Below are 922,746 nucleotides of genomic sequence, written 5' to 3' on the forward strand. Positions count from 1 at the left end.
AACACACATGTCCAGATAGCTTCTATGTGAACGCGTACTAATTTAAAAATTCTTAACGCTAATTGTTGCATTTATCTTTACAATTATCACAATTAGCAGTAAGCTTAGCATGTAATTCGAATAAACAAATAAATAAATACGCACTAGGGGAGCTGCTTTGCTGAGAAAGACGTTTCGCGCCTGACCCTTTGAACCCGAATTAGATAATACTAGCGTGGGGAATGTGCAGTCGACAATGGATCGGATATGTTATCGCTGGATAAATTTATCAAAGACTGCATTCTATTTGATGCAGTCTTTTTTTAGCAAAAGCGTAGTCCTGTTAGCGCTGCATGAACTTAGTAAAAGGAAATACGGTGTTTGCGTCATGAGGTCAGGGAAATACCACTAGGTCTTTAACATCATCGGCGCAGTAGCTAGCAGCTCTCAAAAAAGTAATTTTTCATCGGAGGTGTCTACATTGAAGAAACATTGGGCTTTTATCGATACCGGCTTCCAAGATGCTTCGTGGAATATGGCGTTTGATGAGTGCTTAATCAACTGGCATCATGAAGGTAAAATCCCGCCGACATTACGATTTTATGGCTGGAAAGCACCAAGTTTATCTGTCGGCTACTTTCAAAAGGTTGACAACAAAATTGATTTCGATGCAATAGAACGACACAGGTGCCAATTTGTTCGTCGTTTAACTGGTGGCAGTGCAGTCCTTCATGACGATGAGCTAACGTATAGCCTTGTTATTTCTGAGAATGATCCAGATATTCCTGTATCCGTTCAAGAAGCATACCACGTACTATCTAAAGGGGTGTTTGAAGGGTATCTTAACTTAGGTATTCCAGCTGAATATGCCATTTTAGACAGAGATAGCGCCAGAGGGAGAACAGCAATATGTTTTGAGAAACCAGCCTTCTACGAAATGGTTGTAGACGGCAAAAAGCTTTCCGGAAATGCGCAAACAAGGAAAAAGGGTGTCCTCATGCAACACGGTTCGATTCCAATGAGTATGGATACGGAGATGCTTTTTGATTTATTCCTGTTTTCTTCCGGACGGATACGGGAACGAAGTCGAGCCGCATTTTCCAAAAAAGCGGTTACAATTAATCAATTAACGAATCGAGAACATCATTATGACATGTTAACACAGGCATTCAAAGAAGGATTCAAAAAAGGATTAGATCTAGAACTCCACCCTTTGCAATTAACAGAAACCCAATGGGAAGAAGTGCAGCAATTAGCACATTCAAAATATGAAACGAGAGCATGGAATATTAACTCAAATAAGGAGCGTGCTAGCATTGGCTAAACAGGCAGAATATATTCGTAAACCAGAATGGCTAAAAACAAAAATCAATACAAATGAATCCTATAAAAAATTGAAGCATTTAATGCGCGATAAGCGATTAAACACAGTATGTGAAGAAGCAAAATGCCCAAATATTTATGAATGCTGGAGTGAGCGTAAGACAGCAACATTTATGATTCTAGGTGATACGTGTACACGAGGATGCCGATTTTGCGCGGTTAAAACAGGTCTTCCAAGTGGGCTTGATTTAGGCGAACCAAAGCGAGTTGCTGATTCCGTTTCCATTATGGGGTTAAAACACGTTGTTGTGACAGCGGTCGCGCGTGATGACCTAGAAGATGGAGGAGCAGCAGTTTTTGCCAATACTGTACGGGCAATCCGCCATCAGAATCCAGGCTGCACAATTGAAGTCCTGCCATCCGATATGAAAGGGGATTATGAAAGCTTACATACACTTATGGATAGTGAACCAGATATATTCAATCATAATATTGAAACCGTTAGACGATTAACTAAACGCGTTCGAGCCATCGCAAGATACGACCGATCCCTACAGCTGCTTCAACGTGTGAAAGAAATTGCGCCAACTATTCCTACGAAATCCAGTATTATGGTTGGTTTAGGAGAAACAAAGGAAGAACTCATTGAAGCAATGGACGACTTGCGTGCACATGATGTGGACATTGTTACAATTGGGCAGTATTTACAACCAACTAAAAAACATTTAAATGTTGAAAAATATTATCATCCAGATGAATTTGAAGAATTAAAAAAAATCGCACTTGAAAAAGGCTTCTCGCATTGTGAATCTGGACCATTGGTACGCTCTTCTTACCATGCGGATGAACAAGTAAGCCAATCTTCCGCACAAAAACGAATTAAGTATATGAAAGGCTATGAAACACAAGAGAATAAAAAAGTTGATTTTCAATTTTAAATAACAGACTACTTATAAATCCCCCTGGTCACTTATAAAATGGTTAAGGGGGATTTATCGACAGCATGATCTTCCATCCAACAAATATCCTCTCCCCTCTCTTGGAAAGTGAAATAATAAATACTATCGCAACTTTTATCTCCACTTTAAAACTATCTTTTCTTACTATAGCTACACCTACTTCATGTGCAGCATTTTCATTTAAATAAATTTATTAGACTATTATACAAGCATTGTGAATATATCTGCATATCTTAATAGTAAATACATCACCAAAGAAAGGAGCAGTAGTTTATGAGCTATCCTAACTGTTCATGCGGTCACAATGACTGTGTTTGTGAAGTAGTAAGGAAAATAGTTGCCGCACAGAATCAAGTAGCTGATAGGAATAAGCACTGTAGCAGTAGCTGCAACGACTCTATAAGAGAATTATATTCCCAAAATCATAGTATAAATAGGAATACAACTATCCCCTTTATTCTATTTAACAAAGGCAGTCTTAAACCATTTATTGCAAGCGGTGTGTACAAGAAGAAAAAAAAGGGATGTTGCGAGGATGCGTTTTTCGCTGCTCTCGAAACACCAGTCTTACGGGCAATACGATTTATTCCACATACATGCTGTGTCGAAGTTGAATTATTACAGCCGGTAAATGAACACGGTATTCCACTGACGCATGGAGGTAAAAATCTAGTTGATTTCTTTAAAGATAAATGTCATCGACAAACAGTAAACTTCAAAAAAACCGGTATATGTATCACGCTAGATTTAGAATGTTTTTGTGCGATCACTTGCTTATCGCCAATCAAACTCTTGCCGCGGCGCTCTCATTCTTCAAACTGTTAGGAACAGAAGCGCAAGCGCCTGGTTAGCGACGTACGGACTGCGCTCCGAACTGTGGGGAGTTGGAGTAACTAAGTTGCCCACTGCATTCAAATTTTATAATTTCCTAGTTATTTTACCAAAACAAATAGAAAGACCCTAAAGCACTTTATTTAGGGTCTTTCACTTCTGTTCTTCCGAATTGTTTTTTCGTTGATACTTTCGCTCACTTTGTGAGTCGTCCTTCGTTTTTTTCTTTTTCTTCTCGTCCTGACTTTCTATTTTTAAATCTTCCATCGGAATATCATCGACAAACTTCTGCTCTTTCTGTTCATCCAGCTTCGTTCTTCTCTCCTCATTCCACTTTGGTCTTTCATTTGTAGAAGAATGCTTATTTTCACTGCTCATTTTCATCTCACCTCTACGCTTCTTTTTCTTTCCTCTTCCTTACTTTCCATATTTATAAACCTCTATCATGTAAAAACTAATTTTTCTTGGTATACTTTATGGATTGAAAAAGGACGGAGGTTACGTTACGATGAAAGAATTTGAAAGTATCAAGTCAATCGAACATATAGAAACATTTATAACAGAAAACCGACTCGCATTCCTTTATTTTTCCCGACCGAATTGCAGCGTCTGTCACGGATTATTACCACAGGTTCAACAATTGATGAATTCCTACCCACAAATAAACACAGCTCACATTAATGTAGAGGAAGTGCAAGAGGTAGCTGGACGTTTTTCAATCTTCACCATCCCGGTTCTATTGCTTTTCGTAGATGGAAAAGAATATATACGGGAAGCACGGATTGTACATTTGGATTTATTAGAAGAAAAGATACGGAGAATTTATGAAAATGTGCTTGAATCCTAATGATTCAAGCACATTTTCACTTATTATATTTCTCTTCGCATTGCTTTTAAAACATCAATTTGTGTAGCTCGTTTTGCTGGACGTAAACCAGATAAAATGGTCACAAGCAAACAAATCCCGACGGATATTAAAACAAGACTGACAGGTATCATTGAAAACTGCAGCTGCTCTGGCAGCTCTTCCTGAAACGCAAATTCAATAATTAATGGCAAACCGAGATTAACTAAAAAGCTGACTAGATAAGCTACTATGGTACCAATTAATGCCCCAACAATCCCGATATAACTGCTTTCCAGCAGAAAAATTTGTTTAATTGTTTTCGGGTTTGCACCAATCGCCTTCATAATTCCAATATCTGGCGCACGTTCAGTTACCGCCATTGTCATTGTATTATAAATACCAATTGAAGCAATAAGAATCGCAATCGTACCGACTAGAATTAAGCCTGCTTTCATAATCGTAAATAACATGTTGATCTGCTTCATCTCACTAACAACGGAATATGAAGCATAATTTGAATCGTCGAGTTCATCCACTATAGTCTGCACTGCTTCTAGGTTCGTTGCATATACTTTTACTTCATCAAATGCATTGACAGTTGTTGAATCAAGCTCGTCTCCATCAACACCTAATTCTCCTCCAGGTGTACCAGTATAAGCTTCCACGCCAGCAAAAACCTCACCCGAAATATATACATTCTGATCTTGTACCCACTCTTTCGTTGGCTTTTTTAAAATTCCAACAACAGTAAGCGGAGTTGTCTGTTCCTCCCCATCGACGTCTAAATCCTTCTTCACTGTCATATTTAACGTTTGTCCAATTAAATCGGCTTGGTACAGATATTCCTCTTTAATTTCTCCAGATGCTTCATCATAAATATCCTCATCTTCCACATCCTGTACAAAATAATCCAGAAAATGATATCCTACAACAACTTCATTCGGCTTTTCCGGCAGCCTTCCTTCATCAAGTTCCAACCCAGCATCTACCTCAGACGGAAAATGTGCTGCTACAGCAGTTGTTTCCGATTGATAGTCATCCAATGAAAAGGTTGGAAATTGACGTAGCTGATTTCTCCGCGTTACGGCATTAACATTATCAATAGACTCTAAGTAATCAATATCTTCCATCGTTAAGGAGCGATAATTATCATCTTCTTCTATGTGCCCATAAATATCAATTTCTGTAACAATTTGTTGTTCCAATGTATCCTTAACAATACTCTCTTGTAACCCATATCCGACAGATGCTAAAACAATAAGAAAGGCACATCCCATTGCCGTTGCTAGAATAGTCATCCCTGTTCTTACTTTATTCTTTTTAATATTTTGCAGAACGAAGCGAAATTGATCTTTTATTTTCATTGGGATCTTGCCCCCTCTACAATTCGTCCGTCACTTATCGTAATCGTACGATCACCAATTGCCGCTACTTCGTCATCATGGGTAATGATAAGAAACGTGATTTCCATTTCCTGATTCAGCTGTTTAATAAATTGCAGCAGCTCTGTCTCTGTTTCACTATCTAAACTCCCTGTTGGTTCATCAGCGAGGATTAAAGGCGGGTTTAATACTAATGCTCTTGCAATACTGACACGTTGCTGCTGACCACCAGATAATTCACTTGGATAATGGTCGGCAAATTCTGTTAAGCCGACCTTCTCCAAAATAGCAAGCGTTATTTTCTTGCGTGATGATTCGCTTTCACCCTTTAAAATTAATGGCAATTCAATATTTTGAAAGGCTGTCATACTCGGAATCAGCTGGAAGCTTTGAAAAATAAATCCCATATGCTCTAAACGAAAATCTGCAAACTCAGCCTCCGTTAAATCACTTACTTGCTGATTATTTATCCAGATTCCGCCCTCAGTTGGACGAATAAAACCACTAATCAAATTAAGTAAAGTAGACTTTCCTGAACCACTTTTTCCAACAATTGTTACAATCTCACCTTTATTTACTTGAAATGAAATATCCTGAAGAACTGATAACGTTGTTTCCTGCTTTTTCTTGCCTAGTACAAAGTGATGGCTTAATTGTTTTACTGTAATCAAAATAAATCCCCCATTACTCATCTAATTCAATTGAATGGATATCCAGATTATAATCGATATCCTGTTTTCTTGGATTATTCATTGTTATATTACCTTCATATAATGTATCTCCTGTTTTTAAGTTAATAATAATCAGTGGTAGTTCATTGCGCTCGGAACTACTAGATGCAGGAACAACATACACCTTATCACCATGTATTTTATACATGTAACCTTGTTCATCGGTAACATCCGGGATAGCAATTGTTTGCTTTGCTTCTAATTCTTCACTTTCAATATTATAAGAAGTTAACTTAAGTTTTCCTTCGACATCCTCTGTAAAATAAATTATTTCATCATTCACTGCATATGGAAATGCATTATTTGAAATCTCTTTTGGTAATTTTATTTCTTCTTTTTCCCCTGTCGCCAAGTCGTATTGAAAGAGTTCACGATCGATGGTTTCATAGGTTGATTCCCACTCATCAATAACACTTTCCTCTATAAGTCCTTCTTCAAATACAACCTGTTCCATTGGTTGCTGGATATCCTCCCATTTATTGTTGACTATTCGAACTTCCCTGTATTGGTTGGATGAATCCTCGTCTTCTTTCGCTGTAATGATAGCCTCGTTTTGAATTGTTTCTGCTGCAATATCGACTAAATAAACTTGGTAAGCTGTAATATCTTTCTCCGATTGCTTATCATAGCTATAGTTACGCGATATAATTTTTAATTGTCCATCAATGATATGAATTCCCTCTACGTCCATTGAATAAATCATGCTATTTTTATTCACTGGAATAGGTGCCTGAAAAGAAGTCTCCTCTTTCGACACTTTGTCTAATATGCCTATATCGAGTTCAAAATCATTTGGTTGATAGCCATTCATTGTATCCCATGTTAAATTGACATATACGAGCAAGTTTTCATCCTCATAGAAATGATACGGAGTCATACTTTTTCCACGCATGAAACTCCTATAGTCTTTCTGAAGTCGCTCAATTTTAGAGCTTTGATTTATCCCTAACATTCGTTCAAAATACGAATATTCATTCCAATATGTTGTCCCATCAACATTCAGCTGAAATGAATCACCTATGCCCTCTTGGATAAAACTAGCCTCTAGAGTAAGCTTCTCTATCTCCTTTTCGTCCCCGTTTACTGTTTCAAAAGCAAATTCAGGCAATCTGCTTGTAGCTGTACTTGTTTGTATATAAAACGATCCAATCACAAGCACAGTGAAACTAACAAGTAAAATTAACTTCCAATAACGTTTCATCCTAATCCTCCCTCCTTAAACCCGTATCTTTCTTGTTAATAAATGATTACTCATCCATATGGATCCAGCCGTAACAAGTAATCCAGTCACTAACATAAGCATAAATAGCTCTTCTGGATAGAAATAGTTATAAAGCATAAATTCCTGCACGAATACCGGTAAGAAAAATACAATCAGAGCTAGTGCTCCATATCCAATACCTAATAAAATTCCTTTTAAACGATAGCAGCGCTCAAACATAATGATCGTGAAAAGTACAATCACGGCCATAAAACCGATACCATAATGGATAGCAAATTCTGCAATTGAGTACGGAAGCATAATTCCCAGTCGATCAAAGTTACGAATCATCTCATTAATCGATAAATCCCAGCGCAAATCAATTGGTACCATCCATTGTAAAATCATGCGTTCCAACGGCAATAACAGAATCTGTAAGCCAACCAATCCTAGAACGAAAAGAAATATTGCTGAAGCCTTAGCCAGATATACATTTAAACGTGCAGTTGGCAGCATAAGCAGCCGATAAATAAACGTATTCTTGCCAAACCAATCACGATACCAAATAAAAAGTGAATAAATCAATAGCGTTACAATACAAAGTGCGATTGGGCCGACAAACAAGATTGAATTGGTGACATCATTGAAAGACATTCTCCCATACTGCTCAATAAACGTCTCGATTGACACATGGTCTACATTCATCGCTTGATTGGCATTATTTAAATAGCTTTTAGAGACAACAATTACTGCAGCAAGCTGTGAAATAATCGTTATGCCAATTAAAGCGATATATACTTTCATAAAGCGTCCAAGCTCAAAATTTACAAGTTTTACATATCTATTCATTGCTGGTACACCTCTCTCATCACATCAACAACCGATTTCCCTTCATTTTCGCGAATCTCTTCGGAATTAAATGCTTTTACCACAATACCATCATCCATTAAGATTACCTGATCAATTAAATGCTCAATATCATTAATCTCATGTGTTGTAATGATAACCCCGCGATCTTCTACTAAATGACTTGTAAATACCTCAGCGATTTGCTCACGGCTGAAAATATCAATTCCAGAGAAAGGCTCATCCATTAGAAGGTAATCAACATCTAATGCTAAGCCTAAAAGGAGATTTACTTTGGCAGTGTTCCCTTTTGAAAGACTCGAAATTTTTTCTTCTGGTTTTAATTTAAAAAATCCAAGCAGTTCCGTTGCTCGCTCCTGGTTCCAGCTTTCGTAAAAATCCTGCATGAATTGCATCGATTGTCCAATTGTCATTTGCGGAAGCATCGTAATTGCATCTGGGATAAACGTAATTTTTTCATAGCTTTTCTTATTGATCTTTGCCCCGTCAATAAGGATTTGACCACTGTTAATCGGTGTTAATGCCATAATTGCGTTTAAAATCGTTGTTTTCCCAACGCCATTAATGCCAATTAGACATGTAATTTCTCCCTTGGCGGCAGTAAATGTTACACCCCTCAGCACTTGTTTTCGTCCAAACTTTTTCGTAATATCTTTAACTTCAATCACCTTATTTCCCCCCTTCTTCCTCACTCTGTCTTTGATATTTTTCTTTCATTACTTCTACAAGCTCATCAAAAGGAACTTGGATGCGTCTTATCGATGTAATAAAAGAATCGACCGCTTCCTCAAGCAACTCTCCTCTAACCGCAGCAAGTACATGTTCATCCTTCGTAATCCTACTTGGGTTGTTGCCTTCCGTATATATCAATCCTTCTTCCTCCATTTCCTTATATGCTCGTTGTGCAGTATTTGGATTTATTTTTAACTGATTGGCTAACTCACGCCTTGATGGAATCTCCTGCCCGGGTTCAAATGTTCCTGTTGCTATTTTTTCTTTAAATTGACGGACAACCTGTATATAAACTGGATCCCGTTTATTAAAGCTTACACTCATCAGCACACGCTCCTATACTTCTCCTAAGTTCACAACCTGTATTGCATGATTAATACACCATTTACAAAAAAATGCGTATTAACCTGTATCAATCATTTAATACGCCTCTTACAAAAAAACGCGTATTAAACGATTAATACACTCTATCGTGTATTATATGCTTCATACACACGAACTGTCAATAAGTTTTTTTCGACAATCTTTCTTAGATTATTTCCTGGGAAATATATTTCAACAATGTATGATTTTCTATTTGTTTTTTGTCGAAAACCCTCTGCTCTATGATAAAGCGAAAATACATTGAGACTGAGACAAAAGTATTTTTATGTGCAAATAACCGCTTCAGAAATATACTTCGCTTTCCACGGGGGCTACGTATATTTCCTACGCTAAGTTTGTGGTCGTTCGTCTTTAACATTAAACACCTTCATTATGTCCCAGTCTCATGTTAGTACCACAAGGTATGACCTAAAGGCCCTTGAACAGAATCAGGAATTCCCAAGAAGTTTAGTCCTTACCTTCACGTTTTTTGATTCTTTCACATTTAAAAATTGGGGCTATTACCATACGGTTAATGCATGATAAGATAAAATAGATAAAATTAGATTAATAAACAGAAGGATGATTGGTAACGATGAAAGTTGTCTCTTGGAATGTTAATGGTATTCGTGCATGTGTAAGGAAAGGGTTTCTAGATTATTTCCGCGAAGTAGATGCCGATATTTTCTGTATTCAAGAATCAAAATTGCAGGAAGGACAAATCGAACTTGACTTGGAAGGATATGAACAATATTGGAATTACGCTGTTAGAAAAGGCTATTCAGGAACAGCGGTATTCACAAAGAAAAAGCCGATTCGGGTTACATATGGATTAAATAGTGAAGAGGTTCAAGAAGAGGGAAGAATTATCACATTGGAATTTGAATCGTTCTTTTTAGTAAACGTCTATACTCCAAACTCTAAAAGAGACTTGAGCAGACTGGATTATCGTCTAGAGTGGGAAGATGAATTATATAGCTATTTAGAGCAATTAGATGCCATTAAACCAGTTATCTATTGTGGTGACCTCAATGTTGCCCATCAAGAGATCGATCTAAAAAATTATAAAACCAATCACGGAAATTCCGGATTTACCACTGAAGAACGTGGCAAAATGACACGCTTACTTGACTCAGGTTTTGTCGATACGCTACGATACTTTCACCCTGAAACAGAAGATATTTATACTTGGTGGTCTTACATGAAAACGATTCGCGAAAGAAATATTGGCTGGCGGATAGATTACTTTATCGTCTCAAAGAGACTTGTCCCAGCTCTTAAGGATTCAAAAGCTGATATGTCAATCATGGGAAGTGACCACTGTCCAATCATACTCGAAGTAGACAGTCTGTAAAAAATCTGGTATTCGTCAAGTCTCCTGAAAAAGAAAGTGACATAGGAAAGGATAAACAATCTCCTTCCTGCCAATTAACTACTGTAATCGTTTGTTCATACGCTGTTCATATTTACGTTGTACACTATATACAACGTAAAGGAGAGATTAGTGTGAAGCATTACAGTACAATATTATTACGTTTCTCGGCTTTTTTTGCACTGCTTGGAGCAGTTATCGGCTCTCATATGGCAGGCGCAGGAGGATATGAGTTTAAAACGGTTCATGCGCATATCCTCGTTGTCGGCTGGTTGTCTTTGTTTGCTTTTGCAGTTTTTTATAAACTATTTACACCAGCAAATCGAACGGTGGCAGCAATCCATGTTTGGACTACAATCATCGGTACCTTTGGCTTAACAATTGGTATGTGGCTTTACTTTGTTCGTCCTTTTAATATCGGAGATACATTCACAACCGCTTTTTTTATTGTCGGAGGAACGGTATTATTAATTAGCTTTGTGTTCTTTTTTATTTTAACATTTATGAAAACAGAGGAAGTGAATAATAGCGCTGCTAAACGATGATTAGACAGCCGCCTGAAACATAAGCATGTCACTTCCATCCAAAAATTATAACGGCATGACATCAGAAATTCAGATTGATGCCATGCCGTTTATTCACATTATTGTATTATTTTTTTAAAATAATCAATGATTCCAAGAGATCCTACCTGTAAGTCGAGGTTTATTAAAATATAAACCTCATGCTCATCAGGAATTCCTTTTTCTCTTAAGTGTTCCTGGATTTTAGTAAGCAATCGCTGCGAAATTACATCATAGCCTTTTCCTTCAATTACTGTCTGCTCACCAACCTCCATAAATACCTCAAGCCAACTTTGAACCTGATTTAATGCCTCTTCTATGTTTTGCGTCATCCCAAAATGACCAAAGTAGATACGGTCAAGGTTCTTGTCGCGAATTCGTTTAATGGAAGCTTCCATGTCGTTTGGATTAAAATGATTGGGAGATGTAGAAGGTAAAAACAGATCAACTCCATTTGGAACGAGCTGTTCGTAACGCACACCTACTGTATCTCCTGTAAACATTCCATTGCTTATAGGATCATAAATACTAATGTGATGCTTTGCATGTCCAGGTGTATCCCAGAATTCAAGTGTACAATTTGGGCCAATTTCCAATATGTCCCCCTCACCTTTTACAAGCAATCGATCTTCTGGTACAGGAACTATTGGATCAAACAATTCAGAGAAGCTGTCACCATAAACCGCTCTTGCTCCTGCAGCAAGCTTTTTAGGATTAATTAAATGTCTTTCCCCCCGCGGGTGGACAATGATGGTGGCATTCGGGCATTCCCTTAGCAATAAACCCGCTCCTCCTGCATGATCCAGGTGAATATGAGTAACAATAATATACTTTATCTCATCTAATTCATGTCCAAGCGCTGCTAATCCTGCCTTTATATACTTCACCGATGGACTTGGTCCAGTTTCAATGAGTGTTAATGCTTCTTCTTGGATAACATAAGTTCCAGTCCGATTAACTACATCTAAGTCAAATCCATCAATTAAATAAATACGATCATCAAGCTTAATTGGATTCTTTTCCTTCATAAAACTTTCCCCTCCCGAGAATGCAAGCACATACTTTTACGTTCATATTATCACAAAATTCCCTCTTTCACATCATTTTTTACTAGAGCAGCACCTCACAAGCAATATATCCGAGTAATCCTCGATTATATATAAAAAGAACGAAAGGAAAGCGAATAAGTATAGTAATCCTGTTAAAAATACAGATGTATAATGTGCACTATTCTTTCTTCAATATAGATAAACACTGCATGGCACATTTGCACCTAAATAAAAGGAGGTTTTTTAAATTGTTTAATCAACAACAGAATCAAAATTTCCAAGGTTCATCACAAATGCCTGATCACCAAAGTCATGGTGGCCATGAAATGTTCGATGCACATGAAGCAATATCTAGTCTTATCGGCGGTTTAGAGCAAGGGTTACTTTATGAGCAGCATATTCAGGATCCTGAACTAAAAACAATGCTGCAAAAGCATAAGACATTCCTTACTCAAATGTATAATACAATTGTAGAAACTCTAAACACAGGACAAGAGCCTTCTCAAAAAACCCAGACGTATATGATGTCAGATAGCAATAATGTGCTTTATGGGATGAAGCTTACTCAACCTAAAACACCCGCACAGGCGGTGACCGAATTAAATGACCAATGTATATCCAGTTTTATGATGGGGAATTTAAAGGCTACTGCTTCTGGATTTACAATGACAGCTCTTGAAACAACCAATCCAGTATTAAGAAGAGTGTTTGCAGATAGTGTTCCAAACCTAATTGAAATGGCTTACGAAATATTTCTTTACCAAAATAAACGCCAATATTATCAAGTACCACAATTAAAGCCAGAAGAGATGCAAATTTACATGAGCTGCTTTGCTCCTGTTCAAAATCCAATGCAGCATTAAATTTTAATAACGGTGAATTAACCAACTATACACTTAGCTACAGAATACGATTATAAAGGGTGAACAAAATGGGCAGAGATGAGCATAAGAAGAGAAAAAATAATTTTTTATCACAAACTCCTAAAAATCAGAAGACTGATGGTATTGATGTCGAATTTTCAAATGAGTTTGCTGATGCGGAAGATAGGGAAGCACAAGCAAGAAGTCGTGTTGCCGACAAACGTGCACATGAGAAATAATTAGAACAACGAAGCGATTCAATTTAATCATTGAGTCGCTTCGTTACGTTAACAATTATGCCTTATATATGTTACAACTTAGTTGTTTTATCGATTATCATTGGAAGTTCCGGTGAAAATATTATAAATTATAAGTAAGATTATTTTTTAAAAAGGATGAACAACTAATGACTAACAAAAGCGTCGATGATTATTTAACAGAAGGAATGTACGGAACACGGCGACCAAAAGAGCACGAACGAATTCAGTTTCTAGGCACACTTAGAGAACGAATTGTTTTGGCTCTAACAATCGGACAGGTTATGTCTGATTCTGGCCTTCATAAATTGGAAGCAGCTATCAAAGAGAACCCTAAAGCAACATTACTAATTAATGGGCATGTTCCCTTTCGCTTTTTAAAAGAAGAAAAAGAACTTGCTAATAAATATAATATTCCTTATACAACCATTACAAACAACGAAAGTGATACAGATATCGGTGCAGTATTAACTTATGACTACGCCATTGATAAAGAAAATATCTTTATTGAAGATGCGCAACCCGATGAAGAAGTGACTGAACCAAAAGAACAGCCAAAGAGCTTTATCGGTAAAATAAAGAAATGGTTTGGTTCCTAAAAAAATAAAATAGGTCGCCGCACAATAAGTTGTGCTGCGGCCTATTTTATTTTTACCACCCTTTTTTAGTTTGTAATTTACTAACTTAAAAACATTTATATTTGTTTTTTTTTGCTTTTTCATTCAAAAATCATATGTTTTGTAATATAATTAATCTATCATACGTAAATACAAACAATACCTCATATAATCTCAGTAATATGGTCTGAGAGTCTCTACGGAGTAACCGTAAATTACTCTACTATGAACGGTGCTTCTATGAAATGACCGTTTATTTAAACGGCTTTTTTTATGGAAACAGCCACCATTCATGAACTTGAGGCAAGAAAAGGAGCAGCAAGATGGAACTTATACTTAAAGATATTCTAGCAGCAATTAGTGGTGTGCTTAATGGACTCCCACAAGGATTACTGGCATTAACATTCGGATTTGCATCTGTACCTACTGCGTTAGCATTTATTATTGGCGCATTCGGAAATGCCATGACAAGCAATGTTGCTGTTGTATCATTCCAAGCAGAGACAATAACCGTTGCTGGAACAATGGGTAATAATATGCGTGAACGGTTATCAATGATCTTCTACGGTGCATTCATTTTAATAATTATTAGCTTATTTGGTCTTATGGAACAAATTGTTACATGGATTGGTCCAGTTATTACAAATGGGATGATGGCTGGAGTCGGCTTTATGCTTGCAAAAGTGGCATGGGATATGGCAAGAAAAGACCGTTTAATTGGTAGCTTCTCCTTTGTTAGTGCACTATTCGTGTATATTGTAACGAAGGATCTTGTATACACAATTACAATTTCCGTTATTCTCTCGAGTGTGGTTTATTATTTTATAAAAAAAGATACACCCGATCATTTAAAGCAGAAAATTGATGATCGTTTTAAATTGCAAAAATTAACGTTAAATCCAATGGTAATCCGTGGTGCTTTAGCTTTAGTTTGCTTAAATATCGGCGCTAACATTGCCTTCGGAAAAATAAATGGAGAAATTGCTTCACAAGATGTAAATATAGATACATTAACCATTATTAGCAGCTTAGCGGATATGGCTTCTGCTTTATTCGGGGGCGGACCCGTTGAAGTAATTATCTCCGCAACAGCCAGTGCACCACATGCAGTATGGGCTGGTGTTTTGATGATGGCACTAATGGCTTTCATCCTTATTTTTAAACTACTTCCCAAAATCGGAAAGTATGTACCGAGTTCTTCAATTGCAGGATTTCTATTTGTGCTTGGAGCAATCGTTACACTACCTGGCAACGCCGAGGCAGCACTTTCAGCGGATGCTGCTGGCTCTAATATTGTCGGTGGTATTACGATGATTGTAACTGCTATTTCCGACCCATTTTTCGGCCTGCTAGCAGGTGTAATTATGGAATGGCTGTTAGGTATTTTTGGAATATAATATTATTGTGGGAGAGTGTATTCGAATGAACACATATGAGCTCAAAATTGCAGGTTTGAAACGTAACTTGCCAATTATCCAATTAAACGAAAATCTAAAAATCGCAAGCTTTGTTATTCTAGGTGATACTGAAATGGTTGCTACGACTGCACCACTAATAGCAGAAAAATTGCCTGAGGTTGATCTTCTCGTTACAGCAGAGGCAAAGGGAATTCCTTTTGTTTATGAAATTGCGAAACAATTAAACATGGCAAAATATGTTGTCGCTAGAAAAAGCATAAAAGCCTATATGAGCAGTCCCATCGTCCATGAAGTTGAATCGATTACAACACAAAAGACACAGACCTTATGCTTGGACACAGAGGATGTAGAGCGAATAAAAGGACAGCGCGTAGCTCTAATTGATGATGTGATAAGCACCGGTGAATCCTTAAAAGCTTTAGAAGAATTGGTGGAAAAAGCTGGTGGAAATGTTGTCGCGAAGGCAGCCATTCTAGCTGAAGGTGAAGCGGCAAATCGTGATGATATTTTATTTATAGAGAAACTACCGCTTTTCACAGACTGAATTACCAAGACCTAGCCGCCCGCTAGGTCTTTTTTCACGCGCAAAACTCCGAACATATATCCATTTTATTAAACAACCCTCTACCCCCACACTCAACAAACTTTCATACATATAATCTGTTCACTCATACATTATACAGATCATGTTAGTTCAATTCAGAATTCATAAAAGAATATTCTTGTTATACTTCTGATAATAAATCGAAAATTTGGAGGAGATATCATGACTAATCCTGTTGTTGAAGTGCAACACGTAACAAGAAATTTCGGTAAAACAACCGCAGTAAACAATGTTTCCTTTTCCATTGAAAAGGGATCTACTGTAGCAATCCTCGGGCCAAATGGTGCAGGGAAAACGACGATGGTTTCTATGATGCTTGGGTTAATCGAGCCTAGTGCCGGGCATATTCAATTATTTCGTCATCATCCAAAGCACATTTCTGTTCGTGAAAAAATAGGAGCTATGCTTCAAGATGTAAGTGTTGTTGACAAATTAAAAGTTCATGAAGTTATTGCCCTCTTTCGTAGCTACTACCCTTCCCCGCTCTCCATGGAAGAATTAATTGCTTTAACTGGATTAGAGAAGAACGACTTGAACAAATGGGCTGACAAATTATCTGGTGGACAAAAACGTCGGGTTGGCTTCGCCCTTGCTCTGACAGGAAATCCAGATCTTGTTTTCTTTGATGAACCAACAGTCGGACTCGATATTACGGCAAGGAGATTATTCTGGGAAAAAGTAAATGCATTAAAGGAAAAGGGAAAAACAATCATTTTTACCACACATTATTTACAAGAAGCAGATGATGTGGCTGAACGGATTATTTTATTTAACCGTGGTGAAATTATCGCGGACGGACACCCAAATGCTATTAAACAGCAGCTCGCCATACGAAATGTGTCCTTCCAAACAAATGATGCCAAAAGAGCAATACAGCAATTACAAACCCTTCCGATAGTTAGCAAGTGCTATCAAAAAGACGATCGCATTTACGCAGTAACGGAAGAGACAGATACAGTTCTTGCATCATTATTCAAGTTCGATTTACACGCTAAAGATATCGCAATTGAACAAGGACGATTAGAAGAAGTGTTTGAACATTTAACAAAACCGAATGGGGAGGCAGAGATAAATGAACAGCATAACGATGCAATGTAAGATAGAGGTACTTCGCATTTTCCGTAATCCATATTTTGTATTTTGGAGCCTGCTTATGCCAATTGTGTTTTATTTTATTTTTACCAATATCGTGAATGCAGATGTTCCCGATGTAGAACTATGGCAAGCACATTATTTAATGTCAATGACTGCCTTTAGTGTGATGGGATCGGCTATCATGACGTTTGGCATTCGCATGGTACAAGAACGGACACAGGGCTGGTCCTCCTTTATGAAGATAACACCATTACCTGCTTGGGCTTATTTTACCGCTAAGATGTTCGGACAAACGGTCATGCATTTATTTTCCGTGATCCTTATCTTTATTGCAGGATATTTGATCAACGGTGTTTCGTTAACATTCACGCAGTGGTTCTTCTCGGGTTTATGGATTCTGGTTGCCTCCCTGCCATTTCTTGCCATCGGAACACTCGTAGGTTCCATGAAGAAAGTGGAAACTGCTAGTGGGGTTAGCAATATCCTCTATTTAGCATTAGCAATTCTTGGCGGGATGTGGTTTCCAATATACATTTTCCCTACTTTCCTGCAAGACATGGCAGAATGGCTACCATCCTATCACTTTGGTAATGGTGCATGGGAGATTATTCGTGGGAATGCTCCAAGTATAAAAAGTGTTCTTATCTTAGGCGGCTATTTGATTGGATTTATGGTAATTTCAGCTCTTGTACGAAGGAATGAGGAAGCCAATTAGCAGGATTTGTGATTCGCCATTCTCGCTTTTGCGATATAATAAAACTATCTGCTTGCTATATGCCAAAGGGGGAATGGCAATTGAAATTTAATATCGATATTGATGATAAACACGCGGAAACACAAATAACGATTCAAGCAAAGGAATGGACGGAAGAGCTAGAAGAAATTGTAAAAATAATTAAGAAGCGTAGAACACCCCGGTTATTTGCCAGTGACTCTGAGCAAACAATCCTGCTTGATCCGAAAGAGATTGATTTTATTTATGCCGAGCAAAGAAAGGTCTTCGCAAGCCTGGCAAATCGACAATTGGAACTAAAAATGAAATTGTATGAAGCAGAAGAAATCTTAGCTCCATACGATTATATGCGGTTTTCAAAATCTGTTATTGGTAACCTGAATCAAATAGAACGCTTTGAATTATCCTTCAATGGGAATCTTTGTGTCTATTTTCGTTCGGGAAATAAAGCATATATCACAAGAAAATATGTAGCACCTATTAAAGAAAATCTGATGAATGGAGGGGAATCGAATGGTGGTTGAAATACTAAAAAGAACGATGATTGGACTAGGGTTTGCATGTGTTTTTACATTTATCGCAATAACTATTGTTGTTATTAACGATCATCCCACCTCCGCTTCAGAGATTTGGATGCATATGCTGGCAAGTATGACGATCGGTGTTTATTTTGGACTGTCTTCATTTATATATATGGGAAATGAATGGAGTTACATGAAAAGGACTATCGTGCATTTTAGCGTCTCCATCTTATTTTACTATGTTATCGCCTTTTCCGTTGGCTGGGTACCATTTGGATTTTGGCCAATTATAGGAAGTTTGCTAGCATTCATTGTTACCTATTCCCTTTTTGGAACGGGATATTATCTATACTATAAAAAGCTTGAAGTTTCTTTAAATGAGCAGTTAAAAAAAAGAAATGAGAATTCACGTGAGCCTTGAGGATTAAATACTCACCAAATCGAAGCGAGTTTATTTTAGACTCGCTTCCCCCATACATAACCTTTATCTAAATGCTTGATAATCGAAATGATACCCAACCTCTGTTACACTAATGATAATAAGAAACGGAGGGATTACATGCGATTAAAGGACAAAAAAGTAATTGCACTTGTTGAAGAAGATTTCGAGGATCTTGAACTTTGGTACCCAATTTTACGCCTTCAAGAAGAAGGTGCACAAGTTGATTTAGTTGGTAAGGAAGCCAACCATAAATATATTGGTAAATATGGTGTTCCCGCAGAATCCGCTTATGCATTTACCGATATTGAAGCAGAAGATTACGATGCTATTCTTGTACCTGGCGGCTGGGCACCGGATAAATTGAGACGCTATCCAGAAGTGCTGGATTTTATCCGTGTCATGGATAAAGCCAAGAAACCAATCGGGCAAATTTGCCATGCTGGCTGGGTGCTTATTTCTGCAAATATTTTACAAGGCAAGCATGTTACAAGTACTCCAGGGATAAAAGACGATATGACAAACGCAGGCGCTACTTGGAGTGATGAAGCGGTTGTCGTTGATGGCCATATCATTTCCAGTCGCCGTCCACCAGATTTACCAGCCTACATGAAAGCTTTTGCTGATAAGCTGGCAGAAGCAAACCGCTCTGATTGAGGTGTTTTGAATGAAAATTTTATCGATTGAACCAACACCAAGTCCACACTCGATGAAAATAAATGTCAATGAATCCTTGCCTGCAGGTGAAAATTATAATTATAACGAAAAAGATAATCTCGAGGATGCACCAAGCTATGTTAAACAACTCTTTGCTATTGAAGGAGTCCAAAATATTTATCGTGTGGTTGATTTTATTGCGCTTGCACGCAACCCTAAAACCGCTTGGGAAGAGCTGTTACCGAAAGTTCGTGCAGTATTAGGGACAGAAGAAACGAATGATGATTTAACTCCAAATATGCAGCAGAACAATGAAGAAGCTTTTGGAGAGATTAAAGTCTTTATTCAAATGTTCCGCAGCATACCGATGCAAGTAAAATTAGAGGATGGTTCGGAGGAAAAACGTTTTGGTCTTCCTGAACGTTTTAGTCAAGCAATTATGGAAGCCTCTCCCTCCTCTCCCAATGTAATTATGGATCGTAAATGGGTTGAACAGCATCCAAGATATGGAACGATGGAAGAAGTAGGAGAAGAGATTGTTGAAGAGCTTGCAGCAAGCTACGATAAGGACCGATTAGATGAGCTAGTCAAACTAGCATTCGAGAATCAAGCGTCGTCAAGTTCTCATTCTCAAGAGTCAAGACCCAAAAAGCAATTGACACTTGAAGTCCTTGATGATCCAAACTGGAAGGTACGTTATGCGGCACTTGATCGTTTTGATCCAACACCAAGCGACTTGCCATTACTTGATAAAGCGTTAAATGATGAAAAGTCATCCATTCGAAGGCTAGCAACAGCATATCTCGGAATGATTGAGGAACCAGAGGTGCTACCTTATTTGTATAAAGCCTTAAAAGATAAGTCTGTCACAGTTAGACGAACTGCTGGTGATTGTATATCTGATCTTGGGTTTAAAGAAGCAACGTCAGAAATGATTACGACGCTTTCGGACCCTAGTCGAATTGTACGCTGGCGAGCGGCAATGTTCTTATATGAATTAGGTGATGAAACTGCCATTCCAGCTCTGGAAGCTGCTGCAGATGATCCTGAATTTGAAGTTCGTATGCAAATCAAACTAGCATTGGAGCGCATTCAAGGTGGCGCAGAAGCCAAAGGATCTGTTTGGCATCAAATGACACAAGCTACACAAAAAGCTGATTGAGCCATATGCGCCAATCAGCTTTACTCATGCATATCAAATTCACGCTAAAGCTTACGTAAGCATAAAGTTTCAGGCTCCTTTACACTTGGAAAGCGATTTCATATAATAGTAGTAATCATCTTAATTTTCAGGAGGCGATTAAGTGGAGAGCGTTAAGGAAGGTACGCTATTATGGAAACCAGATAAACAAAGAAAGAAGCAATCAAACTTATATAAATATATCGATTGGCTAAAGAAAGAAAAAGGACTTTATTTTGATGACTATCACGCCTTATGGGAATGGTCTGTCCATAATTTAGAAGCATTTTGGGAGTCCCAATGGGAATATTTTAACATCAGGTCGAAACAATCCTATGATGCGATCCTTACCTCTCGTGAGATGCCAGGAACGACATGGTTTCCTGGGGCTATGATTAACTACACGGAGCATATTTTCAGAGATAGAGATTTGAACAAGCCAGCTATTATACATGCATCAGAACATCGAGCTACACAAGAGGTGACATGGGGGCAATTATATATAGATACAGTCGCTTTCCAACAGACACTAAAAAAATTAGGCGTCCAAAAGGGGGATCGTGTTGTTGCCTACGTACCAAACATTTATGAGACAGTTGTAGCCTTTCTAGCAACAGCGAGCCTCGGAGCGATTTGGTCAAGTGCTTCTCCAGACTTTGGTACACAAAGTGTGATTGATCGTTTTAAGCAAATCGAACCAAAAGTAATGATAACAGTTGATGGATATAGCTACAACGGAAAAAATTTCGACCGCACGGAGGTTGCAGCGAACATTCAAGAAGCATTACCAACAATTGAAGCTACTATCACGATCCCTTATTTGAATGAACAGACAGATTTTAATAAGCTAAAAAATCCAATTCAATGGTCGGATGCAACTACAAATAACGGTGACAAAAGCTTAACATACGAACATGTTCCATTTAATGACCCTCTATGGGTGCTTTATTCATCTGGAACGACAGGAAAGCCGAAACCTATTGTACAAAGTCAAGGCGGTATTTTACTAGAACATTTAAAAGCTGCAACTTTCCATATGGACCTAGGTGAGGACACACGTTTCTTCTGGTTTACTACGACAGGTTGGATGATGTGGAATTTTCTTATCGGCGGTTTGCTTAGTGGAAGTACAATTATCCTCTATGATGGAAGCCCAGCCTATCCGGACAATAAGTGGCTTTGGAGGTTTGCTGAACAGACAAAAATGACAGCTTTCGGTACAAGTGCAAGCTTCCTAACAGCAAGTATGAAAGATAGTCTTGAACCAGGGAAGGAATTTGATTTAAGTCATCTATCCAATATCAGCTCGACCGGTTCTCCTTTGCCACCTGAAGCGTTTGGGTGGTGCTATGACCACGTAAAAAGTGACCTGTGGATTGCTTCTGTCAGTGGTGGAACGGATGTGTGTACAGCATTTATTTTAGGTGCACCGATTCTTCCAGTGTATGCTGGTGAACTACAATGTATGGGACTCGGCGCTAAAATAGAGAGCTTTAATGACCAAGGAAAACCGGAAATAGATGCAATTGGAGAGCTCGTACTAACAGCGCCCTTCCCTTCTATGCCAATTTATTTCTGGAATGACCCTGATGGTACTCGATTACACGAAAGCTACTTTGATGTATTTCCAGGAATTTGGTGTCATGGTGACTACTTAAAAATTACAAATCGTCATACTGGGATTATTTACGGTCGCTCAGATGCAACAATTAACCGTGGCGGAATCCGCATCGGTACGAGCGAAATTTATCGAGCTGTCGATCAAGTCAAAGAGGTTTCTGATAGCTTAATAGTTGATATTCCAAACCAGGACGGGAGTTCAGCTACACCACTTTTCGTCGTAATGAAGGATGGCGCTGAATTAACTGATGAAATCTCAGGGCGCATTAAAACACAAATTCGTACCCAATGCTCGCCACGTCATGTACCGACTGGAATCTATCAAGTTACCGACATACCGAAAACACTTAACGGTAAAAAACTTGAAGTACCGATTAAAAAAATACTCATGGGCAAACCGGTTGAACAAGTCGTCAACATAGGTTCACTGAGTAATAGAAGAGCGCTTGATTATTTTGTCCAGTTTGCAAAAGACGAAATGAAGGTTTAAGAAAGTCTCTCCTGCTTATTTTAGCAGGAGAATTTGTTTGGGTGCGTTATTTTTTCTATGGCCGGAGAGGTAGAAGCCGGGATGTGAGGTGGGTTATATATTTTGGTATGGGGCTTAATTGCTGGGAAAGGTGCTTTATATTCTAGAATGGTGCTTTAATGGCCGGGTGAGGTGCTTTATATTCTAGAATGGTGCTTTAATGGCCGGGTGAGGTGCTTTATATTCTAGAATGGTGCTTTAATGGCCGGGTGAGGTGTTTTATTTACAAGAATGGTGCTTTAATAGTCGAGAGATGTATTTCTATGCTTAGAGAATTAGCAAATACAAGATTTGAAAAAATACCAGCCCCTCAAGGCTGATATTTTTAAATACAAAACTATATTCATTCTTCTATAACTAAGTGTTTTTTCTGCATCATTAGGCTTGCAGTAACATATGCAATAAACGCAATTACAATAGATGTTACAACAGAATGCATTCCAAATGGCTGCGGATAAAAGGATTCAAATAGGATGTAGCTTCCAACACCAAAGATCATCGATGCAATCGCACCATATTTATTCCCCTTCTTCCAATAGAGACCCATGACAATTGGCCAAATAAACGCAGCTTCGAGACCACCCATCGAGAATAGATTGAGCCAAATAATTAAGTCAGGTGGGTTTAAAGACATCACAATCACAACGATTCCAAGCAATGCAGTTACCCACATACTTAAATACTTTACTTTTCTTTCCTTTGCAGTAGGTTCTATGTAATTTAAATAGACATCTTTCACAATCGTAGAACTAACTAGTAATAATAATGAATTCACAGTTGTCATAATCGCTGCCATTGGAGCCGCAAGGACAATTCCGGACAGCCAGTTTGGCAATACAGTTTGCGTGAGAAGCGGCATTACCGTATCACCAACTTCGATACCGGGTATAACAGGTCTTGCAAACACACCAATCAAATGCATGTTAAGCATAATAAAACCAACAACAATCGTACTTATAATAATTCCACGATGCATCGACCTTGAATTTTTATAGGACATCGCACGCACAGCAATTTGCGGCAGCGCGACAACACCAACACCAACAAGGACCCAGAACGAGGAAACATATGCAGGTGTTAAATCAGCATTTGCACCAAATGGTGTAATTAGATTTGGATTTTCTGCTGCAAGATCAGCAATGATTGCAGGGACTCCTCCACCCGCGATGATAACTGCAATGAGCAGGATTAACGTTCCTGCGAACATCACAATTCCTTGAATTGCATCTGTTATTGCAATAGCACGAAACCCACCAATAATAACATAAACGAGAACAGATACCGAGAATATAAATAATGATGCAATATAGGATAGGCCTGTTAATGATTGAATCAAACGACCGCCACCAATCCATTGAGCAGACATCGCAGAAAACAGGAAAATTAAAATACTTAATGAAGACAATAACACGACCCATTTGGATTCGTAACGACTTTTTAAAAAGTCTACAATTGTCACTGCTTTATATTTGCGTGTTACAATGGCAAATTTTTTCCCTAGTATCATTAACACAAAATAACCTGTAGCAATCTGGGAAGTAGACAGCAATACCCAACCAAGCCCCTGGTTATATGCTGCTCCTGGCCCGCTTAAGAAGCTACTAGCACTTCCATACGTTGTAACCAATGTCATTGCTAGCACAAAGCCACCTAAGCTTCTTCCCCCAAGAAAATATTCCTGCAGGAAGGAATCCGATCGTTTTACATATTTTCCTGCCCACATACCAACTGCGAATACAATAATTAAAAATAATACTAATGGTAATATTGCTTGCCAATTCATAGCTGCTTATTCTCCTTATCATCTAATTCATCTAATGGAATATCTATAAAAAACAACTTTATCACAAGCCAAATCAGTAGCACCATGACAACAAAGCCAAGGACACAGCTATAAAAAAACCAGGCTGGCAACCCTAGAATATAAGTATATTCTGCCGGATTTTTACTTCCTAATCCATATGCAAATCCATACCACCAAATAAAGTTAATAATGACAATTCCAATCCCTATTAATGCTTCTCTATTCGCAATTTTATAACGATAATCATCCTGATTCATGTTCATTTTTTTCATATTGAAGGTCCCCCTTTTTCATACTAACCATATTATATTAACTAGAAGGGATCTGTAAACATTGTGGGGCTATTATATGCTGAACACGTTATTCACATAGAATTTTTTTGAAAAATAGAAGGGGTTTAACCATGCCAACATGATTAAACCCCTTCTGATTATGAAGTTCTCAATATTATCCTTTATCTATTATTCTACTGTACAATCTTTTTTCGCTTACTAAGGTAGATGGCACCACCGATTAGGATAAAAAGAACCCCTGCAATCAAATAGTTAAACGTGTTTGTTGCCGTATTCGGTAATATATTTCCAGTTCCAGTATTAGCTGAGCCGTTCGAGCCATTTGCTCCATCAATCGTATTTTGATTACCAAGAACACCCTTCTCATTCTCATCTTCTGCAGAAGTTTCTAATTCAAAAACCGCGAATGTACTGAAATGATTTGTTTTTGCACTTATTTTACCATTTTCATAATTACCACCAACAGCCTCCCAGAGATTATCGGTTTCATTCAGGTAAAACAGCTTCACATTTTCTTCGCTTTCTATCTTTGTTGCATCTGCCTCGAAGATTAATGTGATCGCGTCTTCGAATTCACTTATCCGTTGATTTCCCTGTGTAATGGAGAAATCATATACATTACTTAGTGCATTTGGAACCGCATCAAGTCTATCAATTACGATCGTTACTGCTTCATCGCCATTTGTAAATACTGAGGCTGGAATTTCTAAAGAGACATCACCTTTTTCAATACGTAGAACCGCATTTTTAGCTTTCAATTCTTTTACTTGCTCGCTGCTCAATACAATCTCAATTAAGGTTAGGTCTGCTGATTCATTTAAATCAATTATGACCGTTCCATTTTCTGTAATTGTCTCTAACGCATCTTCTTCAAGAATCGCTTGATTGTCTTGAACAATTGGTTGAACTGTTATTGTTTTATTCTTTTTATCAGAATCTCCTGGTTGTTCCTTTTCTCCGTCCTTATCACCATCATCAGGAACCTCTGTATCTGGCTTTTCAGGCTCTTCTGGGTCAGGATCCTCCGGTACTTCTGGGTTTGGTTCTCCCGGGATTTCGTCCGTTTCCGTAATCCTGCCCTCTGCTCCATATACAATCGGATTCGACTCTGAGCTGTTTAAATGCTTAACATAATCAACTGTTGCCTCAATGTCTTCAGGTCCCATGATTGGATTTTGCCCTAAATCATTTATCGGACCGTCTGAGGTTCCCATATAATTATTTACCGTCAATGTATACACTGCATCCTCATCAATCGGCGTTCCATCTGGAAAAGTGATAGCTACAACTTCATTCAATTCCTTATTCCATGTATAATGCAATCCGGCAATACTATAATCCGGTCCATAAATCGGAGAGAGCTGTTCATTAATAATCGGATATAGGTCTGCTCCTGTCACCTCAAACGTCATCAATGTGTTGCCAAATGGTTGAATATTGTACAGATTGCCCCACGTAATTTCTCCTGCAAGCAAGCTGTCCCTAATTCCACCGCCATTCATCATAGCAAAATCGCTTTCCATCGACCAGTTCATCGCATCTGCAAGGAGATTTCCCAGTCCGTGATCACCGTCATTTGTATAGCTGCCAGTTAAATCCTGTGCATTATAGCCAATCACTTCATTAATAATTGGCGCAATCCGTTCTGCATACGTATCTAAAATTCCTGTTACTTTTTCATCGGCTGTATAGTCGCTTTGCTTTACAAAAACAACTTCTGCTTCCTTTTCGACAATGTCCCCTGTCTCACGATCAATAACGAGATCAACATCTGCAAAGGCTTTTCCATACTCAGATGCTTGGACAATTAATTTATCATCGACAACCGCGTTATTAACAACGTGGTTATGTCCTGAAAAAATAACATCAACTGCATCATCAATATTATTCGCCAGGTCTGCCGCCGCCCCTGTCACAACATCACCAGTTTGATAGGCCGGTAGATGGGCAAGGACTACAATTGCTTCCACACCTTGATCTGTAAGTTCAGCAGCTGCGGCATTCACCGCTTCTGTTTCATCTGTGAAGGCTACATTTTCCAACGACGCAGGCATAACCATGTTTACCGTTTCAACTGTGTTAACACCAATAAATCCAACTTTCACACCATCTACTTCCTCAATATGGTATGCGTCTAAAAAGGGTTCACCTGTATCATCATAAACACAGTTTGCACAAAGTACCGGAAAGCTCATTCCAGCATACCCTTCTGTACCTTTTCCTTCCGGATGGTCTCCACCATTTACCATTCGAAGCAATTCATCTAATCCTTCATCAAATTCATGGTTCCCAACGGTTCCAACATCAAAGCCGATTGCTTCCATAATTTCGACAGTTGGTTCATCCTGGAGTAATCCAGAAACCGGAGAGCTTCCACCAATCATATCTCCAGCATGAACGACTAATGTATGTTCATTTTCCTGCTCTCGCTCTTGCATTGCTGATGCCGTATAATCCATACGGCCATACATGTCATATACGCCGTCCCCATCTGGATCAAGCGAATATTCCTGATCAATTTTTCCGTGTAAATCATTTAAGCTTAGCAGTTGAAGTTCTAGTAGGTCCTCATCCTCATTCGGAATTTCTTCCTCGGTAAATGGTGTATAGCCATAGGATTCCGCTTCCTCCGCACTTGTAAAGAAAATGCGCTTATCAACAGGAACGTCTTCCCAACTATTCGGTTCTACATACTCCATTGTTTCTGAGTTTCCAACATACCTTAAAAAACCTTTCTGATCATCGTTCGCACGGAATGCAAATGGAAGCTCCAATAAAGGATCTTCTGGATTCCAAATTCCTAACCCTGCATCCTTCGCTTCTTTTACAGCTTGCTGATACATTGGGTATGCTTCTTCATCAACTGGTGCAAGGAAATAAGTAGATGCATAACCTGCTTCAACCATTTCCAGATTAATATTTAATTGATCCTCTTTGCGAATTACTTCCGCCAAAATTCTTCCGTAGTCATCTGTTGGCTCATCTCCAACCTTTAAATAAATTTCATCACCAGGCTGAATCAATTCACGAATATAATCTGTCGCTAGATCCCCATAATATTTTTGATTTTCATTGATTTCCGCTCGTTCTGGATCTTTATTTTTCGCTGCATACGTCTCCGCAGTGTCCATATTCAAAAAGCGTACTCGCGTTTCTCCAAATACAGGGTTTGCAACACGAATTGTATCACCATCTGTTACGCTTTCTACAGTAGTTTCATAGTAGCCTGCAGAAGTCGGGGCTTCTGGCTGATCAGCAGCTACCTGCAAATCTTCCTGTCCAGTAGGAATCAGCTGATACGTATTATACTGACTTACAATCGCCGTAATGTCATACCATAAACCAGACTCCACTTGAGAAATATCAAGCGCATTTTCCATCACACGCAATGTTGTTCCATTGAATTCAGCATCAACTAACGAAATATTATATCCTCCACCAGCTGGGCTATCTGGAACAGTATTAATATAACCATTCACTTGCACAAGCTGTCCTTCATACGATTCCGCAATTGCGGGATCTTGAAGATCTTTTAAGGTTATTGCTTGCGCTTCAGGCAACGCTTGATCTGACTCTAATATTTCGATTGAAGCTGGCACAATCTCTTTTAAACCGTTATAGCTAGCCAATTCTCCAACAATTTGTACTCGATCACCTTTTACAAGATCGGGTAAATCCCCTTGTTCATAAGAAAATAAATTAATGCCGCCAGTATCATCTTGTATGTATGTCGTAAACTGTGCTCCGTTACTGATTGCAGCATTATTCACTGTTACAATTCCTTCTACCATTACATTCGTACCATCACTTAATTCACGTGCATCACCGATTGAAGATACTTCGTCAGGATCAGCAGGTTCTTCCGGCTCTTCTTCTGGAGGATCAATTTCCCCAGCTCCATCCATCGTATGGTTGCCAAGATATGCAAATGTATTGCTTGCATAATCATTCCACTGACCTTGTTCATATGTTTCAGCAGGCGCAGTAATCGATGCATCTCTCACTAACGTAACGTCAGCAGCAAAATTATCACGAACGCCAATTTCACCAAGCATATCGATGATCACTTCATCTTTTTTCAATGCAAATGCGTCGTCTCCATTGAAATTGATAATCGATCCATTTACCACATCTGCATGATCCAGAATTGCCTGTTCTGCACTAGTATGTGCAAGAACAAGTACATCATCGTTTTCAAGTGTCCCAGAAAGTGATAATGTCTGGCTTGCTGTAGAAGCACCATTACTGTATAACTCCACTTGATAACTCGATAAATCTACCGCACTTCCTGTACCATTGTAAATTTCAATTGCCTTATTAAAGGAACTACCTTCAATATACTCCGAGATAAATAAGTCCTCTGCTGTCGCTTCATCGCTTTGTGCCGAAACAGTTGTTACAAAGCTAGGTGTAATGTTTACTGACAGCATTACTAAAATAAGAAACATACTGAAAACTTTTCTGAAAGCAACACTTTTCATCACGATCCTCCATCTCTTAGGATATTTTTTGCTAGATACGAGGACATATGACAAAATCCTCTCCAGCTTCCCTTTAAATATGACATAAGAGGCGCAGTGATACTATTAAAAAAATGTAAATATATTGTGAATTCAGTACATAAGGACTATTAAACTATTAAAACAGTAATTTAGCACCATCTACTATTACATAGAGTTGATTTAACAAATGAAAGCATATATAATAAATATTCGCGGGGCATTAGCTCAGCTGGGAGAGTGCTTGCATGGCATGCAAGAGGTCAGGGGTTCGATCCCCCTATGCTCCATATATATAAAACACTTGATGCATATGCTTGCTATCAAGTGTTTTTTTATATCCTGTTACTAATTTAATTCAAAAAAAACACTCACAGCATAACTAGCATTGTGAGTGCTTTTTTCAACTATATTATATCGCTTGATCCGCTACTTCTTCGCGCTCTTCAACTGGTGGATTAAATTGACCTTCCCATTTAGCAACAACGAGTGCCGCTAATGAGTTCCCTACGACATTAACTGCGGTACGCCCCATGTCAAGAATACGGTCGATACCCGCAATAAATGCTAACCCTTCAGCAGGTAATCCAATCGTGCTGAATGTAGCGAGTAACACGACAAAGGATACACCTGGTACACCAGCCATTCCTTTGGAAGTAACCATCAAGACTAACATCAATGTAATTTGCTGCCAAATACTTAATTCTATACCAAACATCTGTGCAATAAATAGCGACGCGATCGCTTGATATAAAACAGACCCATCTAAGTTAAAAGAGTAACCTGTTGGGATAACAAACGTAGCAATGTGTTTTGGACTTCCAGCCTGCTCCATCTTGTCCATAATTCTCGGCAGCACGGTTTCTGAACTTGATGTTGAAAATGCTAAAATTAATTCTTCTTTAATCAGCTTTAATAATTTAAAGATATTTATTCCAACAATTTTAGCCATCAAACCTAACACAACAATGACAAAGAAAATCATGGTTCCATAAACAGTAAGGGCTAACTTGCCTAATGGAATCAACGAGGTAAAACCATATTTAGAAATCGTTACACCAATTAAAGCAAATACACCAATTGGTGCATACTTCATAAATAGGTTTGTAACATAGAACATAGCATTCGCTGTACCTTCGAAGAATCGAAGTACCGGCTTACCTTTATCTCCAATTGCTGCAATTCCAAGACCAAATACAACTGCAAAGAAGATGATCGCCAGCATGTCCCCTTCAACCATCGCTTGTACTGGATTTGTAGGTACTATATGCAAAAGCGTATCCGCAATCGACTTGCCTTCTTGCTCTTCTGAAGTTTCGACATAACCTGAAATATCACTTTGCTGCAGGCTTTCCATGTTTAATCCAGTACCAGGCTGGAATATGTTAGCTGAGATTAGACCAACCGCAATTGCAACTAATGTCATACCAATAAAGTAAGTTAATGATTTACCGCCTAGCTTCCCAACAGATTTCAAATCTCCAACACCAGCAATTGCAACGATAATACTAGATAGTACAATTGGAACAACAATCATTTTAATTAAACGAAGGAACAGATCGCCAAATGGCTGTAAGACACTTTGCGCTGTTTCACTTCCGTAGAAAATACCACCAACAATGACACCTAAAATCAGTCCAATAAAAATTTGATTGGCCAAACTTAATTTAAACTTTTTCATTGATTACCCTACCTTCTTGTTAGTTAAATGTGTCTGCCTAGGCAAGGGAAACAAAGATGATTTGAATAAAAACATGAATTGACGAACAAAAAAAGACACCGTTTGTGTCAATTCGCACTAATATCATATACTCTTCTGTTTCCGTTAAACGCTGACGAGGTTAGCTTTCGGGTTAGGACTATGGAAACAGTAAAGTAAGCCCCTCCGTAATAGGATTCACCCCACGCGGAAATTCCGCCGTAATGATTGGGTCCCCCGCTCTTACAATAAGATTAAGCGAAGCATATAAAATGCTTTACTATCATACTACTAAAACGTTACTTTTGTAAATAGTAAATTTTTAGTAGTTAAAGTAAATTTAAATATACTAATTGGGAAAACGCAGGAATCAGTGGTTAATATCGATCTCTACACAAGCAATATAATCCGTTGCTTTTCATAAAAATAGAACTGGGGAAATGAATTCCCCAGTTCTATTTAACCTTACTCATCCAACTCTCGCTTTTTAAATACGATGACAGTGGCAATCATTCCCACAACTACCCAAGCTGCAATGATACCTAAATTACCTAGGACATCTCCAAATCCTGAACCGGCCTCAACAGCTGTTGCTAGCTCGATCAATTGGATATTTGGTAAATAGTCGATGACAGACAGGATAGGATACTCTTCAGCGAAAGGACGAAACATAGATCCAAATCCAAAAATAAACATAACTGGTAAAATGAGTACAGAAGCTTCCATTAAGGTTCTAGAGATCAATCCCATCAATGTTCCTAAAGCAATATAAAACAAGCTAGATACAACAATTGCGATTGCTACAATCCCCATATTTGCTGGCTCATAGCCTGTCAGCATCGCACATAGAATAATCGTTATAACAGTTAATATAAAGGTTACTAAACTTTTACCGCCAAGAATTTCTGGTATAGTTGCTGGCGAAAGCATCAAACCGCGTAATGTGTTTTTCTCTTTTTCTTCTGCTATAATGGAACATTGCAGGAATGCTGTAACGATGGCTAAGGTCAAGTTAATTACTACATAGTGAACTTCTACTGTAAGATTATCCATTCGACCATAAAAAAATGCAAAAATGAGCGGCATTAAAATTGTTGTCGATACATACATATTTTTATATAAATCCTTCATATCCTTTTGAAAAATTGCCATGACACGTTTCATTGAAAAAGTCATACTAATTCCCTCCCTGTTACTTCTACAAAAATATCTCCTAATGTTGGTTCATTTGAATGGATGGAAACGATCTGATCGGTTGATAGGTACTTATATATTTCATCCGCGCCTTTCGAACCACCTGGTAAACTTAATTCGCGTCCATCTTTTAATTCAACTGTTACAGAGGAATCCGAAAATTGTCTGCGAAGAACTTTCGGCTCATCGAGCAACTGTATTTTTCCTTTATGCAAAAATGCAACGCGTTTACACAGTGTTTCCGCTTCACTCATATCATGTGTGGTCAAGAAAATGGTTGTTCCTTTTTCATTCAATTTGCGGAGTCCATCATGAATATGCTTTGAGTTCACTGGATCTAAAGCAGATGTTGGTTCATCTAAAAACAACAATTCCGGCTCATGCAGGAAGGCCCTTGCTAACGTGACACGCTGCAGCATTCCTTTTGAAAGCTTTGAAACTACCTTTTTCGTATCCTCCGTCAAATTAACCATCTCTAACACTTCACTAATTCGTTTCGATGGCACATTATAAAGCTCACAATACAATTTCAGATTGTCATAAATTGATAACCGCTGATACAATCCACTATTATCTGTAATAACACCAATTCGTTTTCGATAGGATGGCTTATTTAATGAAGCAACAGGCAAATTAAATACGGTCGCATCTCCAGATGTTTGCATCAATTGTCCAGTTAATATTTTTATAGTTGTCGTTTTTCCAGAACCACTCGGTCCTAAAAATCCAAATGTCTCTCCTTTTTTTACTTGAAAGCTTACATCTTCCAATGCAGCTTTATTACCAAAAATCTTTGCTAATGATTTCACTTCAATAATGTTTTCCAAAATTCTTCCTCCCCGTAGATCTCGTTTGTTTGTGACTCTAGAATAAATGGAAAGCGAAGGGAAATCAGCATATTTCCTATGAAAAGAGTATTTTTCAAGGTGAATGGCGCATTTTTAACGCTCAATTATCCGAGTTGCAAGTCTTGATATTTCTACTTTTTCGATGAACGGAGCTTATTTAAGGCCGAGTAGATCTTTTAATTCCGCCATTTTTGTTTTAGACAGCGGAACCTGCGACTTTTCCTTGTCATCCAAAATCAAACTATAACTATTTCGAGTCCATGTGATCACTTCACGAACCTTTTGTAAATTTACAATATACGAGCGGTGACATCTGAAAAATCCAAAATGCTGCAGGCGCTCTTCTAAATTCGTTAAGGTGAGTGAGCTTGGAAATGCTTCCCCTTTTATGTAAATATTTGCTTGACCATCATTGCTTTCAATATAATCAATCTCAGGGGGGTCAAATAAAACAATTTTATCGTTAACTTTCGTTGGAATTTTATTCAATTGAATTGGCTTTGTGTCTTTTTCATTATCTGTTTCTTCTGCTGGAATTAATTCTGTATCTCTTTCCTCTGTATCTTCCTCTGTTTCCGTCTCAATAATTCGTAAACCATCTTCATCCAATCGATAAACACGATCAGCAACCGTGACGGCACTTTCCATATTCCCAGTTAGAACAAGTATACTTTTATCTTCTTCTTGTATCTTTCTTGTAATATTAATAAATACACGTTTTGTCTCCATGTCTACATTCAAATCAGGCTCCTCAAAAACAAATAAAGAAGGATCCTGAATCAATAAACGTCCATATTGTACACGTTTCATTTCCGAAAATGTTAAATCTCTAATTCTCTTGTTTTTCTTTCCTTCCAGCTGTGTTAGATGGATAACTCGTTCAAACGTTTGTTTAACTTCATATAAGTCATAAAAAAATCGAAAATACTCAGAAACCGTTAATCTCTCATACATCCCATCTTCAAAAAAGCAAATACCAACTTGATGTAAAAATCCTCGCTTGTTTTCTGCAATAGTTACTTCCTTTACACGGATTTCCCCATTTACAATGGGGATTTTTCCGAGAATCATATTTAAAAGCGTGCTTCGAACATTTAGCGTTGAATAAATGGCAGTAATCTCCCCTTCAGCAATTTCTAAATTAAAAGCAGGAAATAGCTGTGTATCCTTTTCATGTTTTTCTATGTTTTTCATAGTTAAAATTGTCATTCTATCAGCCTTTCTTTAATACTTTTTTATATGTATCCTTTTATTCATTGTTATCTCCCATTACACAATAAAAAGTGCAATCACGTTCCGCTAAATCAAGAGTATGTACCATTTTTTTCGTAACGCTTCTACTATATAATTAGCAGACTACATTAGTTATACCATGTTTTCCATGTTAATAATGACAAAAGTTAAAAAATTTGTTAAGCTTAGAGATGAATTTACAATTCTATCGCATTTAAACTACTAGGGGTGCCCAAAAAGCGTGGGCTGAGAGGGAAGCGTGTATCATTTCCCGACTCTTATGGACCTGATCTGGTTAATACCAGCGGAGGGAAGTAGTCTGACATATGTCTAAACTATTTTTCACACGTATCAAGCTAGGTCCTAATGGATCTAGCTTTTTTACGTCCAGTTCTAGCTCCGTGTCCGTAGCTAAACTTCAAAATCCAGAAAGCAGCAATTGCTATAAAGAAGCGTACTGGTTTACATCACTGCTTTTTGTGATACCCCAGAAATGGAGGACTTGATGAATCGAACACGTTTATTAACTACTATGTCAGTATTTATTGCAATTGGGACAATCACCGCTCAACTATTATGGTTTCCCGCTGGAATTGCTAGAGCCTATCCTGTCCAGCATGCAATTAATGTCATGGCAGCTGTTACGCTTGGACCAGGTCCAGCTGTCGTTATCGCTTTTATGATTAGCTTACTTCGCAATATGCTCGGGCTAGGGACATTATTAGCATTTCCCGGTGCGATGGTTGGCGCATTTTTAGCAGGTTATCTTTATAAAAAATCCAGCAAGAAATCATTAGCCGCTATCGGTGAAGGCGTTGGAAGCGGGATTTTCGGTGCACTTTTCGCTGTCCCATTTGCTTACATTTTTATGGGAAGTTCTGCCGGAGCATTCGCCTTTATCCCACCATTTCTTGTTAGTAGTATTACTGGTTCTATTATCGGCTTATTTATCGTATCCAGGGTTTCAAGTAAACGTTTAATTCGTAATTAAATTGCATGATTTATAAAAGGATTTGAAAGAACGACACTTATATGTGAGGTATCTTCTGAAAGGATGGTGTATAACCAATGAAACAAGTAGCATGTGCACTTACAATTGCCGGTACAGATCCAAGTGGCGGTGCAGGTATCCACGCTGATTTAAAAACATTTCAAGAGCTGCAAAGCTATGGGATGTCCGTAATTACTTCGGTTGTGGCTCAAAATACAACAGGTGTTCAAGCCGTTCACCATGTACCGATTGAAATAATTGAACAGCAATTAGATTCCGTGATTTCTGATATGCCTATTCACGCACTGAAAACTGGAATGATCGCCAATCAGGAGATGATGAAAGTTATCCAGAAAAAAATAGCAGCACTTCAAGTTCCATATGTCATGGACCCTGTTATGGTTGCAACGAGCGGAGATGCTTTAATCGAAGAAGAGGCACGTGATTATTTACGCAAACAGCTTTTACCCCTGACAACACTTGTAACACCGAATATTCCAGAAGCTGAATTTCTTATTGGAGAAACGATTGAAACAACAGATGATATGAAACAAGCTGCAGAACTGCTTGTGAAGGAATTCGGTGTTGGTGCTGCTTTAATCAAAGGCGGACACAGAGAAGGGGAAGCAATTGATTTCCTTTATGATGGCTTAAATATACACAGCTTCTCAGCAGAGCGAATTGATACTAAAAACACACATGGAACTGGTTGTACGTACGCTGCAGCAATCACTGCTTATTTAAGTAAAGGTTTGTCTTTGTATAACGCTGTTAAGAATGGAAAGGATTTTGTCACGGCGGCAATTAAGTATTCATTCGACCTTGGAGCTGGGAGTGGTCCAACAAACCATTGGGCAATACGAAAGGATAAGTGCTAAACATGAATCCAACAATTATTAAAAGTGTACGGGAAAAGACACCGCTCATTCATCATTTAACAAACCAGGTTGTCATGAATTTTACCGCAAATGGACTGTTAGCCTTTGGTGGCGCCCCTGTAATGGCAAAAGCCGAAGAGGAAGCAAAGGATATGGCTTCTATTGCAGATGGTCTTTTAATAAATATCGGTACCTTAACAGCAAAGGATCTAGATGCAATGATTCTTGCTGGTAAAAAGGCAAATGAAAAAGGAATTCCCGTTGTACTTGACCCAGTAGGTGTTGCTGCAACGACATTTCGTACAACTGCTGTTAAACAAATTTTAAAAGAGGTAAAGCCTACTGCTATTAAAGGAAATGCTGGTGAATTAGCACATCTGGTCGATATCCCTTGGCAAACAAAGGGCGTGGAATCGCTTGGTGAGGGTAATGTTGAAGATATCGCTCGCAGCGTCGCACTGGAATACAAAACGACCGCTGTTGTTACAGGTAAAATAGACATTATTTGCACCGGAAAATCCTGCATGGAGAATCATACTGGGCATCCAATTCTAGCTAAAGTAACAGGTGCTGGTTGCTTGCTAGGTTCCATACTAACCGCCTGCTTAACAACGGATGACCCAATTGAAGAACAGGTACTCACAGCTGTTCATTTTTACGGATTAGCCGCCTCCCACGCAGCCGCAAGTCCGTCAGTGAACGGGTCAGGAACATTTATAGCTCCATTTATCGACGCACTTTCATTAGAACCCGAACAACTGGAGGGAAAATAAAACATGTTATTTCCAATGAAGCCATCCTTACGAAAGTATTTTATTATGGGCAGTCAAAATTGCGACCGTAATCCTGGAGATATACTGGAAGCTGCAGCTAAGGCTGGAATAACAGCATTTCAGTTTCGAGAAAAAGGTCCTTCATCACTTAACGGTAATGCGAAATTGGAATTAGGTAAAGAGTTACGAGCAATTTGCCGAAGCTATCACATTCCATTTATTGTGAATGATGATGTCGAGCTTGTGGAATTACTTGATGCAGACGGTATACATGTTGGTCAGGATGACCGATCAGCAGAAGAATTACGTCAAGCTTTTCCAAATAAAATTATTGGACTCTCTGTATCAACTACGGATGAAGTTGATAGAAGCCCGATAGATCTTGTTGATTACATTGGTGCGGGTCCAATTTTTTCCACAACAACAAAAACGGATGCGAAAGCGGCTGTTGGGTTGGAGTGGATTCAGACATTACGCGCACAATTCCCAATGCTTCCTATTGTCGGAATTGGAGGGATTGAAACAAAGAATGCTAAATCTGTGCTTGAAGCTGGGGCTGATGGTGTCTCGTTTATCTCCGTGATTACACAGGCAGAAGATATTGCTAAAGCCGTTAAAGCGATTTAGCTTGTAGGAACCGCTTTTGAATCTAGCAAGAGAGGATATCTCAAAAGTCTAACTTTCGAGATATCCTTAACTATGAAAAAGTAAGGATCCAATGGCAAGTGCCCGCATCATTTCTTTTCGAAAAGGAAACATTGCTTGTTGGATCTGCCCACCGACCTTTGTTTCATTGCCGATGTGCTCCATTGCCTTCTTTTCCGCTTCTTTATCGGATAACCCCGCATTGATAAATTCTTCCTTGGACAACTCCAAATGAATCAGCAATTCTTCGTATAAGTCATCTTTCTCTTGTTGATTCCCCTCAATTTGTTGAACTGTCTTTTCAACAAATCTTCTGAGATCTTGCGTCATGTTAATCCCTCCGAACTCTTATTTACAAGGAATTCAATCATTTTCCAATTTCTCTGTTTTTGTTGCAGTTCTTTTCTTCCTGTTTCGGTTAGATGATAATATTTCCGCCTTCCGTTTTCTGTATCACTCCAATAAGACTTAATCCACTGTTTTCTTTCTAATCTTTTCAAAGCCGAATACAGCGTTCCCTCACTCATATCATACGCATCATCGCTTAACCGTTTTAAAATTTTGGTAATTTCGTAACCATACAAATCGCGCTGGGAAATTAAAAACAATATCAATAAATCAATGCTTCCTTTCATCATTTACCTATCCATTACGCATATTCACCCCTTTTTTCCTGTTAATACCAGTGTGTTATGATGCACCTCGTATCACAAGGGTAAAAGCAATAAAAAGCAAACGAAAATGTACCCGTCAGCAGAATCCACGAGAAAAAATGTACCAGTCCCCTTAAATAATGGAACTGGTACATTTATTAAACGCAATAGAACAAATTACTGACTAATCATCGTGCGCAGCGATTCTCTCCCTCGCCAAATATAGGTTAGGGTAGTGGAATTGGGGATTTCTAAAACTTCACTAATCTCCTGAATGGATAAATGATTGCTAGATTTTAGGGTTAAAGCTAATCTCTCTTTTAAAGAAATGTTCATCAATATAAGTTTCATATTATTATCTTTATTTAATACGGGACTAGCATGCACGCCGGTTTGATTTTTTTCATTGAATTGGGTACGAGCTAGGTTCACCGTTTTTTGAAACAGCCACAGCGAAAATTTTTTAGTAGTTTCCTGATAATCGCCAATATGATTATAAACATGCAAGAAAATATCTTCAGCCATATTCTCAGCAGCTTTATTGTCACCGATAATCATGTAGCAAATTTTATAGACTGATTGATGGTAATGCTGAACAAGCTTCTTAAATGCACAATGATCTCCTTTTTTCACCTGTTTAATAACTCGTCTCCCTATCTCCCTCATCCTTTAACCTCCGTACTATGCTTCCTGTATTAGCCCTTTTTCCACTTATGCAGCTAGAAAAGCTTGTAATACTTGCTTAGCTGCAGCAAATCTTTTCGTAAACTTTCTCGCTCATCTTTTGATTACTTTTCCGAACTCAAAATCATTCTTTCTGTCGATTTCACAATTTCTTCTTCATCTATATCTGGATGCGTTATTACGATCGAATAACGTAAACCATCTTCATCCCAAACAATGCTCTTAATTACCTCTTCATACTCTGCAGCATTTCCTCGAATCTCTAAATCCGCTTCTTCAACTGGCATGTCATCGGGAGTTGGAAACACAGACAACGAAAACAATGGGATATTCTCCTTGGAACTATACATTAACTCCAGCTCATGCCGATTCAATCCAGCAGAGAAATCATACATTTGCATGCTTGCAAGATGATATGCTTCCTCTTGAAATACAAGGAACGCTTGGCCCAGCGCTTCCTCCGCTTCTTCTACTGTAACTGTTTCTGGCCCCAATTCCTCTAGATCCTCTTCCAAGTTTGTAATTTCAATATCTTCCGGAATATCAAGCGTAAACGTGTCATCTGCAAAGTCTGGTGAGAAATCCAACTCTGTATACTCGAATTCTGTTCGAATATCTCCTGTTTCTGAAACAAGCTTCACAACAAACCACGTTTTTTGATCCACCCATAATTCCATGTCTCCTAGTAAATTATCCGCTTCATTCGCTTTTACCCGAATGTGGAATGTATCAGCATCAAGCATTTGTTCCTCCCCAACCATTTCATAGGTATGCGATTCCCCCATCATCCCCATCATCGTTTTGAATTGCTCTTTAGGACTTATACCTGCAAAGTCTACAAACTCTGTCGTATCCATTTCTTGCGCCTGGTTATTTGCTTTATCATAGATAAGCATTGTAGTGCCATCATTTAATACTTCTACTTCTTGTTTTAGTACTTGATCGTTCGTAACAACCTTTCTTTTCTCGCCTTCAACATACTCCTCCAGGATGATATGCTGTGTCATTTCTTCTCCTTCAAACATTTTCATTTCCGCTACACCTTGATAGGCATTTACATCCTTCTCCGATTCAATAGCATTTTGGATAATTTCCTCTGCAGAAACTTCCATATTTTGTGAACAGCCTCCTAATATTAATGTAATAAGACTTAGTAAAATCAAACCTTTTCTCCACGTAAACTTCATGATTAACCCTTCTCCTTTAACCAGCAGGCAATTAATGTGCCCTTATTTTCAGTTGACCAAATTTTTATCTCCCCATCATGCTTTTCCATAATTATTTTTGCAATACTTAATCCGAGACCTGAAGTTGCCCCTTTTCCTCGTGAAGCATCATCTTGATAAAAGGGTTGGAAGATCTTTTCTAGTTGACTATGCTTTATGCCTTTTCCTTCGTTCTGAATAAGCATCACAGTCCCACCCTGCCTGAATAAATTCACATCATCTTTAAACTCTGGGAATACCCAATTTGGTAGTGGCTTCCTCGATGAAATGGCAGCTAACCAAATACGACGATGTTTCGGAGTATAGCGAATGCTATTATCCATTAAATTATCAACAAGGCGAATCATTTGTTTCGGATCAAGCATGTAGGAATTCCTAACATGCAGTTCGGTGTTTAGTTCTATATCTTTTTTGAAGCATGGCTCTTCATAACCAGAAAACAGCATTTCAAAAAACTCTTCCCCATTTACTTGTACGATATGGAGCATATTATCAGTTGATTGAAGCGAGGTGAATATTGATAAATCATCGATCATTTGCTTCATATGTTCTAATTTTTCATAGAGTATCATTTGATAGTCTTCTTTTTCTTCTTTTGATAAATGGTGATTTTCTAAAGCTTCGGTGTATGTTCGAATAACGGTTAATGGTGTTTTTAAGTCATGAGATAAGGAGGCAACCATATATTCTTTTTCATGCTGCTGTTTGGCAAGAGCATCTCTCGTTTCTGCTATTTGAGCTTTCATTTGCTCGAAATGTGTAATAACTACTCCAATTTCATCCTTCGATTGAACCAGCTCCTGATTCAATTTCTTACCTGCCGCAAATGCTTTCATATGTTCTTGTAACTGATACAAAGGTCGATTCAGCTTACGGTTGATAGAGAGCATAACCACTGAATAGAGTGCAATGAAAAAGATACCCAATAATATAAACATCATCGTCGTACGTTGATTGGAGGTCTCTACCCACGCTTTTCTACCTAATGTAATTTCATATAAACCAACTACCCGATTCGCATCATCAAATACTGGCTTTTTCACCGAATAGGTTCGCGTTTTTTTCTGATATTCATTTAAATTCTGAAATAATTTTTCTTGATTCACTTGAAAAAGCTGCGGGTTTCCTGGTGTATTCATCGTAGAAAACAACTGAACGCCATCATAACGAAATAAATCGATTTTGAGATTATCATCTGCCAGACTACGCAAATGCTGGTAGTTTTCGTCAGACTGAATTTTATATAAGGCTTCTTCCTTTAATTCGCTTTCCAGATTTGTAACGACATTTTGAAAAGTTAGATATTCCATTAAATCCTGATCTTGATCATAAGCGCTTAAATTAATATAGAGTAAATAAATAGCGGCAATCGGTAAAACCATAACGAGCAAATAACTTATCATAAGCCAGTTTTTAATCTTCATCCAACTTGTTCTCCTATAAAACGATACCCAACACCCCAAACGGTCTGGACAAATCTCGCTTGCTTTCCTGTATCTTTTAGCTTCGTGCGAAGACTTTTAATATGAACGGTTACGGTATTATTGCCATCTACATTCATCAATTGCCATACATGCTCATATATTTTCACTTTTTCAAACGTAATAAATGGATTTTTAGCAAGTAAAAACAAAATCTCCCGCTCTTTAGTGGTTAGAAAGAGAATTTTCCCATCTAAAAATACAGCTTCATTCAAAAAGTCAATGGCTAACCCATGTTTATAATGAAAAATCTGCTCATTATAATGCTTCTTTGTATAGCGCTCGTATCTTCTTAGGTGAGAATGTACTCGAGCAGTCAATTCTTTCAGGCTAAATGGCTTGGTTAAATAATCATCTGCACCAAGACCCAATCCACGTATTTTGCTTTCATCCTCATTTTTAGCACTAACAATTAATAACGGTACGTCACTTTCTAACCGAATGGTTTCACATAATGTAAAACCATCCATCTCTGGCATCATGAGATCCACGAGCACTAAAGAATAGTCATCGGCTCTAAAATCTTCCAAGCCCTCCAATCCTGTCGATGCCCAGGTCACTTGAAAACCTTCTCTATTTAAGTGATCCCTCATAATCCGGGCAATTTCATAATCATCTTCTACGATAAGAATTTTACTTTGTTCTACCATAGGTCCCCCTCTTCTCTAACTCAAGTATAAGTCACTTTAGTAACGACAACGCAAAAGTTTATTTTTAGTTAATAATTAGTGGGTAGCTAAGGAAATCTAAAATTAATCTAAACCGCTTACGTCCGAACATAAAAAAACCTTTTCTACGTTTCCCATAGAAAAGGATCAAAAGCTAAAAACACCTATTCCCTTGGCACAATCCCATTTTCCAGAACTTGAATAATCCGTTCAACCTCTTCCTCATCGTTCCAATCACCATCAGGAACAATAACATATCGTGCAATAATATAAGAAAAAATAGACGAGGCAACAATTCGAATGATTGTATCCGAATGGGTTTGAATGAGCTGGCCCTTAGCTTGATAATGTTCAACAATGTTTCTAAGTCTAGCAAAAATATCTTTCCCGATATGCTCAATAAACTGCTCCTTTAACTCTGGATGAAAAGGAATTTCCTGAATTAATATTCGTAAAAGGGGAAGGTTTTTTTTAATAAATGCTTTTCTATTCTCAATCATAGCTCGAATAAAATCTTGAAAATGTTCAAAATCCTGATCAAGCACCTTGTTCATATCATTTTTCACCATTGGAGCGATTAACTTCACCATCATCGGTGAGACAATCGATAACAACAGCCCCTTTTTGGATTTAAAATGCTTGAAAATCGTTCCTTCTGCAACTTCCGCTTTATTCGCGATCTCACTTGTAGAAGTACCTGCATAGCCTTTTTCTGCGAATAGCTCTGTCGCTGCCTCTAATATCGCTATTTGTTTTTTAGTTAATTTCGACTCACTATTTGTCATCAAATTTCGCCTCTTATCAAGTTAAACATTCCTTATCTAACATCATATCGAATAAGTGTCACATGGCGCAACGAAAAGCCTACGTTATATTTTCCGATACTTACGAAGTGCCAAACCATTTAAAAGCATAAATAGTAATGAAAAGCCAAATAGAATAATAAGATTAACAAAAATTTCGCCAAAGCCATGTCCCCTTACCATAACATCTCGTAGTGCATCTGCAGCATAATAAAGCGGAGTAAACGGACCAACCCAGCTTAACCAGTCGGAAATCGTTTCTAAATTAAATAATCCCGAAAAGAATATTTGCGGAATAACAACAATCGGTATGAATTGAATCATTTGCAATTCATTGTTCGCAAATGAAGAAATGAGTATGCCTAATGTTAGTGCCGTGAGCGCAAGTGACAATGTAATTAAAAGCACATAAATAAATGCTCCTACCATCATCATATTCAGTACATAAATAGCATACCATGCAATAATCGTTGATTGAATGATCGTGAAGATTCCAAATCCAAGAACATATCCCGTCACAATCTCCCATTTACGCAATGGTGTAGAGAGCAGCCGTTCCAATGTTCCTGTTGTCCGCTCACGAATAAAGGAAACGCCAGCAATAATAAAGACAAAGAAAAAGACAAAGAACCCGAGCAATACTGGCCCAAAGTAATCAAATGATCCCATATCACTTGAGCCGTATAAATAATCAATTTCAAACTGTGCAGCACTTTCACCCTGCTGCAGTGAGCCAAAAGCTGATTGGATCCATCTCAATGTAGCGCTATTCACACTTGGGTCACTACCTTCAAGAAAGACAGCTGAAGTGGTGGCATCATCAAGTAAAATATAACCATCAATCTCCTCAGAGTGGACAGCTTGCTGTGCATCATTTTCATTCGTGTATATGGTTACTTCAGCATCTGTCGTATCAATTTGGTCAACAATAGCTTCAGGAATCTCTACTAATCCCACTTTCGGTACATAATCATCTCCATTAAAAACCAAGTGAAGCATAGTTAGGACTAAAATCGGCGCAAAGATAAGCAAACCTAATGTCCGTTTATCCCGTATAAGCTGTTGCAAAATCCTTTTTGTTAATGCAATAACTCTCACGATGTCGCACCTCCATAAACAAGAAACGCTTGTTCAATCGTATCTGAATTTGTCTCATTACGTAACGCTTCCGCCGTTCCGACAGCAATCAATTCTCCGTCTCGCATAAGTCCCAGCCGATCACATTTTTCAGCCTCATCCATTACATGAGTTGTAACAATTATCGTTGTCCCTTTCCGATTTAAATCATAAAATGCATCCCAAATACTTTTCCTTAAAACGGGATCAATCCCAACAGTTGGCTCATCCAGAATTAGCATTTCAGGTTCATGAAGTAGTGCAATCGCTAGTGATAATCTTCTTTTCATACCACCAGAATAATTGGATACAGGTTTATTTAAATGATCGGATAAGTCAACAAGCTGCATCACTTCGTTAATTCTTTCCTTTTTCTTTTTGCCTTTCAATCCATATAAGCTTGCAAAGAACTGTAAATTTTCGTTTGCTGATAATTCTTCGTAAAGTGCATCTGCTTGGGCCATATAACCTATTCGCTCCATCAATTTGAACGTTGGCATTCTTTCTCCAAACATATAATTTTCGCCTGATGTAGGAACATCTAGCCCTGCTAATTCTTTTATTAAGGTGGATTTCCCAGCACCAGACGGACCGAGAAGTCCGAATATCTCCCCTTCCTCAATTTCGAGATTGATATCCTTTAGTACTTCGTGCTTGCCAAACTGCTTAAACACATGTTGAATCGAGATACATGAGTTTTGATTTCGCATCCGTTTCACCTCGCCATGTTATAAGTGAGTGATTACTCACTTATAACATACAGCAATATTCCATTCATGTAAAGCACGTGAGAATTAACTTTTTAAAAAAAATAAGCTTCCACTCTGCATTCCACAGAATGAAAACTTATTTTTCTTTAATCTATTAATTTTCCTCAACCGGCTGCTCTTCTGTTTCTTTCGGTACAGCGCGATAAACAAAAAATGCCATAATGACAGCAACAATGGATATAGCAAAAGCAATAAAATATACAAGTTCCACACCCGCCACCATTGCTTCTTTGATAGCAGTAGGATCTGTAGGATTGTTTGCATTTTGCAACAAACCATTTTGTCTCGCATTCATAATACTAATAAATACAGATACCCCAATTGCTCCTGCAACAGGCTGTAATGTTGTCATTACAGCAGTTCCATGTGGATACAAATGCTTTGGAAGCTGATTCAACCCATTTGTTTCGGCTGGCATCATAATCGCAGAAACGGATAACATGAGTAAAATGTATCCAACAACAATTACCCAGACTGGTGTATCTAAATCCAATCTACTCATCATAAACATGGTTCCACATAAAACAAGCGTTGCTGGAATCATCAAGACTCGCGGACCAAACTTATCAAAGAGTCCACCCATTACCGGTGACATTGCACCATTTAGAATGCTACCAGGCAGTAGAACTAGCCCTGCTGTAGCAGCTGTTAAAGCTAGGGGACCTTGCATGTAAATTGGTATAATAATTTCTGAAGCAAACATCGCCATAATGATGATTAAGAACATAAGTACCCCATGCGTGTACATCGGATAACGAAAAACACGTAAATCAATCAGAGGCTCTTCCAGTCTTAATTGTCTCCATGTAAACAATGCCACTGCAATGAAGCCTATGATAATTATAGTATATACTTTAGGCTCTAAAAACCCAGTTTCCCCAGCCGAACTAAAGCCATAAACGATCGCACCGAATCCGATTGTTGAAAAAACAAGGGAAATGATATCTATTTTCGGCTTCGTCACTTCTGATACATTCACTAAATATTTAGATGCGAATGCAATCGAAAATAATGCAAACGGAATAACGGAAATAAATAAATAGCGCCATCCTAAATATTCAACAATTACGCCAGATAAGGTTGGCCCGATTGCCGGAGCAAACATAATTACTAACCCAACTAGCCCCATAACCTTCCCTCTTCGATGCGGCGGGAAAATTAACAAGAACACATTAAATATAATCGGCATCAACAAACCTGTACCAACCGCTTGAATAAGTCGGCCGACAAGCAATATTGGAAAGTTCGGCGCAAGCGCACTTATTGTTGTACCGATTGTAAAGACGATCATTGTACTTATAAATAGCTGACGTGTTGTAAACCACTGCATTAATACAGCTGATGCAGGGATAATAATTCCCATAATTAACATAAATCCTGTTGCCATCCACTGTACAGTTGTTAGTGTTACACCAAACTCAGCCATAAGTGTCGTTAATGCTATATTTAATAAAGTTTCATTTAATATTGCAAAGAAAGCACCAATAATTAAAGAAAGCATAATTGGCATTACTTTCACATTAGGATTATCAGCAAGATATTCATATTTTTCTTGCTGATTGTTGTGATCTGTCATAGAAAAACCCCCTTACTATTTTTTTGCTCATACCTGTTTATATTCACAGAATCCAGCTAGAATATTCACATGCAAATTCCCAACGAGCCTGGTCTGTTATTTGCTCTACTCATTATCTCTTGACAACCTTTTAACATTACCATAATTGATTCATCATGACAAGCGTTTTTTTAAGTATAACTTAAAGGATAAAAAGGAAAAAACAAATAGAATCTTTATATTGGCAATTATTTGTTCTTCCTTATACACATACCAGCCGCCCAATCTTTTAAATTCAATCCCACATTAGACGAATTCCCCATATAGTAAAGGGAGCGATTTTTTATGAGCAGAAAAGGGAGGAAAGAATAGATGAATTATCATAATAATCCATATCATCCACCGCAACATGATGATGAAAGGCAGTTTAATCTTCCAGGGAACATACTTGGTCAGATTTTCGGCCCTGGATCTGGCGGTGGTCCAGGCGGTCCTGGAGGTTTCCCTGGCGGTCCAAGCGGCCCCGGAGGTCCTGGAGGTTTCCCTGGCGGCGGACCCGGCGGCTTCCCTGGTGGTCCAGGTGGCCCCGGAGGTCCTGGAGGCTTTCCTGGCGGCGGACCCGGTGGCTTCCCTGGTGGTCCAGGTGGCCCCGGAGGTCCTGGAGGTTTCCCTGGCGGCGGTGGCGGTGGACAACAAGCTGGACCACCTACCTCTCCACCACCGAATTTCACACCCGAACAATCACAGTTCCAAACATTCGCGGTTGATCCAGGTGGAATTCGAGGCTGTTTATTCCGATTCACCTATATTTGGTTAAGAAGAGACGCTTTTTGGTTTTTCCCAACGTTTGTTGGCAGAAATTCAATTGCAGGATTCAGATGGACCGGATTCAGATGGGTGTATTTCGGTATCGACTTAAACCAAATTCAATCGTTTCAATGCTATTAGTTACACACAAAGACCGCCTTCCATTATGCGGTCTTTTTACTTCTCTCCATTTTTTAAATTTACATAAACGATATCCCCCCTTTATTCATATCCTAAATAAAGGGGGGATGATGATGAATCAACTTGCTTTACTCTTTCTTACAGCAATCCTGGCTGGTTTTGGATTAATTGTTGTAACGTCGTTAGCATCTTCATTTATTACGTCTACAACAATCGTCAATTTCTTAATTGCTGTAGGAACAATTGCTGTCATCGTATTTGCCTTTTCAGTTCTCTATATTGCTATTAAAGCTTTATTCCAAAAAAATTGGATGTAGCACAGCATAGTGGGGAAGCTTGATAGCTTGCCCACTACGTCGTTAAACGATATGCTTTCTGCGCTAAACACAATAATCTTCACCAACGATTCCAGATTCATGTCGTGATACTTTTTTTAGTGAATGGATTCCTTCCTTCTTGTTTTTTTACCTCACAACCATTCGTTTTGGTTCCTTCACATTAGATGTGCAGGTATCACAGCCGTTAATGCGTGAACCTCACTAAAATTAATTTCTTGACACTTCTTTTAAACCAGTGTATCTTAATTTAAGTCATACTAATATTATCGGAATAATAAACTAGTATAATATTAGTATTGCTGCATAGTATTCTCCAACTGCAAGAAAACATTAACAAGGAGGTTTATCAAGATGGACTCTATTTATATTCTATTAAATATAGTAGTGCTATTAGCACTTATCGGTTTACTAATATGGATGCAGAAAAAGCATTTTTCTTTTACAAAGCGTGTATTCACTGGTTTAGGAGCAGGGATTGTCCTTGGAGCCTTATTACAATTAATTTATGGAACTGGCTCTGAAGTTTTAACTGAGACCACTGAATGGTACAACATTGTTGGGCGAGGCTACATTAGCTTCCTTATGATGATTGTTGTACCAATTGTGATGGTTTCCATTATCCAATCCATTATTAACTTGGAAAGGACCGCAGAACTCGGTAAGATGTCTGCGTGGATTATTGGAATCCTGATCTCTACTACAATGGTTGCCGCCCTAATCGGAATTGGAACTGCAATCGTGTTTGATCTAAATGCGGAGCAAATTGAAATGGGGCAAGCAGAGTCAGAGCGTGCCACATCGTTAGAAACAAGTTTGGGGGAAGTGGAAGAGCAATCGACCCCACAACGAATCCTTAACTTCATTCCGTCTAATATTTTCTTGGATATGACCGGAGAAAGACCAACATCCGTTATTGCTATCGTTATTTTCTCTATTATTGTTGGGATTGCGGTACTGGGTGTGCGCAGAAAAAATCCGGAACAAGCAGAGATGTTCACGAAGATGGTTAACGCTGTCTATGCCGTTGTCATGCGTATCGTAACATTAGTATTACGCTTAACTCCATTTGGGGTTTTAGCATTAATGGCGAATACAGTGGCCAGTACAAATTTTGCAGGTATCCTGGAACTCGGTAAGTTTGTTATTGCTTCCTACGTTGCATTGCTGGTTATGTTCATTCTTCACTTAGTTTTAGTCGGCATATTTGGTTTAAATCCGTTTACGTATTTAAGAAAAGCTTTTCCGGTATTAGGCTTTGCATTTACATCGCGCTCTAGTGCAGGAACAATTCCATTGAATATTCAGGCACAAAAAAATTCACTTGGTGTTGAGCAAGGTGTTGCCAATATGTCTGCTTCATTTGGAGCAACAATGGGCCAAAATGGCTGTGCAGGAATCTACCCTGCCATGCTAGCTGTCATGATAGCACCAACTATCGGGATTAATCCTCTTTCACCAGGGTTTATTATCCAATTGGTTCTCATTATCGGTATTAGCTCATTTGGTGTAGCCGGTGTTGGTGGCGGAGCAACATTTGCCGCAATCATTGTTCTCTCATCAATGGGAATGCCAGTAGCATTAGCTGGACTATTAATTTCAATCGAGGCGTTTATCGATATGGGACGCACAGCTTTAAATGTTAACGGAAGTATGGTTTCCGGTACCTTAACATCACGAATTTTAAAGAATTTAAACGTAAAAACATTTAATGACAAAAACGCAATTGAAGAAAATACATCACTATAACTTTAAAGGCCGCTCCAAAGAATGGAGCGGCCCTTTTTAGCTTTATACTTAAAAACGTTATACTCCAGATAAATGAATTTTAAAGACTATCATAAATCCCCTTCCTAATATTTAATAACCAATGATAAATTACAGGATTTCACCCAAAATTTAGATTCACATCACATTCTCATCCAATTCTAATCCCTTTCACATAGGTATCTTATACGAGAATTATAGAATAGTTTTCAAGGTAAGGAGGATATCATATGGCTATTGAAATTTTTAGAAGGAAAGAACAGAAGTATTTAATCACCACTGTGCAATATGAACAATTAATTCAGCAAATCTCACCGTTTATGCGACCTGACAAGTTCGGTGAGGATGGGAAGTACACCGTAACCAGCCTATACTTCGAAAGTGATGATCACAAAATTTACTTTGAAACTAAAAACAAACTGAAGTATCGGCAAAAGCTTCGTTTACGGATCTACGATGATACCGACATCCACGGAACTGCTTTTTTTGAAGTGAAACAAAAGCATAAAAAAGTCGTCAATAAAAGACGCATGCTTATCTCATTATCCGAGGCCTACCGCTATATTAACCGCCTGGAGTCCTGTATTAATAATTACGAGGGTTCGAATATACAAGTACTGCGTGAGATTGATTATTTTCGCAACTTATACCGCTTAGAGCCCGAAATGATTGTAAGTTATGACCGCCATGCACTTCATTGTATAACAGACCCAGAGTTGCGGATTACCTTTGATTCTAATCTGCGATGCAGAAATGAAGATCTTTTATTAGAAAACGGTGCGTACGGAAAAAATTTTGTTGATTCTAATCTTGTTGTACTCGAAGTAAAAGTGAATGACAGTGTTCCCCTCTGGCTTACTCGCATTTTACAACAACTAAATTGCGAACAAAGAAGTGCATCAAAATTTTGTACCAGTCTTGAATTGTTAAAGAATCCACCACTTCCAAATGGAAAAGAAAATGTAACAGTAGGAGGAGTATAAAATGGAAACATTATTTCAAATAAACGGTAATGAATCGGCAATTTTTATGAGTCTATTAGCGATGGCAATCACAACAATCCTTAGTATTGTTATTACAAAGGTATATCAACTAACATTTACGGGGGATCGCTACTCACAGAACTTTGTCCATACGATAATTATGATGAGTGTTGTTGTATCAGTTGTTATGAATGTTGTGAGCGGAAATGCTGGAGTTGCTTTTGGTTTATTCGCAGTATTTTCTTTAATTCGTTTTAGAAGTGCGGTTACAGATGCGAAGGATATTGCCTATATCTTTTTCGGATTATCAGTCGGTATGACCAGCGGTCTCTACCAATTTGATTTGGCGATTATTTTAACGTTTTTTGCTAGTATCTTATTTTACTTTCTTTATAAATTCGAATACGGAAAAGGAAAAGATACACAGATTTTAAAAATAACGGTGCCAGAAAATCTAAACCATGAAAATCTGCTTGATGATGTTTTTAGACAATTTACGATTAATCATGCTTTACGCCAGGTTGAGACAACTAATCTTGGAACGATGATTATGTACACCTATGCCATCCGTAGTAAAAATGAAGTGAATGACAAAGACTTGCTTGACAGGATTCGAGAGAAGAATGCGAATCTAAAGGTTTCCTTAACGTATATGTAAAATCAAGATTAAGAATAAGGGCCCTCCAGCTCCCTTATTGGAAAGCTAGATGGCCCATTTCATTATTCGTCTTTTTTATCTACTTTTTTTCTCATTTCACGCTGCCAGATCAATCCTTGCTCTAATGCCATTTTCTTCGCTATTCTTGGAGCGTTCCACAATGGTGGCAGTAATAGAAGCGAAACCGGAACCGCAGTTATAACAATTGAATTCTGAATCGATGCAATACTATCCTCACCAATCGATAGAATTACTACGGTAGTAGCACCGAAGATTAATGCCCAGAATACACGTAACCAGCGTGTTGGATTATCATTTCCCTCTAGCGTAGCTGCTACGGTATAAGCCATTGTATCGGTTGTTGTTGCAACAAATATAATCGATACAAGCAAAAAGCCTAACCCCATTAGAGTTGCCATTGGGAGCTGATCGGTAATGGCCATTACTGCAGCAGGCATTCCACCCTCGTTTAACGCAGTCGAGACAGAGCCAGCATTTTCGTTTTCAAAGAATACTCCTGTCCCACCTACAATTGAGAACCAGAAGTTATTCACTACTGGAGCAACAATTGATACAGCTATGATTAATTCTCTAATTGTTCTTCCACGAGATATTCTGCTAATAAATACAATCAGCATAGGAGCATATCCGATAAACCAACCCCAGAAGAATATCGTCCATATTGAAAGCCAGCCCTCATCCCCACGATACATGCTCATCGTGAAGAAGTTTTGCAGATGAAATCCAGTGCCACCTACAAATGCATCAATAATAAACATTGTAGGACCAATAACGAGTACTACAGCTGCTAAGAATATTGTAAATTTCACATTCCAATTACTTAGATGGTAAATCCCTCGATCTACGCCTGTAGCTGCTGAAATCGCAGCAATCAGTACTAGTACCAGCACAACAATAATACTAACAGTTAACGTGTTTGGTACATCGAATAAATGATTAAGTCCGTAAGATATTTGCAAACCTAAGAATCCAAGCGGTCCCAACGTACCAGCAACCGTTGCAATTATGGAAAAGATATCTGCCGATGTACCTAGCACGCTTTTATGATATATTTTTTCACCAAAAATCGGATATAGCAATCCTCTAGGCTTCAGTGGCAGCCCTCTATTATAGTGTACATACATCATCACAATAACCGAGAGTGTACCTAGAATTGCCCATGCGGTAAACCCCCAGTGCAGAAAGGATTGAGCAAATGCAGCATCCATATTATTAAATTCTCCACCGCCGGCTAATGGGGGAGTAGTCATGTAATGATACATTGGTTCAGCAGCAGCCCAGAATACGCCCCCACTTGCCAATAAAGTAACTAAAATCATAGAAACCCAGCCAAAATAGCTATATTTTGGTTTATCCTGTTTACCTAATTTAACTTTCCCATACCTTGAAATTGCTAACCCGAGTCCAATGAAAAAGTTTCCAAGCAATAATACCTGCCAGTACGCACCGAAAAGGTCTGAAGAATAAGCAAATAATGTATTCACCGCACCATCAACCATTTCATTATCAAATAACGATAATAAAATAAATAGAATCAGGAATCCTCCACTCACAATAAAAACTGGCCAATCTAGGTTCTTCTTTTTTGTATCCACGTTTTCCTCCTAATGTTGTTAGGAACAAGCGTCTATAATATAGTAATCCATTTTGTCATTAAAGACCGTTGGATGGAATTTGATTACAACACCTAATATCTATCTACAGAAGAACAACCAATGACTAATATTCCACCAACTTGCTCAAATTTTTAACACAGTTTACTATTATAGGTTTCATTCATTAATTACGCAAATAATATCAATCTAATTTATTTTCATCACTTTAAAACGAATTCATCTTCACCGTTGACTAATTAGCAAATTGTATTCTTTCTATAACAAAAAAAGAATGACTCCTGCATGCATATTGCTGCTTGCTGTCATTCTTTCCAAACATCATTATTCATTTATAATCTCGTCTACTGTTGACTCGACTTCCGCACGAGTCATTTTCTCCTTACCGCTTTTCAGTGCTTTAAGCGTTCGCTTTGCTAAGGATAATGGAATCTTACAAAATAATGTAATATTTTTCGTTTCGATCTGCTTCATATAATCATCCGCTTTTGCGAGGTTACCCTCTGCATAACGAAACATATCATCACGACTCCATCCATCCGGGAAAAATCGGACACCACGTTCAGCATCTTCATCTTTATTACGCAATATATTGACAGCCTGAAGACCACGCCCATATCCAATTGCCAATTCACGATCTGTTTCAGTACCATCATACCATTTCCAAATATCAGAGAGCATAACGCCTACCAAACCAGCTACATAATATGTATAATCATCTAAATCTTCTTTCGTTCTTACTTCCCAGTCCTTCACAACCCATTTTGCCATTCCTTCGGCCATTTCACTCGTTGATTCTTTTACTTTATCAACAATCTTATCAGGACAAAATTCGAGCCAGTCACCAAGTCTTAAGGTCACTTCTGGTAATTCCGATTTATAAGGCTCTACTAATGTTTCATATGCCTGTAAATCGAACTCTTTTTGTAGCAAACTGCTTGTTTCTAACAGTAATCGCTGCTTTACTTCAGCATCCAATTGCTCATGATCTTCTATTTCATCAATTGCACGCATACATAGGTAAGCAGATCCAACTGTTTTTCTTAGAGTTGGATTTAATAATTTAATCGGTATATAAAACGTTCTGCTAGTAAGTTTCAGTACGCGCATTGCCTCTTTGTCCAACCTTGCTTGACCACTCAACAAAACTTCTCCTCCTTTAACCAATACGAGGTACCATAAGTATAACAAACCCGATTGGGACTGTCACTTTTCGTTAATATAAAGGAAGTTTTCTGAACAAAAATAGAGATACTATTATTTCCGCTTGCAGTGATGTCGAATAGAAGCTACTATTGTAATATTGTGTTTTCCTCGCATTAACCGCTGTAATTCGCACACCTTAAAGCGTGAGAAAAAACGAAAACATGAAACGTGGAGAGGGCTGGTGTCTTACCCTTGTGGTTGTTAACATTTTGCAAGGTGCAGTGGAGTCACCACGGAATCAGTTTCACTTTATAAGAGAGGCGTAAACGTATGGATAAACGAGTATATTTGTTAACGATCGTTTCCTTTGTCGTCGGAATGGTCGAATTAATTATCGGTGGCATATTGGATTTAGTTGCAGCTAGCTTAGAAGTTAGCGTTGGACAGGCTGGACTATTAATAACGGTATTTTCACTTGTTTTTGCAATAGCTTCACCAATACTATTATTTCTAACAGCAAGAATTGAACGAAAGAAACTAACGTTGATTACACTGTTTATTTTCTTCTTAAGTAATGTTCTTGCCGTTTTAAGTCCCGTTTATAGTGTTCTGTTTATCAGTAGAATTATTTCAGCAGCCAGTGCATCTTTACTGATTGTACTATGTGTAACAATGGCTTCTACAATTGTCGAGCCACAATACCGTGGACGCGCAATTGGGATAGTGAACATGGGCGTTAGTGGGTCACTTGTTCTTGGAATCCCATTTGGATTAATGCTTGGAAATACTTTTGGATGGCGTGCCCCATTTATTATGATTGCAATCCTAACATTATGTTCCATGGCAGGTGTTTACTTTTTTATGAAACAAATAACTCCTGGACAAGGTGCTGTTTCCATTGGCCAACAGCTACGCACATTAAAAAACAGCAAGATACTACTTGCTAACGCCACTACATTTCTTGTGTTGGCAGGACATACAACACTATATACTTACCTTACACCTTTTGCACAAGTAACAATGGGACTCGAAGGTCTATGGATAAGTATTGTTTACTTAGTGTTCGGTGTTGCAGCCGTTAGCGGTGGAGCAATCGGGGGTTCTTTTGCCGATTACTTTGGGACGAAGCGAACAATTCTTTCTGTCATTATTATCTTTATCATTGCGATCTTCGCAGTACCATTCTCGACGTTCTTCGTACCATTTTTCTTTTTTGTTATGGTTGTATGGGGAAGCATGAGCTGGGCTATTACCCCGCCAATGCAGAGCTATTTAATGGAGCTGTCACCAAAAAATTCGGATATTCTAATCAGCTTAAATAATTCATCCCTGCATCTTGGTATAGCTGTCGGTTCTTTTGCCGGTAGTATTGTCGTCGACCGAGTCAGTATTGAGTATAATGCGATTGTCGGCGGTATTATCATTGTATTTGGTCTTGTTACTGCATTGCTCGCAACAAGACGTGGCACGGCCACTTCCCAATAAAAAAAGTAAGCCCAGAAACACGCAGCAAGCTGTTTTCTGGGCTTTTTATAGAAATGCAAGATTAGATTCCTGGCTAATGGATTAATAAGCATTAATCCATTCTAATCTTCCATCCTCTAATGCAGGCTGAGTTTTCAAGCTTTCTACTGGAAAAATGAACGCCCACGGCATACTTGTTTCTGCCTCTATTGTCAGTGCTGGAATTGTAAACTCGTTCGCAGCAACAAGCTCACTATTTTCGACATAGCGAATTGGTTCCATTTGAAAAGAAAACGGATTATCCGTAAAATTATGAACGATTACCGTTACCAATAATTCACCTTTATAATTCATAGCCTGCCATAATGGCGTAAACGCTACTGCTTGATTACCAGATAATTTCGTTTCCTGAAAGACACCCTCAATTATTTCACGATCTTTAGCTGGCAAAGCCTTATCCCATGAAGCTTCATATTGTAGCCTTTGCATATTATCACCACTCTATTAAGTATCTGCCTCTACGAAGTTTTACGATTCATTATCTTATATAAAGCAAGAACGCATAGCTAGATGATCCTTGCTCCCAGTTTGCATAAACTTCATAAATGACATTCCCTCTGTATTCTGATAGATCTATTTTATCATACACTGCCTTCACAGTATTATCTTTATCCCAGATTTTAACTTTATAATCTGCAGGGTCCATTTCAAATTGCAGCGTTATTTCTGTATCTTCATCCACTTCAATTGAATTTCTACCATTTACCATTTCACTTGGAGACATAGAATCTGCCGCCACATTGACAGTTGTACCGTCTGTGTTCTCATATGACCAGCTATAACCTCCCTGGGCAACAGCATATGAATCACCATCAACTATTAAGGTTAACTGTGGCGGGGAAGTAAAATGATTTGCTCCTTCTCCATTTTCTGCCTGTTCTTTTGAATAACTTGTTGCACACCCTGCAACTCCAGTTAATAACAAAGATAAAATCACAAATATACGTAACATGTTGATCATCTCCCTTCTTTCCTTAGTCGATTTTTCAAGGAAAGTGTTACAGGATATGGGATGATTAATGGTATCATAAGATCAATTACATATCATCCATATAAAACATAGTAAATGAGAGGAATAAATTATGACAGCAAAACTTTATTACAACTCACCCTATATAACAACATGGAATACAAACATAGCTAAAAAAATTGAGCGTGATGAAGATTTATTTATCATTTTAGAAGAAACGGCTTTTTACCCTCATGGCGGCGGTCAACCATGTGATTTAGGGAATATCAATGGAATTCCAGTTCTTGACGTTTTTACAGAAGAAGATGTAGTCCTGCATAAAGTAGCACAGCTGCCAGATAGAACACAGGAAATAACTTGCACTATCGACTGGCAACGAAGATTTGATCATATGCAGCAGCATAGCGGACAGCATTTATTATCAGCAATATTCAGAGAGCTTCTTCAGGCTAATACGATAAGCTTTCATCTTGGAGCAGAAGATGTCACAATTGATATTGATCAGACAGCATTAACTAAAGAACAACTGCAAGCAGTTGAAACCAAAGTAAATAAGCAGATCTATCAAAACCGTCCAATACAGACCTACTTTGTTACCAATGAACAATTAAAGGAAATTTCTTTAGTGAAATTGCCAAAAGTAACGGAAAATATCCGCATCGTTGAGATTGAAGGAATTGAATACAATGCATGTGGCGGTACACATGTGTCTCGAACTGGTGAAATTGGTATGATCAAATTATTTCATGCTGAAAATATAAAAGGAACAACAAGAATCCATTTCAAATGCGGCTACCGCGCATTAGCGGACTTCGAAGCAACACTTCATATTACGGATGTTCTATCGAAAAAATTTAATACTGGTAGGAAGGATATCCTTGATCGCTTTGAGAAATGGGATCAAGAGCATAAACAGCTGCAATCACAGCTTACAAAGTTAAAGGAACAGAATGATATGTATCTGACAAAAGAGCTTCTTTCTAATATTGATGGAACTGTTATCACCCATGTTTTCTCGAATAAACCATTCAAGGAAATCCAGAAACTAGCAGCCCAAATAGCAACAAATCACCAGTTGTCCGTTGTATTTGCTACGACCACAGATAACAAAGTAATTCTAGCTCATAACGGTACTGCTGCATTTTCATGTGGAGATTTTCTCAAAGAACATCTTAAAGCTTTTAATGGAAAGGGTGGCGGAAGCGCCCAATCTGCTCAAGCGGGGTTTGATTCGAGTGAGGAAGCTTTACAGTTCTATCATTTTGCTTGTCAGGAGATTCGCTAGGCGCTTGTTTGAACTAAAACGCCCCCATTCCTTTAGATCGATAAAGAAAAGGGGGCCAAACATCTTTATAGAAAATTGATTCGTAATAATTTTCATTTACCATCTGAAACAATTTTCAACAAAGCCATTTTTTCTTAAAACAACAACTCCTCAATCACCTTACTCTCCATATCATACAACCGATACATACAATAAATCTGCGTCAAGAAAGCTGGCGAAACTAAAAAATCACTAGGATGTTCTATAATCTTAAATGATACGTTGAACGTAATCTCATTAAAACTGATAGAAGCGTATTTCTTCTTATCTGCTTTCAATATGAGGGATCCATCCCAATCTTGATAAGCTTCAAACTTATTCGTTTGAATAAATCCTTTTATATGAAAATAAATGAAGGATGCCCATTTCACATCATGAATATCATATATTTTATCCTCCTGATAATCGGATAAATGGTAGCTATATCCTTCAAGACTTTTCCAGCCTTTCTTTTTCACACTAATAGAAGTCAGCAACGTGCCATTTTCATCCTCAAATGCATAGAAGGACCCTTTTCGAACCGTTTCATTTCTTGCTTCATTGCGATGTGTTCGAATAACTGCACCGATTTCCTGTCCATCTTTGTCGTAAACAATCATTTTATGATTTTTGGAAAAGAAAAGAACATCCTTACACGTATATTTCAATGTTTCCATGCTTTATGTCTCCTTCTATCTCATATATTTTCAATACGGATAGAGGCATAAATAGTTTCATCTATCTCGATTTTTCTTCCGCCAAAAAAGTAAACTGATTAAACCAAGTCCAAGTCCGATGGAGCTGCCAACTTCGACATACCCTATGAAATACCCGACAGTAATTCCAATTACTAAACAAATGAGAAAAATTGCCCCTGCAATCGCTTCACTCATGTTACCCCTCCTCATCATCGGCTTATTTGTATTAGTTTATTGTTCAGTCCCCATTTTTGTTCATACCTTCAAGAATGTTATAATAGTTATACGGATTTTTTATCATGAATATCTGGCTCTGTTCATTGATCATCACTTGAAAACGCTTTATTGAATTGTTTCAAAATTCACTATTGCTATACTTTAGCATTCGTGTTTAAATGAATTAAATATACAAATTAGTTCTTTAGTGAAGGACTAAATACGAGGTGATTATGTGAGTGAGAAAGTTACTGTTGGTCTTTTAGGTTTAGGAGTTGTTGGTTCAGGTGTAATTAAGCTAATTGAAAATCACCAACAAAAGCTTGCACATCAATTAAATTGTAATGTACGAGTGAAGCGCGTATTAGTTCGTAATTTGGAGAAATCGCGTGATGTTGACATAGAGGAAGACCTTCTGACAACGAATCCGGATGATGTATTAAATGATCCAGAGATTGATGTTGTTGTGGAAGTAATGGGTGGCATTGACGAAGCAAAGGATTATATTTTAAAAGCATTTGCTTCGAATAAACATGTCGTTTCCGCTAATAAAGATCTTGTAGCATTGCATGGCCCAGAACTTCAGGATGCTGCTACACGCAATAAATGTGACTTCTTCTATGAAGCCAGTGTTGCTGGCGGAATTCCAATTTTACGCGGAATCGTCGATGGACTTGCATCCGATCGTATCGGACAAGTAATGGGGATTGTTAATGGTACAACCAATTACATATTAACGCAAATGGATAGTGAAGGTGTCAGCTATGAAAATGCATTAAATGAAGCGCAGAAGCTTGGCTTTGCTGAAGCAGATCCTACTTCAGATGTAGAAGGTCTTGATGCAGCAAGGAAAATGGCGATTCTTGGCAGACTTGCATTTTCAACACCGGTAGATCTGGATGATGTCGAAGTATCTGGTATCAAAGGAATCGAATTAGAGGATTTACAATATGGTGACAAGCTAGGCTATACAATGAAATTGATTGGCTATGCAAACTTTGATAATCATGAGCTTGAGATCAATGTACAGCCTACATTACTTGCAAAAACGCACCCCCTTGCATCGGTAAAAAATGAATTTAATGCTGTTTATGTTTATGGAGAAGCAGTTGGCGAGACCATGTTCTATGGTCCTGGAGCAGGTAGCTTACCGACAGCAACCGCTATAGTTTCTGATGTTGTCTCTGTCATTAAGAATATGCGTCTAGGTGTATCTGGAAATCAGTTTGTTGAACCACATTTCAAAAAAGAATTGAAGGCACCTGATAAACGCTATGCACAGTATTATGTACGACTTTATGCGAAAGATGAAGCTGGAGTTTTTTCAAACATTTCTGCTTTATTCCATGATCAGGATATTAGTTTTAAACGTATTTTACAAACACCTGTTAACAAGGATGAAGTAGCTGAAATTATTTTCATCACACACCAAACATCACTCCAAAACTTCCAGCATGCCTTAGAAAAGCTTAAAGGTCTTGATGCTGTTTTGGAAGTAAAAAGCTATTACAAAGTTGAAGGAGATGCTATTTCATGAGCTGGCAAGGACTTCTAAGTCATTACAAAGCATATTTACCAGTTACTGATCAAACACCTGCGCTCACACTGCAGGAAGGAAATACACCATTAATTCATTTCCCGACACTTTCTGAGGAATTAGGAATTGAATTGTACGGAAAGGTCGAAGGTGCTAATCCGACTGGATCATTTAAAGATAGAGGAATGGTTGTAGCAGTAGCAAAAGCAATTGAAGAAGGAAGCAAATCCATTATTTGCGCATCTACCGGGAACACTTCTGCCGCTGCTGCAGCCTATGCCGCACGATCAGGAATTCGCGCGATCATCGTTATTCCAAAGGGAAAAGTTGCACTAGGGAAGCTAGCCCAAGCTGTCATGTACGGTGCAGAAATTGTAGAAATTGATGGAAACTTTGATGAAGCATTGCAAATGGTGCGTAAAGTTAGTGAAAAAGCACCTGTTACATTAGTGAATTCGGTCAATCCATATCGTCTGGAAGGACAAAAAACGGCAGCATTTGAAGTATGTGATCAGCTTGGAACTGCTCCTGACATTCTGGCAATTCCTGTCGGTAACGCTGGTAACATCAGTGCATATTGGAAAGGATTTAAAGAATATCACGAGAAAAAACAAACCGGTCTACCACAAATGTTTGGATTTGAAGCAGAAGGCGCTGCAGCAATCGTGCAAAATAAAGTCATTCCAAATCCAGAAACTGTGGCCACAGCGATTCGGATTGGTAATCCTGCTAGCTGGGAGCTTGCAGTAAATGCAAAAGAGGAATCTGGTGGAACAATCCAATCTGTAACCGATGAAGAAATCTTACAGGCGTTTAAATTACTACCAAGTAAAGAAGGGATTTTTGCGGAGCCTGGTTCTTGTGCATCGATCGCAGGTGTTATTCAACAGTGTAAGGAAGGAACAATTCCAAAAGGAAGCAAGGTTGTCGCTGTGTTAACAGGAAATGGATTGAAGGATCCACAAACAGCTATTGACCAGTTGGAAATTAATCCTGTTTCCTTAGAAAATGATGAAGCTGCCGTTATGAAATATATTGAAGAGCTGGTTAATCAATGAGGCCGTTTCGTATTTCAGTACCGGCAAGCTCAGCAAATATCGGACCGGGATTCGACTCCATGGGTCTAGCAGTAAATCTGTATCTAACATTGGAAGTAACAGAATCGGAGAAGTGGGAGTTCACCTCCCCTTCTCTTTCTTCTAATGATAATTTTCAGGATCATTTCATTTTCCAAATTGCTGCAAAAATTGCAGAACGGCATCAAACAACATTACCAGTATGTAAAGTTGTCGAAACAAGCGAGATTCCACTCGCTCGTGGATTAGGCAGTAGTGCATCTGCAATTCTAGCTGGTATTGAACTCGCAAACCAAGCTTGCGATCTTCATTTAAGCAGTGAAGATAAACTCCAGTATGGAACAGAAATTGAAGGTCATCCAGATAATATCGCACCGGCACTCTTTGGCGGGCTTATTATTTCAACCTTAACTGACAATGAAATCAATTGGCTTCAAGCACCTGCATTAGATGTTGATCTGGTTATCTATATTCCCAATACTGAATTGAAAACAGAAGCTGCAAGACAGGTTCTTCCAGATTCATACACAAGAGACCATGCAGCAGCAGCCAGCGGAATTAGTAACCTCGTTGTTGCCTCACTTTTAGCAGGTGATTACGAACTTGCCGGAAAAATGATGGAAAAGGATATGTTCCATGAATCCTATCGTTCAGGTCTAATCCCCAACTATGATCAAATTCGTAAAGAGGCAAAGTTTTATGGTGCCTATGGAACTGTTATTAGCGGTGCTGGTCCAACGATGATTTCTTTTGCACCAAAAGGTGAAGGACAAGCTATAACTGAACCACTGCAAGCAATACTTCCGGATTATCATGTGAGCGTAATGAAAATTGATATGCAAGGATTAACAGTTGAATAATTAATTAGAGAACTAAGGTGTTCGCCAATACTGCTTTAGGAGAATACTTGTATTATTTACGCATTAAAAAGGAGAAGCCTAGGTGCTGCACCCCAAAAGTTAGAGTAAGAAATCTAAGTTTTGGGGTGTTTTTGCATTGCAAAATATAGTGAGCAATTTAAATTAATGATTGTTAAGGAATATATGGAAGGTCCTCTTGGTTACACTTTATTAGCTAGGAAATATGATATTCCAAGTAAGGCTCCTATTGAAAGATGGGTAAAGTCATATAAAGCATTGGGTGAAGAGGGGTTACGTAAAAAGCGTTGTAAAAAGGTTTATTCTGTTCAATTTAAGTTAAATGTACTAAACTTTATGAAACAAACGGGCACTTCTTACCAAGATACCGCAATAGAATTTCAGATGAATAATTCTACTCTTATTGCGAACTGGAACAAGATTTTCCTTACTGAAGGGATAGAAGGCCTCAAAGAAAAACCGAAAGGACGGCCCCCTATGTCTGGGAAAAGAAAAGCAAAGTCAGTAAAACAAGAGAAAGCAATGAATCGCGAGGAACAATTAGAGCGTGAGATTGAACTTCTTCGGTTGGAAAATACCTATTTAAAAAAGTTAAAAGCTTTTCAGGAAAATCCAGAGGCCTACCTCGAAAAGCACAAGCAGCGTTGGCACTCGAACTCAAGAAAGAAGGATTCAGATTAAAAGATGTACTCCGAGTTGTAGGTATACCAGAGGCAACTTATCATTATCAAGTTAAACAATTGAAGAAAGAAGATACGAATAAAGAGTGGAAAGAACTCATTCATGAATTGTTTAAGAAGCATGAAGGTAAATATGGATACCGTCGGATCCATTTAGAATTAAGAGGCAAGGGCTATAAAATCAATCATAAAAAAGTACAACGGATTATGAGAGAATTGGGCTTGAAATGTATTAAGTTTACACGAAAGTCTCGATACAAGTCTTATAAAGGAACGGTTGGGAAGGTAGCGGAAAATCGTTTAAACCGACGGTTTAATACGCCTATTCGTCTACAAAAGTTAGTCACCGACATCACGGAATTCAAGTGTACTGGAAATGAGAAACTTTATTTAAGTCCAATACTAGATTTATATAATGGTGAGGTAATCTCTTATGGTATCTCAAATAAACCAACATTAGATTTTGCGGTCAAGCCACTTAACCAAGCAATAGAAATAATCAAGAGTAAGGCCAAATATCGTACAACCATTCATTCTGATCAAGGCTGGCATTACCAACATATAAAGTGGGTCAAAACGTTGAATAAAAGCAGAATCTTTCAAAGCATGTCTAGAAAAGCCACATGTGCAGATAACGCTGCGATGGAGAATTTCTTTGGGATTATGAAACAAGAAATGTATCACGGTGAAGCATTAATGTCTTATCATGAACTGAAACGAAAGATAGAGAAATATATTTATTACTACAATAACGAACGAATTAAAACGAAATTGGCTGGTTTAAGTCCAGTGCAATACCGAACTCAAACCAGCCAAACAGCTGCATAATGAAAACTCTAACTTTTAGGGATCACTACCCTAGGTTCTCCTTTTTCTTATTTAGCATATCCATTTACAAAATAACCGATAATTTCCAAGTCCGTTTCTGTTAATTCACGTTGAAAATGTGAGGTCATCGCTTCTACAATCGCCTCCTGCTTCCCTTCATGCTTTTTGGTTAATGCTGCACTTGTTTTCAATAATGCAGAAAAGCTTGCGAATTCGTCTTTTGACAATGGTGCCGGATGATGGGATAGGAAAAATAATTCTGCATCATAGCTTTCTATCTTCTCTAAAAGTGCGCCCATTTTTTCAATTGTGTAATGCCATTTTTCTGCATACATATTTGCATAAAGACAATCTCCAAGAAATAGTGCCTTTTCCTCCTGTATATAAATAAGATTGGAGTCTGGTGAATGATCCCCACCGATGTATTCGATGATACAGATGACCCCACCAAGATTCACTTGCATTCGAGTTTCAAAAATAAGCGTAGGATCCGGGATGATAACGTCACGCGCATCTCCAAGCTCTAACTTAATTGCATCCGCACAAAACGCGATTTCGATCCCTGCTTCAACACGCTCATCCAGCTCCTTATCTTCCCATGAAAACTCCTGTAATTCTTTTACTTTTTCAAAGGTCATAAAATTGGCAATGGAAGGCAGGTTCATTTCATTTAGGCCAAAAAGATGATCCCAATGCCAATGTGTCAGGGCTACAATATCTCCAGTGATATTATGGGAAGCCAATTGCTCCTTAAATAGCTGTGCGTGACTGGATGAATTCCCAGCATCAATCAACAACGTCCGATTATCCCCCACGACAGCTGCTAAAATTGGCCGGTCTGTCTTTTGATATGATGGAAGATAAAAAAGACGATTGGAAAGCTTCTGTAATGTCTGCATGTATTCGTACTCCTTCTAGCTAGTTGTATTGTTCATTATAACCTATTAATTGTGGCGGCAAAACAGGCTTCAACTTATAAATTCCAAATTGAAACAATAAAAAAAGAGAGCTGATGGAATTCTCCATCAGCCCCTAAAATTCTATTCTTCAATATATACATCTTTAAGAAGCAGGAATTTTGTAGGTAGCATCGATAATCCTTTCACTTCTTCACGCAACCCTGATAAATAATCCTTATGCATCAAATAATTCATGGGAGCCAACTCCACGAGCAACTCTTGTGCTTGTTTATATAATTCTATACGCTCAGCTTCATCCGCCGTTTGGCGTGCTTCTTCTAAAATAGAATCTAACTCTCCATGATCAAGGAAGGTTCTATTTCCTGGTGGTCCCATATTCTCAGAATGGAATAATGGATATAATCCGTTATCCGCATCGGCTGTTCCATTTGACCACCCTAAAATGAACATATCATGCTCACCTTCACCAATTTTCTCTAAATATGCACCCCATTCGAAGATTTCAATCTCTACCTCAATCCCAATTTCCGAAAGCTGAGACTGGATGTTGGTTGCAATATCCAGACGCTCTCGTGTCTCATTGGTCCAGATGGAAGTGGAGAAACCATCCTCGTAACCAGCTTCAGCCAACAGCTTCTTTGCTTCTTCTTGATTATAAGCAATTCCTTCTAAATTTTCATCATAACCAAATACATTTGGCGCAAGTGGCCCTGCAGCAGGTATTGCATAGCCATTCGCAATACCATCTACTATCTGTTCTTTATTTATAGCCATCGTAATTGCTTGTCGAACACGCTCATCATCAAATGGCTCTTTTTGTGTATTAAAACCAAGATAATCTAGGGAAACACTTCCTTGTTGCAGCATCGCTAACCCTTCTGTTGATTCAATTTGTGCTACATCAGAAGAACTTAATTGATTAGTGACATGTGAATCTCCTGTATTTAGTTCTGCAATACGAGTAAGGTCTTCTGGAACAACCTTAAATGTGACCGAGTCTAGCAATGCTGCTCCATCCCAATAATCTTCATTTTTAACTAAGCGGATATATTGACCAGGACTCCACTCATCAAATTTAAAATAGCCTGTACCAATTGGTTTTTCATTAATAACACTTCCTGGATCTGCTCCTTCTTCCATTGCAGCATAATCTGCCTCAATTTGTTCCAAAGAGATCATCGCTCCAGCTGAATGTGCTAAATGTGCTGGCAGACCTGAAAACGGATATGCTGTCTTTATTTGTATCGTATAATCATCAATAACAACTACCTCATCGATCATATCGAGCAAATAGGCTGTAGGAGCTGCCACATCTTCATCAATAATACGCTCAACATTTGCCTTTACTACCTCTGCATTAAACGTGGTTCCATCATGAAATGTTACTCCCTCTTGAAGCTTAAATTCCCAAGTTGTATCATCCACTGCTTCCCAGCTTGTTGCAAGGCTTGGCTGTAGTCCCATATTCTCATCGTGCTTAATTAACTTCTCAAAAATATTAAATTGGATATCGAACGATGGAACATCATTTGCTCCAGCTGGATCTAACGAGATTGCATCCGAAACAGTGGCAATTACTAACTCTCCACCATGTTGTTTCCCATCATTTTCTGTCCCCCCTGCTTCATCTGGTTCACTAGCACAACCAGCAAGAACGATACTAATAAATGCTATAGCAATGAATGTGTACAGCCAATTTCTCGATATTCTTTTCATAATTGTTCCCCCAGTATAATTGACGTCTATTGCAAATGCTTTTTCATAAACGCAACGATTTTCGTATTCATTTCAATTTGGTTTTTTATATTTTCTGTTTGATGTCCTTCATCTTCAAAAACAATAAGTTCCACTTCTTTTCCTTGGTTCTCTAAATCCCGATTCAATTGCTCTGCTTCACTAACAGGTACTCTCGTGTCATTTCTGCCATGGAAGATAAGTAATGGAGCTTTAATTTTATCTGTATGATTTAATGGAGCAATCTCTTCAAAAAAATCCACATCTTCTTTTAATGAACCATACTCTTTCTCCCTTAATCGCCTGCGCCATAGTCCTGTATTTTCAAGGAACGTCTTAAAATGTGAGATACCAACAATATCTACGGCCGCTGCCCACAATTCAGGGTAGTGTGTAATTGCAGCTAGTACCATAAAACCTCCATAGCTACGTCCCATAATGCCAATTTTTTTAGGATCAGCACCACGCCTGACGAGGTCTTCTACAAGCCACTTTAAATCAGCTACAGCATCCATGCGTTTACGGACATCGTCCAATTGTACGTATTTCCGTCCATAGCCCATGCTGCCACGTACATTCGGTGCAACTACTGCATAGCCTTGTGCTGCTAAAAATTGTATAACAGGATTATATTCGTTTCTAATCTGGCTCTCTGGACCCCCATGTACATATATCATGACAGGCTGTGCGTAGTCTTTCTTACCATAAAGAAAATAAGGCACTTCAAGTCCATCAAAAGAGGAATAATGACATAGCTCCGGCTCTGTCCATAGGTGATGAATATCTTTATTTTCTCCAACAAAAGTAAGCCTCTTCGTTTTTTGCTCCTTCAAGTCTGCGGACCATAAATCACCCGGAAGAATCGCACTCTTTATTTCGATGACAAGCTCTTCAGTGTCCAGCCATGATAAAGAGCTATAAACGCCAGACGGCAGTCCTGACGCTTCAAACATCGATTTATGTTTAATATGATAAAATCGAAGTCTTGATGTTCCTCCTTCATTTACCGTATAAGCAAGTAATTTTTCATCAGGAGATAGTTTTATTTCTTCAATATCCCATTTTTCAATTTGTGACAGTTGTTCTAATTCAGTAGGATTATCGAATGTAAAGGAATGAATAGCTAATGTATCACGACCTGCATCTGTTACAAGATAGCCTTTTTTTCCATCCTTTGTTAGCTGTATCGAATGATATCTTGCACTTATATTTTCCTTACCAATCTTCGTCAGTTCTTTTGTTTCTAAATCAAATATATATAGGGAGTTATCTATGTTGGTATCCGCTATGTTTAAAATTAATCCTTTCCCATCATTCGTCCAACAAATCGGATTGCAGTTTCCATTATATAGATACACTACTTCTTCCTTCTTTGTTGCAATGTCCAAAATATACACATCAAAATAACCTGGATGTCTGCGATTACTAGAGAAGGCAATTTTTGTTTCGTCAGGCGACCAGCCACCAAAGTGATGAAAATGTTCCTTTGAAACGACAAGGTCTTCAACTGTTGTTCCTTCGCAGATTAAGTAAAGTTGCTGTTTCTCATTCCCATTTATATCTGAACCGATTATCGTTTTCATCCCAGATGGAGAATGATTTACACTAAGCGCTCTGTCTGGCAGCTCGATAAATTGTTGAACCTCGGATGCTTGATCGTCCCATTTCCAAACCTGTGGTAATCCAGTTTTATTAGTTAGAAATGTAATTGCTTGCTGACCTGGAATGACAGATGGCTCATAAGCCCGGTATGACTTTAAATAAGAAAGTAATGTTTTCTCAGATGTTGCCTCCATTTTCAAATTCCTCCTCTTTTATTTTTCGGACATTTCTTACAAATACTGATTATAACAAAAGAGTATATAGTATTTATTTTCAGAAATCAATGGAGAAAATTGTATATTTATCGTGTTTCATGAGGGTTTAATGTGCGGAAACGATGGTTTTCAATCTTTTCTTTAATTATGGTTGTTGTTTGCTCACTATCGAATTTAAGGTAAATACGGTCCAAAATCCAAAACCAAAAAGGACCATCGCCTTCTTGGCGATAGCCCTCTTTAATAATTAGCTCATCAATGCTGTCATTAATGCTTTTTGTGCATGAAGTCGATTTTCGGCCTGTTGAAAAACAACAGAATGTGCTCCATCAATTACTTCTGCAGTTACCTCTTCACCTCGGTGTGCAGGCAAACAATGCATAAATGTAACATCTGCTTTTGCCTTGGCTAACAAAGCAGCATCTACACGGTATGCGTCAAAATCCTTTTCTCTTTTCGCTTGTTCTGCCTCCTGCCCCATACTTGCCCATACGTCTGTATAAATAACATCTGCATGTTGAACAGCTAAAGCAGGGTCCACCTCAATGCTAATTTTTGCATTGTGTTCAGCTGCTATTTCCTGTGCTTTTGCGGTTACATCTGGATCAGGCAAATAATCAGCAGGAGCAGCAATCACTAGCTCCATCCCCATTTTGGCAGCTCCATGCATAAGGGAATGCGCCATATTATTTCCGTCTCCAATATAAACTACCTTTTTCCCCTCCAGCGCTCCCTTTACTTCTTTAATCGTTTGCAAGTCTGCAAGCACTTGGCAAGGATGATACAAATCTGTCAATCCATTAATAACAGGGATACTAGCAAATGCGGCAAGCTCCTCTACCACCGCTTGAGAGAATGTCCGAATCATAATTCCATCCAAATAGCCAGACAGTACTTGTGCCGTGTCAGCAATTGTCTCACCTCTGCCAATTTGTATATCTTTTGAATTTAAGAAAATTCCCATACCACCTAATTGGTAAATACCCGCTTCGAAGGATACACGCGTTCTTGTAGACGACTTTTCAAAAATCATCCCTAATGTTTTTCCTTTTAGTGGTTCAAATGAAATGCCTTCCTGCTTCTGCTTTTTAATATAATCCGCTAGTTCTAATAAATAATTAATCTCATCCGTTGTATAATGAGCAAGTGTTAAAAAATCCCGTCCCTTTAGCTCCTGTTTTATCAAATCCGCTTCTTTAACCATTGTCATGATAAAACTCACATCCTCTTGTAATTTGTATATGAATTATTATGCATTATTTAGAATAAATATACAAGTGTTTTGATAACTTTTTATATTTTTACTTACAGATTATTATTCCAGCTTACTATCGTCAGGACGAGCAGGAACCAACTTATTTCGAGCATTGCCCACCCTTTACCAAGCAACACCCATCCGAAACATCAAACACCCGCTTTGCATCAAATCAAAGCGGGTGTTTTGCTAACCTAACTTCTGTACGATGATAACCTTCAAGTAATCCCCCTGATTAAAATTACGGTTTACTTGAAAATCAGCCGGCAAGGAGAATTCTTCAAGAATTTTATATTTCATTCCATTGAATCCTTTATCAATAAACGCTTTGAACTTCTTCATTCCAAATGATGCATTATTTGTAGATGCTACAATAATGCCATTCTTTTCGGTAATCGCTAATGTATCCTGAATCAAGCCCGGATAATCCTTCGCTGTGCTAAACGTATGCTTTTTTGACCGGGCAAAGCTCGGAGGATCAAGGACAACGAAATCAAATTTCAATTCTTTTCGTTTCGCGTATTTGAAATAATCGAACACATCCATCACGATAATATCCTGCTGTTCATAATCAATCCCATTTACAGCAAATTGCTCAATTGTTTTACTTTTACTACGCCCTGCAAGGTCTACACTGGTCGTCTTTGCAGCACCTCCAAGTGCAGCTGCTACGGAAAAAGCGCCTGTATAAGAAAATGTATTTAAAACATTTTTTCCTTTCGCATAATGATCACGAATTGCTTTTCGAACATCACGTTGGTCAAGAAAAATCCCTACCATTGCACCATCATTCAAATGAACCGCATAACTTATGCCATTCTCTTTAACGATAATTGGAAACTCTCCCTGTTCTCCCTTTACAAAGTCATCGTCATCAAGATATTGTCCTTTTCTGTCAAAGCGCTTTTTTTCATATATCGCTTTATATCCTCCAAGTTCATCAAGCACGCGAATAACTTTGTCTTTAAAGGTGTAAATTCCTTTACTATACCAGCTGATTACATAATACCCATCAAAATAGTCAATCGTTAATCCACCAATACCGTCACCTTCACCATTGAAAACACGAAATGCGTTTGTATTTTCGTCGTTATAGTATGACTGTCTTTTATTGATTGCAGCTAGCATTTTATTCTTAAAGAAGACAGTGTCCACCTTTTCATTTTCATTAAAAGATAGCACCCATCCCAGTCCTTTATTTTGCTTGCCATAGTAACCCTTTGCAAGAAATTGTCCATGCTGGTCCACTAAATGAACTATTGTACCTTCCTCAGACAAAGCTCCTGGATTTATAATTGCTTCTTTCGAAATTAAAGGAAATTTATTTTTATAGTATTTAGTAAAATCCGGTTTCACTCTTAATTCAACAATAGTAGCCATATTTTCATCCTATTCCATTTTTGCTCATTATCGCATGTGACCTGTGATTAGCGCAAGCTGTCGTAATAAAAGTTATTGTTTCTCTACTAATTCAAGATGAAAGTCTCCAACGGCATTCGCTTCATACAAATTTGTAATGGAAGTAGCGTAATTATGGATAGTAACTTGTAATTCAAGATTTTCCTCAGGAATCTGCAAGGTAAAGTCATTCTTATAAAGCAATGTTGTTATATCATGATATTCCTCACTCGACACTTTAAAAGCAAAACTCACTTTTCGATTTCCTTTTGGTAATGTTTCCATTTGAAATTCCAATCCATCAATTTCATATCCATTTATAATCACTTTTCGTTTCAATCACATCACTCCCTTTTATAAAAAGTTTACCAATTTTATCTCCGATTGTTTACTAAAGTAACTTATTCGTTTAATTTCTGACCTTTAAGGTAATAGTTTAATGAAAGGATGATTTAAATGGAACATTTTGATGCAATTATTATCGGCTTTGGAAAAGGTGGTAAAACGTTAGCAGGTTCACTTGCTAAGGCTGGAAAGCGAGTTGCTATGATAGAGCAATCAGCTAAACAATATGGTGGCACATGTATTAACATTGCCTGTATCCCAACAAAATCGCTTGCTTTCCAATCCGAACAGCAAGCTAATTCCAGCGAGTCCAAGGAAGCCTATTACAAGGAATCGATTCAAGAAAAAGATCAGTTAACTACTGCTTTAAGAGAGAAAAATTTTAAGATGCTTAATGATCAGGAAACCGTTACGGTTTATACTGCAAAAGCTACGTTTATTGACGATAAAAAGATCCAACTTAGCTCGGAAACTGAATCCCTTGAGCTAAGTGCAGATAAGTTCTTCATAAATACCGGTTCATCTCCAATCATTCCGCCGATTGATGGAATCGATGAAACGGAGAATGTTTATACTTCTACAACGCTCCAAGATCGCGATGAGCTGCCCGAAAAGCTAATTATCATTGGTGGTGGGTATATTGGTTTGGAATTCGCTTCGATGTATGCAAACTTTGGCTCAGAGGTTACAGTAATTGACAGCTCTGAGGAATTCTTGCCAAACGATGATCGTGACATTGCAAGTGAAGTACAAAAGATATTTGAAGGAAAAGGAATTAAGCTACAATTAGCAAGCAGGGTACAATCCGTTAAGAATATAGATGGTGGTGTTGCGGTTACCTACCAGAAAGAGGATAAGACTGAGAAATTGACTAGCTCTGCCCTATTAGTTGCAACAGGCAGAAAGCCAAACACGGAAGGTTTAGGACTGGAAAACACTTCCATTCAGCAAGATGATAAGGGAGCAATTGTTGTAGATGATTACTTGAAGACAGATGCCGATCACATTTGGGCATTAGGGGATGTCAATGGCGGCCCACAGTTTACTTATATTTCATTAGATGATTTCCGTATCGTTCGTGATCAATTATTTGGTGATGGCAATTACTCGAAAAAGGAACGAAAAAATATACCATATTCCGTTTTTATCGAACCTGTCCTATCCCATGTTGGTCTCAATGAAAAGACAGCTAAAGAAGAAGGTATTGACTATAAAGTAGCATCGATTCCAGCAGCAGGGGTTCCTTATGCTCGTATTATCAAGCAAACAGACGGACTTTTGAAAGCTCTTATTGACCCGGACACAGATGATATTTTAGGATGTACGTTATTTTGCGCAGGTTCACATGAATTAATCAATACCGTGCGAATTGCAATGGAGGCTAAATTACCATATACACGATTAAAAGATAATATTTTCACACATCCATCCATGAGTGAGGCATTGAATAACCTATTTTCGAGTTTTGATTAATTGTAAATAGGAGGGCTTTTAGAGCCCTTTTTATTTTGCAAAAAATAAAAATATGGGAAGGAGTTTTTGAAAAGGCAGCAAAGATTTCTATCAAAATATACGATTTTTTATCGTAGCACTAAAGTTAAAAACATCTTGCAAACCACATTGTTAAATTTAAAGAATCCGTTTTGAAAGGATTGACCAAAACGGATCCACAATTCCATAAAAAATTTGCTCATTTTCTATCTCTGCTGTTCCACAGTCGTGCCCCTTTAATGGAACATTTATTCAGTATTTGCCTAGAAGATAGTTTGTCTCGATTAAATTACAAATCAAATGATAAAAAATCAGGCAGCTGTCGTTCATGCTTGTCGAGCATAATCTGCTCTGGATTGATACCCTGCTCACGCAATACTTCAATGTTCTGTATGAGGAACTCGTCGCTTCCGACAACATAGAAAAGTCCATCTTTGTCTGCAGCAAGATTTTTCACTTCTTCATAGTAGTCTTTACGATTATCGACAAACTGTGATGTGAACTTCTTATCAGGAGCGGTTTCAAAAATAGTAGTGAATAAGAATTTTTTTGAAGAATCGATGTTCAGCGAATGAATTTGATTGACGTTGTCAGCACGTTCGAAATAATCAAGCACAAGCGGTCTGAAAGTTGCCAGACCAACACCCGATGACAGTAGATAAACATTTTTGTCTTCTCTTTTAAGTGGTACATTGGAATGTGTTTTAAATATTGCAACTTCATTTCCGACCTCAAGATTGCTTAAAATCGTTTTAAACTCAGAACATTGCTCTCTGATGCGTGTTGTAATACCGATTGAATCTTCGTGCGGTAAAGTGGAGATTGACATGTGACGAATCAGACTGCGGTTTGGTTTATCTCCCGCATTAAATCCTTCCAGTGCAAAGTGGGTATGGGAACCTTCTTCCCATGTAAAGTCTTCCGGACAGTCGAGCAGGTACGTTTTAACCTCAGGCGTTTCTTCAATAATCTTATTTATTTTAGTCCAGTATATTTGCATTATCTATTCTCCTTACTCAGATTATATGGTTCATTACTATCTACTATACAACAATTGATAACTATTCTCAATTAAACAGATTGATTTCGCAGCAGAAAAGCAGTCGATTCCTAATTCATAATCTGCATGACTTTATTTTAAATTCACATTTATTTCTAACTAGATGGCAATAATTTCATTACAGCATCACGGCTATATGGTATGATAATTGTGATAACTCTCGGAATTATTTTCATTGAAATATATATAAACTTAGGCAGAAGGCGAGTGGAAATCTATATTGAAAAAGAATCCATCATTAATTAAATTCAGTGATACAGATAGTGTGACAATTCCCCATTACTATGACTATGCAGTAGCAATCGATAAAGTAAAAGAGCTATTTATTGAAAAACTTGGATTTGACTTAAAGCTTTATGAATCCGAAGAAGGACTTGAAATCGACGACACAATTGAGCAAATTCTTTCTCGAAATGAAGCTGATATTGAAATTTTAGCAAGTGTCTACGATGCTGTTGGTACATCAGCCATTACATATAACGATACGGAAAAATATGTGATTAAAGCCTCTCTAACAAATAATATTTTTTACTTTCCAAACTATGAGGTTGCTATCGTAAAGATACCAATCTATCAAAGTCATATGGAATATGAAAGGGAATTTACCTTTGCAAGGAATGACGAAGCTTTACTAAGCTTCCTTAACTTCATTACTGAAAAACAAAGGGAATTTATGCTAGACGGTATTAATGTACTCACCGATACAGAGGATGGCTTAGAACGATCACGAGAACAAATTACTTATCAAATTAAACGAGAAGATATACTTTTAGAGGAAGATGTAAAAACAGATATTTACCGTTCCATCGATGAATTTTTCTTGAAGAGTGGAGCATTTTTTAAAGCATATAATATTCCTTACAAACGTGGAATTCTATTATATGGTTCTCCTGGAAATGGAAAAACAACGCTCGTCAAATCCATTGCAGGCAGTGTTGCCGCTCCAGTTGTTTATTGGCAAATCACAGAATATACATCCAGCTACTCGATTAAGGAAGTTTTCTCTACTGTTACAAAAATGGCACCCATGATTCTTATCATTGAAGATATCGATTCCATGCCTGAAGAAGTTCGTTCTGTATTCTTGAACACATTAGACGGTGCAACATCTAAGGAAGGTATCTTCTTAATCGGGACAACTAATTACCCTGAAAAAATTGACCCTGCCTTGATTAATCGAGCTGGCCGCTTTGATCGTGCTTATGAGATCAAACAGCCTGATGAAGCATTACGAAATGAGTATCTGCATAAAAAAGGGCTAATACAATTTTTAGATGCAGCTGCACTTGCTCAATTAGCGAAGCAAACAAAAGGACTGTCCATTGCCCAGCTTAATGAGCTCTATATGTCAGTTGCTCTCCAATGGCATTATGAACAGCAGGTAGATATCGAGAAAATTGTCAAAGACTTACAAGAGAATCAGCGAAGAACGATAAGACAAGACTGGGAAACCGAAGAATATGCAGGGCGGTTAGGGTTTTAAAGTCGCAATAAAAAAATCTTGCCTCATTTATTTTTGAAGCAAGATTTTTTAAATTCCCTATAAAAATTGATGAATAAATTCGTAACCAAAATATAAACTGAAGCCAAATAGTATACATGCAGCAATAATGGAAACACCCTTTAGAATCGTTTGATTCAGAAATCTTCTCGAATAATGAATAATACTCATTAATCCAATATCATGGACGAGTATACCAAGCAGGATTCCTGCTGCGACAACTACAAAATGCGTTCCTGCTCCATCACTTAAAGAAGATACAAGCAACGGTCCAAATATTCCAATCCAAAAAACAATATTAGCTGGTGAAATCGCCATGAAAAATCCAGATGTATATGCCTTTGCAATGGATTTTTTCGGAGCTGCCCCACTGAAATCTACTGGTTTTTTTGAGTCTTTTAAACTCTCAATCCCGATGGCTAATAAAAACACAAAGCCCATAAACCACATTACAGACTCCACGATTGGATACGTTAAAAATTGGGAAAAACCAAAATAAATAAGAGTGATTAATGTTAAATCGATGGTCATCCCACCTAAACCTACAAACCAACCGCTTAAAAATCCATTCCTCAATGCTTGTTGAACCATTTGAACTGTCATCGCTCCAGGTGTTAAAGAAAGTGCTAGTCCTAATAGAAAATAAGTTAGAAATGCTGTAATCATACGCTGCTCCATTCTTCATTTAATATTTGAATGGAATTATTATAGCGCTAAATGTATTTTTACACAACAAAATGAATTGTTATGCAACGCAAAGTGAAAGCTTCTTGTTAGCGACGTATGTACTGAGCCATGGAATATAAAGGAAGCAAGGAAATAATTCAAAAATAAAGCAACTTTTTGATGCATTTTTAGCCAAAATATACTTTCGAGAAGTTAAAATAAGAATTCGGAGAAAATACTACTGGAATTGTACGAGGCTTCTAAAAAGAAACAGAAAAAATTATTATAGAGTTATTAACCAAGTTAAACCTATTCTCTAACAAAACCAGGAAAGTAAAACATCTTTTTGGCGGAACGCTAAGAAGGATAGGTTTCTGCAATGCTTAAATAAATGAGCCGAAAATAATGATTTTGGACTAGCCAACCTCTGGATTAGATTTGAAATAACAATTACGTATAAGGTTAATTCTAAGTAGATTATAGGAATAATTATTTGTTCACATATACTAGAGGATTCAGCATACGTACAGATAAAATAATAGCTTTTATTTTTCATATCTCTTTCTCTAAGGATTATTATTAGATACTTTTGGTATTCGATTTAATTATACAGCGAAGAATAATTTTATTTTGAAAATTACTAGTATTTTGCACCCTGTTCCTTTTATACTTAATATAATTAAAATTAGGAGGGATCTATATGAAGGAACAAGATAAAGTGCAAACTATAGTAGAACATACAAGAACTTTACATAATGATTTTAATGAGATACTTAAACCTTATCGAATAGATTTATGGAGGTACTGCAAATATCTTACCAGGTCTGCTTGGGACGGTGAAGATCTCTTTCAAGATACATTGATAAAAGCATTTGCCTCATTAAGTCAACGTTGGAGTACTATCAATCCAAAAGCCTTTTTATTTAGAATTGCAACCAACACCTGGATTGATAATACCAGAAAAAGCAAAGTATTCCTTGAAGACCTTTTTGATTACCAAGGAATAGTTTCTGATGAAAAAGAAGAATCCAAATTCCTTATTAGAGAAGCTTTGGAAATATTAATACAACACCTCCCACCAAATCAAGTAGCTATTTTTCTATTGATGGACGTATTTAACTTTAAAGCTACTGAAGTAGCAGGCATGATAAATATTTCTGAGAATGGCATCTATTCATCCATCCATAGATCAAGGAAAAAATTAAAAGAAATAAAAAAGTTAGAAGACAAGGGGGAGTCTCAGCCACGCAATGTTGAAAACATAGATCCCATCATAGATAAATACTTAAATGCATTTAATGATGGGAATGTGGAAGGTATATTAAATCTAATGAGTAGTCAAATTTTCAATGATGCTTCCCCTGGTTTCCAAGAATATAATAAAGACGAAGTGAAGAATGGGTCATTGCGTTTTGGTCTCCCAGGTCACTACGGAAAGAGAATTTGGTTATGGGGAAAAGAAGTTAATATTGTTTTGGCACGTAAAGATAAAGGATACGAGCTCCATGATATTAACTACCAGGAAATATATGAGGATAAAATTGTAGTGCACAAGAGTTATTTCTTTTGCAGAGAATTGCTAACAGAAGCAAGCAAGGTGTTAAATATTCCTATACAATTAGATAAACCTCCTTTGGACTGGTATGAAATCGAGTAGAAGGGAAAATTAAATAACCTTCAGATCCTAGTCCCATGCCTGGCACACATTTAAAAAGGATGCCAAAGCGGCATCCTTTTTTGTAACATTATCTTTATTGTTTAATAAGTATATTAATTAGCGAGGTAAATACTATCGATTAACTTAAAATAACTTTTAACGAATTTTTTACATGTTTAGAATCAATGGATAAACTCTCTGTACCCTTTACACATTCGACAAAATGGTCAATAATCCCTGAATTTAGCTTTCCGTCTTTCCTTAGAATTGGTTGAATTCGTTCAATCTTAGTTTCGCCATTAAACCTATGAATACTAACCTCATGAAGTTCCTCTCCAAAAACAATAGTTCCTTTTGTACCATACAAGACGGTTCTATGATCTTGAAGTGGATTATTCCAGCTAACATTAATTGATCCAACAATTCCTGACCTTGTACGTAAAGAAATAGATGCTCGGCTATCATGTGCCTTGTTTTTTGCCACAAACCATTCACTAAAAGTTTGATTTATTAACCACTGTATTAGGTCTAGCTTATGGATTGCTAAATCCCCAAGTGCTCCAAATGAGGAAAGTTTTTTATTAAAAAACCAACTATTCTCTTTATCGACACTCCAAAATTGTGGACCTGGATGTTGATAGTTTGAAGTGAATTGAATAATGTTTCCTATAGCTTTGTTATCTATTAATTCTTTTACCTGTCTGTGTACCGGATCGAATCGTTGGTTATGACCAGGCATCAAAACAAGGTTATGCTTTCTTGCAGTCTTATATAGTTTCTTAAGATCTTTGAGATTGGTTGCCATAGGCTTTTCTACAAGTACATGTTTGTTATGGTTAAGTGCTTCTAATGCATACTTTGAATGAAGTGCATTAGGAGTACAAATCGATATTAACTCTATATCGGACGACTGCAATATCTCACTTTGTTTATTGGTAGCAAACGAAATGTTGTGGGTTTGAGCAATTTTCTTTACCCTTTGGAGATTAACGTCACAAATTGCAACTAGTTCTACATCATTTCTTTGAAGGTATTCAGGAATATGTCTTACTTGTGCAATCTTTCCTGAGCCAATAATTCCTGCTTTTAATTTACTCATTATCTACTTCGCTACCTTTAAAAGCAGTTCCCTTTTGCAATATTTCATAGTTGTTATTTCCTTCGGTAATAGAAATAATTTGATTTGCATTAATATCTTCAAAGACTTGTTCCTCTCCACTCGGCCATTGTATTTCTAATTTATCTAGTACCGTACTTTTTTCTAAACCTAAATGGACTCGAGGGTCACTTTGTGCACCAAAACTATTTCCCCCGTCTTTTTCGATTACGGTCTCCACACCATTATTAGTAAACGTAAGTCTGGTACCAACAGCTTCCCTATTACTGGGAAAGACACCATTTAGATCAATTTTAATCCAGTTATTTTGATTAGTTTGTTCATTGCTATAAACTTTTAAAGGAGCACCTTGGTTGGCAAATATCAGATCAAGAGTACCATTGTTATCGAAATCAGCTACCGCTACCCCACGACCATCATAAACAAAGTCAATACCGACATCTTGCGCTACATTAGTAAACTTTCCATCCTGATATAAAAATAAAGCCTTTGGTTCATAACCGGACATGCTCTTCTCTCCAATTGCAGGCCAATTTTTTGCATCTTGAACGACATCACCAGGAGTAGTAGCTAATGTCCCCATCTCAAACCAATAATCCTCATCTTTCTTACCAGATATAAATCCATTTGTAACAACTAAGCTCATGTTTCCTGAATTATTAACATCAAAGAACCTTGCCCCCCATGACCATCCTGCTTGCTTAACGCCTAGATCTTCCGCCTTTTCAACAAATTTACCACTTTCATCCATATGCCAGAGTTGGTTTCCTTCTAGTAGATACTTCTCCTTACTTATATTACTTACATAATTTGCTAGATTTCCATCGTGGAATACATCTCCAAAATCGACATTCATCCCTTTAAAGGTATCGTCTCCAATCCCTCTCTTTTGAACTATTTTTTGAAACCCTTTCCCTTCTTGGTTTAAATATAAGGAGTCGGGGCCGAAATCATTTGCGTTATAGATATCTGGCCAACCATCCTTGTTTAAATCAGCTGATCCTGCTGCTAATGTCCAACCTGTATCTTCTACCCCCATTTCCTTTGTAACATCGGAGAAGGTACCGTCACCATTATTCTTATATAAGATATTTTCTCCACCATTTCTTGCTTTCTCAAAATCGTTATGAAATATTTTGGTTGATTTAAGGTCCCATAGGTTTGTTTCGTCTCGAAAATAATTTCCTATATATAAATCAAGAAACCCGTCTTGATTATAATCCAGAGCAATTGCCTTTACAGCGTATCCTTCGGGATTTACACCAGCTTCTGCTGATACATTTTCGAAAGTACCGTCCCCGTTATTTTTAAATAACTGGCTTTTTCCCCATGCCCCAACAAATAAATCTTGATATCCATCATTGTTGTAGTCAAACCATAATGCTGTTTCCGAGATACCCTCTTCATTTACAAGCCCAATACCTGAATCTTTAGTTACATCGGTAAAAGTACCGTCCCCATTATTTTTATAAAGATAATTACTTGTTCCTTTTTTGGAGTTGACTAAATAGACATCAACATAGCCATCATTATTATAATCATTTAAAAACACACCCGCCCCAGTGGATGATAACCAGGGCATTACATTATCAACTTTGTTATCAAACTGTGGCTTTTTATGCGTAAATTCAATACCTGTTTTTTCCGTAACGTCCTTATATTCAAAACCGTAGTCTTTTACTTCTTCTGTTACTTCCTCGTTACAAGCTGTTAGAATAACTAAGACTATACTAATAAGGATAATTAATAAGGTTTCTTTCCTTTTAAACATATACATTCTCCTTTATTTTTTGTCTTACCCCATCTACCCAATGCATATAAAAATTATGGTTGTTACAAGTTTTATCCAAATTATTTTTCACACTATAAACATAGTCAATTAACTGGTTAACTTTATGTTTTAAACTCTCAGGAATATTGTCTATATTAGATCTCCATAAGTATGGGTCTTGGAGCCTTCTAGCTTCTAGACCATAAGCAAAGCCTTGTAAGAATGAAATAAAATCCTCTTGATTTTTATGTTTTAAATAATCAATTATTTTAAAACCTAGTAATAAATCATCAAATTTACTGTACGCTACTGCTAATCCAACTCCACTCAAGATATCATTCCGGTATGGGAATGTTTCTCCTAATTCTTCTAGTTTTTTTTGCGTAGTGTCCCAATTAAATCTACTTATAAACCATAAAGACCTGCCAAAACCTTGATAACAAACTCTTTTTTGATTCTCGGTAAATTTTTCTATTAAATTAATACTTTCTTTGGAATAGAAGTATTGGAATAGTCCGATCTTAAAACCAACACCATCGAACATAATAAGGGAATATTTATGATTTAAACTTTGTCCAAAATCAGCATACTTTTTAGATTTATAACGATAAATAAAGTGTAATAACCAACCTAACCCTACATAATATTGATATATAGAATTAGGGGAGAGTTGATTTACTTTTGATTCAAAAGACGATGCTTTATTCTTTCTAAAAAAAGACTTGATCGCAAATCCAATTCCGGTACCTTCATAAGAAAAACCTCTATAAAACTGTGAGTTTGTTTTTTCTAGGAGTTTATTTAGGAGTATTGGCGAAGGTATTACTAATGGTGCAAAGGCTCCTATGAAAAAACTCCTTAGAATATTTTTAAATCTATTTATAAAGAAGGAGTCATTGTGTTGTTTAAAATAATGGGAGTAAAAAAACAACATCCTCTTGGGGAGAAGGTTATATTTCAATCGATGAAACCTCCTTGTTCAACAAATAAAAAAACGTCCTCCACCTTTCTTAAATTCATCAGTTCTTCTTCTTGTATAAATACCTCAAATTCTCTCTCAATCCGAACAGCTAATTCTAAAGCCATAAGTGAATCCATACCGATTTCCTCAAAGGTGCTCTCATCTTTAATATCATCCTTTTGAATATCAGCTATTTCAGCAATAAGTGATAAAATATGGTCCTTCTTCTCTTGGTTAATCATAATATCCACCTTTCTAAATTAATCCACCATCTACGATAAGCGTTTGACCTGTAATATAAGATGCTTTATCTGAAAGTAGAAATAATATTGTTTCAGCTATTTCCTTCTTATTTCCTAGTCTTTTAAGTGCAGTTTGCTTCTTTATTCTTTTTATATTTGTAGATGGAACACTATCTAACATCTCTGTCTCGATATAACCTGGAGCGACACAGTTTACCCTTACATTAAACGTTCCTACTTCCTTTGCCAAAGATCTAGTAAAACCAATAATTCCAGCTTTGGCTGCAGAATAGTTAGTTTGGCCAATAGCTCCTGTTATTCCAGAAATAGAAGTAACATTAACCACACTACCTTGTTGAATCAATATTCTTCTTAATAATTTTTGTGTTAAGTATGCAGTGGCATTTAAATTTACTTGAATGACATTATGCCAATCATCATCTTTTATTTGTGAAAAGGGTTTGTCTATATTTGTGCCAGCATTATTTACTAAAAAGTGTAAGTTGGGGTAACTGTATAAGATCGTTGTCACGAGATGATCAATTTCAGATTGATTATTTAAATCACAAGGGATACCCGTTACAAATACATTGCAATCCTTTAGCTCTTCCATTAATGCATAGGCAGCTTTATAATTTTTGTTATAAGTAAAAATCACATTTATATTATTCTTTGCTAATAGCTTTACTACTTCCCTACCGATACCTTTGGATCCTCCAGTTACGAGTGCAGTTTTTTTCTGATATTCATCTGTATTTAATTTCACTTATGTTCTCCTTTTTTTAGATTTTTTCTACTATTGTAGCCGCATTAAATCCTCCATAGGCCGCTACAGTCTTTATAAAACTCTTAACTTCTTTTTCTATAATTGTGTTTACAAACGGTAAGTCATATTCACTTGAATTATTAATTGTACGATGAGTAATTGGAGGAATAACACTATTTTTTAAAATATTGATTCCTAATATTAATTCTATTACGCTATTCGCTCCCAGCGTATGTCCAATATAACCCTTAAATGCTGCTACATCTGGAACCGAGTACTGGAAAGATTCAAAGGCTTTCTTTATTCCATTTGACTCGTATTTATCCCAAAGAGGGATACCGGTTCCATGAGGTATTACTAATTCAGGGGTACTTTTATATTTACTTAACGAAGTATTAATCACTTTCTCGTAGGAGTTTGTTGTTACATCCGGCAAATTCATTCTCCATGTATCCTGAGAGAATGAAGAGTTGATATACTTTGCCTTGGATATTGCATTCCTTCTACTTATACTTGTCTCAGATTCAAGTATGATAGCTCCTACACCATCACCCAAAACAGAACCAGAAGAGGTGTCAGTAAACGGTGCTAATTTACCGTTATTAGAGCTAAAGCCTTTTTCACTTAGCCATAAATGTTCTGTGAAGTGAGCATAGTCACCAGCTACAACAATAACTATGTCAGCATGATTCATCTTTAATAAGCTATTTGCCAATTCAAGTGCATATTGGCCAGATGCACAAGCATTGTTAATAGCATAAGTTGGGCCATTAATATTAATTAATTTTGCTAGATAATATAGATATGTGTATGTTTGTAACCTAAAAAATTTATCCTTATAATGATTGAATGAATTAATTGGATTCTTTATATCCATTTTGTTGTCTTCTTGTAAAAGACTATCAATCAGAGGGTTTACCCCCAAATTCTCATGACCGATTATTAAACCAATTCGTTTCTCATTAGGCAAATGAAGATTAGCATTTCTTAAAGCTTCCAGTGTTGCTAAAAATAGTAATTTAAAATCTTTATCATCTCTAAGAAATTCTTCCCTAATCGTTATATGACTATATTGTTTATTAATTCTTTCTATCAAATCGTCTTCTATTTGATAAACAGGATATTGAAGTTTTTCTTGGTTGCTCAAAGTGTACTCCCTTTGTTGCGGGTAGTTATCACCACTGAGTATTCCTTCCCATGTCTGCTTCTCATTTCCAAAGCTCGATATAATACTTGTTCCAGTAATAAAAACATCCTCCATCAGATTCTCTCCTAATTAAGTATTATATTAAATAGACTATCATCAGTAGATACTTGAATTTCAGTTTGAGAATTATACTCATACTTTAATATTTTATATACATTAGTTAATAATTTTGGAGTAAATTCAGATGCCATTATTTTATTGTTGAAATACTCATTCTTTGATTCAGATATATTATTAATAGCAATTGAAACACCTTCTTTTCTATCTACACCTTCATCTACTTTCTCCATTAAAATCGAGCTCACATGTTCAAACTCTGTTAGATAATTTTCTACTGGTTTTTTATATCCAGTTGGCGGGAAAATGTTCAAATCACATACTAAAACTCTTTTTAAATCTTCCCTGTTTAATAGTTCATACGCATACAGTAAACTTTTACAACCTGATTCAACACCCTCTGAAATGGTTATATTCGGCCCACTAAATCTAAATTTGATTGATATATGACCCGCTACAACATTCAAAACTGTACCTGGAAAAAAGCGTGGATTAACCCCTTTGGGACCATACTTATCTGCATCAATAAACATATCCTTTATTGCATGGATACTCCCATAATTATTTGAGACGATAACCGCTGTTTTACTATCTTTTTCACTATTTACAGCATATCCCGCAAATCTAATAGCTTCATATACAGAAATACAACCATATTGACTTATCTTAGGTAGTAGATTTAATCCTGATAAATACTTGTAATTGTAGAACTCTGGTGATGCTAATAGATTAGCCTTATCATTTAATAGAGATCTTGCACTTAGTTCTTCAACCCCTAATCCCAGTGGGGTAATCGATGAGATACCTTTTATTTGGATCAAACTCTATCCCTCCACTTTATTTTTTTCCTTGAAAACTACTGAGCTAATTTTACGTTTTGCCCATATACGATACGGAACAGTGAATAAAAGGCTTGTAATAAATAAGGCATAGAATTGGGCGTGAGGAATACGACTGATACGTAAAATCGCATCTATTAAGGCTACGATCAATGCAAAGTAAATTCTAGACTTCCTTGTAGTTGGAGTTGACTTCGGATCAGTTATCATAAAGAAAGCAAAAAGTTGTAGACCTGCACCTAGAAGTGGACCTAGTGCTGCATAAAGAGGTGCACCAAATAGATAATGTCGGACAAAAGCAAAAACAGTAAAACCACCTAAAAAGGCTAAAACTACGTCAAGTCTATTTGCCATGTACGTTGCAAAGAAACCTAATAATATTATTATGGCCATAACTAGATAGCCATTTGACCATTGTTTTGGTGTACTTACGGCATATTCATACAGAAAAAATAATACTAGAACTACGGCGATATTGTTTGGATTGAAAATATGTCCTTTTTCAAATTTAACTATAAACTTTAGCAATATTGATAGAAAAGATGTCAAAACATAAACCCACAGAAGGTAAGAGCTAACCAGTAACGATACACCCATGCCTGTAATAATTGGACTAATAGAGAATTTCCACTTTTTATATAACAGTCTGGTTAAAAGTACTTCCGTAGTTATAGCAGTTAATAATGAAACAAATACTGCATCCCATTTTTGATAAAAGCCTAAATAAAATTGCCCTGCCATTACAAAAGAAGCTAAAAAAAGTAATACAAAATAACGGGGATCTATTTTATAGTCCTGCCATCCGGTTATCACTTTAAATTTGTGGTCATTTAAATTAAACATAATTTCCTCCTTAATTGAGTCTTCCAATAATAATAGATGAATTTATGCCGCCAAATGCATATGCATTGGACATAATAAATTTATAATCGAAGTGTTGGGGAATGTCCTTTATTACTTCAACTTTAATATTGGGATCAAGGTTTTCGATGTTAGCTGTTGGAGGTACTAGCTTCTCCTCCAACACTTTAATACAGATAGCAGCTTCTATGACACTTGCCGCTCCAAGCGTATGCCCAATGTTCCCTTTAATTGAACTTGTCTTAATATACTCACCAAAGAAATCATATAGTGCTTTTCCTTCCATTAAGTCGTTAGCAGGTGTACCTGTACCGTGTGCATTTACATATCCTATGTCAGATATAGTTAGATTTGCATTTTTTAAAGCACTTTCCATTGCTAATATTGCTCCTATCGCATTTGGGTCCGGTTGAGTTATATGGTGCGCATCACAGTTAAATCCATATCCTAGGATTGTTCCTTTTGCCAAACCTTTCCTTTTCAATAGATGCTCAAGTGTCTCTAGTATAAGCACACCGGCCCCCTCTCCCAGGATTAGACCTTTTCTATTTTTATCAAATGGTCTACAAATATCAGGTGACATTGCTCTTAAACTACTAAATCCCGTAAATGCTACCCACGACATTGCATCTACGCCAGCAGCAATCATTACATCTGCATTACCTTTCTCAAGCTCATCTACAGCTCTTGCTATAGAAAAATTTCCCGCTGCACATGCATTCGTCAATGTCCACGAGGGACCTGATATGTTATAATGCTTTTTTATATTTTCGGATAAAATATGCGGTCCATATTTATTTATTGCGCCACTATTATTAGTTATGCCACTTAATTCTCCCATCGTCGTACCGATACATACTCCGCATTTTTCTATTTGATTGATTTCGACCTTTGCATCAGATAAGGCATCGTCAATAGTTGTAATTAACATACTTGAGGCCCTTCCTAGCTTTACAACATTTCTATCACAAAATAGTGATATATCCGTTACTTCACATGCATTTCGATGCTTATGATCATTTATTGGAAAACTAGACACCGGCTTCGCACCATTTTTTTGATTTAATAATCCATCCCAGGTATCATTAATATTTGCCCCTATGGATGTCATTACAGCTATACCGGATACTACAATAGGACTCATAATGCCCCCTCCTTTCTATTCCCAAATTACATTTAAATTTGTAATGGAGGCATCAGGTCTTTGGAATATATCAATACCTCTTACCTCTGTAACCAATTTAACAGCTTCCTTATCTGATAGATTTGACCGATCTTTTAATCCTTCATTATTAGGATACTTGTGTTCTCCTTTTTCCCAAACTTGTTTTCCTTTTTCAATATCCCCATCTTTTACATAGGCATCTCCCAAGGTAATAAAACAATCTGGCCAAAACTCAAAATATTGATCTCCAAATTTCTCCTCTGCGGACACACAAAAAGTTAGGTCATCTATCGCTTTTGAGGTCCTCTGCAATCCAGACGGCCAATATAAATTATTTAAACCTCTTGCATACCTAGCGAGTAAATCATAGGGATTTTCCTCTAGCATTTCATCTAATATAGTGATTGATTGAACAGACTTCTGTCCCAGATTGGCTGTTCCCAAATCGGGAGATTGTAAATAATCCACATAAGCTAGTGCATTATTAAGTTTCACTTCATATGTTTCTGTAAGAGTCTGTGTGAATTCTAGAAATAAATCAGTTTTTTTCATTTCCAGATAGAGTATTCTTAATTCATTTATATAAACTAAATTTGTCGGATCAAGCTTCACAATCTCTTTCAGGTATGAAATAGCGTCCTGTTTATTTCCTTCCTTTGCTAAATTTCGAGATAACGAATAAGCTTCTTCAAGGTTATCTATATTTATATTTTCTAATGATATAATTTGTTGAGGTTCTGTTAAATTCTGTACCAGTCCTGTTTCTTTTTCAAAATTTAAATTCAGATTATTTAGAGAAACGTTCTGATCTAACTTCGGAATATCATAACTCTTATAAAAATCGTATAATTTCATTCCAGCTCCAAATGCAATGAAAAAAACTAAAAATAAAAAACCAAACAAAATCTTCTTATCCATGTAATCGAGCCTCCGAATTCATATATTCTGATTTATAGATTGAAGGATTTACTCCAACTATTCTCTTAAAAATACGTGCAAAATGAGTTAAATCGCTATATCCAATAGAAAAACAAACGTCCGTAACACTATTTCCTTTTTGAAGTAATAACTTAGCTTTTTGGATTCTTTTGTCTATTACATATTCTTTAAATCCTTTCCCGACGTATTTTTGAAATATTCTGGAATAATAGCATTTACTCACATATGCCTTTGATGCCACTTTTTCAAGGGACAATTCATTATCACAGTAATTTTCATCTAAGTAATGCAACGATTGTAGAAAGTGAGGATTTTCACTCGATCGTTTTACACACGTTCGAAGAGATTCTAAAAACGAATTAAGTAACATGGTATTTAATTGACTTAAACCGTTTAGTATCATTATTGTTCTTTCTGCCTTCAATTCAGACATCTGCCAATGGGAAGGAAATGAATCAAGGTTGGTTAGAAGTATGTAGACAGAATAATCCTCCTTCCTGATTAATCGTTTCACCTCATTAAAGCTACTTACTATAATTAAAGTAACCTCTTTTGACAGTCCCTCAATAAAATATTCAATCTTTGCATTTTGAGTGGTATCTGAGTAAAACAAGATAGCTGGTTTCATACGTAATCTTCCCCCTAGGCTAATTTAATATAATGTTATCAACATGTTTGTGTGTTTGTTCTTGATTAATTGCTACCATTTCTGCTTATATTGACAAAATTATAATTTTTTCTATTAGTATGTATTATAAAAATACAATTAACGCAGAATAATGTCGTCTAATCGAAAAAAGCTGAAAATCTAGAAATAAAACCTTAGTTCCTACTCTAATTGTTATCTATCTTAAAGATAGTAGAGTTTAAGGAGGATAAGATGGACTATAAAATATTAGTTTGGAAGCATAATTTAAGTGAAGATGAAGTTTTTAAATGGAGAAATAAAGGTATTGGTGGATCAGACATTAACGCTCTTTTTGGAACAGATAAAAGTATTCAAACACTTCATAAAGAGAAAAGTGGGGAAAAGATAAGAAAGTCAAATGGAATATTTCGATTTCATATGAGAGTAAAAGACTTTATTGCTGAGGAATTTAAAATAAAAACTGGCATGGAGGTTCGGCGAAAAAATGCCATACTACAACATAAAGAATATCCTTTTCTAATTGCGAATGTTGATCGTTTAATTGTGGATTATGATGCTGGATTACTTTGTAAAGCTACTTCAAATAAAGACTTCATATCCAATAAGAAACTACTCGAACCTCTTAAGCTAAGGTGCCAGCATTATATGGCGGTTACAGGCGCTAATAGATGGTGGGTAGGATTATTAGTAGGCGGCGTTCACTTTCACTATTTTTATGTAGATCGAAATGAGGAAACTATTAAACAGATTATTAATAAAAGTGAGGTGTTTTGGAATAGAATAGAGAAATAAAAAAGTGGAGATAAGCCACTTAAGCTGTGTGAATTTATGCTTAAACCATAAAACAACGGTTGGCTTGATCCCCTCATCTTATTCAAACTGAATGTTCATCGGTTAATTCTATGGCATTCGTTCCAAACTGCACTGGAACGGGAAATCCAGATAAACTTGGCTTATCGCTGATTTCGTGGATTAAGGATTTCTAATCCTGTTCCACACCATTCCACCATCAACTGGAACCGGTGGAATCGTTTTAAGAATCGGAGATATTCCAGGAAATCTTTGATGAAATGGTTCTTCAATCTGTCAACCATCGAATGGTTGGCGGAAGGTGCTTTTTACGGATTCCACCCATTTAAAAGCGAATCAAGTAAGCATAAATTCACTCGAAAGCGTAGAAATAGAAATGTGGGATTATATTGAAGAACTGGATCAAGCTATTGCCGATGATTATGAGAAATGTGGAAAAAGCCTATAAAAGAAATTGGTGCAGTGAAAGAAACGAAAAAGATTTGAGTCAGTACAACTGATCCGGAAAGCGGGTTCATGTCAAGCCGCCTGTCAAAACATAAAAAAGGACTGCGACACACTTAGCAAGGATCAACTAAGTATGCAGGAGCCTGTTTTCAATAAAATAATCGAGTAGAGGGAAAAGTTAAGTAACTTTTCGCCCCTCTCCCACCACCGTACGTACGGTTCCGTATACGGCGGTTCAATAGTTTGAGTGTACGAACTGGTATTGTAGAGCGATATCTTTATATCCTCTTGATGCCAGTTCTTTATCTGTCAATGAACGGTGAAGAATATAGCTCTTGGATATAGTCCAGTAGCCTTTTCTTGTATTTGACCATTCATAAGCTTTATATTTGTCAATTCCTAAGCGAATTAGATTTCTCCTTTTCGTACGTGGGCTTTTCCACTGTTTCCAGATATATTGTCTAATTCTTCGCTTCAGCCAGCCATTGAGATCCTTCATAAATCCTTTCATTTCCCCTATGCCATAGTAGTTTATCCACCCTGTCATAAGTTGCCGGATTTCTTTTAGAATCACTTCAAGCTCTCTCCCGCGATTACGTTTGGTGATTTGCCTGAGTTTCGATTTCACCGTTACTTTTGCTTTTTGGTGCGGACGAATTTTTATACCCTTCTTCGTAACTAATAAACAGAAACCCAGAAACTTTCGTTTCAGCGGGCTACCGACTGCACTCTTTTCTCGATTGACGGTAAGACTCAAATCCCCCTCAAGAAATTTGGTGATACTGTTCATCACTCGATAACCAGCTCTTCTACTTTTCACATAGATATTACAATCATCTGCGTAACGAACGAATTGATGACCACGCTTTTCCAAGAGTTGGTCCAGTTCATTTAAATAGATATTACTGAGTAACGGAGATAAGTTACCGCCTTGCGGCGTTCCTTGTTCTGATTTTTCGAAGATACCGTTAATCATAATTCCACTTAATAAGTATCTTCTTATCAAGTGAAGCACTCGCTTATCAGATATCTGTTTTTCCACGAAGTACATAAGTTTGTCATGATTCACTGTATCGAAGTAGGATTTCATATCCAAGTCCACCACATATTTGTATCCTTGTTCGTAGTACGATTTCGCCCGTATGATGGCATGATGCGCACTACTTTTTGGACGAAACCCAAAACTATTATCGGAGAACGTTGATTCAAATATTGGTTGTAACACTTGGTTAATAGCTTGTTGAAGCATCCGGTCGATGACTGTAGGAATCCCCAGTTTTCTTTTTCCACCATCTGGTTTCGGAATTTCAACCCGCAGAACGGGTTGCGGTTTGTACTTTCCTTGCCGTAACTGGGTTAATAATTCCTCTTTATGTTCCTTCAAGTATGGAAGTAGCTGGTCGTACGTCATACCGTCTACTCCAGCTGTTCCCTTATTCCTGGCTACTTGAAGGTAAGCTTGATTTAGGTTGTCCCTTGATAGGATTCTTTCAAACAGATTGGATACACCATTTTGATTGTTCTTTTCACCATGAAAGGCACTATGCACTTCGACATACCCTTCATGTTCCACACTATTTCTCTGCCGATAGCCAGATTCTCCTGTTTTCTGCAGTTGTCGCACCTTCCACACCTCCTAGAGCTTTCAGAATTACTATTGTTCGGTCCTTCATGTTTCGTCCGTTCACATTACTATGACCTCTGCTGACTTCTTGCGATTCACCAAAACGTCACCGCTTTGGTTGTGCTGGTTCGTTATCATTCAACTCCCACTGCACCCTCACAAGACCTCCCCTGGTAAGAGCGAAAACTTTCCTCCCATGTAACTGCTAGATTTACTGTATAGGTTTCGGGCAGTATGGGACTTCGTCTTGTTTAGCAGACTTATCCGACCTAATTCAGCCTTCTATCTAGTTTCTGTTCGTCAGTTCAGGAGTTTGCGTCCAGCTTCCTTCAGCCACTACCTCACGATAGCCACCTTGCCTTTCGCTAACAGTTCCTACTGCCAAGCCTGTAGTGGACTTTCACCACCTAGTTTCCGCCCATGCAGGGCACACTAAAAAAGCTTGTAGAGAAATTAGGGTACATTCTCTACAAGCTAATTGGAGATACTCCACTTTTTTATTTTTCGGCTATTTTGGTCACTTTAAATTTGCTCATGTTATAGTCAATGTAAATAAAGAATACACAGCCCTTATCACTGTATACATCGTGTGCTTCATCACCAATAGCAGTTAGAAAGTCACCTTTTCTCATAATGTCATCATTTAATTGAACTTCACCCTCCACAAGAAATGCTACTTCTCTTCTTGGATGGTCATGAAATGGAATACTTGCCCCCGGATAAAGTCGCACAAGAAAAGCATACCTTCCTGTTTCTTCATCTTCCCAAAGATAGGCCATCTCAGTATTTTCATACATACCTTCTTCCCAGACCATATCTTCTTTATGAATAATTGTATGGTTTAATAAATTCATCACTGTCATCCTCCCTTTATTTAAAAACATTTTTAAATGCTTTTGTAACGTTATCGATAACAAAATCAGCATCTAATAAACTTGTGTTTAATGGTGGATACAAGAGCAAAATGCTGTTAAAATAGTTACCTAAAATACCTTGAGTCTTTAACTTCTTAGATAAGATTTCACCATCTTTAAAATTAATAGGTTCTCTGGTCTGTTTATCTGCTAATTCAATAGAAATCATCATCCCTAATCCTCTTATTTCAGCTACATTAGGTATATCCTGCAGACTTATTTTTAACCTTGTTTTAATATACTGCCCTATATCTCTTGCATTTTTTAAAAGGTTATCTTCCTCAATTATTGAAATTAGCTCAAGTGCTGCTGCACAACCGACTGGATGGCCACATTGAGTTGCACCGTGGAGAAATATTCCTCCTTCTTTTAAAAGGACATTCTCTATCTTCTCTGTCATAAATGTCACACCCATTGGGAAATAACCACCAGTAAGTCCTTTTGATATAGTCAGTAAATCTGGTTCTATACCATAATACTGTGAAGCTGTCCAATATCCGGTCCTGCCAAGTCCAGTTGTTACCTCGTCAGCAATAAGTAAAATATTATTAGCCTTGGCTATTTTCTCTACTTCTTTTAAATATCGTTTATTTGCTGGAATGATACCATTCACACCTTGAACAGGTTCCACTAAGATTGCTGCAGTCTTTTCCGGTCCAACTTTTTCAATTGTATTTATTAATTGCTGTAAACAAAAGTCCACAATTTCATCTTCCGTACCGTCAATTGGTGGTCTAAGCATATTAGGAAACGGTGCACTAAAACAACCTGGAATCTGCACACCAAACGCTTCTTTAATGCCCATGTTCGTAACAGAACCTGATGCAATTGTTGTTCCATGGTAGTTTCCATCTAAGCTAATAAAACAGCTCTTTTCCTTTTGGTTCAATTCATTGAAATATTGCCTTGTAAGCTTTATGGCAGTCTCTACGGCTCCACTTCCGTCATTCGTATAAAAAGCAAGAGAAAATTGATTATCTGTTAATTCAATTAACTTTTTTGTCAATGGTTGAAGCAACTCGTGCATCTGACCACAAGTGGAACTAAAACTCAATTTATGAAACTGATTGGTCATCGCATTAATAATTCGAGGATTACCCAGCCCCACTGACGGTACAGCAGTTGTTGCATAGAAATAGTTTTTTCCTTCCTTATCAAAAACCCAACTTCCCATACCTTCTTTTATATAGGTAAACTCTTTACTAATATCTTCTTCCGTTTTATGCTTCAGATTTGGCATAAAACTAAAAGGATGAAGCACACTATACGATTCACTCACTTATTACACTCCTCAAAAATTAGTAATCTTTACATACTCGTCAGGTAAATTTCGTTTATTCTCATTACCTTCAGATAACTGGTTAAACTCGTTTAAACTCATTTCTCCATTCATAAACTTTTTTATATTTTTTATTTCAGAGAATGGATGTTTTTTATAAAAAATCCTATGGCTTTCACCCATATCATTCTTATAACTGTATCGAGAATGTGAAATATGAATGTTAGTAGCCTTAGCATTATAAGCAAAAGGTGTTCTAAGTTTATATGCACGGTAACCTAATTCAAAATGTTCAAATCCCCAATGACGAAAGTCCGGGTCAAATCCTTTTAATTTTTTAAATAAATCTAATCGAATTGACATATTTCCACTAAACGTAGCTAGCCAAGGGACATTTGAAATAGATTCCCCTTTTTCGTCAAATAGCTTATATACTAGTTTGCTATACTGAGGGGTTCGCAAACCCTTTAATGTGAAATAGCTATTAAAAATTTTTGTCATATTATTCCAAGGATCAGAAAGATAAAGATCTTTTATATTACCTATAACTATGGAATCTTCCTCGCTCTTCTCATGAGAAAATAAGTGATTCTGTAAAAATCCCGGAACAGGTATCCTATCGGCATCACAAAATGTAATAATGTCACTATCTTTAAGTTTTCTTACCCCTTCATTCCTAGAAATAGACCTTCCGCTTTTTATAATTCGAATATATGTTATATCAAGCTTAGTACGAAACAAGTTGCATATGGTCTCTATATCTTCAGTTGATCCATCATCGACCACAACTATCTTAAAGTGCTCTAAAGAAATATTCTGGTTCATAAAGCCGTGTAAGGTACACAGTAATGGTAATGCTTGATTATAGACAGGTATTACTACACCAATATTTTTCATATTCAGCTCCTCATTTTCATCTTAAACCATTTTAAATTGGATCATGTTTTAAAAGGAATCTAATAGTCTTCATTATAGAAACTTCCGGGAGAATTGACTCGTACTTTTTTGCTAAATAAATCAATAAATACCGAGTATTTTATCCTTGTAAACGATTAAATGGGATAAAGGAGGTTTTACCATGGACAAAGATAAATTTTCCACAGTAAATACAATTTATATTGAGGGGGAAATAGAGGATATCTGGTGGTACTTTTCTACTCTCGAAGGTTGGAATAGTTTCTTGACCGATGTTGCAACACACAGTGAAAATAAGCCAGTTATTGAACTTGGGGATGAACTTGACTTTATTATAGGAGAGTTAAGCAACAAAACGATATGTATTGTTCGAAGAGAGCTCGATGAAATAGTATTTTGGGATAGATATAAGGGACTTCTCCCAGATGGAACAACAAAAATATATGAACTCCACACTGCCTTCTCCTTAACCCAAGTAAATGACAGGCTAGTGAAAATAATCGTAACGGTTGATGGTTATGATAGTAGTGAGATCATGCAATGGATTAGAGAATGCGGAGAAATGGGTTGGAGACAAACTCTATTTAATTTAAAGTGCATTATCGAACTTGGATTAGATCTACGAAATGATATATTTAATTATCCGAGAATAGGAGTAATAAATTACACTGCAACAAAAGAACAATTAGAAAAATCATGTTCTAAATTTAATGGGAATTACCTTTTAAAGGTATATCCTAATAGTCCGGCCGATGAAGCCGGTTTACTTAAGGGAGATATTGTCACACATATCAACGATGAACCTGTTGAAACTTATTACACATTTGTTAAAACATTGTCGAGTTACTTTAATCAGAGTAATAATGTCACTCTTACATTTGTTAGATCAGGACAGGTTATTAATACAGAAATTCAATTAACATACGATGATCAGTTTACTGGAATGGTTAACCCAAAAGAGACCCCGTTAGAATTAGTTGAAAAAACCCGTATAGAAAAAAGCCAAATTAAAAAGTAAACTTATAGGGAGTACATATAATTAGTACCCCCTGTGAATATTACTCATGTTTATAATGCTGTTGGCATATCATAACCATATTTTCATCCATATCTTTAAAGTTAAAAAACGATACCATCTCATCTCTTTCAATTTCTCGAATAATTTCCCCACCATTTTTAACAACTAATTGATATGCTTTATCGATATCGTCGGTATGCAGCATGAAAGAAGGACGGACATGTGAGGAGTTATTGCGATTATCATCTAAAAGAACTCCTCGTCCTCCATCTATATTAAACCAATGTACAGGTCCTTGAATATCCTCTTCAGCAAGAGGTAGTTCTAAGATTTTTGCATACCATTTCGCAGACTTATTTAAATCCTTTACATGAATCAATACATCTCCTAAACGATTAATTGTGTTCATTCCAAAACCACTCCTTCAGTTTTTAATAATTCCCCTCTCTTACTATAACGATATTTCTTTCAGAAACCTTTCAAAGGAATTAATTTTTTTGAAAATTATTTGTCTTATCACCACCTTTTAATAATTCGTTATCTAACTTAAGTCAGACAAAGGGCATACTAAATAAGGCCTTTCTGCATTAACCATAGTGGTTGCAGAAAGGCCTTATTTAGTCATATTATTTCTATTCAAAATCACTTAATTTATGTCCAGCTTCCTTCATTGCTTGCTCTTCCCATGTAATCCCTCTCTGACGTTTAACATAACGCGTTTCATCCTCAATACCATTTAATCTAATAAAGTTATCTACTTCATACTCCATTTGGACTAACACATCGTACGGATCTTTATGCCAATTTTTAAGGTATCCAATAGTAATCAATTCATACGTTCTATCGGTGGAGTAAATTTCAAGTCCACCTGATGAGGGAGTATATTCAAACTTTAAATTGTTAATATAACAGGTCCAGGCTAAATATTTAAACAGTTCCTTCATAAATTCCCCACCTCGTTATCAATAGATAAATGAATATTAGGTTTTTAAGTAATATTTTATAAATAAAATTCGTTTGGTATTTGTCCGAAATTTCTTTTAATGTACAACATTGGTTCTTGATTTGAATGATCAACCGCAAATACTTCACCAATTAAAATAAGATGATCTCCTGCCTCTATTTTATTAAACGTTCTGCATTGTAATACGCTGCATGTATTAGCGATTATTGGCAATGAATTTTCAGATAAAGACCAATTACAATTAGCAAATCGATCCTTGTTTTTACTGGAGAATAATTTACATAAATCCGTCTGCTCTCCAGTTAGTATATGAATTGCAAACTTATCTGCCTTTGCAAATTCATTAAAAGTAGACACTTTATGGTCAATTGACCATAATACCAACAATGGATCTAATGATACCGAGGCAAAGGAATTAGCTGTGAGACCGATCGGTTGATCATCCTTATCTAAAGCAGTAACAATTGTTACTCCTGTTGGATAATTCCTCATTACCTCTTTAAAAACCTTAACCTTATCAATTTCTTTCATTTGATTCAACTCCTTTACATTCTTCTCTAAACTGTAATGAAGCGAAATTACTCTTCTCTCACAATTTAATATTTCAAGAAAAAGTCCTTTACAGATTTGTATAATCTAATAATTATGTATTAATAATAAAAGAAATAGAATTCATATACTCGTCTATACTTGCTTTCTTCATCATATAAAGCACGCAGACATTTCTTAGTTTATTAAGTCTGGATAATAGGAAGCGAAGCATCGAAATACCTAAATTAGGTATTCCAATGCTTCTGTTACACTTAAACAGGCGTTTTAGCTGCTGGCATAATGACACCTCCCTTACAATTATCATCATTATAGAAGGATATTCACCATTTTACGCGTGGTAGATTGCTCATAATGAGCATTTATTTATAAACCTACCGTTTCATAATTATGAGTTAAGATAAAAGAAATATATCTCATATACACTTCTAAAGTTATTTCCTTTATCATAAGAGAAAAACATTTTGTCCATGATTGCATTTTCTCGTATCTTGAATAAGTCAGGATATAAAGAAGCAACCAAATACCTAAATTAGGTACTCGGGTGCTTCCATGCATCAAACGCTTATACTCTCATTTTAGCTGCTGGCATAATGACACCTCCCTTACGATTGTCATCATTATAAAAGGATATTCACCAATTTACTCTTGGAAAATTGCACATAATAGGTGTTCGTATAAAAACCTTCCATTTCATGCACTTTTAAATCCCTATTATTCATTTAAATTCCGTTCTAAATCTACTATTAAGGTGCTTAATCTGACTAGATTATCATGTTCACATTGAATTATTTTATTAAATTTCTTTTCAATTCTTTCATACATTTGGGTTAATTTGTTTGTGTGCAGACCTTTTAATAACATATTGCTTAATGAAGACCAACTATGAGAGGCAGTTATCAAAAAAGAGGTGTCATGACTTGGAATGTGTTTCTCAAGTAATCTATAAAAATTTAGACGTGAATTAGAAAAGTCTTTAAGACTGTTAAACCAGTGACCTATTTCATCTTCAAATTGCTCGTACTCTTTATTATCACCATCTCTAATTGTTAATAGTAGTCTATCTTTTAACGGCGGTAAGCCCTGTATTCCAAAGTATCCTTTTAAATCTTTATTTTTTATTGTCCGAATCCCAAGCATCGCGTTATAATTTTCAGCAACGATTAAAAGAATTTCTTTTTGTGTCAACCCTTTAAAATTCGCTTTAGCTTTAATAAAATATAGTTGAAGAATGGCATTATTAAAATTAGCTTGATAAGATTCCATCGCTTTAACTAAGTTTTCTCTTGTTATCTTCCCTTCAAAATGATAATAATGGTCAAAAATCTTATATGCTTCTCCTTCTTTTTCATACACTTCTATAAAATGATCTAAGTTAAGATTTTTATAGGAAACAGTATAGTCTAATTCAAACGCATCTACTGTTAGTGCAACTGGACCATGCGATACAAGAAGTTTATCTACGCTTTCTATGCATTTGTCTAATAAAGCATAGTCTTGGGAATAAAAATTAATATCATTTTTAAACTGAGAGTGTATTGTTTTATATTTGGGATCCAGCAAAAAATTAATACCATCCTTAATATCAAAGTATAGCCCGCATTGATACCATATTTCTTCCTTAGGGATTCCTTGTTGTATTGCTAATGATGTTATAACTGTTTGAAAACAATTCAATGAATGATCTTTTATCAAGCTACTACTCATTTATCTTCACCTCAATTGTCATACAAAAAATATGCATAGAAGGGTTATCCTCAAACAACAAATTATTTGCCTGTATTGGCTTATCAAAATCGATAGATGTATACCAAATAATTGGAAAAAAATTATCATTTATTCCATTTTGTGTATGGGTATAAGGAAACTTAATCACAATTTCTTCATCAAATTGTGGAAATGGTTGAATAAAATCAGAGAAACAAATAGACTTACTGGCAAGAGGTTTGAAATCGTTATAAATATGTACCTCTTCACAAAAGGAACCATTGTTTGAAGTACCCAAAACATGGATTTTTTGGATGTCCCATGTTTCCCCAAAATATATCCTCTGTCCAGTCATTTCCACATTGTCACCTGAATTATTCTGCGAGAATTTAAATGGAATACCTTTATAGATAATATTTTTATTAAAATTAATTAATTTTTGAGGCAAAGATGAAAAGCTTAAACTAAGCTCTCCTTTCTCTAAATCATCTTCGTTTGTAAAACCTTTGTTATTAAACCAATAGTGCAGGTTTATTATTTTATACACAATAAAATGCTCCCCTATTAAATTTTAAAGTTTGCCAACTGTAAACATTTTAGCTACAAACCATCAGTATATTTCCTTCTAAATCTTCAAACAAGAACCCAGAAACAGAACCAGCATTGCTAAAATCGTATACCTTTACTCCCTTATCTTTTAATTTCCGATGAGACGCTTCAATATCTAAACTATAAAAGGTAAATACCGGGTGTTTTGGGCGCACTTTTTCAGTTGATCTCCAAGTTAAGAGTGTAAGGTTTACACCCTCCATATGGAGTTCCACAAATCCTTTTGGTAAATCTTTCTTTCTAACAGAGAATCCCAAAGTTTTTTCGTACCAATTACTTGCCTTTTCAAGATTATCGAAATGTATAAATGTACAACATATGTTATTTTCAAATAATAATCCCATATGCTCAGTCCCTTCTCTCTCTTTTTTTAATAACAAATTTGTCAATTACTAAGTAATCTAAATTTAGCTCTAAAAAACTTTTAATCGCCTCTGCTGGAGTTTCAATAATAGGCTGACCGTTAGTGTTAAAAGATGTATTTAGTAAGACTGGTATTTGGGTAATGGAGTAGAAGCTATTTAAAAGATTGTAAAACTTTGGATGTATTGACTTTATTACTGTTTGTACTCGTGCGGTCTTATCAACATGGGAGACCGCAGGTAATTGATTTACCTTTTCTTTTTTAATTGGAAATACATTTAACATATAAGGAGAATGCACGTTGCTATCAAAGTATTGATCTTGATATTCAGCCATTACAGCGGGGGCAAAGGGTCTAAATACCTCTCTTTTTTTAATCAGCAGATTAAGTTTGTATCTATTCTTTATTTGCCTCGGGTCGGCCAAAATGCTTCGATTACCAAGAGCTCGTGGTCCAATTTCTGATCTCCCTTGAAACCAGCCTACGATATTTCCTTCTGATAGTTTCCTTGAAGTTATTTGATCGATATCTTCCGTATAATTAACACTGATTTGATCCTGAAATAATTTTATGGCATGTTGAATGTCATCTTTCGAATACTCTTTTCCAAGAAAGGGAGAAAAAGGGGTTTTAGCAGGTTCCCATATATTCCCTAACTTTGAATAATATAAGTAAAGTGCACTGCCAATTGAACAACCTGAATCGCTTGAAACAGGGAAAATATATATATTCTCAAATGGGGTTTCATTCAAAAGTCTTGTGTTCGCCACACTATTTAATGCTACACCGCCTGAAAAGCATAGATTTGGAGATCTAGTTTGCTCATATAACCGACAAGCTAGCTTAATTAATATTTCTTCTGTATGATACTGTACAGCAAAAGCAAAGTCGGCTTTCGTCTGTAAAGGTTGATCAGTAGTGGCCAATTCCTCTTTAATAAAGTTCTTTAATCGATTTAAATCACTTCTGGACTGCAAAAAATATCCTTTATCAAGATGATAGAATTTGTAAAATAATTTTACGTATTTTTCACAGCCATAGGATGATAGCCCCATTGTTTTTCCATCTTGAAGGAAATGAAAACCAATCCCTTCCGTAACAGCTCGGTAAAAACCACCTATCGAGTTATGAGGATGGAATTCAAAACTCTCATTGGTGTCTGTTGTTCCGTAAGTTGAAGATAATTTATGAATTTTATTTTCTTTCCCAGTGTATAATGTTATCGTTTCATATTTATTATTATTTTCTCCAAAGTAACTTCCATTCCCATCTACGACAAGTATAGCGGCATCCTTAAAGGGAGAAGTAAAATAAGCGCTACTTGCGTGCGTTAGATGATGATTGAAGAATATTGTTTTGTCGTGAAATTTTGCAGTATAACGCGGGTCTATAATGTCGTTTGACGTAATAATATCAATCTCATTTATGTGATAACCAGACGATTGAAGACAATAGTTAGCTGCTTTGTTCCTGGCAAGTTTTATATTTGATGTATCCCGTGTAAATAATGAGTGTTTTATTCTATTCAGCCGCTCCTCTTCAATAGCTGAAATAATTTTTCCATTCTCAATGATACATGCAGAAAAGCTATGCCCTGAACCTCCTAGTCCTAAAATTTTCACTTAATTCACCTACCAACGGTTTTTCAATGTTATGATACCAAAAAAGTCTTTTGCAACAAGTTCATACAGAACATCGTGTTGTGGAGGATGATAAAGTCCAGCCACAACATCCTTATAGAGTTCGGATAAATAATTGCTCTTTGAAAGAGATTTTATCCCTACTACTTTTAAACCAATGTCGACAATCTCTTTCGCTGACTTGGTCGTATACTCCTTAGTGACTAAACTGATTTTCTTTATTTCTTTTTTTGTATTATAGTCAGTTGGGGATTCAAAAAATTTCTTAAGGGCATCACAGTAATGAATTATTTGGGAGTAGCTAGTTTCTAGGAAGATAATCATTTGAGCGACACTATATTGCGCTCCAGGTAAGAAAGACAGTGGCTTATTCATGTGGGGAATTTTTTGGTTCGTTGCTTGCTCCTTTACATACGCTAAAGCCCCCTCAGCCATTCCATAATACACTCCACAAATACTTAATCGAAATAAATAACCAAACAGATCTGTTTCCTCAGCCGAATTTTTAGGCAGTATAACTATATCGTTGTTTGAAACAAAAACATTATCAAGTACGATACTATTGCTTTGTGTATACTCCATTGCAATAGAATCCCAATTATTGATAACTTGGATTCCTAAGTCATTTTTGGATACAATAGCAAGAAATATCCCAAGGTCTTTCCCATTGTATTTTTCAATTCTACAATAAACAGGCAGATAATTGACAGATGGCTCCATCGATACAAAGGGTTTTACGCCTGTTAAGATATATCCTCCATCCACTGCCTTGGCTATAATATTAAAATCATTCTCCTTAAAGGTATAAGGTGATACAAAATAAATCCCTGGTTCATTTAAGGAGGCTAATAAGTAGCCCTCTTCTTTTACAGCATTAATATACTTTACTGCTAGCTTGTATTTATTCTTAATTAAATTCAAACCCCATAACGTGTATAAGTGCATTGCAAAGCACAATGCTGTATTGTGGCATATAGTTGAAAGCTTACTAATGAAAAAAAAGTAATCTTTTGGAGTTAGATCATTTTTTAAAGTTAATAGATGATAATTTTCATTGATTAAATAATCTAACTTTCCCTTTATATCATTTTTACTATATTTGTTTAATTGCTGTTCAATATCATGAAAAAATTCCATTTAAGGACCCCATTTAATATATCTTTTCTCCTTTATTGACTTCACCAGCGGGTAATAGTAAATCTCGGATAAGTCCGTGATCTTTATTAACTTTTTTCTTAACGATGTTTCCCTTTCTATCATATAAATTATTAAAGTTCGAAAATACTTTCTCTACATCACTTGTTGTGAAATGAATAGCAAACGACCTTCGAAATTTGTTTAAAGTATTATTCCCATTAGAACCATGAATTGTATTGCCATCAAATACGACCACATCACCTGGCTGTGTTTCTATATGGACAATTTGCATATCTTCAGGTAGATTAGGATTATCCTCATTGATGGCAGTTGTTAAAACACCATAAGGGTGTGCGGAAGATAGATTAATAGAAAAAAGCCCAAATTTATGCGATTTTGGAATAAAACATAGACTACCGTTATCTTTATTTGTTTCCTCAAGACTGATCCATAAAGCCACATTGTTCGAAGGTATACACCCGTTATCTATGTTATCTTGATGGAATGGCAATGCCTTGGTTTGTGGCCCTTTAAAAAAACATGTAGTTCCGATAACTAAGGGTTCTTCTCCTAACAGCTCTTTTGCTATTTCGAAGTTTCTATTATCTATCATGAACTTTTTCATCATGTCATTTTGATTCTGCACTTCATGCATGGTTGGAAATAAACTCTCCATTGGCAGCTTTGCATCAACTATGATTTCATCATTTAAGAATTTTTCTAACCATAATTTCTTAAATACCTGTTTGATTTTGGTCATTTCTTCAGATTTATATACGTTTCTAATAATGAAGTAACCTTCGTTTTTAAAAAAATCCAAATCTTCTTTTGATAAGAATGCAACCAAGGGACTCCCTCCTTATTTGGTTGATACTAATTTTGAAATATAATCATAAGCATCACCAAGCGTTTTTATATCGTCCAGATTTAAATTATCATCAAGTATATCGATGTTGTACTCTATTTCATATTCAATCAGAAGCTCAATTACATGCGTTGAATCCATTCCAAGTTCTTTAAACGAGCTTTCAAGTTCTAACTTATCACTTTCTACTATTTCTTTCGCAACTTCTATAAATTCCTCTTTATTCATGTGTCTCCTCCTAAAAAATTTCGAATGATTTCTACGGTATGCTTTGTAGGATTGTAAGAAAGTACTGTTTTTTGTAGATTTCTAGATGTGTTCATAGATTTAGCTATACAATACATTTTATTGAGCAAATTTTTTTTATTTAGTTGACTTGGTAAGATCGTTTCCGATATTCCAAGTTGATTACATAAATCTGCCCAAATTTCATGATCATCACCTAGTGGTATAATAATCATAGGTTTCCCGTATTTGATTACATTTTGCAGCGTACCACATCCACCATGGGTTACAACATAATTAACTTGTGGCAACAAGTAATCATGTATTGGTACATCTTTTATCCAATAAATGTTTGAAGGTAGTTCTTTCCCCCACCAACTTCTTTGGTCGGAAATGATAACCTCATATGAATTGTCATTTCCATATGCATCAATAACTAATTCTATATAACGGTTCATTACTTCTCGATATTCAATTCTTGGGATTGAAGATGTACAAACTAGTATTTTAGTTTTGGAAGGACTCAAACCAAATTGATACTTACTTTTATTATTTTGCTCCACTTGATTGTTCAGATTTCCAACGAGTAACGTGTTTTTAGGTAACTGTATTTTATTATTTAGTAGTTCTGGGTATACAAACACTAGATGTTTATAAGGAGAAATACCTGCTAGATCTCCTCTTGAACGAACAGACCCTTTTGATAGATTCGGAAGATGAATAATTGAACGCAGATGATTTAAATTTTTTTCGTAGTTAACTTGAAATCGTTTATTCACTATAGGATTACCTGGAATCAAATCAAACGGAAAAGGAACGGTAGTTTGAAAACTTATCCATGGTATTTTGTACCTTTCAGCAATGTATGCTGGTGGTGGCTGAGTGGAATCGCAAAAGAATAAATCATAATAATGTGGATTAATTTTTGCTAATATCTCATTATAAAATTCGTCTAAAAATAGATTAGGAATTTTATCCCAACCGACTTTCACAAATGTTATCCCTGTTCCTCTTACATAATTCTCATTTTGTTCGTGACCCAAAAGAGTAACATTATATCCTTGCTCTTGTAAGGCAAGCCCTATATTTAATGCTGGTAAAAAGTGACCTAATAACCGTTGACTACTTATTAACACCTTAACCATTTAAAGTCCCACCTAATTTTACATTTTCATCTCGTTACTTTATAAAGACTCCGTCTTTCATAATTAGCGAATTATCAAAATAGATTTCTCCACCTCCATCCCTCTCTAATAATGAAAGTACTAAATCCATATGAACTGTAGAATCATTATAGTTATAAGCACTTTTATAAGACTGCCCTAATGCAAGGTGGATACTTCCTAACATCTTTTCATCGTATGCAGAAGTAGTAAAAGGCTTTATGATATAAGGATTTAACCCTATGCCAAATTCACCGAAGTAGTTTGCTCCATGATCAGAATCTAATATTTCCTTGAATCGTTTATTATTACTAGTATTAAAGTAAGTCAGTTCACCATTTGTATACTCTAATGTTACAAAGTCAAAATTTACTCCAAAGGAGTTAAAAGGAACATTAAAATTAATATAGCCATGTACGGTCGATAAATTGGGAGCTGTAAAGACCTCGCCACCAGGCAAATTATGTTTGCCATCACAATAATCAGAATCAATACCCTGTATTGAAAATTTCAAGTTGGTGTTTGGTGCAATAATTTTTACTTCGTTCGTGTTTTCTAAAAGTTTCATTATGTCAACCGCTCTTTTATAAAATCTTTTATAATCAAACTTGATAATCGAATCTTCAAATACACGATTTACCTCTTTACTTGACTGTTTACTTAGTTGTGATAAAGCAATAGATGGCGCATGTATAAGTATCCATCTATTTGTTTGTTGTGCATATTTCATAATCGGTTCGTAAAAATACTTATAATACGATTGATGGTTTTTATTATCGATTTCATTCATCTCAAAAGTATTTATATCATGGGTAACACCAATAAAAGCATCCATTTCATGAAGCATTTTCAATTCATGTTTAAGTAGATTTCTAAAGAATGAGGAGTTTCCATAGTTGATGAGTGATTTTAACTCACTAATTTTTATTTGCTTCACATAAGCATAGGCCCCGATTATAGTTAACCGCTTTATCAAACTATCTACTAATGGAGACTCCCCAGTGGATAATATATATATTTTTTCTCTTTTATTTATATTTAAGGAATTGTATAGAACGACTTGTGCAACATCATCCATCTTTATGCTCCAACTACGTCTTTAAGAGCTGTGAAAAATTTTCTTTCATTTTCCAAAGTCTGCTCTAAGAAATCTACTAATTTTTGCTTGTAATCTTTATCTGGTTGTCTTTTCCATTTCATAAGAACACCCATAATTAGCGACCAACATTTACACAAATAGAATAGCTCCTCTACCCATGATGGATCCAAAAACCTTTGGGGGATCACTTTTTTATTTACTGCAAGTAACCATAATTCTCTTAATCGCCTATAATAATGTACATCAAACTCTAAGGTTTCTAATATAGAAACCAACTGAGAAGATGGTGTGTCTTTAATTCTACAAATATAATCTTTTAACTGATTCAATCCATTTAAATTGATCATATTAGTGACTGATTCTTTTACAATGTAAAAAAATTCATTCTCCCATTCCAGGTTCTCGTTCTGACTTAAATGAATCTCACCTAGACCATGGTATTGGTCTTTCTTCCAATTATTTAAAAAGTCTGTCCAGGGAATTCTACCTCGTTGCCCTTCGAAATACTTAGGATCACCTGCCTCATCTATAATAGTTATCCCCTTTTCATCCGCATCAACGATTAGAGACCAGTGTACAATATCATACCTTTGGTAGTAACCTGAATATTCTGTGTTATATGATTTATAGAATAGCAGACAATATCCATGGTAATTAATATGCTGTATTATCAACTTTTTTACTTGTTCAGGTGAAATAGCATTAATTGTTTGAATAACATATCCCATGTTTAATGTAGGATCAGACCGCCGTAATTGAAGATCATGGTGAGAACAGTCGAAAGGATTTAAAAAAACCTTTATTAGTTCTGTTTCCCCTTTCCAGTTTAAAACCTCTTTTATACATAGCTGTTTACAATCTAAGGTGCGATTACAAAAACCGTCTTTATCGGGAAACCTCCAATCTACAACTCTAGGTACTGAAATAAAATCGTAAAAACTTTTTTTATTATTTATCATTTAGATTTCTCTCCACTAGCTCGACAATCGTTGAGAACGATTTAAAGTTATCTAAAATGATCTCTTCATCATCAATCTCTATATCAAATTCATCTTCTATTTCAACTACAAGTCGAATAAAAGTCATGGAGTCTATCCCTAATTCATGTAAATTATCTTCTTTTGTAAAGGCAACATTGTGAAGAACGTTTTTTAAACACTTCATAACTATCTCTTCATTGTGAGTCATTATAATATCTATCCTTCCATAAAGAATTGGTTTATTAAATAAATAAAATCTATTTTTTCGCTAATAGAACCTCGTTTATCTTGCTTTGTACCAGCCAATTTTTAAATAACGCATGAATTCTTTTTTCTATTTCATATACTTTGTAATACCCTTGGCAAAGTGCATCAATAATTTGTTTTTGACTTTGTTGTTGATACTTAAGTGATAACCTCCGGAGGTTAGTTAATTCTCTTTTTGAATCATCATATAAATTTAATATTTTTATAATATCTCCACAATCGCTTCTGTTTTCGTGTAATAGCTGTTGAGCAGTCGCTATATTAAGCTTTTTGTGTTGTAAGAGTTTGTATTGAATAATATTCCATAATCCATACTCTTTCGGAGATAAACGATACTGAGACGTCATTATTTCTCTAAAATAATTGAAAAGGTAAAGATAAACGTAATGCCCATTTGCAAAAGAACCCTTTTTTAAAACGTTGTCATCAAATTGTGTAGAACGGTCTAAAGCAAAGAATAGCTTAGTTCTATCTACTACTTTGTCTGGGTAATAATTGATATGGAGGGAAACAGCAGGAAATCCATAAAAAGTGAACCATTTCTCTTTATATAAATGATGTTCAATCGTATTCTCTACTAAAGTATCTAATTCCGAGAATGGGATTTCAAACTCTCCAAATGTTTTGCCATTTACATCAAATCCCATTCCACTGAAGATTTTTTTCTTATCATCGTAGCCATAAATAATTGCTTCATGAATGATATCTTCTTTCATAAAATATTTAGAGCTAGGAACTAATCTCCAGTTTAAAAAAACTAATATATATTTCTCTTCCTCTAAGTTAGATATAAAAGATTCTATCCAAGATTTTTTCTTTTGTATTAACTCCTCAGATAATATTTCGGAATAAATGTCTAGATGTTCTTCCATCCGTACCATAGGGAATTGATCAGGATTCTCGTTTTGAACCTTTAAATTAATAAAATGGCTACGTATCCATGAATGAAATTGCGTATGTGCAAATAAGATACTTAATCTACAATTGTGATAACATTCAGTTGATAAACCTGGATTATTAATAATTGGAAGCTTTTTAACCATGTTTGATCAACTCTTGCAGACACTCTGGCCACTGCTGCCGATTTGTTCCATACGTATACACAATTGCCTGTACCCATCGTTCAACACCAAACGCAGTACATCCTGAGTAAGCCAGATCTCCTTTGTTAGTACTAATGTTAAAAGATTCCGTTATTACATGGTCGCATAAATTAAATGAAGCCACCGAATAACTTATTTCTTTGTTTGGAGAAAAAATCAACTCATATTTTCTCTCGCCGGCTCTTTGGTAAGCTATTTTATTTCTATCTTCTTTCATAAAAAAGGGATCATTCGCTGTTTCAACTTTTCCTTTAAGGCCCAATTGATCAAATAGTTTTATTACTTCCTCTAGCAAATGGTCTCTAGTTTCAGTCACTTTCTCTTTACAGCCTAAGTAAATAATTTCATACATATTAAAATCTCTTGATCGATAAGGAGATATTTGATGGTTGTTCTCATGCCGAAAACATTGACCAAAACTGGAAACTACTTCAAGTTCATCTGAAAGTGATTGGTCCTCTCTATCGTTATAAGCGAAGTAACATAGGCAGGGTCTTAGATAATAGTCAGATGATTGAAATAGATCACCAGTATCTAGATTATATTCTGAGTAAAGGCGGTATTTCTCTAAATTTTCCTTTTGATGCTTTATCTCAAATACTCTATATGTGTTTTGCGGAAAATGGAATGCATAATTGGTTTTTTTCATGAGTTTTTCAGACATAATACTTGGGTATTTGGTATACGTCGCATTATATTTTTGAGCCAATAGGTCGAACTGTTTTCTTATTCCCTCAAATAGAAGCGCTATATCTCCTTTATAACTAATACCTTCCTCTTCTTTTACAGGGTGGATAAAGTCCCCATAAACCTTTAAGTTTTTGTTATTTTCATCAATCACTTTTTTACGGATCTGCCGGTCTTTTTCCATAATTAATCTATTTAAGTTCTCATGAAAACTCTTTTCTTGGTCGCCTTCATATGTCACGATTAATTGTCTATCCGTTTGCGTCACATTTGTTACATCTATTGATAAAAGATAAATGCGATTAATTAGCTCTGGGATGTCTTTTGTTTTGATACTCGAAGTAGAATAACAATATTCCATTTCTATCACCCTTTCTCTAGTTTTTACCATTTTAAATGAAATGGTTATAAAAAAACTCGCCTAAAAATACCGAGATTATTGGAATCCTGTAAAAAAGAACGATTAAAGCCGAGCCGATGGATTTATTAGTCCTCCATAATGAATAAAAAGATATTGGAGGTTATCGTATGTTGCAGTTAGAACAATTTAACTATCAAATTATAAGAGTAGAAGATATAGAAAGGGCCATTCGGAGGTACACTAAAAATTCAAATCACAAGCTAGTTCTTTATAATCCCAAGCAGAGTGCATTATTAACTATTAATGGTTTGGATTTTCTAAAACTTGAATTAATTTAAGAAAGTAATTAGTTAACAATCTGTAACTAAGAATCTTTAATTTTCAAGCTCCTTTGGGGGATTGTTTATTATTAAATTCTAAAAAGATACCACTAACAAATAGCTAATATTATGGAGAAATTGGAGATTACTCTTTGTATAAAAGTGGGTTTAGATTACTATTTGCATAGCCTCCGATTTCAATCCCAGGGAAAAATTTATAAAAATCCTGCTTAATATTTTGCTTAGGCTTTGTAAGCCTCGCCCCATCTGCATAGTAGACTATAGCAAAAGCCTTTCTAGTTTCATGAAAGGTATTTGAATCAGCACTATGAAGCGTCCATCCCTTGTGGAATGTAACATCACCAATCTCAAGACAGCCATAATTAATTTCTTTTAGTCCCTCTCTAATGGCTTTTCTTAAGCTTATTTCACCAAATTTTTGGGAGCCATTAATAAATTTTAGGGAACCAAGTTTCTCCGATATTTTATTTAACGGCAACCATAAAGTGATTGTATTATCCGTATCCAAAGGCCATGCAACTTGATCTTGATGCCATGGTGTAGAATTACTTTTTGGTTTTTTAAACAGAATACAATCATAGTGTAGCCGAACTCCATCTACACCCAATAGTTTAGCTGCAACTTCAGCCAATAAAGGTGAGTGCACAAAATTACGGATGGTTTCTGATCTTGTCCATAGATTGGTTACCTCCAAAAATCCTTTACTAAAATCATCGCGTTCAGAATCAGACAATTCTTTTTGGGATAGGTCTTCGAGAACCAGTTCTATTTCCTTTTCCAGATGTTTAATTTCTTGTTTGTCAACTAGACCTTTGATAAAGATATGACCATTCTCATTAAATTCATGGCTAAGGCTTCCTTTTGTTGAAAACACTCAAGTACCATCTCCTATCTCCAAGAATCAAAATAACCTGCATCTTTAATGGAAAAAATGGTGCCCTGTTTCTCTGCGATTTTTGTATTATTATTGAATCTCCTTCTAACTTTCTCGCCCTCCCTATTAACTAGCTTGTTAAAGTTTAATGCCAACCTTTCAACACTGACGCCTGTAAAATGCGTTAATAAGCATCTTCTATATCGATCCTTTGTCACATTTGCAGTAGACCCATGGATGATATTTCCGTTGAATATCACGACGTCTCCTGGATTTGTTGTGATATTTTCTACATATGAACCTTTGGGTACATTAATTTCCTGTCCCTTATCCGAAAAATACTCCCTTACATTTGTTGGGTCTTTTTCAGGATCTTCCAATTCTTTTTCCTGAGTTCCTCGCACAAATTGTAACCCCCCATTTTGTTCATCAGTGTAATCGAGCGATACCCAAGCAGCATATGTTGTTCCGGGGAATACCCCGAAAGCGTAATTATCTTGATGTAATGGGAGTTCCCGCGTTGTTGGGCTCTTAAAGTAATAACTAGTTGATATAACTAGAGGCTCTTCTCCAATAACAGCTTTCATCAAATCAAAGACTTCTGATTTGAGCGTGTGCTTCATAATGACAGGATTCTTCCGGTGATAATCTCTCATTCTTGGAAAAAGACTCTCAAGTGGTCTATCTTCTTTGGCATGTATTTCACCGTTTTGGACTAGCTGTATCCAATGGTTTCGGAACTGCTTATTTATCGAATTCACCTCTTGGACACTATAAACTCCTTTAACATTAATAAAACCTTTTTTATGAAACTCCTCAATCTGTTCTTTTGATATTAGATTTTTCATCTGTTCCTCCTTTTATTTAAAACTTGACATATTTACTCGTTTTCGAATTCTTTCTCCTTTTTTATTTATTATTTTGTTATAGTTGAGTGTTAATTTTTTGCTACTTGTACCACAGTAATGACAAATGATGGAATTTCTAAAATCCGAGGCAGATTTGTTCTTTGTGGAATCATGAATAGCGTGTCCATGGTAGATTACAACGTCACCTGGTTCTGTATTTACACTGATTATATCGTAACCATCAGGTACTTCTAATGTTTGAATATACCCTCCAAAAGTGTCAGCTTCATCATTGTAAACTTTCTTAGGTGTTAATAGTTCCAGCTTATGAGATTCCGGAACAAACCTCATTCCGCCATTATTTTCATCTGTTTTTTCCAGGCAGGTCCATATTGCATGACAAGTACCTGGTGAAACGCCAATTCCATAATTATCTTGGTGAAATGGGATGCCCTCCATAGTCGGCGGCTTGTAATAAAAGTTAGTAGAAATTAGTTCAACTTCCTCATCAATAAACATCTCTAAAACATTTAATACACTTTCTTTTAAGGCAAATTTTAATATTTCCTTATTCTCTAGATGAGTATCCCTTTGTCGAGGATAAAGACTATTCAAGGGTTTAGTTGGGTCTTGTTTAATCTCACCACTAGCCACCTTTTCCAGCCAAACTTTTTCATATTCTCGCTTTAACTCTTCCACTTCCTGGTTAGAGTAAGCTTCCTTTATAATGGTATAACCATTATAATGGAACTCTTTCTTATGTTTGCCAATGTCCAATCGATCACACGCCCTTTGTAATAGTATCTAGCTTTGAGTTTAATATTGCTTGTATCAAAATTCTCGGCTTATTTTTGCTGGAATAGTTCTTTTTCCAGAATTAAACATAAAGTATGGTATATCGATAGATGATATTCTTGTATGCGGTATGTGTCGTTTGACGGGGCTTTTATAATAACGTCACATAAATTAGCCCCAATAAAACTCTCATGGTTACCTGTAAAACAAATAATATGCATATCAAGAGCATGAGCTGTATGGATTGCATTGATAACATTTTCAGACCTTCCGGAAGTTGTAAATGCAACTAAGATATCATCCTTCTCTCCATAGCCGATTATTTGTTGGGAAAAAGATAAATCGTATCCTTGGTCATTTGCAATAGCTGTCATCGCTGCACTTTGAGAAGAGAGAGAGTAAGCAGGTATTGAAGACTCGAGGTGATTAGCCAGGTAAATACCTCTTTCCCCAAGTTGTTCTAATTTTTGTTTCAATTCTTGTGATAAAATTCTTTTTCTATAAAAGGATTTGACTAATTCAGCAACCATATGGTCTGCATCAGCACTACTTCCTCCGTTGCCACATATCAAATACTTATTTTTAGAAATAAATGCATTTTTCAGATATTCATATGCCTGATTTATTTGAGATTTACATTGCTTTACTTCTGGCAATCGTTCTATTAATTTATTAATGCCGTCATATTCTTTCATAGTTACTTCCTCCCATAGAATACTCTAGTTAGATTGGATAACCAAACAACGCACTTCCTCCTATATGTCCCAATGTTAGTCTCTAAAGAAATATGTTAAATATTAAAAGGTGTGCTTGCGTACTTGTAATTTTGCATTCTAAAAAAGTATATGACTCGGCTTCTCCTAAAAGAAATTTAAACAATTTAAGCAGATATATATTCAACAAAATATATTAAGATAGATGTAATTCCATTTTAGAAGGTGAATCCGCTTGCCAGGATATAAACTACACAACGAAAAAAAAGAAGTATTGATTATAGGTGATATTGTTTTAGATTGTTATATTGAAAGCAAACGGTCTTATGCATCAAATGAGAAAATAAATAAGTTAATGGTTAGAAAAAAAACATATATAGCAGGAAATGCTGCAAATGTTGCTAATAATTTGGCGAGATTAGATATAACTGTCCATTTGTATGGTTTGGCAGGAAATGACGTGTTAGGAAATAAACTAGAAACGTTATTAGATCCGAGCATCAAAAGTTATATTTCCAAAAGCAATAACAGGACACCGCTTAAAATGCGTTATCTAGACGAGCGAAAAAAAGCACTGTTACGAGTCGACGACGAGGAATATGCTGATTTAACAACATCTGAGTATCAATTTCTCATATCTTTATTTGATAAATTACAAGACAGAATTGGGTATCTTATTATATCTGATCTTAATAAAGGAACATTCAGCGATGCTATAATAGAAAAATTAATTAATAAAGCAAGGAAAGCAAATATCCTTGTTCTTATTGATCCTTCCGGTAGTCGTCCTAATTCTTGTTATTCTAATGCTGATTTCTTATTTCCTAACATTGATGAACTAGAGAAACTCCAAAATCAGAAGTTTAATCATGTAAACGAGGCAATTACTATTGCACGGGACATAAACAGGTCTTATCAAATTAATTACATTCTCTTAAAGGCAGACAAATTCGGAAGTTTCTTTGTCAATCATAATAACATTCTTCATATTCCAGCAAGTGCTAAAAATGTTATTTGTGAAGTGGGGGCTGGTGATTCTTATATAGCGGGGTTTGTTTATTCATTAATCACTCACCGATTTGTATTAAAATCATTCATCTTTGCCAATTTAAGTGCAGCAATATCTATTTCAAAAGATTTTACTGCTGTTGTTGAAAAAGAAGAATTAGAAACCGCTTATCGTTCAATAAAGGTGGATAGATAATAATATGGATCTTTTTAGAGAAAAGGTAATACAAAACAGAAGCTTGTTAAAAAGCAGAGGTAATAAATATGTTTTTTTAATCGAGAAAGAATATATATCTGATGCTATTTCTATGTTAGAAATATACAGTAAAAGTATCATAATATTTGAGGGGAATTGTACGATTCAACTGTCCAAAATTTTTCACGACTTAGAAATCATTTTGCTAGATAAATCTGACATGCCTACTAAAATAGAACACCTTCTTAGAGAAAACAATACCGATTCAGGATGCAACAAAAACCTTCTGGAGAATCCATGTTCTATTTTAATTGAAATCAATCCAAAGGTGGACTCTTTCCTATTAAATGACCGATTGATAAACACATTATATAATAGTGACTTTTTCTATTCTTACACCATTTTCCCATCAAAACATACGATTTATCCCGTATTTCTCCCCACTAGAAACGATTATCAGTATACAAAAGAAAAGCAACCAGTAAAAATAAAGGCAGTATTATTAGATTGGTTTTTTGGGAATGGAGATGTAGCAATCATCTATAAACAATTAAAAAAGTTTATTCAATTAGAAGAAAAAAACTGTAGGGTTGATATTATAACTAGAGGAAAGCCTTTGAAGTTACTACAAGACCTATTTCCTGAATGTCGAATATACACCCACTTTGATAGCTATTACATCTATGAATTTCTTACTAAATCCAACTTCTATAGTGATGTGCACTTTATTAACACAAGGCTAGATCATCCTCCCCATTTACACCTATTAGATGTTGCAACAAAATCTTTAGGTTTTCCAGAGCCCGTCTCTCCGTTTATTTCTAAAGAACTATATCCATTACTACCTACTGAAATAGAAGAGCAATTAATGTACCTAAAATGTAAAGGAAGTAGTATAGTTGGTATTCAATTAGACAACGGAGACGGACAACGTTCTTGGGACGAGGAACATATAAATAAATTGGTGAGGTTTTGTAAAGAGAATCACATAACCTTAATCAACCTAACTCCATCCCCCCACATATCAAATGAGTTTGTCGATTTAGATGTAAGTTTACTTCCTATTTCTAAGTTATTCACTGTAATAAGTAAATTAGATGCTGTAGTAAGTATTGATAGTGTCTGTGGACATATTGCAGGCGTTGTCGGAACTCCTTCTATAACAATATGGGGGAAGGACAAACCCCTTGCAAGTCCACAGAATCCCTTTGTTAGTTTTAGGGTACTCAGCCAAAACTATAGTCTTTGTCCGACCTCTAACGAAATAAACGATATACCAAGTGAATTGGTTTTCAAACATTTAATAAGGTTACTAGAATCTGAATTTTCAAGTCCCGAAAGAATTACTATTGATCAAACTATCTCTGGATATAACATAGAAGAAATTTAAGGCTGTGATACTAATGTCAACTATTTGGATAAAAAACTTGTCTGAGACAGCTAATTTAGAAGGATATTATAAGAATCTTATCACCAAGGAGCTTAAAGCGCTCGGTGTTAATACTATCCGTGTGGTTACAAATATTGAAGAAACAGACCCGAAGGATACTACCATGTTAGTTATATCTTCTCATCAGATTCTAGCCGATAATTTATCCTATCAATCTGCAAATAACTATTTCAATACTCCTTTTAACATTAGCGCAATTATTATTCCAGAGCAGTTTAAAAATTTTTCATACCGATTTACCAATCTTCAATTTTCACCTCTTTGTTTTATTTATAATCCCCATCGAAATACTATACATGATTTATCCCTTTATTTAGCAAGTAAATTTAATATAAAAGCTGAGGTATTAAAATGAATAGTAAACTTGTAACCGTTAATTCATTGGTTGACATCGTAAAAGAACAAAAAAAAAAGCAACACAACATTATCCTAGCTGGGGGATGTTTTGATTTCTTCCACCCTGGCCATCTTGATTATTTAAGAGAAGCAAAACTATTAAATGGAGTTGTTATTGTTGGAGTGAATTCTGATCAATCATTTACAAAAGTTAAAGGAAAGCCTCCCCTTTTTACCTTTATGGACCGTGTAAGCATTCTTTCCGCATTAGAATATGTCGATTACGTTGTAAAAATTGATGAATTTAATTTAGCAGATATGATTGAAAAGATAAAACCTAATTATTTTGTTAAAGGAATTGATTATAAAGGGAAACTAATTCCTGAACATCGTACAGCCCACATAGTTGGAACGAAGGTTTTATGTTTAGGTAAGAGAAAACGGTTTTCTTCAACTGAACTTAAAAACACTTTAAAATATTGAGGTGAAGCATATGATACTACCAAATTTAGACTCTTTATATAATTTAACTGAAGAACAAATTGAAAATTATCAGAGAGATGGACACATTTTCTTACCTTCCGTAATGAAAAAGGAAGAAGTGAACGTCTATAGAACCTTCGTAGCCCAACATGTTAAATCGAATAACCTCTATCATGTTCCCAAAGAAGATCGCCATCATTATGGTGTGGAGAAGGCGTTTCCATCTGTTATGAATATGTGGGAAACAAATCCAGTGATAAAAAGAATTACCTTTGCTAGAAGGTTCGCAAAAATTGCTGCTGATCTCCTTGGCGAAGATCGTATACGTCTGTATCACGATTCCTCCATTTTTTTACCACCAGGTGGTAAAGCCATTCCCTGGCATACTGATAGTAGTTACATGCTACCTACTTATCCAGATAAAACGATTACCATGTGGATGGCGCTCAATTACCTTCCAGAAGAAATTGGATCAATGGGATTTGTGTCGCGTTCACATGAATTAGCTACTGAAAATGTTTTATTAGCTGCCAGAAAAGGATATCCTTTAGTTGAATATGGAGCAATGAATCCTGGAGATGCAACATTTCATTCTGGCTTGACTCTACATTATGCTGCGGGAAACCCAACTCCCTATTATAGAGAAGTACTAACCATCATCTATATAGCTGATGATTTAACTATCATAGATCCAGAAGATAATAAGGTTAAAGATGCTAGAAATTATCATTTAAAAAGACTATTCCCCTCGAAAAAACCTGGAGACAAAGCTTCAAGTCATTATACTCCTATTCTATATTCGCGGGAATGGTAAAAAGAAAGGTGTAATAATTTGAATACCAACAAATTACCTTCATTAGACAGCAAATACGAATTAACAAAACAGCAAATACTGAATTTCACTACTCTTGGTCATTCTTTACTAAAAGGTGTTGCTACTAAAGAAGAACTATCCTTCTATCGACCAATAATTCATGAAGTAGCTATAAACTACAATGAGGAAACTAGATTACTAGAAGATCGTGATACTTTTGGTAAAGCTTTCTTACAAACTATTAACCTGTGGAGGAAGGATGAACGAATCAAAAAGTTTGTAACTGCTCGTAGGTTTGGAAAAATAGCTGCAGATTTATTGGGGGTAGATTGTGTTCGACTCTATTTAGACCAATCTTTTATTAAAGAAACGGGAGGTGGACCTACCCCGTGGCATCAGGATAATAACTATATGGCGGAACTAATCCCAGAAAAGAAAATAACCATGTGGATGCCCCTTATTGATATTCCAAGTTCTATTGGTTCTTTATGCTTTGTATCTAAATCTCACCGATACAAAAGTATGACTACTAAACAAGTTGTAAGAGAGAATCTGGAAACCGTCAGTTACGGTGAAATGAAAGCCGGAGATGCCACTTTCCATGATGGATGGATTCTTCACGCAGCCAGTCAAAATAACGAAAGCTTTGATAGGGAAGTAATGACTATCACTTTCTTTGCAGACCCAGCTAAAATCGCATATCCTGATACCGATGAAAGGATTAATCACATAAAAACGTACTTCCCGAATCGTAATTCAGGAGATTATGCAAATACGTATTTAAACCCCATAGTTTTTAAACGATAAATAAAGAAAAACGAGCTAAAGAGCTCGTTTTTCTTTATTTAAATTGAATATCAACATCCTTACATATTTTTCGTAATTAAATAATTATCAATATAAAGATAATCCAAGTAAGATTGATAAAAAAATTCTAAAGCATCTAACGGGGTTTCAATTAAAGTTGCTCCAGAAATTTTTAATGGAGTATTGATAACCATCGGTAACGCAGTGAGGTTATAAAATTCATTAACTAAATTATGAATTAGGGAATTGACCTTTTGATCTGTTGTAATAAAATAAGTTGACCAATTACCGTTATTTAACGGTGGTGGTATTTCTGAGCTGTTTAAATAACAAGTGTTAACAAAATAAGGGGAGGATAGATTATTATTATCTATCCCTAACCAATTTTTATCTAGAATGAAAGCCATAAACGAACTTTCCAGTTTTCTATTCTTTATTTTATTTAATCTGACTTTATTTAATAAAAAACTTGGATTACCCAAAATACATCTACTACCTAAGGAAGCTCGTCCAAATTCACTTCGCCCATTAAAGATTCCAATTAGATTTCCTTGTTCAAGCAATTCAGCTAAGCGTTTCTCAGGGTAACTATCGAGATGTTCATACTTTGCATCATACACGCCTAGTGCAGTATTAATGTCTTGTTGCGTATATTTTCGGCCTAGAAACGGCGAGTAACTCCTATTAGTTAATAGTTTTTTTGAATTATCTTGATAATACATATATAATGCACTACCCAAACAAGTTCCAGCATCCCCCATAAATGTTGATACGAAATATCGTTTAAACGGAGATAACTCTTTTATTTTTGATAGAAGAGTAGCATTCTCAAATATTGAACCAGATAGACAGAGATTTTCTTCACCTGTTCGCTCATAGAGATAATTGCACATTTCAAGCACAATGATCTCCAAATGGTATTGAATCGCATACGATAAATCAGCCTTAATTTGATCTCTTATTTTAGTTGCATGTGCATCTTCTAACTTCTGTTTGATATACCTTTTTAAGCTTTCCAGTTGCTCATTTGCTTGGATAAATTCGCCCTCGCTAATTGAATAAAATTGATAAAAATCCTGAACAAATCGATCATTTCCTTTGGCAGCTAGCTTCATGGTTTTTTTATCATCCATCTCATGAAATCCAATACCTATGGTGACATATTGAAGAAACATTCCCAATGAATTAGTTACTATTTCAAAATCATCACTTTCGATTCCCTCTACCTTTTTATTTAGAGTTATTTGGCAGTTTTTAGACGTATAGAAACTTATCGTTTCACGGATGCGATTTTTCTCATCTGTATAACTACCTCTTCCGTCCACAACTAAAATTGCACTCCTCTCAAAATTCGATAAATAATAACTGGCAGATGCATGTGATAAATGATGATTCATCAACTTAATTTTATCAGCAAACTTGACATAATAATCTGACTCAATAATGTCATTTCCTATTACAATATCGATATCATCTATGTTAATACCTAAGTATTTTAAGCAGTAGTCAACAGCTTTACATCGAAAAGTTGATCTATCATGATAGGAGCCTTTTACTTTACTCAATCGTTCTTCCTCTATAGCAACAGCAACTTCCCCATCAACAACTATACAAGCTGAAAAGTCATGAATGGATCCACCTAACCCTAATATTTTCATGATTATTCGTCCTTCCTAACAAACATACGATATTTCTTTAACGGACCAATTTCATTTACTAATCTTGAAGCATCATCTGGGTCTTTGAGATCGTATTTATAAAGAAATCGAACTTTTTCTAAAGGGTCCTTATAGAAGGTTAAAAGTTCTTTTGGTACATTGAAGGGATTTGCTTTTTTCCATAGCGCTATCTTTTGATCGCTATTTAAATCATCGATAGTGAGTGGGCGTTGACTAGGTTCACTATGGAGGAATTTATGATGGTTCTGGAATTCAATTCGATTTCCATTAAAATAACCCACCTTGATTCCTTTACGTAAACAAAAGTTAATTGCTTCATCTATACGATTTATTATTGGCTCTCCTTTATCATTTAAAGATGTGTTACAAATAATTGGAATTCCTGTTTTTTGATAAAATCGCCGTATTACATCATAGATTAGAGAATTCATTTCCCGGTTAACCGTTTGCACCCTTGCAGACTCATCCAAATGAGAAACGGCTGGAATATAGTTAACCATGGACTCCTTAATTTTAAATGTATGAAGCATATATTCAGAAGGATAGGCACCTTCAAACCACTGTTCTAAATACTCCTCTAATACAATTGGGGCAACCGGTCTCCACCATTCTCTTTGTTTAATTCTATTTAATTCATCCTTCATTTTGACTGATCTTGGGTCACTTATAATAGAGCGATTTCCTAAAGCTCTTGGGCCAATCTCTGTTCTTCCATTAAACCAAACAACTGGATAGTTTATTATATCATCTACTACTATTTCTTTATCTGGAATACTAATAGATTTAATGAATTTACCGTATTTTTCTCGAGTCGATATCTCACAGAATTCGTTGCCTTCTCCATAATATGCATTTCTAAAGGTAAATGAAATACGTCCGATCTCTTTATAGAATGCATAAAGACCAGTTCCTAAGGATAAACCACTATCTCCAACACAAGGAGGAGCAATAAAACTTTTAAAGTGATACTTATTCATAAGATAACTATTCGTTGGACAATTTAATGTAAATCCACCTGACATCGATAAATGTGTTTCCTCTGGGTTAATATTATAATGAGCAAGTACTTTCTCAATATTAATATCCATTACCTTAAATGATGCTTCTTGTATAATTTTCATTAACATACTTATTTTATTCTCTTTTTCTGTAAAAAGAGGATCAAAATAGTTAAATAATTTTCCTTCATCCGCTTTCGTAAGTGAATTTATTTTATCATATAGTTTTTCAAATGGATTTTCCTTACCAAAATAACCGGAACCATCAAGCAGGGGAATTTCATGGCTGTATTGATAATAAGCCTTACTTTTGCTCGCACTGGCCAATGCCATTAACGTCCCCTCTTTGATTCCAAAATAAAACATAGCCCATCCCCAAAGCAGTCCTGGTGATTCAACGGGAAACAGTTCGATTTTACCTTTGTTAACATAACAACCCGCATAATAAGGTTTATGGATTCGTTCTGTTTCATCGACAACCCCATCAGGTCCACCATCCACTGCAAAACCAATTATTTTATCGTTATAAAACTTATCTGGGTCCAAAAGAATTGAAGAAAACAAATGACAAATACTATGATATGATAAATCGTCATATTGCCTAAGTGAATGATAATCATCTGTTGTATTCAAACCCGGAGTCCCCCATACTGCCTGCATATTATCTAATGTAAGATTAAGCGGACGCAACAATTTATTGATTGTTTTTTTGGCTTGTTCCACACTATGAAAGGATTTATGGTGTTCCTTTTTACCAGAGAACCTTTCTAACTCCCAATAATGAATGAGTTCAATTGAGTTTCCAATCTTATAAAATAATGCCATATTTTGATCATGTCTAACGATTGTGTCTAACAAATGATCAATGGGATCAATGTGTAGGTACGTTGCTAAATAATATCCATCATTCATAGCCATTACCCACACTTTCTATTTTCTGTAATAAATAATTTCCAATCACAAGGTAGTCTAAATCCATACGAAGAAAGGAATCTAAAGCATCTTGAGGGGATTCAACAATTGGTTGTCCATTATCATTAAACGATGTATTAAGCAGTATGGGTATGTTAGTTTTATTATAAAAATAACGAATAAGCTCATAAAATTGCGGATTCAGGGCTATTGAAACAGTTTGCAATCTGCCGGTTCCATCTACGTGAGTCACTGCCGAAATTTTATCTTGAGCATTCACTTTTATCTTTGGAACAAATAGCATATAAGGAGAGGACTTTGAAAAATCAAAAAAATCACAGGCATATTCTTCCAATACTGCTGGAGCAAATGGCCTAAAAGGTTCTCTATGCTTGATTCGTTTATTAATTATATCCTTCATATTAGGATTTCTTGGGTCTGCGAGGATACTTCTATTTCCGAGTGCACGAGGCCCTGCTTCTGATTTCCCTTGAAACCAACCAATAATTTTTCCTTCCGATAATAACGTTGAAACTTCATCATATAGGTCATCTTCTGTATGTTGAACAATAGTAAGGTTAGAAGCATGTTTATGAAATGCAGATTTTATGTCAGAATCACTATATTCTTTACCCAGATACGGGCTACAGTCCCCAGTATTTGGTATTCTTTCATACCCTCCGATTTGATAATACCCATATAATGAACAACCTACGGCGGTTCCAGCATCACCAGCAGCTGGGAAAATATATAGGTTCTTAAATGGCGTTCTTCTTAGAATTTTTTCGTTCGCCACACCATTTAAAGCAACCCCTCCTGATAGGCATAGGTTTTCTGATTTAGTAATACTGTATAAATTTATACAGGCAGCAATTAGAACCTCTTCTAGATGGTGCTGTACTGCATATGCCATATCTGCTTTTGTTTGTTGTTTATCTTGACTGTTTTTCATCTGATGCCTTACAAACTCACGCATTTTCTGAATCTGTAAAAGAGATTGTTTAAATTGACCTTTATGATCGAACCAAAAGAATTCAGTAAAATCTTTAATATACTTTTCTGTTCCGAATGGTGCTAATCCCATTGTTTTACCATCCTGTAAAAATCCAAATCCAATTAAATCTGTCATTTCCTCATAAAATTTCCCTACTGAATTTTCTATCAAATCGTTTTCTTCAAGTCCGCTAACTTTTTTTAATTCAATAATATCTCTCCCCTTACCGTAGTAATAAGAGATAGTCTCTCTTTCTCCATTTGATAAAAAGCTCCCTCTACCATCTGCAATTAGGATTGCTGATTCGTCGAATGGTGAAGGATAAAATGTCGTAGCAGCATGTGATAAGTGGTGGTTAATTTGATGTACGTGATGATGATTAAATCTAGAATAGTATGCTGGCTCAACAATATCCGATGTCACGATGCAATCTAAATCTTCTTCATTCATGTTATTCACCGACAAACAATATTCGGCCGCTTTATTTAATACAATCTTCTTATGGATATTTAACGAATGTTTCATCCTCAACAATCGTTCTTCTTCAATATACGTTAATATTTTTCCGTGTTGAGACAAGCATGAAGAAAAGTCATGAATAGATCCCCCTATACCTAAAACGTTCAAACGATCACCCCTCTTTTTTATTCAACCAATACTTTATGTCGCTTTGTTTGTAGTGCGGTTAATTTATAAAAAAAGCCTTTTTTCTTTATTAGTTCTCTATAGGTTCCACCTTCTTCAATTATTCCTTTGTTTAGGACAAATATTTTATCAGCATCTTTTACTGTAGTTAAACGGTGCGTTACCATAATAAGCGTTTTATCCCTTGTTTCTTCTACAAGTTTTTTAAAGATTTTTCGTTCAGTTTCATAGTCTTGACTGGATGTTGCTTCATCCAGAATAATTATTTTTGTATCCTTAAGCAGGGCTACTGCAATCGCAAGAATCTGTTTTTCCCCGGTTGATATACTATTATTGTTAGATGAGGCAAAACCTTGCTTTCTTATTTTTTCAGTTAATTTTGCCGAACCAAGCTTTTCCAAAATCGTAATACATTTATTCCATTGATTTTCACTAAGCTCTTTCAAATAGGATAGTTCGAACTCATAACTATGCTGATCAACATAGGAAATTTGATTCCTAACTGTTTTTGTATTAAGCAGAGTTATATCATTATTATCGATTAGTATTTTTCCTTTACCGGGAGCATAAAATTTCAATAGTAAACTTAAGATAGAACTTTTTCCAGAACCCGACGGACCAACAATAGCAACCTTTTCTCCGTGACTTACCGAAAAACTTATCTTCTTTAGAATATCTTGGTTTTCTTGATAATTAAAATAAACATCCGAGAAAACAATATTACCTTTATCTATCTTTTTCACAATAGTATTCTTTGATTCGACTTGATTGTTATCATAAACACTAAATACTCGATTTGCTGCTTCAAGGGCAGTTAACGATACTACCCATTGCCCATTTATACCTTTAAATAATGCGAAGATTCTTCTAATGTAATCAATCAATAAATATAACAAACCTATACTATAAGAACCTTCTATAATCGAACCTCCAAAATACCAAATCATACCTGCGATTACTAATCCTTGCAATAGACCATTTAAGTTTACATCCGTCAAATGAAGCGTGTGCATCCTTTTCAACATATTTCGGTATATCTTATGATTCGTTTCTACGTATTCACTATTAATCTGAGATTCTGCATTATTTAATTTTACTAAAGAGAAATTTTTAATTATATCAACAAATAAAATGTTTATCTTGTTTAAATACTCTTGAATATTAGTTATATACTTATGAACAGGTTTATTTATGATGTAATTCACTGTCATAAATACAATTGGAATCCCGAGTGAAAGTAATCCAAAAAGGGGATTAATCAAAAAGAGTGCTATATATAAGCCAATTAATTGAAGTAGACTAACAATAAATCCCCCTAAAAAATTATCAAATACATCTTTTATTTGCATCGACTCATTTGTTAGTTTATTGATAATATCACCAGGTGGTATCTTATCAAAAAAAATTTTTGGTTGCTGATTTAGATACTGTACTAAGTCATTTCTAATTATCTGTACCAGTCTAAGAGTATATTTTGAGAAAATATACTCATGTCCAAAGTTAAGTAAACCAGACAATATAATCAAAATAACTAATCCAATTAGTGCACTGGAGAGTATATTCGTTATGCTGTGCTCTATATAGTTGTCCAATATAATCTTGATTAAATATGGAATGTATAAATCGATTGTAATCGCAATTAATAATATAAAAGTGGTGACGACAAATTGATACTTATAATTCAATAAGTAATCAAACAACCTTTTAATCGTCTTTCTATTCACACTGTAACCTCCTCTCTTCTTCCTCCAATTCACTTAACTCTTTAAATTTACGATATTGATTAGAATACCAATTATTGGATTGAATGAGAGTTTCATGGCTACCCATTTCAACTACCTTTCCATCTATTAATACGATAATTTTGTCTACCCTCTGTGTAAGTTCAAAGTTATTTGTAACAATTATATTTGTTTTTTCTCGTCGAAACCTCAGTAGTTTCTCAAAAATCGCAACCGCATTCTTTGAATCTATGAAGGAAAAAATATCATCTAATAATAGTAATTCGGAATTTTTTAAAAGTGCTCTAGATAGTGCTAATTTTTGAAGTTGCCCCCCCGATAGATTCTTTCCACTTCCCCCGATACTCGAATTTAAAGTTAAATTTGAATTTTTCACTTCTTTATGAAGGCTGGTAATTTGCAAAACTTCCTCTATCTTCTCCTTTGCAGATGAACTACCCAAGATTAAATTTTCGTAAATGGTTTTCGATAAATTTGATGGTTCTTGAGGCACATATGCAACAAGGTTTGATAGGTTCTTTTGGGAAAGCTCTCTGTAAGGAACATTTGAAATACTAGCGCTGCCCTCATAGGTATCATACTCTCCTGCAAAGAATGAAATTAAAGAACTTTTCCCGCTACCTGTCTTCCCAACTATTGCAATATTTTCTCCCCTTCTAACTATCAGATTCACATCACTCAGGGCATTTGAATTTCCTCTTCTAAGACTAAAATGCTCAAAACGTATATCTGTTAGTGATTTAATATTACGAGTAAAACTTGAATTGTTTTTCGTGTTATCCACATAATCTATAAACCGACTTGCTGATGCATTTCCCTGTTGGAAAAAATTTACAAAATCTCCTAACGCTCTTATAGGCCAATGCAGTAAGTTTATATAAAACAAAAAAGTGATCAATGCGCCAATTGTTATGTCACCCACAGCAATTAAATATGAACCATACCCCAATGTAATAACGTAATTAATACGAATCAACGTAACAATGATAGGATGAAACATACTAACTGTTCGCGCTAAAACAATCTCAGAATTTGTAACACCTTGATTCAACCGAAAAAAACTCTCCACGTACTTTTTTTCTAACATAAATATCCGAATCAAGCGTAATCCATTAAAAAATTCTAGACTGTGATTGTTAAGGTAGCCTTTTTTATCTTGTACATCCATACTATTTTGGTGCACTTGCTTTCCTAACCTTTTTACTACAAAAATAATTAATAGCATGGGCGGCAGGGAAACGATTGTTAGTTTCCAGCTGATCATTATACTCATTGTAAAAATAACCAGAAGTCCAATTACAGTACTCATAAAACTTAGGATTCCAAATCCGAAGCTAGATCCAATAGTATTGATATCGTTATTCATTATAGTCAAAGCATTCCCCTGATCATTAGGTGCTTTTTTGTTGTACAAGGTCCGATAAAACATGTCTTTCCTTAGTTCCTTTTGAATAAAAAATTCTCCTCCAAATAGAGAGGATGACCAGATATAAATCACAACAAAGTGAAATAAAGCAATTGCGACCAGTAATATGACTTCTGATATTAACTTAGACTGAGTTAGATTCCCGGACGTCAATGAATCGATTATATCCCCAATTAATTTTGGGGGGATTACTTGTAATATTTCAGAAAAGATTAAAAAAGTAAAAGCAATGAGATAAAGTATAGTGCGTTTGCTTAAGTATCTTTTAAATATATCAACTAGATACATGTAGAGTCACCTATTCGCTTTAAAACACGCTGTAATAACTGTATTTCTTTTTCCTGTATATCCTTTATTTTTTCTACGAGTCCTAATATTACACGTTCATTTTTCCTTAACATATAACGCAAAACAGATTTCTTTAGATTTTCTACCATTATTACAATATTATTTATTTCATAAATATAACTTTTATCTATTAAACCTAGTTTGTGTATTTCACGTACTATAAACTGTATAATATATTTATGCTCAACGAGAATTTGAAAATTTTTAATATTCAACTCCCTTTCTTGACTACCTATTGCTTTCAAATGTTGGATTAATAACTTGTAATTATCAAGACCGTATGCATAATCATTGCTAGGATATAGCTTTTTTATATTAGAATGTATTTCGATGCAGTCCTTCGAATTTAAATAATCTTTTAACTGGGACGATATTTCATTTAACATATTTTTTATTTCCGGTTGAGAATGATGGATAGCTTTATAAAGATATACGTTTCTTTTTGAAGATTCTTGAGGATTTGCGTAAACGTAAGCATTGCAAATATGTTTTTTATGAAGTACTTTTCTTTCGAGCATCCCATTTTTGTTAACAGCTACAAACATGAAAGTTTCTTTACTACTGTCATACCCATATATCAATATATCGTTGGTTTTAGATGATCTGGAAAAAGAGGTTTGATATTGGAGGTAATACTGATCAAGATATAAACGAATGTAGAATCCCGCACGTAGTGATTCTATTAAAAATTCATCTACTAATCTATCTTTTAAGGAAAGGGAACTAATGGATACAAATGGAGTAGGTTCTTTTGCTACGTTATGGTATTCAAAAATATCTAAGGTTTGTTTTTCTTTATGTCCGTACAATTGAATACTTTGTGCAAAGTACCATATTGCTTCACGGTCACTCAATATGGACAGGGGAAATGCATGATTACTACTAGCACTAATTAATGGTGTTGTGATATTATGCGTTATTTTCAATTTTCTCCCTCCATTAAATAGTTTAGTTGCTGCAACTCTTCTGGAATAAATAACCCATCTTTTCTAATGAGCTCTCCATCAAAGAACAGCTCACCGCCTCCGTATTCTTTTTGTTGATTTAAAATAAAATCTACATGAATAGATGATTCATTCCCGTTATATGCCATTGGGAATGCTTGTCCTAATGCAAGATGTAAACTTCCAAACATTTTTTCATCAAACAGGAGATTATTTAGAGGCTTTTTAATATATGGATTCAACCCAATCCCAAACTCTCCAATGTATTGAGATCCTTCATCTGTAGATATAATTCGGTGTAAAGTATCTTGATTCCTTGATTTAAAGCTAATAACCTTACCATTTTTAAATTCAAGAAACACATCTTCCAATAGTTCTCCGTTTAGTGAAGTAATACAATTAAAATGGATATACCCTTCCACTGTTTCTTTTATCGGTGCAGAAAATATTTCTCCATCCGGAATGTTGTATTTACAATCACATAGATAGTTCCCAATTCGTTTCATTGAAAAAGTCAGATTTGTATTCGGGGATTTAATTTCAACCGTGTTGGTTTTGTTCATTAAACGTTGTAGAGGTATGACATTTCTCTTAAGTTTCTCATAATTAAAAGTAGACGCTTTATAATACGTATCTGCTAACTCTGTTGAACCAATTTTGGCCAATTGTGCCATTCCATAGGTTGGGTATTGAAGCAATGTCCAATTTTCTTTCATCAAATATGCATGCTGATAAGGATTTAAGAATCGTCTGTTGTATAGAGACAGCTTATCTTTAGGGATATCTTCAAACTCATAAAGGTTCTCATGGGACTTAATACCAATATAAACATCCATATTCTTTAAACGATACAATTCCTGATCAAGCCATAATTTTAAACTTTCTTCCGAAGAACCCATTATTAATTCTTTTATGTGTTTCGTCTTGTACGTTCGTAAGTAAGGGAGTGCCCCTCGATTGTATATTTCCTTAATAATTTCGTTAACAAAATTATTAACTTCTCCTTGAACATCTATCATTACCTTATTTCCTTTTTGAATGTGATTTGAGGTTATTAATCGTTGTATTATTTCTTTTTGTTGAACGGTTGAAAGCATACCATCACCCTATCTTAATAATAATTGATTTAATTTTATTTCTATTTCCCATAAAGTATTGACTTTTTCTAGAACTAAGTTTTCTTTCACACGGTTACGTAAAATACCTTTGTTCAACATATTCCGTAGCGAATCTGCTATTCGGGATGATTTCTTAGCCAAGTTTAGCACCTCATCATCAAAATCAACAAAATTAGCAAAATGAACAAACATTTCTCTTGAACCAGCTAATAGTGTAAACGACGCACTAAGATGCTGTAGGGTTTCAACTAAGTTATTGAAATAGGGAGATTTTAGTTTCAAGAGGTCATCCACAGAATCAAATAATTCATATGTTTCATTCCGGTTGTCTATGAAGTCTTGAAATAATTTCTTAGTTTTTTCTTTTAAATCATCCATATTGTTGAAAGTTATAGGCTCAAAATAACTAATATATCTAAATCCACAGCCATTTTTGTAGGCAATCTCTAATTCACTTATCGGATACTGAAATTTTGAAAAGATTGGTGCAGTTTCGTCGATAATATCTATTAAATTATCATGGAATCCCTTAATCATTATGGAATGAGGTGATTTTTCTTTTTGGTAACTCTGCTTTCGGTGTGGGAGATGAAATGTGTCTACTGACACAAACACAATATTCCCACTATCTATAATCTCTTTAATTCCCTCTTGTATATTATATAAAGATTCTGAATGTATATCTCTCTTTTCCAGTCCAATCAATTGCCAATCAGAATGTTGAAAACCCAGCTCATCAAAGTGGTATCTGGATTTTTTTTGTTTAATAATCTGAATCATTATCTCATTTGTTGAATCTAAGCAATTATAATACAGTGCTTCTACTCGATATCCCATTTGTTTTAAATAACTAACATACTGACTTTTACTGCAATCCAAATAATTTAGATCAAACAGGTATTTTCCTTCTAAATCGATTCCCATACTTTTTGTCTCCTTTTTGGTATTACCTTAATAAGGGACAGAAATCTGTACATTCCCTTCCTTTTACTAACAATTCTATTATTTCAATCAACTTATCCATTGCAGAAGGATGTTGATGATAATATTCTACTTGCTCTAATTTATATACCTTATTAAACTGGTCTATCAATTCGAATTTCCAATCTTTTTCACCTATAATCAGCGTTAGATTTTGTACTAACATTAATTCTTTCATTGGGATTAGCTTGTCTATCTGCTCGATAAGGGAAGAGGAAATTCTTTGTCCATGAAGATATAACAAATGCGATCCAAACTTAGTAAAATAATTATATTGATGAATATCAAAATCACTTAACGTATAATAATCATATCCGGTTACTAATTCTTGGGAGTCTAGCGATCCTATCCTGTTTAGTTTTTGAAGAACTTCTTTGGCAAATATATCTCTTGACTTCGGAATAGGCGCAATTATGGGAGAAATAGCTATTACTTTGCAATCAATGTTATAAAGTTTTTCTATTTGCTGGCAAACTCTACAAGCAATTATCCCACCTAGCGCGTTTCCAACAAGATATAATACCGGAGGTTTAAACAACTTAATACCAATTTTCACTACTCTAAGACTATCCTCGTACATTGTCTGAAGATTAACCTCTTCCATTGATCCTTTGCTATCTCCACATCCCTTATAGTCAAATTGAATGAACTTTTGCCCTCTTTTTTCAAGATGTTTTCTTAAATTAGAAAAAAGATAATTCTTTTCACTCATTGCTTGACCTAAGCCAGGAAATGTAACAACTAAGCTATCACACTCGTTGGAACCATATTCTATTAGTCCACATATCTCTTTATTTTTACCCAACCAGCGCTGTTTCCACATGTAATATCCTCCATTCTACCCGAATTGTGATAAAAGCCAATTCAACGTCTTTGTCATTAATAAGTTTTCAAATTTCTCCGAAGTAAATAAGTGGCCTGCTTTCGGTATAGTAAGGGTTTGATTTTTAGCGCTCTCATTATATATTGGTAATTCATTTATTTCCATGTGTACCATTTCCTCTTTTACCAAAGGGTCATCTCCTCCAAATATAAGTAGGGATTTATCATTATAGGATTTAATCTCATTCATAATATTTACCCTTTGTAGATCACGGTAAAAATCCATACTAATCCATAATCCTGCCCATGGCATTACTATTTTATCTTTCTGCACCTCATGACGAGAGAATCTAGGTCTTTTATTATTTGGATAATTTCCCCCGTATTCATTGAAAAGAGGACTCCAAATAACCACTTTATCAACTTTTGTTCGATTTGCTGCCATTATTGCAATTCTCGCACCGTCACTAAATCCTAAATAAGCAATCTTGCTATTATCTACAAAATCAAGATTTGTTGTGTAACGATAAGCAGCTTGTATGTTTGATACTTTTGTGGAAGTTGTCATATCATAATAAAACCCATCACTAAGACCCATCCCAAAATAATCAAATCTAAGAGTAGCAATCCCTCTTTCAGCTAACACACGGGCATATTTTACCGCTAGTCGATGCACTTCGTATCTTTCCCCGTTCTTACCCGGACAGTAAATGACAGCGGGACAGGTCCCTTTTAAGTTCTCTGGTATATGTAATACTCCTGCTAGACGTCCCTGATCTTCAAGTTCTATCAATCTCTCAATTGTCATGACAGACCCCTCTTCGAAAAATAAATTTAGCCTTCGCAACCGTAATTTGATTTACTTTACCGAATGATTTAAAAATGACTTGCTCATAATCAATATATTCTACTGTGATGGAATAACTTATGATGTCACCTGGATATATGCTGTGAAGAAACCTAGACTGTATTTTACTAGGAGATAAATTATAGATAGATAGTTCCTTAAACTTGTTTGCTGCTTTGATTGATTGAAGCATACCTTCCACTACTAGCATTCCTGGAAAGATACTATATTCTTTAAAATGCCCTTGTAGAAAAAAGTCGCTATAGCTAACATATTTTTGACTCTTAATTTCATCTTGACTTACCTCTATTTGGTCAATTAAGCACCATGGCTTTTGAAATTCTAACATCATTTTTGTACTCCTACTGTTAAAATACAACCCATTATTATTTTATTATTAGATGTAACTTTTCCTTCAAGAATAGCTTGTTTGTCATGAATACGAAGCGGTTTAACTTCAAACGAAAGCATGCCACCATATAAAGGTGCCTTTTGAATATAATCACTTTTTACAGATCCAAGAACTGGAAACTCATTTTTTTGAAGTGGTTTGGTTTCAAGCTGAATAAAAATGACAGCTGTTTGTGCAACTCCTTCAAGCATGATTGAATAAGGAACTTCTTCTTTATTGTCCAGCCAATATAACTTTTGGGTATTTAGTGTTGTCCTTAGAAGTTTAGAAGGTTGATAGGTATCAACCTTCTCTACAAGGCGAAAGGGTAATTGATGTGGTAAAAGATCCATATAGTTCATGTCAAACACCTTTACTCTTTTGATACTTCATAATCATTCTAGGGGAAGTCGCGGAATATGGCTGGTTATTGAAATACCCAAAAGAATCCCTTAATTGTAGACCACTTATTTGATTCATATGGATAATCTCAGAAGCCGTGTAGAGTCTTAAATTTAGTAAAAACTCTTTCTCTTCACCATGTTCTTCCCATTTAATTATTTCATTCCATCGACCAGTTAGATAGTTGAACTCTCTTTGATTCCATACGAATTTATTATTCATGTAGTACCAAGACTGCTTATTGTAATTATTTACCTTTGCTTCCCGATTATCCAAATCTTGTATAAATACTCCATTTGGTCTTAAGGCTCGATAAACATTTTTTAATGTAATCTCATCATCCTGTTGCCTTTCAACATAGCCAAATGCTGTTCCCATATTTATTACAGCATCATATTCATTAAGATAATTCATATTTCTCATATCAGAATAGATGAAATTAATAGACACTGATTCCCTTTTTGCTCTATTTTTAGCTTCTTCTAACAAATCACGCGAAGCATCTAATCCCGTAACATTATATCCGTATTTAGCTAAAGGTATTGAAATCCTTCCTTGACCACATCCTAAATCAAGAATCTTAGCATCACCAGGTAGTTCGAGATTGTTAATCAGAAATTGAAGTTCATCGTTCGTTCGATCTTTGGTTAATATCTCTTCCGAGAATTTTAAGTAATCACTCGAAAAGAAACTCTGCCATTTTTCCATAAAAAACTTCATCTTCTTTCCTTTTATTTTGTTTGTTTTAATAGAATACGACTCAGCTTTCCTGTACTTCCGTTCGGTATTTCTTGTTGTATTTTAATCTTGTCGGGCCAAAACTTAGTATCCCATTTTCTAATCTCTTTTCTTAATAAAACAGGATCGTAGCTTTTGGTAGGGACAATATGTGCTACCAGTTCAAATGCATGATTTTCTCTTTTAACTATCTCTACTATCGTGTCCTCAACATATGGCGTAGCCCTTAATAACTCCTCTACGTCCTCCAGTTGTATATTGATACCATTCCGTATAAATATATTATCTGCCCTACCATAAATATACAGATTCTCTCCAACCATTTTTGCTATATCATGCGTATTTAGCCAACCATCTACCAATGCTTGTTCAGTTAACTTCTTTTGTCTAAAATACCCTTTCATCACACTTGGTCCCTTCACGTTTAAATAACCCTTAACCCCTTTACTAACTTGCTTCCCACTCTTATCGGTAATTTTAATTTTGAGGTTGGTTAGTGGATTTCCGACAGACGCTTCTTGAAAGGTTCCTTGCATCTTCTCCATACTGATTCTTGGTGAAGCCTCTGTAAGTCCATATCCATTAAAAACTTGGATAGTTTCCAGGAGCTTGTTAGAGATATCTAAATACTGGTACTTGTACAGCCTCTCACCACTAAGAACTACCTTTGTAAGTGATCGATATAGGTTGTAATTTTTTAGTTGAAGGATTTTAAACATTAGGGAGGGGGTCAAAAACATCATCGTAACCTGATGCATTTTTATAAGCTTTATACTATGGAATGGGGATTCAGTATGTTTCTTCACTACAAACGAGGCACCTGCGATTAACCCAGCCATTAACTCTCCGGTTATAGAAGAAGCATAGAGGAGCGGACGGATAATTAAAAGTCTGTCTTCTTGTTCTATTTGTAATTGCTGTTTTATTTGTAAAGCATTGTTTATGATATTATCATACGTTAGCATGATGCCTTTTGGACTCCCAGTCGTTCCTGATGTATAAAGCACAAATGCCACACCTCTTAACTCTTTGTATCCCGTTACCTTGTGATTAATATCAATCTTAGTTAATTTACCATCATCATCAACGTGAGCATTCTTCACTATTATCCCAAATGTTGAGTTAAGTATTTTTTTGGTTTGATTTGGACTATTTATCAAGTCTATTGGAATAATAGTAACTTTCTCTGCCAAACACGCCAGGTACAAAGGGATTAGCTTCCAACCTAAAGTTATGTCTGTAAACATTACTGGTTGACCTTGTTTCTTATTAGATTCTGTATATGCTCGAATAAGTTCTTGATTATTTTTAGTAGTTTCATATATTTCTTGATAACAAATACTTCTATTATTGTTTCTTATACAAATACGTTCAGCCTTCTTTTTCATAAGTTTTAGAAGGTCCAATTACATTAAACCTCCTTTTCTAACCTTTCAATTACCTCTCTAACTGTTGTTGTACTCTGTATATCCAATAAATCATCCGGGAATTCAATATGATACTCTTCTTCGATCAGCACCACAAATTCCATAAATCGTAGAGAATCGAATCCAATATCTATTATTGTATCTTCTTCATGAATAGACTTTATCGGTAATAAACCACAATATTTATCACTTAATAGTTCAATGACTCTGTCTTTTATCTTCATCTTTTTCCACCTTTATCTTTTTTCCAAAGCGAGCCAGAGGACGAACGTTGTTTTGCGAGGTTCTCTCTTTTCTGTCGAATATCATCAAATGTATCTTCAACCGTATCTACTAGTCCAGTAAAATTTCCCTCTAATGATAAATATGCTTGTGTGTAATGACTGGAACCATTTCTTAGATATTTAATATTAATTGCATCTTTCTCTATATTAAACGATGATATTACACGTACAAATTCATCGTAGTTTGCTGTTTCTTTGTTGTTCAAAGCGATGATAATATCACCCTTTTCTAATCCTGCTTTACTAGCAGGACTGTTAGGGAATACTTCTAATAAATAATTACCTGTATCTGCATAATTATGTTCTAACTTCTGTTCTTCATTGACCGTGCAATTTAATACCCCGAGTCTAGGATAACTAAATAGCGGAGTCCTCAAGTCCATCCCTAATTCCAATACTGATTTTAGATTGAGCAACGATCTTGTCCAACCTAGCCTCATGCATTCTCGGAACCATTGTCCATAAGTATCTGATTCGAATCCTTCAACCATTAGCGTAAGTTTGGTTAAATTATCCCTCTCCTTTATAAGCATTGTTGAAGTTTGAACCTGAAAGGTTTGAACGGATCCATCAGGGGAAATTGATTCATACGTATCCTTTACACGAAATGTATCATTTTTATCAAACTGTAATATATACTGATCGTTTTCGATGTCCCCATAATTTAATAAAAAATGATCTCCTGGCTTCGGCTGCTCATTTTTCCCCCTTAATTCTGCTTTATATGTTAAGTACGTATTCATCCCCTCTGCGGTTGCGATGGAATACCATACTTTGTCAATTGGGGCTTCAAAATAGGTTTCAATATGAAAAGATTCAGAAGCGTTCTTCATCATCATAAACCTCCTGCAATTACTTTTTTCCTTTTACATAGGCAGTTTTTTGACTGGCTTGGTTTGCTTTGTTGATTTTAAACATAGACTGAAAAAGCGTCAATAGAATTTTCTTTGTGCAAACCATTGAATGAGCACTCTTAATCTTAACAAATAGGAAGTACACATTAACCGCCCTCCTGCAACATTGTCATAATTTGGTTTGAATGAAGTGCTATTTTTTTAGCTAGGCTCGGAAACGTGCATAGCATACTAGTCAGTTCATGCTGAACACTGTTAATATTCGTTTTTTGGAAATTTTGTGTACTTACGGATGAATAAAATTGAGGAAGTATTCTATTATCACGCAAATTTTGATAAATAGACATGGATTCCTCCCAACTTTGCTTCTCTTTGAGATATAAATCAAGTTGAAGCGCTAATTGTTCTGCAGTACAAACTGCATTATCAATACCCACCCCTGCTATCGGATGCAGAAAAGCGCTCGAGTCACCCACAAGAACCCATCTTTTACCATAAGGTTTCTTGAAGTTACTATTAACTTTCTTAATGCCTTTTATTTTTCCTGCTATTTTTAAATTATCTATTCTCGGTACAAGCATTCTTAGCTGATATAATTGTTGGATAAAGCCATTCGGGTTACATATTTCCTTAAACTTGGAAGGAGGAACCATAATTGCAAAGCAATGCATGTTTTGATCGATTGGATTTCCAATAACGACTCCATTAGGGGTCCAATACCATTCTACTGTACCTACTGGCATTGGATTAATTCCCTTAATATATGCATAAACCACTCCAAGTTCTTCATTCTTATTTACTAAAGTAGTTTTGGCGCTAACCTTACGGGAAATCAGTGAATTTCTTCCATCAGCTCCAACTACGATGTTTCCATAAAAGGACTGATTAGAAGTACAATCTTTTTTCTTACCTGTAACTCCTATAATTTCACCTTTACTATTTTCTATAATGTCATTAACATTAAACCCCAAATTCACTTTGATATTAGGTAATTTACTTACTTCCTGCAATAAATATGAATCAAGCAACTCTCTTCTAATACTTATTACACGATTAGAAACTACTGTATCTGATTCAAAAATGTGTCCCTCCACATCAACTCTAAACCTCTCTAAAATCGGGGAACCACAATTTTCTATTTTGTAATTGATGTTTAATGACTTGTAAATATCTACTTCACCAATAATATGTGTGGAGAGTGTTGGTCCCAATTTTGAGGATTTGTCTAGCAATAAAACTTTATAACCTAATCTTCCTAAAAATATAGCTAGAGAAGCTCCGGCACATCTTGCACCGACTATTATAACGTCAAAAATAGTACTTCCTCCTATAAACAAAAGGGTCAATTAAGACCCTTTTGCAATTATAATTAATTTGATTGTAGGCAGTTATATAAGGATCCTGCCTCGTTTCCATTATTATCGTAAATCGGAACAACATCTTGTGAATGGAAAACTGCATCTTTTGGTGGAAGTCCTTTAATTAAACCCTTCATGTAAATAGGCTTTTTATTATGGAGCGCACCCTCCGGAGTTTCAATAACCCAGTATAAGAATGATTCTGCATCAACACCATTATTAATGGTACTATTTACTGGAATTTTCGCTCTCGCTTTAATTGTCTCCCCTTGTCCATCAATACCACCACGAACACGAATCTCTTTTCCTGGCCACAACACTTTAGAAGTTGCCACTAAATCTACATTTTGAATTTCTACTTCAACATCAATTCCGGATTTGATGCTAAATTCTGAATCACTTACAGTAAATTCAGTTGGACGTTCTTGCTTAAATTCTAATTCTTCACGACGCCCGTCAACAAGTTCTAGAATTGTTCTACTTGTTGATGTTTCTAATTTTAATGATTTCTTTAAAGCAGTGTTAAGTTTATTCAAATTATCCCTCCTCTATTTTAGCGTCTCTAGAGACAATAATATAATCTCATTTTTAACTTCCAAGTGCTCTGTTTTTAAATGTTTAATAATCTTCTTTTTTTATGCTATTGATAGAACATCTTTAAAGAACCCTCGACTACTTCTATGGCTTTAGGTTCAATTCGATCTATCTCCAACGTTAATAATTTGCGATAATTACTCTTTATTAAAAAAGACAAAAAATCTACCTCCTCTTGGTTAATTTGATAGTGCTGATCATGGATTTTCTTCATTCCTTTAATATGAAATTCAGTTATAACATCATAGTATTTTTCATAAAATTTATACAGGTTTAAATTTGCGGCTTTTAAATGACTAAGGTCTGGAACTAAAGAAATATTTTCTTTTTCATATTCCAACACTAAATCGATATCCTCACTAGTAAATATAGAGGTTGCCTTATGAGGATGGATTCCCACATGGATTCCAATGTTGGTATACCTTTTAACAATTTCTCTCATCATCTCTAGCATTTTTTCTTTTGAATCAGTATGGTTTTTAAAAAGAAATCCAGAGCACAGAATAACGAAATTAATATCTAGATATCGAAGTAGTTTGCTAAGTTTATCATGATGTAAGTAAATACTTCTCCTCTGACTCCAAACCCCAAAATGTCCAAATTCATATACTCCTGATATTACTAATTGATTTTCACATACCTTATCCCTAATCCAACCTGGGTCGTTAGACAATAGAATATTACTACCAATTTCACATTTTTTAATTTGCATTTTATTTAATTCTTGAAATGCCTTGACATAATTATTACCCCAAGGGAAAATGTGACATGAAAGTTGATTACATCTAAACTTCGTAATTATTATCCTCCTTATAGACTACTAATGAACTTGTTTGATTTCGAAAAGCGGAAGGATTTAAACCAACATATCTTCTAAAGATTTTAGAAAAGTGGGTTAAATTACCGTAACCAACATTTAAACAAGTTTCAGTTACTGATGCTCCTCTTCTAAGTAAAGCCTTTGCTTTATTTATCCGAAGTCTAATAAGATACTCTTTAAATCCAATACCGCAATACATTTTAAATATCTTTGAAAGATATGAAGTGCTAATATTAAATTCTTTGGAGACTTTTAATAAACTTAGGGTATTATCATGGGTATTATTATTGATATGTTGGATTATATTATTAATTAAAGTTGATTTATTTTTATTTGTGGAATTTTTAATTGAAAGTATTCCAATAGTTTCGAGGTAATCACAGATTAGAGGGATGTCACATTGTTTTATCCCAATAAACGTTACAAAAGCCGTATCTCCTAGTTTGCTTAACCTCCAATCAAAAGGCAGACTATGTTTTGAGGTTAGAAATACAATTAACTTATATTTACCTTTAATTTCTTTCTTTTTAACTAAATTGTTGTACTGATTGGCCGTTTTAATATAAGCTACTTCTATTACATTACTAGTACTTTTAAAATCACTGGGAGGGGAACTGGAATCAAAAACTACAAGTATTTTCAAAAATATATTCATCCTCCTATCTGTTAATATATATTAACCCTATCCATCAATATCTGTAATAGGTGGTCCCATACAATATAATAATTTTTTCTATGCTCCGTTTTTTCCCATTAGGAATAAAACATTGGCTTATAGTTTTCGACTAATAACAACAAGTCCAACTGCATAGTTACCAGAATGTGAAATACTTACGTCAATCTTGTATTCTAAGTCACTCAATTTGTCCCTTAGGTCACTGTATAAATTAATATGTGGTTTGCCATTTGGAAGATTATCTACCTCTATATTTTTTAATGATCTTAGATTGGTTATGCCTTTTCCAATTGCTTTTAAAAAAGCTTCCTTCACAGCCCATTTCCCTGCTAAAGTTTGATTTATATCTAATTCTTTTGCATACTCTCTCTCTCTCTTTGTGAAAACTCTTTGAATAAAATGTGGATTGCTTCTGTTTAGCGTTTCCTCAAATTTTGATATATCCTGGATATCTATTCCAATTCCATAAATCATAATTTACTCTGCTCGCTTTTTAATAATGAACATACAATATCAAATACCTTTATTTCCCCCTTATAATCTCTACTTTTAATCTCTTTTTGAAAGAGTCTTATGTTATTTTGATAGGAAGGATCATTAACCATAAATTCGATCATATTTGATAATTGATTGATTGTGGTTGTGTCAGGAATGATATAATCACCAAATTTATAATTTGCAATCTGTTTCGCATTAAAAAAACGCTCGCTGTGGGTTGGAAGGACAAGTGATGGCGTGGAAGTTACAATGGAAGATAAACAACTGCCATGACCACCATGGTGAATAAACAAACTTGCTTTTCTTAACAAATATTCATTAAAATACGGAATCAAAGATACATTTTTCGGCAATTCCCATGTAAACATTTGATGGTCTTTTTCAGTTGAAGCTATAACAAAGTGCAACTCTGGTAATTTTTTGCTCACTTGTGTTACTTGTTCTATTATTTTTAGTCCTGTTTCACCCGTAGTATCCTGAAGTCTCCCTGGGTATACTAAGACGTATCGCTCTTTATCAGGGACGGTATTCCCATAATGAATAAAGTTCATACTTATAGGTCCAACATATTCAATATCTTTAGAAAAGATAGGATCGATTTCAGGAAAGCTTGGAACAATTGTTTTTGTACCAATGGATAATTCTTCTATTCTATTTATGGGATTCATATCTAGCTTTTTTAAAATATTATTAATAATCGTAGTCACTTTTGGTAAATTACGTGGGACCTCATCATGAAACGGCATTCCATCAGGGTGAAGACAACTCTGAACAATAGATAATGTAGGAATACCTAAAAATTTAGCTGCTATCATTGTGTTTGGGCTTAAATCTGTAATTACAAGGTCTGGTTTATATCGGGTTAACATATTTATTCGATGTGCTATCCAACTATCTGTAAATTTAGGATCTAACAGCCCCATTTGTGCATAGTATTGATCGAGATTATAAAATGTACTGGTAGGATTTAATAAAAATTCCTTTCTTGGCATTGTTGGATCATCATCCATCAATACTTTATAACCAGCACTTTCAATAATCTTAACAGCACTTTCGTCATATATACTAAAACATACTTCCATACCTGATTTAGAACACTCCTCAGCTATGGGAAAGGTCCTTGATAAAGGGCCTAGGCCTCCGCTTAGTCCTATAAATATTTTATAATTAATCACATTTTCACCTTCATTCATATTTTTTTATGAACTTTTCAATTTCTGATGGATTTCCGAACGTATAACATTTTTCCACTTTTACTGACTCAAATTGGGTACCCAGATTTAGCATTTTTTCAATTACCATAGATATATAGTATTCTTGCTTTATATCCTTAAAAAGATCACTGTTTTCCTTAGCTATAGTTAAAAATTGCTCTGTGTTTGGAAAGTAGTATAGACCTGTTGTTGCATACTTTGAAATAACCTTTTTCTCCTTTATAGTCAAAATATTATTGTTATTATCTACGTCGACATAGCTAAAAGAATCATCTTTAGATTCAAATACAAAAACCATACCTTTGATCGAGTTATATAGCTTAGTACGGATATTCGAACATTGTTGATACGTATCTCCATTAAATATTAAGAGTGGTTCATCTTTTTTAAAAAAGGCTTCCGCTTTTAAGACTGTTTCAGTTTGACCATGTGTATACTCGTGTAACGATACTATAATTGCATCGGGGCAAATATCGTAAATTTTCTTCTTTAACTCAGTGCTATTGAGATGATGATCAAGACAAATAAATGTAACTCGATATTCATCTAATAAATCCTTAATTCCTTCAAGCGCCCAATAAAACATTGGCTTACCTAAAACATCAATTAATACTTTTGGTTCAGTATACCCTGCCTGTTTAAAGCGAGTCCCTTTGCCCGCTAAAGGGATGACTATATTCATATATAATTACCTTTCATCAAGTTTGTTTCAACTTCATGCCAAGAAGTGAATTTCATTGCTAAATCATCAATGTATATATCGCCATATGGTTTTCCAAATAATATTTCATCATACTTAATATCGTAATGGTTTAACCAATCAATTGTTATTTTGCCAATATTGGCATTTACCTTTCCTAAGTTTCCCTTAAAGGTTTTCATATTACGAGCAGTATAAATAATAATCTCATGGCCTTCCTTTTTTAACTGATTAATTATTTGTATCGCTCCATCTTTTGGTAATACATCCTCATATCGTTGATTTGGTTTTTTCAATTCACAAATTGTTCCATCCAAGTCTATTACAATCCTCATATACTTCTCCTTTCAGCATCTGATTTGTCGAGCAATGATACTCCAAGTGCATACATCGTAAGTTGCTTTTTGTAATTTCCCTTATGTAAAGGAATCATAGATAAGAATAATAATGCCTCTATTACATTAATACTTTGGTCATTATGATAATAACTTGTCCATATTTCATTTATTTTTTGGTGATAAGGTGACTGGTTAATCTGAAAATCAAGCCCCATCCCTCTAATTATTAACTGAAACTTATCCGATATAATGTGATCATACCCTGATAAACTATGTTTAATTTTAGCTATATCGTAATTTTGATCCCCGTGTATACCAGCCCTTCCAAAACTCCCTCTTGGATCTATCAATTTTACTTCCTTTGTTGAAGTATTAAAGAAAATATTTGAGAAACATAAATCTCCATGTATGATACTTGGCTGGGCCTGATTTATAATAAAGGATAATAATTCACTATTTTCTTCAAGATAACGCATCGGGCATTGCATCAATTTTCCGTTGACATTTAGATAACCCCTTTTGTATATACCATAAGCTGTGCTATTCTGTTCAATGAAACGCTTTAATCGGGAAATTGATTTAGTAATGTACATGGAGGATAAATCCTCATACTTAACAGTCGCTTGGTATTGAGAAAATACTTCTAAAATATGATCTATCTTAGGAAGAATAGTACTTTTCCAATCCTGAATTGGTAGTTCTTCATTCAAAAACAATTCAGATACAGTTGGCCAATGTATATACTCCATCTCTATAAAGGCATTTTCCAACCTATCAGAATAGTTGACAATCTTAGGGAGATATCTTTGTAGTGATTTGGGCAGTTTTAAATACCAGTAAATTTCATTGATTAGTTTAGTAGAATCTATACTTGTTTTTTTTATAGTGTTTTGATTTGAATTATACCGAACATCATTAAAGTATCTTGAGTTTAATTTCATTACATCTCATTCTCCAGTAACTGTTTAATATCATAGATTAAGTAACCCGGATTTAACTGATCCTGGAAGGAGGACTTTAATATATTTCTCCAACTTTTTGAGTGGCCAAACCAAAAGATGTTTTCCTTCAAGTATTGTATTCCTTCTGTTGAATGAGATGATCTATACTTTCTTTCCATGTTATTGCCAATTTGGGAAGCAATGATCTCACCTAGTAAATAGTTATGATAATAGGCGGGTAAAGTTGTAAGATGTGGCTTAACAGCCCATACTGGTATATCCCATTTAATTGGCTTTTCTATTCTTTGTACTTCACCAACAATATCCCACCATAAACGATTAAGATCTTGATTCGGATTACGATATAACTCCTGTTCAAATATTGTCATTGTCATTGTCCAATAAACTTTAACAAGAAGATGACTGACAAAATCTCGTTGACCAATAAATTTATCTGATAGTGTTCCTTCATTTGAAATAACATTCCGATACCAACTCTTTTTAAAAACTAACCTTTCAAAATATATAGCGCTTGCTTCACTCATGAAAATCTCAGAGGATTTTTTTAAGATGAATGGTAAATCCATGTTAACGTTATACTCATAAACAGCATGGCCAAGTTCATGCAAAAGAAGTGAAAGTGATTTTTGGTTTTGGTGATAATGAGCGGATATTCGAACATCTTTATCTCGATCAATATTCAGACAAAAATTAGCAGCGCTTTTATCTTCATTGGCTGAAATATCGCTATTCTTTAAGATGTCTTTTATATCTAACCCAATTTCTTGAAACCAATTAGTTAATTTACTCGTTACAGTTTTTACTGTTATAGCTGGGTCTTCTAGATAGCTAAGATTTACTTCCTGAAAAAATGGATGTGGATAGTGCCAAGGATACAATTGTTTTATATTAAATTTGTCCTGTAATTGTTTATCTATATTCTTTTTAATGTATCTATATTCTCCATCTAGATTGGTTCTAATCCCAGTAATAATGGAGTTTAGTTCTATTTTGTCTAAACCTTGGCTGCTTAATTTTAAATCATAAAAGTTTTCAAACCCTTTTTCTTTTGCGATCTTATTTCTGATATTTACTAATTCTATTAGACCACTTTGCAACTCATCTCCAACCTTCATATATTGGTACCATAACTCTTCTCTCTGACTATTATTTTGTTCCGTTTCTAGAATTCTTAAAACTTGTTGTTCTGTTAATTTTTTCCCCTTAAATTCAGTTTTATTCGTTGCAATTACATAGTGAGCTTCGTTCCAGAGTTTGGTGTACCTATGTTGAAGAGATGGATTTAACGATAACTCAAGCATTTCATTGTAAAGACATGATATTTGCCTTTTAGATAATAGATCCATGTTACGGTCTTTTTGTAATAATCGAATTAAATGAATCAGATTAGGTGAAGATATTTCATCATTATAAGACTTTTCATCTTGTTCTAACTGTTCAACCCATCTTTGATCATTCGTGGTAAGCATTAGCCATAAAGAGTATATATATTGTTGATATTTGTTCTGAAGCCTTTCGTTAATGAGCGATAAAACTAATTTCGTATTTGAGAGGTCCATCCAATCTTCCCCTTTCATTTAAAAGTCCTTTAGTACCCTTACTTACTATTTCGCTCCATTTTAATATTTTTATATTCAATTACTACAAAGGGATATAATTTCTAATTTATGTATATCTATTTGTAGTATAGGAATAAAACAAGAAAGAGACTCTGCTTTTCTTTCCCAATAAAAATGCCCAATAAAGATTGGACATTTTTATTGGGCAGGGGGGTAGTAGTTAAAAATGAAATAGTAATAATTTTACAAAGATGATTTTTTACTTGGCCTTTATTTAAATTCAGTTTCGTTTTTAAATGCAGATTCTCCATACAGATTAACAAAAGCTATGACAAGAGGCTCAAAGCGTTTACTATAAATGTAAAACAGTTTCTACCATTGGGTTATAAGGACATATTCCTATTCTTCTCAACTCATTAGCCGGAGTATATAGTGGTTAGGAAATTTGGTAATAAGTTCATTGCGAGGGGATATATAAACAAATGATTTAATCGTTTTCTGTAATAGCATTGGAGAATAAACACTATGATCACCCCTGTACTTTGCTTATAAGGATCCTCCTTATTATTCGCTTTAATTGGTTAATACAAAGGAGGTATGACTGTAACTTAAATTTGTTAAATTGCATAGGTATCTAGCTTCATGATATAAAAAGCTATCCGAAGGAAACCACCAATTATTCCTTATTCCCTTGGGGGTTTTCTGCTGGCGGGTTAATAAACCATCATTTCCCTTTTTTTATTTATCACTTTATATATTTCATCTTTTTTATCATTCCATAATTGTTTTGCTTCTTCTTCCGACATCACTTTAGTAAATAAGGGAATGGCCCTCCTTTCAATCATCCAATCTGGTAATAAATCCATTTTTACTGCTTTTGAATTAGGTGTAAACTCTGCTATTAGTTCTCGTATTACCCGTTGCGATAGGTTAATCTCTATTACATCCTCGATTTCTTCCTCTTCTTTTTTCAACTGACTGAAGATAAAACCAATTGGATTTTGAATTTTTTTGTTGTACCGAATGGACTCCATGACATTTATTACTTTTTTCTTCCCAAATTTCAACCATTCTTTGATAACCGTTCTTTTTACACTAAATCCTATTTCAATTGCTAAATTATGTACTTCTAAGATATTATCCTCTTCTAAAACATTAAACAGGTCTAGTTCCTCGACGGGATTAGTTTGTATTACTTTCACTTTTTGTTTTTTGTAATCCTCTGTATTATCAGATACTACTTTTGGTAGAATACCAATATAAGCCTCTTTCGATTCAATGAAAAATTTAATTTTTTTAACTGCTCGACCATGTTTAATTTCTTTAATATCAATCGATATATCAGACTTCATATTAATCTGTTTTTGAGCAGGAACTAATACTCTCTGCTTAAAATTACCATAAGCCGGATATATATCTGATGCACCAACTCTATGTTGTAATTCATTTAAATCAAATGTTCTTTCTTTTAACCTTTCGTATTGTTTTAATAGTTCATATATCCTTATCGAATACCGTCCTTTCATTTTACTAACATTTTTAAATTGATAGGATGTAAATTCCCTTTTCAATTGTAATAAGTAAGGTCTAAAAAAACGATGTAGTGTAAGTTGAATAGTCCCCTTTTTATAATTATAATCAGCTTGTGATAGCCATTGCACCTGGGACAGTGTGTCCTCAAATCGGACTTCATATGTTTTTGATAATAGATTTCTAGTAATTTCCTCCAATTCTTTATATCTCGTATTACTATTTCCACCGATCATCTTTATAAAGTCTTTAATAGAGAACATATACGGTTGAAATTCTTTATCTGTTGGTTGTACCAAACTAATTAAAGTCAAGATAATTTTTTGTTCGACTTCCGTTAAATTATATGAAGCCTCAACTAATTTATTGGATTTAGTTATGATATTTGTTTCACTAATTCCTCTTGAAGCCATATATATTCTCCTTTTATTAAATATAGATAAATAACAAAAACATTAAGCTATCATCCATTAAAAAGTTATAAAACAGATAACCAAAATAAATTGTTTTAATTTTATAAAATTAGATTATTTTTACTTTTCGTTATAGTTAATTCACTCATAAGTAGTTATAGTTTGCTCGGCTTTTCTTCTCTTTTACTCAGTTTTTGTTATAGTTAACGCTTCCACTTAGCTTTTGTTATACTTCACTTAGAAATTGTTATAGTTAACCCTTTTACTCAGTTTTTGTTATAGTTCGCTCAGAAATCGTTATAGATAGATACTTAGTTTTTGTTATCCTTTACAGAGTTTTTGTTATCCTTTACAGAGTTTTCGTTATCCTTTACTTAGAAATTGTTATAGTTAAACTCAAAAAGATGAGTCATATCAAGGTATTTAAGCAACCGAAAACATATAAATAACTTAAAATATTAAAAAATAATGTTTAAGAAAACAATCAAAACAGAGTGTGTTGTTGATTATTTTCTCTATAAATAAATTATTTACTTTTAAGGTAAAGTAAATTGCCCAAATGATTTATCTTAACTACTAGTTACTAGTTCCTCAACAATTAGCTCAATATAGTGTAGTGCGTTGTATATCCAATTAATCCAAAGTAACAAAAGAAGCCTCCGTTCCTATTAATGAGCAGAGTGGGTATTAATAAATACATTCTCTATCATGTTCATCAACGTAAACCTAATTTCATTACTTTCTTTTCTATCACTTTTGATTGAACAAAAGATAAAAATTCGTTTGAGTATATAGTTGCAATCAAAAATACAGAGGCATCTTTCATTTTTGATTTAAGGATAAACGGTTACTTTGCATTGCTTCCAAAGTTATCTATATCATCCAAGACTTATAGTTATCCAGCAAGATAAAAACGCGATACTAAAATACGTATCACGTTTCTATCTTCATTCACTTACATATTCAATATAAATATCATAGTTACTACTAGTCTTAATCCCATTAGGAATACGTAAATAAAGCAGTTGGGTTCCCCAATCTATTTCATAACCACTCCACATATCATCATTTCCCTCCCTAAATTGCTGCATCGGAAATTCTTTTGCAAAGGAGGAAAATCTTAATTCCCTTGATTCCGCCAATTCAATGACCAACTGATCTGAGTACAGCTGAAGATCAATCGGGTTCATGTATTCTCGTACATTTTCACCATTAACATAAATGGGTGTTTGATAAAAAGAGGCTTCGATTGAATTTCCATCGTATCTTTCAACAGCAACATTTATCGTATTCATATCGTCACCTAAATAATCAAAATAAAGCGTATCTCCCTCATATGGAAATTCCCATTCTTTTTCTAGATACTTTTGGTAGGATTCTATAGGTGCTCCATCATAGAGCACATTGTATAGATCATCACGATTCATATCGAAATCCTTAGATTGGACACCCTCTTCCTCTGAAACCGCTGAAAAATAATAAACTCCAACAGAAATAATTAACAGCAGGGAGTACCCGAAAAGCATCCAATATCCCCTTTTAGCAGTAAACAATTTACTTAACTTCCCAGCAGCTACTGCAATCATCACGATAATGAAAACAGAAATAACTAATGGAAGAAGCATTGAAATCATACTCATCTTCTCGCCTCCAAACGACTCGAAACTAGAATTGCACCAATAAAACAGAGTATTGACGTTACGAGAATTTTTAAGATAAAAAATAACGCATTCGTTTCTTGATAATAAAATTCACTGAACCTAATAATTACATCTGACTCGGTTTGTGCAATGGTAATGATCATCCCTATTACTAAAACTGGTACAATTACCGGAAGCATGCGGTGCAGCTGTGTAATCATTCCTAATAGATAACCAAATGAGCCTAAAAGTATTAAATAGAATATCATAGCAACGATTCCGATAAGCACATCACTTAACTGATACGTAAATCCAGTTCCTATAATTGGATTCGTATCAATGAAAAAATAAACAATAACACGCAGTAAAAAACTTGCTAAAATAGTAGTGATCCCACCCAGAACACTTGCCAACAATAAAAACAAAGCATTAGACAGATTATTACTTAATTGATTGGACACAAACGTAAATCCATTCTCCCGTTCAGCTTTAGTTGTTATCATAATCGCATGAATGACAATCCAGAGCATTGTTAATATAAGTACGCTTGTATTGGTATAGAGTGTCGTATTAATAGATAAGTTATTATTATACGAACCACTTGATCCATTGCCTCCAAGTGAAAAAAGAATCGCAATGATTTGCAGGACAACCAATGAGCTAAACACACTAGCATATGCCTTCAATTTATATTGAAATTGCTTTTTCACAATCACTCCTAAACTCATTTTATTTAAAGACATCATCAATACCGCCCTTCTGTTTACGAGTTAAGTAGACACATAGATCACTAGCAGCTATAGAGGATACCTCTATCCCAAGCTGTTTCGCCTGCTCTAACGGAATGTAATCCCGCTTTGCAACACAATACGTTGTATCCTTTCCTATCTGCCTGCTATAAATGACTTCCTTATTTGCAGTCCACTGTTCAATAATCTCAGTTCTTCCCGTTAGGCCAACAGCGTATTCCTTCAGTTCATCCATGGAAAGATGGAAATATTTTTTCCCTTGTTCAATCAATAAAACATCCTCTAGTAAATCCTCAATTTCCTCTAAATGATGACTGGAAATAATAATCGTTCTCGGATGAGCTAAATAGTCTTTTAACAGTGCACGATAGAAATCCTTTCTAACGGAGGCATCCATTCCAGTTGTTGGCTCATCAAACATGGTCAACGCACATCTCGATGCCAAGCCAATAATCATATTAAAGGTACTTTTCTTTCCTTTTGACAAATGAATGTGTATTTGATTTGGTTGAAAAGAAAAATAGTCAAATAGGCGCTCCGCAAGTTTAGCATCCCATTTCGGATAAAACCTATTAGCTTCCTTTAAAATATCTGCTAAGGTTAATCTTCCTGAGAAACTCATTTGATCATCCACATAAATCACATTCGCAGATACGAAGAGACTTTGAAAAGGCTGTTCATTAAATACGCGGACTTCTCCTGCTGTTTCATACCAATACCCTGCAAGAATTTTTAAAAGCGTTGTCTTCCCTGCCCCGTTACGTCCAATCAATCCAGTTATCGTATTCTCTTTAATTGTAATTGATAGGTCATTTAAAGCGTTTAGCTGTCCCTGTTTTTTGGTTAAATCTTTACACTCCACTACATTCACCGCGAATCCCCCTTGCGCTCTTTCATAATTTGCCTAAGCATTTCCACTAATTCATTTTCCGTAACATATAATCGTTCGGCCTCCAAAGCAACCTCCTGGAGCAAACCTTTTAATGTCTGGTTCTTTCGTTTATTCATAATGATTGTGAGTGCATCAGCTGTCACAAACTTCCCGAGACCTCGTTTCGTATACAGAATTCCTTCATCAGCCAGAAGGTTTAATCCTTTGGCTGCTGTTGCTGGATTAATGGTAAATAACTCCGCAAGCTTATATTGCGAATAAACTTTATCATCTTTTGTAAGGTTGCCATTCAGTATTTCCGTTTCAATCCATTCAGAAATTTGAATATAGATTGGCTTGGAGCCATTCGCATTAAGAATCAATCCTGCAACCCCCTCTCTAAACTAGTGCATTACTCGTGTAACTTAGTATATTACTTAAATTAGATAATTGCAATATAGTCAGTAACATTTTTCAGTATTATGGTAAAATTAGAGTTATTAAATCTAAATAAAAATAGGAGTAATTTTTATGAATATTGCTATGAATTCCTTTCCAATACTTGAAACATCCCGGTTAAGATTACGAGAAATTAAAGAAACAGATGCAGCTAGCATGTTGGCATACCTTTCGGATACAGAAGTAATGAAACACTACGGTCTTGAACCTTTTCAAACAATAGAAGAAGCTTTTGATGAAATCTCATGGTATCAATCGACCTTAAAACAAAAAACAGGGATTAGATGGGGAATTACATTAAAAGAAGAAGGTGTGGTTATTGGCAGCTGCGGCTTTCTTAATATTGCTTCACAGCATTATCGAAGTGAAATTGGTTACGAATTACATAGAAATTATTGGGGAAAGGGTATTGCAAGTGAAGCGCTTGGGGCTGTCATAGCATATGGATTTGAACAATTGAAACTCCAGCGGATCCAAGCCTTAATAGAACCACCTAATATAGCTTCAATAAAGCTAGCAGAGAAACAGGGATTTGTGAGAGAAGGGTTACTGAGAAATTATGAATATACCTGTGGTAAATTTGATGATATGTATATGTATTCCTTGTTGAGTCAAGACTTTGCTACGTCTATAAAAGGGAAATTTTAAAAGACACAGAATGGCTATAAACCATTCTGTGTCTTAAAATATACATTTCCTTTATTTTTTCCGGGCTCGAATAATTCCATCTATCGCATCCCAGATTAATCCAATGACAAGCAATACGAAAATCCAAAATGTAGATTGTTCCCAGATTTTCTGTCCGACTTCATACTCCTCACTGCCAGCTGTGACAACACCAGCCTGAGCTAACTCATGCATAAAATCAGGGTTCCAGAAGGTTGGTCCATTAACCATAAGCAAAATGACAGCCATAGAGATTGCATTCAATATCAACGTATACCCTGCTAGCTTATATGTCCATTTTCCAGAGACAAGCTTCAAACACTCTTTGATAATACCAAAGCCAAATATAAGCAGGATAAACAATAAATACATACCATATGTTCTTTCATTTAGAAATGGAACAACTCCTGAAAATCCATCATGAAATACCCATACACCGAAATAATCACTTGAAAATGCTAAAATGACGATAAATATAGCGTAAAATATAATCCCAGCAATTGATTCTCCACGTTTAATTTGTCGTTTTTCATCTGGTATAGGCGGCAAGTCAGATGGTTTCCATTCCATATCAATTTGGATATCCTTCGCTAGATAGGCACCGAGATACTCCGGAAGTGCAAATCCAAATGTCGTCCAGGCAAAAGCCATCGGAATTCCAGTTACGGTCGATACAATTAAATCAACAAAATGATCGAGTATCAAAACAGGATCGAGTATGGTTTGCACAACAAATATTACGCCTAATATGGAAGCAACTGTTACAAGTACAATTTTCAAGACAATCAAATACGAATCAAAAAGCTCTGGTCCAATTAGATACTTTTTTGCGCCACGGTATTTATCTGCCAATTTTCTTGGGGTTCCTAATTCCAGTAGAACCTCTTCAACATCTTTATCGCTAATGTCTCTACTTCCAACACGTTCCTCCAGCATATCTTCAATTAAACTACGCAGTTCTTTCGCAATATCTTCCCTTTGATCCTGTCGTAACTTTTGCGTAACCGCATAGATATACCGATCAACCATCTCCATTTTCATCATCTCCTTTATTTTCAATTACATGATTAAGGCTTTCAACAATGCCTTTCCATTCAACGACAAGCAAATCATACACATTTTTCCCAGTTTCACTTAACAGATAATACTTACGTGGTCTAGCTTCATTCGTATCCCATTTACTATCAAGCAACCCTTGTTTTTCCAGCCTTCTTAGCAATGGATATAATGTCCCTGGTTCAACTTGAATTCCCTTCTCTGCGAGCATTGTGACGAGAGAGTATCCATATTGAGGATTTGAAAGCTGACTTAATACCCCAATCGTAATCGTTCCCCGGCGCAATTCCTGCATTAATTTATCTAAGTGTTCTTTTTCATCGCTCATGTTATCAACTCCTAAATTCATTATAGTGTATGTTGCACACTATTGTAAAGTGCATATTAATATAAATAGTAAATTATATTTTAGTTGACAAATACAGGATATCCGCTTATTATCACAATCAATTAAGGAGCGAAAAAAATGAAAATATATGTTGATGCAGATGCATGCCCAGTAAAGGATGTCATTATGAAAGAGGCTGGTATTGTTAAAATTCCAGTTATTTTAGTCACAAGCCTGTCGCATTTTTCCCGTACCGAAAACCCCGCTGGTGTTGAAACCATTTATGTTGATTCAGGTGCAGATGCAGCTGACTACCGCATTATGAAGCTTGCAGAAAAGGGCGATTTCATCGTCACACAGGATTACGGTTTAGCATCACTTGGCCTTGCAAAAGGATGTATTGTGTTGCACCATAAAGGATTTATCTATACGAATGACAATATTGATCAGCTCCTGCAAACAAGATACTTGAGTGCCATGGCTAGAAAAAGTGGGCAACGTACAAAAGGGCCGAAAGCTTTTACCCATGATGATAGAGAGAAGTTTAGGGAGATTTTCAAACAGAAGCTGGGGGAATTTCATGACAGATAATTCGCTTCTGTCTGAATGCGAAAAAGCCCCCGCCAGTATAAACTAGCGGGGACATATTTCCTTGTTTCCTTTATTCATTGCCTACACCGAGCGACTGCTTCGCCATTTCCATCATATCGTCTAGACCTGATTTCTCTGCAAACTCAGCAATTCCAACTGGATATGCTGCTTGAAGCTCGACCACATGGTCAAACAAATTTGGCCAAACATTTCCTCCAGCGCGTTCATATGCATCAATTAATTGTTTAAGCGAATCCTCACCAAACGCCATTAAGTGGGATACAAAATCGGTTGCTGGATCATCCACTTTTGCCTCGGTCCAGTCAATAAACCCAGTTACACGAGCGTTTTCATCAATTAAAATATGCCCAGGGTGCAAATCACCATGGATGAAGGTAGTTTGCTGCGGCCAGATCGAGTCATTCGAAAGCCATTTTTGCCAACGGTCCCAAAGCGGTTGACTTACTCCAAATGTTGCCTTTACTTTTCCCATCCTCTTACGCATTACATCTCTAATTTCTTCCGCCGTTTGCACCGTTAAACCTGCTTCTTTAACCTTTTCGTGATTTATTTGATGCAATTCAGCCATAGCCTTCCCTAATGTTTCTACGTAAGCCTTTGGCAGATTTTTTTCATCAATCTCCCATACATATGCTTTCTTTTCTGGATCAATCGTTCCTGCTGGTATTCCAATTAAAAGTTTATAAGCAATTAATTCATCGGAAAAAATCTCCCATTTCGGCGCTTGAAAGGCAATCTCAGGTACGACTAAATCAAGTATTCTCTTTTCTTGTTTGGCAGATGGGATGACATCACTACGTCGCGGAAAGCGCAATACCCAATGGTCCCCCTTTTCATCTGTTGCGAATACCACTTGAAAGTCAAGGCCCGATTCATTGTACTTCAAAGATCCTGGTGTGATATAGAGTCCATGCTCTCTTGCTTTATCAACTACTTGTGTGTTTGATAATGTCATGTGATTCACCACTTTCTCATGTTTTAATTCCTACTTATCTATCCGCATCGATTAGATACTGCTTAAATCTTTCTGCATCTGAAGGCTTACATTCTACTCTTAACCTAGTTCCCTTTTCTTCAAACGCTTCCTCAAGAATATTTGCTTGGTCATTTAGATAGGATACAATCTGTCCTTCAGAATAAGGTATTAACAACTCACAAATCACATTGTCTTTAAAAATATTCACTTTAATCAAATCGAGTAATTCACGAATACCGGTACGCTTTTTGGCAGACAAATAAATGCGATTGTTCTCAACTACTGGATAATTCATTTCCGTTTGATCTGCTTTATTATAGGCATAGATCATCGGTATATCTGTAACTCCAATCGCAGCTAAAATTTCATGTGTTAGCCTGCAATGCTCTTCATAATTCGGATTCGATACATCCAATACATGAATCAGAAGGTCTGCTTCGATGACTTCTTCCAATGTAGAGCGAAATGCTTTTACAAGATGATGTGGAAGTTTATTAATAAATCCTACCGTATCCGTTAGCAGGAAGGTTTGATTTGTTTCCAGCTCAACCTTTCGCACCGAGGTTTCTAACGTTGCAAAAAGCATATCCTTTTCAAATACTTGTTTATCTATTCCCGTCTGATGAATATCTAATACAGCATTCATTGTTGTTGATTTTCCTGCATTTGTATAGCCAACAAGCGAGACGACAGGTACATCATTTTTTTCACGCTGTTTCCGCTGTGTTTTCCGTTGATTGACGAGGTTTTCCAGCTCGCGATTTAATTTAGCAATCTGTTCTTCAATTTTACGACGGTCCGTCTCAAGCTTTGTTTCACCAGACCCTCGGTTAATCAAACCAGATCCACCGCCTTGACGACCAAGTGATTCACGGCTGCCAATTAATCGCGGCAGCATATATTTGAGGCGAGCTACTTCTACTTGAAGCTTTGATTCCCTCGTTTTAGCTCGGTTCGCAAAAATTTCCAAAATCAGCATCGTGCGGTCAACAACCTGACATTCCGTTGCTTCCTCAATATTTCGGATTTGCGAAGGGGATAATTCATCATCAAAGATAAGCATATCGGCATCTTCTGCTTCAGCCATTTCTTTCAATTCATCCATTTTACCTGTACCAAGATAGTAGCCTTGGTTGATTCGATTCAAATTCTGCCTCAGTTCCCCGACTGTATCAATATGACAAGCTTCCGCCAAATTCCCCAATTCTTCCATGGAATAAGCAAACTCTTCTTCCTGCTTAGAAATATTAACACCAACTAATATCGCTTTTTTATTCATTTAATTTCCTCCAATTTTAATAAAGCACAGACTTCTGCCTGCGCTTTGTAAAGGGATATTTAATTGCCTTCATCGCGAAAGCAGCTACACTTTCAGACAGCAAAAAAGAAGGTAGACTACTCCCCTTCTTTTCTGCATAAAAAACCGTATATAATATGTGGTCAAAAGGAGGATAAAAAGGACCAAGAAGTTCGAGGCGGCATAGCTCCCCGTACCGGGCTTCCACAGGAAGTGGTGACTTCGACATTCGACACAGGACGTGTCGGTAGTTAGTCGAAGATCATTTGCTCTCGAAGCGTCATTTTTACCAGACCTTTTGAACAACCTCATATAAAAGTTTTCCTTATGAAAAGACAGACCAATCCCATTTACTCTGCGCACAGGCAGAGCTGAACATATTCAATTAATTGTTCAATCCTTGGATTCGAAGTCTGATAGTTGCCACAAGGAAAACCTCCGTTTCTGTTTATAGTATCTCCAACTCTAACATACATATGTCAATTGAACAAGGATTATTCCTTATAAATACATACTTTTGTCCCGTTTTCGTAAGTGTGCTGTCAGCAAAACTTAGACTACGCCTCCAGACCTAGGGTGAAATATTACTCAAGCTGCTTATGGGATTATGTATTCTGCATTACTATTAAGAAAGATTAACAATAAAAAGTGAAACTTATGTATATCTTATTTCGTCTATAAGGTGGCAGCAGTTGAATGTTTCATGATGAATTTAGGGGCGATTAATAATGAACGAAAAGAATTTATATATACTTTTAACCGATACAGGAACTGTTTTTACTAGATTAATAAAATCATATACCAAAAAACCATATAACCACGCATCCATTTCCTTTGATCCCCAGTTAGTAAATGCATATAGTTTCGGCAGGAAAAAACCTCGAAACCCTCTCATTGGCGGATTTGTTCAGGAAAATATGCGATCAGGTCTATTCAAGCATGCAAGTGCAGCTATTTATAGCTGTACAGTTAATGAAGATCAGCTTCAAAAAATTAATGCATATCTACAAAAGATAGAAGCTGAAAAAGAGCAATATCGCTATAATTTCTTAGGTTTATTTGGGGTTATTTTAAACAAGCCTATTAACAGAGAAAAGGCATTTTTTTGTTCGCAATTTGTTGCATCTGTTTTAAAGGAATGTGATATTCTGGATTTCTCGAAGCCAGTATCTTTAATAACTCCTCACGATATTCAGGAAGTAGGCAATTTTCAGCTCGTATACAAAGGAAAGCTTGCAGATTTTTATGCAGATGGAAATCATATAGATATCATGGAACCTTCGTTTAATATGGTCCCACTAAAAATATAATTTAAGCTTCCCTTCACTTTACAAAGTTGATTGGCGGCCTTACAATCTAACACAAAAAAACACCCAAAACAGCTTATCTCACACTGTTTTGGGTGTTTTTCAGACGAAAGAATACCGTTTTTGCAACATACCAATTGCATCTTCTAATAACTGCTTATTTACATCTGGGAATAACATGTCACTAAAGTATAGCTCTGATGCCGAGCATTGCCATAACAGGAAATTACTCATCCGCTTCTCTCCGCCTGTACGTATGACTAATTCTGGATCTGGCAGTTCCTTCGTATATAAAAACCGCTGGAACAGCGATTCGTCTAACTTTTCTAATTCCACATGATTATGCTGAACCTCATAAATTACTTTATGAACAGCTTGGAGGATATCATCTCTCCCTCCATAATTGAAAGCGAAGTTCACAATCAAGCCAGCATTATTTTTTGTTGCTTCAACAGAATCATCCAGCGCTCTTCTTGTAGCTTTCGGAAGAGCTTCTATGTTACCTGATACTAGTATTTTAATATCTCTCTTCATAAACTCTGGCAGCTTTTGTTTGAGAAATTTCACTGGTAAGCGCATGAGGTAATTAACTTCGTCTTTTGGCCGTCTCCAGTTCTCTGATGAAAATGCATACAGCGTCAGTATCTGGATGCCTAACTCAATACTGGCATCGATCATTCGCTCCATTGCCTGAGCCCCTGCATAATGGCCTTGACTCCTTGTCAGACCTCTCTTCTTCCCCCACCTTCCGTTTCCATCCATGATAATAGCAACATGCTTCGGTATTACGTTTTGCACTGTGCTAGACCTCCCTATACTTCCAAATCCAAACGTTGAATTTTTTCAATTACTTCTTGCTTCTTAAAATTAAATGTTTGCCAGGAATCCGGCTGTTTCATTTCTAGTTTTCGTTGCTCTATTCTCAGCAAACGTTGCAGTTCTGGATAATCAGGCTCTATTTTATACAGTTCGATTAGTCCCTCTATTCCGGTATATGATAAGGTGCTCAGATAATAAATATCAATTTTTTCCGTTTGTTCATAGCGCTCTAAATTATTTGTAACAATAAGTTGTTCGATATGGATAACATTTAACACGACATAAAATAATAAACTCGTGATGAGATAGAAATGTAATATCGCTAACCGCTCGACCCATACCCGAATAAAGGTATATGCAAAAATTACCATAAGAAAGATCATAAATGCATGCGCTAAAATTCGGTCCACAGTAAACCCATAAGCAGCTTCATACATACTTAAACGTCCAAATGCAGAAACCAGCATTACACCACTCACTATAATAAGCAAGGTATTGAGTATCTTTAATGTGAGCTTCATAGCTTTATTCGGAGTATTTACGCGCTTCAAAACGAAAATCAGCAATGTCCAATTAATTAGCGTTACAAGCAGCAATTCAAAGAATCCTTTTCTCGCATACTCTGCATAAGTAAGTTCGGCCTGTAATCCTCCACCGAAAAAATACGCAAACTGTATAGCTACAAATATGGCGTAGACCAGATTTAGCATCGCTAAGATCGTTACAACAATAACACTATCCCAATATATATGCTTTTTTTCTGGATTCATAACATTATTCGTTTCTATTTCAGTTCTTCTAGGCAGTACCTGAAAAATACCGAAGAATAAAAGAGAAAGAACAATAACAACGATCAGACGGAGCAGCTCTTCCGTAAAATTAAATCGTATAATAAACGACGGCAATTTTAGAATCATATCCTGAAATACTTTATCCGCTGACATTAACAACCCAATAATAACTAACAATAATGGAATACCTGTTATCAAACCAATTACAATACGTTTTATTGTTTTACCTGCTCCTTCGTCCATTGGTTTAACTGTTCCTATACAAAATCTCGTGCTATATTGAATTGCTTCTTTTAATTTCATTATTAATAGGATTAAAAACGCAGGTTTACTCCAGACAATCTTGTTCTGACTCGTGATCATAATCAGATGAAAGAAAACGAGAGCAGGTATCACAACTAAATTCAAAGGATAAAATAAGGTACTATTGTAAAAAAGATAACTCCCTGCCAGCAGCCAAACAGCAGCCATAAGCAGTAAACCAATTCTGCGACGCTGAAACGGTATGCTAATCCTTAAGAAAAACACAGCATAAAACACTGCGATGAAAACGAGGTATGACAAGCCAATTTCTTCATGGAAAAAACTAAGTTCTGCAAGTATTCCAAGTCCTACACATATAAGCAAAAATGGCCAATCTCTTTTCGTCACTTGAACATCCATCTATATCCCTCCAATACATTGTAAGTCTATATACATAGAATTACTATGTATATAGACAAAAAAATAATAACGAATCAGGACTGAATGCATTACTCGGCTTCAGCCCATTTCATATTGAAGCTTTCTTTCCCCACCGATACCCCAGCCAGCTTATTGGGTACAATACGGCCGTACAAAGAATGCAAACAATAATAAACGGCGTACTCAATAACGGTTGAAACCACTGAAGTGGAATAAGCTTAAATACAATTAAATACATTAAGATCAAATTAGGTATGATAGAAAACAAAAATGTCTTCTTCAACAATTTATGACCACGGGACCCAAACTCTCTGCCAATTTCATAGCCGAGCAACGCCCAAAAGAAACCATAAATAAGTATAATAATAGATGCAGCATTTGTTAGGCCTGCCCATAAGCTTTCCAGCCAGTACCAATCAAATGCGTTATAGCCAATTGTAAGCAGCACCCCAAAAGTGAAAATGGCAATATTGCAAAACACAAATAATTGCTGCGTTTTCTTAGGCGTTACGGCTGATTCCTGCTTCCATAGTGCTGCAATCTCCTTTGGCGAACCGAGTCTATGTACCAATTCATCATATACTTTTGCTTCATCGGTCGCTTGCTCCTGGAGCAGGTCAAATACGTGCAGGCGATATTCTGCTATAATCTCTTCCTTATCAGGATGACGCCCAATCTCTTGCTCTAATTCATTTAAAAAATGTTGTTCCCCTTCGGTCATGACTCGTTTCTCCCAATCAGGTTGTTCATCACTTGAACATATCGATGCCATTCCGACGTTCTTTCTGCAAGGATTTCTTTCCCTTGCTCTGTAATACGATAATATTTACGAGCTGGTCCCTTTTCTTGGTTTTGCCAATAACATTCAATGTACGCTTGTTTTTCCATCTTATGAAGTGCTGGGTAGAGCGTACCTTCCTTCATTTGCAAATGGTTTTCACTACGTCGATCCATTTCCTTTACGAGCTCGTAGCCATACATATCACGTTCATTTAAAAGCTGTAACACCAGCAAGGAGGTACTGCCTTTTACAAGTTCGCGATTAAACATTTTCTCACCTACCTAGAATTATTAGGTATCTTTACTATATAAAAATTTATCCTCTTTGTAAAGAGCTTCATTCAGCTTTTTCACAAAAAATAACTTCATAACTTTGTGTTACGCCTGGTATGTTATGAAACACAACAGGTCTTCCCCAGCGTAAACTACAAAAATAATTTTTAAAAAGGAGGTTTAGTTCATATTCATACGGGAATACAAATAGTACAAGGCGAACTGCATTGGAAGGATTGTTGCAGACAACTTGCGAAAATGTAACCACTTCATTTTCCAACTTGTTTACAAATGAATTCCAATGAGGAAATGCACAGCCTTGGCGGAAAATTTACTTTACTGGCGAATGCTAGACTCGTCAGGAGCTTTAAGATTTAAGTTCCATTTCACGGTTAGTTTTTCAAAACAGTAAGTGGTTTTTTGTGAAAGTGCAACTGGTAATCTGACTGAATTCTGGAGAAGCAGATTGAAAGGCTCTTTCAACGATCTCTAAAGCAACAAATACAGTCAGTGAGACCATCCTGTAATGACGAGTTGTAAAATATCGTCAGAAAGAACAGTTTGGAGAAGATGAATTTAATTTTCCGCGTGCACCCCTTTTAGGGGAAAAGAAAGGCATGTTCCGTTTGGAACTGCCTTTCTTTTTGATTATACATAATAATTCTTTTGATAGAAATAATTTGGCTTTTGCACATGGTTATCATAAGGCTTGTGAAAAATATGAGTCACCGCTGGAGACAATGGTGGAATCAACCATGTCCAATTCCCAGTAACCTTACGCCCTGTTTTCTGTTCCCGATTTTCAAAAACCTTAAATTGCTTTGCAGCTGTATGATGATCGACAATGGATACCCCATATTTTTTAAAGGAATCTAATACAGCGGCATTTAGCTCTACAAGTGCACGATCCTTCCATAAAGTGCTTTCATGTTTTGTTTCTAATCCCATCTGTTTCGCTACTAAAGGAAGCAAATTATATCGCCCTTCATCAGCTAGGTTTCTCGCTCCTATTTCCGTACCCATATACCAGCCATTAAACGGAGCTGTTACATAGTCAATCCCCCCGATTTCGAGGCGCATATCCGAAATAATTGGTACTGTATACCACTTCACCGCTAAATCCCCAAACAGTGAAAAGTCAGGATGCTCAATTGGTATCTCCATTACGTACTCCATTGGTATTTCCATAAACTCCGGGTCATGACCACCGATTTGAACAACAAGTGGAAGCAAATCAAATGAAGTTCCTTCACCAACCCAGCCAAGCTTCAAGCATTCCTTCGTAAAAGCTACAGAAGCTGGATCTCCTACTATCCCATTTTCCGTTTCATATCCAGCATAGCGAAGTAATTGGTGGTTCCAAATCTTCACCTGTCTATCCCCATGGATTTCGGCCTGGAATATCGTTATCATCGGTTTGATTTTCCCATAATTGGTTGCATTCCTTATATGGTGAAGCAAATAAGTAAATACTTCCTCACTACGTGCAGCATGTCTTGCATCTATTACCTCCAGCCTTTCCCAAAACAGTCTACCAATACAACGATTCGAGTTACGCCAAGCAAGCTTGGCACCATAAGACAGCTCTTCATATGTATGCTCATAGTACCCTTTTTCATCCAGCTCTTCGTGAATTTGACTCAGTCTCCCAGCAATTTCTTTTGATGTTTTGCCAAGCTCTCTATATAAATTTTCAATGAATGTATCTGCCTCTTGCTTTCGGATTACTCTTTCCATTATAGGCTCCTCCTGTCCTCAATATGTTTATTTTATCAAATATAACAGTTGTTTTTTGTGACGGAGTTTCTACAAATAGCCAAAAACAAGGGGTTGCATCAGAGCATTCCATTCGTTTATAATAATATCAACTACAAGACGGAAGGGTGAACAAAGGGGACATGAAGTACTAATCCTATTTTTTCGAAAACATTCAGGTGAACAGTATGTCAACATTAGCGGATTTTTCTGCTGTTTTTGTCATACAATCATGGAATTTTTCAGAATAGGATTGTAGATTTTTGTGTTCCAGCCAAAGGGAGTAGTCTCTCTTTTTTCTGTACACCTCTGCCTCCTATTCTGAAAAGAATTGGAGGCTTTTTTTTGGTCTCTCAAATAAGAACGGAGATGATAGATATGGTTATTATGGAAATAAGCGGACTCAAGTATGAAGTCAAGGATCGTTTACTTTTTGCTGCGGATCATTTAGCTATCCAGAATAAAGATCGAATTGGACTTGTTGGAAGAAATGGCAGTGGTAAGACAAGTCTGCTCGAAATACTTGCAGGAAAGCGGCAGCCAGAAGAAGGTATGATTAACCTCCGAGCAACCTGTGAATTGCTCCCCCAATTAAAAAACACGGATACAACAAAAAGTGGTGGTGAAGTTACACAGGAATATATTAACCAATCTTTAGCAACACAAGCTGGCCTTTTATTTGCGGATGAACCCACAACCAACTTGGATACGGAGCATATCGAAAGCTTAGAAAAGCAATTACAAAGATGGCAAGGAGCTATTGTTATTGTGTCCCATGATCGAAGCTTTTTAGACGCTCTATGTACGAAGATTTGGGAAATCGACGAAAAAAAAATCAATGTGTATAAAGGGAACTATTCGGATTATATTGCTCAAAAGGAACTTGCAATCAGACAACAAGAAAGCGCATATGAACAATACCAACGAAAGAAAAGACAATTGGAACATGCACGCGAGTTGAAGGAGCAAAAAGCACAACGCGCAACGAAAAAACCGAATCAAGTCAGCGCTTCTGAAGCAAAAATTACTGGAGCGAAGCCATACTTCGCTAAAAAACAAAAGAAGCTTCAAAAAACAGCAAAATCAATAGAAACGCGATTAGAAAAGCTTCAAAAAGTAGAAAAGGTAAAAGAAATACCTGCCATTAAAATGAATTTACCGAATCAGGAAGCTTTTACAGGACAGATTATTATCCGAGCAGAGGAGCTAACTGGAAAAGTAGCCAATCGCATCCTTTGGAACCCAGCAGGTTTCTATATTCGTGGTGGACAAAAAATAGCGGTTATTGGCAAAAACGGTGCTGGTAAAACAACGCTGTTAAAGAAAATAATGAACGAAGCGGATGGCATCACGGTATCACCCGCTGCCAAAATTGGTTATTTCAGCCAGAACCTTGACGTCCTTGATACAACAGACTCCATACTGGAAAACGTTCGCTCAACAGCTGTCCAGGATGAAACCTTTATTCGCACTGTGCTTGCAAGGTTACATTTTTATCGGGAAGATGTATATAAAAAGGTAGGAGTATTAAGCGGTGGAGAACGTGTTAAAGTAGCTTTTGCAAAACTATTTGTCAGCAATATAAATACACTCGTCTTAGATGAACCAACGAATTACCTTGATATTGAAGCAGTCGAAGCATTAGAAGACCTTCTAACTGATTACGAAGGTACAATACTTCTTGTGTCTCATGATCGACGTTTTGTCGAGAATATCACTGATCACATTTTAGCAATCGAAAAACAAAAAATTACGTTTTTTGATGGAAGCTTTGAGGCGTATAAAAATTACGTTCCAAAGCAGGCCGCTGATTCAATAGAGCAAGAATTACTTGTAATTGAAACAAAATTAACGGAAGTACTGAGCAAGCTCAGTCTAGAACCGTCAGAAGCATTGGAACTAGAATTTCAAGCACTTTTAAAAAGGAAACGAGAGCTGGAAAAAGCAGAATAAATTGGTAAGAGCATGCTTGTCCCGCAAACCTGCATGCTCTTATCAGCTCAATCTACTTTCTACCCATTTCCCTACAATTACGATGCCTGCTGATACACCTAAAGCTGTAGAAAAAGCAGTTGTTAGGTGTAAAGATGATTTGAAGATTACATTAACGATGATATTTAATAGAAACAATGCCGAGAACCAAACTAAGAACCTCCGAATCATTTGTTTCAAATGAAGTTCACCTTCTTTTTCATATTTTCAATTCATTGTTTTAGATTTTACCGCATTATGTAATATCTCTAATCTTGAACATGGCAAAATTGCGAGGAATAGGTTTTGTTTACTTCATGTAGATTCACTTTACACAAAAACAGCACTGACATCTCCGTCAGTGCTGTTCCTCTTATTCTTCTTCACTGGCTTCTTCGCTATCTTCCAAATCATAATTATAGTCATAATCAGCAGGATCAATTGGTTCCCACTCATCATTCGGTGTGTAATAACGAAGTAGGTCCCCGTTCAATACCCGGTCTGAAAGTTCCAGCTCATGAAGAACTGTTTCACTTAATTCCTTCATCTCTTCTGTTGGTTCTTCAATAATTTCTTTCGTTTCATTGTCGTAATAAACGCCATTTACCAAGCTGTATTCTTCCGTCATATATCCACCATTTCTGAATGGCACATAGTCTTTATGGTTCTCAGAAAACATGTCTGTACCGAAAAGAATATAATCGCGTGCATCAATTCCTAAAATATGCAGAAGCGTTGGCATAACATCAATTTGACCTGAATACGTATGATTCGTACCTTGTCCCTCAACACCAGGAACTTTGATCATAAATGGCACACGCTGAAGCTCCGCATTTTTCAATGGTGTAATTTCTTCACCAAGAATTTCGGACATTGCACGGTTATGATTATCTGAGATACCATAGTGGTCTCCATAAATCATAATTATTGAATCCTCGTAAAGTCCAGATTCCTTCAAATCATTAAAGAATTGTTCCAATGATTCATCAAGATAACGTGCTGTTTGGAAGTAACGGTCCACCGAACCATCACCCGTTTCAGCAGGGGCAATCGTCGCTTCATCTTCATCAATCAAATATGGATGATGGTGCGTTAATGTCATCATATGGGCATAAAATGGCTGTTCCATTTCTTCTAATAATGGCATGGACTCTTCAAAGAATGGTTTATCCTTTAATCCATAATTAATAACCTGATCTGGGCTCATATCATAAAAGATATCATAATAGAAATCTGTTACCCCAAGATGCTTATACACTTCATCACGGTTCCAGAACGATTTACCATCTCCGTGGAATACTCCACTTGTATAGTCTTGTTCCTGATCAAGAATTGCAGGTAATGCTTGATACGTATTTTTTCCTCGTGTTACAAAAGCAGATCCCTGTGGCAAGCCATAGAGTGAAGTATCCATGATCAGCTCAGCATCAGCTGTTTTTCCCTGCTCTGTTTGGTGGAAAAAGTTATCAAAATACGTGAATCCTTGACTTTGATCGTTCACTAAGGAATTTAAGAACGGTGTAACCTCTTCCCCGTGTAACTCAAAATCTATCAAAAAGGATTGGAATGATTCTAGATGAATTTTAATAATGTTCTTTCCTTCACCTTTTCCAAAGTAAGCTTCATTTGGTTCTGCATATTTACTCTTCGTATAGTTTTCAACTTCTGTAATATCACTACTATCTGCAAGCACGCGTTGTGTCGATGACTCAAAGCTTTGGATTGCATCATAAATCATAAAATTATATGCACCCAAGTATTTCACTAAATAATTACGGTCAAATGTACGCTCTAACAACTGTGGGCGATCTGCCTCAGCTAAGCCTAGATTGATAACAAAGGCCATTACACCAGCGGCCAGCACAATGAATGGTTTCCGAATCTTTAGTCGTTCCATTGACCAGTTCGTACGATTCTTCCAATACAATACGATTAATAAAACTAAATCAAATGCATAGAGAAGATCACGCCACTCTACTAAACTTGCAATACTTCCACCTAAACTACCAAAGTTACTTGTCTGCATCATGGTCGCTATCGTGATAAAATCACTATTAAAACGATAGAATACAACATTAGCATACAGGATAAAGCTTAGAATAAACGATAGAATAATAATCCATCGGCCAGCTTTTCTACCAGAAGCAAAGAGTGCTAATCCTAAGAATATTAATCCTGTACTTAACGGATTTAAGAATAGTAAAAACTCTTGCATAGGCCCACTTACACCAAGACTAAATTCAATTTTATATATCAAATACGTTTTTATCCAAAATAGGAATACAGCGATAGCGAAGAATCCCATCTTTGTAGATATTAACTTCTTCACAATATTCACCTCAAAATTTAATTAGATTGTTCGATACAAGCGTATATTATACACCCACATATATATTCTGTCAAAAATCCTCTGCGATAAGATGTAATAAAATCTCAATCAGAAAAAACAAAACCGCATGAAATCAAAATTTTCATTTGATTTTCATGCGGTATTTTCAATTTTAATAGAACCTCATCATTCATTTTTTTCAAAGTAACTGCAAACAACATGTCCAACCGCTTTAGCAGCTACAAGGATGGCGTCCTCATCAATATCGAATTTCGGATGGTGATTAAAGTAAGGCTTTTCTACTCCTTTTGGTGTACATCCGATAAAGAAGTAACTGCCAGGTATTTTTTCCAAATAGTAAGCGAAGTCCTCAGACGGCGCTAAAGGTGGATATTGTTTTACCTCTTTAATATCCTTATCATTAGCGTTTTTCAGACTTTCAGCTACCAATTCTGTATACTCTGGAGTATTGTACAATGGTGGATAATCGGATTTATATTCCAGGATACATTCTACTCCGAATTCTGCTTCAATCCCTTTAACAATTCGCTTAAATTCTTCCTCAATAATCTTCTGACTTTCAGCGCTCATATAGCGAATATCACCTTCAAGCTCTACACTGTCTTTGATGACATTAAATGTCCCTTTCCCATCAAACGATCCAATCGTTACAACACCTGGATCCATCGGATTTAAACGACGACTAATAATGGTTTGCACAACCGTTACAAAATGAGCACCTGCGACGATAGAGTCATTTGCAGTGTGTGGAGATGAACCGTGTCCACCAGTTCCTTGAATTTTTAATTTAAAGTAAGATCTGCCATTAAATGCATAGCCACTGCGATAACCAACCACTCCAGCAGGATCCATCGGAAGTACATGGATACCAAAGATTGCATCTAAATCATCTAGCTTACCCGAATCAAGGATGCTTTTTGCACCACCTGGCGGAACCTCTTCTGCATGCTGATGGATAATTTTTATTGTACCATTTAACTCTTCTTTAAGTTGAATCAAGCAATCAGCAAGAACAAGCAAGTATGCTGTATGAGCGTCATGGCCACATGCGTGCATGACCCCTTCATTTTTTGATTTAAATGGGACATCTGCCTCTTCCGTAATTGGAAGGGCATCAAAATCCGCTCTTAATCCGATTGTTTTTCCCGGTTTTCCTCCTACAATCGTTACAATGATTCCATAACCATTACCAACATTTGTCTCTACTTTTACATCTTTACCATTGTAAAAGTCGGCAATATATTGAGCAGTTTTTTCTTCTTTAAAAGAAAGCTCTGGATTTTCATGCAAATAACGACGAATTTCAATCATTTCATCTTTGCGTGCTTCTAACATCTCCATCAATTTACTTCTCATTCCAACTGCCTCCTCTATTTTGACTCAATTCTTAATGTTTTGCCCCAACAGGACGTACATTGGATGCGTTGATAGGGTCATCTTCATTTTCCCCTGATTCCCTAGGAACTAACACGATAATTGAAATCAAGGATAATATCGCAAAGATTACATTAACGATAATTCCTGAGGATGCCGCTACCTCTACACTACTTATTGCTGTGATTGCGCTGTATACTGTCGCTGAAATCGCAACTCCAAACGCATTTCCAAGTGAACTTGCCATTTTATACACTCCGGAAGCTTCTCCAACTTTATTTGCTGGAGCAAAGGTTACAGCCGTATCAGTTGAAGGTGTTGCATACATTCCTAAACCTAAACCAAAGAGTATAAATCCAACGAATACAACAATTGTATACATTAGGTCTGGCAAGAAAGTAAGTCCCATCACACCTACACCGATTAACGTTAAAACCGTTCCCCATACCATTGGTTTTCTTGCGCCAGTTTTTTGCATAATCTTTTCACCTACGCGAATCATCCCGAGCACCGCTACAAGATAACCAATTGAAAGCATTCCTGATTGAAACGCCGAGAAGCCTCTCCCCACCTGTACATAGGTGTTCGCAACAACTAATGTACCAGCTACTGCATTTAATAAGAAGTTAGAAATAGTTGCACCTGTATAGGCTTTGCTTTTAAACATTTTAAAATCGATAAGTGCATTATCTCGTTTTGCTTCATACTTAATAAAGCCAATTACTCCAACAATCGTTATTACTGCAAGTCCTATTGTTAATGGGCTAGTCCAGCCTAAGCTTGCGCCTTGTGTAATAAAGACATTTAAAGCAAGCATTGTAACAATAAAGATTCCTAGACCACCGAAATCAAATTTAAATGTCCCTGTTGTTTCTGCTTTGCTTTCAGGTGTGTCTTTAATTAACCACATTGCTAAAAGTGAAAAAACAATAGAAAAGACGAAGATCCATTTCCATCCCATTGATGTGGCGATTGCACCACCGAAGAAGGAACAAAATCCTGAACCACCCCAAGAGCCAATTGACCAATAGCTAAGTGCTCGCTGACGATCTTCACCATCAAAGTATTCCTTCACTAACGCTATCGTAGCAGGCATAATTGCCGCTGCCGATAAACCTTGTAAAATACGACCTACAATTAAAAGTATAGATCCGTTTGCTAAAACAAGTAATAAGGATCCAATTATACTTAGAATCAAACCAACATAGGTAATTTTTTTACGACCAATCCGGTCTGCTAAACCTCCAGCCACTACAATAAACATTCCGGAAAATAAAGCAGTCAAGCTAATTGCTACGTTAATCGTACTTAATGAAACACCTAAATCGGATTGAATTGCTGGTACAATATTAACCATTGATTGAGCAAATAACCAAAATGTAATAACTCCAAATACAATTCCTGTAATCATCTTATTGGTGCCTTTGTAAGCTGTATCCATTGTACAACCTCTCCTTTTAAAATTAATAAAGTGAAACCCATTCTGCGAGGTATTCTTCCCTCTCATTGAATGTCAGTCCAACAGAATCATGTCTGTTCACCCCAAAGCTTCACGTTTTGAGAACTTCACGATTTTTGGGCATGGGCATTATACAGCCCAATAATGTAGTAAATCTTATTCTTACCTATCTCTAACAAGTCATAACTGGATAATAATGCCTGCGGTCTTTCTTGAGCTCATTTTTACCACATCCTTAGTATAAAAAAATCCACCATTTTAAATAAGTCATTTTTCATTATAATAAGCGTTAAATCATGTTCATAAATTCACATATAAAAATAACGGTAAAAAATTAACCGTTAATTTTTTACCGTTATTTTCTGGTTTTAGATATAATTTGGATTATACTAATCGATTTTTAATAAAAAGCTCTACGTATATCAAAGAAGTGAATCGCATTTAATGACATATAAGCATACATGCTCCAATCACCATCAATCACCTGATCGAATAATTCAAGTGATGGTTTACTCGTTTCGTTAATATGATTAATAACCTCTTCATCCATTCCGTATTTACTATTTAAGTCCCACCACTTTGTATAAAGTGCGCCAAAATCTTTATCAAAAACCCGTTTGCGTATTTGATACTCTCCTGGCTCCAAACCAGAAATCGTTACGCGAACTTCTTTATTTAATTTCTTTAAGAATGTCTCTTCAATCGTAAAATGAGGATTCACATTATTAATATTCATTAATACGAGCTGATAGCCACGGTCGTTTTTAGTCATGATATATTCTGAACCACGTGCAATAATATCCCCATTTAATCTGTCAAAAAACTGCATCGCAAAATAAGCAGGGCGTTTGCCACTAAAAAAGTGAAAAAGCTCAAGTCCCTCCATCCGAATTTTCCTATCACGCCCTGACTTCTCATGCTGTTCTGTATTAATCCAAAAACCTATTGATTCGACCTCATCAGCCAAGTCCAGAGCATTTTGCAATACTAATGCTCCACGGAAAAACGTTCCATTCGTAAATCGTGTATTCCCAGATAGCGTGTTCCAGCTAATTAAACTAATCGGCTGATTCTTCCCATGCTTTCTTAAATATGTCTTTAGCTTAACTGTTTTTTCCTTTATGTACCCTTTCGCCAGCGAAAATCTATCATCTCCCAACTCTTCAAAATCGATAATTTCATTTTGGTTTGCTTCATAGCCATAGAAATCAATTGGTACTTTTTTCTCCACTAACCAAGTATGATTCTTGGACGTTTTTTCATCTTTATAGGAAAATGGCAGAAAAGCTCCTACTTTGACTTTTGGAATAAGCGCCTTAACCGAACGATATAATTTCAAATAAACACGCTCAAGCTCACTAACAAGGACAGCTGTTGCAGACGGTTCATAAAACATAAAGTACCATTTTTCAATATAGGAAGTCCCATACACATTCAAGCAATGCTTTATGAAATCTTGCATTTCCCTTATATAATTCTCTTCATCACGGGAAATTTCAACGTAATCAATCCGAATGAACAGTCCTAAATCATGCTTCCTTAAAAAATTCAACACGAAATCCGCATTGTAATATGGCGAAGTAGTCGCGATAATTTCGTCCGTCTCTACCGGTGGAATAAATGTAGTACCACCAATTAATCTACGTACTGCAATATTTTCTAAGCCTATTTCCTCCTTTGCCATTAGAACTTGCAGTCTGACTCCTTCCTTTAATAGCTCACTTAACTCGCCGATAGCAAGATTATGTATTGGCCGATTAATTTTAGATGGACTAACCTGTCGTATATCAAGCTTTAATTCTTCAGCTTCCGTTTCGATACTAGTGAATACAACATCACTATCCGTCAGTAACATTCCTAATTCTCCAATAATAGATGATGATTGAATAATTTCAACTGCATCCTTTATGTCATACGTTTTCATCGTGTCCATACCGGTTTCCTGATTTTCTTCTCGGTATAATTTCGGGGTCTTTTTATATGCTTCTTTGAAATAATGTACAAATGACTTTACATTGGGAAAGCCATTATTCATTGCAATATGAGAGATTGAATCAGAAGTATACAGCAATTCCTTTACTGCATGCTCAAGACGAATATTCATCAAATAATGATTAAACCCAGTTCCAACCTTCTCTTTAAAATAACGTGATAAATAACTAGACGATAAGTAAAACTTCTCCGAAACATCATCTAATGTAATTTTTTGATGATAATTTTCTTCCATATAATAAATGATTTCTCTGATTCGTTGATCTCCTGTATCAATGCGCTCCTGGATTCTTCCCATTTGCTTAAAACGCCGAATAAGAATAAGCAGGATTTCGCTAACATAAGATTGGATTTCAATCCGATAACTCTCTGATCTTCGAAAATAGGCAATCATTAGTTCGGCTAAAAGTTTACGGATTCGATTAATGACCGCATCTTTTTCCATATCTACGTCGCCTGAGAAACACTCAAATCGACTATTCGGATACGCTTCATAGGACTGCTTCATAAATCGATCGGAAATTTGTAACAACAGAATGTGATTTCCCTTATTTCCTTTCGCTTGGTATACTTGATTCCGATTTATAACAAGCACATCTTTTTCTTTCAATTGATAAAATCGACTATTTGTTTCAACGGTTAAATCTCCTTGAATCACAAAAATAACTCCAATTCCTTGATTCATTTTTGGAGCTAAAAATTCAATCTGCTGTAAGTTAATACTGAAGTCCGTTAGCTGATTATCCATTTCCCCTTCCTCCATTCAATAACAATGACTACTGCAATATCTTTTAGTTTACATGTACCGGGAAAAGAGAATCAAGTTATAGTAGATGATTGAAACACGTTATGATAATGGTTGACTTTAATCATTTAGTTTTATATAATTATAATTAATTAAAGATATTTTAATTAATTATATCTGAATAACATATATTAGATACGCTTTAGGAGGGAAAAGAATGAGTGAAAATCTGTCATTAAAAGCTTATGTCGTATTAATGAAGGCTTACAAGTCAATTGAAGAGAGAATTAAAAAAGATATTAGCAGTCATGGCATGCGCACTTCCGATTTTGCTATTTTAGAAGCATTATACCACAAAGGCAGACAAACGATACGCCAAATTTCCGAGGCTGTTCTTATTAATACGGGGTCCATTACTTATGTAATCGATAAACTCGAAAACAAAGAGCTGCTCGAACGAAGTAATTGCAAGGATGATCGTCGTGTTGTTTATATACAACTGACAGACCAGGGACGCCAACTGATGGACGGCATTTTTCCAAAGCATCAAAAAGTAATCGAGGACTTATTTGATGGTATTTCTGATGAAGAGAAAAAGACAATCATTCACGTGCTTAAAACGGTCGGCAAAAAAAGTGAAGAACAGTGAGAACATGAAAAGTAGTAACGATCTATTCCATTCTAAGGAGGGATGACATTGCTTTCCTTTGATCCTGAAAACAATACAGAACGCGAGAATTACAAATTATTAACTGGAAGCATTATTCCTAGACCAATTGCATTTGTTAACAGTAAAGCAAATGACGGAACAATCAATGGAGCTCCATTTAGTTATTTTAACGTTGTTTCTTCTAATCCACCAATGCTTTCCATTTCGATTCAACGCAAAGCTGGACAATTAAAGGATACGGCCCGAAATATACTAGAAAGCAAAGACTTTGTCGTGCATATAGTTGATGAGTATAATGTCGAGGAGGTCAATAAAACCGCTGCATCGCTTCCTGCTACAGAAAGCGAACTAAACCTGACAAATTTCACATTTGCAGAAAGTGAAGCGATTTCCGTACCGGGAATTAAGGAAGCTAAGGTTCGATTTGAATGTAAATTAGAACGAGCGATTGAATTAGGTGATGGCGAATCAATTAATACTGATCTCTTAATTGGAAAGGTCGTTCGCTTTCATGTTGATGAACACATTTATGAAGAGTCGGGAAGAATTAACCAAGATAAATTAAAAGCTGTAAGTCGTTTAGCAGGAAGTAATTACGCAAAAACTGGAGCGTTATTTTCACTAGAACGGCCAAACTAGGAGGAGTGTAACAAATGAAACATATTTTCAAAAAAGGAAGCAATCCTTCCAAACCAACATTGTTGTTACTGCATGGAACTGGAGGCACCGAACAAGATCTCCTTCCACTTGCAGAAATTATTGACATATATGCAAATGTATTAAGCGTACGTGGGAATGTTCTCGAAAATGGGATGCCACGTTTTTTCAGAAGACTTGCTGAAGGGGTTTTTGATGAAGAAGATCTTATTTTCCGCACAGCCGAACTAAATGACTTTCTGGATGAAGCAGCAGAAAAATATGAATTTGATCGTCATAACATTGTCGCGATCGGCTATTCAAATGGGGCAAACATTGCAGCAAGCTTAATGTTCCATTATCAAGCTGCGTTAAAAGCAGCGATTTTACATCATCCAATGGTTCCAAGAAGAGGCATCGACTTACCGGATCTTTCTGGTAAACAGGTATTTATCGCCGCAGGAACAAATGACCCAATTTGCCCTGCACAAGAATCAGAAGACCTCCATTCTCTACTGGAATCTGCGGGTGCCAATGTAACATTACATTGGGAAGGTCACGGACATCAGTTAACAATGACCGAAGTGAAAGCGGCAGCTGCCTGGTATAATAATTAAAAATAAAAACACCGTTCGATGCTGATTTAAGCCTAGCCCGTGAACGGTGTTTTTATGATTTATGCAATCCGATTAGGAACGTACAATTAATTTTATTTTGTTACCGGCTGGATCTTCCGTCATATAAGCGTCGTTTTCATTTGTCACATCAGCGCCGATTTGCTCTAATTGGTCGATTGTTTTCTTACGCGTCGCTTCATCCGGAAAAACAAGTGAATACCAATTTAGTCCGATACTGTTCGCTACTGGTCTAGGGGCGCCAATTCCACTCCACACATTGACAGCAACGTGATGATGATAGCCGTTATGCGATGTGAATAACGCACCAGGATATTTCGTAACAATATCAAATCCTAATCCATCAATATAGAATTTCTCTGCCGCATCTAAATCGGCAACATGTAAATGAATATGCCCCATAAGCGTATTTGCAGGCATTCCCTGCCATTCCTCTTTTTGCTCAGCTAAAATTCCTTCTGCATCCAGTGGATCTGTCCGCATTGTAACCTGACTATTTGTCCAATCCCATGCTGAAGAGGGCCGATCATGCGCAATTTCAATACCATTCCCATCAGGATCAGAGAAATATAAAGCCTCACTAACAACATGATCAGAAGCACCAAACCCTAGTCTGTCCGCTAAACCAGTTTGGATAAAATGCTTGAGAAATGCAGCCAAATCAGCACGGCTTGGCAGCAGAATTGCAAAATGGTATAAGCCAGTTGTTCGTTGCTGTTTCGGAGTTACATCTTTCGGCTGTTCTAATGTAAGTATCGGACGCTTACCATCAGCCGTTAATACTGCTTTCTGTTCACTTTGTTCTAACACTTGGAACCCCATAATACCTTCATAAAATAAAAGTGAATTTGATAAATCACGTACATTTATATTAACTTCTTCAACATGAATCGTCGGCGCTTCAAAAAATTTCTTCTCCATTCGATTAACCACCTTCTGTAGAATTCGGTTTATAAATATAACTTATTATTACTTTGTTACTTTATGTAAGTATTATACGTTTTATCAGTTACTCTGTCAAGCTGGAACAGGGAATATAACATCCTAGTTGAGTCCTTTTAATCTAGTAGCAGGATGATAAAATCAAATTTTAATAATGCAGTCCATCCTAAACATTCACTTCCAGCAAATACAAAAGGACCGAGCGTATACTCGATCCCATTTATTTTCCTCTGATTATTCGTTTTTATTCAAGGTAACTACCCGACTACAAAGCCTTTCAATCAAATTTGCTTCATGACTAATCACAATGACACCCATTTCACGTTTTTTTGCTATCTCCAAAACTGCATGCCAGATTTGTGCTTGGGTAATTGCATCAAGCATGGTTGTCATTTCATCTGCTATTAGGAAACGCGTTTCCGGCCCTAATGCTCGTACCATACAAAAGCGCTGCAGCTCACCGCCAGACAACTCATTTGGCCAGCGGGTTAACCATTCCTGTTCAATACCAAACGCTTCTAGTAACGTCCGATCCGGTTCCCAGCCTTCGCGTAAGCTTTTTTGCATTTTCCAGCGTGGGTTAATTGCTTTTTCTGGATGCTGGAACACGAGCTGTATCGGCTGGTAACCCTTTTTCTCTACTGGCAAGCCACCAAGGGTAACGGTTCCCTCAACCGGATCCTCAAATCCTGCTAATATGCGAGCAAAGGTGGTTTTCCCCTGCCCACTTGGCCCGACAATACCTACGATTTCGCCGGGATTTATCGTGAAATTCACTCCGCGAAATAACCACTCGCCATTTCCATATCGAAACCCAACATCTTTTGCATCAAGTTGCATGGATACACCTCACCGTACTGTCTCTCAATTCTCTCATATCGGGGCTTCCCTTTCGACATGCAGCTGTTGCCCATGGACATCGCGGTTCGAATAAACAGCCAGGTGGGAGGGAGCTTGCATGTGGTTGTGTTCCTGGAAGCGGAATGAATTCATTTTGAGGTAAAGCTCGCCATAAAGCTTTGCTATACGGATGCCGTAATGCTTCTCCTTTTCCAGTAAAGTCTGCAACTGGTGCAATCTCCACTGTCGTCCCAGCATAAAAAACTGCAATCTCATCTGCAATAGATAAAGCAGAATCAATATCATGCGTTATCAGCATGACTGCACACCCACTGTCTGCCAATTCCCGGAAATGACGAAGTGCTTCTTTCATCACAGCAGGATCAAGGCCTGGGGTTGGTTCATCCGCTATAATTACCTTTGCTCCACTGACAACAGCAGTTGATAATAGCGTTCGCCTTGCCATCCCTCCTGAGAGCTGGAATGGATACAACTCCTCCACCTTTTGCGTTAGGTGATAACGTTCGAAAGCTTCCTTTTGCTTCCTCGCTGGATCACCAGACCTTACCGATGTACGTACCTGTTTGCCAACCTTCATTAAAGGATCCAAATAGTTAACCGATTGTGGAACGAGGGCAATTTCTTTTCCCCTTAACGCGATTTTCCTAGAATATGTTAGCTCTTCTCCCGCATATGTCATTGACCCGCTGATCTTTGCATTGCTTGGAAGCACACCTAATATTGCATGTGCGAGCAAGCTTTTCCCAGAGCCACTGGCACCGACAACGGCAAGGATTTTTCCCGCTTCCAGATTAACGTTCAAATCGGAAATAACCTGGAGTTCCTTTTGTTTCATACCAGTCGTATATTGTTTAAACGAGACAGATAGATTTTTCACTTCAAGAATAGACATTCATTAACTCCTCTTCCTTTGGAAAACTTTTTACTCATGTGCTCTTGTTGGGTCAAGCATCACCCGCAGATATTCTCCAATTTGATCAAATGTCCTTACAACAATTAACAAACAAAGCCCCGGGAAAAAGGCAAGCCACCACATTCCAGAAGATAAATACTTCATTGACTCGGACAAAATAATTCCGATTGCCGGCTCGTGCGGTGAAAGACCTAACCCCAAAAATGTAACAGCCGCTTCATGTAATATAACGTGTGGAAATAGTAGCATAAATCCAATTAAGATTTGCGGACTTATATGTGGTAAGATGTGATGCAGTGCAATCCACCAACGCGGTTTTCCCATTTGTTTCGACATCTGAACATACTCAGCGGAACGAACTTGCAGCACCTCCGCTCGAACAACCCGAGCAAGGCTTGGCCAATGCGTGAGCATCAACCCAACTACAATTCCTTTAAACCCTCCACCTAATGTAAAAGCAATTAAAATAAGTGTCACCAAATGTGGTACACTCAAGAAAAGATCAATAATCCAGGAAATCAAGCGATCCGCTATTTTCCCCATCGACGCAGCAGCCATTCCCAGAACAAGAGCAATCAGCGCACTTCCTGTCGCCCCAAGTAAACCAACCCCGATACTGAGTGAAAGACCCATAATTGTTCTCGCAAACATGTCTCTGCCCAGCCAATCCGTACCAAATAAATGGTCGAACGATGGAGGAGCGTTTCGTTCAGTTAGATTGGTCGTTATCCTTCCTTCATCCAACAATAACCCACCTAATATGATACTTAATAAAAATAAAGCTGCGATAACAATTGTAAGAAGCATCCGCCTTCTCTGATTTAGGAGAGGCTGTTTATTTTTTTCTTCTGGAGTAGAAAGCATAACGATCTCCCCCTCTCATCCTAGGATCGAGCACCAAATAAATCAGATCAGCTATTAGATTGCCAATAAAAACAAATAACGTACTAAAAATAACAAGTCCTAATAATAGTGGGACATCCCCTCTTACGCCAGCTTCAACCGTTGCCTGACCTAAACCTGGATAAGAAAAAACCTGTTCAGCTAATACAGCGCCACCGAACAGTTCACTAAACGCAGCGAATTGTAAAGTAATTGCTGGTAAAGCTACATTACGCAGCCCGTGTCTCCAAAAAAGCACAATGCCACGCTCACCTCGCGCGCGGGCAAATAGTATATAGTCACTTTGAAGCACATCAATCATCTTTTGACGTGTATGAAGCGCTACATTAGCCACACCAAGTATACTTAATGTTATCGCAGGTAATATAAGGTGTTTAATTCTGTCAAGTAACGTAACATCCTCTGCAAGCACACCGGCAGGAACTCCCATCCCAACCGGAAACCATTTCAACCACACCGCAAAAACAATCAATACAAGTAAACCCATCCAGAATGTCGGTGTGGAAGCCAGTGTATAACAGTACCCTTTTATCAATCGATCAAGCCAAGTACCTTTTTTCATTGCGGCAACAACACCAAGGATAAATCCAATAACTCCTGATAATACCCACGCAGTCAGCATAAGCACCAAGGAGTTGATAAAACGCTCCCCAATAATATCAGCAACAGGGCGGCGATATATCATCGACGTACCTAAATCCCCAGAAAGAATTGCAGACCCCCAATTCATAAATTGAACACCAACTGGTTGATCCAGTCCCCAATATGCAGCTATTTTAGCACGTTGTTCAGGACCTACATTTAACATGTCCGCTCCAATATAAGCTTGAACCGGATCAATTGGAGAATTTTTAACTAATAAAAAGGAAATAAAACAAATGGCTACTAGTAATGTAGCCATTCGTATCCCTTTCATAAAAAGAAAAAAGCTCAGCTTTTTAACCATTTCGAACACACCTTTTAGAGGTTGTACACACTTTAATTACTCCATTTCCAATCAGCAATATTATCCGTTGCCGGCCATCCATGACCATGTACGTGGATGCGTTGATCACCAATATCCAAATTATCTTTAACAAGGTACAGGTGATCAATATTTACTAGCCAAGCCCACGCAGCATCACCTTGTACACTTACACCAGTTTCACCATCCCATTGAGCCTTTTTCCAAAAATCGATTGCCTCTTCTTCACTAGAAGCTGCAAGTGCCTGTTCAAAATATGCATCCACAGTTTCGTTCTCATAATAGCCAGTATTATAATAGTCGATTCCAGCATTATCGCTGCCGTAAATGTTATACATCTCATGTGGGTCGTGACTCCCCCAACCCATCAATACAGCACTGGAATACATATGCTGACCGATAACATCCCAGCTTCCGCCCTCGACATTAATTTTAATTCCAAGTGGTTCCATCATATCTGCAACAGCTATTGCAAGTGATTGTCGTATCGCATCGCTTGCTAAGTAATAAAGGGAGAACTCAGCCTTTAAGCCGTCCTTTTCTAAAATTCCGTCGCCATCAGTATCTTCCCATCCAGCTTCTTCTAATAGTGTACGCGCGCGGTCCATATCAGCATCCTCAATAACCGTTTCTGGATTCCACCACGGCAGCCCATCTACAGATGTATAAGCAGGGGTGCCATATCCTTCTAGCACACCATCTACTAACGCTTGACGATCAACAGCTATGTTTATCGCCTGACGAATTGCTACATCTGCTGTTACGTCATTACCAATTGGTAAACCGTCCTCTGTAACTTCTCCTGACTCTACAAAAGGAAAGACAATACCACGGTTATCCACTGTTTCTACTGCTTCTAATTTCATGCCAGGAACCTCTTGGTTACTAAATGCAGCTGGTATATATGCCATATCTACCTCACCTGCTTGAGCAGCAGCAAAGGAAGCGTCCTCACTTAAGAATAAAAAGGTAATCTGTTTAAAATAAGGTTCTGTATCATAATATTCAGGATTAGCCTCAACAATTAATTGCTGTCCTTTATCCCACTGCACAAGCTGAAACGGTCCCGATCCAATCGGATTCTCAGCATAATCCTCTGTATAGGCATGCTTTGGTACAATCCCTGTTGCTACGAGCGAATTAACAAATGTGGACTGAGGTTGTTTTAGCGTAAATTCCACCGTATATTCATCTATCGCTTCCACTTTATCGATTACATTAAGATCCACAACAGATGCGTTATCCATTGCCGTTTCAAATGTAAACACAACATCTTCAGCGGTTAAAGGTTCTCCATCAGAAAATTTCACATTATCACGTAATGACACCGTCCAAACTTCTCCATCAACTTCATAACCTGTAGCTAAATCATTTACAATTTCAAGATCATCATCTCTTTTTAAGAGCGTGCTTTGAAATAACGGAGAGCCGTAGCGCCCCCACCCTGTTGTTGGATCAAATCCAGTTTCCGGCTCCGAACCAAATGCTAATACAAGCTCATCTTTATTTTCTTCCTTCTCATTTGTTGCATCATCTGCTTGATCAGATTCCGACTGTGTACAGCCCGCCAATAAGATAGTAAAAATAAACATAGTCAACAAGCTAATTCCGATTATTTTTTTATTCATTTATTTCACTCCGATTTTCATTTAATATCCAAAATTAGATTCGCTCCACAGGAGCTAATGTAAACTTACCGTAGTCGACACCCTTTATACTTGTCAGCTGATTGCTTAGCTGTTGGATGTCTTTCGCTTTTCCTTTTACGATAATCAACTCTAAACAGCTCGCTTGATTCAGATGAAAATGTGTCGTTGCTAAGATATTATCATGCATACGGTGCTGAATCTTTGTAAGCTCATCTACTAAATTTCGCTGATGGTGATTATAAAATAAAAGAACACTCCCAGCAACAATTTGTTCATCCTGCTCCCATGAGTGCTGTGTTAATGCATCCCGAACCAGGTCACGAACTGCTTCCGATCGGTTTTCATACCCTCTTTGTTTCACTAAATCATCAAATTTCCCAAGCAAATGCCCTTCCATTGACACACTAAACCTTTTTAATGAAGAGTCGTCCATGATTTCCTCCTTAACTGCTCACCTTGATTACATCAATTAAAAAATTACTTTTACTCTAATTGTATTCCTACATGTCAGTAACACGAATTTGAAAATTCGTAACACTGATACAACGAAAAAAATCGCACTTTTCACGCGACTTAATAGCTATTCTAATTTATCATTTTGGAATGATGTAGTCAATAAATACATTATGATTACGTAATGTATTTTCCATTTTAATGGTGTTATGTTTACATAAAAAAGTGTTACTATGCCACTCATTTTTTTCGATTAGGCTTAGCTTTTCTTTTTAATCAGTTGCCTTCCATTTGGTCTATTCTCTAAATATAAATAACCCTCCTTTAAGTAGATTAAAGGAGGTGACATGTGATAATAATCAATCATTTTATTAACTTTATGCAATTAATGTAAATTTGTTAAAAACCTACATCTCTACTCTTTTATTACAAAACTTGGCATTCGTTAATGTGATTCTTAGAAAGTGTATGATGCATTCTCTTATGCTTTGAAGTAAAACAAGGCTTTAGACGAATTCCTAGTTGCACTTATGCAGCATATGAAAGTTTACATTCTTATCTGCTAAAAAAGACGAACTTGGTCACAATAGTAGTGGAGGATGATTATCGTGATATTTATATACAATGACTATGGCGGAACACATACAACTTCTCTTGCAGCAGCATATCATCTAAAAAAAATCCCGACTGACAAAGTTCTTACAAAAGAGGAGATTATGAGTGTAGATTATTTTAACAAATTAACAAAACACGATCTTGGAAAATTAATATTTCATGGATTAGATGAAGATGGAAATGCTGTTTATACCATAGGCAGAAAAGATAATAAATATGTTGTGCCAGCAATACAAAATCTTATTGAGCTATTACAGGAAAAATATAATTTTAATGAAAAAATAGTAATATCCAACACTTCACCGACCGTACCTATAGCTATGTCAATTGGAGGATTTTTCTCTAGAGGTCTACACATTGACTTTATCGGCGTTCCATTACTTATAGCAGGTGCTAAACAGTGCTGTAATCAGATTAATCGATTAGTTGAACAGACCAAGAAAGCAAGTATTTCTAGAAATAGTAAAATTGTTGTTTTAGAAAATAAATCGTTCAATTAATGCTTCTAGTATTTAACATGAAAGGAATCGATTCTCATGGACTACCCAACCATTCACACAAATTTCTGGGACGGAGTTATTGCTGTACCAGCTGTCGTGTTATTAACCCAATGTTTTAAAGTATTTCCTGTTCCACGTCAATACTTTCCTACCATAGCAAGCATTATTGGGTTTATTATTTCCATCTTTATTAGTCATAGAGGAGATTTATGGGCTGGTATTTATGGGGGCTTTTTATGGTGCTGCGGCAGTAGGTACCTATTCTTCATTGAAAACTACTTGGTTAGCTTTTAAATATAGAAAGAGAAAGCCTAAGTCCCCATAGGCGTAAACAGTTCTTTAAAGATTGAAACTATCCATCCCGCTAAATAAACTCCGTTCTAAACAACAACCAACATCTAGTGGCAAATAAAATAATACGAAATATACTGCGGCATAACAGCGTGCTATTCTTCCAGCATTGCCTCCGCTTTAGTTGTCTCAACAGTGCCATGTGGATGATGTGGGGGGGCATATATTGTATAAAGCTTTAATGGAATATTGCCTGTATTGATTACATTATGCCATGTTCCAGCAGGCACCATAATTGCTGTATCGTCGTATACTCTTCTTTCAAAATTCAAGTTATTACTGCTTTTCCCCATTCTTACAATCCCCTGTCCTTGCTCTATTCGCAGGAATTGATCGGTATCTGGATGTATTTCTAAACCAATATCATCACCAACATGAATACTCATTAATGTAACTTGCATGTGCTCTCCTGTCCATATAGCAGTACGATACGTATTATTATTTCGTGTAGCCTTATTAATATTTATAACAAACGGTTGTGGTCCATAATCCTTCACTCGGAAATCTTCTTTTTTTTGTAATTGTTCATTCATTAGACTTCCATAATAAAACGGTCTTTCGTAAGGATAATGCGGTATGTTCGTAAAGTAAGGCAGAGGATACGGATAAAAATAGTACACTTTACTCATTCCCTTCATTCTATTCCAAATTTATTGTATGAGGCATGTTTAAGTAACGTGCCTATATGAATAAAAACATCCGTTTTAAAGTTATTTAATTATTTCCCATAAATAATTTTTATACATTAGTATTTACAAAGGCTAATAAACACTGGTATGATAGCATATGTTTCACGTGGTTCGAAACCATCCCACGATAAAAAACTAAGGAGAGAGATTAACATGAAAGTAAGAACTCTTGTGGTGAATGCGTTAATAGCTGCTTTATATATTGCTGTATCCGCACTCATTGTTCCATTCGGATTTACAAATATCCAATTCCGCATTTCTGAAGTATTTAACCATCTTATTGTATTTGATAAGCGCTACTTCTTTGGAATTGTAATAGGGGTATTTTTATATAACCTATTATTTTCACCTTTAGGTTGGTTTGATTTAGTCTTTGGTGTAGCACACTCTGCAATTTCATTAGCTATTATCATTCTACTAGCAAAATATATAAAAAATATATGGGTGCTGCTTGCTGCGAATACCATTGTCTTTACATTCAATATGTTCATTATTGCATTTGAATTGAAGCTTGCTTTACAATTTCCGTTCCTGTTGACCTGGTATACAACAGCCGTCGGTGAGTTCGTTGTATTAGCTATCGGTATCCCAATTATATATGCCCTGAATAAGCGATTAAAATTTAATCGTCTAATGTAAATAACCTCCTCGTTCGTTCACGAATGAGGAGGTTATTTTATTTCCATCATCCACAGATTTTGCTTATACTTAGGTTACGTAAAATCGGAAAGGATGGATAGCATGATTGTTCGAGAACGCAATCAAGAATTAATATTGATTCAGCAGGATCACCATGCAGCTATTTCCGGTGATATTGTGAAACAATGGAAGAAAGATTACTTTTTAGGAGACGGTTTACGAAGCTCGGTTGAATTCGCAGCATATCAGCATGACTGTGGCTGGAAGGAGTTTGACAAACAGCCATTTCTGAACGACAAAGAAGCAATACCCTACTCTTTTTTCGATTTTCCGATCTTACCGAAAATCGTTCTTTATAAGCATGGGATTGATGTGGTCCAACAAGTAGATTCATACGCTGCACTTCTATGCAGTGAACACTATAAACGCTTCCTTTTAAATCATACTTCTCTAGAAGCCCAGGAATTTGTTACAGCAGAAAACACACGGCAGCAATCAATTATTGCCACTTTAAACGAATTCAACAAACGTTTGTTTAATTTTCATTATGGGCTTATTCAGTTTAGTGATAACCTTTCTTTGTATCTTTGTTTGAATGAACCGGGTAATGCAATGAATGCCGGACATTCCTTTTTTAAAGATGGGATTCCCATGAATCAAGCATTGCACGAATTTTGCGACGAACACTTACAGTTACACTGGAAAAATGAGAACACAGTCGTATTAGATGACTTCCCATTTGAACAGCCGTTTGACGTCGTTATTAAACAAAAAGCAATACCAAAAGCCGATCTTTCAGCTAAAGGATTAATCGCTAGCTACGAGGAAGCAACCTTTGAAGAATGGAACGTAACGATCACCACTTTGTAACCAACAAAAAGAGCTGAACAGCTAGCCTCTTCCAGAGGATGTTCAGCTCGAATTTCTTTGGTTAATCCCATTCATATGGTGTTGTTTGGTAGACATAATAATTCAGCCAATTCGAGAACAATAAACTACAATGACTTTTCCATCGATGTAATGGCTTTTCATTTGGATCATCGTTCGGGAAGTAGTTCTCTGGCAATTGTGTTAGAATACCTCTCTGATGGTCCCGATGATATTCTTCTGCCAATGTACTTGCACTATATTCAAGATGACCTGTTGCCATTATATTCTTACCGTCTTTAGAGGACATTAAGAAAATACCTGCCTTATCGGAATGGGCCAGGATTTGCAGTTTTGAATGGTTTGCGATCTCCTCATACGAAATATCGGTATATCTAGAGTGTGGCGCAAGGAAATAATCATCAAATCCACGCACGAGATTCTCATTTCGGTGTAATACCTCATGTTCAAAAATACCAAAGCATTTTTCCGGTAATTCATGCTTATTAATCCCATAATGGTGATACAAAGCCGCCTGCGCACCCCAGCAAATATGCAATGTCGATGTAACATTTTCTTTTGACCAATTCATAATCTCTTGTAATTCTTCCCAGTAATCCACTTCTTCAAATGAAAGATGCTCAACAGGCGATCCTGTAATAATCATTCCATCGAACCGCTTCTCTTTAATGTCAGAAAACGGTTTATAAAAGGTGTCCAAATGATATTTACTCGTATTTTTTGAATCATGTGTCGTCATCTTCAAAAATGAGACGTTTACCTGGATTGGCGTATTCCCAAGATAACGAAGGAGATGTGCTTCTGTTTTTTGCTTTTCAGGCATCAAATTGACAATTAATATATTAAGTGGCCGAATATCCTGCGTAACCGCGCGCTCTTCTTCCATTACAAATATATTCTCCTGCTCAAGAATCTCCTTCGCCGGCAATTGTGCCGGTATTCTAATTGGCATTTTTATTCTATCCCCCTCAGGAAAAATACTGTTAAGTTATTATTCATTGTAAAGCCTATAATAAAAAATTCAAGTTAAAAGTTTAGCTATATTTCGATAATTTCGTTTACTAGGTGAGGAAAAAGCTTTTCCCTTATTGAGTGGAGCGCGCTTGTAAGGGGATATCGCATTTCACCGTGGATTGATGGCCCGATTTGGAATGAAGCTGAGACAAAAGTATCTTTATGAAATAAAAACCGAACATGACCGGTGCAAATAACTCGCTCCGGAAATATACTTCGCACATCCAGAGGCGGCTATATTTCCTACGCTAAGCTTATGCATCGTTCGTCTTTAACATTAAACACTTTTGTTATGTCCCAGCTTCTTCTCAAAACAAAAATTAAAGACTAATTGTTGCTTTTCGTTTTTGAAAATCAACATCTGAATAATAAGCATTTTTCACTAAAACATTCGGGCCAAGACATTTTACTGCAGGACAATGACAGTTTAAGCTTTTAGCAGTTTTCGTATCCATCCAACGCTTATATGATTCCAGCAAAGAAGTCGTTTGTATGTTCCCTAAAGATGGCTCGTCACCGAAATCTGTTACAATGACTTCACCTGTAAAAATATTTACATTTAAGCGTGACCTTCCGTCTGGATCATTTCTAACTGTCACATTTTTTTCTTTGTAGAGGCGATTCAACAATGCTAAGTCCGCTTCATTTGCACTACAAGCATAGAACGGCAATGTTCCAAATAGCATCCACATATCGGGATTTCGGTGCTCTAATAGACGCTCAATTGCTGTCCGCATTTCGTCTAGACTTAACGTTTCCATTGTGCTCGCAAAGTCGACCGGATACATTGGATGCACTTCATGTCTTGCACAACCCATTTCATTAATATGATCATGAATTTGTTCCAAATAAGGATATGTCCGCTTGTTCAGCATTGTTTCTGCTGAAACCATGACACCATTAGCTGAGAGGCGTTGCGAATTTTCTACTAAACGGTCAAAATATTTTATTCGATTTTCCAGCGAGGGTTTACGTTCCATCATCGCAAATCCAGTTTGAGCAAACTCCTCAGCAGTTCCCCAGTTATGCGAAATATGTAGCACATCAAGAAACGGAATAATTTCCTCATAGCGCTCGAATGGCAGTGTTAAATTAGAGTTCATCTGTGTTTTAACACCACGACGATGCGCATATTCAAGTAAAGGAATAACATAGTTACGAACCAACTTTTTATTCATCATCGGTTCTCCACCCGTAATACTTAGTGTGCGGAGCTTCGGAATCTCATCCAAACGCTTCAGAATCAACTCAATTGGCAACGCATCTGGATCACTGCTTTGCAATGTATATCCTACCGCACAGTGAGCACAGCGCATATTACACATGTTAGTTGTTGTAAATTCGATATTCGATAAAGTCATTTCACCATATTCTTCTACATCCATATAAGCTTCCCACGGATCATTTAAAGGTGTTATTAAAGGTTGCGTCACCTTTGTTGTCATGTATGAATCTTCCTTTCTATATGAAGCAATCCATACTTTATTCTACCACTTTTCATGGTATATGCATGGGAATAAAACCATATGACTATAAATTTAACGTTATCGCTCTAGCATTCACTTTTAATACGGATATTCATTACTATTTGACTTATGGGGCAACTAGGTCTACTCAGAAGTGTGTTGTTTCTTTAACATCTTAAATCCTATAAATGTCCGATTATTTTTAGAATAACCGGGCACGCTATAGATGGTTAAGCTTTATTTGGAAAAACATAAAGAAAGGGAGATAATCAATGGATAAAGATCCATCAAATGAAAATTTACAGACAAATATTGAACATGATGATACGTTAACAACTCGCCAAGGCCATCCTGTCACAAATAACCAAAACATCCGAACTGTTGGTAATCGTGGACCAGCCACACTTGAAAACTATGACTTTATTGAAAAAATCAGTCACTTTGACCGTGAAAAGGTTCCTGAACGAATTGTTCATGCTCGCGGAGCTGGTGCACATGGCTACTTTGAAACGTATGGAAATGTTGGAGATGACCCTGTTTCCAACTATACACGTGCGAAAGTTTTCCAAGAAAAAGGAAAGCAAACTCCTGTCTTCGTTCGTTTTTCAACAGTAGTACATGGTCTGCACTCTCCAGAAACAGTTCGCGACCCCCGTGGGTTTGCAGTGAAGTTTTACACAGAAGACGGGAACTGGGATTTAGTTGGGAACAATATCAAGATTTTCTTTATCCGCGATGCCATGAAATTCCCAGACATGATCCATGCCTTTCGACCAGACCCTGTAACAAATATCCAGGATAGTGAGCGTTTCTTTGATTTTTGCTCCAATTCACCAGAATCCTTTCATATGGTGACCTTTATATATTCTCCATGGGGAATTCCAGCAAACTATCGAATGATGCAAGGCTCTGGTGTAAACACCTATAAATGGGTAAATGCAGAAGGTAAAGCCGTTCTTGTAAAATACCATTGGGAGCCAAAGCAAGGAATCAAAAATTTAACGGCAAAAGAAGCGCAAGAAATACAAGGCAAGAACTTCAACCACGCCACACAAGATTTATATGAATCCATTGAAAAGGGCGATTACCCAGAGTGGGAAATGTTTGTACAGATTATGGAAGATGGACCACATCCTGAATTAGACTTTGACCCGCTTGATGATACGAAACTGTGGCCTGAGGATCAGTTCCCATGGCTGCCGGTTGGAAAAATGGTGCTAAATAAAAACCCAGAAAACTACTTTAATGAAGTTGAACAAGTCTCTTTCGGAACTGGGGTCCTCGTTGATGGACTTGACTTTTCGGACGATAAAATGTTGCAAGGGCGTACATTTTCTTACTCTGATACACAGCGCTATCGCGTAGGAGCAAACCATTTACAGCTTCCAATTAATGCTCCCCAAAAACGAGTTGCGACGAACCAAGAGGGTGGACAACTTCGCTATCACAATGATAAAGCGCCTGGCCAGAATCCACATGTGAATTATGAGCCATCCAGCCTAGGCGGTTTGAAAGAAGCAAAGCAAGCAGGAAAAGAATATACTCCAAAGATTGAGGGTAACCTCGTTCGCGAATCAATTGACCGAAACGATAATACAAAACAAGCAGGCGAAACCTATCGCAGATTTGAACAATGGGAAAAAGACGAATTAATTTCCAATCTTGTTGGTGATCTTTCAACCTGTCAAAAGGAAATTCAAGACAGGATGATTGCATTAGCGGAGCAAGCAGATGAAGAATATGGGCGCCGGTTACGTGAAGGAATAGCTGAAGCCAGTAAACAAACAAGTTCAACGATGATGGAATCTGCTGAAGAAATACATCCACTTGGTGCGAAAGATGCTGGAAAAGCAGTAAAAGAAGCAATTGATAAGGGACATGACGCAGAGCCTTATTAGAGACGGGGAGCTAAACCAATTCGGATAGCCGGCCGGAGCGGGCTAAATAGGTTAGCAACAATTGGTTAAATCCTGCACATACACTGTCTAATACTGAGCAGCAATATCGTTTTTTCGAGTACTAACCAATACAGGCAGATCATATTGTCGTCCTTTTGACAGTAACGAACGATTAGCTTTTCAAACGAAAAGAGGTGCCCTAAAAGGTGCACCTCTTTTACATTGTTTCAGCTGGCCGCACGCGTTTTGCGATCAAGCCATGTTTCGGTGAAAAAATAAAGCTTATCATAAATACCAAGCCAGTTGCGAATGCCATAGAGCCTGAAATCGATGTATCAATCCAGGCTGCAATATAGTAACCGGTCACTGCGGAAACTACCCCAAATGAGCCACTGAGCACAAGCATGAACGAAAGCTTATCTGTCCATAAATAAGCAGAGGCAGCAGGTGTAATGAGCATCGCAACAACCATAATCGCCCCCACAGCATCAAATGAAGCAACCGTTGTGACGGATACAAGGCCCATAAAAAGATAATGCATGAGTATTACTGGTATCCCAAGGCTTGCCGCTAAGGCTGGATCAAAGGATGTGATTTTCCATTCTTTATAAAAAGCGATGATAAAAAAGAGAATAACTGCTAGCACTAGCAATAACAACGCTGTCGCTTCGGGAATTGCGCCAATAAATGGTAATGTAATCATATGAAACGGAATAAATGTAATTTCACCCATTAACGCATGCTGTACATCTAGGTGTGCATTTCCAACTGAAGTAGCAATTAATATTACACCAATTGCAAATAAAGTTGTAAAAACAATTCCCATTGCTGCATCATGCTGTACCCGCAATGAATGCAGCCATTGTACTAGAAAAGCTGTAAAAACCCCTGCCAATATCCCTCCAATTAGCATCGCTGTCCCACTAACTTCACGTGTAACAATATAGGCAATTACAATCCCTAATAAAACTGTGTGACTAATTGCATCTGCCATCATCGCTGTCTTCCTTAATATAAGAAAAACACCAATCACACCACAGGAAAGTCCTACCAGAGCAGCAGTTAAAATAATCCATGCTGTATATGTCATTTCCTCACCCCTCCTGCTTCAGTGTTTGAGTATTTGATTGCTGATTCCTTTGGTGCAACTTAAATTGCAAATAATGGATTAGTATACCTTTTTCTTTCCCAAAGATGAGCGATACAACAAAAAATCCAGCACCTACCACTACAATAAACGGACCAGTAGGCAGTCCGCTTCCTAAAGCACTGATTAATGTACCTGCTGCTCCCGCTAGTCCACCAAATATAGCAGACAACAGAATCATTATCTTAAAGGACTGTGTCCAATAGCGAGCACTTACTGCTGGAATAATTAACATCGCCGCCATTAAAATAACACCAACAGCTTGAATCCCAATTACAATGGTTGTAACCAGCACTGCCGTATACAATGTATTCATGCCTTTAAGTGATAGTCCAATTCCTTTAGCGAACTGCCCGTCAAAGAGATAAAGCTTCCATTCTTTAAATCCAATAAATACAATAAAAACAACAATGAGCGCTAATACCAGCATCGTTATAACATCTGTTCGAACCATCGCTGCAGCCTGCCCATAAATAAAGCCGTCTAACCCACTCTGGTTTCCCCCAGCAGACCGGTTAGCTATTGTTAAAAGCATGATACCAAAGCCGTAGAAGATAGCTAAAACCATTCCCATTGCGGAATCCTCCGAAATCCGACTCGCTGTCGTAATCCATTGGATTAAAAATGCACCAATTAAAGCGCTGATTGCAGCTCCAATAATAAGTATAAGCAGATTTTTCTCACCAATAAGGAGAAAGGCAATAACGACTCCTGGCAATGCAGCATGTGATAATGCATCACTCATCAGATTTTGTCTTTTCCAATAAGCCATACAACCAATTGTCCCAGCAGCAATACCTAGGGTCATCGTACTCAATAGAACCCACCCTGTATTACTATTCAATAGAATGGACAGCATGACGTTGTTCCTCTCCCATCCAGCGCATATTTCCTCCATAGGTATTGGCGATATTTTCTCTTGTAAAAATCTGCTCTGTTTTTCCATGTTTAATGACGGTACGATTTAGTAATAAAACATGATCAAAGTAATCTTCTACCGTTTGCAAATCATGATGTACAACCATAACGGTCTTACCAATTGCTTTCAGCTCTTTTAAAATTGTCATGATTGCTCGCTCTGTAGCAGCATCTACACCAGCAAGCGGTTCGTCCATGAAATAAAAGTCAGCATCCTGTACTAAAGCTCGGGCTAAAAAGACGCGTTGTTGCTGACCACCAGAAAGCTGGCTAATTTGCCGATTCGCATAATCTGCCATCCCCATTTTGTCCAATGCCTCATATGCTCTTTCTTTATGCAAACGGGATGGTCTCCTCAGCCATCCAATTTGACCATACAGTCCCATTGTCACGACATCAAGTGCATCCGTTGGAAAATCCCAGTCGACAGAACCTCGTTGCGGCACATACCCAATCCGTTTTTTGGCTTTTATAAATGGAAGACCGAAAAATTTTACAGATCCTGTCAATGAGGGATGAAGATTTAATATCGTTTTTAATAGTGTTGATTTCCCCGCTCCATTCGGTCCAACAATTCCTGTTAAGGAACCGCCGTTCACTTCAAAATTAATATCGTGAAGGACCGTGTTTTTCCGGTATGAAGCGGATAAATTTTCTACCTGTAAAATTGGTGTTGCCACGTTACTCAGCTCCTCCAGTTAATGCATCATAAATTGTATTCATATTATGACGGTACATTCCAATATATGTGCCCTCTTCACTTCCAGGTGAACCCATTGCATCAGAGAATAGTTCTCCACCTAACTCAACGTCTACCCCTTCACTTTTAGCACCTTCGATTACAGCCTCAATAGAACTTGAATTAATACTGCTCTCTACGAATATAGCAGGAACCTGATATTCTTTAATAGTTGCAATTGTATCGTTAATATCAGAAATCCCAATTTCATCTTCCGTACTCAAACCTTGAAGACCTATTACCTCCATGTCATGCATTCTACCAAAATACCCGAATGCATCATGTGCTGTCACAAGAACGCGTCCACTTTCCGGAATATCCGCTAGCTTCTCCGCTTCTTGCTTTAATTCTTCCAATTCAGCAAAATATTGCGTTTTATTTTCCTCAAAGTAATCCGCATCCTCTGGTGAGTATGCCTTCAGCTCTTCTACCGCAGCATCCAGCGCCGCTTCCCATAAATCTAGATCAAACCAGATATGTGGATCAATCGCACCGTCCTCATCATGTAATAAAGCATCTTCTGAAAGACTATCTCCAATTGCCAGAACTGGTTTAGAATCACCGATCGAGTCAAATACTTTTACCATGTTCACTTCTAAATTCAAGCCATTATAAAAAATAACCTCTGCTTCATCCACCTTTGCAATATCGCTTTGTGTTGGGTTATATAGATGCGGATCCACTGATGGTCCCATTAGACTTTCAACTTCTACACGATCTCCCCCTATTTCGGATAATGGTTCTCCTATCTGAGCAATCGTTGTTAGAACCTTTATCTTTTCCTCTCCTGATCCATTTGTTTCACCTGACGCTCCACCATCCGAATTACATGCAGCAAGCAGAATAATCATCGCAAATAGTGCAAGACCCCATATCTTTTGAGTAAATCCTCCCATTTTGTATCCTCCCCTTTATTTTTACCTAGGTAAACTTTATTTGTTATTTATAAATTTAATCTTATTATTAGCTATTGTCAAGTGTTTTTGTGATAGTATATTATTTTTCCTTAAGGAAACTTTTATAGGTAATATGTTTATATGATCCAATCGCCCAATTGGTGACTTCGCTGTCGCCTTAGGGAACCTGGAACGAAGGTCTGCCACGGTGCGATAGTAATTTTGTTCAGAACAAAAGCGCAAGCGCCCGGTTAGCGACGTACGGACTGGACTGAGCCGTAGGAGATAAAGGAAACACGGCGACCGCAGGGAGTCGATGTTGACTTATCGTACGGAGGTGAGGGAAGTCTCGCTAGTCGCTGGGCGCTGGAGCTGGACGTAGCCGTTTAGGTAACTAAGTTATCCACAGCATTCAAATTTTATAGTGTCCTGCAATATAAAAAAACTCTTTCCTTAAATCGAAAAGAGTTTTTATTACAAACTATAAATTTTTATGAATGACATTTAATATCAATCGTAATTCATGAATTGCAATCTGCCCGGGTGCAGATGCCTTTTCTGCTGCTCCAAATGTGATTGCAGAACCGAATAATTCTCCTGCCAAGCGGCTAATTACTCCATTTCCTGCCATCGACATCGTAATAATTGGCCGATTCGCGTAACATTCCTTCATTTCGTTAGTCGCTTCTAATAAAATTAAGACATCTCTAGCGTTTTTCGGCATTACTGCAATTTTAGGAAGATCTCCTCCGAGCTCCTGCGCTCTTTTTAGGCGATTTACAATTTCTTCTTTTGGTGGCGTTTTTTCAAAATCATGGTTGGAAAGAATAACATAAACTTGATTTTCATGTGCACTATGTATAAGCGTTTTCACAGTTTGTTCATCATTATACAACTCAACATCAACAATATCGATTAGTCCCGTTTCAATTATTGTTTTATTTAATGCTATGTAAGCGCCAGATGATAGTTCCTTTTCTCCGCCCTCTTTTGCACTACGAAACGTAAAGATTAAAGGAATATCTTTTAATCTTTCTCGAATATCGATTAGTACCGATTTAACTTGCTCAATGTCTTCTACCATCTCCAAAAAATCAACACGCCATTCCACTAAATCCACATCCAAAGACATTAAGAGCTTTGTCTCTTCAATTAATTCTACATGCGTTTTACCAACTAATGGAACACAAATTTTCGGAGCACCTTCTCCGATTGTTAGATGCTTTATGGATAATGTATGAGACATGAATACCAACCCCTTTTCAGCTTTAGTACATGCATTACGCATTTTTACTCTTTCTACTAGGAGCCTAATCTTTGATTGTGCGCTCCCAAGTTGAATCTCATATCAAACAATAATGCAATTAGCGGCTCATGATAAGGAATAAATAAGCCTTCTGAAATCATATTGATGATCTCATTTTTCGACGCCCACCTTACCTGTTTCACTTCTTCAGTCGGCAGTGTAAGGTTTTTGATGTTTAAATCGGTTTCAATAAGGTAATAATCATCAAATCCATATTCAAAGTTTACAGTTAGAGAAGGACGCATATTTTGAAGGTCAAGGGTATAACCAATTTCTTCTTTTACTTCTCTTTCCGCAGCTCGTTGACTCGTTTCACCTGTTATCGCACTGCCTCCTACGGTAATATCCCACATGTCCTTCCAATCTTCCTTATTGGGGTGTCGCTGTTGAATCAGCATTTCTCCAAGTTGATTAAATAGACAGACATGAATCACTAAATGGTACGCATCTTGTCCGAATGTATCCCCACGATTCATTTGCTTATCTGTCAGCTTTCTGTCCTTGTCGTAAACATCCCACGTCTCCATAATTTCACTCCTTCATCCTAACTTTACTATTCCGAATTTGACGAATTGAGGCAACCCCATCAGCTGATTCATGTTATATTAAGCATAGAATCCGTTCTTAAAAAGTATGGTTAACCATGAAAAATCTTTATGCACTTAGACGTAGTATAGCATATTGAAAGTATATCTGAAGATGTTCATTCGTTGAACCTTCTTTTCCATTAACAGATAGTAAGGGGGGCTAGTTCATATATGTTAAAGCGATTATTTGATTGGATGACCGTTATCGGATTAATACTGTTACTTGGTCGAATTCTAACAGCAATCTTCCTCTTTTTAGATATTCCGTTTACGAGCTTCTTTCAAGACTATAGCATTATTTCGGTTATCATTTTAATTATCGGTCTTGTTGGTCAGCAAGCCGTCAAGGATCGCAAAACAAAGCGCTGAGTTAGGCTAAGCAAAAACAGTTCTGCTTAGTCTTTTTACTGCGATGTGGTAAAATCATGATACCAATACTTTAGGGAGCTGATAGGTATGGCGCCTTTAAACGAAGACCAATTAGAAAATATCCGAAATGAACGTAAAATACAAATTATGCGAGCTGCGCTTAGAGTCTTTGCAGCAAATGGCTTTAAACTAACAAAAATCAGTTTAATTGCAAAGGAAGCTGGAATTAGTCACGGCTTAGTTTATCACTATTTTAAATCCAAGGAAGAAGTGTTATACGAAAGTCTGGAATGGGCAATGGAGTTAAATGAAACGAAGAAATATCTTAACAAGCTATCTGAGATGGCGATTACTCCGACAGAAAAAATACGTGACTTTACAAAATTCGCCCTCTCATCAAGCAAGTATGAAAGCAGTGATATATTTCGTATTATTCAACACCTAGAGCATACAGAAGGTGTTCCTACTCATATACTAGATTTCACAAAAAAAGTTGGGATGATGTATATTGAATTTTTTATTCCCATTTTTATTGAAGGACAAGCAGCTGGCGAAATCATTCAAGAAGATCCGGAAGAGCTGGTTGGATTATTTCTAACCATTATTTCTGGGGTAATAGCAGATGACCCCGATTATTGGCAGGAAAATATGGACCGTAAAATCGCTATTTTCTTGCGGATGATTACGACACGTTAACCCCTTATTCATCTCCCCTCCATTTGACATCAAAATTTATTGTTGACAAACGAGGGGATTCATTATACTTTTATATTGACTGGTTTAATCAATCAAAGAACCAGTCAATATTTTTGACTTTAAATTGACTGATTAAGTCAATCAATAAGGGGTGATAAAATGAAGGGTGACATTATTTCTGTTCAAAACTTAAAGAAATCCTATGGAAAACACATTGTTTTAGATGGCCTAAATTTTAAAGTAGAGCGGGGATCAATATTTGCATTGCTTGGGGAAAATGGCACTGGTAAGACCACAACTGTACGTATTTTAGCAACATTAATCCAAGCCGATAGTGGTATTGCTACAATCGCTGGATACAATACCCATCGTGAACCTGAATCTGTGAGACAGCAGATTAGTTTGACAGGTCAGTATGCTTCAGTAGATGAATTGCTGACAGGTGAAGAAAACCTAATGATGATGGGGCGTTTAAATCACTTGAATCGTGATGCGGTGAAGAAGCGTACATCCGAACTGCTAAAACAATTCGAGTTAGTAAATGCCGCAAAAAAAAGTGTAAAAACCTATTCCGGCGGGATGCGTAGAAGGCTTGATATTGCAATTAGCCTGCTTGTCTCTCCGCAAGTTATTTTCCTAGATGAGCCTACAACAGGACTAGACCCACGCAGCCGGAGGAATATGTGGAACCTGATTCAACAGCTTTCCGAGGACGGCGTAACTATCTTTTTAACGACCCAATACTTGGAGGAAGCTGATCAGCTTGCGGATAAAATTGCTGTTATTGATAATGGAAAGATCGTAGAAGAAGGAACTGCTGAAGAACTAAAGCGAATGATTGGTGATGAAAAGCTAGAATTAACCTTTGATGATTTGGAGGTATTTCAACTCGCTTCAAAACTTTTACAAGCGCAAGCAAATGAAAAAGAGCATAGTATTTCCATTCAAAACGGTTCACCAGAAAATTTGCGCAATCTACTCAACACATTACATGAGCATGGAATCGAACCTAGCTCCATCAACTTCCGCAAACCAACACTTGATGATGTTTTTATAGATATAACAAGTCGAAAAAGAAGGGGGCGATCCGTCCATGCGTAAATCAAAACTTTATTGGGCACTATCAGATGGCTGGACAATGTCACAGCGAAGCTTAAAGCATATTTTCCGTGAACCAGAGTCCCTATTAATGGCTATCGGGCTACCAGTCGCGATCATGGTCATGTTTGTCTACATTTTTGGGGGAGCTATTGAGACTGGAACAGAATATGTTAATTATGTTGTTCCAGGAGTAATTATCACATGTGCAGGATTTGGAAGTTCGCTTATAGCAATAAGTGTTACACAGGACATGGTCGGTGGTTTATTTGAGCGTCTTCGCAGCATGTCTCTTCTCCCTTCTTCCTTGATGGTCGGTCACGTTACTGGAGGGTTCGTTCGTAATGCGATTGCTACAACTGTCATCTTTCTTGTTGCAATGCTCATAGGATTTCGACCGAATGCTGGATTTACAGAATGGCTTGGTATTATTGGCCTGTTGTCTCTATTTATGTTCTCTCTCAACTGGCTATTTGTAGCCATTGGTTTAATCACAAAAAGCGTAGAAACAGCAAATGCAGCTACATTTCCGATGCTATTCCTGCCATATGTTAGTAGTGCTTTTGTACCTACAGAGACAATGCCTACTTGGCTCCACACTTTCGCAGACAACCAGCCGATGACTCCACTGATTGAAACGCTACGAGGACTTCTTATCGGAACACCAATTGGTAACAATGCTTGGTTCACAATTCTTTGGTTTGGATCTCTATTGATAATAAGCTTCATCCTTTCTGTAGCTATTTTTAAACGAAGGAAAAAAGAATAGTTTGTTGGAACAGAATGGGAGCTTGACTACTCACCTCTCATTCTGTTAAATGATCAACCTTTCATCCGAAGCACCTGATAATACGTAAAGAAGACTGAAGCAAGACCAACTCCTAGAAAGATGCTTCCGATAACCAAAAAGTTCGTCGTATTAGATTTCATCTTAAATTCGTAAATAAAGGTGTCAGCACTACCTTGAGCTGCTAGCCAACTATCCGCTATAACCGTCCCAATTGATCCACTAAATAAAATGATGACAATGCCACAAGTAGCTGACAAAGCACTTAATGTCATGAAGGCCTTTAATTTTTCATGGTTCATTTTATACATCCCCCCATTACCGTACAAGTCTATATAAATCACCTAATCTTAATATAAACTAATTTAAAATAAAAGCACGGTTTAAAAACGAAAAAATCGGATATTAGTCTAGTGTAGAAATGGAGCTGAGATGATGTTCGAATGGAATGATTTAATAACTGCATTTTGGGCTTTCTTTGTATTGCTTCCTTTAGTATCATTGATTCACCAATTAGGTCATTATTTAATGGCACTTTTATTTGGAGGGAGATCCGAAATAATTCTAGGTAGAGGAAAATTGTTATTCAAACTAGGCACCATTCAAGTGAATCGATATTATTTTTTAGATTCTTATTGTCATTATGAATCCTTAAAAAAAAATACGCGTTTAACACATATTCTCGTTCATGCTGGAGGAGTATTATTAAACCTAATTTCTATTCTCTTAGTCAATCTGTTTATTATAATAGGCTGGTTGCCTGAGGCACAATTTTTCTATCAGTTTGGTTACTTTACTATATACTATATGTTCTTTTCACTTTTCCCTGTGCAATACTCTGAAAAGCACGCCAGTGATGGAAAACAAATTATTAATATTGTACGGAATTACTCACCATCTAATGTTTTTGATTAAGTTTCAACTTATAACACGTAAATAAATGTAATCAAAAAACCACTGGTCCTACTTGAACCAGTGGTTTTCTTACTTTCTACGTCAGCTGCTGCTCCGCAAATTCACGATAAAGCGAATGCGATGCTGTTAATTCCTGATGTGTACCCATTCCTGTTACTTGCCCTTTTTCAATAAAAATAATCTTATCTGCATCAACAATTGTTGATAACCTGTGGGCAATGACGAATGTTGTACGGCCTTCCATTAATCGTGTTAACGCTTCTTGGACAGCATGCTCTGATTGGCTATCTAAGCTCGCCGTTGCTTCATCTAGCATTAAAATCTTAGGATCACGCAAGAAAGCTCTGGCGATATTAATTCGCTGCCGCTGTCCACCAGATAATTTCACACCGCGCTCCCCTACTTCTGTGTCCAAGCCTTTTGCAAATGTTTCAATAAATTGATCGGCATAAGCCATTTTGGCAACTTCCCATAAACGCTCCTCGGAAATATCCGTTGCATCACTTAGTCCATAAGTTAAATTCTCCCGGATTGTTCCAGCCATCATGGCACTTTCCTGTGAAACATAACCAATTTGGCTGCGCCATGATGCAAGTGACAATTCTTGGATTGGCGTATCGCCAATTCGTACCTCTCCTGTTGTTGGCTCATAATATCGTTCAATTAATCCGAATAAGGTCGTCTTCCCTCCACCACTCGGACCCGCAAAAGCGATCATTTCACCCGGAAGTGCCTCGAAAGTAACATTTTTAATAACCGGTTCGTCATCACTATATGCAAATGACACGTTCGAAACAGCGATCGGTTGGTTCGCAATATCTTTATCTTTACCTTCTTGACCGGCTTCCTCTGGAATTTCCAAAATCTCAATAATCCGCTCCGTAGCACCTTTTGCCTTTTGCAATTCTGTGAAAAACATTGCAAAAGTCGTAATTGGAAAAATGATTTGGAATAAATACAGTAAAAACGCAACAAGTGAACCTGTGGACATCGTTCCTTCTGCAACACGGATTCCACCATAACCAATAATGACAACAATAACGAACATGACAATGGTATACATGAATGGTCCGATTAAAGCAAAGATACGAGCCTCTTTCAGTCCATAGCTTAATAGTTTTCCAATTCCAGTAATTCCTTTTGTTGCTTCAGCTTGTTCCGCTGTAGATGCCTTCATTAAACGGATTTCACTGATTGTTTGTTGAATTTTACCATTAAAGGTTGCAGTCTCATCCTGCAAGTTCTTTGAGATCTTTGCCATCCTAGTACCTAAAGGAATCATGATTGCTACGGTAACTGGAACAGCGATAAGCATCATTAATGTCATTTTCCAGTCCATAATAAATAAAATTACTACTGCACCAATAATCGAAATAAGACCAGTAATAAATTGCGGGAAATGCTGTGATATTAAATCTTTCACAATCCCTGTATCATTAATGACGCGACTAACAGATTCCCCACTTGCTTGTTTATCAAAATAGCTAACTGGCAAACGGATCAGCTTGAGCCACATCATCTGACGCAGTCTTGCAACGATTTTTTGTCCAACTGCAGCGAGTAAATAGGTGGATAGCCCATCGATTACTGCTTGAATAATAAACACCGCAAGAATAGCAATAACGAGTGTTGCGCTTAGCGAAGCGACAGAGAAGCCATCTACTAGCTCTCTCGTTAATATCGGAATAGTCAATCCGACAAGTGTTGTAATCAGACTCCCAATTAGACCGAATGTTAATGCTGCTTTTGGGATTTTTGCAGAAACAATTAAAGATATAAACGGTTTAATTCCATTTTTTTGTGATTTTTCCATTTGAAAACTCCTGTCATTGCATTTTAATTATAAACGGGGAAAAGCCCCCTTAGTCCCCCTACTATTGTACCATTCAATACTATAGCACAGACTCTGCAATCCTGCTTTTATAACAAATTACTTTCTTTTTTTTCTAAAATAGAAATATAGCAATCTGATTTTATACTGTTTTTTATCCCTTTTAATAAAGTGAAACTTCATTCCGTGGGGCCCTTTTGCCCCCACGGAGTGTTAGCTGGGCAGAATCAGGAATTTACGGACTGTTTTCCGCCATCTTCACACGTTTTGGTTGCCTTCGGTTTAGGGATGGGGGTATTACAGACCGTTAATACGTGACAAATCGAAACAGCATTTCTATTCCAACCCTGCTTCTTTCATATAATATTCCATCGCTTGATTAAGCCATTTCTGTTCATCTTCTGTGAAAGGAGAAGGAGCTAGATTTTCTAACTCTTGAATATCCAGTTCTTCTACTTCAGCATCGGCTAGCTGCTGCACTAAATCATCACCAAGAAATTCAAATGAAGCTTCTATAAAGGCTTTAATCATTTTTTGCACTTCTTGATCCTGTATAGGTTTTCCATATAATTTTTTAACCTCTTTAGCCATCTGTATAAAGGTTTTATCTAAGGTGATTTTCTCCTTTTCCGTTTTCTTGGACAACTTCTCAACCACTACCGTAAGATTGTGCCTTTCCAGCCATTCATTCTGTATACTTTCCGTTTGCATACTATGAATAAGGCTGAATAAAATGGCACTATCCACTCCTCCTTCTTCTTCAAGTACCTTAATGACCCTCTGAATAGTTGTCATGGACTGCTCGATTCGCTCTTTATCTTTTTTTAATACTTCTAACTGAAGGGCTAATGTCTCATTTAAGTCAACAGTAATAATCGATTGATGTAATAAATTCGTGATTTTTTCTAAGCTGTAACCTAGAAACTTTAGACTGACAATTTTTTGCAGGGTAAGAATATCTTGATGTTTGTATATACGGTGACCCGATGATGGATGTTTTTCAGGTTGTAAAAGACCGATTTCATCATAGTAATGTAACGTACGAATCGATACCCCTGTCTTTTCTGAAAACTCTCCAATGGAATACCTGTTAATTTCCCCCATAACAATTCCTCCCTCATATAAACATATTCTTATTATAAGACCTCACGTAACTGGAGGTTCAAGAGCGAATCGGAAAAAATCTATATAAGTTTACAATGGAGAAACTACTTTCAATTTTGTCGTTAGCATCTTTACAAAAATGCTGCTGTATGAGATTTTTCTACTTTTGAAATCGATTCAGGTGTTCCCTCAGCTACAAGTAGTCCACCAGCATTACCACCTTCCGGACCAAGATCAATCACCCAGTCTGATTCACGAATAACATCACTATTATGCTCCACAATAATGACCGTGTTCCCGGCGTCTACAAGCCGGTTTAATAAAAGCAGCAGTCTTTTAACATCACTGGGGTGCAAGCCTGTCGATGGCTCGTCCAATAGGTAGAGTGTCGATTTATTCGACGGTTTATTTAATTCCTTTGCCAGTTTGAGTCGTTGTCCTTCCCCACCAGATAGTGTTTTAACGGATTGGCCCCAATTTAAATAGCCGAGTCCAATTTCACATAAAAGCTGTGTTACTTGGAATATCTTCTTTTGCCCTTCAAAAAGTGGCAAACTCTCTTCAATCGACATATCAAGCAGCTGCGTAATTGAATAGCCTTTATATGTTACTTCTAATATGGTTTCTTTAAATCTGTTGCCACGGCATACTGGACATTGTACCTCAAGGTCTGGAAGGAAATGCATATTGGTTGTTACAAATCCAAGTCCTTGGCAATGTTCACATCTTCCGCCAACTGTATTGAATGAAAAATCTTTTGGCTTAAGCTTTCTTTCCTTGGCTTCCGGTAAGCTTGCAAAAAGGTTGCGTAATGGTGTAAAGACGTCTGTATACGTAGCAATATTGGAACGCTGCATTCGACTAAGCGGTGATTGATTCACCGTGATGACTCGTTCAATATTCTCATGACCAGAAACTTTCTGACAGCCGTTATATACACCCGTTTCAAATGAAGCAAGCAAGTCAAAGACTAACGTTGATTTCCCAGATCCCGATACACCTGTTACAGAGACAAATTTACCTAAGGGAAAGGATACAGTAATATCTTTTAAATTATGTTTTGTCGCATGATGAACTGTTAAATACTGTCCTGTTCCTTCACGACGTTGCCTTGCTTCTTGACGACCTTCTTTTAGGTAAGCCCCAGTAATTGACTTCTCTTGACTCATTAGCTCCTCTAAGCTGCCTTCACCAACTACGGTTCCACCACGGTTGCCAGCACCAGGTCCCATATCAATAATATGGTCAGCTTCACGCATCACATCTGCATCATGCTCGATTACAAGAACGGTATTTCCTAAATCACGTAACTGTTTCATTACACGTACGAGACCTTTTGTATCCTTTGGATGCAGCCCAGCTGTCGGTTCATCTAGAATGTAAAGTACACCAGTTAATCCAGAACCAATAATCGAGGCCAATCGAAGTCGCTGCGCTTCCCCACCTGATAGCGATATCGTTTGGCGATCTAATGATAAATAGCCTAAACCAACATTAATAATTCGGGTAACCTTCTCGATCAAGTCTAGTAAAAATGTTTCTACAACCTCTTCTGCTTCGCGGGATAGCGATGCATGAAGATCCGTTAACCATGTTTGCATATCTTCTAAAGGAAAACTTGATACATTCGTGATCGATGTATTTGCTACAAGCACTTCTCTCATCTCTTTCTTTAGCCTTTTCCCCTTACAGTCTGGACATTGATTCGAAAAGAACAACTCGGCTTCTCCTGAATTTCCACCCTTTTCAATGTACCTTCTCCACATTCCAGTTAGAACACCCTCGAATTTCCCTTTAGCAACGGTTTTTGGTGGCTTTACATCCGGAAAGTGAGTAGTGAACTTCTCATCTTCTACTCCGTAATAGAGTAAATCACGAGCGACATCATCCAATTCTTTTAAGGCTGAGTTTTCATCTAAAGTGATTCCATAATAAGCAGCAGCATTTTTTACGATATCTCTTAGATAATCTCCATATGCCCCTGTCCAAATTTTAACTCCACCCTCTTTTAAGCTAAGCTCCTGATCAAATACCGAGTCGAGATGAATTTCAGAAACTTTACCAAGACCATCACATGTCTCACAAGCACCCTCCGGCTTATTATAAGAGAAATGAGACCGTGTTAATTTCTCCAAGCGATGATCACAATGCGGACAATGAATAAATTGCTTAAACCCTGTTTCTTCGTTATATTCTTCTTTATCGATAGTTGGTAAAATCATATATTGGCAATTCTGGCAAGGGCGCTCTCCTAACTTTTCGTAAATCAGGCGCAGGTAGGTATACATATCTGTTACGGTTCCAACGGTTGAGCGAGGGTTTCGATTCGTGACATGCTGTCCAACACTGATTGATGGGGAAAGCCCAATCATAGAGTCGACTTTCGGTTTACTTATTCCGTCTGTAACCATTCCCATTGATTCCATGTATTGTCGTTGGCATTCCCGTTGGAGCGTGTCCAATGCCAGTGTAGATTTTCCTGACCCGGAAGGACCAGTTAAAACAACAAACTTGTGCTTTGGAATATCCAATGAAATATTTTTCAGGTTGTGCTCACGCGCACCTTTTATACGTATCGATTCGTTCAAATTCATTCCTCCTATTCATTTGCGTTACAGTATGTGTTCAAAAGGAGGATAAAAAGGACCAAGAAGTTCGAGGCGGCGTAGCTTTGAGTAGCGGAACGTATGGGTTTAATACGTGAGCAGACGTTCTTGCACGCAGGAAAAGCGTTTTTTCTTTTCCAAGGAACGGAAAAGCAAGCCAACGAGCTTCCGCAGGATGTGGTGACTTCGATGTTCGACACAGGACGTGTCGGTATTTAATCGAAGGTCTACTGTTCTTGATGTGTCATTTTTACCGGACTTTTTGAACAACCTCTTACAGTACTATTGTATAACATTAATGCAATTGATAAGGTTATAGTAAATAACAACTGATACATCACGTTATTTTTAAATTAATCCGTCATGGTACTTGAAGGTTCTTTTACATGGATTTATACTTTTCTGGAACGTCGGAATTGGTCTTTAAATTAGGATGGGATAAGGGTGATTTTTTTATGATTAAACCAATTGAGATTGCAAAGAAATTAGGTATTAGTACAAGTGCATTGCGTCATTACGAATCGTGGGGTATTGTCCCACCTCCAGAACGTTCAGCTAATGGCTATCGCATATATACAGAGGAACACGTCGCTTACTTTGAATGTATACGGGCGATGAATTCAGGTTTTGGTATGCATCTAATACGTCAAATTATGCCACTTATTCAAGAAAATAAACTAACGGAAGCGCTATGGATTGTAAATGAAGCTCAAGCAAAGCAACATCAGGAAAAGCTCAAAGCAGAGCAGGCACTGCAAGCTTTAGAGTTGGAAGAGCTTGAGCATTTCTCTACTCGGCTAACGAAGGAATTTTATTCTATACGTGAGGTTGCAGATAAAATTGATGTGCCTACCTCTACACTCAGGCATTGGGAAAAGGAAAAATTAATTACTCCTAAACGAGATCCTGAGAATGGTTATCGAATCTATAGCCGCTCTGACATACGAAAGCTATTAATTATTCGCACGATACGTTCGGCTGTTTTTTATTTAGATATTGTTCGCGATGTTGTGAATGAAATCGATCATGATAATCTTGCACATGCTAGAAAACTAGCAAAGGACTCTCTTGTTTATATGGATTATTTAATTATGGAACGGCTTCGTGGTGGATATTATCTGTATAAATTATATGAGAAAGTAAAGCCCTCTCCAATTAAAAGAGACTCACCCTGTTGAAGGTGATCTCTTTTTTTTATGCTTTTGAGGAGTGGTAGGGTTGTCTGTTTGGTTAGGATGTAATCAATGGGCTGTATGTCTGGGTAGTGCTTTACGACATAGGGATGGTGCTTTATTTCTTAGAGATAGTGCCTTATTTTTGCGAATGGTGCTTTATTTTATAGAGATGGTGTCTTATTTTTGCGAATGGTGCTTTATTTTATAAAGATGGTGTCTTATTTCTGTGGTTAGTGCTTTATTTTATAGAGATAGTGTCTTATTTCTGTAGATAGTGCTATATGTCAAAGCATGACATCAAATTGTAATCACAGTGTAAGATTATTTTTTTGTGGGGAGGGCATAGATTAGAAGCAACTATTTTAATGAACAGGGAACTCTTATTAGTTCGTTTCATAGGATGCACTGCTTTTAAGGGAGTGATTTGGAATGAAAGGGATTATTTTAGCTGGAGGTAGTGGTACTAGGCTATACCCGAGTACGAATTCAGTAAACAAGCATCTATTAGCTATTTACGATAAGCCGATGATTTATTATCCATTATCGGTTCTTATGCTCGGCGGTATTAGAGAAATTATGATTATCAGTACACCAGAAGATATTGGTAGGTTCGAAGAGATGCTTGGTGATGGATCTGCGTTTGGTATTCAGATTGAATATGAAGTACAACGCGAGCCAAAGGGTATTCCACAAGCATTGACAATCGCAGAGGAGTTTATTGCAGACGATAAGGTAACACTCATTCTTGCCGATAATATTTTCTTTGGGCATGGGTTTACGACATTGTTCCGAAAAGCAATTAAAAATCACCGACACGCAACTGTTTTCGGGTATCGTGTAAAGGACCCTGAGCGTTTTGGTGTCGTTGACTTTGACCATCATCAAAGAGTCATTTCAATAGAAGAAAAGCCGGAGCATCCAAAATCGGATTTCGCTGTTACCGGACTATATATTTACGATCAGCAGGCTATTAAATTAGCAAAAAAGCTGAAACCCTCCAAACGTGGCGAGTTAGAAATCACAGACTTAAACAAACAGTATTTAATGCGAAACCAGTTAGATGTAGAATTACTTGGAAGAGGTTTTACATGGATGGACGCTGGAACCCACGAATCTCTATTTGAAGCTACTGAATTTATCCGAATCACCCAAAAGCGTCAAGGATTCAAACTAGCTTGTATTGAGGAGATTGCCTATTACCTTGGCTATATTTCAAAACAAGCACTCTATGAAAAAGGTAAAGCCATGGAAAAAAACGATTATGGCCAGTATTTACTCGAAATTGCTGACCGCAAATATACACAGCAATATTGGGATTCGATTGAACATCATCCAATGTTAGGACTGGTGCAAAATGAATAAGCTAAAGCAAACGATACTCATTACAGGCGGAGCTGGGTTTATTGGCTCTAATTTCATAACTTATTTTATGAAAAAGTATCCTAACAGAAAGATTCTAAATATAGACAAACTTACCTATGCAGGCAAGACAGACAATTTAACTGAAGTGGAAAACCTTGAAAACTATCATTTTATTCATGGCGACATTACGGATGATAATCTTGTTAACCAGTTATTTCAGGAACATGATATTACCGGAATTATCAATTTCGCAGCAGAGTCGCATGTTGACCGATCAATTAATGATGCCAAAGCATTTGGCCATTCTAATATTCTTGGAACACTGACACTTCTGCAAGCAGCACAATTAGACTGGGAGAAAAAAGGAGAACTAAGCAATCGACGCTTCCATCAAATTTCTACGGATGAAGTATATGGCTCCTTAGATAGTGAAGGTGTCTTTTCAGAGGAGACTCCTTATGATCCACGTAATCCTTATAGTGCTTCCAAAGCAAGTGCAAACTTACTTGCAAGAAGCTTCGGGTATACGTATGGCATGAATGTTGTTATCTCCTCTAGTTCCAATAACTATGGACCAAAACAGCATGAGGAAAAGCTAATCCCAACGATTATTTCAAACGCTTTAGCGGGAAAGTCAATTCCAATCTATGGTGATGGAAAAAATATTCGCGATTGGCTCTATGTAATGGATCACTGCAAAGCTATAGATTTAATCTTCCACTATGGACAAACTCAAGCCACATATAATGTTGGTGGAAGCAATGAAAAAACGAATATCGAGATAGCAGCACAGGTGTGCGAAATACTTGATGAACTAGCATACAATAAAAGATCAGCACTTTCTATCGATAGCTTTAAAGACTTAATTACGTTTACTGAAGACCGTAGAGGCCATGACCGACGATATGCTGTCGATGCTTCTAAACTTACAAATGAACTGGGCTGGAAACCAACCGAGGACTTTACAGAAGGACTTCGGAAAACAGTGGAAGGCTATGTACAAAAATGGAAGCAAACAAGCCTGATCCATTAATTTCTGTTGTCATTCCTGTTTATGGTTGTGAGACCTGTTTAATTGAGCTTTGCAATCGAATAAAAAATACCGTTACAGCTATTCCAGCCCAATACGAAATTATTCTTGTAAACGATGCAAGCCCCGACAATGCTTGGGAGAGAATTAAACAGTTAAGTGAACAGGATAAACAGATTAAAGGAATTGATTTTGCACGAAACTTTGGACAACATCATGCCATTACTGCTGGTCTTGATTACGCGAATGGCGACTGGGTTGTCGTGATGGATTGTGATCTTCAGGATCGACCAGAAGAAATTGCTAAATTATATGCGAAAGCACTGGATGGCTATGAAGTTGTTTTCGGCAAGCGAATGGAACGCCAAGACAACTGGTGGAAGAAAAAGTCATCACAAGCCTTTTACCGGGTCTATGACTATTTCACAAATAGCAATTCCGACTATATGGCGGCTAATTTCAGCATTAATGCGAAAAAAGTTGTTATGGGATTCCGGCAGATGCGTGAGCAAAATCGCTTCTTCCCCTTATTTATTCAATGGATGGGATATAAAACCATTCATATTCCCATCGAACATGATGCAAGAAAAGAAGGAAAGTCGTCTTATAATTTGAAGAAGCTTATCAACTTAGCAACCGATGCGATCATATCGCAGTCAAATAAGCCGCTGCGCTTGTCGATTCAATTTGGGTTTATACTTGCTGTTGCATCTTTTCTTTATGGTTTGTACTTATTTATACGCTACTTCTTTCTTGATGTACCTGTTCCAGGATGGACAAGTGTTATGGTATCCCTATTCTTTATTGGGGGACTAATCTTCTTCAACTTTGGCATCCTTGGACTTTATATCGGGAAAATTTTTAATGAAGTAAAAGGACGGCCATTATACTTAATTCGAGAAACGACTGATGATAACAGCACAAAAGCGCAAGCGCCCGGGTTGCGACGTACGGACTGGACTGAGCCGCAGGAGATAAAGGAAACACGATGAGCGAAAGCGAATCGATGTTGACTTATCGTACGGAGGTGAGGGAAGTCTCGCTAGTCGCTGGGCGCTGGAGCTGGACGTGGCTATTTCGGCAACTGAATTATATACAACATTCAATTTTATTATTTGCTAGAACATGGGAAATCGGAGCTGATTAGAACAATGGAAAATTACTTACAATCTACTCCCTGGGACAAACGGAGTTTTATTATTGATACGTACGAAGTAACCTCCAGTTCAGAGGAGGCATTAAAACAAACGAATAACATAGAAGGTCATTTCACATTAAAAGTCGATCCGTTGGAGAACACGGAAAACCTAAAGAAATATGGATTTTATTATGCGGATACACTTACAGAACCAATATGCAAGGCAGAGAACTTTGAACCGTATGAACAGCAAGGAATTGAAATGTCACGTCAGTATGAACGAGATGAAATTTTAGAAATCGCGGAAGAAGCGTTTAAAGGCGGACGTTTCCATCGTGACTTTAACATTCCGAACCATATGGCAGATAAACGCTACATGAATTGGGTGCATGATCTGATCGAAAAGGACCTTATTATAGCACTTATCTATGAAGGGAAAACTGCCGGGTTTTATGCTTATGAAAATGATAAAATACTGCTTCTGGCTATGTCTAAAAACTATCGCGGAAAAGGGCTTGCCAAGGCCTTTACAAGCTATTGTGTTCAAGAGCAATTCGCCATGGGCCACTCAGAATTAAAAACATCCATCTCACCGTCTAACGTCGCATCTTTAAACGTATTTATTAGTTTAGGATTCCGGCTACGCAAATCAACCGATGTGTACCATAAATTAAATGGTTCCATTCCGTATGGAGGCTGACAAATGGGTTATTTGTATATTTTTGGAACCATCGCATTTACCGTCTATGGACAGCTCATTTTAAAATGGAAGATTGACCAACAAGGAAACTTGCCAGAGCCATTCATGGATAAGATTATCTTTTTGCTGCAGCTACTCTTAAATCCATGGATTATTTCCGGGTTTCTTGCAGCGTTCTGTGCTGCCCTATGCTGGATGGCGGCAATGACAAAATTTGATATTAGCTACGCTTACCCGTTTATGAGCATATCATTTGTATTGGTGTTTATCTTGTCAGCTTTCCTTTTTCAAGAACCAATCACCATGCAAAAAGCAATAGGTATGGCATTTGTTGTACTTGGAATTATCGTAATGAGGTGATAAAAATTGATTCCTTTTAACCAACCATGCAAAATCGGAACAGAAATAGAAGCTATCCAACATGTTTTAGCAGAGAACAAGTTTTCCGGAAATGGTCCTTTCGGGAAAAAGTGTACAGACTGGTTTGAACGCGGGCTTCCATGTAAACGTGCAATTCTAACGCCTTCCTGTACTGCGGCCTTGGAGATGACTGCATTACTAACAGCGGTCGGGGAAGGCGATGAAGTAATCCTCCCTTCCTATACGTTCGTTTCTACAGCAAATGCTTTTGCACTTCGAGGAGCCTCACTGCGTTTTGTCGATGTAGATCCATCCACGATGAACATTGCGCCAGATCGGATTGCTGCTGCAGTGACAGACAAAACTAAGGCAATCGTCGTTGTGCACTATGCAGGAGTTGCCTGTGATATGGACGCCATTATGGAAATTGCGAACGAGCACAGGCTTTGGGTAATTGAAGATGCTGCACAAGGTGTCATGAGTACCTATAAAGGGAAGGCACTCGGAACGATTGGACACCTTGGAACGTATAGCTTTCATGAAACAAAAAACTATACATCTGGAGAAGGTGGAGCTCTTATAATTAATGACTCATCCCTTATTGAACGGGCAGAAATATTACAAGAAAAAGGAACAGACCGTTCCAAGTTCATGAAAGGAATAGTCGATAAGTATACCTGGCGAGATATTGGTTCCTCTTATCTATTAAGTGAGTTGAATGCAGCTTATTTGGCTGTTCAGCTTGAACATGCAGAAACGATAAATAACAACCGTTTACGTACGTGGGAACAGTATGCGACCGGACTTGGAACCTTAATCGAAGAAAGGATTATAGAGGGACCGCATATACCTGCGGACTGTGAGCATAACGCCCATATGTTTTATATTAAAACGAAAGATGAACAAGAGCGCTCCGAGCTCATTTCTTATTTAAAGGAAAATAATATGATGGCTGTCTCCCATTATGTCCCATTACATTCAGCAAAAGCTGGACAAGAGTTCGGGAAATTTATCGGGAAGGACCAGTACACAACGTCGGGTAGTGAAAGAATCGTTCGACTGCCACTTTATTATGGAATAAATACGAAGGATGTCAGCCATGTTATCGAAACGATTAAACTTTTTTATCAAAAATAAATACATGTTGATTGCGTGTATTATCCTCATAGGATATCTCCTCCCCTATTACCTTTTAGGTGAGGACACGCATATTCGTTTGCATGATAATTTAGATTCAAATATCGTATGGTATAAAATTCTTGCCGAGAGTGGACAGATTTTCACATTGACAGATACCACATTGCCAAACGTAATCAATGGTTTACCAAGAAGCGCCCTTCCTTCCGGATTCGATGCTGTCGTATGGCTTTATGTGCTTTTTGAACCAATGACAGCTTATAGTATCAGTCAAACGATTATGCGGTTTGCTGCGCTTTTTGGCATGTATTTTCTACTGTCGAAGCATATTTTCCGAGCAGGCTCTAATACATACATACACATCATTACAGTTGGAGCTTCTCTAGGGTTTGCAATGCTTCCCTATTGGCCATCAGGGGTTTTATCAATTGCTGGTATCCCACTAGCGTTGTATTTGTTTTTAACAATTCGAAAAAATGGTTGGGATGTACCGAAATATCTTTGGATTCTTTTATTCATCATCCCATTCTTTTCGAATTTTGTACTTAGCTTTGTCTTTTTCCTTGGATTACTAGGCATTCTTTGGTTGATTGACTGGATAAGGTCAAAACAAATAAATTGGCCATTTTTCACTGCAATTACTGCCATGACAGGCATCTATTTAATCAAAGATTATTTGCTTATCGTATCCATGTTTTTTGATGAGGGCTTTACTTCCCATCGTGATGAATTAGACCTTGGTTATAATACGTTCGAACGCAGTGTAGAACTATCGTGGGAAAACTTTCTCTACGGTCATACCCATGACATGGCATTACAAACGTATCTGATCATCCCAACGATTTTATTAGCCTTACTCATTGCAGCATTTAGCAATGTAAAGCCGAGGCTGTTGATGAGCTTTTTCGTATTTAACTTCGCTGTTTCTGTTTGGTATGCATTTTGGTATTGGGAAGGCTGGCGAATGGTGAAAGACAATTTCTCACTAGCAAATACCTTCAACTTTGCTCGTGTGCATTTTCTCGATCCGCCAATTTGGTATATTTGCTTCGCACTAGCACTTGTAATTTTGTGGAAGCATTTAAAATTTGGGAAAGCTATTGCCTGCATTCTAATTTTACTCCAGTGTTTCCTAGCATTCGGATCTACAGAGGAACTAAGATACGGTGCCATTAACACACCAACGTTTAAAGAATTTTATGCTGAGGAACTCTTTGATGAAATTGAGGAATATATTGCAAGGGATCAATCGGATTACCGGGTTGTGAGCATTGGCATGCACCCAACCATCGCACAATATAACGGATTCTATACACTTGATACGTACAACAACTCCTTTCCACTCGAGTATAAGCATGCATTCAGAGAAGTTATTGCTGGAGAACTAGATAAAAGCGCAACATTAGAAAACTACTTTGATACATGGGGTGGTAGATTATATATGTATGTCGCTGAGCATGGTAAAGATTATATGTTTACAAAAAATAGGGATGGAGCTATCGAGCAGCTGGATATCGATACAGAAGCATTGAAAAACCTAGGTGGAGACTATATTCTTTCAGCTGTTCCTATTGAGAATGCGGAAGAACTTGGACTCCAGCATGAGCAAACCTTTGAAACTGATTCATCTATTTGGCGAATTGAGCTTTATTCAGTGTCTTAGGGGGAAATAGAAAAAACCAGCATACGAACGGGCAGTATGCTGGTTTTTCTACACTTGTTATAAGGCTTGCTACAAAGATGAATGCTTAGAGATGTATTTATTGCTTCCCGGGAGTTTTTTTATCGTATTCCAAGCTTCAATTGCTTCCTTGCGACTTTTCCCTTGATTACTAGGGTCGCCAAAAAAGTCGTGAATAAATTGATTGTATTCAAATTGAGGTGCAATTTGTTTCTTGTACGATGGATCTTTCTTTCGTTCTTCCTCTTTATACCAAGCTTCTACAGCATCTCGATACGTTTTTCCGATATTGTTTTTGAAATAGTTTTGGATATAAGTAGAAAAATGAAAGTCAGAGATAACGGTTTTGAAAAAAGCTCTTACTTGTTGACTGCAACGATGATTTTCTGAAATAACTGTATCAAGGCTCAATTCAATCTGTAGCGCTGCTCTGTTCCCTTTTGCTTTTCGAATTGGTTTTTTTATCTCTCCTGTACGAAGGAAAGTCTCAATTCTGTTAGAAATCTCTATTTTGGAACCTGAAGCACTTATTCCGTTTTCTCTGCAAAATATTTGGAGTTCTTCTTTTAACCAATAGAAATCTTTAAAACTTTGGATACTCATGTCTGTTGTTAAATTAGGCCTCAACAATATCGCCTCCATGTTTGATACCTAATTTCATTATAGAACTCTTGTTCCGAACCATCAATAAACATCACGCAATCTTAAATTCAAGGAGTACAAGTTACTATAAGTACCTTTCACTTGGAAGTCGCCTGCTTTACAAGAATATCCTAATAGGTAGAGTACCTATCACTTTTAAGCTGTGAACAGGTACTTTATATTATAATTCGATCTCTTTCTGCAGGCGATTTAATTCCGCGTTCAATTCATCCATCATCATTTCCATCGCTTCTTTTTTCGGGTGATCTTCAGACAAGTAAATGGGTTCGCCGTAAATAATTTTTGCTTTTTTTCTTTTAAATAGTTCCGTGAAATTATTTGGTCCTGTATAAGCAACAGGAACAATCGGAGCTTTCGAATGTGTCGCTATCGTTACTGCCCCTCTTTTTAACGGCGCTTCTTCACTTGTTCTCGTTCCACTAGGGAAAATCCCAACTACTTTGTTATCCTTTAGTAATTTTCGCGGTGTTTTTATCGAACTTGGGCCAGGGTTTTCACGATCAACCGGAAAGGCGTGTAAGTTTTCCATTAGCCATTTTGTAAAACCTGTTTGGAATAACTCCTTCTTTGCCATATAATATATCTTGGTGGGTAATACCGATACGCCTAACCACAATATATCAACCCATCCTGTATGGGTGCATGCTATAATATATCCTCCGGATTGAGGTAAGTTTTCTTTTTGATATACCTTGATTCTGCCAAATAAACTTAAAATGAACTTTAATAAATAAGCTGCAAAATAATACATGGCTTATTCCTCTTTTCTATAATAATAGTATATATCTATTTTAGCATATAGTATTAGTAACTGGTACTAATTTTTATGTGAATGCTGATTGTTATTTTACATTATAGCTTGAAAATAGCAATCCATAAAAAATTCCTCCCAATTCTATTTTGGAAGGAACTCTTATCTTTTATACCGCTTGATCCTCTACTGTCTTTTGTTCTTTACTCCTTGGTTTAAACAATCGACCGAAACCATTTCCTATTGCATTGAATGTACGGTAAACTGCTGGAACTAAAACCAATGTAATCAATGTTGCAAACATCAGTCCAGAAATAACTGCTGTCGCCATTGTTGCTTGATAATTCCCAGTTGTTCCGGTTGCTAATGCAAGTGGCAGCATACCACCAACCGTTGTAAAAGTCGTCATAAAAATTGGCCGAATACGATCTTTACCCGCCCTGACTACTGCATCATTCACAGGAATACCTTCTCTGCGCAATTGGTTTGTTCGGTCAATAAGTAGAATCGCATTATTTAATACAATCCCAATAAGCATGATAATCCCCATACCTGACAGGATACTTAGCTCCCGCTGTGTGGCGAATAAACCTAAAACAACCCCGACAAAGGCCATTGTAATAACCGACATTACAATAATTGGATGTGCTAAATGGTTAAATTGCACGGCCATTACTAGGTATACGAGGAAAATAGAGATAACGAAGATAAGAATCATATCGGTTAGGAGCTCCTGTTGTGTGGACTTAAGACTTATTGAATAAGATAGAATCATACGGACAGTTATACCAGGAAAAAGTAAAAGAAGTGTAACACTTGGAAAATGTCACACTTCTTTACAGAATAATTATTGTATTTTTTCTTGAGTGATAGTTGGCTTTTTAATATTGCCTTCATTTTTATCACTACGGTACTGTTTTTGACTGCTATATAAAATAACTAAGTATTATATTTTTTCAATTATGAAACACTTGTAGTATAGTAATAGAAAAATATTCAAGGATTGGAGCGTATTTCACATGGCAACAATTGAAGACTTTCAAAAATTAAATATTCGAATTGGTACCGTCATCCATGCTGAGCTTTTTAAAGAAGCCCGGAAACCTGCAATAAAGCTAGAAATTGATTTTGGAGCAGAAATCGGCAAGAAAAATTCATCCGCTCAAATCACAGAACGGTATACTCCCGAACAATTAATCGGCCGACAAGTCGTTGCAGTCGTGAACTTTCCACCAATGCGTATTGCTGGGTATAAATCAGAAGTATTGGTACTTGGAGGTGTTGCAGGTGAAAATGACGTTATCCTGCTTGCGCCAGATGAAGTCGTGGAAAATGGTACGCCGATTGGGTAAGGATTATTCTCCCCTCTGTTGACTTCGAGGGGAAGTTAACCCAAGCAAATTACATCTCATCCGGAGCTTTCACTCCAAGCAATCGCAATCCTTCTTTTAAAACAATGGTTGTCGCTTTTACCAATCCAAGTCGACTTTCTAGTTCCTCATCCTCAGATAAAATTTTAATATTCCCATAGTATTTATTAAATTCCTGCGATAGATCAATAAGGTATTTGGCAATTTGGGAAGGCGCCTGGTAATTAAAGCTTCGCTCAATGGCTGCCGGAAACTCCATTAACAATTTCACAACAGACCAGCTATAGCTATCATTTAAGCCTTTCGTTGCTGTATCCTCATATTCGGCTTTTCTCAAGATGGAACAGGCTCTTGCATGTGTGTATTGTACATAAGGTCCAGTTGCTCCTTCATATTTCAGCATATCTTCCAATGAGAACTCAATATTATTTTGTCTGTCATTCTTTAAATCATGGAAAATAATCGCCCCAACTCCCACCACTTCTGCTATATCTGCTTTATTTTGTAAGCTTGGGTTTTTCTCAGCAATAATCTGTTCTGCGAGTCGAATCGCCTCTTGAATAACTTCTTCTAATAAAACGACCTTCCCTTTTCGCGTAGACATCTTTTTTCCATCTTTCAGGATAAAACCAAATGGAATATGTGTTAATTGCTTTGCCCAATCGTATCCAAGCTTTTGGAGCACTAAGAAAATTTGCTCAAAATGCAAGCTTTGCTCGTGACCAACAACATAATATGATCTTTCAAATTCATAGGTTTCCTGTCTATAAACAGCAGCGGTTAAATCTCTCGTCGCATAGAGGGTTGCACCATCTGACTTCTTGATTAAACAAGGTGCTAAGTCATGTTCAGCTAAGTCTACCACTTCTGCTCCATCGGATACTTGCAGCAGGTCACTTTCCTCCAGACGGCTGACGATTCGCTCCATTTTATCATTATAAAACGCTTCCCCATGGTAGGAATCGAAATGAACTCCTAATAAATTATAAATTTTCCCGAACTCTTGGAGAGATTCATCTCGGAACCACGTCCAAAGGGAAAGAGCCTCTTCATTACCATCCTCCAACTTTTTGAACCAAGCTCTTGCATCGTCTTCTAACCTTGAGTCGTTTTCCGCTTCAGCATGAAACTGTACGTACAGCTTTAGCAGTTCTTGAATTGGCTCCTCTTTTACACGCGCCTCATTGCCCCATAATTTATATGCCACGATGAGCTTTCCGAATTGTGTGCCCCAATCACCAAGATGATTAATTCGAATCGCTTGATAGCCACATTTCTCAACAATATTTGCAAGTGAATTACCAATTACGGTTGAACGTAAGTGCCCCATTGAAAAGGGCTTTGCAATGTTTGGAGATGAAAAATCAATTGTAATATTTTTCTTTTCAGCATAATTTATCGAACCATATGCCGAACCATCCTTAAGGATGGATGTTAAGGCATGTTTACTAACCATTCTTTTATTTAAAAAGGCATTGACATACGGACCATCCGCGACAACCTTCTCCAAGATTGGATGGTCTATTTTTTCTGCTAACTCTTGCGCAATTATGTTTGGAGCCTTTCTCAATTCCTTAGCAAGTGTAAAACATGGAAATGCTAAATCACCTTGCTCCTCAAACTTCGGCTTTTCGATTAGATTCATAACTTCTCCCAGCTTTAGCAGACCGTTTAAATGTACGGTCATTTCCACTGCATATGCTTTTACGGCATCCATTATTTTCAGCCTCCTTTTCATCAGTAAACACAAAAAAATCCCGCCTCTATATAGAGACGAGATTACCCGCGGTACCACTCTTATTGTTCATCAAAACCAACTCATAAATGGATAACGGCCATTACCCGACTACACCCTACTCTGTTGCATTTCGGGCTGTTTCTCAGAAGTCCGCTTCATTAGGATAGAACGATCGGGCTCACACCATCCCCCAACTCGCTTGCGTTACCATCATAACTACTCTCTTCATCATCGAATTCAATATAATTTTCGTTAGTATATATGAATTCCAACTAAAAATCAACATCTATTTATTTTTTCATAAACATTTGTGTCCAGTAGTGACCGGACTTCACATAACCGACACCAATATGCGTATAATCTTTACTTAAGATGTTCGCTCTGTGACCTGAACTGTTCATCCAAGCATTAACAACTTGCTGTGCAGTGCTTTGACCTTTTGCAATGTTTTCACCAGCTGATTTGTAGTTGATTCCATAGTTTTTCATCATCGTAAACGGTGATCCGTATGTAGGACTTGTATGACTGAAATATCCTTTGTCTTTCATATCTTGCGACTTATGCTTTGCAACTCTAGCAAGCTCCCAATCATATTTCAATGCAGGTAGTCCAGCCTTTGCTCTTTCCGCATTTACGAGCTTGATCACTTCTTGTTCCACTAGATCGTCACTATTTGTTGGAATCCGCAAGCTTTGTCCTGGATATATAAGATTTGGATTTTTTAATTGTGCATTCGCTTTGATAATCTCACTCACTCCTGTTTGAGTTTTCAGAGCGATTTTCCACATTGTATCACCAGGAACTACGGTATAAGAACTAGCTGCAAACGCAGCAGTTGGTACTAGTAATGATATTGAAATAACTAACGCAAAAATGAATGTGCTAATCTTTTTGAACATATTTATATCCTCCTTATTTCTATGTTAATAGGATATATAGTTTCATAGAAAAAATCATTATAAAAAAATTGGATGTATTTTTACAGAATGATTACGTAAAGATTACGCATTAATATCAAACGCTCTTGAAACACCTTTTTAGTAAACCTGGCATTCGTGAAAGTGATTCTTAGAAAATGCATTTTGCTTTCTCATAACCTCTTATACTCTTAAATGCAAGCCTTAGGCACTTATGCAGATAGAAAAAGTTTTATACTTTCTTACCTGCCAAAAAATCGCGTTTAAATTAGCTGAAAATCTAATTTAAACGCGATTACACAATCTCTATTTTTCTACTGTAATACTACCGTTATCGGTTGTTAGCTTAATAAGATTATCTCCATTCCCTACAACTGTATCCCAATTAGAATTACCAAAGATTTTTACACTCCCATTATCTACCTTCACATCAAAAATGGCATTTGTCGGTTCATTTTCCGCTTGGATATTTATTTGCCCATTATTGGTGCTAAAATCAATCGGACGATCTAAGTGTTCCGTAATTAGAGTAATTTTCCCGTTGCTTGTTCTTCCTGTAAGCTCTCCATCTACATTTTCTAAGTGTATTTGTCCGTTATCTGCTTCACTCGTAACATGTGTACTTTGAATATCTTGCAGTTCAATCCGACCATTGTTCGTTGTTACGTGCAATTCCTTTACATCTAATTCACTCGCATTCGCGCGCCCATTGTTCGATGATATACGGATGTCATTGGCTTCCAAACCATTAGCATCGACACGTCCATTATCTGTTTCGACTTGAATAGAATTATATGTTTTTTCCGGAACATAAACTGTCAATTTCGAAGATTGAATTGAAAAATCAAAGTTAAAAAATTTATACCATCTTTCTTTCACATTAACAGCAAGCGTATCCTCTTTTACATCTGCTTTAACTTCATACTTCTGATTGTTTTCACTGTTTCCAATAAATTCAACCGTTGTAAATTCGTCACTTGTCGGTAAAACTTCTACTACAGCATTATTTGTCTGAATAACAATGTCATCATAATTCTCTTCATGTAATTCAGTTGTTTCTGGGACAGTCGTTTCAGCAATGGATCCAACTGTGAAGATTGTTCCGATGATACCAACTAACAGCAAGACTAGTGCAGTTACAGCTATTTTTTTAACATTAAGCATCTTTCATTCCTCCTTTAACAATGCGCATATTAAATTTCAAGTACCGAACAAATCCGTTTGTCACTGCACGAGTTGCAAAATACATTCCAACACCAATGAACAATCCAAGACCTGTCAATCCAACGGAGAAAAATAAATCAAAAAACTGGAATGCCTCTGGATACATTACCGTATTTATCATGACAAGTAATGGAGAACCAATAAAAGCAACGGTGACCGCCCAACCGGAGACTATCAGTGCTGCCAATGCAATAAATGGCCCCAGCACAATGACCAAATTGAAAAATCCTAACCCGATCAAAGCCCAAACTGCACGAAATATATTCACTGTCGTCGCAGTTTCTTCTACCTTTTCCACATGGTAGGTCGCTACTAAATCTTTCGCAATTTGCTGTGGCGAACCTAGCGAATCTGCAATTTGTTCTTCCGTTTTTCCTTCCTCAAATCCCATTGCAAAATGTTCCTCAAAGTCTTGCAAAATATCCTCTCTCTCTTGAGCAGGAAGCTTTTTTAAAGAGGCATTTAATTTCGCAAAAAATTGTTCTTTATTCATCCAAATCACCTTCTTTAATTAATTGATTTACTCCGTTCGTAAACTCTCTCCATTCCTGGAGTAACTCTTGGTAATATATTCTTCCATTATCCGTTAGCTTATAATATTTACGCGGTGGCCCCTCTGTTGATTCCTTTAGATATGTTGTAAAATAGCCTTCCTTCGTTAATCTTCTTAGAAGGGGATACACAGTCCCTTCAGAGATATCAATCTGATCCGAAATTTTTTGCACAAGCTCATACCCATAACGATCTTTTTTATCAAGCAAAACTAAAACACACAGCTCTAATACACCTTTTTTAAATTGGACGTTCATTGATTACATGACACCTCATCTCTCTAACTAGTACTATTCATTATATAGTACTGACTTATAACAAGTACCTCTACAGAAAAATATACCACACGGTACTGTACATTGCAAGGTACTGTTTTATAAATTTACATTACAGAAAAAAGACCTCCAGCTCTTAAACTAGAAGCCTTATCTTATTATGCATTCAAAATTAAAAGTATCTCTGGTCTCTTCACTGTCTTTGGTACTTTACTTTTAACCCTTTAAAAGTGTTCTCCATTTCGGGAAAGTACCTGATGATATTTTCATGAATAAATTACTATACCTAAAGTTCTAAGAACAAACTTATGCCAAATTCAGCGTCTTGCTTCCGATCTACTTTGAACGTTCAGCAATTTTATTGTGAACTTCTTCAACATTTCCTATCTTAACTTCAGCAATGCTCTAAAGCGATCACTAAATTTAGACTACCCTTGAATATCCCTGCGATTATAACCAACAAACCCAATCACAGTTAACACTATCGCAATACCAACTAAAATCAAAACCCGCATAAAATCCATATCTTCTGTTGGGATTTGTGGTGTATGATGAAAGGCTGAAAGATTATTAAGCCATTCTGGAAACTCGAGAATATCGCCAAGATAAATCACCACAAAACCAAAAATAACATAAAGCCATGTGAAACTCGCTGCCTTTGGTGCAATACCGATAAAGAAGACTGCCAGACCTATTAAAATCCACATTGCTGGCAAATAGACAAGTGCTGAAGCAAACGTTGTATCAAATGCTAACGCATCATCAACAACCATCACGCCAACAGACCAGAGCCCTGTCGCAACAAGCGCCTGCATGACAAAGCTTGCAATCATACTAAGGCATACATAGCTTCCCAGTACACGCGAACGTGAAACAGCACGACTATAATAATTTTCTGTCAGATGCTTATTTTCCTCACTTTTCAACTTCAACACCGTCATCACAACTGGAACCGTACTAATCAATGCCATAATTGCCATAAGCAGGACAATAAACTGTTCCATCATGGAATTATCTCCCTCAGCTAAAAAGGCTTGAACAAACTCATTATCGGAAAAATATACTTCTAAATCCCCTAAAATTGCTCCGAATGAGGCACTAAGCAAAAATATACCTATTGCCCAAGCAATCAGGTTTGTTCGCTGCAGTCTAAAAGCAAGCCCCATTGTTGTTTGTAAAAAGACGGATGCACTCCTCTTACCTGCTCGTTCTGGAATAAATCCTGATTCCAAATCACGAATCGCATTCAAATAAAAGGCTACAAGCCCTAACACTACCGCAACAGCTAGCATGACATAAACTGGCCACCAATGGTTTTCTACAAATACTTCCGTCCTTACTGTCCAGCCGAGTGGTGATACGAGTGAAAGTGCCTCACTGCTGACATCTCCACTTGCCCGGACGAGATATGCCGCTATTAAAGTTCCAAATGAAAGCATCGTGGAACCTCTTGATGTTTCCGCAAGCTGGGCGAATAATGCGGTAAAGCCTGCAAAAACAAGTCCTGTCGCTCCTAGAGTCACTCCATACAAGTAGGCCCCTTGTACAGCCATGCCGTCGATATCTAACAAAAGGATGCCCGTTCCAATCAAAACGGCTACTAGCACATTCGTTACTACTGCAACAATCGCCGCTCCGTTCAAGTACGCTAAACGACCAACTGGCAAGGAACGAATCAGTTCTACACGACCATCTTCTTCGTCTGCTCGTGTACTCCGTCCGACGAGTAAAATATTCATTATTGCAACTGCAATCGTCGTAAAAAGCAACATTTCATGCGCAAATAAAGATCCAATGGTTGCATAATCTTCATAACCAACTCCAAGCATTGCGATCATCGCCGGATTTTCCATCGTTAAAACAAAAGCAGCACGCGATTGTTCGTCTGGGTAGATATCGGGATACGCCACAGCTGTTGCGAGTGTTACTGCAATTAATCCAACTAGCCATAGGAGTAGCTTGAAGCGATTTTGCCGCACCATTAATTTCGTCAAATAACCTGTTCCGGTAAAAAGCTTTTGCGACATTACCTGAGCCCTCCCATTTCAGAAGAAACACGTTCCTCTCCTTGATAATGACGCATAAATAAATCCTCTAACGTTGGAGGTGCACTTTCCAATTTAACGATTCCAAATTGACTAATATGGCGGATTATGGCATCCATCTCTTCTGTATCAACTTGGAAGGATAGATTGTGCCCCTCTTTTTCCAAGTTATGAATACCTGTGAATTCCTCCAGATTTGTAATCAGTTCTTTCGTTTGAATTGTTAAATTTGTCCGAGTGAGATGTCGCAATTCATCTAATGTCCCTCGTTCTATAATTTTGCCTTCTCGAATAATCCCAACTCGATCACATAACCTTTCTACCTCTGATAAAATATGACTTGAAAGCAGCACACTTTTCCCCGCATCTTTCGCTTCCTGCACACATTCTTGAAATATCCGCTCCATTAATGGATCGAGCCCTGATGTTGGCTCATCTAAAATATACAAATCCGCATTCGATGCAAAAGCAGCAATTAATGCAACTTTCTGCCTGTTCCCTTTCGAATAAGTTCGACTTTTTTTCGTTGGATCAAATTTAAACCGTTCCATCAATGCCTCTTTTTTACCTTGATTTTTAGCACCTCGCATTTTCATAAACAGATCAATTACTTCACCACCTGTTAAATTGGGCCATAGATTCACATCTCCAGGAACGTATGCAATTTTTTTATGCAGTTCAACAGCATCTTTCCATACGTCTTTTCCAAAAATATGTGCTTCCCCTGCAGTTGCCTTTAACATTCCGAGTAAAATCCGGATTGTCGTTGATTTCCCTGCACCATTTGGTCCTATAAACCCATATACCTCACCTTTATTTAATTCCAAATCTACTCCATCCAAAGCAGTAAATTTCCCAAATCGCTTCGTTAAGCCTGTCGCTTTTAAAATTGGCATATTTCATTCTCCTCTTTTAGTTATGAAATATTTTAACTTATATAGTTCATAATATACAAAACAAATGCTTTATGCAACCAATTTATGAAAGATGTTTATTGTTTTATTACATATTTTTTATTAAACTACATATGAGGTGAACAATATGGACGGATTTGAACGTCGCAGGGAATTAAAGAAAAAGGACATTTTAGAAGCCGCACTTGAATTATTTATGAAATATGGTGTTCAGAAGGTTTCGATAGCAGAGATTGCGAAAGAGGCAAACGTGTCACAGGTTACAATATATAATTATTTTGACAGCAAAAATAATTTAATCCATCTCGTTTTTAAATTTTATGTTGATCAGATCTGGGATGAAATGAAAGTATTGCTTGCAAGTAATCTTCCCTATGAAGATAAAATAAAACAGATGATTTCCTTTGAAAAAAACATGGCCAACCATTCGATGAATAATAAATTTTTTCAAGATCTCCTAAAGGATTATGCAACAGGGCAAAGCTATGTGGAGGAGGTTTATCTAAAGGAAGGCTTGCCATTACTCATTGAGTTTGTAAACGATGGAAAGAATCAAGGATTTATTGATCCATCGTTATCAAATGAAGCCATATTATTTTATTTACAAATGTTTCAGGAATATATGCAGCGTGATGATGTTGTTCATACATTACTTCCTTTATCAGAGGATCTTACAAAGCTATTCTTTTATGGGATTGTTGGCAAGAAGGAAAAACAATCGTAAAAGACACAGAACAAAAGCTCAAGGCATGCACCTTGAGCTTTTAAAATTCAATAAGAAATGGTTGGATGTTTTCATCCAAACAATATTCAATCCGTTGTCTGAAGTTATCCCAAGTCACCTTATCTAGAGCTTGTTCTATTGGGAAGAATCCTACTTCCAGGCTTTCTGGAGAGGTCGTTAACTTGCCTCCGATTGGCTTAGCTAAAAAAAGTGTATTGCAAATTGACTTTGTTACATTTTGAAAAATCCCACAGAACTTTATTATTTCTATTTCAATTCCGGATTCTTCCTTTGTTTCTCGAATTGCAGCCTCTCTTACAGGCTCCCCTTCCTCAACTTGTCCACCAGGCATTTCCCAGCCTCTTCTAGGTCCTTTAATTAATAAAATTTCACGTTGATCGTTTATTACTATTGTTGCTGCTGAAACAATATGCTTTGGTGGTGTATAAATCGGATACTGTGTCTGCTCCATAACCCTTCCCCCATCTCCCATTATTACTATTTTATATAACATGAACTCCACTTATCTAATAATCCAACGGGCCACCCGACTCTAAAACCCGCATTCGATACGCATTCATCGCCGTTTCTGCAAGCTGATCCATTAAATTATAGTTGGCATAGGCACCAACAATTGCCCCAAAGCCGGGAATTAATTGGAACATCTTGATTAAGTCAATATGATCCCGGTATTCTTGTTGGAATACGCGCCAGTCCATGTCGACAAGCTTATCCTTTTGATTCTCCCAGTTCTCCACAATAAACAATGTCTCTCTTCGCTTGTCTTCACTAGAGAACGCAAGCTGAAAAATATGAAGAAGAAATAAACGTTCTTCATACTTACTCGTGTCAAACCCATAAACTGCTGCTGCTTCAAAAAGGAATTTCATTTTAATGGTCAACAGCAATGGAAAATCCGCAGCTCCAAGCAAAATGCCGCCAGCTCCGGTTCCCGCACCTTCTATTACTGCTGTTTTGCGATACGAGGTATGTTTTTCTCTTAGCAGCTCGTCCCGTTCAGCAAGACCGCCAGTTATTGCGAGCTGTTTTTTCGTCGTCCAATTTGAGCCGACCAACGTTGCCTTAACCATATGTTTAATACTATCTGTAACAATCCCATGTACTTTCTCCGGAATCCAACTATTTATTTTATTTTGTGCCTGTTTAGATAACTTATTGAACATCCCAGACCGCTTCATAATCTTTAATCGCCAAGCCTGGACCTCTTCATATGCTTTCATTTCATAATCTTTCATTATTAAATCATCCTCTTGCATTATTATATGTAGTTATACGTTATGCAGAAGGAAATAGTTCCATTTATCATAATCATTCTTATTAAGCTGAAAAACACTTTTCTAAATCCAAATAACTCTATTGATAGAAAAAAAACGGCTAAGCCAATTTGACCTAACCGTTTGATTGTTTAAAAAGCTATTCGTTATTTGCGCCTTATACTCCATGGAGTTCCAAGCTTTGGCAATGCCCAGCGATCAACACCATACCAGCCAGCAACCTTCCATGCTAACACCAATAGCATTGCAATTAGGAGCATTACTGGATTTGAGCTAACTGTACCTGCAAGTAAAAATGAAATATTCATAAGTGCACCAAAAAAAGCAGCAATTCCAGTTAAGAAACCGACAATTAATCCAATTCCAACTAACAATTCTCCCCAAGCAACGATGTAAGAAAATATGCTTGCATTCGGAATGATAACCGAATCCAAGAACCAAGCATACCACCCCGCTACTCCACCTTCTTCAGCAAGTGACATTACACCCGTCATGTAGCCTTCAAGGGCAACTCCGGCATTAGATCCAGTCCAAGCATCGTCCGTTACTTTACCAAATCCAGAAGTAACCCATGTATAGCCAATATAAACACGTAATATTAGCCAAATCCAAGCGGACTTTGTATTGGAAAATAACCACCTAGATAATGGATTTTCTTCAATAAATACTTCTTTTCCATACTTAGAATCTCGTAATTCTACCATTTTATCTCCTCCTAAATATTTGTCTTACTATTCCTATAATATCCCCATTTTTCGACATATGAAACATTATGACCAACTACTTTCGAAAACTTTATACTTGTCCATTTACTTAAAAATACTGTATAAGCATCGTATGAATTCAGTTAAAGAAAAAAGGCAAAGTAAATGACATCTATTACAGAGTTTGCATATACTAATCGATACAATCCAATTTCACAAGGAAGTGAAAAGTATTAAATAAATATAATCCAAGGAAATAAAATTGAAGCTAGAGCCTTTTTTAATTATACTAAATGAGAGTGAAAGGAGATTTTACAATGGGACAAATAAACCTAGAATCAAAAGCTTTTTCTATTTTAAAAGATAAAATTGAATTAATACGATCTGAGGATCGAGCTATATATTTAGTAGGACCAATCCAGCTTCCGGTGAATTTATATGGAGAGACTGTTGTCTTTCAGTGGTACTGTTGGTTGAATTGCGAGGAAATTACGGAGGATTACCAAAAGATAATAGATAAACTATCTACCGCAAACCTGGCAGAATTTCAGCAATCCAGCGTCCTCGTTTATGGAGACTTTAAGAATGCAGACGATGCGCTAATCCGTATGCACTCCATTTGCCACACTGGGGATATTTTTGGCAGTAAGCGTTGTGACTGCGGCTTCCAATTAAAGGAATCCTTGAAAAAAATTAAAGAGCACGGGACTGGTGCATTATTCTATTTAGCGAATCATGAAGGAAGAGGTATTGGTCTATTTAGCAAAGCAATGGCTTATGTGCTGCAGGAAAACGGCTATGATACAGTAGAAGCTAATGAACAGCTTGGATTCGTGAATGACTCAAGAAACTATGATGATGCTATTCGTGTTCTAAAAACTTTACGCACAAAACCAGTAACGTTAATTACAAATAATCCATTAAAGCTGGAAGCATTGGAGAATGCTGGCATGCATGTATCTGGGCGCACACCGCTTTGGGGAGATGTTTCGGAGTACAACGAAAAATACTTGCAAACGAAGATTACAAAATCCGGTCATCTCAAAGAAGAAAGGACTTGCTTGAATGACTAACGATGCATTTTATATGGATCTCGCTTTAAAAAATGCCCAAGCCATGAAAGGACAAACAGACCCCAACCCCCTTGTTGGTTCTGTCATCGTTAATGATAATCGTATCGTTGGTGTTGGAGCACATCTTAAGGCAGGCGAAGCCCATGCTGAAATAAACGCTTTGCGAATGGCTGGCGATAAGGCAAAGGGCGGTACTATTTATGTAACACTTGAACCTTGTTCCCATCATGGGAGAACTGGTCCATGTGCAGTCGCAATCGCTGAAGCTGGAATTAAAAAGGTTGTCATTGCAACACTCGATCCAAATCCGATTGTTGCCGGGAATGGTGTAAAAATTTTAGAAGATGCAGGGATCGAAGTAATTACCGGTGTGATGGAAGACGAAGCACGTAAGATGAATGAGGTTTTCAATAAATACATTGTGACGAGAAAACCATTTGTCACTTTAAAGGCCGGAATCACCTTAGACGGAAAAGTAGCTTCCCATACGTTTAGCAGCAAATGGATAACTTCTGAGGAATCAAGGCAGGATGTTCATCAGCTGCGAAGCGAAAATATGGCTATCCTTGTTGGTATTAATACCGCGCTCAAGGATGATCCTGCACTAACTGCACGAATTCAAAATGGCAGAAACCCCATTCGTGTCATTATGGATTCCAGCCTAAAAATTCCCCTGGAAGCTCAGGTTATTACGGACAAACAAGCAAAAACAATTATTTTTACTAGTCAGCGCTATGACAAAGAGAAACGGAAAATGTTAGAGGATTTAAATGTAATTGTTGCAGAAACAAGTGGCATCGAACATGTAAATTCACTTGAAGTTGTAACGACGCTTGGTGAACAAGGGATCTCTTCTCTATTTATTGAGGGTGGCGGCAATATAAATGCCACGTTTCTGGAGAATAAGCTTGTCGACAAAGTTATCCTCTATTTTGCACCGAAGCTAATTGGTGGCAAAAATGCACCAACCTTTTTAGAAGGAACGGGTATCGATCAAATGACCGATGCCGTGAATTTAATTAATACCGACATTCAGCGGATTGGTCAGGATTTTAAATTTATCGGTTACCCGAACTACGATAATGAATAACTAAGGAATGATAAGGTGAAATTTGGTTTTGATATTGATGATACACTCATTAATTTACGGGAGCATGCCTTCCATCTCTATAATAAAAAATTGAAGCAAACGGTCGGCATCGATGTCTTTCAAAACATTTCAAGTGTAGAAATCCATGAAGCATTTGGACTATCGGACGACGAAGGAAAAGAAATGTGGAACAGCTCCTTGGAAGAAATCTATTATACATCATGCCCGATTTTCCCGGGTGCTGTAGAAGCATTACATACACTTACCCGGGCTGGTCACGAGGTTTACTATATTACCGCTAGACCAAAGGAACATGGCGAACGAACGAAAGCCTGGATGCAACAGCAAGGCTTCCCTGTTGATGATAGTCGATTTTTCTATGGTATGCAAGATGAAGAAAAGCTGGATATCATCAACCAGCTTGAACTAGATTATTATATAGATGATAAACCAGTCGTACTTGAAACATTGCGAAACAGCACTACCAAGGTCTATGTAAAAGACCAAAGCTATAACCGCCACTTGCAAGATATTCCAAGGGTAGTTGCTTGGACAACTTTCGTAAAGAGCATACTGAATAAAAATAAGTGAGCAGGCTGCATTAAATTGTCTGCTCACTTATTTATAGTTATGGCGGTAGATTCAGATTTTTTCTCCTGCGATATATTGCATATTCCAAAATGAGGAATTTTCATGTATACTATTGATTAAAGCTTTTAAATTTCTTCTGGAGGGTGTGAACTGCATTGCCAATACCAACGAATCACTTAAAACCTGTTCGCTTATCTGCAAAGAAAAACGCATTCAACCAGCTTCAACAGTGGATTATTGACGGAACCTTACTTCCAGGTGAAAAATTAAATGACACGGAGCTTGCTAAAGCGTTAGGTGTCAGTAGGACGCCAATTCGCGAATCCTTGCAATTGCTGGAATTCCAAGGCTTTGTAAAAATGTATCCTGGTAAGGCAACACAGGTTACAGAGATAGAAAAGGAGTCCATTAATGACATTCTTCCACCTCTAGCTGCATTACAGGCATTATCTGCAGAGTTAGCTGTTACAAATTTGACTCAGGAAACGTTGGAATTACTTAAAAAGACAAATCAGCAATTTTCCGACGCGATTCAGTCAGAAAATTACTATTCTGCCTTGAAGGTTGACGAGCAATTTCACAAAATTATTGTTGATACAGCAGGAAATACATATATACAAGCAATACTTGATTCCTTACAAGCACATGTACGAAGGCTCTTTTTCCATAATTCCATTGTACTGACTAACAATTCGATTGATGACCACTGGAAAATTATTGAGTTAATGGAAAAGAGAGATACCGAAACTCTCTCTGCTGTCATGAATGAAAATTGGCTTCGTACACTGGATGCTTTTTAATTATACCAAACGATTTCAATCTGGCTTCATCGATACTCACAGCTATGGTGATTCGCTTTTGGTTTAATAATCAGACTCAATTGTAATACAAATTCGCACTTGATTCGGAGCATTCATTTACTTCAGGTGTGCACTTCTTTCTACTGCCTGCTCTGGCCATCTGTCCAAAACCAGCTCTACATACAAAAACCCGAATCCCATTTTAGGGGATTCGGGTTTTCATTTCATTATTAGACTTCCTGTGTTGATCCTACATTAACTACTTTAGCAATAATACCTGTAATAATAATAACAATCGCTGCGGGGAGCAACCAGCCCAGCCCTTGATTATAGAATGGCAGAACTGATTCATAAAAGTTTAATACCGGGTTCATCCAGCTGAAATTATCTATTCCTAGCGAATCACAAAGTGCCACTAAACCATCAAATATACTAATTAAGAATGTAACTGCAATCGTTGCTACATAAACCATACGAGCATGGTTAAATAGTGGAGATACAAATGTCAAAAGCATTAATACAATTGCCAATGGATATAGGAACATTAAAACCGGAATCGAGAAGGTAATAATATTCGCGAGCCCAAAGTTTGCAACAACAAATGTTAACACACTAAAGAAAACAACCAATACCTTATAGCTAAGCTTTGGAAATAATGTATTAAAATACTCTGCATTGGCTGTTATCAACCCGATTGCTGTTGTTAAACAAGCAAGGATGATCATGATTGCAAGCATAATAGATCCAAACGTTCCAAAATAATGTGATGCAGCACCACTCAATACTGGACCACCAGTATCAAATAAACCTAGTGTTTCTGTACTCGTAGCTCCTAGTATTGCAATTCCTACATAAATAATCCCAAGTAGCGTAATTGCAATAACCCCTGTTCTTGCTGTCGCAGAAAGAATTCCACTTTTTGAGGTAATACCCAATGCACGAATTGCGTTAATTACGATTATCCCGAACACAAGTGACGCTAAAGCATCCATTGTATTATAGCCTTCCAGGAAACCTGTCACAAATGCACCACCTTGATAGGCTTCTTGCGGGTTCTGCATCGCACCCATTGGATTGAATATAGCAACCAACAACAGAATAACAAGCAATACAACTAATGCTGGAGCCAATATTTTCCCTACATTGTTGACTATTTTCCCTGGATATAATGAGAATAAAAGTGCTACCGCGAAGAATAGAATCGTGAAAACAAGTAAACCTGTCTGTTGTGCACCTTCGCTAATAAATGGCGCGATTCCAACCTCATATGCCACCGTCCCTGTTCTTGGAGCTGCAAAGAATGGGCCAATCGTTAAATAGAGCAATGCCGTGAAGAAAATACCATACACAGGGTGAACTCTGCTAGATAATTCTTGAAGGTTCCTACTACCTGAAAAGCCCATTGCCAGAATCCCAAGTAACGGCAATCCAACACCTGTTACTAAGAATCCAATAATTGCTGGCCAAATGTTTGACCCTGCATATTGTCCTAACTGTGCTGGGAAAATTAAATTACCAGCCCCAAAAAATAATGCAAACAGCATAAAACCGATTGCTAGATATGATGAAAAGGTTATTTTATTATTCATCGAATGTTCCCCCTCGTCGCTAATTAAGCTCGTCTATTTAATTAAAATTTTTCGACAATTTACTCGAGCCATGTTCTATTGATTGATGTTGATAATCATACTATTTTCCTAACAAAAATGCAATATATTACAGAATATTTTTTGATATTTTTCAAAATATCCAAACAGATTAGCCACTATAGTTTTTTATACGACAATTTTTCATTGCTAGACAGAACCATTAAAAGATTATAGAATTTACTCAACAATTCATCTTATTAGTAAAGAAGGTCATATCAAATGGAATTTTCGAATCGTTTAAAAGGGTTGCCTGCGCAATTTTTTGCAACACTCGTTCAAAAAGTTACAGCAGCATATGCAGAAGGTCGCGATGTTATTAATCTAGGACAGGGAAATCCCGATCAACCAACCCCTGCTCACATCGTTAAAGCATTGCAACAATCTGCCCAAGAGCCGATTACACATAAATATTCCCCATTCCGCGGAACAACCGAATTAAAACAGGCAGCAGCTGATTTCTATAAAAAAGAATACAACGTTGACTTGGATCCGGAAACAGAGGTTGCTATTTTATTTGGAACAAAAATTGGATTAGTAGAATTACCGCTTGCTTTAATGAATGACGGTGAATTGCTTTTGCTGCCTGACCCTGGCTATCCAGATTATCTATCAGGCGTCGGATTGGCAAATGTGCGTCATGAAACAATGCCATTACTACGAGAGAATAATTTTTTACCAGATTATGATAGTCTTAGTTCTAGCCATTTAGATAAAGCAAAACTTCTTTATTTAAATTATCCAAATAACCCTACAGGTGCAACTGCTTCGAAAGCCTTTTTTGAAAAAACGGTGAAGCTGGGCGAAGAGCACTCCATTGGAATCGTACATGATTTTGCTTATGGAGCAATTGGTTTTGACGGGAATAAACCAATTAGCTTTTTGGAGGCAGAAGGTGCAAAGGATGTTGGAATTGAACTTTATACGCTTTCGAAAACGTATAATATGGCCGGCTGGCGTGTCGGATTTGCAGTAGGCAACAAGGAAATGATAGAGGCAATTAATCTATTACAGGATCATTTATTTGTTAGTATTTTCCCAGCTGTCCAGCATGCTGCAGCTGTCGCGTTATCAGATGACCAAGCATGTGTTGAAGCGTTAGTTGCACTTTACGAAGGTCGCAGAAATACATTAATAGCTGAATGTCAACGAATCGGCTGGGAAGTCGAGGCTCCAAAAGGATCCTTCTTTGCCTGGCTGCCAGTTCCGGATGGTTTTACAAGTGAAACATTCGCTGATTTTCTGCTAGAAAAAGCAGATGTGGCAGTAGCTGCCGGAAATGGCTTCGGATCATTTGGTGAGGGGTATATCCGAATTGGCTTGCTCGTTGAAGAGCAGCGTATCAAGGAAGCTATTCAGCGTATTGAAAAACTTAATATTTTCCCTAAATAACCAACTCATAAAAGGTGATCGTAAAGTTATAGCTCGATTAAGATCCCCTTTTATGGTTCATTCTTGTTCGGCCACTGAGGCTGGGACAAAAGTATTTTTATGAAATAAAAACCGAACATGATTGGTGCAAATAACTCGCTCCGGAAATATAATTCGCGCATCCAGTGGTGGCTGGTGACCCCCCCCTGCGCTATCGCACTACGGTGTCTCACCTATGCCTTACCTCCCGCTGGAGTCTACGTATAATTCCTGCGCTAAGCTTATGCATCGTTCGTCTTTAACATTAAACACTTCTGTATGTCCCAGCCTCAATTTTTCGATAGGTTATACGTCACGTTCTTTCCATGCTCTACAGGATAAAACTGATTCCCGCCTGTCTCTTCATCGTACTTTCGGTTGAAGCTCATCCCTTCAATAGCCGTAAGTACAAGGTCTACTGTAATAACGGGGTTTTCCCCTTTTACAAGATGACCGCCGAAAACATTTCCTTCTTGATCACACATCGTACCGTGAAAGTGAATATCATAGTCACCATCACGCTGACATACAACCCCAGTCCCTTGTAAAAACTCAATTGGTCCTTGTCTTACCTGCAAATCTCCATAGCCAGCACCAACTTTTGATTCACTATTTGCTATTAAATATAAATAACCGGCTTTCTTAAAGCTGCCAAAACAGCTGCTGATTACAGCTGATTCAATATCATTTTCTTGACATAGCCGCTCAATTCCGGTTAGAAGATCCGTTTCTGCTAATAACCTAGCCGCAAGAACTGTTCCTGCTTTCCCTTTTGCAAAATGTGCACGACACAATGACACAATTCATCTCTCCCACTCCCGAAACTGAAAATTCTAATTATCTCAATAATAAGGGGAGTCCCAAAAGAAATGCAAGAATAAATAAAATAAGTATTGACTGAATTAGAATTATACGTTAATTTAAATAAATAGAATTGAATAGACTACATCTCTTATCAAGAGTAGCTGAGGGACTGGCCCGATGAAGCTCGGCAACCTTTTATGTTACAGCATAGAAAGGTGCTAAATCCTGCAAAACATAACGTTTTGAAAGATGAGAGAGGACCTCTGTATATATACAAGCCTCTCTTTCTTTTAAAGAGAGGCTATTTAATTATCAGCAAGTTTACTATATTACAGGGGGTAACAAAATGAAAAAATTTGGAATTGTGTTATCAATTATTTTATTAGCTGGAGTACTAGCTGCTTGTGGTAATGACGCCTCTGGCAGCACCGACGCACTAAATGAGGATAAAATAGTGGTTGGTGTTACTGCTGGTCCGCATGAACAAATTGTAGAAGCTGCTGCTGATGTTGCTGCTGAAAACGGACTTGAGGTGGAACTAAAAGTATTCTCTGACTATGTCCTACCGAATACCGCATTATCTGAAGGCGACTTAGATGTGAACAGTTATCAGCATGAGCCATTCTTAGATCAATTTAATGAGGATCATGGGACAAGTTTAGTGCCGGTTGGTAAAACTATTTTAAACCCAATGGGTGTTTACTCTGAAACATATGAGAGCATCGATGATATTCCGAATGGTGCAACATTTGGCCTTCCAAATGACCCAACAAACGGTGGTCGTGCACTATTTATTTTGGAAGAAGCCGGGATTATTACGTTGGAAGAAGACAAGAAAGAGACAGCTTCCATTCATGATGTTGTAGATAATCCGAAAAACCTGGAATTCATTGAATTAGATGCAGCACAAATTCCAAATCAACTTAGCGAAGTCGATGCAGCTGCAATTAATACGAATTTCGCTTTAGGAGCAGGTATTAGTCCAAAAGAAGATTCAATTCTATTAGAATCCACCAATTCTCCATATATAAACTATATCGTTGTACGTGCTGAAAATGAAAATGACCCAGTCGTTAAAAAATTCGTTGAAGCATATCAATCTGATGAAGTGAAAGCATTTATTGAAGAAGAATTTCAAGGCTCTGTAATTCCAAGCTGGGATGAATAAGTAAATAAAAGCGGAAGCGCCCGGTTATCAACATACCGACTGTGCCCCGAACTTTGGGATGGTTCTGCCTGTCGAACATTCTTACGGAGGAGATTCACTCCAAAGTATAAGATGATCTATGACTTTCTCTTCTACGGGCGGAAGTCAAGTTCATCTAAAAGGAAACATGCCCCTTTAGGCGTATGCCGATGTTAGGCGTAGAAATAATTCAGCCAAATTTTATACTTCAGTATTTTAACAAAAGAATGTTGCGACTACTGGAGCAGCATTCTTTTTCGAAAGGAATGTAGGTTAGATGATCAAATTAGAAAACATCACGAAAGTTTTCCCATCTAAAAATGGGGACGTAACAGCTGTAAATAATGTTAACCTTCATGTTAAAAAAGGAGAAATCCACGGCGTAATTGGTTATAGTGGTGCGGGGAAAAGTACATTAATTAGGCTTGTCAATTTACTTGAAAAGCCTACGAACGGAAGTGTCTCAATCAACGGAACCGAATTGACCTCCCTGCCACCAGAAAAACTGCGAAAGACGCGGCAGAAGGTTGGAATGATTTTTCAGCACTTCAATCTATTAAAAACTGCAACAGTTTATGACAATATCGCAACTCCATTAAAACTTCTTGGCTATGATAAACAGGAAGTGAAGAAGCGTGTTGAAAAATACTTGAAGATTGTTGATTTAGCAGAAAAGCAAAACAGCTATCCTTCTCAACTATCTGGTGGGCAAAAGCAACGGGTCGCTATTGCTAGAGCATTATCACAAGAACCAGAAATACTTCTCAGTGATGAAGCAACAAGCGCTCTTGACCCAGAAACAACAAACTCGATTCTCGACTTACTTCTAAAAATTAATGAAGATCTCGGAATAACGATTTTACTTATTACCCATGAAATGAATGTTATCCAAAAAATATGCGATTATGTGTACGTGCTTGAAAAAGGTGAAGTCATCGAACAGAGCTCAAGCATAGAACTGTTCACCAACCCACGTAAGCATACGACGAAGAAATTCTTAGATACCATTTCCCAACGTAAATTATCAGCATCACTTATTTCTCAATTGAAGCTGAATGGCACTGTTACAAGACTTACATTTATCGGTGAAAACACAGGACAGCCTCTACTTTCACAGGTAAGTCAAAAATTTAATGTGGAACCAAATATTCTAACGGCAAACATTATGGAACTAAAGAATGGCATCGTTGGAAACTTAGTCATTCACCTTGTTGGTGAACCAGAACAAATCAATGCATCCTTGCAATTCCTAAACGAACAAGGTGTCGCAACAGAAGAAGTGGAGGGAGAATAACATGGAAGCATTCATCCAAGAATGGCTGCCAATTATCGGGCAGTCTGTCATTGAGACTTTCCAGATGGTCATTATTTCATTGTTTTTTGCAATATTAATTGGAGTTCCATTAGGAATTCTCGTAGTCCTTACACGCCCTGGTCAAGCATTAGCAAATAGATTTATCTATCAGCTGCTCAACTTATTCATAAATGTTGTTCGTTCGATCCCATTTATTATTCTATTGTTCTTTATTTTACCATTCACAAAATTCCTAGTAGGAACAACGATTGGTGTACAAGGGGTAATTGTTCCGCTTGTTATCTACACAGCACCATATATAGCAAGGTTATTAGAAACATCCTTGTTGGAAGTAGATAACGGTATAATCGAAGCATACAAAGCGATGGGTATTAAAACAAGGCAAATTATTTGGAATGTGATGCTCCGTGAAGCACGCCCTTCCATTATTTTAGGATTAACAATTGCAACCGTCAGCCTAATCGGGGCTACTGCAATGGCTGGTCTTGTTGGTGCAGGTGGACTTGGGGATCTGGCATATCGATTCGGCCATTTACGATATGAAGTTGATGTTATGTATGCGACTGTCTTTATTCTTATTATTCTCGTTCAAGGAATTCAATCGCTTGGTAATAGACTCGCAGCACGTTTGAAAAAAGATTAGTATAGCAGGTTCAAAAGGTCCGGTGAGAATGATGCATCGAGAACAAGGAACTTCGACGCACAGGACGTCCTAATGTCGGTGTCGCAGCAAAGCTTTTCGATGGGCTAGTAATCACAGCCCCAGTACATTGCGACCTTAGCCGATTTCGGACCTTCTCATCCTCCTTTTTGAACACACACTACTTGGAGGTTTTTTGCATGTCAAATGATCTTTATATTGAAAAACATGGTGCGATTGCAACGATTACTATTAATCGCCCTGAAAAGAAGAACTGTTTTTCACTCGCTATGTTCCAAAAATTAGAAGTATTACTAGATGAACTCAAACAAGATAACGCCATAAATCTCCTCATTGTCCGTGGTGTTGATGAAACAGCTTTCTCTGCAGGCGCAGATATTACAGAATTTCTAGAAGTTCGTTTACATGCAGAAAAGGCAAAAGCGTATAATGACTTTGCACTAGGGGCAATTGAAAAGCTATATCGATTTCCAAGACCAACAATTGCCATGATTCAAACGCTGGCTATCGGCGGAGGTCTGGAGCTTGCTAATGCATGTGATTTCCGATTTGCAACGTCAGGGAGTAAGCTCGGGATTACTTCTGCAAACATCGGTATTGTGTATAATCTGACAAGTACAAAACGACTATTTAATTTAATTGGTCCTTCTAAAACAAAAGAATTGCTTTATACAGCAAAGCTGATCACCGCAGAAGAAGGTAAGGACATTGGCTTAATTGACTATGTATGTGCTCCTGAGGAAATTGAGGAAGACGTTTCTAATTTCGCTAAACAAATCCTTAAGAAATCCCCAGTAGCAAACGCAGGTATTAAACAAGTCATTCAAGCTATTATAGATGGAGATAATACAGAAACCGATGCTATTTCAAATCTCATTCTGGAATCCTACAGCTCGGATGATTATGTGGAAGGCATACAAGCTTTCTTAGAGAAACGAAAACCAAACTTCTTATAAAGGTGTGACACGAATGACAACCGTACAGAAAAATGACTCATTTATCGAAAGCATCGTTTCATCCGAAGTATTCCCTTTTAGCGCAGAGGAATTAGAAGCAGCGGCTAAAGGTAAAATCGATACAGCTGCATTTGGTTACACCCGATCTGGTGCTGGTGGTGAAGAAACATTAAGAAAAAACATCGCTAGCTTTGAAAAGTATTCAATTGTTCCTAAATATTTAAACGATGTGTCTGTCGCTGATACGAGCATTGAACTATTTGGCCGTACTTACGCACATCCATTTCTGCTTGCACCTGTCGGAATGTTAAAAATAACACATGAGGATGCAGAGATCGCAGTAGCAAAGGCAGCTGCAAAATACCATGTGCCATATATTCAAAGTACGGTGTCCAGCTACTCCATTGAGGAAGTAGCTGCTGCATCTGCCAAAAGTCCAAAATGGTTCCAGCTCTATTGGTCCAATAACGAAAATATTTCGTACAGTATGGTAAAACGAGCGGAAGAAGCTGGTTATGAAGCAATTGTTTTGACGATTGATACATTTATGTTTGGCTGGCGGGAAGAAGATATGCGAAATCGTTTCTCTCCTCTAAGAGAAGGTTATGGAAAGGCAAATTACATTACGGATAACGTCTTCTTATCTACTCTGGCACATGATGATCACGACTCTGTGATTCAAGAGATATTGCAAAATATTTATCATCCTACACTCAATTGGAAACATGTAGCTGAGCTGAAAAAGCGTACATCCCTACCAATTTTATTGAAGGGTATCTTACACCCATCTGATGCAAGACTTGCAATCGAAAGTGGTGTCGACGGTATTATTGTTTCCAATCATGGTGGCCGTCAGCTGGATGGAGTTATTTCTAGTATTGATGCACTTCCAGCGGTTGCAAAAGAAGTAAGTGGAGAACTCCCTGTTTTACTTGATAGTGGAATTCGTCGCGGAGCAGATGTTGTCAAAGCTCTCGCACTAGGTGCTGATGCGGTATTATATGGAAGACCTTACGTATATGGGCTAGCAATCGCTGGACAAACCGGTGTCGAAAAAGTACTCGAAAACTTCATTCAAGAGACAAAAGTTTCACTCGCACTTTCTGGAGCAGCTAATGTGAAGCAAGCTCGTCATATACATGTTGTAAAAAACTAGCAACGATAGCATAACAATCTTAAGGAGTGGGCATCCAATGGAACAAGCATTAAAAGGCATGAAAGTGGTTGATCTATCTCAGGTTTTAGCAGGACCCTACTGTACGATGGTATTAGGTGACATGGGTGCCGATGTCATTAAAGTAGAGAAATATCCAATTGGCGATGATACACGCACAATGGGACCATATATCAATGAAGAAAGCTATATGTATATGATGGTCAACCGGAATAAAAGAGGCATGTGTGTCAACTTGAAAAATGAAGCAGGTTTACAAGTTTTATATGACCTTATCAAAGACGCGGATGTCTTTGTAGAAAACTATCGTCCAGGTGTAACAAAGAAGCTAGGCATTGATTATGACACGTTAAAAGAAATTAACCCAAATCTTATCTATTGCTCCATCTCTGGTTATGGACAAACCGGACCATACAGCAATAAGGGCGGATTTGATATTATGGCGCAAGGCCTTTCTGGTTTAATCGATATGACCGGCGAAAGGTCAGGAAACCCTGCTAAAGTTGGGATCGCCATTCATGATATTGCTGCAGCAGAAACAGCTATTCAATCGATACTTACTGCCTATATCCACCGACTAAAAGGGGGAAAAGGCCAGTATATCGACATTTCACTCGTCGACTCTGGACTAGCCTGGACGGTTTGGGAAGCTGCTGCTTACTTTGGTAAAGGTGAGGTTGCACGCCGGAACGGCACTGCACACCGTGTATCTGCACCTTATCAAGGCTTTAAGACGAAAGATGGCTTTATTCTAATCGGAGCAGGAAACCAAAAGTTATGGGAAAATTTATGTCGTCATGTTTTGAAAAAACCGGAATGGATAGAAGAACAACGTTTTTTAACAAACAGTATACGGGCAGAAAATGCAGCAGAACTTGAAGCGGTAATGGAACAAGTTCTAACAACTGAATCCAGTGACTACTGGCTCGATCTATTAGATACGCATGGAATTCCATCTGGCCCAATCTTATCCTATGATCAAACATTAAATAACGAACAGATTAAGTCACGTGACATGATTTTGGATTATGAACATCCGGTTGTCGGTTCCATGAAAACGCTTGGATTCCCAGCTAAATTTTCCGAAACACCTGGACAACTTGTGAAGCCTGCCCCACTCCTTGGACAGCATAATAAAGAAGTTTTAACAGAGCTTGGATATACACCTGAAGCTGTTGAGCAATTGACTGATGATGCTGTTCTGAATAACAGACCAAGCAAAGTAGAGGCTTAGATTGTAAATTTCAATAATTAGATCGTATTTTAGCTTGTATTCTTCCTGAATTGGACCGTATTTTTCCCAAATCGGATCGTATTCTCTCTAGATTGGACTTCCAGATTTCAACTTAAATCGGATACAAGTTCGTAAGTGAGCAATGCAAAGTCACGTCAATAGAGAAACCGGGCAACTCAGCCCGGTTTTACTATACCTTTTTAATTTTCCATATCTCCGTTGCATACTCCTGAATCGTCTGATCACTTGAGAATTTTCCCGAGTAAGCTATATTTGTAACACTCATATTCAACCACGTATTTCGATTCCGATAAGCCCGTTCAATAAGCTCATGTGCCTCCAAGTACGGTTCAAAATCCTTAAGTACAAAATACGGATCATTGTGGTATAGAATATTGTAATAAATATCCTTAAATTCGATATTATGCACACCGAACTCCCCTTGATTCAACTGATCTAAAATTCGCTTGATTCGATCATCTGTATTATATAGATCTCGAGCATGATAGCCACCGTGCTGATAATAATCCAACACTTCATCCGCTGTCAGTCCAAAAATAAACATATTCTGATCACCGACTAAATCATGAATTTCAATGTTCGCTCCGTCCATTGTACCTAATGTCAGAGCCCCATTCATCATCATCTTCATGTTGCCCGTTCCAGATGCTTCTTTACTCGCGGTTGAAATCTGTTCACTAATGTCAGCAGCCGGAATAATCTTTTCTGCAAGGCTCACATTATAGTTCTCCAGGAAAATGACCTTTAATCGATCCCTTACATCCGGATCATAATTTACAATAGAAGCTACCGTATTAATTAATTTAATAACTTCCTTCGCTAAATGATAGCTTGGAGCTGCTTTAGCCCCAAAAATAAATGTTCGTGGTGTAATATTCTGGTTCGGATTATCCTTCAGCTCGTTATATAAATAAATCACATGAAAAATATTTAACAGCTGACGCTTATATTCATGCAGCCGTTTGATTTGCACATCGAAGATCGATCGCTCATCCACCGTGATTCCTAAATGCTGATGAATATAATTCGCTAACACTTTTTTATTCTCGTGCTTTACATGGTCGAATTTCTCCAACAAAGCATTATCATTCGAGTACTTTAACAAACTAATCAGCTGCTTTGGCCGCTTCACCCACTGCGGTCCAATTATGTCTGTTATCAAACTAGCAAGCTTTGGGTTCGCCTGCAATAACCAACGACGATGGGTAATTCCATTTGTCTTATTATTAAATTTCTCTGGATACAAGGTGTAAAAGTTTTTCATTTCTTTTTTCTTCAGGATTTCTGTATGAATTCGTGCTACTCCATTGACACTAAAGCTGCCAACAATTGCCAGTCTTGCCATATGGACGCGACCATGTGCAATTATCGCTAAATCGGGTATGGAATCCCTTAACTCCTCATGATCAAACCAGATGCCTTTACAAAACCTTTCGTTGATTTCATCAATAATCATATAAATTCTCGGTAAAAGATTTTGTATCATCTCCTCCGTCCACGTCTCTAAAGCCTCACTCAATGTAGTATGATTCGTATAAGCAATTACTTTCGTCGTTACTGCCCAAGCATTATCCCAACTAAAGCCTTCATCATCCATTAGAATCCGCATCAATTCTGGAATGGCCAAACTTGGATGTGTATCATTAATTTGAATAACTACTTTTTCTGCCAAACGACTAAGTGGTAAGTGATGATTTCGTTTAAAATGCTTTAAGATATTCTGAATACTTGAAGACACTAAAAAATATTGTTGCTTTAAACGCAGCTCTTTTCCCTCATAACTAGAATCATCAGGATATAAAAATCCTGATATTTGTTCAATGGAATGCTGATGATCAAGGTCATGATAATATTCCTTATTTTCTTCCAGCAAGCCATCCCCATTATTTTGATGAATTACTTCAGCACTCCACAAACGTAACGTATTTACTGTATCGTTCTTATAACCGACAATCGGAATATCATACGGAACTGCCATTACCTTATCTGTATTCCGGTATTCAAATTCAAGTGAGCCATCATTTTTCTTAAACATATGTACGTCACCATGGAATTGAATAACGACTGCTTCTTCCTCATTCCTCGTTTCCCACGGATATGGATTTTTCAGCCAGTAATCCGGCAATTCAACCTGGTTGCCGTGGATAATACGCTGCTCAAATAACCCATAACGATAGCGAATCCCGTATCCATGACCAGGAAATTTTAACGATGCCAATGAATCTAAGAAGCATGCTGCAAGACGTCCTAAACCACCATTTCCTAACGCAGCATCATGCTCTTCAGCAAAAACATCTTCTGGATCAAGACCAAGCTCTTGCAAAGCTTTCTTCGCTGTATCGAGCATGCCACAATTTAAGAGATTACTTGCAAGCATTCTGCCGATTAAAAATTCCATCGATAAATAATAGACTTCTTTATGCTTGCCATCCCGATAGCTTTTGCGAGTTTGAAACCACTGCTGTTTTATCTCTTCATTGGCAATCGATGCAAGCACATAATAGATGTCCTTGGATGTCGCTTCCTTCACTTCTCTTCCTTTATCGGAAATAAGCCTTCTTAAAATTTCCTGTTTCAATGTATCTACCGTTACGTGTGCCAAGGAAAAGTTCCCCCTATCCGATAATTGATTCCGGTATAAGTTTTGTGTAAATTTCAGCATATTGCTGTGCTGAATCCTTCCAGCTGAATTGACTTTTATTTACGTTTTTCAATAGGTTCTGCCATTCAGTTGTATTTGCATATATTTTTATTGTGTAACGTAAAACATTTAATAGGTCGTGTGCATTATAATTCGCAAAGCTAAAACCGTTTCCCTCGCCTGTCAACTCATTATAAGATATGACTGTGTCTTTTAATCCGCCAGTCTCTCGAACAACCGGAACCGTCTTATACTGCAAAGCAATCAACTGAGATAACCCACACGGTTCAAATTTGGATGGCATCAAAAAGAAATCCGCGCTTGCATAAAGCCTTCGAGCAAGCCCTTCATCAAACGATAGAATCGCTTGTGCTTTATCCGGGTAACGACTCGCTAGATCCGCAAAGTAGTTTTCAAATTCAGGGTCTCCAGTTCCTAGTATGATAAACTGAACATCTCCCTCAAGAAATTCATCTAAAATATGCTGGACAAGATAAAGACCCTTCTGTTCTACTAGTCTCGTTATAATAATATACAATGGGGTTCCTTCTTTATAAGGAAGGTTGATTTCTTCATGGAGTTTGATTCGATTTTGTCTTTTCTTCAATCGTGCTGTTCGATAATTTACAAATAGATTTGGATCGGATGATGGATTGTATTCCTTTGTATCAATTCCATTGAGCACACCAAGAAGGTCATCTGACCTCTCTTGCAGCATACCGTGTATCCCTTCACCATAATAAGGGTTCTTAATTTCCTCTGCATAGGTTGGACTCACAGTCGTAATTTTATCCGCATGGAATAAGGCACTTTTAAGACAATTGAACATTCCATCCCATTCCATTCCAGCAATATGTTCTTTCCCAAGATTGAAGAAATCATCAAATATATGTAGTGGCATAACACCTTGATATTTGAGATTGTGAATCGTAAAGATTGTCTTCATCTCTTCAATCGGCTTCATAATGTTCGCAAGTGCCACCGTTATTCCAGCTTGCCAATCATGCGCATGAAGCACTTGGGGACGATAATCAAGATGCCTTAATGATTCCATAACAGCATGACTGAAGAACACAAAACGTTCCCCATCATCGTAATAGCCGTAAACCCCTTTCCTCGTAAAATAATAGTCATTAGCAATAAAATAGTACGTAATTTGATCATGTACGAGCATAAATAATTGTGCTTCTTGTTTCCGCCAGCCTAATTGCACGTCAAAGGCCGTGAGATATTCCATTTGATTTTTCCATACATCATCGATTTCATCGTACAATGGTAATATTACGCGGACTTCCAGCTTTTCCTCTTTCTGCAGTGCTTGTGGAAGTGATCCTACTACATCCGCTAACCCACCTGTTTTAATAAATGGGGTGCATTCAGATGCAACAAATAATATATTGCTCATGTCTTCTCACCTTCCTTTTATTTTTAAAAAATTCATTACGAAAAAATTGCCCTCTCTCCTACAACAATAAATCCGATAGCTACAAGACAATTCATATGCCCAGCAGATATCGTCACTAGCGGAGCTTCCGCTTTTGTCTATTAAATAACCTGTCTTTTGGCAACTACATATGGCTTTTCTTTTGAGCCGATTATTTTCTGGCCTTTGGTAACATGGACATCCTTATCAAGAATGACATTCTCCAGATGAACACCTTCTTCAATGGTGCAGCGTTGCATAATAATGGAGTTTTTCACAGTAGCTCCTGTCTGAATGGAAACGTCACGAAATAGAATACTTTCCTCCACTCTTCCATCAACTACACATCCGTTGGCTAACAAGGAATGTTTTACCTCCGAACCTTTACGATATTTTACTGGTGGATTGCTGGATATTTTTGTTCGAATGAAATGGTTGCTTAAAAATAAATCATGATAACTATCCGCATCTAGTAAGTTCATATTTTGCCTGAAATAACTTTCAATTGAATTAATAAATGCACTGTACCCTGTGTGTTCAAATCGTTGTACCTTTAAGTCAGCAAGCTTATCCTTAACACCGCATATAAAAAAGTTATCTTTATGATAAGCAATACATTCATCTACTAATCTCATTAACAGATTCTTGTTTATAATATAGACGCCTGTAAATAACTCTGCATTTGTTTGATCGTTTGTAATCTCGGTTACCCACCCATTTTCATCTGCTTCAATGCGGAAATAAGGGTAGTGCTCAGGAAATAGTTCTTTGACATTTGTCGAAATTAATGTTATATCTGCCTCTTGTTCCAAATGGTACGTAAATGCATCTTTATAGTCGGAATTTGATACAAATTGACTGCCGCTGATTAATACATATTCAGATTGGCTTCGATGGAAATAATCACGGTTATTATGAAAAAAACGCAAATCGCCTTGTGATCTGTCGGAAGGATCATTCCAATCTGGCGGAAGAATAAACAATCCTCCGTTCCTTCGATCTAAATCCCAATTTTCCCCAGTTCCTAAATGGTCTAATAAAGAGCGGTATTTGTTGCGAGCAAAAATTGCAACCTCATTAATATTCGAATTCACCATATTGGATAATGTAAAATCAATCATTCGATAGCGCCCACCGAAAGGAATCGATGCACTATTGCGAAAATATGTCAGCTCATTAAACACATGGTATTCATGATCTAAATTGATTAGTCCCATCATTTTTTTCATTTACTTTCTCCCCCGGCTGGTGTCAGCATGCCACCTAAAGTTTCCTGGTTAATAACAAATGGTTCTTGAAATTCATCTATTTCAATTGTTGTTCCTGCTGGAATTACCGTATTTTCCATAATAATGACACGATTCAACCTGCAATTTTCACCAATTCTCACTCCCGGATGGATAATCGATTGACGGACAGTGCTCGTTTGCTCCACTCGTACATTTTCAAACAAAATGGAGTTTTCAATAGTCCCATGTATAAAGCAACCAGAATTAATTAGCGAATTGTTTACAGTTGCCGTTTGGCTTATATATTGTGGAGGCAGATTCGAATCATGTGTGTAAATTCTCCACGCTTTATGATTGGAAATAAGGCCAAGATTTTCATCAAGCAGGTCCATATTTGCTTCCCAATAGCTTTGTATTGTTCCTACATCCTTCCAGTAGCCATGGAATCGATATGCAAATAGGCGCTGCGTATCATCAAGCATAGCAGGAATAATATCCTTGCCAAAGTCATGGCTGGATGCTTTATTTTGTGTATCCTCAAGTAAGTAGGCCTTCAATTTATTCCAAGTAAATATATAAATCCCCATCGACGCTAGATTACTCTGTGGATTCTTTGGCTTTTCTTCAAATTCAAAAATCCTTAGATTATCCGATGCATTTAAAATCCCAAAACGTGATGCATCGTCCCATGGAACCTCAATAACAGAAATGGTCGCATCTGCATTTGTTTCCTTATGCTGTTCAAGCATTTTCTGGTAATCCATTTGATAAATATGATCACCAGATATAACAAGTACATACTCCGGATTAAATTGATTAATAAAATGCATATTTTGATAGATTGCATCCGCAGTTCCTGAATACCAGTCACCACCTGTTTTTGCTGTATATGGAGAAAGTACGGTTACGCCACTTTGTTTATCCATATCCCACGGTTTCCCATTCCCAATATGCTTATTCAGCTCGAGTGGCGAATACTGTGTTAGCACGCCTAAGGTTGAAATGCCTGAATTGGTACAATTACTTAAGGTGAAATCAATGATTCGATATTTCCCACCAAAAGGGACAGCAGGTTTAGCAAGATGATGCGTTAATTCCCCTAAACGTTTTCCTTCCCCTCCAGCTAATAACATACCAACACATTCCTTCATTACAACGCCTCCTCGACATCTTTTTTATATTTGAATATTGCGATAGCTAATGGCGGAATTTTTATCTTAATATGCTGTGGTAATCCATGCCACTTTTCTTGGAAACTAAAATGATTATTACTATTTAGCTGATTAGAACCGCCAAACTTCTCTTGATCAGAATTAAACACTTCCTGATAGGTTCCTGGAATTGGAACACCAATTTTATAGTCATAGCGAATTTCAGGCGTAAAATTGCAAACGATAATTAGTTCTTGATCTTGTTTCTTCCCCCTGCGTCTAAAAGCAATAATGCTTTGATCTATGTTATGTGGATCAATCCATTCAAATCCAGCTGGATCATGATCCAGCTCATAAAGCTCAGGGTTGCTTGTATAAAACAGGTTTAATGCTTTTACATATTGGAAAATCCCTTGATGGAATGGATAATCTAATAAATGCCAGTCTAGTTCTTCTTTGTCCTTCCATTCCGCATATTGGGCTAACTCTCCTCCCATAAAGAGAAGTTTCTTTCCTGGATGGGTCATCATATAACCATATAACAGCCTCAAGTTTGCAAATTGCTGCCACATATCTCCTGGCATTTTATCCAATAATGATTTCTTCCCATGCACAACCTCATCGTGTGAAAGAGGTAATAGGAAGTTCTCCGAATGTGTGTACATAAAAGAAAAGGTAAGCAAGTTATGATGCCATTTCCGATGAATCGGAACCTTTTTCATAAAAGTCAGCATGTCATTCATCCAACCCATATTCCACTTAAAGTTAAAACCGAGCCCACCTGAATAGGTTGGGGATGTAACGAGAGGCAAGTCCGAACTGTCTTCAGCCATCATGAGTGTTTGTGGCTCATAGGAAAAAATAACTTCATTCAGTTTACGAATAAAGGCATAAGCTTCTAAGTTCTCTTCTCCTCCATACGAATTTTTTATTCTTTCCTCTTCATCCTGTCGGTCAAAATTTAAATACAGCATACTTGCAACAGCATCAACACGAATACCATCAATATGATATTCCTGTAACCAAAATAATGCATTGGAAACGAGAAAACTTTGAACCTCCGGCCTTCCAAAGTCGAATGCTAATGTTCCCCAGGTTCTTTTATCAGCCTTCAATGGATCCGCGTACTCGTATAACGGTTCTCCATCAAACCGCCGTAAAGCAAAATCATCCTTACAAAAATGCCCCGGAACCCAATCCATAATTACGCCAATCTGATTTTGATGACATTGATCCACGAAGTGTTTAAATTCATGACGGGGTCCATAACGTGAAGTAACCGCATAATAGCCTGTAATTTGATAGCCCCAAGACAAATCGAATGGATGCTCTGCAAGTGGTAATAATTCAATATGGGTATAGCCCATCGACTTCACGTAGGGAATCAATTCCTCCGCTAGCTCTATGTACGTATAAAACTCACCAGAATCTTGCTTTTTCCACGAACCAAGATGAACTTCATATATCGAAATAGGTGATGAATAAGCATCAAAGGATTTCTTACTTTGCTTCCAAGCATGATCATTCCATGTATACGTAGAATCTTTTTTTGGAGTTAATGAAGCTGTATTTGGTCGAAGCTCTGATTGAAATGCATAGGGATCTGATTTTAACAAGATTTGATTTTCTGGAGTAATAATTTCATATTTATAAGGTAAGCTGCCTGTAACGTCCGTAAAAAAGCCCGCCCAAACCCCTTGCTCCGTCAGTCGCTCCAATGGATGGCTTTTTCCATCCCATTGATTAAAGTCACCAACGATATTAATTTGTTTCGCATTTGGTGCCCATACGGCAAAACGGTATCCCTTTACTCCTTCCCATTCGATGAAATGGCAGCCCATCATTTTGTAACTTTCATAGTTGGTTCCTTGGTGGAATAAATAGATATCCTGTTCTGAAATATTGTAGTTCAAAAAAGGGCCTCCTTCTTAGGCAACTTGGTATTCACATGTCTCATGATAAACCAGTTTTTTCTAACAATAATCATCATTATAGATACAATCCTATGATATTTCAAGATAGTTATCAGAAAATTCCTTCGACACTTTCCTAATAAAAATGTCACATCCTGTCGAAGTATCTTGAATATGTCTGCCTACGTATGTTTATGTATAATTGTGGTAAAGTTAGTAAAGAATTCTTTAGAATTACAGTGCAAAAGCTGGAGCAATCGGTTTATTCATATTAAATATTTATATTATTTTATTGACAAGCGAGAAATTCCCGAAAAAGTGGATATAACATATACTAAAAGAAGTGAAATGCATTGGAAGAGGAGATGCTTTTTGTGGAAAAACAAGTTGCTTGGATTGATAACATTCGAACGCTGACTTACAGCGATCATCATATACAATCATTAATTAATACCGACAACAAGTTGCCTTACTTGTTTTGGAAGGCGGAAAATAAAGTTTTACCAATAAAGCAAATCAAAAAAATTAATGATACTACTGTAGAATTAGAGGTTGCTGAGGAAATTCCCCTTGGTGAGGACCTATTTCTTCATTGTGGTGACACAGAGATACCTGTCTATCCCCGAGGGATTGTACGAACAGACTGGTTTGACAAGCGTTATGCTGCCATTGATCAATCATTAGGAGCAATTTGCAGTCCAAACGCCACTATATTTTCTGTCTGGGCTCCTACCGCTACTTCCGTCAAAGTCATTTTAAATGAAAACAGCTATCTATTAAACAAGCTTGAAAAAGGGGTTTGGAAGCTGGAACTAAAAGGTAACTGGCATGGTCAATCATACGAATATGAAGTAACTGTAAATGGGAGTAATAAGCGAGTCAATGATCCATATGCCAAAGCATTGCTTGCCAATAGTCAAAAAGCAGTTGTCGTCGACTTTATAAGAACAGAACAATTCAGTATAAATCAAAAGCGCCCATTTATCCAACAGTTACAAGATGCGATTATTTATGAGCTACATGTTAGAGATGCAACCATCGATCAAGAAAGTGGTGTTCAAAATCGAGGAAAATTTTTAGGCTTAGCCGAAACAGGAACAACTACGAAAAATGGATTTTCTACGGGGCTATCCTATCTAAAAGAGTTAGGTTGTACGCATGTACAGCTATTACCCATTAATGATTTCGCACGTGTTGATGAGTTTCATCCAAATGATGCATATAATTGGGGATATGACCCCCTGTTTTTCCAAACGCCTGAGGGAAGTTATTCCGTATTGCCTGACAGACCAATCGCACGAATTAATGAACTAAAAGCAATGATTCAAGCATTCCACAACGAAGGAATCGCTGTTATTCTAGATGTCGTATTTAACCATGTTTTTGTCATGGAAGAGTCGCCATTTGAACAGCTTGTTCCTGGCTACTACTTCCGCTATCATCCAGACGGAACCTTAAGTAATGGAACTGGAGTGGGAAATGATATCGCCTCGGAAAGAAGAATGGTACGTAAGTTTATCTTGGATACAATTGATTTCATGCTTTCAGAATATCACGTGGACGGCTTTCGCTTTGATCTAATGGGAGCAATGGATATAGAGACAATGCAACAAATTGAAAAACGATGTCAGAAAGAAGAAGCTCCAATTATGCTACTCGGTGAAGGATGGGATTTGCCAACCGCACTTGATAGCAGCTTAAAAGCAACAAGTTATAATGCAAGCCAATTAAGCGAGATTCGTTTTTTCAATGATTATTTCCGAGATTCAATGAAAGGAAACTTATTCGAACAGCAAGATACTGGCTATATCAATGGTGCTGGGCGTTTCTTAGAAAGAATGCCTCATTTGCTCTCCGGTGCTGCATTAGATCCAAACAATCATGCTTCTATAAATGTTAACCAAACTATTAACTATGTAGAATGCCATGATAACCATACACTATGGGACCGCTTATGTTTAACACATCCAGACCTTCATGATCATGACCGTAAAAAAATGCATCAATTGGCTACAGGCATTACACTATTAAGTCAAGGCGTTCCATTTCTACATGCAGGTCAAGAATGGTTTCGCAGTAAACAAGGGGACGAAAATAGTTACCTTTCTGGTGATTCGATTAATATGCTGGATTGGAAGAAAAGAGAGCAGGAAAAGGAAAACATTGCATTTGTGAAGGCTTTGATAGCTTTAAGAAAAAAATATACTGTTTTTCGAATGACTTCACAAAAAGAAATTCAGCAACGATTCCATGTGCTTGAAACGCCATACCCTGTTTTTGGCTTCACCTTATTAGGAGATACGGATGACTTCTCTATTTATATTAATCCAACGAAGGAAGAATTCGACCTCCATCTTCCCTCTTCTGGAAAATGGAAAAGAGCGGTATCCAATAGCGTTTCTGAAAAGGAAGACATCATTGGCGAATTTACAGGTATCCATGCTTATGAAATTATTGTTTTTCAAAAGACACGAAATAGAGCAACAAATGAAGTAGCAGTTGTATTACCTGGCAATTAATGTTTTCAAGCTTATTTTTCCAAGACATTGAGGCTGAGACAAAAGTGTTTTTATGAAATAAAAACCGAACATGATTGGTGCAAATAACTCGCTCTGGAAATATACTTCGCGCATCCAGAGGCGGCTGGAGTCTACGTATATTTCCTACACCAAGCTTATGCATCGTTCGTCTTTAACATTTTTTGTTATGTCTCAGCTTCTTTCTAAATTTGAATTAGAAAGGAAGGCCAATCTATGATTCCGTTAAACATACTCGATTATGCACTTATTGATGAAGGTACAAATGCAAATGAAGCATTAAAACATACAACAGAGCTCGCACAACTTGCAGATAACCTCGGCTATAAGCGTTACTTAGTACCAGAGCAGCATCAGGCACTCTCCATCGCTAGCAGTGTACCAGAAATGCTTATGATGCACTTAGCAACCTCTACTACTAACATTCGAATTGGTGCTGCTGGAGTGATGCTTCCACATTATAGTCCGTACAAAATCGCAGAAACATTTCGAACACTCGAAGCAGTTCATCCAGGGAGAATTGATCTCGGGATTGGCAATAGCTCTGGTGGCAGACTTGTAAACCATGCCTTGAATGAGGAGAAAGATGAACGTCTAACCTATGAGCAACAAGTAATAGATATACAAAAATACTTAACCGATGATTCTGATCCTGAACATCGTTTTCACCAATTAGTTGCAACTCCAGTTACCGATACCTTACCTGAAATTTGGATGCTCGGATCTGGCGGCAAAAGTACGAAAATCGCCACAGAACAAGGTACAGCTTATACCTATGCCCATTTTTTCAAGCCCTCAGAGGTCGGTAAGGAGATTATTTCTACCTATCGTAAGAACTTTAAACCTTCTCCCTTTCATGAAAAGCCAACTGTTTCTATTGCTGTTTTTACCATTATTGGTGAAACAAAAGAGGAAGCTCAAAGCTTTGCAGGAGCTTTTGAACTTTGGATGGCATCGCTTGAAACTGCAAAGAACCCACCCTACTTCCCCTCGGTTCAAACAGCACAAAAGCGACGTTATAGCTCTTTTGAAAAACAAAAGATCACTCAGATACGGAAAGGAGCGATTGTCGGAAATGCCCATCATGTCAAAGAAGAAATTTTGAAATTAGCGGAATTTTATCAAGCAGACGAGGTCACAATTGTTCCAAACCTTCCAGGAGCTGCAAATCGAAAGAAGGCAATTCAATTATTAGCAAAGGCATTTGGGCTTTAATTAGCTGCTTGCAAACAGAAGGTGGGCGATTTCTCCTAATCGCCCACCTTCAAATACATTTTAATCAATTATTTTTTAAATCGCTTCTTAATAAATAACCAAACCAATACAATGAATAGAACTGCGAGTACTGCATAAACAATATTGGAATAGATATCCATATAACCAACAATTGTTTCCCAAGAATCGCCAACTGCAGCACCAATATTAACGAGAACAACATTCCAAATAAATGTCCCTACCGTAGTTAATGCTAGAAACACCCAAAAGTTCATACGAGCCATTCCTGCAGGCAGAGAAATTAAACTTCTAATTAAAGGGATAAAGCGGCAGAAGAATACCGTCCATACACCATACTTCTCAAACCAAGCGTTTGCTTTATGAATATCCTCTCGGGTAAGTCTGAGAATATGTCCCCACCTGTCCACTATTTTTTCAATTCGATCCACGTTAATGACAAATCCTACTCCATAAAGAACAATCGCTCCTACAACGGAACCAATAGTAGCTGCAATTACTACTCCTAGAATGGTTAAATTCGAATGGGTCGTCATAAATCCGCCAAATGTTAAAATTACCTCAGATGGAATTGGAGGAAAAAGATTCTCTACCATAATTAATAAAAAAATTCCGATGTAGCCAAATTGCTCCATTATACTTGTAATCCAGTTTTCCATTACTTTATTCTCCTATACATCAATATGCTCCTTGCCAGCTAGTTAATAGATTAGCTGAGCGTAATTGTAATTTGATAATCTGCAAATATACTTGCTATAAGACTGCGTACTTAACGCGAATCCAGCATTTTTTGCTTAACTCCAAATCTGCAGTAACTATAATTATATCTTAATGATGAAGCATGTAAATATTAAAAATGTGTTAATTTTGTAGAATAAGTAAGGATTTACATAGGAGCGTAAAAAAGTAGCCATAGTAAAAGATCGACAATCATGAGCTTTCCCTATGGCTTCCTAGCACTAAGTTTTTAACCTTTTCTTCGTTCAACTAAATTAATCCCTACCCCCATACAAATGACTCCAATTAAAAGCATTAGAACTAATGGTAAAGCAATCTCATTCCAGCCTTCATGATAAAATGCAACATTTATCATCGCTTCCATCGCATGTGTTAACGGGAATAAATCAGCGATAAACAAAAGAACCGCATTACTTATTGTTCCTGGTGGCATATAAACCCCACTGATAACTGGAATAATCGGTACAACAGAAGGATAGATCATATAGAACTGCTCTGGTGTCTTCACAAACCCAGTTATTAACATCGCCATACTAACAATACTCAGTGCATAAATCGCAGCTATTACAAGGAGTATAAAGAAATTATTACCTAAATCATAATTCATCACATACTGAAAAATAACAAGCACAACAGCGATTTGAACAAAACCGATTACGAAACTATAGAGCAGGTGTCCCGTATACATTCCTGTCTTGCTCACAGGTGATAAAATCATTCGATTCCAAACTCCACTCACCTTATCTGACAAGACACCGTTCACTTTAAACCCAATTGTGAACATAGCCATAAAAAGCGTAAATCCAAATAGTAACTGAATTCCCATATCATAATTGGATACTTCTCCACCATTCAGTGATTCGGTTTGAATTTGGAATGGCGGATTTTCCAAATAACTCTCCACATCATTTCGAATCTGGTCTATACCCTGTGAACCTGCTGCTGCTTCAATTTGTGCTTCCTCTACAAATACCTTTTGAACGTATTGATCAATCAGTGGTAAGGTCGGGATATCATAGGCTGTAATGAATCGATAATCATGTTCCTTTAAGTTAATTGCTATGTCCCTTCTTCCTTCTGCTACATCTGTACGTGCAGTTTCTTCATCTGCTATCACAAAGTTAAATGACTCATTACGATTTAGTAACGGCTCCCATTTATCCATGATTTCACTAGAATTCGTTTCACTACTAAATATCGCTACGGTCGTTTGTGGCACCATATTACTACTCGTAAAAATAAGTGTTAATGCAATGCTTCCTACCAGAAAAAGAATAACCATCAATGGCTTGCGTTTATCCTTCCTCCATTGCGACTTAAATACTGGGAACATTATGCTCTCCCCCTTCTAGGAAATAGAACTATTCCAATGAGAAGACAGCCAACAAAAAATACAAATAACTTAACCATTGGAATAATTAAAGTCTGAAAATCGCCAAACTGTGTCCACTGCATAAAGACAGACAAGCTTAGCCCATTCGGTGTCCATTCACCTATTTTTTGCAGCCATTCTGGTAACCCTTGAGTTGGAAAAAAGTTCCCTCCAACTGCTGCAAACAGCATGATGACTAAATTAAATGCTCCATTGGCCGCATCTGTATTGTTTATAATTAATGTAATTGTTGTAAACACTGCGGATAGTCCAGCTACTGCTAAAGAGAAGCACGTAATAATGATGATTGCCCCAAACCAAAATGCCATTGCTTTTCCTTCAAACACATCAAGCAGCAAATGACTAACTGTAAACACAATCATTAACTGTAGCCACACGAAGCAAAAGGTAGAAATTGTCTTTCCCATTAAAAAGGAAATCGGGTTACTGTTCGTTAAAATAATCCGATTAAATACACGTTCTCTTTTTTCCGTGGTAGTCTTCATTGCAACGGTAGAAGCTATAAATAGCGCAAACAAAAAACTCATTGCAACTGTAAAATACTGCGAAATACCAAACGACTCGACTCCTTCAATAACTTCCCTTCCTCCTTGGGGTAATATCGGATCCTGTAATTCCCCATCCGTTACACCTTGAAGGGCAAATTGAAAGTTAAGCGTATCGAGATAATTCGAGATGATGTTGTGAATTGTATCCGACTCGGTAGATTGCTCTTCGATTTGGATGGTTAGAGCGTTTTCTGCAGGCTGATCAAGCATAAGCTGGCTAAGAACATCATACGTAAAACCATCTGGAATCTTAACGAACGCATCTAAGTCCCCATTCGCTACTTTTTCCTTTGCATCTACCTCACTTAATTCCCTTGTCGTAATCCATCCACTTAATTCTGGATCACTAAAAAAGGAAGTCATTAAACCGCCGGGTGAAATCGATGATGCCTGTGCTATCATCGCTTCCTTTTCTTCTTCCGATAAATCCATTCCTAAAACTGTTTCCGTAAACTGCTCAAATCCAAGAGACTCATCGTCCTCTAAAACGATTCCTAAGTCAATATCCAACCCTTCTGCATCCTCACCAAACAAATCAGAGAAGGCAAAATTCAAAACAACAATCAATAAAATTGGTGCTAGCAAAGAAATGAGCACTTCTTTACGATCTCTCCAAAAGACAAGTAAATCTTTTCTTAAAAATGAACGCATCCTCCGTTACCTCCTCCTAATCTCTTAATGTTCTACCGGTTAAATGCAAGAAGACATCTTCAAGGCTCGGTGTCTCCATTTGATAATTCGTTAATTGGATCCTTTCACTTTCCGCTGCACGCACCAGGTCACCAAGAATATTAGCACCTTTTTTGCAAATAATTCGGATTCCCTCACTTGTTTCATCAACAAGACGGATATATTCTAAAGACTTGATCTTCTTAATTAGCTCATCACTTGTTTCACTTAAATTGACGCGGATTGTGTCTTCACTCGATAAAATACTTAATAATTCTGCTTTACTTCCAGACGCCACGACTTTGCCATGGTCCATAATATAGACCCGTTTACATAGCTGCTCTACCTCTTCCATGTAATGACTCGTATAAAGTACCGTTGTACCATTTTCTTCATTCAATTTGCGAACCGTTTCAAGAATATGGTTTCTCGATTGTGGATCAATTCCAACAGTTGGCTCATCCAATACAAGGATTTTCGGATTGTGTAACAATGCAGCTGCAATATTCACTCTCCTTTTCATCCCGCCAGAGAATGTTTTCACAAGCTCTTTTTGCCGCTCCTTTAATCCAACCATATCCAGTACATCCTGAATCCGCTGTTCAAGTACATTCTTTTTAACCTTGTAAATTTCTCCGAAAAACTTCAAGTTCTCATAAGCCGAAAGTTCCTCATATAATGCAATTTCTTGCGGTACCACACCAAGCACCTTTCTAATTTCAGCTGGATTTTTTATTGTACTTTTACCATCTAGCTTCACATCACCTGATGTTGGTTTCAGCAAGGAGGATATCATAGAAATTGTAGTTGACTTTCCAGCTCCATTTGGACCAAGCAACCCGACTGATTCTCCTTCATCTAAATAAATGTTAATTTCATCTACGGCTTTCTTGCCCTTATATGTTTTACTTAACTTTATCGTTTCGATCATATGGACACACTCCCTCAATTGGTTGTATTTAAAGCATACAAAAATAAAGACAGCATCACTACTGTCTTTAGTCATTACCAAGTTAATCAGGAATTACTTTAGTCATTTTATTTTGCTAATGACACGTTGTTATTCATACAAGGTTATGTCGTATGGCATAAATAGCTAACTGCGTACGATCCCTTAACTCTAATTTATTCAAAATTTGACTTGTATTATTTTTCACTGTTCCTACCGATAATCCCAATCGTTCCGCAATTTCACTGTTATTAAGCCCCTCACCAATGCACGTTAAAATGGCACGTTCTCGGGGTGTTAAGGAGGGATCGACCGTTTTCTCCACTTGCTTGTTAAGTAATAGCGGCATAACTTTCGCTGCAACCTGGTCCTCTACAGCTAATCCACCTTGCAGGGCACTGCGAATTGATCGAATCAACGAATCTGTATCGGCATTTTTCAGAATATAACCACTAACCCCAATCTTTAGTGCGTCCATGACATACTGATTATTATCAAATGTCGTTAATATTAAAATCCTGGACTTTGGCCAGCGGCTCTGGATTATCCTTGCAGCTTCGATACCATCCATAACAGGCATACGAATGTCTAAAATAACCACATCAAATGACTGCTGCTCACAAAGCTGAATCGCTTCCTTTCCATTGCTTGCTTCCCCTGTTACTCTTATTTCCTCATCTGTCTCTATCATCATTTTTAATCCTTGCCTTACCATCACTTGGTCTTCAGCCAGTAGTATTCGAATCATACACTTCCCCCAGGTCAGCTATTTTTAATAAACCACGGACAATAAATTGTCCATCTGTTTTCTGCACATGTAGCTCGCCACCAGTTTTTTCAATCCGCTCCCGCATGGAAGCTAGACCAAACCCTTCCTGAAATCGATTATCATTTTTTACAGGGTTGTTAATTTCAAAACGGAAAATACTCCCGCCAGGGGCTTCAAACATAACTTCTGCCTCTCTTGCATTACTATGCTTCATGATATTCGTCAATGCTTCCTGTACCGAACGGTAGATGACAAATGACTGTTCTCCCGTAAGTGGTGCCGCAAATGCACCATGCTTAACTGAAAAATGAATGCGAATAAAGCTTTCTGTTTCCAATTTACGAATCAAACGTAAAACTCCGGCAAGCCCACCAACATCTTTACTTTTTAACATTTTTACTGCATTTCGTGTTTCTTCCAGGCTTTGATTCGCAAGCTCCTTCAACGATTCAATTTGCGATTTATCATCTTCTGCTGCTTGTAATCGAAATACTTCAAGCTGCATAAGAAGGGCTGTAAGCTTGTGACCGACAGAATCATGGATTTCATGACCAATTAGAACACGCTCTTCCTGCCTTGCTAATTCTTCATCCGATGAAAGACGTCTCTTCACACTTCGATATTCACTGAGCAAAGCGTCATATCGAGCACGTAGGTCATCATTTTGATACTTTGTTTGCTTATACTTAAAGCTTGCAATTAATAAAAATATAAAGTATATCACGATAAAACCTGTTGTAAAGATAGAGAGTTCTGCAGATAAAAGCAAAGCAATAATCCCTGCCATACCGACCATTACAACAACGCTAACTTGTCGGAAATTCAAGTAGTAACAGGCTTCACCAATAAGCAGAGAAAGAATCAGGATAAGAAAAGGATTAAATCCGTCCCCCTGTGACGGGAATAAAGTAATTACCGCAATACATGTATTCAGGCTGAGCAGAATCATTGTAAATACCGGTTTGTTTGTTACCAATGGCATAACAAAAAAAATGACAAAATAGATTGCAACACCGAGTAAGCGCCATAGTAATTCAACCATACTTACAGAGAAGAATGCTAAAGCAAATATCCATGGACTAATATTAAATAATAGCCATATCCAATATACTTTCATATACGTGTTCCTTTCCTATTTCTGAGGTTATCGTATCAAATTGCGAATTAGAAAACAAATGAGGGAATACATATAAAATAGGGATATGAAATCCATAGTGATTCATATCCCTAAAAGCTATTTTCACTCTATAACAAAGACTCTTAATCGTTTTTCGCTATAACAGGAAGTAAAGGCTCACAAACATCCTTTACGCCTACCAAACCTAAAATCAATGTAAAGCTTTTTTGAATTGCGCGGTGACCATCTGTTGGATCATACCACTCTTCCAGTGTATGTGCTCCTCCAGCATTTCCACCAGTCCCAGTGGTAATAGCGGGGATCTCCAGGCTCATCGGATAATTCGCATCCGTACTACTTGGCTGTCCAAGTCGTGGGTCACCATCTACTGATTCGATTGCAGCCCAAGCCGCTTGCACAATAACAGCATCAGATGGTTGACTTGCAGGCGGCCGGTTACCGAACCGCTCCATTTCTACTGTAAGATCTTCACTTTTCCATCGCTTATTCTCTTCGTCACACGCATTTCTTACAATCTCTAAAAACGCTTTATCTAATTTGTCGAGTTCCTGCTGATCATTTGAGCGCAAATCAACAAGCATACTAGCTTCCTGAGCAATTGCATTTACCGATGTCCCTCCACGAACCTCGCCAACTGTAAAGGTTGTTTTGGGATTTGCTTTCGTTTCCAATTGAGCTATCGCTGCAATAGCTCTGCCCAATCCATGTGTTGCACTGGGAGAGCCAAAATCTGCAAAACTATGACCGCCAGAACCTTTGTATGTAATTTGATAACGGTAGCTTCCAGTACCCAAATACGTAATAACATTCATATTCGGTCCATCAATGGATATATATCCGTCTACCATGTTTTCTTGAAAAAATGCTTTTACACCGCGGAGATCGCCAGCGCCTTCCTCTCCAACCGTTCCACCTATGATAATATCTCCAATTGTAGAAATCGATGACGCATTAAGTGCACGAATGATTGCCAATACCTCTGCCAATCCCCTCGTATCGTCTCCAATTCCTGGTGCATATAATTTCCCACCTTTATCTGTTACCGTTGTATCTGTACCTTCTGGAAAGACAGTATCTAAATGGGCCGAAACAAACAACTTCGGTCCATTTCCAATTCCAGGCCGGACCCCAAATACATTCCCTTCTTTATCCATTTTGACATCTTTCAGTCCAAGCCTTTGTAGGCGTTTCTTGAAATCTTGAGCCCGAATCTCTTCTTGAAATGGCGGTGCTGGGATTTCTGTAAGCTGAATTTGCTCAGAAACCGTATTTTCATGATCCGATTCTATGAATTTATATGTTCGGATTACTCTTTCATCTGCCACTAATTTCTCATAAGTGTCTCGTACTTTTGGTGATAACATATTATTTCCTCCTTTAAATACATCACTTGAATTTTTTCGCATAGATAAATTCAGTTATTGGCAATATAACAAATGTGAGACCGACTAAAATGAGAAGTGGATAATTCGTAATCTGATTGAAATTGCCAGTCCCCTCTGAAATGAATAAAATGAGACTTGCAAGAACCATTAATACAAAATATCCTATTCTTGCACTTTGTGCCATTATATGAAAATCCATTTCATCTTTTTTTCCGGCTCCTTCATGATTTCCCCACGTTAGAATGTTAAAAATGAATGATAATGCAATGAACGTAAAAAATATCTGGCCTGCATCAAGGGCTTCAAAACGCACCCAGTTATATACAATAAATCCTGCGAATATACAAAAAACGGAGATACTAACAATAAGCATAAACTTCTTTGTTCTATCCATATCCCTTCACCTCATTTACTAGGTATAAATAATTCATCTACGGTAACCTCTAACTGTTTTGCAATATCAAATGCTAATTGTAAACTGGGATCATATTTATTGTTTTCAATCGCATTAATCGTTTGTCTAGAAACCTTACATAGTTTAGCTATTTCCTCTTGAGATAGCTTTTTTGCTTTTCTTAGTTGCCGAATGTTATTTTCCATATTAATTCCCATATTTCCTTTTGTTATATAGTAGTGTTACAAGGTATACGATAGAAATGATTACAAGAAATATAAAAGGACTCATTCCTTCTACGGTCTGCCCTTTTACACTAACCATGTATATAGACATACCAATTTCTATTAGTAAAACTCCTACTATAATCGCGAATGTATACGACATAGCTTTTGCTTTGATAAAACTTTTCCGTTCGTCCCCTTGCTTCGCTAACGAATAGAGTAGCATACCAATAAGCAAAACCATCAATAACAAAAAGCCAAAGAAGATAATTAAAATAAACCAATCCATTATAATCGCCACCTTGATTCATTGAATGTAAAAAGTATTTGACATTTATAATTATAAAACTTTTCAAACATATGTCAAATACTTTTTACATATGTTTATAAAGCAATGAACTTTAATAATCTCTTCTTGAATATGCTTGAGATAAGAAAGCGTTTAGGATAGAATAATTACTGAATTGAATGATAATTTAAAATTTAGATGTGAAAGGAAAATATAAATGACTAAATTAGCCACCAAAGCACCTCAATTTATTATCACTCCACAGATTGCTCTTGTAGATGAACCCTTACAAATCCGATTATCAGGCTGTAACCCAAAACAAACTGTCAAGATACAGGCAAGAAGTACAGACGGGAATCGTAATCCATTTGAATCCTATGGATTTTTTCAAACAGATGAACAAGGTGTTATTGACCTAAGTAAACAAAAGCCTATAAGCGGTACATACGAGGCAATCGATTCCATGGGACTATTGTGGTCCATGAAATTGGATGATCCAAAAAAACATGCATTATTCACAAAGTCTAAATCTACCCCTTTCACGGTGACAATCACCGCTGAATTAAATGGGGATATCATTGCAAGTGTGGATGTTATTCGGGCGTTTGCAGCACCTCACGTATCGAAAACCCAGGTTGACGAGCAAGGAATGATTGGATCACTTTATCAACCAACTGGTCCTGATTCTCATCCGGGAGTACTTATACTAGGTGGGTCGGATGGCGGTATGCGGGAAAGCGCTGCGGCCCTACTTGCTTCCCATGGTTATGCTGCTTTTTCATTAGCGTATTTTGGTATAGAGGATGTTCCGGAAGACTTGGTTAACATTCCGCTTGAATACTTCGAAACAGCTATACACTGGTTACAACAGCAGCCTCATGTCCATGCAAATAAAATTGCTGTGGTCGGCTTCTCACGAGGTGGAGAGCTTGCACTACAATTGGGGACAATGTTTCCTGAAATTAAAGCAGTTGTTGCTGGTTCACCAAGCGGAGTTCGCTATGCTGGTTTACGAAACTTTATGGGAGTACCTGACCCTGCTTGGACCTATGAAAATAAGCCATTAATCTATTTACAGCCGAAGAATAGTGTTTCTTCTTTTTTTAGCTATTTTTCCAAGTTGTTGACTCGTAAACCAATATCCAACCTCTCTGTATTTCATAACACCTTAAAAAATAAAGGACAGATTGATGCAGCACGCATTCCAGTTGAAAGAATCCAAGCACCTATCATGCTAATATCGGGGGGAGATGATCAATTATGGCCTTCCTCTCTATTTTCCAACATGATTATGGAACGCCTCACAGAGAAAAATCACCCGTACCCAAATGTCCATCTGCACTATAAAGACGCAGGCCATTTTCTATGCTTTCCGTTTACTTTTCCTTCTATGCCACCAGAGGTTTTGCTTTCAAATGGACCGTTTACCCTAACATTTGGCGGGAGTGCAAATGCTAATGCTCAAGCTGCTAAAGACTCTTGGCCTAAAATACTAGCATTTTTAGATGAGTCCTTAAGCTAAAATAGTTTTAAATATTTTCTTAGGTAGCTTGAAGACAAAGCTACCTTAAAGTTATTACTAATTCTCGACCGTATAATAAGCTAAATGGACCGGTTAAATTCTATTAACCAGCAATCTCGTAGCTCACCTTCATGAAATTCATGCTTAGGTAAGATTCTAACTTTTTTAAATCCGCATTTTTCATAACATCTTATAGCTCGTGAATTTGTTCGTTGAGGGTCCATTATAACTCTATCAGCTCGCTTTTTCTCAAGTAAATAGTCTACCATTGAACGAACAAGTAATGTTCCAATTCCTTTATTCCAATATTCGGGTTCACCAATGAACTGATCCATTCCATAAGTAATTTCTTCCTGACTATAATCATGTATTGTACTTGTTTTATTATTTACTTGATAAAATTGTATGTAGCCGATAGCTTTTGCTTTATATACAACAATGCATTTAACAACACCGTCATCCAGATTATAAAAATCATTATTGACTTTCTTTAGATCAAAAGGATTGTCCCTTCCTTCATAAAATTCAAGAACAGTAACGTTTGAAAGCCATCTAACCAACAAATGATTATCATTTGTTTGTAATGGACGAACCATTATATTCCCTTTTTCAAAAATCACGGTTTCACCCTCTTTTTTTGAATTATGAATATTTATGCTATACTAATTATAATTGAAAACATTGAAAAGCGGGGAATAAGATGAAAAAAATCCAGTCTGTTGCTTTAATAGGTTTAGGTGCAATCGGCGCTGCTTACGGTAGCAAATTACATACATTATTAGGCAGCGATTTTACAGTTGTCGCAAGCAAGGATAGAATTAACCGCTACACAGCTAACGGACTAGATGTAAATAACACGATGTTTCATTTTAATTATAAAACGCCCGAGACAAATGCTGATCCTGTAGACCTCGTTATTTTTGCTGTGAAAAATGACCAGCTCGAACAGGCTCTTACTGATATGAAATACTATATTGGCCCAGATACAATTATTCTATCACTCTTAAACGGAATATCTAGTGAAGAGGAAATCTATAATCGTAAACAAAATAACCATATCTTATACAGCATGTGTGTTGGTATCGATGCAGTAAGAAGAGATAATCGTATTCGCTTTTCTAGTATCGGAAAAATCTGCTTCGGAGATAAGGATCGAGGCCTCTCGAAGGATGTTCTTGCCGCAAAAGATTTGTTTGAACGCGCCGGTATTCCTTATGAGATACCAGAAGACATCTGGCATACAATTTGGGCAAAATTCATGTTTAACGTTGGTATTAACCAAGTTTCTGCCGTATTACGTGCACCTTATAAATATTTTCAGGAGGTACCTTCACTCCACGAGTGGATGGAACAGGCGATGTACGAGGTTGTTGCCATCTCACAAAAGGTTGGTGTGAATCTGACAGAAGCAGATGTCCATAGCTATCGACCAATTTTAATGAAGCTATCACCAGATGGGCAAACCTCTATGCTTCAGGATATTGTAGAAGAACGTAAAACCGAAGTGGAGTATTTCGCTGGAAAAGTGTGTGAGCTTGGTAGAAAGTATGGCATTCCAACGCCAATTAACGACCAGCTTTATCAGTTGATCCTAATCATTGAGGATATGGCAAGCATAAAATAACTACTGATAATTATAGTAGTAGCAACTAATCAAACGTTTGATTAGTTGCTACTGCCTTTTTACCCATTCGATTTGGAAAAGGAGCATCCAAGCATGACACAGTATATTTATATCGCTTCACCCATGAGATTACCTGTTGGTACGTTCGGTTTAAACCCAATCTCACCAGAACAACCAAACGTATTCGCAAGTGAGTTGGATTTTACACATTTACATTTTGAAAATAATTATGACAGTGAAAGCAAGGAACGTTTTTCCTACAGCCCTCACTTTTCTTTCAAACACCAAGTAACAACTACGAATAACTCGCTACCATTAAAGCACGAGTGGATCTCGACCAAACAATGGAATAGAAAAGAGTTTGAAAGGAAATGCTTAGCATTGCTCTATTCGTATTTGGAGAAAGCTGTTGGAACTGCATATGTCGGTGAATATTTCACCAGTATAAATGGAGAAGAGCATCTGCCGATTTCTGTAAAGCGTAAGAAACACTGGAAAGATATCAAGAAGCCCGATGACCTTATTATAGAGGATCGGGAATTCTGGGAAATCACCTTATAGAGGATGTTCAAAAAGTCGGTGAAAATGACACATCGAGAACAGAGGACCATTGACTAACTCTTCCAACACGTCCTGTTGCACACGTTGAAGTCACCACATCCTATGAAGCTCGTTGACTTGCTTTTTGAACTCGCACTTCTAAGAAAAAGTCGCTCCCCCTCTTTTTGACATTTACTCCTAGAAGTTCTATAATTAATATGATACGATAACAACTAATTTAAGGAGGATGGTTAAAAAATGCATTCAATCAGATTACGTTCCCTAACTTTGAACTAAGTAATTTAATACGTTCAAAGACTCTGTTTGTATAGACAGGGTAAAGGGATTAGTCTGTCCTTTTTTAATCATCTTCATTTTGTATAATATATAGATAGGATGTAGAAAGGTGGGTTTATTCTGCCTTTCTTTATTTTTGTACTCTTTCAATGGAAAATTTGGTATCAGATACGCATCTGTAAATTTGTCATTCACATTTGTTAATGCCTATTTGGCACCTATGTGGCAAGCAAGTTTCCTTCTGGTAATTTCTTTCCATAATAGAAAGAGTCATTTCGTGGACAGCTATCTTAGCTTAACTCCTAACTGAATAAGGACGGGGCTTCTTCCCTTTACTCTAAATCACAGGCAGACTGCCTGTGATTTTTTTATTGGAAAGGATGAGGTAAAACATGACTAAAAAAATGAAAACCGCAAAACGCGTCCATCAATATAACACTGCATTCCAGTGTCCAATTTGTCAAAGCGCTATGGAAGTTATCGACCCGAAGAGCTTCGTATGTTCCAAAAACCACACATTTGATTTTGCCAAACAAGGTTATATCAATATGCTGACACATCAAGTTACTAGTCCGTATAGCAAGGAATTGTTTGAAGCAAGACAAAGAATTATTACAAATAGCAGCTTATACACTATGCTGCATGACACTATCGCGCATGTAATTAATCAACAACCACGCACATCAGCTGCTTCTCTGATGGTAGCAGATCTAGGTTGTGGAGAAGGATCTCATTTACAAGCAATTTTAGATAAGTGTATGCAGCCTAAAATTACTGGTGTTGGTATTGATATATCAAAAGAAGGAATTATTATGGCAGCAAAAAATCATGATACACCTACATGGCTTGTCGCGGATTTGGCCAAATCGCCACTTGCCGACAAAGCATGTTCCTTTATTTTAAATATCCTGTCGCCAGCTAATTATCGGGAATTCAAACGGATTTTAACGCCTGGCGGACTCGTTATCAAAGTAGTTCCCGGACCTAACTATCTCCGTGAATTACGAGAGATGCTTTCCCAAAAAACAAAGCATCACAATACAGAAACAGTAGATTTATTTAAAAGGCATTTTGACTTATTAGAAGTCATCCGTGTACAGGATACAGGAGAGCTTCATCAAACAGCGCTTGAAGATTTGGTCCGTATGACGCCACTAACTTGGACTTCCAATCAAGCACAAATCAAGCAATTTTATAGGCAGGATGCAGCTGCAATCACAATTGACTTAGAAATATTAATCGGCACAAATGCATTAACCAGAAATTATATAGGGGGTAAAGCATAATGGAAAAAGTATGTTTGGAACTAGAAAATATAGAACTCACCTTTTTTGATAAAGTCATCTTGGATATACCAAGACTAGCAGTACACCAATTTGATCGAATTGGCATTGTTGGTAAAAACGGAGCTGGAAAAAGTACATTATTAAAGCTCCTTCACGGACAAATTCAACCGGACAGAGGAGATGTGCATCGCTTTTCCGATTTTGGCTATTTCGACCAGTTGGCGGAACCAGTTGAAAAGGAGACGGACTATGAACTATTAGGGAAACTAGCCGTCCCTTCAACTGATATTCGTTATCTAAGCGGTGGAGAACAGACTCGTATGAAACTTGCCCAGCTGTTCTCCACGTATCATGAAGGACTATTAATTGACGAGCCGACTACGCATCTTGACACAACTGGAACAACTTTCTTTATCGATGAGTTAACGTATTATTACGGAGCACTTGTACTTGTAAGCCATGACCGCTTTGTCTTAGATAAGCTTGTAACAAAAATCTGGGAAATTGAAGACGGAAAAGTAACCGAGTATACAGGAAATTTTTCAGATTATGTAGCGCAAAAGGAGCTCCAGCATAAACAGCAGCAAGAACAGCACGAAAAATATGTGAAAGAGAAAAATCGTCTCTTAAAAGCTGCTGAAGAAAAGATGAAGAAGGCAGAAAAAATAACAGATGCTAATAAGCGGATGGCAAAAAAGGATACAAAGGCAATGGCAAATCGAATGTTCGAAACAAAATCAAAAGGAACCAGTCAAAAAGCGGTTCAACGGGCAGCTAAAGGTATCGAACAACGTGTGGAACAGCTTGAAGCGGTGGACGCTCCAGAAAAGGAACGCTCCCTACATTTCCATCAAACAGCCGCACTCAAGCTTCATAACAAGTTTCCGATTATGGCAGATCGATTAACATTGGAAGTTGGAAATAACAGGATTCTTAAAGAGGCGAGCTTTCAATTCCCATTAGGCAGTACAATCGCAATTACTGGAAAGAACGGCTCAGGAAAAACAACTTTACTCCAACATATTATACAGCATGGCGAAGGAGTAAGCCTTTCTCCTAAAGCTGTGATTGGGGCTTATCACCAAATGAGCTACCAATTCGAAAAGGCTGAAACAGTCCTCGCCTATATGAAGGATAAAAGTGACTACAATGAAAGCAAGATTCGTGCAGTGCTTCATGCCATGAATTTTACAGGCAATGATCTGAAAAAGAAAACTTCTGCGTTAAGTGGTGGTGAAGCCATTCGACTGGTATTATGCCAGCTTTTCTTAGGAAGATACAATATACTCATTTTAGATGAGCCAACTAATTTTCTTGATATTTTTTGTATTGAAGCACTAGAGCGATTTTTAAAGGCATATGAAGGAACGGTTATCCTTGTCTCACATGACCGTACATTTACAGAGCGCGTTGCTGATACAGTCTATGTCCTAGAGGATCAGCAGCTGAAATTAACCGATCTTTAACGTTAACTATTCGAAAACGCTGCTCACCAAAAAGAGCTAAGAAGATTCTTAGCTCTTTTTCCAACTTAATTGCCAGCTCGATAAATGAGAAAACGTTCATATGGATTCGCTTCATATAGTCCAGGCAACTGGATTTCTTGTTTCAATTCAAATATTGTCTTATCCTCTAGAAAATACACATAATCTTCATGTGCATAGTATAGAATTAACTCTACCTCTCGATTCGATTCTTCAATTGAACGTAAAATCCGATTAATCACCTTCTGAAATATTTGAACGGAAAATGGATTAAAAAAGTAAAATCGATTATCCATGGGATCGATAATATATTCTTCTGCCAAGCAGCAAATAAACTCAATTGTATCCTTCCTATTATTCGTATGCTGCAAATACTTTCTTAGGTTGACAATCGATTCCTGATAGAAATTTTCATCCATTTCAATCCCCTTCACAGATGCACGATAAAAATGATGGATATAGAAGTTCAACCTCCCTTTCCCACACCCATAATCCACAAAATGATCTTGTTCACTCACCTCATATTGCTGAAACAGTATTTCAAGTGCATGGTACGGTGTTGGTTCATACGGATTATACTGAATCGAGTCCGGGAAAGACAATTTCTTCTCTGGACCCGTCCGTACATGTAATAATTTATCAAATTTATAATCTATCATAAGCCCTTCTCTTTTCTAAAAATTAGGTTATTATCCGAATTTAATTAGCAGCAGTAATCTTGCTTTGCAATTAAATGAAAAAATTAAATTTTAAAAAACTCAAACTTCCCCTTCTATCATACATATAACCGTTAATCATTGCCAATCCTATCAGTAGATAACGAAATCTTAAATTGTGAACTTTCCTTATTTAGGGTTTCATTATTTTTCAAAACGGGTATAATAATCCGTATGCTTATTACACATATGTCAAATTTATTCTTAGGGGGGAATCATGAAGCGTATTTCAAAGGTTTTTTACATAGCTGTAGCGTTAGTTATTATTTCTGTTATTCTGGGAGCATCATTTCCTACCCAGTTTGAACAAATAACAAATAATGTTAAAAATTTTGTTTCTACAACTTTTGGTTGGTATTATATGCTGCTCATGTCAGCATTAGTTATCTTTGCAATCATTATTGCATTTAGCCCTTATGGGAGAATTCGTCTTGGAAAAGATCATGAAAAACCGGATTTTTCTACAGGCTCTTGGATTGCCATGCTATTCTCAGCTGGTATGGGAATTGGTCTTGTCTTTTACGGATCTGCAGAACCTCTTTTCCACTATGTTTCAAATGCTCCAGAAGCAGAGCTTGGCACTGCAGAGGCCTTTAAAGAAGGTTTAGCGTATTCTTACTTTCATTGGGGTCTTCATGTATGGGCAATGTATGGTATTGTCGCGCTTGCACTTGCCTTCTTTCAATTTCGAAAAGGTATGCCTGGATTAATTTCTTCTACACTAAGGCCTTTATTTGGAGACCGTATGAATGGTCCATTAGGTACATTAATCGATGTACTAGCTGTTTTTGCTACCGTATTCGGTGTAGCGACCTCACTTGGATTTGGTGCAGTTCAAATTAACGCTGGATTATCACATTTATTCGGAGTTGAAATTGGATTTATTCCACAGCTAGTTATTATTTTAATCGTAACCGTATTATTCATGATGTCAGCTTGGTCTGGTTTAAGTAAAGGAATCAAATATTTATCCAACTTAAATATGATTCTTGCTATACTAGTCTTTATTGTTGTGGTTATTCTCGGGCCGACATTACTCATTCTAAATATGTTTACAGAAACATTAGGCCTTTATATACAAAAAATTGTGCAAATGAGCTTTAAAACAGCCCCACTTGAAGGTGATAATCGTGGATGGTTAGATTCGTGGACCATCTTCTACTGGGCATGGTGGATCTCATGGGCGCCGTTTGTAGGAATGTTTATCGCACGAGTATCCCGGGGACGTACTATCCGTCAATTTCTTATGGGCGTTATGGTCATCCCTACGTTAGTTGTTTCTGTTTGGTTTGCAGCATTTGGAACAACAGCTGGTAACGTTCAAGATAATGGAACAAACATTGCACAATTTGATACAGAGTTGGTATTGTTTAACATGTTTGATCAGTTACCACTCTCATTCCTTTTATCGATCCTTGCAATATTATTAATTGCATCATTCTTTATTACATCAGCCGATTCAGCAACCTTTGTTTTAGGAATGCAATCAACTCGCGGTTCCTTAACTCCACCAAACAATGTAAAAATTATTTGGGGCGTATCCCAGTCAACAGTAGCATTAATTTTGCTCTATGTTGGTGGTCTAACAGCATTACAAAACACAATCATTATTGCTGCATTACCATTTTCCTTTGTCATGATTCTAATGGGAATTGCGTTATACAAAGCGCTTAATGCAGAAGTCAGGTTAATGACCAAGAAGAAGGCCTTACAGAAGAAATAGAATTAAAAAACCCCTTAAAGAGCGGAAACTCTTAAAGGGGTTTTTTAATTTGCTAATGGGTTTATTTATCCTCAAAAGAGCTATTTAAAAACGAATCACGTTGGTGTCGCTCTAAAGCCAAATTAATTAGTTTATCAATTAGCTGACTATATGGTATACCACTTAGCTCCCATAGTTTTGGATACATACTTATTTTGGTGAATCCAGGTATTGTATTAATCTCATTAATTACAATTTCATTGTCTTTTGTTAAGAAAACATCGACCCTTGCCATTCCATCACAATTTAATGCTTTAAATGCTTTTATCGCCACTTCTTGTATTTGCTTTGTTACATCTTCACTTAGCTGGGCCGGAATCTCAAGTGCTGCTCCGCTTTCATCAATGTATTTAGCTTCATAAGAATAAAAGTCAGCTGTTGCGACAATCTCTCCAGGTATTGATGCAATTGGATTTTCATTTCCCAAAATAGAACACTCAATTTCCCTACCTTGAATTGCTTCCTCAATCAATATTTTGTGGTCATAGTTAAAGGCACTTGCGACGCCTTTTTCAAATTCTTCCTGTGTCTGCACTTTACTCACACCAACAGATGACCCCTGATTAGCTGGTTTAATGAACAAAGGGAGATTTAATTGCTGTGTAATTTCATCAAATGAAATACTATTTTTTGACGCCCATGTATACGTATATGAATTGGCAACCGTTAAACCCGCTTCTCGAAGTAATCGTTTGGCAATATCTTTATCCATACTTATTGCTGAGCCTAACACATTTGAACCAACAAAAGGAATATTGGCCATTCGCAGCATCCCTTGAATACTTCCATCCTCTCCTAAAGTTCCATGGAGAATGGGAAAAATTACATCTAATTGACCTAATGCTTCCATTCCCTCTCTATTTACAAGTTGATTTTCAGTTTCACCGGGTACCACAGCAATTCCTTTATTTGTTTTATTTAATGCTATTAATTTTGGATCCTCAGCATTCAAAAGAAAATGGGAAGCATCATTTAAATGCCATTTCCCTGATTTATCAATTCCAATTAACACAACATCGTATTTCGAAGGATCAATTGCTTCCATCACGTTTTTAGCTGATTGTAAAGAAACTTCATGCTCCGCAGACTTTCCCCCAAATAATAAACCTAACTTTTTCTTCACCATATATTCCCTCCAAAATGTTCTTTAGTCGATATTTATTTTCATATCATTATAGTTATGTAAACACATTTGAAAAATTTATTTACCAAATTAATTGTATCACCCATTCTATTTTTGCACAAAATCTCCTAACAAAGAAAATATTTTCATACTTATCCAATTTGAATGATATTTAAGTATATCGAGTAGATAATGAAGTCATGAATAAAAGTCTCAAAATCGCTAATGTTAATGTTGGGTGGTGCTAATTATGGGAAGAGACCGCCAAGAAAAGAAATTGAGAGAAAGCGGACGCGTAGAATCTGATCGAGATGTGGGACTTCGCTATAAAGGAGCAACAAAAATGTCTAGTCCTGAAGAAGCTAGAAGACTAAATGATGGAAGAAAGTAGAATAAAGAACAATAGCGATGCCACCTTGATTTACTACGGAGGAGTCTCGCTACGGATTTAGCACTTTGTGGTCATGATCGAGGTAACTAAGTCATCCACAGCTTTTATACACCAAAACACAAAAACCCCAGTATATGCAATTATATACTGGGGTTTTCATTGGCCTGGCGGCGTCCTACTCTTGCAGGGGCAAAGCCCCAACTACCATCGGCGCTGAAGAGCTTAACTTCTGTGTTCGGCATGGGAACAGGTGTGGCCTCTTCGCTATTGCTACCAGACAATCCTCAAAAACAAGGACAAGTTTTATTATATGCATTTCCGAATAAAAATGCAAGGTTTTTTTAAATTTATACCTTAAAAACTAAATAAGAGAAAACAAGACATCAAATAAAGAATTTAGTTAAGTCCTCGATCGATTAGTATCCGTAAGCTCCACGTGTCACCACGCTTCCACACCGAACCTATCAACCTCATCGTCTCTGAGGGATCTTACTCACTCGAAGTGATGGGAAGTCTCATCTTGAGGGGGGCTTCATGCTTAGATGCTTTCAGCACTTATCCTTTCCACACGTAGCTACCCAGCGATGCTCCTGGCGGAACAACTGGTACACCAGCGGTGTGTCCATCCCGGTCCTCTCGTACTAAGGACAGCTCCTCTCAAACTTCCAACGCCCACGACGGATAGGGACCGAACTGTCTCACGACGTTCTGAACCCAGCTCGCGTACCGCTTTAATGGGCGAACAGCCCAACCCTTGGGACCGACTACAGCCCCAGGATGCGATGAGCCGACATCGAGGTGCCAAACCTCCCCGTCGATGTGAACTCTTGGGGGAGATAAGCCTGTTATCCCCGGGGTAGCTTTTATCCGTTGAGCGATGGCCCTTCCATGCGGAACCACCGGATCACTAAGCCCGACTTTCGTCCCTGCTCGACTTGTAGGTCTCGCAGTCAAGCTCCCTTGTGCCTTTACACTCTACGAATGATTTCCAACCATTCTGAGGGAACCTTTGGGCGCCTCCGTTACCTTTTGGGAGGCGACCGCCCCAGTCAAACTGCCCGCCTGACACTGTCTCCGAACCGGATCACGGTCCTGGGTTAGAATGTCCATACAGCCAGGGTGGTATCCCACGGATGCCTCCACCGAAGCTAGCGCTCCGGTTTCCAAGGCTCCCACCTATCCTGTACAAGCTGCACAGACATTCAATATCAGGCTACAGTAAAGCTCCACGGGGTCTTTCCGTCCTGTCGCGGGTAATGCGCATCTTCACGCATAGTATAATTTCACCGGGTCTCTCGTTGAGACAGTGCCCAAGTCGTTGCACCTTTCGTGCGGGTCGGAACTTACCCGACAAGGAATTTCGCTACCTTAGGACCGTTATAGTTACGGCCGCCGTTTACTGGGGCTTCGGTTCAAAGCTTCGCCTTGCGGCTAACATTTCCCCTTAACCTTCCAGCACCGGGCAGGTGTCAGCCCCTATACTTCGCCTTTCGGCTTCGCAGAGACCTGTGTTTTTGCTAAACAGTCGCTTGGGCCTATTCACTGCGGCTCCATGTAAATGAAGCACCCCTTCTCCCGAAGTTACGGGGTCATTTTGCCGAGTTCCTTAACGAGAGTTCTCCCGCTCACCTTAGGATTCTCTCCTCGCCTACCTGTGTCGGTTTGCGGTACGGGCACCTATGATCTAACTAGAGGCTTTTCTTGGCAGTGTGAAATCCGGAACTTCGGTACTAAATTTCCCTCCCCATCACAGCTTGAAATTGCCAGACGGATTTGCCTATCTGACTTTCTCACTGCTTGGGCGCACATATCCATCAGTGCGCATTCCTTATCCTACTGCGTCCCCCCATCGCTCAAACAATCATGAGGTGGTACAGGAATATCTACCTGTTGTCCATCGCCTACGCCTTTCGGCCTCGGCTTAGGTCCCGACTAACCCTGAGAGGACGAGCCTTCCTCAGGAAACCTTAGGCATTCGGTGAAAGAGATTCTCACTCTTTTTTCGCTACTCATACCGGCATTCTCACTTCTAAGCGCTCCACCAGTCCTCACGGTCTGACTTCACAGCACTTAGAACGCTCTCCTACCATTGTTCGTAAGAACAATCCGCAGCTTCGGTGATACGTTTAGCCCCGGTACATTTTCGGCGCAGAGTCACTCGACCAGTGAGCTATTACGCACTCTTTAAATGATGGCTGCTTCTAAGCCAACATCCTGGTTGTCTGGGCAACTCCACATCCTTTTCCACTTAACGTATACTTTGGGACCTTAGCTGGCGGTCTGGGCTGTTTCCCTTTCGACTATGAACCTTATCACCCATAGTCTGACTCCCAAGTAAAAGTAACTGGCATTCGGAGTTTGACTGAATTCGGTAACCCGGTGAGGGCCCCTAGTCCAATCAGTGCTCTACCTCCAGTACTCTATTTCTTGAGGCTAGCCCTAAAGCTATTTCGGAGAGAACCAGCTATCTCCGTGTTCGATTGGCATTTCACCCCTACCCACACCTCATCCCCGCATTTTTCAACATACGTGGGTTCGGGCCTCCAGTCAGTGTTACCTGACCTTCACCCTGGACATGGGTAGATCACACGGTTTCGGGTCTACGACCGCATACTCATTCGCCCTATTCAGACTCGCTTTCGCTGCGGCTCCGTGTCTTCCACTTAACCTTGCATACGATCGTAACTCGCCGGTCCATTCTACAAAAGGTACGCCGTTACCCATTAACGGGCTTCGACTACTTGTAGGCACACGGTTTCAGGTTCTATTTCACTCCCCTTCCGGGGTGCTTTTCACCTTTCCCTCACGGTACTGGTTCACTATCGGTCACTAGAGAGTATTTAGCCTTGGGAGATGGTCCTCCCGGATTCCGACGGAATTCCACGTGTTCCGCCGTACTCAGGATACACTCCGGAGGGAATTCTTTTTCAACTACAGGGCTGTTACCTTCTGTGGCTGACCTTTCCAGGTCGATTCATTTAAAGAATTCCTTGGTAACTCCGAGTGGAGTGTCCTACAACCCCAGAAAGCAAGCTTTCTGGTTTGGGCTCTTTCCGTTTCGCTCGCCGCTACTCAGGAAATCGATTTTTCTTTCTCTTCCTCCGGGTACTGAGATGTTTCAGTTCCCCGGGTCTACCTCATGCACCCTATGTATTCAGATGCATGTACTGTTCCATTACGAACAGTGGGTTCCCCCATTCGGAAATCCCCGGATCAAAGTTTACTTACAACTCCCCGAGGCATATCGGTGTTAGTCCCGTCCTTCATCGGCTTCTAGTGCCAAGGCATCCACCGTGCGCCCTTATTCACTTAACTAAGTTACAGTAAATAAGCGTACTAATTTATTAGCCTTGCTTTTATTTAATTCAGCTTCAGCTCCTAGAAACTACCGTCATAAGCAATTGACATTCCAAACGCTAAAAACCAAGCGTTTTCCAGTCTCTTGCTTATGCGTCCGTTTCTGAACAGTCGCTTCAGCCTTTTACATTAATATTGATGTCGTTGTTACTCTTATTTAGTTTTCAAGGTACAAGCTTCCACAGGATGTGGTGACTTCTGTGTTCGTCACAGGACGTGACGGGTTTTAACAGAAGATCCTTCAATCCTTTGAGAGATCTTTTTTACTCTCTCAAAACTGAACCAAACAACACAGTATGCCCTTCCTACCCGAAGGTAGGGTTCCGTAATAATCCTTAGAAAGGAGGTGATCCAGCCGCACCTTCCGATACGGCTACCTTGTTACGACTTCACCCCAATCATTAGTCCCACCTTCGGCGGCTGGCTCCAAAAGGTTACCTCACCGACTTCGGGTGTTACCAACTCTCGTGGTGTGACGGGCGGTGTGTACAAGGCCCGGGAACGTATTCACCGCGGCATGCTGATCCGCGATTACTAGCGATTCCGGCTTCATGTAGGCGAGTTGCAGCCTACAATCCGAACTGAGAATGGTTTTATGGGATTGGCTTGACCTCACGGGTTCGCTTCCCTTTGTTCCATCCATTGTAGCACGTGTGTAGCCCAGGTCATAAGGGGCATGATGATTTGACGTCATCCCCACCTTCCTCCGGTTTGTCACCGGCAGTCACCTTAGAGTGCCCAACTGAATGCTGGCAACTAAGATCAAGGGTTGCGCTCGTTGCGGGACTTAACCCAACATCTCACGACACGAGCTGACGACAACCATGCACCACCTGTCACTCTGTCCCCGAAGGGAAAACTCTATCTCTAGAGGTATCAGAGGATGTCAAGACCTGGTAAGGTTCTTCGCGTTGCTTCGAATTAAACCACATGCTCCACCGCTTGTGCGGGCCCCCGTCAATTCTTTTGAGTTTCAGCCTTGCGGCCGTACTCCCCAGGCGGAGTGCTTAATGCGTTAACTTCAGCACTAAGGGGCGGAAACCCCCTAACACCTAGCACTCATCGTTTACGGCGTGGACTACCAGGGTATCTAATCCTGTTCGCTACCCACGCTTTCGCTCCTCAGCGTCAGTTACAGACCAGAGAGTCGCCTTCGCCACTGGTGTTCCTCCACATCTCTACGCATTTCACCGCTACACGTGGAATTCCACTCTCCTCTTCTGTACTCAAGTCCTCCAGTTTCCAATGACCCTCCACGGTTAAGCCGTGGGCTTTCACATCAGACTTAAAAGACCGCCTGCGAGCGCTTTACGCCCAATAATTCCGGACAACGCTTGCCACCTACGTATTACCGCGGCTGCTGGCACGTAGTTAGCCGTGGCTTTCTGGTTAGGTACCGTCAAGGTTGGGTCAGTTACTACCCAACTTGTTCTTCCCTAACAACAGAGTTTTACGATCCGAAAACCTTCATCACTCACGCGGCGTTGCTCCGTCAGACTTTCGTCCATTGCGGAAGATTCCCTACTGCTGCCTCCCGTAGGAGTCTGGGCCGTGTCTCAGTCCCAGTGTGGCCGATCACCCTCTCAGGTCGGCTACGCATCGTCGCCTTGGTGAGCCGTTACCTCACCAACTAGCTAATGCGCCGCGGGCCCATCTGTAAGTGACAGCCGAAACCGTCTTTTATCTTCTCACCATGAGATGAAAAGTGTTATCCGGTATTAGCTCACGTTTCCGCGAGTTATCCCGATCTTACAGGCAGGTTGCCCACGTGTTACTCACCCGTCCGCCGCTCATTCCATAAACATTACCCCGAAGGGTTCTGTTTATTTCCTGCGCTCGACTTGCATGTATTAGGCACGCCGCCAGCGTTCGTCCTGAGCCAAGATCAAACTCTCCATAAAAGTTTGTAATACTTAGCTTTTGTAGAAGCTGACTTCTACTTGTTTTAAAAAGAAAAACGAGTTTCCTTTTTCTTGACATACTGGTTGTTTTGTTCAGTTTTCAAAGAGCAAATTTGTTTGTCGTTCTTTTAAAGCGACTTTATTAATATATCATGTCTTCCAATTTGTTGTCAATAACTTTTTAAAATATTTTACTTTCGAAATATTTCTTCGTTTTCGACAACTTTTATATCTTATCATCTTCGTAAAAAGATGTCAACATCTTTTTTCAAAAAAGATGAATGGGCCTGAGTGGACTCGAACCACCGACCTCACGCTTATCAGGCGTGCGCTCTAACCAGCTGAGCTACAGGCCCATATTGGTAAGTTGGAGCGGGTGAAGGGAATCGAACCCTCATCATCAGCTTGGAAGGCTGAGGTTTTACCACTAAACTACACCCGCATAAATTATATCGTTTTTTTTAAGAAGTGGAGCCTAGCGGGATCGAACCGCTGACCTCCTGCGTGCAAGGCAGGCGCTCTCCCAGCTGAGCTAAGGCCCCGTATAAAAAAAATGGTCGGGAAGACAGGATTCGAACCTGCGACCCCTTGGTCCCAAACCAAGTGCTCTACCAAGCTGAGCTACTTCCCGTTATGGCGCGCCCGAGAGGAGTCGAACCCCTAACCTCTTGATCCGTAGTCAAACGCTCTATCCAATTGAGCTACGGGCGCATATGGTGCCGAGGACCGGAATCGAACCGGTACGGTAGTCACCTACCGCAGGATTTTAAGTCCTGTGCGTCTGCCAGTTCCGCCACCCCGGCAAGGGCAAAGAAAAGGATACTGAATTTGCAACAAAAATTCCTCTTAAGTAAAAAGTAATGCGGGTGAAGGGACTTGAACCCCCACGTCCGAAGACACTAGATCCTAAGTCTAGCGCGTCTGCCAATTCCGCCACACCCGCGAATGGTGAGCCATGAAGGATTCGAACCTTCGACCCTTTGATTAAAAGTCAAATGCTCTACCGACTGAGCTAATGGCTCAAAAATATATATTACGTATTAATGATAATTATTATTTACTTGTAAAAAGTGGTGCCGGCCAGAGGACTTGAACCCCCAACCTACTGATTACAAGTCAGTTGCTCTACCAGTTGAGCTAGGCCGGCAAATGATTATCTAGTTACCAAATGATTAACAGCAAGTCCATCAAGTAGGCTCGTCGTGTTGCAAGAACACTCGGAGAAGTTCCACTCCTCGCAAGCCTGCACATGGTAGTTACTCGATGAAGTAAACGGCTTGCTCTACCAGTTGAGCTAGGCCGGCTTGTTGGCTTCCTGTAAACTATTAGATTTATATAGAAAGAATCAACTTCCGAAAGATAAATGGTGGCTCGGGACGGAATCGAACCGCCGACACACGGATTTTCAGTCCGTTGCTCTACCGACTGAGCTACCGAGCCAAGTGTTATTTAACTACAAAACTCAAATTATAAATGGAGGAGGTAGAGGGATTCGAACCCCCGCGCGGTTTGACCCGCCTGTCGGTTTTCAAGACCGATCCCTTCAGCCAGACTTGGGTATACCTCCGAATATTTAAATGGCGGTCCGGACGGGACTCGAACCCGCGACCTCCTGCGTGACAGGCAGGCATTCTAACCAACTGAACTACCGGACCATATTGCAAATAACATATCTAATTAAACCAAAAGATTTGGTTGCGGGGGCAGGATTTGAACCTACGACCTTTGGGTTATGAGCCCAACGAGCTACCGGACTGCTCCACCCCGCGATATAACAAATATATTTCATCTAAAAGAAAAGATGGTGGAGGATGCAGGGCTCGAACCTGCGACCCCCTGCTTGTAAGGCAGGTGCTCTCCCAGCTGAGCTAATCCTCCGTATTGGTGACCCGTACGGGATTCGAACCCGTGTTACCGCCGTGAAAGGGCGGTGTCTTAACCGCTTGACCAACGGGCCAATATTATTTATGAACAAATTCGACAACAAATGTATTATTCGACATTTACTTCATAAAAATTAAATGGCTCCACAGGTAGGATTCGAACCTACGACCGATCGGTTAACAGCCGATTGCTCTACCACTGAGCTACTGTGGAATAATATAACAGCGAGATTTATCTTATTACATAATTGTATTAAAGTCAATGCCTAAATTAAACTTTTGTAAAAAAAACGCAAAAAAAGTTTCAACCCCACTAATTTCGTCTAATAAGCTCAGCATCCTCCATTTTGCTAAAGCCTGTTCATCTATATAAAAAGAAGCTCTTTTCTAACATGCACATGACATATCAAAGAGCTCCTTCTTATTTGTCCCCATCTTTCATCTAATCTAATCTAAACTGTACCCTCCTAAACATTCAAACGCATATACAACTCTTCCCAAACCTTCTCCAGCCCTTCTTTTTCCATATACACTTCTTGCATTTGTTCCAAGTCTTGGATTTCTACTAACTTTTCCTCTAATAAGGTAATTTTACGTTCTACTTCCTCTAAATCCTTTTTCAGTCTCTCACCATCTAAATCCTGACTTTTCCTCTTTTTCGGTTCTTGTTTTTTCTCTCGCACTACTGTTTTTAATTTTTCTTTCCCATCAAGCTTCAGTGCAGTCAGCTTTTCCCGTGCCCAAGTATAATCCCCCTCAAAATGATAAACAGCTTTGGCTTCAATCCAATAGATCTCTTCAAACAGCTTATTTAAAAAATAACGATCATGAGAAACTGCTACAATGGTTCCTTTATAATCCTCCAGTGCTTCTTCCAATACTTCACGTGCCTCGATATCCAAATGGTTTGTTGGTTCATCTAAAATGAGAACATTTATATCTTGATACATCATTTGCGCTAAGCGAAGACGCATCCTTTCTCCTCCACTAAGCTGTGAAACTTGTTGAAATACCATATGCCCATAAAATAAAAACCTAGCTAAAATACGTCTCGCTTCACCTTCCGTAACATGTACCTCATCTCGAAATGCTTCAAGAACAGTTTCATCTTGGAATTGCGTAAAGACTTGTTGAGATAGATATCCTACTTTGACATTACTTCCGATTCTTACTTCTCCTTCGTCTGCAGGCAGTTGATTTAAAATTAATTTAATTAATGTAGATTTACCTGTTCCATTTCCTCCAACAATGGCAACACGTTGCTTGTATCTAATATGCATATTTACTTTGGAAAAAAGCTCCCTGTCACCGAACCACTTTGCAACATCCTTTAAAATAATGACATCCTTTCCGCTTCGGTCCGTTGTCTCCATTTCAAGGTTCATTTTTTTGCGATTCAATACAGGACGATTTATTTTTTCCATCCTTTCTAACGCTCGCTCCATGTTTCGTGCACGTTTGTGCAACCCTTCATTTGGTGGGTTAGCCCGATTTGCCCAGTCGCGCAATCGCTTAATAGCTTCTTTCATTTTCCTTATTTTCTTTTGCTGTTCTTCATACGCCTGGAATTCTCTTAATAAACGTGCCTCTTTTTCCTTTATATAACCAGAAAAATTCGTGGGATAGCTCGTGATTTCTCCATCTTCTAAATCCAACACCTTACCTACAACCTCATCAAGAAAATACCGATCATGCGAAACAATGACGACAGTTCCTTGATAACTCTGTAAAAAATCAGCTAGCCATTCGACTGACATTAAGTCTAAATGATTCGTCGGTTCATCTAGTAATAATAAATCAGGCTTTTTTAAAAGCAAGAGACCCAGACCTACCTTTGTTTTCTCTCCACCGCTCAAGCTAGAAAATTGCTGTTCAAGCAAGTCATCGATATTTAATCCATTAACGATTCTTTCGATATTCGCTTCGATCTCATAGCCACCTTTTCGCGCAAAATGGTCTTGAAAATTGCCGTAATCCCGCATTAATTTATCTAACCGCTCCACATTGGTTTCCTTGCTCATCGCCTCCCCGAGCTGCATCATCCTTTCTTCCATTTGGACTAGCTCTGAAAAGGCAGTCTTTAATACCTCCTTTGTTGTCAACTTAGAATATGCTTCTGGAATTTGGGCGAGATAACCTATTTTTGTTCCTTTTCTCCAATGGATTTTTCCTGAATCAGGTGCTTCTTCACCAGACAATAATCGAAATAGCGTACTTTTCCCGCTTCCATTTCGACCCACAAGACCAATCCGATCATTACCCATAATTTCAAATGATATATTTTCAAAGATGGAGCTTCCCCCATACATTTTCGTTATTTGATTCACACTGCATACAATCATAGTAAAGTTCCTCCTTTAATACAGTTCCTAAGTGCACTTCTTTAATGATGGCACGTGATACAACACAAAAAAGCCATAGGAAACATAATAATCCCATGGCTTTCAACTAAATAAGGGCACACAAAAGGGAGAGCATGAAAAGCCCTCCCTTTAAAACCCCTACAATTATGTGGATTTAGAGATGTTTTCACCGTTTTACATTTGCTATAAAGTTGCTAAAAAAGGGCATACGTATCCCGTTATCAACTAAAACAGCAAATTTTGCACGGCTAAAATATAAATAATTCGTCCAGTAACCGTACACAAACACAGCTTGATTAAACATCCCTTTCCACCTCCGTTCGTTTGTTTCTTTTATTTTATTTGATTGTTGCTTCTATTTCAAGTATTACACAAAAAATGCAGGATATTTCTAATATGAAACGAATTATTTATGTAATACAAATCAAAAAGGAGTTGATTGAAAAATGACAAAGAATCAGGAGTTTTTTCAAAAGATTAACGAGGCATTTGCTACTGGAGATGTTGACTTTATTCTTGAACACACAGCCGAGGACGTCGTGTGGAATCACGTTGGACAAGCAGTGTTCGAAGGTAAAGCTGCATTTGCTGCAGAGATGGAAAAAATGCGTGGGTATACACCACAAAACTATGTAACAAAGCAAATTATTACCCATGGAGATTCTGCAGTAATTGAAGGATCCATGACAATACCCGATGAAGAGGGAATTGATAAAACCTATGCTTTTTGCGACATATATAAGTTAAATAAATTTAAAGATGGGAAAATCAAGGAACTGACAGCTTATCTTATTGTAGTAAATGCATAAAGTTCGATAGGCATTTCATCAAATAAAGAAGTCCCATTTTGAAAACAAACATGGGACTTCTCTTCATATATATCCTATTTTTCCATACCAAGGTAAATGAGAATAGCATCTCTTAAAAATTCAGTTGCCCCCTCTGCAGCCTTATCATAAAAGGCTGTGAATCGCTCATCGGCAACGTACATTTCTGCAAGACCTGCATGTGCTTCTTTTGAATAACTGCCCCAGGAGTACATTAACCATTGCTTATGCTTTGCAGCTATTTCCTGTGCTGACACAGAAGCAGGGTCTCCTTTTTCATAAGCTTTCTTAAGGAGCACCATGATTTCTTCTCCTAAATCATTCATTGCTTTGAAGTCTTCCTCAGACATCCCTCTTAGCTTAGCATTACTTGAATCAATCGTTTTATCACCATATTTACTACGGATTTCTTCCCCGTACTTTTTCTCATTTTCTTCAATTAATTTTTCCTTGAACGCTGCGAATTTATCTTTATCCTGCATCGGAATACCTCCTTCAATACTTGCAATCGTTCCTTTAACGGTTGCCATTAGTTTGTCAAGACGGGCACGCTTTTGTGCTAGCAACTGATAATGCGATTTTAATGCTTCTGTCTGATCAAATGTTGGATCGCTTACTATTTTCTTGATGTCTTCCAGACTTACTTCCAATTCACGGTAAAACAAAATTTGTTGAAGCAAATCAACTTCCTTCTGTCCGTAAATTCGGTAGCCGGATGAATTAATTCGTGCTGGTTTTAACAGTCCGATTTGATCATAATATCTGAGTGTGCGGCCGCTCACACCAGAAATCAGAGCTAATTTTTTTACGGTATATTCCATCTGTAACCCTCCTGACAGTTACCATCTTAAACCTTTACGCTACGTAAAGGTCAAGGGTTAGTTTAAAAAATAAATATGTTCCATACAATTACAAGCGAATCAGGCTTGAAAGTCCTCCAGTAATCACCATTAGGAGTATTGTAATCCCAATCGATCTGCCGTTGATACCACCATCTACTCGTTTTCGTACCTCTGAAAGTATGATAATAAATACGCCGATCATGCATTGTACATTATCCCCCTTGTTAAAGATCATTTATTTTAAAACTGCGACCAATAAATATCCTAAGCATCTGGTCCTAACTGTTGAACATGCTTCAAGTATGCTTTCACGTTTTCTGCTTCCTCAAAGGAGTACGTAAAACCAAAATGCTTTGCAACCTCAATGGCAACTTCCTCAAATAACGCTGTCATTGTGAATAAAGTGCGCCATGCATGTTCATACGAACCGCTGGGAAAAGTTTTTAAAAGGCGCGTCCATGTCTCGTCATCAACATAACGCTTTAAATACTTCCCATTTTTTCCAATGCTTAAAGAAAAATCAGTCTCCATACCTGCCTTCCATTCAAGCATTTTCATAAGCATCGACCGACAGATAGTCATATGATCAAACGCATACAAAATTTCCTCGCGCCACAATCCTTTTACAATGTACGTAGATACCCACCAAAATTCCTTACAGCAATCAGCAAAAAAGAAAGCAGATGGCTTTTTCACCCAATACCCTTTATCACTCGGAGGAGACAGTATCGGCAAGCTATCATCCTTATCTAATAAAACAACCGTTAATCCGTCCTCACGACAATACGCTTCTTTCTCTTCTATCGGGGCAAGTATTAGATCAATCCGATTACCATCTTTAAATAGCATCAAATAAGAAAACCTGCCCCCAAGCGTTGGTGGAAACATGGTCATATTTTCCGGTGTCTGCATCATAATGCGGTCCCCAAATACATCTATCCAATTCGGATCGTTTATAAAAGAACCCATATCTGAAACAAGATAAACAATATCGTAATCCTGAAAAGAATCGCTAGGAACATTACAATTTACTCTTGAACCATTCATTGCTGCCGCTCTAATTCTGCTATCTTCTTTTGCAACATTTAATATAAGCTCCATCATTTCTTGTTTAGACCGCATGTGACATACCCTCCATATTCATCTGAAATATTACTTTTATTATATAAAAACCAGCTCGGTTCTCCTACTATTTATAAGCTATTATTTTCTGCATTTTTTTGATAAACTTTACAATTTCACTCCCGAGTTTAAAACCCATCTGTTATAATGTTTCTAATAACACGAAGATAAAGGGGCATATTTCATTGACTACTATAAACGCATTAGATCAAGAAGCATTACGTACAATGTATTCCAGCCTCATGGAAGAGTATGATGCTTTTAAAGCGAAAAATTTATCCTTAAATATGGCAAGGGGTAAACCTAGTCCAGAACAGTTGGATTTATCTATGGACCTTCTTAACAAAATCGAATCAATTAATGTTAAAGATTCTATTGATATCCGAAATTACGGTGGGCTCGATGGATTAACAGAAATGAAAGAGTTATTCGCTCAGCTCCTACAGGTTGACACGAATGAAGTGATTGTGGGTGGCAACTCCAGTCTTAGCTTAATGCATGATACAATTTCCAGAGCATTGCTTAAAGGCGTTGTCGACAGTGATGCTCCTTGGGTCAAAGCACCTAAAGTTAAATTTTTATGTCCAAGTCCTGGGTATGATAGACATTTTGCCATCTGTGAAATGTATGACATTGAAATGATAACAATTGATATGCTGGATGATGGACCAGATATGGATCAGGTGGAAGAGCTTGTTCGCAACGATGATACGATAAAAGGTATTTGGTGTGTACCAAAATACAGTAATCCTGAAGGAACAACATACAGTGATGAGGTTGTTGATCGTCTTGCTAATATGGAGACGAAAGCCAAAGATTTCCGGATTTTCTGGGACGATGCATACACCGTTCATCATCTGACAGATAACCCACCTGCATTAAAAAACATCTTGAAAGCCTGTAAAGACGCCGGAAATCCAAACCGTGTCTTTATCTTTGCTTCGACATCTAAAGTAACTTTTCCTGGATCAGGTGTTGCTGTAATTGCTGCAAGTGAAGAAAATATTGGCTTTACCAAAAAACTGCTAGGTGTACAGACGATTGGTGCGGATAAAATAAATCAATTACGCCATGTTCGCTTCTTAAAAGATGCAGAGAACGTGAAGCTTCATATGAAAAAGCACGCTGAAATTATCAAACCGAAATTTGACCTCGTCTTAAATAAGCTGGAGTCGGAGTTTGGCAACGATGATATTGCTTCATGGGGTAAGCCAGAAGGCGGCTATTTTATTAGTCTAAATACACTTGACGGCTGTGCTACAGAAGTAGTGAAATTAGCGTCCGAAGCTGGCGTTACACTAACAGGTGCTGGGGCAACCTATCCATATGGAAAAGACCCAAGGGATCGAAATATTCGAATCGCACCTACCTTCCCAGGCCTAACAGAATTAGAAGCTGCAATGGACGTATTTTGTCTCTGCGTGAAATTAGCAAGTATTAAAAAACGACTAGGGCAGTGAAACCAAAGAAAGCAATCCTTTTAAAAAGGATTGCTTTCTTTTTCTATACCTGATTAAAACAAACCGAGCTGCCTTGGTGCAAGTCCTTCGTATTCAATACCTAGCATGGCTTGAAACTCTTTTGCATTGCCTGCTGCATCCCCACCCGAATTATTATTAAATAAGAAAATGATATCTGTTGAGCTTTTGGCAAGCTCTGATACTCTTTCTTTCCACTCTAACAACTCTTTCTCGTTGTATTTATATAAATAACGAACATCGCGCCAGTTTGTATCCGCATTTTTCGGCTTTGTCCAGCCATGAATGTTCCTGCCGTGCATTCGGATCAATGTCATATTTGGATCAGTAGCTGCTGGAACAATTGGAATGGATCCATCTCCAGCTTGCGGTTCATCCGCAATAGTGTGAATCCAGCCATTCTCTTTCATAAAGGCAAGCGTACCGGAACGAAATGTTTCTCGAAACCAAGACTGATTTCTAAATTCAAGCGCAACAGGGATGTCTCCCATCATTTTTTTGCAATATCGTAAGTAATTCACATTCTCTTTCTTGCAATCAAACCAAGGGGGAAATTGAAATAAGACCATTGCTAGCTTATTGGCTTTCCGATAAGGTTTTAATGAATCGATAAACGCTTGAAACATTTCCGCTCTCGTTTCAAACGGAATATCCGTTCTTTGATGACCAGTCATTCCCTGATATGCTTTCACCACAAAGCGAAAGTTTTCCGGTGTTTCACTTACCCATTTGGAAGCATTACTTACAGGCTGCACGGCATAAAAGGATGCATCCACTTCAACTGTCAGAAAATGACTACTATATTCAGCTAATTTATCCTTTGACTTCATTTGAGGCGGGTACAGTGTGTGATGATCTCCCCACCCTGTTAAACCTATGTATATCATTAGGAACAAATCCCTCCTACCAACATGATAACATAACCATCGAATCCAGCTCGATTTTGTAATGCCCAAGTAGTCCGAAGATACGACTAAAAGCTTCACATCATTTTTTCAGCACGAATTAGCAAAAACATCGGCCTGCGATTTTCATCAAACATCGCTGGATTATTTTGTATCATTTCCTCTGTTGCGAAAGTCTCTTCCACTGTTTTAATCGTAAATCCCGCACCAACTAGTGTATTTATATAGGTTGCTAGTGTACGATGATACTTTATAACATCTTCAGTCAGAAAAGGTGTATGGCGAATTCCCTCGTGTTGATAATGATCAATCGGCCAATGCAGACGATTTCCCTGCTCATCATACCACCAATCTTGTTCCGCTCTAGCAGTAAAAACAGGATGTTCTACTGAAAAAACAAACTTTCCGCCCGATGTTAAACAATCATGAACCTTTATACAAATTGCTTTAAATGCTCTCACATAATGAAACGCAAGAGAACTAAACACAACATCAAATGAGTCTGCAGCAAAGTGAATATCTTCCATTGGAATTTGTCGGTAAGCGATATGTGGGTCATCCGTTAATTCACGAGCTCTTTGCAGCATTTTTTCTGATATATCAATACCAACTGCGGAATGAGCCTGTTCCATTCTTGCATAGCGACAATGCCAGCCAAAGCCACACCCTAAATCAAGTACACGTTTATTCTTCAATTCTGGGAGCAGTTTCTTTAATAATGGCCATTCTCCTGAGCCTTCCAATCCATTTAGGGAGCGTGGCATCTTTTCATATGCTGCAAAAAAGTGAGCATCATCATATTTATTTTGTTTCATAACCTATTCTCCACTCAACTTTCGATACTTATAAATCGAATGTTTCCATATAATTCTCACGTAACGATGCGGCATTATCCAGCCATTCGACCGGCTTTCCTTCTATAATCATTCCTAAAACATCCAGACAACGATGCCATCCAGCAGCAACAGAAGCACTCATAGAAGCATCGTCAAATGTGTGTTCAAACAGCAAGCGACAACCATCACCTTCAGTATTTAATTCGATAGAAAGTAAGTCATCGATCTCACGGAAAGCAAAGAAATGAGGTGGATTAAATTTGGTTATTATTGCTTCGTAAGTCGTTCCTTTACCATCATCGAAGTAAATCTTTCCATCTGTTCGCAAGTCCATCTCCCCTGTTGCAAATGGGTACCACTGTGTAAAATATTGGGGCTGCGTTACCATATCCCAAACTTTCTCAACCGAATAAGCATAATCACGTTCAAATCTTAATTTATATCGTTCATCTACTTTATGTAGAGTTCCATATGAATGCATAGCTTTCTCCTCCAAATTCAAAATTTATTATAGAGATATAATTATAGATCCAATGGATTTATTCTAGGTTGTACTAATTTCCCAGACGTGACCGTCGGGATCAGCAAAGTATCCTGAATAACCCCATTCATTTGCTATTCCTTGCTTTATAACGTTACCATTAGCTAACGTTGCTCGCCTTAAAATACCGTCTACATCTTGACGACTTTCTACAAAAGAACTTAGTATTAACTCATTAGAACTGGGGTTTAGATTAAGTTGACCAGTTGTAGACGCAACCTCCTCACGTGGATAGAGAACTAGCGAAAAATTTTCATCAAAAAAGAAAGCTATATGGTCCTCTCCTTTAGATACCTGATCCTCTGGCAACTGAAGGACCTCCCTATAAAAAGCCGCTGTTTTTTCAAGATGATGAACAGCTAAAGTTATAATATTGATTTTCACTTTTGGCACCCCCGAATCAGACTTATTATCGCTCTTAACAATAAATTTTAACACAAATTTTCCGACCAACGCACCAAATTATTCAAAGCTAACCTATTACGGATATGATAAGATCATATCTAATAATCTAACCAGTGTTTCTTTACAGACTAAAAATTTCCCTTAGATAAAAAGGAATTGTGGGCATCAATCAAAATGCCACAATTCCTATTATCAAACCTTATAAGTTCTAAACTCAATGAAAATTACAGTCTTAAGCGTCACAGTTGCTGACTTAAAGCTTAAATCTCCTTACTAACCCATTTAACTCTTCAGCAAGCTGCGCTAATTGCTCAGAGCTTCCTGCCACCTCTTCCATAGAGCTGCTGGTTTGTTGTGTTGAAGCAGAAGTTTGCTCAACACCAGCTGCTGCTTCTTCGGAAATTGAAGCTATTTCTTCAACCGATCCGTTCATCTTCTGGCTATTGACTGCAATATCAGCTAGGTTATCGGACACTAAGTTAATACTGTCCACCATCTTAGATACGGAATCACTAATCTCATGGAATGTTTGCCCGGTAACTTTGATTTGACTTGTCCCCTGTTCAACTTCCGTATATCCATCCTTTAATGATTCTACGACAAAACTTGTTTCATTTTGAATGTTGGAAACAATGCCAGTAATATCCGTAACAGAAACAGAAACTTGTTCTGCAAGCTTCCTTACTTCATCGGCTACAACAGCAAATCCTTTACCATGTTCGCCCGCTCTCGCTGCTTCAATCGCTGCATTTAATGCAAGTAGATTTGTTTGGTCCGCGATATCTCGGATTACTGAAACAAGCTGTGATATTTCTTGAGATTGTTCATCTAATCCCTCTACCTTCGTAACCGCACCTTGTACAATGTGATCAATTTTAGCCATTTGCTCGGTGGAAGAGGTCATTAATTCGCTTCCTTTAGATGTCATTCCAAGCACTTCATTTGAATACCGCTGCACACGCCCACCATTATCATGTGCTTCATCTACCTTAACCGCAAATGTACCCATAATCGATGCTAAATCACTAGCGCTGTTTGCCTGTGTCTCTGATCCTGTCGCCAGCTCTTGCATCGTGACTGCTATCTGCTCAGAACCGGACTTTACTTCGTTCGCTGCCTGTGTTAATTCTTCACTTTGACTTGTAACCGTCTCAGATACAACATTTATTTGCGTGAGGAGATCGCGTGTATTGATAGCCATCTCATTGGTAGCTTTAACTAACTGCCCAACTTCATCTCTAGCATTTGTTCGCAGTACTTCTTGGCTTAAATCTCCATTTGCAATAAGCTTCATTCTCTCCATTACCGTTCTGATTGGTCTCGAAATCATTCCGGCAGTAATAAGCGCCGCTCCTATACTAAGCACGACAATTAAAAGTGATACAATAACGACAATTCTTTGCGTTTGTTCACCGCTGGATATGATTTCTTCACCAAGTCGGTTAATGTCATCTTCGGAACTTTGTGCTATCTCCTCATATCCAGCCATGATTTCACGTACGACAGGGGTTAACTCATTTAGATTCTCTGTAGCTAGCTCCACATCTCCGCTATCATATACATCAAATACGTCCTCATCAATTGCTGTCCGCCACGCAACAGTTTTATCAATTAAATCATCAAATTCTTCCGTAACTCCCACACTTCTAGCTTGACTCTCAAACTCGATGCCCTGCTCCGTATATGCCGCAAAGCGATCTTTAAAATCACTCTCACCGCTTAGCACAAAGCCACGAGCAGTAGAAATCCGATTAGCCATTGTTGTTTCCATTCCCAAATTTGCAATTAATCCTTGAAGCTCATTTTCAATAATATTTGTCGTATTTTTATTTATCTCCTTAACTGCTATGTAATTATATACACCCAATACAATGACAAATAAAATAACAAACGAAAATGCAAATATGATTTTATGTTTAATACTCTTGAAGTTTAATAACTTTTTCATCTTTTTCTCCTTTACCATTTAATAAATTGATAACATAGCTACTTTCCTCAATCTGTACCACCGCTATTAATACCTACATTGTTTATGCAAAGGGGCCTTTAACTTGATTGGATTCAGAAAGTCACACAACCTAAAAGCCCTTCAGACTAAAATTACAATACTTCTCATGCTGAAGATTGAATTTTTATTAGAATAGTACCCTCCTTCAAACAATCTCCTTTATGACTCTATTCTTCAGCAAGAGCCTACGTTCGTTGATAACACAACAATTAAAAATGGCTATTCACTATACAGGAATACCCATTTTTTTCAATCCATTTATATATCCAATGCTATTGCTTCATCGTTATACTTCGAACCTATAGATATACATTAACCAAGAGGAATAACAGTGCCTATCTTTTATATCGGTCTATCTATCCACTTTTTAAAGAAAAGGGATAAAAAAACCATACTTTAATCATATACATTTTTATCCATACCTACTAAAGACCTTTCGCATTTACCAGCTAAGCTTTTTAAACTTGCTCTCCATTCGGTTTAAAAACGGATGAGCGTGAGTGAATAATACGTTAGAAAACCAAAATATCAACTAGACCGATACACATTTTCGCTGCCCTGCATATACTGCTATGGGCTTCGAGAAAAAAGGAGTGTTGAACAATGAATGAAAAATGGAATCTTAGTGATCCGTATGTTTATCAAGCTTTAACAGGGTTTCAAAATAAATCACTTGCCGTTCAAACGACACACGGCTCTGTACGAGGTATATTGAAAAAGGTGATGCCAGATCATATTGTAATCCATATGGGAGGATCACCTTTTTATGTCCGTACAGCTCAAATAATTTGGTTTCAGCAATTAAAGGGAGAATAAGCCAAGCACCCTCCATCATATGATGACAATGGTTATTATCTATGGATGGAGGCGCAAAAACTCATGATGAAACGTGTGAATAAAATCGCCATTGAACTGCCTATTCCAGAACATGGCGATATGAATGCTGCAGCAGCTGTTCAGGAATTAATGGGAGGCAAATTCGGTGAAATGTCCACCTTAAACAATTACATGTTCCAATCCTTTAATTTCCGTGGTAAAAAAAAGCTAAAGCCCTTTTATGATTTAATCGCAAGTATTACAGCGGAAGAATTTGGTCATGTTGAACTAGTAGCTAATGCTATTAATCTACTTTCTATTGGCAATACTGTACCTGGTGACCCTGACACCGCTCCACTGCAAAATGGAAAGGATGCACGTTATTCAACGCACTTTACCACCACAGCTCAAACAGCTTATCCAGGTGATGGGATGGGCAGGCCGTGGAATGGATCTTATGTAAATAACAGCGGTACTCTCGTTGAAGATCTTCTCGCCAATTATTTATTGGAAATCGGAGCAAGAAATCATAAAATGCGTGTTTACGAAATGACAACTCATCCAACCGCTTTAGAAATGATTGGCTACCTACTCGTTCGCGGAGGGACGCACGTCATTGCTTATGCAAAAGCAATCGAAGTAGCTACAGGCGTAGAAGTAGGTAAGATGCTGCCTGTTCCAAGTTTGGATAATAATCAGTTTGACTACGCAAGGAAGTTCATGGATCGAGGATTGTTTAATGTGTTGTATACATGGGGAGAACCAGAGTATCGGGACATCAACCAAATATGGAAAGGGCCAAACCCTGAAACTGGTGATCCACTGCACGTAATCGATGGAATGCCTGAGGGTGCAGCAGTCCCCGATTTACCAGAGCTTCCAGAGCAATTTGCACCAGGGATTGATCGTGATGACTACCATCGTATTTTAAAACGCTTAAAGAGTAATATGTGATCTTTAAAAAACTTGGTTTCCGTCAAATCTTTAGATAAATCTCTGGTTGTACTTATACAGATAGAAAATTTTATACTTTCTTCTACCAAAGATAATATAAACTAGTAGAGTCCTTTTAATCAAAATCTGATTAAAAGGACTCTTTTTTTATGTCATTAAATAAATACAGCTTTTTTAGTGATTATTATAGGTAATAGCAAAATGTAAAATTGATACAGATGAAGATGGGTTAACGTATTTATGGAGCCGATCCCCTTTAAAGCGAATAGAATCGAATGCATTCAAATGATGCACTTCACCATCAAGCTCCATGGTTAGTTCTCCTGACATAACGGTAACAAATTCTATTACCCCTGGTTGATGTGCTTCTGAAACATATTCGCTTCTCCCCTGAAGGTATCCTCGATATAATTCGAAGCTACGGGAACGAAATAATGGCTCAGCAACAAACAACTTATCTGAGCTTGATAGCTTCACCCCATTTCCTTTACGAATAATAGACACATCAGATTCCATTTCCAGTAGTTCCGTAATCGATATTTTTAGTCCATCTGCAATTTTCCAAATTACAGATAATGTTGGGTTAGCTTCCCCATGCTCGACCTTGATTAATGTTAATTTACTAACACCAATCTGTTTAGCAAATGCCTCCATACTTAGTCCTTTACTCGTGCGATATTTCCGTAGATTAGCCCCTATGCGCTTTCCTACATCTTCTTCACTCCAAGGCTTTTCAATAGTCATGTAGCTCCCCCTAAAACAGTATACTTTAATAAACTTTTTGTTTAATTATAATATAGTATAGTATAGTTAACTATAACTTATATTTTAATTATACCAAAATAGACAATCTTTTACACAGGGAAGGAGCTGTTAAGTAGATGAATAACAAAAAACAAACAATTAAAAAGGGGGTCACTGAAGCTTTACCACTAGCAATAGCTATTGTAGCATATGGTTTATCTTATGGTGTGCTCACAACTCAAACAAGCTTAAGCCTAGCAAGTGCACTAGCAATGTCATTATTTGTGTTCTCCGGTTCCGTTCAAATGGTAGCTGTCGCAATGTTAGCAGCAGGAGCAACAGCTACAAGTGTTCTAATTGCTACTGCTTTGTTAAACCTGCGTAATTTATTATATGGAGCCGCACTTGCTGAAGGACTATCTCCCGCTCCAAGAAAGTGGAGAGGTTTATTATCCTTCGGCGTGTCCGACGAAGCATTTGTTCTAGGCAGCGCAAGATTTCAAAAGCACGGTCCAGCCCCACTCTATTTTGGTATTGTTGCAGCTACCTTTTATCTTGCTTGGATTACTTCTTCCTATATAGGAGCGGTTATCGGCAGCCAGGTTGATCCGCTTAAATGGGGTTTGGACTTGGCCTTCCCAGTTACTTTTACAGCTATCCTTATTCCTTCTTTAAGAGGAAAGCCAGTCATTGCAACAGCACTGGTTGCTGTCACGATAACGGTTATCCTTCAATATGTAACACCAGGGAATGAATTTACGATTATTTTAGCAGGTGGTTTATCACCACTCATAGGGTTATATGTAAGCAGGAGGACAAGAGATAATGAATAACTGGATGCTCATTGCATTATTAACTATTTCTACGTACCTATCACGAGTCATTGGCGTCGAGATCATGGCTGGAAGAGAAATGAACGCAACCTTACGTTTATATTTTAATTATGTACCGATTGCAATTATAGCCGCACTAATTGCAAATCAAATGTTAGTACCAACAGACGGGGGAATCGCTCTTTCGTTACCAGTACTAATTGGCTGTCTTGCTACAGCAATTACCTTAAAAGTTATCCATACGTTTCTACCTTCCCTTATAATTGGAATAGCGGCTGGATTGCTAGCGCGTTATTTTTTATAGCTGGCAGTAAGCGACTTTTGCCTTCTATCCAGAAGCAAGCATAACCACACAACGATCCCAATGGCGGAAGATCGTTGTGTGGTTATAACTATTGTAGACGTTAACAACTAACATTGAAGTTGAACAGTTTTTCGATAAACAACACGCACACCCCAAAACCCGCCAAGGAGCATGGTGAGCATGCTAAATAATAGTTTCCATATAGCCATGTGCAGTAAACCACTCACGATAAAAGGGATATGTGCTAAAAAGTAGAGAGCGATGAATAGAACAAGAGAAAGAGCAACAATTCTTCGGAGCTTTGGTGCAAAAAAGGCGCTGCAAATAATAGCTAAAGCTGTGCTAATCGTATTAAGATAAAGGTTATAAGCAATAAACGTAAACGGATCATTTTCATCATATAACCCAAAGACTGGCGTCAAACTAAAGGATAGGAATTTATTAAATAAAAGGTACGATACAAAGAAAAGAGGTATAAACAACATCCAGCGAAAGTAATTCGGTAGTTTGTTAATTAAAGACAGCATCTCATACACCTCATTTTTCATTTTCTACACCTTCACCTTACCAAAAAGTGCATCAATTGTATAGATGGAATATAAGGTGGATAGTAGAAAACCAGGTATTCACTATTAAGCAAGACGAATGCCTTCGTTTTACTTATGCAATAGGAAAGCCGACCAGTTCGATTGGTCGGCTTGGTTGATTAAACAAGCGCTATTTCAGGTAGTGGAACCTCATTCTCACAGCGGCCATACATTAAATACGCATGAAGGTTATCATAAGAAATTTCAACCATATTTGTTAATGCCTCATCTGTATAAGAACCGATATGTGGTGTAACAAGTACCCTTGGATAAAGACTAATTAATTCTTCAATCACAGGATCATCCAGCTTCTCACCTGTTAATTTGCGGAAGAAGAAATCCTTCTCCCCTTCAAATACATCTGTACCATATCCACTAAGCTTATTTTCTTTAATTGCATGCAGAATAGCTGAATGGTCTTGAATTTCTCCCCTAGACGTATTAATTAATACTGCACCATCCTTCATTTTATTGATGAAAGCTTCGTTAATAAAGTGATCATTAACACCTTTAAAGTGTGGAACATGGGCAGACACAACATCCGATATAGCTAACACTTCTTCCAATGGAAGGTACTCTACAATTCCCCTTGCTGCTTCTGACTCATAGATGTCATAAGCTACAACACGGGCTCCTAACCCTTTAAATAGCTTGGCAGTTGTCAAACCGATTTTTCCTGTTCCTAAAATTCCAATCGTTGACTTTCTAATTTCTTTACTAAACATCATGGCGTCCACGGTAAAATCTTTTTGATGCGTTTTAGCAGTTGTATATGGGATATTTCGTAAAAGGTTAATTCCAAGGTTTAACGCAAGCTCTGAAATTGCATTTGGTGAATACGCTGGAACACGCGCTACTTTTAATTCCAATTCAGCCGCTGCTTCAAGATCAATATGATTATATCCAACTGTTCTTGTTAGAATATAGCGAATACCATAACCCGCTAATTTCGTCAGGTTTGACCGATCCGCTTTACAGTTTCCCCGAATCATTACTGCATCCGCGCCCTTACATTGCTCCACATTCTCATCATTCATTAGCTCTTCAATAAGTGTTAAATCAAAGTTATATTTATTTAAGGAATTGAAAAATTCTACCTCTACGTCTCTTACACCGAAACATACTAATTGAATTGTCATTTTCATTACCTGCCTTTTTAGTTATATTATTGTTCATCCAAATCTTTTTGAACAACCTCTATTAAGAAAAGATACTAAATCCCTTCATCAATTCAACAACTACTACCCATAGCGGCATTGCTACAACTCCCAAAATCGTTGATAGCAAGGAACAATTTGACGTTAATAAAGCTTCTTTATCAAAGCTAATCGCAAATGCTGCAGCAACTGTTGCAGTAGGAGTCGCCATCATAATTACTGCGGTTGCCATTGCAACATGATTAACTGGGAAAATACCCAACATACTTCCAGCTGTAATTAACGCTAAGATGAAAGCTGGAACGAAGATTACTTTTACAGCACTATATTGCAAGGACGGTTTATCACGGAATGCATCTTTTAATGGAATTTCTGCAAGCTGTGCTCCGATCGCAATCCATGCAAGCGGAGAGCAAAGCTTAGCAAGATAGTTCAATGTTTCAAATAACCATGGCGCTGTAACATCAATACGCAAGAATGCAGCAGAGACAGCGAGACCTTCAGCATTTGTTGCTTGTACCTGAGGAAGATAGCCTTGGAACATCCATACAGCAAGGCCTAGAAAGGTTGCAATGATAATTGGGTTCATTAACATGGTTTTAATATTATCTTTCGTAAACTTCAGACCTGACATTTTAATATATCCGTATGAGTACAAGAACACGCGATATGAAATGTTAAAAATAGATGCGTACATAACACCTTCTGCACCATACATCACACCAACAATCGGAATACCGAAAAACGTTGTAGAACCGAAAATCGTTAGTACATGCAATACTTTGTTTTTATCTCCTGTAAAATTCATAAAGAAGAATTTACCCATAATAATGAGCACAATATAGATAATAAATCCCCAAATTAATAAGTTAATACCTTGTGTTAAACTTTCCGTATCGATGTCCTGCATAAAAGCTGTATATGCAAGCGCTGGAATCGAAACACTCAATAGAAGCACGCTCAGCATCTTAGATGTCTGTTTGCTGATGATGTCCTTTTTCCGTAAATAAAAACCGAGTAATATAATCAACACTGCAGAACTTACCGCACTAATTACCTTTGGATTTGTAATTGTACTAGCAAAAACCTCTGCAAAAATCATAGTCGTTTCCTCCCTAAAATCTATTAAGATATCTCAAAGTTTGTGAATAATTTCACATTAAACACCAAAAAAATAAATGCTGTTAACTTGTTTCACTTAAACTGGTAAATTGGATTTAAATTAATAATCTAGTATACAGTGAAGCCATTTCTTCATTACATACTAGCTTCTTTTGGGCCCTATTGTTTGTGAATCATTTCACAATTTAATAATACAATGCTTTTATCATTTTGACAACACCTTTTTCCAAATTATTTATGTCTGTTTTTTGACAGGAGGATGAAGACTTGCGCTTTAATGGTTCGCCTAATCTTTTCACAATAATAGAGTGAAAAGAAGGTTTAAATGAAGAAATAACGAACTTAATTAGTAAGCAGAAAATTAAATGCTCGTTTTGAGAAGAGGGATAGGATGCTCAATAAAGAAAGTACTGTTTTTGTATTAGTGGATGTACAGGGGAAGCTGGCTAACATTGTACAGGATAGCAAAAGCTTAATCGATAATTTAAAAGTCCTCATTCAAGGGCTCAACATTCTTCAAATTCCAATCGTATGGCTAGAGCAATATCCGCAAGGTCTTGGACAAACAAATGAAGCATTAGCAAAATACTTAACACACGTTAAACCGATTCATAAAATTACTTTTGATGCATGCAAAAACCAAGCATTTGTGGAGGCACTAACTGCTACGAAACGAAAACAGGTTCTAATAGCTGGCATTGAAACGCATATCTGTGTGTATCAAACAGCATTAGGAATAAAATCCCTAGGATATGAGGTGCAGGTTGTAGCAGACGCAGTATCATCACGAACGAAGTTAAATAAAGAAATTGGGCTTCACAAAATGCAAGCATCCGGAGTCCTGCCATCAAGTGTGGAAATGGCATTATATGAATTAATGGAGACAGCTGAGAGCAAGGATTTTAAAAATGTTTTAAAGTTGCTGAAATAAGGACATAAAATAACAGCTTCCTTATAGGTAAGCTGTTATTTTTTTACTGAGTAATTTCTAGTAATCCAATACAGAGTCATACTCGTGACAGTGGTCGGAAAATACTAATCACCTGGATATGAATTCCCTCTATCTTTGTCTAGTAAGTCTTAGTTCCTTTATAAATGACCGAACTTCTGCCTTTAATCTTTTTTCAAGCTTTCATTGCATTCATGAAAAATCAGGGGCGTTGAATCGTTTGTAGGCAAAGGTCCATTTATTTAATCGACAAATCACACATACTTCAAACCAATTGTAACGTTGTAATGCACGTATTATCATTTTCAAATGAAGAAATCTCTGACTTCACTTCTTTCCCATCATTTGCAATTGTAATACGATACGTTTTATCTCGAGGAAGCCATAAGTCAATAAATCCATTGGAATGGGACTTGATTTTTTCATCTACTATCACATTACCTTCTAGATCTTCAATGTATACATCAAATTCTTCATTTACTAGTTCTCCTTGGCAGCCTGTTAAGCTATGAATAGCACAAGGATGGGTTTGCTCCATATAAGGAGCGATGGAAACAAAAAACTCATCTTCCGGTAAAGCATAGCTTTGCTGACTTCCATCTTGATCCGTCACAATCAGTTCATGTGATGTAATGGAAGCAGACTGATCTTCTACACTGCCAATGCTGTAATCATGCACCAAATCCTTAATGTCTTTCGATCCATTATCTTTCTGTGTCATGTTACTGTCGTTTACTGTAAACAAATATCCTACTAATACTACCAATGCAAATCCAATTGCCACAAGAATTTTTTTATTCATCTTAAATACAGACCTTCCTCTCCCACTTTTTCAGATCCTTTTATCACGTTCAATAACCCAAACTTTAACATAAATTACTTACAGATAGATTTTTTGTGAAGCGCTCACTATTCCTTCACATGCTTCAAAGGAAGGTTGTTATCTCGAATTACCACACCTATTTATTTAAAGACCCTATAATTTCCTGTAAGGTCATATCCGCCATTGAGTTCAACTTTAAATGAAAGTTTTCAAATGGTAACGATTCTGTAACTGGATTCGGAATAATAACCGTTGGTACTTTCGCTTCCAATGCAGCTATTAAACCGTTTAAGGAATCTTCAAAAATGATTGCCTCATCCGGCTCAATATCAAGTACTTCTAACGTTTTCAAAAACAAATCCGGCGCAGGCTTAACATGTTCCACCATATCCTGTGTAATGAGATAATCAAAATAGGAAATCAAATTTAAATTGGTCAAATGGGTAGTCACCCACTTCTTAGTTGAACTCGTTGCTAAAGCAATTGTCAGGCCTGCCTCGTGTGCATCCGCAAGATAGGCTTCCACGCCTTCTCGTGCCTTTGCTTCCTTAACCAGTTGTGCATGTAACACCCCTGCGTGTTCACGAATAGCATTTGGATCCAGTTGATCACCAATCTCTTTTTCCAAATATGTAAATAATGCTGTATCATTTGAACCAACACATTTCACAAAGACTTCAAGCGGTAAATCAAATTTAAATTGGTCATGCAAAACTTCCTTATATGAATGAAACCAAGCTGTCTCTGTATCTAATATTAATCCGTCGAAATCAAAGATTACTGCTTTAATCATATTCCGCCTCCATTAGGTACTTTTTTAAATCATTGTCTTTTATAAAACCGTTTATTTAGTTACGATCTGCCGTGCTAATACGCTTTCCATCAAATCCCAAGCCTCGTGGCAGCTAGGTTCTGTAAGGAAAGGCTCAAATCCGAAGTTTAAATACATATTAACAGCCTGATAACTCGTTGTTTGCGATGTAAGATATGCTCTTTCATGATGCTGCGCTAAAACTTTCAAAGCTTCACTAAGCAAAGGCTTCGAAAGTTTCTTCCCTTGATATTCAGGAACAACACCAACCCAATGGATTCTGCCCAAAATCTCACCACCACCTTTTAAATCTCCATACCATGCTGTTGTTGTTGCAATTGCTTCTCCATTACTATTCTCAACGAATAGACAGCGTTCTTCCATTTCATCTATGTATGGACCAAATTCTTTCGCAAAGTGTTCAAGTGCAGCCTTTTCATCTTTAAATTCATCCACACTCGCTTCAATTCTAGCCCAGTTATGCTCATCACCTTTTTTAAACATCCGAATTTGATACCCATCTGGAAGGGGAAATTCCGGAATATTTAATAGATTTTTTCTTTCCATTTTTAAACGTATTCTTTTCATTTTTATCATCCTTTTATCATCATTTTCCTATAAAATTATCTTTAAACTAGACTGTCTCTTCAGAAATTATACGTTAGGAAAAACATAACAAAACAAAGCCTGCTTAGCAATTCAATACATGATAAACTGTTTACAGAAAAACACCTTGATTCTAAGGTAGTAATTACATAAGAGTTGACTCGTCTACAATCTTTATTAGACGTTCAACACTTTCTGAAGATACATTTTCAGACAAACGTGCCCCCGCAATGATAGGAGCCCATTGAAGTATTTCTCCTCTTGAAAAACCGCTTTTCTCACAATATAAATGGATATATCGATCAGCTAATTCCGTTGCAATCTGTGAAAACAAGAGATACGTACGGTAGACATCTGCTCGAACATCACCTGCGCTAGAATCAACCCAATCAATTATTGCCACATCTTCATTGCTCAGAATCAAATTAAATGGATGAAAGTCTCCATGACATAATCGTTTTTCAAATGTCATGGCATCTAACTTCTGTATTAACCTCGTCTTTTGCTTTCCATCTAGGTAGCTCGTTGCGTTAATTTGACGATATAGTTTATCAGACATTTGTTCAAGTCGTGTATTTGCAGCATGGGCATGTATTCTCTGTTGTACCTCAACAGAGATCTTAATGTAGTGCTCTGCTCGTTCTAGGTTTGCCATTAAAAGGTCACCTAACGTCTTTCCCTTTATATACTCCATTATAATTGCTTGTTTCCCATCAATTTTCGTAACATCTAAAACTTTAGGGACAAAAATTCCACACGAATAAGCATATTTTTGCTTTTTCGCTTCATAAATAGCTTCATTTTGTGGCAAGTCATCGTTAAACAATTTCACTACTCGATTATTACTGATATAAATTTTTGCTGTATTACCGGTAGCAAATGGATTATCTAACCTCACTTTTTCTCATCCTCACATTATAAAGATGAATTATTACCTCATCTTTATATTAGTTCTCTTCAATCATCGTAATTCCTTTTTATAATAATAGTTATTATCCTTTTACAACGACTGTGATGACACTTTCGTGACAGGAGAAATAGGTTCTGGCTTAATCATTCACCAATACGTTTCAACTCATCTACTAAGTAATTTATTGTCGTAACTCGTTCTTGCTCTTCTTGCTTATCGTATAAAAGTTGTTCGATAAACTCCCAAATATCCTCTAGCTTTCTTTTTTCTTGATAAAATTGTAATACGTTCGAGTCAATTGAGAAGTTTGGATGATTTTTTCGATAAATCGTAATAAATTTATTGAAATAGTCCTTATTCACAACAAACATTAAATCCGCTTCGACCGGGGCTAATTTTAGCCCCTCCCAATCGATTAATATTAAATGATCAGATTGCATTAAATTCCAATAATGTAAATCGGTATGGCACAGACTCATTTTCAGATTAGCTGCTTTTAGTTTCCTTGCAAGTCCTTCAACACGTATAATCATCTCTTGTAATGGCTTCATGTAGGAACGAATTAATTGCCATATGTCGATAGGAAAATTATTGCCATTGTTCACTGTACCTTGTAACTGTTCTAAAAAAGTTACATCAAAATCCTCTTTGATTGCATCTGTTTTAATAGGAATATCCTCTGCATATAAGTGAAGCTCTGAGACAATCTGTGAAAATTGCTTTATCTGGGTATCTGTTAAATCTTGATTACCAATTGTATCCCCTTCGATATAGTCGTACAGCATATAAATATTGTTTTCATCTTCGCATGTATACGCACTCTGCTTTGTTAAAATCGGTACAATGATATGATGTTTTAAATTACTATATTCCTTTAACCACATCAGTATAGGTATATATTGGTCAATAAGTGCTGTTAATTTTGGTGTAGACGCTCTTTTCTTTTCGTATACTTTTAAAAAGTAACTACTCTTTCCATCATCCACCTTATAAGCAAGGGATGCCCAACCACCTTGTTGATTTGATACATTAAGAACTTCAAGATTATAGTGTGTTCTTAATATATTATTAATGTTATCCATCTGATTCCCTCCTTATAAAGGAAAAATATCTTTGAAATGCAAATTAAATCAATATAAGCCATCCATTTCAAACCCAAAATCAGAAATACAATTCTCATTCTACTTTTATTTTATGGCAATGCATGAACACTGATAATGTTAGCTTTTCCTAAGTGACGATGAATATTGTCTACTACTTCCTATGTACGTAAATTTGTTATGCATTCTGGAATGCGCTTTCCTTCATATTTATATATTTACTATAACAAAATTTCTTCTATAAGCTCTATTTTATTTTCTAATTTAAATCAAGTTTAATGAACTCCATTTTATAGATAATGTAAAGTTTGTTAAGTTTCAATGATGTACATTGAATTGGATATTGACACATGTTATCTTTTACATATCGAAAATCAATATCGGAAATCGATATTGAAAGAATATTAGGAAGGAGTAAGTAAAATTGGAAGATAAGATACTGCGAAAGCTCTTTTTAGGATTTATTCAAATACATATCTTACATCACGCAAAGGAACATCCGATTTACGGAGCTTGGATGCACGAAGAGCTACAGTCACATGGCTATGAGATTAGTGCGGGTACATTATATCCAATTCTTCACAGTATGGAATCAGATGGGCTTTTGACGAAAGAAAATCGAAATGTAGAAGGAAAAATAAGAAAATATTATACAGCTACTAGCAAGGGAAAAGAAATTCTTGATCAAGCCCGGGCTAAGGCTTATGAGCTGTTTAAAGAGATTAAATAATAGGAGGCTAGTTCAAATATGAATTATAAACTTAAAACATGGTTTGAGATTTTAATCGTCTCTACTAGACTTGGCTTAACTTCATTCGGTGGACCTATTGCACATTTAGGTTACTTTCACGAAGAATATATTCGAAGGCGAAAATGGATGGACGAGAAAAGCTATGCAGATTTAGTTGCGCTTTGCCAATTTCTTCCTGGACCTGCTAGCAGTCAGGTTGGAATTGGGATTGGAGTCATGCGCGGAGGAGTAATAGGTGGCATTATATCGTTTCTTGGCTTCACATTACCATCTGTGATTGCACTTATTGTTTTTGCTTCCCTTCTTCATACATTTGGAATTGAAGATGCTGGATGGATCAATGGACTTAAGATTGTTGCTGTTGTCGTTGTCGCTCATGCAGTCTTAGGAATGGCTAAAAACTTAACACCAGACTTAAAAAGGAAAACAATTGCTTTATTTACGCTCGTTGTTACACTACTATGGCAAACAGCTTACACACAGATTGGCGCAATTCTTCTAGCAGCAGTTGTCGGTTTTCTCCTTTTTAAGCAGCAAACCAACATGGAAGAAAAAGCGGTTAGTAATTTCCATATTTCCCGTCGATTCGGATATACTTGTTTATCTCTATTTTTTGGCTTGCTCATCCTGCTTCCGATATTACGCAACCTTACATCGATACAATGGATTGCTTTGTTTGATAGTTTTTACCGCTCGGGCTCTCTCGTTTTTGGTGGAGGACATGTTGTATTACCGTTATTAGAACAGGAATTTGTTCCTGCTGGATGGCTAAATGAACAGGAGTTCCTTGCAGGTTATGGAGCAGCACAGGCAGTTCCCGGTCCATTATTTACGTTCGCCGCATACATTGGGGCAGTTATAAATGGCTGGCAAGGCGGTTTGTTTGCTACATTTGCAATATTCTTACCAGCATTCCTTCTTATATTAGGTACATTGCCATTTTGGGATGCACTACGTCGCAACCCGAAAATTAAAGCTGCATTAATCGGGGTAAATGCTTCTGTTGTAGGTATTTTAATTGCTGCACTTTACAACCCAATTTGGACAAGTGCTATTCATGCTCCAATCGACTTTGCTCTGGCTGCAATATTATTCAGTATGCTTGTTTATTGGAAGCTTCCACCATGGGTAGTTGTGCTATCTGGTGCAATCGGTGGATTGTTCTTATCGTACCTTTAAAATTTCTTGAGATCGTGGAAAGGCTATTCCAGGTAAGTATTGGGATAGCCTTTTTTATCTGTTGTGACACTTTTATTACTTTTTCACTAACGATAGATAAACAATTAAAATTAATATCAAGGCCATTCCGATTACTTGCCAAAGTCCGAACGGAATACTTAACCAAATGATGCTGCTAACAACTGCTGTTAACGGCTCAACAGTGCCCAGTAATGTTGTTTCTTTCGCTTCTAGATACTCTAGACTTTTGATAAACATCCAGAAGGCAAGTGTTGTACCAAATATAATAGAGAAGCCTAATACGCCGATAGTTGCTGCAGACCAATCCTGTGTTTCAACTCTCCAAATTGGATGAATGATATTCATACACACCCCAGCAATAATCATAGCCCACCCAACAACCGTTACAGATGAATAAAAACGTAGCAGATTACGGGCATAAAGTGTATAAAATGCTAATGATAAACCAGAAATAATCCCCCAAACGATAGCAATACCTGGGACTGATAATCCTTTAAAGGAACCATTCGTTAATAAAAGCAGTGTTCCGATAATCGTTAACAGAATCGCAATCACATCTGAAACATGTAACCTTTGATGCCCTCTAAAAATAACCCAGATAATAATATAAATGGGAGCTAGATACTGTAATAAAGTAGCTACTGCAGCGTTACCTTCTGCAATGGAGGCCATGTAAGAATACTGAACTAATAACATCCCCAACAAGCTAAAGATAATTAGAGACAATCTTTTTTGGGGATTTTTCCATATTGTAAAAACTGTTTTTCTACCTGTTAGAAGTAATTGTATTCCTAATAATAATATCCCACTAATAACGAGTCTTGTTGAAACAAACCAATTTACACTGATATCAGCTGTCTCAAATAAATAGTTTGCTGCCGTTCCACCAATTCCCCAAAAACTTGCACCCATGAGAACAAAAATAATGCCCACTATACGTTTGTTTGTATTTTTCATTACATCACCTATAATATTAAGATATGATTACTATATCTAAGTAAACCGTATAATTATATATAAATAGAGTCAAAAAATATATAAATATTGAGGTGATGCAATGAAGAGAGAGATTATCTTAAATTCACTGAACGAAGAACTCATTCCTTATACAGAACCAGGTTGGCAACACTCCCTAGAATACACAACTATTTCAGAGAGACTCTTAGGATATATCCCCTTACATTGGCATGAAGAGTTACAATTTGTGGCCGTGGTAAAAGGTACGATAGAACTTCATATTTTAGGAAGAAAAATAAACTTACCAGAAGGATCCGGATTTTTTATCAATTCTGGGGTTATTCATGAAATCCATGCAAAAACATGGAATACTGCATTTATTTGCTGGAATATCGGGATTACATTATTCGATAAACACATTCAGACGAAATACATCCTTCCTATAATTCAGGAAGGGAGCACACCATATGTAATACTAAACCCTTTAAAAGACAGACATAACCTTATCATACAGGCCATTTTAACTAGCTATGATTGTTACGTTAAAAAAGAAAAATCATTTGAATTAATCATAACCATTCAATATCTAACATGCATCAAGGAATTACTTCATGAGATTGTACTTGATTCATCCAATCGTTATCCGATTTACGACCAACGGGTAAAAAATATTCTAGAATACATTCATACCCATTACCGAACACAAATTAAATTAGAAACACTTGCTGAAATAGCCTATTTAAGTAAGTCTGAAACGAACAGATTATTTAAGAAACATGTTGGGCGAACTCCCTTTACGTATATCCTTGATTACCGATTAGAGCGCAGCATTGATCTTCTAATCGGGACCAGGAGCACTATTACTGAAATTGCGATAGAATGTGGGTTTTCTAGTGTTAGTTACTTTATTGATAAGTTCAAGAAGTCATTTCACCGAACACCTAAAAAATATAGGGATGAAAAATGGTTAAGAAATCGTTAAATTCTTAACCTATTCAAAAACATTCTTATTGGATTAGAGCCGACAAAATATTTTCAGCTGATCAAATGTTTGTTTAATTACTGAATTAGATTCTCCATCAATTAAAAAGTTAATTTTTTTCTAAAATGTCTTAATTCCTCATCTGTTTCAAATTTGTTCCTCTAACCTCACGAAAATCTGGAGATTATCTATTTCGTTTTCCAAGCATTTAAGTTGAAATATTTATCATCCAAGTTATAGTTAGGTAAAAAGAACTATTTTTATATTTCAGGAGGGAATCAGAATGAATTACGAAGAGTTAGTAACCACTCGACATTCAGCAGTTAATTTTATGGAAAATGAAAAAATGACTGAAGATGATTTTCATAAAATATTTGAATTAACAAAACTCGCACCAAGTGCTTATAATTTACAGTTTACGGATTATTTAGTAATAACGGATGAAAACAAAAAGGAAAGAGTAAAAGAGTTAAGTTATAACCAATATAAAATACATACAGCTAGTGCCGTTATTATTGTAATGGGAAATAAAAAGAGCATTGAAATGTCCGAGGTTGAAGAGATCTATAAGCCGATGAAAATGCTAAAGATGATGAATGAAATTGATTATGATATGACAATGGACGCAATAAAGAAATATAGTGATGGATTAAAGGGAAATTCAAATGCTCTAGATATAGAATTGGCGCGAAATGTTGGTATTAATGCAATGTTATTCATGCTAAATGCCAAGCATTATGGATTTGATACTTGTCCAATGCATGTCCATCATGTAGACCAATTAAGAGAAGCGTTCAATATTCCAAATTATCTCCAACCAATGATGATGATCACGATTGGTAAAAGTGTTGATAAGGTGCGTCCACGGGGCTATCGTAGACCAGTAGGAGATTTCGTCAATTTTAATGGATATCGGTAAAATAAATATAATTTACGGTGGTTGGGAGATTAAAAAACAGATCCATTGAATGGCTACACTCAAAATCACAAACATTACAAAAAGACGTCCACGCATTACACATGGACGTCTAAATTACTTTTCTAATAATAGTTACAGCACTCTATGCAATTGATATTTGAGACCAGTCGAAGAACGGATCCATTATCCCTATTTATCCAAGCTTCTTACCTCAATCGGTATTAAAGCTTTATTTAATTGATCACGGTACTGTTCATATTGGGCAGGTAGCTTCAGCTCTGTTCCCATTGTTTCGTATGACTCATCATGAGCAAATCCTGGCGTGTCTGTTGCAATTTCAAACAGAATTTCGCCATGTTCTTTAAAGTAAATGGCATTAAAATAGTTCCTATCTCTTACTGCTGTAACGCCATAACCATTGTTAGCTACATGCTGCTGCCAGTCCAAATGATCTTCATCGTCTTTTGCCCGCCATGCTATATGGTGAACTGTTCCAACCCCAATTTTTCCTCTTTCAATTAGAGTTTGTTTTACATCAATTACATTGCCGATATCACCGTAAGATTTGAAGCGGACTAAATCCTCTTCCTCACCGACTTTTTCAAGGCCCATCACATTTTGCAATGTTTCCCCAGTCTTTTCTGGATTAGTAGATAACAGGATTGCCCCGCCAAACCCTTTAATAGCTACATCTGATGTAACATCACCATGTGTCCAATTATTAGATACGCCGCCTTCTCGTTCTACGAGTTCTAGCTGTAAACCATGTGGATCGGCTAATTCTAAATATGTTTCCCCAAATCGTTGCGTTATTTGGTACTCGATATTGAATTTCGCTAATCTATTTTCCCAGAAGTTCATAGAACCGATCGGAATAATATACGTGGTTACGCCAACTTGTCCACTGCCAATCTTTCCTTGATAGGCGTTAGCCCAAGGGAAGAAGGTAATGATCGTACCTGGTTTCCCTCCGTCATCACCAAAATAAAGATGATATGTGCCCGGATCATCGAAGTTAATTGTTTTTTTAACTAGTCTTAATCCTAAAACACCTGCATAAAAGTCGGTGTTTTCCTGCGGGTGTCCTACAATTGCTGTAATATGGTGAATACCTGCTGTCTTCTTCATTAAATCCTCTCCTTCACTTTAATATTTCTTTGGTCTTTAAACTATATATTATTGTTTAAAATTCACGTTCCATTTTAACTCTTAATTTTATTCCTTTAATTAATTTAATTTTAATTAATTTATCTTTAATTAAATATATTATCGCATGATGATCCCACTATGTCAACGATTTATTTTTAATTAAATATAATAAGTTTTTTATATTTGTTTTTCACGAAAAACAAAGTGGTGATTGGGATAGTAAATATAGTGTGGAAATTTACAAAAGTGACCATGGTCATCAGCTTTGGTCTGACAGAGTCAATCAAAATACTAATCAACTCTATTTGATGGGTCGGTAGAAAAATGGATGGTTCTGGTTAGTGTATTATAAAAACTACTGCAAAATAATTGCGAGGCTGAGACAAAAATATTTTTATAAAAATAAAAACCGAACACGATTGGTGCAAATAACTCGCTCCGCAAATATACTTCGCGCATCCAGTGGCGGCTGGTGAGCCCCCTTGTACTATCTCACTAAGGTGTCACACCTTTGCCTTACCTTCCGCTGGAGTCTACGTATATTTCCTGCGCTAAGCTTATGCATCGTTCGTCTTTAACATTAAACACGTTTGTTATGTCCCAGCTTCTTTCCTAAATTAAAATGGAAACTTTCGATATTCATTTTGTACAGAAATCCATTTCAGTTTTGTAAATTCATCAACTACCCACGGATTTCCAAATCTACCCAAACCACTTTGTTTATTTCCACCAAATGGTATATTGGATGCATCATTAACAGTTTGGTCATTAACATGTGTCATCCCACTGTCAATTTTCAATCCATATGCCTCACCTTTTTTGATATCCGATGTAAATATGGAAGAAGTCAGACCGTAAATTGTATCATTTGCTATATCGATCGCATGATCGTCCGTTTTAGCTTTAATGATTGAAACTACTGGTGAGAACAATTCAGTTTGAGCAATTTCGTCCGAATTATCGACATCAACAAATACATATGGTGTTAGTACGTTTCCTTCACGCTTTCCTTCTAAACCAAGCTTGACACCATCCTTTTTTGCTTTTTCAACAGTTTCAAGCACTTTTTTTATTTGATTTTCATTAATAAGCGGACCAATAACCGTGTCTGGATTTGTTTGATCCCCGTACGGTAATTTCGCAGCTTGCTCTATGAATTTATTTGTAAATGCTTCATATAAATCATCGTGAACAATAATCCTGTTAATGGACATGCAAATTTGCCCCTGGTGCATAAACTTTCCGAAGATAGCTGCCTCCACTGCCTTATCAACGTCCGCATCCTGCAGAACAATAAATGGGTTATTTCCACCCAGTTCTAATGCGACACGCTTGAGATTTTCCCCAGCAACCCTGCCTATATGCTTTCCAAATCCAGTCGAACCAGTGAAAGCTACTAGTTGTATAACTGGGTTTTCCAGCATTTCATCGCCGATCTCATCTGGAGTTGTAAGGATTGATTGGAATACTCCATTAGGCAATCCTGCATAATCAAAAGCTCTTGCAATAATAGATCCACCTGTCAATCCAACCTGTAAATCGGCTTTATGAACAACCGTATTTCCCAGTGCAATTGCAGGTGCAATTGATCGCATCGATAAATTCATAGGAAAGTTAAACGGCGAAATAGATGAAATCACTCCGAGTGGCTGACGATAAACTTTATTTATTTTCCCTTCAATTGTCGAAGGAATTTCTATTACGTTATCTATGGTGTCCATATAATTATATGTTTCTTTTAACACCTCGATTGTAAGATTTAATTCTAATTCTGCTTTGAGCAGTGTACCACCTGTTTCTTTACTGATTATAGTTATAATCTGCTCTGAATTATTTTGCAGAAACTCCGCAGCTTTTCGAAATACTTCCTTTTTGTCGCTCACAGAAGAATGTGCCCATTCTATTTGCTTAACCTCAGCAACCTCAAACGAATGCTTTAATTGTTTTAACGATGCCAAATTAACAGAGGTTATTACGGAATTATCATAAGGATTAACAATATTTTCTGTAATCCCTGCAGCTCCTTCTACCCACTTTCCATCAATATAATTTCTATTATAATTCTCTATAAAGTTTTCCACTCGTACACACCTCTCTATAATGAGTTCTAATATACCTTTTTCCCCTTCTAAGTAAAAATATTCTTAAACACCGGTCTGCTGAAACTTATAATGCAGGGGAAATTAAAAGGCACGAGCCCAATGTATATATCGAGCTCATGCCTCTTTAAAATAACTTTATTGAATTCCCCTTTTAACCCACTCCGCAACTGTCGCCGTACGTTTTGCTTGATGTTTCACAGCACCTTGAACGTCTTCAATCATTTTACCTTCTTGATCGACTGTTACACTTGTCCCATAAGGATTTCCACCCGCTCCATAAATAATAGGATCCGTGTATCCAGGAGTTGCAATAATAGCACCCCAGTGCATCATAGAAGTATACAATGATAAAATAGTCGCTTCTTGCCCACCATGCGGATTTTGCGCAGAAGTCATTGCACTTACTACTTTATTCATTGTTTTTCCCTTTGCCCATATTCCGCCTTGAATATCCAGGAATTGCTTCATTTGAGATGGCATATTCCCAAATCGCGTCGGAACACTGAAAATGATAGCATCTGCCCATTCAATATCCTCTGAGGTTGCTACTGGAACATCTTTTGTTGCTTCAACCGTTGCTTTCCATCCTTCATTTCCTTCAATCACTGATTCAGGGGCTAATTCTTCTACTTTTAATACCCTTACTTCAGCACCTGCTGTTTGTGCTCCTTCCTCTGCCCATTTCGCTAACTGATAGTTTGTACCACCCATACTATAAAAAATAACTGCTAATTTAACATTTGACATATTTTCTATTCTCCTTTGTTTTTGCGATTAGCTTGTCTACAAAACCCCATTTTTATTCCACATTTATAACGTCTTTTATCAGACTTAAAAAAGTCTTATTTCTTCCAAAACCGCCAAAAGTCATCTAAAGTTACCCCACTTGTTAAGGTTTAGCACACATGTGTTGATAAAAATATAGATACAAAAGGAATTAACCATTATTTAATTTTAATAGATGCCGGTTGATTTAAAAAGCAGCCTAACCGAAGGCGATTCTACACAACTGGAATCGCGAGTATTCTCGACTAAATGATAAATAAAGAAAAGGCTGATTCAACAAGAATTTCATTGATCAGCCTTTTCCTTTAAACGATGATTACTTCAAATAAATTTGCAATGAAACCTTCTTATTGGCATAGGACCAAACTGTGTTTTCTACTTTTAGGTTAGTACTAAATCTTTCAATCCAAACCTGCTTTGCATTCAATAATGCCATTAATTGAGCAGTATTAAGTGTCACTTCTTCTGTTTCTTCATTTTTTTGAAAAACAAATACGACGTTCACCAGATCTCCTTGATTCATCGTAACGTTCACTTACCTTCCTCCTTTATTTGTTTTAGTAACATACAATCAACTTTAAATAAATGTTTCACTTTTAGTTCGTCGTATAAATGGTTATACATTCTACCGCATTTCTCAGAATGAACCACTAAGGTCTTATGGTAATTTCTTCATGAAAAAAGATGAGCACCAAATATAAAAGTGCTCATCTCTTATAAACTTATTATTGATTTGCTTGTTCTAACCGCGACTCAATTTCTGCCATAATTTCGCCTGCTTCTTCCCAATTTCCATTAGAAAGGGCATCTTGATAATTACTAAACAGCTCGGAGAATTCCTGTAATAATTGATCTGAATCGACTGACGTTTCCGGAGCTGACGGCTCCTCCTCTTCCGTTTCAGTTGATTGTTCAGGTTCCCCTTCAATATCCTCTTGGGATGGCCCTTCAGGCTGTAGATCACTTGCGTCAATATCACCACTGGCAAGTTCAAGGATACGCTCTAATGCTTCATCAAAAGTTGCCTCCATCACGATATGATCCTGATATGCGACGACAACCTGTTTTACTTCTGGCAATGATGTTTCATTAGAAGACTCGATGTAGATTGGTTCCACATAGAGCATCGTGTCTTCAAGCGGAATGGATAACAAGTTTCCACGGATAACTTGAGAACCACCCTGCGACCACAGGTTTAACTCTTGAGAAATAACACTGTCCTGGTTAATCCGGTTTTCAATTTGCTGAGGACCATAGACATTCTCCTGTTTTGGAAAACGATAGACAAACTTTTCACCATAATGCTCGCCGTCGTTTCGTACACCAATCCAGCCAATCATGTTCTGCCGGTTTCTAGGTGTATAAGGCATCATTAGAATGAATTCCTCTTCCTCATATTCCGGAAGCTTCATCGTTACATAATAAGGTTCCATCTCAATATCCTCATTAAAATAATGCTCCGTCGGAAATTCCCAACGATCTTCACGGTTATAAAAAATCTCCAGATTTGTCATATGATACGTGCCATATTTGTTTGCTTGGATGGTAAACAATCTTTCTGGATAACGAAAATGACTTTGTACATCTTCTGGAATTTCCGTTGTAAACAAGTCCGGGAATATATTTTGATACGTTTTGAGTAATGGATCATCTGGTTCGGTTACAAAGAAATTAACTTCTCCAGTATAGGCATCGACCATCACTTTCGCTGCGTTTTTAATGTAATTTTTGTTGTCTTGATAGTTTTCTGCATATGGATAGCCTTGTTCGACAAGATAAGCATCAATAATCCAAGCTAGTGACCCATCATCTCGAACAATGATATATGGATCTTCATCATATTCAAAAAACGGCGCAATCCGGTTCACACGGTCCACAATATTTCGTGTATCAAGCAACTGACTTTCATTCGAGAGCTGATCCGACACGAGCATACGGAAAGAACCTTCGTTCATAGCAAATAGTAATCGGTTCCAGCCACTAAGCTGAATCCCCTTATCTGCTTCATAACGGTTGGTCATATTCTCATCACCAGATGGATAGTCAAATTCATCGACTGCTGAATTGACGATCACGTTTGGATAATCCAACTCTCCAAAATAAATTTGCGGACGCTCAACATCAACCTCTCCTTCAGGCGGGAGATTCCTTACAATATATTGTGGTTGTCCTTGAGAAGTAACCTCATTGACTTGGCTCATCGCAATCCCATAGCCATGTGTGTAGCGCAATGTCTGGTTTACCCATGTTTGGGCTTGCTCTGGCAAGTCATCCGTACTCAATTCTCTTGCACCTATAAATACTTGCTGGTAATCGCCGTCAATTTCATAACGATCAACATCAATATCATTAAATTGGTAGTACGTACGGAATGTCTGCAATTGATTGTAAATATCAAGCAACGGACGCGAATCATTAATTCGCACGTTATTAATGGTTAGCTCATTATTCTCAATCATCTCTTCATCTAATGAATCTTGGTTACCCGGATGTTCTGAGATATTAATATTCTCAAGATCATAAGCTTGCCTTGTATAATTTAGGTTATGTTCTAAATAAGGCTGTTCGCGCTGAAACTCATTTGGCTCTACCATATAGTTCTGAACAATTGCGGAAACCCCTTGTCCAAGAATAATGACAGCAATATATAAAACAATTGGAATTAATATTGAATTAATATTACCTTTTCGCAGTGTAAGAATAACCCAAATTGCCCCAATTACTGCAACCGCAGCTAGAATATAGGATACAGGAATATTAATAATGCGATCGGTATAACTTAGGCCATGTACCACACTAGTTTGAAACACATTCACTTGATTCGTCAGTAAAGTTTGAAAAGGTGATAGTAAGTGTGTGACCGCTAACAATACGCCAATAATAGCAATGGTTAGTCCAAGATGAATTTGCGCAGAACGATTCATGCGGTACATATGAAAAACGGAGTATGCTGCAATCACAACGACAAGCATGAAGAAACTTAATCCTAGTAAAATATTGATGATAATTTCTAAAAATGGCAGTACAAACATGTAGAAGGAAATATCTCGGTTGAAAATTGGATCACTTTCTCCAAACGTTTCATAGTTTAAGACTTTTAAAAGCGGCTCCCAGCCCACCCCCTGTACAATAATACTACCAATAAGTCCTGCAAATACGGCAATTGCGATAATTATTCCATTCACAATTACTTTCTTTTGTGAGAAAAATGCAGGAAGCTGATGGTGGTCAAAATGGCTTAAATAGGTTCTGCGTATCCAAAATACGGTTAACCAGGTTACAAAGCCAAAAATGACAAAACCAGCTGCTGCAAGTGTAAGTTTACTACCTAAAATTGTCGTAAACACGTTACCAAAATCAATGGAATCCATCCAAATATATTCTGTAATCCATTGGAAAGCGATCGTACCCAAAATGAAAAGAAGAAACAGAATTCCAATAATCGCTCCAGTCCAACCACCGAACTTTTGGATCTTTTTCATTTGTTTCTGGTTTATATTAACGTTAAAGTCCATACATCCTCCTTTTTCGGTTCCTTACGAATAAATCCCTAGCTATTTTCTTATCTATTCAGATTAAAAAGAAAGAACCGGTACTTATGTATTAGTATCTATATCTATTATTCTAACAATAATACATGTATAAGTCATTTTTGGTTACTTTATGACAAAGGAGGGAAATACCGATAAAGTGAAACTTCATTCAGTGGGGGTTTCCCTTCCTCCCCCACTGAATGTTAGTTGAACAGAATCAGGAATTTACTGGCTGTTGATCCCCCACTTACAATTCCTGGTACTCCTCGAATTCTTGAAGTGGGGGTCTTACAGCCAGTTAATGCGTGATAAAAGTTCCTATAAATAAAGGACAGAACCCATAATAAATAATTCATGGTTCTCGCCCTTCATCACTCTTTCTATTTTTTTAAAGGATATCCATGTTCAATAACAAAACCACCATATAGCCCTTATACCTGTGATAAATCGATAATACGCTGATTTCGACTTCCATAGAAATTTAAGGTTAAATCTCGCTCCTCCAAAATAAACGGGCCATCAACGAGCACATCACAATAATGGAGTAATTTCTGTTGATATGGATCAGGCGATTCAAGCAATTGTTCCAATGTGTAACCGGTATAGGCCCAAATGTTTTTCTTTAGCTCTTTTAGTCGTTTTGCTACTTGAGATACGTCTCTTGCTTGGAAAAACGGGTCACCGCCAGATAAAGTAACATCTGTTAACGGATTACTCGCTACCTCTTCAACCACCTCTTCAACTGTCATTTCTGTACCATTACGGATATTCCAGCTTTTTGGATTATGACATCCCTTGCAGAAATGTGGACACCCCGCGAAGAAAATAACCGTTCGCAATCCTTCTCCATCAACAACAGAATCATGAATAATATTCATCACTTTCATTGATGTTTAACCCGTTCCTTTTCTTCCGCACATTTGGCGGAATTCCATCGTTTCATATCTCCAACCAAATATCCAGTAATTCTTCTGATTCTTCCAATTCTACTCTCATCTGCATTCTGACAGTTTGGGCACGCATTCTCTATAATTCCGGAATATCCACATACACCACATTGATCAACAGGATGATTGATTGCACCATAACCAATATCAGCGGCGGCCATTGCTCTTACTAAAACATCTAATGCCTTTATATTTTTAGAAACATCTCCGTCACATTCGATGTATGTAATATGACCACCATTACATAAACGATGGAAAGAGCCTTCAATTTTAGCTTTATCAATACTCTTGATAGAATAGTAAACCGGGACATGGAAGGAATTCGTATAGTAATCTCTATCTGTTATACCAGGTATTTTTCCGAAAACCGCTTGGTCTTTTCGAGTAAACTTTCCAGATAGTCCTTCTGCGGGTGTTGCAATCAACGAGAAATTCAAATCGTAATCTTCACTCGCTTGATTAACTCTGTCTCGTAAATACTGAATGATTCGATATCCTAATTGATAAGATTCCTCTGATTCACCATGATGCTTACCAGTTAAAGCGACTAAAGCCTCCGCCAATCCAATAAAGCCAATACTTAATGTGCCTTGTTTTAACACATCACCAAGTTTATCTTCTTGTTGAAGGTTTTCGCTCCCTCGCCAAATATGCTGCCCATATAAAAATGGAAAGTTTCCTGCCTTCTTTTTAGTTTGAAAATCAAATCGCTCCATTAATTGTTTTATTGTAAGTCCAGTATAGTAATCTAATAGTTTAAAGTAATCGAACTCATTCTTTGCGGCAAGTGCAAGCTTTACGAGATTGATAGAAGTAAAAGACAGATTTCCCCGCTGCACTCCATTTTCCTCACCATGACGATTTGCCATCACACGAGTCCTGCAACCCATATAGGCCACTTCCGATTCTGGAGTACCATCATAATGCACTTTATTAAACGTCGAATCGATAAAGCTAAAGTTTGGAAATAATCGCTTCGCTGTTGTTTCAAGTGCTAATTGGTATAAGTCATAATTCAGTTCTCCAGGTTCAAAATTAATTCCCTTTTTCATTTTAAAAATCTGAATAGGGAAGATTGGTGTCTCACCATTACCCAGGCCTGCTTTCGTGGCCAACAAAAGGTTCTTGATAAGTAGACGACCTGCCTTAGATGTATCCGTACCGTAATTGATGGAAACAAACGGAACTTGTCCACCTCCGCGCGAATGCATCGAATTACAATTATGTATAAAAGCTTCGCAGGCCTGGTATACATCTCGATTCGTTTCCTGCCATGCTATCTCATCTATTTCTTCCGCTGTATATGAAGTAGCATAGCTTTGTATACGTTTCTTATTTTTCTCGAAAGTTTTATTAACATAAGGTGCAAGATCATATTCAAACATGGGATAGCTTTGCCCACCATGCTGCATGTTTTGATTCGATTGAAAAATAATGGATGCTAAAGCCATCGCACTTACAATATCTTTCGGTTCACGCATATGTCCATGTCCAGTATTAAAACCATCTTTCAGAACTTTTCCTAGTGGAATCTGACAACAAGTGGTTGTACCCGTAATTAGAAAATCAAGATCATGGGGGTGGATATAATTTTCATCGATTGCTTGTCTGACATCTTCACTAAGTATCAATTGTTTCGCATACGACTTCGTTACTTCCGCAGAAACCTTCGACATTTGTCCCATTGGTGAGTTCCCATCAACATTGGCATTTTCCTGAATCAGATCATGATTACTTGTATAAACAATCTCATCCAATTTGTTTAGCGGGAAGTAGTCTTTCACTTCCGTTGACATACTTGTACTCATTTTTTCGCTCTCCCTTTTTTATTGTTTCTAGTTCTCTTATTTTGTATCATTCTCCCAAGTCATAACACTACATTTAGTGTTTATAAAGTAAATTAACACTATATATTGTATGCTATCATAGTAAAAAAGAAATAGCTGTGTCCAAATTGTGAAACCGCAAATTGAAGTAGCTCCTGAAATGATGTAACAGTTGCGTGTATACACTAATAAGAGAAGTGGATAGTAAGCGAAAGGGACAATTTCATATTGATTAAAAATAGTGACTCAAAATCTCATTCTTTTGAGTCACCTTCTTCGTTCTTACGATTTCTCGCATCAGTGTTTGGGGTCTACAAACCGACCATAATCTGGTATTGCTAGTCGGTCAAATTCTTTAACTAGTCTTGCTAATCCTTCTGAAAGTTCTTGCCCAGACACTGGCATTCCATGACCAGTTACCACAATAGCAGGGTTTAAGTCTTCCAGCTTTTTAACAGATTCCCAAGCAGCAGTCCAATCAGTCGTTAAGTACCTTGGCGGGCCGTTTATTTCCACTTTTTGAGTCATTACCTTGTAAAGTGATTCTTGTTTCACAGTAACAAAAGCATCGCCAGCAATAAGAGCACGATCTTTTTCCCTAAATAAAGATACATGACCAGGAGCATGTCCTGGTGTATGAATCCATTTCCAACCAGGCATATGTGGAACACTTCCATCATCAGGCAGTGCTTCTATATTGCTTCCTAAGTTAACAGCTTCATTTGGGAACATTGGTGACATTTTTGCCACAAGTCCCCCTTCAACGGATCCATCCGGTTCTGGATAGTCTTGTTTTCCAGTTAAAAAAGGCAACTCAGCCTCATGGGCATATACTTTAATTCCCCACTTCTCCACTAAATCTACAACTGCGCCAACATGATCAAAGTGTCCATGTGTTAGTATAATTGCTTGTGGTTTACTGTCTTCTCCAAACCGTTCCTCTACCATTTCCACAATCCGATTGGATGATTCAGGCATACCAGTGTCCACTAAAACCCACTCACCTGAATTATCCGGATTACCCACACAGCACAAATTCACAATTTGATTTGTATAGCAGTAAAGATCGGGAAGAACCTCCTTCCCAACTCCACTCGTCATCGAATACATCGGCAGAAACTGATCCTCCATTGAATCATGCATTCCATTTTGTATGTCTTTTTCCATAAAAATTCTCCACTTTTCTTTGTTTTAGTTTTGTTCACATTGATTTGTTGTTCATTTAAGTTTTTATATATTAATTAAAGTCTTGTTAAAAACATCTATATTATTTGGGCTAACGGCAAAAAGTATGTACATTTTTAAAAGTCCTATTAAAGCACCATACTTTGTATCAATTAATATAAAGGTTTAGGCACAGCAATCGATACTTCACTAACTATAATGAGGGCATTGCAAGAGGTAAGAGGCGGGTCATGCTCAGAACCCCTTACGCTAATAAATCTGTGTTCTAATATTAGAAAAAAAACGTAAGTATAGAAATGGTACTTATATCTCAACCGTTTGAAAGGGTGATTAAATGGATGATGAGAAATCATCAAAAAACCAAAAACGGGTAAATCAAGACTTTAAACAAGAACAACTAGAACAATACCGAATGAGCGACTACGGCCAGCCAATGACAACACAGGAAGGAAAAAAAAGATCACAGGATCAGGATCAATTAAAAGCAGGTATCCGTGGACCTTCCTTACGTCAGGATTATGAATTCTTAGAGAAGATGTCACACTTTGTTCATGAAGAAATACCTGAAAGAGTGGTTCATGCAAGAGGTTACAGCGCTTATGGCGAATTTGAATGTTATCAGTCGATGAAACATGTGACGAAGGCTGGATTCCTACAGGAAGCTGGCAAAAAAACGCCAATAACTGTCCGTTTTTCTACTGTTCAAGGAGCCAAAGGATCCTATGATACAGCAAGGGACTTACGTTGTAAGGGAGTTAAACTTTATACGGAAGAAGGAAATGTCGATCTTACCACGATTGCAATGCCTGTATTAATTAATCAAGACGCAATGAAGTTTCCGGACGCAATGCACGCATACCAAGCTAAACAAGCAGATGACATACCAACCGCAAGCGGAGCGCACGACCGTTTTTGGGATTATGTGGCCAATAACGATGAAGCACTTCACATGGTACTTTGGATTATGTCTGACCGGGGTATTTTAAGAAGCTATCGAATGATGGAATCATGGTCCATTAATACGTACCTATTTGTTAACGATCAAGATGTGGCAACCTTTGTGAGGTATGTCTGGAAACCTGTCCTCGGAGTCCATTCCCTGCTTCAGGATGAGTCACTGAAAATCGGCGGACTCGACCCTGACTTTCACAGAAGGGATCTGAGGGAAGCCATTGATAATGGCGCTTATCCAGAATACGAGCTAGGTGTCCAATTGATTTCGATGGAGGATGAATTCAAATATGACTTCGATGTCCTCGACCCTTCAAAGTTTTGGCCAGAAGAGCTTGTCCCTGTTCAAATGATTGGTAAGCTGACATTAAATAGAAATATTGATAACTACTTTACGGAGTCTGAACAAGTCGCATTTAACCCTGCAAATGTCGTTCCGGGAATTGATTTTTCCAATGATCCCGTTTTGCAAGGAAGATTAATGGCTTATCGGGATACCCAACAACATCGACTTGGCAGTGCCAATTACGTTGAATTACCAATAAATAAGCCAATATGCCCGTTTCATAATAATCAGCGACGAGGTGCTATGAGACAACGAATCGATGTTGATAAAATAAACTATCACCAAAACTCACTTGCAGATAATACACCATACACAGTACCTCCAGAAGAAGGCGGCTATAAGGATTATCCCGGAAAAGTAGATGGCTACAAAATCAGAGCTAGAAGCGAATCGTTCAAGGATTATTTTTCACAACCGAGGATATTCTGGAATAGTTTAACTCCAATAGAAAAGCAGCATACGATTGAGGCGCTAAGCTATCAAGTAGGCAGTGTAAAAAGTGAGTCGGTTCGTCAGCAGGTTGTTAATATACTTGTCAATGTTGATAAAGATATGGCAAGTATTGTTGCGGATAACATCGGGGTGGATCGACCAAGCGGATCCAATGTTCCTGTTTCTACAAGCTATTCTTCTCTTAGTCAGGCCAGTACACCTAAATATGCATATACACAAAAAGTAGGCGTACTTATTGGCGATGGTTATAACGGTAATGAGGTAACCAATGCACTTAACACCTTACAGCAATATGGTGTTTTTGTTGACATCATAAGTGAAAGGCTTGGTACGGTTACCGGAAATGATGGAACAACACTCCAAGTTGATAAAACGTTCCTTACATCGAGCCCTTATCTTGTAGACTCACTTTACGTTGTTGGCGGAAGTTCTAGAAACCAGGCAAAATTCAACTCAGACATCACGGAATTTGTACATGTAGCTTATAAGCACTATAAACCAATTGGTGTTTCCTCAACTGGAGAGTCTTTTATTCATGCATCAGAAAACAATAATTTGGCTGGTGTAGTTTTTGCTGCAAATAATCCAGATTTTGGTGAGGATTTTGTTTCTGCCATAGCGCAGCAGCGGTTTTGGGACAGAAAATAGCCTTTTATATTGGATGGGAGAAAGGAAATGTTCTTTCCATCCTTTATACTTTCTACGGAGTCCTGTCGCTCCAATATAATAACAACTCCTTAATTTTTATTCAGTCTAGCTTTTAGCCAATTTCAAAAACAAAATTAAAAGAAGAATCGAGTAAATGATTATCCAGATAAAAGGAAATATGGATAGGTCTCCAAGATTTTCCCCGCTCCAATTCATTAGTGATTGCTGTGTGTTTACTGCAGGGGGAATAACCCAGGTTATATTTTTCAAAGCAGTAGGCAGGGCACCATGGATTCCAAGAGCTGCGATGGAAAGAACAATAGTAAGTGCTAGCCCACCATAGGAATTTACAGGGCTTTCCATCAGTGCTTCACTAAATAAACTAGCAACCGTAATACCAAGAGTTGCTAATAAAATATGGTTTGCAAAAGAAACAAAACCAATTGTTAATGTCACAGGTTCAGCGAACATACCAAAAATAATCGGATATACAAAAGAATATACAGTTAGCAGCACGGCTATTAGCCATACAGATAATAATTTTGAAATATAGTAACGATTTCTCCCTTTAGCATGAAGTATCATAATTTGTCTTTGTACTGGTGGATCCAGTGATAAAACACTGATACACAACCAGGACGATATAACATATATAATCAACGCAGCCACAGCATAACTATCAATGATTGGATTTGGAGTATATGTATATTGGACAAATACTAAGACGAAGAAAGTAGAGATGGGAGGAAAGTATTTATGGGACCGCAAATAATCGTGCAAACTAAATTTAATCAGTTCTTTCAAATAGATCCCTCCTTATAATTGGAAATAGCGGGACATCTTATTCCCTTTCCCACTCTCCATCGTTATCTACAGTTGTTACTTGATTAATGCTTCCTTGTAATGCTAGGATTCTCGATAAAACTTTATCACTATAATTCGCATGAACATATAGTAACAACCCATTATCCATTTCCTTCATGTGCAATACTTCCTCCCATTGTTTCACCTGAGAATCATCCAACCGCTTTACTTCTATTAACTTCAATGAATCCTTTTCGTTTTTCATCTTTGTCTTTGAAAGAAGGCCATTATATATATAGTAAGTCGTTTCCACTATATCCTCAAAGGTGTTTGATTCATGATAGGTTAATAGTATTGTCGACCCTCGTTCTTTCAATTCTTTGATTACAAGTAGTAATTCCTGTTGGGCTTGAGCGTCAAGTCCGGATATAGGTTCGTCCAGGATTAAAAGCTCTGGCCTTTGCATGATAGCTTGGATGATCCCAACTTTCTGGATGTTTCCTTTTGAAAGTTCGTTTATCCGGTGATTATCCAGCTTTTCTAACTGAAATCGACGTAAAAATGCTGGAATATTTTTCCTAAGACGCGCTTTTGAAATTCCAGTAATTGTACCTATGTAACACAAATACTCACTTGGAGTGAAACGTATATCTTTTGGAAACCTCTCTGGTACATATCCTATTCTAATCTTTTTATTAGGATAAATAATCTTACCAGAAGTTGGCTTCTCAAGTCCCGCTATCAATCGTAAAATGGTGCTTTTTCCAGTACCATTCCCGCCCAGTATTGCAATAACTTGTTTTTGATCAATGGTAAGCGAAATATCACGTAAAACCTGTTGATTATTGTACGCTTTACTAATATGCTCAAGCTCCACAAACTTCTCCATTTAATCGCCCCCAACCTAACCTATTTCACTTAGGCTCTGCTCTCTGATCCAATTGATCCGGCTAATCATTTCATTTGGCTCATCACACCTAAAGATAACCGTATAAAAGCTACTTATCATTCTTACAGAAAGTATCACAAGTAAAATTGATAATTGTAGCGTTCTAGTATTTATAGTCTTCACTCTTTAGATTCATTCAATGTGATTGCTTTTTCAACAAGCGAAGTGAAGATGTCCTCTTGAATATCCTCAAGCTTTGTAATTCTTATATGGCGCATCGCTTTTCCTGTACCCTTCAATAAGTCACTTTCAATTTCATTCCCTTTATAAAAACCTAAATTAACATGTTTCTTAGCAGGTTGCAGATAGCATACGAGCCCCTTATATGAATAGCTAGGCATTGACCATTTGAACTCTTCAATAAGCTTGGGCGAAGCATCAAAAATAACTTTCCGCAATGCATTTGTAATCTCTTGAATGTCAGGTGACAATTGATCAATCATTTGATCAACTTTCTCAGTTGTTCGTATCTTATCAGTCATCTAATCAATCTCCTCTTTAAGCTCAGCCAAACAATGAATCATATAGGGATAGGGAAGCCCTTTTTGATTTTCGACTGGTTTAGTTATTTTTTTACAATTTCTTCTAACATCACTGCAGATTATAGCTATCCTAATCATTTGTTCTTCGGAATGCTTAAAATGATCCATTCTTTTCCCTTGATTTGTTTCCCGATATAAAGAATTTGCCCTAAGTGATAGCTAATGTGAACGACTTCTGTTTGAATTGCTTGAAGCACACTAATCGATTTCCCCCTTAGTGTAACCTTCCTATTTAGATCTTCTCCGTTAAGGTTCCCGATTGTATGAAAAAGCAGCTTCCATCCATCTTCCCAAACCTGCATCAGATATTTCTTTGACTCATTACGATCAACAAATTCTAAGTCTCTATTTCTATAAGCTTTTTCTCCATCCGCCGTTAAAAAATCTACCCATCGAGAGTGCATATTCCCACTCAAATGTTTGATAATAATTGCAATGCTATTCGACTCTTCATTTGACTTCCAGTGTAAATCCATTTCAGATAATTGTTCGATTCCCTTTTCTGCACGTTCTTTAAAATGTTTAAACTGTTCAATTATAGTTGTCAGGTACTCCTTTTCAAAGGTAATTAAAATCACCCCTTATTATAGATTCAATTCAAATTTTGAGGTAGATGAACACTATCCTTCTTATATATGCTGTTGTATAAATCAAAGTAAAAAGGTTCCCCACTAACTAACCGATCATGGAGTCCTTAGCAATTACAAATCATGACGACATTTCCATCTGGATCCTTTATATTAAACCAGGCTGTGTCTTCCACCCACTCCATTTCTCTCACAATTACGATCCCTTTTTCTTTCACATATTTATAAGCATCATCAATATTGGGTGCATAAAAATTGAAAATCGGACTAGGGCTCACATGATGTTTGAAAAACGGATCAAAGGTGTGATCATCTAAAGTGAGCGATGATGTCCCTACTACCGGGACGTTAAAACCGGTGACACAACTTGTTCTAAATCAACATCCATTCCTAATAGGTCACAATACCATTTTGCAGAAGCTTTCAAATCCGACACATGTACAAACACACCATTCATTTGATTTTTTATCGGCAAGATATTCTCCACGTTATTACCGCTCTCGTATTTTTTATTGAATGTTACTGTTTCAGATTGCTGATACCTCCAATTACTTTAGGCATAGGAGAAGCAACCATTACAGCTTATCCCAAAATCTATATTGATCATATAAAATTTTATAAAGTTTGTAAAATACAATCTATTTAAAGTGTGTTATTAACTTATTTTTTTCAAAGTACCTTAATACTCAATTGAATAGAGTCTTATTGAATGATATCTCTGGTTCAGCAAGAACCCTTCTGCCATTTCTTTGCTAACATAATATCCATCATCATTTTCCTCTTTTGATTGCGCAGTCTCTTTAAGCAAATATGGAAACCTCAAAAATATTTCCGATCATCAAGAGCTTTTCTGTCTCTGGAAATCCTTGCCTGTACGAAAGCAAAAACAACAATGCAATCAATTCTACTGGTATCTTTATTTTAATTTCGATCATTCCCATTCTTATCACTCCTTTATTTTTTATTACTTACTTTGTTTTATTAAATACCTTTCTTTTTTAAAAACTTTTGATCTGTCTTACTATGTTTGAGCCTTAAACAATATCTATTTCATAAACAGACCCTCTTCATAAATATAAGCGCTCATCTCACAAAATCCGGTACATTTCTTATCAAGGAATTTAAAGCAAAACAAAAAAGGCCATAGTTTCCTATGACCTTTCACTGTCTTATTACTTTCCTACCCACATTTTAATGAGTCGCATAATGGGTTTGCGACTCCCTTTTATAAATCGTCATTGAGAAGAACGATCCCTGTTTTATTCGTCGCTCCAGGACTGGCGACATCACTTTCTGAATAGCATAAATCAATAAACATTTTTAATCAAGGGCGATTGGGGGAAACCAAATTCCCCAAGTTGCCCTTACGAACATCCACTTGCGTGATGTCTGGATTATTCGTAGATTCCTTCCATAATTCAAGCCATTCTTTATTTTAATACTTAACCTAATTGAGATAAATAAACACCAATTAAATATAAAATTAAAATGTGTACAGGATAAAAAACATAAAAAAAGTACTTCAAACCAATCCCTTTTTTACCGTTGTAAAGTAATATTAACGGTAATGCTATTATCATGATCCATTGATACCCAGCATATTGAATTAGGTATTCCGCAAAGAAATCTGGTCTATACCCCCATTTAGAGTATACAACATAACAAAATATAGAAAATAAGATATAAACAACGCTAATACCAATCTTAGTCTTTCTAGTTACATAAAGAAGCAAGCCTAAAAGTACAAAAAACGGTCCACCTTCTACAAAAAAAACACTACCAAATATAGAACCGAAAAATTGATAAACAACACTAGCATCACTAATAAAGCGCCAATCTATCTCTGAAAACAGCATACTAATCAAAAAAACTAGCATTTGCCATACAACAAGAAACAAAACATATTTTATTTGCTTTTTCTCAAAAAAATAAATGAATATTATTATCAAAAAAAGAGGAGCAAAAAAATTATTCGTTATATACATTTGGGTTTCATTAAAAACAATATTAATAATAAGGTTTAATATAGCCATACCCAAAGTACATAGGTACAAACGAATGATGTACTTTTTTCTATCTAAAGTATATTGATAACCTATAATTAGAGCATAAATAAACACTGGGGCTGCAATTCTACCTACCCAATGAAACCATTCTGGAGTATTAGATATAAATTGACCAACATGGTCAATAAACATCGATATCAATGCAATTATCTTAAGTTTAGTGGTCGTCATCAACATTCTCCTAAAATAAACTCAAATATAACAGAGTGAAACACCATGAGAAAAAAGATCACGACGTTTCACTTGTAAAATTATTAATTCAATTAGCTTTTACTGATCCACTAAAATTACTTGGTCCATAAAATTTTATATAATATTGTCCTTTTGAATCCAAATTACGAACAGATATTTGGCTCTGTTTTGCGTTCAGAGTAAATGTCCCTACCGCACCAATTGTTCCTTTTTTATAAAGTTTATATTTTAGTTTTCCATCTCTAAAATTGCGCACTTCTATTGAAACACTGCTGGCTCCAGTAAAGTATTTATTTGTATATAGGTTAGAGTTTGCTGCACTTCCTGAAAATTTCATCTCTCCACTACTTTTTAAATTATGTGATTTAGTCGGTTTACCCAAACCTAGAGTTGACATACCCTCAGTATTTTCAGTTTCTGCATCAGCTGGTGGATTTTCAGAAACTCCAACGTTTGTTCCTGCGCTTGTTGCTCCTACATTAGTACCTAAAACCAACATAAAAATGAGGGATAAAATACTAACTGTCATAAACTTTTTCATTAAACAAGTACCTCCAATTTAATTTTTTCAAAAATACAATATAAATCAATATTCGACGCTAACCTCCTAAAAACCTCCCAATATATACATAAAATTTCCTGCAAATTAAAAACCGTGCGGTATTTAAATATATATATAAAATTATGCACGACCTTAAATTCAAAAATTCAGTTGAGTACGTGGCTAAAAGAATATAAATATCTCAATTTTTTTTTGAAACTATAAATTTAATTTTTTCACTTAAAAACGAAAATCGAAAAAAAACGTTTTTCTAAATTTTTATGTATAAAATTCTGTTGTTCATCGAGTTTCTGAATCAATAATTTATTATTTTTCCCATTTACTAATCGCCTGTCTTGTTGTATTTAGTTTCCTTAGTTTAAAAAGTTTTTGACCAAAGGTCATGCACGAAACCCCTTTCATTTTGTTAGTTCTAGTTTAGGATAACAATGCTTTTCTTTCTATCACGGAGCAAATGCACTTTGTCAACGGATGGTTGCATACATGTTATGCATGGTTTTATGCAGATCGCAAAGATCCTATTCTAATGTATCATGGAATCTTTGGTAGAAAGTAATCGAAACATAAAAAATCCAGCATTAGGTTGTTGGACACTAATACTGGATTTTTAAGTTGTTGAGCCACCAAATAGTACTTAAGCACAAATAAACCTTACATCAATTCCTTTTGTATTCGTTGAATTGCGGATTGTGAAAGTTCATTTGCGAATGAGCCATCCACCCTTACAGCACTACCAAAATGATAATCTTCTGCACTTACCATTTGATGAATACCCGCAATGTTTTCTGGTGATAGTCCTGAACCAGGCATGATACTCGGTCCGTTTTGCCCGAAAGATAGTTTTACCAATTTTGCTAACTGGTCTTTGCCTTTCTCACAATTTACTTCCCCGCCGGATGTCAAAATCCGCCTTACATTCTGTTTGAATTGGAGTAAAGTACGGTAGGCGGCTTCTTGTGAATGAACCTCATCAAACGCACGGTGAAAGGTTATATCTATATCTGGGAACCGCCGAATAATCTCACGAAGCATTTCTTCATTTATGGTACCATTCTGATTTAGTGCACCGAAGACAATTCGATTGCCTCCAAGCTTTGTAATCATTTCGATATCTTCACAAATCACCTGAAAATCATCTTCTGTATAGTAAAAATGATAGCTATGGGGGCGAACCATGATCTGGACAGGAATCTTTACGCTTTGCAGGACCTGTTTGATCGCTCCATAGCTTGGGGTTAGCCCTCCCTCTTTCATTGCGGATACGAGTTCTAGACGGTGAGACCCTAGTTTTTCTGCCTGAATAGCTTCTTGCTTATTTTGTACAATCAGTTCCAAATTCATATCTTTCACCAACCTTTTTGCAAACTTCTAACGTTTTACAGATGCAGCCATTCTTACATACGTATGGCGTCTTCCTCTGATAGCGATGGAATAGGTCATAATGTTTTCCGGGACAGCAATTCCGTAAAAGCCTGTATCCCCTATATGATAAATATCTGCACCAGCCATTTTACTATTTAACGCGATTTGGCGGATCGTTGCCTCATCAGCTCCTTCTTGGCTTGTCCCAATCGTGAGCATTGCCAGCGCACCTTTTGAATGAACAAATTGTACATAGTTTTGGACAGTATCCAATGTGATTCCAGGGACTGTTCCAGGAGCAGGCATTAAAATAACATCCGCTCCTGCTTTAATAAAACTGGATAGTGCATCTTCTGAAATAATACTGCTGCCTGTTTCATTTGTAACTCCAGCACCATGCATTTTTCCTGCAATAATTAATCCTTCTTCACCAAAAACCTCACGGGCCTTCTGAATAGCAACAATCGTTTCATTATTTGTCACACCTGTTTTAGGATTACCCGTTAAACATATGAAATCAAAACCTAATTTTCTCGCTTTCCTTAAGGATTCTTCGGTAGCCAATCTTCCTTTTGAAACTGTATCTAATTTTTCTATTTGTTCGGCATGAAGGTCGACTGGTTCTAAATTCAGGCCAACAGGACGTCCAGTTAGTTCCTTCACTTTTTGTATGACTGATTCATTCTGATCACATTCAACCCCTTCAACAGCAGGGTTAAACACATCAAATAAATTTAATAAGAGTAAATCAGCACCGAACGCAGATGCAAGTTCAGCATTGGTGACGCTCGGGTATAATGGCGCTACAGAAGTCATTGTCTCTGATAGCATTACTCTTCCTTCACAGGCTTGAATGGACTGCTTTAAGTCTTGGCCATTCATTTTTTGAAAATCAGAAGCCGTACAATCTAATAATCTTTTCACTAAAAATTTCCCCTTTCTTCATACTTCTATGTTATCGATTAATTTTAACTTTGTATTTATAGCGGTCAGCACGATAGTATGATTGTACATACTCTAAAGGTATATCATTTTCAGTGAGACTAACTCGGGAAATATAGAGAATCGGATCACCAATTTTAATATCAAGCGCGTCAGCCATGTGCTTACGAGCGATTGTTGCTTCCACTTCCTGTTCAGCGGACAAAATCCGAAGTTCAGTCTCATTTTCAATATGTTGATAAATGGATTGTTCTGCAATTTCTCTCGTAAGACCTGGAATACGATCTACTGACGTATAAAAGATTTGAAATGCGATTGGCAGCTGATCCCCTAAACGCAATCTTTTTATTTCATAGACTGATGAGCCTTCCTCCAGTCCTAACTTCTTGGCTAACCATCCACTTGCTTTTATAATGTTAAATTCTAATACCTTTGTTCCTGCTACCATTCCCCGTAAACGCATATCCTCTGAAAAACTTGTTAAGTGTTCCAAATCCTGTTCGAATTTCTTATAAGCAACGAAAGTCCCTTTTCCACGTTCACGCTGTAAATAGCCTTCACTTGTAAGATTATTCATTGCTTGCCTTACCGTCATTCGACTGATTTGGTACTTCTCAGCATACTCACGCTCAGAAGGAACTAAGTCTCCAGGTTTTAACTCCTTCTTTTCAATCATCTCTTTTATCACTTGTTCCAATTGAAAATAAAGTGGTATTGGCGATTCTTTGATTATCATTTTAGAAAACACTTTCCTTTTATCGTTACGTAAAAGCAATGATGTCTTGTATCGGATATTTAATTATTACGTTCGACTATATTTTAATACGTAAGCTATCGTTCTAGATAATCTACGCTAGGCTGTTCAAGCGATTAGGACACTCCCAATCATGTATTACTTATGAATCTTCTTCATCTCGTCAGCTACAAATTGAACTTGTGTGCCAACAACAACTTGAACATTGTTTTTACCAGTAACAACTACCCCTGGTACACCTGTAGCCTTAATTTTACTTTGATCAATTGCAGACGAATCTTTCACATCCAGTCTTAATCGGGTAACACAATTGTCAATAGAGGTAACGTTTTCTTCCCCACCTAAACCTTCGTAAATTTTCGCTGCCATTGCTGCGAATTTATTGTCATCGGCATTTTCAGTAGATTCTACCTCTTCCGCTTCAAGCACATCATCATCTTCTCTACCAGGAGTTTTGATATTAAATTTTGCAATTAAAAATCTAAATATAATATAGTAGATAACAAAGAATACCAGTCCCTGGAGCAATAGCATGTACGGTTCATTAGCCATTGGCAGACGCGAGCTTAATATAAAGTCAATTAGCCCCGCGCTAAAACCAAAACCAGCTGTCCAATTAAACATAGCAGCAATCGCCATGGAGATACCTGTTAATACGGCATGAACAACATATAAAAACGGCGCTACAAACATAAAAGCAAATTCAATTGGTTCGGTAACCCCAGTTAAGAAGGAAGCAAAACCTCCTGCAAGCATTAAGGATCCTACTTGCTTTTTCCTTTTTGTTTTTGCCGCATGATACATCGCAAGTCCTGCTGCAGGTAAGCCAAACATCATAATCGGGAAGTATCCGGCTTGATACATACCTGTAATTCCTTTTTCACCAGTTCCCGCCCAGAAATTTCCAATATCGTTTATTCCCGCTACATCAAACCAGAACACAGAGTTAAGCGCATGATGTAATCCAATTGGAATTAATAATTTATTAAGAAATCCATAAATCCCTGCACCAATAGCCCCTAATGTACTAATCATTTCACCGAAATTAACTAATCCTGTATAAACTACAGGCCAGACAAAGAATAATGCTGCAGCAACAACAAGCATTAAAGCAGATGTCATAATCGGTACAACTCGCTTCCCACTAAAGAAAGCTAACGCTGCTGGTAATTGTACATGACTAAATCGATTAAACATAATTGATGCTACAACCCCAGAAAGAATTCCAATAAACGCATTTTCTATATTCTCAAAGGCTGGGTTTACATTTTCCACATTAATTCCTTGCAATAATGCAACAGTATCAACGGAAAGTAGTGTGGTTACGACTAAGTAGGCAACTAGCCCACTTAGTGCAGCAGCACCGTCTCTCTCCTTGGACATACCTAACGCAATCCCTACCGCAAATAAGATTGGTATATTATCAATAATGGAAGAGCCTGCTTTAATTAAGAAAGCAGCTGCTGCACTTCCTTCCCCCATGCCTGATGGGTCAATCCAATAACCTATCCCCATTAAAATTGCCGCTGCAGGTAATACTGCAACCGGTAACATCAATGAACGACCTATACTTTGGAGATATTTCATCATCCTGTTTTCCTCCTATCAAAAGTTTTATATATGTTGTTAATTTACGGAGTGTATAAACTAAAAAAATGTGTAACGTACTTAATATAGTATTCTACCCAAAAAATACGCTTTCATTTAAGGTTATAACTTTCGAACCCTTCCTTATTTCATCCGTAAAAAATTAAAGATAACAACGAAATATATTGTATCCCACGTTAAACTAGTTGTCTATACCAATTTCATATCATTTTTTAGCTTAAAGAATCAAAAAGCTCGCCAGTTCGTAATCAACTCGAACCGGCGAGCTTTGCTTTTTATTCCCCAATTAACGGGACACTATGTTTGTAGGACTTCAATTGCTTAATCGTTTTCGAAGTCACAAATTACGAATCTAAATTTTCATTGCTTCCTCATTCACTTTTTGCATAAACTCTTCTACAACTTTATTGTTGCTTTTCTCACTTCCTAGCTTCAACATTGCTCTTCCTACAAAATTAACCCCTTTATTACTACCCTCATAAATAAATGCCGTTTGTGTATCACTAATTTTAAGTAATTTAAAAGATAGATTAATCTCAAAAGCTTTACCTAAAACAAAACGTATTTGCTTGTACTTTTTATCTTCTAAGTCTTCATAAGCTAACGTTTCTACAATATACGTTTCAAGCCGTTTTCCTTCCCGATAGGTTTGTTCGTGCTTTGCTCCAACCTCACCTTCCCTTTTTTCAATCACCGTATGTTTCTCTACTTTAGGCATAATCTGTTTGATGTTTCTATCTAAAAATAGGCTCCATACATTTTCAATATTTGTATCAATAGTGATTTCTTCTTTCCATTGGATCATTTGTATTCTTCCTTCCCAGATTCAAGAAAAGCATCGATCTCTTCAACCCGAAGCAGAAGATCGTCTATTTCCCTCTGAATTTTATGTCTTTTTTGTATTAACAGCCCATCTAAATTTGCAAATGACTCATCCTCCATGACACAGACCATTTCCTGTATGGTAAAGCCAAGTCTCCGCAATTTAACGAGGAGGATTGCCAGGAAGTAACTTCCATCATCGTAATAACGATAGTTGTTATTTGGATCAATAAATGCTGGTTCAAGCAATTTTACTTCGGCATAGTATCGTAATGTTTCTTTACTTAATCCGGTCATCTCAGAAAAATCACTAACCTTATACATCCTGTCCCTCCCGCTCGTCTTAAATTATAAACTGTGGGGTGCGCCACAGAGTCAATATATATTACCGAAATTCTATCGACAGATTTAAAAAATAACTTTGTACCACCTAAATTTAGTGTTCCTTCATTTGTTAATAAAAACTATACCACACAAAATTCCCTAAATTCACCAAAGTTTATAATTATCAATTATATAATTTAATTGAGAAAAAAATATTTTAAAATAAGATCATTCGTTCTTGACTTACTAAATATCTTTATATAAAATAGCATCTATAGAAATAAATTATAATTAATATAAATTAAAAACTATTATACTTTGGAGGTATTTATTTTGGGGAATATAAATGAAAACAAAAAAAGAATGACTACTGCATTTGGTAATCCTGTACCAAATGACTCAGATTCTAAGACAGCCGGTCCACGCGGCCCGTTATTAATGGAAGATTACTGGTTCCTCGAGAAACTAGCTCACTTTGATCGTGAGGTAATCCCAGAGCGCCGTATGCACGCGAAAGGTTCCGGTGCATACGGGACATTTACCGTTACGAACGATATTACAAAATATACGAAAGCAGACATTTTCTCAGAGGTTGGTAAGAAAACCGATATGTTTGTCCGCTTCTCAACTGTTGCTGGTGAACGCGGGGCTGCTGATGCAGAACGTGATATTCGTGGTACATCTATGAAATTCTATACAGAGGAAGGTAACTGGGATCTTGTCGGAAATAATACGCCTGTGTTCTTTATGAGAGATCCGAAGCGGTTCCCAGATTTAAACCATGTTGTAAAACGTGATCCAAAAACGAATATGCATAGCGCTCAAGCGAACTGGGATTTTTGGACAAGCTTACCGGAAGCACTGCATCAAGTGACAATCACGATGAGTGACCGTGGTATTCCAGCAAGCTATCGAAACATGCATATGTTTGGTAGTCATACGTATAGCTTTTTCAATGCAGAAAATGAACGATTTTGGGTAAAATTCCACTTCAAAACACAACAAGGAATTAAAAATCTGACTGAACAAGAAGCTGAAGCATTAGTTGGTCGCGACCGTGAAAGCCATCAACGAGATTTATTTCAAGCAATTGAACGCGGAGATAATCCAAAATGGACTTTATTTATCCAAGTTATGACAGAAGAATATGCAAGAAACATGAAAGATAATCCATTTGATATCACAAAGGTTTGGTATAAAGAGGATTTCCCACTAATTGAAGTTGGTGAGGTTGAATTAAATCGCAACCCAGAGAATTACTTTGAAGAAGTTGAGCAGGCTGCATTCGCTCCAACCAACATTGTTCCTGGTATTGGTTTCTCTCCAGATAGAATGTTGCAAGGTCGCTTATTCTCATACGGAGATGCACAACGCTATCGTTTAGGTGTAAACCACTGGCAAATCCCAGTCAACTATCCGAAAAACGCGAAGAATTTCAACCCCTATCACCGTGATGGTGCTATGAGAGTCATCCCTCATGGAAATCAAGTCACATATAGCCCAAATAGCTATGGTGAATGGGAAGACAGCAAGGAACACCAAGAACCAGCTCTAGATATTTTTGGTACTGCGGATTATCATAACTTCCGAGAAGATGATGATAATTACTATGAACAACCCGGTAGGTTATTCCGATTAATGACTGTAGAAGAGCAGCAAAGGTTATTTGAAAACACAGCAAAAAATATGCAAGGAACTACGAAGGAAATTCAATTAAGACATATTAACAATTGTTATAAAGCAGATCCAGCATATGGCGAAGGTGTAGCCAGAGCGCTTGGCGTTCCAGTGGATGAAATAGCTGTTTCTACTACTGTATAAACGAAAAAGAAGACTGTCCTCACTTGAAGGCAGTCTTTTTTATAACTACTGGATTTGGAAAAAGGTTACTTAATTGGTGCCACCCTCATCGGCTCGATATTCCAATACATCACCCGGCTGACACTCTAATGCCTTACAAATGGCATCTAACGTTGAAATCCGAATTGCTTTTGCCTTCCCATTTTTCAATATAGAAAGATTTGCCATCGTTATGCCAACCCGCTCAGATAATTCCGTCACACTCATTTTTCGTTTTGCTAACATCACATCAATATTAATTATAATCGCCATATTATCACCTCATACCGTCAAATCATTTTCGGATTTTATATGAATCGCTTCTTCTAAAAGTCTTTGGAGAACCGCAGCAAAGACTGCGATCACCATAGAAGCAAAAATAGGGACCATTCCGATAATGATGAGACCTGGTGCATCATCTAGCTCTGCTACGATATAAACAAAAGGAATAATAAGCACATACAACCCACTGATTGTTATTGCACACCATTTAATTTTCTTTAGAGCCACAACAGATAATTTAGAGAAAGCCTGGTTCTTGTCAATATAGCTTAAAAGTTTAAAAGCCTGGTACAAAGCAAAGAAAAACGGAATCACTGATACATACATACCAATTATAATGGGATACAGAATATGATCATATTCTGGATTTGCTGGATTATTAACTAACCAATACACTCCGAATATAGATAAAGCAAGAACCGGAGTTCCAATAAGAAATAATGCTAACTTTAAAAAGAGTGTTGAACCATATTTCATTAAATACACCTCACTTTATTATTCTATTTGATTTTATCATTATATTTATCGTTTCACAATAAATAAATTACGATTTTCGATGTTTTTTTGTTGAAACCCAAATATAAAAAGAACAAAAAGGAGCTCGGCACCCAAGCTCCTTTTGCCTTTTCAACTAATGCACCATTTTGTTTAGAAGTTTTTTAAGATAATTTCCAAGCAGGAATTAAAGAATGGAAATGGGAAAAGTAACTTACTAAAATATGTATGAGCGTATACAAGCCCAATGTTGTTAAATATGTGATAAACCAAATATATAATGGCCGCCTTAAAAATAAATAGAGTAATAACATTCCAACTGGAAACGGCATTATTACAATAAGCCATATCAGCGCTCCAAGCGTTATCCCCTTACTAACTTTGTCCGAATTTTATTGGACACATATTCAACAATTAAAATAAGTATAACAAGACCAATTAAAATTGAACCAACCTCTTCCCAGCGATATGAATTCATGGCAAATATAAGCGGAGCACCAATTCCACCTGCTCCAACTAATCCTAGAACAGCTGCATCACGCAGATTCATATCAAATCGATAGATGATGATGGACAGGAACAAAGCTGAAAGCTGTGGCAGTATACCAAAACGTATTTTTTCTATCATGGTACATCCTAATGATTCCATCGACTCCAGAATAGACGTATCTAAATCTTCTATAACGTCTACATACAACTTTGCCAACATTCCTATACTTGTTAGAGACATTGTTAAAACCCCTGCAAAAGGGCCTGGACCGGTTACCCGGATAAACATTAGTCCATAAACAATGGCAGGAATTGTCCTAATAAAAACGAGCAATAAGCGAATGATAATTGCTACTGGCTTCGGTACAATATTTGATGCGGATAAAAAAGCAAGCGGAATTGCCAGAATTGCTCCTACAATGGTACCTAAGAAAGCAATTGCTACTGTTTCAATGAGCAAATAAGGTACCCCATTCGTAAAATTAAACAACAATTCTACATCTGGTTGAACGAGACCCAACAGGATATTTTTGGCGATTGTAAGTCCATTCACTGTTAATTCATCAAACTGGATGGCAGACAACGACCAACCAAAAAGGATAATCAAGATCAATGCTGTCATTATTTGTGTAAGACGGCGATTCGGTTCCAGTTCGTACTGTTTATCGATATGATTCATATGTAATCTCCTACTTTAATTTCTTTCGGTAATGTTCACTAATCGATTCAATCAAATAGACAACAACAACTAGCATCAGTAAAATCATGCCTACATTTGCGTAGTTTCGCCATCCAAGACTTTCATTTAGCAGCAGTCCAATACCACCTGCTCCAACGTACCCTAAAATAGCTGCGTAACGAACATTTCCCTCAAAACAAAACAAGGAAGTCGATAAATAATTCGGTAGTATTTGCGGGAAAATAGCATACCGAAATGATTGGATTGTTGTTAATCCCATCGAATGCATCGCCTCATATGCATCCATATTGACATTCTCTATTTGCTCGTATAGTAATTTGCCTACATATGCGATTGTAAATAAGTAAATTGCAACTGTTCCCGCAAACGTTCCAAGTCCGAAAATATAGGTAGCAATAAGAGCAACAATCAATGTTGGAAGTGTGCGCAATAAGCTTAGGGAAAATTTGGTTGCAGATGAAATCCAGGCTGTCTTCGCAATATTACTTGCTGCAAGTATCGCTAACGGCAATGCAGAAATGGCACCTAAAAGTGATCCAAGTAGTGACATTTTAATAGTATCTAATAATGGCTTCCAAATGTGCGGAACATAAGCCCATGTTGGTGAAAGCATCTCTTGTATAATGACAAAGAACTGGCGGATTCTAGTGATTAGAATTTCAAGATCGAACCCCGTAATTTGAATAGACCAGTAGGAAAATCCGAGTAAAAGCAGAATAATAACGGGCGTCATGGACCTCCTTTCCACTACTACTTTTCCATTTGGAAGTGTTAATTTCTTAGTTGGTAACAGCTTCGCGAGCATGGGCAATGTCCTCCCCTTTTTCAACAGACCCTTTATAAATCTGTTCTAAAATCTCGTCTGTTACATCCTCTGTTCGTCCATCATAGACAATTTCTCCAGCACGTATGCCAATAATTCGACTCGCATATTCCAGTGCTAATTCGACATGATGAATGTTCATGATAACGGTCATATGAAGTTCCTGATTAATTCGCCTGAAGTCTCCCATTACTTGATTTGCAGTTACTGGATCAAGTGATGCCACAGGCTCATCAGCTAAAATAATTTTGGGGTTTTGCGCAAGTGTACGTGCGAGAGCTACACGCTGTTGCTGTCCGCCTGACAATTGATCAACCCTAACGAATGCCTTATCTAAAATACCAACCCGATCAAGTGCAATTAACGCCTGTTTTTTCTCTTGTTCTGTAAACACACCTAGCACCTTTCTCCATAAAGGTATTTCAGGAACAAAAGAAACAAGCACGTTTTTCATAACCGAGATACGGGTGACTAAGTTAAATGACTGAAAAATCATTCCAATGCTGCGACGCAATTGGCGTATTCCCTTTCCTCTTAATGTGCTGATTTCGACATCGTCTACCTTCAAAGAGCCGCTTGATATATCGTGCATACGATTAACGCAACGCAGTAACGTCGATTTCCCAGCGCCTGAAAGCCCAATAATAGCTACATATTCTCCTTGATCGATCTGAAGATCAATATCCTTTAACGCCAATAAACCATTGGGATATTGTTTGTGGACTTGTTTAAATTCAATCATGATGATACTCCAATCCTAGAAAAAAATGAGAACATAGAATAACGTTCTCATTTTTCTATCATTCTATTTGCATTCTGATCCTTAGTTTGACCCTACTTGCTGCACAATTTCCTGGGCCTTTCGTTCATTATCATAGTCTTCATCTGTCGCATCTTGATACCCTTCATGACTGTAGATCGCAATAACTTCTTTTCCCTCTTCTGATTCTCCAATATTCATAAATGCTTTCTTTAATGCTGCTTTCAAATCATCATTCATTATTTCAGAGTTTTTGCTCACACTAATGGTGTCATTATAGATTGCTGGCATAACACCAATGACATCTGTTTCTTCCCAGATATCAGCGTCACGACCGTATTCCGTCGTCCATGTGTCTACAAAGTCACGACGTGCATCTGCATACGTAACTAATACATCTGTTTGTCCGGTAGCTAAACGAGCAAATGCACTTCCATATGAATCAGCTTGTACCGCTTTTGATAAGTCCGTAATTGTCTTATTAAAGTTTTCTTGCAACCATAATGCAGGGTAAATGTAACCCGCTGGAGATGACGATGACATCACATTCCAAGTCGCATTATCTAAATCTTCAAATGTCAGCTCTTCCCCATTATTTACTTTCTCGGCTAAAGCTTGTCCGTTCTCTGATGGACCAGCAATTAATAATGCACGATATGAAGTTGTTTGTTCATCCGTTGGTTCTGTTGGTTCATTTTCATTCCAATCTGCAGCGTTATCCGAGTCATTGCTTAAACCTGCACGTGTTGCTGTTAATATAACTTCAGCACCGTCATCATACAATACATATGTACCGCCTGGAATAAATCCAATATCCGTTGTTCCGGCTGAGAGTGCTTCTCCAACTGCCTCATAATTTGTACCTACAATTATTTCAATTTCACCTATGTCATATCCTAAGCCAGATAGCTCTTCTGTTAATAACTCCTTCAACGGTTCTGTAGCAGTAATAATTTCCTCTGGTTCACGAGAAGGTACAAATCCAATGGACAATTTTTCAATAGATTCATTTTCTGTTGTATCACTAGAATTAGCGCCTTCTGTAGAAGCATCACTTTCTTCCGTCTGATCACCACAAGCTGCTAAAACTACTGCAAATAGTAATGTTGCAGCAAATAAAATAACTTTCTTCATGTAACAATCCTCCTAAGCCTTAATACCGATAATTTTAACAGAATTATATTAATTAACTGTAAATTGTTTGTTAAGTTAAATTATAATCATGCAGATAATTGATAGTTAAAACCTAATATCAAGAGTTAAAAGAAGTTTAATTGCAATCCACTTTTTTATTAAATAGAGTGGGTATGTACACGAAACAAAAATCGAAAAATAAAGATTGCATGTATGAGGGAAAAAGAGTAGAATTCTAATATTACTTAGGAAAAGAATATAGGTGACATAAGATGAAGAAGAGAAAAGAAATGACATTAGCCATACTACTTATGAACATATTTTTTGTCTTTTTAGGAATCAGTTTAGTTATACCTGTACTGCCAACAATAATGAATGAGTTAAATATTAGTGGTACCGTTGTTGGCTATTTAACCGCAGCATTTGCTTTAACACAATTAATTTTTTCTCCATTTGCTGGAAAAGCGGCTGATAAATTCGGTCGGAAAATTATGATTGTGATCGGTTTATTTATTTTCAGTTTTTCCGAACTATTATTCGGGCTGGGAAAAACAATAGAAGTTCTATTTATATCACGTATTTTAGGTGGCGTAAGTGGTGCTTTTATCATGCCTGCTGTGACGGCATTTATTGCCGACGTTACCACAATAGAGAAACGCCCAAAAGCACTTGGCTATATGTCTGCAGCAATTAACACCGGTTTTATAATCGGGCCTGGCATCGGCGGCTTTTTGGCGGAAATCGGTACAAGAGTTCCATTTTTTTCAGCAGCTGCTTTTGCTTTTGTAGTCGCGATTTTATCCATTTTCACATTGAAGGAGCCTAGCTCTAAAGCAGAAGACACGTTGGATGAATCACCATTAGCTGGAAAGAACAGCTTAAAGAAAATGTTAAAGCCAATGTTCTTTATTGCCTTTATCGTAATTTTCATAGCATCATTTGGTTTAGCTGCATTTGATTCTTTATTCAGCCTATATGTTGACCATAAATTTGCATTTAGCCCGTCGGATATAGCTATTGCCATTACAGGTGGTGCAATTATCGGTGCACTCTTCCAGATTCTATTATTTGATCCATTAACCAGATATATGGGGGAAGTTAATATCATTCGTTGGTCATTACTATTCTCGACGATTTTAGTTTTCGCGATGACACTCGTAAACACCTACTGGACAATCATGGCAGTGACATTTACGGTATTCATCGGATTTGATCTTATTCGTCCGGCTGTAACGACCTACCTCTCACGCATCGCTGGTAATGAGCAAGGATTTGTTGGCGGGATGAATTCCTTCTTCACTTCGCTTGCCAATGTATTTGGACCAGTTCTGGGAGGTATGCTGTTTGATATCGATATAAATTTCCCTTTTTATTTTAGTGCAGTTGTGATTATACTAGGTTTCGTAATGACGATGTTCTGGAAGGATCCACATTTGAAGGGGCTTTAAATATTACAAGAAGAAGTAACTGTAATCGTTTTGGCTAAGTTAGAATTCCCGTTGTTTTGATAGCTTCTTACTAGCTTTATGAACTAACTTATCTAATTAGAAAAAAATACCATTCAACTCCCACATGCTTTGTTAAACCGGAGTTGAATGGTTTACAACCTAACGGATAACTAGATCGGATGCCCACTTGTTACTGGGCCAATCATATCTGCTTACAAAAAAAGATGTCCGTAATTAGGACAGCCTTACAGATAGAGAATGATTATACACTCGCCTTATTTTATTTTCACCTTCAACAATACAGATTCACCATGATTCGCAGTACTACCCTCACTTTTTACTAATTCTTGAACTTGATCAAAATTCGTAATAACAACTGGCGAAACAATACTATCCGCTTTTTCTTTGATTAATTCTAAGTCAAAGCTGATTAGTTTATCACCAGCTCGCACCTTATCACCTTGTTGAACGTAACCTTCGAACCCTTCTCCGTTAAGTGCAACTGTTTCTAAACCGATATGAATTAAAACTTCTAAACCATTGTTTCCCTGAATTCCAACGGCATGTTTGGTTGGAAAAAATTGAACAACTTCACCATCGAGAGGGGATACCACAATTCCTTCTGTCGGTTCAACCGCAATCCCATCACCAAGCATTTTTTGACTGAACATATCATCCGGAACAGCTTCAATTTTCAAGATGTTCCCAGTTATCGGTGAAACTAAATTTTCTAATGTCTCTTTTTTGCCAAATAATTTCTTTAACATGCTGTTACCTCCGATTATATATAGGAACAGACGAAAATAGTTCCCTTTTTCGCCTGCTCCCTTCATTTATAAAGAGTTCATCTCAACTGACGCATATCGCGTTTACTGCATATTCAATCCGCCCGCTTTAGCTTTGTCATTACTTCAATTCTGGCCAGTAGTCTTTGTTTGCTTCAATCAAATCATCTAATACATCCTTCGCTACTTTGGCACTCGGTACAGTTTTAGAGAGTGTAAGAGCCTGCCATAATTTTTGATAGCTTCCTTCGATATATGCTTGTACTACTAGTTTTTCAACCGTTACTTGCTGATACATTAAAGCTCTTTCGAATTCGGGGATCTTTCCTTGACTTAATGGTTCTGGACCATCTGTACCAACAATACATGGTACTTCTACCATTGCATCATCATCAAAGTTTGCGATCGCTCCATTGTTTTCTACAATTAAGAGCATTCGTTCATGTGTGTTGAAAGCAATTGCACGAGCTAAGTCCACAATAAATGTTGCATGACTGCCGATTCCGAATTCACTGCCTTCTCCTGTACCTTTTTCAACAATCGTTCTAGCAGTTGAAAATACTTCTTTTTCGCGACCATCAATTACTTCATTTGCACGCGTATATTCTGGGTTAGCATTGGCTACCTCATAATCAGGGTAGAGATAGTATTTCAAATAGGTATTTGGCAAGAATCTAGGATTAACCGCTAATAGGTCTTTTGCTTTCTTGTGTGTTTCTTGCCAACTTTGGTCCATATGCTGTGTATCCACTTCAATTTGCGTTAAGTATCCATTTTTCGCAACATAGTCACGGATTTGTGGCAAGTATTCGTTACCTTCTTTATCCTTTACACTTGTCCACCAGCCAAAGTGATTTAATCCAAAGTAACGAACATCTAGATCCTTTGGTGTTTTCCCAATGATTTGTGACATTCTGCGGATTGTTCCAACAGGCATATCGCAAATATTTAAGACTTTAGAATCGGGGCGTAAGATTCGGCATGCTTCTGCAATAATCGCTGCTGGATTAGAATAGTTTAACATCCAAGCGTCTGGGGAATATTTTTCCATCGTATCGATCAATTCAATCATGTCCCCTATACTGCGCATTCCATAAGCAATCCCACCTGGACCACATGTTTCTTGCCCCACAACACCATGTTTCAACGGGATTTTTTCATCCATTTCGCGCATTTTATATTGACCTGACCGGATATGAGCAAAGCAGAAATCAATGTCTGTGAATGCTTCTTCTGGATCTGTTGTAAAAATGTAATTGATATCAGGTGCTTGTTCTTTTAACACAATTTCAAGCGCTTCACCAAGTACTGCTTGTCTTTCATGATCATTATCATACAATTTCAATGTACGAATTGGAAAACGATCCAAGTTATCTAACAGCATCATTACAATACCTGGTGTATACGTGCTTCCTCCACCTGCGATTACGACTGAAAATTGTTTCATATTATTTCGTCCTCTCTATATTTATTCGTCTACTTGTCTACCTAAATAGTTATCTACCGCTTTTCTAATGTTGCTTACTTGTAATCCATATACGACTTGAACATTTTGATCTTTAATAATGACACCGCTTGCCCCGGTTTCACTCTTCAATGTCGCTTCGTCGACCATGTCTGGTTTATCTAAAGTTAATCGGAGTCTCGTGTAACAATTCGTTACCGTATTAATATTGTCAGATCCTCCTAGCGCATCGACAATAACACTTGCCATTGCTGGTTCTCCCTGATCTTGATCTGATACCGTGTTTTCCCCTTTTGCTTTGCTTTCTTTATAGTCATTTTTCGAGTATAGTTTAGCTTCTTTACCGTCATCTTCCCGACCAATTGTCTTGAAGTTAAATTTCGTAATTAAGAAGCGGAAAACCACATAATAGATTCCAAAGAAAAGTAATCCAACTAAGATATACATTGGCCAGCTCGTTTTTTCGAAACCTAAAGGTAAATTGAATAGCAGAAAGTCAATCATTCCATTTGGACCAATAGCCCGGACATCCAGTAGATTCAATGTCACCATACTCAAGCCACTTAGCGCAGCATGAACTACGAAAAGAAGTGGTGCGACAAACATAAACGAGAACTCGATTGGTTCTGTTACACCAGCAATAAATGAAGTAAATGCTGCTGGAATTAAGATCGCTTTTACTTTTGCTTTATTTTCTGGTCTTGCCATGTGGTACATTGCTAAACATGCACCAAGTAATCCGAACATTTTTGCTATTCCACGCGCATCCCATATTACGCTTTCAGAAAGACGTGTTACAGATGGATCCGAAATTTCAGCATAATAAATATTTCTTGCTCCTTCGAATACTTGTCCGCCAACCTCTGCCACACCACCCAATGATGTATAAAGGAATGGCGTGTATACTAAGTGATGCAAACCTGTTGGAATCAATAGTCTTTCTAACATTCCGTATAAGAAAATTCCAAAGCTGCCGCTACGATTAATCAGCGTACCTAAGTTGTTAATGCCTGTTTGGAAAAACGGCCAAATATAAGTTAGTGCAATTGCCAATAATACAACGACCGGAATAAGTACAATAAATACAAAACGTGACCCGCCATAGATTTGGAATGCACCTTTAAACTCAGTATCAACAAACTTATTATGAACAATCGCGGTTATAATACCGAGAATAATACCTAGAAAAACACCCATATCAAGGATTTGAACGCCTAATACCAATGTTTGTCCAGTACCCTGCAATGCTTCAGCTTCTGTCAAAAGGCCAGTTAGTTCCATAAATTTATTCATAGCGTTTACAAAAACTAAATAGCCTAGTAATGCAGTAAATCCAGCTATTGATTTTTCTTTCGTTGCTAATCCTATTGCGATACCTACACTGAAGATCAGCCCTAGGTTACCTAATATCGAAACCAATGATCCAGTTAGAATAGAACCGAATCCTGTCATGATTGGATTATCCATAAAGGGAACGGTTTCAATTAACCTTTGATTGGTCAACAAATTTCCAAGTGCGATTAAAATACCGGCAATTGGTAAAATAAGTACAGGAATGAACATGGCTTTTGAAAACCTTTGCATTCCTTCCATCATTTTGGCCTTCATTTTTACACCTCCAGTGAATCTCCTGTTTACGTCATATAGTGTACCCCTCCAACAAATTAATGTCGATAGTTTCAAGACCACAAAAAACGTGTTTCATATCTTGAAACACGTTTCACTTCTCATCATTATTTTTATTTAAACGCCCGAAATATTCTTTCAAAATATATTCAAACAACATCAAAAGTCTAGGAAAGAAAATGTTCGGTAGCATATTCCAGTCATCTAGTTTATTGTTATCAAACAACTTAAAATTGAGATCGGCTATTTCAGTTGTTCGATTTTCCGTTTCCTTTGTGAATGAAACTGTAAAGATATCATGTTCTTTCGCCGCTTTTAGTTTATCAATCACTTGTTGGGTTTCACCGGATTTCGATATGACAACCAGCGCACCAATGTCTTCTAAATTATTTTCAAAAACTCCTATCGAATCCGTTCCACTGGCAATAATGGTCTTTTTCCCCAGAACAAGCAGTTTTTTATATAGATACTCTGCCGCAATCGCCGAGAAACCTGTTGCATATATAAAAATATAGTTTTGTCTTAAATGTAGAACCTTTTCAATAAAAAGATTGACTTCTTCCATTGTATTATATTCAAAAAAATCCTGAAGCCGAATTTCTGGAAAGTCACCAATCACTTCCGTTTGTTGTAGACTTGCCTTTTTGACTTGTGGAACGAGTTGATAATACATATCGACAAATCCTGTATACCCCAACTTTTTCGATAAACGAATAACCGTTGCCGAAGATGTATAATTATCTCTAGCAATTTCACGCACACCTTTTTGTAGAACCGTATCGATATTTTCTACGATATATTTAAGAATCTGGGCATCCAATTCCGTTAGATTCTTCCCTTGGGTTAACTTGCTTATGTCTATCATGTGTTGTCACTCACATTCCTCATTGCTATACTATGTTTTATTATAGCCTAATAGCGGATGGAACTACAATATCCTTTACAAGCTGTCTGCTCTCTTTATTGTTTACAGTTACAACTAACGGATTACAGCTTTTCCTTCAATTCCCCAATTCTGCCTTCGCTAAATGTTTTACTATAATTCACATCGCAGATACTTCTATTAAAAGCTCCATAGAGTTATTTATGTGCATTTATTTTATTAATATTATCTACTGGATTACCCTCTTATAATATTACGAATACGGCTCAAACTATTTTCTGCTGTTAAAATTATCTCAGCAAACAATTCCTGTACTGTTGGTACGTTGTTGATAAGACCAATTACCTGCCCAGCCCAGCCAAACCCTTCTTCTTCATGACCATCATAAATATATCTACAATTCGTTTTGCCACTAATCATATCTTTCAGATCCTCGTACGTTGCTCCTTGATGTTCTCGATCGATAATTTCTAAAGCAAAATCTGATTGAAGAACTCGTCCTGGGGCACCTAATGATTTTTTAATAATGACCGTGTCTGTTTCTTGCGCTTGTAAAAGCGCATTTTTATAGTCGTAATGTGCATGTACGCATTCTTGGGTAGCAATAAAACGAGTCCCCATCACGATACCTTCTGCACCAAGAGAAAAGGCTGCTAATAAACCTCTGCCGTCGCCTATTCCTCCTGCTGCTAGCACGGGAATGGATACATGGTCTACAATACGAGGAATCAGCACCATTGTACCAATATCGTCACGCCCTAAATGACCTCCACCTTCTTGTCCAACTGCAATAAGTGCATTCGCTCCAAGCTGTTCTGCTTTCTGTGCATGTCTAACTCCTGAAACAAGGACAAGCGTCTTAATATTCTCGTCTTTGAGTCGTTCTAACACAGGTTTTGGATTACCACCAGTAATAGAGATTACCGGTACCTTTTCCTCTATTGCCACTTCTAATAATTCCTCGTATTCACCGTTGTACTTTGCAATAGCAAAGTTTACACCAAAAGGCTTGTTCGTAAACTCACGTACTTTATGAATTTCATTCCGAAGATTTTCAGGCGTACGTAATGTTGCTGCAGTAATTTGCCCTAGTCCTCCGGCATTTGAGACAGCAGCAGCTAGTTCTGCATAACCTAAATAAGCTAGACCACCTTGTATGATTGGATACTGAATTCTGAATAGATCTGTTACTTGAGTTTTCACGGTTTCCCCTCCTTATAATAGTGTCATCATATTTTATCACTTGTTACTATTACTTGGTACTAATTCGTATTAAAATGTATTATATAAAGTAAGGAAAATTATATTAATAAAGGTACAATTCCTTGTGAATGGAATTGCACCACTTGTTTAAAAGAACTTGATTAGTTAAGCCAAAGGAATCTTATAGTTCAATTTGTTTAATGATTCTAGCAGGATTACCACCAACTACCACATTATCTGGTATGTCTTTCGTAACGACTGCTCCAGATCCAATCACAACATTATCTCCTACTGTTACTCCTGGATTTATAATTGCACTTCCTCCAATCCATACATTGTTGCCAACTGTAATCGGTTTTCCGCTTTCTATCCCAGAATTTCGTTCCACTGGATGAAGCGGATGTGTTGCTGTATAGATTTGTACCCTTGGTCCAAGCATACAATTATCTCCAAAACGCACTTCACAAATATCTAAAAACGTACAGTCAAAATTCGCATAAAAATTGTCTCCTACGTATGTATTATAACCATAATCAAATCGTATATTTGGTTCCATATAGATATTTTCTCCTGTCGAACCAAATAATCCCTCTAATAGTTTTGTTCGCTTTTCTCCCTCTGTCTCTAACGTTTGATTATATTGCCTAACCTTACGTCTTGCTGCCATACGATCCTTTACCAATTCTGAATCTGCGGGATTATACATTTCTCCAGCTATCATTTTTTCTTTTTCCGTTTTCATCTTAAATGACCTACTCTCCACTATAATGATTATCAAGCACCTATCCAGTCCCTTGCTCCGTATACGTCCATATCCCTATTTCGCTATCATAAGATCGAGGCAAAGCCTTTGTAACCCAAATAAATAATCCTGTTTCCAATTACTCACCGTAAGTTCCGGAAGATGTTCTGACGGGATATATGTTGAACTAGCGATGGCGATTTTACTTAACATCCCTTTTTCGATTTCATCCTCACTAAAAATAATGGTATGTGGGTTTATGATAGCTACAAAAGAGGCTACTAATCTGCTTATTGCATCAATCTGTTCATCCTCATTGACCAATCTCTTTTTTTGTCCAATTCCCTTTTCTAGTACCTGCCCAAAGTTATGTTCACTATATTGAGGGACGAACGAAATCTCTCCAGCAAAAAACGTACTTCCTCTTACCACATCTCCATTTATCATAAACCCTGCCCCCGGGCCATTTTGGCCAAAATACAAATAGATAAGAGACTGATTATTTTCCATTCTTTTTTGGTGGTTAAAACCAAGAACAACAGCATTCATATCGTTCTCTACCACAACAGGAATATTAAAATAACCCTCATAATACGTCTTCAAATCAACATTTTGAAACTGCTCATACCCTGGCATGTAGAAAATCTTCCCGTGATCAACCGACCCTGGAACACCGATAGCGATGGAAGTAATTTTTGAAGAATTAGTTGTTATTACTTTTTCAATCAGTTGTGTTAATAAATTCATGCCATTATCTATTAGTACACTTGGGGCTTTTCCTTGCTCCTTTTTTTCACCTAAGCAATTGAAAATTGTATAATAGGTCTCTTCCTTCTCTATAAAGACTGCAAGACCAAGCATATACTCTGAATTGTACGTATATCTTTTTGCTCTTCTTCCACCACTTGATTCATCTAAACCAACTGCTATCACTTCACCATCTTTCTCCATCTGTGCAAGGAACTTACTTATTGTTGGAAAGCTAATTTCTAGCTTGCTGCTAAGCTCAGCCTTTGTTGCACTTCCAAGCTCTAAGAGAGATTTACGAATACCAAGAGTAATTACTCTCTTCAATGATTTTGAAGCAGCTTCCACAAACATCACCACCTATAAAAAGACTTATTAAATACGTTTAATAAGTACCGTTGACACTATATCATACAAGATTGATGAAAACAATTGGGAATTTAAGATCCATTTTCCCCGCTGAAAACAAGACCTCCCTATGATCACTTATCAACACTAGTTCCTTTCCCATCCCTGTAATCACCTCAACAGATATAATGAATTGAAATTGTAGAAGATGCTTTAGCCAACGGGAAGAACGATCATGAGACATTTGAGGATCTCTCAACAGCAATTGATAAATATATTTACTTCTACAATCATGATAGATATCAAGAAAGACTAAACGGCTTCAACCCTATTGAATATAGAGCTAAAGCCGTATAAATCCTTTTATTATTTCCACTGTCTACTTGACAGGGGGAAGTTCAACAAAATAGGATTTTTGTATGATACCATAATTGTGGGCTCATATTCATTTTTAATTAATATCCAAAAAAGGCATCCTTTTTGATATTTCGTTTGGGAACATCGTTATTTCTTAAATGACTTGAAATAGACTCGACCATGGTTTTTGGACCTGCAATAAAATATTTACCGTTGTTCTGATATAAATCGCTAAACTAATTTATTTCCTGATGCAAGTCCTCCCTTGTATCAAGGTAAGTTACATGTATGGCAGGATAGTTAGCAATTTCATCAAGTTCATCTTTAAAGATATGGGATTTATCACTATCTAGATAAAGCAGATGTATTGGGTTCTCACGGAGACTTCCTTCCGCTTCTATTTGTTTTAGAATTGATCGAAATGGGGTAATGCCAATCCCACCTGCAATGAGGATTGAAGGACTGTTATTTTCCAAGTGAAATGATCCTACAGGTCCGCTTATACTAATCTTCATTCCTTGTTTGAGTTCTAACATTTCCTGTTTAAAATCACTTGGATTATCCTTAATCCGCATTGTTAATTTAACAACTTTTTCTGCAGGAGCTGAGGCTACGGTAAATGGCCGCGTAGCATTTTTTATTTTCTTATGCGTAATAGTAAACAGACCGTGTTGCCCTGCTTCCCAGGTTAAATCATCTGGCTTTTCAAACAGAAAGGTATACACGCCTTCTGCTTCTTCATAGCGCTCTAAAAGTAATAATTCTCTCTTCTTAAACACCGCTATCATATCTTTGAAAAAACTCATTTTCTTATCTCCCCTTTTAATATTAGCTACCCCTACACATGTTAGTAATTGGGTAATTGATAGCCTTTGATGGTTCGGGCCGTTCCACTAGACCGTCTAAGATTTTATATAAGGCAAGGAGAAAGACAATAACGCTTATTGATCCAACACTTCCCCAAGCTGCTCACCCATTTTAGTCCAGCTATATATTGCCCCCTCGATAGCACCTTTGGTGGCTTTTGTTTCTTCACTGAATCCAGCTTGTTCGAAGTGCAAGTGAGTAGTTCCATCTGAACCTTCCTTCAACGTCCATGTAACAGTTGTGTTCTCACCTTGGCTTGCCCACGTATAAGATATTTTATGAGGTTCTTCCACTTCAAGCACTTCACAATCAACAATTCCGTTCCACCATTTATTTGGCTCTGCTCGGAATTGAAATTTATGTCCAACTACTGGCTTAAAGTCATTTTCCCATATCCACTTTGCAAGCATTTCCGAATCCGTTAATGCCTTCCACACTTCTTCAATTGAACTTGTATATTGAAAATCTAATGATACATCTGCTTTCATTTTTTGTTCCTCCAATAAAAGATTTAATTTAAACATTCTTTCCTTCCAGAAATCTTCATAAAAAGATACCCAATCATGAATTTCCTTCAAAGGGGTGGCATTCAACCGATAACGCGTTTCCCTGCCAATCTTCCTGCTGACTACAAGACCAGCATCTTTTAGGATTGTCAAGTGCTTTGAAACTGCCGTACGACCCATTTCGAAATGAACGGTTAACTCATATAGCGGTAATTCTTCCGCATCGGCTAATAGACGAAGCAGCCTCCGTCGGGTTTGATCGGAAATAGCTTCGTAAACATCTCTTTCCGTTCTCTTTTCGCTCAATATCACCATCCCCTGATCTTACGTTTTAATACGACACTTAAAGGTGTCCTATTTATTCATTATAATACGACACCATTTAGTGTCGTGTCAAGTATTCCCTTAAGTTTAGATGTTTAGCCAGAGATTTTTATGTCCAACACAAATCTTTACCCACAGGTTTTACAAGAAATTTACACAACTGATTATCAATCTTAATAATTCACCGATAGAATTAAATTAAGCATCATGACAATTTTATTCAACTCAAAGGTGGACATATGAAAACAAATTTAGTTCATAAATCGATTCATTTTATTCGATTTTTAAATACAAACCGTAAATTACTTTATCAAGAGTTTAATAAAAATGAAGAATTATTAAATGTTATCCGCAAATGTAGAATGCAAACCTTTTTCCAGCCAATTCTATCTTTAAAAAGCGGCGATACTGTAGGCTATGAAATTTTGAATCGACCAGATTCTACGAAGAGCTTTCCTACTACGGATGCTTTTTACGACTATGTTGGAGACAGCAAACATGTTTTTATGGTCGAAAGCTTTATACGAAATTTAGCATTGAAAAGATATCACGAGCAGGTTAATCGCTTAGATGAAAATGAAGATTGCTTTATATTCCTAAATATACATCCCCAAGTACTAGCCGACCCAAACTATAAAGCAGGAACTACAATGAATTTATTAGCAAAACATAACATCTCTCCTAAGCAAGTTGTTCTTGAATTGACAGAAAAGAAGGCAGGAATCAACTATTCTCAATTTGTGAAGCTAGTAGAGCACTACAGGGAACAGGGCTTTCGCATTGCTGTAGATGATGCTGGCAGTGGTTATAATAGTTTACAAACACTTCTTTACTTAAATCCTGAGTTTATAAAGATTGATAAATCATTAATCCGGAATATCGAAACGATCCCGGAAAAACAATATTTAGTTGAGCTTATTCTTGATTTTGCATATAAATCTGAAACGAAAGTAATTGCAGAGGGAATCGAGACTTTTTCCGAATACACCTTTTTGCAAGATTTGGGTGTCGATATGGGGCAAGGCTACGCGATAGGAAAACCAGTTGAGACATTATGTAAAGGCACCGTACCAATCTCTTCTTAAAGATAATAACATACAAAAAAAATGAGCGATTTTTGAATATCGCTCATTTTTTATGCATTTAATTTTCCAGCTTCCTTATCCCCTTTGCTCAGGTAGATACTTCCCTCACAAGTTTTACAAATCCTTTTAATCTCTGCTGCTTCTCTACTTAGCGCATTTGGTGTGGAAAAGGATGTATGTTTATTCTGAACGACTGCAATCGAGATGCTTACTAATGGAACATTTTCCATGGTTCCTTTTCGGTTGAATGTTTTGACATATCCCTGTTCAATATCTTCTTTACTATAAAAGCTGATAATCGTCTGTTCGAAGCGGGCAATAATCCTTTTGCAAATATCCTCATGCTGATAATTAGGAATCACCGCGATAAAGTCATCTCCACCAATATGACCAACAAAGTAATTTGGTTTTTTGCCAATCGTTTGTTGAATGATATTCGCCGTCTCGACGAGAAGTTGATCCCCTGCTTTGAATCCATATACATCATTGAATGCTTTAAAATGATCGAGATCAAGATAAAGCACCGTATAGCTTTCGTAATGTAATACTTTTTCTAACATATCGTCTATAATGTGGTTTCCAGGAAGTCCGCTTAATGGATTGGAATATTTCGCAATGTTAATCTGGACTTCAGACAACTTCATTATTAATTCACGTATACTTACAACTCCACATAGCTCATTCTGCTTCTGTACAATAACATAGTCATAAAGTCTTTCCTGCTCTCGTTTCATGGCAAGCGTACTAACCTTGGTTAGTGGTGTAATATAGTCCACAACTAACATTGTTGTATCCATCATCAATTCAATTGGCCGTTGCATAAAAAGGTCAAACCCATATTTAGTGGATAGCTTTTGAAAGAATGTATCTCTCATAATTAATCCAACAGGCTGCATTTCAACAGCAACAACTATCCCCTCTGTTGATGGTTGCTCATTAAAAATAGCATAAACGTTTTCGCAATTTGTAGTTGGTAATACCGGTATCGTTTCTCTTGCAATATCTCCAATAACAACATGCATATAAAATCCCCTCTGTATTCACACTTCCATGAGTGCGTATTTAATCGGCAGCAACAAATATTCTCATATATTCCACTCTTCTTTTATTGTACAACTATTTTATTAAAAAATAGTAAATTTAGTGTAAATAAGATGATTATTTATGAAAATATACCTATGATTAAAGGAGTAGTTTATGGTTAATATTCCTAAATTTTATCCAAGCATTGTTTTAAAAAGAGTTATGAAACATATTGCATAGAACCATGTTTCTTAAACTTTTTTGTATTACACAACCATTTAATTGCACGACTTTTAAATTTACAATATCTGTCTCCTATACTACTGTCAGTTTTAAATCATAAAATAGCTGTTTCTTTCTCTAACTCACGATATAACACTTCACCAATACGCTTCATACCTTCTATTATTTTCTCTTTCGACATATTTGAAAAATTTAAACGGAATGTACTTTTCTTTGTACCATTCGGGAAAAATGGTGTTCCGGGAACACAAGCAACATTGTTTTTCAGGCACTCTGTAAATATATGCGTTGAATCAATGTCCTCAGGAAGTTCAACCCAAATAAATAATCCACCTTCTGGCTTACTGTAAGACAAATTTTTTGGGAAAAACGTTTCAACACAAGATAACATCGCTGCACATCTTTCTTTATAAACAGCTTTAATTTTATTAATGTGCTCCTCCATATCATAAAGTTCCATATACTTGGCTGTAATTCTTTGCGCAAAGCTGTCCGTATGTAAGTCAGCTGTTTGCTTAAAAGCCACGTACTTATCAATGAATGCTTGGTCTGCACAGATCCATCCAAGTCGAAGGCCAGGAGTGAAAATCTTAGAGAAAGTGCTTAGATAAATTACTCTACCTTCCGTATCAAAATGTTTTACTGGCGGAAGTTCCTCTCCAGCAAATCTTATAGCCCCATAAGGATTATCTTCTACAATCAGTACATCATATTGATTCGCAAGCTCAATCATTCTTTTTCGTCTATCGAGCTTTAACGTACGACCTGTAGGATTTTGGAAGTCTGGAATCGTATAGATAAATTTTGTGTTAGGATGCTTCTGCAGCTTTTCCTCCAGCTCTTCCATAACCATTCCATCATCATCCATCGCTACTTCAACAAAGTTGGCATTGTATGTTTTGAATGTATTGATTGCCGCAAGATAGGTTGGACTTTCACAAATAATTGTATCCTCTTCGTCAATAAATAATTTTCCAGTAAGGTCGATTGCTTGCTGTGATCCCGATGTGATAAGAACATTTTCAACAGTAGCATTAATTCCAACAGCTTTCATTCTTCGATTAATAGCTTCTCTTAATGGAACATATCCCTCTGTCGTACTATATTGAAGAGAAGCCGCTCCTTCTTCATTCAAAACAGCATTACACACATCCTTAAGAGCTTTTAGCGGAAACAACTCCGGGGCTGGCAGTCCTCCCGCAAAAGAGATTACTTCCGGTCTTTCTGTTACCTTCAAAATTTCACGCGTCTCCGAGGATTTAGCGAAATGAGCTCGCTTAGCAAATTTATTTTCCATTTATAAACATTCCTTTTCTTAATTATTACTATCGAATATATTTAATAATTATCTTAATAGTTTAATAGCTATCTTTATTCTAACAGAAAACCGAACTTTCAGTCATATCAGATATTATTTAGCATTCTTCAGTTTGTTTACAAATCTTTTCATCCTCTATTACCGGAATACTATTTATGCTTATTTATTATTAAAGGCATGCCGGGAAATTTCAGGTGAAATCCTCCACGAGCATTTTCCGGTTCGTGATTCAAGCGTCTATAAATTCAAGGGTTAAGAGATCCAATTTTACCTTTAGTACAAATCGTTCTAAAATAAACAGTTAGGAAAGTATTTGTTACGAGAGGAAGAACAACATGATCAGAGAAGCAACTGAAAAAGATTTAATGGGCATTTTACATATCTATAATGATGCCATTCTTCATTCTACTGCTGTATACGCCTATAAACCCCAGACACTTGAAAGCAGACAACAATGGTATGAACAAAAGATGGAGGAAGGTTACCCAATATTAGTGTGCGAACAAGATAATAAAGTGGCTGGTTTTGCAACATTTGGTCCCTTTAGAGCATGGCCGGCTTATAAATATACAATTGAACATTCCGTTTATGTAAATAAGGAATATCAAAAAAGAGGCGTTGGTACTTCCTTAATGAAAGAATTAATCGCTATTGCGAAAGAAAGAGAATATATGACATTGGTTGCTGGTATTGATGCAGCAAACGAAAAAAGCATTGCAATGCACAAAAACTTTGGCTTTGTTTATTCAGGTATAATCGAAAAGGCAGGTTTTAAATTCAATAAATGGATTGACTTAACCTTTTATCAATTGGAGCTGAATGGACCTGAAAATCCTGTAGAGGAATAAATCATTCGTTACATGCTACCTAACATTTCGTAATGTTTGATCAAATAGCACACAAATTCATGCTTTGCAATGTTGTAGGTGAGGATCAAGCAGAGATTCATGCTGATATTCTATCGTTTTTGAACAGTTTACAATGGTAATTTCAAAATAAAAGAGAGAAGTACCAAACGCGAATGCTTTGTGTATTTCTCTCTGAATACTCGTCTTGTTTTAAAAAAATTGTATTTCCGATCAGATGGCAATAACATTTGATTAGCAAAACACGTACAGCTATAATGGTTCCATCTTCCCTTGGATACGTTGTCTCTAATACTACAAACCATGGACTATAATAAACCTATATCAACTCACTCACTACTACTTAGGAGGAACATTCATGGCAAAAAACAAACTAATTCTGGCCTCATCCTCACCAAGAAGGCAAGAGCTTTTAACGCAAGTAAGAATTCCCTTTTCAGTACGCAATCCAAACGTAGATGAATCCCAAATTACAACAAATGACCCGGTTGAAAAAGTAAAACAATTGGCCCTAATCAAGGGTAAAAATGTCCCTATCCAGCATCCAGAAACTATCATTTTAGCTGCTGACACGGTAGTTGCTTATAAGCAGCAAATATTCGAAAAGCCCAACAATAAGGAAGAGGCCTATCAAATGCTTTTAGCGCTAAGCGGCAACGTACATGAGGTATATACTGGTGTCATGATCCGCTCACTGGAACAGAAAAGCATTTTTATCGAACGTACACAAGTTGAATTTTTGCCACTTACTGATCAGGAAATCGAATGGTATGTTTTATCTGAAGAGCCGTACGATAAAGCTGGTGCATATGGTATTCAAGGCCTTGGTGCTATGTTTGTCAAAAACATTAATGGAGATTATTTCAATGTTGTAGGCTTACCGATCTCTCGTGTTGTGAGAGAGCTTAAATCGTTTTCTGTTTATCCGGATTAGCCACCTACTCTGACGATAGTCTGAACACATATAGCAATTACAATAATTGAATATACCCTTCCGTTCCATTAACAAGAATTCGTTGCCCATCTTTTATTATTTTTGTAGCATTTTCTACTCCCACAACTGCTGGCAAGCCATATTCACGTGCGACAACCGCTCCATGGGTCATCAGCCCACCAACTTCAGTTACTAGACCTTTTATGGATACAAATAACGGTGTCCAGCTAGGGTCCGTAAAAGAAGTAACCAATATATCTCCTTCTTCTAAATCAGCATCTTCCATGTTTAAAATGACACGTGCTCGCCCCTCGATAACTCCCGAGGAAACCGGCAGGCCGACAATAGCTTCAGCTGGAAGATTTTCTCGCTTGTATTCACCAGTAATGATCTCACCATCAGAAGTAATAACACGTGGCGGGGTTAATTTTTCATATAATTTATGCGCTTCTTTTCGTTTGTCAATGATTTGGTAATCCAGTTTATTGGTGCGGACTACTTCTTCAAGTTCTTCAAAAGTAAGATAGGATATATCTTCTTTTCCTTGAATAATCCCCGCTTGTACGAGTTGTTCCGCTTCTTTCATTAATGCCTGCTTATAAACAAAATAACGGTTAATCATACCGTATTTAGGATATTCCCTAAACCCGCTGAAATTCCGAATTAGGTCAATATTTCGTTTCGCCTCTTTAGCTTTTTGTTCTCCGTTCGGCAGTTGTTTCAATCTTTCTAATAACGCTTGTTCTTTTTCCAAAGCCTCTTTTCGCCCTTGCTCAAATTTCTGCTGACTAGCATTCGGCTCAAAGTTTTTGATATTCCCTAAAATTATAGGGATAAGTGTCGTTGGTTTTTCGCTCCATCGACTTCTCGTTATATCAATTTCTCCGGCACACCTCATGCCATATTTTTTGAGATAAGCTGTTATTGCATCTTGGGCAATTTGTCCGCCTTCAAGGTTAATCAGTTCATCCAAAAAGTTTTCCGCTTTTACATGTCGTAAATAGTTAATCACTTCTGGATATGGACGAATCGCATCTGCGACATCCAATAATGCCAGACCCATTTCTGAAGTAATATTATTTGGTACGGATTGAGAAAGCATATCCGCTGCGTTTTTTTCTCCTAACCACTTGTTCATTTTCCCATTAATCCATGTTGTGGCATCCTGTGCAGCTATTATCACACTCATACCCTCAAATACAACCCTTCTCAGTTCCTCAAGATCTTCCAGAATAAAACCAAATAACTCCGCACCTGATTTTGTCTGGATGTTTTGCTTCAGTTCTTCTAGCGAGGTCTGGTTTTTTTTAATTAATTCCGAAACGATTGTTGGATCGTTTCCGATTTGTGCTTGAGTATCAGAGAGAGCATGAGGCTTGTCAGGACTCAGATTTTTTTCAACAACTGGGGACGTTTTTATAAAATCTTCTCGATCTACTATTTTCATAAGCGCGTCTTTTATGAGCGGATCAGATTCCCCTAAATTATCCATTATCATTTTTCTGCTGACAGGTGAAGCCAGCATATCTGTTACATCGGCAAACAGCCTTCCACCAGCTTTGCGCATCGGTGCAGGTGTTGTTAACAGGAAAAGGGACAATCCCAATGGTTTCATGGGGTCTGTCATCATTTGTTGATGCCCAACAGATACATAGACGTGATTTCCTTGGGACTCCCCTGCTTCAGGGGTGGGATACAAAGTTGTGATTGGTCGACTCTGAACAATATAAAATATATCCTCTGCCAAACACCACTCGATGTCTTGCGGACTCCCAAAATGCGCTTCAATCTTTCTTCCTATATGTGCTAATTGTAAAATTTGCTGGTCTGTTAGTGTCTGTGACTTCTGCTGATCAAAAGTAATCTGCTGTGTCTCAGTTCCTCCTCCCTCCCGTCCATAGATAGCCATGTTCTTATCTCCTATCATCTTTTCGACGACTCTTTCTTCCTGTACCTTATAATTATCAGGAGATACCAAGCCAGAGACCAATGCTTCTCCAAGTCCAAAACTGGCATCAATTGATACTATCTTTCGGTTAGAGGTAATCGGATCAGCAGTAAATAAAATCCCAGAAGCCTGAGGAAAAACCATCCTTTGGATAATAACGGATAAAGAAACCTTACTGTGGTCAAACCCATTTTGCATTCGATAAATCACCGCGCGATCCGTAAACAGAGAAGCCCAGCACTTACTAATATGCTGTAAGATTGCATCCAGTCCTTTAATGTTTAGATAGGTATCTTGTTGTCCAGCAAAAGAGGCATGTGGCAAGTCCTCAGCGGTAGCACTAGAGCGAACTGCATAAGCGTGGTTCTCACCAAACTCGGAGAGATTTTCATCAACTGCGCTTACAACATCAGAAGGAATATCTACGTCCATCATAACCTGTCGAATCTTGCTGCTGATTTCACTAATTTGATGACGTTCCTCTACGTTTAACACCATTAGTTGATCCAACAATGCTTGAAACATTTCATTTTGTTCAATGGCCATTTGGTATCCTGTCGTTGTTATACAAAAACCTTCTGGAACTTCTATTCCTTGGATTTTGGATAACTCCCCCAAATTTAATCCTTTTCCGCCTACAAGCAAATGCTCTGTTTTCCCCATTTCTTGAAAACCGATAACCAAAGAGCTCATTCCACATCTCTCCTAACCAGTATTGTTCTATTGATTTTAGCAATAGTATATAAGAAGAAACAGTCTATAATTCCCTTTTTTTATATGCTATAATTTAATTGAGAAGAGTTCGGCTTTCCTGTAAAGTAGCTATTGCCCCGATGTACCATCTCAAAAGTCAGATCATTACACCTTTGAATCCGCAATAAAAATAGCAACTTTTTCAATCAAGAGATGAACGCTTTTTAATACATAAAAAAACTGAATCCAATAAAGGATCCAGCCTCAATTTGTATTTATTTTTAAAACAAAGACCTGTATTAATGAATGTCTTTCTTCTTGAAACTACCGCCTTTTACTTCTGCCACATCATACACAGCAATAAAAGCATGTTTGTCAATTTCGTTAATAATTTCTTTCATCTTACTATCTTCTAAACGGTTAATAATACACGTAATTTCTTTAAATTTTTCATTTGTATAACCACCTTCAACCAGATTATAGGTTGCACTGCGACCTAAACGATCACGTATGGTTTCTACCATTAAATCCGGCTGACTAGTGATAATTTTATAGGTCTTAGAACCACTTAAACCTTCCTCAACTATATGAATCACTTTAGAAGCAATAAAATAAGCTATCCCTGACAAGAAAGCCCCTTGTAATCCGAAAACTGTGGAAACGACTATAAAAACAAACATATTTAAAAATAGAATAAGGTCACTTGTTCCAAAAGGCAATTTTCGGGATAGCAATACCGCTAACATATCAATACCATCCAATGCGCCACCATTTCGTAATGCTAACCCCATACCGAAGCCAATGATAATACCACCAACGACGGTCACTAACAATGTATCTCCTTGAACTATAATTGGTATATGGTGCATAATGCTTGTCCCAAACGCAAGTGTAGCAATACCAATAACAGAGTAAATCGCAAAGCTTTTCCCGATTTGTTTATATCCTAAAAACACGAACGGAATATTCAATATCGCAATTAAAACTCCAAGAGGTAATCCGAACAGTTGTGAACCGACTATACTTAAACCCGTCACGCCACCATCTGACACATTGTTTGGGATCAGGACCGACTCAAGACCATATGCTGTTATAAAGGCACCTATCGCAACTGCTAATGCACGTAGTACCTTTTTAAATATTATGGTTCTTTTTTGCTTTGTGCTTGTATTTGCATTCATTTACTTTCCTCTTTCCAAACAATTTTTCTATTTCTTTATTTAATCATACTTTAGATTATCATGGTATTATTTATTCATATTGAGAGGAAATTGAAGAAGTATTGGACAAAAAAACAGGGCAAAATCCGATTGGATCAGCCCTGTTTTTGTATTAGCAGAATTCACATTGTACTAATGTCAATCACGAATCTATATTTTACATCAGAAGCCAATACTCTTTCATACGCTTCGTCAATTTGATCAGCCGTAATCACTTCAATTTTAGGAACAATGTTATGTTTTGCACAGAAATCTAACATTTCCTGTGTCTCACGGATGCCTCCAATCATCGAACCTGCAAATGAACGACGATGACCGATTAAATTTATCACGTTGAGTGACAGCGGTTCTGCAGGAGCACCGACATTTACGAGAGTACCATCAAGAGTTAGTAATCCTAAATATGCATTCAAGTCAATATCTGCACTTACCGTGTTAATAATTAAGTCAAAGTAACCAGCAAGTTTCTCGAATGTTTCTGTGTCACTTGTTGCATAGTAATTGTCTGCTCCTAATTTATAACCATCATCCTGTTTCTTCAATGTTTGTGATAGAACAGTAACTTCAGCACCCATTGCATGGGCAATTTGAACAGCCATATGCCCAAGACCACCCATACCTACAATAGCAATCTTCTTGCCAGGGCCCGCCGCCCAATGATTTAATGGAGAATATGTCGTAATACCAGCGCAAAGTAGTGGTGCTGCAACATCAAATTCAATATTATCAGGTATTCAGAGTACGAAGTCTTCAGGTACGACAATATGGGTAGAATAACCGCCTTGAGTTGGTTCCCCGTATTTATCAACGCCAGCGTAAGTATCGACTTTACCTTCGAGACAATATTGCTCCTCTCCATTACGGCAGTTCTCACATTCACCACAGGAGCCTACCATACATCCGACACCAACTCGATCCCCGATAGTATACTTTAAAACGTTAGGTCCTATAGCCGTAACAACGCCTGCAATCTCATGGCCAGGTACAAGTGGATAGTTGACTGGACCCCATTCACCGTGAGCTGTATGAATATCGGAATGACAAATGCCTGCATATTTAATTTCAATCAGAACATCATGCGAATCAAGATCACGTCTTTTAATTTCAGCAGCTCGAAACGGTTGATCCGGACCGTCTACTGCTCGTGCTTTAGCTGTAACCATCTGTATAGCCCTCCAATAACTTGATTTTTTAGAGAATTTACTTATTATTCTCCTGCAAAACTAGGATAAACCCTATAGTTAACTCTAGGTCAACAAATAAATAAGGATTTATTTATACTTTGACATTCCGTATTCAGCGTGATAAAATTTCGCCAAAACCTAGAGTTAACTCGAAATCTATATCAAAAGGAGTTAAACAACTGTGACATATTCTATCAGTGAAGTTGCAAAAAAGTTAAATCTCACCGTATATACTTTACGTTACTACGATAAGGAGGGCCTAATGCCTTTTGTAGAACGGACACCTAACGGAACAAGATTGTTTAAAGAATCCGATATAGACGCTTTAAATGTAATTGAATGCCTTAAATCTACAGGGATGCCTATTAAGGAAATTAAAAAATTTATCGATTGGTGTTCCGATGGAGATTCCACGCTACAAAAAAGATATGACATGTTCTTGGAACGAAAAGCTGTTGCAGAAGCACAATTGGAAGAGCTAAAGAAGACAATGGAACTTATAAATCATAAATGTGAATATTACCAGACTGCATTGGATGCAGGAACGGAAGATATTCATAAGACCAATAAAATAGGGAACTTTTAATTAACAAAGAAACAATAACTTGAGTTTTGGTTAATTCATCAGGTCCACTTAGTAGAACTTCTTCAAAAGGATCATTTGATTTTGAAACCAGCGTAACCGGAAAAACCTTCGATCGAAAGCGATTTTTTATAAAAAAATAATTTTAAATGACAAAAGTTGTTTAATTATAAGTCTATTTAATAACAAGGAGCAGCACCTTGATGGTGTTGCTCTATTCTTGTATTTCTTATAAAGATAGATGCTATTTGCCTACATTAAATCTAAAACTGCTTCAACGGTTTCTTCGCAATATATTTTTGGGGATTTTTACTTCTTTCAATTACTTCATACTCTTTTTAAATTAGGACCGATTTCGACTTTCAACTTGATGGATCCAGTTTAAATCTGCTTCTAAATGCAAGAGGGTACCACTAATTAATAAATACCTATTCTCGTCACCTCGAAGAAGAAATTCCGTTTTTAGTTTAGTCAATTCCAAAACATCTTTCATTATCATTGCCTTTTGTTGATCAAGCATTTCCTTTTCCTGTTCGAAACCAATCTTACGAGCACAGCTCCATTTAAAATGAAAATCATCTTTTGTAGAATGATAGGGTACAAGTTCCAGCAGCCAATTTTCCAGCTCACTTTTACCTTCCGTAGTTATTTCATAAAGTTTTCTTTCTTGGTCATCCATTCCTACAGATGAGACAAGCAGATCACGAATAAGACGATCCAAAGTCGTATAAATTTGGCCAGGATTAATTTTCCCTTTGGTTCCTAGAAGGGATTCCAGCTCCAGTTTTAATTCATATCCATGATTTTCTTGCAAATATAGCAATGTTAATATTCCGTACTTAACCGACATAATTGCTCAACCTTCTTTAAGTGATGATATAATATTTATTTTACCCGCCGTAGCACTAGAAATCCAAGAAGCAAAAAGGCTAAGAGAAATACCAGCAATCAGTGCCAGGATAATATTTCCTAAAGGTATTTGAAAAGATATAAACCCTTCTAAAAGTTCGGATTGGCTAGTAACATAAAGTAAAACCACACCTGAAATTATACCACCAATAACCCCTGACAATCCTATAAGCAAACCTTCTCCAATTATCATTTTTTTAACTTGCTGTTTCGTAAAACCAAGCGCTCGCATTGTCCCTATCTCAGAGGTGCGCTCCAAAGTGTTCATCAGTAAAGTGTTAGCTGTACCAATACTTGCTAGCCCGATAATTAAAACTAACATGACTAGAATTAACTCGTTCATGCCAGATAATGCGGAAGTAGATGATTTAATTTCATCTTCTACCGTTTCAACTTTTGAGAGATGATTGCTGAAATCCAGCCATAACTGATCTCGTAATTGTTCAGCTGTATATCCGTCATTTAAAGTTAGCAGCATGTCAAAACTATTCGCCCAACCAAATTCATTATTTAAATGATTCTCATCCATAAATGCGGTATAGCCTGCGTAATTCGATGTTTTCACAACGTCAATGACTTTAAATTGCTGATTACCTGAAGGTGTATTAATGGAAATATATCCCCCTACACTTCCGCCCCATTCATCAAAGGCTCTTTCACCAAGGAGAATAGATGGTTCCTTTGTCAGCTCATTATATGATTCATCCTTTTCAGAACGCTCAAATAAAGTGGGTCCTTCTTTATCTGCAGCAAAAATAGAAAACTGTCTCTTCTCTCCGTCTATTGTTTCCCATGTAATTGGCGTAGCTTCCGTTAAGGGCTCAGCATTCGCAACAGAATCATAGGCTAGCATTTTTGCTCTATCCTGTTCAGACCAAGGCGCTTCTGATGTAACTCTTAGGTCGCCACCATACGTATTCCTGATTTCATTTTCATAACCTTCCGGAGCAGATTCGATAACAGCACTTAGCAATAATATCACTGCTATTCCAACGGCAAGAATAGCGGAAGTATTGGCGTTTCGATTTAATTGCTGTTTTAGGCTTTTAGCTGCCAGACTGCCAGAATAGCCAAAGAATAGCTTCAAAATAGGTTTAAATATCCGATTCACACCCAGTAACAATAATGGAAACAACAAAATGATGCTTGCCAAAATAGCTAAGTAAGAGACAGGGTGATCGATAAATACAAAGATTAGCAAGCCAGCTCCCAGAACAGCCCTAAATATGTATCCTCTCTTCGATGATTGTGTTTGATCTGCCATTTTTAACGTCAATAAAACTGAGGTTTTCCCCGCATTATAAATTGGAAATAAAGAAAAGACAACAGGAAATAAAATTCCAATTACTACAGCTGTTAGTGTAGGCATCTGCCAATTTAATGTGTAAACCATGTCAAACTCAAACACGCTAAGCAAAGTTTGCATGAACATATCTCCAAGCAAAATTCCAATGGGCACTCCAATAGCTACACCTATTAATGCCAAAAGTAGTACTTCAATAAGAATAAGTCTAGAAACAGAACGTTGAAGATAACCAAAACTCTTCATTATCGCAAATTCTTTTTTTCTCTCCATAACACTTGTATAAATCATATTAAAAACAATAAACCCACTGATAAACATGGATAACCCAGCGATTAGGTAAAAAAATGTATAAAGTCCCCCAATGTCATTACTTTGTAGATCATCCGCGACAACTGGTTGTACATATACATTTGAATTAAGAAATTCTTCCTGGAGGGATTGAAAAAGCTTCTCTCCTTCATCATTTGTTTGGAACCTTACATATGAAAGCTCATTATCCATACCAGTCCAATCTCTTAACAAATCAAGTGGAGCCATAATTCGGAAGCTCTTCTGTTCAGCACCTTCCCAGTCACTCGGACTTGCAAGCAGCTGCGTGTATTCAACAATGGCGGAAACCTTAGCTTCTCCCAAATTGGTAAACCTAATTGTATCTCCTACCTTTTTATTTAACAGATTTGCAACAACGTCTGGTATTACCAATCCTTCATTATCTAAACTTCCTTCAATTACAGGAAGTTTTAGCAAAGAACTATCTTGATCATTCACACCTGTAATTCGTACAGATCTTTGATTTAGGGATTGATCACCCTCAAGCTCAAAGAAAGCTTGTTTATCAAGCGCAAGCAGTGTTTCCGTTACCGCTGAACTAGTCAGAACTGACGAAACAATATCTTCAGAGTATGTATGTTCATCGCTTAGAACCCAGTAATCTGCATTTGCCACATACATTTGTTCGTAATAATCAAAAACATCATTTGTTGTTTTGTCTGCAATAAGCATAGATGTTACGAACGCTATACCTAAAATAATCCCAAGCAATGAAATGGAAAAACGTTTTTTATTTTGTATTATGTTAAGCCATGAAATTCGCCACATATTTAGCATAATCATCATCCTTCCTAGAAATCACTTGATCAATAACTCCATCTTTAAAAAGAATAATGCGATCTGCAAACCCAGCTGCGAAAATATCATGCGTAACCATTATGATTGTTTGATTGCTTTCTCGGTTGAATCTTGCTATTAACCCGAGAATTTCTTCAGCTTTATTTCTATCTAAATTTCCCGTTGGTTCATCAGCTAATAATACAGAGGGATTATTGACAAGCGCTCTGGCTATAGCTACTCGTTGTTGCTGACCACCACTAAGTAAATTAGCACGTTTTCGACCAAGCTCCTTTAATCCAACAGAATCAAGTAATTCTAAAATAAACTGGTATTTTTCTTTCGTTAAACTGCCATCTGCATGAAGAGGAAAAGCTATGTTTTCTTCTACATTTAATGTTGGTAGCAGCTGGTAATTTTGAAAAATAAACCCTATATATTTTCTGCGGAATATCGTTCTTTCTTTTTCCGTCATCTCACTCAAATTATTCTGATTTATTAATATATCCCCTTCAGTTGGTATATCAAGACCACCTAAAAGTTGTAGTAATGTACTTTTCCCAGAGCCACTTGGCCCCATTATAGCTACAAATTCCCCTTCTTCAACGTGCAAATCAACACCTTTTAATACTTGCGTTCTTGCTTGCCCTTGTATAAACGACTTTGTTAAATTGTTTACCTTAATCATGTTTTACTTCCTCCTATCCCTAACTTCATTTTATTATATACTAAGTATATAATAAAATGAAGTGAAAACACTAATTAACACCTAAATTATTTGTAAATATATAAAAAAACCTATAAATCATACATACTAAGTATGCATGATTTATAGGTTTTTGCTGTTTTAAAATAAAGTTTATTTTAACCAAAAAACTTGCAGATCGAATAATTCACCGGGATTGAAGCAATTGTACCTTGTATACCGAAAGAAAATTAACTATCCCAATAGCTTGTTTCCATATCAATTAACCAATGATTACGAAGCATGAGAGTTCGTTCTACCCCAGCTACCGCACCCGCAACCCATATCCAAATATTAACCTGCAACGAAAATGCTATTGGTGATTCGAATGTACCTATATTTTCAGAAACCCAAGGAATTTCCGTAATCTTTTCTATTAGTTGAGGTGCACTCAAGGCTATTGAAGTCAATAAAATTAAAATAGCAATCATCCCAATGAGCGAGCTAATTTTGGGAAATCGTTTATGCAATCGCATGCGTAAACCCCTAATCGAACGTTTATCTGGATAAACTGAAAAGGTCTCTTCTTTGTCCGAATCATAACGAATCCGATTTATCCCATACCCACCTTTTTCTATTTCAATTACTCCATTTTCTACTACGAAAGCAGCTGGAAGCTTAGAGTAGGCAATATGTATGCCATTGCGGTATAAATCAGCTTTAGGCTCCTCCGCAAAATATTTACAGCTTATAGCGTAATCGGTTTTCTCATTCTGATCATTGGTTATTTCTATATGGAATAATGAGCGAGTGAAAATATTCCATAGGCGGTACTCTTTTAATGTATGACCATCTCCCTCTTTAACTTTTTTCATCTTCAGACGACGTTTTCTACGACGAATAAAACGAAGCATCAGGTATACAAAACCCCTTTATCTCAAATTTGTTTTTATTTAAAAAATGCTTGTCTTTGTTATACGTTTGATATTTATTTTGGTTTCATTTGTTGTATAAAGAGAATAAAATTATTAAAATGAGGCCGTAAATACACATTACACCGCCCTCATTTGAGGACGGTGTAAAAGTTAAGTTATTTAATTGTTAGGGCAACTTCCAAGTAGAACTTTATGGATGTAACGATAATGTTGTTTAAACAATCGTGCCCGTTAACAGCACAATTCTTAAAAATAAAAGGTGGATTTGCTTAAAACAGACCCATTTCTTATCTATTGCTCAAAATATCTAACTCAGATAGTGGGCTGTCTATACATATTCATGATATTCGTTGGGGTCCTGTCCTTCTACACGGCCGGCTTCCCCTTTATCCAGTGAATCAATTGTTTCCATATCCTCAGGGGCTAATTCAAAGCTGGTACTATTGATATTATCCTTTTGATGCTTTGGATTACTCGATTTTGGAATAGAAAATACGCCGGCCTGATAGTTCCAGTTTAAAATAATCTGTGCCGGAGTTTTATCGTATTTATCCGCGATTTCTTTAATTGTGGCATTTTCCAGCACGTCATTCAGATAACCCCGACCAAAAGAACTCCAGGCTTCAGTAAGAATACCCCGTTTTTTATTTTCTTCAACCATACGGTTATTATTAAAATACGGCTGACGCTCCACCTGGTTTGTAGCAGGAGTCACACCTGTTTCTTCGATAATATTGTCCAGATGTTCAGGTTCAAAGTTTGAAACACCAATGGTTCTGATTAATCCTTGTTTTTGAGCATCCACTAAAGCCTTCCAAGCTTCTACATATTTGCCATCTTTGGGATTCGGCCAATGAATTAAATACTTGTCAAAATAGTTTAATCCAGTGCGGCGTAAAGATTCTTGAATAAAGATAAACGCCTTGTCGTATTCATGGTGCGAGCCGGGCAATTTCGTACTGATTAAAATTTCTTCCCTGGGCAGTGCGGATCGACGTACAGCTTCACCGACAATACCTTCATTGTTATAGTTTGTTGAAGTATCGATTAAACGGTATCCTGTGTTTAAGGCGTTTAAAATTTCAAATGTACCCTGATCACCATCAATGCCGATCGTGCCTAATCCCACAAGGGGAAGCGCTGATCCATCATTTAGAATAAAACTATTATCTCTAGTCAAAGTCTCATCTCCTTTAAAAATCTTTGTAATGTAAGTTGAGAATAATAGAAAAGGATATTTCCTTCACGTCTGCTAATATGAAACCAATAGGCTGTCTACACTAAACAGTGGTTCCTGTGAAAAAGCTCGCGGTCAATTGTCAAGCTCAGGTCATATTACCATTATTTCATGTTTTCATCTCCCACTGAGATGTCCATAAGTACTATACCCAATTTAGAAAAATCCTACACCAAACGGAACTGATTGAAGTAGTCATCTTCGTAATAAATCATAACCGTTTGAATACTTAATTTTACTGGTTACTACTTACAAAGCGGCCATAGTAAAGAGTAATCATAGGTTTAAATCCAACAACCGCAGCAATCTTTTCTTAATCAAATAAAGCAAACAATCAAACACCGTTCAAATAATTCGAACGGCGTTCAATAATAGTTGTTCTTTTTTTTGCTCTGAAATATATGTTGGGGTCAGGGTTAAATTCAAACAATAAAAAACACCCCTTTAGACAATCTATCGAAAGGGGCGAAACTTCGCGAATTTATTTTAAAGCCACGAACACAACAGTAGTTAGAATCCCTCTTACTCCACCGTAACACTCTTAGCTAAATTCCTTGGCTTATCAACATCACAGCCACGATGCAACGCAGCATAATAAGCTAATAATTGCATTGGAATCACACTTACTAATGGTGTTAAGAGTTCATGCACATGTGGGACCACGAAGCTATCATCGTCTTCTTCTAAGCCTTTCATGCTGATGATCATTGCGTTTGCACCACGGGCAACGACTTCCTGCACATTACTGCGAATAGAGTAGTTTACATTTTCCTGTGTAGCAAGCGCGATTACTGGTGTTCCTTCTTCGATTAGGGCGATCGTTCCGTGTTTCAATTCTCCACCAGCAAAACCTTCTGCCTGGATATAGGAGATTTCCTTCAGCTTCAATGCAGCTTCCAGTGAAACATTGTAATCACCGCTTCTACCGATAAAGAAAGCATTACGAGTTGTCTCAAAGTAATCTCTTGCTAATTGTTCGATTTCTTCCTTCTGACCAGTTAGAGTTTCCATTGCTGTTGCAACAATAGCAAGCTCCTGCAATGGATCGAAATCTAATTGAATTCCTTTTACATTTGCTGTATCGACTGCCAAAATAGCTAGTACTGCAATTTGTGCAGTATATGCTTTTGTTGAAGCCACAGCAATTTCGGGACCTGCATATAAATGCAATGTATGGTCCGCTTCACGAGAAAGGGTGGATCCTGGCACATTTGTAATCGTTAATGCCGGGTGGCCCATTTCTTTTATTTTAACTAAAACGGCACGGCTATCAGCTGTTTCACCACTTTGTGAGATGAATATAAATAGTGGTTTCTCGGATAACAGCGGTGTATTATATGAAAATTCACTTGCAACATGAACTTCCACTGGAATGTTTGCTAGTTTCTCAATGAGTTCTTTTCCAACTAAGCCTGCATGGTAGCTTGTGCCTGCCGCAATAATATAAATGCGGTCAGCCGCTTTCATTGCACTGCGGATGTTTGCATCAAGCTTTAGTTTATTGTTTTCGTCTTGATAGTTCTTGATGATGTTACGCATTACAATTGGCTGCTCATCGATTTCTTTCAACATGTAATGGGCATACGTACCCTTTTCAGTATCACTTGCATCAATTTCAGCAGTGTAGGGTTTGCGTTCCACAACAGAACCTTCTAATGTTTGAACTTCAACAAAGTTGCGATTAACAAGTACAATCTCTTTATCAAAAATTTCAAGGTATTGGTCTGTTTCCTTTAATGTTGCCATAGCGTCGCTTGCAACAAGGTTAAATCCATCACCTAAACCAACCAGAAGTGGACTTTTGTTTTTGGAAACATACAGTGTCTCGTGATCCTCTACGTCGATTAGACCAATCGCATAAGAACCTTTTAATAAACGCATCGTCTCACGAAACGCCTCGACCGTATCCTGATGTTTTTGATAAAGCTTATCGATCAATTGCACAACTACTTCTGTATCCGTATCACTTACAAAACTAACATCTTGAAGGTATTCTTTTTTCAGGTCATTGTAATTTTCAATAACTCCATTATGAACAAGAGTGAATCTGCCTGTTGTACTTTGATGTGGGTGTGCATTCGTGATACTTGGTACACCATGTGTTGCCCATCTAGTATGGCCAATTCCCATTGTTGCTTGGATCGAGTTATCCACACGTTCACGTAGTGCAGCAATGCGACCTTTCACCTTCGTCAGGTTGATGCCTTCTGCATTCAGCATAGCAATACCCGCAGAGTCATAACCTCTGTATTCCAGCTTTTCCAGTCCGTTTAATAAAACTTCCTTCGTATCATTTTGTCCGATATATCCTACAATTCCGCACATAACGTTGTCCTCCTAATAAGGGGCAGACAAAACGAACCTTTTTCTTTGCTGTACAAGGGGCGTCTTTCTGCCCCTCTCTCGTGTATTTTTATAGTGGACATCTTGCTTTATCCTTTTGTCCAATAAGTCGCCTCATTGTTTTATAGATAAAGCGAAACGATTGAGATGTGCAACCGGGAGGCACCCGCCGAAACTTCGATAACCTCCACCTCGTCAACTATTTTTCCATTTCGACCTGAAAAATAGTCCTGGCGCTTTTTGTTACTTCGATAACCTCTATGCTCCTTTCTTTTTTTAAATAAACGGTTCTGTTGGAAATATTTCCAAACGAACACTCTTCATTCTAACTGAAACTTATCAATTTGGTCAATACCTAACCCCTATTTTTTAGAAGGAGTTATTGATTAGTATATGATGGTCAAGGCGTCAAAGTTCCTTATCGATTTATATCATAGATAAGGTTATATAACGATCCGTTAGATTTTTATTTATAAACATTAAATCAGACGGAGGAACCCTATTTTTTCGTTATAATAAACACATAACCAATGATAGGAGATTTGCAGATGGAAATATCAATTGAAAAATTAAAAGCTGCCGATGCAGACGCTTTATTCACATTTGAACTTGAAAATAGAGATTATTTCGAGGAAACAGTACCATCTCGAGGGGACGACTATTATAAGCCAGATATTTTTAAAAGGAACCACGAGGCTTTGCTGAAAGAGCAAACAGTAGGTACTTCGTATTTTTACTTAATAAAGGATCAGCATAATGCGATTGTTGGCAGGATTAATCTAGTGGATATTACTTCTGCTCAAAAAGCAGCTCATCTCGGCTATCGCGTTGGCAAGTTCTATACTGGGAAAGGCGTCGCCAAAAGAGCATTGCAATTATTATTAGAAAACGTCATCGCCAATCAGAATATCAAGCAGATTCATGCCAAAACCACAACCAATAATGTGGCATCTAGAGTGATTCTAGAGAAAAATGGATTTGCTTATATGAGGGCGGATAAGGAAACATTTGAAATGAATGGACAGAAGCTGTCTTTTGTTTATTATAGATGGACGAATAAAAATTTCTCTTGTTAACCCAACCACATAGGTTAACAAGAGAAATACGTGATTTTAGGCGGAGATTTTTTCCATTGCTAAAGTTATTTTAGCACATACAGAGATCCCGCTTATCCTTTATGCTTTTCCATAAATTCCAGCATCAAGCTATACACTTTAATTTCATTTTCCTTTTTCGAAAACCCATGACCTTCATCCTCTAGCACGAGGTATTCGACGTCACGCCCTTTTGCTTCGAGCTTAGCAACGATTTGATCCGATTCTTCTTTTACAACACGTGGATCCTTCGCACCTTGGATAACGAGCATTGGCTTCGTCATCGTATCAAGATACGTAACAGGCGAGTCTTTAATAAAACGCTCTTTATCCCGTTCTGGATCACCAAGCCAGCGGTCCATAATTGGCTTCCAGTGTGGTGGAACAGATTTTACAAACGTAAACAAATCTGATGGTCCAAAAATATCGATGACTGCCTTAAAATATTCCGGATGCCGTCCATGCAGCAGCAGCGCCATATATCCACCATAGCTTCCACCTACAAGGAAAAGCTTTTCCCGATCAGCGATAGCCTTTTCAAACAACCATTCAATTCCAGCTACATTATCTAAGCGTGGACCTTCTCCCCAATCCTGCTCCACTAATTTTACAAAAGAAGAGCCATAGCCTGTGCTCCCACGGAAGTTCGGAGCAAATATTGTATAACCATGGTTTAAAAAGCTTTGGAACATCGCGCGAAACATCTTGCGCTCAGATGCCTGTGGACCTCCATGAGGCCAAAAAATTGTGTAGCCATTATCGTTTTCAGGCTTTGCTCTGAAAAGCAATGCTTCAATTTCCATCCCATCAAAAGATTCATAAGCGATTACTTCTGGTTCTACCATATCCTCCCTGCTAATCCCGAGTACCCGATTATCTGTTAGCTGCTCCCAATCCTTTCCGTTCTCTGATGTAAAGATATTGAATGGAAGGGTTGCACTTCTACCAAGCACATAAAGATTACCTGATTTAGCGACATGCACTTTTTCAATCACATCAACTGGCAAAGCTAATTTCTCAAGCTTTTCTGTCGCCGGATCAAAACGGTAGAATAAATCCTCTACCCCTTTTTCTGTCGTGAGATAAAACACTTTATTTTCCTTATCCCATTTTATATCGATGCTTTCCTTATCGATAGAGAAAACAGAAGAAAATGTTTTTGTTTTCAAATTATATTTAGCCAGGTAATTATATTCACTATCATAATTAGTTACGAAATAAACCGTTTCATCATCTGTAAAAACAGGGCTGAAAACAACATGAATTTTCTCTTGATCAGGTGTTAAATAGTGTGTCTCATCCTCGACCTTCACAAAAGCTGTCACATATGTATTTGCGAACATACGCGTATATACAAAAGCATCCTCATTATCCGATACAGCAGCTAAATACGTTGGCGAAAGTTCTCCTTCATTCAATAACGTATCTGCATTATCCTTCAGATTACGTACTCGCGCATTTAAAAATGATGGGTTCCCCTCAGAAGTCATATAATAGACTCGTTCTCCATCCTCACTTAAATGACAAAAGAAATATTTCTCCTTGGCATCACCAGTTATTAATGGCTGGGGGAGTCCTCCTTCACTTGGAACAGCATAGATCTGATAATTCTCATCACCATCCTTATCATAGCCAGTTAATACATAGCGATTTTCTGGATCAAACTTAATAAAATTGGTTGATTCATCATGATGGGCAAATAAATAAGGAGATGTGTTTGGCAAATCAATCGCCCATAAATTAACTTTTCCATTTAAATTAGAACTAAAAATAAGCCGCTTTTCATCACCACTTACAGCAAAATCATAAATATTGGACGTACGGAAAAACTGTTCCACTTTCGGTTTAGGAAATTGAATCATCCTTATCCTCCTCGATTTTCGAATCATTTATTCTGAAAAAACATAAAATAATGGATATTTTTATTATAAACGATTTACCCCTGCACAGTAAATGTCTGTATTCAGATTTATTGTATCAAGATTCGCATCATAGTGAACCTGCTGGAGTGGGATATTTGTTCAGACCTTAGGCGGAGTAGGGGTTATAATGAAGGGGAGGAAAAATGGAAATGAACCTGGAGAAAGCTCCCCAAGCTCATTTTCCTTTTCCAATCTATTCTTCTAACCGACCATCACGAATCGTAACGACTCTATCACATAAATCAAGAACCCTTTCATCATGCGTGACCATAATTCCCGATTTTCCCCGCGACTTAATTTCATTCGCTAGTGTTTCTACAACTTCTCGTCCACGCTTCGAATCTAAGCTTGCAGTTGGCTCATCTGCAAGAATTAGCTTGGGATCGTTAATTAGCGCTCGTGCTATAGCTACACGCTGCCTTTCTCCTCCTGAAAGCTCATTCGGATAGTTTACAGCTCGATGTGCTAAGCCAAAATGCCTCAAAAGTGCTCCTTCATTTGCTTTGCTTTTATGTTTCGCTAAGATATTGATAACACTTAACTGATCTTTCACCTTTAAATAAGGGATTAAATTTGCCGCTTGAAAAACAAATCCAATCTTCTCTAATCTTCGAGCAGTAATTTGTTTAGATGATAGGTTTGCAAGATTCTCTCCATCAAGCAAAACCGTTCCTTTCATTGGCGATAAGAGGGCTCCCGCTATTGATAACATCGTGCTTTTTCCAGATCCAGAAGGACCGATAATCGCAAGAAACTCTCCTTCCTTCACTTCCAAAGAGATGGAGTCCAATGCTGTAAAGGACTTCGGACCATCTTGATATACCTTTGATACATTCTCCATAACGATTGTCATTTGCCAGCCCCCTCTATTGCTTCGATCGGATCAATTTTGACGATTTGGATAAGCGAGAGAAAGGCACCTATAATCGAGACAATTAGAATAAGGATAGAGGTCTGCACCATTTCATCCGCTGTTAATAGAAATGGCATCTCCTCTGGTAAGAGTTCAGCTATTGCCAACGTTAGTCCCATCGCAATGCCAATACACATAATAGATATAAGCACAACTTGACCGACTAAGTTTTGTGCAAGATACGTCGTTTTCGCACCTAACGCTTTTAGCACGCCAAACTGATCTCGCTTTTGCAATGTGATTACATAAAAGAACGCAGCTAAAACAAATGCTGTAATTACGAATAGGAAGACAATCATCATATTTAAGGAAGCTTGCTCCTGCGAGTAGCTAGGGATTCCTTTTAATGCTTCGTCTTTCGTTACCATATCGAACGAATTACCAACAGCATTTCGAATTTCATCAGCGCGCGATTCATCAACGCTGATTGCAATGGCATTAATCGTTTCGCGACCTCCACCATCTACAAACACAACCGGCGTATGGCTGTAGCGCTGATTATCGGTAAAACCTACAACCGTTAACTCACTTTCTTCTCCAAATACTAGTCTATCACCGATTTCAATTCCTTCTCGTTGTAAGGATGCATCTACAATTGCTTCATCTTCTTTCGTAATTGGGCTGCCATCACGAACAGATGGCAAGAGCATACTATCCCCATCTGTCACAAATAAAGCTACATCCTCATTCTGATCGGATCCGTTAACAGATGCATTCATCATTCGAACCGAAAGAGAATTCGCTTGTTCAATCCCATCCATCTGTAACACATTATCTAGGTCTGTTCTTGAAATAAACGATTTTGTCATCTCAAGTTCAGCATCGGTATCCATCAATATATAATCTGCCTGCATATTTTGAATTGCTGATGCGTTATCTGCAGATAATCCCTTTGCTAGTCCCGAGATAATAAAAATCAGACTAGCAATTAATACAATGATCAAACCGATTAAAGCATAACGAATTTTCGCATGTGCTAATTCCCGTATAGCTAGAAACATTCTGTTCACTCCTTTATTTCTCTATGTTTCAAGCATATACGCTGAATATGAACGGAGGATGAACGAATCGTTACTTTTACTTTTGAGGAAGGGATACTGTAAATACAGTTCCTTTCCCAAGCTCACTTTCTACCATAATTGTGCCGCCATGTACCTCCATTATTTTTTTCACAATTGAAAGACCTAAGCCAGTGCTATTTTCTGTCCTTGTTCGGGCTTTATCGACTTTATAGAAGCGATCAAAAAGCTGGGGTACATCTACCTCGCTAATTCCAATGCCCGTGTCCTCCACCATAACCTGCACATGGTATTTATCGGTCGCTATATGAATCGATATCTCTCCTCCGAGATCTGTATACCGAATTGCATTTGAGATTAAATTTACCCATACCTGCTGTAGAAGCTTCGGATCACCAACAATTGTAGTAGGATGAATATCGAGTTCTATCGCAATTTGTTTTTCCCGCCATTGCCATTCCATTGTTAAAACAACTTCCTTCAATTGCTCTGCTAGATCAAACGGTACAAAGTCATTGATATCCACTTCGCTATCCAAATTGGATAAGGTAAGAAGTTGTTTACTCAAAGCTGATAATCGCTTGCTTTCATTCTCAATGATAGCAAGATAACGCCGCTTTTCCTCTTCAGACATTTCCTCTTCTTGCAAAGCTTGAGAAAAACCCTGAATCGATGTTAATGGAGACTGGATTTCATGAGAAACATTCGACACGAACTCTTGACGCTTTTCTTCTGTTCGGGCTAAACTACTGCTCATCGTAGAAAAGTCACTCGCCAGTCTTCCAATCTCATCCTTGCGATTAACATCAAGCTTTAAATGATAGTTTCCAGCAGCAATCTTTCTCGTTGCTTCTGTCAATTTCTTAATCGGTTTCACGATAAAACGAGTGCTTGCTAATACTAATAAAAAGCTAAATAGCAATGCCAAAAAGAGTAGTATAGCTAGAAATATCCGCATTTCACCAAATTGCTGGGCAGAATTCGGACGAATAAATAGTGCATGTGTATCACCGTTTACCTGAATCGGAACTCCAATTGTATTCTTCACTTCATTATCAAAAAAGCCAGTTACAAAGGGCTTCCAAGGATAATTCGCAATTCCGTGATAGGTATTCCCACGAAAAACATGATTGATTTCCCTTTGATCCAGCTCTTCAGATGAAAAAGGGTTTCCGAACGTTTCTGCATCCCCTGCCGGCGTCACAAGATAAAAGGTATATCCTAAATCTGTCATTGCTGTTAAATAGTCCGCTATCGATTGATTTGGACTTTCTTCAAATAGATCTACAATATTTTCAGCAATATGGGTTACCTTTTTATCATTCTCCGGCTTTAAAAAATGCTGGTAATAAATGTTTGTTGCAGCAAATGCAATCAGGGCACTTGCAATCATAATTGCCATTGTCATTACAATAATTCGTACATAGAGCGTTCGCATATCTGCTCCTCCAACTCTCTAATTCACTTCTAGTTTATATCCTAACCCCCGGATCGTATTAATCGAAAAACCCGCTTCCATTGGTGCAAAACGCTCACGAAGCCGTTTAATATGTACATCCACTGTTCGATCATTCCCTTCATAATCATTTCCCCAAATCAATTGAATTAATTGCTCCCGGGAAAATATTCGATTTGGATAATTCGCTAATTGTGCAAGCAGCTCAAATTCCTTTAAAGGTAAAATCATTGTTTTACCTTTCACCTGTACTTCATAGTTTTTTCGATTAACCACCGTTGTTTTCCCAATCCGGATAACTTCTTCATTGGTAATTTGAAATCGTCTAAGCAATGCTTTTATACGGAAAAGCACTTCCTTCGGTTCAAATGGCTTTACAATATAATCATCTGTTCCAGCCAAATAAGCCTTTTCTTTATCTAAAATCCCATCCTTTGCGGTAAGCATGAGCACAGGAATATCATAATTATTACGTATTTCCTCGCAGAGCTGATAGCCATCTACATTCGGCATCATAATATCGACAACAGCCAAATGTATGCTGTTTTCTTCTAATTGCTGCAATGCATCTTGTCCATCAGCAGCTTCTATCGTCTTATAACCATCTTTTTGCAAATAAAAACGAAGCAATTCTCGAATATGCGGATCGTCATCAACAATCAAAATTGTAATCATCGCGTCTGAACCTCCTAACCTGTAATAACTTTACCATACCATATCTCCTTTGATTGATTCATGTTCGGCTTGCGTTGAGCTTGAGCACCTACCTCATTTCATCATGTCCTGAATTTGTGAACATCAGCCAATTTATTGTGAACTTCAGCTTTTTTCTCCTGAATATCAGTCTTTTCCTCGTCAATATCAGTCTTTCTCTTGTGAACTTCAGCCCCCTCTCTAAATGCTTACTAATTTTACATATATGCACAACAAAAAACTGCCCTCCATTTAAATAAGAGAGCAGTTCATAAAAATTATTCTTTTAATCCTAGCAAGTCATCAATAACCTTTACAACTTGGTCGGCATACTTTTCACATTCGTCAGCAGTTGGAGCTTCAACCATGACACGAACAAGCGGCTCTGTACCAGAAGGTCTTACAAGAACGCGTCCTTGTCCAGCAAGTTTCGTTTCTACTGCTTTAATCTCATCTAGAATTACTGGGTTACTTAATGCTTCCGTTTTATCGGTAACTCTCACATTTTTTAATACTTGCGGGAAGATTGTCATTTCACTAGCAAGCTCGGATAAAGGTTTGCCGGTTTCTTTCATGACATTCACAAGCTGGATTGCCGATAGCATGCCATCTCCTGTTGTGATGTAATCAAGGAAGATAATGTGGCCGGATTGTTCTCCACCAAGGTTATAACCCCCATTACGCATTTCCTCCATCACGTATCGGTCACCAACTGCAGTTTTATCACTTCGCATGCCGTTTTCCTCAATTGCTTTATAGAAACCAAGATTACTCATTACCGTTGATACAACTGTATTTTTCTTGAGTAGTCCTTTTTCATTCAAATGTCTCGCACAAATAAACATGATTTGATCGCCATCAACAATATTCCCTTTTTCATCAACTGCAATGAGACGATCACCATCTCCATCAAATGCAAGACCAATATCTGCACCTTTTTCCGCAACAAATGCTTGCAGTTTTTCTGGGTGCGTGGAACCTACTCCGTCGTTTATATTGAGTCCATCTGGGGCAGATCCAATTGAAAAAATATCTGCTTCCAGGTCAGCGAACAAGTGTGTAGCTAAACTAGATGTCGCTCCATGGGCACAGTCAATTGCGATTTGAAAGCCTTCAAAATCATTATCAATTGTATCCTTCAAATAGGAAAGATACTTTTGTCCGCCTTCGAAATAATCGGTGACAATACCAACACCAGCACCTGTAGGACGAGGTAGGGTATCTTCTGTGTCCATTAGCTTTTCAATCTCTGCTTCTTGCTCATCTGTCAATTTAAAGCCATCTGGTCCAAAAAATTTAATTCCGTTATCCTCAACAGGGTTATGCGACGCTGAAATCATAACACCAGCCTGTGCACTAGTTGCTTTCGTTAAATAGGCAACACCTGGTGTCGAAATTACTCCGAGTCGCATTACTTCTGCGCCGATGGATAAGAGCCCTGCTAATAAAGCTCCTTCCAGCATATGGCCTGAAATTCGGGTGTCACGTCCGATAACAACGCGAGGTCTTTCCATTCCATTCGTCAAAACGTAACCACCATAACGTCCTAGCTTGTATGCTAATTCTGGTGTTAGATCCTTATTGGCTACGCCTCTCACACCATCCGTTCCAAAATATTTTCCCATTCGTTACCTCTCCTTTAACTTACATCCAATTCAGCTATCTGCTTACAAATGATTTCATTACTCAGGTTCCACTTCACTAATCTCAATTGTAGCTTCTTCAAATTCTCCAGTAATCGTTATATTATCAGTATCTGGCCCTTCAATCGTAATTGGAACTTGATGCTCTCCAGGCTCCAGATCACTTAAATCAATGAATATACGAATATCCTCAGCTGTTAGTTCTTTTATATCGGCTTCGTCACCCGTAACCGTAATATCCATTTCGGCGGCATCAGGTTCAACAAAAGTAACTGCTTGGCCACTCGTCAGCCCTTCTTCTTCAATTGTTAGTCCTTCCAAAACACGTGTCTGTTCTACATCGACTGTTACCTCAATTGTTTCCATATCGGGAACATTTACACCTTCCGGTAATGACAGTTGCGCGTCTATTGTACCAGATTCGGTGATTTCGGATAAATCAATTGCCTCTGTCTCAAGTTCAGAAATTCCTTCAAGTACTTCACTCGTGGAGAAAACCTCCACCTCATCTACATTAGCAGAAATAGAATTTAATGCATAACCTTCTGGCAGTTCTCCTGTTGTCTCGACTGATACAGGTACCGACTTACTTGGGTTATCAACTTCGGCTGATATTTGTATATTCTCTGGTTCTATTCGGACTGTTAACTCATTCCCCTGTGTATCATACACATTTACAGGCAGCTCGCGATTATTTATTGAACTATCCAGTCCTTCTAAATTAACATAGGCCTTAACAATACCGATTTGGTCAATAACGGACCTTGAGCTTGTAATCGTAACTGTAGGTGGGTCGAGCGTATAATCAACCAGCTCGTATCCAGGTGCCATTTTGTCTTCATTAATAAAATCAGCAACAACAGCAAACTCTTCGCTCGCTCTTTCTTCAATCGTAACCTCAATCGTCTTTGGCTCGATAAAGACAGTAAGATCATTGGAGATATTGTGCTCCAATTTCACCTCGTGATCGCCTTCTTCTAATCCTTGCAAGTCAACATACACATCAAAATTACGTTGAAAAATAAGGGGGGTCAGGTTTCCAGGATTCCCCTGCAAGCTAACCGTAACAAACTCTGGTACACCACTAACCACATAATTTGCTTCATCGATTCGTATTTCGACCGGAACATCATCAAGTGTTTGTGTTTGTTCAGACCTACCAGAAAAAGTTGGATCAGAATGTGAAGAATTAACTGTAACATTCACAAATATATACAAGAACACCGCAAAAGCTAAAGAAGCAAGTCGGACAAACCATTTACTCTTAAACCAATTATCCATTCTTGTTCCCCCTTCGTTTCCACGACTTTTTCTCAGAAGCCTTTTGATTTAGGGATAAATGGGCTTCTAACATCGTACGAAGATTGTCCTGATCAATATCTCGGTGAAGTTCTCCGTTCTTTGTACAGGAAACTGCACCTGTTTCCTCTGAAACAATAATTGTCAATGCATCGGTAACCTCACTGATCCCCATTGCTGCACGGTGCCTCGTCCCTAGCTCCTTCGAAATAAATGGACTTTCTGATAAAGGAAGATAACAAGCAGCTGCGGTGATTTCCCCTTCTTTAATGATGACAGCACCATCATGCAAAGGTGTATTCGGAGTAAAAATATTTGTTAGCAACTGATGCGTCAATTTTCCATTAATCGCAATACCTGTTTCAGCATAATCACCAATACCTGTCTCCCGCTCAATCGAAATTAATGCACCAATTCGACGTTTCGCCATGTAGCTACACGACTGTACTATCGCATCGATTTCTTGTTGCATCTTTTCCTCTTCTGACTTTACACTCCGAGCAAAAAGGTTTCCCCGGCCAAGCTGCTCGAGTGCCCTCCGTAGCTCCGGCTGGAATAAAATGATGATTACAATTAAACCCCAAGAAATGGCTTGATTCGTCAGCCATTGCATGGTTTGTAAATTCAATAATATACTCAAAAGCCAGACCACAAGTACAACGGCAATCCCTTTTAAAAGCTGGATTGCTTTTGTACCTCTAATCAGCATCATTAATTTATATAATACATACCAGACGAGAGCTATATCTACGCCTATTCTTAGCAGATCTATTACATCGAATCCCCCATCAAGCATGTGCACACATCCTTTTGCAATAAAAATTTATTCTAATTATACGCTCAACTAAAACAAGCACGCTTATGTAGCTTGATTTTCAAAAGATAGGAACGTTATCTATTATAACACAATATTGCTAAAACATATTACTTTAGGAAGGCAAAAACCCAGATAAGATTTCCCACCTTACCTGGGTTTATTTTAACATGTTTAAAAGGAAAAAACGCCACTAAAAAAGCTCTTCAGTTGATACCACATCCATTCAAACATCTGATCAACTGTTTCTAATTCGCCATTGACGCCGCCAGCTGAAGCCATGAGTCCATCTCCATTTAGCGTTTCATCATCGCTTATCAGCTTTCCATTCACTAATGTCACATTCCCATCAATTGTACCTTTAATTAGCAATTTCCCATTTTTAACAAGTACGTCACCCGGAACGGTTACTCCTTCTGGTACAATTACCGTATCTCCTTGAATGACTAGTTCTTCTTGTTTTGAGACAACTAATTGACCATCCTCACTCCAAGAAGCAAACATTCCAGTCATCATTAATACGAAGAATATTGCTGCAGCGGTGAGTACCGGGTGCGTTTTAAACCATCGCTTATAGGTTACACGTTTCTTCTCGGTCGGAAGTCTATCCATGACTTTCTGCGTGAAGTCGTTAGGCGCCGCGAAATGCTCCGCACTTTTAATCAATGTAATCGTACGCTTTAGTTCATGGAAATGATGTTGGCAAGCTTCACAAGTTTCCAGATGTGTCCTTAGCTGTATCTCTTCCTCCTTACAAAGATCACCGTCCAAATATTTATGCATCAATTCAACCGATTCTTTATTACATTTCAAGTGTTTCACACTCCTTTACACATGACGAAGCCTTTTTCTTAAAGCTTCTCTCCCACGATGAATACGGGTTTTCACCGTTCCTAAAGGTATATCTAAGATGTCGCTTATTTCTTGTAGGGAAAACTCTTCCAGGTAACGCAACATAATAATGCTTCGATATTTCACTGGAAGCTGGGAAATTTCGTGATGAATATAGCGTTGTAATTCTAAGCTTTCAACTTGCTCACCAGGTAGCCGCTCCTCGCTCGCCAGCTGGGAATACATATCCAACCCTTCCGTTCCTCTGATCTCTGCATCCAGATAATAATCTGGCTTTCGTTTACGGATCCGGTCGATTGTCAAATTCGTCGCAATCCGATACAACCATGTAGAAAACTTTCTGCGATCATCAAACGAATGGATATTCACATATGCACGAATAAAAGCCTCTTGCGCCATATCCTCTGCTTCATGTGCATTACCAAGCATCCGCAAACAATGCTGGTATATCTTATCTTGATAAAAGGAAACGACATCCGCGAATGCAGATTGATCTCCTTTTTTAACTTGTTTTATTTTTTCTATTATAAATTGATCCATCAGGTTACCTCCGCTTACTATGCGGTACTTGTTATACGATTATCTAGCAAAAAGGTTTCAAACTTTATTTAACAAAAAGTATAAAACATTCCTACCTGCACTGCATAGTCCCACTAAGTCATGTGCCCCAAGGCTTGGCAATTATCGAACTCATCTAAAGTAATCGTACAAATAATATTTTATCAAAAAGACACAAAATGTTCACAGACGTTTACTGTTGCAATAATTCGGGTATTTTTCTATTATAGTATACTAGATAGGAGGACAGAATTGTGAATAAAGATCATTTAATTGAAAAAATTGAAGAATGCCGCGAAGAAATGATTTCACTTTCTATAACACATGACCTGACTTCTGAAGCTGTTATCGCATCAAGTGTTAAGTTAGACCAATTAATTAATACGTATCAAAAGCACTACTAGATAAAGATGATACAAATAGGGTAAAAAAAGACATCAAAGTGCTCTCCATCGGAGCAGGAAATGAATGTCTTTTTTATTTGGGCAAAAATTAAATATAAAGTGATCAAATTCCCCATCTATTCTATTATAATATTAGCGCCATATTGATACGATTGTAGGCTTAAGGCTTTAATGCCTGCCTCCTCCCAAGCTTTCATCAATTCATCAGCTTGTTGTTTCGATGGCATAAAAGCAATACCACAATCTCCTCCGCCGGCTCCTGAAGGCTTACCCGCTCCGCCCAAGGACTCTGCCAAATCACATAGTGTGCCGAGCAATGGCGTTTCAACCGGTGTATCCGCATCCTTACCAACAGTTGCTAACGCCTCTCTATTTTGTTTTACACCTTTTAATAAAAGCTCCACATCAGCATTCTCCATCCCTTGCAAAAATTGATCTACTGCCAATTTACTTGCATTCAAAAAGCGCTGGAAGGCTTCTGGATTATCTGATTTCAATTGTAAAATTCGGTCGACAAGCTTCGAGGTCGATGCTGGCTTACCAGTCCAACCTACACAAAAATAGACATTTTTCGGCATTTGTATCGATTTTGCGTCACAATACGTCCATGTGCTTTCTACTAAATCTGTTATTGAATTTCGATTCTTATATGCATCCAACAGCCACTCTGCTTGAAACGATGCATATTGCAGCATGCCGCCAAAGGATGAAGCAGCAACGTCTGCGCCTGAACCATTTCCTTGTGTTTTCACATGAGAAATAGCCGCAAGTCTAAAAACAAGCTCTGATGCAGGCTTTTCTACATGGAATTTATTAAGTATAGCCGTGATTACAGATGTTACAACCGCTGCACTTGACCCTAGCCCATATTTAATACCAGAACTGTCATCCAATTCGCTGCGAATCGCTAAGTGGAACTTTCCCGGTTGAACATTATTTTCTTTTAAGTATGTATAAACAACCGTCATCGCATCACATACGAATTGCGTTCTTTTGTCATCCGAATGGATTTTCACTTCCTCCGCTTTGTACGACCATTCCAATTCCTCGAGGTCGAAATCATGCAATGTTAGCGTGTTTCTTTCACTTTGTTCAATTGAAGCATAAACAAACCGGTCTACAGCTGTAACCGCTAGTTTTTGATATGGCTCCAGAACAGCAAATTCTCCGGCAATCATTAATTTCCCTGGTACTTTTATAGTCATTGATGTATTATCCAAGACGTTCCAACCCCTAAAGATAGCTTATTCCCTGCCCTGGTTTACTTAAAATCACACCCGAAACACCGGATATTTCAGAAAGTCTTTGCTTAACACGTGCTTCATCCTCCGGCAAGTAAAGGACTTTGACATTTGGTCCAGCATCAATCGTAAAATATGCTGGAATTCCATCTGCTCGCATGTCTTGAATGGCATGCATCACACGCATTGTCGTATCATGCCAATACGTGAATGGAGGGTTCGCAGCTAGTGTCGTTGCATGCATCTTGAGGCAATTTGCCTCAGCAATACTTCCTGCTTTCTCAAAATCTTTCCCTTCAATTGCTTCCTTTATTTGTTTCAAGTCGTTTGGAATACTATCAATCCAGCCTGAATAAAACGGAGATGTCTCCACCGTTCGCTTCATCCCAGCACGACTCGAGACTTTTTTCATTGTAGACGAAAGGACAACAGCAGCAACACGAACATCCCAATGCCGGGCTGGAGCAATCGGAACAGCAAACGAATCCGAACCATCTGCTTGTTCACCCATTTCCCATTCTGCAAAACCGCCATAGATAGAACGACAAGCCGATCCCGAACCTTGACGTGTAAGACGGGATAATGCTTGATCATCCAAATCTAATCCGATTGCTTTTGTACCCGCTGCCGCTAGTGCCGCAAAACCAGAAGCGGATGAGGCAAACCCAGCTGCAGTTGGAACATCATTGATTGAATTCACTTTAGCATATAACTGTTCTTTTCCTGCAAGCTGGCGGATCAAATCAAGGAATTTCGTCACGCGACGGAATGCCTCACCCTCTACAAGCTGATTATCGAGCATAAATTGATCTTCAGATAAACCCTCCTGAAAAGCTACAGTAGTTGTTGTTGAAAAGCCATCCAATGTTAGGGAAAGACTGCTGTTAGTAGGTAAAATCAGCCGTTCATCACGCTTTCCCCAGTATTTAATTAAAGCAATATTTGTATGTGCTTTTGCTGTAGCTTTCATCGTTTTATCTCCCTTGTCTCTCTATTCTTCTTATTTCTGCTTTTTCAATACAAATGGCCACACTGCTGTCGCGCCATACTTTCTTAGCTTCTCTGCAAGCAATTTCGAATGTACTTCATTTTGGGCAAGCGCGATAATGCAGCCACCGTTGCCCCCGCCTGTTAATTTGGCTCCTAAAGCTCCTTCTTTCCGAGCAAAATAAATTAATTTATTCAACCCAGCATCACTAACGCCAAGTGCTTCTAATTCCTTTTGCGCTTCATTTAATAAATGCCCAAGGAAATGTTTACCCGCACGCTCTAGTGCATGCTTTGCTTGATGGGTTAATTCACCAATTCGATCCATTTTTCGCTGAATTCGCTTCGGTGCTGACTTGAGAAGCCTCGCAACGGATTCTACGGATGTACGTGTGTCACCAACTCTTCCAGAGTCAGCAACAATAAAGTGGAAATCCTCTCCAAGGTCAATGTAATCAATTGGGTTTTCTTTCTTATACCAAACTGGAGAACGAGATGTAATGGTGAGCGTATCAAGCCCACTTGGAGCCCCATGTGCATACGTCTCCGCTACATTTGCAAGCTCCAACAGCTCGTCGTCCGTACATTCTCGGTCAGCAAAGTCAAATAATGACCGAATCACAGAGATTGCAACAGATGCACTCGAGCCTAACCCTTTTCCAGGCGGAATAGAGGAATTAATTCGAATCAGCAGGTCTTTACAAGGGATTTGTAAATATTCTAGCGACGCTTCAACACACTGGACGATTCCTTGTAAGGATTCCGGCGCTAAATGTAATGGTCCATGGTAAAAAGAACTATCCATTTTAACCGACCCTGGTACACGTTCAATAACTGTTTCAACACCAATTAATGGAAATGGAATGGCAATTGCTGGTTGTCCGTGTACAACCGCATGCTCTCCAATCAAAATTAGCTTACTATGAGCTATACCAATAGCTGTTTTTTCTGAAGTTGTTACTTTTTCTGCACTCATTTTGTATACTGTTCCACCAATTCTTTAGCTTTTCCGACACGGATTTGTTTTTGTTCAACTAGTTGTTCTGCAATGATATCGATCATCTCCCCAGTAGCTCCTGCCGCGATCGCAACAGAGCGAGAGTGTAAAGCCATATGGCCCTTTTGGATACCATCAGTAGCTAATGCCTTCAAAGCTCCGAGATTTTGCGCCAATCCAACTGCCACAATCACTTGGGCAAGCTCTTTGGCTGATTCAATGTGCATCATAGATAATGAAAGCTTCGCTAATGGATGCACTCGTGTTGCTCCACCGACTGTTCCAATAGCCATCGGTAATTCAATTTCTCCAACCAAATTACCTGCTTTATCCTTTGACCAAGTTGTCATCGAGCCGTAGCTGCCATTCCTCGCAGCATATGCATGGGCACCAGCTTCCACGGCTCTCCAATCGTTCCCAGTCGCAATAACAACCGGGTCAATTCCATTCATAATACCTTTATTATGCGTAACAGCACGATACGGATCAGATGCAGCAAATTCAAACGCATGGATCACCCCATCACGTACTTCCTCCCCAGAAAAATCACCTGTACCAAGTAATGCAGGAGGGATAACACATCGTGCCCGTGCCAAACATTCATCGGCATAATTTGACAAAATTCGTAAATAGACTTTTCCATCCGTTAATTCTTCGACAAGTGGTGCAATTGATTCAACCATTGTATTGATGATATTCGCTCCCATTGCATCACACGTATTGATATGCATATGCATGACGAGCATCTGACTATAGGCAGAATCCGCTGCTTCATTCAGAATACGAACATCCATGTCCTGTGCACCGCCACCACGAGCAACAATACTTGGGTAAGCTGCGTTTGCTGCTTGGATTAGTGTTTTCTTTGCATGAAGCACTGCTTGCTTTGCAGCTTGAAAATCAGAGCAGCCAACTACTTGAATTTGACCAATCATCACGCGTTCCGTTGCCTCCGTTTGGAATCCACCGGCACTTCTCACAATTTTAGCGATATGGCTGGCAGATGCAATAATAGAAGCTTCTTCAACAGCCATCGGCACTATATATTCTTTCCCGTTTATAAGAAAATTCAACCCCAACCCCAACGGAAGTTGAAATGTTCCAATCACGTTCTCTATCATCTTATCTGCAGTTTCTGTAGATAGAGGTTCTTCCCTATATAGATTATTCCATTCTTCCGGAGAAAAATGGTAATTATCTTTTAAAAGCTCTCGTCGTTGTTCAACAGACATATTATAGAAACCGGGGATTCTGGAAGATTTCATCCTGGATCATCCTTTAATATTGATTATATAAAAAACAATACTTCAATCGTTACATTTTTCATTGAATAAATTATAACACGATATCGTAGTTTTTTTCATTAGAAGCTACCTGCTCCCATTGCCAAAAAATGCTACGCTAAAATTAAATTCACTGTATCTATTATGTTAAAAATTCACATAAAATGCAAATAAACAAGGTAGTATGCATCTATCACAACGACCTTGTTTATTTTATCTCTGCTGTATATAATCCAATATTGGATAATGTTAAAATGATGAGCCATGAAGGATTCGAACCTTCGACCCTTTGATTAAAAGTCAAATGCTCTACCGACTGAGCTAATGGCTCATGCAGAAAACGAAATGTGTTCGTTAGAGCTAGCTTGTAAATAACCCTAAAATGTAAGTTCAAATGGAGGATGAAAAGGACCAAGAATTTCGAGGCGGTGCAGCTTTGAGCAACGGAACGTATGCAATTAATACGTGAGTAGCGGAAAAGCAAACCAACGAAGAAATTCGACGTGTCATTTTTACCGGACTATTTGAACAATCCTAAAAAAATTAAAAATGGCTGGGCTACTAGGATTCGAACCTAGGGTACACGGGATCAAAACCCGATGCCTTACCGCTTGGCTACAGCCCAACAATACAAATGGTGGAGGGGGGCAGATTCGAACTGCCGAACCCTGAGGGAGCGGATTTACAGTCCGCCGCGTTTAGCCACTTCGCTACCCCTCCATATTATGAACCATTTCTTTAATCTTATACCGAAAAATGGTGCCGGCCAGAGGACTTGAACCCCCAACCTACTGATTACAAGTCAGTTGCTCTACCAATTGAGCTAGGCCGGCAAATGGTGGAGGATGCAGGGCTCGAACCTGCGACCCCCTGCTTGTAAGGCAGGTGCTCTCCCAGCTGAGCTAATCCTCCATATTGGTGACCCGTACGGGATTCGAACCCGTGTTACCGCCGTGAAAGGGCGGTGTCTTAACCGCTTGACCAACGGGCCATACTTTGGTTTCAAGTCAGCTATAACGACAACTTTGAAACACCCTGTCGCAGACTGACGAATTTTATTATAACCAGGAATGAAATGTTTGTAAAGGGTAAATTTGATTTTTTTTACGTTTTTTTATAAAAAGTCGCAACACCCCTTATATATTAAGGTTTCCAAGACAATAAAAAGAATATTACAAACGGAATTTATGCTAGATTATGCTAGATATTGTAAGAAGTTACTCGGATTTTTATTTTAGTTTCATCACCAGGTCCTAATAGGTTATAATAGAAAAAAGATATTTTGATGGAGGTTTATTATGTCAAATCTACTGCAAGGAAAAAACGTTGTTATAATGGGTGTTGCCAATGAAAGAAGTATTGCTTGGGGAATTACAAAATCACTTCATAATGCTGGAGCAAACTTAATTTTTACAAATAGACAGGAACGTTCACACCAAAAGTTGGTTAAATTATTGGAACAAAACGATATCGAGCCAAAGCTAGTCGTTTCCTGTGATGTTGCTAGTGATGAAAGTATTCAAGAAGCATTCCAAGAGATTAAAGAAAAAGTAGGCGTTATTCATGGTCTCGTTCATTCAGTTGCATTCGCAAAACGCGAAGAATTAAAAGGAGAATATGCGGACACTTCCCGAGATGGCTTCTTAATAGCACAGGAAATCAGTGCTTACTCACTTGTTGCCGTTACGAAAGCAGCAAAAGAGTTGATGACCGAAGGCGGAAGTATCGTAACACAATCGTATCTAGGGTCTGAACGTGTTATTCCAAACTACAATGTCATGGGTGTTGCAAAAGCTTCCTTAGAGGCAAGCGTCCGCTACCTAGCAGAAGATGTAGGTAAATATGACATCCGCGTTAACGCTATTTCTGCTGGTCCAATTCGTACATTATCAGCTAAAGGTGTATCCGGCTTTAACGAAAAAGCAAATGTTATTGTAGAAAAAGCACCACTTCGTCGCAATGTCGATCAAGATCAAGTTGGTGACGCAACTTTATTCTTTATTAGTGATCTTTCACGTGGTGTGACAGGTGAAGTACTTCATGTTGATTCTGGATTCCATATTATTGGTGGCTAAAACGGAGAATGAATTGCAAGCATATAGCTTCTAGAGGTATAAGCATCATTCTATTTATAGCGTTTCATAGCCGTAATTATCCTTCGTGATAAATAAAGTCGCATAATTTTTATGCTTTCTTAATTAAATGTAATAAGACGCTTTGCTATCAGCCCATGATTCAAAGCGTCTTTTTAACTTTTAGAAAGGATGGATATGGATGAAGGAATGGTTTGGAACCTTAGATGGCGAGCCCTTTACGGCGTTCGGAACAAGTCATATTACGATAATTCTCATCTATTTTATTGTAATGCTTACGCTCATTTTCACGTACAAAAAAATCAATAAAAAACAGTACCACACTTTACGGTGGGTTTTATTTAGCATATTAATATTAGCGGAACTCTCCTATCAAGTATGGGCAGCAACCAATGGCATCTGGAGTATGAAGGAGCAACTACCACTTCATCTATGCAGTATCGCCAGCATAGTAGGAGCAATTGCACTTATAACACAACATAAAAAGTTAATTACGATTACATTTTTTATTGGATTTATTCCACCTTTTCTAGCACTGCTCACACCAGAGCTTCCATACGATTTCCCAAATTTTCGTTTCTTTATTTTTTTCATCCATCATATTACGATTTCTTTCGTTGCACTATTTCTAGTTCTCATAAATGATGTCCAATTAACGTTAAAATCCACGTTTGAAGCGTATGGTTATTTATTAGTTTACGCAGGTATCATTGGTTTTTTTGTTAATCCTAATATAAAATCCAACTATTTATATCTTGCAAATCCTCCAAGCACAAGCAGCCCGCTTGATTTACTTGGTAGCGGGGCGAACTATTATCTTCAGTTAACTTTACTCGGTCTTGTTGTGTTTATCGGGCTTTATTATTTTTACCGAATCTGTCGGAAGGGGCTTTCTTAGCAGTGTTATGAGAGCTTTTTAATTGATCTTGGATTTCTTCTATATTAATTCTCGTTTTTTCAAGGCGCTCTACCTTTTCTGTTCAAAGCTGTTATTTTCGCAACGTTGCTTAAATATATTTCTTTGGATATCAGCCCCTTTGCAACTCCAATTGTTTCATACTTCTTCCATTTTTCGAAACCAAGCTTGCCTCCTCATCAAAATTTGAATTTGGCAATTACAGCACTTATCCAATTCTTCTTTCGACAACTTCATAAATTCTTCAAGTACTTGCGTTTTCTCTCACCGGTAATTATTTACTTTCACTCATACTTGTTTCGATTTTCCACTGGACTTTCTAAGACTTTTTTCATATAAGATAGTACTTTCCTAACGAAGCGCAACATTTATGCTTTAATTATATATAAGGAGAGGAGGGAAACAATTGAATTTAGAACGGACACTTTACCAAGCAGCCACCGAATTAATTGTCAAGAGATACCCCACTGGCTGGGGTGGTGCTGCGGCGATGTATACAGATGATGGAGAAATCCTTACCAGTGTTGCACCTGACGTTATCAACGCTTCCACTGAATTATGTATTGAAACCGGCGCGATTTTAGAGGCACACAAGCTAAATACAAAAATCACCCACAGCATCTGTGTCGTAAGGGATGATGAAAATAGCTCATTTAAAATATTAACTCCTTGTGGGGTATGTCAGGAAAGACTATTTTATTGGGGACCAACGACGAAAGCCGCAATCACTACAACAAGTGGAGATATCACTTTTAAAGCACTTGCTGAAATTCAGCCTTTCCATTGGTATAAGGCATATTGTGAGGATTGATGATCGTTCAGGAGCTGCATCCCACGATAAAAAACATTAAACAACAAATTTCTCACGATAAAGCGAAACCTTTCCTTGCAGTACTCGTACATAATAGAAACAACTAAATTTACAGGGGGAATTTCTGTGAAGGCAATTACAAAAAAACGTACAAAAGCGGTTTTAATCGACAGTGTTATTTCAGGTGTCGCGTCAGTCAGTGTCGAATATTTATTAAAGAAGAAAATTAAAAATGAAGCTTTCCATGCGCTCGTTACTCCAACTCTTGTGATGTGGTCTTTGGAATATGCACAACTAAAAACTTGCGGTCAAACACTTGGGTATAAAACAATGGGACTAGCCCTTGAAAATGAGAACGGCTCTGAGCTAACATCTGGTCAAATCATTAAACGCATGGCTTACCGTGATTCATTAAGTACGTTTAAATACATGAAGGACCGAAAAGCATTTGAAGGTGAAGATGGTTCCGTATTACCGCATGACGAGGTTGCCGGGACGGTCGTTCGAGAGGTTTAGCGGAGTTGAGTAAAGCACCTTATTAAACTTCTAAACGAGGAAGAGGCTATGCCTTATCCTCGTTTTCGTTTTACAAATGAAACGTGCCCCTCCAATTTAGAAAAAACTCCAATTAACTATAATTTGATATTATCCCCTCCTCTTGCCAGCAATTCTTAACAGTGAGTAGTATCCAAATACCCACGAAGCTATGCTATAATAGATAAGATGGTCTTCTTTAAATACAATTCATATTATATTATTTTAATCGTAACGGAGGGGAAATTATATGAAAAGACACCATGCGATTATTATTTTCTCTTTAGGAGCTTTTTTCTTTGGATTAAACCCGTTATTTATAAAATTAGGTTTTGCTGCCGGCTGGAGCCTCAATGAAATCAATGTTATACAAGCAATCATCGCTTTTACAGTCCTCTGGATAATAGGGTTATTTGCCATCAAACGAAACCCACAAGCAGTTAAAAAGCTTTCTTTCAAAACCGTACTCTCACTCATGGCAGCAGGAAGCTTCACCGGTTTAACAAGTGTCCTTTATTATGGCTCCATGCAATATCTGCCAGCATCACTAGCTGTTGTTTTATTATTCCAATTCGTATGGGTTGGGGTATTGTTTGAATGGATCATTTATCGTCGAAAACCAAGTGGCAAGACATTGCTCACTGTTGCACTAACATTAGTTGGTGTATTATTCGCAGCAGATGTCTTTAATGGCGGATTAAGCGAGATAACACTTATTGGCTTCCTGCTTGGAATCGGCTCTGCATTTACCTATTCCGCTTTTATTATTGTCAGTGGACGTGTAGCAGTTGATGTTCCAGCAACGATTCGTTCCCCAATTATGGTAACAGGTGCAGCTCTATTAATCTTTATTCTATTTCCTCCGCACATGACATTAAATGCCAATGTCTTAAGCAGTGGAAGCATCTGGATCTATGCAGGAGCACTTGCGCTATGCGGACTGATTTTAACACCACTCATGTTTGCCATGTCGACGCCACATCTACCAGCAAGCTTAGCTACTATCCTTGGTGCAATTGAGCTTCCTGTATCAGTAGTCGTTGCATACATTGGATTAGCAGAATATGTTGCTCCATCTAGATGGTTTGGGGTTTTGCTGATTCTAGCAGCAATCGCGATTGGTGAAATGCGAGGACTTTGGCAGGTAGTATTGAAACGGAAACGGTATGTGCACTAAATACATTAAACCTCAGGGTGTCCGAACCCTGAGGTTTATTTTAATTCGCTATGCAATAAAGATAAAATATAAAATAAATAGCAGGCAAAGCACATACATAATCGGATGTATTTCTTTATAACGCTTTTGCGCAAGGAGCGATAATGGATAAAGGATAAATCCAAATGCAAGACCCATCGCCACACTTGAAGTTAGTGGCATCATAATAATCGTCAAAAATGCTGGAATAACAATTTCGATTTTACCCCAGTTAATATTCCGAATATCCATCGCCATTAATGCCCCAACAATAATTAAGGCAGGAGCAGTAACTTCTGTCGTTATAACAGCTAGAATTGGTGAAAAGAATAATGCAATCGCAAAGCAAAGTGCAATGATGATCGATGTAAATCCAGTCCTTCCTCCCACCGCAATTCCTGATGAGGATTCAACACTTGTTGCAGGTGTAGATGTCCCCAATATTGCTCCGATTGACGCAGCTGAAGAATCCGCAAGCAATGCTTTTCCTATCTTCGGAATCTTATTGTTTTTCATGATTCCCGCTTGGCTCGTAAGTGCAATTAACGCACCAGCTGTATCAAAAAAGGCAACAAATAAAAAGGTAAAAATTACTGCTAATACATCAGGTGTAAATATTGCATCCAAATTCATAAACACAGCACCAAATGTTGGTTCAAGACTCGGAATCGTACCGATAATCGAGGATGGAATTTTAATTAATCCAACAAGCATTCCAATAATAGTTGTAATCGCCATCCCATAAAAAATTGCCCCATTCACACCACGAACGAGCATAATAATTGTGATGATAAGGCCAACGATAGCTAATGCTGTTCCAGGTAAAGTTAAATCACCAATCGAAACAATCGTATCTGGATTAGCAACAATAATTCCTGCATTTTTAAACCCGATAAACGCAATGAAAAAACCAATCCCAGCAGCAATCGCATGCTTTAAATCCTCCGGAATCGCATTAATAATCTTTTCCCTGATTTTCATCAAGCTTAAAATCATAAAGATAATTCCCGCAATAAAGACACCAGTCAAAGCTACTTGCCATTCAATCCCCATCCCGATAACAACCGAAAAGGTAAAGAATGAATTCAGCCCCATACTAGGCGCAATAGCAATTGGATAATTTGCAAGCAGCCCAATAAGTATTGTACCAATGATTGCAGTAAGTGCAGTAGCTGTAAACACAGCTCCCCGATCCATCCCTGCTTGACTAAGAATAAGCGGGTTTACGACTAAAATATACGATACGGAAAGAAACGTTGTCAGCCCTGCGAAAACTTCCTGTTTATAGGATGTATTTCTTTCTGTAAAACCAAAAAAGTTTTTCATGATGTGTAGTATCTCCCATTTGCTATTTTTGTATATAAAAAAAACCTTGGCTTCATTCCAGCATGCCAAAGTAACAGTAAAAGGTATAGAAAAATACATTCCCATCCCTTGTAGACAAGCTATTTATGGTAGCTGGTAGAAACGTCCAAGCCATATTCTTGGACTTATACAAGATGTAGCTATTTGTTTTTAGATAATAGGGAAATGATAGCAGGTTGGCGGGTGGTGGGTCAAGGGGAATGGGAGTAATAGTCTTTTTCAGTTTCCTCGATTGATGTGTCAAAGTTTATGTTTTATAAGGCACAATTATTACATTAATCTTTGAGTAAAGCTAAACGGTTAAACGGTGGATTCAATTTATCAAACGATTATTCCCAAATAATCAGTTTCACAAATCCTATATACCGTAATAACAATTTACATATTATGTTTTACGTCTTTTACCTTCAATCAATGAACTCATCTACCGATAATAGTTATATATCCACATACAGATATCAAGTTTAAAATTAGGAGTGTCTTATATGTCAAAACCAACAGACAAACAACTTCAACAAGTTTATAATATATTTCAAACGTTAAGTGAAGCATCAGACCATTTTCATAAGCTCATTAAAGAAAAGGAATTAAATCAAAGCATTTTTATTTTCAGTTCTATTGTCGATGGGTTTCAAGCATTATCAAGGATTGACGCAGTATCAAAAATAGAAGAGTGGCACATTCGAAAAAATAAAGCAGAGAAACACTTGCTTGATATTGCACAACTACTAGAAAAGGGTAACTTTATCAAGATAAGTGAGATTCTACAATTCTCCTTTCTGCCACTTCTAAACAAAATTACTAAAGATATCTCAAAAAGTATGGATGATCAAAAAAGTAAAAAATATAAGATTGGCGTATTTGCTTCCTTTCATAACCCTCGAGCCTTTTATCCTGAAGCACGAGTAAATGCATTAGTCCAAGAAAGTGAAAGGCAGAACACCCAGCTTCTTTTCTTCACTTCAACAGATGTTAATTTTGAAAAAGAAGTAATTACAGCAGATGTTTATACAGATGGGAAATGGGAACGCATTACTACACATTTCCCAGACGTTATCAACAATGTTGGTGCAGGGAAACGTTCGCACATTGAGAGAAAACTTCGCAGAGTCATCCCATTTACTAGCTTTCATGTCGGTAATAAACTTTCATTACCAATGCGAATGGCCAAATATAAAAAATATGTTGAATTACTCGTTCCATTTCGCTTATGTCGTAATGAAGTAGAAATTCATGAATTTCTAAAGGATAATAACAAAGTCGTATTCAAATATCTTCAAAGTAACCGAGGGGAAAACATCTATTTTGTTACCAAAAAAGGAACACGCTATGCAGTACAGGAACATAAGAATGAACGAATATTAAGTCAGGAAGCTTTTGAAGAGTGGCTTCAAACAGTTATTTTAGAGGAAAAAGGAAGTTTTATCGTTCAGCGATATATTCATACGCGTACAAAAGAGGATGAACCTTACCATTTCCGGGCACATGTACAAAAAAACGGGGAAGGTAAATGGGGATTAACCCATATTTATCCACGGCTCGGTAATAGAAAAAGTAACCTGAGTAACGTTGCTACTGATGGCAGAGTTGATAATTTCCATGATTTCCTTGTAAGAGAATACGGGGGAAAAGCGGAAAAATACGAATCTGATATTTTACGACTTTCCATAGAAATTGCCCTTCACTTAGATAAACTTTACGGGCTTGCTCTTGATGAGCTGGGAATTGATCTTGCCATTGATGAAAATGGTAGGTATTGGATGCATGAGGCTAACAATGGTCCTCAAACAGCATACCATGAAGAAAAAAGAGCAGTAAACACGATTGCATATGCAAAATATATTGCAAAGAACGGGATTTTCTATACTGAAAGTTTAAGAAAGTCTTGGAGTGGAATGTTTCAAGCTAGGACAGCAAACATTGCCTTAGCAGAATTAGATAACCGTACCACAGTAGGCGTACTTCAAGGTAAAATTGTTAACGATTCACTTGCCACTACTCTAGCAGAGACAGCTGAAAGGAAAAATATTCATCTTTATACTTTTACACCGAAAGATGTTGATTACGACGAAATGCTTATAAAAGGGCATTTTTACGAAGATAACAAATGGATACCCAAAATTGTTGAATATCCTGATGCCATAATTGATCGTTTACAGCTTCGAGGTGATGAAGATGCTCAATGGATTTATGAAGAACTAGAAGATATTGCATTTACCAATAAATGGACGGGCAGGAAATATAAAAAATCTGGAATATATAAGAAGCTCCAGGCTAGTGAAGAAATTAACGATATTCTTGCACCCTATCAAAAAGTTTCAAAAACACGAGATATCTTCAGCTTTATTGAGAAGTACGGTAAAGTTATTTTAAAGTTAGAAAGTGGAAATATTTCAGGAACTCAGTACATTGAAAAGCTATCAAATGGTAAATATTTTGTTACAAAAGGGACATCGGTAACAGAATATAGTGAGTTTCCGTTACTAAACAAGTTAAAAGAATTGATAAAAGAAGACGACTTTATCGTTCAGAAAGATGCTAGATCTCTGAATAAAAATGGACAACCAACTTCCTTTTCTATGCAACTAATACAAGATAAAGTAGATAAATGGAAATTTATTAGCCTTTTTGCAGACTTGAAAGCCAATCCTGCTGACAATACTTCGAAAAACCTTACGGAAGAACTTACTGAATTTCTTCGGGATAATTATGGAGAAAAAGAAGCGACCGAGCTGGAAAGTAAGATTAAAGAATTAGCTAAAACAGTTGGTGTTAGTCTTCAAAAAATTTATGGTAACGTAGTAACTGAAGTAACTATCGAGTTAGGAATAGATAATAATCAGCATCTAAGCCTAATAGAGGTAAACCCAAATAGCCCTAACACGATCTATGATACTGCAACATACGCAGAAAATGTTATTTCATATGCTAGTTATCTAGGCCTTTTGACTAAGAGCAATGATAGCTTTGTTAAGATATAAGGGTTGTGGTTATAAGTTGTAAGCTGTCAAGAAAGCACTTGGCAGCTTTTAGCTTGCTTGATATGAGGTTCAACAAAATTTTTAATAACTTTAACTAATTCAAAAGGAACCCTAGTATAACTAGAGTTCCTTTAACTATTTTTCTTATTGAAGTAATTGTAAAACACCTTGTGGTTGTTGGTTGGCTTGCTTTGCCGCTATGTCTTTCGATCATAGAATAGACTATATCTTCACCCTTATTCTTAAGGGGCTGGGCACTTCGAATGGAAATGATCCACCCTACGAATCTCATTGCCTTAAGTTTAACTGTTAGGCAGTGCATTCTAGTCGTTGAACCTTCGCCAGGTTTTCACCACAGGCGCTTGGCTGCTGATTATCCATTGTTTCATTGCTTTGTTTTTCAAACCTTCACGTCTGCCGTTTCCAGCTACGTTGTGGTACAAAACACTTTAGGAAGTTCCAGCAATTCACCCAGTTATCTTCTAACCCGTTACCAGATTAGACGCCCTTCCCACCAAATTACTGTAAGAGTTGTAACACTCCTTGAGGCATTTGTTGGGATTGAGCTAACATTGATTGTGCCGCTTGTGAAAGGATATTGTTCTTAGTGAACTCCATCATTTCTTTCGCCATATCAACGTCACGAATACGTGATTCTGCAGCAGTTAGGTTTTCTTGAGAAGCACCTAGGTTATTTATAGTGTGATCTAGGCGGTTTTGTACTGCGCCAAGACTTGAACGTTGTGTAGACACTTGGTTAATTGCTGCATCAATAGCTGCCAACTGGTTATCAAAACTCTCAGCTTCAAAATCAGTAACATCAAGTGCATTTATTTTTAAACTTTCTGAGCCCAAATCCGACGCTTCCATACTTTCAATAGATATCTCTAATTGTTGCCCTTCATTTGCTCCGATTTGGAAAGTCATATCTGTAAATGTGCCATCCAACAAATTCTTGCCATTGAATTGTGTACGATCTGCAATACCTTTACTTCCAGCTTCCCCGCCTAGCTCTTCTATTAAGGAATCCATTTCAGCCTTAATGGACGCTAGGTCAGTTTCTTCATCTTGTGTGGCAGTATTTCCAGCTTGTACAGTCAATTCACGCATACGTTGTAAAATTGAATGAGTTTCATTCAAAGCACCTTCAGCTGTTTGGATTAATGAAATACCGTCTTGAGCGTTCTTAGAAGCCATTTCCAATCCACGAATTTGTCCACGCATTTTTTCAGAGATTGCTAGTCCTGCAGCGTCATCTCCAGCTTTGTTGATACGAAGACCTGAAGAAAGTTTCTCCAATGAATTTTGTGTTGCACCTTGGTTTGCTCCTAATTGACGATGTGCGTTAAGAGCAGAAATATTGTGATTGATAATCATGATCAATCTACCTCCATGTTTTTAATTTTTAGCAAGTCACATCCTTGTGTCTCGCTTCATTATTTATATCGGCATGGTTTAGGAATGTTTTAGCAATTTTATTAAACTTTTTATTATGTCGGTAGATTAGTCATAAATAGACCACAGTACTACTTGGTCACCCAAAAAAGGACCTCCTCCTAAAGAAGGATGCCCTTATGCATTATTTAATAGAAATTTCTCTCCTAATTAGAATCCTTCAATCTATTTTTATAAACCGCTGTAAACGCCCTAATGGTTAATACAAAGACACCAATCAAGGCAACGAAAGCAGTGATAATTAAATCCATACTTATTCTACCTCCATTCCCTATTAACACTTTTACTCATTACTTTTCATTGCGATAAATCATCTATACCCCTATTAACCGGGAGTTAAACTTTCTATCTATTTAGAAATTGAATGGTGTTATGTTCTTAACTGTTGGACGCAATGTATTCCTGTTCTTCTACAACTATCGCTCCCCGCTCATCTAACCTCACAAACCGAATTGCTGCTATAAAGTAACTCAATACAGCTACAAACATAAACAACCCAAACAATCCACTATTATACGCCTGTTCAAAGTATAAAATATTAACCAGTGTAAAAATTACTCCTCCAATTAATCCCAAGTAACCAAAGCGATCTGTTTTTCTCAATCTTAAACTCGTTCTTCTATTAGCCAGCGTCACCAACGTAATTGTCAGGATATTAACCGAGCTTCCAATCCAAACCGGGTGTATGTTTAGATAAAATTCCTGTGGATGCCACCCGCCCAGGTAATACCATAACAGTCCACTAGTAAATCCAGTGAACAAGGAAGCAACTACAGCTCGCTTCGTTACCACCGGCCAGAATAATGCGGCTACTACCGGTGCAAACGTGGCACTATTTCGTATCGTCCAAGCAAATACATTCCACCATGCCGATTGCTCTGTTCGCAATAAGCCAAACGCAATCATCAGGCCGGTTAAAAGCAGCAGCGAGATTTTCGTATATTTAATAAGCTGGTCCCCTGTGGCATTTGGATTAATCGCACTTCCCACATCACGTCCGAGACTTGTGGCACCTGAGAACTGACAAGGTCCACCCCATCCGAGTGCACAACCCCATACACCAAGGAAAAATAAACCTACTAATGGGGCAGGCAAAACTTCCATCAAGTACTGGGGAATCGCGATAAGTCCAGTGGATGCATTCGGCACAACAGTGGCAGCTGATATTCCGAAGATAACGCCACCGACTATGAATGGAATCGCCATGAATCCAGCCATGACAAGTCCTTTTTGACCCTCTTCTGGCGAGCGGGAGGATAATGCCATTTGGAAAGCAGCCTGAGCCAGAATGACGTTAACGAGGAACGTCCCAAACCAGACGACAATTACTTGCAGTCCGACACTTCCAAAGTTAAACATTTCTGGACGCTCCATGTTCAATGCAGCTAAACCTGATATTCCGGGATTGATGAAAAAGGCAACAACTCCAATTACGATCATTAATCCGAATGCAAACATATTCATCGTTTGTGTAAAGGCAATGGACCACATGCCACCAGCTTGTAAATAGATAAAAAGTAAAATAGCAGTAAACGCAACGGATAAACTCAATGAAATACCTGTAAACACATGAAATGCAGAAGCAAATGCGATTGCCGTGGCAACGGACCACATGGGAAAGGCAAATGCAGTAATTGCTCCTGATAAGCCTTTTGCCGTTCTACCATACGTATCTCCTATCAAACCAGAAACCGTTACAAGCATCTTTTTCCGGAAAGAACGGATAATCAACAAAGCAATAATAAATATTTGAACCATTTCCGCCACCCCATACCAGATTGCGGAGATACCGGTTAAATAAGATAACTCCAAAATAGAGATAAATGTGGATCCCGAGAATAATCCAGTTATACAAAACGCAACAATCCATTTATTGAAATTCCGGTTTCCAACAAAATAACTATCTTTCTTTGTCACACGTCTTTTGGCAATTTGCCCTGCCGATATGAGCGCAAATGTATATCCTAATGCCAGTATAATTGTCCATACACCATATTCTGTCACAACTAGTCACTCCCTTAATATTTACATCACCTTATTCCAAACGAATATTCAATTACAAAGACAAAGCAAAAACCCCCTTCCATAAGAAGAGGGTAGATAAATTCAGGGCACCTCTTCTTATCTTCCAGACCAGTGTCTGATGGAATTGGCACAGTACTCAATAAATTGAGCCCGCTGCCGAGGTATCAAAGGGCCATATCCCTCCACCTCTCTAGATAAGAAGTTCAATATTCAATTGTATTAAAATTACACCTTCACGATGAAAAAGTCAATGTTATTTTAAAATTCAATTTATCTGTCAATCAATCGTTACATCACGCAAAAATGGGAAACTACTTGGATACTGATAAAATCCACTCACTTCATCCCTTAAACCAGCTTGCAATACAGAATGGTAAAGTGGAACGATTGGAGCTTCATCTACAATTATTTGTTGTGCTTCACTATATAGTTGCAGTCTTTCTTCTTCCGCTCCCTCTTGTCTTGCCTCCTCCAGCAACTCATCTACCTCATCATTCGCATAAAAAGACCTGTTTCCTGGATTTCCGGCATTTGCTGAATGAAACATCGGGTACAGTCCGTAATCCGCATCCAATGTTACAGTCCCCCAGCTTCCGATAAACATATCAACACCGCCATTACCAGTCACTTCTAAATAAGTTCCTACTTCGGTCATCTCAATGTCAATAGTGATACCAATTTCTTTTAGTTCTGCTTGGATAACCTGCGCGATATCCGATGTATTTGTATCGTAGGCCATGATTGTCGCATTGAAACCATCCTCATAGCCCGCTTCCTTTAATAGTTCCTTTGCTTCCTCAATGTTATAATCGATAGGCTCTACATCCTCATCATACCCAAACACGGTAGGCGCGAGCGGTCCTTTTGCTGGTAAAGCCACACCATTTAGTACCCCTTCGATAATTTCTTCTTTATTAATTGCTTTTGCAATCGCCTGTCTTACCCTAGGATCTGTAAATGGTTCTTTTGCTACATTGAAGCCAAGATAAGACATACTTGCGCTATCCGATTGTTTAACGTGTGTACCTTCATTCGTATCCACTTCGTCAATATTGCTTGTATTTACTGGATAAATGATATCCGAATCACCTGTTTGCAGCTCTGCAATTCGTGTTAAATCCTCTGGGACAAATTTAAAGGTTACCGAATTTACACCGGCCTTATCTCCCCAATAGTCTTCATTTTTTACAACTTTTATTTGTTCTCCACTTGTTCGGTCATCATATTTGAAATATCCTGTACCGATTGGGTTCTCATTAACTGTTGCAAACGGTTCTCCACCATTAGCTATTGCTTCATTATCCTTTTCAATCGCCTCAAGACTGATCATATGCCCGCCCGGATGTGCCAAATGAGATGGCAATGCTGAAAAAGGATATTTTGTATGAATCTGTACCGTATATTCGTCTACTACTTCCACGGAATCAATCATATCGAATAAAAAGGCTAGCGGTGAGCCCATATCAGGATCAAGAACGCGATCCAGGTTCGCTTTTACTACTTCCGCGTTAAATGCACTGTCATCATGGAACGTAACATCTTCTCTAAGCTTTGCTTCCCAGACAGTATCTTCAATTTGTTCAAGGCTCTCAGCTAAAGCTGGTTGAATCTCCAAATCTGTGTTTTGTTCAACCAACGTATCATAGATGGCATTCATCACATATAAGGAGTTACCATCATTTGCAGCGTGCGGATCCAGCGATACTGGCTCTGCAGCTAATCCAACTGTCAGATCCTTTTGTTCCTCTGCATTCTCTGATTCATCTGCTCCGTCACCAGCACATGCAGAAATAACCAATAAACCCGATATAAGTAAAATTAATAATAATGCTTTTTTCAATTTAACCACACTCCACGTGTTGATATTTTTACTACTTTTAATTTCTATGATTGTTTGCTCTCCATTATCCTCAATCAATTATGTATCTATTATGATCTGTTCAGTTATTTTAAGAACAGTTTATATCCCCCTCCTAGCAACGTCTATCTCTCAATTCAATTATTCAATAATACCGATGAATTTACTTTGAATTGAATATATAATAGCATTCAATGTTTTTAATTACAAACTAATTAACTATGAGAATAGCTCTTTTTCCTTACAATGAGATTCTAAACATCATAACATCACATATTCTGATATTTATTAGCAAATATATTAGTTTTACATTATAATTCTTAATATTTATGATGGATAATAGAAATCAAAGCAAGTATACGTTCCAATTAATAGAAAGCGCTATCAAAATTTGTTTGTTAGGGAAATACTTATCTAAAAAAGGAGTGGGATTAATGGGCAGTGAAAATGTTGTGAATACAAAAAGAAAGAATAATATTTTTAATCAAGAGATTTACGGAATAAAACTTCCAATATATCTTTTACTATTAGTACCTGCAATAGTAGGATTATACCTTGATGTCGTTCCTTCTAGTTTAATTACTGGTTTTATGATTACGATGGGCTTAGGTGGTTTGTTCATGTGGATGGGGGATTCCATTCCAAAATTCTCTGATTTTGGAGGAGGTACTATACTTTGCATCTTCCTACCCTCTCTACTAATTTATATCGGAATTTTGCCTGAAGTAACTGCTGAATTAGCTGCTGATTTCTATAGTGGTTTTGGATTCTCTAACCTAATTGTTGCAGGATTAATTGTCGGAAGTATATTAGGAATAAAAAAGGAAGTTCTTATTAATGTAGCTTTAAAAATGTTAATTCCTTTATTAACGACGATATTACTGGCAGCATTAGCGGGTGGTTTGCTAGGGCAACTATTTGGTATAGGATTTAAACAAACGATTCTTATGATAGTGGCACCGATTATGGCAAGCGGAATAACTACAGGGGCCATTCCGCTTTCGGAGATTTATGCTGATAATATGGGAGGTTTGCCAGTAGATTATTTCGATATTCTTGCACCTGCAGTAATCGTTTCTAATATTATTTGTATACTATTAGCGTCTGTACTTAACTTTTTAGGGAATAAAAATAAAAACATGTTTGTAAAAGGATTCTCAGGAGAAGGGAATCCTCTTAGAAAAAAAGATGCAGGATTTAAAACTACAAAAGATACAAGTATGCTAGAATCACTTCGCAATATCGGAATAGGTATGATGGTAGCTGGCGGATTATATATGGCAGGAATGTTGCTAAGTGAACTTGTCCCCGCACTACATACTTTTGTATGGATCATAATTTTAACTGCAATATTAAAGGTTTGGAATATTTTCCCTGAATATATCACCGTTGGTGCAGAGGTATGGTTTAATTTTATAAGTAAGCTTTGGATCCCAGCTATATTAGTAGCTATAAGTGCAAGCTTAATTGATATTGACCGTATCCTACAAATCATTACAGATCCATCACACATCTTCTTAATTGTTACTATTGTAGTGATTATTTCAATTATCGCCGGATTGGCTGGATGGCTAATTGGTTTTCATTTCATTGAGTCTTCCATCATCTCTGGACTTTCGTTAGCTGATATGGGAGGTTCAGGAGATGTTGCTGTTCTAAAAGCAAGTGATCGAATGCAATTGTATCCCTTCTTACAGGTAACTACACGTATTGGTGGAGTATTAACAATTTTAGTTATGAGTTTTCTATCCGCCACGTAATAATATGTTAGATTTATATTTAATATAGAAGCGAAATCCCTAGAGTGTTGAGCAAGTAACATTCTAGGGGTTTTATTTGTGAATACATTATATAAAAAATAAAGACGTTGTCATGACATAGAGATACATTTTTTCAATTGATTATCAAAAAACTCAATAGCAGAACTCTTAGACAAGCTTGGATTTTTATGAGTAAGCCTGTAACAGGTGTACTTTGGTGGCGGATCAGTAAAATACTGAATCGAAAACCCTCTGCTTTTATTTGCCTTTTTCGCAATCCATTCAGGAACGATTGCCCAGTAAGTTGGGTTTTGTAAAAAATCGAATAATAAGTGGATATCGTCTAGTTTTATTTTTTGAACACTTAACGGATCCCACCAAAACTCATGCCATATTTTGTATTCTTCTCCCCAAGGCATAAATAGTTCATATAAAGGATCTAACGCTAAAGGATCTACTTTTGAATCGCTAACATTGCCACTGCGTAATACGACTAAATCAGATTCATAACATTTCTCTACGTTTACGTTTGAATGACTCCTTTGAATTAGCGTAAAACCTATATCAAGTGTCTTATTATCAATTCCGGAATAAATTTCATTTGAATGTAGTGTATGACTATGTAGTAGCACAGACGATGATGTTTTGTTAATTTCCTTATAGACACTTGGTAAATAGAATGTATTAAAACTATCTATCGAACCAATGCTCAACGTTAGCTTAGGTCCTTTTTCTTTTAGGATTTTTAAGTCGTTATAGATGTTTTCCCACTGTTCTGCTAAACGTAAAAATTCCTCGCCTGCAGGTGTTAACGTAATTTTTTTAATACCCCTTCCTCTTTCGATGAGTTTAAAACCAAATTCTTGTTCCGCAACATTTAGTCTTTGGCTAATTGTCGTTTGAGCAACATGCATCGATTCTGCTGCAGCACTAATCGACTGCTTTCGTACAATCGTTAAAAACGTCGGGATAAAGTTCAGGTTCATTCTCGATCCTCCTAATATTAAAATAAATAGTATTTAATACAGTTTTTATGTATTTTACATTACATTTAGCAATATTTATACTTAGTATATAATTAATTGTTAGCGCTATCAAACAAAGGAGTAGATAAAGTGCCAAAGTATAAGGTCTATCTTAATGAACACATAGATGAAGATGCTCTAAACACACTTCAAAAATATGCCACATTAACAAATAATCTTGATGAGCTAAAGGATATCGATGCCATGATAATCCGGGCAGAAAAGGTATCTCGTTCCATGATTGAGGAATCAAAAAAGTTAAAAGTTATTGGTAAACATGGTATTGGTTATGACTCAATTGATATAGGAGCCGCCAAAGAATATGATGTAAAAGTTGTCTATACACCGGAAGCTAATGTTCAATCTGTATCTGAGTTAATTATCGCTCTTATGACGAATGTTGTGCGTAATATAAGTTTAAGCTTTGAGAAGGGAAAGAAAGATGAAAATAAATCAATAGCACCTAAAGAGCTGATGGGCTACCAGCTAAATAATAAGACATTGGGACTGATAGGAGCAGGTAAGATTGGATTAAATACTTCAAAAATCGCCAAGCACGGATTTGATATGAAGATTGTAGTATACGATCCATTTGTCACAGAACAGCAGTGTTCTCAGGTTGGGATTGAAAAAGTAGATAGATTAGAAGACTTGATGATGATAGCTGATTTTGTATCGGTAAGTGTTCCACTAACAAAAGATACCAAGCATTTAATTAATGAAAAGGCTTTACGTTTTATGAAACCACATGCAGTCTTGATAAACACTTCTAGAGGTGGAGTAATTGATGAAAAGGCTTTGTATAAATTTTTAGCAGAAAAGAAAATATTTGCAGCTGCAAGTGATGTTTTTGAGCATGAACCACCCACATCAAAAAATCCATTACTTAGTTTAGATAACTTTGTTGCTACTCCTCACATTGGCGCAAACACAGTAGAAGCGATGAAACTGATGGGTTCAACGGTGGTAAAAGAAGTTATAACTGTGTTAGAAGGTAAGACACCTAACTATAGAGTTGTATAGTATAAAGGGGAAGATAATGATGAATGTTGGAAAACGAATAATTCAGCACAGAAATAATCTAGATAAACAATTAGTTGAAGCATTAAGAAAATACCCAAGTGCCAATGTATCTGATTGTATGGGTAGACTTTATAGTATGAATGCCCATATTAGGCCAATGGGGAAAGAAAAGAAAATAATTGGACAAGCACTCACTGTAAAAGCCTCTATTGCAGATAATATGCTATTCCATCAGGCATTATTAATGGCCGATCCTGGTGATGTTATCGTAGTAGATGCTGGGAGAGATATGAATCATAGTGTTTGCGGTGAGATTATGTATTCATATGCTAAGAGTAAGAACATAGCTGGTTTTGTAGTTGATGGAAGCATACGAGACGTTGATTATTTAATAAACAATGAGTTCCCTGTTTTCGCAGCTGGAATTACGGGCCGTGGCCCATACAAGAATGGTCCTGGAGAAATAAATGTTGATATCTCTTGTGGCGGTCAAGTCGTTCATCCAGGAGATATAATCTTAGGTGATGAAGATGGAATTGTTGTAATTCCACCCCAAGAAGCACTTAATATTTTAGAAAAAGTAAAAGAATTACAAGCTAATGAAATTAACTCCTTAAACCTAATAGCTAATGGTGATTGGGAAAATGGGTCCATAGCTACTAATCTTTCCAAGCAATTAAAAGAGGATGGTTATGAGTTTTTATAATACGAATGGGATGAGGTTTTGCCTCGTTCCATTCGTATTATACATTTCTAGCAAAACTATCAATTACATCATCAATAATGTAATTCTGACATCAGGATACTTTCCTGTTTTAGTGATATGAAATTACTTTATTCTACCAATATCTTCGTTTCGCCTTTTCTGCCAAACTATAAGTTGAACTTCATTGATAAAAAAGTGGCCGCTGACAACCCAGACAGCAGCCAAACTCAAAATCATTCTTCACTTACACGATCTTTAAAACTCTCATCATCCCTTAGCTTCCATAACTTACCCGGCCAGAACGCAAAACGTCCAAGCACCGTCGTAATCGCAGGAACAAGCAATGGTCTAACGATAAACGTATCCAATAAGATGCCAATTGCGGTAATCGTACCGAAATGAACAAGCACCTGCAAGGGCATTACAGCTAGAACCGAAAACGTACCAGCTAGAATAAGCCCTGCTGAACTAATTACACTTCCCGTTTCTGCAACACTTTTAGAAATAGCCTGTTTGAGCGGCATTTCCTTTCGATTGCTCCATAGACTAGAAACAAGGAATATGTTGTAGTCAATACCTAAGGCAACCGAAAAGACGAATACATAGAGCGGAATTAATCCTTGAATTTCTGTAACTCCAAATATATGATGGAGCACAATCCACCCTAAACCAAGCGCAGATAAATACGAAATGATAACGGTTGACAATAAATAGACCATTGCCACAATGGACCTTAGGAAAACGATAAGTAATACCGCTATAATGAGCAGAAGGGCAGGTATAATTAACCCCTGATCTCGATTGGTTACCTGATCTGTATCGTATAATGTCGCCGTTTCACCGCCAAGCCATACATAGTCATCTGCATTGGCTACACCAGCATCGCTTAGTGCACTCGTTGCAATAGCCTGGAGCTCTGGAACGCTTTCTACCGCTTCCGTGGAGTACGGATCAATCGAAAGTGTCACTTTCCATTCCTGGATATCCTTATTTTCCGATCCTTCCACAGGGTCATCAACAATCTCAACGTAAGGATGCTCTGCCAATTCGTTCTGTAACGAAACATCCGCTCCATTTGTATCGACGATCACACTGACAGGAGCAATTTCACCTGGGGGATAATGGTCTGCAATTAATGTAAATCCTTCTCGTGATGGCATATCCTCTGGGAAAGAATCTAATAAAGCATAGGTATATTGCATTTTTGGTACGAAAGCAGCCAGGCCACCAAGAATAACTATACTAACAAGAATAATGGTCCATGGTTTTTCTGTAACAACTTTTCCAATCTTCTTCCCAAATCGATGACTTGGTTTCGGACGACGCAGCTTTTTCCCTTTTTTCTTCTCAATTTCCTGAATCATTTCTTCAGGTCGTGGGATAAATGGGATAAAAGCAAAGCGGCCAAGTAAGGCCAGAATCGCAGGAAGCACGGTTAATGCTGCGAGTCCCATAATAAATATCGATAAGCTAAAAGGTACAGCAAAACGATCATAGGATTCGTAATAGGCTAGCCCGAGTGAAAGCAATCCTAAAACAGTAGTAAGGGAACTCATCATGATGGCCCCGCCAGTACCGCTAATCGCACGTTTTAATGCAACATGTTTATCTTTTTCAATTCGCAGCTCATCTCTGTACCGTGAAATTAAAAATAAGCAATAATCTGTTCCGGCTCCGAACAAAAGAACCGTCATAATCGATATCGCTTGCCCATCCACAACAATCCAGCCCTGATCCGCAAAAAATCCAAGCAGTGGACTAATAATTCCATAGGCGATCCCAACCGCAACAAGCGGGACAAGTGCCAAAATTGGTGAGCGATACAATAAAATAAGTAAAATAAATACAATCAATACAGTTGCAATTAACAAGGTAAAGTCTGCATTGCTGAACAAGGAAACGGTATCAGTTTGAATTCCAATAGGTCCAGAAAAACGCACATGTAAGCCAGAATCGTCTATATCACTTTTCAGCACCTCACTGCCAAATGCATCTTTTATTTTAACTTCTAGTTGGTCGAGTGCCGCTTGTAATTCCTTTGTTGCTGCAGTGTCATCAAAAAATACCGGTGTTGTCAGTGCTTTTCCATCTTCAGAAGCACTTCCTCTTAAAGCTTCAACAGGAGCATCCTGAAATGGTGGAATAAATGTTTGATGATTAACCGGCTCATCATTTAGATTCTGATAAAGAGATTGAATCATCTCATAATCCGAATTATTTAACCCTCCATCACGATGCCACACTAAAAGCAATGGTGTACCAGCATCATTAGAGAATTCTTCGTTCGTAATTTTACCTGCTTCGACAGACATCATATCTTCTGGTAATAATTGTGTATCCGACGTCTCTCGATCATTAACTTGTGGCCAAATATATGAAAATATTCCAATCAATAAAACCCAAATAAACAAGGTCGCCCAACGGGTTTTGGTATTCGCAACAATACCTCCCCAATTTTTCAATAGACCCTTCACAAATCTCATCCTTTCTAGCGCAAATTTTATCAATGCACTTAACCATGTATCTTGTAATTATATATACTAGTAGGTTAATTAATCAAGTTTTTTTCAAATTATGGTATAATAAGTCTAGTTTAAATAATTTGGAGTGGAATTCATGATGCAACGCAAACATCGAACATTAGGGAGACCTCGTAAAGAACAGGATGGAATCTCAACAAAAGATACTATCCTACACATCGCTACAGAAATGTTTTTGGAAAAGGGATATCCGTTAGTATCCATGGACGATGTTGCCCAACAATGTGATGTCACAAAAGCAACGGTGTATTACTATTACAAAACAAAGGCAGACCTTTTTACGGATGCAATGGTCCAGTTAATGAATCGAATTCATGAAAGAATTGTGGCGATTCTCTCAACCAATGAGCCATTGAAAAAGCAGCTGTTTCAGTTTGCCAAAGGCCATTTACAAGCGACTGTGGATATTGATATCCATTCATTTATGAAGGAAGCAAAGACATCTCTTTCACAGGAGCAACTGCAATTGATGCAGCAAGCAGAAGAAAAAATGTATGAAGAATTAGAGCATGCATTAAAAAAGGCAATGGATAATGGAGAAATCTCCAGAAGCAACCCACGCTTAGGAGCGCTTCTATTTGTATCTTTGGTAACAACCGGAAACAATATGGATACTAATTTTAAAAATTCATTCCGATCACTGGATGATTTAGTAACGCAGATTGTAGACTTTTATTGGGATGGATTGGCAAATCAAAGCTAGCTGTGTCATTGAGGGTGGGATAACAAGCCGAATACAAAGATAGCAGATATAGGAAGTTGCTATTCACCTATACAACAAATTGATAGCAATTTTAAAATTACAAAAAAACAACGCTACTCTATGGAAGATAGCGTTGTTTTCGTATAAAGCCATTTATTTGGGCTCATCTTATAATCTTTTTAACTCCTAAAATGCTGTATCAATTCATTTAATTCTTCCGCTAATTTAGCGAGCTCGTCTGAACTTAGTGCAACTTCTTCCATTGAACTGCTAATCTGCTGTGAAGATGCAGAGGTTTGTTCAACACCCGCTGCAGATTCCTCCGAGATTGCTGCAATCTCCTGAATGGAAGTATTCATATTGTCACTGGTATCAGAAATGGTAGATAGTTTATCAGAAATTGTTTTAATATCATTTACCATTTGCGTGACTGAAGTACTTATTGTTTGGAACGTATCTCTTGTTACTTTTAATTGACTTGTTCCTTGTTGAACTTCTTTATATCCATCTCGTAAAGACTTCGTTACCTGACTTGTTTCGCTTTGAATATTTCCAACAATATCTGTGATGCCACTTACCGATGACCCAACCTGTTCTGCAAGCTTTCTAACCTCATCGGCAACAACTGCAAATCCCTTTCCACTTTCTCCAGCCCGAGCTGCCTCAATCGCAGCATTTAAAGCTAATAAATTCGTTTGATCAGCGATATCTTTAATAACAGATACTAAATCAGAGATTTTCTGAGATTGTGAATCTAAGTTTTCTACTTTCTGTACAGAATCATAAATAATGCTGTCAATTGTTTCCATTTGTTCTGTCGATTTTTCCATTAAGTTTCTGCCTTCATTTGTATGGCTCAATACTTGATTAGAAGATTCATATACCTGATTGCTGTTCGTATATGCTTGATCGGTATCTGATCTGAATGTAGCCATTAAGGAAGAAAGGTCACTTGTTGTATTTGCTTGTGACTCTGAGCCAAACGCTAATTCCTGCATCGTAGTCGCCACTTGTTCAGATCCTATCTTCACATCATTTGCTGACTGCGTTAATTCTTCACTTTTACTGGTAACCGTCTCGGATACATTTTTGATTTTCATTACGAGTTCTCGTAGTGTTTCATTCATCGTATTTGTAGAGCTTACCAATTGACCTATTTCATCATCCGATTTAGCTTGCAAATTTGTTTCCCTTAAATTACCTAATTCTAAATCCTTCATCACTTTCATAATTTGAGGAAGATCTTTTAACATACGTTTTAATAAAACAACCACTACTACAACAAGAATTAAACAGGCAATGCTAAAAAACAAGACCATCATTATCGTAAACGTCCCAAGTTCACTTAAAGCTTCATCTTCTGGTAACGCTGTGCCAATGGACCAGCCGGTTGTATGAACTGGTGAATACCCAATATATTCTAAACTGTCACCTATTTGCGCTAATTGAAGACCTGTTTCACCTGCAATCATTTTATTACCTATATTTCCTAGTTCACCAGACATAGACTGCAGCTGTTCTTCAAGGATTAATGTTTCATCTGGATGATATAAAACCGTTCCATCACTGGAGATTAAGAAAGAATACCCGCTCTCACCCATTTTATAAGATTGCATAAGCTCTGGTAACTGGTCTAGAAAGATATCAATTGCAACAATACCGACTGTATCCCCATTCACTTTAATTGGCTTCATTGCACTCAAAATAATTTTTCCAAATACTTCATCCATGTATGGTTCGGTAAAATAAACATCCTCTTCCGCTATAGCTGCCTCATACCAAGGCCTACTCGTTATGTCAAAGCTAGGGTCTGATAAAACATTATTGCTTCCAATTAAAAAGTTTGATTTATTACTCGCAACCCATGCCATTGCGATTGAATCATCTGTTTCAACAATCTCATCAAGCGACTGTAATACACCATCATAATAATCATTTTCTAAAGCTTCATCTCGAGAGTCAGTTGTATTTAAGAACTTGCCAAACTCTTGATTCGTTACCATTTGCCGCACAATGGTCGCTTCTTCTTTAAACATGCTATTAACCTGTGCAGCGATTGCATCACTTTTAGTTGATAAGTCAGTTTCAACATTTTCAACTAATAATGCCTTTGTATACATATGTATAAAGAATCCTGTTGCAGAAAACACAATAAATATAGCTATAAAAAGTGCTGCAGCTACTTTTGTTGATATACTTTTGCGAATCCAATTAAATCGTACCGACTTCTTTTTCTTTTCTTTTGCCGCCACCATAAATTCCTTCTTTCTTGTATTTTGATGATGCTACTCGTTGTGATATGATCCGGTAATAGTTTATGTGGTTCACATAATTTAGATTAAACATCAAAAGCCTTTATTGATTTGCAACATAAAAGAAACTCTGCTTCTCACATAATATTCACTAACTAGAAGCAAAGTTTTTTTAGATATTCAATTGTTTCCTACCATATCAGCATATTAAATGGTTAATTTATGTATCATTACATTAGTTTCCCATTAAAGAATAGCTAATCCAATTATACCATTAGTTTACTTTATTAGGTACTTAAGTACTAGTTTTTTATATTGTCAATTTATTTTCGCTATTATTGCAGTCCTATTTTCTAGAGGGTAATGCATTTTTTCTCTTCATTGAATGGATTAACAATGAAGAGTAGGAAGGAAAGCGTTATTTGATAGATAAAGATGAGGGAGGCAGCTAGCAGACATAAAACGCCCCATATACGATTTTAATATCATATTTGGGGCGTTGACGTTCCTATCCATCCGTATAGTATATATTAATTTTTACCGTCGCGATTCCAAAATCTAGTTTTACGTACTGCTTCTATAAATTGCTGACTGTCATCAATAACAACACCACTCTGTCCAGAAATTTGCAGGTCTTCCAGGATAGATGCTCCTGCTTTTATGGCACCGATTGGTTTGTAATGCAGAAGGGCTTCCTTGACAAAATAAGGTGCTTCAAAACTGAATAATGGCGTTTTGCCATTTTCGCTCGCTAACAGGACGGCATCGAATAAAACAGAGTCTGCGGTCATCAATGTGTGGGCAACTGGAAGTACTGTATTGTCACTACCCTTAATGGTACCCTGATGGTCACTTACAACCTCGGCGTTTATACCAGCTTCCTTTAATTCATCCATCATTTCAGACAAACCTTCTGGGTAATCGTCTGCTGCAATGACAGCTACCTTGCGTGTATCTGTTTTCTTCGTGGTGTTCTCCTGGCTTAGGGCTGGTGAAGATTTTGTATACGTTATACCAGGTCATAATTCCCTTCTTCTGTATAAAATTTTGTCGCAAACCCACGAACATCACGTGCTAAATCTCCAGATCCGCGGGAACCTGCGACTGTAGAACGGATACTAGTTAAATTTTTATTCAAAAAAAACGCTTCATCTCGAATGAGACAAGCGTTTTACATATAAGCTTCCAGCCGGATTTGAACCGACGACCCCTTCCTTACCATGGAAGTGCTCTACCTGCTGAGCTATGGAAGCAATTGGCTCCACAGGTAGGATTCGAACCTACGACCGATCGGTTAACAGCCGATTGCTCTACCACTGAGCTACTGTGGAATAGTCTTATGTAAAAAATCCAGAATACGAAAAAAGCAGCCTGGCGGCGTCCTACTCTTGCAGGGGCAAAGCCCCAACTACCATCGGCGCTGAAGAGCTTAACTTCTGTGTTCGGCATGGGAACAGGTGTAGCCTCTTCGCTATTGCTACCAGACAACTTTATAAGGTAAAACATTGATTTATACCTTAAAAACTAAATAAGAGTAAACAAGACATCAAATAAAGAATTTAGTTAAGTCCTCGATCGATTAGTATCCGTAAGCTCCACGTGTCACCACGCTTCCACACCGAACCTATCAACCTCATCGTCTCTGAGGGATCTTACTCACTCGAAGTGATGGGAAGTCTCATCTTGAGGGGGGCTTCATGCTTAGATGCTTTCAGCACTTATCCTTTCCACACGTAGCTACCCAGCGATGCTCCTGGCGGAACAACTGGTACACCAGCGGTGTGTCCATCCCGGTCCTCTCGTACTAAGGACAGCTCCTCTCAAACTTCCAACGCCCACGACGGATAGGGACCGAACTGTCTCACGACGTTCTGAACCCAGCTCGCGTACCGCTTTAATGGGCGAACAGCCCAACCCTTGGGACCGACTACAGCCCCAGGATGCGATGAGCCGACATCGAGGTGCCAAACCTCCCCGTCGATGTGAACTCTTGGGGGAGATAAGCCTGTTATCCCCGGGGTAGCTTTTATCCGTTGAGCGATGGCCCTTCCATGCGGAACCACCGGATCACTAAGCCCGACTTTCGTCCCTGCTCGACTTGTAGGTCTCGCAGTCAAGCTCCCTTGTGCCTTTACACTCTACGAATGATTTCCAACCATTCTGAGGGAACCTTTGGGCGCCTCCGTTACCTTTTGGGAGGCGACCGCCCCAGTCAAACTGCCCGCCTGACACTGTCTCCGAACCGGATCACGGTCCTGGGTTAGAATGTCCATACAGCCAGGGTGGTATCCCACGGATGCCTCCACCGAAGCTAGCGCTCCGGTTTCCAAGGCTCCCACCTATCCTGTACAAGCTGCACAGACATTCAATATCAGGCTACAGTAAAGCTCCACGGGGTCTTTCCGTCCTGTCGCGGGTAATGCGCATCTTCACGCATAGTATAATTTCACCGGGTCTCTCGTTGAGACAGTGCCCAAGTCGTTGCACCTTTCGTGCGGGTCGGAACTTACCCGACAAGGAATTTCGCTACCTTAGGACCGTTATAGTTACGGCCGCCGTTTACTGGGGCTTCGGTTCAAAGCTTCGCCTTGCGGCTAACATTTCCCCTTAACCTTCCAGCACCGGGCAGGTGTCAGCCCCTATACTTCGCCTTTCGGCTTCGCAGAGACCTGTGTTTTTGCTAAACAGTCGCTTGGGCCTATTCACTGCGGCTCCATGTAAATGAAGCACCCCTTCTCCCGAAGTTACGGGGTCATTTTGCCGAGTTCCTTAACGAGAGTTCTCCCGCTCACCTTAGGATTCTCTCCTCGCCTACCTGTGTCGGTTTGCGGTACGGGCACCTATGATCTAACTAGAGGCTTTTCTTGGCAGTGTGAAATCCGGAACTTCGGTACTAAATTTCCCTCCCCATCACAGCTTGAAATTGCCAGACGGATTTGCCTATCTGACTTTCTCACTGCTTGGGCGCACATATCCATCAGTGCGCATTCCTTATCCTACTGCGTCCCCCCATCGCTCAAACAATCATGAGGTGGTACAGGAATATCTACCTGTTGTCCATCGCCTACGCCTTTCGGCCTCGGCTTAGGTCCCGACTAACCCTGAGAGGACGAGCCTTCCTCAGGAAACCTTAGGCATTCGGTGAAAGAGATTCTCACTCTTTTTTCGCTACTCATACCGGCATTCTCACTTCTAAGCGCTCCACCAGTCCTCACGGTCTGACTTCACAGCACTTAGAACGCTCTCCTACCATTGTTCGTAAGAACAATCCGCAGCTTCGGTGATACGTTTAGCCCCGGTACATTTTCGGCGCAGAGTCACTCGACCAGTGAGCTATTACGCACTCTTTAAATGATGGCTGCTTCTAAGCCAACATCCTGGTTGTCTGGGCAACTCCACATCCTTTTCCACTTAACGTATACTTTGGGACCTTAGCTGGCGGTCTGGGCTGTTTCCCTTTCGACTATGAACCTTATCACCCATAGTCTGACTCCCAAGTAAAAGTAACTGGCATTCGGAGTTTGACTGAATTCGGTAACCCGGTGAGGGCCCCTAGTCCAATCAGTGCTCTACCTCCAGTACTCTATTTCTTGAGGCTAGCCCTAAAGCTATTTCGGAGAGAACCAGCTATCTCCGTGTTCGATTGGCATTTCACCCCTACCCACACCTCATCCCCGCATTTTTCAACATACGTGGGTTCGGGCCTCCAGTCAGTGTTACCTGACCTTCACCCTGGACATGGGTAGATCACACGGTTTCGGGTCTACGACCGCATACTCATTCGCCCTATTCAGACTCGCTTTCGCTGCGGCTCCGTGTCTTCCACTTAACCTTGCATACGATCGTAACTCGCCGGTCCATTCTACAAAAGGTACGCCGTTACCCATTAACGGGCTTCGACTACTTGTAGGCACACGGTTTCAGGTTCTATTTCACTCCCCTTCCGGGGTGCTTTTCACCTTTCCCTCACGGTACTGGTTCACTATCGGTCACTAGAGAGTATTTAGCCTTGGGAGATGGTCCTCCCGGATTCCGACGGAATTCCACGTGTTCCGCCGTACTCAGGATACACTCCGGAGGGAATTCTTTTTCAACTACAGGGCTGTTACCTTCTGTGGCTGACCTTTCCAGGTCGATTCATTTAAAGAATTCCTTGGTAACTCCGAGTGGAGTGTCCTACAACCCCAGAAAGCAAGCTTTCTGGTTTGGGCTCTTTCCGTTTCGCTCGCCGCTACTCAGGAAATCGATTTTTCTTTCTCTTCCTCCGGGTACTGAGATGTTTCAGTTCCCCGGGTCTACCTCATGCACCCTATGTATTCAGATGCATGTACTGTTCCATTACGAACAGTGGGTTCCCCCATTCGGAAATCCCCGGATCAAAGTTTACTTACAACTCCCCGAGGCATATCGGTGTTAGTCCCGTCCTTCATCGGCTTCTAGTGCCAAGGCATCCACCGTGCGCCCTTATTCACTTAACTAAGTTACAGTAAATAAGCGTACTAATTTATTAGCCTTGCTTTTATTTAAAAATATTGATGTCGTTGTTACTCTTATTTAGTTTTCAAGGTACAAAAATGGAGCCTAGCGGGATCGAACCGCTGACCTCCTGCGTGCAAGGCAGGCGCTCTCCCAGCTGAGCTAAGGCCCCACGATATAAAATTCAAAATAGATGGTGGGCCTGAGTGGACTCGAACCACCGACCTCACGCTTATCAGGCGTGCGCTCTAACCAGCTGAGCTACAGGCCCATCTATTATAAGTATCATGTTCATGAAAGAAATTAATCTCTCAAAACTGAACCAAACAACCAAGTATGTTTCCGTAATAATCCTTAGAAAGGAGGTGATCCAGCCGCACCTTCCGATACGGCTACCTTGTTACGACTTCACCCCAATCATTAGTCCCACCTTCGGCGGCTGGCTCCAAAAGGTTACCTCACCGACTTCGGGTGTTACCAACTCTCGTGGTGTGACGGGCGGTGTGTACAAGGCCCGGGAACGTATTCACCGCGGCATGCTGATCCGCGATTACTAGCGATTCCGGCTTCATGTAGGCGAGTTGCAGCCTACAATCCGAACTGAGAATGGTTTTATGGGATTGGCTTGACCTCACGGGTTCGCTTCCCTTTGTTCCATCCATTGTAGCACGTGTGTAGCCCAGGTCATAAGGGGCATGATGATTTGACGTCATCCCCACCTTCCTCCGGTTTGTCACCGGCAGTCACCTTAGAGTGCCCAACTGAATGCTGGCAACTAAGATCAAGGGTTGCGCTCGTTGCGGGACTTAACCCAACATCTCACGACACGAGCTGACGACAACCATGCACCACCTGTCACTCTGTCCCCGAAGGGAAAACTCTATCTCTAGAGGTATCAGAGGATGTCAAGACCTGGTAAGGTTCTTCGCGTTGCTTCGAATTAAACCACATGCTCCACCGCTTGTGCGGGCCCCCGTCAATTCTTTTGAGTTTCAGCCTTGCGGCCGTACTCCCCAGGCGGAGTGCTTAATGCGTTAACTTCAGCACTAAGGGGCGGAAACCCCCTAACACCTAGCACTCATCGTTTACGGCGTGGACTACCAGGGTATCTAATCCTGTTCGCTACCCACGCTTTCGCTCCTCAGCGTCAGTTACAGACCAGAGAGTCGCCTTCGCCACTGGTGTTCCTCCACATCTCTACGCATTTCACCGCTACACGTGGAATTCCACTCTCCTCTTCTGTACTCAAGTCCTCCAGTTTCCAATGACCCTCCACGGTTAAGCCGTGGGCTTTCACATCAGACTTAAAAGACCGCCTGCGAGCGCTTTACGCCCAATAATTCCGGACAACGCTTGCCACCTACGTATTACCGCGGCTGCTGGCACGTAGTTAGCCGTGGCTTTCTGGTTAGGTACCGTCAAGGTTGGGTCAGTTACTACCCAACTTGTTCTTCCCTAACAACAGAGTTTTACGATCCGAAAACCTTCATCACTCACGCGGCGTTGCTCCGTCAGACTTTCGTCCATTGCGGAAGATTCCCTACTGCTGCCTCCCGTAGGAGTCTGGGCCGTGTCTCAGTCCCAGTGTGGCCGATCACCCTCTCAGGTCGGCTACGCATCGTCGCCTTGGTGAGCCGTTACCTCACCAACTAGCTAATGCGCCGCGGGCCCATCTGTAAGTGACAGCCGAAACCGTCTTTTATCTTCTCACCATGAGATGAAAAGTGTTATCCGGTATTAGCTCACGTTTCCGCGAGTTATCCCGATCTTACAGGCAGGTTGCCCACGTGTTACTCACCCGTCCGCCGCTCATTCCATAAACATTACCCCGAAGGGTTCTGTTTATTTCCTGCGCTCGACTTGCATGTATTAGGCACGCCGCCAGCGTTCGTCCTGAGCCAAGATCAAACTCTCCATAAAAAGTTTGTAATACTTAGCTTTTGTAGAAGCTGACTTCTACTTGTTTTAAAAAGAAAAACGAGTTTCCTTTTTCTTGACATACTGGTTGTTTTGTTCAGTTTTCAAAGATCAATTTGTTATAATGTCGTTTTTTAGCGACGAGATATAATATAACATGGTATCAAATTGTTGTCAATATGTTTTTGCAAAAAAACTTTTTTCTGTTTTCCAGAAATTGTTTTATTAAGCGACAACAGAATTTAATATAGCATAATAAAAACAGTTGAGCAATAGGTAAAACAAAAAAACAATAATTATGATTAGTTTTTATTTTTAGTTTACATTATTGCCACAATAAATATTTATTCAGCATGACTTACACCCAGCATCAACCTTATAAATGAATACTCCTCACATACTTAACGACGAGTTCAATGTGAGGAGCTTTACAATTACTGATTTTCTTGTCGCTTTGGCATGTATTTCACACATTCCTGTTCACTGGCTACACGACGAAGTAATTGAAAAAGGTTACGGTATCTTTCTCTCATCGCCCGTTTAACCATATGATCAATTCTACTGTCTCCCATATCTAATAGTAACTCTTCAAGCTCTCTTTTTAATAAGTACTCAATCTCTTTTTGTTCCATTTCATTAATCAATAAGCCCAACATTTCATTCACCTCATAATCTTCTCTACTATCTAGACAGCTTTACAGCTGTGTCATCGTTCAATTAATACCATTCATCACTAAATCCCTTTGCCAAAAACATAACTTATTTTCAGAAAAGGTACATTACAACCATTCGTCGCTCAGAGTGAATTTTGTCGGTTGTTGTTATCTTCACCCGTATCAAGGCGGTATTTCTCGAACATCATCAAGCACGGTATCTTTTGTTAAACTTACTATTCCCCTATTTCCACTATTTTCATCCCCTTTTTTGCTAAATTCTTCAACTATCGATTTTCTTAGAAAGTGAAAATACATTCAGTTATGGGGTTCACTTCGTCCTTCACTGAACATAAGCCCCTTACAAACATTCACGTTTTATCTCTCTTATGCTTAATGGAGTTGTAGTACAGTTCGTTAATGCATAAGAAATCCTAAGGCTTGTTCATATTTCTCATCACTGCTCATAAACATAATAGTAAGAGTCAATGGAGAAAATGGAGGAGAAATTATGGATCATTTTTATGCTATCGGCTTAAGACGGCGGAAAAGCCTAATTATTATTGCGCTTGCACTTTTTACATCATTATTTATATGGACACAAAGGGATGCTGTTATTTCTGTTTTTTCTAATGAGAAACCAACTGCTCTTTCAAAGGGAAACGAAGATGAACCCGCTATCGCATTAACATTTAACATTAGTTGGGGCGAAGAAAGAGTATTGGACATTTTGGATCAGCTTAAAAATGAAAATGTACAAGCAACATTTTTTGTCAGTGGTGAATGGGCAGAACGTCATCCGAAAATACTGGAACAAATTTCAGAAGGTGAGCATGAGTTAGGAATGATGGGTTATCGATATAAAAGCTACCTGGATCAGGAAATTGAACAAGTAAGAAAGGATTTGCTTTATGCTCGTGATATTTTCAACAAGCTTGGATATGAGGATGTTAACCTATTACGAACACCTAGCGGGCATTTCAATGAAGAAGTCATGGAGCTGGCAGAAAGTTTGGATTTTGATGTGATTCATTGGAACATTAACCCGAATGATTGGGAAAACCCAGGAACTTCTGTAATTGTTGATAAGGTGATGAAAGATACAAGCAACGGGGATATTATCTTATTCCATGCTTCTGATGCTGCTAAACAAACAGCAGATGCTCTAAAAACGATTTTGCCTGGGTTAAAAAATAAAGGATTCCAACCTGTAACAATTTCTGAATTAATCAACCAAGCACATGCTGAAACCAATCCAGTTGAATAAAAAAAGCTCAAAAACCTCTGACCGAATTTTAGTCAGAGGTCTTTTATTTATGCTTTACTAGCCTTCGCATTTTTACTTAACTTGCTCGTTTTCTTTCCTTCTGTTTGTTTCCCCTCTGCTTTTTTCGTTATTCGGTGCAAGGTAAGCAATTGATATGTATTACACGCAAGTAATGGAACAATCATTAACCAAGCATAATCACTGCCTTGCACTTGCAATCCAGGAACCCACTCAACCGTTGTGATAACAACCATAAAAAATAGTGCTGGTACAAACGCCTTAGGGTTTGTTTCCTTTGCTTTTCTCTTCGCCACAACCCAACCAAATGCTAATAAGCCAGCTGCACCTAAGATATACCAATAAATAGCTACCGTTCCATCAGCTGCTCGATATGGGAAGTAAACTAAATCAAATAGAACAAATGCAATGACGAGTACTTGAACAGTTGGCCAAAAGGAACGAAACATATTCAATCCCATTCGGTGAATAAATAGATAGGCAAAAAAACCAGTCATACTGACAACGCTAAATGTCAGACCTAGTCCAACAAAAAACAAAATGAGTCCAACTACTTCTATGAAATCAAACGGACTTAAATACGTTGCATAATCTTGTGGCTTTACAAAGAAGCTAACAACAAGACCCGCAATTCCCCCAATAATAAATGTTTTCCATAAAAAATTTACCAAGTTACGACTATTCAATATAAAATCCCCCTACAATCTGTGGCAATGAACAACTTTCATGATCATAATAGTGACTCTAATAGTACATCCTTTACATACATATTCTAACATGAAGCGCTTTATTTTTCCCACCCCAAGTGAATATTTTATAAATTTGTCACTCATATTAAGGATATAGGAAGGAGGAACAATATCACATGTTACGCAAAGTATGTTTAACACTCCTTGCAATATCCTTCATGTTATTAGTTGCATGTAATGGTGAAGGTGGCTCCCCAAAAGAGGGAGATTATGAAGCAACAAAGAAAATGGTTGTTGATATATTACAAACAGAAGATGGAAAAAAGGCGTTAGCAGAAATAATGTCCGATGAGAAACTGAAGCAAGAGCTTGTCATTCAGTCTGATGTGGTAAAAAAGTCAATTAATGAGACTCTTGTATCTGACAAGGGGAAAGAAATGTGGTCGACATTATTCGAAGACCCGAAGTTTGTCGAGGGCTATGCCAAGTCCATGTCAGAAGAGCATAAGAAATTGATGAAAGACTTAATGAGTGATGCAGAATATCAGAAGCAAATGCTGGAATTATTACAAAATCCTGAAGTTACCAATCAAATGCTAAGTCTCTTAAAAAGCCAGCAATTTAAAGCACACTTAGAGGAATCCATCACACAGACACTTGAAACCCCATTATTTCAAGCAAAAATGCAAGAAATCTTGCTTAAAGCAGCTGAAGAACAAGCTAAGCAACAAGGTGAAGGCGGTTCTCAGCAACAGGGTGGCGGTCAAGGCAACGGCGGAGAAGAAGAACCTGGCGGCGGTAGTGGAGGCGGTAGTGGAGGCGGTGGCGGCGGCAATTAGCAACATCACTTGCTTATCTACTTCATATGTCTGGAAAATACAACAAAGAGGGGAAAAAATCCCCTCTTTTATTCATCTTCCAGCTTGGCAATGACCTTCGCTGCAATTTTATGGAACTGTTTGCCATTCGGATGGTCTTCTTGGTACACGGAAGGAGCAAATACATCTTCTTCTTCATATGGCTGTTGAATTGGTAATTGTCCTAATACTTTTGTTTTTAGGACCTCCGCAAGCTTTTTACCGCCGCCTTCACCAAACACATATTCAATCTCGCCAGTTTTCTTGCTTTCAAAATAGGCCATGTTTTCGACAACACCTAAAATTTCATGATCCGTCTTCAGAGCCATTTGCCCTGCCCTTGCTGCTACAAATGCCGCTGTCGGGTGCGGAGTTGTTACGATAATTTCTTTACACGTTGGCAGAAGCTCATGGACATCCATTGCAATATCTCCTGTTCCTGGTGGTAAATCAAGGAGAAGGTAGTCCAAATCGCCCCATTCCACTTCTGAAAAGAAGCTGTTAATCATTTTTCCAAGCATTGGTCCGCGCCAAATAATCGGTGAATTATCTTCTACAAAGAAGCCCATTGAGATTACTTTTACACCAAATCGTTCAACAGGAAGAATCTTTTTGCCACGAACAACAGGGCGTTCTTCCACACCCATCATGTCAGGAACACTGAAACCGTAAATGTCAGCATCAATAATACCGACCTTTTTACCAAGTCGCATAAGAGAAACAGCGAGGTTAACCGTAACAGTAGACTTTCCTACGCCACCTTTACCACTGGCAATTGCAATAAACTTCGTATTGGTGTTTCCACCCATTAGTGAAGCTTCCTTCGCTTCGTCTGCTGCAGGCTGATATTTTTGAATAACCTCATCCGGCAGCTGTTCAAATCGTAGTCCAACAGTGTTTGCGCCACTTCTTTTCAAAATGCCGACGATTTCCTGCTGCATTTGCATTTGTTCAGCGGTATTTGTTTTCGAGATACCAATTTTGACACTGACGTGCTTCTTGTCCTCCTTAATCGTTACACTGATAATTCCACCGGTTTCTTCCAGTGTTCTATGTAAAAAAGGATCCTTTATAGGATTTAGTAGTTCTTTTACTTCTTCTTGCGTTATCATCGTAAGTCACCACCCCTTATCTTATGTACTAACAAATGAAGTACTACATCTGTTATAGGTCGTTCAAAAAGTCCGGTAAAAATGATATCGAATTTCGCACGAATGCTAGCTTTTCCTGCAAAAACGTCTGCTTACATATTAAAAGATTCAATGAACTTCTGTTAAAACCATCCACGTCCTGTGGACAACACAGAAGTCACCATCCTGTGGATGCCCTCTACTCATAACTCCGCACCTCGAACTCCGACGCACAGAACGTGCTAGTGTCAGCGCCTGTAAAAGGTCGTTGCGAAATTAGCCGACTTCGATCCTTTTTATCCTCCTTTTGAACACGTACTGTTAGTATAACATAATTCGAGCTAAATCTAAGTGATTTGCACTATGGTTACGGTTTCAATCTTCCTCTTGCATATCCTCTGTTAAATATCTCAGAACCCCTTCATAAATACTCACTGCCATTTTCCGTTGGTAATCCTCTTGTGTCAATAACGCCTGCTCCTCCGGGTTCGACAAAAAACCAATCTCTACGAGTGCCCCGGGCACCTTTGCGTGCTTCAATAAATAGACCCCATTAATAACTAATGGTGAGCGATTTGTATTCTCTAGATTACGAATAATCTCTTCTTGAATCATTTTTGCTAAATGCCCATTTTCATCAAATGAAGGGTAATAGAAAGTTTGCGCACCTTTCCAGCGGCTGGAAGGAACAGCATTTAAATGAACAGTCAAGAAAAAATCCGGTTCTTTTTCATGGATAAACTCCAGTCGGTTACGAATATCCTCAGCTTTTCTTCTTGCTAACCCTTTCGTACTCTCATCAGCAAGGTCCGTATCTTCTTCTCTCGTCAAATAAACGAGCGCACCATTTTGCTGGAGATAGCTTTGCAGCATTTTCGAAACAGCTAGCGAAATATCCTTTTCCTCTGTTTCATCTGACCCAACAGCTCCACCATCTGGACCACCATGTCCCGGATCAATCACAATCGTTTTTCCGGAAAGTGGTGGCGACCATGGACCACTCGCTTCAAAATCACTTTGAGTAATTGGAATTTGAATTAAAAACACTAACACAAATACCCCAAGCACCCAATACATTACCTTCGTCCTACGCACCATCTTACCCGCTCCTCTAGAGATTGTTCAAGAAGTCCGGCCAAAATATTCCACTTCTTCTGAACACGTATTTTAACTATTCTATTCTTAAATTTATGGGACAAGTTACGGGTTTATGACTACCGATTTGTGGTATGCTAAAGATGAGAAAATGTTTACTGAAAACTGAAAAAGGCTAATTACAAATAGACAAATGAACAGGAGGGAAAACGGTATGATTTGGATTGGTATTGGTTTAATCATTATAGGAGTTGCATTTATTGGATTGGTTGTTTTCCTTATTAAACCATTGAACAAGCTTGCAAGTGTTTTAAATAGCTTACAGAAGACAACGGATAAGCTTCCAAAAACAGTGGATGATGTAACTTCCCAAACAACAGAAGCAATCGGAACAGGAATTGATACACTTCATCAGGTAAATAGTCAGGTTAAACATTTAAGCCCCATCTTCCAAATCGTTGGGGATGCTGGACATGCTGCTAACCAGCTGTCATCAAAAATGGTGGATGCAGTTGAAGATATGAAGCAAAATACACAGCAAGCCAATGATTTTGCAACAAGAAAAAACCTTGAGGGACTATACGGAGCATTAACGCTTGGTTTTTTTCTTTTTCAAAAAGCGAGGAAGTAACTCTAAATACAAGAACTTGAAATTAAATAAGAGACGAGTCGTTTTTTAACGACTCGTCTCTTATTATTTCTCTAGAGGGATTATTTAACAATCTTATCGTTTACTTCTTGCTTAATGCGCTCGATATCATTCGCCCGCATTGCTCCATCCGCATAGAGTTTCTTTTCAAAATTTTTCACGCGCTCAAAAACCGACTTATCTTCTCCTTGCTCTTGCCTTTTCGATAAATAGTCGACCGCCAGCCAGCCAAGAGAAACTCCTGCAACAGCGCTTGCAAGCATGGCGAAATTCCTTTTGCCTTCTCTCATATTGTTCACCCTTTTGCTTTTTTCAGTTCCTGACGCTTTTTAAGCCAGTAGTATCCTAAGGCAAAGGTGCCATAGACGCCCCCAAGCTTATTGCTTTCTGCAACTTCCTTACCGCCTTCTGTTTTCGTCTTAATTGAGTCGGTTACATCTACTAGTGAAGAAGAGAATTTACGCGTAACATTTCCGACATCACCAATCACATAAAATAGCGGGCTTAAATGCTTTAGCTTGTCATTTACATCTACTAACGTTTGATTACTTTCATTAATCATATTACCTGTTTCTTTAAATACATCATCCAATTGCTTTGGCAGCTCTTTTACAGTCTTATCTATTCCACCCAGGACACCTGCAAGGTTATTCAAAGCATGTCCAATGAAGAACGCTAAAACAAGAAACGCCACTCCAATAAGTAGTACACCAATCCCAACTAACGTCATCTTGATCCCTCTTTTCCTGTATTTACCGGAACAACTTCCGTATGCTGTACCATCAATTCATTTTTTTCCTTTGTTCCCTTTTGCCATTTTGAAAACAACTGTATGGCAACCTCACTCCATGTCATTCCTGCGACAAAAGGCTTCATTTTTTGTTCTAATTTTTGCTCTGATAGCTGTTTGCTTTTTTCATCATAGACTTCATTCAATGATATGACTGATTTTCCGACATTTTCTGCAGAGTCAAAAACACTATCTGTAGCATTTATCTTTTCCCGTATGTCATCAACCAGTTTACTTGATTCATTTAATGTTTTCGTAAGATGTGGGGTCATGTATTCTAATTCTCTCTCAAGTTCTCCTAGCGATGTTCCGAGCGTTTTCACCATATTTGCAACACGTTTTAATACAAAGGATAGATAAATGGCAACAATTGCAAAGGCGATCGAAACGAACAAAATACTGACGTAAAAGATTTCCATATGTAATGGTCCCTCCTTATTTAACACTACTATATTATACCACGCGACCTAATAAATAAAACGTTTACGCGCAGATCCAGAAGATTGATAAGAGCAAATCATGGGTATAGAGAAAGTAACGAACGAATTGGAGGATTCCCAATGGCTACTGTTAAACAATTTTCACAAGAATTTATGAAGAAATTCAACGAACAAAATGTTACGTTACTTGCCGCATCTTTAGCATACTATTTTCTTTTAGCTATTTTTCCGCTGTTAATCGTAGCATTCGCTATTATTCCCTATTTTCAAATCAGTCCTGATGATGCGATGGAATTTATTGGCTCTATCATCCCTGGTGAGCTCGTTTCTGTCTTTGAAGAAAACATCGTCAGTCTCGTAGCAACACCACGCGGAGGTCTGTTAACCGTCGGTATTATTGGTGCGCTCTGGTCTGCGTCAAATGGAATTAATGCGTTTATTAAAGCATCGAACGAAGCATATGATGTCGAAGAAACCCGATCCTTTATCGTTGTTCGTCTCATTGCTTTTGGGTTAACTCTAAGCTTAATTTTAGCAGTGGTTACCGCTATTTTACTACCTGTGTTCGGTGATGTTCTTTTAGAGTTCACTATTTCATTGCTTGGCATAAACGCCGAAATGACATGGCTCTTGCAAGTGTTACGATATGCAATTAGTCTCATTATTATTACTGTATTGCTCATGTGTCTCTATCGATTCGCACCAAATAAAAGAATCCCATTTAAGCATATACTCCCTGGTGCAATAGGAGCAAGCATTCTGTGGCAGGTTATCTCATTTGGTTTTTCCATCTACGTAGGTAATTTCGGAAACTACTCTGCCACATATGGAAGTCTTGGAGGAATCATCGTCTTAATGATTTGGTTTTTCTTAACGGCTATCATTCTCCTCGTTGGTGCTCTCCTTAGTGTGATGTACCACCAAAAGGCAACGAGGGAGAATAAAGAAATTCATAAGGCTGCAAATATATAGTACGAATGGGCTTGGAGCATATCTCCAAGCCTTCATTTACCGACGGAGAATAGCATTAATACTTTCTCGCACCTTAAAAGGCAAAGGTTGTTCCATTGCTTTATGCAATAAATCAGGACGTGTAACAGGATTTGATTGAAGATATTTCTCGATTCGTTTTGCCTTTTCTTGCTTATTTGGAATTAACTGATATAAAACAAACCAATCCTCCAATGCTGCCAAAGGAATCGAAACGCCTTGAATATTTTTTCTTCCAACAATGTGATTTGCATCAAAGACCAATTGATAAATCCCTTGATCATGTTCGATAGCGAAGTTCCCCATTACATCAACCCCAACACCATCTACCTCGTATTGATAAAAGTAGGTTGTGCGAAATGGATCCTTTCTAGAAGCTGTTTTCTCTTTCCCAACCCGACTCATCGCATACCTGATAGGATCGATATCCTTTTCTGCAATCAATAAATCGATATCATTTGGTGAATCAGCTATTCGGTAGTGATTCAATAATAGAGAGCCGCCAAGTGCCCATTCTAGATTCTTCTCATCTAATTGTTCCCCTATTTTAATTAAAGAATGATGGATCTTCATAAGGTAACCTCATTTCCGATTTTACATTTCTATACCGCTACCTAGACAATAAGCCTGTTATAAAAGACTCCAGCCACTTCGCATCCTTAAACGATTCTTTTGTTAATTGCTTCGTTTGTAGTGGGGTAATGAATTGAGCACCGTGCTGAAAAGAGTTTGACTGTTTAACAGCAACGAATTCCCCCCGCTCTACTCCATCAGCTACCTCTACAATATCTTCTACATGCAGACCTCTTTCAATGCTTTCTTTTTCGATTCTTCCTTCTTCCGTCATTTTCCAAACAGCATCCGCAAAAATTGCTTTCTCAAAAAGCACCGTTGCACCTAGTGACTCATCCATTGTAATGGCAATATCTACGTGATAGCCTGGAAGCAATTCCTCTGCATCATCTCCTGTTTCAAAAGCAACCTTGAAAGGATAGATACTTTCTTTTTCGATTTCGATCTCATTTGGTGATTTACTAACTTCCTCGACGACTCCATCTAAGCGAGTACCTATTTCATGAACAGCTACTTCAGCGGCCCGCCCTTCCTCCATCTGGGCCCGCTCTTGCTCTGTCAATTCACCGACTGCAAGCACATTATTATTTTGAATCGTAATTACGGGATCATCCAGATTTACATGCAGCTGACTAATTGTCCCTTCATAAGGACTTTCTACTGTTAGAGTATCCCCTGTTGTCCGCAGCTCGGCTAATTGATTATTAATCGTCTGAAGCTGAGCATTTTTTTGTGACAGCTCCAACTCTTGTTCGACAAGAAATTGCTCCTTCAGCAAATCAGCTTCAATCGACGTTTGCGGGTACTCGACTTCAATTAACTCCTCCGTAATGCTGACGGCATGTGGCGAACCAATCTCATCAGACGGGATCTGATACATTTCCATTTGCGAAATCGCTTGTTCAATTGCCGAAATCTCTCCCTGAATTTGATCGGCTTGATTCATCAAATTAGTTTCCATTTCGTAATAATCATGAACGAGGTATGTATATAATGCATCACCGGCATTTACCTGCTCTCCTTCTTCGACAAGAAATTCCTGAAAGCTTCCAAGCTGTTTGTCGAAGTAAACATGCTCTTCCCCAACAGCGCGAAGCACACCAGGCTTAAAAATCTTCTCCCTCATATCTTTTTCAAAACTCTTCGTCCATTCATTCACATACGATGTCCGTTCCACTTTTCCTTCATCGTCCAGGAATACCAGCAGAAAGTTTACAGCGATGAAAAGAATCATCATTATGAGAATCAGTCTCTTACGCATCACCCAAACCACCCGCCTAATATGTAAGAATCACCCATGGCAATAAGCGCTGTAAGACACCAGCCAAGAAAATGCAATAAAATAACGTTTATAGCGATGACGTACTGTTTCATCTCCGAAAAAGCAGAGATATATTTTACTTGAAACCAAATAATCCATAATTGGAATAATGTAATGGCTCCAAAAAAGAGAATCACCCAAGGTATTTCCGTTATGTAAGAGGCGATAATTCCTAATGATAATGGTGACACCTGCCAGTTTAACCCAACAAAAATAACAAGTGGAATCCAAAGCAGTCGTTCCATTAACATGACAACCAAGACAACCTGCTGCATAATAACTAGCTTTTGATATGGTATTCCAGTGAGCAGGTAGAACAAAAGGCTCGGAAAAAATAAGATAAATGCTGCAAACAAAATCGCATAGAGTGCTCTGCCTAGTATGAACCATAGCTTACTTGTTTCATAAGCCGTATCACTTAGTGTTACCGCAATACCTGAAATACGTTCTGTTCCTAATCCAAGGAATGCCATCCAAAGATAAATTGCGATTGCAGCAACAACAAGGACAACGTTCACCTTCCACAACTGCTCTATGCGTTCTGCTTTTTTTATGCGAAATAAATCGTCCTCCATCGAAAAGAGGAGCCTAAATAAATGAACACGATATGTCATAAACCCCATTCCTTTTCTTCTTGCCGTAATGACTTTATTTTAACTTACAATTTGAAGAAATTCTATGAATTTTGTCTTTTCTGACTCATAACAGGACATTAGTCCCTATGTTGGGTGGCTGGAAGGGCTGGTGTGGTGCGGTAGTTTAGGTTTCGGGCGGTAGTGGGCGGGAAGGTGTCTTATTTTTACGTTTCGTGCTATAGCAGATCAGGGAGGTGTCTTATTTTCACGTTTTGCGCTATAACCGGACGGGGAGGTGTCTTATTTTCGCGTTTTGCGCTATAACCGGATGGGGAGGTGTCTTATTTTCGCGTTTTGCGCTATAACCGGACGGGGAGGTGTCTTATTTTTGCGTTTTGCGCTATAACCGGATGGGGAGGTGTCTTATTTTTGCGTTTTGCGCTATAACCGGATGGGGAGGTGTCTTATTTTCGGATATTTACAGTAACTGATTAATGAAAACCGCTATATCAGTAGACATACCGGTTTTCACAAGTGTTTCTACATCCTTAGAAATAATCCGCAAAAAACGTCTGTTTCATCGGGATAAGTTTTTCTATTTTTTCAATCGTATGCCTATCTCCGTAAATTAGCTCCAATTCTGCTAGCTCTTGTGGACGTTTATAACCGAGCAACATGGAGGTGAGCTGTTGGACCGTACAATGCATTCCTTCACTTCCACTTAGATTCGTGTTCAAATTGGAAATCGTTACATTACCGTCTGTTCCACTTATTTCATAAGTCCCACTATTCTCTGGTACAAAACTGTCTTCTACATGTAGCTGCATGGAAACGTCTGGTAATTCCTCAAAGGGATAGATTGACAAAAATCCTGGCACGTCAACAATACGCGCCATAAAGTATGGTTCAATTGTTTGCTTAAAGCGTGGCTCATCGATCAATAATGGTAATTTATCATTTTCAGGAACCACCATCTTGACCTCATTTGCCATGGAGTCATGATTAGCAATAAAATTCAGAAGCAGCTTCCAACCGTTTAATGACAGATATACAAATTCTTTTACTTCAAATTGTTTATCTTTTACATTGTAGAATATGTATCCTTCTGCTTGATTACTATCATCGTAACAAACTGCCATCATCGTACCCTTTGCTAAAACACGCTGTTTCCACCATTTTTCATCACGAGTGAGTGCTCCATTGAATTGCTTGGCGAAATCAGTATAAATAGTGTGAAAAAGTTCGATATTCACGGGAGTTCTTCGGACGCAGCCAGCTGTATCCCATTTCTGTTTTAATGCTTCCATTGGAATGGTATAGTGTTTTTCATCAAATGCAACTTCCCAGCCAAATCTCCGATAAAATGGAACCGAAAATGGATGTAAATATGACAAGGTTTGCCCATTTTCCTTCATATATTTTAAGGCATGAGCAAGCAGATCCTTTACCATTCCATTTCTGCGGTATTCTGGCCATGTTGCCACAGAGCTAATACCACCAATATCAAAGGTCTTACCATTTATATATACAGAAAGTGGTATTAAATGGAGCTTAGCAGCAATCTCCTCTTCCTCCATCCATCCATCCCCAAATGGTATGTCGATCAGCCTCTTCCTTCTTCTTTAATAAATCGGCTTCTGATAATTTATATTGAAAAGCAAACTGAGATAACTCAAAAATCTTGTTATAATCAGCTGGAGATAACTCTTTAATTGGATTCATATGTACATCCTCCTTATACACGATGTCTTACTCTATCATACTAGGAAAATGTAAGGGGTGGCTAATCATTTAATTGGAGGTGGAGATGTTTGAAAAGTAATCGGGTATATAGAGGAGGATAATTAAATTCAAACTTACTTGGTTTATGTGGATAACTACTTCTAAATTTAGATTTTTGCGCATTAGCCTATTGTTATACTGTTGCATTCTAAAAAACAACCTAAAACAAAAGTCCCCACCTAAGTGAGGACCACTATTAAATCGCCTTACTGTATTGTTTCTCGCTTCTCCGCTAAATCAAGTTCGAGTTGTTTCGTACGTTTTTTATTTAATGGATAGAAGAATACGAGAATAAGGAATACTACAAAGTACGTAATAGCTGGTGTCAGTGTTGCCACTGTATAAATTCCATCCTTCACCTCTTGTGCTTGCACGGTAGCTGCATTATTATAGCCGACAAATGTAAGTGCAAATCCTGCTAGTCCTCCTGCAAATGCCTGTCCCACTTTTCGTGCGAAGGAATACACCGCATAGACCGTACCATCTTCACGAGAACCAGTTAAATACTCCTGATAGTCAATTGCATCTGAAACAAAGGCCCAGATAATTAATTGTAAAAACGCAAATCCGAAAAGCCCAATAGCATTGATTGTGAAAAATAGTGGTAAAGATATATTTGGAATTAAATATAGTATTAAATAAGCAATACCCGCTATTAACATCCCAGCTGCACCAAGCTCTTTTTTACCAAAACGCTTTACGAGCGGTGCCAGGGCTGGCATTGCAAGAAATACGGCACCACTTTGAAGTAAACTAAATATACTTAAAAGGGCTGCATTTTCAAAGTAGTCTTTGAATAAAAATACGTTAATGGAACCAACAAGCATCATGGTCAACATAAATAATAAGGAAGCAATCAAGAGCGTAATTAATGGCTTATTTTTCAAAAGACCTTTAGCCGTTGTCGCAAAACTGAGTTTTTCACCAGCTTTTTTCTCTGGTTGCTGGATACGTTCTGTTGATAAATTTACACAAGCCATATAACATGCAATAGCTAAAACGGCAAATATGACAGCCACCGTGAATAAGCGACTTGGAGAAACTTCATTATTCACAAATACGATGAGTGGTGCACCTGCACTAATTATAAGGTTCGCAGCCATCGCACCCGTTGTTCTCCATCCAGATAGTGATGCACGATCAGTGGAATCGCTAGACATAACGGAAGCCATAGAACCATATGGAATGTTTACCGTTCCGTATAGTGCCGCCCACGCCATATAGGTAACATACGCATAAGCTAAATAAAAGCCATCGCCCATACCAGGAATATGAACAAAAAGTAACACCGTAGTTATCGCGAGAGGGAATGACATTCGAAAGATCCAAGGCTTAAATTTCCCTTTTGGTGTTGTCTTCCTCGAGTCGATAAAACGCCCCCAAAGAACATCTGTAACCGCATCCCACAATCGGGCAATTAAGAAAAGTGTACCTACTGCTGCAGCACTGATACCGAAGACATCGGTATAGTATACCATTAAGAATGTACTTACAAGAATAAATGAGAAATCGTTTCCAAAATCACCGAATAAATAACCTATCTTGTCTCTCATCCCAAATGGGCGTACGGATGGTTTTAGCTCGTTTGGTGATTGTTCAGGTGTTTTTAATGCAGCTTGACTCATTTTAATTCCTCCTAAGAATTTGATTCATTGAAGATTATCTTTAACTTCTCAACCTACCTAAGTATCGTATCCACAACATAAAACCGCTTTCATAATAGCGAATCTTCCATACCCGAATACTATGAATAGTTACATGTTCTATATGTAAATAATTATTTTGTTTTATAAACAAACTAAAAAGGAAGAATGATTTGGTTCTGGTTAAGCAAGCCATACGGGGGGTTATTTATTAACTCTATGCCTCTATTTAACAAACCAATAACTAAATCGCTTTCAATATATGCAATTTTAAAATTAATTTCATTATATTTGTCTTCTTATTAATTTGTCTACTAAACTAACTAAATATTATTTTACATGTAAGCGCTTGTAAAATCAAGTGCTTTTTTTCTGTTTTTTGTGACTAAATGGTTACGTCTGAATTTTATAGAAGCGTAAAACTACCCAGGATTATTTACTTACCACTATTAATGAATAAAAGTTATTGCCCACAATGTATCGACACATGATTCAAATTTATTAATAGCTCATGCAAAAAATGCTGATCACAAGTAGTGAACAGCATTCATCTATTATTTATTTTTAACAAAGTGTATTATATTGCTGGGTCTTCAATGTTTTTAGGCTTATCCTTCATTTCTGCAATTGTAGCCTGAATTTCCTCCATTTTCTTATCATCCAGTTTATAGAATTTCATCATTGTAATAGATATTCCTAATAATAAGGCTGGAATTCCGAATGCTAATAAGATGGTCATTGTAAACAGTGGTGTTGTTAATGGATCATCTATCGTTGGAAATTCGTTTTTAAAACCAATCATTGCAACAGCACCCCCCACAATTGCAGGTGCTAAAGAAGTCACTAGCTTATCAATAAATGAAAACAGTGTTCCTAGCATTCCAGGTATATAGCGGCCAGATTTGGATGTTTCATAATCAGAAACATCGGCTATCATCGGATTAACAAGTGCTGACGGAACGCCGCCGAATCCAAGTGCAAGTGTATATAAAACAATGAATAGAATCATCCCTATACCAATATTTGAAAGTGACATCGAGGTTGGATCGTCTATTAATAAGAATAATGCAATAAGACCAACAAAAGAAAGGAATGTTATCCAGGATGATAGAATAAAGGATTTCCTCATTCCAGATTTTCTAGCGATCCCGACAGCTAGAAATGTTATTAATAACACCGGAATAACTGTTATCATGGAAACCGTGCCACTCATCCCATAGTCACCCAATAATATTCCGAACAACATAACCATAACTACAGAATATCTCAATAGGGAGAATGCCAGCTTGTCTGACGTTGTTGCAATACTTAACAATTGTAATGGTCGGTTTCCTTTAAGAATTTTCCAGTAATCACGAAATCTTGTATTTGTTGTGTCTTCTGCTAAACCATAAAATTCTTTACGATCTTTTCCTGAGATTGCAATAGCTGCTAAAATTGTAAAGATGGCAGAAGCAATTAATGCAAGTGCATTTAATTCTGTGAATAGCCCCATCGTAAAGCCGCCATATTTTGCAACCAAATAAGATGCAACATAAACCTGACCACCTGTAAACAGAACTGTATTATATACCCCATCGAAAACTGCATAGAGCGGTCGCTGTTTTGGATCATTCGTTAATACGGTTTGAGCAGCTTTTGTAATTGTTGTCTGGAAGGTATAGCCAATTACATATAGTGCATAAATCAGCACGAAGAATATAAATTGCATGGACTCTGGCAATATATGTGTCACATTATACATTAGCAAAACAGATGTTGCTAAGATAATATTCCCCAAAATCATTAACGGACGAAACTTCCCAAATCTAGACTCCAACTTATCAACAATGAAACCTACTATAGGGTCTGTAATACCATCGAAAATCCGCATAGCTGTTAAAACTGTACTTACTGCTACAACTGCTAAACCAGCTATTCCCGTAGCATAATAGGTAACAAACATGAGAATAAACATATAAAGGTTTGTCGCCGTATTGTTTAATGCAAAAAGGCCTATTTGCCATATCTTCGCTCTGTTGTAAACTTTTCCATTATCCACTATTGTATCTGCCATTTCATTTCCCCCTCAGCTATAATTAAGCGCTTTCAAATTGTCGATTTTTTATGAAATTACAGGTATTACAGAGAAAATCTAATTTAAATTTATTTGTTTGTTTGGCATGCAAACTAACTAAACGATATTCAGCTAATGAAGACGTCTTATAATGCAGAAATTATGGGGCTTTGCTGGTATTTCATTAGATTCCAATCTTATGTGAGAAAAAACAAAAGTCTTTGTAGTACACCTGTTAATACTTTCTTTCACTTTAAACATTTATAATTATTTTAAAAATTAGTTAATTCAATAAACAAAACTGCCCTCCTTCGATACAATATTATTTGTTCATCAAACAAACTAAAACTAAAATCTTTTCTTGATTATAATTGAAAGCGCTTTAAATGACAAGCATTTTTTTTAGCTATTTAAGCAAGTATTTTAAGAGGAATATTTTCTACAAAACCCCCGTCTCTATTAACGCAAAGAGCAACAAAATTTGAGTAAAACTGAAAGAGCTTGGAATTACGCTCACTAAACAGCAAAAAACCGTCCCGAACTATACTATTCAGGACGGCCAGCTCTATTTAGTAATTACTACAGCTTCCTCTTGTGTTCTTAAGCATAATTCTGCTGCTTTAAAGGCATGATCTTGGGTCATTGCATTTTCAGTACGATGAATACAGTCCTTGATCAACTCACCAAAGAATGGGAAGCCAACTTCACCGGATAGGGCATAGTGCTTCTCGCCATCTTTGTTAACAAGGTAAAGATGATCCCCTGTTTCTTCTCTTGCTACATCAACGTATTTACGAATCTCAATCGTACCCTCTGTTCCTGTAATAAATGTACGGCCATCTCCCCATGTGGACAGACCATCTGGTGTAAACCAATCGACCTTGAAGTAAAACGTTGCTCCATTGTCTCCTACGAGTGTAGCATCTCCATAATCCTCTAACTCAGGATAGTTCGGATTGTTATAGTTTCCAACTTTACTATGCAAGATACGCGCATTTTCATTTCCAGTAAAGTGTAAGAATTGTTCAATTTGATGGCTGCCAATATCGCATAAAATTCCTCCATATTGCTCTTTATTAAAGAACCAATCGGGACGACTATCCGCGTTTAGACGATGAGGACCAAAGCCTGTCACTTGGATAACGCGGCCGATAGCCCCATCGTTAATTAACTGACCAGCAAATACAGCACTTTCTACATGAAGACGTTCGCTAAAATAAACCATATACTTTTGTCCTGTTTTCTCCACGATACGCTTCGTTTCTTCAAGCTGCTCCATCGTTGTGAATGGCGTTTTATCCGTAAAATAATCCTTGCCAGCCTTCATAACCTTGTTTCCTAAAGCACTTCTTTCAGAAGGAATGGCTGCTGCCGCTACTAATTTAATCGATTCATCATGTAAAATAGTTTCGAGTGACGATGCCACCTCTACTTCAGGAAATTGTTCAACAAACTTCTGCACCTTTTCAGGATCTGGATCATACACCCATTTTAATGTTGCCCCTGCCTCTATTAAACCGTTACACATCCCGTTAATATGACCATGGTCTAATGCGGCAGCAGCAATTGGAAACTCTCCTGCTTTAACGACAGGATTTGGCTTTCCTTTTGGCGCATAATTCATTCCATCTCCGTTTCCCATATCTCACCAGCTCCTTTAAGTCAAATATAATCTCTCGTAAGTAATAATCAGCTTATAGTCCCCCAGTTAAAACCAATCTGCGTATCCAAGCTTTCTCAAATTTTCAGCAGATGTTTGCAGACAATCAAATGGATCTCTGCCATACGTATCATCTTGTTCAATTAGGAAGTATTTTGCTCCGCTTTCCAGACCAGCTGCAATTACTGCCGGAATATCCAAATTTCCTTCGCCTACTTCAGCAAATTCTATGAGATTGGTAAACTTGTGGAAAAACGCAGCCATATCTTTTAAATCATCTTCGTTCACATCTAGCTTTCCAATTCGATAGTCCTTCAAATGTAATAAGGCAATTCGATCTTTGTATTCTTGAATAAATGTTACCGGGTTTACTCCCGCACGCTGAATCCAGTGAACATCGAGCTCAAAGCCAAGCTTTGATGTATTGTTTTTCATCATATCAAGTAGGTATTCACCATCATACTTTTGGAATTCAATATGGTGTGTATGATAGTATAATTCGATTCCATGCGCTGCTAATCTCTCAGCCATTGCTTCGGCACGTTCAATAAATGCAAGAATTTGATCTTTATCACTCATTACATTTAATGGAAGCATCCCAATACGTATATAGTTACAGTTAAGTGTCTTACAATCCTCCACGATTTTTTCGAAGTCCTTGCTTAATGTTTCCCCTGGAGCACCTGGCAGCATCGGCTCTAATCCAGCAGAAAGTGCAGCAATTTCAATATTAAATTCTTCACTTGCTTGTTTTAACGCCTGCACATTTTCTACTGTCATCGGAATTTGCGAAACCTCAACAGCACGAAAGCCAAGTTCATGCAGTCGTTTCATTGTCTCGTATGCACCGATCTCTTCGACTTTACCTTTGAGCATCATCATTTGTACGCCAATTTTGCCTTTTGTCATTGGTATACCTCCATTTTTATCGTTTTCTTAATTTCAGATGATCTGCGAATTGCACTAATCATTTCCATGGACTTCTGTGCATCTTTGACATGAATGTAATTGTCTGTATCATTTTCAATACAGGTATAAAAGTGATTTATCAATTTAGAATGGCTTGCACCGTAATAGAATTTCGATCCAGGAAGCTTACTGTCCTCTATTACGCTTTCTTTTATTCCATCTTCATTTGTTTTTGTAAGGATACTATCTTTAATTGTTAACTTTCCTTTTTCTAGAATTACCTGAAATTCAACCGATGAGTTCGTTGCATTTGTGACGGTTGCAAAAAACAATCCTGTTGCCCCGTTTGCAAATTGAATATTCGCTGTCGCAGTATCTTCGACATCATAGCCATAGTCAACTAGGTTATCGATCGAACCTCGTATCGTTTCGATTTTCCCGCCAACTAATTGCATTTGATCTAACGTATGGATAGCTTGATTAATCATGACGCCACCGCCCGCTAGCTTAAACGTTCCTCGCCATGGCTTTACATCGTAATATTCCTTTGGCCTGAACCACGTTACTAACCCTTTTATTCCTGTTACTTTGCCGTATTTTCCACTCTGAATTAGTTCTTGAAGCACTTCAAATGACTCATTCAAACGATTTTGGAAAGCGACGCAAATCTTAACGTCCTTATGCTGTTCTTCTAATTCAGCTAAAAACATACCTTCTTCTGCATTTCTTGCAAGAGGCTTTTCTAAAAGAACGTGCACCCCTTTTTCGACACATGCTTTTGTAGCCGGGTAGTGCAGGTGATGTGGCAAACAAACATGGACACAGTCTAATTCCTCTTTTTCTAGCATTTCATGATAGTCATGATAAAAATGAACATCTGGGAACGATTCCTTTAAGTTTGTATTTGTATCACATACTGCAACTAAAGCTACGTTTGAATTCTCCTTTATAGCTGGTATATGGATTTTGGAAATATCACCTAAACCAATTACTGCTACCTTCAGCATTATTTGGTACTCCCTTCACTAAAGCTTATTAGAAAAACAGGGCTGCGGGAGCCCTTGTTTTTCTATCTATAAGCGATCCTATCTCCTTATTTTGGGATAGGGCTCTTCTTTTCTTCTTCGATTTTCTTCGTTAACGCAGCAAAGTATTCGTCTTCGTCAACTGGTAACTCTACTTCTTTTCCTAACCAGCTAGATAAGTGAATCGCATTTGCTAGTGCAACACCATTGATTCCATCGCTACCAGGAGCAAGTAATGGTGTTCCTTCAAGGATGTTGGCTGCGAAGTTCTCCATTACTGAAGTATGCTGTTCTCCCCATACACTTTCAAACTTTATTACTTCTTCATCATAAATCTCTCCAGGACCAGCACCCATGAAAATTCGCATTACGTCCTGCATATCCATTGTTGCACTCATCTCCGACTCAGGAGTTTTCAAGCGTTTAATTGTAACGGTTTCACTATCGTCAACAACAATTTTCCCTTTATCGCCATGGATTTCAAAACGGTCTGTACCCATAATGTCATGTGTACATGTGATAAATGTACCTGTAGCACCATTTCCATAGTCAAGCAATGCTGTTACCTCATCTTCTACAGCAATATCTCTTTGGTAGCCATATTTTACATTGGAGTAAACTTTCTTTGGCATACCAGCAATCCACTGAAGCAAGTCCAATTGATGTGGTGCTTGGTTCACAAGAACTCCTCCACCTTCACCTTCCCATGTTGCTCTCCATGCGCTTTGATCATAATATCCTTGTGGACGCCACCAAGTCGTAATAATCCAATTTGTACGTCGGATATTTCCAATTTCACCATTATCAATAACTTCTTTAACCTTTTGATACAATTTATTAGTTCGTTGATTAAACATGATGCCAAATGTAAGCTCTGGCTTTGTTGCAGCAAAGTCATTTAGTTCCTTAACTTGCTTTGTATAAACACCTGCTGGCTTTTCAACCAATGCATGAACGTCTCTTTTTAGTGATTCAATCCCCATTTCTGGATGGAGGTAATGTGGAACACACGTAACAACTGCGTCTACATCTCCACTCTCCAACATATCAATGTAATTATCGTAAAAAGGAGCATCTGGATACTTCTCTTGTGCCAACGCTTTTTTATCAGGATCTATGTCACAAATTGCCCCAACTACCATATTCGGTACTCTTCCTTCAGTAATAAACCCTGCATAAGCCCCACCTTGTGCACCTAAGCCAATAATACCTAATCTTACTTTTTCCATTATCCATTCTCCTCACTATATATTTTTAGACGTTTGCGACGAAATTCGCCCGCTGTCATGCCTACATGTTCACGAAAATAACGACTAAAATGCGAAGCGCTTTCAAAACCACTTTCAATCGCAATTTCCTTTATACTCTTTTTTGGTTCCATCTCCAGTAAATACTTCACCTGTGTCAATCGGGATGCCATCACATACTCCATTACTGTAAACCCCGTCATTTCTCTGAATAAATGAGAAACATAGGACTTACTTAAATTCAATGCCTCAGCAATCGATCCAACTGTTAATTTTTCCATATAATGCGCTTGAATATATTTCAAAATGTTTTCAACATGCTCCGCTTTTTCCGACTTTTTGTCGATTAGCTTCTTGGAATCCTTTTGGCCTAAATTATATACACTGATTAGCACTTGGAGTAAGAGTACTTTCAGCTCCGTTTCTAGATGAAGCTCCTGGCGATTCGTTACCTGGCTTAATTCAGAGAGCTGTTGAATAAGCTTCTCTAATGCCTTTGATTCTTCATTTTCCTTCGTTCGAATTAAGCAGTGGTGCAGCCGTTGAAATGCTTCTAATAAATACATCGCTCCTAATTCCTCAAGTACAGACTTCACCCATTTTGGTGAAAAATGAACAGCACTACGAATATACTCACTATTTGGATGGACATGTGGTTTATGCAATGTCATCCCATCCATGATTAGAATATCCCCCGGTTCCAAGTCATATATTTGGTTATGAATCAAATAACGGCATGTACCAGCGTGAAAGAAGTAGATTTCATATTCTTCGTGGGCGTGGTAGTCAAATGGCTCATTCGTACCTCGCATTCGATAAAACGCTATCATTGATTGGTTCAAACAGACCACTCCTTTCAGAGGTCTAATTTAATTTTATATGAATGATATAATAATAGCATTAGCCTAAACTGTCTGTTATTTATCAAAAATTGACTGAGAGTGCTTTTTTAAAAATTATCTTAGATAATAGCGTAACAAAAAGGGTCTGTAATTAGCCAATAATATCTATTTTTCATGTCAGAACTTAAAGATTGAAAAAGACTTACCAAAAAACACCACAAACCATCCGTGTAAACGATGATTTGTGGTGTCTAAGCTAGACTTCTTATTGTCCAAATAAATTTGGCAAGAACAACGAAAACTCTGGTATATACGCAACTAATAATAACACGAGAATCATAACACCATAGAAAGGTAACATGGCCTTTGCTGACTTCTCTATCGATATTCGACCAATAGCAGAACCAACGAAAAGCACCGAACCAACTGGTGGTGTAACTAGTCCAATACCTAAGGCTAAAATTAATACAACTCCAAAATGAACGGGATCCATTCCAGCGCTCGATCCTCCACATGCCGCTAATACATAGCTACAAACAACAAAACCGAGATTAATGTCAACGCTTTCTTTTTCATTTAATTCCCACTTAAATATTATTTGTTAGCCAAACAAACTAAATGTTAATCTCATTATAAATGAAAGCGTTTTTATTTAAGGTTTTTTATACACAAAATAATGTCATATTTCAGTTTCCCGTTTAAGTTTTATGATTATTAGGTAGTAGAAAGCAGATAGTACATTTATCCTGTACTATCTGCTTCATTTACTACAAAAGCAGGTATGCAACTATTGACCCTATCCCGCCAAACATAAACGCATATGGCATATTATTTAATGTAATTCGGTACGGATTCTGTCCAATGTTCATCGAGGTTAACTGAACAACCAGTCCATAAGAGCCGACCGTTAATGTAGAAACTGCGCTTGTTGTTAAAACAATCGCAAGACTGGTAGGATTCATTGTTTCAAGCAAAGTAGCAATCACTCCACTTAATATTCCAATCGTCGCAATTGGATGTACCCCAAACATACTCATAAAAATAAAAATGAGCTGAATTACAATAAAAATAAGAAATGGATAATCGATAATAGCTAAAACCGGCTGCTGAATAAACTCTAAAAACGATGTGTCACTAATACTATTCGCAAAGAACGCCAAGGTAATAAATAAAACAACAAAATTTTGCATTGCATTTGTCTTCTGCTTCCATGTATTCCAACCAATTATCCAAAAACTGCGTCCTCTTTTCATAAGTTGAGCCCATATAAACGCAAAAGGAAAAATAATAATTGTCACTGTAAAAATAAAATCTATATTAAATAGATTTCCTAACGTAATCACAAGCGTTAGAAATACAACAAGAGCAAACATTAAATGAATAATTTTTTTTGCTATCTCTTTCATACTTATCGTTTCTGACGCAGGATTGTCATAGAAATACTTCTTATAATGATAACGTCCCCAAAATGAATCAAGTAGAAATGTAATACCTGCAATCAACAGAAGCCAAGGCAATAACGAAACATAATCAGCTCCCGTGGTGAAAATCGATACAGCTAATAAGATCTCTAGCGGACTCCATAATAGTGCTAATGTATAACCTCTAAGTGTCGCGGTGCCAACAAATGAATTTCTTACCTTTTTATTCAAGGAGCGTAAGTTATCTTTTAACACATCTTGCGAAATATTTGCGGCTGATAAATTTAAGAAAGCTGCTAAGGTAAGGGTTGTAATTGATCCACGTGGATAGAGCTTACCCAAATCCGAAACATTTACGTTTAGTAGATTGTTCAAACTTCGATCAAACCGGCCACTTCTTACAACACTGTTCATCCATGGCAGCATTGCTAAGAGAGTTAGAAGTGACATGTTCGATGTAAGCAAGCTAGGAATCTCTAGCAGTGAGTGATTTGATGTTAAAAAAGCAATACCCCCAACTAAAATAAATGCCGCTCCAAGTATTCTAAATAGATTAGATGCACCGATGAATGATATTGCTACCATCATTAAAGCGAATATTCCGATGATGTAATTAAGGGAATCACTTTCGATAAACACATTAACGATATGTATGATAAATACACTGGAATAGAAGATATATAAATAGCTAAAGACTGGATGGTGTTTCATTATGTCCTCCCTTCGTTACTCACCTCTGAGCAATTGTCAATTCAATTGAGTAACAATTTATTTGTTTATACATCAAACAAATCTATCATATATGTAAGCGCAAGCAATTTCAAGATTATTCATTAAAAATACAATCAATTAGAATTGAAGATACTCAATTAATTCTATTTTATAGGTTGGTGATGACTACGCTTTAGGATTTGGTCTATCGTATGTAAGCGCCTCACTATTGATCGAAGAAATTAACCGTCTAGCAGAAGCTGGAGAATTCGCGAATCATGGGGCTGCTCGTTACCTCCAGGCACAATTAAACCCGGTAGTAAAATTCGAAAATCAAGGAAATGCCAAAAAGGTTGTTCAGCACGTTAAAAAGTTTAATAAAAAATTGCATCAGCAATATGATAAAGATTTTATCTCTAAAGAGGGGTATGAAAAGCTTTATGCCTATGCTGCTGAATTGCTGGAAATCTGGAAATAGAGAATAAAGGAAACCGTTAACGTTCAATTTAAGCTCGAGTGTGCTTTATGCCATTCGAGTTTTGTTAATTCCATTAAATAACAAAAAATCCTTTACAATAGAAGTACAGATAGCTACTTCAATCGTAAAGGATAATTTTTAAATTTTTCTTCTAATAAATTTATATATACTTAAGAGATAGACTATCCAACCCTAAAAAATCGTTTCGCATTCTCATAGCAAATATTTCTAACATACGTTTCAAGCAACACCATATCTTTGGGAGCCTTTCCTTCTTCTACCCACGTTCCTAACAGGTTACATAAAATCCTGCGGAAATATTCATGTCTAGGGAAGGAAAGAAAACTTCTTGAGTCTGTCAACATCCCGATAAAGTTACTAATCAATCCCATATTGGCTAATGTCTTCATCTGATCTTCCATTCCATCGATTGTGTCATTAAACCACCATGCTGTTCCAAATTGAACCTTTCCAGGAACCTCATCCGTTTGGAAATTCCCTGCCATTGCAGCAAGAATATTATTATCACGTGAATTTAAGCTATATAATACTGTCTTTGGAAGCTTATTCTGAATATCCATTGCATCCAGCAAATTAGATAATTTATCAGCAAGAAGGTTGTCACCGATTGAATCAAACCCACTATCGGGCCCTACATGCTTAAACATTCTTGTGCTGTTATTACGTAATGGATTGATATGCAGCTGCATGACCCATCCCTTATCTGCATATAATTCGCCAAGAACAACTAGTGTGTATGTTTTAAACTGCTCGACTTCCTTCGCAGACAACGTTTCACCCTTTAAACGTTTTGCAAAAATGGATGCAACATCATCCCTCGTCGCCTTTTCATAAAAAATCACATTAATTCCATGATCTGAACTACGGCAGCCTTGCTCGTCAAAGTAATCGACACGATTCGCAAGCGCATCTAAAAAGGCACCATAGTTATCAATCGACATATTTGCAGCTTTTTCTAGCTTTTCCACCCAAGGTAAAAAGTCATCATTTTCAATAGTTAAGCCCTTATCTGGACGGAATGATGGTGATACAGTTACAGAGAAATCATCTTTAGCAAGTGCTTTATGTGCTTCTAAATCGTCTGTTGGATCATCTGTTGTTCCTACAAATTCAACATTTTTGTTCCTTAATAAAGATCTAGTTGATAGCTCTGGCGCCTGAAGCTTGGCATTCGCTTCTTCCCATATTGCTGGCGCAGAATCTTCATTAAGCAGCACATCAATGTCAAAGTAGCGTAGCAGTTCTAAATGTGTCCAGTGGTATAAAGGATTCCCTAATGTGTTAGGCACTGTTTTTGACCATGCAAGAAATTTCTCATAGTCACTTTTATTTCCAGTAATATAATCTTCAGCAATCCCATTAGCACGCATACCACGCCATTTATAATGGTCACCGCCTAACCACACTTGAGCTAAATTCGAATAGTTTTTATCCTGCAGAATTTCATGCTGGTTCAAGTGATTATGATAGTCAATAATTGGTAAATGCTTTGCAGTATTATGGAAGAGCTCACGTGCTGTCTCATTATAAAGTAAAAAATCATCTGTTATAAACGTTTTCATTTTCAATCAACCTCTCATTCTTTATATATTAGTTAAAACATGAACCTTCGATCTGTTTCCGTTTTATAATTTGTTTGATAAACAAACAAACATGACTATATTATAATACTATATGTAACCGCTTTATTTTTCAAGTGTAAAGTAAAATAAAACCTTGATTTCCCTATGGACACTATATCCAATTTGTTTCGATTTGCTTCTGCGCAATCAAAAGCCCCCTTCACAATGAATATTTCTCATTTGTTGAGCAATATTCATTGCAAAGAGGGGTCGGTTATTTATACTAATTTAAAAATGATTCACAGATTAACTAAAAGTAATGATATCTGTGGAATAAATGCAATTACAACTGCCGTTAAAATTAAAACAATGATAAATGGGAACGCTCCTTTTATGACCTGTGTAAGCGACTCTCCAGTTATCCCTTGTGCCACAAATAGGTTTAATCCAAACGGAGGGGTAATCATTCCTATTGATAATGTAACGATCATAATGATACCAAAATGTATGGGATCTATTCCTAGTTCGTAAACCAACGGTAGAAATAGAGGAACAAAGATTAGAACCGCTGCACTTGTGTCCATAAACATCCCTACAATTAGCAGAATTATTATGACCATTAGTATAAAAATCACTTGAGTATTTGCATATTCAAGAAAAATAGATGCGAGTTTTGTAGGGATTTGCTCATAGGTTAAGTACCAACTAAATACATTAGACGCTGCAATTACAAGCATAATCATTGAAGAAATGACTACAGACTTTCTAGTACTTTCAAATAATTTTTTGACGTCCATTTCTTTATAGACAAAGAAACCAATTATCAAACTATATACAATCGCAACGGCTGCTGCTTCCGTAGGTGTAAAAACACCTACATAGATACCACCTAAAACAATTACAGGTAGTAAGATACCCCATATCGCTGATTTAAAAGAGCTCCATAACTCTTGTAAGCTAGCTTTACCTTCTGGCTTATGACCTTCTCTCTTTGCAATTATGAAACTTACAATAACTAAAACAAATCCAATAAATATACCAGGTATAATTCCTGCAATAAATAAATCACTAATGGATACTTCAGCAGAAGAACCATATACCAGTAAAGTTATACTTGGCGGAATGATTATACCTAGAGTTCCCGCAGCAGTCATTAACCCGATGGAAAATTTACGAGAATATCCTGATTCTCCCAACGAGGGAATCATTACACCACCAATTGCTGCAACTGTAGCTGGACTTGAACCAGAAAGCGATGCAAAGAACATCGAAGATATAACCCCAGCAATTGGCAAACCTCCAGTGACCCATCCAACTAGTTTTTTTGCAAGGTCAACCAATCTCCTTGATGTTCCGCCCACTAACATTAAATCTCCTGCAAAAATAAAAAATGGAATCGCCATTAAAGTAAAAGAATCTATTCCCGAAAAGATATTTCTAGCAAATACATCTATTGACATTCCCTCTTGAATCATTGCAATAAAGCTAGATAAACCAATTGCTATTGCTATAGGAGCGCCAATTATTAACAAGATAACAAAAATTAGTATGATCATTTTTCTGCACGCTCCTCTACTGACGAGGATTTCACTTTTCTAATTTGATTTAGGCTTGCGACATCCTCAAATAGTAATTGTATAAATCTGTAAAGCATAAGGGCTCCGCCTATTGGAAGTGATAAGTAAGGGATTGCCATTGGAATTCCAACGGCTGGAGTAACATTGCCGAATTCAACTACATTTGAAACTGTTATCGTACCAGATCTTACAAGAATAAAACAAAAGGCTATCCCCATCAGATTAGCAATAATGGAAAAAATCCTTTTTGGTAATGGTGGTAAAAATGCTACAACTGCATCAACAGTTGCATGTGCTTTCTCTCTCACAGCAATACTGCTACCGATAAGAACTAACCAAATAATTAAATACCTTGCAATTTCCTCAGACCACACTAAAGAATTATTAAAAGCATATCTTAAAACAACTTGAATAAATACAAGTAAAGAAGCTATAAGAAGAGAAATCACCGCAAAATACTCTTCCATATGGTTTAAAATTTTATTTACTCTATCCAAAGAAATCCCACCTTCTATAAACAAAATAAAGTACCATGCTGAGGTTGTGAAATCATTAATTATCAATTATATTCAGCAATATGTTACTTCCTTCCATCTCACTAAATTGATCATAGGCTCCAGACATCGCCTCTCTGAATGCTTTCTTTTGTTCTGAAGATAGTTCATTTATTTGAATATTGGACTCATTTAACACTTTCATGTACTCTTCCTCGTCTTTTAAAGCTTCTTCCCATTGCCAATCGGTAACTTCTTGAGCGACTTCATCTATAGCGACTTGCAGATCTTCTGGGAGTTTATTATAAAAATCGCTACTAATTACTAGAGGATATGCCATATATCCATGTCCACTTAACGTAAGGTAATCTTGCACCTCGTAAAACTTTTTACTTACAACATTTGATAGCGGATTCTCTTGTCCATCAACCGTTTTTGTTTGTAGGGCAGTATATAACTCGGAAAAATCTATAGAAACACCGCCAGCATTAACTTCTTGGAATTGCGCTATTAGGAGAGGACTTTGTGATATTCTCATCTTTAAACCGCTTATATCTTTCGGTGTTTCGATTGGCCGTACAGAATTTGTAAGATGTTTAAAACCACCATCCCAAAAATTAAGTAAATGCAAACCTTGCAACTTTAGCTTTTCACCTAATATTTCACCTAATTCTCCATTAGTAGCTTGATAAGCTTCTTCCCTACTTTCAAATAAGAAAGGTAAATCAAATATCTCAAACTCTTTTACAAAAGTTGGCAGCACACCAGTAAATGGTGCATTCATTTGTACTGTCCCTGTTTGTATATGTTCGATTATTTCTCTATCACTACCTAGTTGTGAATCCGGATATACTTCAACTTTGATTTGACCATCCGTTCTTTCCTCAATCATTTCCGCAAATTTTTCTGCGGCTTTCCCTTTTGCTACAGAGGGAGTCACAACATGTGCAAACTTAATCGTATAATTCCCATGACCTTCACTTAAAGCTTTATTATCATGACCAAAACCAACAGCAATCAATAACAATATTAAAAATGCACCCCCAGCGATAATGTCTTTTCTCTTACCATTCATATAACTCCTCCTCAGTCCTAATGTTAACGCTTACAAATAGTGGAATGTCTTATTCATTTCGAATAAACCAAATCTACTACTTTACTTTTAAATGAATAGGCCCTTTAATACGAGGTCAACACTATTATTCTTTAAGGACGCAGGAAAGAGAATAGCGAATCAAACTATTCTCCATCCTTCCTTACACATGTTTTACAAAACTGTTCTTCATAAGCTTAAGTACGTCCTCCCCAGGCATATCCCATAGTTCTTGATTCATGATTTCAACCTCAATTGGTCCATGATAGCCCGCTTCTTGAACTGCTTTTCTTATACGACGAATTTCTATTACCCCATCCCCCATCATTCGGCGGGCCTTAAAAGTATCCGTAATTGGCACATTCCAATCCGATACATGAAAACCGAGAATCCTTTCCTTTGCACGAGCAATCTGTTTATATAGTTCTGGGTCCCACCATACATGAAAGACATCGACAACAACCCCAACTTGATCGGGTGAATATTCTTGTGCTATTTTATTTGCTTGACCAAGTGTCACGATTACGGAACGATCAGCTGCATACATCGGATGAAGTGGCTCGATTCCCAGTCTCACACCACAGGATTCAGCAAATGGAACAAGTTGTTCAATTCCTTCTTCTACCCACTGACGAGATAAATCGATATTACGATCAGGTGCTGGTCCACAGACCAGTACAAGCACATCCGTACCAAGTTCAGCGGCTTCTTCCACTGCTCGTTTATTATCATCTAGGTTTTTCCGACGTTGTTCCTCTGTCGCTGCTGGAAACATCCCACCACGGCATAGACTTGAAACCTTCAGACCTGTACCCTTTATGATTCGTTTACTTTCTGCAATTCCGAGTGCTTCTAATTTGTGGCGCCATATTGATATCCATGGAACTTCAGCTTGTGCACAGCCGATAGCTGCTTCCTTTAGGTTCCACTGTTCCGTTGTAATTTGATTCAAACTAAGGTATTTTAACAAGGATGTGTCTTCTGCCATTACTTACGCCTCCTACTATGTTACATAAATTGCTTGGATGGTTGCATGATACCCGCTTGAGCCAGGACAATTTTCATTCTTTCCGCAGCTAGCTCTGGATCCTTTAATAATCCTGCATCATCTGCCATCACGAATAAGTCAGACAAATGAATGATGGAACGTTGCCCTTCTGCTCCACCAATCATACGAAAATGGGATTGATGGCCATTCAAATATGCCATAAACACAACACCAGTTTTATAGGCATACGTCGGTTTTTGGAAAATATGGCGCGATAATGGAACGGTTTTTTCTAAAATTGCATCATACTGTTCGATATTATTCGCATCCAGTGCGTGCATTGCATTTGCTGCTGCAGGCGCAATTGCATCAAAGATTCCTAGTAGGGCGTGAGAATAACCTTGTTCATCGCCTTTAATCAGGTCAGGATAGTTAAAGTCATCCCCTGTATACATTTTGACGCTATCAGGAAGAAGACGCCTCATCAATATTTCCTTTTTATCATCCAGTAGGGATATTTTAATTCCATCAATCTTACTCTCGTTCTCTTTAATCACTTGTAGACAAACATTCATCGCTTGATCGACATCCTCATGACCCCAATAACCTTTTAATGCTGGATCAAACATATCACCAAGCCAATGTAAGATGACTGGTTCGGAAACCTCATTCAATACATTTCGGTAGACGCGCTCATAATCTTCTGGAGTCTTCGCACACGCAGCTAAGGCGCGGCTTGCCATCATGATAATACGACCACCCTGTTTCTCAACAAATTCACATTGCTCAGCGTAGGCTCTTTCGACTTCTTCTAGCTTTAAACTTGGATGTGGAAGCAAATGATCTGTTCCAGCTCCACAAGCGATCCATCCGTTTACAGAATTCGCTTCCTTTACAGATTGTCTTATTAACTCTTTTGCATGTTCCCAGTACAACCCCATCCCGCGTTGGGCAGTATCCATTGCTTCGGCTACGCCTAAACCTAAAGACCATAAATAGTGGCGGTATTTTAGAGTTGTTTCCCAATCAATTTTACTGTTTTGAATTGGGTCTGTATCTGCAAGCGGATTGGCAACCACATGCGCTGCCGAATAAACAATACGGCTTTTAAATGGGACCTCTGGTATATGAACAGAAACAGGATCTTGTGGTGTATACGTATATAACTCTCCGTTTTTGTTCGGCAATTTTATAGAATTCACCAACACTACCTCCTACACATTCACCTTATTTTTAACCCCCGGTACTGCAACCCATCGACGTTCATTCCATGATTGCAGTGCAGCTTCTGCAAGCTGAATCCCTTCTGCTCCTTTATATAAATCCAATGTATAGGTTTCATCTGCAACAACATGTTTTAAAAACATTTCCCACTGAATTTTAAAGGCATTATCAAATACTTTATTGTCTGGTACCTCTTGCCAGTGCGATTGGAAATCAAATGGATTTGGAATGTCTGGATTCCAGACTGGCTTTGGCGAGTTAACACGATGCTGGACTTTACAATCTCTTAAACCTGCCACAGCGCTCCCTTCGATACCATCCACTTGTACCGTAAACAAATCGTCACGATTTACACGGACTGCCCAGGAAGAATTCGCTTGAACAATCACACCATTTTCCAGTTCAAACATCCCATACGCTGCATCATCTGCTGTTGCAGTATATATGTTACCGCCTTCATCAACGCGTTCCGGAATATGAGTAGCTCCAAGACAGGAAACGGAATCAATTTTCCCGAAAAGATCTTGTATGACATAACTCCAATGTGGATACATATCGACAATCATTCCACCACCATCTTCTTTTCGATAATTCCAAGATGGGCGTTGACCTTCTTGCCAGTCCCCTTCAAAAACCCAATAACCAAAATCCATCCGAACACTAAGAATTTTCCCAAAGAATCCCGAATCAATTAGGCGTTTTAATTTTAATAGTCCTGGAAGATATAATTTATCTTGAACAACCCCGTTTTTTACTCCAGCTTCACTTGCTAATTGAGCAAGTTCAATCGCATCCTCAAAATTTGTTGCAGTTGGTTTCTCACAATAAATATGTTTTCCTGCTGCAATTGCTTTGCGGATTGCTTCAGACCTTCTTACCGTTGTTTGTGCATCAAAATAGATCTGATTATAATCATCAGATAATGCCTCATCGAAATTTGTTGTCCAACGTGATAATTGATGGATTTTTGCTAATTCTTCTAAGCGATTTGCACGTCTTCCAACTAAAATCGGATCAGGCATAATCTTATCACCACTAGATAACTCAATTCCCCCTTGTTCACGTATCGCAACAATTGAGCGAATTAAATGCTGATTTGTACCCATACGTCCTGTTACTCCGTTCATAATTATCCCAATTTGATGTACAGTCATATTTATCCTCCTGAATAATTTATTTCTTAGCGCTATCATACAATCATTTTTATGATAAGTCTTATTATTCAAAGAATTTAATTCTCATTTTCGGAAATAAAAAATAAGCACGTTATGAAATGCGATTAAATCAGTTCAAATGATAAACGTGCTTACATAAATTCAATTTATTCGGTTGATAGTTTCTCAAAAAATCCCTTTTAACCGGAGTACTTATTTTCTAAGCGAAATTTTTTTGGCGAGACTCCAGTGAATTCTTTAAATCTCCTATAGAAAGTAGCAAGTGATTCAAAACCTATTTCAAAACAAATGGAAGGAATATCATTATCTGTCTCCACCAGTAACTTTTTAGCCACTTCCATACGTACTTCATTCAAATATTTCATTGGAGTAGTGTTATATTGTTCTTTAAAAATAGTATTGACATGGCGGGTACTGATTCCAATTTTCTGAGATAACTCTGTAGCATTTGTAACTTCAAAATAATGTGTATCCATATATTTACGCAAGCGCTCCGCGCGAAAAGTATTTGCATTCGTTATACTTGGTTCTTTTCTGTTTCTAAGAAGAATAAGTAATAACTCAGATAAACAAATCTTCATAGACATTTGATTAATCACTTTCCCCTGTGATTGCTCGTAAAGCATTCTTCTTAATAGCTGCCTAACATTTCCTGACGTGAATAGATTCATGTTGATTAACCTTGTTTCATCAAAACAATGTTGATGAAGCAGCATTTTCATGTCGTTTCCAAACTCGTCCATTTCAAACTCAAGAACAAGCACCGTCATTTTTGTATCAGAGGTAATGGAATGAGGAGAATACGGAGTAATAAATGCTAAACTGTCTTGTGTAAATGAATGAACTTGCTCATTCAATATAATCTCTCCGCTATTTTCCAATACGTATAGAATTTGATGTATCTGGTGATAGTGTTTCTGAACTAAATTTCTATCTTTATGTTTATTTTCTCTAATCCTAATACTGTTTTTCAATATATTTTGATTTCCCAACATAACACCCCCAGCCCATCTATTACTTCATTCTAAAGAATCAATTGTTTCCACATACATGAACAATCACAGTATCAATATGTAACATATTACCTCTAACTTCATCTCCAAACAATTTTTAAATGTTTCATTTTGATAATAGTGGTGAAATATACCTTCCATAATACTAATTTAATTTCAGCTCTCTAACCTTCGCTGGTACAAAAACTCGATATTAAATCCCTTTAAAAACAATTTGTTTCAAATCCAAAAAAGGCTTTGGGATATAAACCCAAAGCCTTTCCAAAATTTCTTATACAAACAAACTCAGCGCCAGTACAAACACTAAACCACAAACAGAAATCAGTGTCTCGAGCACCGTCCACGTTGCAAATGTTTCTTTCATTGTTAAACCAAAGGATTCTTTTACAATCCAGAATCCAGTATCGTTTACGTGAGAGGCAATAATACTACCTGCACCAGTTGCAAGTACCATTAACTCTACATTAACATCTGTGCCTACCATCATCGGCAGAACAAGACCAGCGGTTGTTAATGCGGCAACAGTTGCAGAACCTTGTGCAAGTCTAATTAAAGCAGCAATCAGCCAAGCTAGAATTAATGGTGAAATTGTACTTCCTTCAAAGATCTGTGCTACATAATCGCCAACACCACCATCAATTAATACTTGCTTTAATGAGCCTCCAGCACCAAGGATTAATAGCATCATACCAATAGCTGCTATTGAGCTCTCGGCAGACTTCATTAAGTCTTTCATTGGAATCTTCCTTGCTACACCCATTGTGTACACAGCGAGCAAAACAGAGATCAGCATAACTGTAGTAGGCGCACCTACCATTGCAACAAAATCAAAGAAAGCATTATCTGTTTCTGGCTCCCTTAATAACGAAACAATGGTTGAAATTGCCATCAGAATAACAGGGAATAATGCTGTGAAAGCACTAATTCCAAAACTTGGTGTATCTTCTAATTTAAATTGTTTGGCATCACCAATTGAAGCCATACTGCCTGTAGGCGTTTTCTCAAATGCTGATGGTGCGTATTTTCTTGCGATTTTTGTAAATAGCGGACCCGCAATAATAACCGTCGGGATAGCAATGATAAATCCATAAACCAATACCATCCCTACGTTTGCACCATATTCTTGGGCAATGACCGTCGGGCCTGGATGCGGCGGCAGGAACGCATGTGTAACAGATAAAGCCGTCGTCATTGGCAATCCTAACCAAAGGAATGATTTATTAATTTGTTTGGAAATCTGATAAACAATTGGAATTAATAATACTAGGCCTACTTCGAAAAACAGTGCAATACCAAGAATAAATCCAGCTGCTACAACAGCCCATTGAATTCGCTTTTCTCCAAATTTATCAATTAATGTCATTGCGATACGCTGGGCACCGCCTGCATCTGCAATCAATTTTCCAAGGATTGCTCCGAGACCGAATACTAATGCAATACCACCCAGTGTACCTCCCATTCCAGCTTCAATCGTTTTAACGATTTGATCTACTGGCATACCTAGCGCCAATGCAATTAAGAAGGACACAACAACTAATGAAATAAATGTATTCAAATTAAACTTCATAATTAAAATGAGTAATACAACAATACCTAATGCAACAATTAGTAATGGCATAACTTTCTCTCCCCTTATGTCTTTACTTAGATGTGTAATGAACCGTTTTCATTCAAGGCTGTATGAGGATTTAGCAAACATCTAAATCCTTTGTTATAGCCTTGGAAACTATAAAATTTGAATGCTGTGTATAACTTAGATGCCGGAGCAGCCAAGTCCACGAAGCGCCCAACGACTAGCGAGACTTCCCTCACCTCATGACACGATAAAGAAGACTTGCCGATTGGCTGCGCCAGAGGCTTAGTCGCACTTATACCCTGGCGGTGAAAGTCAACATCGACTCCAGGTAAAAGGATGGCCGACTAAAACCAGGCTACGCCTAACATCGGCATACCCCTAAAGGGGCATGTTTCCTTTTAGATGAACTTGACTTTTCGCCCATAACGGCGAAAGTCATAGTTCATCTTATACTTTGGAGTGAATCTCCTACGTAGGAATGTTCGACAGGTCGAACCACCCCAAATTTCGGGGCGCAGTCCGTACGTCGCTAACCGGACGCTTGCGCTTTTGTTCTTATTTATCTAGTCATTCAAACTCAATAACTGCTTTTCTCACTTTGTCTGGGTTTTTCTCAACAAATTCAAATGCCTCTTTTACTTGATCCACATGGAAACGATGTGTCACAAGACCATTATGCGTTAACTTCTTAGAATTAATCAGCTCTACCACTTTCCCAAACTGATTTGTTTGTAGCCTTGAACCAGTGATTGTCAGTTCCTTTTTCGTGATGTGCATCATTGCAATTGATGAAGGAGTTGCATTGAAACCTAACGTAACAACATTACCTGCAGGAGATGCTACTTCAACAGCTAATTCGAATGTTTGCGGCACACCTACTGCATCAATGACAACATTGGCACCTTCACCATTTGTAATTTCATTTATTTGACCGCTTACATCAACCTCAGATGGGTTAATCGTATAATCTGCTCCATTTTCTTTCGCAAACACTAAGCGTTCGTTTGTAAAATCTGAAATAATAACGGTTGCCCCACGAAGCTTGGCCAATTTTAGAACCGTTATTCCAATAGGTCCTGCTCCTTGAATAAATACAGTTTGACCTTCCCCTACGTTTCCTCTCCATGTAGCTTGGGCACCAATTGTATAAGGCTCAGCCATTACAGCTTCATCCCATTCAATCTCGGAATCTACTTTATGAACTTGTTTGTCTTCTAGAACTACAAATTCTCTCATTCCACCATCTTCATGGACACCAAATACAGAAACTTCTTTACAGACATTTGGTCTACCGTTTTTACATGCATAGCATTCCCCACAGTAGGTAATTGGTTCAATAACAACATGATCTCCAATCGATACTTTAGAAACCCCAGAACCAACTTCGACTATTTCCCCTGTCACTTCATGTCCAACAATTCTTGGGTACGTTGCAAGTGGATTTGTACCGTGGTAAATATGCATGTCCGAGCCACAAATTCCTACTCGCTTAATTTTTACTTTCACTTCGTTTTCCTTTTCAAGCTCTGGTACTGGAATATCCAAAACCTCAATAATATGCGCTTCAGGTATTCTAATCGCTTTCATTATTTCACCTCTGAAATCACTTATTTAAATGCAACAATCAAAAAATTATATATTATCACATTAGCGTGAATTTTTAATTTGTATACTCAACAAATTTACAACATTACCTATTATAGTTGTAAGCGTTTAGAATAACAAGTGTTTTATAGGATTCCTTTTTTGGAAATAAACAATAATTATTGCTCGCTTATCTAAAGATTAATCTTAGAATTATCGTATACCTTCAGCATCTATTTACAGAAAAAAGACCTTAAAGATGCCGCATCAGCCCATCTTTAAGGTCTTTTTAAACGATTTATCAAAAGCTAAACTGACAATGCTTCAGAGATATAATGATTAATCCCCTTTTTTCAGTTGACTCCAAACTTCCTCATAAACACGCTTCAATGGAATATCGTGAGTTTCTGCAATCTTTCTACATTCTTCGTATTCTGGAGAACTTTGAAATACTTCTCCATTCCGAACTCCCTGTTTCACCGTTACAGGTCCCCATTTCGTATCTACTTTCGTAAAGACCCGTTCCATTCGATGGACGGTTAATGGGTAATAACGAATACCAAGTGTGGTTGTTTCCCGCAGTAATATTTCCTTCATCTCTTCAATGGCTTCTTCGCGGCAAAGCAGCTGTAGTAACACGCCTGGCCGATTTTTTTTCATGTAAATAGGTGTGTAAAACACATCATTTGCACCAGCATTAAAGAGCATGTCCATCACATACCCTAGCCACTCACCAGAAATATCATCTAAATTAACTTCCATTTTAATCATGTGATTATCAATATGCTCTTCATTTGGAGGTCGATAAGAATTCAGATCAATACACCTTCTTTACCATTACACTTTATTCGCTAAACGATCAATTAACACTGCATTATACGCTCCACCAAAGCCATTATCAATATTGACAACACTTACACCAGATGAGCAACTGTTTAACATGGAAAGCAGTGCAGAGAGCCCTTGGAAATTGGTTCCATATCCCACACTCGTTGGAACAGCAATTAATGGATTAGCGACAAGTCCTCCGACAACACTTGGAAGTGCACCCTCCATCCCTGCCACTACAATGGTTACAGTTGCTCGTTGAATCGCTTCTAAATTATCTAGTAAGCGATGGAGTCCTGCAACTCCGACATCATAAATACGTCTGACATTGCTACCCATAACCTCAGCTGTTATTGCTGCTTCTTCTGCCACCTTTAAGTCTGATGTTCCAGCACAGACGACAGCAATGTATCCTTGATCTCGATTGGCTGGTGATACTTCACGTTTCCAATAAATTAACGCTGCAGTTTCATCATAGTGCAATTCTGGATGCTCTTCTAAAATAGCACTCGCCTTTTCTTTTGCAACTCTCGTAACAAGTACATTATTACCCTTCGTTTTTATTGCATGGATGATTGCTTGAATTTGCTCTACAGTCTTTCCTTCACCATAAATTACTTCTGGAAATCCTTGCCTTTTCGGGCGATGATGATCAACCTTAGCAAAGCCTAGGTTCTCGTATGGAGCCAATTGTCCCTTTGCTTGTTCGATACTGATTTTTCCATCTTGCAGTTGTTTTAAAATTTCATCCATCACGTTTCCTCACCTTGCAACTCCTATTTACTGATAGGAAATATTGAACACCTTTATTAAATAACCTCTTTAAGTAAAATACACCATTAAGTCACTAACCATTCTCTCATACTTTTCAAAGATTTTTAAGTAAATTTCATGATTATCATTGTTTGCATGGATTACTTTCTCAGCAGGCATATTCTCCTTAATATCGTCAAAGCTTTCTGCTTCACCAATAGCTACCAAAGCTGTCCAAGCTGCCCCCCATGCGGCGTTATGATGTGTATCAGATATATGGATGTCACTGCCGAAAATATCGGCAAGAATTTGTACCCAAAGCTCGGATTTGGAAAGTCCACCGTTAACACTGATTTTTTTCGATTCTCCTGCCATCTTCTCTAATGATTGGCTGATTTGGTAAATATTGAATGCGATTCCTTCTAATACAGCACGCGTCATATGTTCTTTTTTATGCCCAATGCAAAGTCCGAAGAAATTCCCTTTTGCCTTTTGATTCCAAAGTGGCGCACGCTCTCCATTTACATAAGGGAGAAAAATAATCCCATCTGCTCCTGGTTCTACGTCCTTTGCACCCGCAAGCAATTCATCATGCGTACCATTAAATTCAATGATGTCTTTGAACCATTGCAGGGCAATTCCACCATTATTCGTTGGTCCGCCAATAATCGAACGCTCTTCTGAAAAGGCATACGTAAATGTTTCCATTACCTCATTAACTGGGGCACCTTGAACAAATTGTCTTATTGCTCCACTCGTCCCAACTGAAATATTAACTTCCCCCGGCGCAGTAGCACCGCTTCCAAGATTCGCTAATTGGCCATCAGCCGCTCCAATCACAAATGGATGGTCATGAGCAATTCCGATTTCCGCTGCAATTTGAGTATCAATTGTTGTGAAGGTCTCTGTTGGCGCCACGATCGCAGAAAGCTGTTCCCTTTCAACACCTGCTGCAGCAAGTGCAGTGCTATCCCAATCTAACTCCTTTACATTCATTAAACCAGTAGAAGATGCCATCGCATAATCAATAGCGCGTTTGCCAAACCATTTTTGCAATAAATACTCCTTCATTGTCATAAAATGGGCTGCCTTTTCATAAGCTTCATAATTGTTCTCGCGCATCCATATCAGCTTCATCAATGGTGTCATTGGATGAATCGGTGTTCCAGTGCGAGCATAGATTTCTTTCCCTTGCTCTGACTGCATAAGCGCTTCTGCTTGTTTGCTGCTTCTGCCATCTGACCAAATCAGCATGTTGGATAGTGGCTCGAACTGCTCGTCCATGCAAATGAGCGAGTGCATGGCACAGGAAATTCCCGTGGCGAGAAATTCATCCTGATTAGCATTCGCTTTATTCACAACCTGTTTCATCGCTACTAAACAAGCAGCCTCTACTTCTATGGGGTTCTGTTCTACCCAATCTGCCTGTGGATAATATGTTTCAATCATTTCTTCTGCTTCTGCAATTAACTTCCCTTTCATATCAAAGACGACAGCTTTTGCGCTTGTCGTCCCTATGTCCAGTCCAATAACTAATTTCCTTTTCAAAGTAATCTCACCCTTTACAGACCTATATTAACCAAAGGCTCCTAATTCACAAGGAGCCTCTATCTCTTTATATTGTCATGCTCCCGTAACCACCGTCAACGCGAAGTAAAGATCCCGTTACAAAGCCAGATGCTTTATCGGATGCAAGGTAAATTGCTGCACCTTGCAGTTCTTCCGGTTCACCGAATCGCTCCATTGGTGTATGATTCATGATCGAATTAATACGTGATTCATCAAGAATTTTACGATTTTGTTCTGCTGGGAAGAAACCTGGAATAATCGCATTTACCCGAATACTATAAGGTGCAAATTCCTTCGCCAAATATTGTGTTACACTGTTAACACCAGCTTTAGATGCTGAATACGTAAACACACGAGACAATGGTGTTGTTGATGATACAGATGAAATATTGATAATGCTCCCTTTGCGCTCTTGCTCAATCATACGCTTTGCAAAAATCTGCGTAGCGAATACAAGGCCACGTAAGTTTACATCCATAATGTCATCCCACTCATCTGTTTCAAGCTCAAGAAACGGCGTAGAGCTATTTTTACCAGGAGCGTTTAAAACGATGTCCCAGCCACCAGACCATGCTTCAATATCTTTTGCAGCTTTCTCTACGGATTCCAAATCACTTACATCTGCTTGAAAAGCTTTTGCCGATCCACCGTCTGCTTCAATATCTTTTACAACTGCTTCAGCTTTTTCTAAATTACGACCAACAATTGCTACCGTTGCCCCGTGCGCAGCAAGCCCTTTTGCCATAGAAGCGCCTAATGTACTATTTCCACCGATCGCAACTGCAATTTTCCCTGTTAAATCAAATAGATTACTCACTCTAAATTCCCCCTACTAATGTATTAAAATAAGTTACCTTCTTTATTAAAATCAAATTCATATAGCTCTGAAGCTTGTTCTAAATTCTCATGCTCCTGCACATGTTCAAGAAATGCTTCGGATACTTCAATTTCACTTATTTCTAACGTATTTTTGATTCTAACTAATTTCACCTTAGTAAAATCAAGAATATTACATGTTTTAATCGCAGACTGAATCGCCATCTTATCATTCGGCAACGTTGTTGAGATATGTGTCGGTCCAACAACCGTAGAAGTTAAACCATTTGCATATGTTCCATGCTTATCCATCTTGTTTACTAGTCGCTCAGTTGTAAAATCTGCTGTACCAACCCCATTAGCATTTCCTTCTGACTGTGGTGTTACATCTAAAACGACCATTTTGGATACATCTGGTCCGCCATGTGCGTATGGTGTCGGATATCTACCTGTAATATTCGGGTCCATCCCGTCTCCACTGATATTCTTACCAATCTCATCAATAATGAGTACATCAATTTCATCAAAGAAAAGCTTCGGCAGCAGCTGCTTCGAAAGCTTTTGAAGCTCTGTTTCTCTTGATTCAATGTTTTCTGGGCGAAGTACTTCCACTTTTGCCACTTTATCGAAGGCATTTTCAACTGTCGCTACAGCGAATATAATTGGCATTTTTTCCATTGTCATTTTAGCCATTGCAGGAACATGCTCAGCCATATGCTTAAAGCCTAACTGGTGACAAGCCTCTGCACCTTTTTGTTTTCCAAGACCAATACTGATCATTTTCATGATGCCACTTTCTACTGGACCTCGAAATGCAGTATGTGGTTTGACCCGATTAATGACAACGATACCATCAGCTTGTGACGCAAGTTTATCAATGTATACTGGTAAGCCGTTCGAAAGCTCCCCGATTTTTACTACTTCCATGGAAGAACGAATTTCTGCATTTACTGCTTCTTCTGTAACACCTAAATGCTCCAGTACGGCTTTTTGCCCTTCTGCTGTCGCTCCCCCATGACTACCCATAGATGGGACGATAAAAGGCTTCGCTCCCAAATCTTGCAGAAACTTAACGGTTACTGCAGTTAAATCAACAAGTCGATCCACCCCTCGGCTACCAACTGCAATAGCAATTTCCATGCCCGGTTTGACGGTATCCTTGACCTGTTCTAACTGTGCCTGTAATGTTCCAGCAACATCTTCTTCTTTTGTGCTGTCAAACGTTTGCTTTACTTTTGCCAATTTCGGTACAGGAATATCCTGTAGCAGCTCCTGCAAAATACCCATAAAGCGATTCACTCCATTTCACTGTAAAATTATCTATAACAAATAACTACATACTATAATTCCCTAGCAAGCAAAGGATTACCCTTTTGGAATGCTATGTGAAAGCTCCTCTTTGGTAAAACATGAGATTGATTTCTCGTTCCACTCTTGCTTTACTAACTGCAAGCTATTTTTGTAATCCCTTTCAAAAAGCACTTTAATTAATTTGTCCGCCAAACTAATTATATAAAAAGCATAACATGAAGGTTTTTTACAGTCAACTGATTAACTGATATAAACCTTCATTTAGCTATTACTCGCCCTGATTGCCCTCAATAATTTCACGCCATTGTAAATCGCCCCGCTCTAAGCCGTGAATGAATACTTCAGCACTACCCATATTGGTAGCCAGCGGGACAGCGTATACGTCACAAAGACGCATTAATGCTGAAACATCTGGTTCATGTGGTTGAGCAGTAAGTGGATCGCGAAAGAATATAACCATATCCATTTTGTTTTCTGCAATCATTGCGCCGATTTGCTGATCTCCACCAAGTGGCCCGGACTGAAAACGATGGACAGTTAGCCCAGTATTTTCAGCTATTTTCATTCCCGTCGTACCAGTTGCATACAGCTCGTGCTTTTGGAGACTGTGTTTATAAGCTTGTGTAAATCGAACCATATCTGTCTTCTTTTTGTCATGAGCAATCAATGCTATTTTCATCGTTATCCCTCATTTCTTATGTTAATACCTCTCACCTACAATGGTACGCAATACATTCGGATGTTCTGGGAATGTTTTGGTTCCTGCACCATATCCAATTGCATCAACTTTCAACGTCGGCATATTACCAAACTCCTCCGCTAAAACTGCAATAATTGCCGCTCCAGTTGGTGTTGTCAATTCTGCTCTCAGCTCACTGGCAGCAATTGGTACACCACGCAAAATCTCTAAAGTTGCTGGTGCTGGTACTGGATATATCCCATGGTCAATACGTATTTTCCCACTTCCCACTGGAACTGGAGCTGATATAACCAAATCGATTTCCATCTGATGGAGTAGTATAGCTGTCCCAACAATATCTATAATAGAATCTACTGCACCCACTTCATGAAAATGGACATCTTCTAGTGGCATCCCATGAATACGCCCTTCTGCCTCACCAATTTTTCTAAAAATCTTTAATGCAGTTTCCTCTACTGTTTCCGAAAACTCCGCTCCTTTAATCAGGTTTACAATATCTTTATAGGAGCGATGGTCATGCGCATGATGATGTTCATGGCTGTGGTGGTGGCCATGGTCGTCTGCGTGGTGGTGATGATCTTCTTCGTTATGTCCATGATCATGATGGTGGTGATGTCCTTCTTCATTATGTCCATGACCATGATGGTGGTGATGTCCTTCTTCGTTATGTCCATGACCATGATGGTGGTGATGTCCTTCTTCATTATGTCCATGATCATGATGGTGGTGATGTCCTTCTTCGTTTAAAAGTACAACATCAAACTTCGTGCTTGTGATACCATTTTTAACAACCTTATTCCATTTTAATTGATATTCATCTTCCATGCCCAGCTTTTTCAATTCACTCTCTAAATGAATCGGATCCCCACCGGCATCAACTAATGATGAAATCGTCATATCTCCACTTATACCAGAAAAACAATCAAAATATAGAATTTTCATTCCAAAATCTCCTTTTTTTGTTATAATAGAATTACTATTAGCGCACAACGTTTTGAAAGCCTTTTCAACCGAACACAATAGTATGGCAGCTATCTATTTTTTTTGCAATGATTTATTATTTGTTTACTAAACAAATAATAACATGTTTTTATACATAATTCTCATTTCGTTATGACAAAGGGGGAGAAACATCATGGTTACAGGCGATGGAGCTTACATCAAAAAGATAAACAGAAGTATCATTTTACAAAAAATAATTGAACACGGTTTTATATCCAGGGCCGAGCTTTCCAAGATTACTGGATTAAATAAGGCAACCATTTCTGTTCAGGTTGTTGATTTACTTGAAGAAAAGCTCGTATGTGAAACACAGCAGGAACATAATGCTGTTGGAAGACGGCCAATCATGCTTTCCATTAATGGAGAAGCTGGATATGTACTTGGAATTGACCTTGACTACAAAGAAATTCAATACCGAATATCCGACCTTCAAGGGAATAAAATTGAAACTAATACTACAAAGCTTGACACCGAAGTTTATGAAGAAGTCGTAAACATTCTAATCAAACAGATTAAAAAATACAAGCAAAAATATGCTGACTGTTATTATGGTTTGGTCCAAACCATAATCGGCGTTCATGGTACTGTAAATAATGATCAATCCATCCTTTTTGTTCCTAGATATCAATGGCGAAACAAAGACTTAAAGTCAGATTTAGAACGGGAAATAGATGTCGATGTCTCTGTTGAAAATACTGCCAACCTTTCCGTCTATGCTGAAAGAGTATACAAGCATCATCATAGCAACAATTTATTAGCCATTGTCCTTAGTTCTGGTATTGGAGCTGGAATCATGCACAACGGCAATTTGGTTAAAGGCCATGATGGTTATGCTGGTGAAATTGGGCATATGATTATTTCTCCTTTTGGAAAAGCTTGCAGATGTGGAAATCATGGCTGCTGGGAGCTTTATGCAGCCGAACCTGCTGTGTTTTCAAGTCTTGCTGAAAAGCTTGATCGTCCAAACTTAACACACCAAGACCTGAAACGGTTAATAGCAGAAAACGATCCGACGACATGTGAAGAGATGAAGACATTTATCAGCTATGTTTCTATCGGACTCAATAATATGATTAATTCCTATAATCCAGAGACATTAGTTTTAAACAGTGAACTATTACATTTATATCCGAATGCTATTGAAGAAATCGAAAATAACCTCCAATCTTCTGTGAGTGTTTATCGTAAAATTGTACTGTCTGATTTAGGTAGAAACGCAATCGTTCAAGGCGCATGTGCACTTGCAATTCAAAATTTTCTCGATGTACAGGAAGTTAGTTTTAAGAACGGCGAAAACTAACTTTGGCAATAAATCTGGTTTATTAGCGTTTAATTGTTAGGGGCTAGTCAAGAGTGTGGAAATCTTTCGAGGTTTTTACACTCTATTTTTTATATAATGATAAGTTTCCATCCCTCAATCTTGCTCTTGCACGCATTCCCGAATTTATTTTCTCGGTTGTTTAAAAAAGAAAGGATACGCGGCTGAAATATTGTCTATCACGGTCTCGTATTGGAGCGAAATGTTTCGAGTTCCAGCTGTGAGATATACTCTCGGTCTGTTCGTAACACAATGATCCAACTTTCAACCGTGAAAAAGCCCTTCACACAGAGTATGAAGGACTTAGGTATTTAAATTATAAGATGTACAGAATTATTAAAACCAATTTGTATGGAACGTACCTTCTTTGTCTTTGCGTTCATACGTATGTGCACCAAAGTAGTCACGTTGCGCTTGAATTAAGTTTGCTGGTAGATCAGCTGTACGATAGCTATCGTAGTAAGCAACTGCACTAGAGAATGTTGGTACAGCAATTCCGTTTTGTACTGCTAAAGCAACAACTTCACGTAAGGCAGATTGATAGTTCTCCACAACTTCTTTAAAATATGGGTCTAGCATCAAGTTAGCTAGTTGTGGTTCACGATCGTATGCATCTTTAATCTTTTGCAGGAAGTTTGCACGGATAATACAGCCTCCACGCCAGATCATCGCAATATCACCATATTGAAGATCCCAGCCATTCTCTTCAGATGCTGCACGCATTTGTGCAAATCCTTGTGCATAGGAAACAATCTTACTCATATATAGTGCTTTACGAACCGCTTCGATTAGCTCTTTGCGATTACCTTCGTGTTTTTGTACGCTTGGACCAGATAGTTCACCACTAGCTTTTACACGCTCATCCTTCAAGGAAGAAATGAATCGTGCAAATACAGATTCCGTAATAAGTGGTAGTGGAACACCTAGATCCAACGCATTTTTACTTGTCCATTTTCCAGTTCCTTTTTGTCCCGCTTTATCCATGATGACATCTACTAGAGGCTTTCCTGTTTCGTCATCTGTTTTCGTAAAGATATCTGCAGTAATCTCAATTAGGTAACTGTCAAGCTCACCTTTGTTCCACTCTGTAAATACCTCATGCAGCTCCCCAGCATCCATGCCAAGTACATTTTTTAAAATATCATACGCCTCTGCGATTAATTGCATATCACCGTATTCAATTCCATTATGTACCATTTTCACGAAGTGCCCAGCACCATTTGGTCCAATGTATGTGACACATGGATCGCCATCCACTTTCGCAGAAATAGCTTCAAAGATAGGTGCAACAAGCTTATAAGCTTCTTTTTGTCCTCCAGGCATCATAGATGGGCCGTTTAGAGCCCCCTCTTCTCCACCAGAAACCCCTGTTCCAATAAAGTGGATACCTGTTTCATCAAGCATTTTATTACGGCGCATCGTATCCTCAAACAACGTGTTTCCACCATCGATTAGAATATCGCCTTTTTCTAGGTAAGGTTGTAAAGATTCAATTGTTGCATCCGTTGCCGCTCCTGCTTTAACCATCAATAGAATTTTACGAGGCGTTTCTAGTGAATTCACAAACTCTTCAATGGTTTTCGCTCCAACAAAGTTTTTTCCTTGTGCTTCGTTCTGAAGAAAGTCCTCTGTTTTCTCATAAGAACGATTGAATACTGCTACAGAATATCCTCTGCTTTCAATATTTAAAGCTAAGTTTTTCCCCATTACCGCTAAACCGATAACACCAATTTGTTGTTGTGACATCTTATTACCTTCCTTTATACCTTTATTTTAAAAACCATTACACAATATGCTATAAACTTTTCCTAACACCTAGTCTTAGTCAAGACTATACCTCTAACACTAGGTGTTAAAATCGAGCTACTCACTCATTTAGAACGATTTGTTCAATATAGCAACTCCAATTTATCCTTTTCGTTGTATATTATATCATTTGCCCTGATGAAACTAAACCTATTAGAGAATACTGCTTTTGTTTCTATAGCAATCCCCAACATTGGGAAATTGATGTAAACGATGCATGAAGACTATTATAAATAGAAACAGCAAAAGCATATAAAAATATTTTTTAAAAAATCAAATAGTTTGTTTGTTCAACAAATTATTTGATTGTTATATGTTTATAATATATGTAACCGGTTTAATATTCAAGGGATAGCTACCCTTTTTTGTGTACATATCTTTCCAAAATTCATTAAGAAACGACACTTCCCGGGATTTCCCTAAGAAGTGTCGTTTTTACTATTGTCGTTTCTTCGTTTTTTTATTATTATGTCTTTCTTCTGCTGTTAATGGTTCATTAGCAAATTCATGGTCAAATTCAGTCGATAGCTTTTCTCTTACTGCATGCTTGTCACTTACGACTTCACGTTTATTGTTTCCTGCTTTGCTCACAGATAAGCACCTCCATGCTTCTATGGTGCCACATCTGGATGATAGTATGTATGATTAGAATTTCTTCTAGGCATTCAGAGATTTCAACCTTCCTGAAGCATTACTTTCGTTTCATTTAAGCAGCTAGCGACGTTTGTAGCTTTTGCTAACGGCTAAATAAGTAACGAAGCGCATCACTTAAAACAGTAGGAACAATCGACATATGGTTTTCTCCCGTGGGAGAACGAAAAGCAACAGCTCTTGGATTATTTACTTGCAGCCTTTGAAAAAGGAGGAAGGCATTTTCGTGCATATCCATTTTCTCCGTTCTTTCCGCAGCTATAAACAGATTTCGATCATGCATGAGAAAATCCGCTCGTTCCTTATTTAAAATCTCCTTGTCATTCCACCAAATGGATGGACTAAAGCAAATATAATTCCGAAATAAATTGGGACGTTCAAACAACGTATTTAAAACAAATAACCCACCTAATGAATGGCCAAACAGTATTTGATTATGTGGATTAACAGGAGCTGACTGATATACAAATGGCTGAACAATCGTCTCTAAAAAATCGAGAAATTCTTTTGCCCCACCATGCGTTGGCCATGATGCACCATCTGGCTTGGGCGGAAGGGACGCAGCAGCTGATGCAGGTGTAAAATCATATACTCTTAAAGAAGGGAAAATATCATTTACAGCGTATCCTATACTAACGATAATCATCGGAGATACTCCCGTCTTCTCAGCGCGCCTGGACTGTATCTTTACAATCTCTCTACATAACGTTCCATATGCATTTCCATCCAAAACATATAAAACCGGGAAACCTTCCTTAGGAGCACGATCAGTAGGAATCGATATGCTTACTTGATAAGATATATCAGATATCGGATGTCGAAATGTCTGTATTAATTCGTGTTGCATAGTCTACCTGCCCCCTCTTTTTTCATAATGTTAAACGTTGCGCGCTGAACGCATTAATAAATATATAAAATATGGAACACCAATTATGGATATGACTATTCCTACAGCCAATTCAGCAGGTGCAAAGATGGTTCTGCCAATCCAATCTCCCACCACAACCAATAGCATGCCAGTCAGACCACTAATTGGCAATATGTATGGATAGTGGATTCCTACCAAGCGTCTTGCTATATGCGGAGCAATCAGGCCAACAAAACCAATACTCCCAGAGACAATCACAGAGGAACTGATTAATCCTACCGCTCCTAAAAGAAGCAAGAAACGGATTCGGTTAGCCCGTATTCCTAAACCAATGATAGTCATCTCATTAAGCTGTAAAAGGTTCAATATACGAGCCTTCGACAAAAAGAGCGGGACTACCAGGATAAACCATGGAATCATCGAATAAATTTGTTCCCAAGAGGCACTGTAAATACTTCCAGATAGCCAAACCGTTGCCATTTCAAAATCTTGCGGGTTCATCTTTAATGATACAAAAAGGGTAAGTGCACCGAATCCGGCATTCAGCGCAATCCCGACTAAGATCAGCCGTCTTGGATCGATTTCCCCTCGCTTCATTGAAAACAAAAAGAGAAAGATAGCAGCCAGTATGCCCCCAATCCAACCAAACAGGGACATACTAATGATAGAAAGCTCGCTCATCCCAGTTACATTACTTTGAACGATAAGCATATAACAAACTACAGAAAACCCAACTGCGGCTTGTATTCCTAAAATGCCTGGATCTGCTAAGTAATTTTTTGTTACACCTTGTAAAACAGAACCTACCATTCCTAAAGCACATCCGACAAATGCACCAATCACAATACGGGGCAGTCTAAATTCATAGATAACAAGATGATTTTCCCAGAGGGCATCAAGTCCCAGGAGAGTCTGGATGATTTCCAAATGCGTTAGATCAAATATGCCAGTTGCTAAACTCATATACATGATGAAAATGGTGAACACGATTCCCAACAAAAATATTCGAATAAAACGCCGATTTCCCCTACGTTTATGCATGTTGTTTTCCTCCCTTTACTCGAATTAAATAAAGGAAGAACGGGACACCGACTAAGGCAGTTACGACGCCAATTGGAGTTTCGAATGGCGGATTGATTGCCCTGCTGATAATATCTGCCCAAGCTAAGAAAAACGCCCCTAGTATGCCAGCAAAAAAAATGATCCGTTTATAATCTTCTCCTACAATAAAGCGGGCGATATGCGGGATAACTAACCCAATAAATGTTATTTTCCCAACCATCGCTACCGAAATACCGGTTAGAATTGCTACGCTTAATATTGTTAGTAATTTCATCTTCATCAGTTTAATTCCCAATCCTTGGGCGACTTCATCTCCTAAAGAAATTGCTGTAATTGCTTTGCTAACCGCCAATGCCAGAAGGAGCCCAATGATTGCAATAGGAATTGACCATTTAATAACAAGCGGGTCAATTTGATGCAGCCTTGTGTTATACCAAAAACTAATATTCTGTGAAACCTGATAATATGTAGCAAGCGCCTGGGAAACGCCATTCAGGAACATACCAAGAATCGTCCCAATGATGGCCAAAGAAATGGGAGACAATCCATTGGGTATTAAACGAGCAACTCCAAACACAAATAATAGACCTAGAACAGACCCAATAAACGAAAAAATAATTAATGTCAATGGTGTTGTGTTCGGTAAAAATATCATGCTCAGCGTAATAACAAAAATGGATCCATCTGAAACTCCCATAATACTAGGGGATGCGAGATAATTCCTCGTCATCCCCTGCATTAATGCACCTGAAATGGCTATAAACAGTCCGACTAACAGAGCCCCGATAACACGCGGAATACGGGACGTGCGAATAATCAGATGATCCATATTAGAAAGATCAGCATGGAAGATAGCCTCAAAAACGGTCGATATGTTATAGGTGTTCGCACCATACATAACCGAACAAAATATTGTAATCACGAGACCAATTGGTATGCTAATCAGTAATAGAATCGTTTTATTTCGGATACTAGACATGCACGTTACTCCTATTTCTTCCTGTAATCTCAATTACTCTCTAATGCTTTCACAAATTCACTTTTACTGAATGCGGATCCCCCTTCTAATAAGGAGTCAACGATGTTTACATAGACTTGTTCCTCTTTAAATGCATCGATATTTTGGATAATCGAATTTTGTTTTAATTGCTCAAAAGCTTGTTCATTCTCCTGCGTTCCTGTCTGCTGTACCTGCATGAAAATATAGTCAGGATTCATTTCGGCAAGCTGTTCGATCGATATTTCCTCTTGTGCTTTAGCTTTCTTTACTGCTTCTGGAGCATTTAATTCCAGCTCACTATACAAAATTGGATTGAAGAAGACGTCTTCTGGATAAATAAACATTTTACCCGCCCGAACGCGAATTGCAACAACGGTTTTATCCTCGAAATCCTCTGCTAGATCTGCCTTAGCCGTATCAACAAGCTGACCGTAATCACTCAATAATGTTTCAGCTTCCTTCTCTTTTCCGTTTAGCGCTCCCATTAACAGCAGATTATCCTCCCAATCTGTTGAAATATGGGAAACTAAAATGGTTGGAGCAATTTGTTCCAGCTTACTTACAACCTCTTCCGGAAATTTAGTTGTTCCCAAAATAACATCGGGCTTCAACTGTAATATTTTCTCAAAATTAGGCTCTTGCTTCTCCCCAATTGATTCTGCTTGCCCCATCGATTCCTTAAATACCTCTGGGAACTCTCCGCCAAGCGTAATAGCCCCTACAGGCTCAACATCCAATGCCGTAGCATCTTCCATTGCTTCCATTGCACCAGTAATGACAATGCGCTCCACATCGTCAGGAACCGTATACGTTTCTCCTAAATAGGTAATCTCCCGTGTGTCCGATTCACTCTTTTCTCCCCCATTCACGGATGCTTCCGATTCCTTCGACGCATCCCCTGTATTGCATCCGCCTAATGCAAGCAGACTAATAAATAATAGAATACATAACCGTGATTTTAGCTTCATATCGTAACGCTCCCTTTAGATTCATTTTGTAGTGAATTATTATCCCAAATGCCTCCGGTAAAGAGTGGGGGATAATCCAGTTTCCTTTTTAAAAACTCTGCTAAAATAAAAATGATCTCTGTAACCAATGCTTTCAGCAATATGAGCAATTGATAGATTAGATGTGCGAAGCAATAACTTCGCCTTCTGAATCCGCAAGTCGGTTAAATACATATTTGGGCTAACACCCATTTGTCTTTCAAATAAAGACGATAGTCTCCTGCGGTCTATCTGAAAATGCTTTGCAACGTGTAGAACGGTTATCCCCTTCGGAAAAAATTGATGCATATACTGAATAATGACATCCATATTTTCTGCTTTTTCTAAATCCGTCTTCTCACTTGCCACAATCATCTCTGCCAAAATCGTTAAAAATAACCGCTTCGATTGTAAAAATGCCAAACCACCAGGAATTAGGAAGTTTTGCATAAGCTGCTGAACACGATTATTTAATTTCATACTATCGCCAATCCGAAGCATAAAGTGCTCCCTAAAAATCGGAAATCGATTTGCTGATTCACTCGAAAGTTCAAAGTGAATCACTGCATATTCAAAAACTTCGTCATTCTCAGCCGTGCGCTTCATCTCCATGTTAGGCCCTACATGTAAAATGGATCCTTGTTCAATTTCATAGGTCAACCCATCAATTGAAAATTGTGCCTTTCCTCTTAAAGGGAATACCAACCCACTTAATTTTTCATTCGTAAAAATGGTTCGGACTGAATTTGTATATGTAACCTTTTGCGTAATAATATCAACAAAGGATAGTGGAGCTGTTGTATATAATTCTTTTATTTGCTCCATATTTGTCATATCTCCTACCCACTCCTTCCTTCAGATGCAGGGAAATAATCCTATGGGATACACAATGTGCAATTAATATGCGGAAAACTCTTTTAAATTAACCCAGCCATATGTAACCTTTTCTTAAACACTAGCAACATGATGATAATGATAATCATCCTCAATTAAAATAATAGCAAATTTTCGTTATTTGTACATGGAGTTTTGCGAAGTTTTTTTGTGTTTTTTTATCCATTGTATGTAAAAAATCCATTTGCCTTTGTTTGTCCTGGTAAAAATAGATTTTTGCTGCGTTATCCCGTATCTTTTTATCTAGTAAAAAAGAACACAAGAGAAGATAAGCACTTCTCCCGTGTTCCTTTTTATCACGCATTCACGGGCTGTAACACCTCCGCCTCTATGCATAAGGGAACCAAAAACATGTAAAGGCGGGGGATAAACAGCCCATAAATTCCTGATTCTGTTCAACTAACATTCAGTGGGGAAGAAGGGAAACCCCCACTGAATGAAGTTTCACTTTATAAATAACTTTTTATTTTTCGGATATAATTATGTCTAATAACTATAAAGTAAACAATTTGAATAAGACTAAAGCTTCCTAAAACGAGAGCTGAGCTCTTAAACAAGCTGAAATCAAACATATTTTGCAGTGCAGTTAAAGCTACTGCCCCATGAATGACTGCCACAGCAATTGGAACAAAGAATAACAAAGCTAATTGAGTCGTTAATATCTTGGATAATTCTTTATCCGTAAGACCTATTTTGCTAATCGCAGCAAATTTCTGTTTCTCATTTTCTAAATCAGCATATAAACGGAAGTATAAAAAGCTTCCCGCAGCAACAAAAAATACTGCACCGATAAATAATCCAATGAATAACGTGGCACCTAATGCCTGGTTTAGCTCCATCCAATCATAGCCAAGACTAGCATAGCGAAAATCCTCTCCATATCCGCTTGTTTCAGCTACATCCATTTCCTGGAGAAGCTGCTCACCAACCTCTCCGGTAGCCTTCCAATCTTTCACTTGAAACCCATAATAACTCTCTGATTCGGTTGCTTCTATATCATTATAGAATTGATCATCTACTACAAGGTAGTCATCATACGTTCGAATCAGATTTGAACCCTGATTTGAAATCTGATTCAGTTCTTTACCATCAACTTCTAGATCCATACTCTCCACATGTTCTGTTGCTTCAGAGGTAGAATTTTGATAGTAAAGGAAGATTGTCTGATTATCTGTCAGTTCAAGCTGTTGGTCTTGTTGACCAGCTTCCTTAGCGAGCTCATTGTATTCAGACTCCGATATAATCCCTGTAAGAGGAACATACTCACTAGCCAAGCTAGGTATGGACACCTTTTTGATATGAACAGCCACCTTTGTATAAGGGAAATCAGCTAAATTTGATTCGATTAGCTTAATATGCTCTTCTTCATCGTCATTATCGTATTTTGAGACATAATCCATTGCAAATGGTGTATTTTCTACCATTGAAGTCGTAGACATATAGCGAAAACCTACAAGGCTGCCAATTGCAGTAAAAGCAACAGTTGAAACAATCGCTACAAAGAAAAAGGCACGAGCATTATCCTTCATTCGATAGGCCAGGTCAGAAAACAGGACAAGATTTGTCTTTTTCCAAAACAAGAGTTTGCGTTTCTTTAGCTGATGAATCATAAATACACTTAACTGGGTAAAAAGAAAATACGTGCCGATAATAACAATAATCGTAACAGGTATCATTGCAGCAACGACCATCGCTCCGCTTACTGCCAATGCAATTGCATAGCCAGCTGCTAATAAAAGGAATGACAATATCGAAAGGACAGCAGAAGCTTTAGGCTCTTTCTTAGGTGCTGAGCTTCCTTTAATCAAGTCGATTAATTTATTTCCTTTTAATATCATGACTGTAAAGAAGGAAATGACAATAAATAAGAACAAGAAAGCAACACATGTTAAAACAACAGCTTGCCACGGGATATAAAAATCCAGCATTTCCTTTAAATCCAGGACTGTTTCTGCTGTCATCAAGAACAGTTTAGCAAATACGAGCCCTAGCCCTACTCCTGAAGCCGTTGCTAAAAAGCCAATTAGTATATTCTCTAAAAAGACCATTCGGCGTAATTGCTGATTTGTCATGCCGAGCATCACCATTAGACCGAATTCCTTTTTTCGCGAGTGTAAAAAGGCACTCATCGATACAAGGACAAAGATAAAGGAAAACACGTAAATAATCCCTTCGGCAAAGTGAAGACCCTTGGACACAGCTGGGTGTACCGCTGATAATCCTGGATGGAAAGCAAAGATTGCATACACAAAAAAGACGAGTACCGAAAAAAGACTACTTAGGAAATATGCTGCATAGATACGCTTATTTCGTAAAACGTTATTAAACGCGAATTGACGAAAGGTCACTTGCATCCCCTCCCAACAGCGATAACACGTCAATAATTTTTTGGAAGAAAGCTTGGCGATTATCCCCGCGATGAATTTCGTTAAACAGCTTTCCGTCTTTAATAAAAACAACTCGCTCTGTATAGCTTGCTGCTACGGGGTCATGTGTTACCATCATCATCGTTGTCTTATCCTGCTTGTTGATTTTCTCCATCATATCCATTGCAGCCCGGGAAGATTTCGAATCCAAATTACCTGTCGGTTCATCCGCTAAAACCATCTTAGGACGGTGAATAATTGCCCTGGCAATGGCAGTTCGCTGCGCCTGTCCACCTGATATTTCGTAAATCCGTTTTTTCAAGATTGGCGTAATCCCAAGCTTTTCTGCAACAGCCACTACCCTTTCCTCCATCTCCTTCACGCGAACACCCTCAAGCGTGAGCGGGAGAACAATGTTCTCTTCTACCGTTAATGTAGGCAGCAAGTTAAAATCCTGAAAAATGAAGCCTAACTCCCTGCGCCGAAATATCGCTAGCTCATTATGCTTCATTCGTAACGGATCCTTGTCATTCACCATAATGCTCCCCGAGGTTGGCTGATCAATTGTTGCTACCAGATTGAGCAAGGTTGATTTCCCGCTCCCAGAAGGCCCCATGATTCCTACGAATTCTCCTTCTTCAATTGTTAAATCTATATTTGTTAATGCCTTATGGGCTACTTTTCCGTCGTATACCTTGCTTAAGTTTTTAATTTTTAATATATCCAATTCAAAATCCCCTTTCCTCTTATATACAGTGTAAAAGAAAATGGGGAATTTAAACATCGCTCTAACTTTCATTTTCCTTACATTCATGTAAGGTTTTGTTTTTTGATTTAAGAAATGAAACTTATCTTAACCAGTGTGCCTTCTCCCTGCGCGGATTCTATATGAACCTCATGTCCCAGCTTTTCACAAACTTCTTTTACAAGATATAGCCCCATACCTGTAGACTCCCGATAAACGCGACCATTTTCACCTGTAAAAAATGGGTCAAATACACGCTTTAAATCAGTCATCGGAATTCCAACACCCATGTCTTGAATCACTAAATCTATTCCGTTTTCCGTTTTTTGGTCGTATATCGATATCTTCTTCCCAATTCCACTAGAGTATTTAATACCATTGGTTATAACCTGATTAAAGATAAATTCCAGCCATTTTTCGTCCGATTCAACCATTGCGGGAGAAACTTGTACATCCGGATAAACCTGATTCTTAATGAAAAGACGTTTATTATCCTGGATCGCTTCGTCAACTGCAGCTTTCAGTGATACGGGCTGTACATGGAAATCTTGTTCAAAAGCGTCCAATCTCGCGACATATAAAACCATCTCAAGTCCCTTTTCTAATTTATCCGTTTCCTCTTGGATACTCATCATTTGCTCATCATCACAATCCTGAATGATCAATTCCACGACAGACAATGGCGTCTTCATTTGGTGGACCCACTGATTAATAAAGGTTAAATGGTCTTTTCGCTTTTTCTCTTGTTGCTGCATATCATTTACGTAGAGTCGATGCTGCGCTTTGAGCAAATCACTGAGAGCTGCTGAAACAGGAGCAGTATCCAATGATTCAAAAACCTCATCCAGACTGCTAATTTGCCTTGTTAATCGGTGGTAAAACCTGCGGTGGGTTATATAACGGAAAACTAAATAAATGGTCAAAAGAAAAATTCCGAGAAATAAGGCATAGATCAACAAGGAAAATTGCTGGAAGCCACTCATCCAAACAACAAACAGAACGAGCAGCAGCTGAATAAAATTGATTAGAATAAGAGGGAACTGGTCACGTAAAAATAACCTTACCATTAGGAAGTCTCCCAATTCGGCACGAGTCGATAGCCTGCACCTCGAATTGTTTCAATAGCATCTTCTATACTCAAATCCTGCAGCTTTTTACGAACTCTCGTTACATTAACATTAAGCGTATTTTCATCGACAAATGATTGATCATCCCACAATTTTTCCAATAGCACTTCTCTTGCAACCACCCGCGGCGAACGCTTCATTAGCACCTCAAGCAGAACAGCCTCTTTCTTTGTAAGCGAAACAAGTCCTTTATCCTTGCCTAGTTCCATTCGTTCCACATAAAGTGTCAAACCATTCAATTCAACTACTCGTTCCTTTACCTTGGGGGCATACGCTCCATATGCCCGGCGCAGACTGCTGCGAATTTTTGCCGTGACCACTTCATAAGCAAATGGCTTCGTGATAAAATCATCGCCGCCATTCTCTAATGCCATTACCTGATCCATTTCTCCAGATCGTGCCGAAATAAATAAAATCGGACAAGTTGAAATTTGTCTAATCTGGCGACACCAATAGAACCCATCAAAGCTCGGCAAATTAATATCTAATAAAACAAGATCTGGCAGCACCAGTTTAAACACTTCGGTTACCGCATCAAACTGTTCCGTTATAACCGCTTTATATCCATACTTTTCAAGGTGATTTTGCAGAAGTAATGCGATCTTTGGGTCATCTTCTATAATTAAAATCTTCGCCATCGGAAACCGTCCTTTTAAGTTTTACTGTTATTTCTTATCTAATTGCTTTCAGTATAACCTATATACCATGCCTTTTTTAAGGAACTAACACTTATTATTTTACGATGAAATAAAAAAGCAGATTTATTGCCCAAGAAACACAGCTGATATATACTTCCTTAGAGAAGAAGATTTTTAAATTTATGCGTAATTTAGAATTTACCATTTCAACACGGCATTAATTATTTAATCTCCAATAGGAGGTTATTTAAAATATATAAAACTGTAAAAGGAGTGCTCCCTATGACAGAGAAAGTGCAAATTGGCAAGACAGATTTATATGTAAATCCGGTTGGTATTGGGACAAATAAGATTGGTGGACATAACCTTTTCCCTAATTTGAATAATGAACAGGGTAAGGATACGGTTCGTTTTGCAATTAACAATGGAGTAGACTTTATTGATACCGCCTATCTATATGGTCCCGGTTACTCAGAAGAATTGATCGGTGAAGTCGTGCAAGAAACAGGAAAGCGCTCTGACCTAGTCATTGCAACAAAGGTTTCTCCAATTTTCAATGGAAATGAAATGAGCCATGATAATTCTCCTGCTTTCTTAAAAGAAGAGGTTGAAAAAAGCCTAAAACGATTGAAAACCGATTATATTGATTTATTATATATTCACTATCCAGATGAGAATACACCTAAAGATGAAGCAGTTGGCGCATTAAAAGCATTGAAGGATGAAGGGAAAATAAGAGCAATTGGCCTATCGAATTTTTCAATGGATCAATTAAAAGAGGCCAATAAAGATGGCTATGTCGATGTATACCAGGGAGAATACAGTTTGCTAAATCGTGAGGCAGAAAAAGAATTATTGCCTTACGCGTTGGAACAAAACATCTCCTTTGTGCAGTTTTTCCCGCTTGTAGCTGGCTTATTAGCGGGGAAATACAATAAAGACTCGAAATTTGATGATTTACGCGCAGGACTTCCATATTTCCAGGGAGAGACATTTAAAAACAATCTTGAAAAGGTAGAACAGATTCGAAACATTGCAAATGGAAAAGATACAGATGTTGCAAATATTGTGCTTGCTTGGTATTTAACAAGAGGTGCCATTGATGTCATTATTCCTGGGGCAAAAAACCCTGATCAGGTGCAAAGCAATTTAAAAACACTTGATGTTACATTAACAAATGAGGAAATTGAAACGATTGATCGGATTTTTAAATCGTAGTGGTCAAATTTAGTTATGCTACACATCTTGATTAAAGATATCGGTGTATTGAAACCGAAAGAATTACAAAAAATAAACTTTTAATGATGGAAAACAGGATAGCTATTTAAGTAGCTAATATAAAGCAGTGGATATAAAAAGATATCCACTGCTTTATACATGTCTTCAAGGCGTATACTCATTGTTAACATGATGTCGTCCTATCGGCACCACAGAAGGGGATCCTGAAATCGGATCCTCTACCACAATGCAATCAAGACCAAAGACGTCCTTCACTAAAGAGCTTGTAATGACATTTGATGGCTCCCCCTCAGCAACAAGTTTTCCATTATGAATAGCAAATATATTGTCCGCATAACGGGCAGACAAGTTGATATCATGCAGAACCATTACAATTGTAGTTCCCATCTTTTGATTAAGGTCTGTAAGCATATCAAGAATTTCAACCTGGTATGTAATATCTAAAAAGGTTGTCGGTTCATCGAGAAATAGAATATCTGTCTGTTGCGCTAGCGCCATTGCAATCCAGACACGCTGTCTTTGGCCACCTGACAGCTCGTCAATATTATGATTGGCAAGCTTTGTTATATCCATAATTCTCATCGCTTCAGCAACTGCCTCATAGTCTTTCTTTGTCCATCCGCTAAGCATGGATTGATGCGGGAATCTTCCCCTTCCTACTAAATCTGCGACAGAAATTCCCTCTGGCACAATGGGCGATTGTGGCAGCAGCCCTAAAACCCGCGCCAACTGTTTTGACGGTATTTTGGTAATTGATTTCCCATCCAGATTGATTTTTCCAGATATCGGTTTTATAAGCCGTGCTAATGTTTTAAGAAGTGTTGATTTTCCAGAAGCATTCGCTCCAATAATAACGCTTATTTTATTACTGGGAATCGTAAGGCTTACCTCTTGGATAACCGTTTTATTATCATAGCCTGCTACTAATTGCTCAGCTTCGAAAAGATTTGTCTGTTTCATTATAATTCCCCCTTTCGATTCATTCGGATTAGCAAGTAAATCAAATACGGTGCTCCGATTATTCCCGTTATGATGCCTACAGGATATCTGACCACAAAAGCAAACTGCCCGATTAGATCTGCTGCCAAAACCAAATTAATACCAACAAGGCCTGCTGGAATTACATTTGAGAACCCAACACCGACCAGCCTCTTTGCGATTGGACCTGAAAGAAAAGATACAAAGGCTATTGGTCCAGTAGTAGAAGTCGCAAGGGAAATCATACAGACGGAACTCAAAATCAGCAACATTCTTGTCCTGTCGGTATTTACCCCAAGAGAAGTTGCCGACTGTTCTCCGAGTTCTAATATACTAAGCTGCTTCGCTAGCATGATAACGATAGGCGCAAAGATAAAAACCGATAGGATAAGCGGTGGCAGTTCATGCATTTGAGAGCCATTCAGACTACCACTGAGCCATCTGAGCGCCGCTGGTATATCTTGCTCCGCACCAACTAGCAAAAGATAGGATATCAGCGCATTAAGCATTGCCTGGACGCCTATTCCAATCAGGATTAATCGTCCGATGGAAAAGGACTTTCCTCTGGATAAAATATAGATGAATGTTACTGTAGCAAGACCGGCAATCACGGAAGCAATTGAAACGACAGCACCACTTGCATGCAAAATAACAATACAAAAAACAGCCGCTGCACTGGATCCTGTGGTAATACCAATTACATTCGGATTTGCAAGTGGATTACGCAACATCGTTTGGAAAATGTCACCCGCAACACCGAATGCAAAACCAGCAAAAACACCTGCTAGCATTCTCGGCAGACGTATCGTATTAACTGCAAATGAGACACCTTGAACCTGCTCTCCCAAAAGTGCTCGGATTACATCTTTCACTGGGTGAATCGTATTTCCTAATAGAAGCATCGCACCGCAAAGAATGCATGCAAGAACAACTAGAAAGCTGGTAACCAGTATCCATCGGCGGTGCCTTTGACGCCTTCCCGCCATAATAAACGCAATAGATTCATTTTTCATAACGAACTCACTTTCGATCTCATAGCTAATATAATTAGTAATGGAGCCCCAATAAATGCTGTAACCACGCCGACTTCAAGCTCGCCAGGACTCCCGATTACCCTGCCGCTCACATCAGAAATCGTCAATATGACTGCACCTGAAATTGCCGACATCGGAATAACAAAACGCAGATCGGGGCCAAGTACAAGGCGCATAACATGAGTAGATAAAAGTCCCACAAAGCCAATTGGACCCGCCAACGCTGTAGCTGCACCACATAAAAGAACAGCCCCAAGAGCTGCAACAAGCCTTAATATTCCGATCCGGACACCTAGTCCAGTCGCAATAGCGTCCCCTAATGCCAATGCGTTTAGTGCTGGTGCAGACAGAATAGCTATCAGTGTTCCGATTAGCAAAAAGGGAATGAAGGTAGCAATACCATCCCAAGTTGCCGAACCGACGCTTCCAACCTGCCAAAATCTAAACTGATCCATAACATGAGAACGTGGAATCATGATTGCGACAACCAAAGAGGAAAGGGCTGCAGTTGTGGCAGCCCCCGCAAGAACAAGTTTGATCGGCGTGGCCCCACTACGCCCAAGAGAACCGATTCCGAATACGAAAACCGAAGTAATTGCAGCACCAGCCAACGCTAGCCATATATATTGATGTGCACTGCTTATATTCAAAAATGCTATTCCAAAAACAACAAATAGGGATGCTCCTGTGTTCACTCCCAATATACTTGGGTCGGCAATCGGGTTGCGAGTGACCGCTTGCATAAGCGCTCCCGAAACTCCGAGTGCCGCTCCGCAAAACAAACTGAAAACGGTACGTGATATCCTTTTACGGACAACATTTGCTTCATAAGAGTCTATATCTTGACGGAATAAGCCGTCCAGTACTTCCTGTAAGCCTACCATTCGAGAGCCTAGTGATAAGGAGAGAAACACACTCAACCCGAGCAAGACAAAACCAATTACTAAAACTACCATGAAATTTTTCGGTATATGTGAATTGACTTCATGCATCTTTGAAACTGCTGAACTACTTTTCATCTATCTTGTCAATAGCTCCTCCTATTAATTCCAGGTATTCATCAATCGTGTACGTAATCGAAAGTGGATTCGGAGTTCCAGCAGCTACTAAAGGTGTATCACTTTCAATGAACGCAACAGAACCTCTCTCGATTGCAGGGATTTTTCCAAGCAATGGATCTGCTTGAAGAGTTTGTAGTAATTCATCATTACCATAACCAATAATTAGATCAGCATCGTAAAGATCCGCAGCATTCTCAGCACTTAAATTCAGCGAGTAGCTGTTAGGGTCCGTAATTTGTTCCGTAATACTATCAGGATAATCCATCCCAAGCTCATGCAGGAAAGAGACTCGAGAGTCTATCGGAGTGTAAATATGCAATTTAGACATATCGTCAGCCGAGAAGTTAACCCAAACAACCTTCTTGCCTTCAATCTGCGGATATTCCGTCAATTTCTCGTTTACCATGTCTTCGATGTCTTTAATAAGCTGTTCGCCTTCTTCCTTCATGCCCATTCCCGCTGCATTTAAACTAACTTGCTCACGCCATGTAGTTGCCCAAGCAGCTGTCGGAAATGCTACGACTGGAGCAATTTGACTGAGAAGGTCGTAATCCTCCTGTGTTATACCAGAGTATGCTGCCAAAATGACGTCTGGGTCTGCATCTGAAATGGCCTCAAAGTCAAGACCGTCTGTATCTTGGAAGACATTTGGATCTTCTGTACCAAGCTCATCAAGCTTTTCAGCTGTCCAAGGCAAAAGACCACTATCATCCTGAACGCCAAAATTTGCTGCAGAGAAGCCTACAGGTACAACACCCAAAGCAAGTGCAACATCATGATTGCCCCATTGAACCGTAACTACACGTTCAGGCTTGCTAGTTACTTCCGTTTCGCCGAAAGCATGCTCGATAACAATTGGATATTCAGATTCTGCAGACGCGGATTCTGATGCGTCATTATCATCAGCCGGTGCAGGTGCTGTATCTGATTTTTGTGAACAGCCAACTAAAGCAATCATAAACACTATTAAAAATAGTAATGCGCTAATTAAACTTTTTCGATATGTATTCATTTGACATACCCCCCATTATGTTGATAATGATTATCATTATCAAATTTATGCTAACTTTAATAGATTGTCAAGAATTTTTTTAATTCTAGATTCATTTCCTATACTTTATTTGTTGGCAGGTAAGCTTAGAAAAGCCACGAGTTTATAATATAGATATAGCTCCATTTTTCCTATAGCGATTTATTCAACAATAGAAAATCATGTCGTTGTCTAATTATGATTTTCTCCGTTAAAAACACAAAAAAGACCCTTTTTTACATAAATGAAAAGAGCCTTTGAAACGTTTTGATGCTAAATGTTTACCTTTTGCATCACTTTATCTGTTTTTCATTTTCCATTGAAAGATATAAATTGCTAACACGGTAATCACTAAACCATAACCTACTACCCACCATATATGAGGAAAGATGTTTGCATAATCTCCACTAAACACTGCTTTCCCCATATCAACAGCATGCACAAATGGAAGAGCATACGCGATTTTTTCAAACCAACCGCCAACTAATTCTAAACTAAACCATATCCCAGAGAGCCAAGCTGTTAAATTCGTTAGCAATGCCCCGCAAATACCTGCTACCGCCTTTTCATTGAAAATACTGCCACATAAAAGTCCTATCCCTATAAATAGAATCGCTACTGGTAAAACAGTAATAATCGCTAATAAAACATTTAATGTAAAATCCATTCCTAACATGATTGACACGCCATAACAAATCATTGCCTGCACCAACGACATCGGAATTAGGGGCAGCGTATAGCCGAGTATAAAATCATATGCTTTCATTGGAGTCGTAAACAAACGTGCTAATAATTCACTAACTCGGTCTTTTGCAATCATTTGTGCTGAAAATAAAGTCATAAACGACAAGCCAAAGACTACTATACCAGGCGCCAAACTGCTAATATGGAACAAATCGTTCGGGATATTCTGGTTAATGAATGTTAGTAATAATAATAGAATAATCGGAAACGCTAAGCCAAAGAACACGGATAAAGGATCACGTATGATTTCTTTCGTTGTGCGGAAGCCAAACATCATCATTTTCATATCGACACCCCTTCTACTAAAGCAACAAAGGCATCCTCAAAAGATAGCGTGGATGTTTGGACGATTAATTCCTCTGCTGTACCAAGCGCTTTCACTTCACCTTGCTTTAAAATACAAATACGATCTGATAAACTTTCCGCTTCCTCTAAATAGTGTGTCGTTAATATAATTGTAACATTGCCTTTTAACCCTTTAATAACTTTCCAGAGTTCACGCCTTGCTAAAATATCAAGCCCAAGAGTTGGTTCGTCTAGAAATAAAATATCTGGCTCAGTAATTAAAGCCATCGCGATACTTAAACGACGCTTCCATCCTCCTGATAATGTCTTGCTTCGTTGCCTTTGGAAGGGCATAAGCGAAAAGGTATCCATTATTTCTCTCACTCTTTGTTCACGGTCCTTTTTTGAAAAACCATGTATTCCTGTCATTAGCTCTAAATTTTCATATACCGTTAAATTTGGTGCAATCGCTGTTTCTTGCGGGGAGACAGAAATAACATTTTTCACTTGTTCTGGCTCTTTCGTCACATCATACCCGAAAATAGAGGCTTTGCCGCCAGTTGGCTTAACAAGACAAGATAGCATTTTGATAAGTGTTGATTTTCCAGCGCCATTGACACCAAGCAGTGAAAATAATTCGCCTTTTTTAATTGTCAGTGACACGTCATTTATAGACTTTTTATTACCATATTGTTTCGTTATATTTCTTGTTTCAATTGCAATCATTCATATTCCTCCTTTTTATTAAGGAGGACATTTTGCGGGAAAAATCCTTGCATATAATTTTGTGGGACAATCGCAAGTCCTCGTTCTTCATCACCAACAATAAGAAGAGTATTACCTGCTTCAATATGAAAAAGTTCTCGCGCTTTTTTCGGGATAACAATTTGCCCACGTTCTCCAACTGTCGTTGCACCAAAGTAATGCTTCCCTTTCGGCGGTACAGATACACCGGATTTCTCTTCATCATAGTTCACCAAATTATCAATCGTAACATCGTATAGTTCCGCTAGTTTGATACAGAAATACAAATCAGGTGTCGACTCCCCCTTTTCCCATTTGGCAACTACTTGGCGGGAGACGCCTAACTTTTCTGCTAAATCTTCCTGTGTATATTGATGCTGTTGCCTGAGTCGTTTCAAATTCATATTTATCATATATTTCACACCTCCTCCCTTAGTATGCTATGTATTGAATTGGCCGTCTATCAACATGGTTTAACATTAATGTTATGAATTGTTACCTGTAAATCATTCTTGATGATATGTAATAATTTTATGCTAAGTGGCAATAAATAAAATGATTTACTAGAATGGGAATAGATTGGGGAATTATAATGATTATTAAGCTAACATTCGAACTTATCCTCGGGTTTTTCTTGTTGTTTATTATTGTTAAGATTGTTGGAAGGAAAATCATTAATCAAATATCACCGTTTACTTTTATTGCCTCTATCATTTTGGGAGAATTACTTGGAAACGCTGTATATGAAGATAAAATTGGAGCTTTTTATATTTTCTATTCCATGTGCTTATGGGGTTTTTTATTAATTATTGTTGAATTTTTGGGTCAGAAGCTTTTATTTTTCCGTGGTCTTTTTGAGGGAAAACCTGCTGCTCTTATAAAAAATGGTATTGTCGACAGAGAGGCACTGAAAAAACATCGAATGAATATCAATCAACTGCAAAGCTTACTTCGCCAAAGCGAAACATTTTCTATTCGGGAAGTTGCCTTTTGTTACTTGGAGGCGAACGGATCAATAAGCATTTTAAAGAAAACACCATACCAGAAAACAACAGTAGAGGATTTCAATTTACCCGTTAAACCTGTTTATGCTCCTGTTACGCTCATTCGCGATAGTAAAGTATTATGGGATGAAGTTAATGATCTCGGGTTTGATGAAGACTGGTTAAAGTCACAGCTCTTATCGAAAAATGTGGCAGATTATAAAAGTGTTTTTATAGCTGAATGGCTAGAAGACGACGGAATTTTTGTGCAAACTTATTAGACGGAACTGTCCCAAAATAACCTGGATAGTGACTCTCCCAAAGTTGTATTCATACACTCTGTTTAAAAAAACAGGCTGTCTCCTCATAAATGAGATAGCCTGTAAATGTTGATATATAACTGTTTTAATTATTCATTTTGAGAACTTAGGTGCACGACGTTAATATTGTTTTGTATTGCTTGATATAAAAATAAGGATATACTTGATTTTTTTGAGAAAGCTTTGGTTCTGTACGTTATCTGAAGATACACCTAGAGCATCTGCAAGTTCTTTTATATCTTCATGATGATCAATTGATGTTATTTGAGCTTCGGGTAGTGTAAAAAATATTTTATCCTCATCCAATATAATAGGAACCAATCCGGTTCCACATGCCTGTACCAAGTGTCCCGATTTCCTGGGATACCCTCATTATATAGAAAGTAGAATTTAAGATAAGTATGCACTTTGATGACATCCACTATCGTAAAGGATAGCGTTTTAGTAAAATGATACTTTTGTTGAATTAACTCAATAGGTTTGTGCAACAACTGTTATTTTTTTAAGGTTCCTGAGTAAATTACCATCTATGAATTTAGACAAACTAAAACTGCCCTGCAATTGCTATAAATATACCGTACATTTCTTCTTCGCTTCCCTTATTATTCAAAAGAGGAGTGTTACCAGATAAGCAACATTATTTGTTGAATTTATAAAAAAAGATAAGTTATGGTCTAATGAATAACGTGTACTTCAGGAGAGTCTCCACCAGCTTCTCGATAAATCAAACCCACTACCTTACCACCTGAAGTTATATTAATTTCCAGTTCGTAATAATTTTCATACACGTCCTGTACTAGACCATATGCATACTGCATAAAACCAATTAGCTCCGTTTTTCCACTGGTTTCAATTGGAATCTCAATTTTTAACGATTGTAATTCTTCATCAACATAGAAACCATCCCCAACTATTCCTACATAATTCGGAAAATATTGTGCGATTTCATTCCCGAAATGCTTCAAAATCTCATGTTCTTCCGGATATTTTTTTTCCCCTTCAGAAGAAGGAAAAAGGATATGTTCTTCATTAATGGTTTCCCAATCCTCAATTGAATTACTACCACCAGGTACGCTCGTTTTGGCTGCAAAGTTCCCAGGTACGGGAGAGTATGGGTCTTCCTCACGATATAGGGTAATCATTATGGGTATGTCAGAAAGTCCTTCCGTTTCCCTCATGTTCTCCAATACTACTTGAGCTACTTCATACCCTTTTTCTAGCATGGCGTTCATTTCAATCTCTTCACTATAGGGATCACCATTCACAGGAACTCGAAAATGATAGACAGACTTTAATGCAATCCCAATAGAGATTCCCGCCAATTCAACCTCTTTGTCACCAACTTGTCTTAAATAATTATGTTCTAAAACATGTGAAAAAATACGGGGGTTTTTTCTATGTGTTTCTACATCCCAGTCATCTTCCCTGGCCGGATTTAAATCAGTGATCCAACTTAGTATAATATCTTCCGTTAAATATTGCCCCTCTTGAAAGTACAGTTCACTTGGATCAAATACATCTTGTGAGTGATGTTTCAGCCCTTCCTCTATTTCGTCTATATCTACACGATTCGAGATCTGGTTTGTAATTAATCCCCTTGCCACATTCGTTTTATATGGAGCAATCATTCTGTATGTTTCTTTAGATGATTGACTACTTAGAACTGATACTTCCTGTTCGTTATCCGTTTTTTGTGATGTTTCTTCCTCCATATTTGGCGCACAGCTCGCTAAGATCAGTAGTGTGCCTAAAAACCATATCATTGTTCTTTTCATCGTAACACTCCCTGGTTTTCTAAAACTTTCTTTAGATGGTGTTCATTAGATTTTGTTAAGATGTGTTTATTTTTATAATTTACCTAATTTGCCAATTAGTGGGATAAATCAACATAATCTATTATACCCGAATTCAAAGGAGATTTATAGTTAGGAAGAATCATTATTCCCTAAAGAATCGCTAAGGTAGTTTGCTCTTATCAATAGGAAGAAGATGATATTCCCAATGAGTTCTGCATTCATACAATTTATAAAACCCCTGCGTTTCATCTTTTGACATATATCCACATTGTTGAGACGCATTATTGAAAATCTCTTGTACGTAATCTTCCGGGGGATTATAGTGACTCAAATCTGGAGTAACATCAATCCATCCTTGGTCGGCATTTTTATCATATCTTGATTTTAAATCGTAAATAATCACCCCGTTTTTCCCTTCATTTTTTACTATTCTGATCTCACTTTCATCATTTTTTCCGTTTTCTCCAGCGATTTCGATAAACTCTTCAAGTATATCTCTGTTTTCCACATCGTCATAAGTTGATACAACATCATCTACATTCGGTTGATAATCTACCAATTGTTGCTGCTCTTCGGGGTCTGGGGCAGGGAATGTCGTTGACTCAATCTCACCTTCTCGCTTCATTAGTTGCGCCTGGGCTACTACCAAAGCGGATTGTAGTGCAAAAACAACCCCCTCGTTTCTACCCTCTTCATCGCCATTTGTATTAATGTTATTGACCGCTTTCTGTGCATCATTAATTAGCGCCTGATTTGTTGAGGCTTTTATCTTGCTGGGTTTTTCCTCATCTTCGTCAACCATCTCAAATAAATTATCCACCTTTTCCTTTGCTATATAAATCTCATATTCGAGATACATATATCGCAATGCCCACCCTACAATTAATATCATAAATAAACTGATGATAATGCCTTTTCTCTTTGCTTTTGCAGCAGGTTCATGATCCGGCTTTGCTATTTCGTTGTCCCTATTCAACTAATTCCCCCTAAAAGGTATTTCCTGTCCTCTTTACCTTCCTACATTATGATTATTATTTTACCTCATATTAGAAATTTTAAAAATACTTAATTTGGCCTTGCATTACACTTTGAAAGAATTCTAATGTAGATGAAAGCATCTAAATAACTATTTATATTGGTTTCATTACTCGAACTGAACTGTTAAGAAGTGTTAAAAAAAATAAACCTCCTATTTGAAGGTTCATACTATTTACCACCGGAGCCCTAATGCATCCAACATTTCTTTTTTGATTTAGGGGGTTCATCTGAAACATTTATTATTTCCTTTTCTCCTTGTAGGATAACCTCACTCGCACCGTACATTTCGTGCCGGTTTTCTTTATTTTGATTCGTTTTAAAGCCAGTTTGTTGTTTGCGCCGGTGCTTCTATCAAAGATGTCCAATTCCGGCTCAGTCATACCGATATTAAAACCACGATGGATATTTACACGCATGTTACCGATGAAGCGAAGGAGAAAACAGCAGAGATGTTCCAGGAGTACATGACGTTTTAAGCTCGGGGTATTTAAGGGGTATTCAATTCTAAATTAGAATATAAAAAACCCTCTCTGCTTCATAAAAGCAAAGAGGGAAAACCCTTGGTATATAAGGTTTATTAACGTTTTGAGAACTGAGGTGCACGACGTGCGCCTTTAAGACCGTATTTCTTACGTTCTTTCATACGAGCGTCACGAGTTAGGTAACCTTCGCGTTTTAGAGTTGAACGGTATTCTGGATCTGCTTCTAATAGTGCGCGAGCGATACCATGACGGATAGCACCAGCTTGACCAGTGAATCCTCCACCATGAACGTTTACTAAAACGTCATATGTTCCTTGAGTTTCTGTTGCAGCCAATGGCTGGTTAAGAATCAAAAGTTGTGTTTCATATGGGAAATAGTCTTTTGCATCACGACCATTGATTGTAACATTACCTGTACCTGGTACTAAACGTACACGGGCAGTTGATTTTTTACGACGACCTGTTCCATAGTATTGTACTTGTGCCAATTGTTTTACCTCCCTTTTAATTACCCACGAAGCTCATAAACTTCTGGTTTTTGTGCTTGATGATTATGCTCTGCACCTTTGAACACGTGCAATTTTTTAGCCATTTTACGACCTAATGGCCCTTTTGGTAACATCCCTTTGATAGCAAGCTCTAGCATTTGCTCAGGGTATTTTGTACGCATTTCGTCAGCGTTGCGCTCTTTTAATCCACCTGGGTGGTTTGAGTGACGGTAGTACATTTTGTCATTGATTTTGTTTCCAGTTAATTCGATTTTCTCTGCATTGATAATGATAACATTGTCACCAGTATCTGCATGTGGTGTGTAAGTTGGTTTATGCTTTCCGCGAAGGATTGCAGCAACTTCACTTGACAGACGACCAAGACGTTGGCCTTCCGCATCCACAACGAGCCATTTGCGTTCAATATTAGATTCATTCGCCATGAAAGTTGTGCGCATGATAAGTTCCCTCCATATATTTAATCATTTTATTTGATTTAATTTTAATTCGATTTTTATATTCTTAACATAATTAGATTCCGGGGCTAATCATGGTTTAGAAATAAAATGCCATAAATCATAATATACCAAATCACACAGATTTGTCAAGTTAACTTGCAATTTATTTTGCAAAAAGAAACGATAATCAACATATTATTTTTCATAGGTTACATTCCACAAATAGAGCCCTTTTGGGGATATTGTCTTTCCTACTAGCTGGCGGTTCTTTTTCTCTAGTAAAACAATAATATCGCTAGGTTCTCGCTTTCCTTGTCCAATATCTAATAACACACTAACCATAATGCGTACCATGTTATACAGGAAACCGCTCCCTTTGAAAACAAACTCGATCTCATCACCATTTTTTTGACATGAAGCCTGGTAAAGTGTACGAATTTTACTGCCCTTTGCTGTCGATTTTGCTGATGAGAAGGTTGTGAAATCATGCGTGCCCATTAAGTAGGTACAGCCTTCCTGCATTTTTTCCATGTCTAATGCATACGGAAAATTGTAGGAATAATTCCGTTTAAAAACATTCGGTTCTTCTGCATTCCAAACGAAGTAGTGATACTCCTTCTCCTTTGCACTATACCTTGCGTGAAAGTCTTCAAAGACCTCTTCCACCTCATCGATGTATATATCATCGGGGAGCAGTGTATTCATTGCTCGTTTCCAGTTTTCTTCTGGTATGGTGTATGGTGAATCAAAGTGAATTACCTGACCAATGGCATGTACACCCGTATCAGTGCGTCCTGACGCTTGCAGATGGATTTCCAACCCTTTATGCATCTTTTTCAAAACGCCCTCAATAGACCCCTGTATGGTCCGATTTTGGGGTTGTCTCTGAAACCCTGAAAATCGGGATCCATCATATTTAATCTTACATTTTAACCTTGGCATCGCCTTCCAGCCTTTCCTTACCCATACATACGTGCGAGGATTAAACCCGCCACTACGAGAATAAATAAAATAAGAACAAAAATATCACGTTTTTCAATTTTTAGTTCCCGAAGCTTGCTTCGACCTTCCCCACCTTGATATCCACGAGCTTCCATAGCCATTGCCAGCTCTTCTGCTCGCTTAAATGCACTAACAAAAAGCGGCACAAGGAGTGGGACAATCGCTTTAATTCGTTCTCTAATCGGCCCTGTGCGGAAATCAACGCCACGAGATGCCTGTGCCTTGGAAATCTTGTCTGTCTCTTGCATCAACGTTGGAATAAATCGTAAGGAAATAGACATCATTAATGCTAATTCATGAACAGGAAACTTAAATCGTTTCAATGGGTGCAGCATATCCTCAATAGCGTCGGTTATTTCAATCGGTGTCGTTGTGAGTGTTAATAACGATGTAACAAGAATAAGCAAGAAGAACCGAATTGAAATCGCAAACCCTTGAACCACGCCACCAGAATAAAATTCAAAAATCCAGAAATCGAGTATGACTGTTCCTTCCTTCGTAACAAATAAGTGCAAAATAAAGGTAAACACGATTAAAAACCAAACCGGTGTTAGGCCTTTTATAATAAACCGTATTGGCACCTTTGAGGTAAGCATACACGTTAGGGCAAAGACGGTTAGCAAGCTATATCCGGCTACATTATTTGCAAAAAATACGATAAAGACAAAAAAGAAAATGATGGTTATCTTTGTTCTCGGATCAAGTCTGTGTATGATTGAATCCCCTGGCACATATTGTCCAATAATTAAGGTGTTATTCATGTTGATTCAGCCCCCTTGATTTGCTGCTGAATCGCTTCTGCAAGTTCTTTTACCGATTGCTTTTTAAATGGAATTGACGTACCAAACCTCTCTTGGAATTCATCCAAGAATTGAACTATTTCCGGGACATCGAGTTGTACACGCTGAAGTGCTTCCTTTTGGCTGAAAACTTCCTCAGGAGAACCTTCCATATACTTTGTCCCTTTATTTAAAATCAGTACATGGTCAGCATATTTTAAAGCATCCTCCATACTGTGCGTCACAAGTATAGTGGTTAAGCCTTGATCCTGATGGAGTTTATAAAACATATCCATAATTTCTTTTTGACCTCTTGGATCAAGCCCTGCTGTTGGTTCATCAAGCACAAGGACATCAGGCTTCACGGCGAGCACTCCAGCAATCGCAACGCGGCGCATTTGGCCACCGCTGAGGTCAAAGGGAGATCGTTCTAGAAGTGATTCATCAAGTCCAACTGCAGGGGTAATTTCGTTAATCCGATTTTGAATCTCTGCTTCTGATACACCAAAATTTTGTGGACCAAATGCAATATCTTTTGCAACGGTTTCTTCAAATAATTGATGCTCCGGATATTGGAATACAACGCCGACCTTACTGCGCAATTCTTTCATATCCTTTGGCTTCTCTTCCTTTGATAAGTGATAGCTGCCAATGGATACTTTACCCTCTGTTGGAATTGCAAGCCCGTTGAGATGCTGAATTAATGTTGATTTCCCAGAACCAGTGTGACCAATGATAGCAACATATGAGCCCGATTTTATTTGAAAAGACAGATCATCAATCGCTTTATGTGCAAAGGGTGTGTTTTGTTGATAGATATAGGTTACGTTCTCGAATGTAATGTCCATAGGTCCTCCAACAGTTCTTTATGATTTAACGGCTCGGTAGAAATAGCTACTCCTGCTTGTTTCAATTCACCTGCTAGAATAGCGACAAACGGAACATCCAGTCCAATTTCTCTTAGAGCTTCTTTTTGTGAAAATATCTCTCTAGGTGTCTGCTCTTTCCAAATTTCACCACTATTCATAACAATAACTCGATCAGCCTGGGCAACCTCTTGCAGGTCATGTGTTATGGTTATTAATGATAACTTTTCCCGGCCTTGAATACTTGCTACAGTTTGCATGATCTCCTGACGACCGCTTGGGTCAAGCATTGCGGTTGCTTCATCTAGAATTAGAACCTTTGGAGCAATTGCTAATACACTTGCAATCGCTACCCGCTGTTTCTGACCACCAGACAGACGATGTGGTTCTGTTAAACGATAGTCCTGCATACCAACGGCTGCTAATGTGTCTATGATCCGCTTTTTCATTTCTTCACGAGGAACCCCGCGATTTTCCATTCCAAATGCAACATCATCCTGTACGGTCGCTCCAACAAATTGGTTGTCTGGGTTCTGAAAAACCATTCCTACTTCTTTACGAATATTCCAGATGGACTCCTCATTCACTACCTCGCCATCAATAATAATTTCTCCTTCTTGAGGAAACAGCAAACCGTTTAACAACTTAGCTATTGTCGATTTCCCTGATCCATTGTGTCCGATAATTGCTACCCACTCATTTTCATAGATTTCAAAAGAGCAGTTTTTTAACACCCAGGGCCCCTCATCTCCATATCTAAACGATACATTTCTAAACTCAATTATCTTTTTTCTCATCTAAAATCCTCCTCTACCTTGCTATAGCCCTGGTTTTATATATTGAATTATGTATTGTCTACTTTAAAATGTGCAGTATCCTGGCGCATTCTCTGTCTAGTATCGCGTGGGCTAGAGACTACGGAACATTAGCATTAGACACTCCGAGCGCCAAAACCATGCGCACTGCGGTCTCCTGCTTATGTCCTGCGTCTCTGAACAAGCCCGCTTTACTTTTCTTTCTAGATCCAGCTATGGCTCCTAGAAACTCCCGTCATAAGCAATTCACACTTCAAGCGCCAAAACCATGCGCTTTTCGGTGCCTTGCTTATGCGTGCGTTTCTGAACAGTCGCCTCCGCCTTTCATTCTACAAAAAAAGGGCTTGGATTAACCTCGAGAGAGATTGAGTCCTGCCCTTGCCGCATTTTGCTTGATTAAACCAATTCAATGATTGCCATTTTAGCTCCATCACCTTGGCGTTCACCCAGTTTAAGAACACGTGTGTATCCACCTTGTCTGTCTTCATAACGAGCAGCAACATCATCAAAAAGTTTTTGAAGAACACTGTTTTCTTCATTAGCTTCTTTGTTATATAAGAACGCTGCAGCCTGACGACGTGCGTGAAGATCACCGCGTTTCCCAAGTGTAATCATTTTATCTACGATCGATTTAAGCTCTTTCGCTTTTGCTTCTGTTGTTTCAATCCGCTCATGAATAATTAAATCAGATGCAAGGTTACGAAGTAGCGCCATACGATTGTCTGTTGTACGTCCTAACTTTCTAGCCACGGACTATCCCTCCCTTTTCTGAAACTCTAAAGGTGACTGTATAAATCAGTCATCATTGCGTAAACCTAAACCTAGGTCCGCTAATTTAACTTTTACTTCTTCCAAAGATTTACGGCCCAAATTACGCACTTTCATCATATCCTCTTCAGACTTGTTAGCAAGCTCCTGAACAGTATTAATACCAGCACGTTTTAGGCAATTGTAAGATCTAACAGACAGATCAAGTTCTTCGATTGTCATTTCCATGACTTTCTCTTTTTGATCTTCTTCTTTTTCCACCATAATTTCAGCGTTTTGCGCTTCATCTGTTAAACCTACAAAGATATTAAGGTGTTCTGAAATAATTTTAGCGCCTAAAGAAACAGCTTCTTCAGGACGAATGCTTCCATCAGTCGAAACATCCAATGTTAATTTATCATAGTTTGCTACTTGGCCGACACGTGTGTTTTCAACTTGATACGTAACACGTGAAACTGGTGTAAAAATGGAATCAATCGGAATTACCCCGATTGGCTGCTCATCATTTTTATTATCATCAGCTTGGCGATAACCACGTCCACGCTCAGCAGTTAGCTTCATATGCAAGCTGCCTTTGCTGTTTAGCGTAGCAATATGCAAATCAGGGTTCATTACTTCTACATCACTATCATAAGTTAAATCAGCAGCTGTAACTTTCCCCTCACCTTGAACATCAATTTCCAATGTCTTCGTCTCATCAGAATAGATTTTTAGAGCGAGTTTTTTTAGATTCAAAATTATTGTTGTTACATCCTCAACAACACCATCAATCGTTGAAAACTCATGCAGTGCTCCATCGATTTGAACAGATGTAACAGCAGCACCTGGTAGTGAGGATAATAAGATACGACGCAAGGAGTTTCCAAGAGTGGCACCATATCCACGTTCAAGCGGCTCCACTACAAATTTCCCAAATGTAGCATCCTCGCTAATTTCAAGCGTTTCAATCTTCGGCTTTTCAATTTCGATCATTCAATAAAACCCTCCTTTAAAACGTCGAAACCCCGGCTAGACTGATTGTCTAACCGAAATTCCTCAATTAAGGCAGTTGGCGTTTCTGCGCTACCTGTATTTCTTTCGTACGATTCTGTCTCGGATGCTGTTAGATTATTGCTTTATTTTTAAGCTATCATAACCCATTATAGACAGGGTGACAAATTCTATACGGTATAATTAAACACGACGACGTTTTGGTGGGCGGCAACCATTGTGAGGAACAGGAGTTACATCCACGATTGCTGTAACTTCTAGACCTGCTGCTTGAAGTGAACGAATAGCTGCTTCACGTCCAGCGCCTGGTCCTTTTACTGTTACTTCCAAAGTTTTCATGCCGTTTTCGACTGCTGATTTAGCTGCAGTTTCAGCAGCCATTTGTGCTGCGAATGGTGTTGACTTTTTAGAACCTTTAAAGCCTAATGCACCTGCAGAGCTCCAGCCAACAGCATTGCCTCGTGTGTCTGTAATGGTAACGATCGTATTGTTAAATGTAGAACGGATATGTGCTATACCTGTTTCAATATTTTTTTTCACACGACGTTTACGTGTATTAGTATTACGTGCCATTGATTAGCTTACCTCCTTACATTACTTTTTCTTGTTAGCCATTGTCTTACGTGGGCCTTTACGTGTGCGTGAGTTGTTTTTCGTTTTCTGTCCACGAACTGGTAATCCACGACGGTGACGTAAACCTCTATAAGAGCCGATTTCGATTAGACGTTTGATGTTAAGGGAAACTTCACGACGAAGGTCACCTTCAGTTGTGTATGCATCAATCGTTTGACGGATTCTTCCTAACTCGTCTTCTGTTAAATCACGTACACGAGTGTCTTCAGAAACGCCTGCTTCTTTGAGGACTTTCTGTGCGGTAACTTTTCCAATTCCATAAATGTACGTTAATGAAATTACTACACGTTTATCACGTGGAATATCAATACCTGCAATACGTGCCATCTATACTTGCACCTCCTACTGTTAGCCTTGTTTTTGTTTATGCTTCGGATTTTCGCAAATCACCATTACTTTGCCTTTGCGTTTGATGACTTTGCATTTTTCACAAATTGGTTTTACAGATGCTCTTACTTTCATCATCTTTACCTCCTTTTATATCGGAGCTCGTTTATTTATAACGGTACGTAATTCGTCCTCTGGTTAAATCATACGGAGAAAGTTCAACCGTTACCTTATCACCCGGTAAGATACGGATGAAGTGCATACGGATTTTACCAGATACATGCGCTAAGACCGTATGGCCATTTTCAAGCTCAACATTAAACATTGCGTTTGGCAATGTTTCCGTTACAGTACCTTCTACTTCAATTACATCATCTTTCGCCATCGTGTAGATCTCCCTTCTTTAAATCAGTCACAACTTTACCTATAAATGTGGTTATGGCAAATCGCAATTTCCCATTTGTGACGCGACCAGTTTCTAGAAGGCTGTTTTGGACTTCTGGGGAAATATAATCCACCATCTCAACGTGATGCAGATTCTTCTTCTTTGGTCTATTCGTTTTACGCTTCTCCCCATCAGCTAACAGGACAAACTGATCATCTAAAACTCCAATGATTATTGCGTATTGGCCTGCTTCACGTCCTTGCTTAATACGAACCATCTGACCGAGCAGAGAACCCGAATTTTTTTGCACAACAGCGATCACCATCACTTAGGCTTTAGTTTAAAAGTTCCACAGGACAGGGCATAACTATTATCATCCTGTGCCAGTTTATATAAAGTAATACATGTATATTCCCTGTTTACTTACGTCATATATTATAACTTTTCAAGAATAGAATTGCATCTATTCTGTGTTAAAAGTTACATAAATAACTTATTTCTCAAGAATTGCTTGAATATCTTGGAAGACCTCATCGATATCTCGATCTCCATCTACTGTCACAAGATATCCTTTATCTTGATAAAAATCAAGTAACGGTTTTGTTTGCTTTATATTAACGGATAAACGTTTCTTAACTGTCTCTGGTTGGTCGTCTTCCCGTTGAATTAATGTAGAACCATCTTTGTCACATACACCTTCCACTTTAGGTGGGTTGTATACAACATGATACGTTGTTCCACATGTAGGACAAATTCTCCGTCCTGTTAAACGCTCTACCAATTTTTCTTCTGGTACATCTACATGTAATACGTAGTTAATTTTTCGGTTTAGCTCTGTTAGAAGTTCTTGTAAAGCTTCTGCTTGTGCAATTGTTCTTGGAAATCCATCCAAAAGAAAACCATTTTCACAATCAGCTTTACTTAAACGTTCTTTTACAATTCCAATGGTTACTTCATCTGGAACAAGTTCACCTTGATCCATAAATCCTTTAGCTTTCAAACCAAGGTCAGTACCTTCTTTGATTGCTAAACGGAACATATCCCCAGTTGAAATATGAGGGATGTTATATTTCTCTTTTATTTTCTCTGCCTGTGTACCTTTACCAGCACCAGGTAATCCCATTAAAATTAAATTCAACATTTTCCCCTCGCTCTCATTGGCAGCAGGAAATTACTTAATAAATCCTTTGTAGTGACGCTTCACTAGCTGGCTTTCTAATTGCTTCATTGTCTGTAATGCAACCCCTACAACGATTAGTAAGCTTGTGCCACCGATTTGTACTGCGGTAGGCAGATTTGCAAGACTACCTAATAGAATAGGCAGCACAGAAACAGCTGCTAAGAAAATAGCTCCAACAAATGTTAAGCGATACAAAACACGTGTTAGATAGGTTTCTGTATTTTTCCCCGGACGAATCCCCGGGATATACCCACCTTGTTTTTGTAGGTTTTCAGCCATCTGTTCAGGGTTTACTTGAACAAAGGTATAGAAATAAGTGAAAGCAATAATTAATGCTACGTATACTACCATACCAACTGGCTGCGTATAATCAAATAGATACATAATAGTTGATGCTACTTGATTGCCTTCAAAGAAACCAGCAATCGTTGTTGGAGCCATCATAAATGCAATTGCAAAGATAACAGGAATAACCCCTGAAGCATTTACTTTAATTGGCAAATGCGTTGATTGCCCTCCAACAGGAGAACGATTAACAAGTTTTTTTGCATATTGGATTGGTATTTTCCGTAATGCTTGGTTTACAAATATAACCCCAACGGTAACTGCAACAACAACCAAAGCGATTAATAGTACAATAATGATATTGATAAACAACTCATCGCCAGGATTAACAAAATACTGACTGAATAGTTGACCTACACCATTTGGTACTGCTGCTACGATTCCGGCGAAGATTAGGATCGAAATCCCGTTACCGACGCCATTTGCGGTAATTTGCTCACCAACCCACATTAAGAATGCTGTTCCACCAGTCAGTGTGATTGCAATGACAAGAAACTTCATAAAGTTAGGGTCTACAATTAGTAAACCACCAGCCATCGCATTAAATCCAACTGACATTGCAATTGCTTGAATAAATGCAAGCACAATCGTTCCATAGCGAGTAACCTGTGCGATCTTTTTACGTCCCATTTCACCTTGTTTTTTCCACTCGGTGAACTTAGGCACAACATCCATTTGCAATAATTGCATGATGATGGATGCTGTAATGTATGGCATAATTCCCATTGCAAAAATGGAGAAATTTTGAAGGGCTCCACCACCAAAGGTGTTTAGAAACCCAAATACATTTTGTTGGTTCATAAAATCAATAGCTGCTCTATCCGTAAATGGAACAGGTATAAAAGTGCCTAGACGGAAGACAATCAACATTAATAATGTGAAAATTATTTTCCGTCTAATATCAGCTACGCGCATAAAATTGGAGATTGTACGAAACATTAGATCACCTCAGTTTGACCGCCCGCTGCCTCGATTGCTTCTTTAGCTGAAGCTGAGAACTTGTGAGCTTTTACTGTCAGTTTCTTTTCGATAGTGCCACTTGCTAGTATTTTAATACCAGCATTCAGCTTACTTACGACACCTTCTTCAAGTAATAGCTCTGGTGTGATTTCAGTGCCTTCTTCAAAACGATTTAATGTATCTAAGTTTACGATTGAGTAATCTTTACGGTTGATATTTGTGAATCCACGTTTTGGTAGACGTTGGAACAAAGGCATTTGTCCACCTTCGAATCCTGGACGTACACCGCCGCCTGAACGAGCTTTTTGACCTTTGTGTCCACGACCTGATGTTTTTCCGTTTCCAGAAGCCGTTCCACGACCAACACGGTTTCTCTCTTTGCGAGTTCCTTCTGCCGCCTTCAATTCATGAAGTTTCATGCGAGCACCTCCTCTTTACGCTAATGTAAAATTAAATTTCTTTCACTGTCAACAAGTGGGACACTCGGTTTACCATACCACGTACGGCTGGAGTATCTTCAAGTACAACGGATTGACGAATCTTTTTCAAGCCCAATGCTTGAACAGTATTTCTTTGTACAGCAGTTCCACCAATGACACTGCGTGTGAGGGTGATTTCTAATTTTTTAGACATAGTGATTCCCTCCTTATCCTAACAGTTCTTCTACAGACTTTCCACGTAATTTTGCTACGTCCTCAGCTGTTTTTAAGTTTGTTAAGCCATTTAATGTTGCACGAATCATATTAATTGGTGTATTTGCACCAAGTGATTTAGTTAAAATATCACCGACACCAGCTAATTCTAAGACAGCACGAACCGGTCCACCAGAGATAACTCCAGTACCTTCTGTAGCTGGCTTCATTAGTACGTTACCAGAACCAAATCTTCCATGAATTTCATGAGGAATTGTTGTTCCAACGATTGGTACTTTAATTAAGTTTTTCTTTGCATCATCAACAGCTTTTTTGATAGCTTCAGGTACTTCTTGTGCTTTACCAGTACCAAAACCAACATGGCCATTCTTGTCACCAACAACGACAAGTGCTGCAAAGCGGAAACGACGTCCACCTTTAACAACTTTAGCAACACGGTTGACCGTCACAACGCGTTCTTCAAGATCTAATTTGTTCGGATCAATGTTAATTCTCATTCCAATGGTCCCCTCCTTATCAACTAAAATTCAAGTCCTGCTTCTCTAGCAGCATCAGCTAATGCCTTTACACGTCCATGATACAGGTATCCTCCACGGTCAAAAACGACTGATTTGTAACCTTTATCCTGAGCACGCTTAGCAATTGCTTCTCCGACTTTCTTAGCAGTGTCAACGTTCGATCCAGCTCCAATGTTAAGCTCTTTATCAGCTGTTGAAGCACTCGCAACCGTTACACCAGTAATATCATCTATTAATTGTGCATAAATATTTTTATTTGAACGATATACGTTTAGACGAGGACGCTCAGCAGTTCCGAAAAGGTTTTTACGAACGCGACCATGTCTTTTTTTACGTACAACATTTTTGGCAGGTTTTGTGATCATCTAGGTCACTCCTTTCTCGCCTAACTATTAACTATTCTTACTTAGCAGTTTTACCCTCTTTACGGCGTACATATTCACCAGCATAGCGAATACCTTTGCCTTTGTAAGGTTCTGGTGAGCGGATTGCTCTGATGTTAGCTGCAACTGCACCAACTAATTCTTTATCGATACCTTTTACAGTAAGTTCTGTGTTTTTAGGAACATCAATTTCGATTCCCTCAATTGGATCGATCTCGATTGGATGTGAATATCCAGCGTTAATTACAAGTTTGTCTCCTTGTTTTTGAGCACGATATCCGACACCAATGATTTCAAGTGATTTTTCGAAACCTTTGCTTACGCCATCAACCATGTTTGCGATCAAGCTACGAGTAGTTCCGTGCAAGGCACGATGATCCTTATGGTCACTTGGACGTTCAACTGTAATTACATTCTCTTCAATGTTAACTTTCATATCTTGGTGTAGATCTCTTGTTAATTCACCTTTAGGTCCTTTAACAGTAACTGTAACACCGTCAAGTTTAACTTCTACACCTTGTGGAATTTCAATCGGTTTAAGTCCTATACGAGACATTCCATGCACCTCCTCATTAAAAAATAATAATTACCAGACGTATGCTAGAACTTCGCCACCAACAGCTTGTGAACGTGCTTCTTTGTCAGATAACACACCTTTAGATGTTGAAACGATAGCAATACCTAAACCGTTAAGCACGCGTGGTACTTCTGTAGATTTAGCATATACACGTAGACCTGGTTTACTGATACGTTTGATACCTGTGATTACTCGTTCTTCATTTACACCGTATTTCAAGAAAATACGTAGAACACCTTGCTTGTTATCTTCAACGAATTCATAATCTTTAACAAAACCTTCACGTTTCAGGATATCAGCGATCTCTTTTTTCATTTTAGAAGCAGGAAGCTCTAATTTTTCATGTTTAACCATGTTTGCATTTCTAATACGAGTAAGCATATCTGCGATTGGATCTGTCATAACCATTACTAATTACCTCCTTCCCGAATCGGGGTTTACCAGCTTGCTTTTTTGACACCAGGAATTTGACCTTTATAGGCAAGTTCACGGAAACAAATACGGCAAAGTTTAAATTTACGAATTACAGAATGCGGACGACCACAACGTTCACAGCGTGTGTATTCTTGTACTTTGAATTTTTGCGGGCGTTTTTGCTTCGCAATCATCGATTTTTTAGCCACAAATTTCCCTCCTTGTTAGCTGTAAGCTTATTTTTGGAAAGGCATGCCTAGCTGAGTTAGTAGTTCACGAGCTTCTTCGTCAGTATTAGATGTTGTAACAATAACAATATCCATACCACGAACTTTGCTTACCTTATCGTAATTGATTTCAGGGAAAATCAATTGTTCTTTCACACCTAAAGTGTAATTCCCACGACCATCAAAAGCTTTTTTAGAAACACCACGGAAGTCACGTACACGTGGAAGTGATACCGCAATTAACTTTTGAAGGAATTCGTACATGCGCTCACCGCGAAGGGTTACTTTCGCACCGATTGGCATTCCTTCACGTAGACGGAATCCAGCGATAGATTTTTTCGCACGCGTGATTAATGGTTTTTGACCTGATAGTAATGCAAGTTCTTCAACTGCACTATCTAATGCTTTTGAGTTTTGAACTGCATCACCAACACCCATATTAACCACGATCTTTTCAATTTTTGGTACTTGCATTACGGATTTATATTCAAACTTTTTCATTAAAGATGGTGAAATTTCATCTTGATATTTTTGTTTTAATTCGTTCATAGTGGCGCCCTCCTTTCAGCACAAATTATTTATCTAATGCTTCACCGGATTTTTTCGCAATGCGGACTTTCTTACCGTCTCGCACTTCGTGTCCAACACGAGTTGGTTCACCGGATTTTGGATCAATCGGCATTACATTAGAAACATGAATAGGAGCTTCTATGTTAAGAATTCCGCCTTGCGGATTGTCTTGAGAAGGCTTTGCGTGTTTTTGAATCATGTTAACACCCTCTACAAGCACACGCTCTTTCTTCGGAAATGCTTCTAAAATAGTACCTGTTTTACCGCGGTCTTTACCGGATAATACTTTAACTTTATCACCTTTTTTTACATGCATGCTTAACGCACCTCCTTGACAAGGTAATTCTTACTTATCGATGTTGTTCGAAACTGTTGGTAAAAATGACACATCGAAATTCTGGCGATATGCTTTATTGTTCTTCAAAACATTACGTTTCCTGAATATTACAGTTAACGAGTTATCATTGTAACTGCCATCCCGAATACAGAGCTTATCTGCGTCGAACTTCGTGGTCTTTTCCCTTCATATGAACAACAATTATAGAACTTCTGGAGCTAGAGATACGATTTTCATGAATTTAGCATCACGTAATTCACGCGCAACTGGTCCAAAAATACGTGTTCCTCTTGGACTTTTATCATCACGGATAATTACGGCAGCATTTTCATCAAAACGGATATAAGATCCATCTTTACGACGTGCACCAGATTTACTACGTACAACTACCGCTTTTACAACTTCGCCTTTTTTGACAACGCCGCCTGGTGTTGCTTGTTTTACAGTACAAACAATTACATCACCAATATTAGCAGTTTTACGTCCTGATCCACCCAATACTTTGATGGTTAATACTTCACGAGCACCAGAGTTATCTGCAACTTTTAAACGAGTTTCTTGTTGAATCATAACACTGTGACCTCCCTTCGGATACCTTCCGAGCGAACTTTAATTATATAATAACGGCTTCTTCTGTTACTTCAACTAGACGAAAACGCTTCGTAGCTGATAGTGGTCGAGTTTCCATGATACGAACAACATCTCCTGTTTTTGCAAGGTTGTTTTCATCATGCGCCTTGAATTTCTTCGAATACTTAACACGTTTCCCATATAATTTATGGAATTTATATGTTTCAACTAGAACAGTGATTGTTTTATCCATTTTGTCGGAAACAACACGTCCTGTGTAAACTTTACGATTATTACGCTCAGTCATTGAGGCTAACCTCCTCTCTGTAGAATCAGTTATTTACGCTTAATTCACGTTGACGTACTACAGTTTTCATACGTGCGATTGCTTTACGTACCTCACGGATACGTGCAGTGTTTTCCAACTGACCTGTAGCAAGTTGGAAACGCAAATTAAATAGTTCTTCTTTTAATGATTTAACTTTTTGTTCAATTTCGGCAGTGGTTAGATCTCTTATTTCATTAGCCTTCATTGCTTTCACCACCAATTTCTTCACGTTTTACAAATTTAGTTTTAATCGGCAGTTTATGAGAAGCAAGTCTTAATGCTTCACGAGCAACCTCTTCGGATACACCTGCGATTTCAAACATAATTTTTCCTGGTTTAACTACTGCTACCCATCCTTCAGGAGCACCTTTCCCGGAACCCATTCGAACTTCGAGCGGTTTAGCAGTGTATGGTTTGTCTGGGAAAATTTTGATCCAAACTTTACCACCACGTTTCATGTAACGAGTCATTGCAATACGAGCTGCCTCAATTTGACGGCTTGTAATCCAAGAAGCCTCTGTTGCTTGTAAACCAAACTCACCAAAAGCAACTGTTGTACCGCCTTTTGCTTGGCCTCTCATTTTACCACGATGTTGTCTACGATATTTAACACGTTTAGGCATTAACATAGTAATGAGCACCCTCCCTTATTTATTTGTTTTTAGTTGGAAGGACTTCTCCACGATAGATCCACACTTTAACACCTAATTTACCATAAGTTGTATCAGCTTCTGCTGTACCATAATCAATATCAGCACGCAAAGTGTGTAGTGGTACTGTTCCTTCGTTATAATGTTCCGCACGAGCGATATCTGCTCCACCAAGACGTCCGGATACTTGTGTTTTAATTCCTTTAGCTCCTCCGCGCATTGCACGTTGAATTGCTTGCTTTTGAGCACGACGGAAAGAAATACGGTTTTCTAATTGACGAGCAATGTTGTCAGCTACCAATTTAGCGTTTAGATCAACTTTCTTGATTTCAACGATATTGATGTGAACTCTTTTACCTGTCAAGCTATTTAATGATTTACGTAAAGCTTCAACTTCTGAACCGCCTTTACCAATTACCATTCCTGGCTTACCAGTATGAATTGTAATATTAACACGGTTAGCTGCACGTTCGATTTCGATAGAAGAAACAGCAGCTGTGCTTAAGCGGTTTTCAAGATATTCTCTGATTTTAATATCTTCATGTAGTAAGTCTGCATAGTCTTTACCAGCATACCATTTTGACTCCCAGTCTTTAATGATACCTACGCGAAGACCTGTTGGATTCACTTTTTGACCCACTGACTATCCCTCCTTCTTTTCAGTTACCACAACTGTAATGTGGCTTGTGCGTTTGTTAATTTTACTTGCGCGTCCTTGTGCACGTGGACGGAAACGTTTCAATGTAGCACCTTCATTTACGAATGCTTCAGAAATCACTAGATTATCTGCATCCATTTCATAGTTATGTTCTGCGTTTGCTACAGCAGACTTTAGAACTTTCTCTACTACTGGAGAAGCACCGCGTTGTGTGTGGCGTAGAATCGCAATTGCTTCGCCAACATTTTTTCCTCGAATTAGATCAACTACTAAACGAACCTTACGAGGAGCAATACGAACTGATTTCGCAACGGCTTTAGCTTGCATGCCTTAGTACCTCCTCTCTTATTAGCGTCTTGTTTTCTTATCGTCGGCAGCGTGCCCTCTGTACGTACGAGTTGGCGCGAATTCACCTAATTTATGTCCGACCATATCTTCTGTAATATAAACTGGTACATGTTTACGTCCGTCATAAACAGCAATTGTGTGACCGATGAATGTTGGGAAAATTGTAGATCGACGTGACCAAGTCTTAATAACTTGTTTCTTTTCACCTTCGTTTAGGCTGTCAATCTTCTTCATTAGATGGTCATCTGCAAAAGGTCCTTTTTTCAAGCTACGACCCATGAATAAACCTCCTTCCAGAGTTGCAGACGGGCATTAGTTCCCGTCCTTACTTTACGTTTATTTTTTACGTTTACGAACAATATACTTATCAGATGGTTTGTTACGTTTACGCGTTTTGTAACCAAGTGTCGGTTTACCCCATGGTGACATTGGTGACTTACGTCCGATAGGTGCGCGTCCTTCACCACCACCGTGCGGGTGATCGTTAGGGTTCATTACAGATCCACGAACTGTTGGGCGGATACCTTTCCAGCGTGAACGACCTGCTTTACCTACACGAACTAGTTCATGTTCCGTGTTACCAACTTGGCCAATGGATGCACGGCAAGTAGAAAGGATCATGCGAACTTCGCCTGATGCTAGACGTACAAGCGTGTATTTTTCTTCACGTCCAAGAATTTGAGCTTCTGCTCCAGCTGAACGAGCGATTTGTCCACCGCGTCCTGGCTTCAATTCAATGTTGTGAATGATTGTACCTACTGGGATGTTTACAAGTGGAAGTGCATTACCAACTTTGATATCTGCATCTACACCTGATTCAATTACTTGATCTACTTTAAGTCCTTTTGGAGCTAAGATATAACGCTTTTCTCCATCTGCGTAATGGATTAGAGCAATATTAGCTGTACGGTTTGGATCATATTCAATTGTAGCAACGCGTCCTGGTATACCATCTTTATCACGTTTGAAATCGATGATACGATATTGACGCTTATGACCGCCACCTTGATGACGAACAGTTAATCTACCTTGGTTATTACGACCACCACGTTTACTTAAAGGTGCCAACAAGGATTTTTCCGGAGTATCCGTAGTAATCTCTGCAAAATCTAGCACAGACATGTTACGTCTACCGTTTGAGGTTGGTTTAAATTTTTTAATCGCCATCTTTTTCCCTCCTTCACGAATTTTTTAGATTATGCTTCAAAGAAGTCCAGTTCTTTGCTGTCTTCTGTAAGCTGTACGATAGCTTTCTTGCGATCTGAGCGATACCCGCCGTAACGACCCATTCGCTTGAACTTACCTTTAACATTCATTGTGTTAACTTTTTCTACTTTGACACCAAAGATAACTTCAACAGCATCTTTGATTTCAGTTTTGTTTGCTTTCGGGGATACTTCAAACGTATATTTTTTCTCTGCCATTAAATCAGCGGAATTCTCTGTAATGACAGGGCGTTTAATTATATCGCGTGCGTCTTTCATTATGCAAGCACCTCCCCTGCTTTTTCAGCTGCATCTTTTGTAATGATCAGCTTGTCATGCGCAAGCAAGTCGAGTACATTGATTTCATCAACAGTCAATACCTTTACAGATTGAAGGTTGTTAGCAGAACGAATTACTGTTTCGTCTGTTTCAGCAGTCACGATCAATGCTTTTGCATTAACGCTTAGCGCGTCTAACATTTTAATAACTTCTTTTGTTTTCGGAGCATCAATTGCAATGCTATCTAAAACAACTAAGCTATCTTCTTTTACTTTAGAAGACAATGCAGATTTAAGTGCTAAACGACGTACTTTCTTTGGTAGTTTATAGCTGTAGCTGCGTGGAGTTGGTCCGAACACAGTTCCACCGCCAACCCATTGTGGTGAGCGAATAGATCCTTGACGAGCACGACCAGTTCCTTTTTGACGCCATGGTTTACGACCACCGCCGCGAACTTCAGAGCGGTTTTTTACCGCGTGAGTACCCTGACGCATAGATGCGCGTTGCATCACTACTGCTTCATGTAATACATGTGTATTTGGCTCAATACCGAAAACGGAATCGTTTAATTCGAATTCTCCAGCATTACTTCCATCTTGTTTTAAAAGTGCTACTTTAGGCATGACATATCCTCCCTTCGTATGTGTGATTAGTTACCTTTTAATGCACTTGTGATTTTCACATATGATTTCTTTGCACCAGGTACATTACCTTTAATTAATAGTAGATTACGTTCTGCATCTACACTTACTACTTCAAGGTTTTGGATTGTGATTTGCTCAGAACCCATTTGTCCTGGTAATTTTTTACCTTTGAATACACGAGCTGGATAAGCTGCTGCACCCATAGAACCTGAAGATCTGTGGAAATGAGATCCGTGACCCATTGGTCCGCGACTCTGTCCGTGACGTTTGATTGATCCTTGGAATCCTTTACCTTTGGAAGTTCCAGTTACATCAATTTTGTCTCCAGCTTGGAAAGCTTCTACACTAATCTCTTGACCTACTTCATACTCGTCAAGATTTGCGTTACGGATTTCACGAACGTAGCGCTTAGGGGCTGTGCTTGCTTTTTCAGCATGACCTTTTTCCGCTTTATTCGTACGTGATTCCTTTTTATCAGCAAAACCGATTTGTATTGCTTCATAACCATCATTTTCTAATGTTCTTTTTTGCAAAACTACATTGGGCTCAGCCTGTATTACTGTTACTGGAACTAACTCTCCATTTTCAGAAAAAAGCTGAGTCATGCCGATTTTACGACCTAAGATTCCTTTCGTCATCCGTTACACCTCCTATATTAAACACGATTTTATAATTTGATTTCAATGTCCACACCAGATGGTAAGTCAAGACGCATTAATGCATCAACTGTTTTTGGTGTTGGCTCAACAATATCGATTAAGCGTTTATGTGTACGCATTTCGAATTGTTCACGAGAATCTTTATACTTGTGCACCGCACGAAGTACAGTATAGATTGATTTCTCTGTAGGTAATGGAATCGGACCAGACACTTTAGCACCTGAACGTTTCGCAGTATCTACGATTTTTTCAGCAGATTGATCTAAAATACGGTGATCATATGCTTTCAAACGAATTCTGATTTTCTCTTTTGCCATTATTTTCCCTCCTTCTCGCCCATATTATTATAGACATTCTCCGCGAAAATTTCTTAGCACCCCGCCATGGCAAAGGGGCCGGGTGTGCCAACAACCTTTCACATCATCGCCTTATGACCAACATTATTAGTATACTAAAAATGTCTAGTCTTTGCAACCACTATTTTCACATAGTCGTTTGCGCATTTCTATATTATACATATGTGCCCTAATGATTGCAAGTTATTCTAGAAAGTTTTTTAGATATACAGAAGTTTTTTGCGTTTCTTTGACAGATAGCATATTGGATAAACTTGATTGGTATTTGAAAGAAAATCCGAACTAGTGATTATTTGCTTAATCTGTGGAACAATCGCCGTCCGGGATCGCTCCGGGCGGATGCTTTCCGTGGGCACGGCTTCAGCCTCTGCGGAAGAAAACCACTTCCTGCGAGTCTTCAGACACGTGCTGTTCCCACTGGAGTCACCGCCCTACGCTCACCCGGACTGGTTAGAACAACATTTTTATTTTGATAAACCATGTTAGTATAGCCAGTGAACCAGCACTAGCGGAGGAAACACACGAAGACTCCTGCGGGATACGTGGCCAGAGTGAGACTTCGCAGAACGTAGTTCAAGAAGGCTCACGGGTCACCCTAAGGTGCGCGTAGTGTGTTTCCGGAGCGGTATACGCACAATCTCTTAATACACATTAGTTCGAAGTATATATATGTACAATGTTCCGATAGCAAGGTAAGCAAGCGTGCAAAATGCAAAAAAACAGGTAACGTCGTCACGTCACCTGTTTTCATAGAAAAACTTATTATTTTTGGATAGTAGATACAACACCTGAACCTACTGTACGTCCACCTTCACGAATAGAGAAACGAGTTCCTTCTTCGATAGCGATTGGTGAAATTAGTTCAACTGTCATTTCAATGTTATCGCCAGGCATTACCATTTCAACGCCTTCTGGAAGTTGGATAACTCCAGTTACGTCAGTTGTACGGAAATAGAACTGCGGACGATAGTTTGAGAAGAATGGAGTATGACGTCCGCCTTCTTCTTTTGATAATACATAAACTTCAGATTTGAAGTTTGTGTGTGGTGTAATTGTACCAGGCTTAGCTAGTACTTGACCACGGTTGATGTCATCACGAGACACACCACGTAGTAGTGCACCAATGTTGTCACCAGCTTCAGCATAGTCAAGAAGCTTACGGAACATTTCAACACCTGTTACAGTTGTTTTGCTTGCTTCTTCAGCAAGACCGATGATTTCAACTTCATCTCCAACTTTAACTTCTCCACGCTCAACACGACCAGTTGCAACTGTTCCACGACCAGTGATTGAGAATACATCCTCAACAGGCATCATGAAAGGTTTTTCTTTGTCACGTTCTGGAGTTGGGATATACTCATCAACTGCAGCCATTAACTCAAGAATTTTTTCTTCGTATTCTGCATCGCCTTCTAGAGCTTTAAGTGCAGAACCTTTAATTACTGGTACATCATCACCAGGGAAATCGTACTCAGTTAATAGATCGCGAACTTCCATTTCTACTAATTCAAGAAGCTCTTCATCATCTACCATATCTGTTTTGTTAAGGAATACTACGAAAGCTGGTACCCCAACGTTACGAGATAAAAGGATGTGCTCACGAGTTTGTGGCATTGGGCCATCAGCAGCAGATACTACTAGGATAGCTCCGTCCATTTGTGCAGCACCAGTGATCATGTTTTTAACATAGTCAGCGTGACCAGGGCAGTCAACGTGTGCATAGTGACGAGTTTCAGTTTCGTATTCTACGTGAGAAGTTGAGATTGTGATACCACGTTCTCTTTCTTCTGGTGCACCATCAATTTGGTCATAGCCACGAGCTTCCCCACCACCGTGTTTTGCAAGTACAGTTGTGATAGCAGCTGTTAATGTAGTTTTACCATGGTCAACGTGTCCTAAAGTACCAACGTTAACGTGGCTTTTGGAGCGATCGAATTTTTCTTTAGCCATTTATAGTTCCTCCTTTAAATAAATAAAAGTGTTTTTTTAAAATTATATAATCAACTAAGAAGTAACAACTTCAAGTTATCCCTTAGCCTTTATACTAATTGTTATACGTTAGATTAAGGAAAAAATCAATTATTTACCTGTGTTTTTCTCGATAATTTCCTCAGAAATGCTTTTCGGCACTTCTTCATAATGGTCGAATGTCATTGTGTATGTTCCACGACCTTGTGTATTTGAACGTAGGGCAGTTGCGTAACCAAACATTTCTGCTAATGGTACAAAACCTTTAACAAGCTGTGCGTTTCCGCGTGCTTCCATACCTTCAATACGTCCACGACGTGATGTTACATCACCCATGATGTCTCCCATGTACTCTTCCGGAATTACGATTTCTACTCGCATCATTGGTTCTAGAAGGACAGGATTACATTTGTTTTTAGCAGCTTTTAATGCCATTGATGCAGCTACTTTAAATGCCATCTCGTTGGAGTCAACATCATGATAGCTTCCATCGAATAATGTTGCTTTTACGTCGATTAGTGGGAATCCAGCTAATACACCGTTATCCATCGCTTCTGATACACCTTGCTCAACTGCAGGAATGTATTCACGTGGTACTACACCACCAACGATTTTGTTTTCAAATTCAAATCCAGCACCTGTTTCGTTAGGCTCGAATTTGATCCAAACGTGACCGAATTGTCCGCGTCCACCAGACTGACGTACGAATTTACCTTCAACTTCAGCAGCTTGACGGAACGTTTCACGGTATGCAACCTGAGGTGCACCTACGTTTGCTTCTACTTTAAATTCGCGCTTCAAACGGTCAACAATAATATCAAGGTGAAGCTCACCCATACCAGAGATAATTGTTTGACCAGTTTCTGGATTTGTTTCAGTTCTGAATGTTGGATCCTCTTCAGCTAATTTAGCTAAAGCAGTACCCATTTTATCTTGGTCAGCTTTTGTTTTTGGCTCAATAGCAACCGAGATAACTGGTTCTGGGAATTCCATGGACTCTAAAATAACAAGATTTTTTTCATCACATAGTGTATCCCCGGTAGATGTATCCTTTAATCCAACCGCAGCAGCAATTTCACCTGCATATGCAGTAGAAATCTCTTCACGGGAGTTTGCGTGCATTTGAAGGATACGTCCTACACGTTCACGCTTATCCTTAACGGAGTTCTTCACGTAAGAGCCTGAATCTAACGTTCCAGAGTATACGCGGAAGAAAGTTAACTTTCCAACAAATGGATCTGTCATAACTTTAAATGCTAAAGCAGAGAATGGTGCGTCATCAGATGATGGACGAGATACAGCTTCTTCAGTTCCAGGCACGATACCTTCGATTGGAGGTACATCTGTTGGAGCTGGAAGATAGTCAATAACACCATCAAGCATCAATTGAACACCTTTGTTTTTAAATGCTGAACCACAGAATACTGGGTAGAATTCAACATTTAGTGTTGCTTGACGAATCGCTGCTTTTAATTCCTCGTTAGAGATTTCTTCTCCTTCAAGGTATTTCATCATCAGCTCTTCATCAGTTTCAGAGACAGCTTCGATTAAGTTACCACGTAATTCTTCAGCTTGTTCTACCAATTCTGCCGGGATCTCACTTGACTCAGAAAGTGTACCCAAATCATCTTTATAAGAATAAGCTTCCATCGTGATTAAATCGATAATGCCGCTGAATTGATCTTCAGCACCGATTGGCATCTGAACCGGATGTGCGTTTGCACCCAAGCGATCTTTCAATGTTCCAGTAGAATACAAGAAGTCTGCACCTGTTTTATCCATTTTGTTAATGAAAACGATACGTGGTACACCGTACGTTGTAGCTTGGCGCCATACCGTTTCTGTTTGTGGTTCTACACCTGATTGTGCATCAAGAACTGTAACAGCTCCATCAAGTACACGCAATGAACGCTCAACTTCAACTGTGAAATCTACGTGTCCAGGTGTATCAATGATGTTGATGCGGTGTTCTTTCCAAGCAGCAGTTGTTGCAGCGGAAGTAATTGTAATTCCACGCTCCTGCTCCTGCTCCATCCAGTCCATTTGTGAAGCACCTTCATGTGTTTCACCAATCTTGTGAATACGTCCTGTATAGAAAAGAATACGCTCAGTAGTAGTGGTTTTACCTGCATCAATATGCGCCATAATCCCAATATTACGCGTCTTTTCCAAGGAGAACTCTCTAGCCATGTATTCTTCTCCTTCCTCTTAAAAGCTTTTGTTAGATTTATATTACCAACGGTAGTGAGCGAATGCTTTGTTCGCTTCTGCCATTTTATGCATTTCTTCACGTCTCTTAACAGCAGCTCCTGTGTTGTTAGAAGCATCCAAGATTTCATTAGCAAGACGCTCTTCCATTGTTTTCTCTCCACGCAGACGTGAATAGTTAACGATGTAACGTAATCCTAATGCTTGACGACGCTCAGGGCGAACCTCAACTGGTACTTGGTAGTTAGAACCACCAACACGGCGGGCACGAACTTCAAGTACAGGCATTACGTTTTTCATAGCTTGCTCAAAAACTTCCATTGCGTTTTGACCGCTTCTTTCAGCAACTAGTTCAAACGCATTATAAAGAATTTTTTGTGCTTTCCCACGTTTACCATCAATCATAATTTGATTGATCAAACGAGTTACTAATTTTGAATTATAAAGCGGATCTGGCAATACATCACGTTTTGGCACTGGTCCTTTACGAGGCATACTAGTATCCTCCTTTCCTATCTATTATATTTTAAAGCTTATTTTTTCTCTTTTGGTCTTTTCGTACCGTATTTAGAACGTCCTTGCATACGTCCTTCTACTCCTGCAGTATCAAGTGCACCACGAACGATGTGGTAACGTACCCCTGGTAAGTCTTTTACACGACCACCACGAATTAGTACAACACTATGTTCTTGTAAGTTGTGTCCGATACCTGGGATATATGCAGTTACTTCCATGTTATTTGATAAACGAACACGCGCATATTTACGAAGTGCAGAGTTCGGTTTCTTTGGAGTTAGTGTACCAACACGTGTACAAACACCACGTTTTTGTGGAGAGCTTTGGTCCGTAAGTCTCTTTTTGAAACTGTTGTACCCTTTGTTAAGTGCTGGTGAATCGGATTTCTTTACTTTACTAACACGTCCTTTGCGGACTAACTGATTAATAGTAGGCATTATTGATGTCCTCCCTTCCAAATTAAATTATTAAATTAAAATCAGCAATCAGATCTTCCTGAACACCGATTGTAATACCACACATCCAGGTGGTTCATATTTAGGTAAAAAATAAGATTTTAGTGATTTGACACACTAAAATAGTTATTTCCTAAGCGCTACTGTTGCTGCACCTACCTTAATGCCACAAGCGGCACCAAGCTTTTTCATGGAATCCACACGCTGATATGGTATACCTTGTTCAATTGCCAGACTGACTACTTCTTGTGTTAATTGCTTGTCAGCATCTTCAGCAATATACACTTCACTTACCTCACCATTTTTCATGGCTTTCAGTGTTTGCTTCTTCCCAACGATTATACTTGACTTGAGCTTTGTCACTTTTTCATAAGACATTTTGCTATCCTCCAAAGTAACAAGTATAACGGGAGCACCTTGAATATAGTACCATTCTCGTTTTTTAATGTCAACATATAAATGGCTATATTTTTTGGTGATCCCGATTTTTTTACTTGTTTAGCTTCTATCAATTCTTTAATCAGGAACGGACTAGAATCATCACGTTAACTTAAAACAGCCGTTATTATTGAACTGTTTCTGTTTCTTCTTCAACTTGTGCTTCCTCTGGACGATCCATATCTGCTTTAATGCTTCGGTATTGTTGCATTCCAGTACCTGCTGGAACCAGTTTACCGATAATAACATTTTCTTTTAAGCCGAGTAATTCATCGCGCTTTCCTTTAATTGCTGCATCCGTAAGAACACGAGTTGTTTCTTGGAATGATGCGGCAGAAAGGAATGAGTCTGTTTCAAGAGATGCTTTTGTAATACCAAGTAATACCGGTCGACCTGTTGCCGGGTCTCCGCCAGTGTTTAGCACGGTATGGTTGGCATCTTTGAATTGGTGTAATTCAAGTAAGGAACCTGGTAAAACGTCAGTATCACCAGCAGAATTAACACGAACTTTACGAAGCATTTGACGAACCATTACTTCTACGTGCTTATCACCAATTTCTACCCCTTGCATACGGTAAACGCGTTGCACTTCACGAAGCAAGTAATCTTGAACACCGTCTACCCCTTTTATACGAAGGAGTTCTTTTGGATCAACAGAACCTTCAGTGAGCTCTTGTCCGGCTACAACTGTATCTCCGATTGTAACCTTCATGCGAGCGTTGTATGGAACTGCATACGAGCGTTGCTCAACAGCGCCTTGGATAACAACCTCTTGCTTATCCTTGACCTCTTTAAATTCTAGAACAGTACCATCAATTTCAGTAATTACTGCTTGCCCTTTTGGATTACGTGCTTCAAATAATTCTTGAATACGCGGTAAACCTTGTGTAATATCGTCTCCGGCAACCCCACCGGTATGGAACGTACGCATTGTAAGCTGTGTACCTGGCTCACCGATCGATTGAGCTGCAATAATACCTACAGCTTCTCCTACTTCCACATCAGCACCTGTTGCTAGGTTGCGGCCATAACATTTCTGACAAACACCATGTTTCGTATTACATGTAAACGCAGTTCGAATCGTTACCTCTTCAATACCTACTTCCACAATTACTTTCGCTTGGTCTTCTGTAATCAGATCGTTCTTTCCGACAATCAGCTCTCCTGTTTCTGGATGTTTTACATTCATGAAAGCAGTTCGGCCAATCAAACGGTCGAGTAGTGGTTCAATGACTTCCGAACCATCGACTAATGCAGACACGGACAAGCCACGATCAGTTCCACAATCTGCTTCACGGATAATAACATCCTGCGCTACATCAACAAGTCGTCTTGTTAAGTAACCAGAGTCAGCAGTTTTTAGTGCTGTATCCGCAAGTCCCTTACGTGCACCGTGTGTTGAAATAAAGTACTCAAGTACTGTTAAACCTTCACGGAAACTTGATTTAATCGGGATCTCAATGATACGTCCACCCGGGTCGGCCATAAGTCCACGCATACCTGCAAGCTGTGTAAAGTTAGAAGCGTTACCCCTCGCTCCAGAATCACTCATCATAAAGATTGGGTTTCGATTACTTAATGAACCCATCAATTTATCTTGAATGACATCTTTCGCTTGAGACCAAATCGAAATAACTCGATCATAGCGCTCTTCCTCGGTAATCAACCCACGACGGAATTGCTTTAGTACTTTGTCTACTTTTATTTGTGCTTCATCTAAGATCTTTTCTTTTTCAGCCAATACAACGATATCCGAAATACCAACTGTCATACCAGCTTTTGTTGAATAGCTAAATCCAAGATCCTTCATTCGGTCAAGCATTTTAGACGTTTCCGTGATTTTATATCGTTTAAATACTTCTGCGATAATATCGCCTAAGAAGCCTTTCTTAAACGGTTTGATTATTTCGCGTTTTTTAATTTCCTCTTTAATATTAGCGCCGCGTTCCACAAAATAATGCTCTGGAGTTTTTTCCTCAAGATTTGTTTTGGACGGTTCATTAATATACGGGAATGACTCTGGTAAGATTTCATTGAAAATTAACTTACCAACCGTCGTTAGCATTATTTGGCTGTTTTGCTCCTCTGTAAATGTCTTGTTATGAAGACTAGAGGCATCTACACCCACACGCGTATGCAAGTGAACATAACCGTTTTGATATGCAATAAACGCTTCGTTAGCATCTTTAAAGATACTTCCTTCACCGACAGCATCTTCACGCTCAAGCGTCAAGTAATAGTTTCCTAATACCATATCCTGTGACGGTGTTACAACCGGTTTCCCGTCTTTCGGGTTTAAGATATTTTGAGCAGCAAGCATTAGAATACGAGCTTCTGCTTGCGCTTCTGCTGATAAAGGTACGTGAACAGCCATTTGGTCACCATCAAAGTCAGCGTTATAAGCAGTACATACTAGTGGATGCAGACGAATTGCACGACCATCTACCAATGTCGGTTCAAATGCTTGGATACCTAATCGGTGCAAGGTTGGTGCTCGGTTAAGGAGAACAGGGTGCTCCTTAATCACATCTTCCAATACATCCCATACATCAGGATGTACACGTTCAATTTTACGCTTAGCTGATTTAATGTTATGCGCAAGACCTCGTTCTACGAGCTCTTTCATGATAAATGGTTTGAAAAGCTCTAATGCCATCTCTCTAGGCAGTCCACATTGGTACATTTTTAGGTTTGGACCTACAACGATTACGGAACGTCCGGAATAATCCACACGTTTTCCAAGTAAGTTTTGACGGAAACGTCCTTGCTTCCCTTTCAACATGTGAGATAAGGATTTCAATGGACGATTACCTGGTCCTGTAACCGGACGGCCGCGACGACCATTATCGATCAATGCATCAACCGCTTCTTGAAGCATACGTTTTTCGTTTTGCACAATAATGCTTGGTGCTCCAAGATCTAATAAGCGTTTCAAACGATTGTTACGATTAATTACACGGCGATACAAGTCGTTCAAGTCGGAAGTTGCGAAACGTCCACCATCCAATTGTACCATCGGACGAATTTCTGGTGGTATGACTGGAAGAACATCTAATACCATCCAACTCGTATCATTACCAGAATGACGGAATGCTTCCATCACTTCTAAACGTTTGATTGCTCGTGTTCTTCGTTGCCCTTGTGCTGATTTTAGTTCTTCTCTCAATGCATCTACTTCTTTTTCAAGGTCAATATCCTGAAGAAGCTTACGAATCGCTTCTGCACCCATTTGTGCTTTAAATGTATTGCCATACTTATCATAATAAGCACGGTATTCTTTTTCCGATAATAACTGTTTTTTCTCCAAAGGAGTGCCGCCTGGATCTGTAACGATATACGCAGCGAAATAAATAACCTCTTCCAACGCACGCGGAGACATATCTAACACAAGGCCCATTCGACTTGGAATTCCTTTAAAATACCAGATATGGGAAACAGGTGCAGCAAGTTCAATATGACCCATGCGTTCACGGCGAACTTTCGCCTTCGTCACTTCAACACCACAACGATCACAAACTACGCCTTTATAGCGCACGCGTTTGTACTTCCCGCAATGACATTCCCAGTCCTTCTGTGGTCCAAAAATACGCTCACAGAACAAGCCATCCTTTTCTGGCTTTAACGTACGATAGTTAATTGTTTCTGGTTTTTTCACTTCACCGTAAGACCAAGAACGGATTTTTTCTGGTGAAGCAAGACCTATTTTCATATACTCAAAATTATTTACATCTAACAAGGGGCAATCCTCCCTTTTTAATGTGCAATTTTACCTCTGGATTCATGTAAAAATAATTATATACAACAGAACGGTTCAGAGGGCCCTTGAAAAGACCCTGGAACCAATTCTGGATTGTGTCATTAATTCTCTTCTACATCGATATTAAGCTTTGTTGCCGCCTGAACTTCTTCCTCTTCTAGTTCACGCATATCGATTTCTTGTTCATCGCTCGAAAGCATTTTAACATCCATACCAAGACTTTGTAATTCCTTGATTAGTACCTTGAAAGATTCTGGTACTCCTGGTTCTGGAACATTATCACCTTTCACAATTGCTTCGTATGTTTTCACACGTCCTACTGTATCATCCGATTTCACAGTAAGAATTTCCTGTAGTGTGTACGCCGCACCGTAAGCCTCTAATGCCCAAACCTCCATCTCACCAAAACGCTGTCCACCAAATTGTGCTTTACCACCAAGTGGCTGCTGTGTTACAAGTGAGTAAGGTCCAGTTGAACGTGCGTGAAGCTTATCATCAACCATGTGCGCAAGTTTGATCATGTACATGACCCCTACAGACACACGGTTATCAAACGCTTCTCCAGTTCTGCCGTCATAAAGAATTGTTTTCGCATCTCTTGGCATACCAGCTTCTTCAAGTGTTTCCCATACATCTTCTTCTGTTGCTCCATCAAATACAGGACTTGCAACATGGATACCAAGCTGTCTAGCAGCCATTCCTAAATGTAACTCAAACACTTGTCCGATGTTCATACGCGACGGAACGCCAAGTGGGTTAAGCATAATGTCGATTGGTGTACCATCTGGTAAAAACGGCATATCTTCTTCCGGTAAAATTTTGGAGATAACCCCTTTGTTACCGTGACGACCGGCCATTTTATCCCCTTCATGGATTTTACGTTTTTGTACAATATACGCACGAACCAACTGGTTAACACCTGGTGGCAGTTCGTCTCCATCTTCACGATTGAAGATTTTAACATCCAGTACAATACCGCCTCCACCATGTGGAACGCGTAGGGACGTATCACGCACTTCACGAGCTTTCTCGCCAAAGATAGCATGCAATAGTCTTTCCTCTGCAGATAATTCCGTAACCCCTTTAGGTGTTACTTTACCAACTAGAATATCTCCATCGGTTACTTCTGCACCGACACGGATAATTCCATACTCATCCAGGTTCTTCAGTGCGTCTTCCCCAACGTTCGGGATATCTCTTGTTATTTCTTCCGGTCCAAGCTTTGTATCACGGGCTTCGGACTCAAATTCCTCAATGTGGATGGATGTATATACATCGTCTTTCACGAGTCTTTCACTCATGATGATCGCATCCTCATAGTTATAACCTTCCCAAGTCATAAATCCAACAAGAACGTTACGACCTAAAGCAAGCTCTCCATCTTCCATTGAAGGCCCGTCAGCAAGTACCTCACCCTTTGTTACGCGGTCACCCTCACTAACGATAGGGCGTTGATTATAACAAGTTCCTTGGTTCGAACGTTTGTATTTTTGCAGCTTATAGTGAACAACGTCACCTTGAACTTCTTTACCGTCAACTTCCGAAATGTGACGGATAACAATTTCCTTCGCTTCTACACGTTCCACAACACCCTCACCACGGCTAATTACCGCAGCTCCAGAGTCTTTCCCGTTTACATACTCCATACCAGTGCCCACAATTGGTGCTTCAGGCTTCATTAACGGAACCGCCTGACGTTGCATGTTCGCACCCATCAATGCGCGGTTAGAGTCATCGTTTTCCAAGAACGGGATACAAGCTGTCGCAGCAGAAACTACCTGTTTCGGCGATACATCCATGTAATCAATCTTATCACGGGAAACAATGATATTGTCTTCACGGAAACGAGCGATCACTTCAGCATCAACAAATTTATTGTTCTCATCAAGTTTCGCGTTTGCTTGTGCCACGATATAGTTATCTTGTTCATCTGCTGTTAGGTAATCAATTTTCATCGTTACTTCACCGGTTTCCGGATCTACACGACGGTATGGCGATTCAATAAAACCAAATTTATTTACCTTTGCATAGCTTGACAGAGAGTTAATCAATCCAATGTTTGGCCCCTCCGGCGTTTCAATCGGACACATACGACCATAGTGAGAATAGTGAACGTCACGAACTTCGAAACCAGCGCGTTCACGCGTCAAACCACCTGGCCCTAGCGCTGATAGACGACGCTTATGCGTCAATTCGCCTAATGGGTTTGTCTGATCCATAAATTGCGAAAGCTGAGAGCTACCGAAGAACTCTTTAATTGAAGCAATTACTGGACGAATATTAATTAACTGTTGCGGAGTTACGCTTGACGTGTCCTGAATTGACATTCTTTCACGTACAACTCGCTCCATACGAGATAATCCGATACGGAATTGATTTTGCAACAACTCACCAACCGAACGAAGTCTGCGGTTTCCAAGATGGTCAATATCATCTGTGTCCCCAACCTTGTAAAGCAGATTAAAGAAATAGCTAATAGAAGCTAAAATATCTGCTGGCGTTATATTTTTAACTTCTTTTGTTACGCCGCCATTTCCGATTACAGTTAATTCACGCTCACCGCTCGGATCAGTTGGATCCATAATTTTAACGGACTGAATATTGATTTCATCTTCTAAAATACCATCGTTCGGTTCAAGAATTCGCTCGCCGAAACGATCTTCTTCCCTTTCTAAATACGGAAGAATTTTATCTAATAGTTTCCGTTCTAATCGTTCACCTTTTTCAGCTAAAACCTCTCCTGTTTCAGGATCAACAATAGACTCAGCCAAAATCTGATTGAACAGACGGTTTTTAATATGAAGCTTTTTATTCATCTTGTAACGACCAACATGTGCAAGGTCATAACGCTTCGGATCAAAGAAACGGGAAATTAGTAAGCTTTTCGCATTCTCCACTGTAGGTGGCTCACCCGGGCGTAAACGCTCATAGATTTCCAATAATGCCTTTTCTGTGGTCTCTGTATTATCTTTTTCAAGTGTATTTCGTAAGTATTCATTCTCGCCTAATAGATCGACGATTTCCTGATCTGTGCCAAAGCCTAATGCACGTAACAATACTGTAATTGGTAATTTACGTGTACGATCAATGCGGACATATGCAATGTCTTTCGCATCCGTTTCGAACTCAAGCCATGCACCACGATTCGGAATAACGGTAGCAGCAATACCACGCTTACCATTTTTATCGATTTTTTCATTAAAGTAGACACTAGGTGAACGTACGAGCTGTGAAACGATAACTCGTTCAGCTCCATTAATAATAAATGTACCTGTATCTGTCATAAGTGGGAAATCTCCCATAAATACTTCCTGTTCTTTCACTTCACCGGTTTCATTATTAATTAAACGAACCTTCACGCGAAGCGGAGCATTGTACGTAACATCTCTTTCCTTTGATTCATCTACAGGATACTTCGGCTCACCTAAACTGTAATCTACAAACTCAAGTGATAGGTTTCCTGTAAAATCTTCAATTGGAGAAATATCCTGGAACATCTCTCTTAAGCCTTCTTCGAGGAACCATTCATATGAAGCGGTTTGAATCTCGATTAGATTCGGTAATTCTAAAACTTCACTGATACGTGCATAGCTCCTGCGCTGGCGGTGCCGTCCATACTGAACTAGTTGACCTGTCAACTGCTTCACCCCTTAAATCGTGTCTTTTTGTCGCTGTCTGACAAAAAGAGAATCATATTTAGAAAAAAACAATACGAGAAAAAGTGATTCTCAGTTTTGTTTTTCGAACCTAACTTTTTCAAAACTTAGGCATTCACAAATTATTTAAGTAAATACCTTCGTTGCATTGATGTAAATAGTAAGCTTTTCACTATCCTATCTACCTAGCTAAACTTTTCGCTCAGCAATATGCCGAACAAATTTTAAAGCATTGAAATTCATGGAACATGCTTGCCAGCGTGCCGTTGAAGTGTTTCACATCTCTTACCCTTCACCAGCATTTGAAAGCAATACAACAAATACTAGTTGTACACATAGCATTTATTTTGGTAAACTAGAAAAAAGGCTTTATTATAAAACCCTGCATTTTTTCCGATTCTACCAGTGTTGCCGTTCAGCAATCAAATATACGTCCCATATTTTATAAAGATTCCCTTGACAAAAGAATCCCCATGTTACCATCTTCCAATCTTATCACACTAATTCTATGTGGTCAAACATTTAAAGCTCTTAATATATAGTATCCTTTACTTTTGATAACAACATCTACATTTCCAAACAAGTCCTCGATCTTATCCATCGCCGAAGGTGCTCCTTGCTTCTTTTGAATAACCACCCATAATTGACCATCCGGAAGCAAAGCTTTTTTCGAATCCTCAAACATTTGATGAACCACTTGCTTTCCCGCTCGAATCGGCGGGTTCGTGAGGATGGCCGCGAACTTCCGTCCAGGCAAACCTGACAAACGATCACTTTGGATAACCTCAGTGTTTATTTGATTATTGATAGCCGCATTTTTCTCAGCAAGCGCAAGCGCACGCTCATTTACATCCACCATCACAACTTGGCGATTGACAAAATCATTCGCAAGCGCGATTCCAATTGGACCATAACCACAACCAAGGTCCAATAGATCGCCAGGAACACTTGGCTCCTGAAATTGCTCTATTAAAAGTCTCGAACCAAAATCGACTTCGTTTTTTGAAAACACGCCAACATCACTTGTAAACGTATATTTTTTTCCTCTTAGTTGGTACGTCCATGTTTTTGGTAAAGTTTTAGATTGAGGTTTATTAGAAAAGTAATGCTCAGACATTTGGGCACCTACTTCTTAGTTATATTTAAAATTAGAAGATACCTGAAAGCAAACCACCTCCAGATAATATATAAAACTTAATTCAATCGAAGATACCTCTCTTGCACCATATACATCGACAGGCACAAAAAAAGAAAATGCCGAAAGTAGTTAGATCAAGATCTTCTCTTTTATACAATCGACATGAATTACTCTTAATTATTTTGATCTGGCAATAAAATACCGCATCAATAATAAAGTGAAACTTTATTCAGGCAGTCAGCCTTCTGGATGTTAGTTAAACAGAATCAGGAGATTACGGCTGTTCATACCACAAGATCCCCCTCGCAATTAGAGGTTGGGGTTCTTCACTCCATTAACGCGTGATAAAAAGCCCGCCGAAATTCGACGAGCTCTATCATTTTCTATTAGCAAAATTATTTAACTTCTACTTCAGCGCCAGCTTCTTCAAGTTTACCTTTAACTTCTTCAGCTTCTTCTTTAGCTACGCCTTCTTTAATTGCTTTTGGCGCGTTATCTACTAAGTCTTTTGCGTCTTTAAGACCAAGACCAGTGATTTCACGAACAGCTTTAACAACTTTGATTTTTGATGCTCCAGCACTTGTAAGTACTACATCAAACTCAGTTTGCTCTTCAACAGCAGCTCCACCAGCAGCACCAGCAGCAGCTACAGGTGCAGCAGCAGTTACTCCAAATTCTTCTTCGATTGCTTTAACAAGATCGTTTAATTCTAAAACGGACATTTCTTTGATTGCGCCAATCATTTCTTCTTTAGTCATGATATATTTTCCTCCTAATATTTTAGTTTAATTTAGTAATATCGTCAGGCGATTATTAAGCGCCTTGTTCTTCTTTTTGTTCTGCAACTGCTTTCGTAACGTAAGCAAAGTTACGGATAGGTGCTTGAAGCACGCTAAGCAGCATAGACACCATACCTTCGTAGTTTGGAAGCTCAGCAAGCTCTTGAATTTGTTCAAGGCTAGCTACTTGACCTTCGATAACGCCACCTTTGATTTCTAATGCCTCATGTTCTTTCATGAAGTTATTAAGAATTCTTGCTGGTGCTACTACATCATCGTTACTGAAAGCGATAGCTGTTGGTCCTACCAACACATCGTTCAAGCCTGAAAGTTCAGCTGCTTCTACAGCACGGCGAGTCATTGTATTTTTGTAAACTTTAAAGTCGATTCCCGCATCGCGTAGTTCTTTACGTAATGCTGTAACTTCTGCCACATCAAGACCACGGTAGTCAACCACTATTGAAGTTTGACTAGCACGGAATTTTTCTGTGATTTCTTCAACTAATTGTTTCTTTTGTTCAATTACTGCAGACATTGTTCCACCTCCTATTATCATTTCTTTCATATCATTACACCGCTGGGATATATAAGAAAAGCTCCCACGTAGACATGGGAGCTTAATATAACAAATGGACATTAACATAGATTAACTCATCTGTATATAAACAAACCTCGGCAGGATATTAAGCGGAAATCCGCACCTACTGTCTACGGTATAACATATTCATTTTATTATGACGCAATTTAGTATAACGGAACACTGCGACAAAGTCAACACCTAATTAACGAAAATCAGATACGTCAACTTTGATTCCAGGTCCCATTGTAGAAGCGATTGAAACATTCTTCATGTACGTACCTTTAGCAGCTTGCGGTTTTACTTTCACAAGTTGTTCTGTAAGTGCTACGAAGTTTTCAACCAATTTCTCATCTTCAAATGAGATTTTTCCAATTGGAACATGGATATTTGCAGACTTATCTACACGGTATTCTACTTTACCAGCTTTAATATCTTTAACAGCTTTTTCTACTTCAAAAGTAACTGTTCCAGTTTTAGGGTTTGGCATTAGACCTTTTGGTCCTAACACACGTCCAAGCTTACCTACTTCAGCCATCATATCAGGAGTCGCTACAATAACATCAAATTCAAACCAACCTTTGTTGATTTTCTCAATGAATTCTGTCTCTCCTACATAATCTGCTCCTGCAGCTTCTGCTTCTTTTGCTTTTTCACCTTTAGCGAACACAAGCACGCGTTGTGTTTTACCAGTTCCATGTGGCAATACCATTGCTCCACGGATTTGTTGATCTGCTTTCTTCGGATCTACTCCAAGACGGAATGCAGCTTCAACTGTTTCGTCAAAGTTTGCTTTAGCAGTTTGTTTCGCTAATGCAACAGCTTCTTTAATTTCATACAAATTTGTACGGTCAACAAGCTTTGCATTTTCTTGATACTTCTTACCTGTTTTTGCCATTTTATTTCCTCCTCTATTGTGGTTATAACGGTAATACCTCCCACTTATAAAAGCAAACAGCTTTTATAAAGCGTGTAACGAACCTAAAACTAGGTCCATCACACCCACGAAAAAGGTTGCGAATGGTCAGCCAACCGCAACCTATACCGTATTAGAAAACTCAGCAATCGCCAAGCGTTGGGCAAATGCCTTAGTTGCACTTGTACAAATAGCAAAGTTTTACACTTTCCTATTTGCAAAAATTAATCTTCGATAACAATTCCCATGCTTCGTGCAGTACCTTCAACCATACGCATTGCCGCTTCAACATCAGCTGCGTTTAAATCAGGCATTTTAGATTCCGCAATTTCTTTTACTTGATCGCGTTTCAATGTAGCGACCTTGTTCTTGTTAGGCTCACCAGAACCAGATTCAAGACCTGCTGCTTTTTTCAAAAGAACAGCTGCTGGTGGAGTCTTTGTAATAAATGTAAATGAACGGTCTTCAAATACCGTAATTTCAACAGGAATAATTAAACCCGCTTGATCTTGTGTACGAGCATTGAATTCTTTACAGAATCCCATGATATTAACACCTGCTTGACCTAGTGCCGGTCCTACTGGCGGTGCTGGGTTTGCTTTACCAGCTGGGATTTGCAATTTCACTAACTTGATTACTTTTTTAGCCACGAGACACACCTCCTTAAAGTCCGTGATGTGGTAATAGGGTCCTATGATTGTATTGGTATACCCTCCCACTCCATTTATCAACGCCCTATCCAGGGCATAAATAACAAAAAAATTTTAGCATGAAATGCTAAATAATGCAAGGTTTTGTTGTCTCTTTTTTTAGAAGTTCATTTTAAGACAGCTTTTCAACCTGCGAGAAATCCAATTCAACAGGGGTTTCTCTACCAAACATATTAACATGAACTTTTAATTTTTGCTTGTCCATATCAATGTGCTCAATTGATCCTGTGAAATCAGTGAATGGGCCGTCAGCAACTCGTACATTTTCTTTGATTTCAAAATCAACCTGTACGGTCGGTTCTGATACACCCATACGCTTTAAAACAACATCAATTTCATCTGGAAGTAATGGTGTCGGTTTTGCACCGTGCCCGCTAGATCCAACAAAACCAGTTACGCCAGGCGTGTTTCTTACAACATACCAGGAATCGTCTGTCATAATCATTTCTGTTAATACATAACCAGGGAATGATTTCTTTTTCATGACTTTCTTTTTACCGTTTTTAATTTCTGTTTCCTCGTCTTCTGGAACGATTACACGGAAGATTTTATCTTCCATTCCCATTGTTTCTACACGTTTCTCCAAGTTCATCTTTACTTTATTTTCATAACCGGAATACGTATGAACAACATACCAATTTTTCTCCATTTATACAGGGCTCCCTCCCTTATAAGGCTGTTCAAAAAGTCCGGTAAAAATGACACATCGAGAACAGTAGACCTTCGATTAAATACCGACACGTCCTGTGTCGAACACCGAAGTCACCACATCCTGCGGAAGCTCGTTGGCTTGGTTTTCCATTCCTTGCAATAGAAAAACACTTTTCCCGCGTGCAAGAACGTCTGCTCACGTATTAAACCCATACGTTCCGCTATCAGGAGCTACAACACCTCGAACTTCTCGGTCCTTTTTATCCTCTTTTGAACACACACTTTATAGCAGCTTGATTTATCATTCAATCACGAATCGTCTACCATTTTCTCCAATTTAAAAAACCCGCTTTGACCGGGTTTTTAAAAGGGTATATTATTTTTCATTATAGCATAATTAAACACATTTATTCAAAATAAGTTTAAAACTTGAGAAATACCTAAATCAACAATAAAAAAGAATAGTGCTACAAATACTACGGTTGAAATAACGATAATGGTATAATTGGTCAGCTCTTTACCTTTTGGCCAGCTAACTTTTTTCATTTCTCTAGATACATCTTTAAAGAATCTGAACATGCTTGTACCCCCCAAAAACTCCGCTTAAAATGCGCACTTACTTTGTTTCACGATGCAATGTATGTTGCCCACATGTTTTGCAATATTTACGTACTTCTAATCTCGTAGCCTTTGTGGATACATTCTTATTCGTTGAATAATTTCTGCTTGAACAAATTGCACACGCTAACGTGATTTTATTACTCATCTATTTCACCCCACACATAGGGTATTTTCCTTTTGTTCTAATTTAGCACGTTTTGCCATAACGTGTCAACGTCTCAACAACCCGCGAGCCAAATAATATCAAATGTTTTAAACAAAAACGGTGAAGGTTAGCTTTCTGTTATTCTCCCAATCTAAATCTTGATTATTTATGGTGTTTCAGTCACATCCATCAGTTGTTCGAGCTTTCGTTTTACACGTTGCAAAGCATTATCAATCGATTTGACATGTCGTTTCAATTCAATCGATATTTCCTGGTAGGACCTTCCGTCCAAATACAAATGGAGCACTTGTCTTTCCAACTCGCTTAATAATTCGGATAATTTCATTTCCATATCTCCGAAATTTTCTCTGTTAATGAGAAGCTCTTGAGGATCAATCTCTTTCGATCCTGCAATTACATCCAACAATGTGCGATCTGATTCTTCATCATAGATTGGCTTATCGAGGGAAACATAGGAGTTAAGTGGAATATGCTTCTGTCTTGTCGCTGTTTTAATTGCAGTGATAATCTGACGCGTCACACAGAGCTCAGCAAATGCTTTAAATGAAGATAGCTTGTCCCCATTATAATCGCGAATTGCTTTATATAATCCGATCATTCCTTCTTGAATGATGTCCTCTTTATCTGCGCCAATTAAAAAATACGTTCGTGCTTTTGCTCGGACAAAATTAATGTACCTGTTAATTAATATGTCCAGCGCTCGACTGTCGCCTCGACGAACAAGTTGCAGCAAATCGTCATCTTCAAGCTTACTAATACTTCGATTGTCTTTTACTATTTGCTCGACGCTCATTAAGATTGCCCCCTGACTATCTCGGTTGTCACTTAGGACATAGTATACAGTACTCGTTTCAGAACCGTCAACATGAACAAGAAGCGTTTACATGCAAAATATGTCGAAATAGCGCAAAAATCAAACTTTTTAGTTGTTCAAAAAGTCCGGCGAAAATAACACCCCGAGAAATAGGGCATTCGACTAATTTCCGACATGTCTTTTCATCCCCCTTTTTGAACACTATTTTTATGCTATATTTCTCCCCTTCTCATCTTTTCAAATTTCTGAAGGATTTCTTCGTCCAACTTAATTTTAGATTGTGGTTGCATTTTTTTATGCAGTTCAATGCTAACTTCAATTTCCTTTTCAATGTCCTGCATTTCAATAAATAGTTCACGAGCAGACTTACGAAGAGCTCCTTGTCCGAAAATCGTACGCTGCTCTGCATAATCAGATGTAGCTACATATACTTGTGTCTTCACATTTTTTACTTCTTTCACAAGCTTTTCGATACATTCATCAGCTGTTTCCTTTTCCTTTGTATAAATTACTTCAACTTTATATTGCTTTAATTTACTTGAAATCCCTTTAACATAGTACGCATCGAATACGATAATGACACGATGGCCGGAATACGCTTGGTATTCAGCCATCCATTCAACCAGACGGTCACGAGCTTGTCCAATTTCTTTTTCCTTTAGTTGTTGCAGCTCTTCCCATGCTCCAATAATATTATAGCCATCTACAATAAGAACGACCATCTATACATCACCCAATGGGTATCTTTTACGATATACCTCATAGAGAAGCAAACTACAGGCAACTGAGGCGTTCAAGGAAGATACTGCTCCCTTCATTGGTAAGCTTACTGTCCAATCACACTTCTTCCGAACAAGTCGACTAATACCCTTTCCTTCATTGCCAATTACAAGAGCGATTGGCAATGCCCCGTCCAACTTGCGATAGTCCTCCGTTGCTTCTGCTTCTGTACCGACAACCCATACCTGTCTTTCTTTTAATTCATCAATTGTATTGGCGATATTCGTCACCCGCGCTACTGGAATATGCTCCATCGCTCCTGCAGCTGTTTTCGCAACAGTTGCGGTTAAACCTACCGAGCGCCGCTTCGGAATGATGACTCCATGCGCTCCTGTTGCATCCGCAGTCCGCAAGATAGATCCTAGATTATGTGGATCCTCCAATTCATCCAAAATGATGAAGAAGGGGTCTTCATTTCTTTCTTCTGCCCGCTGAAATAAATCATCAAGTGTTGCATATTGATAGGACGCAACATAAGCAATCACACCTTGGTGATTACCGGAATCAAGTTGTTCAAGCTTTGATTTCGGCACTTTTTGTACAATCGTTCCAGCTTCTCTCGCCATTTGTTGCAATTTCTTTTGCACATTCGGATTCAATTGCTCCGATATAACCACTTTATTAACAGAACGGCCGGATTTTAATGCTTCCATTACTGGATTTTTTCCAATTATTAACTCTTGATCCATGTTATCCACTCCTCTCTTCTACAAATTCAATCGCACTTTCTAACAGTTCCTTAAGACGTGTTTCGTTTCCAGATAAATAGTGATAGCCGATTAATGCTTCAAATGCCGTACTATAACGATAGGTTTGTACACTTGTGTTTTTCGGAATAGAACCAGACTTAGCATTTCTCCCTCTCCCTACAACAGCCCGTTCTTCCTCATTTAAAAAATCCGCTTTGGCTGCCCAGTTAAGAATGACAGCCGCTTGGGATTTTCCAGAAACAAAAGTAATCGCTTCTTGATGTAGCTGGTTCGGCTTTACGGTTCCTTTTTGAAGCAAATGCTCCCTGACATGGGTTTCATATATAGCATCTCCCATATATGCGAGTGCTAGGCTTTTCAATTGCTTTGGATCCAACTTCATGATTAGCCTCTTTTCCAGCGAACCCCTTGAGGTGTGTCTTCCAATATGATATTTTTGTCTTTTAACAAATCTCTTATCTCATCTGCTCGAGCGAAATCACGATTTTTCCTTGCTTCATTCCGTTCTTCAATTAACGCTTCAATCGCTTCGTCTAACAGTTCATCTGCTGTATCAAGAGTAATCCCAAGTACATTTAGTAAAGTCTTGAGCACTTCCTGAAATGCATCAATTACCTCTGTTGATGTTTGGTTGGATTGTAAATAGACATTTGCTTCTTTTGCTAAATCAAACAGGACAGAAATTGCATTCGCTGTATTGAAATCATCATCCATTTCCAGCTCAAAGCGATGTTTCATTTCCGCTATTTTCGTTAGCCATTCCTCTGTATTATCAACAAGGTTCATACTCGTCGGTTTGCGATGCTCTAAGTTTTCGTATGCCGTTTTAATTCGGTCATAGCTATTTTTAGCACTTTCCAGAAGCTCCTCTGTAAAATTAATCGGATTACGATAATGCACACTTAGCATGAAGAAACGTAGCACTTCCGGATTATGCTTTGCAATTAAATCTCTTGTTAAAACAAAATTTCCGAGTGATTTCGACATTTTTTCATTATTAATATTTATATACCCATTATGCATCCAATAATTCGCAAATGTATGACCTGTCATGGCTTCAGACTGAGCAATTTCATTTTCGTGATGCGGGAATGTTAAATCCTGCCCACCAGCATGAATGTCAATCGTATCTCCAAGGTATTTCTTAGCCATTGCAGAGCATTCGATATGCCAGCCTGGTCGGCCTTTCCCCCACGGTGAATCCCAAGCAATTTCTCCAGACTTTGCTTCTTTCCATAATGCAAAATCAAGCGGATCATTCTTTTTCTCTCCAACTTGGATTCGCGCACCAGAGCGAAGCTCATCAATTGACTGATGGGATAATTTGCCATATCCTTCAAACGCTCTCGGTTTAAAATAGACGTCTCCTTCTGCTGCATAGGCATACCCTTTCTGAACGAGCACATCAATAAAACGAATGATATCCTCCATCGTTTCCATAACACGTGGATTATGTGTTGCCTCTTTCACACCTAAAGCTCCAACATCCTCTAGATAAGCCTGTATAAATTTATTTGCTATCTCAGGAACATCTTCCCCTAATTCATTTGCTGTTTTAATTATTTTATCATCGACATCGGTAAAGTTTAATACATAGTCAACTTGAAAGCCTTTGTATTCGAAATACCTTCTTACTGTATCAAAAACAATAGCCGGACGTGCATTACCGATATGAATATAGTTATATACAGTCGGTCCGCATACATACATACGAACCTTTCCTTCTTCTAATGGTGTGAAATCTTCCTTCTTGCGCGATAATGTATTATATAACTTAATCGACATATTGTTTTACACTCCCTTGTTTCAATTTTGCAATTTCAGCCTTCAGTTCATCAATCTGCACCTGCATATGTTCACAACGATCAGCTACAGGATCAGGAATCTTATGATGATCAAGGTCCCTTCTTACTCTTTCCCCATTCTGGATTACAACTCTCCCAGGAACACCAACTACCGTTGAATGATCAGGCACATCCTTTAACACAACAGAACCGCCTCCGACCTTCGAGCTTTCACCGATTGTTATTGCCCCAAGCACTTTTGCCCCTGTAGAAATGAGTGCATTATCTTTCACTGTTGGATGTCGTTTCCCTCTTTCTTTACCAGTACCGCCAAGTGTTACTCCTTGAAAAATGGTAACATTATCCCCAATCTCACACGTCTCTCCAATAACTACTCCCATACCATGGTCGATAAAAAGACGTCGCCCAATCTTTGCTCCTGGGTGAATCTCAATTCCTGTAAAGAAGCGGCTAGCCTGAGAAATGACGCGTGCAATAAAGAAAAGCCTTCTTTTGAAAAAACGATGCGCAATTCGATGTGCCCATACGGCATGAAGACCCGAATACGTTAGCATCACTTCGATATACGTACGTGCAGCAGGATCCTGTTCAAACACAACATCCATATCTTCCTTCATTGTTTTGAAAATTCCCATGTGCCTTCCTCCTTTATAGTTAGTAAAATTGGCTTTCATAAAAGGGATTTTTAGATGGGGCTCTCTACTTTCATAGAATCTTTTTTATTTTGGCTAATTCCAGAGTGAATGCCTTATCCCGCCTTACGCAGAAAGGAACGTTTATACCTTACTTTTTGCCAAAATAAAAAGCGTCCCTGTGTAGTTTATACACAGAGACGCTAGATTAGCGCGGTTCCACTCTGTTTGAAGGACGTATCCTTCCAACTTTGGCTCTCGTAACGGGAGAGTATCGCTGTCATGTACTAAAGACTACTCATTTTCCATAACAGACTCCAAGGGGCACTTCAGAAACGATGCTTAAAATCACTCACAGCCCTTGGTGATTCTCTCTGAATAAGCAGATCGATTCTTACTTTCCCTTTTCAACGTTCACTTATTTAGTAATACTATATTATACAATCGGCGAAATGTGAACCATTACGCTCCTAATTGCTTCAATACTTTATCAAGCCTTGCGATAATAACAGACTTTCCTAAAAGCTCAATCGCAAACGGTAGCTCTGGACCGTGCATTTGTCCAGTTGTCGCAATCCGGATTGGCATAAATAGTTTCTTTCCACGGTGACCAGTTTCCTTCTGTGTTGCTTTAAATTGTGCCTTAATTGTATCTTTATTAAACTCATCTAAATGGATCAGCTTATCTGTAAAAACTTGCAATACTTCTGGTACTTGTTCCCCTTTTAAGACCTCCATCGCTTCGTCATCATAGGAAATCTCATCATTAAAGAATAGTTCCGTTAGTTCCACAATCTCCGCACCATAACGTAATTGTTCACGATATAAGCTAATCACATTTTCTGCCCACGTTCTTTTATCTGCATCCATATCCTCCGGTAATTTACCAGATTCAATCAAATGCGGCATCGCTAGATCAATCACCGTTTCTATGTCAGCCGCTTTGATGTATTCGTTGTTCATCCACTTCAGTTTTTGTTGGTCAAAAATCGCTGCAGATGTAGATAGACGTTCCGGATCAAAAATTTCAATTAGCTTTTCTTGAGAAAAGATCTCTTCCTCTCCAACTGGAGACCAGCCTAATAAGCTGATAAAATTAAACATTGCTTCAGGTAAATATCCTAGATTGCGATATTGCTCAATAAATTGAAGGATATGCTCATCACGCTTGCTTAGCTTTTTACGCTCCTCATTCAAAATCAGGGTCATATGGCCATATTTTGGCGCTTCCCAGCCAAATGCTTCATAGACCATCATTTGCTTCGGTGTGTTGGAAATATGCTCCTCACCACGCAATACATGTGTGATTTCCATCAGATGGTCATCAATGGCTACAGCAAAGTTATACGTCGGGATACCATTTTTCTTCACAATAACCCAGTCACCGAAATCACTCGATTCAAACGTAATTTCGCCGCGAACAATATCTTGGAACATGTACGTTTTGTTCTCTGGAACACGAACACGGATACTCGGCTTACGACCTTCCGCCTCGAAAGCCGCGATTTGCTCTTCCGTTAAATTACGGTGGGCTCCAGAATACTTAGGTACTTGTCCTTTTTCACGTTGCTCCTCACGTTCAGCCTCAAGCTCTTCTTCTGACATATAGCATTTATAGGCAAGGTTTCTTTCCAGTAGTTCATTAACATATTTATTATATAAATCTAAGCGCTCTGTTTGACGATATGGACCATAGTCACCACCAATATCAGCACCTTCATCCCATTCTAATCCAAGCCATTTTAAAAACTTCAACTGGCTCTCTTCTCCACCCGCTACATTCCGTTTTTCATCCGTATCCTCTGTACGAATAATAAACTTTCCGTTAAAATGTTTTGCATATAAATAGTTAAATAAAGCTGTACGTGCATTCCCAATATGCAGATGGCCTGTCGGACTTGGCGCATAACGCACACGAACTTCCTTACTCATGGTGTTGCTCCTCTCTTAATTATGGATTCCGATATAAGTATAAATTTACGTCTATAAGGTTGTTCAAAAAGTCCGGTAAAAATGACACATCGAATTTCTTCGTTGGCTTGCTTTTCCACTGCTCACGTATTAAACCCATACGTTCCGCTGCTCAAAGCTACGCCGCCTCTAACTTCTCGGTCCTTTTCATCCTCCCTTTTGAACACGCACTCTATATGAAAAAGTGATAACATATCATTCATGTTATCACTTTACTTCACCTTAATCAGTTATACCTCTTTTACAGTGCTTTTTCAAGTAATTTTGGTTTTGCAAAGATCATCCGGCCAGCTGATGTTTGCAGTACACTTGTAATAATTACTTCGATCGTTTTTCCGATATAATCCCGACCTTCTTCCACAACTATCATTGTACCATCATCAAGATAGGCAACCCCTTGATTATGCTCTTTCCCATCTTTAATTACTTGTACAATTAGCTCTTCACCTGGAAGTACAACCGGCTTCACAGCATTGGCAAGATCGTTAATATTCAACACGTTAACACCCTGTAAATCACAAACTTTATTCAAATTAAAATCATTTGTTACAACAATACCATCAATTACCTTCGCAAGTTTAATTAGCTTACTATCAACCTCTGGAATTTCTTCAAAGTCTCCTTCATAAATCTCGACTTTCACTGGCAATTCCTTTTGGATGCGATTCAATACATCTAGTCCACGGCGGCCTCTATTACGTTTGAGTGTATCTGAGGAATCGGCAATATGCTGCAGTTCCCCGAGAACAAATTGCGGTATTATAACGGTTCCTTCTAAAAAGTTCGTTTGGCAAATATCTGCGATTCTACCATCAATAATAACACTTGTATCCAGAATTTTTGCCTTTGGTACGATTGCATCTACATCGTCACCTTCAATAGGTCGGCGTTTGTCCTTTTTATTTGTTTTCATTAGATTGACAAATTCATCTCTCCGCCTGAAACCCACTTGGAAACCAAGGTAACCAAGAACAATCATAATAAAGAGTGGCAGAACCTGTGATACAACCTCAATATTAATATCTTGTAAGGGCATGTTAACAAAGTAAGCAATAACCAATCCGACAATTAAACCGATACTACCAAAGAATAAATCAACTGCTGGGAGCTTTATCAGTGCGTCTTCTACCCACCTCAAAAAGTCAACAATATAATCTGCCAGCCAATAAGAAAGAATAAAGAATATAATTGCACCGATGATCATGCCTAAATATGGGGATCTTGCCCAATCCAAATTTGTAATGTTCAATAACCGAATTATTTCTGGTACATATAGATAACCTATAGTACCGCCTAGAACAATAAAAAATAAATGCACTATTTTTTTGAGCAACATCGTCACCTCCTAATGTTTAGTATTGCCTAGAAATTTATAATTTAACCCTCATAAATGGGCGAAAAAAGCATTGTATTTCACAAATCACAGTATAAATATGTCATTTTTATGATAAAAATCGCTAAGAATCACTGGGCCATCGCTATATCTAATGCTTGTTGTACGGTACGAACCCCATGTACTTGAATTCCTTTCGGGTATGTCCAGCCATCCAAATTGTTTTCCGGACAAATGACACGTTTAAAGCCAAGCTTAGCTGCTTCTTGAACACGCTGTTCGATACGCGACACACGTCTGATCTCCCCAGTAAGCCCAACTTCTCCAATAAATATATCATCTGGATTCGTCGGCTTATCCCGAAAGCTTGAAGCAATGCTTACAGCTAGCGCTAGATCAATTGCAGGTTCATCAAGCTTCACACCACCAGCTACCTTAATGTAGGCATCCTGGTTTTGCAGCATAAGGCCGACACGCTTTTCGAGAACTGCCATCAATAAAGGAACACGGTTATGATCAATTCCTGTGGCCATGCGGCGTGGATTACCGAAGCTAGTTGGAGAAATCAATGCTTGAATTTCAACGAGTACAGGTCTTGTCCCTTCCATCGATGCAACGACAGTAGAGCCTGCTGATCCTTCTGAACGCTCTTCTAGAAAAATCTCCGAAGGGTTCATTACTTCTCGAAGGCCTTCTTCTTTCATCTCAAAAATACCCATTTCATTCGTACTTCCAAAGCGATTCTTCACACCTCGTAATATTCGATACGTATGATGCCTTTCTCCTTCAAAATACAATACGGCATCAACCATATGCTCGAGCAGTCTTGGACCAGCTATCGCCCCTTCTTTCGTCACGTGACCAACTATAAATATCGGAATGCCGTTTGATTTTGCGACCTTCATTAAATCAACAGTACATTCTCGTACTTGTGAAACACTACCAGGAGCACTCGTTACATCTTCCTTAAAAATCGTTTGAATGGAGTCAATTACGACAAATGAGGGGCGAATCTCCTCAATTTGTTTTTGAATATCAAACAAATTCGTTTCAGAAAGGACATATAGCAGATCCTCTTTTACTCCTAGTCGATCAGCACGCAGCTTTGTTTGGCGGATCGATTCCTCACCAGAAACGTACAGAACTGGTAATTGCTTCCCTGCAAGCTGTGAAGAGATTTGTAATAACAAGGTAGATTTGCCAATCCCAGGATCACCACCAATTAAAACAAGCGATCCGAGAACAATACCGCCACCAAGCACACGATTGAATTCCTTCATCGTTGTGGTGATACGCGGTTCTTTCTGTGACTCGATCGAAGTAATCCTTTCTGGCTTACTAACGACATGTGTACCACTTACTTGTTTTCCTCTGACAGTGGTTGCTTCAACTTCTTCCACCATCGTATTCCAATTATTACACCCAGGACATTTGCCCATCCATTTCGCAGATTCATATCCACAATCTTGACAAACATACTTCGTTTTTCGCTTAGCCAAATCACTATCCCCTTCTCTTACTATTGTAAAACATTTTTGGCTCAAATAGGTTACAGCTTCCTATCAATTTATGAAACATATTTCCTTATTTATGCCACAACTGGGTCGTTTAGTACCCTTTCCACTAGAATTGGGTGTTTAAAGTAGGGTAAAGAGGGTTTAGAACACCCCTCAATATGGAAGGAAAAGCTAGAAGATACTGCTCTTCTAGCTTTTTACTTTCTCTTGAATTTATAAAAATTGAATTACCTGGATACCTTTAGTTACCATAACAACGTAAACAGGTCAACATTACGGTGCGCAGTTTTTACCTCACTAACCGGCATTCGCGCTTTTATGCTTTCCTCATTACGAGAGGACGATGAAATCTCCTTTATTATTTAAACCGATTTTTACCTCTTGCCCTTTATCAATTGTTTCTTTCAGCAACTCTTCAGATAGAAGGTCTTCGATATTTTTCTGAATCGATCTGCGCAATGGACGGGCACCGTATTCCGGATCGAACCCTTCATTTGCAACCTTTTCTACCGCTTTATCAGTCAATGATAAATGAATATCTTGATCCTTCAGGCGACGTTGCAATTGTTCGAGCATAAGTGTCACAATATCCTTCATATGCTTCTTCTCTAATGAATGGAATACAATCGTCTCATCAATTCGGTTTAAAAATTCAGGACGAAATGCTTTTTTCAATTCTTCCATTACTTTTGACTTCATATCGCTATATTCTTTTCCTTCATCAGCAATATTAAAGCCAACATATTTATTCCGTTTTAGCTCACTTGCTCCAACGTTGGATGTCATAATAATTACCGTATTACGGAAGTCAACAAGTCTTCCTTTGGAATCTGTTAAACGACCATCCTCAAGCACTTGTAATAAAATATTAAATACTTCAGGGTGTGCTTTTTCAACTTCATCTAAAAGCACGACAGAGTATGGCTTACGTCGCACCTTTTCTGTTAGCTGACCACCTTCCTCATAACCAACATATCCTGGAGGGGATCCAACTAGACGAGACGTCGCATGCCTTTCCATGTATTCAGACATGTCTATACGAATCATCGCATCTTCATCTGCAAACATCACTTCCGCTAAAGCTCGAGCAAGTTCTGTTTTACCAACACCTGTAGGTCCTAGGAAAATAAAGGAGCCAATTGGTCGCTTCGGATCTTTTAAGCCCGCACGCGCTCGGCGAATAGCCTTCGAAATCGCATTTACTGCCTCTCCTTGGCCAATCACACGATTATGCAAGATCTCTTCCATGTTTAAGAGACGCTCACTCTCATCCTTCGTTAGCTTCGCTACAGGTACTCCCGTCCAGATCGATACAACACTTGCAATATCTTCAACAGTAACCTCTGAATCGGTTTGTCCTTGCTTTTCTTTCCATTCATTTTTCGTTTTTTCGAGTTGTTCACGATAACGTTGTTCTGAATCACGTAAAGATGCTGCCTTTTCAAATTCTTGGCTTTGTACAGCAGCGTCTTTTTCTTTTCGTACTTCTTCAAGCTTCTGCTCAAGTTCTTTCAAGTTCGGTGGAACAGTATAAGAGCTCAGGCGTACTTTAGAGCCTGCTTCGTCTATTAAATCAATTGCCTTATCTGGAAGGAACCGATCCGTAATATAACGATCAGAAAGTGTTGCTGCTGCTTCAATTGCTTCATCCGTTATCGTTACACGGTGATGTGCTTCATAGCGATCGCGTAATCCGTGCAGAATCTGGATGGTTTCATCCAATGTTGGTTCATCGACTTGAATCGGTTGGAATCTTCGTTCTAATGCAGCATCTTTTTCAATGTATTTACGATATTCATCAAGTGTTGTTGCACCGATACACTGTAATTCGCCTCGAGCTAGGGATGGCTTTAAAATGTTTGATGCATCAATTGCACCTTCTGCTCCACCAGCGCCAATTAATGTATGAAGTTCATCAATAAATAAAATGATATTTCCAGCTTGGCGGATTTCCTCCATCACCTTTTTCAAACGATCCTCAAATTCACCACGATATTTCGTACCTGCAACAACTGTACCCATATCTAATGTCATCACGCGCTTATCACGAAGGGTTTCTGGAACCTCGTTATCAATAATTTGCTGCGCCAAACCTTCAGCTACAGCCGTTTTACCGACACCTGGCTCACCAATTAATACCGGATTATTTTTCGTACGACGGCTCAACACTTGAATAACCCGTTCGATTTCCTTCGCACGCCCGATTACAGGGTCAATTTTACCCTCTTTTGCGCTAACGGTTAAGTCTCGTGCCAACGAATCTAATGTAGGTGTACTTGCACTCGATTGTTGTCCAGAACGCCCTTGTCTTCCTGCCTGTGATTCATTGCTTCCTAATAGCTGTAACACTTGCTGTCTTGCTTTATTTAAGCTCACACCGAGGTTATTCAATACGCGTGCAGCAACACCTTCACCTTCGCGGATAAGCCCAAGTAAAATATGCTCTGTACCTACGTAAGAGTGGCCTAGCTTTCTTGCCTCATCCTGTGATAACTCAACGACCTTCTTTGCACGTGGGGTATAGTGAATCGATTGCATCGGCTGCTTATCGACACCGATTAATTTTTCTACCTCTTCTTGAATTTTCGAGACTTCAAGGCCTAGGGACTGCAGTGCTTTTGCCGCAATTCCTTCACCTTCACGGACAAGTCCTAATAAAATATGTTCTGTGCCAATATTCTTATGGCCAAGTCGTACTGCTTCTTCTTGTGATAATGCTAATACTTTTTGTGCTCTTTCTGTAAATCGTCCAAACATCATCTGGATTTCCCTCCTAGTTTTCCAATTTTAATCGTTCGCGTATGAGCGATGCACGCAATACATCACGTTCACCTGCATTTAAAGTTCTATTCGCATATTGTTGAAGAAAACCCGGTTGTGTAAGAACCATCAATTCATTTAGTATATTTCCTGATGTATTTTCTATAATACCTAAGTCTATGCCCAATCGCACGTTAGAAATACATTTTGCAGCTTCTTTTGATTCAATTTTCCGGCTATACTGCAGTACACCGTAGGAACGAAAGATACGATCCTCGAGTTCTATACCTGATCGCTTCATAATATAATTTCGTGCGACTCGTTCATGATCGATTAACTGATTCACAACACTCTCTAAGTCCTCTACAATATCTTCCTCAGACTTTCCAAGCGTAATTTGGTTGGATATTTGGAAAATGTTACCAAGCGCTTCACTGCCCTCTCCATAAATCCCTCTAACAACAAGGCCAAGCTGACTAATCGCTGGGATCATTCGATTAATTTGCTTTGTCATCGATAAGGCGGGAAGATGCATCATAACAGACGCTCGCATTCCTGTTCCTACATTTGTTGGACAGCTAGTTAAATAACCTTTTGTTTCATCGTATGCATAATTTACCTTCTCTTCAATCCAATCATCGAAATCAAAAGCTTCTTCCAATGCCTTTTTTAACTGTAAACCAGGAAAATAAAGCTGAATACGAATATGATCCTCTTCATTTATCATGACTGAAACTTGCTCATTTTGTGAAATCATAACAGCAGCATGCTCATCGTGCTTTACTAAATGAGGACTAATTAAATGCTTTTCAACAAGCACGCTTTTTTCTACAGGTGTCAAATCTTTAATTGAGACAAATTCTAAATTCTTATAGTTTTGGAAGGTTTGATGTTCATATTCCTTCTTAAAAAAACTACGAATATCATCCAATTTCTCCTGTTCAGCAAGGATTGGATACGTAACATTTGCAAAGTTCCGTGCTAAGCGAATTCTACTACTCATCACAATATCATTATCAGGCCCTTGTTCGTGCATCCAGGGGCTAAGTGCTTCTTTGATAAAATGCTCTAAGCTCAAGATCCATCACCTGCTTCCGGCTCTTTATCCCCTTTTTCCAATGCTTTTATTTTATCCCGAACTTTTGCAGCTTCTTCAAAAGCTTCTGCTTCAATTAATTGTTGCAACTCTTCTCGATAGCTTTTCAGTTGTTTTTTTAATTGTAAGCCACTTCCAGCACGTTTTGGTATTTTGCCAAAATGCTTCGTATTGCCGGAATGTACTCTACGAAAAATTGGCTCTAGCTTGGAAGCAAAAGACTCATAGCAATGGGCACAGCCAAACTTACCAACTTGCTTAAACTTTGAAAATGTCATTCCACATTTCGAGCATTGCAATTCTTTTACCTGGTTTAATTGATTATCACTCATGCTCGTCATCTTTATCGTGTCAAAATTAAATAAACCAGTTAGTAAATCATGAAGGGAATAGCCTTCCTCTGGATATGTGATATACCCCTTTTTCTTAGCACATGTCTCACACATACTTACTTTAGTTTCTTGTCCATTAATTACCTGTTTTACATGAAGTGTAGCTGGCCGTTCATGACATTCCTGACATTCCAATATCTATTCCCCCTTTACATACAACCTCTTTACAAAATCATCTGTAAAATACTGCTTTACTCACCTGCATACTTTAAGGTTAAAAGCATTTTTGATAGTATACGAGCACGTAATTCATCTCGTAATGGAAGTTTAAAAGCTAATGTCGTACGATCCATTGCACTAAGCATAATCTTTGCCTCGCGCTTTGTAATGATGGCTTCTTCTAATAAACGTTCTAAAACATCAATAGACGATCGCTGGGAAATAGAGCCATCAATCATCTGGATAATTTCATCAATAAGTTCCGACTTATCCTGATGCTTAATTCGCATGATACGAATATAACCTCCACCACCCCGCTTACTTTCTACTATATACCCTTTTTCTACAGTAAAACGCGTATTAATTACATAATTTATTTGCGAGGGAACACACTGAAATTGATCTGCAATTTCACTTCGCTTAATTTCAATTGCATTCTGCCCCTTCGCCTGTAGAACCTTTTTCAGATACTGTTCAATTACATCCGAAATATTGCTCATCTGCCCTACACCTTTCTGTATGAATTATCCAGCACGTTGTCTTTTGACTTTGACTATCTTTGACTATAGTTTCATTATACGCCAAAATGAAGGAGATGCAAACAACTTATGTATATATCTTAGACAAAATTAACAAAAACGAAACCAAAAACCTTCCACAAATTATCTGTGGAAGGTTTTTGAAATGGCATTATTTCGTTAATTCGGAGATGTTTTTTACTCCCTGAAATCGGGAGATCTCTTCAAAAATGGTAATCAGACTCTGTTTATCTTTCCGACCCATTTTTATATAGAATTTCCTTAAGCTGCTTTCTTGCCTTATAATCTCGATATTTGTTATAGAAAATTGCTGTTTTTCGATTACCTCTACTACTTGATTGATTTGAATCGTTTCATCAACAACCAATTCAATAAACGTGGTAGTCCTTGACCTAGGAAATATTCTTTCAATATGATTGAGGAAAATCAGACTGATTAATATAATAAGCGTTGTGAAAATAGCAACACTATACATACCTGATCCTACAACAAGGCCAATTCCAGCTACAGCCCAGATAGAAGCTGCTGTTGTCAGCCCACGGACTGTTCCACCATAAACAATAATCGTTCCTGCTCCAAGGAATCCAATTCCACTAATAACATAAGAGGGGATACGCGCAGGATCAAATCGAATATTATCATTTACTTCATTAAATGTACTAAACCCAAATAGGGACAAAATCATCATTAAACAAGCACCTACACCAACAAGAATATGCGTGCGGAACCCAGCAGAGTGATTATTAATCTCCCGTTCAAAACCAATTAAACCAGATAATACTAATGCAACAAGCAATCTTGTAATAATTAATAAAAAGTCTTCCCCTAATAGCTGATCTGCCCATGATTGCAAAGTTTATCCCCCCTTTAAGAATTACTATCTGTTTCTATATATAAATCGTTTCATCACGATTTTCTAATCTTATATAAGAATTTTTTATGGAAATACCCTTCTCGAGTTTATTCCTTGTTAAAAAGATTGTTAAACCTTTTATTAACTATATGAAAACAATTCATAATGATGAAAGAGATTTTCTGGATAAAATTAAAACAGTAAAACGACTTGCTTTTTCCAAACTTGTATAAGATTTGACACGCTCCTTGAAAAGCTCAAACTTTACCGGATTTTAACTTAGCAAAGATAAAATAAATTGTTTTATGTCGAAAAAAACTAAATAGGAGATTTTAAATGGTATTTCTACAGCATCCTATATATTTCCACACGCAGAACTCCAGTATTATCTCTAGCCACCATGTCTTCAATATATTCACCGTAACTACAATGATCTCTTACAATAAAATCGAATTATTTTATAGGTTTCTAAATCCATTATTCCGGATTCAAGAAACCGCCTTATAGTATCCATCAAGTTCCTACTTTGTGAGTTGCTTCTATTGATATCTATAGAAGATAAAAATAAACGATGATATTGCACTTATTCATTTCAATATCATCGTTATCTATATACATCCTTACCTTATTATTGAAAAAGCTAGCAAGCCATAATTTATTATAGATATACAAAAAGAGTTAAAATACATTATCTGTATTTTAACTCTTTTTCATCTGCCTGGCGGCGTCCTACTCTTGCAGGGGCAAAGCCCCAACTACCATCGGCGCTGAAGAGCTTAACTTCTGTGTTCGGCATGGGAACAGGTGTGGCCTCTTCGCTATTGCTACCAGACAATCCTCAAAAACAAGGACAAGTTTTATTATATGCATTTCCGAATAAAAATGCAAGGTTTTTTTGAATTTATACCTTAAAAACTAAATAAGAGTAAACAAGACATCAAATAAAGAATTTAGTTAAGTCCTCGATCGATTAGTATCCGTAAGCTCCACGTGTCACCACGCTTCCACACCGAACCTATCAACCTCATCGTCTCTGAGGGATCTTACTCACTCGAAGTGATGGGAAGTCTCATCTTGAGGGGGGCTTCATGCTTAGATGCTTTCAGCACTTATCCTTTCCACACGTAGCTACCCAGCGATGCTCCTGGCGGAACAACTGGTACACCAGCGGTGTGTCCATCCCGGTCCTCTCGTACTAAGGACAGCTCCTCTCAAACTTCCAACGCCCACGACGGATAGGGACCGAACTGTCTCACGACGTTCTGAACCCAGCTCGCGTACCGCTTTAATGGGCGAACAGCCCAACCCTTGGGACCGACTACAGCCCCAGGATGCGATGAGCCGACATCGAGGTGCCAAACCTCCCCGTCGATGTGAACTCTTGGGGGAGATAAGCCTGTTATCCCCGGGGTAGCTTTTATCCGTTGAGCGATGGCCCTTCCATGCGGAACCACCGGATCACTAAGCCCGACTTTCGTCCCTGCTCGACTTGTAGGTCTCGCAGTCAAGCTCCCTTGTGCCTTTACACTCTACGAATGATTTCCAACCATTCTGAGGGAACCTTTGGGCGCCTCCGTTACCTTTTGGGAGGCGACCGCCCCAGTCAAACTGCCCGCCTGACACTGTCTCCGAACCGGATCACGGTCCTGGGTTAGAATGTCCATACAGCCAGGGTGGTATCCCACGGATGCCTCCACCGAAGCTAGCGCTCCGGTTTCCAAGGCTCCCACCTATCCTGTACAAGCTGCACAGACATTCAATATCAGGCTACAGTAAAGCTCCACGGGGTCTTTCCGTCCTGTCGCGGGTAATGCGCATCTTCACGCATAGTATAATTTCACCGGGTCTCTCGTTGAGACAGTGCCCAAGTCGTTGCACCTTTCGTGCGGGTCGGAACTTACCCGACAAGGAATTTCGCTACCTTAGGACCGTTATAGTTACGGCCGCCGTTTACTGGGGCTTCGGTTCAAAGCTTCGCCTTGCGGCTAACATTTCCCCTTAACCTTCCAGCACCGGGCAGGTGTCAGCCCCTATACTTCGCCTTTCGGCTTCGCAGAGACCTGTGTTTTTGCTAAACAGTCGCTTGGGCCTATTCACTGCGGCTCCATGTAAATGAAGCACCCCTTCTCCCGAAGTTACGGGGTCATTTTGCCGAGTTCCTTAACGAGAGTTCTCCCGCTCACCTTAGGATTCTCTCCTCGCCTACCTGTGTCGGTTTGCGGTACGGGCACCTATGATCTAACTAGAGGCTTTTCTTGGCAGTGTGAAATCCGGAACTTCGGTACTAAATTTCCCTCCCCATCACAGCTTGAAATTGCCAGACGGATTTGCCTATCTGACTTTCTCACTGCTTGGGCGCACATATCCATCAGTGCGCATTCCTTATCCTACTGCGTCCCCCCATCGCTCAAACAATCATGAGGTGGTACAGGAATATCTACCTGTTGTCCATCGCCTACGCCTTTCGGCCTCGGCTTAGGTCCCGACTAACCCTGAGAGGACGAGCCTTCCTCAGGAAACCTTAGGCATTCGGTGAAAGAGATTCTCACTCTTTTTTCGCTACTCATACCGGCATTCTCACTTCTAAGCGCTCCACCAGTCCTCACGGTCTGACTTCACAGCACTTAGAACGCTCTCCTACCATTGTTCGTAAGAACAATCCGCAGCTTCGGTGATACGTTTAGCCCCGGTACATTTTCGGCGCAGAGTCACTCGACCAGTGAGCTATTACGCACTCTTTAAATGATGGCTGCTTCTAAGCCAACATCCTGGTTGTCTGGGCAACTCCACATCCTTTTCCACTTAACGTATACTTTGGGACCTTAGCTGGCGGTCTGGGCTGTTTCCCTTTCGACTATGAACCTTATCACCCATAGTCTGACTCCCAAGTAAAAGTAACTGGCATTCGGAGTTTGACTGAATTCGGTAACCCGGTGAGGGCCCCTAGTCCAATCAGTGCTCTACCTCCAGTACTCTATTTCTTGAGGCTAGCCCTAAAGCTATTTCGGAGAGAACCAGCTATCTCCGTGTTCGATTGGCATTTCACCCCTACCCACACCTCATCCCCGCATTTTTCAACATACGTGGGTTCGGGCCTCCAGTCAGTGTTACCTGACCTTCACCCTGGACATGGGTAGATCACACGGTTTCGGGTCTACGACCGCATACTCATTCGCCCTATTCAGACTCGCTTTCGCTGCGGCTCCGTGTCTTCCACTTAACCTTGCATACGATCGTAACTCGCCGGTCCATTCTACAAAAGGTACGCCGTTACCCATTAACGGGCTTCGACTACTTGTAGGCACACGGTTTCAGGTTCTATTTCACTCCCCTTCCGGGGTGCTTTTCACCTTTCCCTCACGGTACTGGTTCACTATCGGTCACTAGAGAGTATTTAGCCTTGGGAGATGGTCCTCCCGGATTCCGACGGAATTCCACGTGTTCCGCCGTACTCAGGATACACTCCGGAGGGAATTCTTTTTCAACTACAGGGCTGTTACCTTCTGTGGCTGACCTTTCCAGGTCGATTCATTTAAAGAATTCCTTGGTAACTCCGAGTGGAGTGTCCTACAACCCCAGAAAGCAAGCTTTCTGGTTTGGGCTCTTTCCGTTTCGCTCGCCGCTACTCAGGAAATCGATTTTTCTTTCTCTTCCTCCGGGTACTGAGATGTTTCAGTTCCCCGGGTCTACCTCATGCACCCTATGTATTCAGATGCATGTACTGTTCCATTACGAACAGTGGGTTCCCCCATTCGGAAATCCCCGGATCAAAGTTTACTTACAACTCCCCGAGGCATATCGGTGTTAGTCCCGTCCTTCATCGGCTTCTAGTGCCAAGGCATCCACCGTGCGCCCTTATTCACTTAACTAAGTTACAGTAAATAAGCGTACTAATTTATTAGCCTTGCTTTTATTTAATCCAGCTTTAGCTCCTGAGAACAGTCGCTTCAGCCTTTTACATTAATATTGATGTCGTTGTTACTCTTATTTAGTTTTCAAGGTACAAATAGAGAGATTTACTCTCTCAAAACTGAACCAAACAACCAAGTATGTTTCCGTAATAATCCTTAGAAAGGAGGTGATCCAGCCGCACCTTCCGATACGGCTACCTTGTTACGACTTCACCCCAATCATTAGTCCCACCTTCGGCGGCTGGCTCCAAAAGGTTACCTCACCGACTTCGGGTGTTACCAACTCTCGTGGTGTGACGGGCGGTGTGTACAAGGCCCGGGAACGTATTCACCGCGGCATGCTGATCCGCGATTACTAGCGATTCCGGCTTCATGTAGGCGAGTTGCAGCCTACAATCCGAACTGAGAATGGTTTTATGGGATTGGCTTGACCTCACGGGTTCGCTTCCCTTTGTTCCATCCATTGTAGCACGTGTGTAGCCCAGGTCATAAGGGGCATGATGATTTGACGTCATCCCCACCTTCCTCCGGTTTGTCACCGGCAGTCACCTTAGAGTGCCCAACTGAATGCTGGCAACTAAGATCAAGGGTTGCGCTCGTTGCGGGACTTAACCCAACATCTCACGACACGAGCTGACGACAACCATGCACCACCTGTCACTCTGTCCCCGAAGGGAAAACTCTATCTCTAGAGGTATCAGAGGATGTCAAGACCTGGTAAGGTTCTTCGCGTTGCTTCGAATTAAACCACATGCTCCACCGCTTGTGCGGGCCCCCGTCAATTCTTTTGAGTTTCAGCCTTGCGGCCGTACTCCCCAGGCGGAGTGCTTAATGCGTTAACTTCAGCACTAAGGGGCGGAAACCCCCTAACACCTAGCACTCATCGTTTACGGCGTGGACTACCAGGGTATCTAATCCTGTTCGCTACCCACGCTTTCGCTCCTCAGCGTCAGTTACAGACCAGAGAGTCGCCTTCGCCACTGGTGTTCCTCCACATCTCTACGCATTTCACCGCTACACGTGGAATTCCACTCTCCTCTTCTGTACTCAAGTCCTCCAGTTTCCAATGACCCTCCACGGTTAAGCCGTGGGCTTTCACATCAGACTTAAAAGACCGCCTGCGAGCGCTTTACGCCCAATAATTCCGGACAACGCTTGCCACCTACGTATTACCGCGGCTGCTGGCACGTAGTTAGCCGTGGCTTTCTGGTTAGGTACCGTCAAGGTTGGGTCAGTTACTACCCAACTTGTTCTTCCCTAACAACAGAGTTTTACGATCCGAAAACCTTCATCACTCACGCGGCGTTGCTCCGTCAGACTTTCGTCCATTGCGGAAGATTCCCTACTGCTGCCTCCCGTAGGAGTCTGGGCCGTGTCTCAGTCCCAGTGTGGCCGATCACCCTCTCAGGTCGGCTACGCATCGTCGCCTTGGTGAGCCGTTACCTCACCAACTAGCTAATGCGCCGCGGGCCCATCTGTAAGTGACAGCCGAAACCGTCTTTTATCTTCTCACCATGAGATGAAAAGTGTTATCCGGTATTAGCTCACGTTTCCGCGAGTTATCCCGATCTTACAGGCAGGTTGCCCACGTGTTACTCACCCGTCCGCCGCTCATTCCATAAACATTACCCCGAAGGGTTCTGTTTATTTCCTGCGCTCGACTTGCATGTATTAGGCACGCCGCCAGCGTTCGTCCTGAGCCAAGATCAAACTCTCCATAAAAGTTTGTAATACTTAGCTTTTGTAGAAGCTGACTTCTACTTGTTTTAAAAAGAAAAACGAGTTTCCTTTTTCTTGACATACTGGTTGTTTTGTTCAGTTTTCAAAGAGCAAATTTATTGTCTTTTTTAAAAGCAGCTTTACTAATATATCATATACATCACTATATTGTCAACAATCTTTTAAAATTTTTTAAAAGATTATTTTGTAGTAAGAATCAAACTTTTAAATTGGTGGAGCCTAGCGGGATCGAACCGCTGACCTCCTGCGTGCAAGGCAGGCGCTCTCCCAGCTGAGCTAAGGCCCCGTATGATATAAATAAAATGGTCGGGAAGACAGGATTCGAACCTGCGACCCCTTGGTCCCAAACCAAGTGCTCTACCAAGCTGAGCTACTTCCCGTTATGGCGCGCCCGAGAGGAGTCGAACCCCTAACCTCTTGATCCGTAGTCAAACGCTCTATCCAATTGAGCTACGGGCGCATATGGTGCCGAGGACCGGAATCGAACCGGTACGGTAGTCACCTACCGCAGGATTTTAAGTCCTGTGCGTCTGCCAGTTCCGCCACCCCGGCAAGGGTTTGGAGCGGAAGACGGGATTCGAACCCGCGACCCCCACCTTGGCAAGGTGGTGTTCTACCACTGAACTACTTCCGCGCTTGGCAATGTTTAAATTAAATGGTGCGGGTGAAGGGACTTGAACCCCCACGTCCGAAGACACTAGATCCTAAGTCTAGCGCGTCTGCCAATTCCGCCACACCCGCAAATGGTGAGCCATGAAGGATTCGAACCTTCGACCCTTTGATTAAAAGTCAAATGCTCTACCGACTGAGCTAATGGCTCAAAAATATATATTACATATTATTGATAATTATTATTCACTTATGAAAAGTGGTGCCGGCCAGAGGACTTGAACCCCCAACCTACTGATTACAAGTCAGTTGCTCTACCAATTGAGCTAGGCCGGCAAATGGTGGAGGATGCAGGGCTCGAACCTGCGACCCCCTGCTTGTAAGGCAGGTGCTCTCCCAGCTGAGCTAATCCTCCGATTTATATCTGCCTGGCGGCGTCCTACTCTTGCAGGGGCAAAGCCCCAACTACCATCGGCGCTGAAGAGCTTAACTTCTGTGTTCGGCATGGGAACAGGTGTGGCCTCTTCGCTATTGCTACCAGACAATCCTCAAAAACAAGGACAAGTTTTATTATATGCATTTCCGAATAAAAATGCAAGGTTTTTTTGAATTTATACCTTAAAAACTAAATAAGAGTAAACAAGACATCAAATAAAGAATTTAGTTAAGTCCTCGATCGATTAGTATCCGTAAGCTCCACGTGTCACCACGCTTCCACACCGAACCTATCAACCTCATCGTCTCTGAGGGATCTTACTCACTCGAAGTGATGGGAAGTCTCATCTTGAGGGGGGCTTCATGCTTAGATGCTTTCAGCACTTATCCTTTCCACACGTAGCTACCCAGCGATGCTCCTGGCGGAACAACTGGTACACCAGCGGTGTGTCCATCCCGGTCCTCTCGTACTAAGGACAGCTCCTCTCAAACTTCCAACGCCCACGACGGATAGGGACCGAACTGTCTCACGACGTTCTGAACCCAGCTCGCGTACCGCTTTAATGGGCGAACAGCCCAACCCTTGGGACCGACTACAGCCCCAGGATGCGATGAGCCGACATCGAGGTGCCAAACCTCCCCGTCGATGTGAACTCTTGGGGGAGATAAGCCTGTTATCCCCGGGGTAGCTTTTATCCGTTGAGCGATGGCCCTTCCATGCGGAACCACCGGATCACTAAGCCCGACTTTCGTCCCTGCTCGACTTGTAGGTCTCGCAGTCAAGCTCCCTTGTGCCTTTACACTCTACGAATGATTTCCAACCATTCTGAGGGAACCTTTGGGCGCCTCCGTTACCTTTTGGGAGGCGACCGCCCCAGTCAAACTGCCCGCCTGACACTGTCTCCGAACCGGATCACGGTCCTGGGTTAGAATGTCCATACAGCCAGGGTGGTATCCCACGGATGCCTCCACCGAAGCTAGCGCTCCGGTTTCCAAGGCTCCCACCTATCCTGTACAAGCTGCACAGACATTCAATATCAGGCTACAGTAAAGCTCCACGGGGTCTTTCCGTCCTGTCGCGGGTAATGCGCATCTTCACGCATAGTATAATTTCACCGGGTCTCTCGTTGAGACAGTGCCCAAGTCGTTGCACCTTTCGTGCGGGTCGGAACTTACCCGACAAGGAATTTCGCTACCTTAGGACCGTTATAGTTACGGCCGCCGTTTACTGGGGCTTCGGTTCAAAGCTTCGCCTTGCGGCTAACATTTCCCCTTAACCTTCCAGCACCGGGCAGGTGTCAGCCCCTATACTTCGCCTTTCGGCTTCGCAGAGACCTGTGTTTTTGCTAAACAGTCGCTTGGGCCTATTCACTGCGGCTCCATGTAAATGAAGCACCCCTTCTCCCGAAGTTACGGGGTCATTTTGCCGAGTTCCTTAACGAGAGTTCTCCCGCTCACCTTAGGATTCTCTCCTCGCCTACCTGTGTCGGTTTGCGGTACGGGCACCTATGATCTAACTAGAGGCTTTTCTTGGCAGTGTGAAATCCGGAACTTCGGTACTAAATTTCCCTCCCCATCACAGCTTGAAATTGCCAGACGGATTTGCCTATCTGACTTTCTCACTGCTTGGGCGCACATATCCATCAGTGCGCATTCCTTATCCTACTGCGTCCCCCCATCGCTCAAACAATCATGAGGTGGTACAGGAATATCTACCTGTTGTCCATCGCCTACGCCTTTCGGCCTCGGCTTAGGTCCCGACTAACCCTGAGAGGACGAGCCTTCCTCAGGAAACCTTAGGCATTCGGTGAAAGAGATTCTCACTCTTTTTTCGCTACTCATACCGGCATTCTCACTTCTAAGCGCTCCACCAGTCCTCACGGTCTGACTTCACAGCACTTAGAACGCTCTCCTACCATTGTTCGTAAGAACAATCCGCAGCTTCGGTGATACGTTTAGCCCCGGTACATTTTCGGCGCAGAGTCACTCGACCAGTGAGCTATTACGCACTCTTTAAATGATGGCTGCTTCTAAGCCAACATCCTGGTTGTCTGGGCAACTCCACATCCTTTTCCACTTAACGTATACTTTGGGACCTTAGCTGGCGGTCTGGGCTGTTTCCCTTTCGACTATGAACCTTATCACCCATAGTCTGACTCCCAAGTAAAAGTAACTGGCATTCGGAGTTTGACTGAATTCGGTAACCCGGTGAGGGCCCCTAGTCCAATCAGTGCTCTACCTCCAGTACTCTATTTCTTGAGGCTAGCCCTAAAGCTATTTCGGAGAGAACCAGCTATCTCCGTGTTCGATTGGCATTTCACCCCTACCCACACCTCATCCCCGCATTTTTCAACATACGTGGGTTCGGGCCTCCAGTCAGTGTTACCTGACCTTCACCCTGGACATGGGTAGATCACACGGTTTCGGGTCTACGACCGCATACTCATTCGCCCTATTCAGACTCGCTTTCGCTGCGGCTCCGTGTCTTCCACTTAACCTTGCATACGATCGTAACTCGCCGGTCCATTCTACAAAAGGTACGCCGTTACCCATTAACGGGCTTCGACTACTTGTAGGCACACGGTTTCAGGTTCTATTTCACTCCCCTTCCGGGGTGCTTTTCACCTTTCCCTCACGGTACTGGTTCACTATCGGTCACTAGAGAGTATTTAGCCTTGGGAGATGGTCCTCCCGGATTCCGACGGAATTCCACGTGTTCCGCCGTACTCAGGATACACTCCGGAGGGAATTCTTTTTCAACTACAGGGCTGTTACCTTCTGTGGCTGACCTTTCCAGGTCGATTCATTTAAAGAATTCCTTGGTAACTCCGAGTGGAGTGTCCTACAACCCCAGAAAGCAAGCTTTCTGGTTTGGGCTCTTTCCGTTTCGCTCGCCGCTACTCAGGAAATCGATTTTTCTTTCTCTTCCTCCGGGTACTGAGATGTTTCAGTTCCCCGGGTCTACCTCATGCACCCTATGTATTCAGATGCATGTACTGTTCCATTACGAACAGTGGGTTCCCCCATTCGGAAATCCCCGGATCAAAGTTTACTTACAACTCCCCGAGGCATATCGGTGTTAGTCCCGTCCTTCATCGGCTTCTAGTGCCAAGGCATCCACCGTGCGCCCTTATTCACTTAACTAAGTTACAGTAAATAAGCGTACTAATTTATTAGCCTTGCTTTTATTTAATCCAGCTTTAGCTCCTGAGAACAGTCGCTTCAGCCTTTTACATTAATATTGATGTCGTTGTTACTCTTATTTAGTTTTCAAGGTACAAATAGAGAGATTTACTCTCTCAAAACTGAACCAAACAACCAAGTATGTTTCCGTAATAATCCTTAGAAAGGAGGTGATCCAGCCGCACCTTCCGATACGGCTACCTTGTTACGACTTCACCCCAATCATTAGTCCCACCTTCGGCGGCTGGCTCCAAAAGGTTACCTCACCGACTTCGGGTGTTACCAACTCTCGTGGTGTGACGGGCGGTGTGTACAAGGCCCGGGAACGTATTCACCGCGGCATGCTGATCCGCGATTACTAGCGATTCCGGCTTCATGTAGGCGAGTTGCAGCCTACAATCCGAACTGAGAATGGTTTTATGGGATTGGCTTGACCTCACGGGTTCGCTTCCCTTTGTTCCATCCATTGTAGCACGTGTGTAGCCCAGGTCATAAGGGGCATGATGATTTGACGTCATCCCCACCTTCCTCCGGTTTGTCACCGGCAGTCACCTTAGAGTGCCCAACTGAATGCTGGCAACTAAGATCAAGGGTTGCGCTCGTTGCGGGACTTAACCCAACATCTCACGACACGAGCTGACGACAACCATGCACCACCTGTCACTCTGTCCCCGAAGGGAAAACTCTATCTCTAGAGGTATCAGAGGATGTCAAGACCTGGTAAGGTTCTTCGCGTTGCTTCGAATTAAACCACATGCTCCACCGCTTGTGCGGGCCCCCGTCAATTCTTTTGAGTTTCAGCCTTGCGGCCGTACTCCCCAGGCGGAGTGCTTAATGCGTTAACTTCAGCACTAAGGGGCGGAAACCCCCTAACACCTAGCACTCATCGTTTACGGCGTGGACTACCAGGGTATCTAATCCTGTTCGCTACCCACGCTTTCGCTCCTCAGCGTCAGTTACAGACCAGAGAGTCGCCTTCGCCACTGGTGTTCCTCCACATCTCTACGCATTTCACCGCTACACGTGGAATTCCACTCTCCTCTTCTGTACTCAAGTCCTCCAGTTTCCAATGACCCTCCACGGTTAAGCCGTGGGCTTTCACATCAGACTTAAAAGACCGCCTGCGAGCGCTTTACGCCCAATAATTCCGGACAACGCTTGCCACCTACGTATTACCGCGGCTGCTGGCACGTAGTTAGCCGTGGCTTTCTGGTTAGGTACCGTCAAGGTTGGGTCAGTTACTACCCAACTTGTTCTTCCCTAACAACAGAGTTTTACGATCCGAAAACCTTCATCACTCACGCGGCGTTGCTCCGTCAGACTTTCGTCCATTGCGGAAGATTCCCTACTGCTGCCTCCCGTAGGAGTCTGGGCCGTGTCTCAGTCCCAGTGTGGCCGATCACCCTCTCAGGTCGGCTACGCATCGTCGCCTTGGTGAGCCGTTACCTCACCAACTAGCTAATGCGCCGCGGGCCCATCTGTAAGTGACAGCCGAAACCGTCTTTTATCTTCTCACCATGAGATGAAAAGTGTTATCCGGTATTAGCTCACGTTTCCGCGAGTTATCCCGATCTTACAGGCAGGTTGCCCACGTGTTACTCACCCGTCCGCCGCTCATTCCATAAACATTACCCCGAAGGGTTCTGTTTATTTCCTGCGCTCGACTTGCATGTATTAGGCACGCCGCCAGCGTTCGTCCTGAGCCAAGATCAAACTCTCCATAAAAGTTTGTAATACTTAGCTTTTGTAGAAGCTGACTTCTACTTGTTTTAAAAAGAAAAACGAGTTTCCTTTTTCTTGACATACTGGTTGTTTTGTTCAGTTTTCAAAGAGCAAATTTGTTGGCTGCCTTGTTTAGCAGCGACTTTACTAATATAACATGTTGAGTTTTTGATGTCAACACTTTTTTTAATTATTTTTTTGAGGTTAGCTTCGACCTCTTGCCTGGACTGTTTCTCCAGCGCAACGTTAATTAATTTACCACGATTTGAAAATGAAATCAATAGCAAAACGCAAAATTATAGCATTGAATTTAAAGTTCTATTATTTATTCAATTCACGCTTCTCCATTTAACTTATTTACTTAGATAACAACACCGTTTTCGAGGATATCTATTATATTTATAATACCCTAATCAATAAGTGATAAAACCGTCTTTAGATAATTATGTCGGCAAACAAAAAACCTTCCAGTTCAAATTGAAACAAGAAGGTTTTTTCGTATCACTTATTTATGACGCATTTGCGGGAACAACAGTACATCTCGTATAGATGGAGAATTTGTCAACAGCATAACAAGACGATCTATTCCAATTCCCAGTCCACCTGTTGGCGGCATCCCATATTCTAGAGCTTCTAAAAAGTCTTCATCCATTAGATGTGCTTCGTCATTTCCTTCAGCTCTTTCTTTTACTTGTGCTTCAAAACGTTCTCGCTGATCAATTGGGTCATTTAATTCACTAAATGCATTTGCATGTTCTCTGCCAACAATAAATAATTCAAAACGGTCGGTAAAACGCGCATCTTCTGTATTCTTCTTTGCTAACGGAGAAATCTCTACTGGGTGTCCATAAATAAACGTTGGTTGTATTAATGTTTCTTCTACTTTTTGTTCAAAGAATTCATTTACAACATGACCAAATGTCATCGTGTCTCTTATTTCAACACCATGCTCTTTGGCTAACGTCCGTGCCTCTTCATCTGTTATATGCTTCCAGAAGTCTACACCGGTTGCCTCTTTAACTGCGTCTACCATATGCAACCTTGTCCATTTCGGCTCTAAGTCAACTTCATGGTTTCCATAAATCACTTTCGTTGAGCCAAGAACATCTTTTGCAATATGCGCTATCACGTTCTCAGTTAGTTCCATAATATCATTATAATCCGCATAGGCTTCATAAAGCTCAATCATAGTAAATTCAGGGTTATGTCTTGTAGAAACTCCTTCATTACGGAATACGCGTCCAATTTCATACACTTTTTCTAAACCACCAACAATAAGCCGTTTTAAATGCAGCTCGATCGCAATACGCATGTATAACTCAATATCTAAGGCATTATGGTGTGTAATAAACGGACGTGCTGCCGCTCCACCCGGAATACTATGCATCATTGGAGTTTCTACTTCAAGGAAACCTTGACCATTCAAGTATTCACGCATCGATTGGATAATTTTGCTTCGTTGTACAAATGTTTCTCTGCTATCCATGTTTGTAATAAGATCTAAATAACGCTGACGATAGCGTTGCTCGATATCTTTTAAGCCATGGTATTTTTCCGGCAATGGTCGTAATGATTTCGTTAGTAAATGGAATTCTGTAGCTTTGACAGATAGTTCTCCTACGTTTGTTTTGAACATTACACCAGTTACGCCAACAATATCTCCTAAGTCTGTTGTTTTGAAAACCTCATAGGCTTCCTCACCAATTGCATCCTTACGTACGTACAACTGTATTTGTCCACTTAAATCCTGCATATGTGCAAAACCAGCTTTTCCTTTTCCCCGCTTCGTCATAAGACGGCCAGCAATCGTCACTGTATCCGTAATTTCCTCTAACTCCTCTTTGGAATAGCGGTCATATTTCTCGATAAGTTCTGTTGCTAAATGGGTTCTTGGAAACTTCTCTCCAAATGGATCCAGACCTTGTTCTCGGTAATCATTTAATTTGTCGCGTCGTACACGCATTTGTTCATTCATTTCTTCAGACATTGTGATCACTCCACTCATTTATATTAGTTAGTATATCTAAAAATCCAACTTCTTTCACGTACAGTCTCTAAACTTTGCAATAGGGTGTTCATGCAGAAAAAACTGCCGGCAGCAGACCGACAGATTTCCTACAACAATTCAAACAGATTTGACACTTTATTCACTGCCTAAAGCTGATCTACAAATGTAAAGACTTAACTTCTATTCCGTGCGAGTCTCTGCCCTAATAATGCTTTTATCGCACAGTGCCATTATTTTCTAGGTCTGAGTAACATGAAGTCACAACTTGGTTGAGAACAGGAATGTCTCCTATTTGAAACATCTTATGTCCTCGCTTATTTCTCACTATTAAGTGATTCCATTGTAATCTCATCCTTTGATACAGACAACTTCTTGGCAATCATCTCTAAAAAGTCATCTGTTGCAAGTTTTGTACCTCGTTCTATGTTACCTATTTGTGCAATCGAAACATCCAGTTCCTTTGCAAAATCGATTTGTGTATATCCTTTTAGCTTACGGAAAGCTTTTATTCTTTTACCGACCCTTTTTGCGTCCATTTCCTTACATCCTTTATGTCTGTTTCAGGAAGATCAAGTATCATTTCCTCAATAGGCTTATTCCAATCAGGCAAGATTAGCTTTGGTGCAATTTCCTGTAAAGGAATGAGTACAAACGCGCGCTCGTGCATTCTAGGGTGCGGGATTATTAATCGTTCTACTGTACTATTTTCTTGATTAAATGTCAAAATGTCAAGGTCTATTGTTCGTGGTCCAAAACGTATACCACGTTTGCGTCCAAGGTGCTGTTCCACAGACTGACAGTATTCTAGAAGCTCCAGAGAAGATAAAGCAGTCTTTATTTCAATGACCATATTTAGAAAATCCGCTTGATCCAAATATCCGACAGGGGCGGTTTCGTAAATAGATGATCGTCGGATAAGTGTAACTTCTCCCATAGTTTCTAGTAATTCCAAAGCCTCTTTAAGATATGCTTCTCTCGGTTCAATATTGGTACCTAATGCCAAATATGCTTGATTCATATCGATCGCTCCCGATAGATTTCTACTGCCACAGAGGCATAGTGCCCTGGAATCGGCGGATCCGGCTTGGTCACGGTCACTTTACAAGCCTGTAAAAGACCAAACATTGCTAATAGTCTTTCTGCAATTCCTTCAGCAACAGCTTCAATCAAATTTTTCACATCACCTTCAACCAATTCCTGAACAAGTTCATAGACATGACCATAATGAATTGAATCATACATGTTATCGGATTCGCCTGGCTTTTTTAAGTCTAGATAGAGCTCCAGATCAACATTAAATCGCTGCCCTAGCTTGTTTTCTTCTGGGAAAAGCCCATGATAACCATAAAATTGCATTTGATTGAGTATAATTTTATCCAACGAAGTGACCTCCCTCAGCAAGCATCGCATCCATCATTTGCGCAGCCTCTCGATTCCGTCTTACATTATGGACACGAACCATTTGTGCTCCTTTCGTAATACCAAGACATGTCGTCGCAACTGTTCCGTTATCACGTTCTTCGGCAGGTATATCGAGAACACTGCCAATGAATCGTTTCCGTGATGTTGCTAATAATAGAGGGTATCCCATTTTTGTTAACTGCTCAAGATTATTCATCACAACAAAGTTATCCTTGGTTGATTTCGCAAAGCCGATTCCTGGGTCTAAAATGATTTTCTCTTTTGTAACTCCTGCATCTAGTGCTATTTGAATACTTTCTTCAAGATCTTTTTTCATATCATCCATAATCGAATGATAATTCTCATTCTTACGGTTATGCATTAATATAATTGGAACGCCATATTCAGCTGCAACTTTTGCAATCTCCGGATCATGTTTCGCTCCCCAAATATCATTGATAATATCTGCTCCTGCTTCAACAGCCTTTCTTGCTACTTCCGCTTTAAAGGTATCAACGGAAATTGCAGCTGCGGCATTTTCCTTCAGTGCCTTGATAACTGGTACCACACGTTTAATTTCTTCCTCAGCAGTTACAGGTATATGACCTGGACGGGTGGATTCACCACCGACATCTATCATATCTGCCCCATGTTGCTCCATCAGCATGGCTTGCTCAACAGCCTTCTCGATCGTTGTATACTTGCCGCCATCAGAAAATGAATCTGGTGTGACATTTAAAATCCCCATAATATGTGTACGTTCTGATAAATCAAATGTCCGGTTTGAAGTTTGTAAAATCATTTTTATCTTTGACCGCCTTCATAATTTCTTTGTATTTTCTATCGTATCAATTTTTCAATGCTGAGGAAACCTTTAAATTTTTTGGTGCTTCCAATAACTAGCGTACCAAAACTGCCTCGTTCAGCTTCAGCCCCCAACGTCTAGCGATACTTACCGACCGGCTAAAACATGAGGCATAGTTACACGTATACCGTTGCCGTGAAATCGGGCATCGTATCCAGGTAAAAGGATGCCGACTCGTCGAACCACCCCAAAGTTCGGGATTCAGACTGCACGTCGCCAACCACAGGCTTCCTCTTTTACGCTCAAAAAAAGGACTGGCACAATGATGCCAATCCTTTTCTATTTTATATTTTCTTATTCATTCTCTTCGAATCGATATAAAGGTGTGGACAAATATCTTTCTCCATTATCCGGCAATATAGCAAGAACCTTTTTCCCTTTTCCTAATTCTTTCGCGACTTTTAGTGCAGCTGCAACTGCAGCACCAGATGAGACGCCACCTAGGATACCATTTGTTGTCGCTACTTTGCGAGCAGCTTCATATGCTTCTTCATTCTCGATTGTTAGTACTTTTTCATAAATATCTGTATCTAAAACTTCAGGTACAAAGCCTGCACCAATTCCTTGAATTTTGTGAGGTGCCGGTGACCCTCCTGACAAAACAGGTGAAGCAGCTGGTTCAACTGCGTACAATTTGATATCATCAAAATGTTTCCTTAATACTCTCCCTGCTCCTGTTATTGTTCCACCAGTACCAATTCCGGATACGAAGCCATCAAGACCATCCTTCATTTGTTCTACAATTTCTTTACCTGTCGTTAGCTCGTGAATGTCTGGGTTAGCAGGATTACTAAATTGCTGTGGCATAAAATAGCCATGCTCATTTTTTAACTCCTCTGCCTTTGCGATAGCGCCTTTCATCCCATCAGCTCCTGGAGTCAATACCAGTTCTGCACCATAAGCACGTAATAAGTTTCGTCGTTCTTGACTCATTGTATCTGGCATCACTAATACTGCTCGATAGCCTTTTGCAGCTGCAACCATCGCAAGCCCAATACCCGTATTACCACTTGTTGGCTCAATAATAGTAGCACCAGCTTGAAGCAAACCTTCTTTTTCGGCCGCTTCCACCATAGCAATTGCGATACGATCCTTTACAGAGCTCCCAGGATTCATAAATTCCAGCTTAACATATACATCTGCACTTTCAGCATCCGTTAAATTATTCAATTTTACAATCGGTGTTCCACCAATTAAACCCGTAATGTTCTCAGCTACTTTCATGACAACCCCTCCTAATCCCAAGTGATTTTATATGAATTAATATAAATGTATGTCTATTTCAAAGAAAAGTCAACTAATATCTCTTTAAAAACGAAGGCAGATAAGGAACTTTTTCCTATCTGCCTAGAATAATCATTCCTGCGCTACTCGCTATAAATCCAATCTATATCCAGTTGCTCCCATAAAGGATCTGCAATCAATGATTGATCCATTTCCTGTAATGCTAATTCACTTTCCATATAAGGCTTAATTTCATCATACGTGAATTCGATAGCCGGAAGCTTTCGGTGTAAGTAGAGGATAGCCACACCATTATCTGCTATAAACGGCTCACTATAGGAGTGCTCGTCCATTTCCGAAGTTACATCATCATAACTGCCTGGGAGAAATTGACTGGAAGTATAGATATAGCCTAAATAGCCACCATCATCTTTCGTTTCATCATCTTGAGAATACTCCTCGGCAAGTAATTCAAATGATGCTCCTTGCTCTAGTTCATCGTAAACCTTTTCTGCCGTTTCCATATTTTCTACGAGAATATGAGATAGCTGTAGTGATGCGGTAAAGTTGTATTGACTTCCATAGCTATCATAAAAGCTCTTAAGTTCTTCTTCTGGTATAGTAGATGCATCTGCAGCAAGGAGTTGTTGTAGCTGATAACGGTAATTGACCTCATCGCGCAAACGCTCTTCTTCTTTCGCAGCCTGCTCTTCTGTCATAACACCTTGCATTGTTATTAAAAAGGCAACATCTCGATTAATCAGTTTCTCATCTATTTTAATTCCTTCTGACTCTGCCAATTGGTTCACAACAGCTCGATCAACCATTTGCTTTAATTGCTTTTCACCATAAGCCGATCGTAACGCTTCTATCCATTGCTGGTAGCTAATTTCTTCATCGCCAATAGATGCAACGGCCTCTTTGCTTGATATTGTTCGCTCATCATTATCGTTCATAACAACCGAGTCTTCATTGTTGTTTAAAATTAACAAGGAAGCAACATTTGTAATTAGTAGTACAACAACAACACCTAATAACAGCTTTTTAGACATGTCAATTTTATTTCCCTTCTTACTGTTTCAATTCTTCTAATTCCGCCTCTGTAAAATAATAGGTTTCATTACAGAAGTGACAGCTTGCTTCAGCTCCATGATCTTCATCAATCATGTTTTGTATTTCTTCACTTCCCAATCCAATAATCGCATTCGCTAATCGTTCCTTCGAACATTTACAACGAAATTCAATTGGCATGGTCTCAAGGATTTTTACTTCGTTGTCAAATAAACGTTGTAAGATTTGTTCTGGTGTATTACCTTCCTCTATCAGTTTAGATATTGGTGGAAGGGACCCGATTTGTTCTTCTAACCTTGTAATAACAGTCTCATCTGCTCCTGGCATCACTTGTACAATAAAACCACCAGCAGAAAGAATCGTATGATCTGGGTTAACCAGCACTCCAGCACCAACAGCAGAAGGCACTTGTTCAGATGTAGCAAAGTAATATGTGAAATCTTCACTGATCTCACCAGAGACAATTGGGACTTCGCCTGTAAAATAATCCTTCAAGCCTAAATCCTTAATAACACTCAAACTGCCTTCTGTTCCAACTGCTCGAGCAACATCTAGCTTCCCTTTATCATTTAACTCAAAGTCAACATGTGGGTTACTTACATATCCACGGACGTGCCCTTTCGCATTTGCATCAGCTATAATTGCACCGATTGGTCCATTTCCCTGTACTTTTATCGTGTTTGAGTCTTCTCCTTTTAACATCGCACCCATCATCGCAGTAATTGTAATTGTGCGACCAAGCGCTGCGGAAGCAGTTGCCCAAGTGTCCTGCCTTCTTCTTGCTTCTTCAACTGTTTCTGTCGATCGAATTGCAAATGCGCGAACTTTAGCATCAAATGCAATTGCTTTTACTAGATAGTCTTTCATGAAATTTTATTCTCCTTTTCATTAGAGGTTACTTACCCTTTAAGATTTAATCTTTGATAGATCAGATACAAACCTTTTAATGTTAACTGTGAATCAACTTTGTCGATTGTAGTCGCACCGTTAGCAATTAGCTTAGCTAATCCGCCAGTAGCAATAACCTTTGGTTCTACATTTTTCTCCTGCTTTATTCGGTTAACAAGACCGTCTACCTCTCCAACATAACCATAGAAAACGCCGGCTGTCATCGCTTCTACGGTAGATGTTCCCACAACTTGATCCGGAGCTTGAATTTCGATTTTAGGTAGCTTGGAGGCTTTATTATACAATGCTTCCATCGAAATTTTAATTCCTGGAGTAATAATCCCACCGCTATATTCCTCCTGCTCATTAATATAGCAGTAGGTTGTCGCAGTCCCAAAATCAATGATAATTAATGGTGCGCCATATTCTTCAATAGCTCCTACTGCATTGACAATACGATCTGCACCGAGTTCTTTTGGATTAGGATAATTCATCTTTAAATATGTTTGGGTTTCTTCCTTCCCAATAACAACTGGATCCATATGGAAATACTCTCTGCTCATTTCCTCTAATGCAAACATAATTTGCGGTACTACAGAAGATATGATGACACCATTGATATCTGAAAAAGCTATGCCTTTATAGTCAAATAACGATTTTATTAACATTCCAAATTCATCTGCTGTCTTATAGCGATCAGTTTTTATCCGCCATTCATGTTTCAACTGATCTTTCTCAAATACACCAAGGACTGTATTTGTATTTCCAACGTCAAGAACAAATAGCATGTGTCACCAAACCTTCCTATCATTTCTATTTTTTAAATATAACATACTTCAGAAACCAGAACAAAAGCGCAAGCACCCGGGAGTGCAAGGTACGAACTTATGCCATGGTTGTAGGGTAGCTATTTGTTTTTTCCTTGCACAATAAAAGCAGCCATTCGTTAAGTTGGCTGCTTTTATAGTTAAATTAATTATTTTTTATCTGTTTGATCTTCATCCGAATTCCTATCGCCCATGATCGGATCGTTAATATAACTCTTATCTTCTGTCTCTGCTTTTTCCTTTGCTTCTTCATAAGATAAGTTCTCTTCATCATCTTTTGACTGAATGTTTACTTTAACATCCTCTGCATCTGGTTCAGGTAGCTTGCCATCTTCAAACAAGGATTTGATTTGTTTCGCGTCCAGTGTTTCTACTTCAAGCAATGTTTGAGCTACAAGCTCCAGCTTATCGCGGTTTTCGGTAAGGATCTTCTTCGCACGATCATAACAATAGTTGATGAAGTTTTGCATTTCTTTATCAATATCATGAGCAATCGCATCACTATACGTTTGTTCATTTTGGATATCGCGGCCAAGGAATACATTACCGCCTCCACCACTACTAAATTGAATTGGTCCGATTTTATCACTCATACCATATTCCGTTATCATCTTATGAGCAATATTTGTTGCACGCTGGAAGTCATTTGATGCACCTGTACTTACTTCACCGAAGATAATCTCCTCGGCAACACGTCCACCTAATAATCCAGTTATTTTATCAAACAACTCTGGTTTTGTCATAAAATAACGGTCTTCTCTTGGTAGCATAACGGCGTAGCCACCAGCTTGACCACGAGGTACAATGGTTACTTTATGCACCACATCTGCATCATCTAACACCATACCAATAATTGTGTGTCCACTTTCATGGTATGCAACAATGTCTCTTTCCTTCTTGGAAATAACTCTGCTTTTCTTTGCAGGTCCTGCAATAACACGGTCAATTGCTTCATCAATATCTAATTGGTTGACTGATTTACGGTCATCTCTTGCAGCAATAAGTGCTGCTTCATTTAGCAAGTTTTCCAAATCAGCTCCAGAGAACCCTGGAGTTCGCATTGCGATTGTCTTCAAATCAACCGTATCGTCTAACGGTTTATTTCTTGCATGGACATGCAATACTGCCTCACGCCCTTTAACATCTGGACGATCTACCATAATTTGTCTATCGAAACGGCCTGGACGTAATAATGCTGGGTCTAGAATATCTGCACGGTTTGTTGCAGCAATGATAATAATTCCTTCGTTTGCACCAAAACCATCCATCTCAACTAGCAATTGGTTCAATGTTTGCTCACGCTCATCGTGACCACCACCAAGACCAGCTCCACGTTGACGACCTACTGCATCAATCTCATCAATAAAGATAATACATGGTGCATTTTTCTTTGCATTTTCAAATAAATCACGTACTCGGGAAGCACCTACACCGACGAACATCTCAACAAAATCCGAGCCACTGATGGAGAAGAATGGTGTACCAGCTTCACCAGCAACAGCACGAGCAAGTAATGTCTTACCAGTACCTGGAGGTCCTACAAGCAGAACCCCTTTCGGAATACGTGCACCAACTGCTGAGAATTTACGTGGATCCTTTAGGAATTCAACAACCTCGACCAATTCCTGTTTCTCTTCATCAGCACCTGCAACATCTTTAAAACGAACTTTTTTCTTATCTTCTGTGTACATCTTCGCTTTACTCTTACCAAAGTTCATGACACGGCCACCGCCGCCTCCGCCTTGCGCTTGACTAAGGATAAATAAGAAGAAGAGTCCAATTAATAGGAACGGAACGATTCCAGTCAAGAAGGTTAGCCATGGACTTGGCTGCTCCTCTTCGGCAACTTTTAATATACTCTGTTGTGTTGCAGCATCCGTTATCGAAGAAATAATCTCCGTGTTATCAGGAACCTGGGCGATAAATGTAGTCTCGCCATCTGTCAATGTTCCAGTAAAACGAATAATTCCATGTGATGGCTGGAATGTTAACTCTTCAATCTCACCATTATTTAAAGCATCTACAAATTGCTGTACATTATATTCTTCACTATCTTCACCTTGTCCGTTAAATACGCCAATTACGCCAATAATGACGAAGAAAATCAGCATCCAAAACAGGACATTACGAAATATCTGACTCATTGCCAACCTCCTCCCAAACGGGGAAAAACTATAGTTCATCGTATCATATGAAAAAGTTTAAATACAACTGAAATAACTTTAAAACTGGGATTTATTTTTTCTTTTTAATATAGCGTACCACTAATAAAATAAAATACATTTATTATTCGCTGTAAATTTCTGGTTTCAGAACACCGATATAAGGTAAATTACGATACCTTTCCGCATAATCCAATCCATAACCGACAACAAATTCATCTGGAACTTCGAATCCTATAATGTCAGCTTGGATTGCTGCTGATCTGCCAGATGGCTTATCCAATAGCGTTACAATTTTAATTGATCTCGCTTTCCGATATTTAAATAAATCCACTAGGTAGCTGAGCGTTAGACCACTATCAATGATGTCTTCAACAATAATTAGATCTCGCCCTTCGACCTTTGTGTTTAAATCTTTCACAATTTTTACTTCTCCAGTAGAACGCGTACCATCACCATAGCTTGATACATCCATAAAATCCATTTCCAAATGGATGTCTGTATGGCGAATCACATCTGATAGAAAAGGCATTGCACCTTTTAACACGCCGATTGCAAGTGGAAATTTACCATCATATTCTTCTGATAGCTGTTTTCCAATTTCTTGGCACTTCAGTTTGATTTGTTCTTCTGTAATTAAAATATGGTCAATCTCACCATGCATGTTATCTTGAAGCATATAAAAAATCCTCCTATAAAGTGAAACTTCATTTCAGTGGGGCTTCCTTTTTTGTCCCACTGATCATAAGAATAAATGCTTAGTTTGGACGTCGTTACTCGTCCCACCGAAAACATTTATCTCAATGGCTTTGCAACCTACTTCCCGTAGGCAAAATACAATCAGGGATTGATTTGCGAGCTGCTTTATCACAATCCCTCCCTCTCTAGCATGATTTTGCTTCTTAGAGGCGGGGTATTACAGCGCATTATTGCGTGAATAATCCCCTTTTTTAAAGTTTAATTGAATTATTGAGCCATTTTCCTGCTGTGAATTTAGCTGACTTTTCTTTAAACCGATAAGCCATAAAATCGTGCCATTCGCATCGGTTACGATCGGCCAGCCGTCTCTTTCACCAATAGGTATTTTAGCGTCAATAAATATATCCTTCAGTTTCTTACTTCCATTAAGTCCATCCCAACTCATTCTATCGCCCGGCAATCTAGTTCTGATATGTAAAGGTAACACAACCTGCTCCGTAAAAAAGGTATGGGAAAATTGGTCTTGTGCGATGTGTTTTTCAACGAAGTTTGCTGTAATTGTAGAACCACCTGGTAACTCAAGTTTACCTGGAATATCCAAAAGAAAAGAATAAGGTTGGCTGTTTGGGGCCTTACTGTGATTGGAGAAATAAAATATAATTTTTCCATAGGTGTTTTCCAATTTTAGACCATTTGGAAAGTCAATTTGGGTATTCCCTTCATCACGTTGCAACAAGGCAAAAAACTGTTCCTCATGTGTATAGGATAGGTCCTTTGGTAAGTCATTGTATAGATAGTTTAATATTAGATGAAATGCACGCCTTTGTAAAGCATGGGCGCGGTTTTTAAACAAATTCCCATCGAAGGAGGCTGTCTTGTTTTCAGCATGAAAAACAATGAGCTCATTAACCATTTCCCTGGCAGCCTCACGTAGGTATTTTTCATCCTCAGCTAGTGTTTCACTTAAATGTTGAGCAGTACGATGTATATTATCATTTCGTTCTTTAATTAATGGAACAATTTTGTTTCGATAATAATTCCTAGTGTAGTCGGTTTCTTCATTTGTTGGGTCCAATCGCACCTCAATTTGATTTTTTTTGCAATAAGTCTCCAGCATAGACTTGTTTACGCAGAGAAAAGGGCGAATAATCATTCCTGTAGAAAACGCACGTTGAACCGGAATACCTGTTAGTGCACTAGAAGATGCAGTGCGTGCAAGCTTCATAAGCATCGTTTCTATCTGGTCATCGCCGTGATGACCAAGTGCTAAATAATCTGCATGATAACGTTCCATTTGTTCGGCAAAAAACCGATACCGAACCTCTCTGGCAGCCACCTCTGTACCCAACTTATGCTTTACTTGATATGCTGGTACATCCAATGAGGCACCTACAAACTCTATTCCCCATGCCTCACAAATACGTTTCACATATTGTAAATCGCTTAACGACTCCTCTCCCCTTAGCTGGTGATCAACAGAAGCCGCAATTACGGTTAACTCCCACTCTTGCTTGATCGTGTTTAAAAAATGAAGTAACGCCATCGAGTCTGGGCCTCCAGACACTCCAGCAATAACGGTTGTACCTTCTTTCAGTAAATGATGCTTTTTTATAAATGTAAGAATTTCCTGTCTCATAAATTGCCATCCTTAAGCGACTATTTTCGTTCACTCATGCAGCTTAAATGTTCGAAGAGAGCTGACGATAAACATCCGCCTCATTATCTATACCCTATTATACGTTTAGTTATCAAAAAAGTAGAGAGAAAAGATAATACATTAATGCAAGAACACCTATTCCACCTGACTCCATAAATAGTCGCTTCCATGATGTTTTCGGTTTTTGCTTATGATAAAACTCGCGCTTTTTGGCAGCATTTAAAACATGAATTAAATCCCGCTTCATTTCCGCGCTGGATGCATACCCACTTTTTAAAGCTTTTTTTAACACGCTTCTGTATGGGATTAAATCGTTAACATGGTCAATCTTTTTAAATAACAATTTTTCAGTTGCTTCATGTTCTTTCTCAAATCGGTTTGGATAGTAAATTGTTAAAAAAACCATAACAAAAGCAAAAAGGTCGTAGCTTGGTTCCGCTTTTCTTGACCCCAGTCCCCAGTAACCACGGTCATAAAACTCTGTATACTCTTTAATTGCCCTGCCTTGTTTCGTTGTTCCACCAACATCCACCCACCTCACTGTCGGTGGTGATGACACGACTAAGAGATTTTCCGTCTTTAAATCACCAAAGATCCACCCTGTTTGATGCAGTTTCTCCAAATCTTCCAAAAGCTGCAGCATAAAAACGCCAATCCAATCTTTCCCATGCTTTCGAATAAAACCAACCATCGTCTCCCCTTGTAAATATTCCATCACGTAAAAGGAATACGTATTCCCTGTTGGCGAAACCCAATCATCTACATCAAGCAAAGAAGGCCCAAGGCGACTTCCTTGGACCTTCTCCAGCGACTTTAACACATTTACTTCCACCGTCATCGATGTACCCTTGTCACTGATTTTCAGTGCAGCGGGTCGGTCGCCATGGTTGCATAAGTAAACCGTTCCAATTGCTCCCGCTCCAAGTTTTCTCTGAATGGTATAGGTTTTATGGTGCCACTTTCCTTTAATCTGGGAACCTGGTCTTAGATCAATACCCTGTTTCTTCCATACCTGATTCATCTTCATGTCTGAAGCTCCTTAATAAACTTTTTTTACCGAATTGATACATTGCTTCACGAATTGCAGGACCAGTTGGCGTAATTCCCCCACTAGTTAGTTTGGGAAATACGGTTGAAATTGTATCAAGCTTCGGTGACCAGTCAAACACCAGTTGAATATCCTTACGCTTTCCCGGAAAGCTATAAATACAAAACTTGTTTCTACCAATCCGTGAGTTTAAGCTAATTGATAGATCAACAAGCGCTTCCTTCACTGTTGGAAGCTTATTATGCATACTTGCGCTCGTATCAACGAGTACAAGTACCTCTAAATCACTCGTCTCTCCTAAGTCTTCTACAACCTCCATAATTTCTCCGCGCTTCTCAGGTTCCAAATCTTCTATTCCTTGGTCGGAACCGAGAATTTGTCTTAACTCCTTATTCACAAATCCTTGTAATGTTTGGTTCATTGCCTGTTTCGTAACCATTTGAACAGTCTGGGATAAAGATTCACTGTAAACAATCTGACTGACCCCACCACCTGACAGAGCTATATCCTCTACTTCTTGTAATCCGTCCGGGCTTTCCGTCTGATCATCTTCCAATATCCCAATAACATTTACCGTTATCCCTTGCTGGTAAGCAAGAGCAGCAGTTGCAGAAGGATCTTCTCCCTTGTTTGAACACCCATCTGTCAGTAGTAAAATTTGTTTTAACGATCCATTTTTCAAAGCCCTAACCTCCTATTTATTTCACTACCATCATCACCACAATGGAAAGAGAATATACATAGAAAGGTAGAGTAGATCCCAATCATTCTACAAGCCAAAAACAACTGTTCAAAAGGAGGATAAAAAGGTCCGAAAAGTTCGATGCCGCGCAGTTTTAAGTACCCGACTTTTTGAACATCCTCTAAAAGGGATATTTCATCAGATTATGACAGAGCTTTTTTTCGATAGACCGGAACTGCTGCCCACTCCGGTTGATTCTTTGCAATTTTAGCAACTAGGACAGTCATATCATCTTTAATTTCCCCCGACCTTGTCCGAATAACCTCCTCTAGGAGAAGATCTGCAACTTCCTGCGGATCATCCGTTGCCATTTCTCTAATTTTTCGTTTAAGCCACAGATCAATATTTTCTACATGCCTTGGACCTTCAAAAATACCGTCACTCATCATAATAAGTAAGTCCTCTGCATTCATCTGTTCACTTACAATATCGACATCAAACTCTTGGATAATTCCCATTGGCAAATTGCTCGCCTCTATTTTTATCATTTTTTCGCCGCGTTTAATAAAGCTTGGCGTCGAGCCAATTTTCAAAAAACGGACTGAAGCATCATGTAAATCCATCATAGCTAAATCCAGCGTTGCAAACATTTCATCTGTTGTACGTAAGGAGAGAATCGAATTAATCGATTTTATTGCAACCTTCTCTGGAATTCCTGTCTGCAGGATTTGTTGTAATAAACGTAAAGTTTCCATACTTTCCTCTCTTGCCCGATTTCCATTACCCATACCATCACTAATTGCCATCGCAAACTTCCCTGCTCCAAGCTCAATCGTTGTAAAGCTGTCTCCTGAAACCAGCCCTCCTCCCTTTGCTGCATTTGCTGCCCCTGTTTGGATTGTATATTCTTTTGCTGAACCGAATGCCAAATGGCTATATCCATTCGGGAAGGGGGAAATCTCTTCTTCTTTTACAACAATCATTTCATTTAAAATATCTGATAATACAGGTGCAATTAATTTAGCACCTTCCCCTCTATATTCGTAGAAGGATGCGGTAATTTCTATATCTACATTACCCTTTTCCAATTGATAAATATCCACCTTTTCAAGCTCAATTCCTATATGTTTTAACGCATGGATAATTTGTGTTTCTTGTAAGTCATGATGCTGACGCTCCTTTAATATTTCTTTTGCGAAGTCGTCCATTACTTCAGAAACACCTTGCAGCTGATCAGCAACGAGCCGTTTACTCTCCAACACTTGTTGCCGCAGCCTGCGATTTGCTTCATAAAAGGTCATTTCCTCCTTCATGGCTTCTACTACTTTCCTTGATTTCACACAATGGTTTTCAAATTCTCGCATCACTTTCCGATTTGGTTCTTGGCCACTCGTGATGTCTTCTTTCATCTCCTCCATGTACGTATACGTTTGATCAAATTCCTTCTGCCAGCACCTATCCTTCATAAAACAGCTTTGGCATGTTTTCTCTGTCACCTGACTCAGAAAATAATCCGTCTCACGTTTTGCCTCCTGTTCATCAGTCGTTGCTGCTTGCGACACCGAGAAGCTCTTGGATAGCGCATGAAACACCTCGGAAAACTGCCCTACCCTTCTTGCTGTCACATTTCGTACCTTCTGTAAATACTGCTCTTGTTCATGGGTGTATTCTTCTGTTCCAGGTATATACCTGGATATTCTACTGAACCAGGATGCTGGTGTTAAGAAAAACAACAAAATCGCAATAGATGACTCAAGAAGAGAGGGGATCAATGTCACAGCATCACCGTAGATACTAATCAAGCCAGTACCAACGAGTAAGCCGATGCTTGTCCCAATCTTTTTGCCTTCCTTCAGTAAACCGCCAAGCAACCCTGAAAAGGCAAGCAGACTCATTTGATAAAGGTTTGCCACATTCGCGAGCGATAAAATTAACCCAGCAACTACACCAACCGTTGAACCAATGGCAGCGCCACCAATGTATGCAAATATTAACACGAAGTATCTGGAAAAAATCTGTTCTGCAGACGCTCCATATATTTGCCAGCCGATCATCCCTGTTAGTACAGAGGCAATTAAAATAATCATGCAGACGATTTCTTCATTTTTAAGTACAGGTTTATATCTTTTTGGTGATAAAAGCGGAATGCTTTGCATAAATATCAATACAAGAACGGCTCCTAAGACACCTTCGACTACAAGTAACAACCATTCGTAGGAAGTAATTGTGTCACGTAAGGAGTACAAAAACATCCTCGAAAGTGTTGTTGAAGCAAATACCGCCAGTGGTAAGACAACTTGTTGATTTTTCATCTGCTTCCCTAGTGCGGCAAGGAAAATAAATACAAGCATAGCAACTCCAATAAAAATCGCATGTGTCATTGAGTAAGTAAGTGCACCCGCAAGGACAGCAAGCATCGATTTAAAACTCTTTTCCCTGTAGACAAACCACATGGAAGCAACAAATGCGATTGCAAATGGTGATACTGCAGATAAAATAACAGCCCGTCCAAGTAAAAAACCTCCGAAATAGAAAAGCCAGCCTTGTTCAAGAAGAATGCTTTTCAGTTTGAAATAGATTCCTTTCCGCCATTTACCCTTTTGTCCCTTTTTCTCTACTCCAAATCCTCGTGATTCCACCCTTGGGATTGATTCCATCATCGATTACCACTCCTATCTTTCAGAATAGTAAACCATATTATGCGTTCTTTTTTTGTCAAAAAGGCAGAGCTTATTCAAAAAATCGTTCGACTGCTTTTTAGTAATCTTGGCATCAACAAGCAGACGAGCAAATCTTCATTTTTTACGTGTTGGTGTTAACTTTCCTTCTGTTGATAGCGCAACAAGCAGAAGAATAACTTGCTGAGAAATGAAATAGAAAGCGATTATTTTGCCGAATTGGCTGAGGTTGTGAAGGAAAATGAGGAACAAATCCAGAATTTCTTTGAATATAGATACGAAAAGTGACTTTTCGTTAAAGTATTTTACAAATCCTATTGACACAAATGAAATCCTGCTGTAATATATTTTTTGTTGGCTTATTTTGGCGGCGTAGCTCAGCTGGCGAGAGCGTACGGTTCATACCCGTGAGGTCGTGGGTTCGATCCCCTCCGCCGCTATCAAAAATAAAAACCAATCGGTATATTTCATGCCGATTGGTTTTTTTCGTATTTGAAAGAAAATCCGAACTAGTGATTATTTGCTTAATCTGTGGAACAATCGCCGTCCGGGATCGCTCCGGTCGGATGCTTTCCGTGGGCACGGCTTCAGCCTCTGCGGAAGAAAACCACTTCCTGCGAGTCTTCAGACACGTGCTGTTCCCACAGGAGTCACCGCCCTACGCTCACCCGGACTGGTTAGAACAACATTTTTATTTTGATAAACCATGTTAGTATAGCCAGTGAACCAGCACTAGCGGAGGAAACACACGAAGACTCCTGCGGGATACATGGCCAGAGTGAGACTTCGCAGAACGTAGTTCAAGAAGGCTCACGGGTCACCCTAAGGTGCGCGTAGTGTGTTTCCGGAGCGGTATACGCACAATCTCTTAATACACATTGGTTCGAAGTTTATATTTCTCTGTATAAAAGATTCTTAAACAGAAGTATAATCCCATTCCAAACCTTTTTGGCAAACAAAAAACAGGCTCAATCATATGATCGGCGCCTGTTTCATTTATATTAGAGCATTGTCTATAGACAGCAACTGCTATCCTCTTCTAGCACCTCGACCCCCGCGTTTGGATTCCGTGTGCTTCTTCAAAGAGGCTAAACGATCCTCTGAATCTTTAAGAAAACGATTCATTTTTGCTTCAAAATTCTCAGTGCGTTCTCTTGGATTTTTTTGGCGTACTGGTCGATCTTTCGCTTTTTTAATAGATAAACCAATTTTACCATCTTTCTCAACATTAATGACCTTAACCTTAACTTCATCGCCAACAGTTAAGTGCTCATTAATGTCTTTCACATAGTTGTCAGCAACCTCACTAATATGGACCAATCCAGTTTTTCCTGCTTCTAGCTCTACAAATGCTCCAAAATTAGTTATTCCGGTTACTTTCCCTTGCAGCTTGCTGCCTACTTCGATTGACATAAAAAAAATGCTCCTCCTTAAAAGATTAAATGTAGTTCTCATATAGTATATTCATCAACTGAAAAAGTGTCAATAAGAGGGGTCTTCATTCGGGATTTTAAAGATTAATTCCCCTTTCTTCGAGAAGAAATAATTCGTACGAGCAATGTCCAGCACATATTCCTCATCATTCAACAGTTCAATTTCTTCTGTTAAATTGGCTTCCTCTACTTTCATAGCTTTCAGCTCGTCCTGTAACTGTTCGTACTGCTCCAATTTCTCCGCTTGAACTACACGCTGTTTAATATGGTATGAAGACAAGCCCCCAATAACAATCGCTGCTACGATAGAAAATAACACAAGACGACGAATTAACCGCTGCTTTTTTCGTTTCTGTCGTTCTATGTATGCGTCGTACTGCTGCATATAATTCGAGTCTAATCTTGTTACTGTTTTTTTCTTTGATGACAAGCCACTACCCCCTTTTAAACAATAGCTTCTCCAACTTTTTGTATCCTTTATAACATATATTCTTCATTGTACTATAAAATCCTGCTAATTTGTGTAAATTTTTTTTGAAACCGTCGGGAATTAATTGGTAAATACCCTTTCCAATCCATATAAACGGGGTTATAACAATTTTCGAAATAAAGAGAATAATAGCGAAAATTACCGTGACCACCCAAATAACAAGACGAAAAAGAGTACGTATAACCCATGAAATCGGGGCAATAATCAGTGTGTGAATTAAATTATTGAAAAAGCGGTACACTGCAGCTACAATACGAATTATCCATTCTAGTAACTGCTTATACGTCTTTTTCGCAAAAACCTGGTACATGGAAAACCCAAGAATACAAGCTAAAACGACATAGACCCTAATTTCCCCAGCATTCACACGAAATAATACATACAATATAATTGCAGTTTGCGTTAGCCAGAAGCTGATTTCTAAAAAATAGGTTAAAAAAACCCTTCGTTTCCAATAATATGTCAGCCGACGAAAGGTTTCTTGTACAATACCCAAATAAAAGCCACTTAAAACCATCGTAATCATCGTAAGAAACTGGATACTCAGGCTCATCGGAACAGCTTGCTAAAGAATCCTTTAGCTTTCTCCTGCTGCTGTTCGTCCACATAGGAAAGCTCATAGATTTTACCTTTTATCGTTACAACTCCTTCAGTCACATCTAAGTTTTTCAGCTGCAAATTTTGCCCTCGTATAATTAGATAGCCCATTGTTGTCTCCAGTAAAAATTCTTCATTATCGAAACTATCCACTTCTTTTACACCTGATATTTCCAAGTTCTTTCGATTATTCAGTTTTACCATATGCTCTGTTTGTACGCGATTTACCGTTTCCTTGTTATCATAATAGTTCATAGAAAGCCCTCCTTATCACTATTAATTTATGATAGGAGGGACAAGTATAGAACTTTATTCAGGCTTTTTCTTCTTTCACAATAGTGTAGAGCGTTTCTGCTTCATCCTTTTTCACCGTTTCTCTTAAGTCGTTCACTTTTACAGTTACAAGTTTCTGGCCAAATCGAATAATAAGCTCGTCCCCTTTGGAAAGGACTGTTGAAGCCTTTGCTTGATTACCGTTTACCGTGATTCGTCCTTGATCGGCAACTTCCTTTGCTAACGTTCTTCGCTTAATGATTCGAGATATTTTCAAAAACTTATCTAATCGCATGGTCATCACTCTCTTTCTTTTGCTTCATCCCAATAAGCATCCATTTCCTCAAGACTCGCTTGCTTCATATCTATACCCTTTTTCGTAAGCTGTTCTTCAATATACGTAAAGCGGGAACGGAATTTATTATTCGCTCGGTTTAAAGCTAGTTCTGGGTTAATTTTATAATACCTCGCTAGATTTGCTAGCACAAACAATACATCGCCAAATTCATCTTCCATTTCCAATAGTGTGTTTTCTTCAATCGCTTCTTGGACTTCTTTTAGTTCCTCATCAAGCTTCTCCCAAACACCTGATACATCTTCCCATTCAAAACCGACCTTTGCAGCCTTCTTTTGCAGTTTAAAAGCCTTTGCAAGCGATGGAAGGTGTTTTGGAATACCATCTAGCACGGATTCCCTTTCCTCTCCCTTTTCCGCCTTCTTCAATTCTTCCCAGTTTCGATTTACATCCTCGACAGAATCGACCTTCGTATTTGAAAATACATGCGGGTGGCGATAGATCATCTTATCTGTAACGGAGCGGATTACATCATCTATCGTAAAATAGCCATCATCCTCACCAATTTGACTATGGAGAATCACGTGCATTAGTATATCTCCTAATTCCTCAATGATATTGTTATCGTCCCCAGCATCAATCGCATCAACAAGCTCATATACTTCTTCAATACTATATTCCCTTAGTGATTCATGTGTTTGCTTCCTATCCCACGGACAACCATCTGGAGATCGCAATGTTGCCATTACCTCTCGTAAGTGATCGAACGTGTGGTGTAATAAGTTGTCGGGAGCTGGTGGAATATAAACACTCGTTAAATTGCTGATCTCCATCGTGTGATCAAGCTCTTCCAAAGAAACTTTCGTTATGCTTTCCTGTTTACTACCTGCAGCCTCAATAATAATCACTTCATAATCTGGCGGCAGATCCTCAAGAAGTGAAAGCTTTACTTCCGAAGCAACAAAGCGATCATATACTTGGCAAAAAATAATATGATGTCGGTAATCCAGTTGACTTCGAGTAAAGGACGTACCGTCTACAAATTGGAAGCCTTCTATAGGATCAATTTTTAACGAGGTGAATAAATCGTCCAAATAGCTTTGCCCTCCCATAACCTCGACCTCAATTTCTGTCTGCTCTAATAAAAGCTGGACCGTTTTTTCTGCAAGCATTGGATGACCGGGAACAGTATAAATAAGTGTTTCTACTGCTTTTGCTTGCTCCAATAGAGCATTCGTTATCCGCTCATATACCGCACCGAACTGCTCTTCTTCCTCATACATATGGTCAAAGGCTTCAAATCGCACCCCTTCATCTTGTAATGATTCAATAACTGGATGGTCCAATGTTCGGGAATAGACAACCATCTCTGCATGTACTAATTTTTTATAGATACCAAATGGCAGCTGATTCACATCACCGGCACCGAGACCGATAATTTCAATTTTACTCATCATAATTCCTCCCTTTATAAAAACGTATAAATAGTTCTGATTTCGGTAACATGCGTAATTCTTCCTTCGTAAAGGCTCGAAAACGCAGCAAACAAATGATAAAAATAACTCCGCCAATGACTGCAATAAATACAATATATATGAGCAAGGCAATGCGAGAGGCAGAAGCTTGTGCCGAGAATAACCAATCCATAAGAGCTATAAAAACAAGCATCGAAACACTTCCTAGAATAAGAGCCCGAAAACGAACGCGTTTTAACAATCGGAGCTCTGGCAACTTTCTCCTTAGCTCATACATGACGAGCGTAAAGAAAATAAGTAAGCTAACTACCGTAGCCATTGCACTTCCGGCTATTCCCCATAATGGTACTAATAACTGATTTCCGATCCATTTTACAAAAAAGGCAACGAGAATAAAGCCTGCAGTTCGTTTTATATGTCCTAAGCCTTGAAGAATGGATGCAGCTGTAATTGCTACCGAGCAAAGAAAGATGGCAAGTACAAGTAATTGCAGTGCCTGTGTTCCATTTTCATCTTGGAATAATAATCGATTCGCCTCTGGGAAAATAGCAATCAATCCAATGGTCGCACCAATAGCTAGATAAAAACTAAATAGCATTGCACCACGGATATACGGATAAAATGTGGATGGGTCGCCTTTTAACTTCTGCTTGGAGATCGATGGGAGTAATGCTAATGCAAAGGATGAGCCAAGCACAGTACCAAGCTGAATCAATGGTTGGCCGCGGTCAAATATCCCTTTGGCTTCCATTGCTTCTATTTTGGACAGCCCATACTCCCTAAGTCCTGGAATTAATGTGAATGCATCCGCAAACTGAATAACGAGCAGTACCATATGGTTTAATGCAGCAACAAGCCCAAGAATCAGCAACGTGCGGACATAATATTTCCAAGGGATTTCATAACGCTCTCTCGAACATGGACGACGCTTCGCAACGTAAATACCCAAGATAACAATAGCAGCACAAGACCCGCAAATGGATGCAATTGCAGCTGCTTGACCAATCACATACAAGGAATGATTTCCAAAAGCAACATATATTGCTGCTGCGATAATGATACATACTCGAACAAGCTGCTCAATCACTTGTGAGTAAGCGCTCGGCTTCATTTCGTAAGTTCCTTGATAAACCCCTCGTAACAAAGCAGAAAAAGGAACAAGCAGAAAAGCAAATGCAGCTAACCGATATGTATATGTTAATTGTACATCACCAACCAAGCCGGCAATTGAATCTGCATTCCAAAAAAGAAAAAGAAATATTGCTCCATTCAATGCTAGTAATAGCAAAAAAACTGGAATATAAAAACTGTGAAGAGATAAGCTTTTGCCAGCTGCTTTTAACTCCACGGTCATTTTGGAAACAGCAGATGGAAAGCCATACAACGCAAGCATCATGGCGATCCCAAGAATTGGATAGACTTGCTGGTAAATATAAAATCCTATATCTCCTGTTAGATTCTGTAACGGCACTCGATAGCCCGCACTTAATACCTTACTGATGAGTCCTGCTAGCATGAGCAGCAATGCACCTTTCACCAGCTTATTTGTTTCATTCTCATTCATTCGTAAGCGCCCTTTAACTTAAATTTGCTATTAGTATACCATAGGTTTGGGACCAAATAACGAAAGAAGAAATACCCGATGCGTATTTAAATCATCCGCACTTTTATCTGTTGTTTCTGTTTTCTTTCTGACATTAAAAAAAGCTGTCTCCAAAGGATAAAATCCTCTCTGAGACAGCATGTATGAAATTAAGTACTATTCCATTTGTTTGGCCAAGAATACGGCAGCCGTTTCGGCAGCTTTCTGCTCTACTTTACTAAGCTTTTCCTCTTTGGAAAATATCATTACACACCCAATGGGATCTCCGTTTGCAATAATAGGACTGATACAGTAAGATTGCAGATCCTGCTCTTGCCCTTCTATAACCTCTAATTTTGTGGGATCAACTTCAAATACTTGCGACCTTTTATCAATTGTTTGTGTTAATGGATCGCCAATACTTTTATTTAAATAATCCTTTTTCGACTCCCCAGCAATCGCAATGACTTCATCTCGATCACTAATCAGTACTGGTGAGTGAAGCGAGTTAAATAAAGCTTCTGCGTATTCTTTGGCAAAGTGCCCTAATTCATTAATAGGAGAATATTTCTTTAAAATAACTTCTCCTTCTCGGTCAACGAAAATTTCGAGCGGATCTCCTTCACGGATTCGTAACGTTCTTCTAATTTCCTTTGGCACAACCACTCTGCCTAAATCATCAATTCTACGTACAATTCCTGTTGCTTTCATTCTAAGCAGCCTCACTTTCTAATGATGATTACTCATGTTTTGTTGTTTGCTTAACGAGGAAGTTCAAAAAAGTCCGGTAAAAATGACACTCCAAGAGCAGTAGACCTTCGACTAAGTTCCGACACGTCCTGTGTCGAATGTCAAAGTCACCACATCCTGTGGAAGCCCGGTACGTGGAACTTCGAGGCACAGGACGTGCTAGTGTCGGCGTCACAAAGGACGTTGCGACCTTAGCCGACCGCGGTCCTTTTTATCCTCCTTTTGAACACTCATTTAACGTGTAAAAATCACCAGGTGTGGTTTTAGTATAAATCATCCAAAAATAACTATACATTCCATGGAAAATATATTTTAGAAGAAGCGTATTTTTATTTATCCCGATTAACGCTGTTTAGTTTTTTGATAAATTCCTCAACTAAATCGTATCTGCTATGTTCTGTTTCACTCGTCCACTTAAAGGCAATTTTCAATTTATTGCTTTCTGTCCCTAAGCCGACATTACGCCCAAACGTATTCGCCACTTCAAATACCTTTGAACCGTCAATTTGCTGACTACGCGCATCATCGACAAGGATGACAATTTTTTTGTTCCGTTCTGTAATGGACTCGACACGTTCTCTTTTGGCATACATTTTTAGAGAAGACACTGTGAAAAGGTTGCTTACCTCTACTGGGTAATCGCCAAAACGGTCAATTAATTCATCCTTAAGCTCCGAAACATCTTCAGCAGAATCCATCGCTTGGAATTGCTTATAAATATTAATTTTCTGTTTCTCATCTTTAATATACCCATCTGGAATATAGGCATCAATCTGAAGTGCTAACTCAGGCTCAAACGGTGTAATATCCTCTATTTCCTTCCCAGCCTTCCGTGCATCAATAGCATCCTTAAGCATTTGTGAATACATATCAAACCCAACAGAATCAATGAATCCATGCTGCTGTGCACCAAGCAGGTTACCTGCTCCACGAATAGAAAGGTCACGCATTGCAATCTTGAATCCCGAACCAAGTTCTGTAAACTCCTTGATTGCCTGCAGGCGCTTTTCGGCAACTTCTGTCAGAACTTTATCCTTTTGATACGTAAAGTATGCATACGCAACACGATTCGAACGCCCAACACGTCCTCTTAATTGATACAACTGACTGAGCCCCATTCGGTCAGCATTACTGACAATTAGTGTATTAACATTCGGAATGTCTACACCCGTCTCAATAATCGTTGTACTGACAAGCACATCATATTCACCTTCTAAGAAACCAAAAATAACATTTTCAAGCTCTGTTTCATTCATCTGACCATGTGCAACTGCAATTCGGGCATCATCGACAAGCATCCCAATGTCACGAGCAACCTTGTCAATGTTTTCAACACGGTTATAGAGATAAAACACTTGCCCACCACGTGCCATCTCGCGTTCAATCGCCTCTCGAACAAAAAGCGGATTGTGCTCCATCACATAGGTTTGTATTGGGAAACGGTTTTCCGGTGGTGTTTCAATAACAGATAAATCTCGAACACCGAGCATCGACATATGCAATGTTCTTGGAATTGGGGTTGCTGTTAAAGTTAATACATCAACATTCGTTTTCAATTGCTTAATTTTCTCTTTATGCTTTACACCAAAACGCTGTTCCTCATCGACAATCAGTAAACCTAAATCACGATATTCAACATCCTTGGATAGAAGGCGATGTGTACCAATTACTACGTCGATAGTCCCTTGGCGTACTCCTTTTAACGTCTCTGTTTGTTGTTTTCTCGTACGGAATCTGCTTAAAAGTCCAATATTGATTGGATAATCCTGAAACCTCTCGCGAATCGTTTCAAAGTGTTGCTGTGCTAAAATTGTCGTTGGAACAAGTAACGCTACTTGCTTCCCATCAGCTACTGCTTTAAACGCCGCCCGGATTGCTACTTCTGTTTTTCCGTAACCAACATCTCCACAGAGGAGGCGATCCATTGGCTGCTGCCTTTCCATATCCTGTTTAATCTCCTCGATACAACGAAGCTGGTCATCTGTTTCTTGATACGGAAATGAGGCCTCAAATTCCCGCTGCATTTCGGTATCCTCGGAAAAGGCAAATCCCTTTTTCGCTTCTCGTTCTGCATACAGCTTGATTAAATCATCTGCAATATCTTCAACGGATGATTGGACTTTCCGCTTCACCTTTGTCCATTCGGTTCCGCCAAGTTTATACACTTTCGGTTCTTTACCTTCTGAGCCTACAAATTTCTGTACAAGATCGATTTGTTCAATTGGAACAAATAGCTTGTCATCTCCAGAATACTTGAGCAGCATATAATCTTTATGCAGATTATTTACCTCAAGTGTCTCAATCCCAAGGTATTTCCCTACCCCATGATTAGCATGAACGACATAGTCACCGACCTTAAGTTCCTGATAGCTTTTAATTCGTTCCGCATTGGAAATTTTTTGCTGCTTGCGTGTACGCTTAACGCGTTTTTTAAATAACTCATTTTCCGTGATAATAGATAGCTTATGCATCGGGAGTTCAATCCCGCTCGTAATATTTCCAATCGCTATCGTTGGCTGATCTACTGGCAACCTTAATTCAGATGCAATGCCCGCTTCAATATCATAATCTGCTAAAATTGAATGGATTTTTTCTGCTCGCTCTTCATTCGGAGCAAGAATCACAACCGAGAAATCACTCTTTTCCCATCGTTGCAGCTCTGTTTTAAATAAGTGCATTTGGCCATGAAATTCCTGCATTGCCCGCGACGATAAGTTAATAATATTTTGTGGCTGTGTATTTGGTATATGACGTAAAAATACAGACATATAGATTCGTTGCTGCTTCATCATCTCTAAAACTGTATCCCAATCTAGAGAAAACCTGCTGTTTCGCACCATTTGGCCTGACTCAAGCAAGCTGCTGTACCATTCGGCTTCTTCCATATCCAGATGTGTAGCTGTTTCTTGAATCCTGCTCATTTCATCTAATACGATTAGACCATCAGAATCGAGATAATCTAATAAACTAGCAGGGTTTTCATATAGAAAACCGATATATTTATACATTTCCTGAAAGCGCTCTAAATTCTTTAACCGGCTTATATCCTGTTCAATGACTTCGATGAGCTTTTCTTTTGCACTTGATGCTTTCATTTTTTTAAGCGTTGCCGCATATGCTTCCTCGAGTTTATTCGCTGATGCCAGCACATCTTCATCTGTTAGCAATAGTTCTGTGGCAGGCCCAATTGTAACGTTCTCTACCCGATCAAGCGATCGTTGTGTCTCTGCATCAAAATAACGAATAGAATCAATTTCCTCATCAAATAATTCAATGCGAATCGGGTGTTGTTCGGTAATTGGATAAATATCAATAATTCCACCGCGCCGACTGAATTCACCAGGTGTAGCAACCATAGAGGTTCGTTCATACCCCATATCGATAAGTGAGGACAAATACGAATCAATTGCAATATCTTCCCCAGTTACAAATCGGAGTTGATACTTACTCCAATAACTTTTAGGTGGCAAAATCCGTTTTAATGCCGCTACTGGTGTAATAAGAATGCCTGATTTCTTACGGGACCATGCTGTCAGCGCTTCAATACGCTGACTTCTCAATTCCGGACTGGATATCGATATCTCAGAAGCTATCAATTCATTGACCGGATATAAGTGTACATCATCTTCGCCCATAAACTCGGATAGGTCATCATATAGCTGTTGGGCCTGTACTAGTTGGTGTGTTACCAAAAGCACAGGCCTGTTAATCGATTGATCGATTACGGATACAAGCATGCTTCTTGCAGATCCCGAGAGACCCGCAATTAATTGCTCACGCATTCCACTGTCAATTCCATTAATAATCGACTGGATATCTTCTTTTGATTGTAAATAATAATTAATACCCTTCATTGTCAAACTCCTCTTAAACATGTATATATAAGCGCAAAAATGCCTTGGTCTACATAACCAAAGCTTTTGCTGCGTATGTTATTGTATAAAATAATCCAATTCATGATAATTTGGATGCTGTCCTAGAGCATGCTCACAGTTTTCACAAATCGTTTGTATTTGCATATTTCCATTCCCATCATAACGGATCATTTCTTCTAGCTCTTTCTTGTTTAATTGATCAAAACCCAACATTGTTGTGTCGACAACCTTCTGCTCTAGCCTTCCAACGGTTTGCCCACAATGTCTGCACCGATATATAATTGTCATAAGTTACCACCTCGAATAAACATTAAAATGCCTAAAGTCCGTATTCAAAAAGGAATGAAGTAATGCGAAGTGTCATTTTCACCGGACTTTTTGAACAACCTCTTAAAAGTTTATCCTGTTGGTCTTATTTTATACATGTGCTATAGGAAGCTAATTACTATAAGCTTATGTATCAATTATTATAATCATTCATTACTTCAACAAACGCTTTTCCTCCCAGCCATGACTCACAAGCATCTGCCGCATGCCCGATGCTACGCTCAACATCTTCCTTCTCTTCCTTTGGAAAGGAGCCTAGCACGTAATCCACTACTGGAACAGGCGATACAGGTCTGCCAACTCCAAGACGAATACGTTTAAATTCCTTTGTTCCTAAGTGAGCTATTGTTGATCTTACACCATTATGACCACCATGTCCTCCTTTTTGACGAAGGCGAATCTTCCCTGAAGGAAGGTCAAGGTCATCATAAATTACAAGAACATCTTCTAAATCAACATCATAATAATCCATTAGTGGACGAATAGATTCTCCAGAAAGATTCATATATGTCTGCGGTTGAAGGAGTATAAGCTTTTCACCAGAATAATTCTCCAGTGCATAATCGCCTTTAAATTTCGTTTTATCCAATTTCCAGTGATGACGATCCAATAATTCATCAATCACCATAAAACCAATATTATGACGCGTTTTTTCATATTTTTTACCAGGATTACCCAATCCTACAATACATTTCATCTTAACATCCTCCTAAAAGTGTATGTTCAAAAGGAGGATAAAAAGGACTTTTTGAACTTCCTCCTAAAGAGGGATTCAATACAACAACCCCTCCTACTAAGAATATACTACCAGATTCTTAAAGGAGGGTACATGTTGTTATTCCATATCGTTGTTATGCTTCTTCTGAATTATTCTGCTCTTTTCCAACTAATTCTGGTTCAGCAGATTCATCCGGAGCCTGTTCAATATCTTCCATCGTATCAGGTGCTACAATTGTAACAACTGTTGTTTCAGGATCTTCCAAAATCTCAAAGCTTCCTGTAACTTTTAAATCACCTACTGTTAATCCTTCTCCTAAACCAAGAGAGGAAACATCAACCGTGATTTCTTCCGGAATATCACTAGGCTTTGCACGTACCTGTGCTTCATATAACGGTTGCTGTAATACGCCTCCGTCTTTTGAGCCTTGCGCTTCTCCTTCTAATCGAATAGCTACAGCCACGTCCATTTCCTCCGCCATATTTACAACGTAGAAATCGACGTGAATTAACTGATCATTAATTGGATCCATTTGATATTCGTGTAGCATGACATCGACCGAGCTATCATTTTCGATATCAAGTGAAATAATTGCGTTTCTACCTTCATCACGAACAGTTTTCAATAACTCGATACTATCCACTGCTACATTCTTTGATTCTTTATTTTTCCCGTAGACTACTGCTGGAACTTGTCCGCTTAGTCTAATTTCTTTATTTGCTGATTTTTTAAGACTTTCCCGTTTCGCTGCTTTTAATTTTACTGCCATGTTCATCATCCTCCAATTTTTAATCCAGCTCCAGCTCCCAGCGACTAGCGAGACTTCTCTCACCTCAATAGGTCGCTACCCAGTCGCCTCCACCTTCGTTCATACTCTATTTCTAAACAAAATATGTGTAAATCACGGAGTTAAAAAACTGTTAGTACAATTAATTCCCGAAATTCGGTCAATCTAAACCATTAATCAAATAAGATACTTACAGATTGCAATTCATGCACACGTACGATTGCTTCTCCAATTAACGGTGCGACAGATAAAGCGGTAATTTTGTCACTATGCTTTTCTTCCGGAAGTGGAATACTATTCGTAATGACAAGCTCTTTGATCTGTGAATTATTAATACGCTCTATTGCAGGTCCAGATAATACAGGGTGTGTACAACAAGCATACACTTCTTTCGCTCCATTTTCTATTAAAGCGTTCGCAGCAAGTGTAATTGTTCCTGCAGTATCAATAATATCATCAATTAAAATAGCTGTTTTTCCTTCAATGTTCCCGATAATATTCATGATCTCAGCAACATTTGGACGTGGACGTCTTTTATCAATAATTCCAATTGGAGCTTTTAGACGATCTGCCATTTTACGTGCACGTGTAACTCCGCCATGATCCGGGGAAACAATAATCACATCTTCTAGTTCTTTCGCTTCAAAGTAATCTGATAAAATTGGAACACCTTGTAAATGATCAATTGGAATATCAAAGAAACCTTGAATTTGCGGTGCATGTAAGTCAAGCGTAATAACACGATTTGCACCTGCTGTTTCAATTAAGTCTGCAACCAATTTAGCTGCAATTGGTTCACGTGACCGTGCTTTACGGTCCTGCCTTGCATACCCATAATAAGGCATAACAATATTGATTGATTTTGCTGAAGCACGCTTTAGCGCATCAATCATGATTAACAGTTCCATAATGTGCTGATTAACGGGAGCGCAAGTGGATTGGATGACATATACGTCACACCCACGAACACTTTCTTCGATATTGATTTGCACTTCACCATCGCTGAATTTGGATACGGTACATTTTCCTAATGTCGTTCCAATATGGGCAGCAATATCCTGCGCTAATTTAGGGTTGGAGTTCAGCGACAATACTTTCAACGATGAATCCTTATAGCTAGATGCCATGAAATATAACCTCCGTTAATCTTTTTTTCTATTTTTTAAATTTGCTACGTAACCGTCTTTATTCGTTTGTCTTGCTCTTGCGATAGATAAGGCATCTTCTGGGACGTCATCTGTGATTGTAGATCCTGCGGCAACATAAGATCCTTTTCCTATCGTTACAGGTGCGATAAGGTTGGAGTTACAACCAATAAATGCGTCATCCTCAATTGTCGTCAAGAACTTGTTTGTTCCATCATAGTTTACTGTTATTGTACCACAACCAACGTTCACATTGCTTCCTACATTTGCATCACCAATATAACTTAGGTGCGAAACCTTGCTATTATCACCAAGTGATGTCTTTTTTATTTCTACGAAGTTACCTAGTTTTGCATCGTTTCCGATAGTTGAGTCTGGCCTTATATGTGCGAATGGGCCAATGTTAACACGATCTCCAATTCTGCTTTCGTTTGCTACACTGTGTTTAACAACCGTACTTTCTCCAATATAACAATTGTTAACCTCACTATTTGGTCCAATTTCTGCATTTGCTTTAATCGTCGTCGTTCCTTTTAAAACTGTTCCGGGGTGAATGATAGCGTCAGATTCAATCACAACATCTGGCTCAATGTATGTATTATCTGGGTCGATAATCGCGACACCGTTTCGCATATGCATTTCATTAATACGCTTTTTCATTGTCTTTTCTGCTTGTGCAAGTGCAACTCGATCATTAATCCCTAATGTTTCATCAAAATCTGGCGTTAAATAAGCGCTAATTTTCTGGCCTTTATTTCGCAGAATTTCGATGACATCCGGCAAATAATACTCACCTTGTGCATTATCATTGGAAACCTCTTGTAATGCAGCAAAAAGCGCCTCATTATCAAAACAGTAGGTTCCAGTATTGATTTCGTTAACAAGAAGCTCTGATTCAGTTGCGTCCTTGTGCTCGACAATTCGTTCTACTTCGCTTGATTCATTGCGAATAACCCTGCCATAACCTGCCGGATTTTCTGTCTTAGCTGTCAAAATTGTTGCGCTGGCACCTTGCTGTTCATGATAGGCGAATAATGCTTGGTAGGTCTCTCCCGTGATTAAAGGCGTGTCACCACAAGCAACAATAGTTGTACCTTGTTTTGTTTTAAGCAAATCCTCCGCTTGCAACACCGCATGGCCTGTACCTAACTGCTCTTCTTGTATAACAAATTCACTGACGTTCCCAATTTGCTCTTTTACCTGTTCAGCGCCAAAGCCAACAATAGTTATCATTTTATCTAAATGTACGGTATTTAACTGATCTATTACATGCTTTACCATCGGACGTCCAGCGACAGGGTGCAATACTTTATAAAGCTTTGATTTCATTCTCGTTCCTTGCCCTGCCGCCAGAATAACAGCATAACGATTATTCATAAGGTAACCTCCAGGTTTTCTAATTATCCATTTTAAAATATATCGTAAAAAACGTTTGATTTCAACAGGTTAGGGGGAGGAACTCATATGAAACAGAGCTATTCAACCTATGTTGATTTCACTAATTTGGTTTGTTTTGAATCAGGGGAGATGTTTTTTATATACGGAGAGCTTTTTTATATAAGGCGTATTCAGTCCTTCTGCCAATTGTAATAAAAAATATGACAGGTATATTTCGGAATATATTACCAGTTAGCTTACCACAAAGAAAAAAGGCTAACCTAGAACAGATTAGACCCCTTTTTAATATAGTCATGACGATTTAGGAAGCTCCCGCCTCTTCGTATTTAACTTCACTTTCTCCTGCCCGGCGATATTCTTCCAGCACCGCATCTTGAATTTTAGAACGAGTACCAGAGTTTATCGGGTGTGCAATATCGCGAAATTCCCCATCAGGAGTTCTTTTAGATGGCATTGCCACAAACAACCCGTTATTTCCATCAATGACACGGATATCGTGAACAACAAATTCCTGATCTAACGTGATAGATGCAATTGCTCGCATTCTGCCCTCTGTATTAACGCGGCGTAATCTAACGTCTGTTACTTCCATGATGTTTCACCACCTTTTCCCATTTGAACTTACTGTAACTAGTTCAACAAAAGAATTTAAAATCCTGCTTAAAATATAAAAAAAGTTAAATATTTTAAATATAGGATGTTTTTTTAGAAAAAGGTGGATTCATTCATAAATTGCCATCTTTCAATCGGGATCATTCAAAATTGGTGAGATCTTCCACAAAATTCCCTGCTTGAATTTCAATCGTATGATGTCGCATATCTACATTTGATATTTTAACAAGTGATGTGTAATGATCGACAATTCGTTCTTCTTCTTCGTCGTCTGCTTCTGCAAGTACACCAATCGCTTGAACATGGGCATCAAACTCAGATAACAGATTAATCATACCTGTAATTGTTCCGCCAGCTTTCATGAAGTCATCGATGATGCAAACATTTGCCCCTTCTTCCAGACTGCGTTTTGGTAAGACCATTGTTTGTATTTTCCTAGACGAACCAGATACATAGTTAATACTAACCGATGATCCTTCTGTCACCTTGGGGTCCCTTCTTGCAATGACTACTGGTACATTCAAGAAAGATGCAACAGCATATGCCAAAGGAATCCCTTTCGTTGCTACTGTTACAATCACATCAATATCCATTTTGGAAAACTTCGAAGCAAATACACGACCGATTTCTCTGACGGTCTGTGGGTCACCAAGTAAATCGCTCATGTAAAGGTATCCCCCTGGTAATATTCTGCTCGGGTCTTCTAATTTTTTTCGTAACTCCTCAATAAATTGCATATTATTTTCCTGCGAATATTCAGGGATATACTTCACCCCTCCACCAGCACCAGTGGATCGTTGCAGATATCCCATGCCTTGACTTTGAAAAACAGCATGTATTATATCTAAATCTTCACTAATAGAAGACTTCGTTGTATCACATAACCTTACAAAATAAGGTAATTGTATATGTTTCCGTGGGTTCTCCAGAAAGAAATCAGTCAAAACAACTAACCGGTTACTTCTTTTCATTTTCACACCTCAAAACCGTATATTTAATTAATAATATACCATTTTCATACGTTTTTTGGCAATATTTACCCTAATAATCGAACAAGGTAAACCTCGTCGCAAAATCCGCGCATTCCGTTATAGATTCGCTTTGCTTTACTTTGGTGCTCAACCAATCCGTAAATCGTAGGTCCACTCCCGCTCATTAAAACACCAGCAGCACCTGCTTGAATCATTGTTTCTTTAATACGTTCCACCTCTGGATGGAGCTTAAACGTAACAGATTCTAAGGAGTTGCCAATATGCCTGCAAAGGTTATTGAAATCCTGCTTTTCGATTGCATGCAGGATTTGATTTGTATTAGGATGGGTAAGTTTGTCCACGTTCACTTGGCCAAAAATTGTCTTCGTCGATACACCAATATCCGGCTTTGCTAATACTACCCAACAAGGGGGTGGAGAAGGTAGCTTTTCGATTTTTTCTCCATAACCTCGCGCAATTGCGGTGTTACCATAGATACAAAACGCCACATCCGCACCAATTGTAGAGCCAAGCTTTGCCAACTCATCGAGTGAGATGTCTAATGACCATAATCGATTGAGCCCTCTGAGTACTGCTGCCGCATCTGTACTCCCCCCGCCAAGACCTGCTGACACTGGTATATGTTTTTCCATATTAATATGGACACCTGTCTTAATTCCATAGGTATCTTTAAAAGCACGTGCGGCCTTATATGCCAAGTTCCGTTCATCATTTGGTACATACCTGCTTTCAAGAGCTATCACAATTTTATCCTCTTCCAAAGCATACAATTCAATGCGATCAGCTAAATCAATCGTCGTCATAATCATTTCTACATCATGATACCCATCCGTTCGTTTTCTTAATACATCAAGGGATAAATTAATTTTTGCAGGAGCTTTTTCCAATATTATTGTCATTAACGTCACCTACCTTGCCACGTACTAAAAAATATAAATAATTGTACCATATTAAAAAAGCATAGGCGACCAGATTGAAGTTAGGTCAAGTTTTGAAAGGCATGTGAAAGGGTGAAGATTGAGTGCAAATGGTTTTCACTTCCTAAAAAACGGTCGACTTTTTAACTAAATATGAAAAGAAGCAAACCCCTTAGGATTTGCCCCTTTGCATTTGCTGCTCGGCTATTTCAATTGCGCGTTTCACCATATTACCTGCATCACGCGCTTTAATGCCACCCCAGCCCTCTTGTTGGACAGTGTCGTAAAACCCTAACTCCTTAGCAATTTCTTCTTTCAACTGGTCTGACATCATTCCTCTACGTCTTCCCACGAAAGAACAGCCCCTTTCCATTTTAAGTTAGTTTACCCTTACGACATGCTTAGTTTATGTCTATATGCTAAATCAAAACGAGTAAGAAGTATGAAACAATGGAAAGTTACACCTTTTAGGACAAAAGCAGAAGTGCCTAATTAGTGGTGTACAGACTAGCCCGCACTTTGGAATTTTGGCAGCTAAAAACACCGATTAAATTTCACACTTTTTTCCAATAAAAAACAGCAGACAACTGTCTACTGTTCCATTAATAACGCTTTATTCCGTTCATCTAAAAATTTTAATTCTACCGTCTCTGTCAATATGTCTGCATAGCTGTATGAAACACGTTCGAATGCATTTTCGTCTTGGTCAAGCTCAACAATGAAGACTGAAGGATACGTCTCTGCAAGTACTCCCGATCGTATCACCGTTTTCCTTCTCCCTCCATTGGCTTTTAATTTCAACCGCTTTCCAACATGGCATTCAAGACCTTGCTTAATTTCGATTAATGTTTTAGCCACTACACTCCACCTCACTAGTTAATAGTGTAACATAAACTTGTCCGACAGTCAAACAAAACTTAATATTATATCAGTAAGTCTTTTTACCTGTCAACAATAATTTTTGTCTATTTCTTATATTATTTGCATATGTTAACAATTTATGTATAATTTTGCCGAAAATTTTTATCGAACTTTAGCATAAATTTAAATACACCATTTCGCGGTGCTAAATTCCTTTTGAATACTCACCCCTTACTATAAAAGCAGAAGCGTCCAGTTAGCGATGTACCGAGGTGAGAGAAGTCCCCTGCAGATTGAACGCTTCTTGGACGCGGATGGCATTACAGTATTTTTTTTAGTTATCTTTGTTTAGAAAGGACAGCAATATTCTTATTCCTCATCCTCACCATTTTCTAAATAAGGCAAACCTGTACGAAGTAGACCTCTCGTCTCCACTCCACCCATTCCTTTTTCCCCCGTCATCGTGTTGCGTAATGCATCCCATACGCTAACACTCTCCATAAATGGGGTATAGGCTATTTTAGCCGCAATATAAACAGGGTCTAATGCATGAATATTTACCCTTAATGGAGAGCTGGCATAATTGGCTCCAGCACGTATAAGTGATTCAAAATGTGATTGGCAAGCACCTGCAAAGATAACAAGCTGGTCTAAATTAGAGCTTTTCCTCCTTGCCTCTCGTACAGTTTCGGCAAAATATTTAGAATGACGATAGGCTCGTAAGTCATTTTTAAATCCTTTATTTTTTGAATAAGCATCATGCCCTGTAATAACGATAATATCCGGTCCTATTCTTTCTACTAAGCCGCCAATCTCATCCGGCATTTCTTTCTCATTTAAATGAACTCCATGCACCTGTAGCCCAATGCGCTGGTACAGGGAAATACATTTTCTTAAGTACATCGGGTCTCCATCTAAATGGAGGACCTTTGCAGGGAGCTGAAAAAATTTGGCATTATTCAAATAACCATCCGTTGAATGGTACATTCTTTTTTCCTTCATCAACTGATAATCCTGACGAAATAATCGATAGGAAAATTCTTCTTTCTCCTTTTCCTTCTGTTGCCGCCTTTCTACATCCTGACGCTTTGCTACAACAAGATCATGAAGTGGAGCATCTACCTCAAGTCGCATTTCTGCACCATGTAGAATTGCTGTGTTTTTATTTATTGCGGCTACACGGAATAGCAGGTCATGCTGATAGGAACTACGTGTAACAAGTTCTCCAATAGTTATGCCCATATATCCACCTCTTAGCCTTCGGTTATTCTATAGACTATGTGATGGCCTAGAAGCCTGTGCTTAGAAATATCAGGCATGGGCGTTCATGAAAATTTAAAAAGGAAGAATCCCTACATAAATACACTTCGTAAGGACCTGAGGAAATCTGGGGAGCTCGTGGACGTTAGAAAACAAAGATAAATGATAGAGAAGATTTAAATTTTTTTATTTGTCAAAAAAGCTATTGTCACAGCAATACAACAATAGCTTTTTTGCATTATTTATTTTTATAAAATGTATTCGAAAGTAAGGCAAACTCTTCCATATTAAGTGATTCACCCCGTCTGGAACCATCGATTCCAGTGGTATCTAAAATCGATGTAATTTCTTCTTTTGTAAATTGCTCTTTAAAAAAGCTAGTTAGGTTATTGCGCAATGTCTTTCTTCTTTGCGCAAAGCATGCTTGCACAAGCTCAAAAAAGAAATCTTCATCTACTACTTCAACCGGAGGCTTTTCCCTTATTACAAGCTGCAAAATACTCGAATCCACATTTGGCTGTGGCATAAACACGCTTTTCGGTACGGTCATAACAACTTTCGCCTCTGTGTAATACTGAACGGCAATGGTCAGTGATCCATAGCTCTTACTATTCGGCTTTGCAGCCATTCGTTCTGCAACCTCTTTTTGAATCATAACAGTCAAGCTTGTTACCGGTAATCTATCACGAACAAGCTTCATTAAAATCGGTGTCGTAATATAATAAGGCAGATTTGCAACAACATGAATTGGCTGATCTGGTTTGAAATGTGTACGAATAACAGTTTCCACATCCGCTTCTAAAATATCCTGATGAATAACTTCTACGTTGGAATAATCGTGAAGCGTATCCTTCAAGATTGGCAAGAGCCGCTGATCAATTTCGAAAGCTACAACCTTGTCTGAATGAATTGCCAGCTGTTCCGTTAACGCCCCCATCCCTGGTCCAATCTCAATTGCACCAGCTGCTTCATCAATCCCAGCATGTTTAATAATATTCTCTAATACATTGACATCTACCAAGAAGTTTTGTCCAAGACTCTTTTTAAAAGAGAACTTGTATTTATTTAAAATCTCTTTCGTTCTTGAAGGAGTTGCTATATATTTTTTAGACATCCTTTTCCTCCTGTTGGATCACTTTTATAGCTTGCTCAAATTGTGCTTTTGTTATTTGGAATTGTGTTAGTCGTTTCAGCAGCTGCTTTCCATTCGTATGCCCGATTTGCAAGAATTCACCAAGTTTCTCCCGTCGTATGCTTGCTTCCCGTCCACCAATCAAACCATGTTCAATTAAATCTGCTTTTTCAATCTCACTTTCGCGTATATCTGCTAATTCATATACCTTTTTTAGTGCATGCCGAATCGTTTCGATACTAGCATGTTCAATACCGAGACTTTTATTTTTCGGATGCTTGGCCCTTGCTTGATCTCTCGTAAGAAAAGCATGCTTACACCCTGGAACAGCTTGATCGACAATATGGCGGATACGCTCACCAGGATAATCTGGATCTGTAAAAATAATGACACCGCGCTTTTCTTTCGCATGTCTTATTCGAGCTAACGTCTCTTTATTAATAGCTGATCCATTCGTTTCTATTGTATCTGCGTCAACTGCTTGTTGAACTTTCGTTGTGTCGTCTCTTCCTTCAACAACAATAATTTCTTTTATTTTCAATCGATTTCCTCCACTGCTTTATCTTTATACGGTTCTAAAAATGTTAGATGACCGGAGTATTTTAAGCAAAAATACTGGACTTTTTAAGCACCTTCTATAATAAAATAATGCTCTTACCATTTTAGCATGATAAGAGCATTTTATTCTATCGTTTATAAAGTGAAACTTCACAGTAGAGATTACAACAAACCTTCATAGTATGATAAAAACGTATCTTATTAATTCAACACCTTAACTTGAACGGTTTTCACTCCCCATGAATAAGCATCAGATTTGGATGGTACATGGACATCGATGCGATTTCCTTTTATATTCCCGCCTGTATCACCTGCAATTGCTTCTCCATAGCCTTCAACCCATACCTTCGATCCAAGTGGAATTACATTCGGGTCCACAGCAATTACTTTCATATTCGGATTAGCTCCCAAATTAATTCCTGTAGCTGTTACACCTGAACATCCACCACATTCTGACGTAAATGCACTTGCTGTCACTGTTATTGTTTCCCCGTCTTGACTACTGTCCTTTGGTGTTTCATTAGCAAGTGTAACAAGATTTGACTCCTGGACTTCTTCCTTTGTACCAACTGCTACCACACGCGTAACACTTTCTTCTTTTACATCTTCACTAACTAATTCACGGCTTACTTCCTCACCGTTTTCCTTGGTTACTTTAAAACGCTTTGTAACCGTGCCTTCTTCACCTTCTGAAATAACCTTCTCTTCCCCTTTTAAAAGCGAGCTATCTTGACGTTCTTCTATGTCAAATGCGATGGTTTCTGTAACTTCTTCATCTTCGATAGCTACACGTACAATGGCAATCGTTTTCCCTTTGGTTACTTCTTCATCAAGCGCTGGGGTGATTCGATCATCCGAGTCTTTTTCATAGTCTACATCAGCTTCCTTTAGCAGATCGTTTACTGTTCCACCTGTTGTCCAGACCTTTTTCTTTTCGCCGCCGTCATTGATAGTTACCTGATATGCCTTCTCAACCTCGATATGTAAGCCATCTTCCGTTACCTCTGCTGGCTGATGAGATATTTCATCACGTTCTTGGAAAGATAAATCTTGTTCACTTAGGAAATCTTCAATTGTATCTGCAGTTGTATAATAAACCTGTTCTTTATCATCAATACTTACTGTAATTTGCTTTGCAGTCTTATACGTTATTTCCATTCCATCTTCAATGGATTCTGTCTCATCATGAGATAAGAAATCGTACGTTCCAACAGTTATTCCTAGTTCTTGAAGCAAGTCTCCAACTGTATTTGAGTTTGTGCTGATTGTTTGTATTTCTCCGTTGTCTGTCATTACTACTTCAGCTTTCGTTGCTTCCACTAGTACAAACACTGAAAATAAAACAAGTGCTAAAACACCAATACTTGAAATAACCAGCTTCTTTTTCGATGCCGGCAAAAGCTTATGAACTAATTCCATGTGCCTGCCCCCTTATTCCCAATTGATTATATAAACAGAGAGTGGCAAAGTCAAAGCCACTGGGGTTACGATTCATTTACAGTTATATTACGCATTTTTTATTTTCTATGGAATTGAGTCTACAAAAACAAACTTAACCTTGATAAATCAATGTTATTCTATGTTACATAATTGAAATAAAAAGGAGACTGCTAGCGTTATCAGTCTCCTTTTTCCTTCCATATTTAGGGCGTATTGTTACATAAAATTACTGTTATTTTACTTCACATCAAATAAATTACATGCATTTCGGGTTGTAGCTTCACCAATTTCTTCAATGCTCATTCCTCTTAATTCAGCAATTTTTTCCGCTACTAATTTTACATACGCCGGCTCATTACGCTTCCCGCGATTTGGGTGTGGTGCAAGATAAGGTGCATCTGTCTCAATTAATAATCTGTCTAGCGGTACCTGCTTTGCAACCTCTTTCGGTAATGGTGCATTTTTAAACGTAACAGGGCCGCCAAGTGAAATATAGAAATTCATGTCCAGACATGCTTGGACATAATCTATGGAATCATTATAGCAATGCATGATTCCTCCAACTTCCTTCGCATCTTCTTCTTGTAAAACCTCGATAATATCTTCTGTTGCCTCACGGTTATGGATAATAATTGGCATCTTTACCTTTTTAGCTAAATGGATTTGCTTTCGGAATACTTCCTTTTGTACGTCCTTCGGGGATTTATCCCAATGATAATCCAGCCCCATTTCACCAATGGCTACAACCTTTGGATGGGCCGATAATTCCTCAATCCAAGCAAGATCTCCCTCTGTCATATCAATCGCATCGACTGGATGCCAGCCAACAGCTGCATAAATATTTTCATTCTGTTCTGCAATTTTGATTGCAAGTGGAATCGTTTCTCGGTCAAATCCAACAACAACCATTCGCGTAACACCTGCATCTAACGCCCGACTGATTGTTTCTGGCAGGTCTTCTGCAAATTGTCTTGCATTTAAGTGGACATGTGTATCAAATAGCATATTTTTCATCCTTTTCATTTGTAAATTGTTAAGCTTAGAGTTAGTGCGCTGGCTCGGACTGTCACTCCTCCTGGCTACTATTGTGAACTTCAATAATTATAATGTAAACTTCAGCATTTTTCCTTTAATCATCAGCATTCCCCTAAAAAAGTGCTCCAATTTGATCATCTAATTGCAAATACCCTGCTAAGAAATCAGCAGGGTATTTATTAATCGTTATGCAATTTCAGATCCATTTGGAGCATTAACTGGTGCTTCAATCACTTGTAATTGACCATCATGCTCAGCAGAAAGAATCATACCTTGACTAATTTCTCCGCGCATTTTTCGTGGTTTTAGGTTCGCTACAATAACTACCTTCTTCCCAATCAAATCTTCTGGGTTTGGATAGAATTCAGCGATCCCTGATAAAATTTGGCGATGTGCCTTGTCGCCAGCATCGAGGCGGAATTTTAGCAGCTTATCAGCACCTTCCACTTTGCTGCAATCAATCACCTCAGCTACCTTTAATTCGACTTTATCAAAATCATCGTATTTAATTTGCTTATCCTTCGTTGAAACAAGTTCTGTTTCCGTTGGGTCCCAATCACTAGCTTCTTCCTCTTCCAGCTTAGTTCCACCAGCCATTTGTTCACGAATATAACCAGCTTCCTCATCGATATCCAAACGCGGGAAGATTGGTGTCCCTTTCGCTATAACTTTCGTATTTCCTGGGAAATGACCGAAATGAACAGTTGCAAAATCACCTGCAGCATCATCATGGATACCTAGTTGCGCAAATATTTCCTTCGGCGCATGCGTCAGGAATGGCTGTAAAAGAATTGCAGAAACACGTAAGCTTTCAGCTAAATGAGCCATAACACTAGAAAGTTCTGACTGCTTATCTGCTTCCTTAGCAAGCTTCCAAGGCTCTGTTTCATCGATATACTTGTTCGCACGGGAAATCAATGTCCAAACATGGCTTAGGGCACTACTAAATTGCATGTTCTCCATTTCTTCTTGATAATCAGCAATTGTTTTTTCTGCTGTAGCCTTCAAATCTTCATCAAAAGTTGTGACATTTCCATCGAGTGCAGGAACTTCGCCGTCAAAATATTTGTTAATCATCGCTACCGTACGATTTAATAGGTTCCCTAAGTCATTCGCTAAATCATAATTAACTCGCGAAACAAAATCCTCTGGTGTAAAGATGCCATCACTTCCAAATGCCACTTCACGCATTAGGTAATAGCGCAGAGCATCTAAACCATAGCGCTCCACAAGCATTTCTGGATAAACAACATTTCCTTTTGATTTCGACATTTTGCCGTCTTTCATTAGTAACCAGCCATGGCCAAAGATTTTCTTTGGTAATGGTAAGTCAAGTGCCATTAACATAATTGGCCAATAAATTGTGTGGAAACGAACGATTTCTTTTCCAACCATATGCACATCTGCTGGCCAATATTTATTAAATAGGCTTTGATTATCTGTTCCGTAGCCTAATGCCGTTATATAGTTAGATAAGGCATCAATCCATACATAGACAACATGCTTCGGATTGCTCGGTACTTTCACTCCCCAAGAGAAAACGGTACGCGATACCGCTAAATCCTCTAATCCTGGTTTAATAAAGTTGTTAATCATCTCATTTTTACGAGATTCCGGTTGAATAAAGTCTGCATGTGTATTGTAATAATCCAGCAGGCGATCCGCATACTTACTCATTCTAAAGAAATACGATTCCTCTTTAATCAATTCCACCGGATGCCCGCTATCTGGTGATTTTCCAGCAATAACATTTCCGGCATCATCACGCTCTACATCGACTAATTGTGTTTCCGTATAGAACGTTTCGTCTGGAATCGAATACCAGCCTTCATATTCATCTAAATAAATATCTCCTTGTTCTAAAAAGCGTTCAAAAATATCGGCAACTACCTGTTTATGTGTCTGATCCGTTGTGCGGATAAATTTATCATTGCTTATATCAAGCAGTTTCCATAACTCCTGCATGCTCTCAGCCATACCATCAACATATTCCTGTGGCGTAATGCCTAACTCATTCGCTTTGTTTTCAATTTTTTGCCCATGTTCATCACTACCTGTTAGGTAGAAAACGTCAAACCCTGTCATTCTCTTATAACGTGCCATCACATCGCAAGCAATCGTTGAGTAGGCATTCCCAATATGTAACTTTCCGCTCGGGTAATAAATTGGGGTCGTTATATAAAAAGTCTTTCTATCCTGTGACATGCATTTACCTCCTAGGTCCAAACCAAATTATTTTATAAAATCTATTGTAGCTATTATAACGCAATTTGCCAAATGCTGTGTAATAGAACAAAAGTATATAACGTCTCATAAGTTGAAGATAGTCTCGCTAAGCCTCGGGCGCTTAAGCTAGTTAAAAAAAGCAACTTCGTATGTATTTATTATTATAGTTAACCAACATATTAAACCGATTATTTAGATAAATAAATTTTCCCACTAATACTAAAATTTGTTGACAGAATAATCAATAGTTGATATCCTAATGCTAATATAGGTGTCGAAATATGGCGTTTTTTTGTTCCAAAGAAAAAAATTAAGGCAAAAAGCACAAATATCTTCTTTCTGAGAAGAATTTTTTCGTGTTTTTTCCCAAACCTTGGGGGAGGAAAATAATGAAATCTACTGGTATTGTACGTAAAGTTGATGAACTAGGGCGAATAGTCATACCTATTGAACTTCGACGCACACTAGATATCCATGAAAAAGATACAATGGAAATTTACGTAGACAATGATAAAATTGTCCTTAAGAAATATAAGCCAAATATGACTTGCCAAATTACAGGCGAAATTTCGGACGATAATCTGTCTCTAGCTCATGGAAAGCTTGTCGTTAGCCCAGAAGGCGCACACGCACTTTTAGAAGAAATTCAATCGCGCTTAAAATAGTTGGCGCAAGTCTCCAAACCAGGAATAAACTAAAACTACAATCACAAAGAGAGCTGACGCTTGTTGATAGCACGTCAACTCTCTTTTTTAGTGGATGAAGTAAAAATTCATTAATTTTATTTATAATCTTGAAATATCCTTTCACCTTTCAACTTGCTCATCCAATATGATACATCTGGTAAACATCGCGTTTTGGAATATTTCGATCAACCGCCACTTGCTTGATTGCATCCTTACTCGAAAATCCTTTTTCTTCAATATAATGATTAACATGCGCAACAACAGATAATGATTCCCACCATAAGTTATCGGCTTCTTCCTCTGCAGCAAGGGTTGACCCTTCGACGACGAGCACAAATTCACCGCGCATTTCCTGACTTTCAGCCCACTCAATTAATTCCTCCACAGTTCCCCGAACAAATTCTTCAAATCGTTTCGTCAATTCACGGGCAATTGCGATATTCCGATTTCCAAGCTGTTCATGAATTATCTTTAACGTATCCTTTATTCGATATGGAGACTCATAAAAGAGCAATGTTGCTTTCAACCGTTTTAAACGATCCAACTCAGACGCTTTATCCTTCTTCTTTCTTGGTAAAAATCCATAAAAATAAAATTCATCTGTTGGTAAACCAGAACCAATTAAGCCGCATAATGCAGCATTTGCACCTGGCAGGACGACGACGTTTTGATTTTCTTCAATTACAGCTTGAACAATTTCAACCCCAGGATCCGAAATCGTCGGCATTCCGGCATCACTTACAATAGCGATTGATTCGCCACGCTTGATTTTTTCCAATAGCTGCTCTTCCCTAGCTACTTTATTATGTTCATGATAACTAATCAAAGGCGTTGTAAGCTCAAAATGATTTAGAAGCTTTTTTGTATTTCTTGTATCTTCGGCTGCAATTAAACTAACAGATTCTAGAATTTTCAGCGCGCGATAGGTAATATCCTCAAGGTTACCAATCGGTGTTGGAACAACGTATAAAACGCCTGCTTTTTCATCGTCAAAGCTCTTTTGAATGTTCATATTACAACGTCTCCTTCTGCTTTTCCTGAATCAGCAGCTTTTTTTCATTTCGTGAAAGCTGTTTAATCCGATATTCCTGTTGCATCGCTGCTTCCTTCGTCAAAAAACGTTCCACAAATACAACTTGAAAAGGCCCTCTTCCACGTGTATATTTCGCACCTTTACCAGTTTCATGCATGTTTAAGCGACGCTCTAAATTATTTGTATATCCTGTATAAAGTGAACCATCCTTGCATCGAAGAATGTAGACAACATGTTCACATACCATAAATAATTTCCTCTGCTTCCTTGGTATACGTACCGTCCTCTTCATAGATATATAATGGCGGCAGGATTTTCAAGTCTGCTTTCCCATCCCGGACACCTTCAATTAAAAGCATATTTGCTTCCCTTTCCCGCTTCGGATATACAAGCTGCATACGCTTTGGTTCTAATTTATACTTTCTAAAAAGCTCTATTATATCAACGAGTCTCCCTGGTCGATGGACCATCGCGACTTTACCGCCTGGTCGAACATGTAATTTACAAGCTTTTACAACATCTTCTAACGTACAAAATACTTCATGCCGAGCAATCGTCAAAAATTCATTATGATTATGTTCTGTACGGGAAGGTGTTTTAAAATATGGAGGATTACACGTAACGACATCAAAACTGCTCTGTCCGAGTATCGGCTGCATTTCCTTTAAATCGCCTTGTAGCATCATTAACTGATTGGAAAGTTTATTTAACTCCACATTCCTTTCTGCCATATGAAAAATCCGCTCTTGAATTTCTACACCTGTTATTTCAGCGTTTGTTCTTTTTGATAGGAGCAGGGGAATGACACCATTGCCGGTGCATAAATCCAATATTTTCCCTCGCTTTACGGGCACATAGGCAAAATGAGCAAGTAATACTGCATCCAGGGAAAAGGCAAAAGCTGTTGGGCTTTGGATAATTTGCATCTGCTCATCATTTAACAAATAATCCATACGTTCGTCATTAAATAATTGTACCATGGTTAACTCCTTACTATTTAACGTTGTTCAAAAAACTGTCTAATGAAAAGAAAGCTGCCTCGGACATATATCGAGACAGCAGTAATAGCCTTCATTTAAAAAACGTGGCATCCGTTAAAGAGATCCTTAGATGGTCGTTCTTTGCTTTCTAAGGATCCCTTCTAAGTTGGAGTTCGTGTCTCCCTATGCGAATACCTTCGTTGCACGTATGCAAAAAAGCTTTTATTTTGTTTTCTCAAAAAAGTCAAGGCAGAAAATACAGTCTTCATCTCTCCTTGGGCTTCCAAATTCCAGATTACATATATGAAAACCTTCTTCATATAATCTAGCAAGATTATCATACCCTTCACCAGGGAAGCTACCTTTGGAAGTTTTCTTATCTGACGCTTCATCCGCAGCTTCCTTTTGATGATCGAGATGATTACGCAAATTGTGATTTTCTACAGCTAATCGATGATTTTCCTCGAGCAACTCACTTAATCGCCCCTTTAAATCACCAAGCTGTTCATACAGTTCACCAATTTGCTTTTCCATATCCGAAACCTGGTCAAAAATTTCTCTGTTCCTCACGCCCACTCACCTCATCATTCTGTGGCTTGCGCTAAAATTCCTTCATCTATTAATTCATCTAAAGTATATTCAACAACGCGTTCTTTTTCCGGAATTTCGATTTGGATGAGCCGCTCAAGTATATTGAGACCAACTACTTTTCCTTTTCCATATGGCGTTACAATTGCTTCGCCAATATCCGGCAAATCACGCTTTGCAGTTTCATACGTATCATTTTCATATTTTAAACAGCACATGAGTCTACCGCATAACCCAGATATTTTAGCAGGATTAAGGGAAAGATTTTGATCCTTCGCCATTTTTATTGATACTGGCTCGAAATCCCCTAAAAACGTTGAACAACAAAGCATTCTGCCACAAGGTCCAATACCACCAAGCATTTTCGCTTCATCGCGCACACCAATTTGGCGTAGTTCAATTCTCGTTTTAAACATGGAGGCCAAATCCTTCACTAAGTTCCGGAAGTCGACCCTGCCATCTGCTGTAAAATAAAAAATAATTTTATTGCGATCAAATGTGTACTCTACTTCAACCAGATTCATATCAAGCTTATGCTGCTCAATCTTATCTGAACATATATGAAATGCTTTGTCCGCTTGCTCTTGATTTTCTAAAACGGATAGCTTATCTTTCTCGTCAGCAATACGGATTACTTTTTTCAATGGGAGGACAACATCTTCTTCATCAACATGTTTATTCGTAATAACTACCTTCCCAAATTCAATCCCTCGTATTGTCTCTACTATAACATAACTATCCAAGGAAATCGTATCTGTTCCTGGATCAAAATAATATATTTTACCCGCTTTTTTAAAACGGACACCAATAACTTCAATCATTACATTTCACCTCTGTATTTGAAGCGCTAGTTGTTCAATCACCAAGGTGGGTTGAACATTTTGCTTCAATTTCCTCTTTGCCTGTAGAACGAAATTCAAGCTATTCACAAGATTTTCCTGGGAAAAAGACATTGCTACCTTTTCAACGAGCGGATCCTTGGAGGTGAAAAATACCATCATATCCTCATTTCCAATATGGAAATAGAGAATATCTTTAAAAGCCAGAAGTAATAAATCCAATCCCTGCTCCTGCTCTTGTCGCTCCTTAAAGTGGGCTACCCAGCGACTGTGAATAAAGAGATAAACGTCTTCAGGCTTTGTGGTAAACATTTCTATTAATTGTACCATTAGTTTTCTAGCTTCTGCAAACCACGCATCTCCGCTCCATCTAAAGGCCTCATCTAAATTATTCGTGAGGGCGCTGATGAGCACGGCTTGATTTTTTTCCATCCCCTGCTCGATTAGTTGGTTTTGGAAAGAAGCAGCGTGGAGTGGCTTTAAATCAATAACTTGGCAGCGTGAACGGATGGTTGGAATAATCGATTGACTATTCTCTGTCAGCATAATTGCTGTCGTTTCTTTACTTGGCTCCTCTAAAAACTTCAGAATCCGGTTTGCGGCATTTACAGTCAATGTGTCTGCATCCTTAATCACATATACCTTTTGATTTGATTCAAGGCCTGAGTACGTAAATTCTTTCTGCAAATTACGCACTTGTTCAATCTTAATCGATTGTCCATCAGGCTCAATCCAATGTACATCAGGGTGATTATGTGAATCAATTCGTTTGCAGTTATTGCATTCATTGCACGGCTCTACGCTTGATTTGTTTTGACAGAACAGGCCTTTGGCAATGAGTAAAGCAATTGCTCCTTTACCTGTTCCTCTTTCGCCTTGGAGCAAATACGCATGAGAAATCCGATCTTTTTTAATGCTATTTGTTATAATACGTGTTGCTAGTGGTTGCACTTCGGCCACCTGAGACCATGTTTTCATATGTATCCGTCCTTAAGCTTTAACTTCTTACTTAGATATAATGATTTGACTCCATAATTCCTTGTACTGGAACAGCCGCGCCCAGCTCCAGCACACAACGACTAGCGAGACTTCCCCACATCATGACACGATAAGTACAGTCCGTACGTCACTAACCGGGCGCCTCCGCTTTTTCCCTTACGTATATATATTAATCAGTAATCCTTTAATTTCTCCGATAAGTGCTAGGATATCTACTGTCTTCTTTTCCTGGTTCATAATTTCCTCTGTAAGTTTGATTAGCTTTTCATCGACTTGCTTAACGATTGCTAACTTCCGAGTTTGTCCATCTAAACCGAAATGATGTGATTTATCCAAGGCATATCCAGCATAAACTGTCCTCTGCAGAAACCCTTTCACCATTCGTTTAAATGCGGCCAGTTCACGAAATGATCGATAACGAGCAAGCTTATTTCCTTGCTTCGAAATATTACTAACAAGCTGTTGTAATTCTTGATGCTTTAAACTTTGTGTTTGGGACTGAACCATTTGACTGAAAGCCTGTTTATCTGCACTTGCTTTACGCGCATATTTCGGCTCTAAATTAGCTTGTATTTCGTTTGTAATTTTCATTGGTCCAGCCCCTTTCTTAGAGGTAATACACTTATTTATTAAAACTGTAAAAATGATTCGACTGGAAGTACAAATACCGTTGCTCCACCAACCTCAACTTTAACTGGCTTCGGAATATAGGAATCTGCATTTCCTCCCATTGGGGAGATTGGTGCGACCATCTGTTCACGATGCGAACAATTATCCTTAATAATGTCTAAGGCATTATCTACTTCTTGGTCTTCACATCCAATCATCAGGGTGGTATTACCCTCCTTCAGAAAACCACCAGTTGAAGCAAGCTTTGTTGTCTTAAAATCCTTTTCTCCCAAAGCATTTACTAAACGATTGGAATCCTTGTCTTGGATAACTGCCATGATTAGTTTCATGTGCATAAGCCCCCTTTATTTTATAAAACTGATAATACGGTCGAGCACAGCCTGTTCAACTATGTCTATGGATTGATCTGCATCAATCGTTTGAATTCGGTTGGGGAATTTGTCTTTAAGAATCTGATAACCTTCATAAACCATTTCATGAAACTTAAGGTTTTCAAGATCAAGTCGATTCCTCTCTCTATCTTTATTCGCTGCAATACGCTCTAATCCCTTTTTTGGCGTAATATCAAAAAATAAAGTTAAATCTGGCATACAATCCCCAATGACAAATTGATTGATGGAAAAGACCTCATCAATTCCTAATCCACGGGCATACCCTTGATATGCTAAACTACTGTCAATAAAACGATCACAGAGAACAACCTTCCCTTGTTCCAGTGCTGGAAGTACTTTTTCTACAAGGTGCTGCCTGCGTGCTGCTGCATAGAGAAGTGCTTCCGTACGTTCTTCCATTTCTGTATGATCCGGGTCATGAATAATGTCACGGATTTTCTCAGAAATGTTGATACCGCCTGGTTCACGGGTCGTTATCACGTCATACCCCAAATCCGTTAGCCTTGATGCGATCGCTTGAAGGATGGTTGTTTTTCCAGCACCTTCGCCACCTTCAAATGTTATAAAAAAAGCCCTCATGTTATATCTCCTTCATCATTTCCTGTAGATCTTGATGCCTGATTCCCGTTGCTGAATTCGAACACCTTGATTACGAAGCTGTCGGGTGGTAGCAAGGTGTGCTGTTGTAATACGTTCACCCTTAAGAATGATCGGAATTCCCGGCGGATAGGCTATGACTGCCTCTGCTGCTATATGTTCGATACCTTCACCAAAAGGTACACGTCTGTAAGATCTTGCCTGCATTTCTTGATACGACAAAGCCAATTCCTGAATGGCTTCTGGAAATAACTTTGCTATTTCTATTGTATCATGATTTAGTTCAATTTTTAATTGTTCCCCTACTCTTTTTACTATTTTTTGAAGCTGGGTCTGCTTATTAAACGGCTCAAGCCCATGAATAAGCAATAGCTGATTATGTGTTGTAAGCTCTGGATATAAATTTTCTTCTTCAAAAAGCCGTGCCACATCTTGAACTGAATACGATTGTTTCACGTGTAACGTTATTTTAAGTGGATCATCCTGTACTTCAATTGGCAGGACATTCCATGCCTCGCACTTATCAAGTATCGTCCGCACTTCGTTCACACTTCGTAAAATACGTTCTATATCATTGCTTTCCAATTTGGCTAAAAAGAAACGTGCAATATCTAATGAAGCCATTAATGGATAGGATGGACTGCTCGATTGAATGATTTGTAAATAGTGGGCAATTCGCTCTTTGGAAATAAGTTTGGATTTTATATGTAGATAAGAAGCCATTGTCATTGCCGGGGCCATTTTATGAGCTGATTGCACAACAGCATCTGCTCCCAACCTTAAAGCAGATGCTGGAAAAGGTTTCCCTAAAGCAAAGTGAACTCCATGTGCTTCATCGACGAGAACTGGAATGTTATACGAATGTGCCAAATCTATCATGGCTTTAATTGGATACGTTCTTCCAAAATAATCAGGATAGGTGAGTACAATCGCTTTTGCGTCTGAGTGCTTTTGTAACGCTTCTTCTAATGTAGACAAACTTGGACTCGTATAGCGATCGACTGCTTCATCATAATTTGGGGCGATAAATACTGGCTTTGCACCACTAAGTTCCAAGCCATTCATAACGGATTTATGGCAATTACGTTGAACAATAATTTTTCCACCTGGTGAACAGGCTGCTAACACCATTGCTAAATTCCCTGCCGTACTCCCGCCAACAAGAAAAAACGTATGGTCTGAGCCAAAAAAATCCGCAGCTAATCCTTCTGCTTCTGCAATCATTTCCGTTGGCGCATGAAGATCGTCTAATCCATGTAGCTCTGTCATATCTAACTTTAAGATGGAATCAAAATAAGACCTTGCATGTTTCGGGAATATTTCACCATTTTTATGACCTGGGACATGAAAGGATATCGGGTCTTTGTATGTAAATTGCTGCAATCTTTCAAAGATCGGCATTCGATTGTGATTCTGATTCATCATTGTCCCTCCTTTAGTTTCTTTCGATTATAATAATCGTAAATTAACGAACGACGTAATGACGATGCCTCCCTTACGAGCATCGTATCATTGCCACATGAGATTTTCTTAGATATAGCATGGATGTGGATGGTATAAGGTTTATCCTACCTCGCTTTTGCATTTCATGGCAATTTTATCATTCTCAGACCAACAAAAGAAGCCTTTGCAAGCAAAGACTCCCTGGATAGCTATGAATATAATTTCGGTTGATTGATATTCTTTAATTTTCGTAAGTAATAGTTATACTTTTCTTCTCTTGGCTCCGTATGAATCATATTATACTCGCATTCCGTACAAATGAACATCGTATATAAATGAATTCCCTTCTCCTTTTGTTCCTCACAGATGCCGCATTGTGAAAGTCCTAATGAATTAGCTTGTTCCACCTTCCCCACCTCCGTTAGAAACTAGTATCTCCCAATCTAAGGAAAACTATACGGGGAAACTTTGAAACTTTTAAGTTTGGAATAAAATGGTCTAGCTAAATAATAAACAGATGAATCGCCACCAAGGATGCCAATCCAAATAACCCTAAAAAACCAGATACGACAGCTGTAAATAAATTAATTGGAATGTGCAGCCCAAACATCCCACCGAATACATTAAAGAAAAATAAAAACAGAATACCAATTCCAAGCTTTACTGTAGCCTGTCCAATGAATTTCATTGGCTTAACAGGGGCACCAACGAATAATAAAATAATAATTAGTCCAACAATGACCGAAATAACAATTGCAGAACTCAACTGAAATCAACCCTCTTCCTCAACCTCTTTTTTAGTAAATTTATGCTTGTATTTCGTAAAAAAGAACCAAGGAAGCGGGGAAAGAAAAGAATCTCTCTGTGAAAAAACATGATCATGAATCTTTGTAAGAAAGTAGGTGATTTTATATAAAGCTTGATTTAACAGCCTTTTATTAAAAGTCGTTAGGAGATGTTGCCAAACGTTCAGTAAAAGAACCGCCCCTTTTTCCCATTCTAAAACTGAACCGTCAACATTTCCTGTTTCTCCTTCAATTCTTCATTTATTTTTTCTACACATTTTTCAAACTGTGGTTTCTCAATAAAAAAAGACAAGGCCATCTATACTCACAAACCTTGTCTCCCTTAATCTATAATTCTAGTATACTCGCACTGCACTAATATTACGCAGTCTTGCCTCACGCAGAAGAAATAAATATTTAGCCCGAGCAATTGCTTCTTGCTGCATTCCATTGATTGAAGGCTCCATACTTTGTTCTACAATAGACCTAATTTGTTTCCACTCTTGTTCTGCTTGAATGATTGTATCAAGCAGCTCATGATTGACATCTTTTGTCTTTCGTTTTTTCCCCATGCACTTCACCTAACTTCTACAAATCTCTTCTACCCTCTAAAGCTTTTGATAATGTTACTTCATCTGCATATTCCAAATCGCCGCCAACAGGTAAGCCATGTGCAATTCGAGTCGTGCGGATACCTGATGGTTTAACAAGGCGCGAAATATACATTGCGGTTGCTTCCCCTTCGATGTTTGGGTTAGTTGCTAGGATGATTTCTTTTACTTCCTCATCCTTCAGACGATTGATTAGATCAGGGACATTAATATCTTCTGGTCCAATTCCATCCATTGGTGAAATTGCGCCATGAAGAACATGGTATTTTCCGTGGAATTCTTTCATCTTTTCCATTGCAATGACATCTTTTGGATCTTGCACGACGCAAATAATCGAATTATCTCGTGACGTATCGGAACATATCGCGCATGGATCCTGATCGGTGATGTGTCCACAAATACTGCAATGGGAGAGCTCTCTTTTGGCATTCACTAATGCATTGGCAAAATTAAGCACATCATCATCTTTCATATTCAAAACAAAAAATGCCAGACGGACAGCTGTTTTCGGTCCAATGCCAGGCAATTTTGTAAAACTGTCAATTAACTTCGATATTGGTTCTGGATAATACATCAAGCCTGCCTCCTACACGAAAACATAAGCACCCGCTTTAAACCGGGTGCTTATACTTGGCATAGGGGATCGTAATCCCCTGCCATTTTTTCCTTTAATTAAAACATACCAGGCATGTTTAAGCCTTTTGTAAACTGTCCCATTTGTTGGTTCGTTTTATCATCAATTTGCTTCAATACATCATTTGTTGCAGCAATGATAAGATCTTGTAGCATTTCGATATCATCTGGATCTACAACTTCTTCTTTAATTGCAATATCTGTAATTTCCTTTTTCCCATTTGCTGTAATGGTAACCATTCCACCACCAGCTGATGCTTCAAAAGACATTTCATGCAATTCGTCCTGTGCCTGCATCATTTTCTTTTGCATTTTTTGCATTTGCTTCATCATATTGTTCATATTTCCCTTCATGGAAAATACCTCCTTTAGATTATTCATTATTATTTTTTTCCTTATACTGGAACAGCCAAGTCCAGCTCCAGCGCCCAACGACTAGCAAGACTTGCCGATTGGCTGCGCCAGAGGCTTAGTCGCACTTATACCCTTGTGGTGAAAGTCAACAACGACTCTAGATAAAAGGATGGCCGATTAAAATCAGGCTACGCCTAACATCGGCATACCCCTAAAGGGGCATGTTTCCTTTATCTCCTACGGATCAGTCCGTACGTCGCTAACCGGGCGCTTACGCTTTTGTTTCCTAATCATGTATTTCCAGTAATTCATCTCCAAAGAGCTTCCTAGCTTCATCCACTAGTGGATCTCCTTGTTCTTCATCTTTAGGCTTATCTTGTTTGCTTATATATTCCGTACGGAGCTGTGTCCAATCATTATCTGGAATTGGGATAATCGTTAATTGCTTATCCATCACACTCGTAAGTACGGATTCAACTGTCTCCCGATTATCTAAAAATAAGGAGCAGTGGATTTCATATTTAAATGCGACAACGAGTGAATCTGCGGATGCAGCTGCAGGTTTACTATCCTGTATCGTTGCATGTGCAGGTGCATTCACTTGCTTTAGCTTACTTAAAAAGTTGGCCCACTGTGATTGTACTTGCTTTAATGCAGGCTTTTCTGCTTTTCCAAGCACATCACGAATTCGCTCAAACGGGATTTTATAGCTATTTTTCGATCCTCTCGCAGGTTGCCTTCTCTTCTCAGATGCAGCTGGTGCTTGGACAGGCTGTGCAGGCTGCTGCTTCAGATTGGTAAGCTCTTTTTCCAATTGTGACATTTTGCTCATCAGTTTTGTTACTGCTTCTGAATCAACATCAGCTGTCGCCTGCTCCCCGGCATGATAACGATTGGTAATCGTGAGTATCGCTATTTCGATAAATACCTTTGGACTATTCGTCCACTTGATCTCTTGTTGGCACTGATTCAGTTGGATAATTGCATTCTGAATCCATGAGGTTGATACAGAATCAGAAAGTGCAAGGAAGTTATCATCCACTCTTGCTCTTTCCAACAATCCTTCTAGCGATGGAGCACTTTTGAAAAGCAATAGATCACGCATAAAATAAATCAGATCATATACAAAGCGTCCAGGATCTTTCCCCCGTTGGATCAAATCATCCAATAGCTGTAACGCCTGTTCCACATCTTTTTCATGCATGGCCTTTACGATATCGGTGAGCACTTTCTGGGAAACACCACCAGTAACAGCCAACACATCATCGAGTTCTACCTGGTCCTCACTATAGGAAATTGCTTGATCCAGAATACTTAACGCATCACGCATTCCACCTTCTGCTGCTAATGCAACAGTATCCAATGCCTCTTTCGAAACAGAAATATTCTCTGCTTCCATAATCGTTTGCATACGATCTACAATTGCCTGATTGGATATCGGTTTAAAATCGAATCGCTGACACCTAGAAATAATCGTTAATGGAATTTTATGTGGCTCGGTCGTTGCCAAAATAAAGACGACATGCTTTGGTGGTTCTTCTAACGTTTTTAGTAATGCGTTGAATGCATTAATTGAAATCATGTGTACCTCATCAATGATGTACACTTTATATGGTACTGCGCTTGAAGCATACTTTACCTTGTCTCGGATTTCACGAATATCATCGACACTCGTATTGGATGCAGCATCAATTTCAATAACATCTGAAATCGAGCCATCCAAAATGCCACGACATGCATCACATTCATTACATGGTTCTTTGACTGGTGCATGCTCACAGTTAATTGTTTGGGCAAAAATCTTGGCAGCACTTGTTTTCCCTGTTCCTCTTGGCCCAGAGAATAAATAAGCATGCGAAAATTTATCTTGTACAATCGCATTCTGCAGTGTTCTCGTAATATGTGTTTGTCCTACGACATCCTCAAAAGTTCTTGGACGCCAAACGCGATATAAAGCTTGATAGCTCATAATACAGATTCCCCTCTATGATCTATTTCTAATTATACCCGATTTTAGGGGTGAATGTGAACCAAAACAGGGTTAAATATATTTTTTGTAACATTCATCTGGAGTTACTGTCACATTTCGTTATAGGTGTAGAAGATTTGTTTGTTCTATGGGACTAAGAAACCAGGATGGCATATCATCAGCCACCCTGGTTTTTATAATTTTAAACAGATGCCGGATTCGTTGCTTTTTCCGAAAGCCATGTTTCAAACGTATAGGACATCTCCCAAAATGCGAGCTCATATTCTTTCGCAAGAATAAACTGCTCTTTGATTTTCTCTTTTTCTGTTTCACTTGCCTTTTCCGCTAATCCATCGAGCAGGTCAATCATTTCCTGTGTGGACTCTTGGAACCACTCACTACCATACGTGTTCAGCCAATTTTGGTAAATTTCTTCTTTCGGTTTTGCGTCCTTGTAAGTCAAACCAATATCAGCATATAACCAGTAACATGGTAGCATTGCAGCTACAATTTGAGCTAAACTTCCGGACAACGATGCACGGTACAAATGCGATGTATAAGCATAGGCAGTTGGTGCAGGTTTAAAATTCTCAATTTCTGCATTGGTAATCTTTAAAATCCCTGCATGCTCCTTATGCACTGTTAGCTCTGCTTCTGCTGTTTTCTTTGCTTTTTCTGCCAGCTTAGCAGCAACATGAAAATCATCTGAATGTGCAGCCGCAAAAGCATGCACCTTGCCGTAATGCTTCAAATAATAGATATCCTGCAGAATATAATTTTTGAATGTTTCCAGTGGCAAATCACCACTTACAATACCCTGTACAAACGGATGATTTAGACTTAATTTCCAACTCTCTTTCGTAGCCTCTCGCAATAACTCTGAAAAACGCATAGAAAATTCCTCCCCTAATTTTGTTTAATAGCCTACTTCTACTACAGCTTCATTGGTAATATTAAAAATAAACGGCTAGTCTTCTCTTATTTTTGCAATAATATCCATCAAAACATCTCCTTTCTATAAATTTAGAATGAAGAACAAAAAAACCACCCCGAAATGGAGTGGTTTTATATACAGTTACAGAATTATGTATACGTCACCAGCTCCACTTCCCTACGCTGGTACTAGCCAGTTCAGGTTCAAAGGGATCAAGAAATGAATCTTGTCTCAGCCAAATGGCACCCCTAGTGGATTTTTTATATTCTATTTCTATCTTATTCCATTTTTTCATAAAAGTAAAATAATTCGTACGAAAAAAATCCCAACATCCAACTCTTATCCATATGGCATGCAGCTTAGAAAGATTTTTTCTAGGTGAATTTAAAAACACTCTTTCAAATGCTTTATAGCGTTTAAAAGAGTGTTTGATTGCATTATGTAGCCGTGCACCCACTTTCGATGTGACGACCCTATGCGTTACTTAAGTTCATGGCTCGGCCTAGGCTTCCCCACGGCACACAGAAAATTCCACTTACTGCTGCTTCCTTCCGGACCTGACAGGGTTCATGGGTTCCTGTTGCGTAGGACCCGGGCGTCAACACCACTCCCTTAAGGCAGACCATAAAATCGCCACACCTAGAGTGGGAATTCAGCCTCGCTATAGCGGATTGCGAGTACAGGGCACCGCTACCTCCCCACCTAGCACGGTATTTACCATTATAGCGAAATTATCGACAAAATGCAACATCAAAAGCGGATGCGCCCGGTTACCGACTATTTTTTTCTTTTTCGAAGTGCTCGGAAAAAATCCGTTAGTAATGCAGCACACTCTGTTTGTAAAACACCTGCCGTTAATTCAACCTGATGATTAAAGCGAGGTTCATTCAATAAATTCATTAATGTGCCCGCACATCCTGCCTTCGGATCAGTTGCTCCATATACAACACGTTTAATTCGCGATTGGACAATAGCGCCTGCACACATCGGACATGGCTCCAATGTAACGTAGAGCGTACAATCCTCTAGTCGCCAGCTTCCAATCTTTTCATTTGCCTCTTGAATGGCAACAAGCTCAGCATGGGAAAGCGTCGTTTGCGAGGATTCTCGCAAGTTATAGCCCCTTGCAATGATTTCATCGTTATATACGATAACCGCACCAATTGGAACCTCATTTAATGTTAAAGCTTTTTGGGCTTCTTCAATTGCCGCTTCCATAAATTTTACATCACTCATATTATCACAACACTTTGTTTTAAAGTTTGAATCAATCCAAAAGAGGAAATACTGTTAAGTAGTCATACCGAATAAAGGAGACTCATAAATGGATACATCATTAAATAACACTGCTGTACTATTTGTCGATATTATCAACGATTTTGACTTTGATGGCGGTGATGATTTATATCGAAATACGAAAGCAATCCTCCCGAACCTCATTAAGCTGAAGAAATTCGCCAAAGAAAAAAATCTACCTACTATTTATGTTAATGACCATTACGGATTATGGCAAGCAGACTTTCATAAAATTATTGAAAACTGTAAAAATGATAGAAGCAAGGAAATTATTGAGGCACTCGCACCAGAGGAAGATGATTACTTTCTTATTAAACCACAGCATTCTGCCTTTTTCCAGACGCCACTGCAATCTTTGCTTACAGATTTAAAACGAAGCCATCTCCTAATGGCTGGTATTGCCGGAGACATTTGCATTCTTTTTACTGCCAAGGATGCGTATATGTACCAATTTGGAATGCACGTTCCTGCAAATTGCATGGCATCCGAAGCAAAGGAGAACAATGATTATGCATTATATTTAATCCGTTCTGTAATGAAGGCAAATATCGACCCACTTTAAGTCATATAGCTGACCTCCTTCACATAAGTTGAAATGAGAAACTGTTTTGAAGGAGGAAGTTCTCTTGCAAATTCATGTTGTTACAGAAGGGGAAACATTAACTTCAATCGCTAATACATATAATACAACTGCTGTCGCCATTACGAATGCCAATGAACTAGATGCTCCAAATGATCTCGTCATCGGGCAAGCACTGGTCATCCCCATTTTTGGTCAGTTTTACTTTGTTCAACAAGGTGATAGCCTTTATTCCATTGCCAACCGATTTGGGATGACCTATCAGGAACTAGCAACGATTAATAATATTTCACCAGAGATGACACTTCCTATTGGCTTGCGGATTTACATCCCGCCTCGTGCTAAGCGCGCGATTACATCGTATGCTTATATTGAACCCTTTGGTGATACGGTTTCTGAAACCTTGGAAAATGCTGCTGCTAAAAATTCTCCTTATCTAACTTTCCTTGCATTATTTAGCTATCGAGTCAATCGCGATGGTTCATTGACTTCACCACCCATCGGGAATCTACAGGAGATTGCCGCAAACACAGATACAGCAATGGCAATGGTTGTGACAAATTTGGAAGGACCTGGGTTTAGTGATGAGCTTGGTCATATCATTTTAACCGTACAAGCGGTTCAAAATACGCTATTGGATAACATTGTGAACACAGCGCAGACACAAGGATTTACCGATATCCACTTTGACTTTGAATTTCTGCCATCTGATGATCGGGAAGCATACAACGCATTTCTGCGTAAAGCAAAGGAGCGATTTTCTCAGGAAGGCTTACTCTTATCTACTGCACTCGCGCCAAAAACAAGCGCCACTCAAACAGGGCAGTGGTATGAAGCTCACGATTACGCTGCTCATGGGGAGATAGCAGATTTTGTTGTATTAATGACTTATGAATGGGGCTATAGCTACGGTCCTCCGATGGCTGTTTCGCCAATTGATCAAGTTCGTAATGTTGTTGATTACGCCTTAACAGTTATTCCCGCAGATAAAATATTATTAGGCCAAAATTTATATGGATACGATTGGACGTTACCCTTTGTTGAAGGTGGAGAAGCTGCTCGTGCCGTAAGTCCACAGCAAGCGATTGCAATTGCCAGGGAAAATAATGCTGTCATTCAATATGACACGAGCGCACAGGCGCCATTTTTCACGTATACAGATGCAGAGGGGAATGAACACGAGGTATGGTTTGAAGATGCCAGATCAATTCAGGCAAAATTCGATATGATTCGTGAACTCGACCTACTAGGTATTGCATATTGGAAGCTAGGTCTAGCCTTTCCACAAAATTGGCTTTTACTAGACGATCAATTTACGATAACCAAACTATAATAGAATATGTACTAGATATTAATATCGCCAAGAAGATCGAAAAGACCGTCTCCATTTGATTAGAGACGGTCTTCCTATTTTTACATATTGTTAATTGTGGTTTCCTTTTCCGTTATCTAACAATAGACTCCCACTTTTAATTCTTACTTGAGCAGATTCAAAGCTTCACGATTAAAAGCTGGAATATCATCTGGCTGACGACTTGTCACAAGCTGATCCTGACAAACGACTACTTCTTTATCGACAACCTTGGCTCCTGCATACTCCATATCAACTTGAATCGATTTGTAGCCTGTTGCATCTCGGCCCTCTAACGCTTTCGCTGTAATTAACAGCTGTGGTCCATGACAAATTGCAAATACAGGTTTTTTCGCATCCATGAAACCTTTAGCAAACTTAACAAAACGATCATCCGCCCGTAAAATATCTGGTGAAAAGCCACCAGGGATGAATAATGCATCAAAATCATCGACATTTACATCCTCGATACCATGGTCAATCGTTAACGTAGTTTCCTTGTTTTTCCCTGTTACTTTATTGCCCTTTTCTTTTTCAATCGTGATTACTTCATGCCCAGCTTCTTTAAAAGCCTCTGCTGGTTCTGTATATTCCACATCCTCAAACATATCGGTAATGACGGTTGCTATTTTTTTACCCATTGCTCATCCGCTCCTTATGATTTGATTCATAAAGAGTCTTCCCTTTGTAAGGAAAATAAAACATCACCGATCCATGCCCATTAATGCTCGCAATTCCTCTTCATTCGAAATTAGATCTTGAACCGTATATTCATCAAGCACCTTAAAAAAAGCATGCAAGGCTTTATTCAATGCGTGTTTTAAGGTACATGCTGGGGTAATCACACAATGATTTGTTCCCTTATCAAAGCATTCAAGTAAATTAAAATCACTTTCGAGACTCCGAACAAGTAAACCTACGTTGATTTCCGATGCAGGCTTTGCCAGTCGGATACCACCATTTCTCCCTCTAATCGTTTCAAGTAAGCCCATTTTGTTCAATTCAAAGACAATTTTTCCTAAATGATGCTGCGAGATGTTAAAAACCTCTGAGATTTCCTTAATACTAGCAAGCTCATCATTCGGTTTTGTACCTGTATAAATTAAAACGCGCAATGCGTAATCCGTATACTTCTTTAATTGCATGAATGAATCACCTCGTTTACTTCTTCACAATATTGTAACACAAAACCCGTTTTCACTATTGATACAGTGCAAATAAAACATCTATAATTAAACATGTATTAGAAATACATCTTTTAAAAAACTGTAGGGAGTGCTTTGAAATGACAACAGAAACAGCTACTGGATTAGATCAAAAAACAAGAGACATAATAAAAGCTACTGTACCAGTTTTAGAGGAACACGGGACTGCAATAACAAAACGATTTTATCAAATGATGTTTGAAAACCACCCAGAATTAAAGAATATTTTTAACCAAACAAATCAACGAAAAGGTGACCAACCGAAAGCGCTTGCGAATACGGTTTATGCAGCTGCTGTCCATATCGACAATTTAGAAGCTATCTTACCCGTTGTAAAGCAAATTGCCCAAAAACACCGCAGCTTAAATATTAAGCCAGAGCATTATCCAATTGTTGGAGAGAATTTATTACTAGCAATTAAAGACGTGTTAGGAGATGCAGCAACAGACGAAATTATCGATGCTTGGGCAAAAGCATATGGTGTGATTGCAGATGTATTTATTTCTGTTGAAGCCGAAATGTATACTGAAGTAAAAGCAACAACTGGTGGATGGATAGACTATCGTAACTTTAAAGTAATCAAAAAAGAAGTCGAAAGTAATGTTATTACATCGTTCTATCTGCAGCCAGAAGATGGAGAAGCATTCCCTTCCTATCAACCCGGTCAGTATATTACCGTAAAGGCTGTCATTGACGGAGAAAACTATAACCATTTACGTCAATATAGCTTATCCTGTGCTCCTGGAGGGGAATTTTACCGAATTAGTGTAAAGCGTGAGGATGCTTTCGAAGACCAGCCCAAGGGAGTTGTATCAAATTTCCTACATGAACATATTAATGAAGGAGACATCCTACCAATCAGTGCACCAGCTGGGGATTTCTTTTTAGATGCAGAAGACACTAGACCACTCGTCCTAATGAGTGGCGGAGTGGGATTAACACCTATGATTAGCATGCTTGAAACAGCAATTAAGGAGCAGCCTGAACGTGAGGTTATTTATATTCACGCTGCAAAATCAAGTAAATTCCATGCAATGAAAGAGCGTGTCAAAGAAATCGCTGGGCAAAATAACCATGTGAAAAGTTATACCGTGTATGACAGCCCTAGTGAAGGAGATTCTTTTGATAAAGCAGGTAGAATTGATTATGATTGGTTATCATCCATACTTCCAACAAACGATGCCGCATTTTATTTCTGTGGACCGAAGGGATTTATGCGTGCGATGTATCAACACTTGAAAGCATATCAAGTGAATGACACAGATATTCATTTTGAAATCTTTGGACCGTCCGAGGATATCACCAGGTAAATAGCATTTATAAGGACAGCCGATCCAGGCTGTCTTTTTTTCTACGCTTGTTTGGCAGCACCTTTTCACAAAAAACTACGCACGATAGAGCACATTAGCGAATGCTCCAATTCGTTGCAGCCCTCGATAAATTTGCGCTGGCATGATATACCGTCTAGGATTAAGATTTGTAGATTGCTTTATCTTCGTTGTTGCAAGATCGACCTTCCCGTCATTTCCAAAGTAAAAAGCTTGCCAGACAAATTTAGAGCAATAGTTTTGTTGGAGATTTCGAAGATTCCTCGTATACTGATAAGCATTTACCTGTTCTTTATGCTGCTTTGCCCACCTTGCAGCATTTCTAGCTTCCTCCTTATTCGGATGTCGTAATATCGTCAGCTTCTCGCCCTTTTTATGCCTGCTTAAATAAATAGGCATACTATCTCCATGCCCATAGCTCGGCCATCTGTTTACATGATAAATTCGAAAATCCTCGCCAATAATCCCAGCATGTCCGACGACCATGGAAGATAATGCTGTCTTATGTGAATAAAGCACATCTCCTGGGAGCATATGGATTGATGTTTCGGGATAAAGATGAACTGGATCGTCGGATACATACTTATCACTCATCATAAACGCCCCTATCCTATTCTCTATAACGTATAGCATAAAGAAAAACTTTGGTCCTCGCCACTAAAGCGACAACCAAAGCTTTTTGATTTTACTCCTCTAATGTCGATGTATCTCCTGTTGGAAGGCCCAGCTCCCAAGATTTCAACAGACGACGCATAATTTTACCGCTTCGCGTTTTAGGAATGCTATCGCGAATTTCAATTTCTCTTGGTGCAGCATGTGCACTAAGACCTGTTTTAACAAATTGACGAATTTCTTCTAATAATTCATCCGATTTTTCATATCCTTCATTCAAGGAAATAAATGCTTTAATAATTTCTCCCCGTTCTGGATGCGGTTTTCCAATGACTCCCGCTTCAGCAACAGCTGGGTGTTCAATTAATTTGCTCTCAACCTCAAATGGGCCGACCCGCTCACCAGATGTATTAATGACATCATCCAGGCGTCCTTGGAACCAGAAATAACCATCCTCATCACGATATGCACTATCACCAGAGACATACCAGCCATTAATAAAATAGCTTTCATATTTACCAGGATTATTCCAAATTTGCCGCATCATCGACGGCCAACCCTCTTTAATTGCTAAATTCCCCATCTGATTTGGAGGTAGTTCATTTCCTTCATTATCAACAATCGATGCTACAATACCAGGAATTGGTTTCCCCATCGAACCTGGGCGAATTTCCAATGCAGGTAGATTTACAATGAGCTGTGCACCTGTTTCGGTCATCCACCATGTATCATGGATGCGTAGATTAAATGCTTTTAATCCCCATGTAACAACCTCTGGGTTCAATGGCTCCCCAACACTCATGATATGACGTAATTCTGAAAGCTCATATTTCTTTAATGCCTCTTCACCGTGACTGACAAGCATCCGCAATGCTGTTGGAGCGGTATACCATACCGTTACCTTATTTTTCTCCAGGGTTTCATACCAGTCATCTGGCGTAAAACGTCCACCACGAATTACGTTCGTAACACCATGCAGCCATGGTGCAAAGATACCGTAGCTTGTGCCCGTTACCCAGCCTGGGTCAGCCGTACACCAGTATACATCGTCTTCTTTCAAATCGAGTACCAACTCGCCTGTAGCGTAATGCTGAATCATAGCATTGTGCACATGATAAACGCCCTTAGGCTTCCCAGTAGATCCCGATGTATAGTGAAGCAGCATACCATCTTCTAAATCAACCCATTCGATATCAAATGCTTCAGAGGCCCCGGCCATTTCAGTATGATAATCAATATAAGTATGAGCTACCCCTGCTTCCCCAACAAGAATTACTGTTTCTAATTGTGGTAATTCATCTTGTGGAACTCTCTCAATTAGCTCTGGGGTCGTAATCAGTACGCTTGCTTCACTATCTTGCAGGCGATCTCGTACAGCTTGCTCCATAAATGCCTCGAATAAGGGTCCAGCAATCGCGCCAGTTTTTAATATCCCAAAGAATGCTGCATAAAATTCTGGACTTCGTGGCATAAAGAGAAAAACACGATCTCCTTTATTTACACCATGCTTCTTTAATACATTTGCAAACCTGTTACTCTGTTTACTCAGATCAGCAAACGTAAGCTGTTCCTCCCGGTCTGGCGCAGAATATAATAAGGCTACTTTATCTTTTTTAGCAGGATTCTCTGCATGGCGATCCAATGCTTCATATGCGATATTTACCTTTCCAGTCTCGTTCCAGGTAAAATGCTTGTTTACATCATCCCATTTGAAGTTCTCTCTTACTTTTTGATAATCTTTTAAATTATAGTTCTCACTTCTTGCTGGTATTACTTGCATATCCATCCAATCACCTCATCCTTCTTTGTAATCGATTTCATTATTTCTTAAATAATTAATTGAAAATAATTGAAACATTCGGTAACTAATATATAGTTTAGAACATTTTGTGACGATTTTAAAGTAATTCATCTCAATTACTATTATTCAAAATATTACTTAAATTTGGATATATCTTTAAACCCAAAGAAAATCACGTTTTTTGCAACTAATAGCAATCCAACGTGATCATTAACATTCTTATTTTAATTTAAGCTTTTGCAGCCTTTTCTTCCTTACGTCTTTCCTTTTCAGAAATAATAAAAGCACATGCTGCATCCCCTGTAATATTTAAAGACGTACGTAACATATCAAGGATACGGTCAATACCGATAATCAATGCAATACCTTCCACAGGTAAACCTACTTGACCTAATACCATCGCCAGCATAATCATACCGACACCAGGTACACCTGCTGTCCCAATACTTGCTAATGTTGCTGTTAGGACAACTAGAAGCAAATCTGTTGGACTTAACGGAAGTGCATATACTTGGGAAATGAACACGGTAGCTACAGCTTGCATAATCGCTGTTCCATCCATATTGATTGTTGCACCTAATGGTTGAACAAAGCTACTAATCTCTTTTTTCACGCCAAGATTTTCTTGCGCAGCTTTCATTGAAATTGGTAGTGTTGCGTTTGAACTCGACGTACTAAATCCAACAGACATTGCAGGGAAGAAACCCTTATAAAATTTAAGCGGATTTGCTTTGCCAAGCCACCAGATTGCTAGACTGTATACAACTGCTCCATGAACAATCAAGCTAAGCACAACGGTTATCATATACATTGCCATTGAGCCAATTGCATCTAACCCTGCGTCACCAATCGCAGAAGCAACTAACGCAAATGCTCCGTACGGTGCAGTCTTCATAACTAACATAACTAACCAATTTAATATTTCATTTGCTTGTTCAAATAAACGATGAATTCCTGCTGTCTTTTCCCCAAGGAAAGCTAATGCAACCCCTATGAAAATAGCGAATGCTATAATTTGCAGCATATCCCCAGTCGCCATTGATGCGATTGGATTCTCTGGAATAATATTAATAATCGTTTCCATAATTGGTGGTGCTTCTGTTGCTTCATAGGATTGATCCGTGTTAAATACTCCCTCTTTTCCGGGTTGGAGGATATATCCAAGTCCAATACCAATGATTAGTGCACATGCTGTTGTAATTAGAAAAAAGGTAATCGTATAGATTCCAATTTTACCTAATTTTGATGGGTCCCCTAATCCTGCTGTTCCTAATGTGATAGAAACAAATACTAGTGGAACAACAAGCATCATAATTAAATTCAGAAAAATCTGACCAACAGGACCTAATAAATAAGTATCTAGCATTGAAAACGCCTTATCAGGGACAAAGGTTAAAATAATTCCCGCAAATACCCCTAATGCGAGGGCAATCATAATTTTTTTTGTTAAACTCATATAAATGTCCTCTCTGTTATTAGATTTTTTTATTTTGACTGTATGCTGGACGTTTGAACAGAATGCGGAAGAGAAATTACTTTGAGATGCAATATTTGGCAGTGGCGGCCCCGGCAGGATTCGAACCTGCGACACACGGTTTAGGAAACCGATGCTCTATCCCCTGAGCTACGGAGCCTAAAATTTTTAGGACAAGATAAAATACATTATACAAAATTTTTGTCGAATTGGAAAGCGGCATTATTTTCACATGGAAGATAGCCATATTCTATGGTAAAATAAATTCTGTCTATGAAAGCAATGAATGGAGGAAATAATAATGGCTGAAGTGCCTTTCATTGCAATTGAAGGACCGATTGGCATTGGTAAAACATCGCTCGCTAAAAAACTATCCAATCACTTTAATTATCACTTGTTAAAAGAAATTGTGGAAGAAAATCCTTTTCTTGGCAAATTTTACGATGATATCGATGAGTGGAGTTTTCAAACCGAGATGTTTTTTTTATGCAATCGATTCAAGCAATTGGAAGATATCGATAAGAAATATCTTAGAGCAAACAAAGCTGTAATAGCTGATTATCATATATCAAAAAACATGATTTTTGCAAAACGTACATTGCAAGAGGATAAATTGGAGAAATACGAAAAAATATACCAAATCCTAACAACCGATATGCCCACTCCAAATATGCTCATCTATTTAAATGCTAGTCTCGATACAATTTTGGATCGAATCAGAAGGCGCGGCAGAAATATTGAGCAAAATATAAAAGCTTCTTATCTTGCACAGCTAAGAAACGATTACGAGGACTATATGAATGCTTTTGAACAATTACATCCTGACATTCCCGTCATCCGAATAAATGGCGATACGACCGATTTTGTTCAGTATCAAAAGGATTTAGATTGCATTATTGAAAAAGTAACGAACCATTTGCATTTGCGGGTGGAATGAAAATGAAGGGGAACCAATAATGAACTTAAGAGAAAAATACCACATTCCAAACGACAGTGTGATTACAATTGCAGGTACGGTTGGAGTTGGTAAATCAACCATGACAAGAGCCTTAGCACAGGCTTTAGACTTTAAAACATCTTTTGAAAAGGTGGACACAAATCCATATCTAGAAAAATTTTATGATGACTTCGAACGATGGAGCTTCCATCTGCAGGTCTACTTCCTGGCAGAACGCTTTAAAGAGCAAAAGAAAATTTTCGAATATGGCGGCGGCTTTGTCCAGGACCGTTCCATTTATGAGGATACTGGAATTTTTGCCAAAATGCATTTTGATAAAGGTACTATGTCACCAACTGATTATGAAACCTATACCAATTTATTTGATGCAATGGTAATGACACCATATTTCCCGCATCCAGACCTACTCATATACTTGGAAGGCTCCTTTGACGAGATTATAAGCAGAATCCAAGAACGCGGTCGGGATATGGAAAAGAGTACGCCAATTAGCTACTGGGAGGAAATGTATAATCGCTATACGAATTGGATTGATAACTTTAATGCATGTCCAATTTTGCGTATTAACATTTCGGACTATGACTTAATGCAGGAAGAAAACCCAATCGAACAAATTTTAGAGAAGGTTGGACGCTCACTTCAGCATTCCAGACGATATACACGAAGAGAATTAGCGAGATGATAAAAAAGGATGACCATAACGGTGCATCCTTTTTTAATCTGCTTTTCTTACATTCGTCCGGAAAGGGTAAAGCAAAAAATGAATCAGAATGAGAATAAGCGAGATTCCGATTAGCCATCCCAAGGGGAGGTTTAGAAATGCCCCGATAATAATTAATGCTGGCGCAATCATCAAGGCTAGGAAACTATTACTTGCGCCTGAATCATAATAATTTTCTTTTCCACAATGTGGACAACTCATTTTAATTCGAAACAGATTCCTTAATGTTGTTAAATAACTCCATTGTTTCTTACAATATGCACATGCTGGTGTCTCCATCTATTTCACTTCCTTTACTTTTCACCTAATTGAATTGACCGATCACGTGCTTGTCGGATACATGAAAAAATCATTTCTTCAAAGTTATGACGATCTAAATCGGCAATACCAGCCTCTGTTGTTCCTCCTGGACTTGTAATGTTTTTCCGCAGCACTGCTGGTGTTTCACCAGATTGCTTTAGCATGTTTCCAGCACCAATGACCGTTTGGGTAATGAGATCCTTAGCAGTTTGCCTGTCGAGGCCAAATTCCATTGCAGCTTTTTCCATCGCTTCTACAAAATAATAAATAAAGGCTGGACCACTGCCAGAAACAGCTGTAATCGCATGCATATCCTTTTCATCGACAAGCTTCGTCATACCTACAGTTTGAAATAATTGATCCGTTTGTAAGAGATGCTCCGTTTCGACATATTTCCCTGCCGAAAGTGCTGTCGCAGAATGTCCAATGAGAGCGGATGTGTTTGGCATTGTACGTACAACTGGAATTTGTATGTCCAGAAGTTGCTCCATTTTTTCAGTCGATAACCCAGCAATGGTCGAAATAATTAATTGCTTTTCATTCAAATAAGGTTTTATCGACGCAATCGATTCCACTGCATCCTTTGGCTTACTAGCCAAAATAATAATATCAGCATTCCTGAAGACTTTTTCTTTATCTGAAGAGCATTGAACGTGATAGCAATTTTCAATGTATATTAGTCGTTCTCGATTACTTTTATTGGTTACATATATATTTTCTTTTGCTACAACTTCGGATTTAATAATACCAGATAGGATCGCCTCTGCGAGGGATCCAGCTCCTAAAAATGCAATTCTTTTATCCATGTGACAACCTCCTAAGAAATTAAAAAAACTGATTCTGCATCCTTAACAAAGGACGGAATCAGTTTCCGCGGTACCACCTAATTTGGCAATCATGCCCATCTCTAAATTGATAACACAGTTTCCTGCGGTTAGTTTATCGCTAACGACTCCTAGGTAGGTTCATACACGCTATTTCGCAGGGATCTTCCAGCTTATAAATCCCTTTCTCTTTCCGATAGTCATTGTATTACTGGCCTATTCTCCGTCTCAAATCATTTAATTGCTATGACTATAAGCTCTTATCCTTATTTTGTCAAGAAATTATCTGAATGACACCGTATTTGATATAATAAGTTTATCAATAAAGGTGAAAGGAATCAAAGCATGAATCAATTACAGCAATTAAAACAGGTCCGTAATGAACTTACACGCTTCATGATAACTTATAAATTTGGTCTAGATGAAATGAATACAAAATTGAATATACTAAAAGAGGAGTTTCAACATATACATTCTTATAATCCTATTGAACATATCAAATCACGAATAAAATCTCCAGAAAGCATTCTCAAAAAAGTGTATCGTAAAAATTTAGATATATCGATGGATGCAATTCGCGAAAATATTAAAGATATTGTGGGAATTCGTATCGTATGTTCCTTTATTTCCGATATTTATAAGGTAAGTGAAATGATTCAAAACCAACAGGATATTACGGTTGTAGAAGTAAAAGACTATATAAAACATCCTAAATCGAATGGATATAAGAGCCTGCATCTTATTTTATCGATTCCAGTATTTATGTCAGATCGAACCGAACAGGTTTATATCGAAATTCAAATCCGATCGGTTGCCATGGATTTCTGGGCAAGCTTAGAGCATAAAATCTACTATAAATATAATGGGGAAGTTCCCCAGCAGTTAATCATGGAATTAACGGAAGCAGCAAATGTAGCAAATAAACTGGATTCTAAAATGGAGAAACTAAATAATGAAGTGAACAATATCAAAAGCCAAGCAGCAGAGAATGAAGATATTCATTTTTTACAATTAAATGAGGAGGATAAGGTTCATCTCCCATTAAATTTCTTACAATCCTTCCTTGATAGGGAAAAGTAATATGAAAAAACCGCTGAAAAACAGCGGTTTTCTTTATCTCCAATTATTATACGCTTGATTTCAAAATGGAGGAGGTAGAGGGATTCGAACCCCCGCGCGGTTTGACCCGCCTGTCGGTTTTCAAGACCGATCCCTTCAGCCAGACTTGGGTATACCTCCATAACGATTAGAAAACTGAGCATTCTTTAAAGGGATTCTTAGAAGGCGTTCTTTGCTTTCTAAGAAAAACTTATACTCTGGAATGCAAGCTTTTAAGTGAATGCTTTTGTTGCTTATACAAATAAAAAAGTTCTATACTTGCTTATTTGCCAAGAAATAATATATCATGCTCAAAAATGAATGTCAAATTTTTGGCCATTCCATGCTAAATAAGAGAACACGGAGGTATGAATAACCTCCGCACAAGTCCCATTACTTCATTACTTCTTTTCCACCCATATACGGTCGTAATACCTCTGGGATAACAACAGATCCATCTGCTTGCTGGTAGTTTTCCAAAATAGCTGCTACTGTACGTCCGATTGCAAGTCCAGAACCATTTAACGTATGCACATATTCTGGTTTCCCGTTCGCCTCCCTGCGGAAACGTATACCAGCCCGACGTGCTTGGAAGTCTTCGAAGTTAGAGCAAGAAGAAATCTCACGGTATGTTTCCTGGCTTGGAATCCATACTTCAATATCATATTTTTTAGCTGCGGTAAATCCTAGGTCAGCTGTACACATGCTCATTACACGATATGGTAAGTTTAATAGCTGCAATACTTTTTCTGCATTTCCTGTTAATGTTTCCAATGCTTCATAGGAATCTTCCGGCTTCACAAAATTAACAAGCTCAACTTTGTTAAATTGATGCTGACGAATTAATCCACGTGTGTCTCGCCCAGCAGATCCTGCTTCAGAACGGAAATTCGTGCTAAATGCAACATATTTTTTCGGTAGATTATCTGCTGATAAAATCTCATCACGATGGTAATTTGTTACGGGCACTTCTGCAGTAGGAATCATGAAATAATCCCAATCCTCCAGTTTAAATGCATCCTCTTCAAATTTTGGAAGCTGACCAGTCCCTGTCATGCTAGCGCGATTTACAATTTGTGGAGGTAGCATCTCTATATAACCATGCTCATCTGCATGGAGATCCATCATGAAGTTTAATAATGCACGTTCTAATCTCGCACCAAGGCCTTTATAGAAAACAAAACGGCTCCCTGTTACTTTAGCTGCGCGTTCAAAATCGATAATATCAAGATTCGTTGCAATGTCCCAATGAGCCTGCACTTCAAAGTCAAATGCCGGAACAGTACCCCAATCGCGAACTTCCACATTATCGTCTTCATCTTCTCCAACTGGAACAGATTCATGCGGGATATTCGGAATGGATAGCATAATATGCTGTAGCTCTTCCTCGATACCCTTCAAGTCTTTATCGAGTAAAGCAATTTGATCACCTAGCTCGCGCATTTCTTTAATCGCAGGATCTGCATCCTTCTTTTCTCTTTTCAAAGCAGATATTTCTTTCGTTGCTTCATTGCGCTTTGCCTTTAAAGCCTCTGTTTCTGCAATTAATCCGCGACGTTTTTCGTCTAAAGAACCGAACTTATCTAAATCAGATAAATCCTCTCCACGATGGGCAAGCCTTTTTTGTACCTCTTCAAAGTTATTTCTTAAATACTTCATGTCTAACATAATGATTCCTCCTTTAAGCATTATATAAATTGTTAAATCCTTTAAAAATCAAAAAACTCCCGTCCCTAAATATAGGGACGAGAGTAAGTTTCCCGCGTTGCCACCCTTGTTGAAGATACTATCTTCCGGCTCATCGTTCATAACGGCTCTTCACCGGGTTTACTTACTTTGGATTCTAAATCCTTTCCGTAAACCTGTTCAAGGATGGATTCACAGCAATCTAACACCGATTCTCACCAGCCATCGGCTCTCTTAAGAAAGACATGCTATTACTACTTCCTATCAATACATTTTAATTGATTGTCATTATAATTATTGCTATCATATGCAATTTTAATTCAAAATGCAAGTTTTTCTGGAAAAATTGATTTTGTTGTTAACTAAAAAAGTCCTTTAATCCAATCAACGGCAGCTGTAAATATATTTGCAAAGAAATCACCGATAGATCCGAGTGTAAGCATGAACCAGTTTGATTTTTCTACTGCTTCATCTGTTACAAGGTCAATTTGGCTAGTTGAATCATCAAAAATATAACCATAATCAACATCCCCATCATAAACAAGCTCTGCTGTTCCGACTACTTCGCCTTTTTCAATTGGTGCTACTAATTCACCGTCTTCATTTAATTTATCCTCATCAATATGATATTCAATACTGTACAATTCTGCTTCATCTGCTTGAATTGGAATACGTACTGCTTCACTTAATGAAACGTTAACTTCATCTTGTTTTCCTTTTGCTACAGGAACTGTGCCTTGATCCTCAGACTGGTAACCAGCAGGGAAAAGCTCCTCAGATTGGAATTTCGAATAGCCATGATCCAGTAATTGAGCTGTTTCTACGAAGCGCTCTGTATCACTACTCGTTCTCATAACAACCGTAATTAATCGATTACCGTCTCGAATTGCAGTACCTGTGAAGCTGTGGCCTGCCAAATTTGTAAAGCCTGTTTTTAAGCCATCTACACCTTCATAGAAAAACTGTCCTAAATTTTCACCTTCATGTGGAAGCATATAATTCCAGTTGCGGATGGTTTGTCCATCAAATTCAGTCACTGGAATTTTAGCAACATCGAGTGCACCTGGATAATCATTCACAAGGTGATAACCAAGCTGTGCAGCAGATCGTGCTGACAATAGGTTCGTCCCATTTGGGTCTGTTCCTTCTGGGTGATTACCATCTAGGTCTTCATTGTCCAATCCTGTTGAATTTACAAATTCAGCTTCAGATAGCCCTAACTCTTCCGCTTTTTGATTCATTAACTTAACAAATTCGCCCTCTGTACCAGAAATTAATTCCGCTAAAGCAATCGTTGTGGCATTATCTGAATTAATCGCCATTGCTTCATATAATTTTTCAACTGTATAATCCTGTTGTTGTTTCAATCCAACACCCGAAAACACCGTATTGGCAGAAATACTGTAAGCATAATCACTAATCTGCGTAGTTGTATCCCACGAGATTTGACCATTTTCGACAGCTTCCCATACGATATATTCCGTCATCATTTTCGTCATACTTGCCGGTGGAAGCGCAACATCAGGGTTTTTTGCGTATAAAACCTTTCCTGTTTCTGCATCGACTAGAATTGCCGATTCAGCACCTATATCCAATGACTCTGCAGCGTTTGCAGTAAGTGGCTCTGTTATAAACAATTGTATTAGTACAAGCATCGCAAGTACTAATGGAAAAATCTTCTTCATGCTGTGTTTCAACTTTCTGTACCTCCAACCTGCGGTATAACCTTTTTAATTTTGCCATTCTCTCTTTTGAATAAGCTATCTGTTATTTTACCACATAAAAATATAAAAAAATAGATGCTAGAGATACCAAGCATCTATTTTTTATTCATTGCTATTATAAAAGGCAGTTCAAATTATAGAGCCTTAATTGACTGAATAATTTGGTGCTTCTTTTGTAATTTGTACATCATGCGGATGGCTCTCACGTAATCCAGCACCTGTTATACGTATAAACTGTGCATCATTTCGCAATGCATCAATTGTTCCTGTTCCACAATATCCCATACCAGATCGTAATCCGCCTATTAACTGGTGGAACGTATCTGCAAGTGCACCTTTATAAGCAACTCTTCCTTCAATACCTTCTGGAACAAGCTTTTTATTGTCTGAATCACTCTGGAAATAACGATCCTTCGAGCCTGCTTTCATTGCGCCAACAGAACCCATTCCGCGGTATACTTTATATTTTCTGCCTTGATAGATTTCTGTTTCTCCAGGGCTTTCCGTTGTCCCTGCAAACATACTGCCAATCATGACTGCATGTGCTCCAGCAGCCAATGCTTTCACAATATCTCCAGAATATTTAATTCCACCATCGGCAATGACTGGAACACCGTATTCTGCGGCTGCTACAGCACAATCATGTACTGCTGTAATCTGTGGTACTCCGACACCAGCTACAACTCGAGTTGTACAAATTGATCCAGGTCCAATTCCAACTTTTACAACAGATGCACCTGCTTCAATCAACGCTTTTGTTCCTTCAGCAGTAGCAACGTTACCTGCAATAATGTCTAAATCAGGAAATGCCGCTCTTACTGCTTGTAGTTGATCGAGCACGCCTTTTGAATGCCCATGAGCAGTATCAATCACAATCGCATCGACACCTGCTTCGACAAGCTTTTCAATTCGAAGCATCGCATCTCCCGTTACACCAACTGCAGCTGCTACAAGTAAACGACCTTGCTCATCTTTAGCTGAATTCGGGAACTCAATAACCTTCTCAATATCTTTAATTGTGATTAAACCTTTTAAAATGTTGTTTTCATCCACAAGTGGGAGCTTTTCAATTTTATATTTTTGGAGAAGTTTTTCAGCTTCCTCCAATGTTGTCCCAACTGAAGCTGTAACAAGGTTTTCACTTGTCATCACTTCCGAAATAGCAATTGAATAATCCTGAATGAAGCGCAAATCACGATTTGTTAAAATGCCTACAAGCTTCTGTTCTTCAATATTGTTCACAATTGGTACACCAGAAATGCGGTATTTGCCCATTAAGTGCTCTGCATCATATACCTGATGGTCAGGTGTAAGGAAGAATGGGTTCGTAATAACACCACTTTCAGAACGTTTAACACGGTCTACCTGCTCAGCTTGTTCCTCCATCGACATATTTTTATGAATGACACCGAATCCTCCTTGGCGTGCCATTGCAATTGCCATTTCTGCTTCTGTAACAGTATCCATACCAGCACTAATAAATGGAGATTTTAACTTCAAATTGGATGTAAGCTGTGTACTAAGATCAACGGTATTAGGCAAAACCTCTGATTTTCCTGGTATTAATAATACATCATCAAATGTTAAACCTTCTTTTGCAAACTTATCTTCTCTCATTTTTAATTCCTCCTTATGAAGTTTATGTATGGTGTAACTATCTATCGTTCAAACTATATAGAGGATGTCCCAAAAGTCCGGTAAAAATGACACATCGAGAGTGATAGACCTTCGACGCCCAGGGCGTTCTAATGTCGGTGTTGCGACAAGGATTTTCGGCGGGGCGAGTAATCGCAGCCCCAGGACGTTGCAACTTTAGCCGACCTCGGTTCTTTTTATCCTTCTTCTGAGCACACATTTATATATACGAATATCTATTTTTATATACATTACTCTAATACGCTTGGTTTTTCAACAAAGTTCGATTAGAAACAAAAAATAAATAGATTCAAAATTTTATAATAGTTAAGAGGTCATAATTATGATAACAGTCGATGAATTTTATACGTATTTAAACGCACAACAACATGCCCAAAGCTTTTTATATCAATGCTATTTAGGAATGGAGGATGCAGAAGCAAAAAGCTATCAAAATTACAGCACTTTCATGTATTTGCTCGATCATAGCCAGCGTTTTTATGAAAATGGTAAAAAATCCGATGAACTTGTTCAGCCTGTTTTATATTTTTACGGTATGGTGCATTTATTAAAAGCATATCTTCTAACGAAACGTCCGGACTATCCAGAATCAACCTCGCTGCTCGCTCATGGCGTAACTGCAAGGAAACGAAAGAAAAAGTTCTATACATTTACAGATGATGAAGTAAAAGTACAACAGCATGGCATGTTCCCTTATTTCTCGGAGCATTTGTACGCCACTAAAAGAATCCCTTTTGAAAAAATTCGCATGGAAACGCTTTTTAGCTTACTACCCGAAATGAGTAATTTTTTCGCTTTACAGAAGCAGGAGAAACTAACTGTCATTGGCTCAGCAAACTCGGTTCATCTACAATTCCCAACCAAATTATTTGATAACTATCATTTAACAGAAAAGGCATTTATAGCACGCATACAAAACTATCTTCCAGCTATTAAGGAGATTAAATCTGGAAAATTAATGCTTGATATAGAACTTGAAGATTACGTTGATTTTTCGAATGGTCCTTTTTTCAAGCATATGGATAATAATCAGCTCTATTTTCCAGCAAACCGGGATTCCTTTCTTCCTATTTCAGAAGTAATGATTCATTATTTGTTGCTTTTTAATCTTAGTATGCTCTGTCGCTACGAGTCAGAATGGTGGGGTGACTTATTTGTATCCAAGGCGGATATGGATTACCCTTTAATCCACCATTTTCTACAAGTTACTGCACAAAAAATCCCAAGGCAAATTGGTAGTGAGATGCTAGCAATGAAAACGACGTTTGACAGCCTAACATAGCCTACATATACGAATAGGGAGCTATAGCTAGCTCCCTATTATTTCTTCAATATAAAGTTCGGGCATTTGATCCAATGAGATAATCGCTTCATCTGGTTCGATACGAATCATTGGCTTTGTCGGTTTTGTCGTTTCTATAAAAACAATTTCCCCATGTTTTCCATTCGAGAGGATTATCTTCTTTCCAATCAAAAAATGAACGAAATTGTCGATGAATACGTTTACTACCTGCGCATCGAATTTCATATATCTATCCTTTTCGATTGTTTTTATTGCATGAAATAAACTTTGTGCCTTTGCATAGATACGATTACTTATTATCGCGAAATATGTATCACTTACTGCGATAATTTTAGCAAATACATGGATTTTTTCATTCGTAATACCAAGCGGATAACCACTTCCATCTAGACGTTCATGATGCTGGAGTACACCTAATTTTACTGCCGCTGTGATTATTGGTAAATGCTCAATCATTCGATACGAATACGTAGGGTGATTTTTAATAGCTTTCCATTCATCTTCTGTTAACGTTCCCTTTTTGTTCAGGATAGAATCATCCACTTTTACCAATCCACAATTACTAAGTAATCCTGCTATTCCACTTTGAAGCCATTCACCTTTCGAAAGCCCCATTTTCCTACCGATAAATGCTGAAAGAAGGGAAACTGCAACACTATGGAAATACATATAATCCTCCTGGGCACTATATGTATGAAGCCTATATATTTTTTCGGCCTCTATTGTTTCTGTACATTCCAATAGTGGTATGATCAATTTACGAACAACTGAGATATCAATTGGCATCCCATTTTGCCATTTTTGAAACTGTTGTTTATATGCAGCCACCACATTTAGATAACTCTCAGCAAATGGAAGACTTTTTTCGTTATCAATTGAATTTTGCTTCTTCATATGCTGTTTTTCCTTTGGCTGAACAGGTTTTCCTAAAAAGGAATCACCGTTAGACAAGGTAGATGATACATCTACCGATTCAACAAGGAATTTTTCAAGAATTGTAATATGTTCTTCTTTTAATATGGTATTTTTTAGGATGATTGGACGATTTGTCTTGCCTCTTACTTCCTTAAGTAATACACATCCTGGAATTAGACTTGAAGGTTTTACTCGCATATCGGTTTCCCCCATTTTCTCAGATAGAAGGTAATACTTCATTCCATTAAGATTCTCTTCCTTCGCATAGACTGTTAGCAGCACAAGGTTAAAAGAATCAGTTTTTTTATTTCCCCAGCATAGAGGGGATTCCAGTTCGTATCATATGTATAAAGAAGATGACTCAGGATGTACACTACTTTCTGAGTCATCTATAGATAGATTCCAATTATTCTTCGTTCGTATCTGTCTCTGTGCTTTCTTTTTCTGAAGTTGTATCTTGTACAACTTCTTCTTCTTCTGCTGTTTCCTCTTCTTCCCTATCTACCTTAGCAACCGTTGCTACTTCTTCTCCATCCTGTAATCGAATTAAATGGACACCTTTTGTACTTCGTCCAGTTGTTGAAATCTCTGCTACTGGAATTCGAATTAATACGCCTGCTATGGTAATCAACATGAGATCCTCTTCACCTGTCACATCTTTTACAGCTACAACATGACCAGTCTTCTCATCGAGTTTACATGTGAAAACACCTTTACCCCCGCGGTTAATTTGACGATATTCCGCTTCTGGTGTTTGTTTACCAAAACCTTTACTTGTGACATGGAGAATTTTTGAATCAGGCTCAATGATCTCCATGGATACGACTTCATCATCTTCTCGTAACGAAATACCTTTAACACCTGCTGCAGTTCGTCCCATTTCTCGAATTTGTGTCTCTTCGAATCGGATCAGATAACCATTTTTCGTTGCAATCATCATATCCTTATTGCCATCGGTTAATCGAACGGAGATTAGCTCGTCTTCTTCACGAAGTCCAACTGCAATTAAGCCACCTTTACGGATATTTGCAAATTTGGCCAGGGAAGTACGTTTAGCAATTCCATGTTTCGTTGTAAAGAATAGGAACGCATCCTCTTCATAGCTATTTACAGAGATAACTGCATTGACCCATTCCCCTTTTTCAACCTGAAGCAGATTGATGATTGGAATTCCTTTTGCTGTCCGATTGAACTCTGGAATCTCATACCCTTTTGCACGATATACCTTTCCTTTATTGGTAAAGAAAAGCACCGTATCATGTGTGGATGTCGATACAAGATGTTCTACAAAATCATCCTCATTCGTTCCCATTCCTTGAATTCCTCGACCACCGCGTCTTTGTGTTCGGTAGGTAGATGCAGGTAAACGCTTGATATACCCTTGATGTGTAAGGGTTATAACAATGTTTTCTACTGGAATTAAGTCTTCGTCCTCGAAGAATCCAGCTCCACCAGCTACAATATCCGTACGACGATCATCATTAAAACGTTCCTTAATTTCAGTAAGCTCTTCGCGAATAATTTCAAGTACTTTTTCTTCATCCGCTAAAATTGCTTTTAACTCATTAATCAGTTTTTGCAATTCACTGTATTCTTCTTCAATCTTCTCACGCTCTAAACCTGTTAAACGCTGCAGGCGCATATCAAGAATAGCTTGAGCTTGCTTTTCTGAAAGCTTGAAACGTTCCATTAAACCAACTCTTGCAATGTCTGCAGTTTTAGAGTTACGGATTAAGGAAATTACTTCGTCTAAATGGTCTAATGCGATGCGTAAACCTTCTAAAATATGTGCACGCGCTTCTGCTTTTCTTAATTCAAAAGCAGTACGACGTGTAATAATTACTTTTTGATGCTCTAAATAATGCTCTAGACACTGTTTAATAGTTAATACTTTCGGCTGGCCATCTACTAATGCAAGCATATTAATTCCAAATGTTGTCTGTAGTGACGTATGTTTATACAAATTATTTAAAACAACATTGCCATTCGCATCACGGCGAAGCTCCATCACAATGCGCATACCATTTCGGTCAGACTCGTCACGTAAATCTGTAATTCCTTCAATCCGCTTATCCCGAACGAGTTCTGCAATTTTCTCAATCAGTCTTGCTTTATTAACCTGATAAGGTAATTCTGTTACAATAATTGTTTCTTTTCCATTTGAACTTTCTTCGATATTCACTTTCGCACGAATTGTAACCGAACCTTTTCCAGTTTCATATGCTTTTCGGATTCCGCTGCGACCTAATATTTGGCCGGCAGTAGGAAAGTCTGGACCATGGATATAGTCTTCCATCAATTCATCTACCGTGATATCCGGATCTTTACTCACTGCAAGTACAGCATCAATTGTTTCTCCCAAGTTATGTGGCGGAATATTGGTTGCCATCCCAACCGCAATCCCTGATGTACCATTGACGAGTAGATTAGGGAAACGTGCTGGGAATACAACAGGCTCCCGTTCAGATCCATCGTAGTTATCCTGATAATCAATTGTATCTTTATTGATATCACGCAATAACTCCATCGAGATTTTTGACATTCTCGCTTCGGTATAACGCATTGCAGCTGCTGAGTCTCCATCAACCGATCCAAAGTTTCCATGACCATCTACAAGCATATAACGATAGCTGAAATCTTGTGCCATCCGAACCATTGTCTCATAAACTGCTGAGTCTCCGTGTGGATGATACTTACCGATAACTTCACCAACAATACGTGCTGATTTCTTATGCGCCTTATCAGAATGCATCCCTAAGTCATTCATCGCATACAAAATTCTCCGATGAACTGGTTTCATTCCATCACGTACATCTGGTAATGCACGCGACACGATAACACTCATTGCGTAGTCAAGAAAAGATGTACGCATTTCCTTACTAATATTAATCTCTTGAACATTTGGACGTTTTTCCTCTGCCATTCCTTCTTTACCTCCTATCACTATTTAACATCAATAGTGATTACCTTCGAAAAATAACTACTCTACTTTATTTATCCAGTCCCGTTGCTTGTCATTATCTGGGCAAGCCCGCTTCACTTTTCACTGTCTAGCTGCACGTGGGCTAGCGACTACAGTCATTGTCAATGGACACTTCGAGCGCTAAAACCATGCGCTCTACGGTCCCATGTCACTGCCTTACGTCGCTGGGCAAGCCCGCTTCACTTTTCGCTGTCTAGCTGCACGTGGGCTAGCGACTACAGTCATTGTCAATGGACACTTCGAGCGCTAAAACCATGCGCTCTACGGTCCCATGTCACTGCCTTACGTCGCTGGGCAAGCCCGCTTCACTTTTCGCTGTCTAGCTATGGCTCCTAGAAACTACGGTCATAAGCAATTCACACTTCAAGCACTAAAACCATGTGCTTTTCGGTGCCTTGCTAGCCTTTCATTTCTAAACAGTCGCCTTCGCTTTCCGTTTAAATATCCAGGTTTTTAACGTATTGGGCATTTTCTTCGATAAAGACCCTTCTTGGTTCAACTTTATCTCCCATAAGCATGTCGAAAACTTGGTCTGCGTCGATTGCATCGGATAATTCAACTTGAAGCAGTGTGCGTTTTTCCGGATCCATTGTTGTATCCCATAGTTGCTCTGCATTCATCTCACCAAGACCTTTATACCGCTGAATACCTGGTTTTGGTGCCTTTGGTATTTCTTCTAAGATACGGTCTAATTCTTTATCATTGTAAGCATAGTATTGTGTTTTCCCTTGTTTCACTTGATATAATGGAGGCTGTGCAATATAAATATATCCATGTTCAATTAATGGACGCATATAACGATAGAAAAACGTTAATAATAATGTTCGTATATGTGCTCCGTCAACATCTGCATCTGTCATAATGACTACTTTATGGTACCTTGCTTTCGTAATATCGAAATCTTCGGAGATACCAGTACCAAGGGCAGTAATCATAGCACGTACTTCATTATTGGATAAAATACGGTCAAGTCGAGCTTTCTCGACATTCAAAATCTTACCACGCAATGGAAGAATAGCTTGAAAATGACGGTCCCTACCGGATTTCGCTGAACCACCGGCAGAGTCTCCCTCAACAATATAAAGCTCACTAATTGATGCATCCCTAGACGAACAATCTGCTAGTTTTCCAGGTAAACTGGAAACGTCCAAAGCACCTTTTCTTCGTGTCAATTCACGCGCCTTTTTTGCTGCTAAACGTGCACGTGAAGCCATTAATCCTTTATCGACAATTATTTTGGCAATTGTCGGGTTTTCATATAAGAATTTTGAGAATGACTCACTGAATATAGAATCTGTAATAGCACGTACTTCACTATTTCCTAGCTTTGTCTTCGTCTGCCCTTCAAATTGAGGGTCTGGATGTTTTACAGAAACAATTGCTGTCATCCCTTCACGGACATCATCTCCAGAAAGGTTTGTGTCATTTTCTTTGATCAGGTTACTTTTTCTTGCGTAATCATTAATCACACGAGTCAAACCACTACGGAACCCAACTTCATGCGTCCCGCCTTCATACGTATGAATATTATTCGCAAAGGAATATAAATTGCTCGCAAACCCATCGTTGTACTGAATGGAAACCTCGATAGCAATTCCTTCTTCTTCTCCTTCAGCATAGAATGGTTCGTGAAGTACCTCTTTATTTTTATTAATAAATTCAACGTAAGAGCTGATTCCGCCTTCGTAAAAGTACGATTTCGGCTCGCTATCTGTTCGCTTGTCTTCAACAGTTATCGTTAACCCTTTATTTAAAAATGCCAACTCGCGGAGACGTTGTTCTAATGTTTCCAGGTTATATTCAGTCGTTTCAGTAAAAATTTCCGGATCTGGTGTAAAATGCGTAATTGTACCAGTAATATCGGTTTCGCCAACTACTTCAATTTCCCCAATTGGAACACCTTTTTCAAAGCCTAAAAAGTGGATTTTATTATCGCGATGAACATGCACCTCTAAACCTTTAGATAGAGCGTTCACAACAGAAGCACCTACACCATGTAATCCACCGGAAACTTTATAGCCTCCGCCACCAAATTTACCACCGGCATGCAAAACGGTCATAATAACTTCTAATGCTGGTCTTCCTGTTTTTTTCTGGATATCAACTGGAATCCCGCGCCCGTTATCTTTTACTGTAATACTATTATCCTTTTCAACGATGACCTGAATATGATCACAATATCCAGCCAGTGCTTCATCAATACTATTATCAACAATCTCCCATACAAGATGGTGCAAACCTTTCTCACTCGTAGATCCGATGTACATTCCAGGTCGTTTGCGTACGGCCTCCAGACCTTCTAGTACCTGTATTTGGTCAGCATCATATGCTTGGTTATCTGTTATTTTGTCTTCCATTGACATTTTCTCACACTCATTTCTATTGAAGTACACGTAATACGGTAAAAAATCATCTATAATTAGCAGTGAATTTAGATACACTGTTGGTTGTTACTATTAGGAAACTGTACAATTTGAATGCTGCGGATAAATAAAGTACCGAAGCAGCGACTAGCGATACATGCTTCACAAGAGGCTTAATCACATGCATATTTATACTTATAGTGAAAATATGCATCTGCTCTATACATTGTAAAACAGGGGGTTCTTCTTTTGTGCCTATGGGACAATTTCATCCGAATAATCGTCTAATTTATTTATCGCCCGAATCATGCTCGATCTTTTCTTTAACGTAGAAACCGATAAAGAACTGTAATAAATTGTATTCTTCGTAATCATGACTGATTTAGCGTTCTTTTTCGGACCAATTATCTGTTTCTTCTGATGTGCTGTAGCCATCATCTCATCCATAATCGTAGATGATGACACCAAATTATAATCAATAATAGCAACAATATCTTCCGATTGAATTACATTGCTATCCCCAATATGAATAAACACGGTACCACACTCCACCTCTGATTTCAGATTAGTTGTCCACACTTCCGTCTATTACACGAAACAGCTCTGCTTGTTTTAATGTATCATGATGAATTCCATCCACACTTGTTGTTGAAACGAAGGTTTGAACACGCCCTTGAATGGTATTTAATAAATGCGATTGTCTGTAATCATCTAATTCACTTAAAACATCATCCAAAAGCAGAATTGGATATTCTCCGATTTCACCGTTAATGAGTTCAATTTCAGCTAATTTAATGGATAGTGCAGTTGTCCGTTGCTGCCCTTGGGAACCATAAGTCTGAACATCCTTTCCATTTACATAAAAAATCAAATCATCTCGATGTGGTCCAATTAATGTTGTACCGCGTTCAACTTCTTTTTCTTGTACTTCTTTAAATTTATCTCGATAGATAGTACCTATTTTTTCCATGTTTGCATCTTCTGATACTTCTATTGTAGCACTGTAGCGAATTTCAAGGTTTTCCAGCTCTCGGCTTATTCCATGATGGATTGGCTTAGCCCACTTACGTAATAAATCCATGAAAACAAAACGTCGTTCTAATAATGTGGAGGCATGTTCAATCAGCTGCTCTGATAATACCTCTAACATTGTAAAATCAGTCGTACGTTTTTTCTGCATTTGTTTTAATAAATGATTGCGCTGTTTCAGTATTTTTTGATACTGTCCCAAATGATAAATATATCTCGGCTGTATTTGACCAAGCTCCATATCGATAAAACGTCTACGTGTTTGGGGCGGCCCCTTAACAAGCGTTAGATCCTCTGGGGCAAACATCACAACATTCATTGCCCCAATGTAATCACTTAAGCGTTTTTGCTCGAGCCGATTTAATTTAGCTTTTTTTCCTTTGGAAGAAATAATGATTTCAAGGGGAATGGAATGATTACGCTTTGTTATTCTACCTTCTATTTTAGCATATTCTTTGTCCCACCCGATAAGCTCTTTCTCACGTGGGGTTCGATGTGATTTAGTAAAGGCCATTACATAGATTGCTTCCATCAAGTTCGTTTTCCCTTGTGCATTTTCACCAATAATGACGTTCACTTTATCATCAAAAGAGATATCCAATTTTTCGTAATTACGGTAATTTGTTAATTGAAGCTGTTCAATGTGCATGCAAATTAATCCTCTTTTTCCTTCGTTTTATTGGTAAAAATTCACATTGCACGTGCATGAATGACCAATAAAATTAAATTCTAATCAACAGGGTAGCGTTGGATGCAATCAGCTTACGACAATATACGAGCCAACATCTTCTATTTCGACTACATCTTTTGGATAGAGCTTTCTCCCACGTCGATGTTCTATTTCTCCATTTACTAATACACCTACATCTGCTAGAAAGGCTTTCACCATTCCACCGGACTCCAAAATATTAGTCAGCTTAATAAATTGGCCCAAAGTGATGTATTCTGTATTTATTTTAATTTCTTCTTGCATGTTCATCACCAAATTCTTATGATTTTTTAAAACAAGCACATCTTTTTAGATGATGTGATAATGCGAAACTTCATTCCGCAGAGGTTTTCTTTTGCCCCCATGAAATGCATCATTCGGGAGACAGTCAGGCCTTTGAACAGAATCAGAAGTTACGGACTGTTAATCCTCATTTTACAGGTTTTGGTTCTTAGACTAAGAGGCGAGATATTACAGTTTTTTAATACGAGATAAAAATACGATGTTAGAAAAGAAACAAATTAAATTTCGATTCCACATCTGTAAACATCCTTTTATTTGTCTTATATACCTATTTTACTAAAGTTTTGGGTGAAAGGGAAGGTAAGACCTCTAATTGTCATAAAAACGCGCAAAAGGGCTTATATTTTGCTATGAACGAAAAAAAGCCCTTATTAGAGCTTTTTTCGCAGTTAGGCAATTAAAATTTGAGTGCTGTGTATAACTTAGTTGCCGAAACAGACACGTTCACAAAGTGCCAATGACCAGCGAGACTGCTACGATAAGACGTTGCGATGGTAGTCTGGAAGGGCACTTCGCTTTTGTGTTAAGTTTTTTAGAAGGTACGAACAGGTAAAATTAATTGTAATATTGAATCCTCGTTCAGTGGATGAATAACAAATGGCCGCATAGCACCTGTGAATTCGATGATCACCTCATCGTATTCAATTGCTTTTAATGCATCAATCATATATTTCGAGCTGAATGATATCTTCAACTCTTCCCCCTCCATTGCTTGGATGCCGATTTCCTCTACGACATTACCAACTTCTGGTGAGTTACTAGAAATTTCAATGACAGAATCATTTGGTGTAAAAAGCCTGACGACATTATTACGTTCTTCTTTTGCAAGAAGTGATGCACGATCAATTGTATTGAGTAATTCTTTTGTTTTTACTTGAATCTTCGTTTTACTTTGCTCTGGAATTAGTCGAGAGGTTTCTGGATAATTTCCATCAAGCAAACGAGATAAGAAATTTAAATGCTTTGTACGGAAAAGAATTTGATTGTTTGTAACACTTATTTCAACCGTTTCTTCCGTATCATCAAGTATTTTATATAATTCGTTTAAGCTTTTCCCTGGTACAACAACTTGCTGAAATGCAATGTTAGCATCTGCTACAGGGATTTCTCTTTTTGCCAAACGATGACTGTCTGTTGCTGTAAAAGATAGAACTTTGTCAACTAATTTCAAATTAACGCCTGTCAAAATTGGTCGAGTTTCCATTGTGGATACTGCAAATACAGTTTGTTTAATCATACTTTTCAACAGATCAATTGGCATTTCAAAGCTATCATCCGTTTGTAGCTTAGGTAATAGTGGATATTCCTCTGCATCTTGACCATTTAGATTAAATTCAGCTTTTCCAGACCGAATGGTAACTTTCAGATTGGAATCAACTTCAATTTCAACTGTATTCTCTGGTAGTTTGCGAATAATATCTGGGAAATATTTTGCTTGTAAAACAATAGATCCTTCCTCAATTTGCTCTACATATACCATATCATCTTCTTCTGCTGGTATGTAAGATTCAATGGAAATATCGGAATCACTTCCTGTTAGTGTAATTCCGTGTTGTTTTGCTTCAATTTTCATTCCAGTAAGAATTGGAATAACGGTCCTCGATGAGATTGCTTTCATGACATCCTGTATACCTGCAATTAATCGATCACGTTTGATAATAAATTTCATGAAAATATCCTCCTAATTTGGAAGTTCTTTTATAGATTGTTCAAAAGTTAGGTAAAAATGTCGGATTTACTTTCTAACTCTTTTTATTCCTTTTTGAACATGTATTTATATATATATTTATTTTTATAAAAAACAGTAATAATAGTAATAGGCGCTGTGATTATGTGGATAAGTGCATTTCCATCAAAACCAGTAAAGTTTTCCACATGTGCATAACCTGTTTATATGCTTGCGCACTTATAAACATTATTCACATGTGGACAGCTAAGTCGAAAACAAAAAAAGAGACTTATATCGTTTTTAATGTTTCTTTTATATCTTCAATATCACGATTTAAATCGGAATCTTCTTCAAGTAATTTCGAAATTTTTTCGTGTGCGTGAATGACCGTCGTATGGTCTCGTCCACCAAATTCCTCTCCTATTTTTGGTAAAGAGAAATCGGTAAGCTCTCTGGAAAGATACATTGCAATTTGTCTAGGAAAGGCAATCGATTTTGTACGTTTCTTTGCTGCAAAATCTTCAATACGAATATTGTATCTTTCCGCTATAATTTCCTGTATTCCTTCAATGGTTATTACTTTAGGCTTACTGCTTGGAATAATATCCTTTAATGCATCTGCTGCAAGCGAGGCATCAATATCTTGATTAACGAGTGAGGAGTAGGCAACAACGCGGATAAGCGCTCCTTCTAATTCGCGGATATTCGTATTGATTTGATTTGCAATATAAAGCATGACCTCATTTGGTATATCAAGTCCCTCAGCCTTTGCTTTTTTTGTTAAAATTGCAATTCTCGTTTCCAAATCTGGTGGTGTAATATCGGTAATTAGTCCCCATTCAAAGCGTGATCGTAAGCGATCTTCCAATGTTGGAATTTCTTTCGGTGGACGATCACTCGAGATAATAATTTGTTTACTTTCTTCATGTAAAGCATTAAATGTATGGAAAAATTCTTCCTGTGTCGATTCTTTTCCAGCAATAAATTGAATATCATCAATTAATAGAACATCGATATTTCGATATTTATTACGGAAGCTATTGGATTTGTTGTCCATAATGGCATTGATGAATTCATTCGTAAATTTCTCAGATGTTAAATAAACAACCTTTGCTTTTGGATTATGCTCACGAACATAGTGTCCAATTGCATGCATAAGATGTGTCTTACCAAGACCAACACCACCATAAATAAAGAGTGGGTTATAAGCTTTGGCTGGCGCTTCTGCTACAGCTAAAGAAGCAGCATGAGCAAATCGATTTCCCGCACCGATTACGAATGTATCAAATGTATATTTGGAATTTAACATAGATTTAGGCATATCATTTGTAATGGATTCGGCTTTTTGGTTTGTCACTTGTTTTGTATCTTCTACTTCCATATTTGAAGTAGGAATAATAAACTTTGTATTTAATTTTGTACCAGTGACTTCACCAAGAATATCGGATATGAGTTCTGTATACTGTGTTTCAAGCCAATCTCTAGCAAATTCATTTGGTGCAGATATAATCAATGTATTTTTTTCAATAGCTTCAGCCTTTGTATTTTTTAACCACGTATCAAAGCTGGGTTTGCTAATTTTTTCTTCAATTTTCTCTAACGTAGCAACCCACAATTCTTCGATGTTTTCCAAAATCAATCTCACTCCTTTCAAATTGGTTTACACATGTTATTTTAGGAAACAAAATTCAAATCTTGTAAGTAGCTTAGTTCCCTAAACAGCCACCTCCAGCTCCAGCATCCAGCGACTAGCGAGACTTCCATCACCTCATGACACGCTAAAGAAGACTTGCCGACTGTTAATACATGAGAATTAGTCGCACTTATACCCTTGTGGTGAAAGTTAACATTGTCTCTGTACGAATGTTCGACAGGTCGAACCACCCAAAAGTTGGGGTGCAGTCCGTACGCCGCTAACCACGTGCTTACGCTTTTGCAAATGACAGAAAAAGCCTCTCTCAATCTTGAATAAGATGGAAAGGCATATCATATATATGTTTAAAACATATCTTGACATATACGAATAGAAAATATTTAGTTATATGAAATCTATTTTGGCAGACAGGAAAATAAAAAGTTTCCTTTTTTGCATAACTACGATAGAGAGACTTGTGGATAGTAAACCATATGAATAATAAAGAAGAAAGTTGCTTATAAACGTTATCCACATGTATGTGGAAAAGGTTATTCGATGCCCTGTGAACAACTATCCACATATTATCCACAGATTGTGAATAAGTTTTATTGCTGTTTTTGATTTCCACAGGTTAAAACATAAATATAATATCAAATAAAAGTGAATAAAGCAATGGTTTTTGGATAGTTATCCACATATTCAAGACCTTGTGCATAATAACTATCCACACTACTATATTTTGTGCTTAACTTGTAAATAGGTGTTGTGGATAGAAAAAAAACCTAAAATAATTATAAACGGGCTCTGTGGATAAAGATTTTTTAAATCTAAGTTGACAGATGATGGTTGTTTTTCGTATAATGTCAAGGACTGTCTATTGATAAGTTATTATTTTTAATTTAGATATTTAAAAGGGATCCCTTGGGGAGGTGCAGAATAAATGAAAAGAACGTTTCAACCAAATAACCGTAAACGCAAAAAAGTACATGGCTTTCGTGCGCGTATGAGTACTAAAAATGGACGTAATGTTTTAGCTCGTCGTCGCCGTAAAGGAAGAAAAGTATTATCTGCATAGGCCACTGAAAAGTCAGTGGTCTTTTTCTGCTTTAAAGGATGTTCAAAAGTCCGGTAAAAATGACACATCGAACTTCTTGGTCCTTTTTATCCTCCTTTTTGAACGTAAACTGAAGCGGAAGAATGATCGGAAAAGCAGTGATTCAAGCTGCTTTTTTTATACATAATTTATTGCGGGCGATGGTGTTTGAGTATAAATAAAGGTGATAAAGATGAAGAAAGCGTTTCGTATAAAAAAAAATGAAGAATTTCAGTACCTCTTTAAACATGGGAAATCCTTTGCTAACCGACAGCTTGTTATCTATTATGTAAAGAAGATAGATCAGGAGCATTTTCGTATTGGTCTTTCTGTTGGTAAAAAAATCGGGAACGCGGTTACGCGAAATAGAATTAAACGCTTCTTAAGACAAGCCTTCCAGGATCTAGAGGATAATATCGAAAACTCCTATGATATCGTTATTATTGCTAGAAATCCAACCAAGGATATGGGCCTTGAGGAAGTAAAAAAAAGCCTGACACATTTACTGTATAAGGAGAGGCTTTTAAATAAATAGGAAAAATCTATTTAAAGATAGAATCTTACGTGTAATTAGGATAAAATAACAGGTAGAGCGTGATGAGGGTCATATGAAGGAGGAAATAAATTGCGTAAAAAGATTTTTTTGCTGATAACCTTTGTAGGTTTAATGGCAATCCTTTCTGGCTGTACGGAGATTAATGAACCGGTTACGGCCGAAAGTGAAGGAATTTGGAATACGATTTTTGTTTATCCATTATCATGGGTAATTATTAAAATAGCTGAAATTTTTAATGAAGGTTACGGATTATCGATTGTTATTGTAACAATTTTAATTCGTTTATTGATTTTACCACTAAGTATTAAACAATTAAAAAGCTCTAAAGCAATGCAAGAAATTCAGCCAAAGCTTCAAGAGCTCCAAAAGAAATATAGTTCGAAAGATGCGACTACACAGCAAAAGCTGCAGCAAGAAACGATGCAGTTATTCCAGAAAAACGGTGTAAATCCACTTGCTGGTTGTTTGCCGATTTTTGTACAAATGCCTATCCTGATTGCGATGTATCATGCGATTATGCGTACTGCCGAAATTAGTACCCATAACTTCCTATGGTTTGAACTTGGTTCACCAGATTATATTTTGCCGATTTTAACGGGGGCATTTACGTTCTTGCAACAAAAACTAATGATGTCAACAAATTCTGCATCCAAGCAAAATCCGCAAATGGCAATGCAAATGCAGGTTATGCTTTACGTAATGCCAATTATGATTGGTGTTATGGCATTCTTTTTCCCGGCAGCGTTAGCATTATACTGGGTAACAGGTAACATCTTTATGGTTGTTCAAACACTTCTCATTAACAAACCGATGATGACGAATAAGTAATGGAGGAGAAAATAGTGAGAGAAATAACTGCTAGTGGACAAACAGTCGAAGAAGCGGTCCAATCGGCATTAGAGCAGTTAAACACCACGAAGGACCAAGTAGAGATTGATATAATCGATGAAGGAAAAAAGGGTGTACTCGGCATTTTTGGATCGAAACGTGCCGTTGTCAAAGTTACAATTGCTAAAAACCCAATAAAAGAAACTGAGAAATTAATTAAAGAAATAGTAGGCAATATGAATCTTTCGGTTGAAGTGAAGACTACTGTTGAGAGCAACCAGGTGACCTATGAATTGGATGGTGCAAACATTGCAATTTTAATTGGGAAACGTGGACAAACCTTAAACGCATTGCAATACTTATTGCATCTCGCAATTAATAAGGATAAAAAAGCTTACTACACCGTTGTATTAGACGCAGAAGGATATCGCGGCAGAAGAAAAGAAACGCTCGAGTCCTTGGCACATAAAATGGCGGATAAAGCAAAGCGTCTCAATAAAAAAGTAGCACTTGAGCCAATGCCGGCTTTTGAGCGAAAAATCATTCATAGTGCATTACAAGGTATTAATGACGTTTCGACTTATTCAGATGGAGTAGAACCACATCGGCATATCGTCATTAAACCATAAAGAACCCCGCTAAAGACATTCTTTAGCGGGGTTCTGCATAAATATTACTAAAACATTAACTTAAACTAGCTCTTTTCGGCTATACCACAGTGTCGGACACTGTGGTATTTTTAGTATGTGGAAAAGTATATAAAGTAATTTTGTTATCATATTATTTAAAGGTTTTCATCAAGTTAGCAGCTTATTTGATGTAACATCTACGAGATAAATAGTAAGTTTATTCAAAAAATAACGTATAACTACAGCGAAAACAATTTCTCCATGATTAAAGAGCAGATGGCATAAAGAAATAGTTGCTAATGACATAGCCATTTTTTTATTGGATAAGAAAAGAGAATTAAGGAGGAACCAAAAGGTGAAAAAATACCATTTGCCGGGGATTATTGCACTTTTAATATTTATATCGATATGTTCTTTTCATTTTTTTCAGCCCTCCTCTATAAAGGCAGAGGAATTTAGTTTTCCTATTAATTCGGATGGAAATTTAGAGAATAGCTACATAGGAAGTTCTGTCACAACGACCGGAACAGATATAGAGGAGACTTATTGGGATACGGTTACGGACTGGTTTGATGGTGTAGGAGAAACGATTGATACAGCTTTAGAGAATATTAAAGAAGTTTTTGATAACATTGTTAGCTATATTAGTGAATTAATTACAACAGTTGACAATGCTGTCGGCGAGTTCACTGGAAACGATGATGCGACGGATGCAATAGATGACGTCAATGGTACAATTGATCAAGCAAAAGATACAATCGACGATATAAATATTGATGAAGATTCAAATGGTAATATCGTTTATCGCGTATTACGAGAAGACGAGGATCCGACGAAAGGCATTTTTGCAAAGGCTCCAGAACGCGAGCATATAACCATTGCTGGACATGTTAATAATGGCGGGAAGAAAAACTTCAAAGGGTCAAAATATATTTCAACAACGAAAAGTTTTGATATAGCACTAAAAAACGCAACATCAAACATTATGGATAAAGGCAGCGCTCATGATCTTCGAATCGTAAAAATTGATTTAAGCAAGGTAACAAATATGTATTATGATTTAACAGATCCAAAAGTTCAGGACAAGTATCTCGTAAATTCGAAAGGTGAACCTTGGGAGAAGGTTAGAAGATATGCCAATGCATCACAAGAATTATTAGTGGAATATGAAATTCCAGCTGCAGCCATTGAGCTGTTAGGTCGACCATCTGAATTACTAGAATAAGGATGGATTCTTTTATAGGAGTGTGACAAGTGTGCGTGATATAAATAAGCATATCCATAATTTTGAGGAATCAGCGTTAAATTTACTTGTTGATCTTCGAATGGGGGACGGTTTTAACGAAAAGGCGTATGAAAAGGTTGTTGAAATGCTTACTTTATTTAAAATGGAATACAAAGGAGTAAGTAGTATACCAAAAGAGGTAGCTACAATGATGGTTGAGCTTTATGGTGAACTCTATAACTTTTCGCTTAATTATGCTGGTGAAGAATCAGAACAGATCCTGAAGGCAGCTAAAAACATAAAAATAGTAATCGAAAAATGCTTGGAAGAAACAGGAGAAGCAGAACTTCAAGAGAACCAGACTTTTACAAAATTAGTCAGGTATATAAATGAAGATGGTTATTTTTTTGAAAAATTGCGTAGTGGTAAGGGATTGGATGAGCAACAATTTGAAAAAATATATCAAGAGCTGGAATCGAGCCTAAAGGAGGTTCACTCCTGGGATGCATTACCAAAAGCATTTGTAGCAATTCTGATTAACTTTTATGAAATGGATTTGTTTGTTTATGTATATCAGAATGAGTTCCATCAAGAAGAAGAGGCAGATAAAATTTATGATGCTTATGAAAGAGTATTTGAATTGATAGCTGGATAAAGAATAAAAAATCAATATCATCAACAGCTAGCGTAGTTTGATAAAATAAAAAGACGAGAGGTTATTCACATGTGGATAACCTCTCGCCTTTTTTATTGGAAGCTTACTGAAAAAAATAATTGTGGATAAGTTTATTTTTTAATGAAATTATGTTATTCTATTTTGTTAGTGACGTAAATTTAAATTATTGTCCATTGATATAGATAAAAGCTTTTAAAAAATGTTGGAGGTGATCGTGATGGAGACAGATACAATTACTGCGATATCAACCCCGATTGGTGAGGGGGCAATAGCGATTGTAAGATTGAGCGGTCCTGAGGCAGTTTCAATGACAGCACGTATTTTTAAAGGGAAAAATTTAAACCAGGTAGATTCTCATACGATTCATTATGGGAAGCTTATCGACCCAAAGACAAGTGAGATTGCTGAGGAAGTAATGGTTTCTGTGATGCGCGCACCGAAAACATTTACTCGTGAAGATGTTGTTGAAATCAACTGTCATGGTGGTATGGTAGCCGTAAACCGGGTGCTAGAGCTTATCTTAAGCATTGGTGCACGCTTGGCAGAGCCAGGAGAGTTTACAAAACGTGCATTTTTGAATGGGAGAATTGACCTTTCGCAGGCAGAGGCTGTTATGGACCTCATTCGAGCAAAAACAGACCGAGCAATGTCTGTGGCATTAAAGCAGATGGACGGTCGCTTATCCGGGTTAATTGGAAAGCTGCGTCAGGAATTGATTGAAACAGTTGCACATGTCGAAGTAAATATTGATTATCCAGAATACGATGATGTGGAAGAAATGTCCCACGAAATGATGCGTACGAAAACAAAGGAAGTTCATAAGAAGATTGATGAATTATTAAGTGTCGCAAAACAAGGGAAGATTTTACGTGAAGGTCTTGCTACAGCAATTATTGGCAGGCCAAATGTCGGAAAATCTTCGTTAATGAATACACTTGTACAGGAAAATAAAGCAATTGTTACAGATGTTCCAGGTACAACTCGTGATATAATTGAGGAATACGTCAATGTACGTGGTGTTCCGCTTCGATTGGTCGATACAGCTGGAATTCGTGAAACAGAGGATATTGTGGAACGAATTGGTGTCGAGCGTTCAAGGCAAGTATTAAAAGAGTCCGATTTAATTTTATTTGTACTAAATAACAATGATGTCTTAACAGATGAGGATTTCAAGCTCTTTGAAGCAGTAAGTGGGCTTGAATATATCGTCATTATAAATAAAACAGATCTGGAACAGAAGCTGGATATGGACCGTGTAAAAGAGCTTGTAGGAGATAGACCGCTAGTTACGACTTCTCTAATTGAAGAAGAAGGGGTAGACGAATTGGAACAAGCTATTGCTGATACATTCTTTGCAGGAGAAATTGAGACAGGTGATCTAACCTATGTTTCGAATGCAAGGCATATCCAATTACTGCAGCAAGCAAGCCTTGCGTTAGAAGATGCGATGGAAGGTATTGATCTCGGAATGCCAATGGATATCGTGCAAATTGATGTTACCCGGACATGGGAGTTTTTAGGTGAAATTATTGGAGATACTGCGAGTGACAGTTTAATTGATCAGTTATTCTCGCAGTTCTGTTTAGGAAAATAGATTGGAATAGGTATACGGAATTAAAAAATTAGAAAGGATGAATGTGATGACATACAATGCTGGTCATTATGATGTTATTGTTATTGGCGCTGGGCATGCAGGGGTCGAAGCTGGCTTTGCTGCAGCAAGAATGGGTGCCAAAACGTTAATGCTAACATTGAATATCGATATGATCGCTTTTATGCCATGTAATCCATCAATTGGTGGACCTGCTAAAGGGATTGTTGTTCGAGAAATTGATGCCCTCGGTGGAATCATGGGGAAAGTGATTGATAAAAGCTACATCCAAATGCGGATGTTAAATACCGGAAAAGGCCCAGCTGTGCAAGCTTTACGTGCACAAGCTGATAAGCCAATATATATGCGCGAAATGAAAAAACTTATTGAAAATGAAAAGAATTTGACTGTTCGTCAAGGAATGGTAGATTCTTTAATTGTTGAGGATGGTGTATGTAAAGGCGTTGTCACAGAATCAAAGGCAACGTATACTGCAGAAGCTGTCATTGTTACGACAGGAACATTTATGCGTGGTAAAGTATTGATGGGGCATTTGGAATATGAAAGTGGTCCAAATAACCAACGTGTTTCTGTGAAGCTTTCTGAGAACTTAGAGGAGCTTGGTTTTGAATTAACACGATTTAAAACAGGTACACCGCCACGTGTTAATAGTCACACGGTTGATTACTCCAAAACGGAAATCCAGCCAGGAGATGACAATCCACAGTCATTCTCCTATGAAACAACGGAACAAATTACGGATCAGCTTCCATGCTGGTTAACCTATACCAATGAATTTACGCACCAAGTAATTAACGACAATTTAGGTTTCTCCGCGATGTATTCCGGTGCAAAACGTGGAACAGGTGCACGTTACTGCCCGTCAATTGAGGATAAAATTGTTCGTTTTAATGATAAACCGCGTCATCAAATCTTCTTAGAGCCAGAAGGCAGAGATACGGAAGAGGTTTATGTGCAAGGTTTATCTACTTCATTACCTGAATCTGTTCAGGAAGAGATGTTAAAAACAGTACCAGGTCTTGAAAATGCCGTTATTATGCGTGCTGGCTATGCGATTGAATACGATGCGGTCGTACCTACTCAGCTTTGGCCAACATTAGAAACAAAGAAAATACCAGGATTGTATACAGCAGGACAAATTAATGGTACCTCTGGCTATGAAGAAGCTGCAGGGCAGGGGATTATGGCTGGTATTAACGCGGCAGCGAAAGTACTTGGTAAAGAGCCAGTTATTTTAGATCGTTCTCAAGCATATATCGGTGTTCTAATTGATGACTTAGTTACCAAAGGCACAAATGAGCCGTATCGCTTATTAACGTCACGTGCGGAATATCGTTTATTGCTCCGTCATGATAATGCTGATTTACGTTTGACAGATATGGGATATGAGCTAGGGTTAATCTCTGAAGAACGTTACGCTAAATTCCAACAGAAGAAAAGTTTCGTAGAACTGGAGAAAAAACGACTTAAAAAACTTACAATTAAGCCAACGGAGGCAGTAAATGCGATTATGGAAAGTGCGGGAGCTACTCCATTAAAGGAACCAGTAAAAGCTTATGATTTGCTGAAGCGTCCAGAGCTAAGCTATGATCATATTGAACAAATGATAGAAGCGAATACGGAATTGAGTCCTGAAATGCGCGAACAGGTAGCAATTCAAGTGAAGTATGAAGGCTATATTAAAAAAGCAAATGAGCAAGTAGAGCGAATGTTAAAAATGGAAGACAAGAAGATTCCAGATGATATTGACTATGATGCTATCCATGGATTGGCAACAGAAGCGGTAGAGAAGCTGAAAAAAGTTCGTCCACTCTCTGTAGGCCAAGCGTCTCGAATCTCTGGTGTTAACCCTGCCGATATATCCATCTTGCTTGTATATATTCAACAGGGAAATATTGCACGAATTGCAAATTAAAATGAGGTGGAGATAGCGACGTATGAATAAGGTACGTCGCTATTCTTCCATTACATAGAAGGGACTAGTTGATTAATGAATCCAGAACAATTTGTAGCTGCACTAGGTGAACAGGGAATTGAGTTAACAGATGCACAACGTGAGCAATTTTCAACTTACTTTCGAATATTAGTAGAATGGAATGAAAAAATAAATTTAACAGCGATTACAGACGAAGAGGGTGTCTATTTAAAGCATTTCTATGACTGTATTACAGCTGCATTTCATTATGATTTAAGAGAAGAATTACATATTTGTGATGTTGGAGCCGGTGCTGGATTTCCAAGTATTCCACTGAAAATCTGTTTTCCACACTTAAAGGTTACGATAGTTGACTCATTACAAAAGCGAATTGGATTTTTGAATCATTTGGCAGCAGCGTTAAATTTAACGAATGTAGCTTTTTATCATGATCGAGCGGAGACTTTCGGCAAAAACAGTTCGTTTCGAGAATCTTTTGATATCGTAACTGCAAGAGCGGTTGCAAGAATGTCTGTACTTAGTGAGTTATGTTTGCCATTAGTGAAAAAAACGGGTGCTTTTATTGCGATGAAGGGTGCGCAAGCGAAAGAAGAGCTACAAATAGGAGAGAAAGCTATTGAGCTACTTGGCGGAGAAGTAGAAGCGATTCATACCTTTGCACTACCACAAGAGGAAAGTGAACGCTCTATTGTTGTTATTCGCAAAAAACGAAAGACACCAAAAAAATATCCAAGAAAAGCTGGTCTTCCAAACAAAGAACCAATTGAATAAGCATTATTATTTTATTTTGAAATTCGTATAGAAAAGACACCACCTGCTATACGAATTTCCTTTTTTATTTAAATGAACAAATCGTTTTTCACGAAAGATTCATTACTTTTTTGAGGACAAATGTGGTAAAATAAATGTAATATAAGGTAAGTATATTTCGCACAGCAGCAGAATGCTGGCGCGTTTTTTCTTGTAAATTCCTTTTTATCACGTATTAACGGTTTGTAATAACCCCATCAGCTTGAGAAAGATAAAAAATGTGAAAATGGGAGACGTATGGAACCCCACTGAATGAAGTTTTACTTTATGCTATACTTGATTTAAATTAGACATTCAATTGTTTCACGTGAAACAATTTTTATACATAGATGATTTTATTTTGTTAAATTATGAAGGTGGTGTCAGGTAAGTGGTACATCCTTTTAATCGGATATTTGGTTTAGGGGATAAAGGAACCCCTGAATTAGAGGAGACGGAGGAATTTAATCCAGATGAAGTGATTCAGCTTCCAGTAGATCGAATTCAAGCGAACCGTTTCCAACCAAGAACTATTTTTAATGAAGAAAAGATAAAGGAATTGGCTCAAACCATTCATACTCATGGAATGATCCAGCCAATTGTAGTAAGAAAGCTAGATGAAGAAAAATTTGAGCTGATTGCTGGTGAACGAAGGTGGAGAGCTGTTCAATCTCTAGGTTGGGAGAAGGTATCTGTCATCATTCGGGATATGTCTGATGCAGAGACAGCTTCTGTGGCATTAATTGAAAACTTACAACGGGAGGAATTAACCGTTATAGAAGAAGCATTAGCATATGCAAAGCTATTAGAGCTACATTCATTGACTCAAGAGGCATTGGCGCAGCGATTAGGTAAAAATCAATCAACGATTGCAAATAAGCTAAGACTTTTAAAGCTTCCAGAGGAAGTGCAAACAGCTTTATTAAATAAAACGATAACAGAAAGACATGCACGAGCGTTAATCAAGCTTAAGGAACCGGAACAGCAATTGCACGTTTTGCAGGTCATTATGGATAACGATTTGAATGTGAAACAAACAGAAGAACGAATTGCTAAAATGAATGAGCCGAAAGAGCAAACAAAGAAACGTCCAAAATTAAAAGGTGTCAATAAGGATATTCGGATAGCAATGAATACCATTCGACAATCCTTAAACATGGTGTCAGATACCGGAGTAGAAGTGGAATCGGATGAAAAAGAGTTAGACGATTACTATCAAATTACGATTAAAATACCTAAAAAGAAATAATACTTATCATACTATTTAACATTAGCCCATCTTTGTCGAAAAGGTGGGTATTTTGCATAACCAGTTTGTTTTTAGTTGATAAATTGCCATTTTATCATTACAATTTCACAAAAAAAGAAAAAAAGATAGTCGCTTCTATTCATTTAGTGATAATATAGTATGTATATAGTTAGGTAGGTGTCAACATGGGAAAAATATTGGCCATCGCAAATCAAAAAGGTGGCGTTGGAAAGACAACTTCGTCCGTAAACCTTAGTGCTTGTCTTGCTTCTTTAGGGAATAAAGTATTACTTGTTGATACAGATCCACAAGGAAATGCAACAAGTGGGGTAGGAGTTAATAAAGCAGACGCTAGTAACTGTGTTTATAATGTGCTTGTTGAGGATTTGCCTGCAGAAGAGGTAATTGTTTCGACAAATATAGACAATTTAGATATTATACCTGCAACCATTCAATTGGCTGGTGCAGAAATTGAATTAGTCCCTATTATCTCAAGGGAAATTCGTTTAAAAAGGGCACTTGAAAGTTTAAAAGAAAACTATGATTATATCATTATAGATTGCCCGCCTTCTTTGGGGTTATTAACCATTAATGCACTGACTGCCTCTGATTCTGTCATGATTCCAGTCCAGTGTGAATATTATGCGTTGGAAGGACTTAGTCAATTGCTTAACACCATTCGTCTTGTTCAAAAACATTTGAACAAACAATTGATGATTGAAGGTGTATTACTAACAATGCTTGATGCAAGAACAAATCTAGGTATTCAAGTGATTGAAGAGGTTAAAAAATACTTTCAAGATAAAGTCTATAAAACAATTATACCGAGGAATGTAAGATTAGGAGAGGCTCCAAGTCATGGAATGCCAATTATCAGTTATGATCCAAAATCCCGAGGTGCAGAGGTTTATCTTGAATTAGCGAGGGAAGTGATGGCAAATGGCGAAAGGGTTGGGTAAAGGACTTAATGCTTTGTTTCTGAATGAAAACGAGCAAGAAGAAGCTGGTTCAATAGAAGAAATTGCTATCACAGAATGTAGGCCAAATCCTTATCAACCGAGAAAAACATTTCATGCGGATGCAATCGAGGAAATGAAAGAGTCTATCTTAGAGTATGGCATTATTCAACCTTTGGTTGCGCGCAAAAGTATTAAAGGGTATGAAATTGTTGTAGGTGAAAGACGTTTTCGGGCTGCTAAAGAAGCTGGTTTAAAAACAATCCCAGTCATTGTCAAAGAGCTAACGGATGAAAAAATGATGGAGATTGCTCTATTAGAAAACTTACAGCGTGAAGACCTTACACCAATTGAAGAAGCTCATGCCTATGCAAACTTGATGACGGAGTTAAAAATTACACAAGAAGAGCTGTCAAGGAGATTAGGAAAGAGTCGTCCACATATCGCGAATATGGTTCGTTTGCTTTCATTGCCAGATCAGGTTGTTGCCTATATTAATAACGGAGAGTTATCAATGGGGCATGGACGCGCCCTCTTAGGTTTAAAAGACAAGGATAAGTTATTCCCGCTGGTAAATAAAATTCGTCATGAAAAACTAAATGTCCGTCAGGTTGAGAAATTAATTATCCAGTTGAATGAAAAACAGCCAGCAAAAAAGGAAAAACCGAAAAAAGACGTTTTTCTGGAAGAACAAGAGACAGTATTGAGAGAGCGATTAGGTACGGCGGTTAATATCCAAAAAGGTAAACGTAAAGGAAAAATCGAAATTGAATTTTACACGGATGATGATTTAAATCGTCTTATCGAATATTTAAATAAATAGGGTATTTAGAAAGACTGATCGTTTCTACTATCAGTCTTTCATTTTATTTAAAGAAGGTTAATGGAAGATGTTCCACGTGAAACATTCACGGCGGGATACTTGCCAGGGCCACAGTCTCAGACCTTTTCCTGTACTATTTTCAACCGGATAAGGAATACCCGGTTGATATTGCATTAGATTTTCGAAGATACACCGCCCTTAAATTACATATAACGAAAAAAATGGTGGAGAGATAGAAATGATTTTATTTGGTACATTAGTAAATGGAGCACTCATACTTATAGGTTGTATTTTTGGATTGTTTTTCACGAAGATACCTGAAAGATACAAAGAAACGGTTATGCACGGTATTGGACTTGCTGTTGTATTGATAGGCTTGCAAATGGCATTGGTAGGCGACCAAATTATAATTGTCCTATTAAGTCTTCTTACTGGGGCAATAATTGGTGAATTTACTCATTTGGAAGAAGGGCTAAATCGTCTTGGCTATTGGGTAGGCAGTAAATTCACGAATACAGATAGTGATACAAGCATCGCCCAAGGCTTTATTACAGCAACATTGATATTTTGTATTGGCGCAATGGCTATTATTGGTGCATTGGATAGTGGGATACGAGGCGATCACGAAGTGCTTGTTACAAAAGGGGTAATTGATGGTTTTACTGCACTTGTATTAACAACAACATTAGGATTTGGTGTAATATTATCGGTAATACCGGTTGTTCTCTATCAAGGTATAATTGCGCTGGTTGCAACACAAATTGAGAGATGGTTACCTGAAGAATTTTTAAATGGATTGATTGTAGAAGTTACAGCTGTTGGTGGTTTATTAATCGTAGCAATTGGTTTAAATCTATTAAAAATCACAAAAATTCGCATCGGTAATTTATTGCCTGCGATTGTGACGGTAGGAATTATTTATTATATCTATTCGCTTTTATAAAATAAATTGATACATCGATCCATTTAATACTGGCAAAGGAAGTGTCCATACATACTTCCTTTGCCAGTATTTTTTTGGTAACCTTTCGTTTTGAAAGGGGCATGGTAGGCTTTATTACTTTTCTAGTGAATATAGCACATAAATAATAAGCAGAAAATTATACGGTCCACTTCTTGACCGGGTGTTTCTTTGAAATAACCACGGTAGGCGAATAATTATAAGTAAGCTGCTGATCGATGTTGCTTAAAATCCCGGTTATTTTTTTTGCCATATCCATAACAACGGATAATCTCGTGTTTTGTAAAATAGAATGCTCCATAAATCCACTAATATTGACTACTCCTGTAATGTTCATATCTCCAATAGTAGGTAAAGCTTTATTTAAAGCCGCTCCTGGCTTTAAAGGGGCTTTTTCCGTAATGATATGACCAATCGAGGAATTCCTTCCGAGACAAGCGTCTATTGCGATAATAAAAGGGTTGCGATGATTCTCTTTTACAATGGTAATCGCTTCTTGCATATTTACAGCATGCACAGGATCATGAACCGTCCCATAAACATGCAAATGCTTTGGTTTTGTTTCTTTAAGAAATGTACCGGTTAATGGACCAAGTGCATCTCCGGTCGATCGATCTGTTCCAATACATAAGATGATATATTCCCGCGGGGCATCTGGGAACCAGGATAGTATTTTTTCGCACATTAAATGGGAAAGCTCGGAATCCGTATAAGGCATACGGAAAGTCTCTATTGGCTGCTCAAATCGATTCTTTAAATACATAGCTTATCCTCCACAAACATATTGGTATAGTATACGGATTATTTTGCCGTTCTATACATACAAATGCCTTAAAATATTGGAGGAATAGTAGATGATTTTTGCTGGGTTGAAATGGATGTTTCTAATCATTGGAACGACAATTGGTGCTGGATATGCATCTGGGGCGGAGTTATGGCAGTTTTTTGGCCATGAAAGCAGTTTGGCGATTGTTTTGTTTAGTGTTTTCTTTTCGATTTGCTGTATGGTGATTATGGAAATTAGCTATCGATTAAAATCATCGCATTATTTGCCTGTATTAGAGGAAATAGTTGGTGCTAGGTTAACGGGTGTATTTGATGTTATGATTTTATTATACTTATTTACAACAACGATTGTTATGATTGCTGGCAGTGGTGCAACTGGACAGGCGTTTAATTACTCCTATTGGTGGGGTATAGGTATTATTGTAGTTGCGCTCATGTTATTATTTTTAAAAGGCGTGAATGGGCTGCTGCAAGTGAATCAGTTTATTTTACCGATTATGCTTGTGGGCATGCTTGCTATTCTGATTATGTTTACGGTTGATCAGGAATTAGCGCTATTTTCACACTGGCATGAACAACGAAATTGGATGGCTGCTTTTCCATTTACCGCCCTGAATATTCTTCCGCTTGTAGCCGTGCTTGGAGCAATTGGAAATAAAGTGCGGTCTAGAAATGAGATTATTTTTGCGTGTGTAGGCAGTGGTTTGATATTAGGTGTAATTTCCTTTATTTATAATAATAGTCTAATTCAAATTGCAGAAGAGATTTTACTGTATGAGATTCCATTATTTGCGATATTAAAGCATTATCCGATGGAGATACTGGTATTTATGTCAGTTATGCTATGGTTTGCGATCTTTACGACAGCTGCTGCTGGTATGCTTGGAATCGCGACACGACTGCAGCAGTATTTCCAAAAACCGTTATTCCTAATTGTAATGCTTACATTAATCATTATGATTCCCCTAACTACCTTTGGTTTCTCTACATTAATACGTGTGATTTATCCACTATATGGGATTCTCAATTTGTATATATTGACAAGACTATTATTATATCCAATTTGGAAACGTATGGAGAAGGTTAGATAGAATGTTTGGAGGTTTTACTATGGATGAAATTAACGATCAAGTAACAAATGCATGGGATTATATAACAGGTCCAGAACTATGGAGAATATTGTTGTCTTCAGCTTTACAGATTATCATCATTATTTGTCTAGCATTGATTATCGTTAAGGTAACGAGAAAGCTGGTTGATAAGTTATTTGTCAATCGAACTACAGGTCCAATCCGTATTTCGGAACGACGAGAAAACACACTGAAAAAGCTAATTAAAAATGTGGTAGCATATGTAGTATACTTTATGGCCATCGTAATGATTTTAGGCGTGTTTGAGTTTGATATTGGTCCACTACTTGCCGGTGCTGGTGTCCTTGGTTTAGCAATTGGTTTCGGTGCACAGAACCTCGTGCGAGATATTATTTCCGGGTTCTTCATTATCTTTGAAGATCAGTTTTCTGTCGGTGACTATGTAGCCGTTGCAGGTATAGAAGGCACGGTAGAAGAAATCGGTCTTCGTACAACGAAGGTACTGAGCTGGACAGGGGAGATGAATATCATCCCGAACGGAAATTTAACACAGGTGACCAATTATTCGGTTCATAATGGGTTATCGATTGTAGATATAAATATTCCATACGAGAGTGATGTTGCTGATGTGGAAAGGATTATTCAGGAGGTTGCTGTAACGTTACCGGAAAAGTATGATTTTCTAGTTGGAACACCAGAAATAATCGGGGTACAAAATTTAGACGTCTCCCATTTTGTAATTCGAGTTATTGCTGATACATTACCAGGTTTCCAATGGGCTGGTGAGCGAAATATTCGGAAGGAGCTCCAAGATAAATTATATAAATCTGGCATTGAACTCCCATCACCACGTGTTGTTTTATACTCAAAGGAAGAGAGAGAAGACTTAAAACGTGAAAATAGAGGGCAGAGCCATTAAAATTTGGATATAATGTATGTAAAAAAAGGAGATCCAAAAATGGAGAAAGAATTTAATTTGAATGATGTTGTAGAGATGAAAAAGCCCCATCCATGTGGAGAAAACCGTTGGAAAGTTATTCGCATGGGAATGGACATCCGGATTAAATGCCTTGGTTGCGATCATAGTGTGATGATTCCGCGAAGGGAATTCGTTAAAAAGCTGAAAAGAGTACTGGAAAAAGCGGAGAGTTAGGGGTTTGATGGTGTAGGGATTGTATAACTAAAATAGCTAATTTTTGAAATTAGTTAAAATTGACTACACACTACTAAAAATAGTATTATATTCTTATAAAGAGATACGAAAAACCAAAAGTAATAGGGTAAATGTGCAAAAATAGGTATACTTAGTGTACCTATTTTTGTTTTTTACTTACTTGTCTTTTTAGTAGCCACTATTCTATAATTGGAGTACAAACGCGTTTTATGAATGGAATCCTTAAGGAGTGAAAGTTTAATGTCTTTAACAGCAGGAATCGTAGGTCTTCCGAACGTGGGAAAGTCCACGCTTTTCAATGCAATCACACAAGCTGGAGCTGAAGCAGCGAACTACCCGTTTGCAACGATCGATCCAAATGTGGGAATTGTAGAAGTACCTGACGAACGTTTAAATAAATTAACAGAATTAGTAAAACCGAAGAAAACTGTCCCAACTGCCTTTGAGTTTACGGATATTGCCGGGATTGTAAAAGGTGCGAGTAAAGGGGAAGGGTTAGGGAACCAGTTTCTCTCTCACATTCGCCAGGTGGATGCAATTTGTCAAGTCGTCCGTTGCTTTGTTGATGAGAATATTACACACGTATCTGGAAAGGTAGATCCAATTGATGATATTGAAATCATCAATCTTGAATTAATTCTTGCTGATTTAGAAACGGTAAATAAACGTTTCCAGCGTGTCGAGAAGCTGGCTAGACAGAAGGATAAGGAAGCTGTTATTGAGCATGACATCCTTGTAACCCTAAAAGAGGGTCTGGAAGCAGAAAGACCTGTAAGAGCATTGGAATTTACAGATGAACAATGGAAAATTGTAAAAGGGCTGCATTTGTTAACAAGCAAGCCAATCCTCTATGTAGCGAATGTAAGTGAAGATGAGGTTGCAGATCCAGATTCAAATGAAAATGTACAAAAGGTAAGAGATTATGCTGCAAACGAAAATGCAGAAGTAATTGTCATTTGTGCAAAAATTGAAGAGGAAATCTCCGAGCTTGACCAAGACGAAAAAGGTATGTTCCTTGAAGATTTAGGAATTGAAGAATCTGGTTTAGACAAGCTGATTAAAGCTTCTTATAGCTTATTAGGATTAGCAACTTACTTTACTGCTGGAGAGCAAGAAGTCCGAGCCTGGACATTCCGCAAAGGGATTAAGGCACCACAAGCAGCAGGTATTATTCATACAGACTTTGAAAGAGGTTTTATTCGTGCTGAAACAGTTTCCTATACAGACCTTGTGGAAGCTGGTTCGATGGGGCATGCACGGGAAAAAGGAAAGGTTCGATTAGAAGGAAAAGAATATATCGTTCAAGATGGCGATGTTATTCACTTCCGCTTTAATGTATAAGCAGGAATATAAAATTTAAAAACGTACAATTAGGTATCTCTCGAATACTTGTCAAACGAAACAGGATTTGGTATAATACGTTATTGTGAGTAATTAGATTATGATTATTCCTTGCTCCTATTATGTTGAACAACTGTTTTAAGATAGATAGGGGCCGCTAAGACCAAAAGGAGGTGTAACGGATGAGAAAATACGAAATCATGTACATCATCCGCCCAGACATTGAAGAGGATGCTCAAACAGCTTTAGTTGAGCGTTTCAACAAGATCTTAACAGATAATGGCGCGGAGATCGCAAAAGTGGAAGAAAAAGGCAAGAAGCGTCTTGCTTATGAAATCCAAGACTACCGTGATGGATATTATGTTCTTATTAACTTCAGCAGTGGCGAAGAAGCTGTTAACGAGTTTGACCGTCTTGCTAAGTTCTCTGATGATATTATTCGTCATATTGCAATTCGAGATGAAAAATAATAAGGAGTGGTTCTGATGTTAAATCGTGTCGTACTAGTAGGCAGGTTAACGAGGGATCCTGATTTACGTTATACACCAAATGGCGTGGCAGTAGCCAACTTTACGATTGCTGTTAATCGTCCCTTTTCTAACCAACAAGGAAATAGAGAAGCAGATTTTATTAACTGTGTCGTTTGGCGTAGACCAGCAGAAAACCTGGCAAACTTCATGAAAAAAGGTAGTATGATCGGTGTAGATGGTCGAGTTCAAACACGTTCATTTGAAGGACAAGATGGAAAAACCGTATATGTGACTGAAATTGTTGCAGATAGTGTACAATTTTTGGAATCAAAAGGTTCTTCTTCTGGCGGACAGGATTCGCAAGGTTACCAGCAAAATAGAAATCAGAACCAATTTCAAAATCAGAATCAATACCAACCGAATCAAAACCAAAATCAGTTTCAACCAAATAATAACCAACCACAAGACGATCCATTTAAGAATAATGGAGAGCCTATAGATATATCAGACGATGATTTACCGTTTTAGAACGGGTAAAGTGAATTTAAAAAGGAGGGGTATCAATGGCAGCTCGTCGTGGACGCGCAAAGCGTCGTAAAGTGTGTTATTTCACAGCGAACGGAATCACACACATCGATTACAAAGATGTAGATTTGCTTAGACGTTTCATTTCTGAACGTGGAAAAATTCTTCCTCGTCGTGTAACTGGAACTTCTGCAAAATACCAACGTAAACTTACAATTGCAATCAAACGTGCTCGTACAATGGCTTTATTACCATATGTAGCTGAGTAAATATGAATAAAAAACAAAAATATCATTACTTTTAGAGAAGCCAATTACCAAATAATTGGCTTCTCTATTTTTTTGAACAGTAAATTTTTACTGGATGCGCTGATGGTTCAAAATTGCTAAATAAGAAATGGACTTTAAATCTAATCGTAGTACAACGAAATAGTGACATTTTATTCGACTAGCTTTTCCAATTGAACTGATTCAAGGATCTTAACAAGATCTTCCTTAGATAAATAATGGGAACTGATTTCTACACTGTAGTTATCTGTCATCAAAAATATCTTATGTTGAACTTCACTTTCTTTAAAATACACTGTCAGCCCTTGAATCTCTAGTTGCTCTGTATAATTTTCTATTGTTCGTTCTGCTTGTCTTTTGTTATTAATTGCTTCCTGAAGAATAGAAAACAGTTCATTATCATTGCTAGAAAACTGTGTATAAACATAGTTATTATCTTCGTTATTCCTATGGATTATATTTTCCAGTTCTATATTAGGTTTTGGCGCAGATTTAGGTATTGCTAATACAAAGCCTTGTTCTCTAATATTTCTTATTTGCTCGTTTTGTTCGTTGCTAATAATTATCGAGTGTTGTTGCTCATTAAATTTATTATTAATGCTTGAAGTAAAATCTTTTTGTGGTGTTGAAAGTACACTAATTAAGATAGTTGCAATAAATATTAACAACAGTGTACTAATAACCGGACTCAAATGCTTTAATCGATCTTCTGCCTTACGTTTTTTAGAAGAGGAATGTTGTCTAATGATAGTATATAAATTATTCTTTACTTTTTGTTGTCTTTGTTTATCCCATTCTATACTATTATTTAACTTTTTTAGTAATTCGTTTAAGTGTTGGTCCTTATTCGAATATTTCATTAGTGTAACTCCTTTCTTCGAGCTTTTTACCCAAGACTTCCATTGCACGAAATAATGTTGTCTTCACTTTAGCTTCTGACCAATTAAGAATAGCTGCTGATTCTTTAATAGAGAACCCTTCCATCTTACGTAGAATAATCACTTGTCGATAAGATTTTTTTAAAGATAAAACTTCCTTATAAAGTTCTTTATATAGCTCGTTTGACAGGACTTGATTTTCAATAGGTGGTTCCTTGTTCTTCTTTTTATGAAATACAAAGTCTTTTACAATTTTTATTGGAGCTTGTTTTCTAATATAATCAACTGTAATATTGTGAGCAGTACTATATATAAATGTTTTTGGATATTCTATTAATTTCCCAGAGATTATATATTTGAACACCTTAATAAAGGTATCCTGTGTTAAATCTTCAGCTTGTTGATAATCATTAATTATGTTCAAGATATATCTAAAAATTGCTTCACTGTATTTATCATACCAATCGATGATTAGTTCTTCTTGAGGAGTTTTGTCAGCCCCCATTTTAAAACCTCCTACAGAATTCTTTGTATATAGATATGTAAATTTAAAAAGACATAATAATTTTTTCTAGTTTAAGAGATTTTTCTTTAAATTTCTATTTCCACATTTATCAAAAAATAGGGTGATGTTGGTTATTACCAACTATCACCCTAAGTCTAAAATTAGTCAAAATCCATGGAGGAAGCGACCTCAATTAATTCACTTTTTGTAAGGAATGGAGAGCCAATAGAATAAAAATAATCATCAGTTGCTAGCCAAATTTCGTTTAAGACGTCACCTTTATTAGATGTATATTCGATAAAGGCTTTATAATTACCAATTTTTATTTCTTCGATATCCTTAGAAGCATATCTTTCTTCAATGACTTGCATCGCTTTTTCTGATGATACATCATTCGGAAGTTTTTCTTGTAGTAATTGTATCTTCCACTTGTGTTCCTCTTTATCATTTTGGTCACCTAAATGTGTTACAGCGACTTCAGTTCCTTTTACATCTTTCTTTGAAGTCTTAGTAACATGTTTAGTATGTTCAGGGACTTGTGCAGGTAACGTTATATCAAACCCATTAGCTTTGATAGTATCTATTTCACTTAAAACATCTTCTGATTCAACATTTCCAACTTTTATTTCTTCAGTATTTGTATTTACATTTTCTGAAGAGTTACCTTCATTTGCGAATACAGTCACTCCGATCAATAATCCTGAACCTAAGATAGCTGTTACAGCACTTGCCATTACCTTCTTTTTCATTTTAAAACTCCTTTCATTTTTTAAAATCAATGGATAGACGATTGAACTACTTAAAAGTTTCACCTTACTTTAAAATATTTAGTATCTCCATAGATTAAAATAAGCAATTCCTAGTTGGTCATCACTATCTAATTCCCCATAAACCTGATTACCATCAGCGTAATAAACAGTATAGTATGAACTTTGCCAATGATCGTAGGTTCTTGTAGTAAATCCACTAGAAACATGGTCTTCAAATGCATCCCACGTAATCGGACCAACTGAACCATCAGCAGATATTCCCTCTAAATTTTGGAAATATCTTACTGCCGTTCTTGTATTTGAACCAAACGAACCGTCTACCGTTCCAGTTGCAGTTTGATATCCTGAAGCCCAAAGATTTGATTGAACAGCAGAGACAAACCCGCCAGATGAACCATAATTTACGGCTGACCAAGTTGACCAATCCCAAAAGTCATAAGAAGCAGCAGAAGCTTTATCTTCTTGATAAAAAGATTGATAAAACAAAAGCAACCCAAAAACAAAGAATATCCTAATTAACTTTTTCATTTCTGAAACACTCCCCATTAATATTTTCATCGTTCCGTTCCATTCCATGATGAATATTATTCCTTTACATAAAAACAAGCACCTAAATGTACACTATTCATGCTAATCTCTAATTTTCCAATTAATTTATCAAGGGTTTATATTGTAAAAATTTAGTAAATTTAGGTTTTGATTGTATTACTAGATATTACCTCTTTCTAATGACCTGTCCTGCTCGCTGCTACTATATAATTCAGTATGTAGCTGAGTAAATAACCAAGAACCTCAAAACCTGGATGTAATTCCGATTTTGAGGTTCTTTTATTTTCTTCTTTTTGGATAAATTGAAATCATCTTCAATAATAAACCAATCGAAAAGATAAATGTAAGCAATAGATAAGCATCACGAACTGGGATAATAAATGCGATGATAATGTATAAGATAAATGGGATTGTTGTTGTAAATGCAACCATTTTCCATAGGAGAGAGTAGCGCAGTTTACGCTGCATAAAATGTGTAATCCCTCTTCCAATATAAGCCACAAATGATATCGCGATAAATACAAGAATTGTTAATGGCAAATAATAAAACATAAAAAAGTAAATCAACTTGAAAATTACATTTAAATCAGCTGCGAGTCCACTTGACGCTGTCAGCTGTTCGATTAATGAAGGAATTGATACGAGACCAAGTAGGATAAACATATAAATAACAGCAATATCCATACCAACTCGATTAAGCTGAAACATTGCTTTTTTCTTTGGTAGTTTTATACTATTCAAAAAGACGTTCAAAAAGGTCATGCTTTCCACCCTTAACTATGTATGCTTAGGAAGTGAGTGCTATAAAATAAAATAAGCATGCCGTTTTTTATAGCAAATTCACCCTTCTATAATATTATAGTAGAAATTAGTGGGAAATGCGCCTATAGTGTTGAAGAAAGAATGACATTTGTAAATCGTATATAAATACTGCTAAGAATAGCTCGAAGGACGTTTTTTATATCTCCCGGGGAATAAATGCTTCGACATGATCAGACAACTATTTTGGTACGAATCATGTTATGATAGTAGAATAGTCAATCTAGATTAGATGAGGTGCAATAAATGAATCAATCAAAAAAATTAACAGATGGAGCATTACTATTAGCTATATATATAGTGCTTCTGTTGATTACCATATTTGTTCCGATAGTAACGATATTCGGGATGTTTTTATTACCAATACCTTTTATTCTATATGCAGCTAGGCATGGATTAAAGCCTTCATTTTTAATGTTTGTAGCCTCCTTGCTTATTACGGCACTTATTGCTACTATTGCCTTCCTGCCGTTTACGGTTTTAGCTGGAATTGGAGGAATTGCAATTGGCGCTGCTATTCATAAAGAAGTATCCGCTTATGAAACATTGGCCAGGGGTACATTAGGTTTTATTATTGGCCTATTGTTTATCTTTGCTTTTAGTCAAGTTGTCTTTTCAGTTAATTTGGTAAATGAGCTGAAAGTAATTATAACAGATTCGATGGACATGAGTGCATCCATCATGGAGCAATTTGGTGCTAGTGGACAAACTGAACAGATGGAAGAGTTGCTTTTACAACAAGTCAACATGCTTATTGAATTATTGCCAGTGGGACTTGCATTAACTGCAATTGTATTAGCGTTTCTCAGCCAGTGGATTAGCTATAAATTTATCAACCGGCTGGAGAAGAAGCAACTACGATTCCCGCCTTTCCGTAACTTAAGATTTCCGACATCTATACTGTGGATTTATTTCTTTGCATTATTCATTTCGTTTTTCGATTTGAATCCAGCAGGTATATACTATACAGCTGTACATAATTTATTGGCATTAACAGGGCTTTTAATGGCATTACAAGGATTTTCATTTATCTTCCTTTATACGTACCATAAGAAAATAACAAAAGCTGTGCCAATTTTTATTGTTGTGATTACGTTACTTTTTCCAACGTTTCTACTTTATTTCGTAAGAATCTTAGGTATAATTGATATAGGATTTAGGTTAAGGGAACGACTGACAAGCAAAAAATAAGGTTGCACCCGAGTAATAGGAGCTGAACGCAATGCCGAATTTACAAAATAAGCCAATATTGAGCAGGCATGTATGGGTGATATATTTATTATCCTTCCTTCTGCTTGGTGTCGTTTGGTATTTCCAGTGGATACTGGGGTTCATTTTGACTGTTTTATTAGCCGCTTCCTTTTATTATAGTGTCAGGACGGAAAGAACACTTCTTAATGAGACAGAGAAATATATATCAACCATGTCACATCGGATCAAGAAGGTTGGAGAAGAAGCATTATTAGAGATGCCTTTAGGTATTATTTTGTATAATGAAGATTATCAGATAGAATGGGCAAATCCATACATGAATCAATTTAGTGATGAAGATGATTCGCTAATAGGTGAGTCGTTGAATAAGCTTTCGGAAGATATTATTCCGATGGTTAAGGAAAACAAAGAGAGCCTTTGGCTTGAATTGGATGGTTATAAATTTAACACCATCATAAAAAAAGAAGAACGTTTACTATACCTGCTTGATCGAACGGATCAGCAGCAGTTAAGAAAGCTATACCATAATGATCAAACCGTGCTTTCCATTATCTTCTTAGACAATTATGAAGAAATTACACAGAATATGGATGATACAGCTAAGAGCCAATTAAACTCAGAGGTAACAACCGTTTTGAATAATTGGTCGAATCGTTATGGCCTTTATTTAAAACGCACATCTCAAGAGCGATTTTTGGCTGTTGGAACGAAGGAAATTCTAGGGCAGCTGGAGAAAATTAAATTCGATATTTTGGATGAGGTCCGTGAAATGAACGGCGTTGAAAATAACCCCGTTACACTTAGTATCGGGGTTGGCGTCGGAAATATATCTCTACCAGAGTTAGGTGAGCTTGCACAATCCAGCCTTGATCTTGCATTGGGACGTGGCGGGGACCAGGTTGCGATTAAAGAAGATCAAGGTAAAGTAAGGTTTTACGGTGGTAAAACGAATCCAATGGAGAAACGAACCCGTGTAAGGGCACGTGTTATCTCACATGCGTTAAAAGAGCTTGTGAAGGCAAGTGACAATGTCATCATTATGGGCCATAAATCACCAGATATGGATTCCCTTGGTGCAGCTATTGGCGTCTTGAATATCGCGAAAACAAACAATGTCGAAGGGCATATTGTCTTCGATCCAGATGATGTTGATACTGGTGTATATCGTCTAGTTGATGCGATCAAGGCGGATGAGGAATTATGGAAATATTTTATTGATCCGGATCGTGCGGAGGAGATTATTACAAATCGTAGCTTGCTTGTTATCGTTGATACCAATAAACCATCAATGGTAGCCGATGAAAGCCTGCTTCATAAAACAGAATATCGAGTCGTAATCGATCACCATCGGAGAGGCGAGGACTTTATTGATAATCCTACGTTAGTATATATGGAACCATATGCTTCTTCGACTGCAGAACTAGTGACGGAGTTATTGGAATATCAACCAAAAGGTACGAAGTTAAAAATGCTGGAAGCTACAGCATTGCTAGCAGGAATTATTGTCGACACGAAAAGCTTTACGTTACGTACTGGATCACGGACGTTTGACGCAGCATCATACTTACGTTCGGTTGGAGCTGATACCGTTTTAGTACAACAATTCCTAAAAGAGGATTTAGACCTGTATATAATAAGAAGTAAAATTATTGAACGTGCAAAAATATTCCGCGATCATATTGCGATTGCCAAAGCTGAATCGGGAACATCCTATAGCCCTGTGATGATTGCTCAGGCAGCCGATACCTTGTTAACGATGACCGGAATAAGTGCTTCTTTTGTGATTTCTGAAAGAGCAGATGGTAAAATTGGAATTAGTGCCAGGTCACTTGGAAAAGTAAATGTACAAGTGATCATGGAAAAAATGAATGGTGGCGGGCATTTGACAAATGCGGCTACTCAAATAGAAGATACAACTATCGATGATTCAGAAGCATTCCTAATCGATATTTTAAACGAGTATTATGAAGGGAGAGAATCGGAATGAAAGTAATTTTTCTTAAAGATGTAAAGGGTAAAGCAAAAAAAGGTGAGGTAAAGAACGTACCGGATGGCTATGCCCGAAACTATCTGTTAAAAAATAAATTGGCAGAGGAAGCAACCTCTGGAAATATGAAGGCCCTAGATGCAAAAAAACGTAAAAATGCACAATTAGAACAACAGGAAAAAGAAGAAGCAATGAATCTTAAAGATTCATTGGCAGAACTAACCATTGAAATTAAGGCGAAATCGGGAGATAATGGACGTCTATTCGGTTCCATTACAAGTAAGCAAATTGCCGAAGCATTACAGAAGCAACATGGACATAAATTGGATAAACGGAAAATTGAGCTTGACCAGCCAATCCGTTCATTAGGGTACACAACAATTCCAGTAAAACTTCATCCAGAAGTTTCTGGTTCAGTTAAAGTTCACGTGAGCGAACAATAATAATAAATTGCAAGATGGATAATGAAAATGAAGGGAAATCGGCGACTGGGCCGATTTCTTCTGTATAAAGATAAAAAAGAGCTTGGTTTTACTTCTTAGAAAAGGGGGAGCATCGAATGAATCAGACGTTAAATGATCGTACACCGCCACACAATATAGAAGCAGAACAATCGGTGATTGGTGCTGTCTTTCTGGAGCCTGAAGCATTTTCGACTGCTTCTGAATTATTACTTCCAGATGATTTTTATCGAGCAAGTCATCAACGAATTTTCCAAGCGATGATGGACCTTTCCGAACGAGGCGAACCAATTGACGTCGTCACGGTTACGACCTATTTAAATGACAAGAGGCAGCTGGAAGAGGCTGGCGGTGTATCGTATTTAACACAGGTTGCTGAGAGTGTTCCAACTGCAGCGAATATCGAATACTATAGTAAAATCGTTGAGGAAAAGTCGATCCTAAGACGATTAATCCGTACAGCAACGGATATTGTTACGTCTACTTTTGAACATGAAGATGAAGTAGAAGGTGTCTTAAACGATGCAGAGAAAAACATTCTGGAGGTATCTGGAAGGAAAAATTCCGGTGCATTTAAAAATATAAAAGATGTTCTTATTGATGTTTACGATAATATTGAGCAGCTTCATCAGCAAACAGGTGATGTTACAGGAGTCCCAACAGGCTTCCATGATTTAGATAAGATTACCTCTGGTTTCCAGCCGAATGATTTAATTATTATCGCAGCCCGTCCGTCTGTGGGTAAGACGGCATTTGCATTGAATGTTGCTCAAAATGTCGCTGTAAAAACAGATCAGAATGTGGCGATATTCAGTCTTGAGATGGGTGCAGATCAGCTAGTTCAGCGTATGCTCTGTGCCGAGGGTAATATTGATGCACAGCGATTACGTAATGGGCAGCTGCAAGCAGATGACTGGAGTAAACTAACGATGGCGATGGGATCTTTATCGAATGCTGGAATTTATATTGATGATTCTCCAGGAGTTCGTGTAAGTGAAATTCGTTCGAAGTGTAGACGTTTAAAACAAGAGCATGGCCTTGGGATGATTTTAATTGATTATCTTCAATTGATCCAAGGAAGCGGGAATTCAAAGGATAATCGTCAGCAGGAAGTATCTGAAATTTCTCGTGCCTTAAAAGCGTTAGCTCGAGAGCTGAAGGTGCCTTTGATCGCCTTGTCACAGCTATCCCGTGGTGTGGAATCACGCCAGGACAAACGTCCAATGATGTCGGATATTCGTGAGTCGGGAAGTATCGAGCAGGATGCTGATATTGTCGGATTCCTCTATCGTGATGATTATTATGATAAAGAAACAGAAAACCAGAATATCATCGAGATCATTATTGCTAAGCAGCGTAATGGTCCGACGGGTACAGTAGAGCTAGCATTTGTGAAGGAATATAATAAGTTCGTAGACTTGGATCATCGCTACCAAGAAGGAGATATTCCCCCAGCGATGATGCAAGCGTAGCTAAACAGCCTTATATGAGGCTGTTTTTTTGTGTTAAGGGAAGCTGGGTCTTGATTAAAAGGGAGAATCTGATGGTCACGTTCAAGAAAAAGGCCGAATTTTGCATTGAAAATACTCAAAATCCCAGGACGAAAGCTCACTCGCTTAACATAACTCTTCAAAATAAAAATTAGGTGACACCATTTGTACGGATTGGATACAATTCACCAGCAAACGCGAATGTTGCTCTCCCTGTTTCCTCGGAAACGATGAGGATTAATGCATCGGATTGTTCGGAAAGTCCGAGTGCAGCACGATGTCTTGTTCCTAGCTTTTTCTCGACTACTTTTTGCTTGGAAACTGGAAGGACATTAGCAGCTGAAACAATTGTTGAATCACAGACTAGAACGGCACCATCATGTAATGGACTACCAGTGTGGAAAATCGATTCTAATAAAGGAAACGATAAATCAGCATTAATTGCAATCCCAGAATGGATGTACGGATCTAAAGCATCGTTTCGTTGAATTACAATTAGGGCTCCATGGTTTCGGTCTGAGAGATGTTGGATTGCTTTTGAGAGCACCTCAAATTGATTTGTAAAAGGTGCTAAGTAAGAATTTAAATAATGGGATGCTGTGCTAACTTGAATATCATGAAATACATTATGGATTTCCTCAAATTCATTGAGTAAGCTTGAATTTGGACTATCCATTGCATGCATTAAACGATCAATTCGAAGCGATAAATCTCCGAGGTCTTTTTTTAATTGATTGATCAATGAAAACGATAGAGCTGGTTTAATTAACCCCATGATTCCACCCCTGTTCTTCTAAAATCTCTTTTATTTTTTCACAGAAGTTATTGTTTTATGCGTAAAAAATAAATACAGTTCTTGTTTATATCCGTACATTAATTGGTTAATTAAATTAAATGTGTGTATTTTAGATTGACTAGTGTATTTTCTATTGATAAAATTACAGTTGTCAACAAAAAAGTCATACAATGAAGTTAAAATTATGGAGGTGTGCTTATGTCCTCAGTAGTAGTAGTTGGAACACAGTGGGGCGATGAAGGGAAAGGGAAAATTACCGACTTTTTATCGCAAAATGCAGAAGTAGTAGCTCGTTATCAAGGTGGTAACAATGCAGGTCATACGATTAAATTTGATAATATGACATATAAATTGCACTTAATCCCATCCGGAATCTTTTTTAAAGATAAAATCTGTGTATTAGGTAATGGCATGGTCATTGACCCGAAGGCATTTATAGAAGAAATTGCTTATTTGCATGAGCATGGGGTTTCTACTGACAATCTTCGTATCAGCAACCGTGCACATGTTATTTTACCTTATCACCTGGAATTGGATATTCTTCAAGAGGAAGAGAAGGGTGAAAATAAAATCGGTACAACGAAAAAAGGAATTGGACCTGCGTATATGGATAAAGCAGCACGAACTGGAATCCGGATTGCAGATCTATTGGACAAAGCAGCCTTTCGTGAGAAATTAGAGCAAAATTTAAAAGAGAAAAATCGTTTATTTGAAAAGGTTTATGAAGTGGAACCACTGAAGATAGAACCGATTTTAGAAGCGTATTATGAATATGGTCAACAAATGATGCCATATGTTGTCGACACATCGGTTGTTTTAAATGATGCAATTGATGATGGGCGTCGTGTCCTTTTTGAAGGGGCACAAGGTGTGATGCTTGATATTGATCAAGGTACGTATCCATTTGTTACATCATCGAACCCAATTGCTGGTGGAGTAACAATTGGCTCGGGTGTAGGTCCTACAAAAATTAACCATGTTGTTGGTGTTTCGAAGGCATATACGACACGTGTAGGAGATGGACCATTCCCAACAGAGCTTCAGGATGAGATTGGTAATCAGATTCGGGAAATAGGGCGCGAATATGGAACAACAACAGGAAGAGCACGTCGTGTGGGCTGGTTTGATAGTGTTGTTGTCAGACATGCACGGCGTGTAAGTGGAATTACGGACCTTTCCTTAAATTCTATAGATGTACTGACAGGTATTGAGACACTGAAAGTTTGTACAGCATATCGATATAATGGGGAAATCATGAAGGAATTCCCTGCCAGTTTAAGTGTACTGGCACAATGTGAGCCGGTCTATGAAGAAATGCCAGGCTGGACAGAGGATATTACAGGTGTGAGAAGCTTAGACGAGCTTCCTGATAATGCGCGCCATTATCTTGAGCGAATATCCCAATTAACAGAGATACCATTATCAATTTTCTCTGTTGGGCCAGATCGTTCTCAGACAAATGTTGTACGTAGTGTATATCGTCCGTAAAATTACTTGGTTGGCTTACCAATAATGTGCATGCTATGAACGGATTATTACTAGCTATTTCTTTCTTGAGTTACAGGGCTTGTGGGGAGTTTCCTCACAGGTCCTGTTTTTAATTGAATGATTGTTTATCGTATTTATTATTAATTAAAGTAAATTTTTGGTTGCAATAATACAATTTCTTTACATTATTCGACAATCCATTTTTTAACCTGTTGAGCTATGGTAGATTGGTAGAATGAGTTTTATAAAAAATCCATAGCGCTTTATATAGATTTATACGATTAAAAGGAGAACTAGAAAATGCTTTATCGTACAAGTGAAGAAAAGAAACAAGAAGCAATGAAACATAAACGAAAATGGGGCTTTTTAAGCAAGACAGCAATCATGACATGTTTAGGAGTTGGGATAAGCTTAAATCCTGTACAGGCAGAAGATACATTGGAAACAATATATCATGTGTACATAGATGGTGAGCACCTTGGAAAGGTTGACGATCAGGATGTTATCCAGCAAGTGATCGATGATAAACTGGCCAAGCATCAGAATAACTATGACGCCATTGAATTAACCATTGGTGAAGACATCACTTTCATCCCTGAAATGGTTTTTAATCCGAAATACAATAATGAAAAAGTAACAAAAAAGCTGGATGAGCAAATGACCGTAATGGCAGATGCAGTGGAATTGAATATTGCAAATGAAACCGTTGGTTATTTTAAAGATGAGGAGACAGCTGAAGCAGTTCTAAAAGCCTATACGACAAAATATGTAGATGAAAACGAGTGGGAAAAAATTGAAGCTATAAAGCAGAAATCTGCAGCTGATAAGGGAACAAAAGAAAAACAAAAGCAAGATAAAGGGGTTCCTGATGTCGGAGAAACAATTGTCACAGATATTGCATTTTCAAAGGAAGCTGTTATCTCCGAGGAAACCGCAGATCCGGATGAAATTTTAACGGAAAAACAAGGTATCCAAATGCTTGAAAAAGGAACGCTGCAAGACAAGATACATGCCGTTAAAGAAGGAGAAGTTTTAGGGGAAATTGCTGGAAAATACGATTTAACGACAGAAGAACTGCTAGAACTTAATCCCGATTTAACAAATGAAACTGTACTGAAAATTGACCAGGAAATAAACGTAACAGAATATGATGCGTTTGCACAAGTGGTCGTGACTGAAAAGCAGGCGGTTGAGGAATCAATTCCTTTTAAAACAGAAGTTATTGAATCAGAGGACATGTATAAAGGCGAGGAAAAAGTAAAACAAGAAGGTAAAGACGGAAAAAAAGAAGTTTTATATGAAATAAAGAAGCAAAATGGCAAGCAAACGGCAAAAGAATCCCTAGATGAAGCCGTTACAGAAGAACCTATAAATAAGGTTGTTATCAAAGGCACAAAGGTAATTTCCTCACGAGGAACTGGAGACATGGTTTGGCCAGCAGTTGGTGGATATATTTCCAGCCATTTAGGTGAGCGTTGGGGAAGGATGCATAAAGGAATTGACATTGCACGCCCAAGCAATCGTAATATTTTAGCTGCTGATAATGGCGTTATTGAATCTGCTGATTATAACGACGGTGGCTATGGCAATAAGATTGTGATGAATCACAATAATGGGATGAAAACAATCTACGCACACCTATCCTCTATTGATGTGGAAGTAGGTCAGGTTGTCGAAAAAGGTAGTAAAATTGGTGTGATGGGTTCTACAGGAAATTCGACAGGAATTCACCTTCATTTTGAAGTATATAAAAATGGCAGCCTTAAGAATCCAACAGAATATGTAAGTGAATAATAAGAAGGCCGGCTCTATCTGAGCCGGCCTTCTTCCTTTCGAAAAATTTAGTAGCAGGTTAGACGTTTCCTAGGTAAAGACAGATGAGCAAAAGTACGATAGAATAGAATGAAGGAATGGATAAAAAGGAAGTGAAATGAGATGGCACAAAAAATATTAGTTGTAGACGATGAGCAACCAATTGCAGATATATTAAAATTTAATTTAGAAAAAGAGGGCTATCAAGTAATTATAGCAAATGATGGTGATACTGCTATTGAGCTTGCTGAAAGTGAGAATCCTGATTTAATTTTATTAGATATCATGTTACCAAATAAAGATGGAAATGAAGTACTTCGTGAAGTGAGAAAGACAAAGACGATGCCGGTTATCATGTTGACGGCTAAGGATTCAGAAATTGATAAAGTACTTGGACTGGAGCTTGGTGCAGATGATTATGTGACAAAGCCGTTCAGCAATCGTGAGTTGATTGCACGGGTAAAAGCTAATTTGCGCAGACAGCAGGTCCCTGATGATACGGTAAAGGCAACAAAGGATATTGTTATTGGGGATCTCATTGTTCACCCCGATGCATATGTTGTTTCAAGAAAAGGGGAACAAATCGAGTTAACGCATCGTGAGTTTGAATTATTGCATTATTTAGCTCGCCATATTGGACAAGTAATGACGAGAGAGCATTTGCTTGAAACTGTTTGGGGCTATGATTATTTCGGAGATGTTCGTACTGTTGATGTTACTGTACGCAGGCTTCGTGAGAAAATTGAGGAGAATCCGAGTAACCCGATGTGGATCGTGACAAGACGGGGTGTAGGATATTATTTACGTAATCCTGAGCAGGAGTAGTTGTGATGAATAAAGTTGGTTTTTTTCGTTCGATACAATTAAAGTTTATTATTATTTATATCTTGTTATTGCTGCTTGCTGTTCAAGTGATTGGGTCATTCTTTACCATCAGGCTGGAGGATGATCTATTTGAAAGCTTTAAAACCTCCATTAATGAGCGGGTGGAACTTTTAAACTACAACCTCGAACAAGCCTTTGAAAGAGAGCGAAATGAAGAGGATGGTGACATATCCTTACAGCAAGAGGTACAGCAAATTGTAGAAGATATAAGTACCGATAATGCAGCTACGACCGTACAAGTAATTGATACTCAGCGGGTTGTGTTGGGGACGAATCGAATTAACGAAATGGACGAGATTGGAAAAAAATCAACGCAGAATTTAGTTCAGCAAGCATTATTTTTTGATTCCCAGCGAAAAAGTGAATTTAACGATAATGGGGAAAGTGTATATGTTCAGGTAGAGCCAATTTTTGATTCAGAGGGCTTAGCTGTTGGTGTTATTTATTTTCAATCCTCATTGGAAGGTGTATATGATCAAGTAGAAGGCATTAATCGAATCTTTTTCCAAGGGTCTATTCTTGCAATCAGTATTTCGGCAATACTGGGAATTCTTGTTGCTCGCACCATTACAAAGCCGATTAAGGAAATGAGAGAGCAAGCTCAGATCATGGCAAATGGAGATTTTACACAAACGGTTAATATATATGGGAAGGACGAAATCGGACAACTAGCTGAGACCTTTAATGATTTGAATAGTCGATTGAAGCACTCGTATGCAACGATTGAGGAAGAGAGAAGAAAGCTGAGCTCTGTCCTCTCCAATATGTCCGATGGTGTTATTGCTACGGATAATAGTGGATCGATTACGTTAATGAATGAGGCGGCAGGAAGGCTGATCGGTAATAATCCAGAAGAGGTTATCGGTGACTTTTTGCTGGACGTTCTGCAGCTCGAAGGTAAGATTATTGATATAACCGATCTGCAAGATAGTGGATCAATGATTATTGATTTTAGTGATGATGATAATCCTTTCCTAATACGAGCAAACTTTTCAACTGTATTGGACGACGAAGAGGAAATAACAGGATTCATTACGGTAATTAGTGATGTAACGGAACAGGAGAAGGTAGAACAAGAGCGTCGTGATTTCGTATCCAATGTATCACATGAGTTGCGGACGCCGTTAACAACAATGAAGAGCTATCTAGAAGCATTAACCGATGGGGCTTGGGAGGATAAAGATATTGCTCCGAAGTTTCTCAGTGTTGCGCAAGGTGAGACGGATCGGATGATTCGTATGGTAAACGATCTGCTTCAGCTTTCGAAAATGGATTCGGATGAGCTGCCGATGCATAAAGAGCGCTCAGAATTTGCGAGCTTTTTCCATCATGTGATTGATCGGTTTGAAATGAATTCTCCTGAAAAGATAAAACTCGTTCGCGAAATTCCAAATGTACAAAGCTATGTCTGGATGGATAAAGACAAAATGACGCAAATTCTAGATAATATTATTTCAAATGCGATTAAATATTCTCCAGAAGGCGGATTAATACGTTTAAAACTTGAAGTAAAGCGTCATTATCTGCTTGTTAGCATCAAGGATCAAGGAATGGGGATTGCCTATGATAAGCTGGAAAAAATCTTCGAACGATTTTACCGAGCAGATAAAGCAAGAGCAAGGAAGTTTGGTGGAACAGGTTTAGGATTGGCAATTACGAAAGAATTAGTGGAAGCACATCACGGGACCATTTGGGCGAAAAGTAAAGAAGGCGAAGGGACAACGATTCTCTTCACATTACCGCTTATGAATAAGAAGCGGAGGGGATTCCGATGAAATTAGAAACAGCAAAAACGTTGATATTAATCGTTTTAATTGGAACAAGCTTACTCCTTACCCTTGGGACAGGAAGCATCAAGTCAAGTCAAACGGCATTAAATAACGAGACAATTGATGAGGTTGACATTGGTGGAACAGAAGAAAATAGACGAAGCATTATTGAGCCGATGGACATCATTTTACATGCGAATGGCAGTTATTATGGCTTTAAAGATCCGACAGAGCGAGAGATCCTATATAATCGGATGAATTCCTGGAGTTTATCTGATGTTACGATTCAATCGGTTGCAAATCGAACGCCGAGCGATTATGAGGTAGAGATCATTTTCCCGGAAAAATTCCCGGTAGAATTATTAGGGAGTAGTATTTTCAAATTAGCTGATGAAGATGTCCATTTACCCGAAAATGCTTTATTTGAACGTATTTATATTAAATTTGATGAAAACACAGACACATTACTAGTTGAGTTAGTTACGGATGATGGCGGGCTTGTAACGGGCAAGATAACGGATACCAATGATTTTAACCATCTCTGGTCTTATATGGATGGATTTGATTTGGATACATTTCGGTTGTACACGTTAATGGATGAAGGTGGTAAAGATATTTACTTGCCTACCGGTGAAATTGTGTTACCGAAAAAAATAATGTCCTTTCAACGAATCAATCCGCCTGACATGCGCGACGTATTATTTGATACCCCATCTGTAGTAAGTGAGTCCAGAACTCCAGAAATAGGTGAAAGTTATTTTACAGATAGTCGTCAACTGCGAGTGGATGAAAACGGTATTGGGATGGAATATATAAATATTTTAACAGAGGATAATAATACGGATCCATTGCTTTCTCCAACAACATTATTGGATAGAAGTATTTTGCAAATTAATAATCATAAGGGTTGGACAAGTGATTATCGATTAGCAGAATTGAACACGATGCAAGGTCTAATAAATTATCGGATGTATTTTGAAGGATATCCTGTCTTTAACAATGACAATATGTCTATGATTGAGCAACAATTGAACAGTCAGCAATTGACTAAATATAATAGACCACTGATTTTATTTGCACCGTCTGTTATTAATGAAACACCTGTAGAGCTAGCATCTGGGGAAGTTATTAAAAACAATATCCTTAATCCTGATCATTCAGACTATAGTATAGAAAATATACAGGCTGTTACACTTGGCTATCGGCTAAATATCGATACCGATTTTTCATACAATGAAAATGTTGAACTGGAACCGGTATGGTATATCAAATATAATGGTCGCTGGATTCAGCATGCGTTTAATGAACCAGCAAAACCAGAAGGGGGAGATTGAGAATGCAGTGGGGCCACATTAAAACACTATTTATTCTCAGTTTCCTTATTTTGAACATCTACTTATTGATTCAATATGTAGATAGACAGCAGGATTCAGAACGTCCGGCATTGGATGAAAGTAAAGAAACGAGTTTGGAAGAACAACTGGAATCGGAGAATATTAAGATTCAAACAGAGATAGAATCGGATGTTGCTGAGTCCAATTATATTAGCGTTTCGCAAAAGAAGTTTACCGAAGAAGAAAAAAGCATGTTAAATAGCATCAATAATATAACGGCGGCAGTGATCGATGATGAGTTTGTCGTGGCGCAGCTGAATGAGCCAATCCCAATCCCTATTAATGCAAGTGACAGTCGAGTTACAGAATTGCTGGCACCTTATTTGGCTTATGCCGATGAATATAACTTCTGGGGTTGGAATGAAGATTATAGAGTACTGATTTTCTCACAGTCAAAGGAAGGCCGGACAATATATTTGAATGGGAGTGCGATTATCCTTGCATATTTAAACCAAGATAACGAGGTAACTCACTACACCCAAATGATGCTAGGGGAGTCGAGCAAGCAAGGGTCGGATCAAACAATAAATCCGCCTATCCAGGCCATTGGCACGTTGTTTGAGCGGAATAACCTTATACAGGATGATGCGGTTACCGAGGTGAGATTAGGATTTCTGTCGCGAATACCGACAGAAGGTACGCATGTGTTTGCACCGACATGGAAAGTAACGGTAAATGAAAGTAGGAATTACTTTGTAAATGCGATTGAGGGGCTTGTTTATGCAGGTACGGATAAGGAATTTCTCAATAATACAATCAACGATAATATAACAAGAATTGGAAGTTTACCAGAAGAAAGTGAGATAAAAGAAGCAGCTCTACATGCTTTAGAGCAAAGTCTTGAGGTAGGAAATCGGAGTGAAATAGAATGACATTACGTTTTAGTGTTTTGGCATCTGGAAGTACGGGGAACGCATTTTATGTCGAAACAGACAAACAGCGATTTCTTGTAGATGCTGGGCTAAGCGGGAAGCAAATGGACCAGTTATTTAGCAAGGTACAGGTTGATCCTGCAGCCCTTTCAGGAATTTTGGTAACGCATGAGCATAGCGATCATATTAAGGGATTAGGGATTATGGCAAGGAAATATAATCTCCCAATCTATGCGAATGAAAAGACATGGAAAGCAATGGAGAATTCGCTTGGAAAGCTTACAACAGATCAGAAGTTTTTGTTCGGGATGAATGAAGTGAAGACGTTTGATGATCTGGATATTGAATCATTTGGTGTATCGCATGATGCGGCAGAGCCAATGTTTTATACTTTTCGGCATGATGGGAAGAAAGTAGCGCTCGTAACAGATCTTGGTTATGTTTCGGAGCGAATCAAAAAAACAGTAGAAGACGCGGATGCATATATTTTCGAGTCCAATCATGATGTAGAAATGCTGCGGATGGGTCGTTATCCGTGGAGCGTTAAGCGCCGTATATTAGGTGATTCTGGTCACGTTTCAAACGAAGATTGCGGATTAGCACTTGCAGATATAATCAGTAACCGTACGAAACGAATCTATCTTGCCCATTTGAGTTTGGATAATAATATGAAGGACCTAGCTCGAATGTCTGTACAAGGTGTTCTCCAGGAAAGAGGTATTCATATCGATCTGCACGATACGGATCCAAAGGAGCCAACTCCTTTGTATGAGGTTGTATAGTCATTATTTTATTGGTTCCCCTAGATATAATTGTTTAATAATTTCCGGTTTAAGGTAATACTATAGTATGTGTTCAAAAAGAGGAAAAAGGAACCGAGAATTTCGATTGTTTTTCGGGCTTACGCGCATAATGTAGCTTTTATGGCAGCAAGATGTGAAGACAGTTAGTCGAATGTCCTCAGTTCTTGATTATTAGCAGGTTTTTTGAACAATCTCTTTACCATATATCATATCAATAAGGGGACTACGAGATGGGATATTATGATCAGAATTACCGGACATATCGGAAACGAAAGGGAAGATGGCTTGCCCCGCTTATAATAGGAATTGTGATTGGTGTCCTATTTATTGGACTTGTTATGCCTGAATTTATGAATTCAACGAATGGTGGAGACGACGCTCGTGACCAAGTGACGATTGAGACAAATGAACAAAATGGTAATCAAACCCTTAATACATCTGTAACCGTTGATGTGACGACTCAGATAACAGAGGTTGTTGAGGAAGTGACACCAACAGTTGTTGGGATTACGAATATTCAACAGCGTTCTGATTTCTTTGAGCAGCAAGAAGGGATAGAAGCTGGTACAGGATCTGGCGTTATTTATAAGAATAATGATGGAACTGCTTTTGTCGTAACAAATCATCATGTAATTGAAGGTGCAGACACCGTGGAAGTAGTTCTCTACGATGATACTCACATTGAGGCAGAAATTGTTGGGAGTGACCTCTTTTCGGATTTAGCAGTGCTGCGCATGGATGGGGCGGCTGTAGATAAAGTGATTGAAATTGGCACATCAGAAAGTATCAAAGTTGGTGAGCCAGCAATTGCAATTGGTAATCCATTGGGTCTTTATCTTTCAAGCACAGTTACCCAAGGAGTAATCAGTGGAACAGAGCGCACAATCCCCCAAGATTTTAACCAAGATGGTCGTGCAGATTGGCAAGCGGAGGTTATTCAGACGGATGCCGCGATTAACCCTGGAAATAGTGGTGGTGCATTGATTAATATTTATGGTCAGCTTATTGGAATCAATTCGATGAAGATTAACCAGGCTGCTGTAGAAGGAATTGGTTTTGCAATTCCTATTGACCATGCCTTACCAATTATTGAAGAATTGGAGACCACAGGAGAAGTAACACGGCCATATCTAGGTGTTGAAATTTATTCGCTTGATGAAGTACCACAAACCGAGTGGAGAGATACGTTAAATTTACCTTCTGAAGTAGATGGCGGTGTTTACGTTTGGAATGTAGAGCCATTGTCTCCAGCGGATCAGGCAGGATTAGAACGTTTGGATGTCATCACGGAGCTGGACGGGAATCCAATTATGAATATGATTGATTTACGTAAAGTACTGTATCAAGAAAAGGAAATTGGCGATACGATTCAAGTGACATATTATCGAAATGGCGAGCGGATTGAAACAGACATAGAGCTTGGAAGCCAGTAAAAGTTATAAAGCTATCTTCTAAAAATGTAGCAGAAGGTAGCTTTCGCTGTGATAAAAGAAAATTTGAAGACTGTGTATAAACTTAGAGACATGCTTATCGATGATTAAATGCTATATTCTCTCTATACTATTATGGGAAACACTTTTGCTTCGTTATCCATTATGTGTATAATCTATAATTTTTGAAAAAGTAATCCACAAAAAACGAAAGTTATGCACAAATGGTGGATAATTATTAATGATGAATCAATATATGGTGTAAAAAATGAGCGTTTATAACAAAATAGCTACGAACACTTGTGCATATGTGTATAAAACTGTGGATAACTCAAAGTTATACAGACAGGATTGTCGTTATACACGAGTTATCCACAAATAAATCTTTCCTTTTGTTGATTGCCTGGAAATTCAGATGGCTTTTTGTCCACGAGCATGTTGCCAGATGAGTAGCAGCAAAATAATTAAGACGATATCTAATCTAGCTTGAAAGCTAAAGTTAAGGAAGCCAGATGTTCCGATTAAAGGAATCTTTGTAAAATAAAGTGCTCCAAGCATAATGAATATTAGAGGAGCTACGGCAATATTCATATACATCCTACCAACAATTAACATTCCACAACCTAGCTCGACAAGAGCAACCAGCAATAACATAACCTCTGGAAAAGGCAATCCAACACCCGCAAAAATTTCTCTGAAATCTGGATTGATTAATTTCATCATGCCAGAAATAATAAAAACATAACCTGTCGCATAACAAATCCATTTCATCGTATGCATCCCTTTCATTTTAATAAAAGTATCTATTGCTACATAACTATGCAGCTGCATGGACAAACTTTCCTTCATCAGATAAAGAACATGGGGGATTATGGCAGATAGGAAAGTTTTAACTTTTCTTTGCTTATGAGCGCAACGAAGGCAATTCGCTCAGGTTGGTAAATGTCAAATGTCAAGTTTTCATAAGGGTAGTGCTATATTGCATAGAGATGGTGCTATATCAGATAAAGATAGTTTGCAGGTGGTGTTATTTCATTGAATATGGTTCAGTCTGGGCTATTTCTAACTGGACCTAGGAATTGCAATTGCGAATGATTCTCATTATAATCAAGGGTAGATTAAAAAAAGGAAGTGCAGTGAATGATTCGTCGATTTTTCTCGTATTACAAGCCGCATAAGCGGTTATTTATTGTTGACTTTACATCAGCAGTTATCGTTGCCATTCTCGAGCTTGCGTTTCCGGTGGCGGTACAATGGTTTATTGATACATTACTTCCAGGCAATGACTGGAATCTAATTGTCACGGTAAGTGTACTCTTATTATTCGTATATTTATTAAGTACCTATCTGCAATATATCGTGACCTATTTAGGTCATAAGCTCGGGATATATATCGAGACAGATATGAGGCGTGACCTGTTTCATCATGTACAGAAACAGTCATTCAAATTCTTCGATAACACAAAAACAGGACATATTATGAGTAGAATCTCCAATGATTTATTTGATATTGGAGAGCTTGCACACCATGGACCAGAGGACTTTTTCATCGCAATTATGACCTTTATCGGTGCTTTTATCATTATGTTCTCAACCAATGTGCAGTTATCCCTGATCATTTTAATTGCTGTGCCAATCCTTGTGTTTCTTATTTCGTTCAGTAATATTCGCATGAGCAGAGCATGGAAGAAGATGTATGAGGACATTGCAGGTGTCAACGCACAAGTTGAAGATGCTGTATCTGGAGTTCGTGTTGTTCAAGCTTTTACAAATGAAAAACATGAAATCAAGCGTTTTGCAGTAAATAACAATAGCTTTTTAAAGGCAAAAATCGCAGCCTATAAAGTAATGGGATTCGTGCATTCGAACATTTACATGATGATGCGTTTAATTACATTGCTCGTCTTAGTTGTCGGCGCGTGGATGACGTTTAATGGACAACTAAGTGCCGGAGAACTAGTATTCTTTGTATTAATGATGAACGTATTATTTAGTCCAATTCAAAAAATCAGTGCGTTGTTAGAGCTGTATCCAAAAGGAATGGCTGGATTCAAACGCTTCGCACAAATGTTAGATGTTGAACCGGATGTTCAAGATCGCCCGAATGCTGTACATGTGAATGAGCTAAAAGGAAACATTGCATTTCAAGATGTATCATTTAGCTATGAGAAAGCTCATGCTCCTGTCTTAAACAATATGAGCTTTAACATTCAGGCTGGGGAGACGATAGCATTTGTTGGACCTTCAGGTGCCGGTAAAACGACGATATCATCTCTAATTCCACGTTTCTATGACGTAAATGCTGGGAGTATAATGATTGATGGGATGGACATTCGAGATATGACAAAGGAATCCCTTCGTCAACAGATCGGCGTTGTGCAACAGGATGTATTCCTCTTTACCGGGACACTTCGGGAAAATATAGCATATGGGAAGCTTGATGCAACTGATGAAGAAATTGAAACCGCAGCAAGGAATGCCCACATGGAAGAATTCATTAAGGAACTACCAGATGGTTATGAAACCCAAGTCGGAGAGCGTGGCTTGAAGCTATCCGGGGGACAGAAGCAACGGATTGCAATTGCCAGGATGTTCTTAAAAAATCCAGCAATTTTAATTCTCGATGAAGCGACTTCAGCCTTAGATACAGAGACGGAAATGATTATCCAGAGAGCATTGAATGACCTAGCGAAAAACCGGACAACCCTTGTGATTGCGCACAGACTCGCAACAATTAAAAATGCAGACCGTATCATGGTTGTAACGAAAAAAGGTATTGAAGAAGAAGGAAGTCATGAAGAGTTATTGAAACAAAATGGTTTATTTGCACAGTTGCATAATGTACAGATGAACTAGAACGATGAAGTGTTTTGAATAGGAAAAGGAACTTAAAAAGAGCATTAACGAAGTCCTTCAAGGGGTTTTAATAAATAGTTAGTTTAGTGTAAACTGAATTTAGAGAAAACAGTATATGGAATTTTGTGAGAAAACTACTTATCATGCAGAAGAAAGAAAACAAGGTGGAGTCTTATGGAAAGAAGGTATAACTTCTGGTCTTTTTATTTAATACTTGTTTGCTTAGGATTAGCAGCCTATTCATTGTATTCTAATTTTACTCATGCTTGGCTAATTGCACCACCAAATTATATGTTACTTATAATGAGTCTATTAGCCTTTTACTTAGGAGTTTTTGGTTTTAAAGATAAACGAAACTGGCGAACGAAAACTAGAAGCTGGATAACGATTATTTTGTCATCCTTACTATCTATCGGACTTTTTTTAGGAGTATCACTTACCCTGTTATTATCGTTATTAGGAGCAAGTGAACATGTAAAGACAGTCAATTCCCCCGATGATAATTATACAATTGATTTTTATCGTTACGACGCAGGGGCAGCAGGTTCATTTGGAGTAAGGGGAGAATTAAATGGGCCGCTATGGTTTAAAAAACGTATTTATTATCAAGACTCAATAGATCAAGTTGAAGTGGATTGGAAGAATAACAGTACGGTATCGATTAACAAGCATATCTTAAATTTGAAAGAAGGAGATTCATACGGATATTAGGTTCCCCTAATGGGAAAAGGTGGAAATTAATCTTAAATGAATGTCTTATGTTATGGTTAAATAGTGAAATAAAAAGGAAAGAAGAGTAATATTTCATGAAAAAGAAGGTACATCAAATAATGTAGGTTCAGCAGAAAATATTTCAAGTATTGACACAGAAAATAATGATGCAAATGAACATCAAACAATGTAGACGAAGAAGATAATAATACTTCGGGTCTGAAGGAAGAGTATCTCAAAAAATTAAAAAATGCTAAAAAAGAAACGAATGAAATAAAAACAGAACATAATTAGTGCAAATAACTCGCTCCGGAAATATACTTCGCGCATCCAGAGGCATAGGTGAGACACCGTAGTGCGATAGCACAAGGGGGCTCACCTATGCCTCTACGTATATTTCCGATGCTAAGCTTATGCATCGTTCTTCTTTAACATTCAAACACATTTGTAATGTCCCAGCTTCATTCCGTTTTTCCATCGGCTGTAAGCGTTTCACCTGCTTCATGGCTAGATTCATCGTGTCCTGGTCCAAATAAATTCAAGATTATTACTCCGGCAAGTATCAGTGTTATTCCTGCAATACTAGCCATGTTAATTTTTTCTTTCCAAATTAAAACTGAAATAATTGCAGTAGCAACAAGTCCAAGACCTGACCAGATTGCATACGCAGCATTTAAAGGAATGGTTTTCAGTGATAATGATAAGAAGAAAAAGCAACTAACGAAAGCTACAATTAAACCTAGTGTAGGGTAAAGTTTTGAAAACCCCTCAGATGCTTTTAATAAAGAAGAGCCAATAAGTTCCCCAATGATTGCGAGTGCAAGATATAGATAAGCCATTGTTAATCTTCCTCCTCAATCATGTTGATTAACTGATTAAAAACGTTTGTTTGCAGTTCTTTATTTAATGGCTGCATACCAAATATTTCGGAAAACCACAAACCATCTATAGATAATCTGGCAATTGTTGTTTTGATTGGATCAATCCCATCATTTTCTAACTTTGTAAGCAAACGATCATATTGTTGACGGTATTCATCTAGTAACTCTGGATTAATAAACATTGCGGCCATTATTGCAGAACTCAGTAGCTTATCGTTCTCTAAATTAGAATAGGTAGATTGAACATAAGCCCTGCTCCATTTTCCTGGATCTTTTGTATCGTCTTTAGCTAACGCTATAATGCTTTCAAAATAATTATTTTTCCAATCTTCCACCATTCCTTTAATTAACGCTTCCTTACTGGGATAATGGTATAGTAATCCGCCTTTACTCACGCCCGCTCTTTGGGCGACAGCCTCTAATGTGAGTTTAACAACTCCTTCTTCTTTTACAATTTCAGCTGCAGCAATCAGCAAGTTTTTTTTCGTATTCGTTGTTTTTGAAGTAGGCATAGTAACCTCCGAATTTTTTATATTTGTAACTATACCGTCTAGACGGTATTTTTGTCAATAGAATTGATTTCCCGTGTAGTATTATTATTTAATAAAATAATTTGATAAGACTGGGTCAGTTGAGCAGGTTCTTGCTAGCTAAATCTCCCTAAATACAGCAAGGAGATAGTTAATAAATTTGATATAGAAGACAGGACATTTATCCCCCAAAAGTGCTATACTGATAAAATCAGTGTGTAGAGATATTGGTCTTTTTATGGACCAAAAATATATGTCTCATGATACGTCTACCATCTGAAAAACTTTTTAAATGGAGATGTTCAATATGCACGGCGAAACACGATTACCACAAAACGGAAAAGAATTCGCATTATTTTTAGCGATTATATCGATACTTTCAGTCAATATTATCGCACCTCTTATTATGGGATTTGAATTTGGTTTCAGTAAAAAGGTCTATTTTGATACCCTGCAAGTAATTCCATTTATATGGATTTGCGTCATTTTATTGGTAACACTTGTTGCAAACCCCATCGTTAATAAACTTGTACAAAAATTTATTGAACCAAATGACGGTTTTAATGCAAGAATATTATTCACGATATTATTCAGCGTAACCATTCTGTCCATTTTACTTACAGTTATCGGATCTTGGATTGGCATGAGAGAAATTAGCTTGGAACCTATTCAAACTTTCTTTTATAATTGGCCACGTAACTTTTTCATCGCATTTTGGGTTGAAGTTTTAATCGCACAGCCGATAGCACGATTTATAATGAAAAAAATACATGCATCACAGGCACGGAAATCAGAAGGTTTAAGTGCTTAGTCGATAGACTTGTGTTAACCACAAAAACAGAAGAAAATAGTTAAACTATACAAACTTGGAACCCATTTCGGCACTCGAAATGGGTTTTTGTTATTTGTCTCACTTAGCATAAGAGCTTACTTGATATTCGGACCAAACATTATTTTTAATCTAACTATACGGAAGCGAAAAGACAAAAACAAATATGAATCGAGCTACAAATCTTTAGGAGTTAACATTTGCTATAAGAAGAAAATAGTGAACCTAAAAAGGTAGATAGTCGCCCCTAGCTACAGTTATCCACAAACTCTGGATAACCTGTTAATATGTTAGAAAATTTACTCAAAATTAACAATTCGTAATCATTATATGGCATTTATGTATTAATATAATCCTACCTCTATAATTACCGAAAAGCCCTTATGCAAAACAGCAAGAGGTGGTCTCTCCTTATCAAAATTTGTCGATATTCCCCGGGAAATAATTCAGGAAATGAAAAATGGACTTCCAGCAAGACTCGTATTCCTCCCCTTGTGGGCAGTTGAAAAATTCCAAGCATAATTAAGAATATGGTCAATATAATTTAGAAGGTGATGTAGTTCCTCTGCACTATCGGACAAGATGCATCCATCACTTAATAGGAAACAGCTTCCATTATGGCTAGAAATCTTTTTTTCATAGAAAGAATGAATGATGGAAAGGAGGCCTTTCTTTTATGAAAAAGAGATAGCAGGTAGAGAGCTGTTTCGATGCTTTATTTATTGTAAAGATAAAAGGGGGAAATAAAGTTGAAAAAATTATTAACTGGCAGAATGATGGTGTTATTTGTCATGATGCTGATGGTTGCTTTTGCTGCTGCTTGTTCATCGAATGATGATCAAGATGATACAAATGAAGAACCAGAAGAGCAGACAGATTCAGAAAGTCCTTCCGGTGACAATGCAGATGGTGGCATTTCAGGTGACTTAGAAATCCAGTATTTTGTTGGTGGTTATGGTGACGCTTGGTGGAAGGAAGTTATTGCAGACTTTAAAGAGACATATCCAGATGTCAATATAATTGAGCATGCTGGTCCAAATATTAATGAGGAAATGCGTAGCCGTTGGGTGTCCAACGATCCACCAGATGTCGTATACATTGATGGTGCGGGATCCAGTGAAACACAAATGGTAGAAGATGGTCAGTTGATGAATTTAACCGAATGGGTAGAAGGTATTGAGCTAGAGGGTGGCGACAAGTTAATGGATAGTTTCATTGTTGAACCTGGAACATTTGACGGTGATATATATTCCTTGCCGCTAGTATTTGATACATGGGGTACATGGTATGACAGAGCGTTATTTGAAGAAAAGGGGTACGAGGTGCCAACAGATTTTGAAAGCTTAATGCGTTCAATGACAGAGATTAAAGAAGCAGAAGGAATCGATCCTTATGTAACGAGTGGGCAGCATCCATATTACTTCCTGCGTGGTGCACTTTATCCGGCATTTGGTGCAGCTGGTGGGGAGGAATTGCTGGCTGATTTAATTACAGGTGCAGAAGGTGCATGGACAAGTGATCCGGTTTTAGAAGTCATGAAGCGTGTAGAAAGAATGCAGCAGGAAGGAATGTTTGATTCCGGACTTGGTGCATTAAACCATACACAGTCACAAATGAATTTCTTACTGCATGAAAATGCCTTTATTCCAGTAGGGTTCTGGCTGCCAAATGAAATGGCAAATGATATCCCAGAGGGCTTTGATTTTGGCTTTATTCCTTCCCCAATGCAGGCTGAGGATGAGAGTTATGCGATTGTACCAGACCTGCGTCCACTAGCAATTGCAGAGGAGGCGGAGAATCCGGAAGCGGCAAAGGCCTTTGTTGAATTTGCATTTACACGTGAATATGCGATGTCATTCTCCGAGCATACGGGTGCCATGATGAATATTACGGAAGTGGATTTAACGCAAAACGAAAATGTTCCTGCATATTTAACTGAAGCAAACGCCATGATTAACGATCCAGACCAAGTGACGATTTATAATAAACCACATCCAATGAGTGCCGATTTAGAGGTTCCTGTTGGGAATGCCCTCATGTCGCTCATGCTTGGAAATATGACAGCAGAGGAATTTGTCCAAGAGGCAGAAAAGGCTGCAGCTGAATATCGTGGCAGTAATTAAATAGTTATCTATCAGCAGGGGATTCGAATCTCCTGCTGATCATTTAATTGGATTCTATTAAAAAGGCAGGAGGTGGGATCAGATGGTACAGTCTAAAAAGCAAAAGTATTTGTTCCTAGCTTTTTGTTTAATCCCGACCTTTATATTATTTGCTGTTTTTACGCTTTATCCATTGTTTAGTGGGTTGTATTACTCCTTCTTTGATTGGTCGGGCTCTTCACAAAATAAGGAATTTATTGGGTTTGCAAACTACATAAAATTAGTGAAGGATGCAATCATCCCAAATACAATTATGCATGATTACTTTTTAGTTGTAACGAAAGTAATCGGGATTATGATTTTAGCACTATTTTTTGCAGTTGCTTTAACCCAATTAAAAATTAAGGAAGCTCCTTTCTACCGAATTGTATTTTTCTTTCCTAATATTATGTCCGTTGTAGTCATTGGGATTTTATGGACATTTATTTATAACCCGAGTCTCGGATTGGTTAATTCTGGTCTGGAATTTCTCGGCTTGGAGAGCTTGGCAAAGCCATGGCTCGGTGATGAAACCTGGGCATTACCAAGTCTTGTCCTCCCTTCCATTTGGGCAGGAATTGGATTATTTATGCTCATGCTTATTGGCGGGATTTCCAATATCTCCAAAAGCTACTATGAGGCAGCAGAAATTGACGGGGCGAACGAGTGGCAGCAATTTTGGAAAGTTACGTTACCATTGATCTGGCCACAAATTAAAATTTCAATTCTTTATATCGTTATTACAACGTTAAATGGATCGTTTATTATTGTCCAGGTAATGACTGGTGGTGGCCCAAATAATGCAACACATGTAATGGGTTCGTATCTCTATCAGCAAGCATTTGTCCAATATAACTTTGGTTACGGGGCAACGATTGGTGTTATGATTTTGATTCTATCCCTATTGACGGTGCTTGTTCTCCAGTTCTTTATGCGTCGAGATAAAATCGAATACTAATTGCGTTCAAAAAAAGGATAAACCAGACTTTTTGAATAACTTCTATATAAGAGAGAGGAGGAATAGATTGTGAAGCGGAGTGTCGGACAAATTTTAGGGAGAGCAGGGATTCGCATCCCGTTAATTCTCTGGACAATCGCAGTATTGTATCCGATTTTCTGGATGTTTCTAGGTTCGTTTAAATCAAATGCTGAAATCTATCGGAACCCATGGGGCTTTCCGGAGTCATTTAGTCTCGATAATTTTGTTACAGCGTGGACAAACTATAATATTGATACAAGTGTTTTTAATAGCTTAATTGTTACGGTTATTGGAACTGCTCTTACGTTAGTACTCGCAATCCCAACCGCCTATGCGATTGAACGCATTCAATTTCGTGGAAGCCAAGCGTTGTTTCTATTATATATTTCAGCGATGATGATTCCAATGGTACTAGGCTGGATACCATTATTCTTTCTCTTAGCGGAGCTTAATCTATTGGATAATATTTATGGATTAGCAATCGTCTATGCGGTAAGCCAGCTTCCATTTACGATTTTTGTGTTAACGAGCTTTATTAGCACGATTCCGAAATCATTGGAAGAATCAGCTGCAATGGACGGAATGTCACCGTATATGGTTTTATGGAAAATCATTACGCCATTAAGTATGTCGGGGATCATTACCGTTACAATTATGAATGCAATACAATTCTGGAATGAATATTTTATGGCATTAATCTTTTTGAATACAAGTGATAACTATACCCTGGCACTGGCAATTGACTTTATTAGCAGTGAAGCACAATATACGAATGCATGGGGGACATTGTTTGCAAGCCTGGTGATTGCAATCATTCCAGTTATTGTTCTTTATGCGATTTTCCAAAGGAGAATTGCGAAGGGCTTAACGGAAGGTGCGATTAAAGGATAACATTGTAACCGTAACCTATAGCAAAAAATAAACAGGATACGACAATCCATTACGGATTGTTGTTTTTTTGTGTAGAAAAACGGCTTCCTTATTCGTCATCACTATGTAACTAATAAACGTCATTATGCTGAAAGTGTGTGAATACGGGCTTAATTTTGAACGTATTAAGGCTTACTTCCTTCCACTTCACACAACTAATTTCCTATGCTATGAGGGATGTAATATTGTTATTCTAGGAATAAATATTCATTTTTATTAAATAATTCATTTTTTACATAATAAAACAACATTTTTAAATGGGGTTTGCTATTGTCTAGTTAATCTAAATTACTGCACGGTTTTGACACCACTGAATCAATCATGGGAGGAGTGGCAGGTTATATAAGTAGGACAAGCTATTATTGTTTCGTTTTTTTAAAAAGAATTGGCAAGCACCTGGTTAGGACGTATGGGGGTGAAAGATCCTCTCTACGGATTTAATGTTGCAATTAGACGGAGCAAAGGAGGAATATAAGTGAAGTTAAAATACGTGTTAACCATTTTGTCACTGACACTACTTATCGTCAGTATTCCACTTTCTAGCTTGGCAAATCAGACAGGTGAAGCAGGAAACCATGACGCAATGATTCGAGAAATCATGGAGGAAATGGCGTTAGAAGAGAAAGTTGGCCAGCTTTTTATTGTCCATGTATATGGTAAAACGCCGACAGATCCAGCTTACGAGTTGATTAATATTGCGAATAATCGTGGGGGCAAAGACTTTCAAGAGGTCATTGAAAATTATCATATTGGTGGTGTGATTTATTTTAACTGGACAGACAATATTGGGACACCACTTGATGTGGAGCAAGTTAATGCGTTATCAAATGGATTACAGGATATTGCGTTAGAGCAAGACCAGGAGATTCCGCTGTTTATTTCAACGGACCAGGAAGGTGGGATTGTTCAGCGGGCAACGAGACCTGCTACTGTTTTTCCAGGGAATATGGCACTTGGGGCTGCGAGATTGGATAATTACGCAGCACAAACCGGAAGCATTCTTGGAAAAGAGCTGGAAGCACTGGGCGTTAATATGAACTTTGCTCCAACAGTGGATGTCAATCTGAACCCAGAAAATCCGGTAATTGGTGTTCGCTCTTTTGGTGAGGATCCTGATCGTGTGTCCCGTCTTGGAGTTGAGCAAATCGAGGCACTACAGGGAGAAAATGTGATTGCGACGGCAAAGCATTTCCCGGGACATGGAGATACAGATGTTGATTCACATTATGGGCTACCGATTATAGATCATGATTTGGAAACGTTGCATGCAGTCGATTTGAAGCCTTTTAAGGATGCAATCGATGCAGGTGTAGATGCCATTATGACAGGACATATTGTTGTTCCAGCATTGGATGACTCTGGTCTACCGGCTACATTATCGAAGCCGATCCTTACTGATTTATTGCGTGAGGAAATGGGGTTTGATGGTTTAATTATTACGGATAGCCTTGATATGTCTGGTGCCGATGTTTTGCCACCGGAAGAGGTTCCTGTGGAGGCATTTAAAGCAGGAGCGGATATTCTATTAAATCCTGCAAATGTGGAAGAAGCTTATACGAGTGTGCTTGAAGCGGTACAGTCTGGTGAAATCAGTGAGGATCGCTTAAATGAATCCGTTTACCGGATTTTACAATCAAAAGCAGAAAAAGGTTTATTTGAAGATCCTTATGCAGATCCAGCGAATCTAGAAAATATCGGAACAGAAGCCAATTTGCAAACGGCGAAGGAAATCGCTGAAAAAAGCATCACGCTTGTTAAAAATGAACAGGATGTTCTGCCTGTATCCGACGCAGAAACGGTGCTTGTAACTGGACCATCGGTTGCGAAGCCTGGTTTGATAGCAGATTTATTGGATGACAAAGGAATAAAATCAGATAGTTTTGCGACGGCAACAAGTCCGACAGCAGGGCAAATTGATCAAGCTGTAGTGCTTGCTGATACTGTGGACAAAGTGATTATCACGACCTACACAGCAAACACAAATAGTCAGCAGCAAGCATTGGTTGAAGCATTACAGGCTACTGGGAAGCCAATAGTTGTTTCCGCTCACCGGAATCCATATGATGTGATGGCCTTTCCAGATGTAGACAGCTATGTGGCGAGCTACAGCTATTTAGATGTATCCATGGAGGCGGTTGCTGGTGTACTGGCAGGTGAGATTAACCCGTTTGGGAGTTTACCTGTCACAATCCCGGAACAATATGAAATTGGGGAGGGTCTGGACTATGTTGATATACCACGTAGTGCTGCAGGAATGAAACAGCTTGTCGATCAATTGGATGAAGCTGGAGAAATATCGAATGAAGAAGCAAGTCGTGCGCTCAATCTCCATTTAACTGCAGTAGCCCAATATGAGGATCGAAGGCTGCCTGATAAGGTGATTAAGCATTTGGAGGGCTTTCGAAAACTGCTTGATCAACAACAGGTTAATGAGGCAATTTCAAAGAAAGCTCATAGTTATTTAGATACAGAGGGACTGCGGTTAATTGAGCATTGGTTAGAAAACTAAACCGTAATCGCAGGAACAAGCCGGGGAGGGATGCAGCTTGAGGTATTTTTTACGAATCGGAGTGCGGCTATCTGCACTGCTCTATTTGATTTTTATCATCCTATATCAGGTGCATACCCCGACAACGGCTTTGTTTACCGATACCACAATAGTTGTTGGAAATATAACAGTTGGCAGCTATCAAGTGGAAGAGATAGAAACGAATGAAGAAACGGAGGAGGAGCAGTCTGAAGCAGGTGAAGAAATAGTGAACGAAGAAGAGGCAGCAGAAGCAGATGATTTAGAAGAAGAAAAAGCTGATACGGAGAACGGGCATGGGGGAAATGAGGGGGCATCAACCGGAGCGGCTGAATCAACAGAAACAGAGGAAGTCCAAGAAACGAACGATGAGGAAATAGAAGAAGGATCCGAAGAAGATGAAGAAGAAACAGAGCAGGAAGATGTGAATGAAGAGGAAATGGGAGAAACCAGTGAGCCCAGCTGAGCAAGGGAGTGAATAGAACAAATGCGTATAAAAAGTATATTAAAGAAATGTACTAGCTTTCTATCAACTATTTTATTTATCGTCTTATTGTCTGTCCTTTTTCTCTCCGTTGCTTCTAAGGCAGCAGGGAATGAGGTGAATCTGTTTGGGTATCAAGTAAAGTCTGTCCTGTCGGGTTCCATGGAGCCTGATATTCAAACAGGATCGCTTATCGCGATTGAAACGGGAGGAGCCGGGGAGCGATTTCAGGAAAATGATGTGATTACATTTCAATCAGAAGAAGATGTGCTGGTAACCCACCGTATTGTGGAAGTAAAGAATGGCGGACAGCAATATGTGACAAAAGGCGATGCGAATAATGGTGCAGACCGCAATCCGGTGCTGGCAGAGAACATTGTCGGGCAATACACCGGGTTCACGATACCCTATGCAGGATATGTCATGAATTTTACCAGCTCACGTGAAGGGGCAGCACTGCTATTCATTTTTCCAGGGATACTATTAATAGGTTATTCCTTGATAACGATAAGAAGCACGTTAAAAGAAGTGAAACAGCTCATGAATGAAAAAGAAATCCGAGCATAATCAGAACAAAAATTAGAGGAGGAATTCAGGATGAATATTAAAAAGAAATTAGGGGCAGGTATTATTTCAGCAGTGCTTGGTTTAACGCTCGTTGGTGGAGGAACGTTTGCCTATTTTAGTGATACGGAAACAACAAACAATACATTTGCAGCGGGGACATTAGATTTAGCAGTGAATCCAACACAAATTATTGAGGTAGATAATATCAAACCAGGAGATTCCATGATTCGAGACTTTGAACTACAAAACAATGGAACGTTAGATATTGATAAGGTGCTGTTAGATACGAACTATACGGTAAACGATGCAGCTGGTGATAATACAGAGGATTTCGGTGAGCATATCCAAGTAGAATTCCTTTATAATGCAGACAAATTGGATGAGGTAATTTATGAAACGACGCTTGCAGAACTAAAATCGCTGACACCAGAAGCTGTAAATGAGAATGTCTTTTATCCGTTGTTTGGTGAAAAAGGTTTGGAGGTTGATTCCATTGATGACTTAGTCGTTAAATTTAATTTTATCGATAATGGAGAAGACCAAAATCAATTTCAAGGTGATTCCTTGAATTTGGAATGGACATTTACCGCAACGCAAACAGCTGGTGAAGATAAATAGTAAACGACGATCTCTAATAAGGGAGACGAGATGAAATGAAGAAGCGGTTACTAACAGTAACAACCATTATAATGACGATTATCTTATTATTTCCCCATGCTGGTGGAATAAGCAATGCATCCATTGCAGAATCAATAGTAGTTGAAGCAGACCGCGTCCAGATGCTCCAGCAACCATTGGATGATTTGGATGATGAAATAGAAGAAGCTTTAGCGGATAGGGTAATGCCTGGTGCAGTTGTGCTGATTGCTAGAGATGGAGAAATCGTTAAGCATCAGGCATATGGATATGCAGCACGTTATACGGACGACCAATTTACGGAGATGGATGAGCCTGTTTCGATGCAGGAAGACACAATTTTTGATGTAGCCTCTATATCGAAACTATTTACAGCAACAGCAATTATGCAATTATGGGATCAAGGAGCATTCGAATTGGATGACCCGGTCTATTGGTATATTCCTGAATTTGCCGCACAAGGCAAAGAGGATGTAACGATCCGCCATCTCTTGACACATACGTCTGGGTTTAGACCGAGCACGACAGAACCGATTCACGAAATGGAAGGAACACGTGAGGAGCTATTAGATTTTGTATTAAACGAGCCTTTACAAAATCCGCCTGGGACAGCTTATGTGTATAGCGATGTCGACTATATTACGCTGGGTGTATTAATTGAACGAGTTAGTGGCGAGCGGCAGGATGACTTTGTACGAGAATTTATTACAGAACCTTTAAACATGTCGGATACGATGTATGATCCATCAGCTGATTTACAGCATCGTATTGCGGCTACGGAATATCAGCCGTGGACAAACCGCGGAATTGTTTGGGGAAGTGTTCATGATGAAAAAGCTTGGGCGCTTGATGGAGTAGCTGGACATGCTGGGGTATTCAGCAGTGCATCAGATCTAGCTGTCTTCGCCGAGATGATGCTGAATAAAGGAAACTATGAAGGGACGCAAATTCTTACCGAGGAAGCTTTCGAGCAAATCAATACGAATTGGAATGAGGCATTTCCAGGACAGGATCAAGGTATCGGCTGGGAGCTTAATCAAGAATGGTATATGGATGATCTAGCAGAATTTAATACGATGGGACATACCGGTTATACCGGAACGTCAATCGTTGTTAGCCCAAATAAGGAATCGGTTACAATCCTGCTAACGAATCGGGTCCATCCAACACGTAATACCGTCTCAACAAATACGATTCGCAGAAAAGCGGCTGAAAAAACGGCAGATTCCATTCATGCGTGGAATGCAGCGGGCATGCGAATGATGGTGGAACGGCTTGATACGAGGGGTGCGTTTGAGTTGGGGTCTGATGCGCGTGCTCTCCAACTGCATTTAACAGCGATTGAGCAATATGAAAATAAAGGAGACCAAGCAAAGGTCGTAAAGCATTTAGAAGGGTTTCAACAATTAGTTGACTATCTTTTCATACAAGAAGGAATTGACGACGCGACACATGATGATTTACAACGCACAACAGACTATTTAATAGAAAAATGGCAGTAATTTTTACGGTGCAGCAAGGAAGCAGCTTTCTTGCTGCATGCATTTTTTCTAATCGGATAGATTTGAAAATGGTGCGGATGTAGATGAGCTGAGGAGAAAAGCTGATATTTGTGATAAAAAGACTGATATTTATAGGAAACTAGCTGATGTCCATAAGATAAAGGCTGATGTTCACAATTAGTAGTACGTGGGTAAAAAGGGGAGTTTTAAGGAGGAATAAAATTGAAGAACAGCAAGCAAAAATTAGTATCTATTTTCATGGTCTTATTACTATTCTTTGGTGTAAGTATTCCTGTTTCTTTAGCCGATGCGGTTGATCCAGATGATAATACGGGATACGAACCAGAAAACCCTGGTATTTTAGATGAACAAACGGATGAGGGTGACATGGGGATGGTGGTTACGGCACATCCTCTAGCTTCAGAGGTTGGAGCAGATGTTCTGAGGCGAGGTGGTAATGCAGTGGATGCTGCAGTAGCTATTCAGTTTGCATTAAATGTTGCGGAACCAATGATGTCTGGAATTGGTGGCGGCGGTTTTTTCATGTATTATGATGCCCAAACCGAGGATGTCTCAATTATTAACAGCAGAGAGCGGGCTCCTCAAGGGGCAACGCCAGATATGTTTTTAGATAAAGAAAATGTAGTAACAGATCCAGGAAAATTTCATTTAGGTGCAATTGATATGAATCCAGAGGGAGAGGATAAGCAATTTCATATTGGTGAAGTAAATGTTACCGACCTTGACGCATCGGATGAGGAAGCGACAATTTTTGACTATGATTTTACTGGTGAAACTGGGGAGCCGTGGGATCCTAATAAGTTTTCCTTGTTTGAACGTGGAACATCATTCCAGCTGGATGAAGATGGTGGATTAATTAACTTTGGGCCTCCAACTGGCAGTAATTCATCTTCTTATGGTCAAACAACAGCTGTGATGGATGAGGTTGAGGATAGCGAACTTTTCATTCGCTACCGGGCCGATGATTCCGGTGATGACCGACGGTTGCGTTTGTGGCTGCGATCGGATGAATATCGTTCTACGGGAACAACGTATGTCAAAAATGGCTACGGTGTTGAAATCAATACGAAGACAAATGAAATAAGATTAATTCAATCAAAGGATTCAACGAGCTCAACACTTGCTACGTTGCCGTATGAGGGAACGAATGATTGGCAGTCATTGCGTTTCCGTGTTGAGGGCGATGAATTAAAAGTGCGTTTATGGGAGGATGGAGCCGAGGAACCAGAGGATTGGGATATCGAAACCTTTGCTGGTTCGGTAATTCCATTTTCAGAAAGGGTACAAAGTGGTACCTCTGTTGGGGTTCCAGGTACATTAAAAGGATTGGAAGAAGCTTTAGATAAATGGGGAACGATGGAGCTTGATGAATTAATACAGCCTTCGATAGATATGGCAGAGCAAGGGGTCGAGGTAAATTGGGTTTTAGCAAATGCTATTGCAAGTAATCAAAGTAAATTAGAGCGTACAGCAGCAAAGGATGTGTTTCTCCCAGAAGGTGAACCATTAGAAGAAGGAGAGATTTTAGTACAAGAAGATTTAGCGAAAACATTTAAACTGATACGCGATCAAGGAACAGATGTTTTTTACAATGGGGAAATTGGTGAAGCATTAGCCGAAACTGTTCAAGAATTTGATGGGAGCATGGTAAAAGAGGATTTAAGGAATTACGATGTGACCGAAGATGAAGCAGTCTGGGGAGACTATCAGGGCTATGACATTGCTTCCATGCCGCCGCCAAGCTCAGGAGGATTAACGATGCTTCAGCTCCTGAAAATGTTTGAACAGCTTGAACTGACAGGGCATGATATCAAATCACCGGAAAAATATCATTTCATGGCCGAAGCGATGCATCTTGCTTATGCGGATCGAGGAGCATATATGGGCGATTCGGAGTATGTTGAAGTGCCAAGAGATGGGCTGCTTCATCCGGATTATATAGCAGAGCGGGTTGAAACCATCTCACCTGATCATGCTAATGACAATGTACAGCCAGGGGATCCGTGGGAGTATCAGGACGGAAGTGCTCCAACTATTGTCCAGCAGGTGAATGATAAACAAGAAGGACAAACAACCCACTATACAGTAGCAGATCAATGGGGGAATCTAGTTTCCAATACAACGACAATTGAGCAGCTATTCGGATCGGGCATTATGGTACCGGAATATGGAATTGTACTGAATAATGAATTAACCGACTTTGACGCTGTACCAGGCGGCGCAAATGAGGTGCAGCCAAATAAACGGCCGCTAAGCAGCATGACCCCAACAATTGTGTTAAGGGATGGCGAGCCATTTATGACGGTTGGTTCCCCGGGAGGAGCGACGATTATAACGTCTGTCACGCAGACAATTGCCAATGTCATCGGCTATGGAATGCCGATAAAGGATGCAATTGAGGAGCCGCGTATTTATAGCAATAGTTACCCAACCATACGCTGGGAGTATGGCATTTCGGATACTGTCCGGCAACTGCTTGAAGAGATGGGACACGCTTGGGAAGCAAATCCAACAGAGATCGGAAATGTGAATAGCATTGTTCTAGATGAAGGGATGTTCATTGGGGCAGCAGACTCAACGAGAGAAGGTACTGCAATCGGTTTATCAGCAGAGGATTTCATTAGCATCGATGGTCTAAAATCCCGTGTGGAGCAATTACAAGCGGATGATGAAATTTACGAAGAACATGTTGCGCGATTGCTTCTTACCCACCTAACGACGGTAGGACATTACAAGGAAAATGAAAAAATGGATAAAGCTATCAAGCATCTAGAAGGATTTAAGCAGTTGTTAGATCAGCTAAAAGCTGCAGATTCCATTTCCGAGCAAGCTCGCGATACGCTGTTGAGCGGTGCAGAGGAGTTGCTTGATATGTGGCAGTAGCTCTCTCCCTTGTGCTTTATCAGAGCGGGAAAATGCTGAAGTTCTGCAGTAATTTACTGTAGTCTATAGCAAAATTGCTGAAGCCAAATTTGCACATGGGGTATAAGTCCGTGCTCTTTCTTCACATGCATCGCAAATTTAAAAATGAGAGATCCAAAAGGGAGGAAAAACTGATGAAAAAGCTGTTCTTGATAATAACTACGCTGTTAGTTGTGCTAGGCTCGTTAACTGCAATTGCAACCAATCGGCTTAACGCTGATGCGGGTAATGACAGTGAAAAGCCGCTCAAGCTTGGGGTAGAGGTTTTACTAGAGCAACAAAAGGATCTTATTGAAGGAAAGCGCGTCGGATTAATCACGAACCCAACAGGTGTCGATCAAGAACTAAATAGCATTGTTGATCGGTTATTCCATGATCCGGATGTCGAGTTAACCGCTTTGTATGGTCCAGAGCATGGCGTTCGTGGGGATGCCCAAGCAGGTGATTATGTCGAATACTATATCGATGAGCAGACAGGCTTACCGGTGTATAGTTTGTATGGTGAAACAAGAAAACCGACGCCAGAAATGCTCGAGGATATTGATATTTTACTATTTGATATTCAGGATGTAGGTGCAAGATTCTACACGTATATCTATACAATGGCCTATGCAATGGAGGCTGCAGCTGAAAATGATATTGAATTTGTTGTACTCGATCGTCCCAATCCGCTAGGTGGCAATCATGTAGAGGGGCCGGTGCTTGATCCGGAATATGCTTCTTTTGTCGGTAATTACCCGATTCCACTCAAACATGGCATGACAGTTGGTGAGCTGGCATATTTGTTTAATGAAGAATTCGAAATTGGTGCAGATTTAACCGTTGTAGAAATGGATGGCTGGAAGCGCGGAATGTACTATGATGATGCCGATTTAGAGTTTGTGCTGCCATCACCGAATATGCCAACGTTAGATACGGCGCTTGTCTATCCAGGTGCAGCACTGATTGAGGGGACGAATGTTTCGGAAGGCCGGGGAACGACAAAGCCGTTTGAATTCATTGGTGCTCCATTTGTGAATAGTACCGAGTACGCCTCGGCATTGAATCAATTGGAATTACCTGGTGTCACATTTCGAGCAGCATCGTTTACACCAACTTTCTCCAAACATAGTGGCACATTAAGTCACGGCGTACAGATTCATGTGACAGATAAACGAGCATATGAGCCTGTAATTACAGGACTGCATATTGTAAAAACCCTGCATGATATGTACCCGGAAAACTTTGAATTCCGAGCAGAGAACAGCGCAGGTATTTCCTTCTTTGATAATCTAATCGGAAATGGTTGGATTCGTGATGCGATTGAAAATGGAGATTCCGTAGAAGAAATGGCATCAAATTGGCACGAGGATCTTCAAGCATTTAAAGAAGTTCGAAGAGAATATCTTCTTTACACGATGAACACGGAGCAATTGAAGCAAAACATCGGGGCCCTTCAACAATCGGGTGATATTGAAAAGGATGCGGAGCGTAAATTACTCCTCCACCTCACCGCGGTTGAGCAATTTGAAGGGAAAAAGGCCGCAGATAAAGTTGCAAAGCATATGCAAGGATTCCAGTTGCTTTTAGACCAGCAAAAAGATGCGACGAGCCTATCGGATAATGCTTATAGACAACTGAGTAGTGATACGACGGATATGATTGCGCAGTGGGATTAGAAAGCTAAAGAATAGCGGTATTTGGAAAATCGTGTGGAAATCTTGAAAAAACTGTATAACCAAACAAACGAAGCAGGATAGTTAGTAACCATAGTATCGTCGTTATATAACAGCAACTCTTTTTTAAATGAAATCCCCTTGTAGCTGAAAATACACCGTAAGCAATTGTTAATGTTAAGCTTTAGAGATTTTAGCAATCTAAAAGAAATTAAGTCCTCTTTTTTGTGGTAAAGTGTAGTAGTCAAAATGGATGGTAACGTGATTGAGAAAGGAGGACATATTGATATGATTACACAAGCAGCCCAAATTTCTATTTTAGTTAAGGATCTTGAAGAAGAAAAACAATATTATACCAAAAAATTAGGGTTCATCGTTCGAGACGAAATAGAGTTTTCGCCGGGATGGAAGTACCTCACCGTTTCACCAGGTTCTGCAAATGAAACGAGGCTAGAATTAGTCAAAGCCGATACACCGGAGCAAGAAGAGATTATTGGCAGACAAGCTGCAAACCAAGTGTTGATTATGTTTTTAAGTGATGATATAGAAAAGGATTATCGTGAAATGAAGGCACGCGGCGTGATCTTTCAGGGGGAACCGCAACCGGTTCCGGGTGGGAAAGGTGTAGGTTTCGAAGACTTGTATGGCAATGCATTTGATTTATATCAACCGGATACAAAAGAAGGATAGGAAAAAATGACAAAAGTGGTTGACTCGCTGAATGGCCAGTATGAAGTGGTACATCAGTTATCGATTTGCATATAAAAGAAAACATTCCCTGCGATAATTCGAATACCAGAAAGTAGAAAGGGGAGCGCATCACGCTCCTCCTTCTTCCAATATTAGAGGCTGCTCAAATGCTCATGAACGAGCTTCCATTGCTCATTTTTATTCAGCTTAAACACATTCGTTGCTCTACCACTGCCAGAAATAAATTTACCCTGATGATAGCCTTCGTACATAAAGTTATAAATACAAGTTGCTGACTGCTGATCAACGCTTATCCATTGGACGTTTGTTGCGGTATAAACCTCTTCTTTAATCATATCCCAAGCATGCTCAAAGTACGCTTGAATATCTACAATAGAGGCGCATGTTTTGTCCGTGAACCAATAAACGGCTTCTTCATGCAGTATATCCTTCACATTTGAAAAATCATGTGTATTTGTTGCATTAATATATTGCTGTAAAGCTTCTTGATGTGACATAATCTCTCCCCCTATTCGTTTACTTCTTCTTCCTACAAACATAAATCATTTCCATGCTTTCATTCGTTAAAGGACCTTCCTTCCAATCACCATACACACGCAAAATTTCAAAGCCATTTTCCGCTAACAAACGCTCCATCTCTTTTGGAAACACATATCGTAAACGAATGCTCGTATGGAGCTCCTTGCCATGAGGGTACTTTCGAATCGTTACATTGTGCTGGATTTGAAGAAGTGCATCATATTCGCTAATCGTATAGACATCAACCTTTTCCCCGTTATCGATATACGATTTCCAATACTCCTCGGTGCTTGATGAAAGTAATTCTTCACTATTTGGAAAACGTGCATTAAAAATAAAAACACCATTTTTATCTAAATGATGATTTACAGACTGGAGCAACATGTTTTGCGCTTCGTTTGTCAGGAAATGCTGAAAGGAGTTGCCGACCATATATATAAACGGGCTTTGCAGCTTCAAATCAAGGGTCGTACAATCTTGTTCTACCCAAGTAATCGGTAAATTCACAGCTTTCTTTTTTGCCTGATGAAGCATTTGCTGGTGGATATCCACTCCGATGAGCTGATGCCCATCTTGTGCTAATGGAATCGTTGCTCTTCCAGTGCCACATGCTAAGTCGATCAGTGTCCCTTCCGTTTTTGCTGCCCATTTTTTCAGAAAGACTAGATCACTCAAATAGCTTTCATTTTCGGTATCATATAAAATTGGATCCTCATATTCTTGAAAATTATCTAATTCCATACTTTATCTCCCCTCTAATCGCTCCCCCAAGTGCTGTAAATTCTCAGCAAGCCAAGCCATCTCCAGTTGAAATCGACGCGGCGGCCCTTCCTCCTCATCCATTTTCGGATGTACCCACCATGTACTCTCCATATACCATAGGAGCAATAATGATTTGGCTAAAAAACCTTGCTTTACAGTATGATATTCCTTATATCCATCTAAAAAAGCAAGAGCAAAATCAGTGTTCAGTCCCTCTCTGCCTAATGCGCCGGATAGAATTGCCCGTGCAACATCAAGCTGCGGATAATCGTATTTCAGTCGATCAAAATCGAGGATAGCGGCTACGTCATTTCTTTTAAATAAGACATTATCTACCCATAAATCACGATGTGCCCAGCCTGTATCATTCGTATGAAGCGCTTCCAGACAAACTGTCTCTGTTGCAGTCGCTTGCGCTTCAAATAGTGGCAGCAAATGCTCTTTCCCGGTAGCAATGGCCCGTTTCTTAGTATCTTCCCAATGTGCTAACCGTTCCTTTATGCTAGGTGGAATAAATTGAGCACGAGAAGCTCTTCTCAGCGAACCATCATTTAGAATACAGTGCATTTTCCCTGTTAATCGTCCTAAATCATATAGTTGATGTTTAGTTAAAGACCCAGATGGCAGTATCTTTCCATCATAGTAATCCATCAGGAGGAAATGCTCCCCCTTAGCGGACTTCAAGAAGGAGCTTCCTCGATAGGTATATAAATCTGGACACGGCAATCCATGTGCAAACAAGCGGGTTTGTTGTTCAAACGCGAATAGGAGGTCTTCCTGGTTATACTTTTTAAACCTTTCTTTGTTGTACTGCTTCAATAAAAATACACCTGAGTCGGTTGTGATTTTCCATTTTAAATTAAGCCAGCCTCTTTTGATTGGCTCTGCTTTGAATAATGTGAATCCAAATAAATGGCTACACGTAGCAGTAAGGTCGGCAAGGACAGCTTGTTCATCAGTTAAAATTGGCATTGTAAATCTCCAATCTACGGAAAATTTTTAAGACAAATGCTCAACCTGATTAAAATCCTCTATCCTCCATTTATCTTCCTCAAAATGAAGATTGCTAATGCAGGCGTTTAACAATGTTGTTTTCCCCGATCCAATTTCCCCATCGGAGTAGACAGACAAAATCGCGTTTATGACAGCTCCATGCGCTACAAGTAAGACACGTTTATCTGGGTAGTTTTGCTGAACGTGCTCAACCGCTGTGATGACCCGTTTATTAAAATCCGCCCGCTCCTCTTGGTTTGGAAAACCATCAGGATGTTTCTCTCTTTCTGCATATGTCTTACCTTCGCCATCTCCAAAGGAACGCTCCTGAAAATCAGTCATCTCGACCATTGGTAATTGTAATTTGGCATTAATTATTTCCGCTGTTTCCTTTGCTCTTTTCAATGGACTATGTATGAGTACATCGTAATCAGCAGCATTTAAATAGGCTGCACATTGTTCTGCCTGCTTTCTGCCAGTCTCATTTAATGGGATATCTGTACTCCCTTGTATTCGTTTTGCTAAATTCCAATCTGTTTCGCCATGACGAATGAAGCATATCCTTGTCAAAATTACCCTCTCCTTAATTTCGTATTATAAAAACAAAGCATTGACACATCCTAAAAACAAAAGGAGGAAGCACCTATGCGAAAATTATGTTTAGCTCTCGGTATTGCATTTGTACTTATTTCTAGTTATTCCCTTCCACTACAGGCAGTAAATGCTGTTCAGGATGAAGGCGTTCCATCCTATGCAAAATGGGGGAAGCTTGCCGTCCAGGAGACAAAGGAAAAATACCCATCTGCTAAGATTATTGACTATCTCCACATTGGCAAGGAAACAACCAACGGATCCACGGTTGAAAAATTTAAGCTATGGCTAAAAGGTGAAACGAAAGAATTCGGTGTTTTTGTCAATATTGAATTTAACCCACAGACAAATGAGGTCGTCCAAATAACGTTTGAAGAGACAGATCGATGAATTTTTAATCGGTCTGTCTCGGAAAGATTCGCCAAGTTTCACTCTTCCACCACGGTGGAGAAGAACATGTCTTCATTAATCCAAACCAAACCCCTGCAAGGATAGTTAAAAACGGGATTACCAGCCCAAATACTACATCCATCTGCATTTTCCCTTTCTTATGTACGAGTAATCGAGACGTTACCTTCTTGATTGCTCGCCTCGTCCCACTCGACATGAATTTCGAAAGTCCCCTCTTCAAAGAATAATGGAAATCTGCGCCTAATAGAATGTTGCATCGGCAAATTCATTGCCTCGTTTATTTTTATCCAGCTTGGCTTTCCTTCTTTACTATTTTCGAGTAACTCACCAGTAAAATCCTTCGTTATGTAGTTATATATCATATATCTTTCATTACGGACAGGGTTCACATACTCATAAAGCCCTTTATAGACAAGGCTTTGGACAATTAACCCAGTTTCCTCTTTTACTTCTCGAATCGCACCATCGACAATACTTTCTGGAAAATCCACCTTGCCTCCAGGCGGAATAAACCCTTTAAAATCATCATGCTGTCTATTTAAAAGTAAAACCTCATCGCCCTTTTGTACCATGCATACCGTCCATATTTTATACGTTATTTGTTCACTCATTGACTAGCTCCTTTTAATTTTTCTGCCAATCACTCGCTAACATCCCATAAACAACATGGTCCACATAATGGTCGTAAAGCCACTCCGATTGCCTGAGTATGCCTTCTTCCTTAAACCCTAACCGTTCTGGAATTGCCCGACTCTTTTTATTTGTAAAAGCAGCACGGATATCGACGCGATTCAGCTGTGCTTCTGTAAATGCATAATCCGTCAACGCCCGTACCACGCTGGTAATAATGCCGTATCCTTGATAATCTTGTCCAATCCAGTAGCCAATATAGCCAATCCGGTTCGTCCAATCAAACGAATTAAATCCAGCAATACCAACGAGCTTATCTTGATAGAAGATACCAGCAGTCAATCCCTTTTTTGCTTTATAGGATTGCAATATATGTTCGATGAAAGCAATGGAATCATCTGGTTTTACATTCGTATCCAGCCAAGGAAGCCATTCCCGAAGATAGCTTCGGTTGCTATCGATTAGCGCAAATAATTGATTCGCATCCTGTAAATTAAGCTGTCGCAATGTGATATGTTCATCAACCTCGTATACAAACATCTACAATCTCCCCCTTATTCTATTCGTAATCATAGCATAAATTTAGTCAGAAAAAACGGAATATACATCCTCCTTTATTAGCTGAATAAAATAATAGTTCTCACCAAGCACTTTCTAGTTTATGATTAGTATATATTTGTATTAGAATGGAAGCATGGATAGTACCCGCAGTGAAGGAAGGTTTATACATGACCGAAGAAAATATAACCCGATTACATATAAATAATAAAGAATACATCCTAATTGGAACGGCACATGTATCGAAGCAAAGTGCTGAACAAGTGAAGGAAGTAATTGAAGCAGAAAAACCAGATGCTGTTTGTATCGAACTGGACGAGCAGCGCTATCAGTCAATAACAGAGGGAAACAAGTGGAAGGATACGGATATTTTTCAAGTGATAAAAGATAAAAAGGCGACCCTATTATTAATGAACTTAGCGATTTCATCCTTTCAAAAGCGGATGGCAAAGCAGTTTGGCATTAACCCTGGACAGGAAATGATTCAAGGAATTGAATCCGCAAAAGAAACAGGCGCTGAATTAGTCCTAGCAGATCGCGACATTCAAATTACCTTTGCCCGTGTCTGGGGAAATATCGGAATGAAAGGGAAGGCATTGCTGTTAACGCAAGTCGTCGGCAGTATTTTTAGCAATGAAAAAATTTCCGAGGAAGATCTGGAGAAGATGAAGCAGCAGGATACAATCAATGCGATGCTTCAAGAGTTCACAGATCACTTTCCAAAATTAAAAAAGCCACTCATTGATGAACGGGATCAATACTTATCCCAAAAAATTAAAAATGCCCCTGGAGAAAAAGTTGTAGCAGTGCTTGGAGCTGCTCATGTTCCTGGGATTACGAAGGAAATCGAGAAAGAGCATGATTTGAAGAAGTTAAGTGAGCGTCCACCAAAATCCAAGACACCAAAAATTATTGGCTGGGCTATTCCAATCTTCGTACTCGCGCTCATCGCATATACCTTTCTCACGAATCCAACTGCCGGTTTGCAGCAGGCAATTAGCTGGTTCCTGTGGAATGGATCGCTATCAGCAATTGGAACGATTGTCGCATTGGGGCACCCATTAGCCGTGCTGACGGCATTTATTGCAGCACCCTTTACGTCATTGAACCCACTCCTTGCAGCTGGTTGGTTTGCAGGCTTCGTTCAAGCGTATATAAAGCGGCCAAATGTAGCTGATTTTGAACGATTATCGGACGATGTCCATAGTGTAAAAGGATTCTGGAATAACAAAGTAACGCGGATATTACTTGTTGTTGTATTCGCAAATCTGGGAAGCTCACTCGGAACGCTTTTAGGTGGAGCCGACGTAATCCGGGTATTTATCGAAAATTTATAATCCATATAGAAAAAACACTTTCAAATGCGGAAGTGTTTTTTCATGTATGTCCATTTTCATTTTTCGAGCTTGTCCAGTTCGTTAAGTAACGCATCTAGTTCCTGTGAAATTTCAATGACCTTGTTATCATTTAAATTATCTTTAGAAGCATGATACATTTTAACTCTCAACTGCTCAATCCGTAATTCTAGTTGCTTTCGGTTTTCCAAATAAGAACACCCGCTTTCTTTTAGTAGGTATATTTCCCGAGAAAACCTTGTTGAAACCTTATCTAGAAAGGACTTCCACCTTTAGGAAAATATGTGAAAGGTAGCTCTTATCCTTCTCATGTCAATTCAGAATCATTTGTCATATGACTGTATATAGGTAAATTCTACTATAAATAGGATAATTAATAAACCTTTGATATACTTGAAAAAAATAGAACGAAAAGGAATGTGCTTTATGAAGATATCGATTGTTTCTGTCGGAAAGTTAAAAGAAAAATATTTAAAGCAAGGAATACAGGAGTATTTGAAACGATTAGGTGCGTATGCAAAGGTAGATGTCATCGAAGTTGCTGATGAAAAAGCCCCGGAAAACATGAGCGAAGCGGAAATGTTAGAGGTCAAACGAAAAGAAGGCGAACGGATCCTTTCACAAATTTCCCCAGACACGTATGTCATTACGCTAGAAATCAACGGAAAAATGCTAAGCTCCGAGCAGCTAGCTGCGAAAATGGATGAGCTCGCGACATATGGAAAAAGCAAAATTGTGTTTGTTATTGGTGGATCACTAGGGATCAGTAATGATGTGCAAAAGCGAAGTGACTTAGCATTGTCGTTTTCAAAGATGACGTTTCCTCATCAGTTGATGCGGTTGATCTTGTTAGAGCAGGTTTATCGGGGGTTTAGGATTAATCGGGGGGAACCGTATCATAAGTAAGTGCGGTTCTGCTATATAGGGAGAAATGTAGAAATTTGATGGAGGGTGGAGTTGTGAGTTTATTAGATGCGCATAAAGGATATGAATATCAAGATTTATTTACGGCATATCATATTATAAATATGTTATTAACTGATGATAGTGCCATCTTCAAGATTGATCAAAAGGAATCAGAAAATGATAAGTTTGATGATCTGACAATTATTACAAGTGATTCAATAATGAAGAGACAGATTAAGTATAGTGATAGTAAAATATTTGAGAAAGCAGATTTGTCTTCTGAAAAATATGATTTAGCCCTAGATACATTATTTAAATCATGGCAAGAGTTGCCTAAAGACAAGAATATTGATATTAGGATTTGTTTGGCATGGGAACTACTTGAGGATTCTCAAGACCTTGATTTTTTGGTAAAGCAAGAAATAACTAATTTTTATCAAAGTAATGATGTTAAGGTGCTAAAAATTGATCTTGAGAATATATGGCCTTCAGATGGAATTCCTATTTCGTCATGGCGGCGATTAAGAGGGAAATCCACGGAGATTAATAGATGTGAATTTGAGAACTTTATTAATGATTTAACTATTGAAGTGAATCTTCCGAAATCAAGTACAGATTTTGCTAATCCCGGCGACTTAGAGAATTTAGTTATAAAGAGCCTAAGGCTCTTTGGTGTTGGGAAATTTCCAAATGACAAAAAATCAGTAGTTGATGTCGCCATGCATTTAATTTATATCATTAAAGGACTGCGTGCGAGAGGTGAAGTCATTGAACTAACTAAAGTGATTTTTGACCTCGGTCTGATGAAAAGTTACGGAAACATTGAGCAGAGTTTTAAGATTGATAGAGGTATTAATGTACTGAATTCAACAAAATATCATGAATTCAAGGAGTTTGTATTTATAAACAATAAAGTAGGTCTACTTGGAGAACCCGGATCAGGAAAGTCTTGGTTCATTCAAAACTTTATAGACTTTCTCGATGAACAAGACATTAAAGTTGTTCAGCATTATTGTTATACAGGAATAGATGACTTATATGAAAAAGAAAGAATAACTATAAATATCTTTTTAGCGAATTTAATTAATGACATTATTGAGTCATTTCCATACCTAGAGTCATATAAGTCTTCCAAATATGGTGTGGATTTTGATGAATTACAGGTTTTAATTAATCATATACAAGAAGAAGTAGTATTAATTGTCGATGGATTAGATCACATTGGTAGAATATATAGTTTTCATAAAGAAACAATGAAACAAATTGACACTGAAATTGTGGAAGTAATCTCACGTTTGGTGTTTCCTGACAACGTAAAAGTTGTTTTAGCATCTCAGCCAGTTACTGAGGTTATTAACTTATGCGATCATGACTTTAAGGAATTTTCAGTAAAGCCTTGGGACATTGGTGAAGTAAAAGAGTTTATTACTAATAATGGACTAACAGATGTTGAACTGGATTATCACTGCATGTTATCGGATTTATTGATTGAAAAAAGTTCAGGGAATCCACTGTATTTAACGTATTTGGTGAACGAATTATCTAAATACAGTCATGTTATGATAACAAGAGAATTGATTGAGGGATTCCCAACTTATAATAACAATTTGGAAAATTACTATTCATTCTTAATGACAAAACTCTCTGAAAGTCAAAGGGTGCCACAAATCTTGGCTGGTTCTCCATTTCCATTAACAGAATCTGAACTTAAAGAGATTACTTATTTAGGTGCATATGTCTCTGAAAGTTTAGAGGTTATTAGAAGTATATTATCTTACAATAGTTGTTCTGGTGGCTACATAATTTATCATGAGAGTTTTAGGAGATATGTTCTTGAATTACTAGAAAAAAATGAAGTTAGTGTAGATAAAGCCATTTATTCATACCTTATAGACTGGTTGAAAAATAGAGGCTTCTATGAAGATAGAAAGTCGTATCTTAATTTACTTGTACTTCTCTTTGAGTCGAAACGATATGATGAAATTCTAGAATACTGCAATAAGGAATTTGTTGTTGACAGCGTTTTTTATGGTAATAACATTAATTCGCTAAAAAGCAATTTTGAGATTTTAATGAAGGCTTCTTGTAAGGTTAAAGATTATGGTGCCGTAATCATATGTACTGAATTGAGCAATATGATTTACAGTCTAGAATATTCATTTGATGAAAATTCGCAGTATTATTATCTTGGATTAGGTCTTATTAATGGATTCGAAAAACTTAAAAACATTTTAGTCTACGAAGGACGAAACGCACTAAGTTGCACTGAAGGATTAAAAGTCTGTTATCTCTGCTCTGAAAACAACGTCATTCCTGAATGGGACGAGTATATCAAGTTACTCATAGAATCAAAGAAATCTAAACAAGTAGAACGAAAGAGTCATGATGAGCGATTAGAAGAGTATAAATACTTTATTTGTGCATGTTTAGATACTGGCCGAAACATGCTTGATAATATTGAAAAAGTTGCAGTTGAAGGCGCATATGATCACAGAGAGGTAATAATAACTGAATATTCAAGAAGGGGACTAGTTGAAGAATTAAAAGAACTGGTAAATCAACTTCAAGAACAAGAACATTGGATAAAGAGTATAGATGTATTTTTTGGTGAATATGTAATTGATGAACAATATCTTGATACTGCATTTGAAAAATTATTACACTCAGATTCATACTCTGATGACACTTTAATTGCGCTAGATTACTATTTTAGTAACATTGAATGGATTATTACAAACCATTCAGATAAATTAAATGAGTTTGTTAAATCTATTGAAAATAGAAACTGGTATTATAATTGGCTCATATATGTGTATGAAGTGAGTAAAGTAATTGTTGAAGCAAGGGAAACTGAGTCGATTGATGATTCTAGACTAATAGAAGCATATTCATGGTTGACCAAGGATATGGAATGCTTCAAGGGCAAGCCTCGTACTTGTGATTTGTACAAGTATGAGACAATTATATTTGAGTCAATAGTATCCCCGCTTGAATTTGTTTCAAATGAATCTACATGGCGTACAATACTTGGTTTGATTGCTGAGATGTCAAGTGAAACTATGACTACGCTAAGTGGTTCTACTGGTGGTCCATTACCAACGTACAAACTCTTCGACTTGTTCTTAGAAATAGCAAATGATACAAACTGTGCAGTTTTAACGGAAATATTTGAAGACAAAATAGGCGATGAGGATAAACGTAGATTTTATTCTTATTTGGCTGATTATAGTTTGAAACACGCGATTATCCTTGCAAAGAGTGGACGGTTAGACAGAGCAAAAGTTGAATTCCGAAGAGGTGTAGAGTATCTATTGTCTTATTCATTTAGAAAAGATCGTACACTAAGTCGGCTGATTGATAGTGTTGAAAGCATTTATAAAATTGATGAGGAAACTGGCATTCAGAATATCTTGAGACTTAAGCCACTGGCTGATGCTGTTGTATATCATACTGATGGTAGAAGTACAAATACTTATCAAAAAGAGTGGTTCGAAGTTTTGGCTAGAACTGACAGAGACATTGCTCTAACACATCTGAGTTATGAACTATTGGACTCCCGAAACTATTGGATTTTGGAAGAAAGTTTAGATAGCCTTTTAGAAATTATGAATAGTGAAGTAGACCCACTGATAGAAAATGCTCTTTTCAGGACGAGACCTAATCATGTGAGTTCTAGTACTATACGTAGTTACTTAAACAACATACGAGTTCTAATTACCAATTCTCAAATAGAATTGGCTAGACTCTCCATGAGAGAATTACTGAATAGATATCCAAATGGAATCTATAAAGATGATTATGAGGAAATAAAAGGACTATGTGAGGACTTGAACGTAGAATTTAATTGTGAAATTAAATTAGATCGTAGTTCAAGTAGAAATTATGATAGAGATGGAGCAAACAAAATTAGTTATGATAAACATGTGAGGCATTCAAGTTTTGATGTAATGTCCTTTGAGGAAATACTTGAGTATATTGTGAACTTTGGAATAAAGGAAAGTGAAATTCAAGGACTTTATATATACTTGCAGTCAATTCATGAGTTGAACAATGACTCAAAAATGTTTATTAGTAACCTAATAAAGCACACATATGACAGAAGGAGCGATGATAAAAATAGAGAAAGAATACTTAGAGTTGTTGATGCTTTATCTTTAGATTCAGGAGTTATGGCTTTTATTTATGTATCGATGTTTCTGAATCACAAAGATGGGTGGTATCATAGGTTGACTGAAACAGCGTATTATATAAAAGCAGTAGAATATAATAGAGAAGTTGCTGAGGAGCATTTTTTTGAGTATTTCTATAATAACCTTTATTCGGTTGACTATAATCTGGCAGTAGGAGATGAAATAATAAATGCCTTAACAGCAATTGGATATGATGGTGAATTGATAATCCGGTATTGGGAGTCGTTGTTTGAGATAATTAATTTTAGACTTTCAGGACAATATGATTATAACTCTGAGGAAATAGTTGAAAAGTCCAAAGAACTCTCTTCTATAGAAAAAGCAATGTTTCTATTACTTACTCGTCTAAAGTATGGCGAAGCAAATCGTTATAGGTGGATTATTTCTTCATTGGACAAAATGTTAGAGCAGCCAGAATATCGTATATGTTTCATAAAACCTTTCAAGCGTTATATTGAAAAGATGGATCTGTTTATTGACTACTCACTAATTGTTTTATTGTGGCTTATTAGAAGGTGGTTTACTAAAGAAGAGTTGCATGAAAACAATTTAGTAAATGACATACTAAGTATTTACCCCACTGATAATGGTACTGTAGACTACTTGATTAGGAACATCACTGGTCTGAAAAGTGAAAGAAATTATGAAGAGTATGTTCACTCATATGATGGTGGAGATGACAATATTAATTATTTCATAGGAATATTAATTGAGTCGGATAATAGATTTGCTTTGCTAAAGGATAGAGGCGTTGATATTGGTAATATTGCTAAGAATTATTTTCTTGAAATAACCGATAAGGAGACACGAGAAAACCTTCAAGATATTATATACAACAGGTCATATAGCGTTCTTGTACCAAATGTTTATTTTTACGATATATTCATGAAACATATGAGTCGTGAAGTAGAAGCGTTTATCAATGGATTCGTAGGACACCCATTCTTTAGTATGATTGAAGAAGAAATGAATGAAATATTGATTGATGATATAGAGTATATAATTGCCAATTGCAATTCAATTATTCCTCGTCCATCGGATATTGCTATGCCTGAAGAAATTAATGATTCGATAAATGATGTATATTCCCAAGAGTGGATTTCATTAGCGTACTATGAACGTTGGTATAGTAAAAGAGAAAGGCATAAGAATAATTATGGAGAGAATACAGATTCAACAATCATCATTTCTGGTGTAGGATTCACAGATGAAGAGGATGTTGTTCCTTTACTGAAACTCAAAGAAGAATACAGGCTGTATGACGAAAACCATGCATTTGGTCAAATTGATGATCTGAAAAGAGTTCCACTATTAATTGCTTCCGACCTTAAGATTCATGAGGATATTTATTTAACATTTAGACCATATGATTATCTAAGTATTAGGGGAGATATTCTGGATGTTCTCGGAATTAAGATTACAGATAATGGTGAAGGGATAGTTGGTATAGATAGAACTGGTGAGGTCATGGTGAAGTATTCTAAGTGGGAAGTTTGTTTTGATGATATTGATACGGGAAGTTATCGAGTCCCTTATATGACTGGCTCAGAAGTTAAAGTTAAAAGAGTTGTGTATGATGAAATATGTAAGCTTTTTAGTAGAGAAGCAAAGCGATTCACTATAAAGTTAGAAACATAAAACTTAGAGATGAATTCGCAAATAAAAACCGCACTTACACCCGTTACGGTGAACCGTATCATAAGTAAAGAGGTTTTGTAAGAATTGTAATAGTCAGTTTGCGTTGATATTAGAAACCTTTTTGAAATGAAGGATTCCATCTGTGTTTTTCACAGAATATAGGGCTTTTCCTAGTATGGGTGATGATTTTATTTTAAGTTATGACACGTGTCATTTGTTTTTTCGTACAGGTGTGAATTTATCCTCGTTCTTTCTTGATTTAGTATTAAAATACAAATATTCATAGAAAGGGAAGATTGAGGATAATGGAAAACAAAGGGCGAATTCGTTTACTTGATATTTTGCGGGGAATTGCTGTATTAGGGACATTGGGAACGAATATATGGATTTTTGCACACTTGGGAGATTTAACTTATATCACAACCATAGATTACTCTGGTTGGTGGCAGGCAGAGGATCTGATTAGGATGATTGTGCTGTTCCTAGTCAACGGAAAACTATTAGGGTTGTTAACCATAATGTTTGGAGTTGGGATGGAGCTGAAGTATCAGCAAGCTATGAGACAAGGAAGAGCTTGGCCTAGAGTTTATGTATGGACCGCCATTTTCTTAATTATAGAAGGGCTCATCCATTATACCTTGGTCATGGAATATGACATTTTAATGAGTTATGGAGTCACGGCAATCTTTGTAATGTTCATTATAATGCGCGGAGAACGTTTTATGAAAAGAATCATGGTGCTGATTGGGAGTATTCATGCTGCTATCATATTGCTTTTGTTTGTAGCGGGCTTGTTTGCGAATATATCGTTAGGCAGTTTTGATGGTGTAGTTGCTCTCTATCATGGAGGAACTTGGATGGAGCAAGTTCAATATCGTTTATTAAATTTTTTACCACTTAGAATGGAAGCCATTTTCATTATACCTATGAACGTCTTTTTATTCTTACTTGGAGTTCTACTCATGCGTTCTGGAGTTTTTTCTCCTGACGAGAATGGAAAGAGACAGCGTAACAAGCTCTTGAAATTAGGTATATTTCTCGGATTGCCTTTAAATATGCTAATTTTTATCCCAGGAGGGGCTTTTGATTTACCAGTCCGGTACTTATTTGCTCCATTACTATCGCTAGGTTATATTTCATTTATTTCGATTATGGTAGAATATTGGAAGTGGGGCTGGCTCTGGCGCGGTTTTGAAAATGTAGGGAAAATGTCTCTAAGCTGTTATTTGATGCAAAATATTTTAAGCTCTATTATCTTTTATGGTTGGGGATTAGCTCTTGGAGGAAAAGTAGGTACCTTAACAATAATAATGCTATGGTTAATTATTTCATTATTACAGATTGTATTTGCATCCATTTGGCTACACATCTATAAGACTGGTCCATTGGAAATGGTACGTCAACATACTGTAAAGGCCCTCATGTCTAAATAACTGAAGGGAGAAGGAATGAAAAATAAAATATATCCTAGAGAACAAATTAGTCAATATTTGATTATCGACATGATAGCCATTGTGTCTTTAACCTTTATTGTTTTGCGTACTGAAACAATTTTTGGAATATGGGGAAATATCACTCTTCTGCTGATTTTTATCTTCTCATTTTATATTGGAATTTGGTACAGGGATTGGCGTTTATTGGCAGCAGTTTTACTGGGACTCTCTATCATAACTTTATTTGGTGTCTTAGCATCTCCTTCTATTTTATTATTTGCTTTTATATTCGCTGACCTGATAGGAAGGTCAAAGTCAAAGTTGCATATTGCTATAGGGATAATGGCTATTGCGATTATGTTTCTCATTGTTCATTGGAAAGTCGGAGGCAATTTAGTCAGACAGGACTACATGATATTGCTCCCTATTTTGATCCTTCAATTAATCTTCCCTATCTTGATTTACATTAAAGAAAAAGCAAAAGGCTTGCAAGGCGAACTAGATGCAGCAAATATACAAATTGAGAAGTATATTCAACAGGAGGAAAGGCAGCGTATAGCAAGGGATCTTCACGATACACTTGGGCAAACTCTAACAATGATAAAATTAAAAAGTGAATTAACTTCTAGATTAATAGACAAAGAATCCATGGAAGCCAAGCAAGAATTGAAAGATATACTAATGATGACAAGAAGAGCTTTAAATCAAGTAAGAGAAGCTGTTTCAGAGATGAAATTCATCTCGTTGGAGAGTGAAATAGAGAATTCCCAAAAGTTAATGGAGACAATAGGCATTGAATTGGAAATAGAAAAAAAGGGCGAACTTCCACTTTTACCAAGTGTCGGCCAGACGATGATAGCCCTTTCAATTCGTGAAGCAATGACGAATATAATTAAACATAGTAAAGCAAGTCAGTGTATATTAAGGTTGGAAGTGATTGAAAATATTTTGTATATAAAAATAATAGATAACGGGATTGGACTAGAAAAGGAAGAGTTTGGGAATGGTATTCAATCGTTGAAAGAGCGGATGGGAGCCGTTCAGGGAACAGCACTGGTGACCAATTCAAGCAGTGGCGGGACCAATGTTACTTTGAGACTTCCGATCTTTCAAACAGAAAGGAGGAATCCTGTTTTATGATACGGGTAGTTATCGCAGAAGATCAGCAAATGTTGCGTGGGGCATTATCCGCATTAATAAAATTTGAAGCTGATATAGAAGTGTTGGCAGAAGTATCCGATGGGCAAGACGCTTGGGAAGTGATTCAGAGTAAACAGCCAGACGTATGTTTATTGGATATAGAAATGCCTTTTATCAATGGACTAGAATTGGCGGAGAAAATAAGAAATCATAAAATACTAAATTCTTGCAGAGTTATTATTGTTACTACTTTTGCACGGCCCGGATATTTACAAAAGGCAATGGATGCAAAAGTAGATGGCTATTTATTAAAAGATGAGCCAATTGATTATCTTATTGAGTCCATTCGTAAAGTCATAAATGGAGAGCGAGTCATTAGTATGGACCTTGCAGCAGCACTCTTTATGAAAGAAGAGAATCCATTAAGTGAACGAGAAACAGAAGTATTGCGTCTTGCAAAAGAAGGTTTATCAACTAACCAAATGAGTACTGCCCTTTTCTTAACAAAAGGTACCGTGCGTAACTATCTATCCTCTGCCATTCAGAAACTTGAAGCAGAATCAAGACAACAAGCCGTAAATACCGCTGTTGATAAAGGTTGGATCTAGAATGAATCACCTCAATTTTCGGTAGATAAATTAATTGATAGTAAAAACCTCATTTAGATATATTACGAAGAAGCTTATCATAAATAAAAGATGTGGAAGTAAGTTTATGATGATACCTATAAATAATAACGGAAAAGTAAACCAAAAAAAGTAATTTTTAACCCAGAATGATTATACTTTTAATCTGTTAATTAAAATTTCATTCCTTAACAATCCTATTATTGAAATAAAAGCCAAAATATATAGAATTTTACAGATTATTATACTGTTATTTGTTATAATTTTTATAGGGAATTTTATCTATAGAAATGGAGGATTAATATGGAAACCTTTATTCAACAGATTAAAACGCTATCAAGTAGAATTGAAAGATTAAAAGATAACATTGAAACAGAGGAAGCAACAAAAACTTCTTTAATAATGCCATTAATACAAGCACTAGGATATGACATTTTTAACCCTCAAGAATTAGTACCAGAGTTCGTAGCAGACGTTGGAATTAAAAAAGGCGAAAAAATTGATTATGCAATAATGGAAAACGGGGCTCCAGTAATTTTAATTGAAGCAAAAAGTGTACATGAGAAATTGCAAAAGCATGATTCACAATTATTTAGGTATTTCGGGACTACTAAAGCTAAATTTGCAATTTTAACAAATGGAATTGAATACAAGTTCTTCACTGATTTAGAAGAAGCTAATAAAATGGATGAAAAGCCTTTTTTCATATTTAATTTAATTGAATTAAGAGAAAATCATTTTCTGGAATTGGCGAAATTTAGAAAGAACTTTTTTAATGTAGAAAATGTATTAACTACTGCATCCGAATTAAAATATACTAATGAAATTAAAAATTTTCTAACTCAACAATGGGATGAACCTAATGAAGAGTTTATAAAATTTGTCTTAAGTGATGTATATCAAGGTGTAAAGACGAAGAAAGTAATCGATAATTTTAGAGATATAGTAAAAAAGTCTCTGAATCAATTTGTTAATGAAAAAGTAAATGATAAGCTTCAAAAGGCCTTAAGTTCTACCGATGGAAATGAGACAGATTTAGCTGAAAAAATAAATGAAGAAGTAGCTTCAACAAATGAAGAAGAATTGATTGATGAACTTGAAAAAGTAGCAGATGAACCAATAATTGTAACTACTGAAGAGGAAATTGAAGGTTATGTTTTAATTAAATTGATGCTTAAAGAAAGTATAGATGCAAGTAGAGTTTACTATCGAGATAACAAAAGCTATTTTAATGTTCTATTAGATGATAATATACGTAAATGGATTTGTAGATTAGGTTTTAATACAAGTAATAAATATATCCAATTAAATGATGAATTAAAAACTACCCATAGATTAGAAAGTGTAAATGATATACTTTTATATAAAGATGAAATTTTAAGGGTTTCTAAACAATTTAACTAATAATAGTTTCTTAGTTATTGGATAGACAGAAAATCCGTGCTACCTATACGGCGCTACCAGATTTAAACTTTGAGTGAAAAGTGACGGCTTAAGTCTCATATTGTTTCCTTCACATATCATTTTATTAATAAAATTTACTAATGATTGTGTACCCTGGTCATTATTTTGCTTCATTTTGCTGTCTATCGATTCTATAGAGGTTACAATTCATCAGATTATTTATAAAAAACCGTATCCATTAAGATACGGTTTTTTATAAGCCTTTGTATATGAAGTTTTATACATATTATAGAGGGAAAACTACGTATGCTATTGGTGAAGTTGATTTCTTAGTATTACTGGACAACAAAGTATAATCGGAATATATGAGTGATTTCTTTAAGCAAGGAGCGATACCATGAAACCTATCATCCAAAAAGGGTTAAAACAAATCCAAGAAGAACAAATTCAAGAAATTCATGCTGTTACTGGCGGGGATATTAATGAAGCATATTATGTTCGAACAAAACACCAAGAATACTTTGTTAAGTTAAATAAAGAAATGGATGTTTCCTTTTTCGAATTTGAAGCAGAAGGACTTTCTGCCATTCGTCAAACAGGAGCGATAAATGTTCCTGCTGTTTATCGTGTGCAGAAGGATAAGGAAACACAAATACCAATGCTATTTATAGAATGGATTGAAGGGAAGAAAGAAAATAATACGGATGAGATCTTAGGTGAGCGTCTAGCAGCATTGCATTTAAGTGAGGGTCCTGGATTTGGATGGGAAGGTAAAAGTTATATCGGGAAGCTAATGCATGACAATCATCTTCACAATAGCTGGCTTACTTATTATCGTGATGCTCGCCTATTGCAGCAAATAAAAATAGGACAATCACAAAAAAGCATATCTGGAGAGCGAAACAAACAACTAATGAGATTACTAGAAAAACTTGATACATGGATTCCGAATAATCCTAAATCTAGTACATTACATGGAGATCTCTGGGGAGGAAACTGGATGACTGGTAAGGGTGGAGTACCCTATTTAATCGACCCATCCATTTTGTTTGGAGACCATGAGTTTGAAATGGCTTTTACAGAGTTATTTGGAGGTTTTTCACAACGTTTTTATGATGCGTACCATTCTGTGTTTCCATTATCACCGGAATATGAAACACGAAAAGAACTTTATCAACTATATTATCTACTAGCTCATTTAAACATGTTTGGTGAATCGTATGGAGGATCAGTCGACCGAATTGTTAGGAAGTATGTTGGATAGAAAGGATTATTTGCATACCATTGTGAATGAGGATGAACAGCTTCTTGAAGTTTCCATCAGCTTAGAAATTATTGTGATTAAATTTGATATGTAGGAATTTAGGGGAAATGATTTTATGTAATGAAATTCATCTAGAATCCTAGTTGAATATTAAAGCGTTTACATATATGATTAACTTAATTCTACAATAGCGGGGTGTTAAGAATGGAATCGAGTAAGAAAGAAATCATAACAGTTGATACAACAGTTCAAAAACCAGTTGAAAAAGTGTGGGAATGCTGGACGAATCCAAAGCACATCACACAATGGTCCAATGCTTCTGATGACTGGCATGCACCAAAAGCAGAGAACGATTTAAGAGCGGGAGGTAACTTCCTAACACGAATGGAAGCGAAAGACGGCAGCTTCGGATTTGATTTCACAGGCGTTTATGATGAAGTTAAGCAGTATGAGTTAATTTCTTACACGCTGGAGGACGGTAGAAAAGTTGAAATTACGTTTATTGGTCAGGAAAATGGCACAAAGGTAGTGGAGACATTCCAAGCTGAAAATACCAATTCCATTGAGATGCAGAAAGCAGGGTGGCAGGCGATACTTGATAATTTTAAAAAATATAGTGAAGCTATCTCTACCCAAGAAATTTAAAAGCTGTTTTTCATAATGGTGGGGAAACAACGACATTTTTGAAATACTAGAATACAGAGTAAAATACACTAAATATTGGTGGGATTTTATGCAAAAAATAGTTCCGCATTTATGGTATGACAAAGAAGCAAAAGAAGCTGCTTCGTTTTATATCGGTTTATTTGATCAGTCCAAATTACTGCATGTGGCTGTTATTGGAGACACGCCATCTGGTGACTCTGAAATAGTAAGCTTTGAACTGGCTGGTCAGGAATTTCAAGCAATAAGTGCGGGTCCATATTTCAAATTGAACCCAACTGTTTCGTTAATGGTTGCTTGCGTGACCGAAGAAGAAGTTAACACCAAATGGGAGGCATTAGCAGACGGGGGCACGGAATTAATGCCACTTGGGGAATATCCGTTTAGCAAGCTGTATGGCTGGGTGCAGGATCGCTATGGGTTGTCCTGGCAGTTGATGCTTGTAGACGAAGAGCAGGTTTCACAGAAAATTACGCCAAACATGCTTTTCTCTGGGGATGCATGCGGCAGGGCTGAAGAAGCAGTAACCTTCTACACCAAAATATTTAAAAACGCTAAAACAGGGATAATCAGCAAGTATGAACCTGGAGAATCACAATCAGCAGAGGCAAGCGTGAAATATGCTGATTTCAATCTTTTTGGAATGAATATAGCAGCAATGGATAATGGAATGAACGTTGATTTTACTTTTAATGAAGCATTTTCTTTCATTATTAATTGTAAAGACCAGGAAGAGATTGATTATTACTGGGACAAGCTTTCTGCCGTACCAGAATCGGAACAATGCGGTTGGGTCAAAGATAAATTCGGTGTTTCCTGGCAGATTGTTCCGGATAACATTGATGAAGTTTTGTTTAATGGGCCAAAGGATGAGGCGCGCAGAGCTTCTGAAGCACTACTGAAAATGAAGAAAATTGACATTAGCGCATTGGAAAGAGCTCGTTTGGCAAAATAAAGTAATATCAAAACATGGCCTTAACTCTTGGGTAGTATAGAGTTAAGGCCATGTTTTGTATTTGGGGATAGGGGTGAATTTTGTTACACTCCATTCGTTTTAGGGTGTAATAACTCATCTGCACTATAAGCTGACCTCTCTTTACTGGATATTAAGAAATATATTTGATTATATAACTGGATAATTGGTTATATGGCAAATACTTACTTGAAATAGTAGAAATTTGTAGAGAAATGTCAAAAGTCATTGATTTTTCACACTATCCATTATATTATTATATTTAAATTTTTAGAAAAAGGGGGGTTCAGCGGTGGTTACTTTTATAGCATCTATTGTGTTGTTAATTGTTGGTTATATCGTTTATGGGAAGGTGGTTGAACGAATTTTTGGCATTAATGACCAAAACCCAACGCCTGCCTATACAAGCAATGATGGTCTTGATTATATGCCAATGAGTTGGTGGAAAGCGAGTTTAATTCAGCTTTTAAATATCGCTGGAACCGGTCCGATTTTTGGCGCAATAATGGGTGCGCTTTATGGTCCAGTAGCATTTATCTGGATTGTTGTTGGTTGTATTTTTGCTGGAGCGGTACATGATTACTTTTCCGGAATGGTATCACTTAGGCATAATGGAGCGCAATTTCCGACAATTGTCGGTAAATATTTGGGAGAAAATTTAAAATATATCACGACAATCGTTTCGATATTTCTAATGGTTTTGGTAGCGGCGGCTTTCACTGCAGCACCTGCTCAATTACTGACGCAAATAACACCACTAAATTTTACGACATGGCTTCTTATTATATTCGTTTATTTAGTACTTGCAGCAGTTCTGCCAATTAATAAAGTAATTGGAAGGGTTTATCCGATTTTTGGAGCGATTTTAATTTTTATGGCTGTGTCGATTGGAATTGGTTTGTTCTTTTTTGATTACTCAATCCCAAATTTAACATTAAGTAATTTACATCCTGGAGAGATGCCAATTTGGCCATTATTAATGGTAACCATATCTTGTGGTGCAATCTCTGGATTTCATAGTACACAAAGTCCAATACTAGCTCGAACCTTGAAAAAAGAGAGTGAAGGCAGAAAAGTGTTTTATGGAGCAATGATTGGTGAAGGGGTTATTGCCATGATTTGGGCAGCAGCAGGAATGACCTTCTTTGGCAGTACTGGTGCATTGCAGACAGCACTGAACGCAGGAGGGCCTGCTGGAGTTGTTAATGAAATCAGTCTAACAACACTGGGGACATTTGGCGGGATTCTTGCGATATTGGGTATTGTCGTCCTTCCAATTACGACCGGTGATACGGCACTACGTTCTTCAAGAATGATGCTTGCAGAATTATTGACTCAAATAACTAAAAAAGACTTTAAAGGAAAAGGGAAGTTAGCATTACTTATTATTCCTATAGCAGGACCAGCACTATATCTTTCTACGATTGATTATAGCTTCCTCTGGCGCTATGTGGGTGGATCTAATCAGATTGTTGCTGCGGTAATGTTATGGACTGCAGCCATGTATCTTCTAAAAAATAACAAGTTTCATTGGATCTGCAGTATTCCTGCATTGTTCATGACAGCGGTAGTAAGTACGTATTGGTTTTACGCACCAGAGGGATTTAATCTGAGCTATGGTATTTCACTGATTCTAGGAATGGTTATTTGGTTGGCTGTACTTGCATGGTTTGTAAGACAACTTATTAAACATAAAGCAGCCGGCAACAATGAGGATTCGGATGTGAAAGCAGGGTAGCGGGTGAAGGGACAAAGATTCTCTTTGAGTTCCTTGTCCCAAATTACCTTTTGTTTTGGAGCGATGAGCCTGACCCTACGTTCCCAAAAAGGAGATTACGGGGATGGATAAAGATATAGGAGAGTTTGTCAGGTTCTTTCTGTTTGAAGGAATTGCGACAAATATTTTTGGAATTATCATGTTTCTAGCTGGTGTTTTCACCATTGTATTCGGAAGTTATATGGTTATTAGTAAAAAAGCCGTCAATCTAAAGTCAATATGATAAATATCATCAATTACCCTGTCACTTTATATAGAAGTGGCAGGGTTTTTCCATATGCAAAACTGTCCCATAAGTAAGTTGAATAGAACCATCCAAGCATTGATAGGCGTTGCTCGGGTCGAAAACGTTAAGAGAAATAGTGCAAAAATGAATACGCCTGACTAAAACGGAGAAAGTATAAAGGGTCAATCTCAGGACCTTTAAATTGACAAAATAAAATGATTACGATACATTTATACTATATTCAAAATACCTTAATTAAATATAATTAAATTAAAAGTATTAGAATATAAAAACAGCAGAGAGGGATGACATATATGGAAAGGTTCGAAGGGAAAGCAGTACTTATCACTGGGGCAGGATCTGGTCTAGGTCGTGCTGTAGCATTACAAGTAGCTAAAGAAGGGGCAAAATTATCTTTAGTTGATTTAAATGAAAAGGGATTAGAAGAAACAAAAACGGAAGTACTTGAGGTAGCACCTAGTGCAGAAGTTCTTCTAGTAACGGCGAACGTTGCTAATGAGGATGAAGTAAAAAAATATGTAGATAAAACAGTAGAAGCATTTGGCACGATTGATGGATTCTTTAATAATGCTGGAATTGAAGGAAAACAAAACCTGACAGAAGATTTCGGTTCAGATGAATTCCAAAAAGTTGTTGATATTAACCTGAATGGTGTATTCTATGGCTTAAAATATGTTCTGAAAGTGATGAAGGAAAATGGCAGCGGGCACGTAGTAAATACTGCTTCAGTAGGTGGCATTCGTGGTGTTGGCAACCAATCAGGCTATGCCGCTAGTAAGCATGGTGTAGTTGGATTAACACATAACTCTGCAATTGAGTATGGCCAATACGGTATTACAATTAATGCAATTGCTCCAGGGGCAATTATGACCCCAATGGTTGAAGGATCATTAAAACAAATGGGTGGCGAAGATGGCTGGGAAGAAGTTGGAAAAGCATTTGTCGAACCAAACCCAATGAAACGTTTCGGTAAACCAGAAGAAGTAGGCTACTTAACTGCCTTCCTTTTATCTGACCATGCAGGATTTGTTAATGCCGCTGTTGTGCCAATTGATGGTGGACAGTCTTATAAATATTAAGTTTCAATTAGATATTATTTAAACGCGGATAAATGAATTAAACAGTTCTAGATATGGAGAAGCAGGGGATCAGAAACAGATTCCCTGCTTCTTCAGTATTCCGCACACATTCGAACTCAAAAAGCTTCAGGTTGGGCTTACAACAATTCAATGCATAACTGTTAAGCCGACTAGAATGAAGAATACCTTCTGTAAATAAACTTACTCTGCAATTTAGCGACTACTTCTCTTTTCTCGCACAGTGACGATAGGTGTTGTTGCACCATGTTCTTTCCGGATGGTTTTTCTTGCCTCTGCATGTGTTCTGGCATTTATCGTTTTAAGCAGTTTTTTTCCATCTATCTCAGCTTCCACAAGAAAGCACTTTTCGCCGCACCTCAATTGAATCTCTCCTTCTAAATTACAAATTGTACATATATAAGAGTAAATAAGAAAAATTCCGTTAACCCTATTATACGCTGTTATCGAACGGATGCTATGAAATATAATTCTGCTCATTTTATACCGTACAGAATAAACACTACACGAATACCTCTCTACCAATTAATTTAACAAAACTGTTGAAAAAACAAACACAAATAACTCTATTTATTCTCTTGACAAGAATATAAACACAGTATAAAATGACTTTGATGCGAAAAACAACAGTTTAATGCTTTCTAAACTATTTCAGGCAGTTAATAGAGGAAGTGTTGTGAATTTTATCTTGGTATCTTAGGAAAATGTTGCGATTTAGCACATATAGCGATTATGTACGTCGCTAATGGCGAACAGAGAACAAAAGCAGGCAGTCTGATTCTCTATTTTAAATTCATTTTGTAAGCACTGCCAATTGAGTTTGAGATGAATGAGTTTGGTCATTTATTGAGAGTGTATATAGTGGGAGCGCACTGAGATGCTGCTATCTATAAGGAACAAATTACAATATCTTTATATAAAGCAAACAGAACTGCTAAAAATTACATTGGGGGGCTAATATATGCCATTATTAATTGTTGCAATAGGGGTACTGTTACTACTTATTTTTATCATGAAATTTAAATTAAACACATTTGTTTCATTAATTATTGTTTCGTTTATTGTAGCCCTAGCGCTAGGAATGCCTATGGGGGAAGTTGTTGGGTCGATTGAAAGCGGTTTAGGTGGAACACTTGGTCACATTGCCTTAATCTTTGGTATGGGTGCCATGCTTGGTAGATTAATTGCAGATGCAGGTGGAGCGAACCGCATTGCAATAACGCTAATTGACAAATTTGGCGAAAAAAGAATTCAATGGGCTGTATTATTTGCTTCATTTATAGTTGGTATCGCATTATTCCTTGAAGTAGCAATTGTATTACTTGTTCCGATTATATTCTCAATCGCAAAGGAATTAAAAGTTTCTATTGTTAAACTAGGACTACCAATGGTTACTGCTGCATTGGCAACGCATGCATTTTTACCTCCGCATCCAGGCCCAACCGTAGTAGCTGCGGAATATGGTGCAAATATTGGCTTGGTCCTAATTTACGGAATTATAGTCGCTATCCCAACAGTTATTTTTGCGGGTATCTTGTATCCGAAGCTTGCAAAAAAGATTGTGCCGACTGCATTTACGAGAGAAGGCAGTGCATCGTTTGGTGTCCAAAAGACATTTAAATTAGAGGAAATGCCTGGTTTTGGTATTAGTTTATTTACAGCACTATTTCCTGTTATTCTAATGGCTTTAGGTGCTATCGTTGATATGGTTCAGCCGGTCTTCGGCTTTTCCGATAACATGTTAGTGAGTTTGATTCGTTTCATTGGTAATTCTTCAACTGCTATGTTGCTTTCTTTATTACTGGCAGTTTATACAATGGGATTGAGAAGAAATATTCCAATTAAGACATTAATGGATTCTTGTTCTTCCGCAATCAATGCCTTAGGTATGCTGCTGCTAATCATCGGTGGTGGCGGTGCTTTAAAACAAGTGCTTATTGATGGTGGTGTTGGTGATTATGTTGCTGATATCTTTGCAGGATCTGCAATGTCTCCGGTCTTCTTTGCTTGGATGGTCGCAGCAATATTACGTATTTGCTTAGGGTCTGGAACGGTTGCAACGCTAACAACAGCAGGATTGGTTATACCTTCACTTGCTGGAATTCCCGACGTTAATCTAGAGCTAGTTGCTCTTGCGACAGGAGCAGGTAGTGCTATTGCATCACATGTTAACGATGCCGGCTTCTGGATGGTTAAAGAATCTCTGGGTATGACATTAAAAGAAGCATTTGGAACATATACCGTACTGTCCACAATCGTTGCTGTATCTGGTCTAGTATGTACTTTATTATTAGATATCATAATTTAAAAAAACAAAACAACCATGTTATAGATTCTGTTCTATATAATGGTTGTTTTTTTACATGCAGTTCTTCCAGATTTCGTTTGAACGCTGGTATTCCAATTAGTATTGAAATCGCTTTATCAATTACTTTTACTTTGAGGGAATATGGCTTATAATTAATAGTGTTGCAAATTGCATACTATCTACTATTAAAGTAAGTAAAATGAAACGGAATTCACTTCCTTTACAGATTACTAGATTAGAACTTTTAATGGGAAATCTACAATAGGTTTAGGTTAAGAACTCATTGTAATTAAAAAATAAAAGAAATACATAACTTGATTTTAGTGACAGAAGGTGAAGTAAAATGATAAAAGCGTTGGTAATCGTCCCTTATGAGGGACTGCTTGAAATGATGAAAGATATCAGTCAAGAAATAGAAGATATTGAATTACACATTGAATTAGGTAACTTATATGAAGGTGTCGCAATTGCAAAGAATGCTGAAAATGAAGGCTACCATGTTGTTATCAGTCGTGGCGGTACGGCTTCAATGATACAAGAGGCGGTATCTATCCCGGTAATCGATATTCAAGTTTCTGGCTACGATGTATTACGCATTTTAACACTTGTAAAAGGATTTTCTGGCAAAGCTGCTATTGTTGGATTTTCGAATATCACCCAAGGTGCAGCTACAATATGTAAGCTGCTGGATTTAGATGTTAAGACATTAACGATTACAAGAGACAATGAAGTAAAAGAAAAATTAACGGCCTTAAAAAAGCAAGGCTATGAGGTAGTAATTGGAGACGTCATAACGATGCAGGCTGCAAAACAATTAGGTATGACAGGAGTTCTGATTACATCTGGTAAAGAAGCGATTATGGATGCGTTAGAAGAAACAAGAAGATCCTATCGTTTATTTTCAAGACTACAGCAGGATATTGCGTTAATGCAAACGATTCTTGATAGTAATGAACAGGCTATCGGGGTTTTCAATCAAGCAGCGGAAATGACGTATGGTAATGCACGATTTCATAGCGATTTTCATTGGTTGCAATTAGACGATGCTACCGATGTAAAAAAACTTATGCAGGAAACAATCTTAACAAACAAAAAGCAAGTAAAAACCCTTTACATTAATAATGAATTTTGGAAAATAACAACATGCCCGATCAACGGTGAAGCGGCATTATTTTTTGAAAAAGCGCATTCAAATCAAACGACTGTGCAAAGTGAGCATGGAAAGCAAAATGCAATTGAATTGCATACGCCTCCTTCGCGGACTCCAATTTCAGGAAAAAGTCAGGCAACCCAGAAGGTATTGGATCAAATCAATCGATACGGAAAACGTGATGAGCCTGTCTGGATTTCCGGGGAGCAAGGGAATGGAAAGGAATTAGTTGCCCATTCCATTTATTTAAAAAGGAAAGCTTCGGATGAACTGTTGATTACATTGCATTGCGATACGATAAGTGCAGAGCAATTGAAGGAGCTCATGAAGGAGGGATTTTTTCAAAAGTACGCCAATGGAGTGATTTTCTTAAAGCATATCGACAACCTGAATGCTTATATGCAAAAGGAATTATTAAGTGTCCTTCAGGATGAAAATGAACAGAAACCACAATGGCTTGTATCTTCAACCGATAATATGGATAAAAAGATTAAAAATGGAGATTTTCATCGTGCGTTATACCAATTGTTAGCGCGATCACAGATTCAAATACCGCCGCTTCGTGAACGGAGAGAAGATATTGAGGATTTAGTACACGTATTTATTTCCGATTTGCATCCGAAGTATGGCAATGAAGTCGTCGGGATTCGGGATGATGCACTGGAGCAGCTTGTCCACTATGATTGGCCTGGAAATGTGGCACAGCTGAAGCATGTAATGGAGCAATTATTTTTGGAGGCACAATCCTATTATATTGAGAAAGCAGAAGTGGACATTGTATTTAAGAGATTGGAACATCAAGCAAGGTGGAATGATGCATTATCGTATATTGACATTAGTGGTACATTAGAAGAAATCGAAAAAGAAGTGATTGCAAAAGTCCTTGAAGATGAAGGAATGAATCAATCCAGAGCGGCTAAACGTTTAGGAATTAATCGATCGACCTTATGGCGCAAGCTTAAATAATAGCTTGCGTTTTTCTATGCAAAAATGCTCTTTCTGATGCAAAATACAACAATATATAGAAATTAAAAAATAAATAAACCAAATCATTGCTAAATGCAACGTTTTGGTTTATGATTGTTATTGAAAGCGTTATTAGAATAGATAATAGAAATAAATATAATGCGATATACGATAGACAATAAGTAGAAATAAAGCGAAAACGCAAAAAAGCAAATGCTGAGATTGTTAAGAGGGGAGGTAAACAGAATGAAACTGGCAGTGATAGCAGATGATTTAACAGGTGCAAATGATACAGGCGTTCAGTTTGCGAAAAAAGGGTTAAGCACAACGGTGCTTTTTTCAGATACACACTTACAGCCAGTGCATTTAAGTGAAGATGTCATCGTTTTAAATTCAGATAGTCGTGCCCTCGATTTTCAAAAAGCTTATGATATTGTTTTCAATCTATCAACAGAATTAAACAAATTAGGCGTAACAAAAGTGTTTAAGAAAATCGATTCAACGATGAGAGGGAATGTCGGTCAGGAAATTGATGCAGTAATGGATGTATTTCAATTTAAGACGTCATTTGTCGTACCAGCTTTCCCAAAAAGCAAGCGAACAACCGTGGATGGTAAGCACTATGTGCATGGGGTACTATTAGCAGAATCGGAAATTGCAAACGACCCCTCCTGTCCTGTGAAAGAAAGCTACCTTCCAAAATTATTGCAGGAGCAAAGCAAGCGGGACATTGAATTGATCTCCATTTCGGATGTTCAAAAAGGAAAACACCACTTATTGGAAAAAATGATAGCGATAACTGCGGATACTCCTTCCAAAATTATCGTTATAGATGCTACAACAGATGAAGAATTAAAGTCAATTGTGGAAGCCGCGGAAATGCTTGAAGAGAATTTCCTTTGGGTTGGTTCGGCAGGAGTTGCCTCTCACCTTTCAAGCAAAGGCAACTATGACGAGGTAGTACTTAACAAGCAAATAGATGAACGACCGCCAGTATTGGTGGTAGCAGGCAGTGTGAACACAATTACCCATCAACAAATTCGGGATTTACGAAAAGGGAATACTGTAGAAGAAATTGTCATTTCTCCTGAAGCATTCTTTTATGAAGAGGAACGAAAGCGCGAGATTGATCGTGTTGTTCAAGCAGGTCAAGAATTACTGGGAAAAGGTGATCTAGTAATAACGACTGATCGTGGGCAAGAGGCGATGAATCGAGTGAAGGAACTGAAACGAGAACTAAGTTTATCAAACTTTGAGGTAGGGCATACGATTGCCGAATCAATGGGAATCATTGCCGGTCAGTTAATTGAATCGAAGGACATTTGTGGTGCTGTTTTAACTGGTGGAGATATTGCAGGTGCAGCCTGTAAAGCATTAAAGGGTGAAGGAATTCGAGTCATTGGTGAAGTAGAAGCAGGTATCCCATATGGTAAGCTATTCGGTGGATTGTATGACGGCATTCCGATTGTAACAAAGGCGGGTGCATTTGGTACCGAACAGGCACTTTCAAAAGCGCTTCAAACCGTTACGGAAGTGCATGGACATGCGATAAGCTGTAATGAATGATTTTTACAACGTATAACGTCAAGCTTATGATTGCCTTTTACAATAGGCTTGGCGAAAAAGAAAAGGATAATAGGAGGAAATAATGATGGCCACTAAAAAACCAAGTATTGCAATAACAATGGGCGATCCTTCAGGGGTAGGACCTGAGATTATCGTCAAATCCTTAAATGATAAAAATATCTATGAAACATGTCGTCCATTTGTAGTTGGCGATGCAAAAATATTGAAAAGAGCACTTGATGTAACCAATGTAGCGCTTCAAATAAATAGCATTACACAACCAGAGGAAGCAACGTACGAATATGGCACAATCGACATTATTGATTTAGATTTAGTTTCTGCCGATTTACCATGGGGTGAAGTTTCACCAGAAGCTGGAAACGCTGCATTCCGTTATTTGGAAAAGGCAATTGCTTATGCAAATGAAGGGAAAATCCAAGGGATCTGTACAGCGCCTTTAAATAAAGAAGCGCTTCATAAAGCAGGTCACATCTACCCTGGGCATACAGAAATTTTAGCAGAACTAACGAACACGAAAGATTTCGCAATGATGCTATCTGCTCCAGGGTTACGCGTAATTCATGCAACAACACATGTTGGTCTAATCGATGCTATCAAAAACAATAATGTTGATCGTCAATATACAGTGATTAAGCTTGCGCATGAAACGTTGCAAAAAGCAGGAATTGAATCCCCACGCATCGCTGTTTGTGGAATTAACCCGCATGCTGGAGAAAATGGACTTTTCGGAAATGGCGAAGAGGAAGAAAAAATTATTCCAGCTGTTGAAAAAGCACAAGCAGAAGGGATTAATGTACAAGGGCCCCTTCCAGCAGATACACTATTCTTTAGAGCAAAACGTGGTGACTTTGACATCGTTGTTGCACAATATCATGATCAGGGACATGGTCCAATTAAAGTGCTAGGTCTAGAAGCTGGTGTAAATATTACAGTTGGACTTCCAACAATCCGTACAAGTGTAGACCATGGAACAGCTTTTGATATCGCTGGTAAAAATATTGCGGACGAGCTATCCCTAAAAGAAGCGCTTCGTATGGCGGTTGAACTAGCCCCCGAAAATTAATACTAAATGATCAAGCAGGAGGTTGACATCGACCTCTTGCTTTCCTTGCATAAAGATTTTGTTGAAGAATAGATGCACTACCCACTACAAGGGATATTTCTTAAAAACTGGATAAAAGTAATATGGAAGGAGTGACGTCAATGTCTTTACCGAAGTTCGCAAAAATAAGACAAAAATTCCAAGTAGAAAGCCTGAACGATATAACTGGAACCATTTCAGAACAATTCAACCATGTAAAAGCAGACGAAAAAATAGGGCCTGACATGGAAATTGCGATTACCGTAGGAAGCCGGGGAATTGCTAACATTCCACTAATCGTCAAAAGTGTAGCAGATGAAATTAAAAAAAGAGGTGCAACACCATTCATCATTCCTGCAATGGGAAGTCATGGTGGAGCAACTGCCGCAGGGCAAATTGAAGTACTGGACGGTCTTGGCGTAACAGAGGAATCTACCGGATGCGAAATTCGTTCGTCCATGGAAGTTGTAGAGGTTGGCAAAACATCAGCAGGCATTCCCGTTTATGTTGATAAGCATGCATATCATGCCGATGGTATTATTGTAATGGGCCGTGTGAAGCCACATACTGATTTTAAAAAGGATATTGAAAGTGGCATTTTAAAAATGGCATCGATTGGCATGGGGAAACATAAGCAAGCATTAGCCCTTCACACATATGGTATTAGAGGAATTCGTGATATGATGCCTGAGGTTGGTAAAGTAGCCATTGGTAATTCAAATACATTATTTGGGATAGCAATTGTAGAAAACGCCCATGAAGAAACGGCAATCATTGAAGCGATCCATCCAGATGAAATTGAAAATCGCGAAAGAGAATTATTGAAACGTGCATTTGCTTTGATGCCAAGCCTTCCAGTTGACGAAATGGATATATTAGTCGTTGATGAAATCGGTAAAAATTATAGCGGAACCGGCATGGACACAAATATTATTGGTCGAATCCGTGTATTAGGTGTTGAAGAGCCAGAAAAGCCTAGTGTAAAATATGTTATCGCTTCGAATTTAAGTGAGGCAAGCCATGGGAATGCATTAGGAATTGGCCTATCAGATTTAACAACGAAACGGCTATTTGACAAAATTGATTTAAAAACAATGAACGAAAACGTTGTAACAAGTACATTTTTAGATAGAGCTAAAATTCCAATTGTCCTTGATAGCGATCGTGAAGCGTTGAAGGCTGCTCTACGCGCTACTTGGGGTGTGCCAGCACAGGACGCAAGAATTGTACGAATTCCAAACACCCTTCATATTGGCGAACTGTTTGTATCAGAAGTAATTTTCAATGAACTGAAGGATAAGGAAAATATTGAGGTATTAGAAGGCTTACATGAAATGAAATTTGATGCGGATGGTTATTTTCCGTCTATGTAATAACATCATATTAACGAACAATAAATAGGCAAGCTTAGGATATACCTTAGCTTGCCTATTTATTGTTATTCGCTAATTTCGTCTTTTATTATCAATTTTTTCGGCTATCGAGTAGGCTATAATTTGAACTGCTACTAATGCCATAAGTATTTCGAAAGCATATTTAAGTTCAGTGGTTAAATGAATAACTAGAAGAATTAAAAATAGTATTATAAATATATATTTTACCCTTTTTACCATAACATGGTTTCCCCCTGTTGCTTTTCTTTTTTTTCGATTGCATCAATCTATCACTTCGAAAACTTTCTTTTTAATCGTTAAATAATTTTTAATCTCAAAGTTTAAATAAAATAAGTTTGCTCTAACCTCAAATTCCTCTCTTGTTTTAGGTAATTCTGTTTCGCGAATAGACGCTTCATAATTTTCTAGCCTTTCAAGTGCACTATGTATTGTATCTCCTGAGTGCACATTTTGACTTACGTACTCAAAAAAGTCAGCAAGCATTCCCCTTTGTTTAACATGCAGATCTGATGAAGATATAATATGAACGATTGTTACCATTTTTTTGAGGATTTCCAGCTGGTCCCCACGCATTTGCAGATAGTGATAATCTTTGTTTTCTGCCCTGAAAAGATGATTTTCTACATCTTGAATGACAATGCTTTTAGATTTATGAATGATTTCCTCTGCTTCAATAATTTCCTTCCCATCCCATTGCCTTTCATTATCTCTTAAGTAAGCTGCTAGTTCATAAAGAATGACACTAAACCGTTCTCCGATTTCGAACATATTCTTGTTAATATTTTTTTTAAAACTTGGCATGATGCTGTTAACAAGGATAGCAATTCCCATCCCGATTAAAATAATATAAAGCTCATTTAAAAACGTCTCCAGGCTCGCTTCCTGCACCGTATAAATATGCAGAACGACTACCATGCTTGTGATAAAACCATTCTGAATACGAGCTCTCAAAAGGATTGGGACGAATAAGAGGATAAATAGAGCAAAGGAGATTGGGTTATACCCTAATAATTCAAAAAATAACATACCAATAATGATGGATAAAAGAGATGCGAAGAACTTTTCTTTAATTGTATTTAATGTTCTTTTCTTTGTTGTCTCAATACACATAATGACGATAATCGCTGCAAACGTTGCAAATTCCAGCTCGATTAAACTCGCAATCCATATTGCTAACCCTGCACCTATAGCGGTTTTTATTGTCCGATAGCCCATTCCAACCATACGAAACACCATCCTGTAATTGTTCAGTAATTACTCCATTATAACCCATAATGGGTATCAGAATGAATCTTAGGGTTAGCACCGTATACAGTCGGAGGGTAGCTTGTTCCATGTAATTGTATGTCTGCCCTTTTAACTTATATGCTCCTACTTGTCTGCTCGATTACGACAATTTCCCTCTGCTGAAATTGCATTTAACAAAAATACATGTTATTATTTAGATGTTAAATATTTAGATGTCTAAATATATACGAAAGAGGTAATTGGAATGAGATTACAAGATAAAGTAGCAATTGTTACAGGCAGTGCTTCTGGTATTGGTAGAGGGATTGCTCTTGCAATGGCAAAAGAAGGCGCGCATGTTGCCATTGTTGATGTAAATGAAGAAAAGGGAAAAACAACCTTTGCGGAAATAAATCAATATGCAGAAGGCTTACTTTTTATAAAAGATATCTCGATAAAAGAAAATATCGAGGAGATTGTTACCGAAGTTGTGAAGAAGTTTGGTAAATTGGATATCCTAGTTAATAATGCACATGTATCCAGACAGGCTCCTTTTATGGAAACAACACTTGAACACTTTGATTTATCGTTTGGAACAGGGTTTTATCCTACATTCCATTTTATGCAGGCATCTTATCCGGAGCTAAAGAAGACGCATGGCAAGGTCATTAACTTTGCATCTGGTGCGGGAATTGATGGGCAAGTGACACAAACATCCTATGCTGCAGCAAAAGAGGCAATTCGTGCAATTTCTCGAGTTGCAGCAAATGAGTGGGGACCAGATGGAATTAATGTGAATTTAATATCACCAATTGCCCTCACGCCTGGTGTTGAACAATGGCGTGAAAATGCACCTGAATTATACGATGCAATGATTAATAAATTACCGCTTCGTCGGTTAGGTGATCCAGAGCAGGATATTGGCAGAACTGCTGTCTTCCTAGCAAGCACTGATTCGGATTATATTACGGGCCAAACGATCATGGTCGATGGTGGTTCAATTAAATTACGTTAAGGAGGAAAAGATAATGGGACGATTAGATAACAAGGTTGCGATTATTACTGGTGGAGCATCAGGTATTGGTGAAGGGATGGTAGAACTATTCAGTCAAGAGGGGGCTACTGTTATTGCGGCTGATATTAATGAGACAGCACTGAAAAAGGTAAGCGAAAAAGAAAATGTAGTTGGCATGAAATTAAATGTTGCCTCTGATGAAGACTGGAAATCCTTTGCTAAAGAAGTGAACGATCGCTTTGGGAAAATTGATATTCTCGTAAATAACGCTGGTATATCATCTGAAAAGCCATACGAGGAGATTGACTTGGACGATTGGCAAAAGATGCTATCCATTAATGGCTTTGGACCATTTGCTGGTATCAAACATGTTGCACCATATATGGCAGCACAAAACAAAGGGTCCATCATTAATATTTCATCCTATACAGCTCAAATTGGACAAGGCTTTAATCATTATTCTGCATCAAAAGGAGCGGTTCGTGCGCTATCCAAAGCGGCTGCAACAACATTTGGCCGTCAGGGGGTACGTGTGAATACACTTTTCCCTGGTATTATTGAAACACCAATGACAGAAGCGCTGAGCACGTCAAAAGAGCTGCTTGGCCGTTTAATGCAGGCAACACCACTGCAGCGATTAGGAAAACCGGAGGATATCGCAAATGCAGCGCTATTCTTAGCATCTGATGAATCTTCTTATATCACTGGTTCTGAATTAGTTATTGACGGTGGATTTTCTGCACAGTAGTATAGAAATATATAGGAAGTGCCCTCTATTTCTTAGGGGGCACTTCGCTTATAGAAAGCAGGTTATACAACATGAAAGAACAAACGATTTTTGAACTGATTCATTCCATGGATCAGGTTACGAACAATTTAATCATTCAGTGGAATAAACAATTTAAAGAAAACCTTGGGATTTCGCATATTCTTGTTCTCGGCCATTTGAAGCGAAATGGCAAAAGCAGGCCATCCGATATTGCGAAGGCCTTAGGTCTAACTCCTCCATCTCTAACACACTTATCTGAAAAGCTTGTCCAACGAAAATTGGCTGTTCGGCTTGTGGATGAGAATGATCGCCGAATTATTTATTTAGCCATTACCGACGATGGAATCGAGATGGTTAAAAAAGCGCATGACGAAGGGAAAGCACTTCGCGGAAGTCTATTTGACAGGCTAACCGAGCAGGAAGTACAGCAATTATTGGTTATTTATGAGAAGTTGAATCGATTCGTATAAATTCTTCTGTAAAACGGTAGGAATAAAAAGAAATAGAAGAGATATCTTCTATTTCTCAAATGGAATATTCAATAACTCTGGTACGGTAACAAATTCATAGCCCTGCTGTTGCAGTGTTGGGATAATTTGGTGAAGCGATTCGATTGTATTCGTTCGATCCCCGTCCCGCTCTGCCCCATCATGCATGAGAATAATTGCACCTGGATGCATGATGTCTAATACATTGGAGGCGATAACCTCTGGCGGGTCTTCCTGCCAATCCAAAGAATCCACCGTCCAGCCAATTACGGAATAGTTCATTCTCGCAAGCTGTTCGACTAATTCATCGTATAAGAAACCATATGGCGGTCTGAATAAATGTGTTCGGTAACCGATCATGTCATAAAGTTCATCTTCCGTTCTAATTACTTCCTGCTCCAGTGTTCCGAGATCAGCTTCATCAACAAGATTAGGATGGAAATATGTATGGTTTCCAATTACATGTCCCTCATTTTGAATCCGCGTGACGATTTCAGGATAAGCAGCAGCTCTTGAACCTAATAAGAAGAATGTTGCCGGCACATCGTATTGGTTTAATACATCTAATACTTCATTTGTAAAACGCGGGTCTGGCCCATCATCAAACGTTAGAGCTACTTGGTTTTGATCTGAAGCTCCCTGCAAGAAAAATACATCGGGATATCGTTGCTGCAAGATCCTTAGATCAACAGGAGTCTGACGTTCTCGCTCGGAATTTTCAGGACCTCCTCGAAGGTCGGTGAGATCTTCTGCTGGTTTATCTTTCACATCTACTTGCTGCGAAGAATCTTCTAAAGGTGCCGTATTCGCGTTTACAGTAAAGTCATTTGTAAGATAAAAACAAAATAAAACCTCAATAGTCAAAAGCCACTTAACGATTTGTTTTTTCATCTATTCATCCCCTTTTACGGTTATGGGAGCATGTTTTTCAAAACACACTGTTATTTTTAGGTGAAAGAGGATGATTTATGCAGGAAAAAGGGAAATAGGCTGATATCTTTTGTGAAAGATGAAAACCCATCTGGCAGCAGTCATATTGGAAACTGAATTTGTATCGTTCTCGGTGGAGGTTTCTATTGCTACTATAATTGTAAACGCTTAGCAAAATGGACGATTTCCTTATTCAAGTATTTTGTTACTAAAGGTAAAAAGATTTCCATAGTTTCATTCTAATTTTGACCAATAAAAAAGGCGACCATAACTCGATCACCTTGTTTAATCATTTTAAATTAAATTTATCCATATCTAATTGCATTACAACTCCAAATACAGGTCCAGAATCATCTATTTCTCCATTCAAGCAAAAACCAAAGGATTCATATAAATTTTGTGCTGGTTTGTTGTCAGGATGAAGACTTAAATAAATTTTCCTACAACCATATCGAGATATAATATGCTGAATTAATAAGGGGAGAAAACGTTTTGCGTATCCATTACCTTGAAAACGGTAATCAATCATAAAACGATCTAACCAGGCACTTTCTGTTGAATACGAATACCAGCCATACATTGCATATCCAACAAGAGTTTCCACATCATATAATCCAAAAGAAATACCGTTTTTCTCAAACTGCGATTCCGCTAAAGAAAAAGCATTGCTTTCAATAAATTGATTTTGTTGTTCTGACACAGATAAAGCAGCGACAGAACGCCAATTTTCTGTTGTTACTTCACGAATGTGAAGAGGCATGTTTCCAGCTCGCTTTCTGATTAATACGACTTAAAAACCTTTAATATGTATATTAATGTAAATTATAGCATGTCCGTTGTCTCATTGGAATAAAAGGCTGTTGAAGAAAATCCCTAAACAGCCTTAGGTCGTCTTCTTTAGTGAAACATCTTCTCTTATTCAATAATTTGCATCGATTGTTGACTCAGGTTAAAACAACTCTATTCAACTAAAAGCTATTTATTAAAATATCTTCTGCATAAAATAGCTTCAATCCTCCCTGAATTAACACCCAGTTACAAGAGATAGGACTTTCGTTTAATATAAAACCCCATCCAAAAACTAGAACAGGGTTATACAAATAATTTGCCATTTGAGTTATGTTATTGCTGGATTATCTGAATAAGGTTGCCACATGTATCATCAAATACAGCGATGGTGATGTCACCCATTTTAGTCGGCTTCATCGTAAACTTCACGCCTAGCTGCAATAACCGTTCATACTCTTTGTGAATATCCTCAACACCAAACATGGTTACTGGAATGCCTTCTTCAAATAGTCTATTTTGATAATCCTTGGCAATTGGATTGTTATTCGGTTCGAGTACAATTTCGGTACCATCTTGATCGTCTGGAGAAACTAGCGTAATCCATCTAAATTCCCCAGCAGGGACGTCGTGCTTTTTTACAAAGCCAAGTTTCTCTGAATAAAACTGTAATGCCTTGTCCTGATCTTCTACGAATATACTCGTAACAATGATTTTCATATTTTTTTACCTCCTGGTTGTTGTGATGTGTGTTCTGTTCTAAAGCAAAAACCACACCGTTCGGCAGAAATTTGTTTTACCATTTCTATATCGAACTATTCGAAACGCACGCGGTGCCTTCATCCACTTTTTTCTTCCTTATTTCTACAGATATAATATATCTTGCGTATCGTAAAATTAATCTATCCATCCTTTCAGCAAGTTTTGAAGTGGCTCGTTATTGAACAGTAGTACTCGATACTTACCTTTTCGTTTTGATGTTACGAGTCCTGCTTCTTCCAATACTGAGAGATGTTTGGCTATACCTTGTCGCGAAATGGAAAGACTGTGCTTCATAATAAGTCGTCCTGTGAGTTCATACAAGGTCATCTCGTTACGTTCGGATAGTTCATCTAATATGAGCCGACGATTCGAGTCGGCAAGTGCCTTGAAAATAGCGTCTTTATTCCACATGTTTTCATTATAAGCAACTAATTGGTTGCCTGTCAATGAAGAGCAACTGAATAGTTGCATCTGAGCAAATTGTTACTCGGAAGAAAAACTCGACCCAGTATTTTGTACCGCAAAGGTTACACTTTTATTATCCTCCCGAGCGAAATCATTAGGAACAAACTTGGATTAGTTTAGTTGGCACCTGTCAAAATTAATTATATACTTATCATATATTTTAATAATTAAACAATATAGGTTGGGATGAAATGCCAGAAAACAATATCGAAATAATAATGCGAGAAATGCTTGAAATACAAAAACGGTCGCGAAGATTTGCAGACCTGTTATGTGAAGGGGAGTCACTATCTCAAAATCAGCTCGTTCTCCTCATTGAAATGAAAATTAATAATGGAATGAAGGCAACTCAGATTGCTGATTTTTTCGGCGTTACTCCTGGGGCCGTAACATCAATGTGCGATAAACTAGAAAAGCTTGGGCTTGTACAACGAGTAAGAGAAAGTGAAGATCGCCGTGTTGTAAAAATGATTTTAACAGAGACCGGGGAAGCTAAGGTTCATGAACTATTTCTGAAGTTCCCACAAGAAAAGTTAAAGGAAATTGAGCAGGTATTATTGGAAGTAAATAAATTAATGAGTACGGTATTTTAAGGATTTCAGTTATTGAAGTCCTTTTTTTATTATATGGAAATTTTTAAAATTGCACTTGACAAAACTACAACCAATATAATTTAATTAGTATATATTTTAATAATTGAAATATATACTAATTAAATGATGGTGGTGTGTTTAATGACAAATGTACAAAACCAGAAGTTGCGAAGTATAACGTTTACGAGTGGATCAATTAAAGACCTAGCACCAGAGTATGAAGTAGTAAAAATACGTGGATCTGTCTCTATACATCAAGAAGTTCAATTAAAAAAAATCACATCTCACGGATATAGTACATTTCACTCCAAAGTTAAGGTGGATCATTTCCAAAACTCCGGGTCATGCATCATGAAATCCAGCTGTGAAGCTATGGATGTTGTCAATGCAGGTAACCTAAAGATGTATTGTGGTGAAGTATCAAAGGTTACGAGTTCCGGGAGACTGGCAATTGAACGAACCTTTATGACGGAGGAATTTGATTCAGTCGGCATCATTCGTGCTGAAGAGATTCAGGCAAAACAGTTTCAGTTAAAATTATCGGGTGAAAGTAAAATAGTGCGGCTAATCGCAGAAGAGGTAAGCGTGGAGAAGGATAAAATTTCGTTTCCTTTATTAAAGAAGATACTCGTCTGTCAGGATATCAAAGGAAAGAACATACAATTATCTTATACGGAAGCGGATAGAGTAGAGGGGGATATTGTTGTAATCGGTAAACATTGTAAAATTCATACACTGTATTATACAGAAAGCTATTCCATTTCTCCGCATGCAGAAGTTCAGCATATTATTAGGAGGGAAAACACGCGGTGATATTGCAATTAACCATTCGTTTTCTGCTATTGCTAACAATCCCTGTCTTATATGTTCTTTATGTTGGATTAATGCTATGCGCATTACTGATCTTATTAGCTGGCATACTACGAACATTCGGTATTGAACAAATCCAAATGAGCATTTGGCAAGGAATTGAACTGCCTGCAGTATTAAGCATTCCTATATCACTCGCAGTCTCAATACTACTCGTAATTTGCTCGCTCTATGTGAGAAGGTCGATTCGATATTGTATAGTGAGGATTAGAATTTAATTAGTGTGTATTGTTGTGCTGATTTGTTTATAACTTAAATATCTTACCTAAAAGTATAATCGTTATTCGAATTGGATTCATTATGCTTTCATAAAGTCGGGTTCTTACCATTCAGAATACTTGAAGATGGGGGCTTCCTCTTTCAAAGACCATTGAATTTTAGACAGCTCCCAGAACGTATTTGATTTACCTTGATCTTCATACGAGGTATATCCAATAAATGTTTCATTTTCAAGCGAAAGAACTGATTAAGCCTTAAAGATGTTTCAAAGCTTCTCGTTTACTAAGGGGTTTTAAGCTATGATTAGCGATAAAGGATCTTACGCTTTCAGGGCGAGTTTTGGCATACTCACGCAATAACCATCCAATTGCTTTTTGTACAAAAAATTCATCGCTGTCTGCGCGTCTTAAAATGTATCGGAATAGGCGCTCCTCATCTGTTTTGTCTTTGTATTTTAGCTGATACAATATGGCAGACCGCTGGAACCAAATATTCTCATCTTCAATCCATTGATCAGCAAATGATGGAATAAGTTCCCCGTGCTTAGAAAACATATAGCCCACGATATGAGGAGAAAGTACATCTACCGTATCCCACCATGACTTTTTCACTATCAAACTAGCTAACCAAGATACGTCCTCCTTGGTTAAGTCCTTCTTTGCTTTTTCAATTATATCAAGGGCTGCTTTTTGATATTCACGTTCTGGAAGATCCCATAGCATAAAAATGACATCTTTCAGCTCTTCTTTTGGAGGCAATCCGATTTCTTTGATAAATTGTTTCGTTAATTTTCGACGAATAGGAGTTCGAATACCCAAAAAGTCGAATTGGTTTCTGAAATAGTTGTTTGACCACCTGGCAAATTCAGCATCCTTGTGTTTGGAATATAGATTAATAAGCTCTTGAACATATGAGTTTGTTGCATCCGTCATTATATGGCCACCTTACAATTTGTTATTAAACGAGAATTCATATCCTATATAGTTAAATATATTTCTGAATCCTATATTTTCTGCAACTGCAATAGAAGGTTTGTTTGACTCCATACAATCCCAATATGGAATCCTATTATTATCTAGACAATCATTTACGAAAGCTTTCGCTATGTTTTGCGCTAGCTTTTTCCCTCGATGTTCTTCTATCGTTTCAATGGTTACAGCATGAACATTTCCCGCGACAAACCCTGAAAAACAAATACTTACAATTTCATTCTTGTAAATCATACAATATCCCATACCATTATGAAAGAACGTTTCAGATGAAGACCAAGACTCTAAAATATTGGATCTTAAAAATTCTATATTTTTAATTGAATTGTCTTTGTTTTCAAAGATATCTTTACAAACTTTCATAAGTTTGTATCCTTGCGTTATACTAAACTCATCGGTATAGCTATAGTCGTCCTTATGTAGCGTATAAACCCTTTGATTCCAGCTTCCTAATTTGCGGTTTTTAAACACATCCTTAATCGTGGCATCCCATTTTCTATGCTCACCAATACCTTCAAACCATTTCAGCTCAACTTCAGTCGCTTCAGGCATAATGATTGTATCAATAAATTGATTTAGATCTTTATTGAAGCGCTCATTCTTTTCATTTCCAATAAAGATAAACCCATCGTTATTTCCTAACCATACAAGTCCAGAAGCAGGAGTATCCATATCATCTACAAAGACACGACCAGGATTAACCCCTTCAATCACTGCTCTTGCTTCTAACAGTCCTTGATCAGATAATAAGTATTTACATTTATAGAATTTATCCTTTTTTAGCTCAGAGATCATATTTGTCCCGTCCTAACTTTATTTCTTTTCTGCTAACATGAAAATCAATAATCTTCTTTAATTATGCTGCCCCCAAATGTTCTTGTTTGATCTTGCACCAATTTATGGAGAAACTACTTAAAACCATCTGTTTCTCTAATCTGAGTAAAATTTTCTTCGCGGATTTCGCTTTTTTCTATAAGAATCTCTTGAAATGATTTAAAAAGTTCTTGAATTTTTTTATCTCGGTTAATAATTTCTATACGCTTATTATATTCTACTTCATCTTTATATTGAGAAATCTCCATCCACTTTGTTTGCTCCTCGTTACTCTGAATATAAATTACATGTGAATCTATATACTTACTATAAATTTCCCTTGTTTTTTCTTGAATGTTTAAAAAGGTTTCTATTTTGTCTTTCTTAATATGATACGTATAAACTTTTACAAACATCTTTTCACTCCTGACATTTCATAAGTCATTTCTTAATATAGTTTAATTTCCTGCCAATAAAATTAGCAGAAACAGGGCTTCGGTCTAATTCTCTTGCCCAGACGGAAAGCTGGCCAATATGATGAATCTCGTGAGCAATAATATGATGAAGTATTTCATCCTTCGTGTATTTATCTTCATCCCAAGGCACATGTATGTGTTCATCTTTGGACTCATTTAAATTTGTTTTTAAATAAACCAAAATCTCATCTCGGAGTGTATCGGACAGAGATTTAACCATTTCAAGGGTATTATAATCTGCAAATGAAAATACGATATCTTCTTTACCCTGAATACCGCGTATCCAGCTATATTCCACGTCAATAATGTGAAAAAGGGTGTATAAAATATTTCTTACACCACCTTTGTGATCATTTAACAGCTCTTCAGGTGTTAGCTGTTTACACCAGTCAAACCATTCATCTCTTACCTGCCAGTTATACTCAAAAAACGTAATCAATGTGAACACCTCTTTCATTCAATTGCTGAAACTAATTGTAAGTGTTTAAGGTTCTTCGTGTTAAAAAACTACTTTTAATTAGTGTCTCTACTTAAATAATAACATAATCTTCTGAAAGAGTAGCTGGTCGTTCAACAATGAACATTGACTGAATTCAAAAACTGTAACATCCGAATGCAATCCGAATAAAATGGCATAGGCGTTTGATCATACTCTGCAGAAACCACAAGGGGTGAATTTATGTCAATTATTACGGGAAGCGAATATATTGATCGAATCGATCTTCTGGAAATGGATATATGGGTAGATGGGCATCCGGTCATAGGCAAAGTCTCTGAGCACCCGGCGTTTAAGGGAGTTATGAGGAGTCAAGCAGCATTATATGATTTACAACACGATGAATCATTACAAGCTATCATGACTTATTCCTCGCCATCAACTAGTGAGCCAGTTGGGATGTCCTATTTGCAGCCAAAGACGAAACAGGATCTTGTGAAAAGAAGGAAGATGGTTCAACAATGGGCACTGTCAACGAATGGCATGATGGGGAGAAGTCCGGACTATATGAATACGGTGCTGATGGCACTTGCATCATCTGTAGGCCTTTTAAAGGGAAAGGAAAACTGTTTCCCTGAACATTTATTATCTTTTTATGAATATGCCCGTGAAAACGACATTTCCATGACACATACATTTATAAATCCGCAAGTCAATCGTGAGCAATTTTATTTTGAAGATCCGGAAGATGAACCAATAGCCACTAAGGTTGTAGACAAAACAAATGAAGGTATTATTGTTAAAGGGGCCAGGCTATTGGCAACACAGGGTGGGATAACAGATGAAATCGTTGTCTTATCGGCAGGAGGAATCCAGGATAAGGCGAATGGTTTTGCATTTTCCATCCCTAGTAATACAAAAGGTTTAAAATTTATCTGCCGGGAATCATTTGTTGGCGGCGCTTCCGCATTTAACTATCCATTGAGTTCACGCTATGAAGAAATGGATACGATTGTCGTTTTTGATAATGTACTTATTCCGTGGGAACGCGTGTTTTATTACAATAACCTACAAGTCTCGAATACTTTCATGGATGCTAGTTCATTTCTGCCGTTTACTTTACATCAGGCTGTATCCAGACAAATCGTTAAAACGGAATTTGTCTTAGGTGTAGCTCAGTCAATCATTGATACAATCAATATTAGTGAGTACCAACATGTTCAGGAAAAGGTATCTGAAATTATCGTTGCTCTGGAAACGATGAAAGCATTGATTATCAAATCTGAAGTTGAAGCTGAATTGGATGAATGGGGGTTCATGAGACCAAATCAAAAAACACTGCAGGTAGCCTGTAATGTATTCCCGCGCGCCTATGCAAGATTTGGTGAAATTATCCAGCAACTAGGAGCCAGTGGGTTGATGTCCATCCCGACAGAAGAGGCATTTCAATCATCACTAAGAAAAGACTTGGATCAATATTTGCAATCGAAAGCTGATGATGCTGAATCACGTGTCAAGATTTTCCGTTTAGCTTGGGAAATGACAATGAGTGCATTTGGTACACGGGAAACCCAATACGAACGGTTTTTCTTTGGTGATCCAATCCGGTTGTCTAGTGGATTGTATTTATCATATGATAAGGAACCGTATGTAAAACGGGTAAAGACTTTGTTAGGGATGGATTGAAGTTATTTGAATCTGGCCGATTGGCATAACCATATCATTTGAGCAGTTACCATCATTCAACTCATCAAACGAATGGTATGTGGTTAGGAGAGCAGAAAAATTGTTCTCCTTTTAGTCTATTTCTAAAGGATAGTGCGCTTTTAGTATCGTAACGCATCAGCTAGCTTCACATTAACATTTGCATATCATAAAATATTTCCATCAGGATCTTTAAAATTAAAATAATGATTATGTTCGATTTGTGTAATCAAATCAACGTCCTTATTACTCATAAAATGAATGCTTCTTCAATGTTTTTTGTATTGAAGTGGAATAGATTTTAAATACTCTATCCTCTGAATAAATCTTGCTGTCTAACTCAATCCCTGTACCTTCCATAGGTATTACGTAAAGATGACCAAACTGAATTTCACCGTCTGTTTTCAGTCCTAAAATATCACAGTACCAATCTCTTGCTTTCTCTATGTTGCTTACTGGGATAAATACTGTTCCGATTTGTTTTAAAATAGGATTCTCCATAAAAACACTTCCATTAAATATGTTTATTAAATATTCTGTATATACAGAATAAAATCCTGCTTCTTTAGTGAAAAAACGCAATTGTGAAGCTTTCACCGTCGCATTAAAGCACTTGTTACTTCAATAAGAATTATCATCGATTTTCATAGCAGACTTGCTAAATTTTCCAATAATTAAAATGGCAATACCTATAATACCTCCTACAAATTCAGCAATATAAAAATCCGAGTCTTATACAAAACGGATAAGGAATCCTCCACCAAAAATTATTGTCATTGAAATTCCAATAGATGTTAGTAAATTCTTCACATTATCTCACCCTTTTTTGGTACAAGTAACAAACCATAAATGGAAAGTAAAGTGGACAAACACTATTAATCTAGTAAAGTACCGTTTGCTCCATAATATTAAAACAAGAAGTAGTCTAATTATTTAGTTTTCCATTAATTTGTTTAAAATGATGAATATCATGTTTTATAAAGATTTTTATAAAACTTTCAACTGAGAACTGTCGTTTGTCTTTTCCTATTGTAAATCTAACATCTTCCCCTATTTTTGAGATTCTTTCAATAAGTTCTTTTCGTGTTTCTATGAAAGCATCTATAATAGATTCTGCGGAATGGTCTCTTAGATATGATATTGCTTTCTTATTATGTTGGTCATGGTTTGGAAACTGTGGCAAGTTAGCTCCGTTAACCATTACTGGAACCATTATTTCAAGATTATACTTATCCCAATAATATAAGTGTCCTACAATTTCTCTAATCGACCATTTTCCTTCGCTAATCGGTTCTTTTAGCTTTGATTCTTGTACATCTTTTAATTTCTGAATGGGATCTAGTGTATCTTCAAATTGCTTTAATATTTTCTTCATACCGTTTCCACCTCTTCCGATAAGTTAGAATATTATGTATTGATTAAAATTATACACGTAGAAATAATAGAAGTCATTTCACAAAGTTATTTTACCTTACATTATTTAACTATTGCGCCCGATGGTTAATTTGTTATCGGTAGCAGGTGTTAGCGATACATCGACTGAATCTTTTCAAGATCCCTAATAAAGAGATTCACTTCTTCCTGACTCAACTGTATCGGCATTTGATCATACAACGTAATGATTTGACCTTCTGTGTCATTTTGGTGTTTTTTCAAATAATCATAAAGACTTTTTAACTGGTTTTCTCTAATACTGGATTCTGTAGTGAAATGCTTTACTTTTTGTATTGAAAATTCGTTCACGAGTTCATCAAATTCACCTGAAATAATGTTACCTGTTAGCAACATGGGAATCCCTCCTAAGCCATAAGGTTAGTTTTTGTTAGTTTATCCTAAAAGATCACATCCTAATTACAAACCTCGGAGGGGGAAAAGGGCAGATATAGCTAGTAAAAACACTAATTCTTCTTAATAAAAACTGTTTACACATAGAAAATCCTCTAAATCGATTTTATCTTATCACCTTTACTCCACAAAACCTGTATGAGCTCAATAATACGTTTTTGCATAGGGGATAGCTTACGGTTTGGGTGATAAATTAAGTAAATGGATCGTCTTTTTCTTGAATTGAATTCTTTGAATAATAAAGTTCCTTTTTTTACCTCATGTTCAACAGAAAGCTTCGAAACAACTGCAATTCCTAAATTAGAAAGGATCGCCTTTTTAATTGCTTCTGCACTTTGGATTTCTAGTTCATGTGGAAACTGAATGTTTTCTTTTTGGCACCAGCTTCTGAAGATTTTGGTAGATGTAGAATCTTCTTCTCTGAGTAGAACTCTCTCCAACCTGAAAAATCTTGGCTCGTCTAAAGAATACGAAGCAAGTCGGTGATTTACATGTATTGCGATACCAATAGGATCTTCTTGGATTGGAATAGCAACAAAATCGGATACATCCTCCTTATAAGCAACAACGAGCCCAATGTCAATGCTATAGTCATCGAGTAATTTCCGAATGATTCTTGTGTTATGGACCCGTATTTTTAAATCGGATTCTGGTATTTGTTCAAAAATAGTTGGCAATGTGGAAGGGATAATGGAGCTAGCGACTGTGTTACTTACTCCAATAAGAACAGATCCTTGTCTTACATGTTGGATGTCTAACATGGTTTGCTGTGCTTGTTTATGGATTTGCAGTATTTTTTCCATATAAGGGAGAAGTGTTTTTCCTGTAGAAGTAAGCATAGTACGTCTTCCTTTGTATTCAACAAGGGCAAGATTACTTCGTTCTTCCATTTTTTTTATGTGAAACGTAATAGTAGGTTGGCTTAATTGAAGCTGCTCCGCTACTTTTGTTAATTGGCCCTCCTGATGAATGGCGTGTAAGATTTCATATTGCTGAAGTGTGAACATGTATAAACCTCCTATAGATAAAATCTATCCATTTCTAATATTTTATAAAAGAAATATTAATAGTAGTTTAACGAGGGGTTAATTTTTAGTTAATGCTCCCTTTGTATACTTGACTTATCATCCAATAGGAGGGGTTTTATGAAGGTGAATAAGTTGTTGGTACTGGTACTTGGGTTGGTGTTCATTCATGCTGCTTGTGGGTCAAACAACGAGACAGAAGCGAACGAGGGAGAAGGGATAGAAACCATTCGGTTTGTAGATACGGGAGCAGAAGGAATGGAAGAATTGTCACGGGAATTTGGTCCGTTTAAAGATGCCTTAGCAGAAGCAACTGGAAAAGAGATAGAATTCTTCTCTATTTCAAACCGGACAGCTGCCACGACGGCAATGGAGTTTGGGCAAGTGGATCTCGTTCTTACAGGGCCAGGTGAGTATGTAACGATGAAAAGCGCGATCGATGTAAAAGGGGTTGTAGGGATTACAAGGCCAGGGTATCGGAGTGTTATTGCTGTTCCTGCTGATAGTGATATTCAATCGATGGAGGATTTGAAAGGAAAAACCATCGCAATGAAAGATGTCGGATCAACTTCAGGACATGTCGCACCGGCTGGAATGTTAATAGATGCAGGCATTGATCCGAATAATGATGTCGAGACATTAATGCTAGGAGAAACATTTGTCGAGGCATTTAAAGCAGGGGAAACAGATGCAGTTGCTTTCTCGCTTTCTCGATACAATGAGTTAGTAGAGGAATGGGGAGAAGACAATGTTCGCGTGCTAGCTGAAAGTGAAGACCTTCCAAATGATTTGTTCGTTGCAAGCGAGGATTTGTCAGAGGAACAAGTGGAAGAGCTCAGGCAGCAAATGATGGATAATCAAGGTAAGCTGCTAGAGAGCATGCTTGTCACGGGCGAACATGATCATTATACAGAAAGTGAATTTGTCACTGTAGATGATAAACAATACGATGACCTTCGGAAAATATATGAAGAATTAGGAATTGAAGTCGAATAGTTGGAGGAAACAAATGCTGCAGCTTAACCAGGTAACTAAAAAATTTCAAGATGAAACGAAGGCGCTCGATTCCATCGACTTAACGATAGAAAAGGGAGAACAAGTTATTTTGCTTGGGCATAATGGCTCTGGCAAATCGACGCTTCTTAGAATGATTGGCGGTTTAGAAACAATTACTTCTGGAGAGATTTTACTTGATGGTCAATCCGTTTCTCTTGCAAAGCAAAAGGAAATGAGGAAGTTACGTGAAAAAATGGGACATGTATTTCAGAAGTTTAATTTAATACCAACATTATCTGTTTTTCAGAATGTTTTATTTGGCGCACTTGGTCGTAACCCACTTGTTGTAACTACATTGCACCCTTTTGCGAAAAAGGAACTTCGTGAAAAAACGATGGTTTGTCTAGAACGTGTAGGTCTTGCTGATTTAGCTGTACGACGGGCGGATCAGCTATCAGGTGGACAGCAACAACGAGTGGCGATTGCGCGGATGTTAATGCAGGAACCCTCGGTTATATTGGCTGATGAACCTATTGCGTCGCTTGATCCAAAGGCTGGTATAGAGGTGATGGATCTGTTGGTTGGAGTGGCAATGGAAAATAAAATGACTTTGATTTGTACACTTCACCAGCTTGACTTAGCTGTATCTTATGGAAGTCGTTTTGTCGGATTAAAAAATGGAGAACTTGTGTTAGATGAGCAAAAAGCTAAACATACGGTCGATTCATTCGCGTGGTTGTATGGTAAACAGAAGGAGTTGCTACAGAATGTCACATAGTGCAAAAAGCACACCCCCGCGTTTTTCCATGCCGCCTGTATGGAGCTGGATTGTCATCGTTGGGTTTGCAGGATTCTTTATCTCTGGTGTAATGAATGCTGATATCTCATTAAGAAGAACATGGGAAGGAATCGGCAATATTGGAGCATTTATTTCGCGAGCATTTCCACCAGATATGAGTCGTTGGCAAAGTATTTTCTTGGCTATGTTAGAAACGTTCGAAATAGCACTCGTGGGCACGGTACTCGGAGTGGTGATTAGCCTGCCGATCGCTCTATTAATTTCCAAAAATACGACGCCACATGCAGTGGTAAGCGGTGTGCTTCGTTTTATCGTATCTGTAATGCGGACAATTCCAGATTTAGTATGGGCACTTTTATTTGTTATTTCTGTCGGGTTAGGATCTTTCGCAGGTATTTTAACCATTATGGTGGATACGATTGCATTTTGCGCGCGCTTCTTTTCGGAGAGAATAGAGGAAATAGACAAAGGACCAGTTGAGGCGATCAAGTCGACTGGTAGTAATCGTTTAGGTGTATATGTTGCTTCTATCCTGCCGATTGGATTTCCATCATTTGTTGCCACTAGCTTATTTTCCGTCGAAAAGGCAATTCGATCAGCGGTTGTGCTTGGACTGGTTGGCGCAGGAGGAATAGGTATTGAGTTATCCACTTCCATGTCATTAATGAAATACGATGAAGCTTTCATGATCATTATTATTATCTTTATTGTTGTGGTATCGGTTGAACAGCTTTCAGCTATCATTCGCAAAAAGTTAATTTAAAGGAGGAAATAGGTTGCTTTTTTTAGTGCGTCATGGAGAAACGGAATGGAACTTACATAAGAGATTACAAGGACAGCAAGACATTCCATTAAGTGAAGTAGGAGTTAATCAAGCGCGGGAATTAGGATTACACTTTCAAAATCAACATATTGTTTTTGAACATGTATACACAAGTGATTTATTACGAGCCCACCAAACTGCCCAATTAATCACAAAAGGGATGTCAATTAGTAAATTTACTATCGAACCCAATCTACGAGAACGTTTTTATGGGGAGCTTGAAGGTGAATATATTGATGATATTGTGAAACTTATGCCAGATTACGATAAAAACTTTGGTGTAAAGATGCAATATGGAATTGAATCGTTAGAAGACATGCAAAAACGAATGGTTTCCATTCTAACGTCTATTGCTAAAGTAACAGAAGGTTCTCCAACATTAATTGTTTCGCATGGGGGATCGATTAATGCACTCCTTCACTATATTACAAAAGGGGAGATGGGAACTGGAAAAGGAAAGTTGGCAAATACCTCTTTCACGCGATTGCAATGGAGTAATCAAACTTTTCATGTGCAAGCGTACAATGAGACATCACGTTTAAAAGTAACATGAGAAAGGGAAAGCACTAAAAAGGATTTCATGTAGATAAGTAGATGGAATAAAAACAAACGACAAAGAGAAGGGCCCCTACAATCATGTAAGGGCCCACTGTCTTTCACTTACACTCCCGGAAACCATCCAGGCGTATTCATAATGACATTCCACAATGGGACTGGTACAACTAATTCTTCCTGTTTATCCTTATTAATTTCTGTTACAATTTCGTCTTCTCGTCCTTCGGCTACTTTTTGTACCCAGTCCGGATCAATAATAAGCTCTCGACCAAGCGCGAGCAGTGGAACCCCTGTCTCAAAAGCTTTGCGGGCATCTTCTGCACTGTAAATAGAACCTACACCAATTAAAGGAACGCGATTATCGATCGTTTCAAGCAGGTAATCAATACGTGTTTTGTTTACATCTTCCACGCCTCTTCTTGCTTTGGAAAGAAAATGCTGTAAGGACACATGGAGATAATCCAAGTCTTTTTCTGCTAATGTATCCACTAGTTTAATGGTGTCTGCCATAGTGATTCCTGGTGTTTCGGCTTCTTCCGGTGAGAAGCGGTATCCTACGATAAAGGAATCGTCGGCATGCTCCTTCACTATGCTCTTTATTTTATCTACGATGGCTAGTGGGAAGGTCATCCGTTTTTCGACACTTCCGCCAAATCGATCCTCACGTTGATTGGAATGCGGAGAGAAGAATTGCTGGATTAAGTATCCGTTCGCCCCGTGGATTTCCACTCCATCATAGCCTGCTTCAATCGCCCGGCGTGCCGTCTCACCAAAAGCATCGACAATCTCCTCAACCTCTGTTTCCGTTAATGCTCTAGGCGTTTTAGCTCCTGCCACCTCCGCCGGAACAGCACTGGCACTTACGATGTCACCATGAGGAACCAGTTCTGGCGGACACGTTCTTCCACCATGGAAAATCTGCAAAATAGCTTTAGCGCCTTGACTCTGGATGGTCTTAGCTAATTGGCTCAGACTTGGAATCATTTCATCGCGGTCACCAGCGAATTCATTATGGAAACCTTTTCCGTTCGGGGTTACATATGTACAAGCAGTAATAACCATGCTTACATCTTTGGAACGTCGTGCGTAATAGGCCAGCTCTTCCTCTGAAACTGTTCCATCTGGATTGGATGAAAAGTTAGTCATTGGTGCCATTATGATTCGATTCTTCAATTCAACTCCATTGTTAAATGTATATGGTGAAAAAAATTTTTGATTGCTTGGATTCATCGTTTCTTCCTCCTTCAAGGATTACTTTATGGTTATGATAGTAGTTCTATTTAGTTTTGTATATTAATGTGCTTGGAGTATTAACTTTACTCATGGAGCTGGCTTTTTTTGGCTGAAAAATGGCCAACGCTTATTCTGACAGACTCCACATAATTTTTTTGGACCTTTCTCTTTACTCTCATGCAATCAATTTTTAGTCATTTGGAACTATTTTCCTCACGAATTGAAACTTATTATAACCGATAATCGTATGAAAATTACCAAAATAATAAAAGGAGCGATTCGATTGTATAAGCGATTTTACCTACCTATACTTTTACTCGTATCAATTTTAATCGCAGCAGGTTGTAATAACTCGAATGGAAACGAAGAGAATAGTGGAGAAAGTAATGAAACTTCCGCTGAGGAAAATAACGCTGAGAAAACAGATAAAGTAGAAAATGGAGCATCTGGTCATCATACCGATCTACTTACAGTAGAAGGAACCCCCTTTGATGAGTCATTATTTGAAGTGGTGGACTTTGAATCGGATCCATCGCCAAATGATTATTATTACCAATATGCATCAAGTGGAGCATTAGCCATGGGCGGAGAAAATCATAGTATATTTTTTGATTATCGGACTGGAGAAAGATTAAGCTTAGAAACCGATGTTGAACGCCTGAAAGGAAGAGCAGAGTCATCCATTGTAAATACGGATAGTTATACATGGCCATTTTTATTCGGTAATTACTATTATCTTCAGGGTAATGATGTTGGCACAAATAAAATCATTCAAGTTGATCTTTCGACTGGAGAAATTGAAGATTTAGCAGACGCAGATGGTCCATCAGATATGGTGAAAAAAGATGACATTCTTTATATTATCAGCGCTGATAAGTTGTCTGCGCTTGATACAAATACAAAAGAAACAATTTGGGAAACAACAGGAGAAGTTGAGCTTAGTACAGGATATGCTGAACTTCATGCAACAGATCATGCGCTTATTTATGAAGATCAATACGGACTAACAGCGTTCGATATAAAAGATGGAACAAAATTATTTGAAGAAGAAGGAGTATTCCGGGACGTTGCTGTCGATGGAAGTACCTTCTATGCTTTGGCAGATGAAGCTGATGCATTTTCAGACTCGCTTTACAAGGTAGTGGAATTCGATGACCAAGAAGGAAAAAAGGAAACAATAATTGAAGCCCCAGAAGTGGAAGAACCATACGAAATTGGAGAGATAAAATTAGATTTAGTTGATGATCTTCTTTATATCACAGTTGAAAATGGAATATTAACGTATGATATCAATAGCCATGAGCAGCTATGGTCGGTCTCTGTTGGAGATTTAAAGGATCGTTCTGAAACAGGTGATGATTATAACTATTGGTTCTCTGCAGGTATTACAGGTAATCATGTATATGCATTTACAGAGAAATCAAATGTTGCAAATGATCGTGACAACTTTCTTACGGTAATTGATTCCAAAACCGGTGAGGTAAAAAATCAGTATTCCTTTGGAAAGGCAATTGGTGCCGGTCCAATAATTGATGAAGAAAATGGGAATGTTATGGTATATCTGCAATACTTTAATGATGAAGGGGCACAAGGGTTTATTTTGCCGATTGAATAAGGTGGAAAAAGAGGCTATTAGCTAAATTGGGTAATAGCTTTCTTTATTTTATAGTATTCGTAATTAGAACTTTTAAATCTTATACGGCATAATAGCAATCTATAAAGGGGACTTGATATGAAAGAACTTTATATAAAACAGAAGGTATTCAGTCTAAGCGGCAAGTTTACGGTGAAAGATCAGCAGGGAAATGATGTTTATTTCGTTGAGGGCAGTTTTATGAAGGTTCCAAAGACCTTCTCCATCCATAACAATACAGGGAGTGAAGTTGCACTCATTACGAAAAAAGTGTTCAGCTTTTTGCCAAAGTTTATGGTTGAGGTAGATGGCCGAGAGGTGTTAACGATTAAGAAGGAGTTTTCCTTCTTTAAGGCACGCTATACGATTGATGCGGCTGGTATTGAAGTAAATGGCAACTGGTGGGACATGAACTTTGAGGTGTACCAGCATGGTGAAGTCGCAGGGAAAGTGAGCAAGGAATGGTTCACTTGGGGCGATAGCTATAAGGTACAAGTATGGAACGAAGAGATGGAGACAATCATTCTTGCGCTTGTTATTGCAATTGATTGTGTGAAGGCAGATCAAGCAGCCGCTTCCTCGGTTGTGTCGAATTAATATTCATTAAATGTCATATAATATTATTTATAGTAATCCAAAGGCTAAGGTTGAATAGACATTTTGATATGTTAAAATGGAAAACATCTGTAATAAATAATGCAAAGAGGATGAACTTTTTCATGAAGCAAAATAAGAAGAAATTTTCCAGTGTATTTACGTATGCTTCCATAATTGTCGGAGTGCTAGTACTATTTGGAGCAGTTTTTCCAAACCAGTTCGGTAAAGTCTCCAGTGGTGTTGGTGCATGGATTACGGAGACTTTTGGCTGGTATTATATGACAGTCTTCACCTTAATTTTACTCTTTTTTATATTTTTGGGATTTAGCCCAATTGGTAAACTCAAATTGGGTAAACCACACGATAAACCTGAGTTTAAAACGATATCATGGTTAACCATGTTGTTTAGTGCTGGTATGGGAATTGGCTTAGTGTTTTATGGTTCAGCCGAACCCATCTCACATTACCTGGCACCACCAACTGCTGATGCTGAAACGAAAGCTGCTTTAGCTGAAGCAATGCGATCAACTTTTTTTCATTATGGATTCCACCCGTGGGCAGTATACGGTATTGTAGCACTTGCATTGGCTTATTCCCAGTTTAGAAAAGGTGAGCTTGGTTTAATCTCGAAAACATTACGACCTGTTTTAGGAGATAAAGTAGATGGTCCAATCGGAAATGTTGTCGATGTGTTATCGGTATTCGCCACAATTATTGGTGTAGCAGTTTCATTAGGTATAGGAGCAATGCAAATTAATGGGGGATTGAACTACCTCTTTGGTATCCCAAACAATCAGCTAGTCCAAGGTATTATTATTGCCATTGTTACTGTGTTGTTCTTATATAGTGCTTGGAGTGGATTAAGTAAGGGAATTCAATATTTAAGTAATTTAAATATGCTGTTAGCAGGATTATTGTTTGTTGCTGTTTTAATTTTGGGTCCAACTTTACTTATTTTCAATATGATGACAAGTGCCACTGGTGATTACTTAAACACATTATTATACAATAGCTTGGATGTAGCACCATTAAACGAGCAAAAACATGAGTGGATGCAGTCTTGGACGATATATTATTGGGGATGGTGGATGAGTTGGAGTCCATTTGTAGGTATATTTATTGCAAGGATTTCACGAGGGCGATCAATCCGGGAATTTGTCCTTGCGGTATTATTTGTTCCCACTATCGTGAGTATATTTTGGTTTAGCGCATTTGGTCTAACAGGGGTGGAAGTAGGTCTAAATGTACCAGCAATATTTGAAATGCCACCTGAAACGCAGTTGTTTGGGATTCTCAATGAACTTCCTTTAAGTGTTATTTTATCTGTTGTTGCTTTGATACTTATAGCATCATTTTTTATTACCTCAGCAGATTCCGCAACATTTGTTTTAGGTATGCAAACTAGTTTTGGAACGTTAAGTCCTGCTGGTTTTGTAAAAATTGTGTGGGGATTAGCGCTATCAGCAATCGCATATGTACTGCTGTTATCAGGGGGAGAAACCGGCTTAAATGCATTACAATCTGCATCCATAATTTCGGCCTTGCCATTTAGTGTAGTGGTGATTTTGATGGCTGTAGCATTCTACAAAGATGCCAATCAGGAAAGGAAATACTTAGGTTTGACACTTAAACCGGATAAAAAAAGAATGAAGGAATATAGTGATAAAGCAAAATCCAATAGAGAACTGAGATAAAAAAGCGTGACTGTTGCATTCTGTTTTTAAGTACAATTAATTCCTCAAAAATCAAATTAAACAGCCATATTTTTAACCCCGTTTTAAATAAAACGGGGTTATGTCTTGTGTTTGCGGTTTTAAAATGAACTTTAGAGTCACAAGTCATATTATATATGAAGCAAGCTCCTGCTTTTCATGATGGGATAAGTCAATGTGAAAAAATGGGATCGTGCTATTCTTTTCAGCATGGACTAGTTAGATGAGTTTTTATAATCTTGACAAAACAGACCACAAAATATAACATAAAAATGTAATCGATTACATAAAAGACAGGTGATTATATGGTAACCATACAGGAAGTGGCGAAAAAGGCAGGTGTTTCTACCGCTACTGTTTCAAGGGTACTCAATAACAGGGAAACGGTTAGAGAAAAGACGAGAGTACGAGTGGAGCAAGCTATCCAAGAATTAAATTATGAGCCGAGTGCGCTTGGTCGCAATCTCAGAAACTCTGAAAGCAGGCTGCTTCTTGTTTTGATTCCCAGTATTTCGAATCCATTTTACACGGAAATCATTAATGGGATTGAGGATACAGCGATTAGCAAGGGATATAACATTCTGCTTTGTGAAACAGATTCTAATCCAGCAAGAGAAGCAATTTATTTTAATATGGTGCGGAACCGACTTGCAGACGGGATTATTCTAATGGACCCGACTGTCAATCGAAAGAATCTGTATGACCTTGCAAGCAGGCATCCAATTGTGCAATGCAGTGAATTTGATGAAGAGGGGGAGATTTCCTACGTAACCATTGATAATGAGCTTGCTGCTTATCAGGCGGTTAAACACTTGATTAAATTAGGAAATAGAAGAGTTGCTTTAATTAATACAGATGAGAAGTACTTGTATGCCCGTGAACGCAGAAGGGGCTATGAAAAAGCCTTACTTGAGTTTGGTTTGCCAATTGAGTCTAAATGGATGCGAGAAACGGAGCAGCTTGGATTTGAAGGCGGTCAGCAGGCGATGCGTTCTTTATTGAATGAAGCGGATAAGCCAAATGCTGTTTTTTCGGTATCTGATGTGCTTGCGATTGGTGCAATGAAAGAAATTCAGCTGCAGGGCTTGAAGGTACCGGATGATATTGCTGTGATTGGATTTGACAAGATCAGCTTTTCCAACATGACGAACCCGACACTCACAACAATTGCCCAGCCGATGTACAAAATGGGCAGCATTTCTGCGAATATGATTATCAATAAAATTAGAGGAAAAGATGTGGAAAGCCTAATATTGGATCATGAATTGATTATTAGAGAGTCTACATAATGAAAAGTGAGGTGTATGAATATGCCTAATCAAATTGCTATTGTCACAGGCGTAAGTCATAAGCACGGGATTGGTGCGGCCACGTGTCTGGAGCTTGCAAAAGCAGGGGTGGATCTATTTTTTACCTATTGGCAATCAGACAGTGGATGGCCTGAAACATTCCAAAGGGAGATTCAAGAGCTGGGGGTGAAGTGTGCCCATGCTGAAATTGATTTATCCGAACCTGAAGCATACCTCCAGGTTATTCAAGGTGCCGAAAATGCGCTGGGAGTACCTTCGATATTAGTTAATAATGCCGCTTATTCCACTAGAGACGGATATGAAAAACTTCAAGTAGCAGAGATGGATGCGCATTATGCGGTAAACATCAGAGCTGCAATGATGCTTTCTGCAGCGTTTGCAAAGAGTTTTAAGAAAGCAGGATATCATGCAGGAAGCATCATTAATTTGACTTCTGGACAGGCGCAAGGTCCAATGGTCGAAGAACTTGCCTATGTAGCCACAAAAGGAGCTATTTCTGCTTTTACGCTTTCCTTATCTGCAGAGCTGGGATCGCTTGGTATTACAGTTAATGCCGTCAATCCCGGACCGACCAATACAGGCTGGATGTCAGAGGAATTGAAGCAAGCACTATTGCCGAAATTTATACTGGGGCGCATTGGAGAAGCGAAGGACGCTGCAAGGCTTATTTCGTTTTTGGCAAGTAAGGAAGCTGCGTGGATTACGGGACAGGTTATCAATTCCGAAGGCGGATTCTTGAGACAATAATACGGATGTTTCGAAAAAATAATTCTATAAATAGGATTGACATCAAAAATAATTATCGTATAATATAACCAAATGTAATCGATTTCATTTTCAAGAATATTCCTTAAATATATCTTGGATTGAAATCGGCATTAAAAAAAGGGGGCATTACATTGAAGTTTTCAAAGTTAGCACTTAGCAGTATGTTGTTAATCGCTCTGGTTTTCTTTTTAGTAGCTTGTAATTCAGATTCATCGGAACAAGACAATAACGATGAATCCGATACATCAAGCGCGAATGGTGAACAAGCATCAGAAGGCAGTGAAGAAGAACCGGTTACCATTGTGTATGCGCGAGGGGTAGATACAACACCGGGTACAGAAGCAGTAATCAAAGCATTCGAGGAAAAGTTTCCGCACATAAAAGTGGAGCAGCGTGAAATGCCTGCAGATACAGGCCAATCCCATGACCAATATGTGACACTTTTAAGCTCTCAAAGTTCGGAGATTGATGTTTTCAACGCTGATGTAATCTGGCCGGCAGAATTTGCTCAGGCTAACTACGTGCTGGAGCTGGATCGCTTTATCGAAAAGGATGGAATCAACATGGATGATTACTTCCCGGGGACAGTTGCAGCAGCGAACTTTAATGGAAAGCAATGGGCAATGCCACAGTACACAGATGCCGGTGTTTTTTACTACCGTACAGATATTGTGGACGAGCCCCCAGCAACATGGGATGAATTGATCGAAATGGCAAGCGAGCTGAAAGGGGAAAACGGCACAGAATATGGCTACCTCATGCAGGCCGCACAATATGAAGGCTTGATTACAAATGCCATTGAATTTATCGCTTCTTATGGCGGTGAAGTAGTGGATGAAAATAATAATGTTGTCGTTGACAGCCCGGAAACAATCAAAGCACTCGATAAGATGAAGGAAATTGTAACATCTGATTTTGTACCAGAGAATATCGTGAACTTCATGGAAATTGAAACAGAGAATGCTTGGATTGAAGGGAATGCTGTTTTTGCTAGAAACTGGCCGTATATGATGGCTTCTTCTAATGATGAAGAGAGATCTGAAATCGTTGATAATGTCGAAATGTCCAGACTTCCAGCAGGTGATGAAGGTACTGCAGCATCACTTGGCGGATGGATGACAATGATCAATCGATATTCGGAGCATCCAGAAGCGGCATGGGAGTTTGTGAAATTCATTTCGGGACCAGAAGGACAAAAAATTAGTGCCCTTGAGGGTGGACGTGCTCCAACATTAAGCGCATTGTATGACGATCCAGAAGTACAGGGTGTCAGTTCATTATTCGCAAACCCTGAGTTCAGGGAAGTATTACAGTCTGCAGTTCCTAGACCGGTATCACCTATTTACCCGGAAGTTTCCGATATTATGCAAATTGAAATTTCAAAAGTATTGACAGGTGACCAGACCTCCGAAGAAGCTGCAAAGAATATGCAGGAAAAGATTGAAGCGGCGATGGCTGAATAGATTCTAAGTTAGTCAAAATAGCAGGATGGGCATATACTCATCTTGCTATTCTTATAATAGTGCGTGTGCAAAAAGGAGGATGAAAAGGACCGAGAAGTTCGAGGCGGCGTAGCTTTGAGTACCGGAGCGTATGCAATTAATACGTGAGGAACGGAAAAGCAAGCTAACGAAGAAATTCGAAGCGTCATTTTCACCGGACTTTTTGAACAACCTCTAATAGGGTCAGAAAGCCAGCTTAATAACGAGGAGGTTAAACATGAAAAACAAGAAAAGGCGCAGCTTTCAACTAAGTGAGAAACAGCTAGGGTATGCTATGGTCATCCCGTCCCTTGTTCTAGTAATGGTTGTCGTACTATGGCCGGTTGCACAGTCCTTTTACAATAGCTTATTTGACTATAGGCTGAATGATCCCTCTCGTTCCCAGCTCATGCTTAGTGCAACGATTGATCTGGAACGATACGTGGATAATCAATTTTACATAGGGAGTCAGCTTGATAGTTTATTAGAAAGTGCTGAAAATGAAGCGGATGCTGAAACGGTAAAGGGAATTCAACAGGATGTTGAAAACTATCACGCTGAGCTAATCAGTGATGAAACGATTAAGACAAAGGTAGAGGAGATCGATGAGTTATTAGCGAGTTTTACGCCAGTAAGAGATTCTGAGTTAAAATATTCTAAGGTAGATAATGCGTTTGCCGAAGCGTATCAGGGTGCGCTGGAATCTCATGCTGCAGCACTTGCTGATATAGCAGCTTCAAGCAGTGACGATACGTCAGGACAGCAGTTCCAGCAAGCCTCTGAGTTGCTCGCATCAACAGCAGGCAATATATTAAACTCAAACTTTATCGGATTGGATAACTACGGGAAGTACATGAAGGATCAGCGAATGTGGAAAGCGATGGGAAATACCGCATTTTTCACAGTCATTTCCGTGGCATTCGAATTGGTGCTTGGTCTGGCAATTGCTCTCCTTATCAACCGAGCATTTAAAGGAAGAGGAATCATCCGTGCAACGGTATTAATTCCGTGGGCTATTCCGACTGCGGTGGCAGCGATGATGTGGGGATTTCTGTATGACGGACAGTCGGGGATTATCGCACACTATTTGGAAGCGCTTAATCTGATTCCTGGATCATCTTGGCTATTGACCACATCGGATGGCGGCATGTTTTCCATCATCCTTGCAGATGTCTGGAAAACAACACCATACATGGCACTATTACTGCTCGCAGGTCTGCAGACAATCCCGCAATCCTTATATGAAGCATCAAGTGTAGATGGAGCCAACAGATTTCAGCAATTCTGGAGTATCACATTGCCACTTCTGAAATCATCGATCTTAGTTGCATTATTATTCAGAACGCTGGATGCATTCCGAGTATTTGACTTGATTTATGTATTGACAGGCGGAGGTCCTGCAAACGCAACGGAGTCAATTTCCGTTTATGCCTACAAAACATTATTCGCCCAGCAGAATTTCGGGGAAGGGTCTGTCCTTTCTGTCATTGTATTTATCAGTGTAGCCATCATCAGTTTACTGTATGTGAAATTAATCGGTTCTGATCTATTTGATGGTCGTACGAAATGAGGAGGGGTATAAATGAATAAACGCGGTGGAATAGGATTTTATCTGTTTCTGATCATCTTTGTTTTTCTTGTGATGTTTCCCTTCATCTGGGTATTTTTAACATCCATTAAGCCGCCAAGAGAGATATTCTCATCTTTCAGCTGGTTTACAAGCAATCCTTCATTGGACTCCTATGAAGCGGCGCTGACGAATCGACCATTGGTGCGATATATGATTAACAGCTTTGCGGTATCTGCTTTAACAACTATTTTATCACTGGTGTTTGCATCGTTTACGGCATATGCAGTTACGAGATTGCCGATTAAAGGAAAAGGCTTGATCCTGGGATTGGTGCTTGCTGCATCGATGTTCCCGCAAATCGCCATCATTTCACCAATGTTCAATCTGGTAACAGATCTTGGTTTGCGCAATAGCTATATGGGACTCGTTATCCCTTATATTACGATCAGTCTTCCATTGGCAATCTGGATTCTGGCAACCTTTTTCAAAAAGATTCCATATGAGCTGGAGGAGTCTGCCAAGCTGGATGGAGCAAGTCCATTCCAGACATTCCGGAAGATTATCCTGCCATTAGCAGCACCTGGAATTTTTACAACCGGAATCCTAGTGTTTATCGCAGCTTGGAATGAATATTTATTCGCATTGACTATTAACAGTGATGATGCATGGAGAACCGTTCCTGTTGGGATTTCGATGTACCAAAGTCAATATTCCATCCCATGGGGGGATATTTCGGCAGCAACGGTTATTGTGACGATTCCAATCGTTATTTTGGTATTGTTTTTCCAAAAACGAATTGTTTCTGGTTTGACATCTGGATCGGTTAAAGAATAATTCATGGAAAATGAGGTTGATTTGATATGAGAGAAAAGTTGAAAGTTGGAATAATCGGCTGTGGGGCAATTGCGGTGGAAAAGCACCTCAAGAGTCTCCAAAAAATCAGCCAGGTTGAGGTTGCAGCCTTTTGCAATCGAAATATTGAAAAAGCAAAGTCAGTCGCAAAAGAATTCGGAACAGCAGATGCAAAAGTCTATTCGGATTACAGGGAACTACTAATGGATGAAAGCCTTGATGTTGTTCACGTTTGCACACCGAATGTGTCCCATGCGGAAATTACAATAGCTGCGCTTGAAGCTGGGAAGCATGTGATGTGTGAAAAACCGATGGCAAAGACGTCAGAGGAAGCAAAGCAAATGCTTGCAGCTGCTAAAAGAAGCGGAAAAAAGCTGTCAATCGGCTATAACAACCGCTTCCGCTCGGACAGCCAGTACTTGCATCAAGCCGTATCACGGGGTGACCTGGGCGAGATTTATTATGCAAAAGCACACGCAATCCGAAGAAGAGCTGTTCCTACATGGGGTGTGTTTTTGGATGAAGAAAAGCAGGGAGGCGGTCCGCTTATCGATATCGGAACACATGCCCTCGATCTGACGTTATGGATGATGGATAATTATCAACCACAATCGGTGATGGGCTCTGTCTTTCATAAGCTTGGAAAACAAAAAGACGCTGCAAATGCGTTTGGATCTTGGGATCCAGATGAATTCAAGGTAGAGGATTCTGCGTTTGGTTTTATAAAAATGCAAAATGGCGCGACCATTGTTTTAGAGTCAAGCTGGGCATTGAATTCACTCGATGTGGATGAGGCAAAATGCTCCTTAAGCGGAACCAAGGGAGGCGCTGATATGAAGAATGGTCTTCGGATACATGGCGAAGACTTCGGTAAATTATACACGACAAATGTCGAACTGGATCCTGGTGGTGTCGCTTTTTTTGAAGGAGAAACAGAAAGTGAAGCAGATCTCGAGATGCGTTTGTGGATTGAATGTATTTTGCATGATACAGAGCCGGTTGTGAAGCCGGAGGAAGCAATGGTGGTTACACAGATTTTAGAGGCAATCTATGAATCTGCGAGAACTGGCAAGGCAGTATATTTTGATTAAGATAGCTCTTGAAACTAGATAAATACGATAAAATTGGAGTGAACAAAATGAAAGTAACCGTATGGAATGAATTTCGACATGAGCAGGAAGACACAGCAGTTGCAGCGGTTTATCCGCATGGCATCCACGAAACAATTGCAGCTTTTATAAAAGAAGCTGGTCATGAAACAAAAACAGCTGTACTCGATGAGCCGGAGCATGGCTTGACAGAAGAAGTGCTGGCCGAAACAGATGTGCTCGTATGGTGGGGGCATAAGGCCCATGAAGAAGTAAGCGAGGAAGTTGCAGAGAGAGTGAAGCAACGTGTGCTGGATGGTATGGGTCTCGTTGTACTCCACTCGGCGCATTTTTCCAAGGTGTTCAAAAAGCTGATGGGCACTGGTTGTGATTTGAAATGGCGCGAGGCGGGTGAGAAAGAACGGCTCTGGGCTGTGGATCCGACACATCCAATCACAGAGGGACTTGGGGAATACATCGAGCTTGAAAAAGAAGAAATGTATGGGGAACATTTTGATATCCCAACCCCTGATGAATTGATTTTCATCAGCTGGTTTGAGGGTGGAGAGGTGTTCCGGAGCGGGGCAACCTTTAAACGTGGTCGTGGCAAGATCTTTTATTTCCGTCCGGGACATGAAACCTATCCAACCTACCATAACAAGGAAATCCAGAAAGTAATCCAAAATGGCGTGAAATGGGCTGCAAATACCAATACACCAAAGCATGTATATGGCAACAGACAGCCACTTGAGAAATTATAGAAATAGGGGTGACAGCAGATGGCAACAGCAAAAGAAGAAGCAGAGAGTATGAGTAAAGCAGCAAAGAAAAGCGATAAAAAATTAATGAGGTGCAATTCGAAAAATCAGCAATTTGAAGGAGTGATACGATGAAAAAATTACGAATGGGAATCATCGGTGCTGGGGGGATTGCCCAAGGCAGGCACATCCCTGCCTTCCTAGAATTACAGGATAAGGTTGAACTGACAGCAGTCCATGATATGAACAAGCAGCGTGCCAGTGAGGTGGCCGAAAAATATGACATTCCATATGTGTTCGAGAATTACTATGATTTATTCAAAGAAGTAGATGCAGTAGCGATTTGTACACCAAATAAATTCCACTCTGATATTTCGGTAGCGGCACTGGAAGCAGGCGTGCATGTGCTATGTGAAAAGCCGATGGCAATTACGACTGCGGAATGTGAAAGGATGGTCGAAGCCTCTAAAAAATCAGGGAAACTCCTTTTAATTGGCTATCACTATCGTTATACAGAGGCTGGCCAGCTAGCCAAAAGAGCAGTGATGAATAATGAAATAGGCGATCCGCTTGTGGTAAGGGTTCAGGCATTAAGAAGACGAAAGGTTCCCGGCTGGGGAGTTTTTACAAACAAAGACCTGCAGGGCGGTGGAAGCTTAATCGATTTTGGCTGTCACATGCTTGATTTAGCGATCTGGCTGCTTGGTGAACAGGAACCTGTGGAATTGATGGGAACAACATATAACCGATTAAGCAAATCCCCGAACCAGATTAACGACTGGGGAGTTTTTGATCATCAAACATTTGAAGTGGATGATCATGTTTCGGCCTATATTACGTTTGAAAATGGCATTTCTCTTCAATTCGAATGCTCATGGGCTGCGAATATAAAAGAAGATAAAATTCATCTCAGCCTATCTGGATCGGACGGTGGTTTGAATGTGTACCCATTTGAACTATACCAGCCGAAGCTTGGCAAGATGATGGAAAGCACTGCCGAAGCGAAGCATGATGAAACTGCTGCAGGACTTGCCCAGGCTAAAAATTTTGTTGAAAGCTGTCTTGGTGAAGCGGAATTAGTTGTGAAACCTGAAGAAGCGATGAAGGTTTCCAAAATTATTGAAGCGATTTATAGAAGCAGTGAGACGAGATCAAGTGTTAATTTTAGATGAGACATGTTAGAAGGCGGTATCGGGGGGGCTATCCGTCGACTGCCGTGGGCGTGAAATTAAATAAACAATCTTGCGGAGGGGCGGAGAGAATATGAAGCTTGGCGTATTCACCGTATTATTTCAGGATAAACCATTAGAAGAAATGCTGGATTATGTAAAGCAAGCTGGTGTAGATGCAGTGGAAATTGGCACTGGCGGGAACCCAGGTAGTGCACACTGTGATATTGATGTACTTTTAAACAGTGAAGATAAGCGCAAGGAATACTTGGATAAGATTCATTCTCGTGGGTTAACAATCAGTGCATTCAGCTGCCATGATAACCCTGTGTCACCAGACAAAAAGCATGCACAGGACTCACATGACATTTTTATCAAAACGGTTCGTTTGGCAGAGTTGATGGATGTTCCAGTTGTGAATACATTTTCCGGAACGCCGGGTTCCAATGAGGATTCCACCTATCCAAACTGGCCAGTAACACCTTGGCCAACAGCATATTCGGATATTCTGGAATGGCAATGGGAGAAAAAATTAATTCCATATTGGAAAAAGCAAGGGCAGTTTGCGAAGGATCATGGTGTAAAAGTGGGACTGGAGCTGCACGCTGGTTTTCTTGTGCATACGCCATACACGATGCTTAAACTAAGAGAAGCGACAAATGATGCAATAGGAGCAAACCTGGACCCGAGCCATTTATGGTGGCAGGGGATTGATCCAGTTGCAGCAATCAAGATCCTTGGAAAAGAAAATGCGATCCATCATTTCCATGCAAAAGACACCTATATTGATTGGGATAATGTAAACATGTACGGTCTGACTGACATGCAGCCGTATTCCAATGTGCAGACACGCGCTTGGACATTCCGCAGTGTCGGCTATGGACACAGCGCGCAGGAATGGTCCAATATTATCAGTGCTTTAAGGACATATGGTTATGATTATGTGGTGAGTATTGAACATGAGGATCCGCTGATGTCTGTGGACGAGGGATTTCAAGCTGCTGTAGGGAATTTGAAAGATGTATTGATTCGAGAGAGGCCTGTTGATATGTGGTGGGCTTAAAGTTAGATGAGCTAGGTATCGATTCAGATTCCTAGCTCTTTTATTTGCTTTTTTGGTTAAGTAAGAAGCGCACGGAGAGTTATAGAAGTATGCTTGAATGACATATATGTCTGTGGGCAATAAAAATCAAATTTAGTTTCCTTCCTACGAAAGCGGTTTCTATAATGCGGTAAATAATTTGTGTTTAACAGCACAGAATTCTTATCTTTTATTAAAAATAGCTTAACTAAAATCTGTAATCTTGGTAATTTTGTTAAAAATTTTCTAAAAATATATTGATTTATATATTTCTAGGTACTATAATGATTTTTGTAAGCGTTTACTTATTATTTTTTTGAAGTTTTAAGAAACCGATTTCGTAAAATTGAAATCCATTTTAAGGAGGTTTTCATTTCTAGAATGAACTGAGTACGTTTGAAAAAAATCAAAATAATTATTATTGGGGGTTGTACGCATGAAAGGAATTAGAAAAATTGCTGTTCTTGGATTAGCGACATTGCTTGCATTTCTTCTAGCAGCTTGCAGTGGAAGTGATGACGGAGACACAAATGATGCTAGTGGAGAAAAGGGAGAAATCACGTTGGATTTTTGGACCTTTGGTGCAACTGGATATGAAGAGTTGGCAAAAGAATACGAGAAGGAAAATCCAAATATAAAAATTAAAGTAAAGTCGTCTGAAACAGCGGACCATCATGATGCACTCTTTACTTCCTTATCGGCTGGAAGCGGCGCACCGGATATCGCGATGCTTGAGATTGATCAATTTGACCGTTTTAAGGTAGCTCAGGATCGTTTCGAGAATTTATATGATCTAGGTGCGAATGATGTGAAGGATCAGTATTTGGAATGGAAATGGCAAAGCGGAGAAAATGTGGATGGAGATTTCTTATTCGGGCTTCCAACAGATATCGGCCCTAAAGCATTGTACTACCGCACAGACTTGTTTGAACAAGCTGGACTCCCAACGGATCCGGAAGAGGTGGCTGCTTTAATTGATTCACCCGAAGCATTTGAAGAAGTTGGTTTACAAGTGACAGAAGAAACTGGAATGCCCTTTGTAGATAGTATCGAAATGGCATTCAGAGCTTATTTGGATGCTGCAGAAACTGCTTATTTGACTCCCGAGAATGAATTAAATCTTGGAGGAGACAGCGAAGTGAAAAAGGCATATGACTATGCTGTTCATCTAAATGACCTCGGATTAGTAGGTAAATATGAAATGTGGAGTCCAGAGTGGGCTAATGCCGTTAATAAGGGCGAGTTTGCAGCAGAACTAGGTGCAGGCTGGTTAAAAGGCTGGATGGAAGGAAATGCTCCAGAAGCTGTTGGTAAATGGAACGTGGCTACATTACCAACTGAGTTTGCAGCTAACTGGGGTGGTTCATACATCGCAGTTCCAAGTGAAACAGAATATGCACAAGAGGCTTACGATTTTATTGAATGGCTCGTATCATCCGAAAATCAATTAAAATCATTCCAAAGCCATGGATTATTCCCTTCCGCACAAGCTGTTTATGAGGAGGAAGCATTTAAGACAAATGAAGATGAATTCTTCGGTGGTCAAGCAACAGCTCCAGTATTCGCTGAAGCTGCCCAAGACATTACTGGTATTGGATACAAAGGTGAAAAATACTTTCCAGTCCATAACGAGATATTGAATGCCCTGAAAAATGTCCAAAACAAAGGTGCAGACCCAGAAAAAGAGTGGGATGCAGCTGTGAAGCGTGCTGAGGATCTAATGAAACGCTAATCTGCAAAACTTGTAAGCAAGTAATCTATATAGTCGGCTTAACATTTGGATTTTTAGCCCTAAAAAAGTAAGCCGACTACCTTTCTTAACGCGTTTTTTGTAACCTTGTGAACGGTGAATAACATAAGATATGAGCGCCTAAGGGCACCGTACTACTTTGAAATGGAAAAGAGGCGTGAAAATGAATTCTATTCGTAAGAAAGAACCTATATTTAAAAAGAAGAGATTTAGGTCTGAAGAAAAAAAAGACATGATTTCAGGATATTTATATATAGCGCCTTTCTTCATAATTTTTACACTTATAGGCTTATATCCCGCACTTTTTAGTTTTTACTTAGCTTTCCAGAAATGGAACGGCTTAAGCCCGATGACCTTTAATGGCTTCGGTAATTTCCAACTCGTGTTAACGGATCCATTGTTTTGGAAGTCCGTATACAACACCATTATTATGGGGGTTATGGGCACTGCTCCCCAATTAATTGTCGGTCTTATTTTAGCCTACTTACTGAATATGGCATTTCTCAAGTTTAAAAGTTTCTTCCGGGTTACGATATTTATGCCTTATTTAACCTCAATGGTTGCCGTAGCCCTGATTTTTAGTGTGTTATTCAGTAATCATGAATCTTCGCTTGCCAATTATGTATTAACCCATTTATTTGGACTTGACCCAATTTCCTGGGCTGCATCTGAATGGGGGACAAAAATTGCGATTTCGCTGATGGTATTCTGGAGATGGGTCGGGTACAACACGATTATATATTTAGCAGGAATCCAAAGTATTCCTAATGATTTATATGAAGCAGCGACAGTCGATGGTGCCAATAAGTTTCAACAGCTATGGTATATTACGATTCCGATGATGAAGCCATTTATCATCCTGACCGTATTTACATCAACAGTCGGGGCGATGCAGTTATTCTCTGAGCCAACTGTATTCTTAGGTGCTGATGCCTTTACAAGGGACGAAGCGATGACGATTGTCATGTACCTGTACCGGGATGCCTTTAGATTACAGTCGTTTGGTACAGCTTCCGCAACAGCGATTATTTTGCTGGTCATCATTACGTTATTTGCTGTGATTAATTTAAGATTAGTTCAAGGCTTTGGAAGGAAAAAGAGAGGTGTTCAGAAATGAGTAATCAAATCCAAAAGCATCGAAAAAAATTATCGATTGGCAGCATAGTCGTTTACTCGTTTTTATGCATTGCTTCAATCCTTTCTCTTTTTCCTTTTTATTGGATGTTTGTAATGGCGACACGGCCAAGTGCTGCCTATAATACAATACCACCAACACTTACACCAGGAAATATGCTGGTTGAAAATTTTAATAAGGTATTAAATCAAATTGATTTCTTTGGTGGGATGTGGAATTCGTTTGTACTGTGTGCAGTCGTTACGATTGTCGTTCTGTTCATTAGTTCATTAGCAGGCTTTGCTTTTGCGAAGTTTAAATTCCCAGGCAAAAACATCCTTTTTGTTGCAATTCTAGTAACGATGATTATCCCGCCACAGTTAGGGTTAATTCCACAATACTTTTTAATTTCGAAAGCAGGACTTCTAGACACTTTAGCGGGAGTCATGATTTTATCCTTTTTAAATCCTTTAGGGATATTTTTGATGCGACAATATATTTCGGGAGCGGTTCCGGATGAATTAATAGAAGCAGCGAAATTAGACGGGTGTTCAAACTTCCGAATCTACTGGAGAATTGTTTTACCAATCATCTTACCGGCATTCGCGACACTTGGAATCATTGTCTTTACTGCGGTATGGGGAGAATTCCTATGGCAGTTTACGGTTCTAAGAGATCCGGATAGCTATACAATTCAAGTTGCATTGGCACAGTTGAGCAATACGAATAATATCGATTTCGGCATGATTTTATCTGGAGTATTCTGGGCTACCGTTCCATTATTAATCATTTTCTTATTATTTAATCGCTTATTTATTTCTAGTATTACAGAGGGATCTGTAAAATCATGAGTTTTTCCTGCCTGGCTATTGTTTCACTCTATAAATCTTAGTAATCTAACAGTAGGAAAGACATTTAGCAAGGATTAGAGGAGATAATACGATGGGCTTAACGATAAAGGACATTGCACAAATGACAGGGGTTTCACAAGCGACTGTATCAAAAGTAATAAATAATTATAAGGGAATTAGTGAGGAAACAAAGAACAAAGTCATGACAGTTATTAACGAAATGGGTTACGCACCTAATTTTTCCGCTCGCTCACTGGCAACTAAAAAATCAAACCTCATCGGTCTTATTTATGCTGGTAAGATCAATGTTGACATGACGCATCCATATTTCAATGAAGTTATTTCAACCTTTAAGAAGAATATTGGATTACTAGGCTATGATATTTTAATGTTTTCCAATGAACATTTTTTGCAAGATAAAGGAAGTTATTTAGCCAGATGCAAGCATTTTAACGTAGATGGCTGTTTGATTATTGCTGGTGAGGAAGTAGAGGATGCTACGTTTGAACTTGCGGAAAGTGGTTTCCCTTGTATTGGGATTGATATTGAGTTAAAGGGCCCTAGAGCAAGCTATGTCATGACGGATAATGTGAATTTATCAAGAAAAGTAGTCGAATATTTTTATCTGAGTTCCCTTCGGAAAATCGGATATATTGGTGGGATGCGTGATTCGGTCATTTCTAATTTCAGGTTAAAAGGATTCAAAGATGCGATGAGTCAGTTTGATCTTGATGTAAGAGATGAATGGATTCAATACGGTGACTATCAAGAAGAAAGCGGCTATATCTCCATGAAGCGGATGCTTGAATTGAAAAATTATCCAGAAGCTGTTTTCGCTGCCTCAGATTTAATGGCATTAGGTGCATTAAGGGCTATTAAAGAAGCTGGATTACATGTTCCAGGCGATATCCGGGTTGTGGGATGTGATGACATTGCTGCTTGTCGTTACAGTAACCCTAAACTGACCACAGTTAAACAGGATAAGGAGAAAATCGGTAAATTATCGGCCTATATGTTAAATGATTTAATTGAGGGGAAATCAAAATTAAAGCCTGTGTTTACGGACTCAGAACTCATTGTCAGAGAGTCGTGTGGAACAAACAAAACCTTCTGGTAAATTCACCTTGGTTCATGCTTGATTTTTAAAAAAATAACAACAGGATATGTATAGGATGTTAGGAGGGTTTTTGGTGAACTATTATGCAGTTTTTGATGTTGGTGGTTCCGCAATAAAATATTCTCTTATGGATGGGGCAGGCCATTTTTTAGAAAAATCTTCTATTCCAACACCGAAAGACGGCATTGAATCTTTTGTAAATACAATTGATTCAGTGGTGAAGGGATTTCAAAAAAGTCACATACTAAGTGGCATCGCCTTAAGTATGCCTGGAGCGGTAGATGTGGAATCTGGATATATTAAAGGATTAACGGCTATTTCCTATATTCATGGACCAAATATGAAGGAACTGATCCAGGAACGAACAGAACTTCCGGTTGAACTCGAAAATGATGCGAATTGTGCAGGATTAGCTGAAGGCTGGATTGGTGCTGCCAAAGGAATTAATGACTACATTTGTATTGTTATCGGAACTGGAATTGGTGGGGCAGTAGTATTAGATAGTAAGGTTCGTCATGGCAACAGTCTTTTCAGCGGTGAATTCGGTTATATGATTCTCGAGGATTATCTGAACCAGCCAATTGGGGAGAGCTGGAGCTCGCTGGCTGCAACTCGGGGCTTGGTTATGCAGGTTGCAGGGCGAAAAAACATGGACCCAGATACGCTTGATGGCCTAACGGTGTTTAAGATGGCGGATGGGGGCGACCTAGAAGTACAGGATGAAATTGAAAAATTCATTAAACGTTTAGCAGTAGGGATTTATAACCTGCAGTATATTATTGACCCTGAAAAAATACTAATTGGTGGCGCAATTAGTAATCGTGAAGGGTTTGTTGATCAAATTAATGAGAAGCTTAAGGTTATGAAACCGAGTGATGCATGTTTAGATATTCAAGTACACCTATGCCAGTTTGGCAATGACTCCAATTTAATTGGAGCACTGTATCATTTCTTACAAAGAAATCAAAATCTTCAATCCATCGAACAGCGTGAAGCTTTAAGTTGATAAGTAAACGTTAACATGAAGCGAGCAAAATAGATACATAGGAGGGAATAAGATGATACACAAAAAATTAGAACCTTTTCCAAGTAAATTCATGTGGGGATCTGCTTCTGCTGCCTATCAAGTAGAAGGTGCATGGGACGAGGATGGAAAGGGGCCTTCCAACTGGGACCAATTTGTTCGGATTCCGGGCAAAACCTTTAAAGGGACAACAGGTGATACAGCAGTCGATCATTACCATCGTTATAAAGAAGATGTTCGCCTTATGGCCGAAATGGGCTTGGAAGCGTATCGATTTTCTGTTGCATGGTCCCGTATTTTTCCTGAGGGGAAAGGCGGAGTAAATGAAAAGGGCATTCAATTCTATAGTGATTTAATTGATGAACTGATTAAAAACAAAATTGAACCGATTTTAACCATTTATCATTGGGATTTGCCACTGGCGCTTCAAGATGAATACGGTGGTTGGGAATCGCGTGAGATTGTCGAGGACTTTACCAATTATTCGGTTACTTTATTCAAGCATTTTGGCGATCGTGTTAAATATTGGGTAAGCTTGAATGAGCAAAATATTTTCACTAGTTTCGGATACAGAACGGCCCTTCATCCTCCGGGAGTAAAGGATGAGAAGCTCTTCTATCAAGTTAACCATCATGCCAATCTCGCAAATGCAAGTGCAATCAAAGAGTTCCGTAAATATGTACCGGATGGAAAGATAGGTCCAAGCTTTGCGTATTCTCCTTCTTATGCAGCATCCTCAAAACCGGAGGATATCCTTTCCGCGGAAAATGCAGAAGAGTTAAATGCGCATTGGTGGATGGACGTCTATGCTTGGGGGGCGTACCCTCAGGCAGCTTGGAAATACTTAGAAAGAAAAGGATTGGCTCCAACACTCGAAAGTGGTGACGCTGCATTATTACAAGAAGGTAAACCCGATTTTATGGGATTGAACTATTACCAAACCACTACTTTTGAGAAGAATCCATTAGACGGTGTATCTGAAGGGAAAATGAATACATCCGGAAAGAAAGGCACGACACAAGATACAGGTGTACCAGGTCTTTATAAAACCGTTCAAAATGAAAATCTCGAAAGAACAAACTGGGATTGGAATATCGATCCAACTGGACTGCGAATCGCCCTGCGCCGCATCACAAATCGATATCAATTACCAATTTTAATCAGTGAAAATGGCTTAGGAGAATATGATAAGCTCGAGGAGGGCGATGTCATTAACGATGACTATCGTATTCATTATCTTCACGTACATGTAAAAGCGATACAAGAAGCTATTAGCGATGGAGCAGACATACTCGGCTACTGTACATGGTCGTTCACAGACCTGTTAAGCTGGCTGAATGGCTTCCAAAAACGCTACGGATTTGTCTATGTTAATCAACATGAAGAAGGTAATCATGATCTTCGTCGCATCAAAAAGAAAAGTTATGATTGGTATAAAGAAGTCATTGAGACGAATGGAAGCAAACTGTAATTGGATCTAATAAATACGGGGGCTGGCCTATTGCAACCCTTTAAACTAGGGGGAGCGGGTGGCTGTCCTTCTGCTTTCTATTGTTATCATTTAAACACAACATATTTTTAATTATGTTGTGTTTTTATTTTATGTGGACGATAAAAGTTAGCATAAATTTTCAAATCCTATTCTTTTATGAACATATTCAACTTTGGACGCCGAAAAGTTTTATTTTATAAATCTGTTGTATTTATCCTATACTAGAATCATACCTTACATTCGATTGTGTAATGATTAACATAGATTGACGGTAATTCAAAGGAGAGTGTCTGGGATGGGGAAAAGAAACAAACATACAACTTTTACAGATTCAACATTCCTAAAAACATTAATCCAGGCATTTGAAATTAAAAGAAATCCCTTGCCATGGAATAAAGCAATTCTTGCTGGTGTCAGTGCCGCGTTTCCCGCATGGATAGGACTAATGCTTGGCGACTTACAATCCGGTCTTGCAGCTGGAATTGGCGGTTTTACATACCTGTATATGTTTAATGAACCGTATGCAGAGCGGGCGAAGAAGTTATTTTTTGTCATGATTGGTCTCTCGCTATCAATCGGTCTAGGAATGCTGCTCGCACCTTACCCCTTTATATTCTCATTGATGACTGGTGTACTTGGTTTTCTGTTTACCTTTTTATTTGGGGCTTTGAAAATTCCAGGACCTGCGGCAATATTATTTGTGTTAGTCTTCACCATCACATCAGCAATGCCGATTGACCCTTCCCTAGCACCAATGCGATCAGGGCTTACTTTATTAGGTGGTGCTTTCGCGTGGGTTCTTGCAATGAGCGGCTGGTTTATCAATCCCCATGGTCCAGAGAGAAATGCCATCAAGCGTGTGTATATGGAGCTGGGATCTTTAATCGATGTGATAGGGACAGCTGAGTTTAGTAAAGAAAGACAAAGAGCCCTGCAAACGCTAAAAGATACTGGAGATACGTTATCCAGAGCGTATATTTCCTGGCAGAATTCGGCTGAATTTAGAAAACTTCACTATTTATATGAGCAAGCAAATCTAATTTATGCGGAGATTATCGAATTCTATGCAATACCTGATAAAAAGCAACTATCCGCAATTGCCCAAATGCTTCGCACATTGGCGAATAAAATGGACAAACATTCGGGTGAACCAATGCCGTTCATGAATGAAATGGATAAGGAAACCAACCTTCGTTTAGAAAAGATGGTAAATGAAGCAGTGCTTATTTTAAATGGAGACGATGAGCGATTACGATTAGAGGAAGAAATCCGTGTTCCAAGGCGTTCGTTGAAAGAGACCCTAGCAGGAAGCTTTCATAAAAATTCCTTCGTCTTTATTTCTGCGATTCGTTATGGCTTTATCCTGTTTATTGCAGCCCTCATAGCTTTTTCATTTGAATTTGACCGTTCTTATTGGATTGTATTATCATGTGGCGCTGTTATGTTAGGTTCAACTATTATCACAACGTTTCATCGTGCCATCCAAAGGTCATTTGGAACCATTGTCGGTGTCCTGATTGCGGCTCTCGTTCTTTCCACCCATCCAGATGGCATCTATATCATTTTGATTATTTGGCTGCTCACTTTCTTGACGGAGCTATTTATCCCAAGGAATTATGCGATTGCCGTAAGTTTCATTACACCAAATGCAATATTCATGGCAGAAAACACGTCCCAGATCTATGATTTGCGTTTCTTTGCGACAGCAAGAATTACAGATATTCTAATCGGTTGTGCGATTGGACTTATTGGCATATTCTTTATCGGCAGAAAATCGGCATCCAGCCGTCTTCCGCATCTAATTGCTAAAACAATCCGCAGCCAGATGCAATTGATGGCTTTCATGTTTTCTGGAACGAGGGACGATGTGGATATTACGAGCAGTAGTGAAACAAAGAAAATGCACACCAACTTGAAGAATTTAAGTCTTGTTTATCGTACAGCTTTAGGAGAAATCCCACGTAATCAAAAAGCTTTAGAGCAATTATGGTCTGTTATTTTCTCGATTGAGCAGTTAGGCTTTTTATTAGAAGCTGCATCAAGAAAACAAGATCTACCCATTCTTAAAGATGATGATTTAGCACAATTGATGCTTGTTTTTGAAATGATGGCGAAATCAGCGAAACAAATGGAGTCTCCAGACACTCGGCGTATTCCGGAGATTCCAGGCTTTCCGCAGATTCAGAAGGAGATTGGGGATTTGCAGGTGGCGATGCAGGTTGGAAGTGGTTTGGCGTAGAGATACTCTATTTAATTAGTCGAACGCGACAAATTCTGCCTTTGACTCTAAACCGTTTATATCAGAAATTGTCGCGTACCTTGCTGTAAAGGAATAGATCATGAAACAGTGACAGTAATTTCCCATCATAGGTTAATATACGGTTAAATATCTATCCTATTAGAAACGAGCCTATTTGAGCTTTTCATTTCATTGCTGCTAACCGGCATTTCCCCATCATTTCTGATTAGTGTGGAGAAAGAATCCGAATATCCTGTTGACTATATTGCTCCACGATATCAGATGGAAGTGAGCTATCCGTAACAATTAGATCAATATCCTTTAGTGGACATACATTGATGTAAGAAGATGTCTCAAACTTTGATGCATCCGCAACAACTACTTTATGCTTTGAGCGTGAGATAATGGATTGAATAACGCCTACTTCGTGCATTCTGAAATCTGTTAAACCATGTTCAAGCGATAATCCGTTTACCGTAATAAAAGCAATATCAATATTAAAATTAGAAAGGATTTCTTCGCATTGTTTCCCATATAACGTGTATTCCTCTGGATTAAAAAAGCCGCCCGTGAGGATAACGTTGAAGTTTTTATTTTCCCCAAGAATAGATAAAATCCGAAGATCGTTTGTAATAATCGTTAATCGCTTAAATTTGTTAACAAGTACCTTCGCAATTTCAATCGTCGTTGTCCCGCCGTTTAGAGCAATTGCCTGTCCTTCTTCAATTAATTCAATCGCTACGAAAGCAGCTTCTTGTTTCTTTTCTCGATTTTTGACTTCTCTTTCATTAAAAAGCCTGTTTAGTGCATTATCACTTTTTTGAGTTAATACAGCCCCGCCATGTACTCGTTTTACGACTCCTTTTTTCTCAAGAACCTCTAGATCCCTTCGTACCGTATCAATAGAGATATCTAATAAAGTAGCAAGCTCTGAAGCTTTTACAGCTTTTTGCTGCTTTAAAAAGGATTCAATCATTTGATGTCTTTGCTCCTGTAACATCATCCAGCTCTCCCATCTGCCTCTATATTTCATGTATGTAAATCATAACATACATTATAAAAAAGCAAAATAATGCAAATAAGGGCATTTTGTAAAGTAAAAACTGCGCGTATTCTTTGTAAAAAGCGTTAATGTTATGTAAATAAACTGTAAAAGCACTTGAAAAACAGCAAAATACCGATTAATCTTGCATTGTACCGCAAAGAAAAATACGAACAAAGAGAGGAAATAGCATAATGGGAAACTATTACAATCCTGTCAACATTAAAATAGATACTATAGATGTCATTGAAGAGGTGCTCCATACCATCAAACCTCAAATCAGCAAGATTGTCCTTTTACATCGAGGAGGCGACTTATCAGAAATTGCCGCTGGACGTAATCTCTATAAATACCTTGAGAATTATGAAGTAAAACAGATAGAAGTGAACATATCCAATCCGGATGTGGAAGACTTGTTTCATTACTATAAGCAAATTGAGAACGTTGAATATCAGTGCATCGTAGGAATTGGAGGAGGCAGTGTTCTTGATCTTTCGAAATCATTGGCTGCTTTAAAGGATATGAAAATAGAGTCTGTCTCTGCATTACGTACCATGATTGAACAAAAGCAATATGCAGAAAATCAAAGCGTCGTACCATGGATTGGCATTCCTACAACCTCAGGTACGGGTTCTGAGGTTACGTGCTGGGCAACGATTTGGGATCGTGCTAACGGAGTGAAAATGTCAGTTGATAGTGAACACTTATATGCTTATGCAGCGATCATTGATCCAAAACTAACTGTAACATTACCAAAAGGATTAACGGCTTCAACTGCTTTAGATGCTTTATGTCATGCAACAGAGGCTTATTGGTCAAAAAGCTCCAATGAAATTTCAAGAATCTATGCATTAGAAGCGATCAATCGTATTGTTGACAACTTTGAAAAGGTAATAAATCAGCCCGATGAATTTACATATAGAAATGAAATGGCTTTGGGCAGCTTGTACGCAGGACTAGCATTTAGTAACACTAGGACGACTGCATGTCATTCGATATCCTATCCTCTGACACTGGAACTTGGAATGGTTCATGGAATAGCAGCAAGCATTACATTGGCCAACGTAATGAAAATCAATTTTGACTCGATTATTGAAAACGATAAGTTGCTCCAGGCATTTGGGGTAGGAAGCTGCAGTGAAGTTCAAGGTCTTATCGAGCATTTCCATCAGCTAGCAGATTCTTCAAGCAAGCTCAGGGATTACAATGCGAATGAAGAAATAATCGAGAAAGTTGCCGCAAACGCCTTTACAAAGGGGCGAATGGATAATAACCCAGTTGCTTTAACGCAGGAAGATGTCAGACAAATTCTACTATCTATTTATTAAGGATAAGGAGTGTAATATATGAAAACGAAACTTTTATTGATAATGCTCGCCGTGTTCGCTGTTTTGTTAACAGCATGTGGTGGCGGTAATAGTGGTAGTGCGACAGCAGATGATGTGATTAAAATTGTTTGGTATCCGAACGAGTCTGGTAATGATTTGAAATCATCTCGTGATGAAATTGGAAGACTTATTTCAGAGGCTACAGGTAAAGAGGTAGAACATCAATTAACGACGGATTACTCGATTGCGATTGAAACGTTAGTCAACAACAATGCGGACCTTGCATTCATGGGTTCACAAGGATATGTAGAAGCAAATAACAGAAATGATGCAGTTCAAACGCTAGCCGTAAAATCTGGTGAATCCGGAACATTGGATGATGCTAAATACTATAGCTGGTTAGCGGTGAATGTGGACGAGCAAGACAAGTTTAAACAAAATGGGGAATTCTCTCTTGATACGATTGCAGATACAAGATTTTCATTCGTATCAAACAGTTCAACATCAGGGTTTAAAGTTCCATCATCCAGTATTATTGAACATTTCTCGCAACAAGAAGCATATGCAGATTTAACGGAAGAGGATTTAATGGGAAGCGGGCCGTTGTTTTCCCAAGTATTATTTGGCAACTCTCACCAAGGTTCCGCAGTCAATTTGTTATCGGGAAATGCAGATGTTGCAGCATTCTGTGATACATGTGTGGAAGAATATGTGGAGCTTGCTGAAGGGGAAGAAAATACAGCTGGTGCGGTTTATCGCGTGAAAGAAAATGCAGCCGAACCTTTCAATGCAGTTACAGGCAAAGAATTTACATTAATGAGCTCCAACCCAGTATTAAATGAACCATTTGTTGTGAATATGGATGTCTTAGGACAAGCGGATTTTGATAAAATTCAAGAACTATTAACCTCGGATGAAGTAGCAACTAATGAAAAAATCTTTGCCCCTGAAGATTCAGAACAGAGCGCTTTATTCTCCAAAAGTGACAAAGAAAGACTATTGCCAGTGGAAGATGAATGGTATGATCCAATTCGCGAAATTTCCAAATAACATTAGAGGGAAATGAAACCAGGAAGCGTGTACTTACGATGCGTAATCTTACTCAATATGCTCTAAAAAGGAGTCAATACACATGTCATTGTTAAAAGTAGAAGGACTAGGAAAATCATATACAGCCGCCAAACAAATATTAAAGAATATTCATTTTGAAATAAACGCAGGAGAGCTAGTTTCTGTCATTGGTCCCTCTGGTGCTGGTAAATCTACCTTGCTGCGTTGCATTAATCGAATGGTTGAATTTAATGAAGGAAAGATTATGTTTAACAAACATGATGTTGGAAATTTAAATAAAAAAGAATTACGAAATTTACGAGCGAATATTGGGATGGTGTTTCAGCACTATAATCTCGTGCCTCGTTTGACAGTGATTGAGAATGTTCTTCATGGTCGATTTGGTTATAAAACAACACTGCAGGGACTGTTAGGAAAATACACAGAAGAAGAAAAAGAACGTGCCTTTCACCTGCTGGAGAAGTTGGGAATTCATGAACATGCATATAAGCGATGTGACCAATTAAGTGGTGGTCAGCAGCAACGTGTAGGGATATGCAGAGCGCTTATTCAAGAACCAAAACTTATCTTATGTGATGAACCGATTGCTTCACTGGATCCGAATTCCTCTAAGATTATCATGGATCTTTTAAAATCAATCAGTACGGAAATGGGCATTACGTGTTTGGTGAATTTACATCAAGTGGATGTGGCGCAACATTATTCAGACCGTATCATTGGTTTAAATAAAGGTGAAATTGTATTTACTGGAACAAGTCATGAACTTTATGATGAACAAATTAATAAAATTTACGGGTCCAAAACGGAAGATTTAATAACAGCGTAAGGAGAGATGACTGTGAATGAAAAAAAGATGCGAAACAACAGATGGCAGACAGTAATCTTTCTTCTCATCATCATCGTTCTAACCTATTTATCAGCAGCTATTACATCATTTAACTTTGTAGATGGGTTAGCGACAATCCCGAAAGCTATCGGCTGGATGTTTTCTAATCTCATTGTGACACAGGAAACGCTCGATAAATTGCCAACCATCCTGGAAAAACTAGCTGAAACTACCTTTATGTCGATAGCGGCAACAACGATAGCAGCTGTTGTTTCAATCTTCTTAGGGGTATTCGGTTCAAAAGTGACAAAAGTAAATAATTTTTTAAGTGTATTTGCCCGTTTTATTGCATCCATATCAAGAAATATCCCAGTTGTTGCATGGGCATTGGTTTTGCTTATTTCCTTTGGGCAAAATTCCGTAACAGGCTTTCTCGCCCTCTTTGTTGGGACGGTAGGGTTTTTAACGAGGGCATTTATTGAGTCGATTGATGAAGCGAGCCAAAGTTCTGTTGAAGCATTGACTGCAACAGGGTCTACCTATTTCCAAATTGTAGGGAAGGCTGTTATTCCGCAAAGTTTGCCGCAGATGATCAGCTGGGTGTTGTTTATGGTGGAAACCAACATTCGAAATGCTACATTGGTAGGAATCTTAACGGGGACAGGAATTGGATATACCTTTGATATGTATTATAAGATGTTAAATTATAATGCCGTAGCGCTTGTGACATTATGTATTGTCATTATCGTTATTATGGTCGACCTTATTTCAAATTACGTACGGAAGGTGATTCTATAATGGAAGCAACCTATATAAAGCGAAAGAAAGACGGTCGTATTCATATAAAATCGGGTAATAAAGGTGAGCGAGTTCTACGATGGACCGTAGTTGTTCTAACCCTTTTGACAGTTGTTTCCTTTCTATTCTTTAACTATGCAGGACTGGAATTAGGCACAGCGATTTCGGAAACAGCGTATAACTTGAAAGTGATGTTTCTTGAGCCGGCATTAAGTCATTTCAGTTTAAGAGAAGCCATCTATCAAGTTGGGATTACGCTTAGTCTAGCATTCTTAGCTACGATTATTGGCGCCATTATTGCCTTTTTCCTTTCTTTAATGGCTGCAACAAATCTAGCACCTGTCTGGCTAACTAGAATTATTCGCGTATTTGTTGCATTTATTCGGGCTGTTCCAACCGTATTATGGGTGTTGATCTTTGCGATTGCCGCAGGGCTTGGAAGTGAAGCGGCGGTTCTCGGTATGTTATTTCATTCGATTGCATATTTAGTTAAAGCATTTTCGGAAGCATTTGAAGAAGTCGATAAGGGAATCTTGGAAGCAGTGCGATCAACTGGTGGGAACTGGTGGCACGTCGTAAAAAGTGGTGTCTTACCATCTACATTTACCTATTTATTATCGTGGGTTTTCCTGCGGTTTGAAATCAACTTTGGTGTGGCAGTGGCAATGGGAGCGGCTGCTGGAGCAGGCGGAATTGGATTTGATTTATTTATGGCTTCCAGCTTCTACTTTGATATGCGGGAGGTTGGCTTTATTACCTACGCCATTCTCATTGTTGCCATTCTATTAGAAGTAGTTTCAACTCGTTTGAAAAAACGTTTCTTTCCAGCAACTTCTGATTAAATGATAGATGAAGGAGGATATAGAAAACATGAATTCTTACAAGCTTTTAACGCCAGGCCCATTAACAACAACAGCTACAGTGAAAGAGGAAATGCTGTTTGATCGCTGTACATGGGATCAAGATTATAAGGACATTACCCAAAAAATAAGAACGCAGCTCCTTGACCTTGCAGGGGTGACAGCTGATGAATATACAACGGTATTAATGCAAGGAAGTGGTACATTCACAGTTGAATCGGTGATGACAACTTCATTGAAAAAGCAGGATAAAGCATTAATCATAACGAATGGAGCTTATGGAGAGCGTATTGTCAAAATAGCTGATTCTATTGGTCTGCAATACGAGCAATATAGTGTTGCATACAATGCATATCCAGATGAAGCTGAGTTAAGACGTATTTTAGAAGAGGACCAGCAGATCACACATATTGTCATGGTTCATTGTGAAACAACAACAGGAATACTAAATCCAATTGAGATGGTCTCCGATCTTGCTAAAGCATATGATAAAACACTGATTATCGATGCGATGAGCAGTTTTGCTGGAGTGGAAATGGATGTCCGTGCTCTTGGTATTGATTATTTAATTAGCAGCGCGAATAAATGCATCCAAGGTGTTCCCGGCTTTGGCTTTGTCATTGCGAAGCTAGATAAGCTAAAAGCATGCGAAGGGAATGCCCGAAGTTTATCACTAGATTTGTACGACCAATGGAAGGAAATGGACAAGGACGGAAAATGGCGTTATACATCACCTACTCATGTTGTGGCTGCATTTTCCAAGGCAATCGATGAATTAATGGAGGAAGGAGGTATTCCGGCAAGATTTCAACGTTATCAGCATAATAATCACCTACTACGGGAGAAATTAGCGAAGGTTGGATTTCAGACATATATAACAGATGAAAAGCAATCACCAATCATTACAACGTTTCTTTTCCCGCATGACAGCTTTCAGTTTGAGGACTTTTATTTCTATGTGAAAGAGAGAGGATTTGTGCTTTATCCAGGAAAACTGACAGAGCTCAATACATTCCGAATTGGGAACATTGGAGAAATCCATGAGGAAGATATCGAAACATTATGCAGTGTAATCGAAGACTATATGGGAGTGGTGGTAAAATGAAAAAGGTTGAAGGCGTAATATTTGATTGGGCAGGAACAACAGTTGATTTTGGATGTTTTGCACCGGTAAATGCATTTGTAAACATTTTTAAAAACGCAGGAATAGACGTGACAATAGAAGAGGCAAGAGAACCAATGGGACTGCTAAAAATTGATCATATTCGTGCAATGCTGGAGATGCCGAGAATTTCAAGTTTATGGGAAGCCAAATATGGAAGAGCGTTTAATGAACAAGATGTAGAGAATCTGTTTCAGGCATTTGAATCTTCTCTAATGGAAACATTAACAACGTATACCGATCCGAAGCCAGAGGTTCTTGAGACTGTGGAAAACTTAAAAAGCCAAGGGCTGAAAATTGGTTCCACTTCCGGCTACACGCAAAAAATGATGGATGTTGTTGTGCCAGAAGCAGCGAAAAAAGGCTATAGCCCAGATTTTTATATCACACCTGATGGAACAAATTCATTTGGAAGACCGTACCCTTATATGATTTACCGCAACATGGAAGCATTAAAATTATCAGCAGCTCGGAACGTTGTAAAAGTAGGGGATACCATCCCAGACTTTGCAGAGGCGAACAGTGCAGGAGTTTGGGCAGTAGGTGTTATTATTGGCAGCTCTGAAATGGGTCTAAGCGAAGCTGAATTCGGTGCGCTTTCTGAAGTGGAGCAAGAAGAGATTATCGCTAAAACTGAACAAACTTTTAAACAAAATGGCGCAGATTTTACAATCAAGTCAATGGGCGAGCTGCCTGGGGTAATTGAGCAAATTAATCAGCTTATTTTAAAGTAAGCGACTTTGGGTTTAGGGTCCGTCCTCATCGTTCATAGAGCGGTGGGAGACTGGCCTTGTTTTGTTTGATGGTTTGAAAGGGACTTGGGTTTGAATAACCGGTATAAAAATGCTCTTACCATACATTATTTTTAAAAATATATAAGTATAATAGTTCGGTATTTGTGTTATGGAATTTAGGTAAAAACAAATAGTTACTATTTTCACTTGTTGAATTTAGGGATTTTTCACTAATGGTAAAGGAAAATTCTATTTACTAGATAGGTCAAAAGATATAAAATATATTTTTAACCAATATTTTCTAGTAAGGGGAATGAATGTGAAGAAAGTAATGTACTTATTTGTAATTCTTTTTGTTGTAACTGCCTTTGATACTTCTGATATTTTGGCGCATCCTGGCAGGACTGATGGAAATGGTGGTCATACATGTAGAACGAACTGTGAAAAGTGGGGGTATGAATATGGGGAGTACCATTATCACAACGGAGGAGGGAGTTCTAGCTCATCAAGTTCTTCTAGTAGTGGTTCTTCAGGCTCTTCTAGTAATAGTAAACCATCACCTCCAAAGCCTAGTTATACTCAATCCGATGTGGATGAAGGAACAGAAGCTGGAAAGGAAAAAGGCTTTGAAGATGGATATGAAAGAAATGAAAAGAGTGGAAAGACAGATAAAGATAATGAGGGATATAGAATCGGTTATGCTGCTGGTTATGACGCGGGATATGCAGAAGGTCTAAAAAAGATTAAAGAAGAAGAGACTGAAGAGGGGCAAAAGAAAGGACGAACTAAAGGAAAAGAGGCCGCTCGATCAGGTAAATCTGATGAAGTAAATAATAATGAATCGAAATCAGATGATTGGAATTCAGCTTATCAAGAGTCCTATAAAAAAGCATATCAACGTGAGAAGCAAATCATAAGTGTAGAGGAGGATGGGTATCAATCTGGGTATGCTTTAGATGAATTAGTTATTCCCAAGGAGATTGAAGAAGATGGAGAATTAAGTGAAATTTACAAATCCCATTATGAAAAAGGATATAAAGAACGTTCAGATGAAGAGGAAGAAAACCATTTTGAATTAGGATATAGTACAGGTTATGACTTTATTGATAAAGACACTGTTGAGATTAATAAACTTTTTATTACATCCTTTGAGCAAGGTTATGAAAATGGCTTGCAAACAATAAAAGAGGAGACTATAGAAAGTGGTTATTTATCAGCATTCAAGAGTATAGATTATGAGGTTCCAGAAGGAATTGAGCAAGCAGAACTATTGGAGTGGTATGAAGAGGGCTTCCATTCGAATGAAATCGCAAGTGAAATAAAAGCAAGAGCCTACGATAATGGTTATAAAAACAAAGAATACTTTATACCAGAGGAATTTGAAGTAAATGAAGACGCTACTGCTCTTTATGACAGTCTTTTTTATGAAGGACAAGAGATTAAGAAAGAAGAAAGTCAAAAGCAAATGTTAACGTTTGGTAGTATTGGTGCTGGTATTATTGCTTTATCTGGAGGAGGTTTTTATATCAATAAAAGGAGAAAGCACAGGAAGCCAGAGTAGTTCCGATTAAAAGTCAATATTGTATACCGTTAGACTAAATAAGCCAAGTTGTACGATACGCTAATCATGACCCTTGAGTTGGGTATATAAATTTACCCACCTTATCTTTCTATCGATTAAAATAATAACAAATAAACTACATAAACATGCTAAGTTCAGCAGTAATCGAACTCAGCATGTTTATATTTTTACTCATACAATTTTTTATTCTCGGCAACCATGTCCCATTTACTTGGTGAGAAATCTTTATAGTAATTGGCCGTTTTATTCAAGCGGGACTGAAAGTACCTATTTAATTCAGGATCTACACAGAATATAAAACATCCTTTTTGACCGCGAGTCAATAGTGTACGATAAGTGTTTCGTATGATTTCGTCTGCAATAGCATGAGCTCTTTCAGGATTTTCCTTAGCTATTTTTTTAATTCCTCTTAATGATTGATCACTTTTAGCGCGTTTATTATAGTCAGTAATTACTTGACCATTTCTATAAGTGATATCGGAACCAATAATAACGCCTACATAATCAAATTCTAAGCCTTGTGACGTGTGTATACAGCCAGCTTCGTTAACTGATTCTTGGTCAATCGCCCAAATGCTATCTGATAAGTTCCAACTAATTTCGAAGTCATGTTCAGGAATGATGATGTCTTTAAAGTTTGTGTTTTTACGCTGTTTTGTCGGCCATTCCCAACAATATCCTGCTAGAATACGAGATTTGTTATTGGTTTGATTAAGCTTTTCGATCTCACGTAACATAGAATGTGGTTCATCATAGACACGAAAATCATAATCTATCCCATTATCATGTGCATTAGCTGTTTCACGAATTTGAAGAACATCATCGATCCATGCAATGTAAGCATCAGAACCGTCACATCGGAATTGAGAGGATAGCTTGCCTGAGATCAATTCAGCATCTAATTCTTCAGCATATCTCTTAATTAAATCAATACTACCGATGTCCTTTAATGTAACCTTTTGTCTTTCATCAATGAAAAAGATTGTAAATTTAGAGGCCTTTATTAGCTCTTTAATTTGATTTTCACCTTGATTTCCATAAAAGCCGGATTTTTCATTTAATCTATGTGCTTCATCTACAATGATGACATTGAACTCATTTAATTCGGAAGTAGTGAAGCTTCCCGATCCTTTAAACAGGTTATCAATCTCAGTTTTCCTAATTGTCCCCTTTAATTTGGATGCGTATACTTCTCTTGGAGCTGAATTTTTGGATACATATAAAGTCATTAAGTCCTTATTAATTAAATTTACAAGTAAGTTGACAGCCATTACAGATTTACCTGTACCTGGCCCTCCCTCAATGACCATTACTTGTTTCTTTTTATTATTCTTACTTTCTTTTGCTAATTGAAAAGCTTCTTCATAAAACACCTTTTGTTCATCGATCATAATAAACTCTTTATTACCTTTCAACATACCACTTAATGAATCCTGTAATGATTTTGATGGACGTATTCTTCCATGCTCAATTTCATAAATTAATCGATTTCTATCTCCTTTACTTACATATTTCTTAATAAAGTTACGTAGCTTTATAATTTCACCTTTTGTAAAAACTGGAGCTTTTGTTAAGTGTTCTTCGTAATGTTTATCTGTTAAGGGGTCATTTTCAGTTTTTCTGTAGTTGTGTAAGTAAGCGCATGGATTAAGTTCAATATGCTTATTTTGAACATTTTCGTTAAAGTCTCTTATTAAAGCAGCATAAGACCAGGCTTGATAAGAAGGATGGGTAACAGTACGTTTACCTCCCCCTATAAAAGTGCTAACAACAGCATCTTTACTTTCAATTATTTCTATTTCTGACCATTGTTTCAATTCCACGATGACAACATGGTCCTGATTGCCGTCATTACCAGCTACAAGGAAATCGACTCTTTTTGACGTATTGGGAATTTTAAATTCAATAGCGACAGAAGCATTAGAGGGAATTTCTGTATCTTGCATAACGTTACTCATTCGTTGGAGGGAATTCTCCCATGAAGTAATTTCGCTTTTAGAGGTTCTTCCAATCTTTTCTTGATAAGATTGATATAACCTTTCAACTAATAACTCATTTGTAACATCTGATATAAACTCAGTCTTTGTTGCTTCGTAAATGATCATATTTAACTGTCCCCTTAATCCATATATGTATAATCAATTGTTTTGTTAAGTATATGTATAAATTTTACCATTAATTTTACTATTTGTTATTACAGAAGTTGGATATTGAGTATATTAATTCAATAAATCTATTAATCATATAAGCGAATTTAGGACGGGGCGCATACCTATTTACTGTTAAAAGATTAGTTGTTATATATCGAAAATGTAGAAAATAAAGAGACTAATCAAATTACCATCTATATTCGCTACATCCCTCATATAATTTTAGTTGTTCTCTATTTATTTTATTGACCTCATCTATTGATACTATTCGAATAAGTTTAACACTAAAAATTTCCGCCATCTTCTTTATACCCATTTTTACTCTCCTCTTATAACTATTGGATCTATGTCAAGATATTGGACACACGAAATGTTGAATATTTCTAAATCCTCTACATGTTTTGCTTGCTGGCTCACAAGTAACGAAAGGGCACTTCCCCTTTCTACACTGTGAGAGGGTATTAAATTCCCTTTATGCAGTTACCTTTAACCGTTGAAGATACATTTTCTCATACTGTACTGTAAAGGTGACATATAGTTAATAGCTGAATGAATCCGTTTGTAATTATAAAAGGTCATAATATAGGCAAATATACTTCGTTTAGCTTCCTCACGTGTTTGATACTTTTCATGAAATATTAACTCTCTTTTGATTATACTATGAAATGATTCGATACAAGCGTTATCGTAACAGTTTCCTTTTCTAATCATGCTGTGGTAATTTCATAGTTTCGTAGAATTGCTTGATAACCATTTGCTGCGTACTGACTACCACGATCAGAGTGATGAATGAGCCCTTCCTGTGGTGGCTGGTGATTAATAGCCCTCTGTAGAGCTTTGATTGTCAATTCTTTGGTCATTCGATGGCTCATTTCCAAACCAATAATTCTTCTTGAAAATAAGTCCATAATCGTGGCCAAATATAACCAACCTTCTTTCGTCCAAATGTATGTGATGTCACCAACCCAAACAGCACCAGGTCTATCGACTTGAAACTGTTGGTTTAATAGATTTGGGTAAACAGGGTAAGAATGATTGGAATTTGTAGTCGCTTTATATTTTTTCACGGTTTTAGACCGCAGCCCATTCTCACTCATGATTCGAGTCACCGTCTTTTGAGATACATTCCATCCTTCTTGATTTAATACCTTGGTAATCTTCGGACTTCCATATCTTCTGTGAGATTCGAAAAATACACGTTTTACTTGTGCTGTCAGTTTTTCTTTACGCTTTTCCTGTTCACTCTGAGGTCGATCTCTCCATTCATAATAACCACTTTTAGAAACACCTAATACATGGCACATCTTCGTTATACGGAACTCTTGTTGGTGCTTTTCAATGAAGTCATAGATTACTTCTGGCTTTTTGCGAAGATGCCCATAGCCTTTTTTAGAATAGCTACCTCTTCCTCTAAATCACGAATTCGTTTTTTTTTTCATATTCCGCTTTATCGTTGGGACTTAAGTTTCCACTACCGACGAAACTATCCCCCTGATCCTCTTGATATTTCACCACCCATTTATGCAGTGTTTGATGGACTAAATCTAATTCCCTTGCGACTTCTGCAACCCTTCTCCCATCTTCCACCACCATTTTGACAGCGTACAGTTTAAATTCTTTATCGTAACGTTTAGTCATTTAGGACACTCCTAGAAATTATTATGTTAAGTATAAAAATCCCCATTCTTTGTGTCCAATTATTAGACTAACATCACTATCTTCCTATATGAAGAGTTCCTCTTTTAGGATGTAAATAGAGTAAAGTGAGGTTATAACATAATCTATTGATCCTATGCTTAAATTGTTGGTTCTAACTTTCAGCTATTTTTTAAGTGTTACCTTGACAGGTAGATGTGTTTAATATTTGGTAAGGATGGAGTATATATTTGCAGGAGGGCTTTTTTATTAAGTAAATATTTATTATAATTAAATTGGTAAATATTGTTTATGGGGGGAGATTCTTTTGAAATGTGTAGTTACTGAACTAGAGATAGAAACGATACATGGGAGAATTCAGAAAGGGGACTTAAATTTAAGCCCGGATTTTCAACGAGGCGAGGTATGGAGCGTAGCGAAAAAGAAAAAACTTATAGATTCTATTCTTAGAGGATGGAAAATTCCACCCATACATTTAATAGAAACTGGAGATTATATAGATGAGGTATTGGATGGCCAACAAAGGTTAGCTGCTATTAGGGATTTTATAGAAAATGAATTTAACATAGATGGGTCCATAAAACCAAATGATGAATTTATATTAAATTTGGATAATATGAGGTTTAAAGATTTGGACATAATTTTACAAAGAAAATTTAAAAAATACAGCTTGACTATAATTAGATTAACTGATTTTTCTCCGGAAGAACCAGCAGAATTATTTTTTAGGTTAAATCAACCAGCAACTTTAACTTCTGCTGAACAAAGAAATTCGTATATTGGAGATACAAGGAATCAAATAAAAGAGCTTGTAAGTTATTTTGAGGAATTGGGGGCAAATAAAGATACCATTGGATTTTCAAATTCAAGAATGGCGTACGATGATATAATTTCCAAGTTTTGTTATATGCTTGAACATGGTAGTATAAAAAAGAAAATTACATCAAATAATATATCTGAAAAATATAGGAACAATGAGCCTTTTGCTGAGAATATTATAAATGCAGTGAAAGAGACGCTAGAATTTTTTATAAATAGCTCGAAAAGAGGGCAAGAGAAATTTCTTATTACAAAATTAAATATAAATAAAGCTACCTTATTCAGTTGGTTGATTTTTTCATATAGGAATAAAGAATACATCGATCATGAAGTAATGGCTGAATTAATTTATACATTTGAGTATGCAAGAGAAGTGATTAAAGGAAAAATAAGAATAATACCTTTTGGGTATGAAAAAGTATCAATTTTGTTAGATAGTGAGGGCTTTATCTATCAAATGCTCTTAATATTTAATCAAAGGGCTAGTATGGGTAGTACAGATGCCACTTCAATTATTTATAGAGATATAATTTTAGAGGTATATTTGAGTAAATACTTTACAAATATACATACTAATACCCCTATTGAAAGATATCTAAAGGATTTAGATAACAAAAATATAGGTCAATTTCTTGAATTTGTTACTTATGAACTCAATTGGGGGGAGTTATAAGAAATGATTCGTACAGCTAAAGTCCCCGATATTTGGAGGAAAATAGATAAAAATAGTTACAGGTATTATTTGGATAGCATAAATTTGAATGGCATATTAGGAATTACGAAACCTATTACTTTTCAAAAAGGAATTTTTACAATTTGCGGGTTAAATGGTGTAGGTAAATCCACTGTTTTTACAGCAATTAAAGATATTTTAGGAATAAATATTAGTAATAGAGATAGAAATAAAATTAGAGATATTGAAGTCACAGGTATATTAAAAGATGGTAATAAAGATATTGTACTTAAAAATAGTGAAGGTCAGAGATTATTAGATTTTGTAAGTGGAGATTTCCTTTTAGAATGTATTGATTTCCAAAAGCTTATTCAAGTAAATAGTTTTATTGACCAGCCTTATTTTAACGAACTAATTGACCAACACGAAGATAATGTTTTTGACGCAGAAGATATTACAAGTTTAAATTATATAGTTGGTAAAACTTACGATTCCGTGGTTTTAAGAGAAATAGAAGTAGAAGATGAAAAAGTTATACCTTATTTTCAAGTTGAATGTAATGGATTAAAGTATGATAGCTTAGCAATGGGTACTGGAGAGCTTTTTTTATTCTATATTTATTGGGTTTTCAAGAGAATTTCTACTTATGGAGTTCTTTTAATTGAAGAACCAGAAGTTTTCATTAGTGTAAATTCACAGGTTAATTTAATGAATTTTATTGCAGATAGAATGGATAAGCATCGATTCTCAGTAATATTGGTAACTCATTCCCCATTTATTTTAAAAAATGTAAGTACTGACAGAATGTTAATTATGCATAACTATTTAGATACTATTGATGTGCACAAACCAAAATCTAAAGAAGAAATATTAGAAAATTTAGGTCTTATTATTAACAAAAAGGGAATTTTAATCTTCGAGGATAGCTTAGGTTTAGAATTCTTTAGAAGTCTCTGTAAAAGGCATGCAAAGCATTATTTGAAGTATTTTAATTTGGAAAAAACAAATGGTTTTGCGGATATTACAAAAATTTTAAGTATACCAAGATTAATAAATATGAATTATATTATTGCAGGTATTTATGATGGTGATATGAGAACTAGTAGAGAGCTGCCTCGTGATTTATTAAACTGGGAATATAGCTTTTTACCTGGTGAAAAAAGTTTGGAAGAAGAATTCCAGAAAATAGCACGTTCGAATTTTTCTGAATTGAGTTCGAAATTAAATATTGAGAAGCAAGAACTTAGGATCATATTGGGGGGGATACAGGGAAGTGAACATCATGATTGGTTAATAGAAATTACAAAGGAATCACATAATGATTTTAGTACAGTTGTAGATATTTTTACCCAGTTATGGGAAAAGGAAAACTCCGTAGTTGTTAATGATTTCTTAAGTAGTATAGCAGAATTAATTTAATCTGAAAAAATTCGCTTATATATAGTGCCCCCTGTCAAGTAGACACGGGGGAAATAAATCTACGCGGTTTTATTCTGGATTCTATAGGGCTAAGGTGATTTACATAATATGGCTAACGATGATTCCATTTTTTAATAACATCTTAATATTATTTTTCAATGAATCATATTGAATTCTGTGAAATCCGTCATCACTTTTCGGTTGGGCTTTTCGCTGTGAATTAACAGACTTAACCAATTTTTGACTGTGTTTTGCCGAATAGAGCTTTAATATTGCTTTTTCTTTTTACGTCTGACAGATCGTAATTTAGATAATATCATTAACCTATGAAATATTTCTCTCAATTCTTGTGTTAAAGCTAAACTATTTCTTCCGTTCAAAGGTTTGGTCTATAATAGTAATAAGAAGTATAGGGTGAACTTATCACAAGGAGGATACTATGAAGAAAGATATACATGTTGTCGGAGCGGTAATTATTAAAAATAATAAAATTCTATGTGCCCAAAGAGGTCCCGATAAATCGTTACCACACAAATGGGAATTTCCTGGTGGGAAAATTGAAACAGGTGAGACACCTCAACAAGCATTAAAAAGAGAAATAAATGAAGAAATGCATTGTAAAATAGAGATTGGTAAAAAAGTGGAACACACTGATTATGAATATGATTTTGGTATTGTCCATTTAACTACATATATATGTGAGCTTATTGAGGGTGAACCTGTATTAACAGAGCATGCCGAAATAAAATGGTTATCGCCAAATGAACTTGAATCGCTGGACTGGGCTCCCGCAGATGTACCAGCTATCGAGAAGTTAGCAAAAGAATACTCCTTATAAATATATTTCAAAGCTATTCAAAATAATGAATGGCTTTTTGAATATTTTAGGATATTTGCGATTACGCAGATTAAACCGTAAAATTATTCTATAAATGGTAATGAATGGTGGTTTCTAACATGGACTTTATACAAAATTTAAAAACATCGTTACATAAAGGATTCATTGATAAAAAATATGATAAATCAAGTAGGTACACACCTAAGCTTTTAGTAAATAAGCCAAGACAAAATGAAAACGTTCTAACCTCGATACTCGAAGAACTAGAGAGCTGTCACTCATTTATCTTTTCTGTTGCCTTCATAACGGAAAGTGGACTTGCAACGCTAAAGTCATATTTACTAGATCTTAAAATTAAAGGAATAACTGGTCGTATCTTAACGTCTACCTTTCTAAATTTTAATCAGCCTAAAGTGTTTAAGGAATTAATGAAGATTACAAATGTAGAAGTAAGATTGACGGATATAGAAGGATTTCATTCGAAGGGGTATATATTTGGTCATGAAGACTATTATTCTCTAATTGTTGGAAGCTCAAATCTAACTGCACATGCATTAAAGGTAAATCATGAATGGAATGTAAAACTTACTTCTCATGAAGACGGTGAGGTAATTCACCATTTCAAAAATCAATTTGAAGAGGTTTGGAAAGATTCACAAGTGCTAACCGAAGCGTGGATTTTGAAATACGAAAGTACATATACGCCTGTAGAATTTAATAAGACAGAAAAGATCATTGACTTACCTGGACACTATAATGTTAATACACTTGAGGATGCACTAAAAATAAAGCCAAATAAAATGCAACAAGCCGCACTAGAGCAGATTCAAGCTGTTCGAGATGTCGGTTATGATAAAGGATTGGTTATTTCTGCGACAGGAACAGGTAAGACTTATCTTTCGGCATTTGACGTAAGAAGGTTTGCGCCAAAGAAAATGCTATTTATTGTTCATCGTGAGCAGATACTTAATAAAGCAAAATCAGATTTTCAGCGAATTATGGGTGGATTAACGAAAGACTTTGGTGTCTTATCAGGTTCTAACAAAGAAGCTGACGCAAGATACTTATTTGCTACAATACAAACCATTTCAAAACTGGAAACACTAAATCAATTTGACCCAGAAGAATTTGATTATATTCTGATAGATGAGGTTCATAAGGCTGGTGCTAAATCGTACCTTAGGGTAATTGATTATTTTAATCCGAAGTTTCTAATGGGGATGACTGCTACACCAGAACGAACAGATGATTTTAATATTTATGAGCTATTTGATTACCGTATTGCTTATGAAATTCGTTTGCAGGAAGCGTTGGAGGAAGATATGCTTTGTCCGTTTCATTATTTCGGTGTGACTGATTTTGAATATAATGGAGAGATTATTGACGATGCTACTATTTTATCAAACTTAGTTACAGATGAACGTATAAATCATATCATTGATAAGATTGATTACTACGGATTTTCTGGTGAGCGTGTTAAAGGTTTAATGTTCTGTAGTAGAAAGGAAGAGGCAATTAAGTTATCTACAGCATTAAATGAGAAGGGCCTTCATACAGTCGCACTAACTGGTGACAATTCTCAAGAAGAGCGAATACATCAAGTAAATAGATTGGAGAACGGTACCATTGATTACATCTTAACGGTAGATATTTTTAATGAAGGAATAGATATTCCAAGCATAAATCAAGTTGTTATGTTAAGACAGACGCAATCAAGTATCATTTTTATTCAACAACTGGGACGGGGACTCCGTAAACATGATACAAAGGATTTTGTTACGGTCATTGATTTTATTGGTAACTACAAAAACAACTATTTAATTCCGGTGGCATTGTCAGGAGATAAGTCACAGAACAAAGATAATATTCGCAGACATATCTCAGAAACTAGCTATATAAAAGGAGTTTCGACAGTGAATTTTGAGGGAATTGCTAAAAAGAAAATCTTTAATTCTATCAATAATAGTAATTTAACAGCAATGAAAATCTTGAAAGATGCATACGTTGAATTGAAAAACAGAATTGGTAAAGTTCCGTATTTTTATGACTTTGTTATGAATCATTCTATTGATCCCATGGTTATTGCAGATAAATATAAGAACTACTATCAATTTTTGTTAAAAATGAAAGAAGATATTCCAGTATTAAGCGCCTACGAAAATAGTGTGTTAACAATGCTTTCAACTGAAGTATTAAATGGAAAGAGAAAACATGAACTCATTTTACTGAATTTGTTATTGCAAAATAAAAAATTAAAATATGACGATTATCTAGAAGACTTAAAGAAATCAAATTGTCTAGTAGATGATACTACATTAAATTCGGTGCATCGTGTACTTGATTTAACATTTTTTACTCAAGCGGACCAAGTGAAATATGGTAGTGAACCAGTAGTAATCTTGCCTGGGAATAATAAGTATTATGAGTTTAATAACAAGATACAAGATAGTCTATATTCAAATCAATACTTCAATCATTTAGTGAATGACGTCTTACAAAGTGCGATGGAAAAGAGTAAAAACTTTCAATCAAATAGACCACTTACACTGTACGAGAAGTATTCAAGGAAAGATGCTTGTAAGTTGTTGAACTGGCATAATGACGAAAGTTCAACGATGTACGGATACAAGCCAAAACATCAAACTTGTCCTATATTTGTTACCTATCATAAAAATGACGAGGTAGAGGCAAGTGTAGACTATGGGGATGAATTTATTAGTCCAGATATCCTTAAATGGTATACGAGAAGTAACAGAACTTTGGAGTCAGGAGAGGTACAAAAAATTATTAATGCAAATGAAACCAACAGCGATATTCATATTTTTATGAAAAAGGATGATGACGAAGGTAGTGGCTTTTATTATTTAGGAGAAGCAATTCCTGATAAAGAGACTGTTCAACAAGACAAGATGAAGGATAAGAAAGGTAAGGAGATTCCTGTTGTTCACATGAATATGGTAATGGAAGAACCGGTTAATAGTAAGCTGTATCATTATATTGTGAATGGATCTGATAGTTAAACCTTGCGCTTAGACATTATCAGTATGATTCAGTTGTACCAAAAATCCGGTAGATGGCTGACCTAAAGACAAAAAGTCATTAAAAACGATCAGAAAAAGCCCTATAGTAGAGGAGCATCCCAAATTTGGAATGCTCCTCTCTTAAACTTCCGAGGATTCGGGACCATCCCCCAAAATCCGCACCTAATCAAAAACCCCTCTCCCTATACACAGAAGGAGAATACCCCGTCGCATTCTTAAATACTCTCCCAAAATACGAAGGATCTTTATACCCAACAATCCAAGCAATCTCATCAACTGGCAGGTTTTCAGTTTTTAATAAATGCTTCGCTTGATTAATCCGAAGGTCTTGCTGATATTCCGTAATCGTCATCCCCGTTTCTTTTTTAAACCTTCTTGATAAATTTCCTGGATGCGTGTGAAATAATGCAGCTAATTCGGCTTTATCAATTTCCTGATCATAATAGCTCATTACATGCTCGGTAACCTGTTGTATCATCTGGGAATAATTCCGCAACGAATTTGACTTTACTAAGTCACAGTATTCTCGAATCATATCATCCTGAATGCTGCGTAACACGGCGATATTTTCGCCATTTTCAATGTCAAAGGAAAATCGTTCAGAGATACGATGGATTAATATCGCTGGAACATGACTGTTTCTCGCAGCAATACGCAATAAAGTATTCACAACGATGTTTAAATTTTTTAGTCGGCGGATGGGCTGATTGGGAAATCGCTCGGAAAAAGAGAATAGCGTATTGTCTGAACTGATTAGTTTTAATGCCTCTTCTTTATTCCCCTTTTCAACTGCATGCATAAAGTCTTTTTCAATACGGTACCTCCGTGTCACGAGATCAGCCTCATCATCCACTTTAGCATCCCTATCTTTGTTTCTTCCTTTCTTTTCCTTGGAGTAAATCACCAAAGGGTTTGTTTCCGCTTCTTTCATCGCTTCAAACTGTTGAAGCACGGCCTCATAACTGCTTATTTGCTCAGTGGTGACAACGTTTACCTTTTCGAGAATACTTCTCAAATCTGCACTTTCCTGAATGGTTAGATTGTATTGCAGTACTAACCCGTATACATCCGGAATGACTTCAAAATAGGGGCCAATGATGATAGCATAAAAGTCGCCTTCTTCCAAAAAAGAATAACCTAAATAGGATAGTCCCCAAGGATTAATATAGGTATAGACTTGATTTGTTTTTTTCATCTTATAGTAAAACTCTAAAACATTCTTTTGCTTAGCGCCGGGCATGTAAGCAGGTATGGAGACTTTTTCATCGTGATAGACGAAATCTCCATTCTTATCGATTACATATGTATTTAATTGTGTAAGGTGTGAAATTTTTATAGCGGTAGAAACGATTTTTGAGTACACCATTATTTTTCCTCTCTCATGAAAAATACATCAAATGTGTGATTTTTATCCGTCTAATGTTAAGTATATCCTATGATTAAACAAAAAGTAGATTTAAAATAGAGATAATTTCAGAATACAATTTTAATCTATATTAATTGTATTTCATAAAAAGTACTACTTTTTGATTTGTAAGCGCATTATTTGAGTTGAGAAAATAGCATGTTAAATATCCTTGCTTCTCCATTCAAGTTGGAAAGAAAGGAGCAACACGATGAGTCAGAATGAAGTCGAAAAAAAAGAATCGAAGTTATCTAAAGTTCTTGAAGTGATCTCCGGAAGTTTTGCGCCAATTATTGGAGTACTTGCTGGGGCAGGTCTGTTAAAAGCAGCCTTATCCGTCTTAAGTCAACTTGGTTGGCTTTCAAGTGAAAGCGGTACCTATATTGTCTTATCGGCTGCCGGGAATTCTATATTTTATTTCCTTCCCGTTTTTCTTGGTATTACCATTGCAATAAAGCTAGGCGGAAATGGATATGTAGGCGGAGCAATTGGAGCAGCTCTTTTAACTCCTGAAATTATTAACCTTGTCGATGCTGGTGTTGAAACCGTTAACTTTTTAGGTCTACCAGTCAACTTGGCAGACTATTCATCAACCGTATTTCCGATTTTTATTGCCATGTTTGTTTATGCAGCATTAGAGAAATTTTTGAAAAAAATAATATATAAAGATATCCAAATGTTTATCAACCCGCTTATCTCTTTAGTTATCCTGGTTCCATTAACGATGCTTATCTTTGGTCCTTTTGGTAATCTAGTTGGAGAAGGTCTTGGTAGCATTATAACTTTCCTTAGTGATAAAAGTGGACTGTTGGCAGGAGCGGTTCTCGGTGGTACATGGACATTCCTTACGATTGCAGGATTGCACTGGACAATCATTCCACTTGCTATTGCCAACCTGGCGAATGGTCCTGATCCGATCATCGGCATGGCAGCACCAGCTGTATTTGCTCAAATCGCGGTCGCAATCGCCATCTTTATCAAAATAAAGGACAATGAACTGAAATCACTTGCTGCAAGCGGGATTCTGCCAGGTTCACTTGCTGGTACGACAGAGGCAATTTACTACGGAATTCTCTTGCGCTTCAGAAAAACGATTATTTATGTCGTTATTGCCGGTGCAGTTGGAGGAGCAATTAATGGAGCATTTGGTGTCGTGATGAATGACTTTGTTCTTCCAAGTGTCCTGTCCATACCTGCATTCTCGCCTATCAGTCAGCATTTAGTCGGAATCGGAGTAGCCTTTGTGTTAGGATTAATCTTCCCATTTATACTGGGCTATCAAGGGAAAAATGATGTTACTGCTCATCTGAAAGTGATCAAGCCAGAAACAATTACTAGTCCATTAAAAGGGAATGTTATCCCTTTAACGGAAGTAAATGAGCAACTCTTTGCTACAAACACAGTCGGAGAAGGAGCTGCAATCCAACCGATCGAAGGAAAAGTATACGCTCCTGCGGATGGCGAAGTTACGACTTTATTCCCTACACAGCATGCGATTGGAATCACGTCAAACAATGGCGCAGAGATTTTAATTTACGTCGGTATAGATACCGTGAAGCTGAATGGGCAATATTTCAATGTCCACGTCAAGCAAGGGGATCAGGTGGAAAAGGGTAATCTATTATTAGAGTTTGATATAAAAAACATTGAAAAAGCTGGATATGACATCACCACACCTGTTGTCATTACTAATACAGAGGAATATACCAATATCGATGTTACCAAAGAAGCGTCCGTATCATCGGAAAGCAGTTTAATGAAGCTGAATCTATAACATGATGTTGAACGGAGCTTCTGTGATTAGACGATGAAACTGTTTATTTTAACTGAATCGTATTCAAATCAGAATTAAAAAATAGAGGAGGAAATTCACATGACACAAAAACAACCTAAACTAGAAGTAAGAAACAAGCAGCTTATTGAAGAAGGCGGTTTAACATTCAAAGATTTAAATAACAATGGAAAACTTGACCCTTACGAAGATTGGCGATTAAGCCCTGAAGAGCGGGCGAAAAATCTAGTTTCTTTAATGAATATCGATGAAAAAATTGGGATGATGCTAATTAACACGCGCAGGATGGGTCTTTATCAAGAGGATAAAAGTAAAACAAGCCATGATGGTGTGTTAGATGAAGCTATTGTGGAAAAGGGAGAAAGTATCTTTGCCACCAGTAAAGTATATGGAACGACCCATACAATCGAGGATAGACATTTACGTCATTTCATTTTACGAGATAATTTTAGCCCAGCAGAAACAGCAGAATGGATTAATACGATGAATGAAGTTGCAGAGGAAACACGCTTAGGCATTCCAGTTATCGTTACGTCCAACTCAAGAAACGAAAATGGTGAATCTATCTTTGGAATGAATGATGCAATTGGTATTTTCTCTACATGGCCAGGCACATTGGGTCTTGCAGCAGCAGCGATGGGTGATATTAAAAAGGGCGAGGATGCTTCCCTCATCAGTGAATTTGCCAAAATCGCTCATAAGGAATGGAATGCTACCGGTTTAAGGAAAGGGTATATGTATATGGCTGATGTTGTCACAGATCCAAGATGGCAGCGGACATATGGTACATTTGGTGAAGATCCAGAATTTATCACCGACGCCATTGGCCGGATTATTGAAGCATTCCAAGGAAAAACGTTAGGCAAAGACAGCATTGCGATGACAACCAAACATTTCCCTGGTGGAGGGCCAAGGGAAAATGGGTTTGATCCGCATTATAAAGAAGGGAAATGGAATCTTTACCCAACTCCGGGAAGTTTAGAAAAGTATCATCTTCCACCGTTTAGAGCGGCTGTTGAACATGGAACGTCATCCATCATGCCTTATTACTCGATTCCAAGCATCAAGAAGAGTGTGTATCAGGAATTTGAAGGTGAAGATATTCCGTTCGAAGAGGTTGGATTTGCATTTAATCATTATTTTCTTGAAAATATTCTGCGCGGAAAGCTGGGCTTCAAAGGCTATGTTAACAGTGATAGCGGTATTGTTAACAATATGAGCTGGGGCGTTGAGGATTTGAGTGTGGCAGAGCGTTTTGCGAAGGCTGTTAATGCAGGAACAGATATTATTGCAGATACAAATGACATTGAAAACCTGAAAGAAGCAATAAATCGCGGCTGGATCAGTGAAAAGCGGATTAATGAAGCAAATGAAAGATTGCTTACCGAAATGTTTGCATTAGGCTTGTTTGATGACCGTACGTACAACTCACCAGAAAATGCCGAGAAGGTAGTAAATACACCTGCGCACTGGGATGCAGCGTATGAAGCACATAAAAAATCAGTTACCGTGTTGAAAAACTCAGAAGAAACACTGCCATTAACAGCGGACAAGCTGGAAGGTAAAAAAGTGTATATGAAAGCCTACCATAAGGATACAGAACATGCAGCGACGTATACGGAGAAGGCATTGGCTGATGCTAAGGAATTAGGCCAATTTGAGTTAACCGATGCGTATGAAGAAGCAGATATCGCCATCTTGTTCCTGCAGCCGAAATCGGGCACTTATTTTAATGCAACACCAGGATTGTTAGAGCTCGGTTTATGTGAAAATAAATCCTTAAAAGCGTTGGAGGGTGCTCCGTACACAGAAACTACGTTAAGTGAGATTGAGCATTTGAATAAAGTAGCAGAGAACATCCGCAGCCGCGGCGGCAAAGTTATTATCAGTGTCAATGTGATCTTGCCATGGATTCTTGGAAATGTAGAACCATTGGCAGATGCCCTGGTTGCCGGGTACGATACATTCTTCAAAGCACAGCTTGAAGTAATGGCTGGAAACCATCAGCCAACAGGTGCCCTGCCTTTGACATTACCAGCAAGTGAAGAAGTGATTGCCGTCGATGAAGATGGTAATTGTAAATCAAGAAATGATGTACCTGGCTATGACAAGGATAAATATATGCCAGAAGGAATGAGCTATGCCTATAAAGACAGAGACGGAAATGTGTATAAACTAGGACATGGTTTACAGTATAATGGGTGAGGATAGTGAGAGGGGCTGACCGGTTCAGTTCCCCTCCACGAGTTTAAATAGCTGCAGATTAAGCAAGAGTAAATCGTATTGTATAGAATACGGTCTACTCTTTTTTTGTAAAAATTATTTTTGAAAAAACAAATATTTTAACATTTACCTATTGAACCAAACGTAACGTGTTGTTTTATACTTAAGATAAATAAAAAGGGGTGAGGAAAATATACACGATTGGGAAACTATCCAAGAACACAGGGGTAACCGTCAGAACACTGGACTACTATGATGAAATTGGTTTGATCAAACCATCATCAAAAACGAGTGGAGGGCATCGTTTATACAGTGAAGATGATGTGATGAAGTTAGAACGTGTTTTAGCATTGAAATATATGGGATTCTCGCTGGACCAAATTAAAGATATATTGGAGAATTCAACGTCGAATTGGCAGGACTCAATCCAACACCAATTAGAACTGGTTAAACGAGAACAGGAACGTTTAAAAATGTTAGAACAAGCCCTTCTTGGCGTATCGTATTCCATTGAATTTGAAGGGGAAATCAATTGGCCAGTCATTTTCAGCATTATCAAGTTGTATCAACACGATCCCGGAGATGTCTTAGAGCAATATAAAGCATACCTAAACGAAGATGAAATGAAGAAGATTATCGACATGAATGCTGCAAACATGAGTGAGGAAGACATCAAGGAATGGTTAAAGGTTATTGGTGATATCCGAAATAACCTGCATCTTGACCCAAACTCAGAAGAGGCGGAGCAGCTCGTCCTATGCTGGGCAAACCAAGCAGATAAAATGTTTGGACAGGATGAAGAATTGCTTGGAAGCATGTGGGAAGCACTGCAAAACCTACAGGAGGGTATCGCATTTTATCCAATGGACAAAGATGTGATTGATTTTATTAAACGTGTCGCTATTGCAAAGGGGGAGTCAACGAATGATTCTTAATGTAGAGGCTGTAACAAAAGGATTTACAGGTCGTCGGAAAAACAAGATGATCGCTAATGATAATATCTCCCTTCATATTGATGAAGGTGAAATATATGGGCTTCTCGGTCAGAATGGAGCTGGGAAAACAACATTAGTAAACCAAATATTAGGGGTAATCACTCCTGATTCAGGTGATATTCAGCTGTTGGGGAAATCGGTACTTCAGTCACCAGCAAGGGCACGATCCATTTGCTCTGTCCAGCCACAATCCCAAGTACCACTCGGTTTTCTTACCCCGAAGCAGGCAGTTACACTGATTGGGAAAATGCGTGCAGGGAAAAAGTTTGACGCAAAGCGGTTAGATACACTTTTTGAGGCATTGGATATGGGGGAGTGGGCAAATAAGGAAGGCGAGAAATTATCGGGTGGTGCAAAAAGACTAACCGCCTTTTGTATGGCAGTCATTGCTCCTGGCAAATTAGTGATTCTGGATGAACCTACAAACGATGTAGACCCAGTTCGCCGGCGTTACCTTTGGCAGGTGATACGTAATCTAACCAATGATGGCACTTCGGTTATTTTAGTCACGCATAATGTGCTGGAAGCTGAAAAAGCGGTTGATCGGGTGGCAATCATCAATAAGGGGAGAATTCTCACGCAAGGGACACCTTCTGAAGTGAAAAGTTCAGTAAGTAACCAAATGCGTATCGAACTAAGTTTAGCTAGTGAGTTAGATATCGAGATTCCTAGCTGGGCGCTTTCCTCTCATAAGAATGGCTCTCGACTATTTTTTGCTATAGATCCTCAAGAAGTAACAGCAACGATAGAATGGGCAAAGCGGCAAGTTGATAAAGGGCTTATTATGGACTATTCCTTGTCTCCTGCGACAATTGAGGATGCTTATATCGAGTTGACTTCTAAAAAGGCGGTGGGATTATAATGAATGTATTAAGCCATTACAAGTACGTCTTTCAGATGCAATTTCTTAGAAACGCAGGTTTTTTAGTGTTTATGATTCTTATTCAAATCTTGATATCCATCGGCATTGTGATCGGCTTTACCTATCTTCTCCCAGCCCCAGATACAAATTCGATTCTTTTTCTAGCTACAGGAGCACCAACGATCATTCTAATTTTTACGGGCTTAGTAATTTTACCGCAGCAGGTTGGTACTGCCAAATCAGATGGCTATATGGAATTTATGCGTACATGGCCAGTTAATCGCGGTGTCATTCTTGGAGCAGATACAACTATTTGGCTAATCATCACGCTGCCAGGAATTATCATTTCATCCATTGTGGCACACCTCATGTTTAGTCCAGGGTATGACATCTCTTGGACGGTAATTCCAGCCTTACTCATGATTGCATTAACATCTATTGGTGTTGGATACGGATTTTCCTATCTCTTGTCACCAACAGCTTCCCTTGCTCTTTCACAAGTCATTGTTTTTGGAGCACTCATGTTTTCACCGGTAAATTTCCCATTGGAGCGGCTGCCAGAATGGCTTCAAGCCCTTCATCAGGTACTTCCGATTTATTCGATGGCAGAAGTAATGCGGGCGTCGCTTGCTGCTTCGACCTTTGAGGCGACTGCCGGGAATTATATTAACTTATTGATTTGGTGTGTGCTGGGGTATGGTGGAGCTATTTTTATTTTGAATAGGAAGTGACGTGCTTCCCATGTGAATTCTTCATCATTGAATCTTGAAAATATGTCACCTTCACATTTTTATTAGAGTATTGTATAATGATAACTGTTAATTAGATTTCAATGAATAAAACGATAAATTAATTCGAGGTGCTTTTTGTGAGTGCGGTAGGTTCTAAATAGGAAAAATTAAATGAAATAAATTTGTGGACTAAAGGGGATTTTTTAGAAATCACACCCTTCGTTTAGTCATGGATTTATTTCAATACCTATGAAGATACCTACCATACTTTATAAAGCGTGTAATAGTAGGAGTTAGCTATACTTTTTTAGATAGCTTATTTCCATGTATTTGCATATTACACATGCCTTGTAAATGTAAAGAAAGCTGCGGTATCTCCGCAGCTTTTTTGTGTTTGTTTTTTATTATGTAAAGCTTCATTGAAATCTAATGGGTAGGTATCTTCATGTATGATAAAAATAAGTCATAGTGAGGAGCATGGAAAGTGAATAAGATGACGTTTGAAAAGTTGCAATATAACGAGTTAAAAGGAATAGTTAAATCGTATTGTGTAAGTGGATTAGGGAAGAAAATGTTAGATAAGTTGAGACCAAGCTCAGATATGAAAGTAGTTAAAAATCGTTTAAATGAAACGACTGAGGCACGCGCAATATTAGATGCAGTAGACCATGTGCCATTTTTCGGGGTTTCGAATATTGAGCATATCCTTCAAAATCTCGAAAAGGGCATGATTCTTGATCCGAGCGAATTGGTTAGTGTATCGGATTTCTTAAGAGGCTGCAGGAAAATTAAAAAGTTTATGCTGGATAAAGCATTTTTTGCACCAGTAATCGCGTCGTATGCGAATTCAATGTCCGAGTTCAAAAATGTGGAAGAAGAGGTTGATTATTCAATCAAAGGAAATCGTGTAGATTCCGCTGCAAGTAAAGAATTAAGACGAATACGAAGAAGTATTGAATCAGTCGAAGAGAAAATTAAAGAGCGCTTAAATAAGTTTTTAAATAGCAGTACCAATAAAAAGTATATTCAAGAAACCTTTATTAGTAAGAAAGGCGATCGATATACAATACCAATTAAAGCTTCCTATAAAAATCAAGTACCAGGGACAATTATTGAAGTTTCTTCTAAAGGATCAACGGTCTTTATAGAACCGGATACAGTGACAAAATTAAACGGAGAACTCGCAAGCCTGCAAGCTGAAGAAGCAATCGAGGAATACCAAATATTAGCTGCTTTATCAGGAATGGTCTTAGAGAACATGTATGAGATCAAGATTAATCTCGAACTTATCAGCCAATATGATATGGTATTTGCAAAAGCAAAATTCAGCAAACATATTGGTGGAGTAGAGCCCAGATTAAATGATTATGGGTATATCAAATTAGTTCATTGCAAACACCCACTTTTAGCAGGAGAAGTTGTACCGCTTGATTTTGAAATCGGAGAAAATTATCGTAGCTTAATTGTTACCGGACCAAATGCTGGCGGGAAAACGATTGTCCTCAAAACAATAGGATTATTAACTTTGGCGACGATGTCAGGCTTTCACATTAATGCAGATAAGCAAACGGAAATTTCGGTTTTTGAAAACATCTTCGTAGATATTGGTGACAACCAAAGTATAGAAAATGCACTAAGTACATTTTCATCTCATATGAAAAACCTATCGGAAATAATGATGGGATCCAATAATCATACACTTTTACTATTTGATGAAATCGGAAGTGGTACGGAACCGAATGAAGGAGCGGCACTTGCAATTTCTATTTTAGAAGAGTTTTATCATATGGGTTGTATCACGGTTGCGACAACACACTATGGAGAAATTAAACGCTTTTCGGAAATGCATCATGACTTTATGAATGCAGCAATGCAATTTAATAGTGAAACATTGGAACCAAAGTATAAGTTAATGATAGGTAAATCAGGGGAAAGTAATGCCCTTTGGATTTCTAAAAAAATGAATATACGAGAAAGTGTCCTGCAAAGAGCGAAAGACTATATGGAAAATAAAGACTATCGTTTAGAAAGTGTAGTTGAAAGTAAGAAAAGGAAGCCAAAGATTGATAAAGAGACAACCAAAGAGAAGTATGAATATAAAAAAGGGGATCGTGTAAATTTATTGGACCATGATGACTTTGGAATTGTATATGAAGGGATAGACAATTTCTATAATGTTGTCGTGTTCTACAAAGGGGAATTTATGAAAGTAAATGTGAAGCGACTCTCCTTAGAGCTACAGGCGCAGGAATTATATCCAGAAGGATACGATTTAGAAACATTGTTTATCGATTACAATAAGCGAAAGATGCAGCATGATATAGAGCGTGGTTCAAAAAAGGCACTTCGCAAAATCCAAAAAGAAATACGACAGAACAGGGAGTGATTTAACATGAATCGTATGATTAGACAAGAACTTCCAAAAGATTATAGAACGACAGAAGAAGTTGTAAAACAAGCATTTTTAAATGAACAATATAGTGACGGGAAAGAACATCAACTTGTAAATCGAATTAGAAAATCAAAGGCATTTATTCCTGAACTTTCATTAGTCGCAATAGATGAAGACAAGGCGATGATTGGTCACATTCTGTTATCTAAAATTTCTATTGTATATAATGATCAATCGGTGGAATCTTTAGCACTTGCTCCCGTGTCTGTGGTACCTCAGTATCAGAAAAAGGGAATCGGAAGTCAATTAATTCACGAGGGGTTAAAGAAAGCAAAAGCACTTGGTTATCATTCAGTTATTGTATTAGGGCATAAAGACTACTATCCAAAGTTTGGATTTAAACAAGCACAATTATGGAATATAAAAGCGCCATTCGAAGTACCTGACGAAGCATTTATGGCTTTAGAACTAACAGAAGATTCTCTTGAAACGGTTCAAGGTGTCGTTCATTATCCGAAAGCATTTTCTGAGTAAATGATCATAGAGTCAGATTCTAAATCTACAATAGTTTAGAATCTGGCTTTAAACAAGGATTGACAATCAATCGACATTAATATCCTCGTCCCAATAGGATTGATTAGACTTGTTAAGATTCTTGGTTAACAGTTCAACCAAGAATTGAAAAGGAAAGAATTGGAGAATCAGAAGCTGTCATTCGAAATAGATAGGGGTTTTCCTTTTTATTGAGTTATTTGTATTTCAACTATGTATCTATCAAATTTCTTTTTCAACAGAACAATATGCCCCCCCCCGCCGCTAAGACACCATTCTCGAAATTAACGCACCATCTCCCGCTACTAAGACACCAATCCCCAAAATTAACGCACTATCCCCCGTCGCTAAGACACCATACCCAAAATTAACGCACCATCCCCCGTCGCAAAGACACCATTCCCGAAATTAACGCACCATCTCCCGCTGCTAAGACACCATACCCAAAATTAACGCACCATCCCCCGCCGCAAAGACACCATACCCAAAATTAACGCACTATCCCCCGCTACTAAGACACCATTCTCGAAATTAACGCACTATCTCCCGCTACTAAGACACCATCCCCAAAATTAACGCACCATTCCCCGTCGCTAAGACACCATTCCCAAAATTAACGCACCATCCCCCGCCGCAAAGACACCATTCCCAAAACTAACGCACCCATCCCCCGCTGCAAAGACACCACTCTCAAAATCAGCTCCTACCTTTACATCTATATTTCAATTCTATTAAAGCCTACAGAAGAAATACCCTGCTATGCGTATTCTATATTAATTACACATAGGAGGCATTACAATGAAATACTTAACACTAATCACACTCGTAACTTTAGGATTAATCTTATTTACGAACGAAGTACATGCAAGCAGTCAGTATACGGTGCAATCAGGAGATGTTTTATCCGAGATTTCAAGGAATCATAATGTAAGTGTGGATTCATTGCTTGAATTTAACACTTTTCTTTCAGACCCAGATATCATTTATGCGGGTCAGACGCTTACCATTCCAGATGCAAAGGGAGAGACGTTTACAGTAACTGCTTATACAGCAGGCTATGAATCTACTGGAAAAGAACATGGAGATCCAGGATATGGTATTACAGCATCCGGTACGGAAGTGCAGGAGGGTCAAACAATCGCCTGTCCAGATTCATTATCATTCGGAACCAAGTTGTATATTCCTTATTTTGATAAAACATTTACATGTGAAGATAGAGGAAGTGCTGTTACTGAAGGTCGATTGGATGTATATATGGAAGATTTAGATGAAGCATTAGAGTTTGGCGTTAAAGATTTACAAGTACACTATTAGATTAACAGTTGGGGAGAAGTAGACTTTTCCATTTAGTGATGGTGAACATTTCTTAATTTAAAAAATGCATCATTTAGGAGTTGGAATTAAGCTGACTTGGCTTCATAAGCCTCGTCAACTTTTTTATGTTAAAAAGGGCAGGGGAATGACAACAATTGCCTGAGCTGGCATCAGAATCTGTTGGAAATGCTTGATGAACGAATGTTTACAGCTATCCAATTGAACCAGTGCTGCCCATACCCTTTTTAATCCTTGCTCCATATCCGTGTGTTGAGATTCAAGTCATTAATGATACGGAAGAATAATATCAAATCATCATAAACAAGTTTAGACTGCTTTTCCATTGAGTCAAAAATACTCGGTTCGAAATAGTCTTTTTTATTGTATAAAAATAAACTGATAAATCGTTTTTTAAAAGCTATATCAATTGGGTTTCGATTTCTTTTTCGAAATGCAACTAAATCTTCCATTAAGTTGGGCGAAAGAATGTAGCGTGCTTCGAATTCACTTGTCGTTCGTACTTTAAAGTACTTATTGAATTCATCATTTTCCATTTTAATCGTAATTAATTTCTTTCCGCTCAGCATACGGTGGAAATGGTGCCTGAAATAACGCTTTAGATGCTGGAAACTAAAAAGCTTTCTATCACGTAAGATGGTATGCCCTTTAAAATGTTTATGGAAGTCTGCAAGATACAGGACGCCTTGATATCTTGTTTTTAACTTCGTATTTGATCTTCCTCTATAGTCCCTTACTTGTTTGAAGAGCTTTAGTTCAGAGAAATAGAAATCAGTAGAGCCTATTTTACCCTTTATTAAATCTTCACCAGATACGCGATCAATCCGATTTAAATAGAATAAGCCAGATTCACCAATTAAGAGGTTATTAATTTTACCTTGGCTGGAGTATCCCCATTTCATCTCATAATTAGGGTTATCCTCTGGCAGGTTAGCAGTTTCAAATAACGCTTTTAACAGACTCCTTACTACTTTGCGTTTAAAGGCCATACGAAACGTTCCTAGTGTTTTAAAGAAACTAACAATACTTGCTATCGTTCCGAAGAAAAAAATAAAAGCAGCCAGCCATTGGATACCTGCGTTAGGAATAGAGAGACCAAAAATAGCAGGAATGATAATACTAGCAAAAAGGAAAATCCAGCCAAATATGTACTTTAGTATCGTTTTGAATCTGATTTTATTCATTTCATTTATATCATCTTTTAATAGATAAGAGATTTCATCATAGCTAGAAAACATGTGGTTAACCCCTTAGAATTTTGGCTATATCAACATCTTGCTTTTTGCTGTTATCAATGTGCAATAGCTCTCTTTTTTCTAGTTTCATGAAGAATTTAAATAGATTTGTAGGAAACTGCTGCAACATGGTATTGAATTTCGCAACCCTTGCGTTAAAGGTTCTTCTCGATGCAGCCAGCCTTTCTTCCAGTTCATTAATACTTTTCTGTAAGTGCAGATAATTTTCATTTGCCTTTAATTCAGGATAATTTTCGACTTGAACTTGTAAACCACTTACAAGTCTTGATAGTTCATTTGACGTTTTTACTTTTTCATTCTCATTTTGGTTGTCAAATTGACTGCGGAGCTTCGTTACTTCCGTATGGACTTCTCTTTCATGTTTCGTATAAGCGGCAATCGTCTCTGCTATTCTTGTGAGGGAGTCAAAACGCTGTGCTAACGTAATATCAATATGTTTAAAGGATTCTTCTATACTGTTTTTTAAGGAAATAAAACGGTTATAGGTAAATAGTGCCCATAATAAAACAAGAACGGCAATAGCTGTGCCTATCATCCACGGTTCAATGTTCAAGAAATTTCAGCTCCTTTTTTACTATTTACAACTATTATATAGTTATCGTTTTGTACTATCCAGTTACTTTTGATTCATATCTAACACAAGATAAGTAACTCATTGCACAATATGATGATTGACAAAGGGAGAGCAGCAAATCCTGTCAAAGTTCTTGATGTGAAAGAGAAAATAGGCAAAGGTAGTAAGGGATGTGTCGCTGATTCCGATGTGTAATATAATGAGAAAGTTTGTTGTAGGTTTACTAGCCTGTACTCTACTTCTAGGTGTAAACATCAGTTTTACAAATAGTGTAGAAGCTGCGACAGGAGATCCGGATAGGCAAGAAAAAGAAGGAATGGTCACCTACGATGTATATGAAATCAATTATTATTTCACACCAAGTAAAACTAAAGAAATCGTTCAAAATTATGAAGACAGGGATAACACAGCAAACCAAGTTATGAGATATATTGCAAGTGCCCATCCAGTTGTAGGTTTTATGCTTTTGGCTGAGAGCATTTCATCTGCTAATATGATAAAAACTTTCCAAGATGCTGAAGCACAAGGTAAAGGAGTTAGAACAAAATATGAATATTGGAACGGAAACACTTCTCAATCTGTTTATAAAATTAAAAATAAAAGTGTTACAGTTGAGTAAGATAATATAGAAGGGAAGTGGATTAGATGGAATCAAAATTTAAATTTAAACTAAAACAAATTATCATACTTTTGTTTTTTGTCGCAATAGCAGTAACTTTTAGAATTACGTTAGGGTTCTCACCTCTAGTAGATAATCTTGTTATGATTTTCTTTATCTTATTAGGGTGTTGGTTCACTTACCAAAATTATAAAAAAAAAGAGACAGAGACTAAACGTCACGGAATTGAATGAAAAAATAAGTGTGCTATACAGCATACTTATTTTTTTATTTCAAAAGGTATTCATTACTGTTTAATAAAGCCTTAACATGGTCCTTTACTTCATCCGTTGCTTTTTCATAATCAAAATAGTCTCCAAGGAGTACCCTGAATTATAAGCTCCTCCGATTAATCTGCAACGGTGAATACTTTGATAGGTCTATGAAGGAAAGGTTGAGAATATCCCGTTTATTCCTGTCTGATTCAGGGGACACAACTTATAAATGCTGATAGAAGGATGTGAACCAAATGAAGGCCGTAACATTTCAAGGTGAAAAAGCGATGGAAACAAAAAATGTTGATGACCCGAAAATTCAGGAAAACAGTGATATGATCGTACGAATTACCGCGAGCGGCATCTGCGGATCAGATCTTCACTTATATCATGGCGGAATTGTCCCGAAAGAGGATTACGTCGTTGGTCATGAGCCGATGGGTATTGTCGAGGAAGTTGGTTCAGATGTGAAAAATCTCAAAAAAGGTGACCGTGTCGTAATTCCTTTTAATATTGGGTGTGGAGAATGCTTCTTCTGTAATAATCAGATGGAGAGTCAATGCGATAATTCCAATCCACATGGTGAGCCAGGTGGTTTATTCGGATTCGCTGAAGATTTTGGGAATCACCCTGGTGGTCAGGCAGAGTATTTACGTGTTCCGTATGCGGATTTTACGTCATTTAAGGTTCCGAAAAATAGTGAATTGGATGATGAACAGGTATTATTCTTATCGGACGTCATCCCGACTGCGTATTGGAGCGTGGAGCATGGGGGCGTCAAAGAAGGGGACACGGTAATAATTTTAGGGAGTGGTCCAATCGGGCTCATGGCTCAAAAATTCGCTTGGCTGAAAGGCGCAAAGCGTGTTATTACCGTCGACCAGGTAGAGCACCGACTAGACCATGCGAAGAAAACGAATAATGTGGAAACGTATAACTTTAAAGAAAACGAAAACATCGGCGAACTTTTGCATGAAGAAACAAAAGGTGGAGCAGACGTTGTGATTGATTGTGTTGGGATGGATGGTACAGTCCCGCCAAACACAGAATTCGGATCAAAAGGCGATAATCAATTTGGAACCATCAGTCCAATCATTACCGCATCGCAAGCTGTACGGAAGTTCGGAACGGTCCAAATAACCGGTGTTTATGGTACAGAGGCAAATGGCTTCCCACTAGGCGACTTTTTCACTCGAAATGTTTCATTGAAAATGGGACAAGCTCCTGTGATTAACATTATGCCAAAACTGTATGACATGATTGAGAATAAAGAGTTTGATCCAACAGATATTATTACACATCGTGTTAATTTGGATGATGCTGCAATAGCTTATGATATTTTTGATAAGAAAGAGGATGAATCCATTAAGGTGATTTTCAAGCCTTAATATTAATGAAACAAATAGATGTAATATAAAATGGTCCACAGGGATGAGCCGTGGACCATTTTATATTACCGAACAACAATAGATATCATCACCATAATATATACATTCACCACGAACAAGCAGCTTATCAGAAAAGTTACCACTATCGATGCCTTTTTGTAAATCGATAATAATATTAATCCTACTAATAATAGAGCTAGGAAAAAGAAATAAACGATATCTAGGTTGATCGTCAAGCCGACGGTGCTGCTGGAATCAATGATGCCGCCATGAAATAACTGGAATAAAGGTGATATTGCATCATCCGTTAAATAATTTCCGTGAGGAGGGGATTGCTGGGTGAAAAAAGCTGTCATCGCAAAAATGACAAATAAAACAATACCCTCTAAACGAATCCAAGGAATTGGATTAAACGCAGCATCTTTTGACAGGAAATATTTCACAACCAAGCCGTTTAATAAGGCGTAGAAAACGAGTGGAATCAAGAATAGGTGTTTGATTAATAATCCTTGTCCATACGAAACCATCCACGAATCTGTATACCCATCGACCATGACATCCATCAGTAGGATCCCGCTAAGTCCTGTAGCAACTAAACAGCCGATAGCGACCTTGGAAAACCAGCTTAAAAATGTAAGCCAATTATCATGGTTGGTTGCAAACCAGCCGACAACAAGTACAACACCAACCCAAATGCTGATCACAGCTAGATGGACAAAGTGGCCGGTAATTCCCTTGAATGGCTCCATAGCGCCTGCATGGCTTGACCAAGCAATGGTTAACATGAGTCCGAATGTTAATGCCAATGCGATAGAAGTAGAAATACGATTTCCCATAGACCGCATTAATACAATTACGAGTACTAATAAAATAGAACCAATAAGGGTAAAGTTCCACGCGTTTCCAACCGTATAGGTTAGTAAAACGACTTTTAATGCTTCACCAAACCCTAGCCGTGGGGCGATAAATAAGGTAGTATCAAGAACCGGAATGAAAGCAAAAATCGGTACCATGATGGCGCTGATAAAAAAGTAATACGGTGCGATTTTTATGTCCGGACGATAGGTGCTTGGAATAAGCAAAAGCAGAAAACCTCCTGCTAAAACCGCAAAGCATACATATAATAGCACCTGACTAATCATTACGAGTATGTCCATTTACTATCTCTTTCTTTTCATAAATAAGATGTAGCCAACGATTGCAAGAATAGCTAAACCAACAATGACCATAATCATGGTGGAAGATGATCCTTCGCCTTCATCTATTTGTTCAGCGGATTCTGTTGCTGAATCATCTTGGGGCGTTTCTGTTTCCGCTTGTTCTTCGGGTTCTTCATCTTCAACTGTTTCTGTTTCAGCCTGTTCTTCCTCTTCCACAGCTTCAGGAACCTCGGCATCAACGGTAAATGTGAATTCACCTTCTAGTGGGTGACCATCTGCACTAATAATACTCCAATTTACTTGATATTCATCATTTGCAAGCGGCTCAGCAACCGTACCTGTTAATGTACCTTCACCGATCTCGATATCTTGTACTTCCACAGCTTCACCTGCTGTTGTTGTTACCTCTATAAAACTGCCTTGTTCAATTCCACCATCAAATTCAAGAACAATTTCTTCCAATGGCTCTGTTACAACATCGCCATCTGCTGGATTCGATCCTTGAATATGTGAGTGAGCAAACGCGCTAGTAGAAAAGCACGTTACGAGTATGACTACTATTGCCGCGCTGAATATTCGTTTCATTAACATAATTCCTCCCTTACATGTCTCAGTAACTACTTCTAAAATAGGATGCGAGTTACCTGTGTATATTATAAATCCAATGCTAAATCTTGCATAATACCTCGAAGGAGTGATTTTAACGGAAATTTGCTATAAAAGGGTGATTAAATGATAAAATATAGACACATTTTATATTTAGAAATGCGGTGAAGATATGAAGTATAACCAAATTAAATGGCTTATTTTATTTTTGCCAACGATTACAATCGCCCTTTGGGAGTATGTTCGGCATGAATTTCTCCTTTCATACATTTCCATGGACATGGGGAACTTTCTTTCTCCTATATTAGTCTTTATTGTCACGCTTGTCTTTTTGCGGCATTTATTTTCCATTTTAGAAAAAATGCAAGAAGAGTTAAGAGCGGCAAGGGCTAAGAAAGCAGCGCTTATCGAGAGGGAGAAGCTCGCAAGGGAGCTACATGACGGCATTGCCCAATCACTATTTCTATTGTCCGTTAAAATGAATAAGTTTGGCAGAAAGAATGATCTGGAGCAGGATGCTGATTTTCAAAAAATAAAGCAAACCTTACAGCATGTCCACGAGGATACACGTCAGGCGATTACAAACCTGAAATATGTACCAAATGAGGATACGTTTAGCTGGACAGAAACGATCTACCAGTATGTAACGGAGCTGAAACAACAGCATTTTATGGATGTTCAGCTGGAATGGGGAATTCCAGAAGATGCATTGTCATCGAAAGAGAAGGTAGAGCTATTCGCCTGTGTAAAAGAAGCTGTGATGAATGTTATTAAACACGCAAAAACAAATGAGGTATGGATTGTAGCAAAGGAAATAGAAAATGGATGGATATGCCAAATTAAGGATCGGGGAATAGGATTCACAAACGATACGATTCAAGATAGTACAGGCTATGGACTTCAGATTATTCAAGATAGAACGATAGATATGGAATGGGAATTTTCGATTAATAAAATTGAGAATGAAACGATCCTGGAAATAAAAAAGGAGGGAAACTAAATGCAACCTTTTCGAATCGTAATCGTGGATGATCACGCGCATGCAAGAGAAGCCATCCGGGAAATTTTAGAGGAGCACGAAGATCTTCTTATTGTAGGAGAAGGGAAGAATGGCGAGGAAGCGATAAAGCTTACGGAAGAATTAATGCCTGACATTATTCTGATGGACATTCAAATGCCGGTGATGGATGGGCTAGAGGCGACGAAACGTATCAAGCTTCAATTCCCTTACGTCAAGATTGTGATGATTACCGTTTCGGATGATATCACCGATTTGTTTGATGCATTAAAACAAGGAGCACAGGGCTATTTATTAAAAAATATCCAGTCGGAAGCATGGGTCGATCATTTAAGAGCCTTTGCCGTAGATGAAGTCCCAATGTCTAAAGAAATAGCCTTTCAAATTCTTAAGGAATTTCCACAAAGTAAAGCAGTTACAAAGGAGAATACGCCTTTATCTACAAGGGAGTTAGAAGTGCTGCAATTGGTCGCGAAAGGGATGTCCAATCGGGAAATTTCAGATACCCTGTTTATTTCAGAGCATACGGTGAAAAGTCATCTGAAAAACATTTTGAGTAAGCTGCATTTAGATAATCGGGTGCAGCTGACGAGTTATGCGTTTCAGAAAGGGCTGATGGATTAATGGGAGATTCTTTCTGTGGGTCTGGCAATGACTGGACTAATAAGCAGGAACGAGCACAATGTCCTTATTCTGGATTTGTGCTCTATTCTTGAACAAGACAAAAGATTTCAATAGCCATCTGATATTCTTTTAAAACCATCCATGTTGCTGAACCAATACGCTATCAGGAAAAGGAATAGATAAATAAAAAAGTCATAAATCGTTGACCATCCTTTTGGGTTATAAAAATCAATCATTTCAAAAAAGTTCATGCCTATGAAAGCTCCAAGGGCACTAAATATAGCTCCTTTTAAAAGGGGATTAGCTTTTGGCTTAATTTGCAGTGTAAACATAATGGCAACAGGAACTAAAGAAAAATGGTAGGGGAGAAATAACAATGGGACTATAGGTGAGAATATCATTGGGTAAGACCAAAGCCCGCTCGATAAGGCAATAAGGTCAATCATTAAGGATAAAATGATGGTGATAAATCCCCCCATAAGAAGTCTGCCTGTACTTTGCCTGTTTCTAAATAAAAACCATATAAACCAAGGAATAATAAATAGTCCAATCCCAAACCACCATTGCCATGTAAACATAAAGGCGTTAATCACTGTTTCGGACATCAATCTATCCGCATCTATTAGCTGTTCATTGATCCTCTCAACTTGTTTTATTCCTTCTTTAAATGTCATTCATGAACCGCCTCCATTTATACCGAACATTATTGATTTGCTTTATGAGTATCTTTTGTAATTTATTTACGTTTTATGTGTATAAAGATTTATAACGGTTTCTATACTTACGCTGATTGTAATTTCAAACGATCCTCTTATACTTTCCATATCAACAAATAAAGGGTGAAAACGTGACATTTGAAGAATTTTTAACGTGGAGAGAAGATTACTCGCGAAGGTTGGCCAGACACAGAGTTATATGTGAAATTAGTTGGCGAAAGTGAAGTAGAAATGGAGAAAAAAAGATCTATCCGTAAATTAAAAACCCATGTATCAATCCATACATGGGTTTTGTGCTACTATAAAAACATTATCATAGACAATATAAACATAAATATTACACCGGATAGGATTGGAACGGAGGTTCTCTTAATAATGTTAATTGGATCGACTTTCAGGGTTGCTGCAATAATTAATACTACAGCAGCGACTGGAGAAACCGATCGAAACAAGTTTCCGGCTAGTCCCATAGGAATACTAACTGCGATTGGATTAATTCCAGCGGCTTCGGCTAAAGGAACCATCAGTGGTATCATTGCAAAGAATAAAGCAATGCCACTTCCACTTAGTATTACAATTAATGCGGTAAATCCGACTAGAACCAATGGTAATACATAATCAAAGCCCTGTCCTTGGATGTTTTCCATTGATGCTTGCAGTGTGTCAATCAGCCCAATAGACTGCAAACCTGCAACAAATACTGAAGCAGCTACTAAGAGAACCACAACTGAAATCATACTGCCCATACCTGTAAAGAATTTTTCCGTATTGGATAACACATCTTTACTATTTTTATTGCGAATAAGCTCACAAATGATTGCCAAGATAAATGAGATTAATACTGCAATTTCAACACTAATTGAAACAGATATCTGGGTTGTGAGGTCTAATATAAATGATACCAATAAAATAATAATTGGAAAAACTGGCAAGATAGCATAGACGGTTTTAAATAATATACTGCCTTCTATTTCCTTGAAATCTTCTAATTTAACCTCTTTAGCAGATTCTATAATCTCAGCTTTTTTATCCATTCTCTTTTGCCAGAAGTAGTGAACGATCGCCATGAATAATATGGTTGGCAATGAAACAATGGCATGGTAGCTAAAAACATATTGTGTAACCGTTAAATCACTAAATGTTGCATATTTCGCTAACTCCTCTGCAATAGCCACATTATCACTTCCAAGTGGAGTAGGAATGATTGTTGCAGAAGTAGCTATAACTGCTGCTATACTAAGAGTAGACATGCCTGCATTTTTCATTACCGGATAAAGTGTGGCTAATAATAAGATAGCTAGAGTTGAAGCACTTGGTATAACCAAGGATAAAACGTTACCTAATAAAAATATAATAGGAACTAGCAGATAGACAGATTTTATTTTGCTAACTGGTTTTGTTAACATTTGAACGGTTAAATCGTTAGCTCCGATTGATGACATATAGGCTGTATATCCACCTAGTATTAAAATAATTAGCCCTGCTGAGGACAATGTTGACTTGAATTGCTGCACAACAACTTGCAAAGGGTCTAAGAGTGCAGATCCGGTCGGGGTAAAGTCACTAAATACAATCTCGTTACCCATTACGATACTAATTAATAGTAAAATGATACCCATAAGAAATAAGGGGATTTTAATATCCATTTTCTTAATAAGCATATAAACAATTACTGCAACCGCTAACAAAGCTGAGCTATACATGATAAGGTTGTCCAACATCGATGATTCCTCCCTGAAAAATGGATAAATGCTTACTTACATTTTCTTAAATTTTCCATTAACCACTTTTTAAACGCAGGTGCATTAATATCTACACAAACTTTTACATTGCTTTCTTGCTTCATATAACCTTTTAAATCTACTATTGTAGCTCCTTTTGTCAATCCGCCGTTCAATTCAACGTCTATGTAGGTATCTACAGTTGTAAATAAATCTGGTTTTAATAGATAGGCTACTGCACAACTATCATACATTTTTAGTCCGCTATTAAAGCTACCGCCTCTATATTTTTTGAATAAATGATAAATCATATTACCAGTATCATTCATTCCTTTCAGTACTTCACTATCTTCTGGATAAACCAAGGCTTTCATACCGACATCGAGTCCAGCCATCACGATTGGTAAGCCGCTTGAAAATACGATTTTCGCTGCTTCGGGATCAGCATAGATGTTAAACTCTGCCATAACAGAAGCGTTTCCGCGACCTGTCGAACCACCCATTAAGATAATTTCAGCTATGTTTTCTTTAACTTCAGGATAAAGTTTAAAAAGCAGAGCAATATTTGTTAAAGGGCCGATTGGAAGGAGCGTGATTTTCTCCTTACTACTCATAATTTCTTTATACATAGCATTTACGGCGTGCTCGTCCAATAATAAACTTTCATCAGGTTCTTCAAAGTTGTAGCCATCCATCCCTGTTTCACCGTGAATATCACTTGCATCAACTGGATCTACGATTAATGGCGTGGAGGCACCTTTGGCAACAGGGATTTCTTTATCAAAAAACTTTAGAAGTCGTAACATATTATAGGTTACTTTTTCAAGACTCACATTTCCATTAACAGTTGTAATTAAGCGGACATCCAGTTCCTCGCTAAATAATGCTATTGCTAATGCCACCGCATCATCAATTCCTGGATCTGTATCAATAATTATAGGTTTTTTATTCATATTCGTTCCTCCTCGTTTTTGCTTTTTCAATAAAGGTTATAATTTCCTTCCTATCGGGAATACCACCTTGGGCACCAAATCGTTCTACAGATAAAGCTGCTGCTGCATTAGCAAACAGAATTGATTGATCTAAATCTCCTGTTCTAGCTAACTCTGTTGCCAGAGCACCGTTAAAAGTATCTCCAGCCCCAGTTGTGTCTTTGACATTTACCTTAAATCCAGGTATAGTTTTCGGTTCTCCAGACTTTGATATGAATTCAACTCCATGCTCTCCTTTGGTTATAATCATTTTTTCTTTAATTGATTCTGTTAATGGCATTTCAGACAGTGATACAGATTCAACTTCATTTGGTGTTAGATACGTTACTTTTTCTAATATGTCTTCTGGTATAAATTGAAACGGTGCAGGATTGAGAATAACAGGTATTTTATGTTTATAAGCAAATTCAACAGTATATTGCACAGTTTCCATTGGTATTTCAAGTTGTAATAGAATAATGTCACTAGCTATAATTACGTCTTGAGCTTCATCAAGTATTTTGGGATTCACTTTTGAATTAGCACCTGGAGAAACAATAATTCGGTTGTCATTTTCCGAGACTGTTATTGCTGCAACTCCCGTAGAAATGTCTGGTACAATACTAATCCCTTTTTGGCTAATACCTTCTGATTTGAAATGTTCTAGAAGGGCTTTCCCAAAGGTATCGTTTCCAACTGCACCAATCATCGATACATCTGCCCCTAGTCTAGCGGATGTTACTGCCTGATTCGCCCCTTTTCCACCGGGAAAAGTTTCAAATTTCTCTCCTAATACAGTTTCACCTTTCTTAGGTATTTTTTTAGTTGTAGTCACTAAATCCATATTAATGCTTCCTATAACGCAAACGCGGGGATGACTGTTCATCATCTTAGCTCCTTTTCATGTTGATTCTCTAGTAGTTAATTTAACCTTGTGCTCTTCTGATTTAATAACTGTATTAGGATGTTCAATCTTTTGAATAAGTATCTCAGCTGCTCTTTTCCCAATACTATAAATCGGTTGTGCCATAGTAGTTAGAGAAGGAGATGTGATGTTTCCCAGCTCTATCCCGTCAAATCCAATAACGGATAACTCATTTGGTATCTTAATCTTTAACGATTCAGCAGCCTTTAACACACCAACACCCATTAAATCATTTGCTACAAAAATTCCGTCTATTTCAGGATTCCTCTTTAACAAATTCTTTGTTGCTTCAAAAGCTTCATTCACAGCATAATTTCCTACACATATGAAGTCACTATGGAACCATTCTTCATCCCTAACTTCGTCTAAATAACCTTTAAATCGTTCTCTGGCATTACTTATATTCTCAGGGCCAGAAACGTGAGCGATTCGTTTGCAGCCTTGATTTTTTAAATATTGAACTGCCTGTCTGGCTCCTTCATAGTTATTTACGGTAACAGAAATTAAATCGGGATTGATCTTTCGGTCAAGTGCTATCACTGGGACTTTCATATCTTTAACTTGATTTGTTGTCATCGTACTTGAAACTAGAATGATGCCATCAATAGATTTTTGCAAAAGAGCATTAAGGTAAGCTATTTCTTTATCATTCTGATTATCTGTATTACATAAAATAAATGTGTAGCCATGCTTATTGGAAATGTCTTCCACAGCTCGAGCTAATTCAGGGAAGAAGGGGTTCATAATGTCAGGAACAAACAAAGCAATCATCTTTGATTTACCTTTGAAAAGACTGCGGGCAACATCATTTGGACGATAGTTCAATTGCTCAATCGCCTGTCGAACTCTTTGCATGGTGCTTTCATTAACATAACCATTTTTATTTATCACTCGAGATACTGTTGCTACTGAAACATTTGCTAATTTAGCAACATCTCTAATAGTTGCCATAAGCATACTCCTTTTTAAGTAATATATGTAACGGGTTACATGCCGGATAAAAATAAAAAACGGAATGTGTAACCCGTTACATAAATAATAAAGCGATTTCATTATAAAATCAATAGGAAATAAAAGATAATTTCATCATTTAATTGCTATAACAATGATTTTCTATATTAGATGTAATCAAAATGCGAGATTAAACAGTATAAAAAAGGTTTTGCAACCAAAACTAAAAAGAAAAGGAAGGGGAACCTCAGATTGGAATGGCATTTATTATGTTATGGAAGGCCATAATCATTATCGTTGGCGGAACATTTTTATTACGAATTGCAGGTAGAAAATCAATCTCCCAAATGACGCTCACACAAACTGTAATCATGATTGGAATTGGTTCATTACTTATACAGCCAATAGCAGGTGAAGATATATGGAGTACGTTACTCGTTGGGCTAATCCTTGTTTTGACATTGGTTGTAATGGAGTTTCTTCAAATCAAAGGGGATGTATTCGAAAAAATTATTACAGGTAAATCGAAAGTATTAATTAATAATGGTATCTTACAAGAACAGAATTTAAAAAAGTTAAGGGTGACAGTTGATCAGCTAGAAATGGAATTGCGCCACCAAGGTGTTCAACGATTGGATGATGTTCAATGGGCGACATTAGAACCGAATGGGCAGGTTGGATTAGTCTTGAAAGAAGATGTCCAGCCAGTGACAAAGAAGGAATTTAAGCAATTAACAGGCTTGATTGAGGACCTACAAAATCAGCTGCATCAACAAATACAGTACAATGAACAACCAAGACAATTAAATAGGGAACAACTATCACCCGAACAGCAAGAAACTATTTTTGCTGAATTACAAAAGAAGTCACATAAAAATACCCTACCTGAACATTTACGATAGTTGATGTCTTTCAAAGCAACCACTATAATAAGGCTATCTAATGTTGAAGGGACTGAATTATGCGCAGATGGCAATATTTTTTCATCCAACTGATTTAAAATTATTGGAGGTAAAAGTATTGAAAAAAGAACTATTCACGAAGAGGTTGCATTTACGTAAAATAAAAGTGTCCGATTCAGCAGCCTTATTTAACATCTGGACTGACGCAGATGTTACAAAATTCATGAACATTTCTCGTTTTACAAATGAAACACAGGCAAAAGAAATGATTGAATTACTCGATGAATTATCTCAGACAAACCAAGCGATCCGCTACATTATGATCGATTTAAAAACCTATGAAATTATTGGAACGTGTGGTTTTAATTCTATTGATTTCGAGAACGCCCGAGCAGAAATAGGGTATGATATTGCTAACATCCATTGGGGGTTGGGCTATGCACCGGAAGGAATTCGGGCATTAATAAACCTTGCTTTTGGAAATTTACAGCTCAATAGAATAGAAGCAAAGGTAGAACCAGCAAATATAAATTCCATACACGTACTGCAAAAATTGAACTTCACATTTGAGGGGACATTAAGACAATACGAAAAATCAAAAGGAAACTTTGTTGATATCAATATATATTCACTGTTAAAAACAGATTTATCTTACGAATAATTATGGAAAAGTGGATTTGACATCTTCAAATCCACTTTTTTGCGCTTATTAATAAGCGGGTATTTATTTTATTGCGTCATACGCTCAAAAAATGCTTGCATTTTTTCCACATCCGTTACATGCTGATTACATTCTTGGCTATCCGCACAAATATAATTACTATGATTTTTGAACGTACCAGCGACTCGTCCTTTTACAGATGTAGTAAATAGATTAACATCGGATAGACGGTTACAAATGGAACATACCCCTTTAATTGTATTGGTAGAGAAAGTCCCCTTAATCGCTTTAAGTTGATCATCTTGTTCAATAATGACATATCTTCGGTGAGTCCCCAGATCATTCCAAGCCAAGTAACAAACCTGCTGGAAATCTATTTCTTCAAGCTTTGGCAACTTTAGCTTTTTTTCCTTTTTAAATAGGCTTTTCACTGCATTTGCAGTGACAGCTTTAAAAGGGACGACGTAAGGTTTTAATTGCTCTAAATAAGCTTCACCTTGTTCACGACTAGTCACATTGGAAACCTGCCTGATTAGCTGTTCTTCTGCCTCAGAAAGCATTAATGTTGCTGTAATATCACCATCAACAATATCACGAACAGCAGAGATGACATCTTTATCTTTCGTTGTTGCAAGTGCTTGTAGAATTTTATGCATTTGCTGCTCGATAAAATGATAGTTTACGACTGTTAAAAACGGCTGAATTGTTTGTTTTTCCATTTGAAATCACTCCATTGTAGTAGGCTTTATATATAGGTATAGGCCTAAAGAGATCATTCATTATTTATCATCGTTTCCTAGACCTCTTTGACCTGTAAAGGTTGTGGTCTAGAGTAAGCATTACAAAAGAATGCGTCCATTTTGATGCCTCCTTGGAAAGAAAACTATTATTAGTATAGCATCTTTTCGAAATTTGTTGAATAAGAAGAAAGCTTAACTTCATTTGTAATATGATATATAGCTGACATTTACAAATTGAGCGCAAGACAAGGAAATATATTACTCGATTTATAACCCGTTATCATATTGAAATACTTCTTCAGTCTGAATTCCTGCCTTAAGCCTATATACAGCTGTATTAATAGAAAATAAGTCCACTCACACTAGTAATTCAATGATTAAAACAACTGTAATAACTTTTAATTGGATTAACATCGATAATTCAAACTCTCTTTACATTCATAGATTAGGATAGGAGTGTAACAAAATAAAACGAGGAGGTATTCAAAATGAAAAAGTGGAAGAAGCATGCTATTCCATCAATCGCTGTTGTAATGATTGGAACTGCAGCAACTGGTATGACTGTGTCGGCTGATTCGGATGATCGCTATGAGGAATTGCAGGAAGTCAATATAACGGTAGAGGAAAGTAAAGAGATTGCATTAACAAGAGTACCTGGAACGGTAGAAGAAGTTGAATTGGAAGATGAGGATGGCTACCTTTTCTATGAAGTGGAAGTAGATGCAAGAGATGGAAATGAATATGAGATCTTAATTGATGCAGAAACAGGAGATGTAATTGCTGTTGAGAGTGAAGACGAAGATGATCGTGACGATGATGACAACGGCGATGGAGACGACGAAGAAGATGACGATAATGAACATGATGATGATTAAGTTGCAGCGCTAAAAATTAAAGCTTTTCAGAAGTCCTCTATGTGGTAGAGGGCTTCTTGATGTGCCAATACATACATTAAATTTAAAATTTACAAGAAAATAATATTCATAATCTTTTATATTGGTTGAATAATCTCCTGCGTTCATTATAATAATAATGAGAGGCACCAATTCTAGTGCGTACAGTTTGATAGAAGAAAACCAAATACGAAAAATGGAGGCTGCTATGGGGAGATTAATTCATTTCGAAATTCATGTGGATGATATGGAAAGAGCGAAGAAGTTTTATGGTGAGGTATTCGGATGGACATTTGAAGATTGGAGTGACTATGCTGGGATGCCTTACTTCGGAGCAGTGACTGGCGATGATAATGAACTTGGTATTAATGGAGCTTTGATGCAGCGTCAAAGTGCTTCGCCAGAAATCAACCAGGCTTTGAATGCTTATGCTTGTACAATGGGTGTTGAAGATTATGATTCAACGGATACGAAAATTATTAATAATGGAGGCAAGGTAGCAAGGCCAAAGCATGCCCTTCCCGGTATGGCATGGCAAGGCTACTATCATGATACGGAGGGAAATATATTTGGAATCCATCAACCAGATGAGAATGCCAAGTAGCATCTATTCGTAATAACCCTAGTAAGCCTTTTGCTTTGTATGTAATGATACTGGGCAAAAGGCTTTTTTATTTACTGTATTTCTATCGATGTTGATCTACAAGGATCTGATTTCCGTCTGGATCTTCAATGGTGAAATGTGCAGGCCCTTCACTTGCCTCGTCGGCTTCGGTTGTCAATTTTATCCCTTTTTCCTTAAGCTGCTTCTGAAGCTCTCGGACATCTGTAAATGAATCGAGATTTTTTGCATTTTGATCCCAACCAGGATTAAAGGTTAAAATATTCTTCTCAAACATGCCCTGAAAAAGTCCGATTACGCAATCTCCATTTTTCATAATAAGCCAATTTTGTGTAATATCCCCACCGAGTGTTTTAAATCCAAGATTCTCGTAAAAGGATTTTGATACTTGAATGTCTTTAACCGTTAAACTTACAGAAAATGCGCCTAGCTTCATACTTTTTCCTCCTCTTTTGTTCCTTAAATACATAGACGAAACCTTTTGATAATTTTAGTATAAGTGATTGATTTGAAACAAACAAGATTTACCAAATTACGAGAGAAAACGTACCAGGGGGGATCCTTAAAATCTTTATATGGACGTGTTATACTTCTAATAGCTGATTCTTAAATGAAAGAGTGGGTATCTTGATGACAATTATCAACAAGTTAAATTTAAATAAATACGTAAACATGGCTGTTCTTGGCGAGCCGGACGATTATGCTATTTTTGATGGATACAAAACGACATTGGCTGGAGAACATGATGCGATTTTTGTCTTTGTAGAAACAATTGACGAGATGGTAGAGCATACACGATGTATCATTAAAGAAGAGCAATTACTCGAAAAAGGCTACTTGTTTTTTGCGTATCCGAAAAAGGGAAATAAGCGCTATGAAAGCTTTGTGCATCGGGATGAAATCTTTCCTGCTTTGAAAGTGGACGAAGATGGATATGCGGAAAACAGCGATTTGAAATTTTCTCGGATGGTAAGTATGGATGATGTGTTTACTGTTGTAGGGTTAAAACGAGACAAAAAGAGCACTAAAAAGACTTCTGCTGCAAGTCAGTGTGTAGCAGATTATAAGGATAATGTGAAAGACATAGAAAGAATTTTAGGAGATTATCCAAATGAACTCCAGTTTTACAAGGGGTTAACCCCGGGTTATCAAAAAGATTGGGCTCGCTATATCTTTTCTGCGAAGCAACAGAAAACACGGGATAAACGCCAAGCGCAAATGGTTGATATCTTATCTCAAGGGTATAAGTCGATTGATTTATTTCGATTGAAAAAGAATTAGGAATAGGGGGACAGTGGATCTGTCCCCGCTGTCCATTTGGCCATTATTCTAATCATCAGCCTCAATTAGAAAGGTTTTTTCATCAAAGCCTCCACGTTTAGCTGCTTTATCAGCCCGGATTTGTTCTAATTCATCAAAAGAAGCTCCGTGTATACCTAGAAGGGAATGGACTAATTCCAAAATATCCGCCAGTTCTTCCAACTCTTCTTCCTTCGTTGAAGCACTCTGATATTCTCCTACTTCCTCACTTAATTTTTTCTTGAGTTCAAGAATATAACGATCATGATTTAGTGTTTCTGTTTTTAGGTCCTTGCCAGCGTTTTTTAAGATTTCAGGGATTCGGTCTCGAACTAGTTTGTTGTATGTTGGCATGTGAGCACTCCTTTGTTAGTTTAATATTTTTACCTGGGGACTTTCCCTTAACACGTCGCTCTGCATACTGGAAATTGATCAATTTCAACTGTACGTTTTGAGGAATTGTAAATCACTGCTAGATTCATTAATTATTGCATTCCCTTTCATTTTAATTACAAAACTTTAGGGTGAATTTAAGATAATTATAGAAGTTTGCCAGTATGGAAAGGGGATAACTAGAGGGAGGGTGTCCATGAACAAGAAATGGGGACAGGTAAACGGACCCTGCCCCCTTCATATATTACAGCTTGGAACAATCTATACCCAACTGACTCTGCTATAAATTAAATAGATTTGGTAAGAACAGGGAAAGCTGCGGAATAAAGGTTACAAGTAACAATACGATAATGACAGCCACAAAGTATGGAATTAATGTTCCAATAACTTGTTCAATTCTTACGTTCGCTACAGATGCTCCAACAAATAAGGCACTGCCAACAGGTGGTGTCATATTACCAATACAAAGGGCGAAGCATAGAATCATTCCAAAATGAACAGGATCCATTCCGAACGTTTCTGCAACCGGCAAAAAGATAGGAGTAAAGATCAGTACTGCTGGCGTAATATCCATAAAGGTCCCTACTAAAAGCAGAATTAGAATCATAATTAAGAGAATCCCAATTTGATTTTCTGTTATGGATAATAATGCGTTACTAATAGCCTCTGGTAAGCCTAAATACGACATGACAAGTGAGAATAAAGCAGATGACGTAATAAGGAAAAGAATCATCCCCGTTATTTCAATGGTTTCCTTTAGTATAGCTGGGATATCCCTCCATTTCAGCCCCTTATAAATAATTGCTAGTATCGTGGAATAGAGAACGGCAACTGCTGCGCCTTCTGTAGCGGTGAATATTCCGGCAACTATACCACCAATTACAATGACAATTAAAAAGAGACTAGGGATAGCGCTACCAATTATATATAAAATATCTTTAATGCTAGGTAATGTAGAAACAGGGTAATTTTCTTTTTTTGCCATGAAATAGGCAACAATCATAACTGCTATACCCCATAGAATACCTGGGATGTACCCAGCCATAAATAATGCAGCAACTGAAGTTCCGCCACTGACGAGTGAATAAACAATTACGACAGAGCTTGGTGGAATAATCAACCCTGTTGGAGCGGATGCGATATTAACAGCTGCTGAGTATGTCTTCTTGTATCCTTGCTTTTCTTGCATTGGACCCATAATCCGTCCCATTGCCGCTGCGGCTGCCACACTAGAACCAGCGATGGAGCCGAATAGCATATTCCCAACAGCATTCGTATGTGCTAAAGATCCAGGCAACTTACCTACTAATACTTTAGCAAAGTTCACGAGACGAAATGCAATCCCACCGTTATTCATAATAATCCCAGCTAATACAAATAGAGGGATTGCCAGCATTGTAAAGTTATCAATTCCAGTAATCATTCGTTGGGCAGATGTCATTAATGCGACGTCAAAAGGCAGCACAGTGAAAAAAGTGATGACAGAACTTAATATAATCGCAATTGCGATGGGAGCTCCAACTAATAATAAAAGAATAAAACTTATAAAAAGAATCGTACCTGCAATCGCCATCATTATACTCCCACCTCCTGATTCTCCTTGATTTTATTGGTTAACATACCATGGATCGTGTAAAAGATGATAAATAAGCCACTTAATGGTAACGACATGTAAACAAATGCCATTGAAATCCCCGTTGCCGGAGCAGTTTGGGCAATAGTAAGCATGACGACTTTAATTCCACCATAAACCATAAGGATAGATGCAACCAATATAACTAGTGTGTCCGTTATTCTTTCGATAGAGATTTGCGTTTTAGCAGCAAATTTTTCTCTAAAGAAGAGAATAGCAATATGTTTTTTAGCTCCAAATACATAGGAAGCAGCTAATAGTCCAAACCAGATAAGCATAAATCTCGTTATTTCCTCGGTAGCTGGGGAAGGAATGCTGAGTACATACCTTGCTACCACTTGCCAAATCGAAAGCACAACCATGGCAATGATTAACAGAGAGGAGAGGCTTAGTAAGAGCTTGTCGACCCATTTTTTTGCTTTATTCATCTTGTTTCGCCTCCTGTATTAATTGGTAAATTTCCTTTGTCTTTTCGTCCTTAGCAAACTGTTCGTGAAGCGGTTGCACAGCATCGATAAATGGGGTTTTATCCACTTCAATAAAATTAACACCCATTTCATCCTTTGCTATCTCTGTTTGTTCTTCAATGGTTTTTGCCCATACATCTTCATGATATAGCGTGGATTCCTGAGCAGCTTCTTTAATAACCTGTTGATGGTCATCGGATAATTGATTAAATTTAGTTGCATTCATGATAAACATGTCAGGTACAATTTGGTGGCCAGTATACATAAAGTATTTTGCAACCTCACCATGGTTGTTTCCTACTAATGCGGTTTCATTATTTTCAGCTGCATCGATAACACCAGATTGTATAGCGGTATACACTTCACCATAATCCATTGCTGTTGGGATCCCGCCAAAAGCATTAATCATTTGAACGCTCGTTTGACTGGGTTGTACCCGCACTTTCAGACCTCTCATGTCGTTCACATCATGTACTTCTCTATCTTTCGTATAAAGGTGTCTTTGTCCTGCATTATAATAAGTTAACGCGATAAAGCCTATATCTTCTGTTTGGTTATACAATTTATCTGTTACTTTTTCATTATTCATGACTTTTTCATAGGTTTCGTAATCTTCAAAGATATATGGAAGGCTAAAAATCGAATAATCGGATTCAAACCCTTCTAATTGACTTGCGCTCACTTTCGCTAAATCAACCGCACCGGTTTGTGTTAATTCAATTACTTCTCGTTCACTGCCTAATTGCGCATTTGGGTAAATTTTTACCTTTATTTCCTCGCTGGATTTTTCTTCTACAAGTCTCGCAAATTCTGCTAGTGATAAATGGACGGGGTGTTCAAGCGGTAAGTTATGCGCTAGTTTCAGTTCAATAGCTTTAGTTTGATCAGAATCACCTTGACATCCTGCAAGTATAAACAATAGTAATACTGTAAATAACGTAATGACAGATTTCTTCACCATATACCCTCCCTGGATTTTTTCGTGTTGTGTGTTCTAATGAACGGTTTTCTCACGCTTTTTTTGGTTGAAATTACGAAAGCGATAACATTTATAGTTTAGCGCTTACATCTAGTAGGTTAAATTACCAATGTCGTGATGTTCGCTAATAGTTTGACAACCAAACAAACTATACAACCATGATACTTGTATATTCGAAATAATTCAACCATGTCTCCTTAGGAGATAATGATGAAAATTTATTCCTAGCAGGAGATATCTGCGTGCGTCTTTTTAATGGATTGGTTAGACAAAAAAAGACTTGGATATTCCAAGTCTTTAATTATTCAATCTAATTTTCTTAGGCTGCGCTTTCTTTCCTCTTACTCTTTTGCTTCACCTGCCCCTTCAAAGAAAAATAACTGCCAATCCGCATGATCTTCTCAAACGGTCCCGTTCTAAAGCATTTCATGTAAAGCTGGCTGAAAACAATTTGCAAAACGAAAATAACGAAGGCTAACAGAATGCCCAGGAAAACTCCCATCTTCGCAAAGAGCCCTAGTCCATATCCATAAAAAATAGCTGTACAGATAATACTTTGTGTTAGGTAATTTGTAAGAGATAATTGCCCGACTTTTTCAAAGGAGGACAGGAATTTCCCTGCTTCCTTTGTATAAAGAATCGCAAAGCCGAAAATATAACCAAGCGCTAAGAAGATTGCCCCGATACTGTAAGCACCTTCCGTCCAACTAGGATCATGGATAATATAATGGGAGCTCTTGAGCAATAAACCTGTTATTCCAAACCCCATTGCACCTCGAATATACCATTTTCTCTCCTGTTTTGGATTCGTAAACCAATTGCGCTTTGCGGCGTACATTCCAAGTAACGTAAGTGGCGCAATTAAAAGGGGAGTGAGAACAAGCATTAGCACATAAAAGAATTCCGGTAAATCAAAAGGCAATTCTCCGCTTTGTCGAAATGCGAGTGCATCGGCATAACGATCGCTTGAATAAACCTCCGTTTCCTCCAGGATATAAGATTCCATGAGTTGTATGTCTTTTTCCGTTTGTTCAATCTCACCGAATCCCATGAGAGAGGTTAAGACGAATAGCACAATCGCCCAAACGAGCAAGGTTTTCTTTTTCCGATTTATAAAAAGTAGCATTAAAAAGCCGATCAAACTATACGCCAGCAGGATATCTCCTTCCCAAATGAAAATGGAATGGAACAGCCCAAACGCAAAGAATAGGAGAAACCGTCGTACGAGATGTCTTTTTACTTTTAACTGATTTCTTTCTAGCTTTTCTTTTAGCTTAATCAAGGAATAGCCAAATAAAAACATGAAAATAGGCAGGAAGCTTCCTTCTATAAAAATCTTTGTCCACACATAGGCTACCGTATCGGGTGAAGATAGTTGAAAATGCTCAGGACTATCCTTGCCAAATATCCCATATTGGAAAATCAGCATATTCGCGATCAGAATTCCGAGTAAACTAAAACCTCTTAATCCATCAATTGTACTTATTCTTCGTTTCATGCACGTACTTCCTCTCTGTTCGTTATACATTTAAGGTATCAGTCTTAAATATCCCGTAATTGAACAGAATCTTAACAATTTATAACGTATTCCTTAATATTGTTCAACTAATCGTAAACTTTCCGTGGTAGAATGTCGTTGAGGTGGAAAATATGGGAAATGAGACACATATTTTAATTGTGGATGATGAAAAAGCCATCGTAAAAATGTTGGAGTTAATGTTAAGAAAAGAAGGATTTGAACATATATATACCGCTTTTACAGGAAAGGAAGCATTATCCTTTGTTGCGGAGCATCCTATTGACATTATTATTTTGGACGTGATGCTTCCAGATGGCAGTGGATTTGATCTCAGTCCAAAAATGAGAGAGCTAACGAGCGCGTATATTCTCTTTCTGACGGCACGAGTTTCTGACTTGGATGTCCTTACCGGTTTTGCAACGGGTGGAGACGACTATGTAACAAAGCCATTTAATCCATTGGAGGTAGCAGCAAGAATCAAGGCGCATCTTAGAAGAACTGAATCTCATCCAAAGGCAGAAAAAAATACAATGCCAACCAAGCGGTATGATTTTGGTCGCTTTGTACTGGATGAACAAGCAGGGGAGCTAATCGTGAATGAAAAAGTTGTGTCCTGCCCGACACAGGTATATTTGCTATTACTTTACCTTTGTAAACATCCGAATCGAGTTTTTTCAAAGTCAGCACTACTCGATGCAGTATGGGGGTTCGACCACTATGTCGATGAAAATACAGTGTCTGTACATATTAGAAGAATCAGAGAGAGAATTGAAGAAAATCCAAGTAAGCCAACCTATTTAACAACGGTTCGAGGATTAGGATACAAGCTAGTGAAGGAACATGTTAGATGAAAAAGCTTAGAAGACGTCTGTTTATGCATTTTTCCATTCAATTTATTTCGATTGCCATTTTAATGGTAATTGTTGTTGCAATTACATTAGTACTTACCATTGGATTGATGACAGAGGATCAAGCTGGACATAATTATTATTATACAATGCTTGAAGAAATTTCCATGCTGGATGCTGGTGAATCATTTCGAGACTTGGAAATGCGTGAGGGGTGGAGTGAAGGGCTTGATGAAGATATTTGGGTGCAGATCATTAATAAACAAGGCGACGTAATTGATGCTGGAAATGTACCGAATGATTTCCCGGATCATTATAGTATGCATGATTTACTGCTCATGAAAGAAAACGAATCCTATAAGGGGTATGAGCTAACCTTTTATTTGGAGACGTTTTATGAGACGGATTATTTATTTGTTTTGGGGCATGAACCGGAATCAGGCATCTCACTGGATGAACTTGTTGAGACATATAACGATAATGGGACGATCGCCAAGCAGGACACTGCTGCAGTAAATGAAAAGTTATTAGAGGTCGAAGGAACCCTTGAGATTTATGGGAGTAATGGGGAACAGAGAATATCGCTTGGGGAAGCAGAACGTGAAGAGGAATTACCGTTAGATGCTTTTAAACGAGGTATATCTCCAGATATGTATTCGACCAAGCAGCAGACATATCGTGATACCGAGACAGGTGATTTATGGGTTCTGTATACACCAAATGTGCATAAAGGAGAAATCAATCTAAAAACGTATCAAGCAACATTAATCGGTCTGCTTATTACGGCAGCAATTGTACTGCTTATTACAATTGTAATTTCCATTTGGAATGGTTTCAGATATGGGAATCCATTATTGGTTTTTGCGAACTGGCTAGGCAGAATGGGAAATGGCCAATATGATGAGGTTTTAACAGAGCGTGAGAAGAAGCATATTTTTAGGAAAAATGGAAAGATCAAGTGGCGTTACAGGTTGTATCGAGAAGTCTTCTATGCCTTTTATGATATGGCACAAAAGCTTGATGCTTCGAAAAAAGAACGCGAGCAATTGGAAAAGACGAGAGAGGAATGGATGGCAGGCATTTCCCATGACCTGCGTACCCCACTTACGACAATGGAAGGATATGGGAGATTATTAGAAAGTGGAGAATACGAGTGGTCCCAGCAAGAGCTAAAGGATATTGGAAAAACAATCTATGAAAAAAGTGATTATATGGTAAAGCTGATTGAAGACTTTACCCTTAGCTTCCAACTGAAGAATAATGCTGCACTTGTTTCACTCCAAACGGTGGAGATTAATTCGTTTTTGGAGAAGGTAATAAGAAAATTTACCAATGACATCACGTTCCAGGAATATTCCATTTCGTTTAAGCCATTGAAATCGAATCGAGTTGTACAAATGAATGAACGATTGTTTGAGCGAATGATCGATAACTTAATTTATAATGCGATGAAGCATAACCCGCCAGGAACCTCCGTCGTAATTCGCGTAGATGAAACAGCAAATAATCAAGAGCTTAAAATTAGGGTGATTGATAATGGTCTAGGTATGGATGAGGAGACGAAGGAGAATTTATTTAGTCGGTACTATCGTGGAACGAATACAGAAGAGAGTATGGAAGGTACTGGTCTTGGTATGAGCATTGCATTGCAAATTGCAAAGCTGCATCAAGGTTCAATCCTTGTGGAATCTGAAGAAAATACAGGAACTATTGTAACGGTGGTATTTTCCCAGGTAGAAGTACCAGACAAGAGGGCAGTTTCATAGTAAAAAAGAAAGCGAGGGGAGAAGATTGAAGGAGATTGGAAAACATATCATAAAGCGGGTAAGGAAAGGAAATGTTAAAGCGTTTGAAAAGCTTGTTCAGCACTACCAGCAATCGGTTTATAATCTCTGTATCTTGTTGATGGGCAACGAGGAGAAAGCGGAAGAGATTGCCAATGAGACATTTCTGTACGTTTATGCTCACATGGATGATTATTTTACTGAGGATAAAAAATTTTCAATATGGTTATATCAATCAATGGTTTGTCTAACACAAGAACAATTTATGGAAGGCTTTAGTATGGGCGAAGTGAATTCTGCTAAAGGTATTCTCCCCTTACTGCAGCACGTTCCTTTTAACAAACGGGTGGCTGTCATTCTAGAGACTTGGTATCACTTATCTGACCAGGAGATTAGTGAAGTTCTCCATACTACTAAATCCGAAGTGCGTACCTCTATTTATCAGGCGAGAGAGAAGCTGAGCGAAGCATTAAAGAGTATGGATTCTACTGAAAAAGAGAACGTATTATTTCGTATTGGGTAGAGATTGTTGAAGTTAAAGTGTGAAGTTTTCGAGAAAAAGGCTCGTAACCCTAGCTAAATGAGGGGTACGGCCTTTTGTACGTTTTGCCTGTTAAATAAATTGAATTCCTTAAATAAAGTAAAACCCAAATCCCATAATCACATACGCTGCAAGTAAAGCAAGTCCATCAAACCAATTGGAATCCCCGTCATTGGATAACGTAATCATTAATAACACAGCTGTCACCATACTGATTAATTCCGGCCATGTGAAAACGAGTGGCATGGGCGTCGGAAAGAACAGGGATAGCAAAACAAGAATCGGCAAAACAAACATGGCGACTTGGAGGGTGGAGCCAACGGCAATTTCGACCGCAACATCCATTTTATTTTTATACGCCATGATAATTGCTGAGGCATGCTCTGCAGCATTTCCAACAATCGCGACAATAATAATCCCAATAAATAATTCGGACCAGCCAAATGTCGCTCCGACGATATCAAATGTGGACACTAAATGTTCCGAAACATAAGCAACGGCAACAGTTGCAAGTGCCAGAATTACGATTGCTTTTGTTTTCCCCCATTCTGGTTCTTCCTCATGAACGACTTCACTTTGTGTTTCATCTGCTTGGTAAACCCCGCGGTGGGTGACAAATTTAAATAACAATGCCGCCAAATAGAGGACGATTAAAATAATGGAAATCCCAACACTTAAAACCATTGTGTCTTGCTCATTCATCGTATGTGTAAACACCTCAGGAATTACAAAGGCGACAATGACGGCAAAGATTAACAGCCCTGCATTATGACGTGCTTCGTAGATATTAAAGGATTGCCGTTTATATTTCAGACCACCAACAAAGAAAGATAGCCCACCGACAAGCAGTAAGTTACCTAATACAGAGCCTGTTAACGAAGCGAGCACAATTCCAATAAGCCCGGCTTTTAATGCGAAAATAGAAATAATAAGTTCAACTGCATTTCCAAAGGTTGCATTTAGCAGACCACCAGCTCTTGGCCCTAAAACAATTGCCAGGCTCTCGGTGGCACGGCCGATAAAGCCAGCTAAGGCAACAATTGTCAAACAATAAATGATAAACATCATGATGGCAGACCAATGAAAGATCGAGCCAATGATAGAAAGTGGTATTCCAAGGACAACGAAAATCGCAAATAATTTATTTATGTTGAAGACCTCCGTTTCTTTATTTAGATAATTATAGATTACCCGTATTTATTGGAATTTATTTCTGAAAAGGTTTTAGGGAAAACGGAGATAGTGTATGGCTTTGAATGATAATGAATAAGGGGGATAAGGAGGATGATATTTATAGCAAGAAGAAGAGAGAACCCAAATGGATTTTAATACCTTAGCTTAGGACTAGTGACAGTGTTTGACCTGTTTTTACGCTATAGGGAATCTGATATATTACAGCTTTTACAATATCAACCATCGGGCTTTCTTGGTAAAATACTGGCACTATCTACAAAGAATAAATATCCTCTAGAATTGATCTGACTGTAGCGAGCTCAAGTCTAGCGCTTGTTGAATCTTCTTCCAGAACTGCAGCGATTAGAATGTTGATGCTTATATGCAGTTCCTCATACTCACCTTCATCACCTAGCAGCTGTATTTTCCATCTATTTTTTTTGTACATCTTTTTTAACTCATCTGTTTGGACCGCAATCTTGTCCCAATTTGATTGGTCTATTTCCTGTTCAATCTGATCAATGTGGTTAAAGAAATAATCTCCTCCGACTTGATTGGTGCAGCCAGCTAGCAGAATAGCTAAAGATGCTAATAGGATTTTTATCTTTTTCATACCTAATTGCCCCTCCGTATTTGATGAATGGTTATACATAGATTGCCCATAATACGAATATATATTTGAATTTTAGAAAGGCGGGAGATTGGATCATGCCTGAGGTCGTCTTGATTCTTATTCGGTCAATAGTTGCTTTCTTTTTATTATTACTAATGACTAGGGTTATGGGAAAGAAGCAAATTTCACAGCTTACTTTTTTTGATTATTGTGTTGGAATAACGATTGGTTCAATAGCTGCAACCCTGTCAATTGATCAAAACGTTAAAATTGTGAACGGACTAGTGTCCTTAACGATTTGGGGGTTATTTCCAATTATTTTAGCCTATGTTGGTATGAAATCAATAATCTTTTCTAATATTACAGACGGTAAAGCAACTATTTTAATACAGAACGGGGAGATATTGCATAAGAATTTAAAAAAGAATTTGCTAACAGTCAATGAATTATTATTGCTATTAAGAGAAAAAGGCACTTTTAAAGTATCAGATGTAGAGATGGCAGTTTTTGAAACAAATGGTCAGCTAAGTGTATTGTTGAAAACAAACCAACAGCCAGTTACACCCCAAATACTAGGAATTCCACTGGAAAAGGAGCATGGTCCCACCATCTTGATAATGGATGGAAAGATATTAAAAAAGAGCTTGGAGAATCTTGGCTATTCAAAGGAATGGTTAGAAGGAGAAGTACAGAAGCAAGGAGCCAAAAGTATTAAGGATGTCTTTTTAGCTCAAATAGATTCGCGGGGCAATATGTATGTGGATTTATATGAGGATCAATATAGAAGACCTGTTGTAGAAGAGAGGCCGCTTGTGGCTGCAACGCTCAAAAAGATCCAGGCAGATTTGGAGAGCTTTTCTCTGGAAACAGATAATCCTGAAGCGAAGAAGCTATACGCTCAACAGGCATCAGAGCTAAAAAAAACCTTGGATACGATTTTGCCTTATTTGAAGTAGGAGGGACTGTTTATAGAAGGCAGGTGCACGATACATAGCGGGACTAGTACTGGTTTCTCCGTTCTATATACTGTTGGCGTATAAGTCTTTAGCTGTGATAAATTCTAGGATGTTTTTAATAATGTCAGAATACGGTAAAATTATCTAAAAGGCAAAAGGGGAGGGAAACTACTTGAATCAAAAAGACTGGAATATTCTATCGATGATCAAAACGGAGGGGAATATTTCAAACGCCGCAAAGAAATTATTTATGACTCAGCCAGCAGTAACAGTAAGAATTAAAAAAATGGAAAAGGAATTAAACGTCAATATTATCTACCGAATGAATCGCGGGGCGCAGTTAACACCGCAGGGAGAGTATCTAGCAGAGCAAGGAATCGAATACTTGAAACAAGTAGAAGAAGTGAAGAACGTTTTATCGAGTATGCGGGAACCAATTGTTGGTACGTTAAAGCTTGGTGTTGCAAATTTTATGACAAGGTATAAGCTTCCAGAACTCTTACAGCAATTCAAGGAAAAGCATCCACTTGTCCAATTTAATGTCACGAGTGGGTTTAGTCGCGATGTCTTCAAAATGATGCAGGAAGGAGATGTCCATATTAGTTTTGTCAGAGGGGATTATGCGTGGAAGGGGATCAAACATTTACTATTTGAGGAACCAGTATGTATCGCATCGATGGATGAAATTCGTTTAGAAGATCTCCCAAACCTGCCTCGGATTGAATATAAAACCGATTATAAGCTAAAAGAATTGATTGATACGTGGTGGATGGAAAATTATACGGCAGGAGCCCATATTCATATGGTTGTTGGACAAACCGATATATGCAGAGAAATGCTGAAGCAAGGGTTGGGATACGCTATTTTGCCAAAGCTGGTAGTGCAGGATATTCCTGATCTTTATAAAGTAGACTTGATTGATAAAAATGATGCCCCGATTGGTCGCTCTTCTTGGATGCTTTACAAAGAGGAGTCGTTTGAATTGAATATCGTAAGGGCGTTTGTGGAGTTTATCAATGAAGTAGATTTTCAGGAATCGATTTAAATCTCTTTTTGGATCGAATCTGCTGCATTGTATTTATACGTATTCGTGTTATGCCTTTTCTTTATGCATATTTATAAAAAATCGATACTTCATTTATGATTACGTTTACATTAAACTAATGATAATCAAATGAAAGAAATCATAAAGGGGTATGTTCGATGAATAATCAGCAGCTTTCCAATACAAAAGATAGCTTTACGTTGAATGGAACTAGCTATTATTACTATGCATTACATAAGCTGGAAAAGGAAATCGGCCAGGATTTTTCCCAATTGCCTTATACGATTAAAGTTTTCTTGGAAGCAGCCCTGCGAAATATGGATGGTAAGAAAATAACGGAAGATCATGTGTACCATTTAGCAAACTGGGCTAGCGACAAAAGTTCAAAAAAGGAAATGCCATTCAAACCTTATCGAGTGTTATTGCACGACACTACAGGTATTCCTGTGATTGTGGATCTTGCTTTATTAAGAGATGCTGTTGCTGAATTAGGGGAAGATGTAAGCAAGGTTAACCCGAAGATTCCAGTAGATTTAGTTGTAGACCATTCTGTTATGGTTGATTTTGCAGGGTCTGAGAATGCGAGAAGGATGAATGAGAGGCGTGAGTTTGAAAGAAATAGAGAAAGATTTCAGTTTCTCAAATGGGCCCAGTCCAATTTTGATAAATTCCGTGTGTTTCCGCCTTCGTCAGGAATTATGCATCAGATCAACATGGAGTATTTGACTAAAGTTGCGGTTGTGGAAGAGATAGGTAACGAGATTCATATTTTTCCAGATTCACTTGTTGGTGCAGATTCCCATACAACGATGATTAACGGTCTTGGTATTGTTGGCTACGGGGTTGGGGGAATCGAGGCGGAAGCAGCGATGCTCGGTGATCCCCTGTACTTTATTAGTCCGGAAGTTATTGGTTTTAAGCTAACCGGCTCATTATCAGAGGGAACAACAGCGACAGATCTTGCTCTTACTGTAACGAATATGCTGCGGGAGAAAAATGTAATTGGAAAAATTGTAGAGTTTTATGGTGACGGTGTGAAATCACTGACGGTTTTTGATCGTTCAACGATTTCCAATATGGCGCCTGAATCTGGTGCAACAATGTCCTACTTCCCGGTTGATTATGAAACATTAGACTATTTACGAATGCTAGGGCGCAGTGAGGAAGATATACACCTCATTCAGACGTATTATCAAAAACAGCGGCTTTTTCGTGAGGAGCATGAAGCTTATCCTGCTTATTCCGATACGATTGAACTTGACCTTTCCTTGGTCGTTACATCTCTAGCTGGACCGAAGCGACCACAGGACCGAGTTGATTTATCCGAATTAAAACAACGATTTCGAGACAGTTTACGAAAACCAGTCACTGCCGGTGGATATGGGCTCATAGAGGATGAAGTAGCAAAGGAAGCTGCGATAGAGGACGAGGTAGTGAAGGCAGGGAGTGTTGTTATTGCGGCAATCACAAGCTGTACGAATACATCGAATCCGAATGTGATGATTGGAGCTGGATTAGTTGCCAAAAAGGCTATTGAAAGAAATCTGGTGAAACCAAGCTATGTGAAAGCATCCTTAACACCTGGCTCAAAGGTTGTTACCGAATATTTGGAAAAGTCTGGATTGCTTGCCTATCTAGAGCAACTAGGGTTTAACATTGCAGGCTATGGATGCGCGACATGTATTGGTAACTCTGGGGAATTATTCGATGCCGTTGATGAAGTGGTTAGCAACAATAATTTAACGGTCGCATCCGTATTGTCTGGCAACCGGAATTTTGAAGGAAGAATCCATCCGAAGGTAAAGGCAAATTATCTTGCATCGCCGCCATTAGTTGTTGCATATGCATTAGCAGGAACGGTCGATATTGAATTTGACGGCGAGCCACTAGGCTATGATACAAACAATAGCCCCGTGTATTTAAAGGATATCTGGCCAACATCAAAAGAGATTGAAGCAGTTCGTAAGGCGTCATTAGAATCCAGTATGTTTAAGAAAAATTACGATCAAATTTTCACGCGTAACGAGGATTGGAATGAATTGGAGATACCGAGTGGGCAAATCTACCAATGGGATCCAGAATCGACTTATATTAGAAAACCTCCATTTCTTAATCAGGCGGTCATTCAGAAGTCAAACCTGGATAGAACGAGAATTCTATTAATGCTTGGTGATTCCATAACAACGGATCACATCTCTCCTGCAGGCAGGATTAAAACGGATGGTCCAGCCGCAACATACTTAATGGAGCATGGGGTGACTCCTAGAAAATTTAATTCCTATCCATCAAGGCGCGGCAATTATGAAGTAATGCAGAGAGGAGCCTTTGCCAATGTAAGAATACGCAACCAGCTTTTACCCGATATGGAAGGTGGGTATACAACGTATTTTCCTACAAATGAGGTTATGACGGTTTATGAAGCTGCAAAACGTTATGAACAAGACGGTACGCCGCTTACAGTCGTTGCAGGAAAAGAATATGGAACAGGAAGTTCCAGAGACTGGGCTGCAAAGGGGGCATTGCTATTAGGGGTGAAAACGGTAATTGCAGAAAGCTTTGAGCGGATTCATCGGAGTAACCTACTTGGAATGGGTGTCCTGCCATTGCAATTTATGGAAGGAACCAATAAAGAAACATTACAGCTAATAGGCACGGAAACCTTTTATTTCGGTAACCAGCTGGAAGATTTATACCCAGGTAAAACCATTCAAGTAAAGGCAGTGCGCGAAACTGGTGAGTTGTTTTATTTCGACACCACCGCTCGCTTAGATAACCGCGTAGAAGTTGACTACTACAATAATGGTGGGATATTACCAAGCATTGTTCAGACGTATTCGGATAAATTAACGATCTGAATGAAAGTGAGGGATTTACCTTGGATGATATGGATTGGAAAATCATTAAAGGGTTATATCGACATAAAAATATCACACGAACAGCTGAGGAATTTTTTATATCCCAGCCTTCATTAACAAAGAAAATTAAGAAGATCGAGAAGGAGTTTACTATTACGATTTATAAAAGAAAAAGCAGAGGAATCGTATTTACAAAAGAGGGGGAGTATTTGGCGCAAAAGGCAATAGAGATAGATGCCAGATTAAATCGGATTAAAGAGAATACCGAAAAGATGAATGCACATATGAAAGGCAAATTAAATATTGGTGTCACAAATCATTTTGCTAAATATCACCTCCCATCCATTTTGCGCGACTTCCAATCGGCTTATCCGGAAGTGGAATTTAATATTCGAAGTGGCTGGGGGAAGGAGATCTCACATCTCATCAACACGGAGAACATTCATGTTGGATTTATTCGAGGAGATTATGAATGGGCAGGAAGTAAATATTTATTATTTAAAGATCCAATGTGTTTATTTTCAAGAAATGAGATTGATCTACATGCACTTCCTGATTACCCTAGAATTGATTATCAAACAGGTACAGTTGTCAATTCGCTGATTGAATCGTGGTGGAGTGACCATTATGAAATAGCCCCAACCATTGGCATGGTAGTGGACAGTGTGGAAGCATGTAAAGAAATGGTTATTAAAGGCTTGGGGTATGCGCTTTTACCTGCGTCGATGCTGGAAGGGAACACGGATATCTTTCGCGTTGATCTTTTTGATAGGCATCAAACTCAGGTGGATATTCATACATGGATGTATTATTCAGAAGCATTGTTAGATACAAAGATTGTTTCGGAGTTTGTTGATTTCGTAAAAAAACATAACAATAAAACGAGAGGGGTAGTAAGATGACAGTGAATTATGTAGAGGAGTTTGCTAAGCTTCCATCCACCTGTGTTTCGGATGGGTTAGCAGGACAAAATGCGATGGATTTTGCGATAAAACCATTAGCTCAACAATATAAGATTGCGGGTAGAGCACATACGGTAAAAATCCCAAAAGGACAGAACAAGGAATTCCTAAAGGCAATAAGAGAAGCGAATGCTGGGGATGTACTTGTCGTTGATGCTGAGGACGACACGTCAAAAGCAATTGCAGGGGATTTTATATTAGGAATGGCCAAAACATTAGGTATTAAAGGAGTGGTCACCAATGGGGTGGTTCGGGATGTGGAAGGAATTCTGGAGTTGGATTTTCCTGTGTTCTGCCGGGGAACAACAACCGTCGCTGGCAGTAAGTCGGATGCAGGGTATTCCAACATAGCAATCAGTTGTGGCGGTGTAGTTGTCAGACAAGGGGATATTATCGTAGGTGATCGTGACGGTGTTGTTGTCGTGCCAAAGGAAAGGGAGAACGAAGTATTGGAACAAGCACAAAAGAAGCTGAGAAAGGATGAGGAAAGAGAATTGAGAGTGGCAGGCGATATAGAGGCTATTTATAATCACATTGATGGGATTTTGGGAAAGTAGACCGAATTTTCATTCTATTAACAGTATAGTAGAAACGTATTTTTCGAAAACAAGGGAGGAATGTATCATGAAAAATTATGTGTGGTTACTTGTCGGGGTATCATTATTGTTGTTCATGGCAGCGTGTGGCAATAGTGATCAGGAAGTGAGCAGTGCAGAAAATGGAGAGTGGGAGCCACAGGAAGTTATTGAAATTGTCGCTCCAGCTGGGGCTGGCGGAGGTTATGACACAACGGCAAGAATGGCAGTACAAGCTTTTGCTGAAGAAGGGATTATCGAACAAAGCATGGGAGTTGTGAATAAAGTGGGCGGCGGTGGTGCTGTAGGCTGGGCTTATGTGGCAGATCAAGATGGCAGTCCATACCATATGTTTGTTACTTCTCCGCCATTTTTATTAGTGCCTTTAAATGGTCAATCTCAATATGGTTATGAGGAATTTACACCAATCGCCAATATCATTGCAGATTATCCCGCCTTTGCAGTAGCTGCTGATGCGAAATGGGATAATTTGAATGAATTATTCGACGATATGAAAGCGGATCCATCAAGTGTTACGGTAGTAGGAACCTCATCACCTGGGAGCATGGATCATATCGCATTTGCAATGGTCGCAAAAGCTGCAGGTGTTGATATAACAAAGATAAAATACGTTTCTGCTCAAGATAATGCTGGTTTAACACAGGTCTTAAATGGAAGTGCGGATGTTTTTTCAACAGGTGTTGCAGAAACGGTGGAACAGGTGAAAGCTGGGAATCTGAAAGTATTAGGCGTGACATCTGAAGAGAGGCTTGAAGGGGAGACGTTAGAGGATTTCCCTACAGTAGCTGAGCAAGATATCGATGCGTCAATTATTAACTGGCGTGGTTTCTTTGGACCACCAAATATGCCAAAGGAAGCACAGGAATATTATGAAGAGAAATTTAAGGAATTGAGCGAATCGGATGCATTTGCCGATATTCGAAACCGATTTGGTTGGGGAGAAATGTATATGGATAGTGAGGAAACGAAACAGTACTTGGATGAACAACATGCAGAATTTAAGGTGATTTTAGAAGAATTAGGACTCGCAAAGTAAATGGAAAAAATTCTAATTTAATCTGGTTGTCCAGTTCATGGTGATTTGCCTGGCCTGGATAACTATGAATTACTTGAACTCCAAAGTTTAGAGGTAAAAAAAGTGTGTCCACATTTCTTTCTCGATAAGTGTAATTAATGCATTCGCAAAGTTTAGCGAATGCCAAGTTTTCTAATGATTGGTGGTGGTGAAATGCTGAAGACTTTAAATCAGCGTATTAGTGTAACCTTGTTTATTATCGGTATCGTATATCTTATCTTGACTTACCAGCTTCCATCCTACCCTTATACAGAAATTGACGCAGATATTATCCCGACGGTGTTAGGCTGGATTTTGGTTGGATTATCAATTGTTTTATTTTTCGCAAAGGATTCTGAAACAGATGAGCAGAAACAGAGGAGGAATATACCGAAGAAGGATCTTCTCGCTATAGTGATCGTTTTTGCCTTTTTATTTGTGTATGTTCTGTTTCTGGAAATATTAGGTTTCGTTATAATGACGGCATTATTTATCTTTTTTTGTTCTTGGTTTTTAGGCTATAAAAAGCATATTACCAATGTTATCGTTTCCATTGTATTTCCAGTAATTATATACCTTATGTTTACAGAATTTTTGAAAATTAGTTTGCCACAAGGGATTTTACCGCTTTAAGGAGGCCATAACGAATGGGATCGATAGAAGGAATTTTAACTGGATTTCAAACGGCATTAAGTCTAGAAGCAATCATGTTCGTCGCAATTGGTGTTGTGGTAGGTACATTTATTGGTATGATTCCTGGATTAGGCCCTATAACTGCTATTGCTGTCATGATTCCAATTACATTTGGAATGGACCCTGCCGCCGCGCTGATCATGATGGCTGGGGTATATTATGGAGCGATGTATGGTGGGTCAACTTCGTCTATATTATTAAATGCACCAGGAGTGGCTGGAACCGTTGCAGCAGCCTTTGATGGCTACCCGATGGCGCAACAAGGAAAAGCTGGAAAAGCATTAGCAATTTCAGCAATCGCATCATTTGTTGGCGGGACGGTTAGTGTAATCTTATTGATGCTTTTGGCTCCTGCACTCTCCAGTGTAGCGGTGGCTTTTGGACCACCGGCATACTTTGCACTGATGTTAATGGGGCTAACTGCAATATCCAGTTTATCGGAAGGCTCTACAATAAAAGCACTGCTTTCTGCTGTTATTGGATTTATGATTGTCACGATTGGGATAGACGCACAAACAGGTACACAGCGGTTTACGTTTGGAAATATTAATTTACTTGAGGGGATTGACTTTCTAGTTATTGCACTAGGCTTATTTGCTTTAGCTGAAGTGTGTACATTAATTATTAATCGAAAAGATTTAAACATGAATGATGCGCATAAAATTGGCAGCTTACGTCTATCAAAGGACGATATTAATGAAATGAAGGGCCCGATGACAAGGCAATCCTTTTTAGGATTTATTATTGGTGTTTTACCTGGAGCAGGAGCAACGATTTCCTCGTTTATTGCTTATATTTCAGAGAAAAAACTCTCCAAAAAACCGGATGAGTTCGGAAAGGGATCCATAAGAGGCCTCGCGGCACCGGAAACAGCTAACAACGCTGCAACTAGTGGTGCTTTTGTACCGCTATTAAGCCTTGGTATTCCTGGTTCGGGAACGACTGCTGTTATGCTGGGTGCCTTTATTGTTTTGGGCGTACAGCCTGGTCCATTACTGATGACAGATCGTCCAGAAATTTTCTGGGGTATTATTGCAAGTATGTATATAGGAAATGTTTTTCTTCTATTATTAAATCTACCTTTAATTCCATATTTGGCAAAGATATTATTGATACCACGTCCACTCTTGATTTCCTTAGTAATCATGTTTAGTACAGTTGGTGTGTATGCGATAAGCTTTAATACATTTGATTTATACATGTTATTGCTATTTGGAATAATCGGGTTTCTGATGCGGTTGTTTGCTTTCCCAGCCGCACCATTAATCTTAGCGTTTATTCTAGGTGGGATGATGGAGGATTCATTTAGGCAGTCATTAACAAGTTCAAATGGTAGTTTAATGGTATTTGTATATGACCCAATTGCTTTGACCTTGTTAATTATAGCTGGCCTTACATTTGTCTTTCCGATTGTACGTCAATTGCGTAAGCGTAGGGGGTAAATATAAGAGTAAGGTATAACGGTTTTCGTTATCAGATGGTAGAATAAATTTACTATAAATCAGTAAAAAAACATGATAAGGGAATGCTGTTCAGTGGGAGTTTGATCCGAGTTATTAGATATAGTCAGTGAAGGAATCTCAAAGCCTAGTTTTGACACGTAGTTTAAAGAGACTTTGATTGAAATAGTTAGTATTCCTACAAATCATATAATATCCCCCTATAGAAACCACCTTTCTATAGGGGGATATTAATTATAGAAAACAATTATCTAACAATTTTTATAAACACCATTGTATAAATATTCATTATTAGTTATAATTATAACAACTTGATGTAATTATAGGAGAGATTGCATGGAAACTAAGAATATAATTATTATAGGTGCGGCCGGAAGAGATTTTCATAATTTTAATACGTATTATCGTGATAATGAAGCATATAACGTTGTTGCTTTTACAGCAGCGCAGATTCCAGACATTGATGGACGAAAGTATCCGAGTGAATTAGCGGGAGAACTCTATCCGAATGGAATTCCGATTTATTCACAGGACCAATTACCAGCGTTGATTAAAGAGTTACAGGTAAACGAATGTATTTTTGCGTTTAGTGATATTAGTTACGAAGAAGTGATGGGCATCGGGGCGATTGTGAATGCAGCAGGTGCTGATTTCAAATTGCTCGGTCCGAATAACACGATGTTAAAAAGTAAAAAGCCGGTCATTTCGGTTTGTGCTGTACGAACAGGAACAGGAAAAAGTCAAACGTCCAGAAAAATTATTGAAACATTATTAGAACAGGGCTTAAAAGTTATTGCGGTGAGACATCCAATGCCTTACGGTGATTTAAATGCGCAGCGTGTGCAACGCTTTGCGTCTGTTGAAGACTTGAAGAAACATCATTGCACAATTGAAGAAATGGAAGAATATGAGCCACATGTTTCACGTGGAAACATCGTGTATGCCGGCGTTGATTATGCAGAGATATTGGCAGCGGCAGAAAATGACCCTGATGGCTGTGATGTGATTTTATGGGATGGGGGAAATAATGACTTTTCCTTTTTTGAGCCTGATTTAGCTGTTACAGTCTTGGACCCACATCGCCCGGGACATGAGCTGAAGTATTATCCAGGTGAAGTGTGTCTGCGAACAACTGATGTGTCCATCATTAACAAAGTGGATAGTGCATCAGAAGAAGCTATTGAAATTGTAGAAAATAATATCAAAGCTGCAAGTCCAAACAGCACGATTATTAAAGCTGAATCGACAATTACGGTTGATAAACCAGAACTTATTGCTGGAAAACGTGTGTTGGTCGTGGAAGATGGCCCAACACTTACGCATGGGGAAATGAAGCTTGGTGCAGGAACAGTTGCAGCAGAGCGTTTAGGTGCTGCTGAAATCATTGATCCACGTCCATTTGCTGTTGGTACACTGCAAGACACATTTAAGAAATATCAGCATGTTGAAAACGTACTGCCGGCGATGGGGTATGGTGACCAGCAATTAAAGGATCTGGAAAAAACGATTAATAATGCTGACTGTGATGCAGTAATTATCGGAACCCCAATCGATTTAACACGTGTTATTTCCATTAACAAGCCGTCTACCCGTGTATATTACGATTTAGACGAAGTGGAAGGGCCGAATTTGAATGGTGTATTAGAAGATTTTATTGAAGAGCATAAACTGGTGAATGATAAACAATCGGCGTATTAGACAGATGGGTAAAGACTAGCGACAAATGTTGCTAGTCTTTTATTGTCAGATAAGCAAGTATAAAAATTTTCTAACTGCATAAGTGCAAATAGGCATTCGCCTAAAGACTTGGCGAATGCCAGGTTTACTAATAATAAGGAAATCTGCTGCAGATCAGTTCTTAGTAGTAAAGAGAAACTTAGGTACCCGTAGGCTTTCGGTCTGTAAAATTTATATAAACCGTCAGTAGAATACAAAGAAAAAGTGTTACATGGAATATCGTATGGAGTGTTCGGAACAATTCCATTTAACGCTGTTCGCTTGAAGTCATTTACAAATAATTTAAACTAACTATATATTTCCTCAATATTTAACCTGTACAATTTGAAGATAAAGTATGTTGGATGATTCTTGTGAGGATCCAATTCTAAAGGGGATTTGTAAAGTGAAGGCAAAGCCGTTAGTTACATTTTTACTCCCTGCGTATAATGAGGGGGAAAATATTCATGAGTTGTATGACCAGTTGACCTCAGAAACGAAGAATTTATGTTACTCCTTTGAGTTTTTATTTATTGATGATGGCAGTACGGATGACACGTTAGAAAAAATCAAACATCTTACATATTGCGCTGATAATGTACGATATGTTTCTTTCTCTCGGAACTTTGGTAAAGAGGCGGCAATGTATGCTGGGTTAGAGCATGCGAGGGGGGAAGCTGTCATTATTATGGATACTGATTTACAACACCCACCCCATTTGATCTCATCTTTAATAAAAGGGCACGAGGCAGGCTACCACCAGGTAATTGCGAAGCGCAATCGAAAAGGCGAATCAAAGTTTAGCCAATTCCTCACGGGAAGCTTCTACCAGATGATGAATAAATGGAGTGCAGTCAATCTCCAAGATGGGGAAGGAGATTTCCGTTTGTTAAGTAGGAAAGCGGTAGACGCGCTTCTGAAGTTGAGTGAAGGGAATCGTTTTTCGAAAGGTCTCTATTCTTGGATAGGCTTATCCCAAACCACTGTTACGTATGAAAATGTAATCCGCAAAAAAGGAGAAAGCAAATGGAAGCTGTCTTCACTCATTACATATGCATTGGATGGCATGCTTTCATTTAACACGAAACCATTAAGATTGTGTTGTTATTTAGGACTCTTTACGATTTTGATCTCATTTATATATATTCTTATAACGTTTGTTTCTATTGTATGGAATGGTGTGGATGTGCCGGGATATTTTACAACGATTTCTGCAATTCTTTTTCTCGGCGGTGTTCAATTATTCTGTTTGGGAATTATTGGGGAATATATTGGTCGGATTTACAATGAAACGAAAAAACGCCCACACTATATTATTGATGAAAGTAATGCACGGAGATCGGATTTAGAAGTAAGAGCTATTATGCCATCAACACGAACGTGGGGATTATCAGAAAAACAGGAAAAAGAGAAAGTGAGTTCATGAATAAAGAATTTGTCCGTTTTGTCTTTGTGGGGATAATGAATACAATCCATTATTATGTTATCTATTTAATTTTAATACAGATATTGGGTGTGCATTATTTATCAAGTCATATTGCAGCAACGATCATCAGTATGTACATTTCCTATTTCTTGAACGTTTATTTTACATATAAAGTGAAGCCGTCATTAAAATCATTTTTGATGTTCCCGCTTACTCAAGTTGTTAACATCGGTGTACAAGCGTTATTACTCCTTATTTTAGTTGAGCTATGGAATATCCCAAATACATTTGCGCCAATTTTTGCGGTCGTTTTCACAGTACCAGTTACATTTTTCGTTACGAGGAGAATTTTACATTAATGCAAAAGCAAAATAGGAAGCAATGGATGATTATTGTCGTCGCTGCTTTAATTATTTCAATAGTATGCCATCTATTTTTTATCGTTCAAAAAGAAGAAGGCATTCTTATGACAGGCTATAATGATGGGCTTTCCCAGATGATTCCATTCAAAAAATTTATTTATGATGAATATACGAGCGGTAATTTCTTTTATTCGGATTCGTTTGGTCTTGGGGGTGGATTTTATTCCCAACTCAGCTACTATTACACGACTAATATTTTTTTCATTTTTCATATTGCTTTTATTTTTATATTGGAAACGTTACATATTATTAATCATCCAGATTTAGCATTCTGGGCTTCAGCAATTTTACCAGTGAGTATTGCGAAGCTTGCGGCAATCATCGTTATCACTACTATCTATTTTAAAAAAATAAATTTTCGACTTGCACCTGCATTGTTAGGCGCGATTGTTTACGCGACAAATGTTCTGTATTTCAGGCATGCAATGTATTGGGATTTCTTCACTGACGCGATGTTTTGGTTGATTTTATTACTAATCGGTGTGGAGAAAATAATACAGAAAGAATCCAAGGGAGTTTTTGTAGTTAGTGTAGCAGCAAATCTCATTACCAATTTCTATTTTGCTTATGTAAACTTCCTTTTAGCATTCTTTTATATTTTGCTTCGATTTGTAATCAAGTTTCATAAAAATGAAGAGAGTCCAGTAAAGCAAATCATACAATATTGTTATTTAGGGTTGATTGGATTTCTAATTAGTGGGTTCGCATTTATTCCGAGTATCGCTGCATATTTGGGAAATTATCGTCCGGAATATACGGATATAATTCCGTTATTGGATTTTACCGATAATATTTTGTTTGACAGCCGAGTGCTTTTCTTGCCCATTTTTATTGTCATGATGCTTTGTTTTATTCGGTTTTATAAATACCCTATTTTTCGCTTTTTTGCTGCTATATCAATAATGGGAACGTTTATCCACTTTGTTCCTTATGTTGGAAGTATGTTTAACGGTTTTTCGGCACCACAGAATCGCTGGGAATATATCGTTTGCCTTGCTTTTGGAGGAGTAGCAGCGTTTGTTTTCCAACATATCAAGGAAGTAAAAGCAAAAGATGTTGCGATTGGTGTTGTTGCTTATACCCTTTTGGCTATTGCCTTTATCGAATATGATACGTATTCATTTGATCAAACATTTGATTGGATAATCCCGATCGCATCTGCTTGTTTCGTTATTATCTTCTTTTTACGAAGGAATAAAACGGCGATTTCTATTAGTATTATCTTGATTATGGTCATTTCAGCAAATTTGTTTCAAGCAGTAAGATTAATGACTCCTCCCAAAGATGGGGAATTGGCTAGTGAATCGGTTTTGTTAAACTCGGACATCTACAATTCTTCAGAACAACGACAGCTCATTGAAGAAATGAAGAAAAATAAAGATACCGAGCATAGTCGAATTGATTGGATGGTACCGATGCGAAACAATACACCAATTGTCCAAGACTATGATGGGATGAGCGTATATTCGAGTATATTAAATGATAATCTGCTTTTTTTCTATTATCACTATGCTGAGATTAGTATGGACCGGGAAAGTGTGAGCAGATATGCAACACTTGGAGATAGAACTAACCTTATGAGTCTATTTGATGGACAGTTTTATATGAGAGGAAAAGAAACAAAGACTGTGCCATATGGATTCATGCCATTGTTGGATAGTGAGCATTACGCAGCTTACGAAAATCAATTACTGCTTCCATCTTTTCGGAAAACCAATGTAAGGTATGATGCAAATGAATTGCTGGAGGAGCCTGTGTTAAAACGGGAACACGCGATGCTCTCAGGAGTAATTGTGGAAGAGGGCAATAATAATTCAGCTGAACAATTAGAGGCTACCGAGATTGATGATTACTCGATTCAAGCAGTAAATGCAACTTATGATGAAGAGAAGCTTCGTGTAGTGGAAGATGGTGGTGGGCTCGATATTTCCCTCAATCATCCAATAAAAAATGGAGATCTATATGTGTCCTTTTATATTGACGGGATTCGAAAACAAGATGAGTTTCTATTAGAGGTGAATGACTACCAAACGTTAAGAAAAGAGTCTGATTCCATTTATCAGACGAATATCAATGACCTTACGATTCGAGTTGAAGCGGATGACACCGTTAAATTAAAGCTTCCAAAGGGGAATTACAGCTTAAAGAATTTGCAGATTTTCCATGAGGATTATATGGTGTTGCGTGAAGTTCATGAACGATACGACGAGGAGGAAGCCTTACCTTTAAAATGGGAAAATGGCCTTGTGAAGGGGGAAGTTACTAGCGAAGAGAAAGCTGAAATGATTGTAACTCCTATTCCATATGAGAAGGGTTGGAGCTTGAAAATAAATGGTGACAAAGTGCCAATCGAAAAAGTTAACTATGCGTTTATCGGCATTCCATTAGAAGTTGGAGGTAATGAGATTGAGATGACCTACTATCCTCCGTATTTTGGCTGGACAGTCGGAATGACTGTTTTAGGGGTTGGAGTGCTTGGCTTTCTCTTTTATAGGGAGAAAAGGGAACCGGTAGATTACAGCAACAATGATAAAGGAGAAATCGACACACATGAATGAAACTATCTTACTCGAGAACTTACAAAAGAAAAAAATGGTTGCTGCCTTAAAAGAGCCAAAGTATATAGAAAAAGTAGTAAAATACAAACATAATTTAGGCGCGGCATTATTAATGACAGGTACGATTTTAACCGTGAAGCGCTATGTCGATTTTCTTCAAAAAAACGGACTCCCTGTTATTTTACATGTAGAACGAATAGGTGGTCTTGAAATGGACAAGGATGGGATCGACTTTGTGAAAAAATATGTAAAGCCAACTGCAATTGTTTCAACGAATCAGGGAATTATTAAACGAGCCAAAAAGGCAGGGTTATTCGTTGTTCAGCGTGTATTTCTAATCGATACTGATGTCTACCTCCACCTTGTTCAGGACCCTCGTAATATTCAAGCTGATATAATTGAATTAATGCCGAGCAGGGCACCGGACTTTATTGAAAAACTATCTAAAATATCACCTGTTCCTATCATTACTGGAGGGCTTCTGTCCTTACCGGAACATGCCAAAAGTGCATTTGATCATGGAGCTGCTGCTGTATCAACGTCTAACCCGGAAATGTGGAAGTTGGACTTGAACCAATTATAAAATTGAGCCAAAGAAAAGGCTGTTCACTCCAAACTATACGCAAAATTAACTTCTTCTTCACAATGATTTAGTATTTATACGTTACAATTGGGTGTGAAGTGAATAGTTTATTGGTGCAAATGAAGAGAGACCACAAATATTGAATGCTGTCTATGGCATTTATATTATTTGTGGTCTCTTTTTTATGGAGGTGTTGGGAAACAAAATTTCTTCATTCAAAATCTTAGAAAACTTGGCAGACACCAAGCTCTTAGGCGATTGCCTTAGTTGCACTTATGCAAGCAGAAAAGTTATATACTTTCCTACTTGCCAAAAAAGGAGAGAACATGTGATTAAAATTGAAGATTATGATGTGTATAGTTTTGATTTAGACGGTACGATTTACGTTGGAGATAGGCTATTGCCGGGAGCTGTGGAAACACTCGAATACATACGAAGCAACGGAAAGAAGGTTCGCTTTATTACAAATTCCTCGAACCTATCAAGAGAGGAATGTAAGGAGCGTTTAGAAAGACTCGGCCTCACCATTCAGCTGGAGGAAGTAGTAACTGCTCTTTATTTAGCGGGTCTATATTTTAAGGAACAGTATCCAGCAGCGAGGGTTTACGTTGTTGGCGATGATCAGGTGAAGGCGGAGTTGCATCGTCAATGTATTGAAACAATCGATGAACCAGCTAAAGCAACCCATGTTTTAGTTGGACATGACCGAGCTTTTTCCTATGATAGAATTCAACATGCAATGAATGCAATTTATCAAGGAGCTAAGCTTATTGTGATAAATCCCGATCCGATTTGCCCCGTCCCGAATGGATATATACCGGATACGATGACCTTTGCAAAGGCAATTGAGGTCGCTAGCGGTAGAGCGATCGACCAAATTATTGGAAAGCCAACTCATTATTATGCAGACAGATTGCTGGAGATAAGTGAGACAGACCCCAATCGGATTTTGATTGTTGGAGATAGGTTGGAGACAGATATTATGCTTGGACAAGCTCACGGGTTTGCGACATGTCTTGTGCTAACCGGGGTAGTAAGTAAACAGGATATTCCTAAATCGAGAATCAAACCTGATTATGTGATAGAGAACCTATCTGAGCTGTTTGCATTCGAATTACCTTTAGAAAAAAGCCATCTTTTTGAACAACATCTTTAATAAAAGTTAACATTCGCTTCAAATCTAATTAATAGTAGTTTGATATAGTTGAAATTGTAAAGTGAATACATTCATGGTGCGATTAGAGAGACCTCAAAATAGGATATATGTGGGTATGCATATATATCCATTTTGGGGTCTTTTTTAGTATAAGAAGTGGAGGGGGTCATGGAAGAAATAAGTATCACTAATAGTGCGTGTACAAAAAGGAGGATGAAAAGGACCGAGAAGTTCGAGGCGGCGTAGCTTTGAGTAGCGGAACGTATGGGTTTAATACGTGAGCAGACGTTCTTGCACGCAGGAAAAGTGTTTTTCTTTTGCGAGGAACGGAAAAGCAAGCCAACGAGCTTCTACAGGATGTGGTGACTTCGACGTTCGACACAGGACGTGTCGGTACTTAGTCGAAGATCTTCTGCTTTCGATGTGTCATTTTTACCGGACTTTTTGAACAACCTCTAATAGGTAAATAGAATTCTAATTTAAAACATGGAGGAATGAAAAATGAAGAAGCTATCTTATTTATTAATGTTTACTGTAATGATACTTGTACTTGCAGCTTGTGGTAATAGTGAGGCCACGGGTTCGAGTGGGGACTCAGGGTCAGAATCTGAAGGTAATGGTCCAATTGAAATTACGTATTGGTATGCATGGGGAGATAAGATTGGAGAAAACAATGAAAATCTAGTAGAGCAATTTAATGAAATGCAGGACGAAATACACGTTACTGCTGAATTCCAAGGTAGCTATGATGAGCTGCATTCAAAGACGCAAGCAGCATTTGCAGCTGGTAACGCTCCGGAAGTAACACAAAATGAAATTGCTTCGATTGAAACATTTGCAAAATCTGGTATGACCCAAGATTTAACAGCCTTTGTTGAAGAAGACGCAGATGAAATTGATATGGATGACTTTAATCCTGGTTTAATGGGGAACTCCTATGTGGATGACAAGCTTTATGGTCTTCCTTACTTAAGAAGTACACCAATTGTTTATATTAATAAGACAATGTTTGAAGAAAAAGGGATTGATCCAGCATCTATCCAAACGTGGGAAGATTTTCAATCAGCAGCTGAAAACTTAACAGACGACGAGCATGTTGGAATTTCAATGCCGGTAGATATTTGGTTCTATGAAGCATTTGTTGCTCAAGCTGGTGGAGAAATGGTTAACGAAAATGATGAGATTGCTTTTAACGGAGAAGGTGGAGTGGAAGCACTTAACCTTTGGAAGGAAATGGTGGAAGCTGGAACAATGCGTGTTCCAGGCGGAGAACCACTACAAGCAGCTGATATGGCGAGACAGGATTTTGCTACTGGCCGTGCAGGAATGTATTTCTCTTCTACAGCTGACTTAACGTTAATGTTGCAGTTAGCGGAAGAAAATGGTTATGAATTAGAAACGATTATGTTCCCTGAGAATGAACAACGCAGTGTTCCAACTGGTGGGGCGAATTTAGTAATGACTTCTGGGTTGGATGAAGAAAAACAGCAAGCTGCATGGGAGTTCATTAAATTCATGACTGCTTCAGAACAAACTGCTTATGCAAGTGAGTATACTGGATATTTACCAAGCAGACTTTCAGCAGTGGAGTCAGACACGATGCAAGAGCTTTATGAAGAAAAACCACAATTTAAAGTTGCAGTAGATCAATTGCAATATGGGAATGCTCGTCCAATGATTGAAGGGTATCCTGAAGTAGTGAAAATTCTTATTGAAGAAATTCAACGTTTAATGCTTGATCCAAGTTTGGAAGCTGGGGACGTGTTAGACCAAGCAGCAGAACGTTCAGCAAATGTGATTAAATAATTGTTTTTACATAGGAACGTGGTATTTCCTGTCACGTTCCTATGAATTAATTTTAACTTTAAGGAGTAATATCATGGCTAAAATTCAATTAATAAATGTATCGAAAGCGTATGGTAATAATAAAAAGGTGATTGAGGATATGAATTTGGAAATCCAAGATGGCTCATTTACTGTTTTGGTTGGTCCTTCTGGATGTGGTAAATCGACGACATTGAGAATTATCGCCGGTTTAGAAGAAGTTTCCTCAGGTGAAATTTGGATTGGAGATCAGTTAGTAAATGATGTGGCACCTGGAAAAAGAGGTATTTCGATGGTCTTCCAAAACTATGCGTTGTATCCAACGATGTCTGTAAGAGGCAACATTGAATTTGGCTTGGAAAATATGAAAATACCAAAAGCGGAACGGAAAAAAATGGTAGAAGAAATAGCTGAGGTTGTGGACCTTACCGAATACTTGGATATGAAGCCACAAAACTTATCTGGTGGACAGCGACAACGTGTAGCGTTAGCACGGGCAATGGTGAAAAAACCAGATGTTTTTATATTTGATGAACCATTATCCAATTTAGATGCGAAATTACGCGGGCAAATGCGAACGGAATTAATCCAGTTACATAAACGCTTGGGAACAACTTTTATCTATGTAACCCATGATCAGGTAGAAGCAATGTCGATGGGAGATGAAATTGTCATTTTAGATAAAGGTCATATTATGCAGCAGGCAGCACCGATGGAAGTATATCATAACCCGGCGAATCAATTTGTAGCGAATTTTATCGGTACACCATCGATGAACATTCTGTCAAAGTCAATGGTAGAAGAAAAAACTGGAACGATTACAGATGAGCGTATTTCCTATGTAGGTTTTCGCCCAGAGCATGCAGCTATGCAAGTGGAGAAGCTAGCTGCTTCTGGAATAAATCTCTCATGTGAAATAATTACAATGGAAACACTGGGTTCGGAAACACTATATTTGGTGAATAGTGATGCAGGGCAGTTTCAAGTGAAAAGCTTCCAAGCCCCATTAGTAGAAACGAAAAAAGTTGATATCACCATTCCAATGGATAAATTGTATTACTTTGATACGCAAGGTAATCGGGTTTTTGTAGAGGATATTCCTTTTCAGACTCCTGCCCGAGAGGTAAGAGGAGAGGTGCTCGTATGAGATCAGCGAAGTGGCGCCCATATTTTTTTGTTGCGCCCGCCATTATTGTTTTTCTAGTATTCTTCATTCAACCAATTTTTTATATGATTTACTTAAGTTTTCATGATTGGAACTTTATTAGCCCCGATAAAACATTTGTTGGTCTCGGGAATTTTAAAGATTTGCTGTCCGACCCTATGTTTTTAGAGGTAATTCGCAATACGCTGATGTATACATTTTTTACCGTTTTATTTTCAATTAGCCTTGCGTTGCTAATGTCTATTTGGTTGAATAAGCAAGGCTGGATGTACAGCTTTGTCCAAGGGGCTGTATTCAGTCCGCATATTATTTCGCTTGTATCCATTGCGATGCTATGGATGTGGATAATGGATGCTGACTATGGTTTATTAAATTGGGTTTTAAGTTTAGTCGGATTAGAAAAGGTTCCGTGGCTGACAGATCCCAACACGGCCTTGTCTTCGCTAATTATTATAGCAGTGTGGAAAAACATCGGTTATTTTACGTTAATCATTATAGCTGGCCTGCAAAGTATTCCAAAGCATTTATATGAAGCAGCTGCCTTAGATCGTACACCACCCTGGCGGCGATTTGCAAAGATCACTTTTCCAATGTTATCGCCTAGCTTATTTTTCTTAACGATTATAGGGATTTTGGACTCCATTAAGGTTTTTGAAACGATCAGCATTATTACAAAGGGTGGACCGCTTAATTCGACAAACACGCTTGTATACTACATATATGAAAACGGCTTTATATTCTTTAAAATTGGCTATGCATCAGCAGCCGGTGTTATTTTATTAGTCATTTTAAGTATTTTAACGTTGCTTTATTTTAAAGTTCTAAGTAAAAGAGTTCACTATCAATAGAAGGGAATGCGTACTTTGAAAACATCCTTGCCTTTAAAAATACTAAATGTGATTGGTTTAATTATAATGGTTGCAATCTTCGCTATGCCTTTTATTTGGATGATTTCCACGAGTTTAAAAACATTGGGAGAAACAATGGTGTTCCCACCAAAGTGGATTCCAGATGAACTCATTTGGGAGAACTTTGTATCAGCATGGAATTCTGGACCATTTTTACAATACTTTATGAATAGTGTCCTTGTATCGGTTGGAATTTTAATCTTTCAGTTTATTACCGTTATTCCTGCAGCATATGCATTTGCAAGGTATGAATTTCGCTTCAAAAATGTGCTGTTTAGCTTAGTCATGGTGACAATGATGATTCCGGCCCAGCTTATTTTCTTGCCAGTGTTTTTAAATTTAAGTGACTGGGGTCTTCTTGATACCTTATGGGGCTTGATTCTGCCATTTGCTACAAGCGCGTTCGGGATTTTCATGCTGCGGCAAACGTTTAAACAAGTCCCAGAAGAATTATTAGAGGCTGCACGTTTGGACAATTCAACTGATTTCAAGATTATGATGAAGATTATGGTGCCAATGGCAAAACCAACGTTGATTACATTGGGCTTATTCAATTTCATTACGCATTGGAACGATTATTTCTGGCCGCTTGTTATGACAACTACAGAGAGTGCACGTACCCTTCCTGTTGGAATTGCACAACTGCGGCAGGTGGATGGCGGTGTTGCGTGGAATATTTTAATGGCGGGTAACGTTATTCTCGTCATCCCGATTTTAATAATCTTCTTCTTTGCACAGCGCCATATTATTAGAGCATTTACGTATACGGGAGTTAAATGAATGGAGGATGGGCTTGTGGCTCATTCTTTTTTCGTTTGGGGAGAAGAAGAAAGGAGGTGCTAAATATAAGTCTCCATTCCAGAAAAAAAGGACCCTCCAGTAAAGGCCCTTGTTTCGTATTCTTAAACATATAAATTTCTTTTAATCAACTTTTCACGGTTAGGTGTAGTACCCATACCTAGTGGATTCAATTGGAAATGATTAATATTGGAACCAATTAGTTGTGCCATACCTCTTAATTCTGGACTTGCGACATGAGGCGATTGAATCGAAATTTCGTTATCATTTATTTCTAATATGCGGATACTTTGATCATCGAGTACAGCATTTGCTTGAACAAATGTCCAGTTATCTATTGTTTCAATGGAATCTTTGTGATTATGGCCGTTTATGTAAATACCGTTTCCTTTCTTCTTACGCAAAACGTCAAGAATTGGTACTTCAGGTTGAATGGATAAGTAAGGGAAATTAGAATTTGCTGTTGTATCGTAAACCGGATGGTGAGCAAAGATTATCACAAGCTTATCCTCACTCTCTGCAATTTCGGCTTCCAGCCATTGTAATTGCTTATCGTTTACGTAACCACTATAATCTTCGTGATCATGGTCCCGGGCAGTTTCCAAGGAGATAATGATTACGTCATCTGTTGCAATTGAAATATTTTGTTCGCTGTTAGAAATGTTTAGAACTTCATCTCTTGAGACGCCGTATAGGTCATGGTTGCCAAATGTGTGAATAAAAGGTTTATCGTATTTACGAATGATTTCATAGACTTCGCGCAGTTCATCTTCTCTGCCAAAGTTGGTTAAATCACCAATGGAAACATAGTAGTCAGCTTCTATTTCAAAAAAAGTATGAAGAAATTTAGCATAGAATGCATCCCTAGCTTCTTTTACTTTCTCATTTTTACCAATCATAGATGGATAATGTAAATCTCCAATAAAAGCAATTCTCAAATGTATCCTCTCCTTATTGTTAATAACTCCATTATGCCAGTGAAATATTAACGGAGATTGGAGAGACTGTTAAGATTGCTTAAAATAAATCGCAAAGCATTGTTCTGAAACAGTATCATCCATAATAGAGTAAGAGGATTATATTATCTGCTTACTCTATCTAAGATGGTTTGTAAACATCTAAAACACACTTGGATAAGCTTTCACCATCGCATCGGAGATTGTATCCGCCATATGTCTTGCTTGTTTCTCAATTTCATCATATACTTCGATATCCTTTTGATAGTCTTTGTTAATCATCGCTACCGCTTCTTGTTTTGTTAAGTCTAAATGGTGATAAAACATTTCGCGGACTGCCTCTTCTGTTAAATAAGGATTAATGCTGTTTAGGAATACAGCAATTTCATCTGCGTTTGCGTACCATTTTTGTTCTGCTGTCATTGCTGCTTGCTCATCACCGGCTATTGCTGCCTTGACAAGGTCTGCCGCAATTAGAAGATGCTCTTTAATTAAGTTGCCATACGTTTCCGCAACAACATCCCCGTATAGGCGGCGAATCATATTACCCATGTCTGTCGCATTTCTCAGCAGACGTGTGAGGACAAAATCGATATCTGGCAAATTAAATGTAAGACTAATAATGGCCATTCTCGTCCATGCGACATGTTCCTCCCAAAGACTTCGCATATCATTTCGATAATCAACCTCTGCCTGGCTTATACAATGATCTGGTCGTACTTGCTGGTTGGGCGAGTGTGCGACTGGTATCGAAATTTTTTGTCCGATATGCAGATAGTTGGGGTTTATTCCAGGATTAACAGCAAAAATTTCTTCTGCAGTTGTTTGATATCGATATGCCAATAACCAGTAATTATCGCCTGGTTGAACGGTATGGTAAAAAAGATTATTCATCTTACACGTTCACTCCTTTGTTTATATTCAACTGTAATAAAATTGAATTAGGTGTGATTATAGTTTATTCAAATTGTGTGGGTGGGTGCTTGGAGATGCGAGGAAAAATGATGGGGAATTTTATGGTCGCTCACTTATGGTGATGAAAAAACTTGGTGCTAATTGTATAGCACCAAGTTTAGGGTCAATAATAAAATTCAATCAATTCTTGAATAGGACAATAAATAATACTTATCTGTATATAGGATGCTTTTAAAGGGCTTCTAACAGTGACCCCAATTGGGTGCAGTTCACCTGCCTCCATGTACTCTAAGATAATACGTCATTTAAATATTTTTTTACAGCTTCTGGATTTCCTAAAATATTCTTAGCACGTTCATTATCTAACTCCAGCTTTTTTAACGCCTCTTTTAATACGTCTTGTTCTATTGGTCTTGGAATAACAACGACACCATCAGCATCACCTGCGATAATATCACCAGGATTAATGGCTGTTCCACCACACGAAATGGGTACATTAATTGTCCCTCCGCCTGCTTTACCGCATGCTGCAACGGTCGTTCCTTTACAGAAGACAGGAAACTCCAGGTTTTTACTGCCTTCTAAATCGCGAATAACCCCATCAGCCACTAATCCACCAAGGCTAAGGGTTTTTGCCATACCGATTACAAAGTCACCAGCAATTCCGCGGTACGTGTCACCCTTGGCGTCGACTACGAGGACATTTCCAGCTTTTGCTGTTCTAATTGCTTTTAAAACGGCAACATTATCACCGACAGGCATCTTCACAGTGTATGCCCTGCCAATTAATTTATCATTTGTTTTTAACGGTTTAATTGATGAATGTAGATTATTAAGTCCATTCATTGCGTCAGATATACAAGTTGTTGGAATACGGCTAAATTGTTCAAGAATACTCTCCACCCGATTACCTCCTGATAATGCAGACTTGAAATTAATCACTTTCTTAAAATATAGTATACTAGCAATAGTTCGTAAAATACTAAAATCGTATTATCAACCATAATAAAAATGAATAGCAAAAAAGGTGGAGGAGTTGCGATATGCGGAGTCAAGATTGGTTAATTTTAAGGCATCTTTATGCAACGAAAAATATTACCAAAGCGGCACAGCGTTTATATATTTCACAGCCGGCATTTTCTAGTCGGTTAAAACAGCTCGAAAAGGAATTTGGCATCAAAATTGTAACTAGAGAAAGAAGGGGCGTGAATTTTACCCCTCAAGGAGAGTATTTAGCAAAGAGCGCAGAAGAAATGCTGCTGAAGATACAGGAGATAAAGGAAAATATAGCAAACATGGATCGTGAGGTAGTGGGCACCATTAAATTCGGTGTATCCAATTTTTTTACAAAGTACAAGCTTCCAAGGCTGCTGAAACTTTTTAAAGACAGGTACCCAAACGTTGATTTTCAAGTAACGACAGGGTGGAGTCGGGACATGTTTCATGCGTTATATAACAAGGATGTACATATTGCGTTTGTAAGAGGCGATTATCCGTGGCTTGGTCGGAAACAGCTATTATTTGAAGAACAGTTATGTATTGCTTCAGCGAAGGAATTAGATATTGCTGATCTACCTAATCTACCAAGAATTGATTATAAAACAGATAGCTTGCTCAAGTCTTTGATTGAAGAATGGTGGACAAAAACATATTTAAAACCGCCATTCATTACGATGGAGGTTGACCAAGTTGATACGTGTAAGGAAATGGTAGCAAATGGCCTAGGGTATGCCATCATGCCTAGCATGATACTGAACGGAATGGAAGATATCTATAAGATTAGCTTAACAGATAAAGAAGGAGAAGCTTTATTAAGGAAAACATGGATGCTTTACCATGATGAATCACTAGAATTAAATGTGATCAAAGCATTTGTTGCATTTATAGAAGATCTTGATACCCAAGATATGAATGGAAAAATATATGAAGAAAGATGAACCAGACTTATAGTGGACGAGTTTGGTTCATTTTTTTAGGAAAGTATTTGTAACAGCTATCCAAAAAACAAATAGCTATCCATAAAATATCAGTATTTTAATTATTACTGAGTTTAAATTAATATAAACATAGATTGAATTATCAAACATTGATAGGAGTGGTCATGATTTCTCAGTTTCGGGTATCTTGTGCGGTTTATCGTGGTGGAACAAGTCGAGGGATATTTTTTAACAAGGAGGATTTACCAGAGGAGAGAAAGCTTCAATATAAAATATTTATGTCTGGAATTGATGCCTATAATCCTTCGCAGATTAATGGGCTAGGAAGTGGGACATCGCATTCAAGCAAAGTATGTGTTATTTCCAAGTCAAATCATAATGAGATTGATGTAGATTATACTTTTTACCAGATTGGGATTGGTGAAGAGCTTGTAGATGACAAAGGGACATGTGGGAACCTGATGGCTGCTGTCGGTGCCTATGCTGTTGATGAAGGTTTAGTTGATGTGGAGCCTCATGCTAATCAGATAGATGTGAAGGTATTTAACACAAATATTAAGCGCGTACTCACCATAAATGTTCCTGTAATAAATGGAAAGGCAAAGGTAGCTGGAGATTACATGGTTCCTGGATTAAGCCAGCCAGGAGCAAAATTCGTAATAAGCATCCTTGACCCTGGTGGAGGAAAGACAGGAAGAACATTGCCACTTGGATCAGTATACGCATTAAAAACAGAGGAGAAAAGCTACGATGTAACCTTTGCTGATGCAGTCAATCCATTTGTATTTGTACAAGCGAAGGATCTAGGAATAACCGGAGTAGAGCCGAATCGTGAATTGGCGAGTAACAAAGCGTTGTTAGATGAAATAGAGACCATTCGCTCCAAAATGGCAGTAGTATCTGGAATGGCAGCGACTATTGCTATTGCAAAACAAGCCCCATCTGTACCGAAAATAGCTATCGTAACAGAGCCACAGGATTATGTGACACAGGAGGGGGAGCTTATCAAGGCAGATGATGTTGACCTAGTTGCAAAAATGCTTTCCATGGGTGCTTTTCATCGTACGTTTGCAGGAAGTGGACTTTATTGTATCGCTGCTGCAGCTATGTTGCCAGGAACCATTGTCAATCGTTTTACGAGGGAGCCAGACAATAATCATGAACGAATTATTCGTATTGGACACCCCGAGGGAGTCGCCAACGTAAAAGTTGCCAGGTATAAAGATAAACTGGATATCGCTTATGTTGGACTAGAACGAACCGCGAGGAGAATTATTAAAGGGGATTTGTACATTCCTGAATAATGAAGAAAGAAGTGGAGGTAACAGCATGCTGGAGCTGAAAGACAATGATATTTACAAGGCAAAATCGTCCTTTACTGCTAATGGAAAGAACTATCATTATTATCGTTTGCAAGCGCTGGAAGAGGCTGGTATTGGCAATATTTCCAAACTGCCTTATGCAATTAAAATTTTACTGGAGTCTGTTTTACGGAAATATGATGGGAAGGTTATTCAACAAGAACATATTGAAAATCTAGCCAATTGGGGAGAAAGGGACAGTCAGAGAAATGCCGTTGTCCCTTTTATGCCATCGAGAATCGTATTGCAGGATTTTACCGGCGTTCCGGTCATTGTTGATCTCGCTTCGTTGAGAAAAGCGGTGAAAGAGATAGGAGGAGATCCGGAAAAGATAAATCCTGAAATACCAGTCGACCTTGTCATTGACCATGCGGAGCAGGTGGATAGATTTGGTACAAGGGGGTCACTGCAATACAATGTGAACCGTGGGTTTGAATTAAATTTGGAGCGTTATAAATTTTTTAAGTGGGCCACACACGCGATAAACAACTTTCGGGCTATCCCACCATCAACAGCAATTATTCATCAGGCAAATCTGGAACACCTTGCCTCGGTTGTATATTCTGTAGTAGATGGGGATAAGCGTCTTGTATATCCAGACACGTGTTTAGGTACAGATTCCCATACACCAATGATTAACGGGATTGGTGTTGTTGGCTGGGGTGTTGGCGGAATTGAAGCAGAAGCAGCGATGTTAGGTCAGCCATCCTTTTTCCCATTGCCAGAAGTAATCGGTATTCGTTTAAAAGGTAAGTTATCACCTGGGACGACGGGAACGGATTTAGCGCTTTATATTACAAATCTGCTTCGTCAGAAAAACGTAGTTGGCAAATTTGTTGAATTTTTTGGGGAAGGGCTTAACAGTTTGTCCGTAGCGGATAGGGCAACGGTTGCCAATATGTCACCGGAAAATGGGGCGACCATCACCTATTTTCCAGTAGATAATAAAACGCTTGATTATTTGCGATTGTCTGGCAGAACCGAGGAACAAGTGGAACTTGTAGAGGCATACTGTAAAGCGAATGGGCTTTTTTATACAAATGATGCCAATGCTCCTAGTTATTCAGAGGTTATTGAGCTTGACCTGACAAGCATAGAGACATATGTAGCTGGTCCAAAACGTCCTCAAGATTTAAACCGATTATCCGAAGTAAAAGATTCATTTATAAAGGCGCTCGTCCATGAGGTTGGTAATCACGGGTATGGGCTAAATGAAACAGAGATTCATAGAGAGGCAAAGATCAATCATAAAGAAGGGCAAACATCTATCTTAAAAACAGGAGCAATTGTCCTTGCAGCGATTACAAGCTGTACGAACACATCGAATCCGCATGTGATGATGGCAGCTGGATTACTTGCAAAAAAGGCAGTTGAAAAAGGGCTTATCGTTCCACCTTACGTCAAAACAAGTCTGGCACCGGGATCACAGGTTGTTCCTGATTATTTACGTAAAGCAGGTTTATTAGATTCCCTAGAGAAACTAGGTTTTTATCTTGTCGGTTTTGGTTGCACAACTTGTGTAGGTAATTCTGGTCCACTACCGGAGGAAGTTGAAAAAGTAATAGAAGACAAGGATTTGATTGTAGCTGGGGTTCTATCGGGAAATAGGAACTTCGAGGGACGCATTCATCCACTAATAAAAGCGAACTTTCTTGCATCGCCGCCGCTCGTTGTTGCCTATGCATTAGCGGGTACAATGGATATAAATTTAACTACGGATTCACTTGGCAAAGACAAGTTGGGCAATGATGTTTTTTTGGAAGATATCTGGCCAACCGATTTCGAAATCGAGCAAAAGATTAGGGAGACGATTACACCTGATTTATTTGAGAACCACCATAAGAACATATTTACTGGAAGTGATGCGTGGAATAAGCTGGAAATAAGCGAAGGGCTGCTCTATAACTGGGACGAAGACTCCACATACTTAAGAAATCCACCATTCTTTGAAAATATATCAAGAGAACCAAACGGGATTCGTCCACTTCAAGGTCTTCGCGTTTTACTTAAGCTTGGTGATTCCATTACCACCGATCACATTTCTCCTGCGGGAGGTCGGATTCCGATACAAAGTATAGCTGGAAAATACTTATTGGGCAAAAATGTTGATCGCCATCACTTTAGCTCATATGGAGCAAGGAGAGGTAATCATGAAGTAATGATTCGTGGCGGCTTTTCCAACATTCGACTTAGAAACCAGCTAGCCCCAGGGAAGGAAGGCGGCTATACGACATACTTTCCTACTGGTGATGTAATGCCAGCGTATGATGCTGCCATGGAATACAAGCAAGATGGAATTGGCTTATTCGTTATTGCGGGAATTGACTACGGAATGGGAAGCTCACGTGATTGGGCTGCAAAGGCAACCCAGCTTCTTGGTATAAAAGCAGTTTTAGTGGAGGGCTTTGAACGCATTCATCGAAGCAATCTTGCGTTAATGGGGGTGCTGCCGCTTCAATTTAAACCAAATGAAAATGCCGAAACACTAGGATTAACAGGCAATGAGCTATACGATATTGATATAAGGGACGATGTAAAGCCAGGTCAGCATATTTATGTCACGGCAACAGGTATGGATGGGTATAAAAAAGAATTTCAAGTTATTGTTCGTTTGGATAGTGACATGGAAATGAAGTATTATCAGCATGGCGGCGTACTTCCAATGGTTTTGCGTGATAAAGTGAATCTTTAATCCGTTGTTATTTTTCATTCCCCGCTTATATGGAATATAGAATAAGCCTTCGGGCGTCATAAATCTGTGGTTCGTCTATCAAAATGCACTAATCCCCCAGGGGAACAGTGCATTTTTTATTTGTTTATCCACTTTTGAATAGTCAGAAATTTGCTTGATTTTCTTTACTGTGTCTGCGTAAAATGGGAATACAGTAACGATTAATTTTGGCTATATAGTAGAAGGGAGTTGAGCGGAAAATAAGAGTCTCATTACAAACAAAACTACTTACCCTTATTATTTCGCTGCTATTATTTATTTTCATTTCATTAACAGGAATCTATTCCTATTTTGAAGCGGAGCAAACAGAGGAACATATGGGACAGCTTGCCTTACAAGTTGCAACAACCGTCTCTTTTATGCCAATGGTAGTAGAAGCATTTGATGATGAGAATCCCTCACAAGTTATTCAGCCAATTGTAGAACAAATACGGAATGAAATGGGGGCAGAGTTTATCATTGTAGGAAACAAGGAGAGTATCCGCTTTTCACACCCCCAGGAATGGAAAATTGGTCAAAAAATGGTGGGCGGAGACAATGACCAGGCATTAATTGACGGAGAGTATTACATTTCTGAAGCAGTAGGATCTTTAGGTCCATCTCTTCGTGGGAAAGCACCGATTTTTGATAATGATGGCAATATTATCGGGATTGTCTCTGTCGGTTTTATGCTGGAAGATATTAGAGAAGCAACAATTGAAAATTTAATTAAATACAGTCAAGCTGCATTATTCGTTTTACTACTGGGAATCGTTGGTGGTGTATTCCTTGCCAGAAACATTCGGAAGGATACCTTAGGGTTAGAACCGCATGAAATTGGTTCTCTATATCGAGAACGAAATGCGATTCTCGATTCGATTAAAGAAGGCGTAATCGCGATTGATGAAGATGGAAGAATCACAATGATGAATACCACTGCACAAAAAATTCTTGGAATTACCGATGAATCCAAGCATCAACCAATAGAAACAGTTATACCAAATTCACAAATGTACAAGGTATTAGAATCCGGAATCATTGAAAATGATCAAGAGCTCTTATTAAAGGATAGAATCATCATCGTTAATCGAACGCCAATAATGGAAAAGGGAAAAATCGTTGGTGTTGTTTCAAGTTTTCGTGATAAAACAGAGATGACAGAAATGGTTAACACACTATCAGAGGTTAGAAAGTACTCAGAGGATTTGCGTGCACAAACACATGAGTATACGAATAAGCTTTATGCGATTTCTGGATTGCTGCAGCTAAAGGAATACGACGAAGCGATTAAATTAATTCATGCGGAATCAGCCATCAATCGTAATCAAAATCGAATATTGTTCGAACAGATTCATGACCATAAAGTCCAAGCTATTTTACTTGGGAAATTAGGAAAAGCATCTGAAATGAGAATCACATTTTCGATTGATCGTAGCAGTTATTTGAGAGCGCTGCCAAAGCGTATTGATATTTCAAAACTAATCACCATATTAGGTAATGTTCTTGACAATGCTTTTGAAGCAGTGTCTGAAAGTGAGCGTAAGGAAGTCACTTTCTTTGCAACAGATATTGGAAATGATATTGTATTTGAAGTTGCTGATACGGGAATTGGGATGAATGATGAGGTTCGAAAGGATATTTTTAAAAGAGGAGTCTCGACAAAAGGTGAACAAAATAGAGGATTTGGTTTGGCCATTGTTAAACAGATTGTTGATGAATTAAATGGGACAATCGAATTGCAAATTCAGAATAGTGGTGGGGTTGCCTTTACTATCTTTATTCCAAAGGAAGTAAAAAATGTTGTTTAAGAGGTTGTTCAATCTTAAGGGGGCATAAAGATGATTCGAGTTGCCATTGCGGAGGATGATTTTAGGGTCGCATCCATTCATGAGAAATTTCTTTTAAGAATAGAAGAAATAGAAATTGTTGGTAAAGCGTTAAATGGGAAAGAGACACTCCAATTATTAAAGGACAAGCCTGTTGATTTATTGTTACTTGATATTTACATGCAGGATCAACTTGGCACCGATCTTTTGCAGGAACTAAGAAAAGATTTCCCTCTTGTTGATGTGATTATGATTACTGCGGCAACAGATAAGGAGCTTGTCGAAATATCGATAAGAAATGGAGTTATTGATTATATTATTAAACCCGTATCATTAGAACGATTTACAGCAACAATAGAGGAATATAAAAAACGAAGACAGATATTAGATAATAAAACAGATATTAGTCAGAAGGAAGTTGACCAGCTAATTGGTTTTACCAAGTCAGCTACGAAACAACGTGAAGTTATACCTAAAGGAATTGACCCACTAACATTAAAACGGGTAAAAAAAATCATGCAATCAATCGAAGGTGGAATATCTGCTGAAGAAATGGGAGAGAGAATGGGAGCATCACGAACGACTGCGAGAAGGTATTTGGAATATATTATTTCTACTGGGGAAGGAACGGCAGAGCATGAGTATGGAATTGTTGGGAGACCAGAAAGAAAATATAATATCTTGCAGGTAAAGAAGGTATAAAATTTTAGCAAGACGTGAATCCGTCGCAATTAAAATCTAAAGTCAAAGTTCGAAGGATAAGAAAAGCTAACACATTCGCTAGAGATAGGTGAATACAAATTTTTAAAATAATCGCCTCTTGGAAAAGGGGCTTTTTATTTTACTAAGACGGGATAAAATTAGGATTGCAGTAACTTTATTTCACTTGGAGCATTTACCTACAGCTGAATTTTAAGTTCGTATTCTAAAGGGAGAATGAAAAGGAAGAGGTCAAGGTCAGTAAAATTAACAACACCTTGGGGACTGTGCTTACTCGTCTCATCGAAAAGTCTTTTATAAATCACCGTGAACTTTATGAACAGAATAAATTTAATATATTTTAATTTTATTATTTTGAAAACGGTTACATTATTATTGTGAGCGCGTTATAATTTCATTCAGAAAAGAATTAATATTCTTTCATAAACGAAAACTAGGGGGGAAACGTATTGAAGAAGTTTTTATCAGTTATGTCTGTATTTATTTTATTATTTGTCGCGGCATGCTCAAATGATTCTACTGCATCGGGGGATGACACGTGGGAACCAGAGAAGACGATTGAGATCGTTGCACCAGCAGGTCCAGGCGGTGGTTGGGATACAACAGCACGTATGGCTGCTAAAATCTTTGAAGAGGAAGAAATTATCGATCAAGGCTTAGGTGTCGTGAACAAACCAGGTGGCGGCGGGGCAGTTGCTTGGGCATACATTCACGGTAAAGATAGCCCGTATAATTTATTCGTAAACTCACCACCATTGCTATTAGTCCCGCTTAATGGACAATCTGAGTATACATTTAATGATTTTACACCTATTTCTAACCTTATTGCTGATTATGCAGCAATTGCTGTGAGTGCAGATGCGGAATGGGATAATTTAAATGAGTTGTTTGAAGACATGAAAAAGGACCCGGAAAGCATTTCCGTTGTTGGAGCGTCATCACCAGGGAGCATGGACCACATTCAATTCGTTCATGTAGCCAAAGCTGCTGGGGTTGATATTACAAAGATTAAATATGTTTCAGATCAAGATGGAGGAGCGCTGACACAGCTTCTTAATGGCAGTGTAGAAGTATTTTCTACAGGTGTAGCGGAAACGGTTGAACAAGTAAGAGCTGGAAACATAAAGGTTCTGGGTATCACATCGGAAGAGAGATTAACTGGTGAAGTATTAGAAGACTTCCCAACAGCAATAGAGCAAGGAATCGATGCTTCATTCATTAACTGGAGGGGCTTTTTTGGACCAGCAGATATGGACCAGGCAGCACTGGATTATTACGAGCAGAAGTTTAAGGAGTTAAATGATTCGGAAGGCTGGGCAGGAGTTCGCGAACAATATGGTTGGTCTGAAATGTATATGGATCATGAAGAGTACGTGGATTTCTTGACAGAACAAGAGAAAGAAATGAAGGCATTATTAGATGAATTAGGATTAGGTAATTAAAATACTGTTCAAAAGGAGGATGAAAAGGACCGAGAAGTTCGAGGCGGCGTAGCTCCCCGTACCGGAAAGTATGCAACTAATACGTGAGGAACGGAAAAGCAAGCCAACGAGCTTCTACAGGATGTGGTGACTTCGACGTTCGACACAGGACGTGTCGGTACTTAGTCGAAGATCTTCTGCTTTCGATGTGTCATTTTCACCGGACTTTTTGAACATCCTCTTAAACAATTAAATATGGACAAAGAGCCGGCAGAATAACGATTCACTGGCTCTTTCCCAAAGGTGGTGCAGATATGTTAAATACACTAAATAAAAAATTAGCTCTTTTATTAGCAATCCTTGCTGCTTGCTACTTACTATTCAGTTTTCGTTTGCCGGATTATCCGTACGTTCCAGTAGATTCTGATGCCGTGCCAATTACACTTGGATTCATTCTTTTGCTCTTATCAATCTTTCTATATTTCAGTAAGGATGAGAGTAAAAAAGAGGAAAGAAGACTGCCAAAGGGCGAAACGCAGGTGATTTTATCTGTATTAGGTTTCGTAATTCTGTATGTTTTCTTTTTTGAAATAATAGGTTTTGTATTAACAACCGCATTATTTATATTTTTTAATTCATTATTCCTTGGATTTAAAAAATGGCTTCCCAATGTCATTGTATCTTTAGCTTTACCGCTTAGTATTTATTTTTTATTCGATTCGTTTTTGCAAATCTCATTACCTAGTGGAATATTACCATTTTAGAGGGGAGGGAATAATGTGGATATTTTTGACGGAATAATAACTGGATTTCAGGTAGCATTAAGTTTCCAAGGGCTATTAATTGTATTTATTGGTGCGGTAACTGGGACGTTAATTGGAATGATTCCGGGATTAGGACCCATCACTGCTATTGCTGTTATGATCCCAATCACGTATGGAATGGATCCTGCTATGGCGCTATTGTTAATGGCTGGGGTTTATTACGGAGCAGCATATGGTGGAGCGGCTTCCTCCATCCTGCTGAACGCACCAGGTGAATCGATGTCTGTTCCGACTACCTTCGATGGATACCCAATGGCAAAACAAGGGAAAGCTGGTAAAGCTCTAGCGATTTCAGCCATAGCTTCGTTTGTGGGAGGTACCATAAGTGTCATTCTTCTAACACTTTTTGCACCCGTGCTTGCAAGTGTCGCGGTATCTTTTGGTCCTGCTGAATATTTTGCCTTGATGTTGTTCGGGTTGCTCGCAGTGTCGAGTTTCGCTGATGGGTCCACGGTAAAAGCTTTAATATCAGCTACAATTGGATTTATGATTGCAACCGTTGGTATTGATGGACAAACAGGGACGACGAGATATACCTTTGGTAATGCCAATTTACTTGAAGGAGTTGACTTCCTTGTTATCGCCCTTGGTTTATTTGCTTTGGCCGAGGTTAGTTCATTAATTTTTGAGCGAAAAGAAAAGAGCGTCTTCGGGAAAAAATTAGGAAGCTTGCAGTTGTCAAAAAATGAAGTCAAAGAAATGGCAGGCCCAACGGGGAGACAATCCCTAATTGGTTTTTTAATCGGTATTCTTCCTGGCGCAGGTGGTACCATCGCTTCTTTCTTAGCATATATTTCGGAGAAGAAGTTATCCAAAAAACCCGAGGAGTTCGGTAAAGGATCGATTGCTGGACTTGCTGCACCAGAAGCAGCAAATAACAGTGCTTCCAGTGGTTCTTTTGTTCCATTATTAAGTTTAGGAATCCCGGGATCCGGAACAACTGCGGTGATGTTAGGTGCTTTGATTGTATTAGGTGTCCAGCCCGGACCATTACTGATGACTGAGCACCCGGATATATTCTGGGGAGTGATTGCAAGTATGTATATAGGAAATGTTATTTTGCTCGTTCTGAACCTACCATTAATACCATATATATCAAAAATACTTAAAGTACCTCGTCCATTACTTATATCACTCGTCATCGTCTTCTGTATCATCGGTGTTTTCGGAGTAAGTTATAACACGTTCGATTTATATTTGTTGGTGTTATTTGGTATTGTTGGTTTCTTTATGGCACGGTTCAAATTTCCTGCCGCTCCCATGCTGCTAGCTTTTATTTTAGGTGGGATGATGGAACAATCGTTGCGTCAGTCCTTAACCATATCGAACGGCAGCCTGTTTATTTTTGTGGAAAAACCAATCGCTTTGACATTAATTGTCATCGCATTTCTGTCATTCATTGTTCCTATCTTAAGGAATAGAAACAGGAAAAAAATTGATGAAGATTCAGTAGACCAAAAATATAATTCGATGTGACACGGCAAATTGTGAATGATGAAAGTAGGAGAGCAATGCTAATTGATTTACGGAGTGATACGCTGACAAAACCTATCGATTCAATGAGGCAAGCCATGTTTGATGCGGTAGTTGGAGATGACGGAAGAACTAGTCGGGATGGAAAAGGTGAGGATCCTACCGTCAATCGGCTTGAAGATCTGGCTGCAAAAGTAACGGGAAAAGAAGATGCGATGTTTTGTAACAGCGGTACAATCGGAAATATAATTGCTTTAATGACGCATTGTACGAGAGGGGACCTTGTAGCTGTAGGAGCAAACAGCCATTTATACAAAAGCGAAAAATCTCCCTTTATGGAATCTTACTTTGGCCTCGATCCGGTTCTGTATGAGGCAGATAATCGAGGCGTTCCAAGGGTGGATAGCCTAGCATCTCATTTTAGAAAAAGAAATACGAACCTATTATGCCTGGAGAATTCCAATAACTTTTTCGGCGGTGCATGTATGTCGGCTAAAGAGACGAAAGCAATTTGTGAACTTGCAAACGAATATAGCGTTCCAGTCCATTTAGATGGGGCGAGAATATTCAATGTCGCAGCATATTATGATCTGCCAGTAAGCGATCTAGTGGCTCCAGTTGATTCCGTTATGTTCTCCGTATCAAAAGGTTTAGGTGCACCAATTGGATCACTGCTTTGTGGAAGTAAAGCATTTATAAAGCAGGCAAGATCAACGAGAAAACTACTAGGCGGTGGCATGCGGCAAGTGGGTATTATTGCTGCTGCGGGTATTATTGGTATAGAAATTCAATCACAGAGGTTAAAAGAAGATCATGAACACGCTTATTTACTTGCTAGCAAGATTGTCGGAAACACAAAGATAAAGGTAAATCTCGAAAATGTGCAAACGAATATTGTCATCATAGATGTTTCGAACAGTGGTTATTCAGCTGCGAAATTTGAAATGGAACTTGCAGAGCGTGGGTTATATGTGAAAGCCGTGTCAAATAACCATATAAGAATGACAACATACCATGGCATAAGTACGGAGAATGTAGAAAAAGCAGCGGTTATTTTCAATCAGTACTGCCATAATTTAAAGGAAGTTGATTCTGACATAGAATAGAGTAAGTAAGGGCTGGTTCTTATAACCAGCCTTTAGCTAGAAGAGACGGAAAAAGTCAAGTTGAAATATTTGATTGAATGGTATAATTATTTTATATCAAAATTGTCTCTGCGAATGAGGGAAAGTTATGGAATTACTTAAGCGGATCAGTCTGTATATGGTTGGTATCGTTGTGTTCGTTGCGTTTGTGAATGGGTTTATTGATGAATCAAAAGAACTTTATCAATTGATTCAGCAGCAAAGCGATGAACAGCTGGAAGAAACTGTACAAGGTAAAGCTGTACATAACGGTCTGTTTGGAAAACTAACCTATTATGCCGTGTTAACCGATGGGGCTGAGGAAAATGTGATCTATAATAGTGAGGCTAGGGACTATGCAGAGATCCCAAAGAGTGAATTTGATGCACTTGAAATTGGTGATACGCTAAAGGGCACCTTAACCGGTGCAGCGTTTAGCAAGGAGGATATACGTTCCCAAATCTATGAACATCTTCTATTGATGGCTATCGCTCTTATCTATCCAACCTTTTTTATTATCTATCAGTTGATTCATATTCCATCAGTGAATAGATGGACAAACAGCCATGATAAATGGTTAAGTCGGTTATTTTCCGGGATATTTATCGCGGGTCTTTGTATTGGGCTTTTATTTTCCTATGTTTCGATGACAAAGGACATCGTCAGTACTGTTCAGGCTCATCATGGTAACCAGCAGGAGACAACTGCATTGATTACGGATAGATACGAAGATCACAGCTACAGCTATAAAGGTTATTGGCGCAGTTATTATTATCTTGCACTTGCCTTTGAAGATCAGGAGGGCAGTATGATCCATCTGACAAAAGCTGTGTCTCCAAGCATTTTTAACAATAACGATTTTTCAGTTAAAATCAATTATCCAGAAGAGAACCCATATCGGGTTTATATGGATGGCATTAAGGTGAGTGATAGCTTTTTCTATTTCAATGCGTTGATCTTATACATACTTACAATTGTACTCACGCTGCTATTAATTTACGCCGCTTTCTTGATGAGAAGAAAGAAGAAGACGGGAAGCTATTGGCCAGTGAGGAAGAAATCTCCTCCATTGGACTCCTTTCCTCCATAATTTATATTGGCCTTCACTTCAACGAACCATCCCTATTTCTCATCTATATATCGTGGTATAATGGGAAATCTAGGGATTGCTTTGATGTACCTTAACGAAATGGAAGAGCTAAAGAACGATAGATAAGGATCTGTCTATCTCTCTTAGGAGGATTTGATTTGATAACGATTAAAGATATTGCAGAGATGGCGAATGTTTCCCGGTCCACGGTTTCCAGAGTGCTGAATGACTCTGGTTATGTCAGTGAGGATGCAAGGAAGCGTGTAGAGAGTGTGGTTAAAGAGACTGGCTATGCACCGAGTGAATATGCGAAGTCGCTAAGAACGAAGAAAACGAAGGTCATTGGGGTGATTTTGCCAACGATTCAAACGGAAACGCCGAGTAGAATCGTGACTGGTTTAGGACGAGAGCTTTCAAAGCACGGCTATCAAATTCTTTTGGCAAATACCGACCATGATAAAGAAAAGGAACTGGAGTATTTGGATTTGTTGAAAGTGAGACAAGTAGATGGGATAGTCTTGATTGCTACAAATGCCGATGCGAAGCTGATGAAAAAGATAAAAGAAATCAATATTCCGATAGTCGTGATTGGACAGGAAGCAGAGGATGTCATACATGTTACCTATGATGATTATCGTGCAGTACGAGAGTTGACAAGGCTTTTCATTCAAAAAGGGCATGAGAAAATTGCCTTTATTGGTGTGGATGAATCGGATCGGGCAGTCGGATATTATCGGAAGAAGGGTTTTTTAGATGAAATGGCAGCGCAGGGGTTGTCTGTCGAAAAAACATGGGTTCAAAAAGCGATTTTTGATATTGCCTCTGGTCATGAAGCGATGGGGGAAATCCTAAAATATGCGAACAAGCCGACTGCAACTATTGCTGTTACGGATCGATTAGCAATTGGAGCGATGAGCTATTTAAAGGAGCAAGGATTGGAAATTCCAACAGACATGGCAATCGCGGGAATTGGTGCATCGGAAATGTCGCAGTATATGGAACCGGCTTTAACAACAGTTGATTATCAAAATGAAAAAGCCGGTGAGGAAGGGGCTAAGCAAATTTTAGCCAGCATTGAATCCAGACCGTTTCAGGAAAAATTAGTGATGGACTATAGACTAATTATTCGGGGAAGTGTATAATTAATATGGAAACCGATTTCACGCTGATTAGTGTGGAATCGATTCCATATACTTTTTCTTAATTAATTTTTATATGGTTTCTATTTTTATGAACAATGTGGAATCGATTCCACAATTGAAAAAGGAGAGTGAATAGTTTATGTCTGAAAATAAAAAAATAGCAGAAGAGCTAATTAAGTCTGTAGGGGGAGCTGAAAATATTGATTCTGTTACCCATTGTGCAACGAGAATGCGATTTATTATTCGAGATGAAGAAAAAGTTGATAAAGAAGGCGTAGAGGAAATTGACAAGGTAAAAGGTGCTTTTTTCAACTCTGGACAATACCAAGTTATTTTTGGAACAGGTACGGTGAATCGGATATATGAGGAAATAGCTAAATTTGATTTGAAAACGTCTACAAAGTCTGAGCAATCGAAAGAGGCTGGTAAGAAAGGCAACAAGCTACAACGAGCCATTCGTACGTTTGGAGATGTGTTTGTTCCAATTATTCCGGTTCTTGTTGCAACAGGGCTATTTATGGGGCTTCGTGGACTCATCATGCAGGAAGAAATCCTGGCTCTTTTTGGATTGACCACAGATGATATATCCGCTAACTTCCTATTGTATACGGAAATCTTAACGGATACGGCGTTTATTTTTTTACCAGCTTTAATAGCTTGGTCGACCTTCCGTGTGTTTGGTGGGACACCGATTATTGGTGTTGTACTTGGACTGATGCTTGTTAGCCCTGCATTACCGAATGCGTGGGGTGTTGCGACAGGTGCAGAGCCACTGATGTTCTTTGGATTTATTCCGGTTGTCGGATATCAAGGTGCAGTACTACCTGCATTTATCGCCGGTATCATAGGTGCAAAATTAGAAAAGGCAATACGTAAGCGTGTACCGGAGACGTTTGATTTAATTGTTACACCTTTTCTTACGTTATTACTCATGAGTATTGCTTCCTTATTCATCATCGGACCAATCTTTCATATTGTTGAAACGTATATTCTTGATGCTGCATTGTTTGTATTGGGATTACCGTTTGGTTTAGCTGGAATTCTGCTAGGTTTCTTTAATCAAATTATTGTTATTACTGGTGTGCATCATATTTTTAACATGTTGGAAATTCAGTTACTGGAAAATCTCGGGAATAATCCGTATAACGCTATTATTACTTCGGCTGTTGCAGCACAAGGTGGAGCAGCGCTGGCAGTTGGTTTAAAAACAAAGCATAAGAAACTAAAAGCGTTAGCGATGCCTTCATCTTTATCGGCATTCTTAGGAATAACGGAACCAGCAATTTTCGGCGTCAACTTGCGCTATGGAAAGCCATTCTTAATGGGGCTAATTGGTGGAGCTGCTGGTGGTTTCCTTGCGGCGATTCTGAAGCTTGCAGGGTCTGGTATGGCAATTACTGTAATACCTGGTGCGCTCTTATACTTGGATGGACAGCTTTTGCTTTATATTTTAGTTAATCTTGTAGCAATTGCGGTTGCTTTCGTTTTAACATGGATGTTTGGTTACGCAGATAAAGACACACAAAAGGAACATGCATAATAGGAGATGTTTATGAAACAATCATTTAGTGAATTAAAGCAGCGTGCATACAAAAACATAGATGATAGGAAAAAGACTGTCGCTCGTGACCCTTACCGGCTGCACTTTCATATCATGCCACTAGTTGGGTTATTAAATGATCCGAATGGCTTCGTCTTTTACAAAGGACAGTACCATATGTTTTATCAGTGGAATCCGTTTCAGACAGAGCATGGAGCTAAATTTTGGGGGCATGCTGTATCTGATGATTTGGTCCATTGGGAGGAAGCCCCGATAGCATTAGCACCAGATCAGTGGTACGACAAGAACGGTTGTTATTCCGGGAGTGCGGTCGTTTTTCAGGAAAAATTATATGTTTTTTATACAGGCAATGTGAAAAATGAACATGGGAAAAGAGAATCCTATCAATGTCTAGCGGTTTCGGAAGATGGCATTCATTTTGAAAAAAAAGGGCCAATTATTCATGTGCCCCAGGGCTATACCATGCATTTCCGTGATCCCAAAGTGTTTGAGAAAGACGGTAAGTGGTACATGGTGTTAGGCGCACAAACAGAGGATGAGCAGGGCGAGGCCGTGATCTATACGTCTGCTGATCTGGCAAATTGGAGTTTCCAAGGTGTCTTAGCAGGAAGTGGGCATAATGGTCTTTCGGATTTCGGTTATATGTGGGAATGCCCAGATTTATTTGAACTGGATGGGCAGGATATTTTGGCTGTATGTCCACAAGGACTGTCGCCAAAAGGCTTTGCGTATAATAACATTTTCCAATCAGGCTATTTTGCCGGGAAGGTAGATTATGAGAAAATTTTATTTGACCATGGTAATTTTGTAGAATTGGATAGGGGATTTGATTTTTATGCCCCACAAACGACAGCGGATCCCTCAGGAAGAAGAATTTTAGTTGGATGGATGGGAAATGCAGACAAGGGAGACTCCATCCACCCAACTATAAAACATGAGTGGATTCACGCACTGACATTACCGAGAGAACTTCAATGGAAGGATGGAAAACTGCATCAATATCCCGTAGAAGAACTTCAATTGTTACGTGAAGAAGGCGTTCATCATACTGACGTGGTCGTTTGGGAGGAGGCTGTGGACCTTCCTCGTGTAAATGGTCAGGTGTTCGAGTTGGAAATAGCTATCAAGGATTTAGCTGCTGCGGAATTTTCCGTGGAAATAGGTGAGAAGAGCAGCTTCCGTTATGATGCTAAAACACAAATTTGTACGTTTCAACGAGGGGAATTTTCAAAGAATGGTGTAGAAGGTAGGCACTGCGTATTGGAAAGCTTGCAAAATATCCAGATATTTAAAGATACCTCTTCCATTGAGATTTTTATCAATAATGGAGAAGAAGTTTTTACTTCGAGAGTGTTTGATAACCCAGACGTTGACGAAATCCGTTTCATTGCTAAAGCTGGACATGTTAAAATCGACGTAAAGAAATGGAATATCAAGAGAGTTACCGAATATTAAGTTGGAGGTTTGATTATGTTTGGAAAACTATTTAAGAAAAAAGAAGAAGTAACCGATGTTTCTATAAATGCACCGGTTAGCGGTGAAGTTGTAGCATTAGAGGAGGTTCCGGATCCCGTGTTTTCCGAAAAAATGATGGGAGATGGGGTCGCGATTAAACCGACAAATGGGGAAGTTGTTTCTCCCGTAATCGGGGAAATCATTCAAGTGTTTCCAACAAAACATGCGGTTGGAATTCGCGCTGAAAATGGAGCGGAAATTTTAATTCATATTGGTCTTGAAACGGTTAGCCTCGATGGAGAAGGATTCACTTCATATGTTGGAGAAGGCGATCAGGTGAAGCAAGGGGATAAACTGATTCACTTTGATATGGATATTATACGTGAGAAAGCAAAAAGTACTGTAACACCGATTATCATTACGAATACGGATGATATGAGCAATATTGAAGCTAAGACGATAAAAGAAGTAATTGCTGGACAAGATGAAATTCTACAAGTGACGAAATAATATAGAAATGGATGTTGAAAAACATGAAAAAGGTCTATACGATTGGGGAAGCGTTAATTGACTTTATTCCACATGAAATAGGAGTCCCTATTGAAGAGGTTGCAAGTTTTAAGAAGATGCCAGGGGGAGCTCCTGCTAATGTTGCTGCAACCGTTGCCAAGCTTGGTGGTCGCAGTAGTTTCATTGGTCAGGTCGGTGAGGACCATTTTGGATACTATTTAAAGGATATTTTATCTAAAAATGGTGTGGATGTAAGTCATGTGCTTCATACAAATAAAGCCAATACCGCACTCGCATTTGTCGCACTGAAGGAAGAGGGAGAAAGGGAATTCGTCTTTTACCGAAAACCGAGTGCTGATATGCTGTTAAATAGAGCTGATGTGCAGGAAGTTGGGTTTTCTGCAGATGATATTTTGCATTTTTGCTCGGTCGATTTAATTGAAGCTGATGTGAAGTATGCACATGTAGAAGTCATTCGTAACATCAAGGATGTAGGGGGAACGGTTTGTTTCGATCCAAATGTCCGGAAAAATTTGTGGGACGACCTGGATGCTTATCAAAAGACGATCCAGCAGTTTATCCCTTATGCAGATATTCTAAAGGTGAGTGTGGATGAACTTGCGTTTATCACAGGCGAGGAAGAAGAAACGAAAGCGATTCGCTCACTTTTAGCTGGATCTGCTTCATTGGTGATCGTTACTCGAGGTAAGGATGGCGTAAGCTTTTATACGAATACGGATGACGTGTCTGTGGAAGGGTTCAAAGTGAAAGCTGTTGATACGACTGGTGCAGGGGATTCCTTTATTGGTGCTTTTTTATATCATTTCGCTACAATGGAAAAAGATGTTATCGACCTTACCATAGGGGAGTTGGCTGAAATTGGCCGGTTTGCTAACGCAGCTGCAGCTTTAGTTACGACAAAGCAAGGCGCGATTAGTGCGTTACCTGGTATAGAAGAAATTAAAACGTTGATGGAGTAGTGAATGATAGTGTAGCGATTGGTTGTTAATTCATGTCTCAAAAGATAATAGATTCATAATAAAGTCCCTCGTTCATTACAGTAGTAGTGCAGCGAGGGACTTTTAATATATAGGGATGAGTAGTATCTTGGTTTCTGTTAAATGTACTCAAATTCCATCGATCTTTTTGCCTAAATGATTAAAACCTCTGTCCATTCTGGCTTCTAAATCAGTTCTCATGTTAACCATTTTCAATTCTAGTTCAGTTCTCATGCTATTCATTTTAGAATCAATATGTTGGAACTTTGTATCAAAAAGTAGTCCACTCTGGTTGCTACTCCTAAGTGGACTATTTCGAGAAAAGTCATTTTTGGATTTTATAAATAATCTCTGCGCAATTCTTCAGCCGTTTTCGGTGAAATATAGCCTGGGGCCACATCATAAACTGTTTTTGCACCGGTTTGTCCTTCTTTATTTAAGCGGTGTGCAGCACGTGCATAAGCAGTTAGTACACTTGCGGTAAACTCAGGGTTACTTTCCAATTTCAAGCTGTACTCAATGATTTGCTTATTGCCTTCTCCAGTTTCACCACTGCGAATAACAAATCCGCCATGTGGCATTGCAGAATGCTCGCGTTTCAATTCTTCTTCTGAAATAAAATAAACGGTAGTATCGTAATCTGCAAAGTAATTTGGCATTGTTTTGATTTCATGTTCAATCTTCTGCTTGTCTGCGCCTTCCTCGGCGACAATATAGCATTCGCGTACATGACGGTCGTTTTTGGATACGTCTGGATTTTCCCCATTTCGCACTTGTTCGATTACCTTTTCAGAAGGGATCGTATACTGAACTCCATTTTTGACACCATCGACTCTGCGAACAGCATCGGAGTGGCCTTGGCTTAAGCCTTTGCCCCAGAATGTGTATGTTTCACCTTGTGGCAATAGTGCTTCTGAGAGCACGCGATTAATGGAAAACATGCCTGGGTCCCAGCCTACAGAAATGATACTTGTTTTCCCGCTTTCTTTGGCAGGCTTGTCAACGGATGCAAAGAATTCAGGGATTTTTGCATGGGTGTCAAAGCTATCCACTGTATTAAAAAGTTGAGCAAAATATGGGACCTGCTCTGGTAAGTCTGTTGCAGAGCCACCACAAATTAGCATGACATCGATATCCTCTTTATAATTTGGTGCTTCATCAATATGTAATACTTTCACATTACTGTTTAAGACCTGTACGCTTTCTGGATTTCTTCTAGTAAATACGGCAACGAGCTCCATATCTGGTTGTTGCATAATGGAAGCTTCAGCGCCTCTACCTAGATTTCCATAGCCTACAATGCCAATTTTTATCGTATTCTCCATTTGTCACACTCCAATGATTTCACTGTTTTTCTATTCCCTTTATACTACCCTTTTTGATTATTCTATACAACTTTATTGAACTATTTCGAAAAGGGAGTTGGGCAGGAAAAGAGGGGCACTTCATACTGAAGTAACCCCTTTTCCTTGCAGTTATTTAACGAAATAGATTTTTCAGCTTTTCAAAAAATCCTTCTTTTTCTTCAGGTGCATCATCTGCTGTTTCTGTCTCTTGCTCTTGCTTTAAGCTATCGGTACGAATGACAAACTGTACCGAATCGGTTAGCTCATTATTTTTTTCCGATACAAAGGAAATAGGCTCGAAGTCTGATTTATCGTACTGAGAAAGCATGGAATCGATTTCCTCCTGCATTTCTTCTGGAATGTTAGAGGTAGCATCATGCAGCTGTGTTGTTCCGTTACGAAGCTCACCAGCTCCATCTGTCAGTCGGTCTGCACCATCTGCAGACTCTCCGATTCCATCATGGATCCCTTGATAGGAAGTAGCTAATTCATTGACTCCATTTGTATAAGCAATCAATCCTTCGTGGAATTGATTGTAGTTGGTGGCCATCTCTTCAACGCCGGTGATTAATTGATTGACACTTTCATCCACATCGATTTGGCTGATGGACTCTTCAAGACCAGCTGTGAGTGCTCGTAAATAATTGGCTGCTTCTCGAGTCGACTCACTAAAGGTACGGAGGCTTGGTCCAACTGATCCGAATGCTTCTGATGCAGCGTCGTATGCACCTTTAACCGTTTGGGCAGCTTGATAAGTAGCTACTAATTCTTCGATTACTTCTTGATCTGCATCACTTTCGTACAATGCCGCAATATCTGTTTCCGTAATGCTTGGCTCAGGGATTTGCTTCATTGCATCCTGCAATGCTTGGTTTGCCTTTTCATAGTTTGAACCAAATTGATCCATTCCATCAGCAAGCTCTTCCAAGCCGGATATCATTTCAGAGACTGCTAGATCTAAGTCTTCTAGTTCTTCTAGAGCTGTTATGCCACTTGCCTTTTCAACCTCTTCTTGTACAGTTGCAAGTGCATCATTAATCTGTGAAGAGGCATCTGTCAATTGACTGCTGGACCCGTTCAATTCGTCCATTCCATTTTTATATTGAGCAGAGCCATCTTCCAGCTGATGAAGTCCGGAAGCTAACCCGTCCATTCCGTCACGTAATTCACCGACACCATTATCAATTTCACCAATTGCATCTGTCAATGACTGGAATTCCTCTGTTAATTCATCGGTATCTGGTGCATCCACAGCCATGGAAGGTGGTAAAGCAGCTATTTCGATACCGTCAATTTCAAATTGATCAGTTGTTGCTTCAATGGAAAATTTCTTTTCTTCATCTGGCATCATCGTAAAGGAGATTTGTTTGTTCTTCCCAGCATTTGCAATCGTCGCATCTTCTGCTTTGATATCTTGAAAATAATCGGTATTTAAAGGAACCGAAATTTGCAGCATATAATTTTCAAAGAAGGTTGCGGCAACGTCTTTATTTTGCTTCACATCGATGGTTATTTCGACATCTCCTGTCATGCCAGGGATATCATCTGGATTAACCTCTTTGCCATCGATGTAATAGTCAATTGTAAATTGCCAAGGTAACTCCTTTTTTTCTTCAAGATTACCTTGATAAAAGAAATTATCGGTCTCTGCGTTGATTCGTACGTTGTTGTTATCCTGTTCAATCGCAGATGTATCGGTTAAGTTTTTAATTTCTGTATAATCACCGTAGTCATCGATGATGCCCGGCTTGGTTAGTTCAAAGGAGTTGACAACGTAGACCCCCTTAAGATTACCGCCGGATTGCAAATTTGCGTAAATAACTTCATTCTTACTAGCAATTTCTCCAATTTTCTGCTCTTCATCTGCTCGCTCCTCTGATGTATTTGGAGAGGCGTACGTTGTGAGTACAGGAAAGAAAAAGATTGCTAGTGTTAACCATATCCATTTAATTGCCTTCTTCATGGTGATCCTCCTTGTAAAATTTCATCCGAAACGAAGTCTTCTCAATGATTCTATCTAATGTGACAAGCATAGCTGGCAGGAAGGTGATAACGAGTATAAACGCAAGCAGCGCACCTCTTCCCAGCAGTAATCCGATCGAACCGACAATTGGATTCGATGAGGTCAGCCACAGAATAAACCCAACACTTGAAAGAATGGATGCCGATACTGCAATTGAAAACAGCTTTTCATCAATTGTCTTTTTAATTGCAGGTAATTTAGTCATTTTCTGTCGGTGGTGTTTATACGTTTCGGTTAGCAAAATGGCATAGTCGACCGTTGCGGCTAGCTGAACGGTACTAACTATTAAATAGCCAACAAAGACTAAGGATGTATCCGTAAAGTAAGGAACCGCTAAGTTAATCCAAACCGCTGATTGAATCGTAAGCAGTAAAATGACTGGGATAGAAATAGATCGAAAGGTAAACAGTAATACCAGCCCAATCGTTGCTACTGTAAGAATGTTTACTATTTGATTATCCTGTGTCACGGTTTCTCTCATGTCAAATAATGCAACACTTTCCCCAAGGGTCAGTGCGTCCTCTCCATAATAAGAGGCTGATAGTTCACGTATATTGTCTACGAGCTGGAACGGAATATCTCCTTCTGTTCCAGCATCGGTATTGATAATAATCCGACTATAGTTTTCCGACAAGAATTCTTCCGTAACATTTTTTTCTAAGAAATCCTGTGGAATCGTACTTCCAACCATATTAGCATAGCCAATGACAGAAGAGACATGATCCATATTTTCTATTTCTTGGGTCATTTCCAGCTCTTTTCCTATATCATCATTCGGAACCAATAATACGATTGCTGTTGTCTCACCAAACGTTTCCTCAATTTGCTTAATATCCATGCCTAATCGAGTGTCCTCTGGCTGCTCGCCCATACCATATGTAAAGGAGGTGCTATTTTGTGCCAAAAAGCTCGGTACTGTTAAGAGAAGTACAATTGCAATCGCAGGTATCTTTAACTTCAATAGCTTCGCGCCAACACCTTTAAATACTGGTGGGATAAGTGTTTTGTGCTTTGTTTTGTCAATCCAGCTGTAGCATACTAATGTCAGTGCTGGTAAAAATACAACAACACTAATAAAGCTGAATACAATCCCTTTAACTAGATTTAGTCCTAAATCCGAACCAATCTCAAAATCCATAAACATTAGTGCAGTAAATCCAAAGAATGTAGTTAGTGCACTGGAGCTTATTACTGGTAGTGATTCTTTTATCGCTAGTTTCATAGCTTCTCCGGGCTTGTATTCCTTATTTCGGTAGTCTTGAAAACTATGAAGCAGGAAGATCGCATAATCCAGCGAGACGGCCAGCTGGAGAATTGGCGCTACGGATTGCGTAATAAAAGAAACCTCTCCAATGAAGATATTTGTTCCAAGGTTAATAAGAACAGAAACCCCAATTGCGGTCAAGAATAACACTGGTTCTACCCATGAATTCGTTGATAATACTAGGATGATAATAATAATCGGGACTAGTAATGCCGCAGCATACATCGTCTCCTGACCGGTCATCTCTTGCTGTGTAGCTGTATTTACTGCTTCACCAGTAATTGCGTTTTCGTCTCCGATCAGAGCGTAAATCTGATTGGTCGCTTCGACCTCTTTTCCGCTTTCTATTGTTACAGAATAAAGTGCCTTTTCATCCTGAAAATAATTTTCAACGGTTGCTTCATCCGCAAACTCGATAGGAGTTCTCAGATCTACTACATCATCCAGCCATTGAACCTCTGTAACACCATCAATTGCTTCCAGCTCATGCTTATAGGTTATTGCCTCTTGAATGGTAACATCCTCAATCATGACTCGTGTATTCGGAACACCGCTGGAGAATTCCTGCTCCATCATATTTAAGGCAACTGTTGATTCTGCTTTCTCAGGTAGATAATCTTGCATGTTATAATTTACATCTACAAAAAAGAAAGCAATTGCCGACAGTACCGTTAATGTTAGAAAAAGAATAACGACGGACCTTTTGAAACGTATGATTATATTTGTCAATGTCATTTCCCCATATCTTGATGATTTAGTGCTTTTACTTTATTATTATATATACATCATGTTAGTTACACAACAAACAGTTGCGTAAATCGTGTTATTTGCGCAACATATATTGAAAATTTGTTGGAAAACGGGTAATGAAAGGGTTTTACAATGGAAGGAAAATTAGACCGCCGAAAAAAATATACACGAATGGTTTTAAAGGAAAGCTTATTGGAGCTATTAAACGATAAACCAATTTCATCCATAACAATAAAGGAACTATGTGCGCTTGCAGATATCAATCGTTCGACTTTTTATAGTCATTATACGGATCAGTATGATTTATTGAATAAAATCGAGGATGAAATTATTCAAGAGTTGGATCAAACACTGCTTCAATATGACTATAAAAAGGAAAAAGAAATGCTTGCAATGACAAAATACTTACTAGATTACGTCGTGAGCAGAAGCGAGCATTTGCGCATTCTCTTTGGTGATCATGGGAGCAAGGGGTTCCAGCATCGTGTTATGGAATCGGCTCAAGCTCATATACGGTCAAACTTGGAACAGGGGCGTCAGCAGATCGGGGAAAATCATTTAAACTATATTACGTTGTTTGTTATTAGCGGCAGTATCCATATCATTGAAAAGTGGCTAAGTAGTGGCATGCGGGAATCCGCAGAAGAAATGACAAAAATTATTACGGAAATCAGTAATCACGGGATGCTACACTATACATAAGTAGAACGGTAGGAGAATTCATCAGCTGTATGTTAACATAGGCTCAAGAGGTGAAATGAATGAAATACGTAAGTGTCAATGTGCATGGTCGTGTACAAGGTGTCGGATTTCGTTCTTTTACGCAGCACAGAGCAGTGGAGTGTAATATTACGGGCTGGGTGAAAAACGAAGACGACGGTAGTGTGCATATAGAAGCCCAAGGCAACGAAGAAGATATGTCCCGGTTTTTAGAGCTGATAAAAAAAGGGCCTTCTCGATTCGCTAACGTCCGTGATATGGATGTCATAACCTTAGATGAGGGTCCGAAATTTAAAGCTTTTAAAATTAAATATTAGATTTATAAAGGATTAGCTATGTGTGTAATACACACATAGCTAATCCTTTTTCAATTGTTTATTCTTTCCACGGAATCAGTTTATTCTCCAACCACCTTAAAGCTCGATTAAAGATTAAGCCAAGGAGAGACAGAATAAGTACCCCGACCATGAGCTTCGACGTAATCATTAAATTCCCGTAATGGAGCACCATGGAACCTATTCCTTCCTGGGCAGCGATCATTTCTGCCGATACGAGTAACAGGAGGGATGTTCCAGCTGCGAGCTTCAGCCCGGCAAATATCATCGGGAGAGCCCCAGGTAAAATTACCTTGCGAATCACATTGATTCGATTAGACCCAAATGTGACGGCAGCTTTCACAAGCATCGGATCAACACTTTTCACACCGGAAAAAGTATTAATAACAACAGGGAAGAAAACCCCTAATGCGATAATCGTTACCTTTGATAATTCACCAATCCCTAACCATAAAATAAATAAAGGCAGTAAAGCAATTTTCGGGATTGGATAAATCGAATAAACAATAGGTGTTCCGATCGCATCTGCGACTCGGAAGAATCCCAGAATCAGACCAATTAAAATACCGAAGGCCGCACCAATGGCATACCCTAGGACAATTCGGTAGAGACTGGCAGTCAGATTCCCGTAGATTTCCCCACTTACAAGCATCTCCCAACCTGTTATTACAATGTTAGATGGTGCCGGTAGAAATAATGGAGAAACAATTCCAATTCGAGAGACGATTTCCCACAGGATTAAGATACCAGCGATACCTAGAAAGGAAGTGTAGAATGGAACTTTTTTATCAAGAAAGGCAACACGATTCGTAATGACTTGTTTTTGTTTTTCCATTTACTATCACTCCTTCAGTGCCGCTTCGGCATCATGCCGAATAAGCTGCCAAATTTCATCTGCATACTTGCTTGATTGTTCACGGTATTTTTCATCGTTTCTGCCCGTTTTCGGTAAATCAATGTTAATGATCTGTTTAATTTGACCTGGATGTCTCGATAATACGATGACGCGATCAGCCAAATAAACTGCTTCTTCAATGTTATGTGTCACATAAAGCGTGCTTAATCTCGTCCGATTCCAAATGGTAAGCAGTTCCTCTTGCATGAGGGTTCGGGTCTGGGCATCCAGTGCAGAAAAAGGTTCGTCCATTAATAATAGATCTGGTTCCACTGCTAATGCTCTTGCAATGCCAGCACGCTGCTTCATTCCACCTGATAATTGCTTAGGGTATGCGTCCTGAAAGTCAGTTAATCCGACCATATCAATATAGTGATTGCCGATTTCCTGCTGTTGCTTTTTGGAGGCGCCTCCTTCTTGCAAACCATAAACGACATTTTCAAAAACAGTACGCCATGGGAAAAGAGCAATTTCCTGAAAAACAATTCCTAAGGTTGGGTTCTCTTTAATTCCATCAAAATAAACACTGCCACTTGTAGGGGACAATAACCCACCAACGATATTAAGCAGCGTTGATTTCCCGCATCCACTTGGACCAACGAGGACAACAAATTCCTCTTCATGAATCGTAAAATTAATATTTTTTAGTGCTGTTACTTCATTCTTTTTCGAATCTATAAAGGTTTTTTCTACATTCTCGATGAGGATGCTCATAGTTGTTCACTACTCCAATTCTTTTAAAGCTTGGTCGAGAAGGTTTGTATTCACGATTTTGTCTGCATCAACCGGTGCTCCGATAAGCTCTTCCTTTGCATACCAATCGATTTGGGTTTGGATATCGGATGCGAGAAGCTTACCATCACGATCCATGTATGGCAGACCACGCTCGATAACAGCTGGTTCCTGATCCGTGTATTCAGCGATAATTTGAATTACTTCATCATAGTTTTCTCCTGGTACAATCTCGCCGTTTTCCTTTGTCAGGACAGCGTCATAATAGTATTGTGTTGCTTTTGCATATGCTTTAAGAAATTTAGTCGCTGTTTCTGTATCGCCAGCAAACGATTTTGAGAAGAATATTCCGGAGGTTTGATAGTCGATCACATCGCCTACTTGTTTAATCACCTTGCCATACCCTTCATCTAACACCATTGTGATATTTGGTTCGTTTAATAAAACAGCATCCACTTGCTTGCTTTGCAATGTTTCCATTAGACCAGGAATACTGTTAACAGGAACAAGCTCTACGTCAGCTGACGTTAGACCGTGTTCCTCCAATAATCGACCAGCCATATAATGGAAGGTTGATCCCGTTTGTGTAATACCAACCTTCTTATTTTTTAAATCTTCAATTGTTTCGATATCTGAGTCACTATGTACTAATAATGCCGTCGAGGAATAGCCTTCCTGTTCTCTTCCTTTGTCCGCAACAATGACAAGTTCTTCACCGCCAGCAACCATATTGTAAAGACTTGCTGTAATTCCAGTTGCGCCGACATCAACGTCACCGCCGGCTGTTGCTACGGCAATTGGCTGTGCTGCTTCAAACCAGCTAGCCTGTGCATCAATACCTTCCTCTTCAAAGTAGCCTTTCTCAAGTGCGATAAATAACGGTGCGGAGCTCGTCAGCTTCAACATACCGATTTCAATGGAAGCATGGTCGCCATTTGAGTCAGCTGCTCCCTCAGAAGAATTGTTTGCTTCCTCTTGTCCGCATGCAGCTAGTAAACATGCTAAAAATAATGCAGAAATAAGTGCAATAACAGTTCTTTTTCTCAATTCTATTCCCCCTTTAGTTTGTAAATGTCTTAATAAAAAGAAAATTAAAAAAGCACAGGCGGATGCCGACTTAATCACCGTGCTAGTTTAATTAGATTTTTATAAGGATAGCACAAATAAATCAATCATTCCATATAATTATTGAAAAAATAGAAATTTTGTTGGTTTATTGGATTATTTGGAGATTACGTGTCGATGTGTACTGAAATTTAAGGAGCAAGAGGTTTATGGTTGCATCTTTTGCCTAAAGTGATATAATACGTAATCATTACGATTTAAGTGTTATAGAAAAATTATTGAGGAGAGGAAGAGTGAATTCATTTAGGTCAGGGGATAGTGGTAAATCGCTTTAATCATTTAATAGAAGTAAGCTCTTTTAATCTGTAAATCATAATGATAGTTAGTTTCGTTTCTAAAGGAAGAACTTTCGTAAAGAGAAAAGAGAGACTTACTAATCTGTTCCGTAAATATGCAGGAATCAAAAAATTTTTGAATCTTAATCGTAATCATTTCGATTTGTGGAGGAGAACTCCATGAATAAGCATGTTGATGTTCTTATAGTTGGTGCTGGGGCTTCTGGAATTGGTGTAGGAATAGTGCTAAAGCAGATGGGTTGTGAAAATTTTTGCGTGATAGACAAGGGGGATATAGGAGAAACATTTCGCAGGTGGCCAAAAGAAATGAGGTTTATAACTCCTTCTTTTCCATCTCAAGGTTTTGGCCAGACAGACCTTAACGCTGTAGCTCCTAAGACCTCACCTGCTTATACGCTAGATGAAGAACATCCTACAGGAGAAGAATATGCAGAATACCTAGAAGTGCTGGCAGATTATTACCAATTACCGTTACGAACTAAAGTGGAAGTAAAAGAAATAAGGAAGCATAACAACCAATTGTTTGAGGTAGTAACTTCTAAAGGGAAATTATGCAGTAAATTTATTGTGTGGGCAGCCGGGGGGTATCAGTACCCCGATTTTGACGTTTTCCCGGGAGCAGAACACTGTATTCATAGTAGTCAAATTCATTCTTGGGAGGAGATGAAAGCAGATGATTATCTTGTGATAGGCGGGTATGAAAGTGGAATTGATGCATTGTATCAACTGAATAAACTTAACAAAAAAACTCGACTTTTGGCTAAAACCGCCACATGGGAAATCGATAGTAGTGACCCGAGTATTGTTATATCCCCATATACATACGGTCGGATGAAAGAAGCGCTTGCTGATGACAGAATCGAGATGTATGAGAACCTAACTGTTAGCTCTGTGAGAAAGGAAGGTAATTCTTATTATGTGGAAACACGAGAAGGCGAACAATTTACCACATGTACGCCTCCTGTACTAGCAACGGGCTATAAAGGTAGTACGTCCATGATCTCACAGCTTTTTGAGTTTGGGGAACATGGAAAGCCGTTAGTTAATGAACAGGATGAATCGACTTACTGCCAAGGGTTATTTCTTTGTGGACCTGAATTGCGACATGGCAGTCATGTGTTTTGTTATATATATAAGTTTCGGCAACGATATGCAGTACTTGCTGAAGCAATCGGTTCTCGACTAAACCTTAATATGGATATTCTTGAATTATATCAGAAGGAAAATTTTTATCTGGACGATCTTTCAGGTTGCGGAGAACGTTGTGAGTGTTAAAAACAAAACGGATAAATTGATCGCCTTAGTAGGTCTTGAATCTGTAGGAAAGTCTGCATTATTCAGACATATGACTGGTCATCAAACAGGAATTGAAACCAATGTAAAAGGGTCAACTGTTGTACTTACGCGCAGAGGGTTGAAACGAAATGTTGAAGTAGAGCTAGTTGATACACCGGGGATTCGTTTTAAAGATGATAGCATGACTACGAAATTGACCTTGGAGGAAATTAAGTTTTTGGAAGAGGTTATTATAGTTGTGAAATCTCCTCATTTAAAGAATGATCTTCTGTTATTAGAAGAACAGCTCCATCTGAGAGGGAAAAAAGTTACAGTTATAGCTACTCACAAGGATATTTATGAACCGAGTGATGAAGAAAAGCATTTTGTAAAGGATCTGTTGAATGTACCGGTTATCTGGTGTAATAGCCGTTCTATGAAAGAAACAGAACAAGATGAATTATGGGAGGCTATACAAGATGCTTCAACATGGAAGCTAAACAGCAGTTTACTCCATTTTCTGCCTTCAGATCATGAAGCAGAAAATAAAAATTGGCTGGAAACAGTACTGCGTCAAAAGGTGATTGGACCTTTATTTGCTCTGCTTCTAATCATAAGTATGTTTGCTTCTCCGGTATTTCTTGCATACCTGTTCTCAAGTTACGTAGAACCCTTTTCAGAAAAGATGATGATAGTTCCATTAAAGGAATACGCCGTTCATTTTCCTGCTTTTTTCCAAGTTTTATTAATTGGAGACTATGGCGCATTAACCCTTGGATGGTATTCCTTCTTATGGGCATTTCCAGTAGTCCTTTTCATCGGTCTTAGTGTTGCAGTTACAGAAGAAACAGGTATACAGGAACATATAACACATGCATTAGATCCATGGCTGAGGAAAATCGGGCTAACTGGAAGAGGCTTGATACCAGTTTTAACTGGCTATGGCTGTAATGTTGTAGCTGTTATGCAAAGCAGAAGCTGCAGTAGCTGTACGCGGGCTTCATGCATCTCCATGATTTCGTTCGGCTCTGCTTGCAGTTATCAAATTGGGGCAACTTTATCCTTGTTCGGTTCTGCAGGAAAACCAATATTATTTTTCCCTTATATACTGATTTTGTTTATTGTAGGTGCCATTCATACAAGGGTATGGAATAAGAACTCTTTACCGCTAACTACAGTGTCATCTCTGCCCTACTTGCAGTCTATAACATGGAGGGGAACTGTTTTTCGTTTAAAAGGAATGCTAAAACAATTCTTTACACAAGCGATGCCGATTTTTATCTTAATTTGTTTAGTCGCTTCTATTTTTGATTATTTGCATGTAATGAAGGGCTTATCTGCTTTGATTACGCCTATATTAGGGTTGTTTTCCTTACCAGCGGATGTTGCTCCTGGTGTGATTTTTTCTGTTTTTAGAAAAGATGGGATGATGGTATTGAACGAGGGACAGGGTTCCCTGCTTCAGAGTTTGGAGACATGGCAGCTATTTATAACCGTATATTTAGCTTCAACCTTATCTTCCTGTTTAGTAACTCTGTTCACGATTTACAAAGAATTAGGCGGGAGACACGCTGTAGAACTGCTGGGAAAACAAATGATTACGTCCATCATAAGTACGTTGCTATTAGCTATCGTTTTATATACTTATTTTAATTAAATGTGGAGGAGGAAGCGTATGGAAAAGAAAATACCTGTTACCGTTTTGAGTGGCTATTTAGGGTCGGGAAAAACAACACTGCTAAACCATCTATTAAATAATCGTAATGGACTGAAAGTGGCTGTGATTGTAAACGATATGAGTGAAATTAATATCGATGCCGATTTAGTAGAGAAGGGGGCTCATTTTTCAAGGACGGAAGAGAACTTAGTTGAGATGTCTAACGGGTGTATTTGCTGCACGTTAAGGGAGGATCTGCTGATAGAGGTTGAAAAAATCGCGAAGGCAGGCAATATCGATTATATCATCATCGAATCTACTGGAATAAGTGAACCTGTACCAGTTGCTCAGACATTTTCCTATATTGATGAGGAACTAGGTATCGATCTTACCCAGTTTTGCCGCCTTGATACAATGGTTACTGTTGTTGATGCATACCGTTTTTGGCATGATTATGAATCTGGTGATCGGCTGCTTGATAGAAAGCAAGCAGTTGGAGAAGCAGATGATCGTAATCTTGCAGATTTACTAATCGACCAAATTGAATTTTGTGATGTTCTTCTATTGAATAAATGCGATATGGTGACGGAAAAACAACTTCGTTCATTGACGAAAGTTATTCAAACTTTGCAACCCGATGCCAAAATTATTCATACAACATTTGGCAAGGTTAATCCAACAGAAATTTTAAACACCCGTCGGTTTAATTTTGAAACGGCTAGTCAATCAGCTGGATGGCTAAAAGAATTAATGGCAGGCCCGGAAGAGCATACGCCAGAAACAGAGGAATATGGAATTAACTCCTTTGTGTATAGTCGAAGAATTCCATTTAACTCGAAGCGTTTTTATGATTGGATTAGGCAAATGCCGATGTCAATTGTCCGTGCGAAAGGAATTGCGTGGTGTGCGACAAGGAATGATTTGGCACTCCTTCTCTCCCAAGCTGGTCCTTCGGTCGCTATTGAACCAGTCTCCTATTGGGTAGCTTCACTTCCAGATGCACAAAAAGAACACACAATTAAGCAAAATCCTAACATACTAAACGATTGGGATTCGGAATTTGGGGATCGAAAGACAAATCTTGTATTTATTGGCGTTGATTTGGAAAAAGGAACGATTATTCGGGAGCTTGACAAATGTCTGCTTACACCAGAAGAGATGGATATGGAATGGTCTGAGATGGGAGATCCTTTATTTGGGAGTTGAGAAATCACAATTAAATAAAAACGGGGGAATAGAAATGATTTTATCGAGTCAAACCATTCTCAAAAAGCTAGAGAAAGATGAGCTAGCTGTCGAACCTTTTAATCAGGCTAACCTTCAGCCGGCGTCCGTCGATCTATCGCTTGGCAGCCATTTTATGACATTAAACGAATATAGCACAGGTAAATTATCCATGGGTGAGAGAGCTTCCTACCGTGATATTTATATAGGAGACCAGGAAACGATAATCATTCCTCCTCACACCTTTATGCTTGCAACGACAAAAGAGTGGATTAAATTATCAAATCATGTTACTGGCTTTGTAGAAGGGAGGAGTTGGAGTTCTGTTGGGAGAATGGGACTTTTTGTACAAAATGCCGGGTGGGTAGATCCTGGATTCGAAGGGCGGATAACGCTTGAGCTATTTAACTCGAATCGTTTTCCGATTGAATTAATAGAAGGAAGAAGAATATGTCAATTGGTTTTTGCAGAAACGGATCAACCAACAAAACCATATCAGGGCAAATATACAAAACAATCTAGTACAACTGCCAGCTGTATTTATATGGATGAGGAGAACTGCTCCAATTAATTGTAGATTAAGGAATTCAGGAGGGAAAGCATTGTCAAAGAAAGTACAAGTTACAGTGTTAAGTGGCTACTTAGGATCAGGAAAAACAACACTGCTAAATTATTTATTACACAATAAAGAAGGTAGGAAAATAGCCGTTATTGTAAACGATATGAGTGAAGTGAACATTGATGCCGACATGGTCAAAAAAGGAGGATTTAGTCGTACAGAAGAAAAATTAGTAGAATTGCAGAATGGATGTATTTGCTGCACGCTTCGGGAAGATTTAGTGAAAGAGGTAGATAAACTGGCCAAACTGGACATCGACTATATAGTTATCGAATCATCCGGAATATCAGAGCCAATACCAGTCGCGCAAAGCTTCACCTATGAAGACGAAGACCTTGGGATAAATCTTGCGGAACGTTGTGAATTAGATACGATGGTTACCGTAGTGGATGCAAGTTATTTTTGGGAGGATTATCGATCTGGAGAAAGCTTACTTGATCGTAATCAAGAGGCAGATGAGAACGACGAGCGGGACGTTATTGATCTATTAATTGATCAAATTGAATTTGCTAACATAATCCTATTAAATAAGGTCGACTTAGTGGATGCGGAAAGCAGAGAAGAATTAAAAGCTGTTTTAAAACAATTGAATCCAGATGCTCAAATTATTGCTACTGAATACGGAAAAGTTGCCTTAGAGACTGTACTGAATACACGATTATTTGACTTCGAAAAAGCAAGTCAGGGTGCAGGGTGGATAAAGGAACTAAATGAAGAGCATATCCCTGAGACGGAGGAATATGGGATTAGCTCCTTTGTCTATCGAAGAAAAAAACCGTTTCATCCTGAGCGTTGGGGTACATGGTTAGAAAATTGGCCAACTGGAGTTGTTCGATCGAAAGGTTTCTTTTGGTTGGCGTCAAGAAATGATGTTTCTGGTTTATTATCACAGGCTGGGCCATCCATTGCAATTCAAGAAGCAGGAAAGTGGATAGCTACGTATCCAAAGCAAGAACAATCGGCTATTTTAGAGGAAGATCCAGATTTAGCTAAGTACTGGGACGACAACTATGGAGACAGAATGACTGAACTAGTATTTATAGGGAAAGAGATGGATAAAGAAGGAATAATCAAAAGTCTAGATCAATGTTTACTGTCAGATGTCGAAATGAATTTGGATTGGAATCAACTTCATGATCCATTACCATCATTTAGCAGCTATTAATTAAGTTCACCAAGAAGATGGATGGTGTGTTAGCAAATGCCCGAAATAACATTACTTAGCAGACTGCACTTCCCCGGTTAGGAGACTTTTCATCTTATGAAAAGTCTCCTAACTTAATTTATATACACCTCGCTTTCTACGAAGGTACTAGCTCAACATAAAAGCTGATTGTAATACAATCATAATGACTTCCTAAATGACGAGCATGATCTCACTGGAATCTCCTGCTGTTATTAAGAAAATGTAAAATCTTAACGTATAATTTACAATTTATTGAGTGAATTATTCTGTCTATTGTTGTATCCCTTGCCACAACTTATTTATCAAAAAAATTGTTAAAACCTACCAAAAACCTCCATTGTAAAGTGAATTTACACAAGTCACACCATTTCTTCATTTCACCTTTAATCTTCCTTAATATTCATTCCTTATAATGAAGCTAGGTTCAAAAGAGGAGGATTTGATGCGTAAAACGGAATTGCATGTTCACTCGACATTTTCAGATGGTGTCCAAACACCGGAAGAGATTGTGCATCTAGCGAAAGAGGCAAACATTCAAGTACTTTCCATTACCGACCATGATGAAATCGGAGCGTATAAGGAAGCCCTGCCATTAGCAGAGGCAGCTGGAATTGAATTGATTCCTGGAATTGAGCTGAACACGGATGGAGAAGCAGGTGAATTACATATTCTTGGATATTTATTTGATCCAGAGCATCCGGAAATGCTCCAGCATATTAGCTGGCGTAAAGCAGAGCGGAAAAACTGGGCAAAGAAAATCGTTGCTCGTTTGAACGAATTAGGCTATAGCATTACGTTTCAAGATGTAGAAAGGTATGCACCACAAGATATTATTGTACGCACGCATATTGCCAGTGCGCTTTGTGAGAAAGATTACTTTACTACGACCCACGAGGCCTATCACGGCCTATTAGTGAAAGGGAAGCCGGCATTCGTTGAGCGGGGGGCGTTTTCTGCAAAAGATGCAATTGAATTAATTCAAGCCTGTGGCGGGGAAGCTTACCTTGCGCATCCAGGTGCCTACCGGTTTCCTATAGATGAAGAAAAGGTTTTATCGTATGGGATTGATGGAATTGAGGTCTATCATTCCAAGCATCGTAAGGCAGATGTTTCCTATTGGAAGGAATTTGCACTTAAAAATCAGCTGCTGATTTCTGGCGGGTCTGACAGTCATGGGCGGAAGCATACGAGAAATGCGTACGCAATTGGTAGTGTGCAGTTAGATAAGCATTCCCAAAAGCATTGGCTAGAAAAGGTTGGTGCAAAACGATGAAACTATTTATCGCTGCATCATTATGCTGGGACTATCATCCGAATGAAGTTATTACGATCGCAAAGGAATATGGCTTATATGGAGTAGAACTGTGGGCAGAGCATATTTATTATCATCAAGCAAATCCTGCTGAAATTCGAATTCATGCTGAAATGGAAAATATCGAATTAACGTTGCATGCATCGAGCTGGGATTTAAATATTTGTTCGATCAATAAAGGAATTCAGGAACAGTCCATTGTTGAATTAAAGAAATCGATTGATTTGGCAGCAGCACTAGGCGCATTGCATATGACTTTTCATCCTGGAAGGTTAACGGTTAAAAATTACTTAGTTGAGGAGCATATGCGCGCACTTGTCACCAACACAAAGCGGCTTTTAGAATATGCGGCAGTAAGAGAAGTCGTGTTATCGCAGGAAATGATGGAACCTATCGCGAAGGAGATTTTAACAGAGCCAAAGGCAATGAATCATTTCTTAGAGCAGGTTGGGCCGGGTCTTCAGGTGACCTTAGATATCGCGCATACGCCGCTTGAAGAAAACAACGAGGTTTATTTAGAAGAGCTGCAGCGTGTAAACAGTATTCATGTAAGTGACTCCAAAAGGGATCGATACCACGTTCCGCTAGGAGAAGGTGAGATTAATCTAGAGGAGATTCTATCATGCCTAGGCGAGAAAGACTTACCTATCGTACTCGAAGGAATGGATACAGATCGCTCCTTATCTTTTTTAAAGAAGCATCTGAACTTTTTACATAAAGAATGGAAGGAAAGGAAGATAAGCATTTGAAAATTATGATTACGAATGACGACGGTATTTTTGAGCCGGGAGTTGAAGCGTTGGCTGATGTCCTCTCTCACTTTGGCGAGGTAGTCATTGTCTGCCCAGACACGGAAAAAAGTGCCTACAGTCATAAAATTACACTAGGACAACCATTGAAATTAAAGAAAATTGATTTTGCACCTACTGCCGAAGCTTATGCGGTTAATGGTTCACCGGCGGATTGTGTAAAGCTTGCGATGGAAGTGCTGTTAAAGGAAAAGCCTGATATCGTCTTTACGGGAATTAACCTTGGTCCCAATGTTGGAAGGGATATGTATTACTCGGGAACGATTGCTGCAGCACAAGAGGCGATGCTATACCAAGTCCCGTCTGTTGCGGTTTCCTTAGATACATTTAAAAAGGAAAACATTAAGTTTGGAATTGTAAAACAGATGCTATATCGCGTTGTGGAGGTGATTCTGCAAAATAAAATCGCAAAAAATGTCATGCTGAACGTTAATTTGCCGTATACGTCGAAGGAGCTTTGCAAAGGAGTTGCCGTTGTCCCAATGGATCTAACCATTTCGCGTTATCACTATACAGCCTTGAACGATCCTCAAGGTCAGGATTTTTACTGGTTAAAGGACAACTATCAAAATTTGAAGGTGAATGAGGGAACGGATTATCAGTTGCTGAAGGAAGGGTATATAACTGTCTCTCCCATTGACCTCAAGCATACACAGAAAAGAAAAATCGATCAAATCAGTCGCTGGTTTACCAACTTTAATTATGTTCAGGAGGAGAACTAATGATGAAAAAACTATTATTCTTATTGTGTGCTGGACTTTTATGTATTTTGGCAGCTTGTGGTAACAGTTCCGATGAGGAAGCAGATGCTTCAAGTGAAGAAGGTGAAAGTGAGTTAAGTGGTGAGCTGGAGTTTTACACATCACAGCCTGATGTTGATGCGGAGCAGCTAGTAGATGCGTTTAATGAAAAATATCCAGATGTCGAAGTCAATATTTTCCGCTCTGGTACAGAAGAGGTTATCAGTAAATTGAATGCGGAAAGCCAAGCAGGATCTGTTGTAGCAGATGTCCTTTTGCTTGCAGATTCGGTAACATTTGAAGGATTAAAGGAAGCAGATATGTTAATGGAATATAATTCTCCTGAAGCAGAAGCAATTCCAGAAGAGTTCGTGGATGCTGACGGAACGTATACAGGAACAAAGATGATGGCAACTGGTATTGTCATCAATACGGATGAAGTGACAGAAGCACCAACATCATGGGATGCACTTGTTTCAGATGAGGGTAGTGATCAAGTTGTCATGCCAAGCCCATTGTACTCAGGAGCTGCAGCGTACAATCTTGGGATTTTTACCCGTAGTGACGGCTTTGGCTGGGATTTTTATGAAGGAATAAAAGCAAATAATCCAATGATTACAGAAGGAAATGGCGCTGTTATTGAAAACGTAGCATCCGGTCAAAAGAATTACGGCATGATTGTGGATTATTTAGTAGCTCGTGCTGCAAGTGATGGTTCACCAGTAGAGTTGATTTACCCTGAAGAAGGTGTACCTGTAATCACGGAGCCAATTGGTATTACGGCAGATACAGAAGAAGCAGAACTAGCAAAAGCGTTTGTTGACTTCGTACTTTCTGAGGATGGACAAGCATTGCAGGCTGAGATTGGATATACACCAATCCGTGAGGGAGTAGAAGCACCGGATGGCTTAAAATCCTTGGATGAAATTAAAACACTTAGCGCACCAACAGATGAACTATATCAGAACCGTGAAGCTGATAAAGGGAAATTTGACGAATTATTTTCAAACTAGAATCTAACGCAAGGGCTATAGGGTGATTACAGTGAACAGTCAAAAAAAGAATGGATTCAATCAGGAGGGAAAGCGCATGAGCGCTATTTCCTCTGGCTTTTTCAATAGAAAGCTTTATAAAGTATTGGCAATTGGGTTAATCATCATCTTTTTTATTATCCCGATTATCCGACTCATCATTATGAGCTTTCTGAGTGATGAAGGAATTAACTTCGATTATTATCATGCGATTTTAACAGATGGTCGGACGTGGCAGGTATTACAAAACACGTTAATTGTGGTGGTCGGATCAACGATTATTTCACTCATCTTAGGTACAGCTTTTGCCTGGATGGTAGCCTATACCGATATACGCATGAAAGGGATTGTACAGCTGTTTATCTTTTTGCCATTTATTATCCCATCTTACATAACTTCCCTGGCATGGGTGCAATTTTTCGGCCCTGCTGGGTTATTGACGAAAATGCTGGATCAGCTTCCATCGTGGAATCTCTATAGTATGTCTGGCATTATCTTTGTTATGGGGATTAGCCATTTTCCGCTCGTCTATTTATTCACGGTTAATGTCTTTCGAAAAATTCCACGTGAAATGGAACTGGCAGCACGTATCTCTGGTGCATCAAGATGGACAGCTTTTTCCAAAATTGTCTTTCCAATGGCAATGCCAGGAGTTGTTGGTGGGTCGTTTATCGCATTTCTTGGAGGGTTAGATAACTTCGGAATCCCTGCCTTTTTAGGAACACCAGCCAATATTTCAGTGCTTTCGACATATATTTATCAGAAAGTCATTGGCTTTGGACCTTCTGCCTTTAACGAAGCCGCTGTACTGTCTGTCATCCTTGGAGTGATTGCGATTATTGGAATCAGTCTCCAATGGATATTGTTACGGAAGTCAAAACCGATTGAGACAACTAAACTGGATTATAGCCCACGCTATCATTTAGGAAAGAAAAAGCTAATAGCGGAGATTTTGATTTGGCTGTTTTTTGCTATGACCAGTATTTTTCCTTTCATCTCAATGGTTATGACATCATTTTTGAATGCCTATGGACTTGATTTTGTACCGGAAAACTTCTCTTTGAAAAATTACGCTTATATTTTATCCAGGAACTCTACGGTCGAATCAATTTTCACGAGCCTTAAACTGGCTGGTGTAACGACCGTGATTGGGATTATTGTCGGTACGATCTTTAGCTATTACCGTGTTCGGAAACCAAACGTAACGATGAGGCTTCAGGAATATGCAATTACGATTCCGTATGCTTTGCCTGGAATGGTGCTTGCGTTGGCAATGATTTTTGCATGGATGGAGCCCATTCCTGGTTGGAATCCCGGTATTTATGGATCGACTGCCATTTTATATATCGCCTATGTAACACGATTTTTAATTTTACAGGTGCGCAGTGGTATTACCGCTTTTCAGCAGGTTGATAAGGAGGTTGAAGAGGCAGCGCGGATTAATGGTACGAATGGATTTGGAAAGTGGAAGCGAATTATGATTCCATTAATCGCACCAGGCGTCTTAAGTGGTGCAATGCTCGTATTTTTAAGCGCGTTAACAGAGCTTACCGTATCTTCCTTATTGTATTCCTCAAATGCAGAGACAATTGGTGTTGCGATCTTAAGCTTCCAGCAGTCGGGGTATACACTATATTCAACAGCCTTTTCGAGCTTAATTGTCGGCCTAATCATTGTCGGTTATTTTCTGTTATTTGCTAGTGGGGCACTTCGGAAAAGAAAGGTGGAAAAAGGGAAATGACTACGTCAATCATTCATATTAATAAAAAATTCGGCAGCTTTCAAGCGCTCAAAGATGTAAATTTAACCGTAAAGGATGGCGAGTTTCTTGCTATTTTAGGACCATCTGGATGTGGGAAAACAACCTTGCTCCGACTGCTCGCGGGATTTGAATCTCCAACAGATGGTACAATTCAAATCGATAACAAGAAGGCAGCCACAGCTAAGAAGGTTATCCCGCCAGAGCGCAGAAATGTCAGCATGGTTTTTCAGTCATTTGCTCTTTGGCCCCATTTGAATGTTCGAGAGCATGTACAGTTTGCCATGAAATACCACCGTTTTGTTGGACCTGCATTTAAGGAAAAGAAAAAGGCGGAAGAGCGAATTGATGAAGTGTTGAAAATAGTTGGCTTAGAGCAGTTCGGCAGCCGAATGCCTGGTGAACTTTCCGGTGGACAAAAACAGCGTGTATCACTTGCGCGAGCGATTGCACCGGAGCCACAGCTGTTGTTGATGGATGAACCACTCAGCAACCTTGATGCGGAATTACGGATTGAGATGCGTCATGAGATTCAAAAGCTGCATCGACTAACGAAAGCTTCGATACTTTATGTGACACATGATCAAGGAGAAGCGCTTGCGATGGCGGATCGAATTGTAGTGATGAACGCTGGTAAGATTGAGCAAATTGGTACACCAGAACAAATCTATAATCAACCGAAAACCCCATTTGTAGCCAAATTTGTTGGGAAAGCTAATCTGTTCGAAGGAACTTGGGATGGCTCGACATTTATGCATAAGAATGTCTCTGTAACATGGGAGGATTGCGGTATTTCAGAAAATCTAAAGGAGCAGAACCTATATGCACTGCGTCCGGAACAAATTCGTCTTTCTACATCGGATGAAAGCCAGATTCGAGGGACAGTTGTTACGAAGCAGTTCCAAGGAAAGGAGTATCAATATGTAGTTGATGTCAGTGGACAAGAGATTGTTGTTGACTTGCCACTTCATGAGCAGTTTGAAATTGGGGAGGGGGTAGGGATTGTTCCAAGCATGTGAAGGGGTATGGAAGCACGGTTTGGACTCGATCTGTTGTTCCGTATGGATATCCAATCCTATTAGCTGTTTTGTCTTCACCAGCATAAGATTCATCATTCGTTACATCTATAATCTCTGAAATAGGAATTTTAATCTTTTGTAGCTGCCATTTAATTACGATTTTGTCTTCTTCTTTTGTAACCTTTACGTCAAACATGATACTCTTCACCTTTCCTTTTAGGGGTGTATACGGATTCTGAATTATTGTTATATTCCTAACTACTAGTATACAAGGTTTTACGTATATAGCCGAGTAATCGACTTTCCAATCAATTATGTGGGTAATCTAAGACCAAATTCGGATTTATTTCTTATCATAAAAGAAGTCATTGTATCATTTTGATTGAATTTTCTTACTAAATCATATAGTATTAGCTTGAATTTAATTGCGGAGGAGTGGATAAAAGATGGCAAATGTATGTTTTCTACTTGCGGATGGTTATGAAGATTCAGAAATGAAGAATCCGTATGATGCAATGAATGAAGCGGGTCACAAAACGGTTGTTGTAGGACTTGAAAAGGGTACGGAGCTTAAAGGGAAGAAAGGTACGGCAGCGTATACTTCCGAGCTTTCCATAAGTGAAGTGAAGGCTGACGATTATGATGCGGTTATTATTCCTGGTGGATCAGCTCCAGAAGCGCTTCGTGTGAGTGACGAAGTGGTGGAATTTGTTAAACAAGCACATGAACAGGGAAAAGTGATTGCTGGTATTTGTCATGGTCCCCAAGTAATGATTAGCGCGGATATCCTGAATGGAGTAAATTCAACTTCTTACATTGGCATCCGTGATGATGTGAAAAATGCTGGAGCTAACTTTTTAGATCAAGAGGTAGTGGTTGATGGAAATATTATCACTTCTCGTACACCTAAGGATGAACCGGCATTTATTAAAGAAATTTTAAATAAATTATAAGATTGTTTCGAGGGGATCTCTTCTAGTATTGGGAGGGATCCTTTTATACGGGCAGAAGCGGAAGTACTATGTGATATATGAATTTTTTAGGTTAGGGAGAGACCAAAATGAAACAAATCTACGCCTTTGAGTCGAAAAGAGATTATGAAAAATACCAGGATACCATCGAAAGGTTCCAAAACAAATTGGTCACGTACCAGCAGGAGTTGGAGCAAAACTACGCATTAAACGATTTACCAAAGGCGATTGTATGGACAACGGGTGAATTAGCAACAACCACTTTCTCAGAAATTCCGATTCCTGCTTTTACGAATAAGGATATCATTTATATTTCTCCAGATGTAAGATATTGGAGGAATTTATTTGTTCAACAGTTAGAAGGGCGTGAACATCCGCGTATCAAGGCATTCTACGAGAATCTTTCTGAAGAACATATTTTTGCGATAGTTGGACACGAATTAATGCATCACTCCGATTTATTTGTTGATGAGTTCGATGATGACCGAGAAAATAGCATTTGGTTTGAAGAAGGCATGTGCGAATATTTATCAAAGAAGTTAATTTTAGATGAAGAAGCGTTCAACGAAATAACAAATGTAGAGTCAGAACTGGTAGAGATGTTTAAGGATCCATATGGACATCACTCTATTGATGCGTTTGGAGAGGCTAGCTATCAAGGTAGTTTGACGAGTATTATGTTTGATTATTGGCGCAGTTTTTTGGCTGTAAAGTATTTAGTGGAAGAACAAGCTAATCATGATGTGAAACAAGTTTTTAAAGCGTATCAAGAGTGGCATACAAATGGCAGGAAAGAGCCGCTGTCGGTATATATTGGGATACAGTCCTTTTTCGATTGATGAGAGCCTTTCTGGAATGATTTAAAAGAAGATTCTCAGATATTTTTGGGTAAAAATCTAACGCTCATCATACATCTTTTTATAGTAAACTAGAAACAAATGTACTAACGGAGGAGAAGCAATGAACAACACTTCTAAAAAGAGAAAATCACCTTTAATTCTACTTGCAGCATGCATGATTGCTGTTGCTGGTCTAGCGGATATTAAATACCGAGGATTATTCTTTCGTCTATTGCCTGAATCGGTGCAATCCTTTCTTGCTCAGATTATAAAGTAGTGGGAGTATATTATTCCTTTCTATGAAAGAGGGGTGTTTATATTGTGAGAACGTCGACAAGAAAATATGTATTTAGATTTAGTTAAGCGCGATTCTATTATTTGTTTTCACCATGAATAGCATAAAAAGCCTATTGAATTTAACTTATTAAGTAATTAGTCACAAACTTTTCAAGTGGGTATATTGCAATTGAAACCGCAATCATATATAATAGAATTAAATAAGGATTGTTACTGTTCGGCAGGCAAAACCTGAATTAATTAAATTTGTGGGGGAATTACGCTGCAATTTTAACTAATTCAGGTTTTTTATTTCCTGATATTTTTCATAAATACTTTATTCAGGTGGGAAGGCAAATGGAAATTAAACAGATTTTAAACAATAATGTTTTATTAGCTACAGATGAAGCAGAACAAGAGGTAGTTGTAATGGGCAGAGGTCTTGCTTTTAAGAAAAAGCCAGGAGATGCTGTTGATGCTGCTAAAATTGAAAAAACCTTTATTCTGGAGGACGCAGGAGTTGCTAATAAATTAGCTGAATTAATGGAAGATGTTTCCGAAGTTTATTTGGATCTTTCTTATAAAATTCTCGAATTAGCCAAATCCCACCTAACGTATAAATTGGACGACTATTTGTATATAGCACTAACCGATCACTTGAGCTTTGCGATTACTAGGCATAAAAATGGGATTGATTTGAAAAATCCCCTACTCTGGGAAATTCGCAGATACTATAAGCAAGAGTTTCAGATTGCTTTAAAAGCACTTGAAATTGTCGAAGAGGAAACAGGTGTGAGGCTTGAGGAGGATGAAGCTGCGTCTATCGCACTCCATCTTGTTAATAGTCAGCTTTCTGGTGAAAGCATGGGGGCTGCAGTTCAAGTTACAGAAATGGTTAATACGATTTTAACAATCGTAAAATACTACTTCAAAATTGAATTAGATGAAGAATCGATTAATTATGACCGATTCTTAACCCATCTCCGTTTCTTTGCGATTCGCTTTATTCGAAAAGAAAAACAAGATGAAATGTATGACAATTTTCTATATGAACAGATACAACAAAAGTATGCAAAAGCATTTGGATGTACAGAAAGAATAGCAGCATACATTGCGAATCATTATAATTGGGAAATTTCCAATGATGAGAAGGTCTATTTAACCATTCATATCCATCGGGTAACCTATCGTCAGACAAAATCAGAAGAAAACTAATCTTCTTATGAAAACGCTTTTTAAAACTATTGACTTAGTATTAAAGTCGTGTTAAATTAAAAGCGTTAATTAATTAACAATAAAAACAATATATAAATTTAGGAATGTTACCTATTTTGGGCATAACCTGGACTGATTTGAAGAACACATATGATGTGTGCTATTCAAATTGGTTCAGGTTTTTTATTTCACTAAATGAATTACGTAAAGGGAAGGTGAACCATGATGAAGTATGAACAATTGGCAAAAGACATTATCGAAAATGTCGGTGGGGCAGAAAACGTTAATAGTGTTGTTCATTGTATTACACGTCTTCGTTTTAAATTGAAAGATGAAAGTAAAGCGAATACAGAGGTATTAAATAATATGGAGGGTGTTGTTACCACGAGAAAAAGTGGTGGTCAATACCAGGTAGTAATTGGGAATCATGTTCCAGATGTATATAAAGCAGTAGTGTCGGAAGGTGGCTTCCAAGCTGCACAGCCAGTTGATGCTGAAGGTGGAGAAGAAAAAGGGAGTTTATTCAACCGTTTTATTGATATGATTTCCGGGATCTTTACTCCAATACTCAGTGTATTAGTCGCAGCGGGTATGACGAAAGGTTTTACTGCTTTATTTGTTGCAATTGGCTGGCTTGATATAGAAGGTGGAACCTATCAAATCCTAAACGCCATTGGCGACGGTCTGTTCTACTTCCTGCCAATTCTCTTAGGTTACACGGCTATGAAGAAGTTTGGTGGAACACCGTTCTTAGGAGCCGTAATAGCCATGGCTTTGGTATATCCTGCACTTGAGGGAATACCTGGAGCAAATGAACCGCTGTACACCTTATTTGCGGGAACGATGTTTGAATCACCTGTTTATATTGAGTTCTTAGGGATTCCGGTTATTCTGATGACATATTCGATGTCCGTTATTCCAATCATTGTTGCAGCGTTTTTTGCAGCAAAGTTAGAAAGAAGCTTAACTAAAATTATTCCAGATGTAATAAAAACATTTTTTGTTCCAATGCTGACGATGTTAATTATTACTCCCTTAACCTTTATTGTTGTTGGTCCGATTGCAACTTGGGCGAGCCAGTTATTAGGTCAAGCAACAATTTGGGTTTATGATTTAAGTCCAGTTATTGCAGGGGCATTCCTTGGTGGATTGTGGTTAGTGTTTGTTATGTTTGGACTTCATTGGGGACTTGTTCCAATTGCTATCAATAACTTTGCGGTTGGAGGTATAGATCCAATCTTAGCTTTAATATTTGTTCATTCCTTTGCATTAGCTGCTGCTATTCTTGCTATTTGGATAAAAACAAAAAACGAAAAAACTAAATCACTTAGTGCACCAGCTTTAATTTCAGCATTATTCGGTGTAACAGAGCCTGGTATGTATGGGATCACTTTACCGCTAAAAAGACCATTTATTTTCACATTAATTTCATCAGCAATTGGTGGTGCCTTACTAGGGATTTTTGGAACGAAAGGGTATGTAATGGCTGGTCTTGGTGTATTCCAGGTTCCAAGTTTTATTCATCCTGAAGAAGGATTAAATGGGGCATTTTTCGGCGCTATTATTGCTTTAGTGGTCGGATCTGTTTTGGCCTTTGTTTTAACTTATTTCTTTGGCGGTATTAACAAAAATGAGGATACTGGAGCAGGATCTACTCAACCAGTAGTAGTGAAGGGTGCTCAAAACGGAAAAGATCAAGTAATTGGTAGTCCTTTCAACGGAACAGTTAAAAAATTAGCAGATATTGATGATACAGCTTTTGCTTCAGGAGCATTAGGACAAGGTGTCGCAATAGAGCCTGCTGAAGGTAAAGTAGTTGCGCCAGTATCTGGTACGATTTCTGTACTATTTCCTACAAACCATGCAATTGGTATTACATCGGATGATGGGGCAGAGATTTTAATTCATGTTGGGATGGATACGGTCCAATTAGATGGAAAACATTTTACAGCCCATACGGAGCAAGGCAGCCACGTCGAAAAAGGACAATTATTAATTGAATTTGATGGACAAGCAATTAAAGAAGCGGGATATCCATTGACGACACCAGTGGTTGTTACAAACCAAGATCAATTTGAGATATCAACGATTAACGAACAAGAAGTGAAAGCTCAGGATATATTAATCGAGCTGAAAGTAAAATAATCCATGCAATAGGAGGCGTTTCATGATAAGTGAAGCCTATCCCTTTATATAAAGATCAATTACTGCTTAACAACTAATGGTTAATAGGAGGAATAAAGAATGGCAAAACAATTTCCGGAAGGATTTTTATGGGGTGGCGCAACAGCTGCCAATCAATTTGAAGGTGGTTTCCATAAAGGGAATAAAGGGTTAAATATAGCGGACGTACTTCCAGGTGGAAAAGAGCGTTTAGAGATTTTAGGTAATCCAGGATTTGATTTTGAAATTGACCCGAATAAATATTATCCAAACCATGACGCAATTGACTTCTATAATCGTTACAAAGAGGACATTGCATTATTTGCCGAAATGGGCTTTAAAGTTTTCCGTACGTCAATTGCGTGGACAAGAATTTTCCCGAATGGGGACGAGATTGAGCCAAATGAGGAAGGATTGGCGTTTTATGACCGTGTATTTGATGAATTAATTAAACATGGGATTGAACCGGTCGTAACGATTTCACATTATGAAATGCCTGTACACTTAGTAAAAGAATATGGTGGCTGGAGAAGTCGTGAAGTTATTACATTTTTTGAAAGATATGCAGAAGCGATTTTCAACCGTTATAAAGGAAAAGTAAAATACTGGATGACATTTAACGAGATTAATAGCGGTTTAATGATGCCGATAATGGGGCTTGGTTTCGCAATCCAAAAAGAAGCGGATAAATATCAACCTACATTCCAAGCATTCCATCACCAATTTGTTGCAAGTGCAAAGGCGGTCAAATTATGTCGTGAAATAATGCCAGAGGCACAAATTGGCTGCATGATTATTTATGCTCCGGTATATGCTTTCGATAGCAAACCTGAAAATGTAATGCATGCTCTAGAGGAAGAGGAATTATTTAACTACTTCTGTGCAGATGTTCAAGTAAGAGGAGAATATCCAGCATTTATCAACCGATATTTCAAAGAGCATAACATTGAATTAGAAATGGAAGATGGCGACCTAGATATTCTGAAAGAAGGTACGGTAGACTATATCGGCTTTAGCTACTATATGTCTCGCACAGAGAAGAAAGATAAATCGAATGAAGAGGGCATTCAAGGAAATATTATGCAAGGAGTTAAAAACCCATTCCTGCAAGCGAGTGACTGGGGCTGGGAGATTGACCCAGTAGGTTTGCGTATTTCCTTAAATAAGCTGTATGGCAGATATGAAGTGCCTCTATTTATTGTAGAAAATGGATTAGGAGCTTATGACAAAGTGGAAGAAGATGGATCCATTCAGGACGATTACCGAATCGAATACCTTCGTGAACATATGAAACAAATGGGCGAAGCAATTGAAGATGGTGTAGAGCTAATGGGTTACACCAGCTGGGGATGCATTGATTTAGTCAGTGCTTCAACCGGTGAAATGTCCAAGCGTTACGGATTTATCTATGTAGACAAGCATGATGATGGCACTGGAACATTAGAACGTAAACGTAAAAAATCATTTTACTGGTATAAAGATGTTATTGATTCAAATGGTGAGAATCTATAGGTTTACGCGAAGTTAATTGAACTAAATTTAAAAGGGAAAGCGTATCTTCGGATGCCTTTCCTTTTGGCAGATAAGAAAGTATAAAACTTTCTTGTCTGCATAAGTGCAACTAAGTCATTCGCCCAAAGGCTTGCGAATGCCAAGTTTTCTAAAATAATAGATATGAAAAGGAGACTTAACATGTCAATATTTCCAGAAGGATTCTTATGGGGTGGCGCTTTAGCTGCCAATCAAGTAGAGGGTGCGTATTTAGAAGGCGGGAAAGGTCTAACGACAGTAGATTTAATGCCAACCGGAGAAAAACGCTGGCAGATTGCAATTGGAAAGATAGATTCATTCACACCAGATGAAAATGAATTTTATCCATCACATAAGGCTATTGACTTCTACCATCATTATAAAGAGGATATTGCATTATTTGCCGAAATGGGCTTTAAAGCATTGCGTGTATCCATTTCCTGGGCACGTATTTTTCCGAACGGTAATGATGAAACACCAAATGAGGCTGGATTGCAATTTTATGATGATTTATTCGATGAGTTATTAAAACATAAAATTGAACCGGTCGTTACAATGGCCCACTTTGATGTGCCAGTTCACTTAGTTGAAGCATATGGCAGCTGGAAAAGCAGAGAGCTTGTAGGCTTTTTTGAAACATATGCAAAAACAATCTTCACGAGATATAAGGACAAAGTAAAATACTGGATGACATTCAATGAGATTAATATGCTGTTGCATATGCCGTTTGTTGGTGCTGGACTTGTCTTTAAAGAAGGGGAAAATGAAACACAAATTAAATATCAGGCAGCACACCATCAGCTCATTGCAAGTGCACGTGCTGTAAAAGCATGCCATGAGATTATCCCAGATGCAAAAATTGGCTGTATGCTAGCTGCTGGACAGACGTATCCGTATACATGTAATCCGGATGACATTTACAAGGCGATGGAAAAGGACCGTGAATCATTCTTCTTCATTGATGTTCAGTCACGAGGAGAATATCCAGGCTATGCGAAACGCTTCTTTAAAGACAACAATCTAACAATAGAAATGGAAGACGAAGACGCAGAACTGTTGAAGAATCATACAGTTGATTATATTGGATTCAGTTATTATGCCAGCAGAACGACTAGTACCGATCCGGAGATTTTAAACGATAAAACAAGTGGAAACGTATTTGGCTCTGTTACAAACCCATATTTAGAAACATCCGAATGGGGCTGGACAATTGATCCAAAAGGGTTCCGCATTACAGCAAACCAATTATATGATCGTTATCAAAAGCCACTATTCGTTGTAGAAAATGGTCTCGGTGCAAATGATGAAATAAATGCTGACGGTATAATCAACGATGACTACCGAATTGATTATTTGAAACAGCATATTGCTGAAATGGGTCAAGCAATAGAGGATGGAGTCGATATCATTGGCTATACAAGCTGGGGTCCAATTGATATCGTTAGTGCATCCACTGGGGAAATGAAAAAGCGTTACGGCTATATTTATGTTGACCGAGACAATGGAGGAAATGGAACATTAAAGCGTACGAAAAAGAAAAGCTTTGATTGGTATAAAAGTGTGATTGCATCAAATGGTGAAGCATTATAAGTGATTTGTAAGACAAGGGATGGGGAAACCTGTCCTTTTTTCATTTTGTTTAAAAAACCCGCCAATTTCTCGAATATATTCACCCTCCCTTTTATAGATTATGGTATAAACCTAAGGGAGGATTACGAATGAGTGACTGGCTAAAAAGCTTAAAAACGCCAACACCGCAAAAAGGATATGAGTTGGCGATAAAATTAGCGAGGGAGGGTGTTGTGTATACACAGCCTTCAGCAGAAGTTAGAAAAAAGTTGCGGAAAAAGTATGCGAGGGATGCGGATAGCCTCATCATGGTGTCGGAGGTTATTGCGATTCATTTTCAAACGGTGGCAGCTGCAAATAACTATTGGAAGTAAACAAAAAGAATAGCGGGATTCTGCCAGCAAATTTCGTGTTGGCAGAGTCCTTATCTATTTAATTTATACATTTCACGGGCCATTGATTCTAGAATATAAATTACAGGCACTTGCGTCGTTATGTTGGCACCTTCATACCATTCCTCGGTTACATAGTAGGGGATATTTATATCTGATATTTTTGCAATGGTTGAGTGCTTATGATTTGTAATACTAATAATCTTGCTATCTTCTTGTTTAAGCTGGTTCAAATGTGTAACAGTGAAACTATTTTCTCCTGAGACAGATAATGCAATTGTTACACTGTTATAACGTAACTTGGAGTGAATGGGAAAGTGAGGATCTTTAATATACATTGAAAATTTGCCTAGGCTTGAGAAATATCTTGCTCCATACTCAGCAAGAATACCCGAGCTTCCAATTCCAATGAAAATAACACTATCTGCTTGGACAACTAGATTTGCAGCTTCCCTTATATTCTCCTCTATATCCCCTTTTAACGTTCGCTCAAAAAACTCCATAACAGAATGCTGGGAGCCTTTTAGTACTGTCTTTTTATTTCCTTCTAAATGCATTTTAAGCTTTACTTTAAATTCTGAGAAACCCTCGCAATTTATCTTTCTGCAAAAACGTAAAATTGTAGCTGTGGATACATGGGTCTCGTCTGCCAGCTCGCGGATTCGCATATATGCGACCTTATCAGCGTTTTGACTAATATAATTGTATAAAGAAGTTTCTAACTCATTAAATGAAGCAATCATGTCCTGTGTAAACATTTGAGGGGATTCTCCTTTTTAAGAGATAATTTGTTAAAGACTATACACTTTCATCTTAACATGTAATAAGTTACATGTCGTTACATTTATGAAACAAATGACTTCTGACGTCAATCCGAACTAGATGCTCAGAGTTTATATACGGCTCTAGGAAATGTAGCTACAATTGAAATATAGTACTTATATTGGATTGCTACATTACCTGGAGGTGCAAAGTGTATGACAAAAGGTATTAAAATTGCAACGATTGGTGGGGGATCGAGTTATACCCCAGAATTAGTAGAAGGATTTATCAAACGATATGATGAATTCCCGGTTAAAGAGTTATGGTTAGTTGATATTGAAGCAGGAAAGGAAAAGTTAGAAATCGTAGGAAACTTAGCGAAAAGGATGATTGACAAAGCAGGTCTTCCAATTGATGTTCATCTTACACTAGATCGAAGAGCAGCGTTAAAGGATGCTGATTTTGTAACAACGCAATTTCGTGTAGGATTACTAGATGCTCGTGCAAAAGATGAAAGCATTCCATTGAAATATGGTGTGCTTGGACAGGAGACGAATGGACCTGGTGGTTTGTTTAAAGGGTTACGTACGATCCCTGTTATTCTGGATATTTGTAAGGATATGGAAGTGTTATGTCCAGATGCATGGTTAATCAACTTTACGAATCCTGCAGGTATGGTAACAGAAGCCGTGTTGCGCTACTCGAACATCAAAAAGGTTGTTGGATTGTGTAATGTGCCGATCGGAATGGAAATGGGCGTTGCCAAATTATTGGATGTCGATCATTCGCGAATCCGAATTGACTTTGCCGGGCTAAATCACATGGTTTATGGGTTAGATGTCTATGTGGATGGAGAAAGTGTAAAGGAAGAAGTTATCAAAAAATTGTCTGATCCAGAAAATAGCAGCTTCGTTAAGAATATAGATGGAATGGGATGGGAGCCTGAGTTTATTCAATCGTTGGATGCGTTGACATGTCCATACCATATGTACTACTACAAATCGAAGGAAATGCTCGATAAAGCGATGGAAAGCTCTAGGGAAGAGGGTACTCGTGCTGAGGTTGTTCAACAGTTGGAGCAAGAATTGTTCGAGCTGTATAAAGATGAAAACCTTAATATCAAACCACCTCAATTAGAAGAACGTGGTGGAGCGTATTATTCGGATGCAGCCGTTCGCTTGATTACATCTATTTATAACGACAAGCGTGACATTCAACCAGTAAATACGATGAATCGTGGTGCAATTGCTAGTATTCCAGATGAATCAGCAGTTGAAATCAGCTGTGTTATTACAAAGGATGGTCCAATTCCATTAGCGATAGGAGATCTACCCATTGCTGCCCGAGGTCTTGTCCAGCAAATTAAGTCATTTGAACGTATTGCGGCAGAAGCAGCTGTAGAAGGCGATTATAATAAAGCAGTACTTGCTTTAGCGATTAACCCATTAACACCAAGTGACGCAATTGCGAAACAAATTGTAGACGAAATGATGGAGGCGCATAAAGAACACCTTCCTCAATTTTTTCAAAAAGAGAGAGTAGTACAATAAGCTGGTGTTGGCACCTGAGTAAGTGCCAGCATTGACAAGGGTTCTAGCAATACAGATTTCAGCTGAAATCTGTATTGCTTTGTCACGTTAAACTGTTATCTATTCGGATTAATAGTCAAGGAGGGAAGTCATATGATTAAATTAGTATTAACAGATATGGATGGGACGTTCTTGAATAATAGCGGCGATTTTAACAGGGAGCTATATCAGGATGTAAGAAAAATGATGCAAGAAAAAGGTGTTGTTTTCGCTCCCGTTACTGGTAAACAATGTGAACGTGTAGAAGAATTATTTGGTGATGATGCAAAGGATTTATGGATTCTAGGGGATAGTGCAACTCGAATCAAGCATAACGGAGAATTTGTCTATGAATCACTGCTAAGCAATAAATTGGGTCTGGAAATTATTCGCTTGCTTGAGGAAATAAGCCTAGAACATACAGTTATTGCATGTACAAGAGACGGTGCAGTAGTCAAGCAGAACATCCCACTGGAAGAAGCTGCAATTGTCAGAGGTTCGTATGCTCAGGTTAGGCAGGTTGCTGATTTTACTGAAATAAAGGATGACTTTGTTAAAATAACGATTCATGATCCAGCGCTGAATTGTTTTGAGACGAGGGAGAAACTTTCTCCGTTTTTTGAATCGGCATATATTGTTGCTTCTGAAGCAGCCTGGATCGATATTGCGAATGCTAATGTTCATAAAGGGACTACCGTAGAGCATTTAAAGCAAATACTTGGTGTAGCTCCAGATGAAACAATGGCTTTCGGCGATGGTTACAATGATTTAGAGCTTATGAAACGCGCAACGTTTAGTTTTGCTGTTCGAAACGCAGTCCAGGAATTAAAAGACGGTTCTAATTTTATAACTCGCTCGAATGAAGAAGACGCTGTCATGAAAACAATCATTCAACTGTTAGCTTTACAATAAGGGAGTGCGTTAACGGATATGGCGATCAAGCTAATAGCTGTAGATATGGGTGGAACGTTTCTTAATGATCAAATGAAATATGGTGTTGACCTGATGTAAGTTTTGAGTGATCTTATAAGAAAAAGTCACTTTGCTATCAAGTAGCAAAGTGACTTTTATTAGGTAGTTATTTGGTTAGGATGCGTGCGTTCCAGCATACAAACACAAATCCAAATTAATTTCTAACAAGATAATCAAAAGCACTTAACGATGCTGTTGCAGCTGATCCCATGGAAATAATAATTTGCTTAAATGGTTCTGTTGTACAATCACCAGCAGCAAATACGCCTGGGACGTTTGTAGCGCCGCGAGCATCAATTACGATTTCACCAAATTTATTACGTTCAACGGCGTCGCCCAACCAGTCTGTGTTAGGTACAAGCCCGATTTGAACGAATACACCGGATAGTTCAATATGCCTTTCTTCACCTGTCTCACGTTCAACATATGTAATACCGTTTACGTTGTCTGTTCCAGTAATTTCTTTTGTTTGCGCATTTTTAACCACCGTGACATTTGGCAGGCTATGGAGGCGATCTTGAAGCACTGAATCAGCTTTTAGTTCTGATGCATATTCAAGCACTGTCACGTGATTCACGATTCCAGCAAGGTCAATGGCTGCTTCCACACCGGAGTTACCGCCACCGATAACAGCTACATCTTTTCCTTCAAATAGTGGACCATCACAGTGCGGGCAGTATGCTACCCCTTTATTCTTGAATTCAGCTTCGCCAGGAACGCCAATATTACGCCAGCGAGCTCCTGTTGCAAGGATAACGGATTTACTCTTCAGAACAGCGCCGTTTGCCAGCTCGATTTCAATCATGTCTTTCTTTTCTAAACGTGCTGCACGCTGTAAGTTCATGACATCGATATTGTAATCTTTAACATGCTCTTCCAGGTTTGCAGCGAGTCTAGGCCCTTCAGTACGGTTTACACTGATGAAGTTTTCGATGCTTGCTGTGTCCAAAATCTGGCCACCGAAGCGCTCTGCAACAATACCCGTTCGGATACCTTTACGTGCTGCATAAATTGCTGCACTTGCTCCACCTGGTCCACCACCGACAACAAGTACATCATATGGGTCTTTATCAGCGAATTCTGATGCGTCTGGACCGCTTCCTAGCTTAGCAAGGATTTCTTCCACAGTCATCCGGCCACCGCCAAATTCTTCCCCGTTTAAGTACACAGTAGGTACTGCCATGATGTTTTTCGCTTCAACTTCTTCTTTATTAGCTGCACCATCAATCATTGTATGGGAGATGCGTGGGTTTAATACACTCATCACGTTCAATGCTTGGACAACTTCTGGACAATTTTGACAGGTCAGGCTAATGTAAGATTCAAAGTGATAATCATTATTTATATTTTTGATTTGTTCGATCGCTTTTTCATCAATTTTTGGAGCTCTTCCACTTACTTGAAGTAGTGCGAGCACTAAGGAAGTGAACTCATGTCCGAGCGGGATACCAGCAAACGTGATACCGGTATCTTCACCAATACGGTTGACACTAAAGCTCGGTGTTCTTTCTAACAAGGTGTGTTCAATTTTAATTTTCGATGACATTGCAGCTAACTCTTCTACCAACGTCAGCATGTCACGGGAGATATCATCCGATCCAGTGCTAACTTTGAGAAGTACGTCGCCCTCCATCATTTGAAGGTACTGCGCTAATTGTGCTTTAATATCCGCATCTAGTAACATTGACTCTACTCCTTATATTAAATGTTCAAAAAGAGGATGAAAAGGACCGAAAGACTGTCCTTTTCACCAGATTTTTAAACTACCTATTATATTTTTCCTACAAGATCAAGGCTTGGTTTAAGTGTTTCAGAACCCTCTTCCCATTTAGCTGGGCAAACTTCACCAGGATTGTTACGTACGTATTGTGCTGCTTTAATTTTTCCAACAAGTGTGCTGGCGTCACGGCCGATACCGTCAGCGTTAATTTCTGCTGCTTGTACAACACCATCTGGATCAATGATGAATGTACCACGTTGTGCAAGACCTGCTTCTTCATCTAGTACATCAAAGCCGCGGGAGATTTTTTGTGAAGGGTCACCGATCATAATGTATTCAAGTTTGCTGATTGCATCTGAATGATCGTGCCATGCTTTATGTGTGAAATGTGTGTCAGTTGATACAGAATATACTTCAACACCTAATTTTTTCAATTCTGCGTAGTGGTTTTGCAGGTCTTCAAGCTCTGTTGGGCAAACGAAAGTAAAGTCCGCTGGATAGAAGCAAACAACACTCCACCCGCCTTTCATATTTTCATCGGTAATTTCGATAAATTCTCCGTTACCGCTATTGTATGCTGATGCTTTAAATGGCTGTATTTCTTTTCCGATTAGAGACATGTATATGTTCCTCCTGTTTTTAAAAATACTTAGAATCACATAGCTCCATTTTATAACGACAAATATTGGTGTTGTCGGATAACTATAATAATTCTTATGCAGCACTTATTATTGTATAGAAAAAACACTTTGTCAATCGTTATCCAAGTTATTTGCGAAATTATTCACAAATGCAAAGAAGTACTGTAATTATAGCATAGATCATTATGTGAGTTTGCTATAAAAAGAGCTGTTGTAATAACTTCATTTTTATTACTTTATTACATTCCTACTGTGTACTTGTGTTACAATCAAAATAACAATGAATAGAAACGGGCGAGACGGGTGAATAAGAAAGTAACCAACCAAATAATTGAAGATATGTGCGGAATGGTCTCCTATAAAAAGGGAGACTCTTTTTATCGATCGAATAAAGTTACGTTGAAAACCTATACGCATGAGAGGTGCGAAGCAATTGTTACGGGGGCAGAAGATTTTTATGTGACGGTTGAACAAGCGGATCATCAAACATTGAAAGCCACATGCAGCTGTCCGTCTTTAGCATCGTATACGAAGGATTGTCAGCATGTTGCAGCTGTTTTGCTTGCTATTCAACATGAACAGCGAAAAGGAACTGCGCCAGGAAAGGCATTCGAAAGTCGAGAAAATCAAGCGCTGGCAGATGACCTTGTGAAAATTTTTGATAACCATTCCATCCGTTCAAGCGCACACCAACGGCATTTTGAAAATCGGGAAGTCCTGCCGCTCCATTTCACGTGCAAGCTTATCAACTTGAATGAAGATCAGCAGCTGTTTGGTATGGAAGTTCGGGTTGGCTCATCAACGGTACGTGATATTCGAGCTTTTTTGCAGCGGATAAGAAAAGGACAGCAGTTTACTCTATCGCAAATGTTCACGTTTGACCCGGAAATGCATTGCTTTATGCCTGACATGGACGCCGTTTTGCAGGAGCTTTACCAAGTGATTCGTGATGAAAAGGAAGAGTCAGATACAACCTGGAATTATGAGAATAAGCCGATTGGTAAGGATGTCTTACCTCTTCCGCCTTCTGCATGGGAACGGTTAGTAACGTTGCTGCAAGATATATCAGATGTGACGATTATGGTTCAAGGAAAAAGCTTTAAGGGAATCCATCTTTCAAAAGCTATGCTGCCATTGCAGTTTGATTTTGCACCAGCAGACCAGCAAGACTATACATTAACCGTGAAAGGAATGGAACGTTTAACATTGCTCCATGCCTATCGGAATGTATTTGTATCTGGCAAATTGACACCGTTAGGAAGAGATGCTTATCAATCACTCACAAACTTAAAGCGTATGCTGGATACAGCTGGAACAAATCAAATCCCTATCCCAGAGCATCAAGCAGGTTTTATTGTCGAAAAGGTAGCACCAGGATTGAAGAAAATCGGAACGGTCCATTTGTCTGGAGATATTAGCAATCACTTAGTAAAAACACCATTAACGGCAAAGTTATATTTAGACAGATTGAAAAATCGTTTGCTTGCTAGTCTCGAGTTCCAGTATGAAAATAATGTGCTCAATCCATTAGATAAAGATGGACTCCGTGACAGCTCGTTTGTTGTTCGGGATGTAGAAAAGGAAAATGAGATTTTGGAGCTGATGGAAGCAGGTCAGTTTGCTACGACAGACGGTGGTTACTTCCTCCATAACGAAGAGCTAGAATATGAATTTTTACATTATATTCTTCCAAAGCTGCAAAAGCTTGTAAACGTGTACGCCACAACGGCTATTCGACTTCGAGTGATGAAGGCACCGGTTCCCCCAAGGATAAAAGTGAAGGCTAAAAAGGACCGGGTCAACTGGCTGGAATTTAAGTTTGAGATGGAAGGATTTCCTGAGAAGGATATTAGGGAGATTTTAGTTGCTTTGGAAGAAAAGCGAAAATATTATCGCTTGCGAGATGGGGCGCTTTTATCGCTTGAAACGAGAGAGTTTAAAGAGATTCAGCGTTTCTTACATGCTGTACCAATGCAAGAAGAGGAAGATTTGGAAAAAGGTATTCAAGTTCCGGTTATTCAAGGACTTCGCTTGCTTGATACTACAGCAGATACTGTGTTTTCACTTGAAGCGTCATTCCGAACATTTTTACAGCAGATTGAAAATCCGGTTTTAGATAAATTTCCGGTACCGGAAAATGTGCAGCATGTGCTACGAGATTATCAACGAATCGGTTTTCAATGGATGAAGACATTGGCAAGCTTCGGATTTGGCGGGATTCTTGCAGATGATATGGGACTTGGGAAAACATTGCAAAGCATTACGTTTATTCAGTCAGAGCTTGCTGTTATTCGGAAGAAGAATGTCCCTGTTTTAATTGTGTGTCCTGCATCGTTAACGTATAACTGGCTGAATGAAATAGAAAAATTTACGCCAAACATCCAAGCGACAATTCTTGATGGAGCGAAGGAAGAACGTCAGAAAATAAAAAAATGGGTGATGGATAGTGATGTTGTCATTGCTTCTTACCCGCTATTACGGAGTGAGGTCCAGTGGTTTAAGAGTCAAACCTTTCATACGGTGTTTTTCGATGAGGCTCAAGCATTTAAGAACCCGATGACCCAAACTGCTAGAGCGGTGAAGAAGCTGCAGGCGGATTATCGTTTTGCACTAACTGGTACACCAATCGAAAATGCATTAGAAGAACTGTGGTCAATTTTCCATGTTGTTTTTCCAGAATTATTCCGTAGTCTAAAGGAATACAGTAACCTGAATCGAAAACAAATTGCCCGCCGAATACGTCCGTTTCTCCTCCGTCGGGTAAAAGAGGATGTGCTCACAGAGCTGCCGGAGAAAGTGGAATGGATCGAAACAGTAGAATTGTTGCCGGAGCAGAAGAAGCTATATGGTGCTTATCTAGCAAAACTGCGTCACGAAACATTGAAGCATTTGGATAAAGACACGATACGAAAGAACCGGATTCGTATTTTAGCGGGCTTAACGCGACTGCGCCAGATTTGCTGCCACCCCGATTTATTTGTTGAAGGTTATGAAGGGAAATCAGCTAAATTTGAAAAGCTAAAACAGTTGTTAGAGGAGTCCAGGCTTGCAGGTAGAAGGGTACTTATTTTTTCCCAGTTTACGAAAATGCTTGCGCTTATCGGACGAGAGCTTACGAAACAGGGTGTAGACTACTTTTACCTTGATGGTCAGACACCATCTGTAGAAAGAATAGAACGTGTGAATCGATTTAACCAAGGAGAACGTAATCTATTCCTGATTTCCTTAAAAGCAGGTGGGACAGGGCTTAATCTAACAGGTGCAGATACCGTTATCCTCTACGATTTATGGTGGAATCCAGCTGTGGAAGAGCAAGCTGCAGACCGTGCACATCGGATTGGACAGGAGCATGAGGTGCAGGTTATCAAGCTCGTCGCAAAAGGTACGGTTGAGGAAAAAATGAATGAGCTGCAGGAGCAAAAAAGGAGTCTCATTGAAGAAATGATTGATCCACAAAATAAGTCTGTGACATCTCTTACAGAGGAAGATATTCGGGAGATTTTGATGTTGTGAGTTTGGATGTGTTCAGTGCTTTGCTTAAGTACTATTTAATAAAGACAAGTAATTTTGTCTTAAAAGTAATTGGTTTTTCAAGATAATTGGGTAGGATATGGTGACTGAACTTTGTCGCCTTGTCCGGTCAAGTGGATACCATATGTTCCTTTTGAGAAGATTTGATAGGAAACAAATAGAGTGAAAGTAGCTAAAACCCTTGATATTAAAGGTTTTATCCTTACTATCCATTTTAGTATAAATAATCAAAAGCTGGCAATATCATCACTAATTCAAGTCTATTTAAGCAATAATAATCAATGTGGATCGATTTGCATTACAATATACGAAACACTAATTAGACTGTACAATTATACTCAACATAAAAATAAAAAACTAAGTAAGCATGTAATATTTATGGCAGACAGTTCAAAATTATTTTCTTTATTTGCAACAATAATAATTTTACTTGGGAAAAGAGAAATATACAGTGAGGTTGAAAGGGTAGGGGCAATAGGATTTACTTCAATCGTAGTAACGATAGCAATTTATGGACTTGGAATGCTTTTAGTAGAATCAAGTTTAATTAGTGAAGGTAGTTATATGCCTAAAGACAATCAAGAATCAGAACTAATCAAATCATTTCGATGATTATCAGAAGAACAAAAATCCGAAATTCAAAAATCAATAGACTCTAAATTAGACAAATAACTCTTAATTGTAAATATCCTAAGTAATATTGCGGACAATTAGAAAATAAAATAGAGTAGGGGAGAGAACACCTTTATTTTTATCCAAAATAAAAACTGCCATACAGGCAGTCTTTAAATTATTATTTATAAGTTAATTTCTTTTGGTAATAGATGCCGATAGGCTTTTTAGCTGTTCCCGTTTTTCCTTTTGGATACTTTGGACTTACAACGGTATAGGAACGTCTTTGATATATCAATTTCGAACTAACTGTAGCTCTTTTTACTGTTCTATTGTTAGCATTAGTAGGTACTTTATAAGACCCAGAGTAAGAAACAGAATAAGAAGATGTAACGTTAAAGCCAACGGTCAAAGAAACAATCGTTGAATTTAAGCCGAAGTCACCAGAATAAGTAGCCGAATGCTTCTTATTATAACTAAGTTTCATCGTTACTCCTGGATCACTAGCAACGCTATTGATTATAGGCCCATATGAATCACTCAATTTATAGTATTTTATTCTTCCTGCACCGTGTGTATACCATTTTCCTGGTAATCGAACAGCTCGTGGGCCTATCATACTGTCTTCTGCTTTAGATATAACCTGAACTCCTGATACTGACTCATCATTAAGAAGTTCCGTTACTTTTGCATCTAATTCTTCTTCACTTTCAAAATCCTCGTAATACAATACAATTGGGTCAATAAATTCGTCAAGAACTACTTCGTCACCATCATACAGCCCTTCATCTAGTTCGATTTCTTCATCTTCAGATAATTCGTCGTCAATTGCGATTTCCTCGTCTTCATTAAGTTCTTCATTTCGAGACTCAGCACTTGCTAAGCTGAAAGGAGGTATTGCTACGCAAAGACAAATAAGAATAACAAAAGGTTTTAATAATTTCTGATTCACCGGTATTTTCCCTCTTTTTATAATTCCGTTGGAAGATTTTGTCATGCTATAATTTAATTGTATATATAAAGTAGGGAATTACAACAATTATTTTTAAAAATTATGAGAAAATTGTTTCACGTATTGTTTGAGCCCATGAGAAGAGTGGCTACAAATCGTTCAATAGAAACAAAATTCAAGCAGTAACAGCATATATAATTGAAGTTTCGAGCGAAGGAAGTGGATAATTACAAAAAGCATTTAAGAAAGACTGAATTATGAGTAAAGGTGCTTATTTGATGAGAAAAGTAAATCTTGATATTTCGATGTCATTAGATGGTTTTATCGCAGCTGTACAGCAAGCCAAAAAAGCTGCAATAGGGAAAAATGTTAGTGTTGGAACCGCTAATATTGCGCAACATGGTATGAAAGCGAAGCTACTTGATGAACTGCACCTTCATGTAGCTCCTGTTTTACTTGGCAGAGCATTCGTTTATTTGATCGGATTGGAACAGAGCAAATAATACTTGAGGATCAAGCAAGTGATTGAAGGTTTTGATGTATCCATCTGAAGTATAATCTCTTATACTAGCGTGTCTTCCGTTTTGTGATTGGGGATAGAATCACATGAATCAGATGGGAATTATCAGCAAAAGAGAGTGGAGGGGATGTATGAAACGAATTTGGTGGTTTCGTTAAGTGATCAGCTCTTTTTTATCGTTTTTTAATTTTACGATAGATTTGAGAAATAATTTTAAAGGTTATAATACATACCTGTTCAAATAGTTTTCCTAAACAAGAGGAAGTAATCCAGCCCAACATCATTATCCTTTATATTTTGTTGTAAATCGGATACGATAAAATTACCTATTATTTATTAAAGGCTTATGCAAAATGGCATTCGACTGATACAAGGAGGAATTAACTAGTGATCATTGCGATCATCTTTTTATTATTTGTCTCATTTTTCTTTTCGGGAAGTGAAACAGCGCTTACAGCAACCAATAAAATGAAGCTGCAAACAAGGGCTGCAAACGGGGATACAAAGGCAGAGAAGCTTTTACATTTGGTTTCTAAGCCGAGTGAGTTTATTACATCGATTTTAATTGGAAATAATATTGCGAATATCGTTTTGCCAACGCTGGTAACGACGCTTGCTATTCAATATGGCTTCGATGTGGCAATTGCTACAGCAATATTGACGGTTACCATTATTATATTTTCAGAGGTGCTTCCAAAGTCCATTGCTGCAGCCTTTCCAGATCGTATCTCCAGCATGGTGTTTCCAATCATTCAGGTTGTTATATTCGTCTTAAAGCCAGTAACAATTGTACTTAATGCAATGACAGGATTTATTACGAGGGTACTATCAAAAGGAGAAGTCAATGATGCCTCCTTCTCAAAAGAGGAATTACGAGCAATGGTTGATATTGCCGACTCTGAGGGAATGTTTCAGCGGGACGAATCCCACCGAATAAAAGGGGTTCTTGATTTTTATAATTTAAATGTAAAAGATGTACTGAGTACACCAAGAATGGAAATTGTGGCATTACCGAATACGGCAACCTATGACGAGGTAAGAGATGTTGCAATCGAGAACCCCTATACAAGGTATCCTGTTTATGAAGGGGATATTGATACGATAGTTGGTGTTTTTCATTCGAAATACCTGTTATCATGGTCGACAGAACCTGAGATGTCCTTGCAGCATTATAGTGATTTAGAGCCACTGGTTGTTTATGAATTCCACTCGATTGAGTGGGTTTTTCGCAAAATGACAAAAGAAAAAAAGCATATCGCAATTGTGCTGGATGAATACGGTGGTACCGAAGGGATTTTAACACACGAGGATATTATTGAAGCAATGATCGGTTTGGAAATTGAAGATGAAATGGATTTGGAAAACAATGCACTTGTAGAAAAATTAACGGAAACAGAAATTATCTGTGATGGTAAAATTCCATTGTATCGATTAAATGTCATTTTTGAAACAGACATACCGGAGGAAGAAGATGTACTTGCCGGCTATTTACTGAAGGAATTCAACGATTTTCCGATTGAAGGCGACGTAATTGAAAGAGAAAATCTTACGTTTAAAATTTTGGAAATTGAAAACAGAGCGATTAAGTATGTTCAAATTATTAAATAATGAATTTGTATAGGTAGCTTTATGTAAGTTTGTTGGTGGGGTGATGGGATGCTATCAGTTAGATTAGGTAGGTCAGATGAAGGGGGTTATTCTATCTTGTTTGTCGAACGAGATAGAATAAAGAGCGTGATACAGGATGAAATTCCAATAGCAATGCAAGACTGTCCCGAACAGCTAAATGTGTATTTTAAAGGGGTGCGTCAAGAATTTTCATGAGGCTTAGTCGCAGGTGAAATCGGGTATCGGCTATAGGTAAAGGATAGCCGACTAAACCTTAGCTAAAGCCTAACGTCGCCCTTGAAGGGGCGCGTTTCCTTTATGTCTTTCGTAGGAATGTCCGACAAGTCGCCTCCCCCCACAGTTCGGGGCGCAGTCTGCACGTCACTAACCGGGCACTTGCGCTTTAGTTCCTAACTTTACCATCTTAAACAGCTATTCTAAATGCAGTAAATCAAACAACAGTATGAATTGAAATTGAACTGTGGAAAGCCTTTAATTTCTGCAGCTTTGACAAATATATGTATATGAGATAAAATGACTGATAGTCAGTCAGTTTGTGTTTTGTAGTATTTCATGTAAGGAGGTTTTTACGTGGATAATAAAAAAGAAAAGATTATACATGCTGCAATTGATGTCTTTCAGGAAAAGGGGATTGAGAAAACAAAAGTATCCGATATTGTAAAAGGTGCGGGAATTGCGCAAGGGACGTATTATTTATACTTTTCCTCAAAGCTTTCGGTTATGCCTGCAATAGCGGAAGTTATGGTAGAAAAAATGATGGAGGAAATGAAGGAGCGTGTAAATGAAACACATCCATTTGATAAA

General features: G+C 38.2%; 852 protein-coding genes, 39 tRNA genes, 12 rRNA genes, 1 other RNA gene, 9 pseudogenes, 9 riboswitches and 4 other annotated features (1 of these 926 running past the window's edge). Of the genes and pseudogenes, 331 read left to right on the forward strand and 582 right to left on the reverse strand.

The genetic code is table 11. The features are described 5' to 3' along the window. Positions 1 to 135 precede the first annotated feature (135 nt). Positions 136 to 239, forward strand: a riboswitch (TPP riboswitch). A gap of 275 nt (positions 240 to 514) precedes the next feature. Both NYE61_RS10505 and lipA read left to right on the forward strand, forming a co-directional pair. Beyond that, positions 515 to 1,303 carry a lipoate--protein ligase family protein gene (locus NYE61_RS10505; RefSeq protein ID WP_303450826.1) on the forward strand — a complete coding sequence of 263 codons (789 nt, stop codon included), beginning with the start codon at positions 515 to 517 and terminating at the stop codon, positions 1,301 to 1,303. Beyond that, positions 1,296 to 2,240 carry a lipoyl synthase gene (lipA, locus tag NYE61_RS10510; protein ID WP_303450686.1) on the forward strand — a complete coding sequence of 315 codons (945 nt, stop codon included), beginning with the start codon at positions 1,296 to 1,298 and terminating at the stop codon, positions 2,238 to 2,240. The genes NYE61_RS10505 and lipA overlap by 8 nt, the downstream gene beginning before the upstream one ends. A gap of 1,005 nt (positions 2,241 to 3,245) precedes the next feature. Here lipA and NYE61_RS10515 read toward each other — a convergent pair. Next, a complete protein-coding gene (locus NYE61_RS10515; RefSeq protein WP_303450689.1) occupies positions 3,246 to 3,470 on the reverse strand; it encodes a hypothetical protein in 225 nt (74 codons plus the stop codon). A gap of 130 nt (positions 3,471 to 3,600) precedes the next feature. Here NYE61_RS10515 and NYE61_RS10520 point away from each other — a divergent pair, with 130 nt between their 5' ends. Beyond that, positions 3,601 to 3,939, forward strand: coding sequence for a thioredoxin family protein (locus NYE61_RS10520; protein ID WP_251660325.1), 339 nt, complete (start codon positions 3,601 to 3,603; stop codon positions 3,937 to 3,939). Between the two features lie 23 nt (positions 3,940 to 3,962). On the opposite strand, the gene NYE61_RS10525 is transcribed toward NYE61_RS10520, so the two are convergent. Genes NYE61_RS10525 through NYE61_RS10550 form a run of 6 tightly spaced genes read right to left on the reverse strand, consistent with a single transcriptional unit; the run spans position 3,963 to position 9,176 of the window. Continuing rightward, the gene (locus NYE61_RS10525; protein ID WP_303450696.1) at positions 3,963 to 5,303 is read right to left on the reverse strand and encodes an FtsX-like permease family protein; all 1,341 of its coding nucleotides are present in this window, start codon (positions 5,301 to 5,303) and stop codon (positions 3,963 to 3,965) included. After that, entirely contained in the window at positions 5,300 to 5,992 is a 693-nt protein-coding gene (locus tag NYE61_RS10530) for an ABC transporter ATP-binding protein (protein WP_303450699.1), read from the reverse strand. The genes NYE61_RS10525 and NYE61_RS10530 overlap by 4 nt, the downstream gene beginning before the upstream one ends. Before the next feature lie 13 nt (positions 5,993 to 6,005). Then, entirely contained in the window at positions 6,006 to 7,253 is a 1,248-nt protein-coding gene (locus NYE61_RS10535) for a hypothetical protein (protein WP_303450702.1), read from the reverse strand. 15 nt (positions 7,254 to 7,268) lie between these two features. Then, on the reverse strand, positions 7,269 to 8,102 hold the full coding sequence (locus tag NYE61_RS10540) for a hypothetical protein (protein WP_303450705.1): 834 nt from the start codon (positions 8,100 to 8,102) through the stop codon (positions 7,269 to 7,271). Then, positions 8,099 to 8,788 (reverse strand): ABC transporter ATP-binding protein, encoded by a 690-nt coding sequence (locus NYE61_RS10545; RefSeq protein WP_303450709.1) that lies wholly within the window; start codon positions 8,786 to 8,788, stop codon positions 8,099 to 8,101. The genes NYE61_RS10540 and NYE61_RS10545 overlap by 4 nt, the downstream gene beginning before the upstream one ends. A 1-nt stretch (position 8,789) precedes the next feature. Further along, positions 8,790 to 9,176 (reverse strand): GntR family transcriptional regulator, encoded by a 387-nt coding sequence (locus NYE61_RS10550; protein ID WP_095311650.1) that lies wholly within the window; start codon positions 9,174 to 9,176, stop codon positions 8,790 to 8,792. 634 nt (positions 9,177 to 9,810) lie between these two features. On the opposite strand from NYE61_RS10550, the gene NYE61_RS10555 reads away from it, so the two are divergent. Together NYE61_RS10555 and NYE61_RS10560 are read left to right on the forward strand one after the other, a co-directional pair. After that, a complete protein-coding gene (locus NYE61_RS10555) occupies positions 9,811 to 10,569 on the forward strand; it encodes an exodeoxyribonuclease III (protein ID WP_303450714.1) in 759 nt (252 codons plus the stop codon). A 152-nt stretch (positions 10,570 to 10,721) separates the two neighbouring features. Continuing rightward, positions 10,722 to 11,132, forward strand: a complete 411-nt coding sequence (locus tag NYE61_RS10560; protein WP_095311646.1) for a hypothetical protein — start codon at positions 10,722 to 10,724, stop codon at positions 11,130 to 11,132. Positions 11,133 to 11,230: 98 nt separating this feature from the next. Here NYE61_RS10560 and NYE61_RS10565 read toward each other — a convergent pair whose 3' ends face one another. Beyond that, the gene (locus NYE61_RS10565) at positions 11,231 to 12,178 is read right to left on the reverse strand and encodes an MBL fold metallo-hydrolase (protein WP_303450719.1); all 948 of its coding nucleotides are present in this window, start codon (positions 12,176 to 12,178) and stop codon (positions 11,231 to 11,233) included. A gap of 269 nt (positions 12,179 to 12,447) precedes the next feature. Here NYE61_RS10565 and NYE61_RS10570 point away from each other — a divergent pair, with 269 nt between their 5' ends. From NYE61_RS10570 to NYE61_RS10625, 12 genes are all read left to right on the forward strand, one after another. After that, complete coding sequence (locus NYE61_RS10570; protein WP_339317446.1) at positions 12,448 to 13,062, forward strand: spore coat protein; 615 nt, start codon at positions 12,448 to 12,450, stop codon at positions 13,060 to 13,062. 68 nt (positions 13,063 to 13,130) lie between these two features. Then, positions 13,131 to 13,301: a YfhD family protein gene (locus NYE61_RS10575; protein ID WP_303450725.1), complete on the forward strand. Its 171-nt coding sequence runs from the start codon at positions 13,131 to 13,133 to the stop codon at positions 13,299 to 13,301. A gap of 167 nt (positions 13,302 to 13,468) precedes the next feature. Continuing rightward, complete coding sequence (locus NYE61_RS10580; RefSeq protein ID WP_095311640.1) at positions 13,469 to 13,918, forward strand: YueI family protein; 450 nt, start codon at positions 13,469 to 13,471, stop codon at positions 13,916 to 13,918. 162 nt (positions 13,919 to 14,080) lie between these two features. Then, positions 14,081 to 14,182: riboswitch (purine riboswitch) on the forward strand. A gap of 77 nt (positions 14,183 to 14,259) precedes the next feature. Beyond that, complete coding sequence (locus tag NYE61_RS10585) at positions 14,260 to 15,333, forward strand: NCS2 family permease (protein ID WP_251660320.1); 1,074 nt, start codon at positions 14,260 to 14,262, stop codon at positions 15,331 to 15,333. 25 nt (positions 15,334 to 15,358) lie between these two features. Continuing rightward, positions 15,359 to 15,898: a phosphoribosyltransferase family protein gene (locus NYE61_RS10590; RefSeq protein ID WP_095311636.1), complete on the forward strand. Its 540-nt coding sequence runs from the start codon at positions 15,359 to 15,361 to the stop codon at positions 15,896 to 15,898. A gap of 222 nt (positions 15,899 to 16,120) precedes the next feature. Next, on the forward strand, positions 16,121 to 17,056 hold the full coding sequence (locus NYE61_RS10595) for an ABC transporter ATP-binding protein (RefSeq protein ID WP_095311634.1): 936 nt from the start codon (positions 16,121 to 16,123) through the stop codon (positions 17,054 to 17,056). Beyond that, positions 17,031 to 17,768 (forward strand): ABC transporter permease, encoded by a 738-nt coding sequence (locus tag NYE61_RS10600; protein ID WP_095311632.1) that lies wholly within the window; start codon positions 17,031 to 17,033, stop codon positions 17,766 to 17,768. The genes NYE61_RS10595 and NYE61_RS10600 overlap by 26 nt, the downstream gene beginning before the upstream one ends. Before the next feature lie 80 nt (positions 17,769 to 17,848). Further along, the gene (locus tag NYE61_RS10605) at positions 17,849 to 18,310 is read left to right on the forward strand and encodes a LytTR family DNA-binding domain-containing protein (protein WP_251660317.1); all 462 of its coding nucleotides are present in this window, start codon (positions 17,849 to 17,851) and stop codon (positions 18,308 to 18,310) included. After that, the gene (locus tag NYE61_RS10610; protein WP_095311628.1) at positions 18,300 to 18,728 is read left to right on the forward strand and encodes a DUF3021 domain-containing protein; all 429 of its coding nucleotides are present in this window, start codon (positions 18,300 to 18,302) and stop codon (positions 18,726 to 18,728) included. Before NYE61_RS10605 ends, NYE61_RS10610 begins: the two co-directional genes overlap by 11 nt. A gap of 138 nt (positions 18,729 to 18,866) precedes the next feature. After that, positions 18,867 to 19,403 (forward strand): type 1 glutamine amidotransferase domain-containing protein, encoded by a 537-nt coding sequence (locus NYE61_RS10615; protein ID WP_095311626.1) that lies wholly within the window; start codon positions 18,867 to 18,869, stop codon positions 19,401 to 19,403. Positions 19,404 to 19,413: 10 nt separating this feature from the next. Next, positions 19,414 to 20,565 (forward strand): conserved virulence factor C family protein, encoded by a 1,152-nt coding sequence (locus NYE61_RS10620; RefSeq protein ID WP_303450737.1) that lies wholly within the window; start codon positions 19,414 to 19,416, stop codon positions 20,563 to 20,565. Between the two features lie 142 nt (positions 20,566 to 20,707). Next, entirely contained in the window at positions 20,708 to 22,693 is a 1,986-nt protein-coding gene (locus NYE61_RS10625; RefSeq protein WP_303450742.1) for an acetoacetate--CoA ligase, read from the forward strand. Between the two features lie 382 nt (positions 22,694 to 23,075). On the opposite strand, the gene panF is transcribed toward NYE61_RS10625, so the two are convergent. The 3 genes from panF to NYE61_RS10640 form a co-directional block, all read right to left on the reverse strand. Continuing rightward, positions 23,076 to 24,515: a sodium/pantothenate symporter gene (panF, locus tag NYE61_RS10630; RefSeq protein ID WP_303450745.1), complete on the reverse strand. Its 1,440-nt coding sequence runs from the start codon at positions 24,513 to 24,515 to the stop codon at positions 23,076 to 23,078. Beyond that, positions 24,512 to 24,799: a YhdT family protein gene (locus NYE61_RS10635; protein WP_240033805.1), complete on the reverse strand. Its 288-nt coding sequence runs from the start codon at positions 24,797 to 24,799 to the stop codon at positions 24,512 to 24,514. The genes panF and NYE61_RS10635 overlap by 4 nt, the downstream gene beginning before the upstream one ends. A gap of 203 nt (positions 24,800 to 25,002) precedes the next feature. Beyond that, the gene (locus NYE61_RS10640) at positions 25,003 to 29,310 is read right to left on the reverse strand and encodes a 5'-nucleotidase C-terminal domain-containing protein (protein ID WP_303450748.1); all 4,308 of its coding nucleotides are present in this window, start codon (positions 29,308 to 29,310) and stop codon (positions 25,003 to 25,005) included. A gap of 235 nt (positions 29,311 to 29,545) precedes the next feature. On the opposite strand from NYE61_RS10640, the gene NYE61_RS10645 reads away from it, so the two are divergent. Further along, positions 29,546 to 29,618, forward strand: a tRNA-Ala gene (locus tag NYE61_RS10645). 122 nt (positions 29,619 to 29,740) lie between these two features. Here NYE61_RS10645 and NYE61_RS10650 read toward each other — a convergent pair. From NYE61_RS10650 to NYE61_RS10665, 4 genes are all read right to left on the reverse strand, one after another. After that, the gene (locus NYE61_RS10650) at positions 29,741 to 31,009 is read right to left on the reverse strand and encodes a cation:dicarboxylase symporter family transporter (protein ID WP_303450751.1); all 1,269 of its coding nucleotides are present in this window, start codon (positions 31,007 to 31,009) and stop codon (positions 29,741 to 29,743) included. A 134-nt stretch (positions 31,010 to 31,143) separates the two neighbouring features. Beyond that, positions 31,144 to 31,298: riboswitch (cyclic di-AMP (ydaO/yuaA leader) on the reverse strand. 194 nt (positions 31,299 to 31,492) lie between these two features. Then, entirely contained in the window at positions 31,493 to 32,203 is a 711-nt protein-coding gene (locus tag NYE61_RS10655; RefSeq protein WP_251660306.1) for an ABC transporter permease, read from the reverse strand. Then, positions 32,200 to 33,048 carry an ABC transporter ATP-binding protein gene (locus NYE61_RS10660; protein ID WP_095311611.1) on the reverse strand — a complete coding sequence of 283 codons (849 nt, stop codon included), beginning with the start codon at positions 33,046 to 33,048 and terminating at the stop codon, positions 32,200 to 32,202. Before NYE61_RS10660 ends, NYE61_RS10655 begins: the two co-directional genes overlap by 4 nt. A 174-nt stretch (positions 33,049 to 33,222) precedes the next feature. After that, the gene (locus NYE61_RS10665) at positions 33,223 to 34,278 is read right to left on the reverse strand and encodes a LytTR family transcriptional regulator DNA-binding domain-containing protein (protein ID WP_095311610.1); all 1,056 of its coding nucleotides are present in this window, start codon (positions 34,276 to 34,278) and stop codon (positions 33,223 to 33,225) included. 238 nt (positions 34,279 to 34,516) lie between these two features. Beyond that, positions 34,517 to 34,632, forward strand: a riboswitch (TPP riboswitch). A 175-nt stretch (positions 34,633 to 34,807) separates the two neighbouring features. On the opposite strand from NYE61_RS10665, the gene thiW reads away from it, so the two are divergent. The 4 genes from thiW (at position 34,808) to thiE (ending at position 37,571) form a co-directional block, all read left to right on the forward strand. Further along, a complete protein-coding gene (thiW, locus tag NYE61_RS10670; RefSeq protein ID WP_303450762.1) occupies positions 34,808 to 35,293 on the forward strand; it encodes an energy coupling factor transporter S component ThiW in 486 nt (161 codons plus the stop codon). Between the two features lie 77 nt (positions 35,294 to 35,370). Continuing rightward, complete coding sequence (gene thiD / locus NYE61_RS10675) at positions 35,371 to 36,171, forward strand: bifunctional hydroxymethylpyrimidine kinase/phosphomethylpyrimidine kinase (RefSeq protein WP_303450765.1); 801 nt, start codon at positions 35,371 to 35,373, stop codon at positions 36,169 to 36,171. A 2-nt stretch (positions 36,172 to 36,173) separates the two neighbouring features. Beyond that, a complete protein-coding gene (thiM, locus tag NYE61_RS10680) occupies positions 36,174 to 36,944 on the forward strand; it encodes a hydroxyethylthiazole kinase (protein ID WP_303450768.1) in 771 nt (256 codons plus the stop codon). A gap of 3 nt (positions 36,945 to 36,947) precedes the next feature. Then, complete coding sequence (thiE, locus tag NYE61_RS10685; RefSeq protein WP_339315399.1) at positions 36,948 to 37,571, forward strand: thiamine phosphate synthase; 624 nt, start codon at positions 36,948 to 36,950, stop codon at positions 37,569 to 37,571. Positions 37,572 to 37,637: 66 nt separating this feature from the next. Here thiE and NYE61_RS10690 read toward each other — a convergent pair whose 3' ends face one another. From NYE61_RS10690 to NYE61_RS10735, 10 genes are all read right to left on the reverse strand, one after another. Continuing rightward, positions 37,638 to 37,919 (reverse strand): permease prefix domain 1-containing protein, encoded by a 282-nt coding sequence (locus NYE61_RS10690; RefSeq protein WP_303450775.1) that lies wholly within the window; start codon positions 37,917 to 37,919, stop codon positions 37,638 to 37,640. After that, on the reverse strand, positions 37,916 to 38,227 hold the full coding sequence (locus NYE61_RS10695) for a helix-turn-helix transcriptional regulator (protein ID WP_303450779.1): 312 nt from the start codon (positions 38,225 to 38,227) through the stop codon (positions 37,916 to 37,918). The genes NYE61_RS10690 and NYE61_RS10695 overlap by 4 nt, the downstream gene beginning before the upstream one ends. A 192-nt stretch (positions 38,228 to 38,419) precedes the next feature. After that, positions 38,420 to 38,908, reverse strand: coding sequence for a sigma factor (locus NYE61_RS10700; RefSeq protein ID WP_285844986.1), 489 nt, complete (start codon positions 38,906 to 38,908; stop codon positions 38,420 to 38,422). Between the two features lie 122 nt (positions 38,909 to 39,030). Beyond that, positions 39,031 to 40,113: a hypothetical protein gene (locus tag NYE61_RS10705; protein ID WP_095311595.1), complete on the reverse strand. Its 1,083-nt coding sequence runs from the start codon at positions 40,111 to 40,113 to the stop codon at positions 39,031 to 39,033. A 2-nt stretch (positions 40,114 to 40,115) separates the two neighbouring features. Next, positions 40,116 to 41,576 carry a HAMP domain-containing sensor histidine kinase gene (locus NYE61_RS10710; protein WP_251660291.1) on the reverse strand — a complete coding sequence of 487 codons (1,461 nt, stop codon included), beginning with the start codon at positions 41,574 to 41,576 and terminating at the stop codon, positions 40,116 to 40,118. Beyond that, a complete protein-coding gene (locus NYE61_RS10715; RefSeq protein WP_095311591.1) occupies positions 41,573 to 42,283 on the reverse strand; it encodes a response regulator transcription factor in 711 nt (236 codons plus the stop codon). The genes NYE61_RS10710 and NYE61_RS10715 overlap by 4 nt, the downstream gene beginning before the upstream one ends. Before the next feature lie 182 nt (positions 42,284 to 42,465). After that, entirely contained in the window at positions 42,466 to 43,086 is a 621-nt protein-coding gene (locus tag NYE61_RS10720; RefSeq protein ID WP_251660289.1) for a TetR/AcrR family transcriptional regulator, read from the reverse strand. A gap of 84 nt (positions 43,087 to 43,170) precedes the next feature. Further along, positions 43,171 to 44,202 (reverse strand): ABC transporter permease, encoded by a 1,032-nt coding sequence (locus NYE61_RS10725; RefSeq protein ID WP_251660287.1) that lies wholly within the window; start codon positions 44,200 to 44,202, stop codon positions 43,171 to 43,173. Continuing rightward, positions 44,199 to 44,930 (reverse strand): ABC transporter ATP-binding protein, encoded by a 732-nt coding sequence (locus NYE61_RS10730; RefSeq protein WP_251660285.1) that lies wholly within the window; start codon positions 44,928 to 44,930, stop codon positions 44,199 to 44,201. Before NYE61_RS10730 ends, NYE61_RS10725 begins: the two co-directional genes overlap by 4 nt. Before the next feature lie 154 nt (positions 44,931 to 45,084). Further along, positions 45,085 to 46,566: an MDR family MFS transporter gene (locus NYE61_RS10735; RefSeq protein WP_303450794.1), complete on the reverse strand. Its 1,482-nt coding sequence runs from the start codon at positions 46,564 to 46,566 to the stop codon at positions 45,085 to 45,087. 351 nt (positions 46,567 to 46,917) lie between these two features. Between NYE61_RS10735 and NYE61_RS10740 the strand changes: the two genes are divergently transcribed. The 5 genes from NYE61_RS10740 to NYE61_RS10760 all read left to right on the forward strand — a co-directional run bounded on the left by NYE61_RS10740 (position 46,918) and on the right by NYE61_RS10760 (position 51,236). Further along, the gene (locus NYE61_RS10740) at positions 46,918 to 47,493 is read left to right on the forward strand and encodes a hypothetical protein (protein WP_251660284.1); all 576 of its coding nucleotides are present in this window, start codon (positions 46,918 to 46,920) and stop codon (positions 47,491 to 47,493) included. Between the two features lie 113 nt (positions 47,494 to 47,606). Continuing rightward, positions 47,607 to 47,810, forward strand: a complete 204-nt coding sequence (locus NYE61_RS10745) for a hypothetical protein (protein ID WP_095311580.1) — start codon at positions 47,607 to 47,609, stop codon at positions 47,808 to 47,810. 372 nt (positions 47,811 to 48,182) lie between these two features. Further along, positions 48,183 to 49,577, forward strand: coding sequence for an L-cystine transporter (locus NYE61_RS10750; RefSeq protein ID WP_118889158.1), 1,395 nt, complete (start codon positions 48,183 to 48,185; stop codon positions 49,575 to 49,577). 248 nt (positions 49,578 to 49,825) lie between these two features. Further along, a complete protein-coding gene (locus NYE61_RS10755; protein ID WP_303450804.1) occupies positions 49,826 to 50,578 on the forward strand; it encodes a polyphosphate polymerase domain-containing protein in 753 nt (250 codons plus the stop codon). A gap of 1 nt (position 50,579) precedes the next feature. Beyond that, positions 50,580 to 51,236, forward strand: coding sequence for a DUF4956 domain-containing protein (locus NYE61_RS10760; RefSeq protein WP_095311576.1), 657 nt, complete (start codon positions 50,580 to 50,582; stop codon positions 51,234 to 51,236). A 62-nt stretch (positions 51,237 to 51,298) separates the two neighbouring features. On the opposite strand, the gene NYE61_RS10765 is transcribed toward NYE61_RS10760, so the two are convergent. Both NYE61_RS10765 and NYE61_RS10770 read right to left on the reverse strand, forming a co-directional pair. Then, complete coding sequence (locus NYE61_RS10765) at positions 51,299 to 52,852, reverse strand: BCCT family transporter (RefSeq protein WP_095311574.1); 1,554 nt, start codon at positions 52,850 to 52,852, stop codon at positions 51,299 to 51,301. A 342-nt stretch (positions 52,853 to 53,194) separates the two neighbouring features. Then, positions 53,195 to 54,013 (reverse strand): phytoene/squalene synthase family protein, encoded by an 819-nt coding sequence (locus NYE61_RS10770; protein ID WP_095311788.1) that lies wholly within the window; start codon positions 54,011 to 54,013, stop codon positions 53,195 to 53,197. 333 nt (positions 54,014 to 54,346) lie between these two features. On the opposite strand from NYE61_RS10770, the gene NYE61_RS10775 reads away from it, so the two are divergent. Then, entirely contained in the window at positions 54,347 to 55,501 is a 1,155-nt protein-coding gene (locus NYE61_RS10775) for an MFS transporter (RefSeq protein WP_095311572.1), read from the forward strand. Positions 55,502 to 55,582: 81 nt separating this feature from the next. Here the strand turns inward: NYE61_RS10775 and NYE61_RS10780 are convergent, their stop codons facing one another. Together NYE61_RS10780 and NYE61_RS10785 are read right to left on the reverse strand one after the other, a co-directional pair. Continuing rightward, on the reverse strand, positions 55,583 to 55,969 hold the full coding sequence (locus NYE61_RS10780; RefSeq protein ID WP_095311570.1) for an SLAP domain-containing protein: 387 nt from the start codon (positions 55,967 to 55,969) through the stop codon (positions 55,583 to 55,585). Positions 55,970 to 56,018: 49 nt separating this feature from the next. After that, positions 56,019 to 56,492, reverse strand: a complete 474-nt coding sequence (locus NYE61_RS10785) for a hypothetical protein (RefSeq protein ID WP_095311568.1) — start codon at positions 56,490 to 56,492, stop codon at positions 56,019 to 56,021. A 130-nt stretch (positions 56,493 to 56,622) separates the two neighbouring features. Here NYE61_RS10785 and NYE61_RS10790 point away from each other — a divergent pair, with 130 nt between their 5' ends. After that, positions 56,623 to 57,795, forward strand: coding sequence for a DHHA1 domain-containing protein (locus NYE61_RS10790; protein WP_303450810.1), 1,173 nt, complete (start codon positions 56,623 to 56,625; stop codon positions 57,793 to 57,795). Positions 57,796 to 57,929: 134 nt separating this feature from the next. Here NYE61_RS10790 and NYE61_RS10795 read toward each other — a convergent pair whose 3' ends face one another. After that, positions 57,930 to 58,490 carry a hypothetical protein gene (locus NYE61_RS10795; RefSeq protein ID WP_303450813.1) on the reverse strand — a complete coding sequence of 187 codons (561 nt, stop codon included), beginning with the start codon at positions 58,488 to 58,490 and terminating at the stop codon, positions 57,930 to 57,932. Positions 58,491 to 58,547: 57 nt separating this feature from the next. Further along, a complete protein-coding gene (locus NYE61_RS10800) occupies positions 58,548 to 58,706 on the reverse strand; it encodes a hypothetical protein (protein ID WP_303450816.1) in 159 nt (52 codons plus the stop codon). A gap of 256 nt (positions 58,707 to 58,962) precedes the next feature. Here NYE61_RS10800 and NYE61_RS10805 point away from each other — a divergent pair, with 256 nt between their 5' ends. The 5 genes and pseudogenes from NYE61_RS10805 to NYE61_RS10825 all read left to right on the forward strand — a co-directional run. Then, the gene (locus NYE61_RS10805) at positions 58,963 to 60,264 is read left to right on the forward strand and encodes a homoserine dehydrogenase (RefSeq protein ID WP_095311507.1); all 1,302 of its coding nucleotides are present in this window, start codon (positions 58,963 to 58,965) and stop codon (positions 60,262 to 60,264) included. Continuing rightward, the gene (thrC, locus tag NYE61_RS10810) at positions 60,261 to 61,322 is read left to right on the forward strand and encodes a threonine synthase (RefSeq protein WP_303450820.1); all 1,062 of its coding nucleotides are present in this window, start codon (positions 60,261 to 60,263) and stop codon (positions 61,320 to 61,322) included. The genes NYE61_RS10805 and thrC overlap by 4 nt, the downstream gene beginning before the upstream one ends. After that, the gene (gene thrB / locus NYE61_RS10815) at positions 61,319 to 62,200 is read left to right on the forward strand and encodes a homoserine kinase (protein WP_303450823.1); all 882 of its coding nucleotides are present in this window, start codon (positions 61,319 to 61,321) and stop codon (positions 62,198 to 62,200) included. Before thrC ends, thrB begins: the two co-directional genes overlap by 4 nt. A gap of 165 nt (positions 62,201 to 62,365) precedes the next feature. Beyond that, positions 62,366 to 62,899, forward strand: coding sequence for a helix-turn-helix domain-containing protein (locus tag NYE61_RS10820; protein ID WP_339315417.1), 534 nt, complete (start codon positions 62,366 to 62,368; stop codon positions 62,897 to 62,899). Then, a pseudogene (locus NYE61_RS10825) lies at positions 62,860 to 63,726 on the forward strand (IS3 family transposase); the annotation flags it as partial. The gene NYE61_RS10820 and the pseudogene NYE61_RS10825, both read left to right, overlap by 40 nt. A gap of 47 nt (positions 63,727 to 63,773) precedes the next feature. Here the strand turns inward: NYE61_RS10825 and NYE61_RS10830 are convergent. The 6 genes from NYE61_RS10830 to NYE61_RS10855 form a co-directional block, all read right to left on the reverse strand. Beyond that, positions 63,774 to 64,625 carry an MBL fold metallo-hydrolase gene (locus tag NYE61_RS10830; RefSeq protein ID WP_303448341.1) on the reverse strand — a complete coding sequence of 284 codons (852 nt, stop codon included), beginning with the start codon at positions 64,623 to 64,625 and terminating at the stop codon, positions 63,774 to 63,776. A gap of 141 nt (positions 64,626 to 64,766) precedes the next feature. Then, on the reverse strand, positions 64,767 to 66,362 hold the full coding sequence (locus NYE61_RS10835; RefSeq protein ID WP_303448340.1) for a glutathione ABC transporter substrate-binding protein: 1,596 nt from the start codon (positions 66,360 to 66,362) through the stop codon (positions 64,767 to 64,769). Between the two features lie 26 nt (positions 66,363 to 66,388). Further along, on the reverse strand, positions 66,389 to 68,176 hold the full coding sequence (locus NYE61_RS10840) for a S9 family peptidase (protein ID WP_339315424.1): 1,788 nt from the start codon (positions 68,174 to 68,176) through the stop codon (positions 66,389 to 66,391). Positions 68,177 to 68,444: 268 nt separating this feature from the next. After that, a complete protein-coding gene (gene argF, locus NYE61_RS10845; RefSeq protein ID WP_339315426.1) occupies positions 68,445 to 69,407 on the reverse strand; it encodes an ornithine carbamoyltransferase in 963 nt (320 codons plus the stop codon). Positions 69,408 to 69,641: 234 nt separating this feature from the next. Further along, a complete protein-coding gene (locus tag NYE61_RS10850; RefSeq protein ID WP_303448337.1) occupies positions 69,642 to 70,832 on the reverse strand; it encodes a class I SAM-dependent rRNA methyltransferase in 1,191 nt (396 codons plus the stop codon). Positions 70,833 to 70,904: 72 nt separating this feature from the next. Beyond that, entirely contained in the window at positions 70,905 to 71,189 is a 285-nt protein-coding gene (locus NYE61_RS10855) for a DUF3219 family protein (protein WP_339315428.1), read from the reverse strand. A gap of 117 nt (positions 71,190 to 71,306) precedes the next feature. Between NYE61_RS10855 and NYE61_RS10860 the strand changes: the two genes are divergently transcribed. Then, a complete protein-coding gene (locus tag NYE61_RS10860) occupies positions 71,307 to 72,668 on the forward strand; it encodes an FAD-dependent oxidoreductase (RefSeq protein ID WP_339315430.1) in 1,362 nt (453 codons plus the stop codon). A gap of 307 nt (positions 72,669 to 72,975) precedes the next feature. Here NYE61_RS10860 and NYE61_RS10865 read toward each other — a convergent pair whose 3' ends face one another. Continuing rightward, positions 72,976 to 73,686 carry a dihydropteridine reductase gene (locus NYE61_RS10865; protein ID WP_303448335.1) on the reverse strand — a complete coding sequence of 237 codons (711 nt, stop codon included), beginning with the start codon at positions 73,684 to 73,686 and terminating at the stop codon, positions 72,976 to 72,978. Between the two features lie 280 nt (positions 73,687 to 73,966). Between NYE61_RS10865 and NYE61_RS10870 the strand changes: the two genes are divergently transcribed. Beyond that, positions 73,967 to 75,229 (forward strand): ATP-binding protein, encoded by a 1,263-nt coding sequence (locus NYE61_RS10870; RefSeq protein ID WP_251661010.1) that lies wholly within the window; start codon positions 73,967 to 73,969, stop codon positions 75,227 to 75,229. Positions 75,230 to 75,286: 57 nt separating this feature from the next. Here NYE61_RS10870 and NYE61_RS10875 read toward each other — a convergent pair whose 3' ends face one another. Next, on the reverse strand, positions 75,287 to 75,913 hold the full coding sequence (locus NYE61_RS10875) for a LysE family transporter (protein ID WP_095312363.1): 627 nt from the start codon (positions 75,911 to 75,913) through the stop codon (positions 75,287 to 75,289). Between the two features lie 700 nt (positions 75,914 to 76,613). Between NYE61_RS10875 and NYE61_RS10880 the strand changes: the two genes are divergently transcribed. Continuing rightward, entirely contained in the window at positions 76,614 to 77,570 is a 957-nt protein-coding gene (locus NYE61_RS10880) for a sigma-70 family RNA polymerase sigma factor (protein WP_095312361.1), read from the forward strand. Between the two features lie 139 nt (positions 77,571 to 77,709). On the opposite strand, the gene NYE61_RS10885 is transcribed toward NYE61_RS10880, so the two are convergent. The 11 genes from NYE61_RS10885 to NYE61_RS10935 are packed head-to-tail and all read right to left on the reverse strand — an operon-like array spanning position 77,710 to position 88,123. Then, positions 77,710 to 78,669 carry a Gfo/Idh/MocA family oxidoreductase gene (locus NYE61_RS10885; RefSeq protein ID WP_095312358.1) on the reverse strand — a complete coding sequence of 320 codons (960 nt, stop codon included), beginning with the start codon at positions 78,667 to 78,669 and terminating at the stop codon, positions 77,710 to 77,712. Next, positions 78,662 to 80,458 carry a CRTAC1 family protein gene (locus tag NYE61_RS10890; RefSeq protein WP_303448334.1) on the reverse strand — a complete coding sequence of 599 codons (1,797 nt, stop codon included), beginning with the start codon at positions 80,456 to 80,458 and terminating at the stop codon, positions 78,662 to 78,664. Before NYE61_RS10890 ends, NYE61_RS10885 begins: the two co-directional genes overlap by 8 nt. Further along, positions 80,451 to 81,419: a DUF1702 family protein gene (locus NYE61_RS10895; RefSeq protein WP_303448333.1), complete on the reverse strand. Its 969-nt coding sequence runs from the start codon at positions 81,417 to 81,419 to the stop codon at positions 80,451 to 80,453. The genes NYE61_RS10890 and NYE61_RS10895 overlap by 8 nt, the downstream gene beginning before the upstream one ends. Next, a complete protein-coding gene (locus tag NYE61_RS10900; protein ID WP_095312347.1) occupies positions 81,416 to 81,661 on the reverse strand; it encodes an acyl carrier protein in 246 nt (81 codons plus the stop codon). The genes NYE61_RS10895 and NYE61_RS10900 overlap by 4 nt, the downstream gene beginning before the upstream one ends. A 13-nt stretch (positions 81,662 to 81,674) precedes the next feature. After that, positions 81,675 to 82,427: an SDR family NAD(P)-dependent oxidoreductase gene (locus NYE61_RS10905; RefSeq protein WP_303448332.1), complete on the reverse strand. Its 753-nt coding sequence runs from the start codon at positions 82,425 to 82,427 to the stop codon at positions 81,675 to 81,677. A 16-nt stretch (positions 82,428 to 82,443) separates the two neighbouring features. Beyond that, positions 82,444 to 83,688 (reverse strand): beta-ketoacyl synthase N-terminal-like domain-containing protein, encoded by a 1,245-nt coding sequence (locus NYE61_RS10910; protein ID WP_303448331.1) that lies wholly within the window; start codon positions 83,686 to 83,688, stop codon positions 82,444 to 82,446. Between the two features lie 11 nt (positions 83,689 to 83,699). Then, positions 83,700 to 84,512: a beta-ketoacyl synthase N-terminal-like domain-containing protein gene (locus NYE61_RS10915; protein WP_303448330.1), complete on the reverse strand. Its 813-nt coding sequence runs from the start codon at positions 84,510 to 84,512 to the stop codon at positions 83,700 to 83,702. A gap of 3 nt (positions 84,513 to 84,515) precedes the next feature. Continuing rightward, the gene (locus NYE61_RS10920) at positions 84,516 to 85,373 is read right to left on the reverse strand and encodes an RnfABCDGE type electron transport complex subunit D (RefSeq protein ID WP_095312336.1); all 858 of its coding nucleotides are present in this window, start codon (positions 85,371 to 85,373) and stop codon (positions 84,516 to 84,518) included. Positions 85,374 to 85,383: 10 nt separating this feature from the next. Then, on the reverse strand, positions 85,384 to 86,535 hold the full coding sequence (locus NYE61_RS10925) for a beta-ketoacyl-[acyl-carrier-protein] synthase family protein (protein WP_303448329.1): 1,152 nt from the start codon (positions 86,533 to 86,535) through the stop codon (positions 85,384 to 85,386). Between the two features lie 15 nt (positions 86,536 to 86,550). Beyond that, the gene (locus NYE61_RS10930) at positions 86,551 to 87,474 is read right to left on the reverse strand and encodes a hypothetical protein (protein WP_095312330.1); all 924 of its coding nucleotides are present in this window, start codon (positions 87,472 to 87,474) and stop codon (positions 86,551 to 86,553) included. Continuing rightward, on the reverse strand, positions 87,467 to 88,123 hold the full coding sequence (locus tag NYE61_RS10935) for a helix-turn-helix transcriptional regulator (protein WP_095312327.1): 657 nt from the start codon (positions 88,121 to 88,123) through the stop codon (positions 87,467 to 87,469). Before NYE61_RS10935 ends, NYE61_RS10930 begins: the two co-directional genes overlap by 8 nt. 252 nt (positions 88,124 to 88,375) lie before the next feature. Here NYE61_RS10935 and NYE61_RS10940 point away from each other — a divergent pair, with 252 nt between their 5' ends. Together NYE61_RS10940 and NYE61_RS10945 are read left to right on the forward strand one after the other, a co-directional pair. Beyond that, on the forward strand, positions 88,376 to 88,936 hold the full coding sequence (locus NYE61_RS10940) for a YqaJ viral recombinase family protein (RefSeq protein ID WP_095312324.1): 561 nt from the start codon (positions 88,376 to 88,378) through the stop codon (positions 88,934 to 88,936). Positions 88,937 to 88,999: 63 nt separating this feature from the next. After that, a pseudogene (locus tag NYE61_RS10945) lies at positions 89,000 to 89,437 on the forward strand (transposase); the annotation flags it as partial. Between the two features lie 199 nt (positions 89,438 to 89,636). Here the strand turns inward: NYE61_RS10945 and ltrA are convergent. The 4 genes from ltrA to NYE61_RS10965 all read right to left on the reverse strand — a co-directional run bounded on the left by ltrA (position 89,637) and on the right by NYE61_RS10965 (position 94,115). Further along, positions 89,637 to 91,025, reverse strand: a complete 1,389-nt coding sequence (gene ltrA / locus NYE61_RS10950) for a group II intron reverse transcriptase/maturase (RefSeq protein WP_303448328.1) — start codon at positions 91,023 to 91,025, stop codon at positions 89,637 to 89,639. Positions 91,026 to 91,522: 497 nt separating this feature from the next. Continuing rightward, positions 91,523 to 91,879 (reverse strand): cupin domain-containing protein, encoded by a 357-nt coding sequence (locus NYE61_RS10955; RefSeq protein ID WP_095312319.1) that lies wholly within the window; start codon positions 91,877 to 91,879, stop codon positions 91,523 to 91,525. Between the two features lie 16 nt (positions 91,880 to 91,895). Continuing rightward, positions 91,896 to 93,218, reverse strand: coding sequence for an aminotransferase class III-fold pyridoxal phosphate-dependent enzyme (locus NYE61_RS10960; RefSeq protein WP_095312316.1), 1,323 nt, complete (start codon positions 93,216 to 93,218; stop codon positions 91,896 to 91,898). A 12-nt stretch (positions 93,219 to 93,230) separates the two neighbouring features. Then, positions 93,231 to 94,115 (reverse strand): glycosyltransferase family 2 protein, encoded by an 885-nt coding sequence (locus NYE61_RS10965; RefSeq protein WP_095312313.1) that lies wholly within the window; start codon positions 94,113 to 94,115, stop codon positions 93,231 to 93,233. A 181-nt stretch (positions 94,116 to 94,296) separates the two neighbouring features. Here NYE61_RS10965 and NYE61_RS10970 point away from each other — a divergent pair, with 181 nt between their 5' ends. Continuing rightward, positions 94,297 to 95,151 (forward strand): PDZ domain-containing protein, encoded by an 855-nt coding sequence (locus NYE61_RS10970; RefSeq protein WP_303448327.1) that lies wholly within the window; start codon positions 94,297 to 94,299, stop codon positions 95,149 to 95,151. A gap of 40 nt (positions 95,152 to 95,191) precedes the next feature. Here NYE61_RS10970 and NYE61_RS10975 read toward each other — a convergent pair whose 3' ends face one another. The 16 genes from NYE61_RS10975 to NYE61_RS11050 form a co-directional block, all read right to left on the reverse strand. Then, entirely contained in the window at positions 95,192 to 95,560 is a 369-nt protein-coding gene (locus NYE61_RS10975) for a VOC family protein (protein WP_118889182.1), read from the reverse strand. A gap of 223 nt (positions 95,561 to 95,783) precedes the next feature. After that, positions 95,784 to 96,095 carry a hypothetical protein gene (locus tag NYE61_RS10980; RefSeq protein ID WP_095312304.1) on the reverse strand — a complete coding sequence of 104 codons (312 nt, stop codon included), beginning with the start codon at positions 96,093 to 96,095 and terminating at the stop codon, positions 95,784 to 95,786. Between the two features lie 56 nt (positions 96,096 to 96,151). Further along, positions 96,152 to 96,607 carry a flavin reductase family protein gene (locus tag NYE61_RS10985; RefSeq protein ID WP_339315447.1) on the reverse strand — a complete coding sequence of 152 codons (456 nt, stop codon included), beginning with the start codon at positions 96,605 to 96,607 and terminating at the stop codon, positions 96,152 to 96,154. A 771-nt stretch (positions 96,608 to 97,378) separates the two neighbouring features. Beyond that, a complete protein-coding gene (locus NYE61_RS10990; protein ID WP_118889183.1) occupies positions 97,379 to 98,371 on the reverse strand; it encodes a hypothetical protein in 993 nt (330 codons plus the stop codon). Then, positions 98,364 to 98,918, reverse strand: a complete 555-nt coding sequence (locus tag NYE61_RS10995; RefSeq protein WP_303448326.1) for a hypothetical protein — start codon at positions 98,916 to 98,918, stop codon at positions 98,364 to 98,366. The genes NYE61_RS10990 and NYE61_RS10995 overlap by 8 nt, the downstream gene beginning before the upstream one ends. A 49-nt stretch (positions 98,919 to 98,967) precedes the next feature. Beyond that, the gene (locus NYE61_RS11000) at positions 98,968 to 99,324 is read right to left on the reverse strand and encodes a VOC family protein (RefSeq protein ID WP_095312293.1); all 357 of its coding nucleotides are present in this window, start codon (positions 99,322 to 99,324) and stop codon (positions 98,968 to 98,970) included. A 4-nt stretch (positions 99,325 to 99,328) separates the two neighbouring features. Then, positions 99,329 to 100,966 (reverse strand): carbamoyltransferase C-terminal domain-containing protein, encoded by a 1,638-nt coding sequence (locus NYE61_RS11005; RefSeq protein ID WP_303448325.1) that lies wholly within the window; start codon positions 100,964 to 100,966, stop codon positions 99,329 to 99,331. Positions 100,967 to 100,975: 9 nt separating this feature from the next. Next, on the reverse strand, positions 100,976 to 102,121 hold the full coding sequence (locus NYE61_RS11010; protein ID WP_095312287.1) for an acyl-CoA dehydrogenase family protein: 1,146 nt from the start codon (positions 102,119 to 102,121) through the stop codon (positions 100,976 to 100,978). Positions 102,122 to 102,134: 13 nt separating this feature from the next. After that, positions 102,135 to 102,968, reverse strand: a complete 834-nt coding sequence (locus tag NYE61_RS11015; protein WP_095312284.1) for a phytanoyl-CoA dioxygenase family protein — start codon at positions 102,966 to 102,968, stop codon at positions 102,135 to 102,137. A gap of 12 nt (positions 102,969 to 102,980) precedes the next feature. Then, positions 102,981 to 103,214: a phosphopantetheine-binding protein gene (locus NYE61_RS11020; protein WP_095312281.1), complete on the reverse strand. Its 234-nt coding sequence runs from the start codon at positions 103,212 to 103,214 to the stop codon at positions 102,981 to 102,983. After that, complete coding sequence (locus tag NYE61_RS11025; protein WP_303448324.1) at positions 103,211 to 104,356, reverse strand: glycosyltransferase; 1,146 nt, start codon at positions 104,354 to 104,356, stop codon at positions 103,211 to 103,213. The genes NYE61_RS11020 and NYE61_RS11025 overlap by 4 nt, the downstream gene beginning before the upstream one ends. A 34-nt stretch (positions 104,357 to 104,390) precedes the next feature. Next, a complete protein-coding gene (locus NYE61_RS11030) occupies positions 104,391 to 105,452 on the reverse strand; it encodes an aminopeptidase (protein WP_095312275.1) in 1,062 nt (353 codons plus the stop codon). 2 nt (positions 105,453 to 105,454) lie between these two features. Beyond that, a complete protein-coding gene (locus NYE61_RS11035) occupies positions 105,455 to 106,432 on the reverse strand; it encodes a hypothetical protein (protein WP_303448323.1) in 978 nt (325 codons plus the stop codon). Next, on the reverse strand, positions 106,422 to 106,637 hold the full coding sequence (locus tag NYE61_RS11040; protein ID WP_158586230.1) for a phosphopantetheine-binding protein: 216 nt from the start codon (positions 106,635 to 106,637) through the stop codon (positions 106,422 to 106,424). Before NYE61_RS11040 ends, NYE61_RS11035 begins: the two co-directional genes overlap by 11 nt. 73 nt (positions 106,638 to 106,710) lie before the next feature. Then, positions 106,711 to 107,763, reverse strand: coding sequence for a hypothetical protein (locus tag NYE61_RS11045; protein ID WP_095312267.1), 1,053 nt, complete (start codon positions 107,761 to 107,763; stop codon positions 106,711 to 106,713). Beyond that, complete coding sequence (locus NYE61_RS11050) at positions 107,756 to 108,901, reverse strand: aminoacyl--tRNA ligase-related protein (RefSeq protein ID WP_303448322.1); 1,146 nt, start codon at positions 108,899 to 108,901, stop codon at positions 107,756 to 107,758. The genes NYE61_RS11045 and NYE61_RS11050 overlap by 8 nt, the downstream gene beginning before the upstream one ends. Before the next feature lie 137 nt (positions 108,902 to 109,038). Between NYE61_RS11050 and NYE61_RS11055 the strand changes: the two genes are divergently transcribed. After that, the gene (locus tag NYE61_RS11055) at positions 109,039 to 109,209 is read left to right on the forward strand and encodes a hypothetical protein (protein WP_251661012.1); all 171 of its coding nucleotides are present in this window, start codon (positions 109,039 to 109,041) and stop codon (positions 109,207 to 109,209) included. Positions 109,210 to 109,336: 127 nt separating this feature from the next. Here the strand turns inward: NYE61_RS11055 and NYE61_RS11060 are convergent, their stop codons facing one another. The 4 genes from NYE61_RS11060 to NYE61_RS11075 form a co-directional block, all read right to left on the reverse strand. After that, complete coding sequence (locus tag NYE61_RS11060; RefSeq protein WP_339315458.1) at positions 109,337 to 110,086, reverse strand: phytanoyl-CoA dioxygenase family protein; 750 nt, start codon at positions 110,084 to 110,086, stop codon at positions 109,337 to 109,339. 14 nt (positions 110,087 to 110,100) lie between these two features. Then, complete coding sequence (locus tag NYE61_RS11065; protein ID WP_095312257.1) at positions 110,101 to 110,934, reverse strand: phytanoyl-CoA dioxygenase family protein; 834 nt, start codon at positions 110,932 to 110,934, stop codon at positions 110,101 to 110,103. A 12-nt stretch (positions 110,935 to 110,946) separates the two neighbouring features. Next, positions 110,947 to 111,711 carry a phytanoyl-CoA dioxygenase family protein gene (locus tag NYE61_RS11070; RefSeq protein ID WP_095312254.1) on the reverse strand — a complete coding sequence of 255 codons (765 nt, stop codon included), beginning with the start codon at positions 111,709 to 111,711 and terminating at the stop codon, positions 110,947 to 110,949. Positions 111,712 to 111,779: 68 nt separating this feature from the next. Beyond that, positions 111,780 to 112,424, reverse strand: coding sequence for an SIS domain-containing protein (locus tag NYE61_RS11075; RefSeq protein WP_095312251.1), 645 nt, complete (start codon positions 112,422 to 112,424; stop codon positions 111,780 to 111,782). Positions 112,425 to 112,677: 253 nt separating this feature from the next. Between NYE61_RS11075 and NYE61_RS11080 the strand changes: the two genes are divergently transcribed. Genes NYE61_RS11080 through NYE61_RS11105 form a run of 6 tightly spaced genes read left to right on the forward strand, consistent with a single transcriptional unit; the run spans position 112,678 to position 117,536 of the window. Then, positions 112,678 to 113,646 (forward strand): PfkB family carbohydrate kinase, encoded by a 969-nt coding sequence (locus tag NYE61_RS11080; protein ID WP_251661016.1) that lies wholly within the window; start codon positions 112,678 to 112,680, stop codon positions 113,644 to 113,646. 4 nt (positions 113,647 to 113,650) lie between these two features. Beyond that, on the forward strand, positions 113,651 to 115,036 hold the full coding sequence (locus NYE61_RS11085) for a glycosyltransferase family 9 protein (protein ID WP_339315462.1): 1,386 nt from the start codon (positions 113,651 to 113,653) through the stop codon (positions 115,034 to 115,036). A 13-nt stretch (positions 115,037 to 115,049) separates the two neighbouring features. Continuing rightward, entirely contained in the window at positions 115,050 to 115,451 is a 402-nt protein-coding gene (locus NYE61_RS11090) for a hypothetical protein (RefSeq protein ID WP_095312241.1), read from the forward strand. Continuing rightward, complete coding sequence (locus tag NYE61_RS11095; protein ID WP_095312238.1) at positions 115,448 to 115,915, forward strand: adenylyltransferase/cytidyltransferase family protein; 468 nt, start codon at positions 115,448 to 115,450, stop codon at positions 115,913 to 115,915. The genes NYE61_RS11090 and NYE61_RS11095 overlap by 4 nt, the downstream gene beginning before the upstream one ends. Positions 115,916 to 115,925: 10 nt before the next feature. Then, positions 115,926 to 116,729 (forward strand): phytanoyl-CoA dioxygenase family protein, encoded by an 804-nt coding sequence (locus NYE61_RS11100; protein WP_095312235.1) that lies wholly within the window; start codon positions 115,926 to 115,928, stop codon positions 116,727 to 116,729. Between the two features lie 18 nt (positions 116,730 to 116,747). Next, on the forward strand, positions 116,748 to 117,536 hold the full coding sequence (locus NYE61_RS11105; protein ID WP_095312231.1) for a phytanoyl-CoA dioxygenase family protein: 789 nt from the start codon (positions 116,748 to 116,750) through the stop codon (positions 117,534 to 117,536). Between the two features lie 59 nt (positions 117,537 to 117,595). Here NYE61_RS11105 and NYE61_RS11110 read toward each other — a convergent pair whose 3' ends face one another. The 31 genes from NYE61_RS11110 to NYE61_RS11260 all read right to left on the reverse strand — a co-directional run bounded on the left by NYE61_RS11110 (position 117,596) and on the right by NYE61_RS11260 (position 149,393). Beyond that, positions 117,596 to 119,194 carry a carbamoyltransferase N-terminal domain-containing protein gene (locus tag NYE61_RS11110; protein ID WP_095312227.1) on the reverse strand — a complete coding sequence of 533 codons (1,599 nt, stop codon included), beginning with the start codon at positions 119,192 to 119,194 and terminating at the stop codon, positions 117,596 to 117,598. 2 nt (positions 119,195 to 119,196) lie between these two features. Next, positions 119,197 to 121,131, reverse strand: coding sequence for a carbamoyltransferase C-terminal domain-containing protein (locus NYE61_RS11115; protein WP_251661018.1), 1,935 nt, complete (start codon positions 121,129 to 121,131; stop codon positions 119,197 to 119,199). Continuing rightward, on the reverse strand, positions 121,118 to 122,569 hold the full coding sequence (locus NYE61_RS11120) for a carbamoyltransferase C-terminal domain-containing protein (RefSeq protein ID WP_251661020.1): 1,452 nt from the start codon (positions 122,567 to 122,569) through the stop codon (positions 121,118 to 121,120). Before NYE61_RS11120 ends, NYE61_RS11115 begins: the two co-directional genes overlap by 14 nt. A gap of 194 nt (positions 122,570 to 122,763) precedes the next feature. Further along, the gene (locus NYE61_RS11125) at positions 122,764 to 124,488 is read right to left on the reverse strand and encodes an ABC transporter ATP-binding protein (protein ID WP_251661022.1); all 1,725 of its coding nucleotides are present in this window, start codon (positions 124,486 to 124,488) and stop codon (positions 122,764 to 122,766) included. Then, positions 124,481 to 126,220 (reverse strand): ABC transporter ATP-binding protein, encoded by a 1,740-nt coding sequence (locus NYE61_RS11130; protein ID WP_339315466.1) that lies wholly within the window; start codon positions 126,218 to 126,220, stop codon positions 124,481 to 124,483. Before NYE61_RS11130 ends, NYE61_RS11125 begins: the two co-directional genes overlap by 8 nt. Next, positions 126,211 to 127,206: a hypothetical protein gene (locus NYE61_RS11135; protein ID WP_251661024.1), complete on the reverse strand. Its 996-nt coding sequence runs from the start codon at positions 127,204 to 127,206 to the stop codon at positions 126,211 to 126,213. Before NYE61_RS11135 ends, NYE61_RS11130 begins: the two co-directional genes overlap by 10 nt. Then, positions 127,203 to 128,321, reverse strand: coding sequence for an aminopeptidase (locus NYE61_RS11140; protein ID WP_339315470.1), 1,119 nt, complete (start codon positions 128,319 to 128,321; stop codon positions 127,203 to 127,205). The genes NYE61_RS11135 and NYE61_RS11140 overlap by 4 nt, the downstream gene beginning before the upstream one ends. A 9-nt stretch (positions 128,322 to 128,330) precedes the next feature. After that, on the reverse strand, positions 128,331 to 129,266 hold the full coding sequence (locus NYE61_RS11145; protein WP_095312209.1) for a hypothetical protein: 936 nt from the start codon (positions 129,264 to 129,266) through the stop codon (positions 128,331 to 128,333). Between the two features lie 22 nt (positions 129,267 to 129,288). Next, on the reverse strand, positions 129,289 to 130,146 hold the full coding sequence (locus NYE61_RS11150; RefSeq protein WP_095312206.1) for an alpha/beta fold hydrolase: 858 nt from the start codon (positions 130,144 to 130,146) through the stop codon (positions 129,289 to 129,291). Positions 130,147 to 130,161: 15 nt separating this feature from the next. Next, positions 130,162 to 130,938: an alpha/beta hydrolase gene (locus tag NYE61_RS11155; protein ID WP_339315473.1), complete on the reverse strand. Its 777-nt coding sequence runs from the start codon at positions 130,936 to 130,938 to the stop codon at positions 130,162 to 130,164. Positions 130,939 to 130,942: 4 nt separating this feature from the next. Continuing rightward, positions 130,943 to 131,344, reverse strand: a complete 402-nt coding sequence (locus NYE61_RS11160; RefSeq protein ID WP_095312199.1) for a hypothetical protein — start codon at positions 131,342 to 131,344, stop codon at positions 130,943 to 130,945. Further along, positions 131,341 to 131,745, reverse strand: coding sequence for a hypothetical protein (locus NYE61_RS11165; protein ID WP_095312196.1), 405 nt, complete (start codon positions 131,743 to 131,745; stop codon positions 131,341 to 131,343). The genes NYE61_RS11160 and NYE61_RS11165 overlap by 4 nt, the downstream gene beginning before the upstream one ends. 1 nt (position 131,746) lies before the next feature. Continuing rightward, a complete protein-coding gene (locus tag NYE61_RS11170) occupies positions 131,747 to 132,493 on the reverse strand; it encodes a class I SAM-dependent methyltransferase (protein ID WP_303448317.1) in 747 nt (248 codons plus the stop codon). A 23-nt stretch (positions 132,494 to 132,516) separates the two neighbouring features. Beyond that, positions 132,517 to 133,911, reverse strand: a complete 1,395-nt coding sequence (locus NYE61_RS11175) for a class I adenylate-forming enzyme family protein (RefSeq protein WP_303448315.1) — start codon at positions 133,909 to 133,911, stop codon at positions 132,517 to 132,519. Positions 133,912 to 133,934: 23 nt separating this feature from the next. Next, positions 133,935 to 134,174, reverse strand: coding sequence for an acyl carrier protein (locus NYE61_RS11180; protein WP_095312188.1), 240 nt, complete (start codon positions 134,172 to 134,174; stop codon positions 133,935 to 133,937). Further along, positions 134,171 to 135,070, reverse strand: a complete 900-nt coding sequence (locus NYE61_RS11185; protein ID WP_339315477.1) for a PDZ domain-containing protein — start codon at positions 135,068 to 135,070, stop codon at positions 134,171 to 134,173. The genes NYE61_RS11180 and NYE61_RS11185 overlap by 4 nt, the downstream gene beginning before the upstream one ends. Before the next feature lie 164 nt (positions 135,071 to 135,234). Beyond that, positions 135,235 to 136,434 (reverse strand): NAD(P)/FAD-dependent oxidoreductase, encoded by a 1,200-nt coding sequence (locus NYE61_RS11190; protein WP_303448313.1) that lies wholly within the window; start codon positions 136,432 to 136,434, stop codon positions 135,235 to 135,237. Between the two features lie 23 nt (positions 136,435 to 136,457). Continuing rightward, the gene (locus NYE61_RS11195) at positions 136,458 to 136,982 is read right to left on the reverse strand and encodes a hypothetical protein (RefSeq protein ID WP_095312175.1); all 525 of its coding nucleotides are present in this window, start codon (positions 136,980 to 136,982) and stop codon (positions 136,458 to 136,460) included. A 104-nt stretch (positions 136,983 to 137,086) separates the two neighbouring features. After that, the gene (locus NYE61_RS11200; protein ID WP_303448312.1) at positions 137,087 to 137,752 is read right to left on the reverse strand and encodes a TIM barrel protein; all 666 of its coding nucleotides are present in this window, start codon (positions 137,750 to 137,752) and stop codon (positions 137,087 to 137,089) included. Positions 137,753 to 137,825: 73 nt separating this feature from the next. Continuing rightward, positions 137,826 to 138,503 carry a helix-turn-helix transcriptional regulator gene (locus tag NYE61_RS11205; RefSeq protein WP_251661040.1) on the reverse strand — a complete coding sequence of 226 codons (678 nt, stop codon included), beginning with the start codon at positions 138,501 to 138,503 and terminating at the stop codon, positions 137,826 to 137,828. Between the two features lie 129 nt (positions 138,504 to 138,632). Beyond that, positions 138,633 to 139,010 (reverse strand): holo-ACP synthase, encoded by a 378-nt coding sequence (acpS, locus tag NYE61_RS11210; RefSeq protein WP_118889216.1) that lies wholly within the window; start codon positions 139,008 to 139,010, stop codon positions 138,633 to 138,635. Next, the gene (locus NYE61_RS11215; RefSeq protein WP_303448311.1) at positions 139,007 to 140,227 is read right to left on the reverse strand and encodes a nucleotide disphospho-sugar-binding domain-containing protein; all 1,221 of its coding nucleotides are present in this window, start codon (positions 140,225 to 140,227) and stop codon (positions 139,007 to 139,009) included. Before NYE61_RS11215 ends, acpS begins: the two co-directional genes overlap by 4 nt. After that, the gene (locus NYE61_RS11220) at positions 140,220 to 140,930 is read right to left on the reverse strand and encodes a sugar phosphate nucleotidyltransferase (protein ID WP_095312160.1); all 711 of its coding nucleotides are present in this window, start codon (positions 140,928 to 140,930) and stop codon (positions 140,220 to 140,222) included. The genes NYE61_RS11215 and NYE61_RS11220 overlap by 8 nt, the downstream gene beginning before the upstream one ends. Next, on the reverse strand, positions 140,927 to 141,283 hold the full coding sequence (locus NYE61_RS11225) for an HAD hydrolase family protein (protein WP_095312157.1): 357 nt from the start codon (positions 141,281 to 141,283) through the stop codon (positions 140,927 to 140,929). The genes NYE61_RS11220 and NYE61_RS11225 overlap by 4 nt, the downstream gene beginning before the upstream one ends. After that, entirely contained in the window at positions 141,280 to 142,227 is a 948-nt protein-coding gene (locus NYE61_RS11230; protein ID WP_303448310.1) for a hypothetical protein, read from the reverse strand. The genes NYE61_RS11225 and NYE61_RS11230 overlap by 4 nt, the downstream gene beginning before the upstream one ends. Next, positions 142,227 to 143,825: a M3 family metallopeptidase gene (locus NYE61_RS11235; protein WP_303448309.1), complete on the reverse strand. Its 1,599-nt coding sequence runs from the start codon at positions 143,823 to 143,825 to the stop codon at positions 142,227 to 142,229. Before NYE61_RS11235 ends, NYE61_RS11230 begins: the two co-directional genes overlap by 1 nt. A gap of 695 nt (positions 143,826 to 144,520) precedes the next feature. Continuing rightward, positions 144,521 to 145,750 carry a replication initiation protein gene (locus tag NYE61_RS11240; protein WP_303448308.1) on the reverse strand — a complete coding sequence of 410 codons (1,230 nt, stop codon included), beginning with the start codon at positions 145,748 to 145,750 and terminating at the stop codon, positions 144,521 to 144,523. 947 nt (positions 145,751 to 146,697) lie between these two features. Continuing rightward, the gene (locus NYE61_RS11245; protein WP_303448307.1) at positions 146,698 to 147,390 is read right to left on the reverse strand and encodes a hypothetical protein; all 693 of its coding nucleotides are present in this window, start codon (positions 147,388 to 147,390) and stop codon (positions 146,698 to 146,700) included. Beyond that, on the reverse strand, positions 147,387 to 148,136 hold the full coding sequence (locus NYE61_RS11250; protein WP_339315488.1) for a hypothetical protein: 750 nt from the start codon (positions 148,134 to 148,136) through the stop codon (positions 147,387 to 147,389). Before NYE61_RS11250 ends, NYE61_RS11245 begins: the two co-directional genes overlap by 4 nt. Further along, a complete protein-coding gene (locus tag NYE61_RS11255; protein ID WP_095312140.1) occupies positions 148,120 to 149,010 on the reverse strand; it encodes an ABC transporter ATP-binding protein in 891 nt (296 codons plus the stop codon). The genes NYE61_RS11250 and NYE61_RS11255 overlap by 17 nt, the downstream gene beginning before the upstream one ends. Further along, a complete protein-coding gene (locus NYE61_RS11260; RefSeq protein WP_303448305.1) occupies positions 149,007 to 149,393 on the reverse strand; it encodes a GntR family transcriptional regulator in 387 nt (128 codons plus the stop codon). The genes NYE61_RS11255 and NYE61_RS11260 overlap by 4 nt, the downstream gene beginning before the upstream one ends. Before the next feature lie 148 nt (positions 149,394 to 149,541). Between NYE61_RS11260 and NYE61_RS11265 the strand changes: the two genes are divergently transcribed. Beyond that, a complete protein-coding gene (locus tag NYE61_RS11265) occupies positions 149,542 to 150,117 on the forward strand; it encodes a GNAT family protein (RefSeq protein ID WP_303448304.1) in 576 nt (191 codons plus the stop codon). A gap of 51 nt (positions 150,118 to 150,168) precedes the next feature. On the opposite strand, the gene NYE61_RS11270 is transcribed toward NYE61_RS11265, so the two are convergent. After that, positions 150,169 to 151,170, reverse strand: coding sequence for a hypothetical protein (locus NYE61_RS11270; protein ID WP_303448303.1), 1,002 nt, complete (start codon positions 151,168 to 151,170; stop codon positions 150,169 to 150,171). Then, on the reverse strand, positions 151,157 to 151,519 hold the full coding sequence (locus NYE61_RS11275; protein ID WP_095312130.1) for a PadR family transcriptional regulator: 363 nt from the start codon (positions 151,517 to 151,519) through the stop codon (positions 151,157 to 151,159). Before NYE61_RS11275 ends, NYE61_RS11270 begins: the two co-directional genes overlap by 14 nt. A 138-nt stretch (positions 151,520 to 151,657) precedes the next feature. Here NYE61_RS11275 and NYE61_RS11280 point away from each other — a divergent pair, with 138 nt between their 5' ends. Further along, positions 151,658 to 152,110 carry a YaiI/YqxD family protein gene (locus tag NYE61_RS11280; RefSeq protein WP_303448302.1) on the forward strand — a complete coding sequence of 151 codons (453 nt, stop codon included), beginning with the start codon at positions 151,658 to 151,660 and terminating at the stop codon, positions 152,108 to 152,110. A 70-nt stretch (positions 152,111 to 152,180) separates the two neighbouring features. On the opposite strand, the gene NYE61_RS11285 is transcribed toward NYE61_RS11280, so the two are convergent. Then, a complete protein-coding gene (locus tag NYE61_RS11285) occupies positions 152,181 to 153,086 on the reverse strand; it encodes a macrolide 2'-phosphotransferase (protein ID WP_303448301.1) in 906 nt (301 codons plus the stop codon). 34 nt (positions 153,087 to 153,120) lie between these two features. Next, positions 153,121 to 154,386, reverse strand: a complete 1,266-nt coding sequence (gene hflX, locus NYE61_RS11290) for a GTPase HflX (protein ID WP_095312124.1) — start codon at positions 154,384 to 154,386, stop codon at positions 153,121 to 153,123. Between the two features lie 746 nt (positions 154,387 to 155,132). Between hflX and NYE61_RS11295 the strand changes: the two genes are divergently transcribed. Then, positions 155,133 to 155,714: a hypothetical protein gene (locus tag NYE61_RS11295; protein WP_095312120.1), complete on the forward strand. Its 582-nt coding sequence runs from the start codon at positions 155,133 to 155,135 to the stop codon at positions 155,712 to 155,714. Between the two features lie 99 nt (positions 155,715 to 155,813). Here the strand turns inward: NYE61_RS11295 and NYE61_RS11300 are convergent, their stop codons facing one another. From NYE61_RS11300 to NYE61_RS11320, 5 genes are all read right to left on the reverse strand, one after another. Then, a complete protein-coding gene (locus tag NYE61_RS11300; protein ID WP_240033765.1) occupies positions 155,814 to 156,509 on the reverse strand; it encodes an isoprenyl transferase in 696 nt (231 codons plus the stop codon). Positions 156,510 to 156,523: 14 nt separating this feature from the next. Continuing rightward, a complete protein-coding gene (locus NYE61_RS11305; protein ID WP_095312117.1) occupies positions 156,524 to 157,984 on the reverse strand; it encodes a DUF4173 domain-containing protein in 1,461 nt (486 codons plus the stop codon). A 109-nt stretch (positions 157,985 to 158,093) separates the two neighbouring features. Beyond that, complete coding sequence (locus NYE61_RS11310) at positions 158,094 to 158,726, reverse strand: hypothetical protein (RefSeq protein WP_095312115.1); 633 nt, start codon at positions 158,724 to 158,726, stop codon at positions 158,094 to 158,096. After that, entirely contained in the window at positions 158,723 to 159,055 is a 333-nt protein-coding gene (locus NYE61_RS11315; protein WP_095312113.1) for a PadR family transcriptional regulator, read from the reverse strand. The genes NYE61_RS11310 and NYE61_RS11315 overlap by 4 nt, the downstream gene beginning before the upstream one ends. A gap of 651 nt (positions 159,056 to 159,706) precedes the next feature. Further along, complete coding sequence (locus tag NYE61_RS11320; protein ID WP_303448300.1) at positions 159,707 to 160,795, reverse strand: nitric oxide synthase oxygenase; 1,089 nt, start codon at positions 160,793 to 160,795, stop codon at positions 159,707 to 159,709. A gap of 396 nt (positions 160,796 to 161,191) precedes the next feature. Here NYE61_RS11320 and NYE61_RS11325 point away from each other — a divergent pair, with 396 nt between their 5' ends. After that, complete coding sequence (locus tag NYE61_RS11325; protein WP_303448344.1) at positions 161,192 to 162,766, forward strand: Vga family ABC-F type ribosomal protection protein; 1,575 nt, start codon at positions 161,192 to 161,194, stop codon at positions 162,764 to 162,766. 42 nt (positions 162,767 to 162,808) lie between these two features. Here the strand turns inward: NYE61_RS11325 and NYE61_RS11330 are convergent, their stop codons facing one another. From NYE61_RS11330 to NYE61_RS11350, 5 genes are all read right to left on the reverse strand, one after another. Continuing rightward, on the reverse strand, positions 162,809 to 162,985 hold the full coding sequence (locus NYE61_RS11330; protein WP_251661048.1) for a hypothetical protein: 177 nt from the start codon (positions 162,983 to 162,985) through the stop codon (positions 162,809 to 162,811). Between the two features lie 172 nt (positions 162,986 to 163,157). Beyond that, entirely contained in the window at positions 163,158 to 165,113 is a 1,956-nt protein-coding gene (locus NYE61_RS11335; RefSeq protein ID WP_251661049.1) for an LTA synthase family protein, read from the reverse strand. Between the two features lie 186 nt (positions 165,114 to 165,299). Beyond that, the gene (locus NYE61_RS11340; protein ID WP_303448299.1) at positions 165,300 to 166,490 is read right to left on the reverse strand and encodes an amidohydrolase; all 1,191 of its coding nucleotides are present in this window, start codon (positions 166,488 to 166,490) and stop codon (positions 165,300 to 165,302) included. Between the two features lie 31 nt (positions 166,491 to 166,521). Then, positions 166,522 to 167,949 (reverse strand): MFS transporter, encoded by a 1,428-nt coding sequence (locus NYE61_RS11345; RefSeq protein WP_095312105.1) that lies wholly within the window; start codon positions 167,947 to 167,949, stop codon positions 166,522 to 166,524. A gap of 418 nt (positions 167,950 to 168,367) precedes the next feature. Further along, positions 168,368 to 170,707 (reverse strand): helix-turn-helix domain-containing protein, encoded by a 2,340-nt coding sequence (locus NYE61_RS11350; protein WP_303448298.1) that lies wholly within the window; start codon positions 170,705 to 170,707, stop codon positions 168,368 to 168,370. A 214-nt stretch (positions 170,708 to 170,921) separates the two neighbouring features. On the opposite strand from NYE61_RS11350, the gene NYE61_RS11355 reads away from it, so the two are divergent. From NYE61_RS11355 to NYE61_RS11365, 3 genes are read left to right on the forward strand one after another with little or no spacing between them, the layout of a single operon-like run. Beyond that, positions 170,922 to 171,353 (forward strand): MarR family transcriptional regulator, encoded by a 432-nt coding sequence (locus tag NYE61_RS11355; protein WP_095312100.1) that lies wholly within the window; start codon positions 170,922 to 170,924, stop codon positions 171,351 to 171,353. A 48-nt stretch (positions 171,354 to 171,401) separates the two neighbouring features. Further along, positions 171,402 to 172,013, forward strand: a complete 612-nt coding sequence (locus NYE61_RS11360) for a flavin reductase family protein (protein WP_303448297.1) — start codon at positions 171,402 to 171,404, stop codon at positions 172,011 to 172,013. Positions 172,014 to 172,027: 14 nt separating this feature from the next. Then, the gene (locus NYE61_RS11365; RefSeq protein ID WP_339315498.1) at positions 172,028 to 172,627 is read left to right on the forward strand and encodes an alpha/beta hydrolase; all 600 of its coding nucleotides are present in this window, start codon (positions 172,028 to 172,030) and stop codon (positions 172,625 to 172,627) included. 72 nt (positions 172,628 to 172,699) lie between these two features. Here the strand turns inward: NYE61_RS11365 and NYE61_RS11370 are convergent, their stop codons facing one another. From NYE61_RS11370 to nikR, 7 genes are all read right to left on the reverse strand, one after another. Further along, entirely contained in the window at positions 172,700 to 173,566 is an 867-nt protein-coding gene (locus NYE61_RS11370) for a VOC family protein (protein ID WP_303448296.1), read from the reverse strand. Between the two features lie 255 nt (positions 173,567 to 173,821). Next, a complete protein-coding gene (locus NYE61_RS11375) occupies positions 173,822 to 174,427 on the reverse strand; it encodes an ATP-binding cassette domain-containing protein (protein ID WP_303448295.1) in 606 nt (201 codons plus the stop codon). Further along, positions 174,417 to 175,340, reverse strand: a complete 924-nt coding sequence (locus NYE61_RS11380) for an ABC transporter ATP-binding protein (protein ID WP_303448294.1) — start codon at positions 175,338 to 175,340, stop codon at positions 174,417 to 174,419. The genes NYE61_RS11375 and NYE61_RS11380 overlap by 11 nt, the downstream gene beginning before the upstream one ends. A gap of 30 nt (positions 175,341 to 175,370) precedes the next feature. After that, complete coding sequence (locus tag NYE61_RS11385) at positions 175,371 to 176,225, reverse strand: ABC transporter permease (protein WP_095312087.1); 855 nt, start codon at positions 176,223 to 176,225, stop codon at positions 175,371 to 175,373. Then, on the reverse strand, positions 176,197 to 177,210 hold the full coding sequence (locus NYE61_RS11390; RefSeq protein WP_251661059.1) for an ABC transporter permease: 1,014 nt from the start codon (positions 177,208 to 177,210) through the stop codon (positions 176,197 to 176,199). The genes NYE61_RS11385 and NYE61_RS11390 overlap by 29 nt, the downstream gene beginning before the upstream one ends. Before the next feature lie 32 nt (positions 177,211 to 177,242). After that, positions 177,243 to 178,856 carry an ABC transporter substrate-binding protein gene (locus NYE61_RS11395; protein ID WP_303448293.1) on the reverse strand — a complete coding sequence of 538 codons (1,614 nt, stop codon included), beginning with the start codon at positions 178,854 to 178,856 and terminating at the stop codon, positions 177,243 to 177,245. A gap of 34 nt (positions 178,857 to 178,890) precedes the next feature. Next, positions 178,891 to 179,310, reverse strand: coding sequence for a nickel-responsive transcriptional regulator NikR (gene nikR / locus NYE61_RS11400; protein ID WP_095312083.1), 420 nt, complete (start codon positions 179,308 to 179,310; stop codon positions 178,891 to 178,893). Positions 179,311 to 179,938: 628 nt separating this feature from the next. Here nikR and NYE61_RS11405 point away from each other — a divergent pair. Both NYE61_RS11405 and NYE61_RS11410 read left to right on the forward strand, forming a co-directional pair. Beyond that, complete coding sequence (locus tag NYE61_RS11405) at positions 179,939 to 180,445, forward strand: DUF3189 family protein (protein WP_118889235.1); 507 nt, start codon at positions 179,939 to 179,941, stop codon at positions 180,443 to 180,445. Between the two features lie 36 nt (positions 180,446 to 180,481). Further along, positions 180,482 to 180,770: pseudogene (locus NYE61_RS11410) on the forward strand (hypothetical protein). 121 nt (positions 180,771 to 180,891) lie between these two features. Here the strand turns inward: NYE61_RS11410 and NYE61_RS11415 are convergent. Next, positions 180,892 to 181,425, reverse strand: a complete 534-nt coding sequence (locus NYE61_RS11415; RefSeq protein ID WP_118889237.1) for a cupin domain-containing protein — start codon at positions 181,423 to 181,425, stop codon at positions 180,892 to 180,894. Between the two features lie 160 nt (positions 181,426 to 181,585). Continuing rightward, a riboswitch (PreQ1 riboswitch) is annotated at positions 181,586 to 181,630 on the forward strand. Between the two features lie 8 nt (positions 181,631 to 181,638). On the opposite strand from NYE61_RS11415, the gene NYE61_RS11420 reads away from it, so the two are divergent. Together NYE61_RS11420 and NYE61_RS11425 are read left to right on the forward strand one after the other, a co-directional pair. Then, positions 181,639 to 182,124 carry a QueT transporter family protein gene (locus tag NYE61_RS11420; protein ID WP_118889238.1) on the forward strand — a complete coding sequence of 162 codons (486 nt, stop codon included), beginning with the start codon at positions 181,639 to 181,641 and terminating at the stop codon, positions 182,122 to 182,124. Between the two features lie 102 nt (positions 182,125 to 182,226). Next, positions 182,227 to 182,994, forward strand: a complete 768-nt coding sequence (locus NYE61_RS11425; protein WP_303448292.1) for a DUF3891 family protein — start codon at positions 182,227 to 182,229, stop codon at positions 182,992 to 182,994. A 61-nt stretch (positions 182,995 to 183,055) separates the two neighbouring features. Here the strand turns inward: NYE61_RS11425 and metA are convergent, their stop codons facing one another. Continuing rightward, on the reverse strand, positions 183,056 to 183,964 hold the full coding sequence (gene metA / locus NYE61_RS11430; RefSeq protein WP_095312076.1) for a homoserine O-succinyltransferase: 909 nt from the start codon (positions 183,962 to 183,964) through the stop codon (positions 183,056 to 183,058). Between the two features lie 382 nt (positions 183,965 to 184,346). Continuing rightward, entirely contained in the window at positions 184,347 to 185,471 is a 1,125-nt protein-coding gene (yfkAB, locus tag NYE61_RS11435; RefSeq protein ID WP_303448291.1) for a radical SAM/CxCxxxxC motif protein YfkAB, read from the reverse strand. Between the two features lie 293 nt (positions 185,472 to 185,764). Here yfkAB and NYE61_RS11440 point away from each other — a divergent pair, with 293 nt between their 5' ends. Continuing rightward, the gene (locus NYE61_RS11440) at positions 185,765 to 187,390 is read left to right on the forward strand and encodes a catalase (protein WP_118889242.1); all 1,626 of its coding nucleotides are present in this window, start codon (positions 185,765 to 185,767) and stop codon (positions 187,388 to 187,390) included. A gap of 217 nt (positions 187,391 to 187,607) precedes the next feature. Here the strand turns inward: NYE61_RS11440 and NYE61_RS11445 are convergent, their stop codons facing one another. From NYE61_RS11445 to NYE61_RS11470, 6 genes are all read right to left on the reverse strand, one after another. Then, complete coding sequence (locus NYE61_RS11445; RefSeq protein WP_095312070.1) at positions 187,608 to 188,480, reverse strand: metal ABC transporter permease; 873 nt, start codon at positions 188,478 to 188,480, stop codon at positions 187,608 to 187,610. A 4-nt stretch (positions 188,481 to 188,484) separates the two neighbouring features. After that, complete coding sequence (locus NYE61_RS11450) at positions 188,485 to 189,396, reverse strand: metal ABC transporter permease (RefSeq protein WP_095312068.1); 912 nt, start codon at positions 189,394 to 189,396, stop codon at positions 188,485 to 188,487. Further along, positions 189,374 to 190,135, reverse strand: a complete 762-nt coding sequence (locus NYE61_RS11455; RefSeq protein ID WP_118889243.1) for a metal ABC transporter ATP-binding protein — start codon at positions 190,133 to 190,135, stop codon at positions 189,374 to 189,376. The genes NYE61_RS11450 and NYE61_RS11455 overlap by 23 nt, the downstream gene beginning before the upstream one ends. A 1-nt stretch (position 190,136) precedes the next feature. Then, the gene (locus tag NYE61_RS11460) at positions 190,137 to 191,090 is read right to left on the reverse strand and encodes a zinc ABC transporter substrate-binding protein (RefSeq protein ID WP_095312063.1); all 954 of its coding nucleotides are present in this window, start codon (positions 191,088 to 191,090) and stop codon (positions 190,137 to 190,139) included. A 481-nt stretch (positions 191,091 to 191,571) separates the two neighbouring features. Further along, positions 191,572 to 192,336 (reverse strand): type I 3-dehydroquinate dehydratase, encoded by a 765-nt coding sequence (aroD, locus tag NYE61_RS11465; RefSeq protein ID WP_303448290.1) that lies wholly within the window; start codon positions 192,334 to 192,336, stop codon positions 191,572 to 191,574. 56 nt (positions 192,337 to 192,392) lie between these two features. Continuing rightward, entirely contained in the window at positions 192,393 to 192,923 is a 531-nt protein-coding gene (locus tag NYE61_RS11470; protein ID WP_303448288.1) for an NUDIX domain-containing protein, read from the reverse strand. Positions 192,924 to 193,154: 231 nt separating this feature from the next. Here NYE61_RS11470 and NYE61_RS11475 point away from each other — a divergent pair, with 231 nt between their 5' ends. From NYE61_RS11475 to NYE61_RS11490, 4 genes are all read left to right on the forward strand, one after another. Continuing rightward, on the forward strand, positions 193,155 to 193,352 hold the full coding sequence (locus NYE61_RS11475; protein WP_095312057.1) for a hypothetical protein: 198 nt from the start codon (positions 193,155 to 193,157) through the stop codon (positions 193,350 to 193,352). An 87-nt stretch (positions 193,353 to 193,439) separates the two neighbouring features. Beyond that, positions 193,440 to 194,048, forward strand: coding sequence for a TetR/AcrR family transcriptional regulator (locus NYE61_RS11480; RefSeq protein WP_118889248.1), 609 nt, complete (start codon positions 193,440 to 193,442; stop codon positions 194,046 to 194,048). Positions 194,049 to 194,207: 159 nt separating this feature from the next. Further along, positions 194,208 to 195,149 (forward strand): ATP-binding cassette domain-containing protein, encoded by a 942-nt coding sequence (locus NYE61_RS11485; protein WP_303448286.1) that lies wholly within the window; start codon positions 194,208 to 194,210, stop codon positions 195,147 to 195,149. Then, positions 195,142 to 195,915 (forward strand): ABC transporter permease, encoded by a 774-nt coding sequence (locus tag NYE61_RS11490; RefSeq protein ID WP_303448285.1) that lies wholly within the window; start codon positions 195,142 to 195,144, stop codon positions 195,913 to 195,915. The genes NYE61_RS11485 and NYE61_RS11490 overlap by 8 nt, the downstream gene beginning before the upstream one ends. 53 nt (positions 195,916 to 195,968) lie before the next feature. Here NYE61_RS11490 and NYE61_RS11495 read toward each other — a convergent pair whose 3' ends face one another. Continuing rightward, on the reverse strand, positions 195,969 to 196,235 hold the full coding sequence (locus tag NYE61_RS11495) for a hypothetical protein (RefSeq protein WP_303448284.1): 267 nt from the start codon (positions 196,233 to 196,235) through the stop codon (positions 195,969 to 195,971). A gap of 130 nt (positions 196,236 to 196,365) precedes the next feature. On the opposite strand from NYE61_RS11495, the gene NYE61_RS11500 reads away from it, so the two are divergent. Beyond that, entirely contained in the window at positions 196,366 to 196,848 is a 483-nt protein-coding gene (locus NYE61_RS11500; RefSeq protein WP_339315513.1) for a hypothetical protein, read from the forward strand. A gap of 76 nt (positions 196,849 to 196,924) precedes the next feature. Here NYE61_RS11500 and NYE61_RS11505 read toward each other — a convergent pair whose 3' ends face one another. The 3 genes from NYE61_RS11505 to uvrA form a co-directional block, all read right to left on the reverse strand. After that, positions 196,925 to 198,661 carry an ABC transporter ATP-binding protein gene (locus tag NYE61_RS11505; RefSeq protein ID WP_095312045.1) on the reverse strand — a complete coding sequence of 579 codons (1,737 nt, stop codon included), beginning with the start codon at positions 198,659 to 198,661 and terminating at the stop codon, positions 196,925 to 196,927. Between the two features lie 354 nt (positions 198,662 to 199,015). Further along, complete coding sequence (locus NYE61_RS11510; protein ID WP_303448283.1) at positions 199,016 to 199,783, reverse strand: MerR family transcriptional regulator; 768 nt, start codon at positions 199,781 to 199,783, stop codon at positions 199,016 to 199,018. A gap of 131 nt (positions 199,784 to 199,914) precedes the next feature. Beyond that, positions 199,915 to 202,371 carry an excinuclease ABC subunit UvrA gene (gene uvrA, locus NYE61_RS11515; RefSeq protein ID WP_303448282.1) on the reverse strand — a complete coding sequence of 819 codons (2,457 nt, stop codon included), beginning with the start codon at positions 202,369 to 202,371 and terminating at the stop codon, positions 199,915 to 199,917. A 473-nt stretch (positions 202,372 to 202,844) separates the two neighbouring features. Between uvrA and NYE61_RS11520 the strand changes: the two genes are divergently transcribed. From NYE61_RS11520 to NYE61_RS11555, 8 genes are all read left to right on the forward strand, one after another. After that, on the forward strand, positions 202,845 to 203,567 hold the full coding sequence (locus NYE61_RS11520) for a MerR family transcriptional regulator (protein WP_339315516.1): 723 nt from the start codon (positions 202,845 to 202,847) through the stop codon (positions 203,565 to 203,567). Between the two features lie 426 nt (positions 203,568 to 203,993). Further along, entirely contained in the window at positions 203,994 to 204,926 is a 933-nt protein-coding gene (gene rfbA, locus NYE61_RS11525) for a glucose-1-phosphate thymidylyltransferase RfbA (protein WP_303448280.1), read from the forward strand. Next, the gene (gene rfbB / locus NYE61_RS11530; protein ID WP_303448279.1) at positions 204,919 to 205,959 is read left to right on the forward strand and encodes a dTDP-glucose 4,6-dehydratase; all 1,041 of its coding nucleotides are present in this window, start codon (positions 204,919 to 204,921) and stop codon (positions 205,957 to 205,959) included. Before rfbA ends, rfbB begins: the two co-directional genes overlap by 8 nt. Then, the gene (locus NYE61_RS11535; RefSeq protein WP_303448278.1) at positions 205,932 to 206,948 is read left to right on the forward strand and encodes a glycosyltransferase family 2 protein; all 1,017 of its coding nucleotides are present in this window, start codon (positions 205,932 to 205,934) and stop codon (positions 206,946 to 206,948) included. The genes rfbB and NYE61_RS11535 overlap by 28 nt, the downstream gene beginning before the upstream one ends. Before the next feature lie 159 nt (positions 206,949 to 207,107). Continuing rightward, entirely contained in the window at positions 207,108 to 207,794 is a 687-nt protein-coding gene (locus NYE61_RS11540) for a GNAT family N-acetyltransferase (protein ID WP_303448275.1), read from the forward strand. A gap of 3 nt (positions 207,795 to 207,797) precedes the next feature. Next, complete coding sequence (locus NYE61_RS11545; RefSeq protein WP_095312025.1) at positions 207,798 to 208,154, forward strand: EamA family transporter; 357 nt, start codon at positions 207,798 to 207,800, stop codon at positions 208,152 to 208,154. A gap of 6 nt (positions 208,155 to 208,160) precedes the next feature. Further along, entirely contained in the window at positions 208,161 to 209,291 is a 1,131-nt protein-coding gene (gene rffA, locus NYE61_RS11550; protein ID WP_303448274.1) for a dTDP-4-amino-4,6-dideoxygalactose transaminase, read from the forward strand. A 4-nt stretch (positions 209,292 to 209,295) separates the two neighbouring features. Continuing rightward, the gene (locus NYE61_RS11555) at positions 209,296 to 210,954 is read left to right on the forward strand and encodes a DUF6044 family protein (RefSeq protein ID WP_339317484.1); all 1,659 of its coding nucleotides are present in this window, start codon (positions 209,296 to 209,298) and stop codon (positions 210,952 to 210,954) included. A 69-nt stretch (positions 210,955 to 211,023) separates the two neighbouring features. Here the strand turns inward: NYE61_RS11555 and NYE61_RS11560 are convergent, their stop codons facing one another. From NYE61_RS11560 to NYE61_RS11570, 3 genes are all read right to left on the reverse strand, one after another. Next, the gene (locus NYE61_RS11560) at positions 211,024 to 211,599 is read right to left on the reverse strand and encodes a DUF6434 domain-containing protein (protein ID WP_303448272.1); all 576 of its coding nucleotides are present in this window, start codon (positions 211,597 to 211,599) and stop codon (positions 211,024 to 211,026) included. A 196-nt stretch (positions 211,600 to 211,795) separates the two neighbouring features. Then, entirely contained in the window at positions 211,796 to 212,386 is a 591-nt protein-coding gene (locus NYE61_RS11565; RefSeq protein ID WP_095312017.1) for a 1-acyl-sn-glycerol-3-phosphate acyltransferase, read from the reverse strand. A 169-nt stretch (positions 212,387 to 212,555) separates the two neighbouring features. After that, positions 212,556 to 213,161: an efflux RND transporter permease subunit gene (locus NYE61_RS11570; RefSeq protein ID WP_303448271.1), complete on the reverse strand. Its 606-nt coding sequence runs from the start codon at positions 213,159 to 213,161 to the stop codon at positions 212,556 to 212,558. A gap of 244 nt (positions 213,162 to 213,405) precedes the next feature. Here NYE61_RS11570 and csaA point away from each other — a divergent pair, with 244 nt between their 5' ends. Next, a complete protein-coding gene (gene csaA, locus NYE61_RS11575) occupies positions 213,406 to 213,738 on the forward strand; it encodes a chaperone CsaA (RefSeq protein WP_095312013.1) in 333 nt (110 codons plus the stop codon). 49 nt (positions 213,739 to 213,787) lie between these two features. On the opposite strand, the gene argS is transcribed toward csaA, so the two are convergent. The 7 genes from argS to NYE61_RS11610 all read right to left on the reverse strand — a co-directional run bounded on the left by argS (position 213,788) and on the right by NYE61_RS11610 (position 221,403). Further along, positions 213,788 to 215,443 (reverse strand): arginine--tRNA ligase, encoded by a 1,656-nt coding sequence (gene argS / locus NYE61_RS11580; protein ID WP_303448343.1) that lies wholly within the window; start codon positions 215,441 to 215,443, stop codon positions 213,788 to 213,790. Positions 215,444 to 215,522: 79 nt separating this feature from the next. Then, positions 215,523 to 215,735, reverse strand: a binding site (T-box leader). Positions 215,736 to 215,784: 49 nt separating this feature from the next. Beyond that, complete coding sequence (gene safA / locus NYE61_RS11585) at positions 215,785 to 216,393, reverse strand: SafA/ExsA family spore coat assembly protein (RefSeq protein ID WP_095312009.1); 609 nt, start codon at positions 216,391 to 216,393, stop codon at positions 215,785 to 215,787. 324 nt (positions 216,394 to 216,717) lie between these two features. After that, entirely contained in the window at positions 216,718 to 217,575 is an 858-nt protein-coding gene (locus tag NYE61_RS11590; RefSeq protein ID WP_339315524.1) for a DUF4097 family beta strand repeat-containing protein, read from the reverse strand. Beyond that, on the reverse strand, positions 217,568 to 218,128 hold the full coding sequence (locus NYE61_RS11595) for a DUF1700 domain-containing protein (protein WP_303448270.1): 561 nt from the start codon (positions 218,126 to 218,128) through the stop codon (positions 217,568 to 217,570). Before NYE61_RS11595 ends, NYE61_RS11590 begins: the two co-directional genes overlap by 8 nt. Continuing rightward, the gene (locus NYE61_RS11600) at positions 218,121 to 218,444 is read right to left on the reverse strand and encodes a PadR family transcriptional regulator (RefSeq protein WP_095312004.1); all 324 of its coding nucleotides are present in this window, start codon (positions 218,442 to 218,444) and stop codon (positions 218,121 to 218,123) included. Before NYE61_RS11600 ends, NYE61_RS11595 begins: the two co-directional genes overlap by 8 nt. Before the next feature lie 446 nt (positions 218,445 to 218,890). Continuing rightward, positions 218,891 to 220,489, reverse strand: coding sequence for an ABC transporter permease (locus tag NYE61_RS11605; RefSeq protein ID WP_303448269.1), 1,599 nt, complete (start codon positions 220,487 to 220,489; stop codon positions 218,891 to 218,893). Then, a complete protein-coding gene (locus NYE61_RS11610; RefSeq protein ID WP_095312000.1) occupies positions 220,489 to 221,403 on the reverse strand; it encodes an ABC transporter ATP-binding protein in 915 nt (304 codons plus the stop codon). The genes NYE61_RS11605 and NYE61_RS11610 overlap by 1 nt, the downstream gene beginning before the upstream one ends. Before the next feature lie 145 nt (positions 221,404 to 221,548). Here NYE61_RS11610 and NYE61_RS11615 point away from each other — a divergent pair, with 145 nt between their 5' ends. Next, positions 221,549 to 222,145, forward strand: a complete 597-nt coding sequence (locus tag NYE61_RS11615) for a TetR/AcrR family transcriptional regulator (protein ID WP_303448268.1) — start codon at positions 221,549 to 221,551, stop codon at positions 222,143 to 222,145. A 40-nt stretch (positions 222,146 to 222,185) separates the two neighbouring features. Here the strand turns inward: NYE61_RS11615 and NYE61_RS11620 are convergent, their stop codons facing one another. The 3 genes from NYE61_RS11620 to NYE61_RS11630 form a co-directional block, all read right to left on the reverse strand. Next, positions 222,186 to 222,617, reverse strand: a complete 432-nt coding sequence (locus tag NYE61_RS11620) for an NUDIX hydrolase (protein ID WP_118889261.1) — start codon at positions 222,615 to 222,617, stop codon at positions 222,186 to 222,188. Positions 222,618 to 222,672: 55 nt separating this feature from the next. Continuing rightward, positions 222,673 to 223,401 (reverse strand): EcsC family protein, encoded by a 729-nt coding sequence (locus NYE61_RS11625; protein ID WP_095311994.1) that lies wholly within the window; start codon positions 223,399 to 223,401, stop codon positions 222,673 to 222,675. 185 nt (positions 223,402 to 223,586) lie between these two features. Further along, positions 223,587 to 224,144, reverse strand: a complete 558-nt coding sequence (locus tag NYE61_RS11630) for a DoxX family protein (protein WP_095311992.1) — start codon at positions 224,142 to 224,144, stop codon at positions 223,587 to 223,589. A 317-nt stretch (positions 224,145 to 224,461) separates the two neighbouring features. On the opposite strand from NYE61_RS11630, the gene NYE61_RS11635 reads away from it, so the two are divergent. The 4 genes from NYE61_RS11635 (at position 224,462) to NYE61_RS11650 (ending at position 227,698) form a co-directional block, all read left to right on the forward strand. After that, positions 224,462 to 225,217, forward strand: coding sequence for a GTP cyclohydrolase II (locus tag NYE61_RS11635; protein ID WP_095311990.1), 756 nt, complete (start codon positions 224,462 to 224,464; stop codon positions 225,215 to 225,217). Next, the gene (gene ribD / locus NYE61_RS11640; RefSeq protein WP_303448267.1) at positions 225,210 to 226,307 is read left to right on the forward strand and encodes a bifunctional diaminohydroxyphosphoribosylaminopyrimidine deaminase/5-amino-6-(5-phosphoribosylamino)uracil reductase RibD; all 1,098 of its coding nucleotides are present in this window, start codon (positions 225,210 to 225,212) and stop codon (positions 226,305 to 226,307) included. The genes NYE61_RS11635 and ribD overlap by 8 nt, the downstream gene beginning before the upstream one ends. Before the next feature lie 15 nt (positions 226,308 to 226,322). Beyond that, a complete protein-coding gene (locus NYE61_RS11645; RefSeq protein ID WP_303448266.1) occupies positions 226,323 to 226,898 on the forward strand; it encodes an HAD family acid phosphatase in 576 nt (191 codons plus the stop codon). 155 nt (positions 226,899 to 227,053) lie between these two features. Beyond that, a complete protein-coding gene (locus NYE61_RS11650; protein ID WP_095311984.1) occupies positions 227,054 to 227,698 on the forward strand; it encodes a GntR family transcriptional regulator in 645 nt (214 codons plus the stop codon). Positions 227,699 to 227,928: 230 nt separating this feature from the next. Here the strand turns inward: NYE61_RS11650 and brnQ are convergent, their stop codons facing one another. After that, complete coding sequence (gene brnQ, locus NYE61_RS11655) at positions 227,929 to 229,287, reverse strand: branched-chain amino acid transport system II carrier protein (protein ID WP_303448265.1); 1,359 nt, start codon at positions 229,285 to 229,287, stop codon at positions 227,929 to 227,931. A gap of 279 nt (positions 229,288 to 229,566) precedes the next feature. Here brnQ and NYE61_RS11660 point away from each other — a divergent pair, with 279 nt between their 5' ends. Continuing rightward, a complete protein-coding gene (locus NYE61_RS11660; RefSeq protein WP_095311980.1) occupies positions 229,567 to 230,736 on the forward strand; it encodes a pyridoxal phosphate-dependent aminotransferase in 1,170 nt (389 codons plus the stop codon). Between the two features lie 308 nt (positions 230,737 to 231,044). Here the strand turns inward: NYE61_RS11660 and NYE61_RS11665 are convergent, their stop codons facing one another. Next, positions 231,045 to 231,554: a PPC domain-containing DNA-binding protein gene (locus NYE61_RS11665; protein ID WP_240033767.1), complete on the reverse strand. Its 510-nt coding sequence runs from the start codon at positions 231,552 to 231,554 to the stop codon at positions 231,045 to 231,047. A gap of 149 nt (positions 231,555 to 231,703) precedes the next feature. Continuing rightward, positions 231,704 to 231,814, forward strand: a riboswitch (SAM riboswitch). A 90-nt stretch (positions 231,815 to 231,904) separates the two neighbouring features. Here NYE61_RS11665 and NYE61_RS11670 point away from each other — a divergent pair. From NYE61_RS11670 to NYE61_RS11695, 6 genes are all read left to right on the forward strand, one after another. Beyond that, the gene (locus NYE61_RS11670) at positions 231,905 to 232,726 is read left to right on the forward strand and encodes a MetQ/NlpA family ABC transporter substrate-binding protein (protein ID WP_095311978.1); all 822 of its coding nucleotides are present in this window, start codon (positions 231,905 to 231,907) and stop codon (positions 232,724 to 232,726) included. A gap of 295 nt (positions 232,727 to 233,021) precedes the next feature. Beyond that, positions 233,022 to 234,038, forward strand: a complete 1,017-nt coding sequence (locus tag NYE61_RS11675; protein WP_095311976.1) for an ATP-binding cassette domain-containing protein — start codon at positions 233,022 to 233,024, stop codon at positions 234,036 to 234,038. A 1-nt stretch (position 234,039) separates the two neighbouring features. Beyond that, positions 234,040 to 234,702 (forward strand): methionine ABC transporter permease, encoded by a 663-nt coding sequence (locus tag NYE61_RS11680; protein WP_095311974.1) that lies wholly within the window; start codon positions 234,040 to 234,042, stop codon positions 234,700 to 234,702. Positions 234,703 to 234,899: 197 nt separating this feature from the next. Then, positions 234,900 to 235,676: an enoyl-CoA hydratase-related protein gene (locus tag NYE61_RS11685; RefSeq protein WP_095311972.1), complete on the forward strand. Its 777-nt coding sequence runs from the start codon at positions 234,900 to 234,902 to the stop codon at positions 235,674 to 235,676. Between the two features lie 13 nt (positions 235,677 to 235,689). After that, on the forward strand, positions 235,690 to 236,832 hold the full coding sequence (locus tag NYE61_RS11690; protein ID WP_303448264.1) for an alpha-hydroxy-acid oxidizing protein: 1,143 nt from the start codon (positions 235,690 to 235,692) through the stop codon (positions 236,830 to 236,832). 37 nt (positions 236,833 to 236,869) lie between these two features. Further along, positions 236,870 to 238,084, forward strand: coding sequence for a CoA transferase (locus NYE61_RS11695; RefSeq protein ID WP_095311968.1), 1,215 nt, complete (start codon positions 236,870 to 236,872; stop codon positions 238,082 to 238,084). A 190-nt stretch (positions 238,085 to 238,274) separates the two neighbouring features. Here NYE61_RS11695 and NYE61_RS11700 read toward each other — a convergent pair whose 3' ends face one another. The 5 genes from NYE61_RS11700 to glgB all read right to left on the reverse strand — a co-directional run bounded on the left by NYE61_RS11700 (position 238,275) and on the right by glgB (position 246,462). Next, the gene (locus tag NYE61_RS11700) at positions 238,275 to 240,707 is read right to left on the reverse strand and encodes a glycogen/starch/alpha-glucan phosphorylase (RefSeq protein ID WP_303448263.1); all 2,433 of its coding nucleotides are present in this window, start codon (positions 240,705 to 240,707) and stop codon (positions 238,275 to 238,277) included. Positions 240,708 to 240,720: 13 nt separating this feature from the next. Further along, a complete protein-coding gene (gene glgA / locus NYE61_RS11705; protein ID WP_303448262.1) occupies positions 240,721 to 242,151 on the reverse strand; it encodes a glycogen synthase GlgA in 1,431 nt (476 codons plus the stop codon). Between the two features lie 140 nt (positions 242,152 to 242,291). Continuing rightward, the gene (glgD, locus tag NYE61_RS11710; protein ID WP_095311961.1) at positions 242,292 to 243,398 is read right to left on the reverse strand and encodes a glucose-1-phosphate adenylyltransferase subunit GlgD; all 1,107 of its coding nucleotides are present in this window, start codon (positions 243,396 to 243,398) and stop codon (positions 242,292 to 242,294) included. After that, a complete protein-coding gene (locus NYE61_RS11715) occupies positions 243,395 to 244,549 on the reverse strand; it encodes a glucose-1-phosphate adenylyltransferase (protein WP_303448260.1) in 1,155 nt (384 codons plus the stop codon). The genes glgD and NYE61_RS11715 overlap by 4 nt, the downstream gene beginning before the upstream one ends. Next, positions 244,549 to 246,462: a 1,4-alpha-glucan branching protein GlgB gene (gene glgB / locus NYE61_RS11720; RefSeq protein WP_303448259.1), complete on the reverse strand. Its 1,914-nt coding sequence runs from the start codon at positions 246,460 to 246,462 to the stop codon at positions 244,549 to 244,551. The genes NYE61_RS11715 and glgB overlap by 1 nt, the downstream gene beginning before the upstream one ends. A 374-nt stretch (positions 246,463 to 246,836) precedes the next feature. On the opposite strand from glgB, the gene pulA reads away from it, so the two are divergent. Both pulA and NYE61_RS11730 read left to right on the forward strand, forming a co-directional pair. Next, positions 246,837 to 248,981 (forward strand): type I pullulanase, encoded by a 2,145-nt coding sequence (gene pulA / locus NYE61_RS11725; RefSeq protein ID WP_303448258.1) that lies wholly within the window; start codon positions 246,837 to 246,839, stop codon positions 248,979 to 248,981. 234 nt (positions 248,982 to 249,215) lie between these two features. Continuing rightward, positions 249,216 to 250,214 carry an LLM class flavin-dependent oxidoreductase gene (locus tag NYE61_RS11730; RefSeq protein ID WP_118889266.1) on the forward strand — a complete coding sequence of 333 codons (999 nt, stop codon included), beginning with the start codon at positions 249,216 to 249,218 and terminating at the stop codon, positions 250,212 to 250,214. Between the two features lie 68 nt (positions 250,215 to 250,282). Here NYE61_RS11730 and NYE61_RS11735 read toward each other — a convergent pair whose 3' ends face one another. The 10 genes from NYE61_RS11735 to NYE61_RS11780 form a co-directional block, all read right to left on the reverse strand. Then, positions 250,283 to 250,891: a DedA family protein gene (locus NYE61_RS11735; RefSeq protein ID WP_118889267.1), complete on the reverse strand. Its 609-nt coding sequence runs from the start codon at positions 250,889 to 250,891 to the stop codon at positions 250,283 to 250,285. A 308-nt stretch (positions 250,892 to 251,199) separates the two neighbouring features. Continuing rightward, positions 251,200 to 252,303, reverse strand: a complete 1,104-nt coding sequence (locus NYE61_RS11740) for an ABC transporter permease (protein ID WP_118889268.1) — start codon at positions 252,301 to 252,303, stop codon at positions 251,200 to 251,202. Beyond that, positions 252,303 to 253,562 carry an ABC transporter permease gene (locus NYE61_RS11745; RefSeq protein ID WP_118889269.1) on the reverse strand — a complete coding sequence of 420 codons (1,260 nt, stop codon included), beginning with the start codon at positions 253,560 to 253,562 and terminating at the stop codon, positions 252,303 to 252,305. The genes NYE61_RS11740 and NYE61_RS11745 overlap by 1 nt, the downstream gene beginning before the upstream one ends. 16 nt (positions 253,563 to 253,578) lie before the next feature. Beyond that, positions 253,579 to 254,511, reverse strand: a complete 933-nt coding sequence (locus NYE61_RS11750; RefSeq protein WP_095311944.1) for an ABC transporter ATP-binding protein — start codon at positions 254,509 to 254,511, stop codon at positions 253,579 to 253,581. A gap of 133 nt (positions 254,512 to 254,644) precedes the next feature. Continuing rightward, the gene (locus NYE61_RS11755; RefSeq protein WP_095311943.1) at positions 254,645 to 255,277 is read right to left on the reverse strand and encodes a response regulator transcription factor; all 633 of its coding nucleotides are present in this window, start codon (positions 255,275 to 255,277) and stop codon (positions 254,645 to 254,647) included. Beyond that, a complete protein-coding gene (locus tag NYE61_RS11760; RefSeq protein ID WP_303448257.1) occupies positions 255,255 to 256,415 on the reverse strand; it encodes a sensor histidine kinase in 1,161 nt (386 codons plus the stop codon). Before NYE61_RS11760 ends, NYE61_RS11755 begins: the two co-directional genes overlap by 23 nt. A 143-nt stretch (positions 256,416 to 256,558) precedes the next feature. Then, on the reverse strand, positions 256,559 to 257,800 hold the full coding sequence (locus NYE61_RS11765; protein ID WP_303448256.1) for a M20/M25/M40 family metallo-hydrolase: 1,242 nt from the start codon (positions 257,798 to 257,800) through the stop codon (positions 256,559 to 256,561). 22 nt (positions 257,801 to 257,822) lie between these two features. Beyond that, positions 257,823 to 258,215 (reverse strand): hypothetical protein, encoded by a 393-nt coding sequence (locus NYE61_RS11770; protein WP_303448255.1) that lies wholly within the window; start codon positions 258,213 to 258,215, stop codon positions 257,823 to 257,825. An 11-nt stretch (positions 258,216 to 258,226) separates the two neighbouring features. Next, on the reverse strand, positions 258,227 to 258,421 hold the full coding sequence (locus NYE61_RS11775) for a helix-turn-helix transcriptional regulator (RefSeq protein WP_095311935.1): 195 nt from the start codon (positions 258,419 to 258,421) through the stop codon (positions 258,227 to 258,229). Between the two features lies 1 nt (position 258,422). Beyond that, positions 258,423 to 258,728 (reverse strand): hypothetical protein, encoded by a 306-nt coding sequence (locus NYE61_RS11780; RefSeq protein ID WP_303448254.1) that lies wholly within the window; start codon positions 258,726 to 258,728, stop codon positions 258,423 to 258,425. Positions 258,729 to 258,945: 217 nt separating this feature from the next. Here NYE61_RS11780 and NYE61_RS11785 point away from each other — a divergent pair, with 217 nt between their 5' ends. Beyond that, complete coding sequence (locus NYE61_RS11785; protein ID WP_339315544.1) at positions 258,946 to 260,250, forward strand: acyl-CoA thioester hydrolase/BAAT C-terminal domain-containing protein; 1,305 nt, start codon at positions 258,946 to 258,948, stop codon at positions 260,248 to 260,250. A gap of 80 nt (positions 260,251 to 260,330) precedes the next feature. Here NYE61_RS11785 and NYE61_RS11790 read toward each other — a convergent pair whose 3' ends face one another. After that, positions 260,331 to 260,870 carry a GNAT family N-acetyltransferase gene (locus NYE61_RS11790; RefSeq protein WP_240033769.1) on the reverse strand — a complete coding sequence of 180 codons (540 nt, stop codon included), beginning with the start codon at positions 260,868 to 260,870 and terminating at the stop codon, positions 260,331 to 260,333. 80 nt (positions 260,871 to 260,950) lie between these two features. Between NYE61_RS11790 and NYE61_RS11795 the strand changes: the two genes are divergently transcribed. The 4 genes from NYE61_RS11795 to abc-f (NYE61_RS11810) all read left to right on the forward strand — a co-directional run bounded on the left by NYE61_RS11795 (position 260,951) and on the right by abc-f (NYE61_RS11810) (position 265,463). Beyond that, positions 260,951 to 261,874, forward strand: coding sequence for a ketopantoate reductase family protein (locus NYE61_RS11795; protein WP_303448252.1), 924 nt, complete (start codon positions 260,951 to 260,953; stop codon positions 261,872 to 261,874). Positions 261,875 to 261,967: 93 nt separating this feature from the next. Beyond that, on the forward strand, positions 261,968 to 262,435 hold the full coding sequence (locus tag NYE61_RS11800) for a hypothetical protein (RefSeq protein ID WP_303448251.1): 468 nt from the start codon (positions 261,968 to 261,970) through the stop codon (positions 262,433 to 262,435). Between the two features lie 668 nt (positions 262,436 to 263,103). After that, positions 263,104 to 263,997: a putative RNA methyltransferase gene (locus tag NYE61_RS11805; RefSeq protein WP_303448250.1), complete on the forward strand. Its 894-nt coding sequence runs from the start codon at positions 263,104 to 263,106 to the stop codon at positions 263,995 to 263,997. Continuing rightward, on the forward strand, positions 263,997 to 265,463 hold the full coding sequence (abc-f, locus tag NYE61_RS11810; RefSeq protein ID WP_303448249.1) for an ABC-F type ribosomal protection protein: 1,467 nt from the start codon (positions 263,997 to 263,999) through the stop codon (positions 265,461 to 265,463). Before NYE61_RS11805 ends, abc-f (NYE61_RS11810) begins: the two co-directional genes overlap by 1 nt. 65 nt (positions 265,464 to 265,528) lie before the next feature. Here abc-f (NYE61_RS11810) and NYE61_RS11815 read toward each other — a convergent pair whose 3' ends face one another. Further along, positions 265,529 to 266,140: a class I SAM-dependent methyltransferase gene (locus tag NYE61_RS11815; RefSeq protein ID WP_118889272.1), complete on the reverse strand. Its 612-nt coding sequence runs from the start codon at positions 266,138 to 266,140 to the stop codon at positions 265,529 to 265,531. 274 nt (positions 266,141 to 266,414) lie between these two features. Here NYE61_RS11815 and NYE61_RS11820 point away from each other — a divergent pair, with 274 nt between their 5' ends. Then, a complete protein-coding gene (locus NYE61_RS11820; RefSeq protein ID WP_303448248.1) occupies positions 266,415 to 267,920 on the forward strand; it encodes a BCCT family transporter in 1,506 nt (501 codons plus the stop codon). Positions 267,921 to 267,981: 61 nt separating this feature from the next. Here the strand turns inward: NYE61_RS11820 and ddlA are convergent, their stop codons facing one another. Beyond that, entirely contained in the window at positions 267,982 to 269,085 is a 1,104-nt protein-coding gene (gene ddlA / locus NYE61_RS11825) for a D-alanine--D-alanine ligase (protein ID WP_095311917.1), read from the reverse strand. A gap of 247 nt (positions 269,086 to 269,332) precedes the next feature. On the opposite strand from ddlA, the gene NYE61_RS11830 reads away from it, so the two are divergent. After that, on the forward strand, positions 269,333 to 269,473 hold the full coding sequence (locus NYE61_RS11830; RefSeq protein ID WP_095311915.1) for a YpzI family protein: 141 nt from the start codon (positions 269,333 to 269,335) through the stop codon (positions 269,471 to 269,473). Positions 269,474 to 269,635: 162 nt separating this feature from the next. Here NYE61_RS11830 and rrf (NYE61_RS11835) read toward each other — a convergent pair. The 21 genes from rrf (NYE61_RS11835) to NYE61_RS11935 form a co-directional block, all read right to left on the reverse strand. Next, positions 269,636 to 269,751 (reverse strand): 5S ribosomal RNA (gene rrf / locus NYE61_RS11835). 118 nt (positions 269,752 to 269,869) lie between these two features. Further along, a 23S ribosomal RNA gene (locus NYE61_RS11840) occupies positions 269,870 to 272,788 on the reverse strand. Between the two features lie 381 nt (positions 272,789 to 273,169). Next, a 16S ribosomal RNA gene (locus tag NYE61_RS11845) occupies positions 273,170 to 274,731 on the reverse strand. Together the 16S, 23S and 5S rRNA genes with 16 tRNA genes alongside form the textbook arrangement of a ribosomal RNA operon. Positions 274,732 to 275,013: 282 nt before the next feature. Further along, positions 275,014 to 275,087 (reverse strand) — tRNA-Ile (locus NYE61_RS11850). 12 nt (positions 275,088 to 275,099) lie between these two features. Next, a tRNA-Gly gene (locus tag NYE61_RS11855) sits at positions 275,100 to 275,173 on the reverse strand. A 27-nt stretch (positions 275,174 to 275,200) separates the two neighbouring features. Beyond that, a tRNA-Ala gene (locus tag NYE61_RS11860) sits at positions 275,201 to 275,273 on the reverse strand. 12 nt (positions 275,274 to 275,285) lie between these two features. After that, positions 275,286 to 275,362 (reverse strand) — tRNA-Pro (locus tag NYE61_RS11865). A gap of 3 nt (positions 275,363 to 275,365) precedes the next feature. Then, positions 275,366 to 275,442, reverse strand: a tRNA-Arg gene (locus NYE61_RS11870). Between the two features lie 3 nt (positions 275,443 to 275,445). Beyond that, positions 275,446 to 275,534 (reverse strand) — tRNA-Leu (locus tag NYE61_RS11875). Between the two features lie 58 nt (positions 275,535 to 275,592). After that, a tRNA-Leu gene (locus NYE61_RS11880) sits at positions 275,593 to 275,674 on the reverse strand. Positions 275,675 to 275,677: 3 nt separating this feature from the next. After that, positions 275,678 to 275,753: transfer RNA gene (locus tag NYE61_RS11885), tRNA-Lys, on the reverse strand. A 49-nt stretch (positions 275,754 to 275,802) separates the two neighbouring features. Then, positions 275,803 to 275,878, reverse strand: a tRNA-Thr gene (locus NYE61_RS11890). Between the two features lie 217 nt (positions 275,879 to 276,095). Beyond that, positions 276,096 to 276,171, reverse strand: a tRNA-Phe gene (locus NYE61_RS11895). Positions 276,172 to 276,205: 34 nt separating this feature from the next. After that, positions 276,206 to 276,298 (reverse strand) — tRNA-Ser (locus NYE61_RS11900). Between the two features lie 11 nt (positions 276,299 to 276,309). After that, positions 276,310 to 276,386 (reverse strand) — tRNA-Asp (locus NYE61_RS11905). 37 nt (positions 276,387 to 276,423) lie between these two features. Then, positions 276,424 to 276,500 (reverse strand) — tRNA-Met (locus NYE61_RS11910). A 33-nt stretch (positions 276,501 to 276,533) separates the two neighbouring features. After that, positions 276,534 to 276,609: transfer RNA gene (locus NYE61_RS11915), tRNA-Val, on the reverse strand. A 4-nt stretch (positions 276,610 to 276,613) separates the two neighbouring features. Further along, a tRNA-Glu gene (locus NYE61_RS11920) sits at positions 276,614 to 276,688 on the reverse strand. A gap of 65 nt (positions 276,689 to 276,753) precedes the next feature. Next, a tRNA-Asn gene (locus NYE61_RS11925) sits at positions 276,754 to 276,828 on the reverse strand. A 253-nt stretch (positions 276,829 to 277,081) separates the two neighbouring features. Further along, positions 277,082 to 278,956: an ABC-F type ribosomal protection protein gene (gene abc-f, locus NYE61_RS11930; protein WP_095313154.1), complete on the reverse strand. Its 1,875-nt coding sequence runs from the start codon at positions 278,954 to 278,956 to the stop codon at positions 277,082 to 277,084. Positions 278,957 to 279,143: 187 nt separating this feature from the next. Further along, entirely contained in the window at positions 279,144 to 279,281 is a 138-nt protein-coding gene (locus NYE61_RS11935; protein ID WP_285845194.1) for an RAxF-45 family protein, read from the reverse strand. A 142-nt stretch (positions 279,282 to 279,423) separates the two neighbouring features. Here NYE61_RS11935 and NYE61_RS11940 point away from each other — a divergent pair, with 142 nt between their 5' ends. Further along, entirely contained in the window at positions 279,424 to 279,786 is a 363-nt protein-coding gene (locus NYE61_RS11940) for a nuclear transport factor 2 family protein (RefSeq protein WP_095313152.1), read from the forward strand. 74 nt (positions 279,787 to 279,860) lie between these two features. Here the strand turns inward: NYE61_RS11940 and NYE61_RS11945 are convergent, their stop codons facing one another. The 3 genes from NYE61_RS11945 to NYE61_RS11955 form a co-directional block, all read right to left on the reverse strand. After that, entirely contained in the window at positions 279,861 to 280,625 is a 765-nt protein-coding gene (locus NYE61_RS11945) for a MerR family transcriptional regulator (RefSeq protein ID WP_095313150.1), read from the reverse strand. Positions 280,626 to 280,713: 88 nt separating this feature from the next. Continuing rightward, complete coding sequence (locus NYE61_RS11950; RefSeq protein WP_339315553.1) at positions 280,714 to 280,881, reverse strand: hypothetical protein; 168 nt, start codon at positions 280,879 to 280,881, stop codon at positions 280,714 to 280,716. Positions 280,882 to 280,910: 29 nt separating this feature from the next. Continuing rightward, positions 280,911 to 281,768, reverse strand: a complete 858-nt coding sequence (locus NYE61_RS11955; RefSeq protein WP_303449457.1) for an aminoglycoside 6-adenylyltransferase — start codon at positions 281,766 to 281,768, stop codon at positions 280,911 to 280,913. Between the two features lie 185 nt (positions 281,769 to 281,953). Between NYE61_RS11955 and NYE61_RS11960 the strand changes: the two genes are divergently transcribed. Next, complete coding sequence (locus NYE61_RS11960) at positions 281,954 to 283,228, forward strand: aminotransferase class I/II-fold pyridoxal phosphate-dependent enzyme (RefSeq protein WP_303449455.1); 1,275 nt, start codon at positions 281,954 to 281,956, stop codon at positions 283,226 to 283,228. 53 nt (positions 283,229 to 283,281) lie between these two features. On the opposite strand, the gene NYE61_RS11965 is transcribed toward NYE61_RS11960, so the two are convergent. The 5 genes from NYE61_RS11965 to NYE61_RS11985 form a co-directional block, all read right to left on the reverse strand. Then, positions 283,282 to 284,133 carry a DUF72 domain-containing protein gene (locus NYE61_RS11965; protein WP_251661573.1) on the reverse strand — a complete coding sequence of 284 codons (852 nt, stop codon included), beginning with the start codon at positions 284,131 to 284,133 and terminating at the stop codon, positions 283,282 to 283,284. A gap of 95 nt (positions 284,134 to 284,228) precedes the next feature. Beyond that, the gene (locus NYE61_RS11970) at positions 284,229 to 284,966 is read right to left on the reverse strand and encodes a class I SAM-dependent methyltransferase (protein ID WP_303449453.1); all 738 of its coding nucleotides are present in this window, start codon (positions 284,964 to 284,966) and stop codon (positions 284,229 to 284,231) included. Between the two features lie 28 nt (positions 284,967 to 284,994). Continuing rightward, positions 284,995 to 285,468, reverse strand: a complete 474-nt coding sequence (locus NYE61_RS11975) for an SRPBCC family protein (RefSeq protein WP_303449450.1) — start codon at positions 285,466 to 285,468, stop codon at positions 284,995 to 284,997. 63 nt (positions 285,469 to 285,531) lie between these two features. Next, positions 285,532 to 285,912 carry a VOC family protein gene (locus tag NYE61_RS11980; protein ID WP_251661568.1) on the reverse strand — a complete coding sequence of 127 codons (381 nt, stop codon included), beginning with the start codon at positions 285,910 to 285,912 and terminating at the stop codon, positions 285,532 to 285,534. 274 nt (positions 285,913 to 286,186) lie between these two features. Beyond that, complete coding sequence (locus tag NYE61_RS11985; protein ID WP_303449448.1) at positions 286,187 to 287,881, reverse strand: methyl-accepting chemotaxis protein; 1,695 nt, start codon at positions 287,879 to 287,881, stop codon at positions 286,187 to 286,189. A gap of 663 nt (positions 287,882 to 288,544) precedes the next feature. On the opposite strand from NYE61_RS11985, the gene NYE61_RS11990 reads away from it, so the two are divergent. Together NYE61_RS11990 and NYE61_RS11995 are read left to right on the forward strand one after the other, a co-directional pair. Beyond that, complete coding sequence (locus tag NYE61_RS11990) at positions 288,545 to 288,757, forward strand: YuzF family protein (RefSeq protein WP_251661565.1); 213 nt, start codon at positions 288,545 to 288,547, stop codon at positions 288,755 to 288,757. Between the two features lie 63 nt (positions 288,758 to 288,820). After that, positions 288,821 to 289,711, forward strand: coding sequence for a manganese catalase family protein (locus NYE61_RS11995; protein WP_251661563.1), 891 nt, complete (start codon positions 288,821 to 288,823; stop codon positions 289,709 to 289,711). Positions 289,712 to 289,885: 174 nt separating this feature from the next. Here NYE61_RS11995 and NYE61_RS12000 read toward each other — a convergent pair whose 3' ends face one another. Next, positions 289,886 to 290,455, reverse strand: coding sequence for an XRE family transcriptional regulator (locus tag NYE61_RS12000; protein ID WP_095313121.1), 570 nt, complete (start codon positions 290,453 to 290,455; stop codon positions 289,886 to 289,888). Positions 290,456 to 290,592: 137 nt separating this feature from the next. Here NYE61_RS12000 and NYE61_RS12005 point away from each other — a divergent pair, with 137 nt between their 5' ends. Both NYE61_RS12005 and NYE61_RS12010 read left to right on the forward strand, forming a co-directional pair. Continuing rightward, a complete protein-coding gene (locus tag NYE61_RS12005) occupies positions 290,593 to 291,288 on the forward strand; it encodes an AzlC family ABC transporter permease (RefSeq protein ID WP_303449444.1) in 696 nt (231 codons plus the stop codon). Beyond that, positions 291,281 to 291,592 (forward strand): AzlD domain-containing protein, encoded by a 312-nt coding sequence (locus tag NYE61_RS12010; protein ID WP_240033848.1) that lies wholly within the window; start codon positions 291,281 to 291,283, stop codon positions 291,590 to 291,592. Before NYE61_RS12005 ends, NYE61_RS12010 begins: the two co-directional genes overlap by 8 nt. A gap of 107 nt (positions 291,593 to 291,699) precedes the next feature. On the opposite strand, the gene NYE61_RS12015 is transcribed toward NYE61_RS12010, so the two are convergent. From NYE61_RS12015 to NYE61_RS12025, 3 genes are all read right to left on the reverse strand, one after another. Further along, positions 291,700 to 292,140: a hypothetical protein gene (locus NYE61_RS12015; RefSeq protein WP_251661559.1), complete on the reverse strand. Its 441-nt coding sequence runs from the start codon at positions 292,138 to 292,140 to the stop codon at positions 291,700 to 291,702. 158 nt (positions 292,141 to 292,298) lie between these two features. After that, positions 292,299 to 293,324, reverse strand: a complete 1,026-nt coding sequence (locus tag NYE61_RS12020; RefSeq protein ID WP_303449440.1) for a 2-hydroxyacid dehydrogenase — start codon at positions 293,322 to 293,324, stop codon at positions 292,299 to 292,301. Between the two features lie 55 nt (positions 293,325 to 293,379). Next, on the reverse strand, positions 293,380 to 294,438 hold the full coding sequence (locus NYE61_RS12025; RefSeq protein WP_339315568.1) for an AEC family transporter: 1,059 nt from the start codon (positions 294,436 to 294,438) through the stop codon (positions 293,380 to 293,382). Positions 294,439 to 294,849: 411 nt separating this feature from the next. Here NYE61_RS12025 and NYE61_RS12030 point away from each other — a divergent pair, with 411 nt between their 5' ends. Beyond that, a complete protein-coding gene (locus NYE61_RS12030; protein ID WP_303449437.1) occupies positions 294,850 to 295,389 on the forward strand; it encodes an isochorismatase family protein in 540 nt (179 codons plus the stop codon). Between the two features lie 283 nt (positions 295,390 to 295,672). On the opposite strand, the gene NYE61_RS12035 is transcribed toward NYE61_RS12030, so the two are convergent. The 5 genes from NYE61_RS12035 to NYE61_RS12055 form a co-directional block, all read right to left on the reverse strand. Beyond that, entirely contained in the window at positions 295,673 to 296,209 is a 537-nt protein-coding gene (locus NYE61_RS12035) for a CueP family metal-binding protein (protein WP_095313093.1), read from the reverse strand. Positions 296,210 to 296,366: 157 nt separating this feature from the next. After that, positions 296,367 to 297,023, reverse strand: coding sequence for an HAD family hydrolase (locus NYE61_RS12040; protein ID WP_251661553.1), 657 nt, complete (start codon positions 297,021 to 297,023; stop codon positions 296,367 to 296,369). Between the two features lie 51 nt (positions 297,024 to 297,074). Then, positions 297,075 to 297,629 carry a GNAT family N-acetyltransferase gene (locus tag NYE61_RS12045; RefSeq protein WP_095313091.1) on the reverse strand — a complete coding sequence of 185 codons (555 nt, stop codon included), beginning with the start codon at positions 297,627 to 297,629 and terminating at the stop codon, positions 297,075 to 297,077. A 163-nt stretch (positions 297,630 to 297,792) separates the two neighbouring features. Beyond that, a complete protein-coding gene (locus tag NYE61_RS12050) occupies positions 297,793 to 298,545 on the reverse strand; it encodes an aminoglycoside phosphotransferase family protein (protein WP_118890199.1) in 753 nt (250 codons plus the stop codon). Between the two features lie 155 nt (positions 298,546 to 298,700). Next, positions 298,701 to 299,639 carry an aminoglycoside phosphotransferase family protein gene (locus tag NYE61_RS12055; protein WP_303449432.1) on the reverse strand — a complete coding sequence of 313 codons (939 nt, stop codon included), beginning with the start codon at positions 299,637 to 299,639 and terminating at the stop codon, positions 298,701 to 298,703. A gap of 442 nt (positions 299,640 to 300,081) precedes the next feature. On the opposite strand from NYE61_RS12055, the gene NYE61_RS12060 reads away from it, so the two are divergent. Next, positions 300,082 to 300,387, forward strand: a complete 306-nt coding sequence (locus tag NYE61_RS12060; RefSeq protein ID WP_118890197.1) for a PadR family transcriptional regulator — start codon at positions 300,082 to 300,084, stop codon at positions 300,385 to 300,387. An 18-nt stretch (positions 300,388 to 300,405) separates the two neighbouring features. Beyond that, the gene (locus NYE61_RS12065) at positions 300,406 to 301,587 is read left to right on the forward strand and encodes a chromate transporter (RefSeq protein WP_095313087.1); all 1,182 of its coding nucleotides are present in this window, start codon (positions 300,406 to 300,408) and stop codon (positions 301,585 to 301,587) included. Between the two features lie 75 nt (positions 301,588 to 301,662). Here the strand turns inward: NYE61_RS12065 and NYE61_RS12070 are convergent, their stop codons facing one another. Next, positions 301,663 to 302,565, reverse strand: a complete 903-nt coding sequence (locus NYE61_RS12070; RefSeq protein WP_095313086.1) for a DMT family transporter — start codon at positions 302,563 to 302,565, stop codon at positions 301,663 to 301,665. 100 nt (positions 302,566 to 302,665) lie between these two features. Here NYE61_RS12070 and NYE61_RS12075 point away from each other — a divergent pair, with 100 nt between their 5' ends. Together NYE61_RS12075 and NYE61_RS12080 are read left to right on the forward strand one after the other, a co-directional pair. Then, a complete protein-coding gene (locus NYE61_RS12075) occupies positions 302,666 to 303,547 on the forward strand; it encodes an AraC family transcriptional regulator (RefSeq protein ID WP_303449428.1) in 882 nt (293 codons plus the stop codon). Between the two features lie 283 nt (positions 303,548 to 303,830). Then, positions 303,831 to 304,466 carry a nitroreductase family protein gene (locus tag NYE61_RS12080; protein ID WP_095313084.1) on the forward strand — a complete coding sequence of 212 codons (636 nt, stop codon included), beginning with the start codon at positions 303,831 to 303,833 and terminating at the stop codon, positions 304,464 to 304,466. A 189-nt stretch (positions 304,467 to 304,655) separates the two neighbouring features. On the opposite strand, the gene NYE61_RS12085 is transcribed toward NYE61_RS12080, so the two are convergent. The 8 genes from NYE61_RS12085 to NYE61_RS12120 all read right to left on the reverse strand — a co-directional run bounded on the left by NYE61_RS12085 (position 304,656) and on the right by NYE61_RS12120 (position 315,976). Next, positions 304,656 to 305,594 carry a ring-cleaving dioxygenase gene (locus NYE61_RS12085; RefSeq protein ID WP_303449425.1) on the reverse strand — a complete coding sequence of 313 codons (939 nt, stop codon included), beginning with the start codon at positions 305,592 to 305,594 and terminating at the stop codon, positions 304,656 to 304,658. 638 nt (positions 305,595 to 306,232) lie between these two features. After that, positions 306,233 to 307,696: an aldehyde dehydrogenase family protein gene (locus NYE61_RS12090; RefSeq protein ID WP_251661289.1), complete on the reverse strand. Its 1,464-nt coding sequence runs from the start codon at positions 307,694 to 307,696 to the stop codon at positions 306,233 to 306,235. 156 nt (positions 307,697 to 307,852) lie between these two features. After that, a complete protein-coding gene (gene wrbA / locus NYE61_RS12095) occupies positions 307,853 to 308,464 on the reverse strand; it encodes an NAD(P)H:quinone oxidoreductase (RefSeq protein ID WP_095313081.1) in 612 nt (203 codons plus the stop codon). A 355-nt stretch (positions 308,465 to 308,819) separates the two neighbouring features. Beyond that, complete coding sequence (locus tag NYE61_RS12100; RefSeq protein ID WP_240033846.1) at positions 308,820 to 309,038, reverse strand: hypothetical protein; 219 nt, start codon at positions 309,036 to 309,038, stop codon at positions 308,820 to 308,822. 190 nt (positions 309,039 to 309,228) lie between these two features. Next, on the reverse strand, positions 309,229 to 312,018 hold the full coding sequence (locus NYE61_RS12105) for a UPF0182 family protein (protein WP_303449421.1): 2,790 nt from the start codon (positions 312,016 to 312,018) through the stop codon (positions 309,229 to 309,231). A 449-nt stretch (positions 312,019 to 312,467) separates the two neighbouring features. Then, a complete protein-coding gene (nrdG, locus tag NYE61_RS12110; RefSeq protein ID WP_095313079.1) occupies positions 312,468 to 312,923 on the reverse strand; it encodes an anaerobic ribonucleoside-triphosphate reductase activating protein in 456 nt (151 codons plus the stop codon). Beyond that, positions 312,920 to 314,779, reverse strand: coding sequence for an anaerobic ribonucleoside triphosphate reductase (locus tag NYE61_RS12115; RefSeq protein WP_303449477.1), 1,860 nt, complete (start codon positions 314,777 to 314,779; stop codon positions 312,920 to 312,922). Before NYE61_RS12115 ends, nrdG begins: the two co-directional genes overlap by 4 nt. 327 nt (positions 314,780 to 315,106) lie before the next feature. Further along, positions 315,107 to 315,976: an MBL fold metallo-hydrolase gene (locus NYE61_RS12120; protein ID WP_240033845.1), complete on the reverse strand. Its 870-nt coding sequence runs from the start codon at positions 315,974 to 315,976 to the stop codon at positions 315,107 to 315,109. Between the two features lie 352 nt (positions 315,977 to 316,328). Here NYE61_RS12120 and NYE61_RS12125 point away from each other — a divergent pair, with 352 nt between their 5' ends. Next, a complete protein-coding gene (locus tag NYE61_RS12125; protein ID WP_095313077.1) occupies positions 316,329 to 318,392 on the forward strand; it encodes a catalase in 2,064 nt (687 codons plus the stop codon). Positions 318,393 to 318,497: 105 nt separating this feature from the next. On the opposite strand, the gene NYE61_RS12130 is transcribed toward NYE61_RS12125, so the two are convergent. The 14 genes and pseudogenes from NYE61_RS12130 to NYE61_RS12195 all read right to left on the reverse strand — a co-directional run bounded on the left by NYE61_RS12130 (position 318,498) and on the right by NYE61_RS12195 (position 329,906). Then, the gene (locus tag NYE61_RS12130; RefSeq protein WP_303449416.1) at positions 318,498 to 319,196 is read right to left on the reverse strand and encodes a hypothetical protein; all 699 of its coding nucleotides are present in this window, start codon (positions 319,194 to 319,196) and stop codon (positions 318,498 to 318,500) included. A gap of 37 nt (positions 319,197 to 319,233) precedes the next feature. After that, a complete protein-coding gene (locus NYE61_RS12135) occupies positions 319,234 to 320,085 on the reverse strand; it encodes an ABC transporter ATP-binding protein (RefSeq protein ID WP_303449414.1) in 852 nt (283 codons plus the stop codon). A gap of 179 nt (positions 320,086 to 320,264) precedes the next feature. Continuing rightward, on the reverse strand, positions 320,265 to 320,627 hold the full coding sequence (locus tag NYE61_RS12140) for a DUF1801 domain-containing protein (protein WP_095313074.1): 363 nt from the start codon (positions 320,625 to 320,627) through the stop codon (positions 320,265 to 320,267). 134 nt (positions 320,628 to 320,761) lie between these two features. Continuing rightward, the gene (locus tag NYE61_RS12145; RefSeq protein WP_336623566.1) at positions 320,762 to 321,265 is read right to left on the reverse strand and encodes a DUF1572 family protein; all 504 of its coding nucleotides are present in this window, start codon (positions 321,263 to 321,265) and stop codon (positions 320,762 to 320,764) included. A 346-nt stretch (positions 321,266 to 321,611) separates the two neighbouring features. Continuing rightward, the gene (locus NYE61_RS12150; RefSeq protein WP_339315584.1) at positions 321,612 to 321,761 is read right to left on the reverse strand and encodes a VOC family protein; all 150 of its coding nucleotides are present in this window, start codon (positions 321,759 to 321,761) and stop codon (positions 321,612 to 321,614) included. 237 nt (positions 321,762 to 321,998) lie between these two features. Then, positions 321,999 to 322,143: pseudogene (locus NYE61_RS12155) on the reverse strand (transcriptional regulator); the annotation flags it as partial. Positions 322,144 to 322,716: 573 nt separating this feature from the next. Further along, on the reverse strand, positions 322,717 to 323,511 hold the full coding sequence (locus NYE61_RS12160; protein WP_095313073.1) for a TraX family protein: 795 nt from the start codon (positions 323,509 to 323,511) through the stop codon (positions 322,717 to 322,719). Between the two features lie 88 nt (positions 323,512 to 323,599). Further along, positions 323,600 to 324,073 carry a hypothetical protein gene (locus NYE61_RS12165; protein ID WP_095313072.1) on the reverse strand — a complete coding sequence of 158 codons (474 nt, stop codon included), beginning with the start codon at positions 324,071 to 324,073 and terminating at the stop codon, positions 323,600 to 323,602. Positions 324,074 to 324,745: 672 nt separating this feature from the next. Then, positions 324,746 to 325,435, reverse strand: a complete 690-nt coding sequence (locus NYE61_RS12170) for a copper homeostasis protein CutC (protein ID WP_251661281.1) — start codon at positions 325,433 to 325,435, stop codon at positions 324,746 to 324,748. Between the two features lie 27 nt (positions 325,436 to 325,462). Beyond that, positions 325,463 to 326,380 (reverse strand): PEP phosphonomutase, encoded by a 918-nt coding sequence (locus NYE61_RS12175; RefSeq protein ID WP_095313070.1) that lies wholly within the window; start codon positions 326,378 to 326,380, stop codon positions 325,463 to 325,465. A 31-nt stretch (positions 326,381 to 326,411) separates the two neighbouring features. Continuing rightward, positions 326,412 to 327,134 (reverse strand): GntR family transcriptional regulator, encoded by a 723-nt coding sequence (locus tag NYE61_RS12180; protein WP_095313068.1) that lies wholly within the window; start codon positions 327,132 to 327,134, stop codon positions 326,412 to 326,414. Positions 327,135 to 327,290: 156 nt separating this feature from the next. Then, on the reverse strand, positions 327,291 to 328,742 hold the full coding sequence (gene nagE / locus NYE61_RS12185; protein ID WP_095313066.1) for an N-acetylglucosamine-specific PTS transporter subunit IIBC: 1,452 nt from the start codon (positions 328,740 to 328,742) through the stop codon (positions 327,291 to 327,293). A 370-nt stretch (positions 328,743 to 329,112) separates the two neighbouring features. Beyond that, positions 329,113 to 329,565, reverse strand: coding sequence for an SRPBCC family protein (locus NYE61_RS12190; protein ID WP_095313064.1), 453 nt, complete (start codon positions 329,563 to 329,565; stop codon positions 329,113 to 329,115). After that, on the reverse strand, positions 329,562 to 329,906 hold the full coding sequence (locus NYE61_RS12195; protein WP_095313061.1) for a MerR family transcriptional regulator: 345 nt from the start codon (positions 329,904 to 329,906) through the stop codon (positions 329,562 to 329,564). Before NYE61_RS12195 ends, NYE61_RS12190 begins: the two co-directional genes overlap by 4 nt. Positions 329,907 to 330,239: 333 nt before the next feature. On the opposite strand from NYE61_RS12195, the gene NYE61_RS12200 reads away from it, so the two are divergent. Further along, complete coding sequence (locus NYE61_RS12200; protein ID WP_095313059.1) at positions 330,240 to 331,727, forward strand: catalase; 1,488 nt, start codon at positions 330,240 to 330,242, stop codon at positions 331,725 to 331,727. 69 nt (positions 331,728 to 331,796) lie between these two features. Here NYE61_RS12200 and NYE61_RS12205 read toward each other — a convergent pair whose 3' ends face one another. The 6 genes from NYE61_RS12205 to NYE61_RS12230 form a co-directional block, all read right to left on the reverse strand. Beyond that, entirely contained in the window at positions 331,797 to 332,018 is a 222-nt protein-coding gene (locus NYE61_RS12205; RefSeq protein ID WP_095313057.1) for a helix-turn-helix transcriptional regulator, read from the reverse strand. Positions 332,019 to 332,027: 9 nt separating this feature from the next. Further along, complete coding sequence (locus NYE61_RS12210) at positions 332,028 to 332,504, reverse strand: DUF2975 domain-containing protein (RefSeq protein WP_303449402.1); 477 nt, start codon at positions 332,502 to 332,504, stop codon at positions 332,028 to 332,030. Positions 332,505 to 332,886: 382 nt separating this feature from the next. After that, a complete protein-coding gene (gene phnE, locus NYE61_RS12215) occupies positions 332,887 to 333,690 on the reverse strand; it encodes a phosphonate ABC transporter, permease protein PhnE (protein ID WP_095313053.1) in 804 nt (267 codons plus the stop codon). A 10-nt stretch (positions 333,691 to 333,700) separates the two neighbouring features. Further along, positions 333,701 to 334,516, reverse strand: coding sequence for a phosphonate ABC transporter, permease protein PhnE (phnE, locus tag NYE61_RS12220; protein ID WP_303449399.1), 816 nt, complete (start codon positions 334,514 to 334,516; stop codon positions 333,701 to 333,703). Then, entirely contained in the window at positions 334,491 to 335,276 is a 786-nt protein-coding gene (gene phnC / locus NYE61_RS12225; protein ID WP_303449397.1) for a phosphonate ABC transporter ATP-binding protein, read from the reverse strand. The genes phnE (NYE61_RS12220) and phnC (NYE61_RS12225) overlap by 26 nt, the downstream gene beginning before the upstream one ends. An 81-nt stretch (positions 335,277 to 335,357) precedes the next feature. Then, on the reverse strand, positions 335,358 to 336,428 hold the full coding sequence (locus tag NYE61_RS12230) for a PhnD/SsuA/transferrin family substrate-binding protein (RefSeq protein ID WP_303449395.1): 1,071 nt from the start codon (positions 336,426 to 336,428) through the stop codon (positions 335,358 to 335,360). A 272-nt stretch (positions 336,429 to 336,700) separates the two neighbouring features. On the opposite strand from NYE61_RS12230, the gene norA reads away from it, so the two are divergent. Beyond that, the gene (gene norA, locus NYE61_RS12235) at positions 336,701 to 337,876 is read left to right on the forward strand and encodes a multidrug efflux MFS transporter NorA (RefSeq protein WP_095313045.1); all 1,176 of its coding nucleotides are present in this window, start codon (positions 336,701 to 336,703) and stop codon (positions 337,874 to 337,876) included. A gap of 275 nt (positions 337,877 to 338,151) precedes the next feature. Here the strand turns inward: norA and NYE61_RS12240 are convergent, their stop codons facing one another. The 7 genes from NYE61_RS12240 to NYE61_RS12270 all read right to left on the reverse strand — a co-directional run bounded on the left by NYE61_RS12240 (position 338,152) and on the right by NYE61_RS12270 (position 345,675). Further along, on the reverse strand, positions 338,152 to 338,643 hold the full coding sequence (locus NYE61_RS12240; RefSeq protein WP_303449392.1) for a PTS glucose transporter subunit IIA: 492 nt from the start codon (positions 338,641 to 338,643) through the stop codon (positions 338,152 to 338,154). Between the two features lie 139 nt (positions 338,644 to 338,782). Further along, the gene (locus tag NYE61_RS12245) at positions 338,783 to 340,108 is read right to left on the reverse strand and encodes a 6-phospho-alpha-glucosidase (RefSeq protein WP_303449390.1); all 1,326 of its coding nucleotides are present in this window, start codon (positions 340,106 to 340,108) and stop codon (positions 338,783 to 338,785) included. A gap of 21 nt (positions 340,109 to 340,129) precedes the next feature. Then, positions 340,130 to 341,734: a PTS transporter subunit EIIC gene (locus tag NYE61_RS12250; RefSeq protein WP_303449387.1), complete on the reverse strand. Its 1,605-nt coding sequence runs from the start codon at positions 341,732 to 341,734 to the stop codon at positions 340,130 to 340,132. A 112-nt stretch (positions 341,735 to 341,846) separates the two neighbouring features. Next, positions 341,847 to 342,617, reverse strand: coding sequence for a MurR/RpiR family transcriptional regulator (locus NYE61_RS12255; RefSeq protein ID WP_303449385.1), 771 nt, complete (start codon positions 342,615 to 342,617; stop codon positions 341,847 to 341,849). A 255-nt stretch (positions 342,618 to 342,872) separates the two neighbouring features. Then, positions 342,873 to 343,838, reverse strand: a complete 966-nt coding sequence (locus NYE61_RS12260; RefSeq protein WP_303449383.1) for a nitronate monooxygenase — start codon at positions 343,836 to 343,838, stop codon at positions 342,873 to 342,875. A gap of 181 nt (positions 343,839 to 344,019) precedes the next feature. Next, the gene (locus tag NYE61_RS12265) at positions 344,020 to 344,580 is read right to left on the reverse strand and encodes a sugar O-acetyltransferase (protein ID WP_303449381.1); all 561 of its coding nucleotides are present in this window, start codon (positions 344,578 to 344,580) and stop codon (positions 344,020 to 344,022) included. A gap of 75 nt (positions 344,581 to 344,655) precedes the next feature. Then, on the reverse strand, positions 344,656 to 345,675 hold the full coding sequence (locus tag NYE61_RS12270; RefSeq protein WP_303449379.1) for an ROK family protein: 1,020 nt from the start codon (positions 345,673 to 345,675) through the stop codon (positions 344,656 to 344,658). Between the two features lie 192 nt (positions 345,676 to 345,867). On the opposite strand from NYE61_RS12270, the gene NYE61_RS12275 reads away from it, so the two are divergent. Then, the gene (locus NYE61_RS12275) at positions 345,868 to 346,032 is read left to right on the forward strand and encodes an IS3 family transposase (RefSeq protein ID WP_303449471.1); all 165 of its coding nucleotides are present in this window, start codon (positions 345,868 to 345,870) and stop codon (positions 346,030 to 346,032) included. 236 nt (positions 346,033 to 346,268) lie between these two features. On the opposite strand, the gene NYE61_RS12280 is transcribed toward NYE61_RS12275, so the two are convergent. The 3 genes and pseudogenes from NYE61_RS12280 to NYE61_RS12290 form a co-directional block, all read right to left on the reverse strand. Beyond that, positions 346,269 to 346,838 (reverse strand): FAD-dependent oxidoreductase, encoded by a 570-nt coding sequence (locus tag NYE61_RS12280; RefSeq protein ID WP_336623565.1) that lies wholly within the window; start codon positions 346,836 to 346,838, stop codon positions 346,269 to 346,271. Between the two features lie 135 nt (positions 346,839 to 346,973). Then, positions 346,974 to 347,387: an SRPBCC family protein gene (locus NYE61_RS12285; RefSeq protein WP_303449469.1), complete on the reverse strand. Its 414-nt coding sequence runs from the start codon at positions 347,385 to 347,387 to the stop codon at positions 346,974 to 346,976. 138 nt (positions 347,388 to 347,525) lie between these two features. Continuing rightward, positions 347,526 to 347,720 (reverse strand): annotated as a pseudogene (locus NYE61_RS12290) (metalloregulator ArsR/SmtB family transcription factor); the annotation flags it as partial. A gap of 248 nt (positions 347,721 to 347,968) precedes the next feature. On the opposite strand from NYE61_RS12290, the gene NYE61_RS12295 reads away from it, so the two are divergent. After that, complete coding sequence (locus NYE61_RS12295; RefSeq protein ID WP_095313031.1) at positions 347,969 to 348,814, forward strand: EAL domain-containing protein; 846 nt, start codon at positions 347,969 to 347,971, stop codon at positions 348,812 to 348,814. A gap of 50 nt (positions 348,815 to 348,864) precedes the next feature. On the opposite strand, the gene NYE61_RS12300 is transcribed toward NYE61_RS12295, so the two are convergent. Together NYE61_RS12300 and NYE61_RS12305 are read right to left on the reverse strand one after the other, a co-directional pair. Further along, positions 348,865 to 349,836, reverse strand: a complete 972-nt coding sequence (locus NYE61_RS12300; RefSeq protein WP_095313029.1) for a GGDEF domain-containing protein — start codon at positions 349,834 to 349,836, stop codon at positions 348,865 to 348,867. Between the two features lie 338 nt (positions 349,837 to 350,174). Beyond that, positions 350,175 to 351,377 carry a PLP-dependent aminotransferase family protein gene (locus NYE61_RS12305; protein ID WP_303449376.1) on the reverse strand — a complete coding sequence of 401 codons (1,203 nt, stop codon included), beginning with the start codon at positions 351,375 to 351,377 and terminating at the stop codon, positions 350,175 to 350,177. Between the two features lie 356 nt (positions 351,378 to 351,733). Between NYE61_RS12305 and NYE61_RS12310 the strand changes: the two genes are divergently transcribed. Together NYE61_RS12310 and NYE61_RS12315 are read left to right on the forward strand one after the other, a co-directional pair. Next, positions 351,734 to 352,246 (forward strand): GNAT family N-acetyltransferase, encoded by a 513-nt coding sequence (locus NYE61_RS12310; RefSeq protein WP_303449374.1) that lies wholly within the window; start codon positions 351,734 to 351,736, stop codon positions 352,244 to 352,246. Between the two features lie 376 nt (positions 352,247 to 352,622). Next, positions 352,623 to 353,198: a Maf family protein gene (locus NYE61_RS12315; protein WP_303449372.1), complete on the forward strand. Its 576-nt coding sequence runs from the start codon at positions 352,623 to 352,625 to the stop codon at positions 353,196 to 353,198. A gap of 37 nt (positions 353,199 to 353,235) precedes the next feature. Here NYE61_RS12315 and ppsA read toward each other — a convergent pair whose 3' ends face one another. The 3 genes and pseudogenes from ppsA to NYE61_RS12330 form a co-directional block, all read right to left on the reverse strand. After that, positions 353,236 to 355,839, reverse strand: a complete 2,604-nt coding sequence (gene ppsA / locus NYE61_RS12320) for a phosphoenolpyruvate synthase (protein ID WP_118890183.1) — start codon at positions 355,837 to 355,839, stop codon at positions 353,236 to 353,238. Between the two features lie 299 nt (positions 355,840 to 356,138). Then, positions 356,139 to 357,020 carry a YitT family protein gene (locus tag NYE61_RS12325; protein WP_303449369.1) on the reverse strand — a complete coding sequence of 294 codons (882 nt, stop codon included), beginning with the start codon at positions 357,018 to 357,020 and terminating at the stop codon, positions 356,139 to 356,141. A 161-nt stretch (positions 357,021 to 357,181) separates the two neighbouring features. Next, positions 357,182 to 358,222 (reverse strand): annotated as a pseudogene (locus tag NYE61_RS12330) (NAD(P)-dependent alcohol dehydrogenase). Positions 358,223 to 358,424: 202 nt separating this feature from the next. Here NYE61_RS12330 and NYE61_RS12335 point away from each other — a divergent pair. Then, positions 358,425 to 358,829 (forward strand): MerR family transcriptional regulator, encoded by a 405-nt coding sequence (locus NYE61_RS12335; RefSeq protein ID WP_095313015.1) that lies wholly within the window; start codon positions 358,425 to 358,427, stop codon positions 358,827 to 358,829. 340 nt (positions 358,830 to 359,169) lie between these two features. Here NYE61_RS12335 and NYE61_RS12340 read toward each other — a convergent pair whose 3' ends face one another. The 6 genes from NYE61_RS12340 to glmS all read right to left on the reverse strand — a co-directional run bounded on the left by NYE61_RS12340 (position 359,170) and on the right by glmS (position 367,330). Beyond that, positions 359,170 to 359,676 (reverse strand): PadR family transcriptional regulator, encoded by a 507-nt coding sequence (locus NYE61_RS12340; protein WP_095313013.1) that lies wholly within the window; start codon positions 359,674 to 359,676, stop codon positions 359,170 to 359,172. A gap of 6 nt (positions 359,677 to 359,682) precedes the next feature. Then, positions 359,683 to 362,148, reverse strand: a complete 2,466-nt coding sequence (locus NYE61_RS12345; protein WP_303449467.1) for an FtsX-like permease family protein — start codon at positions 362,146 to 362,148, stop codon at positions 359,683 to 359,685. After that, on the reverse strand, positions 362,117 to 362,836 hold the full coding sequence (locus tag NYE61_RS12350) for an ABC transporter ATP-binding protein (protein ID WP_095313010.1): 720 nt from the start codon (positions 362,834 to 362,836) through the stop codon (positions 362,117 to 362,119). Before NYE61_RS12350 ends, NYE61_RS12345 begins: the two co-directional genes overlap by 32 nt. A gap of 248 nt (positions 362,837 to 363,084) precedes the next feature. Next, complete coding sequence (locus tag NYE61_RS12355) at positions 363,085 to 363,747, reverse strand: hypothetical protein (protein ID WP_251661273.1); 663 nt, start codon at positions 363,745 to 363,747, stop codon at positions 363,085 to 363,087. A 349-nt stretch (positions 363,748 to 364,096) separates the two neighbouring features. Beyond that, positions 364,097 to 364,948, reverse strand: a complete 852-nt coding sequence (locus NYE61_RS12360) for an aldo/keto reductase (RefSeq protein WP_095313006.1) — start codon at positions 364,946 to 364,948, stop codon at positions 364,097 to 364,099. Between the two features lie 579 nt (positions 364,949 to 365,527). Beyond that, positions 365,528 to 367,330, reverse strand: coding sequence for a glutamine--fructose-6-phosphate transaminase (isomerizing) (gene glmS / locus NYE61_RS12365; RefSeq protein WP_095313004.1), 1,803 nt, complete (start codon positions 367,328 to 367,330; stop codon positions 365,528 to 365,530). Positions 367,331 to 367,896: 566 nt separating this feature from the next. Here glmS and NYE61_RS12370 point away from each other — a divergent pair. After that, on the forward strand, positions 367,897 to 368,424 hold the full coding sequence (locus tag NYE61_RS12370) for a GNAT family N-acetyltransferase (RefSeq protein ID WP_303449363.1): 528 nt from the start codon (positions 367,897 to 367,899) through the stop codon (positions 368,422 to 368,424). A 92-nt stretch (positions 368,425 to 368,516) separates the two neighbouring features. On the opposite strand, the gene NYE61_RS12375 is transcribed toward NYE61_RS12370, so the two are convergent. The 10 genes from NYE61_RS12375 to sigW all read right to left on the reverse strand — a co-directional run bounded on the left by NYE61_RS12375 (position 368,517) and on the right by sigW (position 379,593). Then, the gene (locus NYE61_RS12375; RefSeq protein ID WP_303449360.1) at positions 368,517 to 370,304 is read right to left on the reverse strand and encodes a S9 family peptidase; all 1,788 of its coding nucleotides are present in this window, start codon (positions 370,302 to 370,304) and stop codon (positions 368,517 to 368,519) included. Between the two features lie 253 nt (positions 370,305 to 370,557). Further along, positions 370,558 to 371,217: an ABC transporter ATP-binding protein gene (locus NYE61_RS12380; protein WP_303449358.1), complete on the reverse strand. Its 660-nt coding sequence runs from the start codon at positions 371,215 to 371,217 to the stop codon at positions 370,558 to 370,560. After that, entirely contained in the window at positions 371,214 to 372,278 is a 1,065-nt protein-coding gene (locus tag NYE61_RS12385) for an ABC transporter permease (protein ID WP_303449356.1), read from the reverse strand. The genes NYE61_RS12380 and NYE61_RS12385 overlap by 4 nt, the downstream gene beginning before the upstream one ends. A 76-nt stretch (positions 372,279 to 372,354) precedes the next feature. Further along, positions 372,355 to 373,734, reverse strand: coding sequence for a HAMP domain-containing sensor histidine kinase (locus tag NYE61_RS12390; RefSeq protein WP_095312994.1), 1,380 nt, complete (start codon positions 373,732 to 373,734; stop codon positions 372,355 to 372,357). Positions 373,735 to 373,752: 18 nt separating this feature from the next. Continuing rightward, on the reverse strand, positions 373,753 to 374,427 hold the full coding sequence (locus NYE61_RS12395) for a response regulator transcription factor (protein WP_251661261.1): 675 nt from the start codon (positions 374,425 to 374,427) through the stop codon (positions 373,753 to 373,755). Between the two features lie 296 nt (positions 374,428 to 374,723). Beyond that, positions 374,724 to 376,070: a phosphoglucosamine mutase gene (gene glmM / locus NYE61_RS12400; RefSeq protein ID WP_303449352.1), complete on the reverse strand. Its 1,347-nt coding sequence runs from the start codon at positions 376,068 to 376,070 to the stop codon at positions 374,724 to 374,726. A gap of 57 nt (positions 376,071 to 376,127) precedes the next feature. Further along, a complete protein-coding gene (locus NYE61_RS12405; RefSeq protein WP_095312986.1) occupies positions 376,128 to 377,369 on the reverse strand; it encodes a CdaR family protein in 1,242 nt (413 codons plus the stop codon). Further along, positions 377,362 to 378,183: a diadenylate cyclase CdaA gene (gene cdaA / locus NYE61_RS12410; RefSeq protein ID WP_095312984.1), complete on the reverse strand. Its 822-nt coding sequence runs from the start codon at positions 378,181 to 378,183 to the stop codon at positions 377,362 to 377,364. Before cdaA ends, NYE61_RS12405 begins: the two co-directional genes overlap by 8 nt. A 192-nt stretch (positions 378,184 to 378,375) precedes the next feature. Next, complete coding sequence (gene rsiW / locus NYE61_RS12415; RefSeq protein WP_118890159.1) at positions 378,376 to 379,014, reverse strand: anti-sigma-W factor RsiW; 639 nt, start codon at positions 379,012 to 379,014, stop codon at positions 378,376 to 378,378. Between the two features lie 15 nt (positions 379,015 to 379,029). After that, positions 379,030 to 379,593 carry an RNA polymerase sigma factor SigW gene (gene sigW / locus NYE61_RS12420; protein ID WP_095312980.1) on the reverse strand — a complete coding sequence of 188 codons (564 nt, stop codon included), beginning with the start codon at positions 379,591 to 379,593 and terminating at the stop codon, positions 379,030 to 379,032. 272 nt (positions 379,594 to 379,865) lie between these two features. On the opposite strand from sigW, the gene NYE61_RS12425 reads away from it, so the two are divergent. Next, a complete protein-coding gene (locus tag NYE61_RS12425) occupies positions 379,866 to 380,015 on the forward strand; it encodes an aspartyl-phosphate phosphatase Spo0E family protein (RefSeq protein ID WP_095312977.1) in 150 nt (49 codons plus the stop codon). Between the two features lie 116 nt (positions 380,016 to 380,131). Here NYE61_RS12425 and NYE61_RS12430 read toward each other — a convergent pair whose 3' ends face one another. The 10 genes from NYE61_RS12430 to NYE61_RS12475 all read right to left on the reverse strand — a co-directional run bounded on the left by NYE61_RS12430 (position 380,132) and on the right by NYE61_RS12475 (position 385,514). Next, positions 380,132 to 381,235 (reverse strand): phosphomevalonate kinase, encoded by a 1,104-nt coding sequence (locus NYE61_RS12430; protein ID WP_303449343.1) that lies wholly within the window; start codon positions 381,233 to 381,235, stop codon positions 380,132 to 380,134. A gap of 13 nt (positions 381,236 to 381,248) precedes the next feature. Continuing rightward, positions 381,249 to 382,226 (reverse strand): diphosphomevalonate decarboxylase, encoded by a 978-nt coding sequence (gene mvaD, locus NYE61_RS12435; RefSeq protein ID WP_118890157.1) that lies wholly within the window; start codon positions 382,224 to 382,226, stop codon positions 381,249 to 381,251. Positions 382,227 to 382,256: 30 nt separating this feature from the next. After that, a complete protein-coding gene (mvk, locus tag NYE61_RS12440) occupies positions 382,257 to 383,219 on the reverse strand; it encodes a mevalonate kinase (protein ID WP_118890156.1) in 963 nt (320 codons plus the stop codon). Further along, positions 383,216 to 384,505 carry a hydroxymethylglutaryl-CoA reductase, degradative gene (locus NYE61_RS12445; RefSeq protein ID WP_303449339.1) on the reverse strand — a complete coding sequence of 430 codons (1,290 nt, stop codon included), beginning with the start codon at positions 384,503 to 384,505 and terminating at the stop codon, positions 383,216 to 383,218. The genes mvk and NYE61_RS12445 overlap by 4 nt, the downstream gene beginning before the upstream one ends. A gap of 276 nt (positions 384,506 to 384,781) precedes the next feature. Next, positions 384,782 to 384,854: transfer RNA gene (locus NYE61_RS12450), tRNA-Lys, on the reverse strand. Between the two features lie 219 nt (positions 384,855 to 385,073). After that, positions 385,074 to 385,148 (reverse strand) — tRNA-Gln (locus NYE61_RS12455). A 10-nt stretch (positions 385,149 to 385,158) separates the two neighbouring features. After that, a tRNA-Tyr gene (locus NYE61_RS12460) sits at positions 385,159 to 385,243 on the reverse strand. 37 nt (positions 385,244 to 385,280) lie between these two features. Beyond that, positions 385,281 to 385,356, reverse strand: a tRNA-Thr gene (locus NYE61_RS12465). 3 nt (positions 385,357 to 385,359) lie between these two features. Next, positions 385,360 to 385,435, reverse strand: a tRNA-Val gene (locus tag NYE61_RS12470). A 4-nt stretch (positions 385,436 to 385,439) separates the two neighbouring features. Further along, a tRNA-Glu gene (locus NYE61_RS12475) sits at positions 385,440 to 385,514 on the reverse strand. A 307-nt stretch (positions 385,515 to 385,821) separates the two neighbouring features. Here NYE61_RS12475 and fabI point away from each other — a divergent pair. The 5 genes from fabI to NYE61_RS12500 all read left to right on the forward strand — a co-directional run bounded on the left by fabI (position 385,822) and on the right by NYE61_RS12500 (position 390,054). Then, entirely contained in the window at positions 385,822 to 386,598 is a 777-nt protein-coding gene (gene fabI, locus NYE61_RS12480) for an enoyl-ACP reductase FabI (RefSeq protein WP_118890154.1), read from the forward strand. 199 nt (positions 386,599 to 386,797) lie between these two features. Next, on the forward strand, positions 386,798 to 387,514 hold the full coding sequence (locus NYE61_RS12485; RefSeq protein ID WP_303449335.1) for a TIGR02206 family membrane protein: 717 nt from the start codon (positions 386,798 to 386,800) through the stop codon (positions 387,512 to 387,514). A gap of 424 nt (positions 387,515 to 387,938) precedes the next feature. Then, the gene (locus NYE61_RS12490) at positions 387,939 to 388,343 is read left to right on the forward strand and encodes a cytidine deaminase (RefSeq protein WP_095312962.1); all 405 of its coding nucleotides are present in this window, start codon (positions 387,939 to 387,941) and stop codon (positions 388,341 to 388,343) included. Positions 388,344 to 388,469: 126 nt separating this feature from the next. Further along, positions 388,470 to 388,859 (forward strand): RDD family protein, encoded by a 390-nt coding sequence (locus NYE61_RS12495; protein ID WP_303449332.1) that lies wholly within the window; start codon positions 388,470 to 388,472, stop codon positions 388,857 to 388,859. Positions 388,860 to 389,127: 268 nt separating this feature from the next. Continuing rightward, complete coding sequence (locus NYE61_RS12500) at positions 389,128 to 390,054, forward strand: DMT family transporter (RefSeq protein WP_095312957.1); 927 nt, start codon at positions 389,128 to 389,130, stop codon at positions 390,052 to 390,054. Between the two features lie 48 nt (positions 390,055 to 390,102). Here the strand turns inward: NYE61_RS12500 and NYE61_RS12505 are convergent, their stop codons facing one another. Beyond that, the gene (locus NYE61_RS12505; protein WP_303449330.1) at positions 390,103 to 391,398 is read right to left on the reverse strand and encodes an NCS2 family permease; all 1,296 of its coding nucleotides are present in this window, start codon (positions 391,396 to 391,398) and stop codon (positions 390,103 to 390,105) included. Between the two features lie 91 nt (positions 391,399 to 391,489). After that, positions 391,490 to 391,590, reverse strand: a riboswitch (purine riboswitch). Between the two features lie 332 nt (positions 391,591 to 391,922). On the opposite strand from NYE61_RS12505, the gene NYE61_RS12510 reads away from it, so the two are divergent. Then, the gene (locus NYE61_RS12510; RefSeq protein WP_303449328.1) at positions 391,923 to 394,418 is read left to right on the forward strand and encodes a YheC/YheD family protein; all 2,496 of its coding nucleotides are present in this window, start codon (positions 391,923 to 391,925) and stop codon (positions 394,416 to 394,418) included. A gap of 519 nt (positions 394,419 to 394,937) precedes the next feature. On the opposite strand, the gene hag is transcribed toward NYE61_RS12510, so the two are convergent. The 3 genes from hag to NYE61_RS12525 all read right to left on the reverse strand — a co-directional run bounded on the left by hag (position 394,938) and on the right by NYE61_RS12525 (position 399,738). Continuing rightward, positions 394,938 to 395,795 carry a flagellin Hag gene (gene hag, locus NYE61_RS12515; protein ID WP_339315618.1) on the reverse strand — a complete coding sequence of 286 codons (858 nt, stop codon included), beginning with the start codon at positions 395,793 to 395,795 and terminating at the stop codon, positions 394,938 to 394,940. 456 nt (positions 395,796 to 396,251) lie between these two features. Then, positions 396,252 to 397,877 (reverse strand): sodium:solute symporter family protein, encoded by a 1,626-nt coding sequence (locus NYE61_RS12520; RefSeq protein WP_303449325.1) that lies wholly within the window; start codon positions 397,875 to 397,877, stop codon positions 396,252 to 396,254. 114 nt (positions 397,878 to 397,991) lie between these two features. Then, positions 397,992 to 398,099, reverse strand: a riboswitch (SAM riboswitch). A 76-nt stretch (positions 398,100 to 398,175) separates the two neighbouring features. Then, entirely contained in the window at positions 398,176 to 399,738 is a 1,563-nt protein-coding gene (locus NYE61_RS12525) for a glutathione ABC transporter substrate-binding protein (protein WP_303449324.1), read from the reverse strand. Positions 399,739 to 400,190: 452 nt separating this feature from the next. Between NYE61_RS12525 and NYE61_RS12530 the strand changes: the two genes are divergently transcribed. Next, a complete protein-coding gene (locus NYE61_RS12530) occupies positions 400,191 to 401,516 on the forward strand; it encodes a 2-hydroxycarboxylate transporter family protein (protein WP_303449323.1) in 1,326 nt (441 codons plus the stop codon). Positions 401,517 to 401,626: 110 nt separating this feature from the next. Here NYE61_RS12530 and NYE61_RS12535 read toward each other — a convergent pair whose 3' ends face one another. Continuing rightward, entirely contained in the window at positions 401,627 to 402,502 is an 876-nt protein-coding gene (locus tag NYE61_RS12535; RefSeq protein WP_303449321.1) for a LysR family transcriptional regulator, read from the reverse strand. Between the two features lie 129 nt (positions 402,503 to 402,631). Here NYE61_RS12535 and NYE61_RS12540 point away from each other — a divergent pair, with 129 nt between their 5' ends. Together NYE61_RS12540 and NYE61_RS12545 are read left to right on the forward strand one after the other, a co-directional pair. After that, positions 402,632 to 403,564 (forward strand): hydroxyacid dehydrogenase, encoded by a 933-nt coding sequence (locus NYE61_RS12540; RefSeq protein WP_303449319.1) that lies wholly within the window; start codon positions 402,632 to 402,634, stop codon positions 403,562 to 403,564. 16 nt (positions 403,565 to 403,580) lie between these two features. Beyond that, a complete protein-coding gene (locus tag NYE61_RS12545; RefSeq protein WP_339315621.1) occupies positions 403,581 to 404,270 on the forward strand; it encodes an RraA family protein in 690 nt (229 codons plus the stop codon). Positions 404,271 to 404,503: 233 nt separating this feature from the next. Here the strand turns inward: NYE61_RS12545 and NYE61_RS12550 are convergent, their stop codons facing one another. Beyond that, positions 404,504 to 406,753, reverse strand: coding sequence for an MMPL family transporter (locus tag NYE61_RS12550; protein WP_303449315.1), 2,250 nt, complete (start codon positions 406,751 to 406,753; stop codon positions 404,504 to 404,506). Between the two features lie 136 nt (positions 406,754 to 406,889). Here NYE61_RS12550 and NYE61_RS12555 point away from each other — a divergent pair, with 136 nt between their 5' ends. Next, positions 406,890 to 407,513, forward strand: a complete 624-nt coding sequence (locus NYE61_RS12555) for a TetR/AcrR family transcriptional regulator (RefSeq protein WP_118890481.1) — start codon at positions 406,890 to 406,892, stop codon at positions 407,511 to 407,513. Positions 407,514 to 407,692: 179 nt separating this feature from the next. Here NYE61_RS12555 and NYE61_RS12560 read toward each other — a convergent pair whose 3' ends face one another. The 11 genes from NYE61_RS12560 to NYE61_RS12610 form a co-directional block, all read right to left on the reverse strand. After that, entirely contained in the window at positions 407,693 to 409,768 is a 2,076-nt protein-coding gene (locus NYE61_RS12560; RefSeq protein ID WP_339315624.1) for a methyl-accepting chemotaxis protein, read from the reverse strand. 527 nt (positions 409,769 to 410,295) lie between these two features. Continuing rightward, positions 410,296 to 410,778: a DJ-1/PfpI family protein gene (locus NYE61_RS12565; RefSeq protein WP_303449465.1), complete on the reverse strand. Its 483-nt coding sequence runs from the start codon at positions 410,776 to 410,778 to the stop codon at positions 410,296 to 410,298. Further along, entirely contained in the window at positions 410,775 to 410,903 is a 129-nt protein-coding gene (locus NYE61_RS12570; protein ID WP_339315626.1) for a catalase, read from the reverse strand. Before NYE61_RS12570 ends, NYE61_RS12565 begins: the two co-directional genes overlap by 4 nt. 42 nt (positions 410,904 to 410,945) lie before the next feature. Continuing rightward, positions 410,946 to 411,018: transfer RNA gene (locus tag NYE61_RS12575), tRNA-Thr, on the reverse strand. Positions 411,019 to 411,021: 3 nt separating this feature from the next. Then, positions 411,022 to 411,096, reverse strand: a tRNA-Asn gene (locus NYE61_RS12580). Positions 411,097 to 411,134: 38 nt separating this feature from the next. Further along, positions 411,135 to 411,250, reverse strand: a 5S ribosomal RNA gene (rrf, locus tag NYE61_RS12585). A gap of 74 nt (positions 411,251 to 411,324) precedes the next feature. Further along, positions 411,325 to 414,243: ribosomal RNA gene (locus tag NYE61_RS12590) — 23S ribosomal RNA — on the reverse strand. A 97-nt stretch (positions 414,244 to 414,340) separates the two neighbouring features. Then, positions 414,341 to 414,413 (reverse strand) — tRNA-Ala (locus NYE61_RS12595). Between the two features lie 22 nt (positions 414,414 to 414,435). After that, positions 414,436 to 414,512 (reverse strand) — tRNA-Ile (locus NYE61_RS12600). Between the two features lie 87 nt (positions 414,513 to 414,599). Beyond that, a 16S ribosomal RNA gene (locus NYE61_RS12605) occupies positions 414,600 to 416,161 on the reverse strand. Between the two features lie 431 nt (positions 416,162 to 416,592). Next, complete coding sequence (locus NYE61_RS12610) at positions 416,593 to 416,814, reverse strand: hypothetical protein (RefSeq protein WP_095313377.1); 222 nt, start codon at positions 416,812 to 416,814, stop codon at positions 416,593 to 416,595. A 508-nt stretch (positions 416,815 to 417,322) separates the two neighbouring features. Here NYE61_RS12610 and pdaB point away from each other — a divergent pair. Then, positions 417,323 to 418,078, forward strand: a complete 756-nt coding sequence (gene pdaB, locus NYE61_RS12615; RefSeq protein WP_303449480.1) for a polysaccharide deacetylase family sporulation protein PdaB — start codon at positions 417,323 to 417,325, stop codon at positions 418,076 to 418,078. 47 nt (positions 418,079 to 418,125) lie between these two features. Here the strand turns inward: pdaB and NYE61_RS12620 are convergent, their stop codons facing one another. Next, on the reverse strand, positions 418,126 to 418,782 hold the full coding sequence (locus tag NYE61_RS12620) for a KinB-signaling pathway activation protein (RefSeq protein WP_303449483.1): 657 nt from the start codon (positions 418,780 to 418,782) through the stop codon (positions 418,126 to 418,128). Between the two features lie 179 nt (positions 418,783 to 418,961). Here NYE61_RS12620 and gerD point away from each other — a divergent pair, with 179 nt between their 5' ends. Then, entirely contained in the window at positions 418,962 to 419,624 is a 663-nt protein-coding gene (gerD, locus tag NYE61_RS12625; protein ID WP_303449485.1) for a spore germination lipoprotein GerD, read from the forward strand. A gap of 68 nt (positions 419,625 to 419,692) precedes the next feature. Here the strand turns inward: gerD and NYE61_RS12630 are convergent, their stop codons facing one another. Next, positions 419,693 to 420,754 (reverse strand): Mrp/NBP35 family ATP-binding protein, encoded by a 1,062-nt coding sequence (locus NYE61_RS12630; protein ID WP_118890084.1) that lies wholly within the window; start codon positions 420,752 to 420,754, stop codon positions 419,693 to 419,695. 393 nt (positions 420,755 to 421,147) lie between these two features. Beyond that, a complete protein-coding gene (gene cwlD, locus NYE61_RS12635; protein ID WP_303449488.1) occupies positions 421,148 to 421,870 on the reverse strand; it encodes an N-acetylmuramoyl-L-alanine amidase CwlD in 723 nt (240 codons plus the stop codon). A gap of 211 nt (positions 421,871 to 422,081) precedes the next feature. Here cwlD and NYE61_RS12640 point away from each other — a divergent pair, with 211 nt between their 5' ends. Further along, on the forward strand, positions 422,082 to 422,498 hold the full coding sequence (locus NYE61_RS12640) for a DUF948 domain-containing protein (protein ID WP_095313386.1): 417 nt from the start codon (positions 422,082 to 422,084) through the stop codon (positions 422,496 to 422,498). Positions 422,499 to 422,578: 80 nt separating this feature from the next. Here NYE61_RS12640 and NYE61_RS12645 read toward each other — a convergent pair whose 3' ends face one another. The 3 genes from NYE61_RS12645 to NYE61_RS12655 are packed head-to-tail and all read right to left on the reverse strand — an operon-like array spanning position 422,579 to position 423,725. Beyond that, a complete protein-coding gene (locus tag NYE61_RS12645; protein WP_303449492.1) occupies positions 422,579 to 422,806 on the reverse strand; it encodes a hypothetical protein in 228 nt (75 codons plus the stop codon). Between the two features lie 5 nt (positions 422,807 to 422,811). Next, complete coding sequence (locus NYE61_RS12650) at positions 422,812 to 423,246, reverse strand: DUF948 domain-containing protein (RefSeq protein ID WP_095313390.1); 435 nt, start codon at positions 423,244 to 423,246, stop codon at positions 422,812 to 422,814. Next, the gene (locus tag NYE61_RS12655; RefSeq protein WP_095313392.1) at positions 423,243 to 423,725 is read right to left on the reverse strand and encodes a DUF948 domain-containing protein; all 483 of its coding nucleotides are present in this window, start codon (positions 423,723 to 423,725) and stop codon (positions 423,243 to 423,245) included. The genes NYE61_RS12650 and NYE61_RS12655 overlap by 4 nt, the downstream gene beginning before the upstream one ends. 141 nt (positions 423,726 to 423,866) lie before the next feature. Between NYE61_RS12655 and NYE61_RS12660 the strand changes: the two genes are divergently transcribed. After that, positions 423,867 to 424,718, forward strand: coding sequence for a YihY/virulence factor BrkB family protein (locus NYE61_RS12660; RefSeq protein ID WP_095313394.1), 852 nt, complete (start codon positions 423,867 to 423,869; stop codon positions 424,716 to 424,718). Between the two features lie 36 nt (positions 424,719 to 424,754). Here NYE61_RS12660 and NYE61_RS12665 read toward each other — a convergent pair whose 3' ends face one another. The 14 genes from NYE61_RS12665 to NYE61_RS12730 all read right to left on the reverse strand — a co-directional run bounded on the left by NYE61_RS12665 (position 424,755) and on the right by NYE61_RS12730 (position 440,501). After that, complete coding sequence (locus NYE61_RS12665; protein ID WP_303449496.1) at positions 424,755 to 425,309, reverse strand: hypothetical protein; 555 nt, start codon at positions 425,307 to 425,309, stop codon at positions 424,755 to 424,757. Positions 425,310 to 425,346: 37 nt separating this feature from the next. Continuing rightward, complete coding sequence (locus NYE61_RS12670) at positions 425,347 to 426,570, reverse strand: HlyD family efflux transporter periplasmic adaptor subunit (RefSeq protein ID WP_303449498.1); 1,224 nt, start codon at positions 426,568 to 426,570, stop codon at positions 425,347 to 425,349. After that, on the reverse strand, positions 426,570 to 427,244 hold the full coding sequence (locus tag NYE61_RS12675) for a hypothetical protein (protein WP_303449500.1): 675 nt from the start codon (positions 427,242 to 427,244) through the stop codon (positions 426,570 to 426,572). The genes NYE61_RS12670 and NYE61_RS12675 overlap by 1 nt, the downstream gene beginning before the upstream one ends. Positions 427,245 to 427,753: 509 nt before the next feature. After that, on the reverse strand, positions 427,754 to 428,782 hold the full coding sequence (locus NYE61_RS12680; protein WP_303449502.1) for a GNAT family N-acetyltransferase: 1,029 nt from the start codon (positions 428,780 to 428,782) through the stop codon (positions 427,754 to 427,756). Then, positions 428,757 to 428,927: a hypothetical protein gene (locus tag NYE61_RS12685; RefSeq protein WP_303449504.1), complete on the reverse strand. Its 171-nt coding sequence runs from the start codon at positions 428,925 to 428,927 to the stop codon at positions 428,757 to 428,759. Before NYE61_RS12685 ends, NYE61_RS12680 begins: the two co-directional genes overlap by 26 nt. 266 nt (positions 428,928 to 429,193) lie before the next feature. Next, complete coding sequence (locus NYE61_RS12690) at positions 429,194 to 430,612, reverse strand: glycoside-pentoside-hexuronide (GPH):cation symporter (protein ID WP_095313405.1); 1,419 nt, start codon at positions 430,610 to 430,612, stop codon at positions 429,194 to 429,196. Between the two features lie 595 nt (positions 430,613 to 431,207). Next, the gene (locus tag NYE61_RS12695; RefSeq protein WP_303449507.1) at positions 431,208 to 432,686 is read right to left on the reverse strand and encodes an MFS transporter; all 1,479 of its coding nucleotides are present in this window, start codon (positions 432,684 to 432,686) and stop codon (positions 431,208 to 431,210) included. A 565-nt stretch (positions 432,687 to 433,251) separates the two neighbouring features. Next, entirely contained in the window at positions 433,252 to 434,328 is a 1,077-nt protein-coding gene (locus tag NYE61_RS12700) for a Gfo/Idh/MocA family oxidoreductase (protein ID WP_118890073.1), read from the reverse strand. A gap of 66 nt (positions 434,329 to 434,394) precedes the next feature. Next, positions 434,395 to 435,255, reverse strand: coding sequence for a sugar phosphate isomerase/epimerase (locus tag NYE61_RS12705; protein WP_303449510.1), 861 nt, complete (start codon positions 435,253 to 435,255; stop codon positions 434,395 to 434,397). Beyond that, a complete protein-coding gene (locus tag NYE61_RS12710; RefSeq protein ID WP_303449512.1) occupies positions 435,252 to 436,262 on the reverse strand; it encodes a Gfo/Idh/MocA family oxidoreductase in 1,011 nt (336 codons plus the stop codon). Before NYE61_RS12710 ends, NYE61_RS12705 begins: the two co-directional genes overlap by 4 nt. 86 nt (positions 436,263 to 436,348) lie before the next feature. Continuing rightward, entirely contained in the window at positions 436,349 to 437,509 is a 1,161-nt protein-coding gene (locus NYE61_RS12715; RefSeq protein ID WP_303449514.1) for a Gfo/Idh/MocA family oxidoreductase, read from the reverse strand. Then, complete coding sequence (locus tag NYE61_RS12720; protein WP_303449516.1) at positions 437,509 to 438,369, reverse strand: AraC family transcriptional regulator; 861 nt, start codon at positions 438,367 to 438,369, stop codon at positions 437,509 to 437,511. The genes NYE61_RS12715 and NYE61_RS12720 overlap by 1 nt, the downstream gene beginning before the upstream one ends. A gap of 265 nt (positions 438,370 to 438,634) precedes the next feature. Then, positions 438,635 to 438,862, reverse strand: a complete 228-nt coding sequence (locus NYE61_RS12725) for a TRAP transporter large permease subunit (RefSeq protein ID WP_303449518.1) — start codon at positions 438,860 to 438,862, stop codon at positions 438,635 to 438,637. Between the two features lie 274 nt (positions 438,863 to 439,136). After that, positions 439,137 to 440,501, reverse strand: a complete 1,365-nt coding sequence (locus tag NYE61_RS12730) for a hypothetical protein (protein ID WP_303449520.1) — start codon at positions 440,499 to 440,501, stop codon at positions 439,137 to 439,139. 229 nt (positions 440,502 to 440,730) lie between these two features. Between NYE61_RS12730 and NYE61_RS12735 the strand changes: the two genes are divergently transcribed. Then, positions 440,731 to 440,979 carry a hypothetical protein gene (locus NYE61_RS12735; RefSeq protein ID WP_303449522.1) on the forward strand — a complete coding sequence of 83 codons (249 nt, stop codon included), beginning with the start codon at positions 440,731 to 440,733 and terminating at the stop codon, positions 440,977 to 440,979. Between the two features lie 182 nt (positions 440,980 to 441,161). Here NYE61_RS12735 and uxaC read toward each other — a convergent pair whose 3' ends face one another. From uxaC to NYE61_RS12820, 17 genes are all read right to left on the reverse strand, one after another. Further along, the gene (uxaC, locus tag NYE61_RS12740) at positions 441,162 to 442,562 is read right to left on the reverse strand and encodes a glucuronate isomerase (protein ID WP_303449523.1); all 1,401 of its coding nucleotides are present in this window, start codon (positions 442,560 to 442,562) and stop codon (positions 441,162 to 441,164) included. Positions 442,563 to 442,861: 299 nt separating this feature from the next. Then, positions 442,862 to 444,118: a TRAP transporter large permease gene (locus tag NYE61_RS12745; RefSeq protein ID WP_303449525.1), complete on the reverse strand. Its 1,257-nt coding sequence runs from the start codon at positions 444,116 to 444,118 to the stop codon at positions 442,862 to 442,864. Beyond that, a complete protein-coding gene (locus tag NYE61_RS12750) occupies positions 444,115 to 444,636 on the reverse strand; it encodes a TRAP transporter small permease (protein ID WP_251660937.1) in 522 nt (173 codons plus the stop codon). Before NYE61_RS12750 ends, NYE61_RS12745 begins: the two co-directional genes overlap by 4 nt. Positions 444,637 to 444,691: 55 nt before the next feature. Beyond that, complete coding sequence (locus tag NYE61_RS12755) at positions 444,692 to 445,708, reverse strand: TRAP transporter substrate-binding protein (protein ID WP_095313429.1); 1,017 nt, start codon at positions 445,706 to 445,708, stop codon at positions 444,692 to 444,694. A 181-nt stretch (positions 445,709 to 445,889) separates the two neighbouring features. After that, positions 445,890 to 446,714 (reverse strand): sugar phosphate isomerase/epimerase family protein, encoded by an 825-nt coding sequence (locus NYE61_RS12760; protein ID WP_118890063.1) that lies wholly within the window; start codon positions 446,712 to 446,714, stop codon positions 445,890 to 445,892. A 20-nt stretch (positions 446,715 to 446,734) separates the two neighbouring features. Next, the gene (locus tag NYE61_RS12765; protein WP_303449529.1) at positions 446,735 to 447,919 is read right to left on the reverse strand and encodes a dihydrodipicolinate synthase family protein; all 1,185 of its coding nucleotides are present in this window, start codon (positions 447,917 to 447,919) and stop codon (positions 446,735 to 446,737) included. Between the two features lie 9 nt (positions 447,920 to 447,928). Then, positions 447,929 to 449,092, reverse strand: coding sequence for a Gfo/Idh/MocA family oxidoreductase (locus tag NYE61_RS12770; RefSeq protein WP_095313435.1), 1,164 nt, complete (start codon positions 449,090 to 449,092; stop codon positions 447,929 to 447,931). Positions 449,093 to 449,292: 200 nt separating this feature from the next. After that, a complete protein-coding gene (locus NYE61_RS12775) occupies positions 449,293 to 450,105 on the reverse strand; it encodes an AraC family transcriptional regulator (RefSeq protein WP_158586291.1) in 813 nt (270 codons plus the stop codon). Between the two features lie 292 nt (positions 450,106 to 450,397). Further along, positions 450,398 to 451,744 (reverse strand): gluconate:H+ symporter, encoded by a 1,347-nt coding sequence (locus tag NYE61_RS12780; RefSeq protein WP_095313439.1) that lies wholly within the window; start codon positions 451,742 to 451,744, stop codon positions 450,398 to 450,400. A gap of 525 nt (positions 451,745 to 452,269) precedes the next feature. Then, entirely contained in the window at positions 452,270 to 453,289 is a 1,020-nt protein-coding gene (locus tag NYE61_RS12785; protein ID WP_251660940.1) for a zinc-binding alcohol dehydrogenase family protein, read from the reverse strand. 336 nt (positions 453,290 to 453,625) lie between these two features. Then, on the reverse strand, positions 453,626 to 454,102 hold the full coding sequence (larC, locus tag NYE61_RS12790; protein ID WP_095313446.1) for a nickel insertion protein: 477 nt from the start codon (positions 454,100 to 454,102) through the stop codon (positions 453,626 to 453,628). Between the two features lie 21 nt (positions 454,103 to 454,123). Continuing rightward, the gene (gene larB / locus NYE61_RS12795) at positions 454,124 to 454,870 is read right to left on the reverse strand and encodes a nickel pincer cofactor biosynthesis protein LarB (RefSeq protein ID WP_095313449.1); all 747 of its coding nucleotides are present in this window, start codon (positions 454,868 to 454,870) and stop codon (positions 454,124 to 454,126) included. Between the two features lie 66 nt (positions 454,871 to 454,936). Further along, positions 454,937 to 456,415, reverse strand: coding sequence for a gluconokinase (locus NYE61_RS12800; RefSeq protein WP_303449536.1), 1,479 nt, complete (start codon positions 456,413 to 456,415; stop codon positions 454,937 to 454,939). A gap of 67 nt (positions 456,416 to 456,482) precedes the next feature. Next, positions 456,483 to 457,253 (reverse strand): SDR family oxidoreductase, encoded by a 771-nt coding sequence (locus NYE61_RS12805; RefSeq protein WP_095313452.1) that lies wholly within the window; start codon positions 457,251 to 457,253, stop codon positions 456,483 to 456,485. Between the two features lie 23 nt (positions 457,254 to 457,276). Next, positions 457,277 to 458,539 carry a lactate racemase domain-containing protein gene (locus NYE61_RS12810; RefSeq protein ID WP_303449539.1) on the reverse strand — a complete coding sequence of 421 codons (1,263 nt, stop codon included), beginning with the start codon at positions 458,537 to 458,539 and terminating at the stop codon, positions 457,277 to 457,279. Between the two features lie 292 nt (positions 458,540 to 458,831). Continuing rightward, positions 458,832 to 459,242 (reverse strand): methylglyoxal synthase, encoded by a 411-nt coding sequence (gene mgsA, locus NYE61_RS12815; RefSeq protein WP_303449541.1) that lies wholly within the window; start codon positions 459,240 to 459,242, stop codon positions 458,832 to 458,834. 21 nt (positions 459,243 to 459,263) lie between these two features. Then, positions 459,264 to 460,205 (reverse strand): LarC family nickel insertion protein, encoded by a 942-nt coding sequence (locus NYE61_RS12820; RefSeq protein ID WP_339315644.1) that lies wholly within the window; start codon positions 460,203 to 460,205, stop codon positions 459,264 to 459,266. A 193-nt stretch (positions 460,206 to 460,398) separates the two neighbouring features. Here NYE61_RS12820 and NYE61_RS12825 point away from each other — a divergent pair, with 193 nt between their 5' ends. Continuing rightward, on the forward strand, positions 460,399 to 461,565 hold the full coding sequence (locus NYE61_RS12825; protein WP_118890058.1) for an ROK family protein: 1,167 nt from the start codon (positions 460,399 to 460,401) through the stop codon (positions 461,563 to 461,565). A 354-nt stretch (positions 461,566 to 461,919) separates the two neighbouring features. On the opposite strand, the gene gndA is transcribed toward NYE61_RS12825, so the two are convergent. From gndA to NYE61_RS12880, 11 genes are all read right to left on the reverse strand, one after another. Next, positions 461,920 to 463,329, reverse strand: coding sequence for an NADP-dependent phosphogluconate dehydrogenase (gene gndA, locus NYE61_RS12830; RefSeq protein WP_095313461.1), 1,410 nt, complete (start codon positions 463,327 to 463,329; stop codon positions 461,920 to 461,922). 498 nt (positions 463,330 to 463,827) lie between these two features. Next, a complete protein-coding gene (gene sspO, locus NYE61_RS12835; RefSeq protein WP_095313463.1) occupies positions 463,828 to 463,980 on the reverse strand; it encodes a small acid-soluble spore protein O in 153 nt (50 codons plus the stop codon). A 145-nt stretch (positions 463,981 to 464,125) separates the two neighbouring features. Continuing rightward, positions 464,126 to 464,887 (reverse strand): alpha/beta hydrolase-fold protein, encoded by a 762-nt coding sequence (locus NYE61_RS12840; RefSeq protein WP_303449552.1) that lies wholly within the window; start codon positions 464,885 to 464,887, stop codon positions 464,126 to 464,128. Positions 464,888 to 464,917: 30 nt separating this feature from the next. Then, entirely contained in the window at positions 464,918 to 465,949 is a 1,032-nt protein-coding gene (locus NYE61_RS12845) for an iron ABC transporter permease (protein WP_303449554.1), read from the reverse strand. Continuing rightward, positions 465,942 to 466,949, reverse strand: a complete 1,008-nt coding sequence (locus NYE61_RS12850) for an iron ABC transporter permease (protein WP_095313468.1) — start codon at positions 466,947 to 466,949, stop codon at positions 465,942 to 465,944. The genes NYE61_RS12845 and NYE61_RS12850 overlap by 8 nt, the downstream gene beginning before the upstream one ends. Before the next feature lie 29 nt (positions 466,950 to 466,978). Next, positions 466,979 to 467,938 carry an ABC transporter substrate-binding protein gene (locus NYE61_RS12855; RefSeq protein WP_303449558.1) on the reverse strand — a complete coding sequence of 320 codons (960 nt, stop codon included), beginning with the start codon at positions 467,936 to 467,938 and terminating at the stop codon, positions 466,979 to 466,981. A 39-nt stretch (positions 467,939 to 467,977) separates the two neighbouring features. Next, positions 467,978 to 468,781 (reverse strand): AraC family transcriptional regulator, encoded by an 804-nt coding sequence (locus NYE61_RS12860; RefSeq protein ID WP_158586290.1) that lies wholly within the window; start codon positions 468,779 to 468,781, stop codon positions 467,978 to 467,980. A gap of 518 nt (positions 468,782 to 469,299) precedes the next feature. After that, positions 469,300 to 471,198 (reverse strand): ABC transporter permease, encoded by a 1,899-nt coding sequence (locus NYE61_RS12865; protein WP_303449560.1) that lies wholly within the window; start codon positions 471,196 to 471,198, stop codon positions 469,300 to 469,302. Beyond that, the gene (locus NYE61_RS12870; protein WP_303449681.1) at positions 471,173 to 471,937 is read right to left on the reverse strand and encodes an ABC transporter ATP-binding protein; all 765 of its coding nucleotides are present in this window, start codon (positions 471,935 to 471,937) and stop codon (positions 471,173 to 471,175) included. Before NYE61_RS12870 ends, NYE61_RS12865 begins: the two co-directional genes overlap by 26 nt. A 113-nt stretch (positions 471,938 to 472,050) precedes the next feature. Beyond that, positions 472,051 to 473,028 carry a sensor histidine kinase gene (locus tag NYE61_RS12875; RefSeq protein WP_303449562.1) on the reverse strand — a complete coding sequence of 326 codons (978 nt, stop codon included), beginning with the start codon at positions 473,026 to 473,028 and terminating at the stop codon, positions 472,051 to 472,053. After that, a complete protein-coding gene (locus NYE61_RS12880) occupies positions 473,028 to 473,726 on the reverse strand; it encodes a response regulator transcription factor (RefSeq protein WP_303449564.1) in 699 nt (232 codons plus the stop codon). The genes NYE61_RS12875 and NYE61_RS12880 overlap by 1 nt, the downstream gene beginning before the upstream one ends. 282 nt (positions 473,727 to 474,008) lie before the next feature. On the opposite strand from NYE61_RS12880, the gene NYE61_RS12885 reads away from it, so the two are divergent. After that, complete coding sequence (locus NYE61_RS12885) at positions 474,009 to 474,944, forward strand: aldo/keto reductase (RefSeq protein ID WP_095313479.1); 936 nt, start codon at positions 474,009 to 474,011, stop codon at positions 474,942 to 474,944. 165 nt (positions 474,945 to 475,109) lie between these two features. Here the strand turns inward: NYE61_RS12885 and NYE61_RS12890 are convergent, their stop codons facing one another. The 7 genes from NYE61_RS12890 to NYE61_RS12920 all read right to left on the reverse strand — a co-directional run bounded on the left by NYE61_RS12890 (position 475,110) and on the right by NYE61_RS12920 (position 481,254). Continuing rightward, positions 475,110 to 475,925: an ABC transporter ATP-binding protein gene (locus NYE61_RS12890; protein ID WP_303449567.1), complete on the reverse strand. Its 816-nt coding sequence runs from the start codon at positions 475,923 to 475,925 to the stop codon at positions 475,110 to 475,112. Continuing rightward, positions 475,925 to 476,956, reverse strand: a complete 1,032-nt coding sequence (locus NYE61_RS12895; protein WP_303449569.1) for an iron chelate uptake ABC transporter family permease subunit — start codon at positions 476,954 to 476,956, stop codon at positions 475,925 to 475,927. Before NYE61_RS12895 ends, NYE61_RS12890 begins: the two co-directional genes overlap by 1 nt. Further along, positions 476,953 to 477,969: an iron ABC transporter permease gene (locus NYE61_RS12900; RefSeq protein ID WP_339315652.1), complete on the reverse strand. Its 1,017-nt coding sequence runs from the start codon at positions 477,967 to 477,969 to the stop codon at positions 476,953 to 476,955. The genes NYE61_RS12895 and NYE61_RS12900 overlap by 4 nt, the downstream gene beginning before the upstream one ends. A 16-nt stretch (positions 477,970 to 477,985) precedes the next feature. Further along, on the reverse strand, positions 477,986 to 479,050 hold the full coding sequence (locus NYE61_RS12905) for an iron-siderophore ABC transporter substrate-binding protein (protein WP_303449573.1): 1,065 nt from the start codon (positions 479,048 to 479,050) through the stop codon (positions 477,986 to 477,988). A 316-nt stretch (positions 479,051 to 479,366) separates the two neighbouring features. Beyond that, complete coding sequence (locus tag NYE61_RS12910) at positions 479,367 to 480,098, reverse strand: ABC transporter permease (RefSeq protein WP_303449575.1); 732 nt, start codon at positions 480,096 to 480,098, stop codon at positions 479,367 to 479,369. Next, positions 480,095 to 480,823 carry an ABC transporter ATP-binding protein gene (locus NYE61_RS12915; protein WP_251660976.1) on the reverse strand — a complete coding sequence of 243 codons (729 nt, stop codon included), beginning with the start codon at positions 480,821 to 480,823 and terminating at the stop codon, positions 480,095 to 480,097. The genes NYE61_RS12910 and NYE61_RS12915 overlap by 4 nt, the downstream gene beginning before the upstream one ends. Then, positions 480,820 to 481,254, reverse strand: a complete 435-nt coding sequence (locus NYE61_RS12920) for a helix-turn-helix domain-containing protein (protein WP_251660978.1) — start codon at positions 481,252 to 481,254, stop codon at positions 480,820 to 480,822. Before NYE61_RS12920 ends, NYE61_RS12915 begins: the two co-directional genes overlap by 4 nt. Before the next feature lie 176 nt (positions 481,255 to 481,430). Here NYE61_RS12920 and NYE61_RS12925 point away from each other — a divergent pair, with 176 nt between their 5' ends. After that, on the forward strand, positions 481,431 to 482,105 hold the full coding sequence (locus NYE61_RS12925; RefSeq protein WP_095313556.1) for a DUF421 domain-containing protein: 675 nt from the start codon (positions 481,431 to 481,433) through the stop codon (positions 482,103 to 482,105). Between the two features lie 159 nt (positions 482,106 to 482,264). Here the strand turns inward: NYE61_RS12925 and NYE61_RS12930 are convergent, their stop codons facing one another. The 3 genes from NYE61_RS12930 to NYE61_RS12940 form a co-directional block, all read right to left on the reverse strand. After that, the gene (locus tag NYE61_RS12930; protein ID WP_339315656.1) at positions 482,265 to 482,489 is read right to left on the reverse strand and encodes a hypothetical protein; all 225 of its coding nucleotides are present in this window, start codon (positions 482,487 to 482,489) and stop codon (positions 482,265 to 482,267) included. Positions 482,490 to 482,818: 329 nt separating this feature from the next. Beyond that, on the reverse strand, positions 482,819 to 483,919 hold the full coding sequence (locus tag NYE61_RS12935) for a CamS family sex pheromone protein (protein WP_251660982.1): 1,101 nt from the start codon (positions 483,917 to 483,919) through the stop codon (positions 482,819 to 482,821). A 181-nt stretch (positions 483,920 to 484,100) separates the two neighbouring features. Continuing rightward, on the reverse strand, positions 484,101 to 484,916 hold the full coding sequence (locus NYE61_RS12940) for a hypothetical protein (protein WP_303449579.1): 816 nt from the start codon (positions 484,914 to 484,916) through the stop codon (positions 484,101 to 484,103). 400 nt (positions 484,917 to 485,316) lie between these two features. Between NYE61_RS12940 and NYE61_RS12945 the strand changes: the two are divergent. Then, positions 485,317 to 485,454: pseudogene (locus NYE61_RS12945) on the forward strand (site-specific integrase); the annotation flags it as partial. A gap of 101 nt (positions 485,455 to 485,555) precedes the next feature. On the opposite strand, the gene rpsI reads toward NYE61_RS12945, so the two are convergent. The 95 genes from rpsI to spoIIE form a co-directional block, all read right to left on the reverse strand. After that, positions 485,556 to 485,948, reverse strand: a complete 393-nt coding sequence (gene rpsI / locus NYE61_RS12950) for a 30S ribosomal protein S9 (protein WP_095313499.1) — start codon at positions 485,946 to 485,948, stop codon at positions 485,556 to 485,558. Between the two features lie 20 nt (positions 485,949 to 485,968). Then, complete coding sequence (gene rplM / locus NYE61_RS12955) at positions 485,969 to 486,406, reverse strand: 50S ribosomal protein L13 (RefSeq protein WP_095313500.1); 438 nt, start codon at positions 486,404 to 486,406, stop codon at positions 485,969 to 485,971. Between the two features lie 195 nt (positions 486,407 to 486,601). Next, entirely contained in the window at positions 486,602 to 487,348 is a 747-nt protein-coding gene (gene truA / locus NYE61_RS12960; protein ID WP_303449581.1) for a tRNA pseudouridine(38-40) synthase TruA, read from the reverse strand. Between the two features lie 17 nt (positions 487,349 to 487,365). After that, positions 487,366 to 488,169 (reverse strand): energy-coupling factor transporter transmembrane protein EcfT, encoded by an 804-nt coding sequence (locus tag NYE61_RS12965; RefSeq protein ID WP_095313503.1) that lies wholly within the window; start codon positions 488,167 to 488,169, stop codon positions 487,366 to 487,368. Further along, positions 488,166 to 489,035, reverse strand: a complete 870-nt coding sequence (locus tag NYE61_RS12970; RefSeq protein WP_095313505.1) for an energy-coupling factor ABC transporter ATP-binding protein — start codon at positions 489,033 to 489,035, stop codon at positions 488,166 to 488,168. The genes NYE61_RS12965 and NYE61_RS12970 overlap by 4 nt, the downstream gene beginning before the upstream one ends. Beyond that, positions 489,011 to 489,850, reverse strand: a complete 840-nt coding sequence (locus NYE61_RS12975) for an energy-coupling factor ABC transporter ATP-binding protein (RefSeq protein WP_303449588.1) — start codon at positions 489,848 to 489,850, stop codon at positions 489,011 to 489,013. Before NYE61_RS12975 ends, NYE61_RS12970 begins: the two co-directional genes overlap by 25 nt. A gap of 414 nt (positions 489,851 to 490,264) precedes the next feature. After that, a complete protein-coding gene (gene rplQ, locus NYE61_RS12980) occupies positions 490,265 to 490,618 on the reverse strand; it encodes a 50S ribosomal protein L17 (RefSeq protein WP_095313508.1) in 354 nt (117 codons plus the stop codon). Between the two features lie 45 nt (positions 490,619 to 490,663). Then, a complete protein-coding gene (locus NYE61_RS12985) occupies positions 490,664 to 491,608 on the reverse strand; it encodes a DNA-directed RNA polymerase subunit alpha (protein ID WP_095313513.1) in 945 nt (314 codons plus the stop codon). Positions 491,609 to 491,809: 201 nt separating this feature from the next. Then, positions 491,810 to 492,199, reverse strand: a complete 390-nt coding sequence (gene rpsK, locus NYE61_RS12990; protein ID WP_095313515.1) for a 30S ribosomal protein S11 — start codon at positions 492,197 to 492,199, stop codon at positions 491,810 to 491,812. Between the two features lie 21 nt (positions 492,200 to 492,220). After that, a complete protein-coding gene (gene rpsM, locus NYE61_RS12995) occupies positions 492,221 to 492,586 on the reverse strand; it encodes a 30S ribosomal protein S13 (RefSeq protein ID WP_095313517.1) in 366 nt (121 codons plus the stop codon). Positions 492,587 to 492,607: 21 nt separating this feature from the next. After that, entirely contained in the window at positions 492,608 to 492,721 is a 114-nt protein-coding gene (rpmJ, locus tag NYE61_RS13000; protein ID WP_010095733.1) for a 50S ribosomal protein L36, read from the reverse strand. A gap of 31 nt (positions 492,722 to 492,752) precedes the next feature. Then, the gene (gene infA / locus NYE61_RS13005) at positions 492,753 to 492,971 is read right to left on the reverse strand and encodes a translation initiation factor IF-1 (protein WP_010095735.1); all 219 of its coding nucleotides are present in this window, start codon (positions 492,969 to 492,971) and stop codon (positions 492,753 to 492,755) included. Beyond that, positions 492,958 to 493,296: a KOW domain-containing RNA-binding protein gene (locus NYE61_RS13010; RefSeq protein WP_095313519.1), complete on the reverse strand. Its 339-nt coding sequence runs from the start codon at positions 493,294 to 493,296 to the stop codon at positions 492,958 to 492,960. The genes infA and NYE61_RS13010 overlap by 14 nt, the downstream gene beginning before the upstream one ends. Before the next feature lie 168 nt (positions 493,297 to 493,464). Then, positions 493,465 to 494,109, reverse strand: coding sequence for an adenylate kinase (locus NYE61_RS13015; protein ID WP_095313521.1), 645 nt, complete (start codon positions 494,107 to 494,109; stop codon positions 493,465 to 493,467). A gap of 33 nt (positions 494,110 to 494,142) precedes the next feature. Continuing rightward, positions 494,143 to 495,435 (reverse strand): preprotein translocase subunit SecY, encoded by a 1,293-nt coding sequence (gene secY, locus NYE61_RS13020; RefSeq protein ID WP_095313523.1) that lies wholly within the window; start codon positions 495,433 to 495,435, stop codon positions 494,143 to 494,145. Next, positions 495,435 to 495,875 (reverse strand): 50S ribosomal protein L15, encoded by a 441-nt coding sequence (rplO, locus tag NYE61_RS13025; protein ID WP_095313524.1) that lies wholly within the window; start codon positions 495,873 to 495,875, stop codon positions 495,435 to 495,437. Before rplO ends, secY begins: the two co-directional genes overlap by 1 nt. A 31-nt stretch (positions 495,876 to 495,906) precedes the next feature. Next, positions 495,907 to 496,089, reverse strand: a complete 183-nt coding sequence (gene rpmD, locus NYE61_RS13030) for a 50S ribosomal protein L30 (protein WP_095313526.1) — start codon at positions 496,087 to 496,089, stop codon at positions 495,907 to 495,909. Between the two features lie 13 nt (positions 496,090 to 496,102). Then, the gene (gene rpsE / locus NYE61_RS13035) at positions 496,103 to 496,606 is read right to left on the reverse strand and encodes a 30S ribosomal protein S5 (RefSeq protein ID WP_095313528.1); all 504 of its coding nucleotides are present in this window, start codon (positions 496,604 to 496,606) and stop codon (positions 496,103 to 496,105) included. Between the two features lie 23 nt (positions 496,607 to 496,629). Next, positions 496,630 to 496,992, reverse strand: a complete 363-nt coding sequence (rplR, locus tag NYE61_RS13040; protein ID WP_095313530.1) for a 50S ribosomal protein L18 — start codon at positions 496,990 to 496,992, stop codon at positions 496,630 to 496,632. A 37-nt stretch (positions 496,993 to 497,029) separates the two neighbouring features. Next, positions 497,030 to 497,566 carry a 50S ribosomal protein L6 gene (gene rplF / locus NYE61_RS13045; RefSeq protein ID WP_095313531.1) on the reverse strand — a complete coding sequence of 179 codons (537 nt, stop codon included), beginning with the start codon at positions 497,564 to 497,566 and terminating at the stop codon, positions 497,030 to 497,032. Between the two features lie 30 nt (positions 497,567 to 497,596). Continuing rightward, positions 497,597 to 497,995, reverse strand: coding sequence for a 30S ribosomal protein S8 (rpsH, locus tag NYE61_RS13050; RefSeq protein WP_095313533.1), 399 nt, complete (start codon positions 497,993 to 497,995; stop codon positions 497,597 to 497,599). A gap of 29 nt (positions 497,996 to 498,024) precedes the next feature. After that, a complete protein-coding gene (gene rpsN / locus NYE61_RS13055) occupies positions 498,025 to 498,210 on the reverse strand; it encodes a 30S ribosomal protein S14 (protein ID WP_011064535.1) in 186 nt (61 codons plus the stop codon). A gap of 27 nt (positions 498,211 to 498,237) precedes the next feature. After that, the gene (gene rplE / locus NYE61_RS13060; RefSeq protein ID WP_095313535.1) at positions 498,238 to 498,777 is read right to left on the reverse strand and encodes a 50S ribosomal protein L5; all 540 of its coding nucleotides are present in this window, start codon (positions 498,775 to 498,777) and stop codon (positions 498,238 to 498,240) included. Positions 498,778 to 498,802: 25 nt separating this feature from the next. Further along, positions 498,803 to 499,114 carry a 50S ribosomal protein L24 gene (rplX, locus tag NYE61_RS13065; protein WP_095313537.1) on the reverse strand — a complete coding sequence of 104 codons (312 nt, stop codon included), beginning with the start codon at positions 499,112 to 499,114 and terminating at the stop codon, positions 498,803 to 498,805. A 222-nt stretch (positions 499,115 to 499,336) separates the two neighbouring features. Further along, positions 499,337 to 499,705, reverse strand: a complete 369-nt coding sequence (gene rplN, locus NYE61_RS13070; RefSeq protein WP_095313539.1) for a 50S ribosomal protein L14 — start codon at positions 499,703 to 499,705, stop codon at positions 499,337 to 499,339. A gap of 43 nt (positions 499,706 to 499,748) precedes the next feature. Further along, entirely contained in the window at positions 499,749 to 500,012 is a 264-nt protein-coding gene (gene rpsQ / locus NYE61_RS13075) for a 30S ribosomal protein S17 (protein WP_095313540.1), read from the reverse strand. A 25-nt stretch (positions 500,013 to 500,037) separates the two neighbouring features. Beyond that, a complete protein-coding gene (rpmC, locus tag NYE61_RS13080) occupies positions 500,038 to 500,238 on the reverse strand; it encodes a 50S ribosomal protein L29 (RefSeq protein WP_087975050.1) in 201 nt (66 codons plus the stop codon). Next, complete coding sequence (gene rplP, locus NYE61_RS13085) at positions 500,228 to 500,662, reverse strand: 50S ribosomal protein L16 (RefSeq protein WP_026680240.1); 435 nt, start codon at positions 500,660 to 500,662, stop codon at positions 500,228 to 500,230. The genes rpmC and rplP overlap by 11 nt, the downstream gene beginning before the upstream one ends. Before the next feature lie 22 nt (positions 500,663 to 500,684). After that, positions 500,685 to 501,323, reverse strand: a complete 639-nt coding sequence (gene rpsC / locus NYE61_RS13090) for a 30S ribosomal protein S3 (RefSeq protein WP_095313542.1) — start codon at positions 501,321 to 501,323, stop codon at positions 500,685 to 500,687. Positions 501,324 to 501,326: 3 nt separating this feature from the next. Further along, positions 501,327 to 501,668 (reverse strand): 50S ribosomal protein L22, encoded by a 342-nt coding sequence (gene rplV / locus NYE61_RS13095; protein ID WP_095313544.1) that lies wholly within the window; start codon positions 501,666 to 501,668, stop codon positions 501,327 to 501,329. 21 nt (positions 501,669 to 501,689) lie between these two features. Beyond that, positions 501,690 to 501,968 (reverse strand): 30S ribosomal protein S19, encoded by a 279-nt coding sequence (gene rpsS / locus NYE61_RS13100; protein WP_095313546.1) that lies wholly within the window; start codon positions 501,966 to 501,968, stop codon positions 501,690 to 501,692. A gap of 57 nt (positions 501,969 to 502,025) precedes the next feature. After that, the gene (gene rplB, locus NYE61_RS13105) at positions 502,026 to 502,856 is read right to left on the reverse strand and encodes a 50S ribosomal protein L2 (protein ID WP_095313547.1); all 831 of its coding nucleotides are present in this window, start codon (positions 502,854 to 502,856) and stop codon (positions 502,026 to 502,028) included. Positions 502,857 to 502,885: 29 nt separating this feature from the next. Next, positions 502,886 to 503,173, reverse strand: a complete 288-nt coding sequence (gene rplW / locus NYE61_RS13110; RefSeq protein ID WP_095313549.1) for a 50S ribosomal protein L23 — start codon at positions 503,171 to 503,173, stop codon at positions 502,886 to 502,888. Continuing rightward, positions 503,173 to 503,796, reverse strand: a complete 624-nt coding sequence (rplD, locus tag NYE61_RS13115) for a 50S ribosomal protein L4 (protein WP_095313550.1) — start codon at positions 503,794 to 503,796, stop codon at positions 503,173 to 503,175. The genes rplW and rplD overlap by 1 nt, the downstream gene beginning before the upstream one ends. 26 nt (positions 503,797 to 503,822) lie before the next feature. Continuing rightward, positions 503,823 to 504,455 carry a 50S ribosomal protein L3 gene (gene rplC, locus NYE61_RS13120; protein WP_095313552.1) on the reverse strand — a complete coding sequence of 211 codons (633 nt, stop codon included), beginning with the start codon at positions 504,453 to 504,455 and terminating at the stop codon, positions 503,823 to 503,825. 29 nt (positions 504,456 to 504,484) lie between these two features. Then, on the reverse strand, positions 504,485 to 504,793 hold the full coding sequence (rpsJ, locus tag NYE61_RS13125; protein WP_095313553.1) for a 30S ribosomal protein S10: 309 nt from the start codon (positions 504,791 to 504,793) through the stop codon (positions 504,485 to 504,487). Between the two features lie 801 nt (positions 504,794 to 505,594). After that, positions 505,595 to 506,782 carry an elongation factor Tu gene (tuf, locus tag NYE61_RS13130; RefSeq protein WP_118890046.1) on the reverse strand — a complete coding sequence of 396 codons (1,188 nt, stop codon included), beginning with the start codon at positions 506,780 to 506,782 and terminating at the stop codon, positions 505,595 to 505,597. 129 nt (positions 506,783 to 506,911) lie between these two features. Beyond that, complete coding sequence (gene fusA / locus NYE61_RS13135; protein WP_118890045.1) at positions 506,912 to 508,990, reverse strand: elongation factor G; 2,079 nt, start codon at positions 508,988 to 508,990, stop codon at positions 506,912 to 506,914. A gap of 42 nt (positions 508,991 to 509,032) precedes the next feature. Beyond that, complete coding sequence (gene rpsG, locus NYE61_RS13140; protein WP_095313562.1) at positions 509,033 to 509,503, reverse strand: 30S ribosomal protein S7; 471 nt, start codon at positions 509,501 to 509,503, stop codon at positions 509,033 to 509,035. A gap of 38 nt (positions 509,504 to 509,541) precedes the next feature. Beyond that, positions 509,542 to 509,961, reverse strand: a complete 420-nt coding sequence (gene rpsL, locus NYE61_RS13145) for a 30S ribosomal protein S12 (RefSeq protein WP_095313564.1) — start codon at positions 509,959 to 509,961, stop codon at positions 509,542 to 509,544. 144 nt (positions 509,962 to 510,105) lie between these two features. After that, entirely contained in the window at positions 510,106 to 510,357 is a 252-nt protein-coding gene (locus NYE61_RS13150) for a 50S ribosomal protein L7ae-like protein (RefSeq protein ID WP_095313566.1), read from the reverse strand. A gap of 187 nt (positions 510,358 to 510,544) precedes the next feature. Next, on the reverse strand, positions 510,545 to 514,153 hold the full coding sequence (rpoC, locus tag NYE61_RS13155; protein ID WP_303449663.1) for a DNA-directed RNA polymerase subunit beta': 3,609 nt from the start codon (positions 514,151 to 514,153) through the stop codon (positions 510,545 to 510,547). Between the two features lie 122 nt (positions 514,154 to 514,275). Beyond that, positions 514,276 to 517,812, reverse strand: coding sequence for a DNA-directed RNA polymerase subunit beta (gene rpoB, locus NYE61_RS13160; RefSeq protein WP_118890044.1), 3,537 nt, complete (start codon positions 517,810 to 517,812; stop codon positions 514,276 to 514,278). 532 nt (positions 517,813 to 518,344) lie between these two features. Next, entirely contained in the window at positions 518,345 to 518,947 is a 603-nt protein-coding gene (locus NYE61_RS13165; RefSeq protein WP_118890043.1) for a class I SAM-dependent methyltransferase, read from the reverse strand. A 416-nt stretch (positions 518,948 to 519,363) separates the two neighbouring features. Next, complete coding sequence (gene rplL / locus NYE61_RS13170) at positions 519,364 to 519,726, reverse strand: 50S ribosomal protein L7/L12 (protein ID WP_118890042.1); 363 nt, start codon at positions 519,724 to 519,726, stop codon at positions 519,364 to 519,366. Between the two features lie 55 nt (positions 519,727 to 519,781). Further along, positions 519,782 to 520,282, reverse strand: a complete 501-nt coding sequence (rplJ, locus tag NYE61_RS13175; RefSeq protein WP_095313574.1) for a 50S ribosomal protein L10 — start codon at positions 520,280 to 520,282, stop codon at positions 519,782 to 519,784. 45 nt (positions 520,283 to 520,327) lie between these two features. Next, positions 520,328 to 520,479: a sequence feature (ribosomal protein L10 leader region), on the reverse strand. Between the two features lie 50 nt (positions 520,480 to 520,529). After that, a complete protein-coding gene (gene rplA / locus NYE61_RS13180; RefSeq protein ID WP_095313576.1) occupies positions 520,530 to 521,222 on the reverse strand; it encodes a 50S ribosomal protein L1 in 693 nt (230 codons plus the stop codon). 242 nt (positions 521,223 to 521,464) lie between these two features. Next, on the reverse strand, positions 521,465 to 521,890 hold the full coding sequence (gene rplK, locus NYE61_RS13185) for a 50S ribosomal protein L11 (RefSeq protein WP_144029223.1): 426 nt from the start codon (positions 521,888 to 521,890) through the stop codon (positions 521,465 to 521,467). 172 nt (positions 521,891 to 522,062) lie between these two features. Continuing rightward, positions 522,063 to 522,599: a transcription termination/antitermination protein NusG gene (gene nusG, locus NYE61_RS13190; protein WP_095313578.1), complete on the reverse strand. Its 537-nt coding sequence runs from the start codon at positions 522,597 to 522,599 to the stop codon at positions 522,063 to 522,065. Between the two features lie 413 nt (positions 522,600 to 523,012). After that, positions 523,013 to 523,180, reverse strand: a complete 168-nt coding sequence (gene secE / locus NYE61_RS13195) for a preprotein translocase subunit SecE (protein WP_095313580.1) — start codon at positions 523,178 to 523,180, stop codon at positions 523,013 to 523,015. A 37-nt stretch (positions 523,181 to 523,217) separates the two neighbouring features. Next, complete coding sequence (gene rpmG, locus NYE61_RS13200) at positions 523,218 to 523,367, reverse strand: 50S ribosomal protein L33 (protein ID WP_118890041.1); 150 nt, start codon at positions 523,365 to 523,367, stop codon at positions 523,218 to 523,220. A gap of 166 nt (positions 523,368 to 523,533) precedes the next feature. Next, entirely contained in the window at positions 523,534 to 524,181 is a 648-nt protein-coding gene (sigH, locus tag NYE61_RS13205) for an RNA polymerase sporulation sigma factor SigH (protein WP_095313584.1), read from the reverse strand. 233 nt (positions 524,182 to 524,414) lie between these two features. Further along, positions 524,415 to 524,924 (reverse strand): NYN domain-containing protein, encoded by a 510-nt coding sequence (locus NYE61_RS13210; RefSeq protein WP_095313586.1) that lies wholly within the window; start codon positions 524,922 to 524,924, stop codon positions 524,415 to 524,417. Continuing rightward, entirely contained in the window at positions 524,925 to 525,671 is a 747-nt protein-coding gene (rlmB, locus tag NYE61_RS13215) for a 23S rRNA (guanosine(2251)-2'-O)-methyltransferase RlmB (RefSeq protein WP_095313589.1), read from the reverse strand. Between the two features lies 1 nt (position 525,672). Beyond that, a complete protein-coding gene (locus NYE61_RS13220; RefSeq protein WP_118890039.1) occupies positions 525,673 to 526,074 on the reverse strand; it encodes a Mini-ribonuclease 3 in 402 nt (133 codons plus the stop codon). A 2-nt stretch (positions 526,075 to 526,076) separates the two neighbouring features. Next, positions 526,077 to 527,477, reverse strand: coding sequence for a cysteine--tRNA ligase (gene cysS / locus NYE61_RS13225; RefSeq protein WP_251661002.1), 1,401 nt, complete (start codon positions 527,475 to 527,477; stop codon positions 526,077 to 526,079). Next, entirely contained in the window at positions 527,467 to 528,132 is a 666-nt protein-coding gene (cysE, locus tag NYE61_RS13230) for a serine O-acetyltransferase (protein WP_095313594.1), read from the reverse strand. The genes cysS and cysE overlap by 11 nt, the downstream gene beginning before the upstream one ends. A 190-nt stretch (positions 528,133 to 528,322) precedes the next feature. Further along, positions 528,323 to 528,549 (reverse strand) — a binding site (T-box leader). 42 nt (positions 528,550 to 528,591) lie between these two features. Further along, complete coding sequence (gene gltX, locus NYE61_RS13235; protein ID WP_095313596.1) at positions 528,592 to 530,061, reverse strand: glutamate--tRNA ligase; 1,470 nt, start codon at positions 530,059 to 530,061, stop codon at positions 528,592 to 528,594. Between the two features lie 280 nt (positions 530,062 to 530,341). Continuing rightward, a complete protein-coding gene (locus NYE61_RS13240; RefSeq protein ID WP_095313611.1) occupies positions 530,342 to 531,433 on the reverse strand; it encodes a PIN/TRAM domain-containing protein in 1,092 nt (363 codons plus the stop codon). Between the two features lie 131 nt (positions 531,434 to 531,564). Next, positions 531,565 to 532,932, reverse strand: coding sequence for a DNA repair protein RadA (radA, locus tag NYE61_RS13245; RefSeq protein WP_118890037.1), 1,368 nt, complete (start codon positions 532,930 to 532,932; stop codon positions 531,565 to 531,567). 348 nt (positions 532,933 to 533,280) lie between these two features. Further along, on the reverse strand, positions 533,281 to 535,710 hold the full coding sequence (gene clpC / locus NYE61_RS13250) for an ATP-dependent protease ATP-binding subunit ClpC (protein ID WP_095313600.1): 2,430 nt from the start codon (positions 535,708 to 535,710) through the stop codon (positions 533,281 to 533,283). Between the two features lie 13 nt (positions 535,711 to 535,723). Next, positions 535,724 to 536,788: a protein arginine kinase gene (locus tag NYE61_RS13255; protein ID WP_095313602.1), complete on the reverse strand. Its 1,065-nt coding sequence runs from the start codon at positions 536,786 to 536,788 to the stop codon at positions 535,724 to 535,726. Continuing rightward, positions 536,785 to 537,333 (reverse strand): UvrB/UvrC motif-containing protein, encoded by a 549-nt coding sequence (locus NYE61_RS13260; RefSeq protein WP_095313604.1) that lies wholly within the window; start codon positions 537,331 to 537,333, stop codon positions 536,785 to 536,787. The genes NYE61_RS13255 and NYE61_RS13260 overlap by 4 nt, the downstream gene beginning before the upstream one ends. Before the next feature lie 56 nt (positions 537,334 to 537,389). Beyond that, complete coding sequence (locus NYE61_RS13265) at positions 537,390 to 537,857, reverse strand: CtsR family transcriptional regulator (protein ID WP_095313606.1); 468 nt, start codon at positions 537,855 to 537,857, stop codon at positions 537,390 to 537,392. Positions 537,858 to 538,047: 190 nt separating this feature from the next. Then, the gene (locus tag NYE61_RS13270; RefSeq protein WP_240033832.1) at positions 538,048 to 538,749 is read right to left on the reverse strand and encodes an MgtC/SapB family protein; all 702 of its coding nucleotides are present in this window, start codon (positions 538,747 to 538,749) and stop codon (positions 538,048 to 538,050) included. A gap of 716 nt (positions 538,750 to 539,465) precedes the next feature. Beyond that, a 5S ribosomal RNA gene (rrf, locus tag NYE61_RS13275) occupies positions 539,466 to 539,581 on the reverse strand. Between the two features lie 118 nt (positions 539,582 to 539,699). Next, positions 539,700 to 542,618: ribosomal RNA gene (locus NYE61_RS13280) — 23S ribosomal RNA — on the reverse strand. Positions 542,619 to 542,820: 202 nt separating this feature from the next. Further along, positions 542,821 to 544,382: ribosomal RNA gene (locus tag NYE61_RS13285) — 16S ribosomal RNA — on the reverse strand. A gap of 228 nt (positions 544,383 to 544,610) precedes the next feature. Continuing rightward, positions 544,611 to 544,686 (reverse strand) — tRNA-Ala (locus NYE61_RS13290). Positions 544,687 to 544,703: 17 nt separating this feature from the next. Continuing rightward, positions 544,704 to 544,780: transfer RNA gene (locus NYE61_RS13295), tRNA-Pro, on the reverse strand. A 3-nt stretch (positions 544,781 to 544,783) separates the two neighbouring features. Next, positions 544,784 to 544,860: transfer RNA gene (locus NYE61_RS13300), tRNA-Arg, on the reverse strand. Between the two features lie 3 nt (positions 544,861 to 544,863). Beyond that, positions 544,864 to 544,952: transfer RNA gene (locus NYE61_RS13305), tRNA-Leu, on the reverse strand. A 7-nt stretch (positions 544,953 to 544,959) separates the two neighbouring features. Next, positions 544,960 to 545,034 (reverse strand) — tRNA-Gly (locus tag NYE61_RS13310). Between the two features lie 22 nt (positions 545,035 to 545,056). After that, positions 545,057 to 545,141: transfer RNA gene (locus NYE61_RS13315), tRNA-Leu, on the reverse strand. Positions 545,142 to 545,144: 3 nt separating this feature from the next. Continuing rightward, a tRNA-Lys gene (locus NYE61_RS13320) sits at positions 545,145 to 545,220 on the reverse strand. A 49-nt stretch (positions 545,221 to 545,269) separates the two neighbouring features. Beyond that, a tRNA-Thr gene (locus NYE61_RS13325) sits at positions 545,270 to 545,345 on the reverse strand. A 3-nt stretch (positions 545,346 to 545,348) separates the two neighbouring features. Continuing rightward, positions 545,349 to 545,424: transfer RNA gene (locus NYE61_RS13330), tRNA-Val, on the reverse strand. An 11-nt stretch (positions 545,425 to 545,435) separates the two neighbouring features. Continuing rightward, positions 545,436 to 545,551: ribosomal RNA gene (gene rrf / locus NYE61_RS13335) — 5S ribosomal RNA — on the reverse strand. Between the two features lie 118 nt (positions 545,552 to 545,669). Beyond that, positions 545,670 to 548,588, reverse strand: a 23S ribosomal RNA gene (locus tag NYE61_RS13340). Between the two features lie 202 nt (positions 548,589 to 548,790). After that, positions 548,791 to 550,352 (reverse strand): 16S ribosomal RNA (locus tag NYE61_RS13345). A gap of 502 nt (positions 550,353 to 550,854) precedes the next feature. Next, complete coding sequence (gene lysS, locus NYE61_RS13350; RefSeq protein ID WP_095314385.1) at positions 550,855 to 552,336, reverse strand: lysine--tRNA ligase; 1,482 nt, start codon at positions 552,334 to 552,336, stop codon at positions 550,855 to 550,857. A gap of 335 nt (positions 552,337 to 552,671) precedes the next feature. Continuing rightward, on the reverse strand, positions 552,672 to 552,893 hold the full coding sequence (locus tag NYE61_RS13355) for a helix-turn-helix transcriptional regulator (RefSeq protein WP_095314387.1): 222 nt from the start codon (positions 552,891 to 552,893) through the stop codon (positions 552,672 to 552,674). Then, a complete protein-coding gene (folK, locus tag NYE61_RS13360; RefSeq protein WP_303450105.1) occupies positions 552,863 to 553,375 on the reverse strand; it encodes a 2-amino-4-hydroxy-6-hydroxymethyldihydropteridine diphosphokinase in 513 nt (170 codons plus the stop codon). Before folK ends, NYE61_RS13355 begins: the two co-directional genes overlap by 31 nt. Then, positions 553,372 to 553,737: a dihydroneopterin aldolase gene (gene folB, locus NYE61_RS13365; protein ID WP_251659682.1), complete on the reverse strand. Its 366-nt coding sequence runs from the start codon at positions 553,735 to 553,737 to the stop codon at positions 553,372 to 553,374. The genes folK and folB overlap by 4 nt, the downstream gene beginning before the upstream one ends. Beyond that, a complete protein-coding gene (folP, locus tag NYE61_RS13370; protein ID WP_251659684.1) occupies positions 553,730 to 554,560 on the reverse strand; it encodes a dihydropteroate synthase in 831 nt (276 codons plus the stop codon). The genes folB and folP overlap by 8 nt, the downstream gene beginning before the upstream one ends. A gap of 357 nt (positions 554,561 to 554,917) precedes the next feature. Beyond that, positions 554,918 to 555,847, reverse strand: coding sequence for a cysteine synthase A (gene cysK / locus NYE61_RS13375; protein WP_095314394.1), 930 nt, complete (start codon positions 555,845 to 555,847; stop codon positions 554,918 to 554,920). A 143-nt stretch (positions 555,848 to 555,990) separates the two neighbouring features. Next, complete coding sequence (locus NYE61_RS13380; protein WP_095314396.1) at positions 555,991 to 556,899, reverse strand: peptidylprolyl isomerase; 909 nt, start codon at positions 556,897 to 556,899, stop codon at positions 555,991 to 555,993. 19 nt (positions 556,900 to 556,918) lie between these two features. Continuing rightward, positions 556,919 to 557,785 carry an Hsp33 family molecular chaperone HslO gene (gene hslO / locus NYE61_RS13385; RefSeq protein ID WP_095314397.1) on the reverse strand — a complete coding sequence of 289 codons (867 nt, stop codon included), beginning with the start codon at positions 557,783 to 557,785 and terminating at the stop codon, positions 556,919 to 556,921. Between the two features lie 32 nt (positions 557,786 to 557,817). Beyond that, positions 557,818 to 558,594 carry a type III pantothenate kinase gene (locus NYE61_RS13390; RefSeq protein ID WP_303450097.1) on the reverse strand — a complete coding sequence of 259 codons (777 nt, stop codon included), beginning with the start codon at positions 558,592 to 558,594 and terminating at the stop codon, positions 557,818 to 557,820. Between the two features lie 188 nt (positions 558,595 to 558,782). Next, positions 558,783 to 560,777, reverse strand: a complete 1,995-nt coding sequence (gene ftsH / locus NYE61_RS13395; RefSeq protein ID WP_095314400.1) for an ATP-dependent zinc metalloprotease FtsH — start codon at positions 560,775 to 560,777, stop codon at positions 558,783 to 558,785. Between the two features lie 142 nt (positions 560,778 to 560,919). Then, positions 560,920 to 561,459 carry a hypoxanthine phosphoribosyltransferase gene (hpt, locus tag NYE61_RS13400; protein ID WP_118889389.1) on the reverse strand — a complete coding sequence of 180 codons (540 nt, stop codon included), beginning with the start codon at positions 561,457 to 561,459 and terminating at the stop codon, positions 560,920 to 560,922. Positions 561,460 to 561,711: 252 nt separating this feature from the next. Then, on the reverse strand, positions 561,712 to 563,130 hold the full coding sequence (gene tilS / locus NYE61_RS13405; protein WP_339315694.1) for a tRNA lysidine(34) synthetase TilS: 1,419 nt from the start codon (positions 563,128 to 563,130) through the stop codon (positions 561,712 to 561,714). Positions 563,131 to 563,242: 112 nt separating this feature from the next. Next, positions 563,243 to 564,178: a protein kinase gene (locus NYE61_RS13410; RefSeq protein ID WP_095314402.1), complete on the reverse strand. Its 936-nt coding sequence runs from the start codon at positions 564,176 to 564,178 to the stop codon at positions 563,243 to 563,245. After that, positions 564,141 to 564,881, reverse strand: coding sequence for a VWA domain-containing protein (locus NYE61_RS13415; RefSeq protein ID WP_095314404.1), 741 nt, complete (start codon positions 564,879 to 564,881; stop codon positions 564,141 to 564,143). The genes NYE61_RS13410 and NYE61_RS13415 overlap by 38 nt, the downstream gene beginning before the upstream one ends. A gap of 203 nt (positions 564,882 to 565,084) precedes the next feature. Next, positions 565,085 to 567,541, reverse strand: coding sequence for a stage II sporulation protein E (gene spoIIE, locus NYE61_RS13420; RefSeq protein WP_303450085.1), 2,457 nt, complete (start codon positions 567,539 to 567,541; stop codon positions 565,085 to 565,087). Between the two features lie 384 nt (positions 567,542 to 567,925). Here spoIIE and NYE61_RS13425 point away from each other — a divergent pair. Further along, a tRNA-Met gene (locus NYE61_RS13425) sits at positions 567,926 to 567,999 on the forward strand. A gap of 589 nt (positions 568,000 to 568,588) precedes the next feature. On the opposite strand, the gene NYE61_RS13430 is transcribed toward NYE61_RS13425, so the two are convergent. From NYE61_RS13430 to metG, 25 genes are all read right to left on the reverse strand, one after another. Next, on the reverse strand, positions 568,589 to 568,972 hold the full coding sequence (locus tag NYE61_RS13430) for a S1 domain-containing RNA-binding protein (protein WP_095314408.1): 384 nt from the start codon (positions 568,970 to 568,972) through the stop codon (positions 568,589 to 568,591). A 69-nt stretch (positions 568,973 to 569,041) separates the two neighbouring features. Next, positions 569,042 to 569,422, reverse strand: a complete 381-nt coding sequence (locus NYE61_RS13435; RefSeq protein ID WP_303450082.1) for a septum formation initiator family protein — start codon at positions 569,420 to 569,422, stop codon at positions 569,042 to 569,044. Positions 569,423 to 569,426: 4 nt separating this feature from the next. After that, the gene (gene yabQ / locus NYE61_RS13440) at positions 569,427 to 570,035 is read right to left on the reverse strand and encodes a spore cortex biosynthesis protein YabQ (RefSeq protein WP_303450079.1); all 609 of its coding nucleotides are present in this window, start codon (positions 570,033 to 570,035) and stop codon (positions 569,427 to 569,429) included. Further along, positions 570,032 to 570,334 (reverse strand): sporulation protein YabP, encoded by a 303-nt coding sequence (gene yabP, locus NYE61_RS13445; protein WP_095314412.1) that lies wholly within the window; start codon positions 570,332 to 570,334, stop codon positions 570,032 to 570,034. The genes yabQ and yabP overlap by 4 nt, the downstream gene beginning before the upstream one ends. A 58-nt stretch (positions 570,335 to 570,392) precedes the next feature. Next, on the reverse strand, positions 570,393 to 570,647 hold the full coding sequence (locus NYE61_RS13450) for an RNA-binding S4 domain-containing protein (RefSeq protein WP_251659694.1): 255 nt from the start codon (positions 570,645 to 570,647) through the stop codon (positions 570,393 to 570,395). 5 nt (positions 570,648 to 570,652) lie between these two features. Further along, on the reverse strand, positions 570,653 to 572,101 hold the full coding sequence (gene mazG / locus NYE61_RS13455; protein WP_303450074.1) for a nucleoside triphosphate pyrophosphohydrolase: 1,449 nt from the start codon (positions 572,099 to 572,101) through the stop codon (positions 570,653 to 570,655). Beyond that, positions 572,094 to 573,686, reverse strand: coding sequence for a polysaccharide biosynthesis protein (locus NYE61_RS13460; protein ID WP_095314417.1), 1,593 nt, complete (start codon positions 573,684 to 573,686; stop codon positions 572,094 to 572,096). The genes mazG and NYE61_RS13460 overlap by 8 nt, the downstream gene beginning before the upstream one ends. A 195-nt stretch (positions 573,687 to 573,881) precedes the next feature. Then, positions 573,882 to 574,415 carry a stage V sporulation protein T gene (gene spoVT, locus NYE61_RS13465; RefSeq protein WP_095314419.1) on the reverse strand — a complete coding sequence of 178 codons (534 nt, stop codon included), beginning with the start codon at positions 574,413 to 574,415 and terminating at the stop codon, positions 573,882 to 573,884. A gap of 368 nt (positions 574,416 to 574,783) precedes the next feature. Beyond that, the gene (gene mfd / locus NYE61_RS13470; RefSeq protein WP_251659697.1) at positions 574,784 to 578,308 is read right to left on the reverse strand and encodes a transcription-repair coupling factor; all 3,525 of its coding nucleotides are present in this window, start codon (positions 578,306 to 578,308) and stop codon (positions 574,784 to 574,786) included. 78 nt (positions 578,309 to 578,386) lie between these two features. Continuing rightward, a complete protein-coding gene (locus tag NYE61_RS13475) occupies positions 578,387 to 578,617 on the reverse strand; it encodes an anti-sigma-F factor Fin family protein (protein WP_118889286.1) in 231 nt (76 codons plus the stop codon). A 172-nt stretch (positions 578,618 to 578,789) separates the two neighbouring features. Beyond that, positions 578,790 to 579,353, reverse strand: a complete 564-nt coding sequence (gene pth / locus NYE61_RS13480) for an aminoacyl-tRNA hydrolase (protein ID WP_095314423.1) — start codon at positions 579,351 to 579,353, stop codon at positions 578,790 to 578,792. Positions 579,354 to 579,507: 154 nt separating this feature from the next. Further along, positions 579,508 to 580,143, reverse strand: coding sequence for a 50S ribosomal protein L25/general stress protein Ctc (locus NYE61_RS13485; protein WP_095314425.1), 636 nt, complete (start codon positions 580,141 to 580,143; stop codon positions 579,508 to 579,510). 191 nt (positions 580,144 to 580,334) lie between these two features. Beyond that, positions 580,335 to 581,288, reverse strand: a complete 954-nt coding sequence (locus tag NYE61_RS13490) for a ribose-phosphate diphosphokinase (protein WP_095314427.1) — start codon at positions 581,286 to 581,288, stop codon at positions 580,335 to 580,337. 15 nt (positions 581,289 to 581,303) lie between these two features. Continuing rightward, positions 581,304 to 582,683, reverse strand: coding sequence for a bifunctional UDP-N-acetylglucosamine diphosphorylase/glucosamine-1-phosphate N-acetyltransferase GlmU (glmU, locus tag NYE61_RS13495; protein WP_118889288.1), 1,380 nt, complete (start codon positions 582,681 to 582,683; stop codon positions 581,304 to 581,306). A 322-nt stretch (positions 582,684 to 583,005) separates the two neighbouring features. Continuing rightward, positions 583,006 to 583,296 (reverse strand): septation regulator SpoVG, encoded by a 291-nt coding sequence (gene spoVG, locus NYE61_RS13500; RefSeq protein WP_010648994.1) that lies wholly within the window; start codon positions 583,294 to 583,296, stop codon positions 583,006 to 583,008. Positions 583,297 to 583,456: 160 nt separating this feature from the next. Further along, positions 583,457 to 584,287, reverse strand: coding sequence for a pur operon repressor (gene purR, locus NYE61_RS13505; RefSeq protein ID WP_118889289.1), 831 nt, complete (start codon positions 584,285 to 584,287; stop codon positions 583,457 to 583,459). Positions 584,288 to 584,352: 65 nt separating this feature from the next. Further along, positions 584,353 to 585,207, reverse strand: coding sequence for a 4-(cytidine 5'-diphospho)-2-C-methyl-D-erythritol kinase (ispE, locus tag NYE61_RS13510; RefSeq protein ID WP_118889290.1), 855 nt, complete (start codon positions 585,205 to 585,207; stop codon positions 584,353 to 584,355). 190 nt (positions 585,208 to 585,397) lie between these two features. Next, positions 585,398 to 585,577, reverse strand: coding sequence for a small, acid-soluble spore protein, alpha/beta type (locus tag NYE61_RS13515; RefSeq protein WP_095314433.1), 180 nt, complete (start codon positions 585,575 to 585,577; stop codon positions 585,398 to 585,400). Positions 585,578 to 585,816: 239 nt separating this feature from the next. Continuing rightward, positions 585,817 to 586,083 (reverse strand): Veg family protein, encoded by a 267-nt coding sequence (locus NYE61_RS13520; RefSeq protein ID WP_095313908.1) that lies wholly within the window; start codon positions 586,081 to 586,083, stop codon positions 585,817 to 585,819. A 372-nt stretch (positions 586,084 to 586,455) separates the two neighbouring features. Further along, positions 586,456 to 587,328 (reverse strand): sporulation peptidase YabG, encoded by an 873-nt coding sequence (gene yabG, locus NYE61_RS13525; RefSeq protein ID WP_118889291.1) that lies wholly within the window; start codon positions 587,326 to 587,328, stop codon positions 586,456 to 586,458. 256 nt (positions 587,329 to 587,584) lie between these two features. Then, entirely contained in the window at positions 587,585 to 588,460 is an 876-nt protein-coding gene (gene rsmA / locus NYE61_RS13530; RefSeq protein WP_118889292.1) for a 16S rRNA (adenine(1518)-N(6)/adenine(1519)-N(6))-dimethyltransferase RsmA, read from the reverse strand. Continuing rightward, positions 588,453 to 589,019 (reverse strand): ribonuclease M5, encoded by a 567-nt coding sequence (rnmV, locus tag NYE61_RS13535; RefSeq protein ID WP_095313912.1) that lies wholly within the window; start codon positions 589,017 to 589,019, stop codon positions 588,453 to 588,455. The genes rsmA and rnmV overlap by 8 nt, the downstream gene beginning before the upstream one ends. A gap of 218 nt (positions 589,020 to 589,237) precedes the next feature. Continuing rightward, positions 589,238 to 590,455, reverse strand: coding sequence for a G5 and 3D domain-containing protein (locus NYE61_RS13540; protein ID WP_303450049.1), 1,218 nt, complete (start codon positions 590,453 to 590,455; stop codon positions 589,238 to 589,240). A gap of 258 nt (positions 590,456 to 590,713) precedes the next feature. After that, positions 590,714 to 591,481: a TatD family hydrolase gene (locus NYE61_RS13545; protein ID WP_303450046.1), complete on the reverse strand. Its 768-nt coding sequence runs from the start codon at positions 591,479 to 591,481 to the stop codon at positions 590,714 to 590,716. A 216-nt stretch (positions 591,482 to 591,697) separates the two neighbouring features. Continuing rightward, the gene (metG, locus tag NYE61_RS13550; protein ID WP_303450043.1) at positions 591,698 to 593,716 is read right to left on the reverse strand and encodes a methionine--tRNA ligase; all 2,019 of its coding nucleotides are present in this window, start codon (positions 593,714 to 593,716) and stop codon (positions 591,698 to 591,700) included. Positions 593,717 to 594,126: 410 nt separating this feature from the next. Here metG and NYE61_RS13555 point away from each other — a divergent pair, with 410 nt between their 5' ends. Next, positions 594,127 to 594,402, forward strand: a complete 276-nt coding sequence (locus NYE61_RS13555; protein WP_095313918.1) for an AbrB/MazE/SpoVT family DNA-binding domain-containing protein — start codon at positions 594,127 to 594,129, stop codon at positions 594,400 to 594,402. Positions 594,403 to 594,559: 157 nt separating this feature from the next. On the opposite strand, the gene rsmI is transcribed toward NYE61_RS13555, so the two are convergent. The 19 genes from rsmI to tadA all read right to left on the reverse strand — a co-directional run bounded on the left by rsmI (position 594,560) and on the right by tadA (position 608,446). Next, the gene (gene rsmI, locus NYE61_RS13560) at positions 594,560 to 595,435 is read right to left on the reverse strand and encodes a 16S rRNA (cytidine(1402)-2'-O)-methyltransferase (RefSeq protein WP_095313919.1); all 876 of its coding nucleotides are present in this window, start codon (positions 595,433 to 595,435) and stop codon (positions 594,560 to 594,562) included. Between the two features lies 1 nt (position 595,436). Further along, positions 595,437 to 595,703, reverse strand: a complete 267-nt coding sequence (locus NYE61_RS13565) for a GIY-YIG nuclease family protein (RefSeq protein ID WP_303450038.1) — start codon at positions 595,701 to 595,703, stop codon at positions 595,437 to 595,439. After that, positions 595,693 to 596,436 (reverse strand): tRNA1(Val) (adenine(37)-N6)-methyltransferase, encoded by a 744-nt coding sequence (locus NYE61_RS13570; RefSeq protein ID WP_118889295.1) that lies wholly within the window; start codon positions 596,434 to 596,436, stop codon positions 595,693 to 595,695. The genes NYE61_RS13565 and NYE61_RS13570 overlap by 11 nt, the downstream gene beginning before the upstream one ends. 222 nt (positions 596,437 to 596,658) lie before the next feature. Continuing rightward, positions 596,659 to 597,006, reverse strand: coding sequence for a DNA replication initiation control protein YabA (gene yabA, locus NYE61_RS13575; RefSeq protein ID WP_095313925.1), 348 nt, complete (start codon positions 597,004 to 597,006; stop codon positions 596,659 to 596,661). A gap of 14 nt (positions 597,007 to 597,020) precedes the next feature. Continuing rightward, positions 597,021 to 597,845, reverse strand: coding sequence for a stage 0 sporulation family protein (locus NYE61_RS13580; RefSeq protein WP_095313927.1), 825 nt, complete (start codon positions 597,843 to 597,845; stop codon positions 597,021 to 597,023). A 6-nt stretch (positions 597,846 to 597,851) separates the two neighbouring features. Then, on the reverse strand, positions 597,852 to 598,841 hold the full coding sequence (gene holB, locus NYE61_RS13585; protein WP_303450031.1) for a DNA polymerase III subunit delta': 990 nt from the start codon (positions 598,839 to 598,841) through the stop codon (positions 597,852 to 597,854). A 177-nt stretch (positions 598,842 to 599,018) separates the two neighbouring features. Further along, positions 599,019 to 599,453, reverse strand: coding sequence for a YaaR family protein (locus NYE61_RS13590; RefSeq protein WP_095313930.1), 435 nt, complete (start codon positions 599,451 to 599,453; stop codon positions 599,019 to 599,021). Positions 599,454 to 599,491: 38 nt separating this feature from the next. Then, positions 599,492 to 599,821 carry a cyclic-di-AMP receptor gene (locus NYE61_RS13595; RefSeq protein ID WP_095313931.1) on the reverse strand — a complete coding sequence of 110 codons (330 nt, stop codon included), beginning with the start codon at positions 599,819 to 599,821 and terminating at the stop codon, positions 599,492 to 599,494. Between the two features lie 15 nt (positions 599,822 to 599,836). Beyond that, entirely contained in the window at positions 599,837 to 600,463 is a 627-nt protein-coding gene (tmk, locus tag NYE61_RS13600; protein WP_118889298.1) for a dTMP kinase, read from the reverse strand. Positions 600,464 to 600,478: 15 nt separating this feature from the next. Then, a complete protein-coding gene (locus NYE61_RS13605) occupies positions 600,479 to 601,903 on the reverse strand; it encodes an aminotransferase class I/II-fold pyridoxal phosphate-dependent enzyme (protein ID WP_303450026.1) in 1,425 nt (474 codons plus the stop codon). A gap of 230 nt (positions 601,904 to 602,133) precedes the next feature. Then, a complete protein-coding gene (locus NYE61_RS13610) occupies positions 602,134 to 602,331 on the reverse strand; it encodes a sigma factor G inhibitor Gin (RefSeq protein ID WP_095313936.1) in 198 nt (65 codons plus the stop codon). A 95-nt stretch (positions 602,332 to 602,426) separates the two neighbouring features. After that, the gene (locus tag NYE61_RS13615) at positions 602,427 to 602,690 is read right to left on the reverse strand and encodes a pro-sigmaK processing inhibitor BofA family protein (RefSeq protein WP_095313938.1); all 264 of its coding nucleotides are present in this window, start codon (positions 602,688 to 602,690) and stop codon (positions 602,427 to 602,429) included. A 375-nt stretch (positions 602,691 to 603,065) separates the two neighbouring features. Beyond that, the gene (locus NYE61_RS13620) at positions 603,066 to 603,281 is read right to left on the reverse strand and encodes a YaaL family protein (protein ID WP_095313940.1); all 216 of its coding nucleotides are present in this window, start codon (positions 603,279 to 603,281) and stop codon (positions 603,066 to 603,068) included. 16 nt (positions 603,282 to 603,297) lie between these two features. Continuing rightward, positions 603,298 to 603,894 (reverse strand): recombination mediator RecR, encoded by a 597-nt coding sequence (gene recR / locus NYE61_RS13625; protein WP_095313941.1) that lies wholly within the window; start codon positions 603,892 to 603,894, stop codon positions 603,298 to 603,300. 98 nt (positions 603,895 to 603,992) lie between these two features. Next, on the reverse strand, positions 603,993 to 604,307 hold the full coding sequence (locus tag NYE61_RS13630) for a YbaB/EbfC family nucleoid-associated protein (RefSeq protein ID WP_095313943.1): 315 nt from the start codon (positions 604,305 to 604,307) through the stop codon (positions 603,993 to 603,995). A 286-nt stretch (positions 604,308 to 604,593) separates the two neighbouring features. Beyond that, complete coding sequence (gene dnaX / locus NYE61_RS13635; protein WP_303450013.1) at positions 604,594 to 606,276, reverse strand: DNA polymerase III subunit gamma/tau; 1,683 nt, start codon at positions 606,274 to 606,276, stop codon at positions 604,594 to 604,596. 202 nt (positions 606,277 to 606,478) lie between these two features. Beyond that, complete coding sequence (gene tenA / locus NYE61_RS13640) at positions 606,479 to 607,168, reverse strand: thiaminase II (RefSeq protein WP_095313946.1); 690 nt, start codon at positions 607,166 to 607,168, stop codon at positions 606,479 to 606,481. A gap of 199 nt (positions 607,169 to 607,367) precedes the next feature. Next, positions 607,368 to 607,470: riboswitch (TPP riboswitch) on the reverse strand. Between the two features lie 185 nt (positions 607,471 to 607,655). After that, an RNA gene (ffs, locus tag NYE61_RS13645) (signal recognition particle sRNA large type) lies at positions 607,656 to 607,921 on the reverse strand. 66 nt (positions 607,922 to 607,987) lie between these two features. After that, positions 607,988 to 608,446: a tRNA adenosine(34) deaminase TadA gene (tadA, locus tag NYE61_RS13650; protein WP_303450009.1), complete on the reverse strand. Its 459-nt coding sequence runs from the start codon at positions 608,444 to 608,446 to the stop codon at positions 607,988 to 607,990. An 88-nt stretch (positions 608,447 to 608,534) separates the two neighbouring features. On the opposite strand from tadA, the gene NYE61_RS13655 reads away from it, so the two are divergent. Both NYE61_RS13655 and NYE61_RS13660 read left to right on the forward strand, forming a co-directional pair. Further along, complete coding sequence (locus tag NYE61_RS13655; RefSeq protein ID WP_095313949.1) at positions 608,535 to 609,068, forward strand: isochorismatase family cysteine hydrolase; 534 nt, start codon at positions 608,535 to 608,537, stop codon at positions 609,066 to 609,068. 64 nt (positions 609,069 to 609,132) lie between these two features. Continuing rightward, a complete protein-coding gene (locus NYE61_RS13660) occupies positions 609,133 to 610,419 on the forward strand; it encodes a glycoside hydrolase family 18 protein (RefSeq protein WP_303450007.1) in 1,287 nt (428 codons plus the stop codon). A gap of 143 nt (positions 610,420 to 610,562) precedes the next feature. Here NYE61_RS13660 and NYE61_RS13665 read toward each other — a convergent pair whose 3' ends face one another. Both NYE61_RS13665 and NYE61_RS13670 read right to left on the reverse strand, forming a co-directional pair. Continuing rightward, positions 610,563 to 611,078: a type 1 glutamine amidotransferase domain-containing protein gene (locus NYE61_RS13665; RefSeq protein ID WP_095313953.1), complete on the reverse strand. Its 516-nt coding sequence runs from the start codon at positions 611,076 to 611,078 to the stop codon at positions 610,563 to 610,565. A 63-nt stretch (positions 611,079 to 611,141) separates the two neighbouring features. Then, entirely contained in the window at positions 611,142 to 611,582 is a 441-nt protein-coding gene (locus NYE61_RS13670; RefSeq protein ID WP_095313955.1) for an Rrf2 family transcriptional regulator, read from the reverse strand. Positions 611,583 to 611,722: 140 nt separating this feature from the next. Between NYE61_RS13670 and hmpA the strand changes: the two genes are divergently transcribed. Continuing rightward, positions 611,723 to 612,952, forward strand: coding sequence for an NO-inducible flavohemoprotein (hmpA, locus tag NYE61_RS13675; protein WP_303450004.1), 1,230 nt, complete (start codon positions 611,723 to 611,725; stop codon positions 612,950 to 612,952). Between the two features lie 75 nt (positions 612,953 to 613,027). Here the strand turns inward: hmpA and NYE61_RS13680 are convergent, their stop codons facing one another. The 4 genes from NYE61_RS13680 to NYE61_RS13695 form a co-directional block, all read right to left on the reverse strand. Then, a complete protein-coding gene (locus NYE61_RS13680; protein ID WP_303450001.1) occupies positions 613,028 to 613,564 on the reverse strand; it encodes a hypothetical protein in 537 nt (178 codons plus the stop codon). Positions 613,565 to 613,655: 91 nt separating this feature from the next. Beyond that, complete coding sequence (gene acsA, locus NYE61_RS13685; protein ID WP_303449998.1) at positions 613,656 to 615,368, reverse strand: acetate--CoA ligase; 1,713 nt, start codon at positions 615,366 to 615,368, stop codon at positions 613,656 to 613,658. 244 nt (positions 615,369 to 615,612) lie between these two features. Continuing rightward, a complete protein-coding gene (locus NYE61_RS13690; RefSeq protein WP_303449995.1) occupies positions 615,613 to 616,839 on the reverse strand; it encodes a dicarboxylate/amino acid:cation symporter in 1,227 nt (408 codons plus the stop codon). A gap of 102 nt (positions 616,840 to 616,941) precedes the next feature. Next, positions 616,942 to 617,017: transfer RNA gene (locus tag NYE61_RS13695), tRNA-Arg, on the reverse strand. A gap of 141 nt (positions 617,018 to 617,158) precedes the next feature. On the opposite strand from NYE61_RS13695, the gene NYE61_RS13700 reads away from it, so the two are divergent. Then, entirely contained in the window at positions 617,159 to 617,794 is a 636-nt protein-coding gene (locus tag NYE61_RS13700; protein ID WP_095313963.1) for a deoxynucleoside kinase, read from the forward strand. 19 nt (positions 617,795 to 617,813) lie between these two features. Then, positions 617,814 to 618,497, forward strand: a complete 684-nt coding sequence (locus NYE61_RS13705) for a deoxynucleoside kinase (protein ID WP_251659705.1) — start codon at positions 617,814 to 617,816, stop codon at positions 618,495 to 618,497. Between the two features lie 33 nt (positions 618,498 to 618,530). Here NYE61_RS13705 and NYE61_RS13710 read toward each other — a convergent pair whose 3' ends face one another. Both NYE61_RS13710 and proC read right to left on the reverse strand, forming a co-directional pair. Further along, positions 618,531 to 618,815, reverse strand: coding sequence for a TIGR04104 family putative zinc finger protein (locus NYE61_RS13710; RefSeq protein ID WP_118889303.1), 285 nt, complete (start codon positions 618,813 to 618,815; stop codon positions 618,531 to 618,533). Between the two features lie 14 nt (positions 618,816 to 618,829). Further along, positions 618,830 to 619,642 (reverse strand): pyrroline-5-carboxylate reductase, encoded by an 813-nt coding sequence (proC, locus tag NYE61_RS13715; protein ID WP_095313969.1) that lies wholly within the window; start codon positions 619,640 to 619,642, stop codon positions 618,830 to 618,832. A gap of 363 nt (positions 619,643 to 620,005) precedes the next feature. Between proC and NYE61_RS13720 the strand changes: the two genes are divergently transcribed. After that, a complete protein-coding gene (locus tag NYE61_RS13720; protein WP_303449984.1) occupies positions 620,006 to 620,740 on the forward strand; it encodes a GTP pyrophosphokinase family protein in 735 nt (244 codons plus the stop codon). Between the two features lie 66 nt (positions 620,741 to 620,806). Here NYE61_RS13720 and NYE61_RS13725 read toward each other — a convergent pair. From NYE61_RS13725 to guaB, 4 genes are all read right to left on the reverse strand, one after another. Continuing rightward, a tRNA-Ser gene (locus tag NYE61_RS13725) sits at positions 620,807 to 620,899 on the reverse strand. Between the two features lie 252 nt (positions 620,900 to 621,151). Next, positions 621,152 to 622,426, reverse strand: a complete 1,275-nt coding sequence (serS, locus tag NYE61_RS13730) for a serine--tRNA ligase (protein WP_095313972.1) — start codon at positions 622,424 to 622,426, stop codon at positions 621,152 to 621,154. Positions 622,427 to 622,496: 70 nt separating this feature from the next. Beyond that, positions 622,497 to 622,721 (reverse strand) — a binding site (T-box leader). Positions 622,722 to 622,806: 85 nt separating this feature from the next. Beyond that, a complete protein-coding gene (locus NYE61_RS13735; RefSeq protein ID WP_303449979.1) occupies positions 622,807 to 624,141 on the reverse strand; it encodes a serine hydrolase in 1,335 nt (444 codons plus the stop codon). 171 nt (positions 624,142 to 624,312) lie between these two features. Then, positions 624,313 to 625,785, reverse strand: coding sequence for an IMP dehydrogenase (guaB, locus tag NYE61_RS13740; protein ID WP_095313975.1), 1,473 nt, complete (start codon positions 625,783 to 625,785; stop codon positions 624,313 to 624,315). A gap of 361 nt (positions 625,786 to 626,146) precedes the next feature. On the opposite strand from guaB, the gene NYE61_RS13745 reads away from it, so the two are divergent. After that, a complete protein-coding gene (locus tag NYE61_RS13745; RefSeq protein WP_095313977.1) occupies positions 626,147 to 627,106 on the forward strand; it encodes a YaaC family protein in 960 nt (319 codons plus the stop codon). 27 nt (positions 627,107 to 627,133) lie between these two features. Here NYE61_RS13745 and NYE61_RS13750 read toward each other — a convergent pair whose 3' ends face one another. The 8 genes from NYE61_RS13750 to dnaA all read right to left on the reverse strand — a co-directional run bounded on the left by NYE61_RS13750 (position 627,134) and on the right by dnaA (position 638,731). Further along, positions 627,134 to 628,240 (reverse strand): HD-GYP domain-containing protein, encoded by a 1,107-nt coding sequence (locus tag NYE61_RS13750; protein ID WP_303449973.1) that lies wholly within the window; start codon positions 628,238 to 628,240, stop codon positions 627,134 to 627,136. 208 nt (positions 628,241 to 628,448) lie between these two features. Then, complete coding sequence (gene gyrA / locus NYE61_RS13755) at positions 628,449 to 630,965, reverse strand: DNA gyrase subunit A (protein ID WP_251659712.1); 2,517 nt, start codon at positions 630,963 to 630,965, stop codon at positions 628,449 to 628,451. A gap of 497 nt (positions 630,966 to 631,462) precedes the next feature. After that, positions 631,463 to 633,388: a DNA topoisomerase (ATP-hydrolyzing) subunit B gene (gene gyrB, locus NYE61_RS13760; RefSeq protein ID WP_095313981.1), complete on the reverse strand. Its 1,926-nt coding sequence runs from the start codon at positions 633,386 to 633,388 to the stop codon at positions 631,463 to 631,465. Positions 633,389 to 633,643: 255 nt separating this feature from the next. Beyond that, positions 633,644 to 633,925, reverse strand: a complete 282-nt coding sequence (locus NYE61_RS13765) for an extracellular matrix/biofilm biosynthesis regulator RemA family protein (protein ID WP_095313983.1) — start codon at positions 633,923 to 633,925, stop codon at positions 633,644 to 633,646. Positions 633,926 to 633,953: 28 nt separating this feature from the next. Then, complete coding sequence (gene recF, locus NYE61_RS13770; RefSeq protein WP_339315729.1) at positions 633,954 to 635,066, reverse strand: DNA replication/repair protein RecF; 1,113 nt, start codon at positions 635,064 to 635,066, stop codon at positions 633,954 to 633,956. 108 nt (positions 635,067 to 635,174) lie between these two features. Then, on the reverse strand, positions 635,175 to 635,390 hold the full coding sequence (yaaA, locus tag NYE61_RS13775) for a S4 domain-containing protein YaaA (RefSeq protein WP_095313987.1): 216 nt from the start codon (positions 635,388 to 635,390) through the stop codon (positions 635,175 to 635,177). 571 nt (positions 635,391 to 635,961) lie between these two features. Next, positions 635,962 to 637,098, reverse strand: coding sequence for a DNA polymerase III subunit beta (dnaN, locus tag NYE61_RS13780; protein ID WP_251659713.1), 1,137 nt, complete (start codon positions 637,096 to 637,098; stop codon positions 635,962 to 635,964). 289 nt (positions 637,099 to 637,387) lie between these two features. Beyond that, the gene (gene dnaA / locus NYE61_RS13785) at positions 637,388 to 638,731 is read right to left on the reverse strand and encodes a chromosomal replication initiator protein DnaA (RefSeq protein ID WP_095313991.1); all 1,344 of its coding nucleotides are present in this window, start codon (positions 638,729 to 638,731) and stop codon (positions 637,388 to 637,390) included. 943 nt (positions 638,732 to 639,674) lie between these two features. Between dnaA and rpmH the strand changes: the two genes are divergently transcribed. The 13 genes from rpmH to NYE61_RS13850 all read left to right on the forward strand — a co-directional run bounded on the left by rpmH (position 639,675) and on the right by NYE61_RS13850 (position 652,049). Continuing rightward, the gene (gene rpmH, locus NYE61_RS13790; protein ID WP_011067894.1) at positions 639,675 to 639,809 is read left to right on the forward strand and encodes a 50S ribosomal protein L34; all 135 of its coding nucleotides are present in this window, start codon (positions 639,675 to 639,677) and stop codon (positions 639,807 to 639,809) included. Between the two features lie 211 nt (positions 639,810 to 640,020). Next, positions 640,021 to 640,362 carry a ribonuclease P protein component gene (gene rnpA / locus NYE61_RS13795; RefSeq protein WP_095313992.1) on the forward strand — a complete coding sequence of 114 codons (342 nt, stop codon included), beginning with the start codon at positions 640,021 to 640,023 and terminating at the stop codon, positions 640,360 to 640,362. Between the two features lie 90 nt (positions 640,363 to 640,452). Then, positions 640,453 to 641,211 carry a YidC family membrane integrase SpoIIIJ gene (gene spoIIIJ / locus NYE61_RS13800; protein WP_095313993.1) on the forward strand — a complete coding sequence of 253 codons (759 nt, stop codon included), beginning with the start codon at positions 640,453 to 640,455 and terminating at the stop codon, positions 641,209 to 641,211. A 14-nt stretch (positions 641,212 to 641,225) separates the two neighbouring features. Next, positions 641,226 to 641,840 (forward strand): RNA-binding cell elongation regulator Jag/EloR, encoded by a 615-nt coding sequence (gene jag / locus NYE61_RS13805; RefSeq protein ID WP_303447149.1) that lies wholly within the window; start codon positions 641,226 to 641,228, stop codon positions 641,838 to 641,840. A 355-nt stretch (positions 641,841 to 642,195) separates the two neighbouring features. Then, the gene (locus NYE61_RS13810) at positions 642,196 to 643,065 is read left to right on the forward strand and encodes a hypothetical protein (protein ID WP_095313996.1); all 870 of its coding nucleotides are present in this window, start codon (positions 642,196 to 642,198) and stop codon (positions 643,063 to 643,065) included. A 31-nt stretch (positions 643,066 to 643,096) separates the two neighbouring features. Further along, complete coding sequence (locus tag NYE61_RS13815; RefSeq protein WP_095313998.1) at positions 643,097 to 643,720, forward strand: hypothetical protein; 624 nt, start codon at positions 643,097 to 643,099, stop codon at positions 643,718 to 643,720. Between the two features lie 238 nt (positions 643,721 to 643,958). Then, on the forward strand, positions 643,959 to 645,335 hold the full coding sequence (gene mnmE, locus NYE61_RS13820) for a tRNA uridine-5-carboxymethylaminomethyl(34) synthesis GTPase MnmE (RefSeq protein WP_095314000.1): 1,377 nt from the start codon (positions 643,959 to 643,961) through the stop codon (positions 645,333 to 645,335). A 46-nt stretch (positions 645,336 to 645,381) separates the two neighbouring features. Further along, positions 645,382 to 647,268, forward strand: coding sequence for a tRNA uridine-5-carboxymethylaminomethyl(34) synthesis enzyme MnmG (gene mnmG, locus NYE61_RS13825; RefSeq protein WP_251659716.1), 1,887 nt, complete (start codon positions 645,382 to 645,384; stop codon positions 647,266 to 647,268). A gap of 75 nt (positions 647,269 to 647,343) precedes the next feature. Continuing rightward, a complete protein-coding gene (rsmG, locus tag NYE61_RS13830) occupies positions 647,344 to 648,060 on the forward strand; it encodes a 16S rRNA (guanine(527)-N(7))-methyltransferase RsmG (RefSeq protein ID WP_095314004.1) in 717 nt (238 codons plus the stop codon). Positions 648,061 to 648,469: 409 nt separating this feature from the next. Continuing rightward, complete coding sequence (gene noc / locus NYE61_RS13835; RefSeq protein ID WP_118889306.1) at positions 648,470 to 649,327, forward strand: nucleoid occlusion protein; 858 nt, start codon at positions 648,470 to 648,472, stop codon at positions 649,325 to 649,327. 185 nt (positions 649,328 to 649,512) lie between these two features. Then, a complete protein-coding gene (locus NYE61_RS13840) occupies positions 649,513 to 650,286 on the forward strand; it encodes an AAA family ATPase (protein ID WP_118889307.1) in 774 nt (257 codons plus the stop codon). Next, on the forward strand, positions 650,267 to 651,106 hold the full coding sequence (locus NYE61_RS13845) for a ParB/RepB/Spo0J family partition protein (RefSeq protein ID WP_118889308.1): 840 nt from the start codon (positions 650,267 to 650,269) through the stop codon (positions 651,104 to 651,106). Before NYE61_RS13840 ends, NYE61_RS13845 begins: the two co-directional genes overlap by 20 nt. Before the next feature lie 238 nt (positions 651,107 to 651,344). Then, positions 651,345 to 652,049, forward strand: coding sequence for a DUF554 domain-containing protein (locus tag NYE61_RS13850; protein WP_303447148.1), 705 nt, complete (start codon positions 651,345 to 651,347; stop codon positions 652,047 to 652,049). A 157-nt stretch (positions 652,050 to 652,206) separates the two neighbouring features. Here the strand turns inward: NYE61_RS13850 and yyaC are convergent, their stop codons facing one another. Continuing rightward, the gene (gene yyaC / locus NYE61_RS13855; protein WP_095314012.1) at positions 652,207 to 652,830 is read right to left on the reverse strand and encodes a spore protease YyaC; all 624 of its coding nucleotides are present in this window, start codon (positions 652,828 to 652,830) and stop codon (positions 652,207 to 652,209) included. Between the two features lie 91 nt (positions 652,831 to 652,921). Here yyaC and NYE61_RS13860 point away from each other — a divergent pair, with 91 nt between their 5' ends. The 7 genes from NYE61_RS13860 (at position 652,922) to rpsR (ending at position 657,723) form a co-directional block, all read left to right on the forward strand. Beyond that, positions 652,922 to 653,944, forward strand: a complete 1,023-nt coding sequence (locus NYE61_RS13860) for a hypothetical protein (protein ID WP_095314014.1) — start codon at positions 652,922 to 652,924, stop codon at positions 653,942 to 653,944. 19 nt (positions 653,945 to 653,963) lie between these two features. Further along, positions 653,964 to 654,863 (forward strand): mechanosensitive ion channel family protein, encoded by a 900-nt coding sequence (locus NYE61_RS13865; protein WP_095314015.1) that lies wholly within the window; start codon positions 653,964 to 653,966, stop codon positions 654,861 to 654,863. 39 nt (positions 654,864 to 654,902) lie between these two features. Further along, positions 654,903 to 655,097 carry a DUF951 domain-containing protein gene (locus NYE61_RS13870; protein ID WP_303447147.1) on the forward strand — a complete coding sequence of 65 codons (195 nt, stop codon included), beginning with the start codon at positions 654,903 to 654,905 and terminating at the stop codon, positions 655,095 to 655,097. Positions 655,098 to 655,358: 261 nt separating this feature from the next. Continuing rightward, on the forward strand, positions 655,359 to 656,459 hold the full coding sequence (gene ychF, locus NYE61_RS13875) for a redox-regulated ATPase YchF (protein WP_095314020.1): 1,101 nt from the start codon (positions 655,359 to 655,361) through the stop codon (positions 656,457 to 656,459). Positions 656,460 to 656,641: 182 nt separating this feature from the next. Beyond that, positions 656,642 to 656,929, forward strand: a complete 288-nt coding sequence (gene rpsF / locus NYE61_RS13880) for a 30S ribosomal protein S6 (RefSeq protein ID WP_095314021.1) — start codon at positions 656,642 to 656,644, stop codon at positions 656,927 to 656,929. A gap of 15 nt (positions 656,930 to 656,944) precedes the next feature. Beyond that, positions 656,945 to 657,457 (forward strand): single-stranded DNA-binding protein, encoded by a 513-nt coding sequence (gene ssb, locus NYE61_RS13885; protein WP_095314023.1) that lies wholly within the window; start codon positions 656,945 to 656,947, stop codon positions 657,455 to 657,457. Positions 657,458 to 657,492: 35 nt separating this feature from the next. Beyond that, the gene (gene rpsR, locus NYE61_RS13890; RefSeq protein ID WP_095314025.1) at positions 657,493 to 657,723 is read left to right on the forward strand and encodes a 30S ribosomal protein S18; all 231 of its coding nucleotides are present in this window, start codon (positions 657,493 to 657,495) and stop codon (positions 657,721 to 657,723) included. Between the two features lie 170 nt (positions 657,724 to 657,893). Here rpsR and NYE61_RS13895 read toward each other — a convergent pair whose 3' ends face one another. The 5 genes from NYE61_RS13895 to NYE61_RS13915 form a co-directional block, all read right to left on the reverse strand. After that, positions 657,894 to 658,601: a DUF4367 domain-containing protein gene (locus tag NYE61_RS13895; protein WP_303447146.1), complete on the reverse strand. Its 708-nt coding sequence runs from the start codon at positions 658,599 to 658,601 to the stop codon at positions 657,894 to 657,896. Then, positions 658,585 to 659,124 carry an RNA polymerase sigma factor gene (locus NYE61_RS13900; protein WP_303447145.1) on the reverse strand — a complete coding sequence of 180 codons (540 nt, stop codon included), beginning with the start codon at positions 659,122 to 659,124 and terminating at the stop codon, positions 658,585 to 658,587. Before NYE61_RS13900 ends, NYE61_RS13895 begins: the two co-directional genes overlap by 17 nt. A gap of 161 nt (positions 659,125 to 659,285) precedes the next feature. After that, entirely contained in the window at positions 659,286 to 659,873 is a 588-nt protein-coding gene (locus NYE61_RS13905) for a hypothetical protein (RefSeq protein ID WP_095314247.1), read from the reverse strand. Positions 659,874 to 659,951: 78 nt separating this feature from the next. After that, on the reverse strand, positions 659,952 to 660,422 hold the full coding sequence (locus NYE61_RS13910) for a peptidoglycan-binding domain-containing protein (RefSeq protein WP_303447143.1): 471 nt from the start codon (positions 660,420 to 660,422) through the stop codon (positions 659,952 to 659,954). A 300-nt stretch (positions 660,423 to 660,722) separates the two neighbouring features. Then, a complete protein-coding gene (locus tag NYE61_RS13915; protein WP_339315743.1) occupies positions 660,723 to 661,184 on the reverse strand; it encodes a DUF1189 family protein in 462 nt (153 codons plus the stop codon). Positions 661,185 to 661,508: 324 nt separating this feature from the next. Here NYE61_RS13915 and NYE61_RS13920 point away from each other — a divergent pair, with 324 nt between their 5' ends. The 4 genes from NYE61_RS13920 (at position 661,509) to dnaB (ending at position 666,394) form a co-directional block, all read left to right on the forward strand. Further along, entirely contained in the window at positions 661,509 to 662,453 is a 945-nt protein-coding gene (locus NYE61_RS13920; RefSeq protein WP_095314242.1) for a YybS family protein, read from the forward strand. Positions 662,454 to 662,484: 31 nt separating this feature from the next. Then, a complete protein-coding gene (locus NYE61_RS13925; protein WP_095314241.1) occupies positions 662,485 to 664,461 on the forward strand; it encodes a DHH family phosphoesterase in 1,977 nt (658 codons plus the stop codon). After that, on the forward strand, positions 664,458 to 664,904 hold the full coding sequence (gene rplI, locus NYE61_RS13930; RefSeq protein WP_095314239.1) for a 50S ribosomal protein L9: 447 nt from the start codon (positions 664,458 to 664,460) through the stop codon (positions 664,902 to 664,904). Before NYE61_RS13925 ends, rplI begins: the two co-directional genes overlap by 4 nt. A 116-nt stretch (positions 664,905 to 665,020) precedes the next feature. Beyond that, a complete protein-coding gene (gene dnaB / locus NYE61_RS13935; RefSeq protein ID WP_095314238.1) occupies positions 665,021 to 666,394 on the forward strand; it encodes a replicative DNA helicase in 1,374 nt (457 codons plus the stop codon). A 169-nt stretch (positions 666,395 to 666,563) separates the two neighbouring features. Here the strand turns inward: dnaB and cdaS are convergent, their stop codons facing one another. After that, positions 666,564 to 667,187: a sporulation-specific diadenylate cyclase CdaS gene (cdaS, locus tag NYE61_RS13940; RefSeq protein ID WP_118889313.1), complete on the reverse strand. Its 624-nt coding sequence runs from the start codon at positions 667,185 to 667,187 to the stop codon at positions 666,564 to 666,566. Positions 667,188 to 667,406: 219 nt separating this feature from the next. Here cdaS and NYE61_RS13945 point away from each other — a divergent pair, with 219 nt between their 5' ends. The 8 genes from NYE61_RS13945 (at position 667,407) to NYE61_RS13980 (ending at position 677,664) form a co-directional block, all read left to right on the forward strand. Further along, complete coding sequence (locus NYE61_RS13945; RefSeq protein WP_118889314.1) at positions 667,407 to 668,696, forward strand: adenylosuccinate synthase; 1,290 nt, start codon at positions 667,407 to 667,409, stop codon at positions 668,694 to 668,696. A 300-nt stretch (positions 668,697 to 668,996) separates the two neighbouring features. After that, a complete protein-coding gene (locus NYE61_RS13950) occupies positions 668,997 to 670,490 on the forward strand; it encodes a M23 family metallopeptidase (protein ID WP_303447141.1) in 1,494 nt (497 codons plus the stop codon). Positions 670,491 to 670,631: 141 nt separating this feature from the next. Next, a complete protein-coding gene (gene yycF / locus NYE61_RS13955; RefSeq protein WP_095314230.1) occupies positions 670,632 to 671,333 on the forward strand; it encodes a response regulator YycF in 702 nt (233 codons plus the stop codon). A gap of 5 nt (positions 671,334 to 671,338) precedes the next feature. Continuing rightward, on the forward strand, positions 671,339 to 673,168 hold the full coding sequence (gene walK / locus NYE61_RS13960; RefSeq protein ID WP_095314228.1) for a cell wall metabolism sensor histidine kinase WalK: 1,830 nt from the start codon (positions 671,339 to 671,341) through the stop codon (positions 673,166 to 673,168). Continuing rightward, entirely contained in the window at positions 673,165 to 674,496 is a 1,332-nt protein-coding gene (gene yycH, locus NYE61_RS13965) for a two-component system activity regulator YycH (protein WP_251659728.1), read from the forward strand. The genes walK and yycH overlap by 4 nt, the downstream gene beginning before the upstream one ends. Before the next feature lie 2 nt (positions 674,497 to 674,498). After that, positions 674,499 to 675,428, forward strand: coding sequence for a two-component system regulatory protein YycI (gene yycI / locus NYE61_RS13970; protein ID WP_095314225.1), 930 nt, complete (start codon positions 674,499 to 674,501; stop codon positions 675,426 to 675,428). After that, positions 675,425 to 676,210, forward strand: coding sequence for an MBL fold metallo-hydrolase (locus tag NYE61_RS13975; RefSeq protein ID WP_095314224.1), 786 nt, complete (start codon positions 675,425 to 675,427; stop codon positions 676,208 to 676,210). The genes yycI and NYE61_RS13975 overlap by 4 nt, the downstream gene beginning before the upstream one ends. A gap of 251 nt (positions 676,211 to 676,461) precedes the next feature. Next, positions 676,462 to 677,664, forward strand: coding sequence for a trypsin-like peptidase domain-containing protein (locus NYE61_RS13980; protein ID WP_303447139.1), 1,203 nt, complete (start codon positions 676,462 to 676,464; stop codon positions 677,662 to 677,664). Positions 677,665 to 678,072: 408 nt separating this feature from the next. Here NYE61_RS13980 and NYE61_RS13985 read toward each other — a convergent pair whose 3' ends face one another. Beyond that, positions 678,073 to 678,432, reverse strand: a complete 360-nt coding sequence (locus NYE61_RS13985; protein WP_316246655.1) for a DoxX family protein — start codon at positions 678,430 to 678,432, stop codon at positions 678,073 to 678,075. Between the two features lie 369 nt (positions 678,433 to 678,801). Between NYE61_RS13985 and NYE61_RS13990 the strand changes: the two genes are divergently transcribed. Together NYE61_RS13990 and NYE61_RS13995 are read left to right on the forward strand one after the other, a co-directional pair. Further along, a complete protein-coding gene (locus NYE61_RS13990; RefSeq protein WP_251659733.1) occupies positions 678,802 to 680,517 on the forward strand; it encodes an ABC transporter ATP-binding protein in 1,716 nt (571 codons plus the stop codon). A gap of 174 nt (positions 680,518 to 680,691) precedes the next feature. After that, positions 680,692 to 681,228: a DUF5412 family protein gene (locus NYE61_RS13995; RefSeq protein ID WP_095314220.1), complete on the forward strand. Its 537-nt coding sequence runs from the start codon at positions 680,692 to 680,694 to the stop codon at positions 681,226 to 681,228. 461 nt (positions 681,229 to 681,689) lie between these two features. On the opposite strand, the gene NYE61_RS14000 is transcribed toward NYE61_RS13995, so the two are convergent. Next, positions 681,690 to 682,067 carry a multidrug efflux SMR transporter gene (locus tag NYE61_RS14000; RefSeq protein ID WP_303447138.1) on the reverse strand — a complete coding sequence of 126 codons (378 nt, stop codon included), beginning with the start codon at positions 682,065 to 682,067 and terminating at the stop codon, positions 681,690 to 681,692. Between the two features lie 2 nt (positions 682,068 to 682,069). After that, positions 682,070 to 682,621 (reverse strand): TetR/AcrR family transcriptional regulator, encoded by a 552-nt coding sequence (locus NYE61_RS14005; RefSeq protein ID WP_303447137.1) that lies wholly within the window; start codon positions 682,619 to 682,621, stop codon positions 682,070 to 682,072. Positions 682,622 to 682,946: 325 nt separating this feature from the next. Here NYE61_RS14005 and NYE61_RS14010 point away from each other — a divergent pair, with 325 nt between their 5' ends. The 12 genes and pseudogenes from NYE61_RS14010 to NYE61_RS14065 all read left to right on the forward strand — a co-directional run bounded on the left by NYE61_RS14010 (position 682,947) and on the right by NYE61_RS14065 (position 698,522). Continuing rightward, on the forward strand, positions 682,947 to 683,450 hold the full coding sequence (locus tag NYE61_RS14010; RefSeq protein WP_095314215.1) for a hypothetical protein: 504 nt from the start codon (positions 682,947 to 682,949) through the stop codon (positions 683,448 to 683,450). A 791-nt stretch (positions 683,451 to 684,241) separates the two neighbouring features. Beyond that, positions 684,242 to 685,591, forward strand: coding sequence for an ABC transporter substrate-binding protein (locus NYE61_RS14015; RefSeq protein ID WP_303447161.1), 1,350 nt, complete (start codon positions 684,242 to 684,244; stop codon positions 685,589 to 685,591). Between the two features lie 82 nt (positions 685,592 to 685,673). Beyond that, the gene (locus tag NYE61_RS14020) at positions 685,674 to 686,567 is read left to right on the forward strand and encodes a sugar ABC transporter permease (protein WP_095314214.1); all 894 of its coding nucleotides are present in this window, start codon (positions 685,674 to 685,676) and stop codon (positions 686,565 to 686,567) included. Positions 686,568 to 686,636: 69 nt separating this feature from the next. Beyond that, on the forward strand, positions 686,637 to 687,479 hold the full coding sequence (locus tag NYE61_RS14025; RefSeq protein ID WP_095314213.1) for a carbohydrate ABC transporter permease: 843 nt from the start codon (positions 686,637 to 686,639) through the stop codon (positions 687,477 to 687,479). A 514-nt stretch (positions 687,480 to 687,993) separates the two neighbouring features. Continuing rightward, complete coding sequence (locus NYE61_RS14030; RefSeq protein WP_303447136.1) at positions 687,994 to 690,027, forward strand: glycoside hydrolase family 3 protein; 2,034 nt, start codon at positions 687,994 to 687,996, stop codon at positions 690,025 to 690,027. Positions 690,028 to 690,064: 37 nt separating this feature from the next. Next, positions 690,065 to 690,511: a hypothetical protein gene (locus tag NYE61_RS14035; RefSeq protein WP_095314211.1), complete on the forward strand. Its 447-nt coding sequence runs from the start codon at positions 690,065 to 690,067 to the stop codon at positions 690,509 to 690,511. 21 nt (positions 690,512 to 690,532) lie between these two features. Then, the gene (locus tag NYE61_RS14040; protein ID WP_303447135.1) at positions 690,533 to 691,096 is read left to right on the forward strand and encodes a signal peptidase I; all 564 of its coding nucleotides are present in this window, start codon (positions 690,533 to 690,535) and stop codon (positions 691,094 to 691,096) included. Positions 691,097 to 691,126: 30 nt separating this feature from the next. After that, a complete protein-coding gene (locus NYE61_RS14045; protein ID WP_095314208.1) occupies positions 691,127 to 691,714 on the forward strand; it encodes a CalY family protein in 588 nt (195 codons plus the stop codon). Between the two features lie 35 nt (positions 691,715 to 691,749). Next, positions 691,750 to 693,234 (forward strand): serine hydrolase domain-containing protein, encoded by a 1,485-nt coding sequence (locus NYE61_RS14050; RefSeq protein WP_303447134.1) that lies wholly within the window; start codon positions 691,750 to 691,752, stop codon positions 693,232 to 693,234. A 222-nt stretch (positions 693,235 to 693,456) separates the two neighbouring features. Beyond that, positions 693,457 to 696,138, forward strand: a complete 2,682-nt coding sequence (gene ggt, locus NYE61_RS14055; RefSeq protein ID WP_303447133.1) for a gamma-glutamyltransferase — start codon at positions 693,457 to 693,459, stop codon at positions 696,136 to 696,138. Positions 696,139 to 696,311: 173 nt separating this feature from the next. Further along, positions 696,312 to 697,571, forward strand: a pseudogene (locus tag NYE61_RS14060) (DUF1343 domain-containing protein); the annotation flags it as partial. Positions 697,572 to 698,120: 549 nt separating this feature from the next. Continuing rightward, the gene (locus tag NYE61_RS14065; RefSeq protein WP_339315761.1) at positions 698,121 to 698,522 is read left to right on the forward strand and encodes a VOC family protein; all 402 of its coding nucleotides are present in this window, start codon (positions 698,121 to 698,123) and stop codon (positions 698,520 to 698,522) included. Between the two features lie 152 nt (positions 698,523 to 698,674). Here the strand turns inward: NYE61_RS14065 and NYE61_RS14070 are convergent, their stop codons facing one another. From NYE61_RS14070 to NYE61_RS14085, 4 genes are read right to left on the reverse strand one after another with little or no spacing between them, the layout of a single operon-like run. Beyond that, complete coding sequence (locus NYE61_RS14070) at positions 698,675 to 699,040, reverse strand: nuclear transport factor 2 family protein (RefSeq protein ID WP_118889327.1); 366 nt, start codon at positions 699,038 to 699,040, stop codon at positions 698,675 to 698,677. Positions 699,041 to 699,059: 19 nt separating this feature from the next. Beyond that, positions 699,060 to 699,803 carry a class I SAM-dependent methyltransferase gene (locus NYE61_RS14075; RefSeq protein ID WP_118889328.1) on the reverse strand — a complete coding sequence of 248 codons (744 nt, stop codon included), beginning with the start codon at positions 699,801 to 699,803 and terminating at the stop codon, positions 699,060 to 699,062. Positions 699,804 to 699,806: 3 nt separating this feature from the next. Then, positions 699,807 to 700,796: a phosphotransferase gene (locus NYE61_RS14080; protein ID WP_303447132.1), complete on the reverse strand. Its 990-nt coding sequence runs from the start codon at positions 700,794 to 700,796 to the stop codon at positions 699,807 to 699,809. Between the two features lie 27 nt (positions 700,797 to 700,823). Continuing rightward, positions 700,824 to 701,387 (reverse strand): histidine phosphatase family protein, encoded by a 564-nt coding sequence (locus NYE61_RS14085; RefSeq protein ID WP_303447130.1) that lies wholly within the window; start codon positions 701,385 to 701,387, stop codon positions 700,824 to 700,826. Positions 701,388 to 701,462: 75 nt separating this feature from the next. Between NYE61_RS14085 and NYE61_RS14090 the strand changes: the two genes are divergently transcribed. Continuing rightward, positions 701,463 to 701,798, forward strand: coding sequence for a YqzG/YhdC family protein (locus tag NYE61_RS14090; protein WP_095314196.1), 336 nt, complete (start codon positions 701,463 to 701,465; stop codon positions 701,796 to 701,798). 158 nt (positions 701,799 to 701,956) lie between these two features. On the opposite strand, the gene NYE61_RS14095 is transcribed toward NYE61_RS14090, so the two are convergent. Together NYE61_RS14095 and NYE61_RS14100 are read right to left on the reverse strand one after the other, a co-directional pair. Continuing rightward, positions 701,957 to 702,430 (reverse strand): 8-oxo-dGTP diphosphatase, encoded by a 474-nt coding sequence (locus NYE61_RS14095; RefSeq protein WP_303447129.1) that lies wholly within the window; start codon positions 702,428 to 702,430, stop codon positions 701,957 to 701,959. A 13-nt stretch (positions 702,431 to 702,443) separates the two neighbouring features. Then, positions 702,444 to 702,989, reverse strand: a complete 546-nt coding sequence (locus NYE61_RS14100; protein ID WP_303447128.1) for a GNAT family protein — start codon at positions 702,987 to 702,989, stop codon at positions 702,444 to 702,446. A 188-nt stretch (positions 702,990 to 703,177) separates the two neighbouring features. Here NYE61_RS14100 and NYE61_RS14105 point away from each other — a divergent pair, with 188 nt between their 5' ends. After that, complete coding sequence (locus NYE61_RS14105; protein WP_303447127.1) at positions 703,178 to 704,344, forward strand: TraB/GumN family protein; 1,167 nt, start codon at positions 703,178 to 703,180, stop codon at positions 704,342 to 704,344. 56 nt (positions 704,345 to 704,400) lie between these two features. Here the strand turns inward: NYE61_RS14105 and NYE61_RS14110 are convergent, their stop codons facing one another. Beyond that, positions 704,401 to 704,553 carry an aspartyl-phosphate phosphatase Spo0E family protein gene (locus NYE61_RS14110; protein ID WP_095314193.1) on the reverse strand — a complete coding sequence of 51 codons (153 nt, stop codon included), beginning with the start codon at positions 704,551 to 704,553 and terminating at the stop codon, positions 704,401 to 704,403. Positions 704,554 to 704,788: 235 nt separating this feature from the next. Between NYE61_RS14110 and rlmH the strand changes: the two genes are divergently transcribed. From rlmH to NYE61_RS14170, 12 genes are all read left to right on the forward strand, one after another. Then, the gene (rlmH, locus tag NYE61_RS14115; protein ID WP_303447126.1) at positions 704,789 to 705,268 is read left to right on the forward strand and encodes a 23S rRNA (pseudouridine(1915)-N(3))-methyltransferase RlmH; all 480 of its coding nucleotides are present in this window, start codon (positions 704,789 to 704,791) and stop codon (positions 705,266 to 705,268) included. A 53-nt stretch (positions 705,269 to 705,321) separates the two neighbouring features. Beyond that, complete coding sequence (locus NYE61_RS14120) at positions 705,322 to 711,096, forward strand: NACHT domain-containing protein (RefSeq protein WP_303447125.1); 5,775 nt, start codon at positions 705,322 to 705,324, stop codon at positions 711,094 to 711,096. Positions 711,097 to 711,401: 305 nt separating this feature from the next. Next, complete coding sequence (locus tag NYE61_RS14125) at positions 711,402 to 712,529, forward strand: DUF418 domain-containing protein (protein WP_303447124.1); 1,128 nt, start codon at positions 711,402 to 711,404, stop codon at positions 712,527 to 712,529. Between the two features lie 15 nt (positions 712,530 to 712,544). Next, the gene (locus NYE61_RS14130) at positions 712,545 to 713,669 is read left to right on the forward strand and encodes a sensor histidine kinase (protein WP_303447123.1); all 1,125 of its coding nucleotides are present in this window, start codon (positions 712,545 to 712,547) and stop codon (positions 713,667 to 713,669) included. Beyond that, complete coding sequence (locus NYE61_RS14135) at positions 713,666 to 714,277, forward strand: response regulator transcription factor (RefSeq protein ID WP_303447122.1); 612 nt, start codon at positions 713,666 to 713,668, stop codon at positions 714,275 to 714,277. The genes NYE61_RS14130 and NYE61_RS14135 overlap by 4 nt, the downstream gene beginning before the upstream one ends. Before the next feature lie 321 nt (positions 714,278 to 714,598). Then, positions 714,599 to 715,699 (forward strand): type I restriction endonuclease, encoded by a 1,101-nt coding sequence (locus tag NYE61_RS14140; protein WP_118889336.1) that lies wholly within the window; start codon positions 714,599 to 714,601, stop codon positions 715,697 to 715,699. 397 nt (positions 715,700 to 716,096) lie between these two features. After that, entirely contained in the window at positions 716,097 to 716,963 is an 867-nt protein-coding gene (locus NYE61_RS14145) for a fructosamine kinase family protein (protein ID WP_303447121.1), read from the forward strand. A 204-nt stretch (positions 716,964 to 717,167) separates the two neighbouring features. Further along, a complete protein-coding gene (locus tag NYE61_RS14150) occupies positions 717,168 to 717,608 on the forward strand; it encodes an SRPBCC family protein (protein WP_251659769.1) in 441 nt (146 codons plus the stop codon). 88 nt (positions 717,609 to 717,696) lie between these two features. Further along, positions 717,697 to 718,581: a VOC family protein gene (locus NYE61_RS14155; RefSeq protein WP_303447120.1), complete on the forward strand. Its 885-nt coding sequence runs from the start codon at positions 717,697 to 717,699 to the stop codon at positions 718,579 to 718,581. A 310-nt stretch (positions 718,582 to 718,891) separates the two neighbouring features. Beyond that, positions 718,892 to 720,337 (forward strand): carbon starvation CstA family protein, encoded by a 1,446-nt coding sequence (locus tag NYE61_RS14160; protein ID WP_095310099.1) that lies wholly within the window; start codon positions 718,892 to 718,894, stop codon positions 720,335 to 720,337. 103 nt (positions 720,338 to 720,440) lie between these two features. After that, a complete protein-coding gene (locus tag NYE61_RS14165; RefSeq protein ID WP_303447119.1) occupies positions 720,441 to 720,599 on the forward strand; it encodes a hypothetical protein in 159 nt (52 codons plus the stop codon). 317 nt (positions 720,600 to 720,916) lie between these two features. Continuing rightward, entirely contained in the window at positions 720,917 to 721,702 is a 786-nt protein-coding gene (locus tag NYE61_RS14170; RefSeq protein WP_303447118.1) for an SDR family oxidoreductase, read from the forward strand. 213 nt (positions 721,703 to 721,915) lie between these two features. On the opposite strand, the gene NYE61_RS14175 is transcribed toward NYE61_RS14170, so the two are convergent. Beyond that, complete coding sequence (locus tag NYE61_RS14175; RefSeq protein ID WP_251659779.1) at positions 721,916 to 722,056, reverse strand: hypothetical protein; 141 nt, start codon at positions 722,054 to 722,056, stop codon at positions 721,916 to 721,918. Between the two features lie 625 nt (positions 722,057 to 722,681). Here NYE61_RS14175 and NYE61_RS14180 point away from each other — a divergent pair. The 5 genes from NYE61_RS14180 (at position 722,682) to NYE61_RS14200 (ending at position 730,185) form a co-directional block, all read left to right on the forward strand. Next, entirely contained in the window at positions 722,682 to 724,028 is a 1,347-nt protein-coding gene (locus tag NYE61_RS14180) for a gluconate:H+ symporter (RefSeq protein ID WP_095310102.1), read from the forward strand. Between the two features lie 343 nt (positions 724,029 to 724,371). After that, positions 724,372 to 726,144, forward strand: coding sequence for a sigma-54-dependent transcriptional regulator (locus tag NYE61_RS14185; RefSeq protein ID WP_303447116.1), 1,773 nt, complete (start codon positions 724,372 to 724,374; stop codon positions 726,142 to 726,144). Positions 726,145 to 726,390: 246 nt separating this feature from the next. After that, the gene (locus tag NYE61_RS14190) at positions 726,391 to 727,710 is read left to right on the forward strand and encodes a four-carbon acid sugar kinase family protein (RefSeq protein ID WP_303447115.1); all 1,320 of its coding nucleotides are present in this window, start codon (positions 726,391 to 726,393) and stop codon (positions 727,708 to 727,710) included. Positions 727,711 to 727,795: 85 nt separating this feature from the next. Then, complete coding sequence (gene pdxA, locus NYE61_RS14195) at positions 727,796 to 728,794, forward strand: 4-hydroxythreonine-4-phosphate dehydrogenase PdxA (RefSeq protein WP_303447114.1); 999 nt, start codon at positions 727,796 to 727,798, stop codon at positions 728,792 to 728,794. A 140-nt stretch (positions 728,795 to 728,934) separates the two neighbouring features. Continuing rightward, positions 728,935 to 730,185 (forward strand): lactate racemase domain-containing protein, encoded by a 1,251-nt coding sequence (locus NYE61_RS14200; protein WP_303447113.1) that lies wholly within the window; start codon positions 728,935 to 728,937, stop codon positions 730,183 to 730,185. Positions 730,186 to 730,467: 282 nt separating this feature from the next. On the opposite strand, the gene NYE61_RS14205 is transcribed toward NYE61_RS14200, so the two are convergent. Beyond that, a complete protein-coding gene (locus NYE61_RS14205; protein ID WP_095310112.1) occupies positions 730,468 to 731,442 on the reverse strand; it encodes an aromatic acid exporter family protein in 975 nt (324 codons plus the stop codon). A gap of 256 nt (positions 731,443 to 731,698) precedes the next feature. On the opposite strand from NYE61_RS14205, the gene NYE61_RS14210 reads away from it, so the two are divergent. From NYE61_RS14210 to NYE61_RS14220, 3 genes are all read left to right on the forward strand, one after another. Further along, entirely contained in the window at positions 731,699 to 732,448 is a 750-nt protein-coding gene (locus tag NYE61_RS14210) for an SDR family oxidoreductase (protein WP_303447112.1), read from the forward strand. 13 nt (positions 732,449 to 732,461) lie between these two features. Further along, positions 732,462 to 733,196, forward strand: coding sequence for an SDR family oxidoreductase (locus NYE61_RS14215; RefSeq protein WP_095310116.1), 735 nt, complete (start codon positions 732,462 to 732,464; stop codon positions 733,194 to 733,196). A 71-nt stretch (positions 733,197 to 733,267) separates the two neighbouring features. Continuing rightward, complete coding sequence (locus tag NYE61_RS14220) at positions 733,268 to 733,687, forward strand: MarR family transcriptional regulator (protein WP_118889345.1); 420 nt, start codon at positions 733,268 to 733,270, stop codon at positions 733,685 to 733,687. Positions 733,688 to 733,735: 48 nt separating this feature from the next. Here NYE61_RS14220 and NYE61_RS14225 read toward each other — a convergent pair whose 3' ends face one another. The 4 genes from NYE61_RS14225 to NYE61_RS14240 form a co-directional block, all read right to left on the reverse strand. Then, a complete protein-coding gene (locus NYE61_RS14225) occupies positions 733,736 to 734,596 on the reverse strand; it encodes a polysaccharide deacetylase family protein (protein ID WP_303447111.1) in 861 nt (286 codons plus the stop codon). A gap of 328 nt (positions 734,597 to 734,924) precedes the next feature. Beyond that, positions 734,925 to 735,395 (reverse strand): GNAT family N-acetyltransferase, encoded by a 471-nt coding sequence (locus NYE61_RS14230; RefSeq protein ID WP_251659789.1) that lies wholly within the window; start codon positions 735,393 to 735,395, stop codon positions 734,925 to 734,927. Positions 735,396 to 735,757: 362 nt separating this feature from the next. After that, positions 735,758 to 736,141 (reverse strand): VOC family protein, encoded by a 384-nt coding sequence (locus tag NYE61_RS14235; RefSeq protein WP_303447110.1) that lies wholly within the window; start codon positions 736,139 to 736,141, stop codon positions 735,758 to 735,760. 177 nt (positions 736,142 to 736,318) lie between these two features. Beyond that, positions 736,319 to 736,594, reverse strand: coding sequence for a metalloregulator ArsR/SmtB family transcription factor (locus NYE61_RS14240; protein ID WP_303447159.1), 276 nt, complete (start codon positions 736,592 to 736,594; stop codon positions 736,319 to 736,321). A 245-nt stretch (positions 736,595 to 736,839) separates the two neighbouring features. On the opposite strand from NYE61_RS14240, the gene NYE61_RS14245 reads away from it, so the two are divergent. From NYE61_RS14245 to NYE61_RS14255, 3 genes are all read left to right on the forward strand, one after another. After that, positions 736,840 to 737,241 carry a MarR family transcriptional regulator gene (locus NYE61_RS14245; RefSeq protein ID WP_303447109.1) on the forward strand — a complete coding sequence of 134 codons (402 nt, stop codon included), beginning with the start codon at positions 736,840 to 736,842 and terminating at the stop codon, positions 737,239 to 737,241. 141 nt (positions 737,242 to 737,382) lie between these two features. Next, positions 737,383 to 738,054: a hypothetical protein gene (locus NYE61_RS14250; RefSeq protein WP_303447107.1), complete on the forward strand. Its 672-nt coding sequence runs from the start codon at positions 737,383 to 737,385 to the stop codon at positions 738,052 to 738,054. Further along, positions 738,051 to 738,329, forward strand: a complete 279-nt coding sequence (locus NYE61_RS14255; protein ID WP_303447106.1) for a hypothetical protein — start codon at positions 738,051 to 738,053, stop codon at positions 738,327 to 738,329. Before NYE61_RS14250 ends, NYE61_RS14255 begins: the two co-directional genes overlap by 4 nt. Before the next feature lie 255 nt (positions 738,330 to 738,584). Here the strand turns inward: NYE61_RS14255 and NYE61_RS14260 are convergent, their stop codons facing one another. The 4 genes from NYE61_RS14260 to NYE61_RS14275 form a co-directional block, all read right to left on the reverse strand. Next, positions 738,585 to 739,262, reverse strand: coding sequence for a DNA alkylation repair protein (locus NYE61_RS14260; protein WP_339315781.1), 678 nt, complete (start codon positions 739,260 to 739,262; stop codon positions 738,585 to 738,587). A gap of 12 nt (positions 739,263 to 739,274) precedes the next feature. After that, positions 739,275 to 740,114: a GNAT family N-acetyltransferase gene (locus NYE61_RS14265; RefSeq protein WP_303447104.1), complete on the reverse strand. Its 840-nt coding sequence runs from the start codon at positions 740,112 to 740,114 to the stop codon at positions 739,275 to 739,277. A 113-nt stretch (positions 740,115 to 740,227) separates the two neighbouring features. Next, positions 740,228 to 740,548, reverse strand: coding sequence for a hypothetical protein (locus tag NYE61_RS14270; protein WP_303447103.1), 321 nt, complete (start codon positions 740,546 to 740,548; stop codon positions 740,228 to 740,230). Positions 740,549 to 740,573: 25 nt separating this feature from the next. Beyond that, complete coding sequence (locus tag NYE61_RS14275) at positions 740,574 to 741,047, reverse strand: DinB family protein (RefSeq protein WP_303447158.1); 474 nt, start codon at positions 741,045 to 741,047, stop codon at positions 740,574 to 740,576. 240 nt (positions 741,048 to 741,287) lie between these two features. Here NYE61_RS14275 and hpaB point away from each other — a divergent pair, with 240 nt between their 5' ends. Further along, a complete protein-coding gene (gene hpaB, locus NYE61_RS14280) occupies positions 741,288 to 742,730 on the forward strand; it encodes a 4-hydroxyphenylacetate 3-monooxygenase, oxygenase component (protein ID WP_303447102.1) in 1,443 nt (480 codons plus the stop codon). Between the two features lie 264 nt (positions 742,731 to 742,994). Here the strand turns inward: hpaB and NYE61_RS14285 are convergent, their stop codons facing one another. The 4 genes from NYE61_RS14285 to NYE61_RS14300 all read right to left on the reverse strand — a co-directional run bounded on the left by NYE61_RS14285 (position 742,995) and on the right by NYE61_RS14300 (position 745,600). Beyond that, entirely contained in the window at positions 742,995 to 743,345 is a 351-nt protein-coding gene (locus NYE61_RS14285) for a VOC family protein (RefSeq protein ID WP_336623538.1), read from the reverse strand. A gap of 328 nt (positions 743,346 to 743,673) precedes the next feature. Next, positions 743,674 to 744,123 (reverse strand): DinB family protein, encoded by a 450-nt coding sequence (locus NYE61_RS14290; protein WP_303447101.1) that lies wholly within the window; start codon positions 744,121 to 744,123, stop codon positions 743,674 to 743,676. A 149-nt stretch (positions 744,124 to 744,272) separates the two neighbouring features. Beyond that, positions 744,273 to 744,536, reverse strand: coding sequence for a hypothetical protein (locus NYE61_RS14295; protein ID WP_303447100.1), 264 nt, complete (start codon positions 744,534 to 744,536; stop codon positions 744,273 to 744,275). A gap of 152 nt (positions 744,537 to 744,688) precedes the next feature. Beyond that, complete coding sequence (locus NYE61_RS14300) at positions 744,689 to 745,600, reverse strand: LysR family transcriptional regulator (protein ID WP_251659801.1); 912 nt, start codon at positions 745,598 to 745,600, stop codon at positions 744,689 to 744,691. A gap of 138 nt (positions 745,601 to 745,738) precedes the next feature. On the opposite strand from NYE61_RS14300, the gene phnD reads away from it, so the two are divergent. The 4 genes from phnD to NYE61_RS14320 are packed head-to-tail and all read left to right on the forward strand — an operon-like array spanning position 745,739 to position 748,789. Beyond that, complete coding sequence (phnD, locus tag NYE61_RS14305; RefSeq protein ID WP_339315786.1) at positions 745,739 to 746,614, forward strand: phosphate/phosphite/phosphonate ABC transporter substrate-binding protein; 876 nt, start codon at positions 745,739 to 745,741, stop codon at positions 746,612 to 746,614. Positions 746,615 to 746,627: 13 nt separating this feature from the next. After that, entirely contained in the window at positions 746,628 to 747,392 is a 765-nt protein-coding gene (gene phnC, locus NYE61_RS14310) for a phosphonate ABC transporter ATP-binding protein (RefSeq protein WP_303447098.1), read from the forward strand. After that, positions 747,382 to 748,176 (forward strand): phosphonate ABC transporter, permease protein PhnE, encoded by a 795-nt coding sequence (gene phnE, locus NYE61_RS14315; RefSeq protein WP_095310153.1) that lies wholly within the window; start codon positions 747,382 to 747,384, stop codon positions 748,174 to 748,176. Before phnC (NYE61_RS14310) ends, phnE (NYE61_RS14315) begins: the two co-directional genes overlap by 11 nt. Positions 748,177 to 748,189: 13 nt before the next feature. Beyond that, on the forward strand, positions 748,190 to 748,789 hold the full coding sequence (locus NYE61_RS14320) for a histidine phosphatase family protein (protein ID WP_303447097.1): 600 nt from the start codon (positions 748,190 to 748,192) through the stop codon (positions 748,787 to 748,789). Positions 748,790 to 748,896: 107 nt separating this feature from the next. On the opposite strand, the gene NYE61_RS14325 is transcribed toward NYE61_RS14320, so the two are convergent. Continuing rightward, positions 748,897 to 750,021, reverse strand: coding sequence for an NADH-dependent flavin oxidoreductase (locus NYE61_RS14325; RefSeq protein WP_303447096.1), 1,125 nt, complete (start codon positions 750,019 to 750,021; stop codon positions 748,897 to 748,899). A 286-nt stretch (positions 750,022 to 750,307) separates the two neighbouring features. On the opposite strand from NYE61_RS14325, the gene NYE61_RS14330 reads away from it, so the two are divergent. The 19 genes from NYE61_RS14330 (at position 750,308) to NYE61_RS14420 (ending at position 773,630) form a co-directional block, all read left to right on the forward strand. Further along, complete coding sequence (locus tag NYE61_RS14330) at positions 750,308 to 751,639, forward strand: PQQ-binding-like beta-propeller repeat protein (protein WP_339315789.1); 1,332 nt, start codon at positions 750,308 to 750,310, stop codon at positions 751,637 to 751,639. 117 nt (positions 751,640 to 751,756) lie between these two features. Then, the gene (locus NYE61_RS14335) at positions 751,757 to 752,254 is read left to right on the forward strand and encodes an LURP-one-related family protein (protein ID WP_095310161.1); all 498 of its coding nucleotides are present in this window, start codon (positions 751,757 to 751,759) and stop codon (positions 752,252 to 752,254) included. 122 nt (positions 752,255 to 752,376) lie between these two features. Further along, complete coding sequence (locus tag NYE61_RS14340; protein ID WP_251659815.1) at positions 752,377 to 753,948, forward strand: BCCT family transporter; 1,572 nt, start codon at positions 752,377 to 752,379, stop codon at positions 753,946 to 753,948. A gap of 323 nt (positions 753,949 to 754,271) precedes the next feature. Next, positions 754,272 to 755,255, forward strand: a complete 984-nt coding sequence (locus NYE61_RS14345) for a LacI family DNA-binding transcriptional regulator (RefSeq protein ID WP_095310165.1) — start codon at positions 754,272 to 754,274, stop codon at positions 755,253 to 755,255. A 15-nt stretch (positions 755,256 to 755,270) separates the two neighbouring features. Then, entirely contained in the window at positions 755,271 to 756,023 is a 753-nt protein-coding gene (locus NYE61_RS14350) for an SDR family oxidoreductase (protein ID WP_251659818.1), read from the forward strand. Between the two features lie 182 nt (positions 756,024 to 756,205). Then, a complete protein-coding gene (locus NYE61_RS14355) occupies positions 756,206 to 757,507 on the forward strand; it encodes an ABC transporter substrate-binding protein (protein ID WP_095310242.1) in 1,302 nt (433 codons plus the stop codon). A 256-nt stretch (positions 757,508 to 757,763) separates the two neighbouring features. Further along, positions 757,764 to 759,095: a sugar ABC transporter permease gene (locus NYE61_RS14360; RefSeq protein WP_303447094.1), complete on the forward strand. Its 1,332-nt coding sequence runs from the start codon at positions 757,764 to 757,766 to the stop codon at positions 759,093 to 759,095. 12 nt (positions 759,096 to 759,107) lie between these two features. Further along, complete coding sequence (locus NYE61_RS14365) at positions 759,108 to 759,929, forward strand: carbohydrate ABC transporter permease (RefSeq protein WP_095310172.1); 822 nt, start codon at positions 759,108 to 759,110, stop codon at positions 759,927 to 759,929. A 26-nt stretch (positions 759,930 to 759,955) separates the two neighbouring features. After that, positions 759,956 to 761,038, forward strand: coding sequence for a Gfo/Idh/MocA family oxidoreductase (locus NYE61_RS14370; protein WP_303447093.1), 1,083 nt, complete (start codon positions 759,956 to 759,958; stop codon positions 761,036 to 761,038). Between the two features lie 47 nt (positions 761,039 to 761,085). Further along, positions 761,086 to 761,796: a ThuA domain-containing protein gene (locus tag NYE61_RS14375; RefSeq protein WP_303447092.1), complete on the forward strand. Its 711-nt coding sequence runs from the start codon at positions 761,086 to 761,088 to the stop codon at positions 761,794 to 761,796. A 128-nt stretch (positions 761,797 to 761,924) separates the two neighbouring features. Then, on the forward strand, positions 761,925 to 762,965 hold the full coding sequence (locus NYE61_RS14380) for a Gfo/Idh/MocA family oxidoreductase (protein ID WP_303447091.1): 1,041 nt from the start codon (positions 761,925 to 761,927) through the stop codon (positions 762,963 to 762,965). A 91-nt stretch (positions 762,966 to 763,056) separates the two neighbouring features. Further along, positions 763,057 to 764,025 (forward strand): sugar phosphate isomerase/epimerase, encoded by a 969-nt coding sequence (locus NYE61_RS14385; protein WP_303447089.1) that lies wholly within the window; start codon positions 763,057 to 763,059, stop codon positions 764,023 to 764,025. 454 nt (positions 764,026 to 764,479) lie between these two features. Continuing rightward, a complete protein-coding gene (locus NYE61_RS14390; protein ID WP_303447088.1) occupies positions 764,480 to 765,775 on the forward strand; it encodes an ABC transporter substrate-binding protein in 1,296 nt (431 codons plus the stop codon). Positions 765,776 to 765,956: 181 nt separating this feature from the next. Then, a complete protein-coding gene (locus NYE61_RS14395) occupies positions 765,957 to 766,910 on the forward strand; it encodes a sugar ABC transporter permease (RefSeq protein ID WP_095310185.1) in 954 nt (317 codons plus the stop codon). Beyond that, positions 766,907 to 767,758, forward strand: coding sequence for a carbohydrate ABC transporter permease (locus tag NYE61_RS14400; protein ID WP_251659828.1), 852 nt, complete (start codon positions 766,907 to 766,909; stop codon positions 767,756 to 767,758). The genes NYE61_RS14395 and NYE61_RS14400 overlap by 4 nt, the downstream gene beginning before the upstream one ends. Positions 767,759 to 767,849: 91 nt before the next feature. After that, entirely contained in the window at positions 767,850 to 768,875 is a 1,026-nt protein-coding gene (locus NYE61_RS14405) for a LacI family DNA-binding transcriptional regulator (RefSeq protein ID WP_251659830.1), read from the forward strand. 73 nt (positions 768,876 to 768,948) lie between these two features. Next, complete coding sequence (locus NYE61_RS14410) at positions 768,949 to 769,881, forward strand: ROK family protein (protein ID WP_303447087.1); 933 nt, start codon at positions 768,949 to 768,951, stop codon at positions 769,879 to 769,881. Positions 769,882 to 769,933: 52 nt separating this feature from the next. After that, the gene (locus tag NYE61_RS14415) at positions 769,934 to 771,370 is read left to right on the forward strand and encodes a glycoside hydrolase family 1 protein (protein ID WP_303447086.1); all 1,437 of its coding nucleotides are present in this window, start codon (positions 769,934 to 769,936) and stop codon (positions 771,368 to 771,370) included. A 316-nt stretch (positions 771,371 to 771,686) separates the two neighbouring features. Next, positions 771,687 to 773,630, forward strand: coding sequence for an FUSC family protein (locus tag NYE61_RS14420; protein WP_303447085.1), 1,944 nt, complete (start codon positions 771,687 to 771,689; stop codon positions 773,628 to 773,630). Between the two features lie 226 nt (positions 773,631 to 773,856). Here NYE61_RS14420 and NYE61_RS14425 read toward each other — a convergent pair whose 3' ends face one another. Beyond that, complete coding sequence (locus NYE61_RS14425) at positions 773,857 to 774,630, reverse strand: DeoR/GlpR family DNA-binding transcription regulator (protein WP_303447084.1); 774 nt, start codon at positions 774,628 to 774,630, stop codon at positions 773,857 to 773,859. A gap of 236 nt (positions 774,631 to 774,866) precedes the next feature. Between NYE61_RS14425 and NYE61_RS14430 the strand changes: the two genes are divergently transcribed. The 8 genes from NYE61_RS14430 (at position 774,867) to NYE61_RS14465 (ending at position 783,012) form a co-directional block, all read left to right on the forward strand. Beyond that, on the forward strand, positions 774,867 to 776,000 hold the full coding sequence (locus tag NYE61_RS14430) for a phosphonoacetaldehyde reductase (protein ID WP_303447083.1): 1,134 nt from the start codon (positions 774,867 to 774,869) through the stop codon (positions 775,998 to 776,000). 18 nt (positions 776,001 to 776,018) lie between these two features. Further along, on the forward strand, positions 776,019 to 777,050 hold the full coding sequence (locus NYE61_RS14435) for a PhnD/SsuA/transferrin family substrate-binding protein (RefSeq protein ID WP_303447082.1): 1,032 nt from the start codon (positions 776,019 to 776,021) through the stop codon (positions 777,048 to 777,050). A gap of 82 nt (positions 777,051 to 777,132) precedes the next feature. Further along, on the forward strand, positions 777,133 to 777,897 hold the full coding sequence (gene phnC, locus NYE61_RS14440; RefSeq protein WP_303447081.1) for a phosphonate ABC transporter ATP-binding protein: 765 nt from the start codon (positions 777,133 to 777,135) through the stop codon (positions 777,895 to 777,897). 12 nt (positions 777,898 to 777,909) lie between these two features. Further along, a complete protein-coding gene (locus NYE61_RS14445; RefSeq protein ID WP_303447080.1) occupies positions 777,910 to 778,695 on the forward strand; it encodes a phosphate/phosphonate ABC transporter permease in 786 nt (261 codons plus the stop codon). After that, the gene (locus NYE61_RS14450; RefSeq protein WP_303447079.1) at positions 778,695 to 779,537 is read left to right on the forward strand and encodes an ABC transporter permease subunit; all 843 of its coding nucleotides are present in this window, start codon (positions 778,695 to 778,697) and stop codon (positions 779,535 to 779,537) included. The genes NYE61_RS14445 and NYE61_RS14450 overlap by 1 nt, the downstream gene beginning before the upstream one ends. 28 nt (positions 779,538 to 779,565) lie before the next feature. Further along, positions 779,566 to 780,660 carry a 2-aminoethylphosphonate--pyruvate transaminase gene (locus tag NYE61_RS14455; RefSeq protein WP_303447078.1) on the forward strand — a complete coding sequence of 365 codons (1,095 nt, stop codon included), beginning with the start codon at positions 779,566 to 779,568 and terminating at the stop codon, positions 780,658 to 780,660. After that, positions 780,657 to 781,451 (forward strand): phosphonoacetaldehyde hydrolase, encoded by a 795-nt coding sequence (phnX, locus tag NYE61_RS14460; RefSeq protein WP_303447077.1) that lies wholly within the window; start codon positions 780,657 to 780,659, stop codon positions 781,449 to 781,451. Before NYE61_RS14455 ends, phnX begins: the two co-directional genes overlap by 4 nt. A 319-nt stretch (positions 781,452 to 781,770) precedes the next feature. Continuing rightward, positions 781,771 to 783,012 (forward strand): YHYH domain-containing protein, encoded by a 1,242-nt coding sequence (locus NYE61_RS14465; protein WP_303447076.1) that lies wholly within the window; start codon positions 781,771 to 781,773, stop codon positions 783,010 to 783,012. A 188-nt stretch (positions 783,013 to 783,200) separates the two neighbouring features. Here NYE61_RS14465 and NYE61_RS14470 read toward each other — a convergent pair whose 3' ends face one another. From NYE61_RS14470 to NYE61_RS14480, 3 genes and pseudogenes are all read right to left on the reverse strand, one after another. Next, positions 783,201 to 785,138 carry a DUF2075 domain-containing protein gene (locus tag NYE61_RS14470; protein ID WP_303447075.1) on the reverse strand — a complete coding sequence of 646 codons (1,938 nt, stop codon included), beginning with the start codon at positions 785,136 to 785,138 and terminating at the stop codon, positions 783,201 to 783,203. Positions 785,139 to 785,890: 752 nt separating this feature from the next. Beyond that, positions 785,891 to 786,565: pseudogene (locus NYE61_RS14475) on the reverse strand (IS3 family transposase); the annotation flags it as partial. Between the two features lie 28 nt (positions 786,566 to 786,593). Next, on the reverse strand, positions 786,594 to 786,821 hold the full coding sequence (locus NYE61_RS14480) for a transposase (protein WP_303447074.1): 228 nt from the start codon (positions 786,819 to 786,821) through the stop codon (positions 786,594 to 786,596). Between the two features lie 325 nt (positions 786,822 to 787,146). Here NYE61_RS14480 and NYE61_RS14485 point away from each other — a divergent pair, with 325 nt between their 5' ends. From NYE61_RS14485 to NYE61_RS14500, 4 genes are all read left to right on the forward strand, one after another. Next, the gene (locus NYE61_RS14485; RefSeq protein ID WP_303447073.1) at positions 787,147 to 788,331 is read left to right on the forward strand and encodes a DUF262 domain-containing protein; all 1,185 of its coding nucleotides are present in this window, start codon (positions 787,147 to 787,149) and stop codon (positions 788,329 to 788,331) included. 3 nt (positions 788,332 to 788,334) lie between these two features. After that, entirely contained in the window at positions 788,335 to 789,750 is a 1,416-nt protein-coding gene (locus NYE61_RS14490) for an AAA family ATPase (protein WP_303447072.1), read from the forward strand. Positions 789,751 to 790,189: 439 nt separating this feature from the next. Continuing rightward, entirely contained in the window at positions 790,190 to 790,588 is a 399-nt protein-coding gene (gene mutT / locus NYE61_RS14495; protein WP_303447071.1) for an 8-oxo-dGTP diphosphatase MutT, read from the forward strand. A gap of 119 nt (positions 790,589 to 790,707) precedes the next feature. Beyond that, complete coding sequence (locus NYE61_RS14500) at positions 790,708 to 793,608, forward strand: DEAD/DEAH box helicase (RefSeq protein WP_303447070.1); 2,901 nt, start codon at positions 790,708 to 790,710, stop codon at positions 793,606 to 793,608. Between the two features lie 187 nt (positions 793,609 to 793,795). Here the strand turns inward: NYE61_RS14500 and NYE61_RS14505 are convergent, their stop codons facing one another. Then, positions 793,796 to 794,995, reverse strand: coding sequence for an AraC family transcriptional regulator (locus NYE61_RS14505; RefSeq protein WP_339315806.1), 1,200 nt, complete (start codon positions 794,993 to 794,995; stop codon positions 793,796 to 793,798). A 250-nt stretch (positions 794,996 to 795,245) separates the two neighbouring features. Here NYE61_RS14505 and NYE61_RS14510 point away from each other — a divergent pair, with 250 nt between their 5' ends. From NYE61_RS14510 to NYE61_RS14545, 8 genes are all read left to right on the forward strand, one after another. Then, positions 795,246 to 796,808, forward strand: coding sequence for a glucose PTS transporter subunit IIA (locus NYE61_RS14510; RefSeq protein ID WP_339315808.1), 1,563 nt, complete (start codon positions 795,246 to 795,248; stop codon positions 796,806 to 796,808). Between the two features lie 99 nt (positions 796,809 to 796,907). Beyond that, positions 796,908 to 799,031 carry a glycoside hydrolase family 3 N-terminal domain-containing protein gene (locus NYE61_RS14515; protein ID WP_339315810.1) on the forward strand — a complete coding sequence of 708 codons (2,124 nt, stop codon included), beginning with the start codon at positions 796,908 to 796,910 and terminating at the stop codon, positions 799,029 to 799,031. A 200-nt stretch (positions 799,032 to 799,231) separates the two neighbouring features. Beyond that, the gene (locus NYE61_RS14520; protein WP_339315812.1) at positions 799,232 to 799,984 is read left to right on the forward strand and encodes a MerR family transcriptional regulator; all 753 of its coding nucleotides are present in this window, start codon (positions 799,232 to 799,234) and stop codon (positions 799,982 to 799,984) included. Beyond that, on the forward strand, positions 799,974 to 800,906 hold the full coding sequence (locus tag NYE61_RS14525) for an ABC transporter ATP-binding protein (RefSeq protein ID WP_339315814.1): 933 nt from the start codon (positions 799,974 to 799,976) through the stop codon (positions 800,904 to 800,906). The genes NYE61_RS14520 and NYE61_RS14525 overlap by 11 nt, the downstream gene beginning before the upstream one ends. Then, entirely contained in the window at positions 800,906 to 801,637 is a 732-nt protein-coding gene (locus NYE61_RS14530) for an ABC transporter permease (RefSeq protein WP_095310227.1), read from the forward strand. Before NYE61_RS14525 ends, NYE61_RS14530 begins: the two co-directional genes overlap by 1 nt. A gap of 484 nt (positions 801,638 to 802,121) precedes the next feature. Beyond that, the gene (locus NYE61_RS14535) at positions 802,122 to 804,023 is read left to right on the forward strand and encodes an endonuclease MutS2 (protein WP_339315817.1); all 1,902 of its coding nucleotides are present in this window, start codon (positions 802,122 to 802,124) and stop codon (positions 804,021 to 804,023) included. A gap of 6 nt (positions 804,024 to 804,029) precedes the next feature. Further along, the gene (locus NYE61_RS14540) at positions 804,030 to 804,563 is read left to right on the forward strand and encodes an N-acetyltransferase (RefSeq protein ID WP_303447062.1); all 534 of its coding nucleotides are present in this window, start codon (positions 804,030 to 804,032) and stop codon (positions 804,561 to 804,563) included. Positions 804,564 to 805,379: 816 nt separating this feature from the next. Next, entirely contained in the window at positions 805,380 to 805,895 is a 516-nt protein-coding gene (locus NYE61_RS14545) for a LysM peptidoglycan-binding domain-containing protein (RefSeq protein WP_118888272.1), read from the forward strand. A gap of 245 nt (positions 805,896 to 806,140) precedes the next feature. Here the strand turns inward: NYE61_RS14545 and NYE61_RS14550 are convergent, their stop codons facing one another. Beyond that, positions 806,141 to 807,151 carry a DUF3137 domain-containing protein gene (locus NYE61_RS14550; protein WP_339315819.1) on the reverse strand — a complete coding sequence of 337 codons (1,011 nt, stop codon included), beginning with the start codon at positions 807,149 to 807,151 and terminating at the stop codon, positions 806,141 to 806,143. Positions 807,152 to 807,155: 4 nt separating this feature from the next. Next, positions 807,156 to 807,722, reverse strand: a complete 567-nt coding sequence (locus NYE61_RS14555) for a LemA family protein (protein WP_339315821.1) — start codon at positions 807,720 to 807,722, stop codon at positions 807,156 to 807,158. Between the two features lie 220 nt (positions 807,723 to 807,942). Between NYE61_RS14555 and NYE61_RS14560 the strand changes: the two genes are divergently transcribed. After that, entirely contained in the window at positions 807,943 to 808,362 is a 420-nt protein-coding gene (locus tag NYE61_RS14560) for a hypothetical protein (protein ID WP_251659889.1), read from the forward strand. Between the two features lie 508 nt (positions 808,363 to 808,870). Next, positions 808,871 to 810,004: a zinc-dependent alcohol dehydrogenase gene (locus tag NYE61_RS14565; RefSeq protein WP_339315824.1), complete on the forward strand. Its 1,134-nt coding sequence runs from the start codon at positions 808,871 to 808,873 to the stop codon at positions 810,002 to 810,004. Positions 810,005 to 810,069: 65 nt separating this feature from the next. On the opposite strand, the gene NYE61_RS14570 is transcribed toward NYE61_RS14565, so the two are convergent. After that, positions 810,070 to 811,161 carry a CopD family protein gene (locus NYE61_RS14570; protein WP_339315826.1) on the reverse strand — a complete coding sequence of 364 codons (1,092 nt, stop codon included), beginning with the start codon at positions 811,159 to 811,161 and terminating at the stop codon, positions 810,070 to 810,072. A gap of 3 nt (positions 811,162 to 811,164) precedes the next feature. Further along, positions 811,165 to 811,749, reverse strand: a complete 585-nt coding sequence (locus tag NYE61_RS14575) for a copper resistance protein CopC (RefSeq protein WP_339315828.1) — start codon at positions 811,747 to 811,749, stop codon at positions 811,165 to 811,167. A gap of 193 nt (positions 811,750 to 811,942) precedes the next feature. Here NYE61_RS14575 and NYE61_RS14580 point away from each other — a divergent pair, with 193 nt between their 5' ends. Next, on the forward strand, positions 811,943 to 812,770 hold the full coding sequence (locus NYE61_RS14580) for a histidine kinase (protein WP_095310264.1): 828 nt from the start codon (positions 811,943 to 811,945) through the stop codon (positions 812,768 to 812,770). Continuing rightward, on the forward strand, positions 812,771 to 813,412 hold the full coding sequence (locus NYE61_RS14585; protein WP_251659893.1) for a response regulator transcription factor: 642 nt from the start codon (positions 812,771 to 812,773) through the stop codon (positions 813,410 to 813,412). A gap of 107 nt (positions 813,413 to 813,519) precedes the next feature. Here the strand turns inward: NYE61_RS14585 and NYE61_RS14590 are convergent, their stop codons facing one another. The 5 genes from NYE61_RS14590 to NYE61_RS14610 all read right to left on the reverse strand — a co-directional run bounded on the left by NYE61_RS14590 (position 813,520) and on the right by NYE61_RS14610 (position 818,696). After that, on the reverse strand, positions 813,520 to 814,086 hold the full coding sequence (locus NYE61_RS14590; protein ID WP_339315832.1) for a CBO0543 family protein: 567 nt from the start codon (positions 814,084 to 814,086) through the stop codon (positions 813,520 to 813,522). A gap of 341 nt (positions 814,087 to 814,427) precedes the next feature. Next, positions 814,428 to 815,849, reverse strand: a complete 1,422-nt coding sequence (gene dcuC, locus NYE61_RS14595; RefSeq protein ID WP_339315834.1) for a C4-dicarboxylate transporter DcuC — start codon at positions 815,847 to 815,849, stop codon at positions 814,428 to 814,430. A 32-nt stretch (positions 815,850 to 815,881) separates the two neighbouring features. Beyond that, positions 815,882 to 816,802: a ribonucleoside hydrolase RihC gene (gene rihC / locus NYE61_RS14600; protein ID WP_339315836.1), complete on the reverse strand. Its 921-nt coding sequence runs from the start codon at positions 816,800 to 816,802 to the stop codon at positions 815,882 to 815,884. After that, positions 816,795 to 817,706 carry a ribokinase gene (rbsK, locus tag NYE61_RS14605; RefSeq protein WP_303447056.1) on the reverse strand — a complete coding sequence of 304 codons (912 nt, stop codon included), beginning with the start codon at positions 817,704 to 817,706 and terminating at the stop codon, positions 816,795 to 816,797. Before rbsK ends, rihC begins: the two co-directional genes overlap by 8 nt. 15 nt (positions 817,707 to 817,721) lie before the next feature. Then, entirely contained in the window at positions 817,722 to 818,696 is a 975-nt protein-coding gene (locus NYE61_RS14610) for a LacI family DNA-binding transcriptional regulator (protein WP_095310274.1), read from the reverse strand. Positions 818,697 to 818,953: 257 nt separating this feature from the next. On the opposite strand from NYE61_RS14610, the gene NYE61_RS14615 reads away from it, so the two are divergent. Together NYE61_RS14615 and NYE61_RS14620 are read left to right on the forward strand one after the other, a co-directional pair. Beyond that, the gene (locus tag NYE61_RS14615) at positions 818,954 to 819,598 is read left to right on the forward strand and encodes a DUF421 domain-containing protein (protein WP_251659896.1); all 645 of its coding nucleotides are present in this window, start codon (positions 818,954 to 818,956) and stop codon (positions 819,596 to 819,598) included. Positions 819,599 to 819,716: 118 nt separating this feature from the next. Continuing rightward, a complete protein-coding gene (locus NYE61_RS14620) occupies positions 819,717 to 820,259 on the forward strand; it encodes a GNAT family protein (protein WP_339315841.1) in 543 nt (180 codons plus the stop codon). A gap of 68 nt (positions 820,260 to 820,327) precedes the next feature. Here the strand turns inward: NYE61_RS14620 and NYE61_RS14625 are convergent, their stop codons facing one another. Beyond that, positions 820,328 to 820,978 carry a FusB/FusC family EF-G-binding protein gene (locus NYE61_RS14625; RefSeq protein ID WP_303447052.1) on the reverse strand — a complete coding sequence of 217 codons (651 nt, stop codon included), beginning with the start codon at positions 820,976 to 820,978 and terminating at the stop codon, positions 820,328 to 820,330. Between the two features lie 509 nt (positions 820,979 to 821,487). Here NYE61_RS14625 and NYE61_RS14630 point away from each other — a divergent pair. Next, positions 821,488 to 821,874: a PepSY domain-containing protein gene (locus NYE61_RS14630; RefSeq protein ID WP_118888278.1), complete on the forward strand. Its 387-nt coding sequence runs from the start codon at positions 821,488 to 821,490 to the stop codon at positions 821,872 to 821,874. Between the two features lie 226 nt (positions 821,875 to 822,100). Continuing rightward, positions 822,101 to 822,496 (forward strand): VOC family protein, encoded by a 396-nt coding sequence (locus tag NYE61_RS14635; protein ID WP_095310280.1) that lies wholly within the window; start codon positions 822,101 to 822,103, stop codon positions 822,494 to 822,496. 82 nt (positions 822,497 to 822,578) lie between these two features. Here NYE61_RS14635 and NYE61_RS14640 read toward each other — a convergent pair whose 3' ends face one another. Then, on the reverse strand, positions 822,579 to 822,950 hold the full coding sequence (locus NYE61_RS14640; protein WP_118888279.1) for a VOC family protein: 372 nt from the start codon (positions 822,948 to 822,950) through the stop codon (positions 822,579 to 822,581). Positions 822,951 to 823,144: 194 nt separating this feature from the next. Here NYE61_RS14640 and NYE61_RS14645 point away from each other — a divergent pair, with 194 nt between their 5' ends. Continuing rightward, a complete protein-coding gene (locus NYE61_RS14645) occupies positions 823,145 to 823,795 on the forward strand; it encodes a YdeI/OmpD-associated family protein (protein ID WP_303447050.1) in 651 nt (216 codons plus the stop codon). A 48-nt stretch (positions 823,796 to 823,843) separates the two neighbouring features. On the opposite strand, the gene NYE61_RS14650 is transcribed toward NYE61_RS14645, so the two are convergent. From NYE61_RS14650 to NYE61_RS14670, 5 genes are all read right to left on the reverse strand, one after another. Further along, positions 823,844 to 824,167 carry a nucleoside triphosphate pyrophosphohydrolase gene (locus NYE61_RS14650; RefSeq protein WP_095310284.1) on the reverse strand — a complete coding sequence of 108 codons (324 nt, stop codon included), beginning with the start codon at positions 824,165 to 824,167 and terminating at the stop codon, positions 823,844 to 823,846. A 319-nt stretch (positions 824,168 to 824,486) separates the two neighbouring features. Then, positions 824,487 to 825,782, reverse strand: coding sequence for a TRAP transporter large permease (locus NYE61_RS14655; RefSeq protein WP_118888281.1), 1,296 nt, complete (start codon positions 825,780 to 825,782; stop codon positions 824,487 to 824,489). Beyond that, positions 825,782 to 826,267 (reverse strand): TRAP transporter small permease, encoded by a 486-nt coding sequence (locus NYE61_RS14660; RefSeq protein WP_118888282.1) that lies wholly within the window; start codon positions 826,265 to 826,267, stop codon positions 825,782 to 825,784. The genes NYE61_RS14655 and NYE61_RS14660 overlap by 1 nt, the downstream gene beginning before the upstream one ends. Further along, positions 826,260 to 827,267 (reverse strand): TRAP transporter substrate-binding protein, encoded by a 1,008-nt coding sequence (locus NYE61_RS14665; RefSeq protein ID WP_095310291.1) that lies wholly within the window; start codon positions 827,265 to 827,267, stop codon positions 826,260 to 826,262. Before NYE61_RS14665 ends, NYE61_RS14660 begins: the two co-directional genes overlap by 8 nt. A 337-nt stretch (positions 827,268 to 827,604) precedes the next feature. Next, a complete protein-coding gene (locus tag NYE61_RS14670) occupies positions 827,605 to 828,783 on the reverse strand; it encodes a DUF418 domain-containing protein (protein WP_303447047.1) in 1,179 nt (392 codons plus the stop codon). Between the two features lie 152 nt (positions 828,784 to 828,935). Here NYE61_RS14670 and NYE61_RS14675 point away from each other — a divergent pair, with 152 nt between their 5' ends. From NYE61_RS14675 to NYE61_RS14685, 3 genes are read left to right on the forward strand one after another with little or no spacing between them, the layout of a single operon-like run. Then, positions 828,936 to 829,655, forward strand: coding sequence for a response regulator transcription factor (locus NYE61_RS14675; RefSeq protein ID WP_251659905.1), 720 nt, complete (start codon positions 828,936 to 828,938; stop codon positions 829,653 to 829,655). Beyond that, a complete protein-coding gene (locus tag NYE61_RS14680; RefSeq protein WP_118888285.1) occupies positions 829,652 to 831,418 on the forward strand; it encodes a HAMP domain-containing sensor histidine kinase in 1,767 nt (588 codons plus the stop codon). The genes NYE61_RS14675 and NYE61_RS14680 overlap by 4 nt, the downstream gene beginning before the upstream one ends. A 25-nt stretch (positions 831,419 to 831,443) precedes the next feature. Beyond that, positions 831,444 to 831,959, forward strand: a complete 516-nt coding sequence (locus NYE61_RS14685) for a sigma factor (protein ID WP_303447044.1) — start codon at positions 831,444 to 831,446, stop codon at positions 831,957 to 831,959. A 108-nt stretch (positions 831,960 to 832,067) separates the two neighbouring features. Here NYE61_RS14685 and cax read toward each other — a convergent pair whose 3' ends face one another. Both cax and NYE61_RS14695 read right to left on the reverse strand, forming a co-directional pair. Continuing rightward, positions 832,068 to 833,165, reverse strand: coding sequence for a calcium/proton exchanger (cax, locus tag NYE61_RS14690; RefSeq protein WP_095310300.1), 1,098 nt, complete (start codon positions 833,163 to 833,165; stop codon positions 832,068 to 832,070). A gap of 259 nt (positions 833,166 to 833,424) precedes the next feature. Further along, positions 833,425 to 833,763, reverse strand: a complete 339-nt coding sequence (locus NYE61_RS14695; RefSeq protein WP_251659910.1) for a DUF4363 family protein — start codon at positions 833,761 to 833,763, stop codon at positions 833,425 to 833,427. Between the two features lie 95 nt (positions 833,764 to 833,858). On the opposite strand from NYE61_RS14695, the gene NYE61_RS14700 reads away from it, so the two are divergent. The 18 genes from NYE61_RS14700 to NYE61_RS14785 all read left to right on the forward strand — a co-directional run bounded on the left by NYE61_RS14700 (position 833,859) and on the right by NYE61_RS14785 (position 855,922). Beyond that, positions 833,859 to 834,719 (forward strand): DUF421 domain-containing protein, encoded by an 861-nt coding sequence (locus NYE61_RS14700; protein ID WP_095310304.1) that lies wholly within the window; start codon positions 833,859 to 833,861, stop codon positions 834,717 to 834,719. Positions 834,720 to 834,891: 172 nt separating this feature from the next. Next, positions 834,892 to 835,764 (forward strand): LysR family transcriptional regulator, encoded by an 873-nt coding sequence (locus NYE61_RS14705; RefSeq protein ID WP_303447042.1) that lies wholly within the window; start codon positions 834,892 to 834,894, stop codon positions 835,762 to 835,764. Positions 835,765 to 835,922: 158 nt separating this feature from the next. Continuing rightward, entirely contained in the window at positions 835,923 to 838,619 is a 2,697-nt protein-coding gene (gene acnA / locus NYE61_RS14710; protein ID WP_339315850.1) for an aconitate hydratase AcnA, read from the forward strand. A gap of 29 nt (positions 838,620 to 838,648) precedes the next feature. Then, positions 838,649 to 839,521 carry a LysR family transcriptional regulator gene (locus NYE61_RS14715; RefSeq protein ID WP_303447040.1) on the forward strand — a complete coding sequence of 291 codons (873 nt, stop codon included), beginning with the start codon at positions 838,649 to 838,651 and terminating at the stop codon, positions 839,519 to 839,521. Next, on the forward strand, positions 839,518 to 840,138 hold the full coding sequence (locus NYE61_RS14720) for an RraA family protein (protein WP_303447039.1): 621 nt from the start codon (positions 839,518 to 839,520) through the stop codon (positions 840,136 to 840,138). The genes NYE61_RS14715 and NYE61_RS14720 overlap by 4 nt, the downstream gene beginning before the upstream one ends. A 67-nt stretch (positions 840,139 to 840,205) precedes the next feature. After that, complete coding sequence (locus NYE61_RS14725) at positions 840,206 to 841,213, forward strand: tripartite tricarboxylate transporter substrate-binding protein (RefSeq protein ID WP_303447038.1); 1,008 nt, start codon at positions 840,206 to 840,208, stop codon at positions 841,211 to 841,213. 159 nt (positions 841,214 to 841,372) lie between these two features. Beyond that, positions 841,373 to 841,864 carry a tripartite tricarboxylate transporter TctB family protein gene (locus NYE61_RS14730; RefSeq protein WP_303447037.1) on the forward strand — a complete coding sequence of 164 codons (492 nt, stop codon included), beginning with the start codon at positions 841,373 to 841,375 and terminating at the stop codon, positions 841,862 to 841,864. 14 nt (positions 841,865 to 841,878) lie between these two features. Next, positions 841,879 to 843,366 (forward strand): tripartite tricarboxylate transporter permease, encoded by a 1,488-nt coding sequence (locus NYE61_RS14735; protein ID WP_339315853.1) that lies wholly within the window; start codon positions 841,879 to 841,881, stop codon positions 843,364 to 843,366. Positions 843,367 to 843,720: 354 nt separating this feature from the next. Further along, on the forward strand, positions 843,721 to 845,082 hold the full coding sequence (locus tag NYE61_RS14740; RefSeq protein WP_303447034.1) for a cyclic 2,3-diphosphoglycerate synthase: 1,362 nt from the start codon (positions 843,721 to 843,723) through the stop codon (positions 845,080 to 845,082). 424 nt (positions 845,083 to 845,506) lie between these two features. Continuing rightward, complete coding sequence (locus NYE61_RS14745; protein WP_339315855.1) at positions 845,507 to 846,526, forward strand: glycosyltransferase family 2 protein; 1,020 nt, start codon at positions 845,507 to 845,509, stop codon at positions 846,524 to 846,526. After that, positions 846,523 to 846,885: a GtrA family protein gene (locus tag NYE61_RS14750; RefSeq protein WP_095310317.1), complete on the forward strand. Its 363-nt coding sequence runs from the start codon at positions 846,523 to 846,525 to the stop codon at positions 846,883 to 846,885. Before NYE61_RS14745 ends, NYE61_RS14750 begins: the two co-directional genes overlap by 4 nt. Then, the gene (locus NYE61_RS14755; RefSeq protein WP_303447032.1) at positions 846,885 to 849,506 is read left to right on the forward strand and encodes a YfhO family protein; all 2,622 of its coding nucleotides are present in this window, start codon (positions 846,885 to 846,887) and stop codon (positions 849,504 to 849,506) included. The genes NYE61_RS14750 and NYE61_RS14755 overlap by 1 nt, the downstream gene beginning before the upstream one ends. After that, a complete protein-coding gene (locus tag NYE61_RS14760; RefSeq protein WP_118888300.1) occupies positions 849,499 to 850,089 on the forward strand; it encodes a glycerol-3-phosphate responsive antiterminator in 591 nt (196 codons plus the stop codon). Before NYE61_RS14755 ends, NYE61_RS14760 begins: the two co-directional genes overlap by 8 nt. 328 nt (positions 850,090 to 850,417) lie before the next feature. Then, positions 850,418 to 851,245: an HAD-IIA family hydrolase gene (locus tag NYE61_RS14765; protein WP_339315860.1), complete on the forward strand. Its 828-nt coding sequence runs from the start codon at positions 850,418 to 850,420 to the stop codon at positions 851,243 to 851,245. Between the two features lie 501 nt (positions 851,246 to 851,746). Further along, entirely contained in the window at positions 851,747 to 853,051 is a 1,305-nt protein-coding gene (locus NYE61_RS14770) for an ABC transporter substrate-binding protein (protein ID WP_303447029.1), read from the forward strand. A 73-nt stretch (positions 853,052 to 853,124) separates the two neighbouring features. Beyond that, positions 853,125 to 854,216: an ATP-binding cassette domain-containing protein gene (locus NYE61_RS14775; RefSeq protein ID WP_339315862.1), complete on the forward strand. Its 1,092-nt coding sequence runs from the start codon at positions 853,125 to 853,127 to the stop codon at positions 854,214 to 854,216. Then, positions 854,213 to 855,082, forward strand: a complete 870-nt coding sequence (locus NYE61_RS14780) for a sugar ABC transporter permease (RefSeq protein WP_095310323.1) — start codon at positions 854,213 to 854,215, stop codon at positions 855,080 to 855,082. Before NYE61_RS14775 ends, NYE61_RS14780 begins: the two co-directional genes overlap by 4 nt. A gap of 6 nt (positions 855,083 to 855,088) precedes the next feature. After that, positions 855,089 to 855,922, forward strand: a complete 834-nt coding sequence (locus tag NYE61_RS14785; protein ID WP_095310324.1) for a carbohydrate ABC transporter permease — start codon at positions 855,089 to 855,091, stop codon at positions 855,920 to 855,922. Between the two features lie 122 nt (positions 855,923 to 856,044). On the opposite strand, the gene NYE61_RS14790 is transcribed toward NYE61_RS14785, so the two are convergent. The 3 genes from NYE61_RS14790 to NYE61_RS14800 all read right to left on the reverse strand — a co-directional run bounded on the left by NYE61_RS14790 (position 856,045) and on the right by NYE61_RS14800 (position 858,714). After that, entirely contained in the window at positions 856,045 to 856,878 is an 834-nt protein-coding gene (locus NYE61_RS14790; protein ID WP_339315865.1) for a metallophosphoesterase, read from the reverse strand. Positions 856,879 to 857,058: 180 nt separating this feature from the next. Beyond that, positions 857,059 to 857,790: a LysM domain-containing protein gene (locus NYE61_RS14795; protein ID WP_339315867.1), complete on the reverse strand. Its 732-nt coding sequence runs from the start codon at positions 857,788 to 857,790 to the stop codon at positions 857,059 to 857,061. A gap of 309 nt (positions 857,791 to 858,099) precedes the next feature. After that, entirely contained in the window at positions 858,100 to 858,714 is a 615-nt protein-coding gene (locus NYE61_RS14800; RefSeq protein WP_251660154.1) for an RraA family protein, read from the reverse strand. A gap of 140 nt (positions 858,715 to 858,854) precedes the next feature. Between NYE61_RS14800 and NYE61_RS14805 the strand changes: the two genes are divergently transcribed. From NYE61_RS14805 to NYE61_RS14875, 15 genes are all read left to right on the forward strand, one after another. Next, on the forward strand, positions 858,855 to 859,748 hold the full coding sequence (locus NYE61_RS14805; RefSeq protein WP_095310328.1) for a LysR family transcriptional regulator: 894 nt from the start codon (positions 858,855 to 858,857) through the stop codon (positions 859,746 to 859,748). 164 nt (positions 859,749 to 859,912) lie between these two features. Then, positions 859,913 to 861,052, forward strand: a complete 1,140-nt coding sequence (locus tag NYE61_RS14810; RefSeq protein ID WP_339315873.1) for a PrpF domain-containing protein — start codon at positions 859,913 to 859,915, stop codon at positions 861,050 to 861,052. Between the two features lie 34 nt (positions 861,053 to 861,086). Next, positions 861,087 to 863,801, forward strand: coding sequence for an aconitate hydratase AcnA (acnA, locus tag NYE61_RS14815; protein WP_339317494.1), 2,715 nt, complete (start codon positions 861,087 to 861,089; stop codon positions 863,799 to 863,801). A 296-nt stretch (positions 863,802 to 864,097) separates the two neighbouring features. Beyond that, complete coding sequence (locus NYE61_RS14820) at positions 864,098 to 865,627, forward strand: sensor histidine kinase (protein WP_339317496.1); 1,530 nt, start codon at positions 864,098 to 864,100, stop codon at positions 865,625 to 865,627. Between the two features lie 30 nt (positions 865,628 to 865,657). Beyond that, positions 865,658 to 866,347, forward strand: coding sequence for a response regulator (locus NYE61_RS14825; protein ID WP_303447023.1), 690 nt, complete (start codon positions 865,658 to 865,660; stop codon positions 866,345 to 866,347). A gap of 467 nt (positions 866,348 to 866,814) precedes the next feature. Then, positions 866,815 to 867,807 carry a tripartite tricarboxylate transporter substrate-binding protein gene (locus NYE61_RS14830; RefSeq protein WP_095310335.1) on the forward strand — a complete coding sequence of 331 codons (993 nt, stop codon included), beginning with the start codon at positions 866,815 to 866,817 and terminating at the stop codon, positions 867,805 to 867,807. A gap of 293 nt (positions 867,808 to 868,100) precedes the next feature. After that, positions 868,101 to 868,550, forward strand: a complete 450-nt coding sequence (locus NYE61_RS14835; protein WP_118888309.1) for a tripartite tricarboxylate transporter TctB family protein — start codon at positions 868,101 to 868,103, stop codon at positions 868,548 to 868,550. Between the two features lie 15 nt (positions 868,551 to 868,565). Beyond that, complete coding sequence (locus NYE61_RS14840) at positions 868,566 to 870,086, forward strand: tripartite tricarboxylate transporter permease (protein WP_095310337.1); 1,521 nt, start codon at positions 868,566 to 868,568, stop codon at positions 870,084 to 870,086. Beyond that, on the forward strand, positions 870,083 to 871,189 hold the full coding sequence (locus NYE61_RS14845) for a GntG family PLP-dependent aldolase (RefSeq protein ID WP_303447022.1): 1,107 nt from the start codon (positions 870,083 to 870,085) through the stop codon (positions 871,187 to 871,189). The genes NYE61_RS14840 and NYE61_RS14845 overlap by 4 nt, the downstream gene beginning before the upstream one ends. A gap of 127 nt (positions 871,190 to 871,316) precedes the next feature. Continuing rightward, positions 871,317 to 872,297: a hypothetical protein gene (locus tag NYE61_RS14850; RefSeq protein ID WP_303447021.1), complete on the forward strand. Its 981-nt coding sequence runs from the start codon at positions 871,317 to 871,319 to the stop codon at positions 872,295 to 872,297. 158 nt (positions 872,298 to 872,455) lie between these two features. After that, positions 872,456 to 873,439 carry a LacI family DNA-binding transcriptional regulator gene (locus tag NYE61_RS14855; RefSeq protein WP_303447020.1) on the forward strand — a complete coding sequence of 328 codons (984 nt, stop codon included), beginning with the start codon at positions 872,456 to 872,458 and terminating at the stop codon, positions 873,437 to 873,439. A 139-nt stretch (positions 873,440 to 873,578) separates the two neighbouring features. After that, positions 873,579 to 874,979: a sucrose-specific PTS transporter subunit IIBC gene (locus tag NYE61_RS14860; protein WP_095310341.1), complete on the forward strand. Its 1,401-nt coding sequence runs from the start codon at positions 873,579 to 873,581 to the stop codon at positions 874,977 to 874,979. 12 nt (positions 874,980 to 874,991) lie between these two features. After that, positions 874,992 to 876,455: a glycoside hydrolase family 32 protein gene (locus NYE61_RS14865; protein WP_303447019.1), complete on the forward strand. Its 1,464-nt coding sequence runs from the start codon at positions 874,992 to 874,994 to the stop codon at positions 876,453 to 876,455. 15 nt (positions 876,456 to 876,470) lie between these two features. Further along, complete coding sequence (locus tag NYE61_RS14870; protein ID WP_118888315.1) at positions 876,471 to 876,965, forward strand: PTS glucose transporter subunit IIA; 495 nt, start codon at positions 876,471 to 876,473, stop codon at positions 876,963 to 876,965. A 23-nt stretch (positions 876,966 to 876,988) separates the two neighbouring features. Then, positions 876,989 to 877,945 carry a carbohydrate kinase gene (locus NYE61_RS14875; protein WP_095310344.1) on the forward strand — a complete coding sequence of 319 codons (957 nt, stop codon included), beginning with the start codon at positions 876,989 to 876,991 and terminating at the stop codon, positions 877,943 to 877,945. A 356-nt stretch (positions 877,946 to 878,301) separates the two neighbouring features. On the opposite strand, the gene NYE61_RS14880 is transcribed toward NYE61_RS14875, so the two are convergent. From NYE61_RS14880 to NYE61_RS14890, 3 genes are all read right to left on the reverse strand, one after another. Then, positions 878,302 to 879,288, reverse strand: a complete 987-nt coding sequence (locus NYE61_RS14880) for a diaminopimelate dehydrogenase (RefSeq protein WP_339315879.1) — start codon at positions 879,286 to 879,288, stop codon at positions 878,302 to 878,304. 154 nt (positions 879,289 to 879,442) lie between these two features. Next, positions 879,443 to 881,272 (reverse strand): YhgE/Pip domain-containing protein, encoded by a 1,830-nt coding sequence (locus NYE61_RS14885; RefSeq protein ID WP_339315881.1) that lies wholly within the window; start codon positions 881,270 to 881,272, stop codon positions 879,443 to 879,445. Beyond that, positions 881,256 to 883,331 carry an MMPL family transporter gene (locus NYE61_RS14890; RefSeq protein WP_339315883.1) on the reverse strand — a complete coding sequence of 692 codons (2,076 nt, stop codon included), beginning with the start codon at positions 883,329 to 883,331 and terminating at the stop codon, positions 881,256 to 881,258. The genes NYE61_RS14885 and NYE61_RS14890 overlap by 17 nt, the downstream gene beginning before the upstream one ends. A 186-nt stretch (positions 883,332 to 883,517) precedes the next feature. Here NYE61_RS14890 and NYE61_RS14895 point away from each other — a divergent pair, with 186 nt between their 5' ends. Both NYE61_RS14895 and NYE61_RS14900 read left to right on the forward strand, forming a co-directional pair. Continuing rightward, a complete protein-coding gene (locus NYE61_RS14895; protein ID WP_339315885.1) occupies positions 883,518 to 884,048 on the forward strand; it encodes a TetR-like C-terminal domain-containing protein in 531 nt (176 codons plus the stop codon). Positions 884,049 to 884,107: 59 nt separating this feature from the next. Beyond that, complete coding sequence (locus NYE61_RS14900) at positions 884,108 to 884,383, forward strand: acylphosphatase (protein ID WP_095310349.1); 276 nt, start codon at positions 884,108 to 884,110, stop codon at positions 884,381 to 884,383. Positions 884,384 to 884,441: 58 nt separating this feature from the next. On the opposite strand, the gene NYE61_RS14905 is transcribed toward NYE61_RS14900, so the two are convergent. The 3 genes from NYE61_RS14905 to NYE61_RS14915 are packed head-to-tail and all read right to left on the reverse strand — an operon-like array spanning position 884,442 to position 887,075. After that, on the reverse strand, positions 884,442 to 885,236 hold the full coding sequence (locus NYE61_RS14905) for an ABC transporter permease (RefSeq protein ID WP_095310351.1): 795 nt from the start codon (positions 885,234 to 885,236) through the stop codon (positions 884,442 to 884,444). A gap of 6 nt (positions 885,237 to 885,242) precedes the next feature. Further along, positions 885,243 to 886,010: an ABC transporter ATP-binding protein gene (locus NYE61_RS14910; protein ID WP_339315888.1), complete on the reverse strand. Its 768-nt coding sequence runs from the start codon at positions 886,008 to 886,010 to the stop codon at positions 885,243 to 885,245. 9 nt (positions 886,011 to 886,019) lie between these two features. After that, positions 886,020 to 887,075: an ABC transporter substrate-binding protein gene (locus NYE61_RS14915; protein ID WP_339315890.1), complete on the reverse strand. Its 1,056-nt coding sequence runs from the start codon at positions 887,073 to 887,075 to the stop codon at positions 886,020 to 886,022. Between the two features lie 533 nt (positions 887,076 to 887,608). Here NYE61_RS14915 and NYE61_RS14920 point away from each other — a divergent pair. From NYE61_RS14920 to NYE61_RS15010, 19 genes are all read left to right on the forward strand, one after another. Then, positions 887,609 to 888,724 (forward strand): NAD(P)/FAD-dependent oxidoreductase, encoded by a 1,116-nt coding sequence (locus NYE61_RS14920; protein WP_339315892.1) that lies wholly within the window; start codon positions 887,609 to 887,611, stop codon positions 888,722 to 888,724. Further along, a complete protein-coding gene (locus tag NYE61_RS14925; RefSeq protein WP_339315894.1) occupies positions 888,714 to 890,381 on the forward strand; it encodes a nucleoside recognition domain-containing protein in 1,668 nt (555 codons plus the stop codon). Before NYE61_RS14920 ends, NYE61_RS14925 begins: the two co-directional genes overlap by 11 nt. A gap of 18 nt (positions 890,382 to 890,399) precedes the next feature. Then, positions 890,400 to 891,587, forward strand: a complete 1,188-nt coding sequence (locus NYE61_RS14930; RefSeq protein ID WP_339315896.1) for a GTP-binding protein — start codon at positions 890,400 to 890,402, stop codon at positions 891,585 to 891,587. Positions 891,588 to 891,621: 34 nt separating this feature from the next. Beyond that, positions 891,622 to 892,176, forward strand: coding sequence for a dCTP deaminase (gene dcd, locus NYE61_RS14935; RefSeq protein WP_339317498.1), 555 nt, complete (start codon positions 891,622 to 891,624; stop codon positions 892,174 to 892,176). A gap of 31 nt (positions 892,177 to 892,207) precedes the next feature. Beyond that, a complete protein-coding gene (locus NYE61_RS14940; RefSeq protein WP_339315897.1) occupies positions 892,208 to 893,389 on the forward strand; it encodes a GTP-binding protein in 1,182 nt (393 codons plus the stop codon). 463 nt (positions 893,390 to 893,852) lie between these two features. Continuing rightward, positions 893,853 to 894,683, forward strand: a complete 831-nt coding sequence (locus NYE61_RS14945) for a PHP domain-containing protein (protein WP_339315898.1) — start codon at positions 893,853 to 893,855, stop codon at positions 894,681 to 894,683. Continuing rightward, on the forward strand, positions 894,680 to 895,471 hold the full coding sequence (locus tag NYE61_RS14950; RefSeq protein WP_339315900.1) for a sugar phosphate isomerase/epimerase family protein: 792 nt from the start codon (positions 894,680 to 894,682) through the stop codon (positions 895,469 to 895,471). The genes NYE61_RS14945 and NYE61_RS14950 overlap by 4 nt, the downstream gene beginning before the upstream one ends. Next, positions 895,444 to 896,253 carry a 5'/3'-nucleotidase SurE gene (gene surE / locus NYE61_RS14955; RefSeq protein ID WP_095310371.1) on the forward strand — a complete coding sequence of 270 codons (810 nt, stop codon included), beginning with the start codon at positions 895,444 to 895,446 and terminating at the stop codon, positions 896,251 to 896,253. Before NYE61_RS14950 ends, surE begins: the two co-directional genes overlap by 28 nt. 2 nt (positions 896,254 to 896,255) lie before the next feature. Then, on the forward strand, positions 896,256 to 897,284 hold the full coding sequence (locus tag NYE61_RS14960) for an ABC transporter substrate-binding protein (protein WP_251660185.1): 1,029 nt from the start codon (positions 896,256 to 896,258) through the stop codon (positions 897,282 to 897,284). A 76-nt stretch (positions 897,285 to 897,360) separates the two neighbouring features. Further along, complete coding sequence (locus NYE61_RS14965; protein ID WP_339315903.1) at positions 897,361 to 899,043, forward strand: iron ABC transporter permease; 1,683 nt, start codon at positions 897,361 to 897,363, stop codon at positions 899,041 to 899,043. After that, on the forward strand, positions 899,040 to 900,080 hold the full coding sequence (locus NYE61_RS14970; protein WP_339315905.1) for an ABC transporter ATP-binding protein: 1,041 nt from the start codon (positions 899,040 to 899,042) through the stop codon (positions 900,078 to 900,080). Before NYE61_RS14965 ends, NYE61_RS14970 begins: the two co-directional genes overlap by 4 nt. 446 nt (positions 900,081 to 900,526) lie before the next feature. Further along, positions 900,527 to 901,033 (forward strand): type 1 glutamine amidotransferase domain-containing protein, encoded by a 507-nt coding sequence (locus NYE61_RS14975; RefSeq protein WP_339315907.1) that lies wholly within the window; start codon positions 900,527 to 900,529, stop codon positions 901,031 to 901,033. 107 nt (positions 901,034 to 901,140) lie between these two features. Then, positions 901,141 to 901,890, forward strand: a complete 750-nt coding sequence (locus NYE61_RS14980) for a hypothetical protein (protein WP_339315909.1) — start codon at positions 901,141 to 901,143, stop codon at positions 901,888 to 901,890. 121 nt (positions 901,891 to 902,011) lie between these two features. Next, positions 902,012 to 902,167, forward strand: a complete 156-nt coding sequence (locus tag NYE61_RS14985) for a hypothetical protein (RefSeq protein WP_168927265.1) — start codon at positions 902,012 to 902,014, stop codon at positions 902,165 to 902,167. Positions 902,168 to 902,523: 356 nt separating this feature from the next. Next, the gene (locus tag NYE61_RS14990; RefSeq protein ID WP_118888333.1) at positions 902,524 to 903,381 is read left to right on the forward strand and encodes a PRD domain-containing protein; all 858 of its coding nucleotides are present in this window, start codon (positions 902,524 to 902,526) and stop codon (positions 903,379 to 903,381) included. Positions 903,382 to 903,606: 225 nt separating this feature from the next. Further along, on the forward strand, positions 903,607 to 905,526 hold the full coding sequence (locus tag NYE61_RS14995) for a beta-glucoside-specific PTS transporter subunit IIABC (protein WP_303447155.1): 1,920 nt from the start codon (positions 903,607 to 903,609) through the stop codon (positions 905,524 to 905,526). Between the two features lie 99 nt (positions 905,527 to 905,625). Beyond that, positions 905,626 to 907,056 (forward strand): 6-phospho-beta-glucosidase, encoded by a 1,431-nt coding sequence (gene ascB, locus NYE61_RS15000; protein ID WP_303447002.1) that lies wholly within the window; start codon positions 905,626 to 905,628, stop codon positions 907,054 to 907,056. 162 nt (positions 907,057 to 907,218) lie between these two features. After that, positions 907,219 to 908,664, forward strand: coding sequence for a 6-phospho-beta-glucosidase (locus NYE61_RS15005; RefSeq protein WP_303447001.1), 1,446 nt, complete (start codon positions 907,219 to 907,221; stop codon positions 908,662 to 908,664). 128 nt (positions 908,665 to 908,792) lie between these two features. Beyond that, positions 908,793 to 909,017, forward strand: coding sequence for a hexameric tyrosine-coordinated heme protein (locus tag NYE61_RS15010; protein WP_095310383.1), 225 nt, complete (start codon positions 908,793 to 908,795; stop codon positions 909,015 to 909,017). 50 nt (positions 909,018 to 909,067) lie between these two features. Here NYE61_RS15010 and NYE61_RS15015 read toward each other — a convergent pair whose 3' ends face one another. Then, positions 909,068 to 909,793 carry a MurR/RpiR family transcriptional regulator gene (locus NYE61_RS15015; protein ID WP_303447000.1) on the reverse strand — a complete coding sequence of 242 codons (726 nt, stop codon included), beginning with the start codon at positions 909,791 to 909,793 and terminating at the stop codon, positions 909,068 to 909,070. A 219-nt stretch (positions 909,794 to 910,012) separates the two neighbouring features. Between NYE61_RS15015 and NYE61_RS15020 the strand changes: the two genes are divergently transcribed. Both NYE61_RS15020 and NYE61_RS15025 read left to right on the forward strand, forming a co-directional pair. Then, entirely contained in the window at positions 910,013 to 911,347 is a 1,335-nt protein-coding gene (locus NYE61_RS15020) for a 6-phospho-beta-glucosidase (RefSeq protein ID WP_303446999.1), read from the forward strand. Between the two features lie 132 nt (positions 911,348 to 911,479). Then, positions 911,480 to 912,277 (forward strand): HAD family hydrolase, encoded by a 798-nt coding sequence (locus tag NYE61_RS15025; RefSeq protein WP_339315915.1) that lies wholly within the window; start codon positions 911,480 to 911,482, stop codon positions 912,275 to 912,277. A gap of 214 nt (positions 912,278 to 912,491) precedes the next feature. Here the strand turns inward: NYE61_RS15025 and ahpF are convergent, their stop codons facing one another. Continuing rightward, positions 912,492 to 914,021 (reverse strand): alkyl hydroperoxide reductase subunit F, encoded by a 1,530-nt coding sequence (ahpF, locus tag NYE61_RS15030; protein ID WP_303446997.1) that lies wholly within the window; start codon positions 914,019 to 914,021, stop codon positions 912,492 to 912,494. Between the two features lie 86 nt (positions 914,022 to 914,107). Beyond that, a complete protein-coding gene (gene ahpC, locus NYE61_RS15035) occupies positions 914,108 to 914,677 on the reverse strand; it encodes an alkyl hydroperoxide reductase subunit C (protein WP_095310391.1) in 570 nt (189 codons plus the stop codon). Positions 914,678 to 915,001: 324 nt separating this feature from the next. On the opposite strand from ahpC, the gene NYE61_RS15040 reads away from it, so the two are divergent. Next, positions 915,002 to 918,211: an SNF2 helicase associated domain-containing protein gene (locus NYE61_RS15040; RefSeq protein WP_303446995.1), complete on the forward strand. Its 3,210-nt coding sequence runs from the start codon at positions 915,002 to 915,004 to the stop codon at positions 918,209 to 918,211. A 180-nt stretch (positions 918,212 to 918,391) separates the two neighbouring features. Continuing rightward, positions 918,392 to 918,841, forward strand: a complete 450-nt coding sequence (locus NYE61_RS15045) for a hypothetical protein (protein ID WP_303446994.1) — start codon at positions 918,392 to 918,394, stop codon at positions 918,839 to 918,841. Positions 918,842 to 919,022: 181 nt separating this feature from the next. On the opposite strand, the gene NYE61_RS15050 is transcribed toward NYE61_RS15045, so the two are convergent. Continuing rightward, the gene (locus NYE61_RS15050; protein WP_303446993.1) at positions 919,023 to 919,793 is read right to left on the reverse strand and encodes a hypothetical protein; all 771 of its coding nucleotides are present in this window, start codon (positions 919,791 to 919,793) and stop codon (positions 919,023 to 919,025) included. Positions 919,794 to 920,071: 278 nt separating this feature from the next. Here NYE61_RS15050 and NYE61_RS15055 point away from each other — a divergent pair, with 278 nt between their 5' ends. The 3 genes from NYE61_RS15055 to NYE61_RS15065 all read left to right on the forward strand — a co-directional run. Continuing rightward, positions 920,072 to 920,296: a dihydrofolate reductase family protein gene (locus NYE61_RS15055; RefSeq protein ID WP_303446992.1), complete on the forward strand. Its 225-nt coding sequence runs from the start codon at positions 920,072 to 920,074 to the stop codon at positions 920,294 to 920,296. A gap of 404 nt (positions 920,297 to 920,700) precedes the next feature. Continuing rightward, a complete protein-coding gene (locus NYE61_RS15060; RefSeq protein WP_095310399.1) occupies positions 920,701 to 921,921 on the forward strand; it encodes a CNNM domain-containing protein in 1,221 nt (406 codons plus the stop codon). A 591-nt stretch (positions 921,922 to 922,512) separates the two neighbouring features. Then, a protein-coding gene (locus NYE61_RS15065) for a TetR family transcriptional regulator (RefSeq protein WP_095310401.1) crosses the window boundary here: on the forward strand, positions 922,513 to 922,746 show its 5' end (the start). It continues 345 nt past the right edge of the window; the window shows 234 of its 579 coding nt (coding positions 1-234); it begins with the start codon at positions 922,513 to 922,515; its stop codon lies beyond the right edge, outside the window.

The organism is Oceanobacillus sp. FSL W7-1304 (assembly GCF_037969805.1).
Taxonomy (GTDB): Bacteria; Bacillota; Bacilli; order Bacillales; family Amphibacillaceae; genus Oceanobacillus; species Oceanobacillus profundus.

Coding starts and splice junctions, on each gene's coding strand:
- NYE61_RS14695 (WP_251659910.1), bottom strand. CDS start 833,763: ATGAAAAAGATAAAAATCCTATTAGCATCTTTAGCTATTCTGCTAGCT.
- gltX (WP_095313596.1), bottom strand. CDS start 530,061: ATGAGTAAGGAAGTTCGTGTGCGTTATGCGCCAAGTCCGACAGGCCAT.
- NYE61_RS11425 (WP_303448292.1), top strand. CDS start 182,227: ATGATTGTTCGAGAACGCAATCAAGAATTAATATTGATTCAGCAGGAT.
- yycI (WP_095314225.1), top strand. CDS start 674,499: ATGCAGTGGGGCCACATTAAAACACTATTTATTCTCAGTTTCCTTATT.
- NYE61_RS10695 (WP_303450779.1), bottom strand. CDS start 38,227: ATGATGAAAGGAAGCATTGATTTATTGATATTGTTTTTAATTTCCCAG.
- dnaB (WP_095314238.1), top strand. CDS start 665,021: ATGAATCAGACGTTAAATGATCGTACACCGCCACACAATATAGAAGCA.
- NYE61_RS12965 (WP_095313503.1), bottom strand. CDS start 488,169: ATGAATAACACCTTAATTATTGGACAATATGTGCCAGGGGATTCAATC.
- NYE61_RS11945 (WP_095313150.1), bottom strand. CDS start 280,625: ATGGAATATACCGTAAAAAAATTAGCTCTGATTTCTGGTGTGAGCGGC.
- NYE61_RS11755 (WP_095311943.1), bottom strand. CDS start 255,277: ATGATTCGAATACTACTGGCTGAAGACCAAGTGATGGTAAGGCAAGGA.
- NYE61_RS13565 (WP_303450038.1), bottom strand. CDS start 595,703: ATGGTATGTGAACATGTTGTCTACATTCTTCGATGCAAGGATGGTTCA.
- NYE61_RS12905 (WP_303449573.1), bottom strand. CDS start 479,050: ATGAATACATATCGAAAAAGTTTAATTAGCGCATTACTATTTTTAATA.
- NYE61_RS11375 (WP_303448295.1), bottom strand. CDS start 174,427: ATGCAACTTGATGCAAAAGATGTTGGGTTTCGATATGGAAATGGCGAG.
- NYE61_RS14875 (WP_095310344.1), top strand. CDS start 876,989: ATGAAAAAGGTCTATACGATTGGGGAAGCGTTAATTGACTTTATTCCA.
- NYE61_RS14385 (WP_303447089.1), top strand. CDS start 763,057: ATGAAGCTTGGCGTATTCACCGTATTATTTCAGGATAAACCATTAGAA.
- NYE61_RS11565 (WP_095312017.1), bottom strand. CDS start 212,386: ATGTATTATTTTGCAGCTTATTTATTAAAGTTCATTTTAAGTTTATTT.
- rpsQ (WP_095313540.1), bottom strand. CDS start 500,012: ATGACTGAGCGTAATAATCGTAAAGTTTACACAGGACGTGTTGTTTCC.
- NYE61_RS10755 (WP_303450804.1), top strand. CDS start 49,826: ATGGCTATTGAAATTTTTAGAAGGAAAGAACAGAAGTATTTAATCACC.
- NYE61_RS14270 (WP_303447103.1), bottom strand. CDS start 740,548: ATGTTTGTAAAAGTTTATACGTATCATATTAAGAAAGACAAAATAGAA.
- NYE61_RS13545 (WP_303450046.1), bottom strand. CDS start 591,481: ATGCTATTTGATACACATGTCCACTTAAATGCAAGACAATTTGCAGAA.
- NYE61_RS14670 (WP_303447047.1), bottom strand. CDS start 828,783: ATGAAACGAAGAATAAGTACAATTGATGGATTAAGAGGTTTTAGTTTA.
- NYE61_RS11965 (WP_251661573.1), bottom strand. CDS start 284,133: ATGATATACATAGGTTTAACAGGGTGGGGAGATCATCACACACTGTAC.
- NYE61_RS10900 (WP_095312347.1), bottom strand. CDS start 81,661: ATGATTAACCAAGAGAAGAAGGACCATATTTTATCACTTATTGCTGAA.
- NYE61_RS14590 (WP_339315832.1), bottom strand. CDS start 814,086: ATGACATTTAAAGAAGGAATAAAACAAGTTGAGAGGATCAATGAACAG.
- rfbA (WP_303448280.1), top strand. CDS start 203,994: ATGAAAGGGATTATTTTAGCTGGAGGTAGTGGTACTAGGCTATACCCG.
- NYE61_RS14080 (WP_303447132.1), bottom strand. CDS start 700,796: ATGCCAATTTTAACTGATGAACAAGCTGTCCTTGCCGACCTTACTGCT.
- NYE61_RS10650 (WP_303450751.1), bottom strand. CDS start 31,009: ATGAAAAAGTTTAAATTAAGTTTGGCCAATCAAATTTTTATTGGACTG.
- norA (WP_095313045.1), top strand. CDS start 336,701: ATGAAGAAGAGAAAAGAAATGACATTAGCCATACTACTTATGAACATA.
- NYE61_RS11040 (WP_158586230.1), bottom strand. CDS start 106,637: ATGAAGTGTTTAAAAAACGTTCTTCACAATGTTGCCTTTACAAAAGAA.
- NYE61_RS11690 (WP_303448264.1), top strand. CDS start 235,690: ATGACAACCGTACAGAAAAATGACTCATTTATCGAAAGCATCGTTTCA.
- NYE61_RS14000 (WP_303447138.1), bottom strand. CDS start 682,067: ATGGCTTATCTATATCTTGCACTCGCAATCATTGGGGAACTTATTGGC.
- NYE61_RS12355 (WP_251661273.1), bottom strand. CDS start 363,747: ATGCTTCGTTTTATTCGTCGTAGAAAACGTCGTCTGAAGATGAAAAAA.
- NYE61_RS10745 (WP_095311580.1), top strand. CDS start 47,607: ATGAATCAACTTGCTTTACTCTTTCTTACAGCAATCCTGGCTGGTTTT.
- NYE61_RS14100 (WP_303447128.1), bottom strand. CDS start 702,989: ATGTTTGTATACGAGGTTGATGAACATATCACATTGCGACAGCTTAAT.
- NYE61_RS10795 (WP_303450813.1), bottom strand. CDS start 58,490: ATGGAAACATTGAAATATACGTGTAAGGATGTTCTTTTCTTTTCCAAA.
- NYE61_RS14655 (WP_118888281.1), bottom strand. CDS start 825,782: ATGATGGCGATTGCAGGTACGATTCTTTTTATAAGTTTTATTCTTTTA.
- NYE61_RS11240 (WP_303448308.1), bottom strand. CDS start 145,750: ATGGCTTCAAGAGGAATTAGTGAAACAAATATCATAACTAAATCCAAT.
- ppsA (WP_118890183.1), bottom strand. CDS start 355,839: ATGAGCTCTTTGGTTATCGGTTTTCAAGAAATGGGGAAAACAGAGCAT.
- NYE61_RS10830 (WP_303448341.1), bottom strand. CDS start 64,625: ATGCAGACATTACAGAAGCTTTCCAATCGTCTTTTTTATCTTCCATCA.
- wrbA (WP_095313081.1), bottom strand. CDS start 308,464: ATGTCAAATGTTAAATTAGCAGTTATTTTTTATAGTATGGGTGGTACA.
- NYE61_RS13390 (WP_303450097.1), bottom strand. CDS start 558,594: ATGCTATTTGTTCTTGACGTTGGAAATACAAATACAGTCCTTGGTGTA.
- NYE61_RS10925 (WP_303448329.1), bottom strand. CDS start 86,535: ATGAGTCCTATTGTAGTATCCGGTATAGCTGTAATGACATCCATAGGG.
- ssb (WP_095314023.1), top strand. CDS start 656,945: ATGTTAAATCGTGTCGTACTAGTAGGCAGGTTAACGAGGGATCCTGAT.
- NYE61_RS11445 (WP_095312070.1), bottom strand. CDS start 188,480: ATGACATATACAGCATGGATTATTTTAACTGCTGCTCTGGTAGGACTT.
- NYE61_RS11275 (WP_095312130.1), bottom strand. CDS start 151,519: ATGAGCGATGAAAAAGAACACTTAGATAAATTAATGCAGGAATTGCGC.
- NYE61_RS12630 (WP_118890084.1), bottom strand. CDS start 420,754: ATGATAACGCAAGAAGAAGTAAAAGAACTACTAAATCCTATAAAGGAT.
- NYE61_RS14860 (WP_095310341.1), top strand. CDS start 873,579: ATGTCTGAAAATAAAAAAATAGCAGAAGAGCTAATTAAGTCTGTAGGG.
- NYE61_RS15055 (WP_303446992.1), top strand. CDS start 920,072: ATGAGAAAAGTAAATCTTGATATTTCGATGTCATTAGATGGTTTTATC.
- NYE61_RS11520 (WP_339315516.1), top strand. CDS start 202,845: ATGATTAAACCAATTGAGATTGCAAAGAAATTAGGTATTAGTACAAGT.
- NYE61_RS11595 (WP_303448270.1), bottom strand. CDS start 218,128: ATGAATAAAGAACAATTTTTTGCGAAATTAAATGCCTCTTTAAAAAAG.
- NYE61_RS13670 (WP_095313955.1), bottom strand. CDS start 611,582: ATGCAATTAAAGAAGTATACGGATTACGCATTGCGCGTTTTAATTTAT.
- NYE61_RS10935 (WP_095312327.1), bottom strand. CDS start 88,123: ATGAAACCAGCTATCTTGTTTTACTCAGATACCACTCAAAATGCAAAG.
- NYE61_RS11470 (WP_303448288.1), bottom strand. CDS start 192,923: ATGGAGACGTGGGATGTTTACGACAAGGACAGAAAGCTGACAGATAAG.
- glgD (WP_095311961.1), bottom strand. CDS start 243,398: ATGAAAAAAATGATGGGACTAATCAATTTAGATCATGAATACCATGTG.
- pdaB (WP_303449480.1), top strand. CDS start 417,323: ATGGATCATTTTTATGCTATCGGCTTAAGACGGCGGAAAAGCCTAATT.
- NYE61_RS14795 (WP_339315867.1), bottom strand. CDS start 857,790: ATGAATAATCTTTTTTACCATACCGTTCAACCAGGCGATAATTACTGG.
- yabG (WP_118889291.1), bottom strand. CDS start 587,328: ATGGGCATAACTATTGGAGAACTTGTTACACGTAGTTCCTATCAGCAT.
- acpS (WP_118889216.1), bottom strand. CDS start 139,010: ATGATTTATGGAATTGGAATAGATATCCAGGATATATCAAAATTTGAG.
- NYE61_RS13945 (WP_118889314.1), top strand. CDS start 667,407: ATGTCCTCAGTAGTAGTAGTTGGAACACAGTGGGGCGATGAAGGGAAA.
- NYE61_RS12020 (WP_303449440.1), bottom strand. CDS start 293,324: ATGAAAATGACAATTCAATTAGTATGTTTCGGTGTAAGAGACGTAGAG.
- rpmD (WP_095313526.1), bottom strand. CDS start 496,089: ATGTCTAAAAAATTAGAAATCACCCTCACACGCAGTGTCATTGGTGGA.
- NYE61_RS12920 (WP_251660978.1), bottom strand. CDS start 481,254: ATGATAAATATGAATTTGAAACGACTCAGGCAACAGCATCAATATACA.
- NYE61_RS12135 (WP_303449414.1), bottom strand. CDS start 320,085: ATGGAGAAGTTTGTGGAGCTTGAGCATATTAGTAAAGCGTACAATAAT.
- NYE61_RS12970 (WP_095313505.1), bottom strand. CDS start 489,035: ATGGACATTACATTCGAGAACGTAACCTATATCTATCAACAAAACACA.
- NYE61_RS12500 (WP_095312957.1), top strand. CDS start 389,128: ATGAAAAGACACCATGCGATTATTATTTTCTCTTTAGGAGCTTTTTTC.
- spoVG (WP_010648994.1), bottom strand. CDS start 583,296: ATGGAAGTAACAGACGTTAGATTACGCCGCGTTAATACAGAGGGCAGA.
- NYE61_RS15005 (WP_303447001.1), top strand. CDS start 907,219: ATGAAAAGGAGACTTAACATGTCAATATTTCCAGAAGGATTCTTATGG.
- NYE61_RS14510 (WP_339315808.1), top strand. CDS start 795,246: ATGAGTCAGAATGAAGTCGAAAAAAAAGAATCGAAGTTATCTAAAGTT.
- NYE61_RS11485 (WP_303448286.1), top strand. CDS start 194,208: ATGAAGGGTGACATTATTTCTGTTCAAAACTTAAAGAAATCCTATGGA.
- NYE61_RS12345 (WP_303449467.1), bottom strand. CDS start 362,148: ATGCTAAATATGTGGCGAATTTCATGGCTTAACATAATACAAAATAAA.
- NYE61_RS11090 (WP_095312241.1), top strand. CDS start 115,050: ATGTCAACTATTTGGATAAAAAACTTGTCTGAGACAGCTAATTTAGAA.
- NYE61_RS10550 (WP_095311650.1), bottom strand. CDS start 9,176: ATGAGTGTAAGCTTTAATAAACGGGATCCAGTTTATATACAGGTTGTC.
- NYE61_RS10640 (WP_303450748.1), bottom strand. CDS start 29,310: ATGAAAAGTGTTGCTTTCAGAAAAGTTTTCAGTATGTTTCTTATTTTA.
- rsmI (WP_095313919.1), bottom strand. CDS start 595,435: ATGAACATTCAAAAGAGCTTTGACGATGAAAAAGCAGGCGTTTTATAC.
- dnaN (WP_251659713.1), bottom strand. CDS start 637,098: ATGAAATTTATTATCAAACGTGATCGATTAATTGCAGGTATACAGGAT.
- NYE61_RS14245 (WP_303447109.1), top strand. CDS start 736,840: ATGCCAGAAAACAATATCGAAATAATAATGCGAGAAATGCTTGAAATA.
- yabQ (WP_303450079.1), bottom strand. CDS start 570,035: ATGAGCCTGAGTATCCAGTTTCTTACGATGATTACGATGGTTTTAAGT.
- NYE61_RS13665 (WP_095313953.1), bottom strand. CDS start 611,078: ATGGGTAAAAAAATAGCAACCGTCATTACCGATATGTTTGAGGATGTG.
- rpsG (WP_095313562.1), bottom strand. CDS start 509,503: ATGCCTCGTAAAGGACCAGTGCCAAAACGTGATGTATTGCCAGATCCG.
- NYE61_RS12030 (WP_303449437.1), top strand. CDS start 294,850: ATGCTCAATAAAGAAAGTACTGTTTTTGTATTAGTGGATGTACAGGGG.
- NYE61_RS14370 (WP_303447093.1), top strand. CDS start 759,956: ATGAGAGAAAAGTTGAAAGTTGGAATAATCGGCTGTGGGGCAATTGCG.
- NYE61_RS11610 (WP_095312000.1), bottom strand. CDS start 221,403: ATGCCAATTTTAAAAGCGACAGGCTTAACGAAGCGATTTGGGAAATTT.
- mutT (WP_303447071.1), top strand. CDS start 790,190: ATGAAGAAAGATATACATGTTGTCGGAGCGGTAATTATTAAAAATAAT.
- NYE61_RS11165 (WP_095312196.1), bottom strand. CDS start 131,745: ATGAACTATATGGATCTTTTACCACATCAATTACCCTTTCGCCTTGTA.
- argS (WP_303448343.1), bottom strand. CDS start 215,443: ATGACCGTACATTTAAACGGTCTGCTAAAGCTGGGAGAAGTTATGAAT.
- hslO (WP_095314397.1), bottom strand. CDS start 557,785: ATGAAAGACTATCTAGTAAAAGCAATTGCATTTGATGCTAAAGTTCGC.
- NYE61_RS14455 (WP_303447078.1), top strand. CDS start 779,566: ATGAATTCTTACAAGCTTTTAACGCCAGGCCCATTAACAACAACAGCT.
- NYE61_RS14075 (WP_118889328.1), bottom strand. CDS start 699,803: ATGGAATTAGATAATTTTCAAGAATATGAGGATCCAATTTTATATGAT.
- NYE61_RS11065 (WP_095312257.1), bottom strand. CDS start 110,934: ATGAAAAATCTAATATCAAAAGAACAGATTGAGGAGTTTCATAAAAAA.
- rbsK (WP_303447056.1), bottom strand. CDS start 817,706: ATGAACAGTCATCCCCGCGTTTGCGTTATAGGAAGCATTAATATGGAT.
- NYE61_RS12140 (WP_095313074.1), bottom strand. CDS start 320,627: ATGACTGATAAGATACGAACAACTGAGAAAGTTGATCAAATGATTGAT.
- NYE61_RS14950 (WP_339315900.1), top strand. CDS start 894,680: ATGAAACTATTTATCGCTGCATCATTATGCTGGGACTATCATCCGAAT.
- NYE61_RS11490 (WP_303448285.1), top strand. CDS start 195,142: ATGCGTAAATCAAAACTTTATTGGGCACTATCAGATGGCTGGACAATG.
- tuf (WP_118890046.1), bottom strand. CDS start 506,782: ATGGCTAAAGAAAAATTCGATCGCTCCAAAAGCCACGTTAACGTTGGT.
- NYE61_RS14865 (WP_303447019.1), top strand. CDS start 874,992: ATGAAACAATCATTTAGTGAATTAAAGCAGCGTGCATACAAAAACATA.
- ahpC (WP_095310391.1), bottom strand. CDS start 914,677: ATGTCTCTAATCGGAAAAGAAATACAGCCATTTAAAGCATCAGCATAC.
- rpmG (WP_118890041.1), bottom strand. CDS start 523,367: ATGAGTAATAAAATCACGTTAGCGTGTGCAATTTGTTCAAGCAGAAAT.
- NYE61_RS11495 (WP_303448284.1), bottom strand. CDS start 196,235: ATGAACCATGAAAAATTAAAGGCCTTCATGACATTAAGTGCTTTGTCA.
- cdaA (WP_095312984.1), bottom strand. CDS start 378,183: ATGCTTGATGGGGGATTCGATGTAATAGATCTGCTAAGAATAGGCGTA.
- NYE61_RS12975 (WP_303449588.1), bottom strand. CDS start 489,850: ATGAGAAAAAAGATAATTGAGTTTAGAAATGTATCGTTTAGATATGGA.
- NYE61_RS14980 (WP_339315909.1), top strand. CDS start 901,141: ATGAAACAAATCTACGCCTTTGAGTCGAAAAGAGATTATGAAAAATAC.
- surE (WP_095310371.1), top strand. CDS start 895,444: ATGGAAGGAAAGGAAGATAAGCATTTGAAAATTATGATTACGAATGAC.
- NYE61_RS10850 (WP_303448337.1), bottom strand. CDS start 70,832: ATGGCTACTATTGTTGAATTAAGAGTGAAACCGGATTTTACTAAATAC.
- NYE61_RS13540 (WP_303450049.1), bottom strand. CDS start 590,455: ATGGAATTAGTTCATAAGCTTTTGCCGGCATCGAAAAAGAAGCTGGTT.
- NYE61_RS14140 (WP_118889336.1), top strand. CDS start 714,599: ATGGAAACCTTTATTCAACAGATTAAAACGCTATCAAGTAGAATTGAA.
- NYE61_RS12250 (WP_303449387.1), bottom strand. CDS start 341,734: ATGAAGGCCAAAATGATGGAAGGAATGCAAAGGTTTTCAAAAGCCATG.
- NYE61_RS11100 (WP_095312235.1), top strand. CDS start 115,926: ATGATACTACCAAATTTAGACTCTTTATATAATTTAACTGAAGAACAA.
- NYE61_RS11820 (WP_303448248.1), top strand. CDS start 266,415: ATGAAGCGTATTTCAAAGGTTTTTTACATAGCTGTAGCGTTAGTTATT.
- NYE61_RS11055 (WP_251661012.1), top strand. CDS start 109,039: ATGTTGCAGTTAGAACAATTTAACTATCAAATTATAAGAGTAGAAGAT.
- NYE61_RS13570 (WP_118889295.1), bottom strand. CDS start 596,436: ATGGTACAATTATTTAATGACGAACGTATGGATTATTTGTTAAATGAT.
- walK (WP_095314228.1), top strand. CDS start 671,339: ATGAATAAAGTTGGTTTTTTTCGTTCGATACAATTAAAGTTTATTATT.
- NYE61_RS12675 (WP_303449500.1), bottom strand. CDS start 427,244: ATGACATATCGTGTTCATTTATTTAGGCTCCTCTTTTCGATGGAGGAC.
- pth (WP_095314423.1), bottom strand. CDS start 579,353: ATGAAATGTATTGTAGGATTGGGTAATCCTGGTAAAAAATATGAAAAA.
- NYE61_RS11215 (WP_303448311.1), bottom strand. CDS start 140,227: ATGAATGAAGGTGAAAATGTGATTAATTATAAAATATTTATAGGACTA.
- NYE61_RS13475 (WP_118889286.1), bottom strand. CDS start 578,617: ATGACAATTATATATCGGTGCAGACATTGTGGGCAAACCGTTGGAAGG.
- NYE61_RS11750 (WP_095311944.1), bottom strand. CDS start 254,511: ATGATCGAAACGATAAAGTTAAGTAAAACATATAAGGGCAAGAAAGCC.
- NYE61_RS13750 (WP_303449973.1), bottom strand. CDS start 628,240: ATGCGAGTAAAACCTTCAAGTCTAATTCCAGGATGTGTATTACTTAAG.
- NYE61_RS14390 (WP_303447088.1), top strand. CDS start 764,480: ATGAAAGGAATTAGAAAAATTGCTGTTCTTGGATTAGCGACATTGCTT.
- NYE61_RS14665 (WP_095310291.1), bottom strand. CDS start 827,267: ATGGTGAAGAAATCTGTCATTACGTTATTTACAGTATTACTATTGTTT.
- NYE61_RS11395 (WP_303448293.1), bottom strand. CDS start 178,856: ATGAATAAAAAAATAATCGGAATTAGCTTGTTGACTATGTTTATTTTT.
- NYE61_RS14575 (WP_339315828.1), bottom strand. CDS start 811,749: ATGAAACGAATATTCAGCGCGGCAATAGTAGTCATACTCGTAACGTGC.
- NYE61_RS10790 (WP_303450810.1), top strand. CDS start 56,623: ATGACAGCAAAACTTTATTACAACTCACCCTATATAACAACATGGAAT.
- NYE61_RS12755 (WP_095313429.1), bottom strand. CDS start 445,708: ATGAATGGTAAGAGAAAAGACATTATCGCTGGGGGTGCATTTTTAATA.
- NYE61_RS14145 (WP_303447121.1), top strand. CDS start 716,097: ATGAAACCTATCATCCAAAAAGGGTTAAAACAAATCCAAGAAGAACAA.
- NYE61_RS14775 (WP_339315862.1), top strand. CDS start 853,125: ATGGCTAAAATTCAATTAATAAATGTATCGAAAGCGTATGGTAATAAT.
- NYE61_RS12015 (WP_251661559.1), bottom strand. CDS start 292,140: ATGAAAAATGAGGTGTATGAGATGCTGTCTTTAATTAACAAACTACCG.
- NYE61_RS10580 (WP_095311640.1), top strand. CDS start 13,469: ATGACTAACAAAAGCGTCGATGATTATTTAACAGAAGGAATGTACGGA.
- NYE61_RS11145 (WP_095312209.1), bottom strand. CDS start 129,266: ATGGGAATCGATTTAGAAGGAAAATACCTGTTTGATCTAAATTATTTG.
- NYE61_RS12730 (WP_303449520.1), bottom strand. CDS start 440,501: ATGAAACACCATCCAGTCTTTAGCTATTTATATATCTTCTATTCCAGT.
- aroD (WP_303448290.1), bottom strand. CDS start 192,336: ATGTCTCATACATTATCCATAAAGCATCTAACAATCGGAGAAGGTGCT.
- NYE61_RS11955 (WP_303449457.1), bottom strand. CDS start 281,768: ATGCGGTCTAAACAAGAAATGATGGAGCTTATATTAAATGTTGCAAAA.
- NYE61_RS11385 (WP_095312087.1), bottom strand. CDS start 176,225: ATGCTTTCTACTCCAGAAGAAAAAAATAAACAGCCTCTCCTAAATCAG.
- NYE61_RS14645 (WP_303447050.1), top strand. CDS start 823,145: ATGACAATTATCAACAAGTTAAATTTAAATAAATACGTAAACATGGCT.
- NYE61_RS12315 (WP_303449372.1), top strand. CDS start 352,623: ATGGCAAAAAACAAACTAATTCTGGCCTCATCCTCACCAAGAAGGCAA.
- NYE61_RS14225 (WP_303447111.1), bottom strand. CDS start 734,596: ATGAAAAAACAAATCGTTAAGTGGCTTTTGACTATTGAGGTTTTATTT.
- nikR (WP_095312083.1), bottom strand. CDS start 179,310: ATGGACGACTCTTCATTAAAAAGGTTTAGTGTGTCAATGGAAGGGCAT.
- gndA (WP_095313461.1), bottom strand. CDS start 463,329: ATGTCACAACAACAAATTGGTGTTATCGGTTTAGCGGTAATGGGGAAA.
- phnE (WP_095313053.1), bottom strand. CDS start 333,690: ATGAATCATATCGATAAACAGTACGAACTGGAACCGAATCGCCGTCTT.
- mnmG (WP_251659716.1), top strand. CDS start 645,382: ATGACATACAATGCTGGTCATTATGATGTTATTGTTATTGGCGCTGGG.
- NYE61_RS14675 (WP_251659905.1), top strand. CDS start 828,936: ATGGGAAATGAGACACATATTTTAATTGTGGATGATGAAAAAGCCATC.
- spoVT (WP_095314419.1), bottom strand. CDS start 574,415: ATGAAAGCAACAGGAATTGTACGTAGAATTGATGATTTAGGCAGAGTG.
- nagE (WP_095313066.1), bottom strand. CDS start 328,742: ATGATGAAATATCTCCAAAGTATAGGTCGTTCATTGATGTTACCGGTT.
- NYE61_RS12070 (WP_095313086.1), bottom strand. CDS start 302,565: ATGAAAAATACAAACAAACGTATAGTGGGCATTATTTTTGTTCTCATG.
- NYE61_RS11250 (WP_339315488.1), bottom strand. CDS start 148,136: ATGATGTCTTTAAATAAAATGAGTTTAGGAGTGATTGTGAAAAAGCAA.
- gerD (WP_303449485.1), top strand. CDS start 418,962: ATGTTACGCAAAGTATGTTTAACACTCCTTGCAATATCCTTCATGTTA.
- NYE61_RS10800 (WP_303450816.1), bottom strand. CDS start 58,706: ATGAGTGAAGCGATTGCAGGGGCAATTTTTCTCATTTGTTTAGTAATT.
- NYE61_RS13555 (WP_095313918.1), top strand. CDS start 594,127: ATGAAATCTACTGGTATTGTACGTAAAGTTGATGAACTAGGGCGAATA.
- NYE61_RS11020 (WP_095312281.1), bottom strand. CDS start 103,214: ATGAATAAAGAGGAATTTATAGAAGTTGCGAAAGAAATAGTAGAAAGT.
- hpt (WP_118889389.1), bottom strand. CDS start 561,459: ATGCATGGTGAGATTGACCATATTTTAATTACAGAAGAACAAATCAAA.
- NYE61_RS10515 (WP_303450689.1), bottom strand. CDS start 3,470: ATGAGCAGTGAAAATAAGCATTCTTCTACAAATGAAAGACCAAAGTGG.
- NYE61_RS14515 (WP_339315810.1), top strand. CDS start 796,908: ATGACACAAAAACAACCTAAACTAGAAGTAAGAAACAAGCAGCTTATT.
- rplL (WP_118890042.1), bottom strand. CDS start 519,726: ATGACTAAAGAAGAAATGATTGGCGCAATCAAAGAAATGTCCGTTTTA.
- NYE61_RS10835 (WP_303448340.1), bottom strand. CDS start 66,362: ATGAAAAGAATATCGAGAAATTGGCTGTACACATTCATTGCTATAGCA.
- NYE61_RS11025 (WP_303448324.1), bottom strand. CDS start 104,356: ATGGTTAAGGTGTTAATAAGTAGTCAACGGTTATTAGGTCACTTTTTA.
- NYE61_RS12550 (WP_303449315.1), bottom strand. CDS start 406,753: ATGAGATTTGTGAAGGGTCTATTGAAAAATTGGGGAGGTATTGTTGCG.
- NYE61_RS10655 (WP_251660306.1), bottom strand. CDS start 32,203: ATGACTTTTTCAATGAAACGTGTCATGGCAATTTTTCAAAAGGATATG.
- NYE61_RS11380 (WP_303448294.1), bottom strand. CDS start 175,340: ATGTCTATTCTTGAAGTGAAAAATCTATCTGTCTCGTTTAAACAATAT.
- NYE61_RS12120 (WP_240033845.1), bottom strand. CDS start 315,976: ATGGAAAAAGACATACAAAATGGAATGCATGATTCAATGGAGGATCAG.
- NYE61_RS11830 (WP_095311915.1), top strand. CDS start 269,333: ATGGGAAGAGACCGCCAAGAAAAGAAATTGAGAGAAAGCGGACGCGTA.
- NYE61_RS12530 (WP_303449323.1), top strand. CDS start 400,191: ATGGGCAGTGAAAATGTTGTGAATACAAAAAGAAAGAATAATATTTTT.
- NYE61_RS14325 (WP_303447096.1), bottom strand. CDS start 750,021: ATGAATCCAAGCAATCAAAAATTTTTTTCACCATATACATTTAACAAT.
- NYE61_RS14505 (WP_339315806.1), bottom strand. CDS start 794,995: ATGGTGTACTCAAAAATCGTTTCTACCGCTATAAAAATTTCACACCTT.
- NYE61_RS11785 (WP_339315544.1), top strand. CDS start 258,946: ATGACTAAATTAGCCACCAAAGCACCTCAATTTATTATCACTCCACAG.
- NYE61_RS12005 (WP_303449444.1), top strand. CDS start 290,593: ATGAATAACAAAAAACAAACAATTAAAAAGGGGGTCACTGAAGCTTTA.
- NYE61_RS12305 (WP_303449376.1), bottom strand. CDS start 351,377: ATGGAAAATAAATTTGCTAAGCGAGCTCATTTCGCTAAATCCTCGGAG.
- NYE61_RS13490 (WP_095314427.1), bottom strand. CDS start 581,288: ATGGCATCTAGCTATAAGGATTCATCGTTGAAAGTATTGTCGCTGAAC.
- NYE61_RS11355 (WP_095312100.1), top strand. CDS start 170,922: ATGAGTGAAAATCTGTCATTAAAAGCTTATGTCGTATTAATGAAGGCT.
- NYE61_RS11555 (WP_339317484.1), top strand. CDS start 209,296: ATGTTGATTGCGTGTATTATCCTCATAGGATATCTCCTCCCCTATTAC.
- NYE61_RS14910 (WP_339315888.1), bottom strand. CDS start 886,010: ATGAGCATCCTCATCGAGAATGTAGAAAAAACCTTTATAGATTCGAAA.
- NYE61_RS11800 (WP_303448251.1), top strand. CDS start 261,968: ATGACACAGTATATTTATATCGCTTCACCCATGAGATTACCTGTTGGT.
- NYE61_RS11480 (WP_118889248.1), top strand. CDS start 193,440: ATGGCGCCTTTAAACGAAGACCAATTAGAAAATATCCGAAATGAACGT.
- rplR (WP_095313530.1), bottom strand. CDS start 496,992: ATGATCACAAAACCTGCCAAAAATGTTGTACGTAAAAAAAGACATGGT.
- NYE61_RS11030 (WP_095312275.1), bottom strand. CDS start 105,452: ATGGATGATGTTGCACAAGTCGTTCTATACAATTCCTTAAATATAAAT.
- NYE61_RS12875 (WP_303449562.1), bottom strand. CDS start 473,028: ATGGTAAGGTTATTTTTACGTGACCAGTTCCCTCTTATTCTAATCAAT.
- rplO (WP_095313524.1), bottom strand. CDS start 495,875: ATGAAACTTCATGAATTGAAGGCGGCAGAAGGAACTCGCAAAGAGAGA.
- NYE61_RS14065 (WP_339315761.1), top strand. CDS start 698,121: ATGATTACACAAGCAGCCCAAATTTCTATTTTAGTTAAGGATCTTGAA.
- NYE61_RS12340 (WP_095313013.1), bottom strand. CDS start 359,676: ATGTCGGTTAAGTACGGAATATTAACATTGCTATATTTGCAAGAAAAT.
- NYE61_RS12085 (WP_303449425.1), bottom strand. CDS start 305,594: ATGAAGAAGACAGCAGGTATTCACCATATTACAGCAATTGTAGGACAC.
- NYE61_RS13450 (WP_251659694.1), bottom strand. CDS start 570,647: ATGCGATTAGATAAGTTTTTGAAAATATCTCGAATCATTAAGCGAAGA.
- NYE61_RS14805 (WP_095310328.1), top strand. CDS start 858,855: ATGCGGAGTCAAGATTGGTTAATTTTAAGGCATCTTTATGCAACGAAA.
- NYE61_RS12560 (WP_339315624.1), bottom strand. CDS start 409,768: ATGGTGGCGGCAAAAGAAAAGAAAAAGAAGTCGGTACGATTTAATTGG.
- NYE61_RS14215 (WP_095310116.1), top strand. CDS start 732,462: ATGGGACGATTAGATAACAAGGTTGCGATTATTACTGGTGGAGCATCA.
- rpsJ (WP_095313553.1), bottom strand. CDS start 504,793: ATGGCAAAAGAGAAAATCAGAATTCGTTTGAAAGCATATGATCACCGT.
- NYE61_RS12210 (WP_303449402.1), bottom strand. CDS start 332,504: ATGAAATATGGTTCAACACTCTTTTTAAAGTTAGCATTATTTCTTATT.
- safA (WP_095312009.1), bottom strand. CDS start 216,393: ATGTTCAAAAAGATTAGCACATTCATTTTTGCGTTAGTTATTTCAATA.
- NYE61_RS12325 (WP_303449369.1), bottom strand. CDS start 357,020: ATGAATGCAAATACAAGCACAAAGCAAAAAAGAACCATAATATTTAAA.
- NYE61_RS10940 (WP_095312324.1), top strand. CDS start 88,376: ATGGACTATAAAATATTAGTTTGGAAGCATAATTTAAGTGAAGATGAA.
- NYE61_RS13010 (WP_095313519.1), bottom strand. CDS start 493,296: ATGGTGATCGCTGTTGTGCAAAAAAATTCGGGTTCTCTGCTCGGTCAG.
- NYE61_RS14975 (WP_339315907.1), top strand. CDS start 900,527: ATGGCAAATGTATGTTTTCTACTTGCGGATGGTTATGAAGATTCAGAA.
- NYE61_RS12115 (WP_303449477.1), bottom strand. CDS start 314,779: ATGTCAACGGAAGTGAAAGACTACTTCCCGCTAAACAAATTGGATGAG.
- NYE61_RS10890 (WP_303448334.1), bottom strand. CDS start 80,458: ATGTTTAAAAGGAAAGAAACCTTATTAATTATCCTTATTAGTATAGTC.
- NYE61_RS12910 (WP_303449575.1), bottom strand. CDS start 480,098: ATGAAAATGATGATGTTTGGCTTCCGCACAACGAAAGAAATCATACGT.
- NYE61_RS12190 (WP_095313064.1), bottom strand. CDS start 329,565: ATGATCCAATGGAAAGAAGAAATCACTATTGATACAAATATTGAAAAT.
- NYE61_RS10690 (WP_303450775.1), bottom strand. CDS start 37,919: ATGACGCAAGATCTCAGAAGATTTGTTGAAAAGACAGTTCAACAAATT.
- NYE61_RS11325 (WP_303448344.1), top strand. CDS start 161,192: ATGGTTATTATGGAAATAAGCGGACTCAAGTATGAAGTCAAGGATCGT.
- cysS (WP_251661002.1), bottom strand. CDS start 527,477: ATGTCGATTAAGTTATATAATACATTATCGCGCAAGAAGGAAGATTTC.
- NYE61_RS10710 (WP_251660291.1), bottom strand. CDS start 41,576: ATGAAGATTAAAAACTGGCTTATGATAAGTTATTTGCTCGTTATGGTT.
- NYE61_RS13580 (WP_095313927.1), bottom strand. CDS start 597,845: ATGATTGAAGTTATTGGTGTCCGTTTTAAAAAAGCGGGTAAAATATAT.
- NYE61_RS14070 (WP_118889327.1), bottom strand. CDS start 699,040: ATGTCACATCAAGAAGCTTTACAGCAATATATTAATGCAACAAATACA.
- NYE61_RS10620 (WP_303450737.1), top strand. CDS start 19,414: ATGAAAATTTTATCGATTGAACCAACACCAAGTCCACACTCGATGAAA.
- NYE61_RS11685 (WP_095311972.1), top strand. CDS start 234,900: ATGTCAAATGATCTTTATATTGAAAAACATGGTGCGATTGCAACGATT.
- NYE61_RS12310 (WP_303449374.1), top strand. CDS start 351,734: ATGATCAGAGAAGCAACTGAAAAAGATTTAATGGGCATTTTACATATC.
- NYE61_RS14090 (WP_095314196.1), top strand. CDS start 701,463: ATGCGAAAATTATGTTTAGCTCTCGGTATTGCATTTGTACTTATTTCT.
- NYE61_RS11115 (WP_251661018.1), bottom strand. CDS start 121,131: ATGGCTATGAATGATGGATATTATTTAGCAACGTACCTACACATTGAT.
- NYE61_RS12665 (WP_303449496.1), bottom strand. CDS start 425,309: ATGAAGATCCATCATTCTTTAATTAAAATAGGGGAACAATTAGATGAG.
- NYE61_RS11740 (WP_118889268.1), bottom strand. CDS start 252,303: ATGTTCCCAGTATTTAAGTCGCAATGGAGGAAGGATAAACGCAAGCCA.
- folP (WP_251659684.1), bottom strand. CDS start 554,560: ATGATTTTACAAACTTCAAACCGGACATTTGATTTATCAGAACGTACA.
- tilS (WP_339315694.1), bottom strand. CDS start 563,130: ATGAGACAGGAAATTCTTACATTTATAAAAAAGCATCATTTACTGAAA.
- secE (WP_095313580.1), bottom strand. CDS start 523,180: ATGTTCAGATTCTTTAAAGATGTATCTAGAGAAATGAAAAAAGTTAGC.
- abc-f (WP_303448249.1), top strand. CDS start 263,997: ATGGAAAAAGTATGTTTGGAACTAGAAAATATAGAACTCACCTTTTTT.
- infA (WP_010095735.1), bottom strand. CDS start 492,971: ATGGCGAAAGATGATGTAATTGAAGTAGAAGGTACTGTAACGGAAACA.
- NYE61_RS11500 (WP_339315513.1), top strand. CDS start 196,366: ATGATGTTCGAATGGAATGATTTAATAACTGCATTTTGGGCTTTCTTT.
- NYE61_RS10700 (WP_285844986.1), bottom strand. CDS start 38,908: ATGAGGGAGATAGGGAGACGAGTTATTAAACAGGTGAAAAAAGGAGAT.
- NYE61_RS12715 (WP_303449514.1), bottom strand. CDS start 437,509: ATGGAAAAAGTAAGATTAGGTATTATTGGCTTAGGTGCACAAGGTGGG.
- NYE61_RS10885 (WP_095312358.1), bottom strand. CDS start 78,669: ATGAGTAAATTAAAAGCAGGAATTATTGGCTCAGGAAAGATTGCACAA.
- NYE61_RS14740 (WP_303447034.1), top strand. CDS start 843,721: ATGGAAACTAAGAATATAATTATTATAGGTGCGGCCGGAAGAGATTTT.
- NYE61_RS11680 (WP_095311974.1), top strand. CDS start 234,040: ATGGAAGCATTCATCCAAGAATGGCTGCCAATTATCGGGCAGTCTGTC.
- NYE61_RS14835 (WP_118888309.1), top strand. CDS start 868,101: ATGTTAAATACACTAAATAAAAAATTAGCTCTTTTATTAGCAATCCTT.
- NYE61_RS12705 (WP_303449510.1), bottom strand. CDS start 435,255: ATGACAAAAGGCAAAATTGGCGTACAAATGATGATGCTCAAAGGTAAA.
- NYE61_RS14880 (WP_339315879.1), bottom strand. CDS start 879,288: ATGGAGAATACGATAAAAATTGGCATTGTAGGCTATGGAAATCTAGGT.
- NYE61_RS11150 (WP_095312206.1), bottom strand. CDS start 130,146: ATGTGGAAACAGCGCTGGTTGGGTAAAAATAAAGAGATATGTGGACTA.
- rplI (WP_095314239.1), top strand. CDS start 664,458: ATGAAAGTAATTTTTCTTAAAGATGTAAAGGGTAAAGCAAAAAAAGGT.
- cdaS (WP_118889313.1), bottom strand. CDS start 667,187: ATGGGGTTAATTAAACCAGCTCTATCGTTTTCATTGATCAATCAATTA.
- NYE61_RS11450 (WP_095312068.1), bottom strand. CDS start 189,396: ATGCTGTCCATTCTATTGAATAGTAATACAGGGTGGGTTCTATTGAGT.
- NYE61_RS10975 (WP_118889182.1), bottom strand. CDS start 95,560: ATGAACACAATTAATCGTTTAGGAGATGTATTGATTCATGTAAAGGAT.
- NYE61_RS11315 (WP_095312113.1), bottom strand. CDS start 159,055: ATGTTTAATCGCGAACTTGTAAAAGGCAGTACCTCCTTGCTGGTGTTA.
- NYE61_RS14350 (WP_251659818.1), top strand. CDS start 755,271: ATGAATATGCCTAATCAAATTGCTATTGTCACAGGCGTAAGTCATAAG.
- phnC (WP_303447098.1), top strand. CDS start 746,628: ATGCTGCAGCTTAACCAGGTAACTAAAAAATTTCAAGATGAAACGAAG.
- NYE61_RS10525 (WP_303450696.1), bottom strand. CDS start 5,303: ATGAAAATAAAAGATCAATTTCGCTTCGTTCTGCAAAATATTAAAAAG.
- NYE61_RS11140 (WP_339315470.1), bottom strand. CDS start 128,321: ATGCTTTCAACCGTTCAACAAAAAGAAATAATACAACGATTAATAACC.
- NYE61_RS12125 (WP_095313077.1), top strand. CDS start 316,329: ATGGATGATGAGAAATCATCAAAAAACCAAAAACGGGTAAATCAAGAC.
- rplC (WP_095313552.1), bottom strand. CDS start 504,455: ATGACGAAAGGAATCTTAGGTCGTAAAATCGGCATGACTCAGCTTTTT.
- rplP (WP_026680240.1), bottom strand. CDS start 500,662: ATGTTAATGCCTAAACGTGTTAAATATCGTAGACAACATCGTGGTAAA.
- NYE61_RS11180 (WP_095312188.1), bottom strand. CDS start 134,174: ATGAAGATAAAAGACAGAGTCATTGAACTATTAAGTGATAAATATTGT.
- NYE61_RS13595 (WP_095313931.1), bottom strand. CDS start 599,821: ATGAAACTAATCATGGCAGTTATCCAAGACAAGGATTCCAATCGTTTA.
- NYE61_RS12390 (WP_095312994.1), bottom strand. CDS start 373,734: ATGCGAACGCTCTATGTACGAATTATTGTAATGACAATGGCAATTATG.
- NYE61_RS12725 (WP_303449518.1), bottom strand. CDS start 438,862: ATGGATCCCGTTCATTTTGGAGTTGTATTAATTTTAGCCTTAGGTATT.
- rpmC (WP_087975050.1), bottom strand. CDS start 500,238: ATGAAGGCTAATGAAATAAGAGATCTAACCACTGCCGAAATTGAACAA.
- NYE61_RS13380 (WP_095314396.1), bottom strand. CDS start 556,899: ATGTCTAAAAAGCTGTTATTAGGTGTTGTTGTTGTACTACTAATTACA.
- NYE61_RS11545 (WP_095312025.1), top strand. CDS start 207,798: ATGGGTTATTTGTATATTTTTGGAACCATCGCATTTACCGTCTATGGA.
- NYE61_RS14400 (WP_251659828.1), top strand. CDS start 766,907: ATGAGTAATCAAATCCAAAAGCATCGAAAAAAATTATCGATTGGCAGC.
- NYE61_RS12080 (WP_095313084.1), top strand. CDS start 303,831: ATGAATTACGAAGAGTTAGTAACCACTCGACATTCAGCAGTTAATTTT.
- NYE61_RS12045 (WP_095313091.1), bottom strand. CDS start 297,629: ATGAAAAGAATACGTTTAAAAATGGAAAGAAAAAATCTATTAAATATT.
- metG (WP_303450043.1), bottom strand. CDS start 593,716: ATGTCACAGGATAGAAAGACTTTTTATATAACGACCCCAATTTATTAC.
- NYE61_RS12640 (WP_095313386.1), top strand. CDS start 422,082: ATGATTTGGATTGGTATTGGTTTAATCATTATAGGAGTTGCATTTATT.
- NYE61_RS11270 (WP_303448303.1), bottom strand. CDS start 151,170: ATGGAGATGGTTGATCGGTATATCTATGCGGTTACGCAAAAGTTACGA.
- yaaA (WP_095313987.1), bottom strand. CDS start 635,390: ATGCAAGAAGAAATTAAAATAAATACAGAATACATCACTTTGGGCCAA.
- NYE61_RS11390 (WP_251661059.1), bottom strand. CDS start 177,210: ATGGTTAAAAAGCTGAGCTTTTTTCTTTTTATGAAAGGGATACGAATG.
- rplJ (WP_095313574.1), bottom strand. CDS start 520,282: ATGTCTGCAGTAATTGAACAAAAGAAACAATTAGTTGAAGAAATCACA.
- NYE61_RS11130 (WP_339315466.1), bottom strand. CDS start 126,220: ATGTATCTAGTTGATATATTTAAAAGATACTTAAGCAAACGCACTATA.
- NYE61_RS14725 (WP_303447038.1), top strand. CDS start 840,206: ATGAAAAATTATGTGTGGTTACTTGTCGGGGTATCATTATTGTTGTTC.
- mazG (WP_303450074.1), bottom strand. CDS start 572,101: ATGAGTAAAATTGAAATTATCGGTCTCGGTGCCGGTGATGTGAATCAG.
- NYE61_RS13700 (WP_095313963.1), top strand. CDS start 617,159: ATGGCTGAAGTGCCTTTCATTGCAATTGAAGGACCGATTGGCATTGGT.
- NYE61_RS15010 (WP_095310383.1), top strand. CDS start 908,793: ATGAGTGACTGGCTAAAAAGCTTAAAAACGCCAACACCGCAAAAAGGA.
- NYE61_RS13905 (WP_095314247.1), bottom strand. CDS start 659,873: ATGAAAAAGAAGGTAATGGCAAGTGCTGTAACAGCTATCTTAGGTTCA.
- mvaD (WP_118890157.1), bottom strand. CDS start 382,226: ATGAAAGCTACAGCAAAAGCACATACAAATATTGCTTTAATTAAATAC.
- NYE61_RS11940 (WP_095313152.1), top strand. CDS start 279,424: ATGACAAAGAATCAGGAGTTTTTTCAAAAGATTAACGAGGCATTTGCT.
- guaB (WP_095313975.1), bottom strand. CDS start 625,785: ATGAGAGAAGATAAGTTTGCAAAAGAAGGTTTAACATTTGATGATGTA.
- NYE61_RS12855 (WP_303449558.1), bottom strand. CDS start 467,938: ATGAAGCTAAAATCACGGTTATGTATTCTATTATTTATTAGTCTGCTT.
- NYE61_RS12395 (WP_251661261.1), bottom strand. CDS start 374,427: ATGATTACAATTTTGATTGTTGATGACGATCCGCATATTCGAGAATTG.
- NYE61_RS10910 (WP_303448331.1), bottom strand. CDS start 83,688: ATGGAGGATGTTTTTATTACTGGAACAAGTATTATATCGAGCTTTGGA.
- rpsR (WP_095314025.1), top strand. CDS start 657,493: ATGGCAGCTCGTCGTGGACGCGCAAAGCGTCGTAAAGTGTGTTATTTC.
- NYE61_RS14020 (WP_095314214.1), top strand. CDS start 685,674: ATGGTACAGTCTAAAAAGCAAAAGTATTTGTTCCTAGCTTTTTGTTTA.
- NYE61_RS11095 (WP_095312238.1), top strand. CDS start 115,448: ATGAATAGTAAACTTGTAACCGTTAATTCATTGGTTGACATCGTAAAA.
- NYE61_RS12780 (WP_095313439.1), bottom strand. CDS start 451,744: ATGCCATTACTAATTGTTGCATTAGGTATTGTTGTATTACTCATTTTA.
- NYE61_RS14780 (WP_095310323.1), top strand. CDS start 854,213: ATGAGATCAGCGAAGTGGCGCCCATATTTTTTTGTTGCGCCCGCCATT.
- NYE61_RS14760 (WP_118888300.1), top strand. CDS start 849,499: ATGAATGAAACTATCTTACTCGAGAACTTACAAAAGAAAAAAATGGTT.
- NYE61_RS12850 (WP_095313468.1), bottom strand. CDS start 466,949: ATGTCTAGTATCCGAAATAAAACGATTCTATTACTGATTAGCATACCA.
- NYE61_RS14615 (WP_251659896.1), top strand. CDS start 818,954: ATGGCATTTATTATGTTATGGAAGGCCATAATCATTATCGTTGGCGGA.
- NYE61_RS12770 (WP_095313435.1), bottom strand. CDS start 449,092: ATGACTGTACATCAAATTGGGATAATTATGAACGGAGTAACAGGACGT.
- mvk (WP_118890156.1), bottom strand. CDS start 383,219: ATGAGTGCAGAAAAAGTAACAACTTCAGAAAAAACAGCTATTGGTATA.
- NYE61_RS13655 (WP_095313949.1), top strand. CDS start 608,535: ATGGATACATCATTAAATAACACTGCTGTACTATTTGTCGATATTATC.
- gyrA (WP_251659712.1), bottom strand. CDS start 630,965: ATGGCAGAGGAAAAACGTCCAAATGTTCAAGAGATTAATATTAGTAAG.
- NYE61_RS11420 (WP_118889238.1), top strand. CDS start 181,639: ATGAAAGTAAGAACTCTTGTGGTGAATGCGTTAATAGCTGCTTTATAT.
- NYE61_RS14050 (WP_303447134.1), top strand. CDS start 691,750: ATGAAGAAGCGGTTACTAACAGTAACAACCATTATAATGACGATTATC.
- NYE61_RS12680 (WP_303449502.1), bottom strand. CDS start 428,782: ATGGAGGAAGAGGAGATTGCTGCTAAGCTCCATTTAATACCACTTTCT.
- NYE61_RS14635 (WP_095310280.1), top strand. CDS start 822,101: ATGGGGAGATTAATTCATTTCGAAATTCATGTGGATGATATGGAAAGA.
- NYE61_RS10965 (WP_095312313.1), bottom strand. CDS start 94,115: ATGAAAAATATTGGTGTAGTAATACCTGTCTATAATCAAGCATTACCA.
- NYE61_RS10665 (WP_095311610.1), bottom strand. CDS start 34,278: ATGACAATTTTAACTATGAAAAACATAGAAAAACATGAAAAGGATACA.
- NYE61_RS12690 (WP_095313405.1), bottom strand. CDS start 430,612: ATGAGTCAAGCTGCATTAAAAACACCTGAACAATCACCAAACGAGCTA.
- NYE61_RS11770 (WP_303448255.1), bottom strand. CDS start 258,215: ATGGATAGAACAAAGAAGTTTATGCTTATTGTTAGTATCTCCGTTTTT.
- NYE61_RS12545 (WP_339315621.1), top strand. CDS start 403,581: ATGATGAATGTTGGAAAACGAATAATTCAGCACAGAAATAATCTAGAT.
- NYE61_RS11605 (WP_303448269.1), bottom strand. CDS start 220,489: ATGTCGCAAAAGCTTTTTACCGGAACAGGTTATTTGACGAAATTAATG.
- yfkAB (WP_303448291.1), bottom strand. CDS start 185,471: ATGACAACAAAGGTGACGCAACCTTTAATAACACCTTTAAATGATCCG.
- NYE61_RS11265 (WP_303448304.1), top strand. CDS start 149,542: ATGAATATTGCTATGAATTCCTTTCCAATACTTGAAACATCCCGGTTA.
- NYE61_RS14435 (WP_303447082.1), top strand. CDS start 776,019: ATGAAAACGAAACTTTTATTGATAATGCTCGCCGTGTTCGCTGTTTTG.
- NYE61_RS14125 (WP_303447124.1), top strand. CDS start 711,402: ATGGAAAACAAAGGGCGAATTCGTTTACTTGATATTTTGCGGGGAATT.
- NYE61_RS12785 (WP_251660940.1), bottom strand. CDS start 453,289: ATGAAAGCGATTAGAATACCTGAAGCGCATATTATTGAGGTTTTGGAT.
- nusG (WP_095313578.1), bottom strand. CDS start 522,599: ATGGAGAAAAATTGGTATGTTGTTCATACGTATTCCGGTTATGAAAAT.
- csaA (WP_095312013.1), top strand. CDS start 213,406: ATGGCAACAATTGAAGACTTTCAAAAATTAAATATTCGAATTGGTACC.
- NYE61_RS10875 (WP_095312363.1), bottom strand. CDS start 75,913: ATGATTACAGCATTTCTAACTTATTTTCTATTAGGACTAGCACTTTCT.
- NYE61_RS15025 (WP_339315915.1), top strand. CDS start 911,480: ATGATTAAATTAGTATTAACAGATATGGATGGGACGTTCTTGAATAAT.
- NYE61_RS14750 (WP_095310317.1), top strand. CDS start 846,523: ATGAATAAAGAATTTGTCCGTTTTGTCTTTGTGGGGATAATGAATACA.
- NYE61_RS12000 (WP_095313121.1), bottom strand. CDS start 290,455: ATGACTATTGAAAAGCCTTGGAGTGAAGAAGATGTAGGAAAGCGCATA.
- NYE61_RS11050 (WP_303448322.1), bottom strand. CDS start 108,901: ATGGTAAAAACTAGAGAAAGGGTGATAGAAATGGAATATTGTTATTCT.
- NYE61_RS14700 (WP_095310304.1), top strand. CDS start 833,859: ATGCCTGAGGTCGTCTTGATTCTTATTCGGTCAATAGTTGCTTTCTTT.
- NYE61_RS10705 (WP_095311595.1), bottom strand. CDS start 40,113: ATGAAGTTTACGTGGAGAAAAGGTTTGATTTTACTAAGTCTTATTACA.
- NYE61_RS14480 (WP_303447074.1), bottom strand. CDS start 786,821: ATGACTAAACGTTACGATAAAGAATTTAAACTGTACGCTGTCAAAATG.
- NYE61_RS11175 (WP_303448315.1), bottom strand. CDS start 133,911: ATGAAAAAGAAGGCTGAACGTATTTGTATAAGAAACAATAATAGAAGT.
- nrdG (WP_095313079.1), bottom strand. CDS start 312,923: ATGAAAGTGATGAATATTATTCATGATTCTGTTGTTGATGGAGAAGGA.
- NYE61_RS12645 (WP_303449492.1), bottom strand. CDS start 422,806: ATGAGAGAAGGCAAAAGGAATTTCGCCATGCTTGCAAGCGCTGTTGCA.
- NYE61_RS14870 (WP_118888315.1), top strand. CDS start 876,471: ATGTTTGGAAAACTATTTAAGAAAAAAGAAGAAGTAACCGATGTTTCT.
- phnX (WP_303447077.1), top strand. CDS start 780,657: ATGAAAAAGGTTGAAGGCGTAATATTTGATTGGGCAGGAACAACAGTT.
- NYE61_RS14730 (WP_303447037.1), top strand. CDS start 841,373: ATGCCAAGTTTTCTAATGATTGGTGGTGGTGAAATGCTGAAGACTTTA.
- NYE61_RS10980 (WP_095312304.1), bottom strand. CDS start 96,095: ATGAAGGAACTGTTTAAATATTTAGCCTGGACCTGTTATATTAACAAT.
- NYE61_RS12265 (WP_303449381.1), bottom strand. CDS start 344,580: ATGAAAACGGAAAAAGAAAAAATGATAGCTGGAGAAATGTATAATCCC.
- ddlA (WP_095311917.1), bottom strand. CDS start 269,085: ATGGTGAAGAAAAAGTTAGGTTTATTATTTGGGGGAAAGTCTGCGGAG.
- NYE61_RS13485 (WP_095314425.1), bottom strand. CDS start 580,143: ATGGCAGTAAAATTAAAAGCAGCGAAACGGGAAAGTCTTAAAAAATCA.
- NYE61_RS11620 (WP_118889261.1), bottom strand. CDS start 222,617: ATGGAGCAGACACAGTATCCGATTTATACACCACCAAAGCATATTGTT.
- NYE61_RS10735 (WP_303450794.1), bottom strand. CDS start 46,566: ATGACAGATCACAACAATCAGCAAGAAAAATATGAATATCTTGCTGAT.
- yycH (WP_251659728.1), top strand. CDS start 673,165: ATGAAATTAGAAACAGCAAAAACGTTGATATTAATCGTTTTAATTGGA.
- NYE61_RS12670 (WP_303449498.1), bottom strand. CDS start 426,570: ATGCGTAAGAGACTGATTCTCATAATGATGATTCTTTTCATCGCTGTA.
- NYE61_RS12535 (WP_303449321.1), bottom strand. CDS start 402,502: ATGAACCTGAACTTTATCCCGACGTTTTTAACGATTGTACGAAAGCAG.
- NYE61_RS14380 (WP_303447091.1), top strand. CDS start 761,925: ATGAAAAAATTACGAATGGGAATCATCGGTGCTGGGGGGATTGCCCAA.
- NYE61_RS14825 (WP_303447023.1), top strand. CDS start 865,658: ATGATTCGAGTTGCCATTGCGGAGGATGATTTTAGGGTCGCATCCATT.
- NYE61_RS11780 (WP_303448254.1), bottom strand. CDS start 258,728: ATGGATTGGTTTATTTTAATTATCTTCTTTGGCTTTTTGTTATTGATG.
- NYE61_RS14095 (WP_303447129.1), bottom strand. CDS start 702,430: ATGAGTGAACAAATAACGTATAAAATATGGACGGTATGCATGGTACAA.
- NYE61_RS12860 (WP_158586290.1), bottom strand. CDS start 468,781: ATGGAGCAAATAAAAGAATTATATACAACAGCTCCACTATCCTTTGTT.
- NYE61_RS12700 (WP_118890073.1), bottom strand. CDS start 434,328: ATGGGAAACGGAGATGGAATGAATTATGCGCCAAAAGGAAAGCCAAAT.
- NYE61_RS12825 (WP_118890058.1), top strand. CDS start 460,399: ATGGTTACAGGCGATGGAGCTTACATCAAAAAGATAAACAGAAGTATC.
- NYE61_RS14170 (WP_303447118.1), top strand. CDS start 720,917: ATGGAAAGGTTCGAAGGGAAAGCAGTACTTATCACTGGGGCAGGATCT.
- NYE61_RS11185 (WP_339315477.1), bottom strand. CDS start 135,070: ATGATGAAGAACGCTTCTGAATCTTTTCATATTGAAACCTATTTTGAA.
- NYE61_RS12370 (WP_303449363.1), top strand. CDS start 367,897: ATGGAAATATCAATTGAAAAATTAAAAGCTGCCGATGCAGACGCTTTA.
- NYE61_RS10820 (WP_339315417.1), top strand. CDS start 62,366: ATGATTGTTAAGGAATATATGGAAGGTCCTCTTGGTTACACTTTATTA.
- NYE61_RS12505 (WP_303449330.1), bottom strand. CDS start 391,398: ATGAAAAACTTTTTTGGTTTTACAGAAAGAAATACATCCTATAAACAG.
- NYE61_RS10750 (WP_118889158.1), top strand. CDS start 48,183: ATGGACTCTATTTATATTCTATTAAATATAGTAGTGCTATTAGCACTT.
- NYE61_RS11570 (WP_303448271.1), bottom strand. CDS start 213,161: ATGATTCTATCTTATTCAATAAGTCTTAAGTCCACACAACAGGAGCTC.
- glmU (WP_118889288.1), bottom strand. CDS start 582,683: ATGAATAATCGTTATGCTGTTATTCTGGCGGCAGGGCAAGGAACGAGA.
- NYE61_RS13995 (WP_095314220.1), top strand. CDS start 680,692: ATGGAAAGAAGGTATAACTTCTGGTCTTTTTATTTAATACTTGTTTGC.
- NYE61_RS13920 (WP_095314242.1), top strand. CDS start 661,509: ATGAATCAATCAAAAAAATTAACAGATGGAGCATTACTATTAGCTATA.
- phnE (WP_095310153.1), top strand. CDS start 747,382: ATGTCACATAGTGCAAAAAGCACACCCCCGCGTTTTTCCATGCCGCCT.
- NYE61_RS10555 (WP_303450714.1), top strand. CDS start 9,811: ATGAAAGTTGTCTCTTGGAATGTTAATGGTATTCGTGCATGTGTAAGG.
- NYE61_RS13220 (WP_118890039.1), bottom strand. CDS start 526,074: ATGAAGTTGGATCCAAAGCAATTGAAAAGCCTAGCACTCGCATATATG.
- NYE61_RS11415 (WP_118889237.1), bottom strand. CDS start 181,425: ATGAGTAAAGTGTACTATTTTTATCCGTATCCTCTGCCTTACTTTACG.
- NYE61_RS14015 (WP_303447161.1), top strand. CDS start 684,242: ATGATGGTGTTATTTGTCATGATGCTGATGGTTGCTTTTGCTGCTGCT.
- NYE61_RS14630 (WP_118888278.1), top strand. CDS start 821,488: ATGAAAAAGTGGAAGAAGCATGCTATTCCATCAATCGCTGTTGTAATG.
- NYE61_RS14850 (WP_303447021.1), top strand. CDS start 871,317: ATGGAATTACTTAAGCGGATCAGTCTGTATATGGTTGGTATCGTTGTG.
- NYE61_RS11600 (WP_095312004.1), bottom strand. CDS start 218,444: ATGAACGTCCAATTTAAAAAAGGTGTATTAGAGCTGTGTGTTTTAGTT.
- NYE61_RS13210 (WP_095313586.1), bottom strand. CDS start 524,924: ATGGTCGTTCTTATTGTAGATGGCTATAATATTATTGGAGCATGGGAA.
- NYE61_RS14930 (WP_339315896.1), top strand. CDS start 890,400: ATGGAAAAGAAAATACCTGTTACCGTTTTGAGTGGCTATTTAGGGTCG.
- NYE61_RS10785 (WP_095311568.1), bottom strand. CDS start 56,492: ATGTTACGTATATTTGTGATTTTATCTTTGTTATTAACTGGAGTTGCA.
- rlmH (WP_303447126.1), top strand. CDS start 704,789: ATGAAGATATCGATTGTTTCTGTCGGAAAGTTAAAAGAAAAATATTTA.
- NYE61_RS11320 (WP_303448300.1), bottom strand. CDS start 160,795: ATGGAAAGAGTAATCCGAAAGCAAGAGGCAGATACATTCATTGAAAAT.
- sigW (WP_095312980.1), bottom strand. CDS start 379,593: ATGGATCAATTTATAATAGAAAAAATAAAACAAGTTAAAAAAGGAGAT.
- NYE61_RS13900 (WP_303447145.1), bottom strand. CDS start 659,124: ATGGGGGCTGACAAAACTCCTCAAGAAGAACTAATCATCGATTGGTAT.
- NYE61_RS14810 (WP_339315873.1), top strand. CDS start 859,913: ATGATTTCTCAGTTTCGGGTATCTTGTGCGGTTTATCGTGGTGGAACA.
- NYE61_RS11970 (WP_303449453.1), bottom strand. CDS start 284,966: ATGAAACAAAATAAATATGATGATGCTCACTTTTTTGCAGCATATGAA.
- NYE61_RS11540 (WP_303448275.1), top strand. CDS start 207,108: ATGGAAAATTACTTACAATCTACTCCCTGGGACAAACGGAGTTTTATT.
- NYE61_RS14610 (WP_095310274.1), bottom strand. CDS start 818,696: ATGGCAACTATTAGAGATGTTGCTAAATTAGCAAATGTTTCAGTAGCA.
- NYE61_RS12245 (WP_303449390.1), bottom strand. CDS start 340,108: ATGAAACAATTTTCAGTCGTAATCGCAGGTGGAGGAAGCACGTATACA.
- glmS (WP_095313004.1), bottom strand. CDS start 367,330: ATGTGCGGAATTGTAGGATATATCGGACAAAATGATACGAAGGAAGTT.
- NYE61_RS11310 (WP_095312115.1), bottom strand. CDS start 158,726: ATGACCGAAGGGGAACAACATTTTTTAAATGAATTAGAGCAAGAGATT.
- NYE61_RS13265 (WP_095313606.1), bottom strand. CDS start 537,857: ATGAGCAATATTTCGGATGTAATTGAACAGTATCTGAAAAAGGTTCTA.
- NYE61_RS14135 (WP_303447122.1), top strand. CDS start 713,666: ATGATACGGGTAGTTATCGCAGAAGATCAGCAAATGTTGCGTGGGGCA.
- NYE61_RS12160 (WP_095313073.1), bottom strand. CDS start 323,511: ATGACGACCACTAAACTTAAGATAATTGCATTGATATCGATGTTTATT.
- NYE61_RS10575 (WP_303450725.1), top strand. CDS start 13,131: ATGGGCAGAGATGAGCATAAGAAGAGAAAAAATAATTTTTTATCACAA.
- NYE61_RS14365 (WP_095310172.1), top strand. CDS start 759,108: ATGAATAAACGCGGTGGAATAGGATTTTATCTGTTTCTGATCATCTTT.
- NYE61_RS12240 (WP_303449392.1), bottom strand. CDS start 338,643: ATGTTAAAGAAATTATTTGGCAAAAAAGAGACATTAGAAAATTTAGTT.
- NYE61_RS14900 (WP_095310349.1), top strand. CDS start 884,108: ATGAAATACGTAAGTGTCAATGTGCATGGTCGTGTACAAGGTGTCGGA.
- gyrB (WP_095313981.1), bottom strand. CDS start 633,388: ATGTCAATGGAAGACAAAATAACAGATAACCAAGCATATGATGCTGAC.
- NYE61_RS14965 (WP_339315903.1), top strand. CDS start 897,361: ATGAGCGCTATTTCCTCTGGCTTTTTCAATAGAAAGCTTTATAAAGTA.
- tmk (WP_118889298.1), bottom strand. CDS start 600,463: ATGAGGGCTTTTTTTATAACATTTGAAGGTGGCGAAGGTGCTGGAAAA.
- NYE61_RS11160 (WP_095312199.1), bottom strand. CDS start 131,344: ATGATGTTAGAATTTCAAAAGCCATGGTGCTTAATTGACCAAATAGAG.
- hpaB (WP_303447102.1), top strand. CDS start 741,288: ATGTCAATTATTACGGGAAGCGAATATATTGATCGAATCGATCTTCTG.
- NYE61_RS14585 (WP_251659893.1), top strand. CDS start 812,771: ATGCAACCTTTTCGAATCGTAATCGTGGATGATCACGCGCATGCAAGA.
- NYE61_RS14200 (WP_303447113.1), top strand. CDS start 728,935: ATGTCTTTACCGAAGTTCGCAAAAATAAGACAAAAATTCCAAGTAGAA.
- NYE61_RS10715 (WP_095311591.1), bottom strand. CDS start 42,283: ATGGTAGAACAAAGTAAAATTCTTATCGTAGAAGATGATTATGAAATT.
- NYE61_RS12295 (WP_095313031.1), top strand. CDS start 347,969: ATGAAAACAAATTTAGTTCATAAATCGATTCATTTTATTCGATTTTTA.
- NYE61_RS14470 (WP_303447075.1), bottom strand. CDS start 785,138: ATGATCATTTACGAAGCAACAAAGACTGAGTTTATATCAGATGTTACA.
- NYE61_RS11305 (WP_095312117.1), bottom strand. CDS start 157,984: ATGGATGTTCAAGTGACGAAAAGAGATTGGCCATTTTTGCTTATATGT.
- NYE61_RS11200 (WP_303448312.1), bottom strand. CDS start 137,752: ATGCAAATTAAAAAATGTGAAATTGGTAGTAATATTCTATTGTCTAAC.
- NYE61_RS13895 (WP_303447146.1), bottom strand. CDS start 658,601: ATGAAATATTCGAATAAGGACCAACACTTAAACGAATTACTAAAAAAG.
- NYE61_RS10990 (WP_118889183.1), bottom strand. CDS start 98,371: ATGAGTAGTAGCTTGATAAAAGATCATTCATTGAATTGTTTTCAAACA.
- NYE61_RS15020 (WP_303446999.1), top strand. CDS start 910,013: ATGACAAAAGGTATTAAAATTGCAACGATTGGTGGGGGATCGAGTTAT.
- NYE61_RS10775 (WP_095311572.1), top strand. CDS start 54,347: ATGGATAAACGAGTATATTTGTTAACGATCGTTTCCTTTGTCGTCGGA.
- NYE61_RS12710 (WP_303449512.1), bottom strand. CDS start 436,262: ATGCTGAAGGTAGCAGTAATTGGTTTAGGTGATATTTCCAAAATCCAT.
- NYE61_RS12555 (WP_118890481.1), top strand. CDS start 406,890: ATGCAACGCAAACATCGAACATTAGGGAGACCTCGTAAAGAACAGGAT.
- NYE61_RS14165 (WP_303447119.1), top strand. CDS start 720,441: ATGGATAAAGATATAGGAGAGTTTGTCAGGTTCTTTCTGTTTGAAGGA.
- cysK (WP_095314394.1), bottom strand. CDS start 555,847: ATGAAAGTAGCTGAGAACATTACGGGTTTAATTGGTGGAACACCGATT.
- NYE61_RS12165 (WP_095313072.1), bottom strand. CDS start 324,073: ATGAAAAAGTTTATGACAGTTAGTATTTTATCCCTCATTTTTATGTTG.
- NYE61_RS11675 (WP_095311976.1), top strand. CDS start 233,022: ATGATCAAATTAGAAAACATCACGAAAGTTTTCCCATCTAAAAATGGG.
- rpsM (WP_095313517.1), bottom strand. CDS start 492,586: ATGGCACGTATTGCAGGTATTGATATTCCACGTGATAAACGTGTAGTA.
- glmM (WP_303449352.1), bottom strand. CDS start 376,070: ATGGGAAAATATTTTGGAACGGATGGTGTGAGAGGCGTAGCCAATAAG.
- thiE (WP_339315399.1), top strand. CDS start 36,948: ATGTTATTTCCAATGAAGCCATCCTTACGAAAGTATTTTATTATGGGC.
- NYE61_RS12685 (WP_303449504.1), bottom strand. CDS start 428,927: ATGAATCCAATTAAAGAGTTATCTCCAGCTGATTATAACAAGATTTTT.
- NYE61_RS14220 (WP_118889345.1), top strand. CDS start 733,268: ATGAAAGAACAAACGATTTTTGAACTGATTCATTCCATGGATCAGGTT.
- rihC (WP_339315836.1), bottom strand. CDS start 816,802: ATGAATAAAAAACCTATAATTATTGATACAGATCCAGGAATTGATGAT.
- NYE61_RS13355 (WP_095314387.1), bottom strand. CDS start 552,893: ATGGACGCAAAAAGGGTCGGTAAAAGAATAAAAGCTTTCCGTAAGCTA.
- NYE61_RS14920 (WP_339315892.1), top strand. CDS start 887,609: ATGAATAAGCATGTTGATGTTCTTATAGTTGGTGCTGGGGCTTCTGGA.
- NYE61_RS12935 (WP_251660982.1), bottom strand. CDS start 483,919: ATGAAAAGAACAATGATATGGTTTTTAGGCACACTACTGATCTTAGCG.
- NYE61_RS14990 (WP_118888333.1), top strand. CDS start 902,524: ATGGAAATTAAACAGATTTTAAACAATAATGTTTTATTAGCTACAGAT.
- mgsA (WP_303449541.1), bottom strand. CDS start 459,242: ATGAAAATAGCATTGATTGCTCATGACAAAAAGAAGACAGATATGGTT.
- ribD (WP_303448267.1), top strand. CDS start 225,210: ATGACTAACGATGCATTTTATATGGATCTCGCTTTAAAAAATGCCCAA.
- purR (WP_118889289.1), bottom strand. CDS start 584,287: ATGAAAAGAAGTAACCGGTTAGTTGTTTTGACTGATTTCTTTCTGGAG.
- NYE61_RS14640 (WP_118888279.1), bottom strand. CDS start 822,950: ATGAAGCTAGGCGCATTTTCTGTAAGTTTAACGGTTAAAGACATTCAA.
- NYE61_RS14155 (WP_303447120.1), top strand. CDS start 717,697: ATGCAAAAAATAGTTCCGCATTTATGGTATGACAAAGAAGCAAAAGAA.
- NYE61_RS11475 (WP_095312057.1), top strand. CDS start 193,155: ATGTTAAAGCGATTATTTGATTGGATGACCGTTATCGGATTAATACTG.
- NYE61_RS14360 (WP_303447094.1), top strand. CDS start 757,764: ATGAAAAACAAGAAAAGGCGCAGCTTTCAACTAAGTGAGAAACAGCTA.
- NYE61_RS13840 (WP_118889307.1), top strand. CDS start 649,513: ATGGGAAAAATATTGGCCATCGCAAATCAAAAAGGTGGCGTTGGAAAG.
- NYE61_RS15015 (WP_303447000.1), bottom strand. CDS start 909,793: ATGTTTACACAGGACATGATTGCTTCATTTAATGAGTTAGAAACTTCT.
- NYE61_RS12255 (WP_303449385.1), bottom strand. CDS start 342,617: ATGATAGACATAAGCAAGTTAACCCAAGGGAAGAATCTAACGGAATTG.
- NYE61_RS13910 (WP_303447143.1), bottom strand. CDS start 660,422: ATGAAAAAGTTAATTAGGATATTCTTTGTTTTTGGGTTGCTTTTGTTT.
- NYE61_RS13845 (WP_118889308.1), top strand. CDS start 650,267: ATGGCGAAAGGGTTGGGTAAAGGACTTAATGCTTTGTTTCTGAATGAA.
- rplD (WP_095313550.1), bottom strand. CDS start 503,796: ATGCCTAAAGTAGCACTTTTAAAACAAGATGGAAGTAATGCTGGAGAA.
- sigH (WP_095313584.1), bottom strand. CDS start 524,181: ATGAGCGTCGAGCAAATAGTAAAAGACAATCGAAGTATTAGTAAGCTT.
- NYE61_RS11220 (WP_095312160.1), bottom strand. CDS start 140,930: ATGAATATAGTCATCCCTTTAGCGGGCAAAGGGACTCGCTTTAAACAG.
- brnQ (WP_303448265.1), bottom strand. CDS start 229,287: ATGAATAATAAAATAACCTTTTCATCATATCTAGCAATCGGTTTTATG.
- NYE61_RS11085 (WP_339315462.1), top strand. CDS start 113,651: ATGGATCTTTTTAGAGAAAAGGTAATACAAAACAGAAGCTTGTTAAAA.
- NYE61_RS13410 (WP_095314402.1), bottom strand. CDS start 564,178: ATGAAGATGAATCAGGTATGGAAGAAACAGGGTATTGATCTAAGACCA.
- rpmJ (WP_010095733.1), bottom strand. CDS start 492,721: ATGAAAGTAAGAGCATCTGTAAAACCAATTTGTGAAAAATGCAAAGTC.
- NYE61_RS12380 (WP_303449358.1), bottom strand. CDS start 371,217: ATGACAATCGTTATGGAGAATGTATCAAAGGTATATCAAGATGGTCCG.
- NYE61_RS14180 (WP_095310102.1), top strand. CDS start 722,682: ATGCCATTATTAATTGTTGCAATAGGGGTACTGTTACTACTTATTTTT.
- NYE61_RS12845 (WP_303449554.1), bottom strand. CDS start 465,949: ATGCATAAACGTAGGGGAAATCGGCGTTTTATTCGAATATTTTTGTTG.
- NYE61_RS11805 (WP_303448250.1), top strand. CDS start 263,104: ATGACTAAAAAAATGAAAACCGCAAAACGCGTCCATCAATATAACACT.
- NYE61_RS14415 (WP_303447086.1), top strand. CDS start 769,934: ATGATACACAAAAAATTAGAACCTTTTCCAAGTAAATTCATGTGGGGA.
- NYE61_RS10730 (WP_251660285.1), bottom strand. CDS start 44,930: ATGCGAAATCAAAACTCATGTATCTCGATTCAACATGTGTTTAAGCAG.
- NYE61_RS10880 (WP_095312361.1), top strand. CDS start 76,614: ATGAAGGAACAAGATAAAGTGCAAACTATAGTAGAACATACAAGAACT.
- NYE61_RS14045 (WP_095314208.1), top strand. CDS start 691,127: ATGAATATTAAAAAGAAATTAGGGGCAGGTATTATTTCAGCAGTGCTT.
- dnaX (WP_303450013.1), bottom strand. CDS start 606,276: ATGAGCTATCAAGCTTTATATCGCGTTTGGCGTCCAAGAACTTTTGAG.
- NYE61_RS13985 (WP_316246655.1), bottom strand. CDS start 678,432: ATGAAATGGATTTGTTATGCGACAGGTTATGTTTTTATTATTTCTGGC.
- NYE61_RS14185 (WP_303447116.1), top strand. CDS start 724,372: ATGATAAAAGCGTTGGTAATCGTCCCTTATGAGGGACTGCTTGAAATG.
- NYE61_RS12610 (WP_095313377.1), bottom strand. CDS start 416,814: ATGTTGGGCTTATTGATTAATGAAATGGAACAAAAAGAGATTGAGTAC.
- NYE61_RS10840 (WP_339315424.1), bottom strand. CDS start 68,176: ATGGAGGCAACATCTGAGAAAACATTACTTTCTTATTTAAAGTCATAC.
- NYE61_RS12660 (WP_095313394.1), top strand. CDS start 423,867: ATGGCTACTGTTAAACAATTTTCACAAGAATTTATGAAGAAATTCAAC.
- NYE61_RS14210 (WP_303447112.1), top strand. CDS start 731,699: ATGAGATTACAAGATAAAGTAGCAATTGTTACAGGCAGTGCTTCTGGT.
- rplF (WP_095313531.1), bottom strand. CDS start 497,566: ATGTCTCGTATAGGACTTAAACCGATTGAAATTCCACAAGGTGTAGAA.
- rpsS (WP_095313546.1), bottom strand. CDS start 501,968: ATGGGTCGTAGCTTGAAAAAAGGACCTTTTGCAGATGACCATCTAATG.
- NYE61_RS14570 (WP_339315826.1), bottom strand. CDS start 811,161: ATGGACATACTCGTAATGATTAGTCAGGTGCTATTATATGTATGCTTT.
- rplW (WP_095313549.1), bottom strand. CDS start 503,173: ATGAAAGACGCACGCGATATAATTAAACGCCCTGTCATTACAGAGAAT.
- NYE61_RS11350 (WP_303448298.1), bottom strand. CDS start 170,707: ATGGATAATCAGCTAACGGACTTCAGTATTAACTTACAGCAGATTGAA.
- NYE61_RS12885 (WP_095313479.1), top strand. CDS start 474,009: ATGACAGAGAAAGTGCAAATTGGCAAGACAGATTTATATGTAAATCCG.
- NYE61_RS14040 (WP_303447135.1), top strand. CDS start 690,533: ATGCGTATAAAAAGTATATTAAAGAAATGTACTAGCTTTCTATCAACT.
- NYE61_RS13680 (WP_303450001.1), bottom strand. CDS start 613,564: ATGAGTGATAAGTATGTATCCGACGATCCAGTTCATCTTTATCCCGAA.
- NYE61_RS11745 (WP_118889269.1), bottom strand. CDS start 253,562: ATGCGTTCATTTTTAAGAAAAGATTTACTTGTCTTTTGGAGAGATCGT.
- NYE61_RS11285 (WP_303448301.1), bottom strand. CDS start 153,086: ATGACATTATCAAACACACAAGTAGTTGATAAAGCAAGAGAGCATGGA.
- NYE61_RS13630 (WP_095313943.1), bottom strand. CDS start 604,307: ATGAAGGGAAATATGAACAATATGATGAAGCAAATGCAAAAAATGCAA.
- NYE61_RS13850 (WP_303447148.1), top strand. CDS start 651,345: ATGATTTTATTTGGTACATTAGTAAATGGAGCACTCATACTTATAGGT.
- NYE61_RS12180 (WP_095313068.1), bottom strand. CDS start 327,134: ATGATAATCAAAGAATCGCCAATACCACTTTATTTTCAATTGGAACAA.
- NYE61_RS11365 (WP_339315498.1), top strand. CDS start 172,028: ATGAAACATATTTTCAAAAAAGGAAGCAATCCTTCCAAACCAACATTG.
- thiW (WP_303450762.1), top strand. CDS start 34,808: ATGAATCGAACACGTTTATTAACTACTATGTCAGTATTTATTGCAATT.
- NYE61_RS13925 (WP_095314241.1), top strand. CDS start 662,485: ATGCCGAATTTACAAAATAAGCCAATATTGAGCAGGCATGTATGGGTG.
- ascB (WP_303447002.1), top strand. CDS start 905,626: ATGGCAAAACAATTTCCGGAAGGATTTTTATGGGGTGGCGCAACAGCT.
- NYE61_RS10970 (WP_303448327.1), top strand. CDS start 94,297: ATGGACAAAGATAAATTTTCCACAGTAAATACAATTTATATTGAGGGG.
- glgA (WP_303448262.1), bottom strand. CDS start 242,151: ATGAGCAATATATTATTTGTTGCATCTGAATGCACCCCATTTATTAAA.
- NYE61_RS12820 (WP_339315644.1), bottom strand. CDS start 460,205: ATGAAAATTCTATATTTTGATTGTTTTTCTGGTATAAGTGGAGATATG.
- NYE61_RS13975 (WP_095314224.1), top strand. CDS start 675,425: ATGACATTACGTTTTAGTGTTTTGGCATCTGGAAGTACGGGGAACGCA.
- NYE61_RS12230 (WP_303449395.1), bottom strand. CDS start 336,428: ATGAAGAAAGTTATTTTATTTGCTGCAACATTACTATTTGCAGTAGTT.
- NYE61_RS10565 (WP_303450719.1), bottom strand. CDS start 12,178: ATGAAGGAAAAGAATCCAATTAAGCTTGATGATCGTATTTATTTAATT.
- clpC (WP_095313600.1), bottom strand. CDS start 535,710: ATGATGTTTGGACGATTTACAGAAAGAGCACAAAAAGTATTAGCATTA.
- rpsL (WP_095313564.1), bottom strand. CDS start 509,961: ATGCCTACTATTAATCAGTTAGTCCGCAAAGGACGTGTTAGTAAAGTA.
- rplM (WP_095313500.1), bottom strand. CDS start 486,406: ATGCGCACAACTTTCATGGCGAATGAATCTAATATTGAACGCAAATGG.
- NYE61_RS14540 (WP_303447062.1), top strand. CDS start 804,030: ATGAATCGTATGATTAGACAAGAACTTCCAAAAGATTATAGAACGACA.
- NYE61_RS10635 (WP_240033805.1), bottom strand. CDS start 24,799: ATGAACATGAATCAGGATGATTATCGTTATAAAATTGCGAATAGAGAA.
- NYE61_RS11660 (WP_095311980.1), top strand. CDS start 229,567: ATGGAATTTTCGAATCGTTTAAAAGGGTTGCCTGCGCAATTTTTTGCA.
- phnD (WP_339315786.1), top strand. CDS start 745,739: ATGAAGGTGAATAAGTTGTTGGTACTGGTACTTGGGTTGGTGTTCATT.
- NYE61_RS14890 (WP_339315883.1), bottom strand. CDS start 883,331: ATGACATTGACAAATATAATCATACGTTTCAAAAGGTCCGTCGTTATT.
- NYE61_RS14235 (WP_303447110.1), bottom strand. CDS start 736,141: ATGAAAATCATTGTTACGAGTATATTCGTAGAAGATCAGGACAAGGCA.
- hflX (WP_095312124.1), bottom strand. CDS start 154,386: ATGAATAAAAAAGCGATATTAGTTGGTGTTAATATTTCTAAGCAGGAA.
- NYE61_RS11075 (WP_095312251.1), bottom strand. CDS start 112,424: ATGAAAGAATATGACGGCATTAATAAATTAATAGAACGATTGCCAGAA.
- NYE61_RS11120 (WP_251661020.1), bottom strand. CDS start 122,569: ATGAATGAAGAAGATTTAGATTGCATCGTGACATCGGATATTGTTGAG.
- NYE61_RS10505 (WP_303450826.1), top strand. CDS start 515: ATGGCGTTTGATGAGTGCTTAATCAACTGGCATCATGAAGGTAAAATC.
- NYE61_RS14995 (WP_303447155.1), top strand. CDS start 903,607: ATGAAGTATGAACAATTGGCAAAAGACATTATCGAAAATGTCGGTGGG.
- argF (WP_339315426.1), bottom strand. CDS start 69,407: ATGACAATGGTTAAAGAAGCGGATTTGATAAAACAGGAGCTAAAGGGA.
- NYE61_RS11170 (WP_303448317.1), bottom strand. CDS start 132,493: ATGGAAAAATGGCAGAGTTTCTTTTCGAGTGATTACTTAAAATTCTCG.
- NYE61_RS13950 (WP_303447141.1), top strand. CDS start 668,997: ATGCTTTATCGTACAAGTGAAGAAAAGAAACAAGAAGCAATGAAACAT.
- NYE61_RS14530 (WP_095310227.1), top strand. CDS start 800,906: ATGAATGTATTAAGCCATTACAAGTACGTCTTTCAGATGCAATTTCTT.
- NYE61_RS14660 (WP_118888282.1), bottom strand. CDS start 826,267: ATGAATAAAGCAAAAAAATGGGTCGACAAGCTCTTACTAAGCCTCTCC.
- NYE61_RS14395 (WP_095310185.1), top strand. CDS start 765,957: ATGAATTCTATTCGTAAGAAAGAACCTATATTTAAAAAGAAGAGATTT.
- NYE61_RS12405 (WP_095312986.1), bottom strand. CDS start 377,369: ATGGATAATTGGTTTAAGAGTAAATGGTTTGTCCGACTTGCTTCTTTA.
- NYE61_RS10520 (WP_251660325.1), top strand. CDS start 3,601: ATGAAAGAATTTGAAAGTATCAAGTCAATCGAACATATAGAAACATTT.
- NYE61_RS12695 (WP_303449507.1), bottom strand. CDS start 432,686: ATGGCAGATACAATAGTGGATAATGGAAAAGTTTACAACAGAGCGAAG.
- rpsK (WP_095313515.1), bottom strand. CDS start 492,199: ATGGCACGTAATACTAATACACGTAAACGTCGTGTGAAAAAAAATATT.
- NYE61_RS14425 (WP_303447084.1), bottom strand. CDS start 774,630: ATGTTACAGGAGCAAAGACATCAAATGATTGAATCCTTTTTAAAGCAG.
- thiM (WP_303450768.1), top strand. CDS start 36,174: ATGAATCCAACAATTATTAAAAGTGTACGGGAAAAGACACCGCTCATT.
- NYE61_RS13865 (WP_095314015.1), top strand. CDS start 653,964: ATGGATGAAATTAACGATCAAGTAACAAATGCATGGGATTATATAACA.
- NYE61_RS11995 (WP_251661563.1), top strand. CDS start 288,821: ATGATGAAACGTGTGAATAAAATCGCCATTGAACTGCCTATTCCAGAA.
- NYE61_RS11110 (WP_095312227.1), bottom strand. CDS start 119,194: ATGAAAATATTAGGGTTAGGTGGATCCATTCATGACTTTTCAGCTTGT.
- fusA (WP_118890045.1), bottom strand. CDS start 508,990: ATGGCTAGAGAGTTCTCCTTGGAAAAGACGCGTAATATTGGGATTATG.
- NYE61_RS14340 (WP_251659815.1), top strand. CDS start 752,377: ATGAAGCAAAATAAGAAGAAATTTTCCAGTGTATTTACGTATGCTTCC.
- NYE61_RS12195 (WP_095313061.1), bottom strand. CDS start 329,906: ATGTATAAGGTTAGTGATTTTTCTGAGATGACCGGATTAAGTAAAGAA.
- rlmB (WP_095313589.1), bottom strand. CDS start 525,671: ATGGATCAAGAGTTAATAATTGGAAAAAATCCAGTAATGGAAGCATTA.
- NYE61_RS13590 (WP_095313930.1), bottom strand. CDS start 599,453: ATGAAAATTACAAACGAAATACAAGCTAATTTAGAGCCGAAATATGCG.
- NYE61_RS14265 (WP_303447104.1), bottom strand. CDS start 740,114: ATGATCTCTGAGCTAAAAAAGGATAAATTCTATAAATGTAAATACTTA.
- NYE61_RS12035 (WP_095313093.1), bottom strand. CDS start 296,209: ATGAATAAAAAAATTCTTGTGGCAATTGGATTTGCATTGGTAGTATTA.
- NYE61_RS14550 (WP_339315819.1), bottom strand. CDS start 807,151: ATGTTTTCTAGCTATGATGAAATCTCTTATCTATTAAAAGATGATATA.
- NYE61_RS14240 (WP_303447159.1), bottom strand. CDS start 736,594: ATGTGGAATAAAGACGCTATTTTCAAGGCACTTGCCGACTCGAATCGT.
- acsA (WP_303449998.1), bottom strand. CDS start 615,368: ATGGATATGCAAGTAATACCAGCAAGAAGTGAGAACTATAATTTAAAA.
- rplX (WP_095313537.1), bottom strand. CDS start 499,114: ATGCATGTAAAAAAAGGTGATAAAGTTAAAGTATTATCCGGTAAAGAC.
- lysS (WP_095314385.1), bottom strand. CDS start 552,336: ATGTCTGAAGAAATGAATGAACAAATGCGTGTACGACGCGACAAATTA.
- rplN (WP_095313539.1), bottom strand. CDS start 499,705: ATGATTCAACAAGAAACTCGTTTAAAAGTTGCAGATAACTCTGGTGCT.
- NYE61_RS12485 (WP_303449335.1), top strand. CDS start 386,798: ATGAAGGAATGGTTTGGAACCTTAGATGGCGAGCCCTTTACGGCGTTC.
- NYE61_RS10590 (WP_095311636.1), top strand. CDS start 15,359: ATGAACACATATGAGCTCAAAATTGCAGGTTTGAAACGTAACTTGCCA.
- NYE61_RS14405 (WP_251659830.1), top strand. CDS start 767,850: ATGGGCTTAACGATAAAGGACATTGCACAAATGACAGGGGTTTCACAA.
- NYE61_RS12280 (WP_336623565.1), bottom strand. CDS start 346,838: ATGAGTTTTTTCAAAGATATGATAGCGGTGTTTAAGAAGAGAGAATTA.
- NYE61_RS11730 (WP_118889266.1), top strand. CDS start 249,216: ATGATTCCGTTAAACATACTCGATTATGCACTTATTGATGAAGGTACA.
- NYE61_RS11010 (WP_095312287.1), bottom strand. CDS start 102,121: ATGGAATTTTTTCATGATATTGAACAGCAATTAAACAAATATAGTAAA.
- NYE61_RS11245 (WP_303448307.1), bottom strand. CDS start 147,390: ATGAGTATGATTTCAATGCTTCTTCCATTAGTTATTTCTGTTTTCATT.
- yyaC (WP_095314012.1), bottom strand. CDS start 652,830: ATGTATTTAAAGAATCGATTTGAGCAGCCAATAGAGACTTTCCGTATG.
- rplV (WP_095313544.1), bottom strand. CDS start 501,668: ATGCAAGCTAAAGCCGTTGCGAAATCAGTTCGTATTGCTCCTCGTAAG.
- NYE61_RS14650 (WP_095310284.1), bottom strand. CDS start 824,167: ATGCCAACATACAACAAACTAGTTCGAGACCGAATCCCTGAAATCTTA.
- pdxA (WP_303447114.1), top strand. CDS start 727,796: ATGGCCACTAAAAAACCAAGTATTGCAATAACAATGGGCGATCCTTCA.
- NYE61_RS11795 (WP_303448252.1), top strand. CDS start 260,951: ATGAAAAAAATCCAGTCTGTTGCTTTAATAGGTTTAGGTGCAATCGGC.
- folK (WP_303450105.1), bottom strand. CDS start 553,375: ATGAATCAAGCATATTTGGCATTAGGTACCAATATTGAACCGAGAGAA.
- rplB (WP_095313547.1), bottom strand. CDS start 502,856: ATGGCGATTAAAAAATTTAAACCAACCTCAAACGGTAGACGTAACATG.
- NYE61_RS12375 (WP_303449360.1), bottom strand. CDS start 370,304: ATGATTCAATTTCCTAAACCGAAAGTGGAACAGTTTTTCCGTACGTCC.
- tenA (WP_095313946.1), bottom strand. CDS start 607,168: ATGCGTTTTTCAGAGTTATTGCGAGAGGCTACGAAAGAGAGTTGGAAA.
- NYE61_RS13710 (WP_118889303.1), bottom strand. CDS start 618,815: ATGGAGACACCAGCATGTGCATATTGTAAGAAACAATGGAGTTATTTA.
- NYE61_RS14130 (WP_303447123.1), top strand. CDS start 712,545: ATGAAAAATAAAATATATCCTAGAGAACAAATTAGTCAATATTTGATT.
- NYE61_RS12105 (WP_303449421.1), bottom strand. CDS start 312,018: ATGGACTTTAACGTTAATATAAACCAGAAACAAATGAAAAAGATCCAA.
- NYE61_RS10865 (WP_303448335.1), bottom strand. CDS start 73,686: ATGCAAATATACTGGACTAAAATAAATAAGATTATTGAAGAAACGCCT.
- thiD (WP_303450765.1), top strand. CDS start 35,371: ATGAAACAAGTAGCATGTGCACTTACAATTGCCGGTACAGATCCAAGT.
- hag (WP_339315618.1), bottom strand. CDS start 395,795: ATGATTATCAATCACAATATTTCTGCTCTTAACGCACATCGTCAATTA.
- NYE61_RS10615 (WP_095311626.1), top strand. CDS start 18,867: ATGCGATTAAAGGACAAAAAAGTAATTGCACTTGTTGAAGAAGATTTC.
- NYE61_RS14785 (WP_095310324.1), top strand. CDS start 855,089: ATGCGTACTTTGAAAACATCCTTGCCTTTAAAAATACTAAATGTGATT.
- dcd (WP_339317498.1), top strand. CDS start 891,622: ATGATTTTATCGAGTCAAACCATTCTCAAAAAGCTAGAGAAAGATGAG.
- NYE61_RS14300 (WP_251659801.1), bottom strand. CDS start 745,600: ATGTTCACACTTCAGCAATATGAAATCTTACACGCCATTCATCAGGAG.
- NYE61_RS10540 (WP_303450705.1), bottom strand. CDS start 8,102: ATGAATAGATATGTAAAACTTGTAAATTTTGAGCTTGGACGCTTTATG.
- NYE61_RS13860 (WP_095314014.1), top strand. CDS start 652,922: ATGATTTTTGCTGGGTTGAAATGGATGTTTCTAATCATTGGAACGACA.
- NYE61_RS13720 (WP_303449984.1), top strand. CDS start 620,006: ATGAATCAATTACAGCAATTAAAACAGGTCCGTAATGAACTTACACGC.
- NYE61_RS12915 (WP_251660976.1), bottom strand. CDS start 480,823: ATGATTGCAATTGAAACAAGAAATATAACGAAACAATATGGTAATAAA.
- NYE61_RS12880 (WP_303449564.1), bottom strand. CDS start 473,726: ATGGCGAAGATTTTAATTATAGAAGATGACCCAAAGATCGCATTACTT.
- NYE61_RS10930 (WP_095312330.1), bottom strand. CDS start 87,474: ATGGATAAGAAGATTTTGTTTGGTTTTTTATTTTTAGTTTTTTTCATT.
- NYE61_RS12890 (WP_303449567.1), bottom strand. CDS start 475,925: ATGAAACAGACAAATCTTTTCGAAGCTGAGCAATTAGTAGCAGGCTAT.
- NYE61_RS12810 (WP_303449539.1), bottom strand. CDS start 458,539: ATGGGTATTTTGCAGGAGCTGCTACAGGATATTCCTGTACCGAAATTG.
- NYE61_RS14230 (WP_251659789.1), bottom strand. CDS start 735,395: ATGCCTCTTCACATTCGTGAAGTAACAACAGAAAATTGGCGTTCTGTC.
- NYE61_RS12985 (WP_095313513.1), bottom strand. CDS start 491,608: ATGATCGAAATTGAAAAGCCGAAGATTGAAACGCTTGAAATTAGCGAG.
- yycF (WP_095314230.1), top strand. CDS start 670,632: ATGGCACAAAAAATATTAGTTGTAGACGATGAGCAACCAATTGCAGAT.
- NYE61_RS11695 (WP_095311968.1), top strand. CDS start 236,870: ATGGAACAAGCATTAAAAGGCATGAAAGTGGTTGATCTATCTCAGGTT.
- metA (WP_095312076.1), bottom strand. CDS start 183,964: ATGCCAATTAGAATACCGGCACAATTGCCGGCGAAGGAGATTCTTGAG.
- NYE61_RS14960 (WP_251660185.1), top strand. CDS start 896,256: ATGAAAAAACTATTATTCTTATTGTGTGCTGGACTTTTATGTATTTTG.
- NYE61_RS14580 (WP_095310264.1), top strand. CDS start 811,943: ATGAAGTATAACCAAATTAAATGGCTTATTTTATTTTTGCCAACGATT.
- tadA (WP_303450009.1), bottom strand. CDS start 608,446: ATGAGTGATGTAAAATTTATGGAAGCGGCAATTGAAGAAGCCCAAAAA.
- NYE61_RS11765 (WP_303448256.1), bottom strand. CDS start 257,800: ATGTTATCACCAAAAGTACGAGACACTTATGAGAAATTAGTGGCAGAT.
- rpmH (WP_011067894.1), top strand. CDS start 639,675: ATGAAAAGAACGTTTCAACCAAATAACCGTAAACGCAAAAAAGTACAT.
- NYE61_RS12040 (WP_251661553.1), bottom strand. CDS start 297,023: ATGATTAAAGCAGTAATCTTTGATTTCGACGGATTAATATTAGATACA.
- serS (WP_095313972.1), bottom strand. CDS start 622,426: ATGTTAGACATGAAGTATTTAAGAAATAACTTTGAAGAGGTACAAAAA.
- NYE61_RS13980 (WP_303447139.1), top strand. CDS start 676,462: ATGGGATATTATGATCAGAATTACCGGACATATCGGAAACGAAAGGGA.
- NYE61_RS14430 (WP_303447083.1), top strand. CDS start 774,867: ATGGGAAACTATTACAATCCTGTCAACATTAAAATAGATACTATAGAT.
- rnpA (WP_095313992.1), top strand. CDS start 640,021: ATGAAGAAAGCGTTTCGTATAAAAAAAAATGAAGAATTTCAGTACCTC.
- rpsH (WP_095313533.1), bottom strand. CDS start 497,995: ATGGTTATGACAGATCCAATCGCAGATATGCTTACTCGTATTAGAAAT.
- NYE61_RS11985 (WP_303449448.1), bottom strand. CDS start 287,881: ATGAAAAAGTTATTAAACTTCAAGAGTATTAAACATAAAATCATATTT.
- NYE61_RS10535 (WP_303450702.1), bottom strand. CDS start 7,253: ATGAAACGTTATTGGAAGTTAATTTTACTTGTTAGTTTCACTGTGCTT.
- NYE61_RS14250 (WP_303447107.1), top strand. CDS start 737,383: ATGACAAATGTACAAAACCAGAAGTTGCGAAGTATAACGTTTACGAGT.
- NYE61_RS14715 (WP_303447040.1), top strand. CDS start 838,649: ATGGATTGGAAAATCATTAAAGGGTTATATCGACATAAAAATATCACA.
- NYE61_RS14770 (WP_303447029.1), top strand. CDS start 851,747: ATGAAGAAGCTATCTTATTTATTAATGTTTACTGTAATGATACTTGTA.
- NYE61_RS11235 (WP_303448309.1), bottom strand. CDS start 143,825: ATGAAAGGGGAAGATTGGATGGACCTCTCAAATACGAAATTAGTTTTA.
- NYE61_RS11230 (WP_303448310.1), bottom strand. CDS start 142,227: ATGAAATTAAACTCAAGATACTTTAATGATGTTCGGTATAATTCAAAT.
- NYE61_RS14150 (WP_251659769.1), top strand. CDS start 717,168: ATGGAATCGAGTAAGAAAGAAATCATAACAGTTGATACAACAGTTCAA.
- NYE61_RS11715 (WP_303448260.1), bottom strand. CDS start 244,549: ATGAAGGAATGTGTTGGTATGTTATTAGCTGGAGGGGAAGGAAAACGT.
- rplE (WP_095313535.1), bottom strand. CDS start 498,777: ATGAACGAATTAAAACAAAAATATCAAGATGAAATTTCACCATCTTTA.
- NYE61_RS10780 (WP_095311570.1), bottom strand. CDS start 55,969: ATGCAAAGGCTACAATATGAAGCTTCATGGGATAAGGCTTTGCCAGCT.
- NYE61_RS10860 (WP_339315430.1), top strand. CDS start 71,307: ATGGAACATTTTGATGCAATTATTATCGGCTTTGGAAAAGGTGGTAAA.
- NYE61_RS13150 (WP_095313566.1), bottom strand. CDS start 510,357: ATGTCTTATGAAAAAGTGACAAAGCTCAAGTCAAGTATAATCGTTGGG.
- NYE61_RS11935 (WP_285845194.1), bottom strand. CDS start 279,281: ATGTTTAATCAAGCTGTGTTTGTGTACGGTTACTGGACGAATTATTTA.
- rsmA (WP_118889292.1), bottom strand. CDS start 588,460: ATGTCTAAAAAATATATAGCAACTCCTTCAAGAACGAAAGAGATTTTA.
- mnmE (WP_095314000.1), top strand. CDS start 643,959: ATGGAGACAGATACAATTACTGCGATATCAACCCCGATTGGTGAGGGG.
- spoIIE (WP_303450085.1), bottom strand. CDS start 567,541: ATGATGGAATCAATCCCAAGGGTGGAATCACGAGGATTTGGAGTAGAG.
- NYE61_RS14010 (WP_095314215.1), top strand. CDS start 682,947: ATGCACGGCGAAACACGATTACCACAAAACGGAAAAGAATTCGCATTA.
- NYE61_RS12445 (WP_303449339.1), bottom strand. CDS start 384,505: ATGAAATCTTCCAGAATCCCCGGTTTCTATAATATGTCTGTTGAACAA.
- cwlD (WP_303449488.1), bottom strand. CDS start 421,870: ATGGTGCGTAGGACGAAGGTAATGTATTGGGTGCTTGGGGTATTTGTG.
- rsmG (WP_095314004.1), top strand. CDS start 647,344: ATGAATCCAGAACAATTTGTAGCTGCACTAGGTGAACAGGGAATTGAG.
- phnC (WP_303449397.1), bottom strand. CDS start 335,276: ATGATTGAATTTAAACAAGTCCACAAACAATATCCCAATGGTTTATTG.
- NYE61_RS14565 (WP_339315824.1), top strand. CDS start 808,871: ATGAAGGCCGTAACATTTCAAGGTGAAAAAGCGATGGAAACAAAAAAT.
- NYE61_RS12285 (WP_303449469.1), bottom strand. CDS start 347,387: ATGAAAGCAGATGTATCATTAGATTTTCAATATACAAGTTCAATTGAA.
- NYE61_RS13745 (WP_095313977.1), top strand. CDS start 626,147: ATGATAACAGTCGATGAATTTTATACGTATTTAAACGCACAACAACAT.
- NYE61_RS12025 (WP_339315568.1), bottom strand. CDS start 294,438: ATGATTTTTGCAGAGGTTTTTGCTAGTACAATTACAAATCCAAAGGTA.
- NYE61_RS11735 (WP_118889267.1), bottom strand. CDS start 250,891: ATGGAAAACTGGATTACAAGTATAATGGAGCAATTTGGCTACATCGGA.
- ispE (WP_118889290.1), bottom strand. CDS start 585,207: ATGACAATAATATTGGAAAAAGCTCCTGCAAAAATTAATTTATCCCTT.
- NYE61_RS12065 (WP_095313087.1), top strand. CDS start 300,406: ATGAATTATAAACTTAAAACATGGTTTGAGATTTTAATCGTCTCTACT.
- thrC (WP_303450820.1), top strand. CDS start 60,261: ATGAGCTGGCAAGGACTTCTAAGTCATTACAAAGCATATTTACCAGTT.
- NYE61_RS13165 (WP_118890043.1), bottom strand. CDS start 518,947: ATGTCTGAGCATTACTTTTCTAATAAACCTCAATCTAAAACTTTACCA.
- NYE61_RS13620 (WP_095313940.1), bottom strand. CDS start 603,281: ATGGGGAAAAAACGAAAGACAAAAGATGTCAATCATGAGCTGCTTGAT.
- NYE61_RS14970 (WP_339315905.1), top strand. CDS start 899,040: ATGACTACGTCAATCATTCATATTAATAAAAAATTCGGCAGCTTTCAA.
- NYE61_RS14885 (WP_339315881.1), bottom strand. CDS start 881,272: ATGAAGAAGGCAATTAAATGGATATGGTTAACACTAGCAATCTTTTTC.
- secY (WP_095313523.1), bottom strand. CDS start 495,435: ATGTTTCGTACAATCTCCAATTTTATGCGCGTAGCTGATATTAGACGG.
- NYE61_RS10955 (WP_095312319.1), bottom strand. CDS start 91,879: ATGAATTTATTAAACCATACAATTATTCATAAAGAAGATATGGTCTGG.
- NYE61_RS10600 (WP_095311632.1), top strand. CDS start 17,031: ATGAACAGCATAACGATGCAATGTAAGATAGAGGTACTTCGCATTTTC.
- NYE61_RS14355 (WP_095310242.1), top strand. CDS start 756,206: ATGTTGTTAATCGCTCTGGTTTTCTTTTTAGTAGCTTGTAATTCAGAT.
- NYE61_RS14190 (WP_303447115.1), top strand. CDS start 726,391: ATGAAACTGGCAGTGATAGCAGATGATTTAACAGGTGCAAATGATACA.
- NYE61_RS14945 (WP_339315898.1), top strand. CDS start 893,853: ATGCGTAAAACGGAATTGCATGTTCACTCGACATTTTCAGATGGTGTC.
- truA (WP_303449581.1), bottom strand. CDS start 487,348: ATGCCAAGGTTAAAATGTAAGATTAAATATGATGGATCCCGATTTTCA.
- NYE61_RS11775 (WP_095311935.1), bottom strand. CDS start 258,421: ATGGAAAATAACATTCGGCAACTAAGAAAAGCAAAAAAGCTATCTCAA.
- NYE61_RS14420 (WP_303447085.1), top strand. CDS start 771,687: ATGGGGAAAAGAAACAAACATACAACTTTTACAGATTCAACATTCCTA.
- NYE61_RS14450 (WP_303447079.1), top strand. CDS start 778,695: ATGGAAGCAACCTATATAAAGCGAAAGAAAGACGGTCGTATTCATATA.
- NYE61_RS11460 (WP_095312063.1), bottom strand. CDS start 191,090: ATGGGAGGATTTACTCAAAAGATATGGGGTCTTGCACTATTTGCGATG.
- NYE61_RS11630 (WP_095311992.1), bottom strand. CDS start 224,144: ATGGTAGAATTACGAGATTCTAAGTATGGAAAAGAAGTATTTATTGAA.
- NYE61_RS11345 (WP_095312105.1), bottom strand. CDS start 167,949: ATGGATACAGCTTACAAAGGCACCAATAAGATGATTACAGGAATTGTA.
- NYE61_RS14105 (WP_303447127.1), top strand. CDS start 703,178: ATGACCGAAGAAAATATAACCCGATTACATATAAATAATAAAGAATAC.
- NYE61_RS13690 (WP_303449995.1), bottom strand. CDS start 616,839: ATGAGTTTAACAAAAAAAATTATGATTGCCCTCGCATTAGGGGTATTT.
- NYE61_RS14500 (WP_303447070.1), top strand. CDS start 790,708: ATGGACTTTATACAAAATTTAAAAACATCGTTACATAAAGGATTCATT.
- recF (WP_339315729.1), bottom strand. CDS start 635,066: ATGCACATTGAACAGCTTCAATTAACAAATTACCGTAATTACGAAAAA.
- NYE61_RS11045 (WP_095312267.1), bottom strand. CDS start 107,763: ATGGTTAAAAAGCTTCCAATTATTAATAATCCAGGTTTATCAACTGAA.
- NYE61_RS12300 (WP_095313029.1), bottom strand. CDS start 349,836: ATGCATGTTGTTATTGGAGATATTGCAAGAGAAACGATACCGGTATTA.
- abc-f (WP_095313154.1), bottom strand. CDS start 278,956: ATGATTGTATGCAGTGTGAATCAAATAACGAAAATGTATGGGGGAAGC.
- NYE61_RS14295 (WP_303447100.1), bottom strand. CDS start 744,536: ATGTTGCTAACAGGTAACATTATTTCAGGTGAATTTGATGAACTCGTG.
- NYE61_RS12055 (WP_303449432.1), bottom strand. CDS start 299,639: ATGGATAACATTAATAATATATTAAGAACACACTATAATCTTGAAGTT.
- proC (WP_095313969.1), bottom strand. CDS start 619,642: ATGGATAAAAGAATTGCATTTTTAGGAGCTGGATCCCTCGCAGAGGCG.
- NYE61_RS14895 (WP_339315885.1), top strand. CDS start 883,518: ATGGTTTTAAAGGAAAGCTTATTGGAGCTATTAAACGATAAACCAATT.
- NYE61_RS10585 (WP_251660320.1), top strand. CDS start 14,260: ATGGAACTTATACTTAAAGATATTCTAGCAGCAATTAGTGGTGTGCTT.
- cysE (WP_095313594.1), bottom strand. CDS start 528,132: ATGGGAATTTTCAAAACAATGAAGGAAGATATGGATGTTGTGTTTGAA.
- NYE61_RS14490 (WP_303447072.1), top strand. CDS start 788,335: ATGATTCGTACAGCTAAAGTCCCCGATATTTGGAGGAAAATAGATAAA.
- NYE61_RS12075 (WP_303449428.1), top strand. CDS start 302,666: ATGAAGAGAGAGATTATCTTAAATTCACTGAACGAAGAACTCATTCCT.
- NYE61_RS10720 (WP_251660289.1), bottom strand. CDS start 43,086: ATGACAAATAGTGAGTCGAAATTAACTAAAAAACAAATAGCGATATTA.
- NYE61_RS11280 (WP_303448302.1), top strand. CDS start 151,658: ATGAAAATATATGTTGATGCAGATGCATGCCCAGTAAAGGATGTCATT.
- NYE61_RS12510 (WP_303449328.1), top strand. CDS start 391,923: ATGTCAAAACCAACAGACAAACAACTTCAACAAGTTTATAATATATTT.
- uxaC (WP_303449523.1), bottom strand. CDS start 442,562: ATGAAAACGTTTATAACAGATGATTTTTTACTTTATAATGAGACAGCA.
- ahpF (WP_303446997.1), bottom strand. CDS start 914,021: ATGTTACTAGATGCGGATATTAAAGCACAATTAGCGCAGTACCTTCAA.
- NYE61_RS14335 (WP_095310161.1), top strand. CDS start 751,757: ATGAAAGAACTTTATATAAAACAGAAGGTATTCAGTCTAAGCGGCAAG.
- NYE61_RS11505 (WP_095312045.1), bottom strand. CDS start 198,661: ATGGAAAAATCACAAAAAAATGGAATTAAACCGTTTATATCTTTAATT.
- NYE61_RS14755 (WP_303447032.1), top strand. CDS start 846,885: ATGCAAAAGCAAAATAGGAAGCAATGGATGATTATTGTCGTCGCTGCT.
- NYE61_RS13870 (WP_303447147.1), top strand. CDS start 654,903: ATGGAGAAAGAATTTAATTTGAATGATGTTGTAGAGATGAAAAAGCCC.
- phnC (WP_303447081.1), top strand. CDS start 777,133: ATGTCATTGTTAAAAGTAGAAGGACTAGGAAAATCATATACAGCCGCC.
- NYE61_RS14525 (WP_339315814.1), top strand. CDS start 799,974: ATGATTCTTAATGTAGAGGCTGTAACAAAAGGATTTACAGGTCGTCGG.
- NYE61_RS11295 (WP_095312120.1), top strand. CDS start 155,133: ATGAACGAAAAGAATTTATATATACTTTTAACCGATACAGGAACTGTT.
- NYE61_RS11625 (WP_095311994.1), bottom strand. CDS start 223,401: ATGAAAGATTATGAAATGAAAGCATATGAAGAGGTCCAGGCTTGGCGA.
- NYE61_RS13705 (WP_251659705.1), top strand. CDS start 617,814: ATGAACTTAAGAGAAAAATACCACATTCCAAACGACAGTGTGATTACA.
- NYE61_RS14260 (WP_339315781.1), bottom strand. CDS start 739,262: ATGACGGATGCAACAAACTCATATGTTCAAGAGCTTATTAATCTATAT.
- NYE61_RS12655 (WP_095313392.1), bottom strand. CDS start 423,725: ATGGAAATCTTTTACGTCAGTATTTTGTTCGTTTCGATCGCCTTTGCA.
- NYE61_RS10760 (WP_095311576.1), top strand. CDS start 50,580: ATGGAAACATTATTTCAAATAAACGGTAATGAATCGGCAATTTTTATG.
- NYE61_RS14735 (WP_339315853.1), top strand. CDS start 841,879: ATGGGATCGATAGAAGGAATTTTAACTGGATTTCAAACGGCATTAAGT.
- NYE61_RS12205 (WP_095313057.1), bottom strand. CDS start 332,018: ATGGCGATTATAATTAATATTGATGTGATGTTAGCAAAACGAAAAATG.
- dcuC (WP_339315834.1), bottom strand. CDS start 815,849: ATGTTGGACAACCTTATCATGTATAGCTCAGCTTTGTTAGCGGTTGCA.
- ftsH (WP_095314400.1), bottom strand. CDS start 560,777: ATGAGTCAGATATTTCGTAATGTCCTGTTTTGGATGCTGATTTTCTTC.
- NYE61_RS11815 (WP_118889272.1), bottom strand. CDS start 266,140: ATGATAGATTATAAATTTGATAAATTATTACATGTACGGACGGGTCCA.
- NYE61_RS14005 (WP_303447137.1), bottom strand. CDS start 682,621: ATGCCTACTTCAAAAACAACGAATACGAAAAAAAACTTGCTGATTGCT.
- rpsF (WP_095314021.1), top strand. CDS start 656,642: ATGAGAAAATACGAAATCATGTACATCATCCGCCCAGACATTGAAGAG.
- holB (WP_303450031.1), bottom strand. CDS start 598,841: ATGAAAACATGGTCTCAGGTGGCCGAAGTGCAACCACTAGCAACACGT.
- NYE61_RS14720 (WP_303447039.1), top strand. CDS start 839,518: ATGACAGTGAATTATGTAGAGGAGTTTGCTAAGCTTCCATCCACCTGT.
- NYE61_RS14205 (WP_095310112.1), bottom strand. CDS start 731,442: ATGGTGTTTCGTATGGTTGGAATGGGCTATCGGACAATAAAAACCGCT.
- NYE61_RS14680 (WP_118888285.1), top strand. CDS start 829,652: ATGAAAAAGCTTAGAAGACGTCTGTTTATGCATTTTTCCATTCAATTT.
- NYE61_RS10740 (WP_251660284.1), top strand. CDS start 46,918: ATGAATTATCATAATAATCCATATCATCCACCGCAACATGATGATGAA.
- yabP (WP_095314412.1), bottom strand. CDS start 570,334: ATGAACTATTATGATAACAAGGAAACGGTAAATCGCGTACAAACAGAG.
- panF (WP_303450745.1), bottom strand. CDS start 24,515: ATGAATTGGCAAGCAATATTACCATTAGTATTATTTTTAATTATTGTA.
- NYE61_RS12760 (WP_118890063.1), bottom strand. CDS start 446,714: ATGGCAGAAGACACATCCTTGTTAAAATACCTTAGTTTGAATCAAATT.
- NYE61_RS14625 (WP_303447052.1), bottom strand. CDS start 820,978: ATGGAAAAACAAACAATTCAGCCGTTTTTAACAGTCGTAAACTATCAT.
- NYE61_RS13460 (WP_095314417.1), bottom strand. CDS start 573,686: ATGAATGAGAATGAAACAAATAAGCTGGTGAAAGGTGCATTGCTGCTC.
- NYE61_RS12350 (WP_095313010.1), bottom strand. CDS start 362,836: ATGATTAAGGTAAACAATTTAACAAAGTCGTTTATACAAGGGCAAGCA.
- NYE61_RS10595 (WP_095311634.1), top strand. CDS start 16,121: ATGACTAATCCTGTTGTTGAAGTGCAACACGTAACAAGAAATTTCGGT.
- NYE61_RS10985 (WP_339315447.1), bottom strand. CDS start 96,607: ATGAGGAATTATCCAACAGGAGTAACAATTGTTACTGCTTTAGATAAG.
- NYE61_RS14290 (WP_303447101.1), bottom strand. CDS start 744,123: ATGAAGAAAATATTAAAGCAATTTGAAGATACACTAGATCCCATTCAG.
- NYE61_RS12650 (WP_095313390.1), bottom strand. CDS start 423,246: ATGACGTTAGTTGGGATTGGTGTACTACTTATTGGAGTGGCGTTTCTT.
- NYE61_RS11590 (WP_339315524.1), bottom strand. CDS start 217,575: ATGCTTAATGTTAAAAAAATAGCTGTAACTGCACTAGTCTTGCTGTTA.
- NYE61_RS11990 (WP_251661565.1), top strand. CDS start 288,545: ATGAATGAAAAATGGAATCTTAGTGATCCGTATGTTTATCAAGCTTTA.
- NYE61_RS14905 (WP_095310351.1), bottom strand. CDS start 885,236: ATGGAAAAACAAAAACAAGTCATTACGAATCGTGTTGCCTTTCTTGAT.
- NYE61_RS11440 (WP_118889242.1), top strand. CDS start 185,765: ATGGATAAAGATCCATCAAATGAAAATTTACAGACAAATATTGAACAT.
- NYE61_RS11615 (WP_303448268.1), top strand. CDS start 221,549: ATGGACGGATTTGAACGTCGCAGGGAATTAAAGAAAAAGGACATTTTA.
- NYE61_RS13990 (WP_251659733.1), top strand. CDS start 678,802: ATGATTCGTCGATTTTTCTCGTATTACAAGCCGCATAAGCGGTTATTT.
- NYE61_RS13605 (WP_303450026.1), bottom strand. CDS start 601,903: ATGAATCAGAATCACAATCGAATGCCGATCTTTGAAAGATTGCAGCAA.
- acnA (WP_339315850.1), top strand. CDS start 835,923: ATGAATAATCAGCAGCTTTCCAATACAAAAGATAGCTTTACGTTGAAT.
- thrB (WP_303450823.1), top strand. CDS start 61,319: ATGAGGCCGTTTCGTATTTCAGTACCGGCAAGCTCAGCAAATATCGGA.
- phnE (WP_303449399.1), bottom strand. CDS start 334,516: ATGCTCGCGAAGCTGTTACCAACTAAGAAATTAACACTTCCAAATGGA.
- NYE61_RS12010 (WP_240033848.1), top strand. CDS start 291,281: ATGAATAACTGGATGCTCATTGCATTATTAACTATTTCTACGTACCTA.
- NYE61_RS14545 (WP_118888272.1), top strand. CDS start 805,380: ATGAAATACTTAACACTAATCACACTCGTAACTTTAGGATTAATCTTA.
- NYE61_RS11535 (WP_303448278.1), top strand. CDS start 205,932: ATGGAAGCAAACAAGCCTGATCCATTAATTTCTGTTGTCATTCCTGTT.
- fabI (WP_118890154.1), top strand. CDS start 385,822: ATGTCAAATCTACTGCAAGGAAAAAACGTTGTTATAATGGGTGTTGCC.
- NYE61_RS10610 (WP_095311628.1), top strand. CDS start 18,300: ATGGTGGTTGAAATACTAAAAAGAACGATGATTGGACTAGGGTTTGCA.
- NYE61_RS11760 (WP_303448257.1), bottom strand. CDS start 256,415: ATGAAAGTATATTGGATATGGCTATTATTTAATATTAGTCCATGGATA.
- NYE61_RS11340 (WP_303448299.1), bottom strand. CDS start 166,490: ATGAGAAGTAAATTGATGGAGATGTTAGAAGCACGCAAAGATGAAATG.
- NYE61_RS10920 (WP_095312336.1), bottom strand. CDS start 85,373: ATGTTTAATTTAAATGACCACAAATTTAAAGTGATAACCGGATGGCAG.
- NYE61_RS11670 (WP_095311978.1), top strand. CDS start 231,905: ATGAAAAAATTTGGAATTGTGTTATCAATTATTTTATTAGCTGGAGTA.
- NYE61_RS11000 (WP_095312293.1), bottom strand. CDS start 99,324: ATGGGATTATTATTTGAAAATAACATATGTTGTACATTTATACATTTC.
- NYE61_RS11635 (WP_095311990.1), top strand. CDS start 224,462: ATGGGACAAATAAACCTAGAATCAAAAGCTTTTTCTATTTTAAAAGAT.
- NYE61_RS14375 (WP_303447092.1), top strand. CDS start 761,086: ATGAAAGTAACCGTATGGAATGAATTTCGACATGAGCAGGAAGACACA.
- NYE61_RS12840 (WP_303449552.1), bottom strand. CDS start 464,887: ATGCAACACGAATTAATACAGACATTTCGACATCCGATATCTGATATA.
- NYE61_RS12170 (WP_251661281.1), bottom strand. CDS start 325,435: ATGAATTTGGAACTGATTGTACAAAATAAGCAAGAAGCTATTCAGGCA.
- NYE61_RS14345 (WP_095310165.1), top strand. CDS start 754,272: ATGGTAACCATACAGGAAGTGGCGAAAAAGGCAGGTGTTTCTACCGCT.
- NYE61_RS12385 (WP_303449356.1), bottom strand. CDS start 372,278: ATGTTTCTAGCTATACGGGAATTAGCACATGCGAAAATTCGTTATGCT.
- NYE61_RS11975 (WP_303449450.1), bottom strand. CDS start 285,468: ATGCATTCATATGGAACTCTACATAAAGTAGATGAACGATATAAATTA.
- NYE61_RS11950 (WP_339315553.1), bottom strand. CDS start 280,881: ATGATCTTTAACAAGGGGGATAATGTACAATGCATGATCGGCGTATTT.
- recR (WP_095313941.1), bottom strand. CDS start 603,894: ATGTATTATCCAGAACCAATATCGAAGTTAATTGACAGTTTTACAAAA.
- NYE61_RS11225 (WP_095312157.1), bottom strand. CDS start 141,283: ATGAGGATTGTAATAGACTTGGATGGAACAATTTGTGAATTGAAAAAA.
- NYE61_RS12745 (WP_303449525.1), bottom strand. CDS start 444,118: ATGATCATACTAATTTTTGTTATCTTGTTAATAATTGGCGCTCCTATA.
- NYE61_RS11510 (WP_303448283.1), bottom strand. CDS start 199,783: ATGGGGGAAATTAACAGGTATTCCATTGGAGAGTTTTCAGAAAAGACA.
- NYE61_RS12895 (WP_303449569.1), bottom strand. CDS start 476,956: ATGAAAAATGAATCTATTGCGTTTATTATGGCGGGAAGGCGTCAAAGG.
- ychF (WP_095314020.1), top strand. CDS start 655,359: ATGTCTTTAACAGCAGGAATCGTAGGTCTTCCGAACGTGGGAAAGTCC.
- NYE61_RS13430 (WP_095314408.1), bottom strand. CDS start 568,972: ATGTCAATCGAAGTAGGCAGCAAGCTGCAAGGGAAAGTAACCGGAATA.
- NYE61_RS14560 (WP_251659889.1), top strand. CDS start 807,943: ATGAGAAAGTTTGTTGTAGGTTTACTAGCCTGTACTCTACTTCTAGGT.
- rpsE (WP_095313528.1), bottom strand. CDS start 496,606: ATGAGAATTAACATTGATCCGAACAAATTAGATCTTGAAGAACGCGTT.
- NYE61_RS11035 (WP_303448323.1), bottom strand. CDS start 106,432: ATGATAAATAATAAAAAAAGTTTTTACGATTTTATTTCAGTACCTAGA.
- NYE61_RS14985 (WP_168927265.1), top strand. CDS start 902,012: ATGAACAACACTTCTAAAAAGAGAAAATCACCTTTAATTCTACTTGCA.
- rplA (WP_095313576.1), bottom strand. CDS start 521,222: ATGGCAAAAACAGGTAAGAAGTATCAAGAAAATGCAAAGCTTGTTGAC.
- rfbB (WP_303448279.1), top strand. CDS start 204,919: ATGAATAAGCTAAAGCAAACGATACTCATTACAGGCGGAGCTGGGTTT.
- mfd (WP_251659697.1), bottom strand. CDS start 578,308: ATGAAGGGTATTAATTATTATTTACAATCAAAAGAAGATATCCAGTCG.
- NYE61_RS11370 (WP_303448296.1), bottom strand. CDS start 173,566: ATGGAGAAGAAATTTTTTGAAGCGCCGACGATTCATGTTGAAGAAGTT.
- NYE61_RS12900 (WP_339315652.1), bottom strand. CDS start 477,969: ATGCATGAAGTCAATTCACATATACCGAAAAATTTCATGGTAGTTTTA.
- hmpA (WP_303450004.1), top strand. CDS start 611,723: ATGACAACAGAAACAGCTACTGGATTAGATCAAAAAACAAGAGACATA.